We start from the raw sequence: 736372 nt of genomic DNA on the forward strand, positions 1-736372 counted from the left end.
AGCCCCCGCCGCGCCGGCTCCAAGCATTTGACGTCTGTTCATCATGTCATTTGATCCTTTCAATGGCCTGCGCCGCCGCCGGCAGCGATCTCGGCGCTGCCGCCCTGCGGAGCTGATTCCGCACCGCCGCCATAGATCGCGGCGCTGACATTTGCCTGAGCCAGCCAGAAATCGCGCTTGGCGTTGGCCGCTTCCAGCGAGCCCGCCAGCTTTTCGCGCACGTCTGTCAGCAGTTCGAAGGTGCTGGTGATCATGCCGTTGTAACTCAGCAGCCCTTCCTCCTCGATTGTCCGGCGCAGCGGCAGCAGCACGTCGCGGTAGTGGCGCGCAATCTCGTAAGAGGAGTGATAGGCCAGCTCTGCGCTGCGGGCTTCTGAGCGGACAGTGACCGCCCGTTCCGCCAGCGCATTGGCCGCCTGCATGTAGGACAGCTCCGCCTTACGCATCCGCGCTTTGCCGGTGTCGAAAACCGGGATGGCGAACTCCAGTTCCAGCTGCGGCAGGGTTTCGGTGTCTGTCACCCCGTCCTCCCACTCGCGCTCGGACTCCACCCCGGCAATCAGTTCCAGGTCAGTGACCAGCCGGGTCCGGTCTGTCAGGCCAAAAGCCCGGGCCTGCGCTTCCAGCCCCAGCTTGGCCACCTGCAGGTCTACCCGGTTCTGCAGCGCCGCCTTTTCGATGGCCGGCACTTTGCTCAGCGATTTGGGCAGCGGCGGCAGCGCATCGGGCACATAGTAATTGGCATCGCTGCCCCACAACCCCATCAGCCGGGTCAGCTCCTCCTTGGCAAGCTTTGCCTCCAGCCGGGCGCGGGCCACCTGCCCTGCAAGCTCCGCGTTAAAGGCGAATTCCCGCGCTTGGCTCGCCTTGTTCAGCGCGCCGGTCCTACCCAGCTGGCTGGCCAGCTCTGCCCCCGCCGCTGCTGTCTCGCCAGCCTGGCGCAGATAGCTCAGCCGCTCAAAGGCTGCCACGGCATTGATCCAGGCCAGCCGGGTCTGCCCCGCCAATGCCAGCGTATCGTTCACCGCATTCAGCTGCGCCTGCTGAAACTGCGTCTCAGCCACGGCGATGCGCTGCTTGCGGGTCTTCACGTCCAGCAGGTTCACGGCGATGGTGGATTCCAGAGCCCGGTACAGGCCCAGTTCCGGCGCGCCGATCCCCATCAGGCCGATCGAGACCACCGGGTTCTCCGGCGTCATCTGCTGCCAGGCCTCCGCCGCCGACAGCCCGACTGCGGCATAAGACGCCTGCAGGCCTTTATTGTTCAAAAGCGCCGCCTGCACCGCGGTATCGGCAGAGATTGTCTTGCCCTGCACCAACTGCCGGACTTCTTTCGCCAGCGCCTCGTTCTGGGCCTGTGTCCGCGCAAAGGCCGTGCGCTTGCCGATTGCGGCCGCGGTTTGGCTGGCGACCTCCTGAAACCCGGCCTGCGGGCTGGTGTATTTCTCCGGCACCGCCGCCGAACAGGCGGCCAGCACCAGGGGCGACGCCAAAAGAACGCGCCAAGTTTTCACTGTCATCAGTGGTTCTCCTGCTGCTGCCCGTTGACACCGCGCCAGGACGCAGGGCCGCGGGGCGTGTGGTTTTCAAATCCCCAGAAGGGGGACTGGTAATTCAGGGACCGGTAGGGGCCGGAGGGCGCGGCGGCACGTTGCAAGTCTGCGGTATCGGGCAGCGCCGCCGGTGACTTGGCGCACGCCCCCAGCAGCAGGGCGCCCGCCCCGGCCAGTAAGAGAGATTTCATGTGTTTTTCCTGAGAAATATCTGCGCGGCTCCTGCATGGATGTGCAGGAGTGATTAGCGGCCGTTAAAAACGGTTCAGATGTTTCAGGCTTTCGGAGGACGCAGCAAGGAGTTCAGTTGCTGGGACGGCAGCTGCGAAGCTGCTTGCCGCCAGCGCACTGGGCGCTTGAGGGCGATTTCCGCCGACTCCAGGGAGATCACGCCAACCGCCATACAGGCGCCTAGGCAACAGTTTCCAGTGTCGGCAGCATTTTGCGACGCCTCCTGGGGATCATGCGCCCCGGCCGTGGAAACGTCTTGCGCCGCGGCGATCACGGCAACGTCGCCGTGGTTGCTAGCACTTTGCGCAGTCAGCGTATTGCCGTGGTGCCCCGCGACAGTATGCGCGGCGGATGGCAGCGAAAAACCCAGCACAATGATCACTGCACATGTAGCAGTCACCCTGATCAGCCGAAGAATATGTGCCATAAACGCCATGCGGTTATTTCTTCCGAAAGGACCCGACCGCGTCAAGGCGGCAATCATGCGTCGAGAGCACAAATCAGCGCTTTTAAGAGGTCTTTTCCGTCAATCCTGGGGATGGAGCCCCGAGCCTCGGAAAAAGCCACAAACCTTCCAGCGCAGGAAGGGCGCTGCAGTTCACGGTGATGATTCGGTCTCTGAATTAGTCGATAAAGTCACAATACAGTACCCCAATGGATACTCAGCTAAGGGAAGGACGCAGCCCAAAGCTGTCGTAGATAAGTGGTGCCGCGCCAAAGATGCTGCTGGTGCGAAACTCCATGGTCATTTCCCCGGAAGCGGACGCTCGGCAGGGCCAAGTTGCTTCATGGGATGCTGCGGGTTGCACCGGAGGCAGCGGAGCGCAAAACCAGCCGTTCGCGAAAGGTGCTCCAGACGAACAGTTTGAGCCCAACGTGTAGGGATGCTGCGGGGCGACGAATGACAGGTTGGCCGTCGGCAGCCTAAAACATGCTAAAACCAAACGAGGTTTTGCCACAGGGTTGTGGCGCGAGATTTTCCCGAGACTTCGGGCTTCAGGCTGTGCGTGGCAAAAGGGCCGTTTCTTGCGACTGGCGGCTTGCAGGGGGATAATGTTCAAACGCTTACCGGTTCAAACACCTTTGCCCGCGTCGAAAATCCGCGCCACATTTGCAGATGGTTGCACTCCGCGTTTCCATTGGCTCGGCGGAACGCCAGTCTCTCGTACAAATTCCCGATTGAAGTTCGATTTGGTGTTGAAACCGCTATCCAGCATCGCATCGGTGACGGTTGCACCATCCTCGATAAGCTTGCAGGCATGACGAATGCGCCAGCTATTGATGTAGCGAGAGACATTGACACCGGTCGCGCGGTTGACGGCCATCGAAAGGCGCTTCTCCGGCAGATGCAAGCGGCGCGAAAGCCGCGACAAGCTCAGGTTGGGATCAAGATGCATGGGCTCGCGCCTCAAAAACGTTTCAAGCACTTCCAGGATTTCGATGTCCTCTTTACTCGTTTCTCTGGGGCGTGGAGCTGGCTCATCTGGGTCTTCGCCAACCACACCCGCTGCAGAGGGGCTGCCACTGAGCAACCCCAAAAGCACAAGCACCAGAGACGAAGAGAAGGTGATCAGCCATCCAGCCCATTTTTCGTTGCCCGTCATGAAGGCGACCGCGATGAGAACGTCGCTGAGGGCGGAAGCAATCAACGCCCAGCCCAGGACCTGCCAAAGAACCTTAGGGACTCGCCCGGCGTCCAGCCGGGCAAGGGGCATGTCTGTGGCGCTGTGCAACAGATATAGGATCGCGCAGCCATAGCCAGTAAAGACTAGCGGCACGACGATATCCGTCGTCTCGGGCGCGAAGACACGACAGAACAGTGTAAATGACGGGGCCGCGCCGTGCAGCACGGTTTGACGCAGCGATATCCGGCTGATCAGGGCATCCTGCAATGTGATCCAGGCGAGCGGCGGGATGACCGTGGCACTGACTGGCAAAACGGGTCTGAGCCACGCAATGTCGTAGCCCAGAACCAGAGCGACCAGAAGAGATTGAACCGCGCAGGCGGTAAGGAAGGCGACAAGCAGCGGCCTGCCCTCTGACATAAAGGTGCGAGCGGCAAGATAGGCGAGGACAATGGCTGCAAAAGCAGGGATCGGGAGCATGGGCATGCCACGACTATTGTCCAAAATCCGGATTGTGACGACCTGAATCCCGAAAATAGGACGCGATAAACTGCCGTTGTCCGCACATCAATTGGCATGCGTTCAAAAACGGAGGTTCCCATGAAACGCCTTGCCCTTCTCACCATGCTTGGATTGCCAATCGCGGCTCCGGTTGCGGCGGATATGCTGCCCGGTTACGACCGGTTCGATCTGACAGCCGACCACCGCGCCAGCCCCATCGCCGCCTCGATTTGGTATCCGGCAGCGAACCCCACATATCGCGCGCCTGTCGGCGATGGTCCGATCTTCGACCCGACCTTCGCGTTCATTGGCCCCGCCATTGCACAGGGAGAGCATCCGCTTGTACTTTTGTCCCATGGATCAGGCGGTAATTCCGATAGCCTGGGATGGCTGACAAGCGGCCTTGTCGCGAACGGGGCGATTGTTTTGGCGGTGAACCATCCGGGATCCACAAGCGGCGATAGTTCCCCTCGCCGATCGGTTGATCTGGGCGCGCGCGCAAATGACCTGACGGCCGCGCTCGACATGATCCTCGCTGACCCTGCTTTTGCGCCATTCATCGATCCAGATCGGATTGGCGTCGTCGGATTCTCCTTGGGCGGGACCACCGCTCTCGGGATGGCCGGCGTCCGCTTCGATGGTGCTGCGCAAGACACGAATTGCAGCACTGGTCCCGATGCTGCTGATTGCGTTTTCTTCCGCCGTGGCGGAGTACGGTTTGCCGACTACCCCGGTTTCGAAGCGGATGCACGCGACCCGCGCATCTCACGGGCCGTGATTGTCGACCCCGGCTTTGGCGGTGCCGCTGATCCAGGGACGCTCCAGGGCGCTTTGGCGGGGATTACTCTCATCAACCTGGGTGATGCAGACAGGCTCGGAGCTGTTGACGTGGGACCGGATGGAAATGACCTCGCGAACAGGTTGCCCGATGCAACATACGTTGAGATTGCAGCGGCAAACCACTTCACGTTCCTCGGCACCTGCAAATCTGGTGCCGCCGCGTTGCTTGAAGAGGAGCAGGACGACCCGATCTGCACGGACCCGAAAGGCGCGGATCGCACCACTGCGCACTTGCAGCTGATTGACGCTATTACGTTTGGTCTTGAGCTCTAAGAGAGGCTCTCGCTCAATCCATCAATAAAAAAAAGTGCGGCTTCCAGTTAACAGCGCCGAAGGCAGCACTCTTTGCCAAGACTCAACAGTTTCTAACACCGGCGGAAAGGACCGGTTTTGGCGCCGCTAAATCATCAAAAATGATCTTGGCGCAGCCGCAGCGGAAGCCCGTTTTATCTAATATTTTTCCATTTTGATCAGCTGGTTAGGCTTGCGTCATGCGGTGTGGACCGCGTTAACCAATCTGACAAGGTGGAAGCCACGGGATGGAAGCGCCGTGCTATCGGGAAAGCGCAGACATCGGTCCATAATATCGGTTAGAGTTTCGCGGGTTTTTCTGAGTTTGGAGGCTCCGCGCCGGTGCCTTTGGCATGGGGTTGGTCTCGTTTATCGGCCTTACTGCGTCGGTTTGGCCCCCGTTGCGACGCATGGATTGCATTGGGGCAAAGCCTCTTTGCGACCGGCACCTGCCAGGAAGCCGTAATGGCGCATGCGATGGAACCGGTTTGGCAGGACGTGCATCAGGAAGCGGCGGATGAACTCATACGTATTGAGCCGCATTGTCTTCATGCGATCCCCACTTTTGATCCGGTAGTCTTTCCATTTGAAGGCCACGGTGTTTGCATCAGCGCTGACCAGGCGGTGGTTGGAGATGGCGATGCGGCGGGTGTAGTGGGACAGGTATGCCAGTAAGGTGAGATCACCAGAGAACCTCAGTTGTCCTGCGCGGTGCAGCGCCATCAGCCCGTCCAGAAACAACCGCCGGAACAGCCGCGACAGCACGCGACATGCAGAAAGAATCCGGGCTTGCACGCGGCCCACAGGGTGCCGTCCAGCGACAGGCCATCACCCGGGACGATCATGTGGATGTGGGGATGATGGGGCCACGCCGGAGGCGTGCTTTCAGCACGACGCCGAGCCCCAGGTGTGCAGCACGCTGGTCAAACCGACACGGGCGCCGAGCGCTTCCGTGCGACAGATCTCGATGGCCGACATGAGGCGCAGTTGGCTGCGCTGAAGGCGCGATGCAATTGCCGCGGTGAGAGCGGGTTGATCCGGGGCTTTCCGGGAAAGAGCCAGCCATCCGGTGGAGCCTCACGCCAGGAGTCACGCAGAAGCTCCAGCAATCCGGGCGACAGCATTACCTTGCGATCCTTGCCGCCTTTGCCCTTCTCGACGTGGACCAACATCCGATCGCTGTCGATATCCGTGACCTTGAGATTGCAAACTTCCGACGCGCGCACCCCTGTACCGTAGGAAATACTGAGCGCCGCTCGATACTTAAGCCGAGGGCCGGGCGCGACCCTGAGTATCTCGAACACCTCTTCGGCGCTGAACACCACCGGAAGCTTGCGCGGTTCCGTGCGAAAGTGCAGGCAATCCTTCATCTCGGGCTGTTTACACGTCGTCTCGAAAAAGAACCGCAGCCCGACAAGCCGCGCATTGTTGGTCGACGGGGTGACGTTCGTGTTCACCATATGCAGCTGATAAGCGCGCAGGTCTTCGGGCGTTGCAGTATCCGGCGATCGGCCAAGAAAATCGAACGGCCCGGATGTGCGCCTTCTGCGAACTCTGCCCGAGCCCTTTGATCCGCATATCTTCGATCATCCGCTCTCGAAGCGGTGTCAACTTCATGTCCGCCATGGGAAACTCCTGTCTGTTGATTGAGAGACCCCAATCGTCAGACAAACACGCCCATTCCCAAAATCTCAGTCGTCAGATCATCCCGCAACGGTATCACCGAGCGCCCCTGCCGCCGTCGCGGCTTCGTCCCCGTCCCGCGCTCCGGACCGTTGCACGCTCGTGGTGAAGGGCCGGACTGGGTCCGAAATCCTGGGTGTTTGGGCGGTCGAGCCTGACGCGATTTCCTTGAGGACGCGGAGAACGCACCGCATCTGGTCAAAGAGGCGTAACTGTCGGCATCTCTATGACTTTCGCGGCCACGCAATATGTCACAGAAAATTGCCGCAGGATATGATGAACCAGGAACATACATCTCCCTGCCCTCACAGCTCCTCCAGCGCGGCGAATAACTTCAGCCGCAACCTGCCCTCGGGCCTGCCCCCCTTTCGGACCAACGACTATGAGTGTTCTTCCCGCAGCCGCCAGGTTTTGCCCGCAGCTGTGTGCTCGTCATCAGCGCATCCACCATCCCCGCCCAGACAGCCGCTCACAGACAATGGCGCGCCCTACTGCGCGCCTAGCGGGCTGCCTTCGACATCTCTGATTGCCAATGCGCCAGACGTTTGTCGGTGGCATTGGCGCCAACGCTGCTGTGCAGCCTCTCGCTGCTGTCCAGCCCGACCCGCCGCTTGCCGCGCAGCAGGAAAATCTTGCCCCAGCCGCGCCAGGTCCCGACGGAGGGTGCCGTCGGATCAACCGGAAACCGCATCCGCCAGTCGCGCGGCAGCGGCAGGCCACAGTTTTCTGCCCGTTCCAGCATCCACACCAGCGAGACATTTGACAGCGGCCGCGCCGCTTCGAACCCGCCCAGCTGCCCGCCGACATCGCCATGGCTGCCGCGAAACCAGACCTGCTCAACCTTGCCGTCGTGACCATCCGGGCATTCCCAGAGAACCGGCTCAAACACCCGGCGGGTTTCGTCCAGCGCAAGCGCGTGAAAGCCGTTCTTCACATGTCGGCCCAGCTGATGGTTGTGAAATCCGTGTCGCCGCTCCGCCCAGCGCCATAGCAGCGGCAGGCGCAGACCCAGCGCCTTCACCGTATCCCAGACCCCCACCATTTCGATCTCCACATTTCGGTGGCAATACCGCTCGCTGAAGGTGGAGGCGACACAGGCTCCGGTCTGCGCCATTGCCTGCCCATGACCGGTCGCATCGGGTTCAGGGGCCGTCTCTGCGCCCATCTCGGCCACGGGCGGCAGGCTGGTGGCGGTATGATCACGCATCCCGCTGGCCGAGGCCCCGCCGCATTGATAATGCCGGTAGGCGGTGCGGATATTGCGCACCGTGGCATGTTCGGCCTTCAGCAGCCCCACCTCGTCGATGACCCCCGCAAGGGAGCGCACCGCATAGGCCCCCCGCGAATAGCCCATCAGGTAGATCCGGTCGCCAGGACGATAGCGCGAGGCAAGATAGCCATAGGCTCGGCGGATCTGACGGTTGATGCCGCGCCCGATCATCACATCCGTCGTCTTGCGCCAGCTCTGCCATTGCACACCGGCCTCATAGAACACCGAAACCTGCGGGCCGACCTCGCGGCACAGCCGGTAGACCATGCCCGCATGGGTCTCATGTCCGGGTTCCAGCGTCGACATGGTGCCATCCAGGATGATCACATGCGCCTGCGGCCCACGCAGCTTGGTCTCGGCGGAATGCTCGGAGCGCAAAGGCCGCCCAAGCCATCCCAGGATCCTCTTACTCAGCTGCGTCAGCGACATTCCTCAATGCTTCCCATAGTCTAAGTGGTGTAAACGGCATCTCTATCTGCTGAACGCCGCGCTCCCGGACCGCGTCCTGCACCGCATTGGCAACCGCCGCCAGCGCCCCCACGGTTCCGGCCTCGCCGCAACCTTTCATACCCATCGGGTTCTGGGTCGATGGCACTGGCGCAAAGCCTACCTCAATCATCGGCACATCGGCGGCACGCGGCAAGGCATAGTCCATAAACGATGCTGTGAGCAGCTGCCCGTCGGCATCGTAGACGACACGCTCCAGAATCGCCTGCCCCAGCCCCTGCACCACCCCGCCATGAACCTGACCTTCAGCCAGCAACGGGTTGATGAGATTGCCAAAGTCATCAACCACCGTGTAGCGATCGACATGGCTCAGCCCGGTTTCCGGGTCGATCACGATCTCGGCAACATGGGCTCCGTTTGGAAACGAACGCCCCGGCAGTTTGGCCCGTGCCGCGTGACGCAGCAACTCGTGGCGGCCTTGCGCACGGGCCATCTCTGCGGCCTCCACCAGGCTTGGCCGCTGGTTGCTGCCCGGGGCAGTGAACCGTTCCCCGTCAAAGGTGACGGAGCCATGGGCGACGCCCAGCTCCTCCTCGAGGAAGGGGGTAAAGGCAGCGATCATCACATCGACGGCTGCAAGCGTGGCATTGGCCTGGGTGGTCACCGAACGCGATCCGCCGGTGCCGCCGCCCTGGGCAATCCTGTCGCTGTCGCCCTGCACCACGGTGATATCGGCGGCAGGGATTCCGGTCTGATCCGCAAGAAACTGCGCATAGACCGTTTCATGGCCCTGCCCGTTGCTCTGCGTTCCGACATAGATGCTCACCCGACCCTCCGCTTCAAAAGCGACCTCCGCGCTTTCAGAAGGATCGCCCAAAATACTTTCGATATAGTAACACAGCCCAACGCCCCGTAAATTTCCGCGTTCCGCATCAGCGGCCTTGCGCCCAGCGAATCCCGCCAGATCTGCCGCCTCTTCGGTGCGCGCCAGCAGCTGGTGGAAATCGCCGACGTCATAGGTCTCATCCGTTGCGGTCCGGTAGGGAAACTGGTCGGCGCGGATGAAATTGCGTCGCCGCAGCTCCCATGGGTCGACGCCCAGCGCGTGAGCGGCGTGATCCATCACCCGCTCCAGCACATAGATCGCCTCCGGCCGACCGGCCCCGCGATAGGCATCGACCTGAGCGGTATTGGTATAGATCCCCTCAACCCGCAGCCAGGTGGCGCGGATGTCATAGACCCCGGCCAGCACCCGGCTGAACAGCTGCGTCTGCACCGGCTGGCCGAAATGTGAATTATAGGCGCCAAGGTTGCAGTGACTGTGGACCCGGTAGCCGGTAATACGCAGATCCGCATCAAAGGCCAGCTCCGCCAGAGAGGTCAGATCGCGCCCGGCATTATCGCTCAGCATCGCCTCGGTACGGTCCGAGATCCACAGAACCGGCCGACCCAGCAACCGCGCGGCATGGGCAACCGCGAAATACTCAGGGTACGGCATCGCCTTCATGCCAAAGCCGCCACCGACATCCGGTGTGGTGACATGCACCGCCTCGGGCGCCAGTCCCAGCTTATCGCTGAGCTGCTTTTTCATCGCCCAGACGCCCTGACCGCCATAGGTGAACTGCAACCGGCCATCGGCCCAGCGCGCAAAACAGCCGCGCGGCTCCATCGTGTTGACAATGATCCGGTTGTCTTCGACCTGTAGCGCCACCCGGTAGGCGGCAGCGGCGAATGCGGCGTCCGTCGCGGCCTCATCGCCCATGCCCCAGTCAAAGGCCCGGTTGTCAGGCGCCTCCGGGTGCAGCTGCTCGCCCCCTGCGACCAGATCCAGTTTCGCCGGCAGATCGTCGATATCAAGCTCGATCATCTCACCTGCGTCGCGCGCCTGATCCAGCGTCTCGGCAATCACCACCGCAATCGGCTCACCGACAAAACGAACCCGCTCGCGCGCAAGCATTGGCCGTTCGGGCGCAGCTGCCTTGCTGCCATCGCGGTTGGTCACCACGGCACCGTCCATGCCCACGATCAGTCCAGCTGCCTCAAGATCAGCCAACGCCAGCACCGCCGCGACGCCGTCGGCCTCGCGCGCCATGTCGAGATCCAGATGGGTGATGGTGCCATGGGCGACAGGGCTGCGCAGCACCCAGGCCCGCAGCGCCCCGGCTGGCGCGATATCTTCCAGATAGCGCCCCTGCCCGGTCAGAAACCGCACATCCTCGACCCGTCTCACGGGTTGGCTCTTGCCGAATTTATCCATCACTGCCCCTGACCTGCCTTGCGTGTCGGATCGCGTTTCAGCTGCAAAACGTCCACAGCGGCGCCGGGTCCGCCCCGCGCCGCAGTGTTGATCCTGTCAGAAGCGAGACTAGCCTCAGGGGCGCGCTTGTCCAGACAGCTCGATCACTGTCGCCACGTCCGACAGCCCATAACCGTTGAACTGCGTGCTCATGGCCGAGGAATAGGCACCAAGCCCCGGAAACAGCACATAGTCACCGATCCGGGTGTCGCTTGGCAGCGGCAGCCCATCGGGCAGCCGGTCCAGGCTGTCGCAGGTTGGCCCGAAGACCACCCGCGGCTGGCAGTCCGCCACCCGGCGGGTGCCATCGGCGGCCACCACCTCGACCCGGCCCGGCAGGCCCATGTCGCGGATATCGACCAGCCCGCCATAGATCCCGTCGTTCAGGAACACCACCGCGCCCTGCTTGCGCATCCCCTTGACGCGCGCCGCCAGGGTAAAGCTTTCAGAGACCATCGCGCGCCCCGGCTCGCAGATCAGCTGCGGCCTCTCTGCACCAAAAGCCTCATCGGCGGCAGCTGAAATCGCCGCAAAAACCTTTTCCAGGTCCGGCGCCACCCCGTCACGGTTGGCAGCAAACCCCCCGCCGACATTGAGCCGGGCAATGCGGACACCGGCGGCATCCACGATCCGTTTGGCGGCATGAACATATTCGACCCAGGCGCTCTCATCCTCGCATTGGGTACCGGGGTGAAAACACAAGGCCGGGGTCCAGCCCTCAGCTGCCACCCGTTTCAGCAGCTCAATCGCCAGCTCGGGTTCGGCCCCGAATTTGCTGCCGAAATCATAGGCGGCACCGGCCACCGGCAGCGCAAAGCGCACGGCGATTTCGCAGGTCTTGGGCACCTCGGCCAGCTTGTCCAGCTCGCTGGCCTCATCCACAGACCAGCTGGCAACGCCATGGGCGATCCCTGCGGCGATCTCCACCTCCGACCGCACCGGGTTGTTGTAATGCATCACCGCATCGGGGCTTGCCGCGCGCACCGCATCCATTTCCGCAGGCGACGCCACATCAAAACCGGTGATCCCCGCCGCCACCAGATTGGACAGCACAGCAGGATGCGGGTTGGCCTTCACCGCATAGGTCACCAGCCCCGGAAAGCCTTTTTGAAAGCGGTTGGCCACATCATGCAGCACCCGCGGCGAGAAATAGAGGATCGGATGATCCGGGGTGCTGCGCGCCAGATGAGTTTCAGGGGAAAGCCAAAGGGGTGGGATCTGCTGCATGGGGAACGGCCCTAATTGGAATATTCGGTGGTGTTTTTATCAGTTTCCGCCGAAATCCCGTCGATTTCGCTCGTCACATTGACTATAGTGACGAAATTCACCGTCATATCGCAGGTCAAACATGCAAACCGACGAAACCGACCAACATCTGCTGACGCTCCTGCGCGAGAACGCCCGCCGCCCTGTGGCGGATCTGGCCCGGCGTCTGGGGCTGGCGCGCACGACGGTGCAGGCACGGATCGAGCGGCTGGAGACCTCAGGCGTGATCAGCGGCTACACGCTGCGCACCTCGTCGCAGGCGCGTCCGCCGCTTCAGGCGACGGTGCTGATCTCGATTGAACCCCGCTCCGGCCCCGAGGTGCTGGCCCGGCTGCGCGGCTTACCCGGCGTCGAGGTGGTCCATACCACCTCGGGGCGCTTTGACCTTCTGGCACAGGTGGTGGCGCAGACCACGGCGGAGCTGGACGAAACCATTGACCGCATCGGCGAGGCACGCGGCGTGCGCTCTTCCGAAAGCCTGATCCATCTCGCAACCAAACTGGACCGCACCGGCCAATAGTGTTCCCACGCGCCGCAACGCGTGCCAACGCGCCTCACCACATTCAAACCCTGGAAAACGTGAAAAGTCGTGCGCCCGGCCGCCCCTGCGGTATCCGCATCAAGGGCGCCCGGGCGGCTTGAAACCATAGACATCGGCAATCAGGATCCGAGGGAGATCCCTGTGGACAAAGGCGGCTTGGAACTCCACCTCGGTGACCCGGGCGCGACATCACTCACTGTCATCTGCATCCCGATATCCCCACCACCAACCGTGCCGGATTAAGCTTAAAACGCCGTTATCACCGCGATCGTTCCAAATTAATTTTGGTTTTTCAAAAATCATCTGCCAACACCGCCCCGCCAGCACCGCCGCCTCCTATCGAGCCTTTCCCTTTCCCCCGCCATTCGCTATGGGATGAGCCGATTAGATGGATACGCAGGCAGGACATTCCGATGGCGATGGACAAGACATTTAACGCAGCCGAAGCCGAAACCCGGCTTTCCGAGGCCTGGGAAAAGGCAGGCTGTTTCCGCGCAGGTGCAAACGCCAAGCGCAGCGAAACCTACAGCGTCATGATCCCGCCCCCGAATGTCACGGGCGTCCTGCACATGGGCCATGCCTTCAACAACACGCTTCAGGACATCCTGATCCGCTGGAAACGGATGCAGGGGTATGACACGCTCTGGCAGCCCGGCACCGACCACGCGGGCATCGCCACCCAGATGGTGGTGGAGCGCATGTTGGCCCAGACCCAGCAGCCCTCCCGCGGAGAACTGGGCCGCGAGAAGTTCCTGGAAAAGATCTGGGAATGGAAAGAACAATCCGGCGGCACCATCATCAACCAGCTGAAGCGCCTTGGCGCTTCCTGTGACTATGACCGCACCGCCTTCACCATGGCCGGCGCTGCGGGCGACACCCGCACGGGCCATGAGAATTCGCCCAATTTCCACGATGCGGTGATCAAGGTCTTTGTTGAGATGTACAACAAGGGGCTGATCTACCGTGGCAAGCGGCTGGTGAACTGGGATCCGCATTTTGAGACCGCGATCTCCGACCTTGAGGTGGAGAATATCGAGGTTGCGGGCCACATGTGGCACTTCAAATACCCGCTCGCCGGTGGGGCCACCTACACCTATGTGGAGAAGGACGAGGACGGCAATGTCATCCTCGAGGAAGAGCGCGATTATATCTCCATCGCCACCACCCGTCCCGAAACCATGCTGGGCGACGGCGCGGTGGCTGTGCATCCTTCGGATGAACGCTACGCGCCTATTGTGGGCAAGCTGTGCGAAATCCCGGTCGGCCCCAAGGCGCACCGCCGCCTGATCCCGATCATCACTGATGAATACCCGGACAAGGATTTCGGCTCTGGCGCCGTAAAGATCACCGGCGCGCATGATTTCAACGACTATCAGGTCGCCAAACGCGGCGGCATTCCGATGTATAACCTGATGGATACCAAGGCGAATATGCGCAGCGACGGCGCGCCCTATGCCGAGGAAGCCGCCAAAGCACAGGCCATCGCCAATGGCGAGGCAGAGTTCACCGAAGCCAGCATCGCCGCGATGAACCTAGTGCCGGAAGAATACCGTGGCCTGGACCGTTTCGAGGCGCGCAAACGCGTGGTCGCCGATATCACCGCCGAAGGTCTGGCGGTGATGCAGACCGTGACCAAAACAATCAAGGACGAGGACGGCAACGAGAGTGAAGTCTCCGAAACCGTGCCCTACGTCGAGAACAAGCCGATCATGCAGCCCTTCGGCGACCGCTCCAAAGTGGTAATCGAGCCGATGCTGACCGACCAGTGGTTCGTGGACGCGGCCAAGATCGTCGGCCCCGCGCTGGATGCGGTGAAAGACGGCACCGTCAAGATCCTGCCGGAGTCGGGCGAGAAGACCTATTACCACTGGCTGGAGAACATCGAGCCCTGGTGCATCTCGCGCCAGCTGTGGTGGGGCCATCAGATCCCGGTTTGGTATGGGCCAGTCAAAGACCAAGCTACCGGCAAATTCGACTATTCGCGCATGGAGGTCATGATTTGTGCATCCTCAGCGAGTGAAGCTGAAGAAAAAGCCAAAGCACTCTACGAGGTTGAGTTCGCTTATAACAGCCCACAGGAAAACGCAAAATTCCTCTGGGATGACGAAGTTGAAACAGCCACGTTTATTTCGCAGTCGGGTAACAAAGCCGGGAAAGAAGACGGTTCTGCAAACTTTGTACTGCTGCTTCGCGACCCCGACGTGCTCGACACCTGGTTCTCCTCCGGCCTCTGGCCGATTGGCACGCTGGGCTGGCCCGAGTGGACCGAGGAGACCAAGAAGTACTTCCCGACCTCGACCCTCGTCACCGGTCAGGACATCCTGTTCTTCTGGGTTGCGCGGATGATGATGATGCAGCTGGCGGTTCTGGATCAGGATCTGCCGGTCGAACAGCGCATCCCGTTTGACACCGTCTACCTCCACGGCCTCGTCCGCGATGCCAAGGGCAAGAAGATGTCGAAATCCACCGGCAACGTGGTCGACCCGCTGGAGATCATCGACGAATACGGCGCCGACGCGCTGCGTTTTACCAATGCGGCGATGGCCAGCCTTGGTGGCGTGCTGAAGCTCGACATGCAGCGCATCGCAGGCTACCGCAACTTTGGCACCAAGCTGTGGAATGCGGTGAACTTCGCCCATTTCAACAATGTCTATGACGCCGACACCCCCGCCTATGACATCCCCGATGCCAAGGCTGCCGTGAACCAGTGGATCATCGGCGAAACCGCCAAGGTCCGGGTCGAGGTGGACGCCGCCCTTGAGGCCTTCCGCTTCAACGACGCCGCCCTCGGCCTCTACGCCTTTGTCTGGGGCAAGGTCTGCGATTGGTACATCGAACTCAGCAAACCACTGTTCGGCTCCGAGGATGAGGCGGTGATCGCCGAAACCCGGCAGACGCTCGGCTGGGTGCTGGATCAGTGCATGATCCTCCTGCATCCGATCATGCCCTTCATCACCGAGGAGCTGTGGGGCAATACCGCCAAGCGGTCAAACATGCTGGTGCATGAAGACTGGCCGACCTATGGCACCGAGCTGGTGAACGCCGATGCGGACGCCGAAATGAACTGGGTGATCACCGCGATCGAGAACATCCGCTCCACCCGCGCGCAGATGCACGTCCCGGCGGGCGCCAAGATCCCGATGGTGGTGACAGAATTCTCCGATCAGGCGCGCAGCGCCTGGGAGAAGAACGAGGCGATGATCCAGAAACTGGCCCGCATCACCACGCTGGAACAGGTCGACACCTTCCCCAAGGGCTGCGCCAGCGTCGCCGCCCCCGGTGCCTCCTTCGGCCTGCCGCTGGCGGATGTCATCGACGTGGACGCCGAAAAGGCGCGTCTGGAGAAGACCCTGGGCAAGCTGGCCAAGGAGCTGGGCGGCCTGCGCGGACGTCTCAACAACCCCAAATTCGCGGCCTCCGCCCCCGAAGAGGTGGTCGCCGAGGCCCGCGAAAACCTGAACCTGCGCGAGGAAGAAGAAGCCAAGGTGAAGGAAGCGCTCGCGCGCCTTGCCGAGATCGGCTGATCACAACAAACTGCGGGGCAAGCCATTGGTATTCCTACCGGCTTGCCCCGATACGATCTCCAAAGATGAGATCCAGCGCTGCGGCAGCAACCGCCCGCGATCAGGTCATGTGCCCTGCATAAACGGCGCGATCTGCCGCCCCGATTTGCCCTCCTGGCTGAGCCATCCCGTCAAATCGTCCCCATAAGGGGAAAAACCACACAACGCGGTCATTGCCTTTGCTCCGGTTCTGTATCAGCCTGTGCCAACAGCTTGATATCCGCGCCAGAAAGGACCCCCCATGCCCAAAGGATACTGGGTCGCCCATGTCGACGTTGATGATATGGACCGCTACAAGGACTATGTCGCAGCCAATGCCACCGCCTTTGCCGAATATGGTGCGAAATTCCTGATCCGCGGTGGTGCCAAGGAAGTGCGCGAAGGCCAGACGCGCGCGCGCACCGTGGTCATCGAGTTCAAGGATTTCGCCACCGCCAAGGCCTGTTATGATTCTGTCGCCTACCAGCAGGCCAAGGCGCTGCGCGATCCGGTCGCAACCGGCGACATGGAAATCATCGAAGGCTACGGCGACTAGGACCCGCTTGGCCCTGGACGCACTCAACAGTAGAGTAATGCCATGCTGAAGAAACTGTTTCAGGTCTTTCGACCGCAAAAGACCCCCGCCCAGCCGGACCCGGATGCCGAGCTGGCGCTGGGTGCGCTTCTGGTGCGTGTGGCGCAATCGGATCGCGACTACCAGCTGGAAGAAATCAGCCTGATCGACCGCATTCTGGCCCGCCTTTACCAGCACGATGCGATCGAGGCGGCAAAGGTCCGTGCCGCCTGCGAAAAACTCCATGCCGCCGCGCCGGAAACCGACACATTCGGGCGTCTGATCCGCGAAACCACCGGGCTTGAGGAACGGCTCGCGGCGCTGGATGCGCTCTGGGAGGTGGTGCTGGCCGATGGTCACGAACACCCCGGCGAGATGAAAATCGTCGAGGACGCGCGCAAGGCGATGGGTCTGTCAAGGGCCGACAGCGACACCGCCCGCGCCCGCGCGCAGGGCAAATTGCTCGCCCCGGAGCCAGCCATTGCCGCAGCCCAGCGACCGCAGGCTGTAGGCACGGCCGAGGACACCCCGCCGCCGCCCATTCCAGACAGGGAACCGCAACCATGATCAAGGAACTGCTGGGACGGCTTCTGGCGCCCGCGCCCGAACCGCTGGATGACCGCGACGCCCGACTGGCGCTCTGCGCGCTGCTGGTGCGGATTGCGCGCTCCGATCACAATTACTCCGATGACGAACGGGACCGGATCGACCGGATCCTGCGCGCTCGTTACGACCTCGACATGGGCGGTGCGATCCTGCTGCGCGAACAGGCCGAGGCGCTGGAGGCCGAGGCCCCCGACACCGTCCGCTTCACCCGCGCGATCAAGGACGCGGTGCCCTATGAAAACCGCATGGCCGTGGTCGAGGCGCTGTGGCAGGTGGTGCTGGCCGATGGCAAACGCGACGACGCCGAGGATGCGCTCCTGCGGCTTTCCGCCAGCCTGCTCGGGGTCAGCGATATGGACAGCGCCCGCGCCCGCCAACGCGCCGAGGCCAGCTCATGATTGCCAGCCTGGCGATGTATGATCGCCCGGAAACCGCCGCAGCGCTTGATGCCCTGTGGCAGGCGATCCGCAGCGCTCTGGCCGATGCCTCAATCGAGGCCCCCGAAACCCTGAGCCGAGGCGGCGACCTCTGGTCGATCTGGTCCGATTCGACACTGCTGCTGGCGCAGACCTGTGGCCTGCCCTACCGCACGCGGCTCTATGAACAGGTCAATCTGGTCACCACGCTGGACCACGGCGTCGCGGATTGTCCGCCGGGCTATTACACCAGCGTCTTTGTCGCCCATCGCGACCGATCCGGCGCGGATCTTCGGACCATCGCGGGCGGCAGCTTTGCCTATAACGAAGCGCTCTCGCAATCGGGCTGGGCCGCACCGATGATGCACCTGCGCGACCTCTCGCTGCTGCCCGGCAGCCTGTTCCAATCCGGCAGCCATCGCGCATCCGCCCGCGCCGTCGCCGACGGGACCGCAGATTTCGCGGCACTTGATGCCGTCAGCTGGGCGCTGATGCAGCAGCATGACGACTGGGCGACGGAGCTTGTGGAAATCGCCCGCACCAAACCGACGCCGGGCCTGCCGCTGATCACCGCCCGGACCCGCGACCCGGTTCCGCTGCGCGCCGCCGTGGCCCAGGCTGTCGCCGAGCTGGACGAGACCCACCGTCAGGTATTGCACCTGAAGGGCGTCAGCGATATTGCCCCCGGCGCCTATCTGGCGGTCCCGACACCGCTCGGGCCGGTGCTGACGGAACAATCCATCCGCCAGCAGGCCGCAGTCTGACCCCTTGGTTCCCGCCCTCAGGGCCCGCGCTGAGCAGGCCCGGAGGGTGCGCGAGGGCCTGACAACCACGCCGCGAGCAGTCGAAGGGCCACAAACTCGCCCATTGATTACAGGCAGATCTCGCATCTGCCACAGCCTCCACATGTATGAGTACAATTTGATCAGATTACCCGCCAAAATGATAAATTCCGCACCGGCCTTATCGGTTTGCACGTTGCATCCGCTCTTTTTTTCGGTCCAATAAGGACGAATTCAACGACAATTGAACGAGAGACACCTTGACCGACACAACACCAGTTCTGGAAATCCGCGGCCTGCACAAGTCATATGGCGAGCTGGAAGTGATCAAAGGTGTTGATATCACCGCCCACCGGGGCGATGTGGTCTCTCTCATTGGATCATCCGGTTCGGGCAAATCCACCCTGCTGCGCTGCTGCAACCTCCTGGAGGACAGCCAGGAGGGTGACATCCTCTTCAAAGGCGAACCGATCCGCTGGTCAGGACGCGGTCTTGCGCGGCGTCCCGCGGACCCGAAACAGGTGCTGCGCATCCGCACCAACCTGTCGATGGTATTCCAGCAGTTCAATCTCTGGGCCCATATGACCATTCTGCAAAACGTCATGGAGGCGCCGCTGACCGTGCTCGGTCGCGACCGTGCCGAGGTCGAGGAGGCCGCGCGCAAATACCTCACCAAGGTGGGGATCGGCGACAAATGCGATGCCTATCCCGCGCAGCTCTCCGGCGGACAGCAGCAGCGCGCCGCCATTGCGCGCGCACTCTGCATGGAACCCGAGGCGCTGCTGTTTGACGAACCGACCTCTGCTCTTGATCCCGAACTGGAACAGGAAGTGGTCAGGGTGATCAAGGATCTCGCAGCCGAAGGCCGCACCATGATCATCGTGACCCATGACATGAACATGGCCGCAGATGTGTCCAGCCATATCGTCTTTCTGCACAAGGGCCTCATCGAAGAAGAAGGCTGCCCGGACGAACTCTTTGGCAACACCCGCTCCGAACGCCTGCGGGGCTTTCTTGCCTCCACGCGACACGGTAAATAATCATCATAACAACCAAACCAAACGGGAGTAACCTCATGAAATCTCTTATCCTCAGCACCGCTGCGCTGGCTCTTACGGCCGGTATCGCAATGGCCGACACCGTGCGTCTGGGCACCGAGGGCGCCTACCCTCCGTACAACTTCCTGAACGACGACGGTCAGGTTGACGGTTTTGAGCGTGAGCTGGGCGACGAGCTGTGCAAGCGCGCCGAACTGGACTGCGAATGGGTCACCAATGACTGGGATTCGATCATCCCGAACCTGCTGTCGGGCAACTACGACACCATCATCGCCGGCATGTCGATCACCGAAGAGCGCAAGGAAGTTGTGAACTTCACCACCGGCTACACCCGCCCGTCGCCCTCCGCCTATGCGGCGATGTCGGCTGATGTCGATGTGAACAGCGCCGTTGTGGCAGCACAGGCCTCCACCATTCAGGCCGCCCATGTCGCCTCCACCGGCGCCACCCTGGTCGAATTCCCCACCCCGGATGAAACCGTCGCTGCGGTGAAAGCTGGCGAAGTCGACGCGGTCATGGCCGACAAGGACTTCCTGATCCCGATCGTCGACGAAACCGAGCTGTCCTTCGTAGCTGAGGACGTGCTGCTGGGCGGTGGCATCGGCATGGCGTTCCGCAAATCCGATGATGAGCTGCGCGGCAAGTTCGACGCTGCCATCGAATCGATGAAGGCAGACGGCTCGCTGAACGCCCTGCTGGAAAAATGGGAGATCGAAGGCCGGTTCTGAGCCCTCGCATCATCCTGATATCAAGGAAGGGGGGCGGCATGCCCCCCTTCGCCCTTGACCGGTCCCGCTCCGCTGTGGCGCCCTGACCGGTCCCTGTCCGAACGAGGCCCGCCATCTTCTCCTTTTGCACCGATCCGGCCAGCCTGGAGGGTTTCCAGTGGCTGAGCTGTTATCTCACCACCGGCAAGCATTTTGCCTTCTACGCCTCCTTCGGGACGGTTCTGCTGCTGCTGGCTGTCACCGCGCCCGCGGCGCTGGCCTTCGGCTTTGGCGGCGCCATGGCTGCCCGCGCGCAATTCGCGCCGCTCTCCTGGCTGGGCAAGGCCTATATCGCCATTGTGCGCGGCGTGCCGGATATTGCCTTTTTCCTGTTCTTCGTCATCGCTCTGGATCAGGGCATCGAATATCTGCGCCATCAGGTGAAATGCCCCGACTGGGACGCGCCGGTGCGCCAGGGCAATGACTTTGTTGTCTGCGACATCGCCAAGATGCCGCTTAGCACCTCCGAACAGTGGATCCATGAGGTCTATGGCTTCACCCTTGCGGTGGTCACCTTCGCTATCGTCTTCGGCGCCTTTGCCGCCAATGTGCTCTATGGCGCCATGCGCGCTGTGCCCCGCGCCCAGATCGAAACCGCCGAAGCCTATGGCATGAGCCACCGACAGGCCTTCTGGCGCATTCTGGTGCCGCAAATGTGGACCTATGCGCTGCCCGGTCTGTCGAACCTGTGGATGGTCCTGATCAAGGCGACGCCGCTGCTGTTCCTGCTGGGGGTTGAGGATATCGTCTATTGGGCACGTGAACTCGGCGGCTCCAAGACGGCCCGCTTCACCGAATACCCCCATGGCGACTGGCGCATGTGGTATTTCCTCGGCCTTCTGGTCTTCTACCTCGCGTTCACCAAACTCTCCGAACTGGTGCTGGACCGGATCCGCGACCGGCTCTCCCACGGTCAGGCCACGCTGGCCGGCGAAGCGCAAAGGAAAGCGTCATGAGCTGTATCCAGACACTGCAAGATTACGGCCTGCGCGCCCTCGGCATCGGCGAACGCATGTTGCCGCGCAGCGATTTCACCCTCTGCGACCAGTTTGTGCTGATCGGTTCGGGGATGCTGTGGAACATCTATTTCGGCGCAATCGCCGTCATCATCGGGTTTGTCATCGCCAATGGCGTGGCGCTGGCCAAGAATTCCACCTCCACGCCGCTGCGCAAAGCTGCGGAATGGTTCATCTTCATCTTCCGTGGCTCGCCGCTGTTCATCCAGTTCTTCTTTGCCTACTTCCTGTTCCTGCAACTGAAATCGGTGTCCTCCATCTTTGACCCGCTGTCGGCGGCCTGGCTCGGGGCGCTGATCGTGCTGATCCTCAACACCGCCGCCTATTCCGCCGAAATCTTCTACGGCGCGCTGCGGTCGATCCCAAAGGGCGATATCGAGGCGGCAGATGCCTATGGCCTCTCCGGCTGGACCCGGTTTCGTCGAATCATGTGGCCAACGATGATGCGGCTGGCCTGGCCCTCCTACACCAACGAAGCGATCTTTCTCTTCCACGCCACCACGCTGGTGTTCTTCTCCGGCTTTCCGGCATGGCAACAGCGCGGCGATGCGCTCTACTACGCCAGTTATTTCGCGGACAAGACCTTCAACCCCTTCGTGCCCTACCCGATCCTGGCCTTCTATTTCATCCTGCTGACGCTGGCGGTGATCACCCTCTTTGGCGCGATCAATACCCGTCTGAACGCACATCTGCCGCAGGACCGGCGGAAAAAAATTCGCTTGCGTCCTAATCTGATCCGGTAGTATCCATTATTTGATCAAATTTAGAACCTGAGTTTCTGGCCGCAGAATCCTGCGAGTTCATGGACAAATTCTAGGTTATACTGAGTTATGATCAAAAATTGGACCAGGGGTGATAAACTGCCCCGGCCCTGCTGCGCCCCATCCGGGGGCGCTGGCGGCCGGTGGTGCCCTCGAAACCGTCAGGTGATTAAATGAAGAACTGGCTCAGGAAAAACCCGCATGTGCGCACCATCCGCGTTGCGGCGGCGGACATCAACGGTCAGGCCCGGGGCAAGCGCGTCCCTGCCCGCTTTGCCGACAAGGCGGTAGAGGAAGGCACCCGGTTCCCGCTGTCGGTCCTGAACCTCGACATCTGGGGCGAGGATATCGACGACAGCCCGCTGGTGTTTGAAAGCGGCGATGCCGACGGCGTGCTGAAGCCAACCGAACGTGGCTTTGTGCCGATGCCCTGGCTCGACGCGCCTTCGGCGCTGCTGCCAATCTGGATGTACCGCGAAGACGGGCGCGCCTATGAGGGCGATCCGCGCCATGCGCTGCGCGCCGTGGTGGACCGCTACAAGGCACTGGGGCTGACCCCGGTGGTCGCGGTGGAGCTGGAGTTCTTCCTGATCGACGACAGCGGCAAAAAACTGCAGGTGCCGACCTCTCCCCGCTCAGGCAAGCGCCGCAAGGCAGCAGAGACCATGTCGATCCGGGCACTGGACCAGTTCGACACCTTCTTCACCGATCTCTACGACGCCTGCGAGGACATGGACATCCCCGCCGATACTGCGATTTCCGAGGCGGGTCTGGGCCAGTTCGAAATCAACCTGATGCACGGTCCCGACGCCCTGCGCGCCGCCGATGACGCCTGGCTGTTCAAGATGCTGGTCAAGGGTCTTGCCCGCCGCCACGGTTTCGCTGCCAGCTTCATGGCCAAACCCTATGACGATTACGCCGGCAACGGGTTGCATACCCATTTCTCTGTGCTGGATCAGGACGGCAACAACATCTTTGACGATGGCGGCCCCAAGGGCACCGATGCCATGCGCCACGCTGTCGGCGGCTGTCTGAAGGCCATGGGCGATTCCACCCTGGTGTTTGCGCCGCATGGCAACAGCTATGACCGGATGGTGCCGGGCGCCCATGCCCCCACCGGCATCTGCTGGGCCTATGAGAACCGCACCGCCGCCATCCGCGTGCCCTCGGGCAGCCCCAAGGCGCGCCGCATCGAGCACCGCTTTGCCGGCGGCGACGTGAACCCCTATCTGATGCTGACCGCCATCCTCGGCGCCGCGCTCTATGGGATCGAGAACAAGATCGACCCCAATGAGCCGATCACCGGCAACGCCTATGCGCTGGACCTGCCGCAGGTGCCCAATACTTGGCAAAGCGCCATCGACGCATTCGAGAGCTCCGAGATCATCCCGCAGTTCTTCTCCGCCGAGATGATCCGCAACATGGTGCTGACCAAACGCCAAGAGCTGCATTACATGGAAGAACTCACCCCGGAGGAACGGGTGGAGATCTACCTGGATACCGTCTGACGGCCTCTTGCCCGCCGTCCTGACGGCGGGCTATCGTCCCGTGCAGCGAACTCCTTTCTAACTGGTGACTTATGAAAATCGGCATTCTGCAAACCGGCCATGCGCCCGAAAACCTGATCGACAGCGCCGGCAACTATGACCAGATGTTCCGCACCCTGCTCGCCGACGGCGGGTTTGAATTCGACACCTATGCGGTGGTCGACAATGTCTTCCCCTCCGGCGCCGATGCGGCGGATGGCTGGCTGATCACGGGCTCCAGACATGGCGCCTATGAGGATCACGACTGGATCCCCCCGCTGGAGGATCTGATCCGCGAAATTCACGCCCGCAAGAAGCCTTTGGTCGGCATCTGCTTTGGCCATCAGATCATCGCTCAGGCGCTCGGCGGCAAGGTGGAGAAATTCGCAGGCGGCTGGGCCGTTGGCCCGGTGACGTATCAGATGGACGGCAAGCCCCTGCGGCTCAATGCCTGGCATCAGGATCAGGTCACCGCCCTGCCCGAAGGCGCCCGCGTGCTGGCGGGCAACGACCACTGCAAGAACGGCATCCTGGCCTATGGCGATCATATCTGGACCCTGCAACCGCACCCGGAATTCGCCAGCAGCTTTGTCGGCGGTCTGATCGACAGCCGCGGTCGCGGCGTGGTCCCCGATGAGATACTGGACGCTGCCAGCGCCGACCTGCATCACCCCGTCCAATCGGACGAAATCGCAAACTTCCTCAATGCCTTTTTCAAGAAAGAGAGGACCTGATGTCAGCCTGGCTCGACACTCTTCCCGAAGCAGCACAAGCCTATCTGGAGGGGCGTCGTCTCGACGAAGTCGAATGCGTTATCTCGGACCTGCCGGGCATCGCCCGAGGCAAGGCGGTGCCGGCATCCAAATTTGCCAAGCAGGATTATTTCCACCTGCCCGACAGCATTTTCTACCAGACCATCACCGGCGACTGGGCTGATGCTGCGGATGACGACGGCTGGATCGAAAAGGACATGACGCTGAAGCCGGACATATCCACCGCCACCGCCGCCCCCTGGACGGCGGACTGGACGCTGCAGGTGATCCACGACGCCTATGACCGGGACGGCGACCCGATCCCCTACAGCCCGCGCAACGTGCTGAAGCGGGTGGTCCAGCTGTATCACGATCAAGGCTGGGAGCCGATTGTGGCGCCGGAAATGGAATTCTTCCTGGTCGCGCGCAATCTGGACCCGGCGCATGAAATCAAGCCGATGATGGGCCGCTCCGGCCGTCCCGCCGCGGCACGGCAGGCCTATTCGATGACCGCGGTCGACGAATTCGGCCCCGTCATCGACGACATCTACGACTTTGCCGAAGCGCAGGGGTTCGAGATCGACGGCATCACCCAGGAAGGCGGCGCGGGCCAGCTGGAAATCAACCTGCGCCACGGCAACCCGGTGAAGCTCGCGGATGAGGTCTTCTACTTCAAGCGGCTGATCCGTGAGGCCGCCCTGCGCCACGACTGCTTTGCCACTTTCATGGCCAAGCCTATCGAGGATGAGCCGGGCTCTGCCATGCACATCCACCATTCGGTGATCGATATGGAGACCGGCGAGAACATCTTCTCAGGCCCGCAGGGCGGCGAGACGGATGCTTTCTTCCACTTTATCGCCGGTTTGCAGAACCACCTGCCCGCAGGCCTTGCGGTGATGGCACCCTATGTGAACTCCTACCGCCGCTACGTGAAGGACCACGCCGCGCCGATCAATCTGGAATGGGCGCGCGACAACCGCACCACCGGCATCCGCGTGCCGCTGTCCGGCCCCGAAGCGCGGCGGGTGGAGAACCGCATCGCCGGCATGGACTGCAACCCCTATCTGGGCATCGCTCTGTCGCTCGCCTGCGGATATCTGGGCCTGATGGAGGAAAAGCGCCCTCGCAAGCAGTTCAAGGGCAACGCCTATGACGGGGATGGCGACATTCCGCAGGTCATGGGCGAGGCGCTCGACCTGTTCGAAGAGGCCACCGCCCTGCATGAGGTGCTGGGACCCGAGTTCGCCCGCGTCTACTCGATCGTGAAACGCGCCGAATATGACGAATTCCTGCAGGTGATCTCCCCCTGGGAGCGCGAGCATCTGCTGATGAACGTCTAAAACTGCCGGCGCTGATCTCTCCGCCGAGGTCAGCGCCGGTGAGTATTTATGGAAAGATGACAGGCAGTTGCGCGTAACCGGACATGGGGCGGCGACTGCCGGGGACTGAGGTGTGCCATGGGGTTGAACCTGCTCTATTCCAACGACCGCAAAGGGACCTATCCCGATAGCTGGTATGCCGCAACCGCCACGCCGCTGGCGCCTTTTGCGCCGTTGACGGGCGACGCCCGCGCGGATGTCTGCGTTGTCGGCGGTGGCTACACCGGGCTGTCGGCGGCGCTGCATCTGGCCGAGGCCGGGCGTTCGGTGATCCTGCTGGAGGCCAACCGCGTCGGATTTGGTGCCTCCGGTCGCAACGGCGGCCAGCTTGGCAGCGGTCAGCGTATGGAACAGGACGGGCTGGAAAACCTGCTGGGTACAGCGGATGCCGAAAAGCTCTGGCAGCTGGCAGAGAACGCCAAGGATCTGGTGAAATCGCTGATCACGCGCCACGATATCGACTGCCATCTGAAGCCCGGCATTGCCCATGCCTGTTTCTCAAAGGGCGAGGTCGACCACGAACACCGCTATGTGGAGCATCTGCAGAACCGCTATGGCTACCAGGAGATCACCGCCCTGGATCACGATGGTTTGCAGGCGATCTGCCCCTCGCCCGCCTATGTCGGCGGCTCACTCGATATGGGGGCGGCGCATCTGCACCCGTTGAAATACGCGCTTGGCCTCGCCCGTGCCGCTGCGGCAGCCGGTGTGCGGATCTGTGAGGGCAGCGAGGTTCTGAACATCGACGAGGGCAAGCAGATCCGGCTGCGCACCGCGGCGGGAGAGGTCGTTGCCGATCAGCTGGTGCTGGCCTGCAACGGCTATCTCGGCGGGCTCAACCGCCGCGTGGCGGCGCGGGTGATGCCGATCAACAATTTCATCGCCGCGACCGCGCCGCTTGGCGCCGAAACCGCGCGGGTACTGGCCCGCGATGTGGCGGTGGCCGACAGCAAATTTGTGGTGAACTATTTCCGGCTCAGCCATGACGGCCGCCTGCTGTTCGGCGGTGGTGAAAGCTATGGCTACCGCTTCCCCAGCGATATCGCCGCCACCGTGCGCAAGCCGATGGTCCAGATCTTTCCACATCTCCGCGATGTGAAGATCGACTACGCCTGGGGCGGCACCCTCGCGATCACCATGAAACGGATGCCCTATCTGGTGCGGCTGGCGCCCAATGTGCTCTCGGCCTCGGGGTATTCCGGCCATGGCGTCGGCACCGCCACCCATGCAGGCCAGTTGATGGCGCAGGCCATCGCCGGAGAGAGCGACGGCTTTGATACCATGGCCCGCGTACCCGCCCCCGCCTTTCCCGGCGGAACCGCCATGCGCAGCCCCCTGCTGGCGCTGGCGATGACCTGGTATGCGCTGCGCGACCGGATCGGCGTCTGATCCTGCGCGGCCCAGGCCACAGGGGATCACCCCCGCAGATCACGCCCGCTGCCAAAGCAACAGTTCTGTGAAATTTTCCGCCAAAACCTGCCGATCCCGCGGGCGAGGCTTGGCATTTTTGCGCCAAGCATTTATGTTTTTGGAAAGGTAGATTCAGGATTTTGAAATATGAGCCAGACATCCCCGTCGCAAGTCCCGAACGTCCATCAGGCAGAACCGATCCCGGAGGCCGCCCGCGCCGCCATTGACGCCCTGATGCAGTCTGGCGATCTGTTCCGCTACACCGCGCCGCAGGACGCGCCGGTTGCCCTGCTGGAAGAGGAATTTGCCCAGCTTCTTGGCAGCAAATACGCGCTGGCGGTCTCCTCCTGCTCTGCGGCGCTGTTCCTGTCGCTGAAGGCGCTGGACCTGCCCCGCGATGCCCGCGTGCTGATCCCCGGCTTCACCTTTGCGGCCGTGCCTTCGTCGATTGTCCACGCCGATTGCGTGCCGGTCCTCTGCGAGGTGGGGGCCAACTACCGGATCGACATGGCCGATTTCGAGGCCAAGCTGGGGGATGTGCAGGCTGTGATCATCAGCCATATGCGCGGCCATACCTCCGATATGGATGCGATCATGGCGCTCTGCAGCGCGCGCGACATTCCGGTGATTGAGGATGCCGCCCATTCGCTGGGCACCACCTGGCATGGCCGCAATATCGGCACGCTGGGCGCCATCGGCTGCTTCTCGTTCCAGTCCTACAAGATGATCAACGCCGGCGAAGGCGGCATCCTGGTCACCGATGATGCCGATCTGGTCGCCCGCGCCGTGATCATGTCCGGCGCCTATGAGCACAACTGGAAAAAACACAAATCCGCCCCCGGCGACAACACCGGCGCGCTCGAGCAGGCCTTTGCCAAATGGCAGAACCAGCTGCCGCTCTATAACCTGCGGATGAGCAACCTGTCGGCCGCCGTGATCCGCCCGCAGCTGCCCGAACTGGCGCGCCGGGTGCGCGACGGGCTGAAGAACCACGACTATGTCGCAGATCAGCTCAACCGCTCGCCGCATATCGACGTGCCTGCCCCATTGCCGCCGGAACAGCGCGCGCCGGATTCGATCCAGTTCAACCTGGTCGATATGAGCAGCGAGGAGATCAACCGCTTTGCCGCCGCAGCCGAGGCGCGGGGCGTCAAGGTGCAGATCTTCGGCCTCTCCGAAGACAACGCCCGCGCTTTCTGGAACTGGCAGTTCCTGCGCGATCTCCCCGAGCTGCCGCAGACCCGCGCCATGCTGATGCAGGCCTGCGATGTGCGCCTGCCGGTGCGCCTCAGCCGCGACGAACTCGATGTGATCGCCACTGTGCTGCTGTCTGCGATGGCCGACACCATGGGGGCCGCTGCCGCCTGACCCTGCGGGCGGCGAGGTTCATCGGACACCGGGGCGCGCAGGCTGAGGCGGCGCGCCTTTTTGTCGGCGGCTTAGGCCGCAAACCGGCGAATTCCCGACCGCAGCCCGCGCCGCCGCTGGACATTGCCCGCCACCCTTGCGAGGGTCTGGCAACGACCAGAAGGACAGCCCCATGAGCGCGCGCAAGATCATTATCGACACCGACCCCGGACAGGATGACGCTGTCGCCATTCTGCTGGCATTGGCCAGCCCAGAAGAGATTGATCTGCTTGGCATAACCTGTGTTGCGGGCAATGTGCCGCTGGCGCTGACCCAGACCAATGCACGCCGCGTCTGCGAAGTGGCAGGCCGCCCGGATGTCGCCGTGCACGCCGGTTGCGACGCGCCCTTGGCCCGGCCGCTGATCACCGCCGAACATGTGCATGGCAAGACCGGACTCGATGGGCCGGACCTTTGGGATCCAATCATGCCGCTGGCTGCAACACATGCTGTCGATTTCATCATCGACAGCCTGCGCCGCGAAGCTCCTGGCACCGTTACGCTCTGCCCGCTGGGGCCGCTGACCAATATTGCCACCGCTTTTCAGAAAGCCCCCGACATCGTCGCCCGCGTACAGGAGATCGTGCTGATGGGCGGCGCCTATTTCGAGGTCGGCAACATCACCCCGGCGGCGGAATTCAACATCTACGTCGACCCGGAGGCCGCCGCCGCCGTGCTCAGCTCCGGCGTGCCGGTCACCATGATGCCGCTGGATGTCACCCACAAGGCGCTGGCCACCCGCCCCCGGATCGAGGCGATCCGTGCATTGGCCACCAAAGTGGGCGATTTCACCGCCGATATGCTTGATTTCTTTGAACGCTTTGATGTCGAGAAATACGGCTCCGAAGGCGGCCCGCTGCATGATCCCTGCGTCATTGCCTATCTGATCCGGCCTGAGCTGTTCTCGGGCCGCAAGATCAACGTGGTGGTCGAAACCACCTCCGAGCTGACCCTTGGCATGACCGTGGCCGATTGGTGGGGGGTCACCGACCGGCCTGCCAATGCGCTGTTCATTGGCGATCTGGACGCCGATGGTTTCTTTGACCTGATCACCAGCCGATTGGCCACCCTATGAGCGCCGCGCTGCACCTTGCAGGCCCCGAGGATCTGACCCGTGTTCTGGATCTCGTCGCGGCCTTTCACGGCGAGATGGGCATCGCCTCAGATGAGCCGCACCGCCGCGCCGCCATTGAGCCGCTGCTGAACGGGCTGCCCTATGGCGCCGTCTATCTGATCGGCCCGACCCGCGCACCGGTGGGCTACATCGTTGTCACCTTCAGCTGGTCGGTGGAGTTTGGCGGCATGGATGGTTCTATCGACGAGCTGTTCATCCGCCCGCCCGTGCGCGGGCGCGGCATTGCCACCGAAGTGCTGTTTTCCCTGCCCCGCACCCTGGCCGAAGCCGGCATCAAAGCGCTGCATCTGGACGTCGACAGAAACAATGCGCCTGCCCGCGGCCTCTATGCCCGAGCCCGGTTCGAGCCGCGCGACACACACATGTTGATGAGCCGCAAGCTCTAGCACCGGACCACCGCGCATGCCGCCCGCTTGCGGACGCGCCCGGGCGTTCCCGGACGCGCCGCCCCGGTTGCGCAGGCCGCCGCACAGCGATTGCCTGTGCGCGGATGGCACGCTGTCTGGCGCCAGTTTCGCGCCCCGGTGAATTATTTTTCATGACACAGGGAACCAATCTGCACGTCTGGGGTTCTCTCTCTGAACCAGCGGCGCGGGGCACCGGCCAGCGCCAGCGCGATGGAACAGACCAATTGAACACACCGTGGAACGTGTGGGAGCGCGTCGCCAACCGATAGGCGGCGCAACGAAGACAGCGGCAGAAGCCGTGATGCACAGCCACCCATCGGGGTGGGCGCCGGGCGAACCCCAGCGCGCGTAACACCGGATCCGTCACGCCTCATCACACCATGGGGCCATGGATCCGCACGACGGCGGCGGCCTTTTGGCGGTCGACCAAACCGGGGTTCAGGGGTGGGCCCCAGCAGCTGAGCGGAGCCGTCCTGGGGTGTGGCGGCTCCGGTTGGCGCCAGTCGAAGCGGGCCGGAGACGGCGTATCGCCGGGACAAGCCACAAAGATGCAGGAGCGCTCCTGCACAGCCATCACAAGCGCATCAATGACAGGAAAGGAAATCTCATGAAATCCCATATCCTCGCCGGCCTCAGCGCCGCGACGCTGGCGCTCTCCGCCTGCACCGATCTGACCCCCGAACAGCGCACAGTGGCCGGTGTCGCCGGTGGTGCCGCAGCAGGTCTGATTGCCGCCGACGCGCTCAAGGCCGATGACGACTGGCGCCTGATTGCCGCCCTTGGCGGGGCCGCCGCCGGTACGCTTGTGGCGCAGAACAACCAGTCGCGCCAATGCGCCTATTCCCGCGGTGACGGCACCTATTACACAGCGGCCTGCCCGTAATTCCGGCGCAGAGCGCGGGCGAGACCTGCAGCGTTCGCATCACGCATCACGGATCGCGGATCCGACCCAACAGTCAAAGAAAGACCCTGAGAGCGGATCCGCTCTCAGGGTCTTTCCCTGTCGCCAACGGCTTGAAATTACGCCGCGCCCCCTCTGGGCCAAGTCCCTGACAAACTCAGGGCTGACAATGTCGATCCCCCTTTGGCAGGGCGCCTCAGAGCCCCCCGGCCACCATTGCGCCCTGTGTCATCGACATGCTGTGAACCGGATCAGCCACATTTGCGTCATGCCCTGTCAGCGGATAATGCCCGGGCCCCGCACAACCGGCCAGCAGGGCCACCGCAATGATGAACCCCAGCGGCAGCCAGCTTGCGGTTCCGGCCACCCTCACCGCAGGCTTCGGATAAACACTCTCCCGGGCTTTCAGATGTGCAGTCGCTCCCATGATCTTCCCCTCCTGGCCAGCGCCACCCCCGTAGCGCCTGCGACCAAGACTGCCACAGCCGCGATCACAGGTCTGTGAAGCAGGCCACAGAAGTGCGCCATACGCACAGATTTCGATCTGAGAGGTTATCGGCGCAGATCCGGGGCCGTCCTCTCCCCGGCACCCAGGCCCGACACCCAGGCCCGGCACTCAGACGCTCAGGACAGCCGACGCATCAGCTGCAGGTCGCAGGCAGTGGCATAGCCCATGGCGCGCTTGATCCCCGGCAGCATCGCCGCCCCGTTCATCGCAAAACTCAGCTCGATCAGCCCCGCCTCGCCATAGGCCGCGCGCACGGCCTCCCGCGCCTCAGGATCGTCACTGCGCGTGCCAGCCACCGCGCCCGCCAGACGCACAACCGCCTCCAGCTCAGGTTCCAGCGCGCTGCCTGTCAGGATCGACCTGATCAGCTCGGGCGACAGCCCGGCGGATTTCGCCAGGTTGATCTCCGCCTCGACACATGACCCGCAATCCGCGCTCAGCGCCCCGGTCAGCCGCGCCGCATGATAGGCGGCGGCAGGCAGCTGACGGTTCGGATCCAGAAAACCAAACACCCGGTTGTAGCGGGCCAGCAACCCCAGGTCCGTATCGGCAATGGCATGGGCATAATCGAGCGAGACGCCAATACGGCGTTCAGCCCGCCGGATCAGGAAATGGGCAACCTTCTTGAGCATGATAACCACACAACAACGGAACACAGGAACAAAAAGGCCGGAGCAACATGCCCCGGCCTCTGGTCTTACTTCAGGATCGAACGACCCGCGTATTCGGCGACTTCACCCAGCATTTCCTCGATACGGATCAGCTGGTTGTATTTCGCGAGCCGGTCAGAGCGCGCCAGCGAACCGGTCTTGATCTGGCCGCAGTTGGTGGCCACGGCGAGGTCGGCGATGGTGGCATCCTCGGTCTCGCCGGAGCGGTGCGACATCACATTGGTGTAGCGCGCACGATGGGCCATATCGACCGCCTTCAGGGTCTCGGTCAGGGTGCCGATCTGGTTCACTTTCACCAGCATGGAGTTGGCGCAGCCGCGCGCAATCCCATCGGCCAGACGGGCCGGGTTGGTCACGAACAGATCGTCGCCGACCAGCTGCACCTTGTCGCCCAGCTCGTCGGTCAGGGCTTTCCAGCCGTCCCAGTCATCCTCGCCCATGCCATCTTCGATGGAGATGATCGGATAATCCTTCACCAGTGCCGCCAGATAGGCCACATTCTCTTCCGACGACAGGGTTTTGCCTTCGCCGGAGAGCACATATTTGCCATCCTTGTAGTATTCGGTCGCCGCGCAATCGAGCGCCAGATAGATTTCCTCGCCCGGCTTGTAACCGGCCTTTTCAATCGACTTCAGCACAAAATCCAGCGCTTCGCGGGTGGAGGCGATATTGGGGGCAAAACCGCCCTCGTCACCGATCCCGGTCGACAGACCCGCCGCCGACAGCTCTTTCTTCAGGGTGTGGAACACCTCGGAACCCATGCGCACGGCGTCGCGGATGTTGTCCGCAGCCACCGGCATGATCATGAATTCCTGAATGTCGATCGGGTTGTCGGCATGTTCGCCGCCGTTGATGATATTCATCATCGGAACCGGCAGAACCCGCGCCGAGGTGCCACCGATATAACGATACAGCGGCTGGGTGGTGAAATCCGCCGCAGCCTTGGCCACCGCCATGGAGACACCCAGAATGGCATTGGCGCCCAGACGGCCCTTGTTCTCGGTGCCATCCAGCTCGATCATCGCCATGTCCACGGCGACCTGCTCGCAGGCGTCAAAGCCGACCAGCTCTTCGGCGATCTCGCCATTGACGGCGGCAACTGCTTCCAGCACGCCTTTGCCAAGGTAACGGGACTTGTCGCCGTCGCGCTTTTCCACCGCCTCATAGGCCCCGGTTGACGCACCCGACGGCACCGCCGCGCGGCCCATTGTGCCGTCTTCCAGCATGACGTCGACTTCAACGGTCGGATTGCCCCGGCTGTCGAGAATTTCACGGGCGTGGATATCGATAATGGTGCTCATTATTCAGGTCCCTGATCTTGGCAAGTGATTGCGGCAATTGGTGCCTGCGTCATAGCATTCACAGGTCAAAAGTAAACCATGAGCGTTATCGCTAACGTCACTTATTTTACGGGGTTAGGGCTAACAGTTCGCTGTTTGCGCAATCAATCGCCACCGGCGCCAGCCCGATGTGCTCAGACAGGGACCGCCGCCTGCGCCCGCGCCGCCCGCCGCGCCAGACGCCGCTCCCGCAGAAAGGTATAAAGCCCGGAGCCGATGATCAGCGCCGATCCCGCCAGCGTCATCATATCCGGCGCCTCGGCAAAGATCACCACGCCGATCAGGGTCGAAAACACCAGCCGGGAGTAGCGAAACGGCGTGATCACGGCGGCATCGCCGATCCGGGTGGCGGTGACAATCCCGTAGTACCCCAGCACGCCAAAGATGACGCCTCCCAGCAACATGCCCCATTGGCTGCCTTCCAGGGCGACCGGCTCTCCGGGCAGGATCAGCAGCATCACCAGCCCCGCCGGGATCACCGAGCCAAAGGCCTGCGAGCTGACCACGGCAGAGGGCACCGCGCTATCCATCACCCGCGTCATCAGGTCGCGCGCCGCAACCGCCACAACCGAGATCAGCACCAGCAGCACCCCCGGCTCAAATCCGGCCAGACCGGGCCGCACGATCATCAGCACCCCGGCAAAACCGACAAGGATCGCGGTCCAGCGCCGCCAGCCGACATCCTCGCCCAGAAACAGCGCCGCCCCGACAGTAACCGCAAGCGGCATCGCCTGAAACACCGCCGCCACGGTCGAGATATCCACCACCGCCAGCGCCGAGGCAAAGCTGACCGCCGCCAGCGCCTCGGTCGAGGCACGCAGCACCGGTTGCCAGCGCCAGTTGCGTTGCGCCAGCACCCGGTGGCCCTGCAGCTTGGCCCAGATCACAAAGATCGTGCCACTGCCCAGCCCCAGCATCATCAGGATCTGCCCCACCGGCACCGAGGTGGCGAGCTGCTTGATGAACATATCCTCCAGCGAAAACCCCGCCATGGCGAGGATCACCAGCAATATTCCCGAGACATTGTTCATCTTGATCGTTCCATTCCAATGGGTCCGATGGCTCTGCCGAGGGGCCGTGCCCGCCGTCGCTGCATCGACTGATCCGCACAACAAATAGCCGGAAGCGACCGCCCACTTGTCCATTTGCGACACGACTCGATATTTGCGGCGCAGCTTCATGACTTCATGTGACCGCTCCTATCACGCGCCGTGATACTGGGCCACCGCCGGGCTGCGGCGCGCCCCGGAATTCTCCAGGAAAATTCGGACCCGTTATCCTGTCTAAGAAAACACGCCCCCGCGGGCGCATCGGCATGTGGTCAGCGGGCGCGCGCTGGCTCAGCTCTTCTTGCGCGGCACGCCATATAGTTCCAACTTGTGGCCGCGCAGCTCATAGCCCAGTTTTTCGGCGATCTTCTCCTGCAAGGCCTCGATCTCCGGGTCGCAGAATTCGATGACCGCCCCGGTGGTCATGTCGATCAGATGATCGTGATGCTCGCGGTCGGCATCCTCGTAGCGGGCACGCCCGTCGCCGAACTCAAGCCGCTCCAGAATGCCCGCTTCGTCAAACAGCTTCACCGTGCGATAGACGGTGGCCAGCGAAATCGCCCCGTCCAGCGCGCTGGCACGGGCATAGAGTTCCTCGACATCGGGGTGATCGTCGCTCTCTTGCAATACGCGCGCAATCACCCGTCGCTGGCCTGTCATCCGCAGACCTATGGCTTCGCAGCGTGCGATAATCGTCTCGCTCATGGTCATCCCTTATTCAGCATGGCGTCCCTGTTTATACAAAGACGCCCGCGCCGCAAACCGGGTTTTAACAGTCTGTGGCGCAGAATATACAACAATTGCCCATTGACTTTATCCGCTGGCGGGGCCATCTGCCCTGTCAGGCATCCCTCCCTGCCGCGTGAGCAGAGGACGTCGGGCCGCGCCAGATCAATGCGCAGGCCAAACACCGACCCTAAGGATATGCCACCGTTCCCAATATCACGCGTGGGGCACTCGCAGCGACCAGCGGTCTGGCATGATGCCAGCCCCGCCCGAGGTCCCTGCCCCAACGACAGACCGCCCCCGTGGCGGCACCGGCCGAGCCCTGTTGGCGCGGCTGTGAAAGGACGAGACGTGACAGAATTTTCAACCATGGGGCTGCCCGAGCAGCTTCTGAAGCGCATTGCAGAACTTGGCTATACCGATCCGACCCCGATTCAGGCCCGCGCCATCCCGCATGCGCTGAACGGCAAGGACGTGCTGGGTCTGGCGCAGACCGGCACCGGCAAAACCGCCGCCTTCGGCGTGCCGCTGATTGCCCAGATGATGCAATACGGCCGCAAACCCGCCGCCAAGACCGTGCGCGGTCTGGTGCTGGCGCCGACCCGCGAGCTGGCCAACCAGATCGCCGCCAACCTCAAGGGCCTGACCGAAGGCACCCCGATGAAAACCGGTCTGGTTGTCGGCGGCGTTTCCATCAACCCGCAGATCAGCCGCCTGTCGCGCGGCACCGATATCCTGATCGCCACCCCGGGCCGTCTGCTGGACATCCTTGACCGTGGCGCGCTGGATCTTGGCTCCTGCGACTTCCTCGTGCTGGATGAGGCCGACCAGATGCTGGACCTCGGCTTTATCCACGCGCTGCGCAAGATCGCCGCTCTTCTGCCGGCACAGCGCCAGACCATGCTGTTCTCGGCCACCATGCCCAAGCAGATGAACGAGATCGCCAATTCCTATCTGCAAAGCCCGGTGCGGATCGAGGTGAACCCTCCCGGCAAGGCTGCCGACAAGATCACCCAATCGGTGCATTTCATCGCCAAGGCAGAGAAGCTCTCGCTGCTGAAAGAGCTGCTGACCAAACACAAGGACGAGCGGACACTTGTCTTTGGCCGCACCAAACACGGCATGGAAAAGCTGATGAAAACGCTGTCGGCCGCCGGTTTCTCGGCCGCAGCAATTCACGGCAACAAAAGTCAGGGCCAGCGTGAACGCGCGCTTGCCTCCTTCAAATCCGGCGAGGTCAAGATCCTCGTGGCCACCGATGTGGCGGCCCGTGGTCTCGATATCCCGGATGTGAAATACGTCTATAACTACGAGCTGCCCAATGTGGCGGATGCCTATGTGCACCGGATTGGCCGGACCGCACGCGCAGGCAAGGACGGTCAGGCCGTGGCCTTCTGCGCCCCGGATGAAATGGATGAGCTGAAGGCGATCCAGAAGACCATGAACCTCAATATCCCGGTGGCCTCAGGCCGTCCGTGGGAGGTTCTGCCCGATGCCAAGGCCCCGGCGGGCCGTCGTGGCGGCGGCAAACCCGGTGGCAGCGGCAAACCCGGCGGTCATCGCCGGCGTCGCAGCGGTGGTGCCGGTGGCGGCCAGAGCGGTGCGCGCAGCGGTGGATCCGGTGCCGCCGCAGGCGCGGCTCAGGGCAAACCCGGCGGTCAGCGCCGTCGCGCCCAGTAAACCCTCACCATGCCCCTATGGGGGCACGGCTGAAAACCAGACAAAGCCGGGGATGCCTTTTGCGTCCCCGGCTTTCTCGTCCCCGGTTTTTTCTTTTTCGTCATCGACTTACCGCGCCGCCACCAGATCCGCCCAGACCGGCAGGTGATCCGAGGCGATATGCGCGGGACGGGCGCGATAGACGCCGCTGTCCACCACCTCCAGCCCCCGGCTGACCGCAATCCGGTCCAGCGCGCCAATCGGGCGCAGCGACGGAAAACTGGGCCGTGGCGGCACAAACCGCAGTTTCGGAGCCAGATGATCCAGCACCGGCTGGCGGGACCATTCGTTGAAATCTCCGGCCCAGACCGTCGGCAGATCCGGGCGCTTGGCGATGATCCCCGCCAGATGATGGACCTGCTCATGGCGCGCCTTGGTGGTCAGCCCCAGATGCGCGCCCACCACCCTGAGCGGTCCCAGCGCCGTCTCGAACAGCGCCCAGACCGCCCCGCGCGGCTCCAGCCCCGGCAGCGGAATATGGCCGTGATCCTGAAGCTCAATCCCGTCGCCCCGCCAGATCACCGCATTGCCATGCCAGCCCAGCGACCCTGCCCCGCCCAGATCGACAATCTGCCATCCTGCCTCATCCAGAATGAAATGCGGCAGCGCGGCGGGTCGTGGCGGCAGCCGCTTGTCGGCCTCCTGCAACAGCACCAGATCCGCCCCGGTGCCCTCAATCACCTGCAAGGTGCGACGCGGACGCCGACGCAGATCCAGCCCCATCGACTTCTGAATATTGTAACTTGCCAGCCGCAGCCGTCCCGGCCGGGTGCCCTGTTCCTGCGTCATTCCTCTGCCTTCTTTGCCACCGCGCCTTGTCACCGATCCGGTGCGTGATACGGCCACAGCATGGCCGAAATCCGCACCGCAGGCCAGAGCGCGCCCTGTCACACCCATCGCGGCCTAAGCATCTGTTTTCCCGGCTTGACTCTCGGACCAAGCCCACCTCCTCTGGCGGCATGAGTGAGAAACGCGCAATGGACGGCATCGGGGCCGCAATGCTGATCGGCTTCAGCGGGCTGATGGGCTTTAATCAGGTGGTGATCAAGGTCTCCAACGGCGGGTTCGGCCCGGTGTTTCAGGCGGGCCTGCGCTCTCTCATCGGGCTGGCGGTCCTGCTGACATGGCTCGCCTTTCGCGGCCAGCTGAAGCGCGCCAGCACTCCTGCCCCTGCCGAGACGTCGGCGCATTGGAGCCGCTCTGTCCATTTCTGGGGGCTGGTGTCCGGGCTGTTGTTCACGGCCGAATTTGTCTGCCTCTATATCGCACTTGATCTCTCCTCGGTGTCGCGGGTCACGATCATCTTCAACTCGATGCCGGTCTGGCTGGCCCTGGCCGGCCATCTGCTCCTGCCCGGCGAGCGGCTCAACAGCCTGCGCATGTTGGGACTGATCCTGGCCATGGGCGGCGTGGTGCTGGCCGTGCTGCACCGGGGCAGCGGCGATGCCTCGCTGCTGGGCGATATTCTCGCGCTTGCGGCGACGCTGGCCTGGGCCGGGATCGCCCTCTGCGCGCGGCTGTCGCCACTGGCCCATGTGCCGCCGATCCGCCAGCTCACCTATCAGCTGGCCACATCGGCGCTGGTGCTGCTGGCGATTTCGCCGCTGTTTGGACCGCTGCTGCGCGACCCCACGGCGCTGCATATCTCCGGCGTGCTGTTTCAGGCCATCGCCATCGCCAGCCTCGGCTATCTGCTGTGGCTCTGGCTGATCAGCCTCTACCGCGCCAATGCCGTTGCCTCCTTCAGCTTCCTGTCGCCGGTGATCGCGGCCATTCTCGGCTGGCTGCTGCTGGACGAGGTGATCCTGCCGCAGGTCTGGGCCGCACTGGTGCTGGTCGCGGTCGGTATCCTGCTGATCAATCGCAAATAGGTTCAGGTGCCGCAGAAGGTCGCCTTCACCACCTCGCTCGCAGCCGGCGGGCGACGCAGATCCTCGGCCCCTGCCTGCACGGTATAGGGATCCGCCAGCACGGTATTGAGCCGCTCGAACGGGGCAAAATCGCCCGCAACGGCGGCACTGATCATCGCCTCGATCCGGTGGTTGCGCGGGATATAGACCGGGTTCGCCGCCGCCATCACCGCCGCCGGATCCGCCTCCTGCGCCAGACGCGCGCGCCAGCCCATTGCCCAGCCGTCAAACGCCTCAGGCTCCAGAAACTCATCGCGCACCTTGCCGGAGTCCGGCGCAACAGCATCGCCCAAGGCCCGGAAGGTATTGGTGAAATCCGCCTGGCCCGCCGCCATGCGCTGCATCAGGTCAGTGATCAGCGCCATATCGTCAGGCGTTGCCTCGGCAATGCCGATCTTGGCGCCAAAGCGCCGCAGCCAGGCGGCCTCGGTCCGGGCGGGCATCGCATGAACGATCTCGGTCGCCTCCTCAACCAGCGCCTGCGGATCCTCCGCCTGCTGGATCAGCGCGGTGGCCAGCTGCGCCAGATTCCAGACCGCAATATCGGGCTGGTTGGAATAGGCATAACGCCCCATCCGGTCGATCGAACTGAACACCGTGCTGGGGTGATAGACATCCAAAAAGGCGCAGGGACCATAGTCAATCGTCTCGCCGGAAATGGACGAGTTATCGGTATTCATCACCCCGTGGATAAAGCCCACCGACATCCAGGCCGCGATCAGCTCCGACTGCCGATCGCGCACCGCCCGCAGCAGCCCCATCGGCCCCTTGGCCTCAGGATAATGGCGTTGGATGGCGTAATCCGTGAGCTGCCGCAGCGCCGCCTGCTCGCCCCGCGCGGCAAAGATCTGAAAGCTCCCGACTCGCAGATGGCTCGCGGCCACCCGTGTCAGCACCGCGCCGGGCAAACCGCCCTGTTCGCGCCAGACCAGCTCACCGGTCGCAACCGCCGCCAGCGCGCGCGTCGTCGGAATACCAAGCGCGTGCATCGCCTCGCTCACCACATATTCGCGCAGGACCGGCCCCAACCAGGCCCGCCCGTCACCGCCCCGCGAATAGGGCGTGCGCCCCGATCCCTTCAGCTGGATATCGCGGCGCTCGCCATCAACACCAACAGCCTCGCCCAGCAGGATCGCGCGCCCATCGCCAAGTTGTGGATTGTAGGTGCCAAACTGATGCCCCGCATAGAGCTGCGCCAGCGGATCGGCGCCATCGGGAACACGGTTGCCCGCAAAAATCTCGGCCAGCTCGGACCTGTCACCCGCCCGGATGCCCAGCTCCGCGCCAAGTGCACCATTATAGGCGATCGACTCCGGCGCCTTCACCGGCACGGGAGCCTGTTTGCTGTAGAACAGCGGCGGCAGCGCGGCATATGTATTGTCAAAGGGGATGTGCAATGTCATGGCCCAAACATATGCGGCAAATGCCAAATTGCCAGAGCCAACAGACAAAACGGAGCACTGACATGACCGCCGATGAGATCATCGCCCGGCTGAACCTCCAACCCCACCCCGAAGGCGGCTATTACCGCCAGACATGGATCGCCGATACCACAACCAGCCACGACGACCGCGCAACCGGCACCTGCATCTATTTCCTGCTGAAGGCGGGTGAGAGCAGCCACTGGCACCGTGTCGATGCCACCGAGATCTGGCTTTATCACGCTGGCGCGCCGCTGGTGCTGTCGCTGTCAGCCAGCGATGACGGCCCCGCCCACGACCACCTGCTGACCCCGGACCTGACCACCGGAGAACCGCAGCTGATCGTCCCCGAAGGCCACTGGCAGGCCGCCCGCACCACCGGCGACTATACGCTGGTCAGCTGCACCGTCTCACCGGGGTTCCGGTTCGAGGGCTTCACCCTCGCCGACCCCGGCTTCGATATCCCGCGCGCCTGACCCCAGATTTCTTCGAAGGGATTTGTCGGGAAACCTCCAAGTTTCCCGGCCGCCAGACCTCAGTCCTCGCGCCCCGGCACACTCACCACACCGCCACCAACGCAGGCGCTGACACCGGTTGTGCCGGGACAGGAGGTCGGCAGCCCGCGCGCAACCCGTACCGCCAGATGCGCAAAGGCCTGCGCCTCCAGCATGTCGCCATCCAGCCCCACCGTCTCGATCGGCTGAACCGGGCAGTCCAGCGACACCCGCAGCATCTCCATCAGCACCGGGTTGTGGCGCCCGCCGCCAGTGACCAACACCACCTCCGGCGGCTCCGGGCAATGCTCCATCCCCTGCGCGACAGCAGCGGCGCACATGCCAGTCAGCGTCGCCGTCGCATCGCGGTCGCTCAATTCGGAGACCAGCGTGATCATCTCGGAAAAATCATTGCGATCCAGCGATTTCGGCGGCATCCGGGCAAAATAGGGCTCCGCCAGAAACAGCTCCAGCGCCCCGGTCTCCACCGCGCCGCCACGGGCAATCGCGCCGCCTTCGTCCATCATCTGACCACAGCGCGCCTGCACCAGATCATTGATCGGCGCATTGGCAGGGCCGGTGTCAAACGCCAAAAGCGCGCCGGGATCCTCAGCCGCGTCACAGCGCGGATCGACATAGGTCAGATTGCCCACGCCGCCGAGGTTCAGGAAACACAGGGGTTTGTCCCGCTTCAGGTATTTGGCGCAGGCAAAATGAAAGAACGGCGCCAGCGGCGCGCCCTCCCCGCCCAGCCGCACATCGTCGCTGCGAAAATCCCAGACCACCGGGGTGTCAAGCTCAGCCGCCAGCGCCGCCCCATCGCCCACCTGCAGGGTGCCCTGCACGCGCGGCGCATGGGCCAGCGTCTGACCGTGAAACCCTATGACATCAACCGGTCCCGCCGCTGCATCCTCGGCCAGAACCTGCGCCAGCAGCGCCGCATGGGCGCGGGTCACGATCTCTGCGGCGGCGTCCACCTGTGGCCCCTGCCACTGTCCCAGTGCGGCCGCCAGCTGTGCCCGTTCCACCGGTTCATAGGCGCGATAGGCACTGGCGCCAAAGCCGTGGATCACCACGCCATCGGTCTCGACAATGGCCGCATCCACCCCGTCCAGCGAGGTGCCGCTCATGGTGCCAAGGGCGCGCAGAACGCCGGTCTTGGGGATCGCCACAGAACGGGCCGAGGAGGGGGATCTGGTCATGCTGATGGTGCCTGCTGTGATATTGGGCGCGCCGCGCCGGTTTGCGCCAAGGATACAGCAGCGAATTTCTTGCGCAAAGCCGTTCACACTGCTTTCCCCCCGGCAATTTGCGTTTTATACAGCAGCGCGCAATTTAGAAAGCCGAGGCACATCATGACCTACCACCCAAAATCGGACTTCATCGCAGTTATGATGGAACGTGGCTATCTGGCCGACTGCACCGATTACCAGGGCCTGGACGAGGCACTGATGACCCCCGGCCAATCCGCCTATATCGGCTTTGACGCCACCGCGACCTCGCTGCATGTGGGCTCGCTGATCCAGATCATGATGCTGCGCTGGTTCCAGAAAACCGGCCATAAACCGATCACCCTGATGGGCGGCGGCACCACCAAGGTGGGCGATCCCTCCTTCCGCGCTGATGAACGCCCGCTGCTGACGGATGAGCAGATCGATTCCAATATCGCCGGCATCAAGAAGGTGTTTGCCGCCTATATCGACTATGACAGCGGCGCGGATAACGCCGCCATGATGCTGAACAACGCCGAATGGCTGGATGATCTGAACTACCTCACTTTCCTGCGCGATATCGGCCGCCATTTCTCGGTGAACCGGATGCTGTCGTTTGAGAGCGTGAAATCGCGTCTCGACCGCGAACAGTCGCTGTCCTTCCTCGAATTCAACTACATGATTTTGCAGGCCTATGACTTTTTGGAGCTGAACCGCCGCTACGGCTGCGTGTTGCAGATGGGTGGCTCCGATCAATGGGGCAATATCGTCAACGGCATCGACCTCACCCGCCGGGTGCTGGACCATGAAATCTACGGTCTCACATCGCCGCTCTTGACCACCTCCGACGGCAAGAAGATGGGCAAATCGCAGAATGGCGCGATCTGGCTCAATGGCGATCTGCTCTCGCCTTATGAGTTCTGGCAGTTCTGGCGCAACACCACCGACGCCGATGTGGGCCGCTTCCTGAAGCTCTATACCGAGCTGCCGGTGGACGAATGCAACCGCCTGGGTGCGCTGGAAGGGTCGGAGATCAACGCCGCCAAGGTGATCCTTGCCAATGAGGTGACCACCCTGCTGCACGGTGCCGAGGCCGCCGCCGCCGCCGAGGCCACCGCCCGCGAAGTGTTCGAGAAAGGCGGCATTGGCGACGACCTGCCCACGCTCAGCCTGACTGCCGCAGATCTGGGCGATGGCATCTCCATCGTGCAGCTGATCGTGAAATCCGGGCTGGCCAAATCGGGCAAGGACGCCAAGCGCCTGATCGCCGAGAACGGCGCCAAGATCGACGACGCGCCGCTGACCGATGCAGGGCTGATGATCGACGCCGCCGCTCTGGCCTCGCCGATCAAACTGTCTGCGGGCAAAAAACGCCACGCGCTGGTGCAGCTGGAGGGGTAATCGCCCCGCGGTGCAGCCGACGGGCCGGACCAACCGACAGCAATCAAAAAAAGGGGCCGCTGTGGCCCCTTTTTCGATCCCGAAGATCAGACCAGCCGCAGCGCCATTGCCAGCCCAGGGCCGAGGCGTTGCGGGAACCTCCGCAAAAGGCTCCCGCCCGTCATCCCCCATCCCGGATGGGGTGTTCCCGTTGGGCGGGGCGCCGCGCGAAGGCGCGGCGCGGCAGCGCATCACGACAGGGCATCACCGCCGTGCACCGGAGCTGCTGCCACGACCCTGCCCTCGGATCCCGGGCTAAAACAAAAGGCTTCACAGCACCCAGAGATCCAGCAGCATCAGCACCAGCCCAACCGGCAGCGACAGCGCCAGAGCCACCAGAAGAGCCGCAGCTTTGGTGACCCGCGGAGCCGGTGCGGAATGATTTCGAATTTTATTCGCATTTTTCATATCTTCATTAACCATCATTTAGGTTTCGCTGCGGTTAATGGCGCCATGTTCGATTTCACACCAGCAGATGTCATGCCCCGCCCCATTCTCCGCGACGAAACCATCTCTGCCCTACCGCAATCGGCGGAATTTGCCCGCGCGCTTCAGGCGACGGGCAAGGACCCTCTGGTGCTGAACCAGATGAAAGGCACCGTCGTCATGCGCCGCAAGCTCTGGGGCCGCATCAACGTGGCCATGGTCAACCGCGCCCGCATCGACAAGCCGTTGCGACTGCTGGAACAATTGCAGGAAAACGGCCTGCGCCGCACGCCCGTCATCCTGTCGCCAGAAACGCCGACCCCCGCCCTCGCCCGCCACGGCGCGGTGGCGCTGGTCAGCCCGGCGCATGTCGGTTTGCTCGACCTCACCGGTGACCCGGATCAGCGCCGCGCGGCGCTGCATCAGAAATGGCGCAACCGGCTGGTCCATGGCGAACAGCAGGGGCTGCGCATCACCCGACAATCCCTGCCCCAGACCCCGGCGCACTGGATCTTTGCTGCTGATGCCGCGCAGCAATCCAGCCGCGGCTATCGCAACTGGCCAGTGGATCTGACCCTGGCCTATGCCCGCGAGAACAAGGGGATGGCCAAGATTTTCGAGGCCCATGACGGCAAGGAGATCGTCGCCGCCGTGCTGGTGCTCTGCCATGGGCGTGGCGCCACCTATCACATCGGCCATACCACCGATCGCGGCAAGGCGCTGTCCGCCCATAACCTGCTGATGTGGGAGGCGATGTCCTGGCTCGCCAAACAGGGCTGCGAACAGCTCGACCTTGGGGTGATCAACACCGAAGACGCCGCCGGTCTGGCCCGGTTCAAGCTGGGCACCGGCGCACGGCTGCACCAGCTGGGCGGCACCTGGGCCTATTGGCCGCCGCTGGGTCGCCTGCTGCGCCCCTTGGCCGCGCTCGACAAACGGCTGATGAACCCCGGGCTCTCTGGACACTGCTAGGGGGACGTGATTATCTGAACACACGTTCAGATATGAACCCGATATCACAGACCCCCGGGAGGAGCCCTGCTCATGAAACTGTCGCAAACCGCCGCCGTCATCACCGGCGGCGCCTCTGGCCTTGGTGAGGCCACCGCCCGTCATTTCGCCGCCCAAGGTGCCCAAGTCACGCTCCTGGATCGTGACGCCGAACGCGGCGCCGCCGTTGCCTCCGAAATCGGCGGGCATTTTACCCAGACCGATGTCACCAGCGAAGAGTCGGTTGCCGCCGCCATGGCGCTTGCCAGCGAGAAAATGGGCAAGATCAACGTCTGTGTGAACTGCGCAGGCATCGCCCTTGGCATCAAGACCGTGGGCCGCGATGGCGCGCACCCTCTGGATGCCTATCAGCGCACCATCGACATCAACCTTGTCGGCACCTTCAACGTCGCCCGGCTCGCTGCGGTGGAAATCGCCAAATGCGAGGCTGAGGCAGACGGTGGCCGGGGTGTCATCATCAACACCGCGTCAATCGCGGCCTTTGACGGCCAAAAAGGCCAGGCTGCCTATGCCGCCTCCAAAGGCGGCGTTGTGGGCATGTGCCTGCCGATGGCCCGTGATCTGGCCTCTTCGGGCGTGCGGGTGATGACCATCGCGCCGGGCATCTTCATGACCCCGATGCTGGCGGGCCTGCCGGAAGAGGTGCAGCAGCAGCTCGCCGCCGATGTGCCCAACCCGGCCCGGCTTGGCGACCCTGCCGAATATGGCCGTCTGGCCGGGTTCATCGTCGAGATGGGTTATCTCAATGGCGAGGTGATCCGCCTCGACGGCGCGCTGCGGATGCGCTGAGGCGCTCTCGGTTACCCGTATCGAAACCAAGACCTCAAGGGGCAGACCACCCTTTGAGGCACCGCTCCCCCTGTCGGCGCAATACGGAATTGACAAGCGACAGCCCCCGGATTCTCCGCTAGCCTGTCGCACAACCTTGCCGAGGGGGAGCAGATCCATGACCCAGCCCAACCTGCCGCTGACCGGCGCCTGTCTCTGCGGTGCTGTCCAGCTGCATGTCACCGCCTTCCCCCTGCTGACGCTGGCCTGCCACTGCCGCGATTGTCAGAAACTTGCCGCCAGCGCCTATTCCCTGACCGTCATGTTTCCGGCAGAGGCGGTCACCGCCACGGGAGAGCTGGTGCTCGGCGGAAAACACAGCGAAGAGCGCAAGCATTATTACTGCCCGACCTGCCTCAGCTTTGTCCTCTCCCGCCTGAAGGCCGCACCAAAACGGGTCAACCTGCGGGCCTCCCTGCTGGATGATCTGACTTGGTTCACCCCCTTTGTCGAAGTCATGACCGAGGAAAAACAGCCATGGGCGCAGGTTCCGGCCCTCCACAGCTATGCCCGCTTCCCCACCACGGCAAAGGAGCTGGCGGATCTGATGGATGACTACACCCGAACCATCACACCGCCCTCGCCCGGAACGGACCCGGCATGAGCAGATCCGAACGACAAAAGATGCAGGCGGGCGACTGGTACTGTTGCCTGGACAGCGAACTCTCCGCGTTGCGTCATCAGGCCCGCTTGGCAGTGCATCAGCACAATCACCGCCCCCCTGATCCCGGCGAAAGCCTCAGCCCGTCGCTGGCAGCCCTCTTTGCCGGTCATGGGCAGAATTGCCTGATCGAGGCGCCGTTTCACTGCGCCTACGGGGTCAATATCACCCTCGGGCATCAGGTCTATCTGAACGCGGGCTGCACCATCCTTGATACCGCGCCGGTGTGCATTGGGGACCGCTCCATGCTGGGGCCGAATGTGCAGATCTACTGCGCCCAGCACCATAAGGATAAAGCCTTGCGCGCCAAGGGGTTGGAAATCGCCCATCCGGTCACGCTGGGGTGCGATGTCTGGATCGGCGGCGGCGCGATCATCCTGCCCGGCGTCAGCATCGGCGATGGCGCCATCGTCGGCGCTGGTGCGGTGGTGACAAGGGATGTGGAGGCCGGGGTGACGGTTGTCGGCAATCCGGCGCGGGCGCTCCCTCGCTAGAATCCGCAGGGTCAAAACTCGGATCTGTTGCGTAGCAGCCGCGCGCCGCCTTAGGCTTCAATCAGGAAAAATTTATATTTTACAAACAACTACGGCAGCGTATTTGACCCAATGTTTCGCGTGCGAAACATTGGGTCAGCCCTGCTTACCGAAAAATCAGAGGGGCTTCAGCCTGCGGATTTCTCTTCCAGCTCCAGCCATTCTTCCTCAGCGGCAGAGAGTTTCTCCTGCCGCTCCACCAGCGCATCGGTAGCCTTCTGGAACTTCACCGGTTCACGGGTGAATAGCTCGGGATCGGCCATCAGCTGCTGCAATTTGGCGATCTCCGCCTCCAGCCGCTCGATCTCTCCGGGCAGCGCTTCCAGTCGGTGTTTTTCCTTAAAGCTCAGACCCTCCTTGGGCCGCGCTTCCTGTTTGGGTTTCGGCTTGGCAGCCTTGGCTTTCTCAGCTTTCTCTGCGGCACCTTCGACCGGGGCACGCTGGGCCAGATAGTCACTCCAGCCGCCAGCATAGGCCGTGGCCCCGCCGCCTTCCATGGCGATGGTGGTGGTGGCCACCCGGTCCAGAAAATCCCGGTCGTGGCTCACCAGCAGAACCGTGCCATCGTAGCTGTCCAAAAGTTCCTGCAACAGATCCAGTGTTTCGACATCCAGATCATTGGTCGGTTCGTCCAGCACCAGCAGGTTGCTCTGCCGCGCCATCAACCGCGCCAGCAAAAGCCGCGCCTTCTCGCCGCCGGACAGGGACCGCACCGGCGCGCGGGCCTGCGCCTCGTCGAACAGGAATTCCTTCAGATAGCCGACCACATGTTTCGGCTGCCCCCGGACCATCACCTGATCCGCCTTGCCAGAAATCCCCAGAAGCGGATCCGAGGTCAGGTTTTCCCAGAGACTGGCATTGCCGTCCAGCTGGTCACGGGTCTGATCAAACAGCGCCAGCTCCAGATTGGTGCCCATCTGCACATGGCCCTCATCGGGCTGTTCCAGCCCCAGCAGCATCTTCAGGAGCGTAGTCTTACCTGCCCCATTCGGCCCGACAAAGGCAACGCGATCGCCGCGCTGCACCTTCAGCGAGAAGTCCCGCACAATTGCCTTGTCACCGTAGGATTTCGTCAGCCCTTCGGCCTCGATCACTTTGCGGCCCGATTTCGGGCCCGCGTCCAGCGCCAGCTCAGCCGTGCCTTGCCGCTTGATCTGGCTGGACCGCTCCGCCTTCAGATCCTGAAGCGCGCGCACCCGGCCCATATTGCGTTTGCGGCGGGCGGAGATGCCCTCTACCGCCCAGCGGCTTTCGGATTTGATCAGCCGGTTCAGCTTATGCCGCTGCTGGTCTTCTTCTTCCCAGATCTTGTCGCGCCAGGCTTCAAAGGCATCAAATCCCTTTTCCTGACGGCGCACCTGCCCTCGGTCCACCCAAAGCGTCGCGCGGGTCAGGGCGCGCAGAAACGCCCGGTCGTGCGAAATCAGAACAAAGGCGGCGCGGGTCGATTTCAGCTCAGTCTCAAGCCAGGTGATCGCCTCGATATCCAGATGGTTGGTCGGCTCGTCCAAGAGCATCAGATCGGGTGCCTCAGCCATCAGCTTGGCCAGCGCCGCGCGGCGTTTTTCGCCACCGGAGGCCGTCGCCACAGGGCGGGCGGGATCAAACTTCAGCCCCTCGCCTGCCCGCTCTACCTTGTACATCTCGCCCGGATCCAGTTCGGAACTGGCAAAATCGCCCAGCGTGGCAAACCCGGTCATCTGCGGGTCCTGCTCCATATAGCCGACGGATTTGCCCGGCGGCACCACCAGCGAGCCGGTGTCGGCCTCGACCAGACCGGCCATCACCTTCATCAGGGTGGATTTGCCCGATCCGTTACGCCCGACCAGCGCCACCCGGTCGCCGGGTTGCACCACCAGATCAAGATCCGCGAACACCGGATCGCCCCCAAAGGTGAGGGAGATGCCGGACATCTGTAAAAGAGGAATACGTGCCATGTGAGCCAGCTAAACCGGGGCGCGGGGCAGGTCAACGGCTGTCAGCGCAGCGGATGGTCAACGCCGGTGACAATGGCGCGCAGCAGACGTTTGCGCGCTGCGGGAATGGTGGCGATTTCCACCGCCGTAAACAGATGCAGCGTGCCAAGCTCGCGGTCGATCACGGCATGGTCACTGACCCAGCCGCCCATCATCAGATAGGTGCGCAACAGGGGCGGCATCTGCTGCTGCGCAGCCTTGCCATCCAGGGGCGGCAGATCCAGTGCCGCAAGGGGCAGCACCTGCGCCGCCCGCACCCCCACCCCCTGCCCGGTCGGTGCCTGATGACGGGCCAGCAGCAGGGTAAGGGCCTGCCCATAGGGCGCCGGATCAACACCCTGAAAGGACGAGCAGCCAAACAGCAGCTCGACCCTGTGATCATCGACAAAAGCCGTCAGCGCCCCCCAGGCCAGCCGCAGGATATCGGCGTCCTGCCAATCAGGATGGATACAAAACCGCCCCAGCTCCAGCAACGGGCCACGACGGGCAGAAAACACATTCAGATCATAGCTTTGCGCGGCATAGCTCTGGGCCATATGCGTGCCATCTGGCAGCAGCAGAAGGCGAAAACAACAGACCAGAACATCGCTCGCCTGATCCTCGATCAGCATATGGCGGCAGCGCAGGTCCAGCGGTTCTGCGTCGAGCCTGCTGCGGCCGAAACACAGGCTTCGCAACGCCCGCGCCCGTTGCAGATCACCGCCATCACCGGCCACCTGCCCGGCGCCATCAATCAGCCGGACCCGATAGCGGCCACGACACAGCAGCGGCCGCGGCGCGACCTTTGCAGGGGACATCTTCACAAGGGGCAACAGATCACGCAACGCAGCTCTTCCAGCGACCACAGGCACCGCAGCCTGAGGCCTGCCTAGCATGGATCACCTATCAACCAAACGACGAAAGCCACCCCGGATCGGGATGGCTTTCTCAGAATTCGATATGCAGGCCGATCAGACCCGCCGCATCATTCGATCAGCCCACCGGGACCAAAGTTGCCGAGGCTACCCAGCAGCTGACGCAGGAAGGTCTTGTCCTGCACGTTGGAGCTGGTCACGCGGCGTTGTAGGGGAATCACCCGGCCCTGCTCCAGCCCGTAGCGTTCGATCCCCGTGACCACGCCCTGATCGTTGAAATTGATCGCAACCAGCTCCCGCGAGACCGGCTTGCTGGCCGAAGGTCCGCGGCGGCGCATCAGGGTGGAAACATAGTAGTAGCCGCCATCGGTCAGCACGCCCTCTGCCGCCGGAACCCCAATGGTTTCAGCAACGCTGTCCTTGGTATCAACGCCGACAACCACCTCTGACAGCAGCTCTTCGCTGGGGACATATCCGTGCTTGCGGTACATGGAACAGGCGCCAACCGCGAGCCCCGCTACCAAGAGAACCGTGACCCTTGTCGCCGCCTTCAGCGACCTCATACGTTTGGATGCCATGCTACTCTCTTGCCCCCCGGCTTGAATACGCCTTTGAACCGGATTACCTAAACCAAGCCTCCGGTTCAAGAAACGAAAGTCCCCCAAATGTCTGAGAGCACCGCTTTTCGGGTCGCTGACCTGCCGCAAAACCGCGCAACCTCGTTCGAACTGCGCCCCGACGCCGCTGGTTTGACCGCCCTCGCGCAGGAGCTGGGCGTCGACGATCTGCGCAAACTGCGCTTTGCCGGAGAGATCCGCGCTCTGGGCAAACGTGACTGGGAACTGGTTGCGGATCTGGGCGCCACCGTGGTGCAGCCCTGCGTGGTGACACTGGATCCGGTGACCACCCGCATTGATCAGAAGGTGCGCCGCAGCTTTATCGCCGGGATGGTGCATCCCGACAGCGAGGAAGAGGTGGAGATGCCCGAGGATGACACCAGCGAACCGCTGGGCAGCCATATCTCCCCGCATGAGGTGATGGTCGAAGCGCTGGCGCTGGCGCTGCCGCAATACCCCCGTAAAGACGGCGTCTCGCTCGGAGAATCAGTGCACGCCGAACCGGGTGTTGCCCCGATGCGCGACGAGGACACAAAGCCCTTTGCCGGGCTGGCCGCGCTGCGTGATCAGCTTGACGGCAGCCGCGAAGACTGAAAAGAGAGCGGCCAGACGATTCCGATTGGTGTTCATGCGCTGACCGGCCAAAAAACCACTTGCGCCAGCGTCAATTCGCAGTATTTTCGCGCGCTCATCGGAATTTTGGTTGGACATCGGCAAGGCTGAGGCCTAAACGCACGGCAGACCGATCGAAACATTGAATGTGAAACGCGCCGCGGGGACAGCCCCAAGGCCCCAAGTGACAAAGGTTGAGACATGGCTGTCCAACAGAACAAAGTATCCAAGTCGCGTCGCAACAACCGCCGCGCGCACGATGCACTGGTTGCTGCAAACCCGAACGAATGCGGCAACTGTGGCGAACTGAAGCGTCCGCACCACGTATGCCCCTCCTGCGGCCACTACGACGAGAAAGAAATCGTCGCAGCCGCTGACGAGATCGACATGGACGAAGACGCGGCCTAAGCCGCGTCTGCACCAGACTTAATGTCAGGCAGGCATTTTCATGGCGGGTAAACCCGATCAGATGCAGAAGAATGCCGGCCGCATAGTTATTTCGGTTGACGCCATGGGCGGAGATGCCGGCCCCGCAGTTGTGGTGGCCGGCATTGCCATGTCCGCCGAAAAGAACCCCGATCTGGGGTTCATCCTGCATGGTCCCGAAGAACAGCTGACGCCGCTGGTCGCCAAGAAGCGTATTCTCGACGGCCGGGTGGAATTCCGCGATGCCCGCGATGTGGTCACCATGGAGGACAAGCCCTCTCAGGTGATGCGCCACGGCAAGGGCACGTCGATGTGGTCGACGCTGGAGTCGGTCAAGGAGGGTGAAGCCGCCGGTGCGGTCTCCTGTGGCAATACCGGCGCGCTGATGGCGCTGTCGATGCTGCGGCTGCGCAAGCTGCCCGGTGTGAACCGCCCGGCCATTGCGATTCTCTGGCCGTCGCGCAATCCGCAGGGCTTCAACGTGATGCTCGATGTTGGCGCCGATGTGCGCGCCGACGCGCAGGATCTGCTGCAATACGCCATGATGGGCACCTCTTATGTGCGCAATTCGATGGACATTCCCCGCCCCCGCGTGGGCCTGCTGAATGTCGGCACCGAAGAGCACAAGGGACATGCCGACCTGAAAGAAGCCTATGGGCTGATCTCGGATCATTCCGAAACAGGGGGGTTTGACTTTGTCGGTTTTGTCGAGGGCAGCGATATCCCCGGCGATGTCGCCGATGTGATCGTCACTGACGGGTTCACCGGCAATGTCGCGATCAAGACCGGCGAGGGCACTGCCAGCCTGATGCGTGTCGCCCTGCGGGAAGCCTTTGAATATTCGTTCCTGTCCAGGATTGCGGCGCTGCTGGCGATGACCTCGCTCAAGCGGCTGTCCAAGCGCATGGACCCGCGCCGGGTCAATGGCGGTGTTTTCCTTGGTCTCAATGGCACCGTGGTGAAATCCCATGGTGGCGCGGATGCCACCGGTGTCTCGGCGGCGGTGAAGCTGGCCTTCCGTCTTGCCCAGCAGGGGTTTGCAGAAAAACTCGCCGCACGGGTTGCATCCTCTGTGGCGCTTACCCAAGATAAACCAGCGCAAATGGACGAGACCAAAACCGACCAGGCGCCCACCAAAAAAGACTAAAAGGCAGGCATCAGAATGACGCGACGCGCAGTAATTGTCGGGACCGGGCATTATCTCCCTGAACGCGTGGTCGAGAACGCGGAATTCGAAGCCACGCTGGATACGTCGGACGAATGGATTCGCAGCCGCTCCGGGATTGAGCGCCGCCATTTCGCCGCCGACGGCGAGACCACCTCCTTCATGGCCACCAAGGCCGCCGAAAAGGCGCTGGGTGATGCCGGGCTGACCGCGGATGATATCGACGCCATCGTGGTGGCCACATCGACCGCCGATCTCACCTTCCCCTCTGCCGCCACCATGGTGCAGGCCCAGCTGGGCATGACCCGTGGCTTTGCCTTTGACGTGCAGGCGGTCTGCGCCGGGTTTGTCTATGCGCTGAGCAACGCCAATGCGCTGGTGGCCTCCGGGCAGGCCGAGAAGGTGCTGGTGATCGGGGCCGAGACCTTCAGCAAGATCATGGACTGGAGCGACCGCTCCACCTGTGTGCTGTTCGGCGATGGTGCCGGTGCGCTGGTTCTGGAGGCGCAGGACGGCGCAGGCACCAGTGCCGACCGTGGTATTCTGGCCACCGACCTCAATTCCGACGGCCGCTACAAGGATCTGCTTTATGTGGATGGCGGCGTTTCCACCCAGAACACCGGCCATCTGCGGATGCAGGGCAATCAGGTGTTCCGCCATGCGGTCGAGAAACTGGCCTCCACTGCCAATACCGCGCTGGAGCGCGCCGGCCTGACCGCCGCCGATGTCGATTGGATCGTGCCCCATCAGGCCAATATCCGCATCATCCAGGGCACCGCCAAGAAGATGGGCCTGCCGATGGAAAAGGTGGTGGTCACCGTGCAAGACCACGGCAATACCTCGGCTGCCTCGATCCCGCTGGCGCTGTCAGTGGGCAAGGAACGCGGCCAGATCAAACAGGGCGATCTGGTCGTCACCGAAGCCATCGGCGGCGGTCTGGCCTGGGGATCGGTTGTCCTGCGCTGGTAAGCGGCAAAGCCAGCCCGAGAAGCGGCGCGATTTTACGGGCGGAACTCCGCGATGCAATTCATTGATATTGACAGGGAAATTCCCCCCGCCCTATGCTTTGCCAAACAGCGGGGATAGTCATGGGCGAAAAAACACTAACACGAATGGATTTGAGTGAAGCGGTCTTCCGCGAGGTTGGCCTGTCGCGCAACGAAAGCGCGCAGCTGGTGGAAAGCATGCTTCAGCATATGTCTGACGCCCTGGTCCGTGGGGAACAGGTCAAAATTTCTTCCTTCGGGACATTCAGCGTGCGCGATAAATCCGCCCGCGTTGGCCGCAACCCGAAGACCGGCGAAGAGGTGCCCATTCAGCCTCGCCGGGTTTTGACCTTTCGACCATCGCATCTGATGAAGGACCGGGTGGCAGACGGGAACCGTAAATAACGGTCAGTAACCACGGGACACACCACGCGATGTCAAAATCACCAGACGCCTTCCGCACCATCAGCGAAGTTGCGGAGTGGCTGGGGATCCAGGCGCATGTCTTGCGTTTCTGGGAAAGCAAATTCACCCAGATCAAACCGGTCAAACGCGCAGGCGGACGCCGGTACTATCGTCCTGCCGATGTGGAATTGATCAGTAGCATCAAATACTTGCTCCACGACAAGGGGCTGTCCATCAAGGATGTGCAGGCGCTGTTGCGCGAACATGGCCCGGTCCATGTCGCCGCGATGGGCGGTGGCGCCCCGATAGATGCCGACACAGTTGAGGCGGACGCGGTCGAGGCGGACACAATTGAGGCCACGGTCGCAGAGGCGCAGGAGGAACCCGCCAGCGCGGAGCCGTCCGGGGGTGATCTTTTCTCCGACGCCGAGGCGCATGCGCCCGAGCCTGCAACCGCGCAGACGCCAGAGGCGGCAGCCGCCCCCGCTGTTGAGATGCCTGCTACGGACGTGCCCGCCACTGCGCCTGTAACCGCGCCTGTCACCGCGCCTGTCGCCTCCGCTGCGACCACTCCTGCCGCGGCGCCAATGGCCCCTGCTTCCGCCGCGCCTGTTGCGCCCGTAATGCCCGCAGCGCCCACCGCAGGTGGCCCGCCCGCGCCAGTGGTCGGATCCGCAGCAACCTCACCGGTGGATGCCGGTCCGGTTGAGGCTGCCGCCTTCGACACCACCGCCGTGGCGCAGCCTTCCGATGCTGGCCCTGTCCCGGCGCAGCCCGAAACCGGCGCCGCCCCCCTGACGCCAGCGCAGCCTCAGGGCGCGGCACCAATTGCCCCACTGGCGGATGTTCCACCCGCCGCAGCTGCACCCGCTCCGACAGCGCCGCTTGCGGCGGAGCCTGCCATGGCGCCGATGGATCCGATTGACGCGGCTGTCGCGCAGACCGGTTCGGTCCACCCGCCTGCCGCACCGGTCAGCGAAACCGCCATCCCTGCCGCCGCCGAACCCACCAGCGATCTGCATGTCATGGCCGACGCCCCCGAGAGCGCGCCACAGGCAGAAGGTCCTGCGGATGACCTCCCGCCGATGATGGACGCGGCCATGCCGCAGACACCCGACGTTTCCGTGCCGGCGGATACCGCCGACGCGATCGCGGACCTGCCCCCGGCGGCGCCATCCGATGTTGCAGCGGAGCTGACCCAACCGGGCCTGCCGCTTGGTGAGGAAGACGATGCGCTGCTGGATGCGCCTGTCGAGGCTGTGGCGGATGCGCCGGAGCAGGAGCAGGCGCAGCTCTGGCCGGAGACGCCGGAGTCGCAAGACCCCGGCACCGTGGAGGTCGCCGAGGCTGCGGCACTCCCGCCGGTGGCGCCGGAAGGGAACAGGCTTGCCGAACCGTCAGCGGATCCGGCGCTGGAGGCGACAATCGAGATGCCGGTTGAGAGTCCGGTTGAGGGTCCAGCGGACAGCCCGGTTGCCATGGCTCTGGACACAGATGCGGGCGCAGATGACAGCGCCGCGCCTGCGCCATATGCGCCTGACAGCACCATGTCTGATAGCGCCATGTCTGACAGCGCTGCGCTGATGGCAGAACCGGGCGAGCCGGTGACAACGGTCGCGCCGGTGGAGCTGATAGCCGAGGCTGAGCCCGCGCCGCTCCTCGCACCTGAGCCTGAGGTCGAGCCTGAGCCTGAGCTCATCCCGGAGGTCGTGGAAGAGACTGCGGAAGACGCATCAATCGAGGCCGAGGCACCGAATCTCTCTCCCTGGGGGGATGAGGAGCTTGCCTCGCCCGAGGTGGAAACGCCGGTTTCCATGGCAATGGCGCCTGCCGCCGATGAGGCCGAAGCCCCTGCCGGTGCTGGCGCGGATGTATTTGCTGCCGACTCTGATGCGCCGATGGCCGAGACCCCCGCCGAGACGGATGCGCAAGATCCCGTGGTGTTTGATCAGGGCGACAGCCCGGCACCCGTGGTTGAGGCGCTGGACAGCGATCCCGCACTTGGCGATATGCCGCCGGACGCGCCTGCGGCGGAGGCCGTGCCAGAGGTCACAGTGCAGCCGCTGTCCGATCCTGAGGCCGATGTCGCACAGGAGGCTGCCGAGCCGGTAGCGACAACCGACTTTTTCGCTGGTGGCGATGTGTCAGATGACGCGCTGGCAGATGGCGATCTGATGGCGGGCGAACTGGCGGGCAGCGATCTGCTGACCGACGCAGCGGGTGATCATCTGCCCGACGACAATGAGGCCCCCTCGCCCGAGGATGTGCCGCTGGCCTTTGCCGATGCGGCGGAGACGCCGGACGCGGCCGCGCCTCCGGCTGACGTGCTGGATATGCCTGACCCGGTTGCCGATCGTGCCGATCTTGAGGCTGTGGCGGCACTGGAGGCGGGGCCGGAAGAGCTGCCAGATCTGGCTGAGGTTGCGGCCGAGGTTGAGGTTGCGGCTCCGGTTGCCCTGGAGGATCCGCAGCTGGACGCGGGCATTGTCAGCGATCCGGTCTTGGCTGCGCCTGCGGTTGATGAGGATCTGTTGACCACGCCGGTGCAGGAGGATGCCGCGCTGCCGGAACCTGACCTTGCGGGACTTGAGGACGCAGGATTTGCGGCTGCCGCGCCGGAGCATCCCGAAGCGGAGGCCACGGAACTGGCCACCGCTGACCCGGTATCCGAAGTGACCGAAGGCGCGGTTGAGCCTATCGTGCCTGAGCCACATGACGAGGATGCGGCTGCGATGCCCGCGGGTGGCTCCGATCTGGCTGCCACGGGCGAACTGAGCCCGCCGAGCGAATTGACCGCCCCTGTCGAACTGGGCGCGGCAACCGAATTGGCAGAGCCTGAAGAGCTGGCGCAGACCGCGCCGCTCGCAGAGCCTGTGGATGCGGCAACGCCGGACCAGGAGGCGATGGCCGAGGTTACCGAGGTCGCAGAGGTCACGGAGACGGCGCCGGCGCTGGATGAACCGGCAGAGCCTGCCGCGCCGATTTCCGCCCCGGCTGGGCAGGAATTTGTCGAATCCGATCTCCCCGCAGCCGATGTGGCCGAAGCGGACCTGCCCGCCGCTGATACATCTGCCGCTGACACCCCTACCGCCGACGATCCCGCCGAGGCTGCGGCGCCGGAGCTTCGACCGCTGGTGATTGATATCCCCGATGAGGCGGAGCCGCGCGCTGCGCAGACCTCCGGCGCGCTGTCGCGGCTTGCGGGGATTGCGCAGCTGCCTGCGGATCATGTCGGACAGGCCCGCGCCTGTGCCGAAGCATTGCGGGCGCATCGGGGCGCTGCCTAGGGTCGCGTCACATTAATCTTGCAGAGGCGGCGAAATAATCTGGTTTTTTCGCTTGCCCCTGCCGGAAAAACGGGTAGAAACCAGCGCAACGGGCTATAGCGCAGCCTGGTAGCGCGTCCGTCTGGGGGACGGAAGGTCGCAGGTTCGAGTCCTGCTAGCCCGACCAAAATACCCCGCCTCGCAAGGGGCTAAAAAACGCCCGCCCCTTTCTGGGGTGGGTGTTTTTGTATCTGCCTTTCGTGCAAGGTATTGATAATAAAGCGTTGGGAGGATCGGGATGACATCAGAACCACGGCTCGTGAGCGGAGCGGCACAGGGCGTGCTGTCGGATCGCCAAATCCGCCAGATGATCACCGAGGCTGCGATTTCCGCTTCTTCTCCGATACTGAATGACCAGATCCAACCCGCCAGCCTTGATCTGCGGCTGAGCGATTGTGCCTATCGGGTGCGGGCCTCCTTTCTGCCCGGTCTGGGGCGCACGGTCGCCGACCGGCTGGAGGATCTGACCATGCACCGGGTGGCGCTGACCGGTGGTGCGGTGCTGGAAAAGGGCTGCGTCTATGTGGTGCCGCTGATGGAGCGGATCCGTCTGCCCGAGGGAATGACGGCGGCGGCCAGCGCCAAATCTTCTATCGGACGGCTGGATGTGATGACGCGGGTGATCACCGATCAGGGGGTTGAGTTCGACCGGGTCACCGATGGCTATGACGGGCCGCTTTATGCGGAAATCTGCCCGCAGAGTTTCTCTGTGGTGGTGCAGCCGGGGCAGCTGCTGACGCAGATCATCTTTCGTCAGGGGCGCACATTCCTCAGTGATGCGGAGCTGCGCGCGGTGCATGAGGCGACGCCGATTGTGTCGGGAACACCGGTGATCTCCGACGGTCTGGGCTTCTCCGTCGATCTTCGGCCTGAGCGGGGCGATCTGGTGGGATACCGCGCCAAACATCACACCGGTGTGGTCGATCTGTCAAAGCTCGGCCATTACGATCCGGCGGAGTACTGGGAAGAGGTCCGCACCACCAAGGGGCAGATCATTCTGGATCCCGGTGCGTTCTACATTCTGGTGAGCCGCGAGGCGATTGCCATCCCGCCGGATTATGCTGCCGAAATGGCGCCCTATCTGGCGATGGTGGGCGAATTCCGGGTGCATTACGCGGGCTTCTTTGATCCCGGTTTTGGCTATGCTGCCGCTGGCGGGGCCGGATCGCGTGGCGTTCTGGAAGTGCGCTGCCATGATGCGCCCTTTGTGCTGGAGCACGGGCAGGTCGTGGGGCGGCTGGTTTACGAGAAGATGTCGGAAGTCCCCGAACAGCTCTATGGCGTTGATATCGCATCGAACTATCAGGGTCAGGGGCTGAAGCTATCAAAGCATTTCAAACCCCAAACCAAGGGCTGACGCCCTGACTGGGGGAGCCTGAGCCTAGAACCGTGGGGGTCGGGTATTGCGCCCGGTCAGGCGCGCCTTCTGGGCGGTTGCCTTGTCCTGTGGCAGCGGGCGCGCGGATTTTTCCGTGCCCTGCCCCTTGTCGCGCTTGGCGATTGCCCTGATCCCGGCGTTGACGCCTGCATTGACCGCGCGGCCCACAAGACGGCGCAGGATCATGTTGATCAACCGGTCTATGCTCATCTGCGTCACTCCTTGGCCCTGGCATCTGTTGCACGCGGATCTCACCGCGTGCACCGGCAGTATCGCAGAGGTTTGCGGCCCTTTTGCGGCGCGGCGGCCTGCCCTCAGTCGCCAAAGAGTTCCGGCTGTTCCTCGACCTCGTCGCTGTCGCCGCGCCCGCCCAGAGGCAGGCTGCCCGGTGGCGGGCGGTTTTCCAGCAGACCTGCGGCGCGCAGCTCCTTGAGGCCGGGCAGGTCACGGGCGCTTTCCAACCCGAAGTGATCGAGGAACGTGGGCGTCACCACAAAGGTCACCGGGCGGCCCGGTGTCATCTTGCGGCGGCCAAGGCGGATCCAGTCCATTTCCAGCAGCTGGTCGATGGTGCCGCGCGACACCGACACGCCGCGCACCTCTTCGATTTCGGCGCGGGTGACCGGCTGGTGATAGGCAATGATCGCAAGGGTTTCGATGGCCGCGCGTGAGAGTTTGCGGGTTTCGACCGTTTCCTTCTGCATCAGAAAGCCAAGGTCAGAGGCGGTGCGCAGCGCCCAGGCATCGCCGACGCGCACGATATTGACGCCGCGCCCGTCGTAGCGTTTGCGCAGGTGCTCCAGCGCGGTGCCCGGTTCGCAGCCATGCGGCATCCGCGCCTCAAGATCGCGCACCGTCACCGGTTCGGCGCTGGCAAAGAGCACCGCTTCAACCATGCGCTCCTGTTCGGCCATGGGGGGCGCGTCGAAGAGGGTTTGGGTTTCCTCCGCAACAGTGTTCTGGCTGTGGTCGTCCATCAGGTATCCTTGTCACGAATGCGCAGCTGAATGGGCGCATAGGTCTCGCTCTGTCGCAGCTCCAGCCGGCCTTCTTTCACCAGTTGCAGCGAGGCGGCAAAGGTGGAGGCGGTGGCGGAGCGGCGTTTCATCGGGTCGGAGTGCCAGCCATCGGGCAGATAGGTCAGCATATCGGTCCAGCTGCCGGTGTAGCCGATCAGGTGGCGCATCCGTTCCAGCGCCGCCTCCATGGTAAAGATCGCCTCGCGGTCCAGCACGAAGGGGCGGAAATCATCGCGGGTGCGGATCCGGGCATAGGCCTGCATCAGGTCCAGGAGATTGGCCGAATAGCTGACGGTGCGGATGCGGGTCACATCCTCACTCTGACCACGGGCAAAGAAGTTGCGGCCCAGCTGATCGCGCGCCATCAGCCGCGCCGCGCTGTCGCGCATGGCCTGAAGCCGCTCCAGCTGGAAGGCCAGATGCGCCGCCAGTTCCTCACCGGAGGGGCCGTCCTCCGTCGGGTCGGGCGGCAGCAGCAGGCGGGATTTCAGATAGGCAAGCCAGGCCGCCATGACCAGATAATCGGCGGCCAGTTCGATACGCAGCTCATGGGCCTTTTCCACGAAACTGAGGTATTGGCGCGCCAGTTCCAGCACCGAAATGCGGCGCAGGTCGACCTTTTGCGTGCGCGAGAGCGACAAGAGCACGTCCAGCGGCCCCTCGTAGCCGTCAACGTCCACGATCAATGCTTCGGCCGCGAGCCGCTCCTCGACGCTGGTCGCGTCGTCGTCAAACAAAGTGTCAGCCATATACCTGTCCGCCCATGAGGGCTGATAGTTCGGCCTCGGCCGCGGTTATGTCAAGCGGGGCCGGAGCGCGGCGGGCGGCCTCGGCCTGTTCGGCGCGGGCCTGTGCAGCCACGCTCATCTGGCCCGAAGCCTCCGCCACGGCGGCGCGCTCATCCAGCGGGGCGTTGCAGAACAGGACCACATCGCAGCCTGCCGCCAGCGTGTCGCACGCGATATCCTGCGGTGTGCCGCTCAGCGCCTTCATCGAGATGTCATCGCTCATGATCAGCCCGTCAAAACCAATGTCGGTGCGGATCATCTGCATGACGCGGGGCGACAGGGTGGCGGGGCGGCTGTCCAGCGCCTCATAGACCAGATGGGCGGTCATCCCCATCGGCAGGTCATTCAGCGCGGCAAAGGCGGCAAAATCCGAGCCGGTCAGCTGATCCAGCGGCGCGCTGATGCGGGGCAGGTCCTTGTGGCTGTCCAGCGTCGCGCGGCCATGGCCGGGGATATGTTTCACCACCGGCACGACGCCGCCATCCAGCAGGCCGTCGGCGGTGGCGCGGGCGCGGCGCACCACCGCCGCCAGATCGCTGCCGTAACAGCGGTTCTGGAGAAACGGGTGGGTATCGGGACCGGCCACATCGGCCAGCGGTGCGCAGTTGCTGTCGATGCCCAGCCCGCGCAGCTCCTCCGCGATCAGGCGGGCGCGCAGATACATGGCGCGATCCGCCCCTGCCCCGGCAGCCGCCGCGTGATCCAGCGCGGGCCGCCACTGGCGTGCCAGCGGCGGGCGCAGGCGCTGCACGCGGCCGCCCTCCTGATCTATGGTGATCAGACAGTTGCGGCCAACCGCCTGGCGCAGTTCATCACAGAGCGCGCGGGTCTGCTCGGCGCTGTCGATATTGCGGGCAAACAGGATGAAGCCAAAGGGATTGGCGCGGGCGAACAGCGCCTTTTCGGCGGCGCTGAGACGCAGACCTTCGGCATCTAGAATTGTGGCTCCGTAACGCATTGCGATCCTCTTGTGCTGGGGCGCTGATACACCAGTGTCGGGGGCGGCGCCATGGCCGGATGGGTCAAACTGGCAGCAGTTTGCCGGATGGAAAACGACAAACGCCCGGCTGGAGCCGGGCGCGGAGGTGTCGGGGGGAGGCCCATGTCCTAGCGGGTGGTCACGGGGATACAGTCGGCGTTGCCTGCCACCAGAGCGGAGCAGAAACGGCGCGCATCGGAGAGGTCGTCAAAGCCCATCGCGCGCAGGCGGTAGAAGGTGCGACCTCCGCTTTCCGCCTTTTGGATCACCCGTTTCTTGCCTTCCAGATAATCGGCGAAGCGTCCGTGGATGCGATCCCATTCGGCGCGCGCGACCTCGGCGCTTTCATAGGCGCCGAGCTGGGCCAGACGGGTGCCTGCGGGCAGGCTGTCGGGCGAGACATCCTGCGTGGTCTGCGCAACCGGGGCAGACGCTGTGGCGCGGCTTGGTGAAAAACGGGCGGGCCGCGCGGCGGGGCGCAGCGAGACGCGCACACCGGGGGCATTGCGCAGGGCTGCATTTGGCGCGGGCGCCACGGCCGCGACGCTCACGGCCTGTAGGGGTTGTGGCTGAACGATGGCCGGGGCTGTGGCGGAAGCCGACAGCTGTTCGGCGCCGCGCAGGGTCTCCTCCCCCAGAGGGGCGAAATCCTCGGTCAGCTCAGCCACCAGCGCGTCGATATCGCCGCCCTGATAGGCCGCGACCGCTTCGCTGGAGAGCCTGCCTGTATCGGCATTGGCTGCCGCAGCGGCATCAGCCGCGCCATCGCGGGTGTCGTTGATCCGCGCAGCACCGGTGGTGAGCGCCGCCTGCATGGGCTGGTCATCCTCGGTCAGCTCCACGTCCTGCGGCGCCAGTGTCAGCCGGTCGGCGGGAGTTTCGACATTGCCATTGGCGGCAACCGCATTGACGGCAAGCCCCTGATGATCGGCGGGCAGGCCGCCGGGGTTCTCGGGCTGCACCCGCAGCGGGCCTTCGACGGCGCGCACGACCGGCACGCCGCTGACATCGCGGGAGATCAACTGGTAGCCCCAGAGACCGATGCCTGCGACCAATGCAAGCGAGGCCACGGCGCCAAGGACGCTGAACGCCTTGCTGAGGCCGGCGCGACCGGCCCCTGCCGGTTCCGGGCTAAACCCGTAGTCATCGTAGCGATGCCCCTGACCGGTGCCCGGCCCGCTATAGGCGTCCTGCGCGGAGGCACCATAGCTGGGCGCTGGCTGCTGATAGGGGCTGTAGGACTGCGCGCCCTGTCCGGGGGATGTATGGGGCTGCGCAAAATAGCCGCCCGCTGCCGGCTGCTGGGCCTGTGGCGCGGCGGCCGATGTCTGCGGATCGAATCCGAAGGGGTGTTTGGGCTGCGGATAGGGCAGATGCGCATCGGCAAAGGAAGGCTCCTGCCGGGTGCCCTGTGTTTCAGTGGCGGAGGCCGAAGAACGGTCCCCACCATTGGAATACGACTGGCCGTGACCTGCCTGCGTAAAATACGCCATTTCCGCCTCACTGCCCGCAGACGGCACGCAATGCGCCGATCCGGGTTTCTACTTGATGATCTGCCTCGATCCGGCGGCCTGGGCGATTTTAGCTATCGCATCTCCTGCGCCGGTGTGACCCCAAGAATACCAAGACCGGCAGAAATGACAATGGAAACGGTCTTGGCCAGTGCCATTTTTGCATGTGTTGCAGATGGGTTGCTCTCGTTAACAAAACGTAAACCTTCGTTGGTTTTGCCAAGGTGATACAGCCCGTGCAGTTCCGAGGCGAGATCATAGAGATAGAAGGCAACCCGGTGCGGCTCGTGGGTGCGGGCGGCGATTTCCACCTGACGTGGCCATTCGGCCAGCTTCTTGGCCACCGCCAGCTGGGCGGAATCGTCCAGAAGCGACAGGTCGGCCGCGGCCAGCGTGGCCTCGTCGGTCGCAATCCCGGCCTCTGCCGCCTTGCGCAGGGTCGAGCAGATCCGCGCATTGGCGTATTGCACATAGAACACCGGGTTGTCCTTGGACTGCTCCAGCGCCTTGTCGAGGTCGAAATCGAAACCCTGATCGTTCTTGCGCGTCAGCAGCATGAAACGGGTGACATCTGCGCCGACGGCATCGACCACATCGCGCAGGGTGACAAAGGTCCCTGCCCGTTTGGACATCTTGAATTCCTGACCGTCCTTGAACAGCTTCACCAGCTGGCACAGCTTGATATCCAGCGGCACCCGGCCATCGGACAGCGCCGAAACGGCCGCCTTCATCCGTTTGACATAGCCGCCGTGGTCGGCGCCGAAAATGTCGATCAGCTCGTCAAAGCCGCGCTCAACCTTATCGTAGTGATAGGCGATGTCGGGCGCGAAATAGGTCCAGGAACCATCGGATTTCTTCACTGCCCGGTCAACGTCGTCGCCGTGATCGGTGGATTTGAACAGGGTCTGTTCGCGCGGCTCCCAATCGTCGGGTTTCTTGCCCTTCGGCGGTTCCAGCACGCCCTGATAGATCAGCCCCTTGGCATCCAGTTCCTTCAGCGCGGCCTCGATCTTGCCGGTGCCGTAGAGGGATTTTTCCGAGTAGAACACATCCATCTCGATGCCAAGCTGGGCCAGATCCTCGCGGATCAGCTGCATCATCGCATCGGTTGCGAATTCGCGCACCTCGGCCAGCCAGACATCTTCGCCCTGGTCGACATAGGCATCGCCCACCTTGTCCTTCAGCGCCTGCCCGACGGGAACTAGATAGTCGCCCGGATAGGTGCCATCGGCAAAGGCCACGTCCTGCCCGTGTGCCTCGAGGTAGCGCAGGTAGACAGAGCGCGCCAGCACATCGACCTGACCGCCGCCGTCATTGATGTAATATTCGCGGGTGACGTCATAGCCGGCATAGGCCAGGAGCGCCGCCAGCGCATCGCCGAAGACCGCGCCGCGGGTGTGACCCACATGCAGCGGGCCGGTCGGGTTGGCGGAGACATATTCCACGTTCACCCGCTTGCCCGCGCCGACGTCCGAGCGGCCGAAATCCGTGCCTGCGTCCAGGACCGATTTCAGAACGCCCTGCCAGATGCCGGGAGCCAGCCGCAGGTTCAGGAAGCCTGGGCCTGCGACCTCAGCACTGGCGATCCGATCGTCCGCGGCCAGCTTCGCCGCCAGCGCCTCGGCGATGTCGCGCGGCTTCATCCTGGCGGGCTTGGCCAGCACCATCGCCGCATTGGTCGCCATGTCGCCATGGGCGGCGTCGCGCGGCGGCTCCACCGCGACATTGGCAAAATCGAGCCCTTCGGGCAGCGCGCCCTCGCCGGTCATGGCGGTCAGGCTGTCGATCACGAGCGAGCGGATATCGGTAAAGAGGTTCATATCTGGCGTCCCAACTGTTCAGCACAGCGGATACCGGGGGCGGCAGGAAGGGTCAACAGGATTGCAGAACCCATCACCATCAGCAGCGGGGGCGTCCCGGAGAATTCCCGTTTTCCGGTCAATTATCCGGGTGAAGAAAATTGCGCGCGGGGCGAGGTTACGCGATATGCGCAACAAGGCGCGGCAGGTCAGGCAACCGGTACATCACGGGCCGGCAGACGGCCCCATCTGGTGATCTGATACCGGCGCAGCGAGGCGACATAATAGGGGTCGCGCAGAATCAGACGCTCAACCTCATCGCGGCTGGCCGCCTCGACATTCCAGATCGCCCCCGGAAAATCCTGCTCGGGCCGCATCGCCAATGCGCCGCCGATCTGCAATTCGGGATGGGCGCGTACAAAGGCGATATGAGCATCCCGGCGCGGGCGATCCGCGCGGATCCGCGCCATCTCTGGCGCATCCTGAAAGGTCACGGTCCAATGCGTCATGCCATTGTTTGCCATGGCGGCCTCTTGCATCTGCGATTGCGGTTCTGGGCGTCTTCCCCATGAAACCGCATCTGACCTGCCTCAGGATAGTGCCAGTTGGCGTCAGCGTTACCGCCAGTCGCAGCGCAGCCCGCGCCTATTGCCCGGCTTGCAGATCTGCCGCGGCGGCAGCGGCCTCAGCCGGGAACAGGCGGCGGTGCTCCTGCAATGCAAAGCGGTCGGTCATGCCTGCGATGTAATCCGACACGATCCGGGCCAGAGCGGTTTCATCAGCGGCGGCGGCGATATCGCCCTGCCAGCGCGCGGGCATCTCTGCCGGATGGTTGAGGAAATGCGGAAACAGCGCCTCCACCACCTTGGAGACCTCAGCGCGTTTGCGCATCACGCTGGGCGCGCGGTACATGCGGGTGAAGAGAAAGGCGCGGATTTCCTTCAGGTCGGCCCAAAGCGCATCGGAGAACACCACCACGGGCGCGCCCAGGGCACGCACATCCTCGACGCTTTGCGCGCCGCTGGCAGCAAGACGGGCGCGGGCACCGTCGATCACATCGCTGACCATCACGCCAAAGACCCGCCGCAGCGCCTCGTGCCGGCGGCGGCGCGCGTCAAGGCCGGGATAACGGCGATCCACCGCCTGATAGGCCGGTCCGATCACCGGCAGCTCGGCAATATCGACATCGGTGAACAGCCCGGCGCGCAGACCGTCGTGCAGGTCGTGGTTGTTATAGGCGATGTCATCGGCCAAGGCCGCAACCTGCGCCTCGGCGCTGGCATGGGTGTGCAGCTCCAGATCCAGCGCCGCATTGCATTCGGCCAGCGCCCAGGGCAGATCGCCCACAACCGGACCATTATGTTTGGCAATCGCCTCAAGGGTTTCCCAGGTGAGGTTCAGCCCGTCGAATTCGGCGTAATGCCGTTCCAGCGAGGTGACGATGCGGATGGCCTGCGCATTGTGATCAAAGCCACCATAGGGGGCCATCAGCGCATGCAGAGCATCCTCGCCGGTGTGGCCGAAGGGCGTGTGCCCCAGATCATGCGCCAGCGCCACCGCCTCGGTCAGTTCCTGATTGAGCCGAAGTGCGCCCGCTATGGTCCGCGCCACCTGCCCCACCTCGATCGAATGGGTGAGCCGGGTGCGATAATTGTCGCCTTCATGTTCAACAAAGACCTGGGTTTTGTGTTTCAGCCTGCGAAAGGCGCTGGCGTGGATGATCCGGTCACGGTCACGCTGATAGGGGGAGCGGAAACTGCTTTCTTCTTCGGGGACTTGGCGGCCACGGCTACGGTCGGGCATGGTCGCATAAGGCGCGTAGGTCACTAATCTTTTCCCCAGTCAATCTTGTCCCTGTGGCGTCACCTTTCTATATTATGAACTCAGCTGCAACACGGCAGTGATCACCGTATTGGGAGACCAGAGATGCAATTGCCTCCAAAAGTGACCGAGCGCGCCTTTGCCCGGCTGGCCGAAATCGGCGCCGCCGATCAGGGTCAGGCGCTGCGCGTGGCTGTCGAAGGCGGCGGCTGTTCCGGGTTTCAGTACGAAATTGCACTGGATGCCCCGCAGGCCGATGATCTGATCCTTGAGGGTCAGGGGCAGAAGGTGGTGGTGGATGAGGTCTCGCTACCGTTTCTGGAAAACGCGGTGATCGACTTTACCGAAGAGCTGATTGGCGCGCGGTTTGTGATCAACAACCCCAATGCCACCTCAAGCTGCGGCTGCGGCACCTCGTTTTCGATGTAGAAACGCCTGCAGGGGCTGCATGACCACCGGTTTGCACTAAGTGATGCTGGCCGCGCGGTGCCCTGCGGACCAGATCCGTCATCTGCTGCCATATGGCCGGAGCGTCGCCGCTAAACGGGCTGGCGCGTTCTGATCACGGCGACAGGCTGAGCCCCCCTGCCCCGATCCGTCGATATCGGGCGTGACAGTCCCCCGCCCTGCTGAAGATCTGCCAGAACGCCTCGAATGCGGGGGTGCTGTTTTGCAGGTTCCGCAACTGTTTGCGGGCGTCGGGACCGGAGTGCGCCGCCATATGGCTGAGGGCATCCTGCCAGAGTGCGGGTGCTGTCCGGCCGGGTCCAGCGCCTGCCTCCATCAGCCAGACCGACAGCGGCGCCAGCAGGCTGCGGGTGGCGGGGGCGGCGATATGCAGGGCCTGCCCGGCGCCTGCGGGGAGCCGGCAGGCGGGCTCGGCTTTCCGGCCCACCGCAGTTACCTGCTGCCACCACAGCGTAACGAAACAGGTGTGATAGCCATCCATGCGCCCGTCAAACCCGTCTGGTGTCAGGGTAAACTGCGCGGTCGCGTGGCTGAGCAGCTGCTCCCAATAGGGCGGAGGCGTCGCGCCGGCATAGCGCAGGGCAATGCAGATCTCGGCCAACAGGTCGAGATCCTGATCAAGGCAGGCCAACAGCCCGGCGTAGGTCAAGCTTTGCAGGGCGCGGGCGTCCAACCCCGGATCCCGACGCCCGTAATCGGAGAGGTAGAACACGATATGGGTCAGCTCGTAGGCAGCCTTGCGATTGGGGATCGCAAAGGTCGCGCTGCGGCGGGTGAAGCGGCGCAGCCGGTCCGCAAGCCCAGGATCAACCGGCAGCGCAATGCCACGGCGGGCCAGTAACTGCTGTGCCTCAGCGCGTTGCAGATCCGACAGTTCCGCCTCCACGAGCCCCTGAGCCGCGGCCCAATGTGCCAGCTCCGCTGCGGCGGCGGGCGTGCCGGTCAGATCTTCGTAGTCGAGGCAGATCGACAGGATAAAGCGATAATATTGCGGGAAAAACCGCAGTTGGCGCGCGGCGCCGTCACAGAAGGGGCGCAGGGGGGACAGCGCCGCCTCGCCGCCGATCCCCCCTGCGCCTGCCGGTCCCCCGGCCCGCTGCTGCATCACCCGCAGCAGGCTCAGCAGTTCTGCGTTCTCCTTCAGCCAGTAGACCTCCTGCGGCCGGCGCCGGTGGCAGGCAAAGCTCTCGACCCATGATGCAGCCGATGTACCCGGCGCCGTGCCCCGCCGCCCCGGTCCAGAGGGAGGCGGATGGTCGGGCGGGCCATCTGCGGACGCGCGAATTTCGGCGTCCGGGATCTTGAAAGGCAGGATGATGGTCATGGTTGAAGCACCAAGATGGAACGCGCCCTGTGCCCGTCAGCCGTCAGACAGGCTGCCGGGGGGGGCTGGCTCATCGCGGCTTAGCTGCCGGAGGAGAACAGGCCGGTGGCCGCGCCCGTGGTGGTGGCGCCATCGGCCTGCGGAGCGGAACCGGAGGAGAACAGCGCGGTGCCTGCGCCCGCAACCAGATTGCCGTCGCCCTCGCGGCAGATCGAACCGGAGGAGAACATCTCGACCCCGTCCCCGGCATGAAGATCGCCGGTATGAAGCTCCGCCGCCGCAGGTGTCGACGGCTGTGCAAAGAGGTCGTGGCGCAAGGTTGATGTGGTCATGGATCGTCTCCCGTTCTAGGTGAAAAACACCCGTCGACGATTGGCACGGGATGCCTGTTTCGCAACTGATAAACACGCCTATCGGTTGTTTTTCTGATAGGTCCACGGTTTAGGAACGAGCGTCAATCCGTTGATCCTGAACCGAATGGCAGGTTCTGCACAGGTTAGCCACAGAGCTATCCACAACCGCAGACGCACAAAGCATAAGCAGACCGTCAGGCGATGATTTTGCAGGGCTGCAAATCACCCGGCAGCCGGGAGGGCGAGACCGAGCGGATCGCGTGCTGCTGATTCGCTGCTGTCGCCCGGGCGCGCCCTTGCCCCCTCGCCCGGATTGCGCGATAGATCAGGCGCCCCGCTGCGGGCCATTGAGGCAGGAGACCGGATATGAAAATCGCCACCTTCAACATCAACGGCATCAAGGCCCGCATCCATGCGCTGCCGGAATGGCTGGATGAGGCGCAACCCGATGTGGTGGTGCTGCAGGAGATCAAATCGGTCGATGAGGCCTTTCCGCGTGAGCTGTTCGAGGACCGGGGCTACAATGTTGAAACCCATGGCCAGAAGAGTTTCAACGGGGTGGCGATCCTGTCGAAGCTGCCGCTGGAGGATGTGCGGCGCGGCCTGCCGGGAGATGACAGCGACGAACAGGCGCGCTGGATCGAGGCAACCGTGGTGGGCAAACAGGCGATCCGCATCTGCGGGCTTTATCTGCCCAATGGCAACCCGGTTGAGCTGGACGCAGATGGACAGCCGGTCGACGGCGGCAAATACGCCTATAAACTGGCCTGGATGGAGCGGCTGCGGCAGCGGGCCAAGGATCTGCTGGCCGAGGAAATGCCCGCGCTGATGGCCGGGGATTACAATATCATTCCGCAGGCCGAAGACGCCAAGACGCCCGAAGCCTGGAAAGACGACGCGCTGCACCGCCCCGAAAGCCGGGCGGCATTCCAGCGGATTGTCGCACTCGGCTTCACCGAAGCGTTCCGCGCCCGCCATCAGGGACCGGGGCATTATTCGTTCTGGGATTATCAGGCCGGGGCCTGGAACCGCGACAACGGCATCCGCATCGACCATTTCCTGCTGAGCCCGCAGGCCGCCGATCTGCTGCGCGACTGCCAGATCGACAAGGAGGTGCGCGGCCGCGACAAACCGTCAGACCATGTGCCGGTCTGGGTCGATCTGGACCTATAGGCGGATAAGGCAGCGGCCTGAGTGCCGGGTCGCGGGCGATCCGGCGGATTGACCGGGGTCAGCCCTAACGGCGCGCGGGCTGCTGATATCGGCCGGCCCCTGAGGTCCGCAAAGATTTCATCTCGGCACGGACAACTCCGCACAAAAAACAAAAGGGCGCATCGTTTCCGATGCGCCCGAATATCATCTCAGCAGATACCCCCGCGGGGGCAAAAGCTTAGGCGAGAGCCAGATTGGCTGCGCTTTCGCGGCCATCACGACCGGCTTCGATATCGAATGTGACTTTCTGGTCGTCATTCAGCGTGGTCAGGCCTGCGCGCTCAAGCGCCGAGATATGCACAAACACATCTCTGCTACCGCCCTCGGGGGCGATAAAACCAAAACCTTTAGTAGAGTTGAACCATTTTACGGTGCCATTAGCCATCGTAAGTCTCCTAAAAAATGCCACCCGCGGAATGCGGCAGCTCGGCCAGTCAGTGCAAGATCGCATCGCTGAGCCGTAAGGAGCAGAAAAGTCGATAGAGATAACCTAACCCGACCTCCCTACCTGCCTTTGTGCAACTAAGCAAGCAGCAACTGCGGATTGTTGCGCACGAGGGTGTGCGAATGCGCCAGCTCCAGCGCCGCGCCCCAGGTTCTGACGGCCTGCCCGCCGGTCAGGCCAGCGTGGTGACGGGGCCGCCGGTGCCGGGGTCGTTTTCGGTCGGGGCCGCGCTGTCGCCGGTGACGTCATGGCCGTAGATCCAGTCGAATTGCTGCACCATGCGCTGGGGCGCGAGGCGACCGCCAAGGCGCAGGATCTGATGCGCAGGCCAGGCCAGCGGCTGGCGCAGGTGGTATTTCCAGGCATTGCCGGTGGCGGCATCGACAACCCGGGCGGTGCGGTCGTAGCGGCGCGCCTGATAGGCGGCCAGACCGGCCTCGGTGGTCTTGGCGGTGCGCAGGGCATCAACCAGCACCCAGGCATCCTCAAGCGCGAGGTTCGCACCCTGAGCCATGAACGGCAGCGTGGGATGCGCGGCATCGCCCATGATCGCCAGCGCGCCCTTGTGCCAGACTTCGGCCACCGGATGGCGGAACAGCCCCCAGAGCGCCACCTGATCGACCTGCCCCAACAATTCTGCGGCAGCGCCACCAAAGCCCTGGAAGGCGGCGCGCAGGTTTTCGGGGTCATCCTGCTGATGCCAGCCCTCATCCGCCCAGGTCTTGCGTTCCTGCACCGCGACGATGTTCATCAGGCTGCTGTCGCGCAGCGGATAGGTGACCAGATGGCGACCCGGCCCCATGAAGACCTGCGCCTCGGCCGGGTGATTGTGAAGATTGGCAACCGTAGCGCGCCAGGCCACCTGCCCGGTAAAGCGCGGTTTGGCCACGCCGTTCAGCGCGGCGCGCGCCTTGGAGTGCAACCCGTCTGCGCCGATCACCAGATCGCCGCCGCATTGCGCGCCATTGGCCAGATGCACCACCGGCCGGGCGCCGCAGCTGATGCGGTCGACCTTCTGCAACAGGCGCACCTTGACGCCGATGCGACGTGCGGCATCAGCCAGCAGGTTGATCAGATCGGCGCGGTGAACAAAGTAGAAATTCCGCCCCGGCGCATATTGGTCGAGATCGAGACGCAGCACCTCCCGGCCCCGCCGGTGGCTGCGCAGAACCACCGCACGGGCGCGCGGCGCAGTCCAGGCGAGATCATCGGCCAGCCCCAGCGCCCGCAGAACCGCGACACCATTGGGGCTGATCTGAATGCCCGCGCCGACCTCGGTGATCGCCTCGGCCTGTTCGAGGACCGTGACCTCGGCGCCCTGCTGGCTGAACGCCAGTGCCGCCGCCAGCCCACCGATGCCCGCGCCGATGATGGTGATTTTCCGGTCTGTCAGTCTCATGCTGTCCCGCTGTCTGCACGCCGACCGGTCCGTTCTGGCCAGGCGATACCCCCAGATAACCGAAAAACGCCGGAGCGACAGGCCCCGGCGTTGTGATTTTTTTCACAAATGCAAGAAAATCAGTCGTCGCGGTGGACTTTTTCGCGCCGCTCGTGGCGTTCCTGTGCCTCAAGGCTCATCGTGGCGATGGGCCGGGCGTCCAGACGCTTGAGCGAAATCGGTTCACCGGTGACTTCGCAATAGCCGTATTCGCCTTCGTCGATGCGGCGGATCGCGGCGTCGATCTTGGCGACCAGTTTGCGCTGACGGTCCCGGGTGCGCAGTTCCAACGCGCGGTCCGTTTCCTCGCTGGCGCGGTCGGCAACATCGGGAATATTGCGGGTATTGTCCTGCAACCCCTCGATGGTGTCACGGCTTTCGGCCAGGAGTTCCTGTTTCCAGTCATAGAGCTTACGACGGAAATACTCCTGCTGCCGGTCATTCATGAAGGGTTCATCTTCAGCCGGACGATAATCATCCGGCAGGAACACGTCTTGCTTCATTTCGCTACCTTTGGTTTGCCCCATACTGCCGGTCTTCCTCGGTATTGTTTACAAACTCAGCGGCTCCCCCCGCATGCCGCAGCGTTTATCCCCTGCGCAGGCGATTGTCACTACACAATAGTACGCACAAAGGGTTAAAACCTGCATAAGAGCGCCCCCAGGGGTTGCAGCGAGGCAACGAGGCAGGAAAGACATGCAGTTTCAGGGCACTAAGGATTATGTCGCGACCGAAGATCTGAAAATCGCGGTCAATGCCGCGGTCACTCTGGAGCGGCCGCTGCTGGTGAAGGGCGAGCCGGGCACCGGCAAGACCGAGCTGGCGCGGCAGGTGGCGGATGCGCTGGGACTGCGGATGATCGAATGGAACGTGAAATCCACCACCCGCGCGCAGCAGGGGCTGTATGAATACGATGCGGTCAGCCGGCTGCGCGACAGTCAGCTGGGCGACGAGCGGGTGCATGACGTCAGGAACTACATCAAGAAAGGCAAGCTCTGGGAGGCCTTTGAGGCCGACGAGAAGGTCGTTCTGCTGATTGACGAAATCGACAAGGCCGATATCGAGTTCCCGAACGACCTGTTGCAGGAGCTCGACAAGATGGAGTTCCATGTCTACGAAACCGGCGAGACGATCCGGGCCAGGCAGCGCCCGATCATGATCATCACCTCCAACAATGAAAAGGAACTGCCGGACGCGTTTCTGCGTCGGTGCTTCTTTCACTACATCCAGTTTCCCGATGCCGAAACCATGCGCAAGATCGTCGAGGTGCATCATCCCGGTATCAAGGACAGCCTGCTGACCACCGCGCTGACGCAGTTCTACGAGATCCGCGATACGGCCGGGTTGAAGAAGAAACCTTCGACCTCGGAGGTGCTGGACTGGCTGAAGCTGCTCCTGGCCGAGGATCTGAGCGCGGAAGATCTGAAGCGCGATGGCGCGGATGCGCTGCCGAAACTGCATGGCGCGCTGCTGAAGAACGAACAGGATGTGCATCTGTTCGAGCGACTCGCCTTTATGGCGCGGGGACGTCGCTGAAGGCCAGCCGCGCAGGATCAGACCAGAGGCCCGCCCCTTGTTGCGGGCCTTTTTGTCCTTGCCTCCGTATCAGACGGGCTGTTCCTCTTCTGGTCGTAGATAGGCCTGCGCTGTCTGCTTCAACAGAAGCCGCAGCTTGCGTGGGCGCCCTTCGATGGCAAAGTGCACGACCTGCTCCAGACAGTTCAGCTGTTTGAGCCGTTGCGGGACATTATGATGGGTGCCGGGCATCACATAGTGGCGAAGGGTGTCGCGCCGGGGAAAGCGGTCCCGTTGCGGTGCCTCGCGGCCATGTCGCCCGTGGATGACGGTATAATCCGTGCCGTCACGAAAATGATCGGCAGCAGATTTCACCTCGTAATGCGAGATCCGGTTGCGATAGGCCGCCCAGCGTGTTTCGTCAGGCACGATATCGGGGTGGATCGAAATCTGCGGCGCAAAGGCGAGAACGGCGTCTATGCGGGTAACGGAGGATGCGACGATGGCGCTGAAACCGCCCATGGAATGGCCCATCGCAATCACACGGGTGGCGCCGCATATCGCGCGGTAACTCTCAATTTCGGCACCGATGCGGCTCAGAAGACCCGGCGTGTTCAGCCAGCTTCGCTGCGGATCCGCGATGAACAAGGTGTTGTGGCGGCCATTTCCCGTCGCGCTTCGCGCGAATTCATAAGGCGGGCAGGTTTCGGCATCCTTGCCAATCCCTGAAAAACACACGACGAGCCTGTCGCCGGGACCGCGATGCGCCCATGTGACCAGATCATCGCAGGACAGCCGGGGTGTGATTGTAAGCTGTGATGGCGGCACGTCCGCTCCCTGATTGTTGAGCGTTGTTTACGGTGCTCACGCATGGTGCGCGGCGACGCGACGGGTTGGTAAGGGGGCGGCACATACACCGGCCTGCTGACGGCTGAGTGCGCCAGTGGGCTGGACCGGCGCCTATGCCGTGTCTTCCGGCTGCGGTGTTGGGCACCGCGGGGTTGCCCCGTCGGCCTGCCCTGCCCGCATGGAAGCGGTCACAAGGTCAATACGCCTCGCGCAGGAAGCGTTCGACGCGCTCGGGGTCATCCTCGATCATGCGCAAGAGGATGCGGGCGGGACGTTCCGGCAGGCGGCGGCCCTGTTCCCAGTTGCGCACCGAGCCGAGGCGAAAGCCGAAGTGGCTGCAAAAGCGTTCCTGCGACATGCCGAGGGTCTTGCGCAGGCGCACGACATCCACCATCGGCACCTCGCGGGTTGCGATGGTCTCCAAGGGCGTCTTGCCGGAGATGTCCTCCTGCATCTGTTTGAGCGCCATGGCGTCGCGGTCCGCTTCGCTTTGCTGGCGGATACGGCTGCCGGTTCGACGCCGTGCGTGATGCTCTGCCCGATGATCTGCCCGCTGCTCTGCCATGTCAGTTGCCCTCCTTCAATAGTGCCTTGATCCGGGATTTGACCACATCCAGGGCCAGATCCCGCACTGCCCGTGCCCCCTGCGCCATCAAGCCGGACAGCCGCGGATCGGGCTGTCGGCGGTGGATCCGCAGCACATAGACCATCATCAGATCAGGGCTGGCCTGATGGATGCGGTAGCGCAGCGCCAGATCCCCGGCGACATGGGTGTAATCTTCATCCGTCTTGCGCCCGATGGTGGGGTCGCGCACCAGGGTTGCGATCAGCCGGGCCAGCTCATCCTCGTCCAGATAGGCGTGGATGGCGTCCTCGACCGCGACCGGGGTGATGCGATAATCCACCCGCAGGCATTTCTGTGTCTCTTTGCGTATATACGCCATTGGCGTAGCCTTTTCAACCTGTCTCTGCGTTCCGTCACCGCTGGCAGAGTTGATCGGACCCGCCGTGATGCACAACCTCTGTCTGCATCAACAGAGACGCACCGCCCGCGGCGCGGGCGAAATTTTGCCGTCAATGTGATGCCGGGTGGCTCTTCTCATTGTCACACCGCTGCGATAAGGCCAGCCATAACATTGATTTTTAACCCTGTCTTGGCACAAGCTGGGGCGATCGCGCCGCAGGAGATATCGCTTGTTCACATTCCGGCCCCCCATCGCGGCCCCGCGCAAGCCTGCCAGCGGCAGCAGCGGCCCGGCGGCTGCCCCGTCCCGCGTGTTCCGGCGCGGCTGCGCCGCGCTGGTGCTGTTCGCCACACTGGCAGGATGTGGCACCGGAAGCGCCCCCCCGGCCCCCGGTCACCGCGGCGCGGCCACGGCGGCGCTGGCCCCGGCCAAGAGCTTTGCCCGTGCCCATCCGGTGGCGCCGCAGCGGGCCAACAGCGATATCGCACGGGATTTCCTGGATCTGCATTTCCAGCTGGAAGGCGGCACCGAACTGCCTGTGTTTACCCGGTTTGAAACTCCGATCACGCTGCGCGTCACCGGCCAGCCGGGCAGCGGGCTGACCCGCGATCTGGAGGCGCTGCTGCTGCGGCTGCGCCGAGAAGCGGGGCTGGACCTGCGGCAGCTGACCACCGGGGCGGCCAATATCACCATCGAAGCCGTGCCGCGCAAGGCGATCCGCCGCGCCTCGCCCCGGGCGGCCTGTTTCGTGGTCCCCAACGTCAGCTCGCTGGCGGAGTATCGCCGCTACAAGCGCCATCCGCGCACCAATTGGGCCAATCTGCGCGCCCGTCAGCGGCTGGCGATTTTTGTGCCGAATGATGTCAGCCCGCAAGAGACCCGCGACTGCCTGCACGAAGAGCTGGCGCAGGCGATCGGGCCGCTGAACGATCTCTACCGGCTGCCGGATTCAGTGTTCAACGATGACAATATCCATACGGTACTGACCGGGTTTGACATGCTGATCCTGCGGCTGGGCTATGCGCCCGAGCTGCGTACCGGCATGACACGGGCCGAGGTGGCCGCGCGCCTGCCTGCCATTCTGGCACGGCTGAACCCGGCAGGTGCCGGGCGCGCCGCGGCGCCACTGCCGCGCACCTCTCGGGACTGGATCCGCGCGACCGAGGCGGCGCTGACACCGGGCACTGGCCGCGGCACCCGTTTGCAGGCCGCCCATCGCGGCGCCGCCATTGCCCGCGATCTGGGCTGGCAGGATCACCGGCGGGCGTTCAACCACTATGTGCTGGGGCGCATTCTGCAGCGGGACGAGCCGGAGCTGGCGCAGCAGCATTTCGAGACCGCGCTGATCTATTTGCAGGGGCGCTATGACAGCCCGCTGCTGCGCGCGCAGATCGCCAGCCGCATGGCGGCCTTTGACATCGTGCGCGGCGACGGCGCCAGCGCCCTGGCGCGGATCCGCCCTGCCCTGCCGGTGGCAGCGCGCGGCGAGAATGCGGTGCTGTTGTCAAGCCTGATGCTGCTGGAGGCCGAGGCGCTGCTGCTGGAGGGGCAAACTGACGCTGCCTATGCGGTCAGGCTGGACAGTCAGGGGTGGGCGCGATACGGGTTTGGCCCGGATTGGGCGGTCCGAGGGGCAATGCGCGAAATCGCAGCCCTGGCGCCGCCGCAATAACCGCAGCTGAGGGGCGCACCGGCTTGACCCGGCCCGCGGCGGCCCCACCTGAGACCTGAACACTCTAACATACGGACATTGGCATGATCGTAATCGGCGCATTGATCATTGGCGCATTCCTGGGGGCCCGTACGGCCCAGAAACGCGGCGGCAGCTTGGCGGACAAACTGCAATATGGCGCTGCATACGCCATTGTTTTTGGTATTCTGGGGATGTTTGCAACCATCCTTGCGGACCGCGCCCTGCTCTGACGCGGGGCTATGGGCCGCGACATGACCGCCTGATCAGCCCTGACGGAGACCCCGATGTTTCAGCCCTTCTTTGAAAATCTGCGCAAGGCGGCGGTTCCGGTATCCCTGCGGGAGTATCTGACCTTTCTCGAGGGGATGAAGGCCGGGCTGGCGACCTATGATATCGACGCTTTCTACTATCTGGCGCGCGCCGCCATGGTGAAGGATGAGCGCAATATCGACAAATTCGACCGTGCCTTTGCCACGACATTCTCCGGGCTGGAGGCGATCCCCGCCGAGGCGGTGATGCAGGCCGTGGATATCCCCGAAGAGTGGATCCGCAAGATGGCGGAAAAGCATCTGAGCGAGGAAGAGCGCCGCGAAATCGAGGCGCTTGGCGGGTTTGAAAAACTGATGGAAACCCTGAAAGAGCGGCTGAAGGAACAGGAAGGCCGCCATCAGGGCGGCAACAAGTGGATCGGCACCGCTGGCACCTCGCCGTTTGGCGCCTATGGCTACAACCCCGAGGGCGTGCGCATCGGCCAGAAGGAAAGCCGCCACCAGCGCGCCGTGAAGGTCTGGGACAAGCGCGAGTTCAGGAACCTCGACGGCGATGTCGAACTGGGCACCCGCAACATAAAGGTGGCGCTGAAACGGCTGCGCCGCTGGGTGCGCGAGGGCGCTGCCGAGGAGCTGGACCTCTCCGGCACCATCCGCGCCACCGCCGAACATGGCTATCTGGATGTGAAGACCCGGCCCGAGCGGCACAATGCGGTGAAGGTACTGCTGTTTCTGGATGTCGGCGGGTCGATGGATCCGCATATCAAGGTGGTGGAGGAGCTGTTCTCGGCGGCGCGCAGCGAGTTCAAGCATCTGGAATATTTCTATTTCCACAATTGCCTCTATGAAGGGGTCTGGCGCGACAACCGGCGCCGCTGGGAGGCGCAGATCCCCACCCATGAGGTGCTGCGCACCTATGGGGCGGACTATAAATGTATCTTTGTCGGCGATGCCTCGATGTCGCCTTATGAAATCGCCTATCCCGGCGGCGCCAATGAGCATTGGAACCCGGAGGCAGGTCAGGTCTGGCTGGAGCGGGCGCGGGCGCAGTGGTCCTCACATCTGTGGATCAACCCGGTGCCGGAGGCCTATTGGGGCCATACCCATTCGATCCAGATGATCCGGGAGATTTTCGAGGATCAGATGGTGCCGATGACACTGGCGGGACTGGAGCGTGGGATGCGGGAGCTGACGCGCTAGGCCCGGCAGCCTGCACAGGCCACGCGCGGCGAAAGCTTGCCAAGTCACCCTGCCTCGGGTAGACCAAGCGCCAGAGAATTGGAGAGTTTATGTCCTGGTGAAGAAGGGGCGGCAGAGGCCACCCCGGTTTGCAGATTGCCCCGGTGAAGACCACCTGCGCTCATCCGCAGGTGTCAGGAAAGATCTGCGCGACATTCATCAGAGACACGGATCCGGGCAGGCCCCGCGATCACACCAAGAAAGACATTCCCAATGACAAGGGACTATTCCCAATTCCTGAGCCCCGCCTCCACTGACGGATCTGCCGATACCGCGCGACCGCTGAGCCCGCTGGAGCATCTGGGCTGGCAGAGCTTTTTCTCTCAGCAAACCGATCTCGAAGAGATCGCCAGCCATCCGCCCGTGCGTATCACCGAGGTGAACCGCAGCGGGCTGCGCGCCCTTGGCGATGGCATCGACATGGTGATCCCCCCCGGCCCCGAGGCCACGGTGGGCGACTGGCTGATGCTGGACGCCGAGCTGCCGACCCATAGCCGGGTGCTGGAGCGCAAGAGCCTGATCCGCCGCCGCGCGCCGGGCAAGGATCGCAAGATCCAGCTGATTGCGGCCAATATCGACACCATGTTCGTGGTCACCTCCTGCAACGCGGATTTCAACGTCGCGCGGCTGGAGCGGTTTATCGCCATGGCCTTTGACGCGGAGGTGACGCCGGTGATCGTGCTGACGAAGATCGACCTCTGCGACGATCTTGAGCCCTATGTCACCAAGGCAAAGGCGATTTCCGATCTGGTTGAGGTGGTCCCGCTGAACGCCAAGAGCGAGACCGCGCGCGAGGCGCTGGCGCCCTGGGTCCGGGCCGGGCAGACGATTGCCTTTCTCGGCACCTCCGGCGTCGGCAAATCCACGCTGACCAAGGCATTGGGCGATGATCTGGATATCGCAACCCAAGGCATCCGCGAAGATGACGCGCGCGGGCGCCACACCACCACCCGGCGGCAGCTCTATTTCGTCGAAAACGGCTGCGGCGTGCTGGACACGCCGGGAATGCGGGAGCTGCAGCTGACCGATGCCGCCGAGGGGGTGAGTGATGTTTTCGCCGATCTTGAAGAGCTGTCCACCCAGTGCCGGTTCCGCAACTGCGCCCATGAGGGCGAACCGGGCTGCGCGGTGCAGGCCGGTATCGCAGCCGGCGAGGTGGACCCGGCGCGGCTTGACCGCTGGCGCAAGCTGGCGGCGGAGGAGGCGTTCAACTCGGCCTCGCTGGCGCAGCGCCGTGCCAAGGACAAGAGCTTTGGCAAGATGGTGAAAACCGTGAAGTCGATCAAGAAACGCAACCGGAAGTAACCGCGCTGCGCGATCAAGACAGAAAGGGCGCCTCGTTGGGGCGCCCTTTTGCTATGTGCAGATGCGGGGGTTTTGCCCCCTGCCACCCGGTCAGCTACCGCCCTGTAGCAGCGGCGTGATGCGGCGTACGGCAGCGCGGCGGTTGGCGCGCTCGGCGCGCTGTGTCACTACCGCCAGATCGGTTTCCCCATAGCCCTGCACCACCATGTTTTCCGGCGGCACGTTGAAATATTCGGTGAGCGCCAGCGCGACACTCTCGGCGCGGCGGTCCGATAGTGCCAGATTATAGGGCGCGGCACCGACCGCATCGGTGTGGCCTTCGATCAGGAACACGTCCTGCGGGTTCTTTGCGATCATCTCGCGCATGGCATTGCCCAGCGCCGATAGCTCTTCGGCCTCGGCGGCGCGGATCACGGCAGAGCCGGTCTCGAAGTTGATGGATTGCACGGTGATTTCCGGCACCAAGCGGCGCACCGCGTCAATATTGCGGATCTGGCGCAGGGAGAAGCGGCGGTTGACCTGCGGCGCTTCCTTTGCCGCCAGGGCCAGCGCCAGCTCATCGGTGCTGATCGCGTCGCTGCTGAAACCTGACTGACGCGGGGCGGCGGTGGGCAGTTCGGACACCACAACATTGTCGCTGCGCTGGGTGTCGTCGAACAGGACCACGGTGCTGCCATCGGTCAGCGTGCGGGTGCGGCGCAGGACGCGACCATCGCGGGCGCGGATGGTTTCCACCTCTGCGCCATCCTCGCGCACGACAACGGTGCGGGTGGACCCGTCCTTGAACTTGTAGGTAGTGACATTGCTGCCGGGCTGGCGAAGCAGGGCGTCGTCATTCTTGATCACCCGGTACTGGCCGTTCTGTTCAACCACCGCGCGGTCGCCGGAATTGCTGACAACGGTTTCGCCCTGTTTCAGGAGCTGGCCGATGGCCACGGCCCCCAGTCCAAGCAGAGCGGCCTTCTGCAACTTGCTGAGACCGTCATCGTCGTTGTCTGCGGTGGCAGCGGCGCTGTTGCTGTCAGTTTCAGCGTTTGCAGACGTCTCGGCAGTGGCCGCGGCCTCAGCCGCCGGGGTGTTCACCGCAGTTTCAAATTCCTCATCCGAACTGCGCGCGCTGTCCTCGGTCACGGTTTCCTCGACAACCTCTGCCTCCTCGGTGGCGGCGGCGCTGGCCGCTGCGGCGGCGGCGCTGTCATCTGCCTCCTCGGTCTGGGCAAGGGCGTCGGCCTGCGCCTGACTGTCGAGCGGCTCAACCTCGGGTTCGGGTTCAGGATCGGACGCAGGTGCAGGGTCGGTCCCGGCCTCCGCCTCTGCCAGCGCTGCGGCCAGTTCGGTGTCGGAGGTGGTCTCGGCCGCAGCCGTAGCCTCGGGTGCGGCGGCGGCGCCTGCCTCTGTGCTGGCGGCTGTATCCACCCCGTCATTGGCTGCCGGCTCCACCGGTGTCTCTGCCTCTGCGGTGGTTTCACCTGCGCTCTGTTCAGCGGCTGTGTCTGCCGTCTCGGCCGGAGCTTCGGTCGGCGCGGTCTGAGATTCGGCAGCGTCTGTGGCAGGTTCTGGGGCAGGTTCAACCGGAGCGGCGGCGGCCTGCTCGGCCTCGGTCGGAGCTGCTGGCTCAGCCTGATCGCCTGCCTCAGGTGCAGGCTCAGCCTGTTCAGCGCCCGCCATCAGGGCAACGGACGCGAGCGCCGGATCCAATGCGGCGTCCAGCTCTCCGGTGACATAGGCCTGGCAGAATTGTGCCTTGGCCCCTTTGCCCTTGCCTTTGAGGATCTCACCCTCGGGGGTGATGCGGCCGTTTTGCAGCCAACGCAGGCAGCGCTGCACGGCCTCGGTGATCTGCTCCGCCGTCATCTGGCTGAGATCGGTCGGATCCGATTTGGACTGCGCCGGTGCGGCGACCGGAAGGCTGAGAGAGACGATGACCGCCAACGCGGTCGAGGATCTGAGAAGCTGCGAAACCATGCGGTGTTCCTTTCGCTGTGCGGTGCAAAGCCTAAGGAGCCAACTCGCGGCAAAGCAAATAAGTTGCCTGTGAGGGTCATTTTTCGGCCAGAGCCTGCCGATGCGGGCGTCGGGCGCCGGGGTCAGTCGGCGGTCAGCATCTGCATCAGGCGCTGTTTTTCGCCGCTGTCATCCTGACGCGCGAGCATATCCGCCAGATCCTGAAGCGCGGCAATGGAATGGCCTGCGCGAAAGCTGTCGACATGAGGCAGCATGGCGCGGATGCCGCGCGCCTTGGGGGCGAACCCGTCAAAGCGCAGCAAGGGGTTGAGCCAGATCAGACGGCGCGCGGAGAGATGCAGCCGCTGCATTTCCGCGCTGAGCTGATCGCTCTCGTCGCGGTCCAGCCCGTCGGTGATCAGCAGGACCACGGCCCCCTGCCCCATGACGCGGCGCGACCAGTCACGGTTGAAATCATGCAGGCAGGCGCCGATCCTTGTGCCGCCCTCCCAGTCCTGCGCCTCGGCCCCGGCTGCGGCCAGGGCGGCATCAACATCGCGCTGCGCCAGATGGCGGGTAATGTTGGTAAGCCGTGTGCCGAAGGTAAAACCATGGACCCGCGCCCAGCCCGGCCCCTTGCGATTGGCGACCGCATGCAGGAAATGCAGGATCAGGCGGGAATATTGGCTCATCGAGCCGGAGATATCGCAGATCACCACCAGATTGGGCCAGCGCAGCCGGCGCTGCGCCCGTGCGAGGGTCGTGACCTCTCCGCCCTGACGTGCGGCCTGGGCGAGCGTGCGTCGCCAGTTGATCCGGCTGCCAGAGGGAGCCGCCATCAAACGGCGCGACTGAATGGGGCGGATCGGCAGCTGCATCTTGGCCAGCATCCGCTTGGCCTCGGCCACCTCGGCGGTGCTCATCTGCTCAAAGTCGAGCTGCCGCAGCCGTTCCTCGCGCGACATGGTGAGTTCGGCGTTTAATTCCAGCTGTTCCGGTGGCTCCTCCCCCTCCGGCGGGTCAGGGCGATCCGGTGCCTCAGCCCCGTCCAGCAATGCCTCGGCGGCGCGTTTCTGGGCCGGTTTGGCGGCCTTCTCCTCCTGCGTGCCACGGATTGCGGGCAGCATCGCCGCCATCATATGCTCCAGAAAGCGCGGATCGCGCCAATAGAGGCGAAAGATCTGCGCAAAGACCTGACGATGCTCCGGCTTGGAGACAAAACAGGCGTGCAGCGTCCAGTAGAAATCCTGTTTCGAGGTAAAGCCAGCAGCGGCAACAGCCTCCACCGCCTCGCTCACCCGGCCCGGACCGATAGGCAGCCCAGCGCGGCGCAAAGCCCGCGCGAAATGGGTGATGTTCTGCGCCAGCCGGGGCGTTTCCGGCAGCGGCAATGGCAGGTATTCAGGCATATGGACAGGGCTGGCGCATCAGGCGGGACCCAGCGCGGCACGGGCCTGATCGAGAATGCGTTTGGCCTCTGATCCATGCAGGCGGCTGATGTCATCCTGATATTTCAGGATGGCCCCCAGCGTGTCGGCGATCACCTCGGGCGACAGGTCGATCACATCCAGCGCCAGCAGGCAATTGGCCCAGTCGATGGTTTCGGCGATGCCCGGGCGTTTGAACAGATCCTCGGTGCGCAGGGCCTGCACAAAGGCGACGACCTCCTGCGACAGACGCGGTGCGAGACCGGGAGCACGGGCGGTCAGGATCTCCATTTCGCGCTCAAAGTCCGGGTAATCCACCCAGTGATAGAGACAGCGGCGTTTCAGCGCGTCATGCACCTCGCGGGTGCGATTGGAGGTGAGGATCACAATGGGCGGCTCGGGAGCCTTGATGGTGCCAAGTTCGGGGATGGTGACCTGAAAATCGCTGAGCGCCTCAAGCAGGAAGGCCTCGAACGGCTCATCGGTGCGGTCGAGTTCGTCGATCAGCAAGACAGGTGCGCCCGCCGGGTCCGGCTGCATCGCCTCAAGCAGCGGGCGGCGGATCAGATAGTCGTCGCTGAAGAGTTCCGCCTGAAGCGCAGCACGGTCGCTTGCCTCCCCGGCGGCGACTTCGGCGGTGCGGATGGCCATCATCTGGGCGGCAAAGTTCCATTCATAGACGGCGCTGGCGGCATCCAGCCCCTCGTAGCATTGCAGCCTTATCAGCCGACGTCCAAGCGCGGCGGCGAGTGTCTTGGCGATCTCGGTCTTGCCGACCCCGGCCTCGCCCTCCAGAAACAGCGGCCGACCGAGGCGCAGCGACAGGAAGACCACCGTGGCAAGCCCGCGATCCGCGACATAGCCCGCGCCTGTCAGCAGGGTTTGCACCGCATCAATGGAGCCGGGCAGACCGTTGGCCTGAGCCTGCCCCTGAGCCCGTCCCCGAGCCTGGGCGCTGTCCGCTGCGTGGCGGGTGGGATTTTCCGGCTCGACCGCCCGTGTTTCCTGCGACATCTGCCCCCCTTCTGGTCCCTGATCAGGAGACATCTGGCCCCTGACCAACAGGCCATATGTTCGGCACCAAGAGGCCACGCCGAACCGGTCGGGTCAAGCGCTTGTCGATGCCACTTTGGTCTCATAGACGCCCCGCCGACCACGCCCTCACCGAATGTACCTATCTGCACAGCAAGGCCCAAACACCCGGCGCAGCGGCGCATGACATTGACCGGCTTTCGCTGCAATGCGATGACAGAGGCAGGCCATCCGCCCCAAGGGCGCGCCATGCCCCAAGGCGGCGACGGCACAGACGTAGCGGGAGACAGCATGCGAACACTGGCCGTAACATGTGTAAAGAACGAAGGGGCTTTCCTGCTGGAGTGGATCGCCCATCACAAGGCCGTCGGCTTCAGCGACATTCTGATCCTGTCCAATGACTGCGCGGATGGCACCGACCGGATGCTGGATCGACTGGATGAACTGGGCCATATCATCCATCTGCGCAACGACGGCCCCTATGACAAGGGCGGCATCCAGTTCACCGGGCTTAAGAAAGCGGACAAACACCGGCTGATGCGCAAGGCGGACTGGGTGATGGCGTTTGACGTGGATGAGTTCGTCAATATCCACGTCGGAGACGGCCGCCTGACCGACCTGCATGACGCGCTGCCGGAGGCGGATGCGATCACCCTCACCTGGCGGCTGTTCGGCAATGGCGAAACGGTGCGCTATCAGGACCAGCCGGTGACCGACAGCTTTACCCGCTGCGCACCGGAGGTGATCCACTGGCCGTGGCGCGCGGCGATGTTCAAGACGCTCTATCGCAATGACGGCACCTATCGCAAACTGGGGGTGCATCGCCCGCGAAGCCCACAGGAGGAGGCCGCGCTGGCGCGGTATCGCTGGTTCGACGGATCGGGTCGTGAACTGGGTCAGGACTTCAGGACGCAGCGGATCTACTCCAACTATGGCCAGTCGAATTTCGATCTGGTGCAGCTCAACCACTACCCGCTTGGCGCGATGGAGAGCTATGTGCTGAAAGCCGACCGCGGACGGGTCAACCGCCCGGGCGAGCTGGGCATGGATTATTGGGTGGAACGCAATTTCAACACCGATGAGGACGGCAGCATCGCCCGCTATCGCCCCGCCCGTGAGGCGATCGCCGAGCTGCTGCGCGAAGACCCCAAGCTGCAGCGCCTGCACGAACGCGCGGTGCAGTGGCGCCACGACCGCTTTCGCATGTTGATGCAGCAGGACGCCTATCGGACATTGTTTTCGCGCCTGCTGATGACTCCGCCTTCGCGGCTGATCAGCCCCGGAACCGCCCGCACTCTCGCCGGTTTTGCCACCTTGGGCCGTCACAGCGCGCAGCAGGGCAGCGACAAACCCGACAATGGGCAGGATTGAGCAGTGGGCAGAGCTGAGCCCTGACCGGATGCGATCGGCCCGCCCCCGCCGCCCGCGCAGCAAGCTATTCCGCCTCCTTTTGCGCGCAACAATGGCCGACAAACCGGCCTTACAATTTCCAATTTTAGCCTTATTTCGCCTTTAGATGTTGCTGGAGGCAAACCCGTCCGATCCAGGACGGGGCGAGAGGACGAGGCTATGCAGCAGGATACGTTGGACACGCTGGACGAGGATCTGTCCGGGCTGAAGCCCGCGCAGTGGCAGGCCCGCATGGCCGCGCTGGCCGAAGAAAACGGCATGTATCAGCCGCTCGGGAATCGTCACTTTGCCAGCTTCATCGATCAGGGCAATACGCTACTGGTCAGCTTTGAGACAATCCAAGGCATCCACAACCTGTCAGATCTGGCGCAGCCCCTCGGGTTTGATCTGGTCAAGAACCTGGGCTGGTCGCATCTGTGCCTCATCTCCAACGGCGACACCTGGTTTCGAAATGACCGCATCTTCGGGTTTTTCGACCAGCTGATCGATGATGGTTTCTTTGACGAATTCGACAAGGTGGTGTTCTACGGCGCCGGTCCCTGCGGCTATGCCGCGGCCGCCTTCTCCGTGGCCGCGCCCGGCGCTACCGTGGTCGCGATCCAGCCGCAAGCGACCCTTGATCCCCGGCTGACAGACTGGGACGACCGCTTCACCGAGATGCGCCGTGTCGATTTCAGCAATCGCTACGGGTTTGCCCCCGACATGATGGATGCGGCCCGGCAGGGCTTTGTGATCTACGATCCGCGTGAGCGGCTGGATTCCATGCATGCCGCCCTGTTTGCGCGCAATAACGTGATGCGCCTGCGCACGCCCCATCTGGGCGACACTGTGCAGACCCGGCTGATCGAGATGGAAATCCTCTATAATATTCTGGCGCTGGCCGGTGCCGACCGGCTGACGGAACAGCAGTTCTACAAACTCTATCGCGCCCGCCGCACCAATGGCCCGTATCTGCGAAAGCTGATGGCAGAGCTGGAACAGACAGACCGCCCCTATCTGATGGCGCTGCTCTGCCGCAATGTCACCGGCAGGCTGCGGGCCCCGCGCTTCCGTCGTCGGCTTGAGGCGCTCCGGAAACGCGCTGCCGAGGGCGAGATCACCCTGCCACCCGAGCGCTGAGCGACACCGGGGACAGGCCAGCGGCGCGACAAGATGATCCCGTCGCTTCCCCTTCGCGCGGCCCTGTGCTAGGCGAACGCCATGACCGTTCAGCTCACCATCCCCCGCCCCGATGACTGGCATCTGCATCTGCGCGACGGCGCGATGCTGAAGGCCGTTCTCCCCGAAACCGCCCGCCATTTCGGCCGTGCGATCATCATGCCGAATCTGGTGCCGCCCGTGGTGACCGGTGACCAGGCCGCCGCCTACCGCGACCGTATTCTGGCGGCCCTGCCCGACGGCATGGCATTTGAACCGCTGATGACGCTCTACCTGACCGAGGACACCGATCCTGCGGATGTGGCAGCGGCCCACGCCAGCGGTCTGGTCAAGGCGGTGAAGCTGTATCCGGCCGGGGCCACCACCAACTCTGCTTCGGGGGTGAGCAATTTCGACAAGGTCCGTGCGGTGCTGGAGACGATGGCAGAGATCGGCCTGCCGCTCTGCACCCATGGCGAGGTCACTGACCATGATATCGACATTTTCGACCGCGAGGCGGTGTTCATCGACCGGGTGCTGGACCCGATCCGCAAGGCGACACCGGGCCTGCGGGTGGTGATGGAACATATCACCACCAGAAACGCCGCCGATTATGTCACCAGCCAGGACGAAGACCTCGGCGCGACAATCACCACGCACCATCTGATCATCAACCGCAACCACATCCTGGCCGGCGGCATCAAACCGCATTACTACTGCCTGCCGGTGGCCAAGCGCGAGGAGCACAGGATCGCCCTGCGCGCGGCCGCCACCTCCGGCGATCGGCGGTTTTTCCTCGGCACGGATTCCGCGCCTCATACCGACCCCAACAAACTCAGCGCCTGCGGCTGTGCCGGCTGTTTCACCGCCCCCAATACGATGTCGCTGCTCGCGCATGTCTTCGAAGAAGAGGCCGCACTGGACAAGCTGGCGGGCTTTACCTCGGAACATGGCCCGGCCTTCTACGGCCTGCCCGTCAATGCAGACAGGCTGACCCTGATCAAACAGGACAATGCCGTAGTGTTCCCCGACCAGATCAAAACCGCCGATGGCCCGGTGACCGTCTTTGATCCGGGGTTTGATGTATTTTGGAAAGTTGCCTGACCATATCTTCTGGCTCCAAATATCCCCGCCGGAGGCTCCTGCCACCGGCGGCTCGCGCCGACCACAAGGATGATAGAATGATCCCCTCCTCCTACCCTTCCCGCGAAGAAATCGCCCGTCTTTCCGCCCGTATGCTGCTGGAGATCGGCGCGGTGAATTTCAATACCGAGACGCCTTATACCCTGGCCTCCGGCCTGCCGTCGCCCAGCTATATCGACTGCCGCAAGCTGATCTCCTTTCCGCGGATCCGCTCGACGCTGATGGATTTCATGACCGTCACAGTGATGCGCAATGCCGGCTTTGAGGCCTTTGACAATATTGCCGGGGGCGAAACCGCAGGTATTCCCTTTGCCGCGCTGGTCGCCGAGCGCATGGCGCTGCCGATGACCTATGTGCGCAAGAAGCCCAAAGGCTATGGCAAGAACGCCCGCATCGAAGGCGCGATGAGCGATGGCGAGCGGGTGCTGCTGGTGGAGGATCTGACCACCGATGGCGGTTCGAAACTGTCCTTTGTCGATGCGATCCGCGAAACCGGCGCCTCCTGTGGCCATACGGCAGTGGTCTTCTACTACGACATCTTCCCCGAAACCGAAAAGACGCTGGGCGACCACGGCGTATCGCTGCACTATCTGTGCACCTGGTGGGACGTGCTGGCCGAGGCGCGCGCGCAGCAGGCCTTCTCCAGCGAGACGCTGGATGAGGTGGAGCGTTTCCTCAAGGATCCGCGCGCCTGGCAGGACGCGCATAAATCCGCCTGATCTGAAATCAGCACAGTGATGCACCGGGGGCGGCCTGTGGACAGGGCTGCCCTCGAATCGTCCCTGCCACTGGCAATCGCCCAGATATAGATCGCTTCCCAGATTGCACCACATGATATAGACTGCGCCCAGCCCAAGCCGGTCTCTGTGGATTTGGCGCACAGGCCAGCCTGCGGATATCCACAGGCTGTTCACAATTCATCCACAGAGTTTTCCAGATAGCCAAACCGCGCGCCACGCCGGTATAACGCGGGGCCAAAGACGAGAGCAGCGATGAACGATATTACGCCTTTTGACCCCAATCTGCCCGCCGCCCCGCAGCCTGATGCCACTGGCGAGGGCAATGCAGACGACGTCAGCATCCTGCCCCATTCCGTCGAGGCCGAACAGCAGCTCCTCGGCGCCATCCTGACCAACAACGACGTCTACGACCGCGTTGCCTCGATCATCACCTCGGCGCATTTCTACGATCCGGTCCATGCCCGCATCTACGAGATCGCCGCTGCGCGGATCTCAAAGAACACGCTGGCCTCCCCGGTCACGCTGAAGGCGTTCATGGAGGATGACGAGGGGCTGAAGGAACTCGGCGGCCCTGCCTATCTGGCAAAACTGGCAGGCGCCTCGATCTCGGCCTTTGCGGTGCGCGACTATGCGCAGATGATCTATGATCTGGCGATCCGCCGCGAGCTGATCGCACTGGGCCGCAGCATCGCCGACAAGGCACGCCGCGTCGATGTCGCCTCAGAACCCAAGGAGCAGATCGTCGAGGCGGAACAGTCGCTTTATAAACTGGCCGAACAGGGGCAGACGGAAAGCGGCTTCAAATCCTTTCTCAAGGCGGTCACCGAAGCGGTCAATGTCACCAATGAAGCCTATCAGCGTGGCGGCGGCATGGCCGGGATCTCCACCGGTCTGGCTGATCTCGACAAACAGCTCGGCGGCCTGCACCCCTCGGACCTCCTGATCCTCGCCGGGCGGCCCTCGATGGGCAAGACCTCGCTGGCGACCAACATCGCCTTCAACGTGGCCAAGGCCTATAAGCGGGGTGTGAAACCCGATGGCACCGAAGGCGCCATTGACGGGGGGGTGGTTGGCTTTTTCTCGCTGGAGATGTCGGCCGAACAGCTGGCTGGCCGTATCCTCGCCGAGGCTTCGGAAATTTCCTCCCACAAGATCCGTCAGGGCGATATGACCGAGGAAGAGTTCCGCCGGTTCGTTCAGGCGGCGAAGGATCTGGAAAGCTGTCCGCTGTTTATCGACGACACCCCGGCGCTGCCAATCTCGCAGCTCGCGGCCCGGGCACGACGCCTGAAGCGGACCCATGGGCTGGATCTGCTGGTCATCGACTACCTCCAGCTCTGTCGCGGCATGGCTGACAACCGGGTCAATGAAATCGCCGAGATCTCCATGGGCATGAAGGCCATCGCCAAGGAGCTGAACATTCCGGTGGTTGCCCTCTCCCAGCTGTCGCGTCAGGTGGAAAGCCGCGAAGACAAACGTCCGCAGCTGTCGGATCTGCGGGAATCAGGCTCGATCGAGCAGGATGCCGACGTGGTCATGTTCGTGTTCCGCGAGGAATACTACAAGGAGCGCGAGAAGCCCGGCGATCACGAGCTGGACAAGATGGAAGAATGGAAACAGGCCATGGAACGGCTGCACGCCAAGGCCGAGGTGATCGTCGGCAAGCAGCGTCACGGCCCCATCGGCACCGTGGAACTGGCGTTTGAGGCGCAGTTCACCCGTTTCGGCAATCTCGCCAAAGCCTGGCAGCAAGACCATGCGCCCGAATATTGAGCGCTGATAATTCGGCAATCGACATCAGGCGGCGCAGATCTATTGCGCTGCCTTGTTGTTATGCCGCGGCCCTGCCCCGCGCGCCCTGCCGACTTGGGCCGCAGCTCGGCGCTTGTCCTCGGTCATGGTCCAGGTCTTGCCTGTCACCTTTCCAGAAATACTCAAAATCCCCGATCGCGGCGCAGATCATCACTTGCCGTGACAGCCCCCGCAGGCCCGGTCTCCCCGCAGGCCGATATGTGTCAGGTCAGCGCCGAAACTCCGCCAAGCACGCCCGCAGCAAAGCTGGAATGCGGTTTCCCCCTTGACCCCTGTGCCCCCCATGTCATGAACAGCACATGACGACTGCTAGACTGACACTCAACCTCGATGCGCTGGTGACCAACTGGCGCAATCTCGATGCGCTGACCAATTGCGAAACCGCCGCCGTGGTCAAGGCCAATGGCTATGGGCTGGACGCAGGCCGCGTTGGCAAGGCACTGGCCAAGGCGGGCGCGCGCAATTTCTTCGTGGCCATGGCAGAGGAAGGCGTCGCCCTGCGCCGCGCCATCGGGCCCGGCCCCGGCATCTCGGTCTTTGCAGGCCATATGGAAGGCGATGCAAAACTGCTGCGTGATTTCCAGCTGACGCCGATGCTCAATTCGCTGGACCAGATGCTGCGCCATTTCGAAAGCCTGCCGGGGCACCCCTTTGGCGTGCAGCTCGACAGCGGCATGAACCGGCTCGGCATGGAAGCCGCCGAGTGGAGCGCCGTGCGCGACATCGCGCTCAGCCAGGGGCCGGTGCTGCTGATGTCGCATCTGGCCTGCGCCGATGAGCCGGCCCATCCGATGAACGACCAGCAGTTGCAGCGCTTCGTCGAGATGACCGACGGGCTTGATCTGCCCCGCTCCCTCGCCGCGACCGGCGGGCTGCTGCTGGGGCGCAAGTATCACTTCGACCTCTGCCGTCCGGGCATCGGCCTATATGGTGGCCAGCCCTTCGGTGATGCGCTGCCGGTGGTGCAACTCGATCTGCCGGTGATCCAGATCCGCAGCCTAGATCTCGGCGAGACCGTCGGCTATGGCAACAGCTGGACTGCACAGCGCCCCAGCCGTATTGCCACCGTCGCCGCAGGCTATGCCGACGGGCTGCACCGCGCGCTTGGCAATGGTGGGATCAAGGTCTACGCGGGCGACACGCCCTGCCCCGTGGTCGGCCGGGTGTCGATGGATCTGATCACGGTCGATGTCACCGACCTTGGTGACGAGCCGAGCCATCTGACCATTCTGAATGAACGCCAGACCGTCGATACGCTTGCCGATGCGGCCGGCACCATCGGCTATGAAATTCTCACTTCCCTCGGCAGCCGCTATGCACGGAGCTACACCGGATGAGCACCCTCTCGCGTCTCTCGCCCCTCAGCCTGCTTGCCCGGCTGGGACAGATGGCCCTTGCCGGACTGGGGGCTGTGGGGCGGGTCACGCTCTTTGGTCTTTCGACCTTCAGCCATATGCTGCGCCCGCCCTTCTACCCGCGCGAGTTGCTCAATGCGCTGTTGCAGGTGGGCTGGCTGTCGCTGCCCGTGGTAGGGCTGACCGCGATTTTCACCGGCGCGGCCTTGGCCTTGCAGATCTATGCCGGCGGCGCCCGCTTCAACGCAGAGGCTGTGGTGCCGCAGATCGTGGCGATCGGCATGGTGCGCGAACTCGGCCCAGTTCTGGTCGGGCTGATGATCGCCGCGCGCGTCACCTCCTCCATCGCGGCGGAGATCGCCACCATGAAGGTGACCGAGCAGATCGACGCGCTGGTGACGCTCTCAACCCATCCGATGAAATACCTGGTGGCGCCGCGGGTGCTGGCCGCGCTGATCACAGTGCCGGTGCTTGTCGGGGTTGGTGACATCATCGGCATTATGGGCGGCTATGTGGTGGCGACCCAGAATCTGGGCTTCAACCCGGCTGCCTATCTGAAGAACACCGTAGATTTCCTCGAAGCCCGCGACATCGTCTCGAGCCTGGTAAAAGGCGCCGCCTTTGGCACCATCGCCGCCACGATGGGCTGCTACTACGGCATGCAGTCGGGCCGCGGCGCGCAGGGCGTCGGCCGCGCCACCAAAGGCTCGGTTGAGGCCGCAGCCGTGCTGATCCTGGCCGCCAATTTTGTCCTTACAGGGATTTTCTTCTCGCTATGATCCAGATGAAAGACGTCTATAAGGCCTTTGGCGACAACTGCGTGCTCAATGGCATGAATCTGGAGATCGCCAAAGGCACCTCGATGGTGATCATCGGCGGCTCCGGTACCGGCAAATCGGTGGCGCTGAAAAGCATCCTTGGCCTGATCCAGCCCGACAGCGGTGAGATCCTTGTCGATGGTAAACCCGCCGGATCCGGCGACCGCGACATGTTTCTGGCCCGCTTCGGGATGCTGTTCCAGGGCGGCGCGCTGTTTGACAGCTTGCCGGTCTGGCAAAACGTAGCCTTCCGCCTCTTGCGCGGCGCGCTGAAGCGGCCCACCGAAGAGGCGCGCGAAATCGCCATCGAGAAGCTGCGCCGGGTGGGTCTGAAGGCTGATGTGGCGGACCGGCTGCCCGCAGAACTGTCGGGCGGCATGCAGAAGCGTGTGGGACTTGCCCGTGCGATTGCAGCCGAGCCCGAGATCATCTTTTTCGATGAGCCGACCACCGGCCTTGACCCGATCATGTCCGGCGTCATCAACGACCTGATCCGCGAAATCGTGGTCGAGATGGGCGCAACGGCGATGACCATCACCCACGACATGTCCTCGGTCCGCGCCATTGCCGACAATGTGGCGATGCTGCACGCAGGCGTGATCCAATGGACCGGCCCGGTAAGCGAGATGGACAACTCTGGCGATCCCTACATGGAGCAGTTCATCCATGGGCGTGCCGAGGGGCCGATCGAGGCGGTGCGTTAGGCCTCGCGGCCTTTTTTTGCGAGGGTCGCTGTCTCTGGCACCGCGTCTGGCGTTCGCTCGCAGCCTTCCCCCTTCAAATCCGGCACTAAACGCGCAAGTCTTGGCCGACCCACAGAAAACGAGCTGCCATGATCCTCCGCCTCCTCACCCTTTCGCTCTTGATCCTCTACCCTGTTGCCTGGTTTGCTCCCCTGATGCGGGCGGGTCTGCTGCCGATCTTCGGCCTCAGCGAGATCTCGGTGATCACCGGCTTGCAGAGCCTCTGGGGCAGCGACGTGATCCTCGCTCTGACGGTCACGGCTTTTGCGATTTTCGCCCCCTATCTCAAAACCATCGGGCTGGCGCTGGTGCAATGGGGCCTGCTGGATATACGGCTACAGCCCGTCCTCCATATTCTGGGCAAGCTGGCGATGGCCGATGTCTTTCTGATCGCGCTCTATATCACCCTGGCCAAGGGGATCGGCTACGCGACGATCGAAACCGCCTGGGGGCTTTATCTGTTTACAGGCTGTATCCTGGCCTCAGTGGTGCTGGGGCTGATAACCGAGCGGCGGGTCAGAACTGCCGAGTAAGAACCGGGTCCGCGGGGGCTCTGCCCCCGGCCTTGCGGCCTCCCCCGGGATATTTCCGGCCAGAAGAAATCCGCTACTTCCCATCTTCTGGCGTCAAATATCCCGGAGCGCGAGGCAGCGCCTCGCAGGATCGGTTTCAGCGACCGCAACACTTGAACAAACCGGAAACATCTGCCAGATCTACCGGATGGCAAAAACAACATATTCCTGCTCTGCCTGCGGAGCATCTTTTTCAAAGTGGTCCGGGCGCTGCGATGGCTGTGGCGAGTGGAATTCCATCACCGAAGACAAGGGCCTGTCCAAAGGCGGCCCGGCGTCGAAATCTCTGGGCATGCGCCGGGGCAAGACCATTCCACTCAGCGATCTTGCAACCGAGGAGACGCCACCGCCACGCACCTGCTGCGGGGTTGCGGAACTGGACCGGGTGCTGGGCGGCGGGCTGGTGCCTGCCTCGGCCATTCTGGTGGGCGGCGATCCCGGGATCGGGAAATCGACGCTGCTGCTACAGGCGGCGGCGCAGTTTGCCCATTCAGGCCTCAAGACGATCTATGTCAGCGGCGAAGAGGCCAGTGCGCAGGTACGCATGCGGGCGCAGCGGCTGGGATTGGCTGAAGCGCCGGTCAAGCTGGCGGCGGAGACCAATCTGCGCGATATCCTGACCACGCTGGAGGCGGAGCGGCCACAGCTGGCGATCATCGACTCCATTCAGACCATGTGGGCCGATCATGTGGACAGCGCGCCGGGATCCGTAAGCCAGGTCCGTGCCGCGGCGCATGAGCTGACCACCTTTGCCAAGACCAATGGGATCTCCATCATCATGGTGGGCCATGTCACCAAGGAAGGCCAGATTGCCGGTCCGCGGGTGGTCGAGCATATGGTGGATACCGTGCTGTATTTCGAAGGCGAGCGCGGGCATCAGTTCCGCATTCTGCGCGCGGTCAAGAACCGCTTTGGTCCGGCGGATGAGATCGGCGTCTTCGAGATGACCGGTGGCGGGCTGAGCGAAGTCCGCAACCCCTCGGCGCTGTTTCTGTCGGAACGCGGCACACCCTCGCCCGGTTCTGTGGTGTTTTCTGGCATTGAAGGTACCCGCCCGGTTCTGGTCGAGATGCAGGCGCTGGTCGCGCCCTCGCCGCATTCGCAGCCACGCCGGGCCGTGGTGGGCTGGGACTCTTCGCGCCTGGCGATGATCCTTGCCGTGCTGGAAGCGCGCTGCGGCATCCCCTTTGCCGGGCTCGACGTCTATCTGAATGTGGCCGGCGGCATGAAGATCTCGGAACCTGCGGCGGATCTGGCGGTGGCGGCGGCGCTGCTCAGCGCCCGCGAAGACACCGCATTGCCCTCTGATACGGTGGTATTCGGAGAAATATCGCTCTCAGGAGCCCTGCGACCGGCCCCCCAGACCGAAAACCGGTTGAAAGAAGCGCAAAAACTTGGTTTCACCGCAGCGATAGCTCCAAGTGGTGGCAAATCCGTCGCGGTCCCCGGACTTGCGGTGCGGCAGGCCTCTGATCTCGCCGGTTTTGTTGGCGAATACTTTGGGGCTGGCTAAAGTCGCAAGAATTCTAATCGCAGGTTAACGGGCGAGGGACATGGAAGGTTTCACCATTATCGACGGGGTCGTGGCCCTGGTCATTGTTGTATCAGCGTTGCTGGCCTATTCGCGCGGTTTCGTGCGTGAGGCGATGGCCATCGCTGGTTGGATCGCCGCCGCCATCTTGGCCTTTCTGTTTGCGCCACAGGTTGAGCCGCTGATGGCCGAGATCCCGGTCATCGGGGAGTTCATTGCGGACAGCTGCGAATTGTCGATCATCGCGGCGTTTGCCGCGGTCTTTGCGCTGGCGCTGATTGTGGTGTCGTTCTTCACGCCGCTGTTCTCATCATTGGTCCAGCGCTCGGCGCTTGGCGGGCTGGATCAGGGGATCGGCTTCTTCTTCGGGGTGCTGCGCGGCATCCTGTTGGTGGCGATTGCCTTCTTCCTCTATAATGTGGTGATGACCGGCCAGAGCTTTACCATCGTGGACGAGAGCCGCTCTGCGGTGGTGTTTGAGCGGATGATCGGCAAGATCGAAGACCGCAACCCCGAGCAGGCGCTTGGCTGGGTGACCACACAATATGAAAGCCTGATCGGCTCCTGCGACAAGTGAGGCGGACGCCGATCCGCCACCAGTGGGCGGCTGCGCGGATCACGGATGCGGGCGAGAAACGGGATTACAACCGGACTGAAACGGGGCGCCTTCGGGCGCCCTTTTTTAATACATCGGGTCACGCCTGCGACCGGAGGCGCGTTGTGTCGCCAATGGGAAGCGCCGCCTCGACTAGCGATGACAGCCTCCGGTTAGGGCTGCGCAGTGCAGGCTTTGGAGCGATGGTGACTTATCCAATTCCGACATTCCAGCCCCGACTGGCGTTTACCTTTCCTAACATCAAGAACGCCTATTAACGCTTTATTAACCAATTAGAATCGCGATTTTTAGCGCCTGATCGCCTCCCTGCTCCATGTGCTGAACGCGGGGGCAAACCGATAAAAGTTAACAAATCCTGTGATCGGAGGTGTTTTTCGGCAACAATTTGGGGAATGAGGCGGCTTTGGAGACCAAAAACCCCGCTGTTGTCCCAATCGGCCCGATCCTTGCCCCAATTCCGTCCAAATTCGGAGCGCACATTGGTGTCAACAAGACGCCGGACAGAACGTCAGGCCTATCGCTCAGAAGGACAACACCATGCTGCTGGATCACTCGACATCATTTGCGGACTGTCAGCCGGTTGGTCTTCTGATGGATTTCCCGACAGCTGCGCGCCCTGCCGCATCCAACCGCAGCCGCCTGCGTCCGCGCACCGGCGGTCTGCTGCCGCATATGATGGTCGAGACCGAGCGTGGGTTTGTACAGGCCCGTCACGTCAAGCCCGGCGACAAGGTCTACACCCTGGATGGCGGTGCGCAGGAGGTGACCGGTGTCAAACACGCGGTGCCGCGCGTCACTTCTCTGGTGCATGTGCCCGCCGGCGCTTTGGGCAACGATGACGATCTGATGCTGCCCGCCGATCAGCAGGTTGGTCTGGAACTGGCTGCCGTCGAGCGGCTGTTTGATGTGCCCACCGCGATCACCAAGGTGGTGTCGCTGATTGGCTACAACGGCATCTCTGCCGCCATGCCGGAGAAGATGGCCCGCATCTATCTGTCCTTTGCCGAGGAAGAAATGATCTGGGCTGCCTGCGGGATGCTGGTACATGTTGCACATGAGAACACCGCCAACAGCGCCGATGATGGTGCTTTCCGGGCGCTTTCGCTGGCCGAAACCCGTCAGATCCTCGCCAGCGAGGACGGGCGTGCTCTTTCTGACGCGGGCAAGGACGAGACCGACAGCTGCGAAGATGACCGTGACGATGTGCTCTCCGCCTTTGACATGCTGCGCGGGCTGCTGGCCGCTTGAGGCTGACGCGGGCGCGAACCGGACACGGATCTGGACATTGCCGGTCACGGGATCTGCGTATCCCACGCAGTTCCCCAAATAAATATGCTCCGCCCCCCCCTCCTCCTGCGGCCTGCGACATTTCGCAGGTTTTTTTGTTTTTGGCGGCTGTCCGACGGCGGTCAGGGCTGCGGTTTTTTCACCCAACTGTCGTGAAACCGTGATCCTTGGGTGACATGCGCGGACGGACCCTCTATGTGGGGGACATCCTGACAACCGGATTCGGAGCTACACCGCCTTGCCGATGCCGCAGATGCCCCCCGCCCACCCGTTTGACGATGACAAGCTGCGCGAAGAATGCGGCATCTTTGGCGTCGTCGGCGTCCAGGACGCTTCCAACTTTGTCGCGCTCGGCCTGCACGCCCTGCAACACCGGGGACAGGAGGCCGGCGGCATCGTCACCCACGATCCTGTCGAAGGGTTCCAGAGCGCCCGTCGTTTCGGCTATGTCCGCGACAACTTCACCTCGCAGGATGTGATGTCCACCCTGCCCGGCCCCATCGGGATTGGCCATGTGCGCTATTCCACCGCCGGGTCCAAGGGTCAGACTGCGATCCGGGACGTGCAGCCTTTCTTTGGCGAATTCGCTATGGGCGGTGCAGCGATTGCCCACAACGGCAATATCACCAACGCCAATGCCCTGCGCCGCGAACTGATCGAGCGCGGCTCGATCTTCCAGAGCTCGTCCGACAGTGAGTGCATCATTCATCTGATGGCCCGCTCGTTGCAGCGCAATATCCCGGAGCGGATGGAAGATGCGCTGCGCCGGGTCGAAGGCGCCTTCTCGGTTGTTGCCATGACCCGGACCAAGCTGATCGGTGTCCGCGATCCGCTGGGCGTCCGCCCGCTGGTGCTGGGTCGGGTCGGCGAAGGCTATGCGCTGAGTTCGGAAACCTGTGCGCTGGACATCATCGGCGCCGAGTTCCTGCGCGAGATTGAGCCGGGCGAAATGGTGGTGATCACCGACAAAGGTGTCGAGAGCCATTTCCCGTTCCGCCGCCAGTCGTCCAAGTTCTGCATCTTTGAACATGTCTATTTCTCCCGCCCTGATTCGATCCTGGGCGGGCGGTCCGTCTATGAGACCCGCGAAGCCATCGGTCGCGAGCTGGCAAAGGAAAACCCGGTCGAGGCGGATCTGGTCTGCCCGGTGCCGGACAGCGGCACGCCCGCAGCGATCGGCTATTCGCTGCAATCGGGCATTCCCTATGCGATGGGGATCATCCGCAACCAGTACATGGGCCGGACCTTCATTGAACCGACCGAGCAGATCCGCAACATGGGCGTGCGCCTGAAGCTGAACGTGAACCGCGCGCTGATCGAGGGCAAGCGGGTGATCCTGGTGGATGATTCCGTGGTGCGTGGGACAACATCGCGCAAAATCAAGGAGATGATCCTGGATGCCGGGGCCAGCGAGGTGCATTTCCGCATTGCCTCGCCGCCGACCGCTTGGCCCTGTTTCTATGGTGTGGACACGCCCGAACGTGACAAGCTGCTGGCCGCAACCATGTCCGAGGATCAGATGGCCAAACATCTGGCCGTGGACAGCCTGAAGTTCATCTCGCTGGACGGGCTTTACCGGGCCGTCGGGCAGGATCAGGGCCGTAACAGCAAATGCCCGCAGTATTGTGATGCCTGTTTCTCGGGCGAATACCCTGTTGTTCCGACCGATATGGTCGAACGGGGGTTTGAAATGAAGTCGCCGGCAGAGTAAGAGCGCAGCCGATATCAGTTCGACTCATGAGGCGCTGATCACCGGATCGGCGCCTCTTTCCTTTTTGCCCCTGCCCCCGAAAGGCCGCCCCCTTGGATCCACATCTCGCCCGCATGCTTGGCTCGCAGCGCCAGTGTCGCTGTTGCGGAGCGACGTTTGCCCAGCTGTTGAGCCTCAGCTGCGACCGGCCCGACGTCTGCCCGGAGGATATGTTTGTGCATGACAACACGGCGATCTCGGCGCAGGCGGGGGATGTGCTGACCGAAGATTTCTGCCGCCTGGGGCATCTGCGCTTTGTGCGGGCGGTGCTGGCTGTACCGCTGGCGGACACCCGTGGAGAAGAGTTCATTCTGGGCACATGGGCGCGGCTCAGCCAAGAGGATTTCGATGCCTATCTCGACCGGTTCGAGATGCAGGACACCGAAGATATGGACAGCAAGCGGGCCTGGCTGGCCAATGCCATTCCGCCCGATGACAGCGAGTCTGTTGAAGCGATGCTGCATATGCGGCCCGAAGGGCAATACCCTGAGCTACAGATCTCCGAGCCGGATCACCCGCTTTACAATCTGCAGATGGTCGGCGCGCAGATGGAAGAGTTGCTGGGGCTGCTTTATGCCTATGGCCACGATCTGCCCTCGCTCATCTATGATGCCTGAGGAGGCTGATCTGCGCGCCGCCTAGGCGCTGCACTGTCGCTCTTGCAAGATGCGATAGCTGAGACTTCAAGCCCCCTGCGCGCAATTGCGCAGGGTCACTTGGCGGAATGGGCGGGCGTTTGCGCAGGGCGCCGGGGCGCACCGGCATGGGCTTGCCCACGCTCTCGGCGCCCCCTGTTCCCGGCAGTGCACAGCTGATAGCCGAAGGTCGATACCGCACAAGAAAGAAACCCTGTCCAGAATGGCAAATCGTGAGAACGGCAAGACGCCGGCCAATGTCGCCGGTCACGCCACCCAGAAAGACGCATTGCACCGAAACCGCCTCAGCCTTCTGGGGTTGTTCGGCGCCAACGACAACCTGAGCGCCATGGTGCGGATGCCGAACGGCCGCATGCAGATCGTGACCCGCGGCAGCCGCCTGTCCGGTGGCGAAGTTGTTGCCATTGATGCCGACGGCCTGATCCTTCAGAAAAACGGCAAGGCATCACGTCTGGCGATGCCGGGCGGGTGACCCGCAACCGGCGCGCGGACGGGCATCACGCCCAGGCTTGAGACCGCTGCGCCGCTTTGGCCCCTTGACCCGCGCCGCGCTGCGCCGCACAAGGCGCCCATGACACAGAAACTCGCTCTCATCACCGGGGCCTCACGGGGCCTGGGCGCCGCCCTCGCAGAGGCATTGGCGCCGACGCATCACATCGTCGCCGTGGCCCGCACCACAGGCGCATTGGAAGAGCTGGACGATCGTATCAAGGCCAACGGTGGCTCGGCGACTCTGGCCCCTATGGATATCACCGTGCCGGAGGCCATGGCCACGCTCTGCCGGGGCATCCATGATCGCTGGGGACAGCTGGACCTCTGGCTGCACACCGCCATTCACGCCGCGCCGCTGAGCCCGGCGCAATTCGTGGCGGCCAAGGACTGGCAGAAATCCATCGCGATCAATGCCACGGCACCCTCCGTTCTGATCCCCTATGTGGCGCCGCTTCTGGGGCAGACCGGTCAGGCCGTGTTCTTTGACGATCCCCGTGCAGGCGAGAAATTCTTTGGAGCCTATGGCGCCAGCAAGGCCGCGCAGATGTCGCTGGCCAGCAGCTGGCAGGTCGAAAGCGCCAAGACCGGCCCCAAGGTGCAGGTGCTGACGCCAAATCCAATGGCGACAGCGGTGCGCGCACGGTTCTTTCCGGGTGAAGATCGCGATGCGCTGAGCACGCCGCAGGCCGAGGCCGCACGGCTGCTCCCCGAGATTCTGGCCGCCGCCGACTGATCTGAGGGTCAGAGACACCCGCAAACTGCGCGAACACGCGGCTTTCCGCCGACCGGTGCCTGCAACGGGCGCCGGTCGTTCTGGTTTTCAAGCGGGCCAGAAAATCTGTGACCTCTGTGCCGCAGGGGCTGGCGCCGGGCGCTCTGGTCGGGATCACGACGGGGAAAGGCTTGCCCCCTTTTGCCCCACATCTTATTCAGGTCTGGAGTGCAGATCGGCGTAAACACGCCCGACACATAGGCTGCCAGAGCCAGACGAGAGGCCCCGTCCATGCGAATTCTGATCACCAATGACGATGGCATCAGCGCCCCCGGCCTTGCGGTTCTGGAGCAGATCGCCCGCGAGGTTGCAGGTCCCGGCGGAGAGGTCTGGACAGTGGCACCGGCGTTTGAGCAATCCGGCGTTGGTCATTGCATCAGCTACACCCGCCCCTTCATGCTGAGCCAGCTGGGCGAACATCGCTTTGCCGCAGAAGGATCGCCTGCGGACTGTGTGTTGGCCGGGCTGCATGTGGTGATGAAAGACCAGCAACCGGATCTGGTGTTGTCAGGGGTAAACCGGGGCAACAATTCTGCCGAGAACGCGCTCTACTCCGGCACCCTTGGCGGGGCGATGGAGGCGGCATTGCAGGGCATTCCGGCCATGGGCCTGTCGCAGTATTTCGGACCTCAGAACGCGCAGCTTGAAAACCCGTTTGAGGCAGCCGCCCAACATGGTGCCGATCTGATCCGTTCCATCTTGGAAGCGCAGCCCAAGGAAGACGCCGATTACCGCTTGTTTTACAACATTAATTTCCCACCTGTCCCTGCCGCTGATGTGAAGGGACGGCGGATTTCACCGCAGGGTTTCCGGCGCGGCAGCCATTTCTCGGCCGAGGAGCAGACCTCCCCCAACGGGCGGCGATATCTGTGGATCCGTGGTGGCAACCAGCATGTTGCCACCGCCGAGGGCAGTGACGCAGCGCAGAACCTGGCAGGCTATATCTCCGTGACGCCGATGCGGGCGGATCTGACCGCGACAGATGCGCTGGAGCGCCTGAAGGGCATTGAATGAGCGACCCGACAGCTGAAACCAAGATGCAGTTCCTGTTCGCCCTGCGCTCGCGCGGGGTGACGGATGCGCAGGTCCTCGATGCAATGGAACAGATCGACCGCGGCCCCTTTGTGCGGGGGCTGTTTTCGGCGCGCGCCTACGAGGATATGCCGTTGCCGATCGCCTGCGGGCAGACCATTTCGCAGCCCTCTGTTGTCGGTCTGATGACCCAGGCCTTGCAGATCTCGCCCCGCGATACGGTGCTGGAAGTTGGCACCGGCTCTGGCTATCAGGCCGCGATCCTGAGCAAGCTGGCGCGGCGGGTCTATACCGTGGATCGTCATGCGCGGCTGGTGCGGGAGGCGCGGCAGATCTTCGATCAACTGCACCTGTCCAATATTACCTCGCTGGTCGGCGATGGCAGCCACGGCCTGCCCGAACAGGCGCCTTTTGATCGAATCATCGTGACCGCTGCCGCCGAAGACCCGCCCGGCCCACTCTTGGCGCAGCTGAAGACCGGCGGTATTATGGTGGTGCCCGTGGGGCAGTCCGACACTGTACAGACGCTGATCCGTGTTCAAAAAACCGACAGCGGCCTCGAATACGACGAATTGCGCCCGGTGCGTTTTGTTCCCCTGCTTGAGGGGATCGGCAAAGACACGTAAGGGAGGGGCAAGAGACCCGCCCACCCCAACCGCTCCGGACATCCTCCAGCGGGATCGCGTGGCTGGCCGACAGACTATTTGCAAGCCCCAGGGATAATGGGGGCCCGCAAGACGGGAACGGCGTTCCGAGGAGAGCGAAATGACAGTGACTGTACCCACCCACCGCAATCGTGTGACAGGACGCAAGGCGCTGATGGCACTGCCGCTGGTGGCCGTGCTGGCGGCCTGCGAGGCACCGCTGGATTACGATCTGCGCGGCCAGATCGGTGCGTTCAACACGACAAAGGCGGCGCAGACCGCAACCGCCAGCCGCCCGAAACCCGATGCCAACGGGCTGATCACCTATCCATCCTATCAGGTGGCCGTTGCCCGTCGCGGCGATACGCTGAACGATGTGGCAGGCCGCATTGGTCTGCCCGCCAGCGAGCTGGCCCGGTTCAACGGGATGAAGCCCGACGATCCGCTGCGGCAGGGGGAGATCATTGCCCTGCCCCGCCGCGCACCCGGTACGGCGACCAGCGGCAGCGTCGATATCGCCTCGCTGGCGGGGGATGCGATCGACAGCGCCCCATCGACCACACCCTCGGCGGCAAGCACCGTCAGCACAACGCCGCTGGCACCGCAGCCGACCGCAAGCAAGCCGCAGGTCCAAAGCGGCCCAGAGCCGGTGCGCCATAAGGTGAAGCGCGGCGAAACCGCTTATACCGTCTCGCGGCTTTATCAGGTGCCGGTGAAATCCCTTGCGGAATGGAACGGCCTCGGCAGCGATTTTGCCATCCGTGAGGGCCAGTTCCTGCTGATCCCGCTGAAGGACCGCCCAGCCCCGCGCAAGGAAGCATCCGCAGCGGCGGTTCCAGCCGCCGCCACCGTCACCGCGCCGGGTGAAGGCACCAATACGCCCCTGCCGCCAAGCGCCACCAAGCCACTGCCGCAGGAAACCGTCGCGCCCGCGGCCCAGGCGCCGAAAGCGCTGCCTAAAGTAGAGGTCCCGACCCCGACCCGCAGCTCCAGCGCCGCGATGGGCTTCCCGGTCAAGGGCAAGATCATCCGCACCTATTCCAAGGGCAAGAACGACGGCATTGATATCGCAGGTGCAGCGGGCGCCCCGGTGCAGGCCGCCGATGGCGGTACGGTGGCGGCGATCACCAAGGATTCCAACAATATTCCGATCATTGTGATCCGCCACGACGCCAAGCTGCTGACGGTCTATGCCAATGTCGACAAGATCGAGGTCAACAAGGGCGACACCGTTTCGCGCGGTCAGACCATCGCCGCATTGCGGGACGGACCCGCTGCCTATGTGCATTTCGAGGTGCGCAACGGCTTCGAAAGCGTCGATCCGCTGCCCTATCTACAATAAACGTTGCAAGCGGCAACAGGCAATAAAGAGACGGCGCTCCGGGTCATCCCGAGCGCCGTCTTTTGGTTGATCACAGCTGTTCAATCATGGCTGCTGCCGTCTTTGCGGTCAGCTGACCTTCACCCCATGGCGGCCGGCCAGATCGGTAAAGAACTGCCAGGCCACCCGGCCCGAGCGGGCGCCGCGCGTGGCCTGCCATTCGATCGCCTCGGCGCGCAGAACCGGTTCCTGCACCACAACGCCATAGGCCGCGCAATAGCCTGATATCATGGCGAGATATTCATCCTGATCGCAGGGGTGGAAACCCAGCCACAGCCCGAACCGATCCGAGAGAGAGACCTTTTCCTCAACGGCTTCCGACGGGTTGATGGCGCTGGAGCGTTCGTTCTCGATCATATCACGCGGCATCAGGTGACGGCGATTGGAGGTGGCATAGAACAGCACATTGTCCGGCCGACCTTCGATGCCGCCATCCAGCACCGCTTTCAGGCTTTTGTAGTGCTGATCGTCATGGCCAAAGGACAGGTCATCGCAGAACAGGATGAACCGCTCGGGCGCTGCCCGCAGATGGTTCAGCAGACGCGCGACCGATGGCAGATCCTCGCGCTGCAGCTCCACCAGTTTCAGAGCGGGGAATTCCGGCGACAGCTGTCCGTGGATCGCTTTCACAAGGCTGGATTTACCCATCCCCCGCGCGCCCCAGAGCAGTGCATTATTGGCGCCGAACCCGGCGGCAAAGCGGCGGGTATTGTCCAGCAGCGTGTCGCGCGCGCGGTCGATCCCCAGCAGCAGCTCAAGATCGACGCGGTTCACGGTTTCGACAGCCTCCAGCCGGTCCGGGGCCACATGCCAGACAAAGGCAGAGGCAGCACCAAAGTCAGGCGCCTTCAGTGGCGCAGGTGCCATCCGTTCCAGCGCATCGGCGATGCGGCTCAGGCTTGTGTCATCCATCGGGGCCTCCGGTCTATTGCACGTGGGGCGTATCGGCGCGCTCGGGCTCAGCTGTCCTGCGGCTCGATCATGTCGACGCGCGTGGCATGTCGGCCGCCCTCGAACTCAGCATTGAGGAAGGCATCGACAATTTCAATCGCCAGGCTGTCGCCTACCACACGCGCTCCGATAGAGAGCATATTGGCGTTATTGTGCTGGCGGATCATCTTGGCCGAGAAAGTCTCCGAGCAGACGCCGCAGCGGATGCCTTTGACCTTGTTCGCGGCCATCATGATGCCCTGGCCGGTGCCGCAGAGGATAATGCCCAGATCGCAATCACCCGAGGCAACACGCTCTGCCGCCGCCGCGCCATGTTTGGGGTAATGCGTGCTTTCCGGTGTTGTCGGACCGATATCAACCACCTCATATCCGTTTGCGGCAATATGCGTGGCAATGGCCTGGCGCAGGTCGATTGCGGCGTGATCGCTGGAAAGAACAACGCGGGTGGGTTTGGTCTGGTCCATGGGTGTCTCCGTCGGTGGGTTACCGGCGTCAAAGCATGTTCCGGCTGCGCGAGCAAGGGGGCAGCCTATACACCCCTGCCCGATCCGCCATGGCGTCCCGGCCGCATGAGGAAGGGCGCACCGTCTCCGGCGCGCCCTTCTTCGATATGCTGGTCCAGATCTGGCAGGAGCAGATCCCGTCTGGATTACCGGGTCTTGCCGTCGTCCTCATCGTCGAACTCGGCCATCAGCGGGTCGTCTTCGGGATGCCGGTCCATCTCCTCGTACAGATCGTCGCCGTCATCATCCTCGTCATCATAGTAGCCTTCTGCGCGCAGCTTGGCCTCGCGGGTCTTTTCCACCTGACGCACCAACAGGATCGACAGCTCGTAAAGGCCATAGACCACCGAGAACAGGATGCCTTGGGTGATCACATCCGGCGGCGTCACCAGCGCAGCCAGCACCAGAATGGCGACAACCGCGTATTTGCGCACGCTGCCAAGACCATCTGCGCTGACCAGCCCAGCCTTGCCCATCAGGGTCAGGAGCACCGGCAGCTGGAAACACAGGCCAAAGGCCATAATGAACTTCAGCGTGATGTCCAGCGACTCGTTGACCTTGCCAAAGAAGGTGATGCGCACACCTTCTGTGGTTTCCGGCACCACGGCGGCATCCGCAGGCAGGTTGTCGACCGCGCCGGACAAGAGGTTGGCAAAGATGGATGACACATCGGCAAAGCCAAGGAAAAACGCCATCGCCAGCGGTGTGACCACGAAATGGGCAAAACTGGCCCCCAAGAGGAACATCACCGGCGAGGCGATGAGGAAGGGCAAAAAGGCGTTCTTCTCTGTCTTGTAGAGCCCCGGTGCCACAAAGCGCCAGAGCTGGAAGCCGATGACCGGGAATGACAGCGCAAAGCCAAACACCATGGAGATGCGGAACAGCGTGAACAGATATTCCTGTGGGCTGGTGTATTGCAGCGTTGGCGACGGGTCGCCGAGGCTGCGCAGGGTTTCCTCGATCGGGCCAAGCAGGAACTGCAGGATCGGCTCTGCCACGGTGAAGGCCAGCACGATCCCCACGATGAACGCGCCAACCGCCCGGATCAGGCGGGTGCGCAATTCGGCCAGATGCTCAATCAGCGGCGCTGTGCTGTCGTCGATATCCTCGGACGCGCTCATGTCTTGGTCTCACTTTCTGACGTCGCCGACGTGTCTGTGGCAGCCAGGGCCGCCTCCGCTTCGGCTGCCTTGGCCTGGGCCTCTGCGGCCTCGCGTGCCTTGCGGTCCGCAGCGGCACGGGCAGTGGCCGCCTGGATCTTCTTGGCATCCTCAGCCCGCTCAGCGGCCAGTTTCCCGGTTTCACTGTCGGGGTCGAACTTGGTCGGGTCGATGGATTTTGCCATATCCTGCGCGGCCTGTTTGACGCCGTCCATTGCGGTATTGACCGGGTTGGCCGCCGCTTTCAGCCCCTTGGCCATCTCATTGACGCCCGCCTCATCGGCAGCGTCATTCATGGCCCGGCTGAATTCGCGCGCCATGCCCTTGGCCTTGCCCACGAACCGTCCGACATTGCGGAACAAAACCGGCAGGTCCTTGGGCCCGACAACAATCAGCGCCACAACGCCGATAACCATGAGTTCGGTCCACCCAAGATCAAACATCGCGGCTTAGACCTTGTCTTTTTCGGTCTCGGGCGTCACGTCGCGCGCGGTCTCGGCGGTGGTCTCTTCTTCCAGCTCCTTGGTGCTGTCGTTCACGCCCTTTTTGAAGGCGGTGATGCCTTTGCCGACCTCACCCATCAGCGAGGAAATCTTGCCGCGGCCAAAGAGGACCAGAACCACAACGGCGATGAGCAGCAGGCCGGGAAGGCCGATATTGTTAAGCATGAGAGCGTCTCCTTCTGCGGCAGATCCGCCGGGAGACGGTCTGCGTTGTTGTTTGACCTGTTTTTAAGCGCCGAGCCCCCGGCGGGAAAAGCGGTGAGACATCGGCAGGGGCGTGGATTCCACCCAAAACTGCATTTTTGCGCGCTGCTGAAAACACAACTGACAGGTTTATGTCAGTTGGACTGCTCTACACCACCCCCATCACAGCATTCAAGGAGAGACGTGATGAGCAAACATGTTGCAGAGATTGTGACCTTCAAACTGGCCGAAGGTGTGAGCGAGGCGGAATTCATCGTGCTGAGCCAGGCCAGCGAATCCTTCGTTCGCGCCCAGCCCGGATTTGTTCACCGACAGCTGAGTTGCGGCGAGGACGGGCGCTGGACCGATTATGTCATCTGGGCAGACATGGAAACCGCCAAGTCGGTCGCGGCTGAGTTCCACAAGCAGGACTTCTGCGCCAGCCTGATGCAGGCGATTGCCGAGGGCACTGCGCAGATGCGTCATGAGGAGGTACAGTGGAGCATGGCCTCCTGAGGGGCGCAAGCCAGGCTCAGGTCAAGTACGGAGGGTGGATGCGCTGCATCCGCCCTCTATCCGGCGGGGGGCGTCAATCACTGCGCGTGGTGTCGGGCCTTGACCTCCTCCCCGCGCCGTTCCAAGGCTAGATCATGCGCCGTACTGATCGCCTCTTTGATATTATCCAGATCCTGCGCGACGGGAAATTGCACCGCGCACAGGATATCGCCGAACGGCTGGAAGTCTCGACCCGGACGATCTACCGCGACATGGATACGCTGGTTGCCAGCGGTGTCCCGGTGGAGGGCGCACGAGGGGTCGGCTATATGGTGCGCGAAGCGATCACGCTGCCGCCGCTGACGCTGACTGCGGAGGAGCTGGAGGCGCTGAACCTGGGCATGGCGATTGTGGCCGAGGCCGCCGATCCGGATTTGAAGGCCGCCGCCGAGAGGCTGGCCGCCAAGGTGGACGCGGTGCTGCCCGAAGGCACCATCGCCGAGGCGGATGCGTGGAAGTTTGCCGTCTACCCCTTTGCCGATGCTGCGCGGGGCTTTACGCATATGCCAACCTTGCGCGCCGCGATAAAGGCCCGCCAGAAGCTGCATCTGACCTATCGCCGCATTGATGAGACGCTGACAGAGCGCGTCATCCGCCCCTTGCATATGGAGTATTGGGGCCGGGTCTGGACGCTGACCGCCTGGTGCGAAACGCGTGGCGATTTCCGGGTGTTCCGTGTCGACCTGATCGAGGCGGCCAAACCCCTGCCCGAGCTGTTCGTGGATGAGCCGGGCAAACGGTTGATGGACTACCAGCCCTATGCCGACTCGTCCGATGCCGCTGCGGGGCCAACGACCGGCTGATGGATGTAGCTCAGCTGCCGGTCGGGAAGACGAAGCAGCGGTTGCGCCGAACCGTGAGCCACATCACCCGGCCTGCATCCGGCAGGAACACATTGGGCACTGTCGCCTTCAGCACGCTGCCATCGAAATCCATGCGAAATTCAACCAGGCTCTCATGCCCTAGAAAGCGCGCCCGCTCGACCACGCCGCGTGCGGCTACCCCGTCGCTGGGGGTCGGGTGCGGGCCGCGCCCGTTCCGATCAAAATCAATGCGCAGATGTTGGGGGCGGAACACGATGTCGACCTTGGTGCCATCAGGCACGCCCGGCGCCAGAAACTGACCAAAGGGCGTTTCGGCCAGAGCGCCGTTCACTTCGGCATGAAGAACATTGGTGTCGCTGAAGAACCCCACCGCCGCACGATCGACCGGACGGGTATAGACATTATAGGGCGCCCCCTGCTGCACGATCTTACCGGACCGCATCAGCGCAATCTCATCAGCCATCCGCATCGCCTCTTCCGGCTCATGGGTGACCAGCAGGACGGCAGCATCCTCTTCCTTCAGCAATGTCAGGGTCTCGTCGCGAATGCCGTCGCGCAGGCGATTGTCCAGCCCGGAGAACGGCTCATCCATCAGCATGATGCGCGGCTTGGGCGCCAGCGCGCGGGCCAGGGCCACCCGCTGCTGTTCGCCGCCCGACAGCTGATGGGGGAATTCGTCGATATATTGCGACAGCGACACCTTCTGCAGCAGCTCCTGCACCCGGAGGCGTTTCTCGTCCTTGCTGCCCTTCAGTCCGAAGGCGACATTGTCGGCCACGCTCAGATGCGGGAACAGGGCAAAGTCCTGAAACATAAGCCCGATTTCCCGGCGTTCGGGCGGAACGCGGAACACGGTGTCGCAGATCAGCTTGCCATCGACGTAAATCTCGCCGCTGTCCTGCATCTCGACGCCGGCAATCATCCGCAAAGTGGTGGATTTGCCGCAACCCGAAGGCCCCAGAAGACAGGTCACCTGACCGGCCTGGATCTGTAGCGACACGTCATCCACCACCGCCCGCCCGTCAAAGAAGCGCCGCAGGTTGCGGATCTCCAGACGTGGTGCGGTCACGGCGGGTCTATCGGTGCCAACCATCGGATCAAGGGGGGCAGATGTCATGCGACCTCGTAACTGGTTTCTGATCAAAACGATCTGGTTTAGCTCGCAGATATCAACCCCGCTGCCCCCATGCAAGGGAACGGGGCGCGGCGCGACAGATCGCGCTTTGGATCGGGCAAACTCACCGCTGACGGAGGGGCAGCTGGCAGAGGGTAAACCGAGGGCTGACTGCTAGCTCATAGGCTCCAGCAGATCAAAGGTGAGATCATCCCGCACCCGGCCATTGACCAGCAACTCCAGCCGATGCGGCCCCGGCACCAGCGTAAAGGTGCTGGCCCCGGCTTTCAGCGGATGGCGCTTGCTGAGACGGGTGCCGCCATCGGAGATCGCCGTCTGTTTCAGTTTGAAGACCTTCGCCGAGACCTTGCCTCCGGGGCGCTGGAAATGCAGGCGATAATCCACCAGCACAGGGGCGCCGGGCGCGCCGTCCAGATGGCAGTCAAATTGCAGGGCTCCGCCGATACGGACCGGCTCCTTGGCAAGCGCCAGCGTCGCCTTGACGGCGGTCTCGGGATCATAGCCCAGCATCTGCATGGCGCCTGTATGACCCTCTTTGACGAGACCGCGCAGGGCATGGGCCGTGATCCAGGCCAGCTCCTCCGGGCGCTGCTGGTCGGCCGCCTGCCAGCTGCGTAGCCGGTCCAGCACCAGTTCCGGCTCCTTTTTCGAGATGTCATTCAGGTGGTTGGCGACCGAGCGGGTGACATAGCGGGTGGGATCTGCGTGAAGCTGATCCAACAGCGGCAAGGGCTGCGCAAGAGTCAGCGGTACCGACTGCCCCCAGGGCAGCCTTGGACGGGTGCCCTCGCTCACCAGACGGCGGACATGATAATTGTCGCTCGTGGCCCAGTTCTGCATCTCTGCCAGAGTCAGATCGGTCCAGCGGGTCAAAAAGGGACGTATCGCCCATTCCATCGAGAACCGCTGCGTGATGTCGCGGAGCAGCTGCAACGACAGCTCCGGCGCCTGGTCCAGCCCGCGCAGCACCACAAATTCCCCCAAAGGCGCAAATATGAAATCACCGAAGTCATCATCGCTCAGGCTTGGGTCCAGAGGCGGTGGCAAGGCGCGCCGCAACACCGGTGCTGCGGCCTCCAGATCCTCCGGTAGGTGGCGGGCCAGCACATCGGCAATCAGCGCGATGCGCTGCTTCAGCTCCAGATCGGGCAGATCCGCCATCACCTCGGACACAAATCTGTCCGCTTCAAACCCCGGGTCCGCCGCCGCAAAGAGACCCGCGAGATAGCGGGTCTTCTCAAGATTAAATAACTGATCCTTCAGCGAAAAACCGGATGCCACGCTGTCGCCCCCATCAGATGGTCATATTGGTGGCGCCGCCATCCAACAGGATGTTCTGGCCAATGATAAAACCCGCATGCTGGGAGCAGAGAAAGGCGCAGGTAGCGCCAAATTCCTGCCGCGTGCCGTAGCGCCCGGCGGGAATGCTGGCGGCGCGCTGTTCGGCCGCTTCCTCAAGCGATATCCCCTGTTGCTGGGCCACGCCCGTATCCAGCGAGACCGCGCGGTCAGTGGCATGGATGCCGGGAAGCAGATTGTTGATGGTCACGCCCCTGGACGCGACCTGGCGAGAGGTGCCTGCCACATAGCCGGTTAGCCCGGTGCGCGCCGCATTGGAGAGGCCCAGAACCGGAATCGGTGCCTTCACCGACTGTGAGGTGATGTTGACGACACGGCCCCATCCGCGTTCCATCATGCCGGGGACCAGCGCCCTGATCAGCGCGATCGGCGTCAGCATGTTGGCATCCAGCGCCCTGATGAAATCATCACGGCCCCAATCGGACCACATGCCCGGTGGCGGCCCGCCCGCGTTGGTGACAAGGATATCGACGCCCTCTGCCGCGGCGATAACCTCGGCCTGCCCTGCCTCGGTGGTGATGTCAGCAGCAATGGATTCGACATTGACACCATGCACATCGCGGATCGACTGGGCCGACGCCAGAAGCGCCTCTTCGCCGCGCGCGTTCATCACCAGATCCACGCCCGCCTCGGCCAGAGCCTCAGCACAGCCCAGCCCCAGCCCCTTGCTGCTGGCACAGACCAACGCCCGCTTTCCCGACAATCCCAAATCCATCAGATCTCTCCCTGTTACGACGCGTCGTCGTCCGCCTGTCAGCTGCCCGATGGGCTGATGTGGCGGACCGGATCACGCATCTGTTCTGTTGCCCGAAGCTTGCACGCTCGCCCCGGGATTGACCAGCCCCGATGCCATCAGCGACCCGGTGGTCGTCCCCTGCCCTGCCGGCTTTGGCAGCTTCCCCTTGCGGCTTCGCAAAACCACCCCGCTCTGGTCCGCATCTCGCCACATTTCGCCGCAAGATAGAAGGTCATACGCGCAGGATGCGCACACGATACTGGTTAGGTTATTCATGCTGACACAGCTGCATCAGAGCCCCGTTGCCGCCCAGATTCTTGCTGTTTTTCCTGCCGCCGATTTCTGCGTCGAGATGGGCGCGAATATGGGCGATGGGCTTGGGGTATATGATGACCTGCATCTGGACGACGTCTATCAGCTGATGCGCGACGCGCCACCGCGCCAATTGTCGTTGACCGCACGCGCGGACGGGCAGCTTGTTCTTGGTCAGGACAGCGCAACAGGTGCACCCGGTGCCCGGCTGCATCTGGATTGCCTGTTAACGCTGATGCCGGATATCGGCGCCAATGTGGAGGCGCTGGTGGTGGTTGAGGTCGATGACGACGGGTTGATCGCGGCGATCTATCTGCTGCCGCTTGCCCCCTTGCTGCCGCAGACCGGCTATACCCTTGTGCGCAAGACCCGCGAGGGCACGCGCCAGCGGCTTGCACAGCTGGCCTGTGTCTCCTTCACGCGCGGAACACATATCACCCTAGACACCGGCGCCCAGCGACCGATTGAGGATCTACAGGTAGGCGACCGGGTTCTGACCCGCGATGCCGGTGCCCAAGTGGTGCGCTGGATCGGCCAATGCACCAGCCGTGCGGTTGGAGAAATGGCTCCGATCCTGATCCGGGCCGGGGCGCTCAACAACGCAAATGACCTGCTTGTCAGCCCGGACCACCGGTTGCTGGTGCATCGCTGTCGTGATGGTCGCCGCCGTGGCCGACCAGATCAGCTGGTGCGCGCACGCGAACTGGTCAATGGCATCGACATTGTCGAACGAACCGGCGGCTTCATCGACTATTTCCAGCTGCTGTTTGATCGCCACCAGATCATCTTTGCCGAAGGGATCGCCGCTGAGAGCCTGCTGCTTGATCCGCTGACACGGGCTGCGCTGCCGCAGGAGAAGCTGATCCGCACGCCGGGCCTGATCCCCGGTCAACCACCGCGCATCTCGGGCCTGGAGCCGCGCCCGATGTAAACACGCTGGTATATGGCCCCTTCGCGCCGGGATGTGCGGGGCCGCAACAGATGCCCGGGAACTGGGCGAGAGGCGAAGCGAGTTTACGATTACTGATAGAATTGCCCCTACAATTCAACCATATGGGGAATTCTCTCCTTATGGACTCTATGGGACTTTGCCTGACGATGACAAAACAGCAACTGGTGCAGCGCTGGTTTTTCGAGGTCTGGGAGAAACGCAACATGGCCGCGTTTGCCGAGATGCTGGCCCCCTCTCTGGATACGACCGAACTGCTCGACGGGCTCCCCAATCCACGTCAGGACTATCCTGTCCTGATTGACGTCGTTCACAAGCTTGCGGGCAAATTCCGCGTTCAGATCCTGCAGTATATCGAGGATGGCGACTGGACCTCGACACGCTATCTGCTGACCTCTGATGGCCCGGACGGGATGACGCCGGTCAGTGCCGAGGGGATCATGATGATTCGGTTTACGGACGGCAAAATCGCCGAGCTGAGTTCCAAGTTCGATGCCTTCACCTTTTTTGAACAGCTGGGTCAGCTGCCGCCAGATGCCATGCCGGCCTGCCTTGGAGGGCAGACGCTGGTCTGGGAGTAAACAGCCGGTCTCAGCTATCAGGACCGCGACGCAACGGCTGTCGCCCTGTTTTTCTTGCCTCGGCCCGCCATCCTGATATACGCGCGCTCATGCTCGATATCGTCCCAAACCGCCCCGACCTGCCGGCTGAAATTGCCCGGCGCCGCACCTTTGCGATCATTTCGCATCCGGATGCCGGCAAAACCACGCTGACTGAAAAGTTCCTGCTTTATGGCGGTGCTATTCAGATGGCGGGTCAGGTGCGCGCAAAAGGCGAGGCACGGCGCACGCGGTCGGACTTCATGCAGATGGAGAAGGACCGCGGGATCTCCGTCTCAGCCTCGGCCATGTCGTTTGACTACAGCAGCTACCGCTTCAATCTGGTGGACACACCCGGTCACTCCGATTTCTCGGAAGATACCTATCGCACGCTGACTGCGGTGGACGCGGCGGTGATGGTGATCGACGGTGCCAAGGGTGTGGAAAGCCAGACCCAGAAGCTGTTTGAGGTCTGCCGCCTACGCGACCTGCCGATTCTGACGTTCTGTAACAAGATGGACCGGGAGAGCCGGGACACCTTTGAGATCATCGACGAGATCCAGCAGAACCTTGCGATTGACGTGACGCCCGCCAGCTGGCCGATCGGCGTTGGCCGTGATTTCATCGGTTGTTACGACATGCTGCGCGACCGGCTGGAACTGATGGACCGCGCGGATCGCAACAAGATCGCCGAAAGCATCGCGATTGAGGGGTTGGACGATCCCAAGCTGGCCGAGCATGTGCCTGCACATCTGCTTGAGAAGCTGCTGGAAGAGGTCGAAATGGCCCGCGAGCTGCTGCCTGCACTGGATCCGCAATCGGTGCTTGAGGGGCATATGACGCCGATCTGGTTCGGCTCGGCGATCAATTCCTTTGGCGTGAAGGAACTGATGGATGGCATCAGCACCTACGGACCCGAGCCGCAGCCACAATCGGCGCTGCCGCGCCAGATTGCGCCGGATGAGACGAAGGTTGCCGGTTTTGTATTCAAGGTGCAGGCCAATATGGATCCCAAGCACCGCGACCGTGTGGCCTTTGTCCGGCTGGCCTCGGGCCATTTCAAACGCGGTATGAAGCTGACCCATGTGCGCTCAAAGAAGCCGATGGCCATCTCCAACCCGGTGTTGTTCCTGGCCTCTGACCGCGAGCTGGCCGAGGAAGCCTGGGCTGGTGACATCATCGGCATCCCGAACCACGGCCAGCTGCGCATCGGCGACACGCTGACCGAAGGAGAGGCGCTGCGTGTCAGCGGCATTCCGTCCTTTGCGCCGGAACTGTTGCAGGGGGTGCGCGCGGGTGACCCGATGAAGGCCAAGCACCTGGAAAAGGCGCTGATGCAATTTGCCGAGGAAGGTGCCGCAAAGGTCTTCAAACCCTCGATCGGCTCCGGCTTTATCGTGGGTGTGGTCGGCCAGCTGCAATTCGAAGTGCTGGCGAGCCGTATCGAGATGGAATACGGCCTGCCGGTGCGCTTCGAAGCCTCGCAGTTCACCTCGGCCCGCTGGGTCAGTGGCGATAAGACCGCGCTTGATAAATTCATCAACACCAACAAGCAGCACATTGCCCATGACCATGACGGCGACGTGGTCTATCTGACCCGCCTGCAGTGGGATATCGACCGTGTAGAGCGCGACTATCCAGACTTGAAACTGACGGCGACCAAGGAGATGATGGTTTAAGACCAGCACCCTGACACATAGGTGACATCAGACCCCGCCATGGATATCGACAACGAAACCTATCCTGGCGGGTTCTACAGCCTGCTGCGCCAGCTTGAAAAAAAAGAGACCCCCTTCATAGATCCGGCGTCGGCGCTGCCGCCGGTGGATGTGGATCTCTCGTCGCTGCTCGCCCCCCTGCCCGAGGCCGCACTACAGTCACCAGAGGACGATCTGCCCAGTCGGCATATCGCGCGGAAATGGGAGGCCCTGCGAGCCGAGTTCGCAGGCCAGCCCGAACTTTGGGCACGACATGCGCTGTGCATCGCGATTCTGCGGCGCCGGGATCCGCCAGAGCAAGCGCGCAGCCTCTTTCTGCGGATCTGGCGCGAACAGGGCCCGATGCTCGCCGCCGAGCTGCCCACACGCTGGTTGATTTCCGCCGCCGCCACCTTTGCCGATCATGGGGATACCATGGAGCAGCGGCTTGGTGGTCAGGGGCTCCAGATGCTGTTTCACCTGATCGCACTGCACGATAGCGAACGTCGGCTGTCAGGACGGCCGACCGACAGCGGATTTCCTCGGGTGAAAGGCAAGAAGCTTGATGATATCGGCTTTGGCATGAAGCCCTATCACCTGCCCCACGGAGATCTGGATCGGTACATGCTGGCGCGGCTCTGGCGCCAGGTCGAGGACGATGCCGTGCTGCGCCCGCTTGGTGTGCGGATGCTGCGAATGGTCATGGACGATCCCCGCAGCATTTTCGGCCGCATTCAGCGGTACAAGAAACCCCGCAAATCATGAGCAGGCCCAGCGATCCGAAATGGGGCATCGTCAGCACGATCAAGGCCGATGCAGAGACCATCCTGAATTTCGCCGCCTATCATCTGGATCTGGGGGCCCATCGGCTTCATCTCTATCTGGATGCGCCGAATCTTGAGGCCTATCCGCATCTGAAAGCACATCCAAAGGTGCGGGTCACCACCTGCGACGACAGCCACTGGAGCCAGCGCAAGAAACCGCGCCCGAAGATGCACCAGGCGCGCCAGACGATGAATGCGACCCATGCCTACGGCCGGATCCAGGCCGATTGGGTCGCCCATATAGATGTGGATGAATTTCTCTGGCCCCATATCTCGGCAAGAGGTGCGAGGCCGCAGATTGGCGAAATACTGGCTGCCCTGCCCGCTGAAACCGATGTCTTGCGGATGCGCCCGCTGGAAGCGCTTGCTGGGCGGGTGGATATGTATAAATCCATGATTGCCAGTGCAGCCGACCGCGAACAGCAGGTCCGCGCGATCTATCCCGAATTTGGTGTCTTCCTGAAAGGCGGGTTCCTCAGCCATACTGCGGGCAAGCTGTTCGCCCGCACCGGCCTGCCTGACATTCAGTTCCGAATCCACAACCTGTTCCAGCATGGTGAAAAAAACACGCGCGAGCAGGAGCAGAACGCCCTGCAGATCTGTCATCGCCACGCCCCGAGCTGGGAGGCCTGGCAGGACAGCTATCGGTTCCGGCTCAAGCAGGGCTCTTATCGTCCGGGTCTGGCTGCCGGGTTTTCGCGCAACCTCGGCGGGTTGAACACCCATGATCTGCTGTCGATGATCGAGGAAGAGCACGGTTCTGAAGGGCTGAAGCGTTTCTTTGGTGAAATCAACGCAGAGGCGCCAGACATCTATCAACGGCTGCAAAAGCGTGGGATGATCCACCACTGCCCGCTGGATCTGACCGCCAAACGGCGTGAACATTTCCCGCAATTTGAATAAACTGTTTCGAGTTTGCCCGTTTTTCAATCAATACGCGCCGAAAACCCGGCTTCGTTTGACGATTGCAGCGGATTTTGCTATGCCCCGCGCAAGCCGATAGAGACAGGACGCAAGACCATGCGGAATCGGCCCTGACATACACGCGCGGGCCAGGTCAGTGTCCGCAAAAACGGACGCATATGACAAAATTTTCAGATCTGAACCTGAACCCTAAAGTCCTCAAAGCGATTGAGGAAGCGGGTTACGAAACCCCCACCCCCATTCAGGCAGGGGCGATTCCGCCCGCCTTGGAAGGGCGCGATGTGCTGGGGATCGCACAGACCGGCACCGGCAAGACGGCTTCGTTCACCTTGCCGATGATCACTCTGCTGGCGCGTGGCCGCGCGCGTGCGCGGATGCCGCGCAGCCTGGTGCTTTGCCCCACGCGGGAGCTGGCAGCCCAGGTGGCGGAGAACTTCGACACCTATACCAAACACCTGAAACTGACGAAGGCCCTGCTGATCGGCGGTGTCTCTTTCAAGGAACAGGACACGCTGATCGACAAGGGGGTTGACGTTCTGATCGCAACGCCCGGTCGCCTGCTCGACCATTTCGAGCGCGGCAAGCTGATCCTGTCTGACGTCAAGGTGATGGTGGTGGATGAAGCCGACCGTATGCTCGACATGGGGTTCATCCCCGATATCGAACGCATCTTCGGCCTTACGCCCTTCACCCGTCAGACCCTGTTCTTCTCGGCCACCATGGCGCCGGAGATCGAGCGGATCACCAATACCTTCCTCTCCGCCCCGGAGCGTGTCGAAGTGGCGCGGCAGGCAACCACCTCTGAGAATATTTCCCAGGGTGTTGTACTGTTCAAAGCCTCGCGCCGCGATCGTGAAGGCAGCGAGAAACGGAAGCTTCTGCGCCACCTAATTGATCAGGAAGGCGAGAAATGCACCAATGCGATCATCTTCTGCAACCGTAAGACGGATGTGGATATCGTTGCTAAATCGCTGAAGAAATACGGCTATGACGCGGCGCCGATCCACGGTGATCTTGATCAGAGCCAGCGCACCAAGACGCTGGAAGGCTTCCGCGAAGGGTCGCTGCGCTTTCTGGTGGCATCTGATGTGGCCGCCCGCGGGCTTGATGTGCCCAGCGTCAGCCATGTGTTCAACTTCGATGTGCCGAGCCATGCCGAGGACTATGTTCACCGCATCGGCCGGACGGGTCGCGCAGGCCGTAACGGCACCGCGATGATGATCTGCGTGCCCAAGGACGAAAGGAACCTCGAAGATATCGAGCGCCTTGTCCAGAACGAGATCCCGCGTCTTGAGAACCCGCTGAAAAAGGCCGAACCAGCGGCAAAAGACAGCAAGGACGCAGCGACCGGCGAGACCACAGAGCGCAAGACCCGCAGCCGCAGGTCTTCCACCCGTGCATCGGCTGCCAAGGAATCGGCCGCCAAGGAAGAGACCGCAGCGCCAGAGGCACAGGCCAAGGATACCCCGACAGCTGAAGCCAAAGCGGCAACGCCGGAGCAGCCGCAAGGCGAGCAGGAGAAGCGCAGCGATAGCCGCTCTTCCTCCCGTCAGAAATCGGCTGAGAAACCCTCCGCCCCCAAGACCGGGCAGAAGGGCAACCAGAAATCCGGCCGGGGACGTGGTGGCAACGACCGCAACAATGTGGTTGGCATGGGCGACCATATGCCGAGCTTTATCGCTCTCAGCTTTGCCGAGCGCCGCGCCGGCTAAACTGGCTACCGCATAGTCGTATTCCGAAGGGCTGCCTCTTGGGGCGGCCCTTTTTCATATGTGTGATCAGGAACCTGACCGCAAACAGCGCCCGATTTGCTCTCATGAGCTTTGCACTTGCAGCATGGCAGGATTGCCCATTTTTGCAGATGTCGCCCCCGGCAGGAACGCCTATCTGGAGGGCAACAAGACGTACTTAAGCAAGATGAGACCCGCCATGAACAACCTTGAGTTCCCCACTGTGACCGCCGACGAAATCCGCGCCATCGAAGCCCGCGCACATGAGCTGCGCGCACAGGCGATGGCTTCCTTCCTGCGCAGCCTGGGCCGCGGGATCGTCAGCGTGCCCGGCAAGCTTGCAGCGCTGCTGTCGCGCCCCCGGCACGCCTGACCCCATCCGCAGCGACGCCTGCGCAGTATTGATTGACGGTTGCTCCTAGCAGCCGAACAAAGCCCCGGCCCCACCCGCCGGGGCTTTTTCTATAAAGCGCGTGGGCTGTGGCCCACAGGGCCGATGTGCACATAAAAAAGGCCCGCCACAGAAACTGCGGCGGGCCTGTCTATCAACTTGATCCGAAGCGATCAGCGCATCCGGCTGACCACCACGGTAACTTCCGGTTTCTTGCCAATCTCGTTCTGTGCTGTCTGGCGGGCAACGCGGCGAAGGTTTTCTTCCAGCTTGTCGTCATCGCGCAGTGTTTTGGCACCGGCGCGCATGATGAACTGGTTGAGATCCTCTTCCATCACCTCGACCAGCGCGGCATTGGAGCGGCCTGTCTCGGCCAACCCCTTGATATCGCACCAGGGTTCGCCCAATGGCTCATCTTCCTCGTCAAGAATGACGGTGACGATGACATGGCCGTTCAGCGCCATGCGAATCCGGTCCCGGACCACGCCATCCAGCGCACCGTATTTGACCGACCCATCCAGATAGGTGCGGCCGGTGTCGACATAATCCACGACCTTGGGGCGATCACCGGTCAGGTCCATCATCATGCCGTTGACCACAACCGCGCTGGCAATGTCCTTGGCCTCGCCGAGACGGGCGTGCTGGCGCAGGTGACGGTGCTCGCCGTGCATCGGGATCAGCATCTGCGGCTTGATGATATCGTGCATCCGCTCCAGATCGGGGCGGTTTGCGTGACCGGAGACATGGTAGAGACCGGAGCTGTCGTCGACCACATCCACACCCTTTTCGGAGAACTGGTTGATTATGCGAATGACGCCACGCTCATTGCCCGGAATGGTCTTTGAGGAGAACAGGAACAGGTCGCCCTCCTTCACCTCGATCCCGCGATACTTGCCGCGCGCCAGCTGGGCGGACGCCGCACGGCGTTCGCCCTGGCTACCAGTCACGATCAGCATCAGGTTCTCACGCGGCAGCTCTTGCGCGGCCTCGACACTGACCACCTTCGGAAAGTCCTTGAGCACGCCGGTTTCGGTGGCGGCTTCGATCATGCGCTGCATGGCGCGGCCCAGCAGCACGATGGAGCGCCCGGCCCGCTGACCGGCCTCGGCGAGGGTTTTCACCCGCGCGACATTGGAGGCAAATGTGGTGGCAACCACCATCCCCGCGGCCTCGCCCACCAGGCGGGTGATCTCGGGTCCGACATCGACCTCAGACCGGCCCGGATGCAGCGAGAAGACATTGGTGGAGTCGCAGACCAGCGCCTTGACGCCATCCTTGGCAATCTCGCTCCACATGTCGGGATCAAACGCCTCGCCGACAATCGGCGTCGGGTCGGTTTTGAAATCACCAGTGTGAACGACCCGCCCCGCAGGCGTGTCGATCACCAGACCGCCACTCTCCGGGATGGAATGTGAGATCGGTGCAACGCCGATGGTAAACGGCCCCAGTTTGGTGACCTCTGGCCATGCGGAGACGGTTTTCACCTCTTCGCTGTCCAGACCGGCCTCATCCATCTTCCGGCGCGCCAGATTTGCGGTAAAGGCACGGGCATAAATTGGCACATTCAGGTCACGGTAGAGATGCGCCACGGCGCCGATGTGATCCTCATGGGCGTGGGTGATGAACACCCCCTCCAGCTGGTCGGCCCGTTCCTTCAGCCAGCTGATGTCCGGCATGATCAGATCCACGCCGGGCGTGCTGTCCATGTCCGGGAAAGTAACGCCAAGATCAACCAAGACCAGGCGTTCCTTGCCCGGTTTGCCGTAGCCGTAGATATAGGCGTTCATACCAATTTCGCCTGCCCCGCCGAGGGGCAGGTAGATTAAACGTTCAGTGCTCATCCTCGAGACCGTTATCCTTATTATATTTGTGTATGATCTGTAGCCCATGCATCGTGAGATCATCCTCAAATGCGTCAAACAGATCTGCTGTTTGCTGGAACAAAGGCGCCAGCCCGCCTGTCGAGATTACTTTCATCGGCACGTCGCGCTCCGCTTTGATGCGGGCGCAGATTTCGCGCACCAGTCCTACGTATCCCCAGAACACACCTGACTGCATACATGCAACCGTATTGGTGCCGATCACCGACTGGGGTTTGGAAATATCCACATGCGGCAGAGCCGCTGCTGCCTGATGTAGGGCTTCCAGGCTCAAATTCACCCCCGGCGCAATCACACCGCCGATATAGGCGCCATCCTCGGCCACCACGTCAAAGGTTGTCGCCGTGCCAAAATCGACGACGATGAGGTTGCCGCCATATTTGTCAAACCCGGAGACTGTATTGACCAAACGGTCCGGGCCGACATTGGTTCCCTGATCAACCCGCACCGCAACCGGCAGCAGGCAGTCAGGCTTACCCACCACCAGGGGGCGGGTGTGGAAGTAACGATCCGCCAGCACCCGCAGATTGAACACCACGCGCGGGACCGTGGAGGAGATGATCATATCGGTGATATCCGCTTCGATCCCCTGTAGCCGTATCAGCGTATTGAGCCAGACAAAATACTGATCCGCCGTGCGCCGCCAATCGGTGGCGGTACGCCAGGTGCCGATGAAATTCTCCCCGTCCCAGATTGAGAAGACAGTATTGGTGTTGCCGCAATCGACTGCCAAAAGCATGACCTGCCCCGTTCCTATGCCCTAGAAAAAGATATCCGCCGCCGGAATGCTGACACGGCCCTTGGCGGTGTTTAGGACAAGGTTGCCGCCGCCGTCCACTGTCTCAAAGGTGCCTTCGGTTTCGGAGTTCATGGTGCGGGCCACCACCACCTCGCCCAGGCGCGCAGCACGGGCCAGCCAGGCTGTGCGGATCGGCTCGAACCCATAGGTGACAAACTGTCGTTCATAGCGGTCATAGGCGACAGCAAGCGCGGTCAGGAACGCCTCTGGGGTGACCTGGACCCCGGTTTCCGACAGCAGCGAGACAGGCCAGACAGCACCCGGTTCCAGCCATTCCTGCATCGGCGTCTCGATCAGATTGACACCAATCCCGATCGCAAGATGTGTCACACCGGCGGCGGCCCCCGCGCTTTCCAGCAGGATCCCCGCCAGCTTGCCACCATTCAGCAGCACGTCATTGGGCCATTTCAGTGCAAGTCCAGCCGTCTCGCCGCAGAGCGCGACACAGGCATCATAAAGCGCCAGCGCCGCAACAAAGCTGCGCAGCGCCACCTGATCGGGCGGCCCCTCCGGCCGCATGACGAGTGTTGCGGCAAAATTCCCCTTGGGCTCCTTCCAGGCACGGCCACGGCGCCCCCGCCCCTTTGTCTGGCGTTTGGCCATGATCCATTCAGGGCCGGTCAATGTGGGCGCGCGTCGCGTCGCCTCATCGAGGGTGCTGTCCACCTCCTCAAGCAGGCTCCGCCCGTATCCCTCTGGCCAATCACTCATGATGCTGTCCCTTCAAGGCAAAAAGGCCCGGTCCGCAGACCAGGCCTTTGTGTGTTCTGTGTCGAAACCGTCAGTTGACCAGCGTGGCAGCCGCCGCAGCCGCTGCACCCTCGATGCCGAACATGTTGATGATCCCAAGAAGCATCACGGCCGCCGAGGCCATCAGGAACCCCCAGAGGATCGGCGAGCGGTTGGTTTCCAGCTCCTCGCCCTCTTCACCGAAATACATGTAGTACACGATGCGCAGGTAGTAGAACGCGCCGATAACCGATGCGATCACACCGGCAATCGCCAGCCACGCCATATCCGCCTGATAGGCCGCATTAAGCACATAAAGCTTGCCGAAGAAGCCCAGCATTGGCGGTACACCCGCCAGAGAGAACAACAGGATCAGCATCGCCAGCGCCTTGCCCGGCTCGCGACGGGAGTAGAGGTTGAGCGCGCGAATGTCAGTGATCGGCTTACCGTCCTTCTCCATCATCAGGATGAAGGCAAAGGTGCCGATATTCATCGAGACATAGATCGCCATATAGACCAGCAGCGCCTGCACGCCATAGGCGGTGCCCGCGGCGAGGCCCATCAGCGCATAGCCCATATGGGCGATCGAGGAATAGGCCATCAGACGCTTGATATCGCGCTGGCCGATGGCGGCAACGGCCCCGACGAACATCGACAGCAGCGACAGAAGGGCCACAACCTGGCTCCAGTCCTGTACCGCATGACCAAATGCATCATGCAGCACGCGGGCGAACAGACCCATGGCCGCAACCTTCGGCGCCGATGCAAAGAATGCGGTAACCGGGGTTGGCGCGCCTTCGTAGACGTCAGGTGTCCACATGTGGAACGGCACGGCAGACACCTTGAACGCCATGCCGGAGATCAGGAAGACCAGGCCGAACAGCAGACCGACGGAGACTTCACCATGCTTGGCCACCGCGTAGATACCGGCAAAGTCGGTGGTCCCGGCAAAACCATAGACCAGCGATGCGCCATAGAGCAGCAAACCGGACGAAAGCGCGCCGAGCACGAAGTACTTCAGGCCGGCTTCGGTGGATTTTACACTGTCACGACGCAGCGAAGCCACGACGTAGAGCGCCAGAGACTGCAGCTCAAGGCCCATGTATAGCGACATCAGGTTGCCGGCCGAGACCATCACCATCATGCCCACCGCGCTCAGCGCGACGAGGATGGGATATTCAAAGCGCAACATGCCACGGCGTGACATGTAGTCCTGGCCCATGACCAGCACGGCAGAGGCCGACAGCAGGATGGCGACCTTGGCAAAGCGGGCAAAACCATCGTCGACGAACATGCCGTTGAATGCCTCGCGGCTGCCCGAGGATCCGGTGGCGATCCAGATGGCCAGCGCCGACATCAGACCGGCCATCAGCCAGATCAACGCCGGGGCCAGTTTGTCCTTGCCGGTGTAGACAGCGCCAAGGAGCGCCGCCATTGCGCTGAGCGCCAGAACAATCTCTGGCAGGATAACGGTGAGATCAGCTGGGATCATCGCCCACGCCCCCTTAGTGCGAAGCTATCTGGGTCGCCGGGGACAGGTCCGCGGCAGCCAGAGATTCATTGAAGTTTGCAATCAGCGCCTCGGTCGACGGGCTGATGATATCGGTGACAAGCGCCGGGTAGACGCCCAGAAGGATGGTCATCACCACCAGCGGTGCAAAGATGAACCGCTCGCGGGCAGTCATATCCTTGATGGTCTTGAGGCTGCCCTTGATCAGGTCGCCAAAGACCACGCGGCGGTAGAGCCACAGCGCATAGCCTGCCGAGAAGATGACACCGGTTGCGGCAACTGCTGCGACCCAGGTGTTCTTCTGGAAGGTGCCCATCAGCGTCAGGAATTCCCCGATGAAGCCCGAGGTACCCGGCAGGCCGACGTTCCCCATCGTGAAGAACATGAAGACCAGCGCATAGGCAGGCATACGAATGACAAGGCCACCATAGGCGTCGATGTCACGGGTGTGCATCCGATCATAGATGACACCCACGCAGAGGAAGAGCGCCGCCGAGATGAAGCCGTGGCTCAGCATCTGGAAGATCGCGCCATCAATGCCCTGCTGGTTCGCCGCAAAGATGCCCATGGTCACAAAGCCCATATGCGCCACCGAAGAATAGGCGATCAGCTTCTTCATGTCCGACTGCACCAGCGCCACCAGCGAAGTATAGACCACCGCAATCGCCGACATCCACAGAATCAGATCCGTCATTACGTCGGCCCCGACGGGGAACATCGGCAAGCTGAAGCGCAGGAAGCCGTAGCCGCCCATCTTCAACAGGATCGCCGCCAGCACCACGGAGCCTGCGGTCGGCGCCTGCACGTGCGCATCGGGCAGCCAGGTGTGCACCGGCCACATCGGCATTTTCACCGCGAAGGAGGCAAAGAACGCGAGGAACAACAGGGTCTGCATCCCACCAACGACATGCACTCCAAGAAGATCAAAGCCGGAGGCCGAGAAACTGTGCGTCAGCAGCTGGGCAATATCGGTGGTGCCTGCATCCGCGTACATAGCGACCATCGCCACCAGCATCAGCACCGAGCCAAAGAAGGTGTAGAGGAAGAATTTGAACGAAGCGTAGATCCGTTCCTTGCCGCCCCAGATGCCGATGATCAGGAACATCGGAATGAGGCCCGCCTCAAAGAACAGGTAGAACAGCACCAGATCGAGCGCCATGAACACGCCAAGCATCAGCGTCTCCAGCATCAGGAAGGCGATCATGTATTCCTTGACGCGGGTGTTCACACCCCAGCTCGCCAAAATGGTCAGCGGCATCACAAAGGTGGTGAGCATCACAAACAGCACCGAAATGCCATCGACGCCCATCTTGTACTTCAGGCCAAAGATCCATTCGGCCTCTTCCACAAACTGAAAGCCTGTGTCGGAGGGGTCGAACTGGAAATAGATGCCAAGGCTCACCAGGAAGGTGATCGTGGTGGCAAAAAGCGCAACAGACTTGGCGTTGCGCTGCGCCGCCTCATCCTCGCCGCGCAGGAACAGGGCCAGAATGGCCGCCGCAAGCGCCGGGATAAAGGTGACAATAGAAAGGAGATTGTCCATCAGTGCGCTCCTCCGCCGATCGACATCCAGGTAACCAGGGCAGCAATGCCCAGCACCATCCAGAAAGCATAGGTGAAAATGTAACCCGACTGTGCGCGACCGGCGAGGCGGGTGAAGAAGGGAATGATGCCCATGGCGATCCCGTTGAGCGCGCCGTCAATGGTTTTGCCGTCACCGCGCTTCCAGAAGAAGCGGCCGAGCATCAGCGTCGGTTTGACAAAGACAAAATCGTAGAGCTCGTCAAAATACCACTTGTTCTTGAGGAACAGGTAGAGCGGCTGCTGTTGCTTGGCGAGACGGCCCGGCAGGCTTGGGTTCACGATGTAGAACAGGATCGCCAGACCAAGGCCAAGCAGCATCGCGATAAAGGGCGAAACTTTCACCCATTTCGGAGCGGCGTGCGCGTCATCCAGCACAGTGTTGTCGGCACCGAAATACAGCGCGCCTTCGCCCGGCTGGCCTGCGAATACATAGTGATGCTCACCGGATGCGTCAGCGGTGCCGTGACCGTCATCCGCCGTGCTGGCATGGCTGTCATCAGCGCCGTGGCCCGAATCCGCTGCCGCATCGCCATGTGCCGCGGCTTCTGCCACTGGGATGCCGTAGAATTTGCCAACCTTATCAGCATGGCCGAAGAAGCTGTTATACCAGAGCATGCCCGAGAAGATCGCACCAAGGGCAAGCACACCCAGCGGGATCAGCATGACCATCGGGCTTTCATGCGCGTGATCATGCGTATGCTTGTCGCCGCGCGGCTTGCCGTAGAAGGTCAGGAAGATCAGGCGCCAGCTGTAGAAGGATGTCATTGCCGCCGCGATGACCAGCAGCCAGAAACCATACATCGACCCGCCAGCATAGGCGCTCTCGATAATGGCATCCTTGGACAGGAAGCCGGCAAAGCCAAAGTGGGTCAGCGGGATACCAACGCCGGTGATGGCCAGCGTGCCGATCATCATCGCCGCAAAGGTGTAGGGGATCTTTTTGCGCAGACCACCGTAGTTCATCATGTCCTGCTCATGGTGCATCGCGTGGATCACGGAGCCTGCACCAAGGAACAGCATCGCCTTGAAGAAGGCATGTGTGAACAGGTGGAACATCGCAGCGGAATACATGCCGACGCCAGCGGCCACGAACATGTAGCCAAGCTGTGAACAGGTGGAATAGGCGATCACGCGTTTGATGTCGGTCTGAACCAGACCCACAGTCGCCGCGAAGAAAGCCGTGGTTGCACCCAGCACGGTGATGAAGGTTGTCGCCTCGGGTGCGAACTCCATCAGCGGCGACATGCGGCAGACCAGGAAGACACCAGCGGTCACCATGGTGGCGGCGTGAATCAGTGCCGACACCGGGGTCGGGCCTTCCATCGCATCCGGCAACCAGGTGTGCAGGATCAGCTGAGCCGATTTACCCATGGCACCAATGAACAGCAAGACAGCAATCAGATTGGCGGCATTCCACTCCGACCAGAGAAAGGTCAGCTGGGTTTCCGCCAGCTGCGGCACAGCTGCAAAGATGTCATCAAAGTTGATGCTGTCGGTGAGGAAGAACAGGGCAAAGATACCCAGCGCAAAGCCAAAGTCACCCACACGGTTGACGATGAAGGCTTTCATCGCTGCCGCATTGGCCGAAGGCTTGCGGTAGTAGAAACCGATCAGCAGGTAGGAGGCAACGCCCACGCCTTCCCAGCCAAAGAACATCTGAACCAGATTGTCAGAGGTCACCAGCATCAGCATGGCAAAGGTGAAGAACGACAGATAGGCAAAGAAGCGCGGCTTGTAGCTCTCGCCGTCTTTCCACTGCGGGTCATGGGCCATGTAGCCAAAGGAATAGAGATGCACCAGCGAGGATACGGTGGTGACAACGATCAGCATGATCGCCGTCATCCGGTCCAGACGGATCGCCCAGGAGGTCGACAGCGAGCCGCTTTCGATCCAGCGCATGATCTCGATCGACTGGGTCACCCCGTCAAAGCTGAGGAAGACGATCCACGACAGAAGCGCCGACAGGAACAAAAGCCCGGTCGCGGTCCAAGTGGCTGCGGTCTCGCCGATGAACTTCCAGCCAAAGCCACAGATGATGGCCCCGACCAGAGGGGCAAAGAGAAGGATGGTTTCCATGACGCTTTAGCCCTTCATCACGTTGATGTCTTCCACGGCGATGGTGCCGCGGTTGCGGAAGAAGCAAACCAGGATCGCAAGGCCAATGGCGGCCTCAGCGGCGGCCACGGTCAGCACAAAGAGGGTGAAGACCTGGCCCACCAGATCCCCAAGGAAGCTGGAGAAGGCCACAAGGTTGATGTTCACCGCCAAGAGCATCAGTTCGATGCTCATCAGCAGGATGATGACGTTCTTGCGGTTCAGGAAGAGCCCGAAGATGCCGATGACGAACAGCGTCGCCGCGACGGTTAGATAATGCTCGAGTGTGATCATTGTCTCAAAGCCCCTGCCCCGGTTTCACATCCTTGAGTTCCATGGCCAAGGCCGGATCGCGCATCATCTGGGCGACAACGTCCTGACGCTTGACGTCGGTGCGGTGGCGCAGGGTCAGCACAATGGCGCCGATCATCGCAACCAGCAGGATCAGGCCGGAAAGTTGGAACAGAAGGAAATATTGATCGTAAATGATGAGGCCAAGCGCCTCGGTGTTATGCTGGTCGGTCGGGATCGGCTGGGCCAGCTGCGTGGCCGCCGCCGGTGCGGTTTCCCACACACCAAAAGCCATCACGAACTGCATAAGGATCACCAGACCGATGAGCAGCGCCAGCGGCATATAGCGCGCCATCTCTGCTTTCAGCTCGGCAAAATCCACGTCCAGCATCATCACCACAAAGAGGAACAGCACCGCAACGGCACCGACGTAGACGATGACCAGCAGCATGGCGACAAATTCGGCGCCCAGCAGCACGAACAGCCCGGCCGAGGAAATAAAGGCCAGGATCAGCCACAGCACAGAATGCACCGGCTGGCGGCTGATCACCGTGAACAGCCCGCCGGTGATGGCGCTGATGGCAAAGAGGTAAAAGGCAAAAACGCTCATGTTTCATCGTCCCCTTTGGCGTCCAGAACCTCTTGCGCCAGTTCCAGCGCGCGGGTCATGGCCGGGATGCCGGCAAACACCGACATCTGTCCGATCGTTTCAACGATCTCTTGTTTCTTAGCGCCCGCCTCCAGGGCGTGGCGTACGGTCTGGCGCACGGCTGAATCCGCCTGTGCGCCCTGCATTGTCAGCCCGGCCAATGTCAGCAGCAGCCGGGTTTTGGCATCCAGCCCGCCCTTGTTGACGGTATTGCCGAACATCATCTCCATGACATCCTTCGGCATCGTCGGCCAAAGCGCTTCAAACTCCTTGAACGCTCCGGTGGGAGAGAAGCTCTCCAACGCCGGGTTCAGGGCTTTGGCCATGTCCTGGGCCTGGGCCATCATGGCCTCAAATGGGTTCTTGGCATCGCTCATCGGTACGGCGCGTCCAGTTCGAGATTGCGCGCGATCTCGGCTTCCCAGCGCTCCCCGTTCGAAAGCAGCTTGTCCTTGTCATAGAACAGCTCCTCGCGGGTCTCGGTGGCGAACTCGAAGTTCGGGCCTTCGACAATTGCATCCACCGGGCAGGCTTCCTGGCAGAAACCGCAGTAGATACACTTCGTCATGTCAATGTCGTACCGCGTGGTGCGGCGGCTGCCGTCCTCGCGCGGTTCCGCGTCGATGGTGATCGCCTGCGCCGGGCAGATCGCCTCGCACAGTTTACAGGCAATGCAGCGCTCCTCGCCGTTCGGATAGCGGCGCAGAGCATGCTCGCCGCGAAAACGCGGCGACAGCGGGCCCTTCTCGTGCGGGTAGTTCAGGGTGGCTTTGGGGGCGAAGAAATACTTCATCCCCAGTTTGAAGCCGACCCAGAAATCCTGCAGCAGGAAGTATTTGGCGGCGCGGGTGTAGTCGATGTTCGCCATTGATCAGCCTCCCACGGTCCAGCGGGCGAAGATGCCCCAGAACCAGTCAAATTTTGCAGCAAAGGATACGAAGACCACCCAGGCCAGCGAGAACGGCAGGAACACTTTCCAACCCAGACGCATCAGCTGGTCATAGCGGTAGCGGGGCGTGATTGCCTTCACCATTGCGAAGAGGAAGAAGAAGAACGCCATTTTGCCGACCATCCACAGGACGCCGTCGGGCAGCCCAGGGATCGGAGACAGCCAGCCGCCGAAGAACAGCAGTGTTGTCAGCGCGCACATCAGGAAGATGGCGATGTATTCCCCGGCCATGAACAGCAGGAACGGTGTCGCCGAGTATTCCACCTGGTAGCCTGCAACCAGCTCCGATTCCGCTTCGGGCAGATCGAACGGCGGGCGGTTGGTTTCCGCAAGTGCCGAGATGAAGAACAGGAAGACCATCGGGAAATGCGGGATCCAGTACCAGTTCAGCAGACCCAGATCACCGTCCTGCGCACGTACGATGTCGCCGAAGTTCATGCTGCCGGTGGAGATGATGACCCCAACGATAATCAGACCAATCGAGACCTCGTAAGAGATCATCTGCGCCGCTGAGCGCAAGCTGCCGAGGAACGGATATTTCGAGTTCGAGGCCCAGCCGCCCATGATCACGCCATAGACCTCCAAGCTGGAGACAGCGAAAACATAGAGGATCGCCACATTGATGTCCGACAGGACCCAGCCGTCGTTGAAGGGGATCACCGCCCAGGCGATCATCGCCAGCACAAAGCTGGTCAATGGGGCCAGAATAAACACGGTGCGATCGGCACCGGCGGGGATCACCACCTCTTTGACAACATATTTGAGCGCGTCGGCCACCGTTTGCAGCAGGCCGTAGATGCCTACGACATTGGGGCCACGACGCATCTGGACAGCCGCCCAGATCTTGCGGTCCCCGTAGACGAGGAACAGCAGCGAAATCATGACAAATGCAACAACTGCAAGCACTTGCGCCAGGATCAGAACAGCGATGCCGCCTGGGGTGTTAAAGAATTCAGCCATAGGTCCTCACACCGTGGGTATTCCGTTAGCCTCGCAATCCGCGACCACGACTTCGGCGTCGATGGTGCGCAGTCCGCGCGGGAGGGAAGGCGAGATGGTGTAGACAGCATCTGCCGTCTGATTGCCACCCTCTTGTTTCATTTTTGTGCGCACATGACGTGCAAATCCATAACCGCGGATCAGCGCATATTGCGCCGCCGCGCATTCCGCATAGTTGTCCAGATCGGCACCATTGCGGGCGCCGGTCATGGCCACGTGGAATTGCACCAGATCGCCGTCCAGTAGCCGTGTCTCTACCCCTTTGTAGTCGGGGGTGAACGGCGCCCGAGACGTCTGCGGGGCCTGCACGCAGGCTGCCAGCAGCAGAGGCGATATGATGCTTGCACGGATCACTCCGCCGCGATCTTCTCGGCGCTACGCGCCTTTGCGTTGGCGGAGAGTTCCGCCATCAGCTGCGACGACCGCGCAATCGGGTTGGTCAGGTAGAAGTCCTTGACCGCAGGCAGGAATGCCGCCTTGCCCATGGCCTCAACCTCAAGCGCCGGGCCGTCATTTGCCGCCACTTCGTCAATGCGCGCCAGATGCGGCACCTCTGCCACCAGCGCACTGCGCAGTTGCGCCAGCGAGTCATAGGGCAGCTTGGCATCCAGCTCCGCGCTGAGCGCCCGCAGGATCGCCCAGTTTTCCTTGGCCTCACCGGGGGCAAAGCTTGCGCGCATGGCCAGCTGCGGACGCCCTTCGGTGTTCACGAACAGACCGTTTTCTTCGGTATAGACAGCACCGGGCAGGATGACGTCGGCGCGATGGGCACCACGATCGCCGTGCGAGCCCTGGTAGATCACAAAGGCGCCTGCATCAATTTCGACCTCATCAGCGCCGAGGTTGTAGATCACCTCTGCGCCGTCGATGGCCGCCTCAAGGCCACCCTCGGTGACCGCATTCACATCCATCGCACCAACACGGCCGGCAGCGGTGTGCAGCACCAGCAGTTTGCTCTCGGTCATGGCCGCGTATTTCTGCGCATGGGCCAGTACCGCCAGACCATCGGCCTCACGCAGGGCGCCCTGGCCGACGATGACCAGCGTATCTTTGCCAATCGCGCCTTCGGTTTCGCCGTTGAGCAGTGTCTCGAGCGCTGCGCGGTCGGTGCCGAGGTGGGCGTAGCCATAGGTCAGATCGACCGGCTGGCCGATCAGGCCGATATTGGCGCCGTTGATCCAGGCCTTGCGCAGGCGGGCGTTCAGAACCGGCGCCTCATTGCGAGGATCGGTGCCAATCAGCATGATCGCCTTGGCGCTGTCGATATCTTCGATGGTTGCGGTGCCGACATAGGCCGCGCGGTTGCCGATCGGCAGACGGGCCTTGTCCGTCCGGCACTCAACCTTGCCACCCTCCCCTTCGACCAGCTGTTTCAGCGCAAAAGCCGCCTCAACCGGGACCAGATCACCGATCAGGCCGGCAATCTTCTTGCCCTTCATTGCGGCGGCCGCTGCCTCCAGGGCCTCCGGCCAGGTCGCGGGCTTCAGCTTGCCGTCGACACGCACATAGGGGCGATCCAGACGCTGGCGACGCAGCCCGTCCCAGACGAACCGGGTCTTGTCGCTGATCCATTCCTCATTCACGCCGTCATGGTTGCGCGGCAGGATGCGCATCACTTCGCGGCCTTTGGTGTCGACACGGATGTTCGACCCCAGCGCGTCCATCACGTCGATGGTTTCGGTTTTGGTCAACTCCCACGGGCGGGCCGTGAAGGCATAGGGTTTCGAGGTCAGCGCCCCAACCGGGCACAGGTCGATGATATTGCCCTGAAGGTTCGAATCCAGCGTCTCGTTCAGATAGGAGGTAATCTCGCTATCCTCACCACGACCGGTCTGGCCCATCTGGGTAATGCCTGCGACTTCGGTGGTGAAACGAACGCAACGCGTGCAGGAAATGCAGCGGGTCATTGCGGTGCCGACGAGCGGACCGAGATCGAGATCGTCGACGGCGCGCTTTGGCTCTCGGAAGCGCGAGAAATCAACGCCATAAGCCATCGCCTGATCCTGAAGATCACATTCGCCACCCTGATCGCAGATCGGGCAATCCAGCGGATGGTTGATCAGCAGGAACTCCATCACGCCCTCACGGGCCTTCTTGACCATCGGCGAATTGGTCTTCACCTGCGGCGCCTGGCCATCGGGACCGGGACGCAGGTCGCGGACCTGCATGGCGCAGGAGGCGGCAGGTTTCGGCGGGCCGCCGACAACCTCAACCAGGCACATCCGGCAATTGCCGGCGATGGACAGGCGCTCGTGGTAGCAGAAGCGGGGAATTTCCACCCCGGCCTCTTCACAGGCCTGGATCAGGGTCATCGCCCCATCCACCTCAATCTCGGTTCCGTCAATGTTGATCTTGCGGAGGTCAGACATGGTCTATTTCGCCCTCAGTAAAACGCCGATCGCGCTGTTTTTCTTGATTTCCGCACGACCAAACGTACAGAATGTTTCCGTTTTCTCATATGAGACCCCGTTTTGCGCCAGGAAGCGTTCTCCCTTGGCCCGCATCCGGGCTTTTTCCTCGTCCGAGCCGATGTAGGCGCGGATTTCCGTATCCGTGTAGCCAAGAGCATTGGCACGTGCCCGCAGGCGCCGCAGTTCGGTCAGACCCTTGAAGTAACGCGCGGTAATCGCATCACAGTGGTCGGACACTTCCTTGGCCAGAGCGACCGCGAACAGCGGGTCTTCGATCTCTTGCACATCGCGCAAGGACGGCTTTGCCGCGCCCATCGACGGCAGTAGCATCAGGCAGGCGGCACAGGTCGCAATCAGGATTCGCATTGGTGAACACTCCTTGGTGAGGGAGCGACCAGAACGCGCGCAGGCAACGGCGTTATTCAATAACACCGGCGTGGGCGCGGATTGCGCGGCCATGGGATATGCCCGGCCTGCGATCACGGGGTGCAGGTTCCGCCATAGACGGCCGTATCGCCATCCAGCGGCACGGCAATATCCGCATCAAGCGGGTTGACCTGCCAGGCAATGCGCGACGTGCCGAAGTTTTCGATGCAGTAACGGGTGCTCTCGTGATGAGCGGCCAGCCGCGCGCCTTCCAGCGAACGCGAGGCTTTGGATACCGTAGTGGTAAACACCGCCAGCGTCTCTTTCTTGTTGACCGCTTTGGACTTCGCCGAGAAGGGCACGCCCGCGTAGGTCGGGCGATTGTTGACGATACCGTCACACCCCGCCAGCACTCCGCCGCAGACGGCCAGCACAGCCATGGTTTTGGTCACACCCGTGATCATCCGGCTACCCCCCGACCCTATTCGGCTGCCATGGCGCCCATGCGCCCGGACTTCTGTGCCTTGATACGGTCTTCGATTTCCTCACGGAAATTGCGGATCAGGCCCTGGATCGGCCAGGCTGCGGCGTCGCCGAGCGCGCAAATGGTGTGGCCTTCGACCTGCTTGGTCACATCCCACAGCATGTCGATCTCTTCCAGCTCGGCCTCGCCCTTCACCAGACGATCCATCACGCGCATCATCCAGCCGGTGCCTTCACGGCAGGGCGTACACTGACCGCAGCTTTCGTGCTTGTAGAACTTCGACAGGCGCCAGATCGCCTTGATGATATCGGTCTGCTTGTCCATCACGATGACCGCCGCCGTGCCAAGGCCGGAGCCCAGTTCGCCGCGCAGATAGTCAAAGTCCATGATGGCGTCTTTCATCTTCTCGCCGCGCACACAAGGAACCGAAGAGCCGCCGGGAATGACAGCCAGAAGATTGTCCCAGCCGCCGCGAATACCGCCGCAATGCTTCTCGATCAGCTCCTCAAAGGAGATGCTCATCGCCTCTTCAACCACACAGGGGTTGTTGACGTGACCGGAGATCGCAAACAGCTTGGTGCCGGCGTTGTTCTGACGGCCAAAGCCTGCAAACCAATCGGGTCCGCGACGCAGAATGGTCGGCACCACGGCGATAGACTCCACGTTGTTCACCGTGGTCGGGCAGCCATAAAGGCCAGCACCAGCCGGGAACGGCGGCTTCATACGCGGCATGCCCTTCTTGCCCTCAAGGCTTTCGATCAGCGCAGTTTCTTCGCCGCAGATATAGGCCCCTGCACCATGGTGCAGGAAGACGTCAAAGTCCCAGCCGGATCCGGCTGCATTGCGCCCCAGAAGACCTTGGTCATAGCATTCGTCGATGGCGGCCTGCAGCGCCTCGCGCTCGCGGATGTATTCGCCGCGCAGATAGATGTAGCAGGTATGCGCATTCATCGCGAAGGAGGCGATCAGCGCGCCCTCGATCAGCGTGTGCGGATCATGGCGCATGATCTCGCGGTCTTTGCAGGTGCCCGGCTCCGATTCATCGGCGTTGATGACCAGATAGGAGGGACGACCGTCGCTCTCTTTCGGCATGAAGGACCATTTGAGGCCGGTCGGGAAGCCCGCACCACCGCGTCCGCGCAGGCCGGAATCCTTCATGTTCTGGATGATCCAGTCCCGCCCTTTTTCGATGATGCCCGCAGTGCCATCCCAATGGCCCCGCTGTTTTGCGCCTGCCAATGTGCGCTCATGCATCCCGTAAAGGTTGGTAAAGATCCGGTCCTGGTCCTTCAGCATGTCTGCCTACCTTTGGCTGTCCTGGCGCATCCGCCAGAGTTGAAAAATGTTGACCGCTGCATAGATGAAGCCTGCAAGGGCTGCGAAATCAAACAGCAGAGCGTAGCGCCCGGCGAGCCCCAGGGCGGGGCCGATGAACAGCGACATTGCCAGCCAGCCAAGCATGGTTGCGGCAATCACCAATGCGATGTGCCGTCCCTTTGCTGCCAGTGCTTTGTCGCGCTCTACGCTCATGTGGTCCTGAATATTGGCCCCTGCCCCGTAGGACAGGCGCGGTTATCGTGGTGTCAGTCTTTTTTGTAGCGGTCGTCGGCCTTGGCCTTCTTGGCGAATTCGGTTTCCTCGCCAGCCGCCAATTGCCGGGACTGTTCGATCCAGCCGTCGCGGACGATGCGCCCCTTGAACTTCAACCGGCTGTCGACCCATGCGATCTGCTCATCCGTCCAGGCGGCGATCTGGTCAAAGTGGTAGAACCCCAGATCATTCAGGGTCTGCTCCAGCTTGGGACCGACACCTTTCAGCATCTTCAGATCATCGGCCTTGCCATCACGCGCTGCGGTCAGGGTTTCCGGCTTCTCTTCAACAGCGGCTCCGGCTTCTGCGGCCGCGCCCTCAGGAGAGGCCGGTTCGCTGACAGCAGCTTTTTTCGGAGCGGCCTTCTTTGGGGCGTCGCTCTTTGCCTTGGCAACCTCGGCCTGTTTCACCGCCGGAAGCGGTGTTTTCGGCGCGGGCGGCGGGGTGTCGGCACTGTCGCGACCGGCAACCTTGCCGTCCTTGCCAATCCATGGCGTCAGGATCGGCACTTCGGTGCCGTCGATACGCTTGACTGTATCGCCAATATCCGCCGCCAGCTGGACCGACGCATTATACTGCGTCTTGCCGCTTTCATATTCTGTCAGCGAGGTCAGCCCCGATTTCGGCTCGGCCGCGTAGCGCCCGTTTTGCGGGCCCGGCAGCGGCACCTGACCGGCAGCCAGATCATCCAGCAGCTTGGCAAAGCCTTCTGCGGTCAGATCTTCGTAATAATCCTTGCCGATCTGGGCCATCGGGGCGTTGGTGCAGGCACCAAGGCACTCGACCTCTTCCCAGGTAAACTTACCATCCGCCGACAGGGTAAAAGGCTTGTTCGCGATCTTTTCCTGACAGACGGCAATCAGATCCTCTGCGCCGCAGATCATGCAGGACGTGGTCCCGCAGATCTGAACATGTGCAACCGATCCAGTGGGTTGCAGCTGGAACATGAAGTAGAAGGACGCAACCTCAAGCGCACGGATATAGGCCATGCCCAGCATGTCCGCGACATATTCGATTGCAGGCTTCGTCAGCCAGCCTTCCTGCTCCTGCGCACGCCACAGCAGCGGAATGATCGCACTGGCCTGACGGCCATCAGGGAATTTGGTGATCTGCGCTTCGGCCCATGTCTGGTTCTCGGGCGTGAAGGCAAAACTATCGGGTTGTTCGGAATGCAGACGACGAAGCATTAGCGGTCAATCTCTCCAAATACGACGTCCATGGTGCCAATGATGGCCGCGACGTCGGCGAGTTGGTGGCCCTTGGCCACATAATCCATGGCCTGCAGATGCAGGAAGCCCGGCGCACGCAGCTTGGCGCGATAAGGTTTGTTGGTGCCATCTGCAACCAGATAGACGCCAAATTCGCCCTTGGGCGCCTCAACAGCGGCGTAGACCTCGCCGGCGGGCACGTGGAACCCCTCGGTATAGAGCTTGAAGTGGTGGATCAGGCTCTCCATCGAAGTTTTCATATCGCCCCGTTTGGGCGGGGTCAGCTTGCCACGGGCCAGAATATCACCGGGGGTTTCGCGCAGTTTGCCGATACACTGGCGAATGATCGACAGCGACTGGCGCATCTCTTCCATACGGACAAGGTAGCGGTCGTAGCAGTCGCCGTTCTTGCCAACCGGGATCTGGAAATCGAATTCGTCATAGCACTCATAGGGCTGCGCACGGCGCAGGTCCCAGGCAAGGCCGGAGCCGCGCACCATCACCCCGGAGAACCCGTAGTTGAGGATATCCTCCTCGGTCACGACACCGATATCGGCATTCCGCTGTTTAAAGATGCGGTTCTCGGTCAGCAGCCCGTCGATGTCATCCAGAACGGATGGGAAGCTATGGGTCCAGGCCTCGATATCGTCGATCAGCGCGTCGGGCAGATCCTGATGCACACCACCGGGGCGGAAATACGCCGCGTGCAGGCGCGCACCACAGGCCCGCTCGTAGAAGATCATCAGCTTCTCGCGCTCTTCAAAGCCCCACAGCGGCGGGGTCAGCGCGCCAACGTCCATCGCCTGCGTCGTCACGTTCAGCAGGTGATTGAGGATCCGGCCGATCTCGGAATAGAGAACGCGGATCAGCGACGCGCGACGCGGCACTTCCACGCCGGTCAGCTTTTCGATGGCCAGACACCAGGCATGTTCCTGGTTCATCGGCGCCACATAGTCGAGGCGGTCGAAATACGGCAGGTTCTGCAGGTACGTCCGGCTCTCCATCAGCTTTTCGGTGCCGCGGTGCAACAGGCCGATATGCGGGTCGCAGCGCTCAACGATTTCGCCGTCCAGCTCCAGCACCAGACGCAGAACGCCGTGTGCCGCAGGGTGTTGCGGTCCGAAGTTGATGTTGAAGTTACGGATCTTCTGTTCGCCGGTCAGGGCGTCGTCCATTTTGGAGCCGTCCATTACTTCGCCCCCTCTTTCTCGTCGCCGGGCAGGATGTATTCGGCACCCTCCCACGGGCTCATGAAGTCAAACTGGCGGTACTCCTGAACCAGGCTGACCGGTTCATAGACAACGCGTTTCTGCGCCTCGTCGTAGCGAACCTCGGTATAGCCGGTGGTTGGGAAATCCTTGCGCAGCGGATAGCCACGGAAACCATAGTCGGTCAGAATGCGGCGCAGATCCGGGTGGCCGGTGAACAGGATGCCGAACATGTCGAACACCTCCCGCTCAAACCAGTTGGCCGAGGGATGGATGGTCACGATCGACGGCAGCATCTCATCCTCGCGGATCGATACGCGCAGGCGGATCCGCTGGTTCTGATACATCGACAGGAAATGATAGACCACGTCGAACCGCTTGGCGCGGTCCGGGTAGTCAACGGCCGTGATATCGACAAGCGACGAAAACTTGCAGCTCGCATCGGCTTTCAGAAATTCGACAAACCCCGCAAGGTTCGACGGGGCAACATCGACATTCAGCTCATCAAAGCTGACATCCCAGTCGATGACACAATCAGGACGTTTGGCAGCGATCTGGGTGCCGAGTTCTTTCAGAGCTTCAGTCATATTTGTCTCTCCAACCAAAGCCACTTAACGCACAAGCGTGCCGGTGCGGCGAATTTTGCGCTGCAATTGCATCAGACCATACAGCAGCGCCTCTGCCGTCGGCGGGCAACCGGGCACATAGACATCCACAGGCACGATCCGGTCACATCCGCGCACCACGGAATAGCTGTAGTGGTAATAGCCGCCGCCATTGGCGCAGGACCCCATCGAGATCACATAACGCGGCTCGGGCATCTGGTCGTAGACCTTGCGCAGGGCGGGCGCCATCTTGTTGGTCAGCGTACCGGCCACAATCATCACATCCGACTGACGCGGAGAGGCACGCGGCGCGATACCGAAACGCTCGGCATCGTAGCGCGGCATCGAGGTGTGCATCATCTCCACCGCGCAGCAGGCCAGACCAAAGGTCATCCAGTGCAGCGAGCCGGTGCGCGCCCAGTTGATGATATCCTCTGCCGAGGTCAGCAAAAACCCCTTGTCCTGCAGTTCGGCATTCAGGGCCTGGGTGACAACTTCCTTGTCGACGCCAGCCGTATTGGCTCCGGTCATCACTCCCATTCCAGGGCCCCTTTCTTCCACTCATAGGCAAAACCGATGGTCAGCACAGCGAGAAACACCATCATCGACCAGAAGCCAGCATCGCTCATATCCTTGAAGCCGACGGCCCAGGGAAACAGAAACGCAATTTCCAGATCAAAAATGATGAACAGAATCGACACCAGGTAGAACCGGACATCAAACTTCATCCGTGCGTCGTCGAATGCGTTGAACCCGCATTCATAGGCGCTGACCTTTTCAGGGTCCGGATTGCGGACGGCCAGCACAACTGCCGCCAAAATAAGAACAATTCCAAGCCCGACCGCTACGGCCAGAAACACCAGAATCGGGAGGTATTCCCGCAACATCTCTTCCACGAGTGGCTCCTTTCCGTGCGCGCGGATTTCTGCGCGCCGTCAATTGGCGTGTTGACTTGGGGCAGTGTCTACTCCCCTCCCCCCTCACCGTCAACCAACGCATCGTTAATGGATAAACCTTCTGTAACGGGCGCGGCAGATCCACATCATGGGCCTTAAACCCTATTGTTTTCATAGGATAAGGCGTACCCGGCAAAAGGCACGCCCCAAGCAAAGAAATCAGGCATTTTTAACGGGGCTACCGCTGCCAGCTTGGTTTTTCCTTGGCGAAAAACGCGGCAATCCCTTCGGGTGCCTCCCGGCCTTCCCAGCGCTCCACCAATGCGGCAATCGTGTGATCAATCACTGCATCGTCGATTTTCGGCCCCAGATCACGTACCAATGCCTTTGCGGCCCCGACCGCCTCGGGCGCGCAGCTCAGATAGGGGGTCACCTCGGCCTCGATTGCGGCGTCCATCTCGCTGGCGGGCACGGTCCGCGCAAGAATCCCGAGATCGACCGCCTCATCAGCCCCGAACAGACGCGCCGACATAAAGACACGCCGCGCCCGCGCCTCACCCATGCGGGCGACGACATAGGGGCCAATCGTGGCCGGGATCAGGCCCAGCCGTGTCTCCGTAAGACCCATCTTGATGTGGTCGGCCCCAATCGCGACATCGCAGACACAGGCCATGCCGACACCGCCGCCAAAGGCATTGCCCTGAACCGCCCCAATCACCGGCTGCGGCAGGGTATTGATGGCCATCAGCATCTCCGCCAGAACCCTGGCTTCGCGCGCACGGGTTTCGGCATCCGCAGTCATCTGTGCCTGCATCCAGCCCAGATCGCCGCCCGCGCAGAAACTCTTGCCCGCCCCGGTGAGCACGACAACGCGCACCGACCGGTCCGCAGCCAGCGCAGCTGCGGCAGCCTTCAGCTCCTGTAGCATTTCGCCTGACATGGCGTTGTGCTTCTCGGGGCGGTTGAGCATGAGGGTCGCAACACCCCGATCGTCGGTGGTCAGCGTGAGTGTGGTGTACATAGGGGTCGTCCTGCCTGTCCTGGTCGCAGCCCACTGCCGGCGGGCTGCGATTTTTGGTTTCGGTCCGCTGTTGTTTACGCTTCGGTGTGAATCAGCTGCCGTCGCTGCGCATTGCCTGGGCCATCTTCGCCGCGTCCTGCAGCACAGAACCGTCAAGACCCGTCTCGTAGCCAAGCCGCGTCAGATGCTCATGCACCGCCTCGGTTGCGACATTGCCTGCCGCCCCCGGCGCATAGGGGCAACCGCCCAGGCCGCCGACGGCCGCGTCAAACACCCGGACACCAAGCGAAAGCGACGCATCAATGTTGTCAATCGCCCGCCCCGCCGTGTCATGATAGTGCCCCGCCAAGCGGCTGACCGGCACCCGCTCGCGCACCGCAAGCAACATGCGTGCAATCGAATCCGGTGTTGCCTGACCAATGGTGTCGCCCAGCGAAATCTCATAGCAGCCCATGGAAAACAGCCGATCCGCCAGCGCCGCAACAGCGTCGGGGTCCGTCGGCCCGTCAAACGGGCATTCGGTCACACAGGAGATATATCCGCGCACCGGCAGGTCGATATGGCGCGCGGCCTCGATGATTGGCGTGAACCGTTCGATGGATTCGGCCACGCTGGCGTTGATATTGGCCTTGGAGAACCCCTCCGACGCAGAGGCAAAGACCGCGATCTCATCCGCTTTGGCGGCCAAGGCATCCTCATAACCGCGCATATTCGGCGTCAGCGCGGCATAGCGCACATCCGCCCCACGGTTGATCCCGGCGAGCACCTCGCCCGATCCGGCCATCTGCGGCACCCATTTGGGCGAGACAAAGCTCGCCACTTCGATCCGCCGGAAGCCCGCCTGCGTCAGGCGGTCGATCAGCGCAACCTTCTCCGATACCGGTATATCCCGCTTTTCATTCTGCAAACCATCGCGTGGTCCGACTTCGAAAATCTCGACGCTTTCACCCACAGCACATCCTCCCAAGCTCAATTCACAAATCAAATGGCCCATCAGGCCGCAGGGCGCGGGCACGACCCGAGATCGCGCCCATGCCAGCCGTTTAGCTGTCCGCCTCCTCCAGGCGGACCAACGCGGCCCCCGCTTCGACCTGATCACCAGCCGAGGCCAGCACCTCGGCCACCACGCCGTCGCGGGCCGCCAGAAGCGAGTGTTCCATTTTCATCGCCTCAAGGATAGCGAGTCGTTCACCTTCTTTGACGCTCTGGCCTGCTTCGGCAAAAACCGCCTTGACCAGACCGGGCATCGGGGCCTCGATCACATTCTGATCCCCGCCCGCTGCCGATGCGCGGTCCAGGGGGTCAATCACCTCGAACTCAAGGCCATAGCTATCAAATACGGTGATCGTATTGCCCGATTGGGCGATCGAGGGCAGACGATTACCGCCCAGCACCCAATGTCCACCAATCCTGGTGGCGCAGACCTGGGATTCGGGGTCCTGGGGGAACTCCCAGATCTGGCGATCCGGTCCATCCACCTCAACCGTGGCTTCAAACACATCACCCTGATGGCTGAGGTGAACGGAACGGCGCATATCGGACCAAAGGGTAAAGCCGGTCTCCCAGCCGCCCTCGAGGAGGCCAAGGGCCTGCATGCCGGCGGCGGCCTTCTGCTCGGGCGTCACCCCAGGCGCCTGCACCAGCTGATCCAGATCGCGCGCGATAAGGCCCGTGTCGACATTCCCCGCCGCAAAGCCCTCATGCGCCGCCAGCGCGCCAAGGAAGGCAAGGTTGGTGACCGTGCCGCCGACCTCGGTTGCCGCCAGCGCCTGCGACAGGCGCGACAGGGCGATTGCGCGGGTGGGACCATGTACGATCACCTTCGAGATCATCGGATCATACCAGGGGCTGATGGTATCCCCTGCCCTGACACCGCTGTCGGCGCGGGCCTCAGCCGGGAAGGACAGATGCGTCAGCGTGCCGGTTGCGGGCAGGAAGCCCTTGGGCACGTCTTCGGCGTAAAGCCGTGCCTCAAAAGCGTGGCCGGTGATGGTGAGGTCTTCCTGTTTGGCAGGCAGGCTCTCGCCCGAGGCAACCCGCAGCTGCCATTCCACCAGATCAACGCCGGTGATCAGCTCGGTCACTGGATGCTCCACCTGCAGGCGGGTGTTCATTTCCATGAACCAGAACCCGTCAGGGCGCAGCCCGTCAGAGCCGTCAACGATGAACTCAACCGTGCCCGCGCCCTTGTAGCCGATGGCTTCGGCCGCGCGCACGCCCGCCTCGCCCATCGCGGCGCGCATTTCTGCGGTCATGCCCGGCGCGGGGGCTTCCTCGATCACCTTCTGATGGCGGCGTTGCAGGGAGCAGTCGCGCTCGAACAGATGCACGGCACTTTTGCCGTCGCCAAAAACCTGCACCTCGATATGGCGCGGCTGCTGGATGTATTTCTCGATCAGCACATCGGGGTTGCCAAAGGCGGTGGTGGCCTCGCCCTGCGCGCTTTTGAGCGCGTCGGCGAAATCGGCAGGTTTCTCAACCAGCCGCATCCCCTTGCCGCCGCCACCGGCAACTGCCTTGATCAGCACCGGATAGCCAATCTGATCCGCCTGATCCCTGAGGAAATCGGCATCCTGATTGGCGCCGTGATAGCCCGGGACCACCGGCACGCCAGCCGCCTCCATCAGCACCTTGGCGGCGTCTTTCAGACCCATCTTGCGGATCGCCTCCGCAGAAGGGCCGATGAAGGTAAGGCCCGCAGCCTCTACAGCATCCACAAAGCCCGGGTTCTCCGAAAGAAACCCGTAACCGGGATGGATGGCCTGCGCACCGGTCGCCCTGGCAATTGCGATGATCTCATCGCCGAGGAGATAGCTGTCGGCCGGCGCCGGGCCATGCCCGATGTGGCAGGCCTCATCCGCCATGGCGACATGCTTTGCGCCACGATCGGCGTCGGAATAGACCGCCACGGTTTTCACGCCCATGGCGCGGGCGGTTTCCATCACGCGGCAGGCGATTTCGCCGCGGTTGGCAATCAGGATCTTTTCAAACATGGGGTTGGTCCTTTGTCTGGAGCTCTGGACCGGGGGCTGCCTGCCCCCGGACCCCCGGGGATATTTTGGGCCAGAAGAAACGCGGGGCGCTTACATCCGGAAGACGCCGAATTTGGTCTCTTCGATCGGGGCGTTCAGGGCGGCACTCAGCGACAGGGCCAGCACGTCGCGGCTCTTGCGCGGGTCGATGATGCCGTCGTCCCAAAGCCGCGCCGAGGCGTAAAGCGGGTGGCTCTGCTCCTCGAACATCTCGATGGTGGGGCGTTTGAACTCGGCCTCGTCCTCAGTGCTCCAGCTGCCGCCCATACGTTCGATCGCGTCGCGTTTCACTGTCGCCAGCACGCCCGCCGCCTGCTCGCCACCCATCACCGAGATACGGGAATTCGGCCAGGTCCACAGGAAACGCGGGGAATAGGCGCGGCCCGACATGCCGTAATTGCCAGCACCGAAGGAGCCGCCAACCAGCATCGTAACCTTCGGCACATTGGTGGTGGCCACCGCTGTCACCATCTTGGCGCCGTGGCGGGCAATGCCTTCGTTCTCATATTTGCGGCCGACCATGAAGCCGGTGATGTTTTGCAGGAACACCAGCGGGATCTTGCGCTGGGAGCACAGCTCCACGAAATGCGCGCCTTTCTGGGCGGCTTCGGAGAACAGGACACCGTTGTTGGCGATGATGCCGACCGGGCAGCCCTTCACATGGGCAAAGCCGGTCACAAGGGTCTCGCCAAAGCGCGGCTTGAACTCATCAAAGCGCGAGCCATCGACCAGCCGCGCAATCACCTCGCGGATGTCATAAGGCGTGCGCAGATCGCCCGGCACCACGCCGAGGATTTCCTCGGGGTCGTAGGCGGGTTCCTCTGGGCTGGCCCAGTTCACTGTCAACGGCTTGGTGATATTCAGCGATTGCACCGCGCGCCGCGCCAGTGCCAGCGCATGGGCATCGTCCTCGGCGAGGTAATCCGCCACACCGGAGAGGCGCGTGTGCACATCGCCGCCACCCAGATCCTCGGCGCTGACCACCTCGCCCGTGGCGGCCTTCACCAGCGGCGGGCCCGCGAGGAAGATGGTGCCCTGCTCCTTCACGATGATGGTGACATCCGACATCGCCGGCACATAGGCACCGCCCGCAGTGCAGGAGCCCATGACGACGGCAATCTGCGGGATGCCCTTGGCCGACATCCGCGCCTGATTGTAGAAGATGCGCCCGAAGTGGTCACGGTCGGGGAAGACCTCATCCTGGTTGGGCAGGTTGGCACCACCCGAGTCGACCAGGTAGATGCAGGGCAAACGGTTTTCCTCGGCAATCTCCTGCGCACGAAGGTGCTTCTTCACCGTCATCGGGTAGTAGGTGCCGCCCTTCACGGTGGCGTCGTTGCAGACCACCATGACCTCCTGGCCGTGAACCCGACCGATGCCCGCGATCACGCCCGCCGCAGGAGCGGCGCCGTCATACATGGCGTGCGCCGCAGTGGCGCCGATCTCCAGAAACGGAGAGCCGGGGTCCAAGAGGTTCGCCACCCGGCGGCGCGGCAGCATCTTGCCGCGGCCTTCGTGCCGGGCACGGGACTTCTCGCCGCCCCCCATACGCGCGGCCTCTGCCGCCTCGCTGATCTGCGCAAGCGCGTCCAGATGCGCCGCACGGTTCTGTTTGAAGCCTTCCGAGGAAGGCATCGCCTTGGATGTGAGTTTCATGTCCACTCTCCCATTGTTGGGGTTAGGCTGTGTCCCGTCATACAGGAAGACTTATTGGTTCTGGTTGCGGCACCGTACGCCGGGTGAGCAATACCTATAGTCATTGGCTTGCCTCACCGGTCATTTTCTCACCGCGCATCAGAATTCTTAGTTTGAGCCATTCCAAAAGCGCCTCCGAATAGCGGCACGCTACGTCCGACGGCAGATTGGGGTCCGAAACCTTGGTGCAATCGGGAACCTCACCCAAGGCAGGCATACGCAGACCTGCAGGCCCGCTGCCATCAAGAACACTTTTGTCGAAGCCGGGCATCAGGCTAACGATGCGCGCTCCACCCGCCTCCACCCACGCCGCAGCGCTTTCAACACAGTACTGTAAAGCCTTGTTTTCTTGGCTCATGTTGCACATGCGGACGGCCTGCGAGACGCATTGGGTGTCCATGGGCACCGCATAGCCAACATCGGGGACAAATCCAGTGCATGCACTCAGAAAACCAGCTGTATCAAAAACGGGGGTTTCCTCATTTGCCGCAGTAAGAGGAAAGGGCGCGCCTAAAGCGCAAGCACAGGCTGCAAGAAAGGAAAGGAGCGGCTGTTTCATCAGTTCATCTCCCCCGCTGCCCGCGCCTTCAGTTCCTTGCGGATCACCTTACCGGTCACCGTCATCGGGAGGGCGTCCAAGAACTCCACTTCGCGTGGGTAAGAGTACTTTGCCAGACGGGATTTGACGTAGTCCTGCAGATCCTTCTCGGATGGCGAATGGCCGGGTTTCAGCACCACATAGGCCTTCACGATTTCGGTGCGCAGCTCGTCCGGCTTACCCACCACACCCACGGTTGCCACGGCCGGGTGGGTCATCAGGCAGTCCTCGATCTCGGCCGGGCCGATGCGATAGCCGGCGGAGGTGATGACATCATCCTCGCGGCCCACAAAGCGCAGATAGTCACCCTCCCAGATGCCGCGATCCCCGGTGACCAGCCAGTCGCCATGAAATTTTTCAGCCGTCGCGTCGGGGCGGTTCCAGTATTCAAGCATCATCGACGCCGCGCCCCGGCGCACGGCGACATCGCCCTCAGCACGTGTGGGGGTGCCGTCGGCGTCGATCACCTCGACCACGCACCCCGGAACCGGCCTGCCAATACAGCCCGGACGGACCGGGAAATCAGCGGCGCAGGAGGAAACCGTCATATTGCATTCGGTCTGACCGTAGAATTCGTTGATGGTCACGCCCAGGCTCCGCTGGCCCCAGGCGAGCATCTCTGCGCCCAGGGGCTCTCCACCAGACGCGACCGAGCGCAGACCGTCGAGCCCCTGCCCCGCCGCCTTCAGCAGGCGCAATGCGGTCGGCGGGAAGAAGACGTTGCGCACGTCCCCCCGGCGGATGATGTCGGCGCAAGCCTCCGGCGTAAATTTGTCCAACCGTGCGGCGACAACAGGGACGCCCAGCGCCAGACCCGGCATCAGCACATCGAACAGACCGCCGATCCAGGCCCAGTCCGCAGGGGTCCAGAGGCAATCGCCAGGTTGGCCGAGATGATCATGGCTGATCGCAACACCGGGAAGATGGCCCGCCAAAACCCGGTGCCCGTGCAATGCCCCCTTGGCGCTGCCTGTGGTGCCGGAGGTGTAGATCAACACCGCTGGCGTCTCCGGGGTGGTTTCGACATAGGGCAGCAGATCGCCATTGTGCGCCGGGGTTTCGGTCAGGACCTCCTCCACCAGAAGCGGCTGTGCCAGCTCACCCAGCTGGGCGGCCCCAGCCGTATCGGTCAGCACAAGGTCCAATCCGGCATCGCCGATGCGTGAGGCCAGCGCATCCTGCTGGAACAGCTTGAACAACGGCACCGAGATGGCACCAATCTTCCAGATCGCCAGATGCGCAACTGCGCAGCCGACAGACTGGCTCAGCAGTACACCGACACGATCTCCGGGGGCGACCTGCGCCGACAGGTGGCGGGCCAGCAGGTCCACCTGTCCGCGCAGCATCCCGTAGGTCACATCCCGGCGGTCTACGGTCGTGAGGTCAATCAGCGCAAGCGCATCGTCCGGGTGGTCCAGAGCTTGTTCAGCCATGTTGAGGCGGGCAGGAAACGCCCAGTCGCCTGCGGCCGTCAACCCGGGATATGTCGTCTGCTTGGTCATTAACAGCCCCTCGCAGGTTGCATGGCCGACATGCGTTTTTTCACTGCGTTCCCAAGGGGAAAGCCCGCGCGGGTTTGATCCAGATCAGTGTAACACCCGGCGGATGAGCGCATAGATCCCCCGTACACGAAAGAAGAGGGATAGCCCCAATGACCCGTATGGTTTCCGCCCTGGCTCTTAGCGCTGCACTGGCAGCCCTGGCCGGCCCCGCCCTTGCCCAGTCCCAGGGGGATTGGACCCTTGGCATCGGCATCGCCAACGTCAATCCGAAATCCGACAATGGTACGCTCGCCGGTGCTGCCGCCACGATTGACGACGATACTGCTCTGACCTTCACCGCGGAGTACTTCATCCGCGACAACATCGGGATTGAACTTCTGGCCGCCAGCCCGTTCGAACATGATATTTCTTTGAACGGCGCCTATACCGCGACTACGAAGCATCTGCCGCCGACCCTGTCGGTCAACTATCACTTCCCGACGCAGACTAAGTTCAAACCCTTTGTCGGCGTTGGTATCAACTACACGACCTTCTTTGAGGAAAGCTCGCCCGCGGGGGTTATTTCGCTTGATGACAGCGTCGGGCTGGCGCTGAACCTTGGCGCCGACTGGCAGATCTCGGATCGTGGCGCATTGCGGGTGAACGTCCGCTACATGGATATCGAAACCGATGTGACCCTGAACGGCACCAAGATCGGCACCGCCGAGATTGATCCGGTCACTGTTGGGTTTGGCTACGTTCACCGTTTCTGATCCCTTTGACGAGTAACTGATTAGAACGAGTGGTTCAGGGAGAGGCGGCGCACCTTATGGGGCGCCGCTTTCTCTGTCTTGCGCCTTGCAGGCGTGTTGCATCACCAAGCCGCAAGGCAGCAGTCACCCGGGGCATCTGCCCCGGTGCGGGCTTACATCTGGCCCATCAGCTCGCGGCCGATCAACATCCGGCGGATCTCCGAGGTGCCCGCGCCAATCTCCATCAGCTTGGCATCCCGGAAGATACGGCCCACCGGGTTGTCGGAGAGATAGCCCGCCCCACCAAAGGCCTGCACCGCCTGATGCGCCTGCGTCATGGCCACCTCAGAGGCGTAAAGACAGCAGGCGGCGGCATCCTGGCGGGTCACAGTCCCCTTGTCGCAGGCTTTTGCCACTTCGTAGACATAAGCCCGCGCGGTGTTCATCGCGGTATACATGTCGGCGATCTTGCCCTGCATCAGCTGGAAGTTTCCAATCGGCTGGCCGAATTGTTTGCGTTCTTTCATGTAGGGCATCATCTCATCCATGCAGGCGGCCATGATGCCAGTGCCGATGCCCGCCAAAACGACGCGCTCATAGTCGAGACCAGACATCAGGACGCGCACGCCCTTGCCTTCTTCACCCAGCACATTCTCAAATGGGACCTCGACGTCTTCGAACACCAGTTCGGCGGTATTGGAGCCGCGCATCCCCAGCTTGTCAAAATGCGGCGAGGTCGAGAAGCCCTTGAATTCCTTTTCGATCAGGAAGGCTGTGATCCCCCTGGATCCCGCTTCGGGGTCGGTCTTGGCATAGACCACCAGCGTGTCGGCATCGGGACCGTTCGTGATCCAGTATTTATTGCCGTTCAGGCGGTAGTGATCATTGCGCTTCTCCGCGCGCAGGCTCATCGAGACAACATCGGAGCCGGCGCCTGCCTCGGACATGGCCAGCGCGCCGACGTGTTCGCCGGAAATCAGCCGCGGCAGATATTTTGCCTTTTGTTCGGCATTGCCGTTGAGCTTGATCTGATTGACGCAGAGATTCGAATGCGCGCCATAAGACAGCGACACCGAGGCGCTGGCCCGGGCGATCTCCTCAACCGCGACGGTATGGGCCAGATAGGACATGCCGGCACCGCCGAATTCCTCAGGCACGGTGATACCCAGCAATCCCAGCTCACCCATCTCCTGCCATAGCTCGGCGGGGAATTCGTTTTTCTGATCAATCTCCTGCGCCATTGGCTTGACGCGCTCCTGCGCCCAGCGGTGCACCATGTCGCGCAGGGCATTCACATCTTCGCCCAGATCAAAGGTCATGCTTGCGTTAAACATCGTTTTCTCCCGAAGTCGCCGGTTATTGAACAGTTGTTCATTAATAGCCACATCCCTGGCCTTCAGTCAATAAGATGACACCTCAGGGTGCAGAAATAATCTGAACATACCCGCAGCCACGGAGGTGCGCTTGCCACACTGGCGCCTTACTTTGCGATTAACGCATTGTTTACCAAAAGCAGGCAGAGGCCCGGCGCGATGCAAAATCTGATCATCAACGGAACATTTGACAGCGGCTCCGCCAATTGGAGCGGCACCGACCTGGAGGCCAGCAATACAGAGAGCGCCTATCTCGGGAATGGCTCATCCAATCGCGTAGCCGAAATGGACGGTCAATCCGGCCAGACCACCGTGATGGAGCAGAGTTTTACCGTCACTGCTCCGATCCAGACCACGCTGACGCTGGACGCCGCCCTGCGTACTGCCTCGCTGAGTCAGGCGGGCACTGAGGGATTTACCGTCGAAATTCTGGATGCGAGCGGAGCGGTTATCGCCTCCATGTCGGTGCTGCCGACCACCAGCAGCTTTACCCAGACCAGCCTGAATGTGAATTTCACCAGCCCCGGAGACTACACGCTGCGCCTGACCGAACTTGGCAGCGACGATAGTCTCGGCGCGATCGTCGACAATATCTCGCTCTTGGTATGCTTCTGCAATGGCACCCTGATCGAAACGGCCGACGGTCCCCGCGCCATCGAAACCCTCACGCCGGGCGACATGGTCATGACCGAGGACGGGCTGAAGCCGCTGCGCTGGATTGGCAGGCGGCGTGTCTCGGCGAACGAGATGAGGGACGACCCCAGGCTCCGCCCGGTGCGGATCGAGGCCGGCGCCCTCGGGCCGGGACTGCCCAAGAAACCGCTGCTGGTCTCGCGGCAGCATCGGATGCTGATCCGATCACGCGTGGCGCAGCGCATGTTTGGCCAATTCGAGGTGCTGATCCCGGCCATTCGCCTTACGGCCCTGCCGGGGATCTATGTATCCGCACCGCAGGAGGGCATCGCCTATTTCCACATGCTGTTCGACAACCACGAGATCGTTCTCGCCAATGGTGCCCCCAGCGAAAGCCTGCTGGTCACCGAACCGTCGCTGGCCGCCCTCTCCCCCGCCGCGCGGCAGGAGTTGAAACAGCTGTTTCCGGATCTGGTTGGCGCGGCCCAGCACGGCCCTGCCAGCGCCAGACCCATCCCGCCACAGCCCAGACAAAAGCGGCTTCTGGAACGGATCGGCAAAAACAATCGCGCTGTCGTGGATCCTATCTGAGCCGAGCAGCCAGCCGACCCGTCAGCGCTCTCCGGCCTGGAACACCGCCGCCACCTCAGCCCGGATGATGCGCGCGATCTGCGCACAGTCGGAAAGCGAGAAGGTCAATGGCACCCGCATGTCGATGATCCCGTGCAGCACCCGATCAGTTGCGGGCATTGCCGGTGCCGCCGCATAGCGCCAGCTGTCATAGCGGGAGGTGAATGCGACCGGCTCAGCCGCACCAAACCATTTGAGTTCGACCCCGCGAGCGCTGCACCGGCGCAGCACCTCACGGATCTTGTCAGCCGACCAGTCCAGCAGCAGGAACTGGATGGAGGAGCCGACATATAACTCCGCTTGCGGGCGTTCAACGACCTGCAGGCCGGGCGTGTCTCGCAGCCCTGTCTCGATCTGCTGATAGCGTTCGTTCCAGCGCTGCACCTGCTGGTCCAGTTGCCGCAGCTGCGGGCGCAGGATCGCAGCGCGCAGGTTGTCCATACGGCCCGAAATATTGGGGGTTTCATATTTGATCCGCTCGAACACCTCAGGTCCGGGCGCAGCCCGATGCCGTGAGTAGAGCATATAAGACCCCGACAGCATGATGGCGCGGGCCGCGATTTCGGGGTCCGAGGTGATCATCAGACCACCCTCTCCCGAGTTGACGTGCTTATAGGTCTGGCAGGAATAGCAGCCGACAGCGCCATGACGGCCGGACAGTACCCCGTTCCACCGCGCCCCCATGGTATGAGCGCAGTCCTCGATCACGGTGACACCCGCAGCATCGCAGATGGCCATCAACCGATCCATATCGCAAAGATGCCCCCGCATATGTGACAGCATCAGAACCTTCGGGTGACCATCCGCCGCCAGCTGACGCTCAAGATCCTCAAGATCAAGGGTCAGCGCTTCGGTTACCCCGACATAGACCGGCTGTGCGCCAACAGCGGCAATCGACCCCGGTACGGGCGCGAGGGTGAAGGCATTGGTCAGCACCCTGTCGCCGGGCCGCACCCCGACCGCGCGCAGGGCGGTTGCCAGCGCATAGCCCCCCGACGCCACGGCCAGGGCATAGGGCGCGCCCATCTGTGCCGCAAATTCCTCTTCCAGCAGGGTTACCTCGCCCGCCTCATCCGCTACCACATTGTAGCGATGCAGGCGTCCGTGGCGCATCACCGCGACGGCGGCTTCGATGGCGTCTTCGGGGATGGGTTCCTGCTGGGTAAAGCTACCGCTGAATATCTCTGTCATGGTGTTTTTGTCTGCCCCTGATCACACGAGGTCAAGCCCTGCCATGGACCCACCCGAGAAGACGGCGACGATGTCATGACGACATCGCACGGACGACATCGCCTGACATCAAAGAGGCAGCAAGCGGGCCGCCAGTGCAGGAAGATCCTCAAAACGCTGTAACAGCGCCTCGGGGCGCAGGGCCTCAAGGTCGTCGCCGGACGGACCAAAGGTCACCAGCACCGAGGCCACCCCGGCCGCTGCCGAGGTCTTGCGGTCGGTGTCCGTATCACCGATCAGAATTGTACGCTCAGGATCACCCCCGGCCCGCCGGGCAGCCTCCCGCAGCGGCTCCGGGTCAGGCTTGCGCACCGGCAGCGTATCCGCCCCGACCAGAGAGTGGAACGCATCACGTACGCCCAGACTCTGCATCAGCTTCTCCGCCAGCGCCTCCGGCTTATTGGTGCAGATCCCCACCCGGAACCCGTCGGTTTTCAACTGCTCCACCGCCGCCATGGCGCCCGGATACAACACGGTGTGATGGTCAATCGCATCGCGGTAATACTCCAGAAGCCGCGGATAGTATTCCTCGACGGTTTCTTCACGATACTCCCCGGCGCGTTTCAGCCCGGTGGTCAACATGCTCTTGCCGCCGCGCAGGGCAACCGCAGCATCCCGTGGCAAGGACAGCAGATTCCCCAGTCCCATCTGACGGAAACAGGCATTCGCCGCAGCCAGAAGATCACCGGATGTATCCGCCAAAGTACCATCGAGATCGAAGATAACCGTTCGCATATCTGCCCTCTCTCGGCGCGTTTCCGCCACCGCTTGTTGCAAGCCGCAACCTTGTTTGATGGCGCTTTGCCTTGCGCGCCTGCTGTTAGCGGATAAAACGGGGGCGCTGAAAAGACAAAGAGAAAACATCACATGAGCACCGCCCTCGTCATTCTGGCCGCAGGCAAAGGCACCCGGATGAACTCCGACCTGCCCAAGGTTTTGCATCCCATTGCCCACGCCCCGATGCTGCAACATACGCTGTCCGCCGGTCGCGCGCTGGCCCCCGAGCGCACCATCGTGGTGGCCGGCCACGGCGCGGATTATGTACGGGCAGCCCTGGCCGATATCGACGAAGATGTCGAAATTGTCGTTCAGGAAGAACAGCTTGGCACAGCTCATGCCGTCGCGCAGGCGCGAGAGGCACTGACCGGTTTCGAGGGCGATATCGTCGTGCTTTATGGCGACACGCCCTTTGTCAGCGCCGAAACGCTGGAACATATGATCGCCGCACGGCAGAACGCCGATCTGGTGGTTCTGGGCTTCACCGCAGCTGATCCGGCACGCTATGGTCGCCTGGTCATGAATGGCGACAGCCTGGAACGTATTGTCGAATACAAGGACGCAACCGAGGCCGAGCGCGCGATTGATTTCTGCAATTCCGGGCTGATGGCCGGCAATGCGGCGCAGATGTTTGCGTTGATTGACCGTGTCGACAGCGCCAATGCCTCCGGCGAATATTATCTCACTGATCTTGTGGAGCTGGCCCGCGCCGATGGGCTTCGGGTCACTGCGGTCTCCTGCGATGAGGCCGAGACCCTTGGCATCAATTCCCGCGCGGATCTGGCCGAAGCCGACCGCATCTTCCAGCGCCGTGCACGTGCCGCGCTGATGGAGGATGGCGTCACGCTGATGGATCCTGAGACGGTCTATCTGGCCTTTGACACCGTCATCGGCCGCGACACGATCATCGAGCCCAATGTTGTCTTCGGCCCCGATGTCACGGTCGAAAGCGGCGTCTTCATCCGGTCATTTTCACATTTTGAGGGCTGCCATATCTCGCGCGGCTCCAAGGTCGGCCCCTATGCCCGCCTGCGCCCCGGTGCAGAGCTGGCAGAGAACACCCACATCGGCAATTTCGTTGAGATCAAGAATGCTGAAATTGCCGAGGGCGCCAAGGTCAACCACCTCAGCTACATCGGCGATGCCAGCGTTGGTGCCGGTACCAATATCGGCGCGGGAACGATCACCTGCAACTACGACGGCGTGATGAAACACCGGACCGAAATCGGAGCCGGTGCCTTTATCGGGTCCAACACCATGCTGGTGGCCCCGGTGCGCGTCGGCAATCAGGCCATGACCGCGACCGGAGCCGTGATCACGAAATCCGTCGAGGACGGCGCATTGGCCATTGCGCGCGCCGAGCAACAGAACAAACCCGGGCGGGCGCGCAAGCTGATGGACATGCTGCGCGCCAAGAAGGCCCGTCTTGGCAAAGGAGCCGAATAATGTGTGGCATCGTCGGCGTTCTTGGCAATCATGAAGCGGCCCCAATCCTGGTCAAGGCTCTCGAGCGGCTGGAGTACCGCGGCTATGACAGCGCCGGGATCGCCACCGTCAGTGACGGCGCGCTGGACCGCCGCCGTGCGGTGGGAAAGCTGGTGAACCTTTCCGATCTTCTTGTTCATGAACCGCTGCGAGGCAAATCCGGTATCGGCCATACCCGCTGGGCCACCCATGGGGCGCCGACGGTCAGCAACGCCCACCCGCATCGGGCCGGCAGGGTTGCCGTTGTCCACAATGGCATCATCGAGAACTTCAAAGAGCTGCGTGTGGAGCTGGGTCAGAAAGGCATCACCTTTGAGACCGAGACAGATACCGAAACCGTCGCCCTGCTCTGCGAGGCGCTGATCAGCGACGGCAAGTCCCCGGTCGAAGCGGCGCGCGAAACCGTGTCGCGTCTGGACGGAGCGTTTGCCCTAGCCTTCCTGTTTGAGGGCGAAGAGGATCTGATGATCGCCACCCGCAAGGGTTCGCCGCTTGCCATCGGCCATGGCGAGGGCGAAATGTTCGTCGGGTCGGACGCGATAGCGCTGGCTCCGTTCACCGACCAGATCACCTATCTGGAAGAAGGCGATTTTGCGGTACTGACGCGGACCAGCCTCGATATCTGGGACCAGCGCGGCGCCATCGCCAACCGAGAAAAACGCCAGATCCAGCTGGCAAATGCGCGCGTCGACAAGGACGGCCACAAGCATTTCATGGCCAAGGAAATCGCCGAACAGCCGGTTGCCATTGACCGCGCGCTGAAAGCCTATCTGAGCGAGGATGGCCAGCTGGCGCTGCCGTCCGAGCTGGACTTCACCAGGATCGAGCGGCTGACCATGGTGGCCTGTGGCACCGCCTATTATGCCTGTATGGTTGCGAAATACTGGTTCGAACAGATCGCCCGGATGCCGGTCGAAGTCGATGTCGCCTCTGAGTTCCGCTACCGCGAGCCGCCGGTGTCGGACAAGACGATGGCGCTGTTTGTGTCACAATCGGGAGAGACCGCCGACACCCTGGCCGCCCTGCGCTACATGGACGGCAAGGCGCAGCAGATCGTGGGGCTGGTCAATGTCCCCGAAAGCTCCATCGCGCGGGAAAGCGATGTGCTTCTGCCGCTGCACGCCGGCCCGGAAATCTCTGTTGCCTCGACCAAGGCATTTACCTGCCAGCTGACCATCCTGCTGCTGCTCGCCCTGCGGGCGGCCCAACAGCGCGGCATCGCCCTGCCTGCCGGAATGCCCGACGATCTGCGCGCGCTGCCCGGTCTGATCAACCAGTCACTGACGGGCGCCAAGCAGATCACCGCTACGGCACGCGGGCTGGCGAAGGCACGGGATATCATCTTCCTCGGGCGGGGGCAGCTCTATCCGCTGGCGCTGGAAGGCGCGCTGAAGCTCAAGGAGCTGAGCTATATCCATGCCGAAGGCTACGCCAGCGGCGAGCTGAAACACGGCCCCATCGCGCTCATTGACGAGAAGGTGCCGGTGGTGGTTCTGGCGCCGCGTGATGCACTGTTCGACAAGACAGTGTCAAACATGCAGGAGGTCATGGCACGCGGGGGCAAGGTGATCCTGGTGACCGACACCGAAGGCGCCAAGTTCGCCGGTGATGGCACCCATGAGGTGATCGTGATGCCGCAGGTGCCCGATGCGCTGGCCCCCATCCTCTATGCGGTGCCGGCGCAGCAGATCGCCTATTACACCGCGATCGCCAAGGGCACCGATGTGGACCAGCCCCGCAATCTCGCAAAATCGGTAACGGTGGAATGAGCGATCTGACACTGGAGGTGGCACTGGCCGCGCTGGAGAGCGCCGCCGAGCCTGCGCGCGCGGCTCAGATGGCCAGCTATCACAAGCAGAAGCGCGTTGTGCTGGGGGTTCCGAATCCCACCATCAACAGCCTGAGCCAGGAGTGGCGCAAGCAGCTGAGTTCGGGCGACGATGGGGTTGCCGCGCGCTGCGCGCTGGCGCAGGAGCTCTGGGCCAGCGATGTGTTCGAGGCGCGCATCGCGGCGGCAAAGCTGCTGACTCAGGCGCGGATCAGGGACGACGCACCGGTCTGGGACCTGCTGCAAAGCTGGCTGCCGGATTTTGACAGCTGGGCCATTGCAGACCACGCAGCCTCGGCCATCCAGAAACGCCTTCAGGCTGAGCCCGCACGTCTGGATATCGTCGAGGGCTGGACCGGCTCTGATCACATGTGGAGCCGCCGGGCAGCCCTGGTTGCCACCCTGCCCTGGGCCAAGCTGCCCAACCCAAAAGCTGAAGAACTGGCCGCACGCGAGCGGATCCTCGGCTGGGCCGCTGGCTACGTGCCGGATCGCAACTGGTTCCTTCAGAAATCCATCGCCTGGTGGCTGCGCGATCTGAGCAAACATGACGCTGAGCGCACCCGCGCATTCCTTGCCGAACATGGCGCAGCGATGAAGCCCTTTGCCCGCAAGGAAGCGGCCAAACATCTGCCTGCTGCCAGTCACGCCGACTGAACCGCGCAGGCAGGAATCTCGCAGCAGCTGTTACCAACAAAATAGGCGCGCAGGAGCTATCCTTCGCGCCATTTCTTTTTTGGGGGGGCTCGCCGGAGGTGACGACCTCAGGGCCGATCAGGCGGCAGGCAGGACCTCAACTTCGACCAGCTCCGTCAGCGGCAGCCCAAGTGCGCGCATCGCATCAATCGAAAGCCGACTTCCGGCGCCGGTGTCTCCACCGATGGGACGCAGAGTCAGCGTGACCTCGGTGCCCCGAGGCGAGCGCACGCGCGCCACCTGCGCACTATCGACCAAAGGCGTATCCATCCACAGGCCGGGCTGCGAGGGATCCCCGAGGCTGGCCACGGTTGAGGCGCGCCCGGTATAGCCCGCAGCCGCGCCGACCGGGGCAACCGAACCGTTCGCAGCGTCCAGCGGTGTCTGTTCGACACCCGGCGCCGGCGGGACCGTAGCGGCCGTATCACTGACCGGATCACCAACCGGGCCAGAGGGTCTACCCCCACCCAGAACCGAGGAATTCCACTGCAACTGGCCACAGGCTCCAAGCAGCACGACAGACGACAGGATCAAAACAGAATAACGCATATCGCGACACTAGCTCCGCGCTCACGGCTTTGCCAGCGGCAATCCCGGGTTCGGCCAAACTCAGCCCTTGCCGCAAGCGCCGCCCCGCTTTACCTAAGAAGAATGACAGCGCCACTCATTGATCCCTTCGCCCGCGCCATTACGTATCTGCGCGTTTCGGTCACCGACCGCTGCGATTTTCGCTGCGTCTACTGCATGTCCGAAAACATGACCTTCCTGCCGAAGAAGGATCTTCTGACACTGGAAGAGTTGGATCGCATGTGTTCGACCTTCGTCAATCTTGGTGTTGAGAAACTGCGGATCACCGGTGGTGAGCCACTTGTGCGCCGGGGCATCATGACTTTCTTCCGCGCCATGACCCGGCATCTGGAAAGCGGGGCGTTGAAGGAGCTGACGCTGACCACCAATGGCTCGCAGCTGGAAAAATACGCGCAGGATCTTTATGACGCCGGTGTGCGGCGGGTGAATGTCTCGCTCGATACCATCGACGAGGCCAAATTTGCCGAGATCACCCGCTGGGGCCGCCTGCCCCAGGTGCTGCGCGGGATTGATGCGGCCCAGAAGGCCGGGCTGCGGATCAAGATCAACGCTGTTGCCCTGAAAGGCTTCAACGAGGACGAGCTGCCCGCCATCACCCGCTGGTGCGCCGAGCGCGATATGGATCTGACCTGGATCGAGGTCATGCCGATGGGCGATATCGGCAATGAAAACCGACTGGGTCAATATTGGTCGCTGAAAGACGTGCGCCGCGCCTATGAGGATCACTACAGCGTCACTGATCTGACCGAACGGACCGGCGGACCGGCGCGCTATGTCCGCCTGGAGGAGAGCGGCCAGAAGATCGGATTTATCACGCCGCTGTCGCATAACTTCTGCGAAAGCTGCAACCGGGTGCGCCTGACCTGCACCGGTGAGCTATACATGTGCCTGGGGCAGGAAGACATGGCGGACCTGCGCGCACCGCTACGGGATCACCCCGAGGATGATCAGGCGCTGGAAGCGGCCATACGGGCTGCGATCACGCTCAAGCCCAAGGGCCATGATTTCGACTATTCCCGGCAAAAACTGGACGGGCAGATGCCACGCCACATGAGCCATACCGGCGGCTGACATGGCCAGCCGCAGGACCAGCGCGCCGACGCTGCTGTTTCACCTCTACCGTGGCGTCACTGCGCTGCTGGCACCATTCGCGTTTCGCAAGGTGGCGGGCAAGCTCGCCGACCATGGCGTTTCTCCCACACGGCAGCGCGAGCGTCTGGGCTATGCCAGCCAGCCGCGCCCGACCCCACGCGGACCGGACGGCAGGCCTGCGCCTCTGCTTTGGTTGCACGGGGCCTCGGTCGGTGAAAGCCTCGCAGCGCTCAGCCTGATTGACAAACTGGCCCCACGGCTGCCCGGCGCGGAGTTTCTGCTGACCTCCGGCACCGCCAGCTCGGCTGAGATGATGGCCAAGCGTATGCCCGCCAACTGTCGCCACCAGTTCGCCCCGCTGGATGCCACCGCCCCGGTCGATCGGTTCCTGCGCCATTGGCAGCCCGACGCAGCGCTTTTTGTCGAAAGCGAGCTTTGGCCGGTAACGCTCCATGCCGCTGAACAGGCTGCTGTGCGGCTCGCGCTGGTCAATGCCCGCCTCTCGGCCCGGTCTGTGGCGCGGTGGAAATCGAAACCGGCCACCGCGGCGTTTGTGATGCAGAAGTTTGATCTGCTGCTCAGCCAGAACCCGCAGATGGGGGAAAGCCTGATCGAGCTGGGCGCCGCACCGGACAAAGTCCATCCCAGCGGCAACCTCAAGGCCGGTTCCGCTCCGCTGCCCGTCGATCAGGCGGCCCTTGATGCGGTCCGCGCAGAGCTTGGCGAGCGCCCGCTCTGGGTGGCCAGCTCCACGCACCGGGGCGAGGAAGAGACGGTGATCACCGCGCATAAGGCGCTGCTGGCCGAGGACCCGGACATCTGCCTGCTGCTGGCCCCCCGCCACCCGGAACGAGCCGAGGACATCATCGCGCTGATCGAGCAGGCAGGCCTCAGCGTTGCGCGCCGTAGCGCCGGTCAGCTGCTGACAGCGGATACCCAGGTCTATCTTGCCGACACATTGGGCGAAGTCGGCACCTGGTATGCGCTGTCGCCCATCGTGTTTCTTGGTGGCTCCCTTGCGCCCATCGGCGGCCATAACCCCTTTGAGGTGGCACAGGCAGGCGCTGCCGTGATCACGGGTCCGGGATACTCCAACTTCGCCGAGACCTATCCGCCGTTGATCAGCGCGGGCGGCGCGGTCGAGGTCAATGATGCCAAGGGGCTAGCAGGTGCCGTCAGCCACTGGATGGAAGATGATGCCGCCCTCAACGCAGCGCGCGACGCGGCCCGTGGCGTGGTCGCGGCACAGGCGGCAGCGCTTGATGGCGTGGTTGATCTGCTGATCGACAATCTGGCGCTGTCGCCCGCCCGCCAGCCCCATTGAACGGGACCCGTAGATGGCCGACCTTCTTGTCACCAATTTCAATCGCAACTTCACCGGCGTTTCGGCAACCGCCGCCAATGTGATCCGTCAGCAGGCGGGCCGCTATGATATGGCGCTCGTCGGACGCGCCCTGCCCGGCTGCCCCGACCCCATCAGCATCGCCGCTGCCCGCGCGGCCTCACGCAGGCATGATCCCGCCAAACCCTTTGCCATCTGGCATGTGAGGCGCAACACCGAAATGCGCGCGGCGATCTGGGCGCGCGACGTCCTGAGGCTGCCTATCCGCATTGTCTTCACCTCGGCGGCGCAGCGGCGCCACTCGGCCTTTCCCCGCTGGCTGATCTCGCGCATGGACGCTGTGATCGCCACCACCGAGGCCGCAGCGGCCTATGTCCCGCATGTCCGCGCGGTGGTGCCACATGGCGTCGATACAGATCTGTTCACACCGGCGGAAAACCGCAGTTCCGCCTGGGCCGCGCTGGGGTATGGAGGCCAGCAGGGGATTGCCACCATCGGGCGCATTCGCCCCGAGAAGGGCACCGATCTATTCGTGGACGCCATGCTGCGCCTGCTGCCGGATCACCCCGGTCTGGTGGCTCTGGTGGTCGGCCGCGCCGCGCGGGAGCATCAGGGCTTTCTGAAGGGGCTGCAGGCCCGGATTGCGGCGGCTGGCCTTGGCGATCGCATCCTCTTTCCCGGCGAAATTCCGGCTGGCGATCTGCCGCGTGTGATACGGGCGCTGTCCTTGGTGATGCAGCTGCCGCGCTATGAGGGCTATGGCATGGCTCCGCTGGAGGGGCTGGCAAGCGGCGTCCCCTTTGTCGGGTCAGACACAGGCTACTACCGCGCGTTCTCCGCACAGGGAACGGTTGGGACGGTGGTGCCGCTGGGAGCTGCCGAGGCCGCGGCGGCAGCGGCAGATCGCCTGCTGTCGACACCCGATCAGCTGCTGGATTTCGGGCGCGCCGGGCGTGACCTCGCGGTAACGACCTTCAGCGCAAGCGCCGAGGCCGATGGGATCGACGCGGTCTATCAGGACCTCTGGTCCGCAGGCTGATCCAGCTCCCCTCCCCCGGCCAGAACACAAATTGCCTGCCCCGATGGGACAGGCAAGCAGGTCACCGACTGGATGACGGGCTGATCAGGCAGCAGGCATGCGCTGCTCGACGACTTCGGCCCACCAGCTACAGCCCGCCGGGATCGCCTCATCGTTGAAGTTGTACTCCGGGTGGTGCACGGCGGCGGTATCGCCGTTGCCGACCAGAATATAGGCACCGGGGCGCTCTTCCAGCATGAAGGCAAAGTCTTCGCCCCCCATCACCAGCGGCGCGTCATCGCAGCTGCCGGAGATGTCGCGGGCCACTTTGGCTGCAAATTCGGTCTGTTCTTCATGATTGACCATCACCGGGTAGCCGCGGTGATAGGTCACCTCAGCCGTGCCGCCATAGGTCGCTGCCACACCGGCACAGATCTCTTTGATGCGCTTCTCCGCAAGATCCCGCATATCGCCCGACATCGTACGCACGGTGCCTTTGATCTGGACACTCTGCGGGATCACATTGAACGCCTTGGAGGAGGTTTCAAAGGAGGTTACGGACACAACGATCTGATGCACCGGGTCTGCATTGCGCGAGGCGATGGTTTGCAGCGCCAGCACCGCCTGCGCCGTCATCACGGTGGTGTCGATGGTTTCCTGCGGCTTTGCGGCATGGCCACCGCGCCCTTCAAAGGTGATGTCGAACTGGTCCGTCGCTGCAAAGAAAGCACCCGGGCGGATCGCAAAGGATCCAACCGGCCGACCCGGCCAGTTGTGCATCCCATAGACCTCCTGGATATTCCAGCGATCCATCATGCCGTCGTCGCACATTTCCTTGCCGCCGCCGCCGCCTTCTTCGGCGGGCTGGAAGATCACCACGACAGTACCGTCGAAATTGCGGGTCTCAGACAGGTATTTGGCCGCCCCCAGCAGCATCGCAGTATGGCCGTCATGGCCACAGGCATGCATCGCGCCATCGGTTTTGGAGGCATAATCCAGACCGGTCTGCTCATGGATCGGCAGCGCGTCCATATCGGCGCGCAGACCGATGACCTTGCCGGAGCTGTCAGACTTGCCCTTGATCACGCCCACAACACCGGTCCGGCCAATGCCGGTGACAATCTCGTCGCAGCCGAATTCTTTCAGCTTCTCAGCGACCAGAGCGCTGGTGCGATGGGTCTCGAACAGGATTTCGGGGTTTTCATGAATGTCACGGCGCCAGGCGGTGACTTCCTCTTGCAGTTCGGCAAAGCGGTTCTTCACAGGCATGATAATATCCTCTTTTTTGCTCAATGCGCCGACCGTCATGGTCTGCGCCGTATTCGGGTAATTGGATCAGGGCGCAGCGCGCCTGCCCGTCAGGGCAGCGGCAGGCGCTGCTCAATCAGGGTGACAAACCAGCTGCATCCGCTGGGAATTGCGTCATCGTTGAAATCATAGGCCGGGTGATGCAGCCCAGCAGAGGGACCATTGCCGACGCGGATCATCGCACCGGGGCGTTCCTCCAGCATAAAGGAGAAGTCCTCGCCCCCCATCGCCAGGGACACCTCCGCGCAACGACCGGCCACAGCAACCGCAGCCGCATGGGCATATTCGGTTGCGGCAGCGTCATTGATGGTCACCGGCACGCCGTTCACGAACTCCACCTCCGCCGAACCGCCAAAGCTCTGCGCGATACCGGCAGTCACCGCGCGCAGCCGTTCCGGGATTTGCGCCCGAACGTCCGGAGAATGGGTGCGAATGGTGCCCTTTACCTCGGCCCGGTCGGGAATGATGTTATAGGCCTTCGATGACGTTTCTGCCGAGGTGACCGATAGAACTGCCTGCATCACCGGATCGACGTTCCGCGACACGATGGATTGCAGGGCGGTGATCAGCTGACACATCATCACCGTGGTATCGACGGTTTCCTGCGGTTTGGCAGCATGGCCGCCGCGCCCCTGAAGACGGATGATAAACTCGTCGACCGATGCCAGAATGGGGCCGGGCCGCAGCGCGAATTGGCCCAGCTCCAGCCCCGGCGAATTGTGGATGGCATAGACCTCGTCGATGCCGAAACGGTCCATCAGCCCATCCTTGCACATGGCCTCCGCACCGTTGCCGCCCTCTTCTGCGGGCTGAAAGATCACCACCGCCGCACCATCGAAATTGCGCGTCTCCGCCAGATATTTCGCAGCCCCGAGCAACATCGCAGTATGACCGTCATGGCCGCAGGCGTGCATTGCCCCGTCGATCTTCGACGCATGTGGCAGGCCGGTATCCTCCGCCATAGGAAGTGCATCCATATCGGCCCGCAGGCCGATCACGCGGCCCTGCGTGTCGCTGCGCCCCCGGATCACCCCGACAACCCCGGTCCTGCCAATACCGGTCACCACCTCGTCACAGCCAAAGGCCCGCAGTTTCTCGGCAACCAGCGCGCTGGTGCGGTGCGTCTCATACAGAATTTCGGGGTGCTGGTGGATATCCCGACGCCAGGCGGTGATTTCAGCGTGCATTTCGGCAAAGCGGTTCTTCACGGGCATCGGATAATCCTCAGGCTGCGGGCAGACGTCGTTCGACCAGTTCGGCAAACCAGCTACATCCGAGCGGAATTGCCTCATCGTCGAAATCATAGGCCGGGTGGTGGCACATGGCGGTGTCGCCATTGCCGAGGAAGATATAGGCGCCCGGACGTTCTTCCAGCATATAGGCGAAGTCTTCGGAGGGCATGATCGGGTCGGTGTCATCGCTGACCTTGGCCGCAACAGCGCGCGCGGCCTCAACCGCGTATCCGGTCTCAGCCTCAGTATTTACGGTGACCGGATAGCCCGGCGTCCAGATGACCTCGGCATGGGCGCCATAGGCAGAGGCGATATCCTCGGCAATGCGGCGCACACGGGTCTCGGCCTGACCGCGGCACTCCGTTTCCAACGTCCGCACCGTCCCCTGCAGACGCGCAGTATGGGCAATGACATTAGAGGCGGTACTGTCTGTCTCAAATGTGCCAACGGTCAGCACCACACGTTTCAGCGGGTCGATATTGCGCGCCACGATAGACTGGAGCGAGACCACGATCTGTGCCGCGACCAGCGTGGTATCAATCGCCTCATGCGGGGTTGCTGCATGGCCGCCGACCCCAGTCACCCTGATCTCGAACTCATCGGAGGAGGCAAGCAGAGGCCCGGACCGGATGGCAAATTCGCCCACAGGAATCCCCGGAGCATTGTGCAGGCCATAGACTTCCTGAATGTTCCAGCGATCCATCATGCCATCGTCACACATCGCCTTGCCCCCGGCGCCGCCTTCTTCGGCGGGCTGGAAGATCAGCACAACCTTGCCGTCGAAATTGCGGGTCTCGGCCAGGTATTTGGCGGTGCCGAGCAGGATAGAGGTATGACCGTCATGGCCACAGGCGTGCATCAGCCCCGGTGTCTGCGACGCATAGTCCAGCCCGGTCGCCTCGGTGATGGGAAGCGCGTCCATATCCGCGCGCAGGCCAATGACCCGGCCAGAGGTGTTCGCCTTGCCCTCGATCACAGCGACAACCCCGGTCCGGCCAATCCCGGTGGTGATGTCTGTGATGCCAAAGCTGCGTAGCTTTTCCTCGACGAAGGCCGCTGTCTTATGCACCTCATAGAGCAGCTCGGGCATCTGATGCAGGTGACGTCGCCAGCCGGTGATTTCGGCGTGCATTTCGGACAGGCGATTCTTGATCGGCATGGGTGTCTCCCTACACTTGATCCGTCGTTCCCCAACCGCACCGCTGGCTGATGCGCACTGAGCCTGCACCTGGGCGATGCGCGTTCAGTCAGGCAGTGCAGACCGGCGACAGCGCTAACCTCCGGGGTCTGCGGCCACTCTCTGCCAGAAAAGTTGCCTTATCAAGTATCGACGTGCAAGCAGATCTCCTTAGGCCGCGATCAGCCCAAACAGCTGCCGCCGACGCGCCGTTGTTCTGGGCTCAGGATGCCAGCCGGTCGACCAGCTGCTGCATGAAGTGGTGGCCAGCGTCGAACTGCGACACCTCGATATATTCATTGGGCTGATGGGCCTGGGCAATGTCACCCGGGCCACAGATCACGGCGGAATAGCCCGCCTCCTGAAACTGTCCGGCCTCGGTGCCATAGCTCACCACATGGGTGCCATTATCCCCGGTAAGCGAGCGCACCAGCGTCTCTGCCTCGCCCTCGACCTCGGGGACCAGCCCCGGAACGTTGAATTTCTTGCTGACGTCGATGCGGGTGTCGGGATGGATCGCCTGCATCTCCGCCTCAACCTCACGCACCCTGGCCAGATAGGCGGCCTCCCAGTCGGCGGCAGATTCGCCCGGCACCACGCGGAAATCCATCACGAAGCGACAGTCCTTTGCGGTGATATTATGCGCGGTTCCGCCGTTGATCATCCCGACATGGCAGGTGGTAAAGGGAGGCGTGAACAGCGCTGCAACCTCATCCGGCGCCTTGGCCATATTCTCGGCATTGCGGGCATTGGCCCAGTCGATCAGCCGTGCGCCCTGCATGATGGCGCTGACACCGGTGTGCATGAGCGAGCTGTGCACCTCAAAACCCACCAGATGGGTGCTGTAGCCGATCCCGCCCTTGTGGCCGGTCACCGGTCGCATCACCGAAGGCTCACCAACGATGACACAGGATCCTTTTGGCAGGACCTCCTGCATCGCGACAATCATGGGCGGCGCGCCGGTGCAGCCGACTTCTTCGTCAAAGCTGAGCGCCAGCTGCAAGGGCCGCGCGACGCCGCGATAATGGGCGGCCACCAGCGCCCAGATCGCCAGCGCGTCAAAGCCTTTCATATCGCAGGTGCCGCGCCCGTAATACTTGCCATCCCTCTCGACCACGGTGAAGGGATCGCTGTCCCAGGGCTGGCCTTCGATCGGCACCACATCCGTGTGCCCCGAGAGCACAACAGCCCCCTCGACCTCGGGGCCAACATGGGCAAAAACCGCCGCTTTATGCGGCTGCTCGGGATCGACCCAGCGACGCGCGGTGATGCCGTGGCTTGCCAGATAGCCCTCAACCCAATCCACCAGCGGCAGGTTGGTTTCGCTGCTGACAGTGGGAAAGGAGATCAGCTTGGTCATGATCTCCAGCGGGCTGAGCTGATCTGCCATACCCTTAGTAGCCGCTGTCAGTCGTCAGAACGAAATGCCCCGGTTCCACCTCGATATATTGCGAGGGCTCCGGCTCGTAGTTCAGATCATGGATCGGCGATGGGATCGGTTTGAAATTCAGATCCTTCTCCGATTTGCGCTGATTTGGATCGGCAATCGGCACCGCCTTCATCAAGGCCTGCGTATAGGCGTGCTGCGGGTTCTCAAAGACCCGCGCCCGCGGTCCCAGTTCCACGATACGGCCAAGGTACATCACACCGACCTGATGGCTGACCCGTTCGACCACCGCCATATCGTGACTGATGAACAAGAAGGACAGGCCTAGTTCTGATTGCAGTTCCATCATCAGGTTGAGCACCTGCGCCTGCACCGACACATCCAGCGCCGAAACGGCCTCATCCGCGACGATCAGTTTCGGGTTGAGCGCAAGCGCGCGGGCGATGGCAATGCGCTGCCGCTGACCGCCGGACATTTCGTGCGGATACCGGCGCATGAAGCTGCGCGGCAGATGCACCCTGTCGAACAGATTGGCGACGCGGTCCTGCAATTCGGAGCCGGAGGCAAGCCCATAGTTGCGCATCGGCTCCGCCACCTGATCCAGCAGCTGCATCTGCGGATTGAGCGAGGCAAAGGGATCCTGAAAAATCATCTGCATATCAAGGCGCGCCTTGTGCAGCTCCCGCGGGTTCAGACCCAGAATATCGCGCCCTTCAAATTCCACCGACCCGGACAGCGGCTCCACCAGCCGCAGGATCGACCGCCCGGCAGTGGACTTGCCGCAGCCGGATTCCCCGACCAGCGACAGCGTCTGCCCTTTGAACACCTTGAAGGAGACATCCTCCACCGCGTGAACATTGGCTATGGTGCGGCGCAGAACGCCGCCTTTTACCGGGAAGCGGGTCACCAGGTTGCGCACCTCCAGCAGCACCTCGTCGCTGCCCTTGATCGGCTTGATCTCCTGCTGTTCCACACCCATCAGCTTCATCGGCTCCGGGTAGTCCTTGCCGCGCATCTCGCCCAGTTTGGGAACGGCGGCCAGCAGCGCCTTTGTATAGTCGTGCTGCGGGTTCTCGAAGATTTCGGTGACGGTGCCTTCCTCGACCTTGTTGCCGCGATACATGACAACAACGCGATCCGCCATCTGCGCCACGACGGCCATGTCGTGGGTGATGAACATCACCGCAGTGCCGGTCTCGCGCTTCAGCCGGTCCATCAGCGCCAGGATCTCGGCCTGGATGGTCACATCAAGCGCGGTTGTCGGCTCATCCGCGATCAGCAGGCGCGGTTCGCAGGCCATGGCCATCGCAATCACGACCCGCTGGCGCATACCGCCAGACAGTTCGTGCGGATATTGTTTCAGGCGGCGCTCCGGCTCGGGGATCCGCACCTCACGCAGCAGTTCCAGCGCACGGGCCTCGGCCTGTTTCTTGTTGAGGTTCTTGTGGATCCGCAACCCTTCGGTCAGCTGACGGCCAACGGTGAACACCGGGTTGAGCGCGGTCATCGGCTCCTGAAAGATCATCCCGATCTCATTGCCGCGAATCTGTTTCATCAGCGCCTGATCGGTCTTGCCGAGGTCGACCTCCTCGCCGTCGCGACGGTCAAACAGCAGCTGCCCCGAGGTAATGTCGCCGCCGCCGAACTCAACCAGCCGCATCAGCGACAGCGAGGACACTGATTTGCCGGACCCGGATTCGCCAACGATGCAAACGGTTTCGCCGGGATTGATGTCAAAGGAGACATCCTTCACCCCCACAACCGGACCGTCCTTTGTCTGAAACTCCACCCGGAGTCCCTTAATTTGCGCGATTGGTTGATCCAGCACCGTGACGTCCCCTTCGTGTTCTTCTTTTTCGATGGCGTTAACAGAAATGTGTACGCACCTGCGTTGACCCCGTCAAACCCACCTCCTAACCCTGCGCGATTTTTTCTCCGACGGAAGTCTTGCAATTTGGCAGGAGTCTGTATTCGATACCTTCAGTGCAGCCACGCCTGCCTCCGGTTGCAAGCCATGATCGCGGTAACGTGATCGCAGCCATCGCCCGGCAGATAGCGCGTGCTCAAACGCACAGACCGCAGTGATGTGGCAAATCTCCGGGGCGCCAAAGCCCCGGTCATAAAGAAGGCACATACGTGTCCGACAAGGAGTGAATTATGAAAATCAAGACCCTTTTGCTGGGTGCAATTGCGTCAGCCGCGCTTGCTCCCGCAGCCTTTGCCGAACGGGGATCCGACGGCCAGGTTAACATTATTTATTGGCAAGCGCCCTCGATCCTGAACCCCTTCCTTTCGGGTGGCACCAAGGATGTGGAATCCGCCTCCCTCGTGATCGAGCCGCTGGCCCGCTACGACCCGCAAGGTGAGATGGTTCCCTACCTGGTTGAGGACATTCCCACCGTCGACAATGGCGGCGTGAGCGAAGACCTCACCTCGATCACCTGGAAAATCAAACCCGGCATCCTGTGGTCCGATGGCACGCCCTTCACCGCGAATGACGTGAAATTCACCGCCGAATACTGCATGCACCCCGAGGGCGGCTGCGCGCAGGTGACCAAATTCGAAGGTGTCACCAATGTCGAGGCCGTTGACGATCTGACCGTCAAGGTCACCTTCGACAAGCCGACCCCCTTCCCCTATGGCCCGTTTGTCGGCGGCGAAAGCCCGATCATTCAGGCGGCACAATTTGCCGAATGCCTGGGCGCCAAGGCACCTGAGTGTACTGAAGCGAACTTTGCCCCGATCGGCACCGGCCCGTTTGTCGTGGATGAGTTCAAGCCCAACGACGTGATCACCATGTCGGCCAACAACAACTACCGCGACCCGGCCAAGCCGGCCTTTGCCAAGCTCCTGTTCAAAGGGGGCGGCGACGCAACTGCTGCGGGCCGTGCGGTGATGGAAACCGGTGAATTCGACTACGCCTGGAACCTTCAGCTGGCGCCCGAAGTGGTCGCCCAGATGGAAGCCGGCGGCAAAGGCGTACCGGTTGCTGGCTTCGGCCCGCTGGTCGAACGCATCATGCTGAACAACACCAACCCCGATCCGGCACTTGGCCCGGATGAGCGTTCGGTGATCCGCCCGCATCCGTTCCTCAGCGATCCTGCGGTCTACAAAGCCATGTCGATGGCCATCGACCGCCCGCTGCTGGTGGAAATCGGCTATGGCAAGGCTGGTAAGGTCACCTGTAACTGGGTACCGGCACCTGCGGCCTTCAACTCCGACTCGATGACCTGTGACACTCAGGACATCGCAGGCGCAAACGCCATGCTGGACGAAGCAGGCTACAAGGACACCAATGGCGACGGCGTACGGGAAACCCCCGATGGCAAGCCGATGAAGATCCTGTATCAGACCTCGACCAACGCTGTGCGTCAGGACTTCCAGGCGCTGATCAAACAGTGGTGGAGCGAAATCGGCATCGAAACCGAGCTGCGCAACATCAACGCATCCGTCTTCTTCGGTGGTGATCCGGGTTCCCCCGACACCTTCCAGAAGTTCTATGCTGACGTCGAAATGTACGCCAACACCTTCAATGGCACCGATCCGCAGTCCTACCTGGGCAACGGTCTGTGCGACAAGGCACCGCGTCCCGAGACCCAGTGGCAGGGCGAGAACATCTCCCGCTTCTGTGACGAAGAGTTCGACAAGCTGCACGCAGAGCTGGCGCAGACCGCAGGTCTGGAAGCCCGCGCGGAAATCGCCAAGCGCCTGAACGACATCATTGTCGAAAAAGGTGGCATGATTCCGCTGGTGCACCGTGGTCGCCTCTCCGCGCGCTCCAACACCCTTGGCGGTGTGGATCTGAACGTCTGGGACAGCGAACTGTGGAACGCCGCTGACTGGCACCGCACCGAGTAAGCAGCGTCAAACGCCTGCAGAGGCCCCGGTTAACGCGCTGGGGCCTCTTGCCATTCACGTCCGAATGACGTCATTGCGTCGGCCAGAAATGGATCTCAGGCAAAAGACCGCCCAGTTCCACCCCATTCTTCCAATTGCAAAGGCGCCTACTGGATGCTGACCTTTACAATCAGACGCCTTGTCCTGTCGGTACCGACGCTTCTGTTCATCAGCCTGGTGATCTTCCTGCTGCTTGAACTTGCGCCCGGTGACCCGATGGCTCAGGTCCCTCTGACCGTCCCCCCCGAAGTCAAAGAAAAGATGCGCGAAGCGCTTGGCCTTGGCCAACCCGCGCATATCCGATTCTGGAAATGGATCGTGCAGTTCTTCTGGATCGAACCTCAGGTTCTGATCGATTATTATTTTGGCACCAGCTTCTCCGCAGGTGACCTGCGGGTGATCTCCTGGCAGACCCGCTCGCCGGTGATGGATATCGTCGTGCAGCGTATTCCCCAGACCCTGTGGGTCGTGGGCACCGCCTATCTGGTCGCCATCGCCATCGCCCTGCCCATCGGCATCTATTCGGCCTATCGCCAGTATAGCTGGTTCGATCAGGTCGGCACATTTGTGTCGATGGTGGGTTTCTCGGTGCCGCCCTTCTTCTCCGGCGTACTGGTGATTGTGATCTTCTCGGTCCAGCTGGGCTGGTTCCCATCGATCTACGACACCACTCATGTTGTGAACAGCTGGGAGTCTTTTGTTAAGCAGCTGCAACAGATGATCATGCCGGTCATGGTGCTGGCGCTGCAAATCACCGCACAGCTGAGCCGGTTCATGCGGGCCTCGATGCTGGACAACCTCAATCAGGATTACGTCCGCACCGCCCGCGCCAAGGGCCTCAGCGAATATGTGGTCGTCATGGTCCATGTTCTGCGCAACTCGATGATCCCGGTCGTGACCGTGATCGCGCTGGGGATTCCGTCGATCTTCGGTGGCGCCATCATCACCGAACAGGTGTTCAAGGTGAACGGCATCGGCCAGCTGCTGATCGGCGCGATCGAGGCCAATGACCTGCCGATGGTGCAGACGCTGACCTTCATCTTTGCCGTGCTGATCGTGCTGTTCAACCTGATTGCCGACGTGCTCTATGGCATTCTAGACCCGAGGATCCGCTATGACTGATAAGGACCGTCTGGTGCCCGACGAAGGGATTGTGCCCGCCTCGACCGCGCTGCCTGCGGCGGGCGTGATCGAAGAACTGGACCAACCACCCCGCAGCCAGTGGCTGGATGTGTGGGATCAGTTCAAGTCACACAAGGGCGCCATGCTTGGCGGGGCATTGTTCCTGCTGATCGTACTGGCCGTCTATCTCGGCCCGTTTTTCTGGGACATTGATGCCACCCGCATTGATATCCGTGCCCGCAACCAGAGCCCAAGCTGGGCGCATCCTTTTGGCACGGATCAGCTGGGGCGTGACATGCTGGCCCGGATGATGGCAGGCGGCGCGACCTCGGTCTCCGTTGGCCTGACTGCGATGCTTCTGGCGCTGTTCCTCGGCTCATTGGTTGGCGTTCTCGCAGGGTTCTTCAAACGTCTCGACGGACCGTTGATGCGCCTGACCGATCTGTTCCTGGCGCTGCCGCTGTTGCCGCTTCTGCTGGTGATGATGCTGTTGTTCCGCGAGCCGCTGAACGCCGCCTTCGGCCCGGAACAGGGGATCTTTATCCTGATCGTGGCCTCGATCGGCATCACCAGCTGGATGCCCACCGCGCGGATCGTGCGTGGCGATGTGCTGGCGATCAAGGAACGGGAATTCGTTCTTGCGGCCCGCTCCATCGGCACCACCAACAGCAAGCTGATTTCGCGGCACATCCTGCCCAACGTGCTGTCACCGATCATGGTTTCGGCCACGCTGGGGATTGCAACCGCGATCATCACCGAATCCGCCCTGTCCTTCCTCGGCCTGGGCTTCCCGCCTGATTTCCCGACATGGGGGCGTCTGCTCTATGATGCGACGGACTATCTCCAGCAATACCCGGAGCGGGTGTTCTGGCCCGGTATGGCGATCTCTCTCACCGTGCTGAGCGTGAACTACCTCGGCGACGGTCTGCGCGACGCTTTGGATCCACGGATCCGCGGGCGCTGATCACACCTGAGATGTGAGGGCAGAACAGCTCAACACATTCAAATAAAAACATATCAACCGGCCACTTCTCCCAGGTGGCCGGTTTGTTTTTGCCCGCAGCGGCAGGGCTGGGACACATAGCCTGCGAAGGACACCTGGCAGAGAACATCATTCTGCAAGATGCCGCGCCAACTTGGTGCCATAGGGTTGCTCAGATCACAAAAACCGGCCATTTCGGGAAAATATTCCAAACGCGACGAATCCGCTCGCAGCAATGGAGGCCGCATATGTTCGAGACACTTGGCTTTGAAGATACCACCGCGCGGGCGGTTTCGGTACTGTTTGCACTCTCTGTCGGTGTCCTGTTCGGCGGGTTGGCGCAATTGACCCGCTTCTGTTTCCGCCGCGCTGTTGTCGGCGCTGATCGCCGTCAGGCCGCAGGCGTCTGGACAATGGCGCTGGCCGTTGCTGTTCTCGGCACGCAGGCCGCCGTGGCGCAGGGCTGGATCAGCTTTGCCGAGCACCGCCTGATGGTCGCGGATCTGCCGATTGCTGCGGTGGTACTGGGCGGCCTTATGTTCGGGGCCGGCATGGTGCTGACCCGTGGCTGCGTCTCGCGCCTGATGGTTCTGACCGGCAGCGGCAACCTGCGGGCGCTGGTTGTGATCGTGACCTTTGCAATTGTCGCCCACGCCACGCTCAAAGGCGTGCTGGCACCGCTGCGCAGCTGGATCGGCGGCGTCACGGTGCCGATTGGGGATTTCGCCTCTCTCACCGCACTGCCCGGCGGCGCGCTGACGGGCGCCGGGCTGATCGTTGCGGCCGCTCTTGTCATCGCTCTGCGCTCGGGCAATCATCCTCTGATGCTGGCCGGAGGGGCCGCCATCGGCGCGCTGGTGCCGCTGGCCTGGGTCGGCACCGGCTATGTGCTGTATGATGAATTTGACCCCATCGCCATGGAGAGCCTCTCCTTCACTGCGCCTTCGGCGGAAACACTATTCTACACGCTGGCGTCCAGCGCCGTGCCTGCGGGCTTCGGGACCGGGCTGGTGGGCGGCGTGCTGATTGGCGCGCTGGTCGCCGCCCTGCTGAGCGGTCGCTTCCAGTGGCAGAGCTTTGAAAGCCCGCGGCAGACCGGCCGCTACCTCACTGGCGCGGTGCTGATGGGGATTGGCGGTGTACTGGCTGGCGGCTGCACAGTCGGGGCCGGTCTCGCCGGTATCCCAACCCTCAGCCTAGCGGCTGTTCTGGCACTGCTGTCGATTGGCGCAGGCGGTTTGGCGGCAGACGCCCTGCTCAATGCAGCCGCTTCCGGATCTGCCGCACCGCGAGCCAGACCAGCAGCACAACCGGCAGAGTAAGTGCTGCCGTCATCATCCCCTTGCTGAGGTCCAGCACCGCCGCGAGGGGATAGAGCGCATAAGACGCCAGCGACACAGCGTAATAGCTGATCGCCACCACTGACAGCCCTTCCACCGTATGTTGCAGCCGCAGCGCCATATCGGCGCGGCGGTCCATGCTTTCCAGCAGGGCCTGGTTCTGGGCACTGCGTTCCACATCGACACGGGTTCGCAGCAGCTCCCCGGCGCGACGCGCCCGGTCTGCCAGCGTAGCGAGCCGCCCTTCGGTTGACTTCACCGTGCGCATCGCCGGTTCAAATCGGCGCAGCATGAACTCGGCAAAGGTCTGATACCCTTCAAACCGGGTCTCGCGCAGCAGGGCGATCCGTTGATTGACCAGCGCATCATAGGCCCCCGTCGCACCAAAGCGGAACGCCGCCTGCGCCGCCATCGCCTCCAGCTCAGCCGAGACCGTGAGCAGCTGCGCAAGGGTCTGTTCCGCCGGCATGCGATCCCCGGTCATCTCGGCCATCATCTCGCTCAGATGGGTGTCGAGCGCGCCAATCGTCGGACTCAGCCCGCGCGCCCGCGAAAACCCGAGCATCGACATCGCCCGATAGGTCTCAATCTCGCAAAGGCGCTGCACCACCCGGCCGATCCGCTGGGCGCCGGTTTCCCGGTTCGGGAAAACCGCAAACCGCATATGCCCAGCCGGATCAATGCGGAAATCCCCCGCCACCACGCAGCTGTCGTCCAGCACTCGGGCCACGGCGAGGCTTTCCGGCACAAACCAATCGGTCAGAGCCGCCCGTACGTCAGAGGTTTCGCCACGCGGCAAGACCCGCAGCATGATCGAAGTGATGCGCTGACCCGGAGCCTCCGCCAGCCAGTCCGACGGGAAGACATCAAAATCCGCAGGATCATACGGGCGGGCGCTGATACCGTCGAAATACAGGGTGTAGGACACAAATTCAGTATGCTGTTCCCATTTGAGCGTATGGCGGCCCAGCTGCACCGAATGATGGGTCGCCCCCGGCGTCGGGTGGGCGACACCGTGACGATCCAAGAGATCGACCAGATGCGCAAGGTCCCGGCTGCGGTCCCGATGCACGGCCTCCTGCGGCTGCTTGATCGCCAGGTAGATCACCGTCGAGGGGTTGCTCATCGTCGGGAACGGGCGGGCGTGCAGCTCATTGGCCAGCTGGTAGCGCAGCGGGTGGTCTTGGATCGGCGGCATCTATGGTCTCCCTGAGCAGCAGACCACAGGTTAGCCGAGGTGGAGCAACCTGTAAAGAATTACGTTTTTTCAATACCTTAACTGGATACAACCGTATACAATTATGAGGCAGCCCTCAGCTCTTGCCGACATTATGCCGCCTCGAACACCTCAATCGCCGCATTCAAACCATTGATGGCCGCAGGCATGCCGCCATAGACCGCCATCTGCCAGATGACCTCCAGAACCTCGGCTTCACTTGCCCCTGCGGCGAGGGTGTTGGCGATATTCACCTTGAGCTGCGGCGCGGTCTGACCGCCAAGCGCTGTCAACGCTGCAACCGTACAGAGCTGCCGTGTCCGCAGGTCCAGCCCCGCGCGTGCGTAGTGGCGCCCATAGGCCCATTCCACCAGGCTCTCCGACATTCCCGGCAGATGGGCGTCATAGCGCTCTGCCAGGATATTCTCCAACTCCGGGTTCAATTCGGCCAACAGATTACGGCCCTTGGTCACTGCGTCAGACATCTGCGCTTTCCTTCTCCAGCTCGTGGTAGATCGCAACCTTGCGATTCATCAGGGCAAGCGTGTCATGAAGCTGCTCCAGCTGCTGGCGGATCACCTCCCGGTGGGCCTCCAGCATTGCGCGGCGTTCGGCCAGGGTTTCGCGCCCCCGCGCCCGCAACCGGGCATAGCGGACCCGATCCGCCTGTTTCATTCCGGTGGCGTTCAACTGCCCCAGAAAGCGGATCCAGCCGAGGATTTCGCGATCATAGACCCGCCGCCCGGCGGCATCCCGCGCCGGCGGATCAATCAACCCGATCTTCTCGTAAAAGCGCAGGGTATCCACGCTCAGCCCCGTGGCCATCGCCACCTCTGAAATCTTCATGCACATCTCTCTTGCTGCCCACCCCTCATGGGTGAGTCGGGACACCCTAGCGGTTGGAGTACACTCCAGCTCAAGCGGTATCTGCGGCGCGTCCGATCGGCTGCCAGAGTTCTATCGGATTGCCCTCCGGGTCGTGCAACCGCGCGAAATAGCCGATCTCGCCGTCCCACTCCGGCCGGGTCTCAACAGCGATACCGGCGGCGGTCAGCTGGGCGATCATCGCGGCCAGATCCGTTACCCGGAAATTGATCATCCACTGTTTGCTGGTATCTCCGAAATAATCGGTATCCTCGGCAAATGGAGCAAAGACGGTGTAGCCGCCGCCCTGCATCCAGGGGGTTCCGCCGACGGGGTCAATCCCCAGATGGTCATTGTACCACCGGCTCAGCGCTTCGGGGTCTTTGGCGCGGAAAAACACGCCACCTATGCCTTGGGCCTTTTCCATATCATCCTCCTCGGCTGGCGAATGATACCACAGGATCACGAAAAAAGAGCGCCCCGGCAGGAGCGCTCTTTCGGTATGTGCAGCGATACGCCGAACAATCAGCTGATCATGGTCAGCAGTTTATCCAGGCTGGCCTTGGCATCGCCATAGAACATGCGGGTATTCTCCTTGAAGAACAGCGGGTTCTCGATGCCCGAGTAGCCCGTACCCTGCCCGCGCTTGGAGACGAACACCTGTTTCGCCTTCCAGCATTCCAGCACCGGCATACCGGCGATGGGCGAGTTCGGGTCTTCCTGTGCCGCCGGGTTCACAATGTCGTTGGAGCCAATGACGATCGCCACATCCGTGTCCGGGAAATCGTCGTTGATCTCATCCATTTCCAGCACGATATCGTAGGGCACTTTCGCCTCGGCGAGGAGCACGTTCATATGGCCCGGCAAACGACCTGCAACCGGATGGATCGCAAAGCGGACGTTCTTGCCCTTGGCACGCAGACGGCGGGTCAGCTCAGCCACATTCTGCTGGGCCTGTGCCACTGCCATGCCGTAGCCGGGGATGATGACGACACTGTCGGCCTCGTCCAGGGCTGCGGCCACACCATCGGCATCAATCGCGATCTGCTCGCCGTCGATTTCCATCGCCGGACCAGCCGTGCCGCCAAAGCCGCCCAGGATCACCGAGATGAAGGACCGGTTCATCGCCTTACACATGATGTAGCTGAGGATCGCACCGGAGGAGCCCACAAGCGCGCCAACCACGATCAACAGATCGTTGCCGAGCGAAAAGCCAATCGCCGCCGCGGCCCAGCCGGAGTAGCTGTTCAGCATGGAGACAACCACGGGCATATCCGCGCCGCCGATGCCCATGATCAGGTGGTAGCCGATGAACAGCGCAGCCAGGGTCATCAGGAACAGCGGGAAGAAACCGCCAGTGTTAAAATACCAGATCAGACAGATCAGCGAGAGACCCGCAGCACCGGCGTTCAGCATATGGCCGCCGGGCAGCTTGGTCGCCGCCGAGGACACTTTGCCTGCCAGCTTGCCATAGGCAATCACCGACCCGGTGAAGGTTACGGCACCGATGAAGACACCGAGGAAGAGTTCCACCCGCAGGATCGCGATCTCGACACCGTCTTTCTTGGCCAGAAGCGCACCAAAGCCTTCGAGCGCCTTTTTCGCAGTGTCATCCATCGCCAGAACGCGGCCCAGCTCGATATGGGCGATGAAGCCCACGAACACCGCAGCCAGACCCACCAGCGAGTGCATCGCCGCCACCAGCTGCGGCATTTCGGTCATCTGCACGCGTTTGGCGACGTAGTAGCCGATGATACCGCCTGCGGCGATCAGGACGATCGACAACAGCCAAAGACCGGCACCGGGACCAATCAGGGTTGCCAGAACCGCCAGCGCCATACCCGCAATGCCGTACCAGACCGCGCGTTTCGCACTTTCCTGACCGCTCAGGCCGCCCAGCGACAAGATGAAGAGAACAGCCGCAACCACATAGGCGGCAGTTGTAAAGCCAAAGTCCATACTCCCGGCCTCCTTAAGATTTCTGGAACATGGCAAGCATGCGCCGCGTGACGAGGAACCCGCCGAAGATATTGATCCCGGCCATGAACACCGACAGCGCCGCAAGGAAGATCACCAGGAACGACCCGGATCCGATCTGCATCAACGCGCCAAGGATGATGATCGAGGAAATCGCATTGGTGACAGCCATCAGCGGCGTATGCAGCGAATGGGCAACGCCCCAGATCACCTGGAAGCCCACGAAACAGGCCAGTGCAAACACGATGAAATGCTGCATGAAGCTCGCGGGGGCAAACAGCCCCACAAACAGCACCAAGGCACCGCCCACAGCCAGCAGGGTGACCTGGTTCTTGGTCTGCTGCTTGAAGGCTTCGACCTCCTGCGCCCGCTTCTCTTCGGGCGTCAGTTCCTTCACCTCTTTCTTCGGCTGGGCCGCGATGGCCTGCACCTTGGGCGGTGGCGGCGGGAAGGTGATTTCCTTCTCAAAGGTCACCGTGGCGCCGCGGATTACGTCGTCTTCCATGTTGTGATTGATCTGGCCGTCCTTTTCGGGCGTCAGGTCAGTCATCATATGGCGGATGTTGGTGGCATAAAGCGTCGAGGCCTGCGCGGCCATCCGGCTCGGGAAATCGGTATAGCCGATGATGGTCACGCCATTCTCGGTTACCACTTTCTCGTCCATCACCGTGCCTTCGACGTTGCCGCCCTTTTCGGCTGCAAGGTCAACGATCACCGAACCCGGCTTCATCGCGGCGACCATATCCTCAAGCCACAGCTTGGGAGCCTCGCGGTTGGGGATCAGCGCGGTGGTGATGACGATATCGACATCGGGAGCCAGTTCGCGGAACTTCGCGAGCTGCGCTTCACGGAACTCCGGGCTGGAGACCGCAGCATAGCCGCCGGTTGCCGCGCCATCCTGCTGGTCTTCCTCGAAATCCAGATAGACGAATTCGGCCCCCATGCTTTCGACCTGCTCCGCCACTTCGGGGCGCACGTCAAAGGCGTAGGTCACCGCACCCAGGCTGGTAGAGGCGCCAATCGCCGCAAGGCCTGCAACCCCTGCACCAACCACCAGAACCTTGGCCGGAGGAACCTTGCCCGCAGCTGTGATCTGACCGGTGAAGAACCGGCCAAAGTTATTCCCGGCCTCAATGACGGCGCGGTAACCTGCGATATTGGCCATCGACGACAGCGCGTCCATTTTCTGGGCACGGCTGATACGTGGCACCATTTCCATGGCGATCACATTGGCGCCCTTGGATTTGGCGAGTTCCAGACCTTCGCTATTGCCGCCGGGATTGAAGAAGGAGATCAGCGTCTTGCCCGCTGTCATCCGCTTCAGCTCCGCTTCGGTGGGTTGACGCACCTTGGCAACGATATCGCAGGCTTTCCACAATGCGGCCGGTGTCTTGATGATCTCGACGCCGACAGCCTCGTAGGTGGCGTCAGAAAAACCTGCCGCTGCCCCGGCACCGCTTTCAATCGCGCAGTCGTACCCCAGCTTTTGCAGTTGAACCGCGGAGTCCGGGGTCATCGCAACCCGCGCCTCGCCGTCAAACACTTCTTTTGGTGTGCCTATTTTCACCTTGTCGGTCCCCCTCTTTGTGTCCGCATCAGACTGACTGAGCACGGATCGCAAATATTTTGACTACATTGCGCAATATTTTTGCGCAACAGTTTCGCTGCGTCGCCGCAACACTTTGCTGCGGTGCCGCAAATCCGTCACAGCCATCGTCCTGTGTCTTTTTCGTAGCGCCCCCACTGCGCCCTGAACTGCCGCCGCAACCGGTTTTCCTCGGGCAGGATGAAACGGCGTTCCAACACCCAGACAAAGACCGGCAGCAGTATCAGCGACAGCACCGCGTCAAACCGCAGGATCAGTCCGAGCAGCAGCAGGCAATCACCTAGGTAGATCGGATTGCGGCTGCGTTTGAAAATACCCGATTGAACCAGCTGGCTTGGCTGCCCGTGTGGATGCAGCGTCGTCCTATGACGCCGCATTTCCATCACCGCGAGCAGCATCAGAATGACTCCCGCTCCGATCAAGAGGCCGCTGACCAGCCCGACGACGGCGCCGATCACGCCATGCGACAATTCGAGCCCCATAGGTAGGAAACGTGCCTGACACCAGGCCAGCACTGCAAACCCCAGCAACCACACAGGAGGCACGTCAATCCATTTCATTGCAGACGGCACTCCGGGTGATCCTTGTCGGTCTTGATGCGCATCAGCGGCAGTTTTCCCTCATGTGGCCAGAACGTCCAGCCTTCGGAGATGACTTCCGAAGGATAAGGACAGATTGCCCAAAATGGTCGTGAAACGGCGAATCCGTTCCGTTTGCGGCATGATCCTGCATATATTGTTGCGAATGACCACGTATACTTTTGCATGCCTGCCGCAACTGATCGGGATGCTGAGTTCTGCTACCGCTCACAGTTCTTGTCGCAAGGATGACGATGGGCACAGATCACCGGGCGAGCGCGCTATTCCCACTCCATCTCCTCATAGACACGCCCGGCATTCTTGGTCGCCAGTTCCTCAAAAGTATCGAGCTGCTGCCAGCGGGCCTGATCCACGTAATAGGCCGAGGCCAGATCGCCGCCCTCCTCGATATGGGCGCCAATCTTGCTGCGCAGATCGAGCAGATACTCCAGCGTGTAGCGCCGGACCTGATCCAGGTTGGTCGGATGACCATGGCCTGGGATCACATAGGTGGGCGCCAGCGGTTCCAGCTTGTCCTGCCAGGTCTCGATCCAGCAGCTGGTGCAGGTATGTTCAAAAATCGGCAACATCCGCTCGTGAAAGGCAATATCGCCTGCGATCAGCATCCCCCACTGCGGAATCCAGACCTGCGTGTCACCCGGATCATGGGCCGGACCAAGATGCAGGACCTGAAAGTCGACCCCGCCAAGCGACAGATCGTAACGATCTTCAAAACTCAGGTTCGCAGGCTCCACCCGCGTGTCCCCGGCCCTGTCCTTATTGTAGCCTTGCATCCCCTGAAGGATAAAATGACCGTTCTGCGTCACCTCGGCCGTGGCATCTACATGCGCCAGAACGTCAACGCCCCGATCGCGCCAATAGCCGTTGCCCAGCATCGCATGGCCCTGCCCGTTTTCATTGATCACCAGAACCACCGGCTTATCGGTCACCGCCTTGATCTCGGCATGGAGCGCGGCAGCCAGCGCATCAGACGCCCCCGCATTGATCACCACAACACCCGCCTCGGTCACAACGAAGCTCAGGTTATTGTTATGGCCGGCATTTTCATAGGTTGGCGGCGCGGTGGCTCCAATGGCCGAAAACACATGCGGGATCACCTCCACCGGCTTTGAGTAAAGCTCGGACTGCGGGTATTGATCCGCGATATCTTCGCTGGCCAGCCCGCATAGAGGCAACATCAGCGCGGTTGCCACGCCACAGACAAGAGCTTTCATGGGATCCTCCGTCAGCCTTGGTGGCGGTTCGTCGCCACATGCCATGACATTCACACATAGGAATATTTCTGTAAACCATTTCTCCGAGACCCGTCGCCGCAAGCGTTGTGCCCGTGCCGGTTGATAAAGTGACGGAACGGAGATCTTGCCAGCCTCCCTGCGGCGGTTAGGCTCATATCAAGATCCGGGTTGCATGTGGGGATCACCCGCATGGCCCCAACAGTTACGAACAACAGCGGAGCAACACCATGACACTCAAGGGAAAACACGCATTGATCACCGGCGGTGGCACCGGCATTGGTCTGGCGATGGCCAAGGCGCTGGCCGCCGAGGGGGCTGCGGTGACGATCACCGGCCGTCGGCAGGAGGTGCTGGAGGAGGTCGCAACCGATGGGCTGCATCCGCTCGCCATGGATGTGCGCGACGAACAGGACGTGATCGCAAAAATTGACGCCGCCACCGCAGCTCGCGGTCCGGTGCAGATCTGCGTCCCCAATGCAGGCATCGCCGAGGGCAAGGCCCTGCACAAGATGTCGATGGACTTCTGGCGCAACATGATGGCAACCAACCTCGACGGCGCTTTTCTGACGATCCGCGAATGTATGAAATCCATGCGCCAGACCGACTGGGGCCGTGTCGTCACCGTATCCTCCATCGCAGGCCTGCGCGGGCTGCAGGGCGCGCCCTGCTATTCGGCCAGCAAACACGGGCTGATCGGCCTGACCCGATCGCTGAGCGAGGATTATCTGGGCACGCCCTATACCTTCAACGCGCTCTGCCCGGGCTATGTCGATACGCCGATCATCGACCGCAACGTCACCTCGATCTCTCAGCGCGCCGGAGTGAGCGAAGAACAGGCGCTGAAGATCATGGTCTCTGCGAACCGGCACAAGCGGCTGATCCAACCGGATGAGGTTGCCGCCGCGCTGCTGTGGCTCTGTGGTCCCGGCTCTCAGTCTATCAACGGACAAACCATCGAAATCGCAGGTGGGCAGACCTGATGACCCGCGAGGAGTTCAACGCCTTCTGCGCCAGCTTCCCCGCTACATCGCATGTCATCCAATGGGGCGATGCCGACGTGTGGAAGGCAGGAGGCAAGGTCTTTGCCATCTGCGGCTGGGCCGAGGGCAAGGACGCCTTTACCTTCAAGACGGGCGAGATCGCCTTTGAAGTTCTGCAGGAGCGACCGGGCGTCCGCCCGGCGCCCTATCTGGCCTCGCGCGGGATGAAGTGGCTGCAACATTTCAAAGATCCCGGCCTGACCGATGCCGAGCTGAAAGAGCAGATCAGCCTGTCGTACAGTCTGGTGACCGCCGGTCTGTCGAAACGAAAACGAACTGAACTGGGCATTCCGGAACCGCAGCAGGATCCCACCAGCCGCTAATCTCTGGACAGGACAGATCCGATGCGGTAGCACTCGAGAAGCTTTAAGCCTAAAATAAACCACTCCGTCCGTCAGGCCGCCCATGATCACGAGGTTCAGATGACCGATTTCGCCGCAACCAAGGCTATGTTTTCCCTGCCCGAAGGGATGATCTACCTCGATGGCAATTCTCTGGGTCCGATGCCGCGCGCAACCGCCGAACGGGTGCGCAGCACGATCGAGGACGAATGGGGTGAGATGCTGATCACCGGCTGGAACAGGGCCGGGTGGATGCAGAAACCAACCGCCATCGGCGACCGGATTGCCCGGCTGATCGGCGCAGAACCCGGCCATGTGGTGATGGGTGACACCCTGTCGATCAAGGTCTATCAGGCCGTCGCCTCGGCACTGGAGCTGAACCCATCGCGCAAGGTGGTCCTGTCTGACAGCGGCAACTTCCCTTCCGATCTCTATATGGTCGAAGGTCTGGTGAAATCGCTTGGCCCGGACTATTCGCTTCGCGTGGTCGCACCGGAAGAGGTCAGCGCCCATATCACCGAAGACATTGCCGTGCTGATGCTGACCGAAGTCGATTACCGCAGCGGTCGCAAGCACGATATGAAGGCGCTAACCGAACAGGCCCATGCTGCCGGTGTCGTGACGGTCTGGGATCTGGCCCATTCCGCAGGTGCGCTGCCGGTCGATCTGGCAGGCTGCAAGGCCGATTTCGCCGTAGGATGTACCTATAAATACCTCAACAGCGGCCCCGGTGGTCCAGCGTTCATCTATGTGGCGCCGCGCCATGCCGACACGGCCCGCCCGGCGCTCTCCGGCTGGCTGGGTCACGCCGCGCCGTTTGAATTCGACCTGAATTACAAACCCGGCAGCGGGATCGAACGGATGCGCGTCGGCACGCCGCCGGTGTTACAGCTGGCCGCACTCGAGGCCTCGATGGATATCTGGGACATGGCCGATATGGCCGATGTGCGCGCCAGATCCATCGAACTTTGCAATCTGTTCATTGCCGAGGTGGAATCCCGCTGCCCCGATCTCACTCTTGCCTCGCCGCGCGACGGCAACGCCCGTGGCAGCCAGGTGTCCTTCCGCTTCCATGAAGGTTATGCCGCCATGCAGGCGCTCATCGCCCGTGGGGTGGTGGGAGACTTCCGCGCGCCGGATATCATGCGCTTCGGCTTCACCCCGCTCTACATTGACGAAGGCGACGTCAGGGCCGCTGTTGATATCATCGAGGACGTGATGACCAACGCGCTCTGGGATCGCCCGGAATACAAAACCCGCAACGCCGTCACCTGATGGCGAGCCTGCCCGCATATCGCCTGCCACTGTGCCGGCCAGCGGGCTGGATCGCCCTGTGGCGACGACTGGCCCAATGCGGTACGCTCAACGCAAGAAAGGCCCCCGTTCCCGCAATCTGATACACTACCGGAACACCAAGGAGCCTTTCCATGTCCACCCCCTATGATCCCGCCAAGGAAGGCGCGCAGATGTCGTTTGACGGGCGCATGTCCTATGGCGACTACCTGTCGCTCGACACGCTGCTGACCGCGCAGAAGACCTGGACCAACACCCATGACGAGATGCTGTTCATCATCCAGCATCAGACCTCAGAGCTTTGGATGCGCCTCGCCATTCACGAGCTGACCGCCGCGCGCGCGCGCCTGCTGTCGGAGAAACCGCATGAGGCGTTCAAGATGCTGGCCCGCGTTGCCCGGATCTTCGAACAGCTGAACTCTGCCTGGGATGTGCTGCGCACCATGACACCCTCGGATTATTCTGCCTTTCGCAATGAACTGGGGCAGAGTTCCGGCTTTCAGTCGCATCAGTATCGCCAGATCGAATTCATGCTCGGCAACCGCAACAAGGCGATGCTGCGCCCGCACGCCCACCGCCCCGACATTCTGGCGCTTCTGGAAGAAGAACTGCGCCAGCCCTCGCTCTATGATGTTGCCCTGCGCGCCCTGTCCAAGCGGTTTGAGCTGCCCGAAGAGGTGCTTAACCGTGACCTCTCCGAAACCTATAGCCCCAATCCGGCGGTTGAGGCGGCCTGGACCGAGGTCTACCGCAATACCGAAGCGCATTGGGATCTCTACGAGCTGGCCGAGAAACTGGTGGATTTTGAGGATTATTTCCGCCGCTGGCGTTTCAACCATGTCACCACGGTGGAACGGGTCATCGGCTTCAAACGCGGCACCGGCGGCACCGGTGGCGTCAGCTATCTGAAACGGATGCTGGAGGTGGAGCTGTTCCCCGAGCTCTGGCACCTGCGCACCACGCTCTGACGCCAGATGGGATCGGCGGCAGGCCAGCCCTGCCCGCCCCCCCCCAAGGCTGCCCCATTTGGACCTGCCCTCAGTCAACCTGCTCCAGTCAGCGCGGCGACAGCGCAGCCGCAAACAACAGCGCCAGTTGGCGAACGCCCGAGCGGTAGGCGGCATAATCTGCCGAGGTATGTTTGACGCCCTTCATGGCACTGCAAAAGCTGCGCGCCACGTCCTGCGGCGTGCCGGCCAACCGCACCAGTCCCGCAGCCGCCATATCCTTTAGCCAATCCGCATAAACCCCGCGCATCAGGCATTCGCCGGCCTCAATGTGATCGCCGGCGGCGTTCATGCTGGCTTCCAGCGTTTCCATCCCGTGGGGCGTGCTCAGCATAGCCTCTATAGCCGGGCCGCCCTGCGCGTCGAATGCGTTCAGAACCTTCGACTGAAGTTCCCCGTCTGCGGTCAGCGCTGCGTGGACCACTCGCGCTGTCTCGGCGTAATAGGCATCAATCAACGCCTTCAGGATGGCTTCCTTGTTCTTGAAATGCAGATAGACCGCAGGGCGAGACATCCCCGCCCGCTTGGCAATGTCATCCATTGAAGTCTTGCGAAACCCATAGGTCGCAAAGGCTTCCCAGGCGGATTCCAGAATGTTGCGCTGTTTGGGGTCGATCTGCTGCATGTCCATAGCGCAGTTCTGACATTCGATACCAAATTTGTCAATTGACACACTGACACATATGCATCATTTTGTCACGAAGTCACGCAGCCAGCACAGAAAGGACACCCAATGTCCACCAGCCTTCGCATCAACGGGAAATCCCATCAGATTGACCTGCCTGACGACGTGCCGCTTCTTTGGGTGCTGCGCGATGAAGTCGGCCTGACCGGCACCAAATTCGGCTGTGGCGTCGCGGCCTGTGGCGCCTGCACCGTGCATATTGACGGCGAGGCCGTGCGCTCCTGCCAGGTGGCGCTGTCCGATGTCTGGGGTGAGGTCACCACCATCGAGGGGATCGGCACACCCGACGCCATGGCCGCCGTGCAAAAAGCCTGGGTCGCCAATCAAGTCGCGCAATGTGGCTACTGCCAGTCCGGCCAGATCATGCAGGCCGCGAGCCTGCTGGCCGAAAACCCCGCCCCCTCGGATGCCGATATCGACGAGGCGATGCAGGGCAACCTCTGCCGCTGTGGCACCTACCCCCGAATCCGCGCCGCCATCCATGACGCAGCCAAAATGATGAAGGAGGTCTGAGCCATGGCCAGCATTCGCAGAATCGCCCGCCGCAGCTTTCTCATCGGCTCTGCTGCCATCGTAGGTGGCGTCGCCTTTGGCACCTATAAGTACCACCAGCCCGCTCCCAACCCGCTCGACCAGAAGGATGGTCGCGCGGTGCTCAACCCCTTTGTGTTTGTGGATCAATCCGGCGTCACTCTGATTGCGCCCCGGGCGGAGATGGGACAGGGCGTCAAATCCGCCTGGGCCAGTCTGATCGCCGAAGAGCTGGACGTGGATCCGGCCAAGGTCACGGTCCTGCACGGCCCCGCCGCCAAGGCCTATTACAACAGCGCCATGATGTCAGAGGCGCTGCCCGGACGGGGCTATGACAGCTCGCCTCTGCAGCATTCACTGGGCGAAATCGTCGGTCACATGGCCAAGTTCCTTGATCTTCAGGTCACCGGCGGCTCCTCTTCCATGCGCGACGGCTTTGAGCGGATGCGCCATGCGGGCGCCAGCGCCCGCGAGACCCTGAAACAGGCCGCTGCGGAGCAGCTGGCAGTCGGACGCGATCAGCTCGCCACCGAAGATGGTCATGTCATCGCGCCGGATGGCACCCGCCTGCCCTATGGCAGCCTTGCCGTTGCAGCCGCCGCCCTTGACCCTGTCGAGGCGGATCTGCGCCCGGCGTCGAGCTGGCGCCTGATCGGCAAGGATGTGCCCCGCATCGACATGGTTGCCAAATCCACCGGCACCGCAGAATTCGGCGTCGACGTCCGCCTGCCGGGCATGAAATTCGCCGCCATCAAACAAAGCCCGCATTTCGGCGTGGGCAAGACTGCCTTTGACGCCAGCGCAGCCGAAGGCATGGCCGGTGTGGAAAAGGTACTGGATCTTGGCGATGCTGTCGCGGTGGTTGCCAGCAACACCTGGCTCGCGCAGCAGGCCGTGGATGCCATTGACGTAACGTGGGAGGCAGCCCCCTACCCCGAGACGACCGACGCGATTTTTGACGAGATCGCCCGCAGTTTTGACACTGCCCCCAACTCGACCCTGCGCGATGACGGCGATGTGGACGAGCTGCCGGACGGGGCAACCGTGATCGAAGCGGAATATCGCCTGCCCTATCTGGCCCATGCCACGATGGAGCCGATGAACGCGACCGCGCTTTACACCGGGGATGCGCTGCAAATCTGGGCGCCCAATCAGGGGCCAACCGTGGTGCAGAAAAACGCCGCAGCGCTTGCCGGGCTCGATGCCGAGGCGGTTGAGGTCAATACAACCTACCTCGGCGGCGGATTTGGGCGGCGGATTGAAACCGATTATACCGACCGCGCCGTTCAGATCGCATTGCAGATGCCCGACACCCCGGTGCAGCTGACATGGAGCCGCGAGGAAGACATGACCCATGACTTCTACCGCCCAGGCGCCATCGCCCGCTACCGCGCCGCGGTAAAGGACGGCAAGGCGGTGATGGTCCACGGCATAATCGCCGCGCAATCGACCACCGTCGAAGGCGCTGGCCGGATGCTCGGCCTGCCAATGTCCGGCCCGGACAAGGGGCATGTGGATACCGCCTTCAACCAGCCGCTCGCCATTCCCAATTTCCGCGTCGAAGGCTATCTGGCCAAACCGATGATTCCCGTCGGCTTCTGGCGCTCGGTGGGGGCCTCCTTCAACGGCTTCTTCTCCGATTGTATCATCGACGAAATGGCCCATGCCGCCGGGCGCGATCCGCTGGACTTCCGGCTGGAGCTGGCCCGCGCCGAGTGGGAGCCTGCTGCCAAGGTGCTGGAAACCGTGCGCGACATGTCCGGCTGGACCGGCAAGACAGCCGATGGCATCGGCCGGGGTGTGGCGCTTGCCTATAGTTTCGGCACGCCGGTGGCGCAGGTCATCGAGGTCGCCGACCAGGACGGGCAGATTCGCATGACCAAAGCCTGGATCGCCGCAGATCTGGGCCGTGTCATCGACCCGCAGAACACCCGCGCGCAGATGTTTGGCGGCATGGTCTACGGTCTGTCTGCGGCCTGCTTTGGCGAGATCACCTTTGACGGTGGCGCGGTCCAGCAGCAGAATTTCCCCGACTATGACGCCCTGCGCATGCACACGATGCCCGAGGTGCAGGTCGCGCTGCTGGAAAACCAGCCCCGCATGGGCGGCGCCGGGGAACCCGGCACGCCCCCGGCGGCCCCGGCGCTGGCCAATGCGATCTTCGATCTGACCGGCAAACGCGCCCGTCAGCTGCCGCTGATACATGAGTTTGATCTGCTGGTCTGAAAGACCAACGGCACCGCCCTAAAGGCGGTGCCGATTGAGGTGTCTACGGGTAGTCAAAGACCGGATGCCTCAGGCCGATGTCGTGCCTCAGGCCGATGTCGTGCCTCAGGCCGATTTCCGTTGGGTTGGCCTGCCCGCACCCTCCGCCCAGGCGCGCACCGCGTCACCAAAGGCGGTGAACAAAGGCCGCGACACCGGGTCATTCGCGGCGTCCCACTCTGGATGCCATTGCACCGCAAGGGTAAAACCGGGAGCGTCTTTCACATAGATCGCCTCGGGCGTGCTATCAGGGGCGGTTCCGTCGATCACGATCCGCTTACCCGGCACCTTGATCCCCTGCCCATGCAGCGAATTGGTCATCACCTCCGCCGCACCGAACAGACGATGGAAAACGCCGCCTTCACTCAGCTCAACGATGTGGCGCATGGCGAATTTCTCTTCCAGTGTCCCGTCGGGGGGCATCCGGTGGTTCATCCGTCCCGGCAGATCGCGGATTTCCGGGTAAAGCGTGCCACCCATGGCCACATTCACCTCCTGAAAGCCACGACAGATGCCAAGAAATGGCTGCCCCCGCTCGACGCAGGCGCGCACCAGCGGCAGGGTGATGGCATCACGCGCCCGGTCAAAGGCGCCATGGGCATCCGTCTCGGCCTCGCCGTATTCATGCGGGTGCACATTCGGCCGCCCGCCGGTCAATAGAAAGCCATCAAAGCTCTCCAGCAGCTCCTCCACCGTCAGAAACCGGGGATCCGACGGAATCAGCAGCGGCATACAGCCTGCAACCTCGGCCACCGCCTCGGAGTTCATCGTCCCCCCGGCATGGGCGGGGTATTCATCATTGATGAGATAGGAATTGCCAATAATGCCGACTTTGGGGCGTGTCATACTGTCCTCAGCGGTTTGGGCGCCGGCCCTTCTGTCCATCCTCGGACAGAAGGGCCGGGTCACCGCAATCCTACAGCCCTGCCGCGGCGGGTTGCAATTCCCCTATGGGGCGCAACCTGCCGCTTTGCCGTAAAAAGCTGTATCTCCGCCGCAGCTTTCGGCAGATCGCGATCATCTGCCAGCTCGTCAGCGGGCGCCTCGGCTCACGCTTCCCCGGTCAGCCCGGTGGCGCGGATCCCGGCCATCGCCGCCTCGGCGTCATTGTCGGAGGTATCGCCAGTGACCCCCACAGCCCCGATCACCGCACCTGCATCACTGCGCAGCAATACGCCACCGGGGACCGGTACGACCTGCCCGCCGTAGACACCGTTCACGGCTGCCATGAAATAGGCCTGCTGTTCAGCGCGCGCCATCTGCGCAGTGCCAGCCATGCCCAGCATCACCGCGCCATAGGCCTTGCCATGGGCGATGGCAAACCGGCCGGGCGCGGCGCCGTCCTCGCGTTCAAAGGCAAGCACATGTCCGCCCGCGTCCAAGACGACGACAGAGAGCGGTTTCAGCGCCATCTCCCGCCCCTTGGCGCGGGTATGTTCGATGATGCTGCGGGCCTGATCCAGAGTGAGGGTCATGTCTATTGTCCTTGATGTGCACATAAAAAAGGGGCCGGGCAAACCGCCCGACCCCAGTCGTTTTTCTCAGCCCTGCGCCTTCAGCTCCAGGCGGCGGGCGTGCAGCACCCGCTCGGTATAGCCGGAGGGCTGCACGCGACCGCGGAACACCAGATCGCAGGCCGCCTGAAAGGCAACCCCGTCAAATCCGGGTGCCATCGGCGTATAGCTCGGATCACCCGCATTCTGCTGGTCCACAACCGCCGCCATTTTCTGCATCGCGGCCATGACCTGCGCCTCGTCCACCACGCCATGATGCAGCCAGTTGGCCAGCGCTTGGCTGGAAATCCGACAGGTCGCCCGGTCTTCCATCAGCCCCACATCGTGGATATCGGGCACCTTGGAGCAGCCGACGCCCTGATCAACCCAACGCACCACATAGCCCAGGATGCCCTGCGCGTTGTTCTCGATCTCTTGCGCGATATCGGCGTCCGACAGGTTCTGACCATCCATCACCGGAATGGTGAGCAGATCCGCAAGGGTTCCGCGCGCACCGGCTGCCTTCAGGCTGTCCTGCACCGCGTGGACATCAACATGGTGGTAATGGGTGGCGTGCAGGGTCGCCGCCGTCGGCGACGGCACCCATGCACAGGTCGCGCCGGATTTCGGGTGGCCGATCTTGGCCTCCAGCATCTCGCCCATGCGATCCGGCATCGCCCACATCCCCTTGCCGATCTGCGCCCGACCCTTCAGACCGCAGGCCAGACCGATATCGACATTGCGATCCTCGTAGGAGGCAATCCAAGGGGTCGATTTCATCTCGCCCTTGCGCAGCATCGGGCCTGCTTCCATCGAGGTGTGGATCTCATCGCCGGTCCGATCCAGAAAGCCGGTGTTGATAAAGGCCACACGATGCTTGGCCGCGCGGATACATGCCTTGAGGTTCACCGAGGTGCGGCGTTCCTCATCCATGATACCAATCTTGACCGTGTGGCGCGGCAGGCCCAGCGCGTCTTCGACATGGTCAAAGATCCGGTTGGTAAAGGCGACTTCCTCGGGCCCGTGCATCTTCGGCTTCACCACATAGACCGAACCATGCAGCGAATTGCCGCCCTCCGCCTGGAGGTCGTGCATGGCGCAGAGCACGGTGATCATCGCATCCATGAAGCCTTCGCCCGCCTCACGGCCTTCGCTGTCCAAAACCGCTGGATTGGTCATCAGATGGCCGACGTTGCGCACCAGCAGCAGCGAGCGCCCCTTCAGCCGCAGGTCGGACCCATCCGGCGCGGTGAAGGACAGATCGTCATTCAGCACGCGGGTAAAGGTGGTCCCGCCCTTGCTCACCTCCTCGGAAAGGTCACGCTTCATCAGGCCCAGCCAGTTGGAATAGGCCGTGACCTTGTCCTCACTGTCAACGCAGGCAACGGAGTCTTCGCAATCCATGATGGTCGACAGCGCGGATTCCAGGATGATATCGTTGATCCCCGCCTGATCGCCCTTGCCGATATTGCCCTCGGCATCGACCACGATCACTGCATGCAGCCCGTTGTTTTTTAGCAGGATCCTGCCCGGCGTGGTGGCGGCGCCGTCATAGCCTGCAAACTGCGTCGCATCCTTGAGCGCAGGCACCAGCGCGCCATCCTCAACCGACAGGCCAGTGCAGTCCGACCACGACCCGTCAGCAAGCGGGAAGGTCTGATCGAGGAACCCACGCCCCCATGCAATCACCCGTGCGCCCCGCCCGGCATCATAGCCTTTGCCCTCCGGCAGGTCGCCCATGGCATCGGTGCCATAAAGCGCATCATACAGGCTGCCCCAGCGCGCATTGGCCGCATTCAGGGCAAATCGCGCGTTGGTGATCGGCACCACCAGCTGTGGCCCCGGAACATTGGCGATTTCATCGTCAACATTCTGCGTCTCGATCTCGAAATCATCCCCTTCGGGCAGCAGATAGCCGATCTCGCGCAAAAACGCCTCATAGGCCGCCGCGTCATGGGCCTGGCCCCGGCGCGCGATATGCCAGGCATCAATCTGCCCCTGAAGATCGGCGCGTTTGGCCAGCAATGCGCGATTTTCGTCACCCATGCCGTTGACCAGACCGGCCAGACCACCCCAGAAGGCATCTGTCGTGACACCGGTGCCGGGCAGCGCCTTGTCCTCGATGAAGGACACCAGCGTGTCAGCCACCTGCATATCATGACGTTCCTGCATCCCGCTCATGGGGCCATCCTCCTGTTAACTGGGCGTATTACTGCCCCCGATACACCAATAGTTCCGTATCATCAACGTCGGCGGTAATATTAGTTTACCAATTCATGCGAAACTGCTTCAAATAATCTCTACAGATGCCCGACAGCGCCGACCGTCTCTCACACTAGCGACACTCTCCAAACAGAAAAAGCCCGGTAGCGAGCTACCGGGCAAGTCGGGGAGGAATATCAGATTGTCATACAGGGTCAGTCACCGGCGATGGTCGCCTGCACTTCGGCGGCGGTCTGCGGTGCTTCGACCACGTCCTGCTCGCCACCTTTGTTGAAAACCCACAACAGGAAGACGGCGAACATCAAAAGCACCGCAACAACGACGCCCCGAATGCCCAATAGGGCCGGTTTGTGCAGTTTCTCTTCGCGTTCAACATTGGTGTCAGGTGCCGACATGGGCCGCTCCTTTGTCTACAAGTTTGCGCGGTTGCTGGCGCGGGGCCGCAGCCGCTGGTACATAGTCTTGGTATAGATACGCTGACGGACCCATCCGGGTTCCATGGAACAGGAAAAAACCATGAAAGATGCCGCGCCCGCCACCGCACCGGAGACGATTTATCTAAAGGATTACAAACCCTTCGGATTTGAGGTGGAGAAGGTCGAGCTGACGTTTCAACTCTCGCCGAATGCCACCCGCGTTCTGAGCAAGATCCGGTTTTCGCCCAAAGCCGAGGCCGCCGATCCCCGGTTCTTCCTGCATGGCGAAGCGCTGAAGCTGATCTCGGCCAAAATCGACGGCGCGCCGGTGACACCCGAGCTGATCGACGGCGGGCTGACCTGCGCCACCCCCGATACCCCCTTCGTCTGGGAGGCCGAGGTGGAAATCGACCCCGCCGCCAATACCGCGCTGGAAGGGCTTTATATGTCCAGCGGCATGTATTGCACCCAATGCGAGGCCGAAGGGTTCCGCAAGATCACCTACTACCCGGACCGCCCGGACGTGATGTCGACGTTCTCGGTCCGGATTGAAGGCGACGCGCCGGTGATGCTGTCGAACGGCAACCCGGTGGGCGCAGGCGAGGGTTGGGCCGAATGGCACGACCCCTGGCCCAAACCGGCCTATCTCTTTGCGCTGGTGGCCGGCGATCTGGTGAACCACCCCGACCGCTTCACCACCAAATCCGGCAAGGATGTCGAGCTGAACATCTGGGTCCGTCCGGGGGATGAGGGCAAATGCGCCTTTGGCATGGAGGCGCTGAAAAAGTCGATGAAATGGGACGAGGACGTCTATGGCCTCGAATATGACCTCGATCTGTTCAACATCGTCGCGGTTGACGACTTCAACATGGGTGCGATGGAAAACAAGGGGCTGAATATCTTCAACTCCTCCTGCGTACTGGCATCACCCGAAACCTCCACGGATGCCAATTTCGAACGGATCGAGGCGATCATCGCGCATGAGTATTTCCACAACTGGACCGGCAACCGCATCACCTGCCGCGACTGGTTCCAGCTCTGCCTCAAGGAAGGGCTGACCGTCTATCGCGACGCCCAGTTCACCGCCGACATGCGATCGGAGCCGGTGAAGCGGATCGAAGACGTCATCGCCCTGCGCGCCCGCCAGTTCCCGGAGGACGGCGGCCCCCTCGCCCATCCGCCGCGCCCGGAACAGTTCCAGGAAATCAACAACTTCTACACTGCCACCGTCTATGAAAAAGGCGCCGAGGTAATCGGCATGCTGAAGCGGCTGGTCGGCGATGAAAACTACTACAAGGCGCTGAAGCTCTATTTCGAGCGCCACGACGGGCAGGCCTGCACCATCGAGGATTGGCTAAAGGTGTTCGAGGACGCAACCGGCCGCGACCTGACCCAATTCAAGCTGTGGTACAGCGAGGCAGGCACGCCGCGGGTAAAAGTGTCCGAGGATTACGCCGACGGCACCTATACCCTGACATTTGAGCAATCGACGCCGCCGACACCCGGCCAGCAGAACAAGGCGCCGCGGGTCATTCCGATCGCGGTGGGCCTGTTGTCCCCCAACGGCGACGATCTGCGCGGCACCGAAGTGCTGGAGCTGACCGAAGCCAGACAGAGCTTCACCTTTGACGGCCTCGCCTCGAAACCGGTGCCCTCCATCCTGCGGGAGTTTTCGGCCCCGGTGATCCTGGAGCGCGAGACCACCAACACAGAGCGTGCCTTCCTGCTGGCCCATGACACTGATCCCTTCAACCGCTGGGAGGCCGGCAATCTCCTCGCGACAGAAACCCGCGTCGCCATGGTGACCGATGGCATCGCCCCCGATACGGCCTATCTTGATGCGCTGGTCAAACTGGTGCGCGACGATGCGCTGGACCCCGCCTTCCGCGCGCTGGTTCTGTCTCCCCCCAGCCAGTCGGAAATCGCCCAGACCCTGCACGATCGTGGGGTCACACCCGACCCGCAGAAAATCTACGACGCGGCGGAGACCTTCACCCAGACCCTGGCGCAGCAGCTGGAAACCAGCCTGCCCCGGCTCTATGCCGCCACCACTGTCGATGGCCCCTATAAGCCCGACGCCCATGGCGCGGGCCTGCGGGCGCTGAACGGCCGTATTCTGGCGCTGCTGACCCGTCTCGACGGTGGCGATCAGGCTGCGCGCCAGTATCAGACCGCCGACAACATGACCCAGCAATATGCCGCACTGGTAAGCCTGATGAAGGCGGAGAAAGGCGCGGACCAGAGCCAGGCCTTCTTTGATCAGTGGCAGGACGACCGTCTGGTGATGGACAAATGGTTTGCCCTGCAAGTGGCCTGCGCCGCGCCAGACGCCGCCGCTCGCACGGCCGCAGAGCTGACCCAGCACCCGCTGTTCAGCATGAAGAACCCCAACCGGTTCCGCGCCGTCATGGGCGCGCTTGCCGGCCATCACGCAGGCTTTCACCACGACAGCGGTGCAGGCTATTCCCTGCTGGCGCAGAACCTCATCGCGCTGGACCCGCTGAACCCGCAAACCACCGCACGGATGTGTGCTGCCTTCCAGACCTGGACGCGCTACGACAGCGCGCGTCAGGCGCTGGTCCGGGCCGAGCTGGAGCGCATTCTGGCCACTGACGGGCTGAGCCGGGACACCCATGAAATGGTCAGCCGGATCCTGAAGGGGTGATGCGACAGGCCGCGCAGAAGAGCGGGCCATATCATGGCCCGTTCGCAATCCGCCGCCGCTCCTCCGCGCCTCGGCGCGAACCATCTGTCATCGAGACCCCGCCTCATGGCTGATGCTCCGATGACAGATCCGCCAACGAGCCGCCGGGCAGTCATTCCCGCCTATCGCTACAGCCGGGCCGCCCGCTCGCCACGCCTGCTGCTCGCCCTCGGCCTGTGGGGGGCCGGGATTGCGGCGCTGTCGCTGGCGCTTTCCGTCGCGCTCTGGATCTCGCTGCTGCTGATCTTGCCAATGCTGCCCGGCCTCTGGGAACTCTGGCGCAACCCGACTGCCAGCCTGAAGCTGGATGCAACACGGCTCTGCTGGCGCAATGCCTCCGGCGCCGTAGACCTGCCGATCAATCGGATAAGCCATGTGACGCTCGACCGGCGCTGGGACTTTTCTCACCGCGCCACCGTTCATACGGAGGCGGGCAAGTGGTTGCGCATTCCCCCCGATTGCCTGCCACCGCATCAGATCCTTGAACAGGCCCTCACCGCAGCAGGCCTGCCCGTCAGGCGGCATCACTTCCGCATCTATTGAGCGCGGACCTCCCCAAAACGACGCCCCGCCGCCACACAGGCAAATCTTAACCCCCGTTAACCTGCCACTGGAATATCCCAATCGTCCATCGCAATGGCGCGCGCCCGCCATGATTGCGCCCCAAAGAACGGCCAGTCTGATTGCAGTGATTTCAGCTGCCAGCACGCGGACATGGATATGCTCAACAAAAACACCCCAGCGCGCGACCTTATCAGACAGGTATTTTCAACTCTGCTACCCGGTGAAGGTCGGGCGACCCTCACGCAAAACACAGCGGCGCCCCCCTGCGCTGCCGCCCGCAGCAGGCAGGATCAGGCAACCGCCCCCCGCCGCGCCGCAGACCGCCCGGATCACCCGCCGCAGCAGCTCATCGTGCCGGTCTGCGAGCCGGATCAGGGCGAAAGCGACTGCGGAACGCTTCAGGACAAGGGACAGTTTCTGGCCCGTCAGGACCGCTGGACCGACCTCTCCGCAGAGATCGCAAAAGCCGACAAGGCCCGCCAGAATACGCCGCATGGCCTGCCCGTTGCCGAGCTTCTGGCCCATGGCGCGCGCAGCGATGTGGTCAATGCCGTCGAACATGCGCTCAGCCTTGGCCACGCCGGGGACCGGCGCAAGATGATCGAAGGCGTCATGGGGCTGGAGACGATGTGCGTGGAACACCGCGACGATCCTTATCTGCGCACTCTGGTGGCCCTCGCCCATATTGATGTGGCCTGGATCTGGCGCGGCTATTCCGATGTCCTGTCAATCACCGTGGCCAATGGCCAGCGTTGCGCCGCCCATTTCGACAGGGCAGCCGCCTTGCTGCATCCGCTGGATGGTATTGCCCTCGACAGCCCGTTTATTGCCGCAGCGAAAACCGCGCTGCTCGCCGGGCAACGATCCGCCAGCGCGACGCAGGTGGCGGATGATTTCGCCGCACTCATCGACCTGGACCCCGACAATCACCGCCACATGCGCAGTCTCGGCACCCATATGCTGCCGCGCTGGTTCGGCAGCTACGATGCCCTCGACCTCGAAGCGCGCCGCACTGCCGCCCGTACACAAGAGATCTGGGGCGACGGCGGCTACGCCTGGGTCTATTTCGACGCCATCGCCTTGGACCCGGAAGCCTGCGCCCGCGTCGACATCGACTTCTTCATGGATGGCTTGCGCGATATAGTCTCACGCCGACCGGATCAGGAAATGATCAACCTGCTGGCCTCTTACTGCGCGGTGGCGCTGCGTTATGTCGAAGAGACCGCAACGACCACCACCGGGCAGCGCGGCGAGATCGCCGGGGCGGCGGATTGGCTGATCCGCGACCACCTGCGCGAAATTCATCCGCTGATCTGGGCCCACGCCGCGCAGCGGTTCGACAACAACCTGCGCATCGCCTCACCGCGCCGGTTTGCCGACCATGGCCGCCGGGACGCGCTGCGCTTCATCGCCGGCCTGTTTCGCAGCGAAATCGAGGCCGGCCAGCGGGTGGAGTTTTCCGCCAAAGGGCTGCGCGTCTCGCCTGACTAGGCGGGCCGCGCAGCATCGCTCAGGTTTTTTTGAACGCATCCAACAGGGCCGCACCCAGCGCGCCCGTGGTTTGGCCAGAGCTTTGCCCAGAGCCTTGACCTGAACCCTGCCCCCTGCCCTGACCACCCTTTGGGCCAGCGGACGTCTGGCGCTTGCCGCCGCCCGAATGCCCACCGGGCTTGCCACCACGCTGCGGAGCTGCGCCCTTGACCGGGCCGCGAGCATTGCGCTCCTCTTTGGCTGAGGCACCGCCGTCCTTCTTCATGGTGAGGGCGATCCGCTTGCGCGGCACATCCACCTCGGTGACAGTGACCTTGACCACCTGTCCTGTCTTCACCACCTCATGCGGGTCTTTCACGAAGCGGTCCGCCAGCTGGCTCACGTGCACCAGCCCATCCTGATGCACCCCGATGTCCACGAATGCCCCAAAACCCGCGACATTGGTGACCGTGCCTTCCAGCACCATGCCGGGTTTCAGGTCGGTGATCGTCTCCACCCCATCCTTGAAGGACGCCGTCACAAAAGACGGGCGCGGGTCGCGGCCCGGTTTCTCCAGTTCCGCAAAGATATCCCGAACCGTCGGCAGGCCCACGTCGCCGCCCACAAAATCCTCTGCCCGCAAGGATTTAAGCGCCGCACCATCGCCCATGATCTGGCGGATATCACGGCCGCAGGCCACCACGATCTTGCGCGCCACATCATAGCTTTCGGGGTGAACTGAGGACGCATCCAGCGGCTCCTTGCCATCGCGGATCCGCAGGAATCCCGCGCATTGCTCAAACGCCTTGGGGCCGAGGCGCGCCACCTTCAGCAGCTGCTTGCGCGAGCTGAATGCGCCGTTCATGTCGCGGTGCGCCACAATCGCCTCCGCCAGGCCGGGACCAAGCCCCGAGACATGGCTCAGCAGCGGCGCCGACGCCATGTTGAGGTCTACCCCAACGGCGTTCACCACATCCTCGATCACCGCTTCCAGCGATTTCGACAGTTTGTGCTGGTCCACATCATGTTGGTACTGGCCAACGCCGATGCTCTTGGGCTCGATCTTCACTAGCTCTGCCAGCGGATCCTGGAGGCGGCGGGCAATCGAGACCGCACCGCGCAAGGAGACATCCAGATCCGGGAACTCCCGCGCCGCCAGCTCGGAGGCGGAATAGACCGAGGCGCCGGCCTCGGACACCACCACCTTGGTCGGCGCCTTCACCTTGGCCGGCAGGTGTTGCAGCACCTCCGCCACCATCCGCTCGGTCTCGCGGCTGGCGGTCCCGTTACCAATGGCGATCAGCTCAACGCCATGTTCGGCAATCAGTTTCACAATCGACACCTGCGCTCCGCGCAGATCGTTCTTCGGCTGAAACGGGTACAACGTCTCGGTGGCCACCAGTTTTCCGGTTGCGTCAACCACCGCCGCCTTGACGCCGGTGCGAATGCCCGGATCCAGCCCGAGAGTCGGCCGCGCACCGGCTGGCGCGGCAAACAACAGATCCTTCAGATTGCGGGCAAAAACCTGAATCGCATCTTCTTGCGCCCGGCCGCGCAGATCGCCCATCAGCTCCAGCATCATCGAGAGCGACAGTTTCACCCGCCAGCACCAGCCCGCGACCTTGCGCAGCCAGACATCTCCCGGCCCGTTGCCGCCCGCGCCCAGCACCGCCGCCACCATCGCCTCGGCGCGCGCCACGCCTTCCTCCGGCTCCGGCCCGACGTCCAGCGTCAGCACGCCCTCGTTGGAGCCGCGCAGCATCGCCAGCGCCCGATGCGAGGGCACATCCGCCCAGCGCTCGGAATGCGCGAAGTAGTCGGAGAACTTGGCGCCCTCCTGCTCCTTGCCCTCGACCACCTTGGCGGTGAGCACCGCCTCCTTCTGCAGGAACTCCCGCAGTCGGCCCAAGAGGGTTGCATTCTCCGTCAGCCGCTCGGTCAGGATATCCCGCGCGCCGTTCAGCGCGTCCTTCACCGTCACGACCGCCTCGGTAACATAGCCTTCGGCCAGCGCCTCCGGGTCGGTGCTGCGGTCGGCCAGAATGGCATCCGCCAGCGGCTCCAGCCCGTTCTCCTTGGCGATCATCGCCTTGGTGCGCCGCTTGGGCTTGTAGGGCAGATAGATATCCTCCAGCTGCGCCTTGGTCTCCGCCTTGGCAATCGAGGCAGCCAGATCGTCGGTCAGCTTGTCCTGCCCCTTGATCGAGTCGAGGATGGCGGCGCGGCGCTTTTCCAGCTCACGCAGATAGTCCAGACGCTCAGCCAGCGTGCGCAGCTGGGTGTCATCCAGCCCGCCCGTGGCCTCCTTGCGGTAGCGCGCGACAAAGGGCACTGTGGCGCCTTCATCCAGCAGCGCAACGGCGGCACTCACCTGTTTGGCGGCGGCGCCGATTTCCGTGGCAATGGTCTGGCTGATGCGGGCGGATGTGTCCAAGGCGGCCTCCTGAAATTTCTGCTCGGGCTGCCAGTACTAGCCCTGCCGGAACGTCTCGCCAAGAGGCTGAATCAGCCCCGAGCGAACCATTGCGGAGGGCAGAGTCCGTCCCGAGGGTGGGCGTGAAGCGCCCGCCCATGGGCGCGGGACGGGCGCTGCCCGGACCTGCGGCCCATGCAAAAGGGCAAATCAATGTACCCTTCTGCCCCTCAATGCCCCCTTGCCCCTGCCCGCGCGGGGGCCTAGAACGCTTGCCAACATCGGACATTCGGATACGGCGGAAAACCATGCTCGACCTGACATATGAACTCCCCAAGCCCAAGGTGATCGCGGGCGCCAAGCATGACTGGGAACTGGTCATCGGTATGGAGGTGCATGCTCAGGTCAGCTCCAATGCCAAGCTGTTCTCCGGCGCCTCCACCAAATTCGGCGCCGAGCCGAACTCCAACGTGGCCTTTGTGGACGCGGCGATGCCCGGCATGCTGCCCGTGATCAACGAATACTGCATTGAACAGGCGGTGCGCACCGGTCTGGGCCTGAAGGCCGATATCAACCTGTGGTCGGCTTTTGACCGCAAGAACTACTTCTACCCCGACCTGCCGCAGGGCTACCAGATTTCCCAGCTTTACCACCCGATTGTGGGCGAAGGCGAAGTGCTGGTGGAACTGGGCGACGGCACCGCGCGCAACGTGCGTGTGGAGCGGATCCACATGGAGCAGGACGCGGGCAAGTCGATCCACGACATGGATCCCAACATGTCCTTTGTCGACCTGAACCGGACCGGCGTCTGCCTGATGGAGATCGTCTCGCGCCCCGACATTCGCGGCCCGGAAGAAGCCGCCGCCTATATCGCCAAGCTGCGCCAGATCATGCAGTATCTCGGCACCTGCGACGGCAATATGCAGAACGGCAACCTGCGCGCCGACGTCAACGTCTCCGTCTGCCTGCCGGGCCAGTACGAGAAGTATCAGGAAACCCAGGACTTCTCCCACCTCGGCACCCGCTGCGAGATCAAGAACATGAACTCGATGCGCTTCATCCAGCAGGCGATCGAGGTCGAAGCCCGCCGCCAGATCGCCATCATCGAGGCAGGTGGCGAGATCATGCAGGAAACCCGCCTGTACGATCCGGACAAGGGCGAAACCCGCTCCATGCGCTCCAAGGAAGAGGCGCATGACTACCGCTATTTCCCCGACCCCGACCTCTTGCCGCTGGAAATCGAGCAGGACTGGGTGGATGAGATCAAGGCAAACCTGCCGGAACTGCCGGACGAGAAAAAGGCACGTTTCATCAAAGACTTCGGCCTCAGCGACTATGACGCCTCGGTACTGACCGCGGATGTGGAATCGGCGGCCTTCTTCGAGGAAACCGCCAAGGGCCGCAGCGGCAAGCTGGCTGCAAACTGGGTCATCAACGAGCTGTTCGGCCGCCTGAAGAAAGAAGACCACACGATCACCGACTCCCCGGTCTCACCTGCCCAGCTGGGCGGCATCATCGACCTGATCGCCTCCGACGCGATCTCCGGCAAGATCGCCAAGGACCTCTTTGAGATCGTCTATACCGAAGGCGGCGACCCCGCTCAGATCGTCGAAGAGCGCGGCATGAAGCAGGTGACAGATACCGGCGCCATCGAAGCCGCGCTGGACGAGATCATCGCCGCCAACCCCGCGCAGGTGGAGAAGGCCAAGGTGAACCCGAAACTGGCAGGCTGGTTTGTCGGCCAGGTGATGAAGGCCACCGGCGGAAAGGCGAATCCAGCCGCCGTGAACAAGCTGGTGGCGCAGAAACTGGGCGGCTGATCCGGCCACCGGGCACGCGACGCCCCTCAGATAAGAACCACGCAAGGGCGCCCCGGTGGCGCCCTTTGTCCTGTGAAAGGCGCTGCCACACCCCAACCCGAACGCGATGATCTGGAAGCCGCAGCGGCAATTGGGGTATACTGCCGCCCGACAGGTCCCCGCCCATGGGGAACGCGGACGCTTGACCCCCCGCACGCTTGCGCTAAACCTGCCGCCGACACAGGAGACGTTTATGCAAGCTTTTGAATACAAAGTTGTCCCCGCCCCCGCCAAGGGCACCAAGGCCAAGGGCGTCAAAACCGCCGAAGCCCGCTTTGCCAATTCCATTGATATCCTGCTGAACGACATGGCGGCAGAGGGCTGGGAATATCAGCGCGCGGAGCTGCTGCCATCCGAAGAGCGCAGCGGGCTGACCGGCTCGACGACGAACTGGCGCAACGTGCTGATCTTCCGCCGTGCGCTGCCAGCCGCCGCCGAGCAGTTGCAGGCTCAGGCCGTGGCTCAGCTGGCCGCCCAGATCACCGCGCAGCTCGCAGCGCAGACCCCCGCCCAAGCGGCGGATCACAGCACAGCGGCAGCTGCCACAGCGACCCCCGCGGAGGAGACACCAGCAGTCCCGACGCTTGGCCCGGCCACCACCAGCGCTGTCGCGCCACCCATCGCCATCGCCGGCGACCCAGAGGCCCCGGCAGGCGCCATTGCCGTTCCGGGCCGGGGCGCCCGCTCTATGGTCGCCGATGACGGCGTCGAGGAGCTGAGCCCGGTGTCCGGCCTGACCGCCGCCCTGAAAGCCCGCGCCAGCCTTGCCGCCACCCCGAAAGATGGCGCCGCCAAACCCGCGCCAAAAGCAGAACCAAAACTGACCAGATCGGAAAAATCCTCCGAGGATCCGGCAAACAGCTGACCAGCCCCCGGATGCAATTCCCCGCCAGCGTTGCCATTGTGGCACATCGGCGGGGCTTTGCCTGACTTCCGCCGCTAGACTCCGATATCCAGCGCCAGCGCGTGGATGCGCGGCACGATATCGCCCAGCGCCTTATGCACAGCGCGATGCTGCGCCACGCGGGACATCTCGGCAAAGCCATCGGCCCGGATATATACGTTGAAATGGCTTTCGCCACGCCCGTCGTGACCGGCGTGGCCGACGTGCTGGTCGCTCTCATCCTCAACCCGCAATGCGCGTGGTGCAAATGCATCGCGCAGACGCGTCTCGATCTCTTCACGGATGCTCATTCTGGCGTGTCCTGCATAAAAATCCCCGTATTAATTTTCCCAGCCCCCTTCAATCTGCCGCCCCTTAGACTAAACTGCTGCCTCCGAGTCGAACAGTTGCGTCTAGAAGGTGCGCCCCATGACCAAGTCAGATCCCTTTGGTTTCGATATGTCCATCCGGTCAGCGAAGAAAAAGAACCCCCGCGGCCGGCGGGCCGCCACCGGCGCGTCCGAGACCTCGCAGCGCATCTGCGACAAGGATGGCTGCGATGAACCCGGCAAATTCCGCGCGCCCAAGGCACCGGATGTGCTGGATGATTACTACTGGTTCTGCCAGGAGCACGTGCGCGAATACAATACCAAGTGGAACTTCTTTGAAGGCACCACCGAGGCCGAATTGAACGCCCAGCAATCCAAGGACAAGGTCTGGGAACGTCAGACCAAACCGATGGGTGACCCCGAGGCGCGCGCCTGGGCGCGGCTGGGCATCGAGGATCCGCATCAGGTGCTGGGCCAGAACGCCACCCGGAATCCGGGTCGCTCAGCCCAGGCCGGGCGCCGCCTGCCCCCGACAGAACGCCGCGCGCTGGAAGTGCTTGAGGCCAAGGACGACTGGAGCAAGGCAGACATCCGCAAAGCCTATAAGAAGCTGATCAAGGTGCTGCACCCCGACATGAACGGTGGCGACCGCAGCCAGGAAGAACAGCTGCAAGAGGTGGTCTGGGCCTGGGACCAGATCAAGGACAGCCGCAGTTTCAAATAAGCGGCGGTTGCGCCCCGAACCAGCCAGACAGAAAACCAGAGCGTCGCGCAAGCGGCGCTTTTTCTTTGTGCAACCTCTGGGTTTTGCAACGCCAGAAGCTTGCAGCGTTCAGACGCCCGCCACGGGACAGCTACGGATCGGCGCGGGGCAGAGATTTGTCCCCAAATGAAAAAGCCACGGCAGATCGGTGCCGTGGCTTTCTGTCTTGCTGACAGGCTCGGATGTTAGCTGCCCTTGCGCTGCGGCCGCGCCGCTCCACCTGTTTTGGCAACTGCTGCCCGGGCCTTGTTCTTCTTGCTGGTCAGCTTGCCCTTTGGTGGCGGTGCGCCCTTGCGGCCCGATTTCCCCGGATTGGACCAATCGCCCTTGGGCTTGCCCGGAACCGCCGGTTTGGCGGGTTTTGAGGGGCTGGCGGCACGATCCGACGGGCCGCGCGCAGTCACCGTGGCCTTGCCGCCTTCGCCAGTACGCTTTGGTTTGTCAAAGCGCGGCTTGTCGCCATAGCTGGGCTTGTCGCCACGGGGTTTGTCGCCATAGGGCTTGCTGCTCCGTGGCTTGTCACCATAGGCAGGCTTGTCACCATAGGCAGGCTTGTCACCATAGGCAGGCTTGTCGCCCCGGGGTTTGTCACCGCGCGGCTTGTCATAGCTGGGTTTGTCGCCGTAGGGCTTGCGCTCACCACGATCCTGGCCACGGGGGCCACGCTTGTCATCGCGGAAACCATCGCGGTCCCGGTTCTGCGGGCGCGGCGATTTCGGCAGATCTGGCGCCTTGTCCAGACGCGTTACCGTGGCGCCCTCTTCCAGCTCACCATGTTTGACCGCACCCCAGAACGCATCGGCACTGCTTTCGCGCACCTCGACATAGCTCTGGTCGAACTGAATGCGGATCGCGCCGATGTCGTCTTTGGTCAGATTGCCGGCATTGCACAGCATCGGCAGCAGGCGGCGCGGCTCGGCACCGGCCTTGCGACCACCACTGACCGCAAACCAGACGGAGGGGCCAAAGGGCGCCCGCTCTTCCCGCTCGCGCTTGTCCATCTGCGGATCGCTCAGCTCTTCCGGCGCGCTGTGGCGGTCGTGGAACAGGCGAAGATAGGCGGCGGCCAGCTGCTCGGGAGAGAAACGCTCGACCAGTTCCGCCACCGGGGCGGTCTCATTTTCGCTGACCGGCTCGCTCCAGGCCTTGTCACCCAAGAGACGTTCAAAGTCGCGGGCGCGCACATCATCGGCACTGGGGGCCGGGCTGGTTTCTGCGGTGATCTTGGCGGCACGCAGCAGGCGCAGGGCCTTGCCCTTGGCCTTTGGGGGCACGATCAGCGCGGACACACCCTGGCGCCCGGCACGGCCGGTACGGCCCGAGCGGTGCAACAGGGTTTCGTGGCTGGACGGCAGATCCGCATGAATCACCAGATCCAGCTTCGGCAGGTCGATCCCGCGCGCCGCCACATCGGTGGCCACGCAAACCCGCGCCCGCCCGTCGCGCAGGGATTGCAACGCGTTGCTCCGCTCCGCCTGGGACAGCTCGCCCGACAGGGCAACCACGGAAAATCCGCGATTGCTCAGCCGCGTGGTCATCCGGTTCACCACCGCACGGGTGTTGCAGAACACGATCGCATTGGGCGACTCGTGGAAGCGCAGCACGTTGATAACGGCGTTTTCGACGTCGCGCTGCGCCACAGCCAGCATCTGGTATTCGATATCCGCGTGCTGCGAGGCTTCAGCCACGGTTTTGATCCGCTGGTGATCCTTGAGATAGGTCTCCGCCAGACGCGCGATACCAGTCGGCACAGTTGCCGAGAACATCAGGGTGCGGCGGTCTTCCGGGGATTCGCCCAGAATGAACTCCAGATCCTCGCGGAAGCCCAGATCCAGCATCTCGTCTGCTTCGTCCAGCACCACGGCGCGTACCTGCGACAGGTTGATCGAGCCGCGCATGATGTGATCGCGCAGACGGCCGGGGGTGGCCACGACGATATGCGCGCCACGCTCCAGCGCGCGGCGTTCGTCGCGCATGTCCATACCGCCCACGGTGGAGACGACCTGCGCACCGGCCTCGGCATAGAGCCAGCCCAGTTCGCGTTTCACCTGCAACGCCAGTTCGCGCGTCGGCGCGATAACCAGCGCCAGCGGCAGCTCGGCCCGGTCCAGTTTCTCGGCCTCACCCAGCAATGTAGGGGCCATCGCCAGGCCGAAGCCTACGGTTTTGCCGGAACCGGTCTGCGCCGACACCAGAAGGTCGGACTGATCCAGCTCGGGCGCGGTGACGGCCTGTTGAACGGGTGTCAAATGCTCGTAGCCGCGCGCCTGAAGCGCTTGTTCGAGTGCTGTTTTCAAGATTTCATTTCGCTTGCTGCGGGGCGCGCCGCCAAAGGGCACGCCGAATATCGGGAATGTCCCCGACTGCGCAGGAACGCGGATGGCATCATCCAAGTGCGCGCTGATATCGGCTTTGCCCCCTTTTGTACAGGGTTCATTTGGCTCATCCGGCACCAGAAGCCACCAGCAGACGCAACCCCGCTATGCGTTTGCCGTCACACCCTGCCACCGGCAGAACACAGGGGCGCGGGCCGGAATGCCCCCGCCCGACACGCGCGCAACTGGCCCGGCCAGGCGCGGCCTTAGTGCCAGATTGAGACCAAACGTCACGACAGCTGGTCAAACCCGGCCTTGGCCCCTTGCGATTGCAGACAAGATCAGGCACCAATCCACCGGATTGCCGCCAGCCGACGGACGCTGCGCGGATGAGGATAAGGATCGATTGCGATGACCGACGGTATGCTGGATATGAACGCGAAACCCACCGAGACCCTTTCGGTGCGCGATGTGTTCGGAATTGATACGGATATGACCGTCAAGGGCTTCGCCGACGGCTCCGACCGGGTTCCGGCTCTGGATCCGACCTATAAATTCGATCCCGAGACCACATTGGCCATTCTGGCAGGCTTCAGCCACAACCGCCGCGTGATGATCCAGGGCTACCACGGCACCGGTAAATCGACCCATATCGAACAGGTCGCCGCGCGCCTGAACTGGCCCTCCGTCCGGGTGAACCTCGACAGCCACATCTCCCGGATCGACCTCATTGGCAAGGACGCGATCAAGCTGCGCGACGGCAAGCAGGTCACTGAATTCCACGAAGGCATCCTGCCCTGGGCGCTGCGCAACCCGGTTGCCATCGTGTTCGACGAATATGACGCGGGCCGCGCGGACGTGATGTTCGTGATCCAGCGCGTTCTGGAGCATGACGGCAAGCTGACGCTCCTCGATCAGAACGAGATCATCACCCCGAACCCGTTCTTCCGCCTGTTTGCCACCGCCAACACCGTTGGTCTGGGCGATACCACTGGCCTCTATCACGGCACCCAGCAGATCAACCAGGCCCAGATGGACCGCTGGTCGCTGGTGGCCACGCTGAACTACCTCAGCCACGACGCCGAAAGCGCCATCGTCCTGTCCAAGGCGCCGCATTACAACACCGAGAAGGGTCGCAAGACCATCAGCCAGATGGTCACCGTCGCCGATCTCACCCGCACCGCCTTCATGAACGGCGATCTCTCCACCGTGATGTCGCCGCGGACGGTGATTAACTGGGCGCAGAACGCCGAGATTTTCCGCGATGTGGGCTATGCCTTCCGCCTGTCGTTCCTGAACAAATGCGACGAGCTGGAGCGCCAGACCGTCGCCGAGTTCTACCAGCGCTGCTTTGACGAAGAGCTGCCGGAAAGCGCTGCAAGCGTTTCGCTGGGCTAACAGCAATGTGCCGCCCGGCCGCAAGGCCGGGCAGCGCCCGAACTGCCCCCGCCAGACCGAAGGTTTGCCTCCGGCAAAACGGGCGGGCGCTTCGCCTCTCACCCCGCCGGGACCGGCGCTGCCCTATCCGCAGCAGTGCCACTGGACTTTTCCGACACGAGGGGGGATGCTCACAAGGGACTAGGTGCGACCATGAAAAAGCCCAACGACAACCCCGCCGATCCGTTCAAGAAGGCGCTGGCCGAAGCCACCAAGGTCATGGCCAATGATTCCGAGCTGAACGTCTCCTACTCGGTCGACCCTGCCGGTCTGTCCGGCGACAATATGCGGCTGCCTCAGGTCTCCCGACGGATGACCCGCGAAGAGGTACTGCTGGCCCGTGGCACCGCCGATGCGCTGGCGTTGCGCCACAAATTCCACGACCCCGCCACCCATGCCCGCTATGCCCCGCCCGGCGACATGGCGCTTGATCTCTACGAGGCGCTGGAATCCGCCCGCTGCGAAGCGATGGGCGCGCGGCACATGCCCGGCACCGCCTCCAATATCGACGTGAAGATCCAGAACGAAGCCCTGCGCAAGGGTTACGACCAGATCAAATCCGCAACCGAGGCGCCGCTGGCGGTATCCGCCGGCTATCTGATCCGCCATCTGGCGACCGGCCGCCCGATGCCCGAGGCCGCCGCCAATGTGATGGAACTGTGGCGCGGTTTCATTGAGCAGCAGGCCGGCGACACACTGGCCAATCTCGGTGACACCATCGAGGATCAGGCCGCATTCGCCAAATTCGCGCGGCAGGTGATCACCGATCTGGGCTATGGCGACCAGCTGGGCGACGACCCGGATCAGCTCGACGACGAACAGGACAGCGACGCCGAAGACGACGCCGAGGAGCAGCAGGACCCCGACAGCAGCGGTCAGGACGACTCCGAAGAGGAAGAGGCCGACGCCAACCCCGAACAGGCCCAGGAGCAGCAGCAGGACGAAAGCCAGGCGCAGGTCTCGATGGACGAGATGGCCGATGAAGAGCTTGCTGAAGATACCGAAATGCCCGATGGCGAGGCTCCGCTGGACCCGCCACCGCCGCCCGCTGTGTCGGAGGCTGATCCCGACTATAAGGTCTTCGATGATGCCCATGACGAGGAAATCGCCGCCGAGGATCTCGCCGAACCGGCGGAACTGGAACGGCTGCGCGCCTATCTGGACCAGCAGCTGGAACCGCTGAAAGGGGCCGTCTCGCGGCTTGCCAACAAATTGCAGCGCCGCCTTCAGGCGCAGCAGAACCGCTCGTGGGAGTTCGACCTCGAAGAGGGCATTCTGGACGCCGGCCGTCTGGCCCGCGTGGTGGCCAACCCCACCACGCCGCTGTCGTTCAAACGGGAGAAAGACACCGAATTCCGCGACACCGTGGTGACGCTCCTCTTGGACAACTCCGGTTCCATGCGCGGTCGGCCAATCTCCATCGCCGCGATCTGCGCCGACGTTCTGGCCCGCACTCTGGAGCGCTGCAACGTGAAGGTCGAAATCCTCGGCTTTACCACCCGCGCGTGGAAAGGCGGGCTCGCGCGTGAGGCCTGGCTCAATGACGGTCGCCCACAGCTCCCCGGCCGTCTGAACGACCTGCGCCACATCATCTACAAAGCCGCCGATGCGCCGATGCGCCGGACCCGCGACAATCTTGGCCTGATGATGAAAGAGGGCCTGCTGAAGGAGAATATCGACGGCGAGGCGCTGGAATGGGCGCACCGCCGCATGGTCGCCCGTCAGGAAGCCCGCAAGATCCTGATGGTGATCTCCGATGGCGCGCCGGTGGATGACAGCACGCTGTCGGTGAACCCGGCCAACTATCTGGAAAAACACCTGCGTGATGTGATCGCGATGGTGGAGCGGCGCAAACAGGTCGAACTGCTGGCCATCGGCATCGGCCATGACGTCACCCGCTATTACGATCGCGCCGTGACCATCACCGATGTTGAACAGCTGGCAGGCGCCATGACCGAGCAGCTGGCCGCTCTCTTTGACAGTGACCCGCGCGCTCGCGCCCGGGTGATGGGCATCAAACGCGCGAGCTGAGCACGCCAGCCGCGCCGCTCTGAATCAAAGCCCCGCGCCGCTTCGGTGCGGGGCTTTGTGTTACAGGGGTTGCGGGACGTCGCCGGATTTGGAACAAGTGTTCGCGACAGAGCGCGCCGTGACTGCCGCGCCATTTCCTTGTTCCTGCCGACGTTGCGCAACACCCGCCCAGAAGGGCCTGCCGCTGCGCCCTGACCAACCGTCGCGGACCACCCGAAACAGATGGAGGGAGCCGATGTTCCAGACCTTCGACGTGACAGCCCGCCCGGAACAGGGCCCGCCCCGCCTCAAGGCTTTGCGCACCGAATTGCAGCGCGAGGGGCTCGACGGCTTTCTGGTGCCGCGCAGCGATGCCCATCAGGGCGAATATGTCGCCCCCGGCGATGAACGTCTGGCCTGGCTCACCGGATTTACCGGCTCTGCGGGCTTCTGTGCCGTGCTGCGCGATGTGGCCGGGGTGTTTATCGACGGGCGTTACCGCACGCAGGTAAAACAGCAGGTCGCGGAGGTCTTTACCCCGGTGCACTGGCCCGAGGTACAGCTGGCCGATTGGCTGAAGGAGCAGCTGCCGACCGGGGGGCGCATCGGCTATGACCCCTGGCTGCATTCGGCCAGCCAGATGCAGGGGCTCGATCTGCACGGGTTTGAATTCGTGCCGGTCGACAATCTGGTAGATCGCATCTGGCAGGATCAGCCCACCCCGCCGGTGCAGCCCGTCATCGCCCATCCGCTCAGCTATGCAGGTACATCCGCCTCCGAAAAGACCGCCTCTCTGGCCCAAGAGCTGCGCGACGCCGGACATAGCGCCGCCGTGATCACCCTGCCAGATAGCATCATGTGGCTCCTGAACATCCGCGGCAGCGATATCGCCCACAACCCGGTCGCCCACGGGTTTGCCATCCTGCACGCCGACGCGCGGGTCGATCTGTTCATGGCGGAAGAGAAGCTGACGGGTGTCAGGGATCACCTCGGCGCGGATGTGGCCGTTCATGCGCCGCAGACCTTCCTGTCAGCCGTGGCAGAGCTGGCGCAGGCCAAAGATGCCTCCGTCACCGTCGATCTGACGACCCTGCCCCGGATCGTCGCCGATCAGCTCGGCGATGCGCTGGTTGCGGCCGGTGACCCCTGCGCCCTGCCCAAGGCCCGCAAATGCGCCGCCGAGATCGCAGGCAGCGCCGCCGCTCATCTCCGCGATGGTGCCGCCGTGGTGGAAACCCTCGCCTGGCTGGACGCCCAGCCCTCCGGCAGCATCACCGAAATCGACGTGGTCAAACATCTCGAAGCCACCCGCCGCAAGGATCCGAAGCTGCGCGACATCAGCTTTGAAACCATTTCGGGCACCGGCCCCAATGGCGCCATCATCCACTACCGGGTCAGCGAGGACAGCAATGCCGCGCTGCTGGACGGGCATCTGCTGGTGCTGGACAGCGGCGGGCAATATCTGGACGGCACCACCGACATCACCCGCACCCTCGCCATCGGCACCCCACCGCAGGAAGCCCGCGAGGCCTATACCCGCGTTCTGCAGGGCATGATCGCCATGTCCCGCCTGCGCTGGCCCAAGGGGCTTGCCGGTCGCGACATCGAGGCGGTGGGACGAATGCCGCTCTGGCTGGCCGGGCAGGACTTCAACCACGGGCTTGGCCACGGGGTCGGCGCCTTCCTCAGCGTACATGAAGGCCCCCAGCGGCTCAGCCGTGCCGGCACCGTACCGCTGGAACCCGGCATGATCCTCTCCAATGAACCGGGATATTACCGCGAAGGCGCTTTTGGTATTCGCATTGAGAACCTGTTGGTGGTAGAACCGGCGCCTGAGCTGGACAGCGCCGACGCCGAACGCGAAATGCTGAGCTGGCGCACCCTGACCTACGCCCCGCTGGACCGCCGCCTGATCGTGGTGGACCTGCTCACCACGGCAGAGCGGGACTGGCTGAACGCCTATCATGCGGATGTAGCCGCCAAGATAGGACCCAACGTAACAGACCCGGCACAACGCTGGCTGGATGCCGCAACGGCGCCGCTGTGATACCGCAGTGTTACATCTGAAGACGACATTGATCCGTGACGAACGACGTGAAGGAAAAGACCATGACAAAGATCCATATTCGCAAAGCAGAAGGCACCTGGGTGGTGCGCTCCGGTGGTGCCGTGCTGGGCGAGAGCAGCAACGCGCTTGAGCTGAGCGAGGGCGATCTGGCGCCCGTCATCTATTTTCCCCGTGGCGACATCGCGACAGCCTTCCTCGACCGCAGCGACAAGACCACCCACTGCCCGGCCAAGGGCGATGCCAGCTACTTCTCGATTGTGAACAAATCATCCGTGACCGAAAACGCGGTCTGGAGCTACGAAACCCCCAATGAGGCCGTAGCGCAGATCAAGGACCACCTTGCCTTCGTCACCGGTGACACCGTGAAAGTGGAGCGGATCTAGGCCCGGCTCGATCGGCAAAAACACGCTCTTATGCAGTCAGGGCGCCCCGTCTCGGGGCGCCTTTTTCGTGGATAAGCAGCCTTTCGCTCATCAGGAAACCGCGCTGGGAACCGGGCAACCCACCGCCCGCAGGCCCCGGCGCAGCGGCGCGCGATTGTCGGAAAACGCCATCTGATGGGTCGCGAACGGATCCGAAAAACGGCCACTGACGCGGTCGGAAAATTCGGACTTCACATATTCACCCGATACAGCAATTAGAAAGATGCACGTATAACGATCATATTGATCGTTATTTCGCTACCGTTTTTGCAGGCCAAAGAGAGCCCGCCCGGAACCCTGCCCCAGGACCAAATAAGATACCGACGAAGAAACAAATAGGCGCGACGGATGTCGCATGTCCCCCTAGTTCAGGATGGTCTGACAAAGATGCTGACGCGCGGCCTCGACGGCCTCACCGGTACAGAACATCTGTGCATCCCGTGCGCTTTGAACGACATAGTCGATCAGGGCCTCATAAGACGCCCGCTCATTTTCCTGCTCTACTGCCTTCGCCACTGTTTCAGCCTCTGTCGGGCTGATTGTTTTGTGTTGCATGTTTTCACTTCCGAAGAATGATCACCATTATCCTTATGTTAACCATATTTAAGCCGCTGGGCCGATAAAGGTTAAAATTTCTTCCGGAAAAAAGCGAACACCCGTTTCAGAAATATCACATATTTGGGATCGTCTTTTGCGGGTAAACTTGTCTTTAAGCGACGGCTTTATGGGAAATGTCGCAAATTGACGATGAGCCGCCGTAGTTTTCAATCCTCAACTATGCTCCTCCGCAGCCGCCGCAGCCAGCGCACGGGTGTAGGCTTTCAGCGAATCAATGTGGTAAAGGGCCCCGATGAGATTCGGCGGATTATCGCCACCCTCCCCTTCGGCCAGTACCGGCAGATAGCTGAGATCGGCCCGGTCGAAGATCGGCATCGCGGCCTCCAGCGAGGCCGAGGCGCGGACCGACAGCCCCTGGTCAATCAGCGCGGCGCAGTCCTCCGCGCTGGCGCAACGCGGATCGCCCAGGGGCCGCATCACCGCTCCGGCGCGCAGCATCGACAGCAGATAGGCCTGTGGCCCCGCCGCGCAATGAATATTGCGCCGCTCCAGCTGGGTGAGAAAGAACGACCGGTCGACAATCCGCGACGCCAGCGCCGTCGACATCGACACCGCCACCATCACCGCCAGGCCGATCTGCCAGTCGCCGGTCAGTTCGAACACGATCAGCGTCGTGGAAATCGGCGCGCCCAGCACCGCCGCCGCCACGGCGCCCATCCCGGCAAAAGCATAGAGCGTATGCGTCCCCGACACATCCGGCAGCACAGCGGTCGCAATCAGCCCAAAGGCGAGCCCGGTCAGCGCCCCGACCATCAGCGACGGCGAGAACACCCCGCCCCCCATGCGCCCGCCCATGGTGATCGCCACGGCCGCGGTTTTGACCATGGCAAAGAGAATGGTCTGATGCAGCACCAGCGCGCCCGTGAGGGCCAGAACCGTGGTTTCATAGCCAACGCCAATGATATGGGGAAACCAGACCGCAAGCCCGCCCAGCAGCAGGCCAGAGGCCGCCGGACGCAGCCAGCGCGGCAGACCCAGCTTTGTCTGCACCGCATTGCCGATTTCCTCGGCAAAGAAGATCGACCGCATCAGCACCACCGCCACGATCCCGCAGATCAGCCCAAGCATCAGAAAGGCCGGCAGCTCGACGTAGAATTGCAGCGCCCCCGGCGTGATCAGGTCGAACTCCGTCACATCGCCATATTCCAGCCGGTTGATCACGGTTCCGGCCACCGAGGCGATGACAATGGGCGCAAAGGCATGGACCGCGAAATGCCGCAGCACCACCTCCAGCGCAAAGAGCGCCCCGGCAATAGGCGCATTGAAGCTGGCAGAAACCGCCGCCGCCACCGCACAGCCCAGGAGATCGCGCCCGGTGATGCCATCGGCCTGAATGCGATTGCTGACCCAGGTCGAGATCACTCCCGCCATATGCACCACCGGCCCCTCGCGACCGGTTGATCCGCCGGTACTGAGCGTGATCAGAGAGGCACAGGCAGACGCCAGACCGGCGCGAATTTCCACCCGCCCATCGCCAAGCGCGGCCCCCTCGATCACATCGGCAACGGATCGCACCCGGGCATCCGGCGTAAACCGGTGCAGGATCAGCCCCACCACCAGCCCGCCAAGGGTCGGAATGATCATCAGCCAGTACCAGGGCATGTCCTGTGCGAAACTATGCAGGAAATTCACATCCTCCGCGCCATAGACCCAGGCCTGAAAGGCGGTGATCCCCTTGCGGAAGAACAGCGCCGCAAACCCGGCAGCGATCCCGATCAGCAAGGCGATAAACCAGAATTGAAACTGGCTCGGCCCCCGGTGGCGCAGCACCCGCCAGACATCCCGCACGCCAGCAACCCCCTGAGCCAGCTGGGCGGAAATGGCGGAGCGTATGGTCTGTGGCATGAACCCGATTGTCCCGGTGTCGTTCTTGTCTGTTTACGCGGCAAACTATCGGCAGGTTGGTTAAGCCATCGTGAAAACTCAACAGCTTAGAACGATCCGGGCAACAGTTTTAGCTCAGCCCACCAGCAGCGCCCTGGCGGCAGCGCGGGCCTCCGAGGTGATTGTATCACCTGAAACCATACGCGCCAGCTCATCGACCCGCTCGTCCTCATCCAGCGGCACCACCTGCGACAGCGTCTGCCCGTCGACAACCTGCTTCTGCACCCGCCAATGATGCGCACCCTGGGCCGCCACCTGCGGCGAATGGGTCACAACCAGCACCTGCCCGCCATCGGCCAGCGCCTTCAGCCGCCGCCCCACCGCATCCGCCGTCGCGCCGCCCACGCCGCGGTCGATCTCGTCAAAGATCATCGTCTGATTGCCGGTCTCGCCGCGCAGGCAGACCTTCAGCGCCAGCAAAAAGCGGCTCAGCTCACCGCCCGAGGCGATCTTGTTCAGCGGCCCCGCCGGCGCGCCGGGGTTTGTGGCCACGGTAAAGGCAACCGCGTCCTTGCCCTCCGGTCCCGGCTCGGCCTCGGTCAGCCGTGTTTCAAACACCGCGCGTTCCATCTTGAGCGGGGCCAGCTCAGCCATCACCGCCGCATCCAGTGCCGCCGCCGTCTCCCGCCGCGCCGCCGACAGCTGCGCCGCCGCCCCCGTATAGGCCGCCTCGGCCTCGGCCAGTGCGGCCTCCTGATCGGCGAGATCCTGATCCCCGGCATCCACCGCCGCCAGTTTCTCGCGCAGGGTTTCAGCATAGCCGCCCAGATCATCAGGCAGCACATCATGTTTGCGGGCCAGCGCGCGGATGGCAAACAGCCGCTCCTCGCTCTCTTCCAGCTCACCGGGATTGAACTCCAGCCCGTCGAGCACACGGGCAACGCCATCCTGCGCCTCACCCAGTTCGATCATCGCCCGCAACAGCGCCGCAATCGGCGCATCCAGCGCCGAGTCTGCCTGCGCAGAGACCCCTTCCAGCCAGCGCTGCGCATCCCCCAGTGCCGTCTCGGCACCATCGGTCAGGATGCTCTGGGCGCGCTGGATATCGCCACGGATCCGCTCGGCGGACTGCATCTCGCGGCGGCGCTGATCCAGTGCAGCATCCTCGCCGGGCTGCGGGTCAAGCGCGTCCAGCTCCGCCACCGCATGGCGCAGGAAATCCTCTTCGGCGCGGATGGCCTCCAGCGCGGCGCGGGTTTCGGCAACGCTCTTTCGGGCGCGGCTGGCAGCGGCCCAGCGATCGCGGACGGTCCGCAGAAGATCGCCAAGACCGGCAAACTCATCCAGCATGGCGCGGTGGCCGCGCGGGTTCAGCAGGCCCCGGTCATCATGCTGGCCATGCAATTCCAGCAGCGTGTCCGACAGCGCCCGCAGTACCTCGCCCGAACAGCGCCGGTCATTGACCCAGGCGGTCTTGCGTCCCTCGGCGGTGTTCACCCGGCGCAACAGCAGCGTATCGCCTCCGGGCAGCCCCGCCTCAGCCAGCACCGCATGGGCCGGATGGTCTGGCGACAGCTCGAACTCGGCCAGCACCTCCCCCTGTTTTGCGCCCTGGCGCACCAGTTCGGCCCGGCCCCGCCAGCCCAGCACAAAACCAAGCGAATCCAGCAGGATCGACTTGCCGGCCCCGGTCTCCCCGGTCAGCACGTTGAGACCCGGCTGAAAATTCAGCTCAAGATGGTCGATGATCAGGATATCGCGAATATCAAGCGCGCGCAGCATGGCCCGGCCCCAATTGCGGAAGTGGCAATTACAGCCACTCCCCCTTGATGGACTGACGGTAGATCTGGCTCAGCCAGTTGTTGCCAACATCGCGCATTTTCAGCCCGTTGTCTGTCAGCAGCTTAAAGCTGTCCTCATACCATTCGGTCGATTGATAGTTATGGCCCAGAATGGCACCGGCGGTCTGCGCCTCATTCACCAGCCCCAGCGACAGATAGGCCTCGACCAGACGGTGCAGCGCCTCTGCGGTATGGGTTGTGGTCTGGAAATCCTCGACCACAACGCGGAACCGGTTCACCGCCGAGGTATAATGCCCCTTGCGCAGATAGTAGCGGCCGATCTCCATCTCCTTGCCCGCCAGATGGTCAAAGGCAAGGTCGAACTTCAGGATTGCCGAGCTGGCATATTCGCTGTCCGGGTAGACCTCGATCACGGTGCGCAGCGATTGCAGCGCCTGAAAGGTCAGGCCCTGATCGCGGCCCACTTCGTCGATCTGATCATAGTAGCTCAGCGCCAGCAGATACTGCGCATAAGCGGCGTCTTCTTCGGTCGGGTAGAAGTCGATATAGCGCTGTGCGGCAGCGCGGCTGTCCTCGTAGTCACGCCCCAGATGATAGGCATAGGCCTGCATGATCAGGGCCTGTTTCGCCCAGGAGGAGTAGGGGTAAAGACGTTCGATCTCGGAGAAGTAAAAGGCCGCATCCTCGGTCCGGTTGCGCTCCATCTCGAATTCGCCGCGCTCGTAGATCTGCTCCGGGGTGAACCCGTCAAGTGGCTGCGAACTCTTGGCCGCGCCCCCGTCTCCGCCACATCCCGAAAGCGCAGCTACGAGTAGAACCGCGCCGATGGTTTTGGCTGCCGCCCCCATGCCCATCATGTTCGCCTAACCTCACCGTCATTTACTTACGGGTGTGAACCCCGGTTCTGCCCGGTCTAGCACATTCAATTGACGCGCAAAACGTCTTTAACCGATTTCCCGCCCACTTGGCAGAGAAAGCGCGGCGGGGTCAAGAGTGCGAAGCAGCCCCCGCCCGCCACAACATGGCCCACGCCAGCCGATACCCCATGCCGCGCCGGGGTTCGCCGCATCCGAAAACATTGGTCAATATGAGGTGAGCGCTGCAAGGATCCGAACCAAACGGGATCTGGACAAATCCCGGCAAGCCGCGTTGGGGCACGCTGAGGCCGCGCGCTGCGCCGTGAAGCCGCCGGTGTGATCTTCGAACCGCCCCGCCCCTCTAGGGTCACGACCTAAGGACGGCTCGAAGATCTCCCCCGGTGCCCCCGGCGCAATCTGCCCCGGTCGGGCTGCGCCAACGCATAGGCCTGTATTGGATCGAACTGTGGTGCAGTCTGCGCCCGGCGTCTGTGCTGCAATCATCAGTTCGCGAGTGACCGGAGTACTGTCGTTGCAGCCCGCGGTCCGGTTGGCGCCGGGTGCACCCCGATTGTCCGGGGGAACCCAGGTTGAACGTCAGGCCCCCCAGCCGACGTTCCCGCCCGATAGCCTCAATTCAGTTACGCTACGCGGCGCGCATCGGTCGGGATCTCCGCCCAGACCAGCCCCTGCCCCGGCAGGCGCGCTGTCATCGCCGCATCGCAGCTCACCTGACGCACCGCGCCGGGTGTCGCAAAGACCGCCCGCAGCAATGTGTTGGTCAGCGAATGACCGGCACGCTCGCCGATATAGTGGCCAAAGACCGGGCCACCCGCCAGCGACAGATCACCAAGCGCGTCCAGCATCTTGTGGCGCACCGGCTCATCCGAGTGGCGCAGACCCGCGCCGCTCTCGACCTGCGGGCCGTCGAACACAACCGCGTTCTCGCCGGGGACACCCCCCAGCGCCAGACCATTGGCCTGCATGCTTTCGACGTCAACGCGACGGCAGAAGGTGCGGCTGTCGCAAAGCTCACGCGCAAAGGCACCATTGCGCAGATCCAGCGTCTTACTCTGACGGCCAATCGCCGTCTCGGCAAAGTCGATGTGGAACTCGATGGTCAGGCGGTTGCTCGGCAACAGGGTGGCGGTGGCACCGTCATGGCTGACACTCACCGGCTTCAGGATCTGATAGGCGGTGACCGGCGCCGCAAGGCGCTGAATACCGGTCTGCATGATGCCCCGCACGAAATGCGCCGAAGACCCATCCATGATCGGCACTTCCGGGCCGTCGATATCAATCATCACATTGTGGATGCCACAGCCCGCCAGCGCGGCCATGATATGCTCCACCGTGGAAACCGAAACACCGGAGGCATTGACCAGCCGCGTGCACAATGGCGTCCGCTCGACCCGGTCCCAAAGCGCCGGCACCATGGTGTTGCCCAAAGCGATGTCAGTGCGCCGGAAGCAGATGCCGTGGCCAGCCGATGCAGGCTTCAGGATCATGCGAACGGGTTTGCCGGAGTGGAGCCCCACACCGTCAAACGTCACTGATGCTTTAAGCGTATTCTGCACGATGGCCTCATTCCGTAAGGGTGGGCCGTACTTGGGCCCTTGTTGCGGAACAGAGGTAAGGTGTCACTTCGTTAGGCTCAACTCAATCTTTGTAACGGAATGAAACATCCCTGTAACAGATCGGCAAAACCCTGCCCAACCGGCGCCAACTCGCTGATTTAAAACGAAAAAAGGTCGCCCTATGGCGACCTTTTTGACTTATATGTGATCAGCTCAGTTGGCTTGACGGCGCAGGAATGCGGGAATTTCGATGCGTTCCTGCTCCGGGTTCGCCTGCCGCTGCGGCTGCGCTGCGGGTGCCGCCTGCTGGCCGTGATGCGCAACCTGGGGCTGGTGCATCGGGGCCTGCTGTGCGGCGGCCTGCTGCATGGGCGGCTGCTGACGTGCCGGTTGCTGCGGCTTGGCGGCCTGGCCTTCAGCGGCGCTGCCGGTCATGCGATGGATCAGCGAATTGAGCCCAAAGCGGCGCTGTTCGTGACCCGCTGCGGCGGGCTGCTGCACCTGCTGAGGCTGCTGCTGCACCTGCTGCGGGGCCCGCGGCTGAACCGTGTCGATCGACGGGCGCTGCTGCATCTGTGTCTGCTGCATCGGCTGCTGAGGCTGGGCGCGCTGCGCAGCCGCCTGAAGCCGCACGATCGCCTCTGGCGACGGGGTACCGGGTGCGGGCGCCTTTGGTGCCACAAAGCTCTCGGCCTGATGGGCCGCAACTTCGGCCTGCGGCTGGAATTCCGGCGCGGGAGTGCCCTGATAGGCCGGTGCGGGCAGACCGTCGGCGCCCAGCTGTTCGCCCGCGTCCTCCAGCACCTCTTCATAGTGACCTTCAGCGGCGGCCTGACCATCGTCGAATTCCGCAAACAGCGACGGCTCTTCCTGAGCGGCGGCCACGGGTTCGGCGGCAGCTGCGGGCTGCTCAACCGGGCTACTCAGCTCCAGCGGCGCGGCGCTGCGGCTGTCTTCAACGCTGACGGTCTGCTTCAGCGGTGCCGACATGGGACGGCGCGGCACCGGAATGTCGGAGTGCACATCCACGGCATCAATACCGGTCGCCACAACGGAAACCCGCATCTTGCCTTCCATCGCGGTGTCGAGGGTCGAGCCGACGATGATGTTTGCGTTGGGATCGACCTCTTCGCGAATGCGGTTGGCCGCTTCGTCCAGTTCAAACAGCGTCAGGTCATGTGCGCCGGTGATGTTGATCAGAACACCCTTCGCGCCCTTGAGGCTGATTTCGTCCAGCAGCGGGTTCGCGATGGCCTTCTCGGCGGCCTGCACGGCGCGATCTTCGCCCTCGGCCTCGCCGGTGCCCATCATCGCCTTGCCCATTTCGTCCATCACGGCGCGCACGTCCGCAAAGTCGAGGTTGATGAGACCCGGACGCACCATCAGATCGGTCACGCCTTTGACACCCTGATAAAGGACATCATCCGCCATCGAGAACGCCTCGGTGAAGGTGGTCTTTTCATTGGCCAGACGGAACAGATTCTGGTTCGGAATGATGATCAGCGTATCGACGACCTTTTGCAGGGCTTCGACACCCTCCTCGGCCTGACGCATCCGCTTGTTGCCTTCGAACTGGAACGGCTTAGTGACAACACCAACGGTCAGCACACCCAGTTCACGGGCGGCCTGCGCGATGATCGGCGCAGCCCCGGTGCCGGTGCCGCCGCCCATACCTGCGGTGATAAAGCACATATGCGCCCCCGCGAGGTGATCAACGATCTGTTCAATGCTTTCTTCAGCAGCGGCAGACCCAACCGAGGGGCGCGCGCCGGCGCCCAGACCTTCGGTGACTTTGATGCCCAGCTGGACGCGGCTTTTGGAGGCGCTTTGCTGCAGCGCCTGCGCGTCGGTATTGGCGACGACAAAATCCACGCCGTCCAGCTGTTTATCGATCATGTTGTTGACGGCATTGCCGCCTGCCCCGCCGACGCCAAACACGGTAATCCGGGGCTTCAGCTCTTCCTGGCCGGGCATCGAAAGGTTCAAGGTCATGCTCGTTCCGCCTGTGTTATCAGCCCTCCCGCAAGGGCCTATTCCTGTCCATCTTTGCGACAATCCTACCGCGCAGCACGAGTCGCGTCATCCAAAAAAGCGCTATTTTCCACAAAATATAGACATAGTATTGTCTAATTTCGCGACATTTCGCCGATTTTGGCAAATGCTGTGGAAAGCCCAGCAACACACCACAACATGACGGCAGCCTCCGAAAACCAAAGCCCTCGAAAGCACATCTCGTCACTGATACTGGTGGCCACTGCTCGGCCTACATGCGCCGCATGATGCGGTCGTTACCGGAACATTAACGCGGCAGGATTTCGCTGTCACCCGCGAAACCACCTTGCCAGCAAAGTTTTTCGTTAACATTTGATTAATGAAGACGGCGCTGCGAAGGCGCGGAGCGGGCCTGCACCCCCTGCTCCGACAGAGGCCTCACCAGTTGTCGCGGAACCATTTTACCGCCCGTTTCAGCGTGCCGCTGGCGTTGCGGTCCACCGGCATCTCAAAATCCCACCACTCATCCTGCGGATGGGCGGCAAACAGGCTGAGACCAACAGCGGAGGCAAAGCCGGGACCGGTTGCCGACTGCGGCAGGCCGTGAACCCGCAAAGGCCGGCCGAGGCGCACCTGCTGCCCCAGAACGCGACTGGCCAGCCCGTCCAGACCCATAATCTGACTGGAGCCTCCGGTCAGCACGATCTGCTGGCTTGGCAGGCTGTCAAACCCGGCGGCATCCAGACGGGCGCGCACCTCTTCAAGGATCTCTTCGACGCGCGGCCGCATGATCCCGATCAGTTCGGCCCGGCTGACAGTACGGCGATCATGTTCCCAATCGCCAGTGTCTGCATGAATGTCGATCATCTCGCGGTCATCGGCGCCAGTGGCATGGACGCCACCGTGAAAGGTCTTGATCCGCTCGGCGTTGGCCGTCGGCACCCCCAGCCCCATCGAAATATCGCTGGTGATGTGATCACCGCCCATACGCACCGCATCGGCATAGATCATATGTTTCTTCATAAAGACCGAAATCGAGGTCGAGCCGCCGCCCATGTCGATACAGGCCGCCCCCAGCTCCTGCTCATCCTCAACCAGTGCCGCAAACCCGGACGCGTATGCGGAGGACGCGATGCCCGCCAGCTCCAGATCACAGCGCTGGATGCAGCGCACCAGATTCTGCACGGTCAGCGCATCAACCGTCAGCATGTGCATATCCGCTGCAAGGGTCTGCCCCATCTGCCCGCGCGGGTCATTCAGACCCGACCGGTTGTCCAGCGCAAAGTTCACCGGCTGGGCATGCAGCACCTCGCGTCCGGCGCCATATTCCGGCACCTCACAGGCCGCCAGCACGCGGGCGATTTCATTCTCGGTCACCACCTGACCTTCCAGATCCACCTGCGCATCCAGCCCGTAGGATCGCGGATTGGCCCCGGAAAAACAGGCGATCACGTGATCCACCCGCACCTCGGCCATCTTCTGCGCGGCCTGAACCGCCGTGCGGATCGCGCGTTCGGTTTCCTGCATGGCGGTGATCTCGCCGAACTGCACCCCGCGCGAGCGCGTGGTGGCCGCGCCGATCACCCGGAACCCTGACTGCCCCGCCAGGGACCCAATGGAATTATCCTCGCTCAGCCGCCCGGTGCCGTCGAAACGCAGCACCAGACAGGCAATCTTGGAACTGCCCACATCCAGAATGGCCACAACACCGCGCTGCATCGCCTGACGTCGCATCTGCCGCATGGCTCTTTGGGATTGGTAGAGATCGGTCATATCATAGCCCGCCTGCGTTCAACTGTCGGATCCGCCACCAGTCCTCGACGGCGTTTTCGGTCATTCTTACGGTTGGACGCGCCGCCAGGCGCATATCCACCACCGCCACATCACGCTCCAGAAGGTCGCGCACTTCGCTGACGGCAATCACCCGCTCCAATGCGGGCACCGGATTTTCGGCCGGCAGCATGATCCGCTGGCCACGGTCCAGCACCAGATCCCAGCGCCGTTCGCCAATCCGCACCAGCCCACGCATCCGCGGTCCCAGCGGCTTGGACACCGCAAACAGCCGCAGCGCCTCCTCAATGGCGTCGTCGGCATTGCGCCCGGCCACCAGCGGCAGATCCGGGTGCATATTGCGCGCGCCCAGCTCAGCCACATGCACGCCATTGGCATCCAGCAGCGCCAGACCTTCGCGGCTGCGCCAGACAACTGCGGGTTTGCGCTCTTCCACCGTGACCTGAAGCACCCCACCCGGGCGGATCCGCACATCCGCCGTCCGCACCGGATCCAGACCGGTGATTTCATCGCGGATCTGGGCCAGATCCAGATCGAAGGAGCTGATGGGAAAATCAATCGGCACCACTTCGCGAATATCTTCGGCCACGCTGCGCCCCGCCCCGTCGATGGCCATCACATTGACCATGAATTCGGGGCGCTCCTCGATCGAGGCCCGCAGATCGCTGATCATCACCTGCAACCGGTCGCGTCGCGCCTCATCCGCCATGAACACGGTGCCGGCCACAAAGACCAGACAGAAGGGAATGCCAAAACGCACACCAAAGCGAATGCCCGGGGTCAGCATCCAGCGCTGGATGCGATAGGTCAGACGGGAGGGGGCAGGATCGGAACGCCCCTCGCGGGGTTTGCGAAACCGCGTGATCAGCGAGGGCATGTCGCATCCTCAACCAGCCAGGCGCAGAGCTGCCCGAATGTCATACCCACATGTTCCGCCTGCTCCGGCGTCAGCGACGTCGGCGTCATTCCGGGCTGGGTATTGGTCTCCAGCAGGATCAGCCCCTCGGCGCCACGCGTCTCGTCCCAGCGAAAATCGGTGCGGCTGATGCCCCGGCACCCCAGCGCCTCATGGGCCTTCACTGCATATTCGAGACAGAGCGCAAAGATCTCCTCCGGGAGATCCGCAGGCAGCACATGACGCGAGCCACCGGGTTTGTACTTGGCGTCATAGTCATACCAGCCGTCGGTCAGGATATCGGTCACCGTCAGTGGTCTGTCGCCCAGTACGGTGGTGGTCAGCTCGCGGCCGGGGGCAAAGCTCTCGACCATCACCTGATCGGGCATGTCCTGCGACAGCTGCGGCGGACCGTTGGCGACTTCATTCACCAGATAGACCCCCACGCTGGAGCCTTCGTTATTCGGCTTCACCACATAGGGCGGCGCCATCACATGGCCGGCCATCACCTCGGTCTTGGAATAGATGCCGCTCTCGACAACCGGCAGACCTGCGGCGCGATAGATGGATTTGGCCCGCTGCTTGTCCATCGCCAGGGCAGAGGCCAGCACGCCGGAGTGGGTATAGGGGATGCCGAGCCATTCCAGCAGCCCCTGCACGCAGCCATCCTCGCCCCAGCGGCCATGCAGGGCGTTGAACACCACGTCAGGACGATCCGCCTGCAAACGCGCCGCGAGATCCGGACCCGCGTCCAGTTCTGTAACCTGATATCCCTCGTCCCGCAGCGCGGTGGCGCATTCGCGCCCTGTGGACAAAGACACCTCGCGTTCAGCCGAGGGGCCACCCATCAATACCGCCACTTTCGGGAGTGTCCTGCTCGACTTACTCACGACAAGCGCCTCAAATGTTCCGGGGCTTCTCGCCCCTTGTTATGCGGTCGTAAATTGACCCCAATTCGCGCAGGCCAAGGCCTGCTTTTTCGTCTTGCGAGGTCTATTCCCCGCACCGGACGGACCACTGTGGTTCGCTGTCACCACATTAACGTCATAAACGTTACCGGCCCGTTAACAGTGCCTTTACCAAGATCGCGCTTTTCCAGTTCGCCAGCTGCTGCGATTCCCACAGGAGCGACCTGCTGATCAGAGATAACCCTCTGAAAAACATGGCCTTTATCGGCTATTTGGAAAGCGGATCCCCCACCCGCATGATTTCCCACTCTAGCGTTATGCCAGAATTGGCGTAAACCTCTTTTCTGACATCTTCGCCCAATCCCTCAAGATCTGCGGCAGATGCGCCACCTGTGTTAATCAAGAAATTGGAATGCTTCTCGCTCATCTGCGCACCGCCGCGCCGGGCGCCGCGCATTCCGGCATCATCAATCACTTTCCAGGCCTTCAGATCATGGACATCATCGGCCTGACCGGTCGATGAAAACCCCGCCGGATTGCGAAAGGTCGACCCGGCTGACCGGTCCTTTGTCGGCTGGGTGGCATCGCGTTTGGCCAGCTGCTCTTCCATGCGCGCATGCAGGGCTTCGGGATCACCCATCCGGCCGCGCAACACCGCCGAAACCAGCACCGCCCCCTCCGGCAGGTCGCTCTGGCGGTAGGCGAATTTCAGGTCCTCACCGCTCAGCCTCACCACTTCACCGCTGCGCAGCACCACCGTTGCCGACTGAAAGACATCTGCGACATAGCTGCCATAGCAACCGGCATTCATCCGCACCGCGCCACCGATCGAACCGGGGATGGTGCGCAGAAATGTCAGATCCACCCCTGCATCCGCGGCCTTGCGGGCCACATGGGCATCCAGCGCAGCAGCGCCAGCGGTCACCGTGTCGCCCTCGACCTCAATCGCGTTGAACCCGCGCCCCAGCCGGATCACCAGCGCCCGCAACCCGCCATCACGCACGATCAGGTTTGAGCCGACCCCCATCGGGAACACCGGCACCGACGGATCCAGAGACCGCAGAACATGCGCCAGATCCTCCACATCGGCAGGCTGAAACAGATAGTCCGCCGGTCCGCCAACCCGCAGCCAGGTCAACCCTGCCAGATCGCGATTCGGATGAAGCTTGCCGCGCAGCCCGTCGATGTTCATATGCTCTGCCCCTGCCTGTCTTGGCGTCCACCCCGGCCAAGCGAGCCGACGCAGCACCCAGCGGGCAAACGACGGCGAGACTCAGCTGCCCGGACCGGCCCTGCGTGTACTCCGGTTTTGCCCATGCACACAATGGCCCAGCCCGCAGCCCGGCGCAAAGGGCAGAGCGCTCATTCGTGGAAATCGGCGGGGTTCAGCTGCGGCTCAGGCGGTTGCGCAGCCAGCGGCCCAGATAGATCACGGGCCAGCGCAGCATCGACATGCCCGCAAACAGCGCCGCCAGCCCCCACCAGGGACCGTTTTCATAGGTGACATAGCCCAGCAGCGGGATGCCAAAGGCAATCAGGAGATAGGCGCGCGACCAGTGATTGTCCCGGCTCGGCAGCATCGCCAGCACATTGGCGGCCACCACCCAGAGACAGGCCAGGATCAGCGACTGCGTCATTCGCCAACCTCCGGCCCGGAGGCCCGGCGCAGGCGCGACAGCACATGCAGCAGCGGACGGCGGAACATCGACACCAGCGCAAAACAGCCGAAGGCAGCGGCAAACCAGCCGTGGTCACGACCCAGGAAATAGATCAGCATCGGCGCCACAGCGACCAGCGCAATCCCCGGCCCGCGCTGCCAGCGAACCGGCAGGGCGGCCACGCCGGTGGCAATGAACACCCACAGGACAGAGGCCAGCAGGCTCAGCATGGCGCTGCCTCAACCGCCGGGACGCTCGCCCGCGGATAGGAGATCACGCCAGCCACCCTCAGCCCCGCAACCGCTCGGGCAGACTATTGGCCCAGGCGCTGATGGTACCCGCCCCAAGGCAGACGACCATATCGCCGGGTCGGGCCTGTTCACGCACCAGCCGCTCCAGATCGGGTTCGTCCAGCAGCGCGCGGGCATGGCGATGGCCATGACGGATCAGACCGGCCACCAGATCGTCGCGCCCGGCGCCCTCGATCGGGTCTTCGCCCGCGGCAAAGACCTCGGCGATGGCGACCACATCGGCCTCGTTGAAACAGGCGCAGAAATCCTCGAACAGGCTGGACAGGCGCGAATAACGGTGCGGCTGATGCACCGCGATCACCCGGCCCTCGCAGGCCTGCCGGGCCGCTTTCAGCACGGCAGTGATCTCGACCGGGTGGTGGCCGTAGTCGTCAATAATGGTGACACCGTCCACTTCGCCCACTTTGGTAAAGCGGCGGTTGACGCCGCCAAAGGCCGCCAGAGCCTCGCGGATCTCGCTGCTCTTCATGCCCAGATGGCGCGCCACGGCCACTGCCGACAGCGCGTTGGAGACATTGTGATCCCCCGGCATCGGCAGGGTGCAGCCCTCGATCACGCGATCCTCGGCCTGAAGATGAATATCAAAATGCGCCACGCCCGCCTTGTAGGTCAGGTTGACTGCCCGCACATCAGCCTGCGCGTTGAACCCATAGGTCACGACCCGGCGGTCGGTGATCCGGCCAACCAGAGCCTGCACCTCGGGATGGTCGGTGCAGCAGACCGCGACGCCGTAGAAGGGAATATTGGAGACAAAGTCGTAAAACCCGTCGCGCAGCGTGTCGAAATCACCCCAATGCTCCATATGCTCAGGGTCGATATTGGTGACGATCGCAATGGTTGCGGGCAGGCGGTTAAAGGTGCCGTCGCTTTCGTCGGCCTCAACCACCATCCACTCGCCCTGGCCCATCCGCGCGTTCGACCCATAGGCGTGAATGATGCCGCCATTGACAATGGTCGGGTCGAAATGACCGGCCACCATCAGCTCCGCCATCATGGTGGTGGTCGTTGTCTTGCCATGGGTGCCTGCGATGGCGATGTTGGATTTGAGCCGCATCAGCTCGGCCAGCATTTCGGCCCGGCGGACCACCGGCAGGCCACGCAGGCGCGCCTCGTCCAGCTCTGGATTGCCCGGTTTGATCGCCGAGGAAATGACCACAACCGCCGCGTCTTCCAGATTTTCTGCCGCCTGCCCGACAAAGATCCGCGCGCCCAGCTCTTCCAGCCGGTTGGTGATCTTGGAAGCTTTCAGATCCGAGCCCTGCACCACATAGCCAAGGTTCAGCAGCACTTCGGCGATGCCGGACATGCCGATGCCGCCGATGCCAACAAAATGGATCGGGCCCACATCACCGGGGAGTTTGGTCGCAGGGTTCATGTCATTCCTTCCTCGGACAGCTGTTCAACAAGCCCCACCAGCCGCTCGGTCGCATCGGGAATACCCACTTGCAAGGCGGCCCGTGCCATCTGGCTGGCACCATCGGGATTGCTGAGAACCGCGCTCATTTGCTCTGTCAGCGCCGAAACGTCAAGAGCGCTTTCCGGGATCAGGATCGCCGCCCCAGCATCGACCAGCCCACGGGCATTGGCGCTCTGGTGATCGCCAGCCGCCGCGGCAAAGGGGATCAGGATCGACGGGCGGCCGATCACCGAGATATCCGCAACCGACGACGCACCGGAGCGCGAGATCACCAGCTGCGCCTCCGACATGCGGGCGGGCACATCGGTGAAAAACGGTTGCACATCCGCCGCGATCCCCTGTTCGGCGTAGAATTGCGCAACCCGCGCACCATCTTCATCGCGCGCCTGATGCGAGACCCGCAACCGGCTGCGCAGCGCCTCTGGCAGTGCGGCAATCGCTGCGGGCACCACATCCGACAGAATCCGCGCGCCCTGGCTGCCGCCCATTACCAGCACCGACATCGGATAGTCACCCGGCGGAATATAACCAGCCCCTGCCCGCTCCAGCACCGCAGCGCGCACCGGGTTGCCGACATGGACGCCATCAACCCCCTCCGGCAGCGCCGTGGGCCAGACGCCACAGGCCACCCCGGCCACACGGGGAGCAAACAGCTGATTGACCCGGCCCAGCACGCCGTTCTGTTCATGGATCATACGCGGCAGCTTCAGCAGGGTCGCAGCCCCCAGTGCCGGGATCGACGGATAGCCGCCAAAGCCGACCACCACGTCAGGCCGGTCCCGCCGCATCTGCATCGCCATCCTTGTGACACCTGCGGCGATCTTCGGCGCGACCATCGCCTTGGCCAGCAGCCCGCCGCGGGCAAAGGTGGCCGAGGGCACCTCGGCAATCTCGGTGGTATGCGGATAGCCGCCGGTGTACCGCGCGCCCCGCGCGTCCGTTGACAGTTTCACCCGCCAGCCGCGTCTCAGCATCGCCTCGGCCAGGGCCTGCGCGGGGAACATGTGCCCCCCGGTGCCACCCGCCGCCATCAAGAGCAATTTCTGCGCCATCGTGTTTTTGGTCTTTCTGTCTCTGCTCACTCACCCCCCCGACCGCGCAGGGCAGACCGAGGGGTGCGCTTCAATCGGGCAGGCTCAGCCGCGCCCGTGTCCGCGCAGGAAATCTGCAATCTCGCCCTGCGGGCGCGACCGCGAAAACGCCAGCAACATCCCCACCGCGATCCCGCCGGCAATCAGCGAGGAGCCACCGTAGCTCACAAACGGCAGGGTCATGCCCTTGGCCGGCAAGAGCCGCACCGCAACGCCCATGTTGATCATCGCCTGCACGCCAAAGGTACAGACAAGACCGGTTCCGGCAAGCCGTATAAACGTGTCGCGCTCCCGCATCAGGCGGAACAGCGTGCGGGCCACCACCGCCGAATAAAGCAGGATCAGGATCACCACCAGCACCAGCCCGTATTCCTCGGCCGCCACTGCGATGATGAAATCGGTATGGGCATCCGGCAGCGACCATTTCACCTCGCCCTCGCCAACGCCGACACCGAACAACCCACCTTCGCGGATGGCATTGGTGGCATAGCCCATCTGGGTGGTCGGGTCGATTTCAGGGTTCAGGAAGCCGTCGATGCGACGGGCAAAATGCTCGGAGCTGGAATAGGCCACAACCCCGCCCATCACGACCACCGCCGCCATGATCACCAACAGCAGCATCGGCGCACCCGCCACGAAATACATCACGCCCCAGCCGAACAGAACCAGACAGGCCTGACCAAAGTCAGGCTGCATCACCAGCATCAGCACCACTGTCAGACACAGGCCAAAGGACATCAGCGTGCCCGGCGGGCCGTTGATCTGCTGGCTCGCTGCAATCATCCAGGCCGCCACTACGATGAATCCGGGCTTCAAGAACTCCGACGGCTGCAACGAGGCAAAGCCGAGGCTGTACCAGCGCGTCGCGCCCTTGCCGAAATCGGTGCCAAACACCGGCAGCAGCGCCAGTGCGACAAAGGCGCAGATAAACCCGATCACCGCCAGTCGCCGCACCAGCGTTGGCGACATCATCGAGGTGATCAGCATCGCCACCAGCCCGGTGATGCCAAAAATCGCCTGCCGCTCGACATAGTGGAAATTGTCAAACCCGTTGCGTTCGGCCAGCGGCACCGAAGCGGCCAGCCCCAAGAGCAGCCCGATGACAAACAACATCAGGACGCAGGACATCGTCCATTTGTCCAGCGTCCGCCACCATTTGGGTAGAATCGGCTCGCCCGCCTGTACGGGGAGCGCGCCATAGACCATTTCAGTCATGGAAGTACCGCCACTATCTGCCTCGTCATCCGTCCCGTTTTCGGGATCGTTAGGCAAACAGTAACCGGAAACTTTGCCTCAGGCCACCCTCTTCCTCTTGCCTTTGGCAGTTATCCGCGCCTATGGCCGGGCATGGCATATGAAACCCTGATCCTTGGCGCCGGCGCGGCCGGCATGATGTGTGCAACCCGCTCCGGCGCAGGCACGCTGGTGATTGATCACGCCAAGGCGCCGGGCGAGAAAATCCGCATTTCCGGTGGCGGGCGCTGCAATTTCACCAATATGTACGCCAGCCCCGAAAACTACCTGTCGCAGAACCCGCATTTCTGCAAATCCGCCATGGCGCGCTACACCCAGTGGGATTTCATCGAGTTGGTGGACCGCCACGGCATCGCCTGGCATGAAAAGACACTGGGCCAGCTGTTCTGTGATGGCTCGGCCAAACAGATCGTCGCCATGCTGGTGCAGGAGATGCAGGCCGCCGGGGCCGAGCTTTGGTTGCAGACCTCCGTCACCTCGGTTGGCCGCAGCCCGGATGGGTTTCGCGTCGTGGTGGAGCGAGAGGGCAAGCCGCAGGTGCTGACCGCGCGCAATCTGGTGATTGCCACCGGCGGCAAGTCGATCCCGAAGATGGGCGCGACCGGTCTGGCCTATGATCTGGCGCGCCAGTTTGAGCTGCCGCTGACCGAAACCCGCCCGGCACTGGTGCCGTTCACCTTCTCCGAAGACCGCTTCAAACCTCTTGCGGGCGTCGCCCTGCCCGCACGGCTTTCCAATGAGCGCACCAGTTTTGACGAGGCGCTGTTGTTCACCCATCGCGGCCTCTCCGGCCCCTCGGTGCTGCAACTGTCCTCCTACTGGCGCGAGGGGGAGCAGATCCGCGTCAACCTGATCCCGGAAACGCCGCTGTTTGATCACCTGCGCCGCCAGCGTCAGGAAACCGGGCGCAAGGATCTGACCACCGAACTGGCCCGTCACCTGCCCGGACGGCTGGTGGAGTTGCTGGCCCCTGAATTCGCCCTGAAGGGGCGGCTCGCCGACCAGTCCGACGCCGCCTTGCGCGATCTCTGCGACCAACTGGAAAACTGGAGGCTCACCCCTTCGGGCAGCGAAGGCTATCGCACCGCCGAGGTGACGCTGGGCGGCATCGACACCGATGCGCTGTCGTCAAAGAGCATGGAGGCCAAGACGGTTCCGGGGCTTTATGCGATTGGCGAAGCGGTTGATGTGACCGGATGGCTGGGCGGCTATAACTTCCAATGGGCCTGGGCCTCCGGCGTCGCGGCCGGAACCGCTATCGCCGCCAAGGGCTGAGCCTCGGGCGTCTTCGCTCGGGCCAGCAAGAAACGCCGCCCCGTTCACCCCTCGCATCACTCCTCGATAAACACCTTATTGGCTGGCGTGACGCCGCGCGTATAGGTGCAGAAGGTGTCATGCGCATCGGGCGTGGTGGTATGGATCTTGATATTGGTGATCACCTCCACCGCCCCGGCATCAAGACAGGCCTGTTCGGCCTGTTTCACGATCCCCAGCAGCTGATCCAGCTCACCACGCATCGTGGTCTCCATCGCCCCCACCTGAAACGGCAGACCTGAGGCCTTCACCACATCAATCGCGCGGTCCACAACCTCGAAGTTATTGCCCTCGCGCAGCCGAGGAATGACCTGAAAGGCCAGCATCACCGTGTTCTGCGGCGCTGTCGTCTCGGCCATCAGATTGTCTCCCCATCGGGTTGCACCGGGGCCTCCCCCTGTTGCTTCTGCACCTCGGCGATGAAATCCTCTCCGCGCTGCTCGAAGTTGTCATATTGGTCGAAACTCGCTGCCGCCGGGGCCAGCAGGACGGTATCACCCGCCTCCGCCTCAGCGGCGGCCCGGGCCACCGCCTGCGCCATGGTGATGCAGACCTCGGCCTCCACATCCAGCTGCATGGCAAAGCCTGCCGCCTCGCGACCGATCACATAGGCCTTGCGCACTTTGCCGGTCTGGCCGCGCAGAGCGTCCAGGCCGCCCTCTTTCTCCAGCCCGCCACAGATCCAGCGGATATTGTCAAACGCGCTCAGCGCCTTGGCCGCGCTGTCAAGGTTGGTGGCCTTGCTGTCATTCACATAGCGCACCCCCTGATGGGTCGCGATGGTCTGGCTGCGATGCGGCAGACCCGGATAGCTGGCCAGCGCCTCCTCGATCAGGCGGGGGGCCAGCCCCAGTGCCCGCGCTGCCGCATAGGCCGCACAGGCATTCTGATGGTTATGCGCGCCCGGCAGCCCCTGCATCTGACGCAGATCAATCGAGGCCGCCTGCCGCCCCTTGCGGTATTCGCTCAGGAACCCTTTGCGGGCAAAGACCTGCCAGCCCGGTCCGGTCAGTTTCTGGCTGGCCGAAATGCGGATCACCCGGTCATCGCTGGCCGCCTCCGACAGCTGACCGGCCAGATACAGCCCCTCATCCTCATCGACGCCAATGATCGCACGATCCGGGCCGCCTTCGGCAAACAGCCGACGTTTGGCCGCGAAATAGCCGCCCATGCCCGCGTGCCGGTCCAGATGATCGGGGCTGAGGTTGGTGAACACCGCCACATCCGGCGTCAGCGCCCGCGCCAGATCGGTCTGATAGCTCGACAGCTCCAGCACCACCACGCCCCCGGAGCCCGGCGGATCAATATCCAGCACACCGCGGCCGATATTGCCCGCCAGCTGGCTTTCGCGACCGGCCTCCTGAAGAATATGGTGGAGCACCGCCACCGTGGTAGATTTGCCGTTGGAGCCAGTGACCGCCACGATGCGCGGCGCCTGATCGTATTGCTCCCAGCCCTGGGTCGCGATGGACCGGAAGAACAACCCGATATCATTGTCCACCGGCACCCCCGCCACCAGCGCTGCGCGGATCACCGGGTTGGGTTTGGGGTAGAGATGCGGAATACCCGGCGAGACGATCAGCGATGCAACATCGTCAAAGGCGCCGGATTTCAGCAGATCCCGGCAGGTGAACCCCTCGACCTCGGCCCGGGCCCGCGCGCCGGGGTTGTCATCCCAGCAGACCGGCTCTGCCCCGCCTGCACGCAAGGCCCGCGCGGTGGCAAGGCCAGACCGTCCAAGCCCCAGCACCGCTACAGTTGCGCCTTCGAATCCGGTCACAGGGATCATCGCCTGCCCTCCCATTTGATCTTTGCTCGAATCGCTACCCGATCACGGGAACCAACACCAGTCCCGTTGCGTTTGCCAGTCCGCCGACACCCGGCTAGTGTCGGCCAAAAATTGGGAGGCCCCACAGCCATGGACGCGCGATTGCAGCAGATCCTCGATGCCATCAACCGCGATCTTCGCGACGATCCCGACCGGGGCGAGGTGGCCAGCTACATTCCCGAACTGGGGCAAGTCGATCCCCACCAGTTTGCCATCTCCGTGGCCACCGCCGACGGCCAGATCTACAGCGCCGGGGATGCCGCCACGCGGTTCTCGGCCCAGAGCATCACCAAGCTTTTTACGCTGGCGATTGCGCTCGGGCGCTCCGGCGATCAGCTCTGGCAGCGGGTTGGTCGCGAACCCTCCGGCACCGCCTTCAACTCCATCGTGCAGCTGGAACATGAACGCGGCCGGCCGCGCAATCCATTTGTGAATGCAGGTGCCATTGTCACCACGGATGAGGTGCTGGCGGGCCGCGAACCGCGCGATGCGCTGGCCGAATTCCTGGGCTTTATCCGCGCCGCTGCCGAGGATGACGATATCCACATCAATGGCGCGGTTGCCCGCTCCGAAACCGCCCATGGGCACCGCAATTTCGCCCATGCCCATTTCCTTGCCTCCTGCGGTAATCTCAAGAATGACCCGGACAAGGTGCTCGGCACCTATTTCCACCATTGCGCCACCGAGCTGACCACCACCCAGCTGGCCCGTGCCGGCCGTTTCCTGATCGGCGCCGGTGTCGGTCCGCGGCTGGTCTCGCTGGACCGGGTGCGGCGGCTCAATGCTCTGATGCTGACCTGCGGGCATTACGATGGCTCGGGCGAGTTCGCCTATCGCGTCGGCCTGCCCGCCAAAAGCGGGGTTGGCGGTGGTATTCTGGCCAGCGTACCGGGCAAGGCCAGCATCGCCGTCTGGTCGCCGGGGCTGGACCGCAACGGCAATTCGAAACTGGGCACCGAAGCGATGGAGCGGCTGGCGCGGGAGATGGACTGGTCGGTGTTCTGAGCCGCCGTTGCCAGCCCGGCGCACGCAGGGCTTACCATCCGTTCAGGCGGCAGCGTTATGCTCACATCCGTTGCAACACCAAGATCAGGAGAACGTCCCCGCCCAACTGACCCTTTCAAGGTCAAGACTCCGGGCGTATGGGGATCCGCACAGGCCGACAGACGGAGATGACCCCTGGCAAAGGTCATCCACCCTCCGCCCCTCCGGCGGCGCCGCCTTCTTCTTACGCAAAACCGCCCAAGGCATTTTCAGCCCCGAGCGGTTTCAGATATCAGACCAGACCGGCACACCGCCCGGCAGGATGACCTGCGCGGCGGCGATCCGGCGTGGCTCAGCGCACTTTCAGCGTGGCCAGACCAATCATCGCGAGGATCAGCGAGATGATCCAGAAGCGGATCACGATGGTCGGCTCCGCCCAGCCCTTTTTCTCATAGTGGTGATGGATCGGCGCCATCAGGAAGACCCGTTTGCCGGTGCGCTTGAAATAGAGCACCTGAATGATCACCGACAGCGCCTCCACCACGAACAGCCCGCCGACAATCGCCAGCACCAGCTCGTGTTTGGTGACCACCGCGATGGCGCCCAAGGCGCCGCCAAGGGCGAGCGAGCCGGTATCGCCCATGAACACCGCCGCTGGCGGCGCATTGTACCAAAGGAAGCCCAGACCGCCGCCAAACAGCGCCGCGGCAAAGATCAGGATTTCCCCGGTGCCGGGCACGTAATGCACATCCAGATATTCGGTGAAGTCCACACGCCCCACCGCATAGGCAATCACCCCAAGGGTCGAGGTCGCGATCATCACCGGCATAATCGCCAGCCCGTCAAGCCCATCGGTCAGGTTCACCGCATTGGCCGCGCCGACGATCACGCAGATCGAAAACGGCACGTAGAACAGACCAAGGTTGATCAGCGTATCCTTGAACACCGGCAGCGCCAGCTGGTTCTGCAACTCCACCGGATGATAGGCCGAGGCCCAGAGGGCGGCGATCACCGCAATGGTGATCCCAAGCGCCAGCCGCAGCTTGCCCGGTACGCCTGCGGTATTCTGCTTGGAGACCTTGGCATAATCATCGGCAAAACCGATCAGCGCAAAGGACAGCGTCACAAACAGCACCAGCCAGACAAAGGGATTGTCCCAGCGCGCCCAGAGCAGCGTCGCCGTCACCAGCGCGCCGACGATGAGCAGCCCGCCCATGGTGGGCGTGCCGGCCTTTGCCAGATGCCCTTCGGGGCCGTCATCACGGATCGGCTGACCCTTGCCCTGCTTCTTGCGCAGCACATTGATCAGCGGTGGCCCAAACAGAAACCCAAACAGAAGCGCCGTCAGAAACGCCCCGCCCGCGCGGAAGGTGATGTAGCGGAAGAGGTTGAAAAGATCGCCCCCATCCGACAGCGCGGTTAACCAATAGAGCATGTCAGCCGGTCCTCAGTTCGTCAAAGTTCAGAAAGTGGCCTCGCCATGGCCCAATTCGCGGATGCCGTCAACAACCTTGGCCAGCGCCATGCTGAGCGATCCCTTGGCCAGAACCACATCCCCCGCCGCGATCTGACCCGCCAGATCCGCCTGCACATCACCGCTGCTGGCATAGTGACCACCGCGTTTGTTCGCAGGCAACGCCGCATGGAGCGCCCCCATCAGCGGGCCGATGCAATGCACCACATCGAGATCCGCCATCGCGGGCAGATCGGCAAGGGCCGCGTGCAGATCGGCCTCCTGCGGTCCCAGCTCCTTCATATCGCCCAGATAGGCAATCCGCCGTCCCGCGCAGGGGGTCGCGGCCAGCACCGCCAGCGCCGCCGCGACCGAGGTCGGATTGGCGTTGTAACTGTCATCCAGCAGCAGGATCTCGCCCTGCCCCGCGCCAAGCGTCACGGTTTCACGCGCCCCGCGCCCGGTGACCGGCGACCAGAGCGACAGGCTTTGCACGGCCTTGGCCAGATCCAGATCCAGCGCCGCCAGACAGGCCAGCGCGCCAAGCGCGTTCATCGCAAAATGGGCGCCAAGCGACTGGATATTCAGGCGATATCGCTGCCCATCCGGCAGCGTGACCTCGGCATCTGTCTCATCCCCGCGTGAGGCGGTTCCGGTCAGGCGATAGCCCGGCACGATCGGCCCCTGACCGGTGCCAAACCACTGCGCAGGGCGCGCAGCCGCCTCGGCAACGGAGTGCAGGATCGGAGCCTCGGCAATATCGGCGTTCAGCACCGCAACACCGCCCGGCTCCAGCCCGTCGATGATGGCGGCTTTCTCGGCGGCGATGCCCTCGATCCCGTCAAAGGCCTCCAGATGCACCGGCGCCACGGTGGTGACCATCGCCACATGCGGACGCGCCTGTTTGGCAAGCGGGCTGATTTCACCGGGGTGATTCATGCCGATCTCGATGACGGCAAATTCGGTGTCCCGCGGCATCCGCGCCAGCGTCAGCGGCACGCCCCAATGGTTGTTATAGCTGGCAACAGCCGCATGGGTGCGCCCCTGATCGGACAGCATCCGCGCCAGCATTTCCTTGGTCGAGGTCTTGCCGACCGATCCGGTGACGGCAATCACCCGTGCATCCGTGCGCGCACGACCTGCCCGGCCCAGAGCCTCCAGCCCGGCCTGCACGTCATTCACCAGCAACAGCGGCGCATCGTCACCGACGCCCTCGGGCCTGCGCGAGACCAGCGCCGCACCAGCGCCTTTCTCCAGCGCCTGCGCCACGAAGTCATGGCCATCGCGCGCCGCCTTCAGCGCCACAAAGAGATCGCCCGCCGCAATGCTGCGGGTGTCGATGGAGATGCCATTCACGCTCCAGTCGCCAATCGCCTGACCACCGGTGGCCGCTGCCGCCTCCTCAGCTGTCCAAAGGCTCATACCAACCTCCCGTCCAGAGCCGCGACCGCCATGCTGGCCTGCTCCACATCATCAAAGGGCAAAACATCACTGCCAACGATCTGGCCGGTCTCATGGCCCTTGCCACAGATCAGCAGCGCGTCACCCGGTCCCAGCGCATCAACGCCGCGCAGGATCGCCTCAGCCCGGTCGCCAACTTCCATCGCATCCGGCGCGCCGCCCTTGACGGCGGCGCGGATCACGGCCGGGTCCTCGCTGCGGGGGTTGTCATCGGTCACGATCACCAGATCGGCATTGTCCTGCGCCGCCTGCCCCATCAGCGGGCGTTTGGCGGCATCGCGATCACCACCGGCACCAACAATGGCGACCAGCCGACCCAGCACATGCGGGCGCAGTGCCTTGATCGCGGTGGCCACGGCATCAGGCGTATGGGCGTAATCCACAAAAACCGTCGCGCCATTTTCGCGCGTGGCCGCCAGCTGCATCCGGCCGCGCACGGTCTGCAAATGCGGCAGCGTCGCAAAGACCGCATCCGGGTCCTCGCCGCTTGCAATCACCAGACCGCAGGCCAAAAGGATATTCTCCGCCTGAAAGCCGCCAATAAGGTTGAGCCGCGCCTGATAGGGCCGGTCGTGCCAGGTAAAGCGCATGTCCTGCCCCGAGGCGTCATAACGCGCACCGACAAGGCTCAGATCACCGAGACCGCGCCCGACCGATATCACCTCATGCCCGCGCGCAGCGGCGACCGCCCGCATCTCGGCGCCGCGCGGGTCGTCCATGTTGATGACGGCCACGCCATCATCGGGCAGCACCCGGCGGAACAGGCCCGCCTTGGCGGCGAAATATGCCTCAAACGTCTCGTGGTAATCGAGGTGGTCCTGGGTGAAATTGGTGAACCCCGCCGCCGCCAGATGCACACCATCCAGACGCCGCTGATCCAGCCCATGCGAGGAGGCCTCCATTGCGGCATGGGTAACCCCCGCCGCCGCCGCTTTTGCCAGCGCGTCATGCAGGGTAACCGGCTCCGGGGTGGTGTGGTTGAGCGGATGGCTCCAGGCGCCCTCAACCCCCGTGGTGCCGAGGTTCACCGCCTTATGGCCCAGCTCCACCCAGATCTGGCGCACAAAGCTCGCCACCGAGGTTTTGCCATTGGTGCCGGTCACTGCCACCATGGTTTCGGGCTGTGCGCCGAACCACAGCGCCGAGGCATAGGCCAGCGCCTGACGCGGGTCTTCGACCACCACCAGCGCCACGGTCGACTCGCGCAGCAGCTCCGCCGCAATCGACGCGCCTGCCGCATCGGTGAGAATCGCAGCCGCCCCATTGCCGAGAGCGGCGGGCACAAATTTGGCGCCATGCACCTGACTGCCCGGAAGGGCTGCAAACAGCCCCCCTTCGACCACCTTGCGGCTGTCCACGGCGATGCCATGGATCGTCGGATCGACACCGCCGCGAGCGGTCAGCCCCAGCTGGCTAAGAGGACGGTTTTCAATGGTGCCCATAGCAACCCCACCTGATCAGTTTGAGGTGAGGGTTATAGCAGCCATCTCATCCGGTTCAACTTGCGGTCTGAGGCCAAGCAGCGGCGCGATCCGACCGATCATTTCGCCAGCGACGGGCACAGCGGTCCAGCCTGCGGTGCGGCGCTCCTCGCCATGGGCGATGACCGAGGGTTCATCCAGCGTCACCACCAGCACATATTTCGGATCATGGGCCGGGAACATCGCGGCGAAGGTGGCGATGACCTTGCTTTCGTAATAGCCGCCGCGTGGTTTGGGTTTATCGGCGGTGCCGGTCTTGCCGCCCACCTGATAGCCCGGAACCTCGCCAAAGGAAGCGGTGCCGCTGGTCACCACCTTGCGCAGCATGGCGCGGGCCTGACGGGCCGCCTCAGCCGACATCACCCGGTGGCCCAGCTGCGGCCCCTTCTGGCGCAGGATGGTGGGGCTGACATATTGGCCGCCATTGGCGATGGCCGCATAACCGGCTGCCAGATGCATCGGGCTGGTGGACAGCCCGTGCCCATAGGAAATCGTCACCGTGCTCAGCTCGCCCCATTTGCTGGGTTTGAGCGGCTTACCGCCTGCGGCCTCGGCGATTTCGATCGGCGTCGGATCAAACATCCCCATGGCGCGCAGGAAATCCTGCTGCCGCTGGGCACCGATCTGCAGCGCCAGGCGCCCGGTGCCCCGGTTGGAGCTGTTGACGATGATATCGGCGACACTCAGCTTGCCGTAGTTCTTGTTGTGGAACTCGCCAATCGGAAAGCGCCCGATCCGCATTGGACCGGAGGTGTCGATAATGGTCTCGGAATTCACCAGCCCCAGATCAACGGCCTGAGCTGCGGTGAAAATCTTGAAGGTCGAGCCGAGTTCATAGACCCCCTGCACCGCGCGGTTGAACAACGGGCTGTCGGAGGGATCGAAACCGGAGGTCGGCGGACGTGGGCGGTCATTGGGATCGAAATCCGGCAGCGACACCACCGAAATCACCTCGCCGGTGTGAACATCCATCAAGATCGAGGTGGCGCCTTTGGCGTTCATCAGCTTCATGCCGCCGAAAAGCACCCGTTCGGATGCCGCCTGCACCGTCAGATCCAGCGAGAGCTGCAAGGGCCGCCCGCCGTTGGCCGGGTCGCGCAGATAGTCGTCGAACTGTTTTTCGACCCCGGCAACACCGATCACCTCGGCGGCGCTGACGCCTTCCTTGCCGAAACCGGCGCCGCCCAGCACATGGGCCGCCAGGCTGCCATTTGGGTAAAGACGCATTTCGCGCGGACCAAACAGCAGCCCCGGATCGCCGATGTCATGGACGGCCTGTTTCTGTTCGGGGCTGATTTTTTTCTTGATCCAGATGAACTTACGCTTGCCGGAAAAATCCTTCAGCAGGCGTTCCAGCTCCAGATCGGGGAAAATCTCCACCAGACGCCGCGCCGCCCCGTCCGGGTCGACCATCTGCGGTGGCTGGGCATAGAGCGAATGGGTCTCGAAGTTGGTTGCCAGAATGCGGCCCTTGCGGTCGACGATATCGGCGCGCTGCATGGCAATGGCGCTGCCCGGCGCGCTGGCGACCGGTTCGACCGGCTCCGAGGTGGCCAGCGTTGCCATACGGGCGCCAATCGCGGTGAAGGCGCAGAGGAAGAACATGCCCAGAACCAGCAGCCGCCCCTCGGCGCGCTGGCGGGCATGGGCCTGCATCTCGGCGTGGCGCTGGCGCAGGTTTTCGCGTTCGATGGCATCCGGGTTCTCGCCCCGCGCGCGCGCGGTCAGGATCCGCGCCAGCGGGCGTAGCGGCGTGCGGATCATGGCTGTGTCCCCGTTGCGGTCTGCCCATTGGCCCCAAGCGAGGAAACCTCAACCCCATTGGTGAAATCCAGCAGCTCATCCTCCTGCGGCGGATAGGCGACCTCATCCACGCGGCCAAACTGTTCCGGGCGCAGCGGCAGCAGGCTGAGGCGATCAAAATTGAGTTCCGCCAGTTCGCGCAGCCGGTCGGGACGGTTGAGATAGGCCCATTCGGCGCGCAGCACGCTGAGCCGGACCTGCGATGCGCCGATCTGGCGTTGCAGGCTGCGGGTTTCCTTCAGCACCTGCTGGGTGGTGTAATTCTCGCGGTAGGCCCAGAAAGCCAGCCCAAAGACGGCGAGACAGGTGGCGATATAAAGCAGGGTCTTCATCAGCGTTTCTCTCTTGCCTGCGCCTGTTTCAGCTGCGGCATGCCAATATCCTTGGCGCTGATTTCAATTGGCGTGGCCTCTGTCCGGCGTCCGACCCGCAGCCGGGCGGAGCGGGAGCGCGGGTTGTCCGCCAGCTCCTGATCGTCCGGCCCGACGGCCTTGCGGGTGACCAGCGTGAATTGCGACGGCGTTTCCTCGACCTCGGGGGCGTAGCGGTTGGCGCGACCGGTTTTGCCCGCGCGATGCTGGAAGAAGCGTTTGACCATGCGATCTTCGATGGAATGGAAGGTCACAACCGCCAGCAGGCCGCCGGGTTTCAGCGCGCGTTCGGCGGCCAGCAGCCCCTCGAACAGCTCTTCATATTCGGCGTTCACCGCGATGCGCAGCCCCTGAAAACTGCGGGTTGCCGGATGTGACTGGCCGGGTTTGGAGCGCGGCAGGCAGCTCTCGATGATTCCGGCGAGCTGGAGTGTCGTGGTGATCGGCGCCTCGATGCGGGCCTTCACGATGGCGCGGGCAATACGGCGGCTGGCGCGTTCCTCGCCAAAGAGGAACAGGATATCGGCCAGCGCCGCCTCGTCCAGTTCCGCGACCAGATCGGCGGCAGAGGGGCCTTCCTGCGACATCCGCATATCCAGCGGCCCGTCGCGCATGAAGGAAAAGCCGCGTTCGGCCAGATCCAGCTGCATGGAGGAGACGCCAAGATCGAGGACGACGCCGTCGAGATCCTGCGCATAGTCGTCCATGCGGGAGAACACCCCCTGTTGCAGGGTCAGGCGGCCGGCATAGTCGCCGATCCAGCTTTCAGCCATTTCAAAGGCCAGCGGATCGCGATCAACGCCGATCACGTGATCGGCCCCCGCCTCCAACAGGCCCCGGCTGTAGCCCCCGGCCCCGAAGGTGCCATCAAGCCAGCGCCCGGAAACCGGCGCCACGGCTTTCAGCAGCGGACGCAGAAGGACCGGTACGTGAGGACCGGTTGAGGTTGGGCGGTCCGTTGTCATGGATCAAGCGCCTCCGGCGCCATCGAGGAATTCCGCCGGGTCAAAGTCCTCGGGCAGATCGTCCAGCCACTCCTCGGATTTTGCCAGTTCTTCCTCTTCATAGGTTTCAGGCTTCCAGATCTGGAAGGTGTCGCCGGCGGCGATGAAGAACGCCTCGGCCTCCAGATTGATCTTGTTGCGCAGCTTGGCGGGCAGCACCAGCCGCCCGGTTTCATCAACGGTGGTCGGGAAGGACTGACCGTGGAACATGCGCTGCAACATCTTGCGCGGCATCGAGCCGCGCGGCAAGGCGTCGATTTTGGCGTCGACTTCCTCGATCGCCTCCATCGTGTAGCATTCCAGGAAATTGCGGCGGTGGTCACCATAGACGATGACCAGTTCGGGGTTGCTGCCGGATTGCCAGTTGGGGTCACCCGCTTCCAGAACACGGCGAAAGGAGGCCGGAATCGAGACCCGCCCCTTTGTATCCACCTTGTGGTGGCTTTCACCTCTGAACCTACGGCCCAATCTATCGTCCCTTTTTTCAGCGTCCCTCGTGCCGAAGCTATCCCCAGAAGCAAAAGGGGCGGGCTGATCTGCTGCCACTGATCAACCCGCCTCCTTGTCCCGACTTGCGGGGTGTCCGACTGCGCGCGCCACCTGGGGGGATGTCTGCTCGCTCGCGCGCCGGATCTCTCTATTTTCGATGAAAGCGAAGGCCTGTATGAAACCTGCTTCTTAGTAGTCTTGGTTGGGGTCGTTTGGTGCCCCTGCTCTTCGTCTCATTCGATGAACTAGGGATACTATGGGAATACGTGGGCGACAACTGTTTTTTATGGACCACATCTGCACATCTAGATAACGACGCGCCGATTCTGCGGGAAAGAATCGCAGATACGTCCAGTGGTAGATTAAGCCACCATAAAGGCCACTATATGTAGGGTCAGAGCTGGTTTGGAAAATGTGCCATGATTTCCCAGAAATTTTGAGAGCGAGTCTGGAGAATCAGAATGTTCACATTCCGTTCACGGGTGCATGTGGCAGTTGGACCGGGGCAATTCCCGTGATCCGGGCGATATCGCCTGAAAATCACGCCAGAACAGCACAGTGATTCGGGAAAGCGGGCCAAAATCTCTCGACGCGCCCATAATTTCCCACATGGCCCATCAATTCCCACGCGGCCCATGATTTCCCAGCAGCGCCGGGAGCGTTTCAGCTTCGCGATCTAGGCCATGCCGCCGCGGATCAGACCTTCGGCCATTTTTGCATAGGCCTCGGCCATCAGACCGTCACCGGCAGCGATGGGAGTGCCATTGTCACCGGCCAGCCGGGTCTCAAGATCAATCGGCAGCGCCCCGAGCAAGGGCACCCCGATGCGCTCAGCCTCGGCAGCAACCCCTCCGTGACCAAAGATGTGATGTTCGCCGCCACAATCCGGGCAGGCAAAGAAGGACATGTTTTCGATCAGGCCCAGCACCGGCGTTTTCAGGGTGTTGAACATGTCAATCGCCTTGCGCGCATCCAGCAGCGCCACATCCTGAGGGGTGGAAACCACGATGGCGCCGGACAGCTCGGCCTTGGTGCACAAGGTCAGCTGCACATCGCCGGTGCCGGGCGGCAGATCGACGATCAGCACGTCAAGCTCCCCCCAGTTCACCTGCCCCAGCATCTGCTGAAGCGCGCCCATCAGCATCGGGCCGCGCCAGACCACCGCCTTGGCCTCGTCAACCATGAAGCCGATCGACATCAGCGTGACGCCATGGGCGTGCAGCGGTTCGATGATCTTGCCGTCAGGGCTGGCGGGGCGGCCGCTCGCCCCCATCATGCGTGGCTGGCTGGGTCCATATATGTCAGCGTCGAGCAGGCCCACCTTGCGCCCCTGCCGGGTGAGCGCCACGGCGAGATTGGCGCTGACGGTGGATTTACCCACGCCGCCCTTGCCCGATGCCACGGCGAGAATGCGTTTCACCCCGCTGGGTTTCAGCGGCCCCTGCTGCGGCTTGGGATGCCCGCCCAGTTTCAGGGTCGGCGCGGGCCGCGCGGCGGCATCGGAGTGGGCGGTCAGCGCCGCGGAGACGCTCTCCACCCCCGGCAGCGCCAGAACGGTTGCCTCGGCGGCGCGGCGCAGCGGCTCCATCTGGGCGGCGATCTGCGGGCTGGGCGCCTCGATCACGAAGCTGACGCGGCCTCCCTCCACCATCAGCGCGCGCAGCATGTCGCGCGAGACCAGCGTTCCGCCATCCGGCAGTTGCAGCCGCGCAAGGGCGTCGCGAATCTCATCCTGGGTGGGGGTCATGGCCTGTCTCCTGTTGGTTACCCGCCATATAAGACCTGCGGCCGACAAGCCCAAGACCGCATCGGACCCTGTACAGGCTCCCGGTCGGCCCCAATCTGCGCGCGGCCTGTAGCCTGCCCGTTTGCCGCCTGCCGCGAATTTAGGCATCAGCACACCGATTGGCGCATACCTCGGCAAGATCAACCCGGTTTCCGCAAGGAAACCCATGCATTTGCTGCATAGCAGAAATGCCCCTTTCAGGGATTGTGCGTGTGCAGCATTATCATATTTATGAGGCCAAGAGAGGCCGGGAACGGCCAGACATTCATAGACGTTAAGGACAACACCGATGGCCGCTGTTGACAATATCACAACCCGCAAAGGCGCTCTGGCCTTCAGCCCGCGCGCCATGTTCGACGAGCTGAAAGGCAAGATTGCACGCTACCGGCTGTATCGCCAGACCATGGATGAGCTGTCGACGCTCTCCGGTCGCGAGCTGGCTGACCTGGGGCTGAGCCGCTCCATGCTGCGCAGCGTCGCCTATGAGGCCGCATACGGCACGAAATAAAGAGATCAGGCTCTCTTCTCCTCCTCCCTTGGGAGCCTGCTATCGCGGTGACATCCTCCTCCTCCCTGATGTCACCGCACCCTATACCGGCGTCATAGCCGGACCCTGATACACCATGCCTCCTCCTCCCTGATGGTATGGTGTTGTACAGAACGGCGGTGCCCTCCTCCTCCCTGGCACCGCCGTTTTTTTGTGCCTGATTGCCTGCTCGGCAGCGCCTCCCATTGATAACAGGACGCAAAAAAGGCGCCGGCAAACTGCCGACGCCCGAGCTGGTGCCCGCCTGCCGATGGCGGGGATCTATCGGTGGTGGATCAGACCCGCAGTCGGCGCGGTCAGAACGGCACGTCCTCTGCTGCGGTGACGAAACGGGCGACAACCTTTTTCGTGCCGGCCTTCTCGAATGCGACTTCCAGCTTGTCTCCCTCGATCGCGGTGATCGCGCCATAGCCGAATTTCTGGTGGAACACCCGTTCACCGGCAGTGAAGGCGGAGGTGGCGGTGAGGTCGATGACGCTGGACTTGCTTTCCTTGGGCTGGGACAGACCACGCTCTCCGGCGCGGGACTGCATGCGTTTCCAGCCCGGCGAGTTGTACCCATCGGCAGAAGCCATGCGATCCTCAATCGTGGAGCGCACGCCCCCGAAACCGCCCGGGGCCGCCGCACCGTAGCCGCCGCCGTAGAGACCGGGCGGGGTCAGCACCTCGACATGTTCTTCGGGCAGCTCATCAATGAAACGGGAGGGCAGCTGCGATTGCCACTGACCAAAGACACGGCGGTTGCCGGCAAAGGAGATCGTGCAGATGTCCTCCGCCCGTGTGATGCCGACATAGGCCAGACGGCGTTCCTCTTCGAGGCCCTTCAGGCCGCTTTCGTCCATGGATCGCTGCGAGGGGAACAGGCCATCCTCCCACCCCGGCAGGAAGACGGCAGGAAATTCCAGCCCCTTGGCGGCGTGCAGCGTCATGATCGACACCTTTTGGGCGGCGTCCTGTTTGTCATTGTCCATGATCAGGCTGACATGTTCGAGGAAGCCTTGCAGGTTTTCAAACGCCTCCAGTGCCTTGACCAATTCCTTGAGGTTTTCCAGACGGCCCGGCGAATCCGGGTTTTTGTCGGTCTGCCACATGGTGGTATAGCCGCTTTCATCCAGAATGATCTCGGCCAGTTCCATATGGGTGGTGTCTGCATCTCCGGCGAGCCGTCCCCACCGCGTAAGATCGGTGACCAGCTGGTGCAGGGCTTTGCCGCCCTTACCCTTGATCTGGCCGCTCTCCACCGCAAGCCGCGCGCCTTCGACCAATGAGACGCCATTGCTGCGCGCCATGGTCTGGATGGTCTGCTGCGCCTTGTCGCCAAGACCACGTTTGGGGGTATTGACGATCCGCTCAAACGCCAGATCGTCCTCCGGGCTGACCACCAGCCGGAAATAGGCCATGGCATCGCGAATTTCGAGCCGCTCGTAGAAGCGCGGCCCGCCGATGACCCGGTACGGCAGACCAATGGTCAGAAAGCGGTCTTCAAAGGCGCGCATCTGATGTGAGGCCCGCACCAGAATCGCCATATTGTTGAGGTCGATGGGGGCAAGGCCACGGGTGCCGCGCTGCATCGCCTCAATCTCTTCGCCGATCCAGCGGGCCTCCTCCTCGCCGTCCCAATGACCGATCAGTCGCACCTTCTCGCCACCGCGTGCCTCGGTCCAGAGTTCCTTGCCCAGACGTCCGCTGTTGCCCCGGATCACCCCGGAGGCGGCGCTGAGAATATGTTCGGTCGAGCGGTAGTTCTGTTCCAGCCGGACCACATTGGCGCCGGGAAAATCCTTTTCAAACCGCAGGATATTGCCCACCTCGGCCCCGCGCCAACCATAGATCGACTGATCGTCATCGCCAACGCAGCAGATGTTCTTATGCGCGCCCGCGAGAAGCCGCAGCCAGAGATACTGGGCCACGTTGGTATCCTGATATTCGTCCACCATGATAAAGCGGAACCAGCGCTGATATTGATCCAGCACATCCGGGTTGTCCTGAAAGATGGTGACCATATGCAGCAGAAGATCGCCGAAATCGACCGCATTCAGATCCTTCAGCCGTACCTGATACTGCGCATAGAGGTCCACGCCACGGTGATTATAGGCGCTGGCATCCGCGACCGGCACCCGGGAAGGCGTCAGCGCGCGGTTTTTCCAATCGTCGATCACCCCCGCCAGCATCCGCGCAGGCCAGCGTTTGTCATCTATGCCTTCGGCCTTGATCAGCTGTTTCAGCAGCCGGATCTGATCGTCGGTGTCCAGAATGGTGAAATTGGATTTCAGCCCGACCAGTTCGGCGTGACGGCGCAGCAGTTTCACGCAGATCGAGTGGAAGGTGCCAAGCCAGGGCATCCCCTCAACCGCCTGCCCCAGCATTCCGGCGACGCGCTCCTTCATCTCGCGCGCGGCCTTGTTGGTGAAGGTCACGGCAAGGATCTCGTTTGGTTTGGCCGTGCCGGTGGTCAGCAGATGGACAATCCGCGCAGTCAGCGCCTTGGTCTTGCCGGTGCCGGCCCCTGCCAGCATCAGCACGGGCCCTTCCAGACATTCTACGGCGGCGCGCTGTGCGGGGTTCAGCCCGTCAAGATAGGGCATCGGCCGCGCCGCCATGGCCCGTGCGGACAGCGAAATCCCCTCATAGGGGTCGATATCGTCAAAACTGCTCATGGGCAGGACATTAACGTGATTCAATCCCGGCGGAAAGAGGGCGTTCACAGTCTGTTCCGCAGGCATCCGCAACAGATCAACCGGGCAAATCCCGAAAATCTTCAGTAGTTTAAACCCCGACACCCCGGAATTTAGGTTAACGATTAACACAATTGAAAACTCAACCGACCAGCATGGACCAGCGGCCATAGCGCCGTGAGGGCACTCTCAATCGGACGGCAGACGGCACCATGAAACCTGATCTCAAAACCAGCGTCGCGGAGAAAATCCGCAGCATGTCACTCCTTTTCGTGCTGGTTGTGGCCGCGGCCGCCTCGGTCTGGGCCGTTTTTGCGGTGCCAACCCCCATCGTCGATCACATGCTGGAAGCCGACATCCGCAAACAGGCGGAACTCTGGCAGCGGCGGATCGTCCTGCATATGGCAAACCCGGAGGAGTCGTTCGAGGAGGGCATCATCCAGCCGCATGACGCCCATATGCTGGCGCTGTTCACCGAGGAAACCGATGTCTACCGCTATCGCCTGCTGACCAGCTCGGGCGAAATTTTCTGGTCCTCGCGCAGCGATGAAATCGGCGAGTTTGAGGCAAATGTCTTTTTCACCACCAAGGTCGCCAAAGGTGAGGTCTACTATATGCACGATGCCTTGCCCGCCTATGACGTCGACGGGCTGACCCTGGCAACCGGCAACTACAACAGCGAGGTCACGCGGGAGATCGCACAGGTATACATGCCCCTTATTCATAACGGGCATTTCGACGGTGCGATTGATTTCTATACCGATATCACCGAGCTGCGGAATATCTTCATCAACCGGGTGCGGCTGTCGCTGATCGTGCTGACATCCATAGCGCTGCTGGCAATGACAATTGCTGTTTATGTCGTGTTCAAATCGAACCGATTCCGCATGAATCAGCTGCGCCAGCGCAACGAGACCGAGCGCGAGATCCTGGACGAACAGCTGCGGCTGGCCCGTGAAGTGCAGCTGCTGGGCGAGCTGAACGAATGGCTGCAATCCAGCCGTTCGCTCGACGAGCTGTTCGACATGGTGGCCCGTTTCATGACCCATATCCTGCCGACGGCTGAGGGCAGCGTCTATGTCTACTCCAACTCGCGCGATGTGCTCGACGGCTGTGCCAGCTGGAATGGCGGCAGTCACAAGGACCATATCCACCCGGAAGAATGCTGGGGTCTGCGTCGCGGCCGCAGCTATGAATTCGGCTCCTCCGAGATTGATTTTGTCTGCGAACATGCCGAGCCGCATGACGGCCGCGCCTATTACTGTTTCCCGATTCTGGCCCATGGCGAGACCGTCGGCCTGATGCATCTGCGCGCGCTGAGCGACGCCACCGAAGAGTTCCGCAGCAGCAAGAAACTGGCCCAGATGTGCGCCGAACAGATCTCCATGGCGATCGCCAATGTGCGGATGCGCGACCAGCTGCATGATCAGTCGGTGCGTGATCCGCTGACCGGTCTGTTCAACCGCCGCCACATGACGGAGACCCTGCGCAAGAGCATCTCCAGCAGCCAGAAGAGCGGCACACCGCTGAGCCTGATTGCGGTGGATGTGGATCACTTCAAGAAGTTCAATGACAATCACGGCCATGATGCCGGTGACATGGTCCTGCGGGCGGTCGGTTCGGTGCTGGAACAGGCCTGTGACGGCGATGAAGTGGCCTGCCGTCCGGGCGGAGAGGAATTCACGCTGATCCTTCCCGGGGTCAGCCAGCAGGATGTGATGACCAAGGCCGAGCTGCTGCGCCAGGCCGTGGAGGCGATTGTCGTCCGCTACGGCGAGAAGGCGCTGCCGGGGATTTCGATCTCGCTTGGCGTGGCCCATTACCCGCGCCACGGCACGATGCCACAGGACCTGCTGCGCGCCTCCGACGAGGCGCTCTACGATGCAAAAGCGAAAGGCCGCAACCAGGTCTGTGTCGCCTCCGCCGCAGAGCAGGCGCCACGCAACCCTGCCGCGCAGACAGGTCCCTCAAAGCCGTCGGATTCGGGCAGCTCGATCGCTGCGGAGTAGGCCGGAGACCCCTGCCCCCGCAGCAGAAACCGGGCCGACGGGCATTGACCAAAGCCCCGTCACAGCGACCAAACGATGCACCCGGCGCCAGCGCCCCAGTTGCGGCGGCTGGATTGACGGCGTGACCGGGCAACTGGGCGCTTGGGCAGACCACCTTCGACACGGGCTTCGCGCTCGCTGCGCGATCCTTCGGATCGGTCATTGACCAGCCAGCAGGATGACACGCCCCGACGTCGGCCGTTGGCCAAACGACCAGCGCGCGATTGCCCCCTTTTGCAATTGGCGGACACATCGCGCGCCCGATGGCCCTGGCTCTGGGTATGGCGCGGCACTACGACCCGGCGTGATCCCCGCAGGGCCGCGACAAGACACCGATCAGAAGGCTCGCAAGCAATAGAGGCCCGCACAATGCACCGGGGTGGTAACGGATGGCAGCGACCCGCGAGAAAGGCACCAAAAGGGCGCGCAGCAGGTGGCACATACCGACGACAACAGCGCCGGAGCTGGAACGGGTGCGGTCCAAATAGTTACAAAAATGTTTCAATGCTGCACTCCACACTAGACTTTTGCTGCAAGGCAGCGACAAATGCGCAGCATGGATCTGCACCAGCGTTACCCCGCTCTCAGTGACCTTCGCCAGCGCGCCCGGCGGCGCCTGCCCCGTTTCGTTTGGGAGTATCTGGACAGCGGCACCGGGCGGGAGGCGACCACCGCCCGCAACCGCAAAGCGCTGGATTGTATCGGCTTTGCCCCGTCGATTCTGCATGGGCCGCAACAGCCCACGCTCAGCTCCGAGTTTCTGGGCGTGTCGCGCCCGCTGCCGTTTGGCATTGCGCCAGTTGGCATGTCGGGGCTGATCTGGCCCGACGCGGAACGCCAGCTGGCCCGCTGCGCCGCGGCGCAGGGCCTGCCCTACTGCCTGTCGACCGTTGCAAGCCAGTCCCCCGAAGATCTGGCCGATGACCTCGGGGCGGCGCCGTGGTTCCAGCTTTACCCGCCGAAGGATCCCGCCATCCGCCGCGATATGCTGCAGCGCGCCAAATCCGCAGGCTTTGCCGGTCTGGTGCTGACAGTTGATGTGCCCGTGGCCTCGCGCCGGGAACGGCAGACGCGCTCCGGGTTGACGCAGCCCCCCCGGCTGACGCCCCGGTTGATGGCACAGGTGGCGATGCGACCGGCCTGGGCCCTGGGCATGGCGCGCCGGGGGATGCCGCATATGCGGACGCTGGATAAATATGTGACCAGCCAGAGCGGCAGCCTGTCGTCGACGGCCCATGTCGGCTATCTGCTGCGCACCTCGCCCGATTGGGATTATGTGAAATGGCTGCGCGACCATTGGGAGGGGCCTCTGATCATCAAGGGGGTGATGCGCGCCGAGGATGCCGCACCGCTGGAGGCGCTTGGCGTCGATGCGCTGTGGGTATCGAACCATGCCGGGCGCCAGTTCGATGCGGCCCGCGCCACCATCGAGGCCTTGCCGGATATCCGTGCGGCCACTACCCTGCCGCTGATTTTCGACAGCGGTATCGAAGGTGGTCTGGATATCCTGCGCGCGCTGGCGCTGGGGGCGGACTATGTCATGTTAGGCCGCGCGTTCCACTTTGCCCTGGCAGCGCTTGGCCCGCAGGGGCCGGACCATCTGATCGATCTTTTGCGCCTGGATCTGCTGGCAAACATGGGCCAGCTGGGGGCGGAGGACCTGACGATGCTGCCGCTACCACTCCCACTTCAGCCGATTGCGCCGCCATTTGCGACATTTAGGACCGATGCGGACCTAAAATCTCCGCCGTAATCGTATTTTTTGCCGGATTCTGGCCTCAGGTCAGCGCTATCACGCTGTCCATACCCAGAACTACGTCTATACCGGACCCTAATTTGCGCTTATCACTCCGCCAAACTGCACGACCCCGAGGAAGCCATGACTGACTTCAAGAAAATCCTGATCGCCAACCGCGGCGAAATCGCCATCCGCGTCATGCGGGCAGCCAATGAGATGGGCAAGAAGACGGTTGCCGTCTATGCCGAAGAGGACAAGCTGGGCCTGCACCGGTTCAAGGCGGATGAAGCCTATCGGATCGGCGAAGGTCTGGGACCGGTGGCCGCCTATCTGTCGATTGACGAGATCATCCGCGTGGCCAAGGAAAGTGGCGCCGATGCGATCCACCCCGGCTACGGCCTGCTGTCGGAGAACCCGGATTTCGTGGATGCCTGCGCCCGCAACGGCATCACCTTTATCGGTCCGAAGGCGGAAACCATGCGCGCGCTTGGCGACAAGGCCAGTGCCCGCCGCGTCGCAATCGAGGCCGGCGTGCCGGTGATCCCCGCCACCGAAGTGCTGGGCGATGACATGGATGCGATCCGCGCCGAAGCGGCTGAGGTCGGCTATCCCTTGATGCTGAAAGCCTCCTGGGGCGGCGGCGGTCGCGGTATGCGCCCGATCCACAGCGAATCCGAACTTGAGGAAAAGGTGCTGGAAGGCCGCCGCGAAGCGGAAGCGGCCTTTGGCAATGGCGAGGGCTATCTGGAAAAGATGATCACCCGCGCCCGCCACGTCGAGGTACAGATCCTGGGCGACAAACATGGGCAAATCTACCACCTTTATGAGCGGGACTGCTCGGTGCAGCGCCGCAACCAGAAAGTGGTCGAGCGTGCGCCCGCCCCCTATCTGACCGAGGAACAGCGCGCCGAAATTTGCGATCTGGGCCGCAAGATCTGCCAGCATGTGAACTATGAATGCGCAGGCACCGTCGAATTCCTGATGGATATGAACGACGGCAAATTCTACTTCATCGAGGTGAACCCGCGGGTGCAGGTGGAGCATACGGTGACCGAGGAAGTCACCGGCATCGACATCGTGCAGGCGCAGATCCTGATCGCCGAAGGCAAGACCATTGCCGAGGCCACTGGCAAGGCATCGCAGGACGAGATCCAGCTCAATGGTCATGCGCTACAGACCCGGGTGACTACCGAGGATCCGCTCAACAACTTCATCCCGGATTACGGTCGAATCACCGCCTATCGCTCGGCAACGGGCATGGGCATTCGTCTGGATGGCGGCACTGCCTATGCGGGCGGCGTGATCACCCGTTACTATGATTCGCTGCTGACCAAGGTGACGGCCAAGGCCCCCACCCCGGAAAAGGCGATTGCCCGCATGGACCGCGCGCTGCGTGAATTCCGGGTGCGCGGTGTCAGCACCAATATCGCCTTTGTCGAGAACCTGCTGAAACACCCGACCTTCCTGTCGAATGAATACACCACCAAATTCATCGACGAGACGCCGGAGCTGTTCCAATTCGCCAAGCGCCGCGACCGCGGCACCAAGGTGCTGACCTATATCGCTGATATCTCGGTGAACGGGCATCCCGAAACCGAAGGTCGCCCGGCGCCTCATCCCGATCTGAAAGAGCCGCGCGCGCCAAAGGCCGATGCCGCGACGCAGCCCTATGGCACCCGCAACCTGCTGGAGCAAAAGGGCGCGCAGGCGGTGGCCGACTGGATGAAGGCGCAGCGTCAGCTGCTGCTGACTGATACCACGATGCGCGACGGCCACCAGTCGCTGCTGGCCACCCGGATGCGCAGCCATGACATGATCAAGGTGGCCCCGGCCTATGCCCAGAACCTGAGCCAGCTGTTCTCGGTCGAGTGCTGGGGCGGTGCGACATTCGACGTGGCCTATCGCTTCCTTCAGGAATGTCCCTGGCAGCGCCTGCGCGACCTGCGCGAGCGGATGCCAAACCTGATGACCCAGATGCTGCTGCGCGCCTCCAATGGTGTCGGCTATACCAACTATCCCGACAATGTGGTGCAGAGCTTTGTGAAACAGGCGGCCACCGGCGTTGATGTGTTCCGCGTCTTTGACAGCCTGAACTGGGTCGAGAACATGCGCGTCGCCATGGATGCGGTCGTTGAAAGCGGCAAGATCTGCGAAGGCACCATCTGCTATACCGGCGATATCCTGGATCCGAAGCGCGCCAAATACGACCTGAAGTATTATGTCGGCATGGCCAAGGAGCTGGAAGCGGCAGGCGCGCATATTCTGGGTCTGAAGGACATGGCGGGCCTGCTGAAGCCAGCCGCTGCCCGCCAGCTGGTCAAGGCGCTGAAAGAAGAGGTCGGCCTGCCGGTCCATTTCCACACCCATGACACCTCGGGTGTGGCTGGTGCCACCATCCTGGCGGCAGCGGATGCCGGCGTCGATGCGGTGGACGCGGCTATGGACGCCTTCAGTGGCGGCACCTCGCAGCCCTGCCTCGGCTCCATCGTCGAAGCGCTGCGCAACACCGACCGCGACACCGGGCTGGACATCGCCAAGATCCGCGAAATCTCGGACTATTGGGAACAGGTGCGGATGCAATATGCCGCCTTTGAATCCGGGTTGCAGGCGCCCGCCTCGGAGGTCTATCTGCACGAGATGCCCGGCGGCCAGTTCACCAACCTGAAGGCACAGGCGCGCAGCCTGGGGCTGGAGGATCGCTGGCATGAGGTCGCCCAGACCTATGCCGATGTGAACCAGATGTTCGGCGATATCGTGAAGGTGACGCCCTCGTCCAAAGTGGTTGGCGACATGGCACTGATGATGGTCAGCCAGGGTCTGAGCCGTGACGACGTCGAGGATCCGAAGAGTGATGTGGCCTTCCCGGACTCGGTTGTCGACATGATGCGCGGCAACCTCGGCCAGCCTCCGGGTGGCTTCCCTGAGGGGATCGTCTCCAAGGTGCTGAAAGGCGACGCGCCCAATCTGGATCGCCCCGGCGCCCATCTGGACCCGGTCGATCTGGAAGCGACCCGTGCGGAGCTGTCGCGGGAGCTGGAAGGCAAGGCCGTCGATGACGAGGATCTGAACGGCTACCTGATGTATCCCAAGGTGTTCCTCGACTACATGGGCCGCCATCGCCAATATGGTCCGGTCCGCAGCCTGCCCACCCGCACCTTCTTTTACGGGATGGAACCGGGCGAGGAGATCACCGCAGAAATCGACCCCGGCAAGACGCTGGAAATCCGCCTGCAGGCCATCGGCGATACCGATGACAAGGGCGAGGTGAAAGTCTTTTTCGAACTCAACGGCCAGCCCCGCGTCATCCGCGTGCCGAACCGTCTGGTCAAGGCGACGACGCAGGCCCGGCCCAAGGCCGAGCAGGGCAATGCAAACCATGTCGGCGCGCCGATGCCCGGTGTCGTGGCCACCGTTGCTGTGCAGGTTGGCCAGCCGGTGCATGAGGGCGACCTGCTGCTGACCATCGAGGCGATGAAGATGGAAACCGGCATTCATGCCGAGCGCGATGCGGTGGTGAAGGCCCTGCATGTGCAGGCAGGCGGGCAGATCGACGCCAAGGATCTGCTGATCGAGCTGGAGTGATCACAGCCCGCGCCTGTCACCGATGACAGGCACTGCGACTATCATATGAAGGCGTCCCCGCATTCCGGGGGCGCCTTTTTCTGTCGGATGGCGCGGTCTGCCAGATGCGCGGTGGTCAGATCAGCGCCTGTGTCTCGATCTGTGGTGGCATCAACACCGGGGCCTCGGCGGTATGAAGACCCCCAGCCTGCCCATCCGTGGTGAGTTTGGCGCCGATCGCCAGACCAATGGCGACGGTCAGGCCAAGGATGCGCAATGTGTCCAGCCTGTCGTCCAAGGATTTACCCATCCGGTCGCGCAGCGGTTTGCTAAGCAGTGTCATCTCGGGGCTCCCTTTCGGTTTCGCAGATATCTCCGCGGGTTGGCCCGGCTCGTTGGCTCGCAAACCTCAGGTCGTCTTGGCCAGGCTCATGTCATCATCATAAGGGTAAAACGCCGCACGTGGCGGCTTCCGTCGCTCAAAACACCGTGACGGTCATTTTTTGCCGACGGCTTTGCGTTTTTCCCTTGCAGCCCTGCCTGTGAATGACTAAATCCGCTTCACCGAATGGCAGCGCGGGCGTAGCTCAGGGGTAGAGCATAACCTTGCCAAGGTTAGGGTCGGGCGTTCGAATCGCCTCGCCCGCTCCATTTGGATACATGAAAAGGCCACCGCTTGCAGACGCAACGGTGGCCTTTCGCGTTTGTGAAATACGACATAGCCTCTGGCTTGCGCGGAATCACTTCAGCGCCTAAGAACAGAGCGCGAACAGCTGCAACGGCAGCATGAGAACAGGTGATACGGCAGCATGCTCACATCGGTAGAACTCTGCGCTGGTGCAGGCGGCCAGGCACTGGGGCTTGAGAAAGCCGGCTTTGACCACACCGCGCTGGTCGAAATCGACAAACATTGCTGCGCCACTCTGCGCCACAACCGGCCCCAGTGGAATGTGCTGGAAGAGGATGTGCGCGCCTTCAAGGCGGATGCCGACGCCTATCGCGGCATTGACCTGCTGGCCGGCGGGCTGCCCTGCCCACCATTTTCGGTGGCCGGCAAACAGCTGGGCGAGAAGGACGAGCGCAACCTCTTTGACGATGCCATCGAAATCGTCGCCGCCACCCGCCCCCGCGCGGTGATGATCGAGAATGTGCGCGGCTTTCTGGATGCAGTATTCCATGACTACCGCGAGAAGCTGAAGAAACAGCTGGCCAAACTGGGCTATGAGACCGACTGGCGCCTGCTGAATGCTTCCGACTTCGGCGTGCCGCAGCTGCGCCCGCGGGTGGCCATCGTCGCCCTGCGCAAGGAATTCTCCGGCCAGTTCAACTGGCCCGAGCCGCTGCCGCATAATCCCCGCACCGTGGGCGAGACCCTGCTTGACCTGATGAAGGAACGCGGCTGGCGCGGGGCCGAGGAGTGGGCCGCCAGGGCCGATGAGATTGCGCCAACGATTGTGGGCGGCTCCAAGAAACATGGCGGGCCGGACCTCGGCCCCACCCGGGCGCGGCGCGCCTGGGCCGCCTTGGGCGTCGAGGGGCGCACCATCGCCTATGAGGCGCCGGATCCCTTTCACAACGACATGCCGCGCCTCACCGTGCGGATGGTGGCGCGCATTCAGGGCTTCCCCGACAGCTGGCATTTCACCGGGGCCAAGACCAACGCCTATCGCCAGGTCGGCAATGCCTTTCCGCCGCCGGTGGCCGAAGCCGTGGCCCGGCAGATCCGTCAGGCCATCGCACGCCCCAGCCTGAAGGTGGTGACCAGCCCTGCCACCGGGCGTTGATCGGACCGTCGTGATGGCGCTGCGCGATGTGGGGCCACATCCTGCCCTGTCACCTTTCCCAAAATACTCAAGCCACGGCTGCAACCGGGAACAGGCTCTGCGATGAAACAGAAACTGCCGCCCAGCCGGATCCATCCCGGCCATGCTGATCACCTGCTGCTCAGCGCGCTGGCACAGGATATCACCAGCCGCGCAGGCGGCGCGATGGAGCTGGCGGCCGGCTTTCCGCTGATGCTGCGCACGTGCATCGACGATGTGATCCTGACCGCCAAGACCGGGCGGCGCGCCTATGAGGATCTGGAAAAAACCGAGAAGACCTATATCGGCACCCGCGTCGAGATTGAGCTGCGGGCGCTGCTGCGCCTGCCAAAGGGGCGGCTGGATACCGTGATCCTCGGCCATGATGTGGATATCAAACACACCATGGGCAGCAATTGGATGATCCCGACCGAAGCCGTCGACCAGCCCTGTATCCTGGTGGCGGCGGATGAGCCGCGGGCGCGCTGTTACCTCGGGCTGATCGTCGCGCGGCAGGCCTATCTGACCGCCGGTCAGAACAAGGACGCCAAACGCTCGATCTCGGCCGAGGGGTTTGGCAATATTCTCTGGCTGCTCTGCGATCAGCCCTATCCGGCCAATTTCTGGCGCCTGCTGCCGGAGCAGGTGGTGGCGCGTATCTTTGCCGGGGAGAGCGGCAATGCCCGGATGGCGACGCTGTTCCGAGAGGTGCAGCGTCAGCCGATTCCCCGTGACGTCGTCGAGGCGGTGGCCGCGCAGAAGGATTTCATGCGACGGATCCGTTCGGATGGCGGCCATGGCACGCGGGACCTGCTGGGGCGGGAGGGCATCGTTATCCTCGAGGGGCGCAAGGATGCGCAGCTGATCCGCGCGCTTGACCTGCCCCATTGCGGCGGCTCGGAGTTCATATCGGCGCAGCTCTCCAACCTGACGCAGGCGCGGCTGGCCGCCAGCGCTGGTCACACGATCCGCGAAGATTTTTTCGATCCGAGGTGAAAACCCGCTGTTTTTCGGTTGCAGCCCTGCGCGCAATTGCCTATTCACCGCCTCACCGGATGGCAGCGCGGGCGTAGCTCAGGGGTAGAGCATAACCTTGCCAAGGTTAGGGTCGGGCGTTCGAATCGCCTCGCCCGCTCCATCGGGATCACAAAGGCCGCTCTTTTGAGCGGCTTTTTGTTTTTCTACCAAAAACACAGGGTTACCCGGCCATCTAAGGTGTCTTTACGGCGATGACGATTGCGGCGATCTGGATCTGCGCACAGGGCTGACGTGCAGGGCTGACGTGCGGGTGGGCGTCCGATTAATTTCTTCACGCAGCTGTCATTTTTCCTCTTGCAGGTGCTGCGGCAATTTCCTAAACACCGCCTCACCAAATGGCAGCGCGGGCGTAGCTCAGGGGTAGAGCATAACCTTGCCAAGGTTAGGGTCGGGCGTTCGAATCGCCTCGCCCGCTCCATTTGGACTGCAAAGGCCGCTCTTTCCGAGCGGCCTTTTGCGTTTCCGCACCCGGATCAGCGCCACGATGCGCTTGCGCGAACATTTGATCAAATTCCTTTGACGCGACTCTCAAAACCCGCCAATGCTGTGCCAAAGGGGCCAGAGCCCCATCGCCTATGCGCCGCAGGTCTGGCGCTTCAGCTCAGGAGGACAACAGCCCATGGCCCCGGTCATCTATCCCACCACCAATTTCACCGCCACCGAACAGCTCTGCCTTGAGCGCGGCGAGGGCATCTATGTGTTCGACAGCGAGGGCAACAAATATATCGAAGGGCTGGCCGGGCTCTGGTGTACATCGCTGGGCTACAGCAATACCGAAGTGATGGATGCGATCACCGAGCAGCTGCATAAGCTGCCATTTTCGCACACCTTTGGCGGCAAGACCCATCAGCCGATCCAGGATCTGGCGAAGAAGCTGGCCGCGATGGTGCCGGTGGAGAACGCCTATATCTTCTTTGGCAACTCAGGCTCCGACGCCAATGACACCCATTACAAGATGCTGCGCTATTACTTCAACGCAATCGGCAAGCCGGAGAAGCGCAAGATCATCACCCGCGAGCGCGGCTATCACGGGGTCACGGTTGCAGCCGGCTCGCTGACCTCCCTGCCCGCGAATCTTGCGCATTTTGATGCCCCGCTGGAGGCGCTGTCGATCCTGCGCGCCGACTCGCCGCATTATTACACCGCCCGCAAGGGCAATGAGACCGAGGCGCAGTTTGTCGAGCGCATCCTTCAGAACCTCGAAGACCAGATCCTGGCGGAAGATCCCGACACGATTGCGGCGATGATCGTGGAGCCAATCACCGGCGCCTCTGGCGTGATCGTGCCGCCGGAGGGCTACTATGAGGGGCTACAGGCGCTGCTGCGCAAATATGGCATTCTGGTCTGGGCCGATGAGGTGATCTGTGGCTTTGGGCGCACCGGCGCCGATTTCGGCTGCACCACCATGGGCATCAAGCCGGATCTGATGACCTTTGCCAAGCAGTTGTCCTCGGCCTATTTCCCGATCTCGGCCTCGGTCATTCCGGGCTGGATGTATGAGGCGATGGTGGATCAGACCAATCAGGTCGGCGTGTTTGGGCATGGCTATACCTACTCCGGGCACCCGGTCGCCTGTGCCGCCGCGCTGAAGACGCTCGAAATCTACGAGCGCGACAATCTGTTCGACCACGCCGCCGAGGTTGGCAGCTACATGCAGGCGCAGCTGCGCGAGATCTTTACAGATCATCCGCTGGTGGGCGAAGTGCGCGGCAAGGGGCTGATCGCGGCGCTGGAACTGGTCTCGAACAAGACCACCGGCGCAAGCTTTGACAGGGGTCTTGCCGGGGCCACCGCGCAAAGGCTGTGTCAGCACAATGGTCTGATCCTGCGGGCCGTGGCCGGGAATGCGGTCGCGCTCTGCCCGCCGCTGATCATCACGAAGGATGAGGTGGACGACATGCTGGCACGCCTGAAAACCGCAATCGACGCCAGTTTCGAAGAGCTGAAGGCAGCCGGTCACCTGGCGCATTGAGGCCGCAGACGCCCCAGTGTGCAACGACGGACCGACTGGAGCAGCGCCCCGGCTGAGGCGCTGCTTTTTTATCGCCCCCAAGACCTCCGCCTCGCCAGACAACAGGCTGATAGCGACACCCGCGAGATCTGTGCGACATCCGATAATGTCACAATCTTGCGGTTTTTCCCCGTGAAAGGATCACAAATTACTGCGAGGTTTGTCTTATCCCAAGGGTGTTCCAAGCCTTGCATTTCAGCACCAGCGCATTTCGCGATCCCGCATGGCCCTGTGGTCGGATGGTTTCGGGGGGAACCTGATGGTCCGGGACCTGTGGGATACGGAGACCAATGGGTCCGGGGACCACTGTATCCGGTAGGTCGGGGGAACCGGGGCATGGGACGTGAGGCGGCACGGACCGCGTCACTCCCTGCCGCCGGACAGTCTGGCTGAAACTCTGCGTGAAGTTCTGCCTGACAGGCTGCGGGCCGCAGAGCTTCCTGTCTGAGCCTCTGAGCCGGATCCCAGGTCAGAACACCTTGAAGGTCATCGTTGTCAGCGAGCGTTCGATTCCCTCGATATCGAGCAGCTGATCGTTGATGTATTTGCCAACATCCTGATCGCTGGGAATGTAGAGTTTCATCAGGAGATCATAATCGCCACTGGTGGAATAAAGCTCGGAGTGGATTTCACGCAGGGCAATCTCTTCGGCCACTTTGTAGGTGGTGCCGGGTTTGCAGCGGATCTGGATAAAGACGCAGGTGGACATGATGGCCCTCAACTGTTTGGGAATGCGTGGTTTGCGCGCCAAGCTGGCATGCGGGCGCAGCAGAGGCAATCCCCGGCGACGGGCATGAGAGGCTGGCCGCAGACAATTGGCGCAACAGTTTTGGGCCAATTGACGCGGCAGGCTTGAGCGCGGCCCCGCCCTGCCCCTATAAGCAGCGGCAGGATATCAAGGACATGCCGACCATGCGTACCGCTCAGATCACCCGCAAGACCGCCGAAACCGAGATCAGTGTCGAGATCAACCTCGATGGCACTGGTGCCTATGACAATCAGACCGGCGTCGGTTTCTTTGATCACATGCTGGACCAGCTGTCGCGCCACTCGCTGATCGACATGACCATCCGCGCCAAGGGTGACTATCACATCGACGACCACCACACGGTGGAGGACACCGGCATTGCACTGGGTCAGGCGCTGGCTGCCGCACTTGGCGACAAGAAAGGCATCAACCGTTATGGCGAATGCCACCTGCCGATGGATGACGCCCAGGTGCGCTGTGCGCTGGATCTGTCGGCACGCCCCTTCCTGATCTGGAACGTTGAGCTGCCAACCCAGAAGATCGGCAGCTTTGATACCGAGCTGGTGCGCGAGTTCTTTCAAGCCTTGAGCACCCATGGCGGCATCACCCTGCACATCGACCAGCTGCACGGGTTCAACAGCCACCATATTGCCGAGGCCGCGTTCAAGGCGGTGGCGCGCGCGCTGCGCACCGCCGTTGAGACCGACCCGCGCAAGGCGGATGCGATCCCGTCCACCAAAGGCGCTCTGTAAATGCTGACCGCGATCATCGACTATGAATCGGGCAATCTCCACTCCGCCGAAAAAGCCTTTCAGCGCATGGCGTGGGAGGTGAATGGCGGCGAGGTGATCGTGACCTCTGACGCGGATGTGGTGGCGCGGGCCGATCGGCTGGTGCTGCCCGGCGACGGCGCCTTTCCGGCCTGCGCAGAAGAACTGCGCGGCCATCGCGGCATCTATGAGGCGATGGTGGAGGCGGTCGAGCAGAACGGCCGCCCCTTCCTCGGCATCTGCGTCGGTATGCAGCTGATGGCCACCACCGGTCATGAGTATCGCGAGACGCCCGGCCTTGGCTGGGTTGAGGGCGATGTGGTCAAGATCACCCCCAGCGACCACAGTCTGAAAGTGCCGCATATGGGCTGGAACAATCTGGTGATCGACCATGACCACGCGATTTTTGATGGTATTTCCTCAGGCGATCACTGCTATTTCGTGCATTCCTATCATTTCCGCGTCACCGATCCGGCGGAACGGCTGGCGCATGTGGACTATGGCGGCGATGTCACGGCCGTCATCGGGCGCGACACCATGGTGGGGATGCAGTTTCACCCGGAGAAAAGCCAGGATATCGGCCTGCGGATGATCGGGAATTTTCTGACCTGGCGACCGTGACGCAGCGGTTGACCCGCAGCATATGAAAAAGCCGCCTGCTGCACAGGCGGCTTTTGTTTTTGAGTATTTATGAAAAGATGACAGGCGGGGCGCGATCAGGCCGCTGCCCTGCGCAGCGAGAGCGGCGCCGCACCATAGGCCTTGCGAAAGGCACGGCTGAAGCCTTCGGGGCTGGCATAGGCATAGCGGCGGGCCACGGCCTCCACCCGGTCGCCGCGCGTGAGATCCTGATGCGCCAGAATCAACCGCCAGCGGCGCAGGTACCCCATCGGGGTTTCGCCGACAGCGGCCCCGAACAGCTCGGCAAAGCGGGACAGCGACAGGCCGGCGACCTCGGCCAGATCGGCATTGCTCCAAAGGCGGCCGGGGTGATCGTGCATCGCCACAATCGCCCGGCTGAGACGCGGGTCGGACAGCCCTGCCAGCAGCCCTGGCTCCGTAGCACCCTCGCGGATCTGATGCCGCAGCAGCCGCACCATCAGCACCTCCCCCAGCCGGTTGATCACCGATTGCGCCCCGCAGCGCTGCGCATCAGCCTCGTCCCGCATCAACCGCAGCAGATCCCGGGCCTCCGGCTTGTCGGCGATGTCATAATCCACCAGCCCGGGCAGTGCGGCGATGAGCGGATTGCGGCGCCCTGACCAATCCACCCGTGCCGCCCACATCACCCTGTCTGGCGGCTGCGCCGGGGCATCATCACAACTGCTGTAGAGCAGCCGCACCGGCTCCCCCGACGCATCCGCCAGAGCGATAAGATTGGCCTCTCCCGGTGCGGCAGCGCGAACGGAGAGCTGGAAACGCTCCATCAATGTGGTCAGGCGGTCCATGATATCGGTGTTTCCATCAGATTTTTCGGATTTATCTGATACTATGCTGCGTCATACTTCGAGACAAGCCCCCAGGGCTGACTTCGAACAAGGAGCGACAACATGTTGATGCCACGCCAACCCACGCCCGATCTGACCCTGCCAACGCTGGACCATGGACCGTTTGACCTGTCGCGGGAAGACAGCCAGCGCGGCACCGTGATCTGCTTCTATCGCGGACTGCACTGCCCGATCTGTGCCAACTACCTCAAGGAACTGGAAAAACGGGTGGCCGATTTCGCCAGCCGTGGCGTGAACTGCATTGCGGTCAGTTCGGACGGCGAAGAGCGCACCCGCGCGATGGCCGAGAAGATCGAGGCGAAGAACCTACGGTTTGGCTATGATCTGCCCCTGAATGTCGCCCGCCAATGGGGCCTGTACCTGTCGACCTCACGCGGGAAGACATCAATCGGGATCGAGGAGCCGGCGCTGTTCTCCGAACCGGGCCTGTTCATGGTGACCCCTGAGCAGACGCTCTACTATGGGTCGGTGCAGACCATGCCCTTTGTCCGGCCGCATTTTTCAGAGCTGGTATCGGCGCTGGATTTCGCCATCGCCAACGACTATCCGGCGCGCGGCGAATACGACGGCGACGTCTGACGCGGGCTGCGCCAGGTCGCGGCGCCTGTCGGCCACGGCGTGCTGTGGCCGGATCGCCACCTGCCTCAGGTCGACAGGCAGAAATCCGGGCAAGAATGGATGGACAGCGGTGCCGCACAAGGGCATACACCGCAGACCCAGATATCCCAGTCGCTTGCAGGTCACCGTCCGGTGCAGATCCGTCTTGAAAAATTCGACCACCAGGAAGGCCAGCACCGCTATTGCGTGCTGCATCTGAGCCGAACCCTGTTTGGCGAATGGTGTGTCGAGCAGACCAGCGGGCCCTTGGGTGAGGCCGGAGGGCAGCAGCGGCGCAGCTACTATGCCTCGCAGGAGATCGCGCTGGCCGCAGCGGCGCAGCAGCGCGACCGTCAGATCAAACGCGGCTTTGTCCCGATTCCGGTTCAGCTGGGGCTGTTCTAGACGGGCACAAAAAAGGCGGCGCAGACATACCGTCCACGCCGCCCGTCCGATCGCTCACAGCACTCCGGCTGTTTACTTCACGCGGCTCCAGGTCTGTTTGGAGCAGATCAGCCCGCCCGCGACACAGCCCCGCAGAGCCAGCGATGCGCCCGACAGGTTCATCTTGCCGATGTAGATCTTGTTGTTCGACGGCCGCCAGACCTTGCCCGCATAAGACCCGTCGCCATTGGCCACCATATCGATCACCAATGTCTTGCCGATATTGGGGGATTTATACTCTCCCTCGGCATTGAAGGTCCGGCTGATCTTGCCGCAGACCGCCGCGCCGCAGGGCGCCATGGTGACATGCGCATAAGAGCCGTCATCCGTCTGCGTCTTCCAGGTGCCCAGCACCGGATCCGCCGCGGCCATGCCCGCCAGCCCCAGTGCAAATGTCACGCCAAGTGCCAGTTTCTTCATGTGTCATCCTCCCTTTTGCAGCCAGTCTGGCCGCCAACAGGCAATTCAGGCAAGCTTGACCTCGGGTCGCGTTGCAATCACGGGCCGCCTTGTGCAAAAGAGGCGTCAGAGCAGGCCCGCCCCCGATCACCGGCGACCGGAGGCGGCGGCCCCGGCTCAGACAGTTCTGGCAGTACCGATAAGGGCACGCGATATGATCCTCTACCCCGCAATTGATCTCAAGGACGGGCAAGCCGTTCGCCTGCTGCATGGCGATATGGACAAGACAACGGTCTTCAACGACGATCCGGCAGCGCAGGCGCTGGAGTTTGTCGCCGCAGGCTGCGAATGGCTGCATCTGGTCGATCTCAACGGTGCCTTTGCAGGCGAGCCGGTCAATGCGGCCCCGGTCGAGGACATTCTGAAACGGTGCCAGGTGCCCGCACAGCTGGGCGGCGGTATTCGCGATATGGCGACCATCGAACGCTGGATCGACAAGGGGCTGGCGCGGGTGATCCTTGGCACCGTGGCGGTGGAAAATCCCGATCTGGTCCGCGAGGCGGCACGTGCATTCCCGGGCAAGGTTGCCGTCGGCATTGACGCGCGCAATGGCCGCGTTGCGACCAAAGGCTGGGCCGAGGAAACCGATGTGATGGTTACGGATCTGGCAAAATCCTTCGAAGACGCAGGTGTTGCCGCGATCATCTACACCGATATTCTGCGCGACGGCGCCATGAAGGGGCCGAATATCGAGGCAACGGCAGATCTGGCCAATGCCGTCAGCATCCCGGTGATCGCCTCGGGCGGCGTGTCCTCGCTCGACGATTTGCAGGCCCTGAAATCCTGCGGCGCGCCGCTCAATGGCGCGATTTCCGGCCGCGCCCTCTACGATGGGGCCATCGACCTCGCGCAGGCGCTGAAGATCCTGAAGGGCTGAGACCTGGTCTTCTTCTGGCCGAAAATATCCCGGGGGTGAATGGGCCAAAGGCCCAGAGGGGGCAGCGCCCCCGCCCCGGCCCCCGGCCCCCGCTCCCGGTTGGCTCCAGCTGCCCCCGCAGCGGATCAGCGCGCGGCGGCCGCCGTCAGTTTTGCCAGCGCGCCCTGCATCTTGGCGATGACATCGGCATCAGCCGCGATATCCAGACCCGCCAGCATCTCTGCCGGGTTTTCATAGGTCAGCCAGACCTGCCCCTCGGCATCCTCATGGACCAGAACCTTCAGCGGCAGGAAAAGCCCCGCCCGGATATCCGCCTGCATCGCGGGGGTGCCCAGCTTGGGATTGCCAAAGATCAGGAGTTGCGCCTCGGCGAGGGACATATCCACGGCTGCCGCACCCGCAGCGTGGTCCACCCGGGCAAAAACCGTGGCCCCGGCGCCTTCGACCGCCGTCTGTAGCGCATCCATGGTGTCAGACACGGAACTCGGGCTCGGAACCGTCATCAGTTCGGCTGCGGCCGGGATCGCGGAGAGCGCAGCAAGAGTTCCGGCAAGGGCGAGGGATTTGATCATGGCGATGGCTCCGAGAAAATGACAACATGCCAGCAGCACAGGCCAAGCGGGGCAAACAGGCAATTCACATCTCAGGCATCGGCAGAGTGTCGCTGACCTGACTGCCCCTCTGTGGCCCACCCTCTGCCAGGCAAGACCAGCGGTCGACACCCCAAGGCCACGCGCGGCCTGCGGCACCGCGCCTGCTTTCCATTCCTCACGTAATGGCGTCTATTGCGCGGCGACAGCGCAATCGGCGCCTCCGGTTGCGATCACAGACACGAAAGTTCTCCCATGCCCCGCGTCCGCAAGACCCGCCTCCCAGACAGCGCCCGTTTGTGGCAGATGGTATCGCCCGGTGATTTTGTCGATGGCTATGCGGTCGACAGTCCGCTCACCCCGCGCGAGGCCGCCGATATCGGCCTGTCGATGCCGGGCTGGGCAGCCGCACTCCTGCGGCTGCGCAATGCCTTGGTCCGCCCGCTCGGACTGAAGACCGAGGTGAGCGACAGCGGCGAGGGCGCGATTTTTCCGGTGACATTCGAGGACAGCCGCGAGCTGATCCTGGGCGCCGATGATGCTCATCTCGATTTCCGTATCACCGTATTGCGGCACGAAGGACGGATTCACATGGCCACCTGGGTGCATCGTCACAATCTGCTGGGACGGATCTATCTGGCGCTGGTGATGCCGTTTCACATCCTGATCATCCGTGACAGCATGCGCCGCATCGCGCGGCACCGCCCGATGATTGCATCCCAACCACCCGCGCAGTAAAGACACAAGGCACCCCCAGCGGCAAAGGGATCGCCATGCTGAAGACCCGTATCATCCCCTGTCTCGACGTGGCTGACGGCCGCGTGGTCAAAGGTGTCAATTTTGTCGGCCTGCGCGATGCCGGAGACCCGGTTGAGGCAGCCAAGGCCTATGACGCGGCAGGCGCGGATGAAATCTGCTTTCTCGACATTCATGCAACCCACGAAAATCGCGGCACCATGTTCGATATGGTGCGACGCACCGCAGAGCAGTGTTTTGTGCCGCTGACCGTGGGCGGTGGGGTGCGCACAAAGGATGATGTGCGCGCGTTGCTGCTGGCAGGCGCCGATAAGGTGTCGTTCAATTCCGCAGCCGTGGCCAACCCGGATGTGATCCGCGAGGCGGCCGATCAGTTTGGCAGCCAGTGCATCGTCTGCGCCATCGACGCCAAGACCGTGGCCCCCGGCAAATGGGAGATCTTCACCCATGGCGGGCGCCGCGAAACCGGCATTGATGCGGTGGACTTCGCCCGGCTGGTCGTTGCCAAGGGCGCCGGGGAAATCCTGCTCACCTCGATGGATCGCGACGGCACGAAATCTGGCTTCAACCTGCCGCTCACCCGCGCCATTTCGGATGCGGTGGACGTGCCGGTGATTGCCTCTGGCGGGGTTGGCACGCTCGACCATCTGGTCGAGGGCGTCACCGAAGGCGGCGCCAGCGCGGTTCTGGCGGCGTCGATCTTCCACTTTGGCGAATATACCATCCAGGAGGCCAAAGAGCATATGGCCAAGGCCGGTATCCCGATGAGGCTGACATGAGTCTGCTGCACGATCTCGAAGCCACCATTCTGTCCCGCAAGGGGGCTGATCCGGAGAGCAGCTGGACCGCCAAACTGCTGGCCAAGGGTCCAGAGAAATGCGCCGAGAAATTCGGCGAGGAAGCCATTGAGGCCATCATCGAGGCGGTGAAGGACAACGCGGCCGGACTTGCCTCCGAGGGCGCCGATGTGCTGTATCATTTTCTGGTGATGCTGGCGGCCCGCGATGTGGCGCTGGATGATGTGCTACAGGTGCTGGCCGAGCGTCAGGGTCTGAGCGGCATCGCCGAGAAGGCCGCCCGCCCCAAGGGCTGAAATCCAGGCCATGCGGCGGATCAGGGGAGACGCAGCCTCCGCGCGGCACGGGCGGCTTGCCCTTGACGCGCAAAGACCCCTACAATCGTTAAGGCCCTTCGAGGGATCCCAACACATCGTCTGCGCCGCGCAGCGGCGCCCGGCCCAACCGTGTATGCCGCCCGTCAGGGCGGCGGGAATGGGCGGGAGCGCCCTGCCCGGCGGTCGGGCATCACAGTTTCGACGAGATGATTCCGGTGGCAAACCCACCCATGCGCAGCTCGCCAAACAGGCGCTGATATTCGATCTTGGGGCACCGGTTCTGGATCACGGTGAGGCCCGCCGCCTCGGCTCGTTCAGCCGCTTCGGCATGTTCGACCCCGATCTGCATCCAGATCGTCTGCAGCCCCTCGCAGACCTCCAGCGCCTCCTCGACAATGGGTGGGACCGCCTCTGAGCGGCGAAAGATGTCGACCATATGCACCGGCTCGTCGATGTCCCGTAGACTGGCGTGAATGGTCTGGCCGAACAGGGTTTTGCCGGCATGACCGGGATTCACCGGCAGGACGCGATAGCCCTTGAGCCCGAGATAGCGGGCCACATAGTAGCTGGGACGCACCGGGTTCGTGGAGACCCCGACCACGGCAATGGTCTTGCTGCGTGTGAGCACGTCCTTCAGATGTCGATCGGAATAGTCTGGCATCGCTCCCCCGGCTGTTCTGGCCTTGTATCGAAGCGCCCTCATCGCGCTTCGATCTGCCTGACCCTATCGGCTGGGACACGAGGTGCAAGATGAATTGCAACGGCTCTGACGCCCGCTGGCGGACCAGCCTGTTGGCGCAAGAACGAGAGATAAAGCCCGGTCAGACAATAAAAAAGCGCCCAGGACAAACCTGGGCGCGAGGTATGGAACGAGGGACAGTGAAAAAGATCTGCGAAGGTTCCAATTCGCAGTCTGTTAATAATATGGGATGGTCATCGCGTTTTGAAAGGGATCCTCTCAAATTCGTGACATTTCTCCTGCGGGGCCAGTCACATAGGTCCATAGCACAAGCAGGCGTTCGAGGCGGTCATTTGCGCAGGACGGCTGGCCACTGCTGTTCGGCATCAGCGATCAACCTCAGCCGCTCCGCCTCCCAGGCGGCCAATGCGCTGGGGTTGTTCAGGAGATAGAGTCGCCCGTCGGCAATCACCCAGAGCGTCGGATTGCCGGGCGCCAGATATCCCTGCGACAGCGCATAGGCGCAATAGCCGCCAAATCGTGGCGCAAAAGCTCTGGGATTGCGTTCGAATTCTTCCTGATTCTGCGATGAGGCAAAGCGCCAGATCGCCCCGCGCCACAGGATCGCATGGTCTTGCTGACCGGGGATTGCCGCGCCATCCTGAAAGAACGCCACCACGTCATGGCCGCCCACCGCCAGCCCACGCGGCGCGGAGACCAGTGCAACCTCCGCCCGTGCTGGCGTGGCTGTCAGCATCGCTGCGGCCAGGGTGATCAGCGCGCCCAGGCACAGGGCGGCGAGCCTGGATCCCGCCTTGGCATCGCTTCGCGACGCGGCCCCGCCGACCACCAGACCGGCCAGCCAACCGGCCAGCCAACCAGCCACCAGTTCTGCCGAGGCACCCAACACGGGCTGTGCGCAGGCGCGCCAGCTCCGGCAGATGATGGCAGTCGAAAACGTCACAGGCGTGCAGGTCCTTGTCAGGAAACTGGGGTTGAATTTAAAGCGCAGCAAGAACAGTCGCTCTTACCCGGCCAAGTCTGCCCGGCGCGCAGGCCGCTGCAAAGGGTGGATACGCATTTGTGATGGATCCGTGACCTTTGCACAGATGCGCCCAACCCCTGATCGGGGCTGGGCCGCCGCTAGCGGTTCAGCTGGCGGCATCGACAGGCAGGCAAGGCTTAGCGCGCAATAGAGGCATAAAGCGCAATCGCCGCGGCATTGGAGACGTTCAGCGATCCGAATCCGCCCGCCGCGTCAATCTTCACCAGATGATCCACAGTTTCCTTGGTCTTCTGGCGCAGGCCCGGCCCTTCTGCCCCCAGCACGAGGGCTACCGGATCCCCCTTGCGCCCCTCAAGCACGGTTTCGATGGTCTCTTCCGCCTCGCCATCAAGGCCGAGCACCAGAAACCCCATCCGCTGCAACTCGACGATGGTATCGGCGAGATTGCGCATCCGCAGATAGGGCTGGCGCTCAAGCGCGCCGCTGGCGGTTTTGGCAAGGGCGCCGGTTTCCGGTGCCGAGTTATGCCGCGTGCCGATCACGGCGCTGGCGCCCAGCACCTCGGCCGAGCGCAGGATGGCACCGACGTTATGCGGATCAGTGACCCGGTCCAGGAGCACCACACGCGGGCGTTCCGCACCGATGCAGTTTTCCGCCAGACCGCCCCAGTTCAACGGCTTGACCTCCATCGCCGCGCCCTGATGGACGGATTGTTTGTCGATCGGCGGATTGAACTTGCGCGGGTCGATCACCTCGGCTTCGATGCCCGACTGGGCGATGGCATCGGCCAGTTTCGCCTCGGCGTTCTGGGTCACCATCAGACGCAGTTTTTCGCGCTTGGGATTGAGCAGCGCATCGCGCACCGCATGCAGACCGAACAACCATACCGTTTCCGCCGAGGCTGCCTTTTTGGACTGCTCTTTTTCGACGACCCATTTGGGTTTTTTAGACATTTTGCTCTCCAGCAGAAAGAAATCCGGACCCGTGTGAAAATCTGGCGATTTTCCTGTTGACGCCCCTTTGGCCTGCTTGTAATCACGCCTCCACATCAGGTGCAACACGCAACTGATTGTGGGCGACAGGCCGCAAGGTGTGGCAGGGGACTGTAACTCCCTCGCGGAGACGCACGCCTGGTTCGATTCCAGGGTCGCCCACCATCTTCTCTCTTTCAGCATCGGTAAGCAAGAAGATGGTGGCAGCCGCCCGGACCATGGGCGCATCTCGCAAGCCTCTGATACATATCACTATTCCGGCACATCAAGACGCTCAGCCGCTGAGCCGCTTTCCATGTCATCTGCTGATGATCCGTGGCTGCGGCAGAAGAAAACCGGCGCAGCAATCTGCACCGGCCTCATCGAATTGGAGGTTGGACGCGAAGGCTTCAGCGGTCCTGTTCGGCCTGTGCGACGGCGGAATGGACCCAGCTCACCAACGCCTCAAGGTCCGGTTCGGCCTCCTGTGCCAGCCCGTCGGAAAAGCTCTGAAACGCCTCCACATTCATCCGGTTCACACCTGAAACCACAACCGCGCCGCGCGCCAGCGCTTCGCCGATAACGGGGCGCATCCCGCGCCCGTCAGCTTCGTGTTTGCCAAATTTATTGACCAGCAGAACCTGCGGCGCCGGGTCCTGCCCCAGCGCTGCCGTGACCTGTCCAACCGCGCGCTCCAGCGCCTCGGGGTTCAGGCGGCAGCCGCGTGCCTCCGGGCCGAGAGACTGCGAGATGCGGATGGTTTCGCCCGCGGGCAGAACGCGCACATCCATGTCACAGAGCTGGCTGTCGTAGCATTCGGTGTTGGTCTGGACGATGCCAGCCAGCCGCAGCCCATCGGCCTGCAACCGCTCCGCCAGGGCGCTGAGCAGTTTATCGGTGGCACCGCGTTCCTGGGTCATCACGTAGGACAGATGCATTGTGGCCTCTTGCTAGGAAATTGCGTGCCCGCAGGCTAACCCCAAATGCACATGACAGCCAGAGGCCCGATTGCCGCGCGATACACGACTTTGGCATCAGACACGCTGTGCCAGCATCAGCACCGGATCATAGGTCAGCCGCACGCCCCCCTGATGGCCAAAGCGGCGACGATAGTCCTCCTCGAACTGGCGCAGCCTTCTGCGGGTCCAGCCTCCCCGAGACTGGCCATTCACGCCCGTTGCCCGCAGGTGGTGCAGCACGGCGCGCGGGGTCTCAAAGCTGAGCGTGATCGGAGCCTGCCGCAACTCGACAAGTCGCAGTCCCGGCGGCAGATGCTGCGCCCATTCGTGGTGATCCATGTAGTTGGGCGCCGCCGCCCCGGACCCCAGCGCGACCAATTCGTGGAAATGCGCGTGCCCAAAGCCAGAGAGCGCCAGCCAGCCACCGGGGCGCAGCGCGGTCTCAAACCCTTGCAGGAGGGAAGGCAGGTCGCCGATCCACTGCACAACCGAGGCAGCCGCGATCAGGTCCAGGTTTTCGGGCAGCGCGAGGGTTTCGATCCGTCCCGGCAGGAGGAGCGCCGATTGCCCATGCGCTGCCAGAACCGGCTGAAGGCCTGCCTCTGCCTCTGGCACAAGGTCGTTGAGCGTGAGATGGCGGACCGACAGATCCCGCAACAGCGCATCGGTCAGATGGCCGGTCCCTGCCCCGAATTCAAACAGATGTGCGACGGGGGAGGTGCCGATATGTGCAGCGAGGAGCGCCGACAGCTCTGCCGCGATCTGTGCCTGCGCGCTGGCAGCATCGTGGTAGCTCCCAAGCCCACGGCGAAAGGCGCGGGCCACGCGGGCGGCATCCACGGTTGGGGGGGGCAGATCCCTCATGACAGCAGGGCCTGCCAGCTGTCGAAGTGATCAAACGGCGCATGGGCGGCTGTGGGCAGCTCCCTCAGCGCCACGCCCGCCCAGGCCCGGTGCTGATTTGCGGGCGGAAAGATTCGGTCCCGCCCAGCGATCCAGACCAGATCAAAGCCGACAGCCGGCGCCGGTCCGCGCTGCGCGACCGCATGCAGCTCGGCCCGGCGAGCGTCAATGTCGATCTCATGGGGAGACTGCGGCGCATTGAATGTCCGGCGCAGGAACTGGGCAAAGCTCTGCTCACTCAGCCCCTCTGCGGTCCTGGCCATCACCTCCGGCGGGATGCCGCGCGTCTCGTCCACGGGCGCAAGGGTGCCGTTGACCGCGACCTTGCGATCAAAGGGATCGCCGCGCCCCTGCTGCCAATGGGCATAACCCGCAACGCCGAAAGACCAGGCCAGCAGCGTGACATGATCGTAGCCAGACAGATCGGGGAGATCGGCATCAAGGCTGCGGAAATCGCTGACAAACAGAACATCCTCAGGGCCGGTGAGATGCGCAAAAACATCCGCCCCAATCGCCCAGCCGCCGAAGACCACGATGGCCTCGGCTGCCTCGTTCTGTTTGAGCCAGCGGAATTCCATCGCCTAGAGTTCCCGCGCCAGCCGCAGCATGCCTGCGGTGATTTCGCTCAGTTGCTCCGGCGATGTGATGAAGGGCGGCATCGTGTAGATGTTGGTGCCGAAGGGGCGCAGGAACACGCCCATCTCATGCGCGCGGGCGTGCGCCTCATCCGCCGAGACGCTGTGCTTCATCTCGATGACACCAATGGCGCCCAAGACCCGCACATCAGCCACATTGGGTAGATCGCGGGCCGGGGCCAGTTCGGCCTGCAACTGCTCAGCGATGGCCGCCACCGTGCCGCGCCAGTCCTGTCCGGTCAGCAGGTCCAGCGAGGCCTTAGCCGCGGCGCAGGCCAGCGGATTGCCCATATAAGTCGGCCCGTGCATGAACAGGCCCGGGTTGCCGCCGCCGATGCCCTCCGCCACGCGGTCGTTGGTCATGGTGCAGGCAAATGAGATATGGCCGCCGGTCAGCCCCTTGCCGAGGCAGATGATGTCCGGCTCGACAGTGCAGAAATTGGTGGCAAACAGCTCTCCGGTGCGGCCAAAGCCGGTAGCAATTTCGTCGAAGATCAGAAGGATACCCAGCTCATCGCAAATGATACGGGCCTGATTGAGATATTCCGGGTGGTAGAAATACATACCGCCAGTACCCTGCACCACGGGTTCCAGGATGAAGGCGGCGATCCTTTCTGCGTTGGCATCCAGCACATCGCGCAGTTCACCCAGGCCGTTCCGGGCCGGGTCGTCCACCCAGTCCTCATGGATGCGGACCGGCGGGCGGGAGACGAAGTGCTGCACGCTCAGCGCGCCCTGAAACAGGTGGTGCATGCCGGTGTCGGGGTCGCAGACGCTCATCGCCTTCCAGGTATCGCCGTGATAGCCGGCGCGGATGGTGGCGAACTGCTGGCGGTCCGGCTGCCCGATGGCGTGCTGGTACTGCACCGCCATTTTCATCGCCACCTCGACCGAGACCGAGCCGCTGTCGCAGTAAAAAATGCGCGTCAGGCTGTCCGGCGTGATCTCCAAGAGCTTGCGGCCCAGGTCGATGGCGGGGTCATGGGTCAGCCCGCCGAACATCACATGCGGCAGGGTGTCGAGCTGGGCGTGGATCGCCTTGGTGATTGCCGGGTTCCTGTGGCCGTGCATCATGCACCACCAGGACGACATGGCATCAATCAGCCTTGTGCCGTCGTCCAGCGTGATGTACATGCCCTCGCTTTCCTTCACCACAAAGGTCGGGCCAGGCTTGGCGACGTTGGTGTAAGGGTGCCAGAGGTGCTGCTGGTCGAATTCCAGCTGGGTGAGGTCTGCCGCACTCATGCCATCTCTCCTTGGGCCAAGGCCTCCTTGATCAGGTCCACGTTGATGCTTTCGGCAAAGGTATCTTCGAGCACCGTTCTGGTCCGGTCGATAGACCGGGCCGCGCCCGCCCCTCCCCCCGGGAGGGCGCTTCGCACCCGCCCAGGCTCGGGCGTGGCCCTCAGCTCTTCCATGAAGGGCAGCCGTCCCAAATACGCGACCTGGCCGAACTGGCAGATGGTTTCCTCCACCGCCGGTTCCGCGTCGCCGATGAAGGCCACGCCGACCACCGGACAGCCTGCATCGCGCAGCGCCTTCAGCGACAGCAGCGTATGGTTGATCGTGCCCAGCTGCGTCCGGGCGCAGAGGATCACCGGTGCGCACCAGCGGACGAACAGGTCGAGGTACAGCAGCTTGCGGTTCAAGGGCACCATCAGCCCGCCCGCGCCCTCGGCCACCAGCACGCCGTTCACCTCGGGCAACGGCAGCGTATCCGGGTCGATCTCCACCCCTTCGGCCTCCGCCGACAGATGCGGCGAGGCGGGCAGTTGCAGCAGGTACCCCTCCGGCAGCGCCGGGCGGCCCGACAGGCGGGCGACGATCTGGCTGTCGGTCTCCTCCTCCAGCCCGGATTGCACCGGCTTCCAGTAGGTGGCACCGAGCGCCTGCACCAGACCGGCGGAAAAGATGGTCTTGCCGATGCCGGTATCGGTTCCGGTGACAATCAGCGCGCTCATGCTGCACTCTCCATTTCCCGGGCGAGGTCTTCGAACATCCGGGTGATGACCTCTGCCCCCGTATTCAACGTGATCGACAGCCGCAGCCGCGAGGTGCCGCGCGGCACCGTCGGCGGGCGGATGCCGCGAATGTCATAGCCGCGGGCCTGCATCCTCGCGGCCAGCGTCATGGTGCGCTTATCGTCGCCAATCACCACCGGCAGAATTTGGCTCTGGAAACCCTCCAGCCCGCACTGGCGTTTGGCCTCATCATGCGCATGAGTAATCCCCTGCCACGCCCGCTCGCGGCGGCCCGGGTTCTGTTGCAGCTCCTGCAAGGCGGCCCGCACCAGCGCCGCGTTCAGCGGCGACGGCGCGGTCGCGAAGATGAAGCCGCGCGCCTTGTTGATCAGAGTCTCGATCAAAACCCGCTGGCCGCAGATCAGCGCGCCGGAAGCGCCCAGCGCCTTCCCGCAGGTGTGCAAGGAAAGGACGTTGGAGCGGTGGGCGATGTCATGTGCCAGTCCGCGACCCAGATCGCCGAACACGCCGGTCGAATGCGCCTCATCCACCACCAGCACGGCGCCCTCTGCATCCGCCAGCGCCATCAGCGCACCGAGCGGCGCCAGGTCGCCGTCCATGGAATAGACCGCCTCAACCGCGATCCAGGCCTGCCCCGTGCCGCCCTCAGCGCGCCAGTCCTTCAGCACCCGTGCCGCGTCCTCCGCATCGCTGTGGGCAAAGCTGCGGGTCTCTGCCCGGCCCAGCCGCATCCCGTCGTGGGTGCTGGCATGGATCAGCGCGTCATAAAGCACCAGATCACCCTGCTGCGGCAGCGTGGAGAAGATCGCCTGATTGGCATTGAAGCCGCCGCCCATGAACAGCGCGGCCTCGGTTCCGAAAAACGCAGCCGCCTCCGTCTCCAGCAGCTGGTGCTCCGCATCGTTGCCACGCAAAAGGCGCGAACCGCCCGCGCCCACCGGCACGCCGCGCGCCAGTGCGTCAGCGGCGGCGGCACGCAGCACATCGCTGCTCGCCAGCCCAAGGTAGTCGTTGGAGGCAAAGTCATGCCCGTCCCGCGGCATCAGTTGCCGGTAGCGCCCGCGTGTGCGCAGCGCTTCCAGCGATGTCTCATGCCTTAGGAAGGCGCCCGCCATCAGCGGCTGCCGTCGCAACCCGCAGCCATGGCGGTGATGCCCAGACGATCGAACAGCTGCTGGTCCTTGTCCTCTTCGGGGTTGTCGGCGGTCAGCAGCGTGTCGCCCACAAAGATCGAGTTGGCGCCGGCAAAGAAGCACATCGCCTGCATCTCGTCCGACATATCGGTGCGGCCGGCCGACAGGCGCACGTGGGATTTCGGCATCAGGATGCGGGCCAGCGCCACGGAGCGGACAAATTCGATCGGATCCAGCTTCTCGACATTGGCGAGCGGCGTGTCGGCGATCGGGATCAGCATGTTGACCGGCACCGAGTCGGGATGCACCTCCAGCGTCGCCAGCGCCAGCATCATGTCGATGCGGTCCAGCTGCTGCTCGCCCATGCCGACGATGCCGCCGGAGCAGACCTTGATGCCCGCCTCGCGAACCCGGTTCAGGGTGTCGATCCGGTCGGCAAAGGTGCGGGTGGTGATGATCTCGGAGTAATACCGCTCCGAGGTGTCGATGTTGTGGTTATAATAATCCAGCCCTGCATCGCGCAGGCGGAACACCTGCTCCTCGTCCAGCATGCCCAGCGTCATGCAGGTTTCCATGCCCAGATCCTTGACGCCCTGCACCATCGCCTCAAGTGCGGCCATGTCGCGGTCCTTGGGCGAACGCCAGGCGGCCCCCATGCAGTAGCGCGTCGCGCCGCCTTCCTTGGCTTTCCTGGCCTCGGCAATCACTCGCTGCACCTCGATCAGCTTGGAGGCCGAGAGCTGCGCGCCGTTGCGCGCCGACTGCGAGCAATAGGCGCAATCCTCGGCGCAGCCGCCGGTCTTGATGCTCAGGAGCTTGGATTTCTGCACCTGATTGGGGTCGAAATACTGTCGGTGCACGCTGTGCGCCTCAAACAGCAGATCCATGAACGGCTTGTTGTAGATCGCTTCCGCTTCCTCGCGGGTCCAGTCGGTGCGGATGGGTGCAGCGTCCAGCATGCTGTCTCCTGTTCTCTATACCTGTCGGCCATGCGCGGATGGCGTTGCGGTTTTATAGATAACTTGCAGGGTTGCGATCAAGCGTAAAGCTGCGATGCAGCGATTTGCCCCACCGGAGGAGTCATCTTGGATTTAGCGCATTGTTATTTATACATATAAATAATCTATAAAATTACAGGTTGACGGGATGACAGCATCTCCCCTACCCCTAAGGCACGCAGGGGAGTCCCGCCAAGGGGACTGAGAGGCGTTTTGGTGCGGGGCAACCCAAACCGGCGGCGCGACCCTTTGAACCTGACCCAGTTGATACTGGCGTAGGAAGCTAGGCATGCACGGCGCCGGGACAAATACACCCCGACCACCCTGCGTTGACCGAACAAGAGGGCCGCGCGCCCTCTGTTTCCCGAGCCAAGCCTCATCTGGTGTCTTTTCTGAGTCTAGGCTTCGAGGAGCACCATAATGAACGTCCCCAACCCAAAGATCACCACAGGTGGCCTGCCTGCATCGCGCAAGATCTACGTTGCAGGCGAGGTCCATCAAGACATCCGCGTGCCGATGCGCGAGATCGCCACCCACCCCACTGCGGGCGAGGCGCCGCTGCCGGTCTATGACAGCTCCGGCCCCTACACCGACCCGGATGTGCTGACCGATATCCGCCAGGGCCTGCCCGCCCTGCGCCGCCAGTGGACCCTCGCGCGCGGCGACGTCGAGAGCTATCAGGGCCGCGATGTGAAGCCAGAGGACAACGGTTTTGTCGTGGGCGACCGGCTGGTGCCTGAGTTCCCGGTGAAGCCTGCCCCGCTGCGCGGCAAGGACGGCGCCGCGCCAACCCAGCTGGCCTATGCCCGCGCCGGTATCATCACGCCGGAGATGGAATTTGTGGCGATCCGCGAAAATCAGCTGCGCGAGCTGTCGCCCTGCCACGGCAACCGCGACGGCAATGATTTTGGCGCCAATATCCCCGACTACGTGACGCCGGAATTCGTTCGCTCCGAAATCGCCGCCGGTCGCGCCATCATCCCGGCCAACATCAACCACCCTGAACTCGAGCCGATGATCATCGGCCGCAATTTCAAGGTGAAGATCAACGCCAATATGGGCACCTCTGCCGTCACCTCCTCGATGGAAGAAGAGGTGGACAAGCTGGTCTGGGCGATCCGCTGGGGTGCTGACACGGTGATGGACCTGTCCACGGGCCGCAACATCCACAACACCCGCGAATGGATCGTGCGCAACTCGCCGGTGCCGATCGGCACCGTGCCGATCTATCAGGCGCTGGAGAAGGTGAATGGTATCGCCGAGGACCTGACCTGGGAAGTGTTCCGCGACACGCTGATCGAGCAGGCGGAACAGGGCGTCGATTACTTCACCATTCATGCGGGTGTGCGGCTGCACATGGTGCCGATGACCGTGAACCGGGTGACCGGGATCGTCTCGCGCGGCGGCTCAATCATGGCGAAGTGGTGCCTGCATCACCACAAGGAAAGCTTCCTTTATGAGCATTTCGAGGAGATCTGCGACATCTGCCGCCAGTATGACGTCAGCTTCTCGCTGGGTGATGGCTTGCGCCCCGGCTCCATCGCCGACGCCAATGACGAGGCGCAGTTTGCCGAGCTGGAAACCCTTGGGGAAATCACCAAGATCGCCTGGGCCAAGGACTGCCAGGTGATGATCGAGGGTCCGGGCCATGTCGCCATGCACAAGATCAAGGAAAACATGGACAAGCAGCTGGAGTGCTGCCACGAGGCGCCGTTCTATACGCTGGGGCCGCTGACCACCGACATCGCGCCGGGCTATGACCACATCACCAGCGGCATTGGGGCGGCGATGATCGGCTGGTTCGGCTGCGCGATGCTGTGCTACGTGACGCCGAAGGAGCACCTGGGCCTGCCTGACCGGGACGACGTGAAAACCGGCGTGATCACCTATAAGATCGCAGCCCATGCCGCCGATCTGGCCAAGGGTCTGCCGGGGGCGCAGCGCCGCGATGATGCGCTCTCCCGCGCGCGGTTTGAGTTCCGCTGGGAGGATCAGTTCAACCTGTCGCTGGACCCGGATACTGCGCGCGAATTCCACGACCAGACTCTGCCGAAACAGGCCCATAAGGTTGCACATTTCTGCTCCATGTGCGGGCCGAAGTTCTGCTCCATGCGGATCAGCCACGACATCCGCGCCGAAGCGCAGAAGGAAGGCATGGAGGCAATGGCGGCCAAGTTCCGCGAGGGCGGCGAGCTCTATGTGCCTGCACCTGAGGCTGCGGAACCGGCGGAATGATCACCATCGCAGGCGCGGGCCTCGCCGGTCTCGCCTGCGCCTATGAGCTGGCGCAGCGCGGGGCCGCCGTGCGGATCTACGAACGCGCGGCTGCGATCGGTGCAGGCAGTGTCGCGCGCTATGCCGGCGGCATGCTCGCCCCCTGGTGCGAACGCGAAAGCGCCGAGGAGGCGGTGATCACCCTCGGTGGCCGCGCCATCGACTGGTGGGCCAAGGTCACGAGCGTCCACAGGCGCGGCACGCTGATGTTGGCGCCTGCCCGCGACCGGGCCGAGCTGACCCGCTTTGCCCGCCGCACCACCGGGCATCGGGGCGTGGACGAGGCCGAGATCGCGACGATGGAGCCGGCGCTGGCGGGGCGGTTTGCGCAGGGGCTGTTCTTTGAGCAGGAGGCACATCTGGACCCGCGACAGGCGATCCGGGATCTGGCGGCGGCGGTCTCTGCGCTTGGCGTTGAGATCTGTCTGGGGGCTGATGCGCCGGGAAGCGTTGATATCGACTGCCGGGGCATCGCCGCCGCCGACCGGCTAACGGGTCTGCGGCCTGTGCGCGGAGAGATGGCGATACTGCACTGCCCGGAGGTCATGCTCACCCGCACCCTGCGGCTGCTGCACCCGAGAATACCGCTGTACCTCGTCCCGCGCGGCGACGGGCTGTTCATGATCGGCGGCACCATGGTTGAAAGCACATCCACCCGTCCCGTTACCCTGCGCTCGCTCAGCGAGCTGCTGAATGCAGCCTTCACCCTGCACCCGGGCTTTGCCGAGGCCAGCGTTGTGGAAACCGGCGCAGGCCTGCGCCCCGCCTTTGCCGACAATCTGCCCCGCCTTCATCAGGACGGCGGGACGCTATTCCTCAACGGGCTGTACCGCCACGGATTTCTGCTGGCGCCCGCGATGGCGCAGCAGGTGGCGGACCGCCTCACACCGGAGACATCAGATGAACATCACCGTGAACGCCAAAGCGCATGAGGTGAGCGCCCGGACGCTGGAAGCTGCGCTGCGCGAGCTGGGCTATATCAGCCCATCGGTCGCCACCGCGCTGAATGGCGCCTTTGTGGCCCGCACCCGACGCGCTGACACCGAGCTGAACGAGGGCGACCGCATCGAAGTGCTCGCCCCGATGCAGGGGGGATGACGATGCAGATCTATGGAGAAGAGATCACCTCGCGGCTGCTGCTGGGCACCGCCCAATACCCCTCGCCTGTGGTCCTGAGCGAGGCAATCAGAACCAGTGGCTGCGAAATCATCACCGTGTCCCTGCGGCGCGAGACCGCTGATGGCTCCGGCGCGGGATTCTGGGACGGCCTGCGCGATACCGGCTGCCGCATCCTGCCCAACACCGCAGGCTGCCACTCCGTGCAGGAAGCAGTGACCACCGCCCAGATGGCGCGCGAACTGTTCGGCACGCCCTGGATCAAGCTGGAAGTGATCGGCCATTGCGACACGCTGCAACCGGATGTGTTCGGGCTGGTCGAGGCCGCGCGTACGCTGTCTGACGATGGGTTTCAGGTCTTTCCCTACACCACCGACGATCTGGTGGTCGGAGAGAAACTCCTTGAGGCGGGCTGTGAGGTGCTGATGCCCTGGGGCGCGCCGATCGGATCCGGTCAGGGCTTGCGCAACCCGGATGGCCTGCGCGCGATGCGGGCCTATTTCCCTGAGGTGCCGCTGATCGTGGATGCGGGCATTGGCCGCCCGTCGGATGCGACGCAGGCGATGGAGCTGGGCATGGATGCCGTGCTGCTGAACACCGCTGTGGCCAAGGCCGGGGATCCTGCCGGAATGGCGCGCGCCATGGCGCTGGCGATTGAGGCCGGGCGCGCCGGATATCACGCAGACCCGATGGAGCGGCGCGATATGGCGGTGCCCTCCACCCCTGTTCTTGGCCTCGCAGCGCTAAGCTGAGCTGCGCCCCCCCTTATTCACGGAGACGACAATGGAGCGTTTTTACCTGATCGTTGGTCATGTCAGCCAATTGGAACTGCTGGTTCCCCATGGGGTGCGCCTTGTGCAGCTGCGGCTGAAAGACCTGCCGGAGCCGGAGATCCGCCGCCAGATTGCCCGCGCGCGGGATTTCTGCGCCGTGCATGGCGCGCAGCTGGTGGTCAATGACTATTGGCAGGCCGCACTGGATCTGAACTGCAGCTTTGTGCACCTGGGGCAGGAAGACATGGACACGGCCGATTTTGAGGCCCTGCGCCGCAAGGGCGTGCGGTTTGGCCTGTCGACCCATGACGAAGCGGAGCTGGAGCGCGCCCTCGCCCATGGCCCTGAGTATGTGGCGCTTGGTCCGGTTTATGAAACCCTGCTGAAACAGATGAAATGGGCCCCACAGGGGCTTGACCGGGTGCGCCGGTGGAAAGCCATGGCGGGAGACACACCGCTGGTTGCCATTGGCGGGCTGACGCCCGAACGCCTGCCCGGGGTCTTTGCCGCAGGTGCAGACAGCGCTGCCGTGGTGACGGATATCCAGCAGGCCGCCAACCCGGAGGCGCGGACCCTGGAATGGATCCGGGCCTGCGCGAGATGAGCCGCTTTGACCGCCAGACCGCTTTGCCGGAGGTGGGCGCCAAGGGACAGCAGAGGCTGGCCAGCGCCCATATTCTTGTTGTCGGGGCCGGCGGGCTTGGCTGTCCGGTTCTGCAATATCTTGCCGGTGCCGGTATTGGCGAAATCACGGTGATGGACGGGGACCGGGTTGAGGCAACCAACCTGCCACGCCAGCCACTCTATACATTTGCGGACGTTGGCCGCTACAAGGTCGAGGCCGCGCGCAGGCGGCTGATCGCAATGGCGCCGGAGCTGCGGCTGCACCCCCATGCACGCGACCTGACACCGGACAATGTCGCCGCTGCGGTCGGCCCCGCCGATCTGGTGATAGATGCTGCCGACAGCTATGCGGTGTCCTACACGCTTTCGGATTGCTGTCAGCAGCTGGGGCGTCCGCTGATCAGCGCGTCGGCACTGGCGCAATCGGGTTATGTCGGCGTCTTTTGCGGGGGCGGCCCCTCGCTGCGCGCCGTCTTCCCCGACCCGCCCGACAGGAGCGCTACCTGCGCCAGTGCCGGGATTATGGGGCCGGTTGTCGGGGTGATTGGCGCCCTGCAGGCACAGCTTGCCCTGAAGTTGCTACTGGGCCATCAGCCAACCCCGCTGGGGCGGATGTTCAGCCTCGACTTTGCCGGGCTTCAGATGGGCGGGTTTGATTTCGCCACGGCTGCAGAGCCTGCGCGGTCGCTGCCCTTTATCGGGGTGAACAGCGTGACCGCCGCCGATTACGTGATAGAATTGCGCCCGGAGGATGAGGCCGCTGAACCGGCCACGACGACCGCTGTCCGCATCCTGCCGGATCGGTTGACGGCGGCTGATCTGCCGACGGACCGCCGGGTTGTGCTTGCCTGTCATAGTGGCCTGCGGGCCTGGCGCAAGGCGGCGGAGCTTGCGCCTGACTTTGCCGGAGATCTGGCGCTCTTGGCAGCGGGGCGGCGGCAATGAGCGCGCTGCTGATCATCGCAGGCACCGACAGCAGCGGCGGCGCCGGGCTGACCCGTGATATCGCCGCCGCCACGGCGATGGCCCGCATGATCCCGCAGTTCGCGGCTCGATCGCTGAGCCTGCGACCGGTGGTGACAGCCGTGACCGTGCAGACCAACCAGGCCTTGCAGGAGATCTACCCGACGCCGGTTGAAGGTATTCTGGGTCAGATACAGGCCGCTGTTGAGACCGGCCCGATCAGCGCGGTAAAGATCGGCATGGTCGGAAGCGCGGCAGCTGCCGAGGCAATTGCCGCAACTCTGGCGCGGTTGCTTCCGCCGAGTTGTCCGGTTGTGCTGGATCCGGTTCTGCGCAGCAGTTCAGGCGGTCGGCTGATGCACGCCGGTGATCTGGCACCGTTAATGGCCCGCGCCGATCTGATCACCCCCAACTTGCACGAAGCATCGCAGCTATGCCCAGGCTTGCACGGCGCAGTTCCGGGCGGCGGGAGCCGCTTTGACCCGCAGCACTTCGGCATGGCAGCGCAGGCGGGCCAGATTCACCAGGCGGGCGCCGGAGCGGTTCTGATCAAAGGGGGACATGGGACCGACGCGATGGCAGTGGACCATCTCTTCTGCGGCGCCACCCATGTCGCCTACCCGCGGCCAAGACTGAAACAGACCAAGCGCGGCACCGGCTGTACCCTGGCCACCGCAATCGCAGTCCAGCTGATGGCCGCGCAACAGATCGAGACAGCCTGCCGGGCGGCTGGCGACTATGTGCATGAATGGCTGAAAGAGATCCCTGCCTGATTGGCGCATGGTCGGTTCCCCGCCGCCTGTTCCCGGTGCTCGCTGCTGTGGTATCGGTTTCCAGCCGCAGATTTCTGGCGCGCTTTGAGACTGACATTGGCCGTTGAACGCGACGATCGGCATCCGGCGCGACACCAGGGCCGATGGATCATGGCACTGGAGCACTGGAGCACTGGGGAATCGCGGCATCATCGCGGCAGGCCGCCACCCAGACCGCTGGCATGGAAAAACCGCGCCGGGATGGTCCGGCACGGTCTCTGTCTCGGTCGTTGAAATTCTGGCTTTCAAGGCCCGTTTCCGGGTCAGAAATCCTGCCAGATATCCCTGGCCGCGTTGCCACTGGTGCTGGCGACCGCCGGGGCCGGGGTCGGTTTCACCGCCTCCAGATCCCAGTCATCGCCATGGGCACTGGGCGCCGCCGGCTTGGGGTCATTTCTGGTGACCCGCGGCGCCGGGGCCGCTGCTGCGGTCTTGCGGGCAGGTTCCGAGGCCGGTCTGCCCCCCGCCGCGACCCGGAAATGGGCGACCAGCTGGGCCAGCTTGGTGGCATCGGCATTGAGCATATGCCCGGCGGCAGTGGCCTCTTCGACCATGGCGGCGTTCTGCTGGGTGACCTGATCAAGCTGGGTCACGCCGGTGTTGATCTCATGCAGACCGGTCGACTGTTCGCTGGCACCGGTTGCGATGCCCGAAACCAGTTTCGAGATATGGCCGACCCGCTCCACGATGCTTTGCAGCGCGTCGCCGGTTTTGCCCACCAGATCAACGCCCCGCTCCACCTGCTTGGTGCTGTCGCCGATCAGCGTCTTGATCTCCATCGCCGCATCCGAGGACCGCTGCGCCAGGGCGCGCACCTCGCTGGCGACCACGGCAAAGCCCTTGCCCGCCTCGCCGGCCCGCGCGGCCTCGACACCGGCGTTCAGCGCCAGGAGATTGGTCTGGAAGGCGATGTCGTCAATCACCCCGATGATCTGCGAAATATGGGTCGAGGACTGCTCGATCTCGGTCATTGCGGAGACGGCGCTCTGCACCACGGTGCCACTGGTTTCGGCCTCCTGTTTGGCTTCCTGCATGATGCTTTCGACACTGCGGGCGCCTTCGGCGGCGGATTTCACGCTGGCCGTCATCTCGTCCAGGGCGGCGGCGGTTTCTTCCAGCGTGGCGGCCTGGCTTTCGGTGCGGTTGGACAGGTCGTCGGAGGCCTGGCTGATCTCATTGGCGCCGTTGCGGATGCTTTCGGCGGTGTCGATCACCTGGGTCACAGTGGCGCTCAGCGTTTCCGCGGTGCGGTTGAAGTCACGCTGCAGCTGGGCGTAATCCTCCGGCAGGGTCTCGTTGATACGCACGGTCAGATCGCCCTGCGACAGTGCCGCGAGACGGCTGGAGATGATCGACACAACATCGGACCGCTCGGCGTCGCGGGTCTGCTGCTGGCCTTTCAGCACGTCTTGCTCCTGCAGCTTCCCGCGGAATGCCTCCAGCGTTCGGGCCATTTCGCCAATTTCGCTGCGCGCCCGAGTATAGGGTACATCCGTCGCCGTCTCGCCGTCGGCCATCGTGGCCATCCGCGCCTTCAGACCGTTGATCGGTCCGGTAACACTGCGCAGCAGGACCGTCGAGGCAATCACCAGAAGAATCAGGCTGATCGCGAGGGTGGCCATCGCTTCGGTCCGCATCTGGGCAAGATCCGCCCGAATGTCAGAGACATAGGAGCCGGTGCCAATGACCCAGCCCCAGGGTTCAAAGGCCTTCACATAGCCGATTTTCTGCTCTGGAGTAGTCTGACCCGGTTTCTGGAACCAATAGCGGACCGAGCCGGCACCATCAGCTGCGGCAACCTTGCCCAGCTCCTGGAACACCCTGATACCCTTCACGTCTTCGAAGCCGGACCGGTCAGTGCCGACCCAGTCTGGCACCATGGGGTGCGCACGCACGATAAGTTCCTTGTCGAATGCAAAGAGGTAGCCGGAGGTTTCGAAGCGAATTTTCTCAATCACTTCACGGCCCTGAGCGCGCGCCTCCTCGGCTGTCAGCTCACCAGACTGTACCCGCGCCTCAAGATCGGCAAGCAGGCTGATTGAGGTATCGATGATATTGCTGAGCTCACGGTCGCGCATGGCATAGGCGTTGTCGACTGCGCGTGACAGCAGCAGGACGGTCAGCAGCACAGAGAGCGCGAGTGCCATCGCCACCACAGCGTAGATACGGATGGGAAGACGAAAGAATATGGACGGCATCGGTTACTTGGTCCTTTGAGGAATTACATCCCCGAACACTAGGACCGGCGCCCCTAACAAAGCGTTAGGCAAAGACCCAAAATCGCAGGCTTCACGCCATTATTGCATAGAATTTCAATCTCTTATCTTAAGAGTTTGGAAACCTTCACCCGCCTCGGGCCGCAGCTGGTCGCGGCGGCGCTGTGGCGCCCCTCGCTACACAGGAAAACGGCCCCGCAAAGGGGGCCGTTCAATCTGCGATTCGCGGGCCGCTCCGGACGTATCAGCTCACCGGCAACATGCCCTTCTCGGACGCCAGCTCGCGCATCTTCTTTTGAAGTTTCTCGAAGGCGCGCACCTCGATCTGGCGGATACGCTCGCGGCTGACGCCATATTGCGTGCTGAGGTCCTCCAGCGTTTTCGCCTGATCGGCCAGTCGGCGCTGCGTCAGAATATCCTTCTCGCGATCGTTGAGCACATCAAGCGCATTGGCGAGCAGCTCGCGGCGGGCCTCAAGCTCATCGCGCGCCTCGTAGTCGCCGGCCTGATCGGCATCCTCATCCTCCAGCCAGTCCTGCCACTGCATCGTGCCTTCGCCCTCGCTGCCGACGGTGGCATTGAGAGAGGCATCGCCGCCGGACATCCGCCGGTTCATCGAAATCACCTCCGTCTCGGTCACGCCGAGGTCGGTGGCGATCTTCTTGACGGTGTCGGGGTGCAGGTCGCCCTCCTCCAGCGCGCCGATACGGGCCTTGGCCTTGCGCAGATTGAAGAACAGCTTCTTCTGCGCCGAGGTGGTGCCGAGTTTCACCAGCGACCAGGACCGCAGGATATATTCCTGAATCGAGGCGCGGATCCACCACATGGCATAGGTCGCCAGGCGAAAGCCCTTTTCGGGATCAAAGCGTTTGACCGCCTGCATCAAACCGACATTGGCTTCGGAGATCACCTCGGCCTGCGGCAGACCATAGCCGCGATAGCCCATGGCAATTTTCGCCGCCAGACGCAGGTGCGATGTCACCATCTTATGGGCCGAGGCACTGTCCTGCTCTTCGACCCAGCGCTTGGCCAGCATATATTCCTCTTCCGGTTCCAACAGCGGGAACTTGCGGATTTCCTGAAGGTACCGGTTCAGCCCGCCTTCGGGTGTCGGCGCGGGCAGATTTGCATAATTTGCCATTCTTTGTGTCCCTCCCAATGTATAAGGACTTAACATCTCGTCATATGGGTTAACGCACAGCCCCGTTCAAGAGTTGCCAAGTTTATCTCTTATAGGAATCATAAGAAAAGCGGTCTGTGACGAAGTTCACAGCAAGTTGCAGACCATCGACCCGCCGCAACGCGCGGCGGGATCTCGGTTTTTCTGCAATAAATCAGGAGCTCGCTGATCGCAGGCGTGATTATTCCGCAGGCGTTGCCAACATTTGCAGCAGATCTGTCATATCTTCTGGTACCGGCGCTTCAAATCGCATGGCGTCACCGGTGACAGGATGGACAAAGCCCAGAACCGCAGCATGCAGTGCCTGTCGCGGGAATGACTGGATGGCCGCCGCGGTGGCCTCGGGCAGCGATTTTGCGGCAAGTTTGCGCTTGCCGCCATAGACCGGATCGCCGACCAGCCCATGGCCTGCATGGGCCATATGCACCCGGATCTGATGGGTGCGGCCGGTTTCCAGCCAGCATTCGATCAGCGCCACCACCGGCGGCGTGCCGTAGCTGTCGACGATACGGGCGCGGGTGACAGCATGGCGGCCGCCCTGGAACAGCACCGCCTGCCGCTGCCGGTCGGTTCTATGGCGCGCGAGTTGTGTGGTCAGTTTGAGGATATTGCCAGGTTCAAAGCTCGTCCCCTTTACCCCGCGCAGGCGCGGATCATTGGCATCCGGCACACCATAACAGATAGCGCGGTAATAGCGTTCGACCGTATGTTTCTCGAATTGAGCGGCCAAACCCTGATGGGCGACATCGGATTTCGCGACCACCAGCAGCCCGCTGGTCTCCTTGTCGATGCGGTGCACGATGCCGGGGCGTTTGACGCCACCAACGCCGGAGAGGTTATCGCCACAATGGTGCAGCAATGCGTTGACCAGCGTGCCCGATGGTGTTCCGGGGGCGGGATGGACAACCATGCCTGCGGGTTTGTTGACAACGATCAGATCGTCATCCTCATAGATCACCTCAAGCGGGATATCCTCGGGGCCGATGTGGCTGTCCTCGGCCTCTTCCACGGTGATCTCGATCAGCGCACCTTCCTCGATCTTGGCCTTGGGGTCGGTCACGACCGTGCCATTGACCTGCAGCTGCCCAGCCTCGATCAGCCGCGCCAGACGGGTGCGCGACAGGGTGGCTTCCTCTGGCACATCACGCGAAACCGCTTTATCAAGCCGTTTAGGCGGGTTTTCCGCGATGACAAACTCGATCCGGCGGCGGGCCATGACACATCCTTCTGAGACAGATATTCAAAGTGAACCGCCCCAGCTGGTGTTCCTGCGGCGGATGGTGACCACATTAACGGTGATCATGATTTGCGGGTTCTTAGTGGTTCTGACCCTGCTTGTCATCCGTTTGTCTGCGTCAGGTCCAAAGCTGCCCGAAACGGTGACGCTGCCAGCGGGGATCAGCGCCCGCGCCGTGACCTTTGGCGACGGCTGGATTGCTGTGGTCACCGATGGGGATGAGATCCTGATCCTGAACAATCTGAGCGGTGCAATCGAACAACGCGTGGCGATCCAACCGGTCGGCGACTGATCTTCACCGGCTCGTTCATGTAAGCTGACCCAAGGTAAGCCGCTGAATTACCGACATGAAAACAGGCGTCGGCCTCTGGCGGTCCGATGTGGTCATATTAATCTCAGCTGAAGGGTGGTACCACCTCCCCGGCTCGAACGGGGGACCTCCTGATCCACAATCAGGCGCTCTAACCAACTGAGCTAAGGCGGCACTGAGGGCGATTTAATACAGGGGCGATGAGAGCGCAAGAGGCAAGCGGCAAGTTTTTTACCCCGAATGTGAAGAGATTTGCCGTCACGCTTGCGATCTTCTGCCCCGCCCGCGAGGTCCATCTGGAAGCCGCGAGTGCTTGCCATTACAGTGGCAGCAGGCTAGCAGAACCCGTCACCGCAAGCCCCATGACAGGAGTGCCGCATGAGCATCAACACCGAGCGCGACATCGAAGCCAATATGCAGATCGGCCCCACCGACGCAGGCATGGTCCGCATCTTCATCGAAGCCGACGGGATCGAAATCCCGATGGATTTTGATCCGGATGAGGCCAATGAAATCGCCGAAGAAATCATGGCCGCAGCCCAGGCAGCGCGCAGCCTCGATACCTGAGCCTCACGAACACCCGGCGGCGGGCTGACGCGCCCGCCCTGCCAACCGACGCGCCGCCAGCAATCAGGCGCCGCGCGCCTCGCTGTCCCATATCCCATCCATCCCCGGTCGCGGGTCGCGCAGCCGATGCAGGCGGCTGGCGGCGTCCATTGCGAATTTCTGGATCAGCTTCTTGCGACGGGCGGCGGGCAGTTTCTGTTCCGGCGCCATGCGGATGATCTCGGCGTCATAGTCATCGGCGATGATCAAACCGCTGTCCTCTGGCAACAGCTCATTCGGAAACGCCAGATCCACCGCCCAGAAATAGCGATCGCACCATTCAAGATAGCCCCGCCATTTGCTGTCGGACTGATAGTCGGCGCGGCTGGATTTGCACTCGACCACCCATAGCTCACCCTTGGGGCCAAGCGCCATGACATCGACCCGCAGACCACGGGCGGGAACGAATTCTTCGACCGTGACAAAACCAAGCGCCGCCATATGGCGGGCCACACCACGCGCGAGGCGCTGACCGGGGGCAAGATCCTGCATCATGGGGTCAATGTGAACAATTCATGAACAAATAACAAGGCCATGGCGCAGGCACCTTGCAAACGCACTGGTCAGATATTGCATCAAGACAGCCTGCGGCCATGCCACATCCGCCACGGTGAGAGGGCCATGTCGAAAAGACGGCGGACGCCCCTTGTCTCCGCCTGCCCCGACCCCTAGTTAGAACGGAGGCGGGTTCTGCCCTTCTCGTGACAGGTAGCATTCCAGTGGCCTTAAGCAATTCCGAGGGAGCTGGCTCTGTTTGGACCCTGGTCCTTTTACCTGGCGCCCACCTGTACATACAGGTCCTCGGGAATCATAACCGCACGGTTGCCTGGTGGTCCCGCCGCATTCCACCACTGTTCTGGCTGACAAAAGAAAGGCCGCGCCTGAGGGGCACGGCTGGCTGAGGGCTTGCTGATCTGGACGTTTTGCGTCCAGATCTGCGGATCAGCGTCGCGGCAGCTGCCGAGAGGCTTTCTTGGCCGGAACGCGCACCGGGACCATCTCAGAGTGCATATCGGGGGTGATCCGCATCCCGCCGCGCGGGGTGTCTTCTTTCTGCGCCAGCGACATCACCGCATAGCCGAACTGCACCCCGGCAAAAACGATACCGTTCATGAACCACAGGATCGCAACCGCCAAAACGCCACTGTCCGATGTGCTGACCAGATGCCAGAGGTTCATCACGTTGAACCACAACAGCAGCCCGACAAAAGCTGCGGCAATGGCAAAGCCGATCACCACGTTGCGAATATAAAGACTCACCAGCTTTGGCATGGCATACCCTCCTGCTTCGGCCAAAACGGTAGCACTCTTTGCGACATGGTCCAGCGGCAATTGCCGGATCGGCGGGATTTGACGCATGTCGACCAGCATTTTACGGCAGTGTGCCGGCAGCCCGGCGGCAGACGAAAAAAGCGCGCCCATCGGGCACGCTTCTCGATCCTTGTTGCGCCACAGCAGCTGGCGCCTGTCGCAAGCCCCGGTCAGAAGGCCCCAGTCAGATTGCCCTGGTTAGAAGGCTTCGGGGCATGCCTCACGCGCCATATGGTCCAGAACGGCATTCACGAATTTCGGCTCCTTGCCCTCTGGAAAGAAGGCCCGCGCGATGTCGACGAACTCATTGATCACCACCTTGGGCGGTGTCTTGCCTGCCAGCACCTCAGAACCCGCGGCCCGGAACAGGGCGCGCAGCGTCGGGTCGATCCGTGCAATCGGCCATTTGGCCACCAGTGCGCGGTCGGTCATCTGGTCGATCTTGGCCTGATTATTGACTGCGCCCTCGATCAGCTTGCGAAAGCTTTTCGGATCGCCCTCTGCCATCTCATCGCCTTCGTAGACCGCCCCAAAACGGTGGTCCTCAAATTCGACGATGACCTTGTCGAAAGACAGGTTGCTATGTTCCATCTGAAACAGCGCCTGCACGGCATAGAGCCGCGACGCTGATTTCATTTTATGCTTGTCGCTGCCCTTGCGAGCGGCGCCCTGGCTTTCCGAAGTGGTCATACGGTGGTGGGTCCATTGTCTGAGTCGGCCAGTCTGATGGCCTCGGAAGGGGCTTTGAAGCCGACTCCCTTGGTTTGGGCGCCCCATTTACGCGTCAGCGCGATCAGATGCAAGGCCGCAGCCGCAGCACCGCCACCTTTGTTCTGATCGTTCACATCGGCGCGGACCTCCGCCTGCTTGCGGTTTTCCACCGTCAGGATGCCATTGCCGATGCACAGCCCCTGTAGCCCCATCAACTGTATCGCGCGGCTGCTGTCGTTGCAGACGGTTTCATAATGGGTTGTTTCGCCACGGATCACGCAGCCCAGAGCCACGTAGCCGTCGAAGTTAGAGCTGCGGTCGGCAATCGCGATCGCGGTCGGCACCTCCAGCGCACCCGGCACTTCGATCAGTTCGCAAGTGCCGCCGACGGCTTCGATCTCGGCCTGGGCGCCGGCCACCAGATTGTCGGCGATATCCTTGTAATAAGGCGCGACCACGATCAGCAGCTTGACCGGTTTGTCGAATGTCGGACGGTCCAGCGTATAGTGAGTTTCATGTGCAGCCATATCAAGCGTCCTTCAGAAGAGGTTTGGTGCCAACGATGCTCAGGCCGTAGGCGTCAAGTCCAACATAGGTGGTCGAGGGCGAATCCGTCAGCAATACAAGCTCATGCAGACCCATTTTGGACAGAATCTGCGCGCCCAGCCCGGTCTGCTTGATGGTGCGCGGGCCTTCGTCGTCCTGCGCATAGAGCGAATTGCGGGGCTCGCGGAACAGGCAGACGACGCCGCGCCCCTCGGCCGCGATCAGTTCCATCGCGCGCGGCAGCTGCCGGCCCGGTTTGGGACCAAGTCCCAGAAGATCCGTTGCCTCATGCAGCGCATGGGTGCGGGTCAGGACCGGTTCAGGGGTGGTGATATCGCCCTTGGTCATCACCACATGTTCAATGCCGTGGGTCTGGTCGGTAAACAGGCGCAGTTCCCAATCGCCACCGATTTCAGACGTGACGGTCTTGCGCGAGGTCTCCACCACCAGATTGTCGTTGCGCGCGCGGTAGGCAATCAGATCACTGATGGTGCCGATTTTAAGCCCGTGCGTCCGGGCAAAATCGACCAGCTCCGGCAGCCGCGACATGGTGCCATCCTCATTCATGATCTCGCAGATCACGCCCGAGGGGTTCAGACCAGCCAGACGAGAGATATCAACCGCCGCCTCGGTATGGCCTGCGCGCACCAGCACACCGCCGCGTTTGGCCCGCAGCGGAAACACATGCCCCGGCGTCGCCAGCGCGGCCATCGTGTTGCTCTCGTCGATGGCCGCCGCCACGGTCAGCGCACGATCGGCAGCGGAAATCCCGGTCGAGACACCTTCGCGGGCTTCGATCGACACGGTGAAAGCTGTTTCATGGCGCGAAGAATTGTTCACCGCCATCATCGGCAGCCCCAGCGCATCGACCCGCTCCGCCGTCATCGGAAGACAGATCAGACCGCGTCCGTGAGTCGCCATAAAGTTGATCGCCGCAGCATCCGCAAATTCGGCGGCAATCACCAGATCGCCCTCATTTTCGCGGTCCTCGTGATCGACCAGGATGAACATCCGCCCCTGACGGGCCTCTTCGATGATCTCTTCAATAGGGCTGATTGCGTCACGCAACTGGGCTTCAATCGGCCCCGGTGTTTCAAAGCTCATTCAGGCAACCTTTCGGTGGGCAGTCGTGGACAATGGTCAGTGCGACCTCCACAACCCCGAGCAAGGCCGTGGATACCCCAGCGGGATAGACCAGCCGCAGCGTAAATACCAGCCCCGCTTGCGGCAGCCCATGTTCCGGACGCGGCGTCGCGGTGGCGCGTCCCCCTGTCAGAGGCTGTTTCAGGGTCAGCGGTTGCGGCGGCAGATGGCCTCTTGCACAGGCACGACGCAGCCACGGCAATGGTCAAACTGCGCCGCAAGATCAGCTCCCCTCGTCGCGGGAGATCGCTGACGCGCGCCGCCCCTGCGGCGCGCCACGCCCAACGCCTGAGACGGCATCCGCGATGCCGGGAAACGGGAGCGGGAGCCTTTTGCGACGCCCCAGGCAGACAGCCCCAGATTGCACGGGGGCGCGCGTGAAAGAGGCTCAGCCCTGCTCGTTCAGCCGGGCCACGTAACGGGCCAGCGTGTCGATCTCAAGATTCACCGCATCGCCAATCGCGACATCCCCCCAGGTCGTCACTTCCTTAGTGTGCGGGATGAAGTTGATGCCGAAATCACATCCGTCGACATCATTCACAGTCAGCGAGGTGCCATTCAGCGCCACCGATCCCTTTGGCGCGATAAAGCGCGCCAGCTCCTGTGGCGCGCGCAGAGTCACGCGGGAGCTGTCCCCTTCATCGCGGAGATCCACCACCTCGGCCACGCCATCGACATGCCCCGACACGATATGGCCGCCCAGCTCATCACCGACCTTCAGCGCGCGTTCCAGATTGACGCGCTTGCCCAGGGTCCAGCCGTTGCCGCCGATATTGGTCTTGGACACGGTCTCGGCAGAGATCTGCACATCATACCAATCCTCCCCCAGTGCGATCACCGTCAGGCAGACACCGTCAGAGGCGATCGAGGCCCCGATGTCGATGGTTGCAGTGTCATAGCCGGTCTTGATCCGCGCCCGCAGGTCTCCCTGCTGCTCCAGCTCGGTGATGATGCCGATATCGGTGACGATGCCTGTGAACATGGGCGGGCTCCTGCAGGTTGCATATGCGGTTATGGCCGTCTTGGTCGGCCGGCGCCTCTCTGGTAGCCATTGGACCGCCGCGCGGCAAGCCCCGCTGTTGCCGGATAGGCGCGCCCGGGTCGCTGTGGCGCAGAACAGGCCGCCACTGGGCTTGCCTCGCCCAGCCGCGCCAGCCTACCCTTGCGCGGAAAGATGGTTAAATCCGATTAGGGGTTAAGCCATTGTTTGTACAATCGGGATATATTCGGCCCATTATGCACAAGACCGACCATCCACAACGCTGCTTTTTGTTTCTGCAAGGGCCTCATGGCCCGTTCTTTGCCAGCCTGGCAGAGATGTTGCAGGCTGCGGGCTCAGACGTGTGGCGGGTGGGGTTCAACGCCGGCGATCAGGCGTTCTGGCGCGACCGGGCCAGCTACCTGCCCTATCGCGGCGCCCCACAGGATTGGCCCACCCATCTGGAGACGATGCTGGACGACAAGAAGATCACCGATCTGGTGCTCTACGGCGATACCCGCCCGATCCACGCCAAGGCGGTGAGCATCGCGCGGAGCCGCGGCATCCGCGTACATGTCTTCGAGGAAGGCTATCTGCGCCCCTATTGGGTCACCTATGAGCGGGACGGCTCCAACGGCAACTCGCGGCTGATGGACATGCCCGTGGAGCAAATGACCGCAGCGCTTGCGCTCTCCGATATGGAGGCGCCGCTGCCGCCTTCACATTGGGGCGATACCCGGCAACATGTCTTCTACGGCGCGCTTTACCACGGCTGTGTCATGCTGCTCAATCAGGGGTACCGCCAGTTTCGCCCGCATCGGGCGCTGCCGGTCACCCGCGAATTTCAGCTCTATCTGCGCCGCCTGCTGCTGATGCCAATTCAGGCGCTGGAACGCAGATTGGCGACCCGGCGCATCCGCAACGGCGGCTTTCCCTATCATCTGGCCCTGCTGCAACTGGAACATGACAGCGCCTTTCAGGAGCATTCCCCCTTTGCCAGCCTCACAGATTTCCTGACCGAGGTGTTCCAGGGCTTTGCGGAGGGCGCGCCGCGCCATCACCATCTGGTGGTCAAGGCGCATCCGCTGGAAGATGGCCGTGTTCCGATCCGGCGCGCGGTGCGCCAGCTGGCAAAACACTATGGGCTGGAACACCGCGTCCACTACGTGCGTGGCGGCAAGCTCGCCGCCCTCCTGAACGAGGCCCGCACAGCGGTCACGGTGAATTCAACGGCCGGCCAGCAGGTACTCTGGCGCGGCATCCCGCTGAAGGTGTTTGGCAGGGCGGTCTACGACAAGCCCGAATTTGTCTCCACCCAACCCCTGCCGGAGTTCTTTGCCGCGCCCGCACGACCGGACAATCGCGCCTATAAGGATTATCGCCGCTATCTTCTGGAAACCTCGCAGCTCCCCGGTGGCTTCTATTCCCGCAAGGGCCGCCGCCAGCTGCTGCGGCAGGTGGTGGATATGATGCTGGCGCCGGAGGACCCCTATCAGGCGCTGATCCAGGGGACAGCGGCACCGCGGCAACAGTTGCGTGTGGTGAACTGACGAGCCAGACCTCCAAGGCTGGATTTTTTCAAAACACTGCGCTAGCTTGGCCTTAAAACTTGAGGCAGAACAATAATAGGTCGAGGAGACCGAGCAGTGAAAACCGTTCCCTTGCAATGGGCGCGCCCGGTTGCGATTCTGGCCGCAGTCACGCTGGCAGCATCCTGCGGCCTGCCCCAGGTCGGCCCGAACAAGCGTCAGATCTATGCCGGTTCCGTGCAAAAAGAAGGCGATGCCTTCATTGTATCGGTCAATGATCGCGTGACCCGCGCCACCGCCGTTGTCCCGGCGCTTGGCTTTTCCGAAAGCTTCCGCAGCGCCGGTCAGCTGACCTCCGACGTGATCCGCCCCGGTGATGTTCTGGGCCTCACCGTCTGGGAAAACGTCGATGACGGGCTCTTGGCGGCAGAGGCCACCAATGCCACGGTGCTGGAAGAGGTGCAGGTCGACAGCGCCGGCTTTATCTTCGTGCCATATGCCGGTCGGCTGCGCGCCTCAGGCAATACGCCGGATCAGCTGCGCCGCACCATCACCAAGAAACTCGAAGACCAGACCCCCGACCCGCAGGTTCAGGTCCGCCGCCTCGCAGGCGATGGCGCCACTGTCAGCCTGACCGGGGCTGTCGGAGGACAGGGGGTTTACGCGATCGAACGTCCGACACGGACGCTGGCCACCATGCTGGCCCGCGCTGGCGGCGTCGCGATTGAGCCGGAAAACGCCCAGATCACCGTTATTCGTGGTGCGGAGCGCGGCACCATCTGGTTCCAGGATCTGTTCAAACACCCCGAGCTGGACATCGCCCTGCGCGGCGGTGACAAGATCCTTGTGGAAGAGGACAGTCGCTCCTTTACTGCTTTGGGCGCAACCAGCGCGCAGGCGCGTGTCCCGTTTGAAAGCCAGAACCTGTCCGCACTTGAGGCCATCGCCCAGGTCGGCGGTCTGGTCTCCACCGCATCAGATCCGACAGGCGTCTTCGTCTTGCGCAATGAGCCTGCGGAAATTGCCAATCAGGTGCTCGGGCGCAACGATCTGATCGGGGCGCAGCGGCTGGTCTACGTGCTGAACCTGACCAAGCCCAACGGGTTGTTCGTGGCGCGCGACTTCGTGATCCGCGATGCCGACACGCTCTATGTGACCGAGGCACCCTACGCCCAGTGGACCAAGACCATCTCGCTTCTGGCCAGCCCGCTGGCGCCAATCGCCAGCGTCGAAAGTTTGGCCAGCGGCGGCTGATGACATGACGGGAACAGACCCGACGACAAGGGCCGGGGGCATTCGCTCCCGGCTTTACTATTTCAACGCCGGTTTCCTGCGCCAGCGGCGGCTGCGGCGCATCCTGTCACTGGCGGGCTATGACCTGCGGCTGGGCAAGCCGACGGCAGAGGATCTTGTCGCGGTCTGGGGCAATGCCGATACCGCTCATCGTGGTCTGGCCGTGGCGGCGGCACAGGGCTGTGGCCTGCTGCGGGTCGAAGACGCGTTTCTGCGCTCGATCTATCCCGGCCGTGAGGGAGAGCCGCCGCTGGGCTTGCTGCTCGACCGGTCAGGGTTGCATTTCGATCCCGCCACCCCCTCGGATCTGGAGCAGCTGCTGGCCACGCACCCGCTGGATGACAGCGCGCTGATGCGCCGCGCCCGGCGCGCGATTGCCCGGCTACAGGACGCCCATCTGAGCAAATACAACGCCTATTCGCCAAACGCGCCGGTGCCGGAACCGGGTTATGTTCTGGTGATTGATCAGGCCCGCGGCGACGCCTCCGTCCGCGCATCCACCCCTCATGAAGGAACCGATCACGCGCGCTTTCAGGAGATGCTTTACTATGCGCAGGACGAACATCCCGGCGCCCGCATCATCATCAAATCCCATCCGGAGGACCGCGCAGGCCATCGCCCCGGTTACTATACCGCCGCAGACGCGCAGAGACGGGTCGAGATCCTTGATGCGCCGGTCTCGCCCTGGGCGCTGCTGGAGGGCGCCATCGCCGTTTATACCGTGTCTTCGCAGATGGGGTTCGAGGCCATCCTCTGCGGTCACAAACCCCGCGTTTTTGGCCAGCCCTTCTACGCAGGCTGGGGCCTCAGCGAGGACGAATTCCCGATCACCCGGCGCCAGCGCCGCCTAACCCGCGCGCAGCTGTTTGCGGCGGCGATGATCCTCTATCCGACCTGGTACAGCCCCTATCACGACCGGCTCTGCGAGCTGGAGGAGGTGATCGACGCGCTGGAGGCCGAAGCCCGCGCTTGGCAGCAGGATCGCGCAGGCTGGATCGCCTCAGGAATGCGGCTGTGGAAACGACGGCCGCTGCAACAGTTCTTTGGCCGCTACCGACGTCTGCGGTTTAGCGACAGCCCCAAGGTCGCGCGCGCCAGCGGGCGCAACTGGATGATCTGGGCCGGGCGCACCGGCACCGGGCAATCTCCGGGCGCCCATCGTGTCGAGGACGGGTTTCTGCGGTCCCGCGGGCTGGGGGCGGCGCTGGTGCCGCCACTGTCGCTGGTCGTCGACCGGCAGGGTATCTACTACGATCCGCATCAGCCCAGCGACCTGGAAGACCTGATCGCCGCCCGCGCGACCCTGACCGCCCAGCAGCAACAGCGCGCCGAGAACCTGACCCGGCGGCTGGTGCAGGACAGCCTGTCGAAATACAACCTCGGCGGAACGGTCCCGAACCTGCCCGAGGGGCACCGCATTCTCGTGGTCGGACAGGTGGCAGATGATGCCTCGGTCCGTCTGGGATGTGAGAAAATCGCAACCAATGCCGACCTGCTGCGGGCGGCCCGTGCGGCCAACCCGGACGCCGTGCTGATCTACAAGCCGCACCCGGATGTGGAGGCCGGGCTGCGCGACGGCAGCATCGCCGCCGAGGGGCTGGCGGATGTGGTCGTGCCCGACAGTGACCCGATGGCGCTTCTTGACATGGTGCATGAGGTCTGGACGATGACCTCGCTTCTGGGCTTTGAAGCGCTGCTGCGTGGGGTCAAGGTGACCACGGTTGGCGCACCGTTCTATGCGGGCTGGGGGCTGACCCGGGATCTGGGCGCGGTGCCCGTTGCCCGACGGCAGGCCCGCCCCTCCCTGATGGGGTTGGTCCATGCCGCGCTGATTGATTATCCGCGCTATGTGGATCCGGTCAGCGGCCTGCCCTGTCAGGTCGAACTGGTGGTGGAGCGGCTGGCGAAGGGCGATATTCCTGCCCCGGGCACCGCCACCCGGACCCTGGCAAAGCTTCAGGGGCTATTCTCCACCTATGCGCATCTCTGGCGCTAGGCTGCTGCCATTAGGCGACCTAGCCCAGTGAACGGGCCCAACGGTGCTGGATATCTGCCCCAACGGGACGCATGTCGATCAGATCAAAGCGCGGCGCATCGGCCAAACCCTTTAGGCCCATGCTGCCAATTGAGGACAGACCATCACCCCCGATGGCCAGCCCGGCAGTGAAGCCAATCAGCTCATCCACCAGATCCTGCGCCAGAAGCGAGGCTGCAAGCGCGCTGCCGCCTTCGCAGAAGACGCGTGTCAGACCCGCCTGCCCCAGCTGCTGCAAGACATCAGCCGCATCCAGCTGCTGACCCTCTGCGGCGCAGGGCAGCAACCGCGCGCCCAACCCTTCCCAGGCGCGCAGGCGCTCAGCATCGGCGCCGGTCCCATGGCAGATCCAGACCGGGATATTGCGTGCACTGCGTGCCAGCTGCCCCATCAGCGGCAGGTCGAGATGTCGCGAAATCACCACCCGCACGGGCTGACGGCTCACCCCAAGATCCCGCACGGTCAGTGACGGGTCATCCGCACGGGCAGTCCCACCACCCACCATCACCGCATCATGGCGTGCCCGCATCGCGTGGACGGCACGGCGGGCCTCGGGTCCGGTGATCCATTTGCTCTCGCCCGCAGCGGTGGCAATACGGCCATCAAAGCTGCTCGCAAGCTTCAGCGTCACAAAGGGGCGGCCTTGTTCCGTCTTCAGAAAAAACCCGGCATGATCCCGCGCCGCCGCGTCCGAGCACACCCCGGTGGTGACCTCGATACCGGCATCGCGCAGCATCGCAAACCCGTGGCCTGAAACCCGTGGATCACTATCTTCCATGGCTGCCACCACCCGCGCCACGCCAGCGTCGATCAGGGCCTGAGCACAGGGAGGTGTCTTACCGGTATGGGAACAGGGTTCCAGCGAGACATAGGCGGTAGCGCCGCGCGCCAGAGCACCGGCCTGGCGCAATGCCTCGGTCTCCGCATGAGGGCGGCCCCCCGGCTGGGTCCAGCCCCGGCCGACAATGCGGCCTTTGCGCACGATCACACAGCCGACAGCCGGGTTCGGCCAGCATTGCCCCTGCCCCCGTCGTCCCAGCGACAGGGCCAGCAACATATAGCGCGTATCCCCAGCCCGCATCCGTCCGGAGGCGTTCACTCTTCCGGCGCCTCCGGCGGGCGCAGCTCGTGAACGAAATCCTCAAAATCATCCGCCGCCTGAAAGTTCTTGTAAACACTGGCAAAGCGGACGTAGGCCACGGTATCTATACGGGCCAGCGCCTCCATCACGATTTCACCGATCTTCTTGGACGGGATATCGGTCTCACCCATGCTCTCCAAGCGCCGCACGATGCCCGAGATCATCTGATCTATGCGTTCCGGTTCAATCGGGCGTTTCTGCATGGAAATGCGGATCGAGCGCTCCAGCTTGTCGCGGTCGAAATCTTCACGTTTGCCATTGGTCTTGATCACCACGAGGTCACGCAGCTGCACCCGCTCATAGGTGGTGAAGCGGCCACCACAGGCCGGGCAGAACCGGCGCCGCCGGATCGAAACGTGATCCTCAGCAGGGCGCGAGTCCTTTACTTGGGTGTCGATATTTCCGCAAAACGGGCAGCGCATCAGCTGTCCCCCCCTGTTCCAGTCCGCCGGTCAACCGGACGCCGCTGCGCCCTTATCCACAACTATATGGCAGCCTCTAGGGTTTGGGTAGAGGTGAATTAAGACCACAAGATGCCGGGGCTTAAACCAAATGCGCGATCACCCTGCGGCTGTGCGCTGCGTCGCGATGCTCGAACAGGTAGATGCCCTGCCAGGTGCCCAAGGCAGGCCGCCCGGCGGTCACCGGGATCGACAGGCTGACAGGCAGGATCGCTGCCTTGATATGGGCAGGCATATCGTCTGGCCCCTCATAGGTGTGGCGCAGATAGGCCATCGACGGATCGGACGCGGGCGGCACCAGACGCGACAGATAAGCGAGGAGATCGCCCTGCACCTCCGGATCGGCGTTTTCCTGGATCAGCAGCGAACAGGAGGTGTGCCGCACAAAAAGCGTCAGCAGCCCGGCGTCGCAGGGCGCGCGCGATACCCAGTCCACGATCTGATCGGTGATTTCATACAGCCCCTGCCCGCGGGTGGAGACGGTGAACTCTGCCTGCATGGATCACCTCGATGCCCAAACGTCTGCCCGGCTATCAGTTACGGCTGCGAAAGGGGAAAATCCAGTCTTCGCATTTGCCATAGGCCGCATTGGCACGAAACGCATAGCCGGGCGTCAGGATATCACCGGTCCAGTTGCCGGTGAATGGCGTCACCCCGGCGGCGGCCGGATCCAAGGTGAACCGCACGGCGGAGCGTGCACCGGTGGTGCTGCTGGCCCCGATGCCGTCGACGGCGTAGATCTTTGTCTGCCAGGGCAGTCCGAGCGATTTGCGCACATAATCTCCGGCGGCACACCAGTAGTCGGATTTCAGCGCCCCGGCCCGTCCGATCACCTCAAACTGACTCGCCCCCGCGGGCACGACCTCCAGCCGGTTGATCGCACGAAAGGCGGATGCCGGCACCGCCAGCACCAGAAGGCCAAGCCCAACACCCACAACGGCGAGTGCCGTCCGGCGTGGTCCAGCCCGACGGCCCCTGGAGATCTGACGCGCTCTGCGGAATTTGAAACTGGGAAAACCGGTCATGATGAACCTCGCCGATTGCGAATGAGGGCGCCAGTCAGAAGCGAACAAAGGCGGTGGTGCACTGGTGATCGGCCTCCTGAACGCTGAGCCGGTCACCAACGCGATAGGCATTTGTCCGTTTCAGCCAACTGTCGGGACGATCACTTGCAACCGGGTTCAGGCTGAAATGCACGGTGGATTTACGGTTCACGGCGACGCCCTCGCCCATACCGCGCGCGACATAGATGCTCTGCCCCCAGTCGGCACCAAGCGCGCGGCGCGCGTAGTCCGCCGCGCCACACCAGAATGCCGAGCGCACTGCGCCCTGCGGCGGGACCACTTCGAAACTGCCGTCAGGAAGAGCAAAGACACGCGCCTGATCGACGGTCACATGACCTGTCGGGGTTGCTTCGGCGCAGGCTGACAGCGCAAGCGCCGCCGCAATAGTCACAGAAAATAGTCGCATGATGCCTATCCTTGATGAGTAATTCAGCCCGCGGCTCTGAGGATGCGCGCGCAAGCTGACCTGCGATCTGCGCGAAGCCCACAGGTTAGAGATAGAGGGCCACCGGCAGGATTCCAGATACCGCCGACCACGGCCAGTCACAACTGTTCACATTCAACGCTGCCGAAACAGGCCCATCACCTGCGCAACCAATCGGGCACTCGCCGCGTTGAGCGGTCAAACAACCACAAGACAGAGGATCCTCTCATGGCTCAGAAAACCCTGTTCATCACCGGCGCATCCAGCGGCATCGGCGCAGCAACCGCGCGTGCGGCCCACAAGGCAGGCTGGAACGTCGGCCTGTTCGCCCGGTCCGAAGACAAGCTCAACAGCCTCGCCGAGGAACTGGGCGACGGCGCCCTGGCCTTGCCGGGAGATGCCACCAAATTCGAGGATCAGGTCGCCGCCCTACAGCATCTGCGCGACAGTTTCGGCCAGATCGACGCAGCCTTTGCCAATGCCGGGACCGGTCTCAACACTCCCGGGACGGAAAACGGCGACCCCTCGGAATGGCATGACATGGTTCATATCAACATCATGGCCCTGCTCTACACGGCAAAAGCCGCTATCCCGCATCTGAAACCGCAGAAAGGACACATCGTGCTGACCGGTTCGGCGGCAGGGCGGGTGCATATCCCCGGCTCCATCTATGGCGCCTCAAAATGGTTCGTCCATGGCTATGGCGGCAATCTGGCCGAAGAGATGAAGGACTGGGGCGGGCGCTGTACCGTGGTTGCGCCGGGGATGGTGGACACCGCGTTCTTCGACGAAGCCAAGCCCGACAAGCTCCAGCCCGAAGACGTGGCCGATGCCGTTGTCTTTGCGCTGGAGGCCGACCCGCGCAATGCCGTGCGGGAGGTCTTCCTGATGCCGACCGGCTGAGGCCGCACGGGCCGCAGCACTGCCGGGAAGTAACGCCCATAAAAACATCCGGAAGGGTTAGCCCTTCCGGATGTGTCACCTCAGGCGCGGTGACGCGGCGGTGCCTATGGCCCGCTCAATGACGTCGGTCGGTGGGAAACGGAATGATTTCAGCTGTTTGCCCTTCGGTTAGGGCGGTCGCCAGCACCTCCAGAACATCTGGATCTGCGGCATCTCCTGCGCCCGCACCAAAGCACTGGCAGGCGCGGTCCATCAACATCGCCCGGGCAGCAGGGGCTTCCATCTGTTCAAGCAGGGCGCGATCTTTGCGCATGATTTCGACAAGAAAGGCATTCGCCTTGGTCAGCGCGCTGAGCGAGCGGAGCTTGTCGTCCAGCACATTAAGTGCCTCGTTCAAATTCGAATGATGCGCCATTGGACCCCTCCGATCTCGCAAAGTTAACATATTGGTAACTTAGGTATTCGCGGCCCAAAAACAATTGCTGACTGTTAGGAATGGTTAACAATGCCACCCAGACAGGCGGGCCGGGCTGCGACGGGCTGGACCCGCAAAATCCATGCCGAACCGCCCCCTGCTGCAAGGCACACAGCAAAAAGGCGCCCCACCGGGGCGCCTGTTCTGTTCGGATATCAACTGCCGCATTACTGGTCGAGGAAGCTGCGCAGTTTGCGAGACCGGCTCGGGTGCTTGAGCTTGCGCAGCGCCTTCGCCTCGATCTGGCGGATCCGCTCGCGGGTCACGCTGAACTGCTGGCCCACCTCTTCCAGCGTGTGGTCGGTGTTCATGCCGATGCCAAAACGCATCCGCAGAACCCGCTCCTCACGCGGGGTGAGCGAAGCCAGCACGCGGGTGGTGGTTTCCTTGAGGTTTTCCTGAATGGCGCTGTCGAGCGGCAGCACGGCATTCTTGTCCTCGATGAAATCGCCCAGCTGGCTGTCTTCCTCGTCCCCGATCGGGGTTTCGAGAGAGATCGGCTCCTTGGCGATTTTCATCACCTTACGGACCTTCTCCAGCGGCATCTGGAGCTTTTCGGCCAGTTCTTCCGGCGTCGGCTCGCGGCCGATTTCATGCAGCATCTGGCGGCCGGTGCGGACCAGCTTGTTGATTGTCTCGATCATATGGACCGGAATACGAATGGTCCGGGCCTGATCCGCGATGGAGCGGGTGATCGCCTGACGGATCCACCAGGTCGCATAGGTCGAGAACTTGTAACCGCGGCGGTATTCGAATTTATCCACCGCCTTCATCAGGCCGATGTTGCCTTCCTGAATGAGGTCAAGGAACTGCAGGCCGCGGTTGGTGTATTTCTTGGCGATCGAGATCACCAGACGCAGGTTGGCCTCAACCATTTCCTTCTTCGCCTGACGGGCTTCTTTCTCGCCCTTCTGGACCTGCTGCACGATGCGGCGGAATTCAGAGATGTCGAGACCGACATACTGACCGACCTGCGCCATATCGGCGCGCAGCTCTTCGACCTTGTCGGTGGAACGTTCGACAAACATCTGCCAGCCCCGTCCCGGCTTCTCCGCCATATCGGCCAGCCAGTTCGGATCCAGCTCGCGGCCACGGTAGGCATCCACGAACTCGCGACGGTTGATACGGGCCTGATCCGCCAGTTTCACCATCGAGCTGTCGATCTGCATGACACGGCGGTTGATGCCATAAAGCTGGTCGATCAGCGCTTCGATCCGGTTGTTGTGCAGGTGCAACTCGTTGACCAGCAGAACAATTTCAGACCGCAGAGACTGATAGATCTGCTCATCCTGCGCGCTGAAAGAGCCATCTTCGTTCAGGGTGGCCGAAATCCGGCTGTCCTGCATTTCGCTCAGCTGTGCATAGTCGGAGGAGATCTGTTCCAGCGTGGTCAGCACCTTGTCCTTCAGCGCCGCTTCCATCGCGGCAAGGGACATGTTGGCCTGATCGTCCTCGTCCTCGTCGTCGTCCGATGCAATCGGGTTGCCGTCAGCGTCGAGCTCTGGACCGGTGTCTTTCGCCACAGGTTTGCTCGCGGCAACGACAGAGGTATCCACCACCGGCTCTCCAACCTCACCGTCTTCGTCCAGCTGGTTGCCGAACGTCGCCTCAAGGTCGATCACATCGCGCAGCAGAATGTCTTCGGACAGAAGTTCGTCATGCCAGATGGTGATCGCCTGAAAGGTCAGCGGGCTCTCGCAGAGACCGGCGATCATCGTGTTGCGGCCAGCTTCGATCCGCTTGGCGATGGCGATCTCGCCTTCGCGGCTCAGCAGTTCGACCGATCCCATTTCGCGCAGATACATGCGCACAGGGTCGTCGGTTCGGTCCAGCTTCTCAGCTGCCGCGCCAGCCACCGCCACTTCGCGGTTGCTGTCGGTGGTCACCAGATCGGTCGAGCCCTTCTGCTCTTCCTCTTCGGCTTCCTCATCTTCGATGATGTTGATGCCCATTTCGGAGAGCATCGACATCACGTCCTCGATCTGCTCCGAGCTTACCTGATCCGGCGGCAGGACCTGATTGAGCTGATCATAGGTGATGTAACCCTTCTCGCGCGCTTCGGCGATCATCTTCTTGACCTGAGCCTGGCTCATGTCGAGAGAGATTTCGGGCTCCTGATCGTCAGGTTTGCGGTCGTCGGTATCTTTGGCGGCCATTCAATGCTCCTCGTCGGGGCTGGGGCGATTCGGTTTCGCGAATCATTATCGCGATCCGCTGATTCGTCACCCGGTTTACCCGTTTTTCTTTCGCTCTTCCTTAGCAAAACGACCTGACTGCGGCGCAGCGGTCACTTCTTGGAGTAGCCAATTCGTTCCAAAAGGGCTCCGAAAGCGTCGCGTTCCTCACGGTTCAGACGCGCTCCGTTCTCCCCCACATCATATTGCGCTCGGTCTTCGTTCTCACTGCGCACGGCTTTGTTGCGCGCTTCGGCAGCCTGTCCCAGCCGCCATGTCACAGCCTCATCAGCCAGCCCGTCCAGATCCTCTTCCGCCTCGGCCAGCTCTGCATCCAGGCCCCGGCTTGCTTCCAGCTTGGCAAATTCCTCCGCCAGGGTCAGGCTGGCGATTTCCACATCGCCGGGACGACGCAGACAGGGGCTGATTGCCACATGGCGAAGCGCAAAGAGGTTTTCAAGGGCATGGCTGCCGGCAGCCTGTGCAATTTCCTCTTTCAGCCGTTCAGGCGCATCGACACCATGACGCAGCACCAAATCGCGCAGCAGCGCGTGATCCGAGCCGACACAGGCCATGCGTTCCAGATTGACCTCATATTTTGCAATCACCGCCGGTGTGGTGATCACCGTCGCCAGAATCACTGCCTCACGGACGCGCACCAGCGCCTCCTCGCTGCCGCCAGCAAGCAGCGAATTACGGGTCGTCTCCAGCGGCTGTGGTGGGGCGTTCTTGCCGCGCCAGGGCATCCGGGCACCATCGCGGAAACCACCAGCCTTGCGGAATTTTCCAGCGCTGTAATTGCCCTGATTGCCCGCCTGAGCCGGGGTGACGGGCGGCGGCGGCGCCTCATAACCGGGATCAAATCCACTGTCGTAGCCCGGATCGTAGCCGCTATCATAATCGCCATAATCGCCGCCAAAGTCGGGATCGCCCGCTGCTCCAAAGCCCGGATCAAAGCTTGGCCCCGGATCAAAACCGGTATCAAACCCCGGATCCGGCAGCGCGTCGAACCCGGTGTCCAGCCTCGGTGCCGCTGTCGCTTCGCGCGGGCGCCCGCCGCGAAACAGCTGCCAGCGCAGATCCTGCAGATCCTCGCCATAGTGGCGGCGGATCGAGGGATCGCGGATCAGCCGGATCTTGTCGCGCAGCGCCTTGTCCAGCGCGGCCTTGCGCTCGGGACTGTCGAAAACCTTGCCCTCCGTTTCGCGCTGCCACAGCAGCCGCACCATCGGCATCGCCTGATCAAGCACCCTCTGCACCGCCTCCGGCCCTTCGGCTCGGATCAGGTCATCGGGGTCCTTGCCCTCGGGCATCAGCGCAAACCGCAGGGATTTCCCCGCCTCAAGCAAGGGCAATGCCAGATCAATCAGCCGCATCGCCGCGCGCAGACCAGCGGTATCGCCGTCCAGCGCGATGATCGGCTCATCCGCAATGCGCCACAGCATCTGGAGCTGGTTTTCGGTGATCGCGGTGCCCAGAGGCGCCACCGCCGCCTCAAATCCGCCCTCTGCAAGGGCGATCACATCCATGTAGCCTTCGGCGACCAGCAGCTGGCCGGATTTCCCCGACGCGGTGCGCGCAGGCCCGTGATTGTAAAGGCTGCGCCCCTTGTCAAACAGCGCGGTCTCCGGCGAGTTCAGATATTTTGCATTGTCGCGCGGATCCATGGCTCGGCCGCCAAAGGCGATCGCCCGCCCGCGCGCATCGCGGATTGGAAACATGATCCGGTTGCGAAAGGTGTCATAGGGCTTGCCACCTTTGTTCGAGGGTTTGGCCAGCCCCGCACCCATGATCAGCTCTTCCGGCACACCCTTGCCGCGCAGCGCGTCCCATAGGTTCTGCCAGCCGTCAGGGGCAAGACCGATCTCCCAGCGTTCCAGGGCCTGACCCGTCAGCCCGCGCCGCGCAAGATAGCTGCGCGCAGCCTCACCCGACCGCGTGTTGAGCTGAAGGCGGAAAAACCGCACCGCCTGTTCCATCACCTCGGCCAACTGGGCCCGGTGGTCCTGCTTCTGCTGGGCCTTGGGGTCGCGGGCGGGCATCTCCATCCCCGCCTCCTGCGCCAAGATCTGCACCGCCTCCATGAAGCCGACGTTCTCGGTCTCCTGCACGAATTTCAGCGCATCCCCTTTGGCATGACAGCCAAAGCAGTAATAGAACCCCTTGCGGTCATCGACATGGAAACTGGCGGATTTTTCATGGTGGAAGGGGCATGGCGCCCACATGTCGCCCTTGCCCTGATTCGATTTTCGCTGATCCCACATGACCTTGCGCCCGACAACCTGAGAGAGGCTGACGCGGGTGCGCAATTCATCAAGGAAACCGGGGGGAAGCGACATCTCAGTTGCTCTGCAACTGCTTCTGCATCTTCTGGATCTGATCCCAATTCGCCAGACATTGCTGCTCCAGCAGCGCGCCGAAGTCATTGTCGCGCAGATCGCGCTTGCGCAGACTGTAGATATGCGCGGTCAGCTGCGGAATGGCTTTGCTGTACTGCTCGGGCCAGGCGGGATCACTGTCCAGAATCGTCTGGGCAACATCAGCCTGTTTCACACGGTCCAGCCGCGCCTGCTGCACGGCCGCCATGACCTGCCCTTGATACTTGCAGCTTTCTTCTTTTTTTTCAGCGGCATAGGCTGGCGCGGCCAGCAAAGCTGCGACAAGGGCAAGACGGATCATACACTTGGCTCCCGGAATCAGTTGGTGATCCCTGAGATTACCCCCGTGCCGCAACAGCTTCCATCGCTGTTTTCAGATCATCCACAAGTGTCTCCGCCATGGAGCGGAACACCATGATCTGCAGGCTCTTTGGCCCGAGCCGGGTGACCGAGGCCGCCATGTGCTTCAGCTCACATCGGACGGTATGGCCGCGTTTGAACACGGCGGGCCGCAAATCCACCGGGCAGAGCCGTGCCAACACCGCGTCGCCCTGCGCACCTTCCAGAAGCACCACAGCCCAGCCATCGCTCTGATCGGTCAGCGCGGCATGATCTGCCAGCGCAGGATCCGGCCGCACGCCGGACAGCAGCGCCAGCTCACGGCCAAACCAGATAATCCGCGCCCCGGCCTTGCTGTTGCTTCGGTTCGGCATCGGCCAGCGCAGCCCATGCGCGGCCGACAGCACTTCGGAGAGCGCGGCGTCTTGACCGGCATAGGGCGCGAGGGTGGTCATCTCCTCCAGCGTCGCCTCCCTCAGCGACAGATCCCCCACCTGCACAGGCAGCAGCCCCGCACAGGGCGATTTTGCAATCAGCTTAACCACGCGCACGCTCCCCCTCTGGATCAAAGAACACCGGCTCGACAATCTCGCAGAGCACGTCCAGCCCTGCCGTGTGATCCACCATGCGGATCGGATCGCCAATCCGGTCTGGACCGGCCTTTATCAGCGCCAGACCAATCATATGCCCCAAGGTCGGCGAATAGCAGACCGAGGTGACATAACCCTGATCATGTGGCCGGTCGACCGGATCCTCCGGGTCAAACAGATGCGCCCCGGCGGTCAGCTGCTGCACCGCGCCGGTGGGTCTGATCCCGACCAGCCGCATACGCGCCTTGGCGACCAACCCCTCGCGCAGGGCCATCGCGCGACCGACACAGGGTTTGCCGGAGCGGAGCATCCCACCGAACCCCAGATCATGCAGCGTCGCGGTGCCGTTGATCTCGGCATGGGTCAGAAACCCTTTTTCAATGCGCAGCACATTCAATGCCTCCAGCCCATAGGCCCCACCGCCAAGCGCTTCCGCCCGGCGCAGCAATTCGCCAAACAAGCTCTCGCCATAGCGCGCAGGAACCGCCAGCTCATAGGCCTCCTCGCCCGAGAAAGAGATGCGGAACAGCCGCGCCGTGACCTCTCCCAGCGCCACTGCGCCACAGGCCATGAACGGCCAGTCCTCGCTAACAAATGCCGCGCCGAGGAGATCCTGCAACAGCCTCCGCGCCTTCGGGCCTGCGATGGAAAACTGCGCCCACTGCTCGGTCACAGAATGGATCCGCACGTCCCACTCCGGGTGCAGCGCCTGGCTCACGAATTCCAGATGCGCCATCACCTGCCCGGCCGCTGCGGTCGTCGTAGTCATCACATAGTGGTTTGGCGCCAGACAGGCGGTGGTGCCGTCATCCATGACAAACCCGTCTTCGCGCAGCATCAGCCCATAGCGCACCCGACCGGGTTGCAGCGTGGCAAACCCATTGGCATAGACATAGTCCAGTAACCGCGCGGCATCCGGCCCCTGAATGTCGATCTTGCCAAGGGTGGAGACATCCGCCACCCCAACCGCATTGCGCACATACCCGACCTCGCGATCGCAGGATTGCCGCCAGCTGGTTTCACCCTGTTTTGGAAAATAGCTGGCGCGATACCACAGCCCCACCTCCATCATATGCGCGCCCATATCCTCGGCCAGCGCATGGGATGTCAGCATCCGACGCGGCGCAAAGCCGTGATCCTGCACGCCTGCCCCCATCACCCCGATCGGCACCGGCACATATGGCGGGCGAAAGGTGGTGGTGCCGGTCTCGGGAATGCTGCGGCCCGTGGCCTCGGCCAGCACCGCCAGAGCCACCACATTGGAGCTCTTGCCCTGATCGGTGGCCATGCCTTGCGTGGTGTACCGCTTCATATGCTCGACCGAGCGGAAATTCTCGCGCCCCGCCTGACAGATGTCCTTGACCGTCACATCGTTCTGGAAATCCACCCAGGCCCGCCCGCGCCCCGGCACCGACCAAAGCGGCGTCACCCGGCAGGGCGCATCCTCGGCCTCCGGCAGCTCCACGGGCACAGCGCGCCTGCCCAGCGCCTCCAGCGCGCGTGCGCCCGCCTCCGCCCCATCCCGCAAGGCCGCCGCAGTGGAGAAAGCTCCGCCACAGGCCCCGGCAACCGCCAGCCCCGGCACCGCGCCCTCCTGCGGCACAAAACAGGCCAGATCGCGCCGCCAGCGCGGCCGCCCGTTCAGGTGACAGGTCAGATGCAGCGTCGGATTCCAGCCACCGGACATGGCCAGACAGTCGGTCTGCAGCTTTTCCTCCCCCGCAACGGAGCGCAGCGTCAGGCTTTCCAGTCGCTGACGGCCTGAGGCATTGCAGACCTGAGCGCCCCGGATCACCCGGAACTCATCGCTCTGTGGTGCGTCATGGCGGCTGTCGATGACCGCCGCAACATGAACACCCGCCGCCGCCAGATCCCGTGCCGTCCGATGAGCATCGTCATTGTTGGCAAACACCGTCACCCGCTCTCCGGGCGCCACCCCCCACCGATTGAGGTAGCTTCGCACCGCACCTGCCATCATGATGCCGGGTCGGTCGTTATTGGCAAAGGCCACCGGCCGCTCCAGCGCGCCGGATGCCAGGATCGCGCGTTTTGCCACCAGCCGCCAGAAACAGCTGCGCGCAGCCTTGCCGGACCCGGCAGCTGTGGTTTCAAGCGCACCATAGGTGCCCTGATCATAGACCCCGGTCACCGTGGTCGAGGCCATGCGCCGCACATTGTCCAGACTGTCCAGCTCCGCAACCACAGCCGCCACCCAGTCCCGTGCAGGCTGCCCTGCGATGGTCTCGCGCTCGCTCAGCAGGCGACCACCGGGCGCGCTATCTTCGTCACAAAGGATCACATCCGCACCACCCCGCGCCGCCGTCAGCGCCGCCATCAGACCCGCAGGTCCTGCGCCGATGACCAGAAGATCACAGAACCCAAATGCCTTTTCGTAGGTCCCGTCATCCGGCGCCCCGGACAACGCCCCCAGCCCTGCTGCACGACGAATGACCGGCTCGTAGATCTTTTCCCAGAAGACCGCAGGCCACATGAAGGTCTTGTAGTAGAACCCCGCGCCCAGAAACGAGGCCGCCAGATCATTGACGGCCATCACATCAAAGCCCACCGAGGGCCAGCAGTTCTGGCTCCGCGCCGCCAACCCCTGGTAAACCGGCAGGGTGGTGGCGCGCAGATTGGGTTCCTGCGCCGCCCCCTCGCCCAGGGTAACCAGCGCATTGGGCTCCTCACTGCCCGCGGTCAGAATGCCGCGTGGCCGATGATATTTGAACGAGCGCCCGACAAGGTGAATGTCATTGGCCAACAGAGCCGCCGCCAGCGGCTCACCTTCATGCCCCCGCAACACACGCCCATTGAAACTGAAATCGACCTCGCGCGGCTCTGCCATGCCGCCCCAACCTGCAACCCGCATCAGCCCGCCTCCCCGGTTGCCGCAGGCGCGGCGGCGAGCATCTCGTGATTTGAGGTGTCGCGCCGCACCCTGATCCAGCTGCCACAGCCGTGCTGATGATACCACCATTCCTCCAGCGGGCCTGCCGGGTTGAGCCGCAGATGGACATGAGCATGCCAGACCTCGAGGGGCGCGCCCTCCTCCGGCGCCTCCAGCACCGCCCCGCGATAATAGAACTCGCGACGATCACGCTCACCGCAGAGCGGACAGGTAATCCTCATGACGGGCGCCCTTTCACCTTTCCAGAAATACTCAAATACGCCGTCACGCCAGCCACTACGCCGGCGCGGACCACGCGACGGTCAATGCAGGTTATGCTGCGCACCGGTCGCCTCCTCATCCATCAGGCCTCGACCGGTCTCAAACCGGTCCAGCCGGAACGCTGCCGCCGCCTGATGCGGGCGATCCGTGGCGATCAGATGCGCATAACACTGCCCCGAGGCAGGGGTTGCCTTGAAGCCGCCATAACACCAGCCCGCATTGAGATAGAGACCCTCAATCGGCGTGCGATCAATGATCGGCGATCCGTCCGGCGTCATATCCATGATTCCGCCCCAGCTGCGCAGCAGCCGCGCCTTGCCGATGGCCGGCAGCATCGCCATGCAGGCCTCCATCGTGTGTTCCACCATCGGCAGATTGCCCCGCGCCGCATAAGAGGCATAGAGGTCGAGATAGCTGCCAAACACCAGCCCCCCCTTGTCGGACTGGCTGATATAGAGATGCCCCTCCGCAAAGGTGATGACGTGGTCGATAATCGGCTTCAGCCCTTCGGAGACAAAGGCCTGGAGCACATGGCTCTCGATCGGCAGGGTCAGCCCCGCCATGGCCGCTACCTGGCTGGAGCGCCCGGCGGCGGCCATCGCAACCTTGCCCGCGCGGATCAGACCACGGGGGGTTTCCACCCCGATGACCTTGCCGCCCTCGGTCCGAATGCCGGTGACCTCGCAATTCTGCAGGATATCGACACCGCGCTGATCCGCCCCCCGCGCAAAGCCCCAGGCGACCGCATCATGGCGCGCCGTGCCCGCCCGCCGCTGCAACAGCGCCCCCTGGATGGGAAACCGGTTATTGTCATAGTTCAGCAGCGGCACCATTTCGCGCAGCTGGTCACGGGACAGGATCTCGGCATCATCGCCCTGATTGATGATCGCATTCGCCCGCCGCACCGCGCTGTCGCGCTGCGCGTCATTGTGGAACACGTTCAGGATCCCACGCTGCGACATCATCGCATTGTAGTTCAGGTCCTGCTCCAGCCCCTCCCAGAGCTTCAACGAATGAGAGTAGAACTCCGAATTGCCGGGCAGATAGTAATTCGCCCGCACGATGGTGGTGTTCCGTCCGACATTGCCACCGCCGATATAACCGCGCTCCAGCACGGCGATATTGCGCATCCCATGGTCCTTGGCCAGGTAATAGGCCGTGGCCAGCCCGTGACCACCGCCGCCGATGATCACCGCATCATATTCGGGTTTGGGATCCGGATCGCGCCAATGGGCCTGCCAGCCCCGGTTGCCTGTTAGCCCTTCGCGCAGCACACGCCAGCCAGAAAATCGCATCCCCGCTCCCCCCTTTGTATCCCGGTTGATCCCCCGGTCGTCCGCAGGCCAGGCCACCTGCACCCGCGGTGATCTCATGCCAGCCGCCGCGCCCTCTTGGGCGACAGTCTGGCGCGTTCCGCATCCCGATACCAGCCCTGATGCACCGATTGGCCCGCGCCCTGTTCCCGGTTCCAGCCCTGGCCGGGACACCCGTGCCGACCGGCGCTGCACCTGCCCTGATCCGCCCTGGCAAACGACACCGCCCGCTATCAGCAGCACATTCAATACACATGTGTCCAGAGCAAAGAAGCCAGCATTGCCGGATCGCGCCTCGGACCTGGCCAGCGGGCCGCCTTGATCGCAGCGCTACTGCTTTATCGGGGTTTCCTAAGGGCATCGGCGGCATTCCAACGCGTCGCAGCGGACATCCAAAACGCAAGAAACCCCGCCAAGCTGGCGAGGTTTCCTGTAGGTCGGGCGCAAAACCGCGTCAGCGCCCGGTGTGTTTGCGGGGACCCGATCCGGTTCGGGTCCTTCGCGTGACGATCAAAGCCCCTTGGCGCGGTAGCTCTTGGCGACCTTGTCGATGGACACCAGATAAGCGGCGGTGCGCAGATCGGTGACATCGTCGCGGCCATGCCAGACCTCGCGCATGGACTGATAAGCCGTGCGCATAGTGTCATCGAGCCCCGACCGCACCAGCTCCAGCTCATCGGCGCCCCGCAGGTAGCGTTCCTTGAACTTCGGATCCAGCGTCCAGGTCTTGCCCAGGCTTTCCGACAGCGCTTCCAGCTCATCCACGACCAGCTGATGGCGTGCCTCTTCCTGGCGGCGCTGCATCCGGCCAAAACGGATATGGCTGAGGTTCTTCACCCACTCGAAGTAGGAAACCGTCACACCACCCGCGTTGGCATACATGTCGGGAATGATCACCACGCCCTTCTTGCGCAGGATCTCGTCAGCGCCCGCAGTGATTGGACCGTTGGCCGCCTCGATGATCAGGTTCGCTTTCACGTTTGCCGCGTTGGAGAGGTTGATCACCCCTTCCAGCGCCGCCGGAATCAGGATGTCACAGGCCTCCTCCAGCAGAACCGCGCCGTTTTCGACGTAGCGGGCATCCGGGTAACCGGTGACGCCGCCATGGTTGGCAATCCAATGGGACACCGCTTCGATGTCCAGACCGTTTTCATCGACCAGACCGCCATCGCGTTCGATCACTGCGGTGATTTTGGCACCGTCTTCGGACATCAGGAACTTTGCCGCGTGGTAGCCCACGTTGCCCAGACCCTGAACAATGACCCGCTTGCCGTCCAGCTTCCCTTCGAGACCGGCCGCAGCCACGTCCTCGGGGTTGCGGAAAAACTCGCGCAGAGCGTATTGCACGCCACGGCCGGTGGCCTCCACACGGCCGGCAATCCCGCCGGCATTCAGCGGCTTGCCGGTAACACAGGCCTTGGCGTTGATGTCGGTGGTGTTCATCCGCGCATATTGGTCGGCGATCCAGGCCATCTCGCGTTCGCCGGTGCCCATATCAGGGGCAGGAACGTTCTGCGACGGGTTGATCAGGTCGCGCTTGGCCAGCTCATAGGCAAAACGGCGGGTGATGAGTTCAAGCTCATGTTCTTCATACTGGCGCGGATCAATGCAGAGCCCGCCCTTCGAGCCGCCAAACGGCGCTTCGACCAGCGCACATTTATAGGTCATCAGCGCCGCCAGCGCCTCAACCTCATCCTGGTTCACTCCCATCGAATAGCGGATACCGCCTTTGACGGGTTCCATATGTTCGGAATGAACCGAGCGATAGCCGGTGAAGGTCTGGATGCCTCCACGCAGGCGAACGCCAAAACGCACCGTATAGGTCGCGTTGCAAACCCTGATTTTCTCTTCCAGGCCTGGTGGCAGGTCCATCAGGGCAACTGCCCTGTTGAACATCAGGTCCACACTCTGGCGAAAACTGGGTTCTGTTGCACTGCTCATCAGGCTGTACTCCGTGCTTCTGCGTCGACTCAGTGAGATAGTGTTCGGACACTATGACTCTTGGATTAAGAAGGTGCGACCTTTTTGACCATTCTCATGCAAAAAGATTTATTTTTAGGCAATTTGAAAACAGTGGGCATTTGACTGAGTCGCCTCTGGCTCGCAGCTACCGTCGATTTGTTCGCAGCGCCCGAACAACCGGCGCGCCGAGACCTCATTGGGCCTGGAATTGACGACAATTCGCGCGATTTGGTCCGGTATACGCCCCAATTCCGCCACCTTCATAAAGCATTAATAAGTGTGAAATTCCATTTCTGATGGCGCTGTGCCGGGGGGTTAAGCGGCTGGGGGTTCGACTTATGACTACGCGTTTTGACAAGATATCCATCGCGGCTCGAAAGGCCTGCCTGACCGCCTGTGTCCGTGGCGATGCGCGGCTGCGGGCGTTCCGCGCGGATGAATCGGGCGTGCTGCTGAAACCCATGGTGGGATTTCTGCTGTCGATGCTGGCCGTCGGCGGGATCGGCGTCGATCTGATGCGCATGGAGCGCGACCGGACCATCCTGCAATATACGCTCGACCGTGCGGTTCTGGCAGCAGCTGACCTCGATCAGCCACTGCCGCCTGCAGTGGTTGTTCAGGATTATCTCAACAAGGCCGGGCTGAACAAATATTACACCCCACCGGTGGCCGAAACCGGGATCGGTTTCAAAAAGGTGCAGAGCACCATCGACACCACATTTGAAACCCATATGCTGAAATTCTCCAGCGGTCAGGACATGCCTCTCTACGCGACCTCGCGCGCAGAAGAGAGCATTGACGGGCTGGAGATTTCACTGGTGCTGGATGTCTCCGGCTCGATGAACTCCAACAGCCGCCTGACCAACCTCAAGGTTGCGGCCAAAGACTTCATCGACACGATGGTCGCCAATACCATCGACAACAAGATGTCGATCTCGATCATCCCCTACGCCACTCAGGTCAGCCTCCCGGCGGATTTGATGGACCAATACACAACGACCGATGAACACGAATACTCCAACTGTGTGAATTTCACCGGCGCCCATTTCCAGAGCACCGCCCTGTCGACCGGGATCGAGCTGCAGCGCACAATGCACTTCAGCCCATGGTCCAGCGGTGATTACCGTCGCAGCTCGGACCTCGTCGCAAGCCCCGTCTGCGAAGATCGCGCAGACCGCGAGACGCTGCCGCTCCAGAAAGATGCAAACACACTGAAAACCTTCATCGACAACCTCTACGCAAGAGGCAATACGTCGATTGACGTCGGTATGAAATGGGGGACCGCCCTGCTCGATCCCTCCGCCCGCCCGGCCATCAGCGCGCTGGCCTCGGGGGGCGCTTCTATGGTTCCGGCAACCTTTGCCAACCGGCCTGCGAATTTCAACGACAGTGAAACCGTCAAGGTCATCGTCCTGATGACCGACGGTCAGAACACTGCGCAGTATTATGTGGAGCAGGATCACCGTGAGGGGCCATCCGACGTCTGGTACAATTCGGCGGCGACCGGATCCAATCCGCGCTATTCGCTCTATGACCCGCAGCGCGACAAATACTGGTGGGATCGCCTCAACCGCTGGGAAGACCACGCCTATGGTCAGGGCAGCTACCGCAAATGCGACAGCTATAGCTGCTGGTGGCAGGACGAACAGGGCGAGCCTGCCAATGTGCAACGGCTGAGCTACGCTGATCTCTTTGCCGACACGTCGCTGAAGTATCTCTATTCCAACCTCTATGGCGACTGGATGGGGCAGTCCTCGGCGCGCAGCGTCTGGTACTATGGTGTCTATGACTACTGGAACACCAGCGTCAAAAACGCCCGCACCAGCGCCATCTGCACCGCTGCCAAGAACCAGGGCATCGTGGTCTATACCATCGGCTTTGAAGCGCCCAGCGGCGGCACTGCGGTGCTGAAGGACTGTGCCAGCTCGGATGCCCATCACTTTGACGTCAACGGGCTGGAGATCAACGACGCTTTTGCCTCGATCGCCACGTCGATCCGCCAGCTGAGGCTGACCCAATGACCTGTCACCTCCCGCATAAGGGCCTCCATCGGCTGCGCCGGTCGCTGCGCCTGTTTCGCGATCGCGAAGACGGCAATGCCACGGTTGAATTTGCAATCGTGATCCCGGCCTTTCTGTTCCTGCTGATGAATACGGTGGAACTGGGCATGATCACCATCCAGCAGTCGATGCTGGAGCGGGCGCTGGATCAGACCGTGCGCGGCCTGCGCCTGTCGACCGGCGTGCCCAAACAGCACAATGAAATCCGCGATGAGGTCTGTAGCCGGTCCGGGTTTATTCGCGACTGCGGCTCATCGCTCAGGCTGGAAATGGTCCAGGTCGACCCCTACGCCTGGATGCCCGTCGATCCCGAGCCCGATTGCATCAACCGGGTCGAGGACGTGCAGCCGGTCCGAACCTTCGTGACAGGGGCGTCAAACGAGCTGATGTTCATCCGCGCCTGCATGGCGTTCAAACCGGTCTTTCCCCACTGGGGCCTGGCCGATGACATGGACAATGATGCCGACGGCCGAATCCGCCTCTATGCGACCTCCGCCTTTGTTCAGGAGCCTCGGTAAGCCATGTTGACCAATATCCGCGCCCTGTTTCGCCGCTACAAGCGAGAGACCGACGGTTCCGTCTCGGTGGAATTCGCCTTTTACATGCCGCTGCTGCTCGGTGTCTTTGCGGCGATCTACACCTATTTCGATGCTTTCCGGCAGGAAGGTGTGAACCTCAAGGCCGCCTATACGATCTCAGACCTCATCTCGCGGGAGACCTCCACGCTCAACGAGGACTATATCGACAGTATGCACGAGCTGGCCAAGCTGCTGATCCGCGTGGATTCGTCGATCTCCCTGCGAATTTCGGTGATCCGCTGGGACGAGACGGACAACCGCTACTACGTTGACTGGTCCAAGGTGCGCGGCGGACAGTTCGCGGAATGGCAGGACGCCACGATCCAGCAGGTAAAAGCCAACCTGCCAAACATGCCCGATCAGGAGCGGGTCATTCTGGTGGAAACCCGCAACGACATCGACCCTGCGTTCAACATCGGCCTGCCAGCCATGGACATCGAGAATTTCGTCTTCACCCGACCCCGCTTTGCACCACAGGTAAAATTCGAAGGTCAGGATGGCAGCGGCGGCGGCCATGACGACAGCACACCGCCAACAGACTGACACCCTACGGACCACCCAAGAGTGGATCGAACAACAAAGGCGCCTCCGGTATCGGTGGCGCCTTACTATGTTCATCGAACAAATTCGGTCTCAGACCTGTGGTTGTCCCGCCTCACGCCGTGCAATCATGATGGCGAGGATCTCGGCCATGGATTTGCTCTGCGCCCCCGGCGTCACACCCCCAATGCCAATGCGATGTCCCAACCGCCACCAAAGCCCGGGCCGCCAGCTGCGGTCGCCCTTTGAGGCGGTGCGGATCAGAAACCCGTTTGACGGCTTGAACGCAAATACGCCGCGGTCCACCGCGACGACATCTGCGACCTCGGCGATCACTGCCCCGTCAGAGCTACGCAGCACCTGTTCTGTCAGCTCGATCCGCAACGCTGTCGCCTGCCACAGACGCATCGCCAGCCACAGGCAGAAACCGCCGATGGCCAGCAGGAACACCAGCCAATGCGCGGCAGGCGGCGTGGCCAGTGCAACATAGATCACCAGCGCCCCCACCACGACCAGCATCACTGTCGCCAGCAGCCGTCGCGGCGCCGAGGCATTGACGGTTGCCAAAATCTCATCGCTCATCTCGCCCGATCCAGTCATCTCGCCCATCACCTGCTCCCTCAGCCTGTTTGTCGCACCCCGCCTGCATCATGGGGTCGGTCCGGGCGGATGTACCCTGATTGCGTCTGACCGCATAGCCCCCCTGTTGTCGCGGCACCGCTGCACCAGGGGCCGTGCCGCATGCGGCTGTGCGCTCCCGCACATCAGCCGTTAACCGGAAGGGCTTTTCGACACACTCGCACAGGCCTATTTATGACGGAGCAATCAGCAACCGGAGACCCGCCATGTCGATCCGCCCTATCCTAGAGACCCGCCCCGCCACTCCGGCGCTGGAGGGCGCAGGCGTCAAACTGCATCGCGCTTTTGGCTTCCACGACCCCAGTGAACTGGACCCGTTCCTGCTGTTTGACGACTTCCGCAATGACCACCCTGCGGATTTCGAAGCGGGGTTTCCCTGGCATCCGCACCGCGGGATCGAGACCATCACCTATGTTCTGGACGGCACCGTTCAGCACGGCGACTCGCTCGGCAACAACGGTGTCCTGGGCGCAGGTGACGTGCAGTGGATGACCGCAGGGTCAGGCATCCTGCATCAGGAAATGCCAAAGGGCAACGCAAAGGGTCAGATGCACGGCTTCCAGCTCTGGGGCAATCTTCCCGCCAGCCAGAAGATGACGGCGCCGCGCTATCAGGACATCACCGCCAAGGACATTCCCGAGGTCATCGACGATGACGGCACCCGCGTAAAGGTCATCGTGGGCGAGTTCTGGGGCAAGCGCGGCCCGGTGGATGGCATTGCCGCCGACCCGCAGTATCTGGATGTCTCGGTGCCGCCCGGCGTGAAAAAGACCTTCTCCATCGACACCTATCGACGGGCCTTTGCCTATGTCTTTGCCGGTCAGGGCGCTTTTGTCGATGCGGCCCCGCCACAGGGGGTCCTGCTGGAAAAAGAGGTCGCAGGCGAAGAGCTGCATATCCGCGACATGTCAGGCGATCGCACATTGGTGCGTTTTGGCAGCGGCGAGGAAATTACCGTGCAGGCAGGCCCCGATGGCCTACGCTTCCTGCTGATCTCAGGCGCGCCGATCGAGGAACCCGTGGCCTGGCACGGCCCGATCGTGATGAACACCCAGGAAGAGCTGCGGCAGGCCTTCAGGGATCTGCGCAACGGCAGCTTTATCCGTCCGGCGCATTAGACCTCAAACATCACCGCCCCGGCGGGTGCGGCGTCAACAGCGCCGCGCCCGCTGTCGGGCTGTCAGGCGCGCACGGATTTCTGCACCATATCCCAGTAAATCGCCTCGACCTCATCCAGCGACAGACGTCCACCGCTGCGATACCAGGTCATCACACCGTTCAGCATCGCAATCACCGCCAGCGTCGCGATCTTGGTATCGGGGATGTGAAACACCCCCAGCCGCACGCCATCCTTCAGGATGGTCTCCAGCGTATTTTCATATTCGCGGCGCAGGGATTCGATGGCAGCGAAATTGTCCTCTGACAGGTTTCTCAGCTCCATATAGGCGATGAACACCGCATCGGGCCGTTCCAGGTGAAAGCGAATGTGAAACCGGGTAAAGGCCTCAAGCCGCGCCACCACATGGTCCTCGGCACTGCCGGTTGTAACCGCCTGATCGGGGCTGCGCTGATCCCGCCAGGCCTGCAACAGCTCGGTCATGTGACCTTCCATCAGGCTGAACAGCAGGCTCTGCTTGTCTGGCGTATAGTTATAGAGCGCCCCCGCCTGCACCCCGACTTCTGATGCGATCTGGCGCATTGAAACAGCCGCATACCCATGCTGGGCAAACAGCTGCAGGGCGGCGGCACGGATGCGTGGGCCTGTGATATCGGAATGTGAACCTTGGGTACGTGCCATGCCTCAACAATATCTGAACAGATGTTCAGATAAAAGCCCCACTTGTGCCTTTTCACCAATATGTGCATCAAGGGAACAGCGAACAAGGATGGTTTTGATGCAGTTGACCGCAGAGCCCGAGAACCGGCCGCAGATGCCCGCAACTGATGACGAGCGGGCGGCATGGATCAGCAACGGGACCACCATGCGCCTGACCTTGCTGACCGCGGCCGTGCTGCTCTGCGGCTGCGCGCGGGTGCCGGAGCTGGAAGACCGGCTGACCCCAGACCTGCGCGGTGCCGATTATCCGGCCCTTGTTCCGCTGGAGCAGGCCCTGAACCCCGAGACGCCCCCCGCCAAGGAGAGCAAAGCGCTCGAGCAGACGCTGGAGGCCCGCGCTGCCCGCCTTCAGGCCCGCGCCGATGCGCTGCGGGCAGCCCAGCCCTAAGCGACACCTGCCTTGGGCGCCGGTCGAGATGCCCCTGCGCGTGGATCCTGCGCGCTGGTCCCAGCCCCTGCTGATCCGTCTCATGCGGCTGCATTGCTGCCGCCAAAACCCGCTCTTCGGAATTGTCCGCCCGGAGCCGCCGCTGCCGTTGCACCGCTGCGCCGAACCCGCTAAGGCGGGGAGACGTCTTTCGGAATTAAAGGATCCCCAGCTATGACAGAGCCGCTTCGCCTTGGTATCGCAGGTTTGGGCACGGTTGGCACCGGCGTGGTCAAGATCGTCCGTCGGCAGGCGGCCATGCTGGAGGCCCGCACCGGACGCCGCATCGAGATCACCGCGGTTTCGGCGCGCGACGCAAGCAAGGATCGCGGCGTCCCGCTCGGCGACTACGCCTGGGAAACCGATCCCGTGGCGCTGGCAACCCGCGACGATGTGGATGTCTTTGTCGAGCTGATGGGCGGCCATGAAGGCGCCGCAAAAGCCGCCACCGAGGCCGCGCTGGCTGCGGGCAAGGATGTGGTCACCGCCAATAAGGCGCTCCTGGCGATCCACGGTCAGGCTTTGGCCGAACAGGCCGAGGCCGCAGGCCGCGTGATCCGTTTCGAGGCCGCTGTGGCCGGTGGCATTCCGGTGATCAAATCCCTGACCGAAGGTCTGGCCGGTAATCAGATCACCCGCGTCATGGGCGTGATGAACGGCACCTGCAACTACATCCTGACCCAGATGGAAGCCACCGGTCAGGGCTACAATGCCCTGTTCGAGGAATGCGGCCGCCTGGGCTACCTTGAGGCCGATCCGAACCTTGATGTGGGCGGCATTGATGCTGGGCACAAGCTTGCGATCCTTTCGGCCATCGCCTTTGGCACCAAGCCCGCCTTCGACGACGTGCAGCTGGAAGGCATCCAGCGCATCAGCCTGGATGATATCCGCCACGCCGCCGACATGGGCTACCGCATCAAGCTTCTTGGCGTTGCACAGCGCACCGGGCGTGGGTTGGAACAGCGCATGACCCCCTGTCTGGTGCCGGCGGATTCACCGCTTGGCCAGCTGGAAGGCGGCACCAATATGGTCGTGATCGAAGGTGACGCAGTTGAACAGATCGTTCTGCGCGGCCCCGGCGCCGGCGAGGGCCCAACCGCCAGCGCGGTCCTGGGCGATATCTGCGATCTGGCCCGTGGCACTCGTCTGGCCACCTTTGGTCAGCCTGCCACCTCGCTGGAGGATGCCCCCGCCGCCCGCACCAGCCTGGCCGCACCGCATTACCTGCGCCTGGCGCTGCTGGACAAACCCGGCGCGCTGGCCAAGGTGGCGGCGGCCCTCGGCAATGCCGGCATCTCGATCGACCGGATGCGCCAATACGGCCATACCGAACCGACCGCTCCTGTGCTGATCGTCACCCACAAATGCACCTCCAGCACCCTGCAGACCGCGCTGGAAGACCTCGCCAAGACCGATGTGGTGGCAAGCGAACCCGTTGCCCTGCGGATTGAAGAGGTCTGACAGGCCCAAACGCAGAAAAACAACGGTAGCGGCGCCGATTGCAGCGCGCCGTTACCGCCAACTGCCCTTGCCCGCGCTGCCAGATGCAGGGTATGCGACGGCACCGACCCGGGATTGAGATAGGACATTGGCTATGACTTCTGACACCAACGACGCCGCATTCAACGACCGCCTGCTGTCGCTCGGCCTGGCCCGTGTGGCCGAACAGGCCGCTCTGGCCTCGGCACCGCTGATCGGCCGCGGCGATGAGAAAGCCGCCGATCAGGCCGCCGTCAACGCCATGCGCGAGCAGCTGAACCTGCTGGACATCGCAGGTGTCGTGGTCATCGGCGAAGGCGAGCGTGACGAGGCGCCGATGCTTTATATCGGCGAGGAAGTCGGCACCGGCAATGGCCCCGGCGTCGATATCGCTCTGGACCCGCTGGAAGGCACCACGCTGACCGCCAAGGACATGCCCAATGCGCTGACCGTCATTGCCATGGGACCGCGCGGCTCCATGCTACACGCACCTGACACCTATATGGACAAGCTGGCTGTCGGCCCGGGCCTGCCCGAGAATGTCGTCTCCCTCGACATGAGCCCGCGTGAACGGGTCGAAGCCCTCGCCAAGGCCAAGAACTGCGCGCCCGGCGACATCACCGTCTGCATTCTGGAACGGCCGCGTCATGAGGCCATGATCGCCGAGGTCCGCGAAACCGGGGCCTCGATCCGCCTGATCACCGATGGCGACGTTGCGGGCGTCATGCATTGCGCCGAAAGCGAGATCACCGGCATCGACATGTATATGGGCCAGGGTGGCGCGCCTGAGGGCGTGCTGGCCGCCGCTGCGCTGAAATGTATGGGCGGGCAGATCTTTGGCCGTCTTCTTTTCCGCAACGACGATGAGAAAGCCCGCGCCGCCAAGGCTGGCATCACCGATCTGGACCGGGTCTACAGCCGTGATGAAATGGTGACCAGCGATGTGATCTTTGCCGCGACCGGCGTCACCGGCGGTTCGCTGCTGCCGTCGATCAAGCGCCAGCCGGGCTGGGTTGAGACCACCACCTTGCTGATGCGATCCAAGACAGGCTCGGTGCGCCGGATGAGCTATCGCACTCCGCTGAGCGCGCATCAGTAAGCTCTGACCGTGCGGCTTGCAGCACCGGTCGGGATTTGAGTATTTGAAGAAAGGTGAAAGGCCGGGTCCGCGCAGATCCGGCCTTTACCATGGTCAGCCCCGGTATCGGACTAGGGGCGGGCACGCAGAAAGGGGCGCAGATATGAACTTTCTGGGAGTTGAGACCTCGCTCACCGGTCGTCGCTGGATCGGTCCCGACGTGGACACCGCCCGCGCCGCCGAGATGATGGAACAGCAGACCGCCCTGCCCCCGGCCGTCTGTCAGGTGCTGGCCCGGCGCGGCGTCCCGGCGCATGAGGCCAGCGGCTTTCTGACCCCGCAGCTGAAGGAGCTGCTGCCGGACCCGCGCCGGATGAAAGATATGGAAAAGGCCGCCGCCCGGTTTCTGCAGGCGGTGGAGCGGCGCGAGCGGATTGCGGTCTTTGCCGATTATGATGTGGATGGCGGGTCTTCTGCCGCACTGCTTCTGGTCTGGCTGAACCAGGTCGGCCTGAGCGCCACGCTCTATGTCCCGGACCGCATCGACGAAGGCTATGGCCCCAATGACGAGGCGATGGCCGCCCTGGCGCGGGATCACGATCTGATCGTCTGCGTCGATTGCGGCACGCTGTCTCACGGCCCGATTGCCGCCGCCAAAGGCGCCGATGTGGTGGTTCTGGACCACCATCTGGGCGGTGAAACTCTTCCCGACTGCGTGGCGGTGGTGAACCCCAACCGTCAGGATGAGGACGGCGATCTGGGCTATTTCTGCGCCGCGGGTGTGGTGTTCCTGATGCTGGTCGAGCTGCGCCGCCAGATGCGCAACAAGGGACTTGGCACCGGGCCGGACCTGATGGCGCTGCTGGATCTGGTGGCGCTGGCCACCGTTGCGGACGTGGCGCCGCTGATCGAGGCCAACCGGGCGCTGGTCCGTCAGGGGTTGAAGGTGATGGCCGCCCGCCAGCGCCCCGGCCTGGTGGCGCTGGCCGATGTCTCGCGGATGGATTCGGCCCCTTCGACCTATCACCTCGGCTTCCTGCTTGGGCCTCGGGTCAATGCAGGTGGCCGCATCGGCAAGGCCGATCTGGGCGCGCGCCTGCTGGCGACCACGAATCCTGCCGAGGCCGAGGCAATCGCGGCCCGGCTGGATGAGCTGAACACCGAGCGTCGTGATATTGAAAACGCCGTTCGCGCCGCGGCGCTGGAACAGGCTGAGGCGCGCGGACTGGATGCACCGCTGGTCTGGGCCGCAGGCGAGGGCTGGCATCCAGGCGTTGTCGGCATTGTCGCCTCGCGCCTGAAAGAGGCCGCAGGTCGCCCCGCCATTGTCATCGGCCTTGACGGCGACGAGGGCAAGGGGTCGGGCCGCTCTGTCAGCGGCATCGACCTTGGCGCCTCGATCCAGCGGGTCGCCGCCGAAGGGCTGCTGATCAAGGGCGGCGGTCACAAGATGGCCGCTGGTCTGACTGTCGCGCGCGACCAGCTGGAGCCCGCCATGGCACGGCTGAGCGAGCTGCTGGCGAAGCAAGGTGCCGGTGATCTGGGGCCCAGCGACCTGAAGCTCGACGGAATGCTGATGCCGGGCGCCGCCACGGTATCGCTGATCGAACAGATTGAACAGGCGGGCCCCTTCGGCGCGGGCGCACCGGCCCCGCGCTACGGGTTCCCCGATCTGCAGGTACGCTTTGCCAAACGGGTTGGTGAAAGCCATCTGAAACTCTCGCTCAGCGACGGGCTGAGCAGCGGGATTGACGCCATCTGCTTTGGTGCCTTTGACACTCCATTGGGACAGCGCCTGCTGGACCACGGCGGCGCGCGGTTCCATTTTGCCGGGCGCCTTGAAATCAACACCTGGGGCGGCCGACAGTCGGTGCAGCTGCGACTGGAGGATGCGGCAGAGGCCTGACCGCGCGCCGCCAGCAGAGCCAGGGAGAGCACAACAATCTCCAGCTTTTGGCGGGGACAAAATAAATCGCGATGCCGGTGTTTTTTGGCTTGCGGCTTCCGGCCTGAGCCACTAAATACCCGCTCACACCAAGTGGCCCGTTCGTCTATCGGTTAGGACGCCAGGTTTTCAACCTGGAAAGAGGGGTTCGATTCCCCTACGGGCTGCCACTTTTCCTCCCCTTGCATATCCCTGCTGATCGTGACGCCCCTGTTGCCTTTTGCGCATCTGCGTGGCCTGCCTGCGGGTCTCCCGCCGTCATGTTCCCTTGCAACACCGGCAAACGGCCCGTTCGAATAAATCCGAAAAGCTCTGATTATATTCTGAGGTTTTTCAGAAGCTTGCAGAGATTTTTGCGATTTGGAAAAAAACTGGTCTTCTTGTGAAAATCCCTCTTGCACCGGGGCAGCGTACTCAGTAAACACCCCCTCACAGACCAAGTGGCCCGTTCGTCTATCGGTTAGGACGCCAGGTTTTCAACCTGGAAAGAGGGGTTCGATTCCCCTACGGGCTGCCACTGTATCTCCCCCGATTTTGCTTCGAGATGCCTACGCGCTTGAGATCCGATTGGTCCTGTTGGTGGGTTCAAAGGGTATCCGGGTCTCGAATATATCACCCGTTTTCCCCGCAGATGCTGAGCCCCTGCGCAACGGGTGATCTGGCAAATCCATCTGAAAAACTGCCTCCGATGCGCCTCCAGCGACGTCTGCCGATGAGACAGGTCCAACTCGCCGGTCGCGAAATCAGGCCGCAGGGAGCATCAGACGCCTGAAGGCCGCGCGCAGGTCGCGCCGCCCCGGAACAGCCGCTTAAATCGGCTTGACGGTGTCTTTGTCTTCCATACCCGGCTGGTAAAAGAAATGGCGCGCGCGCCCGGCGTTTTTCGCCGCATAGAGCGCCACATCGGCCTGATTGAGCAGTGTCGCGGCATCCAGCCCGGCAGAAAACATCGTAGAAAGCGCGGTGCCTGCGCTCGCCGAGATCTTGCAGGTCTTGTCACCAAAAGGGATCGGCTCTTCAATGCTGGCGATCAGACGGCGCGCGATGCCCGACAATTGGATCCGGTCAATAAGCCCCTCGAAGATCAGAACAAACTCATCCCCGCCGACCCGGGCAACGGTGTCGTTCTGGCGGGTACATTGCACCATAAGCTTTGCCACCCGCTGTAGCACGGTATCGCCGGCGGCGTGACCAAGCGTGTCGTTGACCTCTTTGAAGAAATCCAGATCCACATGCATCAACGAGAAATCCCGGCCCGAGGCAATCAGCCGGTTGAGGATATGATCCATCGCGCGGCGGTTCTTGACCCCGGTCAGTGTATCAGTGAAGGCCTGTTCCTCGGCGGCAATTTTTGCCCCCTGCAGGCGCAGGTTCAGCTGGCGTGACGCCTCCATCGCGGCCGATTTGGCCTCAACCAGATAGAGCATCTCGATGGTCAGATCGGTGGGGGAGAAATCGGCGCTGGTCAGGTCATAATCACGCACGGCCTCGAGCACGGAAATACCAAAAGACAGGTTGATGAACCCACCCTTCCCCTCTGGAAACGGTGCCAGAACCCCCTTCAGGCCGGTCTGCGGCGCATCGCGGAAATTCAGGTGCAGTTTGGCCCCTGCCGTCTTCATCAGATCCTCGGTCGAGCGCACCCGGCGCGGCCGCGCCAGATCAAAGATCCGAAAGAACCTGCTGCCAAGCCATTCCGTATCCGGGCGCAGCTTTCGCAGCGTCGGTCCGACCCCGGTAATCCGACCGTCATGGTTAATGACCACATGCATCGGGCAGATTTCATTGGCGATGGAGGAGATTTCCTGCATGCTCAGCATCATAGCGAATGGGCCCCAAGATCGAAGGCCCGGCCTTCGGCAAATTCGGTTTCGACCAATGTGATCGATATCACCTCGGCATTGTCCTGCGTGCCGGAGTGGTCAAGGAAGACCAGATCGCCGTAGTCATCCGCCATCGCCCGAAGCACGCCCATCAAAACATGGGCATAGCCCGGCAGACCCGGCTGGCAATGCAGTTCGAATTGCCCCGGTGCCTGTTCGATCAGTTCCAGTCCGGGCAGGTTCAGATCCGATACCGCAAGCCGCGCACGATCCGGCAGATCGTCCAGAGAATGCAGGAATTCCACATAGTTAACCCCGCCAAACCGCAGCAATCTGCGCAGCGACTCCAACTGCGGGTTCGACACCAGAAACGTGCCCATATCCTCAAGCATTTCAGGCAGCGGACGCCTCAGTAGCTCTTCGGCGGTGCGCAGCATGGTCTGGGATTGTTCATCCGTGTAGGTGAGCATGGCTTCGAACTCGCTGAAGCCGAGCTCTGCCGAATCCATAATCGCCTGCCAGCTCTCCGTTCCGAAGGTGGTGCTGACAAACGCCTGGAATGCCCTGTTGATCAGACCGTGCATCACTGGCCCCTTGCTACATGTCTCTACTTTTGGCCCAGCCTGGTTAATAAAGGGCCAACAACTAAAATTGCTACGGTTTTCCCTCAACCGTCGATCAGGGGGTTATCAGAACCTCCAAATCGCCCAATTTCAACGTATTTTGCCGCGCGGGCGAGATTTCGAAACGACCCGCCTGCGCCGCCGCCAGCAGGGCCTCGACCTGCGCTATGGTCTGCTCTGTCCGGGCCGCCTCTCCAAGCAGAACGCTGCCCAGCATCTCGGCCCCATCCGGGCCAAACCGCAGGGCCAGACTCTCAAGCTGGGCACCGTTGCGGCCCTCTCTGAACAACAGCAGCGCCTGATCATCGGCCGCATCAGCACTCACCCCGAGTGGCCCGCGAACCAGCACACATCCGGCGGCGCCATCCGGCAACAGCTGTTTGCAGCCCCGGATCCAGCGGACCAGCTGATAACGTCTCAGCCCCCTGAAATCCTCAGGAGTCGGCGCCGCTCCGGCTGGCTGCACCGGCATCACCTCCAGCAGGTCCCGGCGCAGATCATCGGTGACATCCTGCACATCCGCCGCCAGTTCCCAATAGGTCGCGGCACTGCGCGCCTCTTGCAGCCGGGTCGTCAGATCCGTGTTGCCCGAGGCCTCGGCATAGGCCGCCAGCTGCTCCAGCCCGTCGCGCCCGGCCGTCCCCCACCGATGCGCCATCTGCCACAGGGGCAATTCCGCCGCATCGGCCTCGCCCGCCAGCACCCGCGCCACCTGGCTCTTGGCGGCAATGCGCCCGGCATCCACAACCGGTGTCAGGATCAGGGCCAAGGCGGCCGCGGTCACCAGCGCAAGGCCAACAGCCGCCCGGCGCAGCCGACCGGGCCACCCTGACCCGCCAAAGACGGCACAGCCTGCATAGGCCAGCCCATGCAGCAGCAAGACCGCCGCGAACCACAGCGCATAGACCCGATCCGGGGTCCAGCCATATTGCCGCACGCGCATCAGCACCGCCCAGACGGCAAGTCCGGTCACCAGCATCAGCGCACCCGCCAGCAGGCGCGCGGCAGCCCCGTTGACCCCGCTCGGGTGCTGTTGCCAGGTCAGCGCCACGCAGACCAGCATCATCATCACAAGAGCCATCGCCATCAGGGTTCCCGCCGACGACAGCTGGCCAAAGGCGCTGGACAGCCCCTGCACAGGGATAGCGGCCAGGAACAGGCCGACCACCAGCGCCACCGGGATCAACAGCAGGCTGAGCAGCCGGAACAGCAGCTGAGGCGCGCCGCTGCCACCCAGATCCTGCACCACCGCCAGCCCCAGCCCAAAGACAGCGCCGCTCAGCATCAGCGCCAGCCAGTCGATCTCGGCGATATCCTCCAGCAGGGTGATGTTCACCAGATCAAGAAGCGCATGGGACAGGAATCCCAGGATCCAGAACACCAGAACAAACCCGGCGCCACAGGACAGGCGGAACAGCATCCCCCAGCTGGCCGACGACAGATCAGCAAAACCCATCCAGCGCCCCGGCTGCGACATCCGCAAAAGAACAAAGGGGCAGGCGATCGCCACCAGCACCACGGCCACCAGGACCAGAACTTCGTTGTCAAAGAGACCTGTTGCGACCTCGTACCGCGTTCCCGCCAGCAGCATCAGACCCGTGATCGGCAGCGCGATCCACAGCGCCCCCCGCAGCGCCCGCGCCAGCGATACCGGGCCAATCATCGCAAGCGCCGCACCGCAAAAGCTGCAGAGAAAGGCAAATACCGCCAGGAACCCGGCCTCCGGCAGGACCGTCTGATCCCAGGACCGCGCCAGCAGCCAGAAGGCAAACCCGCTGCCAGCCCCCAGCGCCACCATCGGCAAGCGGGCCCGTAGCAAGGTCGCGGTATCCGGATCAGTCATGGTTGCGATTCTCTCGTTAGACCGTCCTGATTTATACAATCGCATCAATTAATGGCAGAGGTCCGAACAGGCGAAACTTCCCCTCAACCGGGATTAGAAGTCCGTGGGGGCACCTCCCTCGGATTTTCGCCGCGCGACAAACTCCGCCAGCTCCTCGCGCAGAGCGGGATCCAGCGGCGGAGCCTCAAACCGGGCGATGATCTCCTTGAACAGGTTATGGGCGCGCTGCGGGGTCCAGATGGCGCCTGCTGCCTCCCAGGCCTCGTAATTGCGCCAGTCGCTCAGATAGGGCTGGTAAAACGCGGTGCTATAGCGGTCCTGAGTGTGCTGGATGCCAAAGAAATGGCCGTCGTTCCCGACCTCGCGAATGGCGTCCAACGCGATATCCTCAGGGCCGGTCCCAATGATCTCAGGCTGCATATAGCGCTGTATCTGCTGGAGAATTTCGCAATCCATGATGAATTTCTCGGGGCTGGCGATCAGCCCGCCTTCCAGCCAGCCCGCCGCGTGATAGACCATATTGGTGCCGGACTGCACCGCCGCCCAGAGCGAATTGGAGGTCTCCCACATCGCCTGCCCATCAGGCACATTCGCCGCGCAGACACCGGAGGATCGCATCGGCAGCCCATAGTAGCGCGCCATCTGCCCGGTCATCTGGGTCGAGCGCATATATTCCGGCGTGCCAAAGGCCGGGGCGCCGGACTTCATATCCACATTGGAGGTAAAGGTGCCGATCACGCAGGGCGTCCCCGGGCGCACATATTGAAACAGGGCAATGGCCGACAGCGCCTCCGCGATGGATTGCGCAACAGCACCGGCCATGGTCACCGGCGCCATCGCCCCCGCCAGGGTAAAGGGCGTCACGACAATCGCCTGACCACGGCGCGCCAGCCGCAGACAGCCGTCGATCATCGGCTGATCATGTTTCAGCGGCGAGGTGGAGTTGATGTTGGTATACATATGCGGCCGGGCCTCGAACTCCTCATGAGTAAGCCCTGCGGCGATGCGCACCATCTCCATCACATCCTCGACCCGCTCCTTGCCCAGCGAATAGGCGTGCATCGCCTTGTCGGTCAGCGTCAGCTTGTCATAAACCACGTCCAGATGCCGCACCGAGGCATGGATATCCACGGGTTCCACCGGATAGCCACCGGCAAAATGAATGCAGTTGAAATACTGGGTCAGCTTCAGCAGGTTCTGGCACTGCTCGCGGGTGCCAGCCACCTTCGCATTGAGCGACATGTCCCAGTAGTTCGGTGGCGAGGAGACATTGCCGAACAGCAGGTGATTGCCGCCCACCGGCAGGCTATGGTTCGGGTTGCGCGGGGTGATGGTGAATTCAGATGGTGCCTTGGCGATCATCTCCATCACGAACTCACGATCCAGATGCACGCGGTCGCCGACCACCTTGCAACCCGCTTCCCTGAAGATCGCAAGCGCCTCATCGTTGAGGAACACGATGCCGATCTCTTCCAGGATCCGCATCGCGCCATCATGGATCGCCGCAACCCCCTCAGGCCCCAGCGGTTCCACCGGGCGGTCGATGTTGCGCGGAATCGACCAGGGCATCTGTTCGATCACCGCATCGCCGCGCCGGGCAGCTGCCCCCGCGCGCCCACCACCGCGCCGTCTGGATCTGGTCTCGGATGTCATGGCGGCCCTCCCCTGCTGTCATCCAGCCGCAGCAGACACATTGAGATGCGCCCGGCCGCCGGCTCATGTCTCTCAGCAGGCCCTGTTCACACCGGGCAGGAATGCCTGTTCCCGACAGGTTTTGTCGCTTTTCAGCGCCAAACCGTCTCAGAACACATATTTCTGGGCATATGTGTCCAGTCCGTCAAACCCTGACCGCCGGTCAGCGATCCAGCCAGGCCAGGATATGGCCAATATCCGGCAGGACCACATCGGCATGCGCTTCCAGCTCCGCCGCCCCGGCAAGGCCGGTCAGAACCGCGATCCGTCGCATCCCCGCCGCCGCACCGGCCTCCAGATCGTGCAGGCTGTCGCCCACCATCGCCGTCCGCTCAGGTGCGATCCCGGTGGCGGCGCAGAAGGCCAGCAGCGGATCGGCATCCGGCTTTGCGCCATGGCCGCTGTCGAACCCCGCCACAAAGGCAAAGCGATCCAGCACACCGACGCGGCTCAGCTGCGATTTGGCCGAGAGTTCCGCATCATTGGTCATCACCCCAAGCACCTTGCCCCGCGCCAGCAGATCATCAAGGAAGGCCGCCAGCGGCACCGCCTCTGCAAGCTCTGCCGCCCCGGCGCTTTCAGCCATGTAACGCTCCAGCGCATCCAGATCCATCGTCGACACATATGGCGCCAGAGCCTCGGCAACCTGTCGATTGGTCGAGGCGATCACCAGGCTGCTGGGCAGGATCTCTCCGGTCTGAAGATCAAAGTCGATGGCCGCCGCCATCGCCTGCAACCGCTCGGCATCGCCGTCCGACAGCAGCTCCAGCATCCGCCGGGTCCAGCGGTTCCAGGTCTCGGCAAAGTCGAACAGGGTTCCGTCCTTGTCGAACAACAGGGCATCAACGGGCATGGGCTCTCCTAGATCAAAGCTCTGTTTCATCCCGCGCCCTGACATCAGCGCAACGGGTCAGACGCGGAACGGTTGCCCGCAGGCTGCCGGAGACGTCGCCCGAGTCATAGGCGATTGCCACGCCCCACGCCAGAGCGCGGCAGCACCGCCCAGATCGCCTGGTTCAGAGAGGTTAATCAAACCGGTTAACACCGCGCCCACCGGCTGCGCACGTCAGCGTCACATTCCCGCCATCACAGCCATTGCAGACCTGCCGTCCCGGCTGGGAGTCGTGGCTGGGCGTCGCTGCCGCGTGGCTCAGGTCCAATGCACCTGCGAACCGCCGGGCAACGCCATCCGCGCCTGCATCGGTTGATCATAGGCCAGCCCGACACTGTCGCAGAACTGCATGACCCAGGCGTCATCCATGGTCAGAAAATCAAGGACGGACCCCAGAAACTCGGGATTTGCGGCCTGATCGCGCAGATCCGCCTCGCTCGCTCCGGTTGCGCCCAGAAAAACCGGCAGCAACTCATCATTGCCCGCCAGCCAGGCAAGCGCTTTTAAGCCCAAAGTCTCGGCTGCATCGGCGGAAAATAGCATATGGGCACACATTCCTGACACTTCGCTGTCAAATTGATGAAAATACGAAAGGGTTTGTTAACCAGTCTCATTAAAACTTGAGTCAATTCCAATGCAAGGGGCGAAAGGGCACCACGTGCAGGGCACTATCCTCATCATCGACGGGGTTGCGACCAACCGGATCATGCTAAAGGTCCAGCTGTCCGCCGCCTATTACCGGGTGGTTCAGGCCGAAACGGTCGCCGATATTGCCAAGACCGCCAGACGCTGCCGCCCCGACCTGATCCTCAGCGCGATGTCGCTGCCCGATGGCGAGGCGATGGATGTGAAACAGGCGCTGGCCGCAGATGACCAGCTTGCCGAAATCCCGATGATCGCCATTGATCGCGACAGCGACGCCGACCGCCGTCTGGCCGCTCTCAGCGCCGGCATCGACGACGTGCTGTGCCAGCCGCTCGACGACACCATGCTTCAGGCCCGCATCCGCAGCCTGCTGCGCGCCAGCAGCACCCAGGAAGAGCTGCATCTGCAACAGGGCGGCTCGCATGGCTATGCCCTTCCCCTCTCCAGCCCGCATATCAGCGCCGGTCTGAGCGGCGCCCATGTCGCGCTGGTCACCGAACAGACCGCCACTGCGGTCTACTGGCAGGCGCAGCTCGCGCCGCGGGTTCCCTACCACCTGTGCAACCACCAGTTCAGCGCCGTGCATCCGCTGATGCGCGAACCGGTGCCGGATGCCATCGTGATCGAACTCGGCCGCAATACGCTGGCGCAGGGCCTGCGCCTGCTGGCCGACCTGCGCGCCCGCGCCGCCACCCGGAAATCCGTCGTCATCGCTGTCGTCCACCCCGCCGATCCCGCCATCGCCGCAGAAGCTCTGGACCGGGGCGCTCATGATGTGCTCCAGTCTGGGTTCGATGTCGCCGAACTGGCGCTGCGACTGGATAGCCAGCTGCGCAACAAGGCGCGGATCGACCAGCTGCGCGACAATCTGCGCAACGGGCTGCGCGCCGCCGTCGAAGACCCGATGACCGGCCTCTTCAACCGCCGCTATGCCAAGCCATTTCTGGAGCGCGTCGCGCAGACATCGGCCAAGACCGGCGAGACATTTGCCGTCATGCTGGCCGATCTGGACCACTTCAAGCAGATCAATGATCTCTACGGCCACCCGGTCGGTGACGCCGTGCTGATCGAAGCGGCCAAGCGCCTGCAGACCGCGCTGCGCCCGGTAGACCTGCTCGCCCGCATCGGCGGCGAGGAATTCATGATCGTGATGCCCGCGATCGGCGAGGCCATGGCCGAGGCCGCCGCCAGCGATCTCTGTAACCGGATCAACAGCAAGCCGTTTCACATCGCCGGTGTCGAGACACCGATCTATGTGACCATCAGCATCGGTGCGGTGATCGGCGGGCGATCGACCCCGGCAGATCAGCACAGCAGCACCGCGCTGTCGCCTCAGGATCAGGACAGCGCCGTCAGCGCCCTGATCACCAATGCCGACCGGGCGCTTTACGCGGCCAAACATGCCGGACGCAATCAGGTCTCGCTCGCGGAGCTTGCCGCCTGACGCAGTCCACCACGGCTCCGGGACTTCTTGCGGGGCAAACGGCTCAGAGATATCCGCGCGGACCATGGCGCGGCGCAGGACACAGACCACGACCACCAGACACGGGACAGTGTTATGGGCGCCAGCGGCCACAGACCGGGACAACCCGGCAGGCCACTGGCACAGACGCAGGCAGGACCGGCCGAGCAGCCAAAGGGTCCAGAAACATGAAACGGGGCAGCGATCCTCTCACTGCCCCGTTTGGTATGGCTGCAATTCGACGAGGTGCCATATCCCGATCATACGCACCTCATGCCTGTTAGCCTGCGCAGCAATGGCTCAATGCGGCCACCGGCGCCGACGCGGATGTTTGATCCGCTGTTCCAGATTGTCGGCATAGGCCGCCCGTTCGAGCGGGCTCATCGCCACCACCTGATCCAGCCAGGCCGCCTGCACCGAGCGCTGGAACCCATGCCGCCGCTCGGCGTGTTCATCCAGCATTCCGCTCAGCGCCTCGGCATCAAAGGGGTCGGCCCGCAGCAGATCCACCACCTTGCGCCCCTCGGCCTGACGCCGTCCCTGATAGCTGCCGTGCTCGCCTTCTGCCGCTTTGCGCAGGCTACGGCGGGTCTCGACCTCCAGATCCCGGAACAATATCGCGCCCACCGGCGGTGGCATCCCGGCAGCGGCCCTGCCGCCCGCAAACCGCCAGGCGGCCCCGCCCACAATGCCGACAATCACCAGGTTCAGCGCCAGAGAGGCAATCAGAAGCCAGCGCATCCAGCGACGCCGCTCAGGTCTGGGGGGTTCGTTGGTCATTCCATCTCCTCGCTCAGCACCATCGCCAGGTCGTAACTGTCATCCGGCAACGCATCCTCACTCATCTCCAGCCCGGCAAGGCTCACCGGGTCGGGCAGGAACGACGGCGGCGCCAGCCCGATCCACAGCCCCGCCGCGCCCGCCACGCTAAGGCCTCCTAGGGCAGGCCATCCGCCCAGCCCGGCCGACAGATCCCGCAGCCCGGCAAAAATCCGGTCGCGCATATCAGCGGGCTCAGCCGCCAGAACCTCCACAGGCACGCTGCGCTGCAGGATCGCCGCCTGCGTCGCCTGTGCATCGCTCAGGATCGCGCGCTCCAATGCCGGGGGCAGCGCCATCGGTGCGGCGGTTCGCGCCTCGGCAAACAGATCGTCCAGCACCAGCTCCGCAGCTTCCAGCGCCGCCGAATCCAGCTCATGCAGCACATCATCGCCCATATCCGCGGGCGCAGTTTTTCCAGTTTTATCAACCATCACTATACCCCAGTTCAGCCCGCCGCCCGGCAAGAAGAGCCGCCAGCGCCCGCTTGCCCCGCGCGGTCAGACTTTCGACCGCCTCGACGCTGATGTCCATGATCCCGGCAATTTCCGGGTTCGGCAGATCCTCAATGTGGCGCAGCACCACCGCCTGCCGCTGACGCTCCGGCAACTGCATCAAAGCCGCCTGCAAAGCATCCTGCCGCGCGCCATCCTGCATCTTCTCTGCGGCGGATTTCGACGGATCGGGCGGATCGGGTATCGCATCCAGATCCACATGCCCCCCGCGCAGGCGGCGCTTGTGATCGATACAGAGGTTCATCACCACACGGTAGAGCCAGGTCGACAGCCGCGCCCGTCCGGGTTCCCAATGTTCCGCCTGTCGCCACAGACGCACCATTGCCTCCTGGGCGATATCCTCGGCCTCGGCCCGGTTGCCCAGAACCCGCATCGCGACCCCTAAGGCCCGAGGCGCCAACCGCGAGGTCAGCAAACCCGCCGCATCGCGGTCGCCCGCCGCAAATCGGATCAGCAAGGCGCCATCGGGATCATCCAACACAGGACCATCCACAGCGCCCGCATCAGCCACCGCCTTGACGTCAGGCGGTGACATCAGCGGGCCCTCATCACGGGCCCGCTGCAGGGTATCGGCAGAATTATGCACCTGTCGTATCGGATCAGTTCTGTTCCGTCCCGCTGTCCTGCGCCCCGGCGCGTGGTCGGTGACCAGCGCCATGGCGGTCACGGAACTTTGCCCGGGCAGCTTCGAATTCATCCTTGCTGATTGCACCATCGTCATTGGCATCGGCGCGGTCAAACATCTTTCCGATCCGGCGCGGTTTCGGCAACTCATCCAGGCTCAGCGCGCCATCCTTGTTGGCGTCCATCCGCTCCAGCATCGCTGCGGCACGGGTCTTGGCACGGGCCTCGGCAGCCTTTTCCATCTCCGCCAGCGTCAGCTTGCCATCGCCATCCGCATCCGCCGCAGCAAAGCGCGCCTCGCGCAGACCTTCCATCTCGCTCCTGGTGACCTGACCATCACTATTGGTGTCCATCTCCTCAAAGCTCATCCGTGGACCATGCCCGCCCTTGCCCGCAAACCCTGGTTTGGCGATCGCACCGGTGGCCCCAATCAGAGCTCCGACAGCAACAACAGCGGCAATAAAATTGGTATGCTTCATATCTGCGCGTCCTCTTGCAGCAGGCAGCCCCATGCTGCCGATCACAGAAACAAAACGCAGCCCCATCCGGGTTCCGTCGCAAAAACTTCAAAACCGTCGCAGAAAGTTTCAACCGTCCATTGCACTGAAGCACTTGGCAGCGCAGTCTTGCGGCATGCCGACGCACTGTGGCGCACTGCCTCTTTAAACTTATGGGAGAAACGCTCAGATAAGCGGACAAAAGATAGGATTTGTCATGACCGAGTCATCTGTGGCCCTTTCGGCCGATATTCAATCGAACGATCAGGAAGACCGCCCCACCATGCCCGCCGTTCTGCGCGGCTGGCGGTGCAAATGCCCCAACTGCGGCGAAGGCAAGCTGCTGCACTCCTATCTGAAGGTGAACGACAGCTGCTCCAACTGCGGGCTTGATCTCACCCATGCGCGCGCCGATGACGGCCCGGCCTATCTGACCATTCTGCTGGTCGGCCACATCATGGCCCCGCTGCTGCATGTGGTCTATTTCACCTGGCGGCCCGAGCCGATGGTCACCTTCACGGTGTTCTCGCTGGGTTGTTTGCTATCCTCGCTGTTCCTCCTGCCACGGATGAAAGGCATCGTGATCGCCTATCAATGGGCACGCCGGATGCACGGCTTCGGCAAGGACAGCTGATCCCGAAAATCGACAGGAAGACCCAGACATGAGCAAATCGCCCAGCCCGGCCCAGGCAACCATGGACACCGGCTACGCCGATGCCGCCACTGCCCGCCGGGACACAACGCCGATCCGCAACGCCGCGACAATTATCGCCGTGCGCGACCGGATGGGCGACGACCCTCAGGTGCTGATGGGGCAGCGCGGGGCAAAGGCCGCCTTCATGCCCAACAAGGTGGTCTTTCCCGGCGGCGCCGTCGATCCGGGCGACGCCGATGTCCCGCTCGCCAGCGCCCTGCCGCCCCTCTGTCGCGAACGGCTGACGGAGCAGGCGCAGGAGGATCTGCATCACGCTCTTGCCGCCGCAGCCATCCGCGAGCTGTGGGAGGAAACCGGCCTCATCCTCGGGCAGCCCGGCAGCTGGCCGACAGCCCCCACCCCCGACTGGGTCGATTTTGCCGCCACCGGTCATCTGCCTGCCGCCGAGGCGCTGCAATTTGTCTTTCGCGCCATCACGCCGCCCGGTCGCCCGCGCCGCTTTGATGCGCGGTTCTTTCTGGTGGATGCGGCGCATGTCAGCAGCGATATCGACGATTTCTCCCGCGCCTCGGATGAGCTGTCGCACCTGCAATGGATCCCGCTCAGCCAGGTGCGCACCTATGATCTGCCCTTCATCACCGAGGTGGTGCTCGCCGAGGTCACCCGCCGCATCCGCCAGGAAGGCCCGCCCGCAAGCGTGCCGTTCTTTCGCAATGATGATGAATCGAGCCATTTTCTGCGGCTGAACGGCTATCCGATGCCGCAGGACGGCTGACCCCCGGCCAGTTGCCTTGCCCGCACGATCGCTCAGATCGCCAGCAGCAGTGCCAGAATGGACAGGATCAGCAAGCCCATGCCCAGGATTTCCCGGCGCGTGATCTGTTCCCTGAAAAACAGCACCGATGCCAGCAGGGACAACAGCAATTCGATCTGTCCCAGCGCCTTTACATAGGCCGCGTTCTGCAGGGTGAAGGCCCAGAACCAGCAGAAGGATCCCGCCATGCTGGTCAGGCCCACCCAGATTGCCACCCGCCGCGCCGCCCAGACCCGTGCGATTTCGCCCGGCTCCCGCCACTTCAGCCAGACCAGCATGAACAGCGTCTGCAGGCTCACCACGATGGCCAGCGTGACCCCGGCACGAAACGCAGGCGCCAGCGCGTCAAGCTCAAGCGAGGCGGCGCGGTAGCTCACCGCGGAAAAGGCAAACAGCACCCCCGATCCCAGCCCCAGCAGCGACGCCGGACTGGACAGATGCCGCCACCACGGCCCCTTGCTTTCGGGCGTCTTCGACAGCACCAGCACCGCGCAGAGCCCGATGACAATGGCCAGCCAGCCCAGCGGTGTGATCTGATCGCCCAGCACCACCAGCCCCACCAGCGCGGTCTGAATCACCTCGGTTTTCTTGAAGGTGATGCCCACGGCAAAATTGCGCTGGCGAAACAGCGCCACCACGCAGACGGTCGCAAGGATCTGCGCCGTCCCGCCAATGGTGGCAAACACCCAGAACCGCCCGGTCAGCGCGGGCATCCCCTGCCCCGATATCGCCAGATAGGCCAGCAATCCGGCCCAGATCACCGGCGCCGAATAGACAAACCGGGCAAAGGTCGCGCCGGCCGACGACAGCGTGACGCTGCTCAGCACTTTTTGCAGCATGAAGCGAACCGTCTGGAAACTGGCCGCGGCGATAGCGATGGGGATCCACAATGTCATACCGCCCTTATGGGGCGCTATGGGCGCTCTGACCAGATCGGATGTGCCACCGGATCCTTTGCGCGCAGCGCATATCGGCGCAGGACCGCGCCATAAGACGGGTAGGCATAGCCTTCGTTGCGCCTGAGAAACTCCGCGCGCCGACTTCGGTACAGCTTCGGCAACGCATACCAGGGCACCCCCGGATGGCTATGGTGCACCACATGCAGGTTGTTGTTCAGAAACAGAAACCCCAGAACACCGCCCCGCTCGATGATCACCGTGCGCGCCGCCGGGCTGACATGGGCGCGATGCTCCAGAAAGGTGCGGATCTTCAGGATCGCAAGCCCCAGATAGGCCGCCAGCAGATAGGCCCATAGCGGCAGCGCGCTCTGTCCCACCAGCCACAACGTCAGCCCAGCCCCCAAGATATGCAGCAGCCAGTCGCGCAGCACTGCCATGCTCCCGCCCCGGATCAGCCGCCAGTCCGCCACCATAAAACGGATCTGCCCCAGCAGCGGCCCCAGCAGCACCCGCCCCAGAAGCGTGTTGTTCACCCGCAGCAGCAGCCGCGTCGGCAGCCCCAGCCGCCGCCAGCGCGCCGGATCCAGATAATTGCTTTCGGGATCATCATAAGGATCGGTCAGCCGCTCATCCCGGTGATGCGCCAGATGAGTGTCGCGAAACCGGCCATATGGAATGGCAAGGTTCAGTGGCAGCGCCATCAGCGCCTCGTTCAGCGCCCTCAGGCGGAACGGATGCCCATGCAGCGCCTCATGACAAAGCGAGGAATGCAACGTGATCAGACAGGCCAGAACCGGCACCGCCAGCCAGACAGATAGAGGTGGCAGCCAGATCAGTGCCGCGCCCCAGACCGCGTAACAGCCGAGCATCAGCCCCAGCGTGCCCCATTCGACCCGCCCCGGACTAAGCACGAAACGGTCTAGGCCAACGCTGCGGGCGGTATGCGGATCAGACATGCCGCCGCCCCCAGCCCACGCCTGCCCAGACCCGTTCATAGATCACATAGCACAGGAACCCGACGCAGCTGTTCAGGATCGCAAGCCTGCCGCCCAGCCCGGCAGATCCGGTCACCAGCCAGCCAACGCCTGCCATCATTATCAGGCCAAGCAGGTTCCAGATCACCGCCTTCGCCACGGATCGCGCCCGCGTTTCCATCCGCATCCTCCTGTTTTTCCGGCTCCCCTCAGGCCTACCCCGGCGCGACACGATGCAGAATTCGGAATATGATTAACAAAATTCAGCAACAGTGATAATAATCACCACATGATTGAAATTCTGGACAAACGACTGCGCGCCGAACAATTCCGCCTGCGTCTCAACCGCGCGCTCAGCGACAGCGGCCTCAGCCAGAGCGCGCTGGCCCGCGCCATCGGCGTCGACCGCTCCACCATCTCGCAACTGCTGACCGACGCCGGCGCGCGGCTGCCGAACGCCCATGTGGTCGGCGCCTGCGCTGCGGCCCTCGGCGTCTCTGCCGACTGGCTCCTCAGCCTGTCGGACCGCCCGGAGAACGCCGCCGATCTGGTGGCCGCCAGCCTGACGATGACCGCGGCCCCCCGCGCGCTGGTGGATGAACGTATCTTTGAATGGCACCAGGAGGCACAGGGCTATAAGATCCGCCATGTGCCCGCCGCCCTGCCCGACATGCTGAAAACCCGCGCCCTGCTGGAATGGGAATATGCCCCGCATCTGGGCCGCACCGCCGATCAGGCCATCGGCGCGTCGGAGGATCGTCTGACATGGATGCGCCAATCAGCCTCCGATTATGAAATCGCCATGCCCATCTATGAGCTGGAGAGCTTTGCTCAGGGCGTCGGCTACTATGAGAGGCTGTCGGCAGAGATCCGGCGGGAGCAGCTTACCCACTTTGAACGCCTCTGTGAGCAACTCTACCCCCGCCTGCGCATCTATCTCTTTGATGCCAAGCGGCTTTATTCCTCACCGATCACCATCTTCGGCCCGCTCCTAGGGGTGTTCTATGCCGGCTCGCATTATCTGGCCTTCCGCGACAAGGAGCGGATTGCCACCTTCACCAGCCATTTCGACAATCTGGTGCGCGAGGCGGATATCACCGCCCGGCAGCTGCCGGGACGGCTCAGAGCGCTCAGCGCCGCGATCAGCAGCGGTTCCACCTAACACCGAGGGCTGCGCCTGCCTTGCAGCCGGGCAGAACATTTCACCGTTGGGCAAGCGTTTCCGCCCGCCACTCCACCGTCACAGCTTCGGGTCCGGATTCTCCGTGTGGCCATCAACCGCAATCACCTGCCCCGATACCAGCCGCGCCGCGTCCGACCCCAGAAAAACCGCCATATTGGCAATATCGCTGGCCTCCACAAACCGTCCCATCGAGGTGCCGGAGGCATAGCCCGCATAGACCTCATCCCGGGTCATGCCCTTGGCCGCCGCCTCGCGCTCCAGCACCCCTTCCATCCGCGGCCCTTCCACCGCGCCGGGACAGATTACATTGGCGCGGATGCCAAAGGGGCCAAGCTCCATCGCCAGCGTCTTCATCAGGCCGATGACCGCCCATTTGGCCGAACAATAAGGCGCCCGGTTCGGATAGCCGTATTGCCCTGCGGTGGAGGATGTCACGATGATCGACCCGGCCTTTGCCGCCTTCATCAAAGGTGCGGCGTATTTCGCCGCCAGAAAGCAGCCCTCCAGATTGACGCTCACGCATTTGCGCCAGTCCTCCAGCGCAATGTCTTCGATCAATGCGGTCGGCCCGGCGATCCCTGCATTGGCACAGAGCACATCGAGCCCGCCCCAGGCGTCAGCGATTTCGGCAAACAGCGCCTTGACGCCCGCCTCATCGGTGGCATCCACTGCCGTCGCCCGCCAGCCCTCCGGCACGTCTGCCAGCGCCACGGCGCTCACATCCGTGACCCAGACCTGATGGCCGGCGGCGGCAAAGCCCTCGGCCATGGCGCGGCCAATTCCAGACCCGCCGGCGGTGATCAGAACCCGGCTCATGCCCGAAACCTCACCGTGGCGCGCCGATGGCGCGGCCCAGCCCGTCGGGCGCGGACAGCGCCGCATGAGCCTCGGCCAGCTTCACCAGATTGGCCTCGATATGCGGCGCAGGCGGCGCCGAGCGGCGGGTCGCAAGGTCCACATGCAGCAGCATATGCTCGCCGGTCGCCAGCAGACGCTCGCCCGAATACATTTCGTGCCACAGGTGCATCTTCTTGCCAGCGCCCATGATCACCCGTGTCCGCACCTGGATCGGATCGCCCGCGTGCACCTCGTCGATGTGGCGGATATGGGTCTCGGCGGTGAAATAGCTGCCGCCACTGGCGATATACTCCGCATTGCAGCCGATGATCATCATCAGCCGGTCGGTGGATTGCGCAAAGGCATCCAGGTACCGGCTCTCGGTCATATGGCCGTTGTAATCGGTCCAATCCAGCGGCACCACGCGGCTCTGGGTCAGAACCGGCTGGCTCAGGTCTTTCAGGTCTTCGATCCGGCGCACCAGCCCGGCCTCGCCCTCGCGGTTCAGGTCATGACTGTTCTGCAGCGCGCCCGCACCCCAGTTGTTTGCGCCCAGCGCCCGCATCATGCCCACCAGGTTGTCATCCCGGTGCCGCTCCAGCTCGCGGATCGAATACTGGCCGGACTGTTCGTCCGACTGGCCCGCGATCAGGTCCACCAGCTCATCGGTGAACTCCGGAACATCCATCAGCTTGGTCCAGGGCCAGCTGAGACACGGGCCGAACTGCGCCATGAAATGCTTCATGCCCGCCTCGCCGCCCGCAACCCGGTAGGTCTCAAAGAGGCCCATCTGCGCCCAGCGGATGCCAAAGCCGTAGCGGATCGCGTTGTCGATCTCCTCGGTGGTGGCGATACCGTCCTTGACCAGCCACAGCGCCTCGCGCCAGACCGCCTCCAGGAACCGGTCGGCCACATGGGCGTCGATCTCTTTCTTCAGGTGCAGCGGGTACATGCCGATCTCGGTGATGATCGCCTTGGCCCGGTCGACAACACCCGCCGGGTTGGCCCCGGTGGTGACCAGCTCCGCCAGCGGCAGCAGGTAGACCGGGTTGAACGGATGCGCGACCACGATCTGACCGGGGTTCTCGCGCCCGTCCTGCAATTGTGACGGCTTGAAGCCCGAGGTGGAGGAGCCGATCACCGCATCCGGCGCGCAATGCGCCTGCAGCTCGGCATAAACCTTCTGTTTCAGGTCCAGCCGCTCCGGCACGCTTTCCTGGATCCATGCCGCGCCGTCCACAGCCTCCGCAATGGTGTCATGGAAGGTCAGGCTGCCCTCCGCAGGCAATGCCACATTGCCAAGGCCGGGCAAGCTCCGGCGGGCATTCCCCAGCACTTCGCCGATCTTGCGCTCCGCTTCCGGGTCCGGGTCGAACACCCGCACGTTCCAGCCATTCAGAAGGAACCGCGCTGCCCAGCCGCCGCCGATAACCCCGCCGCCGATGATTGCTGCTGTTTTCATGTGATGTCCTCTCGGAACCGGCCGTTTCTTCTGGCCTGAAATATCCTGGGGGTTTGGGGGCTAGCCCCCAAGTCCGCCGCTACAACTCGGCTCAAACGTCGCTCAACCCGCCACCGGTGCGCGTTTCACCAGACCCAGCTGCTCCCGCACGTCCTGCGGCCCCATCACGCGGGCCCCCATGTTCTCGATGATGGTGCCCGCCCGTTCGACCAACTGCCAGTTTTCCGCCAGCTGCCCCTTGCCGAGCCACAGGTTGTCCTCAAGACCCACCCGCACATTGCCGCCCGCCAACACGGAGGCCGCCACATAGGCCATCTGATCGCGCCCCAGCGAGAACGCCGACCAGTCCCAGTCACCCGGCACATTGTTCACCATCGCCATGAAGGTGTTGAGGTCATTGGGCGCGCCCCAGGGGACCCCCATGCACAGCTGGACCAGCGCCGGGCTGTTCAGCACGCCTTCCTTCACCAGCTCCTTGGCGAACCACAGATGACCGGTGTCGAAGGCTTCAATCTCCGGCTTCACCCCCAGATCGGTCATCATCTGGCCCATGGCGCGCAACATGCCCGGCGTGTTGGTCATCACGTAATCGGCCTCGGCGAAGTTCATCGTGCCGCAATCCAGCGTGCAGATCTCCGGCAGGCACTCCGCCACATGCGCCATCCGGGCGGTGGCGCCGATCATATCGGTGCCAGCCTCGCTCAGCGGCAGCGGGTTTTCGGTGTCGCCAAATACCATGTCACCGCCCATGCCGGCGGTCAGGTTCAGCACCACATCGACATCCGCATCGCGGATCCGCTCGGTCACCTCGCGGTACAGATCCAGCCGTCGGCTGGGGGCACCGGTCTCGGGATCACGCACGTGGCAATGCACGATCGCCGCCCCGGCCTTGGCCGCCGCAATCGCGCTATCGGCAATCGCCTGGGGCGATCTGGGCACATGCGGGCTGCGATCCTGGGTGCTGCCAGAGCCGGTCACGGCGCAGGTGATAAAGACGTTTTTGGCCATATTCAGAGGCATTTTGGTTTTCCCCTCGATGTACAGGGTTGTGCCCGAGTTATCCCCAAGCCTGCCCCCAGATTCCTGTTTGTGTTGCTTTCAACAGTGCCGCAGCCTTGGTGCATCCACTAGTCAACATGCGAATCGAACTTGATGAAATCCGCAAAAAACATCCTCCAGCCCGAGAATCAGCCGCTAAAAACCGCTGTTTTGGTGCTTGATGAGAGCAATACGCTGTCCTTCGCCGCTGCCGTCGATCCGATGCGCGCGGCCAATCGGCTGGCAGGTCGCGGCGCATTCGACTGGGACTATGTCACCGCCACCAGCGAGCCTGCGATGCTGACCAGCGGCCTCTCGGTGCCCGGCATCCCGCTGGCCCGGCTGCAAAGCTGCGAATTGCTGATCGTGATCGCCGGCTTCCAGCTCGCGCGCCATGCGACCCCCAGCCTGCTCGCCGGTCTGCGCCGTCTGGCGGCAGGTGGCGCGACCATCGCGGGCATCGACGGCGGCCCCTGGCTGATGGCCGAGGCTGGTCTGCTGGACGGCCACCCCGCGACGACACATTGGGAAGATCTGGACAATTTCGCCAGCCGCTTTCCCGGCGTGCAAAGCCGCAACGACCGCTTCACCCTCTCCGAGGGGCGGATGACCTCCGGCGGGGCGACCCCGGCGATCGAGATGATGCTGCATATCATCGGCAGCCGTCATGGTGCGGGCTTTGCCTCACGCGTGGCCGGCCTGTTCCTCTACGATGGCCCCGGCTCGACCGAACGGCCACAAAGCCGCCTTGGCAGCTCCAGACATTCCTCGCTCACGGCAAGGGCCAACGCCCTGATGGAGGCCGCGCTGGACGATCCCAAACCGCTCAGCGAGATTGCCGAGGAACTGGGAACCAGCACCCGCAGCCTGCAACAGCAGTTCCGCCTGCGGCTGAATACGACGCCGCAGGACCATTATCTGCAACTGCGTCTGGCCGAGGCACGCCGATTGGTGACCGACACCGATCTGCCGATCATGGAGGTCGCGCTGGCCACCGGCTTCAACTCGCAGTCGAGCTTTGCCCGCGCCTTCCGCACCGCCCATGGCATCACCGCGCGCGAACTGCGCCAGACCAGCCTCGCAACCGCCGCAACGCCACGTCTGGCGGCAAGCAAACCGCTGTTCAGCCAAGCCCCCCTGTCGCAGGGCCAGACCTCGCTGCGCCAGAGCGGACCGCTGCCACGGCACTCAACCGGTTCTTACTGACTGAGCCTTTTGCAGATCAGAACGGGCGCCCCGGCGGGCGTGCCCGTTCTGCCAGCAGCACCGCCAGATCAATAAGGCATCGGATGGGCGCGATGGGCCGCGTCGATCTCGTCCATCACCTCCGGCGACAGCGTCAGATCATCGCCCGCCAGCGCGTGCTCCAGCTGCGCCAGCGTGGTGGCACCCAGAATTGCCGACGCCATGAACGGCCGGGTATGGCACCAGGCCAGCGCCATATGCACCGGGTCCAGACCATGGCGCGCGGCAATCTCCAGATAGGCAGCTACCGCCAGATAGACCTGCGGCGTATCACGCCCGCCCAGTTCCGGGTTCAGCGTCTTGCGGGAGGCCTCAGGCACCGCACCATCCTGATATTTCCCCGTGAGCAGGCCCGTTGCCAGCGGTGAAAATGCCAGCAGCCCGACGTCCTCATAGGCGCTCAGCTCCGCCAGATCGGTATCGTATAGACGGCACAGCAGCGAGTATTCATTCTGGATAGAGGCCACCCGTGGCCCGCCCGTCTCCTCCGCCAGCCGCAGCCAGTGCGCCGTGCCCCAGGCGCTTTCGTTGGACAGACCAAAGGCGCGGATATTGCCCTTGTCCACCTGCGCTTTCAGCGCCTCCAGGCAGCCGGCCATATTGTCCAGCACCTCGGCCCGGTCATCGCCACCCGGATCATACTGCCAGTTCTTGCGGAACATATAGCTGCCCCGATTGGGCCAGTGAAACTGATAGAGGTCGATGTAATCCGTCTGCAGCCGCCGCAGCGATCCCTCGACGGTGGCCGGAATGGTCTCTGCGGTGATCGCAGCGCCATCGCGCACCGCCTGCAACCCCTCGCCGGAATGTTTGGTCGCCAGGATGTAATCCCCGCGCCGCCCGCTGCGGGCATTCCAATTGCCGATGATCGCCTCGCTGTCCCCGATCGTCTCGGCGCTGATCGGATTCACCGGGTACATCTCGGCGGTATCCAGAAAATTCACCCCCGCCGCCAGCACCAGGTCGATCTGCGCATGGGCGTCAGACTCATCCGTCTGGGTGCCAAAGGTCATGGTGCCAAGACAGATACGCGACACCTCCATACCGGTGCGGCCAAGCGGGTTCTTTTTCATTTCGCGCAGATCCTTCGTGTTGCAACTCGCAACAGACCCTAGCCCACCCGCGGCCCAGTGCAACCAGATCGCCTCCGTCGTGCATCGGGGCGTTAACCTTTCATGCACAATCCAGACGTGAAACACGATGGATATGATATGATTAAAATTGTCGCAAATCTAGAAAAGGAGAGTGACAACATGACGTTCTCTATGTCCAAAAGCTACAAAGACCTGATCGCAGAAGCTGAAGCCATCGTGGTGTCGATTTCCCCGGCAGAGGCGGCAGATCTGCATGGCCGTGACGACAGCCTGTTTGTCGACCTGCGGGTAATCCGCGAAGTTGAACGCACCGGCGTCATCCCCGGCGCCCTGTCCTGCCCGCGCGGCCTGATGGAGTTCTGGATTGATCCCTCCAGCCCCTACCACAAACCGGTCTTTGCCGAGGATCGGGCCTTCATCTTCTATTGTGACAACGGATGGCGGTCGGCCCTGGCTGCCAGCACCGCGCTGGAAATGGGATTGCAGCGGGTGGTCTTTTTGAAAGGCGGCTTTGATGCCTGGATCGCCGACGGGGGCGATGCCATCCCTTACAAGTGGTAAATACCGGCTGATACCGGACAAGCGGTGCTTGTCACCCCGCGCAAAACCCGGCAGCCTGTGCCTCTGACAGCCAGAGGGAGCACAGCATGCCGCAAACCATCACAAAAGGCGTCAAGGCGCTCCTTGACGAGGCCAACGCCGTCGTGGACACCCTGTCCGTGGAGACCGCAAAAGAGGCCATCCATGATGACGCCTATGCCTTCATCGACCTGCGCGATATCCGCGAATTGCAGGCCAGCGGCATGATTCCAGGCGCCTTTTCCTGCCCGCGCGGGATGCTGGAATTCTGGATCGACCCGGACAGCCCCTACCACAAACCGGTGTTCAATCAGGACAAGACCTATGTCTTCTACTGTGCCAGCGCCTGGCGCTCCGCGCTGGCCGCCAAGGCGGCGATGGAGATGGGGCTCGGACCGGTGATGCACCTTGAGGGCGGTTTTACCGCATGGAGCAAGGCCGGCGGCGAAATCGCCCAGCGCGACGACTGACCCGCACCCCACCTGCGCCGGAATGACCTGCACCGGAATAACCCGCGCCTGACAGGCCTGCGCGGCAAATCTGCCGCGCCGCTGCACAATACGACATTCCTGACCGGCAAATGTCGGAAACACCCGTGCAATCCCGCGGCGCAGCGGTCATGACTGGCCATTATGCGGATGATGGTTTCCTTTGCGGCGCTGTTTCTTTCGGTGATCCTGTTGCAACTGTCGACCGGCGGCGTTGGCCCGCTGGACGCGATCTCTGGCCTGACGCTTGGCTTTGACAAGGAGCAGATCGGCTTTCTCGGCTCGGCGCATTTCCTTGGCTTTTTTGTCGGCTGCTGGTGGGTGCCGCGCCTGATGGGCAATGTCGGCCACAGCCGCGCCTTTGCCGTCTGTACCGCGCTCGGCGCCATGGGGCTGATCGGCCACACCCTGACCGAGGATCCAATGGCCTGGGCCGTGATGCGCATGGCCTCCGGCCTCTGCGTTGCGGGCTGCTACACGGTGATCGAAGCCTGGCTGAACGCCAAGGTCACCAATGAAAGCCGTGGCCGCGCCATGGGCACCTACCGGATCGCGGATCTCTCCGCCTCGCTCGCGGCACAGCTGCTGATCGCGGTGCTGCCGCCAGCCTCCTACGTGTCCTACAACCTGCTGGCCATCCTCTGCTGTGCCGCGCTGCTGCCGCTCACCATGACCAAGGCGAGCCAGCCGGAGATCCCCGACGCCCCGCGCCTGCGCCCGAAACTGGCCTGGGCCTGCTCGCCACTCGCCGTCGCGGGGGTGATCGTCGCCGCGCTCAGTTCAGCCTCCTTCCGTATGGTGGGGCCGATCTACGGTCAGGAGGTCGGTCTGGAGGTCGGCCAGATCGCCTTCTTCCTCGCCACCTTTGTCCTGGGCGGCGCGCTGGCGCAATATCCGCTCGGCTGGCTGGCCGACAAATACGACCGCCGCTGGGTTCTGATCTGGCTGTCGGTGGTGGCGATCCTGTCCTGTGGCGTCACCATGGCGGCCAGCGGCATGGGCACATTGGCGGTGATGGCCTCTGCCGCCTTCTTCGGTTTTACCACCATGCCGATCTTCTCGGTCTCGGCCGCACACGCTAACGACTTTGCCACCTCGCAGCAGCGCGTCGAACTCTCCGCCGCGCTGATGTTCTTCTACGCCCTTGGTGCCATCGCCTCGCCGCTGATCACCTCGGCGCTGATCGAAAACTACGGTCCCGGCGCGTTGTTTGCCTTTGTCGCCGTGGGCCACCTTGGGCTGATCGTCTTTGGCCTGCTGCGGATGCGCGCCCGCCCCGCCCCCGAGGATCGCACACGCTATGTCTATGCGCCGCGTACCTCCTTCACCATTGGCCGCCTGCTGAAACGCTCCCGCGAGCGCCGCTAGCCCGCCGCGACCCGATACGGGAAAATGGCGGCAAAGCGCACCACGGGGTTTTCGGCGGCAGCGCCATGCGCTAGACGGGCCAGCAGAGCTTTAGTTGGATGGATGATATGGCGCGCTTTCTCATTACCTCGGCGATCCCCTATATCAACGGGATCAAGCATCTGGGCAATCTGGTCGGCAGTCAGCTGCCCGCAGATCTCTATGCCCGCTACCAGCGGGCGCGCGGCCATGAGGTGATGTTCCTCTGCGCCACCGACGAACACGGCACCCCCGCCGAACTGGCCGCCGCCAAGGCAGGCAAGCCGGTGGCGGAATACTGTGCCGAAATGCACGAGGTCCAGGCCGGTATTGCCAAGGGGTTTGGCCTCAGCTTTGACCACTTCGGCCGTTCCTCCAGCGCGCAGAACCATGCGCTGACCCAGCATTTCGCAGGCAAGCTGGCCGAACAGGGTCTGATCCGAGAAGTGACCGAAAAACAGGTCTATTCCCACGCCGACGGCCGCTTCCTGCCCGACCGCTATATCGAAGGCACCTGCCCCAACTGCGGCCATGAGAAGGCGCGCGGCGACCAATGCGAGGAATGCACCAAGCAGCTGGACCCGACCGATCTGATCGACCCGCGCTCCGCGATCTCCGGCTCCACCGATCTGGAAGTGCGCGAGACCAAGCACCTGTACCTCTGCCAGTCGCAGCTGAAGGACCAGCTGGATGCCTGGATCGACTCCAAGAAGGACTGGCCGGTCCTCACCACCTCGATTGCCAAGAAATGGCTGCATGACGGCGACGGCCTTCAGGACCGCGGCATTACCCGCGATCTCGACTGGGGTGTCCCGGTCAAGAAAGGCGATGAAGATTGGCCCGGCATGGAGGGCAAGGTGTTCTACGTCTGGTTCGATGCCCCCATCGAATACATCGCCTGCGCCAAGGAATGGGCCGACGCCAACGGCAAGACCGACGCCGATTGGGAACGCTGGTGGCGCACCGACAAGGGCGCTGAGGATGTGAAATACGTCCAGTTCATGGGCAAGGACAACGTCCCCTTCCACACCCTCTCCTTCCCGGCCACCATCCTTGGCTCGGGTGAGCCGTGGAAGATGGTCGACCACCTCAAATCCTTCAACTACCTGAACTATGACGGCGGCCAGTTCTCCACCTCGCAGGGGCGCGGTGTGTTCATGGATCAGGCGCTGGACATCCTGCCCGCCGATTACTGGCGCTGGTGGCTGCTGAGCCATGCGCCGGAAAGCAGTGATTCCGAATTCACCTGGGAGAATTTCCAGCAATCAGTGAACAAGGATCTGGCCGACGTGCTGGGCAACTTTGTCAGCCGCATCACAAAATTCTGCCGCTCCAAATACGGCGAGGCGGTCCCCGCAGGCAATGACTACGGCGAGGCCGAACAGGCGCTGATTGATGAGATCAGCACCCGCGTCACCGCCTATGAGGGCCATATGGCCGCCATGGATGTGCGCAAATCCGCGCAGGAGCTGCGGGCCATCTGGGTCGCAGGCAATGAATACTTGCAATCCGTAGCCCCCTGGTCCGTCTTCAAAACCGACCCCGATCAGGCCGCCGCTCAGGTGCGTCTGGGGCTGAACCTGATCCGGCTCTATGCGGTGCTGTCCGCCCCCTTCATCCCCGACGCGACCGAGCGTCTGCTGGCCGCCCTTCAGACCGAGGATCGCAGCTGGCCCGACGATGTGGCCGCCGCACTCAGCGCGCTGCCCGCAGGTCATGCCTTCACCGTGCCGGAGGTGCTCTTTGCCAAGATCACCGACGAACAGCGCGAGGACTGGCAGGAGCGCTTCTCCGGCACCCGCAACTGATCTCAGGGCCGCGCCCCGTGACAAAGACCAAGGCCGCTCCACCGGGAGCGGCCTTTTTCGTCAGATGCGGGCCATTCCGCCCAGCACCGCCACCACCCACACCTGCGCGCTGACAAAATATCAAGGCGCGCAAAAAACCTTAATCTGACTAAAAAAGTCAGGTTGACGATTCCGATTAAATCAGTCAGGTTTAGCGCAGTTCAGCCAACCTGTGATTGTGCAGCCAGCCCGACTGATAGCAATTCAACCGAGATCGTCCAGTGTCGTTTCTTCTGCAATTCTTTTCCCTGCGCCACCGCCCCGCCGAGGGTCGGAGCATACCGCACAGCCTGAACGCCTACGGGCTGCCGCGCGGCGATCAGGGGTTTTGCCTGGAGTGGTATCTGGATCGGTCGGAAAACAGAAACGGGTGACCCTGATGAACCAGATGAATTTTGACCACGCCACCACCACGACAACTGCGGCCACCGAAGTCTTCCCAACCTACCACGCCGAGGAACTGGCCCGTGGCGGGAACCAGGCCCGCATTCTGCTCAACGGCCAGATCTACAGCCTGCGGATCACCCGCGCCGGAAAGCTGATCCTGACAAAATGATTTCCAATACTGCAACAGCCGCATCTGCGGTCTCACGGGGCGGGGCCACTGTTGGTCTGCTGACCGACTTGCCCGCCCTGGAAGCCATGGTCGTGCGCCATCTGCGCCACTGGTTCAGCGGGGCCGAAACCCGCATCGCGCTGCGCCACCAGCTGCAAGACCTGCTTGGCCCGGTTCTTGGCCGTCAGACCTATGAGAATTTTGGCCGCCTCTGCAACTTCTGCGTGACCGAAGGCCGCCGCCCGCTGGTGCGCCACGGGATGACCTGCACCTGCCTTGGCGCTGACGAAAACTGCTTTGCCAATCTGGTCGCCGCTGCCGCGCGTGGCGAATATGAGGATGCCAATCTCTTTGCCGCGCTGATCGTGCAGCCCCGACAGGCGCAGCGCGCCACCGTTCTCGCTGCCAAGATCGGCCTGGTACTCGACCAGCTCGCGGATCGGCAGGCCCGCCCCTCCGCGCATCCGGCACCGCTCACCCCGCTGTCGGCAACTCTTCACTGACGGTCCGGCGCCGACCGGCACCCGTCGCTTAACCCGTTCCACTTTACCCGTTTCGACGACCACCTAAGGACCAACCAGATGACATCGCATTTCCTCGCAGGCACCGCTGTTGCAGCGCTCGCCACAGTTGCGGCTCCCGCTTTTGCGGCCGACAAGGCTGAGGTGCTGACCACCTACGCAAATATTGCCCAGGCCAAATACCAGGACAGCCTTGAAACCGCCAAAACCCTGCAAACAGCCGTGGACAGCCTGATCGCTGAACCCTCCGCCGAGGCGCTGGAAGCCGCCCGCAAAGCCTGGCTCGCCGCCCGCGTGCCGTATCAGCAGTCCGAGGTATTCCGCTTTGGCAATGCCATCGTTGACGACTGGGAAGGCAAGGTGAACGCCTGGCCGCTGGATGAAGGCCTGATTGATTATGTCGATGCCAGCTATGGCGGTCCGACCGATGAAAACACCCTCGCCGCGCTGAACATCATCGCCAATCCCAGCTTTGAGCTGTCCGGCACCACCATCGACGCCAGCACCATCACCCCCGAACTGCTGGAAACCACCCTGCATGAGGCCGACGGCGTCGAGGCCAATGTCGCCACCGGCTATCACGCGATCGAATTCCTGCTCTGGGGGCAGGACTTGAACGGCACCGACCATGGCGCAGGCACCCGCGCCTGGACCGATTTCGCCGCAGGCGAGGACTGCACCAACGGCAACTGCGACCGCCGGGGTGACTACCTGAAGGCGGCGACCGATCTGCTGATCTCCGACCTGCAATGGATGGCCGCACAGTGGAGCACCGAAGGCGAGGCCAGAACCACGCTTCTGTCGGACGAAAACGCAGGCATCACCGCCATGCTGACCGGCATGGGCTCACTCTCCTACGGCGAGACCGCAGGCGAACGTATGCGCCTTGGCCTGATGCTGAACGACCCCGAGGAAGAGCATGACTGCTTCTCCGACAATACCCACAACAGCCACTACTACGACGGTCTGGGCGTGCAGAATGTCTATCTCGGCGAATATATCCGCGCCGATGGCAGCCTGGTCTCCGGCGCCTCGCTCTCCGATCTGGTGCAGGATATCGACCCGGAGCTGGACGCTGAAATGCGCGGCAAGCTTGCGACCACCATGCGTGCGCTGGGTCAGATCAAAACCGCAGCCGAGGCTGGTTTCTCCTACGACCAGATGCTGGAACAGGGCAATGAGGCCGGCGAGGCGCTGATCATGGGCGGCGTCAACGGTCTGGTCGATCAGACCCGCTCCATCGAACGGGTGGTCACCGCGCTGGACCTCGACGGCGTCGCCATCGAAGGCTCCGACTCGCTCGACAACCCATCGGCGGTTTTCCAGTAACCCCGCAAACACTGCGCCAGCAGCACTGATCAGGCAGGGGCCGCGCATCGCGTGGCCCCTCTATCCGGGGGTCGGCCCGCCAGTCCGCTGCCCCCCGGACCCGCCCCGGCCCACCGGGGCACTTTAGTGCCCCGGCAAGAGTTGATGCCAGCTGCGGTTCCCCCTATCCATGGAAAGGAGGCACAGCGCCCGCCCAAGAAAAGTTGTCCTGCCCGTATGCGAGTTGTCCCGCCGCCCTGCCGTCCGCACCTGCCCTCCCTCGTGGTGGGGCTCAGCCTGATCGCACTGGCCGCGCCGCTTGCGCCCGCCTCGGCAAATCCGCAGGCCACCCCGCTAAAGACCCTCACCGGGGATGTTGCCAATACCACGGCGCGCCAATCCTCCCCCTTTGACATTCTGACTGACGCGCATCTCGCCACCCTTCCCCGCACCGCGCAGGAACAGACCCGCATCCGCGCCGTCACCCGCCCGGCAGATCAGTTCGACCAGACCGAACCCTATGAGGCCCTGCCCGCAGGGGCCGCCACCGTCCGCGCCCGCACCGATGACGAGGCGTTTTCGCAGCACAGCGCCAATCTCAGCTTCGAGGAAGAGCTGGAATTCAAGCTCGGCAACGGGCTGTTCAAGAAAATCTGGGTCTTCTCCCCCGCCTCCACCCTGGCCTCCGACGGGCTGGGCCCGCTCTACAATTCCCGCGCCTGCCAGCGCTGCCACCTGAAGGACGGACGCGGCCATGTGCCGGATAGGCCGGACTATGCCTCGACCACGATGTTCCTGCGCGTCTCTGTTCCCGGCCCGGTGCCAGAGCAGATGCAAACCATCGCCGACTATATCGGCACCGCGCCAGAGCCGACCTATGGCGGCCAGATGCAGGATTTCTCCGCCCCCGGCATCGCCCCGGAATACCGCCTCGGCGTCACCTACACCGAAGACACCATCGCGCTTGCAGGCGGCGAGACCGCCACCCTGCAACGCCCCGAGTACAGCGCCAATACCCTCGGCTATGGCCCGCTGCACCCCGATGCCATGCTCTCCCCCCGCGTCGCCCCCAGCATGATCGGCCTCGGCCTGCTGGAGGCGATCCCGGCCGCCGACATTCTGGCGGGCGCCGACGAGGATGACAGCAACGGCGACGGCATCTCCGGGCGCGCCAATCTGGTCTGGTCGGTAGAGCACAACCGGATCATGCTCGGCCGCTTTGGCTACAAGGCCGGGCAGCCCACGGTGCATGAACAATCCGCCGCCGCTTTCTCCGGCGATATCGGCATCTCCACGCCGCTGTTTCCGGCCCATGCAGGCGATTGCACCACCGCGCAGACCAGCTGCCGCAGCGCGCCCCATGGCGGCGCGGACATCCGCGAGACCGAGATCGACCAGCCCAATATGGATCTGGTCACCTTCTACAGCCGAAACCTCGGCGTGCCTGCCCGTCGCACCCCGGACGACCCCGCCATCCTGCGCGGCAAGGCGCAATTCTACAGCGCAGGCTGCACCAGCTGCCATACACCGAAATTCGTCACCAACCGGCTGGAGGCGCAACCCGCGCAGAGCTTCCAGCTGATCTGGCCCTATAGCGACCTCTTGCTGCATGACATGGGCGAGGGCCTTGCTGACCACCGCCCCGAAGCCCGCGCCACCGGGCGCGAATGGCGCACCGCGCCGCTCTGGGGGGTGGGGCTGGTGCAGCAGGTCAATCCCCGCGCAGGTTTCCTGCATGATGGTCGCGCCCGCACCCTGCTGGAGGCAATCCTCTGGCATGGCGGCGAAGCCCAATCCGCCCGAGACACCGTGGTGGGCCTTGCGCCCGAAGACCGCGCCGATCTGATCCGCTTTCTGGAGTCGCTCTGATGCCCGCATCCCCCAACGCCACCCCCGCGCCATCGCGCCGCTGCCGCGCGCTCCTCACCGGTCTCGCTCTGGCCGCAACCCTTGGCGCAACCCTCCCCGCGCCGCCGCTGATGGCCCAGACCGCGGCGCCGCTTCAGATCACCGCGCCGGAGCTGCCGCCCGCGTCGCTCAGCCGCGCGCTTCAGGTGGACTGGATCCTGACCCACCACATCCTCCCCGGCTTTGACGAGCTGGCCGCCCATAGCACCACCCTGGCCGAGGTCGGCGCCCGCCACTGCACCCCGGATGATCCGGCCCTGCGCGATGCCTTTGGCCGTGCCTTTGATGCCTGGATCAAAGTCAGCCATCTGCGCTTTGGTCCCACCGAAACCGACAATCGTGCCTTTGCCCTCGCCTTCTGGCCCGACAGCCGCAACAAGATCCCCGGCACCCTGCGCCGCGCCGTCACCGAAACCCCGCGCGAAGAGCTGACCACCCCCGAGATCTTTGCCAGCCAATCGGTGGCCCTGCGCGGGTTCTATGCGCTGGAATATCTGCTGTTCGATGCGGACATGCAGACCGAAGGCAGCGCCGCACAACGCTGCGCGTTGGTGGCCGCCATCACCAGCGATATCGCCCGCACCAGTGCCGCGATCCGCAACGACTGGCACAACAGCTATGCCGCAACGCTGGTGACCGCCGGGCCGGGCTATCGCTACCGGTCCCAGGCGGAAATCCGGCAGGAGCTGTTCAAAACCCTCACCACCGGGTTTCAGGTGCTCTCCGACATGCGGCTGGGCCGTCCGCTGGGTCAGTTCGACGCCCCCCGCCCCAACCGCGCCGAGGCCCGCCGCTCCGCCCGCAGCCAGCGCCATATCGCGCTGAACCTCGCCGCGATGGAACCGCTTGCCCTTGCCCTTGCGGCGGGCGACCCCGCGCTGATGCAGGATATCGACGCAGGCTTTGCCAAGGCGCTGAAACGCGCCTCGGCGCTGGACGATCCGTCCCTGGCCGGGGTTGCCGATCCGGCCCGCCGCTTTCGCATCGAAGCCCTACAGCAGGATATCAACGACCTGCGCGACCTGATCTCCACCCGGCTGGGCGCGGCCCTTGGCGTCACCGCCGGGTTCAACTCGCTCGACGGGGATTGATCCATGGCAGGTCCCTCCCGTCGCGGCTTTCTCGCCGGTCTACTCGCCGCAGGCATGGCCCCGCAGGCCAGCTGGGCCGACCTTGGCCACCCGGCCTATCTCGCCGCCGGTAAAACCCCCGATGGCAGCTTCCTCCTCGCCGGTCTGGACCGCGGCGGCGCCATCCTGTTCCGCCACGTCCTGCCCGCCCGTGGCCATGCCGCAGCCGCACACCCCAGCCGCCCCGAAGCCGTCGCCTTTGCCCGCCGCCCCGGCCAGTTCGCAGATGTGATCGACTGCCGCAACGGCGCGGCGCTGGCGCGGCTGACGCCACCGACCGGGCATCATTTCTACGGCCACGGCGTCTTCTCACCGGACGGCGCCTATCTGTTCACCACCGAAAACGCCTATGAAAGTGGCGATGGTCGCATCGGGATCTGGGACGCCAGCGCGGGCTACCGCCGCATTGGCGATCATGCCTCCGGCGGGATCGGACCGCATGATATCCGCCTGCGCACCAGCCCTGACGGCCAGCACAATCTGGTGGTGGCCAACGGCGGCATCCAGACCCACCCCGACAGCGGCCGCGCAAAGCTGAACCTCGCCACCATGCAGCCCAACCTCAGCTACCTCAGCCTTGATGGCACCCTGGACGATCAGCTGATCCTGAACGCGGACATGCGCCTGAACTCGATCCGCCACCTTGCCATCAGCGCCTCCGGCACCGTCGGCTTTGCGATGCAGTGGCAGGGCGATGCGGGCGCCGATCTGCCAATCATCGGCCTGCACAATCCCGGCTCCGCCCCCCGCCTGATGGCCGAGGATGACCCCCGCCTGCGCAATCTTGATGGCTATGGCGGCTCCCTCGCCTTTTCCCGCGATGGAACACAGATCGCCGTCACCTCGCCACGCGGCGGCGTGGTGCAGATCGCCGACTGCGTCAGCGGCGCGCTGCGGCATGAGGTCCGGCTGGCCGACGTCTGCGGACTCACTGGCGCGGGCGCGGGCTTTATCGTGACCACCGGCGCCGGTGAGGTCAGCACGATCCGCGACGGCACGCTGACCCATCTGGGCCGGGCCGATCTCGCCTGGGACAATCATCTGGTTCCAATCCCCTGACGCGCCCCAGCAGAAAGCAAAACGAAAGCAAAACGAAAATAACTCGTGACTTTTCGCAATCGGAGGCCTAGATAAGCCTGCGAGAGGACGGGCTATGGACGCAACCGAAAGACAAACGGCAATTCTGGACCTGCTGACCCGGCAGGACCGGGTCGAGGTCGAGGACCTCGCCCAGCGCTTTGGCGTCTCATTACAAACCATCCGCACCGACCTGCGCGATCTGGCCGCCCGTGGCGCACTCTCCCGCGTGCACGGCGGCGCGGTGCGCAGCAGCAGTGGCGCCAGCCGCGACTACGCCGAACGGCGCAAGCTGAACGCCCGCGGCAAACGCGCCATGGCGGCCCTTGCCGCTGATCTGATCCCTGACAATTGCGCCATCACCCTCAATATCGGCACCTCCACCGAACAGGTCGCGCGCGCCCTCTCCGGCCATCGCGGCCTCACGGTTCTCTCCAACAATATCAACATTATCAATATGATGATGGAGGACGAGAGTAAGGAACTGATACTTGTCGGCGGTGCCATCCGGCAAAGCGATGGCGCTATCGTGGGCGAGGACGCGCTGGAGTTCATCGCCCGCTACAAGGTCGATATCGCCGTTATCGGCGCTTCGGCCATGGACGCCGACGGTGCCATTCTCGACCATGATGCACGCGAAGTCTCGGTTGCCCGCGCCATCCTGAAGAACGCCCGCAAACGGGTGTTGGTCTGCGACGGCAGCAAGTTCGAGCGCACCGCCCCGGTCCGCATCTGCGATGTTGCCGATCTTGACGTGGTGATCACCGACCGCCCCGTCCCCCCTGAATTCTCCCGCGCAGCCGAGGCTGCGGACACGCAAATCCTCTGGGTTGGCGAAAACGAAAGTAGCGAAAATGCCTGATACTCACGCGCAAGACCAGATCACCGATCTTTTCATCATCGGCGGCGGCATCAACGGCTGCGGCATCGCCCGCGACGCCGCAGGGCGCGGCCTGTCCGTGGCGCTGGCCGAAATGAACGACCTCGCCTCCGCCACCTCCTCGGCCTCCACCAAACTGTTCCACGGCGGCCTGCGCTACCTTGAATACTTCGAATTCCGTCTGGTCCGCGAGGCGCTGATCGAACGCGAGGTGCTGCTGAAGGCAATGCCGCATATCTCCTGGCCGATGCGTTTTGTGCTGCCGTTCCACAAGGACATGCGCTTTGACAACACCACACCGACGTCGAAACTGCTGACCACCTTTCTGCCGTGGATGAAGGGCCGCCGCCCCGCCTGGCTGATCCGCCTTGGCCTGTTCATGTACGACAGCCTCGGCAAACGCGGCATCCTGCCCGGCACCTCCAAACTGGATCTCGCCAGCGACCCCGCAGGCCGCCCGCTGGACCCGAAGTTCAAGACCGCCTTTGAATATTCCGACTGCTGGATTGAAGACGCCCGTCTCGTGGTGCTGAATGCCCGCGACGCCGAGGCCCGCGGCGCCGAGATCATGACCCGCACCAAGGTCACCGGCGCCCGGCGTCGCGATGACCACTGGGTGATCCAGCTTCAGGATATCGCCACCGGCGAGACCTTCGAACGGCGCGCAAAGATGCTGGTCAATGCCGGCGGCCCATGGGTTGCCGATGTGCTGCGCCAGAAACTGGGCCAGAACAGCCGCGAAAGCGTACGGCTGGTGCGCGGCAGCCATATCGTGGTCCCGAAACTCTACGATCACGGGCGCTGCTATTTCTTTCAGGGCACCGATGGCCGCATTATCTTCGCGATCCCCTACGAAGAGGACTACACGCTGATCGGCACCACCGATGCCGACCACCCGGATCCCGAAACCGCCCCGACCTGCACGCCCGAGGAACAGGATTACCTGATCAATTTCGCCTCGCAGTATTTCGCCAATCCGCTCAGCCGTGACGATATCGTCTGGACCTATTCCGGCGTGCGTCCGCTTTATGACGATGGTGCCAGCTCGGCCACCGCTGCCACGCGCGAATACGTGCTGACGCTGGACAACACTGCCGCGCCGCTGCTGAATGTCTTTGGCGGCAAGATCACCACCTACCGCAAACTGGCCGAGGCCGCGCTGGAGAAAATCGGCACCCAGTTCCCCGACCTCCCCCGCGACTGGACCGCAGGTGTCGCCCTGCCCGGCGGCGATTTCCCGGTCGGCGATGTGGCGAAACTCACCGCGAAACTGGCGCAGGACTATCCCTTCCTCAGCCCCTACGCGACCCGCCGCCTGATCCGCGCCTATGGCACCGAGGCCTGGGACGTATTGGGCGAGGCAACCTCAGCCGAGGATCTTGGCCAGGCTTTTGGCGCCACCATCACCGCGCGTGAACTCGACTGGACCATCGCCCGCGAATGGGTCCGCACCGGCGAGGATTACCTCCTGCGCCGCACCAAACTCGCCCTGCGCCTGACCGAGGAAGAGCGCGCCGCGGTTGACGGCTATATCCGTGCAAGGGCCGCCGATCTGACCGCCTGAGGGCCAGTTGCAGAGCAGGCGCGCCTCAGCTCGTTTCAGCCTGCGCGGCTTAACCCTGCGGCAACACATCCCAGCCCTATGCGCCCGCAGCCTGCGCAACGCCTACAAAAAGTATCAGCCCCCCTGTCCGATTGTTTCGCACGCGAAACATTTGGTCAGAGGGGCTGACATTGTTGGCAGCAAGAGCGGCAATGCCCGGGGTGAGCAAGCGTTGCCATATTCCTTCGATCAACAATCCGCAGCGGCCTTCGTCCGGCGCGGCCTGCCGGTGCTATGTCCCGGCACGACCCAAGGATCTCTCGCGCCTCATGCGGTCTGATCTGCGGGCGACGGATCGTTGGAGCACAGCTTGCTGATGTGCTGAAGCCGCTGCGAGATACGCTGCTGGAAGCGTCCCAGCTGGTCGATGATGTCAGACAGAGAATGACCATCCTCGGGAAGCCGCGCGCTTTCGATTTTGCACAGCACCCGCGTCGAGCTCAGCCCCAGCAGCTGGCGCTGCATGTTTTCGCAGATCTTGGTGATCCGCTCCGCCTCGCGGTTCACATCCGACAGCTGTGTGCGAGCATGTTCTTCCTGTACCATGGCTAGCGCCCGCAGCAGCGATTGCTCATGCGCCCGGCCCTCCTCACCCAGCACTGCATGATTTTCGCTTTGAAGCTGCTTGCTGCATTCACTGAAAATACGTACGACGCCTGCCACGAACAGGCTCTGGCTGACCTGCCCCTTGATCTTTGAAAAATTGCTGTCCTTGCCCATAACATGGGTGGCGAACCAGTTCGACATCTCCTGCGAGATGGACCCGTAGTTCTGTGACAGCACGGTCACCGGGCCGCCCGACGGTTCAATCCGCGACGCAAGGACCCGCAGGTTGTGGGGAATGGTGCGCATCGCCGCAAAATCGTCGATCAGACCACGGGTTTCTTCTGCAAGAACATCCGAGTTTGCGAGCATGGTCCGCAGGCGTTCAATCGCCAGATCAGGCGCATTTTCCATCCCCTGATCGCGGGCCGCCAGCTCATCTGCCAGCGCGTTGGCGGCAAACTGCTGGTAGTTCTCAAAACCCAGTTCACGACACCAGTCCAGCAGCCTGTCACGGCTTTCCTCAGGGCTGAGCCCGCCGTCCTGCTCGGCTTTCAGCAGATCCGCATAGCCTTGTGCAATCTTATCAAACAGTTTGCTGGTCGGTTTGATCCGCGCCGAAAGAAACCCCTCTTCGCAGGGGACAACAACTGCATAAACCCAGTAGTGCAGCCCATCGCGGGACTTGTTCTTTATGTAGCCGCCAAAGAAATCGCCGGCCTGGATGGTCTCCCAGAACAGCTGGAACACCCCGCGCGGCATATCCTCGTGGCGGATGATCTTATGTGGCGCTCCGATCAGATCGCCCCACGGGTAGTCTGACACCCGCCGGAAAATCTCGTTTCCGATTTGAATAACCCCACGGCCATCCGTTCTGGAGTAGAATACTTCATTGAGCGCAAAGGGAGCCTCTCCCCTGAGCGGGCGCGCTTCGATCCGGCTGTCCATGAACGTCAAAGTGATTTCCCATCGCTACTTGTGTAGGTGACCTGCCTAAACCTTGTGCGTTACACAGCCGTAAATTCACCGTGGAAAATCGAGATAAATTTCAAGAATTCGGACTCTCCCGGCCCGGAGCCCGCCCTGCGGGTCCGCTTTCACCGCCTGCCACCGACCCCGCATCCGAACAACAATCGCCAACAAAAAAAGCCCCCGCAAAATAGTGCAGGAGCTTTCCGCCTCATGTCACGATCACGTCAGAAAATCAGAACTCCACACCCTTCTGGGCTTTGATGCCGTCGCGGAAAGGATGTTTGATCTGACCCATTTCGGTGACCAGATCGGCGATCTCGATCAGCTCTTCCTTGGCGTTGCGACCGGTCAGGACGACATGGGTCATCGGCGGTTTCTCGGTCTCAAGGAATTCTACCACATCGGCAATGTCGATGTAGTCATAGCGCAGCGCGATATTGATTTCATCGAGGAGCACCATGGCGTTGCGCTCGTCGCGGATCATCTCCTTGGCCTTCTCCCAGCCCTTCTGCGCGGCGGCAATATCGCGCGCCTTGTCCTGGGTCTCCCAGGTAAAGCCTTCGCCCATCGCGTAGAACTGGCACAGCTCGCTGAAGTTCTCCTCGATCAGGGTGCGTTCACCGGTCTGCCAGGCGCCTTTGATGAACTGCACCACTGCCGAGGGCATCCCATGGGCAATGCAGCGCATGATCATGCCAAATCCGGAGCTGGACTTGCCCTTGCCCGGGCCGGTGTGGACGATGATCAGCCCCTTTTCGCCATCCTTGTTCTGCATCATGCGGTCGCGGGCGGCCTTCTTCTTGGCCATTTTCGCCGCATGGCGTGCCGCTTCTGCTTCGGAAATGTCGGTCTCGGGCGTATCGCTCATTGTGGCTCTCCTACTGGTTCGCCCATCTCTTGACAAAGACAGGGGCAATGGCGCAAGGGGGTTTTGTTGGTTCCTGCCATTTGGCAGGCGAAGAGGGAATGTGACAGTTGGGCCATCAGGGTCCGTCAAAGCACAGCCGCCCCCGCGACCGTGACCGGAGAGGTCTCCGACGCCACTGAGTACCACTCGGGAAGGCAGGATGACCGTCAGGACCCCGAAAAAAGGTCCTGGCATCCGCAAGCCGGGAGACCTGCCAACGCACGAAATGCAACGGGCGGACGGGGTGTTCCGCGACCGGCTGGGATCCGCGCGCGACCCTCGCGCCCCCGCTGGCCCGCAGCCCCCTCGCTGAACCAAGTGAAGGGCGCTCATGGCCGAGGTAACATTGACGATCTGCACCACCTGCCGTCGCGGCGAGGTGACCGACCCGGAGGCCCCCCGCCCCGGTGCCCGTATGCTGGCCGCCCTGCAAGAGGCCGATCTGCCCGAAGGCGTTGCGGTGCGCGGTGTTGAATGCCTCTCGGCCTGCACCCGTGGCTGTTCCATGGTGCTGAGCGGCGGCGACGCCCGCTGGAGCTACATCTACGGTGATCTTGATCCCGACGAACATGTGCCCGACATCCTGAGCGGCGCTGCCGCCTATGCCGCCACCACGGATGGTCTGGTGCCCTGGCGCGAACGCCCCGTGGTGTTCCGCAAGCAATCCATCGCCCGTATCCCGCCTGCGCCCGCACCTGCGGCGACCTCTCCCACTCCTCCCTCCTTGTCCAAGGACTGACCCCATGAGCGATCTGAACAAAATCCCCGTCACCGTCATCACCGGCTTCCTTGGTGCGGGCAAAACCACCCTGATCCGCCATCTGATGCAGAACCCGCAGGGCAAGCGTCTGGCCGTGGTGGTCAATGAATTTGGCACCGCCGGTGTGGACGGTGAAATCCTGAAATCCTGCGCCGATGAGAACTGCCCGGCAGAGAACATCATGGAGCTCGCCAACGGGTGTATCTGCTGCACCGTGGCCGATGATTTCATCCCCACCATCGAACAGCTGATGAACCTGCCGGAAAAACCCGATCACATCGTGATCGAAACCTCCGGTCTGGCGCTGCCGAAACCGCTGTTGAAGGCCTTTGACTGGCCCGCGATCCGGTCGCGCATCACCGTGGATGGCGTGGTTGCGCTGGCCGACGCCGAAGCGGTCGCCAAGGGCCAGTTCGCCACCGATCTGGATGCGGTGCAGGCCCAGCGGGAAGCCGATGAGGGCATCGACCATGAAACCCCGCTGTCGGAGCTGTTCAAGGATCAGATCTCCTGCGCGGACATCATCCTGCTGTCGAAGGCCGATCTGGCCGGTGAAGAGGGCCTGGACAAGGCCCGCGCGATGATCGAGGCCGAAGCGCCGCGCAAACTGCCGATCCTGTCGATGTCCGAAGGCGTGATCGACCCGCGCGTCATTCTGGGGCTTGAGGCCGCGGCCGAAGATGATCTGGATGCGCGTCCGTCGCACCATGAGCATCATCACCACCATGACGATGATCACGACCACGATCACGATCATCACCACCATGATCACAGCCATGACGATTTTGATACAATCGTGGTCGACCTCGGCGAAGTTTCCGATCCGCAGGCATTGCAAGATGCCATCGTGAAACTCGCCCGCGAGCGCAATATCCTGCGCGTCAAAGGTTATGTGGCGGTGGAAGGAAAACCGATGCGGATGCTTGTTCAGGCCGTGGGCGAACGCCTGCGCGCGCAATATGACCAGCCCTGGGGTGACATGCCCCGGCGCACCCAGCTGGTGGTGATTGCCGAGCATGACAACATCGACGCCGCCGCCATCCGCGCCGAGCTGGGGGCCTGAGCCGATGCCGGTCGGGCGCATTCGCACCCTCCCAGGCTCGGACGCAGCCCACAGAGCGCCCGCCGCCTGCCAGAATACAAAGGCCTGACCCATGCATGTCGTCTTCCGCGAAAGCCACGGCCTCGACGAGAGTGATACACCACAGGATCTGGGGCAGACGCCTGCGGACCTTGTGGTGCTGTCGTTCTCCGACAGCGATCTCGGGGCCTTTGCGGCGGGCTGGCACCGAGCCGAGGGCAAGCTGCCCAGCCTGCGCCTTGCCAATCTGGTGGCGCTGAAACACCCGCTCTCGGTCGATGTCTATGCCGAACAGACACTGGAGGGCGCCAAGGGCGTTCTGGTACGTCTGATCGGCGGCGAAAGCTACTGGTCCTACGGGCTTGCCACGCTACAGGATCTGGCGCGGCGCAATGGCATCGCGCTGGCGATCCTGCCGGCTGACGGGCGCGAAGATGCCCGTCTGGACGCCCTCTCGACGCTGCCGGTTTCAACTCTGCGCCGACTCCAGCATCTATGTGATGCCGGTGGTGCGGTGGCGGCACAGGCCGCACTTGCCCAGCTGTCGCTGGCGGCGGGGCTTTATGCCGGTCCGGTCCTTGGCCTCAAGAGCACGCCCGAACACGGGTTCTATGACCCGGAAAAAGGCGTGCTGGCGGATCTGCCAGCGCAGGACAAACCCCTCATATTGGTGAGTTTCTACCGCTCCTATCTGACGGCGGCCGATACCGCCCCGGTGGATGCGCTGATCAATGAGCTGCGCGGACGGGGTTATGCGGCCTATGGCGCCTTTGCTGCCAGCCTCAAGGCACCGGCCAGCGCGGACTGGCTGCGTGACAAACTGCCCGGACTGGCCCCGGCAGCCATCGTGAACGCCACCGCCTTCTCGGCGCAGGGCACCGATGGCAGCGCGTCGCCGCTCTCCACCACCGGCTGTCCGGTGTTCCAGGTCGCCTTGTCCACCGCGCGGCGCAAGGACTGGGCCGAGGCCGATCGCGGGCTGTCCCCGGCCGATCTTGCCATGCATGTGGTGCTGCCCGAGGTGGATGGCCGCATTTTCGCCGGGCTGGTCAGCTTCAAGGCGCCGGGCAAGAAAGACCCGGATCTGCAATATTCCCGCTTTGCCCATCGCGCCGATCCCGGCCGCATCACCGCAGCCGTTGACCGGATCGAGGGCTGGCTGCGGCTGGCGCAGCTGCCCAATGCCGACAAACGTCTGGCGCTGGTGCTGTCCACCTATCCGGGCCGCGATCACAATCTGGCCCATGCGGTGGGACTGGATGCGCTGGCCTCCTGCGATGAAATCCTGCGCGAGCTCTGGGATCAGGGCTATGTCGTGGAACCGCTGGAAAGCACCGGCCTGCGGCTGATGGCGGAGACGCAGACCATCTCGCTAGAGGGCTACCGGGCTGCGCTGGCGACCCTGCCGAAGGTGTTGCAGGACAGGCTGTCGGAGGCCTGGGGTGCCGCTGAGGAAGACCCGGATTGCCGCGATGGCGCCTTTCACTTCAAGGCGTTGCGGGCAGGCAAGACGCTGATCGCGCTGCAACCCGAACGCGGCGAGGTGAAAACCCGCGTCGATGATTACCACGATCTCGACCGCACCCCGCGCCATGCCTATGTGGCGTTTTACATGTGGCTGCGCAGCCAGTCCGACGCCATTGTCCACATCGGCGCCCATGGCACGCTGGAGTGGCTGCCGGGCAAGGCCGTCGCCCTGTCCGAGCACTGCTGGCCCGAGGTGCTGACCGGGCCGCTGCCTGTCGCCTATCCCTTTATCGTCAATGATCCGGGCGAGGCCGCACAGGCCAAGCGCCGCATTGGCGCCGTCACCCTGGGCCATCTGCCGCCGCCGCTGGCGCAGACCAATCTGCCCGCAGGCATGGCGCGGCTGGAAAGCCTGCTTGATGAATATTCCACCGCTGACGGACTGGATCCTGCCCGCCGCGACCGGCTGATCGACAGCATCCGGGCCGAGGCGCAGGGCACAGGCGTGGAGGCTGATCTGGGCCTCACGCCAGACACCTCGCCCGCCGAGGCGATCACCCGGATCGACGCCTTTGTCTGCGACATCAAGGAAAGCCAATATGGGGAAGGGCTGCATATCTTTGGCACCGGTCAATGCGGCGCTGAGGAACGCGCCGGGCTGGTGGCCGCGCTGAATGGCCAGATGGTGGCCCCCGGCCCCTCCGGCTCGCCGTTTCGCGGTCGGGCCGATGTGATCCCGACCGGGCGCAACCTCTTTACCACGGATCCCCGCGCGGTGCCCTCGCGGGCGGCGCAGGCGCAAGGGGTCAAGCTGGCGGAAGAGCTGCTGCGCCGCCATCTTCAGGACCATGGCGACTGGCCACGCGGGCTGGTCATTGATCTCTGGGGCTCGGCCACCATGCGCACCGCGGGCGAGGAATTTGCCATGGCGCTGCATCTGGCGGGGCTGGCGCCCAAGTGGGACGAAGGCTCCGAGCGCGTCTCCGGTTTCGAGGTGCTGCCGCTCTCGATGCTGAACCGGCCACGCATTGATGTCACCCTGCGGGTCTCCGGTCTGTTCCGTGACGTCTTCCCCGGTCTGGCGCAGATGTTCGAGGCCGCCGCCGCCGCGCTGGCAGGCCGCGAGGAAAGTGCGAGCGACAATCCCTATCTGGCGCAGACGCCCCGCGTTTTTGGCCCGAAACCGGGTCAATACGGCCTGTCGATGAACCCGCATCTGGATGACTACAGCGACGCGGCCCGCGCAGCAGCGGGCGAGGCTTGGCTCAACGCGTCTTCGCACGCGATTGATGCCAAGGGCACCATCACCGATGCCCGCGAGGCCCTGGAGGTCCGGCTGCAAACCGCCGACAGCTTTGTCCACCTGCAGGATCTGCCGGAAACCGACCTGCTGGTGGCCTCGGATTATGCCGCGCATGAGGCCGGATTTGCCGCCGCCATGGCGCGCATCGGCCAAAAGGCACCGGCGCTCTACCACATGGATGCCACCCGGCCTGACAAACCGCAGGCGCGCAGCTTGGGCGAGGAGATCGCCCGCGTGACGCGCGCCCGCGCCGCCAATCCCGATTGGGCCACCTCGATGATGAACCACGGCTTTCGCGGCGCGGCGGAAATCGCGGCGACGCTGGATCATATGGCGGCCTTTGCCCATCTGGCGCAGGTGGTGCAGCCGCATCTCTTTGATCTCTATTTCGAGGCCACTTTGGGCCGCGAGGATCTGGTCGACTTCATGGAGCGCGAGAACCCCGACGCGCTGGCTGCCATGCGCGACCGCTTTCGCGCGCTGTTTGATGCCGGCCTGTGGAGCACGCGGCGCAACTCGATCATGGCCGAGCTGGAGGGCGCGGTGTGACTGAGCAAGCCGCCTCCCCAGCGCCCAAAGTCTATGGCTGGTGTCCCGGTGCGCTGCGTCCGATGATGTCGGGCGACGGGCTGGTGGTGCGGGTGCGCGCACCTTTGGGGCGGCTCACACCGGATCAGGCGCGTGGTCTGGCCGATCTGGCGCAGCGCTGTGGATCCGGCATTGTCGATATTTCCGCCCGCGCCAATCTGCAACTGCGCGGCATTCGCGAGGACGCCCATCTGCCACTGATCGCAGGTCTTGGCGATCTGGGTCTGGTCGATGAGGATGCAGAGGCCGAGGCGCGTCGCAATATCACCCTGACGCCGTTCTGGCGCGCAGGCGACGACAGCCACCAGATTGCGCAGACGCTGGCGGCCGCGCTGACGGAGGCCCGCGATCTGGCGCTTCCCGGCAAGTTCGGCTTTGCCGTGGACTGTGGTGACCTGCCCGTGCTGGCCGAGACAGCCGCAGATATCCGCATCGAACGTGGCCCCGACGGGTTGATCCTGCGCGCCGATGGTGCAGACAGGGGCCTGCCGGTCACGGCTGACAGTGCCGCAGGCGACGCCCTCGCGCTGGCGCGCTGGTTTCTCGACCAAGGCGGCGCGTCCGGGGGGCGTGGCAGAATGCACCGGCTGATTGCGCGCCGCGGCCCCCCTGCGGCGCATGCGGCAACGGTCGGTGCCGCAACGTCTTCCTTCCGGCCTCTCCCGGGCGCATCGGCGCAGGGGCTGTTGGTGGCTTTGGAATTTGGCCAGATGCCTGCCCGCACGTTGGCGGCGCTGGCCGATCACGGCGCGCTGCGACTCACCCCCTGGCGGATGCTGCTTGTCGAAGGCGCCAGCACCCTGCCCCCCCTGCCCGACCTGATCCTGGATGCAACCGATCCCCGCCTGCGGGTGAGCGCCTGCACCGGGGCACCCGGCTGCCCGCAGGCGCGCGCGGCGACGCGCGCTCTGGCCCGCGATCTGGCCCCTGCGGTGCCTGCGGGCCTGCATCTGCATGTCTCCGGCTGCGCCAAAGGCTGCGCCCACCCCCGCCCCGCCGATCTGGTGCTGACCGCCACCGGTGACGACCAATTTGACCTGATCCGCAATGGCACTGCCGCCGATCACCCGCTAAACACCTCCCTGAGCGCCGCCCGCTTACGCGCCGCTCCAGACCTTATGACAGAGGGCAGCTGATATGCTCCACACCTATGAAACCAATGGCGCCGCGATCTATGCCGAAAGCTTTGCCACCATCCGCCGCGAGGCCGATCTGGCGCGCTTCAGCAAGGACGAGGAAGTTGTCGTCGTCCGCATGATCCACGCCGCAGGCATGGTGGGGCTGGAGGAGCATGTGCGGTTTTCCCAAGGCATGGCCGAGACCGCCCGCGCAGCCCTTGCCAAGGGCGCGCCGATCCTCTGCGATGCGTATATGGTCTCCGAGGGCATCACCCGCCCGCGCCTGCCCGCGGACAATGAGGTGATCTGTACCCTGCGAGACCCCAAGGTGCCGGAGCTGGCCAAGGAGATGGCCAACACCCGCTCCGCCGCCGCGCTGGAGCTTTGGCGCCCGAAACTGGAAGGTGCGGTCGTGGCCATCGGCAATGCCCCAACCGCGCTGTTTCACCTGTTGAACATGCTGAAAGACCCCGATTGCCCCCGCCCCGCCGCCATTATCGGCTGTCCCGTCGGTTTTGTCGGTGCGATGGAATCCAAAGAGGCGCTGATGGAAGATCTGCCAGTGCCGTCGATGATCGTCAAAGGGCGCCTCGGCGGGTCTGCAATCACTGTCGCTGCCGTAAACGCGCTGGCGAGCTGGAAAGAGTAAGCCATGACCATTGCGAAGGGCAAAGTCATCTGCGCGGGGCTCGGCCCCGGCGATCCCGATCTGATGAGCCTGCGCTCGCACCGGATGATTTCCGGCGCGCGCCACATCGCCTATTTCCGCAAGGCCGGCCGCAAGGGCCAGGCCCGCGCGATTGTCGAAGGCATGCTGGCAGACGGCGTCACCGAACACGCGATGGAATACCCGGTGACGACCGAGATCCATTTCTCAGACCCCGAATACAACCGGGTGCTGGCGGAGTTCTATGACCGCTGGGCCGACACATTGGCCGAGATTGCCCAGACCGAGGACGTCGTGGTGCTCTGTGAGGGGGATCCGTTCCTCTATGGCTCTTATATGCATCTCTACACCCGCCTGCAGGGCCGGGCCGCGCAGGAGATCATTCCCGGCATCACCGGCATGTCCGGCTGCTGGACCGCCTCCGGCCAGCCGATCACCTGGGGCGATGATGTGCTGACCGTGGCGATGGCCACCCTCAGCGAGGATGAGCTTGCCAAACGTGCCGCGGAAACCGACGCGCTGGTCGTCATGAAAATCGGCCGCAACCTGCCCAAACTGCGCCGCGCGCTGGAACGTGCGGGCCGCGCAGATGACGCCTGGCTGGTCGAACGCGGCACCATGCCCGGCCAGACAGTGCAGAAGCTGTCGGAGGTCGACGGCGAGGTGCCTTACTTTTCTATCGTCTTGGTTCACGGACAGGGGCGCCGACCATGACTGTATCGCAAAACGGCTGGGTGGTGATTGCGGGGCTTGGGCCCGGCAACGAGGCATTGGTAACGCAGGAAGTGCGCGACGCCATTGATGAGGCCACGGATATCGTTGGTTATATCCCCTACGTCAACCGCGTTGAGCCGCGTGAGGGCCTGACCCTGCACGCCACCGACAACCGTGTCGAAGTGGACCGCGCCACCCATGCGCTGGAAATGGCTGCCGCGGGCAAGCGGGTTGTCGTTGTCTCCTCCGGTGATCCGGGGGTGTTCGCCATGGCCTCTGCCGTGTTTGAGGCGCTGGAGAACAACGCCGAACGCAACCCCGAGTGGCTGGATCTGGAGATCAAGGTGCTGCCCGGCATCACCGCCATGCTGGCCGCCGCCGCCGCCATCGGCGCGCCGCTGGGTCATGATTTCGCTGCCATCAACCTCAGCGACAATCTGAAGCCCTGGAGCCTGATTGAAAAACGCCTGCAACTGGTTGGCGAGGCCGGTCTGGCGATGGCGTTTTACAACCCGCGCTCCAAATCGCGGCCGCATCAGTTTGCCCGCGCGCTGGAGATCCTGCGCGAGGCCTGCGGTGCGGAGACGCTGATCACCTTTGCCCGCGACGTGACCAAGCCGGGCCAGGAGCTGCTGACCGTGCCGCTGAAGGACGCGACGCCCGAGATGGCCGACATGCGCACGGTGGTTATTGTCGGCAACCGCGACACGCGGCGGGTGGGCCATTACGTTTATACCCCCCGCTACGCGGCTGAGGGTTAAGCGGCGGAATGCAACAGCCAGGCCATCACCTCTGCCACGCTGCCCAATACGGGCCGCTGAGGCACCTCGGGTCTGCCGATCATGATGACCGGCAGGCCGAGGGTGCGCGCTGCGGTGAGTTTGGCGGCTGCGCCTGCACCGCCGGCGTTCTTGGCCACGATATGGGTGATGGCGTGGCGCTGCATCAGATCTGTGTCGCCCGCCACGTCAAACGGCCCGCGGGCGATTTCGACCGTGGTGTGCGGCAGCGGCAAGTTGGCCTCAGGTTCGTCCACCAGCCGCAGAAGGTAGTGGTGCTGCGGTTTGGCGGCGAATTGCGCAAGGTTCTGTTTGCCGATCGCCAGAAACACCCGCGCGGGGGAATCCGGCAGAGCATTTACCGCGCCTTCGATGCTGTCCGCGTGAACCCACCGGTCGCCCTCCCCCGCCTGCCAGGCCGGGCGTTCAAAGGCGCAGAGCGGCACGCCCGCCGCTTCGCAGGCGTGCACCGCGTTGGTGCTCATCTGCGCCGCGAAGGGGTGGGTCGCATCGACCACATGGGTGATGCTTTTGGCGCGCAGGTAGGTTGCCAGCCCCTCCACGCCACCAAAGCCGCCAATGCGGGTGGGCAGCGGCTGGCTGACCGGTTTGGCGGTGCGGCCCGCGTAGGAAAACACTGCATCCGCGCCAGTTTCCGCAAGGGTTTTGGCCAATTGCGAGGCCTCGGTGGTGCCGCCCAGCAGGAGGATGCGTGTCATGTCTGATGGCCTTTCCAAGCACTGGCTCACAATCATTGGTCTGGGCGAAAATGGACTGGATTCCTTAAGCGATGCAAGCCGGAAGGCGCTGGAGCAGGCCGAGGTGATCTTTGGCGGCCCGCGGCATCTAGAGCTGGTGGAGGCCGGCAGCAATGGTCAGCCCTGGCCGGTGCCGTTTTCAACCGGGCCAGTGCTGGCGATGCGCGGGCGCAAAGTCGCTGTTCTCGCCTCCGGCGATCCGTTCTGGCATGGCGCCGGCGGGTCGCTGATGCGGGATCTGGAGGCGGGTGAATGGGTGTCGCACCCGGCGCCATCCTGTTTTGCGCTGGCCGCCAATCTTCTGGGCTGGAAGCTGGAGGAGGTTCTGTGCCTTGGCCTTCATGCCGCACCTTTTGCGCGGCTGCTGCCGCTGCTGGGCCGGGGCGTGCGGGTGATCTGCACCCTGCGCGATGGCAAGGCGCCGGCGGAGCTGGCGCAATGGCTGGTTGCAAACGGCCAGCCCGACGCGCGGCTTCATGTGATGGAACGGCTGGGCGGGCCAAGGCAACGGCTGCGCCAAGCAACAGCCGAAGCCTGGGATCTGCCGCAGACAGAAGCGCCGGTCCTTATGGCCATCGAGGCCATGCGGCCCGGGCTGCCGCAGGCGTCGGGGCTGGCGGATGACCTCTTTTCCAGTGACGGGCAGATCACCAAACGCCCCATTCGGGCGCTGACCCTGTCGGCGCTGGCCCCGCGCGCAGGTGAGCTGCTGTGGGACATCGGCGGCGGGTCTGGGTCCGTCTCGGTGGAGTGGTGTCTGGCCGCACAGGGTGCGCGGGCGATCACCTTCGAGCCGCGCGAGAGCCGACTGGCGAACATCCGCGCCAATGCCGCAGCGTTCGGGCTGGATCACCGGATGACGGCGGTGCTGGGCAAGGCGCCGGAGGTGCTGGACGGGTTTGAGATGCCCGCCTGCGTGTTCATCGGCGGCGGCGGCTCGCAGGCGCTGCTGGATCATCTGTGGGACATCCTGCCCGCAGGCACCCGGCTGGTTGCCAATGGAGTGACGCTGGAAACCGAAACCCTCTTGATGCAGGCCCATGCGGACCGTGGCGGGCATCTCTTGAAAGCGGAGATCGCCGAGGCCGGACCGCTGGGCTCCATGCGCGACTGGCGCCGGGCGCGGCCCGTCATACAATGGAGTGTCACGCGATGAAAGTGGCAGGCATCGGGTTCCGCAGAGCGGCCACTGCGGCGGATTTGCAGGCCGCGCTGGCGCTGACCGGGGAGCGGGTGGATGCGCTGGCCTCCATCGCTCAGAAGGCCGACGCCCCCGCTGTGCAGGAGTTTGCGCGCAGCCTTGGGCTGCCGGTGATTTCATTGCAGGAACAGGATATAACCGGGGAGCAGACATTGACCTGCTCGCCAAGGATAAAGGCGCGGTTCGGCACCGGGTCGCTGGCGGAAGCCGCGGCGCTGGCGGGCGCGCGCCATGGGGTGAAGGGCGCGCGCGTGCGCCTTCTTGCCCCGAGAGTTGTCACCGCGGATGGGCTTGCCACCGCGGCCATAGCAGAAAGACTTGAGCCATGACCGTTCACTTCATTGGCGCCGGACCGGGCGCTGCCGACCTTCTGACCCTGCGCGGGCGCGACATTATCGCGTCCTGCCCGGTGTGCCTGTACGCGGGCTCGCTGGTGCCGGAGGAGATCCTGAGCCATTGCCCCGAGGATGCAAAGATCGTGAACACCGCGGCGATGGACCTGGATGCCATCGTGGCAGAAATCAAGGCGGCGCATGAGGCGGGCCAGGACGTGGCGCGGCTGCATTCCGGCGATCTGTCGGTGTGGTCGGCGATGGGTGAGCAGATCCGCCGGCTGAAGGCCGAGGGCATTCCGGTCAGTGTCACCCCCGGTGTGCCATCCTTTGCCGCCGCTGCTGCCGCGCTGGGGACCGAGCTGACCCTGCCGGGCCTTGGCCAGTCGGTTGTGCTGACCCGCACGCCGGGGCGTGCCTCCTCGATGCCCGAGGGCGAGACGCTGGAGAATTTCGCCCGTACCGGTGCCACGCTGGCCATTCACCTGTCGATCGGCAATCTGGACCATGTCGTGGACAGCCTCGCGCCCCATTACGGCGCGGATTGTCCGGTGGCCGTGGTCTACCGCGCCAGCTGGCCGGATCAGCAGATCATCCGCGCCACGCTGGAGACCCTGAAGGATGCGCTGGACGAGAAAATCTCCCGCACCGCGCTGATCCTTGTTGGACCGGTGCTGAAGGGTGAGGGCTTTGACGAAAGCTGCCTCTATTCCACCGAATACGATCGCCGCTACCGGCCGCAGAGCGCCGACAGCCCGTGGTCGAGCTGGAGCCATGGGGACGACTAAGGCCATGACAAATATGAACCCTCCCGGACTGATGATCTCGGCGCCCTCCTCGGGCACCGGCAAGACCACCGTGATGCTGGGCCTGCTCAGGGCGCTGGCCGAAGACGGGCTGGTGGTGCAGCCTTACAAGAGCGGGCCGGATTATATCGACCCGGCCTTTCACCTGGCGGCGGCGAAACGGCCCAGTTTCAACCTCGATACCTGGGCGATGGACGGCGGCCTGCTGGATGCAGTCACAGCGCAATCTGCGGGGGCGGAGATCTGCGTCGGCGAAGGCTCCATGGGCCTTTATGACGGTGTGGCGACGCGCGGGCAGTCGGGCTTTGGCTCCTCCGCCGAGACCGCCAAGCGGATGGGCTGGCCGGTGGTGCTGGTGGTAGACGTGGGCGGACAGGCGCAATCGGCGGCGGCCACGGCGCTGGGGTTCAAGAATTATGACACCGAAGTGCCCTTTGCCGGGGTGATCCTCAATCGTGTAGCCAGCCCGCGCCATGAGCGGCTGACCCGGCTGGGGATGGAGAAGGCAGGCATCAAGGTGCTCGGCTCCCTGCCCCGACGCGGCGATCTGGCTTTGCCGGAGCGGCATCTGGGTCTGATCCAGGCGGTGGAGCATCCCGATCTGGAAGCCGCCATCGCGGGCTATGCGGCGTTCCTGCGCGAGAATGTCGACCTCGACGCGATCAAGGCGGCAGCGCTGGCGGGGCCTGCCCCCGCCCCGGCGCGCCTGCCCAAGCCACCTGCCCAGCGGATTGCGCTGGCGCGGGATGCGGCGTTTTCCTTCACCTATCCGCACCTGCTGGAAGGCTGGCGCGCGGCGGGAGCAGAGATCCTGCCGTTCTCGCCGCTGGCCGATGAAGCCCCTGCGGCGGATGCCGATCTGGTCTGGCTGCCCGGCGGCTACCCCGAGCTGCACGGCGGCACGCTGGCGGCGGCGGAGACCTTCCGCGCCGGTGTCCGCAAGCACGCCGAGACCAGGCCGGTGCATGGCGAATGCGGCGGCTACATGGCCCTGGGCGAGGCGCTGATCGACAAGGAGGGCAACCGCCACCGGATGCTGGGCCTCTTGGGCCTCGTGACCTCCTACGAGAAGCGCAAGTTCCACCTTGGCTACCGCCGTGCGGTGCTTCAGGCAGCGATGCCCGGATTTGACGCAGGCACAGCACTGCGCGGCCATGAGTTCCATTATTCGACCATTCTGGAAGAACCCGATGCGCCGCTGGCCAATGTCATGGATGCCGACGGCGGCCCGGTGCCAGAGACCGGCTCGATCAAGGGCCATGTTACCGGCACGTTCTTTCACCTGATCACGGGAGAGCGCGCATGAGCGGTTTTGTCTCCTTTGTGTCCTCCGGTCCGGGCGACCCGGAGCTCTTGACCGTGAAGGCGGTGAAGCGGCTGGAGGCCGCGGATGCGGTGCTGTTTGACGACCTGTCCTCGGGGCCGATCCTGACCCATGCCCGCGCCGACGCGGATCTGGTGGGCGTGGGCAAACGGGCCGGACGTCCCTCCCCCAAGCAGGACCATGTGAGCCAGCTTCTGGTGGATTATGCCCAAAGTGGGCTGCATGTGGTGCGGCTGAAATCGGGCGATTCCGGTGTCTTTGGCCGGCTGGAGGAAGAAATCACCGCGCTGCGGCAGGCGGGTATCGGGTTCGAGATCGTGCCCGGAGTTACCGCGGCCTCGGCAGCGGCGGCGGCGGCGAATATCCCGCTGACCCGGCGGCTGACGGCGCGGCGATTGCAATTCATCACCGGCCATGACGTGACCGGTGGGCTGCCCGATCAGCTGAACCTCGCCGCGCTGGCGGACCCGGATGCGACCACCGTGGTCTATATGGGCAAGCGGACCTTTGCGGCGCTGGCGGAGAAGCTGCTGGAGGCGGGGCTGCCCCCGCAGACCCATGCGCTGATTGCACTGGGGGTCTCGACGCCGGAGCAGGAGCTGCATTGCCACACGGTGGGCGAGCTGCCGGAGGTGCTGCGTGCGATGGAGACCACCGCGCCGGTGCTGATCCTCTATGGCCCGCTTGCCGATCAGCCTGCGGATCCGGCCCATGCCCCCGTGAAGGCCAAGGACGACCACTGACCCGCCGTCACCGCGCGGTTCCTGCGCCCGGACCATAGGTCATCCCGCTCTGAGCGCACCACACCCTGCCCGTGTTTCGCGGGTGGGGCATTTCCATTTTCGCGTGTTCGCCGCAGCTGACCCAAGGGCGCGTCGCAATCGCCTTCTCCGGGGCCGGATTCAAACTTGACCGAGTCGGGGCGCAGGGGCCACATAGGCGCCATATGGTGTCCAACGGCGCGAAGCGTCAGGACTGAAACGGGAATGAGGAACGGTGGACCCAATTGCGGCACCGAAGCCTCAACCGCCCCCGCGACTGTGAGCGGCGAGCAGCTTTCCAACACCCACTGGCCAACTGGCTGGGAAGGGGGAAAGCAAGCAGCGACCCGCGAGTCAGGAGACCGGCCATACCACATAATCAACCCGTCGGGTGAGACGGAGAGGAGACAGATATGCATATCGAACCGGGCATCGTTGATGCCACCAAAATTGGCTTGTCCTATGCCACCGCAGCCGGTGCCGCGACCTATGCTGCAAAAGAGACCTTTGTGGATCTGAAGAGGACCAATATCGCCTCCTACGCGATGCGCGCGATGATCGCGACCGTGGGTGTGCTGGTGTTCTTTGAAGTGCTGCCGCATTTCCCGGTGGGCGTCTCCGAGGTGCATTTCATTCTCGGCTCGACCCTGTTCCTGATCCTCGGGTCCGCGCCTGCGGCCTTTGGTCTGGCGATGGGTCTGCTGATCCAGGGCGTGTTCTTTGCGCCGTTTGATCTGCCGATGTACTTCATCAACCTGACCACGCTCTTGGTGCCACTGTTTGCGCTGCAGGCGCTGGCCAGCCGCATCATCGCGCCGGGCACCGCCTATATCGACCTGAAATACAGCCAGGCGCTGGCATTGAGCACCGCCTATCAGGGCGGCGTGGTTGCCTGGGTGGCGTTCTGGGCCTTCTACGGTCAGGGATTTGGCAGCGCGACCGTGACCTCGGTGCTGAGCTTTGGCGGCGCCTATATGCTGGTCATCCTGATCGAGCCGATTGCCGATCTGGCCGTTCTGGCGGCGGCAAAGGCGACGCGTGGCCTCAATGGCAGCGCGCTGGTCACGCCGCGCCTTTACAACAACGCCTGATCCTTGGCACATGAGTGAACCGGCACGGCCCCGCCTTCGGGGCCGTGTTTTCGTCTGAAAGGCCCCGCAATGATTGACCTCACCCTGATCGGCATCGGCACCGGCAACCCGCAGCATCTGACCCTGCAGGCCGTTGAGGCGCTGAACGCGCAGGATCTGATCCTGATCCCCAACAAAGGGGCCGGCAAAGATGATCTGGCGGGACTGCGACAGGCGATCTGCGCCGAGGCGATCCGCAGTCGCGGACAGCAGGGCGATGGCCCCCGTATCGTGGAATTCGACCTGCCGGTGCGCGATGAGGCGACACAGGATTACCGCCAACGGGTGGATGACTGGCATGACGCCATTGCCGAGATCTGGTGGCAGACCATCACCAGCCACCTGCCCGAGGGCGGCGCGGTCGGGTTTCTGGTCTGGGGGGATCCGTCGCTCTATGACAGTACGATGCGGATTGCGGACCGGCTGAAAACACGGGCCGAGATTGCCCTGCGCGTCATTCCCGGCATCACCTCCATTCAGGCGCTGACGGCGGCCCATGCGATCCCGATCAATACGATCAACGGCCCCTTCACCATCACCACCGGACGACAGCTGCGCGATGCCGGCTGGCCTGCCACTGCGGATACCGTGGTTGTGATGCTGGATGGCGCCTGTTCGTTCCAGTCTCTTGAGGCTGACGGCATCGACATCTGGTGGACGGCCTATGCCGGCATGGCGAATGAGATTTCGATCTCGGGTCCGCTGGCCGAGGTCACCGATCAGATCATCGAGACCCGTGCCAAGGCGCGTGCGGATCACGGCTGGATCATGGATATCTACCTGCTGCGGCGCAGCTGACAACAGCTGCGCAGATGTCCGGTCTCGCGCTCGGCGATGACTGTGGCCATGCGCTTGAGCTTAGGGCAGCTGGAGTGGCGGGGAGACAGGGATTCGAACCCTGGGAACGCTCTCACGTTCAACGGTTTTCAAGACCGCCGCATTCGACCACTCTGCCACCTCCCCGGTCGGCGCAGGGTTTAGGCGCTGGTTGCCGTTCTGGCAAGAGGGAATTGCAGCGGGCGGCATTTCTGCAGCGCCGTGCTCAGCCGCAGTTGGCCCCCTGCGGGGATGTGGAGGGCGGGCGGATCCGCGATCTTCGAAATCTTGCCGAGCGGGCGGCGGCAGGGTTTCCATGCGATTGCCTGACGGCTATGCTGCGCCCAGCATAAGGGCGCCGGAACAACCGGTACAGGAACAGCTGACGCCGGAGCAACCGGCTCGGGGTGGGTGACTGGTCATATGGCTGAGCACAAGACCGGGCGCGGGACGCCGTCAGATACAGGCAAGGAAGCACACATGGTTCACGCTATGTCGACACGGAAACACAGCGCGCGACGCCTCGGTGCGCCGCGTCGCGGGGCGCGGCTGGCTGCGGCATTGGCCGGGCTTATGATCCTTGGTGCCTGCGAGGACGGCCCCGGGCTGGCGTTTCTGAAACCAAAGGCGCAGGACGCGGGCGCCGTCACGCCCTCAAGCAGCACCCGGCTGGTGGAACGCGAGGTCGAGGCGCCGGAAGTGTTCCAGGTGACCGAAGCGGGTCTCTGGGATGGTCGCCCGTCGCTGGGCGGGGTCTGGGTGGCGCATCCGGATGCCGAAGATCCCGAACAGGTGATCATCCGCAATCAGACCAATGGCAAATTTGTGATCGGCGCGCTGTTCCGGCGCGAGCGGGAGATCCCCGGCCCCCGGTTACAGGTCTCCTCCGATGCCGCCGAGGCGCTTGGCATGCTGGCGGGCGCGCCGGTTGAGCTGAATGTGACCGCCCTGCGCCGCGAAGCTGTGGCCGACCCGGATCAACCTGCGCCGGAGCTGCTGGATGACGCGGATATCGCAATCAGCGATGCCGCTGACATCGACATCCAGCCGCTTGATCCGATTGCCGATGCAGCCGCTGCGATTGATGCCGCAGCCCCCACCGCCATTGCCCCGGCGCCCGCCGCCGTGAGCGCAGCACCCGCTGCGACAGCCAAGGTGGCGGCGGCCAGCTCATCGCTGAGCAAACCCTATATCCAGATCGGCATCTTCAGCGTTGAGGCCAATGCCAAACGCACCGCCGATCAGATGCGCAACGCCGGGCTTGTGCCCTCTGTCCTGGCCCAATCCAGCAACGGCAAGCCGTTCTGGAGGGTGCTTGTGGGTCCGGCTCAATCGAAATCAGAACGCAGTCAGCTGCTGAAGAGCGTAAAGGACGTCGGCTTCTCCGATGCCTATGCGGTCACCAATTGACCCTGCCTGTGCGGCGCTGCCTGACCTGACCAATCGGAAAGACGACCCTGTCATGACCTTTCTTCCCTCCCCGTTTCGCTCTGCCTTGAAACTGACCTGTGCGGCTGGCCTTCTGGTCAGCCTCTCGGCGCTGTCGGCGGCGGCTTTTGATACCCGCGCCCGCGCCGCCTATGTGCTGGATCAGGAGACCGACACGGTGCTGCTGGCCAAGAACGCCGATCTGGCGCTGCCGCCTGCGTCGATGTCGAAGCTGATGACGCTCTATGTGGCGTTTGAGGCGATCCGCGATGGCCGCCTGACGCTGGATGAGCGGCTGCCGGTCAGTGAACACGCGATGAGCTACAAGGGCTCGACCATGTTCCTCAACACCCAGGACCGGGTCCGGGTGGAGGATCTGTTGCGCGGGATCATCGTGCTGTCAGGCAATGATGCCTGTGTGGTGCTGGCCGAAGCGCTGAGCCCGGATGGCACAGAGGCGGGGTTTGCCCGCTACATGACCAAGCGGGCGCAGGAAATGGGGATGGAGAATTCCACCTTTGCCAATTCCAACGGCTGGCCCGCCGCCGGGCACCGTATGTCGGTGCAGGATCTGGCGATTCTGGCGGAAAAGCTGATCGAGGATTTCCCCCAGTATTATCCGCTGTTTGCCGAGCGGGAGTTTGAATTTGATGGCCGCGCGCCCTCCAATGTGCGCAACCGCAACCCGCTGCTGGGTCTGGGCATTGGCGCGGATGGTCTGAAGACCGGTCACACATCCGAGGCGGGATATGGTCTGGTGGGCTCCGCGGCACAGGGTGACCGACGGGTGATTTTTGTGATCACCGGTCTGGACAGCACCACCGCCCGCGCAGAGGAGGCCGAGGCCATCGTTAACTGGTCGTTTCGCCAATTTGCCAAAAAAACGGTGGCTAAAGCGGGTGTTCCGGTCGCAGAAGCCGAGGTCTGGCGCGGGGCAGAGACAACCGTAGGGCTGGTGCCTGCCGAGGATCTGAATGTGTTGTTGCCTGCGCTTGCGGGCCGCGAAATCACCGGCGAGGTGGTCTATACCGGGCCGATTGATGCCCCCATTGAGAAGGGCCAGAAGCTGGCCGAGCTGGTGCTGCAACCGGACGAGCTGCCCGAGGTGCGCCTGCCGCTGGTGGCGGAGAAGGACATTCCGACCGGCGGCTTTCCGGTGCGGGTGAAAACCGCAGCCCAGGTGCTGGTGAAACGCTTCCTCAGCGGTCCCGAGGTCAGCCAGTGACAGCAGCCAAACCTGCCGCTGGCTCCGGCGGTGCCTCTGCTTACCCCGGCCTGTTCGTGACCTTTGAGGGCATCGACGGGTCCGGCAAATCGACACAATGCCGGCTGCTGGCCGAGGCGCTGGAGGCGCGTGGCCATGAGGTGGTGCTGACCCGTGAGCCGGGAGGCTCCGATGGCGCCGAGGAAATCCGCCGTCTGGTGCTGGAGGGGGATCCTGACCGCTGGTCTGCGGAGACCGAGCTGCTGTTGTTCACGGCGGCACGGCGCGACCATATGGAACGGCGGATCCTGCCTGCGCTGGCGGCAGGCAAGGTCGTGGTCTGCGACCGCTTTGCCGATAGCACCCGGATGTATCAGGGGCTGTCGCGCGGCGATCTGCGCGCCAGCGTCGACCAGCTGCACGCGCTGATGATCGGGCAGGAACCGGATCTGACCGTGCTGATCGACATGGACCCGGCCAAGGGGCTGGCCCGCGCCAAGGGGCGTCAGGGCAGCGAGGAGCGGTTCGAGGATTTCGGTCTGGATCTGCAACAGCAGATGCGCGCAGGGTTTCTGGCGCTGGCGGAGGAGTTTGCCGACCGGTTTCGCGTCATTGACGGGGACCGCCCGATTGAGCTGGTGGCCGAGGATGTCCTGGCGACCGTCACCCCGTCGCTGCCCGGCGTGACCTCAGCCGCCGCAGAGAATGGCGCGGCGAGATGAGCAAGGATGACGCCCCCCTGCGCGCGGATCAGACCCTTGGCGCGCCGCACCCGCGCGAGACGGTTCAACTGTTCGGACAGGATCAGGCAGAGCAGGATTTCCTGACCGCCTTCAATTCGGACCGGCTGCATCACGGCTGGCTCGTGACCGGACCGCAGGGTGTGGGCAAGGCGACGCTGGCCTGGCGGATCGCGGCCTTTCTGCTGGCGCAGCCCCCGGCAGAGGATGCCGGTCTGTTTGGCGCGCCGCCGCCTGCCACCTCGCTGGAGATTGGCGCGGACCACCCGGTGAAGCACCGTATTCAGGCGCTGGCGGAGCCGGGGCTGGCCTCGATCACCCGCAGCATCAACGACAAGGGAAAGCTGCGCGATCAGATCGTGGTCGATGACATCCGCGCACTGAACAAGTTCTTTGGCCTGTCGGCAACTGACGGCGGGCGCCGGGTGGTGATTGTCGATGCCGCCGACGAGATGAACACCAGCGCCGCCAACGCGCTGCTGAAGATGCTGGAGGAGCCGCCTGCCCGCACGACGCTCTTGCTGGTGTCGCATCAGCCCTCGCGGCTGTTGCCGACGATCCGGTCGCGCTGTCGCCTGCTGCGGCTCTCGCCGCTGGGGCCTGAGGATATGCTGGCTGCGCTCAATCAGGCGGGGGCCGAGCTGCCCGGTCAGGCCGATCATCTGGCCGCATTGGCCAATGGCTCTGTCGGGGCGGCGCTGCGGCTGCTGAACCTTGGCGGCCTACAGGCCTATAGCGATGTGGTGCGGCTGCTGGACAGTATGCCCCGGCTGGATCGGCAGCGCGCCATGGCGCTGGCGGAACAGGCCGCAGCGCGCGGTGCGGCCGACAAATTCGAGCTGCTGCTGACGCTGATCGACACCGCGCTGGCGCGGCTGGCGCGCACCGGGGCCACCGGAATGGCGCCGCAGCCGGAGGCCGCCCCGCAGGAGGCCACAGTGCTGTCGCGGCTTTCTCCAACACCGCAGAAGGCGCGGGCCTGGGCGGATCTGGCAGCGCAGGTGACAGCTCGGATGCGCCACGGTCAGGCGGTGAACCTTGACCCCGCAGCACTTGTTCTAGATACGGTTTTCAAGATGCAGGACACTGCGGCGCGCTGATCCGGGCGACCGGACCGCCCCGCAGGACGCGACAGAGAGCACAGATGACCGAGAGCCTTTCCCCCACGCCCCCGTCCATCACGGACAGCCATTGCCATCTGGATTTCCCCGATTTCGAGGGCGAGCTGGACGCGCTGATCACGCGCGCGGCAGAGGCCGGTGTCACCCGGATGGTCACTATCTGCACCAAGCTGCGCAATGAACCCACCGTGCGCGCCATCGCCGAAGCGCATGCGCCGGTGTTCTATGCCGCCGGCACCCACCCGATGAGCGCCGCGGATGAGCCGCTGGTGTCGGTTGATGAGCTGGTGACGCTGGCCCAGCATCCCAAGTTTGTCGGCATCGGCGAGACCGGGCTGGACTATCACTATACCGCTGAGAGTGCGGAGGTGCAGAAGACCTCGCTCAGGACCCATATAACGGCAGCGCGGGAAACCGGCCTGCCGCTGATCATCCACGCCCGCGCGGCGGATGATGATATGGCGATGATCCTGCGCGATGAGATGGCCAAGGGCGCCTATAGCTGCGTCATGCACTGCTTCTCCTCCTCGCCCGAACTGGCACGGGCGGCGCTGGATCTGGGGTTCTACCTGTCGATGTCGGGCATCGCCGCCTTCCCCAAGAGCCAGGAGCTGCGCGATATTTTTGCCGCCGCCCCCTTGGAGCGTATTCTGGTGGAAACCGACGCGCCCTATCTGGCGCCGCCCCCCTATCGCGGCAAACGCAATGAGCCGGCCTATACCGCCCATACCGCCCGCGTGGGTGCCGAGGTGTTTGGTGTGGACTACGCCGATTTTGCCGCGCAGACGCAGGCAAATTTCGACCGGCTGTTCTGGAAAGTCGCCCAATATGAGGCTGCCGCCTGATGGGCGTGCTGCGCTTTACCATTCTGGGCTGCGGCTCCTCCGGTGGGGTGCCGCGTCTTGGCGGGCATTGGGGCGCCTGCGACCCGACCAATCCGCGCAACACCCGGCGGCGCTGTTCGCTGCTGGTAGAGCGTGAGGGGCCGGAGGGCACCACAACGGTGCTGATCGACACCTCCCCGGATATGCGAAGCCAGTTGCTGGACAGTGGTATCGGGCGGCTGGACGGGGTGGTCTACACCCATTCCCATGCCGACCATGTGCATGGCATCGACGATCTGCGCATGATCGTCTTCAACATGCGCGACCGCATTCCGGTCTATGCCGATGGCGAAACGCAGAACGCGCTGCTGTCGCGGTTCGGCTATGCCTTTGTGCAGCCCGAAGGCTCTCCCTACCCGCCCATTCTGGACCTGCGCAGCATTGATGGACCGCTGACCATCTCTGGCCCCGGTGGCGATATCACCCTGCGCCCGTTTGAGGTCAACCACGGCTCCATGGATGCGCTGGGGTTCCGCATTGGCGATCTGGCCTATCTGCCAGATGTGGCCAAGATCCCCGACAGCGCGCTGGTGGAATTGCAGGATCTGGACTGCTGGATTCTGGATGCGCTGCGCCGCAAGCCACATCCCACCCATCTGTCGCTGGACGAGGCGCTGGAGTGGATCGACCGGATGGCGCCAAAACGCGCGGTGCTGACCAATATGCACATTGATCTCGATTATGCCGAGGTCGCCGCAGAGACCCCCGATCACATCGACCCGGCCTATGACGGGATGGTGATCGAATACCCGATCTGATCCGCGTCCGCCGGTGGGCAGACCCCTCTCCCGCCGATAGGAAGGCACGTCATGTTTCAGAGCCTGATTGATGTCATCCTGCCGGTATTTCTGGTCATCGGTGCGGGGTATATCGCCACCCGGCGGGGGTATTTTCAGGCCAGTCATGTCGATGGGCTGATGAAATTCACCCAGAGCTTTGCCATCCCCTGCCTGTTGTTCCGCGCCATTGCGACGCTGGATCTGTCGGCGAGTTTCGATCCGCGCCTGCTGATCAGTTTCTACACCGGCGCCGCGGCCTGTTTCTGTCTGGGCATGGCGGGCGCGCGGCTGATTTTCAAACGCGACTGGGAAGATTGCGTGGCGATCGGGTTTTGCTGCCTGTTCTCCAATTCGGTCCTGCTGGGGCTGCCGATCACGGAACGGGCCTATGGTGCCGACAATCTGACCGGCAACTATGCGATCATCGCCTTTCACTCGCCGTTTTGCTACGGGCTGGGGATCACGGTGATGGAGATCGTGCGCAGCCGGGGCGCTGGCAGCAGCAAGACCGTGAAGGCCGTGCTGAGCGCGATGTTCAAGAATGTGCTGATCCTGGGCATCGCCCTGGGGTTTGTCGTCAATCTCTCGGGCCTGTGGATCCCGCAGGCGGTGGATGAGGCGCTGTCGCTGGTCATTCGCGCCGCCCTGCCTGCGGCGCTGTTCGCACTGGGGGGCGTGCTGGTGCAATACCGGCCAGAGGGCGATCTGCGCGCCATTGGCTTTGTCTGCGCGATCTCATTGATGGTGCATCCGGCAATTGTCTGGAGCATGGGCACGGCACTGAAGGTGCAGCCGGATCTGTTCCGCTCCGGCGTGCTGAACGCGGCCATGGCGCCGGGGTTCAACGCCTATATCTTTGCCAATATGTATGGGCGCGCGAAACGGGTGGCGGCCTCCTCGGTGCTGATTGCGACCGGCAGCTGTATCCTGACAGTCTGGCTGTGGCTGCTGATCCTGGGCTGAGGGGGCAAACAAACAGGGGCGCCGCAGCGCCCCCGATGGTCTGTTTCCATGGCGCCCGTCAGTCGCCGTCCGCCACCCCGGCCTGACGCAGCCGCGCGCGGCGGGCGCGGTAGCTGGGCAGGATCACCAGAATGGCTGCCAGCCCCAGCAGGCCGATGGTCATCGGGCGTTCCATCAGGAAGCCCAGCCCATCATAGAGCTGCATCGAGCGGGAGAAATTATCCTCCAGCATCGACCCCAGGATGAAGCCGATCAGCAAGGGCGCAAGCGGATAGTCGGCAAAGCGCAGCACCGTGGCACAGATCCCCAAACCCACAAGGATCAGCAACTCTGTCGCATTGTTCTGCCCGATATAGGCCCCCATCAGCGTAAAGAAGAAGATGAAGGGGATCAGGTAGTTGCGCGGGACCGCCAGCACCTTGGCAATATAGGGGATCAGCGGCAGATTGAGGATCAGCAGGACCAGATTGCCGACATACATCGAGATGATCACGGCCCAGAAGATCTCCGGCTCATCCACCATCAGGCGCGGACCGGGCGAAACATTGAGCGCAATCAGCGCCCCCAGAAGGATCGCAGTGGTGCCGGAGCCAGGAATGCCCAGCGTCAGCAGTGGCACAAAGGAGCCGGTGCAGGCCGCGTTATTGGCGCTTTCGGGCGCGGCGAGGCCTTTGATCGAGCCTTTGCCGAACTCTTTCTGTTCGTCCTTAGGCGCGATATTGCGCTCCACCGCGTAGCCCAGGAAGGAAGCGATGGTGGCTCCGGCCCCCGGCAGGACGCCGATCAGAAAGCCCTGGATCGACTGACGGCCAATCACCGGCGCGATGGACTTGGCCTCCGCTCTGGTGATGCGCAGATCCTTGATCTCGCTGCTGCCGCCTTCGCTGGCAGAGCGGCTGGGATCAAGCACCAGATAAAGCGCCTCCGGCAGGGCGAACATCGCCATCGCCAGCGTGATGAAACCGAAGCCCGACTGAAGATCCATGATGCCCATGGTAAAGCGGGGCATGTTGAACAGCGCGCCCTCGCCCACAGTGGCCATGATCAGGCCAAGCACGGTCATCAGCAGCGCCTTCACCACCTGGCCGGTCCCCGCAAAGGCGGCGATGGCCGACAGCCCCACCACCATCAAGGCGAAGTATTCGGCGGAGTGGAACAGCAGCGCGACGCTGGCCAGTGCAGGCGCGAAAATCATCAGCAGGACGGCACCAATGGTGCCGCCGCAGAAGGAGGAGATCGCGGCGACGGTCAGCGCCTTGCCGGCCTTGCCCTGCCGCGCCAGCGGGTAGCCATCGAAGGACGTTGCCACTGTCGAGGCCACGCCCGGCGCGTTGATCAGGATTGACGAGGTGGAGCCGCCAAAGATGGCGCCATAATAGACCCCGGCCAGCAGGATCAGCGCCGCCGAAGGATCGCCGATGGAAATCGCCACCGGGATCATGATGGAAATGATGCTCATCGGGCCGAGACCCGGCAACATGCCGATGAAGGTGCCGATGAGGCAGCCACCGATGACCATCAGCAGGTTGCTGAGGGAAAAGGCGGTGCCGAGGCCGATCAGAATACCGTCCAGCATATCAGACTCCATTGCCAAGGAAGAGCGGCAGCGGGCGCAGGTAGATGCCCAGCACCCCCTGCACGAGATACCAGACCACACCTGCCGCAACGACGGCGATGGGGATCAGGATATGCAGCTTGCGTTCGCCCAGGATCATGGCGCTGATCACCAGAAAGCCGACGGTTGCGATCAGGAACCCAACCGGGCGCAGCGCCAGTGCGTAGATCGCCATCATCGCCAGCAGTGCAACGGCCTGCCCCAGCTTGTAATCCAGCAGGCGGCGGTAATCGATGTCACCCGTCTTTGGGCCTGCATCGGATTTCTGCGGCGACAGCAGGATAATCAAAGCACAGATCACCGCCAGAACCGACAACCCCTTGGGGAAGGTGCTAGGCCAGATGGCATTGAATTTCATGAACGGCGGCAGCCCTTCGTCCATGGTGAAAAAGGCCGTGTAGCCATAGGCGAGGCTGATCATGAGGATGACCAGCGCGATCCATCGGTCGAGCGCCATGAGGCTCTCCCCCCCTTTGGTGAGATATGTTCAGAATGAAACCTGAGAGGCAGCGCGGCTCCTCCCGAAGATCTGCGCCGCCGGTTTCTGTCGTCAGAGGCGGGCGCCCGACACCTCTCGGACCGGACGCCTGTCTGCTCTGCCAGACTTAGAGGAAGCCGAGTTCCTGCATCAGGCTCTTGATGACTTCTTCCTGACCTTCCAGGAAGCTGACGAAATCATCGCCGCTGTTGTGGATGTTGACCCACCCGTTGCGGGCGCGGACCTCTTCCCATTCGGGGGTGTCATACATCTTGGCCAGGGCCGCGCGATAGGCGTCGACCTTTTCCTGCGGAAGGCCGGGGGCGCCAAAGAAACCGCGCCAGTTGACGAAGGTTGCGTCGATCCCCTGTTCTTTCATCGTGGGGGCGTCTGCATAGGCCGGCACGCGGTCCTCGGCGGTGACGCCGATGATTTTCACCTCGCCTGCGTTGGCCAGATCAATCGCCTCGGAGAAACCGGTGGAGAGTGCTGCGATTTCACCGGACAGCAGCGCCGCCATGGCAACCCCGCCTGCATCATAGGGGATGTATTTCACCGCCGTCGGCTCTTCGCCTGCGGCCTTCATCACCATTGCGGCAACCAGATGGTCCATGCCACCGGGTACCGAGCCGCCGCCGATGGCGGTCTTGCGCGGATCGGCCTGATAGGCGGCGATCAGATCGGACATGGAGTTGATCGGGCTGTCCTTGCCCACCACGATAGCCGCGTAATCGCCAATGGTGCCTGCGACCATGGTGAGGTCACGGAAGTTATGCGGGAAGACACCAGTCAGCGAGCGGATCACAATCGGGGTGGAGTTCACCATCAGGGTGCCGTGGTTGCTCTCGGCGTTTTCGATCAGATAGCCGATCGCCTTGCCACCGCCGCCGCCGGACATGTTCTCGTAGGAGGCATTGCCCACAAGCCCCGCCTTGGTCAGCGCCTCACCGGTGCCGCGCGCGGTGCCGTCCCAGCCGCCGCCTGCGCCGCCGGGGATCAGAAAGTGGATGCTGTCCACCATTTCATCCGCAGAAACGGGCGCCGCAAAGGCCAGTGTCGCGGCGGTCACCGCCATCAGGGCGCGCCGGGTCAAAGTCGTTTTCATCTGTTTGTCCTCCCATTTGACAAATGGCGGCTTGGCCGCTCATGACTGGAAGGGAACACGTTAAGCTGACACAAACCTGTCACACCCGATGCAGCCGCCACCTGCCCGGCCACCTGGATGAATGGACTCCCATGCGCTTCTTGCTGGTTGAAGACAATCTGAGCCTTGCGGCCGCCGTCGAGGACCGGCTGCGGATGGATGGCCATGTGGTGGATCACGCCCCGGATCTGGCGGTGGCGGATGACTATGCGGCGACCGCGGATTACGATTTGATTTTACTGGATATTATGTTGCCAGACGGAGATGGCCGCAGCTTCTTGAAATCCCATCGCAACCGTCAGGGCACAACGCCGGTGATTGTGCTGACGGCACGGTCCGAGGTGTCGGACAGGGTTGGTGTGCTGGATCTGGGGGCGGATGACTACATCACCAAACCCTTTGATTTTTCCGAGCTGGAGGCGCGCTGCCGGGCGGTGCTGCGGCGCCATGGTGGCGGCAGTTCCAACCAGAAACGATTCGGTGCGCTGATCTTTGATCCGCTTGCGGGAACCCTGACGGTGGGCGGCAGAACCGTATCGCTGCGCAACAAGGAGCTGCGGCTGCTGGAGATTTTCATCAACGCGCCGGACCGCATCTTTTCCAAGTCGAAACTGGTGGACCGGTTGTTCTCCTATGAGGAGGACGTTTCGGAAAATGCGATCGAGGTCTATGTGGCGCGGCTGCGCAAGCATCTGGCAGGATCTGAGGTGGAGATCACCACGGTGCGCGGCCTTGGCTACCGGATGTCGCTTGCATGAGCGAGGCCATCCGCACCAGTGGGTCGATCCGGCGGCGTCTGACGCTGCAACTGGTGGGGAGTGCGGCCTTTCTGGCGTCGCTCTTGTTCTTTATCGTGCTGGTCTTCACCCGCGATGTGTCGCAGCAGACCCATGACAGCATTCTACAGGCCTCGGCCACCTCGATCATGGATTCCGTTTCGGTCCGCTCGGGCGATGTGACAGTGGATATCCCCTATGCGGCGCTGTCGATGCTGGGCAACGTCAGCAATGACCGGGTATTTTATCGCGTCGCGCAGGATCAGCTGGTGCTGACCGGTTACGACGACCTGCCCCGACCCGACCCGTTGCCGCGACAGGGGGCGCCCCGGTTTCAAACGCTGAGCTACAAGGGCGACAGCATTCGGATGGTGACGCTGGCGCGGCGGGTTTCGCTGGGCGGGCAGGCATCCGACCTGATTATTTCGGTGGCGCAGACCCGCGAGGGGCAATCGGCGCAGCTGGCGCAGCTGACACGCCGCGCCTTGCAGCTGGGGGTCGGTTTCTTTGTCATTGCCGCAGTCCTCGCGATCTGGGCGGCGCAATCCAGTGTGCGGCCGCTGGCCGAACTTGCCGGGGCGGTGTCGCGGCGCGGGCCCAAGGATCTGCGCCCGGTGCGCAGGCCCGTGCCCTCGGAGATGATCCCGCTGGTGTCCTCGCTCAACCGGTTTATCGACCGACTGCGGATTTCGCTGTCTCGGTCGGAGGATTTCATCGCCGAGGCCGCGCACCGGGTGCGCACACCGCTGGCCACTGTGCGCACGCAGGCGGAGATCACGCTGCGCCGGGTTGAGCGGGACGAAAACCGCGCCTCGCTGCGCGAGATGATCCGCGCAATTGACGAAAGCTCGCGCGCGGCGGGTCAGCTGCTGGATCATGCGATGGTGACTTTTCGTACTGACAGCCTCTTGCGCGAAGAGGTGGATCTGGGGGCGCTCTGCCGGGAGCTTCTGAACCGGCTTCGTCCGATTGCCGAGCTGAAGGACATCGCGCTGCATTGCGACCTGCCGCAGACACCGGCCCTGTCGGGTGATCCGATCCTGATCCAGAACGCGGTGCGCAACCTCTTGGACAATGCAATCAAATATGCGCCGGGCGAAAGCGATGTGCAGGTGATCCTGCGCCGGGAGGGACAGGCGCTGCGGCTGAGCATCATCGATGAGGCCGGTGGGTTTCCGGATGGCGACACCGACGCGCTGACCGCGCGGTTTGCCCGTGGCACAAACGCCGAAGGCACCATCGGCTCCGGTCTTGGCCTTACCATCGCGCGCGAGGTGGTTGAGGCCCATGGCGGACGGCTGAGCATTGCCCCCAGCGACGCCACCACCGGCCCGCCAGCGGCGGCCCCAAGACGGGAGGGATCATGCGTATCCTTGTATTTTCCGCTATCGTGAGCCGCCCGGTGCGGGGTCTGTGTCTGGCGCTAATGGCGCTTGTTCAGCTGGGGATCGCAGCGCAGGCGTTTGAGATCGAAGATCGCCGTCGCTTTGGGCCTGCCGCAGCCGAGGCGGCACCGGATCTGCTGCGGGTTCTGTCAACCACAGACACCGATCTGCTGGCGCCGCTTGTCGATAGCTTCCTACGGACGCGACCGACCGTGGTGGTGGACTATGTCGCTGTCAGCAGTGCCGAGCTGATGCGGGCGGTCGTGGAGGAGAACGCGCCGTTTGATCTGGCCGTTTCCTCGGCGCTGGATTTGCAGACCAAACTGGCCAATGACGGCTATACGCTGGCGCACCGCTCCACCACGACGGCGCAGCTGCCGGTCTGGGGCAACTGGCGCGATCATGTCTTTGCCTTCTCGCAGGAGCCTGCGTCGATTGTGCTGTCGCCGGCGGCCTTTGAGGGGCTGGAGATGCCGCGCAGCCGGCAGGCGCTGATGTCGCTCTTACGGCGATACCCCAACCGGTTCCGGGGCCGCATCGGCACCTATGATGTCGAGACCAGCGGCCTTGGCTATCTGTTTGCGACGCAGGATCTGCGCACCTCAGAGAGTTTCTGGCGGATGATGGAGATTTTCGGCAGTCTTGACCTGCGGCTCTATTGCTGTTCCGGCGAGATGATCGAGGCGGTCGCGCGGGGAGATCTGGCGATTGCCTATAACGTGCTGGGCAGCTACGCCCGCGCGCGGGATGATCTGGCGGATCGGATCGAGATCGTGGATCCGCAGGATTACACCAACATGATGCTGCGCACCGCCGTGGTGCTGAAGGGGGCAGAGCGGCCGGATCTGGCCGGCGCCTTTATCGACCATCTGCTGCGCGCGGCCTGGGGAAGCAGCCGCGATCCGGCCTATCCGTTCCCAAGGTATCCAACCGGGGCCGCCAGCCCCGAGGCGGCGCTGCGCCCGATCCAGATGGGACCGGGGCTGCTGGTGTTTCTGGACCGGCTGAAACGGGCGCGTTTTATCGAAGAATGGCGCAGCACCGTGTTGCAGAAATAAGCCCGCCTGCCGCCCGCACCGCTCAACGATAGAGCAGCGACTGGCTGTTGTGGAACAGATGCAGCTTGGCCGGGTCGGCGTAGAGCCGCACAGAGGAGCCGCGCAACCCCTTGTGAATGCCGGGGAGTTTCGCAATCAGGGGATCCTTGCCCTCGCCTGCGGCGATGTAGAGCACCGTCACCTCACCCAGAGCCTCCACAATATCGACGCGGCTGTCGATCAGCGCGCCACCTGTGCCGGTTTCGACCAGATCCTCGGGCCGGACGCCGACATTCACCGCGAGCCCCTGATCGGCGTCGGTCGTGGGGATATCGGCGATGACCTCTTCCCCACTGTTGAGCCGCACGGTGGTGCGTGGGCCAGTGGCGATCACAGTGCCGGGAATGAGGTTCATTGCGGGCGAGCCGATGAACTGGGCCACAAATTCATTCTCCGGGCGCTGGTACAGCTCCAGTGGCGTGCCGACCTGTGCGATGCCTTTGTCGGCGAGCACCACAATACGGCTGGCCAGCGTCATCGCCTCCACCTGATCATGGGTCACATAGATCATGGTGCTGTCCGGCATCGCCTCTTTCAGCTGGGCGATTTCGATCCTTGTGGCGACCCGCAGGGCCGCGTCCAGATTTGAGAGTGGCTCGTCAAAGAGATAGACCTTCGGATCACGCACGATGGAGCGACCGATGGCGACCCGCTGGCGCTGCCCGCCCGACAGCGCCTTGGGCAGGCGGTCGAGATAAGGCTCCAGCTGCAGGATCTTGGCGGCGCGGTCGATGGCGGCGTCGATCTCAGGCTTGCTTTTCTTGGCGATTTTCAGCGCAAAGGCCATGTTGTCGCGAACGGTCATATGCGGATAGAGCGCATAGGACTGGAACACCATCGCGATGCCCCGCTGGGCGGGCGGGATATCATTCATCACCGCATCGTCGATTTCCAGCGTGCCGCCGCTGATCCGCTCCAGCCCCGCGATCATCCGCAGCAGGGTGGATTTGCCGCAGCCGGAGGGGCCGACAAAGACGATCAGCTCCCCCTGTTTGATATCGAGATTGATATCTCTCAGGACCTCGACGCCGCCCCCGTAGGTCTTGGCGACATTGGTCAATTTCAGGTTTGCCATCTACTGGTCCCTCCCCTGCTCGTCGTTTCTGTCAGACCCGCACCGCAAGGCAGGCCTGCCACGGTGCCAGCGCGACACGGGCGCCGCTTTGCGGCAGGTCGGCCAGGGCGATGTCGGTGTCGGGCCTGCGCCATGTGCCCTCCGGCAGGGTGATCTCTGCCGGGGTGTCCCCCAGATTGAAAGCGCAGAAGATCACCTCGTCGCGGTCCTGACGGGTGAAGAAGGCGACATTGCCCTCTGCCCGCAGCTGGTCATGAGTGCCCACCGCGAGCGCCGGATGCGCCTTGCGCAGGGCGATGGCGCGGCGGTAGTGGTGCAGCATGGCCTGCGGGTCGGCTTCCTGACTGGCGACGCTCAGGCTGAGATGCTCGGGCGAGACGGGCAGCCATGGCTTGCCTTCGCTGAAGCCGCCTGCGCTGTTTGACGGTTCCCAGACCATTGGCGTACGGCAGCCGTCGCGGCCCTTGAATTCGGGCCAGAACTCAATGCCATAGGGGTCCTGCAGATCTTCAAAGGCGATGTCTGCCTCTGGCAGGCCCAGCTCCTCGCCCTGATAGATGCAGGTGGTGCCGCGCAGGCACATCATCATGGTGGTGAACAGGCGCTGCGCCTCCGGGCTGAGATCCCAGCGGCTGCTGTGGCGGATCACATCGTGGTTGGAAAACGCCCAGCAGGCCCAGCCGCTGGCGGCAACGCGGTCCACCTCGGCAAAGACTTCGGCCAGCCGGGAGGCCGTCAGCACATCCTTGGCCAGGAGTTCAAAGGCGTAGCACATGTGAACGCCGCTGTTGCCTGCCGTGTAACTGCCCATGATCTCAAGACCGCGCTGCGCGTCGCCCACCTCGCCCACGGCCGCCTTGGCCGGGTATTCATCCAGAAGCGCGCGGAACCGGCCAAGGAAGGCCAGGTTTTCCGGCTGGTTCTTGGAGTAGAGATGTTCCTGGTGATTATAGGGGTTCACCGAGGGCGCGATGGTGGCATTGCGCTGCTCTGGCGGCAGGGCCGGGTTCGACCGCAGCTCAGCGTCGTGGAAATAAAAGTTGATGGTATCCAGACGGAAGCCATCAACGCCGCGCTCCAGCCAGAAGCGGGTCACATCCAACAGCGCGTCCTGCACGGCGGGGCAGTGAAAATTCAGATCCGGTTGCGAGACAAGGAAGTTGTGCAGGTAATATTGTTCCCGCCGGGGATCCCATTGCCAGGCAGAACCGCCAAAGATCGACAGCCAGTTGTTCGGCGGTGTGCCATCGGGCTGCGGGTCGGCCCAGACGTACCAGTCAGCGCGGGCATTGTCGCGGCTCTGGCGGCTTTCGCCGAACCACGGGTGCTGGTCAGAGGTATGCGACAGCACAAGATCAATCATCACCCGCAGGCCCAGGCCGTGCGCCGTTGCGACCAGCTGGTCAAAGTCGGACAGGCTGCCGAACATCGGATCAACGTCGCAGTAGTCGGAGACGTCATAGCCGAAATCCTTCATCGGGGATGTGAAGAACGGCGAGATCCAGATCGCATCCACCCCAAGCGAAGCAATATGCGGCAGGCGCTGGGTGATGCCTCTGAGGTCACCGATGCCATCGCCGTTGCTGTCCTGATAGCTGCGCGGGTAAATCTGATAGATCACTGCACCGCGCCACCAATCGGGGTCAGCGGCGAGAACCTGTGCCGGGTCGAGTTGAGCTTGAGCGTTCATATCAGCTGTTTCCATAGTCTGTAGAGTAAGAGGCAGGACCGGTGTGATCCGGCCTGCGGATCACGTCACTTGACCGAGCCTGCAAGGAGGCCACGGACGAGGTATTTCTGCATGGCAAAGAAGACACCGAGCGGCACCGCAATCGAGACGAAGGCGGAGGTTGCGAGGATCTCCCAATTGCCGCCACGGGTGCCCAGCAGCTCAACGATCTGCTTGGTCATCACGGTGGTTTCCCCGGTGGCGTCGATCAGGAACACCATGGCCACCAGAAGGTCGTTCCAGGTCCACAGGAACTGGAAGATTGCAAATGAGGCCAGCGCCGGAAAGGACAGCGGCAGGATGATGCGGGTGAAGATCATGAAATCGGTCGCGCCATCGACACGGGCATTTTCGATGATATCGCGTGGAATGCCGACCATGTAGTTGCGCAAAAGGTAGATCGCGAGCGGCAGGCCAAAGCCGGTGTGGGCCATCCAGACGCCGATGTAGCCTTTGCCGATGCCGATCTCATTGTGGAATTTCAGCAGCGGGATCAGCGCCAGTTGCAATGGCACCACCAGCAGGCCAACGATGGCCGCCACCAGCAGGGCGCGGCCCGGAAATTCCATCCACGCCAGCGCATAGGCCGCGAAGGCGGCAACAAGGATCGGGATGATGGTTGCCGGAATGGTGACGGTTAGCGTGTTGAAAAATGCCTTGGCCATATTGTCGGTTGAATTGCCAGAGATGAGCACTGTTTCATAGTTTTCCAGCGTGAATTCCGGCGGCACGGTTGCGGTGACAAACACCCGGGGGCCGCGTTTGCCGCTGATTTCCTCGGTGCTTTCGAACCGGTAGGCGCCATCTGCCGCAACCGACAGGGTGCCGCCACGGCGCAGCTCGGCCGTTTCACCGGGCTGATAGGCGGCAGGCTCGCGCGCCGAGGTGCCCCAGGCGGAAATCTCGCTGCTGGTGTCTTCGGCAAAGAGGCGGCCCTCAATCACAAAGAGATCTCCCTGTCGCAGCTGTTCGCTGGGCGGGTCAATGCGCAGGGTCAGGTTCTGTTCACTGGGGAACATCGCGCGCCACCAGCCGCTGGTCGCGATCTGATCGGCGGTGCGGAAGGAGGACACCAAGAGGCCAAGCGTCGGGAACAGCCACAGCCCTACGAGCAGCACCACAGAAAGGCGTAAGGCCCAGGTCAGCGCAGGTTTTTGTCCGGCAATCATTGTCATGGCGGTCTCTCCTCAGCGCATTTCGCGGCGGGCGTTGTAGACGTTCCAGACCAGGATCGGCAGGACCAGAAGCATGATGACCATGGCGCTGGCGGAGCCGACGCCCCAGTCATTGGCGCGGAACAGTTTGTCGTACATGTAATTGGCCAGAACCTGCGTCTCCCACTGGCCGTTGGTCATGGCAAAGACGATGTCAAAGACCTTGAGCACAACGATGGTGATGGTGGTCCAGACCACGACGATGGTGTCCATGATCTGCGGCACCTTGATCTTGAAGAAGATCTGAAACGGTCCGGCCCCATCCACGATGGCGGCTTCAACGGTTTCTTCGGGGATCCCGCGCAGGGCGGCGGAGAGGATCACCATGGCAAAACCGGTCTGGATCCAGATCAGCACCATCATCAGGAAGAAGTTGTTCCAGAACGGGATGGTCAGCCACTGCATCGGCCCGTCGCCGCCGAAATAGATGTAGAGCGCGTTCAGAACGCCGATCTGCTCGGTGCCCTCGGGGCGGGCGTCATAGACCAGTTTCCAGATCACCGCAGCCCCGACAAAGGAGATCGCCATCGGCATGAAGATCAGCGACTTCGCGATATTGCCCCAGGCCAACCGGTCCGTCAGCTGTGCGGCCAGCAGGCCGAAGGCGGTCGAGGCGGCAGGCACCACGAGAAGCCACAGGAAATTGTTCTTGAGCGCTTCCCAGAATTTCGCCTCGGCCAGCATCTGCTGGTAGTTGGCAAGGCCGACGAATTCAGATCCGCCACCGGGCAGGCGTTCGCTGACAGAAAGGCGCAGCGTCTCGACCACCGGATAGGCCAGATAAAGCCCCAGCGCCAGCAAGGCGGGCAACAGGAACAGCCAAGGTCGGATCATATTGGCGCGGCGGATATTGCGGGCGATATGCGCACCGCGTGCCGGAAAGATCACCCGGTCCAGCACCAGATTGGAGAAGTAGAAATAGCCGACACACCCTCCGACGCCAAAGGCGATTGTGAGCAGGCCCTGAATGGCTGGGTGCATGGGAAACTCCCTTCGCGGTGGGGTGGAGTGGGCAGATCAGCCCCCGGCAGCAACGCAGGCGGGCAGATCGGCGCGGATCTTCGTTGGGAAAACTGCAAATGGTGCGGGCCGACCGGGTAGAGGCAGCCCGCACCTGTGACTTATTTCAAAGCATCCCAGGAGGACTGGATCTCGGCCGCGACCTCTTCTGCCGGGGTGCCGCCAGCGTAGCCGACCATGCCTGTCCAGAAGGAACCCGCGCCGACCGCGCCGGGCATCAGATCCGATGCGTCAAAGCGGAAGGTGTCTGCGGACAACAGGATATCGCCCATCTTTTTCAGCGTATCAGTGGCATAAAGGTCGGTGTTGACGCCCTTGTGCGGGGTCAGGAAGCCCTGTTGCGCCATCCAGACCTCATGTCCGATAGGGGATTTCAGGAATTCCATCAAGGCGCGCGCGCCCTTGCTGTCGTTGGTGATCGACCACAGGGTGCCTGCCCCCAGAACCGGGCTGCCCAGATCCTTTTCCTCATAGGCCGGGAAGTAGAAGAAATCCGCATCCAGCCCCACCTCGGTGCCTTCGGGGAAGAAGGCCGGGATGAAGGACGCCTGACGGTGCATCAGACATTGCGGCGGGCTGGCGAAAAGGCCCTTGGGGCTGTCGCGGAAATCTGTGGAGGCCACCGCCCCTGCCCCGCCCGATACATAGGCGTCATTGCGGGCGAAATGCCCAAATTCCTCAATCGCACCGATGACGCGGGGATCGGTGAAGGGGATTTCGTTGCTGACCCACTGGTCATAGACGGACGGGTCCTGGGTGCGCAGCATCATATCCTCGACCCAGTCGGTGGCAGGCCAGCCCGTGGCGCCACCGGACCCCAGACCAATGCACCAGGGCGTATTGCCATCCTCGACCATCTGATCGGTCAGCGCCTTCAGCTCTTCCATCGACTGCGGCACGTCGTAGCCGAAATCCTCAAAGGTCTCAGGCACGTACCAGACAAGGGATTTCACATCGACCTTGTAGAACAGGCCAAAGAGATCCTCGTTGCCATCCGGCCCCTTGAAGGTGCTGAGATCGACCCAGGAGTCGCCAGCGGCGTAGTTTTCACGCACCCAGTCGGCGGTCTCGCTGCCCAGAGGCGAGATAAAGCCGCGTCGCGCCATGTCCGCCACCAGTCCCGGCTGCGGGAAGACGGCGATGTTGGGCGCGGAGCCGGCCTCGGCGTCCACGACGATCTGCTGTTCGAAACTGTCGGAGCCGGTGTAACGCACATCGGCGCCGGTAGCCTCGGCAAAATAGGCCAGCACTTTCTCGACCAGTGCCTGATCGGGGCCAAGCCAGGGTCCGAAGACGGTGACCTGTTCACCGGCAAGATCGGTCGCCTTTAGCGCCTCGAAGCTGTCCCAGTTGAACTCTCCCTCACCGACCGGAAAGGTCAGCGCCCCGTCGGCCTGCGCAAGTCCGGCTGTCAATGCCAACACGCCCGCAGCGGCAGTAAGCCTGCGTTTCATGATATTTCCTCCCGATAATCACAACGCCCTGCCAGATCCTGTTTGATCCGGTTGTCCAAAGCGCTTTGGATTTCGCTACACTTCTAGATTCGCGCGGCGCTGTCAACAAATTACCAAGAAACACCTCTTACCTCTTAATTCAAACGGCCCTTGCCAGCCTCACCTCACCCCTGCCATAACTACCTGAGCATGAGCACTGCGTTGCGATATGCGCCCGAAATATCAAAGCGCTTTGGAGACTTTCCGTATGAATCTGAAGGAACTGGCCGCCCATCTGAACCTGTCACAGACAACGGTCAGCCGTGCGTTGAATGGGTTTCCCGAAGTAAGCGAAGCCACCCGCAGGCGGGTTGCGGCGGCGGCGGAGCAGCACAACTACCGCCCCAACACCCGCGCCAAGGCGCTAGCAACCGGGCGGGCAATGGCCATCGGCCATGTGATTCCGCTGTCATCGCAGCATGAGATGGTGAACCCGATCTTTGGCGATTTCATCGCCGGAGCGGGCGAGAGCTACGCCAAGGCCGGCTATGACATGGTGCTGTCGCTGGTCGAGGACAGCAAACAGGAAAAGGCCTATCGCGAGATGGCGGCGAAGCGGAACGTCGATGGCATCGTGCTGCATGCGCCGCGCATGTCGGACCCGCGGATTGCACTGTTGCGCGATATTGGCCTGCCTTTTGCGGTGCATGGCCGGGCCTCCGATCTGGAGGGGCCGTACAGCTGGCTGGATGTGAACAACAAAAGCGCCTTTGAACGGGCGACACAATTCCTGCTCGATCTCGGGCATCGGCGGATCTGTCTGGTCAATGGCCTGGAGAGCATGGATTTCGCATGGCGCCGTCGCGCCGGCTACGAATGCGCGCTGACCGCAGCGGGCATCCCCCTGGATCCCGCGCTGATGTTTGCCGAGGAAATGACCGAGAGCTACGGTCACCGCACCGTCGTACACACTCAGGCCATGGCCGATCCGCCCACCGCCTATCTGGTGTCGTCGATCATCCCGGCGATGGGTGTGCGCCGCGCAATCGAGGATTCGGGGCGCCAGATGGGGCGCGATATTTCGGTGATCACCCATGACGATGATCTCTCCTATCTGCGCAATGGCGATGAGCTGCCGCAATTCACCGCGACGCTTTCTTCTGTGCAGGAGGCCGGCCGACAGCTGGCCGACCTGCTGCTGGCGCAGATCCGCGATCCGGGTGACGCTCCTTTGACACGCCTGCTGGAAGCGCAGCTGACGGTTGGCCGCTCCACCGGGCCTGCGCCGTCGCGCTAGGCTCACCGCTGCCCGCACCATCCAATCAGGAGAGCCGCCATGTTACGCAACAGCCGCCAGGACTTCCCCGAGGGTTTTCTCTTTGGCGCGGCAACCTCGGCCTATCAGATCGAAGGACACGGGTTTGGCGGCGCCGGGGCGACCCATTGGGACAGTTTCGCCGCCACCCCCGGCAATGTAGTGCGAGCCGAGCACGGCCAGCGCGCCTGCGATCATTACCACCGCTACGCTGAGGATCTGGATCTGGCGGCAGCTGCCGGGTTTGACTGCTACCGGTTCTCCACCAGCTGGGCGCGGGTTCTGCCCGAGGGGCGTGGCACACCCAACCCCGACGGGCTGGATTTCTACGACCGGCTGACGGATGCGATGCTGGAGCGGGGGCTGAAACCCTGCGTGACGCTCTACCACTGGGAATTGCCACAGGCGCTGGCCGATATGGGAGGCTGGCGCAACGCCGATATCGCCAAATGGTTTGGCGACTTTACCGCGGTCATCATGGGCCGCATTGGCGACCGGATGTATTCCGCGGCGCCGATCAATGAACCATGGTGCGTAGGCTGGCTGTCGCATTTCCTTGGCCATCATGCGCCCGGCCTGCGTGATATCCGGGCAACGGCGCGGGCGATGCACCATGTGATGGTAGCCCATGGCACCGCCATCGAAACGATGCGCGGCCTTGGCATGGAGAACCTTGGCGCCGTGTTCAATCTGGAATGGGCAGCCCCCGCCGACAACAGCGAGGCCGCCCGGCAGGCCGCTGTGCGCTATGATGCGATCTACAATGGCTTTTTCCTTGGTGGTGCCTTTCACGGGCGCTACCCGGATCTGGCGCTGGAAGGGCTGGAACCGCATCTGCCGCACGGCTGGCAGGATGATTTTGCCACCATCTCAGCCCCCGTCGACTGGTGCGGCCTCAACTACTATACCCGCAAGCTGATTGCGCCGGGCAGCGGCGCCTGGCCCCATTACGCCGAGGTCGATGGCCCGCTGCCCAAGACCCAGATGGGATGGGAGATCTATCCGCAGGGGCTCTATGATTTTCTGACCCGGACGGCCCGCGACTATACGGGAGATCTGCCGCTGATCGTGACCGAAAACGGCATGGCCAACGCGGATATGGTGACAGATGGCACCGTGCCGGACGACGCCCGGATTGCCTTTGTCGATGACCATCTGGACGCGGTGCGCCGTGCCATTGCGGATGGCGTGCCGGTGCAGGGCTATTTCCTGTGGTCGCTTCTGGACAATTACGAATGGGCGCTGGGGTATGAGAAACGGTTCGGGCTGATACATGTGGATTTCGACACGCTGACCCGCACCCCCAAGGCATCATACCGCGCGCTGCAATCGGCGTTGGCACCCCCGCCATGATGCCGGTGCTTCGATCGCGGGCTGGCGTCAGTCCGCCAGCCGCGCTGCCAGCTGGTCCAGCACGCTGAGGCATTGCCCGAGCTGGTCAATGGCGAGGTATTCATCCGCCTTATGCGCCTGCGCGATGGACCCTGGCCCGCAGACGACCACATCCATACCCAGCGCCTGAAACAAGCCCGCCTCAGTACCGAAGGGCACCAGATCCGCGCTCTTGCTGCCCAGCAGCTCCGCCATGATGTCGCGGGCCTCATTCCGCGTGGTGGGGACCAGCCCTGCCACCTCTCCCACCACCTCGGTGTCGATGCTGGCCTCGGGGTAGACCGCGCGCATGGCAGGCAGCAGAACATCATGGCAATAGCGTGCCATCGTGTCCTTCACATGGTCGGCATCGGCCTGCTGGACCGGACGCATCTCCCAATCGACCTGCGCCTTTGATGCGATGACATTATGCGCGCTGCCACCGTTGAGCGCACCGATGTTCAGCGTGGTCCAGGGCGGATCAAATCGACTGTCCGGCGGGGTACGCTGCTGCAAATCCAGGCGCAGATCGAGCAGGCGGCTGACATAGCGCACCGCGTATTCCACCGCATTGACCCCTCGTGACGGATCCGACCCGTGACCCTCAAGCCCCTGAAAACGTGTGGTGTATTCGTGGCAGCCCTTATGGCCCTCAATGATGCGCATACTTGTCGGTTCACCGATCAGGGCCAGTCGTGGCCTGATCTCGCGGTCGCGCAGCGTCTGAACCAGATGACCGGCACCGACGCAGCCTACCTCCTCGTCGTAGGTAAAGGCGAAATGCAGGGGACGCTTGCCGATCTGCCCGGCGAACTGCGGCGCCATGGCGAGGGTCGCCGCGATGAAACCTTTCATGTCGCAGGTGCCGCGTCCGTAGAGCCGCCCGTCGCGCTCCACCATCGTGAAGGGGTCACTGCTCCAGTCCTGATCGGTCACTGGCACCACATCGCTATGGCCTGACAGCACGATCCCGCCATCGGCGTCCGGGCCAAGCGTGGCAAAGAGATTTGCCTTCTGACCGCTGGCATCAAACAGCACATCAACACTGGCGCCGCAGTCCTCAAGCCGGTTGGCAAGATAGGCAATCATCTCCAGATTGCTGTCAGCCGAGACCGTTGGAAAGGCAATGAGATCCGACAGGATCCGGGTGGTCTCATCAATCACCGGCTCATCCTTTTATGAACAGTTTCCGCTCCACTGTGCAGAGCGGTTCGGCGGCGCCGGTGTCGCGGATCAGCAGGGTTTCGGTGGTCTCAAGCCCCCAGCTGTCCATCCAAAGCGCCGGCATAAAGTGGAACACCATGCCCGGTTGCAGCACGGTGGTGTCTTCGCTGCGGATCGACGCCGTTCGTTCGCCCCAGTCCGGCGGGTAGGACAGGCCAACCGGGTAGCCCATGCGGCCAGAGCGTTCGATGCCGTGTCTGGCCATCACCGCCATAAAGGCGTCGGCAATGTCGCAGGTGCGATTGCCTGCGCGCGCCGCCTCGATTCCGGCGGCGATGCCTTCGATCTGGGCAGCCTCGGTTCGCAGCATCTCCGCCGGAGGAGTGCCGAGGAAGACCGTGCGCGACAGTGGCGCATGATAGCGGCGATAGCAGCCGGAAAGTTCAAAGAACGTTGCCTCGCCCGCGCGCATCGGGGTGCCGTCCCAGGTCAGATGCGCTGCGGTGGCATCCAGCCCCGAAGGGGTCAGCGGCACGATGGCGGGATAATCCCCCCAGTCCTCGCCCACGCCGGTGATGCCCGCATGAATAATATCCGCGACCAGATCATTTTTGCGCACCCCGGGTTCGGCGCGGTCGATGGCGGTCTGGATCACCCGATCGGTGATCCGCGCCGCCTTGCGCATGAAGGTCAGCTCAGCCTCGGTTTTGATCAGCCGTTGCCAGTTGACCACTCCGGTTGCGTCCTGAAGGTCGGCCTGAGGCAGCTCTGCCGCCAGTACCGCATGTGCCTTGGCTGAATAGTAGTAATTCTCCATCTCGACACCGATGCGGGCGCCCTCAAGCCCCTGCGCGCGCAGCCGCTCGGCCAGATCCTGCATCGGATGGCGGTCGATTGATTGAACATAGTGATCGCCGTAGCCGAGAAGCCTGTCCTGAGCCATCCAGCAGGTGCGGCGGGCCCCCATCATGTCCATATGCCGCCCCCACCAGATCGGATCATCGTTATGGGTGACGATCACCCCCTGATGAACATAGAAGGACCAGCCGTCATAGCCGGTGAGCCAGGCCTGATTGGAGGGATCGGTGACAAAGAGCGCATCCAGACCGGCGGCAGCCATGGCGGCCCGGGTCTTAGCCAGCCGCTGCTCGTATTCGGATTGCTCAAACGGGGTATTTGGCTTGACCATTTTGTATTTCCCTTCCTGCCCTCAGCCCAAAACCGCAGTGACGGCCCGGTGCGTTGCCGCGACCACCTGATCTGCCTCCTGCCGGGTCAGGCAGAACGGCGGCGCAAAGCCGAGGATATCCCCCTGCGGCATCGCCCGCGCAATCACGCTGTCCTGCTCTAACAGTTTGGCCGCGATCTGCGGTCCGATCTTGTCACTGGCGTCAAAGAAACGGCGATCATCGCGCTCGGCCACGAATTCCACCGCGCAGAGCATCCCCTCGCCGCGCACGTCGCCCACATTGGGATGGTCTCCCAGCGCCTTGCGCATCTCATCATTGAGGTAGGCGCCGATGGCACCGGCGTTTTCGACAAGTCCGAGCTGGTCGATCAGATTGAGGTTGGCCACGCCAGCGGCGGCGCCGATGGGATGCGCCGAATAGGTCCAGCCATGACCAATCGGGCCGTTCTCATCTGTGCCGCGCTCCAGAACCTGCCACATCTTGTCTGACACGATAGAGCCCGACAGCGGCGCATAGGCTGAGGTCAACCCCTTGGCGATGGTGATAAGATCGGGTCGCATGCCGTAGTGATCAGAGCCGAACATCGTGCCCAACCGGCCAAAACCTGTCACCACCTCATCCGCGACCAACAGGATATCGTGGCGCTCCAGCACCGCCTGAATGGCCGGCCAGTACCCGGCAGGCGGCGGCACGATGCCCCCGGTGCCCAGCACCGGCTCACCGATAAAGGCCGCGATGGTGTCGGCCCCCTCCCGCTCGATCAGCGCCTCAAGCTCAGCTACGCAATGGGCGACAAAATCGGCCTCGCTCTGGCTGCGATCCGCACGGCGGAAGTAATATGGCGCCTCGGTATGCACCACCTGCGCCAGCGGCAGATCGAATTTGTTGTGAAACAGCTCCAACCCGGTCAGCGACCCCGTCATCAGCCCGGATCCGTGATAGCCCCGCCAGCGGGAGATGATCTTTTTCTTTTCCGGGCGGCCGAGGATGTTGTTGTAATACCAGATCAGCTTGATGTTGGTTTCATTCGCGTCGGACCCGGAAAGGCCGAAATAGACTTTCGACATGTGATCGGGCGCCCGGTCCATGATCATCTTGGCGAGGGTGATCGAGGCCTCGGTGCCATGGCCGACATAGGAGTGGTAATAGGCCAGATCGCGGGCCTGGGTGGCGATGGCCTCGGCAATCTCAGGGCGACCATAACCGACGTTGACGCAGTAAAGCCCCGCAAAGGCGTCCAGCATCCGATTGCCATCGCGATCCTCGATATGGCAGCCACTGCCGCCGATCACCACCCGCTGCGGCAGGTTTCCACGGGCAAATTCGGCAAGATGCGTCGAAGGGTGGAAAAAACTGTCGCGGTCCCATTGGTCCAGTTGATCGTTGTGCAGCATGGCTCTGTCCTTGGCTATGGCGGCGCGCCGCCTTTGGTCACATGAAGGGAGCCAGTTGCACGCGACAGGCCAGCGGGGCGGCCTGTTTTTGAGCAGAAGAAGGCTCCGCTCACCCGGACAGCAGCGCGCAATGCCTTTATTGCCAGGGTCGTGCAGCAGTTGGACCATGAGAGACCGGCCGATGGCAACAGATTTTTTTGCGCCGTGGCTAGGACCGGTGGTCGCCGGCCCCTGCCCCGATGGTCGACGCCGCAGATCTGTTTCCAAACCGCGCGGTATCACAGATTCGACGGCAGCCCTATCCGGCAGGCGGCGGCGCCAGGGAGTTCCGTCTGACAACAGCTGTGTTAATGCAGATCGACTGACCGTCGGAGCGGCCTTCAACCATGGCGATCAGCTGTTGAGCCGCCTTGCGCCCCATTTCACGGTGCGGAACATGCACCGTCGTCAGCGGTGGGCTGACGATCTCCGCCAGTTCAATATCATCAAAGCCGGTTATCGAGACATCCTGCGGCACCGCGATGCCAAGGCGATGCGCCTCGCCCAGCGCACCGGCTGCAAGGACGTCATTGCCACACATGACCACGGTCGGACGAGGATCACGGGCCATCAACTCAGCAAATGCCCTGGCGCCTTTTTCAATTTCATAGGGGGTTTCGATCAATGTCAGCGCCTGCGGATCGCAGCCCTGCGCCTGGAGGGCATCGCGGACCCCGCTGACGCGGTTCTGTGCCCGGTCATTGCCTTGCCGGATACCCGAGATCATGGCGATGCGACGGTGGCCCGCCGTTAGCACCGCCTGCGCCAGCTCATACATGGCCCCGGTATTGCTGAAGCCAACGGAGATCTGAGGCAGGTCGGGCGCATATGACCAGGCCACCAGAACCGGCACCTGATGTTTCGCAAGATACTGGTAGATTTTCTCGTCCCGTTCATGGCCAATCAGCAGCAGACCGTCGGCCCCGCGCGCAACCAAAGCCCGGATCTGCTCCTCCTCCACGTCTGGGCTGTAGGCGGAGCTGGAGACGAGAAGCGTATAGCCATCCTCGCGCAGCTGGTCCTGAAAGGCCTGCAGGCCGCGGGCAAAGATCGCGTTGTCCATGGTGGGAATGATCGCCCCGATGGTGAAGCTGCGTTTGGCAGCCATCACCCGCGCGGCGAAATTTGGCGTGTACCCCAGCGATTCGACCGCTTCCATCACCCGGTCGCGGGTTGCCTTGATCACCCGGTCAGGTGAATTCAGGCAGCGCGACACCGTCGCGGTGGAAACGCCCGCCGCCTTGGCAACATCGTTAAGTGTTGGAGCTGAGGGGATTTTTCCCATGTCTTACCTGCCATGTCTTTGGCGTATGTTAGCATAAATCGGGGCAGCTGCCAGCTACCAATGTAAGCGCTTGCATTATTGATGTAAGCGCTTACAAATGATGTTGAGATACAAACCGGGATCTTGCGATGTTTCTGATGGCGTCTGTTTGCGTATTTGTCGTGTTCTTTGCCAATGTTGCCCTCGGCGCGTCTGGCGGCGGCGGCTTCCTGGGCGATGTCGGCGAAATGGTGGTCCTGTTTGCAGCTTCCATTCTGTTTGTGGCGGCAATTCTCAAACGAGAGGCTGACCAGAAAAATCAAAACGGCAGCTGACGGATTTCCAAGGGAGGAAGACAATGACCAATGGCAAGGATGGCCTCAAATCTGCGGAGCGCCGCAATTTTCTGAAACTGGCCTCGACCGGCTCTTTTACTGCGGCGATGGTCGCAGGGGCTGGCGGTGTGCTCTGGTCCACTGAGGCGGTTGCGCAAACCGCCAAGGAGGAAAAGGAACGTGAGGGTGCGGCCGAGCATATCATGACCGTGGCAACCGCCTATGTGCTGGGCGCGTCGCGCAGCTATCCGATCATGCAGCTGGATCTGAAGGAAAACATCCAGAACGCCACCAACGGCAGGGTCTACGTGAAGCTAGCCCCCGGCGGGCAGCTCGGCGCGGGCGGCGCTTTGGTGCAGAAGGTACAGGGCGGCACCATCCAGGCGGCGCAGCATTCGCTGTCAAATTTCGCGCCCTTTGCCTCTACCGTTGACCTGATCAACATGCCCTATCTCTGCGGTTCCAACCAGCGGTTCACCAATCTGGTGACCTCAGATTTCTGGAACTCGGAGGTGCATCCGAAAGTGGAGGCCGCAGGGTTCAAGGCGCTGTTCTATGTGAACATCGACCCCCGTGTGGTGGCGGTGCGCAAGGGTGGCAACGCGGTAATGTCACCCGGTGACATGGCCGGGGTGAAATTCCGGGTGCCAGGCTCGAAGATGCTTCAGCAGTATTACCGCATGGTCGGCGCCAATCCGACGCCGGTGGCCTGGGGCGAGACGCCATCGGCCATCAAACAGGGTGTGGCGGATGCGCTCGATCCATCGGTCGGGGCGCTCTATGTCTTTGGCTTCAAGGATATTCTCAGCCATGTGACCTTTACCCAGGCGGTGCCGGACAGCCAAGTTTATTCCTGTAATCTGGAATGGTTCAATTCACTGCCCGCCGATGTTCAGGAGGGCGTGATGTGGGGGTCTGAAATGACCGCGCATCAGAACCTGTCCAAAGTGCCCTCCGCCCGCGCCTATGCGATGGCGGAACTGACCAAGGCCGGTGTCGAATTCCATAGCCTCAGCGACGATCAGCTGGGCGAATGGCAAGAGGCCGGCGGCTATCAGCGCAGCGAATGGGATTCCTTCAAGACAGAGCTGGCAGGCTCAATGGACAATTTCGCCAAGCTGGAGGAGGCCGCAGGCACCCAGGGCAAATACTTCGTCCACGACGCCTGAGCCGGACCGGGCGGGCAGCGCGAAGCCCCCCGCCCGTCCTTATACCAACAGCCGCCGCCGCAACAGTCCCCCGGGCTGGTTGCGGGGGTGCGCCTGAACCACGGGAACGGCAATGCAGATCCTGCGAACGATCGACAAGAACGCGGAGCGCTGGCTGCTTCTGGTGTTCTACGTGATGCTGGTCATCACAATGGCAATCGAGGTGATCCGGCGCGAGCTGTTTGCCTTCTCCTCGATCTGGGGCGAGGAGATCGTCCGCTATTCCTTCATCTATCTGGCCTGGATCGGTGCCGCCGCCGCGGTCAAGGAACGTGCGCATATCCGCATTGATGTGCTGATGCACTACCTCGGCCCACGGCCCAAGGCGCTGCTCTATATCTTTGGCGATCTGGTGATGTTCATCGTGGCGCTGGTGGCGCTCTACTGGTCATTCGAGACGGTTCTGGTCTCCGCCAAGTTCGGATCGGTCAGCCACGGGCTGCGGATTTCGATGGTCTGGTTCCTGATGGCGGTGCCTGTGGGCTTTGCGCTGATGGTCTGGCGGCTCTTGCAATCCTTCCTGCGCGACTGGCGCAGCCTTCGCGACGGCACCCCCGTCTTCGAAGGCGACAAGCTGTTTGATTGAGAGGCGTTAAGCGATGCTGTGGAATTCACTCAATCAAACGGTCGAACTGGGATGGGATTTCTACCTGCCGGTGATCATGTTCGTGGCGCTGATTGCGCTGGCGGTGCCGGTCTGGGCCGCCATTGGTGCTGCTGCCATCACCATGCTGGTTATGTCGGGCGACCTGCCGCTGAGCGCCATCGGTGAAAGCCTGTTCACCGGCATTGATGCCTTTGCGCTGACCGCGGTGCCTTTGTTCATCCTGACCGGCGACGTGCTGGTGCGCACCGGCCTCAGCAAGAAATTTCTGGATGTGGCAGAGGCGCTGACCTGCTGGACCCGCGGCGGCTTTGGTTCGGCCACGGTGCTGGTCTGCGGCATGTTCGCGGCGATCTCCGGCTCCGATGCGGCCGGTGCTGCCGCCGTTGGACGGATGACCATCAACCGGCTGGTCGAAAGCGGCTACCCCCGCCCCTACGCCTGCGCGCTGGTGGCTGCGGGCGCCTGTACCGGCATCCTGATCCCGCCCTCCATCGCCTATATCATCATCGGTCTGGTGCTGGGCATTTCCGCCTCCACCCTGTTCTTGGCGGCGCTGATCCCGGGGATTGCCATTCTGGTGTCGATCCTGGTCACCAATATCATCATGAACCGGCTTTACACTTATGAGACCGGCGGCAACATGGGGGTCGGTGAATGGCTGGGCAATCTGGGCCAGTCGCTGAAATCCGGCTGGTATGCCTTCATCGTGCCGGGGATCATCTTCTATGGCATCTTCTCAGGCCGCCTGACCCCGACAGAGGCCGGCGCCACGGCAGTGGTCGTCACCATCCTGATGGGCTTTGTCCTCGGCACCCTGAAACTGGCGGATTTCCCCGCGATGCTGGTCAGCTCAGCCAAGGTGAACGGGGTGATCCTGCCGATCATCGCCTTCTCCGCGCCGCTGGCAGAGGCGCTGGCCATCATGGGTGTGCCGCAGGGGTTTGTGACGGCTGTGACCGGGCTGACCGATGACCCCTCTGTGCTGATCCTGCTGATGATCTGCATCCTGATTGCGGCCGGCTGCGTGATGGAAACGACGCCCAACATCGTGATCCTGGCGCCGATCCTGAAGCCGCTCGCCGACAACATCGGCATGAACGAAATCCAGTTCTGCATCATGATGATCACCGCGCTGGGGGTCGGCTTTATCACCCCGCCCCTGGGCCTGAACCTCTTTGTCGTCTCCGGCATCACCGGCGAGTCCATCCTCAAGATCGCCGCCCGCGCCATCCCCTTTGTGCTGACCATGCTGATCGTGGTGCTGCTGATCGCCTATATCCCCGCGATTTCGACCACGCTGCTTCCTGATATTTACAAGTAGGACCCTCTGACATGACCCGTGAATACCTGAAAAAGGCGGCCCTGACCCCCAAGTCGGACGCGTCCGAGACACATAAGATCGTGCAGGGCATCCTGGACGACATTGAGGCCGGCGGCGATGCCAAGGCGCTGGAGTACGCCGCGAAGTTCGACAAATACGAGGGCAACGTCCTGCTGACGGCAGAGGAGATCGAAGCCGCCTGCGCGCAGGTACCGGAGAAGCTCAAGGCCGACATCCGGTTTTCCCACGACAACGTGCGCCGCTTTGCCGAGCTGCAGAAAAGCACGATGCAGAACGTGGAAACCGAAATCTGCCCCGGCTTCATCACCGGGCAGAAGGTAATCCCGGTGGATGCGGCGGGCTGCTATGTGCCGGGCGGGCGCTACAGCCATATCGCAAGCGCCATCATGACCGTGACCACCGCCAAGGTGGCGGGCTGCAAACACATCACCGCCTGCTCGCCGCCGCGCCCGGGCGTCGGCGTGGCCCCCGCCATCGTCTATGCCGCCCATATCTGCGGCGCGGATAAGATCATGGCGATGGGCGGCGTGCAGGGGGTTGCGGCGATGACCTTTGGCCTCTTTGGCCTGCCCAAGGCGAATATCCTGGTCGGCCCCGGCAACCAGTTCGTGGCGGAGGCCAAGCGCATCCTGTTCGGCCGCGTCGGCATCGACATGATCGCAGGCCCCACCGACAGCCTGATCCTGGCCGACGGCACCGCCGACGCCCATATCGTCGCCACCGATCTGGTGAGCCAGGCCGAGCATGGCTACAACTCTCCGGTCTGGCTGGCGACCGACGATCGCGCCCTGGCCGAGGACGTCATGCGGCTGGTGCCGGGGCTGATCGACGACCTGCCGGAGGTGAACCGCGAGAACGCCGCCGCCGCCTGGCGCGACTATGCCGAGGTGATCCTGTGCAAAGACCGCGAGGATATGGCGGCCTGCTCCGACGAATACGCGCCCGAGCATCTGACCGTGCAGGCAGAGGATCTGAACTGGTGGCTGGAGCAGCTGACCTGCTACGGCTCGCTGTTTCTGGGCGAGGAGACCACGGTCTCTTATGGGGACAAGGCGGCGGGCACCAACCACGTGCTGCCGACCTCGCGCGCGGCCAGCTATACCGGCGGCCTCAGCGTTCACAAATACATGAAGATTGTCACCTGGCAGCGCGCCACCCGCGAAGGCTCGAAACCGGTGGCGGAGGCCACCGCGCGCATTGCCCGGCTGGAAGGGATGGAAGGCCACGCCCGCGCTGCTGATGTGCGGCTGGCCAAGTATTTCCCGGACGAAACCTTTGACCTGACCGCCAATGGCTGACCCGCGCGCCCTGTTCGATCTGACGGGCCGGACCGCCTGCATCACCGGCGCCAGCTCCGGGCTGGGGCGGCGCGCGGCCATCGCGCTGGCCGCCGCCGGAGCGCAGGTGGTGGCGGTGGCGCGCCGGGCGGAGGCTTTGGAGAGCCTTTGTGCAGAGATCGGACCAAGCGCGGCTTATACGGTCGCGGATGTGGCGGACCGCAGCGCGCTGGAGGCACTGCGGGACACCGTCACCGACCCTTTTGGCGCGCCGGACATCCTGATCCACGCGGCCGGCGTCAACACGCGGCAGCCTGCGGATGAGGTGACCACGGAAGGCTGGGACCGCACCCTGGCGCTGAACCTCTCGGCGCCCTTCTTCCTTAGCCAAACGTTTGTGCCCGTGATGAAGGACAGGGGCTGGGGGCGGATCGTCAATTTCGCCTCGCTCCAGACCTCCCGCGCCTTTCCCGGCGGCATCGCCTATGGCGCCAGCAAGGGCGGGATCGGCCAGCTGACCCGCGCCATGGCGGAAGCCTGGTCGCCCCACGGCATCACCGCCAACGCGATCGGGCCGGGGTTCTTCCCGACCGAGCTGACCCAATCAGTATTCGAGGATGACGCGCGCGCGGCCCGCAACGCCGCGCAGACCTGCATCGGCCGCAACGGGCGGCTGGACGATCTCGACGGGCCGCTCTTGTTCCTGTGCTCGGAGGCCTCGGCCTATGTCACCGGGCAAATCCTGATGGTTGACGGGGGGTTCACCGCGAAATGAAAGCCTTGGTTTATGAAGGGGTTGAGACGCTTGCCGTCCGCGATGTGCCGATGGCCGCGGGCCAGCCGGGCGAGCATCTGATCCGCATCCATGCCTCCGGCATCTGCGGGTCGGACATGCACGCCTATCTGGGCCACGACAGCCGCCGGCCCGCACCGCTGATCCTCGGGCACGAAGCCGCCGGGGTGATCGAGGACGGGCCACAGGCAGGCCGCCGGGTGACAATCAACCCTCTGGTGACCTGCGGCAGCTGCGCGGCCTGCGCATCGGGGCGCGAAAACCTCTGCGCCAGCCGCCAGATCATCTCGATGCCCCCGCGCGAGGGCGCCTTTGCCCAGTTCGTGGCGATGCCGGAGCGCAACCTGGTGACCGTGCCGGACGCAGTACCGCTGGCAAAGGCCGCGTTGGCGGAGCCGCTGGCAGTGAGCTGGCACGCCGCCCGGCTGGCGCTGGAGGCGCTGCACCCGGACACCGAACGCCGCGCGCTGGTGATCGGCGGCGGTGCCATCGGGCTGGCGGCGGCGCTGGCGCTCAGCGCAATGGGGGTGGAGGACGTCACGATCCAGGAACCCAACGCCGCGCGCCGTGCCTTTCTGACAGACCGCTGCGGCCAACAGGCGGTGGCGGAGTTTCAGGGCATGGTGCCGCTGGTGGTGGACGCGGTGGGCTATGCCGCCACCCGCACTGCCGCCTCTGCCACTGCCGCGCCCGGCGGGGTGATTGCTCATGTTGGCTTGGGCGAGGACACCGGCGGCTTGGATATCCGCCGCATGACGCTGCAGGAAATCACCTTCATCGGCACCTACACCTATACCGCGCAGGATTTCCGCGACACCGCGCAGGCGATCTTTTACGGCCGTCTCGGGCCGCTGGGCTGGTCTGAGCTGCGTCCGCTGTCAGAGGGCGCCGCCGCCTTTCGCGATCTGCGCAGCGGCGCGGTGGCGGCGCCCAAGATCATCCTCGACCCCTGGGCCTGAGCCCGCACGCCAAACAAACGGAGAGCAACGATGTATGACAATATCCTGGTTCCCATGGCCCTGGATCACGGGGTGTCCGGAACAACGCTCAAGGCCGCCGCCACCCTGTGCAACCCCGGCGGGCAGATCACGGCGCTGCATGTCTATGAGGCACCGCAGGGATCCGTCAGCACCTACCTCGACGAGGACGCCCTGCGCGAAGGCCTGGCCAACGCCCGTCTGCAGCTGACAAAGAAAACCGCCGATCATGGCGATGTATCGACAGAAATCGTCAAGGGCCGGTCCTACCGCGCCATTGTCGAATACGCGCAGCAGCATGGCATGGACTGCATCGTCGTCGGCTCCCACAAACCGGGTCTCAGCGACTTTTTCCTCGGCTCGACGGCTGCCCGCGTGGTCCGCCACGCGCCCTGCGCCGTGCATGTCTGCCGCACCACCTGACCCCGAGAAACAAGACACCCGAAGCAAAGGCAACCAACCATGACCATAGACAAGAGGATCGCTGACGATCTGGCGGCCAACGGCGTCTCCTTCGTCACCACCGTGCCCTGCAAGCAGCTGGCCGGGGTGATCGAGGAGATCGACCAACGCGACGACATCTTCCATATCCCCTCCAACAAGGAGGATGAGGGCATGGGGCTCTGTGCCGGCGCCTGGATGGGCGGCAAGCGCCCGGCCATCATCATGCAGAACACTGCCATCGGGGTCACCATCAACACGCTGGCGACGCTGATCCAGTATTACCGGATGCCGCTGCCGATGCTGATCTCCTACCGCGGCGAGCTGCGCGAGCCGGTGGCCTGCCAGGTCGAAATGGCGGTGCATACCAAGGCGCTCCTGGCGCAGCTCAACATCCCCGCCTACCACTTTCACTGGCAGAAAGATGTCGAGGAGCTGGACAACATCCTGAAATACACCTTCATGTGCAACAAGCCCGTTGCCATCCTGACCGACGCCAATTTCTGGGGAGGCTATGGCGACCAATGATCCGTTCCGAAATCCTGAAAGAGATCGCGCCGATCCTGCGCAACGAACTGGTGGTCTGCAACATCGGCATTCCGTCGCAAGAGCTGCACGCCATCGACGACCAGCCCAGCAATTTCTACATGCTGGGCACCATGGGGCTGGCGTCCTCCATCGGGCTGGGGCTGGCGCTGGCGCAGCCGAAGCCTGTGATCGTGATCGACGGGGACGGCTCGATCCTGACCAACCTCGGCACCCTGCCCACCATCGGCAACAACGCGCCCGGCAACTATATCCTGATGATTATCGACAACGGCTCCTATGGCTCCACCGGCGATCAGCCGACCTATACCAGCCAGCGCACCGATCTGGCCGGCATGGCCCGCGCCGCCGGCTGCGCCCGGGTTGTGGAGGTGCAGGACAAGGACACCGGCCCTGCGCTGGAGGAGGCTTTGGCCAGCGGCGAGGCCACGGTACTGGTCGTCAAATGCGACAGCGGCAACGCCAAGATGCCGGTGATCACGATGGACCCGGTGGTAATCCGCGACCGCTTCATGAAGGCCGTGGCCGACTGATGGGTGCAGGCGCCATCCATTCGGCCGAGGACGCCCGCCGCCTGGCCCGGCGGCGGCTGCCCAGGATGGTGTTTGACTATATCGACGGGGCCGCCGGGCAGGAAACCGGGGCGGCGCGCAACCGTGCGGCCCTGGATGCCATCACCCTGCGGCCCCGCATCCTGCGCGATGTCAGCCGGCGCTCGCTGGCGGTCCGCATCTTCGGCGCCGAGGCAGACCGACCCTTCGGGATTGCCCCCATGGGCATGTGCAACCTCGCCGCCCCCGGCGCCGACCTGATGCTGGCCCGGCTGGCCGCCCGCCACCGGGTGCCGCATGGGGTCTCGACCGTTGCCTCGACCCCCTTGGAGACTATCCTGGAGGCGGCGGAGGGCTATGCCTGGTTCCAGCTCTATTTCAGCGGCGGCGGCACCGGCACCTTCAAACTGGCGGAGCGCGCCCGCGCAGCCGGGTACCAGACGCTGGTGCTGACGGTCGATGTGCCCGAGGTGGGCCGCCGCCCGCGCGAGCTGCGCCATGGCTTCAAAATGCCGTTCCGCATCGGCCCGTGGCAGTTCCTCGATTTTGCCCTGCACCCGCGCTGGTCGCTGACAACCCTTCTGAGGGGCAAGCCGGTGATGGCGAATTTCCAGATGGAGGGCTATGACTTCGACCGCACCGAAAGCCGGGCGCGCGCCACCTGGGACACGCTGTCACGGCTGCGCGATCTCTGGCCCGGCAAGCTGGTGATCAAGGGCGTGCTGGACGTTGAAGACGCCCGCGCGCTGGTGGCGGCGGGCGTCGATGCCATTCAAGTCTCCAGCCACGGCGCCCGGCAGCTTGAGGCAGCCCCTACCCCGATCGAGATGCTCGCGAAGATCCGGGCCGCGCTGGGGCCGGAATTCCCGGTGTTCTACGACAGCGGCCTCCGGTCGGGTGAAGACGTCCTGAAAGCCTTGTCCATGGGGGCTGATTTTGTATTTCTGGGCCGCATTTTGCAGTTTGCGATTGCTGCAAAAGGAGAATCCGGGCTGACCCAGCTTTGGCAGGCGCTCAGCGACGAGTTGAGTATTGCCATGGCACAGACCGGGCGCAACTCACTGGATCGCCGTGACCATCAGATCTGCTAAGATAACGGAATACCCGCGCGTGACGCCCTGCGCATTCACGCCGCATCGCTGCGCTGGCTTTTTGCAACGACGCTAAGGTGGTAGGCTTGGCAGATTTCTCCACCCGCTTCGAACCGGGGGCCTGCCGAGCTTATCGAGAGGCTGGCCCTGCGCATGAGCAGCGCCGCCGTCACCGAGGTGATACACAAGAACGTATCAATATTCCAATCCCGGGCGAAACGGGCAAACCCCTGTTCCAGCAGCCGCCGCACCCGCATTCTGTCACGGGCTCCCAGAGTGTCTTCGACAAAGAACCGGCTGACCTCCCAGATCCCCGGATCCTGTGGCGCGGCGTCATCCAGCACATTGGAGGGCAGCCCCGGCAGCAGGCCCAGCTGCGCATCGCGCAACATATAGCTGGCGTTCATACATTGCGCTGTTGTGGGGGTCAGCCTAAAGCCGCCGAGAACAGCCATCCCGTCGTGAACTGCACAGTAGATACTCTCGGGCGTGTCATATTGATCGAACTCCAATCCACGCACATTGGGCAGATCCCAGCGCCGTAACTTGACGAAATGACGGTAGCGCGCGCGCAAAAGCTCGGTAAAGAGCGCGCCGGTCTCCCCAAAATTATCAAATGTAATATCTGTCGACTGCATCCGCGATCCGGCCAGCTGTTCCTGCCGCCCGCGGGCGTGCATTCTGCAAATTTATCGAAAATTTGACTCAACCTATCCGGCAATCGTAAATTTTGAATTAATTCCTGTGGGTTGAACTTCTTTTTACGAAGGGTTCTTGTCGGTGTGAGAGCCGATCAGACCGTGCGAGTTAACGACGGCATCGCTATCTTGCGAATTTCCGACAGTAGAACCGACTTCTTGACAGGTTTGGCAAGGTAACTGGCCGCACCCAGCTGCAAAAACAGCTCCTGCTCCTCAGGGGCCGCATTCGCTGTCAACATGATCACCGGGGTGGCCCCGATCCGTCCACCACGCCGCAGCATTTCGGTCAGTGTTTCGCGACCGTCCATGACCGGCATCTTCATGTCCAACAACACAAGATCAACCGGGTTCTGCTCAAGCCAGGCAAGCGCCTCGACGCCATTTTCGGCATCTGTGATCTGGACGTTGCTGTTTTTGAGGAAGGCGCGAACGACCATTCTATTGGAGGCGGTATCATCCACCACGAGGATCGACAGCCCCCCGAGATCGCTGATCTCGCTACCGGCAGCCGGCTGTTGAAGGGTCTCAACCTCCGCAGGGTCGAGGCTTTTTATCGGACAGAAAAAGGTAAAGCAGCTGCCCCAGTCGGGGCTGGTCCGAACGGTGATATCGCCCCCCATGATGCGTGCCAGATGGCGGGCGATCGCCAGGCCCAGACCGGTGCCCGGCACATTTGGTGCAGCCTTGTCGATGGCACGATAGAAATCCGTGAACAGCTTGGCGCTCTGCTCGGGTGTCATGCCACGTCCGGTATCCGACACCGCGACCCGCAGCAGCGCACGCCCCTCGAACTCTTCGATATCGGCGACGACCTCGACATGGCCAGCCTCGGTGTATTTCACGGCATTCGAAACAAGGTTTCCGATCACCTGACGCAGGCGCAGCGCATCACATTCGGCATAGTCGGGAATACCCGGCTCCAATCTGATATGAAGCCTGAGCCCCTTCTCATCCGCCCGTGCGCGATACATTTCAACGGCACTGGAGATTTCTTCGCTCGGGACCGCTGTCGCGAGGTTCAGCTCGAACTGACCGGACTCGATCTTGGCGTGATCCAATACGTCATCAAGAATGCCGGTCAACGCCTGCGACGATTTGCGCAGAAGCTGCGTCTGCTCCCTCAGCGTTTCAGAGCCGGAGTTTTCCTCCTCGATCAGCTCGGACATGCCGCAGATCGCGTTCAAAGGTGTGCGGATCTCATGGCTCATCGCTGCGAGGAAACGGCTCTTCGCGCGGCTTGCAGCTTCTGCCGCACGCAGGGCCTCTTGCAGGCGGGCGGTCAGCCGGTGCTGCACCCACATGGCATGAAGCATGTAGGCGGCCCCCAGCAGGGCGACCACCGCTGCTATGACCATCTCTCCCGCACTGGCAAACCGGGACAGCGTCGCGCTGATCATATAACCGACCGTGCAGATGATCGGCACCGCCGTGATGATACCGAAATGAAGCCAGGCTGACCGCGCAACAACACAGTGGTTGAGCGCGATGATCAGCAGCATTGCACCCATCAGTTTCGGAAAGGGTTCCGGGTGCAGAAACAACAGCAATGACAGGGAGTTAAAGACGCAGACGCCGACGAATGCGGAGCCGGCAAACAGCAGCGTGTTGCGGACGGTCACCTCAGATATCAGCCTGCGATAGACCCGCAGCCCAACAACTTCGACAAGGACATAGGCGCCATAGACCACCGCGACGGCCTGAAACGACAGGAAGTAGAGCGACAACAGAGAGACCAGGCTGATGGAGGCAAACCGCGACGGAAGATCCGAGCGCACAAGCTGGTTTTGACTGGACACGGAGTTCACGAGGTCTGGCGATAAAGAAAACAAACGCATCCTCCTTCCCGTGTTTCTTTGGCGCTGTCCCTTCGGTTACGCCCAAGCGTGAAAACAAGCCTCACCTGACTGCATCACTGCTAACCGATTCGTCCCTACCGTTAAATTGCAGTCAAATAATGACGGATGACTTAATACAGTCACGCTGGCCTATTGACACAGTCAGGTCGATTACCCTGCGCGGTGGCGGTGGATCGGATAGGTCCTGTACCAAAAAGGCCAGCCCGCAGTGCAAGGGCCGGAAAGACCCACGTCATGACCGAAGGTCGCCTGAGGGCATCCTATCAACTGATTGCGACTGCAAAGAGCGTAAATCAATCGATCATACCAGCTATGTCAGGTAAATGGTGCCCCCACACGGACTCGAACCGCGGACCTACTGATTACAAATCAGTTGCTCTACCAGCTGAGCTATAGGGGCCTTGGGCAGCGAGATAGCGTCTCTGGATGGAGGGTGCAAGACGAAAAATTCGTCACCCACCCGAGAATTTCGCGGCGTCAATTTCGCAGCAGAGCCCGTGCCCTCTCGTAGCGATCGGCGCAGTGTTCGTCGTGGTCAGACAGGAGGCCGCTGAAGCCCTGCCTTGCAGGCGCATTGACGAAATAGTAGCGCTCAGGCGAAACCTGCGCCTGCTGGTTCGACGGGCAGGCGGTCAGGCAGCAAATGCCAATCTCTCCAGAGACCTACTGGCAGCGGTGGTGGAAATATATGATCATGGCCGCAACCGCATTGCAGGGGATGTCGCATACGTGTCGAAAGTATATGAACACCGCATCGCCAGAAAACCGGACGCCACAACATGACCGATCCCCATTTCAACATCATGATCATCGGACAGGCCGGACGGTTGCAATATGAGGCGGTGCTGTTTGCCGCCTCTCTGCGACACTATGCTCCCGATTTTGCCGGGCGGCTCTATGTGGCGGTTCCGCAGCCTGGACCCAAGTGGCACAAGGACCCGAGCATCCGCAGCCAGCCGGTCTTGCAGGCGCTGGATATGCTTGGGGCGCAACTCCTGCCATTTCAGTCCGACGTCTTTGGTCAGGCCTACCCCTATGGGAACAAGATCGAGGCGCTTCTGGCGCTTCCTGAGGGGCAGCCTTTTGTCTTCTTTGACAGTGATACGCTGATCACCGGTCCAATTGATCAGGTGCCGTTTGATTGTGGTCGGCCCTCGGCATCGCTGCGGCGCGAAGGCACCTGGCCGAAGCCCACGCTCTATGGGCCCGATATGACAGGAATCTGGCGGGCGCTCTATGACCGTTTCGATCTGGATTTTGACAGCAGCCTCGATCTCAGCCAGCCTGAAAATTTCTGGCGCCGCTATCTCTACTTCAATGCCGGCTATTTCTATGGTGCCTGTCCGCAGGTCTTCGGGCGCCGGTTTCTCGACTATGCGACATCAATCCGCGACGACCTGCCCATGGCGCTGATCGGGCAGTCACTGGACCCCTGGCTGGACCAGATCGCCCTGCCCCTTGTCATCCACAGCCTGGGCGGTGGCCGCGACACGCTGCCGGAGGGATATCTCGACGGGGTGACCAGCTGCCACTACCGCAGCTTCCCGCTGCTATATGCGCGCGAGAGCGACGCCGTTGTCGACGCGCTGGAGACCGTGGCAAGCCCGAACAAAATCAAGAAAGTTCTGAAGCAATATGAGCCGATGAAACGGATGATCTACCAGGGGCGCGGTGCCAAGCTGCGCGCGATGTTTGACCGCGATAACCTGCCTCGCAAGGAGCAGGCCCTGCGCAATCGGATCAAATCCGCAGGCTTCTGGATGCGATAACCGGCACCGCCGCTGGCAGCCCCGGATCAGGACCAAGGGCCAGGCAGCGCTGTTGCAATCGGCCCCGGCGTCACCGATCAAGAGGCGCGTCCAAATTGCGCCTTGCCTTACGCGCCGTGGCGGAGTGTTCTTACGCGCGAGACGTATTCGACCATCCAAGGGGAGCACATCCATGTCTGAAGCGCCAAGCTACGGGTTCGACACATTGCAGATTCACGCGGGCGCCAAGCCCGATCCGGCCACCGGTGCGCGGCAGACACCGATCTACCAGACCACGGCCTATGTGTTCCGCGATGCAGATCACGCCGCCGCCCTGTTCAATCTGCAGGAAGTTGGCTTTATCTATTCGCGCCTGACCAACCCCACGGTCGCCGTACTCCAGGAACGCATTGCGACCCTGGAAGGCGGCGTCGGCGCGGTCTGCTGCTCTTCCGGCCACGCAGCACAGATCATGGCGCTGTTCCCGCTGATGGGCCCGGGCCGTAACGTCGTTGCATCGACGCGCCTTTATGGAGGCACCGTCACCCAGTTCAGCCAGACCATCAAACGCTTTGGCTGGTCAGCGAAATTTGTCGATTTTGACGATCCGGATGCGGTTGCGGCCGCAATTGATGACGATACACGGGCCGTATTTGGGGAATCGGTCGCCAACCCCGGCGGCTATGTGACCGATATCCGCTCGATTGCGGATGTTGCAGATGCGGCGGGCGTGCCGCTGATCATCGACAACACATCTGCCACGCCATACCTCTGCAATCCAATTGCCCATGGTGCGACGCTGGTGGTGCATTCCACCACGAAATACCTGACCGGCAATGGTACCGTCACCGGCGGCGTGATTGTCGATTCCGGCAAATTCGACTGGTCGGCAAATGACAAATTCCCGTCGCTGTCGCAGCCCGAACCGGCCTATCACGGGCTGAAGTTCCACGAGACCTTTGGCGGGCTGGCCTTTACCTTCCACGGGATTGCCATCGGTCTGCGTGACCTCGGCATGACGATGAACCCACAGGCCGCGCATTACACCTTGATGGGGGTCGAAACCCTTAGCCTGCGGATGGAACGCCACTGCGAGAACGCCAAAACCGTTGCGTCCTGGCTCGAACAGGATCCGCGGGTTGATTATGTGACCTATGCGGGGCTGCCCTCGTCGCCATATCACGCCCGTGCCAAGGAGCACTATCCCAAGGGCACCGGCGGGCTGTTCACCTTTGCGGTCAAGGGCGGCTATGACGCCTGTGTCAAACTGGTGAACTCTCTCGAGATTTTCAGCCATGTCGCGAACCTTGGCGATACCCGGTCGCTGATCATCCACTCGGCCTCCACCACCCACCGTCAGCTGACGCCGGAACAGCAGGAAGCCGCCGGCGCCGGGGCCAATGTCGTGCGTGTCTCGATCGGGATCGAAAATGCTGAAGACCTGATCGCCGATCTGGATCAGGCGCTGACCGCCGCCACCAGCTAGGGCAACGGCACTGCCAAAACATGAAAAAGGCCGGGGTAACCCGGCCTTTTTGCTATGTGGTTAGTCGGCGTCGGTGGATTTGATATCGTAGACAACCGACACGCTGTGACTAAAGCTCAGCTCGCCCGCCTCGATCGGCATAGGGGCGCTGCGGGCCATCTCCATCGCCATCATCGGCTGGCCACCGCCGGTCTCGCGGTCATGGATCGACCGTACCGGCCCCAGTTCGACCCCAGCGGCTTCGGCGAGCTGGGTCGCCTTGCGCAGGGCATCCTTTACCGCTGCCCCCCGGATCTGGTCCTGCACCTTGGCCGGATCGGCCACACCAAAGCTAAGCCCGCGGAAATCATTGGCGCCGACCCTCAGCACCTGATCGAGCACCTCGCCCAGGCGATCCAGATCGCGGATCCTGAGGGCCAGGGTATTTGACGCCGAGAACCCGGTAATCTTGCGGCGCCCGTCGTCATAGCTGCGATCCTGCGACCAGACCGGGTTGAGCGAGATCTGCTGGGTCTGCATATCCTCAGCCGCGATGCCGGCCGCTCTCAACTCATCGACGACCTCCACCATCTTGGTCGAGACGGCCGACATGGCCAGCGCGGCCTCATCAGCTTCTTCGGTCACGCCAAGCGTGATTGTTGCCAGCGTGGGCGTGACCGCGATACGTGCGTCCCCGGTGACGGCAATCTGCCGGTCGATGCGGGTTTCATCGGCACTTGCCAGACCTGCTGCCAGCACGACGGCCAGGGCCGAGGCCAAAATATGTGTCGCTTTCATAGAACTGCTCCCTTTCTGAGGTGTTACATGGGGATGGCAATTGACCGCCTGCAAGGGGGAAATGGTGTCTTTTCCTTTCCCTTGCGCCCGCTCTGCCGTATGGTCTGCGCCAAGATCGCCTTGCCACACTGGGGTATGGGCACATTAGAGCTGAAGGCGTGTTTGCATCATGAAACCGGGGTTTGCACTCTCTCTGTCCTCCACCGGCGTTTGCCTGTTGCAGCGAGCCGCTGGTGGCTGGCGTCAGATTGGCACGGTTGCGCTGGATGTGGAGGATCTGGGTGAGGCATTGGCAGACCTGCGCCGATTGGGCGAACGGTATGCCCAGGGGCCGATCGCCTGCAAGCTCATCATTCCCAATGATCAGATCCGTTATCTGACCCTTCAGACCGGCGTCACTGACACTGCGGATCGTCGTGCCGCCGCCGAACGGGGACTGGACGGGGCGACCCCGTATCGGGTCGATGAACTGGCCTTTGACCTCAGCGAGGATGGATCGCAGACGCATGTGGCCGCAGTGGCCCGGGAGACACTGCAGGAAGCCGAAGATTTTGCTCTGATGCACGGGTTTCTGCCGGTTGGTTTCGTGGCGGTACCGGGCGATATGGATTTTCTGGGAGAGCCCTACTTTGGCGCCTCGCAGACGTTGCTGCAATCAGGGGAAGAACCAGCTGAGCCTGATGGAATTGCGGTCGTCAACATAGGCCCCGCCGCGCCGCCTGAGCCTGAGCCTGAGCCTGAGCCTGAGCCTGAGCCTGTGGAAAGCACGTCTGACGGCACCGAGGCCAGACCCGACGAGCAGCCAGATGCCCTGCCGACCGATGCCGCCGCTGCCGCCAAGGACGCAACGGCGGACGAAGCGGTTGTGAACACGGCTGCAACCGCGCCTGAAGCGAGCAACACTGTCGAAGCCTCTGCGGTGGAGACCGCACCGTCAGCGACAGCCGACACCCCAAGCGACCCCGCCGAACCCGCTGCCGCGACCGGGTTTTCCACGCGCAGGCGCAAGGAGGGCGCAGTCCGGAGCGCACCAACGCTGCGCGCCACGACCGCCGCTGCGGATGTGGCGTCGAGCCCGGCTGGAATTTCCACGGACGCGGCGCAACCGTCAGATAAACCGTCGGACAAGGTCGCTGCTACAACACCAGGGCTGACTGCGAATGGCAAATCCCCTGATGCTGGTCGCGTGGTCCCGCATGCGGCGTTTGGCACGATCGCCCTGGCAGATAGCCCTGTCGGGTCTGGTGGTGGTCTGGGCAAGGCCCCGGCCATAGTTTCGCCGCCCGCAGCCGCCAAGGCCATCATCCCCCCGGCGCCAAAACCATCGGGTCCAGCGCCTGTCCTGCCCCGCGATGAACTGGTTGAGATTCCCCTGACGGACACCCCGAAGGATAAGAAATCCCTGCATGAAGCAGGCAAGGCTGCTCTGCTGGCAGGCGTCAGAAAGAAAAAAATCGGCGGCAAACCACGTTTCCTGGGGCTTGCTCTAGTGACGGCTCTGCTCCTATTCATGGCAATCGTGGCCGCCTGGGCCATACTTGCGGAAAAGCAGACGCGCAACGCCGTGACTGATGGCACCGCGGTCCCTCTGGACACGCCCGAGACCGCTGAGGCTGGCGACATTGCCCCACAGGTAAGCGCCATTCCCGATCAGCCGGACGATGGTTCCCTGTTACCGCTGGACAACATCTCCGATGACGCCGCCGCCGTGCCCTCCGACCCGGCAGAGAGCGACGTGGATGGGCTTTCCAGTACCGATACGGCGGTTCTGGATGCCCTGCGGCTTGAGCAGGAGGGACCCGAAGCGGCGGAGCAGACGCTGACCGAAGACCTCGATCTGGCAGAGCTGGCACCTGAGGCGGACCCAGAAATGGGCAACGCCGAACAGGATACACCGCTGACCCGCGCCGCCCAATATGCGGCCACAGGTATCTGGCAGCACGCCCCCGAAACGCCGGAGGCACCGGGGGCGGAGAACCTCGAGACGCTTTACGTGGCCTCGATTGACCCGACAGATATTTCCGAAGATGCCATCGCGCTGCCGGATCCGGATCTCTACGCGACCGACCTGCAACTTGGTTCGGTCAGCACGCCAACGGCCGCCGGTCAGCAGTTTGAACTGGATGAGCGCGGCTTGGTCAAAGCGACTCCGGAAGGCAGCTTGAACCCGGATGGGGTCATGGTGTTCCTCGGTCGCCCGGAGAAAGTCCCGCCGCCGACACCGGCCCGCCCCGACACCGAAGTTGCAGCGGCAGCAGAGGAAGCCGCGCGACAGGCGATCCTGTCGGAACTCCGGCCGAAGCAACGCCCAAGGGATCTGGTTGAGCAGAACGAACGGGCCCAGCTCGGCGGGTTGAGCCGCGCCGAGCTGGGCGCCTTGCGTCCCCGCCCGCGCCCGCCCGGACTGAAGCCCGCTGAAGAGAACAGCCTGCCTGCAACCGCACAGGCCATTGCGCGCTCCGTGGTTCCGCGCGCGCGGCCGACCAATTTTGCCAATCTGGTCGATCGTGCCCAACGCAACCCGCAGCGCAACGCGGAGCCGAGCATTGCCGAAGCCGTTGCCAGCAGCCCGCCGCAGACCGTGACGCCCCGGATCCCGTCCAGCGCGTCCGTGGCCCGTCAGGCCACGATCGACAACGCGATCAACCTGCGGCGCGTGAACCTGATTGGTGTCTATGGCACCCCTTCAAATCGCCGGGCGCTGATCCTGATGCCCAATGGGCGTTACAAGAAGGTGAAGGTCGGAGACCGGATCGACGGTGGCCGCGTTGTCGCTATCGGCGACAGCCAGCTGCAATACCAGAAAGGCAATCGAAATCTGACGCTGAAAATTCCGAGTGGCTAATTCCGAGTGGCTAGGGGCTGCATCTTAACTGAAGACGCTCATTCGAAGCTGACTTGTCAAAGCCGGACCTGCATAGGCCCGGCTTCTTTGGTTCAGTGGGGTAAGGGACAGTTATTCTACCCCTGTAAGCTCTCCATTGGCGATCTGCTCGCGCTCGATCGATTCAAACAGAGCCTTGAAGTTCCCCTCGCCGAAACCATCGTCGCCCTTGCGCTGAATGAATTCAAAGAAGATCGGCCCGATCACGGTCTTGGAGAAGATCTGTAGCAGGATCTTGGTTTCGCCCCCGTCAACGACCCCTTCGCCGTCGATCAGGATGCCGTGTTTCTGCATCCGGTCCAGAGGCTCGTCATGACCGACGACACGATCATGGCTCATCTCGTAATAGCTCGCGGGCGGCGCCGGCATGAAGGTGATCCCGCGTTCGGAGATTTCGTCGGTCGCCCCATAGATGTCCTCGGTCCCGACAGCAATGTGCTGGATACCTTCACCGTTGTATTTCTTCAGATAGGACACGATCTGCCCGGTTTCGCCACGATCTTCGTTGATCGGAATGCGGATCCGGCCACAGGGGGAGGTCAGCGCGCGGCTCAACAGGCCGGTGAACTTGCCCTCGATATCAAAGAAGCGGATTTCCTTGAAGTTGAACAGTTCACCGTAGAACTTGAACCACTTGTCCATATTGCCCTTGTAGACATTGTGCGTCAGGTGATCGAGGTAGTAGAAGCCGACGCCGCGTGGTTTGGACTGCTTCAGCCACTCGAACTCTTCGTTATAGGGCGAGGTGTCATAGTACTGGTCGATGAAGTAGATCAGAGAGCCGCCGATCCCCTTGATCGCGGGCACATCCATGGTCTTGTCGTCGCCCTCATAGGCTTCGGCGCCTTTGGACAGGGCATGTTCGAACGCTTTTTGCGCGTCAACCACCCGCCAGCCCATCGAAGGTGCGCAGGGACCATGCTCGGCCACGAATTTCTCGGCAAAGCTACCGGCCTCGGCATTCAGGATATAGGTGATATCGCCCTGCTGCCACAGCTCCACGCCGGGCTTTGCCTTATGATGACCAACCAGCTCATAGCCCATGCGCGTAAACAGATCGCGCAGCTCCTGAGGCTCGGGGTGAGCGAACTCGACAAATTCAAAACCATCGGTGCCGGCCGGGTTTTCGGCGCTGATGACGGACTTCGGGGCATTATGCGGGAATGGACCCATGCGGCTTCCTCCAGATCGGGAATGGTGTAGCTGCATCCAGAATACCGCAATTCCGATGCTTGTTTTGCGCATAGTTTAGGTTACACCTAGGACCAGATGCGCAGAACGCGCATTCATCTAGTGATTTACGTGAAAGTTCCGCACATGTTGGACGCAACCGATCAGAAACTGCTGGCAGCCTTGCAGAAGGATGCCCATCTTACCGCGCAGCAGCTGGGAGAATTGCTGAATCTCTCTGCCAGTCAGGCGGGGCGACGCAGGCAGCGACTGGAGGCCGATGGCTATATCCGCAGCTACGAGGCGCGGCTTGATCCTGACAAGTTGGGGTTGAGCGTACAGGGGTTTGTTCAGGTTCATCTGGAGAGCCACGGACCCGAACAATCTGAGCGATTTTCCCGGTTGGTCAGATCGCGCCCGGAAATCACCTCCGCCTGGACGATGACGGGCGAAGCGGACTATTTACTTAGGGTATTTTGCACTGATCTGGCCGCCCTGAATCGACTTTTGCATGAAATTTTACTGCCACATCCCACTGTTGCGCGGGTCCAAAGTCAGATCGTCATGGCACAATTAAAAAGCGATGGCCCCCTGCCAACTTAAGGTTCCGTGAACACTCGTGCGATATACAAACACGGTACAGACTCAGAGATTGGATAGAGACCGTGTCCTTTGTAGATCGTCGCATTGAAAGCCGCCCCTCCCGCGGAGAAGCCCCATTTGGGCTGAACGAAGTATTTTTCTCGCGCACTGACAGCCGCGGGGTCATTCTTGCCGGTAACTATGTATTTCGAAGGGTGTCCAATTACGACTGGGAAGAGCTGCTGGGCGCGCCGCATCGCACCATTCGCCACCCGGACATGCCCAAGGGCGTGTTTCAACTGTTCTGGGACACGATCAAAAGCGGCCAGACCATGGGCGCCTACGTCAAAAACAAATCGAAGGATGGCCTGTATTACTGGGTCTATGCGGTTGTCGTGCCCTGCGGCGATGGCTATCTGTCGGCCCGCCTCAAACCCAGCAGCAAGATCTTTGACAACGTGCGCGCCCTATATACCAAGCTGTTGGCTGCTGAAAAAGACGAAGGTCTGTCGCCAGAGGAAAGCGCCGAACGGCTGAAGAGCTGGATCGTCGAACATGGTTACGAAAACTACCGCCAATTCGCCACAAAAGCGATGAGCGAAGAACTAATCGCACGAGACATCGGGCTGGAGAACGAGCCGGATCAGATGATCGTCGATCTGTGCAAGATGCTGGCCAACGCCAAGACGCTTGTTGCGGAAACCGAAGGTCTGATCAAAGATTTCGACGCCATGCACACGATCCCGCATAACCTGCGGGTCATCGCGTCGCGCATTGAGCCGTCAGGCGGTCCGGTCACCGTGCTCTCGCAGAACTACGGTGCTATGTCGCGCGAGATGTCGGATTGGTTCGCGGCCCATGTAATGGGGAAAGACAGCAATTTTGCGGTGATTGAAACCGCCGTCGATGATTCACTGTTTGTCGAATGTATGGTTCGCGTTCTGAAGGAATGCGACATCCAGCTTCAGAAAGAGCGGCGCAGCCTTGGCGATGTCGACATGCAGGGCGAGCGTGAGGTACTGGCCGAACTGGTGGCTGCGCAGCTTGAGCGCGCGGGCAAAGGACTGGATCAGGTGGACCGCGAGGCCTCGCGTATCATGCATGCCTGTCAGGTCATGCACCGACATTTTCTTGGCCTCAGCTCAACCCGTGTCCTGTGTAAGATTGAAAGCGCCCGCCTGCCGGAATCGGGCGAGACACTTGCCGATATCATCGACCAGCTCGGCGTGTTTCAGGAACGTATTTCCCATCGCCTGGAACGTATCGCCAAATTGAGCAATGAAATCCGCTCGCTGGAACGCTGAGACTGACCAAGCTGTTATGCGGCTCATTCTTTCGCATGGCGCTTTCGCGCGCCTGACCGGGGGCGCTCCTTGCTGTGGAGCGCCTCCGGGGTTCGTTGATCCCTCCGCATTTTGACATCCACGGCCGTGTCCCCGCCCGCTCTCATGATCGGTGGTATGAAAGGCCGACCGGCGGCAACGCTCCGCTATCGGGACGGCGGCATGTTAGACGTTGCCAACACGCCCTACGCTTGCGATATCAAAGCCTATGGACGCATTTCTTTATCAGGCGACAATTTATCTAGCAGCCGCTGTAATTGCGGTTCCGATCGCGGCGCGGTTGGGCCTCGGTTCCGTGCTTGGCTATCTGGCGGCCGGGATCATCATCGGACCGGTTTTTGGCTTCGTCGGAAGCGAAGCAGAAGACCTGCGGCATTTCGCCGAATTCGGCGTTGTCATGATGCTGTTCCTGATCGGATTGGAGCTTGAGCCGCGCGCGCTCTGGGCAATGCGGAACAAACTGCTTGGCCTTGGGGGATTACAGATCCTTCTCAGCACCGTGGCCCTGATGGGCGCGGCCATGCTGGCGGGGGAGACCTGGCAGGTCAGCCTGGCCGTTGGTCTGGCGCTCTCGCTCTCGTCAACTGCGATCGTCTTGCAGACCCTCTCGGAGAAAGGCCTGATGCGTACCGGTGGCGGGCGGGCGACATTCTCGGTGCTGCTGACACAGGATATCGCGGTCATCCCGATTCTTGCACTGCTGCCCCTGCTCGCTGCCCAGCATGGCGCTCAGATCATTGGCGATGGATCCATTGCGCGCAGCGCCGAGGAAGCCCATGCGGCCTCCGGCCACGCAACGCTTTCTCTGGTCGAAGGGCTGCCCGGCTGGGCCGTGACGCTGGTCACCATTGGCGCGATTGCGTCCATTGTGCTGGCCGGTGTCTATCTTGCCCGCCCGGTCTTCCGCTTCATCCACGCATCGAATCTACGGGAGATGTACACCGCCCTGGCGCTGATGATCGTCGTCGGCATTTCCTTCCTGATGACGCTGGTTGGTCTCTCGCCTGCGCTTGGCGCCTTTCTGGCCGGGGTTGTTCTGGCCAACAGCGAATTTCGCCATGAACTCGAAAGCGATCTCAACCCTTTCAAAGGGCTGCTGCTGGGGCTGTTCTTCATCACGGTCGGGGCTGGCATCAACTACCGCCTGTTCCTGGCCGAGCCGGGCGATCTGATCGGCCTTGCGCTTCTCGTCATCCTTGCAAAAGGCATAGTGCTTTATTTTGTCGGCAAGGCCTTCGGCCTGAAGAAACGAAATCACTGGCTGTTTACGCTGGGCCTTGCACAGGCGGGGGAGTTTGGCTTTGTCCTGCTGGCATTTTCGCGGCAGCTCAATGTCTTGCCGCCCGAGCTGTCGGAAAAGCTGCTTCTGGTGATTGCATTGTCGATGCTGATCACCCCGCTTCTGTTCATCCTCTATGACGTGCTGTCGAAATACAGCAAGGACAACCCCAAGGAACAGGCCGCCGACGAAATCGACGAAGAAGGTCCCGTCATCATAGCCGGGATTGGCCGCTTTGGTCAGATTGTCAATCGTCTGGTGCGCGCCAGCGGGTTCAACACGGTTGTGCTCGATAGCAATATGGCCTCGGTACAGCTGATGCGCCGGTTCGGGGTCAAGAGCTTCCTCGGCGATCCGACCCGGCCAGAGCTGCTAAAAGCCGCGGGGATTGCCAAGGCCAAGGTTCTGGTTGTCGCACTGGATGATCGCGAGGCCGCGCTGAGGCTGGTCGCCCATGCCCGTCGCGGCCATCCGGAGCTGCATATCGTTGCGCGCGCCTTCGACCGCAACCACGTGTTTGAGCTCTATAAGGCGGGGGCGAATGATATCGTCCGCGAGATGTTCGACAGCTCGCTTCGCGCGGGGCGCTACGTTCTGGAGCAGATCGGCCTAAGCGAATATGAGGCCGCACAGGCTGAACAGACCTTTTATGCGCATGACCGCCATACTGTGCGGGAACTGGCTAGCCTCTGGATCCCGGGCACGCCGGCCAGTGAAAACCCAGCCTACATCGCCCGCGCCCGCGAGTTGGAAAAAGATCTGGAAACAGCCCTACTGGAGCTTGCCGAAGCCAAGAAGTCCACTGACCAGAAGTCAGCCTGAGCGCCGATCCTGCGCCGTCGCGCCCTGGCCTAGCTGACGGAGACGCCCGCCTCTTCAAATGTCGCCATACCGCTGTGGCAGGCAACGGCGGCCCGCAGGACCTGGATCGCCAAAGCCGCACCCGATCCCTCGCCAAGGCGCAGGTCAAGCGAGAGAAACGGCGGCTTGCCCAGGTGGGTCAACAGCGCGGCATGGGCGCTTTCGGCGCTCTGGTGACCCGCGACCGCATGATCCAGCGCCGCCGGATGGGTCCGCATCAGGCACGCCGCGGCGGCACAGCAGATAAAGCCATCAAGAATAACCGGGATACGCATCATGCGGGCCGCAGTCATCGCCCCGGCCATGGCTGCAATCTCACGCCCGCCCAAACGGCGCAGCGCCTCGACACCGTCGGTGATGGCTGGGCCATGCAAGGCCACTCCTTCGGCCACGACCCGGGTTTTGTTGGCAAGCCCGGTATCATCAATACCGGTCCCCCGGCCGGTCCAATCCGCAGCGTCGCCGCCAAACAGCGCGCAGGCCAGCGCTGCGGCGGGGGTCGTATTGCCGATGCCCATTTCGCCGACAACAAGCAAATCCGCAGCCGGATCCACCGACTTCCACCCGGTCTGAAGCGCGCTGAGCAGCTCGACGCTGTCCATGGCGGCGCCTTTGGTAAAATCCTGAGTCGGTTTTTCAAGATCAAGGCTGTGAACATCTAGCCGGGCGCCTGCCAGCTTGGCCAGCTGATTGATCGCCGCGCCGCCGTGTTTGAAGTTCGCGACCATCTGCGCTGTCACTTCACTGGGAAAGGCAGACACCCCCTGCTCCACAATCCCGTGGTTACCGGCAAAGACGATCACCTGCGGCGCGCGGATCACCGGGCGCTCGCTTCCGCGCCAGCTGCCGTACCAGATTGCCAGATCCTCAAGCCGCCCCAGCGAACCAGGCGGTTTGGTCAGTTGACTGTTGCGCTCGGCGGCAGCGGTCTCAGCCTGTTCGTCCACCCCCGGGGCCTGCGCAAGCTGTGCACGAAAGTGATCAAGCGAAAAGAGCGGTGACAGCATTGAAAGCCTCATTGCATCGAAGGGGTCGTCGCAGGTAAAGCGGATCATCCGTATGTACCCGTTCATCTTGACACCGCAAGCCCTCTATGAGGCCCGCAAATGCGAAAAAACGACATATCTGGCATAGATTTTCTACTCGTGTTGATCTTGTTGACACGTTTGCCGATGCCAAAGTTGCAAAAACAACAGTTTGCGCGCCATGCGCACGCGGTCTGGGCCTTCCCCTTTGCCGGGGTTGCCGTTGCGTTACCTGCCTGCATTCTGTCGATGATGGCGCTGGCCTTCGGGCTCAGCCCGATGGTCGCGGCGGGGATTGCGCTGCTGACGCAGACGGTGCTGACCGGGGCGATGCATGAGGATGGGCTGGCCGATACAGCTGATGGGTTCTGGGGTGGCTTCACGCGGGAGCGGCGGCTGGAGATCATGAAGGACAGCCATATCGGCACCTATGGCGTTCTGGCCCTGATCCTGAGCGTTGGCCTGCGCTGGATGGCGTACGCCAGCATTCTGACGGCGGCCGCCCCCTGGGCCCTGCTGCCTGTTGCAATGCTGAGCCGGGCCATGATGCCACTGGTGATGGCCGCGCTTGCGAATGCACGCGGCTCGGGTCTGTCATCCTCCGTCGGCCGACCGCCTTGGCGTGCCTGCGGGCTGGGGCTGGCGATTGCGGGTCTGGTAGCGCTGCTGATACTGGGCTGGTCAGGCTGGGGCGTATTGCTGGCCATGCTTGCCGCGACAGCCGTGATCGCGGCAACCGCGCGTACCAAGATTCGCGGACAAACTGGGGATGTGCTGGGGGCGACGCAACAGCTGAGCGAGCTTTCCGGGTTGCTGGTCCTTGCGGCGGCGCTTGGCTGAACAGCCACGCCTGGTTCCGGTCACTCCACCCCGCTGGTGCGGATTTTCAGCTGCCCGCCGCAATGTTTACAATGCACCGCGTCGATATCGTGGCGCGTCAATCCGCATTGGCTGCAGGTGTAGCGCACCCGCTGGGGGTTAAAAATCGCCTGAGCCAGCCGCACGAACAAAGTCACCCCCACAACCATGGCAAAAACCGAAAATGTCTTGCCAGCTGGTGTGGCCATGGTGATGTCGCCGAAGCCGGTCGTGGTCAGTGTCGCCACGGTAAAATACAGCGCGTCAATGTAAGGATAATCGCTGCCGGATGTATCCATGAAGAACACCAGAGCCGTCATCGAGGTTGCGAAGACAAAGATGAAGAGGTTGATCCCCGCGATGATTGCATCTTCATGGCGGCGGAAAAACCGGCTGTCGCGCCGCAGGTCCTGTAGCAGATGATAGGAGTGGATCAGCCGCAGCCCTCGTAGGATACGTAGGAAAGCCAGCCCTCCCGGCAGGATCGTCTCCAGCAGCAGTGAGATCAGCACCACAATGTCGGCCAGCGTATAGATGCGCCAGAGCAGTTTGCGGCGGTTGCCGCTGATCCAGAACCGCGCCGCCAGATCCAAAGCGATGACGACACCGGCCATCCAGCTCAGCCCGATCAGCCAGGGACCATGGGGAATATGGGCCGTCGACATGAAAAATAGAATTGTAACCGCATCAAATCCGATCAGCCCGTAGCGAAACCGGACCGACGCGCTGTCGGTCCCGCGATAGAGATCGGTCAGGCGAGTCTTTAGGTCCGTCATGGTGTTCTCTGCTCGTTTTTTGGGTCTTGGCTCGATGTGTCACACACGAACGCCGTCACGATCCACATGTCAGCGCCTAAAGCATAGCGCAAAAACGAAAAAGGCCACGCCCTGGAGCGCGGCCTAGGTTTCTTTGTTCGTATATCCGATGGATCGGACCCTGCGGCGATCAGATCTGGATCAGGCCGCGCGGGAGGTCAGCACCTCGTCCACCTGCTTGGCGGCGGAGATTTCGTCACCACCTGAAACCGCCGCAACCTCGCGCGTCAGACGCTCAAGTGCCGCTTCATAGAGCTGACGCTCGGAATAGCTTTGTTCACGCTGGTCATCGGTGCGGTGCAGGTCACGGACCACTTCAGCAATGGAGATCAGGTCACCGGAATTGATCTTCTGCTCATACTCCTGGGCGCGACGCGACCACATGGCGCGTTTGACTTTCGCCTTGCCTTTGAGCGTGGTCATGGCTTTGGCGATCACATCGGGGGAGCTGAGCGACCGCATGCCGATTTCGGTGGCTTTATTGGTCGGCACCCGCAGTGTCATCTTGTCCTTCTCAAAGGTGATCACAAACAGTTCCAGCGTGAAGCCGGCCACTTCCTGCTCTTCGATCGAGATGATCTGGCCAACGCCATGGGCAGGGTACACAACATAGTCGTCAGGGCGGAATTCAGGCTTCTTCGATTTAGTCATACAGGTCTTTCCTCGCTCTGTGCCGACCTTCGGGTCGGCTGGGCTGCCACACATCCACGCGCGCGGTGATCCGAATACCCGCACCCACAGAAATGCCGCAGAAAAACCGCCATAGGACCCGTGCGTCGCAGGGCGCACAGTCAAGGCGGACATCCGTGGTTGGTCATTTACTGAAAGAGTATATCATATTTTCTGCCCCACAAAAAGGCAGCGCTCCGTGAAACATCATGGTCCCAATGGATCCAGACCCGAAAAATGCCATAAAACGGCGGGTCTCCGGTGCGGCCCGTTCCCGGACCGCGCAGTCTTGCAAAGGTGAGTCGCGAAGCAACCAGCCAGCTGGAGCCGCAGACACCTGCTGTTATCAGCCGCCTTCGCCGGGAGCTTCGGAGAAGTACTTCTCCAACTTGCCTTCTTCTCCGTCGCGTTCCTCTGCATCTGGCAGCGGATCTTTCTTGGAGACGATGACTGGCCACATTTCGGAGTATTTCCGATTGAACTCAACCCATTTGTCCATATCCGGCTCGGTATCCGGGCGGATCGCATCGGCGGGGCATTCCGGTTCGCAGACGCCGCAGTCGATACATTCATCCGGGTGAATCACCAGGGTATTCTCGCCCTCGTAGAAACAATCGACCGGACAGACTTCGACGCAGTCGGTGTATTTGCAGGCGATGCAGTTATCCGTAACGACATAAGTCATGGTGGCCGAGTCCCGTAGCTGTTTGGCTTGTAGCTAATTCACCCGAGCGCCGGCTTCAAGATGTCAAAACGCGCCATCCCGGCGACTAAGATCAAGCGCCCTGCGCTCTTTCTTATCCGGGCGACCTTTTCCTTCGTAGCGCGGATTACGCGGCACGGGGTCCTGTTTTTCGGTCAAATCAAAGTACAGCGCCTGTGCCTCTGGAGCAGGTCCGCGCCGTGTTCCAAGTGCTTCGACCCGGACGGTCCGGATGATGCGCCCTTGAGGGAAGGTCAGAACGTCCCCAAGAGAGACGTTCTGAGCCGGTTTTGCAATCTTGTTGCCATTGAGACGGAGATGGCCCGCGCTGACCATCTTTGCGGACAGGCTACGGGTCTTGAAGAACCGCGCCTGCCACAACCATTTGTCGATCCTGATCTTTTCAGCGACCTGCGTCATCCATGGCACCAGCAGCCGATCAATCGGATTGTTTCAGTCCCATCAGCGCCGCTGCAAAGGGATTGTCGGGATCAATCTGCTTTTCCTTCTTCGGCGGGCGGGCCGAATAGGTTTTGCTGCCCTGATCCTGACGGCCACCCTTCTTGCCGGGTTTGCCATCGCGGCCAGGCTTGCCGCCACGTGGTTTGCCCTTGCCGCGCGCAGCGTCGCCGCCACGCTTTGCACCGCTCTCGCCAGCGTCCTGACCGCGACGGCCACCGCCGCGGTGGCCGCCCGTCTTCCGGGCGCGCCCCCAGGTGAAGGTGTAGAACACCTCCATCTCCAGCTCGTCGACATTGGCATCGGCAGCTTCGCCAACCGGGGTCTCGATCTCGGCGGTCTCGGGGATCGGATCAACAACTGCCGGGTCGGCCATGGTTTCTGCAACCGGTGCCACCCCTGCGTCCTCAATCGCCGCAACATCACCCGGAACATCGGCTGGCGCATCAGGATCAGCGGCAACTGTTTCCGTGACGGCAGCGGTATCGGTCTCATCCGGGGCGGCGGCAGGCGTGTTTTCGACCTGTTGCGCCGCGTCCATCACCGGGATGTCCGCATCAGGCGTGCTGGTTTCGGTGACCACGGTGTCAACCGCCTTGGCCTTGACCCGCTCGCCCTTGTCGGCCTGATAGCCAAGCCCCTGCATCAAATCTGCAAACTGCTCCAGCGTCATGCCGGTGATCGACAGCATGTCGGCCTTGGCCTCGAACCCGCCACGGCTGTCTTCGGCGCGCAGCATGTCTGCAAGACGTTCGAGCATGTCGATACGGATCATGCGTTCGCCCGCGTTGCGATACCCGCACATGGTATCATAGCCCTGCGGAGCATCCTTGATCACAGGAACGGTCACCAGACCGGCAGGCGGTGCATCGGGGAATTCGCCAAGACCCTCGGACAGAGCCCAGAGCACCAGCCGCAGGCGGGTCGGCGCCGGCTTCAAAAGCAGCGGCATGAAGATGGTGAACTGGCCAAAGCGGATGCCATGTTTGCGCAGCGCGCCACGCGCATCCTGGTCCAGATCTTTCACTTCCTGCGCGACACTGCCGCGCGGCAGCAGACCCAGACCCTCGACCATGCGGAAGGCAAAGCCACGGGCCAGGCCGGTCAGCTCCTCGTCGCGCTGCAGGTTGAGCAGCGGCTCAAACAGCGCGTTGATCTTGCGTGAGATGAAATGTTGCAGGCGGCGTTCGACCTTCTGGGCCACATCTGGGCCCGCAGTATCGTCGACAAACACCTCGATGCGCGGATTCAGCGGGTCAGCGCCGGCCACCAATTTGCCAACAGCATATTCACCCCACATCAGGCCGCCCTGATCGGTAAAATCAATTTCGGTATCCGGCGCGTTGTAAAAACGGTCAGCCCGGAGATGGAAATGCGGTGCGAGTGCTTGCAGGGAGGCGGATTTCAACGCCTTTGCCTCGGCGCCTTGTGCGCCCTTGTCCGGCGAGAACCGGAACCCTTCAAGACGACCAACGAATTCACCTTCGACGGTCACTTCACCCTTATCATTCACTTCGGCCAAAAGGGCCTCCTTCTGTTTGAGCCGGCGCAAAAGCACGGATGTGCGCCGGTCCACAAATCGCTGAGTCAGACGTTCGTGCAAGGCGTCCGACAATCTGTCTTCTACAGCGCGCGTCTCCCCGCGCCAATGACTTTCATCACGGACCCAGCCGTTCCTTTGTGCGACATAGGTCCATGTTCGTATAAAGGCCAAACGTTTCGACAATGCGTCAATGTCGCCATCAACCCGATCAATCCGTTTGACCTGCCGCGCCAGCCAGTCGTCCGGGACAACGCCTGAGTCGTGCAAATACTGGAACAAAACGCCCAAGAGCCCCGAATGTTCCGATTGCGAGATACCGCGAAAATCCGGGATGCGACAGATATCCCAGAGCAATCGCACCGAGGGCGCGTTGGTTGTGCGCGCCAGAATTTCATCCTGCTGGGACAACGATTTCAAGGCGATAAGATCGTCCGCTTCGCGGGCGCGGATCAGGTTCTGATCGTCAGGCGCTGATTCGAGAGAGCGGATCAGTGCCTCTACCGTGCCGAATTGCAGCGCCGAGGAACGCCAGTTCAATTTCTTCAACGGCGTGAACCGGTGTTCCATGATCGCCTGCGCGACGCCATCCTCCAGCGGCGGGGCATCGCCGGTAACCCCAAAGCTGCCGTGACTCATCCCGCGCCCTGCCCGCCCCGCGATCTGGGCCAGTTCATTCGGGGCCAATTGCCGCATCCGGCGACCGTCAAATTTGCTGAGCGAAGAAAAGGCGACGTGATCGATATCCAGATTGAGACCCATGCCGATGGCATCGGTCGCGACCAGATAGTCCACCTCGCCATTCTGGTAGAGCTCGACCTGGGCGTTGCGGGTCCGGGGGCTGAGCGCGCCCATCACAACGGCTGCCCCGCCCTTCTGTCGGCGCAACAGTTCGGCGATGGCATAGACATTGTCGATGGAGAACCCGACGATAGCGGTGCGCGCAGGCATCCGGCTGAGCTTCTTGGATCCGGCATAGACCAGATCCGAAAGCCGTTCGCGGCGCATAAACTGCACGCCCGGAACCAACGCAGCAATCGGCCCGCGCATGGTGTCAGCGCCAAGAAACAGCGTCTCATGAGTGCCACGCGCCCTTAGCAGACGGTCGGTAAAGACATGGCCCCGTTCCGGGTCGGCGCAGAGCTGGATTTCATCCACCGCAAGGAAATCGCAGCCCATCCCCTCGGGCATCGCCTCAACAGTGCAGATCCAGTATTGTGCGCGCGGCGGCACGATACGCTCTTCACCGGTGATAAGTGCCACCACCGACGGGCCACGGGCGGCGACGACCTTGTCATAGACCTCGCGCGCCAGAAGCCGCAACGGGAATCCCATGACACCCGTGCGATGCCCCAGCATACGTTCAATCGCATAGTGCGTCTTGCCGGTATTGGTCGGCCCCAAAACCGCCAGGACCCGGGCGCTCCCGGAACTCTGCGTGCCTGTCATGATATTGCCCTCAACGCCCGAACCGAGCTCAACTGTCCGCCCTAAAGCTCTTTGCCCTCGACTTCGGTCTTCAGCCGGTCGAGCGCGCTGGTTATCGCCTCGTGGTGCGGATGTATAGCCTGCGCCCTTTTATAGGCCTCATAGGCGTTTTGCGGGTCATTGAACTGTTCGAACATCGCCCCCAGCGCAAAAATCGCATTGTAGTCGTTGGGGTTCAGCATCAGCGTCTGCTCCAGATCGGCCACGGCAGGGCCATAGAGGCCCGCGGTGAAATACGCCCGTGCGCGCTCGTACCAGCCCATGGCAAATTCTGGCGCATGATCGGTCAGCGCAGTCAGATGCTCGATGGCAATCCGGGTATCGCCGCGGTCCAGCGCATCCTTGCCACGTTTCAAAAGCAGGTCCATCGCAGGCGAGCCGCTACTGTTCCAGAGCGCCTGCAGGGATCTGTCCAGACCGATGGCTTCCTGCGGGTCCGCATCGGACAAAGCGGCCAGCAGGTCCGCCTCGCCCTGAACCTCCTGAGCGTGACCTTGCAAAGGCACGGAAAACAGGACTGTCAAAGACGTTGCCGCCACGATAGCTTTGAGATTGGAGAATTTTGCAACCATGATGGGTTAAGTGTAACCGCGCAGCCTGCGTTTTCCAGAGTGGGAAGGACATCCTTCACATAAATTTGCAGGCTGCGGACCAAAATGAGGATTGAACATGAGCGAAACGCTGACCCAAGCAGCAGAAACGCTGAACGCAAAAATGGATGGTGGCTTTGACGGCTCCGCCAAATTCGACATCACCGGCATGGGCACCATCATGCTGGATCAGAACGGGGCCCGCGTCGCCGACGAAGAGGCAGAGGTCACCATGACCGCCGACGCAGAGACGTTTCAGTCCATCATCGAGGGTGAACTGAACCCGACCACCGCGTTCATGAGCGGCAAGCTGACCATCGACGGTGACATGGGCACCGCGATGAAACTGGCATCGGCGATGGCCTGATGGACGCGCGCCCGATGGATCTGACCCCCGCTCCCTTCTTTGCCGATATCGCGCGAGGACCAGACGGCGGGCAGGCCCATTGGGTGAGCACCAGCGATGGCCTGCGCATCCGCGTGGGCCATTGGCGCCCTGCGGGCGCTGAGAAGGGCACGTTGCTGCTGTTTCCCGGGCGCACCGAATATATCGAAAAATACGGCGGAGCTGCCCAGGATCTGGCAAGCCGAGGCTATGCAACGCTGGCAATCGACTGGCGCGGCCAAGGGCTGGCGGACAGGATGCTGCCGGAGCGGCTTCTGGGTCACGTCGTCGCCTTTCGCGATTTTCAGAAAGACGTCCAAGCGGCGGTCGAGCTGGCCGATCGGCTCGCTCTGCCGAAACCATGGTTCGTCCTCGGCCATTCTATGGGCGGCGCCATTGGTCTGCGCGCAGTCATGGAAGGGCTTCCGGTCAAAGCCTGCATTTTTTCCGCCCCGATGTGGGGAATTCAGATCCCGCCCGCGCTGCGGCCCGTGGCGCGGCTGCTCAGTTCTATGGGTGACCGGTTCGGCATCGGCGCAATGCGGACCCCGACGACAACCCTAGCCCCATATGTGCAGGCCAGCCCGTTCGAGGGCAATTCGCTCACCAATGATCCTGAGATGTACCGCCTGATGCAGGATCAGCTTGCGGCACAGCCCGATCTGTCGCTTGGCGGGCCGACCGTCCGATGGCTGGGCGAAAGCCTGCGAGAATGTGCAGCCCTTGCGAAAATGCCCTCACCCGCACTGCCCTGCATCACCTTCCTCGGCACACAGGAACAGATCGTCAATACGGCAGCCATTCATGACCGGATGGCGCGCTGGCCGGGCGGCGAACTGGATCTGGTCGAGGGCGCGCAGCATGAGGTGATGATGGAAGGGGCTGAAACCCGCCGCGCCATTTTTGACAAGATCACCCGTTTATTCGATCAATACGCAGACTAGGTTCACCCCGGACAGGCTGACGCGATCAGCGTTCTTAAAATCTCGCGCGCAGTGCCCCCTGCCCAGCCAATAAATCGCCGCCCGACGCGGGCCGCTTGCTTGTGATCCCCAGCCCTCGCGCTTAGATGTCGGAGAAGACACACAACAGCCCGAGGTGCCCTGATGTTCAACGCTCCCTTCCTTGACCGCGACCTGATGCGAGACGCCAACGCCAATGATGCGGGCGGTGCCGGGCCGGATGGGCTGGGCAATCTGCCTGAATGGGATCTGAGCGACCTCTACACCTCTGAGGATGCGGCAGAGCTGGATCGCGACCTCAACTGGCTGGAGAACGAATGCGCCAGTTTCGCCAGTGACTACGAAGGCAAACTGGCCGATCTGGATGCCGACGGTCTGCTGGCCTGCGTCTTGCGCAACGAGAAGATCAACGCCATCGCCGGGCGGATCATGTCCTTTGCTGGTCTGCGCTATTATCAGCTGACCACCGATGCCGGTCGCGCCAAATTCATGTCCGACATGCAGGAGAAGGTAACGATCTTCACCACGCCGCTGGTGTTCTTCTCGCTTGAAATCAACCGGATTGAAGACGCGGCACTGGAGGCCCATTTCGCCGCCAACAGCGATCTCGCCCGCTACAAACCGATTTTTGACCGTATTCGCGCGATGAAGCCTTATCAGCTGTCTGACGAGCTGGAGAAATTCCTGCACGATCTGGGCGTTGTAGGCGACGCCTGGGAGCGGCTTTTTGACGAAACGATTGCCGGCCTCACCTTCACCGTTGACGGCGAAGAGTTGAACATCGAAGGCACGCTGAACCTGTTGACCGAACAAGACCGCACCAAGCGGGAAGCCGCGGCGCGCGAACTTGCCCGGGTGTTCTCCGACAACATCAAGATCTTTGCCCGTGTCCACAATACCCAGGCCAAGGAAAAGGAAATCCTGGACCGCTGGCGCGGGATGCCCTCTCCGCAGATGGGACGCCATCTCTCCAACCACGTCGAGCCGGAGGTCGTCGAGGCCCTGCGAGAAGCTGTGGTGGCCGCCTACCCCAAGCTGTCGCATCGCTATTACGAGCTGAAGCGCAAATGGCTGGGGCTGGACCGGATGCAGGTCTGGGACCGCAATGCGCCGCTGCCAATGGAGACCTCCCGCACCGTCAAATGGGAGGAAGCACGCAAGATGGTGATGGATGCCTATAGCGCTTTTGATCCGCGCATGGGCGATCTGGCAGAGCCGTTCTTTGACAAGGGCTGGATCGACGCCGCCGTGAAACCGGGCAAGGCGCCGGGGGCATTCGCTCACCCGACCGTCACCGATGTGCACCCCTATGTGATGCTGAACTACCTCGGCAAACCGCGCGATGTGATGACGCTCGCGCATGAGCTGGGCCACGGCGTGCATCAGGTACTTGCAGCCGAGCAGGGCGAAATGCTGTCGTCAACGCCGCTGACGCTGGCGGAAACCGCATCTGTGTTCGGCGAGATGCTGACCTTCCGCAAGATGCTGGAAAACGCCAAGGACAAGAACGAGCGCAAGATCCTCTTGGCAGGCAAGGTCGAGGACATGATCAACACGGTCGTGCGCCAGATCGCGTTCTATGACTTTGAATGCAAATTGCATGCCGCCCGCGCCGAAGGCGAGCTGACCCCTGATGACATCAACGCGCTGTGGATGTCGGTACAGGCCGAGAGCCTTGGTGAAGCCTTTGATTTCATGGAGGGCTACGAGACCTTCTGGACCTATGTACCGCATTTTGTCCACTCCCCTTTCTACGTCTACGCCTATGCTTTTGGCGACGGGCTGGTGAACGCGCTCTATTCCGTCTACGCCGAGGGGGCCGAAGGGTTCGAGGACAAGTATTTCGACATGCTGAAAGCAGGCGGCTCCAAACACCACAAGGAACTTTTGGCGCCCTTTGGCCTGGATGCTTCTGATCCCACCTTCTGGGACAAGGGCCTAAGCATGATCTCCGACATGATCGATGAGCTGGAAGCGATGGAGGGGTGAAGCCGATTACCCTGCGCTCGGCGGCGCGCAGCGAGCTTGATCTGGTCGCCCATACAAGTGTGGAACCGGATCAGGTCCGCTTCTCTGGCACCGTGGCGCAGGCCTTTGAAGAAGACGAGGACGGCGTGGATTTTTACGCCATCCTCGACGGCATCCGCGCGGTCGGGTTCTTGAAGATCGACCGCCTTTAACACGAAACCTATGATTTCGCCTCGGCAGATGAGCTGGGCCTGCGCGCGCTTATGATCGACCGCGGCGCGTAGGGTAAAGGTTATGCCCCCACAGCCGTCTCTGCTTTACAGAGCAATCTGCCGACCCAGTACCCGGCCCGCCATGCAGTGGTGCTGAGGGTGAATTTGCAAAACTCTCCGGCGGTTCGCTGCTATTTGAAAGGCGGATTTCAGGACACCGGCGGCATCTATCCCCATCGCCTTGCCGGCCCCCGGCACATCCTGCGGATGGCCCTACCGCGCGAATAAACCATTATCAATCGCCGCCAGGCGGCGGTCACCCCAGGCAGCAAAAGCCTTTACACTCCTGGAACCGCACTGTCGGATTTTGGGACAATTTATGGTATAGTTTCGCCGTTCACCAGTTTGAGGGGATGAGTAATGTTTATTTTCAAAAAAATTTGTGTTTTGGCGATTGTGTCAGCCCTGGCAGCGACGCCAGTTTTCGCAGCGGGCCCCGACCGGAAAAACCGCGTAAGCGGACAAACGGTTGTCGAGCTTTATTCCGGCAAGACATGGATATGGAGCAAAGGGGGCTCGTACTGGGCGCCTGACGGGAGCTTCCAAGCCGTTTGGGAAGACAGCGTTGGCTTGGGGAAATGGTACGCAACCTCAAAGGGCCAGCTGTGCTATGAGGCGCTCTGGTACAGCAGCGAAGGCGGGTCCGGGGATCAGAACAAAGAATGCTTCCGCCATGTAGCAGACAGCAAGGGCCAGCTGTGGAAGTACAGCGACAAGGACCAATCATGGTACAAGCCGACGAAGGAGTTCGCCGAACGCGTGAAGCCCGGGAACAAGATCTCGTCGCAGGTCCGCAAGCTGCGCAAGAAATACGGCATCTGACAGCCTGAGACAGCGAGCCGGACCGACTGAGTAGATACGGTTAGCAACGCATGCGAAACTGGTCCGCAGGATACCTGCACTGGAGACCTGCTCCCGGTAGACAAGTACGGTCAAGATTAACCGTCGAAGAGTGGCGCGCCGTAGCTGACGGCGCGCCACTGCTCACTGATGCGGGAAGTAATCTTCGCAGTCGCCGTCGCGGTAGACATCTGCCGTACAGCAGTGCAACCCGCCGCCAAAGGCATAGGCGTCGCGCAACTCGACCTCGACCACCTCCATGCCCAGCTTGTCCATTTGCTCGGCCTGATAGACCTCGGATTTCTCGACGCAGACGGTTTTCGGATCCAGCACCAGCACGTTCATCGACAGCCAGGTGGAGGAGTAGCACAGCGGCGGCGGGGTGTTATGGGCGGGCTGCGCCGCGTCAACGATGTCCCAGCCGTTCTTGTTGAACATCTCGCGCTGCTCTTCCGGCAGACGGCGCTGCGGGTTGTTCAGGATCAGGCCCGGGCGCAGCGGCGTGAACGTTGCGTCGATGTGGATCGGGTACGGGTCACCCGGGAAGTTAACCGTATGCACCCTGTGGTCGGGGAAGTGGCGGCGCAGCCACTCAATGCCCTTGAGGTTCGTTGTGAAGCCGTGCTGCACCACCAGATCCCTGCCAAAGCGCAACACGTCGGCGGCGTCAAACAGCGGCTCTTCCTCGGTGGTGACAAAGAATTTCTCCGCCGCCCATTCCAGACGCTTGGCCACGCCGATCTTCTCGCTGAGGTAATCCGGGTGGTAATCTGCGTCCGTGAGGCGCGGCTTCGGGGCGGCTTCGTGGCGGAACCTGGGGTCTTCTTCCCAGTACTTCTGCAAAAGCGGGCGGTAGTTCAGGTATTCGAACCAGCGGCAGCGGTAGGACATCGTCGCTTCCAGCATCTCATGGCCGACAGTCAGCAGCACGTCACGCGGCGGCATGCAGCCGAACTGGCTGTCGGTGTGGAAGTCCGGGGTGGTCACCGGCTGGGAATGATCAATCGAAACCGGCCGGTCCACCCGGATGCCGCGGTTCTGCAGCTGGCTGGCGAAATTGTCCAAAAGCTCATTGGCACGGTCGATGGTTTCCTGCGGGCGGCGGCCCCACTGGCCGCGCATGTCGCTATCTTCCGGCACCTTGGCATCCAGCGCGGGCTCTTCCGGCGGGATGTGGCAATCATCGGCACGGCCCACGATCACATGGCGCAGCGTGTCCCATTCATTCCAGCTTTTGACTTCAGTTTTTTCCGGCGACCAGGCCATGGATGCCTCCCTTGATCTCGGGAGGCAAAGGCGGGGCCTTCAATCTCCCGATTGAAAGTCCCGGCGTACAGGAGCGTGGTTTTGGGCCAGAGCAGTCTGCCTGCGGCGACGCCATCGCCTGTGAGCCCGGCTCGGGATATAGCATCCGCAGATGGCGCGGGGAAGATACTTCGGCGCGATCAAGCCGACGAAAGGACCATGTTACTTCAGCTGGCTGTCCTTGGAGCCGCGCCGATTGATTCCGCCACGCGCCTGCTGGGCGCCGTCGCGTTCCTGCTGACACTCGATACAGAGTTTGACGCCAGGGATCGCCTTACGCCGCGGTTCGGGGATCGGCTCCTCGCAATCGGCGCAATGTGTCAGGCTTTCACCGACCGGAGCGCGCCTCGACCTGAGACGCGCCAGCTCGTCACTGATTGACGCTTCGATCTGTTCACTCACCGCACCATCGCGGGTCCATCCTCCGGCCATGCTGTTTCTCCTCCTGTCCTGCGATCTGCTGGTTTCGTCCTGCTGCACCCTTGGTTGCGAAACGCCCTCCGCACCGCTCGGGTTCCGGTATCCGCCGGATCGCAGTCTACAATGCGGGCGCTTTATCGGGAACGAAATCGCGATCCGGGCTGTTGAGTATTCGACGACGGCACCGATGCCGTCTTTCTTTTGTGACCGCGCATCACTGGCATGACAAGTATCTGAGCCGAGCGCGGAATTGACCGACTCTGAAGGAGACGCCGCTCATGCTGAAGATCCACTGCCTCGCCTACTCCCGCGCAATTCGCCTGATCTGGCTGATGGAAGACCTTGGGCAACCCTATGATGTCACAACCTACGACCGCACGGATAACTTCAGGGCGCCTGAAAGCCTTGCCAAGATTCATCCGCTCGGCAAATCGCCTGTGATTGAGGACGCCGACATGAAGATAGCGGAATCGGCGACCTGCCTGCGGTATCTTTCTGATCGCTATGGTGACAGCCGCCATCAACCAGCTCCGGGGACAGCAGACGCATTGCGCCACGACGAGCTGCTCGACTACGTCGAGAGCTCCTTTGCCGACGTTGCGATGGGCGTGCTCCTGCCGGCCCTGAAGGGAGAGGATGCTGGCGATGAGGCCAAGAAAGCTCTGGACCTGCATCTGGACTACATCGCCCAGCAGCTTCCTGAAACGGGCTTGCTGTTTGGCGATCAGGCCGCGCTCGCCGATATCCAGTTCTCGTACATCCTCGCCAATCTGGCGGCGATTGGCGCGCTGAAAGATGCGCCGCGCGTCGCGCGCTACTGGACCGATCTGCAGGCACAGGATGGCTACAAGGCCGCAGTGGCGAAGGTGGGACCGATGGCTCCGTCGTTCTGACCCGTCGCCCCGCTGTGCCCCCCCAATTGTCCCAATCCCATTATCGAAATGAGGAAACCGTTATGAAAGTTCTTGTCGCAGGTGCTACTGGCAATACAGGCCGCCGGGTGGTGGAAAAACTCCAGCGCCTGGGCCATCAGCCCATCGCATTGATCCGGGAGGGGTCGGATACCAGCACGCTTCCACCCGGGACTGGCACGCGGCGCGGCGACCTTACCGACCTGCCTACGGATGTCTGCGAGGGGTGCGACGGCGTGATCTTTGCAGCAGGATCTGGCGGCGACACCTCTCGCGAGATGACGGACAAGGTTGATCGTGATGGCGCGAAGGCGCTTGTGGATCTTGCAAAATCATCGGGCGTGACCCGGTTTGTCATGCTTAGTTCGATAGGAGCCGGCGATCCCGATCCCGAAAGCGAACTTGCCCATTACCTGCAGGCCAAACACGACGCGGATGTTTATCTGGAACAGTCGGGACTGGACTACGCGATCCTGCGCCCAGTACGTCTGACTGATGGCGACGGCTGCGGAGACCTGCTGTTCGGCGAGCAGGTCGATCCCGAAGGCGTCGCCGCACGAGGCGATGTCGCCGCAACCCTCGCAGATGCCGTCAGCAACCCGGCATGGTCGGGAAAAACAAAGCGGATGCAGTCACTGTAGCCGCGGACCATCGCTGACAGCCCTCCTCCTTCTAGCGCAGACGCAGCTCTGTCGTCCCGTCAAAGAAATAGGCGTCAGCATTGTCAAAATCCAAGGCGACGGCGCTTCCTTCGGGCAGCGCCTCGTCCCCCCGTGTTTCGACAATGACCTTCTCTCCCGTTGGGGTGCGTAGATAGTCGTAGGACACACCGCCCAGCCGCTCGCGCAGATCAAGGATCAGATCGCTGTCACGGGCGACGACAGAGAGATGCTGCGGGCGCAATCCCACAAGGACCGATGCACCCTCTTCAGGCAGCGTGACAGAGGCCGCGATCCGGCGGCCGCCAAGAGCGGGTACTGTGACCGCGCCGCCGGAAACGGTCGCTTGAAGGAAATTCATGCTCGGCGAGCCGATAAATCCCGCGACGAAGCGGTTGTCGGGATCGGCGTATAGCTTCATCGGGCTGCCAACCTGTTCGACGCGACCGGCCCGAAGCACGACGATCTTGTCTGCCAGCGTCATCGCCTCCACCTGATCATGGGTCACATAGATCATGGTGGCGCCAATTTCCTTGTGCAGCCGAGCGATCTCGACCCGCATATCCACGCGCAGCTCGGCATCGAGATTTGACAGCGGCTCATCGAAGAGAAAGACATCCGGCCCGCGCACGATCGCACGTCCGATGGCGACGCGCTGGCGCTGCCCGCCCGACAGCGCCTTGGGTTTGCGTTTAAGGTATTGATCCAGCTTCAGGATCCGGCTGGCCTCAGCCACCTTTTCCCGGATCGCATCCTTGGGATGACCGGTCATCTTAAGCCCGAACCCCATATTATCCTCAACCGTCATATGCGGATACAGCGCGTAGGACTGGAAAACCATCGCAACCCCACGGTCAGCCGCATCCAGTCGTGTGACATCCCGCTCACCGATATGGATGCTGCCGCTGCTGGTCTCCTCCAACCCGGCGATCATCCGCAGCAGCGTCGACTTTCCGCACCCGGATGGGCCGACAAAGACGCAGAACTCACCGTCCTCAATGGTGAGGTCCACGTCGTGGATCACCTGAACGTCACCATATTTCTTGACGGCCTTGGCCAGAGTGACCCCTGTCATGTGTTCTCTCCCTCGGGTTAATTCGGAAATTGCCAGGTCTCGGCCGCTGCCGCGATTTCCTTGGCGGTTGTCATCAGGGCTGGTCGAAGCGTCTCCAGCTCCTCCAGCGAGCGACGCTGCACGGAGGAGGTGATCGACAGCCCGCCCATCACTTTGCCCGCCTCCGACAGGATCGGAACGGCAATGCAGATGATGCCCGGTTCATGCTCTTCACGGTCGAAGGCAACGCCGTCTTTGCGGATCTGCTGCAACTCGTCCATCAGCGCCTCTGGCGTGGCCAACGTGTTGGGCGTATGGGCAAAAAACGCCTGCCTGCGGATCGCATCCTGCTGCGCCTCCCGCGACAGATACGCGATCATCGCCTTACCCACCCCGGTACAGTAGCCCGGCCCTATTTTGCCCGCCTGGCTGAACATCTCAATCGGTGTGGCCGCATTACGCTTGTCGACGTAGAGTACCTGCCCCCGATCCAGCTGCGCCAGATGTATGGTCTCGCCGATATCCTGTGACAGCTTGTCCAGATAGGGCCGCGCCACCGGAGCCAGCGCGCTTTGCCGCCAGGCAGCATGAGCCAATCGCACCAGGCGCAAACCCGGAGCATAGGTCTGATGGGTCTCATCATAGGACAGCATCCCCTGATTGGTCAGCGTCTGCACCAGCCGGTACAGCGTCGCCTTGGGGTGATCCGAGGCCGCCAGCACCTCGCCGAACCGCATTGGGCGGCCCGCTTCAGCGATCTGATCCAACACGGCAAGAGCCTTGCCAACGGTGCCATCTGTCTCTCGCGATTGGGGCGCAGCTTTCGCCATCACTGTCCTTTCTCTGATCGGGCGGGGCCGATGTAACTGTTGACATCCTTAGCCGAGCGCGGTCATAGTTTCAATAGTTGGAATTTGGTTCCAATATATGAAACCAAACGACACACGTCAACAGGGAGGACGTCATGAAGACTTTGAAAGGAACAGTTGCGAGCCTGGCTCTCAGCCTCGGCCTGGCCACTGCGGCACAGGCTGAATTGAGCGGCACGCTCAAGATTTTCTCAGATATGTCCAATCCTGCGCCGCGCGCAGTAATGGAGGGGATGGCGGCTGAATTCGACGCGATGCACCCGAACCTGACCGTTGAGCTGACGGTGATCGACCGCGAGGCCTACAAGACGCAGATTCGCAACTTCCTATCTGCCAACCCACCGGACGTGGCCAACTGGTATGCGGCAAACCGGATGCGGCCCTATGTCTCTGCCGGGTTGTTCGAAGACATTTCCGACCTTTGGGCAGAGCCGGAAATCGCTGATGCGCTGGCTTCCACCAAGGGCGCAATGACATTGGACGGCAAGCAATGGGGCGTGCCCTACACCTACTACCAGTGGGGCGTCTACTACCGCGAGGACATCTACAACGAGCTTGGCCTCGAAGAGCCCGAGGACTGGGAGACCTTCAAAGCGAACTGCCAGAAGATTCTCGATTCAGGTCGCAAGTGTTTCACCATCGGCACCAAGTTCCTGTGGACGGCCGGCGGCTGGTTTGACTACCTGAACATGCGCACCAACGGCTATGATTTCCATATGGCGCTGACCAATGGTGAAGTCGCCTGGACCGATGACCGTGTAAAGCAGACCTTTGCCAACTGGCGGGAACTGATCGACATGGGGGCCTTTATCGACAACCATCAGTCCTACAGCTGGCAGGAGGCCCTGCCCTTCATGGTCAAAGGTGAAGCCGCCGCCTATCTGATGGGCAACTTTGCCGTGGCACCGCTGCGCGAAGCCGGTCTTGGCACCGATCAGCTGGATTTCTACCAGTTCCCGACCATCAATCCCGATGTCGAGCTGGCTGAAGACGCACCAACCGACACCTTCCACATTCCATCCGGCGCCCAGAACAAAGAAGCCGCGCGCGAGTTCCTGCGTTTCGTCGTCTCGGCGGACAATCAGACCAAGATCAACGGCGGCGCAGCACTCGGCCAGCTGCCTGTGAACTCAAAGTCCTCCGTCGATGATGACGAAATGCTCAATCAGGGCTTCGAGATGCTGTCCGCCAACGCGCCCGGTGGTATCGCGCAGTTCTTTGACCGCGATGCACCAGCGGAAATGGCCTCCGTTGCCATGGAGGGCTTCCAGGAGTTCATGGTCTTCCCGGACAATCTGGATGATATCCTGAACCGTTTGGAAAAGACCCGCGAGCGCGTCTACTGATCACTGCTGCTGGCCAAAGCAACGCGCAAGGCCGATCTGCCTATCGGCCCTGCGCAGCCCGGTCACGGACCGGAGCGCGCAATATGCTGAACCGTATCGGCCGTTCCCAGTCGACAGGCTGATATCAATCGACAAACAAGGGAGAATTCCCGTGGCTGAGATGAACCTCGCTCCAGAAACCGGATCGTCTGCCAGCGCATCAGGCAGCCGTGACAGCTGGCTAAGGCGCAATCGTCAGACCCTCGCGCCCTGGCTCTTTCTTGCGCCCGGCGTGATTTTCTTTCTCTTCTACGTGATTTTCCCGATCGTGCAGAGCTTCAACCTGTCGTTCTACCGCTGGGACGGGCTCGGTGATCCACAGTTCGTCGGCATGGAAAACTACCGGGAGCTGATGGATGATCGCGCGTTTGAGGTCTCGCTCTGGAATAACCTGAAATGGCTTCTGCTGTATTTGCTGGCGATCCCGGCAGGCCTGTTCATCGCGCTGTTCCTCAATCAGACCGTAACCGGCATTCGCCTATACAAGTCTCTGTTCTTCTTTCCATTTGTGATCAGTCAAGTTGTTGTCGGCCTGGTGTTCAGCTGGTTCTATGACCCGACCTTTGGCCTGCTCAATCAAGTGTTGGGCTGGGTTGGCCTTGGGCCGTTGAATGTGCTGGGGGATCCGACGCTGGTGACCTATGGCATCATCGCGGCAGGCCTGTGGCCGCAGACGGCCTATTGCATGATCCTCTACCTCACGGGCCTCAATGCGGTTGATCCCGAACAGGTCGAGGCGGCGCGGCTGGACGGTGCCAAAGGCGCCAAGATGCTGTGGTATGTGATCATCCCGCAACTGCGGCCGGCGACCTTTGTCGCCTTTGTCGTGACAATCATCGGCGCACTGCGCAGCTTTGATCTGATCTCCATCATGACCAACGGCGGCCCGTTCGGCTCCAGCCGGGTGCTGTCGTTCTACATGTTTGAAAAGGCCCTGTCGGAATATGGCTTCCGCATGGGTTATGGCGCAGCAATTGCAGTGGTGCTGTTCCTGATCATGCTGTGCTTCATCGCCTACTTCCTGTGGTCCATGTACCAAGACGACAAAGGGGGCCGCTGATGTTTCCGAACCCCATTCAGAACAGTTCTCGCGGATGGCAGGCCACCTATCAGGCCCTGGTTCCGACTGCGCTCGTCCTTTGGCTGTTGCCGCTGATCGCGGTGGCCATCTTCTCGATCAAACCGGATGTGGACTTTACCACCGGCAACTACTGGGGAATGCCGAGCTCGTTTGAAGGCGCCAGCAATTACGGCAAGGTTTTCTTTGGCTCCGACATGCCACGCTACCTACTGAACTCCGTCCTGATCACGGTGCCGACGGTGATCGGTGCCGTAGCACTCTCCTGCATGACAGGCTTTGCACTTGGCGTGTATAAATTCCGTGGCAACCTGCTGCTGTTTTTCATGTTCGTGGCAGGCAACTTCGTGCCGTTTCAGATCCTGATGGTTCCGGTACGCGATCTGACGCTGGACTTGGGGCTCTACAACACCAAAACTGGCCTTGTGCTGTTTCATATCGCCTTTCAGACCGGGTTTTGCACGCTCTTCATGCGCAACTTCATCCGCGCCCTGCCTTTTGAGCTGATCGAAGCCGCCCGCGTCGAAGGGGTCGCGGAATGGCGGATCTTCTGGTTCGTGGTATTGCCGCTGATGAAACCCGCAATTGCGGCGCTCAGCGTGCTGATCTTTACCTTCATCTGGAATGATTATTTCTGGGCAGTTGTTCTGACCCAGGGCGCCGAGAGCCAGCCGGTGACCGCAGGCATCACTTCCTTCAACGCGCAATACCGGGCAGCGTACCATCTGATGAGCGCGGGCAGCATCGTCGCGGCCCTGCCGCCGGTTGCGATGTTCTTCCTGATGCAGCGCCACTTTATCGCCGGTCTGACGCTGGGAGCCGTGAAGTGAGCACGGTGAGAGACATCCGCTGCTGGGCGCTTCAGGATCAGTGCCAAAGCCTGATCCTCGCCGCCCGTGGCACCGATCTGGCAGAGGTCATCTACTGGGGACCGCGGCTGCCCGATGGAACCGATCTGGACATGCTCGCCGCCGCCTCGCGCATGGATGTGACGGGGGGGATGCTGGATCAGGTGCCGCCGCTGTCGATCTGCCCCGAGGCACGCCGCACCTTCCCCGGCCAGCCCGGTCTGTCGCTGACGGATGGCGCGGGCAAGGCACTGCTGCCACGCTTCACCTTCGAGCGGGCGGAGGAAGGCACTCGGACCCTCACACTCCACTATCGCGATGCCAATAATGGCCTGCACTATCAGGCACAGTTTGAGCTGACGCCTGCAACCAGCATGATCACTGCGCAGGCCGCTCTCACCTCGGAGCAGCCCGTCAGCGTGAACTGGCTCTCCGCTCCGGTCTTTCCGGCACCTCAGAACAGTCATGAGATGATCGACTTCCATGGCCGCTGGATCGGTGAATTTCAGACCAGCCGCACCGCCTGGAGCGCAGGCGCGCGGCTAAGGGACAACCCCACAGGGCGCACCGGGCATGAGCATTTCCCCGGTCTGATTGTGCCCTGCAGTGGGGCCACGAACAGCCAAGGATCCACCTATGCCTTCCACTACGGCTGGTCCGGGGGCCATAGAATGCTGGCAGAGGAACTCCCCGACGGGCGTCGCCAAATCCAGTGGGGACACGCCACCGGCAGCCGCCGCACATCCGGCACGCGTTTTGAGACCGCGCCACTCTATGCGGTGTTCTCGGATCGGGGGATCAATGGCTGCGCTGTCACCTTCCAACGCCACCTGCGCGATGAGATCCTGCGACCACCTGAGCCTGTGAGCGCGCGTCCGGTGCATTACAACTGCTGGGAAGCGGTCTATTTCGAGCACGATCACGCCATGCTCTGCGAGATCGCAACCCGTGCGGCCGACCTTGGCGCGGAACGTTTCGTGCTGGACGATGGATGGTTCGGCAAACGTGATGACGATACCACATCCCTCGGCGACTGGACGATCGACAGGCGCAAATACCCCGATGGGCTGATGCCACTGATCGACCATGTCCACGCCGAAGGCATGGCATTTGGCATCTGGTTTGAACCGGAAATGATCAATCCTGAAAGCGATCTGTTCCGCGCCCATCCCGACTGGGTTCTGGGCGACTTGGATCAGGTGCTTGGTCGCCAGCAAATGGTACTGAATATCGCCCTGCCGGAGGTACAGGCCTATCTCTACGACCGCATTGCAGCGGTTCTGGCAGATCACCCGATCGACTATGTGAAATGGGACCACAACCGTGTCCTGCCCGAGCCGGACAGCGCCCAGGCCGAGGCAGCCTATGCGCTCTTTGACCGCCTGCGGGCAGACTTCCCCAAGGTGGAATTCGAGAGCTGCTCCTCGGGTGGCGGGCGTATAGACTTTGGGATCCTATCGCGCACCCATCGCGTCTGGCTTTCGGACAGCAACGATCCGCTGGAACGGCTGCGGATCCAGCATGAAGCGGCGCTTTTCCTGCCGATGGTGGTCACCGGCAGCCACGTAGGTCCCCGAAAATGCCACACCTCTGGCCGGGTGACAGACATCCGCCTGCGCGCCTGGGTCGCGGCGCAGCGCCACATGGGGTTTGAAATGGACCCGCGCGAGCTGACCGAAGAAGAGGCAGACATCCTCCGCAAGGTAACTTCCTGGTGGAAATACAACCGCCACTGGATGCAGCGGGCCGATATTCTGCGGCTCGACAGTGACGATCCGGCGGTAATCGCAGAGCTACAGCGCGCAGAGGATGGCAGTCGGTTTGTCGTCTTTGCCGGGGTTTGTGAGGCCAGCGCACAGATCCTGCCCCGCCCGCTTCGCCTGACCGGGCTAGAGCCGGATACACTATATGAAATCAGCCTGCTGAACCGCGAGGATGCCCCCGGCCTGTCACGCGGTTCACCTCTTTTGAAAACCGGCACCGCCCCCCTTAGCGGCCAATATCTGATGCACCAAGGGATCACCCTGCCCTGGACATTCCCACAGTCGATCTGGGTGATTGAAGGAACACGCCTATGACCAAAGACAGACGAAATCGCGCCTGGTACGGCAAACTGGACAAAGACGGATTTATCCACCGCAGCTGGATGAAAAATCAGGGCTTTCCCGATCATGCCTTTGACGGCCGACCAATCATCGGGATCTGCAATACCTGGTCCGAACTGACGCCCTGCAACTCCGGTCTTCGCGATCTCGCCGAAGGGGTGAAGCGCGGGGTCTGGGAGGCTGGCGGCTTCCCGGTTGAGTTCCCGGTCATGTCGCTGGGCGAAACCCAGATGAAACCGACCGCGATGCTGTTCCGCAACCTTCTGGCCATGGATGTGGAAGAGTCGATCCGGGCCTATGGGATTGACGGCGTTGTCCTGCTTGGCGGTTGTGACAAGACCACACCGGGCCAGCTGATGGGAGCGGCCTCGGTCGATCTGCCTGCCATCGTGGTCAGCTCGGGCCCAATGCTGAACGGCAAATGGCAGGGTAAGGATATCGGTTCCGGCACAGACGTCTGGAAATTCTCCGAAGCGGTGCGCGCGGGTGAGATGACCTTGCAGGACTTCATGGCGGCTGAATCCGGGATGAGCCGATCCAAGGGCGTGTGCATGACCATGGGTACGGCCTCCACTATGGCGTCCCTCGTCGAAGCGATGGGGATGAGCCTGCCGACGAATGCCGCCCTGCCAGCAGTGGACGCCCGCCGCATGGCGCTGGCGCATCTCACCGGAAAGCGGATTGTCGAAATGGTGGAGGAAGATCTCAAACCCTCCGACATTCTGACCCGCGATGCGTTCATCAACGCGATCATGGCCAATGCAGCGGTTGGCGGCTCGACCAATGCGGTTGTCCATCTTCTGGCACTGGCTGGCCGTGTCGGGGTGGAGCTGACCCTGGATGATTTTGGTCTGGGGAGCGACATCCCGCTCTTGGTGAACTGCATGCCCTCTGGCAAATACCTGATGGAAGATTTCTGCTATGCGGGCGGCATGCCTGTCGTGCTGAAGCAACTTGCCGATAATGGGCGCCTGCGCAGCAACACCACCGTTCTGGGGGGCGACATCACAGCCTATGCCGAGGGCGCCGCATGTTTCAACGATGATGTCATCAAGACCTTTGACACCCCAGTCAAACCGGCCGCGGGCCTGCGTGTCCTGCGCGGCAACCTCGCCCCCAATGGCGCCATCGTCAAGCCCTCAGCCGCGACCGACCATTTGCTGGAGCACGAAGGTGTCGCCCATGTTTTCGAGACCATCGAAGAGATGAAGGCAAACATCGACCGGGACGATCTGCCGGTGACCAAGGACAGTATCCTGGTGCTGAAAGGTGTCGGTCCCAAGGGCTATCCGGGTATGCCGGAGGTCGGCAACATGCCGATCCCACGCAAACTGGTGCGCGACGGGGTAAGCGATATGATCCGCATTTCCGATGGTCGCATGTCCGGCACGGCATTCGGCACCGTGATCCTGCATGTCTCGCCAGAATCGCAGGCTGGTGGTCCCCTTGGTCTGGTCCAGACCGGCGACCGGATCAGGGTCAGCGCAAAGAACGGCATGCTTGACCTTCTGGTTTCGGAGGAAGAGCTGACCGCGCGCCGGGAGGCCTGGCGACCAGAGCCGCCGCATTACACGCGCGGCTATGCAAAACTCTATGTCGACAGCGTCCTTCAGGCTGAAAAAGGCGCTGATCTTGATTTTCTCGTGGGCAAAGACACCCGCCCCGTCACACGGGAGAGCCACTGATGAGCGATACTGCAATCTTTCCGGACCTGAAGGGCGCATCGGTTTTCATCACCGGTGGCGGTTCCGGCATTGGGGCCGCGCTGAGCGAGGGGTTTCTGCGCCAGGGCGCCAAGGTCGCCTTTGTCGGACGCTCCGATGCCTCCGCATTTGTTCAACGGATGGAAGCCGAGACCGGCAACCGCCCCTTGTTCATCCAATGCGACATCACCGATATCCCGGCGCTGAAATCCGCGATTGAGCAGGCGGCAGAGGCACATGGCCCGATCACCACGCTGGTGAACAACGCCGCCAACGATCAGCGCCACGCCACGCTGGATGTGGACGAAGAGTTTTGGGACTGGGCACAGGCGATCAATCTCAAGGCCTATTTCTTTGCCTGTCAGGCTGTGCTGCCAGGGATGCAGGCCGCCGGTGGCGGGTCAATCGTGAACTTCACCTCCATCAGCTATATGATGGGCAACAGCGGCTACCCCGCCTATACGACTGCAAATGCAGGCATCAATGGCCTGACCCGCAGCCTTGCCCGCGAGTTCGGGCCGGATCATGTGCGGGTGAATGCGCTGGCGCCCGGGTGGGTGCTGACCGACAAGCAGCTTGATAAATGGGCCACGCCCGAGGCGCTTGCGGCCCATCTCGATCGCCAATGCCTGAAGGATCATCTCGCCCCTCAGGATATCGTCGGCTCCACGCTTTTTCTGGCCTCGGCAACAAGCCGCATGATCACAGGACAGACGCTGGTGGTGGATGGCGGGGTTGTGGTGACAGGATGACGGCCGATCCCAACCGTTCCTTTGACATGATGCCAGCTGGCCCGACGCCTGCATGGATTGCGGCTGACTGGGGGACGAGCCAGCTGCGGCTGTGGGTGATGGACAACCGTAATCAGGTCCTCGACCGCATCTCCTCTGACCGCGGCATGTCGCGGCTTGGCCCGCAGGACTATGAACCGACACTGCTGGGCCTGCTTGGCGATCGTCTGGCGCCCGGTAGCAACAGCGATGTCCGGGCGGTTCCGGTCATCTGCTGCGGAATGGCAGGTTCGCGTCAGGGCTGGGCCGAGGCCCCTTATGCCACCGCGCCCTGCCCCCCGCCGGGAATAGCCGAGGCGACCCGACCGCTGATACAGGACAAACGCCTGACCGTTTACCTGCTGCCCGGCATCAAGACGACCGATCCGGCGGATGTGATGCGCGGGGAAGAAACCCAGATTGCGGGCTACCTCGCACAAGACAGCAATCAGACCGCGCCTCAGGTCATTTGCCTGCCCGGCACCCATAGCAAATGGGTCAAACTGGATCGGGGCCAGGTCACCAGCTTCTCGACCTTCATGACCGGCGAGATGTTCGCACTGCTGCAAGGCCAATCCGTACTTCGACACTGCGTCTCTGAGGATGGCTGGGACGAAAAGGCGTTCAAACAGGCCGTGGCCAAGGCGCTCTCCTCGCCGGCTGCGATCTCGGCACAGCTGTTTCGTATCCGTGCGGATGCGCTGCTGTCCGGGCAGAACGCGGAGACCGGAAGAGCGCGCCTGTCAGGGCTTTTGATCGGTGCGGAGCTTGCCGCGACCCGGGGCTACTGGTCTCACCAATCCGTCACCATACTCGGCACAGATGCGCTGGCCCGCTGCTATGAAACAGCCCTATCCGCGCTGGGGTGCAAGCCCCGTCGCGTTGACGCCGAATCCCTGACACTCGCGGGCCTATGCGCCGCATATGACCAACTGCAAAAAGGCCAAACCCAATGAGCCGTAACATCATCGCCATCCTGCGCGGTCTGCGTCCCAAAGAGGCGCGCGCCATGACCGATGCCCTGATGGATGCAGGTATCACCAAGATCGAAGTGCCGCTGAACTCTCCCCAGCCTTATGACAGCATCGCCGCCATGCTGGATCAGGCCAAGGGGCGCGCCACAGTCGGCGCTGGAACGGTGCTCAACACCGGCGCAGTGGCTCAACTCGCGGCCATGGGGGCGCAGATGGTGGTTTCGCCAGACTGCAACCCTGATGTGATCCGTGCAACCAAAGCCGCAGGCATGTTGTCCTATCCGGGTGTCTTCACCGCGTCAGAGTGTTTTTCGGCTCTCCGAGCCGGTGCTGATGGTCTGAAGTTCTTCCCTGCCTTCAAACTGGGACTGGACGGTTTTTCGGCGCTGAAAACGGTCCTGCCCGCTGATGCTGAAACCTACGCGGTAGGCGGTGTCGGGCCTGCGGATTTTGCTGATTGGCACAGGGCAGGCATCACCGGTTTTGGCATGGGGTCCTCTCTCTACAAACCCGGCCGCCCTGTCGAAGATGTCGCCCTCCTCGCTGCAGAAACCGTCGCGGCCTACGACGAGGCCTTCGATGGCACGTGATCCGGCGCTCCATCCCATGACAGCGCAGGTCTTCAGCGAAACGCGCTGCACGCTGGGGGAAGGTCCGCTGTGGCATCCGACGCGCAAACAGTTGTTCTGGTTCGATATCCTTGAAAAACAGCTGCTGAGCGTTGCCGGAGAAACGGAGATCCGCTGGCAGTTCGACGACTGCGTTTCCGCCGCAGGCTGGGTCGATGATCAGACCCTGATCATGGCCAGCGCCCGTGCGCTATGGCGGTTTGACATCGAAACCGGTACCCGCACGCATCTGATTGATCTGGAGGCCGATCAGCCGCTAACCCGCTCCAACGATGGGCGCGCAGATCCCTGGGGCGGGTTCTGGATTGGCACGATGGGCTACAAAGCGGAACCCGGCCTTGGCGCCATCTACCGCTACTATCGGGGCGAATTGCGCCAGCTGGTCGCACAGCAAACCATCACCAATGCCATCTGTTTTGCCCCTGACAAATCCTGCGCGTATTTCACCGATACAACGACCGGCAAGATCATGCGCCAGCCTCTGGCGACCAAAGACGGCTGGCCGGTTGGCGCGGCATCGGTCTTCCTCGACCTCAGCAACCAGGATTTTGGCCCTGATGGCGCGATTGTCGACGCCGAAGGCCGCTTTTGGAATGCCCAATGGGGGGCCGGCCGTGTCGCTGTCTATACCTCGACCGGCGCGCTGTCCGAGATCTATCCGATCCCAACCTCCCAGGCCTCCTGCCCTTCGCTTGGCGGGGACACCCTGTCAGAGCTGTTCGTTACCACCGCCGCAGACGGGCTGAATGATACGGCTGCAGGTAGGACCTATCGCATTCAAACAACGGCCAAAGGCCAGCGCGAACACCGCGTCATTCTCTGAGGATCTCCATGCAGCGCACACTTGGCACCTGCTACTACCCCGAACATTGGCCCGAAGACATCTGGCAGGAGGACGCCGCGCGCATGGTTGCGGCCGGGCTCACCTGGGTTCGCATTGGCGAGTTTTCATGGTCGCTCATTGAACCCAGCCCCGGCGATCTGCAGTGGGGCTGGCTTGATCGCGCCATTGATGTGCTGGTGTCGGCCGGATTGAAGGTGGTGCTGGGCACCCCCACCGCTACGCCACCCCGCTGGATGGTGGACCGCCACCCCGATATGTTTGCGCTGGACGCCGACGGCAAACCGCGCGGTTTTGGCTCGCGCCGCCATTATTGTTTCAGTCACGAGGGCTACCGCGCCGAAGCCCGGCGGATCGTCTCCCTGATGGCGGAACGTTATGGCCCAGGTGACCGTATCGCCGCCTGGCAGACCGACAATGAATACGGTTGCCACGACACAACAATCAGCTATTCCCCGGCGGCACAGATCGCCTTTGTCCGCTGGCTAGAGGCGCGTTATGACGGCGATATTCATGCGTTGAACAGTGCCTGGGGCAATGATTTCTGGTCGATGAACTATGATCGCTTTGATCAGATCGGCCTGCCCAACCTGACCGTGACCGAACCGAACCCGGCGCATGTGCAGGCCTTCCGGCGGTTTTCTTCGGATCAGGTGGTGAGCTTCAACCGCGATCAGGTCGAGATTCTGCGTGCCCATTCCGATGCGCCGATTGCCCATAACTACATGGGGCGGGTGACCGATTTCGATCACTACAAGGTTGGCGAGGATCTCGACATCGCCAGTTGGGACAGCTACCCTTTGGGCTTTCTCGAAGATCGAGTGGGCGCCAACCCCGAGGACCAGCGCCGCTACGCGCGTCAGGGCGACCCTGATTTTCAGGCCTTCCATCATGATCTCTATCGCGCCGTCGGGCGCGGACGCTGGTGGGTGATGGAACAGCAACCCGGACCGGTGAACTGGGCCCCCTACAATCCCGCACCGCTGCCCGGCATGGTCAGGTTCTGGACCTGGGAGGCCTTTGCCCATGGTGCGGAGGCGGTCTGCTATTTCCGCTGGCGCCAGGCGCCGTTTGCGCAGGAACAACTTCACGCCGGTCTGCAGCGTCCTGATAGCCAAGATGCCCCTGCCATCGTCGAGGTGCGTCTGGTTGCCGATGAACTGGCCGCAGCGGGCGCGGTGGCACCGGCTCAAGCTCCCGTGGCGCTGATCTTCGACTATGACGCCGAATGGGCCTGGCAGGTGCAGCCACATGGCCTGGGTCTGAGCTATTTCGACCTTGTGCTGGCGCATTACCGTGCACTGCGACGGGCTGGCCTGTCTGTGGACATTGTTCCCTCGACACAGACCGATTTTGCAGGATACGCCCTGATCCTTGCACCCGGTCTGATGCACCTCCCCGACCATTTGCGCGCAGCCTTGGCAACAGCGGCGGCTCAGGTGCTCTATGGGCCGCGAACAGGCGCGCGCGATGCGGACTTCAACATCCCGACCAGCCCCCTGCCCCCAGCATTGGACGGGTTAGATATTGTCGTTGCCGCAGTCGAGAGCCTGCGACCGGATATGCCGCTGCCGCTGGCGCAGGTCGACGGGGCCGTCACCGGTTACCTGGAAACACTGGATGGTCAGGGAGAGACTCTGATCGAGACGGCCAACGGTCAGCCCGTGGCTGTTGCCGCAGGAAACAAAGTCTACTGCGCGGGCTGGCTGGACGCGGCGGGTCTGGATCAACTTGTCGCAATGCTTTGCAAACGTGCGAAGCTGCGCATCTGCAAGATGCCGCTGGGCGTGCGTCGGCGCCAGACCGCGACCGAAGAGTTCTGGTTCAATCATCTGGCTGAAGCGGTAGAGACCGAGGTCGGCACTCTGCCACCTGCGGGCGTTCTGCGCAGAGCAAGAGGCAACTGACCGTACAACCACCCGCCCGGGCAGAAGCCCCGGCGGGTGGTTATCTTCTGAGCCGACATTGGTTCAGACCGTACCGCCGAGGCTCCCCTCCAGTGTCGCCAGCTCTTGCCCGCCGGCCATCATGTCCTGCAATTCCTCTGGCGTGATTTCGCCGCGTTTTGCAGTACCAAGGGTCTGCCCGCGATTGAGAACGGTAAACCGATCACCAACAGCCATGGCGTGGCGGACGTTATGGGTGATGAAGACAACCGCAACACCTTGCTTGCGGACTTTGTCGATGGTGGCCAGAACATTCGCCGTCTGGCGCACCCCAAGTGCCGAGGTCGGTTCATCCAGGATCAGCACTTTGGCCCCGAAATGCACCGCACGGGCGATGGCAACCGTTTGACGCTCCCCTCCCGACAGGGTTCCAACCGCCTGATCCGGGCCGCGCAGGTTGATGCCCATCTTGCGCATTTCTTCCATGGTGACCCGGTTGGCATATTCATGGTCAAACAGTTTCAGCGGGCCGATCTTGCGGATCGGCTCATTGCCCATGAAGAAGTTGCGACTGACCGACATCAGCGGGATCATCGCCAGATGCTGGTGTACTGTGGCGATTCCAGCGGCAATCGCGTCGCGAGGATCCGCGAAATGAAGTGGCTGACCCTCAAACAGGATCTCGCCTCTGGTCGGTTTATGCACACCAGACATGGTCTTGATAAAGGTCGATTTCCCGGCGCCATTGTCGCCAAGCAGGCAGTGACATTCGCCCGGAAAGACATCGACCGAAACCCCGGCAAGCGCAATGACGCTGCCAAAATGCTTCTCGATGCCCTGCATCCGGATCAAGGGTTGAGACATGGACATATCAGCGCTCCCCCGTGATGACGCGACGAATGTAGGTGTTGAGGATCACGGCAAACAGCAGGATCAGCCCTAGGAAAACGCGGAACAGCGAACTTTCGACGCCAGCAAAGAACAGCCCCTGCTGCACGACGCCAAAGATCAGCGCACCCAGGGCGGCGCCAAGCACAGACCCGTAACCGCCAGTCAGAAGGGCACCGCCAATCACCACCGCAATAATCGCTTCGAACTCTTTCAGCAGGCCCCGGTCCGATCCCGCGCCACCAAATTCCATAACCTGACAGGTCGCAAAGACCGTCGCGCAGAAGGCGGTGAACATGAACATCAGGATCTTCACGCGGTTCACTGGCACGCCGGAATTGCGCGCGGCCTCGGCATCGCCACCGGCCGCGAAAATCCAGTTCCCGAACCGCGTCTTGGTCAGGATGATATGTCCGACGATAACCAGCAGAATGGCCCAGACGATCAACATCGGCAGCCCGTCGACCACCGGCTGCCCCTTTCTGGTGCCGCGTTCAAAAACGGCGATCCAACCATTGTCACCTAGCCACTGGAACAATCCCGTCAGGATCTTGCCACCAAACAGAGCAGCGAGCCAATCACCCTCAGCTGCGTCTGCCACGCCGCCGATAATGGTTTTGCGTTCAATGGTTTGCGGCAGGTAGATCGCAAACCCACGCAGAATGAACAGAAACGCCAGCGTGACGATGAAACTGGGCAGTCCCGTCCGTACCACGATAAAGCCGTTCAATGCCCCGATCGCCATCGCCAGCACAAAAGTCACCAGGATCGCAAGCCAGACCGGCCAGCCCAGCGTCACGCTGAAGATTGCGATCAACATGCCGGTAAAACCGATCATGGAGCCGACAGACAGGTCAAACTCGCCTGCGATCATCAGCAGGCAGGCACCAACCGCAATGATCATGAACTGGGCAGAGATCTGGCTCCAGTTCAGCACGCCCTGACTGTTGAACATGCCGCTGTCACCGGCAAAAATAATAAACATCGTAAAGACGGCGATGGTGCCGATAATGCCGCCGAGTTCTGGACGGATCATGGCTTCGCGGAACTTCGAACGGCTCTTGATCCGTTCGTCCTCCGCAAATTGGGTATGTGCGTCAGACATTGTACTCTCTCTAAAAAAAGGGCGGCCAAATTGCTTCGGCCGCCCGCACCTAGGGGAGATTGTCAGCGGTACTCGCCCGCGAACTCCTCGACCTTTTCCAGGCCGTCCTTGGTGACAAAACCAGGGCCAGAGTTGATGTTGTTGCCCGGCAGAACGCCGTAGCGGTGGTAATTGGTCAGAACCACCACGGGCAGATAGGCCTGCAGGAAGGGCTGCTGATCAATACCCCAGTTGATAACACCGGATTTCAGACCTTTGACGATTTCCTCGCCCAGATCAAAGGTGCCGAAATAGATGTCGCCGGCCATACCGTTTTCTTCCAGTGCCAGCATTGTCGGATCAGCCGATGTCGGCCCCAGTGTCAGGATCGCGTCAGTTTCAGGGTTGGTATTCAGATAGGCAAGAACCCGGTTCTTGATCTCAGCCGGATCCTGACCGCTGTCGATCATCTGGTCGCCCAGTTCGATCCCAAGACCATCTGCAAACCCCTGGCAGCGCTCTGTCGAAGAGGGCGAGCTGATATAATGGTTCACACAGAGGAAGCTGCCAACACCGTCGGATTTGGCGCGCAGGCCGGCCGCGTGACCGGCGTCATATTCTGGCTGACCAACATACATCAGAGCCCCCACCTCGCGGGCCTGTTCTGGGGTGCCGGAGTTCATGATGATCACATCCACACCACTGTCGACAGCTGCTCTGATAGGACCGGACAGGACGTCGTAATCGGACAGGGTGGTGATGATGCCATTGGGGCCGGAAGCCGCCGCCTGTTCGATGATCCGTGCCATATCGGCAAGGTCACCGGTCGGCGGGTTGCGATATTCCACCTCTACATTCATCTGCTCACCCGCGAGGGCGATGCCGTTCTTGATGGTGTTCCACCAGCTGTCGCTATCGGGTGCGTGGCTGACAAGGATGTATTTTTCGCCTTCTGCCGAGGCAGTGGTTGCCAGCATCATCGGCGCCGCTGCAACCGTTGTCGCCAGCAGGAATGTCTTGAAAATTGACGTCATTCTTTCCTCCCAAAGTTTTACCGTCACGATCGCGTCCGGGCGGTCCCATCCGCGTCGGGGATCAGCATAACCACGAATCGATTTTTTTTGCAACCGGTTGCAAATTGTGGCAGCATTTTTTCTGCTGAACTTGAATCCGATCCGCGATAGATAGTCTGATCCGGTGCGCAGCCGGTTGCACAGGCGGATGGGCCCGGCCGGGCCCTGACAGAGGGAAGACCAAGAATGGCTGTTACGTTAAAAGATGTGGCTGAACGGGCGCAGGTCTCGCGTTCGGCGGTGTCGCGCACATTCACCGATGGCGCATCGGTATCGGAGAAGATGCGCCGCAAGGTTGAGAAAGCCGCCCAGGAGCTCGGCTATAGTCCGAACGCGCTGGCCTCGTCCCTGACAACCGGGCGGACCAAATTGATTGGCCTGGTGTCCAACAACTTTCACAACCCGATTTTTCTCGAAGTCTTCGACCGGTTTACGCGACGGCTTCAGGACAAGGGGTTGCGCCCGCTGCTGGTCAACCTCTCTGACGAAACCGACCCCGAGAACTCGGTTCGTATGTTGCGGCAATATTCCGTTGACGGCGTTGTTGTCGCCTCGTCGACCCTGCCGCCTGGGTTTGCCAAGGCCTTTCGAGATGCAGGCGTGCCTGTAGTTCACAGTTTCGGCCGCTCCTCCTCCACGCCGCAGGTGCATGTGGTTGGGATCGACAACGTCGAATGCGGACGAATGGCGGCGCGAACGCTGATTGATCGCGGCTATGGCAAACTGGCCTTCATGGGCGGCCCCCAGAGCGCGACCTCGACTCAGGATCGCTGGAAGGGATTCACGCTGGAAATGGAAGCTCATCCGGATATCGTCTCCTCCTACAGTTTTGCGGATGATTACTCCTTTGAGGCCGGTCGCCGGGAAATGCTGCGCCTTTTGCAGGACGACCCGGCCGAAGCCTATTTCTGTGGGGATGACGTGTTGTCAATCGGGGCGCTCAGCGCGATCCGCGAACAGGGGCTAAAGGTGCCAGGTGACATCGGGGTCATCGGTCTCAACGATATGGAAATGGCCCGTTGGGAGAACATAGACCTGACCACCATCCACCAGCCGATCGAACAGATCGTCAATTCATCAATCGAGCTGGTTGTTGCCATGCTCGACGAGCCGGATCGCTATCCTGAAGCCCGCATCTTTCCCTGCCATGTGGTGGATCGCGGCACATTGCGACCGCTGACATCCTGAAGCGATCCCAGGCATGAAAAGGACACCCGCTGCCGGGTGCCCTGCGATTGCTTAGACCACTGTGTCAGCGAAACATCGGCGGCCGGGCATCAACCCAGGCGCCATCTGTTGCGCCACTTTCGGCGACGGCAAAAACAGCCGCCATGGACCGCAGCCCATCTTCGGCCCGTGGATAAAGATCCGCCGCCGGGTCCATGGATCGCCCGGCTTTCCGCGCGCCGATGGCTTCGGCCAAATCTCTGTATATATTGGCAAAAGCCAGAGGCATCCCCTCGGCATGGCCGATTGTCACGCGGCTGGTGCGATCCGCTTCGGGGCTGAGGTTGGCTTCACCACGTTCGATTACCTGCAAGCGACCGCCCAGCGGCATCCAATAGAGCTGGTTCGGCTGCTCCTGCGACCAGCGCAGACCGCCCTTTTCACCAAACACCTGCAAGGTCAGCCCATGCTGGCGTCCGATTGCCACAGACGAGGTCCAGAGCCGCCCGACGGTGCCGCCATCAAAGCGCATATTGACCATGGCGTCGTCTTCCAGAACCCGGCTCTCAATACAGCTGACCGTATCCGCAGAAAGGCGTTCCAGTTCCTGCCCGATCACAAAACTGGCCATATGCAGCGCATGGATGCCGCAATCGGCAAACTGCGCAGAAACCCCGGCCTGAGCCGGATCATAGCGCCAGCGCACCCGCGGATTGTCCGCATCAGCCGCATCAGCATGATGCCCATGGGCAAACTCGGCCTTCACAAGGCGGATCTTTCCAAGATCACCACGCGCCACCATCGCCTTCATGTGGCGGACCAGCGAATAGCCGGAATAGCCATAGTTCACCGCGCAGATCTTGCTCTGCGCCTTGGCGATTTTGACGATTTCCTCACCTTCCTCCACGGTCATTGTCATCGGTTTCTCGCACAGCACATGAAAACCGGCTTCAAGGAAGCTCTTGGTGATTTCAAAATGGGTGGCATTGGGTGTGGCAACGGTGACAAGATCAACGCGGTCGTTGCGATGACGTTCCCCCTCCAGCATCTCCTGCCAGTCGCCATAGGCGCGGTCTGCGGCCAGCCCCAGCCGCTGACCGTAGGCGCGCCCTTCGTCGGGGCGGTGATCCAATGCCGCTGCGGCGAATTCAAACGCCCCGTCAAGCCCTGCTCCCAGACGATGGGCCGGTCCGATCTGGCTGCCTTCACCACCTCCGATCATGCCCCACTTCAGCTTTGCCATGGTGTTACCCCCTAGTTGAAACCAATGGATTCAAGATATTCACGGTTGGCCCGCGCATCCCCCACAGGGTCGGGATCCAGCGTTGGATCGCAATCCTGCTCAACCGTACACCAGCCGGAAAATCCAGCGTCTAAAAGCAGTTGCCTCACCGCCGGAAAATCCACATCACCCTCGCCGAGATTGCAGAAAATCCCCTGCCCGCAGGCATCATAGAAGTTCGTCCGCTTGGCGATCACATCGGCTTTCACCTTCGGGTCGATATCCTTGAAATGCATATAGCTGATACGATCCATGTGCCGTTTCATGAAAGCGACGGGATCAAAACCGGCGTAGGAATGGTGGCCGGTGTCAAAACAGATCTTCAGGATCCTGTCGTCGACCTCATCCAGAAGCCGCTCCAGCTCCGGCTCGAAATCCATGAACCCCGCCGCATGGGCGTGGATCCCGACGGTGAGACCGTAGTCCTCGGTGCCAATCCGCGCGACGGTGGCGAGCCGGTCACGGAATGCCGACCATTCGTCGCGATCCATCTGCTCGGCTTCATCAGCGCGGCCAGCAGTCGGAGCACGGCGCGGCGAGATCGAATCGATCAGCACCAGATGCTCGGCTCCATGGGCTTTCAACGCCTTGCAGGTGCGGTGCGCCCCGTCCAGCACATCCTCCCATTGGGCCGGATCGTGGAAGGCACGGAAGACGACGCCACCGATCAGTTCCAGATCATGCTCGGCGAGCGCGTCCCTCAGGATCGCAGGGTCCTCAGGCATATACCCAACTGGTCCTAATTCGATCCCCTTGTAGCCAGCATCGGCGCAGTCCTTCAGAACGCTGCGCCATTCCGGATTGCGGGGATCCTGTGCAAATTCCACCCCCCAGGAGCATGGGGCATTGCCAATTCTGATCGTCATTTTGCAGTGCTTTCTTAGATGCTTAGAACTTTGATACGGTTTGCCACGACCGGGCCTTGGACGACGCCATGGCAGCGGCAATCACCTGATTTACGGCCACGCCATCCTCGAATGTCGGCCAAATCGGTGTCTGTGTCTCAATCGCGCGCAGGAAGTCGCGCGCCTCGATCAGGATCTGATCCTGATAGCCAGTGCCATGTCCAGGGCCCTGGCAGAACGGCAGATAGTCGGGATGCGCGGGACCGGTCAGGATCTTGCGGAAGCCACGGGTAGCGTCCTCGCCCTCGCTGAGGTAGAGCCAAAGTGCGTTCTGATCCTCCTGGTCAAACCTGATCGCACCCTTTGTTCCCGTAATTTCATAGGCATAGCCCATCTTGCGGCCCGTCGCGATCCGGCTGAAAAACATCTGCCCCATTGCCCCACCGGCAAAGCGGCACATCATCTGGCCCTGATCGTCATTGGTGACAAGGCCACCGGGGCGGTCGCTATGGACGGTCTCAACCTCAGCAATCAGCTCTGCTATCGGCCCGATCAGCGCTATCGCTGCATTGATCATATGCGGGGCAAGATCCCCCATCGTGCCATTCGCCTCTCCTTTGGTCCGCCAGCTCGCCGGGGTATGGGGATCGGCATAGAAATCCTCGGTATGTTCGCCACGAAACCAGGTGACCTCGCCGATCACGCCATCCGCAATCAACTGGCGGGCAAATTGGCTAGCCGGTGTACGGATGTAATTAAAGCCTACCATGTTGGGACAGCCCGAAACCCGGGCCGCCTCGACCATCGCACGGCTGTCCGCCAGCGAAGCGCCGAGAGGTTTTTCACAGAAAACCGGTTTACCCAGCGCAAAGGCCGCCTCTGCCACCGCACGATGTGTCTGCTGCGGGGTCGCAATCACAATCGCCTCAACCTTTGGGTCATTGACCAATACCTGCCAGTCATCCGTCGCACGACGAAAGCCATAGGCCCGCCGATATCGCTCTGCACTGGCGGGGGTTGAGGCACAGACCATCTCCAGCCGTGGGCGCAAAGACGTATCGAACACCGCCCCCACTGCGGCCATCGCGACGGCATGAGCCTTGCCCATGTACCCACCGCCTAGAATTCCGATACCGATTTCGGTCATTCAGGCCTCCCAATCCATGAAATTCGATTTGCAACCGGTTGCAAAACTTGTATCTTGGGATTCGATATCTCGCAAGATCAAATCGACCCGACCACCGACCATCCCAGGGATCCCTGCCTATGACGACGCCGCCGAATACGATAAGATTGACCACCGCCCAGGCCATCATCCGATGGCTCTCCAATCAGTTCATTGTGATCGACGGGGAGGAAATGCGCCTCTGCGGCGGCGGCTTCGGGATCTTCGGCCATGGCAATGTAACCTGCCTCGGAGAAGCCCTTTATGAAGCGCGCGAGGCGCTACCGCTCTATCGCGGTCAGAATGAACAGAGCATGGGATTTGCCGCCGCGGGATACGCCAAACAATGGCTGCGCCAACGCTTCATGTTCTGCACGGCAAGTGCCGGTCCCGGCACATCGAATCTGGTGACCTCGGCGGCGCTGGCGCACGCCAACCGGCTGCCGATGTTGATGCTCTGCGGCGATACCTTCCTAACCCGCCTGCCCGATCCGGTGTTGCAGCAGATGGAGAACTTCGACGATCCGACCTTTGGCGTGAATGATGCGTTCAAGCCCGTATCGCGCTACTGGGACCGCATCACCCATCCGGTGCAGATCATCCAGTCCCTGCCCGCCGCGATTGCCACGATGCTGGATCCCGGCGACTGTGGCCCGGCCTTCCTCGGCCTGCCACAGGACGTCCAGGGCTGGACCTATGATTACCCGGAGGTTTTCTTTGAAAAGAAGACCCATCGCATTCGCCGTGTCACACCGGACACCGCCGAGATTGCCGAAGCCGCAGCAGCGCTGCGCGGTGCCAAACGCCCGATGATCATCGCAGGCGGTGGCGTGCAATACAGCCGCGCGGTGGCTGAGCTGACCGCCTTTGCCGAGGCCCATCAGATCCCCGTCGTAGAAACCATCGCAGGCCGCGCCAACCTGCGCGACACCCATCCGCTGAACATCGGCCCGATTGGCGTGACCGGGTCGGACAGCGCCAATGCCATCGCGGCAGAGGCGGATGTGATCCTCGCAGTGGGCACAAGGTTGCAGGACTTCACCACCGGTTCCTGGACCGCATTTGCGCAGGATGCCCAGTTCATCTCGATCAATGCGGCACGCCATGATGCAGGCAAGCACTGTGCATTGCCGGTTGTCGGTGACGCCCAGCGCGCCCTGCTCGACCTCGGCTCCGCCTGCCAAGGCTACAGCGCCCCGCAGGACTGGGTGGCCCGCGCACAGGAGGAACGACGCAGCTGGGTCGCCTATGTGGCTGACAATATATCCTATGGCGACAACCGGCCCAATTCCTATGCCCAGGCCATCGGCGTGGTGAACGCGCTCTGCGACCCGCGCGACCGCGTCGTGGCAGCGGCGGGCGGCCTACCCGCCGAGGTCACCGCCAACTGGCGCACGCTGGAACCTGGCACGGTCGATGTCGAGTTCGGATTTTCCTGCATGGGCTATGAAATCTCCGGTGCCTGGGGAGCTCGCATCGCCCAAACCGAGCGTGAGCCGGAGCGTGACACCATCGTCTTTGTCGGCGATGGCTCATATATGATGCTGAACTCTGATATCTACTCCAGCGTACTGAGCCGAAAGAAACTGATCATCCTCGTGCTCGACAATGGCGGTTTCGCCGTCATCAACAAGCTACAGAACAATACGGGCAACACCAGTTTCAACAACCTTCTCGCCGATTGCCCGACCATCCCTGAGGCCTTTGGCGTGGACTTCGCCGCGCATTCAGCCGCTATGGGCGCGATTGCGGAAACGGTCGCCAATCCGGGCGAGCTGGCAGAGGCCTTCAAGCGTGCTCAGGGCAACGACCGAACCACCGTCATCGTGATGAACGTCGATGCCTACGAGGGCTGGACGACGGAAGGTCACGCCTGGTGGGAAGTCGGCACGCCGCATATCACCAACAATCCCGATGTGCAGGAGGCCCATGTCGAATGGGAATCCAGCCGCAGCAAACAACGGCGGGGGGTCTGATGAACACCCCATCCAAAGCCCATGGCGATCTGTCAGGGCGCAACTTCCTGGTCATCGGGCGGGTGGGCATGGATCTTTGTCCAACCCCGGCAGGCACCGCAACAAAAGATGCCCAAGACATGATGGTGGCGATGGGCGGCAGCAGCGCAAATATCGCCGCTGGACTGGTCAAAATGGGATGCCGTGCCGCGCTGGTCACCAGCGTCTCAGACGATGCCGTGGGTTGGTATTGCCTGAACCAGCTGGATCACTACGGGATCGGCCGGACTCACGTGAAACGCATCACCGGCGAATATCGGACATCGCTTGCGATCTACGAAAGCCGTGTGGAAGACCACCAGAGCGTTATCTACCGCAACAACGCTGCCGACTTTCAGATGACCATCGCTGATGTCGAGGCGGTGGATTACAGCCAATACAGCGCGCTGATCACCGCAGGCACGGTCTTTGCTGCCGAACCATCGCGCAGCGCGACCTTCCGCGCCTTTGAACTGGCGCGCGCTGCGGGCTTACCAATCATTTTTGACGTCGATTACCGGCCCTACAGCTGGCCCTCGGCCGAGGTGGCCGCTGATGTTCTGTCGCGTGCTGGTGAGTTGTCCGACATCATCGTCGGCAACGACGAAGAATTCGGGTTCATGGCCGGTGGCGTTGACATGGGGCTCGCCAAGGCGCGCAGCCTTGCGCAAACCACCGCCTCCGTCGTGGTTTACAAGATGGGTCCAGCGGGCGCCATCACCTTTGCCGACGGGCAGGAAATCCGCACCGGCATCTACCCTGTTGATGCGCTGAAGCCAACCGGCGCGGGCGACAGCTTTATGGCCGGCTTCCTCGCCGCGCTTTCCGAAGGACGCCATACGAAAGAGGCCATTCTACGCGGCTCCGCCTGTGCCTCCGTTGTTGTAGCCAAACCCGGCTGCGCACCGGCGATGCCCGATCTTGCTGCGCTGGAGGCGTTCCTCGCAACGCACCCCGGCGCCACCGAAATTTGAAAGGACCCCCCATGCATATCGCCCCCCATGACAACCAGAACAAAGCCATCGTCGATGCCGACAACGATCTGGTGCCGCTCAACTATTTCAACATCGTCAAGCTGACCAAGGGCCAGACATTCGAATATCAGGTCCCCGGATATGAGACCTGCATCGTTCCCGCCACCGGTACCGTGGATATCGAAGTGGAAGGTCTGAGCTATGCCGGGATCGGCAACAGAACCGCGGACGTCTGGGATGGCGAACCAGAAGGCGTCTATATCCCGGTCGGCGCAAAGGTCACGATCACCTGCACCACCGACGCAACGGAAACCTTCGTTGCCGGTGCAAAATACGACAAGGTTCTGGAGCCGTTCGACGTCCGCGCGGATGGCATCGACCTCGTGCAATACGGATCTGATGACACCAAGACTCACCGGAAGATCAAACATATTCTCGGACAGAAGCAGCATGACAAGGTCGGACGCCTGCTGGTTTCGGAGTTGTTCACTGTGGGTCAAGGCGGCTGGTCCGGCTTTCCGGCGCACAAGCACGACACCGATCGCAAGGACGCCGATGGCAATATCATCGAAACGCGTCATGACGAGACCTATAACTTCCGCTTCCGCCCCAACCATGGTTCCGGCGTCCAGATCCTGCAACGCGAAGAAGGCAAGCCGGGGGATGCTTACCAACTGATGGACGGCTCCACCATCATGATCGACAAGGGCTATCACCCCTGCGCCGTGATGCCGGGATATGAGATGTATTATTTCACCATCCTTGGCGGTCTGAGCCAGCGCAGCCTGATCCAGTATTTCCAGCCAACCCATGCCTATCAGGTCGAAACGATCCCCGGCATCAAGGATATGGTGGCCAAGTTCAAATGACCGTTGCAACTCTGGCTGAGGTCCTGCAACCGGCCCTGCGCGATGGCTATGCCGTCGCCGGGCTGGTGACGCTGGGCTGGGAAGACATGCGCGCCTATGTGGCAGCGGCAGAGGCCGAAGGCGTGCCTGTGATCTTGCAGGCGGGGCCATCCTGTCGCGCCCATACGCCGCTGCCAATCCTGGGCAAGATGTTCCACCATCTGGCCGAGGCCGCATCGGTTCCGGTGGTTGCACATCTCGATCATGGCTACACCCCAGAGGATTGCCGTATTGCCATCGACAGCGGCTTTACCTCCGTGATGTTCGACGGCTCTCGCAAACCTCTTGAGGACAATATCGCCGAAACCGCTGCCATCGCCGAAATGGCCCATGCCGCAGGTGTCTCATGCGAGGGTGAAATCGGATTTGTCGGCTACTCGGGCGGCGAAGGGTCGGCAGGAACTGATCCTGAAGAGGCCCGCCGCTTTGCACTGGAAACCGGCGTGGACGCGATGGCAATCTCTGTCGGCAATGTGCATCTGCAACAGGACAAGGACGGCGGGCTGGATATTGACCGGATCCGCGCCATCGAGGCCCTCACCGAGGTGCCGCTGGTCATCCATGGCGGCTCCGGCGTACCGGTCGCACAGCGCAGAATGCTGGCCCGCGAGTCGCGTATCTGCAAATTCAATATCGGCACCGAATTGCGCATGGCTTTCGGCGCCGCCATGCGCGATGCGGTCAACCGGGACCCGGACCGCTTTGACAGGGTCAGCATCCTGTCGGAAACCCACGATCCGGTCGTTGCCGCGGCGCGCGGCGTTCTTCGCGCCTTCAAGGGAGAAACACAATGTTGAATATCGGCCTTCTGGGCTGCGGGCGCATCGGTCAGGTCCACGCCCGTTCTGTGGGACAATTGGACGGCGTGCGTGTGACAGCCGTCGCCGATGCCGTGCCGGAAGCCGCCAGCGGGCTGGCCAGCAAGATCGGTGCGGATGTGCGCGAGGCCTCGGCGCTGATCACCAGCGCGGACGTAGACGCGGTGGTGATTGGCACACCCACCGATACCCATTACGATCTGATCCATCAGGCCGCAGCGGCGGGTAAGGCAATTTTCTGCGAAAAACCGGTCGATATGTCCGCCGACCGCATCCGTGATTGCCAGAAGGTGGTGGCGGAGGCAGGGGTTGCGTTCCTGACCGCGTTCAACCGACGGTTTGACCCCAACTTTGCCAATCTGCAGCAGCGTCTGCGCGCAGGCGAGATTGGTGACGTGGAGATCGTCTCGATCCTGTCGCGCGATCCCTCACCGCCCCCGGTCAGCTACATCAAGACCTCTGGCGGGTTGTTCCGGGATATGATGATCCATGATTTCGACATGGCGCGTTTTCTGCTGGGCGAAGAGCCAATTCAGGTCTTCGCCGTCGGCTCGGCCCTGGTCGACCCGGCTATTGGCGCGGCAGGTGACGTGGACACTGCCGCCGTCACCCTGACCACGGCCAGCGGAAAGATCTGCCAGATCTCGAACTCGCGCCGGGCCACCTATGGCTACGATCAGCGGGTTGAGGTACATGGCTCCAAAGGGATGCTGCGCGCTGCCAACATGCTGGAAAACACGGTCGAGGTTGCCGGGGCCAATGGCTTCCAGACAGCGCCCGCGCAGCATTTCTTCCTTGAGCGCTACGAGGCTGCCTATCGCAACGAAATGGCCCGCTTCGTCGAGGCTGTTCAGGCAGGCACCACCCCGTCGCCCAATATCGACGACGGGCTTCGCGCTCAGATGTTGGCCGATGCCGCCGCCAAATCGCTTGAGACGGGGACACCGGTCAAACTGTAGTAGGTCAGATTATCATGCCCGGCGGCGCGCGTCTTGCGCCGCCAGCGCTTCGTTGAAACGCTCGGGCGGCCAGCCCTCAGCCAGCGCCTGATGCAGCAAATCCGCCTGCGTCTGCGGGGCCAGACCTCCCGTCGGCGGATCTCTATCCAGATTGGTCGGAAAGGAATAGCCCTCGGCGCAGGCTGCGATTGCCGCGGCGCGCTCCGCCTCTGGCATCGCGCCCTCAGCCTCCAATTGCACCAGCGCGGGATAAAGCCGCTCGGACATGCCGAGCCGATCCACGGTTTCCATCGCGCGACCAAAGGCAGATGAGACCTGCAACAAATTCGCCATGCGCTGGACATCCTGCGACCGGTTGGCGCCTGCGGCATGAAACAAAGCCGGGTTGAAAAACACCGCATCGCCCTTGGCCAGTGGCAGCTGGACATAGCGCTCCTCGAAACAGGCGCGGAAATCCGGCCGCCGCCAGGCCACATAGCCCTCCCGGTATCTCTGCGAGAACGGCAGCAGCTTGGTTGGGCCACTTTCAACAGGCATGTCCCCATGGGCGACCGCCCCCTGCAAGGTCAGAACCGGCGACAGATCGTGCACATGGGCTGGATACTGCGAGGATGTTTCCGCCGTTTGAAAGCCCAGATGATAGTCGCGATGCGCCTGCTGGGCCTCACCGCCCGGCCGAACCAGATTGATCTGCGCCGTCATCTGGTAGTTCGGCCCCAGCCAAGCCTCGCAAACTGCGGCCAACGCCACATTACCAAAGTAACGCGCGAAGACCTCCGGCGCGGCCTCGCAGAGTTTCTGAAGAGAGTTCCAGATCCGGTCATTCGAGCCTGCCGCCGCGAAGTGATCCGCACCGCCACCATTGGCCAGCTTCTCCTGCGCGATGATCTGTTCATATATCGCGCTCGCGCTGTCGATAGCAGCCGTGTTCTGATAGGCCTGTTTCAGCACCAATACGCCGGCCCCTTCGCGCAAACCTTGCGCCCATTCCGCCATCAGCCGCCGCCGGTCATCACTGTTGCCGAGCATCCCGCTGAGGGCCGCCATGTCGTAGATCGGGATATTCTTCACGATGGCACCCGCGAGCGGCACCTGATCCGCCGTCAAATCCTGTTCAACCAGCTTCCGAAAATCACTCAAGTCAGATCCGGCAGGGTCGAAATAGGTATCTCCTCTTCTTGCTGCTCTGTCCGCCATCCCTGTTCTCCTTTGCGTGGTTTCAAATCTCCTGCCATCAGACTGCCGGTGTAATCACTTGTGGTCAGCCGCATGATCCATCAAAAATACATCAATGAGCCATCGCTTCCCGATTAAGGATATCGCTCGCCAGTCCGGGCTGAGCACAGCAACCGTGGACCGCGTCCTGAACGGGCGCGCCAATGTCAGCGCCCGCAGTCGCGCCAGGGTCGCGGCGGCCATCGCCGAGCTGGAGGGCCAAGAACAGCAGCTCTCAGCCCGTGGGCGACGCCTCTATTTCGACGTTGTTGTCGAGGCTCCCGAACGGTTCAGCCGGGAAATCCGTCTCGCGACCGAGGCCGTCCTTCCAACTATCGGTCCGGCGGTGATCCATACCCGCTACAGTTTCCGACAGATTATGTCCGCCGATGACTGCGTTGAAATCCTCGGGCAGATCGCCCGGCGCGGCAGCCATGGGGTTGTGCTGAAGGCACGGGATCTGCCTCAGATTATTGCAACGGTGGCCGAACTGGACAGCAAAGGCATTCCTGTTGTCTGTGTCTTTACCGACCTGCCAAACAGTCCCCGCAGGCTCTATTGCGGGCCTAACAATTATGCGGCGGGCCAGTCTGCTGCCTACATGATCGACAAATGCCTTCCCGGCATCCCTGACCCGGGCGCGACCATCCTGACCACCCTTAGCCAGATGGCATTCCACGGTGAGGAACAACGGCGGCGCGGCTTCTTGCGCGTCTTGCAGGAACGCCGCCCGGATCTGAGACTGGTCACCCTCAGTGCCGGTGCAGGCCTTGCGCTGGAAACCACCGAGCTGCTGCGTCAACGGCTGGCCGAACCGGATCTCGGCCGGATAGTGGCGGTCTATTCAATGGGCGGCGCCAATCGTGCCATCATCGAACAGCTGTGCGCCTTTGGCCACGAGCTCCGCGCCTATATCGCCCATGATCTGGATGCGGAAAATCGAACCCTGATGCGTCAGGGCAAGATCACCGTGGTCCTGCAACACGACATCGCCAGCGATATGCGCAATGCCTTTCTCAGCCTGCTCCATGCCAACCACATCCTGAAGGCACCTCCCCCCGCGACTCAGAGCAGGATCTCCATGGTTACGCCCTTCGACGCCAGCGAAAGCTGACCAAAGCGTGCCTTTATCGGCTTCTTCCGGAACACAGGAATATTTCTGCGCTGACGCTTTCAACATAGCCTGCGACGCAAATGCCCTTTTGGTTGCAAGCGCCAGTCCTGGCGCTAAAAGCCCGTCTCGCCAAAGGCCGATTTTTCAGCCTCGAAGATGCAATTCTTGTTTCTCTTTGCGCTCATTCTTGGAATGCTTTCGACAATAGCCAGCAGGGAGAGCGGCATGAAAGTAGGATTTATTGGCCTTGGCAACGTCGGCGGCAAACTGAGCGGCAGCCTGCTGCGCAACGGTATCGACCTCAGCGTCTATGACCTGAACGACACGCTGGTCGCAAAGGCGGCCGAGGCGGGAGCGACGGCAGCGAAGAACCCCGCCGAGTTGATGCGCAGCTGTGACGCGGTGATCACCTGCCTGCCGTCGCCTGCGGCCTCGGATCAGGTTATGCAGCAGATGCTGCCGGAGATTGGCCCCGGCAAGATCTGGATGGAGATGTCCACCACCGATGAGGCAGAGGTCAAACGCCTCGGCGAGCTGGTGGCGCAGGCGGGCGGCACAGCCGTAGATTGCCCGGTGTCGGGCGGATGCCACCGGGCCGATACCGGAAACATCTCGATCTTCGCCGGATGTGACCGCGAAACCTTCGAACGGATCGTCCCCCTGCTGAAAACCATGGGGCGGCGCATTCTGCACACCGGGCCGATCGGCTCGGCGTCGGTGCTGAAGGTCATCACCAATTATCTGGCCACCGCCAACCTGCTGACCTGCTGCGAGGCGCTGGTCACGGCCAAGGCTGCAGGCATGGATCTCAACACCGCCTATGAGGCGATCAAGATCTCCTCCGGCACCTCATTCGTGCATGAAACGGAAAGCCAGGTGATCCTGAATGGATCCCGCGATATTTCCTTCACCATGGATCTGGTTTCAAAGGATATCGGCCTGTTTCAGGCAGTGGCGGATCGGCATAACGTCCCCCTCGAAATCAACCCGTTGATGATCAAGATCTTCAAGGACGGCGAAGCCCGTTTCGGCAGCCGCGAATTGTCGCCAAACATCATCCGGCGGCTGGAAGAGGCAACAGGGTTAGACATCAGAGCGCCCGGGTTTCCGGCTGAGATGGTCGACGACGAGCCGGAGGAACCGGGCTACGAGGTGATCCCCACGGGCCGCAACGCAGCTACCGGCAGCTAAACCTCCGATACGGAAAATGGTAGTGGGGGCGTCTGGCGATGCCCCCCTTTAGGCACCTGTGCCCGGTGCGCTGGCTCGCGGGTTAGTTGCGCACAGTTCCGCCGACACATCCTATAGAGTCTTGTCAGACTCATTTTTCCCGAATTACGGTACTATTGTCCGTATTATGGGATTCACATGCAGGACCGTCAGATCCTCCTTCTGGAAGCGGTAGCGTCGTCCGCGACGCCAGTGAGCGCAAGCGAGCTGGCCAGAATGACGGCGACCCCTCGGGCCAGCCTCTATCGCCATATTGCCACCCTGCTGGCCTGCGGGTTCCTGGAAGAGATCGACACCGGCAACCGTTACGTACTGGGCATGCGGTTCATCAAGATTGCGCTGACCGGAAAATCGGACACTCATGTGATCAACGCGGTCTCCGCCGTGCTGCTACGGGTGGTCAAAGACCTGGGAGAAACCGCATTTCTGGCGCGCTACCGAGCTGGGCGCGTTGACCTCATCCATACGCAGGTCCCGACAGATCCTTCTGTTCCCCATATCTACCCCGGGTTGGGCGCGCGTCCGGTTCATGCCTGCTCCTCGGCCAAGGTAATTGCCGCCTTTTTGGCACCGGAGCTCCAGTGTGATCTGATTGAAACGCAACCCACGCGCTTTACCGACAAGACCCGCACCGACCCCGAGCAAATCACCCGCGAATTGCAGCAGGTGCGCCGCCACGGCTATGCAACCTGCGACGGCGAGATCGACGTCGGTATCACCAGCATCGCCGTACCAATCATTATTGATCGTCTCGGCGCGGTTTTTTCCATGGGCGTGGTCGGGCCATCTGCCCGCATCACTCCGGCCATTCACCCCCGCATTCTGCCAATTTTGTCGAAAGAAGCCTTTCACGCCGCTGCGGCCATTCAGCATTGCTCGGTCGTTGAGGCGGAAACCACAAATGCCATGTCACTGGCTGCAGCAAAGGAAAGGTCGAACCAACAACACTGAATTTATTGAAGGGAGAAAGAACATGAACAGAAGAGAATTCGGCGGGCTGACCGCTGCTGCTGCACTGGCCATGGCCGGTCCGTTTCGCGCCTTTGCAGACGAGACCTGCCAATCCCCCTATATGCCCAAGATTACGGGCCAAGAAGAATTTGTGTACGTCTGGACCCTCGGTGTCGAGGGGATGGGCGACGAGCAGGACAAGATGGTAACCGTCGACCTCCGCCCTGGCTCATCCACGCGCGGAGAGGTCATCCACAGCCTCTCTGTAGGGGGCCGAAACGAGGCCCATCATGGCGGCTTCTCCGCAGATCGTCGGTATTTCTGGACCGGCGGGCTTGATACCAATCGCATCTTCATCTTTGACATTCACAGCGACCCGGCGGCCCCCAAGCTGCACAAGGTGATTGAAACCTTCGTCACCGATTCCGGCGGTGTGGTTGGTCCCCACACGTTTTTTGCCCTGCCCGGCAGCATGATGATCACCGGGCTCAGCAATCAGGACGATCACGGCGGTCGCACGGCGCTGGTCGAATATAACGATGATGGAGATTACGTCGCCACCTACTGGATGCCCACCGCAAATGACATGCAGGGTGCCGTTGCGGTGGATGGCGCGGTTGCCGATGGCTACGGCTACGATATCCGCGCGCTGATCCGCAAGAATGTCATGCTTACCTCCTCCTTCACGGGCTGGTCCAACTACATGATGGATTTTGGCCAGATGTTGCAGGATCCCGAAGCGATGAAACGCTTTGGAAACACGATGGTGCTGTGGGATCTGCACACCCGCCAGCCCCGCAAGGTGTTCAATGTGCCAGGCGCACCGTTGGAAGTGCGCTTTCCCTGGGGTCCGAATGCCAATTATGCCTTCTCCACCACCGCGCTCACCTCGCAGCTGTGGCTGATCTACGAAGACGATGATGGCGAATGGCAGGCCAAATCGGTCGCGGATATCGGCAACCCGGAGGACATCCCCCTGCCCGTCGATATCTCCATCGCTGCGGATGATCAGACGCTCTGGGTCAATTCCTTCATGGATGGCAAAACCCGCCTATTTGACATCTCGGACCCGCATAACCCGTCGCAAATCTACGAGAAGACCATCGACCGGCAGGTCAATATGGTCAGCCAGAGCTGGGATGGCAAACGGGTCTATTTCTCGTCGTCGCTGCTCGCCAACTGGGACAAGATGGGCGAGGATGATGTGCAGTATCTGCGCGCCTATACATGGGACGGCACAGATCTGGTCGAAGATTTCAATATCGACTTCTATGCCGCTGGATTGGGCCGCGCTCACATCATGCGCTTTGGCAGCTCTGCGCTTTACTCAGCCTGACTGCCAGTTCCCGGGGCGGCCAGCTGCCGCTCCGGTCTCCCCTTGCGGACCTAAACTTGCCGGAGGATCTCCATGCGCAAGACAACACTCGCTGTTTCCATTACCGCCGCTGCGGCCTTGCTGACGGGCGTTGTCGCCCTGGCCGACACCTGGCGTCCCTCAGATCTGCTCGCACGGTTGACACCTGCTGCGCTGCGGACCGCCACCACTCCCTTTTCCGATATCTTCCCGAGCGATCCCGCCTTCCAGTTCAGCCCACCGGAACCGGGATCCTATAGGCTGAACCGGCTGAAGCCCGCACCCGATGGCGCGGTTCTGACCACAAACGGAATACAAACCCGCCTGCACCAGCTGTTCGACGAGAAAATCACCCTCGTCAGCTTTGTCTATCTTACCTGTGGCGATGTGGACGGCTGCCCGCTGGCCTTCTCGACGCTTTATGACATTCATGATGGCAGCGCCCAGCTGCCCGGACTGCGCCAGAAGGTGCAGCTGATGACCATCAGCTTTGACCCCGAGCGCGACACGGTAGAGGCGATCGCCGCTTTTGCCCACCCGGTCAGCAGCGACCCCGCCAGCGCGCAGAAACTGGACTGGCACGTCCTGACCACCGCTGACGCGGAGGCGCTGCGCCCCTTGCTGGATGGATTTGGCCAGGTGGTTGATCGCGGATCCTCGGATGATCAGATCAATCACCTGCTGCGGATGTATCTGGTCGACACCCAAGGCATGATCCGCAACGTCTATGGTCTTGGCCTGATCGACCCGCGCCTTTTGATGACCGACGTGGAGACCCTACTGCTGGCGGAGGCCGCAGAGTGACCCGCCGCCCGCCTGCCTTGCTGCGCCAACGTCTTGCACCATGTGCTGCGCTTCTGGCTCTGCTCTGGACCGTCCCGGCATCGACTGCGGCACCGCTACAGATCTCGGCGGAAACCTGTGAACGCTCGCCCGATAATTGGGCTGAAGCTGCGTCAAGACGTAGCCGGACGCCGCAGCTCGGCCTACCGCCATTGCAACATCCGGCCGACAACCCGCCCACAGCAGCACGCATTGCGCTTGGCCGACGGATCTTTTTTGATCGCGCCTTGTCGATCAACAACACCATGTCCTGCGCCATGTGCCATGTGCCGGAACAGGGATTTGCCAATTGGGAGCTGGCGACCTCCATCGGCGTCGAGGGCCGCAGCGTGAAGCGCAATGCTCCCAGCCTGATCAATGTCGGCCTGCTGCGGCCCCTGTTCCATGATGGGCGCGACCCTACACTGGAAACCCAGTTCATCGGACCGCTCACCGCCCGTAACGAGATGGCAAACCCATCGGTGGGCCACGTGGTTGCCTATCTTCAGGAGCAGGCTGACTATGACCGATTGTTTCGCGAGGCATTTGGTGCCTCCGCGTCTCTGGATCGCATAGGTATGGCGCTCGCGGCCTACCAGCGCGCGTTGACGCTGGGCAACAGCTCGTTCGATCGGTGGTTTTATGGCGGCGACAGCGCTGCTGTTTCTTCGGCCGCCAAACGTGGTTTTGACGTCTTTCGTGGCAAGGCAGGCTGCGTCTCCTGCCACAGCATCGGACCAGATGACGCGCTCTTCACCGATCAGCAGTTCCACGACACAGGCTACGGGCAGATGCGCGAACTGGCGCGACAGAACCCGCCCGAAACCCTGCCGGTTCAGGTCGCTCCCGGCGTGATCCATCAGATCGACTACGCGCTGGTTCGCGCCGTCAGCGGTCCGCGGGAGGCCGATTTGGGGCGCTACGAAGTCACCGAGGATCCACGCGACCGATGGCGTTTCCGCACGCCGACGCTGCGCAATCTCGCCGTCTCGCCGCCCTATATGCACGACGGCGGGTTCGGCACCCTTGCTGAGGTGATCGACTTCTACAATGGTGGCGGTGCCAATCTGCCCGGTCAGGATCCGCGCATTCGACCGCTCCGTCTGACCGATGGCGAACAGCGAGACCTGCTGAGCTTCCTCGAGACGCTCACCTCTTCGGGACTGGACTGCCTCGTCGCGGAGGCACGCCAGCGATAGGCGCCGAACAGCCCGCGAAACCGGTCGGGCGTCCTGAAATCGCCCAAACTCCATGATCAATAGCCGAAACAGACCTGACGAGGTCGCGTCTCACTCTAGGTGGTAGCCGCTAAACTCCTTCACAGTAGAAACCGCCAGCAAGGTCTTCATCTGTGCGACCGACGGGATGTCCGACAACCGGTTGCGATAGAGGTTTTCATAGGTTTCCGTATTGCGCGCCGCGACGCGTATCAGATAGTCGAACTCGCCCGAAATCAGGTGGCATTCCAACACTTCGGGCATATGGGCAATGGTGTTCTCAAAGGCCTGGATATGCTCGCGCTGCTGACCGACCAGCTTGATCTCGATAAAGATCTGAAGCTCCAGACCAATCTTCTTGCGATCCAGCCGCGCGGCATAGCCTTCGATCATACCGCTGGCTTCCATCAACTTGACACGACGGTGACATGCGGACAAAGACAGCCCTACTTTCTCCGAGAGGCGCGCCATTGATATCTGACCATCCTGCTGTAGGGCGGAAAGAATACGAGAATCCAGCATGTCCATCGGAAATTTTCCCAATACTTAATCGTTATCCGCACATTTTTCCGAAATTTTCCGAATAGGCAAGGAAATCGAGAACCTTTCCTATCAACAACGTCATAAAATTGAGACACTTCGTCACAGGGATGACGTAACCAAGGGAGGGGCAGATGGCCTCAAAAATCGTAGTTGGCTACGACGGCAGCACGAGCGCGCGGAGTGCGCTCAACTTTGCGCTGGGTGTAGCAAAGGCACAGGGCGGCAGCATTGTAGTCGCGCATGTGCTGGAATGGTCACCATATTCTTTTCTATCCGCAGCCGAGCTGGCAGAGCGCCACAAGCGCCGCACCGAAGAGCTTGAACGCGCCGAGACCGCGCTGATCCAGCCCCTGCTCAAGGATCTTGAGACCAGCGGTGTCGAGGTCACGGCCACCGTGAAATACGGCAATATCGCCGAGGTTCTCGTGTCCATCGCGAAGTCCGAAGGGGCCAATCACGTGGTTATCGGGCGCACCGGCCATTCCGCATTGTCATCGCGGCTGTTTGGTTCGGTCGCAGGCAGTCTGGCGCAGGCCGCGCCGGTTCCGGTCACCATTGTCCCATAACTGATCGACAGGGGTCATCATGAACAGTTTTTCCAAAGCGGCCGCACTGGCCGTCCCCGGCGCCCTAGTGCTGTCGGGTCCGCTAATGGCACAGAGCATCGACCAGAAGGTCAACGATCTCTTTGCCAGTTCCACGGGCTGGTTTGTCAATTTCATCTTCAGCCCATTTCCGGGCACCAGCTTCCCGTGGATCGTGGCATGGCTGGTAATTGCAGCGACGATTTTCACCATCTATTTTGGCCTGATCCAGTTCCGCGCCTTCCCGCACTCGATCTCGCTGGTGAAGGGCGACTACTCCGACCCGAATGATGCAGGCGAGGTCAGCCATTTCCAGGCTCTGGCCACCGCGCTTTCCGGCACCGTTGGCCTTGGCAATATCGCAGGCGTCGCGGTTGCGGTTGGCATCGGTGGTCCTGGCGCAACCTTCTGGATGATCCTCGCGGGTCTGATGGGGATGGCGTCGAAATTCACCGAATGTACGCTCGGTGTGAAATACCGCAACGAATACCCTGACGGCACAGTTTCCGGCGGCCCGATGTACTACATGACCAAGGGCTTTGCTGCGCGTGGCCTGCCCGGGGGCAAGTTCATGGCGGTCCTGTTCTCGATCTTCTGCATTCTGGGCGCCCTTGGTGGCGGCAATATGTTCCAGGCCAACCAGGCCCATGCCCAGCTGACCAATGTTCTGGGCGACTATCCGGGCTGGGTCACCGGCGTTATCTTCGCTGGTGTCGTCTTTGCCGTGATCATTGGTGGCCTGAAGTCGATCGCCAAAGTCACCGAAAAAGTGGTGCCGTTCATGGGCGTGCTCTATGTGCTGACCGCGCTGGTGATCATCCTGATGAACTTTGACAAAATCGGCTGGGCCTTTGGCCAGATCTTCGACGGTGCCTTTACCGGTCTTGGCGTTGCGGGCGGCATGGTTGGCGCACTGATCCAGGGCTTCAAACGCGCGGCCTTCTCCAACGAAGCGGGCGTTGGCTCCGCGGCAATTGCCCACTCCGCCGTGCGGACCAAGGAGCCGATCACCGAAGGTTTCGTCTCGCTCTTGGAGCCGTTCATCGACACCGTGGTGATCTGCACCATGACCGCCTTGGTGATCATCATCACCGGCCAGCTGGTCAGCAACCCTGAAACCGGTCTCTACGTGCTGAACGAGGCAGGAAGCGCGATCCAGACCGTGGATGGCAATTCCGGCGTGGCTCTGACATCTGCGGCCTTCTCGTCGGCATTTGGCTGGTTCAAGTATATTCTGGCCATCGCGGTGATCCTGTTTGCCTTCTCCACCATGATCAGCTGGTCCTACTACGGCCTCAAAGCCTGGACCTTCCTGTTCGGTGAGGGCAAGACCACTGAACTGGTCTTCAAGGTGATCTTCTGCCTGTTTGTCATCATTGGCGCCGCGGCCAGCCTGGGTCCGGTCATCGACTTCTCCGATGCGGCAATCTTTGCCATGGCCGTGGTGAACATCGTCGCGCTCTACTTCCTGATGCCAATCGTCAAGGGCGAGCTGAACAGCTACATGGCACGCCTCAAGACCGGTGAAATCAAGAAGTTCCAGTAACAAAGCAGCAACCCGGCCGCCGATGGTGGCCGGGTTATTTGGCTGATCCGTCGCCGCGATTGTGCCGACCTGCGGACAGCAACACCCGCGCCTCATGGCTGCGCAAGGACCGCCGCGCCGTCGGAAAGGCCTGCCCCATACTCTCCAGCTCCGGGAACAGTTGGCAAAGCTCTGACCGCTGGGCCATATCCATCCCCGCCAGTGTCAGGTCACCGGGCTGAAAACTCTCGCTCCAGGCTCCATCGGCGCAGATGATTTCGTGCTGATCGAAGAGCAGATGAATATAGGTCACATCCAGTGTTCGCGCCCGGCGGATATCGCGATCGTTGATCAGATGCACAGCCGCCACCAGCACCTCGTTTGAGCCGAACAGCAGTTCGGCACGGCTTCCCGTCAGCAGCATCCTGTGTTGCGGTGACACCATCATATCCCGGTTCGGCACAAGCTCGGCCCCCTCCCGGCCGAGCGCCCCGGCCTCAATCAGGATCGGTTGGAACTGAGGGCGGCGCGCCAACTCTGCCGTTGTAACCACCCGTCGCGCGGTCCAGCGCAGGGTTTGCAACCCGCTGTCGCGCGTCAGTACGCGATCACCAATCTCCAGATCCTCGACCGGAACCGCACCCTGCGGTGTCAGGACAAGGCTGCCCGGCGTAAAACAGGGAATGACCTCCTCGATGTTATAGAAGATCAACGTTCCAACGGTGTCATTGTTGTTGTTCGTGACCTCGACCCGGCCGTCCTCGCGGTCAGCGCTGGTATAGATGATCCGGGTGTTTCCAAGCGCGCGCAGCTCGCTGATATCAAGCCGGTCGTAATCATCACCACCTTCGCCACCATCGACGATATCCCCGGCCCCGCCGATCAACAGATCCCGGTCATCCTCGCCGTATAGGCTGTCCGCACCCGCACCGCCGATCAGCGTATCAGCGCCGCTTCCGCCTTCGATTATGTCATCTTCGCTGCCGCCATCCAGCGAATCGCCGCCTGCGCCGCCACTCAGCTGGTCATAGCCCTCGCCGCCCAGCAACGTGTCGTTGCCGACGCCGCTGTTCATCACGTCGTCGCCACGGCCACCTTCGCCATAAAAGGATGACCCGGCGGTGCTCCCATCGAGATAGTCATTGCCATCGTCGAGGAAGATGCGGTCGGAATCTTCATAGACACCGATAAAGGCGAGGTCGTCGCCATCGCCGCCATGGATCTCATCATTGCCCTGGCTGCCCGCCAGAATGTCATTGCCAGCCCCGCCCCAGACGGTGTCGGTTCCCATGCTGCCGATCAGCGTGTCATTGCCGTCTTCACCATAAATCAGGTCATCCTGATCGCGGCCAAAGACATGGTCGTCCCCTTCACCAGCATAGATCAGATCGTTGCCATAGAGCCCTTCGAGCTGGTCATTGCCAGCCCCGCCATAGATCGTGTCATCGCCATAGCCTGCGGTGATCGTATCGTTGCCATCGCCGCCCGACAGCAGATCGTTATCGTCGCCGCTGCTAAGCGAGTCATGCCCGATACCACCTTCCAGCGTGTCGCGCCCGGCGCCGCCCTCCAGCGTGTCGCTACCGATGCCACCTTGCAGCAGATCATCACCAGCGCCGCCCTGTAGCAGATCGTTCCCATCGCCGCCAAACAGGGTGTCCGACCCGATACCCCCTTCGACCGAGTCATCGCCGGCGCCTGCATCGACCCGATCATCCCCCTCACCTGCGATAACCGTATCATTGCCGCCGCCGGCCTCGATCACATCATCCTGGGAGCCATCAGCCGCGTCGGCGCTGTCGACCCGATCGCCTTCGGGATCGCCCAGATAGTTGACGTCGATGCGCTCGCCGGACTCGGTGCCTTCGACGATGTAATCCAAGGCCGGCGGGATCGTGAACGTCAGATCGGACAGTCCCGCTCCGCCGGAAACAGGTGCGTCCCCCCCATTGTCAAAGATCACATCCAGCTGCGAAACGGGGCCGTCGATTGCAATACCGATATCGGCGGCTGTGCTGCCCTCAGCCTCGATCGAGACCGTACCATCGGCGTTGACCGTGACCTGATGGTGGGTAACCCCGGTCAACCCGGCAATGATCTGCGATGCGGGGATCAACACACCGCTTGCGTCCAGCACCCGAAGCGTAAACTTATCGTCATTCGAACTGCCGTTCGAATTCACATGCTGAAGATCAAACCGTAAATTTGTGACAGGATTGGAGAACCCGTAACTTGCGGTGATGGGATCGCTGACGCCAAAGGCACCGAAATCGGAAACCGCGTAGCCATCCTGCGAACTGTCCCAGCTGTCCGCTGTGAACGTGCCTGTCACAACCGTGGTATTGCCGCCTTCACTCAGTGAGGTAGACCCACTTTGCGCGGTGCCGTTGATGCCGGTCAACCAGATCGCATTGTCAAGAATGGCCATGTCTCGCGTCTACCTTGTACCTAACAATTAACTCCGCTCCAGCAACAGCAGCGGACACCCCGCGCCGATACAGCCGGCGCCCCCGATGACGCGCCCGCGCCCAGATCCCACAGGCGGCGCGCTGTTCGGGTCCAGGGAAAAACACATCCAACGGCCAAGATTTACCCGGCAAACACGTCCAACACAGGACCGCTCTGGGACCGGTGCTGGCCCATTTTGCGGTCAGAATATGGCGAAACGCCGGACCGGTGCCGCTGCGATGGTCCGCGCGACAGGGCTACGGCTAGAGTTTTCAATGCAAAATCAATAGCAGCGGCGGCCAAAACCTGACTAAACTGCGTTCATGCAGCGCGCAGATGGTCGCGACGTCTGCTCAATGAAAATGACTTCGTTAACAGGGACAAACAACATGCTTCAGGAATTCAGAGATTTCATTGCCAAGGGCAATGTGATGGACATGGCCGTCGGCATCATCATCGGCGCCGCCTTTACCGCGATCGTCAGCAGCATGGTCAACGACCTGATCAACCCCATCATCGGATTGTTCACTGGCGGGATCGATTTCACCAACTCCTACCTGGTCCTTGCGGGCAACGTCCCTGAAGGTGCCAGCCTGGAGGCCGCACGTGAGGCAGGCGCCGCTGTGTTTGCTCACGGTGCCTTTGTGATGGCAGTGATCAACTTTCTGATCATCGCATTCGTGGTGTTCATGCTGGTGCGCTACGTCAACAAGGTCAAAGACGCCGCTTTCCGCAAGCAGGAAGCCATGCCCGCCGAGGAAGCCCCCGCCGGCCCCACAGAGCTGGATGTCCTGTTGGAAATCCGCGACTCCCTGAAACGGTAAGCAGACACAGACGATCCGCAGGTGGCATCCTGCGGCCGGTCGGACTAAGGCCACATCTCGGGCACCGGCGACCTCGCGTTGCCGGTGATCGGGCATTCCTTTGAGACAATGGCAGGGACCAGACAACGACATGGAAGAATGGATCGAACAATTGGGCGCGCTCTGGCCCTTGCTAATCAGTACGGCCAAGGCGCTGGTTGTGCTGGTGCTTGGCTGGATAACCGCCGGTATCATCAGCAGCACCGTGCGCCGTCGCATCAACGCTACGCCACATCTGGATCAAACACTCGGTAATTTTGCCGCCAGTGCCGTCCGCTGGATATTGCTGGCCATCGTGCTGGTCGCCGTGCTTGGCATCTTTGGGATAGAGGCCACCAGCCTGGTCGCCATGCTCGGCGCTGCGACCCTGGCGATTGGCCTTGCTCTCCAGGGAACGCTGAGCGATCTGGCTGCGGGCGTCATGCTGGTTCTATTTCGCCCCTACAAGCTCGGCCAGTATGTCGATATCGGCGGCACCTCCGGCACCGTGGTTGACCTGAACCTCTTCGTGACCGAACTGGTCACACCGGACAACGTCCAGATCATCATTCCCAACGGTCAGGCCTGGGGTGCAATCATCACCAATTACTCCGCCCATGACACCCGCCGCGTGGATATGGTCTTTGGCATCGACTATGGCGACAGTGCCGATGACGCCAAGGAGATCATCATGGCCCTCGCCGAGACCGATACACGGGTCATGGCGGATCCTGCTCCTTGGGTCCGGGTGACCAATCTTGGCGACAGCTCGGTCGATCTCACCGCACGTCTGTGGTGCAAGGCCGCGGATTATTGGGAGCTGAAGTTCGCAATGACCCAAGCCGTCAAAGAGGCTTTTGACGACAAGGGCATCTCAATCCCCTACCCGCACAGCGTGGAAATCAAGAAAGAGGGCTGATCTCCCGGCAGCCGCCCCGGATCTACGTGCAGGGCGGCTGTCTATGACTTCGAAAGCGTGTTAGCGCGGGATCGCTCTGGTCATCACCAGTGTCGGCTCTTGACGGTAGTTGGCTTCGTGACTGGCGCTGTAGCCCATCTTCTCGGCGACTCGGATCGAGGCTGCGTTGTCAGGATCCAGAAGACAACAGGTTGATCGCCATTGAGTCTCCTCGGCAGCCCATCGGTGTATGCGCTCGACCGCCTCTGTCGCCAGCCCCTTCCCATGTTCCGCTGGCATCAGCCCCCAGCCCGCCTCGGGCACCGAGCCGAGCGGAGGGTCGATATCGCGCTGATAATCAGCAAAGCCGGCGGTGCCGAGATAGCGTCCGTCGTCGCGGCTGGTGATCGCCCAGTAACCGTAACCCAGCACCTGCCAATGTCCGATGTAGCGCAACAGGCGCGTCCAGGTTTCCTCGCGGCTGGCCGGGCGACCGATCGTATGACGGACAACCACCGGATCCATCCACAACGCCGTCAGCGCATCAAAATCCTCCAGCCGGTGCGGGCGCAGCGACAGCCGCTCCGTCGTCAATGTCGGCCCGGTCACGCAGGCAGGCTCCCCTGCAACACGTAGCGCAGGATTTCGACAACCTGCCGCGGTTCTTTCGCGACAGCCAAGGCAGCGGCATGTACCTCTTTCAAGGCATGCTGATGCTCATCCTGGGACAGGACAATCAGCGACTTGCCCAGAGCGGCCGCATAGCCCGCATCAAAGGCCGCGTTCCACTGTTTGTATTTTTCGCCAAAGCGGACCACGACGATATCCGCGTCCGACAAACCCTTGCGGGTGCGAATGGCATTGACCATCGCGCCTTTGTGGTCGTGCCAATACTTGTTCGGCTCACTGCCCAGAATAGCCACACCGCAGTCATCGCTGGCGTCATGATCGGTAACCGGGCTGGCAAAATGCACATCCAGGCCCGCTGCACCATCAATAATCTGGTCCCGCCAATCGGTGTGAATTTCGCCTGAGAGATATACGTTCAAAGTCACGGAATGTCCTTTCCTGCGCGAGCAGCTGACGGTTTCGGCCCGCCCTGCCAGATCCTGTCTGTTGCTGGCCCCGCCAATGTGATGTGCCCTGGCGCCGGGACCATAGCCCGTTCGGCCAACAGGCAGAGTATCCACCAGCTGCAACAATTCGTCCACTGCTTCGCGTCAGCTCAGGAAGCTAGCGCCGCCGTGCCACCAGATAACGGCTCGGTATCGAGATCGGGTAATTGCCGGTCTCGATAATCTCGAACCCGGCTCGCTCCACGGCGGCCTCCAGCTCCGCAATACTTAGCAAAGCCACCGAACTCGGCGCCTTTCCGACCAGACGCATCAATGGGATCAGTACCGAGAACATCCAGTACTTCAGGCTGCCACGCGCCTCGCCCAGACAGGGTGTCTTGGAAATGAACAGCTTCCCGCTCGGCACGCGTTCGGCGACCGACGCAAGTGCGGCATCCACATCCGGAACCAGATGCAGAAGGTTGAAAGCCATCACCACGTCAAACGGTCCGGCTGGCAGCGCGTCGTCACCGCAATGTTCAAAGGTCACGTTGTCCGCCCCGGCCTGCGCGGCCCTGTCGCGACCGATGCGCAGCATTCCCTCCGACAGATCGGTTGCGGTCATCGCCGAAACCGCGTCCGACAGTGCGATCGCGGTGGATCCCGTACCGCAGCCCACTTCCAGCACGTGGTCGCCCGCCTTCAGATAGGCTCTCGTGCGCTCCAACGTGTATTGATAGGCGGCCTCATCCCGGATTTTGGATTTGGCGTATTTGGGGGCAGTCCTGTCCCAGAAGCGCGCATCGGTTGTCATCTCTGTCCTCCTAAGATGGCTACAGGCTACGCATGCAGAAACCTAAGTAAAATTGCCAAAATTTGCAGGTGAGATATACATATTTGTATGGATAAACTCGACTGGAATCATATCCGGGCGTTTCTGGCGACGGCAGAAACCGGCTCCCTCTCCGCCGGTGCGCGCAAGCTGGGGCTGACCCAACCGACCCTGTCCCGACAGGTCGCAGCCCTCGAAGCCGATCTCGGTGTGATGCTGTTTGAACGTCCGGGGCGCCGTCTGGCACTGACTTCCGCAGGGCAGGATCTGCTGGACCACAGCCGCAGGATGGGGGCCGCAGCCGAGGGCCTGTCACTGGCGGCCAGCGCCTCGGCCCAAACCATCGAAGGCACCATTCGGATTACCGCAAGCGACGTCGTGTCGGCCTATGTGCTGCCGCCTGTGCTGCGCCAGATCCGACAGCGCGCGCCGCGGCTGACGATTGATGTCGTGGCCGCCAACGACATCCGGGACCTGATGCGACGCGAAGCGGATATTGCCATCCGCCATGTGCGCCCTGACCAGCCGGAACTGATCGCGCGCCTCGTGCGCGAAGCGCGGGCGCATTTCTACGCCGCCCCGAGCTATCTGGAGCGGCGGGGTCGTCCGGCATCGACCAAGGAGTTGGCAGACCACGATTTTGTCGGTTTTGCCGATGTGGACCGTTCGATTGACTTCCTGGCACCGCTCGGAATCCATCTTGCGCCGGAAAACTTTCGGATCAAGTCCTCCAGCGGTCTTACCGCCTGGGAGCTGGTCAAACAGGGCTTCGGCATCTGCCCGATGATGGAGGATGTGGCCGAGCCCACGCCCGGCATTGAACGGCTACTGCCGCGGCTGGATCCAATCGTATTTCCGATCTGGCTGACCACTCACCGCGAGCTCCACACCAGCCGCCGCATCCGGCTGGTCTTTGACATTCTGGCAGATTTTCTCGCCCAGAACTGAAAACACGCCCTCAACCGGGGCGCGTTTCCAGAATAATACAGGTTTCAGCCAGAGGTCACAGGCGCCGTTATCCGCGCAATGTGCCGCCGGTGGCCTTGGTGACTTTTGTGACAATCTTGTCGCTGACCGCTTCGATATCCTTTTCGGTCAGGGTTTTTTCGGTCGGCTGCAAGCGGACCGTGATGGCCAGAGACTTGTTGCCCTCTCCCAGGCTGCCGCCGATGAACTCGTCAAAAACGCGCACATCATCAATCAGCGCCTTGTCGGCGCCTGCGGCGGCATTGACCAGGGTAAGGGCTTCAACGTCCTCGGCCACGACAAAGGCGAAATCACGCTCGACCGCTTGCAGGTCGCTTTGAACCAGCGCACCACGATTGGCCCCGGTTTTGCGTGGCATCGGAATTTCGTCAGGCCAGATGGTAAAGGCAACAGCGGCCCCCTTGATCCCCATTTCGCTCAGAACCTTCGGGTGCAGTTCGCCAAAGACACCCAGCACTTTCTTCGGACCCAGGCAGATTTTGCCATGCCGCCCCGGATGCCACCAGGGCTCTGCCCCGCGAAGGATCTGGACCTTGGCAGGCGCACCGATTGCGGCCAGAACCGCCTCGATATCTGCCTTGGCGTCAAACGTGTCGACCGCGCGGCTGGTGCCATGCACGTCCTTGGGGCCGGTACGGCCAACCAGAAGGCCGGAAATCAGGTTATGCTGCTCACCCGGTTCACCACCGTGAAAAGCAGGTCCCGCCTCGAAGAGCGCCAGATCCATGAAGCCACGCGCCTGATTGCGTGCGGCAGCCTGCAACAGCCCGGGCAACAGTGCCGGACGCATGTGCGACATCTCGGAGGAGATCGGATTGGCCAGCATGGTCGCATCGTCCCCGCCACCAAACAGCGTTGCAGAGGCCTTGTCGATGAAGGTGTAGCTCACCACCTCGTTATAGCCGAGGCTGGCGCAGGTCCGGCGCGCGATCTGCTGGCGGCGTTGCTCAGGGGTCATCACCGGTGCAGGGACGCCATCTGTCAGGCGCGGCAGCGGCTTGCCTTCCAGTTTCGTGAGCGACGCGATACGCGCCACCTCCTCCACCAGATCAGCCTCCCCCATCACATCCGGGCGCCAGCTCGGAACATGGGCCATATTGCCCTCAAGCCGGAAACCCAGACGGGTCAGGGTCTGGCGCTGCTCTGATTCCGGGATATCCATCCCGACCAGCGACTGGACCCGCTCGGGATCCAGCTTATAGGCGCGCGCGTGATCCGGTACAGCGCCTGCGATCACCACATTCGACGGCTCGCCACCGCAGAGGTCGAGGATCATCCGGGTGGCATGATCGAGACCTTCACGGGTGTATTCGGGGTCGACGCCCCGCTCGAAACGGTAGCGCGCGTCCGAGTTGATTTTCAGCGCCCGGCCAGTGGTCGCGATCTGCACATGGTCCCAGAATGCGCTCTCAAGGAACACATCGGTCGTTTCCTCGGTGCACCCGATGTCGGCCCCGCCCATGATGCCCGCAATGCTCTCCGGGCCATTGTCGTCGGAGATGACCATCTGCCCTTCGGCGAAGGTGTAGTCCTTCTCGTCCAGCGCGGTCAGCGTCTCGCCACCCGCTGCCCGGTGGATGCGCAGATTGCCCGCCACCTTGGCTGCGTCAAAGACATGCAGTGGGCGGTTCTGATCGAAGGTGAAATAATTAGTGATATCAACCAGTGTCGAAATCGGACGCAGACCAATGGCGCTCAACCGGTCCTGTAGCCACTGCGGGCTAGGGCCGTTCTTCACGCCGCGGATCAGGCGACCGGTGAACAGCGGGCAGCCATCCAGCGTATCTGCGTCGATATTGACCTTGATCGGGCTTTCGAATCCGCCGTCGACCGGCTCGATATCAAGCGGCTTCAATGTGCCCAGCCCGCGTGCGGCCAAATCCCGCGCGATCCCCCTAACCCCCAGCGCATCCGGGCGGTTCGGCGTGATGGCGATTTCAATAACAGGATCGACCTTGGCCGGGCTATTCTCGGCCAGCCAATCGACGAAGCGATCGCCGACATTGCCCGAAGGCAGCTCGATGATGCCGTCATGTTCATCCGACAGTTCCAGCTCGCGCTCGGAGGCCATCATGCCAAAGCTCTCGACACCGCGGATCTTGCCCACACCGATGGTGATGTCGAGACCGGGAATATACATGCCCGGTTTGCAAACCACGACGGTGATACCTTCACGGGCATTGGGCGCGCCGCAGATGATCTGCATCTCGCCTTCATCGGTGTCGACCTTGCACACCCGCAGCTTGTCCGCGTCGGGGTGTTTCTCGGCATGTTTCACATAGCCGAGCGTAAAATCCTTCAGCCGGTCCGCAGGGTTCGACACACCTTCGACCTCAAGCCCGAGGTCGGTCAGTGTTTCGGTGATGTCCTCGACGGAGGCCTCAGTGTCGAGGTGGTCTTTCAGCCAAGAAAGAGTGAATTTCATCGGTCCGGTTTCCTATGGCAAGCCATGCATGTTGCAGCAGGCAATGACAAAGATTGCCCCCATGTGCAAGCCTTGGCTCCGCTCTCGGTCTAAGGATAGCTGGGGGTGAGACCCAAAAGCTCATCCAGCTGCCGACCGATCCAACCATGCGGGATGAAATGCCCGCCCGGGTGCAGATCCAGGGTGACATCATGCCCACCGCAGCTCCAGCCGGTGCGCGAAAACGTCAGGAAACTGCGGACCTGCCAATCTCCCTGCGCCTCGCCTCCGCCGGAACAGTCGAACGCCCGCCGCCACAAGGCCACCGGATAGGTCACATCACCCCCCGGCCCCATCGGAAAATCCATCACCGTGTCCGCAAGCCCGTGCACATGCCGAACCTCCTGCGGGGCCTCGGCGCAGGTTTCGGTTTGATCAAGACTGCCCGCCACCGCCAGCAATGCCGCAATCCCCTTGCCGCTCTGGCAGGCGTAACGCCAGGCCATGGCGGATCCGTAGGAATAGCCCGAGACAAAGACCTGTTCGGCATCGACCGGGTAGCGTTTTGCCACATCCGCCAGCACCGCATCGGCAAAGGTCACATCCTCGGTGTCTGCCGTCCAGAAATTCCAGCTCTTGCCACGGCCATTCGGGGTGACCAGCAATACGCCCCGCCGTTTGGCCGAGGCCCCGACCCGATCGGAGCGCAGCGCATGTTTGCCTGTTCGCGACCAGCCATGAAAATGCATCAGCACAGGCAGCGGCGCGACACCGTCCCAGTTATCAGGCTCCATCACGTGATAGCTGCGATCTCCCAGCGCGCAGGCCAGCTCTTCGCCGCAGGGGTCTGCATTTGCCTTCCACGGCCCCATGGCCGCGACAGAGGCGGCACACATGTAAGCGGTTGAGAGCAAGAGGAGAAAACGTGTCATAGAAGGGAGACTACCCGACACCACGCCCCTGCCATTTCACATGTTTGTGGGGCGGTGAACCTAGGCCCCAAACCAAAACGCCCGCCTCAGGTACGAGGCAGGCGTTCAGAAGTCCGTCATCCGGGCCTAGCGGCTCAAACCACCGTGCAGCGTCGGCACGTCGAGACACTGGAAACCGTAGTGGCGCAGCCAGCGTAGGTCGCTGTCGAAGAAAGCGCGCAGATCAGGAATACCGTATTTCAGCATCGCGATCCGGTCGATCCCCATCCCGAACGCAAACCCCTGATAGATGTCCGGGTCGATCCCGCCAGCGGCAATCACCTTGGGGTGCACCATGCCGGAGCCGAGGATTTCAAGCCAGTCGTCACCCTCACCGATTTTCAAGGTGCCATCTTTCCAGGAACAGCGGATATCAACCTCGGCCGAAGGTTCGGTGAAGGGGAAATGCGACGCACGGAAACGCAGATCGACGCTGTCCACCTCAAAGAAGGATTTCACGAATTCTTCCAGCACCCATTTCAGGTTCGCCATGGAGATGTTCTTGTCTAGCGCGAGGCCTTCGACCTGATGGAACATCGGCGTGTGGGTCTGATCGTAATCAGCGCGGTAAACGCCACCCGGACAGATGATGCGCAAAGGCGCACCCATCTTCTCCATCGAGCGGATCTGGACGGGGCTGGTATGGGTGCGAAGCACATGCGGCGGGCGGTTATCGCCCTCGGCACGGTGCATGTAGAACGTGTCCATCTCAGCGCGTGCTGGATGGTGGCCGGGAATATTCAGCGCATCGAAATTGTACCAGTCGGTGTCGATACGCGGACCTTCGGCAACGGAGAAACCCAGCTCGGCAAAGATCGCGGTCAACTCCTCGCTGGCCTGGCTGATCGGATGCAGAGTCCCGCTGCGCGTCGGGCGGGTCGGCAAGGTGACGTCCAGCCATTCGGTCCGCAGGCGCGCATCCAATGCGGCATCGGCCAGCCCGGCCTTCTTGGCGGCGAGTGCGGCGTTGATCTCATCCTTCAGCGCGTTCAGGGCCGGACCCGCAACCTGACGCTCTTCAGGCGTCATCTTGCCCAGCTCACGCATCTTCAGCGCGACTTCGCCCTTTTTCCCAACAGCTGCAACCCGGATGGTCTCCAGCGCGTTTTCATCGGCAGCATCGGCGATCTGCCCGAGATATTTTGCTTTAAGATCGTCCATGACGGTCCCCTGAATAATGCTGCAGCCCTGCTACCACAGCAGAAGCTGAAAGCAAGCTTTTGAACCGGTTCTCTGCCAATCGGGCGGCAATCGCGACAATCCGGCAGCCTCCCCGCCTCCGTCAGACCGTATAGCCTGCCTCTCTAGCAGATCAGCAACAGCAAAAGGGCCGCCCTTTGCAGAGCGGCCCTTTCGGAATTGTCTTGCGCCTAAGCTTAGGCTGCCAGTGCGCTCTGTGCCTGCTTCACGATGGCACCGAATGCTTCGGGCTCGTGTACGGCCAGATCGGCCAGCACTTTGCGGTCCACTTCGATACCGGCCAGGGTCAGGCCGTTGATGAAGCGGGAGTATGTCAGAGCCTCGTCGTGGCTACGCACAGCTGCGTTGATCCGCTGGATCCACAGCGCGCGGAAATTCCGCTTGCGGTTCTTACGGTCGCGGGTTGCGTATTGGTTTGCCTTGTCAACAGCCTGACGCGCGACCTTGAAGGTATTCTTGCGACGGCCATAATAGCCTTTTGCGGCCTTGATGACTTTCTTGTGACGGGCGTGAGTTGTGGTACCACCTTTAACGCGGGACATATCTCAGATCTCCTCTTAGCGGTCGTAGGGCATGAAGCCCTTGACGATCTTTGCGTCGGGTGCCGACAGGGTAGTGGTGCCGCGGGCGTCGCGGATAAACTTGCGGGTCCGCTTGATCATGCCATGGCGCTTGCCGGCCTGACCTGCGAGGACCTTGCCGGTCGCGGTCACTTTGAAGCGCTTCTTGGCGCTCGATTTTGTCTTCATTTTGGGCATTTCCGTCTCCTTCAATGCGGGTTCGGTCTATGCGCGACTCGGCATGCCACACTGGGCCGGCCACGCGAACAGGGCTGCCGTTTACGCAAGCTGGACCATAAGGGCAAGCAGATTCTTCGAGCAGGCGGCCAATCCGCCCTCCTTGAGGTTCAGTCAGCGCGGCCTCGACAGTCAGCGCGCGCCATGACGCTCAGGTAAAGCGGCCAATCACCCGGAAAATGGCTTTCGGGATATCGTCGATCTGATACCCGCCGGATTTGGTACTGAACGCATATAGGAGCAGACCCACCGCCACGACAAGAAAAACCGCCGACACCCTGGGGGTGCGGCGGTCGGTAGCGGCAGACAACAGCGCGGGTATTGCCAGAAAAGCCAGCAACAACCCAAGCACCAGTGCCAGATCCGTATCCATGCTGCGCGTCCTCGCAGAAGACTAAGACGCGTTCAGGTTACTCCGGGTCGGTGCTGTAGATCAAACGTTCATCGCAGGGTGCCACACGCAGGATGTTGGTGGTGCCCGGAACGTTGAACGGCACACCGGCCGTCACGACGATCTGATCGGTTTCCCCGGCGAACCCGCCGGAACGGGCGGCGCGCGCGGCACCGACCACAGCGCCTTTGAAGCGTTCCTGATCCGGCGTCACCACACAGTTGCAGCCCCAGCTCAGCGCCAGACGGCGGGCCGTCCGGTTCAGCGGCGTCAGCGCAATGATCGGCACGCCCGGACGCTCCCGTGCGGTCAGCAGCGCGGTGGTGCCGCTTTGGGTATAGCAGCAGATCGCCTTGATCTCGGTCTTCTCGGCGATTTCACGCGCGGCAGCGACAATGGCGTCGGCGACGGTATCGCCCTTGGCCGAGCGGGAAGAGGCAATGATCTGGCTATAGGTCGGATCCACCTCTACCTCGGTGGCGACATTGTCCATCGTCTTCACCGCTTCGATCGGGTACTGGCCTGCCGCGGATTCAGCGGAGAGCATGATTGCATCCGCCCCCTCGTAGATCGCGGTCGCCACATCGGAGACTTCGGCGCGGGTCGGCATCGGGCTTTCGATCATGCTTTCCAGCATCTGGGTGGCCACGATCACCGGTTTGGCAGCTGCACGGCAGCGACGCACCAGACGTTTCTGGATCGGCGGCACTGCAGCAACCGGCAGTTCAACACCCAGATCGCCGCGCGCAACCATGATCCCGTCGGAGGCATCTAGGATTTCATCGAAATTGTCGACCGCAGCCGGTTTTTCGATTTTCGACAGCACAGCCGCGCGACCATCCGCAAGACCACGTGCCTCGTAGACGTCCTTGGCGCGCTGAACAAAGGACAGCGCCAGCCAATCGACGCCCAGCCCGCAGACAAATTCCAGATCGCCGCGATCTTTCTCCGACAGGGCCGCCAGCGGCAGCACCACATCGGGAACATTCACCCCCTTGCGGTTGGAGATTGTCCCACCTGTGGTGACGGTACAATTGGCGAAGTCGTTGCCGCAGGTCTCCACCTTCAGGCGAATCTTGCCATCGTTGACCAGCAGATGGGCACCGGGCTGCAGGGCTTCGAAAATCTCGGGGTGGGGAAGACAGACGCGATTCACGTCACCCTCTGCCTTGTCCAGATCCAGCCGGAAGGACGCACCTTCGACCAGCTCCTCCGAACCATTGGCAAAGACGCCGACACGCAGCTTCGGCCCCTGAAGGTCGGCGAGGATGGCAATCGAGCTGTCCAGATCGGCCTCGACCTTGCGAATAATCGCATGTTTGGCGGCGATCTCTTCGTGGCTGCCGTGCGACATGTTCAGACGGAACACATCTGCACCCGCCTCATGCAGGGCACGGATGGTCTCATAGGTTTCGGATGCCGGCCCAAGGGTGGCAACAATCTTTACATTGCGCGATCTTCTCATGGGGTCATCCTCTTCATCGGCTGGAACGGTGTTATCGCAAACATTGCTGCGGCGCTTATCGCCTAATTCCCATTTTGCCGCAACTCCCCTAAAGCTTCATCATCAAATGGCGACGGACAGATGACATATTCACCATTCTTCTTGCATGGGGCCGGGCGCCCTGCCCGCTGGGTGATCTGCTGCGATCACGCCACCAATCATGTCCCCCCCTTTGTGAACAACGGCGAACTTGGCCTGCCGCGCGCGGACATGGAGCGCCACATTGCCTATGATATCGGCGCCTATGGGGTGGCACAGCAGTTGGGGCAGCTTCTGGATGCGCCGGTCATCGCCTCCAATTTCTCGCGACTGGTGATTGATCCAAACCGTGGCCCGGATGATCCAACCCTGCTTATGAAACTCTACGACGGGACCATCATTCCCGGCAACCGCCACGCCGATGCGGCCGAGCGAACGGCGCGGATGGCGGCCTGCTACCACCCCTATCATGATGCCCTGGCCGAGCTGCTGATGCGGCCCGACGCAATTCTGGTGTCCATCCACTCCTTCACCCGCCAGCTGCGCGGACGTCCGCCACGGCCCTGGCACATCGGAATCCTGTCACCTGACAACGAGCCCCTGTCGCCCCATATCGTCACCGAGATGAAGGCGCAGCCGGACCTCTGCGTCGGCGTGAATGCGCCCTACACAGGCTATCTGCCCGGCGATACGCTGGATCGACATGGTACCGCCCATGCGCGCCCAAACACGCTGATCGAACTGCGCAACGATCTGATTGCCAGTGCAGCCGAGCAGCAGGACTGGGCCGAACGTCTGGCCAATGTACTGCCCTGCGCCTTGGACAAATCAGGTCTCTGACACCCGATAGGGCGCGACCACCGGTGCGAGTTGCCCCGCCCGGGTGCAACTGCTAGTCACGCAGATAGTGTCATGGAAGGAGCCCGACATGGACAAGCAGACCCAGATCGAACTAGAGGCGGCCGCCTTCCGCCGGTTGCGCCAGCACCTGATGGAAGACCGCACCGATGTGCAGAACATCGACATGATGAATCTCGCAGGGTTCTGCCGCAATTGCCTGTCGCGCTGGTATCAGGAAGCCGCCAATGAACGCGGCATCGAGATGGGAAAAGCCGAGGCACGTGAAAGCTTCTACGGCATGACCATGGATGAATGGAAAGCCAACTATCAGACCGAGGCCTCTGTCGAGAAACAGGCCGCTTTTGAGACCGCATTTCAAGAGAATGTAGGAAAAGAGCCCTCCTGACGGTCCAGCGCCGCCACCACGGACCGCGAGGTTGCTGCCGCGTGAAGCGACCTGATGAAGGCCCCGTCAGGGGCCTTTTTTGCGTCACTGCGCCCCTGACACATAGGCGATCATAGCCGATTGGTCGTCGGCTGGTCAGATCACGCCGATTTCCGCAAGCGCCTGCGACAGCTCAGGCGGCAACGGCTTTTCCGCCACACGCCCTTGTCGCAGATCCGGCGGCGTGTCCTCCGGCTTCAGATAGCGCCACCCCTGAAAAGCCCGCCGCGTTGCGACCTGTGTACGGTGGATTTCCGGCTCCAGAACAATTGCACAGCGGCGGATTCCGTCGCCACCGATCACCTCGTCCAGCCGCAGAATGCGTTGACGACACTGGATTTGTCCCTTGATCACCCAATAGATCGACCCGCCATTGAGGATCTCCGCTTCGCGCTTGGGCCACATCCGCGTAACATGGCGCGGCAATCCCTCCGGCAACTGCTTGCGGTACTCCGCCTGCCAGGCTGCCAGCCCGTCAACAGTTTCAGTCCCAACGGAAAGTTTCACGAGGTTGATATAGTTATCCACAAGATACCCACAGAGTCGTCCAGATGATCAACTCTATATTGTAGGTCAGACTGGCAGATCGACAAGGTGTTGTGGTACGATGATGATAAATTTACGCCTCCGCGCGATTTCTGCGTTGAGGATATCGGCGCGGCTGGTGTAGTCAGGCCGCCACCTTGCCACGACCGACCATAGGGATTCGCCATATGAGCCGCTTTGCCGCCCCGATTGCCGAACAGATCTGGGACATGAAATACCGTTTCAAACAGGCCGATGGCACCCCCATCGACCAGACCGTCGAAGACAGCTGGCGCCGCATCGCCCGCGACCTGGCACGGGCTGAGACCGATCCCAAGATGTGGGAGGACAAATTCTACGGCGCGCTTGAGGACTTCCAGTATCTGCCCGCTGGTCGGATCACCGCCGGTGCCGGCACCGCGCGGCAGGTGACCCTGTTCAACTGCTTCGTGATGGGCACCGTCCCCGACAGCATGGCTGGCATCTTCGACATGCTGAAAGAGGCCGCGCTGACCATGCAGCAGGGCGGTGGCATCGGCTATGACTTCTCCACCATCCGTCCGCGCGGCGCCGATGTGAAAGGTGTTGCCGCAGACGCCTCTGGCCCGCTCAGCTTCATGGATGTCTGGGACGCCATGTGCCGAACCATCATGTCCGCAGGCTCGCGCCGGGGCGCGATGATGGCGACCATGCGCTGCGACCATCCCGATATCGAGGCCTTCATCACCGCGAAATCCGATCCCGCCCGCCTGCGCATGTTCAACATGTCCGTGCTGGTCACCGACCCCTTCATGGAAGCGGTAAAGGCAGATGGATCCTGGGATCTGGTTTTTGGTGACAAGGTTTATCACACCGTCCAGGCGCGGGACCTGTGGAACAAGATCATGCAGGCGACCTATGATTACGCCGAACCCGGTGTGATCTTCATCGACCGCATCAACAAGGCCAACAACCTGTCCTACGTGGAACAGATCGCGGCCACCAACCCCTGCGGCGAACAGCCCCTGCCCCCCTATGGCGCCTGCCTGCTTGGCTCGATCAATCTGGCGCGCCTGGTCAAGAACCCCTTCGAGAAAGACTCCGAACTGGATCCGCAGGCCCTGAAAGAGCTGGTCGCCACCGCGGTGCGGATGATGGACAACGTTGTAGACGTGTCGAAATTCCCCTTGGAGGCCCAGGCACAGGAGGCCCAGAACAAGCGCCGCATCGGTCTTGGTGTAACAGGCCTTGCCGACGCACTGCTGATGCTGGGGCTGCGCTATGGCTCGGACGAAGCCGCGCGTCAGACCGAGGATTGGCTGCACGCGATCGCCCGCGCGGCCTATCTGGCCTCGGTGGATCTGGCCAAGGAGAAAGGCGCCTTCCCGCTGTTCGATGCGGACGCCTACCTGGCGTCGGGCACCATGATGAATATGGACGAGGATGTGCGCGACGCAATCCGCGAACACGGTATCCGCAACGCGCTGCTGACCTCCATCGCACCGACCGGCACCATCTCGCTTTATGCGGGCAACGTGTCCTCGGGGATCGAACCCGTCTTTGCCTATGCCTATACCCGCAAGGTCCTGCAAAAGGACGGCAGCCGCACTGAAGAGGAAGTCGTGGATTACGCCGTGCAGATGTGGCGCGACAAGTTCGGCGACAAGGAGCTGCCCGACTATTTCGTCAACGCCCAGACCCTGCCCCCCTCCGACCACGTCAAGATGCAGGCGGCGGCGCAGAAATGGATCGACTCGTCGATCTCCAAGACCATTAACTGTCCCGAAGACATTTCCTTTGATGAGTTCAAGGACGTCTACATGCAGGCCTGGGACCTCGGTTGCAAAGGCTGCACCACCTATCGCCCCAATGACGTAACCGGCTCAGTCCTGACCGTCAGCGAAAGCTCCGACAAGGCGCCGGGCGAAAGCGCCGATGCACCGCATCAAAGCGATATGGGCGAGAATGGCGCCGAAGTGGTCTATATGTCAGAGCCGCTGGACCGCCCGCAGTCTCTGGAAGGCCACACCTACAAGCTGAAGTGGCCGGATTCCGAGCACGCCATTTACCTCACCATCAACGACATCATCATCAACGGCCACCGCCGCCCGTTTGAGGTCTTCATCAACTCCAAGAACATGGAGCATTACGCCTGGACCCTGGCGCTGACCCGGATGATCTCGGCCGTGTTCCGCCGTGGCGGCGATGTGTCCTTTGTCGTCGAGGAGCTGAAAGCGGTCTTCGATCCGCGGGGCGGCGCCTGGGTGCAAGGCAAATACATCCCCTCCATTCTGGCGGCGATCGGCGGCGTGATTGAAACCCATATGGTGGCAACGGGCTTCCTCGAAGGTGAAGGCATGGGGCTGAAATCAGATCCGCAAGCGGAAGTGGTTTCCCTCAATGCTCCACGCGGCAAACCCTGCCCCAGCTGCGGCCAATACGATCTGCAGATGGTGGAAGGCTGCATGACCTGCCGCAGCTGCGGCCACAGCAAATGCGGGTAACCTGCGGCACCTGATGTCTCGACAGTCGGACGCAGCATGACCTGCGCATTCAGAGGCGCTTCCTAGCCTTCTGATGCACAGCAAATAGACCACCGGGAGCCCCGCTCTCGGTGGTTTTCTATTAGGCATACTTTCTGCAAAACACCGACTTTGTTGGAGGTTTCTTTCAGGAAAAGCAGCCTGCCTTCAACGTGGGGTTCGCCATCGGCTCCCGGGAAGAGGGAAAAAACTCGCTAGCTGCGCATCCGTCAGCTAGAAGAGATCAGACATGGTCAACACTCAGTTTTCGAACCGTGAGTCACGCATCCTGTCAGAAACCAATCGGCCTCCCCCTCGGTGAAACGATCGAGCCTGTGAGCGATTTCCTGTCAAGCCCCTGGAATACCGAAGAAAAGCGATGGCTCTTGGGACAAGAACCATCTTCAACGCGACCATCAAATCACCATGGGCCTACGACAGATAGACCGTTTGCCGCAGGGCGCAAGCTGCTGAGAGTTTTGGATTTTTGGATATCTTCACATCAAAATGTGAAATGGTGCGGTCGAGAGGCACGTTATATATGTTTTAATTCAATTACTTAGATCAACCCGCGCGTAAGTAATGCGGATTGCGGAGCAAGTTACGTCGATCTCACCTGCAACAAGAAACAAGCCAACAACACCTCTAGCGCTACCTTTTTTGCTTTCTCCGCTCCCAAGACGCATCATCAGTCCAGCCAATGCGTATGTCTTCAATCTGCCCCAGGCGCCCGCAAACTGTACATCGCGCGCGGGCACAAACAGGGGCAGGATCAGCCCTATAAGACACCTCTATTGTCCCGACATGGCCGCAGACACACCACATATGCATTACGTGCGGCACCTCAACGCCTCCATTAGTCGTGAGGAACATTACGGGAACAAATTGCAAAATTCAAGTATCGGTCTATCGTGTCTCACAGCACCCGGTAGGCTAGAGGTACAAACTTCATGTGTGGAAGACTGGGCAGGCCAGACCTTACATGGCGACAGCTATATGAGTTGGAGCGCCGCTTTCTCGGCCCGCCTATACCGGTGCGCGATCCTAATGCTGTTGAGCTATCTGCGAGCTGGAATGTAAAGCCTACTCAGCTGGTGGATATCGCTTATCTGAATGGAGAGCAGCTGTTCAGTACGACGGCCCGCTGGTGGTTCGTGCCTAGCTGGCATCGCGGTGATGTAAAGGACTGGAAGCGCACCACCTTCAACGCGAAGATCGAGACAGCGGCCAGTCTGCCGAGTTTCCGCAATGCGTGGCGTTCACAGCGATGCATCATCCCGGCAGCAGGCTACTACGAATGGACCGGACCAAAGGGCAATAAACAACCCTGGTGGATCACGACCGATAGCAACGCCCCTGCCCTGTTCTTTGCCGGGCTCTATTCGCGCCCGAGAGATGACCTGCACACGTGCACTATTCTGACGCGATCGGCGTTGCCCCAGATCAGCGAGATACACGCACGCTCCCCGGTGATCCTTGCGGATGATCAGATCGACCTTTGGCTCTCAGCGGCCCCAGAGACCGACGAAGCACAGAAACTAGGACTAGCCTGGAACGACCGAATGAGAGCGCATAAAGTTGCACCCTTTGGACGCGATGACGATGGCATGGAATTGATCGAGCCAATTGGCACGCTGTTCTAGCAGCGCTCGGTCTCAGCCCAAACAAGACATTCGAGCCAGGCGCAGTGGGCACTCTGCTGCGAGGGCAAAAGATCCCGAGCAATTTCCCGGAAGCGGACATTCCACGCTGACCGATCTGCCATGGCAATGCTGCACCTCGCTCAAACGTCAGCGAAGCGCAGATAGCGCCCTTTGCAAAGTCGAGGCCGCCGAACCTCACCTGTGACGCGAGCGCCCCAAAGCGGACTTTCACCAGTAATCCGACGAGCGACCGCTATTGCCCATTATTGCTTGATCTCAAATAGAAGAGCTGCCCAGCAAATTTCATTCACAAGTTGAATGCCGGAGACGGCAATAGTAGGCTCGAAAGCACCAATTACGTCGACACTTTGGATTTGATCATTGAACACAGCTATTTCTGACGCCCTCGCCCCGCTATCAAAAAGGATGCCCCGCGCTGTGCGTGACATCGAAATATTGCGCGTTTCGGCCCAGCTTGACGGCGAAGATCACGCTGTTTCGGCAGAGACTGCGCGTAGGGAGGCGCTTAAATGGGCGAAGAAGCGGGCTGGGCGCGCGCTTCCCAAAGCCGCGTGGGATTTCCAGGGTTTTGAGGTCTTAGTCGGGGGGCGAAGTTGTACTGGGATCAATATTGAAAATGATGCCCTCGATCTTTGGGCGCTCCGAGTAGAAGACCCGGACGACACTGTGCCGGGACGCAGTTGGTCCACAGAAATCGTCATTGGTGGTGAAGTTGGAAGCCGCCCACATGTCAGCCTTCGCTTGATTGTCAGCACGACCGAGCCGGATTTTACGATTGAGCCCCACGTGCCGGGGCCGGTCTTGCAGATGATCGAAGCGCCGGGACTGATCCGGGGGGCGCGGCAACTCTTTTCGGGGCCGGTGACGATCCAGACGGAAAACGACGCCGAAGACCTTTGCGATCATCTGGAAGACCGGGAACGCCGACTACCGGTCTTTGTCGTTGCCATGGCAGAGGACGACGGGAAATCTCATATCAACACAGTGGTGCTGGCCAAAGCTGTCGCAGGCCTTGCCCGGATCGTATTGGTTCCTGCCGAATTGACGTGGGTTCTGACCAAACGCTTCGGGAAGTATCGCTCCGTTTTCAATGGTGGTGTGCGCGCGTATCTCCGTGGTTTTTCCGCGACTGACGATCCGTTCCGCCATCGCCTGTTTCTGGAAGCCAACTTGCGCAAGACCGATGGTGGGTCCGCCTGTGTTCGCAGTCTGCGTGCGTTGGCCGCCGAGGTCAGCATATCTGAAACGCGTCTGGGCAAAGATGTACTGGATTTTGCGTCAGTACGGACCGCGAGCAAGAAGCTCCGTAAAGCCGATGTTTCCAACCAAGCGGCACCAGATGCCGAGCGTTTGACGTTTGCGGAAGAGTGGGCTGAAAGCCTCGAAAAACAGGTCGAAGAGAAAGAAAAAGAGATTGACGGCTATGTAGCCGAGATTGAGGCAACGGAAGAGCGTGCGCAGGCCGCTGAGCAAGAAAACCGGTCTTTGTTGTTCCGGATCAGGCAGTTGCAGGCCGCATTGGCCGAGGGTGGCGAGACCCCAACGGAAGAGCCACCGCTGCCACAGGAATGGTCAGATTTCACCGATTGGCTCGACCAAACCTATCCCGACAAGGTCTTGTTGACCCCGGCTGCCCGGAGGATGATACGTTCCCCCGAGTTCGAAGATGTTACACTGGTAGCGCGAGCAATCGCATGGTTGGCAACCATTCAGCATGACCGGCGTGTCAATGGCGGGGGAAGCCTCAGGGATGTTCAAGTTGAGAACGGTATCCTGAATTCACCCTGTGGCGGTGATACCTACGCGGCTGACTGGAAAGGCAGGCGCTACGATGTCGATTGCCATGTAAAGAATGGCGGCAACGTGCGTGATCCCAAGAGGTGTTTGAGGATATACTACTTCTGGGAGCCCGAAACCCAACAGACCATTATTGCCCACCTCCCATCTCACCGCAGGACAAGCGCGACCTAGGGGGCTTGGAAGCGATGCCGCGTAGATCAATAACGGACGAAGAAATCGGCCTGATCAAAGCAATGCTGCGTCGCGGGATGCGCAACCGTGACATTCAGTTCTATTTCAACAGGCAGGATCGCCCGGTCAATTCGGGCCGGATCACAGGGATACGATCTGGCGACTATGGACCCGAGGTGCCGGAGGCGACAGATGCCGCACTAGAATCCTTTCTAGCCACCTTTGCGCCTGCTGAAGTGGGGGTTGTGATTGAAGCCAGAGAACAACGCGAGCCGACGCTGGCCGAGAGAGCGCAAGCGCGTTTCGTCCAGAGCGACGATGGCAACTGGTATCTTGCGGATGGCGAGACGTCCGACCAGGAATGCAAGTTGCAATTCGAGCCGCGACGAATGGAGCCAATTATTCGTGCTATTGCAGCCTTGGCGAACAATCGAGGCGGCTTCGTATTCATTGGCGTTGGCGATCCCGAATGCCGCGTGGTGGGAATGCCAGATACGGTTTTCCAAGATACAGACATCGTCAGGATCACGGACAAAGCAAAGACGCTACTGACGCCGACCCCCTCCTTTTCGAAGGATATGATTGAGGTCGGGGGCCATGCCGTGGGCGTGCTTTTCGTTGAAAAGTACCCTACACCGCCGGTGATCGTCTGCCGGGATGCGAATGGGCTTGAAGACGGGGCGATCCTGTTCCGCTATCCGGGTCAGTCTGGAAAGATCAAGTTTGGCGATCTGCTGGCCATGCTGCGCGAACGCGACAAGACGGCGACACATAGCCTACTGGCCAGTGCCTCCCGCCTCAGCGAGATCGGAACGGATCGGGCGTTGATCGTAGATACCGAAAACGGAGAGTTGGACGCAGGGTCAAAGCGTATCGTGATTGACCGTGCGTTGGCCGATCAACTTGATTTCATTCGTGAAGGCGAATTCGACGAACGAGCTGGGGCACATGCCTTGAGGCTGGTTGGGGATGTTCATGCCGTAGACCCCGAGGGGCAGGTGATCGAGCGCGTAGAAGGCCGAGCGCTCGACGCTGACACTGTGTTGCGGGCCTATCTGAGCCATGAAGCGGTTCGCGCCCCGCTCGAATATGTCCTTATATCGGCAAAGGTTCAGCGGCAGTGGTTGCCGCTCTTCTTCTTCGTCAGGCTAGCTGGTGGGAACATCGACGCTGCAATCGAGGCACTAGACGTGACGAACGCCGTCTATCGGGTTTCGAAGGCAAATGCCCTTGAACGCCTTCGTGGGCAGAGGTCCGCGTTCGAACGACCCGGTGGCGCGATCCTTGACGTGGTCACGGATTTGCAAGCTGGTCGCTTCGACGATCTGCGTCAGCGGTTCAACGATTTTCAGGTCGTGCGTGGCATTCGCGGTCTGCCATATGGTTTTGAACCGACCGCACCGATTTTTGACCTGCTTCGCGACATCTATGGGGATGCAAGCAACAACGCGAATGTTCGAAGCGGTGTTTTCAGCGCCGCTGCTCGACTTGATGAACTGGAAAGTGAAATTCAGGCCGGGCATTGATAGAATTCAGATCATGTTGCCTGAGTATCAGCTGAGGTATTGAGGGCACCTTGCTGTCTTACAGAAAGCGTTTTTGCGCTTCGCTGACCTTCGGTCTGAGTTCAGAGAACTTCCGCTTCCCCCCGACCTTTGGGTTCTGTCGACTTGAAGCGGTTGGCTGATCGCGTCAGCTTCGGGCTGACTGGCGTCATCAGGCCGGTTGGATCTGGTGCGGGTTCGCTTCAACTCTGCTGCCGCATTGCCGCAGGTCGACGTTGATCCTTCACTGCGGAAAGGCTTTGATGCTGCGGCTGTACAAGTCTAGCACCTTAACGGCCTACGGGTCAGCTCAAAAGGCCAGGTTCGACGGACGAGCACCAACAATGCGCGGCATCGCGTTTTATAATTTGTGCCGTTTCGCAAAATCAACGAATGCCCGGACGCGGGATGGCATGTTGCGCTTCGATAGGTAGTTAAGCGAAAATCTTGGCAACGTAGCGGCCCGGCCTTCCAGAACCTGAACCAAGCTGCCGTCTTCCAGCGAGCATTCGGCAGAGCTTGCAAAGATATAGGCCAGCCCAAGTCCCGCCTTTGCGCCTTCAAGGATGGAGGTCACGTCGTTGGTAACGAGCTTGGGGCGCGGCATCACCGAATAGGGACCGTCTGCGCCTGTAAACACCCAGGGGGCCAGATTGTTGGCACCAGTAAAGGCAAAACACACCCCTCCATGTGCCGCCACATCTGCCGGTTCCTTAAGGTGCGGACCTTTCGCTAGATAGTCGGGGGATGCGACGATCATCATCTCCTGTGTGGGGCCAATTGCGATGGCATGTGTGTCAGGATCAAGTAGGGTCTCGGCACGTATCGCAGCATCAACCCCGCTGGTCACGAGGTCGACCTTGGTTTCGTCATAGATGAGTTCAATCGTCATCGCCGGATGCTCTTTGGCAAAACCTGTGATCAGAGCATCCAGAAACAATTGACCCGTAGCAGTCGGTGCAGTCAGCCGAAGCGTGCCCGAAATATCTTCGTTTAGATCATGCACATCCTTCAGCGCGGTTTCCAGGTCGTTAATCGCGGGCAGACTGCGGCGATAAAGCAGCTCCCCTGCTTGGGTCAAGGCTATGGTCCGGGTCGAGCGTTCGATCAGGCGCACGCCGAGGCGGTCTTCGAACCGTTGCACCGCTTCGCTAACTGATCCCGCTCCCAGTTTCAGCTTGTCGGCAGCTGCGCGAAAACCGTTTTCGTGGGCCACCGCCACGAATATCGACACATCGTTCAACTCATTCCGCTTCACCGTTCGATAATCCTAACACTGCGATCTAAAAGATCCTGTTCATCTAACAATTATTTCGAACTACCCTACTTGGCAATGGAAACGGCACGCTCTGCCACACACCTCGTCAAGGCGAGGCACGTCGAAAGGATAGAACCAATGAGTACGATGAAAATCTGGGACCTGCATATGACCTATGACGGACCAATGAACGAAGAATTTTTTCAAGATACCAATCGGTTGGCCGAAAGCATTGCACAGGAAACCGGCGTGATCTGGAAGATCTGGACCTTGGATGAAAGCACCGGTGATTTCGGTTCAACCTACCTGTTCCGGGATCTCGCGGCGCTGGAAACCTACAAAGCGATGCACGTGCAGCGGTTGGAAGCCATCGGTGTTACTGTAGCGTCAGATCATGTGTTTGATATCATGGAAGACCTCAGTGCGATCACCCATGCCCCCTTGGGAGAAACGGTCTGAAACAATGCAAATGAGCTTTCTGATGAGCAACCGAACTTTCCTAACCCTTCACAGCATAATCTACGCGTTCTTCGCCTTTGCACTGTTTTTCCTGCCCGGCTTTCTGTGGCCAAACTACGGCGTGGAGCTGAATGACCGCTATGCTTGGTTCCTGTCCCAGCACAACAGCATTTTCCTTGGAGGGATTGCCATTCTCGGGTTCCTGCTTCGGGATGTGACCGATGGGACAACCATCCGGAGGCTCCTGACCGGGCTGATGGCAACCAATGCGCTTGGGTTTATCGTAACGCTATATGCCGCCATGATTGGTGTCTTTACCGGCTTTGGCTGGTCGGATCCCGCCTTCTTTGCATTTCTTGCGGCGATGAGCTTCTTACAACTTAAAAAGTCTGATCAAGCCTGATCATCAGAAACTCAGTTCGGGTCGCTCAGCTCCGAACGCCTTCCTGAAAACCCGGCCCTACTTGTCTGTGATCCGGACACCCATCAGCTGAAAATCTAAGCAACGTGTGAGCGTTTGCTTTGAGAAAATGCGCTGCAAACGCCACGCTGCCAGCGCAACGGTTGTCTGCATGAGCACTGGCCGCACGGACAAAAGGCGGGTTTGTCCGCCCCCTTCCATTCGATGATGGTTGGCGGCTGCACTCGCGGCAAAGGTCTGTTCCTGCCATCGCTCATGCAGCATTGGATCGCCGCCCGACTGCCAGCCCCCGAGACTTTGCAAAGGTCACTAACTGCGCTTCGCAGCTACAGCTTCAGATACGCAAAAAGCCCCGCCACTTGGCGGGGCTTTCTTCATTCAGTGCGGGCCGGTCAGCTCCGCGATATCTTCCAGCTTCCCCGCGTTGCATCGCGCGGTGTAACGCCAGCCCAGAGCCAGCTCCACAAAGCCGCCCTCGGTGCGCTGCCCCTTCACCGGCTCAGCGCAAGGCGTGATCAGCTCCCCCGGTATGGGGCGCTCAACATAAACCGGCCCAGGATCTGGCACCAGCCAGCTACAGCCGGTCAAAAGCATCGCCGAGAAAATCAGACAATGGCGCATGGTATCCCTCCTGTTCCCGCAGGCGGCGTAGATCCGCATCATAGGTGCGGCGATCCTCCTGCATCCGTTTGATATGAGCGTCCAGCACATCGGCGGTTTGCCGTGCGTCGTCGGCCTGCCGCTCCGCCAGCCGTAGACGGCGGGCGGCTGCGTCCAGATCCTCGCGCAGGTGACCATTACGCCAGATCAGGTATGAGGACGCGCCTGCGAACAACAGCGCCAGACACAGGCCCCCGATCGCAACCCACCGCATCATGCGGCGACCCTCACTTCAGGCAGGCGTTCGCGGATCATGTCGCGCAGGCGTTCGCCAACCACCAAGGGATCACCGGGCGCAGGCATTCCGGGCAACCAGGTGATGTCCCATTTCCAGCGCTGACGCACACCGAATATCGGCTGGATCTCTGCATGGGTCGGCATGCCATAGACATTGATCGGAATCCAATACTGGACGCTGTACTCCGCTGCCCAGCGGCAGAATTCATCAAGCTGGCGCGGAGTGATTGGCGCGGATCCACGATCAAAGGGACGCTCGTTTGCCCCCGCCATTGCATCCATTCCGTGCCCGATCGCGCCGGTGTTGAACATGCGGGTGTGGGATGCCGCCCGACCAACTTCATAGGCTGCCTGCGCCTCTGGCGGAAACACGCCCTGCACTCGCTGCCCATCATGGGTGACAAGCGAGTTATAAGCCCGCCGCTCCACCTCGATCACGCCCTTGGCTCCGGCGGTCCAGTGCATATGCACCCGGTGCAACCCGCTCTTGTGGAACAGATCAGTTATCGTGCTGCCGTTGTGCGCCTCAAGAGCAGCCCGAATGGCCGCAGAGGTGCGCGGCCCTCTGCGTCCGTCTATCGGCCCAGGGTGAAAGCCCAGAGCGGCGCAACGGGCCTGAATATCACGGGTGGTGAGTTTCATGGGCATGCCCTTTCTGATGTTGGATTGGTTGCATCGCGATCGCGGCGAAACACAGCGCCGCCCAAAGCACGAGCGAGAGAGCAAGGCGCACCCGGCCCCAGGTGCGCGATCTGAGGAAACAGATGACACAGCGGGTACGGTGTCGTAGCACCGGCCCCGCGATCGCGGCGACAAGATCAATAAGGGCGTTCATCGGCTCGCCCCTCCGAACATGCCAATCGCCTTCACCATCAGCGCCATGATCGGCCCGCGCGCCTTGCTGAAGGCGTCATGCGCTACATAGGCCACCAGAAAGGCGATGATCAGCGTCAAGGCGGGAAACTGAAGATCGAACTTGGCGCCCAGAAAGGCCGCGACCATCGGCCCGCCCAATGCCCCGATCATCAGGTTAAAGACGCTGAGGACCAATGCAGGCCGCCAACGCAGGTTTTCGATCTCCAGCAGCGCCGCTGCCACACCAAGACAGACAACCACCACCACCGGCCAGGACGTGCCATAGCTGGTCAGGATGGCTGACATCACACCAAGCGCGCCAGCGAGCGCGGATTGAAACAGCTCAAACTTCATAAAATTGCCCTTCAGCTCCATTTGTGGATGGTGACGGCCAGCACCATTGCCAGCCTGCGGATGCGCCCCACGCCATCGGCGCGGAGGGCTTCGGAAAACGGTGCGGCCGCGCTGACCCGGCCCCATCCGAGGACGTGAATGGCGTAGTCATGCAGCGCTGCAGCTTTCAGGTATCGCGGGTTGTGCCGGTCAAAGATCCACCCGGCCCAGCGGGGGATCGAGACATCAAAGGAGAACCCCTGCGGCACGTACAAAAAGAGACCGGACCCCTTGGCTCCGATCTCCCATGTGATTGCTTTGGTGGTATGATAGCCCGCCCCGCTGCGGACGCACCAATCAGGCGGCTGGCCAGCCATCCAGAACGGTCTGCGCGCCATTGGGGAGATGACCCAATCCAGCAAGCAGCGCCAGCCCCGGCGCTACCTCAGGATCATCCCGTTGCACCTGTTCGGCCATATCCAGCATGATCCACATCGCTTTCAGCTCAGGCGCATCCCGCGCCGCCACCAGCATGTCAGGGGTCATGCCGCCAAGAAACATGCACAGCCGCATGAACCCGATCTTGGTCAGCGGCTGATAGATCGGATCCGGCACCGGGATATCCTCAACGCCCCAAGCGGCCCCGTCCCACGCCAGGCGCTGGGTGTCCGGGTCGTGATCAGGCTGCGGCGGTGCCGCGATATAGCCCGCATTCGCGATTTCCTCAGCGGTGAAGCTGGCCGGATCGGTGCGGCTGCGCCCGTCGCTCAGACGAATACGGAAAGGGAGCGGCGCCGGGGCGGTGGTGGCAGTGTGATAAAGTTTGGTCATGCTAAACCTTTGCTACTCCGTCATATTGCACAATATGGTAGTTGTTTTTCGAACCTGACTGATGCAGTAGATCACCGCTGGCAAAATCAATTGCAGCAGAAACGGGAAACCCCATTGAGTGAAACCGGGTCCATTGGTGGACTACCGTATCGATATCCTCACCATCATGAATTCTGGTGACGCCACCTACTGTTGTGATGAGGTTTTCCCCATCGTGAGCGATGGCACTTGGGCTTAAGAAGCCGATAGACTTCGTTTCCAAAATCGTGCCGCTAGGGGTGACCTTGAACAGGTTTTGTGACCCGCCTCCTGCCTGATCGTAGAGCCAGAGGTTTTCACCATCGCTACAGATAAGTTTGATGTAGGGTGAGGGTCGCCCAAACCCTGCAGCGGTACTAAAATCGGGCAGGTTGTAGGCCCAAGCTGAACTGGAAGAGACACAGTAAAGAACATCTCCCAAGACGGTCATATCGTCATAAGTTCTGGTGGGACTTGTTGTCGCAAGGATAGAAGGACTCAGCCCATCATGCAGATTGATTTTGCGGTATTGTGTGTTGCGACCACCAACGATCAAATTACCGTTCCATACAGCGATCCCCATGGAGTAATCGTAGGGAACATTGATCGGAAACACGTCTTCTGCGATAGGCCACTGGTCGCTGTAGGTACGCCGCCCACCGGCCCGCAACATGCGATCCCCGCGCATGGTGCCAATCATGCCGCCCATCAGAGATCATACTCCAGGGCACTGAAGCTCAGCACCGCGTCACCTGCGGTTGAGGCTTCGGCCTGCACCTGATCGCCCGCGCTGAGGATTAGGGTGCCGCCCATCGGATAGATCGGGCCAGTACCGTTCGGCTTGATCGTTTCATCCTGACAGAGCTGCGTAATCGCGTCGCCGTCCGACGCATCCAGCCACTGGACTGTCACATCCACCTCGTTGGCCGGATCGATCGGGGTGATCTGAAGGTGTGAGACCATCGCATAGCGACCGGCAGGCACGGTGTAGACCGTCGCCATGGCATCGAGCGCGAGGCGTTTGGACACAGGATATTGCGACATCGGGTTCTCCTTAGAAATTCGCGGCGAAGACCAGCGCGAGGCGGGCCATTTCGTCCTTGGCCTGCGCGACCGGGTTCAGGTTGTGCCAGTTGGCGGGATCTGCGGCAGGATCGATGGCCGAGGTGAAATCAGCCTTGGCGCGGTAGGTCAGCCCATCCGTGGGCGACCAGACCGCATCGCCATCGCTATAGTCGCCAGCGGCCCAGCGATCCGCGTTCACGCCGCTTTCAAACGCGGCGCTGGCCTCTGCCACTGCTGCGGCCTGTGTGGCCACCTGCTCTGCCGCTGCGTTGACCTCCTGCGCCTGCTGATTGCTGGCAAGCGCGCGGGCCGGGATCTCGCCCAGGAAGATGTCAACGTCGGCGGAAAAGGTATCCGGAGTGTCCGACCGGCTTGGGATCTTGGTGAAGGCCGGCACATTGGTGATAGGCATTAGGTCACACTCTCCACTTCTAGGTTGAAATTGGAATAAACGGCATTTTCATAGCGGGTTGTGATCTCGCGCGGGTATCCGTAGACAATCGCGCCATCGCGATTTGGATCGCCAATGTAGAGGCAAGGAATATCTGATATTCCGCGCAAGAAATCGTAGACAAAATCGACCTGCGGCGTGTCCAGATCGATTTTGAAACTGGCCAGATCTGCCTTTCTGCGAGGCACGATATTGACGGTGCCAAACTGATCCCGGTTGATGTCTGAGAAGTTCATCTGATCACGACCAGTGCCGTATTGTGTGATACCGATCTTTCGCTGGGCACCAATGAGCACAGCACCAACCAGCACAATGCCACCGGCCTCTCCAGTTACCGTGACTGTGATGGGGCGCGAGTAGGAGGGCAGATCCACAAAGCTGGTGTTTTTCTTTCGCAGGACCGGTGAAAAGAAATAGTCCCAGTAGTCAGCCACCTGCGAGTTATCTGCCATGGATTTTGTGGCCTGATAAATCGGCGCGCCATCGTCATCGAAGATTTCTACCGTCACCGAAACGGCATCGACATTCAGCAGGGTCACGGAGTTCACCACCTGAGGCGGATCAATGGTCACGGTCACCACCTCATCCGCTTCGGTTTGCGAATGGTAGAACTCATCAAACATCTTGAAGCGATTGGCAGCACCGACCTTGATCCAAGTCGGCGGGTCAGCGGATAGCCCATCAATCGGGCTATCCGTGGTTTCAATAACTGCGCGATAGAGAACGTTACCGACGCGGCGAATGGCATCTTGTGGCGTGGTGCCCGCAGACCATTCCGGCTCCGACAGCGCGACATCCGAGGTCAGGTTCTGACCCGTGACCTCGATCGGCTTGATGATGATCATACGCCGCCCTCCAGCTTCACATCGCCAAATTCCATCCGGCGGATGGACTGGGCCGTCTTGCCGGTCGCATCCGAGATTGGCCCCAAGAACCCTTCCAGCACGGTTTTTACCCCCTGCATCTCCTGCTCCAGTTTCTTGTTCTGATTGGGCACCGCAGCAGCCGCCTGGGCTTGCGCCAGATTGCGGATCTGGTTCTGCACCGACTGAAGGGAGTTCGCCTGCGAGGCCGCAAACGAATTGAGCTGCGCCGCGACAGCCTGAGAGATCCCGCTGGCCATGGTCGACAGATCACCGCTCAAGCCGTGAACCGCTGAGACAACGTTATGGACACCCTGGACAACACCCGGCAGGCCGACGCCCGGATCAATGGTGGACGCGACCAGTTCCTGCATGCTGGTTCGGATGGTTTCCAGTTCCGCCACCCGACCCTCGATCCGCTCTGACATCAGCGCATGACGTTCGGCGGTGTGATTGAGCTGGGAGACGGCATTCTCAACTTTGATCGCCGCGATGTATTCCCCAGTCGCCATTTCCAACGCCTGCCGCCCATCTGCAAGGATCTGATCCAGCCGGGCCATTTCGGCGTCAAACTGCGATTTCTCAAGTTCGATCTGGCGCTCCAAAGCATCGACGGCCATCTGATCTGCACTCATCGCAGCCCCTGCCCCATCGGCGCGGCGCGCGATGATGTTGGACGTCCGGTAGAAATCCGCCAGATAGTCCTCAGCAGTTGAGAAGGTGCCCGAATTGTCTTCACCCAACACCCCCAGGGCGCTGGCCAGCTGGTTCGGATCGGAACCGCCATCCTTGACATAGGCCAGGGCACTGCGCCGCGCCATCACAGCGGCACCCGCATCCACACTGCGGCGGGACTTGGCGGCATCATCCAGTGTTTCAAAGAGACGACTGGACGCGGCTGCAGCATTCTCAAGGCTGCTCAGACGGCCTGACAACGTATCTATCAGCCCGTCATGGCGGGTGCGGAATTCGTCACGCTCAGCAGCGACTGAGATCTGCAACCGCTTGAACCGCAGTTTCAGCCGGTCACCCACCACATCCAGACGGCCCTCCAGGCGCTTCACCGCCTCATCGATCGACGCACTCAGCCCGTCAAAGGCATCGCGCAGATCCTGTTCTTTCAGCTTCTGCGCCTCCGCCTCCAATTGTGACAGGCTATCGCCTGCCCCTTCCAGCGCATCCGCTGCCTCTTGCGCATTGCCATGCACAACGGCGAATTCATCCGCGAGACCGATCAACGTCACATAGGCGGTGCGCCCCTCTTCGGTCGTTCGATCAAGTCCACCCACCAGGTTGCGAAATGCCTCATGTGTGGTCGGCAACGTCAGGTTCAGTTCACCTGCCGCCTCATCAAGGGCTTTCTGCGCATGTTCCTGCCGCTTGGCCTGCTTTTCCACATCGGTAAACATCAGCTCAAAGTAGGAGCCGAGGCCGGTTGTGAACTGCTCAACACCGCCGAAAGCGTCCATCAGCAGCGAAGCGCTGTTCGCAGCCTCCAGCGAGCCAGTCAGCAAGGTCTGGTTGATGAGGTCAAACCCCTCATTCGCAGTGATCAGTGACCCGCCCAGGCGGGCAAGCGTCTCATACGACCCCTCGCCAGCCCTAGCATAGTCTTCAGTCTCCAGGACCAGATCAGCCATGCCGTCGCCGAGCTTGGTCAGCTGTTCCTCGAAGGCCTTCGCAATCTGTTCTTGATTGCCCGCATTTGGACCGGTCAGCCAGATTGTGAAGCCATCGGCGGTGAAATCCTTGATCGCATCGGCGCCAAGGCCCATGGCTGCGGCCATCTTTTCGACGTTGGTGCGAACCGCTTCAGCGCCATCATCCAGCAGTTTCTGGATTTCAGGGCGCGTATCATAGTTGACCTGTTTGTCACCGCGTAGAAATTTGCCATCCCAGAAATCGAATTCGAAACCATCAAACCCGTCTGGTCCAAGCGATCCGCGAACTGCCCGCCCATCGTATTCTCGTGACAGGCCCTTAGCCAGAAATGCAATGCCAATGGCGATCGGACCAAGAGCACCAGCAAAGCCTGCGATAGAGGTCAGCGAACCCGTCAAGGCCGCAGCACCCTGGGCACCCAGGAGGCCGGTATACGCCCCAAGGCCCCCGCTAAACAGGGTAGACGCACCCAAGCCGAAACCGCTAACCAGACTGCTGCCTAACCCGCCCAGTCCGAGCAAACCGCCTACCTGACTGCCACCGCCACCACCGGAAGCACCGCCGCCGCCAGCACCGCCGATCAGGTTGCCCAGCCCAAGCACATTTGAAACAGACGCCACCACCGGCAGCACGATTTTGGAATGGGCAAACTGATAGGCGATATCCTTCAGCATGCCCTTGATCGTGTCGCTCAGACTGCCACCTTCAAACGCCGTGCGGGTGATCTGTTCAGACCACTGCTCTTGCATACTGGTGACGCGCCGCAGAGCCTCCTCCTGATCCTCGACCGCGATCAGCTGATCAGCCAACCCGTTGATCTGATCCTTGCTGAGGTTCGCAGCATCGCGCCCCAAGCGCCCCTGCACTGCATGCAGCGCCTCATATTTGCGGCGCTGTTCACCGGTCAGCGTGACCAGCTTGCGGCGATGGGCGATCTCTTCCAGCAACCCCGGCAGCGCACTTTTGGACGCGGAACCGGCAGCGGATTTTACCTTGCCGAGCGTGGTGATTTGACTCTGGTACTGGCTTTGCAACCGCTTCTGCTGCTCATAGAGGTTAACCTGAGCTGCGATACCTTCCTCGACGTTGCGACGCTGCCCGTCGTGCATCTCTTCAAGCGGGGGCAAAGTTGCCACCAGTTCGGCACGATACTTGGCAACATCAGCCGCAAGCTTACTGCCGCCGCCTTTCAGAACCGATATACCGGCCTCCAAGCCCGCAATGTCTGCGCGTGCACCAGCCAACGCACCAGGCAGACCGGACAGATACCCCTTCAACGCCGCAGCCTGCCCGACCGCCCCGCCCAAACCCGTCGCCAGGTTATCGGCGGCTACAGCTCCACGGTCGGTAAGGTTGACATTTTCCGAGACGATGCCGTTCAGCTCGTTCCAGCGACGTTGCAGTTCAGCGAGATTTGCCTCGATCAATCGCAGATGCGCGGCCTCTTCAGCGGTCAATTGGTTGTGACTCCGCACACCCTCTAACAGCCGCTGCTGCTCTGCCAGCAAGTTCACCAAACCGGCCTCGGCTTCTTCATAGGCGGCGCGCATTTTCAGCGGCATCTGGTCCAGATCATCACCCGGAGCACGCATCGCATTCAGACTACTTTGGTAGCGTCCGATTGCCTCCAAAAGGTCGTAATAGCCAAGAACTTCAAGCTCCTTCTCCTGCCGCTGGCGCACCAGTTCAGCGGTAACCGCACGGCTGGCTTCCGCCTCCGCCATCTTGGCCTCGATAGCGGCCAACGTAACCGGCCCACCTTCGCGCAGAGCATCTGCCAGCCGCACGGTTGCGCTGATCTGATCCCCCATTGCGATGGTCACATTGTCCATCGCAATTTCGTGTGCCTCGGCGAATGCCACGGCCTCATTTGAACTGCCACCCAAGGCAGCACCCGCCACGGCCAGCGCCGTAAAGCCCGCAACGACAAGTCCAACTGGCGAAGCGATCGCCACCAAGGCCCCTGCAATCGGTGCCGCAAACTTCAGCACCATGCCCAGCCCTAACGCTACCGGACCAAGTGTCGCCGTCAGCGCAAGCCCACCCGCCACAAACTGCTTTGTCTGATCTGTCAGCCCATTGAACCATTCGGCAGCATCCGCTGCCTTGTCGCTGATGAACTCCAGCGACGGCGCAAGACCGACGGTTAGCTGATTGGCGACACCACGCCCGACCAAGCCAAGCCGCGAGATCGCATCATTGGCCATCTCGATCTGGTCGGCATCCACCTCAGAGACGACAACACCAAACCGTTCGAGGTCTTCAGCAGCAGTCCGCAACGTCGCGGAATCGATCCGAGAGAAGATCACACCAGCCCGGCTGCCGAACAGATCAGAGGCAACCGCCGCGCGCTCTGCCGCAGGAACGTAGGACAGCATAGCGTCTTGAATTGCGGCGATCCGCTCATCAAGCGGCAGAGCCTGCAAATCACTGGCGCGAAGGTGCAAGCGCTCCAGCGCCTTGGTTGCGGCCCCAGTTCCGCCAGCGGCTTGGCTCAATCGCTTGGTGAGCTGGATCGATGCCTGTTGGACCTCACCCATGGACACGCCAGCCAGATCCGCAGCCCGGTCGAGAACCTGAACCGACTTAACCGTGGTATCCAAGGATTGCGCCATCTTTGCCTGGGCATCGACGATTTTCAGGCTGGATTTAACCGCAACCGCCGCCGCGCCGGCCAAGGGCAGCGAGAACCCCAGCGACATCCGACGCCCGTGCTTTTCAAAGCCATCGGCCATTTTGACCATGCGGCGCTCCAGACCGCCCATGACGGCCTTGGAGCGCTTGGCACCGGATTCAAATGCGGCACTGTCCAGCGACAATAGCCCGCGCAGCGCCCCAATAACTGCACTCATTTACCGCCCCTTTTTACCTTTTGCGTGCATGCCGATGAAGGCCGCGCGCAACTGCGCGACATCCCGTTTCGGGTTGCTTTTCCTAGTAGTTCTCGCGCCGTTCACTTTGGTGAAGTCCGGCATTTTTTCGGGCTTGTGAAACGCATAGGAAACCAAAGTGCTCAGCTCCTGGTTTAGAACCCGCTGCACCGCGATCGCGTCTTTCTTGGCTGTGATACCTGCACGAGTGATCAGGTCATATTCGCGCAGGCTCACAGTCCAGAAATCGGCGTGGTGATTACCCAGCTCACACCACGTCGACAGCAAGTGCCCCCAGTCTATTCGACCGGGGGCACCTCGTTTCCCTCATCGTCGCCATCTTCGGCGCTCTCATCCTCGCCGTCATCAGCCTCAGTTTTGAGCTGAAGCATCGGAAAGGCCTTGTTCAACGCCTGCGCCAGATAGGGCGCAGCGACGGCATAGCCGCCGAGGTCATCCAGAACAGCGGCGGCGTCCTCGGTCGGCACACCCTTGCCGTCATTCAGAAATGCAGCCCACGCATCAATGATGACTTTGACGCCCTGATTACCCGCAATAAGCTGGTTCAGGATGACATCAAAGTTCTCGCCGCGCGCCTCTTCCAGATCCGCCATGGCCAGGGTGGAACATTTCAGCTTGTGGGTTTTCTTGCCCACTGCCACCGATACAGAACTGATCACAGTGCGGCCCCCTTCGTCCAATCCAATGGACCACTAGGACGCAGCTCCAACGCCAGCATCAGATCGTTGTCGAAATCGGTGTCGGGAACCCCAGGCGTGACAAAGGCGACGTACTGGAACTTGTCACCCGTGCTCTGCAGCCCTTCAATCGGGGGCAGCTGAACCCGAAAATGAACCAGCTTGTTGGCGTTGTCGTATCCGATTGCCTTTTCCTGAAGGTCAGGGTGGTAGAAGCAATTCAGGGTCACTTCCGAGGTGTCTTTCATCCCGCGACCCCATTCACGAAACCGTCCCGGGCTGCTCAAAGAAGTGCGATCACGGGTTTCCGTGGTAACCTTGGGGATCGCAATCGTTTTACAACCAGGCACCTCAGCCCAGGTAGCGCCGTCCTCGGACCATTCGACGTCGCATTCGTCTGCTGCAATGACCAGATCTGCTGTCATCTCAATTCCTCACATCATGTTTGAAAAGCCGGATCTCCGGCCAAGGTTCAGGCGCGATACCGCACCGAGATATCCAGCATTTGCCGCCGGATGATATCGCCACCGGTCTCGGATGATCCGTCCCGGCGCGATAGCTCGCGACAGCGGATCACTGACCCGCTGCGAAATTCTGTCAAAAGCTCTGAAACCGCTCTGCCTAGGGCTGCAGCCTCAGGGTAGGTTTCCGCAGACACATTGATCTGCACCCGTGCGGTTTCGACATCCGCGCGGCCGGTTTGGGAATAGCCGGTCACTGTGCTGATCCGCTGCAATGAGATGCGCGGCAAGCCAACGGCTTTGTTAAAGGCCAGCCACGCAACCGGGTGTCCAAGCGTCAAAAGCGCCTGATAGAGATCATCTTCCATCCCTACCCCCTTGCAGCCTTGCGGGCGGCGCGGGCGACAGTCTTCTCAATTTCCGCCCAAATCTCGCGTTTCAGGATCTCCAGCACACGCGCGCGATTTGCATCCCAAGCGGGACGCATGAACGGATCCGCCATGACAGCCCCGACATATTTGCCCGACTCGTGGTAGCGATCGCCGGTGCCGAACTCGATCAGATGGGCATGCGGTGCGTGTGATCCGTCCTGCTGGACCGGGCCGACATACATCGCAATCTTGCTGCGGCCTTGATCTCCCCTTGCCCGCCCTTTTTGACCCCGCGCCAGTTTACTGGTCACAGCGATCACAAAGGGTGATCCTTCTGCCGAACGGGCCACCGGCTGAAGCGCTTTCTTCATGGCCCGGCGGGTGACACCTTTTGCGGTGCCACGCGCCAAAGCACCGAGGGCGCGCTCAATATCGCCCGCCCCCTCAATCTTCATTTTCATGGACATGCTACACCTCTGGCCTGCCGGTTCGGTGCGCCGTGAACTCAAGCCAACGGCGGCGACCCAGTTCTTTCACGCCGGAGATGGACCAGATACTGCCATCAAATCGGATCTTGTGATCCTCATCCAGCAACGCCAACGCGCGGGAATATCGGATCACAAAACGCGCATCCGTCTTTTGCTCTACCGCCGCCGCCCGCAGTTTCTCAGCGTCACTCACAGGGGTGTATTTCGCCCACCTGGTCGCAACCGTTTCGAAGCCGTCCTCCTTGGTCTCTCCAAGCCCAACCGGCACCAATCGGGGCTTCACGATGTCAATGCGGCGATCCAAGCGACCCGCCATATCAAGCCACCTCAAATGGTCGGATGTAGCGGGCCTGTTTGATCAGCAGTCTCACACCAAAAGATAACTGCGGCACAGTCTCTCCCTCGATCGAAACACCAGCGTCAAGCCACTCTTTCGCCAAGAGGAAAACAGCTTGGCGTAGCCGCGGGAAGGTGGAAACATCAGCGCCACCAACGCGCGCCTGAATCCGCAGCAGATCGCCTTGGACAGAACGACCCACCCAGGACCGACCAATCACCAACTGCGGCTCATCATGCGCCTGCTGGAGCCACGCCCCACCAAGAGGCTGATCCAGCCAGCCTCCTGCCCCATCATCAACCGCAAGCCCAGTCAGCTCCTGAACGGGCAGAACCGGAAACCACCACCGAGACCAATGGCCACGAACGACGATAAATTCGACCAGACGCGGGGTGACCGGGCGACCAGTCGCAGTCGCAACTGCCGCCTCAGCAGATTCCAACACCAAGCCAAGAGCCGGATCGTTCTCCGCCTCGTCATCCATCATGTGAACAGAACGCTTGAAATCGTCCAGTTCGAAACCTGATGGAATGGCATCCACTTCAATCACCCGCATCAGTTCGCCACCTTACGCCTTAGCGCCCTGTTTGGGCGGTGCGCCGGCGGTCTTCTTGGTGGCACCCTTGGCTGCTTCCTCATCCACAGCAGCGGCCACCTCTGGATCTGCGGCTGCACCTGTTTCCGCAGCGGCGGTGCGGTTCAAAAGCTCGCGCTCCCGCGCAGACAATTCTGCCTCACGGTCTGCGAGCTCCTGCTCGCGCTGACTGAGTGCATCCGCTTTTTCAGCGAACTCTGTTTCAGCGTCGGAGATAATTTTCCGAACCCCATCAGCATCAAGGTCAATCTCACCGACAACGGCGACACCGCGCGCTTTGGGCTTATCCGGGTCATAAGGAACACAAACCCCGGCAGGCCACTTTTTCACAACATCGGGGGCGAACCCGGCAATATCGCCACGAACAAAGCGACCATGCGCGCGCAGGAATTCCACGATTACTTTCGTCATTTCAGCAATCCTTGATTTCAGGAAAAAAGAGAAAGCCCCGACGATCACCGCCGAGGCCCAGATCATAAAGGGAAGATTCGTGCCTTAGAGGCTCCAGCCCACCCCGTTCAGACCGGCGATGGCTTCATCGTGCATCGGTGCCATGTCATGCTCCGCAATCGCCCGCATCAGGGTCAAGTCCTGCGCCCAGGCTGACACGGTATCACCAGCCTGATTGACATACGCAGCTTCAGAGCTGGTGCCGAATGTGATTTGCAGCGCATCACCGATCATGATCTCGGCAAAATCTGCAAAGTAGATTTCGGTTTCATCTCCACCAACGCCAAGATTGTCAGGGATCTGCGATGTGGTTTTGATCGGGTAGCCGTGCAGGGTGCCGCTGTCATCAATCGACGGGAATACCTTGAACCCGTTCGGCCAGCGCAGGCTTGCAAGGAAGTTCTTGGCAGATGCGCGCATGATCCAACCAGGTGCAACCATCGCCACATTGGCATCTTCGACTTTGCTCTTGATACGCCGAATGGCCTGTTCGACCACAGCGGGATCTTTGCCCACAGCCGCCTCCCAGTGATCTGCCAACGCCCAATGACGCAGCCCCTTAGGAAGGACACCCGAGCCATCAAACCGCAGGAAGGCCAGATCGTTTTTCAGGCCCATCTCCCGCAGAATGTCATTGCGCACCATAATTGCGATCGACGCGCTGGAATGGCGCAGGAGCGAGTTGCCCACTGGCACAAGCGAGGTCAGTTTACGGAACTTTTCTTCCACCTTGTCAAACGTCGGCTCGCTCTCAACCATTGCAGCATTCTCGCCGCCATAGGAAGCGCTGGCAGGTGTCGCCTGCCGCGCATTGCGCAGCTCACCCGCAGGCAGGTCATGCACAACCGCACCAGAAGCACGCACCGTCACACGCGGGCGCAGAAGCTCGATTACCTGCGTCGCCTGCGGGCGCGGCAGGGTGACCCCACCAGCCCCTTCACTTGCACCGGACAGGGCTGCGGATACGGCGCTGTGACCGTCCTTTTCCAAAGACTCCACCGCCTTGTCACGATCACCTTTCGCGTTGATCAGTGCATGGGCCATAAAGCCAATTTCGATCCCCTTTTCCGCAGGGTTTGCCGCCGCCGCAGGGGCTGCCTGAGGCGCAGTGACCGCCTCCAGTTCAGAGGTCGCCGTCGCGGCCTTGGCGTCCTCGATCGCCTGGGCACGGTTCAGCTTGACCTGCACCTTTTTGAAGTCCGCTTCGGAGGCTTCAAATTCGGTCACCGCCGCCTTGATCGCATCCCCGTCAGGAGTATCGGCAGATTCCAGATCCTCAATGGCTTTGGCCTTGATTTGCATGTCGTCCGCCGCTGCCTTCAGCATGCGGCGAAGATCGTTGATATCCATGTTGTTTCTCCTTTTGACATGGAAGGCTGCACCCGCGCAGCCCAATTGGCCCCGCCGCAAATGCGCGAGGTCTACACAGGCCGAAGTGGCCGCCGAGAGTTAGAGAGAGGCTTTCGCCTGTGCCGCTTTAGCCCGTGCCATCATGGCCCGCGCCTGCCTCTGCTGAGGCGGGGCATAGAGCGCCGAAACCCGCGCTATAAAGGTAGAGATTTCCTCAAGGCCATCTGCCAGCCCACGCTCAACCGCATCTTGACCCCAGAAAACATCCCCGCCATGTGCGGTGTTTCCGCTGCGGCTCAGGCTCACCTTGAGATCGTCGATCGGGATCCCGCGACCTTCAGAAACAGCAGCGTGAAAATCTGCCTCCATCGCGTTCAGGCGGTCCAGCGCTAACGCCCGCCCCTCATCCGTGGACAGGTCCGGACGCTTGGCTCCGGCATGTTGCGAGGTCAAAATATAGTCCTGATAACCTGAACTACCCGACTGCACCGGCTGGTTGCTGTTCATCATGGTGCCGACCGACCCGACCCACGCGCCAGGGCTGACGATGATTTCTGTGCACTGGCTGGCAAGCCAGTAGCCAGCAGAAGCCGCAAGCGGATAGACAAACGCATGCACAGGCTTCACCGCAGCACAAGCCTTGACCGCCTCGACTGCCCCCTGAACACCTACGACCGCCCCACCCGGCGTGTCAAAAAACAGCACCACTCCGCGCACCTCATCACTGGCAGCAAGCGCGCCCATGGTGTCAATCAGCCCGTGATAGGTTGCCCAACCAAACCAGCGCTCAAGGATCTCAGAATTTGGAGACAGGACACCGCGAACAGGCATATAGGCAATGCCACGATGGACCGCATAGCGCTCGCCCCGTTCGACCTTGACGCCAGCGCCGACCATAGCCTGCATCGCGTCGACACTCTCAGGAGCTTGACCTGGAAGAACAGCGTCAAGCATGGGTAGATGCTCTGCACAGATCGCAACCGCAGCTGTTCCCAGTAGCGCACCAATGGTTGTCCCGCTCATTTCTCTTTCCCCTTTGCGTCCTTGCTGTCATCCCGCGTCATGTTCGGTGCAGGGTTCATTTTGTCGCCGCCCTCAGTTGGCGGCAGGCCAAGCTTTTTCCGCCCATCATTCGGGGTGTATACGGGACCACCAACCGCCTTGGTTACCGCCTCGATCTGATCCTTGATTGTCGGCTGTAGTAGCGCCCCAAAATCATGACGCAGGAACAATCCTCGATCGCGCTCACCCCGTGTAAGGATCGACAGCGCCAACGTCTGTTCTGCCAGACCTGACCAATGCAGCAGACAATCTGTCAGATAGTCGATCGCCTGCTGCTCCCCATTTGCCTTCACGCCGTATTCCAGCATCTGCAATTTGGACGGCGGCATACGGTAGATTGCGGCCAGTTGCTCACGATCAAATTTGCGGCTGGACAACAGCTCTTGATCTGCGGCGGTCAGATCCAGGCTCTTGATATCGTCATCAGGACCAAGCACGGGAATGCCGTCCGAATTCGGGTTGGTCAGATGATCCTTCAACCGCTTCGCATTTCGGGTCCGCGCGCCGTCGTCTTCATAGTGATCGCCCAGCTTCATGAACGCCTTGGAATGCGCGCCGGAAACAGACCGCGCAGCCGATTCCTGCCCCGCAAATGCAAGCCCTACTGTCTCACTGGCCACCTGTAGCGGAGAACGCCCCGTCCAACCATCCAGAGCCATGTAACGCAGATGCACCATCGATCGGCTGGGAACACGACGATACACACCCGCCCCATCGGTAAAATCGTAAAACCGGGCGCGGCCAGCCCGCAGTGGATTGCATCCATCTTGATCAATCACCTCGATCATTTCCAGATCACCGCCACCATCACGGGGGCCATATGCAAAACCATTGCCACGCAGGGCCCAAGCATAGACCAGCGCAAAGCGCATGACCTTTGCGGGCACCCCCTCTGATGCCTCGACGTTCAGCAGATAGGCCGCAGGATGATGGCGCACTCGGACCTCCTGGCCATCCGCCTTGCGCTCCCAGATCTTCAGCGGAACCTTGGACAGATCCCCCGCAATATTATTACAGCAGGCAAACACCGTGCCATGTTGCTCAGCCCGCCGCGCAGTGACATTTGGAAGGCGCTGCGACCCGGTGCCGCCACGGCCGCCACCGAAACCGATTTCAGTCATCCACGGTTCTGGTCGGGCCACGCCAGAAGTCTCCGCAATAGCTTCGACCATCGGCGGCTCAACCCGAACCGGCATTCTAGTATTGGCCGAATTGCCGCGTGTGATTTCCAGACCGAAGACTTTCATACGACCTCAACTTCCCGCGCCTTGCGTTTCTCTTCGCCCACCTCAGCCCGCCCCAGCGCCATAATGGCAGCTACGGCGGCATCGATACGCCCCGTCGATTTCTTCTTGTTCGGCTTGATGTTCTCCGCCGCATCTTCGTCGCGATGAACATTGCCAACCTGCCATGCCAGGACGGGATTGCCGCCATGGCGGATCTTGCCCTGGGCCACCTTTTCCTCGAACCGCTTCATTGGGTTCGACATTGAGCCATAGCCCTGCCGGTGTTCGACCATCGGGAACCGGCGCTTATCCAGCTTGTCAGCCAGATACTTCATGCCCCAGGGGTCATAGGCCACTTCCTGCAAATCGAAATGCTTGCGGATCCACTCAAGTCGATCGGCGATGGCATCCTCATCAATGGTCCCGCCCTGATGAACCTCCAGCCAGCCCTGATCCCGCCAGCCCACGTATTCGCGTTTTTCCGTCTGTGCTCTCTGGATGAAACCCTTCGGCCCCGCCGGTAGAAAGGTGTAGGTGATCAGATAGATCACCCCATCAACAGGCACCGCCACCACGATTGCTGTGGTGTCGACCTTGTTTGACAGATCCAACCCCACCCAGGCTTTGCGCCCATAGAGCATCGCCGGATCAAACGGCGCTTTCGCAAGGCCCTGATCCCAGACATCCCTTGCAATCCAAGTCTCCGCACCCTCGGTCCAAAGGTTCAGGTGAAACCTTTTGAAGTTCGGCATCCGGCCCGCAATGGCCAACGCTTTCTTGAGCGTGTCCTGCATCGCATCGATCTGCTTACTGACACCCAGGTTCGGGTTTCCCATGGCCCAGAACTGCGGATCTGCCGGATCACAGTCCGCAGGCGGCTCCGCGATGAACCCAAAGAAGGAATCATCTTCAACGGACCCGCGCAGGACACTCTCACCATAGTCGCGCAGCTCGCCGCAGAGTGAGCTGCGGTCTTGCCCAGCCGTAGTGATTACCCAGTCAATTGGCTGCGCCCGCGCAATCATCGATTCAACAATCGTGTCTGCCAGTTCCCGATCGGTCCAGCGGTGCATTTCATCACGCGCCAAGAAGCTGGGGTTAATCCCGTCCGAGGAATCCCCGTCACGGCTCAGACACGCGATGAAACCATCAGTCCGCGGACTTTCGATCGACGCGCGCCAGACCCTCATCATCTGGCGCAACAGCGGCGATCGCTTGATCATCCGCTTCATCTCTTTGAACAGCAGACCGGCCTGATCTTTGGTGGTTGCAGCACAGTACCCCTGCGGTGCCGCCTCCCCGTCAAACAACTGAGTGTAGAGCATCGGAACCGCAGTATCGGTGGTCTTGCCGTTCTTCTTGCCAACCTGATGATAGGTTGAGCGAAACCGGCGCAGGCCGGTCTCAGCACGTTTCCACCCGAAGACCGACCCGTGCCGGAACTCTTGCCACGGCTCCAGCTTCAGCGGCTGGCCAGCCATGGGCCCGGTTGTGTGCTGGAGCATGCCACCCCAGCGAATAATCCGACTGGCCGCCTCGCAATCAAAGACCAGACCCCGATCTGCCCCGGTCTCAAGATCCAGCAAGTGGCGCTCGCAGGCCATGCGAACCAGTTCACCAGCGACAGTATCCCCTTCAACCACCCCGAGCGCATAACGGGATACCGGGTGGTCAATTGGTTCCATTCAACTGTTTCATGACCTCATCGAAGAGATCACCCTGATCACCGCCCTCCAAGCGGGCGGCATCGACCGGAGACAGGCCGAATAGCGCAGAGTCTCGCCGCATGCTCGCAGCGGCGGTATCCTGCAATGCCAGCGCTGGATGTTTACGGCGCTGGTTGCCATTGCGGCCCTTACCGGTTTCATAAAACAGGCCTTCAAGCGCCAGCGTATTCGTGGCCTGGATAAAGTTCGACACCGCCGAACAATAAGAACCGAACTGGTATTTGTAGAGCAGTTCAAGCCGCCCCTTCTTGACCAGCTCCGGCGCTAGCTCATCCCAGACCTGCCGTCCCAGATCATCAAGGAAATCCGGCGCAACCGGGATCTCTTTGGGCATGTCACCTTTCATGGGAATGACATTTTCAAGGTTCGGCTTGCGTCCCTTCATCTCTGCCCCTCCTTTCAAAGTGGGTTTTTTTCTCCAATTTCACGCTCGCGAAAACAAAGGTATGTCCGCCGGTTACGGATATAACGCCCCTAATTTCCGGATACCCCCCCACCGTGGAAGACCTCGCGCGCCGTCTTTCGGCTGTGGCACCGGTGGCAAAGCGACTGCCAGTTCTTGCGATCCCAGAATAGTTTCCGATCACCTTTGTGAGGCTCGATGTGGTCAACATCCGTTGCCGGTTCGATCACACCCAATTCGCCACAATCGCGACACAGAGGGAACTGGCGCAGGAACGCCTTGCTAGCAGCGCGCCAGCGTGGATCCGCATAGAGCGCTCTCGCCATCAGCGCCGCCTCTGATGTCTGCGCCTTGGCCCGTCGCGCCTTCAGCTTGCCCTGACGCTCAGCCTCATGCTGATCACAGTGAGACAACCCAGGCAGCGCATAGTCTTCGCAGCCAGAGGCCACACAGATCTTTAGCTGCGGCACGGGAAACCCTCACTGTTCAGGAAGCACCAACGCAAAAACGCCCGCCGGTTTCCCGTGGGCGCATTTGGTGATGATGTACTATTCATGCCTCGCAGGTGGGTTAAGTGTCAACACCCTTTCTCAGACTGACAGATCGTAGCCCTGCATTCTGTCCAGAGCGGCGCAGAGTGAAGCCCGTAGCGACTGGATCGCGCGACCGTCCTTTGCCCAGCCATGCGAAGCCAAGACGCCCTCCAGCGGCAGATCGCCAAGGCACACCAAATCGACAAGACGCCGAACATAGATGGCCGACCGCTTGCGCCCACCGTTCTGTGACGGACGAATACGCCGCACCTCCTTTGCCAACCCATCGCCGATCCTACGCTGCAACGCGCGCAACCGTTGGAAGTCGCGGAAGATCGCCTCTTCCCGATCACCGCCGCCGCCACTGGAATTGACCGCCTCAAGGGAGGAGCACTTGACACCCGATGCGCTCACCCGCTCCACCAACGAGGCATAGTCTCGGCCCGCGCTGATCTGCCCGAACGTGAACGGCGGCACATAGGGCTGCGGATCTTTCCCCTCCAGCTCCAACCGGTGCTGAACCGCCCGATGCGCCTTACGTGCGGCGCGATCCATCTCATCGAACACATCAGCCACCCGCGCGGCATCCCTGCCTTCATGCCCTGACTTGACCGCCGCAAAGCCACCGTTGCCCGTCGCCCGGATTTCTCGCGGTGTGAACTGGATCATGGGGCCGCGCCCCGGCGCCAGCGGGATTGCGTCACCACAAGCCAACGGTACAGCACCGCGCGCCTTGATTGCGGCAATCCGGTCAGCCTCGGCCTGTAGCCGCGCGACACCATCGGGCGCGACGATCACCACATGTTCGGTCATGCTGCACCCCCGCTCTCGACGATCGCAACAATGCGCCGGCACTTCTCTGATGCCTGCGCGCGCGCTGACCGCAGCCGCTGATCTTCCTCGGATACGACACCGCCGCGTTGCTCGGCTTCTGCCATCCGAGTAATGCGCCGCCTGGCCTCAACTGACCGCTCGCGGATCTGTCGCACATCATACTCGCGCGGCCACACCCGATGGCTCCGCAGATGCGCCAACAGCTCCGGCGCGAAATCCTCCGCCATCGCGGCCTTGCCCAGGGCACCGCCAAATACCGCGCGAAACAGCGGCGAGGCGTCATCGGCAGGCGCTTGGATCTGTGCCGCCCAGCTCAACACCTTGGCAGCAATCGGAAACCGATCCTTACTCTTGCCGCTCGGCATCGATCGCACCTGTTCGGCCAACGCCTGCAGGTTCAGATCCGTCATATAGGCCAGCTTGCCGCAGAGTTCGTCCTGCATCACCTTGAACTGCGCCACCGTCATTCCCGATGGCTTCACCAACCCCAGCCGGATCAGCGGATCAATCAGATGCTCCCGCACCCGCTTTTCGCCCGCGTGTTGCTCTCTAGCGTCCATATCTGCTCTGCCTTTCTTCTAAGCAATTCCAAGTTATCCACAGGCGTCCCGCCAGAGTTCTGCGCTAGTAAGGTGTTCTGTATTATTCTGTTTTGTGTTGTTCTGTTCTGTAGGGCAATTTCACTTGCCGGGTGAAATCATGCTGAAATGTAGTGAAATCATTTCAGTTGTATTTCAGTAGGATTTCACGTGCGCCGATGCGCCGACAGCGGCGTCACAGCGCCGGTATACCCCAGCACCTCGGCCATCGCCGCGCGCAGGTTGTCGGGCGTGATGTAGATGTCAGCATGATCGAAATGCTCTGCCAACATCTGGATTGCACCCTTGTCCGCAGCCATATGCTCGGGAACACCCATTTCCTGCATCTTGGTGCGGATCTTGTGCCGCTTCAGCGCCATACGCGAGGAATCCCGCGCCGCGTCCCTGCCGCGCTTGCGCTTGTACATGTCCTTGACAACGTCCTCGATATCAGGATGGCCGAGGCGCTCGGTCATTGCCCCAGTCCTGGGATCTTCGACCAACACGGTGATCCACCCTTTCAAGACCCGCGCGCGCACGGCAAGCCACTCATCCAGGCTGCGAAACCGCGCGAGGTCGGCCAACTCGATATCATCAGTCGGCAGGGTGCCTGCTGGGTCTTCCCGCATGGCCTCTGCCTGAAGGATCACTGCGGTGCCGATATCCTCCCGTCGCCCCGCCATCACCGACGTGCGCACAAAGGAAGAGCCGAGGAACTGATGCCCATGAAACGGAAACCAGTCATGCGACGATAGGGTTTCCCCCAGTTTCAGCGGCCATGGGTCAGGCATCGCCTGCACCACGTCATTGATTTGGCCGTCCATTCTGACCTCCCTGCTGCTCGATATTTTTCTTACGAACCGTCTGAAACGCGCGCCCATGCGCGTGGCTGTGTCGAACGAACTCAACCCCGCCCCGACGCTGCAGAAGCATCCGGTCTAGCTCTTTGAAATCGGCGTCCCAGTCGGCAGATTGCTCACGCCGCTTGGCCACCTGCTTACAGCCATAGACCACAGTCGTATGGCACTGCTGGCCGAGGGCCGAAGCGATGGCCGAGACACCCAATTGCGTATGCCTGCGCAGCATCACCATCGCCATTTGACGCGGCCAGGACACCCGCCGTGACCGGTCAGGACCGATCAGCACATCGACCTTCAGCTGATAGAAGTCGGCGACAGCTTGGACGACCTCGTGTGATATTAGACGGCGCTGCCGACGTGGCGATGTCCGAGACGTGCCAGCCGGGACCGAGGCGAGAACATCAGCCATCAGGCACCCCCATCCAGCAGATAAACAGGCCGCATCGCGCCTAATCCGGCACAGACAGCGCGCCAGACCTCTGCCGACTGCCGCCAGCCCTCGATCGGGGGCACCACGACAACCTCAGCAACGCGAGAAACCGGGCCAACCTCAGCGCTGGCCGCGCCGGTCTCAAATGCCGATAGCGCAGGCGACAAGGGCAGCAGCCCTGCCCCACTCAACAATCCCGCCCATTCCGCCGCGTAGTCAGCCGCCAACACAGGACCGCCGGGAAAATCCGAATAAGGCGTGGCGAGGCAGGCAACGCGCCCCCGTTCACGCGCAGCAACCTCATCAAGCGTCACCCCATCGCGCAGCAAATCTGTGACGCCCCAATACCACCGCAACCAGACCCAATCAGGCCGGTCAGGAAACGCCAAAGCGCAGGACTGAAGGTCAAGCATGGCAACCCCCTTGGAAAAAGGGGCGCGCGGCACAAGCTGCACCAACGCGCCCAGGTTCCATCAGGGAGGATAAGGGGGCCACATGCAGGCGCGCCTGCCCCCGATCGGCGACGAAGCGAGGGTGGCGGCCCTCTGTGCCCGCTGCGTTTTTGATGACAACCGAGGCTTGTTCGCCGCTCTGATTGCCTGCACCTTTAGCGGTAGCAAAACATGCACCGAAAGGGATAACATGACTGTCATTCACCTTGCCCGCACCACCATCGCTGCCAGCCTTGCTACGATGTGGATCACCGGGCCAGCGCAAGCCAACTTTCTCTGTAACGATGTTGCCGCGTTCGAAGTGTGCAGAGCACTCAACCCAGGCACCCCGGACTTCAGCCAGATCAAAGATTGCATGCAGGTCGAACAAACTGCCTGCCTTGCATACGCTGACCTTTCCAAGCGCACCGGAGACACGCTCTCCCGACGCGAGACCGAGGCAGTGAAACAATGCGGCGGCCGGGGCGAGGTATCGCTGCACTGGCTGCATCAATATGACTGCCTGCGAAATCATATCCGCGAGCGCAACGAAGAAACCTACCAACGCTTTCTTGCGGATAGAAACCTGACCAATCCAGACAGGGCTGGCCGTTACTGCATTTTTGCCAACATTGACCCCGCGAAGGTGGAACAATGCCTGGACGCCGAAGTCAAAAACTTCAAGCACGGAGAATGATCCAGGTAGGCGGCATCCCGATGCCGCTCCGCCATTCCGATATGTGGAGTACGCCCCGCAACGTGAGATCATTGCGCGTCACCACCGGACCGAGCCGCCACCTCATTCTCATCAAGAAACCGCTCCACTACGAGCATGAGGCGGGCCTGCACACGCCCCGTATCACGGAGCCTGCGGATAATCGTGTCATCACCTGCAACATGCTTGCCGAAATATCCGAGCGTCCAATTCCGCGCTTCACAATATTTCTCAACCCTCTCAAGGAGAAGCCGGATTTCGCCACTGAGGGGACCGCCTGAGACGTCAAGCCATGTATGTTCAACTGGTTTCATGCTTCGCAGTAATATCCATTATTTTGGACACGTCAACATTCCAAAATAAAGGACGTGCGCACATATCCAATCTAATGGATAATCTCGGCATGAATGGCACATATGACACCAACGCGATGAGGAAGCGCCTACTGCTGCTACTTGAGCAGTCCGGCCTGTCCATGCGCGAGGCAAGCAAGCGCGGCGGTACAACCCCCGGATATCTACACTCCGTCCTAAAGGATGGAGCCGAACCTACTGTTCAAAAGCTCGCAAAGATCTGTGAAGCGAATGGGTTCAGTCTTGCTTTTGTTCTTTTTGGCTTTGAGATTTCCCCTGAGACCGAGCGCCTGATGACGCTGATGGAGCAAGATACTCGCGCGCGCGACGGTATTCTTGCTCTGCTAGAAAAAGACTAGCATCCTCACCGTAGACCCGCAAAGCAGCCAACTCCCGCTCACTCATATTGAGTAATTTTTGGCAAAATTTAGCTACTTTCAATCTACTACTCCGGGCGAACAAATATTTTCACAACCAATAGCTGCAACGCCTTGACCCCAGAGGTCAAGCAGTTGCATGGTGGTTCCTGAATTTAGGAATATCTTTGACATGCACGGATTTAGAGAAAGACTTAGCGAGGCAGTAAAAAACTCACCATATGGTGACGATATCTGGCGCCTCTCAACAGCAGCAGGCTTGGGTAAAAAGACACTCTACAACATCATAAACGACAAGAAACTCGACATCTCAAAAACCGGGCCAGGTCTATTTGGCATGGCTCGAGTAGCGTCCCTGCTCGGAACAACCCTTGACCATCTCGCGGGGATAGCGCCACCGGTACGCCGTTTATCCACCCAACTTGACAGCGCCGATCAACTCCTCAGCCACGCCTCAGCGACGCTGGTCGCTCAGCACTCACGGAGCAATGGAACACCTACCATCGACTCCTTGATGCGGACACATCTAAAGTCAGGAGGCATCTTAGAGGGCTTTACAGAAACACTGGCGTACTGCGACCAATATGCCCCTTGTGCACCCGACGCCTCCAGCTTGAAAGTCGTTGAAGTTGGCGTAAAAAGCCTCGCGGCGATCACAATGGGCCAACCTAACGCCCGCCTCTTGCAGACGGCCTTGGACACGGTGCCCGACGATGAACTAAAGAGGCGCTGGGTTTCTGCATATGCCAGCACCTCAATAAACGGCCCACTTGTATCGCTGGAAACGTTAGACGTTCAAATGCCGAACCACCCTGTACGAGTAAAGATGGAATTCATCCGCGGGCTATTCCCCGTGAGATCCGACACACTCGGCAGGCGCATCCTTAATTACTCTTTGCTGATTGTCTGAGCGATCCCGTCGAGGGCCATTACTGCGAAGAGCCGCACGGAGCGAAGCGCCTGCAAACGACCAAATTTCGTCTCTTGGAAGCAACGCAAGCCATTCAGAATTCGATCGAGGCGGCGGCGGCGACAACCAATTGAAAGGTTCAGGAAGCAAGGTTGAAAACCCATAAATCACACCTGCCCCGCGCGCCAAATCTTCCTCTCTGACAAAGCAGTAAATCCAGTCTGGATCCCATTTTAAGGAAACAGCCAAGTGTCCCAATGCTACAAATGAGCGAAGTGCTACGCGTGAACCCCTTTCGGATGAATTGACGTAAAGATCCCCAAAGTAGACAAGACGCCCGAATAGTTTTTTTTCCACCTCTGGGCGAACTTTTTCAATTACCGGGGCATCTGAATTAGCCCCATATGCACGTTTTAGGGTTCTGGACCAGTATCTGGATATACTCTCGCGCCCGATATCTTCGAGGCGCGCGCACCCCGCAAATACAGGTGTATCCCCCTTCATAGCGACCAGCCATATAACGTTGTTCTCCGTGAAATCGTTGTGTCCTGGATTTGATAGGGGGGTTAGATACGACTTTCCCAACAGGTCGACCAAACCCGGCACAGTTGAAACATCATCAACCTCCTTGACCTCATACCCCCAATCCGACAGGCGGCCACTCAAACGTCCAATCGCCTCAGCCAACGCAACTGTTCGCATAATTCACTCCTTTTTCTCGTTGGGCTGACCCCCAACAGCCCACACTCATAACATCGCACCGATGTGCTACCAATCGCGCGAGTCGTGTAAGCAATTGTCCTAAATATCGGACACACACCTTGACTATCCATTTTATTGGACATAATGCTAGCCCAGAACCTTCACTGGGAGAGCCGCAATGCACCTTGCAATTCATGGTCCAACCGAGAACAGCCGTATAAAACTCTCAATCTGGCTGCATCACGAACCCCAACCCAGCGACCCCCAGCCGGCTAGCGAAGCGCCATTAGCTGCGAATGGGCTCACCCACCGCATCCGCCGCCACATTGTCGCGACAGGCCTTCCCGCCCGTCCGCCGACATTGATCGCCAAAGGCGCGATCGCATGACCCGCCAGCCTTTTGCCGAGATGCCACCCGCCCAGCAGGCGGGGATCCTCTGCAATGACCCGCGCTTTCAGGAATTCGCCGCACAGCGCAGCGGCTTTCCCGGCAAATCGCTGATGTCCAGCGCCGCCGCTGAATACGTCCGCATGATCTGCGGCGTGAACAGCCGTGGCCTGCTCAACAGCAACAAGGCCGCTGCCGACCGCTTCGCCGCCCTGCGCACCGAATTCGACGCCTGGACAGGCAAAATCGCGACCCCGTACCGGTGATCGGAGCAACCATGCAAACCAGAGCACATACCCCGCCCCGTGTACCTGTCACAGGTACACAGGCCGTGCCAAAACAGACCGGCGACAGGCTGAAAAAGATCGAAATATTCGGCCTCAAGGCGCTTTGGCTTCACTTTGCCGACGAAATGGACCTGCGCCGCCTCGCAATCCTTCATCTGCGTATCCGCAGAAAAGAACGCGCCCTGCACGATCTGAAAGAAGAGCAACGCCAGATCAGGCGAAAATGCACCCGCCGAATGCAGCGCGCCAGAAGCAGCAGTTGACTACACCCGCAGCGCGAGCGCTGCGACTAGGGCGCGGCACCCCACTCACGGAAACCGGCCGCGCCCCAAATGGAACCAAGCACCGAAAGGCCCTAAGATGAACGCTCACAGTGAAATCAAGACTGATGTCGCCACCAAATCACTCAAGGTCGACATCTCAGAACTTCGCGCTGCCCTCGCTTGGGTCAACAAGGTGCGGGAAACGTGGTCTCGCATCCCGATCTTGAGCCAGAACCTGTTTCAGGTTGAAGACGGTCAGCTGACTATTACTGCCACCTGCCTTGATCGCGAAGCACGGCAGACACTCTCCTGCGACACCTCTGAAGCTTGGTCATTTGTGATGAACGGCCACCGGGTGATGAAAGTCACGGCAGGTCTGTCCGGCACCGTCACCATTGAGCACGACATTGCCAAGGATCTCCTCACACTGACGGCTGACGGCATGTCCCTGGCCATGAACGTTATGGCACCGCCAGAGGACTGGCCAACTATCAATAAGCAAAAGCCCCTGGGCGGCATTGAGGTCGGTGAAAACGTCCTCCTCCGCGCGCTTACCTTGGTCAAACCGTGCATCTCGACCGAAGAAACCCGATACTATCTGAACGGGATCTACTGGACCTCACACGACGGTGCGTCACGCATGGTGACGACGAACGGGCATAGGCTCGCGCGCCTGGATCTTGAAGCTCCATATCCGCCATTTGATGTGATCTTCCCGCGGATCGGCATAACGCCGCTTTCAGCCATGCTGACCGCAAACGGCAATCAGCTTGCCAAGATCACTTATCGCGGTGCCGATAAGACGCCCACCCTTCTTAGTATTGAGATCGGCGACCGAGAACTGCACTGCAAACTGATCGATGGCACATATCCCGATTACAACCGGGTCATCCCCTCAGTCGACGGGGAACAGGCGTTCGATATCATCATTCCCAAATCCGCCACTCAGCGCCTCCGCTTGATGGCTGGACCGGACGACCTTGGCTGCAAGATTTCCCCTGAAAAGGGCACTATGACGATTGGCCGAGAGGATCACGATGGCAAGTTGTCTGTGACTTATGCCGCCAAGGGCAAGTCTGGGCCGGATATCGGTTTCAACACTGTCTACCTGGCGCAGACGACAGCAACGATGGGGGACGTTCGTTTGCGCGCGAAAGACAAGGGCGCGCCTGCCTTGGCTACCAGTGAGGCACATACGGATCTGATCATGGTCCTGATGCCGATGCGGGTTTGAACCGCCTTATAGCCCTGAAAACGCACCTCTTTGATGGAGAGAGATATGGCTAAAGTCCTGATCGGATGTGAAACCAGCGGTATTGTCAGAGAGGCATTCCTTGCCCTCGGGCATGATGCGTGGTCGTGCGATCTGCTGCCCTCCGACACGCCGACCAATCGCCACATTCAAGGCGACATTCGCGATGTCATGCAGGACAGCTGGGATCTGATGGCCGTGATGCACCCGCCATGCACTCGACTTTGCAACAGCGGCGTGCGGTGGCTGACACAAGCGCCAACGGGCCGCAGTCTTGATGAAATGTGGCGCGAGCTGGACGATGGCGCAGCGCTCTTTTCAGCCTGCTGGAACGTGCCCCACATCCCATGCGTGGCTATCGAAAACCCGGTAATGCACCGTCACGCCAAAGAGCGGATCGAGAACTACGAACCGCCAGCCCAAACCGTGCAGCCATGGCAGTTTGGCAGCGCCCCCGACGGCCCCGACAATGAAAAAAAGCGGACCTGTCTTTGGCTTCGCGGCCTGCCCCAACTGAGCCACACCGGCACCCTAGACGGCAGCACCGCCCGCGACAGCGTTCACAAAGCCAGCCCCGGCGCTGATCGTTGGAAGATCCGCAGCAAGTTCTTTCCAGGCCTTGCCGCTGCGATGGCTGATCAATGGGGCGCTGCATCGCAGGCCCGCTACGCGGCCGCAGCCGCTTAACCCCAACCCCCTATCGGGAGCCAGATATGACACAGCAACTCATCGCCGTAGATGCAAATGCGCTCGCAAGCCTTCAGGACGAGCTGACGGAAATAAAGCGCCTCCTATTGTCCTCAAAAATCAGCCCGCCAGCAAAATGGATCACGGTCGCGGAATACGCGCAAAAGGTGGGGAAATCCGAGGCGACCGTAAGACGATGGATCAGGGATGGCCAGCTTGAGCGAAAGCAGAAGTTGGTCAAGAATCCAGATGCCTAATCGAGGCGCTTGGCCAGCTCTTCAGCGCTTTCATTGTAGTACACGCGCAGCTGCCTCAGATCCGTGTGCCCCACCATCCGGGCCAGCGCCAGTACATCGAGCTTTCTTGAGAGCGCAGTGATCGCCGCATGACGGGAATCATGGAACGTTAGCCCCGTGACAGCCGCCCTATCCCGCAGTTTTCTAAACAGAACATCCAACTGGCGAGACGAAAGACCAAACACCGGATTGAGATCCGGCAAAGCTCGTAGCAGCTCAACCGCCTTGGTCGACAACGGAACCTCTCGCGGCCTGCCATTCTTGGTATGTGTAAGCAGAGCCACCCGGCGATCCAGATCAACCCGATCCCATTCCAACCCAGCAATTTCGCCTGCGCGCATTGCGCTTTCCATAGCGAATTTGAACGCATGGAAAGCGCGAGCCGTTGCTTTGTTCAGATCTTCTCCTGCGCTGATCTGCATTGCCTCTATCTCAGCAGAGGTCGGCAATCGGTCACGCGGCTGCGGTTTCGTCGGCTTACGCACATCGCTAATGGGGTTCGCAGAGATCAATTCCCACTCTTTCCTCGCAACGTTCAGCACCGAAGACATGAGCTGCATCTCGCGAATTACGCTCGCGGGCGCGACTTCCTTTAGGCGCTGATCACGCCACTTTGCGAAATCTCTGGCAGACAAATCTTCCAGCCGGATCTTGGCGATCTCATCTCGACCGATCTTTTCCAGCCGTATCACCTCCCAGCGATGCCCCCGCTTTGAAGGTGATACCTCGCGAGCATAGCGCTCAAACAGCTCGCCCAGCGTCAGCTTCGCCGCAACCTTGTCCTGGTTCAAGATCTCGAATTCAGCCCGAGCGGCCCAGTCTTTGGCCTCTTGCTTTGTCGGAAATACCTTTGACTTTCTGACACCATTGCGGGCAACCTCGGCCCGATATCCCGATTTTAGCTTACGAATAGACGCCATGAATTACGCACCGTGCGGAAAATATGCGTAAACGAATACACATTCCTGCAGATCATGGGTAGCCACTCAGGCCGCCAAAATCCGTAACCACTTTGTTTTAGATGGATAAATATTCAAACATGTTTAGTTCTGTTTGAATGATGGTGCGGTCGAGAAGACTCGAACTTCCACGGGTGTTACCCCACAGCGACCTCAACGCTGCGCGTCTACCAATTCCGCCACGACCGCACTGTCTTGACTTGGTGTAGCGGCGTATAGACGAGCGCGGGACGGTTGTGAAGATGCAAAATGATCATTTCTCAGGCTTTTCTGCTCGCCCGAAAAAGGAACGGGGGCGGATGATCATTCCGCCCCCGTTGACAGGTCTGATGGTGTGAAAACCAATCAGTCCGTTGAGAAACTCGGCAGCGCGGCCGCGGTGCTGGACGCCGGTACCGGTTGTGCCAATGCGCCGGTCAGGCCCGCAGCGGCGGCCTTGATCAGGGCGACTCGTTCCGGCTGTCCGGGTGCGAAGACCGGATCAACCCCGGCCTCCAGCGCGGAAACAGCTGTCTGATACCAGCCCTGTGCCTGCTCGGGCGATTTCGCAACGCCAAAGCCCTGCGCCAGGTGATGGCCGATCAGCTCTGCATAGGGACGCTGGCCGACACCAACCATGATGAGCGCCGCTCCTAGCGCCACCTCCATATTGTCACGGCGATACCCCGAGAACAGGCAGATCCCGGCGGTATTGGACAGCTGCTCGATCGACATGTTGGATTGCAGCACAAATTTCTGCACGTCGGAAATCAAGGCGTCACTGCCCGTGGTCGCCAGTTTGGCAAGATAGGGTTGAACAGCAGGCCCAAAGGCGTCGCACTGGCTGTCGACCTGTGCCTGGCTCACTCCCTGCACCTTGGCCACAAGCGCTTCGCCGGAATTGATCGCATAGGACCGGGTCAGGCAGAACTGCTCACCCAATGCCAGCTCCGGGTCGCGCAGATTGGCAACGGTCATATAGCCACCGTTGGAACTGGTGAGCAGGCTGACCTTGCTGCAATGGCTGGTGAGCGACGCGGTGCTTGCCGCCGGTGCCGGTTGCTGGAACAGCTGAATGCCGGCCAGCCCGCCTCCGGCAGGAGCGGGTGCGGGAGCAGGCGCCGGAGCGACGGCCTGCGGCGCGGAGGCCAGCACAGTTGCTCCCGGAGCGGGTGCGGGCGCAGGGGCCGGGGTTGGCACAGCCGCCTGAACCGTGCCCGACGTCGGCTCATCCGTCATCCGGCAGACGCCCTGATGACAGGCGAAGTTTGCCGTCGTGACGCCCCGCGCCATGAAGTCATTGCGCTGATAGCCCTGCGGCGTTGAGGCAAAGACCATGACGGAGCAATGCGACGCACCGCACCAGAAGGAGCTGCCGGACACCGAGGTGTCGATCATGTAGTCGTTCTTGCCATCGCCGTTCAGATCCGCCAGCTGCATGAAACCCGAACGTTGCAACAGCTGTTCGGCGCTGGGATCGGCGCTGGCCGCGATTTCATCCACGGCCTGGCTGACTTCAAACGGCAGGCCGCCGTAGCTGCCATAGCCGACTGCACTCGCGCTGCGGGTGCCGGTCGCCTCGTCCCGCCAGATCCGCAACAGCCCGCGGACGCCATTGGGGCCCTGCATCGCCTTGATCACCTGCGGGCCGCCAATCTGAGCGCGGCTGTAGGACGACACCAGGAAATCCCGTTCATATTGTGTCAGCTGCCCGGTCGCCGGGAAACCCATATGCCCCTGATACTGCGCCACGGCGCTGCGGGATTTGCGCCCCATCACGCCATCGGGGGAGCCGGCGGGAAAGCCGAAGTAATTCAGCGCCGTCTGCGTTTCACGGTTCTGCGCCCGCGCCGGCGAATAGGTCCGTTTGCGGGTCACCGGCTGTTTGCGCGCGCGGTTTTTATGCGCTTCATTGACGATCACGCCGCCGATGATACTGCCGACCAGCGCCGCGCCAAGATTGTCGGCAACCGCCGGAGCAGCCCCGGAGGTCGCCAGAATTGATGCTGCCAATGTAGTTTTAAGAGATTTTGAGAACATATTACGCGTCCCCCCCATTGATGAATACACGCAATCACGGTAGCGCACGACCCATCACGCAGGCCAGAAAATTCCGCGCATTGCTCTATAGTGGTTACAAAAGTCATAACAAAGGACACCGTCGATGGTTGAATGGATCACCACCTCCGGCCTGACCGGCTATGACGAGGCCGTCACCTTCATGGAGGAGCGTGCGGCGGGTATTGCCGCAGGAACCCACGAGGAATGTATCTGGCTGGTTGAACATCCCCCGCTCTATACGGCCGGCACTTCGGCGCGGCCCGGCGATCTGACCGACCCCGACCGTTTCCCGGTCTACGCAAGCAAGCGCGGCGGACAATATACCTACCACGGACCCGGCCAGCGCGTGGTTTACGTCATGCTGGATGTCGCCAAACGGGGCCGCGATGTGCGCTGTTTCGTCCGCCAGCTGGAGCGCTGGGTGATCCTGGCGCTCGACCGGTTCAACGTGACCGGCCATATCCGCGACGGCCGTGTCGGCGTCTGGGTGGAGCGGGACGACAAACCCCTGCGGCCCAACGGAGAGAAGACCGAGGACAAGATCGCTGCAATCGGCATCCGCCTGCGCAAATGGGTGAGCTTTCACGGCATTTCGATCAACGTGGAGCCTGACCTCAGCCATTTTGACGGCATCGTCCCCTGCGGCATCACCGAATTCGGCGTTACCAGCCTCGTGGATCTGGGGTTGCCGGTCACGATGACGGATGTGGATGTGGCGCTGAAGCAATGTTTCGATGTCGCCTTTGCCACAACCGAAACCTGTGCCCTCGACTAGGCGTCAGCCCCCGTTGCGCGACGGGCCGATCATGACGTCATGCGCTGACGCAGGTCGTCGATCGCTGCAAACACCAGCTCCGGCTGGGCATAGAGCAGCATGGTACCGGCACGTTTGCTGACCCGGATCTGAAGGTTGGCGTGACCACTCCCCAGCGCGGCCTGCAATTTGTCGACCGGCGTCACGGTATCTTCTCCGCCATGCAGATAGATGGTCGGCGCGGCCTTGGCACAATGGCGCATGTCGCGCGAGCGAACCGCCAACCGCAGATCAATTTCGTAGCCGCCGCGCCCCTGCTGCATCATCATCCTGTGGCTCTGGTCCAGAACCGCGCTCAACGCGGGGTCGGCCAGCAGTTGGCGGTCCGCGCTTTCGCGGGCGATCTGGCGCGACACCAGGACCTGCGGCCCCTTTTGCCGCACGGACCGTGACCAGCTGCGCACCACAAGCGGCAGCACCGCGCTGGCATGGACCGCGCTCAGCGCCAGCGCGCGCTGATGCCCGCGCAGGGCCCTTGCATGTCCGATACTGGGCAATGGCAGTGTCGCGCCGATACAGACCACCCCGCCCAGCCGGTCACGCAGCCGACGCCCGGCGGCGGCGGCAAACAGGCATCCGCTGCGATGCCCCATCAGGATGGGATTGACCAAACCCTCCGCGTCGATCAGCGCATCCAACTGGGTTACGAATAAATCAATCGGATCAGTCCCGCTCGGCAAACTGTCCGAGCCACCATAGCCGCAGCGCAAAGGTGCCAGACACCGCAGGCCACGCGCCCGCAACTGCGGTTGCAGCCGCTGGATCGCCGCAACCCCGTCAAAGATACCATGGACAAAGATCACCGGCTGGCCGCGCTCGGCGCCAAACTGCAAATATTGTGAAGTCAGCCCGGACGCCAGGCTCAGTACGCGTTGTGGGGGTGACGCGCGACCCGCAGCGATATCGTGATCGCGAGTCGTCTGCTGCATGAGATAGGCAAGAAACCGCAGCATCTCAGGGCAGCTTGGCGCTGCAGTTTTGCTGAGCATCTGGCCCAGAAGGGCCAGTTCTGGCCCGCGCTCGGCACCGGTCCCGATGCGCAGCTCAATCCAGTCGGCCTCAATCAACAGATGACGCAGCAGCGACATTTCCTCCGGATCAAAGCCGAACCGCAATGCCACCTGATCTGCCGCCACATCCGACCAGCCGGTCGTAAGCTGTTCCACCAGAACCGCCGGTGCCGAGGGGTCCACGGCCCGTAATCGGCCGCGCCATGCAGCCATGTCAGACGGGCGCGCGCTAGAAAGACCATCGACGGCGCCCAGCCTCTCCCCGCGGCCGCCCACCGCTTGGCACATCAGCAGCCGCCCCCCCTCGCCCCGCAGCAACGTAAGTGCAGGGCGCGGCCTATCCTCATCAAAAAGCGTGTACCACAGTGGCAGCTTGGCATCCGCAACCCCAATGGCCTGAGCGATCCAGGGCGCGGTGATGCGCCCACGACGCGGCCAGTCATCACCTGCGGCCAGAATCTCCGCCTCGCGCGATACCAGCAGCCAGTTTCTCGCACCGCAGGGAAGCACTGCCTGAAGCTCTGGCCAGGATCCATGGTTCTGCGCCGCGATCAGGCGACTCCTGAGATAGATGGCGCGGTCAAAGTGACGTCCGATCAGCGCCGCCCCGGCAAGCTCGCGTTCAGGTGACAAATGCGCCGAAAGCCCCAGCCCATCAGAAGAGCCCGCAGATCCCTGCCAGGAGCTGGCAACCGCCTTACCGGCGCCAACTGGCGTCGATCCTATCAGTGCGCTCTTGGCTTTCCCGGCGACACCATCATAGCCCGCACGGATCAGCCGGTCCCGCCAGGCGACCGCATTGGACGCGCCAAGAACAGAGCCGTAGACGGCCGCTGCCACCGTCTCGTCCGACAGCCCCCTTAGATCACCACTATCCTCTGCCGTCTTACCCACGGCCCCTCCTCAGCAACATACACAGGCCAAACGCCCGTCACTTTGCAAAACCATGGCGCATCTGCGCAGGTTGGTATGAACACAAGCAGCCCCGACCGATACGAGACTGCCGCAACTTTCATTTCCGGTTCCCCTTCGCCGGGCGTTGCAGAGACACCACGGGCAGGCCAGGGACAGGCCGCCATAAACATGAAACCCACATCGCTCCGCCTGGACAGCTGCGCTGCCAAGCCCCCTCCCGATATCGGTTCAGTTCTCAGTTCTTAAGGCCCTATGGCCTAGACTGCCGGGACCCTAGGATAAACGGGTCACACATATCAATATAAATTTCATCCAAAGGTAGAATAACTGGTCCGCGGCTTCGCGCCTGTGCATCAGCACAGCAGCACGAGCCGCGACAGGCCAGGACAGCCCGCCGGTAATCGCTTACTCTGATTAACATGCGGCCTCTATCAGGCGGCGGCGTCCACGGCCTTACGCATTATCTCCGCATGTGCCTGCAAAACACCCGGATCGGCCATTATGCCCGGTGGTCGCACTGTATCGCCGTCGCGACGTGGCAACACGTGGAAATGCAGATGGAACACCTCCTGCCCACCCGCAGCCTCGTTGAACTGCTGAATGGTAATCCCTTGGGCGTCAAATGCCTGCATCGCGATCCGACCGATCTTCTGCACGGTCGCCATGACCGCCGCCAGCTGGGCCGGTGATGCGTCAAGGACATTCCGGCAGGGCGTCTTGGGGATCACCAGCATGTGCCCGTCGGAGCGCGGCATGATATCCATGAACACCAGCGTATCATTGTCTTCGTAGACTTTGTGCGCTGGCAGTTCTCCGAGCAGAATTTTTGCGAAGATATTGTTTGGATCGTACACCGCCACTATCTGCCCTCCGTAGCTATCAACGGGAACTTGCGCGGCTATCGCCCGCTGGTCAAGCACACAAGGACCGCCCGTTCGATAAAACACGGCTAAATCCTTCCCGGACGACCCAAGGCCGGGGGGCGCTTCGCCGTGACATACGCCGGACCACGGCGCCAAAGGATCAGAAAGGCAGCCCGAAAGGGCCTGCCCGCGACAATTATTCTTGATCCATATCAAACTCCGCCATTGAAGGCCTGTTGCCGGCGAACTAAAACGCAGGATGAGTCTAGGCCCGCCGGGGACGGTGTTTGTTGGCCTATCGTTATGCAACAGGAGGCACCTTAATGGCAGATGCAGCCATTCATGGTCACGGCCACGAAGACGAGCGCGGTTTTTTCACCCGCTGGTTCATGAGCACGAACCATAAGGATATCGGCATTCTCTACCTGATCGTTTCGGCGATCGTTGGTTTCATCTCCGTCGCGTTCACCGTTTACATGCGGCTTGAACTGATGGATCCCGGCGTTCAGTACATGTGCCTTGAAGGTGCACGTCTTTTTGCAGATGCGTCTGCGGCATGTACCCCCAACGGGCATCTGTGGAACGTTCTGATCACCGGCCACGGCATCCTGATGATGTTCTTCGTGGTTATTCCCGCGCTGTTCGGCGGGTTCGGCAACTACTTCATGCCGCTACAGATCGGCGCGCCGGACATGGCGTTCCCGCGGATGAACAACCTGTCGTTCTGGATGTATGTCGCGGGCACCTCGCTCGCGGTTGCCTCGGTCCTCGCACCGGGCGGCAACGACCAGGCCGGTTCCGGCGTCGGCTGGGTTCTCTACCCGCCGCTGTCCACCAACGAAGGCGGCTTCTCCATGGACCTGGCGATCTTCGCCGTTCACGTCTCTGGTGCGTCCTCGATCCTCGGTGCGATCAACATGATCACCACCTTCCTGAACATGCGTGCCCCCGGCATGACCCTGTTCAAGGTGCCGCTGTTCTCCTGGTCGATCTTCGTCACCTCCTGGCTGATCCTGCTGTCCCTGCCAGTTCTGGCCGGCGCGATCACCATGCTGCTGATGGACCGCAACTTTGGGTTCACCTTCTTTGACCCTGCCGGCGGCGGCGACCCGATCCTGTATCAGCACATCCTGTGGTTCTTCGGCCACCCGGAAGTGTACATCGTGATCCTGCCGGGCTTTGGCATCATCTCCCACGTGATCGCGACCTTCGCCCGCAAACCGGTCTTCGGCTACCTGCCGATGGTCTGGGCGATCATCGCGATTGGTGTTCTGGGCTTTGTCGTCTGGGCGCACCACATGTACACCGTCGGCATGTCGCTGAACCAGCAGGCCTACTTCATGCTGGCCACCATGGTGATCGCGGTTCCGACCGGGGTTAAGGTGTTCTCCTGGATCGCCACCATGTGGGGCGGCTCGATCGAGTTCAAAGCTCCGATGATGTTCGCCTTCGGCTTCCTGTTCCTGTTCACCGTCGGTGGTGTGACCGGTGTGGTTCTGTCGCAGGCGGCTGTCGACCGCGCCTATCACGACACCTACTATGTGGTTGCGCACTTCCACTACGTGATGTCGCTGGGTGCTGTCTTTGCGATCTTCTCCGGTGTGTACTTCTACTTCGGCAAGATGACCGGTCGTCAGTACTCCGAGCTGGGCGCCCAGATCCATTTCTGGATGTTCTTCATCGGCGCCAACCTGACCTTCTTCCCCCAGCACTTCCTGGGCCGTCAGGGCATGCCGCGTCGTTACATCGACTACCCGGAAGGCTTTGCGTACTGGAATAAGATCTCGTCCTATGGCGCGTTCCTGTCCTTTGCATCGTTCCTGCTGTTCTTTGGCGTTGTGATCTACTCGCTGCTGCGCGGTGCCCGCATCACCCAGAACAACTACTGGAACGAATATGCGGATACTCTGGAGTGGACCCTGCCCTCTCCGCCGCCGGAGCACACCTTCGAAATCCTGCCCAAGCAGGAAGACTGGGATCGCTCCCATTCGCACTAAGGTGTTGATGAACTGAATGACAGACAGGCCCCGGAGCACCCGCTTCGGGGCCTTCTTTCTGCCCGCAGCACCGACCCGGTTCCCCCCTTTTGCAGCTGCGACGCATGGCCCTGTCGAGATGCTGGACAGGCCGCTGGCGGACGCTAAATTCACGCCATGCCGTATCAATGGATCACAGCCCGAACCGACAGCAATCAAGAGCTGCACCTATGGCCGCATCAGTCGCTGCCGCCAGAGGGCTATGTCCGCTTTCTGGGGGTGCTTGCGGCGCTGATCACCATCCCGATGATCCCCCTTTTGGGCAGTGCGGCGCTCTGGGGGGTTCTGCCCTTTGTGACAGCGACGCTGTTTGCGGTGAAATGGGCGCTGGATCGCAGTCGCCGTGACCGGCATGTCCTGGAAGTGCTGACGCTGGACTCCACCGAAGCGCATCTGGAGCGCATCAACCCGACCGGACAGCGCCAGAACTGGCGTTGTAACCGCTATTGGACACAGGTCAAACTGCATGCCGATGACGGACCCGTGCCGAATTACGTCACCCTGCGCGGCAGTGGCCGAGAGGTCGAAATCGGCGCCTTCCTGTCCGAGGAGGAACGCAAGGCGCTCTATGAGGATCTGAAGACCGCGCTGCACCGGCACAGCCCGTGACACCCCGATGCCGGACTGCCCCGCATAACTGCACCTTTGACTTTGGCCGGGGCGCCGCGTATCAGAGGCATATGTTCAATACGTCCGTATCCTTTTCGATCCAGTATTATCCGCTGTTTTCATAACGGCGGACGTATTCTCATTTCTTGATGTTCATCCCGCCGCGTTCCGGCGGACAGAGGCAGCATCTCACATCATCCCAACGGCAGCGCGGCACAGACCGGAGCCCGATGTCGATGTCGCTTTCCACCAGATTCCCCCGCGTTGGCCTGATTGGTTTTGGCGCCTTTGGCCAGCTGATCGCCCGTCACCTGTCGCCGCTGGTGCCGATCTGCGTGCATGATCCAGCCTCAGGCTGTGACCTGCCGCAACACCCGTCCCTGCGTTTCTGCCCGCTTGCCGAAACCGCCGCCTGCCCGCTGGTCATTCTTGCGGTCCCTGTCAGTGCGATGGAGCAGCTCTGCCACGAGATTGCACCGCTGCTCACCCCTGGCGCATTGGTGATGGATGTCGGCTCTGTCAAAATGGCGCCGGCGGAGGTGATGCTGCGGACCCTGCCGCCTGAGGTCCAGCTTCTGGGAAGCCATCCCTTGTTCGGCCCCCAAAGCGCCGCGCAGGGTCTCGCCGGTCAGAAAATCGCCCTCTGCCCATTACGCGGCGGGCGCCCCTTGCGCCTGGCGGCGCTGCTGCGCCATGTCTTCGGGCTCGATGTCATCTGGACCACACCCGAGGCCCATGACCGCGAGCTGGCGACAGTACAGGGTCTGACCCATCTGATCGCCCAGGCGCTCAGTCAGGTTGCATCGGGTCCCCTGCGGATGACCACAGCCAGTTTCGAACTGATGCAACAGGCCAGCCGGATGGTCGCCGGAGATGCCCCTAACGTGCAGCAGGCGATCCTGCGCGACAATCCCTTTGCCGCTGAGGTGCGCGAGGCCTTCCTCCAATGCGCGGCCGACCTCGGCCAATCATCCACATACCAGCCCCGGGCAACCCCCTGGTCGGCAACCCAATGCCCAGCAAAAAGCCCGCCAAAGGTGGCGGGCTTCTGATCTGACAGCGATTGGCTCAGGTCAGCGTCAGCAGTCGCCGCTGTGGCAGAGCTGATCCTTCACCAGGGGGCCGACTTTGCCGAAATCCATCTGGCCGGTGTATTTGCCCTTCAGGGCGCCCATCACCTTGCCCATGTCACGGATCGACTGCGCACCAGTATCAGCAACCGCAGCCTTGACCGCCTCGGCGATTTCGTCGTCGCTCAGCTGTTTGGGGAGGAACTCCTCAATGATAGCAATCTCACCCAGCTCGCGTTCGGCCAGGTCCAGCCGTCCGCCTTCCTCGTAGGCGCGTGCGCTTTCGTTGCGCTGCTTGGTCATCTTGCCCAGAATGGCGAGGATCTCTGCATCGCCAATTCCGCCCCCTTCACCATCGACCCGGTCGGCAATTTCACGGTCCTTGATCGCGGCATTGATCAGACGCAAGGTTGCCAGTCGGGCAGCTGCGCGGTCCTTCATGGCCTGTTTCAGGGCCATATTGACCCGAGTTCGCGTATCCATTTATCTGTCCATTCCCACGGAGTCGGAAACCGGATCTTTACCTAAAGTGGTAGTCAAGTTCAAGTTGGGGCCAGACAAATGACGTTGGGGCACCCAAACACCGTTAGATGATGCCGGCCTCGCCCCGCAAACAGGCCCAGATCGCAGCGACGGAGGCTTGACGGCTTGGCGCCCACCCCTTAGATACCCGTGAATTTTGCCCATATTGGAGAGTCGCGCCATGGCCGATACCGTCCCACCCAAGCCCACCGCATGTTTGGCACTGGCTGATGGCACCATCTTTTATGGAAACGGCTTTGGTGCCACCGGCGAAACCGTGGCAGAGCTCTGCTTCAACACGGCCATGACCGGCTATCAGGAAATCATGACCGACCCCTCCTACGCGGGGCAGATCGTGACCTTCACCTTCCCTCACATCGGCAACACCGGCGTCACCCCCGAGGATGACGAAACCGCCGATCCCGTCGCCGCAGGCATGGTGGTGAAATGGGATCCGACACAATCCTCCAACTGGCGCGCCACCGAAGAGCTGAAAACCTGGCTCACCCGCACCGGACGTATCGCCATCGGCGGCGTTGACACCCGCCGCCTGACCCGTGCGATCCGTCAGCAAGGCGCCCCGCATGTGGCCCTGGCCCATGATCCCGACGGCAATTTCGACATCGAAGCACTGATCGCCAAGGCTCGCGAATGGTCGGGCCTTGAAGGGCGCGACCTGGCCAAGGACGTTACCTGCGCGCAAAGCTATCGCTGGGACGAAATGCGGTGGGCCTGGCCCGAGGGCTATACCCGTCAGGAAGACCCCAAGCACAAGGTTGTCGCCATCGACTACGGTGCCAAGCGCAATATCCTGCGCTGCCTCGCATCGGCGGGTTGTGACGTGACCGTCCTGCCCGCCTCTGCCACCGCTGATGAGGTGCTGGCCCATAACCCCGATGGTGTCTTCCTCTCCAATGGTCCCGGTGATCCCGCCGCCACCGGCGTCTATGCCGTGCCGATGATCCAGCAGATCCTCGACACCACGGATCTGCCGATGTTCGGGATCTGCCTCGGCCACCAGATGCTGGCACTGGCGCTTGGCGGCAAGACCGTCAAAATGAACCACGGCCACCACGGCGCCAACCACCCGGTGAAGGAAAATGCCACCGGCAAAGTTGAGATCACATCGATGAACCACGGGTTTGCCGTCGACGGGCAGAGCCTGCCTGACGGTGTCGAAGAGACGCATGTGTCGCTGTTCGACGGCTCCAACTGTGGCATTCGCATCTCCGATCGTCCGGTCTATTCGGTGCAGCACCACCCCGAAGCAAGCCCCGGCCCGCAGGACAGTTTCTACCTGTTCGAGCGCTTCGCCGAGGCTATGGCTGCGCGCAAATCTGCGTAAATTCAGCGGGGCTGAGATAAGCCTACGCAAAAAACACGGTTCCATGGCAAGCTTTTGCCATGGAAAACAAGGGCTTGATAAATACGCCCCTGTAAAAACCTCTTGCTCGAATCCATGACCGCATAAACTGTGCTGTCATGGTTGAACACAACCTCAAATTCCTAGAGGCGGCACGACCCCTCATTCGGCGCGAACGCCAGACCTCCTTTGAACGGCGGCTGGTGGAAGATCACGCCGTCAGCAAGGATCACCTGATGCGGGCGCTGGTTCTGCGTCAGCATCAGCGCGCTCCGATTGATCAGATCCTTGTTTCCGAAGGGTGGGCCAGTCAGGAGCAGGTTCTGGATGCGCTGTCGTCCCAGCACGGGATGCCACGGGTTGATCTGGGCGGGCATCGCCCCCAGGCGCGTCTGCTCGCGCGCAAACCCGCCCGGTTCTGGCTGCGTCGCTGTGCGCTGCCATACATGCAACTGGGGCAGACCGTGATCGTCGCGATAGCGCATCCAGCCGCCTTTGCCGAGGTGCAGCGCGACCTTGCAGAAAGCTTTGGCGATGTGCGGCCGGTGATCGCAAGCGAAGCGCAGATCACCGAACTGCTCAGCAGTCATTTCCGCGAGGATCTTGCCCGCGACGCCAGCGCCTCTGTACCGCTGCGCTATAGCTGCCGCACTTTGCGCCAGCCGAACTGGCTAGGCCTGCCGCTGCTGACGGGACTCGCCGGCCTTGGCCTGACCGCGACCCGGCCAAGGCTGGTTTTTACCCTGCTCTGCGGGTTGGCGCTCTTTACGCTCTTGCTGTTCATTCTGCTGAAATGTGCAGGTTTCGTATCCCATTTGCAGGACCGGCGGCGGCGACGTCCGCACGAGAGCACGCAGCCTCTGTCAAAGCAGCCGCCCAGCGCAGGCTCTCTACAGCTGGCGGCCACGGGACGGCGCCTGCCGCGCATGTCGATCCTTGTCCCGCTCTACAAAGAGGCCGAAATCGGCCGCGCCCTCCTGCGACGTCTGTGCAAACTCACCTACCCGCGCAGCCTGCTCGAAGTGCTTCTGGTCCTCGAAGAAGACGACGAGGTCACCCGCAACGCCATCCATTGCGCCGATTTACCCGATTGGTTCCGCGTGATCGAAGTACCCGCCCACGGCGGCCTGACCACCAAGCCACGGGCGATGAACTACGCGCTGAACTACTGCCGGGGGGAAATTATCGGTGTTTGGGATGCCGAAGATGCCCCGGATCCCGACCAGTTGGAACAGGTCGCACGTGCCTTTGCGCAGGGCGATAACGATCTGGCCTGCCTGCAAGGCGCGCTCGACTACTACAACCCGGATCAGAACTGGATCTCGCGCTGTTTCACCCTCGAATACGCCAGCTGGTTCCGCATCGTACTGCCGGGCATCGCCCGCCTTGGGCTGGTGGTTCCGCTGGGTGGCACCACGCTGTTTATCCGCCGTAACGTTCTGGAACAGCTGGGCGGCTGGGACGCCCATAACGTGACCGAGGATGCCGATCTTGGCGTCCGCCTCAGCCGCCTTGGCTATCGCACGGAAATGCTGCCCACCACCACCTATGAGGAGGCCAACTGCCGCGCATGGCCCTGGATCAAGCAACGCTCGCGCTGGCTGAAGGGGTTCATGGTCACCTATCTGGTGCATATGCGCCGCCCCGCCGTACTGGCGCGGCAATTGGGCTGGCGCCAGTTCCTCGGCCTTCAGGCCTTCTTCCTCGGCACCGTTGGCCAGTTCCTGCTGGCGCCCTGCCTCTGGACCTTCTGGCTGATCACCCTCGGCCTTGGCCATCCCAGCGCCCCGCTGCTGCCCGCAGGCGCGCCCTATCTGGCCGCTGCCGCCCTGGTTTTCTTTGAACTCCTTGGCATCATCATCGCCGTTACGGCGGCCTTTGCCAGCGGTCGGCGATCGCTGGCGCTCTGGGCGCCCAGCATGATGCTCTATTTTCCGCTGGGTGTGATTGCCGTATACAAGGCGCTCTACGAGCTGATTTTCAAACCGTTCTTCTGGGACAAGACCGCGCACGGCCAACCCGCGAAGGCTCGCAAGCCGCTCGCCCCGAGGCTCCCGACCGGTGGCACCTAGCCCTTGCTGCGATCGCCCGCGTCCTGTTTCAGCCGGGTCATGAAGGCGACAGAAATATGGTCCTTCAGCGCCCGCCCCGCCGCCTCTTCATCGCGACGCTCGATCGCGTTCACGATGGTCTTATGTTCGGCCTGCGCAATCCGGCCCCGCCCCTCCGCCGCCAGCGAGGTGGTCGCCATCAGCGCCATCGTGCGGTGGACCAGGTTCAGCTGCTGCACCAGATACCGGTTATGTGACGCCAGATGGATCTGCTCGTGAAACCGGCGGTTGGCCTTCGCAAGCTCCGTCGGATTGTCTACAAAGGCATCGTCAGAGGCGACCATCTCCTGCAGTACCCGGACCTCCTCCTCGGTAGCGTGCCGCGCCGCAAGGCTGGCCGCCAGCCCTTCCAGTTCGCGCCGCACCACATATAGCTCCGCCATCTGGTTGTGATCCAGCGAGGCAACAATCAGCGACCGGCCATCGCGCTCCAGCAGCGATTGGGTCTCCAGCCGCTGCAACGCCTCGCGGATGGGCGTGCGCGAGACACCGAACCGTTCGGCAAGGTCGCTCTCGACCAGACGGTCTCCGGGCCGGTAAACCCCGACATCAATGGCTTCAAGGATCAGCGCGTAAGCGTCGGTCTGGCTGGTGCTACGGGTCAGGTTCATGTCGATCCTTGGGTTGTTGACCCCCGATGTCTACAGGTCCGGCCGCTGTGCAATCAACCCCGCCCCGACCACGCAGTTAAAATCAGCCCCTCGGATCGACCCGAAGACGCCACGGCGATGTAGTGCACCGGCGCATGGCGACAGTTGCAATCATGCGGCGGGCGACCTAGGTCACAGGCCATGGTATCGCAATCTTTTTCTCACGTCCGCCATTGGGTGTTCGATCTCGACAACACCCTCTATCACCCCTCCGCCCGGCTGTTCGATCAGATCGAGGTCAAGATGACGGACTACGTCATGACGGCGCTTGGCGTCGACCAGCAGATGGCCAATAAGCTGCGAGATGACTACTGGCGCGAACATGGCACCACCCTTGCCGGGCTGATGGCCCATCACGATCTGGACCCGGACCCGTTCCTGATCGAGGTCCACGACATCAATTTCGATCATCTGGAGCCGGACAGCCTGCTGGCCGAACGGATCCGGGATCTGCCGGGCAAGCGGATCATCTATACCAATGGCACCGCCCCCTATGCCGAGCGGGTGCTGGCGGCGCGGGGTCTTGAGGGCTGCTTTGACGAGATCTACGGGGTCGAACATGCCAATTACCGCCCCAAACCCGAACGTCAGGCCTTTGACATCATCTTTGCCAAGGCAAAGATCAACCCGACAAAGGCTGCGATGTTCGAGGACGATCCGCGCAATCTGCAGGCGCCGCATGATCTGGGGATGTGTACTGTGCATGTGGCACCAACCGCGGCGACCGGCGCGCATATTCACCACCACACGGATGATCTGACCGGGTTTCTCGGGCTGCTGTAGCCGCCTGCGGACAGCGTAAGGTGGCACCGGCCTGCGCATCCTGTCGCACCCCCGTGGCGCGCCGCCGCACCCGACTTTTTCCGGGACTGATAACCTCTATATGGCAGGTATCTTTTCCGCGCAGGCCCGGCCCTTCCGCCATCAGGCTGCGCTCTCCGCCACAGCCAAGGATGCCCGCCCGATGAATGACCTGACGTTCGACCACAGCCAGCACCGCACCACTGTGACCGCAGCCCCGGCGGCGGCTCCCGTGCCTGCCGACAGCCATAACAGTGGCGCCACAAAGGCGCTTCTGGCTATCCTCCTTTATGTTCTGCTCTGGGGCCTCGCTGTTGCGATCTGGGGCCTGCCCGCGCTGTTCCTCCCTGCGGTCGCCAAGACCGGCATCATGTTTGTCGTCTTGGTGATGATCACCCGTGGCTAGGGGCGCGGCGCCAATTGAACCCCGAAAAAGGCCCGGCATAAGGACAGTATGTCGCTTGTCATTCCAGCTGCCAGCGGCCTATCTCAGGACCAGTGATGAAAGGCAGGTCTGATGACTGACAGCTGTGACATTCTGATTTCGGGTGGCGGTATCGCCGGGCTCACCGCCGCCGCAACTTTTGGCGCCGCCGGGTTCCGGGTGATCTGCGTCGACCCGACTGCGCCCGTAACACTGCGCGACGAGGCAGGTGCCGATCTGCGAACCACCGCGATCCTGCAACCGGCAAAGGCGCTGTTGCAGGACGCCGGGATCTGGACCCGGCTCGACGCCCACGCCGCGCCGCTGGACATCATGCGGATCATCGACGCTGGCGGGGCAGAGCCGGTGGCCCGTGTCACCAAGGATTTCAAATCCGCCGATATCTCCGATCAGCCCTTTGGCTGGAACCTGCCCAACTGGCTCCTGCGCCGGGAACTTTTGGCGCGTCTGGACGATCTGGAGACGGTGGATTTCCGTGCGGGTCTGGGCACCACCGGCCTGTTCACGCGCACGGACTCCGCCCAGGTCACCCTGAGCGATGGCACCCGGGTCACGGCCCGTCTTGTGCTCGCCTGTGACGGGCGCGACAGCCCGATGCGGCGAGCAGCGGGCATCCCTGTGCGGACCACCCGTTACGGACAGAAGGCGCTGGCCTTCGCCGTGACCCACGACCTGCCCCATCAGAATATCTCGACCGAAATTCACCGCTCCGGCGGCCCCTTCACTCTGGTGCCGCTGCCCGATCACGACGGTCGACCCTCCTCCGCGATTGTCTGGATGGAACGCGGCCCAAGAGCCGAGGCATTGCAGCGGATGGATCAGGCCCCGTTCGAAATCGAGATGAACCGGCGCAGCTGCGGTGTGCTGGGAGAGCTGCGGCTGGCCTCACGCCGCAGCATCTGGCCGATCATCAGCCAGTCTGCCGCCCGCATGTCGGGCGAACGCCTTGCCCTGATGGCCGAAGCCGCCCATGTGGTGCCACCAATCGGCGCCCAGGGCCTGAATATGTCGCTGGGAGATCTGCGGGTGCTGCTGGATCTGGCACAGACCCGGCCCGAGGCCCTGGGCGACGCCAGGATGCTCGAGAGCTATCACAAGGTCCGCCATGGCGACATTCTGATGCGGGTGAAGGGGATCGACCTATTGAACCGGACCTCGATGCTGTCGCCTCGCCCGCTGCGCGATTTGCGCGCGTTTGGCCTGAATGCGCTCTATTCCATGGCCCCCGTACGCAAGACCCTGATGCAGATGGGGCTTGGGGTAAAATAGGGATCCGGCCCCCTACGGGGACCGGTGCCTTCGGCGAGAGTATTTGGGGAAAGATGACAGGGCTGTCGCATCCGGGCGACGGCGCCGTCTAGCCGAGCGGGCCGGGCCGGCGTTCTTCGCTCAAGAGCACGTTGGCATCCACATTGCCCACCCCCGGCAGGGTCATGATCCGGCGGCGCAGCACGCGTTCAAAATCAGCAATGTCGCGCGCCGTCACCCGCAGGCGATAGTCATACATGCCCAGCACATGTTCGACCGTCTGCACCTCCGGGATGGCAGTCACCGCACGTTCGAAATCCTCAAGCGAGACGCGCCCCTTGGTGGCCAGTTTGAGCCCCAGAAAGACCGTCACACCAAAGCCCAGCTTGCCGGCATCAAGATCCAGCTTGCGGCCCCGGATGATCCCCGTCTCCTGCAGGCGGCGGATGCGGCGCCAGGTTGCGGGCTGGCTCAGCCCCAGTTCGCGCCCCAAGGCGCCGGCCGATTGCGTGGCATCCCGTCCCAATGCGCGCAGCAGCGCGTGGTCGATGTCATCCAGCGCCATCATATCGGCAGTGCCTCGTCCGATTTGATGCGTGCCACATGCATCAGCGCCTCGATGTCGGTGATATGCGGCAGGATCAGGATCTGGCTGCGGTAAATCCCCTGATAATGTGCCATGTCCCGCGCAATCACCGAGAGCCGTACATCGACCTGGCCGAGGAAGGTCTGGATTTCCAGCACCTCCGGGATCTCACGCGCGGCGGGGATGAATTCATCAAAGGCGCGGGGATTGGTCTTGTCCAGCGTGATCCGCAGCGAAACCTCCACCTCATAGCCAAGCGCACGCCAGTCGATCACCGCCCGCTGCCCAAGGATCACGCCGGTCTCGCGCAGCTTCTCCAGCCGCCGCGACAGGCGCGAGGCGGTGAGGCCAAGGCGATCCCCCAGATCAGGCAGCGATTGTTCTGGATCCGCCTGAAGATGGCGAAGTATGCGTCGGTCCAAGTCATCAAGCATGATTTTCATCATAATTGCATAGTACACGAATGACCATTGCAATAATTTGCAGATTTTCGCGCCAGATACGCCTCTCCTTTATTGAAAACATGCCTATGGTGCATCCAAACACGAACCAAAAGGACGATGATCATGCGTGTATACTATGACCGCGATTGCGACGTTAACCTGATCAAGGACAAGAAAGTGGCCATCCTGGGCTATGGCTCTCAGGGCCACGCCCACGCGCTGAACCTGCGCGACAGCGGCGCCAAGAACCTTGTCGTCGCCCTGCGCGAAGGCTCCCCCTCCGCGAAGAAAGCCGAAGGCGAAGGCCTGCAGGTGATGGGTATCGCAGAAGCGGCGGCCTGGTGTGACGTGATCATGTTCACCATGCCCGACGAACTGCAGGCAGAAACCTACAAGAAATACGTCCACGACAACATCCGTCCGGGTGCCGCGATCGCGTTTGCCCATGGCCTGAACGTGCACTTCGGCCTGATCGAGCCGAAAGAAGGCGTCGACGTCATCATGATGGCCCCCAAAGGCCCCGGCCACACCGTGCGCGGTGAATACACCAAAGGTGGCGGCGTGCCCTGCCTGGTGGCTGTTGACACCGACGCCACCGGCAAAGCGCTGGAAATCGGCCTGTCCTATTGCTCCGCCATCGGTGGCGGCCGCTCCGGCATCATCGAAACCAACTTCCGCGAAGAATGCGAAACCGACCTGTTCGGCGAGCAGGCGGTTCTCTGCGGCGGCATCGTCGAGCTGATCCGTTGCGGGTTCGAAACTCTGGTCGAAGCCGGTTACGCACCTGAGATGGCCTATTTCGAGTGCCTGCACGAAACCAAGCTGATCGTTGACCTGATCTATGAAGGCGGCATTGCCAACATGGATTACTCGATCTCCAACACCGCGGAATACGGCCAGTATGTCACCGGCCCGCGCATCCTGCCCTACGAGCAGACCAAAAAAGCCATGAAAGACGTGCTGACAGACATCCAGCAGGGCAAATTCGTGCGCGACTTCATGCTGGAGAACGCTGTGGGCCAGCCCACCATCAAAGCGTCGCGTCGTGCCAACGACGAGCACCAGATCGAAGTGGTCGGCGGCAAGCTGCGCGACATGATGCCTTGGATTTCCGCAGGCAAGATGGTCGACAAAGAGAAGAACTAAGGCGCCCGCGAGACTGCTCGCACACCCTAGCTCTCCGGGGCGCTCCTGTTTGGGGCGCCCTTTTTCATTTATTTCACTGAGGTGATCCGATGCCAGACTCCCCCGGTGCCGCCAATTGGGCCAAGCTGTTGTTCCTAGGTGTGATCTGGGGCGCCTCCTTCATGGCGGTGTCACTGGCGCTCAGGGGCTTTGCGCCGCTGACCATTGCCGCGCTCAGGATCTCCATCGGTGCAGCCTGTCTGCTGGCGGCTGTCTACGCCATGGGAATCGGCCTGCCCACCCTGCGCAACCGCGACGGCCGCATCATCTGGGCCTGCGCGGCTGGCATGGGGCTCTTTACCAATGCGCTGCCCTTCACCCTGCTTAGCTGGGGGCAGACTTTTGTGGCCAGCGGCTTTGCCGGGGTCTGCATGGCGGTGGTGCCGCTGTTTGTGCTGCCGCTGGCGCATTTTCTGGTGCCGGGAGAGCATATGACCCTGCGCCGCAGCATCAGCTTCCTGATCGGCTTTGCCGGTGTGGTGGTGCTGATCGGGCTCGACGCCCTCCGCTCTGCCGGAACGGATTTTGAATCGCTGGCCCGCCTCGCCTGCCTTGGGGCCTCGCTCTGTTATGCGATCGGTGCGATCATCACCCGGCTCTGCCCACAGGTGAATATGCTCTCGCTCTCGGCAGCAACCCTCCTGTGCGGAGCAACAATGATGGTGCCGGCCGCGCTTTGGGTCGAAGGGCTGCCAGAGCTGCCCGCCCCCCTGCCACTGGGCGCCGTGATCTACCTCGGCCTCTTGCCCACCGCGCTCGCCCAGGTGCTGCTGGTGCAGGTCGCCCGCAGCGCAGGCCCGGCATTCCTGTCCACCGTGAACTATCAGGTGCCGGTCTGGTCGGTGATCTTTGGTGCGGCGCTGCTGGGGGAAACCCTGCCACCGCAGCTGTTTGCCGCGCTGGCGCTGATCCTCGGCGGCCTGCTCCTCAGCCGCAGCCGCCGCCCGCGCATGGCCTGAACCGCAAATCGTTCGATAGCGGACAAAGCAATTGCGATTGACCCGGCCACTCCGTCGGGGTCTTGTCGCGCGACACCACAAAGGGAGATCGCGATGCCCGATATCGCTCCGCGCTACTGGCTGATGATCGCCACCCTGGGCTTTGTCTGGGGTGGGACATTCCTGCTGATCAAGCTGGCCCTGACGGGCACGACGCCGTTCTGGCTCGCGGCCAGCCGCATCGGGTTTGCAGCTTTGCTGCTGACCGCGATCTGGGGTCTGCGCGGGTTCAGGCTGTTCAAGGATGAGACCAACTGGCCATCGCTGGTGATCATCGGCGTCCTCAGCACCGCGCTGCCCTTCATGCTGATTTCATGGGGCCAGCAGCATGTCTCCTCTGGATTTACCGGCGTCAGCATGGCGGCGATTCCGCTGATGGTGCTGCCCTTGGCGCATGTCTTTGTGCCGGGAGAGCAGATGACCCTGCGCCGCCTGATCGGGTTTTCCATCGGCTTTGTCGGGGTCGCGGTCCTGATCGGCAGCAAGGCGTTTCAGAGCACCGGCACCGCATTGGAGGGCTATGGCCGGGCCGCCTGCCTGTCCGCCGCCGCCTGCTATTCGGTCAGCTCCATCCTGACCCGGCGCCTGCCGCCAGTGGATCCGCTGGGGCTGGCCGCCATCCTGCTCATCATCGGTTCTGCCGTGACCCTGCCTGCGGCCTGGCTGCTGGAGGGACCACCGGTGATCCCGGACATGCAAATCCTGGGCATTGCAGCGGTTCTGGGCCTGATCCCCACCGCCGCTGCCAATCTGCTGCGGGTCATTGTCGTTCGTGAAGCAGGCCCCACCTTCATGACACTGACCAACTATCAGGTTCCGGTCTGGGCGGTGGTTCTGGGGGCCATATTTCTGGGCGAGGAACTTCCGCCCTCCATGCTGCTGGCGATGGCCCTGATCCTCGGCGGTCTGGGCATCAGCCAGTTCGGTGCGTTGCGGCGATTGTTTGGCTCCCCGCGCAAGCTGCGGCCCTGAGACAAGGCAAAACCCGCCACCCGGTCACGGGTAGCGGGTCCATCTCAGCTGTCCATCGGCCTGTCACATGCCCTGTAATGTCACATGCCCTGTCACAGGGCATGTCCGACGACCGGACTATTCAGCTACAGCCGCCTCAACCGCAGCAACCACGCTATTCACTGCCTCTCTCAGCACGGCAGCATCTTCGCATTCGGCCATGACCCTAACCAGCGGTTCGGTGCCTGACTTGCGGATCAGCAGACGTCCCTGCCCCGCAAGAGAGGCTTCGGCGCTCTGGATCGCGCTCTGCACCTGATCTGTTTCCAGCGGTGTCTGCCCGGCGGCAAATCGGACATTCTTCAGCAGCTGCGGCACCGGGGTGAACTGCTGCGCCAGCTGCGACGCCGGGCTGTCGGAGCGGATCATCTCCGCAAGAAAATGCAGCCCTGCCATCAGCCCGTCCCCGGTGGTCGCGTAATCCGACATGACAATATGGCCGGACTGCTCGCCGCCGAGGTTGAAGCCGCCTTCGCGCATCCGTTCCACGACATAGCGATCACCAACTGCCGTCCGCTCAAGCCCGATCCCGCGCGCGTCGAGGTGCCGCTCAAGCCCCAGATTGGACATCACCGTCGCCACCAGAGCCTTGCCGGACAGCAGGTCATCCTCGGCCCAGCGGGTCGCCAGCAGCGCCATCAGCTGATCGCCATCCGCCACTTTTCCGGTCTCGTCGATCAGGATCACCCTGTCGGCATCCCCGTCAAGACAGATCCCCACATGGGCGCCATGGGCCACAACGGTCTCTGCCGCGGTCCCCGGATGAGTAGAGCCACAATCGCGGTTGATATTGGTGCCATCGGGTGAAACACCCACCGGTATCACATCGGCGCCCAGCTCCCACAGGATTTCCGGCGCAGCCCGGTGGGCAGCCCCATTGGCGCAATCAATCACCACCTTCAGCCCGTCCAGCCGGATATCGCGGGGCAGCGAGCTTTTGACCCGCTCACCGTAGCGGAACCGTGCGTCATCAATCCGTTTCGCACGCCCGATATTCTGCGCCTGCGCGGGTTCGACACCGGCCTCGATCAAAGCTTCCAGTTCCATTTCGACGGTATCGGACAGTTTGAAACCATCCGGTCCAAAGAACTTGATCCCATTGTCCGCCGCCGGATTGTGGCTGGCCGAGATCATCACGCCAAGATCGGCGCGCATCGAGCGCGTCATCAGCCCCACCGCCGGTGTCGGCACCGGGCCAAGCAGCAGCACATTCATACCGGTCGACGTCAGCCCCGCGGTCAGCGCGCTTTCGAACATGTAGCCCGACAGGCGGGTGTCCTTGCCAATCACCACACGGTGCACCCCGGAGGCGTCGCGGCGGAAATACCGGCCGACAGCCGCGCCAATGCGCAGCGCCATGTCCGCTGTCATAGGATGGATATTGGCCGTGCCACGCACGCCATCCGTGCCAAAAAACTTGCGCATATCAGCCCTTTCGGTCGGGTCTTATCGGACGGCCTGCCACAGGCGAACCGCCTGCGCCGTCTCGGCAACATCATGCACCCGCAGGAATTGCACGCCTTGGGCCAGGGCTGCAAGCCCTACCGCGATAGAGCCCGGCGCGCGGGCGGCAGCATCCGGCTCATGGCCCAGCTTGCCGATAAAGCCCTTGCGCGACACCCCCAGCAGGATTGGACAGCCCAGCCCATGGAACAGGCTGAGATTGCGCAACAGGGTCAGATTGTGGTCCAGCGTCTTGCCAAACCCGATGCCCGGATCAACCACGATCTGTTCCCGCACCACCCCGATATCTTCCAGCCGGTCGATCTGCCCCTTCAGGAAATCATAGACATCCAGCAGGACGTTCTCATAGGTCGGATCGTCCTGCATCGTCGCCGGGTCGCCCTGGGCGTGCATGATACAAGCAGGAACCCCGGCCTGCGCAGTCAAGGGTGCCAGAGCCGGATCAAAGGTAAATCCCGACACGTCGTTGGTCAGGCTCGCTCCGGCATCCAGCGCCTCGGCCAGAACGACCGCCTTGCGCGTATCAATGGAGATCGGCACCTGCGAACGGGCGCGGATCGCTTCAATCACCGGAGCGGTGCGGCGGATCTCCTCATCTTCGGGGACCAGCGCGGCACCGGGGCGGGTGGATTCTCCGCCAACGTCGATGATGCTTGCCCCATCGGCAACCATCTGCAAAGCCGCCGCACAGGCGGCGCTGACCTCATCATGCTGCCCGCCATCGGAGAAACTGTCAGGGGTCACATTCAGGATGCCCATGATCTGCGGCTGCGTCATATCCAGCCCGGCAATCGTTGCCCGCCGCGCCGTCAGCCGGTGGCGCACATCCTCGGGCAGCAGACCGGCAGGCATCAGCCGCGGTGGCGCGCCGCGCTCCAGCACTTCCACCTGGGTAAACCAGAGCCCGCCACTGATCAGCGACAACGCCCCCTCGGGGCGATTGTCCCCATGTTGTACCAGCGGTCGGTAATAACTCACAGTTGGGTCTGCTCCACATCCACGGCGCGCAGCGGCACCCCCGGATTGCCAGGCAGTGCGGCGCCAATCACGATCATCTCGCCGGCCTCGAATGTGGCGGCGAACCAAGCAGCCAGCGCCACCGCGTCAGAGGGCGCCGCCGAAGGGCCATCTACCGCATCCAAAACGATTTTTGACGGAGCCCAGACGCAAATCTGCCCGTTTTTCATGGCCCAGTCCAGCTCCGTTCTCGTTGAAACGACGACACAGCGATCATCCTTTGCCGCGAGCCGCCAGGCGTTCTGTTCAATCGCCAGCAGATCAATCCGGCGCTGGGTCCATTTGTGACCGGTCTGCGGCGTGGCCAGCTCATGCGCCCCAACACAGAGGATCAACGGACGCTTGCGGCACTGCATCTGGTCGATCCAGCCGGTCAGGTGGTCACTGTCGATGGCACGGTTGGACAAATACATCAGCCGCGGATGCGGGCGCTCTTCACTGTCGACACCGGTCGCGACCTGATTGCGGGCGCGCACGATTTCCACACCCAGCGCCCCCGGCCCGCGATCCAGTTTCTCAATCCGCACAAAGGCCCGCACGGCCTGCGGTTCCAGCAGGATCCGCTCGGCCACGCGCTCCGCCAGGGTTTCCAGCAGGTTCAGACGTTCTTCGGACAGCTCACGCGCAATCGCCTCTGTCACCCGGTCATACGACAGGATGCGATCGACATCATCATCCAGATCCGCAGGCAGCGGCGCAACTTCAACAACCACATTGAAGCAGATACGCTGGGTGGTTCCGCGTTCTGCCTGAAAGGCGCCGATTTCCACCTCGACGATGTGATCCCTGAGCGAAATCCGATCCAGCGGTCCGCGCGCTGCAGTGGCCTCCGACCGTTCGGAAGGATGCGCAAATGCGAGACGAATTTCTGAAGACATGACGGTCGAGCCCCTGAACTGGCTATCTGGCGGTGAGGTTCCAGCATAAACATGCCGCGCCCGCATAACAGGCCTTCATGCGCCATACCAGTGGCCGAAAACGGCGCTGCTAGGGTTTCAACCACGGCAAGCACCCGCCCCTGACACGCCTTAGTTGTTGAGCGCAGTCCGGAAACGATCATCGCGGTAAAAGAGATGGACGCCGATCCGCGCGGTCTTGGTGAAGCTCTTGCTCCAGCGCGGACGCACCGCTGTGGTATGGTAATAGGTAGCGCCATCGGTGATCCCGGTGATCGCCCCATCCATCACCAGACGGGCCACTTTGGAGACCCGCTCAAATGCGGTTTTCTCGCGGATCACTTCCTTATGGCCGTCGCAGGTGTAGGTGAACTGGCACTGATACTTGCGCCCGGTCCCCTGGTTGATCACGCCGCACAGGCTGTCAGGGAACTGCGAGGATTTCACGCGGTTCATAATCACCTCGGCGACGGCGAACTGGCCCTTCACGGTTTCACCGCGCGCCTCGAAATACAGCGCTTCGGCGAGGCAGGCAAAATTCTCGCCCCCCTTGGCGGCCGGAATGGTGTCCAGCCATGCCTTGGTGAATTTCACTTCGGTCGCCTTGGCCTTCTTGGCCGAGCGGTTGAAGTTGAAGAAATTGTTCAAACGCCCGGTCGGCACGGCGTTCAGGGTGGATTGCTCACGTTCGAACAGCGCGTCCAAACCGGAATCCGCATATACATCTTTGGCCGCTGCCAAGGCGGCAGCAAACACGGCAGCTACAGTCAGAATCTTCATAAGGGCATCCCCACTAGACAGATCGCGCACGGCCATCCCAACGTCACGCGATCGCACCTCCTAGTGGAAATCCCTCCAAACGTCCAGCGACGGGACAGCGCACCCCGCTGCCCCTTGGTTAAGCGCCAATCCGCTGCTTTCTGCTGCCCCTGCGAAAGCCCCTTGTTTTCTTTACGATTTTAGAGATTCGCGTGGTGAATCTCCGGTTTGGCTGGAAATCGCCAATTGCGCCGCAGCAAGCCGTGCAACGGGCACCCGAAACGGGGAACAGGAGACGTAATCGAACCCGGCCTCGCGACAGAACGCAATCGATTCGGGGTTGCCGCCATGCTCGCCACAGATCGACAGCGTGATCTGCGGGTTCTCTGCACGGCCCCGCTGAACCCCCAGTTTCAGCAGCTCGCCGACCCCGTCTGTATCCAGCACATGGAACGGATCCTCTGGAAAGACGCCCTGATTGACATAGGCCGACATAAACCGCCCCGCATCGTCCCGCGACATGCCATAGGTCATCTGGGTAAGGTCGTTGGTCCCGAAGCTGAGGAACGAGGTATGCGGCGAAATCTCACCCGCGCGCAGGGCCGCACGCGGGGTCTCCACCATGACCCCCAGACGATAGGTGAAATCCTCGCCACGCTCGGCCTTCACCGCCAGCGCGACGGCATCAATGCGCGCCTTCACCAGCTCCACCTCACGTTTGGCCGAGACCAGCGGGATCATGATCTCCGGCACCACCGGATCGCCCTCCTTGGAGGCATCCAGAGTGGCCTCGAAAATCGCCCGTGCCTGCATGTCGTAGATTTCCGGCACCGTCACCCCCAGCCGCACGCCGCGCAGGCCCAGCATGGGGTTGTATTCCTCCATTTCCTCGACCCGGCGGGTCACATCGCTCACCGGGATGCCCAAGGCTTCCGAAAGCTCCCGCTGCCCGGTTTTGGAGGTCGGCAGGAATTCATGCAGCGGCGGGTCGAACAGCCGGATACAGACCGGCAGCCCTTCCATGATGCGAAACAGCGCAAAGAAATCCTCCCGCTGCATCGGCAGCAACCGCGCCAGCACCGCAGCCCGCCCCTCCGAGGTCTCGGCAAAGATCATCTCCCGCATCACCGTCAACCGGCCGGGATCAAAGAACATATGCTCGGTCCGGCACAGGCCGATCCCCTGCGCGTTGAACTTGCGCGCGGTCTCGGCATCCTCCGGCGTGTCGGCATTGGCGCGGATGTCGATATCGCGCACCTCATCGGCCCAGGTGAGAAGGGTCTGAAAGGCGCCGTCCTCCGCCGCCTCCAGCATCTCCGGCTCGCCCGCCAGCACCTCGCCACTGCTGCCGTCGATGGTGATGATATCGCCACGGCTGAACACCCGGTCGCCCTGGGCCACCAGCTGCTTGCGCCGACTGTGGAACTTCAGGTTAGAGGCCCCGACGATACATGGCAGCCCGAGACCGCGACCGATCACCGCCGCATGGCTGGTGATCCCGCCGCGCTCCGTCAGCACCCCGACCGCCGCGTGCATACCCCGCACATCCTCGGGCGAGGTTTCGCGCCGCACCAGAATGCAGGGCTCACCGCGCGCCGCACTGGCCTGCGCCTCCGCAGCGGTAAACACCAGCCGCCCGGTGGCGGCACCGGGGCTGGCGGCAATGCCCTTTCCGATCACATCACGGGTCGCCCCCGGCGCCACCTGCCGGTGCAGCAGCTCGGTCAGAATATGCGCGTCGACCCGCATCACCGCTTCCTGCCGCGGGATAATGCCATCCTCGGCCAGCGCCACCGCGATCCGCACCGCCGCCTGTGCCGACCGGGTGACCCGCACCCCGTCCAGGATATGCACCGCGCCGCTCACGATCACGAATTCCACCTGCATCTCTTCGCGCAGACGCTGTCGCATCAGCCGGGCATGGGATTTCAGATCGGCAAAGGCCTCGGGCGCCGATTCCTCCAGCGATGGCCCGCGCGGGTCACGCTCCAGATACAGCGCCTCGGCCCCCGCCCCCAGCGCATCGCGCCCCTGGCTCTGGCTCAGGTACCGCCCGGTGATCTGCGGCTCACCGGTCTTGGTATTGACCAGCTGCAACACACCCGAACCGCATTCGCCCTGACCAAAGCCCGGCACCATCTCCTGCACCACCAGACCCAGCCCGGCATCCGCAGGCGCGCCCTTGGCCTGCCGCAACAGTCGGGCCGAGGTGCCTTCCCAGGCCCGCGCCATCGACCGCAACACCGCCGCCAGCTGCTCCGCCGGATCCTGTGGAAACGGCTCATCGGTCTCCGCCTCATAGGCGTGCAGAACCTCGCTCAGCGCATCCGGCCCACCGTCCTCCACATCGTCAAAGACATCCGGGTCCAGCCGCGCCACATGCACCGCATAAGACTGCACAAACCGCAGATACAAGGCCGCCGCCCCGTCGCGCCCAAGACTGTCGCAAAGGTCGACATAGCGCGCATCATTCATGCCGATGTTGAGGATCGCACCGGGGCCGCCCCAATCGGGATCCTGTGACGACGGGCGCACACAGAGCAGCGCATCCGACGGAAAGGCGTCAACAATCGCCGCCATATCGGGCATCTCGCCCTGGGCGATCCCGTGCACCGCCTGAAACGACAGCGCCACGGTGCGCGGCACCGGCAGATCCAGCCGCACCAGACGTTGCAGGCATTTCGCCCGCCCGCCATGGGTGTGATTGGCAATGGGTGCCACCGGCGTGATCAGCACAAAATCCGGCGTCTCATCCTGTGGGGCACGAGCCATGTCTCGATCATTTTTCTGCACTGCGGCGCCTTTCCTTTGCTATGCAGCATAGCCCTGTCGTCCATTCCCGCAAGGAAAAGCACGTGGACCAAAAGGAGAAAACCGGGACGACCCTGCGATCACCCCGGTTTCTCGTTGTTTTGCCTGCCCGGACTGCCCGGACTGCGCGGTCAGATCGCGGCCTTGCGGGGGGCTCAGCCCTCGATCCGGGTCAGATCGGCGACCTGCCCGCAGACCTTGCGGATCTGGCTCAGCAGGTTCAGGCGGTTGCGGCGCACCACCTCATTGTCGGAATTGACCTGCACCGCTTCAAAAAACGCATCCACCGGGGCGCGCAATGCGGCCATGCTGCCCATGGCAGCCGAGAAATCTTCGGCCTCGATGGCCGAAGAGATCGCCCCCTCGCTCTGCGCAAGCGCATCGAACAGGGCCACTTCGCTGTCATCCTCGGCGAATTTCTTATCCGCGCCGTAGGAATATTCTACGCCATCCTTCTCCTCGGCCTGCGCCAGGATATTGTTGGCCCGTTTGAAGCCCTGCAACAGGTTCTCGCCATCCTCGGAGGCCATGAACTCCTCCAGCGCACGGGCGCGTTTCACCAGCAGCGTGAGGTCATCGTTGGCCTCCATCGCGATGCAGGCGTCGATCACGTCATGACGGATGCCCTGATCACGCAGGAACACCTTGAGCCGGTCGTGGAAGAAGGAGAGGAGGTCACGCGACACATCCGGCAGCTGCGTCTTCAGCCGCTCGATATGTTTGGGCAGATCCCCGTCAAAGGCATCCAGCACCGTGCGCACAGCAGAACCAAAGACACCGTGATCGGCGATCTCGTTCAGCATGTCCTGCATCAGCCCCGTTGCAACCGGGTCACCACCGTTCTGGGCCATTTCATGGCGCAATAGATGGGCATCAATTGCCCCGTCCAGCCGCATCCGCACATCATTGTCCAGCACCAGCCGGATCACCCCCAGCGCAGCACGGCGCAGGGCAAAGGGGTCTTTGGAGCCGGTGGGTTTTTCATCAATCGCCCAGAACCCGGTCAGCGTGTCCAGTTTATCGGCCAGCGCCACGGCAACCGAGACCGGCTCGGAAGGCACATCATCCGACGGGCCAAGCGGCGAATAATGCGCCTCGCAGGCATTGGCCACCTCTTGCGGCAGGCCAGCCGCCTCCGCGTAGTAGCGCCCCATCAGGCCCTGCAATTCCGGGAACTCATAGACCATTTCGGAACTCAGATCAGCCTTTGCCACCCGTGCGGCCTGCTCTGCCAGATCGGCATCGGCGCCGACAACCGGCGCGATCTCGCGGGCCAGCGCGGCAATACGGTCAATCCGCGCCGCCTGCGTGCCCAGCTTGTTGTGGAAGGTCACATTGCCCAGCTTCGCAACCCAGGGCTCAAACCCCTGCTCGGTCACCGTGCGCAGATCATTCTCCCAGAAGAACTTCGCATCCGCCAGCCGTGCCGACAGAACTTTTTGGTTGCCCGCCAGGATGGTCGCGCCATTGTCGGCGGTCTCACGGTTGGCGACGGTGATGAATTTCTCGATCCGCCCGGTCTTCGGATTGCGCACCGAGAAAAACTTCTGATGTTCCTTCATCGAGGTCTGCAAGACCTCCGGCGGCAGCGCCAGGAATTCATCGTCGATGGCCCCCATCAGCACCACCGGCCATTCCACCAGACCAGCGACCTCGGCCAGAAGACCCTTGTCCTCGACAACCTCCAACCCGCTGGCAAAGGCCTGATTGGTGGCCTCCTGCCAGATGGCCGCTTCCCGCTCGGCCGGATCCAGCACCACATGCGCCCGCTTCAGCTTGGCGGCATAATCGTCAAAGCTGGATACGGTGATCTGATCCGGCGCCATGAAACGGTGGCCAAATGTGGTCTTGCCCGATGCAATCCCGTCGATCTCCAGCGGCACAACCTCGGCGCCATCCTCCTTGGACAGGAGACAGAGGATCGAATGCAGCGGGCGCACCCAGCGCAGGGCGCCCGATCCCCAGCGCATGGATTTCGGCCAAGGGAAATTGCGGATGGTGTCTTCCAGCACCTCTGCAATGATCTCTGCCGCCGGGCGCCCCGGCTTTTCGATCAGCGCAAAATAGACTGCGCCCTTCGGGGTGTCGCGCTCTTCCAGCTGCTCGCGTGTGAGGCCCGCACCGCGCAGGAAGCCTTCGATGGCCTTGTCCGGCGCGCCCACTTTCGGCCCCTTGCGCTCCTCGCGCACTGTCGGGGAGTGCTCCAGCAGCCCCTCAAGCGCCAGCGTCAGACGGCGCGGCGTCGATAGCGCATGGGCACCGGCATAGGTCAGCCCCGCTTCGACCAGACCATCGGTCACGCGCTTTTTCAGATCCTCCGCCGCACGCGCCTGCATACGGGCCGGAATTTCCTCGGAAAACAGTTCAATCAGAAGATCAGGCATCAGATGTCCTTACGGATGGCCGCGCGCGGCGCGGAAAATACGTGTTGACGGAACGGAGCCGCTTCTGAACGAAGGGCTGCGCCGTCCCGCGGGGTGGCGCTATTGCGCTGCCCCAGAGGGGCGGTACTCTTCAGAAAGGCAAGCATCATTCGCCTCCGACCGCCTCTGGCCGGGGCGGGCATTCCTCGCCCACAACCGTGCCGTCATAGGCTTTCTGGCCGCAATCGTTCAGCTCATGCCAGACATAGCCGCGCCCTGCGTCGGTGATCGCTACGATGCGGTCCACCCCGTAAGAGATATTCTTGACCGACAGAAAGCTTTCGGCGCGTCCCTCGGCCAGCGCCTGACCAATGGCTTCGGCATCAAAACAGTCAAACCAGCCCGGCGCATTGCGCGGCTCTTTCTGATCCGACAGCACAAACAGTTGCGCCAGCTCTTCAGGCTTCAGATCGGTAGCGAAACAGGCGCGATAGCGAATGGGAGAACTCTCCGCGTCGATCGCCTCAAAGCCACTGTAGCGGATCGGCAGCGCCGCGCCACCACCAAGCGGCGTCAGCATCACGTCCTTGCCCGGCTCCAGCTCAACATCCTCGTAAAAGCCGTAGACCTGCAGGTAATACATCGCCGCCCCAGCCGCGAGGCCGGAGCAGATCAGGATCAGCGAAAGGAACTTGCCCATACCGTGGACTCCTATTGGCAATCAGCCTCGGGTTACTACGCTGCGTGACCGCCGGCTTCGGTCTGCACAAAGGCATCGGCGCATTGCTTGGCCAGCGCGCGCACCCGGCCGATATAGGCCTGCCGCTCGGTGACAGAAATGACGCCGCGCGCATCGAGCAGGTTGAAGACATGGCTGGCCTTGATGCACTGGTCATAGGCCGGATGGGCCATGATGATGCGTTTGCCGGTCTTGGGGTCGATATGCTCCTGCGCGAGGATCGCGGCGCATTCGGCCTCGGCCTCCTCGAAATGGCGCAGCAGTACCTCGGTATTGGCCACGTCAAAGTTCCAGCGGGCGTATTCTTCCTCGGTCTGCTTGAACACATCGCCATAGCTCAGCGGGATCAGCGCGTCCGGGTCGTTGAACGGCATGTCCATCACGTGATCGACGCCCAGAATATACATCGCCAGACGTTCCAGACCATAGGTCAGCTCGCCCGATACCGGGTGACAATCGTAGCCGCCGACCTGCTGGAAATAGGTGAACTGGCTGACTTCCATACCGTCGCACCAGACCTCCCAGCCCAGGCCCCAGGCGCCAAGCGTCGGGCTTTCCCAGTCGTCCTCGACAAAACGAATGTCGTGCATGTCCATATCGACGCCGATCGCCTCGAGGCTGCCCAGATACAGCTCCTGCAGGTTCGGCGGCGAGGGTTTGATCAGCACCTGATACTGGTAGTAGTGCTGCAACCGGTTCGGGTTCTCACCATAGCGGCCATCGGTCGGACGGCGCGACGGCTGCACATAGGCGGCCGCCCAGGCCTTGCTGCCCAGCGCGCGCAGCGTGGTCGCGGGGTGAAAGGTGCCCGCGCCGACTTCCATGTCGTAGGGCTGCATAATGGCACAGCCTTTGGAGGCCCAGTACGTCTGAAGCCGCAGAATGATCTCTTGGAACGAGCGCGGAGCGCCTTTGGTGTCGGTCATGTTTCTTCCCTATGGGGGCAGCAAATCCGGGGTTCTTCCTATGCAAGCCCCGGCGCAGGGTCAACGGCGCATCGCAGCCTGAGCGGCTCCGGCCCCGCTGAAACACGCAGCCCCCGCCCTCCAGCGCGTCCCTGAGGCCACATCAGCCGAATTTGGCGCCATCCGCCGGGTTTTCCCCCTGCGAAGAGGAGTTCCCTTCGCGGCGCGAAAGTGGTTATGTGCGCGCCAACGACCGATCACCCCGATAGAGGCCTTTTGATGAAGAGTTTGATTGCTACGCTGGCACTGTCCCTGATGGCGCTGGCATCCGCCTTTACAGGTGTTGCCACCGCCCAGACCGGCACCCAACAATCCGCGCAGGAGACGGTCTGGATCCAGGTTGCCGCCCGCGCCTCCCTGCGCGAAGCCCAGGCCGAAGCGCAGGAATTTGCCGCGCGGCTGCCCGATGTCTCCGGCTTCTCGCTTGGCGGTGGCTGGTATGGCATTCTGCTTGGCCCCTATACCCGCAGCGATGCCGACCGGGTGCTTCAGGTCTACCGCGCCGAACGGCAGATCCCGCGCGACAGCTTCATCGCGTTAAGCAGCAACCTCGGCAATCAGTTCTACCCGACAGCCGCCACCGCCAATACCGAACCACAGGCCACCGTCGAAAGCCCGGTTCTGGAGCCGATCGACCCCGCAGTGGTGACCCAGGCCCCGGCGGAACCGGTCGAAACCGTGCTCCCCGATGAGACCCCGGCTGAGGCGCGCCGCAGCGAATCCCGTCTCACCCGCGAAGAACGCATGGATCTGCAAACCGCGCTCAAGGCCGCCGGTTTCTATACTTCTACCATCGACGGCGCCTTTGGTCGCGGCACGCGTGGCTCCATGTCGGACTGGCAGTCGGCCCGCGGCTACGCGCCCACCGGTGTGCTGACCACCGCCCAGCGTCAGGCGCTGATGGATGAATATAACGCGCCGCTGATTTCGGTTGGCATGGCCCCCCTCACCGATACCAAAGCCGGGATTTCGATGCAGATCCCCGCAGGTGAAGTGACCTTCGATCGCTACGAATCTCCCTTTGCCCTGTTCAAGAGCAGCGGCGATCTCGGCGCGCAGCTGCTGCTGATCAGCCAGCCCGGTGACCGGCGCACGCTCTACGGTCTCTACGACATCATGCAGACGCTGGAGATCGTCCCTCTGGACGGTCCGCGCCAGCGCAGCGGCGACAGCTTCACCCTGGAAGGCCGCGGCAATGGCATCGTCTCCTATACCGAGGCCCGGCTCACCAATGGCGAAATCAAGGGCTTCACGCTGGTCTGGCCGACCGGTGACGACGAGCGGCGCGCCCGCGTGCTGGCAGCGATGTCGGCCAGCTTCGAACGCATCGACGGCGTTCTGGATCCCGCCGCCGGTGCCGATGCCCCGCAGAATGTCGATCTGATCTCGGGCCTTGACGTGCGCAAGCCGCGGCTGTCGCGCTCCGGCTTCTATGTCGATGCCAAGGGCAGCGTGGCGACCACCGCCGATGTGGTTGCAGGCTGCACCCGGGTGACACTGGATCACGACTACCAGGCCGAGGTCGCCTATACCGACACCGCCACCGGCATCGCCGTGCTGCGCCCGGTTGAGGCGCTGGCCCCGATGGCCGTCGCCAAACTGGCCAGCGCCTCCGCCCGGCTTCAGTCCGATATCGCGGTTTCCGGCTTCTCTTACGAGGGCGTCCTCGGCGCCCCCAGCCTCAGCTGGGGCAGCTTGCAGGATGTGAAGGATCTGTCCGGTAACCCCGGTGTCTCGCGTCTGCAACTCAGCAGCCAGCCGGGCGATGCGGGCGGCCCGGTGCTGACCACCGATGGCGCCGTGCAGGGCATGTTGCTGAGCCAGACCAAAGGCGCCACCCAGCTGCCAGAAGGGGTCAGTTTTGCGGCAAATGCCGATACCCTGCGCGCCGCCCTGAGCAGCGCCGGGGTCACCGCCTCTGACGCCAGCGCTGAGGCGACTGCCCTGCCGGTCGGGGCGCTGACCCGTCAGGCCAGCGGCATGACCGTTCTGGTCAGCTGCTGGGACTGAGCCACGGCCAGCCACCGCCCTACGGGGCTCTGCAAACCAAAAAAAGGCCGGAGCGAATGCTCCGGCCTTATTCGTTTCCGCGCCGATCTGTTCAGCCGGTCTTCACTCGCACGCTCAATAGGCGTGGATACGGCCATCCCAGGTGTGAAAACAGCCCGTGGTTTCCGTGCTCAGCACGTCAAACTCATGCAGCAGCCCGGCGACGGATTCCTGCACCGAGATGTCGCCCTCTTCGCCGCCCATATCCGTCCGCACCCAGCCCGGATGATAGATCCCGACGGCGATGCCCTCCGGCAGCAGATCCGTCGCCAGATTGCGCCCGATATTGAGCGCTGCCGCCTTTGACGCGCGATAGGCATAGCTGCCGCCGGGCGCACGGGCATGGCTCGCCATCTGTGACGAAATGATCGCGATCTTCGGATCCGCCGCCAGCCGCAGGTTCGGCAACAGCGCCTGCACCGTCAAAAAGACCCCAGTGACATTGGCGGCCAGCGTCTTGCCCCAGACCTCGGCAGAGTAATCCTCCAGCGCCATTGATTTATCGAGATAGACACCGGCGTTGCACACCAGCAGGTCAACCGGTCGCCCCTTCAGCTGGGCGGCAAACCGCGCCTGCTGGCCGGGATCGGTCACATCCAGCCGCACACCGGAGGAATGATCGCGCGACGTGCCCGTCACCTCGTGACCATCCTCCCGCAGCTTCGCGACCAATTCGCGGCCAATGCCCCGGCTGGTTCCTGTCACGACGACATGCATACATGCTCTTCCTTCAATTGGTTTTTCTATTGGGCAGGAAGGGCAGCGGCAGCACCGGCACGCCCTCCTCGATCAGCGCCCGCGCCTCTTCCGGCCGGGCCTCACCGTGGATCGCCCGCTCCGGCGCATCACCAAGGTGCATGGCGCGCGCCTCATTGGCGAAATCCTTACCGACGTAATCTGAATTCTTCTCAACCTTGCGCCGCAGCTCCGCCACCGCAGCCTCCAGCTCTCCCGATGGGGTGCTCAGCGCCCCCGCACCGGGTGGAACCGCGCGCAGCGCGCCCGGCGCTCCAGCCGCCTGTGGTGCAGGTTGCTGCGGCGCGACAGCCCCCGCAGCGGCACGCGGCTCTGCCTCACCGACCGGCGAAACCGCCGTACGGCCGGGGCGCACGCGGGGCGCCATGATTGCCTTTTCCACCTGACTGGATCCACATTGCGCACAGGCCACCATCCCCGCCGCTGCCAGCTTGTCAAAAGCGGCTGCCGACTGGAACCAGCTGTCAAAACTGTGTCCTTCAGCGCATTTCAGAGCGTATTGTATCATCGTAATCACTCTTCATCAGGAGGGGATGATTAAATCTGCAATCCCCACAAGTGCAAGGGCAGAAGCGCCCGCTGCCGGTGTTCCACATCAGACCGCCGCAGATCGGCAACCGCCTTCGGGGGGCGGGTTGCTACCGTGGTGCCAGCAACCGGTCCTGCAGGCGCGCAACCAATGTCTCATGTGGCTGATCCGCCGCCACCGCCAGACGACGCAGACCAAAATGGACCCGCGCCATTTCCTGATAATAGCCCGAATAGACGAAATTGGTCGTGGCCCCGGCCACGGCCCCCAGCACCGGCAGTGTCTGCGCGGCCAGCTTCTGGCCCAAAACCATGCTGAAACGGGGTGCCACCTGCGCGATCAGTTTCTGCACCGCCCCCCCGGTCAGCCCCAGCCGCAGTGACAGGAACCCCAGATCCGCGCCATCATCCGCCGCCAGCGGACCAGCAGCAGCGAACACCCGGATACAGTCAAAGCGCACGCCCTCGGCCTCCGGGTCAAAGCCCTCTTCGGCCGCCACCCCCTGAATACTGCGCAGCAGGAAGGCCGTGGTTGCGGGCAGCTCGACCAATGCTCCGGGCAAACCGCCCATGCCACCCGCCGCGCCCATCGCGGCGCTGACCGCGCGGTTGACCGCCGCCGACTGATCCGGCACCACCCGGCGCGATCCGCTGGCCCCCTGCATCGCCAGTTGCAGCGCCTGCTCGGTGGCGCCGTTCAACCGGCTCCGCACCGGCGCAGGCAATTTGTCCAGTAGCCCGTCAACCGAGCCGCCCAGCAGGTTCAGGATCTGGATGCCCAGCCCACCGGCGGCGCGGTAACGCTTGGCCAGCGCCTCCAGCTCCGCCTCCACGGCAGCAGCGTCCAGCGGCGTGGTCAGGGCAGTATCAGGGGTCAGGATCTCGGTCATGGCATACCTCATGTTGCCAAAAAAATGTTTGTCTTCCCGGCCCGTATTTCAAGATCTCGGTGACCTGCGCCTGCGATCCACCCCGATCAGCCGGGGATCTGCGGCCCGCTCCAGCGCAGAACCCTGCCGCGCACATCGGCCCAGCCGCCAGCCGCCAGATCCAGACCCAGAACCCGCTCCGGGTTGGTCGGCGGCGGCATCTCGACCGCGGGCAGCAGGGAAAACCCAAAGCGCCGGTAATACGGCGCATCGCCCACCAGCAGCACCCTGCTCCAGCCGCGCTCCTCCGCCTTGGCCAGACTGTCGCGGATCAGGGCGCCGCCCAGCCCCTCGCCCTGATGGGTCGGGTGAACCGCCACCGGCCCCAGCAGCAGCGCCGGCAGGCCCGCCTCACCAATCCGCACCGGCCAGAAGCGGATCGCCCCGGCCAGAATTCCGCCCTGATCGCGCGCCACCTGGCTCAGCCCGCTGACCGGCGGCACGTCGTCGCGCAAACGATAGGACGACAGCGCCTCGCGACCGGGCGCAAAGCACAGGTCATATAGCGCCTCGACCTCCCAGCGGTCCTCGGGCTGCTCTGCCTTCAACTCAATCACGCGCCCGCCTCCACGCCCGTCGCCGTCACCGCCCGCTGACCAGCCCAGCACCACCGAGGGATTTGCCCCACAGCGCGCTGCAAACTCTTCACGCAGGCTGGTCATCGCCCTAACACGGGCGTAAGCCTTGGGCAAACCCCGGCAGCCGGATCCGCAAGCAATACCAGCAGGCTACCGCTCCGGCTCAGACTTGGAGACCAGCATATGTTCTACCGACCCGAGAGCGGCCACGGGCTGCCGCACAACCCGTTCAACGCCATTGTCACCCCGCGCCCCATTGGCTGGATTTCCACCCGTGCGGCCGATGGCACCAACAATCTGGCGCCCTATTCCTTCTTCAATGCCGTCGCCTATGAACCGCCGCAGGTGATGTTTGCCTCCACCTCGGCCAAGGACGATCAGGACGGCACCAAGGACAGCGTGGCCAATATCGCCGAAACCGGCGTGTTCTGCGTCAATGTTGTCTCCTACGCGCTGCGGGATGCAATGAACGCCAGTTCCGCAGCCCTGCCGAAGGGGGTGGATGAATTTGCCCACGCGGGTCTGGAGATGGCCGCCTGCGCAACCATTCCCTGCGGTCGTGTCGCCGCCGCCCCGGCTGCGCTGGAATGCCGCCTGACGCAGATCGTGACCCTTCCCGGCACCGCCAACAAGGTGGTCTTTGGTGAGGTGGTCGGCGTCCATCTCGACGACAGCTGCCTGATCGACGGGACTTTCGATGTGACCCGCTTCCAGCCGCTGGCGCGCCTTGGCTACCGTGACTACTCTGTGGTGCGGGATCTGTTTTCCCTCACCCGCCCGGATGAATGAGGCCCAGAAATGCCGTTACCCGACCCAAAGAAACGCCATCCGATCACCCTGCCCGATGGCAGCGCCCATGCCGGCACGGTGATGCTGTCGGAGGCGATTGATCACCCGAATTTCTCCATCGGCGCCTTCACCTATGCCTCCGCCTTTGAACCGCCGTCGGACTGGGCCAGCCGTCTGGCGCCCTATCTCTTTGCCGGATCGCGCGAGCGGGTGGTGATCGGCAGATTCTGCCAGATCGCCGAGGGCGTGCGCATCATCACCGCCTCTGCCAATCACGCGCAGGACGGGCTCAGCTGCTATCCTTTCCCGGTGTTCGATCAGACGCAGATGACCGGATTTCAGCCCGATACCCGCGACACGGTGATCGGCAATGATGTCTGGATCGGCTATGGCGCGATGATCCTGCCGGGGGCGCGGATCGGGGATGGCGCCATCATCGGTGCCGGTGCGGTGGTGCGCGGGTCAATCCCGCCCTACGCCATCGTGACCGGCAACCCCGGCACCGTCCACAGCTACCGCTTCACCAAACCGCAGATCGCGCGCCTGCTTGGCCTGAAATGGTGGGACTGGCCCGCCGACCTGATCTCCCGCGCTGAACCTGCGCTCTTGTCCGGTGACCTCGACATGCTGGAGACCCTGGCACCGGACTGACCAAGCTTTGCCCGAGAGCGCCGTTCAATCACCGTAAAACGAGAAAACCCGCGACGCCCATGGTGTCGCGGGTTTCTTCTTTCAGATGCCACGGGACAGCTTAGTGGCCGCCCAGGATCCCGGTCTTGACCGAGTAGTCCACCGCCAGCGCATAGTCAGGGTCATCGTCGCTATCGACCATCAGATGCCCGGCCTTGGTCAGAAGCTGATGGCAATCGCGGCTCAGATGCCGCAGCACCAGCGCCTTGCCCTCGGCCTCATACTTGCCCGCCAGCGCCTCGATCGCCTGTAGCGCCGACTGGTCCACCACCCGGCTGCGGGCAAAGTCCACGATCACATGATCCGGGTCATTCGCCACATCGAACAGCTCGATGAACCCGTCGGTCGAGCCAAAGAACAGCGGCCCCTCGATCTCATAGACCTTGGCGCCCTTGTCGGTGGCGGATTCGCGGGTATAGGCGTGGATGCGGCGGGCGTTGTTCCAGGCATAGGCCAGCGCCGAGACGATCACGCCCACAACCACCGCAATCGCAAGGTCGGTCATCACCGTCACCACGGTCACCAGCACAATGACAAAGGCGTCCATCATAGGCACTTTGGTCATCACCTTGAAGCTGTTCCAGGCAAAGGTGCCGATCACCACCATGAACATCACGCCCACCAGCGCCGCCAGCGGGATCTGCTCGATCAGCGGCGAGGCCACCACGATAAACGCCAGCAGGAACAGCGCCGCAGCAATGCCAGCAATCCGCGTCCGACCGCCGGATTTCACATTGATCATCGACTGGCCGATCATCGCACAGCCGCCCATGCCGCCAAAGAAGCCTGTGACCACGTTGGAGGCCCCCTGCGCGATACATTCCTGGCTTGCCCCGCCGCGCTTGCCGGTGATTTCACCAACCAGGTTCAGCGTCAGCAGGCTCTCGATCAGGCCGATCGCCGCGAGGATCACCGCATAGGGCAGAATAATCCACAGCGTCTCCAGCGTGAAGGGTGCCAGCGCGGTGCCGTAAAGGCCTTCACCCGTGCCAAACGGATTGTGGAAGGAGGGGAAACTGCCCTTGATCGAGGCCATATCGCCCACCGTCGGCACGTCAATGCCCAGCGCAATCACCAGCGCCGCCACGATGCCGATCCCGGCCAGCGGCGCCGGAACGATGGCGGTGATCTTGGGCGTGCCCCAGATGATCAGCATGGTCAGCCCCACCAGCCCCAACATCATGATCAGCTGCGACCCTGCCAGCCAGGCCTCGGTATTGTCCGGGTCCTTGAACTGCGTCAGCTGCGCCAGGAAGATCACAATCGCCAACCCGTTCACAAAGCCGAGCATCACCGGATGCGGCACCAGCCGGATGAATTTCCCCCAGTGCATGACACCTGCAAAGATCTGCAAGATCCCCATCAGCACCACGGTGGCAAAGAGGTATTCGACCCCATGCTCTGCCACCAGCGCCACCATCACCACCGCCAGCGCCCCCGTCGCGCCGGAGATCATCCCGGGCCTGCCGCCAAAGACAGCCGTGATCAACCCGACCATAAAGGCCGCATAAAGCCCGACCAGCGGATGCACCCCAGCAACAAAGGCAAAGGCAACCGCCTCCGGCACCAGCGCCAGCGCCACGGTCAGGCCCGACAGCAATTCGGTGCGCACACGGCCCACGGTAAAGCCCTCGTCCTGCATGATGGAGAGATTGGGCGGTGAAATCTGCTTGGCGAGCGTCGCCATTATGCCGCGGGTCATGGGGTCACCTGTGATCGGGAAAGGGTATCGTTAGCGCCCGCCCCTAGCGGAATTCCGCCAGTGGGGCAAGGGCAGCCCCCGTTACCGCCCGCTCAGCGCCCAATGGGTCAGCTCTCCTGCCCAAATGTTTCGCACGCGAAACATTGCGGCAGGAGAGCTGACATTAAACTTAAGCATTTAGTAACACTTAGCCACTCGCCTCGCTTTGCTTGGCCCACAATCCATCGGACGGTTCTCATCATTGGAATTGGAGAATATGTGATGCAAGGCGCCAACAAGATAACGGATTTAAGGACGATGCAGGAAGGCGAGCTTTCCCCAGCAGATGAAAAGCGCATCGCCGCCAGCTCTCGAGCTTCACCAGATCGTGTTATGTGCGATCTGAACCCTCAAATCCGCAGTGACCGATCTGCGAAGCCCGCCGGTCATTGGAGCGAGACAACCATTCCCGGCCGCGACTGGGAAAGCTTCTCAGCGATCGCCTATGCCGCCGACGTCGTGGTTCCGATCATCGACTTCGGCCAGACCGAGGCCTGGGCACCCTCCACCACCCGTGGCCCGGCGGGTGTGATCCTGTGGTGGGCACGCTGGATCTTCACCCTTGCAGGCTGGATCGTCACCGCCCTTGGCGCGGCGGCTTTGACCGGGATCATCCGGCGCGAATAGCGCCCGCCTGTCATCTTTCTCCAAATACTCTCGCCGAAGGCCTTGCTACCGCCTACAGGGCGGCAGCAATCAAATCCCCCGTTGCGCTTGTCAAACCGGGGCCTCCTCGGGCAGAACGACAAGGACCAGCTTCAGGGGACAGAACACGTGACACAGGAAACAATGATTGCCGTCATCGGCGGCTCGGGCCTCTATGACATCGACGGGCTGCAAAACGCAGAATGGGTCTCGGTTGAGACGCCCTGGGGGGCGCCCTCGGATCAGATCCTGACCGGCGACCTCGATGGTGTGAAAATGGCCTTCCTGCCCCGCCACGGGCGCGGCCATGTGCATTCGCCGACCGAAGTGCCCTACCGGGCCAATATCGACGCGCTGAAACGGCTCGGCGTCACGGATGTGTTTTCGATCTCCGCCTGCGGCTCCTTCCGCGAGGAGATGGCGCCGGGGGATTTTGTCATTGTCGATCAGTTCATCGACCGCACCTTCGCGCGCGACAAGAGCTTTTTCGGCACCGGCTGCGTGGCGCATGTCAGCGTGGCCCACCCGACCTGCGAGCGGCTGTCCGATGCGGCAGAGACCGCGGCACGGGACGCGGGCATCAATGTGCATCGCGGCGGCACCTATCTCTGTATGGAAGGGCCGCAGTTCTCCTCCATGGCCGAAAGCAAGATGTACCGCAGCTGGGGCTGCGACGTGATCGGCATGACCAATATGCCGGAGGCCAAGCTCGCCCGCGAGGCTGAGCTTTGCTACGCTTCCATCGCCATGGTGACGGATTTCGACAGCTGGCACCCGGATCATGGCGCGGTGGAGATCACCGACATCATCGCCACCCTGACCGGCAATTCCGCCAAGGGCCGTGCGCTGGTGCAGCGGCTGCCTGCGCTGCTGGGGGCGACCCGCGAGGCCTGCCCGCATGGCTGCGACCGCGCGCTGGAACATGCCATCATGACGGCGCCGGAAAAACGCGATGCCGCGCTTCTGGCCCAACTGGATGCGGTTGCCGCACGGGTTCTGGGCTGACCGGCTGCCGGGGCCGCCTAGGCGGCCTCGGCATACCGACCGCCCGGTCTGGTAACGGTTGATTATTGCCTCCGCCGCTGGTTCCGAAAGGCCACAGCCGCGCCGGTTGACAGCAGCCACCCCATCCGCCCCCTTGCCTGCGCCAAGAGCATCAGCGACATATCATTGGTCGCGTCGCCCGCTAGGGGCCGCAGGCGCCAGAGATCAGACGACCCATTCCAGACGACCAAAAAGGGGACACCCCATGGCCCGCAAGACCGCTGTCAAAGACTACATCCGCACCATCGTGGATTTCCCCCATGAGGGCATCATGTTCCGCGATGTCACCACGCTGTTTGCCGATCCGCGCGGGTTTCGCATGGCAATCGACCAGATGCTGCACCCCTATGCGGGCGAGCAGATCGACAAGGTTGTCGGGCTTGAGGCGCGCGGTTTCATCCTTGGTGGCGCCATCGCCCACCAGCTGAGCGTCGGTTTTGTGCCGATCCGCAAGAAGGGCAAGCTGCCCGGCACCACCATCAGCCAGGAGTACAAGCTGGAATATGGCGAGGCGATCATGGAGATCCATGACGACGCGATCCAGCCCGGAGAGAAGGTTCTGGTGGTCGATGACCTTCTGGCCACCGGCGGCACCGCGGCGGCGGGCATCAAGCTGATCGAGCGGCTCGGCGGAGAGATCGTCTCCTGTGCCTTCATCATCGACCTGCCGGAGCTTGGCGGCCGCAAGGTGCTCGAAGATCTGGGCATGGATGTCACCGTACTCTGCGAATTCGAAGGCGCCTGAGCTTCTGCAAATAGGGTTGGATCACCCCTTAATTGCAAAGAGCATCCAGCGTTCAATCACATAATTGTGAGTGGAAATTCTAAAAGCGCGCGGCTTAGGCGGCGCGCTTTTCTTGTCAACATGCAGGTGGCGGAAACCCGCCAGATCCAAACCGCAGACCTCGCCGTAATACCGTCAATGCCGACACAGGCAGGTAACCCAGACAGAGGACTGTACTCATGATCCGCAAGACACTTCTGACCGCCGCCGCCACGCTCGCCCTGACCACCTCGGCTTTTGCCGGTGGTCACGCAAAGGACATCGTTGACACGGCTGCGGGTGCCGGTGATTTCTCGACCCTGATCGCCGCAGTTGAAGCTGCTGGCCTGGTCGACACCCTGAAAGGCGACGGTCCCTTCACCGTGTTTGCCCCGACCGATGCCGCCTTTGCCGCCCTGCCCGAGGGCACCGTCGAAGAACTGCTGAAGCCTGAAAACAAGGACAAGCTGATCGAGATCCTGACCTACCACGTGGTGCCGGGCAAGGTGATGTCCGGTGATCTGGTCGATGACATGAAGGCCGCCACCGTTCAGGGCAGCGAAATCACCATTGATCTGGACAGCGGCGTGATGGTCGATGAGGCCAAGGTGGTGACCGCCGATATTGAGGCTGAAAACGGCGTCATTCACGTCATTGATACCGTGATCATGCCCTGAGCCTACGGGTGGGTCGGCCAGCGAAGCGGTTCGCGCGGCCACCACCCACAGGTGGCGTGAACGCAGCCCGGCGATCTTTTTCCTTTCGGATCGCGGGATGCCTCAGCGCCACCATCGGCAGCGGCGGCCCGAGACGTCGCTGCCGAGACCCTTTGCAACAATAGCAGCCTTTAGGCCTCTCTCCCCCGGTAACAGGCGTTATTATCGTTGCAGCATGTCGGCGCGTCTCCTAGCGTGCCGACATGTCTGCATCCGCAATCCTCGACAGCCGCTACTCCTGGACCAGACTTCTGGTGACGCTGGCCATTGCCACCGTCGCCAATGTCGGCATGTGGGCGGTGATCGTGGTGATGCCTGCGGTCGAAGCCGAGTTTGGCGCAGGCCGTGCGGCGGCGTCGCTTCCCTATACATTGACGATGATCGGCTTTGCCGTTGGCAATCTGGTGATTGGCCGTCTGGTAGACCGGTTTGGCATCACGCTGGCGCTCTGCGCGGCGGCGGCGCTTAGTGCGGTGAGCTACGGGCTGGCGATGCTGGCGCCGGATATGCTCTGGCTGTCGGCGGCGCATCTGTTTCTGGGGCTTGGCACGGCAGCGGGGTTTGGTCCGCTGATCGCCGATATTTCGCATTGGTTCCAGCGGCGGCGCGGCATCGCGGTGGCGCTGGTGGCCAGTGGCAACTACCTCTCCGGGGCGATCTGGCCGACCGCCCTTGCCGATATGCTGGCCGAAAGCGGCTGGCGCAGCGTTTACGCCACATTGGCAATGGTCACGCTGCTGGTGGTCGTGCCTTTGTCCGTGGTGCTGCGGCGGCGTATCCCGGTGGACGCCCTGGGCCACAGCGCAGCCGCATCCGCCAGCAACGCGGCCCGGGCGGGGCTCTCGCCGCGCCAGCTCCAGTGGGTTTTGGGGCTGGCCGGTATTGGCTGCTGCGTCGCCATGTCGATGCCGCAGGTCCATATCGTGGCCTATTGCGTCGGGCTGGGCTACGGCCCCACGGTGGGCGCCGAGATGCTGTCGCTGATGCTGCTCGGCGGCGTGGTCAGCCGGGTGATTTCGGGGCTGGTCGCGGATCGGTTCGGCGGCGTACGCACGCTGCTGGTGGGCTCCATCCTGCAATGTATCGCGCTGTTTCTATACCTGCCCTATGACGGCATGGTCTCGCTTTATCTGGTCAGCGCCATCTTTGGCCTGGCGCAGGGCGGGATCGTTCCCAGCTATGCGCTGGTGGTGCGGGAATACATGCCCCCGGCGGAAGCCGGAACGCGAGTTGGTTTCGTGATGATGATGACCATCCTCGGCATGGCGCTGGGAGGCTGGATGTCCGGCTGGATCTACGACGTCAGCGGGTCCTATCAGCTGGCCTTTGTGAACGGGATCCTGTGGAACGGGCTCAATATCGCGATCATGGTGCTGCTGCTGATGCGCAGCCGACCGGCGCGGCCCCGGATGCAACTGGCCTAACGACGGTAGCGCCGCTGCCTAATCTGCCAGTGGCACCACCGCGCCGGGGTTCATGATGCCATGCGGATCAAGCGCCTGTTTGATCGCCCGCATTGCCGCCAGTTTGACCGGATCGCCATATCGCGCCAGATCGGCAACCTTCAGCCGCCCGATGCCATGTTCGGCGCTGACCGAGCCGCCGTAATCATGGGTCAGATCATGGACGCAGCGTTTCACCTCATCGCGCAGATGCTCATAGGCGCTGCGGTCCCGCCCCTGCGCCGGAAAGACATTGTAATGCAGATTGCCGTCGCCCAGATGGCCAAAGCAATTGATCCGCATATCTCCCAGGGCCGCCAGACGCTTGCCACCTTCGACAATGAAATCGGGGATGCGCGAAATCGGGATCGAGATATCATGGCTGGAGACCGAGCCGATGCGGCGGTTGCCTTCCGGGATATGTTCGCGCACCGACCATAGCGCCTGCCGCTGCGCCTCAGACTGGGCGATGACGCCATCGCTGCTCAGCCCCGCTGCCAGCGCCGTCTCAAACAGCTGCGCCAAGGCATCCTGCGGGGCGCTGCCCTGCGGCAGTCCAAGATCAATCAGCACGCACCAGTCCGGCAGGTCGCTGAAGGGCAGCCGCAGATCTGGCAGGGTTTCGCGCAGGAACTCAAGCCCCTGCCGGTGGATCAGTTCGAAGGCGCTGATCGTCTCGCCCAGCTGGTCCCGCGCCATCGCCAGCAGATCAATCGCCGCCGCGGGCGAGGCCACTGTCAGCATCGCGGTGCCCTGTTCGGCCGGAATCGCGGAGAGTTTCAGCGACGCGGCCGTGATAATGCCCAGCGTGCCCTCGGCGCCGATCAGCAGGTTGCGCAGATCATAACCGGTGTTGTCCTTGCGGAGGCGGCTGAGGCCCTGCCAGATCTCGCCGGTTGGCAGCACGGCTTCCAGTCCCAGACAGAGATCGCGGGCATTGCCGTAGCGCAGCACATTGACGCCGCCCGCATTGGTGGACAGGGTGCCGCCGATGCGGGCGGTGCCCTCGGCGGCGAGTGACAGCGGGAACAGTCGGCCCGCCTCGGTGGCGGCGCGTTGTACGTCGGCCAAGATCATCCCCGCCTCAACCGCGATAACGTTCTCCTGCGGGTAGACCCCGCGCAGGGCGGTCATCCGTTCCAGCGAAATCACCAGCGGCGCCGGCCCCCCGGCCCCCATGATCTGCCCGCCAACAAGCCCGGTGCCGCCGCCATAGGGCACCACCGGCACATGGGCTGCATGGGCTGCCCGCAGCAGCGTTGCGACCTCGTCGGTGCTGCGCGGCAGGGCGATGACACCCGCCTGCCCGTGATAGCGGCCACGCGGCTCTTCCAGATAACGCGGTTCAGCCGGGCGCAGGGTATCGGCAGGCAGCACCGCGCGCAGATGGTCGACAAAACCGGTGTCCGCAGGGTTCAGGGTCATGCGCATCTCTCCTAATGCCGTGCTGTAGGGTCGGCCCCCGCGTTGACCGCGCCCGCCGCGGCCTCAGGCCTGGCCGACCTGCGTGCGTCCGCGCCGGTCATGGCGCAGGGAAGCATATAGAACGTGGGTACGCCAGCGCCCGTTGATTTGCAGATAGGATTGCGCCACACCTTCATATTTGAAGCCCGCACTCTCCAACAGCCCGCGCGAGGCGGCGTTTTCCGGCAGACAGGCCGCCTCGATCCGGCTGAGGTCCAGCTTGGTAAAGGCGTGATGCACCACGGCCCCGATCGCCTCACGCATATAGCCGTGGCGGGCAAAGGGCTGACCGGTCCAATACCCCAATGTGCCCGCCTGCGCAGGCCCACGACGGATATTGTCGAGGGTAATTGCCCCGATCAGCAGCTGATCGCTGCGCCGGATCAGGAACAGCGGCAGCGCCGAACCGGAGCTGACCGCCCGGCGCGCCCAATAGACCCGATTGGTGAAGCTCTTGCGGCTCAGGTGATCCGCCGCCCAGCTCGGTTCCCACGGGGTGAGATAGCCCTGGCTGTGCTGGCGCAGCGCCGCCCAGTCGCGAAAATCCGCATGAACCGGCGGCCTGAGAGTCAGGCGTTCGGTCTCGATACGCACCTTGCGTCCGGTCAGCAACATCAGGCCGCGCGCCTCTCCTGCAGAGCGGCCAGCGGGGCGGCGTCGCCCACCGGACCATAGAGCGCCAAAGCCATCGAGGCACGGTGGGCCATCTCTTCGGCCATGGCGCGCACATCGGCAGTGGTCACCGCGTCGATCCGCGCCACGGTCTCCTCAAGCGGCGGCACCTTGTCCCAGATCTGCACCAGCCGTGCCAGCCGTTCGGCGCGGTTGGTGGGGCTTTCCAGCCCCATCAGCATCCCCGCCTTCATCTGCGCCCGCGCCCTGTCCACCTCGGCGTCGCTCATATCGCTGGCGGCGCGCTTCATCTCGTCGATGGTGATGCCAGCCAATTCATCCAGCTGATCGCCGGAGGTGCCTGCATAAAGCGTCAGCGTGCCGGTATCGGCATAGGCGCCGGTCTGGGCAAAGATGGTGTAGCACAGCCCGCGTTTTTCACGCACCTCCTGGAACAGGCGGCTCGACATGCCGCCCCCCAGTGCGCTGGAGTAGATCTGCGCGGTATAGATCGCATCGTCGCGGTAGCCCGGCCCCTCAAACGCCAGTGCGATATGGGCCTGTTCCAGCGCCTTTTCATGGCGCGCCTCACCGCCCGTGAAGCTGGCCGCTGCGGGCATAATCAACGTCTTGGGGGGCATTTTGCCAAACAGCTCTTCGGCCAGTTTGACAATGGCGTCGTGATCCACCGCACCGGAGGCTGCAAGGATCATCTGGCCGGGGCCATAATGTTCCGAGACAAAGCGTTCCAGATCTTCGCGGCCAAAGGCTCGCACCCGCTCGGCGGGACCAAGGATGGTGCGGCCAATGGGCTGATCGTGATAGCTTTCTTCCTGAAGCCAGTCGAAAATCACATCATCGGGCGTATCCAGCGCCTGACCGATTTCCTGTAGGATCACGCCACGCTCAATCTCGATCTCGCGCGGGTCGAACACCGGGTTCAGAACGATGTCGGCCACGACATCCAGCGCCAGCGGTACATCCTCCTGCAACACGCGGGCGTAATAGGCGGTCACTTCGCGGCTGGTGTAGGCGTTGATATAGCCGCCAACATCCTCGATCGCCTCGGCTATCTCCAGCGCGCTGCGCCGCTTGGTGCCTTTGAACGCCATATGCTCAAGGAAATGAGCGATGCCGTTCTGCTCGATCCGCTCGTTCCGCCCGCCTGCGGTCACCCAGATGCCGATGGCGGCAGATTGCAGCCCCGGCATGGTTTCGGTGACGATCCTGAACCCGTTGGCGAGTTGGTGCTGTTGAACTGTCAATTCGCGATGTGCTTTCTGATATGTGTCTCAAGAGTGGTCAGATCATTGGCGATCCGCGTCACCCGCTCCGATCTGTCATACAGATCTGCCATGCGCGGGGGAAGAGGCGGATGAACGCCGCTGGCAGCCTCGACCGCAGCCGGGAATTTCGCCGGATGGGCGGTGGCCAGAGTCACCATCGGGACCGATGTGTCACGCTGTTCATTGGCGACTTTCACGCCGATGGCGCTATGCGGGCAGAGCAGCTCACCCGAGGCGGCGCGTTCGGATTTGATGGTGGCGGAGGTTTCCTCCTCCGAGCAGCGACCGGACACGTAATGCTCCTGCAGGGCCTGCATGGCGCCCTGGCTCACCTCGAAACCGCCTGTCTTCAGCTCCTCCATCAGCTGAGCCACTGCCGCGCCATCTTGCCCGTAGGCATAGAACAGCGCGCGTTCAAAGTTGGACGAGACCTGGATATCCATCGACGGGGAGATCGACGGAATGGTTTCGCCCTTGTGGTAGCCCTGCCCGCTCAGGCAGCGGTGCAGGATATCGTTCTGGTTGGTGGCGACCACCAGCTTGTCGATGGGCAGGCCCATCTGCTTGGCGATGAAACCTGCAAAGATGTCGCCGAAATTGCCGGTCGGCACGGTGAAGCTGACCTTGCGCTCCGGCGCGCCCAGCGACACGGCGGAGGTGAAGTAATAGACCACCTGTGCCAGCACGCGGGCAAAGTTGATCGAGTTCACGCCGGCCAGTTTCACCTCATCGCGGAAGTCGAAGTCGTTGAACATATCCTTCAGCGCGGCCTGGCAATCGTCGAAGTCACCATCCACGGCAAGCGCATGCACATTGGCATCGGTGGGCGTGGTCATCTGGCGGCGCTGCACCTCGGACACCCGGCCATGCGGATAGAGGATAAAGACATTGACCGCCTCCAAGCCACCAAAGGCCTGGATCGCCGCCGATCCGGTATCGCCGGAGGTGGCGCCGACGATGGTCACGCTGTCGCCGCGCCGTTTCAGGGCGGTTTCAAACAGCTGACCGATCAGCTGCATCGCGAAATCCTTGAACGCCAGCGTCGGGCCGTGAAACAGCTCCAGCAGGAAATGGTTCGGCGCCAGCTGCACCAGCGGCGCGCGGGCGGCGTGGCCAAAGCCGTCATAGGCGCGGGCGATGATGCCGCGGAATTCCTCATCCGTGAAGCAATCGCCAAGGAAGGGGCGCATCACGCGAAAGGCGACCTCCTCGTAGGAGAGACCGGCAAGGGCCGCGATCTCATCCTTCGACATGGTCGGGATTTCCGCCGGCACGTAAAGACCGCCGTCACGGGCAAGCCCGGTCAGCATGGCGTCTTCAAAGGTCAGCTCGGGCGCCTGGCCCCGGGTCGAGATATATTTCATCGCTTCAGCCTTCGGATTTGGGGCGCGAGCGCCACAGGAAATAAGTGGTCATCGCGGCCCAGATAAGGGCCAGCGAAAACCAGGTGATCGCGTATTGCAAGTGATTGTTCTGAATGCCCGCCGTGGTCACCGGCTGTGGTGTCACCGCTGCATCTGGGGCGACGCTGCGGGCCACAATCAGCACCGGTTCAGTGTCGAGCCGCTCTGCCATATAGGCCAGATCGCGGGCATAGAGGATATTGGTGTCAACTTCGGGGGCCGGTGTGGTCCAGTCGCCTTCATCCGGCCACAGCAGGTTGCCGGTAACCGTGACCGGACCAAACGCGCGCGCGCGCTCCTTGGCGGCGGAGGCAATGAACCCGCGGTCCAGAAGCAGGCGGCGGCCCTCCTCCGTCACCAGAGGGGCGATGATGCGATAGCCGGTCTCTGCCGCCTTGGTCACCCAGAAGACATGAAGTTCGCCCGGCTCGATCCGACCGCGGACTATGACGGCACGGTAACGGTCGTCTTCCTCGGTCGGGGTCAGCGGCAGCGCCGTCGGCGCAGCGGCGATGCGCGCCTCGATGGTCTGAAGCAGGTCTTCTTTCCACTCCAGTCTCTGGATCTGCCAGATCCCCAGCGACAGCAGCGCCATGAGGCCCAGACCGCCAACAAGGGAGAGAAAGATCAACCGTCGCATCGCGCCGTCCTTGCGAATGAGAAAGCGCGCGGAGCATGGCTCCGCGCGCTGCATGTCTTACGGGGTCAGGTCGGGATTCGAAACCTTAAACCTGTACCCGTTACAATTCGGGCGATGCCCTTAGTGGGCGAGACCGGCGGTGCCCCAGACGTAGACCGCCACGAAGAGGAACAGCCAGACCACGTCAACGAAGTGCCAGTACCAGGCGGCGGCTTCAAAACCCACGTGCTGCTCGGGGGTGAAATCCCCCTTCATCGCGCGGATGAGGCAGACGGTCAGGAAGATGGTGCCGATGATCACGTGGAAACCATGGAAACCGGTCGCCATAAAGAAGTTCGAGTAGAACTCATCGCCGCCGAACTGCCAGCCTTCGTGCAGCAGGTGGGCATATTCATAGCCCTGCAGGAAGGTGAAGAAGATGCCCAGAACGATGCCGATGGCCAGACCCTGGATCAGCGCCTTGCGGTCGTTGTTGTGAACCAGCGCGTGGTGCGCCCAGGTCACCGCACAGCCCGACAGCAGCAGCACCAGCGTGTTGATCAGCGGCAGGTGGAAAGCATCGACCGGGTAGATCTCGGGCGCCGCATAGGCGGTGCCGACATAGGTCTCCATCGGGTAGATCGCATGTTTGAAGAACGACCAGAACCAGGCGAAGAAGAACATCACTTCGGACATCACAAAGAGGATGAAGCCATAGCGCAGGCCGATCCGCACCACTGGGGTGTGATCCCCCTGGCGCGCCTCGGCGACAACCTCTGCCCACCAGGCATAGGCGCTGTAGACCACCATGACAAAGCCGCCCCAGAACGCATAGGCGGTGATCCCGTGCATCCACAGAACCGCACCGAACAGCATGATGAACGTGCCAAGCGAGCTGAGCAGAGGCCAGATCGACGGCGGAAGAATATGATAGTCGTGATTTTTAGCGTGCGCCATTTAAGTGTCCCTCACCAAAGCGGCCTAGTTCGTGTTTGTGCCTGCCCCGGCTGTATCACCGGTTTCAAGGGCGGCATACCCTTCTGGCAGATCGATTTCATAGAATGTGTACGACAGCGTGATCGTATGCACGTATTTTCCGTCACGATCCTCGACAATTTCGGGATCGACAAAGAAGGTCACGGGCATTTCGACCCGCTCCCCCGGTTGCAACACCTGCTCCTCAAAGCAGAAGCAGGCAATTTTCTCAAAGAAGGCACCAGCCGAATAAGGCGTCACATTATAGGATGCCTGACCCGCGACCGGGCGGTCGGTGGGGTTGTAGGCCTCGTAGAAAGCCAGCCCTGTCTCGCCGATCTTGATCTTCATCTCACGCTCAACCGGGGTGAATTCCCACGGCATGTTGCGTTCCTTGGAGGCGTCAAAGCGTACGGTGATGGTCTGATCCAGAACGGTATCCGACCCCTTCTCGGCAACGCCCGTCACACCGCCAAAGCCGGTCACCCGGCAAAACCAGTCATAGAACGGCACCGATGCCCAGGCGAGGCCGCCCATCAGGACAACAACACCAACCAGCTGTACGACGGTTTTCTGTGGTCCCTGCAATGCCATCAGCCCTGCCCCTCACTCTGCTCTGCGGCGGAGGTGTTCGGGAATTTGAACCCCGCCGATGTGACCTTGACGATGGTCAGCGCCAGCACCAGCACCACAAAAGACCCCAGCAGAACGCCGACACCGACATTGCGTCCCTTACGTCTCTGGTGCAGCTCATGTTCTTTGCGCAGGCTCATATTACCAGCCTCCCAATCCGTAGGGTTTCAGAACCGCCTCGGCCAGGATCGCGCCAAAATGCAGGAACAGGTAGAGCAGCGACAGCTTGAAGAAACTGCGCTCCACCTTGAAGTTGTCGGCCTCACTGTCGTCTTCATCGCGGCGCGAGATCTTCCAGGCGCCATGCAGGAACAGCGCGTTCAGCACCAGCGCCACCACCAGATAGATCGGGCCACCAACGCCGGAGAAGGCGGTGCCAACAGCCAGCAGGGCCAGCAGGGCGGTGTAGATCAGAATATGTTTGCGGGTCGACCTGCGGCCATGGGTCACGGTCAGCATCGGCACGCCCGCATCGTCATAATCCGAGCGCATGAACAGCGCTAGCGCCCAGAAATGCGGCGGTGTCCACATGAAGGTCAGAGCAAACATCAGCCAGGGTTCAACGGCCATGCTGCCGGTCGCTGCAATCCAGCCGATCACCGGCGGGAAGGCCCCCGCGGCACCGCCGATGACGATATTCTGCGGCGTCGCCCGTTTCAGCCACATGGTGTAGATCACCACATAGAAGAAGATGGTGAAGGCGAGGAACGCCCCGGCAAACACATTGGTCGCCAGCGCCAGCATGATCACCGACAGGCCCGACAGCGCCAGCCCCAACGCCAGTGCCTCGCCCGGTTCCACCTTGCCCGCAGGGATCGGGCGGCTCTTGGTGCGCTTCATCACCTGGTCGATATCGGCGTCCCACCACATGTTCAGCGCGCCGGAGGCACCGCCACCGATGGCGATGAACAGGATGGCGCTGAAACCGATGACAGGGTGCACCCCGACCGGCGCGGCCAGCAGACCCACCAGCGCCGTGAACACCACCAGAGACATGACACGCGGTTTGAGCAGGGCAAAATAATCCCCGAACTCCGCGTCCCCCTGCTGGACGGTGCTGGCGTTGATGCTTGCGTCAGTCATGGTGCTCTCTTTTGATCGTGAACAATCTTTGCCAAAGCGGGCGCGCGACGTGGCGCGGCCCGATCCGATTTCACGTGATAGCTAGGCGGCGCCCGCCCGAAGGCAAGCGCCTGTCGTGTCGCTCAGTTGGAGGCGACCTGATAGGACTGGGGCAGACCGGCGTATTCTTCGATCGCGCCTTCCAGCCAGGCGTCATAAGCCTCCTGGCTCACCACTTTCACGGTGATCGGCATATAGGCGTGGTCCTTGCCGCAGAGTTCGGAGCACTGACCAAAGTAGATGCCTTCCTTGTCAGCCTTGAACCACAGTTCGGCCAGACGACCCGGAACCGCATCCTGCTTCACACCAAAGGCCGGGATGGTCCAGGAGTGGATCACGTCCGCGCCGGTCACCTGCATCACGACGGTCTTGCCAACGGGAACAACAACGGCGGTGTCGGTGGCCAACAGATACTCGTCTTCGGCATAGCCGTTGGCAGCCAGATCTTCCTTGGCGAGCATGAAGCTTTCAAAGCCGAACTCGTGGTCGACATATTCATAGCCCCAGTACCACTGGTAGCCGGTCACCTTGATGGTGATGTCACCCTCGGGGATTTCCTGCTGGCGGAACAGTTCCGGCAGCGAGAAGGACCCGATGAAGACCAGGATCAGGATCGGCACAACGGTCCAGGCGATTTCAATCGGCGTGTTATGGGTGAACTGCGCCGCATTCGGGTTGGCGCGACGGTTAAAGCGCAAGATCGCATAGAGCAGCAGCCCGCCGACGAATACACAAACAGCGGTGATGATCACCAGAATCATGTAATCCAGAGAATGGATGCCTTCGGCAAGCTCGGTCGCCGCGGGCTGGAAGCCGAGGCCGCCGTCAACCGGCTTGCCAATGGTTTCCAGACCGTCTTGCGCGATAGCTGGAAGGCTCGAGAGGCCCGAAAAAAGGCCTGAAAGCATCAAAGCGTTCTTCATGTCATGTCCTGATCAGTTGATCGGTTGATCGAGTTATTCCTGCGCCGACGTCCTATGTCGGAAGTTTGATTCCACAAAACGCGCCGGACCCGTTGTCTTTGACGCTGCTAAAAATCATATTCCATCGTGCAGTTAAAGAGGAATGCTCGCGTCAAAGCGTCGCTTTCTTGATTTAGATCAAAAAAACCGAGGTCAAACCATGGATACCGCAGCCTTCCGCCCGTTTGAAACCACCCTGCCCGAGGACGAGGCCCTGGGGGTGCTGCGTCAGGCACTCGCGGGGGCCGATGATGGCGAGATTTTCGTCGAACGGCGCAAGTCGGAGGCGCTGGTGTTCGACGATGGGCGGCTGCGCAACGCCAGCTATGACGCTGCCGAGGGGTTCGGACTGCGCGCCGTCAATGGCGAGGTGGCCGGTTATGCCCATTCCACCGATGTCTCGATCTCCGGTCTGAAGCGCGCGGCCGAGACCGCGCGGCTCGCCGTGGGCGATGGCGGCGGCACCATGGCCCCGCCGCCGGTGCGCACCAACACCAGACTTTATACTGAGGATGATCCGATTGGCGCTATGCCCTTTGCCGTAAAGGTAGAGACGCTGCGCGAGATCGACGCCTTTGCCCGCGATCAGGACTCGCGCGTGGTGCAGGTCTCTGCCGCGCTGGCGGCTTCGCTTCAGGAGGTGGAGATCCTGCGCGCCGATGGCACCCGGGTGCGGGACGTGCGCCCAATGACCCGGCTCAATGTCTCGGTGATCGTGGAACAGGACGGTCGACGCGAAAGCGGCTCCGCCGGTGGCGGTGGCCGCGTCGGGCTGGATGGTCTGGTCGCGCCCGCAGACTGGCAGGCCAAGGTCCGCGAGGCGCTGCGTATTGCCTGCGTGAACCTTGAGGCGGTGCCCGCCCCGGCCGGGGAAATGGATGTGGTGCTTGGCCCCGGCTGGCCCGGTATCCTCCTGCATGAGGCTATCGGCCATGGGCTGGAAGGCGATTTCAACCGCAAGGGCTCTTCGGCCTTCGCAGGTCTGATGGGCCAGCAGATCGCGGCAAAGGGCGTGACCGTGCTGGATGACGGCACCATCCCGGACCGACGCGGCTCCATCACCATTGATGACGAAGGCACCCCCAGCCAGAAAACCACCCTGATCGAGGACGGCAAGCTGGTCGGCTTTATGCAGGACCGACAGAACGCCCGGCTGATGGGGGTGGAGAGCACCGGCAACGGGCGCCGTCAGAGCTATGCCCATGCGCCGATGCCACGGATGACCAACACCTATTTGCTGGGCGGCGATGCCAACCCGGACGATCTGGTGGCCTCCATCAAGGATGGCATCTGGGCAGTCGGCTTTGGCGGCGGTCAGGTGGACATCACCAATGGCAAATTCGTCTTCTCCTGCACCGAGGCCTACCGGGTGAAGGACGGCAAGGTCGGCGCACCGGTGAAGGGGGCAACCCTGATCGGCGATGGCGCCACGGCCCTGAACAAGATCCGCGCCCTTGGCAATGACATGGCGCTGGACCCCGGCATGGGCAATTGCGGCAAGCAGGGGCAATGGGTGCCGGTCGGCGTGGGGCAACCCACGGTCCTGATGGGCGGGCTGACCGTTGGCGGTTCCGCCACCTGACCTCATCCCCCCATACGCATCAGACCTAAGATCAGAATCGCCGCCGTGTCGCTAACCAGCCGACTCGGCGGCATTTTTCGTTGATTTTACGATTTGCAGCAGTCTCACAGCGGCCCTGCAAGGCCCCCCGCAGCACGGTCGAACGCCCAAAGGTTGCGAAATTTTACTTGCAGTAGAACGTGTTAGAATTGAGTTTTTTAAAAATATTGCCTTTAATTCTCTATGTTCATCACCTGTTAACCACTCAAGAGCTAATCATAGTCTTGCAACAAGGCGGAGCGCAGGATGACCGAAGAAGCACATTCTTCCACTCACCCCCCACTCCCACCCACCACGGAAGATATTCGGATTTCCTGGCTCCGCCTGTTGCGCTCAAGACGTGTTGGCGCGGTGACGTTTCACCGTCTCCTCGCGAAATATGGGTCAGCGCAGAACGCGCTATCCGCGTTGCCTGAAATGGCACGCGCCGCTGGCATTAAAGGGTATGAAACATGCTCTGTCGATGCGGCACTCGCCGAAATCAAGGCCGCAGAAGCCGCCAATGCGCGGCTTTTGTGCTTTGGTGAGGCCGATTATCCCTCACATCTGGCCGCGCTGCGCGACGCCCCGCCCCTGCTCTGGGCTGTTGGCGATCCGGCCCTGCTGCACCAGCCCACCATCGCCATCGTCGGCGCCCGCAATGCCTCCTCCCTGGGGGTTCGCATGGCCCGCGCGCTGGCACGGGACCTGGGCGAAGCGGGCTATTGCATCATCTCCGGGCTGGCCCGCGGGATCGACACCGCCGCGCATATGGCGGCCCTGCGCACCGGCACCTGCGCCGTGATGGCAGGTGGTGTTGATGTCATCTACCCGACCGAAAACACCCGCCTCGCCGGGGATATTGCCGAACAGGGGCTGATGATCTCCGAACACCCGCCGGGCATGTCACCGAAAGCCCGGCATTTTCCGGCCCGCAACCGCATTATCGCAGGGGCGGCACAGGCCGTGGTGGTTGTCGAGGGGGCCGCCAAATCCGGCTCTTTGATCACCGCGCGCGATGCGCTGGATCTGGGCCGTGACGTGCTGGCCGTGCCCGGCCATCCGTTTGATGCCCGCGCGGCTGGCTGCAACATGCTGATCCGCGACGGCGCCCAGCTGGTGCGCAACGCGCAGGACGTGATCGAGGCGCTGCCGCCAATGGATCTGTCGCACCGTGTGGTGGCGGAACTGTCGGATCGCCCGGTGCCACCGCCGGAGGCTGCGGCCAGCGCCCGCCTCACCGAACTGCCGCCACCATCGAAGGAGCGGCGCAATCTGCGCGACACCGCAGCGCTGCACCAGCAGATCCTCGACCGGCTCGGCCCCGCCCCGACGGCGGAGGATCAACTGGTCCGCGATCTGGCGATCCCCTCGCGTGATTTGGCACCGGCGCTCACCGATCTGGAGCTGTCCGGCGCCGTGGCCCGCGCGGCGGGCGGAATGCTGGTTCGCAGTGATTTCGATGCGACGTCAGACAGCACGGCCATGCCCAAGCCCCAGCGCTGATTGACGCATCAGCCCCCGGTCATTCGATGCCGGATTGACAATCTCCCCTTGCACCCCACATGTTGCCCCGCCATAGAGCGCCCGCAGCCCGTCCCATAGAGGTTTTCGAATTTATGCCCGTTGTTGTTGTAGAATCCCCAGCTAAAGCCAAGACAATCAACAAGTATCTTGGCTCAGACTACACGGTTCTGGCCTCCTACGGACATGTGCGCGACCTGCCTGCAAAGAATGGATCGGTCGAACCGGACGATGATTTTGCGATGACCTGGGAGGTTGGCGCCGACAGCCGCAAACACATCAAGGCCATCGCCGACGCGCTGAAAGACGACAACGCCCTGATCCTCGCGACCGACCCCGATCGCGAAGGCGAGGCGATCAGCTGGCACCTGCAGGAAGCGCTGACCAAGCGCCGCTCGATCAAGAAGGACACCGCCGTCAGCCGCGTCACCTTCAATGCGATCACCAAGGAAGCGGTCGCCGAGGCGATGAAGAACCCCCGTCAGGTGGATATGCCGCTGGTCGAGGCCTATCTGGCGCGGCGCGCGCTGGACTATCTTGTCGGCTTCAACCTGTCGCCGGTGCTATGGCGCAAGCTGCCCGGTGCCCGTTCTGCCGGGCGCGTGCAGTCGGTCTGCCTGCGCCTGATCGTTGAGCGCGAGCTGGAAATCGAAGCCTTCAACCCGCAGGAATACTGGTCGGTAAAGGCGAGCCTAGCAACGCCGCGCGGCCAGGAATTCGAAGCCCGTCTGACGGTTCTGGGCGGCGACAAGCTGGACAAATACAGCCTGGCCAATTCCACCGCCGCCGAACTCGCCGTTCAGGCAGTTGCCAGCCGCGAGATGGTGGTGCAGTCGGTCGAGGCTAAACCCGCCTCCCGCAACCCCTCCGCGCCTTTCATGACCTCGACCCTGCAACAGGAAGCCAGCCGCAAATTCGGCATGGGCGCCAAGCAGTGCATGAATGCAGCACAGCGTCTCTATGAGGCAGGCTACATTACATATATGCGAACCGACGGCATCGACATGGCGCCCGAGGCCGTGCAGGAGGCCCGCGCCGAAATCGCCAAACGCTACGGCGCCGAATATGTGCCGTCATCGCCACGCATCTACAAGAACAAGGCCAAGAACGCGCAGGAAGCGCATGAATGTATCCGCCCCACCGAGATGGGCCGCGATGCCAAGAGCCTGAAGGTCTCCGAAGATGATCAGCGCAAGCTTTATGACCTGATCTGGAAGCGGACCCTCGCCTGCCAGATGGAAGGCGCACGTCTCGAGCGGACCACGGTTGATATCGGCTCCAAGGACGCGCAGGTGGTGCTGCGTGCCACCGGTCAGGTGATGCTGTTTGACGGGTTCCTGCGGGTCTATGAAGAGGGCCGCGACGATGTCGTGGACGAAGACGACAAGCGCCTGCCCCAGATCATGCAGGGCGAGGCGCTGAAGTTCGCGCCCACGCTGGGGCCACAGGCGGAAAAGGCCGATACCGGTGCCGCCATCCTCTCCGACAGCAAATCCGTGCTGGGCCTGCAACACCACACCCAGCCACCGCCGCGCTTCACCGAGGCGACATTGGTCAAACGCATGGAAGAGCTGGGGATCGGGCGCCCCTCCACCTATGCCTCCGTCATCACCACGATTCAGGACCGCGAATATGTCCGCAAGGACAAGAACCGCCTGTTCCCCGAAGACAAGGGCCGGATTGTCACCATCTTCCTGCTGAATTTCTTCCGCACCTATGTCGGCTATGAATTCACCGCCAATCTGGAAGGCGAGCTGGATGACGTCAGCGCAGGCCAGCGCGATTACAAGGATATTCTGGGCAAATTCTGGCGCGATTTCTCGGCAGCCATTGCCGAAACCTCAGATCTGCGCATCACCGAGGTGCTGGATGTGCTGGACGCAGCACTTGCGCCGCAGCTTTATCCCCCGCGCGAGGATGGCACCGATCCGCGTATCTGCCCCAAATGCGGCGCGGGCCAGCTGCACCTCAAGACCTCGCGCACCGGCGGCTTTGTCGGCTGCGGCAATTATCCCGAATGCAACTACACCCGCCCGATCTCCGGCGAGGGTGCCGAAGGCTATGAGCGGATCCTGGGCGAAGACGACGGTGATGAGATCCACCTGAAATCCGGCCGCTTCGGGCCTTATGTGCAGCGCGGCGAGGCGACGCCCGAGAACAAGAAGCCGCCGCGTTCGTCGCTGCCCAAACAGGGGCGCGACTTCCTGCCGGGCTGGGGCCCGAATGAGATCGGGCTGGAACAGGCGGTGACCCTGCTGACCCTGCCCCGCGAGGTTGGTCAACATCCGGAAGGCGGCGTGATTCAGGCCAATCTGGGCCGCTTTGGCCCCTATATCGCGCATCAGAAACCGGATGAGGACAAGCCGGTCTATGTCAATCTCAAGGAGACACTCGATGTGTTTGAGATCGGCATGAACCGCGCGGTTGAAATGCTGGCGGAAAAGCGCGCCAACCCCGGTCGCGGCCGTCGCGCCGCAGCCAAGGCGCTGAAGGAGCTTGGCGAGCACCCGGAAAGCGGCGGCGCCATCAGCATCATGGACGGGCGCTACGGGCCATATATCAAATGGGAGAAGGTCAATGCGACCCTCCCGAAGGATGTCGAGCCCAAGGATGTGACGGTCGAGATGGCGCTGCAGCTGATCAGCGAGAAGGCCGGCAAATCCGGTGCCAAGAAAAAGGCTCCGGCCAAGAAAGCGGCGGCAAAGAAGACCCCCGCGAAGAAAACCACGACCAAAAAGACCACCAAGAAGAAAGCCGCCGAAGCCAGCAGCGACGAAGGCTGATCCTTTCCGCCGGTGCCGGGATCGGGATCCTGTGGCAGCCGCCCGACCATTGTTGCGGCGGCCATCAGCGCCCCCGGTCGGCCCGGTCTGGTGCCGAGGCCCGATCGCAGCTGCTCCCGCCCGGTCAGCCCCGTCTGACGACGGACCTCGACCCGTTGGGCATAGCGCCGCTGGCGCGGCGCCCGGGGGCATGTAGCCGCAGGCGTCGGAAGCGCCGGGCGGCCCGTGGCGCGGGCCGCTCCGTAGAAATACCTGTCTTTCTCCGTATCGTTGACTCTGCCTGCGGCGGAGGTCAGAACTTTGCCAACCTGGCTGATGATCAAGGGAGATGGATATGAAGAAGGTTTATTCCAACGCTGCCGAAGCGCTGGACGGTGTTCTGCACGATGGCATGTTCATCGCCGCAGGCGGGTTCGGGCTCTGCGGTATTCCGGAACTGCTGTTGCAGGCGATCAAGGAGGCGGGCACCAAGGATCTGACCTTTGCCTCCAACAACGCCGGCGTCGATGATTTCGGCATTGGCATCCTGTTGCAGACCCGACAGGTGAAAAAGATGATCTCCTCCTACGTGGGGGAAAACGCCGAATTCATGCGCCAGTATCTCAGCGGCGAGCTGGAGCTGGAGTTCAACCCGCAAGGCACGCTGGCCGAACGTATGCGCGCCGGCGGCGCGGGCATCCCCGGTTTCTTCACCAAGACCGGCGTCGGCACGGTGATTGCCGAGGGCAAGCTGGAAAAGCAGTTCCCCACCGGCCCCGATGGCGCGATGGAGGATTACATCATGGAGGAAGGCATCTTTGCCGACCTCGCCATCGTCAAGGCCTGGAAGGCGGACGAGACCGGCAACCTGGTGTTCCGCAAGACCGCGCGCAACTTCAACGCGCCCGCCGCCACCTGCGGTAAGATCTGCGTGGCCGAGGTTGAGGAAATCGTCCCCACCGGCAGCCTTGATCCGGATTCGATCCACCTGCCCGGCATCTATGTGCACCGCATCATTCAGGGCGATCACGAGAAACGCATCGAACAGCGCACCACGCGCCCGGCAGCAAAGTAAGGAGACCGCGACATGGCATGGGACCGCAATCAAATGGCCGCCCGCGCGGCACAGGAGCTGCAGGACGGCTGGTATGTGAACCTCGGCATCGGCATTCCGACGCTGGTCAGCAACCACATCCCCGAAGGCGTCAACGTAACGCTGCAATCGGAAAACGGCATGTTGGGCATGGGCCCCTTCCCGGTTGAGGGCGAAGAGGACGCCGACCTGATCAACGCCGGCAAGCAGACCATCACCGAACTGCCTCAGACCGCCTATTTCGACTCGGCACAGAGCTTTGCGATGATCCGTGGCGGCAAAATCGCCATGGCGATCCTTGGTGCGATGGAAGTGGCCGAAAACGGCGATCTGGCGAACTGGATGATCCCCGGCAAGCTGGTGAAGGGCATGGGCGGCGCGATGGATCTGGTCGCAGGCGTCGGCCGTGTGGTGGTGGTGATGGACCACACCAACAAACATGGCGACAGCAAGGTTCTGAAAGCATGTACCCTGCCGCTGACCGGCAAGGGCGTGGTCGACCGCATCATCACCAATCTCGGCGTGCTGGATGTGGTCGAGGGCGGCCTGAAGATCGTCGAGACCGCCGAGGGCGTCAGCGAGGCAGAGCTGCGCGCCGCCACCGAGGCGACCATCGTCAACTGATCGCCCCGCAAGGCTGGTTCCAAAGCATATAGAATGAGACGGCCCGTCAGTTCCGCTGGCGGGCCGTCTGGTTTCAGACGTCGGCTGGCGCTTCTGTGGTGCCCGCCTCCGGGCGTTCGCGCGGCCGCAGCGACGACCACAGCGGCAGCTCCACAGGGTTCAGCAGCTCATACATATGAACTCGCGTGTCATGCCAGTTGACGCTCATCTCGCGGCCATCTTCAAACACCATGACACAATAGGCCTCCCCCTGCGGATCGCAGCTGTCCCGCCCCAGCAGGGTGACGATGACCGGATCGACCAGATGACGTTTGAACAGGACCTGCGCCTTGACGGTCTTGCCCGACAGATGCAGCGCCCCGGCAAATAGCGCCACTGCCACCAGAATATGCCCAAAGCCGGACAGATGTCCGAGCGGATTGGCCTGCGCCACCCCCGGACCAAAGGCGACAAAGACCAGTCGCCCGAAAAAACCGACAAATGCGATGGTGCCGAACATCATGATATTACCCGTCACCACATGCGAGCCCGCGGCCAAAGCCGTCGGATCAATCCCTAAATCCAATGCCTGTCTCCGAAATAACTCAAGGTAGAATACAGGCGCGATAAATCAGCCAATTCGGGCGGAAAAATGATCCCATCGGCAGAGCGCGAATATTTTTCGATAAATTGATCCTGACCTGCGCAGAGTTTGGCGGGATCGGATCCGGCTAGTTCATCCGGCGAAAGACACAGCCATCGGTGATCAGCTCCGGCGGCGTCATGCAAAGCCCCCGCGCCACCTGAAAGGCCGCCAGCACCTTGGGCACGTAATCGCGCGTCTCGGCATAGGGCGGCACCCCGGCATGGCTGCGCACAGCGCCCTCGCCCGCGTTATATCCCGCCAGAACCAGAATCGGATCGCGGTTGAATTCGCCCATCAGCCAGTTCAGGTATTTCACTCCGCCCGCGATATTCTCTGCGCTGTCCAGCGCGTCGCCAACGCCGAAACGTGCGGCGGTGTCCGGCATCAGCTGCATCAGCCCCTGCGCGCCGACGCGGCTGACCGCGTCGGACCGGCCTGCCGATTCCACCGCGATCACCGCCAGGACCAGCGCGGGCGACACATCCGTGCCGACACTGGCCGTCAGGATCTGCACTCCCCGCGCGCTGGCAATGTCCTGCATCAACTGCAACCGGGGGGCGGCAACCGGGGTGTCGCCATCCAGCGCCCGCAGCGCCTTGGCCAGCCGCCCCGGCCCGCTGTCCTCCAGCTTGTCTGAGATGTCCTGCCAGAAACCGGTGTAGCGCCCGCTGTCCGCAGCAGCAGCCGGAACCGCGCCGCCACTGGCAGGCGCCGCAACCGGTGCGGCAGGCGGATCAATCTGGATGGTAATCCGCTGCTTGGTTCCCGGTTTCGGCGGGCGCACGCGTTTGGCCTCAAACTCAGGAAAGGGCGCCGGGGTCACCTTACCCGGCTCCTGCGACCGGGCGGGCGTCGCGCTGCCAGCCCAGAGCACCGCCAGAATCACCAGCGTCGCCACATTGCCACAGATGACTGCGCTGCCCGCGACTGGCAGGCCCGACAACTGGCTCATGCCCTGCCGCTGAGCCGCAATAAGACGGACCAGACGGCGGCGAATGGACTGAAGAAGACTCATGGGGCTGCTCTGCCTCTCCTTTTTCGCAGATGAGACTCGCCGAAGCCCCGGCAAAAATCCAGTTTCGCGCCCCAGATTCTGGCAGATTTGCCATATTTACCAAGATCTGCCGCCTCGAAGCCACGGGTATTGACAAGAGGTAAAATTAATAAGCGTGAAAATTCAATGCCTTACCCGAATACTCGGCAAAAAGTTAAAGTAGGGCAAATGAGTCCGCGTTTCAGCCCAAATCCTGCCACGCTCCGCTGGCTATATAGCTTCACACCAAGTCGAACAGAGCCGAGCAGGAGAGAGCAGGCTCACAACGGACGGCAAGGTCGAAACACACTTTTAGATCCTTTGGAGGGACGTACCATGATCAAATTCATCAAAAACTTCCGTAAAGACGACTCTGGCGCCGTGACCGTTGACTGGGTTGTTCTGACCGCCGCTGTGGCCGCTCTGGCAGGTGTTGTTTACACCTCGATCGAAAACGGCGCGTCGAACCTGACCTCGGCAACCGGCTCCTACCTGGGCACCAAAGGTCCGTCCGACTCCTAAGTCGCTTATGACCTGACGAGTTTGAGGGCCGCGCCTTTTGCCTAAGGCGCGGCCCTTTGCCCAAGGAACCTTCGGCTTACGAGGTCCATTATGAACAGGTTCAAGCATTTCATTGCCAAAGACGACGGCGCAGTCACCGTTGACTGGGTGGTTCTGACCGCTGCGATTGTCGGATTGGTCGTTCTGATCGCCGCCTCCATGGAGGATGGCGCATTGGGGCTGGCCGATCTGCTTGCCGCCTATATGACCAACTGGTCGTTCAGCTGATCCGGTAGTGGCCGAGGCAGCTCGGCAGCCAGACAGAGATTTAAGGTGCGCCAGGCGCGCAACAGGACAGAACGTCCGCCTTAGGCAACGGTTTGACCGACCCAGGCGCCGGTATTGCGTCTGCAATGCCGGCCGCAACTGATGAGAGGTACCACCATGCGTGCAGTATTCGGACTTGTCCTCATTGTCGGAGTCGCCCTCGCCGGGGGGGCTGTGATGATGGCCAAGAACTATATCAGCGCTTACCAGAACGAACTCGCCCGTGAGCGCGCCTCGCGGGGGGAAAACATCCCATTGGTCGATATCTTTGTCGCCAATGACCAGCTGAAGTACGGCGAGCGACTGACCAAGGAACATATCCGCTCCGTTCGCTGGCCCGAAAACGCGATTCCCGAAGGCGCCTTCCTGACCATGGATGCGCTGTTCCCGCCGCAATACCCCGATGATCATCGCGTGGTGCTGCGCCGCATGGAAAAGGACGAGGCGATTCTGGCCGTCAAAGTCACCAAACCCGGTGAGGACGCAGGCATCACCTCGCGCCTGTCCAAGGGGATGCGCGCCTTTGCCATCCGCGTCGATGTCTCCTCCGGCGTGTCCGGCTTCCTGCGTCCCGGTGACCGTGTCGATGTCTACTGGACCGGATCGCTCAATGATCAGGCCGATGGCCGCAATGGTGAGTTCACCCGTCTGATCCAGACCAATATCGAACTGATTGCCGTGGATCAGACCGCAGGTGGCGATCTGGATGGTGCCGTGATTGCCCGCACCGTCACCGCCGCTGTCCGCCCCGAGCAGGTTGCGGCCCTCGCCCAGGCCCAGTCCACCGGCCGTCTGTCGCTCTCCCTTGTCGGGGCTGGTGACGACACGGTTGCATCGGTGATCGAGGTTGATCAGCGCAGCCTGCTGGGGCTCAGCGCCATCGAAGCGCCGCAGCAGGCCGAGCAGGAAAAAGTCTGCACCATCCGCACCCGTCGCGGCGCCGAGGTGGTAGAGATCCCGATTCCCTGCACCAACTGATCAGCACCGCGCCTTTCCTGCAAAGGTTTCAGATAGATAACAGATCGAACGTCGCCCCCTCCGGGGCGGCGTTTTTATGTGATTGTTGCTGTCACCCCACAGGTCGGCCACGGTCGCTGCATCCCGGAAGCCTTTGATTCTTGCAAAAATTCGCCGATACGCGCAGAGTGTCCCAAACAATGGGCAATAAGACCCTGTATTGAGGCGTGATCGGAAAGGCAGGTCACATGGCTTTTAGACGGTATGTAGCGGCGGCCCTCACCGGGCTCGCGCTGGTGTGTTTCCCGGTTGCGGATGCGGCCTGGGGCAATGGCCTGCGCGTGGTCAAAAAGGGCACGGCGGCCAATCTTGAGGTGCCGATGAACCGGGCGGTCGTGGTCGAAAGCGATGTGCCCTTCTCCGAGCTCAGCATCGCCAATCCCAGCATCGCCGATATCTCCTCGCTTTCGGATCGCACAATCTACGTGCTGGGCAAGGCGCCGGGTCTAACCACGCTGACCCTGCTCGATGCCTCCGGTCGTCTGATCACCAATGTCGACGTGCGCGTTGCCGCGGATGTCAGCGAATTCAAGGAGCGGCTGCGGCAGATCCTGCCCGGCGAGCGGATCGAGGTCCGTACCGCCAATGACGGCATTGTCCTGTCCGGCGTTGTCTCCAGCTCGTCGCGATTGCAGCGGGCGCTTGATCTGGCCGAACGCTACGCCCCGGAACGGGTCAGCAACCTGATGTCGGTGGGCGGTGTCCAGCAGGTCATGCTGAAGGTCCGTTTTGCCGAGATGCAGCGCACCGTCTCGAAGTCGCTCAGCGCCTCGCTTGGCGTGAAGGGCGGCAACAGCGTCGGCGTCAATGGCGGTACCAGCACACTCAACACCCAGGGCGCGCTGACCAACAGCCTGTCCGGCAATATCCCTGCTGGCAACGACAACACCGGTGCCTTTGTCTTTGGCTTCAACGCCGGGGCCTTTCAGGTGAACCTGCTGCTGGAGGCGCTGGAACAGAAAGGTGTCGTGCGCACTCTGGCAGAGCCGAACCTGTCGGCCCTGTCCGGGCAGGAAGCCAAATTCCTCGCCGGGGGGGAATACCCCATTCCCGTCGCACAGGAAGACGGCATTATTACGATTGAATTCAAACCCTTCGGGATCGAGCTGAACTTCGTTCCTCGGGTGGTGGACGCCGATGTCATCAACCTTGAAATGAAGGCCGCCGTTTCCGCTATTGATCCCACCAACTCGATTGAGCTGAACGGGCTGAATATCGCCGCCTTCTCGCGGCGCGAAACCTCCACCACGGTGGAGCTGCGCGACGGCGAGAGCTTTGCGATTGCCGGCCTGATCCGTGATGAGTTCCGCGACAACTCTTCGCAGCTGCCATGGATTGGCGACGTGCCGGTCCTCGGCTCGCTGTTCCGCAGCGCCAACTACCAGCGCGCGCAGACTGAACTGGTGATCATTGTCAGCGCTCATCTGGTTACGCCGACACGGGGCGAGGCGCTGAGCCTGCCCACCGATCGGATCCGCCCACCCAGCGAAAGCGAGCTGTTCCTGATGGGCCGCGTGGCCAAGGGACAAAAAGGCCCCGCCAGCGAGGTCGCCAAGCAGGACTTCAACGGCTCTTACGGCTATGTGATGGATTGAGCAGAGGAACATGGGGCAGATGATCAGATATGCAGCACTCCTTGGCCTGTCCCTGACAGTGGCCGCCTGCGGATATGAAGCGGGCGAACCGCTGGACCGCTCGGTCTTTGGCAATGCGACCAATTCCAACGCCGCCGTGATGGCCGGAGAGCGGGACTTTGCGATCCAGCTCGCCACCCGGTTTGCCGAGGAAGTGCCAAATACGATCACCTTTGCCTTTGACAGCGCGCAGCTGGATGGCAACGCCCGCGCCGTGCTGGATCAGCAGGCCCATTGGATCAGACAGTTCCCGGAGGTGCGATTCCGTGTCTTCGGCCATACCGACGCCGTCGGCTCTGCCAGCTACAACAAGGCCCTGGGCCTGCGCCGCGCCCGTGCCGCCGTCGCCTATCTCGTCTCGCGGGGCATCAGCCGCAGTCGCTTGGAGGCAGTCGTGTCCTTTGGCGAAACGCAGCCTCTGATCCCCACCTCCGACCGCGAACGCCGCAACCGTCGCACCGTGACCGAGGTCAGCGGTTTCCTGAAGCGCCATCCCACTGTTCTGGATGGAAAATATGCGCAGATCATCTACCGCGAATATGTCGAAAGCGCGGTGCCACGCACGTCTCTGACCAGCGAACGGTCGATCAGGACCACCCTGGAATAAGCGCAGGACGACAGGGTTGACCGCGGTTAACCCTGTTTAGGCTTCATTAGGAATTCCCCACAAATGGGCCGCCTTGGCCCCAATCTCGCCCAGATCTTCACCGACATTGTTCTCAAGAGGTAATGTGCGTCCAAATGCCGGACGTGCGTGCTAGCGTGCTCTGGCCAACATGGTGCGACACGCCCCGAGAGAAGGATTACGGTGATGAGCAGCGGTATGCCGCAGACAGAAGCGAACGCGATTGTTGCCTGCACGATCAGCCGCGACGTGCAGAACTTTGACCTGCTGATCGAGGACATGGAAGCCACCATGGGCGAAGCCTGGGGCGATCTCGGCTTTACCGAGGCGCTGGCCTTCTTCAACCAGAGCGAAGCCGAAGCGCTGGAATTTGTGGCGCTGGCGCTGGACAGCGCCGACGAAGACAATCTGCAATTGATGGGCACCATCATCACCGAGGCAAAGTCCCGCAATATCAAGGTGATCCTGATTGCCGAGGACGTGACCCCCGCCGCACTGCACAGCCTGCTGCGCCAGGGGGCCGATGAATTCATCCCCTACCCGCTGCCCGAGGGGGAGCTGCAGGCCGCCATCGAACGGCTGCGCCTGGCCGAGGCCGAACGCACCGCCCAACCGCAGCACGCGCTGAAAACCGGCAGCCAGCGCGACGGCGCGGTCATCGTTTGCCACGGTCTGGCCGGCGGCAGCGGTTCAACCACGCTGGCGGTAAATCTCGCCTGGGAGCTGGCGCAGCTTTCCACATCGGAGACCCCGCGCGTCTGCCTTCTGGATTTTGACCTGCAATACGGGTCCGTCGCAACCTATCTCGACCTGCCGCGCCGCGAGGTGGTGATGGAGATGCTGAGCGATACCGAGAATCTCGACGAAGACATCTTTGGCCAGGCGCTGGTCACCTATGAGGACAAACTACAGGTGCTGACGGCGCCGGTGGATATGATCCCGCTGGAATTCATCACCCCCGAAGATATCGAGCGGGTGGTAACGCTGGCGCGCAGCCATTTTGATTTTGTCGTCATCGACATGCCCCACACGCTGGTGCAATGGTCTGAAACCGTTCTCAATATGGCGCATGTCTATTTCTCCATGGTCGAGCTGGACATGCGGTCGGCGCAGAATGCGCTGCGCCTGAAACGCGCTCTGCAATCGGAGGAGCTGCCGTTTGAAAAGCTGCGCTTCGCATTGAACCGCGCACCGAAGTTCACCGACCTCAGCGGCAAGAGCCGCGTCAAGCGTATGGCGGAATCCTTGGGCATTTCCATCGACCTGCAGCTGCCCGACGGCGGCAAACAGGTTGCGCAGGCCTGCGACCACGGCACCCCGCTGGCCAGCTCCGCCGCCAAGAACCCGCTACGCAAGGAAGTTCTGAAACTGGCCCAATCGCTGCATGACCTCGGTCAAAGCGACGCTGCGGCGGCCTGAACCCAGATTTAACCAGGGGCGTTCCTTTCATGTTCTCGAAGTATAAAAAACAATCCGCCACCCCCCGCGCTGCGGCGCAGTCGGCGCCCGTGGCCACGCCCGCTCCGCAAAAAGCCGCCGCGGCCGTCTCCATGCGCCGACCAATGGTCGGCACTCCCGCCGAGGCCGCCCCGGCGGACAAGGAACGCAAGCGCAAGGAGCGGATGGGTGAGATCAAGATCCAGCTCCACCGCGAGCTGCTGGACAACCTGAACCTCGCAGCACTGGAACGCGCCAGCGAGGCGGAACTGCGCGCCGAGATTTCCTCCATCGCCACCGAAATCCTTGAGGAAAAAGGCATCGTTCTCAACCGCGAGGACCGCCAGACCCTGACCAAGGAACTCTATGACGAGGTCACCGGCCTTGGCCCGCTGGAAACCCTGCTTCAGGACGATACGGTCAACGATATCCTTGTAAACGGCCCGCATCAGGTTTTTGTCGAACGCGACGGCAAGCTGCAGATGTCGGATGTCACATTCAAGGATGAAAAGCACCTGATGCGGATCATCGACAAGATCGTCTCCGCCGTGGGTCGCCGTGTCGATGAAAGCAACCCTTACGTGGACGCCCGTCTTGCCGACGGCTCGCGCTTTAACGCCATGGTGCCGCCGGTCGCGGTCGATGGCTCGCTGGTGTCGATCCGTAAATTCAAAAAGGACAAGCTGGGCATTGACGATCTGGTCAGCTTCGGCGCCTTCACCGAGGAGATGGCCGCCTATCTTCAGGCCGCTGTCTCCACGCGCCTGAATGTCATCGTTTCCGGCGGGACCGGCTCTGGTAAGACCACCACGCTCAATGCGCTGTCGTCCTTCATCGACAATGCCGAACGCATCCTGACCATCGAGGATACGGCGGAACTTCAGCTGCAACAGACCCATGTGGGCCGGATGGAAAGCCGCCCGCCCAACGTCGAGGGTCGCGGCGAGGTTTCCCCCCGCGACTGTCTCAAGAACGCCCTGCGGATGCGCCCGGACCGGATCATCGTGGGCGAGACCCGCGGCGAGGAGGTCATCGACATGTTGCAGGCGATGAACACCGGCCACGACGGGTCCATGACCACGATCCACGCCAACTCCGCCCGCGACGGCATCTCGCGCCTGGAAAACATGATCGCCATGGCCGGCATCGAAATGCCGATCAAGGCGGTACGCAGCCAGATCGCATCGGCGGTCAACATCATCGTGCAGGCCTCGCGCCTTCAGGACGGGTCGCGCCGCATGACCTCGATCACCGAAATCACCGGCATGGAGGGCGATGTGATCTCGATGCAGGAAATCTTCCGCTTCCAGCGCGTCGGCCTGACCCCGGACAACAAGATCATCGGCCATTTCACCGCCACCGGCGTGCGCAGCCACTACTCCGAGCGCTTCCGCCTCTGGGGCTATGACCTGCCCGCGTCGATCTATGAACCCACCGTGATGGAGGCCCGCTGATGCAACTGAGTGCAGAACCGATCATCTACGGCCTGATCTTCATCGGCGTCTTGGTGCTGGTCGAAGGTCTCTACCTGGTGACATTCGGCAAATCCATCAGCCTCAACAGCCGCGTGAACCGCCGTCTGGAAATGATGGACAAGGGCGGCAACCGCGAACAGGTGCTGGAACAGCTGCGCAAGGAAATGCGCCAGCATATGAGCGCCAAGTCGATCCCGCTCTATTCGCTGCTGGCTGAACGCGCTCAGAAGGCGGCCATCGCCTTCTCACCGCGCCAGCTGATCATGATCATGGGCGGCGTCGCGGCCATCGCCTTTGTCGGTCTCAGCGTCGGCACCAGCGCCGAACTGCCGCTGCGCCTGCTGGCCTCGGTGATCATCGGCGTCGGCGCCGTGTTCTTCTGGGTCAACAAAAAAGCCGCCAAACGCATGGCGATGATCGAAGAACAGCTGCCCGATGCGGTCGAACTGATGGTGCGCTCCCTGCGCGTCGGCCATCCGTTTTCCTCTGCCGTGCAGATCGTCGCCAATGAGGTCGAAGACCCGCTGGCCACGGAATTTGGCGTGATCGCCGACGAAAGCGCCTATGGCCGCGATGTCGGCGAGGCGCTGAAGGAAATGGCCGAACGTCTGGACATGCAGGACATGCGCTTCCTTGCCGTGGCCGTCACCATCCAGCAGCAATCCGGTGGCAACCTCGCCGAGGTGCTGGCCGGTCTGGCCAAGGTGATCCGCGCCCGCTTCCGCCTGTTCCGCCGCGTGAAGGCCATCACCGCCGAGGCGCAGTGGTCCGGCAAATTCCTCTCCGGCTTTCCGCTGTTCTGTCTGGGCGGCATCCTGGCTAAGGATCCGGGCTATTACGACAGCGTGATCGACCATCCCTGGTTCATTCCCGCCTGCTTTGTTGTGGGCGCCATGCTGACCGTCAACCTCTTCGTCATGCGGATGCTGACGAACATCAAGGTGTGAGGCAATAATCATGACATCCCTGAGCGATATCAACGACCTGCTGACCTCCCATCTTGGCCCCTTCGGCCCGCTTCTGGTGGTCGGGATGATCGGCCTCTTCATGATCCTGCTGGCGATTCCGCTGCTGCTGAACCAGCCCGAGGATCCACTGAAGAAGCTGCAAAAAAGCATGTCGGCCAGCACCCAGACCAAACCGAAAAAGGAACGTCTGCGGCAGGCCGATCGCAACGAGCAGCTGCAGAAATTCGCCTCCTTTCTTGAGCCGCAGGACGCCGCCGAACTCTCCAAGATGGAGCTGAAGCTGCGTCAGGCCGGCTACCAGTCCAAGGACTCGGTCCGCTTTTTCCACTTTGCACAGTTTGCCCTTGGCCTCATCGGCCTCGCCGCGGGTCTGTTCTATGTCTACGTGCTGAATGCGGACATGGAATATGACAGCCAGCAGATGGTCATCCGCATCATCGGCCCCGGTGCCGCCGCCTATATGCTGCCGAAATACTGGATCACCCGCCGCATCGAGGAGCGCAAACAGGAGATCACCTCGGGCTTTCCTGACGCGCTGGACATGATGCTGGTCTGCGTCGAGGCAGGTCAGTCGCTGGATCAGGCGATTGTGCGCGTGGCCAAGGAGCTGCATGCCTCCTACCCGGCGCTGGCCGAGGAATTCGAGGTGGTCGCCCAGGAGATGAAGGCCGGCAAGGACAAGGATAAGGTCATGCGCGACATGGGCACCCGCTGCGGCGTGCAGGATGTGTCCTCCTTTGTGACCGTGATGATCCAATCCGCCACCTTCGGCACCTCGATTGCCGAGGCACTGCGGGTCTATGCCAGCGAAATGCGGGACAAGCGCGTCATGCGCGCCGAAGAGGCCGCAAACAAGTTGCCAACCAAAATGACCCTTGCCACAATGACTCTGACGGTGCCGCCGCTGCTGATCATTCTGGTCGGACCCTCGGCACAGGGCATCGCCAATCTGGGCAATATGAGCAAATAACACATGATGACATTGGGTTGGGCCATCCCCTCCCGTCTCTATCGACTGATCCCCGCCACCCTCGCGCTTGCGTTGGTGGCGGCTTGCATGTCGCCGGGCGGAAAACCGGATCCAAAGGATCCCCTTGGCGCGCCCGCCCTGCCCGGCGTTGATCCCCGTGGCACCGCCGAAAGCGGGCTTATTGTCGGGCACCGTCTGATGGCCGCCGCCGAGTATGAGCTGGCGCTGGATGCCTTTACCCGCGCCGCATTGGAAGAGGGTCTCAGCGCCGAGGTGCTCTCTGGCCTCGGGACCGCAAATCTGGGGCTGGGCCGTCTGGGTCAGGCCGAAACCCAGCTGCGCCGCGCGGTCGCAAAGGATCCCAACTGGCCTGCGGCGATGAACAATCTCGGCGTGGTGCTGATGGAGCGGCAGAAATACCCGGAGGCCGAACAGACCCTGCGCCGCGCCTTTGCCCTCGATAATGGCGAAAGTGACGCAATCCGTGAAAATTTCCGCCTTGCCCTCGCAAAACTTGATCAGAACACGCATAGTGATCCGCAACAAAAAGGCTATGCACTGGTGCAACGCGGAGGGGGCAGCTACCTGATTCGCACGTCCCAGTGACGCAAGGCCTAGAGGCAGAGCAGCACAGAGGACGCAAAAAATGCGCCAGCAGATTTTCGTATCCGCATGTCTGGTCGGTGGGCTTGTCCTGTCGGCCTGCGCCAAGGACGACACCGAAGCCGTGGACCGCGCCTTTCAGGAGGTGAATGTGGTTGACGAAAGCAATCTCAACGATGTGATGCTGACGGTTGCCGATCCAAACGAAGCCGTCACCTATTTTCAGCGCACCGTCAAATCCGCACCCGACCGGATCGACCTCAACCGCGGGCTGGCGATCTCGCTGATCCGCGCCAAGCGCAACACCGAAGCGGTCGCCGCCTGGAAAAAAGTCGTCTCGCTGCCCGAGGCCACCGATGAGGACCGTATCGAACTGGCCGACGCGCTGATCCGCACCAGCAACTGGGACGAGGCCAAGGCCACCCTCGACAAGGTGCCGCCCACCCATGAGACCTACAAACGCTACCGGCTGGAGGCGATGGTCGCCGACTCGGAACAGGACTGGAAACGCTCCGACAGCTTTTACCAGACCGCCGTCGGCCTCACCACACAGCCCGCCCGCGTGATGAACAACTGGGGCTATTCGAAACTGACCCGTGGCGATTACGCCGAAGCCGAGCGCCTGTTCGGCGATGCCATCCGTCAGGATCAGTCGCTGTTCACCGCCAAGAACAATCTGGTGCTGGCCCGTGGCGCGCAGCGCAACTACACGCTGCCGGTGATCCCGATGGATCAGGTCGAACGCGCCCAGCTGCTGCACACGCTGGCGCTATCGGCTGTAAAACAGGGCGACGTGCAGACCGGCGAAAGCCTGCTGCGGCAGGCGATCTCGACCCATCCGCAGCATTTCGACGCGGCGGCGCGCGCACTTGCTGCGCTGGAAAACGGCTAAGACCGGAGCCCCCACCCCATGCTGATCTCGGCCCATGTCGCCCTGTGGTTCCTGCCCTTTGTGGTGCCGCTCTGCTGTGTGGTCGCGCTGAATGACCTGCGCCATATGCGGATCCCGAACTGGACCGTGGATCTTCTGGCCGTGATCTTTGTCCTTGTCGGCCCCTTCCTGATGAGCTGGACGGACTATGGCTGGCAGTTGCTGCATCTGCCCATCGGCATCGGCCTTGGCTTCCTGTGCTACAGCGCGGGCATGGTCGGCGCAGGGGACGCCAAATTCGCCGGTGCCGCCGCGCCCTTTGTGGTCTTTGACGATCTCTCGGTGGTGGTGATGATCTTCTCTGCCATGCTGCTGGCCGGGTTCCTCACCCATCGTATCGCGAAATACACCCCCCTGCGCCGTCTCGCCCCGCATTGGAAGAGCTGGGAGGTCGGCAGCAAGTTTCCAATGGGCCTCTGCCTTGGTGGCACGCTGGTCGCCTATCTGCTGCTCGGCACCCAGCTGGGTCAGAGTGCCCCGGTCTGAGGCATCCCGGTCCAGATCGCCCCCGACTGACAATTCCCTAAAATGCCCCGCATCTGCCCCGCCCCTTCGCGGAAATGCACCAGCTTTGCCCCGCTTGTGCCACAGTGCTGAATAAACTCTTGTCTGAACAGTCAGGCGCCACCGGGCGCAACATTGAACAATCGAGACAGGCAGGCCGCAGCATGAACATGCAGACATCCGCCGTAGTGGCACCCCCTACCCCGCGCGGGCTGGAACAGATGCAGCTCCCGATGGTGATGATGCGGGATATCCTGCTCAAGACCATTTTCCGCAAGACCTGCGAAAACGTCAGTGAAATCGCCGCCGCCATCTGCCTGCCGATCCCGGTGACGCAGGAACTGGTCGATATCGCCCGCGAACAAAAGCTGCTGGAGGCAACCGGTACGCTCAACGCCAACAGCGGCAATGAAATGGGCTATCAGCTGACCGAGGCGGGCAAAGCCCGCGCGCTGGATGCGCTCAGCCAGTCCGAATATTACGGCGCCATGCCGGTGCCGCTGCACATCTACCGTGAACAGGTCAAACGCCAGTCAATCCGCAATATTCTGGTCACCCGTCAGCAGCTTCTGGGCGCGATGGGGCATCTGGTGCTGCCCGACAGCCTGCTCGATCACCTCGGCCCCGCTGTCAGCGCCGGCCGCTCGATCCTGATGTATGGCCCGCCCGGCAACGGGAAATCCTCCATCTCCAACGGCATCCGCGACGCGCTGGGGGATCACGTCTATGTGCCGCGCGCGATTGAGTATGCCGGTCAGGTGATCACGGTCTATGATCCCATCGTTCATACCGCCGTGCCGCTGCCCGAGGACGACCCCAACAGCCTGCGCCGCGCCCGCCGCTTTGACAGCCGCTATGTCTGCTGCGAACGGCCCACGGTGGTGACCGGGGGCGAGCTGTCCCTGTCGATGCTGGATCTGGTCTACAACCCAACCGCGCGCACCTATCAGGCGCCGCTGCAGCTGAAATCCACCGGCGGCATCTTTATCGTCGATGACCTGGGCCGCCAGGCGGAATCACCGCAGGCGCTGGTCAACCGCTGGATCGTGCCGCTGGAAGAGGGCCGCGATATCCTCTCCCTGCAATCGGGCGAGAAATTCGAGGTGCCCTTTGACACGCTGGTGATCTTCTCCACCAACTTCCACCCCAATGAGATCTTCGATCAGGCGGCGCTGCGGCGGATCTTTTTCAAGATCAAGATCGACGGGCCAAATCAGGAAAACTTCCTCAAGATCTTTGCCATGGTCGCCCAGAAGAAAGGCGTGCCCTTGGACGAGGCGGCGCTGGTGCATCTTCTGAAACGCAAATATCCGACCATCGACAATATCTACGCCAACTATCAGCCGGTGTTCCTGATCGACCAGATGAAGGCGATCTGCGATTTCGAAGGCATCCCCTATCAGATGTCTCCCGACCTCATCGACCGCGCCTGGGCCAATATGTTCGTCAAGGACGAACACATCGTCAAATGAGCCACCCCAAAGTTTTTTGATAAACTTTGGCCAGAACGTTTAGAAAAGTTCTGCCACCGCGCCTAGATAAGTCGGATGAGCAGTCTTCCCGATGTCATCACCGCCTGGTTCCACGACCGTGGCTGGACCATTCACCCGCACCAGCAGGAGATGCTGGCGCGCGCGGATGATCCGGCAACGCTGCTGATCGCCCCAACCGGCGGCGGCAAGACGATGGCGGGTTTCCTGCCCACTCTTGCCGATCTTGCTACCGGCGAATACCGCGGGCTGCACACGCTATACGTCTCGCCGCTGAAGGCGCTGGCGGCGGATATCAAACGCAACCTGCGCACCCCGGTCGAGGAGATGGGCCTGCCCATCCGCATCGACGACCGCACCGGTGACACGCCCGCCTCCCGCAAGCGCAGCCAGCGCGCCGACCCGCCGCATATCCTGCTCACCACACCTGAAAGCCTCGCCCTGCTCACCTCCTATGAGGACGCGCCGCGGATGTTTGCGGGACTGAAACGGGTGGTATTGGACGAGATCCACGCCCTCGCCGAGAGCAGGCGCGGCGACCAGCTGATGCTCGCCCTGACCCGGCTTCAGGCGATCTGTCCGGACATGCGCCGCGTCGGCCTTTCGGCCACCGTCGATGACCCCGCCGCCATCGCGCAGTATCTGGCCCGCCACCCGGATCCCTGCGATATCGTTCTGGCCGATCCCGGCCCCGCCGCCGATATCCAGATGCTGCACACGGATGCAGCCCCGCCCTGGTCCGGGGGCGGCGCTGCCCATGCCATCCCCGCCGTGCTTGAGCAGATCAAGGCGCATAACACCACGCTGATCTTCCACAACACCCGCGCCCAGGCAGAGATCTTCTTTCACAACCTCTGGCTTGCCAATGATGACGCGCTGCCGATCGGCATTCACCATGGCTCACTCGACCGGGTGCAGCGGGACCGGGTCGAGGCAGCGATGGTGCGCGGAGAGCTGCGCGCAGTGGTCTGTACCGGCTCGCTTGATCTGGGCATCGACTGGGGGGACGTCGATCTGGTGATCCAGATAGGCGCGCCGAAGAACGTGAAACGGCTGGTCCAGCGCATCGGCCGCGCCAACCACCGCTACAATGCCCCCTCCAAGGCGCTTCTGGTGCCGGCCAACCGGTTTGAGGTGGTGGAATGCCGTGCCGCCCTTGAGGCGGTGGAGGCAGGCACGCTGGACGGCAGCCCGCGCACACCCGGCCCCCGCGACGTGCTCTGTCAGCACATCCTGATCCGCGCCTGCGCCGGTCCCTTCGCCGCCGATGACCTTTATGCCGAGGTCACGGGAGCCGGCGCCTATGCCAGCCTCAGCCGGGCTGAATTCGACGCCTGCCTCGATTTCTGTGCCACCGGCGGTTACGCCCTCCGGGTCTATGACCAGTGGCAACGGCTGCTGCAACGTCCCGACGGGATGTGGCAGCTGCGCGACCCCCGCGCCGCCCGCCGCATCCGCATGAACATTGGCACCATTCAGGACGCCGACCTCCTGAAGGTCCGACTCAAACGCAGCCGCGGCGGCAAACCGCTTGGCGAGGTCGAAGAGAGCTTTGCCGCCACCCTCACCCCGGGCGACACCTTCCTCATCGGCGGCCAGATCGTACGGTATGAATCGCTGCGCGAAATGACGGTCGAGGTCAGCCGCAATGCCAGCCGGAAACCGAAGGTCGCGGTCTTCTCCGGCACAAAATTCGCCACCTCGACCCAGCTCAGCACCCGCATCCTCGATATCCTGCAACGCGACAGCTGGCCCGATCTGCCACCGCACACCGCCGACTGGCTGGCGCTACAGCGCGAGGTCTCACAGATGCCCCGCCGGGGCCAGCTGCTGCTCGAAAGCTTTCCCTTCCGGGGCCGCGAACACCTCTGCATCTACGGGTTTGCCGGGCGCAATGCGATGCAGACCCTCGGTCTGTTGCTGACCAAACGGATGGAAGAGCTGTCGCTCGATCCGCTTGGCTTTGTCGCCACCGATTATGCCACGCTGATCTGGGGGCTCAGCCCGGTTGACGACCCCGCCCCGCTGTTCGATCCTGCCGAGCTGCGCGCGGGTCTGGACGGCTGGCTCGCGGGCAATGCGGTGATGAAACGCAGCTTCCGCGCGGTGGCCACCATCGCGGGGCTGATCGAACGCAACACCCCCGGCCAGCGCAAGAACGGACGACAGGCGACATTCTCCTCCGACATCCTCTACGACACGCTCCGTAAATATGATCCCGATCACCTGCTCTTGGACATCACCCGGCAGGAGGCGCTTGGCGGGCTGGTGGATTTCGGCCGCATCGAGGAACTGCTCAGCCGCATCAAGGGAAACATCACCCTCAACCGGCTGTCGCAGATCTCACCGCTGGCCGCGCCGCTGCTGCTGGAGGCAGGCAAGGTCCCGGTGAAAGGTGCCGCCCAGGAAAAGCTGCTGCAACGCGAAACCGAAGAGCTGATGCGCAGCGCCGGGCTGGCAGAGCTGGCTCCGCCCGGCGCGCCGTCACCCTGACGGCTGAATCTGCCATCTTGCACCGTCCCGCAAAACCGGCGATCAGAGCAGCCATGACCGGCTATGATCTCTCCCTCGCAGGCCAGCGCCTCACCGCGCTTGGTGCTGGTGCGCTCTGGTGGCAGGCGCAGGGGCTGCTCTGTGTTTCCGATCTGCATCTGGGCAAATCCGAACGCCAGCTCCGGCGCGGCGGCCCGGCCCTGCCCCCCTATGAAACCCGCGATACCCTTCAGCGTCTTGCCGCGGTGCTTGACCAGACCCGTCCCGAAACGGTCATCTGCCTCGGCGACAGCTTCGACGATGACGCGGCGGCAGCCGCCTTGTCAGATGCCGACCAAACCCGTCTCGACCAGCTGATCGCGGCTCATCGCTGGATCTGGATCACCGGCAATCACGACCCTGCCCCCAGCGGGCTGGCGGGCGACGCCTGTGACAGCCTGACCCTCGGCCCGCTGCTGTTTCGCCACATCGCCGACCCCACCTTCAAGAGCCACACCGGCGCTGAGACCCCGGGCGAAGCTGCCGCCGAGATATCCGGCCACTACCACCCAAAGGCGCGTCTGCGCGGCAGCGCCCGGCCTGCGTTTCTGGCCGATCACCAGCGCCTGATCCTGCCCGCCTTTGGCACCTATACCGGCGGTCTCTGCACCACCAACCCGGCGCTCTCGGATCTCATGGCGCCGCGGGCCCTCGCCATCCTCACCGGCCCGCGTCCGCTGCCCTGCCCGATGCCACGCTGACCCGCCGCGGCGGATCTGCGCGCGGCGTCACCTCCCCATCGCAGCACGCGCGGTCTATGCTGGCTGCACATGCGAAAGGGACAGCCATGATCGAACAGCGCATCCGCGACAGCTTTGCCAGACAGAGCATGATGCAAACATTGGGTGCCGAGGTTGCCAGCGTCGGCACCGGCACCGTCACCATCTCCGCGCCCATCCTGCCGGGCAGCCGCCAGCAGCACGGCGTCGCCCATGCGGCGCTCAGCTTTGCCATCGGAGACAGTGCCGCAGGCTATGCCGCTCTGACCCTGATGCCCGAGGACAGCGAGGTGATGACCGCCGAGATGAAGATCAATCTTCTCGCACCGGGTGCAGGCGATATGCTGCGCGCCACGGGCCAGGTCATCAAACCCGGCCGCCGTCTGATCATTGTCACCGCCGAGGTCCACGCCATCACCGGAGAGGAGGAAAAACTGATCGCCCTGTTGCAGGGCACAATGGTGCCAGTCGCGGCCTGATCCGCGCGCCCTGATCCGCGGGTTTTTCCCACCTGTCACTTTTCCAAAAAATACTCCCGCCGGAGGCATCCGACGGGAGCAGCAGATCTCAGCCATCCGCAGATAGCAGGTCGGTTCTGATCAGGCGGTCAGCCCTTCCGGCTCCGCCAGACCATTGGCGCGGCAGCAGGCGGTCACGGTATTGGCCAGCAGGCAGGCGATGGTCATCGGGCCGACGCCACCGGGCACCGGGGTGATTGCGCCCGCGCGCGCGGCCGCACTCTCAAAATGCACATCGCCCACCAGACGGGTCTTGCCCTCGCCTTTTTCCGGTGCGTCGATCCGGTTGATGCCCACGTCGATGACGGTGGCGCCTTCCTTGATCCAGTCGCCAGGCACCATTTCAGGACGGCCCACAGCAGCGACAACAATATCGGCGCGGCGGACAACATCCGGCAGATCCTTGGTGCGGCTATGTGCGATGGTCACGGTGCAGCTGTCGCCCAGCAACAGCTGCGCCATCGGCTTGCCAACGATATTGGAGCGGCCAATGACAACCGCGTCCATGCCCGACAGCGAGCCATGATAGTCGCGCAGCATCATCAGACAGCCAAGCGGCGTGCAGGGCACCATGCTTTTCTGACCAGTGCCCAGCAGGCCCACGTTGGAAATGTGGAACCCGTCCACGTCCTTTTCCGGCGCGATGGAGTTGATGATCAGGTCTTCGTTCAAATGACCCGGCAGCGGCAGCTGCACGAGGATGCCATGCACCGAGGGATCCTTGTTCAGCTGATCGACCACCGCCAGCAGGTCCTCTTCGGAGGTGTCGGCCTCCAGCTTGTGCTCAAAGGAGTTCATGCCCGCTTCAACGGTCTGCTTGCCCTTGGAGCGCACATAGACCTGGCTTGCCGGATCTTCACCCACCAGAACCACCGCCAGACCGGGGGTGATGTCATGCTCTTCCTTCAACCGGGCCACGTGGCCTGCCACCTTCTCGCGTACGGTGGCGGCAAAGGCCTTGCCGTCGATGATATTCGCTGCCATTGCTTCTGTCCTCTTGCTGCGCGCCGCTCCGGGCCGCGTTACTCCTCGCGAATGATCTGTGCCTCGCGGGCTATCGACCATTCCACAAGCTGGCGCCACAGGCGCTCGACCAGATCGGGATCAAGCCCTGCCGTGCTGGCCGTCATCCGGGCATTCCCGACCACTTCTTCGACACGGGCCGGTATGCGCGCGGGCCAGTTATTGGCCGCCTTCAGCTCGATCGCACGGTCGATATAGCCCGCCCGCTCGGCCAACAGGGCAATCAGCTCCCGGTCCAGCCTGTCGATCTGCTGCCGCAGCGCCGGCATGTCGGCACAGTCCTGCGGCGGGTGTCGTTCGCTCATCTTTAAACTCCTGCGGCCCGAGGGGATCCTCGGGCCGCAGATTGCCTATTTCAGGCCTTAGAACAAGCCTTCGATCTGGCCTGCGTCATTCAGGCGGATCGTTTCCGATGCCGGTTTGCGGGGCAGACCCGGCATGGTCATGATCTCGCCGCAGACCACGACGATGAAACCGGCCCCCGCCGACAGGCGAACTTCGCGTACGGGAACCGAATGGCCGGTCGGCGCGCCGCGCAGGTTCGGATCGGTGGAGAAGGAATACTGCGTTTTCGCCATGCAGACCGGCAGGTTGCCATAGCCAGCCGCTTCCCATTCCTTCAGCTGGTTGCGGATCTTCTGATCGGCCAGCACCTCGTCGGCGCGGTAGATGCGCTTGGCGATGGTTTCGATCTTCTCGAACAGCGGCATCTCGTCGGGGTAGATCGGCGAGAAGTTGGCTTTGCCGGAGTCGGCCAGCTCAACGACTTTATGGGCCAGATCGGCGGAGCCTTCGGAGCCCAGCTCCCAGTGGCGCGACAGCACCGCTTCGACGCCATGGGTGGCGCAGTAATCCTTGACCGCCTGCACTTCGGTCTCGGTGTCGGTGACAAAGTGGTTGATCGCAACCACCACCGGCACGCCAAAGGATTTGACGTTCTCGATATGACGGCCGAGGTTGGCACAGCCCTTGTTGACCGCTTCGACGTTTTCCGCGCCGAGGTCAGCCTTGGCCACGCCACCGTTCATCTTCATCGCGCGCACGGTCGCAACCAGCACCACAGCCGAGGGTGCGATGCCTGCCTTGCGGCATTTGATGTTCATGAACTTCTCAGCGCCAAGATCCGCACCAAAGCCTGCTTCGGTGACAACATAGTCAGCCACTTTCAGCGCGGTCTTGGTTGCGATCACGGAGTTACAGCCGTGGGCGATATTCGCGAAGGGACCACCGTGGACAAACGCCGGGTTGTTTTCCAGGGTCTGCACCAGGTTCGGCTGCATCGCGTCCTTCAAGAGAACAGTCATCGCGCCTTCTGCCTTGATGTCGCGGCAGTAAACCGGGGTCTTGTCGCGGCGGTAGGCCACGATGATGTCGCCCAGACGCTTTTCCAGGTCCTTCAGGTCGTTGGCGAGGCAGAGGATCGCCATGACTTCGGAGGCCACGGTGATGTCAAAACCGGTTTCGCGCGGGAAGCCGTTGGAGACGCCACCAAGGGAGGCGGTGATCTGGCGCAGGGCGCGGTCGTTCATGTCGACCACACGACGCCATGCAACACGGCGGATGTCGATATCGCACTCATTGCCCCAGTAGATGTGATTGTCGATCATCGCCGACAGCAGCGAGTGGGCCGAGGTGATGGCGTGGAAGTCACCGGTGAAGTGGAGGTTCATCTCCTCCATCGGAACAACCTGCGCGTAACCGCCACCTGCGGCGCCGCCCTTCATACCGAAGTTCGGGCCCAGCGAGGCCTCGCGGATACAGATCATCGCGTTCTTGCCGATGCGGTTCAGACCGTCACCCAGACCAACGGTGGTGGTGGTCTTGCCTTCGCCCGCAGGCGTCGGGTTGATCGCGGTCACCAGGATCAGCTTGCCGTCTTCCTTGCCCTGAACCGAATTGATGAAGTCCTGGCTCACCTTGGCCTTGTCGTGGCCGTAGGGCAGCAGATCATCGCTGGAGATGCCGATCTTGGCGCCAATTTCCTGGATCGGACGCTTCTGCGCCTCGCGGGCGATTTCGATGTCACTCTTGTAGCTCATGGCCGGTTTCCTGAATTGTGATGTCGCGAGTTACATGGGCACAGCCGTGCCGGTTTCCCGCAAGACTTAGCCCTTCTGCGACATTCCATGCGCGTGATTTCCGACATGATCAGGCATTGAAACGGCGTTCGCTCCCCCTAGGGCATCCAAAGATTGCCAATCGTGCCGCGTCAACGCCTATCGGCAACCAGCGGCGCAGACATGCCCCGACTCAGGGTGCCCAGGCAGGCTGGTCCGGCACAAACAGGCGCAGGCTTTCGCCCTGCCTCAGCACGCCGGGCCGCTCGACCCAGGCCACCACACCGCGTCTGCCGGTGGCTGCCGGCTTGAACTTCGGACCAAAGCCCGCGTGGTCCTTCTCGATCTCCTTGGCCGGGAAAATGCAGGGCCGGTTCTCAAGATCGACCGTCAGCGTCACCCCATCCGGCCCCTGCAAGCGGCTGGAGGGTGGCAGATGGCTAAGGTCGGGAATCCCGCGCACCACCAGCGTCGCCCCAAGGTGGACGGGATCAATCCGCTCCATCCCCATATCTGCGGCGATCAGCGCCAGCTCTTCCTCCGACAGGATGCTGATCTGGCGCAGGTTGCGGATTTCCGTGCCCTCGGGATGCAGATTGCGCACCCGCACACAGGAGGCGCGCAAGGCGCCCGCGTGGCGCTCGCCTTCGATGCCGTCAAACCCCAGCGTCAGCGCGTCCCGCGGCTCGGACCGCAGCCCACCGGTGGCAGCCGGAACATAGCCGATCCAGGTCACTTCTCCCTGAAACTCCGTTTCGCGCATCACTGGCATGGGGCATCTCCATCAGGCTCATTTCATTCAGGAATTTCCGCCACCATAGGGGCAGCATCCGGTTCTGGCCAGCCCCGCCGCTCGGCTTTTCGCGCGCAGTTCAGACATCAAAAAACCCGGCCACCCTCAGGGTGACCGGGTCTGATATTACACGGCGTTCAGCGCCCCGCCGTCAGGACGACGGTTCCGGTGCCATGCCATCATCCGACGCAGGCTTCTTCGGCTTGGCCTTGGGGATCGCGGTGACCGAGGCGCTACCGGTATCGGTGTCATCATCCTCGTCCTCGCCTGCCTGCGGCGGCTCGCCATTCATAACGCGTTTGATCTCGTCACCGGTGAGGGTTTCAAATTCCAGCAGCCCCTGCGCCAGACGTTCCCATTCCTCATTCTTGTCCTTGAGGATCTGCAACGCCTGTTCATAGCCCTGCTGGATAAAGCGCTTCACCTCATCCTCGATCAGCTCCTTGGTGTTGGCAGAGACCGAGAAGCCCGCCGTATTGCCGGAATAGCCTTCGTGCGCTTCGGCATAGTCGATGTTGCCGACCTTGTCCGACATGCCCCAGCGCAGCACCATGGCACGCGCCAGCTGGCTGGCCTGCTGGATGTCGCCGGCCGGACCGTTGGAGACATGATCTTCGCCGTATTTGATGACTTCCGCCGCCTTGCCCGCCATGGTCATCGCCAGCTTCTGCTGGCATTCGTCACGGTGATAATTCAGACGGTCCATTTCCGGCAGCGACACAACCATACCCAGCGCACCACCGCGCGGAATGATCGTCGCCTTATAGACCGGATCGCACAGCGGCAGCGCCATGCCGACAACCGCGTGACCGGCCTCGTGGTAGGCGGTCTTTTCCTTCTGATCCTGGGTCAGCACCATCGAGCGGCGCTCAGCCCCCATCATCACCTTGTCCTTGGCCGATTCGAAATCTTCCATGGTGACAAAACGGCGGCCAACACGGGCGGCCATCAATGCGGCCTCATTGACGAGGTTGGCCAGATCCGCACCGGAGAACCCCGGCGTACCACGCGCGATGATGCGCAGATCAACGTCAGGGCCAAGCGGCGTCTTGCGGGCATGAACGCCCAGGATCTTTTCGCGGCCCTTGATGTCGGGGTTGCCGACGGTCACGTTCCGGTCAAAACGGCCCGGACGCAGCAGCGCCGGGTCCAGCACGTCCTTGCGGTTGGTGGCGGCCAGAATGATGACGCCTTCATTGGCCTCAAAACCGTCCATCTCCACCAAGAGCTGGTTCAGCGTCTGTTCACGCTCATCATTGCCGCCGCCATAGCCGGCGCCACGATGGCGACCGACGGCGTCGATTTCGTCGATGAACACGATACAGGGCGCGTTTTTCTTCGCCTGTTCGAACATGTCGCGCACGCGGGAGGCACCGACGCCGACAAACATCTCGACAAAATCGGAACCGGAGATGGTGAAGAACGGCACGCCCGCCTCGCCTGCAATCGCACGCGCCAGCAGCGTCTTACCGGTACCCGGAGGGCCCACCAGCAGGGCGCCTTTGGGGATCTTGCCGCCGAGGCGCGAGAATTTCTGCGGGTTGCGCAGGAATTCGACGATCTCTTCCAGCTCTTCCTTGGCCTCGTCGATGCCAGCCACGTCGTCAAAGGTGACGCGGCCATGCTTCTCGGTCAGCATCTTCGCCTTCGACTTGCCAAAGCCCATGGCGCCGCCTTTGCCGCCGCCCTGCATCCGGTTCATGAAATAGATCCAGACACCGATCAGCAGCAGGAAGGGCAGCAGGGTCAGCAGGAACGACTGGAACCCGGACTGCTGCTGCTTCTCGGCGCGGACCGGAATGTTGTTGTCGATCAACAGGGCGGTCACCTCGGCATCGCCGGGTTTGATGGTCATGAAATTCTGCCCGTCCGACGTGGTATAGCGAACCTGTTCACCATCCAGCGTCACGGTGCTGACATTGCCGTTTTCAACCGCGCTGACAAAATCAGAAAAAGTCTTCTCTCGGCTCTGCATCGTGCTGCCCGAACCACTGAACAAGTTGAACAGCGCCAAGACGAGCACAAACAGAACAACCCAAAAGGCGATATTGCGTACGTTGCCCAAGGAAAGTCTCCCAAAATGCGAGGCGCACCTGGCAGGCCGCCTTCGTTGCCTCTAAAATAGGGATACTTCAGTGAGGTTCAATGCGATAAAAGAGCTGTGAAGAACTCTTCGCTGTTCTGAACCAGTTCTGCGGACCATCCGTTGCCAAATCCTGCCAATGGGGCGGCAACCAGCTCCCCCCCCCGCCACACGGCCGGCGTGGCATGAAGCACCTCGCCCGGAACCTCGGCACTGCGCCAGTCGGGACAGTGCTGCAGGCCGTCAGAGCCCAGGGCGCGCACCTCATGGTCCTTCACCTCGCCGCCAAAAACCCGCCAGCGCCCGTCCCAGAGCCGACCGGGCCGGGTCATCTCATCGGCCACCGGGTTATATTCGCGGCAGACCCATGTGCGCTGTTTGCGGGTGATCATCCGGCAGCCCCCCAATGTGAAGGATCCGCCACGACGCACTGCCTCGCGGGCCTGCACCATCGGCTCACGCCGTGGCGGATGCACCGCCCCGCTGACCCATTGCACGGATCGCACCAGCAGCCGGTGGGCAATTTCGTCCGGCAGCGTACGAAACTGGCGCTGGTCGATGACAATCGCGCCATCGCGCACCTCGGCCATGTCGCGGGCGGCCAGGAACGTATACCAGTCCAGCGCTTCGCGGGCGGCGCCCATATTGCGGGCAACGGCGGCCAGCCGCTGCACGGTCAGCCCCAGCGGCGCCAGCGCATCCATCGCCTGACGCACCCGCACCCGCTCGAAACGCAGATCCTCGTTGCTGGGGTCCTCAACCCATTGCCCTCCCCGCTCCCGCAGGTAGCCGCGCAGCTCTTCGCGCGTCACCTCCAGAAGCGGCCGCAGCAGGGTGATCCCCTCGATCGCGCGGCTGCGCGGCATCGCAGCCAGACCGGACACCCCCGACGACCGCCCCAGCCGCATCAGCAGCGTTTCGGCCTGATCATCGGCCGTATGCCCCAATGCAACCACCGGGATGTCATTCAACTGCGCCCATGCGGTCAGTAGCGTATAGCGCGCGTTGCGGGCCTGCTCCTGAAGATTGCCCGCCTGCTGCGCAGAAGGCCGGTCAACCCATTGCAGGATATCATGCGCCAGACCCAATTTGGCAGCCACATCCGCCACCATCTGCGCCTCTTCCCCCGAGCTCGCGCGCAGCCCGTGATCAACAGTTGCGACACAAATTTCCACACCCAGATCGGCAAAACACTCATGCAGCGCATACATCAGCGCCATCGAGTCGCCGCCGCCTGACACCGCAACGCCCAGCCGTTCGGGCAAGGCAGACCGGAACTGCTCCTGCACAATGGCGAGGATATCCCGGTCCCTGCGCATCAATTGCAGGCCAGTTTTGCGCGTTCCGCCTCCGCTGCGGCGGTTTCGGCTGCACCGGGAAAGCGGCTGCCGACCTCTGCCAGGGTCACGCAGGCCTGGCTGGTCTGACCCAGCCGCCCCAGTGCGGCGCCCAGTTCGTACAATGCCTTCGGCGCGGTCTCTCCTGAGGAGTTGCCGGAGAATGACGCCAGATAGGCCCGCGCCGCCTCGCGGGTGTCACCCAGCCCGTCCAGCGCCTTGCCGCGGTTGTATTCCACCGCTGCGGCCAGCGGGCTGCCGGGATAAGCCAGGGTGAAGGCCGCGAATTTCTCCGCAGCCTCCTGATAGGCGCCGCTGTCCAGCGCGGCCTTGGCGGCGTCGAAATCCGTCTGCTCGCCCACCGCCAGCTCCGACGTCGTATCGACCGAAGTGCCCGGCGGCGTGGCGGGCAGCGCAGGTGCCCCGGCTGCGGGCAGCTCACCGCCGCCCAGCGTGCTGGTTCCCCCCAGTTTCGAGACATCGCCGCCTTCCAGTTCCACCAGACGGAACTCCAGGTCACCAATCCGGTTGGTGCCATCCTGCACCACCTGATCGACCCGGTAGGAGAGCTGTTCGGTCTGCGCGGTCAGCCGCTGCAGCTCCGCCTCGATGGCGCTGACGCGGTCCAGCACACTGTCGCCCGCGACATTGGTCTGCGGGCTGCCGGTGGTCGACATTTCCCGCTTCAGCCGCTGGATTTCGACGTGCAGCACGGTGAGTTCCTGCCGGATATCGGCAAGGGTCTGTTGATCCTGCGCCCGGACGGCAAGCGGCGGCACAGCCAGGGTCAGCGCAAGGGCGGCAATCGCAAGAGGACGCAGTCGCATGGTCACTTACCCCGTCAGGCCACCCGCCAGCACGGTGACCGCGCGACGGTTCTTGGTGTAGCAGGCCTCGTTCGAGCAGATCTCCAGCGGGCGCTCCTTGCCAAAGCTGACAACCTGCAGACGACCGCCCGCAACCCCCTGGGAAATCAGGTATTCGCGGGCAGCATTGGCCCGGCGCGCACCCAGTGCAAGGTTATATTCGCGGGTGCCCTGCTCATCGGCGTGGCCTTCGATTGTGACCACATAATCCGGGTTGGCCGTCAGCCAGCGCGCCTGCCCCTGCAGAACGCTCTGGGCGGCAGGTGACAGGGTCGATTGGTCAACCGCAAACAGCACCCGGTCGCCGACCGTCTGCTGGAAGTAGGCCGGGCTGCTGGGATCCAGCTGCCCCGCAGCGCCCGCCCCGGCCCCTGCACCAGGCCCACCGGCCCCGGCTGCATCATCCCAGGGGTTGCCCGTACAGGCGCTCAGCCCCAACGCCGCTGCCACCAGCACTGCTTTTGTCAAACCGCTCATGATATCCGCCTCGTCCCATTTCCAATTGTTGCACCAGATTTACCACAGGCCCGATGCCGCTGCCACTTTGGTCTTTGTTAACAGGGCGCGCGCCGGACCATTATGGCAGGCGCGCGACACTTCAGTTCTGCAAGGGCGACCACGCCGGATCCGACGCGCCATCGGGGGTGCGGACCGGTTTCAGGTTGCGCCCCGATACATCCACCGAATAAAGCAGCGCCCGGCCACTGGCCCCTTGGGTTTCACGGGTGAACATGATCACCCGGCCATTCGGGGACCAGGTCGGCCCCTCATCTAGGAAGGAGGCCGTCAGCAGGCGTTCCTCGCTGCCATCGGTCCGCATCACGCCGATATGGAACCGGCCCTTGTTCTGCTTGGTAAAGGCGATCATGTCACCGCGCGGCGACCACACCGGAGTGCCGTAGCGCCCCGCGCCAAAACTGATCCGCCGGGCCTCGCCGCCGGTTGCCGCCATCACATAGAGCTGAGGCGCGCCGGAACGGTCGCTTTCAAAGACGATCTGGCTGCCATCGGGGGAAAACGACGGGGCGGTTTCGATCGACGGCGCGCTGGTCAGCCGGGTCCGGGTGCCGGTGTCGATATCCATGGTGAAGATATCGGTATTGCCGCCCTGCGACTGCGAGTAGACCACGGTGCGCCCATCCGGCGCAAAGCGCGGCGCAAAGCTCATGATGCCATTGTCCGCCGACAGCACCCGACGCTGCACGCTGCCCACATCCAGCACATGGATCTGCGGAAAGCCGCTCTCGTAGCTGGTGTAGAGCACCCGGTCGCCGGTGGGTGAGAACCGCGGCGCCAGCACGATGGAGGCGCTGTTGGTCAGATATTGCACATTGGCGCCATCGTAATCCATCACCGCCAGCCGCTTGCGCCGGTCGTCCTTTGGCCCGCTTTCGGAAACAAACACCACCCGGCTGTCGAAATAGCCGCTTTCGCCGGTGATGCGGCTGTAGATCACATCCGCCACCTTATGGGCCATACGCCGCCAACCGTCGGTGGTGCCGGAAAACTGCAGACCGGTGCCCAGCTCCTTTTCGGCAAAGACGTCATAGCCCCGGAACCGCACCGTCAGCCGGTTGCCGTTCACGCTGAGGGCGCCGGTGATCAGCGCCTGTGCATTCACCGCTTTCCAGTCGGCATAGCCGATCGCCGCATCGAAATCGGTGACTTTGGCGATATGGGCCGAGGCCGGGACTTCACGAAACAGGCCGGTGCCGCTCAGATCCGCGGCAATCACCCGCGAAATCTCACGCGCCAGTTCGGCGGCGGCAGGGGTTTCCGGCACAAAGCCGGGCACCGCATAGGGCAAGGGTTCGATCACCCCGTCGGTGATTTCGATCCTCAGCGGGCCATCCTGTGCCTGCGCAGGCAAAACCGGTGCCATCACCGCCGCCCCCAGCAGGGTCGCGCCCATCACGAGCGTTGCCAGATATGTCCTCATTTGATCCGCATCCTTTCGGGATTGAAGGTCATTTCGATATTACGCCATTGCGCATATTTGTCAGACGGAAGTTGGAAACCACGCGCACCGCAGCGCAGAATCGCCCGCCGCGCCGCGCCAAAGGCCTGATTGGCCGCAGCCCCCGATCCGCCGGTGCTGGAGAGCATCCGAATACTGCCCTCCTCGGGCCGGCCGTCCGGTGTCAGCGCGACCGAGACCACCACGGTGGTGCGCAGCGCCTCCGATGACAGCGAGCCGACGTTCCAGCATTGCTGCACGGCCACCCGCAGCGCATCCTTTTCGCCACTGGTCAGCGGCGGGCCTGAGGGTTCCGGCGCTGCCACCTCACCACCACCGGCAAGGGCAGCGGCCAGCGCATCCTCCACCGCATCAGAGCGATCCGGCACGGGGTCAGGCTCGGCCGGCTCAGTCGTGGCAGGTTCCGGTTCGGGCTGTGCGACAGGCTCCGGCCGCGTCGGCCGCGCTGGCCGGGTCCGGGGCCGCAGTGACTGCGCAGGTGCAGCGCTGGCCACCTGTTCGGTCTGCGCCTCGACCTCCTCGGTCACGATCCGGTCGTTGGCCGCCGCCTCTGCCGTGGCCTGCTGGGACTCCTGGGCAGGCTCGGAACCAACCTCATCGGAGACCTCTGGCTGGGCCACATCATCAATCCGGGTGTCCGGCTCCGGTGGTGCCACCGGGGTCGGGGCGACGCGGTCCAGCGGGCGCAGCTGCGGGCGCTCGGCCAGCTGCGGTGTCACCGTGGTCGTGTCCGGCACGTCGGGCGGCGCGGGCGCGGCCACCGGCGGTGTCGGCTCAACCGGCTGCGGCTCAGGGCGCTCGGCCAGTTCGGTGTCAGGCTCGGGCGGGGTCACCGGCTCAGGCTGGCTGATCTGCGGTTCGGGCTCCGGCGCCGGCGGTGGCGTGACCTGCGGTGCGGGTTCCGGCTCGGGCTGGGTCAGATCGCCGGCGGTATCGGCCACCACTGGCGCGGCGCGCTGCTGGCTCAGCCGGGCGAATTCCTCGGTCGAGATGATCGACACATCCTGCACCGCCATCGGCAGCGGCTCGGACGGGAACCAGGCGCCGAAAACGACCCAGCCCGCCAGCAGCGCATGGCCTGCAACAGAGATCTTGGTTCCGGTCTGCACACCCGTGCCCCGCCTATTGCCCGCTGTCTTCGACAGCCCGCCCATCAAGGGTTGGACCACCCACATCGGTCACCAGACCAACGCTGGAAAACCCACCGGCATTCAGCGCCCCCATCACCTGCATCACCGCCTCATAGGGGATAGCCCCATCCGCACGCAGAAACACCTGATCGGAGGTCCGCTCCGCCGCGATAGCGCGCAGTTTGGCGATCAGCTCATCCGGGGCCACGGCAGTGGTCTGGATCTGGATCTCGCCGCTGGCGGTCATGGTCACGGTCAGCGGCTCTTCCTCATCGCCGGGCAGCGCGCCTGCGGCGGTCTTTGGCAGCTCCACCGGAACGCCCACCGTCATCAGCGGGGCCGCCACCATAAAGATGATCAGCAGCACCAGCATCACATCGACAAAGGGCGTGACGTTGATTTCCGCCATCGGCCGCGCACGGCTGCGCCGCCGTCCCCGGCGGCGCCCGTTGGCGGCATTGGGTTGAACCGAGGCGCCCATGGATCAGGAATCCAGCTGGCGGCTGAGGATGGTGGAAAACTCATCGGCAAAGGCTTCGTAGCTGCCGATGATCCGGTCGCTGTCCGCGCTCAGCTTGTTGTAGAAAATCACCGCAGGAATCGCAGCCAGCAGCCCCAGACCCGTCGCCATCAGCGCCTCGGCAATGCCCGGCGCCACAACGGCGAGGTTGGTGTTCTGCTGTTCCGCAATCTCGATAAAGGCAGTCATGATGCCCCAGACGGTGCCGAACAGCCCGACAAACGGTGCGGTGGACCCAACAGTGGCCAGGATCGACAGACCACTCTGCACATGTTCGCTTTCCTTGGCGATCGCCACATCCATCGACCGCTCGATCCGTGCCTGCGCACCCGCAATCAGCGCCCCGTCAGTGCGATGACTGCGCCGCCATTCGGTCATGCCGGCGGCAAAGATCCGCTGCGACTGCCCCTTGGGCTGCGGGCCGATCTGGTCAAACAGACCATCCAGCGGCTCACCGGACCAGAAGGCACGGTCGAACTCCGCCGCCTCCCGACGGGCCAGACGATAGTTGATCAGTTTCTGCAGGATGATCGCCCAGGACCAAACGGAGGCGACAACCAGCATCAGCATCACCAATTTGACCGTCAGGGTCGCCCGCGCGAATAGCCCCCACATGGAGAAATCAATCTCCTGCGCCAACGCCAGAGTTTCTGCTTCCATGGACCTGCTCTATGTTTTTGGCCGTTTTCCAGCCGTTTTCCGGCTTTCATTTGGCAAAAGGCTATCGCAGTTCAAGGTCAAAAGCCAATGAAACAGCCGTGACAGCAGGAATTGTTACAGCAATGCGCGAATCTCTGCCGGCAGGCGGATCGGCGCGCCGGTCCCGGCATTGACGCAAACCACCGTAACGATGGCGCGAAACAGCTCCGTCTCGCCGCGAAACACCCGCTGCGACATGGTGAGCCGCGCAGGGGTGACCTTCTGCACCTCGGTCTCGATCTGCAGCTCTTCGTCGAATTTGGCAGGGGCGAGGTAATCCGCCTCGATCCGGCGCACCACCCAGATCAGCCCCGCCTCGCGCATGGCGTTCTGATCATTGCCGAGGTTGCGCACCCAGTCGCTGCGCGCCCGCTCGATAAACCGCAGGTAATTGGCGTGATAGACAATCCCGCCCATGTCGGTGTCTTCGTAATATACCCGAACCGGAAAGCGATGGATCATTCTGCCGGGCCTCCTGCCCCGTTTTGCGCTGGCGCGCGGCTCAGTGGCTGGCCTGACCAGAGGCGTCGGCCGAGGGTTCAATCGGTGCCTGCAGCCGGGCAAAGAGCCGCAGCGCATGGGCGCTGTCGGATGCCGCAAGCGGCATCATCCGATCATAGGCCGCCGCAATCACCCCGGCGATATCCGGGCGCAGAATGGTGGCGCCCGTCTCCGGCAGCACCGCCAGCGGCGAGGTCTTGGCAAAAGCGCTGTCGCCCCACATCAGGATCGCCTGCACCGCCTGCGTCAGGGCGAGCGTTTCGGCAGGCAGCTTTGCCATCGCGCCGCCCATGCGCAGAAAAACGAAACAGGCCTGAATGGCCCCCTGATCGTCAAAGCGGAAGGCGCGGTACTGGCTGGCATCCGCCGCATTCAGCCGCTCAAGCAGCGGATCAAGCCCCGGGATCAGCCGGTCCAGATCCGGCACCCCCATCAGCTCGTCCCAGTCGCGAAAGAAAAACACCATGAGGTTGGAGCCCAGCTCGGGATCGGTCTCCGCCATCTGATGCCCGGCAAGGGTCACCACCGCCTCGATCGCCCCCTTGACGGTCGCCAGCGTGCTGTCCTCCACGCCAAAGACGATCGGCGCAATCGGCCGCCCCCAACGGGCAAAGGCATAAGAGCCATCGGCACGGGTAAACAGGGCTTCGATCTCGGCTGGGGTCATCATGCGGCTCTCTAGTCGGACTGCGGTCTTGAATGGGCTTAATGCCCGCTCACGGGATCAACGGCAAGGGTTGCGACCGGGTATCACTGTGCATCTTCTGGCCCACAATATCCCCGCCGGAGGCAGCGCCGCGTCTGGCGCGGCGCTTCATTCAGGCCTTGTCACTTAGGTCAGCAGGCGTGACCAAATGTTTCGCACGCGAAACATACGCTAAAATTGAGTCCAATTCTTCAAACCCATTTTAACACTTTCAGACTGTTTTGACGCCAATCCGCGACAGCACTGACGCGCCTGCGCGGCAGATGAGCCGCTATAGCAACAGGTCGCCCTGCCCCCGTGGCGGTGTCAGCCCAAGGTGGGTCCAGGCCTTATGCGCCAGCATCCGCCCGCGCGGCGTGCGCTGGATCAGACCCTGCTGCAACAGATAGGGCTCGATCACCTCCTCCAGCGCATCACGGCTTTCGCTCAGGGCCGCCGACATGGTCTCGATCCCGACCGGACCACCGCCATAATTCTCGGCAATCATCCGCAGATAGCGGCGATCCGCGCCATCCAGACCCAGCTGATCCACCCCCAGCCGCGTCAGCGCACCATCGGCCAGTTCCCGGGTGATGGTGCCATCGCCCTCGACAACCGCGAAGTCGACGACGCGGCGCAGGAGTCGGCCGGCGATCCTGGGGGTGCCGCGGGCGCGCCGCGCGATCTCACGGGCGCCGTCGTCATCTGCGGGGGCGCCCAGCTTGCGGGCGTTGCGGCTGACGATCTCAAAGAGCTCGTCGATGGTGTAGAATTGCAACCGGGTTGGAATGCCAAACCGGTCCCTGAGTGGCGTGGTCAACAGGCCCATGCGGGTGGTGGCGCCAACCAGGGTAAAGGGCTGCAGCTCGATCCGCACGGTGCGGGCGGCGGGGCCTTCGCCGATCACCAGATCCAGCTCGAAATCCTCCATCGCCGGATAGAGCACCTCCTCCACCGCCGGGTTCAGCCGGTGGATCTCGTCGATGAACAGCACGTCGCGGGATTCCAGATTGGTCAGGATCGCTGCCAGATCGCCCGCCTTGGCCAGAACCGGCCCGGAGGTCATGCGGAAGTTTACGCCCAGTTCGCGGGCGACGATCTGCGCCAGGGTGGTCTTGCCCAAACCGGGGGGGCCATGAAACAGCGTGTGGTCCATCGCCTCGCCGCGGCGGCGCGCACTTTCGATAAACACACGCAGATTGGCGCGGGCTTCGGCCTGACCGATGAATTCGCCCAGCCCCTGCGGGCGCAGGGCGCGGTCGTTTTCGGCGGCGCTGTCTTCGGGCAGGGGCGCGGGACGCAGGGTGGGATCGGCGTCAATCATTCTGATGACTCCAATCTGGTTTCTTTAAACCCTACTCCGGTCGGCAGGCCGGACAATGCCCGTCCGCCCGCAGACGGGCACTGTCCTATTTTTTTCAATACTCTCACACCATCAGCCTTTCGGTGCCAGCAGCCGCAGGGCGGCGCGGATCAGCTCGGCCTCATTGGCGTCTGGATAGGTGGCGGCCGCCTCGGCCACGGCGGCGGCGGCATCGGAGGGACCATAGCCCAGATTGCCAAGCGCAGAGAGCGCCCCTGCAGAAGCAGCTGCGGCACCGGAGGGGGCCTTGGGTGGCGCTTTGCGGGGTTTCCTGGCCGTGCTCACCGGCTCGGCGGGTTCGACCACATCCAGCCCCGGCCCATCCATGGCGTCGACGACGGTGCCACCCATCGCCATGACACCCGGCGCCTTGTCTTTGAGATCCAGCACAATGCGCTGCGCGGTCTTGGGGCCGACCCCTTTGGCGGCCTTCACCGCCGCCCAATCCCCCAGCGCGATCGCGCGGCTGACCCCATCGGGGCCAAGCGCGCCGAGAATGGCCAGCGAGACTTTCGCCCCCACCCCCTGCACCGAGGTCAGCAGGCGATGCCATTCCTTTTCGACCAGCGAAGGGAAGCCATAGAGCTGCATCAGGTCCTCACGCACCACCATATCGGTATAGAGCGCGACCGCCTCGCCGACGCCCGGCAGCGCGGCCATGGTGCGGTCGGAGCAATAGACGATATAGCCGACGCCGCGCACATCAATCAGCACGTGATCGCTGCTGCGGTACTCCAGACGCCCGGTGAGTTTTCCGATCACGCGCGCTTCTCCTTCAGCTGGCGTTGTTGCGTGCCCCCATAAAACGCATGACAGATGGCAATGGCCAGAGCATCTGCCGCATCGGCGTTCTTGGGCAGGCAGCCGGGCAGTTGCAGTTTGACCATATGCAGGATCTGTTCCTTGGCCGCATGACCCACGCCGACCACGGTTTTCTTCACGCGGTTGGGGGCATATTCACCCACCGGAAGACCGGCCTGCGCCAGCGTCATCAGGGCGACGCCCCGCGCCTGCCCCAGTTTCAGCGTGCCGGCACCATCCTTGTTCACGAAGGTCTGTTCGATGGCGGCCTGATCGGGGCGGTAGGCCGCGATCACCTCGATCACTTGATTGTGGAGCGACAGCAGCCGTTCGCCCAGATCATCGCCATCGGAGGTGCAGACGCCGTTGGCGATATGGCTGAGACGGGTGCCGCGTGATTCGATCACCCCCCAACCGAGGTTTCGCAACCCCGGATCAATGCCCAATATTCGCATGTCTGCCCTATCCCTGCCCGGTGTGGAGGTCTGATTTTGCTCAGGATTAGCACAAAAGGCGAACATGTCCAATTGCTTTACAGGCCTGTGCGATGTGCCCTGCGGGGATGCCGCGCGGCACCTGTGGCGCAAAAACACGTGAATCCTGTTCCGAAAACGACCCTCTCCGGCGGGGAAACCGACATTCCTTTCCAAGAGGTAAAAACTCGGCCTTTTCCCTTGTTTTTATGGATCATAAGCCATGCAAAAAGCGCATATGACACATGCAATTTCAGCGATTGTCAGCCGTCATGCAGATGACTAAGTGCCGTCCATCGCCACAGGGCGAAGAGTTCAATTCAACCTCCGAAAGGACGAGGACATGGCTGCATTTGACACCACCCGCACCACCTATGGCACCAGCAGCCTGTTTGGCCGCTTCAGCGCCATGATCACCGGCCTTCTGGGCGCGGCTATCGACTGGAACGACGCGCGCGCCACCCGCCAGACCCTGGGTCAGCTGAGCGACCGCGAACTGGCCGATATCGGCCTGTCCCGCGCGGATATCGATCGCGTTGCCGAGGGCAAGCCGGTCTTCTGAGGTTGGCACCTCGGTCTGGATCATCCAGAGCCTATCATCCGAGAGACATGAAAAACGCCGCCTCCTGATGGAGTGCGGCGTTTTCTGGTTGCTTTGGTCTGCACGTCGATGCCGAGGCGTAACCCTGCTGCGTCGGACATGACCGCGCGGCCGGATTGTGTCGGATGCCCCCCAGCGCCCGACACATGGCCCGCCAGCCTGTCCCTCTACCGCAGCACAGGTCCGATCTTCTCGGCCAGGAACTGTGACACTGGATCCCGCTGCATGACAAATGCACCGGCTTTTTCCAGCCCCGTTCCCGCCCGCAGCTGGTCGACACGATAGTCGTAGCTGCCAAATCCCAGCGCTGCCATCAAGAAGCCCTTGAACAGCAGAAACGCCGCGACAAACAGGATCAATGATCGGCCGGAGATCCGCGACTGCACCCGTCGCGGCGCCACCACGATCAACCCATCCGCGCGCACTTTGGCAGTATAGCCGCGCGCCATGGCCCCGTGTTTGCGTTCCAGCCGGTCAAGCCGAGCATAGAAATTGTTACTGTGTTCACCCATAACCAAAACCCTGCAATGGCTCCCACCATCCACATATTAATGTTTAGGTAGGGAATGGGACCATTTTGGGGCGGGTCATTAAAATGCTCAACAAACTTGAACGATTCAGCCGTTTTTCTGCAAAAGCAGCGTCGTCCAGTCACCAATCTCGGTGCGTTCCACAAGATTGATGCCGTTCTGTGCATAAACGCCCTGCACCTCATCGGCCTGTTCGTTCAGCAAACCGGAGAGAATCGCATAGCCACCGTCGCGCAGATGGCCGGCCACATCCGGGGCCAATGCAACCAGAGGGCCTTTCAGGATATTGGCGAAGATGAGATCGTAAGGGGCCGCCTCGGCCAGTGCCGGGGCGTCGAAACCGGCGGCTTCCAGACATTGCACACGGCCTTCCATGTCATTGGCCTTCAGATTGGCCTCGGCAACGTCCACGGCGACCTGATCAATGTCGCTGGCCAGGATCTGCCCATCCCAGACGCGCGCCGCAGCCATCGCCAGCACCGCCGTGCCACAGCCGATATCGGCCACTTTCCCGGCGACGAAGCCGTCGTCGATCAGCTTGTCCAGCGCCTTCAGGCAGCCAAGGGTGGTGCCGTGATGGCCAGTGCCGAAGGCCATCGCCGCCTCAATCAGAAGCGGAATGCGATCAGCGGGCAGCTTGTCGGCATCGTGGCTGCCGTAGACGAAGAAACGGCCCGCTTCCACCGGCGCCAGTTCGCGCCGCACATGGGCGACCCAATCGGTCTCGGGCAGTTCAGAGATCACAAAAGGCTGGGCATCGAACATGGTCGCCAGCAGCGCCAGACCGGCCTCATCCGGGGTCTCGGTGAAATAGCCGCCGACCTCCCACAGGCCGGAGCCGTCCTCGACCTCGAACACGCCCAGACCGGTGGGTTCCGGGATCAGGCGCTCCATCGCCTCGCCAAGCGCTTCGGCGGGGGCTTTTCCAGTCAGGGTGGTGAGGGCGGTAAAGGTGGGCATGGCGGTCTCCGGGCAATGGTTGCACAGCGCCTAGGCCCGTCGGCGGCGCAGGTCAAGAGCCGTGACCCTGCCCGCCCCGCTTTGGGACTGGGGCGCGGGCCGCGCGTATCATTCTGCCGGGGCGGTGCCCTGCCACTTGGCAAAGATCGTCTCATTGCCGGGTTCGGGATGGCGCGGGATCAGCAGCGACAGCATCAGCGAGATCATCGCCATCCCAGCCGCCAGCGCAAAGACCGCAGCAGGAGACACCACCCAGAGCAACCCCAGCGTCACCGGCAGCACCACCGCGGCGATATGGTTGATGGTAAAGGCCACCGCAGCGGTTGGCGCAATATCTGACGGGTCGGCGATCTTCTGGAAATAGGTCTTCAGCGCCAGCGCCAGCCCAAACAGGATATGGTCTACAACGTAAAGCACCCCCGCCAGAACCACGCCCCAGCTGAACCAGTAGAGCCCGCCATAGGCGGCAAAGACCAGCGCCAGCCCGGTGTATTCAAAAATCAGCGTGCGGCGCTCGCCGAAGCGGGCGACAGCGCGCCCCAGCAGCGGTGCCGCAATCATATTGACCACCAGGTTGATCAGATAGAGGCTGGTCAGCTCATGCACGGCAAAGCCGAATTTCTCCACCATCATGAAGCCGGCAAAAACCACAAAGATCTGCCGCCGCGCCCCGGCCATGAACTGCAACGCATAGTAGAGCCAGTAGCGGCGGCGCAGGATCAGGCGTTTGGTCTGCGGATGCGGCGCGTCGAACTGCGGATAGGCCAGCAGGCAGAACAGCGCCATCGCAGTGGTGGTGCCCCCCGCCAGCAGGAAGACGATATTATAGGTCAGGCCCAGCGGCTCCCACAGCAGGGCAATCAGGCTGTAGACCACCAGCGTTGCCGCGGATCCCGCCGCCACCAGCCAGCCCAGGATCTGTGGCGCCCGCAGCTTGGGCAGCCATTGCAACTGTAGCGACTGATTCACCGTCTCATAGTAATGAAACCCGATCGAGCTGAGCAGCGTGATGGTCAGCAGCCCGCCAAGGCTGGGAAACCACGCCGTGACGGCGGTCGCCAGCCCCAGCATCATCAACGAGACCAGCCCCAACACCTGTTCGCGCACAAACAGGATCACCGCGATCACCCCGATGGCGAGAAACCCCGGAATCTCGCGCACCGTATGCAGCAGGCCGATGTCAGCCCCGTCGAAATTCGCGGCCTCGATCACAAAGTTGTTGAGCAGCGCGCTCCAGGTGTTGAAGGCAATCGGCATGGTCAGCGCCATCACAAACAGCAAGGTCGTGGGGCGGCGCCAGAGCGGCAGGGACGCCGCAGCTTCGGTGGGGACAGGTTTGAACATGCCCACGGCTCTACGCCGATCGGCCGCCGCTGGCGAGAAAAAAAGCCGCCCGCACATCTGATCTGCATCAATGCACAAGGGTATCGGAAATCATATTCACAAAGCGGAATTTCATGAAAGGTGGCTGCAGGTGGACGGATTTATCGGATTTGTCGAATGGGTTGGCGAACCCGGCGCGGCGGCCCTGCTCGGGGCTTTGACCGGTGGCATCTTTGGCGTGGCGGCGCAGCGCTCACGGTTCTGCCTGCGGGCCGCCACCGTGGAATTTGCCCGGGGCCGGATGGGGGACCGGGTAGCGGTCTGGCTGCTGACGTTTTCGACCGCGCTGGTCTGGGTGCAGGCTGGTCGGCTGCTGGGCTGGATCGATACCGATGAGGCGCGGATGATGGCGGTGCCGGGCAGCTGGTCCGGTGCCATCATCGGCGGGCTGATCTTTGGCATCGGCATGGTGCTGGCGCGGGGCTGTTCGGGTCGGCTGCTGGTGCTGGCCGCGAGCGGAAACCTGCGCTCGGTGGTGTCGGGGCTGATCTTTGCCGTGACCGCCCAGATGAGCCTTTCCGGGCATCTGGCGCCCCTGAGGGATTATCTGGCCGGGCTCCGGATCACCTCCGGCGGGCGCAATCTGGATCTGCTGACCGCAGCCGGTCTGCCGGAGTGGTCCGGGCTGGTCATCGGCCTGCTAACGGCACTCCTTGCGCTGGGTTTGTCCGCACAGAACCGCATCGGCGCGGGTCGGCTGATCTTTGCCTCAGGGGTCGGCTTTGCGGTGGCGCTTGGCTGGGCGCTGACCTCGGCGCTGGCACAGGTGGCCTTTGATCCGGTGCAGATCGAAAGCGCGACCTTCACCGGCCCCTCGGCACGGATGCTGATGTTTTTCCTCGATCGCGCCTCGGTTCTGGAATTCGATATCGGGCTGGTTGCAGGGGTCTTTGGCGGCGCGATGCTGGCGGCTGCCGTTGGTGGAGAGATGCGCCTGCAGGCGTTTGACGACGCTGCCACGATGCGCCGGGCGATGATTGGCGCGGCCCTGATGGGCTTTGGCGGCATGTTGGCGGGTGGCTGCGCCATCGGTGCGGGTGTCACCGGCGGATCGATCTTTGCGGGCACCGCCTGGCTTGCGCTGTTTTCCATGTGGGTCGGGGCGGTGCTGACCGATCTGTTGACCGATCAGCGGCGGATGTCGGCGCTGGCCTGACCACATGCGAGGCGCTGCCTCGCGCTCCGGGATATTTGATGCCAGAAGATGACAAGCCGCAGATATCTTCTGGCCGGAAATATCCCGGGGGAGGCCGCAGGCCGGGGGCAGCGCCCCCATCGGATTCCTCAGAAGAAATTCTGCGGGTCGATATCGACGGAGAGACGCAGATCCGCCTTGAGACGTATCGGACCAATCCAGCGGGCGATTGCATCCTGTAGCGGCGTCCCCTTGTCGGCCTTCACAAGCAGGCGCACCCGGTGGCGGCCACGGATCCGCGCTATGGGCGCCGGTGCCGGACCAAAAACCTGCGCGCCGATCTGGCGCAGTGGCATGTCATTGCGCGCCAGCGTCAGGCCAAGATCCATCACCGCAGGCAGATCCGGCCCCGACAGGATGATGCCCGCCATCCGCCCATAAGGCGGTACGCCTGCGGCGTGACGTTCGGCCGCTTCGGCCTTCCAGAAGGCTTCCTCATCGCCGGAGAGGATCGCGCGGATGACCGGGTGTTCGGGCTGGAAGGTCTGCATCAGCGCCTCGCCCGGCCTGTCGGCGCGCCCGGCCCGCCCTGCGACCTGCCGCATCAGCTGGAACGTTCGCTCCGCCGCGCGCAGATCCGACCCTTGCAGGCCAAGATCCGCGTCAATCACGCCAACCAGTGTGAGCAGCGGGAAGTTATGCCCCTTGGCCACCAGTTGGGTGCCGAGGATGATATCGGCCTCCCCTGCGGCGATCTCCTCGATCCGTTGCTTCAGGGCGCGGGCGGAGGCGAAGAGATCGGAGGACAGGACCGCGATCCTCGCTTCGGGGAACAGCGCGGCGGTTTCTTCGCCCAGCCGTTCGATACCGGGGCCGACGGGGGCCATCTTGCCCTCGACCTGACAGGTCGGGCAGGCGTCCGGTACGGGTTTGGTCTCGCCGCATTGGTGGCACATCAGCCGCTTCATGAAACGGTGTTCAACCATGCGGGAATCGCAATGGTCGCAGGTCACATGGCCGCCGCAGGCGCGGCAGATGGTGACCGGTGCAAAGCCACGGCGGTTGAGGAACAGGAGCGATTGTTCGCCGCGTTCCATGCGGGCTGTCATTGCCTGTTTCAGTGTTGGTGAGATCCAGGTCGAGGCGGGCAGTTTTTCCGCCCTCATGTCGATCGCGCGCATCTCTGGCAGCACCGAGGCGCCAAAACGAGAGGTGAGATCCAGACGGCTGTATTTGCCTGCCTCGGCATTGGCCCAGGTCTCCAGCGAGGGCGTGGCCGACGCGAGCACCACCTGCGCCGAACACATGGCCGCGCGCAGCACCGCCATGTCGCGGGCATTATAACAGACCCCTTCGTCCTGTTTGTAAGAGGTGTCATGTTCCTCATCCACAATGATGAGGCCGAGGTTCTGATAGGGCAGAAACAGCGCCGAGCGCGCACCGATCACCAGCTGCGCCTTGCCCTGCCCGACCATGCGCCAGACCCGGCGACGTTCGGTCATCGTCGCGCCCGAGTGCCATTCGGCGGGCGTCGCACCAAAGCGCTGCTCGACCCGTTTAAGGAATTCTGCCGTCAGGGCGATTTCCGGCAAGAGCACCAGCGCCTGGCGTCCTGCGCGCAAGGTTGCGGCGACCGCCTCCAGATAAACCTCGGTCTTGCCGGAGCCGGTGACGCCCTTCAGCAGCGTGGTGCCGTAGCGGCCACTGGCGACCCCCTCGCCAAGTGTGGCGGCGGCGGCAGCCTGATCGTCGGTCAGGGTCTTGCCGGGCAGGTCCGGGTCGAGGCGCGGATAGGGCAGATCACGCGGCGCGTCCTCTTCGCGCAGGGCGCCCTGTTTCACCAGCCCCTTGACCACCGAGGTTGTGACCCCGGCAAGATCCGCGAGTTCCTTCGCCGTGAAGGCCAGGCCGCCGTATTCCTCCACCGCCGAGAGCACCCGCTCGCGGGCATCGGTCATGCGGTCGGGCATCTGGCCGGTGGGGCGCAGCACCTTGCGCATGGAAACGGGATCCGAGAGGCCCGGTGCGCGGGTCGCGAGCCGCAGCATCGCGGGCAGCGGGGTCAGCGTGTAATCGGCGGATTTGGCGAGGAACTGGCGCATTTCATCGCGCATCGGGGCCACATCCAGCACCCTATTCACCGGGCGCAGCTTGGCCGAATCGAAATCGCCCGCCCCCGGCCCCCAGATCACCCCGAGCACACGGCGCGGGCCGAGCGGCACCTCGACATAGGCGCCGAGATGGCAGCCGCCCTCGGGCGCGCGATAGTCAAGGACGCGGTCCAGCGGCTGTGTCGTCAGGACGCCAACCCGGTCGCCTTGGTGAAAAAATGCCTGCTCCTGCACGCGTTTCTGCCTCTTCTGCCCATCCGCCGGGGCCGGGTGTTTCCCCGCCCTGCTGGTTCTGCCCCGGCCTTGGTGCCTGAGCCCGGGCCTGCTGCTCAGCTCGATCCGGGCGTTACGGGGGGTTTTTAAAGCCCGCCCCATCAGGTAAAGGCTAGCGCAATCAAGGCCAACCCATCCAGAGGACCCTAGCCGATGAAATTCTTCGTAGACACCGCTGAAATCGACGCCATTGCCGAGCTGAATGATCTGGGCATGGTGGATGGTGTGACCACCAACCCCTCGCTGATCAAGAAATCCGGTCGTGACATCATCGAAGTGACCAAGGAAATCTGTGATCTGGTCGATGGTCCGGTCTCTGCCGAGGTGACCGCAACAGATGCCGAGACCATGATCGCCGAAGGCCGCAAGCTGGTTGAGATCGCCGAAAACATCGCTGTAAAAGTGCCGCTGACCTGGGACGGTCTGAAGGCCTGCAAAACCCTGACCGACGATGGCCATATGGTGAATGTGACCCTGTGCTTCTCGGCCAATCAGGCGCTGCTGGCGGCCAAGGCTGGCGCGACCTTCATCTCGCCCTTCATCGGCCGTCTGGACGATATCAACCTCGATGGCATGGATCTGATCGCGGATATCCGCACCATCTATGACAACTACGGCTTTGAGACCGAGATCCTTGCGGCCTCCATCCGCAGCGCCAACCACGTGCTGGAAAGCGCGCGCATCGGCGCCGATGTGATCACCGCACCGCCCGCAGTGATCAAGGGTATGATCAACCATCCGCTGACCGACAAGGGTCTGGATGCCTTCCTCGCCGATATCAAGGCTGCGAACATCAAGATCCTGTAAGGCCGGGGACCGTCGATAGACGGCCACGACACGTTAGAGACAGCAAGGGGCGGCCTGACGGGCGGCCCCTTTTTCTTTGTGCCGCTGGCCTGTGCGGGCGATCGCAGGGCGACCGGTATCTGAGGCGTTCCATCGGCAGGGTTTTGCAAAGGGTGTCCAAAATTTTGCCACCCCTGCGTGAAACCCGTGTTATAACACCGGCAAAACCCATCAGAGGTCAAAAAGAGCAGAGCATGAGCACGACGGCAGAACTGGAAGATACCCTGCGCCAGGCGATCCTGGCCAAACCCGACGCCCTGTTGGAGGACCAAAGCGTGATGAGCGCGCTGGTCAGCGCCAATGAGCGCGCGATGGGGTCCAATATCGTGGACCTGCGCGGCATTGCGATGGAGCGGATGGAGGCCCGGTTGGACCGGCTGGAGGACACCCATCGGTCGGTGATTGCGGCGGCTTATGAGAACCTTGCCGGGACCAATCAGATCCATCGTGCCGTCCTGCGCCTGCTGGATCCGACGGATTTTGAAAGCTACCTCGGCAATCTTGGCGGTGAGCTGGCGGAAATCCTGCGGGTGGATTCGATCACCCTGGTGCTGGAATCGCCGCAGCCGGAACAGGATGCCGCCGTGCAGCGCATGGATCAGGTGCTGAAAGTGGTCGAGCCGGGGTTTGTCGAACAGTATATCAACCCGCAGCGGAGCGGGCCGGACCGTCAGGTCACGCTGCGCCAGATGCAATCCGGCAATCCCCGCACCCATGGGGCAAAGGCCGAGTTCATCCGCTCGGAGGCCTGTCTGAAACTGGAACTGGGCGCAGGCCGCCTGCCCGGCCTGCTGGTGCTGGGAGCCGAGGATCCGCACCAGTTCACCCCGCAGCATGGTACTGACCTGCTGGCGTTTTTTGCCGGCGTTTTTGAGCGCTCGATGCGCCACTGGCTGTCGTGACGCCAGCGGCCACAGTGCTGATCTCTCCGGCCTGCCGCGATGCGCTGGAACACTGGCTGGCCGGTCTGGCGGCGCTACAGGGGGCGGCGGCGAATACCATCACCGCCTATCGCGGCGATGTGGTCGAATTCCTCGCCTTCATGACACAGCATTTTGGTGGCCCGCAGGGGCTGGGGGCGCTGGCGGAGATTTCCACCGGCGACATGCGCGCCTGGATGGCGGCCACCCGCGCCACCGGGACCGGGGCACGATCACTGGCGCGCAAGCTCTCGGCGGTCAAAAGTTTCTACACCTGGCTGGCTGAACGGCAGGGGTTTGAACCCACCGCCGTGCTGTCCGCCCGCAGTCCGAAATTCCAGAAGAAATTGCCCCGCCCGCTGGCGCAGGAGGCCGCCCGCGCGATGATCGAGACCGTGGAACATCAATCCACCACCGATTGGGTCGCCGCCCGCGATGTGGCGGTGGTGACGCTGCTTTATGGCTGCGGGCTGCGGATTTCGGAGGCGCTGGGTCTGACAGGAGCAGACGCGCCGCTGCCTGCGGTGCTGCGGATCACCGGCAAGGGCGGCAAGGAGCGGATCGTGCCGGTATTGCCCGTGGCGCGGGATGCGGTGGATCGCTATCTGCGACTTTGCCCGCATCCGCAGGAGCGCGCGGGACCGCTGTTTCGCGGGGTACGCGGCGGCGCGCTGAACGCACGTATCATCCGCAGCGCCATGGCACAGGCCCGCGCGCAGCTGGGTCTGCCTGCCAGCGCCACGCCACATGCGCTGCGTCACAGCTTTGCCACCCATCTGCTTGAGGCCGGCGGCGATCTGCGTGCGATTCAGGAACTGCTGGGCCATGCCTCGCTGTCGACAACACAGGCCTATACGGCCGTGGATACGGCACATTTGATGGATGTCTACAACCGCGCCCACCCCAAAGCGTAAGACCTGCGCAAAAGGTGCATATGCGTAAGCGGCCTTAACCCCGCGGTAACGGCCATGGGAGAAATTACTGGCGTCAAATCCAGAAGGATCCCCAGTGATGAGTATCGTATCCCAAAGCCATACCTCCGAAAGCGCACCGCTTGGCGCGCCGTATAATCCCGCAAACCGCAGTGCCGCCCATGCCACGACCTCCGATATCGGTGATGTGGATTTCAGCCAGTTCTATGAACAGCTGCTGGCGGATCTGGACAGCGATGGCGACCGCCAGATCTCCGATCAGGAATGGGCCGCCTACCGCGCCGGGAAAGCCGCCCGTGGCGAATATGTCGCCAGCCCCGGACCATCGGAGGCCGGTGCCTACCCGCAGCTGGTGGACAGCCGCAATCTGACCGAGACGCTGTTTCGCAAGGCACTGATGGAAAACCCGGACCACGAGTGACGCCAATTGCGGTGCCGCGACAGCAGGGCGCCAGCCAGCGATGGACGCCGAACCGATCCGTGGCAGCAGGTGGCACCGAGGACACCAAAGGCCTGAATTTCCGCCTATGGATGCAGCGTTTTCCCATTGACCACTTGCGAGATAACGGGAAATTCGCCATCAGGGGCAGATGACACCTCAGTTTCGCGCCCTCTCCGTTCACCTGCTCACCGCCACCGGTGCGGTGTTTGCAATCCTCGCCATGCTGGCTGCGGCTGATGCCAAGTGGAGCCTGATGTTTGTCTGGCTCGTCGTGGCCTTTGCCGTGGATGGTATTGATGGGCCGCTGGCCCGCCACTATGAGGTGAAACGCTATGCGCCGGAGTTTGACGGCGTGCTGCTCGATCTGATCATCGACTATCTCACCTATGTGTTCATTCCGGCCTTTGCCCTGTTCAAATCCGGCCTGATGGCAGGCTGGACCGGCTGGATGGCGCTGATCGTGATCACCTTTGCCAGTGCCTTGTATTTTGCCGACACCCGGATGAAGACCAAGGACAACTCCTTTTCCGGTTTTCCGGGATGCTGGAACATGCTGGTGCTGGTCATCTTTGCGCTAGAGCCGAGCCATTGGACCAGCCTGGTTCTGGTCACCCTCCTGGCGATTGCCATGTTCCTGCCGCTGAAGTTCATTCACCCGGTCCGCACCGAACGCTGGCGCAAGGTGTCGCTGCCGGTGGCGCTGGCCTGGACCTTCTTTGCCGGCTGGGCCGCCTGGGTGGATTTCCACCCGCAGAGCTGGGCACATTGGGGGCTGGTGCTGACTTCGATCTATCTGATCTTTGTCGGTATCGCCCAGCAGATCGTGCCGGAGCGCGAGGCCTGAGCCTCAGCCGCTGACGGGGGCATGCCGCCCTGCGATGTTTGCAAAAAATGGCCGCGGTGGTCAGATCAGCAGGCCGGCCGCGCCTTCGTGGCGCAGCAGGGCCACCTTTGTTTCCACACCGCCTGCACCGGAGAACCCGCCCAGTCCGCCCGCGCCCAGAACCCGGTGGCAGGGGATGATCACCGGGATCGGATTGGCTCCGCAGGCATTGCCCACCGGCTGCGCGGCGGCGCCAAGCTCCCGCGCGATTTCACCATAGGTGCGGGTCTCCCCCAGCGGAATCGCCGACATGGCAGCACAGACCCGGCGCTGAAAATCGCTGCCCGCCACCGCCAGCGGCAGGTCGAATTCCGTCAGTTCATGGGCAAAATAGGCGCGCAGCTGGGCAAGCGCCCGCTCCGTCAGCGCCGAAGCCGACGCTCCGGCGGGCGCCGTTGACCAGTCCAGCCGGACAATGGCCCCGTCCCGCTCGGTCACACAAAGCCAGCCGACCGGCGTGTCGAGACCGGCCTGAGCGATATGCTGTGTCGCGGTTGCAGAGAGCTGCCCGGTCACGATGATCCCTTATTGCTGCGGCGGCACGCCTCAACGTCGCTGGCCGCCCGGATCGCAGCACCAGGGGCTGCTGATCCCATCCGCCGACTCTCTGCGCGATGGCCACCGCCGTCAAGGCAATGCCCGATCCGGGGCCGTCAGGATCCTAACCTTTTGGATAGGAACCTATGCCTTCGGCGCTGTCGGCTACCCACAGGAGCGCATGCAATTTCGCCAAATTTTAGTAAAGATGGGTCTCAAGTTGTTAAGAAGGTCAGTCACCATGCAGATCACCGGTCAATCAAATGTCAGCGTGTACCGTATGCTGAGCGGACATATGAATGGGCAGCAGGCCGCGCAGGCGGGCCAGCCCGGTGAGCAGACGGGTGGCCTGGAGAGTGTCGCATCGGTCGCCAAGAAAGCGGCAGCCACATCGACACAGGCAGCTTTGACCGGACCGAGCGAAGGAGCAAGCATGATGGCAGGCACCCAGTATCTGCGTTCAGTGGTTCAACAGAAACTGCAGGATCTGCAGTCGGGCTACCACGCAGGGCCGCTTCCGGTCAGCGAGGTGATCGCCCAGAACCAGTATCGTGCCGCCCAGCGGGTGATCGGCTGAGGCATCCGGGAGGTTCACCCCGGCAGGCCACGCCCCGCCGCGCCGACTGCGGAACAGCAGCACAAAGAGATTTCATAGAAACCCCCGGCGTTTGTTGACAGGGGCCCCTGTCGCGGACGTCCAAAAGAAGCGCGCCGCCCGCCCCATCTAGGAGCGGGCGGCGCGCAGATCCCTGACGGGATCTGTGATCACCACAGGCGAGACGGGCGGACATCAAACCCGCCCGCGCCCACTCTTAGCGCGGCTCAGCCAAGCGCCGCATCACAGCGGCCGCAGACTCCCGCATGGCTGTGGTTGCCCACATCCGGCAGGATTTTCCAGCAGCGCTGGCACTTATCACCATCGGCCTTCTCGAACACCACCGACACGCCGTCCACCTCGGGCATGCGGAAGGCTTCGGCCGGGGCCGGGTCACCGCTGAGCACGATATCGGAGGTGATGCAGACATCGGCGAAATTCACCGATTTCAGCGCCGCCAGAACCTCGGCATCGCGCACATGCACCACCGGCGCGGCCTCCAGTGAGGCGCCGATCACCTTGTCGACGCGCTGCACCTCAAGAGCGGCGGTAACGACGCGGCGGGCCTGACGGACCTTGGCCCATTTCGCAGCCAGCGGCTCATTCAGCCAATCGGCCGGGGTCGTCGGGATATCCTGAAGATGCAGCGAGCTGTCATCGCCGGGGAACCGCTCCAGCCAGACCTCTTCCATGGTGAAGACCAGGATCGGGGCCAGCCATGTGGTCAGCCGGTGGAACAGGATATCCAGCACCGTGCGGGCCGCACGGGCGTTCAGCGTGTCGCCGTCACAGTAGAGCGCGTCCTTGCGGATATCGAAATAGAAGGCCGACAGATCCACGGTGGCAAAGTTGAACACCGCCGAGAACACACCCTGGAAATCAAAGGCCTGATAGCCGGTGCGGACCTTGTGATCCAGCTCCGCCAGACGGTGCAGAACCCATTGTTCCAGCTCGGGCATATCGGTCGGATCCACGCGCTGATCTTCGGAGAAATCCGCAAGGCTGCCGAGCATGTAGCGCATGGTATTGCGCAGGCGGCGATAGCTGTCGGCGACACCTTTGAGGATTTCCGCCCCGATCCGCTGGTCGGCGGTGTAGTCGGTCTGTGCCACCCAGAGACGCAGGATATCGGCGCCATACTGCTGGACGATTTTCTCGGGCACAATGGTGTTGCCGAGCGATTTGGACATCTTGTTGCCCTTCTCGTCCAGCGTGAATCCATGGGTGACCACGTTGCGATAGGGCGCGCGGCCCTTGGTACCGCAGGCCTGCAAGAGGGAAGAGTGGAACCAGCCGCGATGCTGGTCGGTGCCTTCCATATAGACGTCGGCGATACCGTCCTCGGTGCCGTCCTCGCGGTCACGCAGCACAAAGGCGTGGGTGGAGCCACTGTCGAACCAGACGTCGAGCACGTCAAAGACCTGATCGTAATCGTCGGGGTTCGCGATGCCGTCGAGCATCTTCTCCTTGAAGCCATCCGTGTACCAGACATCGGCGCCATGTTCCTCAAACGCGGCCACGATGCGGGTGTTCAGCTGTTCATTGCGCAGGAGGAAATCGGGATCTGTCGGCAGCACGTCCTTCTTCACGAAGCAGGTGAGCGGCACGCCCCAGGCGCGCTGGCGCGACAGCACCCAGTCCGGGCGGCTTTCGATCATCGAATAGAGGCGGTTCCGGCCGGTCTGCGGGGTCCAGTGCACCAGCTGGTCGATGGAATTCAGCGCGCGGGTGCGGATGGTATCGCCCATCTCGCCCATGCCGTCGTCCAGCTCGCGGTCCACGGAGGCAAACCACTGCGGGGTGTTGCGGAACACGATCGGTGCCTTGGAGCGCCAGGAATGCGGGTAGCTGTGGGTGATGCGGCCACGGGCGATGATGCCGCCGGCCTCGACCAGCTTGGCGATCACGGCGGTGTTGGCCTTGCCTTCCTTGCCCTTCTTGTCAAAGATCTGAAGCCCGGCAAAGAACGGCACATGCGACAGGAATTCAGATTCCTCGCCCACGTTGTGGGTCATCCGGTCGATCCAGTTGCGCGCGACGAAACACTCATAGTCATCCGCACCATGGCTGGGCGCGGTGTGGACAAAGCCGGTGCCTGCATCATCGGTGACATGGTCGCCGTCGATCATCGGCACGTCATAATCCCAGAAGCCGTTCGCGCCCTCGATACCATTGAAGGGGTGTTTACAGATCAGCCCTGCAAATTCGGAGGCCTCAACATCGCGGACCTTGGTGAATTCGGTGACGCGGGATTTGCCAAGCGCATCCTCGGCCAGCGCGTTTGCAAAGAGATAGAGATCACCGGGGTTGGTCCAGCTTTCCTCTTCGGTGGCGTCCACACGATAGAGGCCGTAAGCGACCTTCGGATTGAAGGCGACGGCCTTGTTCGACGGGATCGTCCAGGGGGTGGTGGTCCAGATCACCACGCGGGCATCGGCCAGATCGCCGGTCGCATTGGCAAAGCCGAAGGGCACCCAGATGGTGTGCGATTTATGGTCGTGATACTCGATCTCGGCCTCGGCCAGCGCGGTTTTCTCAACCGGCGACCACATCACGGGTTTGGAGCCCTGATAGAGCGTGCCGTTCATCAGGAACTTCATGAATTCATCCGCGATCACCGCTTCGGCGTGGAAATCCATTGTGATATAAGGATCAGCCCAGTTGCCGGTGATGCCAAGGCGTTTGAATTCCTCGCGCTGGATATCAATCCAGCCTTCGGCGAACTTGCGGCACTCCTGACGGAAATCGACGACGTTCACCTCGTCCTTGTTCTTGCCCTTCTTGCGGTACTGCTCTTCGATCTTCCATTCGATCGGCAGGCCGTGGCAATCCCAGCCCGGCACGTAGCGCGCGTCAAAGCCCATCATCTGGTGCGAGCGGACGATCATGTCCTTGATCGTCTTGTTCAGCGCGTGGCCGATATGCAGGTGACCGTTGGCGTAAGGGGGGCCGTCATGCAGGGTGAAGGGCTTGCGCTCGGCATCGGTGCCCTTGGCGGCGGCGGCCTTTTCGCGAAGTTTGTCATAGACGCCAATCTGCGCCCAACGCTCCAGCCAGCCCGGCTCACGCTTGGGCAGGCCCGCGCGCATCGGGAAATCGGTTTTGGGCAGATTGAGGGTGTCTTTGTACTCAGGCGTCTGAGGCGTGTCGGCACACATGTGCAGCGTCCTTTGGATGATCTGGTCGTATTTTGGGATATTCGGTTCGGTGCGATGGCTCAAGCACCTTTGCCCGGCGGCTCACGTGGTCAGAGCGCCGGGGATATAATTCGAATAATGATGGCCGCAACATGGGACATGAGGGCCTTATAGGCAGGAGCGGCAGGCGGGTAAAGCGGCAGTTGTGCCGCACTGCGATGAGGGCTGTGCCCGTTCCGCACGGGGTGGGACGGGCGCTGCCCGGCCTGCGGCCAGGCAATAAGTAAGAACTAACGTACCAGCCAGATACCCAGATCCGGACGCGCCAGCATCAGCCAGAGGATCATCAGCACCGCAGCAAAGGCGGGAATGCCGCAAGCAAACCAGATAGCGAACAGCCGGTGATAGCGCGCTGGCAGCGCCTCTCCCGCCGCGGCTGCCGCCCGCGCCAGATTGCGCAGCCGCAGCTGGATCCAGACCACCGGCAGCCAGAACAGCCCGGTCAGCAAATAAAGCCCCAGCGAAAGCGCCAGCCAGCCGGCGCTCAGCGGCCAGCCCAACCGCCAGGCCAGCAGCCCGCCGGTGATTGGCTGCGCAATCACGGCTGTGGCGGTGAACAGCAGGTCAGCCAGCACCACCACGCTGGCGGTGTGGGCAATCAGTGCGGCATCCCGTGTCCGGTGTGCCATCAGCATGAAAAAGGCGATGCCCGCGCCGGTGCCCAGCAGCACGCAGGCGCCGATCACATGCAGCCAGCGCAAGGCAAGGTCCAGGTCCATCTCAGCGCTCCTGCAGCAGCTGATGGGTGATCAGCGCCAGCAGCAGCCCCGGCAGCACCTTGACCAGCGGCCCCAGCGGATCCGCCCACATCTGCGGGGTGACCACCGTGGCTGCAGTCAGGTAGATCAGCGAAACCGCTGCCATACCCAGGCAGGCCCGCGCCGCCCAGGGCCGCCACAGGATGGCCAGCCCCAGGGCGATGTCGGCAAGCGACCAGAAGGCGACGCTGGCTTTCGCCGGCGGGCTGCCCCAGCCTGCATCCGCCAGCACCTTGGCGGCAGCCTCCAGCTGCCAAAGGCCGACCACGCCCGAGGCCAGCCAGAACAGGCTCAGCACCGCGACGGCGGCCGGCATCAGCAGCGCCATCCGCGCGTCCAGCCGCTGGGCGCGTCCCGAAGGCAGCGGCTGATAGATGGCCTTGAGCGAGGCAATCCCCTGCCCCATGGCGGCCCGGTACGGTGCGGGATCGCCGCGCACACCGCTCCGGATTTCGGCCATTGCGGTGGATCGCAGCGGGGAACGCCAGCCCAGCCGCCCCAATGCGTCAGCACATCCCGCCACCGGCGGCAGCAGCCAGTCCGGCAAACGCAGCAGCCAGCCCGCCGGGGCAAACCCCAGCCACGCCCGGGTCTCTGCCAGCACCTCCGCCAGGGTTTGCGGCTGATCCTCCACCAGATCAAAGGTGCCTTGCGGCAGCTCCCCCCGCAGCGCGGCAACCACCGCCGCGGCCAGATCGGCCATGCCGATGCATTGCACCGGCGCGTCTGCCAGCGCCACGGGCTGCACCAAGGGCACCGCCGCCAGCATCCGCAGCAGACCCGTGCCGCCATAGGCATTTTGCCCGATCACCAGCCCCGGCTTCAGGATCCTCAGCGGCACACCAGCGGCCTGCAAGGCGGCATCCCCGCGCCCCTTGCTGCGCATGAACTCTGTCCCGGCATCCGGACCTGCACCGGCCGCTGAAATCTGCACCACGGCGATGTTCCGCTCTGCACAAGCCACCCCCAGGGCAGCAATGGCCGTGTGATGCACGGCCTCCAGCTCGCCCGGCGCCATATCTTGCAGAATGCCAGCGCAGTTGACCACAGCGTCCGCGCCCTGCAGCAGCGGCACCCACTCTTCGGGCTGCAAAAGCTGCAGCAAGTCGCCCTGCACAAACGGCACACCCGGCAGCACCCGGGCAGCCTGCACGGCGCTGCGGCCCAGGCCGGTCACATGCATTCCAGCGGCCCGCAGGGCGCGTACCACCTCAGCCCCGACAAACCCGCAGGCGCCCAGAACCAGCACGCGCTTTGCGCTCTCCGCCATCAATGAATACCTTTTTGCCAAATCTCCCGCTCACCATAACGGCAGCAGCCGCAGGCGCCAGCAGAGGCTTGAACAAGCGCTGCGTCAGATACGCCCCCCTTTCGTTGGTCTCTGCTTCAGCATATCTAGCGGCAGATGGCAGGCCGGAGCAGACAATGACCGAAACCACAACACAGAACCCACTGGCGCGGTTCGAGATCACCGCAGAGGAGATTTCCCGCGTGGTCGCAGTGTTTTACATGCAGGTGCGTGCGGACGACGTGCTGGGGCCGGTGTTTGCCGCCCATGTCTCCGACTGGCCGGAACATGAAGAGAAGATCGCGGGCTTCTGGCGCAATGCGATCCTGCGGGAGAAATGCTATAGCGGCAATCCGATGCGGGTGCATGTCAGCAGGCCGGATGTGAAGGCGGAGCATTTCCCGCTCTGGCTGGGGCTGTTTCACGAGGTGTTGCAGGCGGAGCTGCCGGAACGGACGGCGCTGCAATGGGGCGCGCTGGCTGATCGGATTGGCGAGGGGTTTCGCACCGGGATCGTCGCCATGCGCCAGCCCAAGGATGCGCCACCGAAGCTGTTCTGATCCCGGAGGACGGCGGCTCTCCCGCCTCTGCGGCGGCGCTCTGGCGGGGCCAGAGCCACCTGGCAGCCTTGGGCGTGGCTTATGCTGCGCATGAGCCTCAGGCCTGCCTATTGATCCTTGGAAAACAGGCCGGTCAGGGCGCGCTGGATGACCTTGCGGGTGCTTGGCTTCTGCGCCTTTGAGAAGGCCATCGGGCGGCAGACCTCCATCGCGGCGATGCCAACGCGGGCGGAGAGTGCGCCGTTCACCAGCCCTTCGCCAAAGCGGCGCGAGAGTTTCGACAACAACGATCCGCCCAGCACCGGCTCCAGCAGGTCATCGCCAACGGCCACGGCGCCGGTGGCGACCAGGTGGGATAGCACGGCGCGGGTGAGCCGCCAGGAGCCGAGAAAACCGGACCGGCCGCCGTAGACATCGGCAATGCGGCGGATCATCCGCAATGAGGTCACAAGCGCGGTCACCACATCGGCCAGCGCCAGCGGCACCAGTGCGGTGACCGTCGCGACCTGACGTGCGCCACCTTCGACTACGCGCAGGGCGCGGGCATCCAGCGGCGCCAGCAGCTCCGCCTCGGCCAGTTGCAGCAGCGCGTCGGCATCCATGATATCGGCCTTGCGCTCGCTAAGCCGGGCCAGCCCCCAGGCGAGATCCTTGCGGCCGCGATAAAACCGTTCCAGCCCGGAGACATAGCTGCGCGCAGCCTTGAGATCGGCGGTGGCATCGGCGGTCCGGGCATCCGCCGCCAGCAGGGGCTGCGCAGCGCGCAGGCTTTCGACCCGGCGCAGGCGCGACAGCGCGGCCAGTTCGCGCAGACCCATCAGTAGCGCCAGCAGCAGGGCGATGGCAAAGCCTGCGCTGATGGCCCAGCCCAGAAGCGGCAGGCGGTCGATCAGCCCGGTGGTGAAATCCCAGGCCGCGACGGAAATGACGGCACCGATGAGGGCCATCAGACAGGCCCAGAACCAGCGCGCCAGCCGGGAGGGGCGACGGCTGGCCAGCTCCGCCGCCTGTGCCAGCGCGGGCTGTGGCAGGTTGCTGCTGGCGCCATCCAGATCAGGCACCGGTGGTGCGGCGGTCACATCCGGTGCGGCATCTGCCGTGGCGCTGTCGGAGAGGTCAAAAAGAACGGCGTCCTTGCGGGTCATGCTCTGTCCTTTGATGTGGCGGACGGTGATGTGGCGGACGGCCGGGCCTGCGCCGCCGGTCGGGGACCAGCGGCGGGCTGCGGCGTCGGCCAGAGATACTGGATATCCGGCAAGCGCTCATCATTGGTGGCCCCATCGCTGCGCGACTGCTCCCCGAAGCCTTCGCGCCGGTAGAACCGCTGCGCCCCCTCATTGGCCTGATGGGTCCAGAGTTCCAGCGGCGACTGCACCGATTTGGCATAGTCCAGCAGCAGGCGTCCCAGCCCCTGCCCGCGTGCACGCTGCCGGATGTAGAGCGCACAGATCGTGGCGCCGTCCCGCGCCAGAAAGCCTTCGATCCGGCCGCCGATCTGCACCACGGTGACCCAGCCGCGATCAATCATGATCCCGCAGAAGCCAATCGCCTCGGCACCGGTATGGCGTTTGGGCATCCATGGCGTGTCGACTTCGAACCCGTGCAGGATTTCGGCAATCTTGCCTGCGTCAGTGCTGCGGGCCGGGCGCAGCGCGGGCGGTGGATCAGACTGTGCGACACAGGTCAAAGGCGGTCTCCGATCAGGAATTCTGCCGCCCGGTCGAGGCGGATGTGAGGTGGGCCGTCGCCCGGACGCAGGGTGAGCGGAGCCGGGGCGAAGGCCATGGCCTGATAATCGCCGTCGAGCCAGGTCTCTGCGCCCTGCCGGGCCGGGGTCAGCAGATGCGAGGGATCCTGCGGCAATGCGCCGGGATAAAAGGCCGCAGGCTTGCCGCTGTCCAGAAGCGTGCCACGCACGCAGGGCAGCTCGATCCCGTTGTGATGGCGCAGTTCCTCCGTCGTGGCGCGCAGGGCGGCAAGCGACAGCGCCGCCGTCTCGGCCCCGGCGAAGCGGGCCCGGTCGCGGGCATCGCGGGTCAGCGCCTCGATGATGGCGGTCAGCTGCGGATGCTGCTGGTGATGCAGGTGATCGGCCTTGGTCGCCGCGAACAGGATCTTTTCCACCCGCTTGCCGCGCAGGATCTGGCGCAGAAACCCGTTGCGACCGGGACGGAAGGCGGCAAGGATATCGGTCATCGCGTGGCGCAGATCCTCGACCGCGCGGGGGCCGGAATGGATCGCGCTGAGGGCATCGACCAGCACAACCTGCCGGTCGATGCGGGCGAAATGATCGCGGAAGAAGGGTTTCACGACCTTTGACTTATAGGCCTCAAACCGGCGTTCCATCTCGCGGTGAAGCGACCGGCGCGGGGCGCTATCGCAAAGCGGGACCGGCGCGAAGGTCAGCACCGGCGACCCTGCCAGATCCCCCGGCAACAGGAAGCGCCCCGGTGTGCAGTCATAGTAGCCGGCGGCACGGGCGGCCTGCAGATAGGCGGCAAAGGCCGCGGCCAGATCCTGCGCCAGCGGTTCGTCATGGGGAGCTGTGGCGTCAACCTTCTGCGCCAGATCCAGAAACACCGCCGCCTGCGACCGACTGCGGATGCGGGTCAGCACCTCATCGCACCACTGGGCGTATGTCTTGTCCAGCAGCGCCAGATCCAGGAGCCATTCACCGGGATAATCGACAATGTCCAGATGCAGGGTCCGTGGTCCCTGAAGGCCCGACAGCAGACCGTTTGGCTGCACCTTCAGACTGAGGCGCAGTTCAGAGACGGCCCGCGTGCTGTCGGGCCAGAAGGGGCGCGGCCCGGTCAGGGCGCCAAGGTGGTTTTCGTAGTCAAATCGGGGCACGGTGTCATCGGGCTGGGGTTGCAGAAACGCCGTCTCGACCCGCCCTTCGCGCACCGCCGAGAGCTGCACCATCCGCCCCCGGTTCATCAGGTTGGCCACCAGTGAGGTGATGAACACGGTCTTGCCGGCGCGGGCGAGACCCGTGACGCCAAGGCGGATCGACGGTTCAAACAGGCTCTCCGAAAGGGCGGCGCCCGCCCCTTCGACGCTGCGCAAGACCCCGTCTGCCAGTGATGATAATCCCAAAGGTTTGCCCCGTCTTGCCGACCCTTTGCGGGGTCGGATCCTTGTTCGATTTGATCAAGATAAGGGCTGACCGGGTATGATACCACCCCGGCAGGCCGCCATCCGGGACTTGTGCCGCCGCGATTGCCGCGTTACTTGCCCGCTCATGCCGCGTTTTGCTTTGAAAGTCGAATATCACGGCGCACCCTTTGCCGGGTGGCAGCGCCAGAAGGATCAGCCCTCGGTTCAGGGGGCGATCGAGGATGCGCTTGCGCGGCTCGAACCCGGCCCCCATACCATTGCCGCAGCAGGCCGCACCGATACCGGGGTGCATGGTCTGGGTCAGGTGGCCCATTGCGACATGGAAAAGGACTGGGATCCCTTCCGCCTGTCCGAGGCGCTGAATTACCATCTGAAGCCTGCGCCAGTGGCGATTGTGGATTGCGCCCGTGTGGACGACGATTGGCACGCGCGGTTCTCGGCCATTGAGCGGCAGTATCTGTTCCGCATCCTGATCCGCCGGGCGCCTGCCACCCATGACGCCGGACAGGTCTGGCAGCTGAGCCATGATCTGGATGCAGACGCCATGCAGGAGGCCGCGCACCATCTGATCGGCCAGCATGATTTCACCACGTTTCGCTCCTCGATCTGCCAGGCGGCCAGCCCGCTCAAGACGCTGGACGAGCTGCGCGTCGAGCGGGTTCAGGGCTTTTCGGGGCCGGAGATCCATTTCCATGTGCGGGCGCGGTCGTTCCTGCACAATCAGGTGCGCAGTTTTGTCGGCACGCTGGAGCGGGTCGGCGCCGGAGCCTGGTCGCCTGAGGATGTGAAATCTGCGCTTGAGGCGACGGACAGGGCTGCCTGTGGACCGGTCTGCCCGGGGCATGGGCTCTATCTTGCGCGGGTCGGATATCCTGACGACCCCTTCTCCGCAACCTGACAAACTGCTGTAAAAGTATCAGAAATCACCTTTCACGGCAGCGGCGGTCCGCTGTTGCGGAGGGCGGCGTATTTTTTTTTCAGTTTTTTGGCGCCCTACGGGAACCAACCGTTCGGTTACGCGTTTCGTCACAGATCATATGCTTAATCGGTGGGTGATGACGTGGAAAAAGAGATGGAACTTCTTGGTACTTTGCTGCGGCATTCCACGTTGCCGCTGTCGCTGATCAATCCCGAAGCCGAGGAGCTGGAGCTGGTTTTTGTCAACCGGGCCTTTGAACAGGCAACGGGTTACCGGGCGCAGGATGTGATCGACCGGCCGTGCCCGCTGTTCCAGGGCCCTGCGGTTCAGGAAAGTTCGGTGAGCCTGCTGAAACACGCCCGCGATATGTGCAGACGCGGGTCGCAAACGCTGTGGAACTACAATGCCGAGGGCGAGCCCTTTGAATGTCTGACCTATATCGACCCGATCACCGTTTCACCGGGCAATGTGGTCCTGCTGGGCTGTCACTTTCCGCTGTCGCCGCAGCTGTCATCATCACCGCCGCCGACGGCCAACCGCGAGGATGCTGGCGCGCCGCAAGCTGAGGCAGAGAGAGCCGCCGATGGTGGATCGAACCGGGCCGAGGAAGTGATTGGCCTTCAGGATCAGAAAGATGAGCTGCTGGACTATGCCCGCAAGGCGCTGATGCGCTGTCTGGAGATGCGCCGCAACACGCTCTACAGCCGGATTGATCTCTACTTCAATCGCCGTCGCGGCAATCTTCTGGGAGCGGAACCGCAGGATGTCGATGCCGCCGCCATGGCCCGCGATCCGTTGCTGGGACCGCGGGCGAGCCAGGCCTGACGACCCGGCCCGCATTCAGTGATCAGGCCGTCGGCTGACGGCCAGAGCGACGTTTTCAGCCGCGACCGCGATAGGGCGGCACGCCCTGATCCGGGATCCAGACGCCCTCCGGCAGCGGTCCGGTCTGCCAGAAGACATCAATCGGAATGCCGCCACGCGGGTACCAATAGCCGCCGATCCGCAGCCACTGCGGCTCAAGGTAATCGGCCAGCCGACGCGCAATGGACACGGTGCAATCTTCGTGGAAGGCGCCGTGGTTGCGGAAGGAGCCCAGAAACAGCTTGAGCGATTTGCTCTCGACCAGCCATTTGCCCGGCACGTAGTCGATGACCAGATGGGCAAAATCGGGCTGGCCGGTCATCGGGCAGAGTGATGTGAACTCCGGCGCGGTGAAGCGCACGTTGTAGGCGACGTCGGCCTGCGGGTTCTGCACCCGCTCCAGCTCTGCTTCGTCGGGGTTGCTGGGCATTACGGTCGCGCCGCCCAGCTGTTTCAGATCCTTGTAGATATCGTCACTCATCTTCTTTTCTCCTCAGGTCTCTCGGCCTAGACACCGCGCTTGTTGCCCCAGACCAGCACATGGAGCTGTGGCAGCACACGGGGGGTAAACCAGCGGTCTCCGGTTACCTTTTCAATCAGCCATTGCAGACGTTCTGTGGCGGCGGTCAGGTCCACCGGTTTATCCGGGTCCACCTCCGGGTTGCCGGGTTGCAGGTAGAGCGGCAGGTCCGGCAGGCGTTTTGCAACGGCCCGCGCCCAGTCATAATCCCGGTCGTCGAAGATCACGATCTTCACCACGGTTTGCCCGCACCCCTTTGCAGCCTGAAGGCAGTGGTCAAATTTCTGCCAATCCACCTTATGGCCGCTGGAGGGCGGTTTCGGGCTGAGCACCAGCGTGTCCAGCTGGGCAAACCAGGGCTGGTTGATCGAGCCCTGCGTCTCGCAGGCAAAGCGATAGCCCTCGGCCTTTCCCCGTGCGATCAGCTCGGCAAAGTCCTGAATGGCCGGGTTGCCACCCGAGAGCGAGACGGTCAGCGGCTGGCCGCCACTGAGCTGCGTGACCTCTGCCCAGACATCGCTGGTGGTCATCGGGATCCAGGTCTCGCGGTATTTGCTGTCAACCGCGTGGAGACTGTCGCACCAGCTGCATCGGTAATCGCAGCCGCCAGCGCGGACAAAGACGGTCGGCTCCCCGATCAGGGCGCCTTCTCCCTGGATCGTGGGTCCGAAGATTTCGGCAATGCGCAGGCTCATGGTCGGTACTCGGCCCATGTTTTCGGGGTCTCCGATACCCGCACCGCAGCGGTTTCGGGCCAGCGCGCGACACACCATTCGTAGAAATGACGGGCCATGTTCTCAGCGGTCGAGGGGCCGTCCATCACATCGTTCAGATGGCGATGATCAAAGCTGCCGTCGATGTAATTCTTCAGCGGTGCCAGCTCGTGATAATCGCGGACAAAACCGTCGCTGTTCAGCTTGGCGCCGGCCAGTTCGACCACGACGATGTAATTATGCCCATGCAGCCGCGCGCATTGGTGATCGGCTGGCAGATGGGTCAGCTGATGTGAAGCGGAGAAGTGGAACTCCTTGGTAATGCGGAACATCAGGCGGCCCCTTCCTTGATGGCTGTGCGCCAGAAATCGGGGTCCGCGTAGACTGTCGGATCCTCAACGCCTGCCAGATCGAAGGCCTCACGGCGTTCAACGCAGGTGCCGCAGCGCCCGCAATGATGTTCGCCACCCTTGTAGCAGGACCAGGTCTCGGCAAAGGGCGTGTTCACCGCCGCACCTGCGGTGACGATGTCGCCTTTGGAGCGATGCACGAACGGTGTCACCAGCGCCACATCTGCATAGCCGTCCAGCGCCATGCGCTGCATCGCGTCAAAAGCATCGGTGAAGGCCGGGCGGCAGTCCGGGTAAATGAAGTGATCGCCGCCATGCACCGCCGTTGCCACAGCCGTGTCGCCCTTGGCGGCGGCAATCCCGTAGGCAATGGTTAGCATGATGGCATTGCGGTTGGGCACCACCGTAACCTTCATGGTATCTTCGGCGTAGTGTCCGTCCGGCACATCAATATCGTCTGTCAGGGCAGAGCCGCTGAGTGCCGCGCCGATCGAACGCATATCAATGATCTCGTGGGGAACCCCGAGCCGCTCTGCGCAGGCGGCAGCATAGTCGAGTTCCTTGCGGTGGCGCTGTCCGTAGTCGAACGAGACCAGGCGCGACAGCTGCCCTTTGGCAGCGAGTACATGGGCGAGGGATACCGAATCCAATCCGCCCGAGCAGATGACAAGTGTTTTCAAGTTTTCAGTCCTTGTTTTGATATCCGGGTAGGCTGCGACCGGAAAGGCGTGCGTATAGCGACTGCCGTTAACTACGGCAAGATATCCACAGTATTTTTCCGCGACGTCAGATCAGCCGATGATCTGACCAGTTCACGCGGTGAAATCTCATTCTTTCAACGCATTGGGCTTAACATGAGAAAGGCGCCCTCCACCGGGAGCGCGCCTGACTATTTCTGGAGGCCTATTTTTTTGGTCGGAGCCTCGCCGCTCAGCCCGGATTGGGGGGGCAAGCGTTAACCCAGATTCTCCTGACTGTAGGCTTTCAGCTCGGCGCGGGCGACCTGCCTGCGGTGCACCGCATCCGGCCCATCGGCAAGGCGCAGGGTGCGCACATGGGTCCAGGCCTGCGCCAGCGGCGTGTCCTGGCTGATGCCCTGCCCTCCGTGCATCTGCACCGCCTCGTCGATCACCTTCAACGCGACACGGGGGGCAACCACCTTGATCTGGCTGATCCAGGGTGCTGCGGCGCGTGCATCGCCCTGATCCATGTACCATGCCGCCTTGAGACAGAGGAGCCGGGCCATTTCGATCTCCATCCGGCATTCGGCGATGATATCGTAGTTGGCGCCAAGCTGGGCCAGCGGCTTGCCAAAGGCCTCGCGGCGCAGCGAGCGGCGGCAGAGCTGTTCCAGCGCGCTTTCGGCCTGGCCGATGGCGCGCATACAATGGTGAATGCGCCCCGGCCCAAGACGGCCCTGCGCGATTTCAAATCCGCGCCCCTCGCCCAGCAGCATGTTTTCAGCAGGCACACGCACGTCTGAGAAGCGGATGTGCATATGGCCGTGGGGGGCGTCATCGTGACCGTAGACCTCCATCGGGCGCAGCACCTCGATCCCCGGTGCATCCGCAGGCACCACGATCATCGACTGGCGCTTGTGTTTGGGCAGCTCGTCGCCGCCGGTGCGCACCATGACGATATAGACCTTGCAGCGCGGATCCCCTGCGCCTGAGGCCCACCATTTTTCGCCGTTCAGCACATAGTCATCGCCGTCGCGCAGGCAGGACATGGCAATATTGGTGGCGTCCGAGCTGGCGACATCCGGCTCTGTCATCAGATAGGCCGAGCGGATCTCGCCCTGAAGGAGCGGCGCCAGCCATTGCTGTTTCATCGCCTCGGTGCCGTAGCGCTCAAACACTTCCATATTGCCGGTGTCGGGCGCGGAGCAGTTGAAGACCTCTGCCCCCAGCGGGGTTTTTCCCATTTCCTCAGCAAAGTAAGCATATTCGACGGTCGAGAGGCCAAAGCCCTTGTCACTGTCGGTGAGCCAGAAATTCCACAGGCCGTCGGCCTTGGCCTTGGCTTTCAGGCCTTCGAGGATTTCGGCCTGCCGATCGGTGTATTGCCAGCGATCCCCCTTGCCGATCTCGGCATGATACTCGGCCTCCATCGGCATGATCTCGTCGCGGATCATCGCCGCCACCCGATCCAGAAGCGCGCGGTTTTCGCTGCGCATACCCAAGTTCATGTCCATCCCGGCGCCTCTTTGTGTTGTTTCCCTTGGCGGCAGCATGGCGCGGGGGTTGTGCCGCTGTCCAGCCGCGTGACGGGACGTCACAGATGGATAGGCATCGCAGGACAGAAAAACGGGCCCCGAAGGGCCCGTTTCGCAAGTGGTTACTCTGCCGCCTCGGCGTAGTCTTCCATCGGTGGGCAGGTGCAGACCAGATGGCGGTCACCGTAAGCATTGTCGACGCGGTTGACCGGCGGCCAGTATTTGTCGACCCGGAACGCGCCCGGAGGGAAGCAGCCCTGTTCGCGGGAATAGGGGCGATCCCAGTCCTTAACGAGATCTTCCATCGTGTGAGGCGCGTTTTTCAATGCGTTATTCTCCGCATCCATTTCGCCTGCCTCAACTGCGCGGATTTCCTCGCGGATCGACAGCATGGCCTCGCAGAAACGGTCCAGCTCGGCCTTGGTCTCGGACTCGGTGGGTTCCACCATCAGGGTGCCCGCGACGGGCCAGGACATTGTTGGTGCGTGGAAACCGCTGTCGATCAGTCGCTTGGCCACATCGTCCACGGTCACGTTCGCGCTGGCCTCAAACGGGCGGGTGTCCAGAATACACTCATGCGCAACGCGGCCTGTCGGCCCCTTGTAGAGTACGTCATAGGCGCCTTCGAGACGTTTGGCGATGTAGTTGGCGTTGAGGATCGCCACCTTTGTCGCCTGCGTCAGGCCCGCACCACCCATCATCAGGCAATAGGCCCAGCTGATGGTCAGGATCGAGGCAGAGCCGAAGGGAGCCGCAGAAACCGGACCCTCCTGACCGCCGGTTTCCGGGTGGCCGGGCAGATGCGGTTGCAGATGCGCCTTCACGCCAATCGGTCCCATGCCGGGGCCACCACCACCGTGGGGAATGGCAAAGGTCTTGTGCAGGTTCAGGTGGCTCACGTCGCCGCCCAGATCGCCGGGACGGGACAGGCCCACCATGGCGTTCATATTGGCACCGTCGATATAAACCTGACCGCCGTGATCATGGGTAATTTTGCAGACCTCATGCACGGTTTCTTCGAACACGCCATGAGTCGAGGGATAGGTGATCATGCAGCCTGCAAGGTTTTCGGCGTGTTTCTCTGCCTTTTCGCGGAAATCCTCGAGGTCGATATCGCCATTTCCTGCGGATTTCACCACAACAACCTTCCACCCCACCATCTGGGCAGAGGCCGGGTTTGTGCCATGGGCCGACATCGGGATCAGACAGATGTTGCGGTGGCCCTGACCGTTGGCACGGTGATAGGCCGCAATGGACAGAAGGCCCGCGTATTCCCCCTGCGCGCCCGAGTTAGGCTGCATGGAGATCGCATCATAGCCGGTGATCTGGCACAGTTTCTCGGACAGATCGCGAACCATCTCGGCATAGCCCTGCATCTGATCGGCAGGGGCAAAGGGGTGGATATTGGCGAACTCCGGCCAGCTGAGCGGCATCATCTCGGCGGCGGCATTGAGCTTCATCGTGCAGGAGCCAAGCGGGATCATCGCCCGGTCCAGCGCCAGATCACGATCCGCGAGGCGGCGCATGTAGCGCATCATCTCGGTTTCGGCCCGGTTCATGTGGAAGATCGGATGCGTCAGATAGTCGGACGTGCGGTGCATGTTTTCCGGCACGCGGTATTCATGGGTGAAGTCTTCGTCCTTGCGTCGGATGCCAAAGGCGCGCCAGACCGCTTCGATGGTCTCTGAACGGGTGACCTCATCCAATGTGATACCAACGCGGGTTTCGCCAACGCGGCGCAGGTTCAGCCCCTCGTCCACCGCCGATTTCAGCACCGCCGATTGCAGCGGCCCCACATCAACGGTGATCGTGTCGAAGAAGGATCGGGGATCAACGCTGAACCCTGCCCCTTCCAGCCCACGGGCCAGACGCACGGTCTTGCGATGGATGCGCTGCGCGATGGCTTTCAGCCCCTTGGGGCCGTGGAAGACCGCGTACATCGACGCCATCACCGCCAGCAGAGCCTGTGCAGTACAGACGTTGGAGGTCGCCTTTTCGCGGCGGATGTGCTGTTCACGGGTCTGTAGCGACAGGCGATAGGCGCGGTTGCCATGCGCATCGACCGAGACGCCGACAATCCGGCCGGGGATCGAGCGTTTGTAAGCATCCTTGGTCGCCATATAGGCCGCATGTGGGCCGCCTGCCCCCACCGGCACGCCAAAGCGCTGGGTCGAGCCGACAGCGATATCGGCACCCATGGCGCCCGGCTCTTTCAGCAGGGTCAGGGACAGCGGGTCGGCTGCAACGATGCCGATGGCCTTATGCGCGTGCAGCTGCGCGATGTGGTCGGTGAAATCGCGCACATGACCGTAGGTGCCGGGGTATTGGAAGATAGCGCCAAAGACCTTATCCGCCTCCAGCTTGTCAGGGTTGCCGACGATGACCTCGATCCCCAGCGGCTCGGCGCGGGTCTGGATCACGGCAATGTTCTGCGGGTGACAATCGCGGTCGACAAAAAACGCCTTGGCCTTCGATTTGGCGACCCGCTGCGCGACGGTCATTGCCTCAGCGCAGGCTGTGGCCTCGTCCAGAAGCGAGGCATTGGCGATTTCCAGACCGGTCAGATCCGAGATCATGGTCTGGAAGTTCAACAGCGCCTCAAGACGGCCCTGGGAGATTTCGGGCTGATAGGGCGTGTAGGCGGTGTACCAGGCCGGGTTTTCCAGGATGTTGCGCTGAATGGCGGGTGGGGTCACGGTGCCGTGGTAGCCCTGCCCGATCAGCGAGGTTTTCAGAACGTTCTTGCCTGCGACCTCACGCATGTGATGCAGCAGCTCGCGTTCCGACAGAGGACGGCCAAACTCCAGCGCGGCGGCCTGACGGATGGTGGCAGGCACCGTTTCGTCAATCAGCGCATCCAGGCTCTCGGCGCCAACCACGGCAAGCATGTCGTCCATCTCTTCGGGAGACGGGCCGATATGGCGGCGGTTGGCAAAGTCATACGGCAGATAGTCCGTGGGTTCAAAAGACATGTGTCGCCCTCTTCAGCAACAGGAGGTTAAGGCAGCGGAATACTGCGGGCTGGCCCGGTGGTGCGGATTGGCACCGCGATAGGTGCGGGAACAGCGATCAAAAAACCCCGCCGCGCGGAACGGCGCAGGCGGGGTGCAAGGATCAGCCGATGAAGTCCTTGTAGCCGGCTTCATCCATGTAATCGTCCATCGGGGACAGATCGGACGGCTTGATCTTGAAGAACCAGGCGTCGCCCTGAGGGTCTTCGTTGATCTTGCCGGGGTTGTCGATCAGGGCGTCGTTCACCTCGACGATCTCGCCGTCCAGCGGCGCCAGGATATCGGAGGCTGCCTTTACGGATTCGATGACCACGATTTCATCATCCTTGGAGACTTCGGTGCCGACCTCGGGCAGTTCCACAAAGACCACATCGCCCAGCTGCTCTGCCGCGTGGGTTGTGATGCCCACCGTGATCAGATCATCGCTCTCGGCCAGCAGCCATTCGTGTTCTTCGGTGTATTTCATCAGTCTCTTCCTTTGGAGATCGCGCCGATCTCAGCGCTTATGGCAGCGCGCCCTGGTGGACGGCTGCGGTTTGGGTGTCAAAATCTGCGGCATCACGGGCATGGCACGAGCCGCCGGAGCCAAGCACCGCCCGCAGGGAACTGCCCCGGCCAGCCCGACTGGCGCCGGTATCGTTCCTATTTGCCTGGTCTCAGCAGTCATGCCGATCCATCCCATGAGTTCAGGGCCGGTCCGATCAGGAATGATGGCATGGTCCCGGCATCCAATCGTCACGCAGGCAGAACCTGCGCAATGTGATGCCCCCTCTGTCCCTTTGCCTGAGATCGTTATCCCTTCGGCGCCCTGGTGTGATCAGGGTCTCTCCAGAGTACGTCACGTTTACGGTCCCTTTGGCCTGAGAGTTTCCGGGGCGGTTGCTCCTTCGGCACCAGTGTCGGCAGGCAATTCCTGCTGCAATGGTTCTCCCGCATACGCCTGTATACGGTACCAATAACGGATGTCTCGTTCAAGCTGCAATCGCGGTCTCGAACGCATTTGAACCGCCGCAATCAGGCACCGCCGGCCGACCGCGCAACGGCCCTGCCGGAACCGGTCAAACATCAGTAAAGGTTAAAGTATTCAGCCTGCTCCCATTCGCTGACGGTATCGAGGTAGCGGGACCATTCGACCTCTTTCAGATGGGCGAGATAGTCAACCACATCGCCCCCCAAAGCGATGCGAAACAGGTCGGATCCGCTGAAGGCCTGCAACGCCTGTCCAAGCGAGCGCGGCAGCTTTTGCGCGTCGTCGGAATAGGGCGATGCCGTGGGCGGCGGCGCGCGTCGCCCGGAGGCCAGCCCCTCGCTGCCCGCGATGATCTGCGCGGCCAGCGCGAAATAAGGATTGGCACTACTGTCGGGCGCGCGATTCTCGATCCGGCTGGAGAGGTCGCCGGGGCGCATCAGGCCGCGCAGCATGGCGCCGCGATTGTCCTCTCCCCATTGTATCCGGTTGGGCGCCAGCTGGTATGGCAGATACCTCTTGTAGCTATTGACCGTAGGGGCAACCAGCAGCGAGGCCGCCTCGGCATGGGCGAGCAGCCCGGCGATCCAGCCACTGGCCTCTTCCGTCAGCTCGCCCTCAACCTCGGGCATGAACAGATTGCGCCCGGTGCTGGGATCTATCAGCGACTGATGGATGTGCCAGCCATTGGCCATCGCGTGATCCTGCCGCGGCTTGGCCATGAAACTGGCGTGTAATCCCTGAGCGGCACAGACTTCCTTGACCATTGTGCGGAACATCACCATCGCGTCCGCCTGCGTCATCGGATCGGCCGGATCGAAGGTGAACTCGAACTGGCTCGGACCCATCTCGATCTCGACAGTGCGCACCGGCAGGCCAAGCGCCTGCGCATTGCGTCGTAACCTGTCCAAAATCGCCTCGGCCTCGCCGTAGCGGGTTTCGGTGAGATACTGGTAGCCCTGAATGAGGTTCCGGGTCTCGATCGGAGCCCCGGGCATCCCCTGCTGGGCGTGGCCCAGCGCCGGGTCCACACGTTCGAAGATCTGGAATTCGACCTCCAGCCCGACCACGGTCTTCAGCCCCTGTTCCGCCAATGTCTCCACCGCCCGTTCCAGCACATAGGCCGATCCGAAGGGAACGACGTCGCCATCGTGGAACGCGACATGACAGAAGATCCAGGCCGAATGTGGGGACCATGGCAGCACGCGAAAGGTCTCCGGGCGCGGCACCAGCAGCACATCGCTGGCGCCCTGCATCGGCGTCACAACCTCCTCGGGGTTTTCGCTCCACACCGGGAAGGCGGTGCGATGGGCGGTATCCTTCAGCAACAGTGTCGACGGCACCGCGATTCCCTGCTCAAACAGCGACCTCAGGCCGGCGGCGACCAGCGTCTTGCCCCGCAGAATGCCGTGTTGATCGGCAAAGAGGACGCGCACGGTTTCCACGCGAGCGGCTTCGCATTGCGCCAGCACCGCCTCGCCCGCGTGACAGGCCTGCTCTGTCAGCAACCCCTTGCGCGCAAGCGCCCCCTTGATGAGTGACGTCGTCATCTTGTGATCTGACCTTCTTCTGTCCACGCCTTCGATATGTGCCCCGCCGCTCATGACGTTGCGTCGGTCTTCCCCATATCACACCCTTTGCAATGTTTTTGTTATGCAATTGGATAATTTAAGCTTGAACTAAAAAACTAGTTCAGGTCCAGTCTCTTATCAGAGGCGAGGCACATAAAGCTGCGAATTGAACGCAGGGCACAGCGCAGGGCCGAAGACTGAAACTGACAGACAACCCAGGGTGACGGAGGCAGGGGCACCGACAGAACACCGATGATGTCTCAGACCGATGCGGACACGGGCCGTACCTTGTTCGATCTGCGGTCGGTGCTACCGGGATACGATCCATTTGATCCCCTCCCCCGGTGCAAGCAGGCGCGCTGACAAGTATTTTTTGGATGAGAAGATGAGTGAACAAGACCGTAATATTTCCTCAAGCTTTGCCAAGGGGCTGGCTGTTCTGGCGGCGTTTGACGCGGCTACTCCGACGCTGACGCTGGCAGATATCGCACGGCGCACCGGTCAGGATCGTGCCACGGCGCGGCGCGGGGCGCTGACGCTTGTACAGGCCGGGTATCTGCGCCAGCAGGGCCGGGTCCTGTCGCTGACGCCGCAGGTGCTGGCGCTGTCCGGCGGGTTTCTTCAGGCCAATCAGTTTGGCCGCAAGGTGCAGCCGGTGCTGAACCGTCATGCCCGCAGCCTTGGCGCTGAGATTACACTTGCGACGTTGGATCAGGGGCGGGTGTTGCTGCTGGCGCAATCCACGGTCGAACATGCACCGGTCACCTATGGGTTTACCGCCGGCGCTCATATCCCGCTGGTCCATACCAGCCTGGGGCGGATGCTGATGGGCTGCCTGTCGGACGACGCGGCTGCCGAAACGTTAGCGACGGCGGATATCCCCCGCCACACCGAGCAATCCCTGACCGAGGTGGATCAAATCCTCGACCGGGTGCGCACCGCGCGGCAGCGGGGCTATGCGGTGACCGACAGTGAGTTCGAAACCGGGATCATCGGTTACGCCGTGCCGGTCTCGCGCCCCGATCAACGGCCTATCGTGGTTGGCAGTTCGTCCCCGCGGGGGATGAACCCGGCACAGGACACCGAAATCTCGCTGCGCGCGTTGCAGCTCTGCGCGGCGGAGCTGCGCCAGAGCCAGGCGCTGGCAGATCTGTAACGCTGCCCGCATCCGATATTCAAAATTTCGCGAAGGATGTTATCCGCAGCGCCCCTCTTGGACCCCCATCGGCAAGCCCGCATAAATACGGCACCCATCACGAAAGGATCGCCGATGACCGCGCCGCGTTATTTCACCCCCAAGGGAGGCCACCCCGGTCAGGAGCAGCTGCTGACCGACCGCGCCATGTTCACCGATGCCTATGCCGTCATCCCCAAGGGCACAATGCGCGATATCACCACCTCATATCTGCCGGGCTGGCAGGGGATGCGGATGTGGGTCATCGCTCGCCCCCTGAGTGGCTTTGCCGAGACGTTCTCGCAATATATCGTTGAGCTGCAACCGGGTGGCGGCTCCGACAGCCCCGAACATGACAGCGCCGCGCAATCCGTGCTGTTCGTGACGGAGGGCAAGCTGGATCTGACCGTCGATGGCGTCGCGCATCACCTGGAACCGGGCGGCTATGCCTATATCCCGGCCGGGGCGGCCTGGACCCTGCACAACAGCAGCGACAGCACAGCAGGGTTTCACTGGATCCGCAAACGCTGGGAACCGGCGCCCGGCGTCGAGAAACCCGCAGTTCTGGTCACCAACGAGCGCGACATCGCCCCCAGCGTCATGCCCGAAACCGAGGGTCGCTGGGCCACCACCCGTTTTGTCGATCCGGCAGATCTGTCGCATGACATGCATGTCACTATCGTGACCTTTGAACCGGGCGGCGTCATCCCTTTCCCCGAGACCCATGTGATGGAACACGGGCTCTATGTTCTGGAGGGCAAGGCCGTCTACCGCCTTAACCAGGATTGGGTCGAAGTTGAGGCCGGTGATTTCATGTGGCTGCGCGCCTTCTGCCCGCAGGCCTGCTATGCCGGGGGACCGGGACGCTTCCGTTACCTGCTATACAAGGACGTCAACCGGCACATGCCACTAAGCCCGCCGCGCTAACCAAGGCGGCGCATCGCCATTGCCAGAACGCACAGCTGCGCTAAGGTAGGTGACATGTTGCAAGACAGTCTCGCGGGTCGATCTCGCCCCGCGAGGTCAGCCATGGAGCCTGCGCCAATGTCGATCATATCTATCGTGTTCACAGGTCTTGCGCTGGGGCTGATGAGCCTGCTGGCGGTGCTGAGCACCCGTGCGGGTCGCCCGGCAACCATCGCCGCCGCTGCCACCGCCCCGCGCAGGGCCGCTGGCCGCAAGATGGCTGGCATCGCCTTTGCCGTGGTGACGGGACCGTTGCTGCTCACCCTGCCGGGTCCGGCTGATGCTGGCACCGAATCGGAGGCACAGGTGACCGTGGTCAATGTGCTGGGGCGCAGCTGGCATGTGGCCCCGGAGGTGACAGACACAGGTCGCAACACCGGCAGCGCGACGGGACGCTACATGGCGCAGCGCCAGAACGCGGAGCTACAGCCGTTTCGCCCGCCTGCGGTTCTGACAGCGCGGCAGGCCGTGCGCGCCTTTCACGCTGCAACCGGGTGCCGGGCCCGGGTCGAGACGATGGTGCGCTCCATCAATGGGACGTATTTCGCACAGTTGGCCTGCCCCTAGGCGCACTCCGCCGTGGTTCGCGTGGCCCCGCCCCGCGGCACAGACGTCGATTTGAAACACCGCGCGGGAAATTGTGACCGAAACCGGAGCAGGATTGCCGCTCTAGCGGATTGAGCCGCGCGCCGCGCCCTGTCATAGCTTGGCCATGAAACTTGCAATCAACGGATTCGGCCGCATCGGCCGCGCTATTCTGCGCCAGATCCTGACAACGCCGCGCGGTGCCGGGATTGAGCTGGTCTGCATCAACGATATCGCACCCTTGGACATGTGCGCCTATCTGTTTCAATACGATAGCACCTTTGGCCCCTATCCCGACGCGGTTGCGATCGAGGGCAACAACCTGCGGATTGCCGACCGGGTGATCCGGTTCCACCAGACAGCCGACCTCAGCACGCTGGATCTCACAGGCGTCGATGTGGTGCTGGAATGCACCGGCATCGCGCGAACATCGGATGTGGCGGGACGGGGGCTGACGGCCGGGGCGCGCAAGGTGCTGATCTCCGGCCCCTCGCCCGCCGCCGAACGCACGATTGTGCTGGGCGCAAACGAGGCCGATCTGGGCGATGGCGCGATCATCTCCAATGCCTCCTGCACCACCAACGGGCTGGCCCCGCTGGTCAAGCTGCTGGACATGCTGCTGGGCATCGACAGCGCCCATATGACCACGATCCACTGCTACACCAATTCGCAGCCGATGGTGGACGCACCGCGCGGCGATTTTGCCCGCTCCCGTGCCGGGGCGCTGTCGATGGTGCCAACCACGACTTCTGCCACCCATCTGATCGACGAGGTACTGCCGCATCTGGCTGGTCGCATCAGTGGTGCTGCGGTGCGAGTGCCAACCGCCAGCGTGTCTGCGGTGGATCTGGTGGTCAGGACCAGCCACCCGATGGCGGCAGACTTCGCCGATACCACCCTGCGCACTGCGATCGAGGCTTCGCAGGTTCTGGGATGGACCGAGCAGCCGCTGGTCTCATCCGATCTGCGTGCCCGAGCTGAATCGCTGGTCCTTGCCGGACCGGAAACCCGTCGGATCGGCAATCACCAGCTGCGGGTGTTTGGCTGGTATGACAATGAATGGGGATTTTCCGCTCGGATGTTGGATATGGCCGCGCTGATGGCAGGGCAGAGCTGAAAAGAGGCGACTGTCTGCGACCATGAACAAAGGGGCCGCGCATATCTGCTGCGGCCCCTGTTCGTTGCACACTCAAGAGCTGCGGTTACTCGCCCGGCAGGCTGCCGCGCCCCTGTCCTGACAGGCCGCCAGAGACCTCTTCCGTGGCCTCGCTGGCAAGCTCCTGCGGCAGCACCAGATTGAGCACAACTGCAATGAGCGCCGCCGGCAGCAAGCCCGAGGTCATCAGGACCCGCAGCGTATCCGGCAGGTGCTGCACCGCACCCGGTTCCAGCTGCAGCCCCAATCCGATGGAGAGGGAAATGGCAAAGATCACCATATTGCGGCGGTTCCAGTCGACATCCGACAGCATCGAAATACCAGCAGCCACCACCATGCCGAACATGACGATGACACCGCCTCCCAGCACCTCAATCGGAATGGTGCGGATGATCGCGCCAACCTTCGGGACCAGCCCGCAGAGGATCAGGAACAGCGCGCCGATCGTGACCACATGACGGCTCATGACGCCGGTCATGGCGATCAGGCCCACGTTCTGGCTGAAGGAGGTATTGGGCAACCCGCCAAACACGCCCGCCAGCGCCGAGCCGAAACCGTCCGCATAGGTGGCACCGGAAATCTCCTTGTCGGTGGCTTCCCGGCCTGCACCGCCACGGGCGATACCGCTGACATCGCCCACGGTTTCAACCGCCGATACCAGCCCCATCAGGCAAAAACCGACAATCGCGGCAAAGGAAAACTCGATCCCGTATTTGAACGGCATCGGCAGCGCAAAGGCGCTGGCGCGCGACCAGCTGGTGCCAATGGCCTCGACCGTGACCATGCCCATCATCATCGCATAGAGATAGCCGACAATCAGCCCGAGCAGCACCGCCGAGATCGACAGCATCCCGCGGGCAAAGAACTTCAGACCCAGGGTGACGATGATCACCACCAGCGCTGCCGACCAGTTCAGCAGCGAGCCATATTCCGGAGTCCCGATCGCTGGCACGCCTCCGGCGGCATATTGAATGCCGACCTTGACCAGCGCCAGGCCGATCATGGTGACCACCAGCCCGGTGACCAGCGGCGGCAGGGCAAAGCGGATACGCCCGATCACCAGCCCCAATGCGGCATGAAACAGCCCGCCGATCAGCACCCCGCCGAACAGCGCCGCCAGCGCATCAACCCCCTTGCCCGCGACCAGCGGGATCATGATCGGCAAGAAGGCAAAACTGGTGCCCTGCACAATCGGCAGCGCCGCACCAATCGGCCCGATGGTCAGTGTCTGCAGCAGCGTCGCCGCCCCGGCAAACAGCATCGACATCTGGATCAGATAGAGCAGTTCGGGAAAATCGGGGGAATTAGAGCCAAAGCCAAATCCCGCCGCCCCGGCCACGATGATCGCCGGAGTGACATTTGAGACAAACATGGCCAGCACATGCTGGATGCCCAGTGGCACAGCCTTTGCCAGCGGTGGAGTGTAATTGGGATCGCGCAGCTGCGCCGGCGTTCCGATTGAGCCATCGGCCATGGATCTGGTCCTCTCTGTTGTTGCTTATTCTGTTGGTCTTGGTCGGTGTTGTGATGACACTCTCATTTGGCGGAGTGCCTGTTGCGAAAGAAAAAGGCGCAAGACCCGCTGGGTCGCTGCGCCTTTGATTGTCAGATCAGGGTCGGATCACCTGATAGGGGCTTTCAAACCAGTGTTCTTCCAGATTGGCGCCCTCTCCGATCCGATCCACCACGGCAAACAGGCCCGGCGCCGTCAGGGGCGTCAGCACCCCGTGCCAGGTGCCCCGGTGGAAGTTGATCGCCTGTCCGGGTTGCGTTTCAAAGGCAAGCGGCAGTCCCGGCACACCACCGCGATCCGGGGCGACGATCACCAGAAATCCGGTTTCACTCATCGGGATGAAGGCCTGACTGCCGTCCGGGTGGCGCTCGACCATCCGCAGTGGCATCGGCAGTTCACGCGGCTCGGCGTTAAACAGGCTGAGACCCGCACGACCGGCGCTGAACTCCATGGTGGCCCGATCGTGATACCGTCCGCAGAGCCCCTGGTTGATGATCTTGTCCGGCGCTCCGGTGCAGTCGATCAGATCGCCAAAGGGGGCAAAGCCCTCGGCTGTGATCGGCTGGATCTCAAGCATCTTCATCGCGGTCTCCGGCATAGCTGGCAGTCCCTCACGGCAGCACATCCCGCAGGCGGAACTCGGCGATACGTTCGACCTGCCGACAGGCTTCGGCAAATTCGCTGTCGCGATCATTGGCGATACGCCGTTCAAATGCTGCAAGAATCGACGTCTTATCGTGGTCGCGCACCGCAATGATGAAGGGAAAGCCGTGTTTTTCCACATAGGCGCTGTTCAATTGCGTAAACCGTGTGCGTTCCGCATCAGTCAGCGCATCCAGCCCGGCGGAGGCCTGCTCGCTGGTGCTCTCCGCCGTGAGACGTTTGGCGGCGGCCAGCTTGCCTGCCAGATCCGGGTGCGCTGTCAGCACGCCCAACCGCTCCGCCTCGCTGGCAGAGCGGAACATCCGGCACAGCGCATTATGCAGCCCTGCCGCGCGGTCATGGGCTGGTCCCAGTTCCAGATCATGCGCCTGTTCGGCAATCCAGGGGGAGTGTTCAAAGATCCCGCCATAGGCCTCGACAAATCGCGCGCAGCTCATCTGGCTGGGGCGTTCACGGCGCTGATGTGGATGGGTTTTCGCCCAATGATCGGCGATATCAATGCGGCGCGGGCACCAGACCCCGTCGAACCCCCGGATATAGTCGATAAACCGTTTCAGCCCCGCCGCCTTGCCGGGGCGGCCGATCAGGCGGCAATGCAGCCCGATCGACATCATTTTCGGCGCACCTTCTTCACCCTCAGCATAGAGCAGGTCAAAGGCGTCCTTGAGATACTGATAGAACTGTTCGCCAGTGATGTAGCCGGGTGCGGTGGCAAAGCGCATGTCGTTGGCTTCCAGCGTATAGGGGATGATCAGCTGATCGCGTTCGCCGACCTCCAGCCAATAGGGCAGATCATCGTCGTAGGTGTCCGAGATATAGTCAAAACCGCCCTCCTCAGCCACCAGACGCACGGTGTTTTCACTGCACCGGCCAGTGTACCAGCCACGCGGACGCTCTCCGACCACCTCGGTATGCAGGCGGATCGCCTCGGCAATGGCGGCGCGTTCGTCGGCCTCTGCCATATCCTTGTGTTCGACCCATTTCAGCCCGTGCGACGCGATCTCCCACTTGGCAGCCTTCATCGCCGCGACCTGTTCGGGAGAGCGCGCCAATGCGCTGGCGACACCATAGATGGTGACCGGGATATCCGCAGCGGTGAACATGCGATGCAGCCGCCAGAACCCGGCGCGGGCGCCGTAATCGTAGATCGATTCCATGTTCCAGTGCCGCTGTCCTGGCCAGGGCGCCGCCCCGGCGATGTCAGACAGAAACGCCTCCGACCCCGCATCACCATGCAGGATATTGTTCTCCCCGCCCTCTTCATAGTTCAACACGAACTGCACCGCGACCTTGGCATTGCCGGGCCAGGCTGCATCGGGCGGCGTCGCGCCATATCCGATCATGTTGCGAGGGTATCTGTTCATTGCCGGGGGCCTCTTTTCAAACAACTCCAGGTCATTACTATGGCAGAAGATCACGGCTATCTTTCAAATTTTCCCGAATACACTATCAGATTGCACAGGTTTGCAGGCCCCGCCGCCATCAGGCAGAGGTAGCCCCATAGCAGGAGGACTTAAGAATGAGCACAAGGACAGAGCCCGGGTATCTCACCACACATGTGCTGGACACCGCGCGCGGCTGCCCCGCCGCCGGACTGCCGATCCGGCTGTACCGGCTGGATGCAGGCGGGCGCACTGAGATCGCGCAGATGCTGACAAATGCCGATGGGCGGACCGACAGTCCGATCCTGCCGAAGAAGGATTTTGTGACCGGTCTCTACGAGCTGGTGTTCGAGGCCGGGGAATACCTGCGCACCAATGGCCAGGCCTCCGGCGAGATGCTGTTTCTGGACGAAATTCCGATCCGCTTTGGCATCACCGATGAGAGCGCGCATTACCACGTGCCCCTGCTGCTGTCGCCTTTCGGCTATTCCACCTATCGCGGCAGCTGAGCGCCGCCGCGCCCTGGCGCGGCCATGCCCAACGGAGGCGGCGCTCCGACAGGAGCGCCGGGGCGGGCGGGAGCTGCTGCGGGTCGCTCAGGTCTCGGGCGTTCCTGCCTGCGCGGGGTCGGCAGCACGCCCCGGTTGCGCGCCATCGACACGCAGCCCATCGACACGCAGGACTGAGGCCAGCCGCGCGGTCATATATTCCATGAACAATCTGGTCTTCGGATCCTGATGGCGGCGATGGGTATAAAGACAGGCCAGCTGGACGGGCACCGGTGGCGTGGCCTCGGCGACCGGCACCAGACGTCCTGCCGCCAGATGCTCGGCAACCTCGAAGAGGGGTTTCAGGATCACGCCCTCCCCTGCCAGCGCCCAATCGGTCAGCACATCGCCATCATCGCATTCGTAGCGCCCGCTCACCGCAAAACGGCGCGGGCCATCGCCGGTCTGCAACAGCCACTGAAACTCACTGGCGCCGGGGTAGCGCAGGTTCAGACAATTATGCCCATCCCGCAGCAGCGCGTCACCATCTGCGGGCAACCCGCGCCGCGCGACATAGGCGGGCGCGGCGCAGAGCACCCGCTGGCAATCCGCAATCTTGCGAATGCGCAGGTTGCTGTCCTCTGGCTGGCCCAGGAAGAATGCCAGATCCAGCCCCTCGCTGGTCAGATCCACCGCACGGTCCGACAGCCGCAGACGCAGGTTGATCTCCGGGTAGGTGGCCAGGAATTCCGGCGTCTGCGGCGCCAGCAGCCGCCGCCCCAGCCCCAGAGGTGCCGCCACAAACAGGGTGCCGCGCGGGGTATCGGTCAGATGCATCACCCTGGCCTCCGCCAGATCCACCGCATCCAAAACCGCAACCGCCCCGTCATAGAAGGCTCGCCCCTGCTCGGTTGCGGTGAGATTGCGGGTGGTGCGCTGGAACAGCCGCACGCCGAGGTATTCCTCCAGCTGCGAGATCCGCGCCGAGGTGACTGCAGGCGACACCCTGAGGTCGCGCCCTGCGGCCGACATCGAGCCCAGTTCATAGACCCGAACGAAGGTGCGGATATTGTCGAGGTAAGACATGACAGAGGCCTGCGATTGTTCCAGATTTTTTGATACAGTTTGGCAGTATATGGGAATACCGAAGAAACCCCGCTTTGCCTAGTGTGGCAGGGCTGCGCTAGGCCAGATTGCGCCCCGCCCGGCCCGAACCACCGGGCGGCATCGGCGCCCGCAGGACGCGCAGCGACTGACTGTTAACCCAGCCCCGGCCGCAGCAATGCGCATTGGGCGACAAAGGACCGGATCTGAATGTTTGAGCTGTTGATGATGTGGGATTGGCTGGGCTTTGCCATCCGCTGGCTGCATGTGATCACCGCCATCGCCTGGATCGGCTCCTCCTTCTATTTCATCGCGCTGGATCTGGGGCTGCACAAGGCACCGGATCTGCCGGTGGGCGCCCATGGCGAGGAATGGCAGGTCCATGGTGGCGGTTTTTATCACATCCGCAAATATCTGGTCGCCCCCGCCGAGATGCCTGACCATCTGACCTGGTTCAAATGGGAAAGCTATATGACATGGCTTTCGGGTTTTGCGCTGTTGATGGTGGTCTATTGGGTCGGTGGCGAGCTGTATCTCATCGACCAGTCGAAGGCGGATCTGGCGCTGTGGCAGGGGATCCTGATTTCAGCCGCGACGCTCTCGGTGGGCTGGCTGGTCTATGACCGTCTGTGTAAATCCGGTCTGGCTGAGCGCCCGACCCTGCTGATGGTGCTGTTGTTCGTGATGCTGGTGGCCATGGGCTGGGGTCTCAATCAGGTGTTCACCGGTCGCGCCATGATGCTGCATCTCGGTGCCTTTACCGCCACCATCATGACGGCGAATGTGTTTTTCATCATCATGCCCAACCAGCGCATCGTGGTGAAGGATCTACAGGAAGGCCGCGCGCCGGACGCCAAATATGGCAAGATCGCCAAGCTGCGCTCGACCCATAACAACTATCTGACGCTGCCGGTGGTGTTTCTGATGCTGTCGAACCACTACCCGCTGGCTTTTGCCAGCGAATACAACTGGCTGATCGCGGCGCTGGTGTTCCTGATGGGGGTGACCATCCGGCATTATTTCAACACACGCCACGCCCGTGCCGGTGATCCGACCTGGACCTGGCTGGCGACGGCGCTGTTGTTCCTGGGCGTGATCATCCTGTCGTCGCTGGGGCTTGAGCATGAGGGCGACGATGCCCCGGAGGAGGCCGCGCTGAGCGGCACCGCGCTGACCATGGCCCAGACCGAAGGCTTTGCCGAGGTGCATGAAATCGTTCTGGGCCGATGCAGCATGTGCCATGCCCGCGAACCCTTCTGGGACGGGATCCGCACCGCCCCCAAGGGTGTCTTGCTGGAGACCGAAGCGGATGTGGCCCGCCGCGCCGGTGAGATTTACCTGCAGGCGGGTGTGACCCATGCGATGCCACCTGCCAATATCACCTATATGGCGCCCGAGGATCGCGCTGCGATCCGGGCCTGGTTCCGCGCCGCGCAGATGTAGCCGGTCGTCAGCCCGTCAGCTCCGACCGGGGGCGCGCATCAGCGCCGATCTGTCGCCGATCTGTCAGAGGCTCGATCACGAATTGGCGCGGGAACCTATCACGCGACATTGACGTTACACACCGGGTTTGCCCTATGTTAGTTCTGATCCCGGTCCACATGTCTCGGTGGCGTCAGCGCCGATCCGCCCGAGACCGGGGATCGATCTTGTAGCCTGTCCGGAGCGTCCCATGTTCTATCGCCGATCCTTCCGCCGCTCCCTTTGCCATGTCACTCAACCTCGGGGTTTTGCTCAGCTGGGCCGCAAGGCCGCCCTGGCAACGGCCTTGTTCTTTGGCGGCACATTGGCGCTGTCTGCGGCGGACGCCCGGCTGGTCGCGCCGGGGTCGGACGGCGATTTGCGCGACCTCCTGCAGGATGCTTCTGCCACGCTGGCGACCAGCGCACGCGGCGAGACCGGCGTGCAGCCGCTGATGGCGGCGGCGCTCTCGGATTATCGCACGCTGGTGCAGGTGCTTTACGATCAGGGATATTTCTCACCGGTGGTGCAGATAAGCGTCGATGGGCGCGAGGCGGCCCGGATCCAGCCCCTGAACCTTCCGCGTGAGATCAAGAAGATAGATATCACCGTCAAGGCAGGTCCGAAATTCACCTTTGGCACCGCTGAGATTGCCCCCCTCCCACAGCGACGAGCGGTTGAGATCCCCGAAGAATTTGCCACCGGTCGCACCGCCACCACCGCAGTCCTGCGCGATGCCGCAAACGCGGGTGTGGAAAACTGGCGCTATGCCGGTCACCCGCAGGCCAAGGTCGGCGCGCAGTCGATCACCGCCAACCATGTGGCCGCCAGACTGAATGCGAGTCTGCGCCTGGCGCCGGGACCGCAGCTGCGTTTTGGTCGTTTGAAACTGGCCACACCCTCGAACGTGCGGGCAGAGGCGATACAGCGGATCGCAGGCTTCCCGACAGGCGAGGTGTTTCACCCCGATCTTCTGTCGCGGTCCGCGACACGGTTGCGCCGCACCGGGGCTTTTGCCGCTGTCACCATTCGCCCTGCCGAACGCGCCAATCCCGACGGTACGCTGGATTATGTCGCCAGGATCGAGGATCAGCCGCCCCGGCGATTTACCTTTGGGGCAGAGCTCAGCTCCTCTGACGGGCTGGAGGTGAGTGGTTCCTGGATGCACCGCAATCTCTTTGGCGGTGCGGAGCGCCTGCGATTTGAGGCCCGGTTGTCGGGCATTGGCAGTGCAAATGATCTGGACGGGCGCGTGGCGCTGCGGCTGGACCGGCCTGCCGCTTTTGGTCCCGATGACAGCCAGTTCTACCTGCTTGAGGCCGAGAGGCTGGACGAAGAACATTACACCGCCACCCGTGGACTGGGCGCGGTCGGTCTGCGCCGGGTCTATTCCGACCAGCTTTTTGCCGAGGCCTCCGTTGGCTTTGAGAGCGTGCTCGCCGAAGACGTCTTCGGCAAGCGACGTTTCAAATATCTGGTCGGGCAGCTACGGGCGGAATACGACGGGCGCGACAGCAGCCTGAGCGCCACCAGCGGATATTATCTGGATGCCCGCGCCCTGCCCTTTGTCGGCGTGGATGGCAGCAAATCCGGGCTTCAGCTGAAATTCGACGGGCGCGCCTATAAGGCGCTTGGCAGCAGTGACCGCATCGTGCTGGCCGGGCGGTTGCAGATGGGATCGGTCATCGGCCCGTCGCTGTCTGAGGTTTCGCCAACCCTGCTGTTTTATTCCGGCGGCGCAGGATCGGTGCGCGGTCAGGAGTTCCAGTCGCTGGGCGTGCCTGCGGCGGGCGGGATCTCCGGCGGGCGCGGCTATCTGGCCCTATCGGGCGAGGTACGCGGGCGGATCGGCGAGAAATTCACCCTTGTCGGCTTTTACGATGTCGGGCTGGTGGATGCGGAGAGTTTTGTCTCCTCGGACTCGGCCCGACATGCCGGCGCCGGGTTCGGGCTGCGCTACGACGTGGCCGGGATCGGCGCCATCCGTCTGGATCTGGCCTATCCGGTAGACGGTGGCAGCGACGACGGCTTGCAATTCTACATCGGGATAGGACAGGCATTTTGAAACATCTTCTCGCAGCCCTCCGCCCTGCCACCCTGTTCTCGCCGCTGCTCGTTGCTGTGGCGCTGACAATGGCCCCTCTGGAAACACCCGCGCAGGAGCGCCAAGAGAGCGGTGGCCTGCTGGTTGATTTTCTCGAAGACACGCTCTCGGGCGAGAGCCGCGCGATCCGCGTTACCGGGCTGGAGGGGGCGCTGTCCTCGCAGGCTACGCTTCAAAAGCTGACCGTGGCAGATAGCGAAGGCATCTGGCTGACCATTGAGGGCGCAGAACTGGACTGGAACCGCCTAGGCCTGCTGCGCGGTGATTTCTCCATCAACACGCTAAAGGCGGATCGCATTCATATCGAACGCGCACCCGCTGCGCCGCTGGACGACCCCAACCTGCCAACCCCCGAGGCGGCGCCGTTCCAGCTGCCGGAGCTGCCGGTGTCGATCAATATCGGTGAAATCAAGGTTGGGCGGCTGACACTTGGGCAGGATCTGGTCGGGGTGGCGGCGGTGCTGACCCTTGATGGTTCGATGAGCCTTGCCAATGGCGCGCTCGATAGCGCCTTGCAGATCACCCGGTTGGACCGCGACAGTGATCAGCTCACCCTGGAGGCGGGTTTTGCCAATGAGACCGGCAATATCACGGTTGATATGGTGTTGCAGGAGGAAGACGGCGGGCTTGTGTCCACCGCGCTTGGCCTGCCGGGCGGCCCCGATATCCGTCTCGCCCTGCAAGGACGCGGACCGGTTGAGGATTTCAGCGCCGAACTGGCACTGGATACCGACGGCACCCGACGCCTCGGCGGTACTGTTGTTCTGTCGCCTGCCGGCGACGCCCCGGCGGATCCGAGCGCGGGCAGCCGCCCCATTGGCTTTCGTGCGGATCTGAACGGCGATATCACCGCGCTGGTCGATCCGGTCTATCAGCCGTTTTTCGGCCCAGACATGCGCGCCCGGCTGCGCGGCCAGACCCGCGCCATGGGCGGGGTGATGATCGACGATCTGGCGCTTTCGACACAGGCGCTGGAGGTTTCCGGTTTTGTTGAAATGGCCGCCGGTGGCGAACTTGAAAGCGCCGATCTGAGCGCTGCGGTCACCCCTCCGCCGGGACAGGAAGCGGTGGTCCTGCCGGTGGCAGGCGGTTCGACCACGGTCACCGACCTTGCGCTCCATGCACGGAAACCCGCTGGCCGCGACTGGACCGTGACCGCACGGATGAAACGGCTGGCCAACCCCGCGCTGCGCATTGCCCGTGCCGAGTTGGAGATGACCGGCACCCTGGACCAGAGCAGCGGTCTGGCGCTGGATGGGCAGATCGCCGCCGCGCTGACCGGGCTGCGCCCCACCGACCCTGCATTGGCCGAGGCCCTGGGGGCGGCAATCACCTTTGACGGGCAGGTCACCACAGATGGACCCGGCGCGCTGCGTATCACCAATATGCTGCTGTTGGGCGCGGATTACGGTGCGACCGGGGCGGTCACCATCGACGGTCTGGAAAGCGGGCTGCGCATCTCCGCCGATATTGACGCCAACGCCCAGAATCTTGCGCGTTTCTCCAGCCTTGCGGGACAATCTCTGGAGGGGCGGATGACGGCAAAGGCCGTCGGCTCCACCACCCCGCTGTCTGGGGCCTTTGACATTGACCTCGCAGTTCGGGGTCAGGACCTCTCGGCGGGATTGCGGCCTGTCGATGACCTGATCGGCGGCACCACCACCATTTCGCTCAAGGCCGGCCGGGACGAGGCCGGGCTCAGCATCGACCGCTTCGCGCTGGAGGCCAAAGGGCTGAGCGCGCGGGCCAATGGGCAACTGGGCAGCACCAGCGGCAACCTGTCCCTCGGCGCCACGCTGAAGCAGCTGGAGAAGGTCCTGCCGCAGGCCCCCGGAGCGCTGCAATTCAGCGCGGATATCACCCGCGAGAACCAGACGTTTTCTGGCATTGCCGAGCTGCAAGGCCCGAAATCATCCCGCGCGGAACTGACCGGCCAGATCAATATCAACGGCGATGGCGATCTGGAGTTCGACGCCGCGATCAACGCGCTTGAACGTTTTGTACCGACCCTCGCCGGATCATTGAGCGCCAAGGGCACTGCCAGCCGCCGCGCCGGGGTCTGGACCTTTGACGGTGCGGCCGAAGGACCGGCGGGGCTATCGGCTGATCTCGATGGTACGGTCTCCGAAAACAAAGGGGACGCTGATATCACCTTTGACGCGCTGGTGGCCGAGGTACAGCGCTTCGTTCCCGGGCTGCCGGGGCGGCTGACCGCCGAAGGCACCGCCCGTCGCCGCGATGGGGTCTGGCAGATCGATAGCCGCGCGATTGGCCCGGCTGGCGTCACCAGCACCGTTGCGGGCAGCTGGGACGAGGTGCAGGGCCGTGCCGATATTGATGCCAGGGGACAGCTGCGTTTGGAGGGGCTGAACCCCTTCATGTCACCCAATCTGATCCGTGGCCCCGCCCAGTTCGATCTCTCGCTGGAAGGGGAGCCATCGCTGGCCAACCTCAGCGGGCAGATCCGTACCAGTGGGACGTCGCTGGCAATTCCGGCTGCCGCCCAGCGGATAGATGACATCACCGCCACCGTCTCTATTGCGCGGTCCAGAGCCGATCTTCAGCTGACGGCGCAGCCCCGCGATGGCGGCCAGCTGCGGGTCAGCGGACCCATCGGGCTGATCGCGCCCTTTGATGCGCAGTTGCAGATCGCGCTCACCAATGTCGGTCTCAGCGATCAGCTGTCCTATGACACGCAACTCTCTGGTGCGCTGTCTCTGACCGGGGGGCTGATCGGAACCAAAAGCCTGTCAGGGCGGATTGATGTGGGCGAGACCAATATCAACCTTGCGACCGCAGGCGGCTCCGTCACCGCAGCGCCGATCCCGGATATCCGCCATCAGGGTGAGCCTGCCGAGGTGCGCCGCACGCGCGCCCGTGCCGGGCTGATCAACACCGGCGGCGGCGGTGGCGGGGCTGGCCGAACCCTGCTTGACGTGCTGATCAGCGCGCCCAATCGCATCAACGCCCGTGGGCGCGGCGTTCGTGCCGAGCTGGGCGGCCAGATCCAGCTGCGCGGCAGCACCGCGAACCTGGCGCCATCAGGCCAGATCAGCCTGATCCGTGGCACCTTTGACATTCTTGGACGACGGCTGGCGCTTGATGAGGGGCAGATCACCTTGCAAGGCGACCTGCGCCCCTATCTGCTCTTGCGCTCCTCGGCAGCGACCTCCGAAGGCACCGCGACGCTCGAACTCTCCGGGCTGATCGACAGCCCCTCGATCAAGGTGACCTCCGAGCCGGAACGCCCAAGCGAGGAGGCATTGGCGCTATTGCTGTTTGGCGACAATATTCAGGACCTCTCCCCGCTGGCGCTGGCACGGCTGGCGAGCTCCGTCGCCACGCTCAGCGGGCGCGGCGGCAGCAATCGGGCCGAGAGCAAACTGCGCGATGAAACCGGCGCCAGCAATGTTGAGCTGGGTCTCGACAATATCGGCGCGGGCCTTCTGGATATCGGCGGCTATGTATCGGAGAACGTCTATACCGATTTCAATGTCAACACCCGCGGCGACAGTGAGCTGAGCATCAATCTGGATGTGAGCAAGAGCCTCACCGTCACCGGCAAGGTGGATGGCGAAGGCGAGACCGGGATCGGCCTCTTCTTCAAACGCGACTATTGATCTGCGCCCCAGCTATGGGCGCGGTTCAGCGACTGCGGCCGGCCATTTCGATTGCAAAACGCGCCGCCCCGCTGACGCCTGCGGCATCGTCGGTGATCAACCACAGCGGCGTGGTTTCACACCGGCTCTGCACGCCGGTCGCAGGTTGCAGGAAGCTTTTGAGGAATATCTCGCAGGCCGGGGTGCCGAGCACGCCCCGTGCCACGCTGCCGGCAAAAAAGATCCCCTGTCCCGGCATATAGGTCGGCACCAATTCGCGGGCAAAATCCCCCAGCAGCCGCGCCCAGCTGGTCACCGTCTCTGCGGCAGGGCTGTCGGCATCGGCAAGATAATCCGCGACGATCTGCGCGCCGCCCTCTGCCGCGACGCCATGCAGCGCCTGATGATAGCGCACCAGCCCGCGCCCGGAGAACAGATCCTCATTGGTTGCAAAACCGGCAGCTCGCTCTCCAAGCCGTTCGACCAGACCACGCGCGACAGGCGCCGACAGGCTGGTATGGCCCATCTCGGCTTCGGCAGTGTGGCCATCCACCGACAAGGACACGTTGAAGCCGGTGCCGATGCCCGCAACCAGCGCCTGCTGTCCGCGCTGGTGTCCCGCCCGCAGCGACGACAGCTGGCCGGGGATCAGTGCGGGCAGCGAATGCCCGAGCGCGGCCAGATCGTTGATCACGTCAACCCGCGCGCCCTCGCCTAGCTGCAACTGTCGACCCAGGTCCGCTGCCGTCCCCTGCCAGTTGCGGTTGGTCAGCTGATATTCGTTGCCATAGACAGGCCCCGCCACCGCGATGCAGGCACCGGCCAAAGGCGGCAGATCGGGCTGCGAGCAATAGGCTGCAAGCACGTCATCGAGACTGGAAAAGCTATCATTAGCAAAGCTTTGTAGCGCCGTGACGCCGATTTCAGGACCGGCAAGGGCCAGCCGCGTATTGCTGCCGCCCACGTCGCCAACCAGCACTGTCATGTCCGAGCCCATGTGCTCTGTCCCTCTGCATGTCCGATTTTTGCGAGACACTGCCGTATTCAGCGTCGAAATGCAATTCTGCGACGGTCATAGTTTTAGCGCTAACATAATGCAATATACTTGCCACGGATCGATGTTTTTGCACAGTTGGAACTGTCCGACCAGGAGCCACGATGACCGGCACAGATGATCCTCCCAGCCCCGCCGCGCCGAAAGCGCCCGATGGGCTGACCCGCCGGTTTCGTGCCCGTCTTGCGGATCGGTTCGACAGCAGGATCGTCATGCCATTTGATCGCCTGCGGTTTCGTGCAACGCTCCGGAACCTGTCGGGGCCGCGCCAAATTCATCAACCGCGCGAAGCAGTTACCGTGGTCGCGCTGGTGCGGGACGGAGCCTATTACCTTGATGTTTTTCTCGCCCATTACCGCGCGCTTGGGGCGGCGCATTTCGTCTTCTGCGACACCGGCTCCAGCGACGACACGCTGGCCCGGCTAGCGGCAGAACCGGATGTCACGGTGCTGCAGTCCCGCCTGCCCTGGGGCCGCTTTGAAAATATCTTTCGCGGTTATGCGGCGCGGAAGTTTTGCGCCGGTCGCTGGTGTCTTTTCGCCGATATGGACGAAATCCTTGAATTCGAGGGGCAGGCGCAGCTCGGCCTGACCGGGCTGGTGCGCTATCTGGATCGGCATGGGTATAGCGCGATGATGGCGCAGATGCTGGAAATGTTTCCCAAGGCGCCGCTGCAATCGGTCGCGCAGCACGCCTACCCGGAGGTGCAGCAGAGCTTCTGCCACTATGACATCAGCGCGGTGCGCGCCCTGCCCTATCATGATCCGGCTACCGGGCTGGGGTTTTTCCTGTCCCAGAACCAGCTGCCAGATGCGCCCGCGCCTGCACCCAGAATGCAGTTCGGTGGCATTCGCGGCGCGATTTTTGGAGAGAACTGTTGCCTCAGCAAACACCCGTTGGTTTTTGTCGGTGCAGACGTCGGCCCGGCGGTGCATCCGCATCTGTCGACCGGTGTGCAGGTCGCCGACACGATGGCAGTTCTGAAACACTATAAATTTGCCAATGATCCGATGGCGCGGGATCAGGCCTCCCTGTCCCGCGCGGCTATCTCCCATGGCGAGGATGCGCTGCGTGTTGCGGGCTTTGCCACGACGCCGGATCTCAGCCTATGGTCCGAAAAGGCTCAGCGCTATGACGGGCCGGAAACCGGGCCGCAACAGCTGCGCGAGGCCGGTTTCCTGCAGGTTTCCCCGCGTTATCTGGCGGAGAGCGCAGCATGACCCGAGATGTGCAGGATCCGCCGGTCGCCGCCCAGACGCCGCCGATTGTCGATGCTGTCGTCATCGGCCGCAACGAAGGGGCGCGGCTGCTGGCCTGCCTGCGCAGCCTGCAAGGTCAGCTGCGTCAGGTGATCTACGTCGACAGCGGGTCGACGGATGGGTCGGTCGCCGCGGCCGAGGCGCTGGGGGTAAAGGTTGTCAGCCTCGATATGAGCGAGCGGTTCACCGCCGCCCGCGCCCGCAATGCAGGTCTGGCCCATCTCGACGGCGACTGTACCTATGTGCAGCTGGTGGATGGCGATTGCGAGGTGGTGCCGGGCTGGATCGCCAGCGCAACCGCGCGGCTGGAGGCTGATCCCCGGCTGGCGGTGGTCTGTGGGCGGCGGCGCGAACGTCACCCCGACAGCTCGATCTACAACCAGCTCTGCGATCACGAATGGGACACTCCGGTCGGCCCGGCGAAGGCCTGTGGCGGCGACGCCCTGATGCGGCTTCGCGCCCTGCAGGAGGTTGGCGGCTATCGCAACGACCTGATCGCGGGCGAAGAGCCTGAGCTGTGCCTGCGTCTGGCACGCGCGGGGTGGTCAATCTGGCGGCTGGATGTCGAGATGACATTGCACGATGCCCAGATGCTCCGGTTTTCGCAGTGGTGGCAGCGCAGCCGCCGTGCGGGTTTCGCCTTTGCCGAGGGGGCGGCGCTGCATGGCGCCGGTCCCGAACGCCATTGGGTTGCGGAAACCAGGCGGGCGCTGATCTGGGGCGCCGGAATCCCGGCCCTCATCCTGATGCTGCTGCCGTTTTCCGGTTGGGCGCTGCTATTGTTGCTGGTCTACCCGGTGCAGTTCCTGCGGCTGGCTGCCCGGATGGGCCGTCGTCGCGCATTCTATTCCATTCTCGGCAAATTTGCCGAGGCACAGGGCGCGATGGAATATCACTGGCTGCGGCTGCGGGGGCGCAAACGCGGATTGATGGAATACAAATAACTGCCGCCGCCCCGGTCAGGGCAGATCCGGTCGGGCCAAATTCGGTCAGGCCAAATCCGGCCAAGCCAGTTTCCGTCAGGGGTGGCGCAGCCTGAGCGCGTGAAGCAGCTGACCCGGCAGGATTGCCAGACAGCGCAGATAGCGCGGACCCAGGCGGCGCGGGCTGCTCAGCGCCCGCCACAGCCATTCCAGGGCCAATCGGCGCACCCAGGCGGGCGCTCTTTTCTGATGGCCGCCCAGAAAATCAAGCCCCGCGCCAACTGAGGCAAAGCCGACCTCGGGCGCAAGAGCGCGACCACGGGCGGCCATGATCTCCTGTTTGGGAGCGCCAAGCGCAAGAAAACACAGGCCAATCTGCTTGCGCGCAAGCTCGCGCAGGATCTGCTCCGCAGCCTCGCTGCCGGGGTCAAAGCCCGTCGGCGGCGCGTGGCACCAGGCGATTTCAAGCCCCGGCACCTCAGCTTTCAATGCCGCGGAGGCATCCTGAAGCGCGGCTTCGGAGCTGCCTACAAGAGCAACAGGCACCCCGGCGCGCGCGGCCCAACGACAAAGCGGCAGCACCATGTCGGAGCCCGGCATCAGCGCCACCGGTCGTTGTGCCAGCCGCGACAGCCAGACAATGGGCCGCCCATCAGCCACCACGAAATCCTGTGCGGCATAGGCTTTCAGAAAGGCAGGCGAGCTGTGCATTTTCACCAGGTGATCCAAATTCACCGTCGCCAGCGCAAAGCCACGACGGGTCTGGAAATGCCCCATCACCGCCTGTTCCAGCCGCGCCGGATCGGCAATGTTCACATCAATCCGTGTGTCCCGAATATCAAAATACACCCGCATCCCCCCTCATGCGCCAGAAGCGGCGCCCCTCTTCGATCACATGGCCTTGCATCTGTTTCAAGAGTTTACCTCAGAATACGAATGCGGGCGACAGCGCAGACATCTGGGGCTAAACTTATGGTCACGGGGGCAAATACAGGAGCGCAGGGCCGCACGCGATGCCAAATGCTTTGGCCTATCTTATGCTGATCGCCTGGCCGGTGATCGCATACAAACTGTTTCGGCGTCTGCCGTTGCAGCAGGCTATTCTTTGGTGCGTCATCGGCGGCTATCTGTTCCTGCCACCGCTTGCGGTGTTCGACCTGCCATTGGTCCCGGATATGGACAAGGATTCCATTCCGGCCGTCGTCGCTTTTGTGATCTGTGTCTATATCCTGCGTAAGCGGGTGGAGATCTGGCCCCGCCATCCGGTGATGCGGGCGCTTGTGGCTCTCTTTCTCGGTTCGGTCATTGCAACCGTGCTGACCAATGGTGACCCGATCGTGTTCCGCGTTCTTGAAAACGCCGAACCCATCGTCTTTCCGACCTATGCCCTGCCCGGGCTGCGCTGGCGCGACCTCGGATCGGTGATGATCAACCAGTTGATCGTCTTGCTGCCATTCTTTCTGGCGCGCCGCTACCTCTCACATCCCGACCAGCAGCGGCAGCTGGTGATGGTGCTGATGGTGGCCGGGCTGATCTATTCGATACCTTCGCTGTTCGAAGTCCGGTTCAGCCCGCAGATCAACACCTGGGTTTATGGATTCTTTCAGCATGATTTCAGCCAGACCATGCGTCAGGGCGGGTTCCGACCGATTGTATTCCTGCCCCATAGCCTGTGGCTGGCGCTGTTCGTGCTGATGTCCGTGCTGGCCGCAACCGCGCTGGCCCGCAGTGCCGAAGGCCCGGACAAGCGACGCTATACCATGGCGGCGATTTACCTTTTTGCGGTGCTGATCCTGTGCAAGAGCATCGCCTCGCTGGTCTATGGCCTGATCTTCACACCCTTTGTGGCGATGGCTTCCTACCGGATGCAGATGCGGCTGGCGCTGGCATTGGGGGTGGTGGCGATTGTCTATCCGATGCTGCGCAACCTTGGGCTGGTGCCCGTGGATGCCATCCTTGCGCAGGCCCAGGCCTTCAGTCCCGAACGGGCGCAATCGCTGGGCTTTCGGTTCACCAATGAGGCGCTGATGCTGGATCGCGCCGCCGACAAACCCTGGTTCGGCTGGGGCGGCTGGGGTCGCAATCTGGTACGCAACCTCGAAAGCGGAGAGATCGAATCGATCCCGGACGGTCGCTGGATCCTTGTCTTTGGCACCTTTGGCTGGGTTGGCTATGTCGCGGAGATGGGCCTTCTGGCCGGGCCCTTGGTGCTGCTGTGGCAACAGATGCGCCGCCATGCGGCTGCAACGCTGTCGCCCTTTGCCGCGCCTTTGGCGCTGATGCTGGCGGCGACGCTAGTCGATATGCTGCTGAACGCGACGCTGACCCCGGTGACCTGGCTCTGTGCCGGGTCGGTGCTTGGCTATGCTGAGCGCCTGCGATACCCCGGCCTGTTCACGCCAAAACGGCAGCTGTTCGACGGCCATCAGGCGCTCGCCACCGCGCCGCTGGCCAAGGCACGGCGCAGTGTGCTGTGATGCCGCATTCTCTTCGCAATTCAGGCCGAATTGGACACAATCTGTCCCTATCGATACCGTATATCTTTTGCAGGGTTCACACTGCGCACAGGGTAATCCGTCGGCTTGGGGGCCAGCGGGCGCACGCCCTGTTCACAGATTGGGGACCAATTCGTGCCACTGTTGCAAGACCTTTGCGCTCGCAGGGTCAGTGTTGTTGATTGGTTAGGGTTACGTTCGGGCATGGCTCTTGTTTCGGACACATGGGTTGAGGACGATTGGGGCAATTGAAAACATCCGCGAAAACCACAGATCGCACTCCGTTTGACGCGTCACGCTACAGCGGCGATATCGCCATTGTCGGCATGTCGCTCTGCGTACCGGGAGCGCAGTCGCCGCAAGCGTTCTGGCAAAACCTGCGTGACGGTGTGGAATCGATCAAACCCGTCAGCGAACAGGATCTGCTGGCCGCAGGCGAAGACCCGGAAACGCTGTCCGACCCCAATTACGTCGCCGCTACCGCTGCGCTGGACGGCTATGCCGAATTTGACGCCGAGTTCTTTGGCTTCAGCCCAAAAGAGGCCGCCATTCTCGACCCTCAGCACCGGAAATTCCTCGAAGTCGCCTGGGGTGCGATGGAGGATGCAGGTCACCCGCCCGAAAGCCTGAACGGCCCCATCGGGGTTTATGCGGGCTGCGGCATGGGCAGCTATTTCTACTTCAACATCTGCTCCAATAAACCGCTGGTGGATGACGTGGGCATGTTCCTGCTGCGCCATACCGGCAACGACAAGGATTTCCTGTCGACCCGCGTCAGCCATGTCTTTGATCTGAAGGGACCATCGGTCAACATTCAGACGGCCTGCTCCACCTCGCTGGTGGCGGTGCATTATGCCAGCAAGGCCTTGCGCGAGGGCGACTGCGACATGGCTCTTGCCGGCGGCGTCACCATCGAACTGCCACAGGGCCGCGGCTACCTGTTCAAGGAAAACGAGATCCTGTCGCCCGACGGCCACTGCCACGCCTTTGACCACCGTGCACAGGGCACGGTCTTTGGCTCCGGTGCCGGGGCGGTTGCCCTTCGCAGGCTGGAAGATGCGCTGGCCGATGGCGATCATATCTGGGCGGTGATCAAAGGCTCTGCGATCAACAATGATGGCGCCGACAAGGCCGGCTATCTGGCCCCCTCGGTCGAGGGGCAGGCCAGCGCCGTGCGACAGGCGCTGCGCGCCGCCAAGACCCCGCCGGACACCATCGACTATGTCGAATGCCACGGCACTGGCACCTATCTTGGTGACCCGATCGAGGTCACCGCGCTGACCGAAGCCTACCGCGAAACCACCGCCGCCGTGGGTTACTGCCGTATCGGATCGGTCAAGACCAATATCGGCCATCTGGATACCGCCGCCGGCGTCGCCGGGCTGATCAAGACCGCCTTGTCGCTGCATCATGGTCAGATCCCGCCCAGCCTCGGCTATGAGGCACCCAATCCGGCGATTGATTTTGAAACCGCGCCTTTTGTGGTCAATGACCGGTTGCGAGACTGGACCTCGGCCAAGGGACCGCGCCGCGCTGCGGTCAACGCCCTCGGGGTGGGCGGCACCAATGCCCATGTCGTGCTGGAACAGGCCGCACCCCGCCCCGCACCGGAGGACAGCGATTTTCCGTTTCAGGTGCTCTGCCTATCGGGCCATTCGAAGGCCGCGCTGAATGCCAATGCCAGTGCCCTGGCCGCGCATCTGCGCGCGAACCCGGATCTGCCTCTGGCCGATGTGGCCTATACGCTGAAGGAGGGCCGCCGCAGCTTTGCCAAGCGTCGCACCCTGGTGGCCGAAACCGCCGAGGAGGCCGCCGCGCTGCTTGAGGCGGGCGACCCCAGACGCGTGTTTGACCACGACAGCGCCGACCGTCCGCCGGAGGTGGTTTTCATGTTCCCTGGCGGCGGCGCGCAATATGCGGGTATGGCGCGGGATCTCTACGAAACCGAGCCTGTCTTTGCCGATTGGATGGACCGGGGCCTCGACCACCTTCAGACGCAGCTGGACTATGACATCCGCGCGCTGTGGCTCCCGGAACCGGGGGAAGAAGACGCCGCCAATGCCCGGCTGCAACAGCCGTCGGTGCAATTGCCGCTGATCATGATCGTGGAATTTGCGCTGGCGCAGCTCTGGATCAGCTGGGGCATCCGCCCTGCCGCGCTGGTGGGACATTCGATGGGTGAAAACACCGCCGCCTGTCTGGCCGGTGTGCTGTCTTTTGAGGATTGCATCGATCTGGTGCTGCTGCGCGGACGGCTGTTCGACAAGGTGCCCGCCGGCGGGATGCTGTCGATTTCCCTGCCGCTGGACGAGGTTGAGGCCCGGCTTTCGCCGGATCTGGACATCGCCAGCGTCAATGCCCCACGCCTCACTGCCGTGTCCGGCCCGCAGGAAGCGCTGGATGCGCTTGCGGCTCAGCTCACCGCCGATGAGGTGGATCACCAGCGGATCCAGATTGATATTGCTGCCCATAGCCGGATGCTGGAGGGCATTCTGGATGAATACCGCCAGTTCCTGCGCGGGTTGACCCTGACAGCACCAGGACGCCCGATCCTGTCGAACCGCAGCGGCCAAATCCTAACCGACGCCGAGGCCACCGACCCCGAATACTGGGTTGCCCAGCTGCGCAATACGATCATGTTCGCCGCCTGTCTTGATACGCTGGCTGACGTGCCGAACCGCATCTATCTGGAGGTCGGTCCCGGTAAGGCGCTGTCCTCGCTGGCGCAGATGGCGCCGAAGATCAAACCCGGTCAGGTGCTCAGCTCATTGCGCCATCCCGAGCAGATGATGGCGGATGATGCCTATTTCTTTGGGGTGATCGGACGGCTCTGGGCCTGCGGGCTGGACGCCGATTGGGATCAGATCTGGGGCGATGCACGGCGTCAGCGCCTGCCGCTGCCAACCTATGCGTTTCAGCGCAGCCGCTATTTCATCGAGCCCGCGGCCCCGGCCCGCGCCGAGGCTGCCATCATCACCCCGGCCCGCCACGACCAGCTGTCGCACTGGGGATCGCGCCCCAGCTGGCGGCCCGCATTGGCAAGCTGCGATCTGGACGTCACCGGCGAGCTGGATCAGCAGCCCGAAACCTGGCTGCTGTTTGAAGACGACGCCGGGCTCTGCTCCGAACTGGCCGCAAGGCTGGATCAGGCAGGCCACCGGGTGGTGCGGGTGCGCCCCGGCGACACCTATGCGCAACTGAGCGAGACCCGCTATATGCTGGCGCCCGAACAGGGGCGCGCGGGCTACGATGCGCTGCTTGCCGATCTGGCGCTGGCCGATCTTCTGCCCAGCCGTATCGGCCATTTCTGGCTGGTGACTGAGGGCGAGACCTTCCGGCCCGGCGCCTCCTTCTTTGATCGCAATCTGGAGATGGGATTTTATGCGCTGACCGCGCTGGGGCAGGCTCTGGCCCAGATCGACCTACCGCAGCCACTGCATATGACAGTGTTCACCACTGGCGCGGCCCAGCTGCGCGACGAACCGCTGCCCTACCCCGAAAAGGCGATGATCGCGGGCCCTGCCGGTGTGCTGCCGCGCGAAATTCCCGGCCTCACCTGCGCCACGGTCGATATCGAACTGCCGCGCCGCCCCGGTGGGCTGCGGCGCTGGCTGGCGGAGGACCAGCCCGCGTCGATTGCGGATCGCCTGCTGGAGGAGCTGCTGGCGGAGCCTGCAAATGACACCGCACTCTGGCGTGGTGACAAGCGCTACACCCTGCGGTGGCGCCCGGTGGAGCTGTCGGAGGAGGATCAGATCACATCGCCACTCCCCGGCTTCCGCGAGGGTGGCACCTATCTGATCACCGGCGGCTACGGCGGCATCGGACGCACCATCGCCGCGGATCTGATGCAGAGCTATGGCGCCAATGTGGTGCTGATCTCGCGCGGTGGCCTGCCCCCGCGTGACCAGTGGGACAGCTATCTGAACCGCCACAGCCCGGCCAATACAACCGCCCAGCGCATCCGCGCCGTGATGGCATTGGACGCCATTGGCAGGGGCCGGGTCTTGCCGCTGGCAGCCGATGTCTGCAACAGCGAACAGATGCGCGCAGCCGTCGCCAAGGCCGAGACCGCCTTTGGCCCCATCACCGGTGTCATCCATGGCGCAGGCCAGATCAATGACGCGCCGGTTCTGGCCAAGACCGAGGACGACATTTCCCAGGTGCTCGCCCCGAAAGTCAGCGGGTTGCGGGTACTGGACGCCATTTTCGGCACCGACACGCTGGAGCTGATGGTGCTGTTCTCCTCCTCCTCGACGGTGACGCGCCCGATCGGCCAGGTCGATTACGTCGCCGCGAATGAATATCTCAACGCCTTTGCCAAGCACTGCAGCGGTGCCGGAGCTGCGGGCAACACAACCCGTGTCGTTGCCGTCGATTGGGGGGTCTGGGCAGATGTCGGCATGGCGGCAGATGCCATTGGCGCCCGCCAGCAGGAGGCCGGTGATGATCCGATCCCCTGTGATCAGCCGTTGTTTGACAGCCGCCAGTTTGCCCCGGATGGCGGGGTGCTGTTTCATCGTCGGCTGAGCAGCGACCAGTGGATCCTTGATGAACACCGCACCAAGGATGGCACTGCATTGATCCCCGGCACCGGCTATATCGAATATGCCGCCGAGGCACTTGCCGAACTGGGGCATGAGGCGCCTTTTGCTCTGCGTGATCTCTATTTTCTGCGCCCGCTCGTGGTCTCGGAGACAGCCGCCTGCGATATGGTCGTGCGGCTGCTGCCGGTCGAGCGCGGTTATGAGTTTGCCGTCTACAGCCGCACGGCGGAGGGATATGCCCTGCATGTTCAGGCGCTGCTGGAGACGGATATCGCGGCGCGGCAGCCCGGTCGGCACCCCCTGCCCGATCTGCTACCGGTGGCCACCGAAATGTCACCCTGTACCAAGCGCGAACGGCTACGGACACCACAGGAGGCGCATCTGAAGTTCGGCCCGCGCTGGCATGTCCTGCAACAGATGCGACAGGGGACGGGCGAAGGCATTGCCCGGCTGCAACTGCCGACCATCGCCGCCAAGGACGGCACGCTGCTGCCACCCGGCCTGATGGATCTTGCCACCGGATGGGCGATTGACCTGATTCCCGCCTATCGCGGTGCCGCGCTCTGGGTGCCGGTGTCCTATGACGGTATCGAGGTCTTTGCTCCGCTGCCCTGCGACGTGCTCAGCCATATGCGGCTGATGGACAGCGATGCGACCAGTGCCCGGTTCGACATCACCCTGACCACCGAAGATGGCACCGTGCTGGTTGAGGTCCGGGGCTTTCAGATGCAGCAGCTACCCGGTGCAACCAAACTGGCCCCGGCAGAGGAAGCAGACGCCAGCGGCGCGGATCTGGGACTGGCCGCATCGCCGGGCGCACAGCCGCTGTCGCCCGAGGAACGCCGACTGCATCGCAATATCAGCCAGGGCATCCGCGCCGAAGAAGGCCCGGACGCGCTGCGCCGGGCGCTGGCGACTGGCCCGTCGCAGGTGGTGGTATCCTCCCTCGCGCTGCCGGATCTGATGGCACAGGCCGATCAGCCTCCGCAGCAGGCGCGCGAGGACAGCCAGAGCTTCGAACGGCCACAGCTCGACACCGACTACCTCGCCCCGCGCAACGCGGTCGAGGAGGAGATCGCGGCGCAGTTTGCCCGGCTGCTTGGGGTGGCGCAGGTCGGGGTCGACGACAGCTTCTTCGACCTTGGCGGCCATTCCCTTGTCGCGGTCCGGCTCTTTGCACAGATCAAGCGCAGCTTTGGAGTCGATCTGGCGATTTCCACCCTGTTTGAGGCCCCCTCCGTCGCGAGGCTCGCCGAACTGGTGATCGCCCGCACCGGCGGCGGCCTCACCACCGAAACCTCTGCCGACCACACAGGCACGCCCCAGGCCGAGACGCCGACATATACCCATCTGGTGCAGCTCCACCCCGGCGATGGCACCGGGCGACGGCCTTTCTTTCTGGTGGCCGGCATGTTCGGCAACGTTCTGAACCTGCGCCATCTGGCGCTGATGGTTGGCAAGGACCGCCCGGTCTACGGGCTGCAGGCCCGTGGCCTGATCGGCGACGACGCCCCGCATGACCGGCTTGATGCGGCAGCGCGCGACTATCTCGCCGAAATCCGCAGCATCCAACCGGAGGGGCCTTATCTATTGGGCGGGTTTTCCGGCGGCGGGCTGACCGCCTATGAAATGGCCCAGCAATTGCGCGCCAGCGGCGAAGACACCGCCGCGCTGATCCTGCTGGACACACCGTTGCCGATGCGACCTGAGTTGAACCGCCGCGACAAGGCGCTGATCAAATGGGCCGAGCTGCGCCGCAAGGGCATCGGGTATCTGGGCGAATGGATCGGCAATCGCATCGCCTGGGAGATCGAAAAACGCCGGTATGCCGCCAGCGAAGACAGCAGCGCACCCGTGTTCAACAACCGCAAGGTCGAACTGGCCTTCCGCGCCGCCTTGCCCGCCTATGAGCTGCGCCCGTGGAGCGGACCTCTCACATTGTTCCGCCCGCCGCTTGATCGCCATTGGCAGGTCTCGGCAGGGAACTGGGTCAGCCGCGAGCGCGAATATGTCTATGACGACAACGACTGGACCCGCTGGGCGCCAGCGATCGAGGTCGTCGAGGTGCCGGGTGATCACGACAGCATGGTGCTGGTGCCCAACGTCAGCGTGCTGGCAGGCGAGGTCAAGGCGCGGCTTGATGCAGCCGACGCCGCCGCGCTGCGCCAAAGCGCGCCAAAGGCGGCAGAATGACCATGACCGACAGCCCCGCCCCACAGCAGACGGAGACCTGCGCGCGCGCGGCAGCCGGGGCCGAACCGGCGCGTATTCTGACCATCATCCTGAACTACAAGACGCCCGAAATGACGCTGGACTGTGCCGCCGCCGCGCTGGAGCAGATGAACGCGCTGCAAGGTGAGGTGGTGATCATAGACAATGGCTCTGGCGATGGGTCCTATGACAAATTGCTGACGGCGGTGCAGGAGCGTGGCTGGCTGGACAGCGGCCGCCTGCGCCTGATTGCCAGCGACCGCAACGGCGGGTTTGGGGCGGGCATGAACATCGGCTTTCGCCTCGGCCTCGCCGATGGCAGCGCGCCTGAGTTTTATTATCTGCTGAACTCGGATGCCTTTGTGCAGCCGGGAGCGATCCGCGCATTGCGGGATTTCTTGCAGGCCACACCAACCGCCGGGCTGGTCGGCTCTTATGTGCGGGGCACCGATGGGACGCCGCATTGCACCGCCTTCCGGTTCCCGACCATTGCGGGGGAATTCGAATCCTCGGTGCGGACCGGCATCGTGACCCGCCTGCTGAAAGATGCCGTGGTGCCCATGGAGATCCCGACCGAGCCAACTCAGCTGGATTGGACCGCTGGTGCCAGCCTGATGATCCGACGCGAGGTGATCGAGGCGGTTGGAGGTTTTGACGAGACCTTCTTTCTCTATTTCGAGGAAACCGAATTGTGCCACCGTGCCGCCCGCGCCGGATGGAGCACGCATTATCTGCCGGAAAGCGAGGTGGCCCATGTGGGATCCGCCTCAACCGGGATGAAGGATTGGCAGCGCACACCGCAATACTGGTTCGACAGCAGGCTGCACTACTTTCTCAGCACCCATGGGCGCGCCTATACGGTCGGAGCCACATTGGCGCTGATCACGGGCAGCCTGCTCTATGGGCTGCGGCGGCTGGTTTCGGACAAACCCGCCTCGGATCCGCCCTATTTTCTGCGGGACCTGATCGTTCATCATAGCCGCGCGATCTTTCTCCGCCGCCAAACCCAGCCTATGGAAACGCGCCAGACCCCGTCTCAACCGGAGGAGCAGAAATGACCCCATTCTCCTGTATCGTGCTTGGCAATGAATCGCTGCTTGTCGCCTGTGCCGACACCCTGATGGCCCGTGGCCACAGCATCGCCGCCGTGGTGACCAAAGACGCCGAAATCCGCCAGTGGGCCGCTGACAAGGGGCTGAGCGTGCTGGAGGATGCGCGCGACTTTGGCGGATCGGTGGACTGGCTGCTGTCGATTGCCAATCTCGAAATCATCCCCGACAGCGTGCTGACCCGCGCGACCAAGGGCGGCGTCAATTTCCATGATGGACCGTTGCCGCGCTATGCCGGTCTCAATACGCCGAACTGGGCCCTGATCGAAGGGGCGACGGAATACGGTATCACCTGGCATATGATCGAGGGCGGTGTGGATGAGGGCGACATCCTCGCCCAGCGCCTGTTTGAGATTGCCGGGGATGAGACGGCCTATAGTCTCAACGCCAAATGCTACGCCGCGGCGATGGACAGCTTCGGCGATGTGCTGAGCCAGCTGGAAACCGACACGCTGGCGCGGCAGGCGCAGGATTTCAGCACCCGCAAGCTCTATACCCGCGCTGATCGGCCCGAAGCCGGCGCCCTGCTGGACCTGTCGCAGCCCGCGGCTGATGTGCACCGGCTGATCCGCGCGCTTGATTTCAACGGCTATTGGAACCCGCTCTGCGCGGCCAATCTACATCTGGGCACGGAGGACAGCGCGCCGGTGGTACTGATCGGCTCTGCCGAGGTGGTGCCGGGATCGGCGGCACCGGGCACCGTGCTAGCCGTCGACGACACCAGCGTCACGCTGGCCTGCGGCGACGGCGCGCTGCGGCTGCTGGGGTTGCACCATAGCGATGGTCGCCTGATCCGCGTCGGCACCCATGTCCAAACCGGGGATGTGCTGCGGCAGCTGGATGCGGAGACGCGCCGCGATCTGACAGGGCGGCTGGCCGCAACACAGGCAAGCGAAGCCAGATGGCGCGCGGCCCTCGCCGCGCTGCCTGCCGCGGATCTGCCGCTTGCCAGACCCGCGGGCGATGCCGGTGCCGATATCACCAGCCACGCGCTGAACCTGCCCGACGGCCATGCCATGACGGAAGCCGATGCGGTGACCACGGCGCTTGCCCTGGCGCTGTGCAGTTCAGGGTCCGAGGCTGCGGGGATCGCGCTTAGCAATGATGCGCTGCAACAGGCGGCGGTCACAGGGATGATCTGTGACTGGGTGCCGATGCAATCCAGCCGCGACAGCCACCTGGCAGACCTGCAAACCCGCCTGCGCGAGGATCTCGACAGCATCCGCAACAGCGGCGGATTCGCATCCGATCTGATCGGCCGCGCGCCAGAGCTGCGGCAGACCGCAGGCAGCGGCCTTTGCCCCGACATCGGCTGCAATCTGGGGAGCGACCGGCACATTGCGGGATGTGCGGCGACGCTTTGCCTGACGGATGGCAGGCTGACTCTGGAGGCCGATAGCACACGCCTTGATGCGCAGGCCGTCGACCTGCTGATCGCTCGGATCAACATGCTGGTAGCAGCGCGCGACGCAGCGGCCGAGGGGACTTTTGCCGATCTGCCCGTGCTGCCAGAGACCGAACGGCAACAGATGCTGGTGGCCTGGAATGAAACCGCTCTGACCGGGACGCAGGACACCACCATCCCGGCAGAATTTGCAGCCCAGGTGGCGCGGACCCCGGAGGCCACAGCGCTGGTCTACGAAAATCAAAGCCTGACCTACGCAGAGCTATCTGAGGAGGTCGAACAACTGGCGGCGCTGCTGCGCCACCGGGGTGTTGCGCCGGGCAGCCATGTCGGCATCTATCTGGGGCGGAGCCCTGCGCTGGTCATCGCGGCGCTGGCGACCATGGCCGCGGGCGGGGCCTATGTGCCGCTTGATCCGGCCTATCCGGCGGATCGGATCGCGCATTTCATCACCGACAGCGCGGCCAGTGTGATCCTGACCGACAGCCGTCTGCGCGACCAGCTGCCCGGCACCGCATCTGCCGATGTTCTCTGCCTGGATGATCTGCCGGAGACACCCGCAGGCAGCGGTGGGCCGACCACCCAGCCGGGACCGCAGGATCTGGCTTATCTGATCTATACCTCCGGCTCTACCGGCACCCCAAAGGGGGTGATGGTGCGCCATGGCAATGTGGCAAATTTCTTTGCCGCGATGGACCAGCGGGTTCCGCATCAGCCGGGCGATTGCTGGCTGGCAGTGACCAGCCTGTCGTTTGATATCTCCGTGCTTGAGCTGTTCTGGACCCTGTCGCGCGGCTTCAAGCTGGTGCTGTCCAGTGATGAGGCACGGTTGCAGCTGTCCAATGGCCCCATCGCAACCAGCGACCGGGGGATGGACTTCAACCTGTTCTATTGGGGCAATGACGACGGCCCCGGTCCGCGCAAATATGAACTGCTGCTGGAGGGCGCGATATTCGCCGATCAGCACGGGTTCAACGCGGTCTGGACACCGGAGCGGCATTTCCACGCCTTTGGCGGCCCCTATCCGAACCCGGCGGTAACCGGCGCGGCGGTGGCTGCGGTGACGAAGAATATCGGTGTGCGCGCGGGCTCCTGCGTGGCGCCGCTGCACCACCCGGCCCGGATTGCTGAGGAATGGTCGGTGATCGACAATCTGACCGGCGGCCGCGCCGGTATTGGCTTTGCCTCGGGCTGGCAGCCGGATGATTTCATCCTGCGCCCCGAAAACACCCCCCCCGCCAACAAACCTGCGCTGTTTGAGGCGATCGAGACCGTGCGCAAGCTCTGGCGCGGCGAGGAGGTTGCCTTCCCGCGCAAGGATGGCGGCGACCACGCCGTGCTGACCCAGCCGCGCCCGGTGTCAAAGGAACTGCCGGTCTGGGTGACAACGGCCGGCAACCCCGAGACCTGGCGCGAAGCTGGCAGCATCGGGGCCAATGTGCTGACCCATCTGCTGGGCCAGAGCATCGACGAAGTCGCGGGCAAGATCGCCATATACCACGACGCCCTGCGCGCGGCTGGTCACGATCCGCGCGATCACAAGGTCACGTTGATGCTACACAGCTATCTTGCCGATACCCGCGAGGACGCCCGCGCCACGGCCCGTGAACCGATGAAGGATTACCTGCGCGCAGCAGCCGGTCTGATCAAGCAATACGCCTGGGCCTTCCCCGCGTTCAAGAAACCCGAGGGGGTGAAAAACCCGTTTGAAATGGATCTCGGGATGCTCTCGACAGAGGAGCTGGAGGCCATTCTGGACTTCGCCTTTGAACGGTATTTCGAAGACTCCGGCCTGTTTGGAACCATTGCCGATGCCATGCAGCGGGTCGAACAGCTGAAGCGGATTGGCGTTGATGAAATCGCCTGTCTGATCGACTACGGCATCGCGCCCGAGGTGGTGCTGGAGGGGCTGAAACCCCTTGCGGAAGTGCTGCGTCTTGCCAATGCCCCGCAGGAACTTGCGGCGGAGGATGTCTCGCTGGCGGCGCAGATCCTGCGCCATGGCGTCACCCATATGCAATGCACCCCGTCGATGGCGCGGATGATCACCGCGGATGCCGATGCGCGCCCGGTGCTGGGGCGGCTGTCGCACCTGCTGATCGGTGGGGAGGCGCTGCCGGGAGATCTGGTCGCGGATCTGCGCGGGGCGACCAGCGCAGAGATCCACAATATGTACGGACCGACGGAGACGACGATCTGGTCAACCATGCAGACCCTATCCGGCGTGCCCGCCGGGACCGCCCAAATCGGGGCGCCGATTGCCAATACCACTGTTTATGTCGTCAAGGAGGATCTGTCCCCGCAGCCGGTCGGAGTCCCGGGGGAGCTGCTGATCGGCGGCGCAGGCGTCACCGCCGGGTATTGGCAGCGCCCCGAGCTGACTGCGGAACGGTTTATTCCCGATCCCTTTGGTGATGCGGGCGCCGGGGTGACCTCGACCCATCTTTATCGCACAGGCGATCTGGTCCGCTGGCGCGGCGATGGCCAGCTGGAATTCCTCGGCCGTAGTGACCATCAGGTCAAGATCCGGGGCCAGCGGATCGAGCTGGGCGAAATCGAGGCCGCGCTTGCTGCCATGGACGGGATAACCGGCGCGGTTGTGGTGGCGCGCGACAGCGGGGCAGACACCCGGCTGGTTGCCTATGTCACCGGCGCACTGCCCCCGGATCAGGCAGCGCTCAAGGCCGCGCTGGCGCAGCAGCTCGCTGCCGTCATGGTGCCAAGCCATATTGAGCATCTCGCCGCCTTCCCGCTGACGCCGAACAAGAAGATCGACCGCAAGGCCCTGCCAGACCCGAAACCGGTGCGGATCACTGCTCCCACCTCCGACACCCCGCTCAGCGCCGGAGCACAGAGCAAGATTGCCGAGATCTGGGCCGGGATCCTTGGGGTCAGCGGTATCGGGGCGGAGGACAATTTCTTCACCCTCGGCGGTCATTCCTTGCTGGCCGTGCAGGCCCACCGCGACATTCGCGGCGCTCTGGATGTGCCGAAGCTCTCGATCACGGATATCTTCCGGTTTCCGACGCTGTCGGGGCTGGCCAGCCATATCGACACGCTGACCGGAGCGGCCCCGGCAGAGGACACCGCCGCCCCCGCCGTCGATGCGGCGGCAAAATCCGATATGATGTCGAAACGCCGCGCGATGCGGGCCAACCGCAAGGCCCGCAGCGGATGAGCCTTGCCGATCCGCTCTCACGCAGCGCCCGGCACAAGGCGCTGATCCGCCGGTTGTTTGACGCCTGTGTCGTGGTGGAAACCTGCGATCCGCAGGACGATCCGCCTCCGCCCTTCCCTGAGGAGGCCGCCTGCCTGTCGCCAAATGCCGTCGAGAAGCGGCGGCGCGAGTTTGCGGCGGGCCGCGCTGCCGCGCATCGCGCGATGTCGTCCCTCGGCATGACGCCCAGCGCCATTCCGGTCGGCCCCAAACGGGCGCCGGTCTGGCCGCCTGAGGTTGTCGGCTCGATCAGCCATTGTCACAGCGCCGCCGTCGCCGTTATGGCCCTGCCCCAACAGATGCGCGGGCTCGGGGTCGACGTGGAGGAGGACACGCCGCTGGCGGATGACCTGATCCCGCAGATCTGCCGCCCGGCCGAGCGTGACTGGCTCGCACAACAAAACAGCCCCGGCCAGCTCGCCAAAGTGATATTCTCGGCCAAGGAAGCGGCTTATAAATGTCAGTACCGCCTGAGCGAGCGGTTCTTTGGCTTTGATGGGATGGAACTTGAGATGGATTTGGCGCAGGGCACCGATCAGATCAGCGGGACGTTTTGCGCGCGGTTCACGGCGGATCAGCTGCCGTTTCGAAAAGGCGACGCCATTGACGGGCGTTTTGTTATCGGGGAGGGGCTGATCGCAACCGCCGCGCAGCTGCCAGAGGTGCAATGATCGGCCGTCGCGGATTTCTCGCCCTCTTGTCGCTGCTGCCACTGCGCGCGCAGGCCAGCCCCTTTGCCCTGCCCTTGTTGAAGGCCCCGACGGGCCCAATGCGGGTGTTCCACCTTGGCCATTCGCTGGTTGGTCGCGATATGCCGCATATGGTGCGGCAGCTGGCACCGGAAGGACACAGCTACAACAGCCAGCTGGGGTCGGGCACCCCGTTGCAGGATCACTGGGAGCCGGATCTGGATATCCTGCATTTCGATCAAGTCAATCACCCTCCGGTCTGGCGAGATGCACGCGAGGCGGTTGGCTCCGGTGAGTATGACGCCGTGATCCTGACGGAGATGGTCGAACTGCGCGACGCGCTGCGCTATTTCAAAGGCGCGCGATACTTTCGCCGCTGGGCTGATCTGGCCCGGGCGGGGTCGGATCGGACGCGGATATACCTCTATGAAACCTGGCACCCGCTGGATACGCCGGATGGCTGGCTGAAGCGGATCGACGGTGATCTGGAACAGCTCTGGCTGGGCGGGCTGGCCGGATCTGACAGCCGCCGCAATCCGAGACGTCCCGCCTATCTGATCCCCGCAGGACAGGTGATGGCCGCCGTCGTGCGCGCCGCCGAGGACGGCCAGATCGACGGGATGACTCATCGCGAGGCGCTTTTTGCCCGCACATCCGAGGGGGCGCTCGACCCGATCCATATCAACGATCTGGGCGCCTATGTTGTGGCGCTGACCCATGTCAGCGTGCTTTATCACAAAAACCCGGTTGGCCTGCCGCATCAGCTGCAACGCGCCGATGGCTCGCCTGCGGATGCTTTCAGCGCCAAAGCCGCGCGGCAGGTGCAGGAGATCGTCTGGCAGGTGATCACGCGCCACCCCCGCACTGGTGTTTCCCCATGACGCTGGCAGATCTGGTGGCCAGTGTCGTCATGGTCGGGCATTCCCTGTTCGGACCCGACAATCCGGTGATGCTGGAGCAGCTCCTGGCCCGGCAACCGGCCGCGACTGCCGGACAGATCGCCGAAGAGGTCAGGGTCGAGGCGCAGATCATCAACGGCGCGCCGCTCAGCTACAATTGGACCCATGCCGATCAGGCCGAGGGGATCAATGCCCGCACCCGTCTGGCCGAAGGCGTGGATGCGCTGATCGTGACCGAGGCGATCCCCCTCGCCAACCACCTGAAATGGAGCGATACCGAGGGGGCGCTGACGCAGTTCTACAACCTTGCCCACACCGCCAACCCTGAGGTTGAGGTCTATCTGCAGGAAACTTGGCACAGCCTGAACAGCGGAACCGGGGTTGAGGTGCCTTTTGATCCGGGGGCGACAATGCAATGGCGCGACCGGCTGGCGGCGGATCTGCCGCGCTGGCAAAAGGTCGTCGACACGGTCAACAAAAAGACCGGCGGAGAGATCAGGCTGCTCAAGGCCGGTCAGGCGATGGCGCGACTGGATGACGCCATACAGGCAGGTACGGTGCCGGGCCTTGCGCGGATCGAAGATGTCTTTGCCGATGATATCCATCCCAATGATCTTGGGTTTTATTTTCTGTCCGCGTTGCAATATGCGGTGCTGACCGGTCAGTCTCCGGTGGGGCTGCCGCACCAGCTGCGCTCCAAATGGGGCGGTCGCTACGAGGCGCCCGCGCCGGACCTGGCGCGACGACTGCAGGAGATCGCCTGGGATGCCGCTCAGGACCGAACGCAGCGGGCAGCCCTGCCTGCCGATCCGCCGCCGCTGCCCGACGACCCGATGCTGCCTGCGCTGAACCGAGTGGTTCCGGCCAGCCAGACCAGCGCGCCGCGCGACATCGCCGCAGCGCAGGGGCTACCCCAGGGCGCCGAGGTGCCGCATCAGCCGATTGCGATGAACCTGGCCTCGATTGCCGATTGGAGCCCGCAGGCTCCGTTTCTCGACCATTTCAAAACTGCCCGTCCGTGGATTGGTCATCTGGCCGGGCAATGGGGGGGCGCGGATTATGCCGATCTTGCAGCAGCGGGATATCTGGACCCTGATGGCTGGCCGACCGCAATTCCACCGGAGCTTGGCTCGGTCGGGACGCTGATCCTCACCGATTTGCCTGCGGAGGCCGCCAGCCTCGCTGGGCGCTATGTTCTGCTGTTTGACGGCGACGGGATTGTCGAGGTGACGGGGCGGGCCAAGAACATCCGCTACGGCAAGACCGAAATCCGCTTTGACTATACGCCCGGTCCCGGCGCGGTCGAAATCCGCATTCAGCGCAGCGACCGGCAGGGAACCGGTGACTATATCCGCAACATCGCGGTGGTCATGGAAAAACACCTGCCGGACTGGCAGGCCGGCGCCATCTTCAATCCGGATTTCATGGCGCGGATGCGTGGGTTTGCAGCGCTGCGATTCATGGACTGGATGGCCACCAACGACAGCACGCAGGTTGGCTGGGAGGATCGCCCAAGGGTGCAGGACTACAGCTGGGCGGCCAAAGGTGCGCCAGCGGAGGTGCTGGTGGCGCTGGCCAATCAGCTTGGCACCGCGCCCTGGTTCACCCTGCCCCATATGGCCGACGACAGCTATGTCCGTAACTACGCGCGGCTGGTGCGGGAGCAGCTGGACCCCGCGCTGACCGCCTATGTGGAATATTCCAACGAGGTCTGGAACTGGCAATTCGAACAGGCGGTCTGGGCTGATGATCAGGCCCGCGCCCGCTGGGGTGGCCAGGATCTGTGGATGCAGTTCTACGGTGGCCGCGCTGCCGAGGTTGCCGCGATCTGGACGGAGGTTTTTGGCGCGGCGGCCGATGACCGGCTGGTGCGCGTTATCTCTACCCAGACGGGGTGGCTGGGGCTGGAGGAACAGGTGCTGACCGCGCCGCTCTGGGTTGCCGAAGATGCCACGCGCCGACCGCCGGCCCGCGCTTTTGACGCCTATGCGGTGACCGGCTATTTCGGCGGCGTTCTCGGCCTGCCGGAACGCGCGCCAATTCTGCGCGCCTGGATTGCCCAGAGCCGCGAGCAGGCTGAGGCCGCCGCCAGGGCCAAGGGTCTCAGCGGAACCGCCGCAGCCGATTTTGTCGAGGCGCATCAATATGATGCCGCCAGCGCATTGGCCGCGGCAGAATTGCAGGACGGGCTGGTTTCCGGCAGTTCCGACGACACGATCAGCGATCTTCTGGGGCGGGTTCTGCCCTATCATGCCAAAGTTGCAGAGGCCCACGGGCTCGACCTGATCATGTATGAGGGCGGCAGCCATGTGGTTGGCTTGGGTCCGATGGTCGATGACGACATGCTGACCGGTTTTTTCAGCCATTTCAATTACACCGAGGAGATGGGCGGCCTGTATCGCAGCCTGTTGCAGGGCTGGCCCGCCTTGGGCGGAAGTCTGTTCACCGCCTATTCGGATGTTTCGGCACCCGGAAAATGGGGCAGCTGGGGCAGCCTGCGCTATCTGACCGACGACAACCCGCGCTGGCGCGCTGTGGAGGCGGCGAAATGAAACCGCTGTTGAGCGTGCTGATCCCCGCACATAATGAGGCGGGCTATATCGGGTCCTGTCTGTCGGCGCTGTTTGCCAGTGATCCGCTGCCGGATGGCGCCACCGCCGAGGTCTTGGTGATCGCCAACGGTTGCACTGACACCACGGTCGCGGCGGCGCAGGCGGTGACGGTGCCGCCCGGCTGGGATTGCAGGGTGATTGATCGGCGCGAGGGCGGCAAGATCGGGGCTCTTCAACAGGGAGAAGCGCAGGCCACCGGTGGCATCTTGGTGTATCTTGACGCCGATGTGTGTGTCGCCCCACCGCTGATGGCGCAGATATGCCACGCGCTGGATTGCACCGCGCCGCGCTATGCCAGCGGGTCGCCCCGGCTGGCTCCGGCCGAGAGCCTGATCAGCCGCCTTTACGGGCGGTTCTGGGAAACACTGCCCTTTGTCCAGCAGGGGGTGCCGGGGTTTGGCCTCTTTGCGATGAACCGGGCCGGGCGCGGGCGCTGGGAAGACTGGCCGGACATAATCGCCGACGATATCTACGCGCGCCTCAGCTTTGCGCCGCACGAGCGGCTCCGGCTAGAGGCAAGCTACCAATGGCCGCTGATCGAGGGGTTTCGCAATCTGGTGCGCGTGCGCAGACGCCAGAATGCCGGGGTTGCAGAGATTGCCGCGCGGTTCCCCGCACTGCTGGCCAATGAGGACGTCACCCGCCCTGGCCCCGCAGCAATTGTCGCGCGGGCGCTGCGCGACCCGGCGGGATTTATGTCCTATGCGGCTGTTGCCATCGCGGTGAAGTCGCCGCTGTTTCGCGACCGACAGGAAACCCGCTGGACGCGGGGCCGCTAGGCGGGCCATTGAGCTGGCCTAGCTGGACTGCCCAGCAATCGCCGATCGGAAATGCGCCGCCAGCTTTGCGGCCTCTGTGTCGCTGTCGTGCCGCTCCAGAACCCGGGCGCGCCCGGCCTGCCCCATGGCAACCCGTTTGGCATGGGGCGTCACTGCCAGATCCCGGATGGCCTGCGCCAGAGCAGCAGGATCACCCGCAGGCACCAGCCAGCCGGTCTCTCCCGGCAGCACCAGTTCAGGCGTGCCCGCGATATAGGTGGCAATAACCGGACGTGCGGCTGCCATGGCCTCCATCACCACCATGGGCAGACCTTCGGCAAAGGAGGGCATCACCAGCGCCTGCGCGCGGGCCAGTTCGGCCCTGACATCAGCCTCGGAGAGCCAGCCGGTCAGCGTGACATGATCGCCAAGCCGGTGCTTCGCTATGGCGGCCTCCAGATCGGGGCGCATCTCACCATCGCCGATCAGCGCAAGATGCAGATCGGGATAATCCGCGACCAGATGCGCCATGGCCTCGATCAGCATCATCTGGCCTTTCTGCTCCACAAAGCGACCGATGGCGGCAATCCGCAAAGCGCCTTCCGGCAATGGCGCGGGATCTGCAAAACGTGCAGGCTCGATCCCGCAATGCACCACCTTCAACCGCTCCCAGCTGCCAAAGGCCGCCCATCGGCTCAGTTGACTGCGGCCAAAGCTGCTGATGGCTACCGCAAATCTGGCGCGGTTCAGTTTCTCCCCCAGGGACAAGGGTTGCGGCGCGTCGAATTCCTCTGGCCCGTGGGTGGTGAAACTATAGCCCGGCCCGCCCAATTCAGAGGCCAGAAGTGCAACGGTGGTCGCATTGGTGCCGAAATGCGCGTGCAGGTGGGCGATCTCCTGCTGCGCGGCATAATCGGCGACGTAGGCAGCCTCGGCCAGATAGATCAGATGACGCAGACGCCCCGCCTGCGACGCCGCCCCCAGGCGCCAGGCCATGCAGAGCGCGCCGATCAGACGTCGCGGCGTCCTGCGAGCAGACCGCATCAGCGCCCGGAGCAGACCGATTGCACCCCGGTCGAGGACGTAGATGGTGCGCGCCTGCTCGGCCTGATCGCCGGGATCCACCAGAGGGGCACTGCTGCGCCGCATGGCGATCCGATGGATCACGTGACCCTGGCGCTCCAGCGCCTGTACCTCGCGCCGGATGAAACTATGCGACGGCTGCGGATAGGTATTGAGAATATACGCTATTTTCACGAGGACGATGGCCCATTTTATGCAAGACTTGTCGCAGGCTATCGTCAGTTGTCACACTTGCCCAGCATTGCCGCGATCATGCCGCGGAATTGACGCCTTTTGGGATCAGTATCGCAAGTGTATCGCAAAACCTCGAGGATATTGATGCCGCAGGTCCTGTCGCTTTTCCAAGGAGAACGCCTCGCCGCCCGCGTGTTGCGCTCGGCCTCCTGGCTGATGATCGGCTATGGCGGCAGTCAGGCGCTGCGGCTGGCGGCGAATCTGGTGATGACGCGGCTGCTGTTCCCCGAAGCCTTTGGCCTGATGGCGCTGGTCAGCGTTGTGGTCACCGGGCTGGCGCTGTTTTCCGATATGGGGATCGGTCCGTCCATTGCCCAGAGCAAGCGCGGCGACGATCCGGATTTCCTCGACACGGCCTGGAGCGTGCAGGTGGTGCGTGGCTTTGTCCTGTGGGGGTTGACCCTGCTGTTGGCCTGGCCTGTTTCGCAATTCTATGGCGCAGCGGAATTGCTGTGGTACCTGCCGATTGCCGGTATCGCGCTGGTGCTCAACGGATTTGACCCGATCCGCGTGGAGACGGCCCATCGCCATTTGCTGGTCGGTCGACTAACGGCGCTGGAGCTAATCAGCCAGGCCATTGGCATTGGCGCCATGGTTCTGCTGGCCTGGTGGACGCAATCGGTTCTGGCCCTGGTCCTGGGCAGTGTCCTGCAGGCAGGCGTATTCCTGCTGAGCGTGCATCTGGGACTGCCGGGGCGGCCCAGCCGGTTTCGATGGGAGCCGACGGCGCTGCGTGAATTGCTGCATTTCGGCAAATGGATTTTCCTGTCGACCGCCTTCTGGTTTCTGACCTCGCAGGGCGATCGGGCCATTCTGGGCAAGTTCGTCCCGCTGGACGTGCTTGGTATCTACAATATCGGGTTTTTCCTGGCGAGTTTCCCAATGGCACTCGGCCATGCGGTCAACCAGCGGCTGATGATCCCGGTTTACCGCGACAAGCCTGCCCATGCCGCACCGGAGTACCGGCGCAAACAGCGCCAGCTGCGCGCCGGGCTGAGCATGATGATCCTGTCGATCCTGCTGACGATGGCCTGGCTTGGCCCCTGGCTTGTCGATCTGCTCTATGATGCGCGATATGGCGATGCCGGTCCGATGGTGGTTCTGATCGCGCTTGCCATGGCTCCGGCTGTGATCACCATGACCTATGATCAGGCCGCGTTGGCCGCCGGGGACAGCCGGTCATTCTTTGTTTTTACGGCGGCGCGGGGGATTGCCCAGACGGTGCTGTTTCTGGCCGGGGTGATGCTGTTTGGCCTGACAGGCGGGATCGCCGCGCTGGGGCTGGCGATGGTAATGGCCTATCCGGTGGTGATCTGGCTGGCCTGCAAACACCATGTCTGGGATCCGCTGCATGACCTGCTGTTTATGGTTCTGGCTTTGATGGTTGGCCTGTCCGCGATCTGGTGGCACTGGGACAGGCTGACGGCGATGATCGCCGCGGTTGGCTAAGAACCAGGACCGAACGCCTCTTTCAGCCGCTTGCTTCGGCCCCCGGCGGGCGCCGCCTGTTGAAGCCTCTGCGCAGCCGCGCGAGGAAGCCGCGCCGCCAGGGTGCCGTGTCCAGATAGGGGATCGCAACAACCGGTGTCAGGCCGGTCTCCCGCTCCATCTGCGCCACGCTGCGCAGCACCGGGTGCCGCAGCTCAAGCAAGAAGGCGATGCCAAGGGCCAGTCCGATACTGGCAACTCCGCCCATCAGTGCCTTTTTCTTGCGCCCGCCTGTTGCCGGATAGTCCGGAAGCGGCGCGGATTCGATGATATTCAAGCGCTCCGACTGGCGCGAGGCCTCCAGGCGAAAGCCCACTTCCGCCTCGGTCCGGCGCTGGGAAATCGCATCCAGCTCGCTTTGCAGCTGGCTCATCCTGCGTTCATAGACGCCAAGCTGGCGCTCCACCTCCGGTGTGGTTTCCAGCGATCGCTCAAGCGTCGACCTGCGGTTCAACAGCAGTTCGCGCTGCGCGTCCAGCGTGGCCAGTTTCTCCTCAAAGACTTCAAGCATGCGACGGGCCGTGGCCTGACGCTGGTTCGATGTGGTCTGATCCGCCTGTCTGCGCAGCTCGATCTGCTCGCGCTCGATCTCCAGCAAGCCGGTATTGAGCGATGAAATCTCCTCGCGGCGCATCTCGATCCCGCCGGGAAGTGCAACGTTATTGGCGTTGCGATAGGCGGTGATCTCATTCTCGAGCTCGGCCACCTCGCCGATGAGCGCGGCTTCCTTGTCGGCAAAAAAGGTCAGGGTTTCCCGGGCCTGTTCGATGCGCGAGCTCTGGCTCAGTTCAATCGTGCGGGTGGCGAATTCACTGGCAACGGCCTGCGCCTGTTCCGGCGTCGGCATCAGCGCCGAGATGGTCAGCACCGAAATCGTGCCGTCATCGGCAAACCCCTCCCTCGCGGCAGCAACCCCGGTCAGCGAGACGGAGTCGCGCAGCAGCGCCACCTTTTCAGAGGGGACAAGGCCTGGAAGATCCTTGTAGAGACCGTATTTCTCGATGATTTCCAGGACCGAGCCACGCGCCATCAGACGCTGCTCGATCAGTTGCAGCCGCCGCGCCGAAGATCCGTCAACGGTGGATTTGGCAAGTTCGTCGGCGATCTTCGGCCGGGTGATCTGCAGGACCGCCGAGCTTTCGTAGAAATGCTGCTGCTTTGCCGCGACCCATAGCGACACCATGGCACCCAGCAGGACAACCCAAAGGATCACCGACGCGCGCCGTCGCAGCATATCCAAAATGTCATCCAGAGTGCGGATCGGTCCCATGTGTCGGCTCGTTTGATGGTTGGTTGCGGTTGGTCGTCGGTTCAGAAACGGCGCGCGCGCCGGGAGGCGGGATCAGGGACCTCGGCGAGGTCCCCGGTCGGATCTATTGGCCAAATTGCAGCAAACCGGCGCCCCGCGCGCGGTTCAGGCTGACGCCCAGCAACTGGGTTTGACCATCAAAGAGTTTTTCACAGGCCGCGAGATGTGCCGCCGTGGTACGGGTGCCGTCGGCAATCAGCAGAACGCCATCGACCTGCGGCAGAAAGGCGGCGGTATCGTCATGTTCCAGAACCGGCGGCAGATCGAACAATGTCACATCCGCGCCCGTGCTTAGCACCATGTCGTCGATCACGCTGGCGCACCGCCCGTCATGCAGGATTTCGGCGGCGTTGCGGTCCGGGGCTGCGGTCAGCCCGACGGCCAGGGAGGCGGCGGGGCGGATCAGATGCTCTGCCAGCGTCAGCTCCCCTGATAGAAAGCCCGGCATATCGCCGGCCGGTGGCAGTTTCAGCGCGGAGGCGACACCGGGTCTGCGAAAATTCAGATCCATCAGCACCGTGCGTGTCCCCGGAACCCGCGCCATGCTGAGCGCGAGGTTGACGGCAGAGAACGTGGCCCCGCACCCGGCTGTCGGCGCCGCGATGGCAACCCGCTTCCAGCCCTGTGCCTTCAGACTGTGAAGCAGGCGGGTGCGCAGCAGGTCAAAGGCGTTTGCGGTGGGGGAGTTGCGAAAGAAATTCACCAGCGGCGAGCGCGCCACCTGATGGCCGCGAATGTCCAGTGGGACGCGGTGGAGACGCTCCCACATCTCGGGCAGGGTCGCGGGCAGGCGCTGCGGCGTTGGATCCGTATCTGAGATCCCTTCGAGCGGCCTGTTTCTGCTGCTCTCAGGGCGCCGGGCAAAACGTCTGCCTTCATCGGCCTGCGCGCTGCGCGCGGCAGCCGCCATTTCTCGGGCATTTTCACCGCCCTGTTGTGGCGCGTTCGGCGCAGACTGAGGCTGCCCGGTCAGAGCCGTGTCATGCTCTGGGTCCGAGGAGTTGCGCCCCTTGCGGCGGCGAAATCTCTTAAAGCCTTGTTGCGTCATTGCAATGGGGTCGTCCCACTCCAGTTTCTGTCCACAGGTGCCAGGGGCCTCCGCGTCGTTGATCGCATCTTTCATGAAACCCCCTCGCAGTTCTACCACGTTAGGCAAGATGCGCCTATAGTCCGGCCCATCACAGTTAGATGCGATCGGTTAATATCCCGTGCCTCGCAGAACGACACCCACCGTCCGCAGCAAAAGATCGACATCCGTACGCAGGCTCAGGTCACCGTGGTAGCTGGTATCGGCGCGGGCGCGGGTGGCAAATCCACTCTCATTACGCACCGAGACCTGCCAGAGACCGGTAATCCCGGGTTTGAGATCGAAATAGGCGGTGGCATCGCCATAGAGCGACAGTTGATCGGGCATCATCGGACGCGGGCCAACTAGGCTCATCTCACCGATCAGAACATTCCACAGCTGTGGCAGCTCATCCAGTGACGTGGTGCGCAGGAAGCGGCCGACCGGCGTGATGCGCGGATCTGCCTTCAGCTTCTGCGTCTCGTCCCATTCGCGCCGCATGGCCGGATTGCTGGCGAGATAACGCTCCAGCAGCTTGTCGGCATCGCGCACCATGGTGCGCAGCTTCAGGATCGAGAATACCCGCCCGCGCTGACCAAGGCGATCCTGCGTGTAGAAGGGATTGCCCCCTTCCAGCCAAAGCGCAAGCGCGGCCATCAGGATCAAAGGCAGGCTGATCGGCAGCGTGAGCAGAACCAGCGTGATATCGAGCATACGTTTGCCGAAAACGGCATAACCCTGACGAGACATTTTCGAGGACTGGGCCTGAACGTCGTCGCGCAGTCCGGTCAGGTGACTGTCGAGCGCCCGGCGCGGCGAAGATGATCGCGCCGAAAGCTCTGCATTCATATTGGCAACGGACTTGGCGACAGACACAAAACGCGCTTCCCTGACCAATGCCACAGGATAGCCGTTTCCGACCAACGGCCAGCGCGACCATGTCGCCCGACCGACCGCAACACCAGACGGGCGAGCAGCCCCCTCTTGCACGAAATCCTTCATTTCCAACCCCAATCTAGGACCGCCCCCGCGATCCTCACCCGTGCGCTGAAACAACAGCGACATTGCCCCGCGAAAGCGGGCGTACTCGCACCAATCTGAGTATCCCGGCACGACAGCGCCCCGGGTCCCAAGTCCAATAAGATCGATGGTTCTTCTCCAGCCGCACCCCCATGAGGCTGGCACCTTCGTCCCAATCAGGCGGCCCGTTCAGGTCGCCCTCCGAACCGCTATTGCGGCCATTTCTTAATAAAGCAATTTTACGCAAATCTCAGTAAAATCGGAGATACGGCAGTATTCGCTCAATTTTCAGTAAATCAGGGCGCCAACTGAGAAACAATTCCTCTAAAGGATAGGAACTATCTCCGCAGCCTATCCAAAAGTATAAGGAATCAGCCAAGACTCATGGCTAAATTCGAGTCCACGCCCGGCTTATCCAATAAGGAATGTTAACCTTCTTTATCGTGTGGCTGGATCCGTTAACCATTTCCCCGCCATTGCCGAAACAAAAATAGCGCCAATCCGGGCCCGACTGTCGCCTGAAGCCAAATGGCGCCAAATCCGGGGCTGACGTTGATCATTGACCCGGAACTTGGCAAGGAGGGGCTTGGTGCCGGAAACCGCCGTCACCGCATTCCCGTTTCGGGATCCGGGCAAAAGGACATCAACATGTGCGCTGCATCTTCTGAGCCATCCTCTGCATCAACCGCCGGGGCCGCTCCGATGAAATCTGCCAACTGGGTGGCTGCGGATCACGCAGACGGTCGCTTGATGGTCTGGCTGATGAACGAGGGGGACGCCGTGCAACATGTCTCCGCCAGCACAGGCGCCGATTTGATGGCGGATCTGGCCGGGCTGGTTGGCACGCTGCATGGCTGCGCCCCGGAGACGCCGATCCTGCTCAATGATGACAGCCTGCGGGGCGGCACGACGGGCACGATCGCGGTGCCTGCCAAGGTCACGGAGCTGCCGATGGGAGAGGCGATGCTGGGGACGCATCCGCTGCGGTTGCTTGGCGGGCTGTCACAAAGCGCCCCTGTTGGAGTGATGCGCGGTGCCGTCAATCGCATTGCGGGGTTCCTCAGCCTCAACCCCGACTGGGACGGCGTGATCTGCATTGCCGGGGCGACGACCCATTGGGCACTGATCAGCGCAGAGGAAGTGGTCAGTTTTCAGAGCTTTCTGACACCCGGACTTTGGCGCAGCCTGGCGCCGGGATTGGGCATTGAAGGGGGCGCAGAATTTCAGAGTGCCGAGCGCACCGCTCTGACAGAGGCGATGGAAACCATCCAGTCCAAACCTGAAGCCCTGGCCGCGCGTTTGGCCGAGCTTCAGGTTCTGCGGGACGGATCAGAAAGCGAAACCTCTGCGCGTCTTTGGGGGCTGCTCCTTGGTGCAGAGCTGTCGGCGGCGCGCCCCTATTGGTTAGGGCAGAATGTTGCCCTGATCGCAGCTGCGCCGCTGGATGTGCCCTATTGTCTTGCGCTCAATCACCAGGGCGTGCCGGTTACCCGTACCGACGCCGATCGCATGGCTCTGGCCGGTCTGGTCCGGGCCTGGCGGGGCATCACATCCTAGGATCGGCCAGAGCGCCTATGGCAGCGGATTGGTCTGGAACAGCCGGATCTTCAAACCGCCATGGGCCACCGGCGGACCAAAGGGTTTGAAGGGCAAGTTCGTCGCCTTGGCCAAGGAGGTCTCGCTGGTAACGATGCCGACGCGCCAACCACTGAAACGGACCATCAGCGTTTCCCCAAGCGCCGCATAGAGCGCATAGAGCAGCTTCTTGTTGCCGATCCGCGCGCCATAAGGCGGGTTCACGATCACCAGACCCGGTTTGCCCTCCGGACCCAGATCCGGTGGCGTCAGGTCGCTGACCGCCTGCTGAACAATGGTCACCAGATCGCCGACCCCTGCCCGTTCGGCATTGGCGGTGGCCATGTCAACCGCGCCATCATTGCGGTCGGATCCGTAGCAGCGTGCGCTGGTCTGGCGCGGGTTCTGCTCAGCACGCAGGGCCTGCCAGGCATCGGGATCAAAGCTGGCCATCTGTTCAAACGCAAAACTGCGGCTGCGGCCGGGAAACAGCCCTCTGGCGATCTCGGCCGCCTCGATCACAAAGGTGCCGGAGCCGCACATCGGATCCACCACGGGCTCCTGCCCGTCATACCCGCAGTCCCGCAGGAACAGAGCGGCGAGGTTCTCGCGCATCGGCGCCTTGCCCACGGCTGTCTTGTGACCGCGCTTGTGCAGCCCCTCGCCGGAGGTATCGACGCTGAAGGTGCAGAGATTATCCTCGATCCGCAGTTTCACCGTGATGGGGGCATCGGCGCTGATCTCGGCGCCAAGCTCCTCCGTAATCGCACGTTCGATACGCTGGGTGGCCGCACCTGCGTGGTAGATCTTGGATTTCTTGTTGGTTGTGGTCTCCACGCGGACCGGGACATCCGCGCGCAGCACATCCGACCAGGGAAATTTGCGGGCGCGCTTGTCGAGCTGAGCGAGGTGAAACGCACGGAAAGAACCGATACGGGCCAGCACGCGCGCGGCACCGCGCAATTGCAGATTGGCGCGCCAGACATCGGGCCAGCCGCCTTCAAAGGTGACGCCACCGGGTACCGTTTTGGCACCGGCAAAGCCAGCCTCCGTCGCTTCGCGCTGCAGGGTCTGCTCCATCCCCGGAGGGGCGGTCAGGAAGATCTCGAATGTATCACATGTATCCATGACCTCTCCTTAGCGGCAAAACCCCCTGTCAGCGACGGCAAATTTCGCCATTCGGCGCGGCGGCGATGGCCGCTACCGTTGCCGTGCACGCAAGTGCGGATCGCGCACAGTGGGATTCCCGCGACGATTGCCGCGATGCAGCACCGCAGAGCCCATCCGCACGGTCAGATCACTCGCCTCAAGGTGGATTTACTTACCTTTAAAATTCAGCATCTTACGACAAACTAAAAAATTAGTTTGACAAGATAGACTGCGGTATGGAACCTGTTTGTCAGCCGGGTGCCACGGGGCATCTTTGGCCACAATAAATCACTAGGGAGGAGAAAGATGCGGAAGTATCTTTTGTCCGCAGCCGCGGTTATTGCCGTGGTCGCGGGACAGGCAGCCTATGCCGATGAGGCCGCTGCCAAGAAATGGATCGACGAAGAGTTCCAGCCCTCGGTTCTGACCAAGGATGAACAGCTCTCGGAGATGCAATGGTTCATCAAGGCGTCCGAGCCGTTCAAGGGCATGGAAATCAACGTCCTGTCCGAAGGCATTCCGACGCATAGCTACGAATCCGAGGTGCTGACCAAGGCGTTCGAGGAAATCACCGGCATCAAGGTGAACCACCAGATCCTCGGCGAGGGTGAAGTGGTTCAGGCCGTGCAGACGCAAATGCAGACCAAGCGGAACCTGTATGACGCCTATGTCAACGATTCCGACCTGATCGGCACCCACTCGCGCCTGCAACTGGCCTATAACCTGACCGACATGATGGAAGGCGACTTCTTCGACGTCACCAACCCCGGTCTGGATCTCGGCGATTTCATGGGCACCCAGTTCACCACGGGTCCCGATGGCGATCTCTACCAGCTGCCCGATCAGCAGTTTGCGAACCTCTACTGGTTCCGCAAGGACTGGTTTGACCGCGAAGATCTGCAGGCCGCGTTCAAAGAAAAATACGGCTATGATCTGGGCGTTCCGGTCAACTGGTCCGCATATGAAGACATCGCCGAATTCTTCAGCGAAGACGTCAAGGAAATCGACGGGACCACAATCTTTGGTCACATGGACTACGGCAAGCGCGCTCCTGACCTTGGCTGGCGGATGACCGACGCCTGGCTGTCGATGGCCGGTGCCGGTTCGAAAGGTGAGCCGAATGGTGTGCCGATCGACGAATGGGGCATCCGCATGGAAGCGGATTCCTGCAACCCTGCCGGTGCAAGCGTGACCCGCGGTGGTGCTGCCAATGGTCCGGCTGCGGTCTATGCGATCCGCAAGTGGGACGAATGGCTGCGCAAATACGCCCCTCCGGGTGCTGCATCCTATGACTTCTACCAGTCGCTGCCCGCTCTGGCACAGGGCAACGTAGCCCAGCAGATCTTCTGGTACACCGCCTTCACCGCCGACATGGTGAAGCCGAAGTCCGAAGGCAACAACACCGTTGACGACGAGGGCAACCCGCTGTGGCGGATGGCGCCCAGCCCGCATGGTCCCTACTGGGAAGAAGGCCAGAAGGTTGGCTATCAGGACGTGGGTTCCTGGACCTTCCTGAAATCCACCCCGGTTGATCGCGCCAAGGCGGCCTGGCTCTATGCTCAGTTTGTTGTGTCCAAGACCGTTGACGTGAAAAAATCCCACGTTGGTCTGACCTTCATTCGAGACTCTTCCGTGAACCACGAGAGCTTCACCGAGCGTGCGCCCAAGCTGGGTGGTCTGGTCGAATTCTACCGTTCGCCCGACCGCGTTGCATGGTCCCCGACCGGCGTGAACGTGCCTGACTATCCGAAGCTGGCCCAGATCTGGTGGCAGCAGATCGGTGACGTGAACTCCGGCGCCTTCACCCCGCAGGAAGCCATGGACCGTCTGGCCGAGGAAATGGACATCACCATGGCCCGTATGCAGCGTGCAGACGAGCAGGCGAATGTCTATGGCGGCTGCGGCCCGCGTCTGAACGAAGAGAAAGACGCCGAGTGGTGGTATGCCAATGGCGGCGCCAAGCCGAAACTGGAGAATGAGAAGCCGCAGGGCCAGACCGTCAACTATGACGAGCTGGTTGCCCGCTGGGCATCTGAGTAACCCCTCCTCCCCGTGGGGAGCGCGCGGATCTATCCGCTGCGCTCCCCGCTTTCGCCCCGGAGCGTGGCTGGCCCTCTCCGGGGCAATTTTTTCCCAAAATTAGATCGCGCATGCCGCGCGCAACAGGCCGTCCGCCGGAAAGTCAAAGCAAGATGGCACTCGAACTCAGAAACGTGACCAAACGCGTCGGCGCCCAGCTGCATATCAAGGAAACCTCCCTTGTGCTGGAGCCAGGTCACTTCAACGTCCTTCTGGGCGCCACCGGGTCAGGCAAGACCTCTCTTATCAAGATGATGGCGGGTCTTGACCCGATTGCCAGCGGAAAGGTACTGATGGATGGTCAGGATGTGACCTCGCTCAGCACTCAGAAGCGCAATATCAGCCTGGTGCACCAGTTTTTCATCAACTACCCCCATATGACCGTCTACGAGAACATCGCCTCGCCGCTGAAGGTGGCTGGTATGGCGAAGTCCGAGATCGAAGGCCGCGTCGAAGAAGCCGCAGACATCCTGCAGCTGCGCCCGATGCTGCACCGTCGCCCGCATGAGCTGTCCGGTGGTCAGCAGCAGCGAACCGCGCTGGCCCGCGCAATTGCCAAGGAAAGCCGTGCGGTGTTCCTGGATGAGCCGCTGGCGAACCTCGACTACAAGCTGCGCGAAGAGCTGCGCGATCAGCTGCCCGAGCTGTTTGCTGGTCGTGGCGCTGTTGTGGTCTATGCAACCTCCGAACCGGAAGAGGCGCTGCTGCTGGGTGGGAAGACCGCGCTGATGCAGGATGGCCGCGTCACCCAGTTCGGCACCACTGCCGATATCTATCGCAACCCAGATAATGTCGCAGCGGCGCGCGTATTCTCCGATCCGCCGATCAACACCGCCCCAATCGTGAAGCAGGGCAGCACAGCGCGCCTGGGCAGTGACGTCAGCTGGTCGCTGACCGGCGCGGCGGCAGATCTGGCAGATGGCCCCTACACCATCGCGATCCGCCCCTACCACGTTCTGCCGATCGCCAGCCCCGCGACTACGGTGCAGCTGTCGGGTCGGGTGCAGGTGACGGAGCTGTCCGGCTCTGAAAGCAGTGCACATTTCGACATGGGCTTGGATGCAGATCACGGCAGCTGGGTCTCCCTTGCTGCGGGGGTTCATCCCTATGAGGTCGGCGAACTGCATGATTTTTATATGGATCCCTCGGCGGCATATGTCTTTGCCCCTGATGGCTCCCGCGTGGCGTGAGGCGCAAATGGCAAAAATTACACTCTCAAAACTGCGGCACAGCTATGTGCCGACCCCCTCAAGCGAATCCGACTACGCCCTGAAGGAAATCGACCTCGACTGGACCGATGGCGGTGCCTATGCGCTGCTTGGTCCTTCGGGTTGCGGCAAGTCCACGCTGCTGAACATCATATCCGGCCTGTTGGTGCCCTCCGAAGGGCAGATCCTCTTTGACGGCAAGGATGTCACCAAACTGCCCCCAGATCAGCGCAACATTGCGCAGGTGTTCCAGTTTCCGGTGATCTACGACACCATGACCGTTTACGACAACCTCGCCTTTCCGCTGCGCAACCGCGGCCGTGACGAGGCGACGGTCAAAGAGCGCGTGATGGCCATTGCCGAGATGCTGGAAGTGACTGATCTGCTCAACACCCGCGCCGCAGGGTTGAGCCCGGACAACAAGCAGAAGATCTCCATGGGCCGGGGTCTGGTGCGCGAGGATGTGAACGTCGTGATGTTCGACGAGCCGCTCACCGTGATCGACCCGCATCTGAAGTGGAAACTGCGCTCGAAGCTGAAAGAACTGCATCAGCGCGTGAAGGCCACGATGATCTATGTGACCCATGACCAGACAGAGGCGCTGACCTTTGCCGATCAGGTGGTGGTGATGCAGGATGGTCTGGTGGTACAGATCGGCACCCCGGTTGAGCTGTTCGAACGCCCCGCACATACGTTTGTTGGCCATTTCATCGGCTCACCTGGCATGAACGTGCTGCCTTGCGACCTGCGCGCAGGCCAGCCCTATATCGGCACCCAGCCGATTGCACTGGAAGGCCCGATTTTGGGTGACGCCAAAGGCAAGACCGAGGTCGGCATCCGGCCCGAGTTTGTCACGCTCGCCGCGAACGGCCTGCCTGCAACTGTGACCAAGGTTTCGGATGTCGGGCGGCACACCGTTGTCGAATGTGAAGCTGAAGGCCAGCGGATCAATGCCGTGATCGAAGGTGCAGGCCCCGCCAAGGGCGAGGCGGTCCACCTGTCCTTCCGCCAGGACCAGACCCGGCTTTATGTCGATGGCTGGATCGCGACAGAAGCTGCCCAATCTGCCACCGTGACCGAGGAGCAGGCATAATGAAAACCGAAAACCAAAAGGCGTGGTTCTTTGTCCTGCCTGTCCTTCTGCTCGTTGCCTTCAACGCGCTGATCCCGATGATGACCGTCGTCAACTACTCCGTTCAGGAGACATTCGGCGACAACGTGTTCTTCTGGCAGGGGCTCGACTGGTTCCAGCAGATCCTGCGCTCTGACCGGTTCCATGCCGCGCTGGGACGCCAGTTCCTGTTCACCTTCCTGATCCTGATCATCGAGGTGCCGCTGGGCATCGCCATTGCGCTGTCGATGCCGCGCAAAGGGTTCTGGGTGCCGGTCTGTCTGGTGACCATGGCGCTGCCGATGCTGATCCCGTGGAATGTGGTCGGCGCGATGTGGAACATCTTCACCCTGCCGGATATCGGCCTCTTGGGGTATTTCCTGAACCACGTGCTGGGCATCAACTATGATATGACACAGGACCCGATTGCGGCCTGGGTGACCATCGTGACCATGGATGTCTGGCACTGGACCTCGCTGGTGGTACTGCTGAGCTATGCCGGTCTCGTGTCGATCCCCGACGCCTATTATCAGGCGGCCAAGATCGACGGCGCCTCCAACTGGGCCGTGTTCCGGTTCATCCAGCTACCGAAGATGAAGACGGTGCTGACCATCGCGATCCTGTTGCGGTTCATGGACAGCTTCAACATCTACACCGAGCCGTTTGTTCTGACCGGCGGCGGACCCGGCAATTCCACCACGCTGTTGTCGATTGACCTGGTGAAGATCGCCCTTGGTCAGTTCGACCTAGGCCCGGCTGCCGCCATGTCGCTCATCTATTTCGCAATCACACTTCTGGTCAGCTGGCTGTTTTACACGCTGATGACCAAAGACGACCAGAATTGAGGATCTGATACGATGCAAAAACGTACCATCGTCCCCATCGTCTACATCCTGTTCCTCATGCTGCCGATCTATTGGCTGGTGGCGATGAGCTTCAAGACGACGAATGAAATCCTGTCCGGGTTCTCGCTGTTCCCGCAAACCTTTACGCTTGAGAACTATGCAACGATCTTTACCGATCCGAGCTGGTACTGGGGCTACATCAACTCGATCATCTATGTGTCGATCAATACGGTGATCTCCGTCGCTGTTGCCCTGCCTGCGGCCTATGCGTTCTCGCGCTACCGCTTTCTTGGCGACAAGCAGCTGTTTTTCTGGCTGCTGACCAACCGGATGGCGCCGGCCGCGGTGTTTGCGCTGCCGTTCTTCCAGCTTTATTCCGCTGTCGGCCTGTTCGACACCCATCTCGCGGTGGCTCTGGCGCACTGCCTGTTCAACATTCCACTGGCGGTCTGGATCCTTGAAGGGTTCATGGGCGGCATCCCCAAAGAGCTGGATGAAACCGCCTATGTGGACGGCTATTCCTTCCCCCGCTTCTTTGCCACGATCTTCATCCCGTCGATCAAGGCAGGCGTCGGCGTGGCGGCTTTCTTCTGCTTCATGTTCTCTTGGGTGGAACTGCTGCTGGCCAAGACATTGACCGCCGTTGCCGCAAAACCCATCGCGGCCACCATGACCAAAACCGCCTCAAGTGCCGGGTATGAGCTGGGCCTGCTGGCGGCTGCGGGCACATTGACAATCATTCCGGGCGCGATCGTGATCTATTTCGTCCGCAACTACATCGCAAAAGGCTTTGCGATGGGGAGGGTATAATGCTGAGTTGGATGGCCTGGACCTGGCCCACCGCCCTTGTGTTCATCGGGATCTTTTCGGCCATCGGCCTGATGATCGTTCTGGAAATCCGTCAACCCGGAGGCGACACCCGCAAAGGCGCGCTGGGGCTGGTGACAACCCGTGGCGACCGGCTGTTCATCAGCCTGCTGGGCACCTCCTACATCTTCCTGGCCTGGCTGGGTCTGGTGGGGATGCCGCTGTGGTGGCCGCTGGGGCTCTCGATCGGCTGGTTTGTCTTCACCTTCTGGAAGGTCTGACCGCAGTTCATTGGCAAAGGGCCCCTTGGCGGGCCCTTTGTCGCAAGACCATCACCGTGTTTTTCGCGGTCTCGGGACCACTCTCTTAAAAAAGTAGTTTTCAAACCTCCCCCCAATCCCCTAGCATGATCAAAGCCCAGGACAACCGGACAGACATGATGCGAAAGAAACAGGACAACCCGCTTTTGACAGAGGTTGAACTCGAATTCATGACTGTTGTCTGGGAAACCGGCGGCGGCACGGTGCGCGATATCCTGGCCGAACTGAACAAAAGCCAGGAACGGGCCTACACATCGGTCGCGACTGTGCTGAAGATTATGGAACAAAAAGGGTTTCTGAGCAGCGAACGAGCTGACAGATCCTTGGTCTACCGTCCTGCGGTGCCCAAGGCGGATTATCAGAAAACCACTCTCAAGAACCTTTCGAGCAAGCTCTTCAACGGCGCCCCGGCGGCCCTCGTCGCCCGCCTGGTGGATGACGAGGATGTCACCGACGAGATGCTCGTGGAGATACGGGCCTTGCTGAATGAAAGGTTGGGGGACGATGAACGCTGAGAGTTTTCTGAACGCCTATATTGACCTGAATTTACTGCTCCTTGCTGGCACCGTTCTTTGGCTGGCGCTGCGGGCGATGCTGGCACGCAGTCGGCTGGGCCCGGCGTTTCGCCCACAGCTCAGGCTGCTGAACGGCATGACGCTTTTGCTGACGGTGTCACCGATACTGGTGGTTGCTCTGACCACCTATGTCGTCTCCCAGCCGCCCACCCTGTCGGACATGCTGGTGGCGCAGTATCTGCAGGGCAATGTCAACATGAGCGCCACACGGTTTGAGAGCATCCTTGGCCTGCGCGAAGATCTGGTGAGGGCGTTGATGGCGCAGACCAGCCTCTGGGCGCAGCTTGCCATTGCCGCGCTCATTGTCGGTGCCCTCCTTTCCCTCGCGCAGCTGGGCTTGGCCGTGCTGCGGCTGCGAGCGGGATTGCGACAGGCCTATATCTGGAAGCGTCTTGGCCGTATCGAAATCCGCATCAGCGACCGGAGCACAGTCGCCTTCTCCACGCGCGGCCTGTTTACCCGCTATGTTGTGCTGCCCTCCGCGCTGGTCACAAACCCATCGGATCTGCGGTTGAGCGTTGCCCATGAATTGCAGCATTTCCGCCAGTGGGATGTGGAATGCGAATTCCTGCTGGAGGCACTGCGCCCCTTCCTGTTCTGGAACCCCGCCTATCACCTCTGGCGTCGTGAAGTGCAGATGCTGCGGGAATTTGCCTGTGACCAGGCGCTGATGACGCGCGGGCAGCGGGATATCCGCGCCTATTGCGAATGTCTGATCCGGGCCTGCACCCTAGCGGCGCGGGATCCGATCCGCTTCGTGCAGCGCAGCCCCTCGGTCGCATTGGTAGATCGGCGCGAACTGCGCCGTGGGGCCACGCTGGCCCGGCGCATTGATGTGGTCACCGCAGCGCAGCAGCCCCAAGATCCCCATATGTTTGGCTGGATGCTGGTTTCGACGATGCTGGCGACCGGGGTGATTGCCACCGCGCTCCTGATGCAGCGGCCCGGCGACTGGAGCCATGACCGGATCATGTTGTCGACCATCGTCAATCTCGAGCGGATGGCCCACCGCAACGCTGTGACCGATACCAATCAGACGGCTGTCACCGCCTTGCAGGGTGGGTTCATGACGCTCACCAAATAACCCTGTTCGGTGGTTCACGACCTGCGACGGCTGTCAGAACTGCATCCATTTCTGCTGATCGAGACATCCTCTAGGGCGTACCGATGAGTTTGCGCAGCTGCGGTGTCGATCCCGGAAAAACAAACACCCGATCACAAAAAATCGCCCGATCTGAAAATCAGACCGGGCGATTCTGTCTCATGTCTTGATGCGGTCAGCCGTAGGCTGAGTGTGCGCCAGCAGCCCCATCCGCCGCCCAGTCACCTGAGCCTGCGCTGGCTGCGCCATTGCCGAGCTGGAACCGCGAAACCACGCCGGTCAGCGCCTGTGCTTCATGTTGCAGCAGCTGGCTGGCGGCAGAGGCTTCCTCGGACATTGCGGCGTTTTGCTGAGTGGTGCCATCCAGACGCCCCATAGCGCCGTTGATGTTCTCCAACCCTTTGGATTGTTTCTGCACGCCATCTGCGATTTCAGTGATGAGGTCGGATACATTCGTGACCTTTTCGATGATCCCGCTGAGCGCATCCCCCGCACGCCCCACCATGGCCACCCCGTTTGCCACATGTTCCTCGCTTGCCGACGTCAGCCCCTTGATCTGCCCAGCAGCTTTGGAGGCCCGCATCGCGAGGGCACGCACCTCAGAGGCGACAACTGCAAAACCAGCACCGGCCTCACCGGCCCGTGCCGCCTCGACGCCTGCGTTCAGTGCCAGAAGATTGGTCTGGAAGGCGATATCGTCAATCATGTTGATAATCTGCGAAATCTGCTCGGAGGCATCCTGAATCTGGTCCATCGCCTGGACCGCAGACGTCACGATATGGTTGCTGTGTTCGGCCTCGTCGCGTGTACCGCGCATGGTCTCATCGACCTGCCCGGCCCGGTCGGCGGTCTCTCGAATGCTATTGGTCAGGTCCTGCAGCGCTGCTGCGGTTTCCTCCAAAGTGCCGGCCTGCGCTTCGGTCCGATGCGCCATTTCCTCGGCGGAGGCACGCTGCTCTTCGGAAAACTTGTCGACGTTATGAGCCGCATCCACCACCTCAGACAGTGAATCGCGCAGGTTGACTAGGCTGCGATTGAAATTCTCGCGCAGCGTTTCGTAGTGCTCCGCAAAAGGTTGTTGGATGTCGCAGGCCAGGTTGCCGCGCTGCAACTCGGCCAGGGCGCCGCTCATCTCCTCGACAACCGCAGCGGTCTGTTTTGCGGCTTCTTCTTCGCGCTCGGCGGCCTCATCCGCGATCAGCAGCTTGTCGCGGAACATATCCAGACTCCGGGCCAGATCGCCCAGCTCATCACCACGGCCACGGCCGCTGATTTCACTTGCGTAATCTTCGGCAGCCAGCGCATTCGTAGCCTCGCGCAGCGCCAGAATCGGGCGGGTGACATGGCGTGCCGCGACGAAAGACACCACGATAGCAATCAGGACCGAAACCCCGATCATCAGCATCGCCACAAGCCGGATGTCGCGAACCTTTGCAAAAGCTGCCTGTTCTTCGGTCTGTAGCACCAAAGACCAGTCAAAGCCCGCAATGTCCAATGGCCGCACCATGGCAATGATGGGTTTACCAGAGATGGATGTGGCGCTCTCAAACAGACCGCTATCGCCCGCCGCGGCCGCCTTGGTTACGGCGTTCTCCGGCAGGGCATCGCCAATGGCAAACTCCTCTTCGATCACCGAAGTACTGCGTGCGGTGCCGTCGCTGCCAACCAGGAAGATGTTCTGATGTCCGTCGACGTCCATGTTGGATGTCAGCGCGGCCACGACCGCAGCGCTTGAAATCTGAACCGCCATCACGCCGATGACTTCTTTTTTCTTGTTGAATACCGGCACCGCCATAAAGGCACCTGCACCGCCGCCGCCCGGCGCATAGGTCGCAAAATCAGCGGTCACAACCTGACCTTCCTCGGCGTTGAGCGCTGCGCTGAACACTTTGCCTAGGCCGCTTTCGGCATTCTCGCCCGAACCGAATTGCTGAATGAAGTCTTCGCGTTTCTTTACCGAATACAACAGCTGGCCCGATGCGTTCAGAAGATAGAGATCCTCATAGCCGTTGACCTCCAGCGACTGCAGGAAAGTCGGGTGATAGGTCGCATGGGACTGGCTGTAATAGGAGCCATCGCCCGGATCGCTCAGCAGATGACGCTCGTTCGCCGCGTTGGGGTTTTCCTCGATGTAGTGACGCCGCAGGAACCCAACCGGCTCTTCTTCGATCATCGTGTAGACGCGGTCGAAGTTGCTGATGGCCCGGAATACCGTTGGCTGCGACGCGTTGATCGACAAGTCGCGGCGCGCGGCCTCCATCATGAAGCTCAACGCCTGCTCACCGGAACGGGCGGTGGTCGCTTTCGACGCATAAACGAAATCGCGAATGCTCTTCTCCGCCATCGAATAGACGAGGAATGAGACTGTCACCAGAAACGTTGCCGTCAAGGCCACCATAATCAGGGGCAATTTCAGCTTGAGCGAGAGTTTCGGGGCCTTGGGCATGACGCGCATGTCTCCTCTTAAAAGTGCCGATTCTGTCGCAAGGCGACCGAATAGCCTAAGAGATAGCCAGACAATTCCTTCTATTTCGTTCACGTTCGGTTTGCGAACAACTGTGGAAAAAACAATGCCGCGCCTTTCGGCACGGCGAAAATGACAATAGATGCAGACGGTTGTGTCAGAAGCGATCCGCTGCAAAGGCAGAGAGGTCGATGGCGGGCCGACGCGCCTCGACCAGATCCGCGACTAGCTCGGCCGTGGCCGCCGATTGTGTCAGGCCGACATGGCCATGGCCAAAGGCATAGATCACGCGCGAGTCACGGGTGGCGGTACCGATCACTGGCAGGCTATCGGGCAATGAGGGGCGATAACCCATCCACTGGGTGCCATTGGCCGTGTCCAGTTCGGGCATGAACTGCGCGGCCTTTGCCAGGAGCGTGTCCGCGCGTTTAAAGTTCGCAGGCAGTTTCAGCCCGCCCAGTTCGACCGCGCCGCCAACACGGACTCCCCCGCGAATCCGGCTCACCACAAAGCCATGTCGGCTGAAGGTAATATGCGTGCGCAGATCAAAACACCCCGCCGGCAGGGTCGTATTATAGCCGCGCTCGGTTTCCAGCGGCAGCCGGTCCCCCAGCCTGCGTGCCAGGTGATGTGACCAGGCACCGGCGGCTATCACGACATGATCTGCCAAGAGCGGCTCGCCCTCGGTCATGATGCGAATGCCATCGTCGCCGGTCTCCAGATCGCGCACATCGCCCTTGCGAAACTGGCCACCGCGCGCTGTGAAGGCCTGAAACAGATGCTCAACCCAGGCCTTGGGGTCGCAGGTGTTCATCCAGTCGGGCGTAAACCCTGCATGGGTAAACCGGGAGCTGAGACCGGGTTGGATCTCGGCGATTTCATCCGGGCTGTGGAGCAGAGAAAACCGGATGCCGTGATCACGGCGCAGCTGCCAGCCGTATTGGCTGGCAGCGAACTCGGCCTCGGATTCATATAGCTGCAGGGCGCCTTCGCGCTGGATCATCGCTTCGCCGCCGGTATCGGAGATCTGGCGTTCCGTCGCGGCCTTGGCAAGGTGCATCAGAGCGGCCTGGGCCTTTACCACGGCCTGATAACGATCCCGCCAGCTGGCCCGCCAGAAGCGGATCAACCAGGGCGTCAGCTGCAGCGCGTAGGCAGGCGGCACAGACAGCGGGCCAAGCGGATCAAGGAGCCAGCCCGGCGCCTTTTTCATGATGCCGGGCGTCGCAAGCGGCTCAACATCGGTGAAGGCAAAGGCCCCGGCGTTGCCAGCGGAGGTTTCCTCGGCCACGCCCTTGCGATCCAGCAGGACAACCTGCCCGCCGCTGGCTGCAAGCTCGCTTTGCAACCGCAGAGCCGTGCTGACACCCACGACACCTGCACCGATAACCACAACCGTCTTTGTCATCTGCCCCCCATTCGTGACTGTGGCGAGGCCCCCGCCCCGCCACCTGCTAACCGGCGTTACGCCAAGGTATAGGCAGTTTTGACTTTTGTATAAAAGTCTTTCGCATGGCTGCCCTGCTCGCGGGCGCCAAAACTGGACCCTTTGGTGCCGCCAAATGGAACGTGATAATCCACCCCGGCGGTCGGAAGATTCACCATCGCCATGCCGGCCTCGAGATTGGCCTTGAAATGCGTCGCATATTTAAGCGATCCGGTGCAAATCCCTGCGCTGAGACCAAACGGTGTGTCATTGGCAACCATCAGCGCCTCGTCATAGTCGGCAACGCGAATAACCGATGCCAGCGGGCCAAAGACTTCTTCCTGATTGATGCGCATCTCGTTGGAGGTCTCGGTCACCAGAGCAGGCGAAAGATAAAATCCCTTGGTGCTGCGCTGAAGCGTCTGGCCTCCGAGCACCCGCCCGCCTTCGCTGGCGGCGACATCTATATAGTAGAGATCCTTCTCCAGCTGCCGCTCATCCACAACCGGACCAATCTGGGTCTCCTGATCCAGCGCATTGCCGACCCGAAGATCTGTCATCCGCTGGCCCAGAGCCGCGACAAAACGGTCGTGGATGCCTTCGGTCACGATCAGCCGCGAAGAGGCCGTGCAGCGCTGACCGGTGGAGAAGAACGCGCCATTGAGGCTGGCCTCGACCGCGGTCTCCAGATCGGCATCATCCAGCACCACCATTGGGTTTTTGCCACCCATTTCCAGCTGCAGCTTCTTGCGCTGCGCGCCGCAGGCAGCCGCGATGGCGCTGCCGGTCTCGACCGAACCGGTAAAGGAGACAGCATCAACATCACGGCTGTCCACAAGCCGCTGACCAACGGTGCTGCCGGTGCCAAAGACAATGTTGAAGACACCATCGGGCAAACCGGAGCGGCTGATGATCTCGGCCAGCGCATGGGCGCAACCCGGTGTCAGCTCGGCCGGTTTCAGAACAACCGCATTGCCAAAGGCCAGTGCCGGGGCGACTTTCCAGGCCGGGATGGCGATGGGGAAGTTCCAGGGCGTGATGAGGCCGACAACCCCGACCGGAGAGCGGGTCACTTCGACACCGACGCCGGGGCGAACCGAGGCAAGTATCTCACCCGCCTGGCGCAGGGTTTCACCCGCGAAGAACTTGAAAATCTGCCCGGCCCGCGCCGCCTCGCCGATGCCTTCGGGCAGCGTCTTGCCTTCTTCGCGCGACAGCAGCCGACCCAGTTCGGCCTTGCGGGCCAGGATTTCGGTGCCGATGGCGTCCAATACATCAAATCGCTGTTGCGGCGTGCTGGCGGCCCAGCTCGGGGCGGCGGCCTTCGCCGCGGCAATGGCGCGATCCATGTCTTCGGCCTGGCTGTTGGCGGCGTAGCCCAACATGTCCTGCGTGTCGGACGGGTTGATATTGGCGCTGGCGGCGGCGGTCTCCGACCAGTCGCCGGCGATCAGGTTGCGATAGTCCATCAAAATACCTCTTGGGTGGTGATCCCCGCCCGATAGGGGTCTGCGGGATCAAAGTTCAAAACTGTGTCTCCGGTCACAAAGGCCGTGCCGGTTATGGTCGCAATCACTCCGCCGCTGGAGCCTCTGCGGTATTGCAGCGAATAGGTGCTGCCGATCACGCTTTCCTGAATCCAGGTCACGCCGGGCGCAAGATCGCCATCAGCAGCAAGGCAGGCCAGTTTCGCCGCCGAACCGGTGCCACAGGGCGAGCGGTCATAGGCTGTTCCCGGGCAAAGCACGAAGTTGCGTGCATGCCCTTCGGAGGTCAGCGGTGGCGCGACATACTCGACGTGGTCGATCATGGCGCCGTCGCGCCCGGTGATCCCCTGCTCGGCCAAGGCAAGCCGCAAGGCAACGGCCCGCGCGGTCAGCTGGTCGATATGGGCCAAAGTGAGCGGTGCCGGTGCATCGGAGGTCAGGAAGAACCAGTTTCCACCCCAGGCGATATCGCCCGTGACGGGGCCTTGATCTGGCACCTCGACCACGACGTTGGCGCGATAGCGGTAGCTCTCGACATTTTCGACAGCGGCGCGATTGGCGGACTGCAAATGGACGCCGACGGTCCCAACCGGCGTTTCGATATGATGTCGGCCCAGATCAAGGCGCCCGAGATGATGCAGGCTCACTGCGGTTCCTATGGTGGCATGGCCACACATGCCCAAGGGCCCGACCGGGTTGAAATAGATGACACCGACGGCGCAGCCGGGATCTGTCGGCGGCACCAGCAGGGCACCAACGATGGCGTCGTGACCACGTGGCTCCGACAGTACCGATGTGCAAAAGCTCCGATGCTCGCGGAACAGGCGCTCGGCCCGCTCCGCCAGTGATCCACTGCCAAGGTCCGGCCCGCCCGAGAGGATCAGACGGGTCGGCTCTCCAGCGGTATGGCTGTCGATTACCCGCATAGCGCCGCAACATCGGGTTGCTGGCTCCAGTCGGCGTACCAGCTGCGGAAGAGGTCATATTGCGCTTCGACATAGGCTTTCTGGCTGGCGCTGAGCCGGTCGCTTTCGTTGAAATGCAGCTGGTATTCGCTGTCGCCGTTCAGCACCATCAGGTGCTTGTAGTAGAGAACCAGATCCGCACCTTCGTCGAAGGAGGACAGCACCGCCAGTGCAGCTTCCAGTTCAAGCGCCTGCCGACGGGCTGTTGCATTACCCTTGGCCGCCAACTGGCAAAGCGAAACAAGATGCAGCACCTCAGCAGGCAGCGCATTGCCGATTCCGGTGATCGCGCCCCCGGCCCCACAGTTCACATAGCCGTGGAACACGGTGGTATCGACGCCGATCATCAGGGTAACGCTGCTGTCCTGCGAGGTGATGTTCTCGGCTGCATACCGCAGGTCCTCAGCGCCGCCGAATTCCTTGAATCCGATCAGGTTCGGATGGTCACGACGCAGGTCAAAGAACAGATCAGCGCGCGTAGCGAACCCATAATAGGGGCTGTTGTAGATCACCGCAGGCAGCGTGGGTGCGGCAGAGAGCACGGCCGCGAAATGGTCGCGCTGCGCGGCCACGGAACTGCCGCGCGACAGAACGCGCGGTATCACCATCAGACCGGCGGCCCCGACCTCGGCGGCATGAGCGGCATGGGCAGCGGCCTGCGCCGTATTGACAGCGCCAGTACCGACGATAGTCGGCACGCCAGCGGCAACCAATCGGGCAACGCCTTCCATCCGCTCGGCATCGCTGATCAGTGGCCAGTCTCCCATCGATCCGCAATAGACCACCGCCGACATGCCCTTCGAAATCAGCTCCTGCCCCTTTTTGACCAGCGCATCGAAGTCCGGTCGGCGGTCGGCGGTGCAGGGGGTCATCAGGGCCGGGATACAGCCGGAGAATACGGGGTGTGTCATTGTTGGATCCTCTTCAATGGATATGAACCCGAGGGTGCTGGCTCTCGGCGCTATGCTTTATTGCATAATACATATTGGATCCAATATTCAATATGATATTTATCTGCACTTTCCCCGCAATGACGATCAAGGGTATAAACCGGACAAGGAGCGAAGATATGAAGTTGAAATCCGTTGATATATCCAAGACCGCGTCTGCCTCGACGATCGTCTTTGACGCCCTGCGCAAGGCGATTATCGAAGGAGACCTGAAGGAAGGTGAGCCGCTGCGGCAGGATGAGATTGCCCAGATGTTCAACACCAGCCGAATCCCCGTGCGCGAAGCGATTTCCAGACTTGAGGAACAGGGCCTGGTCAAAACCCAGCGCTACAAGGGCGCTGTCGTCTCAGGCCTGTCGGCGCAGGAAGCCAAGGAGATTTTCGATTTCCGAGCGGTTCTGGAATCGGAGGTGATCCGCCGTGCTGTCCCGCGGATGTCGCCTTTGGCGCTGGCCAATGCCAAGGCCTGCCTGGAAGCGTTCTCGCAGTCGGAAGATCCGATGACCTGGGGCGAGTTGAACCGGGATTTCCACTCCACACTCTATCGAGAGAGCGGGTTGCAATACCACATGGATGTGATCGACAATGCGATGGACCGCGTTGACAGCTACCTGAGGGCGCAGCTGGTGCTGACCAATGGCAACGAACGGGCCAATCGTGAGCACATCGCTATCTGGGAGGCCTGTGTTGCAGGCGACGCTGACCTTGCAGCCGCGCTCACACGTGACCACATCACCGGCTCCTGCGAAACGCTGCTGCAACGATTGGAGGATTTCGGCTAAGCGCCCGGAGCCGCCGCAATCTCCCTTAAGACGTCTTGAGCGCCTTCTTGCGACGCCGCCGCTCGGATAAAATGAAGCCCAGCACCGACCAGGGATGCTTCAAGGCCGATTTGTCCAGTTTCCGCAGCCCGCCCTTCAGATAGGTGCGGCGCAGTTGCCGTTCCTCAAGTCGGCTGCGGATGGCCTCGAGAATCGGGTCACCTTCGGTCAGACCGAAAACCTGCGCATCGGACAGGCGCTGGCGCAAAAGCGAAACCTCGCGGCCGACCTCTGCCAGACGTTTTTTGCGAAAAGCCTCGGCATCTGTGATGGATTGCTGCGTGCTGGTCTGCCCCATACCGACCCGATAGATGATAAGATCTTCGTCGATGAATGCGACGCGCCCCTCCAGTGCAGCACGGAACCCAAGCACAAGGTCCTCGTAGCAGTCTGCATATTGGATCGGACCATACTTGCGGAAGAGATCCTTGTGCCAGGCACAGGTCGCCCCAAGGAACAACTGCATTGAACAGGCCGCGGACATGGCATCGGTCCGGGTGTAGAATGTTGCCTTGGCATAGGTTTTGGGCATCGGTTTGCCGTCCAATGTCTCGACCTGGCCGTGCGAGAAGACCAGAAGCGGATCGTCACGCTCAAAGACTTCAATGGTCCGTGCCACGCGCCCCGGAAGAGAGATATCATCGCCGGACGCGGCAATGATGACGTCACCTGTACTCAGGTTGAAGCATCGTTCGATATGTTTGTTGACGCCCAGGTTCTGCGGGTTCTTGTTGAGCACAACGGAATGTGGCCCGGAGTAATCGGCGACCAGCGCCTCCATCGCCTCAAAGGTGCCATCCTGCGAACAATCGTCCGACAGCAGAATCTCGATAGGATCGCAGTCTTGTGCCAGCACGGCCTCAACCGCCTCTTTCACATAGTCCCGCTGATTGTAGGTAAGAAGCACAACTGAGTAGCTGTATCTGTTCATTTCAACCCAATCCAACCTGCACGCACGCGCAGAAAATCCATTGCTGTTGCCCCGGCGGGTCTCAGGCCTGTCTGACCACCTGGACGCCGACGCCGTTAGACCACCAATACTGCAGTTTGCAAGAAGGAGCCATGCCCGACAGCTGCGGTTGCCCGTGTGCGCAGCCAATGAAACTGCCTGCCCGCTGGCACCGCAATCGAGTGATCCCGGCGCTCTTCTGGCGGTCACAGCCACGTAGGCCAAGTTCCGCAATGCAGGCGCGGCATGCGCCAATTCGATTGATCGGAGATGACAATATGGTAGACAGCTGTGCCAATAGACCAGACTGGATCGCTCTTTTTCGATGATAGATCCGACGTTTGCTCCGATCAGCTGCCAAAGCCGGTCGTTGCCACAAGACCGGAGTACGGATTTGCCACTCAGCGATTGCAAATTTATTGACCTGCCCAAGATCGAAGACGCACGCGGCAACCTGACATTTGTCGAAGGGATGAACCACATCCCGTTTGATATCAAACGCGTCTACTACCTCTACGATGTGCCGGGCGGATCGGATCGCGGCGCGCATGCGCACAAGGGTCTGCACCAGTTCATGATCGCGATGTCCGGCAGCTTTGACGTTGTTCTGGATGACGGGTTCGACAAGAAACGCTTTCATCTGAACCGCTCATATTTCGGCATCTACATCTGCCCGATGATGTGGCGATATCTCGATAACTTCTCCTCCGGTGCGGTCTGCATGGTGATGGCATCCGCGCCTTATGACGAAAGCGATTATATTCGCGACTACACCGACTTCCGGCAGGCCGTGGGGGCAACGTGATGCAGGTTCCGTTTCTCGATCTGAAAGCGGCCTATGATGAGCTGGCAGAGCGCAGCGAACCCCGGATGCTGGAGAGCCTGCGCTCCGGCTGGTATATCCTCGGCCCGGATGTTGCCGGGTTCGAGCAGGCGTTTGCCCGCTACTGCGGCGTCTCGCATGCGCTTGGTGTTGCGAACGGGCTGGATGCCTTGCGCCTGGCACTTGTGGCGCTGGAAATCGGGCCGGGAGATCGGGTGCTGGTTCCCTCCAACACCTATATCGCCACCTGGCTGGCAGTATCGCAATGTGGCGCGATTCCGGTACCGGTGGAGCCTGATCCGGCAACCCATAATATCACGGCTGACGGCATACGCGCCGCCATGGTGCCCGGCGCCAAGGCGGTTATTCCCGTTCACCTATATGGCCAGCCCGCAGACATGACCGCGATCATGGCGGTTGCCCGCGAATTGGGGCTGAAGGTGATCGAGGACGCCGCGCAGGCGCATGGCGCGCGCTGGGACGGACGCTCCATCGGCGGAACCGGTGATATCGTCTGCTGGAGTTTTTATCCGGGGAAGAACCTCGGAGCATTGGGAGACGGCGGCGCGGTCACCACCAATGACGATGCACTGGCCGACCGGCTATCGCTGCTGCGCAATTACGGGTCTCACGAAAAATACCGCAATGAGGTTGCAGGGTTCAACAGCCGCCTCGATCCGGTTCAGGCCAGCTTCCTGACCGTGAAGCTGGCGGTGCTGGACGACTGGAACGCACGGCGGGCGCAGATCGCCGCGCGCTACCTGTCGGAATTGTGCGATCTTGGCATTGCGCTGCCCAATGTCGCGGCCAAGGCCGATCCCGTCTGGCATCTGTTTGTGGTGCGGCACCCGGACCGGGACCGGCTGGCGAAAGATCTGGCCGATGTCGGCGTCCAGACCCTGGTGCATTATCCGATCCCGCCACATGCGCAGGCGGCCTATGCTTCCTTGGGTCTGACGGATTCGATGCTGCCACTGGCAACGCAGCTGGCCCGGGAGGTGATCAGCCTGCCCATCGGCCCGCATCAAAGCCACGCGCAGACCGATCATGTGATCAGCTGCCTCAGGCGGCTGGCCTGACCCCTGCACCCCTGCCCAGATCAGAGCATGGTGCCATCAGGGATTTATCGGCTGGAAAGCATTGTCGAGATGATCGACCACCTCAACCCTTGCCGGGCTGCGCAGGAGCTTTGCGTATTTGTATTTGAAGGCACCGCTGGACAGTTCCACAATCCGCCCGGCCACCCAGCCGGGGTCAAGCATGATCGATGTGTCTTCCGTGGTGCCGTCCCAGAAATTCGTATGTATCGCTGACGGAGCGACGACCAGCACCTTGCCGATCCCCTCGCCGCGCACCAGCGCCGCCCCCAACATGCCAAGACCGGCCTTGGTCGCGCAGTAGGCAGGCATTCCCGCCTGCGGTTTATACTGTGAGCTTGAGGTGATCAGCATCAGTTTGAGCGGTCCGGATGCCTGCCGGACCAGTCGCTGGATCAGCATCATAGGCCCCAGCAATCCGACATTGGTCATCTGCGCAAGCGCGGCATCCTCTAGCGAGGCAATCGTCCCCTGCTGCAAAAAGCCCGCGCAATAGATCAGGGTCTGCACATCTCCGACCTGCCGCGCCAACCGATCCAGTTCCGTGATCAGATCGCTGGAATCCTCAGTCACCGAAAGTGCATGAAACCGTGCGCCGCTGCAGCCCGGATCGGCCCGTCCGGTGATGGTGACCCGGTGTCCCTCGGCAACGTAGTGCCGCGCCAGTGCTAGACAGACGCCAGAGCTTCCGCCGACAATCAGAATGTTCTTCTTCACAGTCACCTCGCCCCCGCATCCACGAGGCAACTGATAGCCCTGCCCAGGAGCATCCGCAACATCGCCTGCGACGCCGTCGCAGATCGACATTGAGGCAGGATTCAAGGCGGATCCCAGCCCGCAACCGCTTGCGATGAACATCTGCCGGAGCCGCGGAAACCATTGTCAGGCAGCGGCCAAATCCACGCTGGAGGCTGTACTCCCTGCCACTTGGAGCGGCGGTTTGGGCCCGATTTGGCCGTTTCAACTGAACTTTAAGCACCATCTTCTAATTTAGTCGCTCAGATCTGGACGGCTCCAGCACCGGTACAAACAACGCGTTTTGCGTATCGCACAGTAACCCGAGGTGAAAATTGGTAACTAGAACAATTGAATCGTTTTACCTCGGAACGTTTTCCGATCTGGATCCAAACGAAGCCAACTTTGCATCTGAAAACTCCTCCATCCTGGTTGGCGCCACGTTCGGCAGCTCGGGCGCGCCGCTTTATGACAACATCGACAGCCTCACAGTAAACGACCTCAACAGTGACGGGCAGCTCCTTGAGAACGACAACGGACAAAGCGCCGATCAGCTGATCTATGGCGGAATATCCTCCGATATCGACAGCGCCATCGACTACAATGTCCTTGTCACCTATTCCGATGGCACCACGGCTACGACGCAGATGCTGATCCTGCAGGATACATCAGGTCGGGTGTTCCTTAACCCCTACAGAGAAGGTGACCCTGCCAACAACGTTCTCGACGACAAGCCGATCGAATCCATTCAGCTCACGTCAGTCATCGGTGACAACTACTCCTTTGCCTTTGCCGACCTCGAACAGGATGCCTTTATCGACGGCACGGTCGACGGCACCGCAGGGAATGACAGCATCGGCGCCAGCTATATCGATGCCGACGGCACCCAGATGAACGCCTATGGCGGCGACGATACCGTGGATGCTGGAGCGGGCGACGATACAATCTATGCCGTAGCCGGCAACGACAGCATCGTCGCGGGCGCGGGCAACGATATCGTCTACGGCGGAAGCGGCAGCGATACCCTGATCGGCGGAGACGGCAAAGACACGATCTACGGCGGAACCGAGGCCGACCTGATGACTGGCGGCGCAGGCGACGACGTCTTTGTCACAGGTGCTGGCGATACAGCACAGGGCGGGACCGGCGACGATACCTTCTATAACTATGCACCAGAAGGCATAGGCGGCACGATCAGCATCATCGGTGGCGAAGGGGACGAAGACGGGAATGGCGACTGGCTACGACTGACGTTTGAGGACGGCGGCGCCTGGGAAAACGATCCGCTTACCGTCACGCTAACCAGTAGCGAGGCCGGTTCCGTGACCGGTGGCAGTTCGACCATCAATTTCTCCGAGATTGAATTCATCTCCACAGGCCTTGGAAACGACACCATCGACCTGTCGAGTGGCAGCACCGGCATGCGGATTGATGCCTCATCTGGGGATGACAGCGTGACCGGCGGCACCGGCGCCGACACAATTGATGGCGGTATCGGCAACGACGTTCTGGGCGGCGGTGCCGGGGCCGACACAATCGATGGCGGTACAGGCGACGACGTGCTGGACGGCGGCGGCGGCGACGACACAATTGATGGCGGCAGCGGCAATGATACGCTTCTGGCCAATTTCGGCGCCGATACCTTTATCGGAGGTGCCGGGATTGATACCTACGATATCGTCAATTCTGATGCGTCCTATGTCAACTTCAACATCGATCTCACGACCGGTACGGACCAGCACGGCAACACCTATAGCGGGATCGAGAACATCCTCGGCGGCACAGCCAATGACAGCCTGACAGGCGACGGCGCCAATAACCTGCTGGACGGCGGCGCGGGCGCGGACACGATTTCGGGCGGTACTGGCGCTGATAGCCTGTCGGGCGGGGACGATGCCGACACGTTTGTGGTCGAGGACGGCTTTGGCGCGGACACGATCATCGGCGGCGAAGGGGTCACCACCGGCACGGATTACGACACGCTTGATCTGTCGGCCGTCACCGTTCCGGTCACGGTAACCTTTACCGGTACCGGCGCGGGCACGATCAGCGACGGCACCAGTACGCTCACCTTCTCCGAAATCGAGCGCGTAATCCTGGGCGATTCAGCCGATGTGGTGGACGCCACCAACGACGCAGGCGGGATCGAGATTATCGCAGGCGGCGGCAACGACACCGTGACCGGCGGATCCGGGAACGATACAATCGATGGCG

The 736372-nt window shown here is 62.5% G+C and carries 685 protein-coding genes, 11 tRNA genes, 2 pseudogenes and 4 riboswitches (1 of these 702 cut by a window edge); of the genes and pseudogenes, 338 read left to right on the plus strand and 360 right to left on the minus strand.

Going from position 1 to position 736372, the window contains the following annotated elements:
• The 5 genes from VWZ87_RS07825 to VWZ87_RS07845 form a co-directional block, all read right to left on the minus strand.
• Positions 1 to 45, minus strand: the beginning of a protein-coding gene (locus VWZ87_RS07825) for a multicopper oxidase family protein (RefSeq protein WP_416536279.1). The gene continues 1314 nt to the left of window position 1, outside the view; 45 of the gene's 1359 nt are visible here — the first part of the coding sequence; its start codon is at positions 43 to 45; the stop codon falls past the left edge of the window.
• Positions 46 to 59: 14 nt separating this feature from the next.
• Positions 60 to 1520: a TolC family protein gene (locus VWZ87_RS07830; RefSeq protein WP_416536280.1), complete on the minus strand. Its 1461-nt coding sequence runs from the start codon at positions 1518 to 1520 to the stop codon at positions 60 to 62.
• Entirely contained in the window at positions 1520 to 1744 is a 225-nt protein-coding gene (locus tag VWZ87_RS07835) for a hypothetical protein (protein ID WP_416536281.1), read from the minus strand. The genes VWZ87_RS07830 and VWZ87_RS07835 overlap by 1 nt, the downstream gene beginning before the upstream one ends.
• Before the next feature lie 83 nt (positions 1745 to 1827).
• Positions 1828 to 2220: a hypothetical protein gene (locus VWZ87_RS07840; RefSeq protein WP_260108715.1), complete on the minus strand. Its 393-nt coding sequence runs from the start codon at positions 2218 to 2220 to the stop codon at positions 1828 to 1830.
• A gap of 637 nt (positions 2221 to 2857) precedes the next feature.
• On the minus strand, positions 2858 to 3895 hold the full coding sequence (locus VWZ87_RS07845) for a helix-turn-helix domain-containing protein (RefSeq protein ID WP_416536282.1): 1038 nt from the start codon (positions 3893 to 3895) through the stop codon (positions 2858 to 2860).
• Positions 3896 to 4072: 177 nt separating this feature from the next.
• On the opposite strand from VWZ87_RS07845, the gene VWZ87_RS07850 reads away from it, so the two are divergent.
• Positions 4073 to 5023, plus strand: coding sequence for an alpha/beta hydrolase family protein (locus VWZ87_RS07850; protein WP_416536283.1), 951 nt, complete (start codon positions 4073 to 4075; stop codon positions 5021 to 5023).
• Positions 5024 to 5479: 456 nt separating this feature from the next.
• Here the strand turns inward: VWZ87_RS07850 and VWZ87_RS07855 are convergent.
• From VWZ87_RS07855 to VWZ87_RS07875, 5 genes and pseudogenes are all read right to left on the minus strand, one after another.
• Positions 5480 to 5986 (minus strand): annotated as a pseudogene (locus tag VWZ87_RS07855) (transposase); the annotation flags it as partial.
• Positions 5965 to 6621, minus strand: coding sequence for a tyrosine-type recombinase/integrase (locus tag VWZ87_RS07860; protein ID WP_416536312.1), 657 nt, complete (start codon positions 6619 to 6621; stop codon positions 5965 to 5967). The gene VWZ87_RS07860 and the pseudogene VWZ87_RS07855, both read right to left, overlap by 22 nt.
• Positions 6622 to 7223: 602 nt before the next feature.
• Positions 7224 to 8423, minus strand: a complete 1200-nt coding sequence (locus VWZ87_RS07865; RefSeq protein WP_416536284.1) for a DUF2235 domain-containing protein — start codon at positions 8421 to 8423, stop codon at positions 7224 to 7226.
• A complete protein-coding gene (locus VWZ87_RS07870; RefSeq protein WP_416536285.1) occupies positions 8401 to 10698 on the minus strand; it encodes a xanthine dehydrogenase family protein molybdopterin-binding subunit in 2298 nt (765 codons plus the stop codon). The genes VWZ87_RS07865 and VWZ87_RS07870 overlap by 23 nt, the downstream gene beginning before the upstream one ends.
• A 114-nt stretch (positions 10699 to 10812) precedes the next feature.
• Positions 10813 to 11964: a type III PLP-dependent enzyme gene (locus VWZ87_RS07875; RefSeq protein WP_416536286.1), complete on the minus strand. Its 1152-nt coding sequence runs from the start codon at positions 11962 to 11964 to the stop codon at positions 10813 to 10815.
• A 121-nt stretch (positions 11965 to 12085) separates the two neighbouring features.
• On the opposite strand from VWZ87_RS07875, the gene VWZ87_RS07880 reads away from it, so the two are divergent.
• The 18 genes from VWZ87_RS07880 to VWZ87_RS07965 all read left to right on the plus strand — a co-directional run bounded on the left by VWZ87_RS07880 (position 12086) and on the right by VWZ87_RS07965 (position 30965).
• The gene (locus VWZ87_RS07880; protein ID WP_340545227.1) at positions 12086 to 12523 is read left to right on the plus strand and encodes an Lrp/AsnC family transcriptional regulator; all 438 of its coding nucleotides are present in this window, start codon (positions 12086 to 12088) and stop codon (positions 12521 to 12523) included.
• Between the two features lie 434 nt (positions 12524 to 12957).
• Entirely contained in the window at positions 12958 to 16068 is a 3111-nt protein-coding gene (locus tag VWZ87_RS07885; RefSeq protein ID WP_416536287.1) for a valine--tRNA ligase, read from the plus strand.
• Between the two features lie 280 nt (positions 16069 to 16348).
• Positions 16349 to 16642 (plus strand): DUF1330 domain-containing protein, encoded by a 294-nt coding sequence (locus tag VWZ87_RS07890; RefSeq protein ID WP_340545225.1) that lies wholly within the window; start codon positions 16349 to 16351, stop codon positions 16640 to 16642.
• Between the two features lie 42 nt (positions 16643 to 16684).
• Positions 16685 to 17227: a TerB family tellurite resistance protein gene (locus tag VWZ87_RS07895; RefSeq protein WP_340545224.1), complete on the plus strand. Its 543-nt coding sequence runs from the start codon at positions 16685 to 16687 to the stop codon at positions 17225 to 17227.
• A complete protein-coding gene (locus VWZ87_RS07900; RefSeq protein ID WP_340545223.1) occupies positions 17224 to 17664 on the plus strand; it encodes a TerB family tellurite resistance protein in 441 nt (146 codons plus the stop codon). Before VWZ87_RS07895 ends, VWZ87_RS07900 begins: the two co-directional genes overlap by 4 nt.
• Positions 17661 to 18446 (plus strand): phosphate/phosphite/phosphonate ABC transporter substrate-binding protein, encoded by a 786-nt coding sequence (locus VWZ87_RS07905; RefSeq protein WP_416536288.1) that lies wholly within the window; start codon positions 17661 to 17663, stop codon positions 18444 to 18446. Before VWZ87_RS07900 ends, VWZ87_RS07905 begins: the two co-directional genes overlap by 4 nt.
• Before the next feature lie 278 nt (positions 18447 to 18724).
• The gene (locus VWZ87_RS07910) at positions 18725 to 19504 is read left to right on the plus strand and encodes an ABC transporter ATP-binding protein (RefSeq protein WP_340545221.1); all 780 of its coding nucleotides are present in this window, start codon (positions 18725 to 18727) and stop codon (positions 19502 to 19504) included.
• 35 nt (positions 19505 to 19539) lie between these two features.
• Positions 19540 to 20250: a transporter substrate-binding domain-containing protein gene (locus VWZ87_RS07915; protein WP_340545220.1), complete on the plus strand. Its 711-nt coding sequence runs from the start codon at positions 19540 to 19542 to the stop codon at positions 20248 to 20250.
• A 113-nt stretch (positions 20251 to 20363) separates the two neighbouring features.
• Complete coding sequence (locus VWZ87_RS07920; RefSeq protein WP_340546298.1) at positions 20364 to 21245, plus strand: ABC transporter permease; 882 nt, start codon at positions 20364 to 20366, stop codon at positions 21243 to 21245.
• Positions 21242 to 22048: an ABC transporter permease gene (locus tag VWZ87_RS07925; protein ID WP_340545219.1), complete on the plus strand. Its 807-nt coding sequence runs from the start codon at positions 21242 to 21244 to the stop codon at positions 22046 to 22048. Before VWZ87_RS07920 ends, VWZ87_RS07925 begins: the two co-directional genes overlap by 4 nt.
• A gap of 191 nt (positions 22049 to 22239) precedes the next feature.
• Complete coding sequence (locus VWZ87_RS07930) at positions 22240 to 23574, plus strand: glutamine synthetase family protein (RefSeq protein ID WP_340545218.1); 1335 nt, start codon at positions 22240 to 22242, stop codon at positions 23572 to 23574.
• 71 nt (positions 23575 to 23645) lie between these two features.
• Complete coding sequence (locus tag VWZ87_RS07935; protein WP_416536289.1) at positions 23646 to 24326, plus strand: type 1 glutamine amidotransferase; 681 nt, start codon at positions 23646 to 23648, stop codon at positions 24324 to 24326.
• On the plus strand, positions 24326 to 25684 hold the full coding sequence (locus tag VWZ87_RS07940; protein WP_340545216.1) for a glutamine synthetase family protein: 1359 nt from the start codon (positions 24326 to 24328) through the stop codon (positions 25682 to 25684). Before VWZ87_RS07935 ends, VWZ87_RS07940 begins: the two co-directional genes overlap by 1 nt.
• 117 nt (positions 25685 to 25801) lie before the next feature.
• Positions 25802 to 27112, plus strand: coding sequence for an NAD(P)/FAD-dependent oxidoreductase (locus VWZ87_RS07945; protein WP_416536290.1), 1311 nt, complete (start codon positions 25802 to 25804; stop codon positions 27110 to 27112).
• A gap of 168 nt (positions 27113 to 27280) precedes the next feature.
• Entirely contained in the window at positions 27281 to 28501 is a 1221-nt protein-coding gene (locus VWZ87_RS07950) for a DegT/DnrJ/EryC1/StrS family aminotransferase (RefSeq protein ID WP_416536291.1), read from the plus strand.
• Positions 28502 to 28673: 172 nt separating this feature from the next.
• Complete coding sequence (locus VWZ87_RS07955) at positions 28674 to 29615, plus strand: nucleoside hydrolase (protein WP_416536292.1); 942 nt, start codon at positions 28674 to 28676, stop codon at positions 29613 to 29615.
• Entirely contained in the window at positions 29612 to 30061 is a 450-nt protein-coding gene (locus VWZ87_RS07960; protein WP_340545212.1) for a GNAT family N-acetyltransferase, read from the plus strand. The genes VWZ87_RS07955 and VWZ87_RS07960 overlap by 4 nt, the downstream gene beginning before the upstream one ends.
• Positions 30062 to 30689: 628 nt before the next feature.
• Positions 30690 to 30965, plus strand: coding sequence for a glycine zipper 2TM domain-containing protein (locus VWZ87_RS07965; RefSeq protein ID WP_340545211.1), 276 nt, complete (start codon positions 30690 to 30692; stop codon positions 30963 to 30965).
• 214 nt (positions 30966 to 31179) lie between these two features.
• Here VWZ87_RS07965 and VWZ87_RS07970 read toward each other — a convergent pair whose 3' ends face one another.
• The 5 genes from VWZ87_RS07970 to VWZ87_RS07990 all read right to left on the minus strand — a co-directional run bounded on the left by VWZ87_RS07970 (position 31180) and on the right by VWZ87_RS07990 (position 35256).
• On the minus strand, positions 31180 to 31410 hold the full coding sequence (locus tag VWZ87_RS07970; RefSeq protein ID WP_416536293.1) for a hypothetical protein: 231 nt from the start codon (positions 31408 to 31410) through the stop codon (positions 31180 to 31182).
• Between the two features lie 197 nt (positions 31411 to 31607).
• Complete coding sequence (locus VWZ87_RS07975) at positions 31608 to 32123, minus strand: hypothetical protein (protein ID WP_340545209.1); 516 nt, start codon at positions 32121 to 32123, stop codon at positions 31608 to 31610.
• 65 nt (positions 32124 to 32188) lie between these two features.
• Entirely contained in the window at positions 32189 to 33463 is a 1275-nt protein-coding gene (eno, locus tag VWZ87_RS07980; protein WP_416536294.1) for a phosphopyruvate hydratase, read from the minus strand.
• A gap of 173 nt (positions 33464 to 33636) precedes the next feature.
• Complete coding sequence (locus tag VWZ87_RS07985) at positions 33637 to 34533, minus strand: DMT family transporter (RefSeq protein WP_416536295.1); 897 nt, start codon at positions 34531 to 34533, stop codon at positions 33637 to 33639.
• Positions 34534 to 34842: 309 nt separating this feature from the next.
• Positions 34843 to 35256, minus strand: coding sequence for a Fur family transcriptional regulator (locus tag VWZ87_RS07990; protein ID WP_340545206.1), 414 nt, complete (start codon positions 35254 to 35256; stop codon positions 34843 to 34845).
• 372 nt (positions 35257 to 35628) lie between these two features.
• Between VWZ87_RS07990 and VWZ87_RS07995 the strand changes: the two genes are divergently transcribed.
• On the plus strand, positions 35629 to 36957 hold the full coding sequence (locus VWZ87_RS07995) for a DEAD/DEAH box helicase (protein ID WP_340545205.1): 1329 nt from the start codon (positions 35629 to 35631) through the stop codon (positions 36955 to 36957).
• Between the two features lie 108 nt (positions 36958 to 37065).
• Here the strand turns inward: VWZ87_RS07995 and VWZ87_RS08000 are convergent, their stop codons facing one another.
• Complete coding sequence (locus tag VWZ87_RS08000; protein ID WP_416536296.1) at positions 37066 to 37785, minus strand: endonuclease/exonuclease/phosphatase family protein; 720 nt, start codon at positions 37783 to 37785, stop codon at positions 37066 to 37068.
• 170 nt (positions 37786 to 37955) lie between these two features.
• Between VWZ87_RS08000 and VWZ87_RS08005 the strand changes: the two genes are divergently transcribed.
• Positions 37956 to 38867, plus strand: a complete 912-nt coding sequence (locus tag VWZ87_RS08005) for a DMT family transporter (RefSeq protein WP_416536297.1) — start codon at positions 37956 to 37958, stop codon at positions 38865 to 38867.
• A gap of 2 nt (positions 38868 to 38869) precedes the next feature.
• Here the strand turns inward: VWZ87_RS08005 and VWZ87_RS08010 are convergent, their stop codons facing one another.
• Complete coding sequence (locus VWZ87_RS08010) at positions 38870 to 40309, minus strand: protein adenylyltransferase SelO (RefSeq protein ID WP_416536298.1); 1440 nt, start codon at positions 40307 to 40309, stop codon at positions 38870 to 38872.
• Between the two features lie 62 nt (positions 40310 to 40371).
• On the opposite strand from VWZ87_RS08010, the gene VWZ87_RS08015 reads away from it, so the two are divergent.
• A complete protein-coding gene (locus VWZ87_RS08015; protein ID WP_416536299.1) occupies positions 40372 to 40803 on the plus strand; it encodes a cupin domain-containing protein in 432 nt (143 codons plus the stop codon).
• Positions 40804 to 40862: 59 nt separating this feature from the next.
• Here VWZ87_RS08015 and VWZ87_RS08020 read toward each other — a convergent pair whose 3' ends face one another.
• Positions 40863 to 42023: an anhydro-N-acetylmuramic acid kinase gene (locus VWZ87_RS08020; protein WP_340545200.1), complete on the minus strand. Its 1161-nt coding sequence runs from the start codon at positions 42021 to 42023 to the stop codon at positions 40863 to 40865.
• A 153-nt stretch (positions 42024 to 42176) separates the two neighbouring features.
• On the opposite strand from VWZ87_RS08020, the gene tyrS reads away from it, so the two are divergent.
• Entirely contained in the window at positions 42177 to 43433 is a 1257-nt protein-coding gene (gene tyrS, locus VWZ87_RS08025) for a tyrosine--tRNA ligase (RefSeq protein WP_416536300.1), read from the plus strand.
• 309 nt (positions 43434 to 43742) lie between these two features.
• On the opposite strand, the gene VWZ87_RS08030 is transcribed toward tyrS, so the two are convergent.
• Positions 43743 to 43880 (minus strand): hypothetical protein, encoded by a 138-nt coding sequence (locus VWZ87_RS08030; protein ID WP_340545198.1) that lies wholly within the window; start codon positions 43878 to 43880, stop codon positions 43743 to 43745.
• A gap of 45 nt (positions 43881 to 43925) precedes the next feature.
• Here VWZ87_RS08030 and VWZ87_RS08035 point away from each other — a divergent pair, with 45 nt between their 5' ends.
• From VWZ87_RS08035 to VWZ87_RS08050, 4 genes are all read left to right on the plus strand, one after another.
• Positions 43926 to 44870 carry a GNAT family N-acetyltransferase gene (locus VWZ87_RS08035; protein ID WP_416535884.1) on the plus strand — a complete coding sequence of 315 codons (945 nt, stop codon included), beginning with the start codon at positions 43926 to 43928 and terminating at the stop codon, positions 44868 to 44870.
• A gap of 72 nt (positions 44871 to 44942) precedes the next feature.
• Positions 44943 to 45698, plus strand: a complete 756-nt coding sequence (locus tag VWZ87_RS08040; protein ID WP_416535885.1) for an SDR family NAD(P)-dependent oxidoreductase — start codon at positions 44943 to 44945, stop codon at positions 45696 to 45698.
• A gap of 157 nt (positions 45699 to 45855) precedes the next feature.
• Positions 45856 to 46341 carry a GFA family protein gene (locus VWZ87_RS08045; protein WP_416535886.1) on the plus strand — a complete coding sequence of 162 codons (486 nt, stop codon included), beginning with the start codon at positions 45856 to 45858 and terminating at the stop codon, positions 46339 to 46341.
• A complete protein-coding gene (locus VWZ87_RS08050) occupies positions 46338 to 46892 on the plus strand; it encodes a sugar O-acetyltransferase (RefSeq protein ID WP_416535887.1) in 555 nt (184 codons plus the stop codon). The genes VWZ87_RS08045 and VWZ87_RS08050 overlap by 4 nt, the downstream gene beginning before the upstream one ends.
• Before the next feature lie 167 nt (positions 46893 to 47059).
• On the opposite strand, the gene VWZ87_RS08055 is transcribed toward VWZ87_RS08050, so the two are convergent.
• The 3 genes from VWZ87_RS08055 to VWZ87_RS08065 form a co-directional block, all read right to left on the minus strand.
• On the minus strand, positions 47060 to 48844 hold the full coding sequence (locus VWZ87_RS08055; RefSeq protein WP_416535939.1) for an ABC-F family ATP-binding cassette domain-containing protein: 1785 nt from the start codon (positions 48842 to 48844) through the stop codon (positions 47060 to 47062).
• A gap of 65 nt (positions 48845 to 48909) precedes the next feature.
• Entirely contained in the window at positions 48910 to 49731 is an 822-nt protein-coding gene (locus VWZ87_RS08060) for a GNAT family N-acetyltransferase (protein WP_416535888.1), read from the minus strand.
• Between the two features lie 140 nt (positions 49732 to 49871).
• A complete protein-coding gene (locus VWZ87_RS08065; protein ID WP_340545192.1) occupies positions 49872 to 50339 on the minus strand; it encodes an outer membrane protein assembly factor BamE in 468 nt (155 codons plus the stop codon).
• Positions 50340 to 50426: 87 nt separating this feature from the next.
• Here VWZ87_RS08065 and VWZ87_RS08070 point away from each other — a divergent pair, with 87 nt between their 5' ends.
• The 8 genes from VWZ87_RS08070 to VWZ87_RS08105 all read left to right on the plus strand — a co-directional run bounded on the left by VWZ87_RS08070 (position 50427) and on the right by VWZ87_RS08105 (position 58655).
• The gene (locus VWZ87_RS08070) at positions 50427 to 50972 is read left to right on the plus strand and encodes a YceD family protein (RefSeq protein ID WP_340545191.1); all 546 of its coding nucleotides are present in this window, start codon (positions 50427 to 50429) and stop codon (positions 50970 to 50972) included.
• A 219-nt stretch (positions 50973 to 51191) separates the two neighbouring features.
• The gene (rpmF, locus tag VWZ87_RS08075; protein WP_014874239.1) at positions 51192 to 51398 is read left to right on the plus strand and encodes a 50S ribosomal protein L32; all 207 of its coding nucleotides are present in this window, start codon (positions 51192 to 51194) and stop codon (positions 51396 to 51398) included.
• 40 nt (positions 51399 to 51438) lie between these two features.
• On the plus strand, positions 51439 to 52563 hold the full coding sequence (gene plsX, locus VWZ87_RS08080) for a phosphate acyltransferase PlsX (RefSeq protein ID WP_340545190.1): 1125 nt from the start codon (positions 51439 to 51441) through the stop codon (positions 52561 to 52563).
• Between the two features lie 15 nt (positions 52564 to 52578).
• Entirely contained in the window at positions 52579 to 53550 is a 972-nt protein-coding gene (locus VWZ87_RS08085) for a beta-ketoacyl-ACP synthase III (RefSeq protein WP_416535889.1), read from the plus strand.
• A gap of 119 nt (positions 53551 to 53669) precedes the next feature.
• Positions 53670 to 53972, plus strand: a complete 303-nt coding sequence (gene ihfA, locus VWZ87_RS08090; protein WP_008207184.1) for an integration host factor subunit alpha — start codon at positions 53670 to 53672, stop codon at positions 53970 to 53972.
• A gap of 29 nt (positions 53973 to 54001) precedes the next feature.
• On the plus strand, positions 54002 to 57259 hold the full coding sequence (locus VWZ87_RS08095; protein WP_416535890.1) for a MerR family transcriptional regulator: 3258 nt from the start codon (positions 54002 to 54004) through the stop codon (positions 57257 to 57259).
• An 89-nt stretch (positions 57260 to 57348) separates the two neighbouring features.
• A tRNA-Pro gene (locus tag VWZ87_RS08100) sits at positions 57349 to 57425 on the plus strand.
• Between the two features lie 111 nt (positions 57426 to 57536).
• Positions 57537 to 58655, plus strand: a complete 1119-nt coding sequence (locus VWZ87_RS08105; RefSeq protein WP_340545187.1) for a 2'-deoxycytidine 5'-triphosphate deaminase — start codon at positions 57537 to 57539, stop codon at positions 58653 to 58655.
• 24 nt (positions 58656 to 58679) lie between these two features.
• On the opposite strand, the gene VWZ87_RS08110 is transcribed toward VWZ87_RS08105, so the two are convergent.
• The 8 genes from VWZ87_RS08110 to VWZ87_RS08145 all read right to left on the minus strand — a co-directional run bounded on the left by VWZ87_RS08110 (position 58680) and on the right by VWZ87_RS08145 (position 66599).
• Positions 58680 to 58886: a hypothetical protein gene (locus tag VWZ87_RS08110; RefSeq protein WP_340545186.1), complete on the minus strand. Its 207-nt coding sequence runs from the start codon at positions 58884 to 58886 to the stop codon at positions 58680 to 58682.
• A gap of 104 nt (positions 58887 to 58990) precedes the next feature.
• Positions 58991 to 59653, minus strand: coding sequence for an SMC-Scp complex subunit ScpB (gene scpB, locus VWZ87_RS08115; protein WP_340545185.1), 663 nt, complete (start codon positions 59651 to 59653; stop codon positions 58991 to 58993).
• Positions 59653 to 60444: a segregation and condensation protein A gene (locus VWZ87_RS08120; RefSeq protein WP_416535891.1), complete on the minus strand. Its 792-nt coding sequence runs from the start codon at positions 60442 to 60444 to the stop codon at positions 59653 to 59655. The genes scpB and VWZ87_RS08120 overlap by 1 nt, the downstream gene beginning before the upstream one ends.
• Positions 60437 to 61441 carry a beta-N-acetylhexosaminidase gene (nagZ, locus tag VWZ87_RS08125; RefSeq protein ID WP_416535892.1) on the minus strand — a complete coding sequence of 335 codons (1005 nt, stop codon included), beginning with the start codon at positions 61439 to 61441 and terminating at the stop codon, positions 60437 to 60439. The genes VWZ87_RS08120 and nagZ overlap by 8 nt, the downstream gene beginning before the upstream one ends.
• A gap of 149 nt (positions 61442 to 61590) precedes the next feature.
• A complete protein-coding gene (locus VWZ87_RS08130; protein WP_416535893.1) occupies positions 61591 to 62955 on the minus strand; it encodes an SPOR domain-containing protein in 1365 nt (454 codons plus the stop codon).
• Between the two features lie 92 nt (positions 62956 to 63047).
• A complete protein-coding gene (argS, locus tag VWZ87_RS08135) occupies positions 63048 to 64793 on the minus strand; it encodes an arginine--tRNA ligase (RefSeq protein ID WP_416535894.1) in 1746 nt (581 codons plus the stop codon).
• Positions 64794 to 64981: 188 nt separating this feature from the next.
• A complete protein-coding gene (locus tag VWZ87_RS08140; RefSeq protein WP_416535895.1) occupies positions 64982 to 65296 on the minus strand; it encodes a YciI family protein in 315 nt (104 codons plus the stop codon).
• 121 nt (positions 65297 to 65417) lie between these two features.
• Entirely contained in the window at positions 65418 to 66599 is a 1182-nt protein-coding gene (locus VWZ87_RS08145) for a deoxyguanosinetriphosphate triphosphohydrolase (protein WP_416535896.1), read from the minus strand.
• 99 nt (positions 66600 to 66698) lie between these two features.
• On the opposite strand from VWZ87_RS08145, the gene VWZ87_RS08150 reads away from it, so the two are divergent.
• Entirely contained in the window at positions 66699 to 67022 is a 324-nt protein-coding gene (locus VWZ87_RS08150; RefSeq protein WP_014874225.1) for a HesB/IscA family protein, read from the plus strand.
• Positions 67023 to 67155: 133 nt separating this feature from the next.
• Here VWZ87_RS08150 and VWZ87_RS08155 read toward each other — a convergent pair whose 3' ends face one another.
• Both VWZ87_RS08155 and VWZ87_RS08160 read right to left on the minus strand, forming a co-directional pair.
• Positions 67156 to 68385, minus strand: a complete 1230-nt coding sequence (locus VWZ87_RS08155; protein WP_416535897.1) for a DUF6902 family protein — start codon at positions 68383 to 68385, stop codon at positions 67156 to 67158.
• Positions 68386 to 68465: 80 nt separating this feature from the next.
• Positions 68466 to 68717, minus strand: a complete 252-nt coding sequence (locus VWZ87_RS08160) for a hypothetical protein (RefSeq protein WP_416535898.1) — start codon at positions 68715 to 68717, stop codon at positions 68466 to 68468.
• Positions 68718 to 69104: 387 nt separating this feature from the next.
• Between VWZ87_RS08160 and xth the strand changes: the two genes are divergently transcribed.
• Positions 69105 to 69911 carry an exodeoxyribonuclease III gene (gene xth, locus VWZ87_RS08165; RefSeq protein WP_416535899.1) on the plus strand — a complete coding sequence of 269 codons (807 nt, stop codon included), beginning with the start codon at positions 69105 to 69107 and terminating at the stop codon, positions 69909 to 69911.
• Positions 69912 to 70128: 217 nt separating this feature from the next.
• Here xth and VWZ87_RS08170 read toward each other — a convergent pair whose 3' ends face one another.
• The 3 genes from VWZ87_RS08170 to dksA form a co-directional block, all read right to left on the minus strand.
• The gene (locus VWZ87_RS08170) at positions 70129 to 70335 is read right to left on the minus strand and encodes a cold-shock protein (protein WP_014874221.1); all 207 of its coding nucleotides are present in this window, start codon (positions 70333 to 70335) and stop codon (positions 70129 to 70131) included.
• A 232-nt stretch (positions 70336 to 70567) separates the two neighbouring features.
• Complete coding sequence (locus VWZ87_RS08175; RefSeq protein ID WP_416535900.1) at positions 70568 to 71794, minus strand: FAD-dependent monooxygenase; 1227 nt, start codon at positions 71792 to 71794, stop codon at positions 70568 to 70570.
• A 119-nt stretch (positions 71795 to 71913) separates the two neighbouring features.
• Positions 71914 to 72336 carry an RNA polymerase-binding protein DksA gene (gene dksA / locus VWZ87_RS08180; RefSeq protein WP_340545175.1) on the minus strand — a complete coding sequence of 141 codons (423 nt, stop codon included), beginning with the start codon at positions 72334 to 72336 and terminating at the stop codon, positions 71914 to 71916.
• 193 nt (positions 72337 to 72529) lie between these two features.
• Between dksA and VWZ87_RS08185 the strand changes: the two genes are divergently transcribed.
• Positions 72530 to 73369: an AAA family ATPase gene (locus VWZ87_RS08185; RefSeq protein ID WP_340545174.1), complete on the plus strand. Its 840-nt coding sequence runs from the start codon at positions 72530 to 72532 to the stop codon at positions 73367 to 73369.
• A gap of 69 nt (positions 73370 to 73438) precedes the next feature.
• On the opposite strand, the gene VWZ87_RS08190 is transcribed toward VWZ87_RS08185, so the two are convergent.
• From VWZ87_RS08190 to VWZ87_RS08200, 3 genes are all read right to left on the minus strand, one after another.
• Positions 73439 to 74176 (minus strand): hypothetical protein, encoded by a 738-nt coding sequence (locus VWZ87_RS08190; protein ID WP_416535901.1) that lies wholly within the window; start codon positions 74174 to 74176, stop codon positions 73439 to 73441.
• A 217-nt stretch (positions 74177 to 74393) separates the two neighbouring features.
• Positions 74394 to 74762 carry a helix-turn-helix domain-containing protein gene (locus VWZ87_RS08195; RefSeq protein ID WP_416535902.1) on the minus strand — a complete coding sequence of 123 codons (369 nt, stop codon included), beginning with the start codon at positions 74760 to 74762 and terminating at the stop codon, positions 74394 to 74396.
• 1 nt (position 74763) lies between these two features.
• Entirely contained in the window at positions 74764 to 75141 is a 378-nt protein-coding gene (locus VWZ87_RS08200; RefSeq protein WP_340545171.1) for a hypothetical protein, read from the minus strand.
• A gap of 331 nt (positions 75142 to 75472) precedes the next feature.
• Between VWZ87_RS08200 and VWZ87_RS08205 the strand changes: the two genes are divergently transcribed.
• The 4 genes from VWZ87_RS08205 (at position 75473) to rsgA (ending at position 79668) form a co-directional block, all read left to right on the plus strand.
• Complete coding sequence (locus tag VWZ87_RS08205) at positions 75473 to 76834, plus strand: DUF2927 domain-containing protein (protein ID WP_416535940.1); 1362 nt, start codon at positions 75473 to 75475, stop codon at positions 76832 to 76834.
• A gap of 83 nt (positions 76835 to 76917) precedes the next feature.
• The gene (locus VWZ87_RS08210; protein ID WP_340545170.1) at positions 76918 to 77085 is read left to right on the plus strand and encodes a hypothetical protein; all 168 of its coding nucleotides are present in this window, start codon (positions 76918 to 76920) and stop codon (positions 77083 to 77085) included.
• 54 nt (positions 77086 to 77139) lie between these two features.
• Positions 77140 to 78324 carry a vWA domain-containing protein gene (locus tag VWZ87_RS08215; RefSeq protein WP_416535903.1) on the plus strand — a complete coding sequence of 395 codons (1185 nt, stop codon included), beginning with the start codon at positions 77140 to 77142 and terminating at the stop codon, positions 78322 to 78324.
• Between the two features lie 252 nt (positions 78325 to 78576).
• The gene (gene rsgA, locus VWZ87_RS08220; protein WP_416535904.1) at positions 78577 to 79668 is read left to right on the plus strand and encodes a ribosome small subunit-dependent GTPase A; all 1092 of its coding nucleotides are present in this window, start codon (positions 78577 to 78579) and stop codon (positions 79666 to 79668) included.
• A gap of 90 nt (positions 79669 to 79758) precedes the next feature.
• Here rsgA and VWZ87_RS08225 read toward each other — a convergent pair whose 3' ends face one another.
• From VWZ87_RS08225 to VWZ87_RS08235, 3 genes are all read right to left on the minus strand, one after another.
• On the minus strand, positions 79759 to 81633 hold the full coding sequence (locus VWZ87_RS08225; protein ID WP_416535905.1) for an OmpA family protein: 1875 nt from the start codon (positions 81631 to 81633) through the stop codon (positions 79759 to 79761).
• A 122-nt stretch (positions 81634 to 81755) separates the two neighbouring features.
• Complete coding sequence (locus tag VWZ87_RS08230) at positions 81756 to 83021, minus strand: vWA domain-containing protein (RefSeq protein ID WP_416535906.1); 1266 nt, start codon at positions 83019 to 83021, stop codon at positions 81756 to 81758.
• 18 nt (positions 83022 to 83039) lie between these two features.
• A complete protein-coding gene (locus VWZ87_RS08235; protein ID WP_340545165.1) occupies positions 83040 to 84053 on the minus strand; it encodes an AAA family ATPase in 1014 nt (337 codons plus the stop codon).
• A 309-nt stretch (positions 84054 to 84362) separates the two neighbouring features.
• Here VWZ87_RS08235 and VWZ87_RS08240 point away from each other — a divergent pair, with 309 nt between their 5' ends.
• The 19 genes from VWZ87_RS08240 to VWZ87_RS08330 all read left to right on the plus strand — a co-directional run bounded on the left by VWZ87_RS08240 (position 84363) and on the right by VWZ87_RS08330 (position 103923).
• Positions 84363 to 85442, plus strand: coding sequence for a glycosyltransferase family 2 protein (locus VWZ87_RS08240; RefSeq protein ID WP_416535907.1), 1080 nt, complete (start codon positions 84363 to 84365; stop codon positions 85440 to 85442).
• A 198-nt stretch (positions 85443 to 85640) separates the two neighbouring features.
• Positions 85641 to 86600, plus strand: a complete 960-nt coding sequence (locus VWZ87_RS08245; protein ID WP_416535908.1) for a phosphoadenosine phosphosulfate reductase — start codon at positions 85641 to 85643, stop codon at positions 86598 to 86600.
• Positions 86601 to 86681: 81 nt separating this feature from the next.
• Positions 86682 to 87722, plus strand: coding sequence for a dihydroorotase (gene pyrC, locus VWZ87_RS08250; protein ID WP_416535909.1), 1041 nt, complete (start codon positions 86682 to 86684; stop codon positions 87720 to 87722).
• Between the two features lie 77 nt (positions 87723 to 87799).
• Positions 87800 to 88480, plus strand: a complete 681-nt coding sequence (locus VWZ87_RS08255) for an orotate phosphoribosyltransferase (RefSeq protein ID WP_416535910.1) — start codon at positions 87800 to 87802, stop codon at positions 88478 to 88480.
• Positions 88481 to 88753: 273 nt separating this feature from the next.
• Positions 88754 to 90274: a replicative DNA helicase gene (locus VWZ87_RS08260; RefSeq protein ID WP_416535911.1), complete on the plus strand. Its 1521-nt coding sequence runs from the start codon at positions 88754 to 88756 to the stop codon at positions 90272 to 90274.
• Positions 90275 to 90612: 338 nt separating this feature from the next.
• Positions 90613 to 91650 carry an alanine racemase gene (gene alr, locus VWZ87_RS08265; protein ID WP_416535912.1) on the plus strand — a complete coding sequence of 346 codons (1038 nt, stop codon included), beginning with the start codon at positions 90613 to 90615 and terminating at the stop codon, positions 91648 to 91650.
• On the plus strand, positions 91647 to 92447 hold the full coding sequence (locus VWZ87_RS08270) for an MlaE family ABC transporter permease (protein WP_340545158.1): 801 nt from the start codon (positions 91647 to 91649) through the stop codon (positions 92445 to 92447). The genes alr and VWZ87_RS08270 overlap by 4 nt, the downstream gene beginning before the upstream one ends.
• Complete coding sequence (locus VWZ87_RS08275; RefSeq protein ID WP_416535913.1) at positions 92444 to 93190, plus strand: ABC transporter ATP-binding protein; 747 nt, start codon at positions 92444 to 92446, stop codon at positions 93188 to 93190. The genes VWZ87_RS08270 and VWZ87_RS08275 overlap by 4 nt, the downstream gene beginning before the upstream one ends.
• Positions 93191 to 93318: 128 nt before the next feature.
• Positions 93319 to 93762 carry a paraquat-inducible protein A gene (locus VWZ87_RS08280; protein ID WP_416535914.1) on the plus strand — a complete coding sequence of 148 codons (444 nt, stop codon included), beginning with the start codon at positions 93319 to 93321 and terminating at the stop codon, positions 93760 to 93762.
• Positions 93763 to 93949: 187 nt separating this feature from the next.
• Complete coding sequence (radA, locus tag VWZ87_RS08285; protein ID WP_340545155.1) at positions 93950 to 95314, plus strand: DNA repair protein RadA; 1365 nt, start codon at positions 93950 to 93952, stop codon at positions 95312 to 95314.
• 40 nt (positions 95315 to 95354) lie between these two features.
• Positions 95355 to 95909 (plus strand): CvpA family protein, encoded by a 555-nt coding sequence (locus VWZ87_RS08290; protein ID WP_340545154.1) that lies wholly within the window; start codon positions 95355 to 95357, stop codon positions 95907 to 95909.
• 576 nt (positions 95910 to 96485) lie between these two features.
• A complete protein-coding gene (locus VWZ87_RS08295) occupies positions 96486 to 97196 on the plus strand; it encodes a Hint domain-containing protein (protein WP_416535915.1) in 711 nt (236 codons plus the stop codon).
• A 292-nt stretch (positions 97197 to 97488) separates the two neighbouring features.
• Positions 97489 to 98946 carry an amidophosphoribosyltransferase gene (gene purF, locus VWZ87_RS08300; RefSeq protein ID WP_374015315.1) on the plus strand — a complete coding sequence of 486 codons (1458 nt, stop codon included), beginning with the start codon at positions 97489 to 97491 and terminating at the stop codon, positions 98944 to 98946.
• Positions 98947 to 99059: 113 nt separating this feature from the next.
• The gene (locus VWZ87_RS08305; protein ID WP_340546295.1) at positions 99060 to 99602 is read left to right on the plus strand and encodes a DUF2199 domain-containing protein; all 543 of its coding nucleotides are present in this window, start codon (positions 99060 to 99062) and stop codon (positions 99600 to 99602) included.
• Positions 99603 to 99843: 241 nt separating this feature from the next.
• Positions 99844 to 100113: a hypothetical protein gene (locus VWZ87_RS08310; RefSeq protein ID WP_340545151.1), complete on the plus strand. Its 270-nt coding sequence runs from the start codon at positions 99844 to 99846 to the stop codon at positions 100111 to 100113.
• Between the two features lie 99 nt (positions 100114 to 100212).
• Positions 100213 to 100866, plus strand: a complete 654-nt coding sequence (locus VWZ87_RS08315; RefSeq protein WP_416535916.1) for an SDR family NAD(P)-dependent oxidoreductase — start codon at positions 100213 to 100215, stop codon at positions 100864 to 100866.
• A gap of 270 nt (positions 100867 to 101136) precedes the next feature.
• Positions 101137 to 101919, plus strand: coding sequence for a 5'/3'-nucleotidase SurE (gene surE / locus VWZ87_RS08320; RefSeq protein ID WP_416535917.1), 783 nt, complete (start codon positions 101137 to 101139; stop codon positions 101917 to 101919).
• Entirely contained in the window at positions 101916 to 102563 is a 648-nt protein-coding gene (locus VWZ87_RS08325; RefSeq protein ID WP_340545148.1) for a protein-L-isoaspartate(D-aspartate) O-methyltransferase, read from the plus strand. Before surE ends, VWZ87_RS08325 begins: the two co-directional genes overlap by 4 nt.
• Before the next feature lie 139 nt (positions 102564 to 102702).
• Positions 102703 to 103923: a LysM peptidoglycan-binding domain-containing protein gene (locus tag VWZ87_RS08330; protein WP_416535918.1), complete on the plus strand. Its 1221-nt coding sequence runs from the start codon at positions 102703 to 102705 to the stop codon at positions 103921 to 103923.
• A 108-nt stretch (positions 103924 to 104031) separates the two neighbouring features.
• Here VWZ87_RS08330 and VWZ87_RS08335 read toward each other — a convergent pair whose 3' ends face one another.
• The 5 genes from VWZ87_RS08335 to tatA all read right to left on the minus strand — a co-directional run bounded on the left by VWZ87_RS08335 (position 104032) and on the right by tatA (position 107244).
• Complete coding sequence (locus tag VWZ87_RS08335) at positions 104032 to 104874, minus strand: ATP-binding protein (RefSeq protein ID WP_416535919.1); 843 nt, start codon at positions 104872 to 104874, stop codon at positions 104032 to 104034.
• A gap of 47 nt (positions 104875 to 104921) precedes the next feature.
• Positions 104922 to 105377 carry a ribose 5-phosphate isomerase B gene (rpiB, locus tag VWZ87_RS08340; RefSeq protein WP_416535920.1) on the minus strand — a complete coding sequence of 152 codons (456 nt, stop codon included), beginning with the start codon at positions 105375 to 105377 and terminating at the stop codon, positions 104922 to 104924.
• A 185-nt stretch (positions 105378 to 105562) separates the two neighbouring features.
• Positions 105563 to 106537 (minus strand): twin-arginine translocase subunit TatC, encoded by a 975-nt coding sequence (tatC, locus tag VWZ87_RS08345; RefSeq protein ID WP_340545144.1) that lies wholly within the window; start codon positions 106535 to 106537, stop codon positions 105563 to 105565.
• Complete coding sequence (gene tatB / locus VWZ87_RS08350) at positions 106534 to 107019, minus strand: Sec-independent protein translocase protein TatB (protein WP_260087519.1); 486 nt, start codon at positions 107017 to 107019, stop codon at positions 106534 to 106536. The genes tatC and tatB overlap by 4 nt, the downstream gene beginning before the upstream one ends.
• A gap of 6 nt (positions 107020 to 107025) precedes the next feature.
• The gene (gene tatA / locus VWZ87_RS08355) at positions 107026 to 107244 is read right to left on the minus strand and encodes a twin-arginine translocase TatA/TatE family subunit (RefSeq protein ID WP_260080776.1); all 219 of its coding nucleotides are present in this window, start codon (positions 107242 to 107244) and stop codon (positions 107026 to 107028) included.
• Between the two features lie 225 nt (positions 107245 to 107469).
• On the opposite strand from tatA, the gene VWZ87_RS08360 reads away from it, so the two are divergent.
• Both VWZ87_RS08360 and VWZ87_RS08365 read left to right on the plus strand, forming a co-directional pair.
• On the plus strand, positions 107470 to 107778 hold the full coding sequence (locus tag VWZ87_RS08360) for an antibiotic biosynthesis monooxygenase family protein (protein WP_416535921.1): 309 nt from the start codon (positions 107470 to 107472) through the stop codon (positions 107776 to 107778).
• A gap of 134 nt (positions 107779 to 107912) precedes the next feature.
• Complete coding sequence (locus VWZ87_RS08365) at positions 107913 to 108620, plus strand: helix-turn-helix transcriptional regulator (protein WP_416535922.1); 708 nt, start codon at positions 107913 to 107915, stop codon at positions 108618 to 108620.
• 10 nt (positions 108621 to 108630) lie between these two features.
• On the opposite strand, the gene VWZ87_RS08370 is transcribed toward VWZ87_RS08365, so the two are convergent.
• From VWZ87_RS08370 to VWZ87_RS08380, 3 genes are all read right to left on the minus strand, one after another.
• On the minus strand, positions 108631 to 109758 hold the full coding sequence (locus VWZ87_RS08370; RefSeq protein ID WP_340545141.1) for an ABC transporter ATP-binding protein: 1128 nt from the start codon (positions 109756 to 109758) through the stop codon (positions 108631 to 108633).
• Positions 109759 to 109929: 171 nt separating this feature from the next.
• Positions 109930 to 111057: a hypothetical protein gene (locus tag VWZ87_RS08375; protein ID WP_416535923.1), complete on the minus strand. Its 1128-nt coding sequence runs from the start codon at positions 111055 to 111057 to the stop codon at positions 109930 to 109932.
• 13 nt (positions 111058 to 111070) lie between these two features.
• A complete protein-coding gene (locus VWZ87_RS08380; protein ID WP_416535924.1) occupies positions 111071 to 111850 on the minus strand; it encodes an SDR family oxidoreductase in 780 nt (259 codons plus the stop codon).
• Positions 111851 to 112145: 295 nt separating this feature from the next.
• Here VWZ87_RS08380 and VWZ87_RS08385 point away from each other — a divergent pair, with 295 nt between their 5' ends.
• From VWZ87_RS08385 to VWZ87_RS08415, 7 genes are all read left to right on the plus strand, one after another.
• Positions 112146 to 113114 carry a Hint domain-containing protein gene (locus VWZ87_RS08385; protein WP_416535925.1) on the plus strand — a complete coding sequence of 323 codons (969 nt, stop codon included), beginning with the start codon at positions 112146 to 112148 and terminating at the stop codon, positions 113112 to 113114.
• A 167-nt stretch (positions 113115 to 113281) separates the two neighbouring features.
• Positions 113282 to 113713, plus strand: a complete 432-nt coding sequence (locus VWZ87_RS08390; RefSeq protein WP_340545137.1) for a nuclear transport factor 2 family protein — start codon at positions 113282 to 113284, stop codon at positions 113711 to 113713.
• A gap of 89 nt (positions 113714 to 113802) precedes the next feature.
• Positions 113803 to 115410: a peptide chain release factor 3 gene (locus tag VWZ87_RS08395; RefSeq protein WP_416535926.1), complete on the plus strand. Its 1608-nt coding sequence runs from the start codon at positions 113803 to 113805 to the stop codon at positions 115408 to 115410.
• 21 nt (positions 115411 to 115431) lie between these two features.
• On the plus strand, positions 115432 to 116193 hold the full coding sequence (locus tag VWZ87_RS08400) for a hypothetical protein (RefSeq protein WP_416535927.1): 762 nt from the start codon (positions 115432 to 115434) through the stop codon (positions 116191 to 116193).
• The gene (locus tag VWZ87_RS08405; protein ID WP_416535928.1) at positions 116190 to 117155 is read left to right on the plus strand and encodes a glycosyltransferase family 2 protein; all 966 of its coding nucleotides are present in this window, start codon (positions 116190 to 116192) and stop codon (positions 117153 to 117155) included. Before VWZ87_RS08400 ends, VWZ87_RS08405 begins: the two co-directional genes overlap by 4 nt.
• 179 nt (positions 117156 to 117334) lie before the next feature.
• Positions 117335 to 118888 (plus strand): DEAD/DEAH box helicase, encoded by a 1554-nt coding sequence (locus VWZ87_RS08410; protein ID WP_416535929.1) that lies wholly within the window; start codon positions 117335 to 117337, stop codon positions 118886 to 118888.
• Between the two features lie 217 nt (positions 118889 to 119105).
• Positions 119106 to 119279: an RSP_7527 family protein gene (locus VWZ87_RS08415; RefSeq protein ID WP_416535930.1), complete on the plus strand. Its 174-nt coding sequence runs from the start codon at positions 119106 to 119108 to the stop codon at positions 119277 to 119279.
• Between the two features lie 191 nt (positions 119280 to 119470).
• Here the strand turns inward: VWZ87_RS08415 and VWZ87_RS08420 are convergent, their stop codons facing one another.
• The 28 genes from VWZ87_RS08420 to VWZ87_RS08555 form a co-directional block, all read right to left on the minus strand.
• Positions 119471 to 121138 carry a ribonuclease J gene (locus VWZ87_RS08420; protein ID WP_416535931.1) on the minus strand — a complete coding sequence of 556 codons (1668 nt, stop codon included), beginning with the start codon at positions 121136 to 121138 and terminating at the stop codon, positions 119471 to 119473.
• Positions 121128 to 121916 (minus strand): type III pantothenate kinase, encoded by a 789-nt coding sequence (locus VWZ87_RS08425; RefSeq protein WP_340545130.1) that lies wholly within the window; start codon positions 121914 to 121916, stop codon positions 121128 to 121130. Before VWZ87_RS08425 ends, VWZ87_RS08420 begins: the two co-directional genes overlap by 11 nt.
• A 21-nt stretch (positions 121917 to 121937) precedes the next feature.
• Positions 121938 to 122687 carry a biotin--[acetyl-CoA-carboxylase] ligase gene (locus VWZ87_RS08430; RefSeq protein WP_416535932.1) on the minus strand — a complete coding sequence of 250 codons (750 nt, stop codon included), beginning with the start codon at positions 122685 to 122687 and terminating at the stop codon, positions 121938 to 121940.
• Between the two features lie 70 nt (positions 122688 to 122757).
• Entirely contained in the window at positions 122758 to 124197 is a 1440-nt protein-coding gene (nuoN, locus tag VWZ87_RS08435) for an NADH-quinone oxidoreductase subunit NuoN (RefSeq protein ID WP_340545128.1), read from the minus strand.
• Positions 124198 to 124210: 13 nt separating this feature from the next.
• A complete protein-coding gene (locus tag VWZ87_RS08440) occupies positions 124211 to 125758 on the minus strand; it encodes an NADH-quinone oxidoreductase subunit M (protein ID WP_340545127.1) in 1548 nt (515 codons plus the stop codon).
• The gene (nuoL, locus tag VWZ87_RS08445) at positions 125758 to 127875 is read right to left on the minus strand and encodes an NADH-quinone oxidoreductase subunit L (protein ID WP_416535933.1); all 2118 of its coding nucleotides are present in this window, start codon (positions 127873 to 127875) and stop codon (positions 125758 to 125760) included. The genes VWZ87_RS08440 and nuoL overlap by 1 nt, the downstream gene beginning before the upstream one ends.
• Positions 127876 to 127881: 6 nt before the next feature.
• Positions 127882 to 128187 carry an NADH-quinone oxidoreductase subunit NuoK gene (nuoK, locus tag VWZ87_RS08450; RefSeq protein ID WP_014874166.1) on the minus strand — a complete coding sequence of 102 codons (306 nt, stop codon included), beginning with the start codon at positions 128185 to 128187 and terminating at the stop codon, positions 127882 to 127884.
• 4 nt (positions 128188 to 128191) lie between these two features.
• Positions 128192 to 128794 carry an NADH-quinone oxidoreductase subunit J gene (locus tag VWZ87_RS08455; RefSeq protein WP_340545125.1) on the minus strand — a complete coding sequence of 201 codons (603 nt, stop codon included), beginning with the start codon at positions 128792 to 128794 and terminating at the stop codon, positions 128192 to 128194.
• Positions 128791 to 129210, minus strand: coding sequence for a carboxymuconolactone decarboxylase family protein (locus VWZ87_RS08460; protein ID WP_340545124.1), 420 nt, complete (start codon positions 129208 to 129210; stop codon positions 128791 to 128793). The genes VWZ87_RS08455 and VWZ87_RS08460 overlap by 4 nt, the downstream gene beginning before the upstream one ends.
• Positions 129207 to 129701 (minus strand): NADH-quinone oxidoreductase subunit NuoI, encoded by a 495-nt coding sequence (nuoI, locus tag VWZ87_RS08465; RefSeq protein ID WP_340545123.1) that lies wholly within the window; start codon positions 129699 to 129701, stop codon positions 129207 to 129209. Before nuoI ends, VWZ87_RS08460 begins: the two co-directional genes overlap by 4 nt.
• A 3-nt stretch (positions 129702 to 129704) precedes the next feature.
• The gene (nuoH, locus tag VWZ87_RS08470) at positions 129705 to 130742 is read right to left on the minus strand and encodes an NADH-quinone oxidoreductase subunit NuoH (protein ID WP_340545122.1); all 1038 of its coding nucleotides are present in this window, start codon (positions 130740 to 130742) and stop codon (positions 129705 to 129707) included.
• A gap of 6 nt (positions 130743 to 130748) precedes the next feature.
• On the minus strand, positions 130749 to 131135 hold the full coding sequence (locus VWZ87_RS08475) for a hypothetical protein (RefSeq protein WP_416535934.1): 387 nt from the start codon (positions 131133 to 131135) through the stop codon (positions 130749 to 130751).
• Complete coding sequence (gene nuoG, locus VWZ87_RS08480; RefSeq protein WP_416535935.1) at positions 131132 to 133150, minus strand: NADH-quinone oxidoreductase subunit NuoG; 2019 nt, start codon at positions 133148 to 133150, stop codon at positions 131132 to 131134. Before nuoG ends, VWZ87_RS08475 begins: the two co-directional genes overlap by 4 nt.
• Before the next feature lie 3 nt (positions 133151 to 133153).
• On the minus strand, positions 133154 to 133558 hold the full coding sequence (locus tag VWZ87_RS08485; protein ID WP_416535941.1) for a DUF5333 domain-containing protein: 405 nt from the start codon (positions 133556 to 133558) through the stop codon (positions 133154 to 133156).
• A 113-nt stretch (positions 133559 to 133671) separates the two neighbouring features.
• Complete coding sequence (locus VWZ87_RS08490; RefSeq protein WP_340545119.1) at positions 133672 to 134022, minus strand: hypothetical protein; 351 nt, start codon at positions 134020 to 134022, stop codon at positions 133672 to 133674.
• 17 nt (positions 134023 to 134039) lie between these two features.
• Entirely contained in the window at positions 134040 to 135338 is a 1299-nt protein-coding gene (gene nuoF / locus VWZ87_RS08495) for an NADH-quinone oxidoreductase subunit NuoF (RefSeq protein WP_040172812.1), read from the minus strand.
• Between the two features lie 6 nt (positions 135339 to 135344).
• Positions 135345 to 135572 carry a DUF5337 domain-containing protein gene (locus VWZ87_RS08500; RefSeq protein WP_340545117.1) on the minus strand — a complete coding sequence of 76 codons (228 nt, stop codon included), beginning with the start codon at positions 135570 to 135572 and terminating at the stop codon, positions 135345 to 135347.
• 53 nt (positions 135573 to 135625) lie between these two features.
• Positions 135626 to 136819: an NADH-quinone oxidoreductase subunit E gene (locus tag VWZ87_RS08505; RefSeq protein ID WP_340545116.1), complete on the minus strand. Its 1194-nt coding sequence runs from the start codon at positions 136817 to 136819 to the stop codon at positions 135626 to 135628.
• The gene (locus tag VWZ87_RS08510) at positions 136819 to 138030 is read right to left on the minus strand and encodes an NADH-quinone oxidoreductase subunit D (RefSeq protein ID WP_260084618.1); all 1212 of its coding nucleotides are present in this window, start codon (positions 138028 to 138030) and stop codon (positions 136819 to 136821) included. Before VWZ87_RS08510 ends, VWZ87_RS08505 begins: the two co-directional genes overlap by 1 nt.
• Entirely contained in the window at positions 138030 to 138635 is a 606-nt protein-coding gene (locus VWZ87_RS08515) for an NADH-quinone oxidoreductase subunit C (RefSeq protein ID WP_416535936.1), read from the minus strand. The genes VWZ87_RS08510 and VWZ87_RS08515 overlap by 1 nt, the downstream gene beginning before the upstream one ends.
• Before the next feature lie 24 nt (positions 138636 to 138659).
• Entirely contained in the window at positions 138660 to 139193 is a 534-nt protein-coding gene (locus tag VWZ87_RS08520; RefSeq protein WP_082996117.1) for a NuoB/complex I 20 kDa subunit family protein, read from the minus strand.
• Positions 139184 to 139549: an NADH-quinone oxidoreductase subunit A gene (locus tag VWZ87_RS08525; RefSeq protein WP_014874151.1), complete on the minus strand. Its 366-nt coding sequence runs from the start codon at positions 139547 to 139549 to the stop codon at positions 139184 to 139186. Before VWZ87_RS08525 ends, VWZ87_RS08520 begins: the two co-directional genes overlap by 10 nt.
• Positions 139550 to 139787: 238 nt before the next feature.
• Complete coding sequence (locus VWZ87_RS08530) at positions 139788 to 140570, minus strand: crotonase/enoyl-CoA hydratase family protein (protein WP_416535937.1); 783 nt, start codon at positions 140568 to 140570, stop codon at positions 139788 to 139790.
• Positions 140571 to 140661: 91 nt separating this feature from the next.
• Entirely contained in the window at positions 140662 to 141522 is an 861-nt protein-coding gene (locus tag VWZ87_RS08535; RefSeq protein ID WP_416535938.1) for a hydroxymethylglutaryl-CoA lyase, read from the minus strand.
• A gap of 91 nt (positions 141523 to 141613) precedes the next feature.
• Complete coding sequence (locus tag VWZ87_RS08540; protein WP_416535942.1) at positions 141614 to 143563, minus strand: acetyl/propionyl/methylcrotonyl-CoA carboxylase subunit alpha; 1950 nt, start codon at positions 143561 to 143563, stop codon at positions 141614 to 141616.
• A gap of 90 nt (positions 143564 to 143653) precedes the next feature.
• Positions 143654 to 145258 carry a carboxyl transferase domain-containing protein gene (locus VWZ87_RS08545; protein WP_416536808.1) on the minus strand — a complete coding sequence of 535 codons (1605 nt, stop codon included), beginning with the start codon at positions 145256 to 145258 and terminating at the stop codon, positions 143654 to 143656.
• Positions 145259 to 145358: 100 nt separating this feature from the next.
• Complete coding sequence (locus VWZ87_RS08550) at positions 145359 to 145856, minus strand: hypothetical protein (protein WP_416536807.1); 498 nt, start codon at positions 145854 to 145856, stop codon at positions 145359 to 145361.
• Positions 145856 to 147397, minus strand: a complete 1542-nt coding sequence (locus tag VWZ87_RS08555) for an AMP-binding protein (RefSeq protein ID WP_416536806.1) — start codon at positions 147395 to 147397, stop codon at positions 145856 to 145858. Before VWZ87_RS08555 ends, VWZ87_RS08550 begins: the two co-directional genes overlap by 1 nt.
• Before the next feature lie 149 nt (positions 147398 to 147546).
• Between VWZ87_RS08555 and VWZ87_RS08560 the strand changes: the two genes are divergently transcribed.
• Positions 147547 to 148149, plus strand: coding sequence for an OmpW/AlkL family protein (locus VWZ87_RS08560; protein WP_416536805.1), 603 nt, complete (start codon positions 147547 to 147549; stop codon positions 148147 to 148149).
• 152 nt (positions 148150 to 148301) lie between these two features.
• Here the strand turns inward: VWZ87_RS08560 and VWZ87_RS08565 are convergent, their stop codons facing one another.
• A complete protein-coding gene (locus VWZ87_RS08565) occupies positions 148302 to 149462 on the minus strand; it encodes an isovaleryl-CoA dehydrogenase (protein WP_416536804.1) in 1161 nt (386 codons plus the stop codon).
• Between the two features lie 198 nt (positions 149463 to 149660).
• Between VWZ87_RS08565 and VWZ87_RS08570 the strand changes: the two genes are divergently transcribed.
• The gene (locus tag VWZ87_RS08570) at positions 149661 to 150725 is read left to right on the plus strand and encodes a Hint domain-containing protein (protein ID WP_340545106.1); all 1065 of its coding nucleotides are present in this window, start codon (positions 149661 to 149663) and stop codon (positions 150723 to 150725) included.
• 21 nt (positions 150726 to 150746) lie between these two features.
• Here VWZ87_RS08570 and VWZ87_RS08575 read toward each other — a convergent pair whose 3' ends face one another.
• Positions 150747 to 151955, minus strand: coding sequence for a DegT/DnrJ/EryC1/StrS family aminotransferase (locus tag VWZ87_RS08575; protein WP_416536803.1), 1209 nt, complete (start codon positions 151953 to 151955; stop codon positions 150747 to 150749).
• Between the two features lie 108 nt (positions 151956 to 152063).
• The gene (locus VWZ87_RS08580; protein WP_416536802.1) at positions 152064 to 152729 is read right to left on the minus strand and encodes an HAD-IA family hydrolase; all 666 of its coding nucleotides are present in this window, start codon (positions 152727 to 152729) and stop codon (positions 152064 to 152066) included.
• A gap of 132 nt (positions 152730 to 152861) precedes the next feature.
• Between VWZ87_RS08580 and glmU the strand changes: the two genes are divergently transcribed.
• The 3 genes from glmU to VWZ87_RS08595 are packed head-to-tail and all read left to right on the plus strand — an operon-like array spanning position 152862 to position 156741.
• Positions 152862 to 154217: a bifunctional UDP-N-acetylglucosamine diphosphorylase/glucosamine-1-phosphate N-acetyltransferase GlmU gene (gene glmU / locus VWZ87_RS08585; protein ID WP_416536801.1), complete on the plus strand. Its 1356-nt coding sequence runs from the start codon at positions 152862 to 152864 to the stop codon at positions 154215 to 154217.
• Entirely contained in the window at positions 154217 to 156025 is a 1809-nt protein-coding gene (glmS, locus tag VWZ87_RS08590; protein WP_416536800.1) for a glutamine--fructose-6-phosphate transaminase (isomerizing), read from the plus strand. Before glmU ends, glmS begins: the two co-directional genes overlap by 1 nt.
• Positions 156022 to 156741 carry a DNA alkylation repair protein gene (locus VWZ87_RS08595; protein WP_416536799.1) on the plus strand — a complete coding sequence of 240 codons (720 nt, stop codon included), beginning with the start codon at positions 156022 to 156024 and terminating at the stop codon, positions 156739 to 156741. Before glmS ends, VWZ87_RS08595 begins: the two co-directional genes overlap by 4 nt.
• A 117-nt stretch (positions 156742 to 156858) precedes the next feature.
• Here VWZ87_RS08595 and VWZ87_RS08600 read toward each other — a convergent pair whose 3' ends face one another.
• The gene (locus tag VWZ87_RS08600; RefSeq protein WP_416536798.1) at positions 156859 to 157329 is read right to left on the minus strand and encodes a hypothetical protein; all 471 of its coding nucleotides are present in this window, start codon (positions 157327 to 157329) and stop codon (positions 156859 to 156861) included.
• A gap of 102 nt (positions 157330 to 157431) precedes the next feature.
• Between VWZ87_RS08600 and moaA the strand changes: the two genes are divergently transcribed.
• Genes moaA through VWZ87_RS08615 form a run of 3 tightly spaced genes read left to right on the plus strand, consistent with a single transcriptional unit; the run spans position 157432 to position 160841 of the window.
• The gene (gene moaA / locus VWZ87_RS08605) at positions 157432 to 158439 is read left to right on the plus strand and encodes a GTP 3',8-cyclase MoaA (RefSeq protein ID WP_340545099.1); all 1008 of its coding nucleotides are present in this window, start codon (positions 157432 to 157434) and stop codon (positions 158437 to 158439) included.
• Position 158440: 1 nt separating this feature from the next.
• Positions 158441 to 159784, plus strand: a complete 1344-nt coding sequence (locus VWZ87_RS08610) for a 3-deoxy-D-manno-octulosonic acid transferase (RefSeq protein ID WP_416536797.1) — start codon at positions 158441 to 158443, stop codon at positions 159782 to 159784.
• Positions 159785 to 159797: 13 nt separating this feature from the next.
• The gene (locus VWZ87_RS08615; RefSeq protein ID WP_416536796.1) at positions 159798 to 160841 is read left to right on the plus strand and encodes a glycosyltransferase family 4 protein; all 1044 of its coding nucleotides are present in this window, start codon (positions 159798 to 159800) and stop codon (positions 160839 to 160841) included.
• 84 nt (positions 160842 to 160925) lie between these two features.
• Here VWZ87_RS08615 and VWZ87_RS08620 read toward each other — a convergent pair whose 3' ends face one another.
• From VWZ87_RS08620 to VWZ87_RS08640, 5 genes are all read right to left on the minus strand, one after another.
• Positions 160926 to 162089: a M20 aminoacylase family protein gene (locus VWZ87_RS08620; protein ID WP_416536795.1), complete on the minus strand. Its 1164-nt coding sequence runs from the start codon at positions 162087 to 162089 to the stop codon at positions 160926 to 160928.
• A gap of 89 nt (positions 162090 to 162178) precedes the next feature.
• Positions 162179 to 163342 (minus strand): M20 aminoacylase family protein, encoded by a 1164-nt coding sequence (locus tag VWZ87_RS08625; RefSeq protein WP_416536794.1) that lies wholly within the window; start codon positions 163340 to 163342, stop codon positions 162179 to 162181.
• 10 nt (positions 163343 to 163352) lie between these two features.
• Positions 163353 to 164519 (minus strand): M20 aminoacylase family protein, encoded by a 1167-nt coding sequence (locus VWZ87_RS08630; RefSeq protein ID WP_416536793.1) that lies wholly within the window; start codon positions 164517 to 164519, stop codon positions 163353 to 163355.
• Positions 164520 to 164760: 241 nt separating this feature from the next.
• Entirely contained in the window at positions 164761 to 165927 is a 1167-nt protein-coding gene (gene argE, locus VWZ87_RS08635) for an acetylornithine deacetylase (protein ID WP_416536792.1), read from the minus strand.
• Positions 165928 to 165931: 4 nt separating this feature from the next.
• Positions 165932 to 167752 (minus strand): ABC transporter ATP-binding protein, encoded by a 1821-nt coding sequence (locus VWZ87_RS08640; RefSeq protein ID WP_340545092.1) that lies wholly within the window; start codon positions 167750 to 167752, stop codon positions 165932 to 165934.
• A gap of 329 nt (positions 167753 to 168081) precedes the next feature.
• Between VWZ87_RS08640 and VWZ87_RS08645 the strand changes: the two genes are divergently transcribed.
• From VWZ87_RS08645 to VWZ87_RS08660, 4 genes are all read left to right on the plus strand, one after another.
• Positions 168082 to 169782, plus strand: coding sequence for a peptide ABC transporter substrate-binding protein (locus VWZ87_RS08645; protein WP_416536791.1), 1701 nt, complete (start codon positions 168082 to 168084; stop codon positions 169780 to 169782).
• A gap of 153 nt (positions 169783 to 169935) precedes the next feature.
• Positions 169936 to 170943 carry an ABC transporter permease gene (locus VWZ87_RS08650; RefSeq protein ID WP_416536790.1) on the plus strand — a complete coding sequence of 336 codons (1008 nt, stop codon included), beginning with the start codon at positions 169936 to 169938 and terminating at the stop codon, positions 170941 to 170943.
• A complete protein-coding gene (locus tag VWZ87_RS08655) occupies positions 170936 to 171907 on the plus strand; it encodes an ABC transporter permease (RefSeq protein WP_416536789.1) in 972 nt (323 codons plus the stop codon). Before VWZ87_RS08650 ends, VWZ87_RS08655 begins: the two co-directional genes overlap by 8 nt.
• Before the next feature lie 266 nt (positions 171908 to 172173).
• Positions 172174 to 173247 carry a YeeE/YedE family protein gene (locus VWZ87_RS08660; RefSeq protein ID WP_416536788.1) on the plus strand — a complete coding sequence of 358 codons (1074 nt, stop codon included), beginning with the start codon at positions 172174 to 172176 and terminating at the stop codon, positions 173245 to 173247.
• On the opposite strand, the gene VWZ87_RS08665 is transcribed toward VWZ87_RS08660, so the two are convergent.
• The 8 genes from VWZ87_RS08665 to VWZ87_RS08700 all read right to left on the minus strand — a co-directional run bounded on the left by VWZ87_RS08665 (position 173183) and on the right by VWZ87_RS08700 (position 180741).
• Entirely contained in the window at positions 173183 to 174463 is a 1281-nt protein-coding gene (locus VWZ87_RS08665; RefSeq protein ID WP_340545087.1) for a DUF3422 family protein, read from the minus strand. The genes VWZ87_RS08660 and VWZ87_RS08665 overlap by 65 nt on opposite strands.
• Positions 174464 to 174594: 131 nt before the next feature.
• Entirely contained in the window at positions 174595 to 174966 is a 372-nt protein-coding gene (locus VWZ87_RS08670; RefSeq protein WP_416536787.1) for a carboxymuconolactone decarboxylase family protein, read from the minus strand.
• The gene (locus VWZ87_RS08675; RefSeq protein ID WP_416536786.1) at positions 174959 to 175327 is read right to left on the minus strand and encodes a MerR family transcriptional regulator; all 369 of its coding nucleotides are present in this window, start codon (positions 175325 to 175327) and stop codon (positions 174959 to 174961) included. The genes VWZ87_RS08670 and VWZ87_RS08675 overlap by 8 nt, the downstream gene beginning before the upstream one ends.
• 70 nt (positions 175328 to 175397) lie before the next feature.
• Positions 175398 to 175772: a VOC family protein gene (locus VWZ87_RS08680; RefSeq protein ID WP_416536785.1), complete on the minus strand. Its 375-nt coding sequence runs from the start codon at positions 175770 to 175772 to the stop codon at positions 175398 to 175400.
• Positions 175773 to 175870: 98 nt separating this feature from the next.
• Positions 175871 to 177304, minus strand: coding sequence for an NAD(P)(+) transhydrogenase (Re/Si-specific) subunit beta (locus VWZ87_RS08685; protein ID WP_416536784.1), 1434 nt, complete (start codon positions 177302 to 177304; stop codon positions 175871 to 175873).
• 13 nt (positions 177305 to 177317) lie between these two features.
• Entirely contained in the window at positions 177318 to 178889 is a 1572-nt protein-coding gene (locus tag VWZ87_RS08690) for a Re/Si-specific NAD(P)(+) transhydrogenase subunit alpha (RefSeq protein ID WP_340545082.1), read from the minus strand.
• A gap of 137 nt (positions 178890 to 179026) precedes the next feature.
• Positions 179027 to 179488: a methyltransferase family protein gene (locus VWZ87_RS08695; protein WP_340545081.1), complete on the minus strand. Its 462-nt coding sequence runs from the start codon at positions 179486 to 179488 to the stop codon at positions 179027 to 179029.
• A gap of 299 nt (positions 179489 to 179787) precedes the next feature.
• Positions 179788 to 180741, minus strand: a complete 954-nt coding sequence (locus VWZ87_RS08700) for an MBL fold metallo-hydrolase (RefSeq protein WP_416536783.1) — start codon at positions 180739 to 180741, stop codon at positions 179788 to 179790.
• Positions 180742 to 180989: 248 nt separating this feature from the next.
• Here VWZ87_RS08700 and VWZ87_RS08705 point away from each other — a divergent pair, with 248 nt between their 5' ends.
• From VWZ87_RS08705 to kynA, 4 genes are all read left to right on the plus strand, one after another.
• Positions 180990 to 181742, plus strand: a complete 753-nt coding sequence (locus tag VWZ87_RS08705) for an SDR family NAD(P)-dependent oxidoreductase (RefSeq protein ID WP_340545079.1) — start codon at positions 180990 to 180992, stop codon at positions 181740 to 181742.
• A complete protein-coding gene (locus VWZ87_RS08710; RefSeq protein WP_416536782.1) occupies positions 181742 to 182125 on the plus strand; it encodes an MmcQ/YjbR family DNA-binding protein in 384 nt (127 codons plus the stop codon). Before VWZ87_RS08705 ends, VWZ87_RS08710 begins: the two co-directional genes overlap by 1 nt.
• 99 nt (positions 182126 to 182224) lie before the next feature.
• On the plus strand, positions 182225 to 183418 hold the full coding sequence (gene kynU / locus VWZ87_RS08715; RefSeq protein WP_416536781.1) for a kynureninase: 1194 nt from the start codon (positions 182225 to 182227) through the stop codon (positions 183416 to 183418).
• A 152-nt stretch (positions 183419 to 183570) separates the two neighbouring features.
• On the plus strand, positions 183571 to 184404 hold the full coding sequence (kynA, locus tag VWZ87_RS08720) for a tryptophan 2,3-dioxygenase (RefSeq protein WP_416536780.1): 834 nt from the start codon (positions 183571 to 183573) through the stop codon (positions 184402 to 184404).
• Positions 184405 to 184492: 88 nt separating this feature from the next.
• Here kynA and VWZ87_RS08725 read toward each other — a convergent pair whose 3' ends face one another.
• Positions 184493 to 185074 (minus strand): TetR/AcrR family transcriptional regulator, encoded by a 582-nt coding sequence (locus VWZ87_RS08725; protein ID WP_416536779.1) that lies wholly within the window; start codon positions 185072 to 185074, stop codon positions 184493 to 184495.
• Between the two features lie 102 nt (positions 185075 to 185176).
• On the opposite strand from VWZ87_RS08725, the gene VWZ87_RS08730 reads away from it, so the two are divergent.
• Both VWZ87_RS08730 and VWZ87_RS08735 read left to right on the plus strand, forming a co-directional pair.
• Positions 185177 to 185641 (plus strand): (2Fe-2S)-binding protein, encoded by a 465-nt coding sequence (locus VWZ87_RS08730; protein ID WP_416536778.1) that lies wholly within the window; start codon positions 185177 to 185179, stop codon positions 185639 to 185641.
• 3 nt (positions 185642 to 185644) lie between these two features.
• Positions 185645 to 187885, plus strand: coding sequence for a molybdopterin cofactor-binding domain-containing protein (locus tag VWZ87_RS08735; protein ID WP_416536777.1), 2241 nt, complete (start codon positions 185645 to 185647; stop codon positions 187883 to 187885).
• A 105-nt stretch (positions 187886 to 187990) separates the two neighbouring features.
• Here VWZ87_RS08735 and VWZ87_RS08740 read toward each other — a convergent pair whose 3' ends face one another.
• From VWZ87_RS08740 to VWZ87_RS08755, 4 genes are all read right to left on the minus strand, one after another.
• Complete coding sequence (locus tag VWZ87_RS08740; protein WP_340545072.1) at positions 187991 to 188770, minus strand: gamma-glutamyl-gamma-aminobutyrate hydrolase family protein; 780 nt, start codon at positions 188768 to 188770, stop codon at positions 187991 to 187993.
• Between the two features lie 203 nt (positions 188771 to 188973).
• Entirely contained in the window at positions 188974 to 189399 is a 426-nt protein-coding gene (locus VWZ87_RS08745; protein WP_340545071.1) for a GlcG/HbpS family heme-binding protein, read from the minus strand.
• Positions 189400 to 189465: 66 nt separating this feature from the next.
• Entirely contained in the window at positions 189466 to 191598 is a 2133-nt protein-coding gene (locus tag VWZ87_RS08750) for a malate synthase G (protein WP_416536776.1), read from the minus strand.
• A gap of 236 nt (positions 191599 to 191834) precedes the next feature.
• Positions 191835 to 192035, minus strand: a complete 201-nt coding sequence (locus tag VWZ87_RS08755) for a hypothetical protein (protein WP_340545069.1) — start codon at positions 192033 to 192035, stop codon at positions 191835 to 191837.
• 121 nt (positions 192036 to 192156) lie between these two features.
• On the opposite strand from VWZ87_RS08755, the gene pepN reads away from it, so the two are divergent.
• The 3 genes from pepN (at position 192157) to VWZ87_RS08770 (ending at position 196815) form a co-directional block, all read left to right on the plus strand.
• Complete coding sequence (pepN, locus tag VWZ87_RS08760; protein WP_416536775.1) at positions 192157 to 194721, plus strand: aminopeptidase N; 2565 nt, start codon at positions 192157 to 192159, stop codon at positions 194719 to 194721.
• Positions 194722 to 194826: 105 nt separating this feature from the next.
• Positions 194827 to 195303, plus strand: a complete 477-nt coding sequence (locus VWZ87_RS08765) for a hypothetical protein (RefSeq protein WP_416536774.1) — start codon at positions 194827 to 194829, stop codon at positions 195301 to 195303.
• A gap of 177 nt (positions 195304 to 195480) precedes the next feature.
• On the plus strand, positions 195481 to 196815 hold the full coding sequence (locus tag VWZ87_RS08770) for a hypothetical protein (protein WP_416536809.1): 1335 nt from the start codon (positions 195481 to 195483) through the stop codon (positions 196813 to 196815).
• Between the two features lie 19 nt (positions 196816 to 196834).
• On the opposite strand, the gene VWZ87_RS08775 is transcribed toward VWZ87_RS08770, so the two are convergent.
• Positions 196835 to 199228 (minus strand): Tex family protein, encoded by a 2394-nt coding sequence (locus VWZ87_RS08775; protein WP_416536773.1) that lies wholly within the window; start codon positions 199226 to 199228, stop codon positions 196835 to 196837.
• A gap of 287 nt (positions 199229 to 199515) precedes the next feature.
• Between VWZ87_RS08775 and gatB the strand changes: the two genes are divergently transcribed.
• Together gatB and VWZ87_RS08785 are read left to right on the plus strand one after the other, a co-directional pair.
• Positions 199516 to 201027, plus strand: a complete 1512-nt coding sequence (gene gatB, locus VWZ87_RS08780) for an Asp-tRNA(Asn)/Glu-tRNA(Gln) amidotransferase subunit GatB (protein WP_416536772.1) — start codon at positions 199516 to 199518, stop codon at positions 201025 to 201027.
• A 232-nt stretch (positions 201028 to 201259) separates the two neighbouring features.
• Positions 201260 to 201931, plus strand: coding sequence for a DUF4177 domain-containing protein (locus VWZ87_RS08785; protein WP_416536771.1), 672 nt, complete (start codon positions 201260 to 201262; stop codon positions 201929 to 201931).
• Positions 201932 to 202005: 74 nt separating this feature from the next.
• On the opposite strand, the gene VWZ87_RS08790 is transcribed toward VWZ87_RS08785, so the two are convergent.
• Positions 202006 to 202260 (minus strand): BolA family protein, encoded by a 255-nt coding sequence (locus VWZ87_RS08790; protein WP_340545062.1) that lies wholly within the window; start codon positions 202258 to 202260, stop codon positions 202006 to 202008.
• A 118-nt stretch (positions 202261 to 202378) separates the two neighbouring features.
• Between VWZ87_RS08790 and VWZ87_RS08795 the strand changes: the two genes are divergently transcribed.
• Positions 202379 to 203002, plus strand: a complete 624-nt coding sequence (locus tag VWZ87_RS08795) for a DnaJ domain-containing protein (protein ID WP_340545061.1) — start codon at positions 202379 to 202381, stop codon at positions 203000 to 203002.
• 224 nt (positions 203003 to 203226) lie between these two features.
• Here the strand turns inward: VWZ87_RS08795 and VWZ87_RS08800 are convergent, their stop codons facing one another.
• Positions 203227 to 205338 (minus strand): DEAD/DEAH box helicase, encoded by a 2112-nt coding sequence (locus VWZ87_RS08800; protein WP_416536770.1) that lies wholly within the window; start codon positions 205336 to 205338, stop codon positions 203227 to 203229.
• A gap of 429 nt (positions 205339 to 205767) precedes the next feature.
• On the opposite strand from VWZ87_RS08800, the gene cobS reads away from it, so the two are divergent.
• The 4 genes from cobS to VWZ87_RS08820 all read left to right on the plus strand — a co-directional run bounded on the left by cobS (position 205768) and on the right by VWZ87_RS08820 (position 211254).
• Positions 205768 to 206754, plus strand: a complete 987-nt coding sequence (gene cobS, locus VWZ87_RS08805; protein ID WP_416536769.1) for a cobaltochelatase subunit CobS — start codon at positions 205768 to 205770, stop codon at positions 206752 to 206754.
• A 192-nt stretch (positions 206755 to 206946) separates the two neighbouring features.
• A complete protein-coding gene (gene cobT / locus VWZ87_RS08810; protein ID WP_416536768.1) occupies positions 206947 to 208824 on the plus strand; it encodes a cobaltochelatase subunit CobT in 1878 nt (625 codons plus the stop codon).
• 235 nt (positions 208825 to 209059) lie between these two features.
• Complete coding sequence (locus VWZ87_RS08815) at positions 209060 to 210850, plus strand: aminopeptidase P family protein (RefSeq protein WP_416536767.1); 1791 nt, start codon at positions 209060 to 209062, stop codon at positions 210848 to 210850.
• A gap of 62 nt (positions 210851 to 210912) precedes the next feature.
• Positions 210913 to 211254: a DUF427 domain-containing protein gene (locus tag VWZ87_RS08820; protein WP_340545056.1), complete on the plus strand. Its 342-nt coding sequence runs from the start codon at positions 210913 to 210915 to the stop codon at positions 211252 to 211254.
• A 402-nt stretch (positions 211255 to 211656) separates the two neighbouring features.
• On the opposite strand, the gene VWZ87_RS08825 is transcribed toward VWZ87_RS08820, so the two are convergent.
• The 15 genes from VWZ87_RS08825 to ftsW form a co-directional block, all read right to left on the minus strand.
• Complete coding sequence (locus VWZ87_RS08825; protein ID WP_340545054.1) at positions 211657 to 211848, minus strand: hypothetical protein; 192 nt, start codon at positions 211846 to 211848, stop codon at positions 211657 to 211659.
• Positions 211849 to 212064: 216 nt separating this feature from the next.
• A complete protein-coding gene (locus VWZ87_RS08830; protein ID WP_340545053.1) occupies positions 212065 to 213756 on the minus strand; it encodes a chloride channel protein in 1692 nt (563 codons plus the stop codon).
• A gap of 114 nt (positions 213757 to 213870) precedes the next feature.
• Entirely contained in the window at positions 213871 to 215517 is a 1647-nt protein-coding gene (gene recN / locus VWZ87_RS08835; RefSeq protein ID WP_340545052.1) for a DNA repair protein RecN, read from the minus strand.
• Positions 215518 to 215545: 28 nt separating this feature from the next.
• Complete coding sequence (locus VWZ87_RS08840) at positions 215546 to 216394, minus strand: outer membrane protein assembly factor BamD (RefSeq protein WP_340545051.1); 849 nt, start codon at positions 216392 to 216394, stop codon at positions 215546 to 215548.
• Positions 216395 to 217035: 641 nt separating this feature from the next.
• On the minus strand, positions 217036 to 217971 hold the full coding sequence (gene lpxC / locus VWZ87_RS08845; protein ID WP_416536765.1) for a UDP-3-O-acyl-N-acetylglucosamine deacetylase: 936 nt from the start codon (positions 217969 to 217971) through the stop codon (positions 217036 to 217038).
• A gap of 213 nt (positions 217972 to 218184) precedes the next feature.
• The gene (gene ftsZ / locus VWZ87_RS08850) at positions 218185 to 219963 is read right to left on the minus strand and encodes a cell division protein FtsZ (RefSeq protein WP_416536764.1); all 1779 of its coding nucleotides are present in this window, start codon (positions 219961 to 219963) and stop codon (positions 218185 to 218187) included.
• A 438-nt stretch (positions 219964 to 220401) separates the two neighbouring features.
• The gene (gene ftsA / locus VWZ87_RS08855) at positions 220402 to 221736 is read right to left on the minus strand and encodes a cell division protein FtsA (RefSeq protein ID WP_014874087.1); all 1335 of its coding nucleotides are present in this window, start codon (positions 221734 to 221736) and stop codon (positions 220402 to 220404) included.
• A gap of 1 nt (position 221737) precedes the next feature.
• On the minus strand, positions 221738 to 222631 hold the full coding sequence (locus VWZ87_RS08860) for a cell division protein FtsQ/DivIB (RefSeq protein ID WP_416536763.1): 894 nt from the start codon (positions 222629 to 222631) through the stop codon (positions 221738 to 221740).
• Complete coding sequence (locus VWZ87_RS08865) at positions 222619 to 223539, minus strand: D-alanine--D-alanine ligase (protein WP_340545047.1); 921 nt, start codon at positions 223537 to 223539, stop codon at positions 222619 to 222621. The genes VWZ87_RS08860 and VWZ87_RS08865 overlap by 13 nt, the downstream gene beginning before the upstream one ends.
• Positions 223540 to 223825: 286 nt before the next feature.
• Positions 223826 to 224749, minus strand: coding sequence for a UDP-N-acetylmuramate dehydrogenase (gene murB / locus VWZ87_RS08870; RefSeq protein ID WP_416536762.1), 924 nt, complete (start codon positions 224747 to 224749; stop codon positions 223826 to 223828).
• Between the two features lie 193 nt (positions 224750 to 224942).
• On the minus strand, positions 224943 to 225194 hold the full coding sequence (locus VWZ87_RS08875) for a DUF2484 family protein (RefSeq protein ID WP_340545045.1): 252 nt from the start codon (positions 225192 to 225194) through the stop codon (positions 224943 to 224945).
• Positions 225191 to 225445 (minus strand): DUF2484 family protein, encoded by a 255-nt coding sequence (locus VWZ87_RS08880; RefSeq protein ID WP_416536761.1) that lies wholly within the window; start codon positions 225443 to 225445, stop codon positions 225191 to 225193. The genes VWZ87_RS08875 and VWZ87_RS08880 overlap by 4 nt, the downstream gene beginning before the upstream one ends.
• Positions 225446 to 225503: 58 nt before the next feature.
• Positions 225504 to 226901, minus strand: a complete 1398-nt coding sequence (murC, locus tag VWZ87_RS08885) for a UDP-N-acetylmuramate--L-alanine ligase (protein WP_416536760.1) — start codon at positions 226899 to 226901, stop codon at positions 225504 to 225506.
• Positions 226898 to 227995 (minus strand): UDP-N-acetylglucosamine--N-acetylmuramyl-(pentapeptide) pyrophosphoryl-undecaprenol N-acetylglucosamine transferase, encoded by a 1098-nt coding sequence (locus tag VWZ87_RS08890; protein ID WP_340545042.1) that lies wholly within the window; start codon positions 227993 to 227995, stop codon positions 226898 to 226900. Before VWZ87_RS08890 ends, murC begins: the two co-directional genes overlap by 4 nt.
• An 84-nt stretch (positions 227996 to 228079) precedes the next feature.
• Positions 228080 to 229249: a putative lipid II flippase FtsW gene (gene ftsW, locus VWZ87_RS08895; RefSeq protein ID WP_416536759.1), complete on the minus strand. Its 1170-nt coding sequence runs from the start codon at positions 229247 to 229249 to the stop codon at positions 228080 to 228082.
• Between the two features lie 132 nt (positions 229250 to 229381).
• Here ftsW and VWZ87_RS08900 point away from each other — a divergent pair, with 132 nt between their 5' ends.
• Positions 229382 to 230563, plus strand: coding sequence for an NAD(P)/FAD-dependent oxidoreductase (locus VWZ87_RS08900; RefSeq protein WP_416536758.1), 1182 nt, complete (start codon positions 229382 to 229384; stop codon positions 230561 to 230563).
• A 56-nt stretch (positions 230564 to 230619) separates the two neighbouring features.
• Here the strand turns inward: VWZ87_RS08900 and VWZ87_RS08905 are convergent, their stop codons facing one another.
• Entirely contained in the window at positions 230620 to 230961 is a 342-nt protein-coding gene (locus VWZ87_RS08905; protein WP_340545040.1) for a thiamine-binding protein, read from the minus strand.
• Positions 230961 to 232391 (minus strand): UDP-N-acetylmuramoyl-L-alanine--D-glutamate ligase, encoded by a 1431-nt coding sequence (murD, locus tag VWZ87_RS08910; protein WP_416536757.1) that lies wholly within the window; start codon positions 232389 to 232391, stop codon positions 230961 to 230963. Before murD ends, VWZ87_RS08905 begins: the two co-directional genes overlap by 1 nt.
• A gap of 129 nt (positions 232392 to 232520) precedes the next feature.
• Here murD and VWZ87_RS08915 point away from each other — a divergent pair, with 129 nt between their 5' ends.
• The gene (locus VWZ87_RS08915; protein ID WP_416536756.1) at positions 232521 to 233435 is read left to right on the plus strand and encodes a glutaminase; all 915 of its coding nucleotides are present in this window, start codon (positions 232521 to 232523) and stop codon (positions 233433 to 233435) included.
• A gap of 331 nt (positions 233436 to 233766) precedes the next feature.
• Here the strand turns inward: VWZ87_RS08915 and mraY are convergent, their stop codons facing one another.
• The 8 genes from mraY to VWZ87_RS08955 form a co-directional block, all read right to left on the minus strand.
• Entirely contained in the window at positions 233767 to 234849 is a 1083-nt protein-coding gene (gene mraY, locus VWZ87_RS08920; RefSeq protein ID WP_061048820.1) for a phospho-N-acetylmuramoyl-pentapeptide-transferase, read from the minus strand.
• A gap of 27 nt (positions 234850 to 234876) precedes the next feature.
• Positions 234877 to 236289 (minus strand): UDP-N-acetylmuramoyl-tripeptide--D-alanyl-D-alanine ligase, encoded by a 1413-nt coding sequence (locus tag VWZ87_RS08925; RefSeq protein ID WP_416536755.1) that lies wholly within the window; start codon positions 236287 to 236289, stop codon positions 234877 to 234879.
• Positions 236286 to 237770 carry a UDP-N-acetylmuramoyl-L-alanyl-D-glutamate--2,6-diaminopimelate ligase gene (locus VWZ87_RS08930; RefSeq protein ID WP_416536754.1) on the minus strand — a complete coding sequence of 495 codons (1485 nt, stop codon included), beginning with the start codon at positions 237768 to 237770 and terminating at the stop codon, positions 236286 to 236288. The genes VWZ87_RS08925 and VWZ87_RS08930 overlap by 4 nt, the downstream gene beginning before the upstream one ends.
• A 15-nt stretch (positions 237771 to 237785) precedes the next feature.
• The gene (locus tag VWZ87_RS08935; protein WP_416536753.1) at positions 237786 to 239573 is read right to left on the minus strand and encodes a peptidoglycan D,D-transpeptidase FtsI family protein; all 1788 of its coding nucleotides are present in this window, start codon (positions 239571 to 239573) and stop codon (positions 237786 to 237788) included.
• A complete protein-coding gene (gene ftsL, locus VWZ87_RS08940; RefSeq protein WP_014874069.1) occupies positions 239570 to 239944 on the minus strand; it encodes a cell division protein FtsL in 375 nt (124 codons plus the stop codon). Before ftsL ends, VWZ87_RS08935 begins: the two co-directional genes overlap by 4 nt.
• On the minus strand, positions 239944 to 240948 hold the full coding sequence (gene rsmH, locus VWZ87_RS08945) for a 16S rRNA (cytosine(1402)-N(4))-methyltransferase RsmH (protein WP_416536752.1): 1005 nt from the start codon (positions 240946 to 240948) through the stop codon (positions 239944 to 239946). Before rsmH ends, ftsL begins: the two co-directional genes overlap by 1 nt.
• 3 nt (positions 240949 to 240951) lie before the next feature.
• On the minus strand, positions 240952 to 241455 hold the full coding sequence (gene mraZ, locus VWZ87_RS08950; RefSeq protein ID WP_340545033.1) for a division/cell wall cluster transcriptional repressor MraZ: 504 nt from the start codon (positions 241453 to 241455) through the stop codon (positions 240952 to 240954).
• Between the two features lie 697 nt (positions 241456 to 242152).
• Complete coding sequence (locus VWZ87_RS08955; RefSeq protein ID WP_416536751.1) at positions 242153 to 243223, minus strand: Mrp/NBP35 family ATP-binding protein; 1071 nt, start codon at positions 243221 to 243223, stop codon at positions 242153 to 242155.
• A 328-nt stretch (positions 243224 to 243551) separates the two neighbouring features.
• Here VWZ87_RS08955 and VWZ87_RS08960 point away from each other — a divergent pair, with 328 nt between their 5' ends.
• Complete coding sequence (locus VWZ87_RS08960; RefSeq protein ID WP_340545031.1) at positions 243552 to 243770, plus strand: DUF1127 domain-containing protein; 219 nt, start codon at positions 243552 to 243554, stop codon at positions 243768 to 243770.
• Positions 243771 to 244105: 335 nt separating this feature from the next.
• Here the strand turns inward: VWZ87_RS08960 and VWZ87_RS08965 are convergent, their stop codons facing one another.
• Positions 244106 to 246466, minus strand: coding sequence for an ATP-dependent helicase (locus tag VWZ87_RS08965; protein WP_416536750.1), 2361 nt, complete (start codon positions 246464 to 246466; stop codon positions 244106 to 244108).
• 230 nt (positions 246467 to 246696) lie between these two features.
• On the opposite strand from VWZ87_RS08965, the gene VWZ87_RS08970 reads away from it, so the two are divergent.
• From VWZ87_RS08970 to VWZ87_RS08980, 3 genes are all read left to right on the plus strand, one after another.
• Positions 246697 to 248493 carry a diguanylate cyclase gene (locus VWZ87_RS08970; RefSeq protein ID WP_416536749.1) on the plus strand — a complete coding sequence of 599 codons (1797 nt, stop codon included), beginning with the start codon at positions 246697 to 246699 and terminating at the stop codon, positions 248491 to 248493.
• A 586-nt stretch (positions 248494 to 249079) separates the two neighbouring features.
• Complete coding sequence (locus VWZ87_RS08975; RefSeq protein WP_416536748.1) at positions 249080 to 250285, plus strand: alpha-hydroxy acid oxidase; 1206 nt, start codon at positions 249080 to 249082, stop codon at positions 250283 to 250285.
• A gap of 126 nt (positions 250286 to 250411) precedes the next feature.
• The gene (locus VWZ87_RS08980; protein WP_416536747.1) at positions 250412 to 253852 is read left to right on the plus strand and encodes a pyruvate carboxylase; all 3441 of its coding nucleotides are present in this window, start codon (positions 250412 to 250414) and stop codon (positions 253850 to 253852) included.
• A 115-nt stretch (positions 253853 to 253967) separates the two neighbouring features.
• On the opposite strand, the gene VWZ87_RS08985 is transcribed toward VWZ87_RS08980, so the two are convergent.
• A complete protein-coding gene (locus tag VWZ87_RS08985) occupies positions 253968 to 254174 on the minus strand; it encodes a hypothetical protein (RefSeq protein WP_416536746.1) in 207 nt (68 codons plus the stop codon).
• A 233-nt stretch (positions 254175 to 254407) separates the two neighbouring features.
• On the opposite strand from VWZ87_RS08985, the gene VWZ87_RS08990 reads away from it, so the two are divergent.
• The 6 genes from VWZ87_RS08990 (at position 254408) to VWZ87_RS09015 (ending at position 258643) form a co-directional block, all read left to right on the plus strand.
• Positions 254408 to 254482: transfer RNA gene (locus tag VWZ87_RS08990), tRNA-Gly, on the plus strand.
• Positions 254483 to 254640: 158 nt separating this feature from the next.
• On the plus strand, positions 254641 to 255615 hold the full coding sequence (locus tag VWZ87_RS08995) for a DNA cytosine methyltransferase (protein ID WP_340545025.1): 975 nt from the start codon (positions 254641 to 254643) through the stop codon (positions 255613 to 255615).
• Between the two features lie 102 nt (positions 255616 to 255717).
• Positions 255718 to 256629, plus strand: coding sequence for a NaeI family type II restriction endonuclease (locus VWZ87_RS09000; RefSeq protein ID WP_416536745.1), 912 nt, complete (start codon positions 255718 to 255720; stop codon positions 256627 to 256629).
• 67 nt (positions 256630 to 256696) lie between these two features.
• A tRNA-Gly gene (locus VWZ87_RS09005) sits at positions 256697 to 256771 on the plus strand.
• A 243-nt stretch (positions 256772 to 257014) separates the two neighbouring features.
• Positions 257015 to 257089: transfer RNA gene (locus VWZ87_RS09010), tRNA-Gly, on the plus strand.
• 201 nt (positions 257090 to 257290) lie between these two features.
• Positions 257291 to 258643 (plus strand): aminotransferase, encoded by a 1353-nt coding sequence (locus VWZ87_RS09015; protein ID WP_416536744.1) that lies wholly within the window; start codon positions 257291 to 257293, stop codon positions 258641 to 258643.
• Positions 258644 to 259151: 508 nt separating this feature from the next.
• Here the strand turns inward: VWZ87_RS09015 and VWZ87_RS09020 are convergent.
• On the minus strand, positions 259152 to 259391 hold the full coding sequence (locus tag VWZ87_RS09020; protein ID WP_340545022.1) for an Lrp/AsnC family transcriptional regulator: 240 nt from the start codon (positions 259389 to 259391) through the stop codon (positions 259152 to 259154).
• Positions 259392 to 259594: 203 nt separating this feature from the next.
• Between VWZ87_RS09020 and hisB the strand changes: the two genes are divergently transcribed.
• Both hisB and hisH read left to right on the plus strand, forming a co-directional pair.
• Positions 259595 to 260182 (plus strand): imidazoleglycerol-phosphate dehydratase HisB, encoded by a 588-nt coding sequence (gene hisB / locus VWZ87_RS09025; RefSeq protein WP_416536743.1) that lies wholly within the window; start codon positions 259595 to 259597, stop codon positions 260180 to 260182.
• The gene (gene hisH, locus VWZ87_RS09030; protein WP_416536742.1) at positions 260183 to 260821 is read left to right on the plus strand and encodes an imidazole glycerol phosphate synthase subunit HisH; all 639 of its coding nucleotides are present in this window, start codon (positions 260183 to 260185) and stop codon (positions 260819 to 260821) included.
• A 95-nt stretch (positions 260822 to 260916) separates the two neighbouring features.
• On the opposite strand, the gene VWZ87_RS09035 is transcribed toward hisH, so the two are convergent.
• The gene (locus tag VWZ87_RS09035) at positions 260917 to 261648 is read right to left on the minus strand and encodes an AraC family transcriptional regulator (RefSeq protein WP_416536741.1); all 732 of its coding nucleotides are present in this window, start codon (positions 261646 to 261648) and stop codon (positions 260917 to 260919) included.
• Between the two features lie 102 nt (positions 261649 to 261750).
• On the opposite strand from VWZ87_RS09035, the gene VWZ87_RS09040 reads away from it, so the two are divergent.
• Together VWZ87_RS09040 and VWZ87_RS09045 are read left to right on the plus strand one after the other, a co-directional pair.
• Entirely contained in the window at positions 261751 to 262287 is a 537-nt protein-coding gene (locus VWZ87_RS09040; RefSeq protein WP_340545018.1) for a peroxiredoxin-like family protein, read from the plus strand.
• A 171-nt stretch (positions 262288 to 262458) separates the two neighbouring features.
• Complete coding sequence (locus VWZ87_RS09045) at positions 262459 to 262710, plus strand: WGR domain-containing protein (protein WP_416536740.1); 252 nt, start codon at positions 262459 to 262461, stop codon at positions 262708 to 262710.
• A gap of 72 nt (positions 262711 to 262782) precedes the next feature.
• On the opposite strand, the gene VWZ87_RS09050 is transcribed toward VWZ87_RS09045, so the two are convergent.
• Positions 262783 to 263169, minus strand: a complete 387-nt coding sequence (locus VWZ87_RS09050) for a DUF2147 domain-containing protein (protein WP_416536739.1) — start codon at positions 263167 to 263169, stop codon at positions 262783 to 262785.
• Between the two features lie 193 nt (positions 263170 to 263362).
• On the opposite strand from VWZ87_RS09050, the gene hisA reads away from it, so the two are divergent.
• Positions 263363 to 264085 carry a 1-(5-phosphoribosyl)-5-[(5-phosphoribosylamino)methylideneamino]imidazole-4-carboxamide isomerase gene (gene hisA, locus VWZ87_RS09055; RefSeq protein WP_340545015.1) on the plus strand — a complete coding sequence of 241 codons (723 nt, stop codon included), beginning with the start codon at positions 263363 to 263365 and terminating at the stop codon, positions 264083 to 264085.
• A gap of 125 nt (positions 264086 to 264210) precedes the next feature.
• On the opposite strand, the gene VWZ87_RS09060 is transcribed toward hisA, so the two are convergent.
• On the minus strand, positions 264211 to 264657 hold the full coding sequence (locus tag VWZ87_RS09060; protein ID WP_416535527.1) for a DUF302 domain-containing protein: 447 nt from the start codon (positions 264655 to 264657) through the stop codon (positions 264211 to 264213).
• A 273-nt stretch (positions 264658 to 264930) separates the two neighbouring features.
• Between VWZ87_RS09060 and VWZ87_RS09065 the strand changes: the two genes are divergently transcribed.
• The 3 genes from VWZ87_RS09065 to VWZ87_RS09075 are packed head-to-tail and all read left to right on the plus strand — an operon-like array spanning position 264931 to position 266524.
• Positions 264931 to 265413 carry a DUF2867 domain-containing protein gene (locus VWZ87_RS09065; RefSeq protein WP_416535526.1) on the plus strand — a complete coding sequence of 161 codons (483 nt, stop codon included), beginning with the start codon at positions 264931 to 264933 and terminating at the stop codon, positions 265411 to 265413.
• A 35-nt stretch (positions 265414 to 265448) separates the two neighbouring features.
• Positions 265449 to 266210, plus strand: coding sequence for an imidazole glycerol phosphate synthase subunit HisF (gene hisF / locus VWZ87_RS09070; RefSeq protein WP_340545012.1), 762 nt, complete (start codon positions 265449 to 265451; stop codon positions 266208 to 266210).
• Positions 266207 to 266524 carry a phosphoribosyl-ATP diphosphatase gene (locus VWZ87_RS09075; protein ID WP_416535525.1) on the plus strand — a complete coding sequence of 106 codons (318 nt, stop codon included), beginning with the start codon at positions 266207 to 266209 and terminating at the stop codon, positions 266522 to 266524. Before hisF ends, VWZ87_RS09075 begins: the two co-directional genes overlap by 4 nt.
• 211 nt (positions 266525 to 266735) lie before the next feature.
• Here the strand turns inward: VWZ87_RS09075 and VWZ87_RS09080 are convergent, their stop codons facing one another.
• The 3 genes from VWZ87_RS09080 to rlmB all read right to left on the minus strand — a co-directional run bounded on the left by VWZ87_RS09080 (position 266736) and on the right by rlmB (position 269183).
• Positions 266736 to 267206: a CoA-binding protein gene (locus VWZ87_RS09080; protein ID WP_416535524.1), complete on the minus strand. Its 471-nt coding sequence runs from the start codon at positions 267204 to 267206 to the stop codon at positions 266736 to 266738.
• A 367-nt stretch (positions 267207 to 267573) separates the two neighbouring features.
• Positions 267574 to 268188 (minus strand): YHS domain-containing (seleno)protein, encoded by a 615-nt coding sequence (locus tag VWZ87_RS09085; RefSeq protein ID WP_340545009.1) that lies wholly within the window; start codon positions 268186 to 268188, stop codon positions 267574 to 267576.
• A gap of 218 nt (positions 268189 to 268406) precedes the next feature.
• Positions 268407 to 269183: a 23S rRNA (guanosine(2251)-2'-O)-methyltransferase RlmB gene (gene rlmB / locus VWZ87_RS09090; RefSeq protein WP_340545008.1), complete on the minus strand. Its 777-nt coding sequence runs from the start codon at positions 269181 to 269183 to the stop codon at positions 268407 to 268409.
• Positions 269184 to 269303: 120 nt separating this feature from the next.
• Here rlmB and VWZ87_RS09095 point away from each other — a divergent pair.
• Positions 269304 to 269387: transfer RNA gene (locus tag VWZ87_RS09095), tRNA-Tyr, on the plus strand.
• Between the two features lie 224 nt (positions 269388 to 269611).
• On the opposite strand, the gene VWZ87_RS09100 is transcribed toward VWZ87_RS09095, so the two are convergent.
• From VWZ87_RS09100 to bioB, 7 genes are all read right to left on the minus strand, one after another.
• Positions 269612 to 270139, minus strand: coding sequence for a DUF2478 domain-containing protein (locus VWZ87_RS09100; RefSeq protein ID WP_340545007.1), 528 nt, complete (start codon positions 270137 to 270139; stop codon positions 269612 to 269614).
• Positions 270140 to 270235: 96 nt separating this feature from the next.
• Positions 270236 to 271024 (minus strand): methyltransferase, encoded by a 789-nt coding sequence (locus VWZ87_RS09105; protein ID WP_416535523.1) that lies wholly within the window; start codon positions 271022 to 271024, stop codon positions 270236 to 270238.
• Complete coding sequence (locus tag VWZ87_RS09110) at positions 271021 to 271641, minus strand: pimeloyl-ACP methyl esterase BioG family protein (protein ID WP_416535522.1); 621 nt, start codon at positions 271639 to 271641, stop codon at positions 271021 to 271023. The genes VWZ87_RS09105 and VWZ87_RS09110 overlap by 4 nt, the downstream gene beginning before the upstream one ends.
• Before the next feature lie 3 nt (positions 271642 to 271644).
• The gene (bioA, locus tag VWZ87_RS09115; protein WP_416535521.1) at positions 271645 to 272943 is read right to left on the minus strand and encodes an adenosylmethionine--8-amino-7-oxononanoate transaminase; all 1299 of its coding nucleotides are present in this window, start codon (positions 272941 to 272943) and stop codon (positions 271645 to 271647) included.
• Entirely contained in the window at positions 272940 to 273659 is a 720-nt protein-coding gene (gene bioD, locus VWZ87_RS09120) for a dethiobiotin synthase (RefSeq protein ID WP_416535520.1), read from the minus strand. The genes bioA and bioD overlap by 4 nt, the downstream gene beginning before the upstream one ends.
• Positions 273656 to 274795, minus strand: coding sequence for an 8-amino-7-oxononanoate synthase (locus VWZ87_RS09125; RefSeq protein ID WP_416535519.1), 1140 nt, complete (start codon positions 274793 to 274795; stop codon positions 273656 to 273658). Before VWZ87_RS09125 ends, bioD begins: the two co-directional genes overlap by 4 nt.
• Positions 274795 to 275772: a biotin synthase BioB gene (bioB, locus tag VWZ87_RS09130; RefSeq protein ID WP_416535518.1), complete on the minus strand. Its 978-nt coding sequence runs from the start codon at positions 275770 to 275772 to the stop codon at positions 274795 to 274797. Before bioB ends, VWZ87_RS09125 begins: the two co-directional genes overlap by 1 nt.
• A 209-nt stretch (positions 275773 to 275981) precedes the next feature.
• A riboswitch (TPP riboswitch) is annotated at positions 275982 to 276110 on the plus strand.
• Between the two features lie 121 nt (positions 276111 to 276231).
• On the opposite strand from bioB, the gene thiC reads away from it, so the two are divergent.
• The 7 genes from thiC to thiD are packed head-to-tail and all read left to right on the plus strand — an operon-like array spanning position 276232 to position 282334.
• Positions 276232 to 278046 carry a phosphomethylpyrimidine synthase ThiC gene (gene thiC, locus VWZ87_RS09135; RefSeq protein ID WP_416535517.1) on the plus strand — a complete coding sequence of 605 codons (1815 nt, stop codon included), beginning with the start codon at positions 276232 to 276234 and terminating at the stop codon, positions 278044 to 278046.
• Positions 278043 to 279017 carry an FAD-dependent oxidoreductase gene (locus VWZ87_RS09140; protein ID WP_416535516.1) on the plus strand — a complete coding sequence of 325 codons (975 nt, stop codon included), beginning with the start codon at positions 278043 to 278045 and terminating at the stop codon, positions 279015 to 279017. The genes thiC and VWZ87_RS09140 overlap by 4 nt, the downstream gene beginning before the upstream one ends.
• Positions 278986 to 279183 (plus strand): sulfur carrier protein ThiS, encoded by a 198-nt coding sequence (thiS, locus tag VWZ87_RS09145; protein ID WP_340544998.1) that lies wholly within the window; start codon positions 278986 to 278988, stop codon positions 279181 to 279183. The genes VWZ87_RS09140 and thiS overlap by 32 nt, the downstream gene beginning before the upstream one ends.
• A 2-nt stretch (positions 279184 to 279185) precedes the next feature.
• On the plus strand, positions 279186 to 279953 hold the full coding sequence (locus tag VWZ87_RS09150) for a thiazole synthase (protein WP_416535515.1): 768 nt from the start codon (positions 279186 to 279188) through the stop codon (positions 279951 to 279953).
• 31 nt (positions 279954 to 279984) lie between these two features.
• Positions 279985 to 280578 carry a thiamine phosphate synthase gene (locus VWZ87_RS09155; protein ID WP_416535514.1) on the plus strand — a complete coding sequence of 198 codons (594 nt, stop codon included), beginning with the start codon at positions 279985 to 279987 and terminating at the stop codon, positions 280576 to 280578.
• A complete protein-coding gene (locus VWZ87_RS09160; RefSeq protein WP_416535513.1) occupies positions 280554 to 281543 on the plus strand; it encodes a ThiF family adenylyltransferase in 990 nt (329 codons plus the stop codon). The genes VWZ87_RS09155 and VWZ87_RS09160 overlap by 25 nt, the downstream gene beginning before the upstream one ends.
• Positions 281540 to 282334, plus strand: a complete 795-nt coding sequence (gene thiD / locus VWZ87_RS09165) for a bifunctional hydroxymethylpyrimidine kinase/phosphomethylpyrimidine kinase (RefSeq protein WP_416535512.1) — start codon at positions 281540 to 281542, stop codon at positions 282332 to 282334. The genes VWZ87_RS09160 and thiD overlap by 4 nt, the downstream gene beginning before the upstream one ends.
• A 302-nt stretch (positions 282335 to 282636) precedes the next feature.
• Here thiD and VWZ87_RS09170 read toward each other — a convergent pair whose 3' ends face one another.
• The 3 genes from VWZ87_RS09170 to VWZ87_RS09180 all read right to left on the minus strand — a co-directional run bounded on the left by VWZ87_RS09170 (position 282637) and on the right by VWZ87_RS09180 (position 286985).
• Positions 282637 to 284571: a methyl-accepting chemotaxis protein gene (locus tag VWZ87_RS09170; RefSeq protein ID WP_416584324.1), complete on the minus strand. Its 1935-nt coding sequence runs from the start codon at positions 284569 to 284571 to the stop codon at positions 282637 to 282639.
• A 262-nt stretch (positions 284572 to 284833) separates the two neighbouring features.
• Positions 284834 to 285730, minus strand: a complete 897-nt coding sequence (gene rpoH, locus VWZ87_RS09175; RefSeq protein ID WP_340544992.1) for an RNA polymerase sigma factor RpoH — start codon at positions 285728 to 285730, stop codon at positions 284834 to 284836.
• 220 nt (positions 285731 to 285950) lie between these two features.
• A complete protein-coding gene (locus VWZ87_RS09180; RefSeq protein ID WP_416534814.1) occupies positions 285951 to 286985 on the minus strand; it encodes an RluA family pseudouridine synthase in 1035 nt (344 codons plus the stop codon).
• On the opposite strand from VWZ87_RS09180, the gene VWZ87_RS09185 reads away from it, so the two are divergent.
• On the plus strand, positions 286984 to 287298 hold the full coding sequence (locus tag VWZ87_RS09185; protein WP_340544990.1) for a DUF6476 family protein: 315 nt from the start codon (positions 286984 to 286986) through the stop codon (positions 287296 to 287298). The genes VWZ87_RS09180 and VWZ87_RS09185 overlap by 2 nt on opposite strands.
• A gap of 115 nt (positions 287299 to 287413) precedes the next feature.
• Here VWZ87_RS09185 and VWZ87_RS09190 read toward each other — a convergent pair.
• Positions 287414 to 287490: transfer RNA gene (locus VWZ87_RS09190), tRNA-His, on the minus strand.
• Between the two features lie 204 nt (positions 287491 to 287694).
• On the opposite strand from VWZ87_RS09190, the gene VWZ87_RS09195 reads away from it, so the two are divergent.
• On the plus strand, positions 287695 to 287883 hold the full coding sequence (locus tag VWZ87_RS09195; RefSeq protein ID WP_340544989.1) for a DUF6324 family protein: 189 nt from the start codon (positions 287695 to 287697) through the stop codon (positions 287881 to 287883).
• Positions 287884 to 287946: 63 nt separating this feature from the next.
• Here VWZ87_RS09195 and VWZ87_RS09200 read toward each other — a convergent pair whose 3' ends face one another.
• The 6 genes from VWZ87_RS09200 to VWZ87_RS09225 form a co-directional block, all read right to left on the minus strand.
• Positions 287947 to 288417: an MmcB family DNA repair protein gene (locus VWZ87_RS09200; RefSeq protein WP_416534813.1), complete on the minus strand. Its 471-nt coding sequence runs from the start codon at positions 288415 to 288417 to the stop codon at positions 287947 to 287949.
• Positions 288418 to 288864: 447 nt separating this feature from the next.
• Positions 288865 to 289194 carry a hypothetical protein gene (locus tag VWZ87_RS09205; protein WP_416534812.1) on the minus strand — a complete coding sequence of 110 codons (330 nt, stop codon included), beginning with the start codon at positions 289192 to 289194 and terminating at the stop codon, positions 288865 to 288867.
• 237 nt (positions 289195 to 289431) lie between these two features.
• Positions 289432 to 289923: a transcription antitermination factor NusB gene (gene nusB, locus VWZ87_RS09210; RefSeq protein ID WP_416534811.1), complete on the minus strand. Its 492-nt coding sequence runs from the start codon at positions 289921 to 289923 to the stop codon at positions 289432 to 289434.
• Complete coding sequence (locus VWZ87_RS09215; RefSeq protein ID WP_340544985.1) at positions 289920 to 290471, minus strand: 6,7-dimethyl-8-ribityllumazine synthase; 552 nt, start codon at positions 290469 to 290471, stop codon at positions 289920 to 289922. The genes nusB and VWZ87_RS09215 overlap by 4 nt, the downstream gene beginning before the upstream one ends.
• Position 290472: 1 nt before the next feature.
• The gene (ribB, locus tag VWZ87_RS09220) at positions 290473 to 291594 is read right to left on the minus strand and encodes a 3,4-dihydroxy-2-butanone-4-phosphate synthase (RefSeq protein ID WP_416534810.1); all 1122 of its coding nucleotides are present in this window, start codon (positions 291592 to 291594) and stop codon (positions 290473 to 290475) included.
• A gap of 427 nt (positions 291595 to 292021) precedes the next feature.
• Positions 292022 to 292615 carry a riboflavin synthase gene (locus VWZ87_RS09225; RefSeq protein ID WP_416534809.1) on the minus strand — a complete coding sequence of 198 codons (594 nt, stop codon included), beginning with the start codon at positions 292613 to 292615 and terminating at the stop codon, positions 292022 to 292024.
• Positions 292616 to 292869: 254 nt separating this feature from the next.
• Here VWZ87_RS09225 and VWZ87_RS09230 point away from each other — a divergent pair, with 254 nt between their 5' ends.
• From VWZ87_RS09230 to VWZ87_RS09240, 3 genes are all read left to right on the plus strand, one after another.
• Entirely contained in the window at positions 292870 to 294162 is a 1293-nt protein-coding gene (locus VWZ87_RS09230) for a capsule biosynthesis protein (RefSeq protein WP_416534808.1), read from the plus strand.
• 96 nt (positions 294163 to 294258) lie between these two features.
• The gene (locus tag VWZ87_RS09235; protein ID WP_340544981.1) at positions 294259 to 295395 is read left to right on the plus strand and encodes a polysaccharide biosynthesis/export family protein; all 1137 of its coding nucleotides are present in this window, start codon (positions 294259 to 294261) and stop codon (positions 295393 to 295395) included.
• Positions 295396 to 295399: 4 nt separating this feature from the next.
• Positions 295400 to 297430, plus strand: a complete 2031-nt coding sequence (locus VWZ87_RS09240; protein ID WP_416534807.1) for a capsular polysaccharide biosynthesis protein — start codon at positions 295400 to 295402, stop codon at positions 297428 to 297430.
• Between the two features lie 19 nt (positions 297431 to 297449).
• Here the strand turns inward: VWZ87_RS09240 and ribD are convergent, their stop codons facing one another.
• The 5 genes from ribD to VWZ87_RS09265 form a co-directional block, all read right to left on the minus strand.
• Complete coding sequence (gene ribD / locus VWZ87_RS09245; RefSeq protein ID WP_416534818.1) at positions 297450 to 298526, minus strand: bifunctional diaminohydroxyphosphoribosylaminopyrimidine deaminase/5-amino-6-(5-phosphoribosylamino)uracil reductase RibD; 1077 nt, start codon at positions 298524 to 298526, stop codon at positions 297450 to 297452.
• 38 nt (positions 298527 to 298564) lie between these two features.
• On the minus strand, positions 298565 to 299032 hold the full coding sequence (nrdR, locus tag VWZ87_RS09250) for a transcriptional regulator NrdR (protein ID WP_340544979.1): 468 nt from the start codon (positions 299030 to 299032) through the stop codon (positions 298565 to 298567).
• Between the two features lie 121 nt (positions 299033 to 299153).
• Entirely contained in the window at positions 299154 to 299570 is a 417-nt protein-coding gene (locus VWZ87_RS09255; protein ID WP_340544978.1) for a secondary thiamine-phosphate synthase enzyme YjbQ, read from the minus strand.
• Positions 299571 to 299604: 34 nt separating this feature from the next.
• The gene (locus tag VWZ87_RS09260) at positions 299605 to 300096 is read right to left on the minus strand and encodes a hypothetical protein (protein ID WP_416534806.1); all 492 of its coding nucleotides are present in this window, start codon (positions 300094 to 300096) and stop codon (positions 299605 to 299607) included.
• Positions 300097 to 300130: 34 nt separating this feature from the next.
• Positions 300131 to 300541, minus strand: a complete 411-nt coding sequence (locus tag VWZ87_RS09265) for a hypothetical protein (RefSeq protein ID WP_416534805.1) — start codon at positions 300539 to 300541, stop codon at positions 300131 to 300133.
• A gap of 246 nt (positions 300542 to 300787) precedes the next feature.
• On the opposite strand from VWZ87_RS09265, the gene VWZ87_RS09270 reads away from it, so the two are divergent.
• Positions 300788 to 301462, plus strand: coding sequence for an SDR family oxidoreductase (locus tag VWZ87_RS09270; protein WP_416534804.1), 675 nt, complete (start codon positions 300788 to 300790; stop codon positions 301460 to 301462).
• Between the two features lie 115 nt (positions 301463 to 301577).
• On the opposite strand, the gene VWZ87_RS09275 is transcribed toward VWZ87_RS09270, so the two are convergent.
• The 9 genes from VWZ87_RS09275 to VWZ87_RS09315 all read right to left on the minus strand — a co-directional run bounded on the left by VWZ87_RS09275 (position 301578) and on the right by VWZ87_RS09315 (position 313841).
• Positions 301578 to 301877 carry a hypothetical protein gene (locus VWZ87_RS09275; protein WP_416534803.1) on the minus strand — a complete coding sequence of 100 codons (300 nt, stop codon included), beginning with the start codon at positions 301875 to 301877 and terminating at the stop codon, positions 301578 to 301580.
• A gap of 227 nt (positions 301878 to 302104) precedes the next feature.
• A complete protein-coding gene (gene rpoD, locus VWZ87_RS09280; protein ID WP_340544973.1) occupies positions 302105 to 304093 on the minus strand; it encodes an RNA polymerase sigma factor RpoD in 1989 nt (662 codons plus the stop codon).
• Positions 304094 to 304224: 131 nt separating this feature from the next.
• On the minus strand, positions 304225 to 306450 hold the full coding sequence (dnaG, locus tag VWZ87_RS09285) for a DNA primase (RefSeq protein WP_416534802.1): 2226 nt from the start codon (positions 306448 to 306450) through the stop codon (positions 304225 to 304227).
• 1 nt (position 306451) lies between these two features.
• Complete coding sequence (locus VWZ87_RS09290; protein ID WP_416534801.1) at positions 306452 to 306790, minus strand: hypothetical protein; 339 nt, start codon at positions 306788 to 306790, stop codon at positions 306452 to 306454.
• A gap of 37 nt (positions 306791 to 306827) precedes the next feature.
• Entirely contained in the window at positions 306828 to 307373 is a 546-nt protein-coding gene (locus VWZ87_RS09295) for a sarcosine oxidase subunit gamma (protein ID WP_416534800.1), read from the minus strand.
• Entirely contained in the window at positions 307366 to 310287 is a 2922-nt protein-coding gene (locus VWZ87_RS09300) for a sarcosine oxidase subunit alpha family protein (protein ID WP_416536985.1), read from the minus strand. The genes VWZ87_RS09295 and VWZ87_RS09300 overlap by 8 nt, the downstream gene beginning before the upstream one ends.
• Complete coding sequence (locus VWZ87_RS09305; RefSeq protein ID WP_416534798.1) at positions 310287 to 310547, minus strand: sarcosine oxidase subunit delta; 261 nt, start codon at positions 310545 to 310547, stop codon at positions 310287 to 310289. The genes VWZ87_RS09300 and VWZ87_RS09305 overlap by 1 nt, the downstream gene beginning before the upstream one ends.
• A gap of 81 nt (positions 310548 to 310628) precedes the next feature.
• Positions 310629 to 311882 carry a sarcosine oxidase subunit beta family protein gene (locus tag VWZ87_RS09310; RefSeq protein ID WP_340544965.1) on the minus strand — a complete coding sequence of 418 codons (1254 nt, stop codon included), beginning with the start codon at positions 311880 to 311882 and terminating at the stop codon, positions 310629 to 310631.
• Between the two features lie 528 nt (positions 311883 to 312410).
• A complete protein-coding gene (locus VWZ87_RS09315) occupies positions 312411 to 313841 on the minus strand; it encodes a Glu/Leu/Phe/Val family dehydrogenase (RefSeq protein ID WP_340544963.1) in 1431 nt (476 codons plus the stop codon).
• Between the two features lie 359 nt (positions 313842 to 314200).
• Between VWZ87_RS09315 and VWZ87_RS09320 the strand changes: the two genes are divergently transcribed.
• Genes VWZ87_RS09320 through VWZ87_RS09330 form a run of 3 tightly spaced genes read left to right on the plus strand, consistent with a single transcriptional unit; the run spans position 314201 to position 317043 of the window.
• Positions 314201 to 315883 (plus strand): pilus assembly protein TadG-related protein, encoded by a 1683-nt coding sequence (locus tag VWZ87_RS09320; protein ID WP_340544962.1) that lies wholly within the window; start codon positions 314201 to 314203, stop codon positions 315881 to 315883.
• The gene (locus VWZ87_RS09325; protein WP_416534797.1) at positions 315880 to 316440 is read left to right on the plus strand and encodes a TadE/TadG family type IV pilus assembly protein; all 561 of its coding nucleotides are present in this window, start codon (positions 315880 to 315882) and stop codon (positions 316438 to 316440) included. Before VWZ87_RS09320 ends, VWZ87_RS09325 begins: the two co-directional genes overlap by 4 nt.
• A 3-nt stretch (positions 316441 to 316443) precedes the next feature.
• On the plus strand, positions 316444 to 317043 hold the full coding sequence (locus VWZ87_RS09330; RefSeq protein WP_340544960.1) for a TadE/TadG family type IV pilus assembly protein: 600 nt from the start codon (positions 316444 to 316446) through the stop codon (positions 317041 to 317043).
• Between the two features lie 90 nt (positions 317044 to 317133).
• On the opposite strand, the gene VWZ87_RS09335 is transcribed toward VWZ87_RS09330, so the two are convergent.
• Positions 317134 to 317649: a hypothetical protein gene (locus VWZ87_RS09335; RefSeq protein WP_340544958.1), complete on the minus strand. Its 516-nt coding sequence runs from the start codon at positions 317647 to 317649 to the stop codon at positions 317134 to 317136.
• Positions 317650 to 317885: 236 nt separating this feature from the next.
• Between VWZ87_RS09335 and VWZ87_RS09340 the strand changes: the two genes are divergently transcribed.
• Entirely contained in the window at positions 317886 to 318797 is a 912-nt protein-coding gene (locus VWZ87_RS09340) for a pirin family protein (protein WP_340544957.1), read from the plus strand.
• 62 nt (positions 318798 to 318859) lie between these two features.
• Here VWZ87_RS09340 and VWZ87_RS09345 read toward each other — a convergent pair whose 3' ends face one another.
• The gene (locus VWZ87_RS09345; protein ID WP_416534796.1) at positions 318860 to 319477 is read right to left on the minus strand and encodes a TetR/AcrR family transcriptional regulator; all 618 of its coding nucleotides are present in this window, start codon (positions 319475 to 319477) and stop codon (positions 318860 to 318862) included.
• A 97-nt stretch (positions 319478 to 319574) separates the two neighbouring features.
• Between VWZ87_RS09345 and VWZ87_RS09350 the strand changes: the two genes are divergently transcribed.
• The 6 genes from VWZ87_RS09350 to VWZ87_RS09375 all read left to right on the plus strand — a co-directional run bounded on the left by VWZ87_RS09350 (position 319575) and on the right by VWZ87_RS09375 (position 324962).
• Positions 319575 to 319904, plus strand: coding sequence for a hypothetical protein (locus VWZ87_RS09350; RefSeq protein ID WP_416534795.1), 330 nt, complete (start codon positions 319575 to 319577; stop codon positions 319902 to 319904).
• 213 nt (positions 319905 to 320117) lie between these two features.
• Entirely contained in the window at positions 320118 to 321404 is a 1287-nt protein-coding gene (locus VWZ87_RS09355; RefSeq protein WP_340544952.1) for a homoserine dehydrogenase, read from the plus strand.
• Positions 321405 to 321537: 133 nt separating this feature from the next.
• Entirely contained in the window at positions 321538 to 322521 is a 984-nt protein-coding gene (glpX, locus tag VWZ87_RS09360; protein ID WP_340544950.1) for a class II fructose-bisphosphatase, read from the plus strand.
• A gap of 142 nt (positions 322522 to 322663) precedes the next feature.
• Positions 322664 to 324406 carry a single-stranded-DNA-specific exonuclease RecJ gene (gene recJ / locus VWZ87_RS09365; RefSeq protein WP_416534794.1) on the plus strand — a complete coding sequence of 581 codons (1743 nt, stop codon included), beginning with the start codon at positions 322664 to 322666 and terminating at the stop codon, positions 324404 to 324406.
• Positions 324407 to 324540: 134 nt separating this feature from the next.
• Positions 324541 to 324615: transfer RNA gene (locus tag VWZ87_RS09370), tRNA-Glu, on the plus strand.
• 272 nt (positions 324616 to 324887) lie between these two features.
• Positions 324888 to 324962, plus strand: a tRNA-Glu gene (locus VWZ87_RS09375).
• A 292-nt stretch (positions 324963 to 325254) separates the two neighbouring features.
• Here the strand turns inward: VWZ87_RS09375 and VWZ87_RS09380 are convergent.
• The 6 genes from VWZ87_RS09380 to VWZ87_RS09405 form a co-directional block, all read right to left on the minus strand.
• Entirely contained in the window at positions 325255 to 326265 is a 1011-nt protein-coding gene (locus VWZ87_RS09380; RefSeq protein ID WP_416534817.1) for a diguanylate cyclase domain-containing protein, read from the minus strand.
• Positions 326265 to 326852 (minus strand): heme NO-binding domain-containing protein, encoded by a 588-nt coding sequence (locus VWZ87_RS09385; RefSeq protein WP_416534793.1) that lies wholly within the window; start codon positions 326850 to 326852, stop codon positions 326265 to 326267. The genes VWZ87_RS09380 and VWZ87_RS09385 overlap by 1 nt, the downstream gene beginning before the upstream one ends.
• A gap of 94 nt (positions 326853 to 326946) precedes the next feature.
• A complete protein-coding gene (locus tag VWZ87_RS09390; protein ID WP_416534792.1) occupies positions 326947 to 328734 on the minus strand; it encodes a DUF4153 domain-containing protein in 1788 nt (595 codons plus the stop codon).
• 93 nt (positions 328735 to 328827) lie between these two features.
• Positions 328828 to 330387, minus strand: a complete 1560-nt coding sequence (locus VWZ87_RS09395) for a trimethylamine methyltransferase family protein (RefSeq protein ID WP_416534791.1) — start codon at positions 330385 to 330387, stop codon at positions 328828 to 328830.
• Between the two features lie 202 nt (positions 330388 to 330589).
• Positions 330590 to 331279 (minus strand): HAD family hydrolase, encoded by a 690-nt coding sequence (locus tag VWZ87_RS09400; protein WP_416534790.1) that lies wholly within the window; start codon positions 331277 to 331279, stop codon positions 330590 to 330592.
• A 297-nt stretch (positions 331280 to 331576) separates the two neighbouring features.
• Entirely contained in the window at positions 331577 to 331861 is a 285-nt protein-coding gene (locus tag VWZ87_RS09405) for a DUF3572 domain-containing protein (RefSeq protein ID WP_340544939.1), read from the minus strand.
• 115 nt (positions 331862 to 331976) lie between these two features.
• On the opposite strand from VWZ87_RS09405, the gene VWZ87_RS09410 reads away from it, so the two are divergent.
• Positions 331977 to 333407 (plus strand): diguanylate cyclase domain-containing protein, encoded by a 1431-nt coding sequence (locus tag VWZ87_RS09410; protein WP_416534789.1) that lies wholly within the window; start codon positions 331977 to 331979, stop codon positions 333405 to 333407.
• Between the two features lie 318 nt (positions 333408 to 333725).
• Here VWZ87_RS09410 and VWZ87_RS09415 read toward each other — a convergent pair whose 3' ends face one another.
• From VWZ87_RS09415 to VWZ87_RS09430, 4 genes are all read right to left on the minus strand, one after another.
• Positions 333726 to 334205, minus strand: coding sequence for a periplasmic heavy metal sensor (locus VWZ87_RS09415; RefSeq protein WP_416534788.1), 480 nt, complete (start codon positions 334203 to 334205; stop codon positions 333726 to 333728).
• Entirely contained in the window at positions 334202 to 334678 is a 477-nt protein-coding gene (locus VWZ87_RS09420; RefSeq protein ID WP_416534787.1) for a hypothetical protein, read from the minus strand. Before VWZ87_RS09420 ends, VWZ87_RS09415 begins: the two co-directional genes overlap by 4 nt.
• A complete protein-coding gene (locus tag VWZ87_RS09425) occupies positions 334671 to 335294 on the minus strand; it encodes an RNA polymerase sigma factor (RefSeq protein WP_416534786.1) in 624 nt (207 codons plus the stop codon). The genes VWZ87_RS09420 and VWZ87_RS09425 overlap by 8 nt, the downstream gene beginning before the upstream one ends.
• 64 nt (positions 335295 to 335358) lie before the next feature.
• Positions 335359 to 335862 (minus strand): EF-hand domain-containing protein, encoded by a 504-nt coding sequence (locus VWZ87_RS09430; RefSeq protein ID WP_416534785.1) that lies wholly within the window; start codon positions 335860 to 335862, stop codon positions 335359 to 335361.
• Positions 335863 to 336097: 235 nt separating this feature from the next.
• On the opposite strand from VWZ87_RS09430, the gene VWZ87_RS09435 reads away from it, so the two are divergent.
• Positions 336098 to 336514, plus strand: a complete 417-nt coding sequence (locus tag VWZ87_RS09435; RefSeq protein ID WP_340544927.1) for a DUF983 domain-containing protein — start codon at positions 336098 to 336100, stop codon at positions 336512 to 336514.
• Between the two features lie 28 nt (positions 336515 to 336542).
• Positions 336543 to 337310, plus strand: a complete 768-nt coding sequence (locus VWZ87_RS09440; protein ID WP_416534784.1) for an NUDIX hydrolase — start codon at positions 336543 to 336545, stop codon at positions 337308 to 337310.
• A gap of 32 nt (positions 337311 to 337342) precedes the next feature.
• Here the strand turns inward: VWZ87_RS09440 and VWZ87_RS09445 are convergent, their stop codons facing one another.
• From VWZ87_RS09445 to VWZ87_RS09455, 3 genes are read right to left on the minus strand one after another with little or no spacing between them, the layout of a single operon-like run.
• Positions 337343 to 338245, minus strand: a complete 903-nt coding sequence (locus VWZ87_RS09445; RefSeq protein WP_340544924.1) for a DMT family transporter — start codon at positions 338243 to 338245, stop codon at positions 337343 to 337345.
• A 17-nt stretch (positions 338246 to 338262) separates the two neighbouring features.
• Positions 338263 to 339204, minus strand: coding sequence for a fatty acid desaturase (locus VWZ87_RS09450; protein ID WP_416534783.1), 942 nt, complete (start codon positions 339202 to 339204; stop codon positions 338263 to 338265).
• Positions 339197 to 339403 (minus strand): DUF2061 domain-containing protein, encoded by a 207-nt coding sequence (locus VWZ87_RS09455; RefSeq protein ID WP_340544921.1) that lies wholly within the window; start codon positions 339401 to 339403, stop codon positions 339197 to 339199. Before VWZ87_RS09455 ends, VWZ87_RS09450 begins: the two co-directional genes overlap by 8 nt.
• A gap of 108 nt (positions 339404 to 339511) precedes the next feature.
• Between VWZ87_RS09455 and VWZ87_RS09460 the strand changes: the two genes are divergently transcribed.
• Positions 339512 to 340384 carry a helix-turn-helix domain-containing protein gene (locus VWZ87_RS09460; protein WP_416534782.1) on the plus strand — a complete coding sequence of 291 codons (873 nt, stop codon included), beginning with the start codon at positions 339512 to 339514 and terminating at the stop codon, positions 340382 to 340384.
• A 78-nt stretch (positions 340385 to 340462) separates the two neighbouring features.
• Here the strand turns inward: VWZ87_RS09460 and VWZ87_RS09465 are convergent, their stop codons facing one another.
• The 3 genes from VWZ87_RS09465 to VWZ87_RS09475 form a co-directional block, all read right to left on the minus strand.
• Positions 340463 to 341221 (minus strand): SDR family oxidoreductase, encoded by a 759-nt coding sequence (locus tag VWZ87_RS09465; RefSeq protein ID WP_340544918.1) that lies wholly within the window; start codon positions 341219 to 341221, stop codon positions 340463 to 340465.
• A 10-nt stretch (positions 341222 to 341231) separates the two neighbouring features.
• Complete coding sequence (locus VWZ87_RS09470; protein ID WP_416534781.1) at positions 341232 to 342704, minus strand: carnitine 3-dehydrogenase; 1473 nt, start codon at positions 342702 to 342704, stop codon at positions 341232 to 341234.
• 102 nt (positions 342705 to 342806) lie between these two features.
• Positions 342807 to 343724, minus strand: coding sequence for a 3-keto-5-aminohexanoate cleavage protein (locus tag VWZ87_RS09475; protein ID WP_340544914.1), 918 nt, complete (start codon positions 343722 to 343724; stop codon positions 342807 to 342809).
• A gap of 132 nt (positions 343725 to 343856) precedes the next feature.
• Between VWZ87_RS09475 and VWZ87_RS09480 the strand changes: the two genes are divergently transcribed.
• A complete protein-coding gene (locus tag VWZ87_RS09480) occupies positions 343857 to 344948 on the plus strand; it encodes a GlxA family transcriptional regulator (protein WP_260114364.1) in 1092 nt (363 codons plus the stop codon).
• A 68-nt stretch (positions 344949 to 345016) separates the two neighbouring features.
• On the opposite strand, the gene VWZ87_RS09485 is transcribed toward VWZ87_RS09480, so the two are convergent.
• Positions 345017 to 346060, minus strand: a complete 1044-nt coding sequence (locus VWZ87_RS09485; protein ID WP_416534780.1) for an aldo/keto reductase — start codon at positions 346058 to 346060, stop codon at positions 345017 to 345019.
• 180 nt (positions 346061 to 346240) lie between these two features.
• Here VWZ87_RS09485 and VWZ87_RS09490 point away from each other — a divergent pair, with 180 nt between their 5' ends.
• The 12 genes from VWZ87_RS09490 (at position 346241) to glpD (ending at position 359325) form a co-directional block, all read left to right on the plus strand.
• Positions 346241 to 346642 carry a rhodanese-like domain-containing protein gene (locus VWZ87_RS09490; protein ID WP_340544911.1) on the plus strand — a complete coding sequence of 134 codons (402 nt, stop codon included), beginning with the start codon at positions 346241 to 346243 and terminating at the stop codon, positions 346640 to 346642.
• 86 nt (positions 346643 to 346728) lie between these two features.
• Positions 346729 to 347130, plus strand: coding sequence for a rhodanese-like domain-containing protein (locus VWZ87_RS09495; RefSeq protein WP_340544910.1), 402 nt, complete (start codon positions 346729 to 346731; stop codon positions 347128 to 347130).
• 162 nt (positions 347131 to 347292) lie between these two features.
• A complete protein-coding gene (locus tag VWZ87_RS09500; RefSeq protein WP_416534779.1) occupies positions 347293 to 348516 on the plus strand; it encodes an MFS transporter in 1224 nt (407 codons plus the stop codon).
• Positions 348517 to 348623: 107 nt separating this feature from the next.
• A complete protein-coding gene (metG, locus tag VWZ87_RS09505) occupies positions 348624 to 350342 on the plus strand; it encodes a methionine--tRNA ligase (protein WP_416534778.1) in 1719 nt (572 codons plus the stop codon).
• 427 nt (positions 350343 to 350769) lie between these two features.
• Complete coding sequence (gene hemP / locus VWZ87_RS09510) at positions 350770 to 350937, plus strand: hemin uptake protein HemP (RefSeq protein WP_317961085.1); 168 nt, start codon at positions 350770 to 350772, stop codon at positions 350935 to 350937.
• On the plus strand, positions 350934 to 351440 hold the full coding sequence (locus tag VWZ87_RS09515) for a hypothetical protein (protein ID WP_416534777.1): 507 nt from the start codon (positions 350934 to 350936) through the stop codon (positions 351438 to 351440). The genes hemP and VWZ87_RS09515 overlap by 4 nt, the downstream gene beginning before the upstream one ends.
• 78 nt (positions 351441 to 351518) lie before the next feature.
• On the plus strand, positions 351519 to 352787 hold the full coding sequence (locus tag VWZ87_RS09520) for an imelysin family protein (protein WP_416534776.1): 1269 nt from the start codon (positions 351519 to 351521) through the stop codon (positions 352785 to 352787).
• Between the two features lie 216 nt (positions 352788 to 353003).
• On the plus strand, positions 353004 to 354635 hold the full coding sequence (locus VWZ87_RS09525) for a di-heme oxidoredictase family protein (RefSeq protein ID WP_416534775.1): 1632 nt from the start codon (positions 353004 to 353006) through the stop codon (positions 354633 to 354635).
• Positions 354636 to 354745: 110 nt separating this feature from the next.
• Positions 354746 to 355765, plus strand: coding sequence for an imelysin family protein (locus tag VWZ87_RS09530; protein WP_416534816.1), 1020 nt, complete (start codon positions 354746 to 354748; stop codon positions 355763 to 355765).
• A 3-nt stretch (positions 355766 to 355768) separates the two neighbouring features.
• On the plus strand, positions 355769 to 356863 hold the full coding sequence (locus VWZ87_RS09535) for a DUF1513 domain-containing protein (protein WP_416534774.1): 1095 nt from the start codon (positions 355769 to 355771) through the stop codon (positions 356861 to 356863).
• Between the two features lie 94 nt (positions 356864 to 356957).
• Positions 356958 to 357743 (plus strand): DeoR/GlpR family DNA-binding transcription regulator, encoded by a 786-nt coding sequence (locus tag VWZ87_RS09540; RefSeq protein WP_416534773.1) that lies wholly within the window; start codon positions 356958 to 356960, stop codon positions 357741 to 357743.
• Positions 357736 to 359325, plus strand: coding sequence for a glycerol-3-phosphate dehydrogenase (glpD, locus tag VWZ87_RS09545; RefSeq protein WP_416534772.1), 1590 nt, complete (start codon positions 357736 to 357738; stop codon positions 359323 to 359325). The genes VWZ87_RS09540 and glpD overlap by 8 nt, the downstream gene beginning before the upstream one ends.
• A 306-nt stretch (positions 359326 to 359631) precedes the next feature.
• On the opposite strand, the gene VWZ87_RS09550 is transcribed toward glpD, so the two are convergent.
• Positions 359632 to 360864, minus strand: a complete 1233-nt coding sequence (locus tag VWZ87_RS09550) for a PAS domain-containing protein (protein ID WP_340544895.1) — start codon at positions 360862 to 360864, stop codon at positions 359632 to 359634.
• A gap of 247 nt (positions 360865 to 361111) precedes the next feature.
• Positions 361112 to 361747: a cob(I)yrinic acid a,c-diamide adenosyltransferase gene (cobO, locus tag VWZ87_RS09555; RefSeq protein WP_340544893.1), complete on the minus strand. Its 636-nt coding sequence runs from the start codon at positions 361745 to 361747 to the stop codon at positions 361112 to 361114.
• Between the two features lie 50 nt (positions 361748 to 361797).
• Positions 361798 to 362020: riboswitch (cobalamin riboswitch) on the plus strand.
• 97 nt (positions 362021 to 362117) lie between these two features.
• Here cobO and VWZ87_RS09560 point away from each other — a divergent pair.
• The 7 genes from VWZ87_RS09560 to cobJ all read left to right on the plus strand — a co-directional run bounded on the left by VWZ87_RS09560 (position 362118) and on the right by cobJ (position 370245).
• Positions 362118 to 362525, plus strand: a complete 408-nt coding sequence (locus VWZ87_RS09560) for a DUF1636 domain-containing protein (protein ID WP_340544892.1) — start codon at positions 362118 to 362120, stop codon at positions 362523 to 362525.
• Between the two features lie 4 nt (positions 362526 to 362529).
• Positions 362530 to 363609 carry a cobalamin biosynthesis protein CobW gene (cobW, locus tag VWZ87_RS09565; RefSeq protein ID WP_416534771.1) on the plus strand — a complete coding sequence of 360 codons (1080 nt, stop codon included), beginning with the start codon at positions 362530 to 362532 and terminating at the stop codon, positions 363607 to 363609.
• A 91-nt stretch (positions 363610 to 363700) separates the two neighbouring features.
• Positions 363701 to 366946 (plus strand): cobaltochelatase subunit CobN, encoded by a 3246-nt coding sequence (gene cobN / locus VWZ87_RS09570; RefSeq protein ID WP_416536984.1) that lies wholly within the window; start codon positions 363701 to 363703, stop codon positions 366944 to 366946.
• Complete coding sequence (cobG, locus tag VWZ87_RS09575; RefSeq protein ID WP_416534769.1) at positions 366943 to 368121, plus strand: precorrin-3B synthase; 1179 nt, start codon at positions 366943 to 366945, stop codon at positions 368119 to 368121. Before cobN ends, cobG begins: the two co-directional genes overlap by 4 nt.
• Position 368122: 1 nt before the next feature.
• Complete coding sequence (locus VWZ87_RS09580; RefSeq protein WP_340544887.1) at positions 368123 to 368752, plus strand: precorrin-8X methylmutase; 630 nt, start codon at positions 368123 to 368125, stop codon at positions 368750 to 368752.
• Between the two features lie 3 nt (positions 368753 to 368755).
• Positions 368756 to 369484, plus strand: a complete 729-nt coding sequence (locus tag VWZ87_RS09585) for a precorrin-2 C(20)-methyltransferase (protein WP_416534768.1) — start codon at positions 368756 to 368758, stop codon at positions 369482 to 369484.
• Positions 369481 to 370245, plus strand: a complete 765-nt coding sequence (gene cobJ / locus VWZ87_RS09590) for a precorrin-3B C(17)-methyltransferase (protein WP_416534767.1) — start codon at positions 369481 to 369483, stop codon at positions 370243 to 370245. The genes VWZ87_RS09585 and cobJ overlap by 4 nt, the downstream gene beginning before the upstream one ends.
• Here the strand turns inward: cobJ and VWZ87_RS09595 are convergent.
• On the minus strand, positions 370242 to 370982 hold the full coding sequence (locus tag VWZ87_RS09595) for a cobalt-precorrin-6A reductase (protein ID WP_416534766.1): 741 nt from the start codon (positions 370980 to 370982) through the stop codon (positions 370242 to 370244). The genes cobJ and VWZ87_RS09595 overlap by 4 nt on opposite strands.
• Here VWZ87_RS09595 and cbiE point away from each other — a divergent pair.
• From cbiE to cobF, 7 genes are all read left to right on the plus strand, one after another.
• On the plus strand, positions 370981 to 372177 hold the full coding sequence (gene cbiE / locus VWZ87_RS09600) for a precorrin-6y C5,15-methyltransferase (decarboxylating) subunit CbiE (RefSeq protein ID WP_416534765.1): 1197 nt from the start codon (positions 370981 to 370983) through the stop codon (positions 372175 to 372177). The genes VWZ87_RS09595 and cbiE overlap by 2 nt on opposite strands.
• The gene (locus VWZ87_RS09605; RefSeq protein WP_416534764.1) at positions 372174 to 372551 is read left to right on the plus strand and encodes a cobalamin biosynthesis protein; all 378 of its coding nucleotides are present in this window, start codon (positions 372174 to 372176) and stop codon (positions 372549 to 372551) included. Before cbiE ends, VWZ87_RS09605 begins: the two co-directional genes overlap by 4 nt.
• Positions 372548 to 373342 (plus strand): precorrin-4 C(11)-methyltransferase, encoded by a 795-nt coding sequence (gene cobM, locus VWZ87_RS09610; protein WP_416534763.1) that lies wholly within the window; start codon positions 372548 to 372550, stop codon positions 373340 to 373342. The genes VWZ87_RS09605 and cobM overlap by 4 nt, the downstream gene beginning before the upstream one ends.
• Before the next feature lie 4 nt (positions 373343 to 373346).
• Entirely contained in the window at positions 373347 to 374666 is a 1320-nt protein-coding gene (locus tag VWZ87_RS09615) for a cobyrinate a,c-diamide synthase (protein ID WP_416534762.1), read from the plus strand.
• Positions 374663 to 375427, plus strand: a complete 765-nt coding sequence (cobA, locus tag VWZ87_RS09620; RefSeq protein ID WP_416534761.1) for a uroporphyrinogen-III C-methyltransferase — start codon at positions 374663 to 374665, stop codon at positions 375425 to 375427. Before VWZ87_RS09615 ends, cobA begins: the two co-directional genes overlap by 4 nt.
• A gap of 187 nt (positions 375428 to 375614) precedes the next feature.
• A riboswitch (cobalamin riboswitch) is annotated at positions 375615 to 375831 on the plus strand.
• A gap of 27 nt (positions 375832 to 375858) precedes the next feature.
• Positions 375859 to 376536, plus strand: a complete 678-nt coding sequence (locus tag VWZ87_RS09625) for an energy-coupling factor ABC transporter permease (RefSeq protein ID WP_416534760.1) — start codon at positions 375859 to 375861, stop codon at positions 376534 to 376536.
• Between the two features lie 69 nt (positions 376537 to 376605).
• Complete coding sequence (gene cobF, locus VWZ87_RS09630) at positions 376606 to 377373, plus strand: precorrin-6A synthase (deacetylating) (RefSeq protein WP_340544877.1); 768 nt, start codon at positions 376606 to 376608, stop codon at positions 377371 to 377373.
• A gap of 75 nt (positions 377374 to 377448) precedes the next feature.
• On the opposite strand, the gene VWZ87_RS09635 is transcribed toward cobF, so the two are convergent.
• A tRNA-Ser gene (locus VWZ87_RS09635) sits at positions 377449 to 377538 on the minus strand.
• A gap of 333 nt (positions 377539 to 377871) precedes the next feature.
• Here VWZ87_RS09635 and VWZ87_RS09640 point away from each other — a divergent pair.
• The 7 genes from VWZ87_RS09640 to VWZ87_RS09670 are packed head-to-tail and all read left to right on the plus strand — an operon-like array spanning position 377872 to position 384510.
• A complete protein-coding gene (locus VWZ87_RS09640; RefSeq protein ID WP_416534759.1) occupies positions 377872 to 378801 on the plus strand; it encodes an SPOR domain-containing protein in 930 nt (309 codons plus the stop codon).
• A 52-nt stretch (positions 378802 to 378853) separates the two neighbouring features.
• A complete protein-coding gene (locus VWZ87_RS09645; RefSeq protein WP_340544874.1) occupies positions 378854 to 380044 on the plus strand; it encodes a D-alanyl-D-alanine carboxypeptidase family protein in 1191 nt (396 codons plus the stop codon).
• Positions 380041 to 380745 (plus strand): dTMP kinase, encoded by a 705-nt coding sequence (gene tmk / locus VWZ87_RS09650; RefSeq protein ID WP_340544873.1) that lies wholly within the window; start codon positions 380041 to 380043, stop codon positions 380743 to 380745. The genes VWZ87_RS09645 and tmk overlap by 4 nt, the downstream gene beginning before the upstream one ends.
• Positions 380742 to 381863, plus strand: coding sequence for a DNA polymerase III subunit delta' (locus VWZ87_RS09655; RefSeq protein WP_416534758.1), 1122 nt, complete (start codon positions 380742 to 380744; stop codon positions 381861 to 381863). Before tmk ends, VWZ87_RS09655 begins: the two co-directional genes overlap by 4 nt.
• Before the next feature lie 44 nt (positions 381864 to 381907).
• On the plus strand, positions 381908 to 382729 hold the full coding sequence (locus tag VWZ87_RS09660; protein ID WP_416534757.1) for a TatD family hydrolase: 822 nt from the start codon (positions 381908 to 381910) through the stop codon (positions 382727 to 382729).
• Positions 382729 to 383526: an MBL fold metallo-hydrolase gene (locus VWZ87_RS09665; RefSeq protein ID WP_340544870.1), complete on the plus strand. Its 798-nt coding sequence runs from the start codon at positions 382729 to 382731 to the stop codon at positions 383524 to 383526. The genes VWZ87_RS09660 and VWZ87_RS09665 overlap by 1 nt, the downstream gene beginning before the upstream one ends.
• 51 nt (positions 383527 to 383577) lie before the next feature.
• Entirely contained in the window at positions 383578 to 384510 is a 933-nt protein-coding gene (locus tag VWZ87_RS09670; RefSeq protein ID WP_340544869.1) for an AEC family transporter, read from the plus strand.
• A 58-nt stretch (positions 384511 to 384568) separates the two neighbouring features.
• Here VWZ87_RS09670 and VWZ87_RS09675 read toward each other — a convergent pair whose 3' ends face one another.
• The 3 genes from VWZ87_RS09675 to VWZ87_RS09685 all read right to left on the minus strand — a co-directional run bounded on the left by VWZ87_RS09675 (position 384569) and on the right by VWZ87_RS09685 (position 387708).
• Complete coding sequence (locus tag VWZ87_RS09675; RefSeq protein WP_340544868.1) at positions 384569 to 386086, minus strand: tripartite tricarboxylate transporter permease; 1518 nt, start codon at positions 386084 to 386086, stop codon at positions 384569 to 384571.
• 1 nt (position 386087) lies between these two features.
• The gene (locus VWZ87_RS09680; RefSeq protein ID WP_416534756.1) at positions 386088 to 386582 is read right to left on the minus strand and encodes a tripartite tricarboxylate transporter TctB family protein; all 495 of its coding nucleotides are present in this window, start codon (positions 386580 to 386582) and stop codon (positions 386088 to 386090) included.
• Positions 386583 to 386730: 148 nt separating this feature from the next.
• Positions 386731 to 387708 carry a Bug family tripartite tricarboxylate transporter substrate binding protein gene (locus VWZ87_RS09685; RefSeq protein ID WP_260090143.1) on the minus strand — a complete coding sequence of 326 codons (978 nt, stop codon included), beginning with the start codon at positions 387706 to 387708 and terminating at the stop codon, positions 386731 to 386733.
• Between the two features lie 131 nt (positions 387709 to 387839).
• Between VWZ87_RS09685 and VWZ87_RS09690 the strand changes: the two genes are divergently transcribed.
• From VWZ87_RS09690 to VWZ87_RS09700, 3 genes are read left to right on the plus strand one after another with little or no spacing between them, the layout of a single operon-like run.
• On the plus strand, positions 387840 to 388505 hold the full coding sequence (locus tag VWZ87_RS09690) for a response regulator transcription factor (protein ID WP_260090142.1): 666 nt from the start codon (positions 387840 to 387842) through the stop codon (positions 388503 to 388505).
• Entirely contained in the window at positions 388502 to 389917 is a 1416-nt protein-coding gene (locus tag VWZ87_RS09695; RefSeq protein ID WP_416534755.1) for a sensor histidine kinase N-terminal domain-containing protein, read from the plus strand. Before VWZ87_RS09690 ends, VWZ87_RS09695 begins: the two co-directional genes overlap by 4 nt.
• Complete coding sequence (locus tag VWZ87_RS09700; RefSeq protein ID WP_416534754.1) at positions 389887 to 390966, plus strand: ABC transporter substrate-binding protein; 1080 nt, start codon at positions 389887 to 389889, stop codon at positions 390964 to 390966. Before VWZ87_RS09695 ends, VWZ87_RS09700 begins: the two co-directional genes overlap by 31 nt.
• A 22-nt stretch (positions 390967 to 390988) precedes the next feature.
• Here VWZ87_RS09700 and VWZ87_RS09705 read toward each other — a convergent pair whose 3' ends face one another.
• The 5 genes from VWZ87_RS09705 to VWZ87_RS09725 form a co-directional block, all read right to left on the minus strand.
• Positions 390989 to 392080 (minus strand): ABC transporter ATP-binding protein, encoded by a 1092-nt coding sequence (locus VWZ87_RS09705; RefSeq protein ID WP_416534753.1) that lies wholly within the window; start codon positions 392078 to 392080, stop codon positions 390989 to 390991.
• 31 nt (positions 392081 to 392111) lie between these two features.
• Positions 392112 to 393770: an alpha-amylase family glycosyl hydrolase gene (locus VWZ87_RS09710; RefSeq protein ID WP_340544860.1), complete on the minus strand. Its 1659-nt coding sequence runs from the start codon at positions 393768 to 393770 to the stop codon at positions 392112 to 392114.
• 65 nt (positions 393771 to 393835) lie between these two features.
• Positions 393836 to 394984, minus strand: coding sequence for a carbohydrate ABC transporter permease (locus VWZ87_RS09715; RefSeq protein ID WP_340544858.1), 1149 nt, complete (start codon positions 394982 to 394984; stop codon positions 393836 to 393838).
• 12 nt (positions 394985 to 394996) lie between these two features.
• The gene (locus VWZ87_RS09720) at positions 394997 to 396004 is read right to left on the minus strand and encodes a carbohydrate ABC transporter permease (RefSeq protein WP_260102984.1); all 1008 of its coding nucleotides are present in this window, start codon (positions 396002 to 396004) and stop codon (positions 394997 to 394999) included.
• A 140-nt stretch (positions 396005 to 396144) separates the two neighbouring features.
• Positions 396145 to 397497, minus strand: a complete 1353-nt coding sequence (locus VWZ87_RS09725; protein ID WP_416534752.1) for an ABC transporter substrate-binding protein — start codon at positions 397495 to 397497, stop codon at positions 396145 to 396147.
• Between the two features lie 247 nt (positions 397498 to 397744).
• On the opposite strand from VWZ87_RS09725, the gene VWZ87_RS09730 reads away from it, so the two are divergent.
• Both VWZ87_RS09730 and VWZ87_RS09735 read left to right on the plus strand, forming a co-directional pair.
• Positions 397745 to 398773: a substrate-binding domain-containing protein gene (locus tag VWZ87_RS09730; protein WP_340544854.1), complete on the plus strand. Its 1029-nt coding sequence runs from the start codon at positions 397745 to 397747 to the stop codon at positions 398771 to 398773.
• 39 nt (positions 398774 to 398812) lie between these two features.
• Positions 398813 to 400144, plus strand: coding sequence for a GH1 family beta-glucosidase (locus VWZ87_RS09735; protein WP_416534751.1), 1332 nt, complete (start codon positions 398813 to 398815; stop codon positions 400142 to 400144).
• 27 nt (positions 400145 to 400171) lie between these two features.
• On the opposite strand, the gene argE (VWZ87_RS09740) is transcribed toward VWZ87_RS09735, so the two are convergent.
• The 4 genes from argE (VWZ87_RS09740) to VWZ87_RS09755 all read right to left on the minus strand — a co-directional run bounded on the left by argE (VWZ87_RS09740) (position 400172) and on the right by VWZ87_RS09755 (position 405234).
• On the minus strand, positions 400172 to 401326 hold the full coding sequence (gene argE / locus VWZ87_RS09740) for an acetylornithine deacetylase (RefSeq protein ID WP_416534750.1): 1155 nt from the start codon (positions 401324 to 401326) through the stop codon (positions 400172 to 400174).
• 4 nt (positions 401327 to 401330) lie between these two features.
• Positions 401331 to 402515: a M24 family metallopeptidase gene (locus tag VWZ87_RS09745; protein WP_416534749.1), complete on the minus strand. Its 1185-nt coding sequence runs from the start codon at positions 402513 to 402515 to the stop codon at positions 401331 to 401333.
• Between the two features lie 21 nt (positions 402516 to 402536).
• Complete coding sequence (locus tag VWZ87_RS09750; protein WP_416534748.1) at positions 402537 to 403910, minus strand: aspartate aminotransferase family protein; 1374 nt, start codon at positions 403908 to 403910, stop codon at positions 402537 to 402539.
• A gap of 298 nt (positions 403911 to 404208) precedes the next feature.
• A complete protein-coding gene (locus VWZ87_RS09755) occupies positions 404209 to 405234 on the minus strand; it encodes a LacI family DNA-binding transcriptional regulator (RefSeq protein WP_416534747.1) in 1026 nt (341 codons plus the stop codon).
• Between the two features lie 128 nt (positions 405235 to 405362).
• Here VWZ87_RS09755 and VWZ87_RS09760 point away from each other — a divergent pair, with 128 nt between their 5' ends.
• The 11 genes from VWZ87_RS09760 (at position 405363) to VWZ87_RS09810 (ending at position 414381) form a co-directional block, all read left to right on the plus strand.
• Positions 405363 to 405548: a hypothetical protein gene (locus VWZ87_RS09760; protein WP_416534746.1), complete on the plus strand. Its 186-nt coding sequence runs from the start codon at positions 405363 to 405365 to the stop codon at positions 405546 to 405548.
• Between the two features lie 23 nt (positions 405549 to 405571).
• Positions 405572 to 406717: a TRAP transporter substrate-binding protein gene (locus VWZ87_RS09765; RefSeq protein ID WP_416534745.1), complete on the plus strand. Its 1146-nt coding sequence runs from the start codon at positions 405572 to 405574 to the stop codon at positions 406715 to 406717.
• Positions 406718 to 406829: 112 nt separating this feature from the next.
• On the plus strand, positions 406830 to 407342 hold the full coding sequence (locus tag VWZ87_RS09770) for a TRAP transporter small permease (protein WP_340544843.1): 513 nt from the start codon (positions 406830 to 406832) through the stop codon (positions 407340 to 407342).
• A gap of 13 nt (positions 407343 to 407355) precedes the next feature.
• Positions 407356 to 408684: a TRAP transporter large permease gene (locus VWZ87_RS09775; RefSeq protein WP_416534744.1), complete on the plus strand. Its 1329-nt coding sequence runs from the start codon at positions 407356 to 407358 to the stop codon at positions 408682 to 408684.
• 11 nt (positions 408685 to 408695) lie between these two features.
• A complete protein-coding gene (gene hisD, locus VWZ87_RS09780; RefSeq protein WP_416534743.1) occupies positions 408696 to 410003 on the plus strand; it encodes a histidinol dehydrogenase in 1308 nt (435 codons plus the stop codon).
• The gene (locus tag VWZ87_RS09785; RefSeq protein ID WP_416534742.1) at positions 409996 to 410757 is read left to right on the plus strand and encodes an SDR family NAD(P)-dependent oxidoreductase; all 762 of its coding nucleotides are present in this window, start codon (positions 409996 to 409998) and stop codon (positions 410755 to 410757) included. The genes hisD and VWZ87_RS09785 overlap by 8 nt, the downstream gene beginning before the upstream one ends.
• Positions 410754 to 411734, plus strand: coding sequence for an alcohol dehydrogenase catalytic domain-containing protein (locus VWZ87_RS09790; protein WP_416534741.1), 981 nt, complete (start codon positions 410754 to 410756; stop codon positions 411732 to 411734). The genes VWZ87_RS09785 and VWZ87_RS09790 overlap by 4 nt, the downstream gene beginning before the upstream one ends.
• A gap of 30 nt (positions 411735 to 411764) precedes the next feature.
• Entirely contained in the window at positions 411765 to 412175 is a 411-nt protein-coding gene (locus VWZ87_RS09795; protein ID WP_416534740.1) for a universal stress protein, read from the plus strand.
• A gap of 39 nt (positions 412176 to 412214) precedes the next feature.
• On the plus strand, positions 412215 to 412721 hold the full coding sequence (gene comD / locus VWZ87_RS09800) for a sulfopyruvate decarboxylase subunit alpha (protein ID WP_340544835.1): 507 nt from the start codon (positions 412215 to 412217) through the stop codon (positions 412719 to 412721).
• The gene (gene comE, locus VWZ87_RS09805) at positions 412718 to 413272 is read left to right on the plus strand and encodes a sulfopyruvate decarboxylase subunit beta (protein ID WP_416534739.1); all 555 of its coding nucleotides are present in this window, start codon (positions 412718 to 412720) and stop codon (positions 413270 to 413272) included. The genes comD and comE overlap by 4 nt, the downstream gene beginning before the upstream one ends.
• On the plus strand, positions 413272 to 414381 hold the full coding sequence (locus VWZ87_RS09810; protein ID WP_416534738.1) for an alpha-hydroxy acid oxidase: 1110 nt from the start codon (positions 413272 to 413274) through the stop codon (positions 414379 to 414381). Before comE ends, VWZ87_RS09810 begins: the two co-directional genes overlap by 1 nt.
• A 35-nt stretch (positions 414382 to 414416) precedes the next feature.
• Here VWZ87_RS09810 and VWZ87_RS09815 read toward each other — a convergent pair whose 3' ends face one another.
• The 3 genes from VWZ87_RS09815 to VWZ87_RS09825 all read right to left on the minus strand — a co-directional run bounded on the left by VWZ87_RS09815 (position 414417) and on the right by VWZ87_RS09825 (position 417338).
• A complete protein-coding gene (locus VWZ87_RS09815) occupies positions 414417 to 415019 on the minus strand; it encodes an acyl-homoserine-lactone synthase (protein ID WP_416534737.1) in 603 nt (200 codons plus the stop codon).
• Positions 415020 to 415174: 155 nt separating this feature from the next.
• A complete protein-coding gene (locus VWZ87_RS09820) occupies positions 415175 to 416917 on the minus strand; it encodes an ATP-binding protein (RefSeq protein WP_416534736.1) in 1743 nt (580 codons plus the stop codon).
• Between the two features lie 345 nt (positions 416918 to 417262).
• A tRNA-Thr gene (locus VWZ87_RS09825) sits at positions 417263 to 417338 on the minus strand.
• Between the two features lie 379 nt (positions 417339 to 417717).
• Between VWZ87_RS09825 and VWZ87_RS09830 the strand changes: the two genes are divergently transcribed.
• Together VWZ87_RS09830 and VWZ87_RS09835 are read left to right on the plus strand one after the other, a co-directional pair.
• Complete coding sequence (locus VWZ87_RS09830) at positions 417718 to 418707, plus strand: hypothetical protein (RefSeq protein WP_416534735.1); 990 nt, start codon at positions 417718 to 417720, stop codon at positions 418705 to 418707.
• A gap of 172 nt (positions 418708 to 418879) precedes the next feature.
• On the plus strand, positions 418880 to 420172 hold the full coding sequence (locus tag VWZ87_RS09835; RefSeq protein ID WP_416534734.1) for an O-acetylhomoserine aminocarboxypropyltransferase/cysteine synthase family protein: 1293 nt from the start codon (positions 418880 to 418882) through the stop codon (positions 420170 to 420172).
• Positions 420173 to 420232: 60 nt separating this feature from the next.
• Here the strand turns inward: VWZ87_RS09835 and VWZ87_RS09840 are convergent, their stop codons facing one another.
• The gene (locus VWZ87_RS09840; protein ID WP_416534733.1) at positions 420233 to 420949 is read right to left on the minus strand and encodes an SIMPL domain-containing protein; all 717 of its coding nucleotides are present in this window, start codon (positions 420947 to 420949) and stop codon (positions 420233 to 420235) included.
• Between the two features lie 169 nt (positions 420950 to 421118).
• Between VWZ87_RS09840 and VWZ87_RS09845 the strand changes: the two genes are divergently transcribed.
• Entirely contained in the window at positions 421119 to 423794 is a 2676-nt protein-coding gene (locus VWZ87_RS09845; RefSeq protein WP_416534732.1) for a hypothetical protein, read from the plus strand.
• A gap of 111 nt (positions 423795 to 423905) precedes the next feature.
• Here VWZ87_RS09845 and hppD read toward each other — a convergent pair whose 3' ends face one another.
• Entirely contained in the window at positions 423906 to 425006 is a 1101-nt protein-coding gene (hppD, locus tag VWZ87_RS09850; protein ID WP_340544789.1) for a 4-hydroxyphenylpyruvate dioxygenase, read from the minus strand.
• Between the two features lie 144 nt (positions 425007 to 425150).
• Here hppD and VWZ87_RS09855 point away from each other — a divergent pair, with 144 nt between their 5' ends.
• From VWZ87_RS09855 to VWZ87_RS09865, 3 genes are all read left to right on the plus strand, one after another.
• Positions 425151 to 425606 (plus strand): Lrp/AsnC family transcriptional regulator, encoded by a 456-nt coding sequence (locus tag VWZ87_RS09855; protein WP_340544788.1) that lies wholly within the window; start codon positions 425151 to 425153, stop codon positions 425604 to 425606.
• A 62-nt stretch (positions 425607 to 425668) separates the two neighbouring features.
• On the plus strand, positions 425669 to 426889 hold the full coding sequence (locus tag VWZ87_RS09860; protein ID WP_416534731.1) for a PAS domain-containing protein: 1221 nt from the start codon (positions 425669 to 425671) through the stop codon (positions 426887 to 426889).
• A 247-nt stretch (positions 426890 to 427136) separates the two neighbouring features.
• The gene (locus VWZ87_RS09865; RefSeq protein ID WP_416534730.1) at positions 427137 to 429029 is read left to right on the plus strand and encodes a monovalent cation:proton antiporter-2 (CPA2) family protein; all 1893 of its coding nucleotides are present in this window, start codon (positions 427137 to 427139) and stop codon (positions 429027 to 429029) included.
• A gap of 29 nt (positions 429030 to 429058) precedes the next feature.
• Here VWZ87_RS09865 and cobT (VWZ87_RS09870) read toward each other — a convergent pair whose 3' ends face one another.
• Positions 429059 to 430075, minus strand: a complete 1017-nt coding sequence (gene cobT / locus VWZ87_RS09870) for a nicotinate-nucleotide--dimethylbenzimidazole phosphoribosyltransferase (RefSeq protein ID WP_340544785.1) — start codon at positions 430073 to 430075, stop codon at positions 429059 to 429061.
• 99 nt (positions 430076 to 430174) lie between these two features.
• Between cobT (VWZ87_RS09870) and VWZ87_RS09875 the strand changes: the two genes are divergently transcribed.
• The gene (locus VWZ87_RS09875; protein ID WP_416534729.1) at positions 430175 to 430933 is read left to right on the plus strand and encodes an adenosylcobinamide-GDP ribazoletransferase; all 759 of its coding nucleotides are present in this window, start codon (positions 430175 to 430177) and stop codon (positions 430931 to 430933) included.
• Positions 430934 to 430953: 20 nt separating this feature from the next.
• Here VWZ87_RS09875 and VWZ87_RS09880 read toward each other — a convergent pair whose 3' ends face one another.
• The 6 genes from VWZ87_RS09880 to VWZ87_RS09905 all read right to left on the minus strand — a co-directional run bounded on the left by VWZ87_RS09880 (position 430954) and on the right by VWZ87_RS09905 (position 437197).
• Entirely contained in the window at positions 430954 to 431727 is a 774-nt protein-coding gene (locus tag VWZ87_RS09880) for an ion channel (protein WP_416534728.1), read from the minus strand.
• Between the two features lie 180 nt (positions 431728 to 431907).
• Positions 431908 to 432417, minus strand: a complete 510-nt coding sequence (locus VWZ87_RS09885) for a CarD family transcriptional regulator (protein ID WP_340544782.1) — start codon at positions 432415 to 432417, stop codon at positions 431908 to 431910.
• A gap of 364 nt (positions 432418 to 432781) precedes the next feature.
• Complete coding sequence (gene fdxA, locus VWZ87_RS09890) at positions 432782 to 433120, minus strand: ferredoxin FdxA (RefSeq protein WP_008559821.1); 339 nt, start codon at positions 433118 to 433120, stop codon at positions 432782 to 432784.
• A 63-nt stretch (positions 433121 to 433183) separates the two neighbouring features.
• Positions 433184 to 433558 carry an RNA-binding S4 domain-containing protein gene (locus VWZ87_RS09895; RefSeq protein WP_416534727.1) on the minus strand — a complete coding sequence of 125 codons (375 nt, stop codon included), beginning with the start codon at positions 433556 to 433558 and terminating at the stop codon, positions 433184 to 433186.
• 19 nt (positions 433559 to 433577) lie between these two features.
• Positions 433578 to 436586: a helicase-related protein gene (locus VWZ87_RS09900; RefSeq protein ID WP_416534726.1), complete on the minus strand. Its 3009-nt coding sequence runs from the start codon at positions 436584 to 436586 to the stop codon at positions 433578 to 433580.
• Positions 436587 to 436627: 41 nt separating this feature from the next.
• Positions 436628 to 437197: a tetratricopeptide repeat protein gene (locus tag VWZ87_RS09905; RefSeq protein ID WP_416534725.1), complete on the minus strand. Its 570-nt coding sequence runs from the start codon at positions 437195 to 437197 to the stop codon at positions 436628 to 436630.
• A gap of 97 nt (positions 437198 to 437294) precedes the next feature.
• Here VWZ87_RS09905 and VWZ87_RS09910 point away from each other — a divergent pair, with 97 nt between their 5' ends.
• The 5 genes from VWZ87_RS09910 (at position 437295) to VWZ87_RS09930 (ending at position 441624) form a co-directional block, all read left to right on the plus strand.
• Positions 437295 to 437582, plus strand: a complete 288-nt coding sequence (locus VWZ87_RS09910; protein ID WP_340544777.1) for an SCP2 sterol-binding domain-containing protein — start codon at positions 437295 to 437297, stop codon at positions 437580 to 437582.
• The gene (locus tag VWZ87_RS09915) at positions 437582 to 438544 is read left to right on the plus strand and encodes an alpha/beta hydrolase (RefSeq protein ID WP_340544776.1); all 963 of its coding nucleotides are present in this window, start codon (positions 437582 to 437584) and stop codon (positions 438542 to 438544) included. The genes VWZ87_RS09910 and VWZ87_RS09915 overlap by 1 nt, the downstream gene beginning before the upstream one ends.
• Positions 438545 to 438706: 162 nt before the next feature.
• Positions 438707 to 440551 carry a M3 family oligoendopeptidase gene (locus VWZ87_RS09920; RefSeq protein ID WP_416534724.1) on the plus strand — a complete coding sequence of 615 codons (1845 nt, stop codon included), beginning with the start codon at positions 438707 to 438709 and terminating at the stop codon, positions 440549 to 440551.
• Positions 440548 to 440742: a hypothetical protein gene (locus VWZ87_RS09925; RefSeq protein ID WP_416534723.1), complete on the plus strand. Its 195-nt coding sequence runs from the start codon at positions 440548 to 440550 to the stop codon at positions 440740 to 440742. Before VWZ87_RS09920 ends, VWZ87_RS09925 begins: the two co-directional genes overlap by 4 nt.
• A 420-nt stretch (positions 440743 to 441162) precedes the next feature.
• On the plus strand, positions 441163 to 441624 hold the full coding sequence (locus VWZ87_RS09930; protein ID WP_340544773.1) for a DUF995 domain-containing protein: 462 nt from the start codon (positions 441163 to 441165) through the stop codon (positions 441622 to 441624).
• Positions 441625 to 441786: 162 nt separating this feature from the next.
• Here VWZ87_RS09930 and VWZ87_RS09935 read toward each other — a convergent pair whose 3' ends face one another.
• The gene (locus VWZ87_RS09935) at positions 441787 to 442908 is read right to left on the minus strand and encodes a serine/threonine protein kinase (protein ID WP_416535880.1); all 1122 of its coding nucleotides are present in this window, start codon (positions 442906 to 442908) and stop codon (positions 441787 to 441789) included.
• Between the two features lie 201 nt (positions 442909 to 443109).
• Positions 443110 to 443379 carry a DksA/TraR family C4-type zinc finger protein gene (locus VWZ87_RS09940; RefSeq protein ID WP_340544771.1) on the minus strand — a complete coding sequence of 90 codons (270 nt, stop codon included), beginning with the start codon at positions 443377 to 443379 and terminating at the stop codon, positions 443110 to 443112.
• Between the two features lie 266 nt (positions 443380 to 443645).
• Between VWZ87_RS09940 and VWZ87_RS09945 the strand changes: the two genes are divergently transcribed.
• Positions 443646 to 444260: a glutathione S-transferase family protein gene (locus VWZ87_RS09945; RefSeq protein WP_416535879.1), complete on the plus strand. Its 615-nt coding sequence runs from the start codon at positions 443646 to 443648 to the stop codon at positions 444258 to 444260.
• Between the two features lie 62 nt (positions 444261 to 444322).
• On the plus strand, positions 444323 to 444919 hold the full coding sequence (locus tag VWZ87_RS09950; protein ID WP_416535878.1) for an SDR family oxidoreductase: 597 nt from the start codon (positions 444323 to 444325) through the stop codon (positions 444917 to 444919).
• A gap of 31 nt (positions 444920 to 444950) precedes the next feature.
• Here VWZ87_RS09950 and VWZ87_RS09955 read toward each other — a convergent pair whose 3' ends face one another.
• Together VWZ87_RS09955 and VWZ87_RS09960 are read right to left on the minus strand one after the other, a co-directional pair.
• Complete coding sequence (locus tag VWZ87_RS09955) at positions 444951 to 446012, minus strand: ABC transporter ATP-binding protein (RefSeq protein ID WP_416535877.1); 1062 nt, start codon at positions 446010 to 446012, stop codon at positions 444951 to 444953.
• A 17-nt stretch (positions 446013 to 446029) separates the two neighbouring features.
• A complete protein-coding gene (locus VWZ87_RS09960) occupies positions 446030 to 446821 on the minus strand; it encodes an IclR family transcriptional regulator (RefSeq protein ID WP_340544767.1) in 792 nt (263 codons plus the stop codon).
• 134 nt (positions 446822 to 446955) lie between these two features.
• Between VWZ87_RS09960 and VWZ87_RS09965 the strand changes: the two genes are divergently transcribed.
• From VWZ87_RS09965 to VWZ87_RS10010, 10 genes are all read left to right on the plus strand, one after another.
• Entirely contained in the window at positions 446956 to 448206 is a 1251-nt protein-coding gene (locus VWZ87_RS09965; RefSeq protein WP_416535876.1) for an ABC transporter substrate-binding protein, read from the plus strand.
• 160 nt (positions 448207 to 448366) lie between these two features.
• The gene (locus VWZ87_RS09970) at positions 448367 to 449305 is read left to right on the plus strand and encodes a carbohydrate ABC transporter permease (RefSeq protein ID WP_416535883.1); all 939 of its coding nucleotides are present in this window, start codon (positions 448367 to 448369) and stop codon (positions 449303 to 449305) included.
• Positions 449305 to 450153 carry a carbohydrate ABC transporter permease gene (locus VWZ87_RS09975; RefSeq protein ID WP_416535875.1) on the plus strand — a complete coding sequence of 283 codons (849 nt, stop codon included), beginning with the start codon at positions 449305 to 449307 and terminating at the stop codon, positions 450151 to 450153. The genes VWZ87_RS09970 and VWZ87_RS09975 overlap by 1 nt, the downstream gene beginning before the upstream one ends.
• Positions 450150 to 452249 (plus strand): alpha-galactosidase, encoded by a 2100-nt coding sequence (locus VWZ87_RS09980; protein WP_416535874.1) that lies wholly within the window; start codon positions 450150 to 450152, stop codon positions 452247 to 452249. The genes VWZ87_RS09975 and VWZ87_RS09980 overlap by 4 nt, the downstream gene beginning before the upstream one ends.
• Positions 452246 to 453961, plus strand: a complete 1716-nt coding sequence (locus tag VWZ87_RS09985; RefSeq protein ID WP_416535873.1) for an IlvD/Edd family dehydratase — start codon at positions 452246 to 452248, stop codon at positions 453959 to 453961. Before VWZ87_RS09980 ends, VWZ87_RS09985 begins: the two co-directional genes overlap by 4 nt.
• Positions 453961 to 454731 (plus strand): SDR family NAD(P)-dependent oxidoreductase, encoded by a 771-nt coding sequence (locus VWZ87_RS09990; RefSeq protein ID WP_416535872.1) that lies wholly within the window; start codon positions 453961 to 453963, stop codon positions 454729 to 454731. The genes VWZ87_RS09985 and VWZ87_RS09990 overlap by 1 nt, the downstream gene beginning before the upstream one ends.
• Positions 454728 to 455705 (plus strand): 2-dehydro-3-deoxygalactonokinase, encoded by a 978-nt coding sequence (locus VWZ87_RS09995; RefSeq protein ID WP_416535871.1) that lies wholly within the window; start codon positions 454728 to 454730, stop codon positions 455703 to 455705. The genes VWZ87_RS09990 and VWZ87_RS09995 overlap by 4 nt, the downstream gene beginning before the upstream one ends.
• On the plus strand, positions 455702 to 456313 hold the full coding sequence (locus VWZ87_RS10000; RefSeq protein ID WP_416535870.1) for a 2-dehydro-3-deoxy-6-phosphogalactonate aldolase: 612 nt from the start codon (positions 455702 to 455704) through the stop codon (positions 456311 to 456313). Before VWZ87_RS09995 ends, VWZ87_RS10000 begins: the two co-directional genes overlap by 4 nt.
• Complete coding sequence (locus tag VWZ87_RS10005) at positions 456303 to 457175, plus strand: SMP-30/gluconolactonase/LRE family protein (protein ID WP_416535869.1); 873 nt, start codon at positions 456303 to 456305, stop codon at positions 457173 to 457175. The genes VWZ87_RS10000 and VWZ87_RS10005 overlap by 11 nt, the downstream gene beginning before the upstream one ends.
• An 8-nt stretch (positions 457176 to 457183) precedes the next feature.
• Entirely contained in the window at positions 457184 to 459100 is a 1917-nt protein-coding gene (locus tag VWZ87_RS10010) for a beta-galactosidase (protein WP_416535868.1), read from the plus strand.
• Positions 459101 to 459163: 63 nt separating this feature from the next.
• Here the strand turns inward: VWZ87_RS10010 and VWZ87_RS10015 are convergent, their stop codons facing one another.
• The 3 genes from VWZ87_RS10015 to VWZ87_RS10025 all read right to left on the minus strand — a co-directional run bounded on the left by VWZ87_RS10015 (position 459164) and on the right by VWZ87_RS10025 (position 462085).
• A complete protein-coding gene (locus VWZ87_RS10015) occupies positions 459164 to 459949 on the minus strand; it encodes an ATP-binding cassette domain-containing protein (protein ID WP_340544757.1) in 786 nt (261 codons plus the stop codon).
• A 1-nt stretch (position 459950) separates the two neighbouring features.
• Positions 459951 to 461072: an ABC transporter permease gene (locus VWZ87_RS10020; RefSeq protein ID WP_340544756.1), complete on the minus strand. Its 1122-nt coding sequence runs from the start codon at positions 461070 to 461072 to the stop codon at positions 459951 to 459953.
• Between the two features lie 62 nt (positions 461073 to 461134).
• A complete protein-coding gene (locus VWZ87_RS10025) occupies positions 461135 to 462085 on the minus strand; it encodes a sugar ABC transporter substrate-binding protein (RefSeq protein WP_416535867.1) in 951 nt (316 codons plus the stop codon).
• A gap of 225 nt (positions 462086 to 462310) precedes the next feature.
• Between VWZ87_RS10025 and VWZ87_RS10030 the strand changes: the two genes are divergently transcribed.
• Complete coding sequence (locus VWZ87_RS10030) at positions 462311 to 463312, plus strand: LacI family DNA-binding transcriptional regulator (RefSeq protein ID WP_416535866.1); 1002 nt, start codon at positions 462311 to 462313, stop codon at positions 463310 to 463312.
• A 64-nt stretch (positions 463313 to 463376) separates the two neighbouring features.
• On the opposite strand, the gene VWZ87_RS10035 is transcribed toward VWZ87_RS10030, so the two are convergent.
• Genes VWZ87_RS10035 through VWZ87_RS10045 form a run of 3 tightly spaced genes read right to left on the minus strand, consistent with a single transcriptional unit; the run spans position 463377 to position 466565 of the window.
• Complete coding sequence (locus VWZ87_RS10035) at positions 463377 to 464534, minus strand: Gfo/Idh/MocA family protein (protein WP_416535865.1); 1158 nt, start codon at positions 464532 to 464534, stop codon at positions 463377 to 463379.
• 11 nt (positions 464535 to 464545) lie between these two features.
• A complete protein-coding gene (locus VWZ87_RS10040; protein WP_340544752.1) occupies positions 464546 to 465439 on the minus strand; it encodes a sugar phosphate isomerase/epimerase family protein in 894 nt (297 codons plus the stop codon).
• Between the two features lie 22 nt (positions 465440 to 465461).
• The gene (locus VWZ87_RS10045; RefSeq protein WP_416535864.1) at positions 465462 to 466565 is read right to left on the minus strand and encodes a Gfo/Idh/MocA family protein; all 1104 of its coding nucleotides are present in this window, start codon (positions 466563 to 466565) and stop codon (positions 465462 to 465464) included.
• A gap of 119 nt (positions 466566 to 466684) precedes the next feature.
• On the opposite strand from VWZ87_RS10045, the gene iolD reads away from it, so the two are divergent.
• Genes iolD through iolG form a run of 5 tightly spaced genes read left to right on the plus strand, consistent with a single transcriptional unit; the run spans position 466685 to position 472236 of the window.
• Entirely contained in the window at positions 466685 to 468559 is a 1875-nt protein-coding gene (iolD, locus tag VWZ87_RS10050) for a 3D-(3,5/4)-trihydroxycyclohexane-1,2-dione acylhydrolase (decyclizing) (protein WP_416535863.1), read from the plus strand.
• Positions 468559 to 469551: a 5-dehydro-2-deoxygluconokinase gene (iolC, locus tag VWZ87_RS10055; RefSeq protein WP_416535862.1), complete on the plus strand. Its 993-nt coding sequence runs from the start codon at positions 468559 to 468561 to the stop codon at positions 469549 to 469551. The genes iolD and iolC overlap by 1 nt, the downstream gene beginning before the upstream one ends.
• Before the next feature lie 11 nt (positions 469552 to 469562).
• The gene (locus VWZ87_RS10060; protein ID WP_416535861.1) at positions 469563 to 470420 is read left to right on the plus strand and encodes a 5-deoxy-glucuronate isomerase; all 858 of its coding nucleotides are present in this window, start codon (positions 469563 to 469565) and stop codon (positions 470418 to 470420) included.
• Positions 470417 to 471256 carry a class II fructose-bisphosphate aldolase gene (locus tag VWZ87_RS10065; protein ID WP_340544747.1) on the plus strand — a complete coding sequence of 280 codons (840 nt, stop codon included), beginning with the start codon at positions 470417 to 470419 and terminating at the stop codon, positions 471254 to 471256. Before VWZ87_RS10060 ends, VWZ87_RS10065 begins: the two co-directional genes overlap by 4 nt.
• Entirely contained in the window at positions 471250 to 472236 is a 987-nt protein-coding gene (iolG, locus tag VWZ87_RS10070; protein WP_416535860.1) for an inositol 2-dehydrogenase, read from the plus strand. The genes VWZ87_RS10065 and iolG overlap by 7 nt, the downstream gene beginning before the upstream one ends.
• A 12-nt stretch (positions 472237 to 472248) precedes the next feature.
• On the opposite strand, the gene VWZ87_RS10075 is transcribed toward iolG, so the two are convergent.
• Positions 472249 to 473433, minus strand: coding sequence for a phytanoyl-CoA dioxygenase family protein (locus VWZ87_RS10075; RefSeq protein WP_416535859.1), 1185 nt, complete (start codon positions 473431 to 473433; stop codon positions 472249 to 472251).
• 94 nt (positions 473434 to 473527) lie between these two features.
• On the opposite strand from VWZ87_RS10075, the gene VWZ87_RS10080 reads away from it, so the two are divergent.
• The 6 genes from VWZ87_RS10080 to VWZ87_RS10105 all read left to right on the plus strand — a co-directional run bounded on the left by VWZ87_RS10080 (position 473528) and on the right by VWZ87_RS10105 (position 480121).
• On the plus strand, positions 473528 to 474565 hold the full coding sequence (locus VWZ87_RS10080) for a LacI family DNA-binding transcriptional regulator (protein ID WP_416535858.1): 1038 nt from the start codon (positions 473528 to 473530) through the stop codon (positions 474563 to 474565).
• A gap of 225 nt (positions 474566 to 474790) precedes the next feature.
• Complete coding sequence (locus tag VWZ87_RS10085) at positions 474791 to 475756, plus strand: NAD(P)-dependent oxidoreductase (RefSeq protein WP_416535857.1); 966 nt, start codon at positions 474791 to 474793, stop codon at positions 475754 to 475756.
• Positions 475757 to 475933: 177 nt separating this feature from the next.
• Positions 475934 to 476746 (plus strand): IclR family transcriptional regulator, encoded by an 813-nt coding sequence (locus VWZ87_RS10090; protein ID WP_416535856.1) that lies wholly within the window; start codon positions 475934 to 475936, stop codon positions 476744 to 476746.
• Positions 476747 to 476768: 22 nt separating this feature from the next.
• Positions 476769 to 478082: a selenium-binding protein SBP56-related protein gene (locus VWZ87_RS10095; protein WP_416535855.1), complete on the plus strand. Its 1314-nt coding sequence runs from the start codon at positions 476769 to 476771 to the stop codon at positions 478080 to 478082.
• Between the two features lie 72 nt (positions 478083 to 478154).
• Positions 478155 to 478904, plus strand: a complete 750-nt coding sequence (locus VWZ87_RS10100) for an SCO family protein (RefSeq protein WP_416535854.1) — start codon at positions 478155 to 478157, stop codon at positions 478902 to 478904.
• A complete protein-coding gene (locus VWZ87_RS10105; RefSeq protein WP_416535853.1) occupies positions 478901 to 480121 on the plus strand; it encodes a cytochrome-c peroxidase in 1221 nt (406 codons plus the stop codon). Before VWZ87_RS10100 ends, VWZ87_RS10105 begins: the two co-directional genes overlap by 4 nt.
• Positions 480122 to 480211: 90 nt before the next feature.
• Here VWZ87_RS10105 and VWZ87_RS10110 read toward each other — a convergent pair whose 3' ends face one another.
• Together VWZ87_RS10110 and VWZ87_RS10115 are read right to left on the minus strand one after the other, a co-directional pair.
• Positions 480212 to 480532 (minus strand): Lrp/AsnC family transcriptional regulator, encoded by a 321-nt coding sequence (locus tag VWZ87_RS10110; RefSeq protein ID WP_416544021.1) that lies wholly within the window; start codon positions 480530 to 480532, stop codon positions 480212 to 480214.
• 3 nt (positions 480533 to 480535) lie between these two features.
• Positions 480536 to 480667 (minus strand): annotated as a pseudogene (locus VWZ87_RS10115) (AsnC family transcriptional regulator); the annotation flags it as partial.
• A gap of 146 nt (positions 480668 to 480813) precedes the next feature.
• Here VWZ87_RS10115 and VWZ87_RS10120 point away from each other — a divergent pair.
• Together VWZ87_RS10120 and VWZ87_RS10125 are read left to right on the plus strand one after the other, a co-directional pair.
• Positions 480814 to 481248 (plus strand): universal stress protein, encoded by a 435-nt coding sequence (locus VWZ87_RS10120; protein ID WP_416535851.1) that lies wholly within the window; start codon positions 480814 to 480816, stop codon positions 481246 to 481248.
• A 19-nt stretch (positions 481249 to 481267) separates the two neighbouring features.
• Complete coding sequence (locus VWZ87_RS10125; RefSeq protein WP_340544732.1) at positions 481268 to 482812, plus strand: alanine/glycine:cation symporter family protein; 1545 nt, start codon at positions 481268 to 481270, stop codon at positions 482810 to 482812.
• A gap of 34 nt (positions 482813 to 482846) precedes the next feature.
• Here VWZ87_RS10125 and VWZ87_RS10130 read toward each other — a convergent pair whose 3' ends face one another.
• Positions 482847 to 485219 (minus strand): Hint domain-containing protein, encoded by a 2373-nt coding sequence (locus VWZ87_RS10130; protein WP_416535850.1) that lies wholly within the window; start codon positions 485217 to 485219, stop codon positions 482847 to 482849.
• 409 nt (positions 485220 to 485628) lie between these two features.
• Here VWZ87_RS10130 and mscL point away from each other — a divergent pair, with 409 nt between their 5' ends.
• Positions 485629 to 486063, plus strand: coding sequence for a large conductance mechanosensitive channel protein MscL (gene mscL / locus VWZ87_RS10135; protein ID WP_340544729.1), 435 nt, complete (start codon positions 485629 to 485631; stop codon positions 486061 to 486063).
• A gap of 130 nt (positions 486064 to 486193) precedes the next feature.
• Complete coding sequence (locus VWZ87_RS10140; RefSeq protein ID WP_416535849.1) at positions 486194 to 487000, plus strand: mechanosensitive ion channel family protein; 807 nt, start codon at positions 486194 to 486196, stop codon at positions 486998 to 487000.
• Between the two features lie 60 nt (positions 487001 to 487060).
• On the opposite strand, the gene VWZ87_RS10145 is transcribed toward VWZ87_RS10140, so the two are convergent.
• The 3 genes from VWZ87_RS10145 to VWZ87_RS10155 form a co-directional block, all read right to left on the minus strand.
• Positions 487061 to 487588, minus strand: coding sequence for a GNAT family N-acetyltransferase (locus VWZ87_RS10145; RefSeq protein ID WP_340544726.1), 528 nt, complete (start codon positions 487586 to 487588; stop codon positions 487061 to 487063).
• A complete protein-coding gene (locus tag VWZ87_RS10150) occupies positions 487585 to 488034 on the minus strand; it encodes a YtoQ family protein (protein WP_416535848.1) in 450 nt (149 codons plus the stop codon). The genes VWZ87_RS10145 and VWZ87_RS10150 overlap by 4 nt, the downstream gene beginning before the upstream one ends.
• 178 nt (positions 488035 to 488212) lie before the next feature.
• Complete coding sequence (locus VWZ87_RS10155) at positions 488213 to 488848, minus strand: class I SAM-dependent methyltransferase (protein ID WP_340544723.1); 636 nt, start codon at positions 488846 to 488848, stop codon at positions 488213 to 488215.
• Between the two features lie 87 nt (positions 488849 to 488935).
• Between VWZ87_RS10155 and VWZ87_RS10160 the strand changes: the two genes are divergently transcribed.
• A complete protein-coding gene (locus VWZ87_RS10160) occupies positions 488936 to 489814 on the plus strand; it encodes a LysR family transcriptional regulator (RefSeq protein ID WP_416535847.1) in 879 nt (292 codons plus the stop codon).
• Positions 489815 to 489881: 67 nt separating this feature from the next.
• Here the strand turns inward: VWZ87_RS10160 and pheT are convergent, their stop codons facing one another.
• From pheT to pyk, 7 genes are all read right to left on the minus strand, one after another.
• Positions 489882 to 492278 (minus strand): phenylalanine--tRNA ligase subunit beta, encoded by a 2397-nt coding sequence (gene pheT / locus VWZ87_RS10165; RefSeq protein ID WP_416535846.1) that lies wholly within the window; start codon positions 492276 to 492278, stop codon positions 489882 to 489884.
• A gap of 89 nt (positions 492279 to 492367) precedes the next feature.
• Positions 492368 to 493189 (minus strand): alpha/beta hydrolase family esterase, encoded by an 822-nt coding sequence (locus VWZ87_RS10170; protein WP_416535845.1) that lies wholly within the window; start codon positions 493187 to 493189, stop codon positions 492368 to 492370.
• 126 nt (positions 493190 to 493315) lie between these two features.
• A complete protein-coding gene (pheS, locus tag VWZ87_RS10175) occupies positions 493316 to 494389 on the minus strand; it encodes a phenylalanine--tRNA ligase subunit alpha (RefSeq protein WP_340544717.1) in 1074 nt (357 codons plus the stop codon).
• Positions 494390 to 494604: 215 nt separating this feature from the next.
• Complete coding sequence (gene rplT, locus VWZ87_RS10180; protein WP_014873789.1) at positions 494605 to 494970, minus strand: 50S ribosomal protein L20; 366 nt, start codon at positions 494968 to 494970, stop codon at positions 494605 to 494607.
• 15 nt (positions 494971 to 494985) lie between these two features.
• Entirely contained in the window at positions 494986 to 495186 is a 201-nt protein-coding gene (gene rpmI / locus VWZ87_RS10185; RefSeq protein ID WP_014873788.1) for a 50S ribosomal protein L35, read from the minus strand.
• A gap of 190 nt (positions 495187 to 495376) precedes the next feature.
• Positions 495377 to 495598 carry a hypothetical protein gene (locus VWZ87_RS10190; RefSeq protein WP_340544710.1) on the minus strand — a complete coding sequence of 74 codons (222 nt, stop codon included), beginning with the start codon at positions 495596 to 495598 and terminating at the stop codon, positions 495377 to 495379.
• Positions 495599 to 495635: 37 nt separating this feature from the next.
• Positions 495636 to 497081 (minus strand): pyruvate kinase, encoded by a 1446-nt coding sequence (gene pyk, locus VWZ87_RS10195; protein ID WP_416535844.1) that lies wholly within the window; start codon positions 497079 to 497081, stop codon positions 495636 to 495638.
• Between the two features lie 120 nt (positions 497082 to 497201).
• Here pyk and VWZ87_RS10200 point away from each other — a divergent pair, with 120 nt between their 5' ends.
• Complete coding sequence (locus VWZ87_RS10200; protein ID WP_416535843.1) at positions 497202 to 497939, plus strand: N-formylglutamate amidohydrolase; 738 nt, start codon at positions 497202 to 497204, stop codon at positions 497937 to 497939.
• 88 nt (positions 497940 to 498027) lie between these two features.
• Positions 498028 to 498345 (plus strand): DUF1244 domain-containing protein, encoded by a 318-nt coding sequence (locus VWZ87_RS10205; RefSeq protein ID WP_416535842.1) that lies wholly within the window; start codon positions 498028 to 498030, stop codon positions 498343 to 498345.
• Between the two features lie 135 nt (positions 498346 to 498480).
• On the opposite strand, the gene VWZ87_RS10210 is transcribed toward VWZ87_RS10205, so the two are convergent.
• A complete protein-coding gene (locus VWZ87_RS10210; RefSeq protein ID WP_416535841.1) occupies positions 498481 to 498912 on the minus strand; it encodes a DUF1489 family protein in 432 nt (143 codons plus the stop codon).
• 185 nt (positions 498913 to 499097) lie between these two features.
• On the opposite strand from VWZ87_RS10210, the gene VWZ87_RS10215 reads away from it, so the two are divergent.
• The 4 genes from VWZ87_RS10215 to VWZ87_RS10230 all read left to right on the plus strand — a co-directional run bounded on the left by VWZ87_RS10215 (position 499098) and on the right by VWZ87_RS10230 (position 506571).
• The gene (locus tag VWZ87_RS10215) at positions 499098 to 501392 is read left to right on the plus strand and encodes an adenosylcobalamin-dependent ribonucleoside-diphosphate reductase (RefSeq protein ID WP_416535840.1); all 2295 of its coding nucleotides are present in this window, start codon (positions 499098 to 499100) and stop codon (positions 501390 to 501392) included.
• Between the two features lie 968 nt (positions 501393 to 502360).
• The gene (locus VWZ87_RS10220; RefSeq protein ID WP_416535839.1) at positions 502361 to 503053 is read left to right on the plus strand and encodes an SOS response-associated peptidase; all 693 of its coding nucleotides are present in this window, start codon (positions 502361 to 502363) and stop codon (positions 503051 to 503053) included.
• 438 nt (positions 503054 to 503491) lie between these two features.
• Entirely contained in the window at positions 503492 to 505045 is a 1554-nt protein-coding gene (locus VWZ87_RS10225; RefSeq protein WP_416535838.1) for a hypothetical protein, read from the plus strand.
• A gap of 14 nt (positions 505046 to 505059) precedes the next feature.
• The gene (locus VWZ87_RS10230; RefSeq protein ID WP_416535837.1) at positions 505060 to 506571 is read left to right on the plus strand and encodes a helix-turn-helix domain-containing protein; all 1512 of its coding nucleotides are present in this window, start codon (positions 505060 to 505062) and stop codon (positions 506569 to 506571) included.
• 379 nt (positions 506572 to 506950) lie between these two features.
• Here the strand turns inward: VWZ87_RS10230 and VWZ87_RS10235 are convergent, their stop codons facing one another.
• Positions 506951 to 507823, minus strand: coding sequence for a LysR family transcriptional regulator (locus VWZ87_RS10235; RefSeq protein WP_260074163.1), 873 nt, complete (start codon positions 507821 to 507823; stop codon positions 506951 to 506953).
• Between the two features lie 162 nt (positions 507824 to 507985).
• Between VWZ87_RS10235 and VWZ87_RS10240 the strand changes: the two genes are divergently transcribed.
• On the plus strand, positions 507986 to 508306 hold the full coding sequence (locus VWZ87_RS10240) for a monooxygenase (protein ID WP_014875291.1): 321 nt from the start codon (positions 507986 to 507988) through the stop codon (positions 508304 to 508306).
• Positions 508307 to 508316: 10 nt separating this feature from the next.
• A complete protein-coding gene (locus VWZ87_RS10245; protein WP_416535836.1) occupies positions 508317 to 508709 on the plus strand; it encodes a hypothetical protein in 393 nt (130 codons plus the stop codon).
• 396 nt (positions 508710 to 509105) lie between these two features.
• On the opposite strand, the gene VWZ87_RS10250 is transcribed toward VWZ87_RS10245, so the two are convergent.
• From VWZ87_RS10250 to VWZ87_RS10400, 31 genes are all read right to left on the minus strand, one after another.
• Positions 509106 to 509348 carry a hypothetical protein gene (locus VWZ87_RS10250; protein WP_416535835.1) on the minus strand — a complete coding sequence of 81 codons (243 nt, stop codon included), beginning with the start codon at positions 509346 to 509348 and terminating at the stop codon, positions 509106 to 509108.
• Positions 509302 to 509604, minus strand: a complete 303-nt coding sequence (locus tag VWZ87_RS10255) for a hypothetical protein (RefSeq protein ID WP_416535834.1) — start codon at positions 509602 to 509604, stop codon at positions 509302 to 509304. Before VWZ87_RS10255 ends, VWZ87_RS10250 begins: the two co-directional genes overlap by 47 nt.
• Positions 509601 to 510266, minus strand: a complete 666-nt coding sequence (locus VWZ87_RS10260; protein WP_416535833.1) for a peptidoglycan-binding domain-containing protein — start codon at positions 510264 to 510266, stop codon at positions 509601 to 509603. Before VWZ87_RS10260 ends, VWZ87_RS10255 begins: the two co-directional genes overlap by 4 nt.
• Positions 510247 to 510459 carry a hypothetical protein gene (locus VWZ87_RS10265; RefSeq protein WP_416535832.1) on the minus strand — a complete coding sequence of 71 codons (213 nt, stop codon included), beginning with the start codon at positions 510457 to 510459 and terminating at the stop codon, positions 510247 to 510249. Before VWZ87_RS10265 ends, VWZ87_RS10260 begins: the two co-directional genes overlap by 20 nt.
• Entirely contained in the window at positions 510456 to 510833 is a 378-nt protein-coding gene (locus VWZ87_RS10270) for a hypothetical protein (protein ID WP_416535831.1), read from the minus strand. The genes VWZ87_RS10265 and VWZ87_RS10270 overlap by 4 nt, the downstream gene beginning before the upstream one ends.
• An 11-nt stretch (positions 510834 to 510844) precedes the next feature.
• Positions 510845 to 511189 carry a DUF1353 domain-containing protein gene (locus VWZ87_RS10275; RefSeq protein ID WP_416535830.1) on the minus strand — a complete coding sequence of 115 codons (345 nt, stop codon included), beginning with the start codon at positions 511187 to 511189 and terminating at the stop codon, positions 510845 to 510847.
• The gene (locus VWZ87_RS10280; protein ID WP_416535829.1) at positions 511170 to 511643 is read right to left on the minus strand and encodes a hypothetical protein; all 474 of its coding nucleotides are present in this window, start codon (positions 511641 to 511643) and stop codon (positions 511170 to 511172) included. The genes VWZ87_RS10275 and VWZ87_RS10280 overlap by 20 nt, the downstream gene beginning before the upstream one ends.
• A 1-nt stretch (position 511644) precedes the next feature.
• The gene (locus VWZ87_RS10285; RefSeq protein WP_416535828.1) at positions 511645 to 512370 is read right to left on the minus strand and encodes a hypothetical protein; all 726 of its coding nucleotides are present in this window, start codon (positions 512368 to 512370) and stop codon (positions 511645 to 511647) included.
• Complete coding sequence (locus VWZ87_RS10290; RefSeq protein ID WP_416535827.1) at positions 512370 to 512705, minus strand: hypothetical protein; 336 nt, start codon at positions 512703 to 512705, stop codon at positions 512370 to 512372. The genes VWZ87_RS10285 and VWZ87_RS10290 overlap by 1 nt, the downstream gene beginning before the upstream one ends.
• Positions 512706 to 512715: 10 nt before the next feature.
• On the minus strand, positions 512716 to 513138 hold the full coding sequence (locus tag VWZ87_RS10295; protein ID WP_416535826.1) for a hypothetical protein: 423 nt from the start codon (positions 513136 to 513138) through the stop codon (positions 512716 to 512718).
• A complete protein-coding gene (locus VWZ87_RS10300) occupies positions 513138 to 514022 on the minus strand; it encodes a hypothetical protein (RefSeq protein WP_416535825.1) in 885 nt (294 codons plus the stop codon). The genes VWZ87_RS10295 and VWZ87_RS10300 overlap by 1 nt, the downstream gene beginning before the upstream one ends.
• Positions 514019 to 518554: a hypothetical protein gene (locus VWZ87_RS10305; protein WP_416535824.1), complete on the minus strand. Its 4536-nt coding sequence runs from the start codon at positions 518552 to 518554 to the stop codon at positions 514019 to 514021. The genes VWZ87_RS10300 and VWZ87_RS10305 overlap by 4 nt, the downstream gene beginning before the upstream one ends.
• Entirely contained in the window at positions 518555 to 518860 is a 306-nt protein-coding gene (locus tag VWZ87_RS10310; RefSeq protein ID WP_102873921.1) for a hypothetical protein, read from the minus strand. It abuts the gene before it with no gap.
• Between the two features lie 11 nt (positions 518861 to 518871).
• On the minus strand, positions 518872 to 519252 hold the full coding sequence (locus VWZ87_RS10315) for a hypothetical protein (RefSeq protein ID WP_416535823.1): 381 nt from the start codon (positions 519250 to 519252) through the stop codon (positions 518872 to 518874).
• On the minus strand, positions 519249 to 519695 hold the full coding sequence (locus tag VWZ87_RS10320) for a hypothetical protein (RefSeq protein WP_102873919.1): 447 nt from the start codon (positions 519693 to 519695) through the stop codon (positions 519249 to 519251). Before VWZ87_RS10320 ends, VWZ87_RS10315 begins: the two co-directional genes overlap by 4 nt.
• 47 nt (positions 519696 to 519742) lie before the next feature.
• Positions 519743 to 520099, minus strand: a complete 357-nt coding sequence (gene gp17 / locus VWZ87_RS10325) for a tail completion protein gp17 (RefSeq protein ID WP_416535822.1) — start codon at positions 520097 to 520099, stop codon at positions 519743 to 519745.
• A gap of 2 nt (positions 520100 to 520101) precedes the next feature.
• Entirely contained in the window at positions 520102 to 520563 is a 462-nt protein-coding gene (locus VWZ87_RS10330) for a hypothetical protein (protein WP_416535821.1), read from the minus strand.
• A gap of 7 nt (positions 520564 to 520570) precedes the next feature.
• On the minus strand, positions 520571 to 520906 hold the full coding sequence (locus tag VWZ87_RS10335) for a phage head closure protein (RefSeq protein ID WP_416535820.1): 336 nt from the start codon (positions 520904 to 520906) through the stop codon (positions 520571 to 520573).
• 1 nt (position 520907) lies between these two features.
• Positions 520908 to 521483: a hypothetical protein gene (locus VWZ87_RS10340; RefSeq protein ID WP_416535819.1), complete on the minus strand. Its 576-nt coding sequence runs from the start codon at positions 521481 to 521483 to the stop codon at positions 520908 to 520910.
• A 12-nt stretch (positions 521484 to 521495) separates the two neighbouring features.
• Entirely contained in the window at positions 521496 to 521999 is a 504-nt protein-coding gene (locus VWZ87_RS10345; protein ID WP_416535818.1) for a hypothetical protein, read from the minus strand.
• Positions 522000 to 522017: 18 nt separating this feature from the next.
• Positions 522018 to 523322 (minus strand): phage major capsid protein, encoded by a 1305-nt coding sequence (locus VWZ87_RS10350; protein WP_416535817.1) that lies wholly within the window; start codon positions 523320 to 523322, stop codon positions 522018 to 522020.
• A 99-nt stretch (positions 523323 to 523421) separates the two neighbouring features.
• Positions 523422 to 524345 carry a S49 family peptidase gene (locus VWZ87_RS10355; RefSeq protein ID WP_416535816.1) on the minus strand — a complete coding sequence of 308 codons (924 nt, stop codon included), beginning with the start codon at positions 524343 to 524345 and terminating at the stop codon, positions 523422 to 523424.
• Positions 524342 to 525631 carry a phage portal protein gene (locus VWZ87_RS10360; RefSeq protein ID WP_416535815.1) on the minus strand — a complete coding sequence of 430 codons (1290 nt, stop codon included), beginning with the start codon at positions 525629 to 525631 and terminating at the stop codon, positions 524342 to 524344. Before VWZ87_RS10360 ends, VWZ87_RS10355 begins: the two co-directional genes overlap by 4 nt.
• Positions 525628 to 527295 carry a terminase large subunit gene (locus VWZ87_RS10365; RefSeq protein WP_416535814.1) on the minus strand — a complete coding sequence of 556 codons (1668 nt, stop codon included), beginning with the start codon at positions 527293 to 527295 and terminating at the stop codon, positions 525628 to 525630. The genes VWZ87_RS10360 and VWZ87_RS10365 overlap by 4 nt, the downstream gene beginning before the upstream one ends.
• Positions 527282 to 527722 (minus strand): phage terminase small subunit P27 family, encoded by a 441-nt coding sequence (locus VWZ87_RS10370; protein WP_416535813.1) that lies wholly within the window; start codon positions 527720 to 527722, stop codon positions 527282 to 527284. Before VWZ87_RS10370 ends, VWZ87_RS10365 begins: the two co-directional genes overlap by 14 nt.
• Positions 527723 to 527811: 89 nt before the next feature.
• Complete coding sequence (locus VWZ87_RS10375) at positions 527812 to 528210, minus strand: HNH endonuclease signature motif containing protein (RefSeq protein ID WP_416535812.1); 399 nt, start codon at positions 528208 to 528210, stop codon at positions 527812 to 527814.
• A gap of 120 nt (positions 528211 to 528330) precedes the next feature.
• Positions 528331 to 529086, minus strand: coding sequence for a hypothetical protein (locus VWZ87_RS10380; protein WP_416535811.1), 756 nt, complete (start codon positions 529084 to 529086; stop codon positions 528331 to 528333).
• Positions 529083 to 529667, minus strand: coding sequence for a hypothetical protein (locus tag VWZ87_RS10385; protein ID WP_416535810.1), 585 nt, complete (start codon positions 529665 to 529667; stop codon positions 529083 to 529085). Before VWZ87_RS10385 ends, VWZ87_RS10380 begins: the two co-directional genes overlap by 4 nt.
• Positions 529668 to 529852: 185 nt before the next feature.
• Positions 529853 to 530509, minus strand: coding sequence for a hypothetical protein (locus VWZ87_RS10390; protein ID WP_416535809.1), 657 nt, complete (start codon positions 530507 to 530509; stop codon positions 529853 to 529855).
• Complete coding sequence (locus tag VWZ87_RS10395; RefSeq protein ID WP_416535808.1) at positions 530490 to 530954, minus strand: helix-turn-helix domain-containing protein; 465 nt, start codon at positions 530952 to 530954, stop codon at positions 530490 to 530492. The genes VWZ87_RS10390 and VWZ87_RS10395 overlap by 20 nt, the downstream gene beginning before the upstream one ends.
• Entirely contained in the window at positions 530954 to 531388 is a 435-nt protein-coding gene (locus VWZ87_RS10400) for a hypothetical protein (RefSeq protein ID WP_416535807.1), read from the minus strand. Before VWZ87_RS10400 ends, VWZ87_RS10395 begins: the two co-directional genes overlap by 1 nt.
• A gap of 82 nt (positions 531389 to 531470) precedes the next feature.
• On the opposite strand from VWZ87_RS10400, the gene VWZ87_RS10405 reads away from it, so the two are divergent.
• The 4 genes from VWZ87_RS10405 to VWZ87_RS10420 all read left to right on the plus strand — a co-directional run bounded on the left by VWZ87_RS10405 (position 531471) and on the right by VWZ87_RS10420 (position 533761).
• Complete coding sequence (locus VWZ87_RS10405; protein WP_416535806.1) at positions 531471 to 532103, plus strand: hypothetical protein; 633 nt, start codon at positions 531471 to 531473, stop codon at positions 532101 to 532103.
• A complete protein-coding gene (locus VWZ87_RS10410) occupies positions 532100 to 532402 on the plus strand; it encodes a hypothetical protein (protein WP_416535805.1) in 303 nt (100 codons plus the stop codon). Before VWZ87_RS10405 ends, VWZ87_RS10410 begins: the two co-directional genes overlap by 4 nt.
• 11 nt (positions 532403 to 532413) lie before the next feature.
• The gene (locus VWZ87_RS10415; protein ID WP_416535804.1) at positions 532414 to 532833 is read left to right on the plus strand and encodes a helix-turn-helix domain-containing protein; all 420 of its coding nucleotides are present in this window, start codon (positions 532414 to 532416) and stop codon (positions 532831 to 532833) included.
• 157 nt (positions 532834 to 532990) lie between these two features.
• Entirely contained in the window at positions 532991 to 533761 is a 771-nt protein-coding gene (locus tag VWZ87_RS10420) for a hypothetical protein (protein WP_416535803.1), read from the plus strand.
• Here the strand turns inward: VWZ87_RS10420 and VWZ87_RS10425 are convergent.
• The gene (locus tag VWZ87_RS10425) at positions 533696 to 534463 is read right to left on the minus strand and encodes a hypothetical protein (RefSeq protein WP_416535802.1); all 768 of its coding nucleotides are present in this window, start codon (positions 534461 to 534463) and stop codon (positions 533696 to 533698) included. The genes VWZ87_RS10420 and VWZ87_RS10425 overlap by 66 nt on opposite strands.
• A gap of 384 nt (positions 534464 to 534847) precedes the next feature.
• On the opposite strand from VWZ87_RS10425, the gene VWZ87_RS10430 reads away from it, so the two are divergent.
• From VWZ87_RS10430 to VWZ87_RS10450, 5 genes are all read left to right on the plus strand, one after another.
• Positions 534848 to 535117 carry a hypothetical protein gene (locus VWZ87_RS10430; protein ID WP_416535801.1) on the plus strand — a complete coding sequence of 90 codons (270 nt, stop codon included), beginning with the start codon at positions 534848 to 534850 and terminating at the stop codon, positions 535115 to 535117.
• A 65-nt stretch (positions 535118 to 535182) separates the two neighbouring features.
• Positions 535183 to 535401: a hypothetical protein gene (locus VWZ87_RS10435; protein ID WP_416535800.1), complete on the plus strand. Its 219-nt coding sequence runs from the start codon at positions 535183 to 535185 to the stop codon at positions 535399 to 535401.
• 97 nt (positions 535402 to 535498) lie between these two features.
• Positions 535499 to 536635 carry a DNA polymerase III subunit beta gene (locus tag VWZ87_RS10440; RefSeq protein ID WP_416535799.1) on the plus strand — a complete coding sequence of 379 codons (1137 nt, stop codon included), beginning with the start codon at positions 535499 to 535501 and terminating at the stop codon, positions 536633 to 536635.
• Between the two features lie 45 nt (positions 536636 to 536680).
• The gene (locus tag VWZ87_RS10445; protein WP_416535798.1) at positions 536681 to 537340 is read left to right on the plus strand and encodes a hypothetical protein; all 660 of its coding nucleotides are present in this window, start codon (positions 536681 to 536683) and stop codon (positions 537338 to 537340) included.
• 26 nt (positions 537341 to 537366) lie between these two features.
• Positions 537367 to 537597 carry a hypothetical protein gene (locus VWZ87_RS10450; RefSeq protein WP_052465769.1) on the plus strand — a complete coding sequence of 77 codons (231 nt, stop codon included), beginning with the start codon at positions 537367 to 537369 and terminating at the stop codon, positions 537595 to 537597.
• Here the strand turns inward: VWZ87_RS10450 and VWZ87_RS10455 are convergent.
• The 3 genes from VWZ87_RS10455 to VWZ87_RS10465 form a co-directional block, all read right to left on the minus strand.
• Positions 537594 to 538556 (minus strand): tyrosine-type recombinase/integrase, encoded by a 963-nt coding sequence (locus VWZ87_RS10455; protein WP_416535797.1) that lies wholly within the window; start codon positions 538554 to 538556, stop codon positions 537594 to 537596. The two genes, VWZ87_RS10450 and VWZ87_RS10455, sit on opposite strands and share 4 nt — an antisense overlap.
• Positions 538557 to 538697: 141 nt before the next feature.
• Positions 538698 to 538784, minus strand: a tRNA-Leu gene (locus VWZ87_RS10460).
• Between the two features lie 156 nt (positions 538785 to 538940).
• Entirely contained in the window at positions 538941 to 540614 is a 1674-nt protein-coding gene (locus tag VWZ87_RS10465; RefSeq protein ID WP_416535796.1) for a peptidoglycan-binding domain-containing protein, read from the minus strand.
• A 124-nt stretch (positions 540615 to 540738) separates the two neighbouring features.
• On the opposite strand from VWZ87_RS10465, the gene lipB reads away from it, so the two are divergent.
• Complete coding sequence (lipB, locus tag VWZ87_RS10470; RefSeq protein WP_416535795.1) at positions 540739 to 541410, plus strand: lipoyl(octanoyl) transferase LipB; 672 nt, start codon at positions 540739 to 540741, stop codon at positions 541408 to 541410.
• Between the two features lie 29 nt (positions 541411 to 541439).
• Here the strand turns inward: lipB and VWZ87_RS10475 are convergent, their stop codons facing one another.
• Positions 541440 to 543353: an alpha/beta fold hydrolase gene (locus VWZ87_RS10475; protein WP_416535794.1), complete on the minus strand. Its 1914-nt coding sequence runs from the start codon at positions 543351 to 543353 to the stop codon at positions 541440 to 541442.
• Positions 543354 to 543805: 452 nt separating this feature from the next.
• Positions 543806 to 544234 carry an HIT family protein gene (locus VWZ87_RS10480; RefSeq protein ID WP_416535882.1) on the minus strand — a complete coding sequence of 143 codons (429 nt, stop codon included), beginning with the start codon at positions 544232 to 544234 and terminating at the stop codon, positions 543806 to 543808.
• 326 nt (positions 544235 to 544560) lie between these two features.
• On the opposite strand from VWZ87_RS10480, the gene VWZ87_RS10485 reads away from it, so the two are divergent.
• The 3 genes from VWZ87_RS10485 to VWZ87_RS10495 all read left to right on the plus strand — a co-directional run bounded on the left by VWZ87_RS10485 (position 544561) and on the right by VWZ87_RS10495 (position 547934).
• Positions 544561 to 546234: a cytochrome c oxidase subunit 1 gene (locus tag VWZ87_RS10485; protein ID WP_340544700.1), complete on the plus strand. Its 1674-nt coding sequence runs from the start codon at positions 544561 to 544563 to the stop codon at positions 546232 to 546234.
• A 156-nt stretch (positions 546235 to 546390) separates the two neighbouring features.
• Complete coding sequence (locus tag VWZ87_RS10490) at positions 546391 to 546882, plus strand: DUF2244 domain-containing protein (RefSeq protein ID WP_416535793.1); 492 nt, start codon at positions 546391 to 546393, stop codon at positions 546880 to 546882.
• Between the two features lie 230 nt (positions 546883 to 547112).
• Positions 547113 to 547934 carry a prephenate dehydrogenase/arogenate dehydrogenase family protein gene (locus VWZ87_RS10495; protein ID WP_416535792.1) on the plus strand — a complete coding sequence of 274 codons (822 nt, stop codon included), beginning with the start codon at positions 547113 to 547115 and terminating at the stop codon, positions 547932 to 547934.
• Positions 547935 to 547961: 27 nt separating this feature from the next.
• Here VWZ87_RS10495 and VWZ87_RS10500 read toward each other — a convergent pair whose 3' ends face one another.
• Positions 547962 to 548435 (minus strand): GatB/YqeY domain-containing protein, encoded by a 474-nt coding sequence (locus tag VWZ87_RS10500; protein WP_260087338.1) that lies wholly within the window; start codon positions 548433 to 548435, stop codon positions 547962 to 547964.
• Between the two features lie 220 nt (positions 548436 to 548655).
• Between VWZ87_RS10500 and carA the strand changes: the two genes are divergently transcribed.
• Both carA and VWZ87_RS10510 read left to right on the plus strand, forming a co-directional pair.
• On the plus strand, positions 548656 to 549819 hold the full coding sequence (gene carA, locus VWZ87_RS10505; RefSeq protein WP_260087337.1) for a glutamine-hydrolyzing carbamoyl-phosphate synthase small subunit: 1164 nt from the start codon (positions 548656 to 548658) through the stop codon (positions 549817 to 549819).
• A 137-nt stretch (positions 549820 to 549956) separates the two neighbouring features.
• A complete protein-coding gene (locus tag VWZ87_RS10510; protein WP_416535791.1) occupies positions 549957 to 551909 on the plus strand; it encodes a glycosyltransferase in 1953 nt (650 codons plus the stop codon).
• Here the strand turns inward: VWZ87_RS10510 and VWZ87_RS10515 are convergent.
• Positions 551906 to 552559 carry a GntR family transcriptional regulator gene (locus tag VWZ87_RS10515; protein ID WP_340544695.1) on the minus strand — a complete coding sequence of 218 codons (654 nt, stop codon included), beginning with the start codon at positions 552557 to 552559 and terminating at the stop codon, positions 551906 to 551908. The genes VWZ87_RS10510 and VWZ87_RS10515 overlap by 4 nt on opposite strands.
• A 180-nt stretch (positions 552560 to 552739) precedes the next feature.
• Between VWZ87_RS10515 and VWZ87_RS10520 the strand changes: the two genes are divergently transcribed.
• The 3 genes from VWZ87_RS10520 to VWZ87_RS10530 all read left to right on the plus strand — a co-directional run bounded on the left by VWZ87_RS10520 (position 552740) and on the right by VWZ87_RS10530 (position 555113).
• On the plus strand, positions 552740 to 553381 hold the full coding sequence (locus VWZ87_RS10520) for a pyrimidine 5'-nucleotidase (protein WP_416535790.1): 642 nt from the start codon (positions 552740 to 552742) through the stop codon (positions 553379 to 553381).
• 100 nt (positions 553382 to 553481) lie between these two features.
• Entirely contained in the window at positions 553482 to 553805 is a 324-nt protein-coding gene (locus VWZ87_RS10525; RefSeq protein ID WP_416535789.1) for a hypothetical protein, read from the plus strand.
• A 111-nt stretch (positions 553806 to 553916) separates the two neighbouring features.
• Positions 553917 to 555113, plus strand: a complete 1197-nt coding sequence (locus tag VWZ87_RS10530) for a UbiH/UbiF family hydroxylase (protein ID WP_416535788.1) — start codon at positions 553917 to 553919, stop codon at positions 555111 to 555113.
• Positions 555114 to 555201: 88 nt separating this feature from the next.
• Here VWZ87_RS10530 and VWZ87_RS10535 read toward each other — a convergent pair whose 3' ends face one another.
• Both VWZ87_RS10535 and VWZ87_RS10540 read right to left on the minus strand, forming a co-directional pair.
• Positions 555202 to 555660, minus strand: a complete 459-nt coding sequence (locus VWZ87_RS10535) for an Lrp/AsnC family transcriptional regulator (protein ID WP_340544690.1) — start codon at positions 555658 to 555660, stop codon at positions 555202 to 555204.
• The gene (locus VWZ87_RS10540; protein ID WP_340544689.1) at positions 555657 to 556112 is read right to left on the minus strand and encodes an Lrp/AsnC family transcriptional regulator; all 456 of its coding nucleotides are present in this window, start codon (positions 556110 to 556112) and stop codon (positions 555657 to 555659) included. Before VWZ87_RS10540 ends, VWZ87_RS10535 begins: the two co-directional genes overlap by 4 nt.
• Positions 556113 to 556244: 132 nt before the next feature.
• Between VWZ87_RS10540 and ilvC the strand changes: the two genes are divergently transcribed.
• The 3 genes from ilvC (at position 556245) to VWZ87_RS10555 (ending at position 559276) form a co-directional block, all read left to right on the plus strand.
• A complete protein-coding gene (gene ilvC / locus VWZ87_RS10545; protein WP_340544688.1) occupies positions 556245 to 557267 on the plus strand; it encodes a ketol-acid reductoisomerase in 1023 nt (340 codons plus the stop codon).
• An 89-nt stretch (positions 557268 to 557356) separates the two neighbouring features.
• Positions 557357 to 558265 (plus strand): DMT family transporter, encoded by a 909-nt coding sequence (locus tag VWZ87_RS10550; protein ID WP_416535787.1) that lies wholly within the window; start codon positions 557357 to 557359, stop codon positions 558263 to 558265.
• 93 nt (positions 558266 to 558358) lie between these two features.
• Entirely contained in the window at positions 558359 to 559276 is a 918-nt protein-coding gene (locus VWZ87_RS10555) for a DMT family transporter (protein WP_416535786.1), read from the plus strand.
• Between the two features lie 117 nt (positions 559277 to 559393).
• On the opposite strand, the gene glmM is transcribed toward VWZ87_RS10555, so the two are convergent.
• The 8 genes from glmM to VWZ87_RS10595 form a co-directional block, all read right to left on the minus strand.
• Positions 559394 to 560740, minus strand: coding sequence for a phosphoglucosamine mutase (glmM, locus tag VWZ87_RS10560; protein ID WP_416535785.1), 1347 nt, complete (start codon positions 560738 to 560740; stop codon positions 559394 to 559396).
• Between the two features lie 21 nt (positions 560741 to 560761).
• Positions 560762 to 561757, minus strand: a complete 996-nt coding sequence (gene folP, locus VWZ87_RS10565; RefSeq protein ID WP_340544684.1) for a dihydropteroate synthase — start codon at positions 561755 to 561757, stop codon at positions 560762 to 560764.
• Positions 561754 to 562674: a dihydroneopterin aldolase gene (locus VWZ87_RS10570; RefSeq protein ID WP_340544682.1), complete on the minus strand. Its 921-nt coding sequence runs from the start codon at positions 562672 to 562674 to the stop codon at positions 561754 to 561756. Before VWZ87_RS10570 ends, folP begins: the two co-directional genes overlap by 4 nt.
• Positions 562675 to 562824: 150 nt before the next feature.
• Entirely contained in the window at positions 562825 to 563508 is a 684-nt protein-coding gene (locus VWZ87_RS10575) for a cell wall hydrolase (RefSeq protein WP_340546285.1), read from the minus strand.
• 135 nt (positions 563509 to 563643) lie between these two features.
• Positions 563644 to 566223: a putative PEP-binding protein gene (locus VWZ87_RS10580; RefSeq protein ID WP_416535784.1), complete on the minus strand. Its 2580-nt coding sequence runs from the start codon at positions 566221 to 566223 to the stop codon at positions 563644 to 563646.
• Between the two features lie 194 nt (positions 566224 to 566417).
• Complete coding sequence (gene glyS / locus VWZ87_RS10585) at positions 566418 to 568646, minus strand: glycine--tRNA ligase subunit beta (RefSeq protein ID WP_416535783.1); 2229 nt, start codon at positions 568644 to 568646, stop codon at positions 566418 to 566420.
• Positions 568647 to 568791: 145 nt separating this feature from the next.
• On the minus strand, positions 568792 to 569325 hold the full coding sequence (locus VWZ87_RS10590) for a DUF6446 family protein (protein WP_416535782.1): 534 nt from the start codon (positions 569323 to 569325) through the stop codon (positions 568792 to 568794).
• Between the two features lie 35 nt (positions 569326 to 569360).
• The gene (locus VWZ87_RS10595; RefSeq protein WP_340544678.1) at positions 569361 to 570290 is read right to left on the minus strand and encodes a glycine--tRNA ligase subunit alpha; all 930 of its coding nucleotides are present in this window, start codon (positions 570288 to 570290) and stop codon (positions 569361 to 569363) included.
• 258 nt (positions 570291 to 570548) lie between these two features.
• On the opposite strand from VWZ87_RS10595, the gene VWZ87_RS10600 reads away from it, so the two are divergent.
• Entirely contained in the window at positions 570549 to 572339 is a 1791-nt protein-coding gene (locus VWZ87_RS10600) for a serine protease (RefSeq protein WP_416535781.1), read from the plus strand.
• Between the two features lie 114 nt (positions 572340 to 572453).
• Here the strand turns inward: VWZ87_RS10600 and VWZ87_RS10605 are convergent, their stop codons facing one another.
• From VWZ87_RS10605 to VWZ87_RS10620, 4 genes are all read right to left on the minus strand, one after another.
• Positions 572454 to 573095: an SDR family oxidoreductase gene (locus VWZ87_RS10605; protein WP_340544676.1), complete on the minus strand. Its 642-nt coding sequence runs from the start codon at positions 573093 to 573095 to the stop codon at positions 572454 to 572456.
• A 13-nt stretch (positions 573096 to 573108) separates the two neighbouring features.
• On the minus strand, positions 573109 to 573642 hold the full coding sequence (locus VWZ87_RS10610; RefSeq protein ID WP_416535780.1) for a DUF1178 family protein: 534 nt from the start codon (positions 573640 to 573642) through the stop codon (positions 573109 to 573111).
• Positions 573643 to 573772: 130 nt separating this feature from the next.
• Complete coding sequence (locus tag VWZ87_RS10615; RefSeq protein ID WP_416535779.1) at positions 573773 to 574552, minus strand: EcsC family protein; 780 nt, start codon at positions 574550 to 574552, stop codon at positions 573773 to 573775.
• Positions 574553 to 574638: 86 nt separating this feature from the next.
• Positions 574639 to 575148: a GNAT family N-acetyltransferase gene (locus VWZ87_RS10620; RefSeq protein WP_340546284.1), complete on the minus strand. Its 510-nt coding sequence runs from the start codon at positions 575146 to 575148 to the stop codon at positions 574639 to 574641.
• A 204-nt stretch (positions 575149 to 575352) separates the two neighbouring features.
• Here VWZ87_RS10620 and VWZ87_RS10625 point away from each other — a divergent pair, with 204 nt between their 5' ends.
• Positions 575353 to 575958, plus strand: a complete 606-nt coding sequence (locus VWZ87_RS10625) for a flavin reductase family protein (protein ID WP_416535778.1) — start codon at positions 575353 to 575355, stop codon at positions 575956 to 575958.
• Between the two features lie 9 nt (positions 575959 to 575967).
• On the plus strand, positions 575968 to 576609 hold the full coding sequence (locus VWZ87_RS10630; protein WP_416535777.1) for a CatB-related O-acetyltransferase: 642 nt from the start codon (positions 575968 to 575970) through the stop codon (positions 576607 to 576609).
• A 100-nt stretch (positions 576610 to 576709) separates the two neighbouring features.
• Here the strand turns inward: VWZ87_RS10630 and VWZ87_RS10635 are convergent, their stop codons facing one another.
• The gene (locus VWZ87_RS10635; RefSeq protein ID WP_416535776.1) at positions 576710 to 578350 is read right to left on the minus strand and encodes a SulP family inorganic anion transporter; all 1641 of its coding nucleotides are present in this window, start codon (positions 578348 to 578350) and stop codon (positions 576710 to 576712) included.
• A gap of 261 nt (positions 578351 to 578611) precedes the next feature.
• Here VWZ87_RS10635 and VWZ87_RS10640 point away from each other — a divergent pair, with 261 nt between their 5' ends.
• From VWZ87_RS10640 to VWZ87_RS10660, 5 genes are all read left to right on the plus strand, one after another.
• Positions 578612 to 579016 carry a hypothetical protein gene (locus tag VWZ87_RS10640; protein WP_416535775.1) on the plus strand — a complete coding sequence of 135 codons (405 nt, stop codon included), beginning with the start codon at positions 578612 to 578614 and terminating at the stop codon, positions 579014 to 579016.
• Between the two features lie 147 nt (positions 579017 to 579163).
• Positions 579164 to 580039: an S-methyl-5'-thioadenosine phosphorylase gene (locus VWZ87_RS10645; RefSeq protein WP_416535774.1), complete on the plus strand. Its 876-nt coding sequence runs from the start codon at positions 579164 to 579166 to the stop codon at positions 580037 to 580039.
• A 244-nt stretch (positions 580040 to 580283) separates the two neighbouring features.
• Entirely contained in the window at positions 580284 to 580823 is a 540-nt protein-coding gene (locus VWZ87_RS10650) for an adenine phosphoribosyltransferase (protein WP_008563170.1), read from the plus strand.
• Positions 580824 to 581041: 218 nt separating this feature from the next.
• Entirely contained in the window at positions 581042 to 581518 is a 477-nt protein-coding gene (locus VWZ87_RS10655; RefSeq protein ID WP_416535773.1) for a fasciclin domain-containing protein, read from the plus strand.
• A 242-nt stretch (positions 581519 to 581760) separates the two neighbouring features.
• Positions 581761 to 582981, plus strand: coding sequence for a CynX/NimT family MFS transporter (locus tag VWZ87_RS10660; protein WP_416535772.1), 1221 nt, complete (start codon positions 581761 to 581763; stop codon positions 582979 to 582981).
• 18 nt (positions 582982 to 582999) lie between these two features.
• Here VWZ87_RS10660 and VWZ87_RS10665 read toward each other — a convergent pair whose 3' ends face one another.
• The 10 genes from VWZ87_RS10665 to coxB form a co-directional block, all read right to left on the minus strand.
• Entirely contained in the window at positions 583000 to 584424 is a 1425-nt protein-coding gene (locus tag VWZ87_RS10665) for an FAD-binding oxidoreductase (RefSeq protein WP_416535771.1), read from the minus strand.
• Positions 584425 to 584487: 63 nt separating this feature from the next.
• Positions 584488 to 585078: a GNAT family N-acetyltransferase gene (locus VWZ87_RS10670; protein WP_260105589.1), complete on the minus strand. Its 591-nt coding sequence runs from the start codon at positions 585076 to 585078 to the stop codon at positions 584488 to 584490.
• Positions 585078 to 586340 (minus strand): M16 family metallopeptidase, encoded by a 1263-nt coding sequence (locus VWZ87_RS10675; RefSeq protein WP_416535770.1) that lies wholly within the window; start codon positions 586338 to 586340, stop codon positions 585078 to 585080. Before VWZ87_RS10675 ends, VWZ87_RS10670 begins: the two co-directional genes overlap by 1 nt.
• Positions 586337 to 587725, minus strand: a complete 1389-nt coding sequence (gene thrC / locus VWZ87_RS10680) for a threonine synthase (RefSeq protein WP_416535769.1) — start codon at positions 587723 to 587725, stop codon at positions 586337 to 586339. Before thrC ends, VWZ87_RS10675 begins: the two co-directional genes overlap by 4 nt.
• Before the next feature lie 4 nt (positions 587726 to 587729).
• Positions 587730 to 588404: an SURF1 family protein gene (locus VWZ87_RS10685; protein ID WP_416535881.1), complete on the minus strand. Its 675-nt coding sequence runs from the start codon at positions 588402 to 588404 to the stop codon at positions 587730 to 587732.
• A gap of 120 nt (positions 588405 to 588524) precedes the next feature.
• Complete coding sequence (locus VWZ87_RS10690; RefSeq protein ID WP_340544658.1) at positions 588525 to 589340, minus strand: cytochrome c oxidase subunit 3; 816 nt, start codon at positions 589338 to 589340, stop codon at positions 588525 to 588527.
• Positions 589341 to 589364: 24 nt separating this feature from the next.
• Entirely contained in the window at positions 589365 to 589952 is a 588-nt protein-coding gene (locus VWZ87_RS10695) for a cytochrome c oxidase assembly protein (RefSeq protein ID WP_340544656.1), read from the minus strand.
• Entirely contained in the window at positions 589952 to 590131 is a 180-nt protein-coding gene (locus VWZ87_RS10700; protein ID WP_416534683.1) for a cytochrome C oxidase assembly protein, read from the minus strand. Before VWZ87_RS10700 ends, VWZ87_RS10695 begins: the two co-directional genes overlap by 1 nt.
• Before the next feature lies 1 nt (position 590132).
• Positions 590133 to 591074, minus strand: a complete 942-nt coding sequence (gene cyoE, locus VWZ87_RS10705; protein ID WP_340544654.1) for a heme o synthase — start codon at positions 591072 to 591074, stop codon at positions 590133 to 590135.
• 122 nt (positions 591075 to 591196) lie between these two features.
• Positions 591197 to 592036 (minus strand): cytochrome c oxidase subunit II, encoded by an 840-nt coding sequence (coxB, locus tag VWZ87_RS10710; RefSeq protein ID WP_416534684.1) that lies wholly within the window; start codon positions 592034 to 592036, stop codon positions 591197 to 591199.
• A gap of 199 nt (positions 592037 to 592235) precedes the next feature.
• Here coxB and tldD point away from each other — a divergent pair, with 199 nt between their 5' ends.
• From tldD to VWZ87_RS10735, 5 genes are all read left to right on the plus strand, one after another.
• A complete protein-coding gene (tldD, locus tag VWZ87_RS10715; RefSeq protein ID WP_416534685.1) occupies positions 592236 to 593657 on the plus strand; it encodes a metalloprotease TldD in 1422 nt (473 codons plus the stop codon).
• A 285-nt stretch (positions 593658 to 593942) separates the two neighbouring features.
• Positions 593943 to 595181: a DNA-processing protein DprA gene (gene dprA, locus VWZ87_RS10720; protein WP_416534686.1), complete on the plus strand. Its 1239-nt coding sequence runs from the start codon at positions 593943 to 593945 to the stop codon at positions 595179 to 595181.
• Positions 595182 to 595294: 113 nt separating this feature from the next.
• Positions 595295 to 597982 carry a type I DNA topoisomerase gene (gene topA / locus VWZ87_RS10725; protein WP_416534687.1) on the plus strand — a complete coding sequence of 896 codons (2688 nt, stop codon included), beginning with the start codon at positions 595295 to 595297 and terminating at the stop codon, positions 597980 to 597982.
• Between the two features lie 334 nt (positions 597983 to 598316).
• Positions 598317 to 599036: a CoA transferase subunit A gene (locus VWZ87_RS10730; RefSeq protein WP_416534688.1), complete on the plus strand. Its 720-nt coding sequence runs from the start codon at positions 598317 to 598319 to the stop codon at positions 599034 to 599036.
• Positions 599037 to 599048: 12 nt separating this feature from the next.
• On the plus strand, positions 599049 to 599678 hold the full coding sequence (locus tag VWZ87_RS10735) for a 3-oxoacid CoA-transferase subunit B (RefSeq protein ID WP_416534689.1): 630 nt from the start codon (positions 599049 to 599051) through the stop codon (positions 599676 to 599678).
• Positions 599679 to 599751: 73 nt separating this feature from the next.
• On the opposite strand, the gene VWZ87_RS10740 is transcribed toward VWZ87_RS10735, so the two are convergent.
• Entirely contained in the window at positions 599752 to 600243 is a 492-nt protein-coding gene (locus VWZ87_RS10740; protein WP_416534690.1) for a hypothetical protein, read from the minus strand.
• Positions 600244 to 600388: 145 nt separating this feature from the next.
• Positions 600389 to 601318, minus strand: coding sequence for a lytic transglycosylase domain-containing protein (locus VWZ87_RS10745; RefSeq protein ID WP_416534691.1), 930 nt, complete (start codon positions 601316 to 601318; stop codon positions 600389 to 600391).
• A 354-nt stretch (positions 601319 to 601672) separates the two neighbouring features.
• Between VWZ87_RS10745 and VWZ87_RS10750 the strand changes: the two genes are divergently transcribed.
• From VWZ87_RS10750 to VWZ87_RS10825, 16 genes are all read left to right on the plus strand, one after another.
• A complete protein-coding gene (locus VWZ87_RS10750) occupies positions 601673 to 601858 on the plus strand; it encodes a hypothetical protein (RefSeq protein WP_014873714.1) in 186 nt (61 codons plus the stop codon).
• A 90-nt stretch (positions 601859 to 601948) separates the two neighbouring features.
• Entirely contained in the window at positions 601949 to 602125 is a 177-nt protein-coding gene (locus VWZ87_RS10755; protein WP_340544635.1) for a hypothetical protein, read from the plus strand.
• Positions 602126 to 602281: 156 nt separating this feature from the next.
• A complete protein-coding gene (cpaB, locus tag VWZ87_RS10760; RefSeq protein ID WP_416534692.1) occupies positions 602282 to 603142 on the plus strand; it encodes a Flp pilus assembly protein CpaB in 861 nt (286 codons plus the stop codon).
• Between the two features lie 227 nt (positions 603143 to 603369).
• A complete protein-coding gene (locus VWZ87_RS10765) occupies positions 603370 to 604776 on the plus strand; it encodes a type II and III secretion system protein family protein (protein ID WP_340544633.1) in 1407 nt (468 codons plus the stop codon).
• Positions 604777 to 604795: 19 nt separating this feature from the next.
• Positions 604796 to 605422 (plus strand): OmpA family protein, encoded by a 627-nt coding sequence (locus VWZ87_RS10770; RefSeq protein WP_340544632.1) that lies wholly within the window; start codon positions 604796 to 604798, stop codon positions 605420 to 605422.
• A 204-nt stretch (positions 605423 to 605626) separates the two neighbouring features.
• Positions 605627 to 606859, plus strand: a complete 1233-nt coding sequence (locus VWZ87_RS10775; protein WP_340544631.1) for an AAA family ATPase — start codon at positions 605627 to 605629, stop codon at positions 606857 to 606859.
• Positions 606860 to 606888: 29 nt separating this feature from the next.
• Positions 606889 to 608331 carry a CpaF family protein gene (locus VWZ87_RS10780; RefSeq protein ID WP_416534693.1) on the plus strand — a complete coding sequence of 481 codons (1443 nt, stop codon included), beginning with the start codon at positions 606889 to 606891 and terminating at the stop codon, positions 608329 to 608331.
• Entirely contained in the window at positions 608331 to 609299 is a 969-nt protein-coding gene (locus VWZ87_RS10785) for a type II secretion system F family protein (protein WP_340544629.1), read from the plus strand. Before VWZ87_RS10780 ends, VWZ87_RS10785 begins: the two co-directional genes overlap by 1 nt.
• 10 nt (positions 609300 to 609309) lie before the next feature.
• Complete coding sequence (locus VWZ87_RS10790; protein WP_416534694.1) at positions 609310 to 610290, plus strand: type II secretion system F family protein; 981 nt, start codon at positions 609310 to 609312, stop codon at positions 610288 to 610290.
• Positions 610291 to 610293: 3 nt separating this feature from the next.
• Positions 610294 to 610896: a tetratricopeptide repeat protein gene (locus VWZ87_RS10795; RefSeq protein ID WP_416534695.1), complete on the plus strand. Its 603-nt coding sequence runs from the start codon at positions 610294 to 610296 to the stop codon at positions 610894 to 610896.
• Between the two features lie 40 nt (positions 610897 to 610936).
• Positions 610937 to 611785 (plus strand): tetratricopeptide repeat protein, encoded by an 849-nt coding sequence (locus VWZ87_RS10800; RefSeq protein ID WP_340544625.1) that lies wholly within the window; start codon positions 610937 to 610939, stop codon positions 611783 to 611785.
• 18 nt (positions 611786 to 611803) lie between these two features.
• On the plus strand, positions 611804 to 612310 hold the full coding sequence (locus tag VWZ87_RS10805) for an A24 family peptidase (protein ID WP_416534696.1): 507 nt from the start codon (positions 611804 to 611806) through the stop codon (positions 612308 to 612310).
• A 182-nt stretch (positions 612311 to 612492) separates the two neighbouring features.
• Complete coding sequence (locus VWZ87_RS10810) at positions 612493 to 613800, plus strand: ATPase (RefSeq protein ID WP_340544623.1); 1308 nt, start codon at positions 612493 to 612495, stop codon at positions 613798 to 613800.
• Between the two features lie 75 nt (positions 613801 to 613875).
• Positions 613876 to 616311 (plus strand): ligase-associated DNA damage response DEXH box helicase, encoded by a 2436-nt coding sequence (locus VWZ87_RS10815; protein ID WP_416534697.1) that lies wholly within the window; start codon positions 613876 to 613878, stop codon positions 616309 to 616311.
• Between the two features lie 53 nt (positions 616312 to 616364).
• Positions 616365 to 617051: a ligase-associated DNA damage response endonuclease PdeM gene (pdeM, locus tag VWZ87_RS10820; protein ID WP_340544620.1), complete on the plus strand. Its 687-nt coding sequence runs from the start codon at positions 616365 to 616367 to the stop codon at positions 617049 to 617051.
• A gap of 86 nt (positions 617052 to 617137) precedes the next feature.
• Positions 617138 to 617548 (plus strand): PaaI family thioesterase, encoded by a 411-nt coding sequence (locus VWZ87_RS10825; RefSeq protein ID WP_340544618.1) that lies wholly within the window; start codon positions 617138 to 617140, stop codon positions 617546 to 617548.
• Positions 617549 to 617668: 120 nt separating this feature from the next.
• Here VWZ87_RS10825 and folD read toward each other — a convergent pair whose 3' ends face one another.
• From folD to ruvC, 17 genes are all read right to left on the minus strand, one after another.
• Positions 617669 to 618571: a bifunctional methylenetetrahydrofolate dehydrogenase/methenyltetrahydrofolate cyclohydrolase FolD gene (gene folD, locus VWZ87_RS10830; RefSeq protein ID WP_416534698.1), complete on the minus strand. Its 903-nt coding sequence runs from the start codon at positions 618569 to 618571 to the stop codon at positions 617669 to 617671.
• 38 nt (positions 618572 to 618609) lie between these two features.
• Complete coding sequence (locus VWZ87_RS10835; RefSeq protein ID WP_340544616.1) at positions 618610 to 618915, minus strand: chorismate mutase; 306 nt, start codon at positions 618913 to 618915, stop codon at positions 618610 to 618612.
• 57 nt (positions 618916 to 618972) lie between these two features.
• Complete coding sequence (locus VWZ87_RS10840) at positions 618973 to 620649, minus strand: formate--tetrahydrofolate ligase (protein WP_340544615.1); 1677 nt, start codon at positions 620647 to 620649, stop codon at positions 618973 to 618975.
• 211 nt (positions 620650 to 620860) lie between these two features.
• Positions 620861 to 621439 (minus strand): MOSC domain-containing protein, encoded by a 579-nt coding sequence (locus VWZ87_RS10845; protein WP_416534699.1) that lies wholly within the window; start codon positions 621437 to 621439, stop codon positions 620861 to 620863.
• Between the two features lie 172 nt (positions 621440 to 621611).
• Positions 621612 to 623525 carry an ATP-dependent zinc metalloprotease FtsH gene (gene ftsH, locus VWZ87_RS10850; RefSeq protein ID WP_340544613.1) on the minus strand — a complete coding sequence of 638 codons (1914 nt, stop codon included), beginning with the start codon at positions 623523 to 623525 and terminating at the stop codon, positions 621612 to 621614.
• Positions 623526 to 623602: 77 nt separating this feature from the next.
• A complete protein-coding gene (gene tilS, locus VWZ87_RS10855; RefSeq protein ID WP_416534700.1) occupies positions 623603 to 624862 on the minus strand; it encodes a tRNA lysidine(34) synthetase TilS in 1260 nt (419 codons plus the stop codon).
• The gene (gene ybgF, locus VWZ87_RS10860; RefSeq protein ID WP_416534701.1) at positions 624862 to 625707 is read right to left on the minus strand and encodes a tol-pal system protein YbgF; all 846 of its coding nucleotides are present in this window, start codon (positions 625705 to 625707) and stop codon (positions 624862 to 624864) included. Before ybgF ends, tilS begins: the two co-directional genes overlap by 1 nt.
• A gap of 6 nt (positions 625708 to 625713) precedes the next feature.
• Positions 625714 to 626223, minus strand: coding sequence for a peptidoglycan-associated lipoprotein Pal (pal, locus tag VWZ87_RS10865; protein WP_340544610.1), 510 nt, complete (start codon positions 626221 to 626223; stop codon positions 625714 to 625716).
• A 121-nt stretch (positions 626224 to 626344) separates the two neighbouring features.
• Complete coding sequence (gene tolB, locus VWZ87_RS10870; protein WP_340544609.1) at positions 626345 to 627685, minus strand: Tol-Pal system beta propeller repeat protein TolB; 1341 nt, start codon at positions 627683 to 627685, stop codon at positions 626345 to 626347.
• Positions 627682 to 628833 (minus strand): energy transducer TonB, encoded by a 1152-nt coding sequence (locus tag VWZ87_RS10875; protein WP_416534702.1) that lies wholly within the window; start codon positions 628831 to 628833, stop codon positions 627682 to 627684. Before VWZ87_RS10875 ends, tolB begins: the two co-directional genes overlap by 4 nt.
• 13 nt (positions 628834 to 628846) lie before the next feature.
• Positions 628847 to 629335, minus strand: coding sequence for a protein TolR (tolR, locus tag VWZ87_RS10880; protein WP_260114293.1), 489 nt, complete (start codon positions 629333 to 629335; stop codon positions 628847 to 628849).
• 3 nt (positions 629336 to 629338) lie between these two features.
• Positions 629339 to 630034 carry a protein TolQ gene (gene tolQ, locus VWZ87_RS10885; RefSeq protein ID WP_027247939.1) on the minus strand — a complete coding sequence of 232 codons (696 nt, stop codon included), beginning with the start codon at positions 630032 to 630034 and terminating at the stop codon, positions 629339 to 629341.
• A 114-nt stretch (positions 630035 to 630148) separates the two neighbouring features.
• On the minus strand, positions 630149 to 630535 hold the full coding sequence (ybgC, locus tag VWZ87_RS10890) for a tol-pal system-associated acyl-CoA thioesterase (protein ID WP_416534703.1): 387 nt from the start codon (positions 630533 to 630535) through the stop codon (positions 630149 to 630151).
• Positions 630536 to 630575: 40 nt separating this feature from the next.
• Complete coding sequence (locus tag VWZ87_RS10895) at positions 630576 to 631244, minus strand: hypothetical protein (RefSeq protein ID WP_416534704.1); 669 nt, start codon at positions 631242 to 631244, stop codon at positions 630576 to 630578.
• A gap of 307 nt (positions 631245 to 631551) precedes the next feature.
• Positions 631552 to 632583 (minus strand): Holliday junction branch migration DNA helicase RuvB, encoded by a 1032-nt coding sequence (gene ruvB / locus VWZ87_RS10900; RefSeq protein ID WP_340544600.1) that lies wholly within the window; start codon positions 632581 to 632583, stop codon positions 631552 to 631554.
• 111 nt (positions 632584 to 632694) lie between these two features.
• Positions 632695 to 633384: a Holliday junction branch migration protein RuvA gene (gene ruvA, locus VWZ87_RS10905; protein WP_416534705.1), complete on the minus strand. Its 690-nt coding sequence runs from the start codon at positions 633382 to 633384 to the stop codon at positions 632695 to 632697.
• Positions 633381 to 633878, minus strand: a complete 498-nt coding sequence (gene ruvC / locus VWZ87_RS10910; RefSeq protein ID WP_340544597.1) for a crossover junction endodeoxyribonuclease RuvC — start codon at positions 633876 to 633878, stop codon at positions 633381 to 633383. Before ruvC ends, ruvA begins: the two co-directional genes overlap by 4 nt.
• Positions 633879 to 634239: 361 nt before the next feature.
• Between ruvC and VWZ87_RS10915 the strand changes: the two genes are divergently transcribed.
• A complete protein-coding gene (locus tag VWZ87_RS10915) occupies positions 634240 to 634458 on the plus strand; it encodes a DUF1127 domain-containing protein (RefSeq protein WP_340544595.1) in 219 nt (72 codons plus the stop codon).
• Between the two features lie 206 nt (positions 634459 to 634664).
• Here the strand turns inward: VWZ87_RS10915 and VWZ87_RS10920 are convergent, their stop codons facing one another.
• From VWZ87_RS10920 to VWZ87_RS10930, 3 genes are all read right to left on the minus strand, one after another.
• The gene (locus VWZ87_RS10920) at positions 634665 to 635009 is read right to left on the minus strand and encodes a hypothetical protein (RefSeq protein WP_260086218.1); all 345 of its coding nucleotides are present in this window, start codon (positions 635007 to 635009) and stop codon (positions 634665 to 634667) included.
• Between the two features lie 105 nt (positions 635010 to 635114).
• Positions 635115 to 635987, minus strand: coding sequence for a 50S ribosomal protein L11 methyltransferase (locus VWZ87_RS10925; RefSeq protein ID WP_416534706.1), 873 nt, complete (start codon positions 635985 to 635987; stop codon positions 635115 to 635117).
• 108 nt (positions 635988 to 636095) lie between these two features.
• Complete coding sequence (locus tag VWZ87_RS10930) at positions 636096 to 637331, minus strand: MFS transporter (protein WP_340544592.1); 1236 nt, start codon at positions 637329 to 637331, stop codon at positions 636096 to 636098.
• A gap of 130 nt (positions 637332 to 637461) precedes the next feature.
• Between VWZ87_RS10930 and VWZ87_RS10935 the strand changes: the two genes are divergently transcribed.
• Positions 637462 to 638526 carry a YeeE/YedE family protein gene (locus VWZ87_RS10935; protein ID WP_416534707.1) on the plus strand — a complete coding sequence of 355 codons (1065 nt, stop codon included), beginning with the start codon at positions 637462 to 637464 and terminating at the stop codon, positions 638524 to 638526.
• A 128-nt stretch (positions 638527 to 638654) separates the two neighbouring features.
• On the opposite strand, the gene VWZ87_RS10940 is transcribed toward VWZ87_RS10935, so the two are convergent.
• Positions 638655 to 640850: a primosomal protein N' gene (locus VWZ87_RS10940; protein ID WP_416534708.1), complete on the minus strand. Its 2196-nt coding sequence runs from the start codon at positions 640848 to 640850 to the stop codon at positions 638655 to 638657.
• A gap of 192 nt (positions 640851 to 641042) precedes the next feature.
• On the opposite strand from VWZ87_RS10940, the gene fsa reads away from it, so the two are divergent.
• The 5 genes from fsa to VWZ87_RS10965 all read left to right on the plus strand — a co-directional run bounded on the left by fsa (position 641043) and on the right by VWZ87_RS10965 (position 644873).
• Positions 641043 to 641696, plus strand: a complete 654-nt coding sequence (gene fsa, locus VWZ87_RS10945; protein WP_072505527.1) for a fructose-6-phosphate aldolase — start codon at positions 641043 to 641045, stop codon at positions 641694 to 641696.
• A 233-nt stretch (positions 641697 to 641929) separates the two neighbouring features.
• The gene (locus VWZ87_RS10950; protein ID WP_340544586.1) at positions 641930 to 642637 is read left to right on the plus strand and encodes a DUF484 family protein; all 708 of its coding nucleotides are present in this window, start codon (positions 641930 to 641932) and stop codon (positions 642635 to 642637) included.
• Positions 642634 to 643569 carry a tyrosine recombinase XerC gene (locus tag VWZ87_RS10955; protein WP_416534709.1) on the plus strand — a complete coding sequence of 312 codons (936 nt, stop codon included), beginning with the start codon at positions 642634 to 642636 and terminating at the stop codon, positions 643567 to 643569. Before VWZ87_RS10950 ends, VWZ87_RS10955 begins: the two co-directional genes overlap by 4 nt.
• Before the next feature lie 97 nt (positions 643570 to 643666).
• Complete coding sequence (locus VWZ87_RS10960; RefSeq protein WP_416534710.1) at positions 643667 to 644008, plus strand: hypothetical protein; 342 nt, start codon at positions 643667 to 643669, stop codon at positions 644006 to 644008.
• A gap of 169 nt (positions 644009 to 644177) precedes the next feature.
• The gene (locus VWZ87_RS10965) at positions 644178 to 644873 is read left to right on the plus strand and encodes a CDP-alcohol phosphatidyltransferase family protein (protein ID WP_340544582.1); all 696 of its coding nucleotides are present in this window, start codon (positions 644178 to 644180) and stop codon (positions 644871 to 644873) included.
• Positions 644874 to 644933: 60 nt separating this feature from the next.
• Here the strand turns inward: VWZ87_RS10965 and VWZ87_RS10970 are convergent, their stop codons facing one another.
• Positions 644934 to 645428, minus strand: coding sequence for a methylated-DNA--[protein]-cysteine S-methyltransferase (locus tag VWZ87_RS10970; protein ID WP_416534711.1), 495 nt, complete (start codon positions 645426 to 645428; stop codon positions 644934 to 644936).
• A 262-nt stretch (positions 645429 to 645690) separates the two neighbouring features.
• On the opposite strand from VWZ87_RS10970, the gene VWZ87_RS10975 reads away from it, so the two are divergent.
• Positions 645691 to 646026, plus strand: a complete 336-nt coding sequence (locus VWZ87_RS10975) for a hypothetical protein (protein ID WP_340544580.1) — start codon at positions 645691 to 645693, stop codon at positions 646024 to 646026.
• 245 nt (positions 646027 to 646271) lie between these two features.
• On the opposite strand, the gene ileS is transcribed toward VWZ87_RS10975, so the two are convergent.
• The 3 genes from ileS to VWZ87_RS10990 all read right to left on the minus strand — a co-directional run bounded on the left by ileS (position 646272) and on the right by VWZ87_RS10990 (position 651269).
• A complete protein-coding gene (gene ileS / locus VWZ87_RS10980; protein WP_416536339.1) occupies positions 646272 to 649202 on the minus strand; it encodes an isoleucine--tRNA ligase in 2931 nt (976 codons plus the stop codon).
• A gap of 269 nt (positions 649203 to 649471) precedes the next feature.
• Positions 649472 to 649960 carry a DUF2269 family protein gene (locus VWZ87_RS10985; protein WP_416536338.1) on the minus strand — a complete coding sequence of 163 codons (489 nt, stop codon included), beginning with the start codon at positions 649958 to 649960 and terminating at the stop codon, positions 649472 to 649474.
• Between the two features lies 1 nt (position 649961).
• Positions 649962 to 651269, minus strand: a complete 1308-nt coding sequence (locus VWZ87_RS10990) for an SDR family oxidoreductase (protein ID WP_416536337.1) — start codon at positions 651267 to 651269, stop codon at positions 649962 to 649964.
• A gap of 155 nt (positions 651270 to 651424) precedes the next feature.
• Between VWZ87_RS10990 and VWZ87_RS10995 the strand changes: the two genes are divergently transcribed.
• Positions 651425 to 651847 carry a group III truncated hemoglobin gene (locus VWZ87_RS10995; protein WP_416536336.1) on the plus strand — a complete coding sequence of 141 codons (423 nt, stop codon included), beginning with the start codon at positions 651425 to 651427 and terminating at the stop codon, positions 651845 to 651847.
• Positions 651848 to 651954: 107 nt separating this feature from the next.
• Here the strand turns inward: VWZ87_RS10995 and VWZ87_RS11000 are convergent, their stop codons facing one another.
• From VWZ87_RS11000 to VWZ87_RS11010, 3 genes are read right to left on the minus strand one after another with little or no spacing between them, the layout of a single operon-like run.
• Positions 651955 to 652992, minus strand: coding sequence for a YcjF family protein (locus tag VWZ87_RS11000; RefSeq protein ID WP_416536335.1), 1038 nt, complete (start codon positions 652990 to 652992; stop codon positions 651955 to 651957).
• Positions 652989 to 653534: a GNAT family N-acetyltransferase gene (locus VWZ87_RS11005; protein WP_416536334.1), complete on the minus strand. Its 546-nt coding sequence runs from the start codon at positions 653532 to 653534 to the stop codon at positions 652989 to 652991. The genes VWZ87_RS11000 and VWZ87_RS11005 overlap by 4 nt, the downstream gene beginning before the upstream one ends.
• Positions 653531 to 654946 (minus strand): YcjX family protein, encoded by a 1416-nt coding sequence (locus VWZ87_RS11010; RefSeq protein ID WP_416536333.1) that lies wholly within the window; start codon positions 654944 to 654946, stop codon positions 653531 to 653533. Before VWZ87_RS11010 ends, VWZ87_RS11005 begins: the two co-directional genes overlap by 4 nt.
• A 145-nt stretch (positions 654947 to 655091) precedes the next feature.
• On the opposite strand from VWZ87_RS11010, the gene truA reads away from it, so the two are divergent.
• Together truA and VWZ87_RS11020 are read left to right on the plus strand one after the other, a co-directional pair.
• Positions 655092 to 655865 (plus strand): tRNA pseudouridine(38-40) synthase TruA, encoded by a 774-nt coding sequence (truA, locus tag VWZ87_RS11015; RefSeq protein WP_416536332.1) that lies wholly within the window; start codon positions 655092 to 655094, stop codon positions 655863 to 655865.
• Positions 655866 to 656039: 174 nt separating this feature from the next.
• Positions 656040 to 656711 carry a PAS domain-containing protein gene (locus tag VWZ87_RS11020; protein ID WP_340544569.1) on the plus strand — a complete coding sequence of 224 codons (672 nt, stop codon included), beginning with the start codon at positions 656040 to 656042 and terminating at the stop codon, positions 656709 to 656711.
• Positions 656712 to 656766: 55 nt separating this feature from the next.
• Here the strand turns inward: VWZ87_RS11020 and queF are convergent, their stop codons facing one another.
• The 8 genes from queF to VWZ87_RS11060 form a co-directional block, all read right to left on the minus strand.
• On the minus strand, positions 656767 to 657231 hold the full coding sequence (queF, locus tag VWZ87_RS11025; protein WP_340544567.1) for a preQ(1) synthase: 465 nt from the start codon (positions 657229 to 657231) through the stop codon (positions 656767 to 656769).
• 26 nt (positions 657232 to 657257) lie between these two features.
• A complete protein-coding gene (queE, locus tag VWZ87_RS11030; protein WP_416536340.1) occupies positions 657258 to 657965 on the minus strand; it encodes a 7-carboxy-7-deazaguanine synthase QueE in 708 nt (235 codons plus the stop codon).
• Complete coding sequence (gene queD / locus VWZ87_RS11035) at positions 657962 to 658315, minus strand: 6-carboxytetrahydropterin synthase QueD (RefSeq protein WP_260075073.1); 354 nt, start codon at positions 658313 to 658315, stop codon at positions 657962 to 657964. The genes queE and queD overlap by 4 nt, the downstream gene beginning before the upstream one ends.
• A complete protein-coding gene (gene queC, locus VWZ87_RS11040; RefSeq protein ID WP_416536331.1) occupies positions 658315 to 659013 on the minus strand; it encodes a 7-cyano-7-deazaguanine synthase QueC in 699 nt (232 codons plus the stop codon). Before queC ends, queD begins: the two co-directional genes overlap by 1 nt.
• Before the next feature lie 275 nt (positions 659014 to 659288).
• Positions 659289 to 660527 (minus strand): acyl-CoA dehydrogenase family protein, encoded by a 1239-nt coding sequence (locus VWZ87_RS11045; RefSeq protein ID WP_340544563.1) that lies wholly within the window; start codon positions 660525 to 660527, stop codon positions 659289 to 659291.
• A 143-nt stretch (positions 660528 to 660670) separates the two neighbouring features.
• Positions 660671 to 663520 (minus strand): aminomethyl-transferring glycine dehydrogenase, encoded by a 2850-nt coding sequence (gcvP, locus tag VWZ87_RS11050; RefSeq protein ID WP_416536330.1) that lies wholly within the window; start codon positions 663518 to 663520, stop codon positions 660671 to 660673.
• 142 nt (positions 663521 to 663662) lie between these two features.
• Entirely contained in the window at positions 663663 to 664025 is a 363-nt protein-coding gene (gcvH, locus tag VWZ87_RS11055; RefSeq protein WP_340544561.1) for a glycine cleavage system protein GcvH, read from the minus strand.
• 295 nt (positions 664026 to 664320) lie between these two features.
• A riboswitch (glycine riboswitch) is annotated at positions 664321 to 664401 on the minus strand.
• 223 nt (positions 664402 to 664624) lie between these two features.
• The gene (locus VWZ87_RS11060) at positions 664625 to 666076 is read right to left on the minus strand and encodes a glutamine synthetase family protein (protein WP_416536329.1); all 1452 of its coding nucleotides are present in this window, start codon (positions 666074 to 666076) and stop codon (positions 664625 to 664627) included.
• Between the two features lie 406 nt (positions 666077 to 666482).
• On the opposite strand from VWZ87_RS11060, the gene VWZ87_RS11065 reads away from it, so the two are divergent.
• From VWZ87_RS11065 to VWZ87_RS11080, 4 genes are all read left to right on the plus strand, one after another.
• Positions 666483 to 667253, plus strand: a complete 771-nt coding sequence (locus VWZ87_RS11065) for an IclR family transcriptional regulator (RefSeq protein WP_340544559.1) — start codon at positions 666483 to 666485, stop codon at positions 667251 to 667253.
• Positions 667254 to 667367: 114 nt separating this feature from the next.
• Positions 667368 to 668198 carry a bifunctional allantoicase/(S)-ureidoglycine aminohydrolase gene (locus VWZ87_RS11070; RefSeq protein ID WP_416536328.1) on the plus strand — a complete coding sequence of 277 codons (831 nt, stop codon included), beginning with the start codon at positions 667368 to 667370 and terminating at the stop codon, positions 668196 to 668198.
• A gap of 117 nt (positions 668199 to 668315) precedes the next feature.
• On the plus strand, positions 668316 to 668804 hold the full coding sequence (locus tag VWZ87_RS11075) for a hypothetical protein (RefSeq protein WP_416536327.1): 489 nt from the start codon (positions 668316 to 668318) through the stop codon (positions 668802 to 668804).
• Positions 668805 to 668949: 145 nt separating this feature from the next.
• Complete coding sequence (locus VWZ87_RS11080; RefSeq protein WP_416536326.1) at positions 668950 to 669939, plus strand: type I glyceraldehyde-3-phosphate dehydrogenase; 990 nt, start codon at positions 668950 to 668952, stop codon at positions 669937 to 669939.
• Between the two features lie 85 nt (positions 669940 to 670024).
• On the opposite strand, the gene VWZ87_RS11085 is transcribed toward VWZ87_RS11080, so the two are convergent.
• From VWZ87_RS11085 to puuE, 3 genes are all read right to left on the minus strand, one after another.
• Entirely contained in the window at positions 670025 to 671452 is a 1428-nt protein-coding gene (locus VWZ87_RS11085; RefSeq protein ID WP_340544553.1) for a uracil-xanthine permease family protein, read from the minus strand.
• 136 nt (positions 671453 to 671588) lie between these two features.
• Positions 671589 to 672074: an ureidoglycolate lyase gene (locus tag VWZ87_RS11090; protein WP_340546280.1), complete on the minus strand. Its 486-nt coding sequence runs from the start codon at positions 672072 to 672074 to the stop codon at positions 671589 to 671591.
• 28 nt (positions 672075 to 672102) lie between these two features.
• Positions 672103 to 673518 carry an allantoinase PuuE gene (gene puuE / locus VWZ87_RS11095; protein WP_416536325.1) on the minus strand — a complete coding sequence of 472 codons (1416 nt, stop codon included), beginning with the start codon at positions 673516 to 673518 and terminating at the stop codon, positions 672103 to 672105.
• A gap of 155 nt (positions 673519 to 673673) precedes the next feature.
• Between puuE and uraH the strand changes: the two genes are divergently transcribed.
• Entirely contained in the window at positions 673674 to 674045 is a 372-nt protein-coding gene (gene uraH, locus VWZ87_RS11100) for a hydroxyisourate hydrolase (protein ID WP_340544551.1), read from the plus strand.
• Between the two features lie 87 nt (positions 674046 to 674132).
• On the opposite strand, the gene VWZ87_RS11105 is transcribed toward uraH, so the two are convergent.
• Positions 674133 to 675110, minus strand: a complete 978-nt coding sequence (locus tag VWZ87_RS11105) for a LysR family transcriptional regulator (protein WP_416535528.1) — start codon at positions 675108 to 675110, stop codon at positions 674133 to 674135.
• A gap of 228 nt (positions 675111 to 675338) precedes the next feature.
• Between VWZ87_RS11105 and VWZ87_RS11110 the strand changes: the two genes are divergently transcribed.
• The 3 genes from VWZ87_RS11110 to VWZ87_RS11120 all read left to right on the plus strand — a co-directional run bounded on the left by VWZ87_RS11110 (position 675339) and on the right by VWZ87_RS11120 (position 682313).
• Entirely contained in the window at positions 675339 to 676571 is a 1233-nt protein-coding gene (locus VWZ87_RS11110) for a urate hydroxylase PuuD (protein WP_416535529.1), read from the plus strand.
• A 229-nt stretch (positions 676572 to 676800) separates the two neighbouring features.
• Positions 676801 to 678654, plus strand: coding sequence for an autotransporter assembly complex protein TamA (locus VWZ87_RS11115; RefSeq protein WP_416535530.1), 1854 nt, complete (start codon positions 676801 to 676803; stop codon positions 678652 to 678654).
• Positions 678651 to 682313 carry a translocation/assembly module TamB domain-containing protein gene (locus tag VWZ87_RS11120; RefSeq protein ID WP_416535531.1) on the plus strand — a complete coding sequence of 1221 codons (3663 nt, stop codon included), beginning with the start codon at positions 678651 to 678653 and terminating at the stop codon, positions 682311 to 682313. The genes VWZ87_RS11115 and VWZ87_RS11120 overlap by 4 nt, the downstream gene beginning before the upstream one ends.
• 25 nt (positions 682314 to 682338) lie before the next feature.
• Here VWZ87_RS11120 and VWZ87_RS11125 read toward each other — a convergent pair whose 3' ends face one another.
• Entirely contained in the window at positions 682339 to 683289 is a 951-nt protein-coding gene (locus VWZ87_RS11125) for a glucokinase (RefSeq protein WP_416535532.1), read from the minus strand.
• A 161-nt stretch (positions 683290 to 683450) separates the two neighbouring features.
• Here VWZ87_RS11125 and VWZ87_RS11130 point away from each other — a divergent pair, with 161 nt between their 5' ends.
• Together VWZ87_RS11130 and VWZ87_RS11135 are read left to right on the plus strand one after the other, a co-directional pair.
• Complete coding sequence (locus VWZ87_RS11130) at positions 683451 to 684566, plus strand: glycosyltransferase family 2 protein (protein ID WP_416535533.1); 1116 nt, start codon at positions 683451 to 683453, stop codon at positions 684564 to 684566.
• The gene (locus VWZ87_RS11135; RefSeq protein WP_416535534.1) at positions 684563 to 685549 is read left to right on the plus strand and encodes a glycosyltransferase; all 987 of its coding nucleotides are present in this window, start codon (positions 684563 to 684565) and stop codon (positions 685547 to 685549) included. The genes VWZ87_RS11130 and VWZ87_RS11135 overlap by 4 nt, the downstream gene beginning before the upstream one ends.
• Positions 685550 to 685624: 75 nt before the next feature.
• Here VWZ87_RS11135 and VWZ87_RS11140 read toward each other — a convergent pair whose 3' ends face one another.
• Positions 685625 to 686377 (minus strand): WecB/TagA/CpsF family glycosyltransferase, encoded by a 753-nt coding sequence (locus VWZ87_RS11140; RefSeq protein ID WP_416535535.1) that lies wholly within the window; start codon positions 686375 to 686377, stop codon positions 685625 to 685627.
• Between the two features lie 164 nt (positions 686378 to 686541).
• On the opposite strand from VWZ87_RS11140, the gene VWZ87_RS11145 reads away from it, so the two are divergent.
• From VWZ87_RS11145 to VWZ87_RS11180, 8 genes are all read left to right on the plus strand, one after another.
• Positions 686542 to 688005, plus strand: a complete 1464-nt coding sequence (locus VWZ87_RS11145) for a hypothetical protein (RefSeq protein ID WP_416536906.1) — start codon at positions 686542 to 686544, stop codon at positions 688003 to 688005.
• A 266-nt stretch (positions 688006 to 688271) separates the two neighbouring features.
• Entirely contained in the window at positions 688272 to 694763 is a 6492-nt protein-coding gene (locus VWZ87_RS11150; protein ID WP_416535537.1) for a type I polyketide synthase, read from the plus strand.
• Between the two features lie 110 nt (positions 694764 to 694873).
• Positions 694874 to 695839 (plus strand): glycosyltransferase family 2 protein, encoded by a 966-nt coding sequence (locus VWZ87_RS11155; RefSeq protein WP_416535559.1) that lies wholly within the window; start codon positions 694874 to 694876, stop codon positions 695837 to 695839.
• A complete protein-coding gene (locus VWZ87_RS11160; protein ID WP_416535538.1) occupies positions 695836 to 700473 on the plus strand; it encodes a MupA/Atu3671 family FMN-dependent luciferase-like monooxygenase in 4638 nt (1545 codons plus the stop codon). The genes VWZ87_RS11155 and VWZ87_RS11160 overlap by 4 nt, the downstream gene beginning before the upstream one ends.
• Positions 700470 to 701183 carry a 4'-phosphopantetheinyl transferase family protein gene (locus tag VWZ87_RS11165; RefSeq protein WP_416535539.1) on the plus strand — a complete coding sequence of 238 codons (714 nt, stop codon included), beginning with the start codon at positions 700470 to 700472 and terminating at the stop codon, positions 701181 to 701183. The genes VWZ87_RS11160 and VWZ87_RS11165 overlap by 4 nt, the downstream gene beginning before the upstream one ends.
• Entirely contained in the window at positions 701180 to 702082 is a 903-nt protein-coding gene (locus tag VWZ87_RS11170) for a hypothetical protein (RefSeq protein ID WP_416535540.1), read from the plus strand. The genes VWZ87_RS11165 and VWZ87_RS11170 overlap by 4 nt, the downstream gene beginning before the upstream one ends.
• Positions 702079 to 704652, plus strand: coding sequence for a hypothetical protein (locus VWZ87_RS11175; RefSeq protein WP_416535541.1), 2574 nt, complete (start codon positions 702079 to 702081; stop codon positions 704650 to 704652). The genes VWZ87_RS11170 and VWZ87_RS11175 overlap by 4 nt, the downstream gene beginning before the upstream one ends.
• Positions 704649 to 705491, plus strand: a complete 843-nt coding sequence (locus VWZ87_RS11180; protein WP_416535542.1) for a glycosyltransferase — start codon at positions 704649 to 704651, stop codon at positions 705489 to 705491. Before VWZ87_RS11175 ends, VWZ87_RS11180 begins: the two co-directional genes overlap by 4 nt.
• Before the next feature lie 18 nt (positions 705492 to 705509).
• Here VWZ87_RS11180 and VWZ87_RS11185 read toward each other — a convergent pair whose 3' ends face one another.
• A complete protein-coding gene (locus VWZ87_RS11185; RefSeq protein WP_416535543.1) occupies positions 705510 to 706727 on the minus strand; it encodes a glycosyltransferase in 1218 nt (405 codons plus the stop codon).
• A 144-nt stretch (positions 706728 to 706871) separates the two neighbouring features.
• Here VWZ87_RS11185 and VWZ87_RS11190 point away from each other — a divergent pair, with 144 nt between their 5' ends.
• Positions 706872 to 708236 (plus strand): oligosaccharide flippase family protein, encoded by a 1365-nt coding sequence (locus tag VWZ87_RS11190; protein ID WP_416535544.1) that lies wholly within the window; start codon positions 706872 to 706874, stop codon positions 708234 to 708236.
• A 22-nt stretch (positions 708237 to 708258) separates the two neighbouring features.
• On the opposite strand, the gene VWZ87_RS11195 is transcribed toward VWZ87_RS11190, so the two are convergent.
• The 3 genes from VWZ87_RS11195 to VWZ87_RS11205 form a co-directional block, all read right to left on the minus strand.
• Positions 708259 to 709545 (minus strand): GumC family protein, encoded by a 1287-nt coding sequence (locus VWZ87_RS11195; protein WP_416535545.1) that lies wholly within the window; start codon positions 709543 to 709545, stop codon positions 708259 to 708261.
• Between the two features lie 103 nt (positions 709546 to 709648).
• Complete coding sequence (locus VWZ87_RS11200; protein ID WP_416535546.1) at positions 709649 to 710707, minus strand: CpsD/CapB family tyrosine-protein kinase; 1059 nt, start codon at positions 710705 to 710707, stop codon at positions 709649 to 709651.
• Between the two features lie 75 nt (positions 710708 to 710782).
• Positions 710783 to 711652: a sugar transferase gene (locus tag VWZ87_RS11205; RefSeq protein WP_416535547.1), complete on the minus strand. Its 870-nt coding sequence runs from the start codon at positions 711650 to 711652 to the stop codon at positions 710783 to 710785.
• Positions 711653 to 712372: 720 nt separating this feature from the next.
• On the opposite strand from VWZ87_RS11205, the gene VWZ87_RS11210 reads away from it, so the two are divergent.
• Positions 712373 to 713227, plus strand: a complete 855-nt coding sequence (locus tag VWZ87_RS11210; RefSeq protein ID WP_416535548.1) for a 2-dehydro-3-deoxygalactonokinase — start codon at positions 712373 to 712375, stop codon at positions 713225 to 713227.
• A gap of 15 nt (positions 713228 to 713242) precedes the next feature.
• On the opposite strand, the gene VWZ87_RS11215 is transcribed toward VWZ87_RS11210, so the two are convergent.
• A complete protein-coding gene (locus VWZ87_RS11215) occupies positions 713243 to 714373 on the minus strand; it encodes a THUMP domain-containing class I SAM-dependent RNA methyltransferase (protein ID WP_340544513.1) in 1131 nt (376 codons plus the stop codon).
• Between the two features lie 327 nt (positions 714374 to 714700).
• On the opposite strand from VWZ87_RS11215, the gene VWZ87_RS11220 reads away from it, so the two are divergent.
• The 8 genes from VWZ87_RS11220 (at position 714701) to VWZ87_RS11255 (ending at position 722423) form a co-directional block, all read left to right on the plus strand.
• Positions 714701 to 716434: an ABC transporter substrate-binding protein gene (locus VWZ87_RS11220; RefSeq protein ID WP_340544511.1), complete on the plus strand. Its 1734-nt coding sequence runs from the start codon at positions 714701 to 714703 to the stop codon at positions 716432 to 716434.
• Between the two features lie 152 nt (positions 716435 to 716586).
• Complete coding sequence (locus VWZ87_RS11225) at positions 716587 to 717663, plus strand: ABC transporter ATP-binding protein (RefSeq protein ID WP_416535549.1); 1077 nt, start codon at positions 716587 to 716589, stop codon at positions 717661 to 717663.
• Positions 717664 to 717670: 7 nt separating this feature from the next.
• Positions 717671 to 718774: an ABC transporter ATP-binding protein gene (locus VWZ87_RS11230; protein ID WP_416535550.1), complete on the plus strand. Its 1104-nt coding sequence runs from the start codon at positions 717671 to 717673 to the stop codon at positions 718772 to 718774.
• Entirely contained in the window at positions 718774 to 719637 is an 864-nt protein-coding gene (locus tag VWZ87_RS11235) for a carbohydrate ABC transporter permease (protein ID WP_340544503.1), read from the plus strand. Before VWZ87_RS11230 ends, VWZ87_RS11235 begins: the two co-directional genes overlap by 1 nt.
• A 12-nt stretch (positions 719638 to 719649) precedes the next feature.
• The gene (locus tag VWZ87_RS11240) at positions 719650 to 720447 is read left to right on the plus strand and encodes a carbohydrate ABC transporter permease (protein ID WP_008561997.1); all 798 of its coding nucleotides are present in this window, start codon (positions 719650 to 719652) and stop codon (positions 720445 to 720447) included.
• Positions 720447 to 720725 carry a DUF2160 domain-containing protein gene (locus tag VWZ87_RS11245; RefSeq protein ID WP_340544496.1) on the plus strand — a complete coding sequence of 93 codons (279 nt, stop codon included), beginning with the start codon at positions 720447 to 720449 and terminating at the stop codon, positions 720723 to 720725. Before VWZ87_RS11240 ends, VWZ87_RS11245 begins: the two co-directional genes overlap by 1 nt.
• A 158-nt stretch (positions 720726 to 720883) precedes the next feature.
• The gene (locus VWZ87_RS11250; protein WP_340544494.1) at positions 720884 to 721279 is read left to right on the plus strand and encodes a BlaI/MecI/CopY family transcriptional regulator; all 396 of its coding nucleotides are present in this window, start codon (positions 720884 to 720886) and stop codon (positions 721277 to 721279) included.
• On the plus strand, positions 721269 to 722423 hold the full coding sequence (locus tag VWZ87_RS11255; RefSeq protein ID WP_416536907.1) for a M56 family metallopeptidase: 1155 nt from the start codon (positions 721269 to 721271) through the stop codon (positions 722421 to 722423). Before VWZ87_RS11250 ends, VWZ87_RS11255 begins: the two co-directional genes overlap by 11 nt.
• A 193-nt stretch (positions 722424 to 722616) precedes the next feature.
• Here VWZ87_RS11255 and VWZ87_RS11260 read toward each other — a convergent pair whose 3' ends face one another.
• The 5 genes from VWZ87_RS11260 to VWZ87_RS11280 form a co-directional block, all read right to left on the minus strand.
• On the minus strand, positions 722617 to 724896 hold the full coding sequence (locus VWZ87_RS11260; RefSeq protein ID WP_416535552.1) for a methyl-accepting chemotaxis protein: 2280 nt from the start codon (positions 724894 to 724896) through the stop codon (positions 722617 to 722619).
• 166 nt (positions 724897 to 725062) lie between these two features.
• A complete protein-coding gene (locus tag VWZ87_RS11265) occupies positions 725063 to 726313 on the minus strand; it encodes an NAD(P)/FAD-dependent oxidoreductase (RefSeq protein WP_416535553.1) in 1251 nt (416 codons plus the stop codon).
• Between the two features lie 56 nt (positions 726314 to 726369).
• Complete coding sequence (locus VWZ87_RS11270) at positions 726370 to 727800, minus strand: aldehyde dehydrogenase family protein (protein ID WP_416535554.1); 1431 nt, start codon at positions 727798 to 727800, stop codon at positions 726370 to 726372.
• On the minus strand, positions 727800 to 728744 hold the full coding sequence (locus tag VWZ87_RS11275; protein WP_416535555.1) for a proline racemase family protein: 945 nt from the start codon (positions 728742 to 728744) through the stop codon (positions 727800 to 727802). The genes VWZ87_RS11270 and VWZ87_RS11275 overlap by 1 nt, the downstream gene beginning before the upstream one ends.
• The gene (locus VWZ87_RS11280) at positions 728735 to 729694 is read right to left on the minus strand and encodes a dihydrodipicolinate synthase family protein (RefSeq protein ID WP_340544485.1); all 960 of its coding nucleotides are present in this window, start codon (positions 729692 to 729694) and stop codon (positions 728735 to 728737) included. Before VWZ87_RS11280 ends, VWZ87_RS11275 begins: the two co-directional genes overlap by 10 nt.
• 158 nt (positions 729695 to 729852) lie before the next feature.
• Between VWZ87_RS11280 and VWZ87_RS11285 the strand changes: the two genes are divergently transcribed.
• Positions 729853 to 730515, plus strand: coding sequence for a GntR family transcriptional regulator (locus tag VWZ87_RS11285; RefSeq protein ID WP_340544483.1), 663 nt, complete (start codon positions 729853 to 729855; stop codon positions 730513 to 730515).
• A 25-nt stretch (positions 730516 to 730540) separates the two neighbouring features.
• Here the strand turns inward: VWZ87_RS11285 and VWZ87_RS11290 are convergent, their stop codons facing one another.
• Positions 730541 to 731485, minus strand: coding sequence for a glycosyltransferase (locus VWZ87_RS11290; RefSeq protein WP_340544482.1), 945 nt, complete (start codon positions 731483 to 731485; stop codon positions 730541 to 730543).
• 412 nt (positions 731486 to 731897) lie between these two features.
• Between VWZ87_RS11290 and VWZ87_RS11295 the strand changes: the two genes are divergently transcribed.
• Together VWZ87_RS11295 and VWZ87_RS11300 are read left to right on the plus strand one after the other, a co-directional pair.
• Positions 731898 to 732308: a sugar 3,4-ketoisomerase gene (locus VWZ87_RS11295; RefSeq protein WP_416535556.1), complete on the plus strand. Its 411-nt coding sequence runs from the start codon at positions 731898 to 731900 to the stop codon at positions 732306 to 732308.
• Positions 732308 to 733405 carry a DegT/DnrJ/EryC1/StrS family aminotransferase gene (locus VWZ87_RS11300; RefSeq protein WP_340544480.1) on the plus strand — a complete coding sequence of 366 codons (1098 nt, stop codon included), beginning with the start codon at positions 732308 to 732310 and terminating at the stop codon, positions 733403 to 733405. The genes VWZ87_RS11295 and VWZ87_RS11300 overlap by 1 nt, the downstream gene beginning before the upstream one ends.
• Positions 733406 to 733441: 36 nt before the next feature.
• On the opposite strand, the gene VWZ87_RS11305 is transcribed toward VWZ87_RS11300, so the two are convergent.
• On the minus strand, positions 733442 to 734245 hold the full coding sequence (locus VWZ87_RS11305; RefSeq protein WP_416535557.1) for an SDR family NAD(P)-dependent oxidoreductase: 804 nt from the start codon (positions 734243 to 734245) through the stop codon (positions 733442 to 733444).
• A gap of 248 nt (positions 734246 to 734493) precedes the next feature.
• Here VWZ87_RS11305 and VWZ87_RS11310 point away from each other — a divergent pair.
• Positions 734494 to 736372: calcium-binding protein (locus VWZ87_RS11310; protein ID WP_416535558.1), on the plus strand; the 1879-nt coding region annotated here is incomplete at its 3' end.

It is taken from the genome of Phaeobacter sp. JH20_37 (assembly GCF_048056015.1).
GTDB lineage: Bacteria > Pseudomonadota > Alphaproteobacteria > Rhodobacterales > Rhodobacteraceae > Phaeobacter > Phaeobacter bryozoorum.

Coding starts and splice junctions, on each gene's coding strand:
- VWZ87_RS07830 (WP_416536280.1), bottom strand. CDS start 1,520: ATGACAGTGAAAACTTGGCGCGTTCTTTTGGCGTCGCCCCTGGTGCTG.
- VWZ87_RS07835 (WP_416536281.1), bottom strand. CDS start 1,744: ATGAAATCTCTCTTACTGGCCGGGGCGGGCGCCCTGCTGCTGGGGGCG.
- VWZ87_RS07840 (WP_260108715.1), bottom strand. CDS start 2,220: ATGGCGTTTATGGCACATATTCTTCGGCTGATCAGGGTGACTGCTACA.
- VWZ87_RS07845 (WP_416536282.1), bottom strand. CDS start 3,895: ATGCCCATGCTCCCGATCCCTGCTTTTGCAGCCATTGTCCTCGCCTAT.
- VWZ87_RS07850 (WP_416536283.1), top strand. CDS start 4,073: ATGCTGCCCGGTTACGACCGGTTCGATCTGACAGCCGACCACCGCGCC.
- VWZ87_RS07865 (WP_416536284.1), bottom strand. CDS start 8,423: ATGTCGCTGACGCAGCTGAGTAAGAGGATCCTGGGATGGCTTGGGCGG.
- VWZ87_RS07870 (WP_416536285.1), bottom strand. CDS start 10,698: ATGGATAAATTCGGCAAGAGCCAACCCGTGAGACGGGTCGAGGATGTG.
- VWZ87_RS07875 (WP_416536286.1), bottom strand. CDS start 11,964: ATGCAGCAGATCCCACCCCTTTGGCTTTCCCCTGAAACTCATCTGGCG.
- VWZ87_RS07880 (WP_340545227.1), top strand. CDS start 12,086: ATGCAAACCGACGAAACCGACCAACATCTGCTGACGCTCCTGCGCGAG.
- VWZ87_RS07885 (WP_416536287.1), top strand. CDS start 12,958: ATGGCGATGGACAAGACATTTAACGCAGCCGAAGCCGAAACCCGGCTT.
- VWZ87_RS07890 (WP_340545225.1), top strand. CDS start 16,349: ATGCCCAAAGGATACTGGGTCGCCCATGTCGACGTTGATGATATGGAC.
- VWZ87_RS07895 (WP_340545224.1), top strand. CDS start 16,685: ATGCTGAAGAAACTGTTTCAGGTCTTTCGACCGCAAAAGACCCCCGCC.
- VWZ87_RS07900 (WP_340545223.1), top strand. CDS start 17,224: ATGATCAAGGAACTGCTGGGACGGCTTCTGGCGCCCGCGCCCGAACCG.
- VWZ87_RS07905 (WP_416536288.1), top strand. CDS start 17,661: ATGATTGCCAGCCTGGCGATGTATGATCGCCCGGAAACCGCCGCAGCG.
- VWZ87_RS07915 (WP_340545220.1), top strand. CDS start 19,540: ATGAAATCTCTTATCCTCAGCACCGCTGCGCTGGCTCTTACGGCCGGT.
- VWZ87_RS07925 (WP_340545219.1), top strand. CDS start 21,242: ATGAGCTGTATCCAGACACTGCAAGATTACGGCCTGCGCGCCCTCGGC.
- VWZ87_RS07930 (WP_340545218.1), top strand. CDS start 22,240: ATGAAGAACTGGCTCAGGAAAAACCCGCATGTGCGCACCATCCGCGTT.
- VWZ87_RS07935 (WP_416536289.1), top strand. CDS start 23,646: ATGAAAATCGGCATTCTGCAAACCGGCCATGCGCCCGAAAACCTGATC.
- VWZ87_RS07940 (WP_340545216.1), top strand. CDS start 24,326: ATGTCAGCCTGGCTCGACACTCTTCCCGAAGCAGCACAAGCCTATCTG.
- VWZ87_RS07945 (WP_416536290.1), top strand. CDS start 25,802: ATGGGGTTGAACCTGCTCTATTCCAACGACCGCAAAGGGACCTATCCC.
- VWZ87_RS07950 (WP_416536291.1), top strand. CDS start 27,281: ATGAGCCAGACATCCCCGTCGCAAGTCCCGAACGTCCATCAGGCAGAA.
- VWZ87_RS07955 (WP_416536292.1), top strand. CDS start 28,674: ATGAGCGCGCGCAAGATCATTATCGACACCGACCCCGGACAGGATGAC.
- VWZ87_RS07960 (WP_340545212.1), top strand. CDS start 29,612: ATGAGCGCCGCGCTGCACCTTGCAGGCCCCGAGGATCTGACCCGTGTT.
- VWZ87_RS07965 (WP_340545211.1), top strand. CDS start 30,690: ATGAAATCCCATATCCTCGCCGGCCTCAGCGCCGCGACGCTGGCGCTC.
- VWZ87_RS07970 (WP_416536293.1), bottom strand. CDS start 31,410: ATGGGAGCGACTGCACATCTGAAAGCCCGGGAGAGTGTTTATCCGAAG.
- VWZ87_RS07975 (WP_340545209.1), bottom strand. CDS start 32,123: ATGCTCAAGAAGGTTGCCCATTTCCTGATCCGGCGGGCTGAACGCCGT.
- eno (WP_416536294.1), bottom strand. CDS start 33,463: ATGAGCACCATTATCGATATCCACGCCCGTGAAATTCTCGACAGCCGG.
- VWZ87_RS07985 (WP_416536295.1), bottom strand. CDS start 34,533: ATGAACAATGTCTCGGGAATATTGCTGGTGATCCTCGCCATGGCGGGG.
- VWZ87_RS07990 (WP_340545206.1), bottom strand. CDS start 35,256: ATGAGCGAGACGATTATCGCACGCTGCGAAGCCATAGGTCTGCGGATG.
- VWZ87_RS08000 (WP_416536296.1), bottom strand. CDS start 37,785: ATGACGCAGGAACAGGGCACCCGGCCGGGACGGCTGCGGCTGGCAAGT.
- VWZ87_RS08005 (WP_416536297.1), top strand. CDS start 37,956: ATGAGTGAGAAACGCGCAATGGACGGCATCGGGGCCGCAATGCTGATC.
- VWZ87_RS08010 (WP_416536298.1), bottom strand. CDS start 40,309: ATGACATTGCACATCCCCTTTGACAATACATATGCCGCGCTGCCGCCG.
- VWZ87_RS08015 (WP_416536299.1), top strand. CDS start 40,372: ATGACCGCCGATGAGATCATCGCCCGGCTGAACCTCCAACCCCACCCC.
- VWZ87_RS08020 (WP_340545200.1), bottom strand. CDS start 42,023: ATGACCAGATCCCCCTCCTCGGCCCGTTCTGTGGCGATCCCCAAGACC.
- tyrS (WP_416536300.1), top strand. CDS start 42,177: ATGACCTACCACCCAAAATCGGACTTCATCGCAGTTATGATGGAACGT.
- VWZ87_RS08030 (WP_340545198.1), bottom strand. CDS start 43,880: ATGAAAAATGCGAATAAAATTCGAAATCATTCCGCACCGGCTCCGCGG.
- VWZ87_RS08035 (WP_416535884.1), top strand. CDS start 43,926: ATGTTCGATTTCACACCAGCAGATGTCATGCCCCGCCCCATTCTCCGC.
- VWZ87_RS08040 (WP_416535885.1), top strand. CDS start 44,943: ATGAAACTGTCGCAAACCGCCGCCGTCATCACCGGCGGCGCCTCTGGC.
- VWZ87_RS08045 (WP_416535886.1), top strand. CDS start 45,856: ATGACCCAGCCCAACCTGCCGCTGACCGGCGCCTGTCTCTGCGGTGCT.
- VWZ87_RS08050 (WP_416535887.1), top strand. CDS start 46,338: ATGAGCAGATCCGAACGACAAAAGATGCAGGCGGGCGACTGGTACTGT.
- VWZ87_RS08055 (WP_416535939.1), bottom strand. CDS start 48,844: ATGTCCGGCATCTCCCTCACCTTTGGGGGCGATCCGGTGTTCGCGGAT.
- VWZ87_RS08065 (WP_340545192.1), bottom strand. CDS start 50,339: ATGGCATCCAAACGTATGAGGTCGCTGAAGGCGGCGACAAGGGTCACG.
- VWZ87_RS08070 (WP_340545191.1), top strand. CDS start 50,427: ATGTCTGAGAGCACCGCTTTTCGGGTCGCTGACCTGCCGCAAAACCGC.
- rpmF (WP_014874239.1), top strand. CDS start 51,192: ATGGCTGTCCAACAGAACAAAGTATCCAAGTCGCGTCGCAACAACCGC.
- plsX (WP_340545190.1), top strand. CDS start 51,439: ATGGCGGGTAAACCCGATCAGATGCAGAAGAATGCCGGCCGCATAGTT.
- VWZ87_RS08085 (WP_416535889.1), top strand. CDS start 52,579: ATGACGCGACGCGCAGTAATTGTCGGGACCGGGCATTATCTCCCTGAA.
- ihfA (WP_008207184.1), top strand. CDS start 53,670: ATGGGCGAAAAAACACTAACACGAATGGATTTGAGTGAAGCGGTCTTC.
- VWZ87_RS08095 (WP_416535890.1), top strand. CDS start 54,002: ATGTCAAAATCACCAGACGCCTTCCGCACCATCAGCGAAGTTGCGGAG.
- VWZ87_RS08105 (WP_340545187.1), top strand. CDS start 57,537: ATGACATCAGAACCACGGCTCGTGAGCGGAGCGGCACAGGGCGTGCTG.
- VWZ87_RS08110 (WP_340545186.1), bottom strand. CDS start 58,886: ATGAGCATAGACCGGTTGATCAACATGATCCTGCGCCGTCTTGTGGGC.
- scpB (WP_340545185.1), bottom strand. CDS start 59,653: ATGGACGACCACAGCCAGAACACTGTTGCGGAGGAAACCCAAACCCTC.
- VWZ87_RS08120 (WP_416535891.1), bottom strand. CDS start 60,444: ATGGCTGACACTTTGTTTGACGACGACGCGACCAGCGTCGAGGAGCGG.
- nagZ (WP_416535892.1), bottom strand. CDS start 61,441: ATGCGTTACGGAGCCACAATTCTAGATGCCGAAGGTCTGCGTCTCAGC.
- VWZ87_RS08130 (WP_416535893.1), bottom strand. CDS start 62,955: ATGGCGTATTTTACGCAGGCAGGTCACGGCCAGTCGTATTCCAATGGT.
- argS (WP_416535894.1), bottom strand. CDS start 64,793: ATGAACCTCTTTACCGATATCCGCTCGCTCGTGATCGACAGCCTGACC.
- VWZ87_RS08140 (WP_416535895.1), bottom strand. CDS start 65,296: ATGGCAAACAATGGCATGACGCATTGGACCGTGACCTTTCAGGATGCG.
- VWZ87_RS08150 (WP_014874225.1), top strand. CDS start 66,699: ATGCAATTGCCTCCAAAAGTGACCGAGCGCGCCTTTGCCCGGCTGGCC.
- VWZ87_RS08155 (WP_416535897.1), bottom strand. CDS start 68,385: ATGACCATCATCCTGCCTTTCAAGATCCCGGACGCCGAAATTCGCGCG.
- VWZ87_RS08160 (WP_416535898.1), bottom strand. CDS start 68,717: ATGACCACATCAACCTTGCGCCACGACCTCTTTGCACAGCCGTCGACA.
- xth (WP_416535899.1), top strand. CDS start 69,105: ATGAAAATCGCCACCTTCAACATCAACGGCATCAAGGCCCGCATCCAT.
- VWZ87_RS08170 (WP_014874221.1), bottom strand. CDS start 70,335: ATGGCTAATGGCACCGTAAAATGGTTCAACTCTACTAAAGGTTTTGGT.
- VWZ87_RS08175 (WP_416535900.1), bottom strand. CDS start 71,794: ATGAGACTGACAGACCGGAAAATCACCATCATCGGCGCGGGCATCGGT.
- dksA (WP_340545175.1), bottom strand. CDS start 72,336: ATGAAGCAAGACGTGTTCCTGCCGGATGATTATCGTCCGGCTGAAGAT.
- VWZ87_RS08185 (WP_340545174.1), top strand. CDS start 72,530: ATGCAGTTTCAGGGCACTAAGGATTATGTCGCGACCGAAGATCTGAAA.
- VWZ87_RS08195 (WP_416535902.1), bottom strand. CDS start 74,762: ATGGCAGAGCAGCGGGCAGATCATCGGGCAGAGCATCACGCACGGCGT.
- VWZ87_RS08200 (WP_340545171.1), bottom strand. CDS start 75,141: ATGGCGTATATACGCAAAGAGACACAGAAATGCCTGCGGGTGGATTAT.
- VWZ87_RS08210 (WP_340545170.1), top strand. CDS start 76,918: ATGATCGTAATCGGCGCATTGATCATTGGCGCATTCCTGGGGGCCCGT.
- VWZ87_RS08215 (WP_416535903.1), top strand. CDS start 77,140: ATGTTTCAGCCCTTCTTTGAAAATCTGCGCAAGGCGGCGGTTCCGGTA.
- rsgA (WP_416535904.1), top strand. CDS start 78,577: ATGACAAGGGACTATTCCCAATTCCTGAGCCCCGCCTCCACTGACGGA.
- VWZ87_RS08225 (WP_416535905.1), bottom strand. CDS start 81,633: ATGGTTTCGCAGCTTCTCAGATCCTCGACCGCGTTGGCGGTCATCGTC.
- VWZ87_RS08230 (WP_416535906.1), bottom strand. CDS start 83,021: ATGCCTGAATACCTGCCATTGCCGCTGCCGGAAACGCCCCGGCTGGCG.
- VWZ87_RS08235 (WP_340545165.1), bottom strand. CDS start 84,053: ATGTCGCAGGAAACACGGGCGGTCGAGCCGGAAAATCCCACCCGCCAC.
- VWZ87_RS08240 (WP_416535907.1), top strand. CDS start 84,363: ATGCGAACACTGGCCGTAACATGTGTAAAGAACGAAGGGGCTTTCCTG.
- VWZ87_RS08245 (WP_416535908.1), top strand. CDS start 85,641: ATGCAGCAGGATACGTTGGACACGCTGGACGAGGATCTGTCCGGGCTG.
- pyrC (WP_416535909.1), top strand. CDS start 86,682: ATGACCGTTCAGCTCACCATCCCCCGCCCCGATGACTGGCATCTGCAT.
- VWZ87_RS08255 (WP_416535910.1), top strand. CDS start 87,800: ATGATCCCCTCCTCCTACCCTTCCCGCGAAGAAATCGCCCGTCTTTCC.
- VWZ87_RS08260 (WP_416535911.1), top strand. CDS start 88,754: ATGAACGATATTACGCCTTTTGACCCCAATCTGCCCGCCGCCCCGCAG.
- alr (WP_416535912.1), top strand. CDS start 90,613: ATGACGACTGCTAGACTGACACTCAACCTCGATGCGCTGGTGACCAAC.
- VWZ87_RS08270 (WP_340545158.1), top strand. CDS start 91,647: ATGAGCACCCTCTCGCGTCTCTCGCCCCTCAGCCTGCTTGCCCGGCTG.
- VWZ87_RS08275 (WP_416535913.1), top strand. CDS start 92,444: ATGATCCAGATGAAAGACGTCTATAAGGCCTTTGGCGACAACTGCGTG.
- VWZ87_RS08280 (WP_416535914.1), top strand. CDS start 93,319: ATGATCCTCCGCCTCCTCACCCTTTCGCTCTTGATCCTCTACCCTGTT.
- radA (WP_340545155.1), top strand. CDS start 93,950: ATGGCAAAAACAACATATTCCTGCTCTGCCTGCGGAGCATCTTTTTCA.
- VWZ87_RS08290 (WP_340545154.1), top strand. CDS start 95,355: ATGGAAGGTTTCACCATTATCGACGGGGTCGTGGCCCTGGTCATTGTT.
- VWZ87_RS08295 (WP_416535915.1), top strand. CDS start 96,486: ATGCTGCTGGATCACTCGACATCATTTGCGGACTGTCAGCCGGTTGGT.
- purF (WP_374015315.1), top strand. CDS start 97,489: ATGCCCCCCGCCCACCCGTTTGACGATGACAAGCTGCGCGAAGAATGC.
- VWZ87_RS08305 (WP_340546295.1), top strand. CDS start 99,060: ATGCTTGGCTCGCAGCGCCAGTGTCGCTGTTGCGGAGCGACGTTTGCC.
- VWZ87_RS08310 (WP_340545151.1), top strand. CDS start 99,844: ATGGCAAATCGTGAGAACGGCAAGACGCCGGCCAATGTCGCCGGTCAC.
- VWZ87_RS08315 (WP_416535916.1), top strand. CDS start 100,213: ATGACACAGAAACTCGCTCTCATCACCGGGGCCTCACGGGGCCTGGGC.
- surE (WP_416535917.1), top strand. CDS start 101,137: ATGCGAATTCTGATCACCAATGACGATGGCATCAGCGCCCCCGGCCTT.
- VWZ87_RS08325 (WP_340545148.1), top strand. CDS start 101,916: ATGAGCGACCCGACAGCTGAAACCAAGATGCAGTTCCTGTTCGCCCTG.
- VWZ87_RS08330 (WP_416535918.1), top strand. CDS start 102,703: ATGACAGTGACTGTACCCACCCACCGCAATCGTGTGACAGGACGCAAG.
- VWZ87_RS08335 (WP_416535919.1), bottom strand. CDS start 104,874: ATGGATGACACAAGCCTGAGCCGCATCGCCGATGCGCTGGAACGGATG.
- rpiB (WP_416535920.1), bottom strand. CDS start 105,377: ATGGACCAGACCAAACCCACCCGCGTTGTTCTTTCCAGCGATCACGCC.
- tatC (WP_340545144.1), bottom strand. CDS start 106,537: ATGAGCGCGTCCGAGGATATCGACGACAGCACAGCGCCGCTGATTGAG.
- tatB (WP_260087519.1), bottom strand. CDS start 107,019: ATGTTTGATCTTGGGTGGACCGAACTCATGGTTATCGGCGTTGTGGCG.
- tatA (WP_260080776.1), bottom strand. CDS start 107,244: ATGCTTAACAATATCGGCCTTCCCGGCCTGCTGCTCATCGCCGTTGTG.
- VWZ87_RS08360 (WP_416535921.1), top strand. CDS start 107,470: ATGAGCAAACATGTTGCAGAGATTGTGACCTTCAAACTGGCCGAAGGT.
- VWZ87_RS08365 (WP_416535922.1), top strand. CDS start 107,913: ATGCGCCGTACTGATCGCCTCTTTGATATTATCCAGATCCTGCGCGAC.
- VWZ87_RS08370 (WP_340545141.1), bottom strand. CDS start 109,758: ATGACATCTGCCCCCCTTGATCCGATGGTTGGCACCGATAGACCCGCC.
- VWZ87_RS08380 (WP_416535924.1), bottom strand. CDS start 111,850: ATGGATTTGGGATTGTCGGGAAAGCGGGCGTTGGTCTGTGCCAGCAGC.
- VWZ87_RS08385 (WP_416535925.1), top strand. CDS start 112,146: ATGCTGACACAGCTGCATCAGAGCCCCGTTGCCGCCCAGATTCTTGCT.
- VWZ87_RS08390 (WP_340545137.1), top strand. CDS start 113,282: ATGACAAAACAGCAACTGGTGCAGCGCTGGTTTTTCGAGGTCTGGGAG.
- VWZ87_RS08395 (WP_416535926.1), top strand. CDS start 113,803: ATGCTCGATATCGTCCCAAACCGCCCCGACCTGCCGGCTGAAATTGCC.
- VWZ87_RS08405 (WP_416535928.1), top strand. CDS start 116,190: ATGAGCAGGCCCAGCGATCCGAAATGGGGCATCGTCAGCACGATCAAG.
- VWZ87_RS08410 (WP_416535929.1), top strand. CDS start 117,335: ATGACAAAATTTTCAGATCTGAACCTGAACCCTAAAGTCCTCAAAGCG.
- VWZ87_RS08415 (WP_416535930.1), top strand. CDS start 119,106: ATGAACAACCTTGAGTTCCCCACTGTGACCGCCGACGAAATCCGCGCC.
- VWZ87_RS08420 (WP_416535931.1), bottom strand. CDS start 121,138: ATGAGCACTGAACGTTTAATCTACCTGCCCCTCGGCGGGGCAGGCGAA.
- VWZ87_RS08425 (WP_340545130.1), bottom strand. CDS start 121,916: ATGCTTTTGGCAGTCGATTGCGGCAACACCAATACTGTCTTCTCAATC.
- VWZ87_RS08430 (WP_416535932.1), bottom strand. CDS start 122,687: ATGAGTGATTGGCCAGAGGGATACGGGCGGAGCCTGCTTGAGGAGGTG.
- nuoN (WP_340545128.1), bottom strand. CDS start 124,197: ATGATCCCAGCTGATCTCACCGTTATCCTGCCAGAGATTGTTCTGGCG.
- VWZ87_RS08440 (WP_340545127.1), bottom strand. CDS start 125,758: ATGGACAATCTCCTTTCTATTGTCACCTTTATCCCGGCGCTTGCGGCG.
- nuoL (WP_416535933.1), bottom strand. CDS start 127,875: ATGGAAACCATCCTTCTCTTTGCCCCTCTGGTCGGGGCCATCATCTGT.
- nuoK (WP_014874166.1), bottom strand. CDS start 128,187: ATGATCACACTCGAGCATTATCTAACCGTCGCGGCGACGCTGTTCGTC.
- VWZ87_RS08455 (WP_340545125.1), bottom strand. CDS start 128,794: ATGAGCGTTTTTGCCTTTTACCTCTTTGCCATCAGCGCCATCACCGGC.
- VWZ87_RS08460 (WP_340545124.1), bottom strand. CDS start 129,210: ATGAGCGATGCCAAGAACCCATTTGAGGCCATGATGGCCCAGGCCCAG.
- nuoI (WP_340545123.1), bottom strand. CDS start 129,701: ATGGCGAACATCGACTACACCCGCGCCGCCAAATACTTCCTGCTGCAG.
- nuoH (WP_340545122.1), bottom strand. CDS start 130,742: ATGGCTGAATTCTTTAACACCCCAGGCGGCATCGCTGTTCTGATCCTG.
- nuoG (WP_416535935.1), bottom strand. CDS start 133,150: ATGTCTGACCTCCGCAAGATCAACATTGACGGAACCGAGATTGAGGTG.
- VWZ87_RS08485 (WP_416535941.1), bottom strand. CDS start 133,558: ATGCGAATCCTGATTGCGACCTGTGCCGCCTGCCTGATGCTACTGCCG.
- VWZ87_RS08490 (WP_340545119.1), bottom strand. CDS start 134,022: ATGATCACGGGTGTGACCAAAACCATGGCTGTGCTGGCCGTCTGCGGC.
- nuoF (WP_040172812.1), bottom strand. CDS start 135,338: ATGCTGAAGGACCAGGACCGGATCTTTACCAACCTTTACGGGATGCAT.
- VWZ87_RS08500 (WP_340545117.1), bottom strand. CDS start 135,572: ATGAGCGTAGAGCGCGACAAAGCACTGGCAGCAAAGGGACGGCACATC.
- VWZ87_RS08505 (WP_340545116.1), bottom strand. CDS start 136,819: ATGCTTCGTCGTCTGCATTCCGAACAACCCGATAGTTTTGCCTTCACG.
- VWZ87_RS08510 (WP_260084618.1), bottom strand. CDS start 138,030: ATGGACGGCTCCAAAATGGACGACGCCCTGACCGGCGAACAGAAGATC.
- VWZ87_RS08515 (WP_416535936.1), bottom strand. CDS start 138,635: ATGACTGAAGCTCTGAAAGAACTCGGCACCCAGATCGCTGCCAAACGT.
- VWZ87_RS08520 (WP_082996117.1), bottom strand. CDS start 139,193: ATGGGAGTGATGACCGGAGCCAATACGGCTGGCGTCGACAAGGAAGTT.
- VWZ87_RS08530 (WP_416535937.1), bottom strand. CDS start 140,570: ATGTACACCACACTCACGCTGACCACCGACGATCGGGGTGTTGCGACC.
- VWZ87_RS08540 (WP_416535942.1), bottom strand. CDS start 143,563: ATGTTTGAAAAGATCCTGATTGCCAACCGCGGCGAAATCGCCTGCCGC.
- VWZ87_RS08545 (WP_416536808.1), bottom strand. CDS start 145,258: ATGAAACTCACATCCAAGGCGATGCCTTCCTCGGAAGGCTTCAAACAG.
- VWZ87_RS08550 (WP_416536807.1), bottom strand. CDS start 145,856: ATGAAACAGCCGCTCCTTTCCTTTCTTGCAGCCTGTGCTTGCGCTTTA.
- VWZ87_RS08555 (WP_416536806.1), bottom strand. CDS start 147,397: ATGACCAAGCAGACGACATATCCCGGGTTGACGGCCGCAGGCGACTGG.
- VWZ87_RS08560 (WP_416536805.1), top strand. CDS start 147,547: ATGACCCGTATGGTTTCCGCCCTGGCTCTTAGCGCTGCACTGGCAGCC.
- VWZ87_RS08565 (WP_416536804.1), bottom strand. CDS start 149,462: ATGTTTAACGCAAGCATGACCTTTGATCTGGGCGAAGATGTGAATGCC.
- VWZ87_RS08570 (WP_340545106.1), top strand. CDS start 149,661: ATGCAAAATCTGATCATCAACGGAACATTTGACAGCGGCTCCGCCAAT.
- VWZ87_RS08575 (WP_416536803.1), bottom strand. CDS start 151,955: ATGACAGAGATATTCAGCGGTAGCTTTACCCAGCAGGAACCCATCCCC.
- VWZ87_RS08580 (WP_416536802.1), bottom strand. CDS start 152,729: ATGCGAACGGTTATCTTCGATCTCGATGGTACTTTGGCGGATACATCC.
- glmU (WP_416536801.1), top strand. CDS start 152,862: ATGAGCACCGCCCTCGTCATTCTGGCCGCAGGCAAAGGCACCCGGATG.
- glmS (WP_416536800.1), top strand. CDS start 154,217: ATGTGTGGCATCGTCGGCGTTCTTGGCAATCATGAAGCGGCCCCAATC.
- VWZ87_RS08595 (WP_416536799.1), top strand. CDS start 156,022: ATGAGCGATCTGACACTGGAGGTGGCACTGGCCGCGCTGGAGAGCGCC.
- VWZ87_RS08600 (WP_416536798.1), bottom strand. CDS start 157,329: ATGCGTTATTCTGTTTTGATCCTGTCGTCTGTCGTGCTGCTTGGAGCC.
- moaA (WP_340545099.1), top strand. CDS start 157,432: ATGACAGCGCCACTCATTGATCCCTTCGCCCGCGCCATTACGTATCTG.
- VWZ87_RS08610 (WP_416536797.1), top strand. CDS start 158,441: ATGGCCAGCCGCAGGACCAGCGCGCCGACGCTGCTGTTTCACCTCTAC.
- VWZ87_RS08615 (WP_416536796.1), top strand. CDS start 159,798: ATGGCCGACCTTCTTGTCACCAATTTCAATCGCAACTTCACCGGCGTT.
- VWZ87_RS08620 (WP_416536795.1), bottom strand. CDS start 162,089: ATGCCTGTGAAGAACCGCTTTGCCGAACTGCAAGAGGAAGTCACCGCC.
- VWZ87_RS08625 (WP_416536794.1), bottom strand. CDS start 163,342: ATGCCCGTGAAGAACCGCTTTGCCGAAATGCACGCTGAAATCACCGCC.
- VWZ87_RS08630 (WP_416536793.1), bottom strand. CDS start 164,519: ATGCCGATCAAGAATCGCCTGTCCGAAATGCACGCCGAAATCACCGGC.
- argE (WP_416536792.1), bottom strand. CDS start 165,927: ATGGCAGATCAGCTCAGCCCGCTGGAGATCATGACCAAGCTGATCTCC.
- VWZ87_RS08645 (WP_416536791.1), top strand. CDS start 168,082: ATGAAAATCAAGACCCTTTTGCTGGGTGCAATTGCGTCAGCCGCGCTT.
- VWZ87_RS08650 (WP_416536790.1), top strand. CDS start 169,936: ATGCTGACCTTTACAATCAGACGCCTTGTCCTGTCGGTACCGACGCTT.
- VWZ87_RS08655 (WP_416536789.1), top strand. CDS start 170,936: ATGACTGATAAGGACCGTCTGGTGCCCGACGAAGGGATTGTGCCCGCC.
- VWZ87_RS08660 (WP_416536788.1), top strand. CDS start 172,174: ATGTTCGAGACACTTGGCTTTGAAGATACCACCGCGCGGGCGGTTTCG.
- VWZ87_RS08665 (WP_340545087.1), bottom strand. CDS start 174,463: ATGCCGCCGATCCAAGACCACCCGCTGCGCTACCAGCTGGCCAATGAG.
- VWZ87_RS08670 (WP_416536787.1), bottom strand. CDS start 174,966: ATGTCTGACGCAGTGACCAAGGGCCGTAATCTGTTGGCCGAATTGAAC.
- VWZ87_RS08675 (WP_416536786.1), bottom strand. CDS start 175,327: ATGAAGATTTCAGAGGTGGCGATGGCCACGGGGCTGAGCGTGGATACC.
- VWZ87_RS08680 (WP_416536785.1), bottom strand. CDS start 175,772: ATGGAAAAGGCCCAAGGCATAGGTGGCGTGTTTTTCCGCGCCAAAGAC.
- VWZ87_RS08685 (WP_416536784.1), bottom strand. CDS start 177,304: ATGGACTTTGGCTTTACAACTGCCGCCTATGTGGTTGCGGCTGTTCTC.
- VWZ87_RS08695 (WP_340545081.1), bottom strand. CDS start 179,488: ATGAAATGGATTGACGTGCCTCCTGTGTGGTTGCTGGGGTTTGCAGTG.
- VWZ87_RS08700 (WP_416536783.1), bottom strand. CDS start 180,741: ATGAAAGCTCTTGTCTGTGGCGTGGCAACCGCGCTGATGTTGCCTCTA.
- VWZ87_RS08705 (WP_340545079.1), top strand. CDS start 180,990: ATGACACTCAAGGGAAAACACGCATTGATCACCGGCGGTGGCACCGGC.
- VWZ87_RS08710 (WP_416536782.1), top strand. CDS start 181,742: ATGACCCGCGAGGAGTTCAACGCCTTCTGCGCCAGCTTCCCCGCTACA.
- kynU (WP_416536781.1), top strand. CDS start 182,225: ATGACCGATTTCGCCGCAACCAAGGCTATGTTTTCCCTGCCCGAAGGG.
- kynA (WP_416536780.1), top strand. CDS start 183,571: ATGTCCACCCCCTATGATCCCGCCAAGGAAGGCGCGCAGATGTCGTTT.
- VWZ87_RS08725 (WP_416536779.1), bottom strand. CDS start 185,074: ATGGACATGCAGCAGATCGACCCCAAACAGCGCAACATTCTGGAATCC.
- VWZ87_RS08730 (WP_416536778.1), top strand. CDS start 185,177: ATGTCCACCAGCCTTCGCATCAACGGGAAATCCCATCAGATTGACCTG.
- VWZ87_RS08735 (WP_416536777.1), top strand. CDS start 185,645: ATGGCCAGCATTCGCAGAATCGCCCGCCGCAGCTTTCTCATCGGCTCT.
- VWZ87_RS08740 (WP_340545072.1), bottom strand. CDS start 188,770: ATGACACGCCCCAAAGTCGGCATTATTGGCAATTCCTATCTCATCAAT.
- VWZ87_RS08745 (WP_340545071.1), bottom strand. CDS start 189,399: ATGACCCTCACTCTGGATCAGGCCCGCAGCATCATCGAACATACCCGC.
- VWZ87_RS08750 (WP_416536776.1), bottom strand. CDS start 191,598: ATGAGCGGGATGCAGGAACGTCATGATATGCAGGTGGCTGACACGCTG.
- VWZ87_RS08755 (WP_340545069.1), bottom strand. CDS start 192,035: ATGTCGGCACCTGACACCAATGTTGAACGCGAAGAGAAACTGCACAAA.
- pepN (WP_416536775.1), top strand. CDS start 192,157: ATGAAAGATGCCGCGCCCGCCACCGCACCGGAGACGATTTATCTAAAG.
- VWZ87_RS08765 (WP_416536774.1), top strand. CDS start 194,827: ATGGCTGATGCTCCGATGACAGATCCGCCAACGAGCCGCCGGGCAGTC.
- VWZ87_RS08770 (WP_416536809.1), top strand. CDS start 195,481: ATGCTCAACAAAAACACCCCAGCGCGCGACCTTATCAGACAGGTATTT.
- gatB (WP_416536772.1), top strand. CDS start 199,516: ATGCTCGACCTGACATATGAACTCCCCAAGCCCAAGGTGATCGCGGGC.
- VWZ87_RS08785 (WP_416536771.1), top strand. CDS start 201,260: ATGCAAGCTTTTGAATACAAAGTTGTCCCCGCCCCCGCCAAGGGCACC.
- VWZ87_RS08790 (WP_340545062.1), bottom strand. CDS start 202,260: ATGAGCATCCGTGAAGAGATCGAGACGCGTCTGCGCGATGCATTTGCA.
- VWZ87_RS08795 (WP_340545061.1), top strand. CDS start 202,379: ATGACCAAGTCAGATCCCTTTGGTTTCGATATGTCCATCCGGTCAGCG.
- cobS (WP_416536769.1), top strand. CDS start 205,768: ATGACCGACGGTATGCTGGATATGAACGCGAAACCCACCGAGACCCTT.
- cobT (WP_416536768.1), top strand. CDS start 206,947: ATGAAAAAGCCCAACGACAACCCCGCCGATCCGTTCAAGAAGGCGCTG.
- VWZ87_RS08815 (WP_416536767.1), top strand. CDS start 209,060: ATGTTCCAGACCTTCGACGTGACAGCCCGCCCGGAACAGGGCCCGCCC.
- VWZ87_RS08820 (WP_340545056.1), top strand. CDS start 210,913: ATGACAAAGATCCATATTCGCAAAGCAGAAGGCACCTGGGTGGTGCGC.
- VWZ87_RS08825 (WP_340545054.1), bottom strand. CDS start 211,848: ATGCAACACAAAACAATCAGCCCGACAGAGGCTGAAACAGTGGCGAAG.
- VWZ87_RS08830 (WP_340545053.1), bottom strand. CDS start 213,756: ATGCCACAGACCATACGCTCCGCCATTTCCGCCCAGCTGGCTCAGGGG.
- recN (WP_340545052.1), bottom strand. CDS start 215,517: ATGCTGCGCGCGCTTGATATTCGCGATATCCTGATCATCGACCATCTT.
- VWZ87_RS08840 (WP_340545051.1), bottom strand. CDS start 216,394: ATGATGGGCATGGGGGCGGCAGCCAAAACCATCGGCGCGGTTCTACTC.
- ftsZ (WP_416536764.1), bottom strand. CDS start 219,963: ATGACCTTGAACCTTTCGATGCCCGGCCAGGAAGAGCTGAAGCCCCGG.
- ftsA (WP_014874087.1), bottom strand. CDS start 221,736: ATGACCGATCTCTACCAATCCCAAAGAGCCATGCGGCAGATGCGACGT.
- VWZ87_RS08860 (WP_416536763.1), bottom strand. CDS start 222,631: ATGCCCTCGCTGATCACGCGGTTTCGCAAACCCCGCGAGGGGCGTTCC.
- murB (WP_416536762.1), bottom strand. CDS start 224,749: ATGAACATCGACGGGCTGCGCGGCAAGCTTCATCCGAATCGCGATCTG.
- VWZ87_RS08875 (WP_340545045.1), bottom strand. CDS start 225,194: ATGACGCAGTCGCTGATCCTGGCCTGTCTCTGGGTGGTGGCCGCCAAT.
- VWZ87_RS08880 (WP_416536761.1), bottom strand. CDS start 225,445: ATGCTGAGCCTGCTGGCCTCTGTCCTGTGGGTGTTCATTGCCACCGGC.
- murC (WP_416536760.1), bottom strand. CDS start 226,901: ATGAACCCTGCGACCAAACTCCCCGGTGATGTGGGCCCGATCCATTTT.
- VWZ87_RS08890 (WP_340545042.1), bottom strand. CDS start 227,995: ATGGCGCAGAAATTGCTCTTGATGGCGGCGGGTGGCACCGGGGGGCAC.
- ftsW (WP_416536759.1), bottom strand. CDS start 229,249: ATGACTGAAATGGTCTATGGCGCGCTCCCCGTACAGGCGGGCGAGCCG.
- VWZ87_RS08900 (WP_416536758.1), top strand. CDS start 229,382: ATGGCATATGAAACCCTGATCCTTGGCGCCGGCGCGGCCGGCATGATG.
- VWZ87_RS08905 (WP_340545040.1), bottom strand. CDS start 230,961: ATGGCCGAGACGACAGCGCCGCAGAACACGGTGATGCTGGCCTTTCAG.
- murD (WP_416536757.1), bottom strand. CDS start 232,391: ATGATCCCTGTGACCGGATTCGAAGGCGCAACTGTAGCGGTGCTGGGG.
- VWZ87_RS08915 (WP_416536756.1), top strand. CDS start 232,521: ATGGACGCGCGATTGCAGCAGATCCTCGATGCCATCAACCGCGATCTT.
- mraY (WP_061048820.1), bottom strand. CDS start 234,849: ATGCTCTATTGGTTAACCGCGCTGTCGGATGGGGGCGATCTTTTCAAC.
- VWZ87_RS08925 (WP_416536755.1), bottom strand. CDS start 236,289: ATGAGCCTTTGGACAGCTGAGGAGGCGGCAGCGGCCACCGGTGGTCAG.
- VWZ87_RS08930 (WP_416536754.1), bottom strand. CDS start 237,770: ATGGGCACCATTGAAAACCGTCCTCTTAGCCAGCTGGGGCTGACCGCT.
- VWZ87_RS08935 (WP_416536753.1), bottom strand. CDS start 239,573: ATGATCCGCACGCCGCTACGCCCGCTGGCGCGGATCCTGACCGCGCGC.
- ftsL (WP_014874069.1), bottom strand. CDS start 239,944: ATGAAGACCCTGCTTTATATCGCCACCTGTCTCGCCGTCTTTGGGCTG.
- rsmH (WP_416536752.1), bottom strand. CDS start 240,948: ATGACAACGGACCGCCCAACCTCAACCGGTCCTCACGTACCGGTCCTT.
- VWZ87_RS08955 (WP_416536751.1), bottom strand. CDS start 243,223: ATGACCCCCACCCAGGATGAGATTCGCGACGCCCTTGCGCGGCTGCAA.
- VWZ87_RS08960 (WP_340545031.1), top strand. CDS start 243,552: ATGGCCGCTGTTGACAATATCACAACCCGCAAAGGCGCTCTGGCCTTC.
- VWZ87_RS08965 (WP_416536750.1), bottom strand. CDS start 246,466: ATGAGCAGTTTTGACGATATCGACCCCTATGAGGGGATTTCGCTGTCC.
- VWZ87_RS08970 (WP_416536749.1), top strand. CDS start 246,697: ATGAAACCTGATCTCAAAACCAGCGTCGCGGAGAAAATCCGCAGCATG.
- VWZ87_RS08975 (WP_416536748.1), top strand. CDS start 249,080: ATGCGCAGCATGGATCTGCACCAGCGTTACCCCGCTCTCAGTGACCTT.
- VWZ87_RS08980 (WP_416536747.1), top strand. CDS start 250,412: ATGACTGACTTCAAGAAAATCCTGATCGCCAACCGCGGCGAAATCGCC.
- VWZ87_RS08985 (WP_416536746.1), bottom strand. CDS start 254,174: ATGACACTGCTTAGCAAACCGCTGCGCGACCGGATGGGTAAATCCTTG.
- VWZ87_RS08995 (WP_340545025.1), top strand. CDS start 254,641: ATGCTCACATCGGTAGAACTCTGCGCTGGTGCAGGCGGCCAGGCACTG.
- VWZ87_RS09000 (WP_416536745.1), top strand. CDS start 255,718: ATGAAACAGAAACTGCCGCCCAGCCGGATCCATCCCGGCCATGCTGAT.
- VWZ87_RS09015 (WP_416536744.1), top strand. CDS start 257,291: ATGGCCCCGGTCATCTATCCCACCACCAATTTCACCGCCACCGAACAG.
- VWZ87_RS09020 (WP_340545022.1), bottom strand. CDS start 259,391: ATGTCCACCTGCGTCTTTATCCAGATCCGCTGCAAACCCGGCACCACC.
- hisB (WP_416536743.1), top strand. CDS start 259,595: ATGCGTACCGCTCAGATCACCCGCAAGACCGCCGAAACCGAGATCAGT.
- hisH (WP_416536742.1), top strand. CDS start 260,183: ATGCTGACCGCGATCATCGACTATGAATCGGGCAATCTCCACTCCGCC.
- VWZ87_RS09035 (WP_416536741.1), bottom strand. CDS start 261,648: ATGGACCGCCTGACCACATTGATGGAGCGTTTCCAGCTCTCCGTTCGC.
- VWZ87_RS09040 (WP_340545018.1), top strand. CDS start 261,751: ATGTTGATGCCACGCCAACCCACGCCCGATCTGACCCTGCCAACGCTG.
- VWZ87_RS09050 (WP_416536739.1), bottom strand. CDS start 263,169: ATGAAGAAACTGGCACTTGGCGTGACATTTGCACTGGGGCTGGCGGGC.
- hisA (WP_340545015.1), top strand. CDS start 263,363: ATGATCCTCTACCCCGCAATTGATCTCAAGGACGGGCAAGCCGTTCGC.
- VWZ87_RS09060 (WP_416535527.1), bottom strand. CDS start 264,657: ATGATCAAATCCCTCGCCCTTGCCGGAACTCTTGCTGCGCTCTCCGCG.
- VWZ87_RS09065 (WP_416535526.1), top strand. CDS start 264,931: ATGCCCCGCGTCCGCAAGACCCGCCTCCCAGACAGCGCCCGTTTGTGG.
- hisF (WP_340545012.1), top strand. CDS start 265,449: ATGCTGAAGACCCGTATCATCCCCTGTCTCGACGTGGCTGACGGCCGC.
- VWZ87_RS09075 (WP_416535525.1), top strand. CDS start 266,207: ATGAGTCTGCTGCACGATCTCGAAGCCACCATTCTGTCCCGCAAGGGG.
- VWZ87_RS09080 (WP_416535524.1), bottom strand. CDS start 267,206: ATGCCAGACTATTCCGATCGACATCTGAAGGACGTGCTCACACGCAGC.
- rlmB (WP_340545008.1), bottom strand. CDS start 269,183: ATGTCTAAAAAACCCAAATGGGTCGTCGAAAAAGAGCAGTCCAAAAAG.
- VWZ87_RS09100 (WP_340545007.1), bottom strand. CDS start 270,139: ATGCATCTGTCCTACGTGATGACCCAGGAACGCGGTGCCACCGATAAA.
- VWZ87_RS09105 (WP_416535523.1), bottom strand. CDS start 271,024: ATGAGGGATCTGCCCCCCCCAACCGTGGATGCCGCCCGCGTGGCCCGC.
- VWZ87_RS09110 (WP_416535522.1), bottom strand. CDS start 271,641: ATGGAATTCCGCTGGCTCAAACAGAACGAGGCAGCCGAGGCCATCGTG.
- bioA (WP_416535521.1), bottom strand. CDS start 272,943: ATGAGTGCGGCAGACCTCACCCAGCTGGAATTCGACCAGCAGCACCTC.
- bioD (WP_416535520.1), bottom strand. CDS start 273,659: ATGAGCGCGCTGATTGTCACCGGAACCGATACCGGCATCGGCAAGACC.
- VWZ87_RS09125 (WP_416535519.1), bottom strand. CDS start 274,795: ATGGCGGGCGCCTTCCTAAGGCATGAGACATCGCTGGAAGCGCTGCGC.
- bioB (WP_416535518.1), bottom strand. CDS start 275,772: ATGCTGGACGCTGCACCCATCCGCACCGACTGGACCCGCGAGGAAGCG.
- thiC (WP_416535517.1), top strand. CDS start 276,232: ATGAACGTCCCCAACCCAAAGATCACCACAGGTGGCCTGCCTGCATCG.
- VWZ87_RS09140 (WP_416535516.1), top strand. CDS start 278,043: ATGATCACCATCGCAGGCGCGGGCCTCGCCGGTCTCGCCTGCGCCTAT.
- thiS (WP_340544998.1), top strand. CDS start 278,986: ATGAACATCACCGTGAACGCCAAAGCGCATGAGGTGAGCGCCCGGACG.
- VWZ87_RS09150 (WP_416535515.1), top strand. CDS start 279,186: ATGCAGATCTATGGAGAAGAGATCACCTCGCGGCTGCTGCTGGGCACC.
- VWZ87_RS09155 (WP_416535514.1), top strand. CDS start 279,985: ATGGAGCGTTTTTACCTGATCGTTGGTCATGTCAGCCAATTGGAACTG.
- VWZ87_RS09160 (WP_416535513.1), top strand. CDS start 280,554: ATGGATCCGGGCCTGCGCGAGATGAGCCGCTTTGACCGCCAGACCGCT.
- thiD (WP_416535512.1), top strand. CDS start 281,540: ATGAGCGCGCTGCTGATCATCGCAGGCACCGACAGCAGCGGCGGCGCC.
- VWZ87_RS09170 (WP_416584324.1), bottom strand. CDS start 284,571: ATGCCGTCCATATTCTTTCGTCTTCCCATCCGTATCTACGCTGTGGTG.
- rpoH (WP_340544992.1), bottom strand. CDS start 285,730: ATGGCAAATTATGCAAATCTGCCCGCGCCGACACCCGAAGGCGGGCTG.
- VWZ87_RS09185 (WP_340544990.1), top strand. CDS start 286,984: ATGACACATCCTTCTGAGACAGATATTCAAAGTGAACCGCCCCAGCTG.
- VWZ87_RS09180 (WP_416534814.1), bottom strand. CDS start 286,985: ATGGCCCGCCGCCGGATCGAGTTTGTCATCGCGGAAAACCCGCCTAAA.
- VWZ87_RS09195 (WP_340544989.1), top strand. CDS start 287,695: ATGAGCATCAACACCGAGCGCGACATCGAAGCCAATATGCAGATCGGC.
- VWZ87_RS09200 (WP_416534813.1), bottom strand. CDS start 288,417: ATGATGCAGGATCTTGCCCCCGGTCAGCGCCTCGCGCGTGGTGTGGCC.
- VWZ87_RS09205 (WP_416534812.1), bottom strand. CDS start 289,194: ATGCCAAAGCTGGTGAGTCTTTATATTCGCAACGTGGTGATCGGCTTT.
- nusB (WP_416534811.1), bottom strand. CDS start 289,923: ATGACCACTTCGGAAAGCCAGGGCGCCGCTCGCAAGGGCAGCGACAAG.
- VWZ87_RS09215 (WP_340544985.1), bottom strand. CDS start 290,471: ATGGCTGCACATGAAACTCACTATACGCTGGACCGTCCGACATTCGAC.
- ribB (WP_416534810.1), bottom strand. CDS start 291,594: ATGAGCTTTGAAACACCGGGGCCGATTGAAGCCCAGTTGCGTGACGCA.
- VWZ87_RS09225 (WP_416534809.1), bottom strand. CDS start 292,615: ATGTTCACAGGCATCGTCACCGATATCGGCATCATCACCGAGCTGGAG.
- VWZ87_RS09230 (WP_416534808.1), top strand. CDS start 292,870: ATGCACAAGACCGACCATCCACAACGCTGCTTTTTGTTTCTGCAAGGG.
- VWZ87_RS09240 (WP_416534807.1), top strand. CDS start 295,400: ATGACGGGAACAGACCCGACGACAAGGGCCGGGGGCATTCGCTCCCGG.
- ribD (WP_416534818.1), bottom strand. CDS start 298,526: ATGTTGCTGGCCCTGTCGCTGGGACGACGGGGGCAGGGGCAATGCTGG.
- nrdR (WP_340544979.1), bottom strand. CDS start 299,032: ATGCGCTGCCCGTTTTGCGGAAATATCGACACCCAAGTAAAGGACTCG.
- VWZ87_RS09255 (WP_340544978.1), bottom strand. CDS start 299,570: ATGCAGGCAGAGTTCACCGTCTCCACCCGCGGGCAGGGGCTGTATGAA.
- VWZ87_RS09260 (WP_416534806.1), bottom strand. CDS start 300,096: ATGACCGGTTTTCCCAGTTTCAAATTCCGCAGAGCGCGTCAGATCTCC.
- VWZ87_RS09265 (WP_416534805.1), bottom strand. CDS start 300,541: ATGCGACTATTTTCTGTGACTATTGCGGCGGCGCTTGCGCTGTCAGCC.
- VWZ87_RS09270 (WP_416534804.1), top strand. CDS start 300,788: ATGGCTCAGAAAACCCTGTTCATCACCGGCGCATCCAGCGGCATCGGC.
- VWZ87_RS09275 (WP_416534803.1), bottom strand. CDS start 301,877: ATGGCGCATCATTCGAATTTGAACGAGGCACTTAATGTGCTGGACGAC.
- rpoD (WP_340544973.1), bottom strand. CDS start 304,093: ATGGCCGCCAAAGATACCGACGACCGCAAACCTGACGATCAGGAGCCC.
- dnaG (WP_416534802.1), bottom strand. CDS start 306,450: ATGTCGCTTCCCCCCGGTTTCCTTGATGAATTGCGCACCCGCGTCAGC.
- VWZ87_RS09290 (WP_416534801.1), bottom strand. CDS start 306,790: ATGATCCGTCTTGCCCTTGTCGCAGCTTTGCTGGCCGCGCCAGCCTAT.
- VWZ87_RS09300 (WP_416536985.1), bottom strand. CDS start 310,287: ATGCGGGTTGCAGGTTGGGGCGGCATGGCAGAGCCGCGCGAGGTCGAT.
- VWZ87_RS09305 (WP_416534798.1), bottom strand. CDS start 310,547: ATGAGGATTACCTGTCCGCTCTGCGGTGAGCGTGATCGTCGCGAGTTC.
- VWZ87_RS09310 (WP_340544965.1), bottom strand. CDS start 311,882: ATGCGATTTTCTGGCTGGCGTGTGCTGCGCGAAGGGCTAACAGGCAAC.
- VWZ87_RS09315 (WP_340544963.1), bottom strand. CDS start 313,841: ATGAGCAGTGCAACAGAACCCAGTTTTCGCCAGAGTGTGGACCTGATG.
- VWZ87_RS09320 (WP_340544962.1), top strand. CDS start 314,201: ATGACTACGCGTTTTGACAAGATATCCATCGCGGCTCGAAAGGCCTGC.
- VWZ87_RS09325 (WP_416534797.1), top strand. CDS start 315,880: ATGACCTGTCACCTCCCGCATAAGGGCCTCCATCGGCTGCGCCGGTCG.
- VWZ87_RS09330 (WP_340544960.1), top strand. CDS start 316,444: ATGTTGACCAATATCCGCGCCCTGTTTCGCCGCTACAAGCGAGAGACC.
- VWZ87_RS09335 (WP_340544958.1), bottom strand. CDS start 317,649: ATGGGCGAGATGACTGGATCGGGCGAGATGAGCGATGAGATTTTGGCA.
- VWZ87_RS09340 (WP_340544957.1), top strand. CDS start 317,886: ATGTCGATCCGCCCTATCCTAGAGACCCGCCCCGCCACTCCGGCGCTG.
- VWZ87_RS09345 (WP_416534796.1), bottom strand. CDS start 319,477: ATGGCACGTACCCAAGGTTCACATTCCGATATCACAGGCCCACGCATC.
- VWZ87_RS09350 (WP_416534795.1), top strand. CDS start 319,575: ATGCAGTTGACCGCAGAGCCCGAGAACCGGCCGCAGATGCCCGCAACT.
- VWZ87_RS09355 (WP_340544952.1), top strand. CDS start 320,118: ATGACAGAGCCGCTTCGCCTTGGTATCGCAGGTTTGGGCACGGTTGGC.
- glpX (WP_340544950.1), top strand. CDS start 321,538: ATGACTTCTGACACCAACGACGCCGCATTCAACGACCGCCTGCTGTCG.
- recJ (WP_416534794.1), top strand. CDS start 322,664: ATGAACTTTCTGGGAGTTGAGACCTCGCTCACCGGTCGTCGCTGGATC.
- VWZ87_RS09380 (WP_416534817.1), bottom strand. CDS start 326,265: ATGCTGAGCATGCAGGAAATCTCCTCCATCGCCAATGAAATCTGCCCG.
- VWZ87_RS09385 (WP_416534793.1), bottom strand. CDS start 326,852: ATGCACGGTCTGATCAACAGGGCATTCCAGGCGTTTGTCAGCACCACC.
- VWZ87_RS09390 (WP_416534792.1), bottom strand. CDS start 328,734: ATGACTGATCCGGATACCGCGACCTTGCTACGGGCCCGCTTGCCGATG.
- VWZ87_RS09395 (WP_416534791.1), bottom strand. CDS start 330,387: ATGACATCCGAGACCAGATCCAGACGGCGCGGTGGTGGGCGCGCGGGG.
- VWZ87_RS09400 (WP_416534790.1), bottom strand. CDS start 331,279: ATGCCCGTTGATGCCCTGTTGTTCGACAAGGACGGAACCCTGTTCGAC.
- VWZ87_RS09405 (WP_340544939.1), bottom strand. CDS start 331,861: ATGCTATTTTCCGCCGATGCAGCCGAGACTTTGGGCTTAAAAGCGCTT.
- VWZ87_RS09415 (WP_416534788.1), bottom strand. CDS start 334,205: ATGACCAACGAACCCCCCAGACCTGAGCGGCGTCGCTGGATGCGCTGG.
- VWZ87_RS09420 (WP_416534787.1), bottom strand. CDS start 334,678: ATGGTTGATAAAACTGGAAAAACTGCGCCCGCGGATATGGGCGATGAT.
- VWZ87_RS09425 (WP_416534786.1), bottom strand. CDS start 335,294: ATGTCACCGCCTGACGTCAAGGCGGTGGCTGATGCGGGCGCTGTGGAT.
- VWZ87_RS09430 (WP_416534785.1), bottom strand. CDS start 335,862: ATGAAGCATACCAATTTTATTGCCGCTGTTGTTGCTGTCGGAGCTCTG.
- VWZ87_RS09435 (WP_340544927.1), top strand. CDS start 336,098: ATGACCGAGTCATCTGTGGCCCTTTCGGCCGATATTCAATCGAACGAT.
- VWZ87_RS09440 (WP_416534784.1), top strand. CDS start 336,543: ATGAGCAAATCGCCCAGCCCGGCCCAGGCAACCATGGACACCGGCTAC.
- VWZ87_RS09445 (WP_340544924.1), bottom strand. CDS start 338,245: ATGACATTGTGGATCCCCATCGCTATCGCCGCGGCCAGTTTCCAGACG.
- VWZ87_RS09450 (WP_416534783.1), bottom strand. CDS start 339,204: ATGTCTGATCCGCATACCGCCCGCAGCGTTGGCCTAGACCGTTTCGTG.
- VWZ87_RS09455 (WP_340544921.1), bottom strand. CDS start 339,403: ATGGAAACGCGGGCGCGATCCGTGGCGAAGGCGGTGATCTGGAACCTG.
- VWZ87_RS09460 (WP_416534782.1), top strand. CDS start 339,512: ATGATTGAAATTCTGGACAAACGACTGCGCGCCGAACAATTCCGCCTG.
- VWZ87_RS09465 (WP_340544918.1), bottom strand. CDS start 341,221: ATGAGCCGGGTTCTGATCACCGCCGGCGGGTCTGGAATTGGCCGCGCC.
- VWZ87_RS09470 (WP_416534781.1), bottom strand. CDS start 342,704: ATGAAAACAGCAGCAATCATCGGCGGCGGGGTTATCGGCGGCGGCTGG.
- VWZ87_RS09475 (WP_340544914.1), bottom strand. CDS start 343,724: ATGCCTCTGAATATGGCCAAAAACGTCTTTATCACCTGCGCCGTGACC.
- VWZ87_RS09480 (WP_260114364.1), top strand. CDS start 343,857: ATGAAATCCGCAAAAAACATCCTCCAGCCCGAGAATCAGCCGCTAAAA.
- VWZ87_RS09485 (WP_416534780.1), bottom strand. CDS start 346,060: ATGAAAAAGAACCCGCTTGGCCGCACCGGTATGGAGGTGTCGCGTATC.
- VWZ87_RS09490 (WP_340544911.1), top strand. CDS start 346,241: ATGACGTTCTCTATGTCCAAAAGCTACAAAGACCTGATCGCAGAAGCT.
- VWZ87_RS09495 (WP_340544910.1), top strand. CDS start 346,729: ATGCCGCAAACCATCACAAAAGGCGTCAAGGCGCTCCTTGACGAGGCC.
- VWZ87_RS09500 (WP_416534779.1), top strand. CDS start 347,293: ATGCGGATGATGGTTTCCTTTGCGGCGCTGTTTCTTTCGGTGATCCTG.
- metG (WP_416534778.1), top strand. CDS start 348,624: ATGGCGCGCTTTCTCATTACCTCGGCGATCCCCTATATCAACGGGATC.
- hemP (WP_317961085.1), top strand. CDS start 350,770: ATGAATTTTGACCACGCCACCACCACGACAACTGCGGCCACCGAAGTC.
- VWZ87_RS09515 (WP_416534777.1), top strand. CDS start 350,934: ATGATTTCCAATACTGCAACAGCCGCATCTGCGGTCTCACGGGGCGGG.
- VWZ87_RS09520 (WP_416534776.1), top strand. CDS start 351,519: ATGACATCGCATTTCCTCGCAGGCACCGCTGTTGCAGCGCTCGCCACA.
- VWZ87_RS09525 (WP_416534775.1), top strand. CDS start 353,004: ATGCGAGTTGTCCCGCCGCCCTGCCGTCCGCACCTGCCCTCCCTCGTG.
- VWZ87_RS09530 (WP_416534816.1), top strand. CDS start 354,746: ATGGCCCAGACCGCGGCGCCGCTTCAGATCACCGCGCCGGAGCTGCCG.
- VWZ87_RS09535 (WP_416534774.1), top strand. CDS start 355,769: ATGGCAGGTCCCTCCCGTCGCGGCTTTCTCGCCGGTCTACTCGCCGCA.
- VWZ87_RS09540 (WP_416534773.1), top strand. CDS start 356,958: ATGGACGCAACCGAAAGACAAACGGCAATTCTGGACCTGCTGACCCGG.
- glpD (WP_416534772.1), top strand. CDS start 357,736: ATGCCTGATACTCACGCGCAAGACCAGATCACCGATCTTTTCATCATC.
- cobO (WP_340544893.1), bottom strand. CDS start 361,747: ATGAGCGATACGCCCGAGACCGACATTTCCGAAGCAGAAGCGGCACGC.
- VWZ87_RS09560 (WP_340544892.1), top strand. CDS start 362,118: ATGGCCGAGGTAACATTGACGATCTGCACCACCTGCCGTCGCGGCGAG.
- cobW (WP_416534771.1), top strand. CDS start 362,530: ATGAGCGATCTGAACAAAATCCCCGTCACCGTCATCACCGGCTTCCTT.
- cobN (WP_416536984.1), top strand. CDS start 363,701: ATGCATGTCGTCTTCCGCGAAAGCCACGGCCTCGACGAGAGTGATACA.
- VWZ87_RS09580 (WP_340544887.1), top strand. CDS start 368,123: ATGCTCCACACCTATGAAACCAATGGCGCCGCGATCTATGCCGAAAGC.
- VWZ87_RS09585 (WP_416534768.1), top strand. CDS start 368,756: ATGACCATTGCGAAGGGCAAAGTCATCTGCGCGGGGCTCGGCCCCGGC.
- cobJ (WP_416534767.1), top strand. CDS start 369,481: ATGACTGTATCGCAAAACGGCTGGGTGGTGATTGCGGGGCTTGGGCCC.
- cbiE (WP_416534765.1), top strand. CDS start 370,981: ATGTCTGATGGCCTTTCCAAGCACTGGCTCACAATCATTGGTCTGGGC.
- VWZ87_RS09595 (WP_416534766.1), bottom strand. CDS start 370,982: ATGACACGCATCCTCCTGCTGGGCGGCACCACCGAGGCCTCGCAATTG.
- VWZ87_RS09605 (WP_416534764.1), top strand. CDS start 372,174: ATGAAAGTGGCAGGCATCGGGTTCCGCAGAGCGGCCACTGCGGCGGAT.
- cobM (WP_416534763.1), top strand. CDS start 372,548: ATGACCGTTCACTTCATTGGCGCCGGACCGGGCGCTGCCGACCTTCTG.
- VWZ87_RS09615 (WP_416534762.1), top strand. CDS start 373,347: ATGACAAATATGAACCCTCCCGGACTGATGATCTCGGCGCCCTCCTCG.
- cobA (WP_416534761.1), top strand. CDS start 374,663: ATGAGCGGTTTTGTCTCCTTTGTGTCCTCCGGTCCGGGCGACCCGGAG.
- VWZ87_RS09625 (WP_416534760.1), top strand. CDS start 375,859: ATGCATATCGAACCGGGCATCGTTGATGCCACCAAAATTGGCTTGTCC.
- cobF (WP_340544877.1), top strand. CDS start 376,606: ATGATTGACCTCACCCTGATCGGCATCGGCACCGGCAACCCGCAGCAT.
- VWZ87_RS09640 (WP_416534759.1), top strand. CDS start 377,872: ATGGTTCACGCTATGTCGACACGGAAACACAGCGCGCGACGCCTCGGT.
- VWZ87_RS09645 (WP_340544874.1), top strand. CDS start 378,854: ATGACCTTTCTTCCCTCCCCGTTTCGCTCTGCCTTGAAACTGACCTGT.
- VWZ87_RS09655 (WP_416534758.1), top strand. CDS start 380,742: ATGAGCAAGGATGACGCCCCCCTGCGCGCGGATCAGACCCTTGGCGCG.
- VWZ87_RS09660 (WP_416534757.1), top strand. CDS start 381,908: ATGACCGAGAGCCTTTCCCCCACGCCCCCGTCCATCACGGACAGCCAT.
- VWZ87_RS09665 (WP_340544870.1), top strand. CDS start 382,729: ATGGGCGTGCTGCGCTTTACCATTCTGGGCTGCGGCTCCTCCGGTGGG.
- VWZ87_RS09670 (WP_340544869.1), top strand. CDS start 383,578: ATGTTTCAGAGCCTGATTGATGTCATCCTGCCGGTATTTCTGGTCATC.
- VWZ87_RS09675 (WP_340544868.1), bottom strand. CDS start 386,086: ATGCTGGACGGTATTCTGATCGGCCTCGGCACCGCCTTTTCCCTCAGC.
- VWZ87_RS09680 (WP_416534756.1), bottom strand. CDS start 386,582: ATGGCGCTCGACCGATGGATCGCGCTGGTCATCCTCATGATCAGCCTC.
- VWZ87_RS09685 (WP_260090143.1), bottom strand. CDS start 387,708: ATGAAAACGACTTTGACCCGGCGCGCCCTGATGGCGGTGACCGCCGCG.
- VWZ87_RS09690 (WP_260090142.1), top strand. CDS start 387,840: ATGCGCTTCTTGCTGGTTGAAGACAATCTGAGCCTTGCGGCCGCCGTC.
- VWZ87_RS09695 (WP_416534755.1), top strand. CDS start 388,502: ATGAGCGAGGCCATCCGCACCAGTGGGTCGATCCGGCGGCGTCTGACG.
- VWZ87_RS09700 (WP_416534754.1), top strand. CDS start 389,887: ATGCGTATCCTTGTATTTTCCGCTATCGTGAGCCGCCCGGTGCGGGGT.
- VWZ87_RS09705 (WP_416534753.1), bottom strand. CDS start 392,080: ATGGCAAACCTGAAATTGACCAATGTCGCCAAGACCTACGGGGGCGGC.
- VWZ87_RS09710 (WP_340544860.1), bottom strand. CDS start 393,770: ATGAACGCTCAAGCTCAACTCGACCCGGCACAGGTTCTCGCCGCTGAC.
- VWZ87_RS09715 (WP_340544858.1), bottom strand. CDS start 394,984: ATGACAATGATTGCCGGACAAAAACCTGCGCTGACCTGGGCCTTACGC.
- VWZ87_RS09720 (WP_260102984.1), bottom strand. CDS start 396,004: ATGCACCCAGCCATTCAGGGCCTGCTCACAATCGCCTTTGGCGTCGGA.
- VWZ87_RS09725 (WP_416534752.1), bottom strand. CDS start 397,497: ATGAAACGCAGGCTTACTGCCGCTGCGGGCGTGTTGGCATTGACAGCC.
- VWZ87_RS09730 (WP_340544854.1), top strand. CDS start 397,745: ATGAATCTGAAGGAACTGGCCGCCCATCTGAACCTGTCACAGACAACG.
- VWZ87_RS09735 (WP_416534751.1), top strand. CDS start 398,813: ATGTTACGCAACAGCCGCCAGGACTTCCCCGAGGGTTTTCTCTTTGGC.
- VWZ87_RS09745 (WP_416534749.1), bottom strand. CDS start 402,515: ATGGTCAAGCCAAATACCCCGTTTGAGCAATCCGAATACGAGCAGCGG.
- VWZ87_RS09750 (WP_416534748.1), bottom strand. CDS start 403,910: ATGCTGCACAACGATCAACTGGACCAATGGGACCGCGACAGTTTTTTC.
- VWZ87_RS09755 (WP_416534747.1), bottom strand. CDS start 405,234: ATGGGAAAAATCCCCTCAGCTCCAACACTTAACGATGTTGCCAAGGCG.
- VWZ87_RS09760 (WP_416534746.1), top strand. CDS start 405,363: ATGTTTCTGATGGCGTCTGTTTGCGTATTTGTCGTGTTCTTTGCCAAT.
- VWZ87_RS09765 (WP_416534745.1), top strand. CDS start 405,572: ATGACCAATGGCAAGGATGGCCTCAAATCTGCGGAGCGCCGCAATTTT.
- VWZ87_RS09770 (WP_340544843.1), top strand. CDS start 406,830: ATGCAGATCCTGCGAACGATCGACAAGAACGCGGAGCGCTGGCTGCTT.
- VWZ87_RS09775 (WP_416534744.1), top strand. CDS start 407,356: ATGCTGTGGAATTCACTCAATCAAACGGTCGAACTGGGATGGGATTTC.
- hisD (WP_416534743.1), top strand. CDS start 408,696: ATGACCCGTGAATACCTGAAAAAGGCGGCCCTGACCCCCAAGTCGGAC.
- VWZ87_RS09785 (WP_416534742.1), top strand. CDS start 409,996: ATGGCTGACCCGCGCGCCCTGTTCGATCTGACGGGCCGGACCGCCTGC.
- VWZ87_RS09790 (WP_416534741.1), top strand. CDS start 410,754: ATGAAAGCCTTGGTTTATGAAGGGGTTGAGACGCTTGCCGTCCGCGAT.
- VWZ87_RS09795 (WP_416534740.1), top strand. CDS start 411,765: ATGTATGACAATATCCTGGTTCCCATGGCCCTGGATCACGGGGTGTCC.
- comD (WP_340544835.1), top strand. CDS start 412,215: ATGACCATAGACAAGAGGATCGCTGACGATCTGGCGGCCAACGGCGTC.
- comE (WP_416534739.1), top strand. CDS start 412,718: ATGATCCGTTCCGAAATCCTGAAAGAGATCGCGCCGATCCTGCGCAAC.
- VWZ87_RS09810 (WP_416534738.1), top strand. CDS start 413,272: ATGGGTGCAGGCGCCATCCATTCGGCCGAGGACGCCCGCCGCCTGGCC.
- VWZ87_RS09815 (WP_416534737.1), bottom strand. CDS start 415,019: ATGCAGTCGACAGATATTACATTTGATAATTTTGGGGAGACCGGCGCG.
- VWZ87_RS09820 (WP_416534736.1), bottom strand. CDS start 416,917: ATGCGTTTGTTTTCTTTATCGCCAGACCTCGTGAACTCCGTGTCCAGT.
- VWZ87_RS09830 (WP_416534735.1), top strand. CDS start 417,718: ATGACCGATCCCCATTTCAACATCATGATCATCGGACAGGCCGGACGG.
- VWZ87_RS09835 (WP_416534734.1), top strand. CDS start 418,880: ATGTCTGAAGCGCCAAGCTACGGGTTCGACACATTGCAGATTCACGCG.
- VWZ87_RS09840 (WP_416534733.1), bottom strand. CDS start 420,949: ATGAAAGCGACACATATTTTGGCCTCGGCCCTGGCCGTCGTGCTGGCA.
- VWZ87_RS09845 (WP_416534732.1), top strand. CDS start 421,119: ATGAAACCGGGGTTTGCACTCTCTCTGTCCTCCACCGGCGTTTGCCTG.
- hppD (WP_340544789.1), bottom strand. CDS start 425,006: ATGGGTCCATTCCCGCATAATGCCCCGAAGTCCGTCATCAGCGCCGAA.
- VWZ87_RS09855 (WP_340544788.1), top strand. CDS start 425,151: ATGTTGGACGCAACCGATCAGAAACTGCTGGCAGCCTTGCAGAAGGAT.
- VWZ87_RS09865 (WP_416534730.1), top strand. CDS start 427,137: ATGGACGCATTTCTTTATCAGGCGACAATTTATCTAGCAGCCGCTGTA.
- cobT (WP_340544785.1), bottom strand. CDS start 430,075: ATGCTGTCACCGCTCTTTTCGCTTGATCACTTTCGTGCACAGCTTGCG.
- VWZ87_RS09875 (WP_416534729.1), top strand. CDS start 430,175: ATGCGAAAAAACGACATATCTGGCATAGATTTTCTACTCGTGTTGATC.
- VWZ87_RS09880 (WP_416534728.1), bottom strand. CDS start 431,727: ATGACGGACCTAAAGACTCGCCTGACCGATCTCTATCGCGGGACCGAC.
- VWZ87_RS09885 (WP_340544782.1), bottom strand. CDS start 432,417: ATGACTAAATCGAAGAAGCCTGAATTCCGCCCTGACGACTATGTTGTG.
- fdxA (WP_008559821.1), bottom strand. CDS start 433,120: ATGACTTATGTCGTTACGGATAACTGCATCGCCTGCAAATACACCGAC.
- VWZ87_RS09895 (WP_416534727.1), bottom strand. CDS start 433,558: ATGACGCAGGTCGCTGAAAAGATCAGGATCGACAAATGGTTGTGGCAG.
- VWZ87_RS09900 (WP_416534726.1), bottom strand. CDS start 436,586: ATGACAGGCACGCAGAGTTCCGGGAGCGCCCGGGTCCTGGCGGTTTTG.
- VWZ87_RS09905 (WP_416534725.1), bottom strand. CDS start 437,197: ATGGTTGCAAAATTCTCCAATCTCAAAGCTATCGTGGCGGCAACGTCT.
- VWZ87_RS09910 (WP_340544777.1), top strand. CDS start 437,295: ATGAGCGAAACGCTGACCCAAGCAGCAGAAACGCTGAACGCAAAAATG.
- VWZ87_RS09915 (WP_340544776.1), top strand. CDS start 437,582: ATGGACGCGCGCCCGATGGATCTGACCCCCGCTCCCTTCTTTGCCGAT.
- VWZ87_RS09920 (WP_416534724.1), top strand. CDS start 438,707: ATGTTCAACGCTCCCTTCCTTGACCGCGACCTGATGCGAGACGCCAAC.
- VWZ87_RS09930 (WP_340544773.1), top strand. CDS start 441,163: ATGTTTATTTTCAAAAAAATTTGTGTTTTGGCGATTGTGTCAGCCCTG.
- VWZ87_RS09935 (WP_416535880.1), bottom strand. CDS start 442,908: ATGGCCTGGTCGCCGGAAAAAACTGAAGTCAAAAGCTGGAATGAATGG.
- VWZ87_RS09940 (WP_340544771.1), bottom strand. CDS start 443,379: ATGGCCGGAGGATGGACCCGCGATGGTGCGGTGAGTGAACAGATCGAA.
- VWZ87_RS09945 (WP_416535879.1), top strand. CDS start 443,646: ATGCTGAAGATCCACTGCCTCGCCTACTCCCGCGCAATTCGCCTGATC.
- VWZ87_RS09950 (WP_416535878.1), top strand. CDS start 444,323: ATGAAAGTTCTTGTCGCAGGTGCTACTGGCAATACAGGCCGCCGGGTG.
- VWZ87_RS09955 (WP_416535877.1), bottom strand. CDS start 446,012: ATGACAGGGGTCACTCTGGCCAAGGCCGTCAAGAAATATGGTGACGTT.
- VWZ87_RS09960 (WP_340544767.1), bottom strand. CDS start 446,821: ATGGCGAAAGCTGCGCCCCAATCGCGAGAGACAGATGGCACCGTTGGC.
- VWZ87_RS09965 (WP_416535876.1), top strand. CDS start 446,956: ATGAAGACTTTGAAAGGAACAGTTGCGAGCCTGGCTCTCAGCCTCGGC.
- VWZ87_RS09970 (WP_416535883.1), top strand. CDS start 448,367: ATGAACCTCGCTCCAGAAACCGGATCGTCTGCCAGCGCATCAGGCAGC.
- VWZ87_RS09975 (WP_416535875.1), top strand. CDS start 449,305: ATGTTTCCGAACCCCATTCAGAACAGTTCTCGCGGATGGCAGGCCACC.
- VWZ87_RS09985 (WP_416535873.1), top strand. CDS start 452,246: ATGACCAAAGACAGACGAAATCGCGCCTGGTACGGCAAACTGGACAAA.
- VWZ87_RS09990 (WP_416535872.1), top strand. CDS start 453,961: ATGAGCGATACTGCAATCTTTCCGGACCTGAAGGGCGCATCGGTTTTC.
- VWZ87_RS09995 (WP_416535871.1), top strand. CDS start 454,728: ATGACGGCCGATCCCAACCGTTCCTTTGACATGATGCCAGCTGGCCCG.
- VWZ87_RS10000 (WP_416535870.1), top strand. CDS start 455,702: ATGAGCCGTAACATCATCGCCATCCTGCGCGGTCTGCGTCCCAAAGAG.
- VWZ87_RS10005 (WP_416535869.1), top strand. CDS start 456,303: ATGGCACGTGATCCGGCGCTCCATCCCATGACAGCGCAGGTCTTCAGC.
- VWZ87_RS10010 (WP_416535868.1), top strand. CDS start 457,184: ATGCAGCGCACACTTGGCACCTGCTACTACCCCGAACATTGGCCCGAA.
- VWZ87_RS10015 (WP_340544757.1), bottom strand. CDS start 459,949: ATGTCCATGTCTCAACCCTTGATCCGGATGCAGGGCATCGAGAAGCAT.
- VWZ87_RS10020 (WP_340544756.1), bottom strand. CDS start 461,072: ATGTCTGACGCACATACCCAATTTGCGGAGGACGAACGGATCAAGAGC.
- VWZ87_RS10025 (WP_416535867.1), bottom strand. CDS start 462,085: ATGACGTCAATTTTCAAGACATTCCTGCTGGCGACAACGGTTGCAGCG.
- VWZ87_RS10030 (WP_416535866.1), top strand. CDS start 462,311: ATGGCTGTTACGTTAAAAGATGTGGCTGAACGGGCGCAGGTCTCGCGT.
- VWZ87_RS10035 (WP_416535865.1), bottom strand. CDS start 464,534: ATGGCAAAGCTGAAGTGGGGCATGATCGGAGGTGGTGAAGGCAGCCAG.
- VWZ87_RS10040 (WP_340544752.1), bottom strand. CDS start 465,439: ATGACGATCAGAATTGGCAATGCCCCATGCTCCTGGGGGGTGGAATTT.
- VWZ87_RS10045 (WP_416535864.1), bottom strand. CDS start 466,565: ATGACCGAAATCGGTATCGGAATTCTAGGCGGTGGGTACATGGGCAAG.
- iolD (WP_416535863.1), top strand. CDS start 466,685: ATGACGACGCCGCCGAATACGATAAGATTGACCACCGCCCAGGCCATC.
- iolC (WP_416535862.1), top strand. CDS start 468,559: ATGAACACCCCATCCAAAGCCCATGGCGATCTGTCAGGGCGCAACTTC.
- VWZ87_RS10060 (WP_416535861.1), top strand. CDS start 469,563: ATGCATATCGCCCCCCATGACAACCAGAACAAAGCCATCGTCGATGCC.
- VWZ87_RS10065 (WP_340544747.1), top strand. CDS start 470,417: ATGACCGTTGCAACTCTGGCTGAGGTCCTGCAACCGGCCCTGCGCGAT.
- iolG (WP_416535860.1), top strand. CDS start 471,250: ATGTTGAATATCGGCCTTCTGGGCTGCGGGCGCATCGGTCAGGTCCAC.
- VWZ87_RS10075 (WP_416535859.1), bottom strand. CDS start 473,433: ATGGCGGACAGAGCAGCAAGAAGAGGAGATACCTATTTCGACCCTGCC.
- VWZ87_RS10080 (WP_416535858.1), top strand. CDS start 473,528: ATGAGCCATCGCTTCCCGATTAAGGATATCGCTCGCCAGTCCGGGCTG.
- VWZ87_RS10085 (WP_416535857.1), top strand. CDS start 474,791: ATGAAAGTAGGATTTATTGGCCTTGGCAACGTCGGCGGCAAACTGAGC.
- VWZ87_RS10090 (WP_416535856.1), top strand. CDS start 475,934: ATGCAGGACCGTCAGATCCTCCTTCTGGAAGCGGTAGCGTCGTCCGCG.
- VWZ87_RS10095 (WP_416535855.1), top strand. CDS start 476,769: ATGAACAGAAGAGAATTCGGCGGGCTGACCGCTGCTGCTGCACTGGCC.
- VWZ87_RS10100 (WP_416535854.1), top strand. CDS start 478,155: ATGCGCAAGACAACACTCGCTGTTTCCATTACCGCCGCTGCGGCCTTG.
- VWZ87_RS10110 (WP_416544021.1), bottom strand. CDS start 480,532: ATGATCGAAGGCTATGCCGCGCGGCTGGATCGCAAGAAGATTGGTCTG.
- VWZ87_RS10120 (WP_416535851.1), top strand. CDS start 480,814: ATGGCCTCAAAAATCGTAGTTGGCTACGACGGCAGCACGAGCGCGCGG.
- VWZ87_RS10125 (WP_340544732.1), top strand. CDS start 481,268: ATGAACAGTTTTTCCAAAGCGGCCGCACTGGCCGTCCCCGGCGCCCTA.
- VWZ87_RS10130 (WP_416535850.1), bottom strand. CDS start 485,219: ATGGCCATTCTTGACAATGCGATCTGGTTGACCGGCATCAACGGCACC.
- mscL (WP_340544729.1), top strand. CDS start 485,629: ATGCTTCAGGAATTCAGAGATTTCATTGCCAAGGGCAATGTGATGGAC.
- VWZ87_RS10140 (WP_416535849.1), top strand. CDS start 486,194: ATGGAAGAATGGATCGAACAATTGGGCGCGCTCTGGCCCTTGCTAATC.
- VWZ87_RS10155 (WP_340544723.1), bottom strand. CDS start 488,848: ATGACAACCGATGCGCGCTTCTGGGACAGGACTGCCCCCAAATACGCC.
- VWZ87_RS10160 (WP_416535847.1), top strand. CDS start 488,936: ATGGATAAACTCGACTGGAATCATATCCGGGCGTTTCTGGCGACGGCA.
- pheT (WP_416535846.1), bottom strand. CDS start 492,278: ATGAAATTCACTCTTTCTTGGCTGAAAGACCACCTCGACACTGAGGCC.
- VWZ87_RS10170 (WP_416535845.1), bottom strand. CDS start 493,189: ATGACACGTTTTCTCCTCTTGCTCTCAACCGCTTACATGTGTGCCGCC.
- pheS (WP_340544717.1), bottom strand. CDS start 494,389: ATGGACGATCTTAAAGCAAAATATCTCGGGCAGATCGCCGATGCTGCC.
- rplT (WP_014873789.1), bottom strand. CDS start 494,970: ATGTCCCGCGTTAAAGGTGGTACCACAACTCACGCCCGTCACAAGAAA.
- rpmI (WP_014873788.1), bottom strand. CDS start 495,186: ATGCCCAAAATGAAGACAAAATCGAGCGCCAAGAAGCGCTTCAAAGTG.
- VWZ87_RS10190 (WP_340544710.1), bottom strand. CDS start 495,598: ATGGATACGGATCTGGCACTGGTGCTTGGGTTGTTGCTGGCTTTTCTG.
- pyk (WP_416535844.1), bottom strand. CDS start 497,081: ATGAGAAGATCGCGCAATGTAAAGATTGTTGCCACCCTTGGGCCGGCA.
- VWZ87_RS10200 (WP_416535843.1), top strand. CDS start 497,202: ATGACATATTCACCATTCTTCTTGCATGGGGCCGGGCGCCCTGCCCGC.
- VWZ87_RS10205 (WP_416535842.1), top strand. CDS start 498,028: ATGGACAAGCAGACCCAGATCGAACTAGAGGCGGCCGCCTTCCGCCGG.
- VWZ87_RS10215 (WP_416535840.1), top strand. CDS start 499,098: ATGAGCCGCTTTGCCGCCCCGATTGCCGAACAGATCTGGGACATGAAA.
- VWZ87_RS10220 (WP_416535839.1), top strand. CDS start 502,361: ATGTGTGGAAGACTGGGCAGGCCAGACCTTACATGGCGACAGCTATAT.
- VWZ87_RS10230 (WP_416535837.1), top strand. CDS start 505,060: ATGCCGCGTAGATCAATAACGGACGAAGAAATCGGCCTGATCAAAGCA.
- VWZ87_RS10240 (WP_014875291.1), top strand. CDS start 507,986: ATGAGTACGATGAAAATCTGGGACCTGCATATGACCTATGACGGACCA.
- VWZ87_RS10245 (WP_416535836.1), top strand. CDS start 508,317: ATGAGCTTTCTGATGAGCAACCGAACTTTCCTAACCCTTCACAGCATA.
- VWZ87_RS10250 (WP_416535835.1), bottom strand. CDS start 509,348: ATGCGCCATTGTCTGATTTTCTCGGCGATGCTTTTGACCGGCTGTAGC.
- VWZ87_RS10255 (WP_416535834.1), bottom strand. CDS start 509,604: ATGATGCGGTGGGTTGCGATCGGGGGCCTGTGTCTGGCGCTGTTGTTC.
- VWZ87_RS10260 (WP_416535833.1), bottom strand. CDS start 510,266: ATGAAACTCACCACCCGTGATATTCAGGCCCGTTGCGCCGCTCTGGGC.
- VWZ87_RS10265 (WP_416535832.1), bottom strand. CDS start 510,459: ATGAACGCCCTTATTGATCTTGTCGCCGCGATCGCGGGGCCGGTGCTA.
- VWZ87_RS10270 (WP_416535831.1), bottom strand. CDS start 510,833: ATGAAGTTTGAGCTGTTTCAATCCGCGCTCGCTGGCGCGCTTGGTGTG.
- VWZ87_RS10275 (WP_416535830.1), bottom strand. CDS start 511,189: ATGGCTGGCCAGCCGCCTGATTGGTGCGTCCGCAGCGGGGCGGGCTAT.
- VWZ87_RS10280 (WP_416535829.1), bottom strand. CDS start 511,643: ATGACCAAACTTTATCACACTGCCACCACCGCCCCGGCGCCGCTCCCT.
- VWZ87_RS10285 (WP_416535828.1), bottom strand. CDS start 512,370: ATGGGCGGCATGATTGGCACCATGCGCGGGGATCGCATGTTGCGGGCC.
- VWZ87_RS10290 (WP_416535827.1), bottom strand. CDS start 512,705: ATGTCGCAATATCCTGTGTCCAAACGCCTCGCGCTCGATGCCATGGCG.
- VWZ87_RS10295 (WP_416535826.1), bottom strand. CDS start 513,138: ATGCCTATCACCAATGTGCCGGCCTTCACCAAGATCCCAAGCCGGTCG.
- VWZ87_RS10300 (WP_416535825.1), bottom strand. CDS start 514,022: ATGATCATCATCAAGCCGATCGAGGTCACGGGTCAGAACCTGACCTCG.
- VWZ87_RS10305 (WP_416535824.1), bottom strand. CDS start 518,554: ATGAGTGCAGTTATTGGGGCGCTGCGCGGGCTATTGTCGCTGGACAGT.
- VWZ87_RS10320 (WP_102873919.1), bottom strand. CDS start 519,695: ATGACAGCAGATCTGGTCATTGCAGCAGACGAATGCGACGTCGAATGG.
- gp17 (WP_416535822.1), bottom strand. CDS start 520,099: ATGGAAGATGATCTCTATCAGGCGCTTTTGACGCTTGGACACCCGGTT.
- VWZ87_RS10330 (WP_416535821.1), bottom strand. CDS start 520,563: ATGAAAATGAAGATTGAGGGGGCGGGCGATATTGAGCGCGCCCTCGGT.
- VWZ87_RS10335 (WP_416535820.1), bottom strand. CDS start 520,906: ATGGCGGGTCGCTTGGATCGCCGCATTGACATCGTGAAGCCCCGATTG.
- VWZ87_RS10340 (WP_416535819.1), bottom strand. CDS start 521,483: ATGCGGGTGATTGAAGTGGATGCCATTCCATCAGGTTTCGAACTGGAC.
- VWZ87_RS10345 (WP_416535818.1), bottom strand. CDS start 521,999: ATGATCTGGGCCTCGGCGGTGATCGTCGGGGCTTTCTCTTTTTTCCTG.
- VWZ87_RS10350 (WP_416535817.1), bottom strand. CDS start 523,322: ATGGATATCAACGATCTTCGCCGCATGCTGAAGGCAGCGGCGGACGAC.
- VWZ87_RS10355 (WP_416535816.1), bottom strand. CDS start 524,345: ATGAGCGGGACAACCATTGGTGCGCTACTGGGAACAGCTGCGGTTGCG.
- VWZ87_RS10360 (WP_416535815.1), bottom strand. CDS start 525,631: ATGAAAGTCTTCGGTCTGGAAATCACACGCGGCAATTCGGCCAATACT.
- VWZ87_RS10365 (WP_416535814.1), bottom strand. CDS start 527,295: ATGGAACCAATTGACCACCCGGTATCCCGTTATGCGCTCGGGGTGGTT.
- VWZ87_RS10370 (WP_416535813.1), bottom strand. CDS start 527,722: ATGAAGGGACGCAAGCCGAACCTTGAAAATGTCATTCCCATGAAAGGT.
- VWZ87_RS10380 (WP_416535811.1), bottom strand. CDS start 529,086: ATGACCGAACATGTGGTGATCGTCGCGCCCGATGGTGTCGCGCGGCTA.
- VWZ87_RS10385 (WP_416535810.1), bottom strand. CDS start 529,667: ATGGACGCTAGAGAGCAACACGCGGGCGAAAAGCGGGTGCGGGAGCAT.
- VWZ87_RS10390 (WP_416535809.1), bottom strand. CDS start 530,509: ATGGACGGCCAAATCAATGACGTGGTGCAGGCGATGCCTGACCCATGG.
- VWZ87_RS10395 (WP_416535808.1), bottom strand. CDS start 530,954: ATGGCTGATGTTCTCGCCTCGGTCCCGGCTGGCACGTCTCGGACATCG.
- VWZ87_RS10400 (WP_416535807.1), bottom strand. CDS start 531,388: ATGCTTGACCTTCAGTCCTGCGCTTTGGCGTTTCCTGACCGGCCTGAT.
- VWZ87_RS10405 (WP_416535806.1), top strand. CDS start 531,471: ATGCAGGCGCGCCTGCCCCCGATCGGCGACGAAGCGAGGGTGGCGGCC.
- VWZ87_RS10410 (WP_416535805.1), top strand. CDS start 532,100: ATGATCCAGGTAGGCGGCATCCCGATGCCGCTCCGCCATTCCGATATG.
- VWZ87_RS10415 (WP_416535804.1), top strand. CDS start 532,414: ATGTATGTTCAACTGGTTTCATGCTTCGCAGTAATATCCATTATTTTG.
- VWZ87_RS10420 (WP_416535803.1), top strand. CDS start 532,991: ATGGTGGTTCCTGAATTTAGGAATATCTTTGACATGCACGGATTTAGA.
- VWZ87_RS10425 (WP_416535802.1), bottom strand. CDS start 534,463: ATGCGAACAGTTGCGTTGGCTGAGGCGATTGGACGTTTGAGTGGCCGC.
- VWZ87_RS10430 (WP_416535801.1), top strand. CDS start 534,848: ATGACCCGCCAGCCTTTTGCCGAGATGCCACCCGCCCAGCAGGCGGGG.
- VWZ87_RS10440 (WP_416535799.1), top strand. CDS start 535,499: ATGAACGCTCACAGTGAAATCAAGACTGATGTCGCCACCAAATCACTC.
- VWZ87_RS10445 (WP_416535798.1), top strand. CDS start 536,681: ATGGCTAAAGTCCTGATCGGATGTGAAACCAGCGGTATTGTCAGAGAG.
- VWZ87_RS10450 (WP_052465769.1), top strand. CDS start 537,367: ATGACACAGCAACTCATCGCCGTAGATGCAAATGCGCTCGCAAGCCTT.
- VWZ87_RS10455 (WP_416535797.1), bottom strand. CDS start 538,556: ATGGCGTCTATTCGTAAGCTAAAATCGGGATATCGGGCCGAGGTTGCC.
- VWZ87_RS10465 (WP_416535796.1), bottom strand. CDS start 540,614: ATGTTCTCAAAATCTCTTAAAACTACATTGGCAGCATCAATTCTGGCG.
- lipB (WP_416535795.1), top strand. CDS start 540,739: ATGGTTGAATGGATCACCACCTCCGGCCTGACCGGCTATGACGAGGCC.
- VWZ87_RS10485 (WP_340544700.1), top strand. CDS start 544,561: ATGGCAGATGCAGCCATTCATGGTCACGGCCACGAAGACGAGCGCGGT.
- VWZ87_RS10490 (WP_416535793.1), top strand. CDS start 546,391: ATGCCGTATCAATGGATCACAGCCCGAACCGACAGCAATCAAGAGCTG.
- VWZ87_RS10495 (WP_416535792.1), top strand. CDS start 547,113: ATGTCGATGTCGCTTTCCACCAGATTCCCCCGCGTTGGCCTGATTGGT.
- VWZ87_RS10500 (WP_260087338.1), bottom strand. CDS start 548,435: ATGGATACGCGAACTCGGGTCAATATGGCCCTGAAACAGGCCATGAAG.
- carA (WP_260087337.1), top strand. CDS start 548,656: ATGGCCGATACCGTCCCACCCAAGCCCACCGCATGTTTGGCACTGGCT.
- VWZ87_RS10510 (WP_416535791.1), top strand. CDS start 549,957: ATGGTTGAACACAACCTCAAATTCCTAGAGGCGGCACGACCCCTCATT.
- VWZ87_RS10515 (WP_340544695.1), bottom strand. CDS start 552,559: ATGAACCTGACCCGTAGCACCAGCCAGACCGACGCTTACGCGCTGATC.
- VWZ87_RS10520 (WP_416535790.1), top strand. CDS start 552,740: ATGGTATCGCAATCTTTTTCTCACGTCCGCCATTGGGTGTTCGATCTC.
- VWZ87_RS10525 (WP_416535789.1), top strand. CDS start 553,482: ATGGCAGGTATCTTTTCCGCGCAGGCCCGGCCCTTCCGCCATCAGGCT.
- VWZ87_RS10530 (WP_416535788.1), top strand. CDS start 553,917: ATGACTGACAGCTGTGACATTCTGATTTCGGGTGGCGGTATCGCCGGG.
- VWZ87_RS10535 (WP_340544690.1), bottom strand. CDS start 555,660: ATGATGGCGCTGGATGACATCGACCACGCGCTGCTGCGCGCATTGGGA.
- VWZ87_RS10540 (WP_340544689.1), bottom strand. CDS start 556,112: ATGCTTGATGACTTGGACCGACGCATACTTCGCCATCTTCAGGCGGAT.
- ilvC (WP_340544688.1), top strand. CDS start 556,245: ATGCGTGTATACTATGACCGCGATTGCGACGTTAACCTGATCAAGGAC.
- VWZ87_RS10550 (WP_416535787.1), top strand. CDS start 557,357: ATGCCAGACTCCCCCGGTGCCGCCAATTGGGCCAAGCTGTTGTTCCTA.
- VWZ87_RS10555 (WP_416535786.1), top strand. CDS start 558,359: ATGCCCGATATCGCTCCGCGCTACTGGCTGATGATCGCCACCCTGGGC.
- glmM (WP_416535785.1), bottom strand. CDS start 560,740: ATGCGCAAGTTTTTTGGCACGGATGGCGTGCGTGGCACGGCCAATATC.
- VWZ87_RS10570 (WP_340544682.1), bottom strand. CDS start 562,674: ATGTCTTCAGAAATTCGTCTCGCATTTGCGCATCCTTCCGAACGGTCG.
- VWZ87_RS10575 (WP_340546285.1), bottom strand. CDS start 563,508: ATGGCCGTGCGCGATCTGTCTAGTGGGGATGCCCTTATGAAGATTCTG.
- VWZ87_RS10580 (WP_416535784.1), bottom strand. CDS start 566,223: ATGGCTCGTGCCCCACAGGATGAGACGCCGGATTTTGTGCTGATCACG.
- glyS (WP_416535783.1), bottom strand. CDS start 568,646: ATGCCTGATCTTCTGATTGAACTGTTTTCCGAGGAAATTCCGGCCCGT.
- VWZ87_RS10590 (WP_416535782.1), bottom strand. CDS start 569,325: ATGGGCAAGTTCCTTTCGCTGATCCTGATCTGCTCCGGCCTCGCGGCT.
- VWZ87_RS10595 (WP_340544678.1), bottom strand. CDS start 570,290: ATGACCGACACCAAAGGCGCTCCGCGCTCGTTCCAAGAGATCATTCTG.
- VWZ87_RS10600 (WP_416535781.1), top strand. CDS start 570,549: ATGAAGAGTTTGATTGCTACGCTGGCACTGTCCCTGATGGCGCTGGCA.
- VWZ87_RS10605 (WP_340544676.1), bottom strand. CDS start 573,095: ATGCATGTCGTCGTGACAGGAACCAGCCGGGGCATTGGCCGCGAATTG.
- VWZ87_RS10610 (WP_416535780.1), bottom strand. CDS start 573,642: ATGATACAATACGCTCTGAAATGCGCTGAAGGACACAGTTTTGACAGC.
- VWZ87_RS10615 (WP_416535779.1), bottom strand. CDS start 574,552: ATGACCGAGATCCTGACCCCTGATACTGCCCTGACCACGCCGCTGGAC.
- VWZ87_RS10625 (WP_416535778.1), top strand. CDS start 575,353: ATGTTCTACCGACCCGAGAGCGGCCACGGGCTGCCGCACAACCCGTTC.
- VWZ87_RS10630 (WP_416535777.1), top strand. CDS start 575,968: ATGCCGTTACCCGACCCAAAGAAACGCCATCCGATCACCCTGCCCGAT.
- VWZ87_RS10635 (WP_416535776.1), bottom strand. CDS start 578,350: ATGACCCGCGGCATAATGGCGACGCTCGCCAAGCAGATTTCACCGCCC.
- VWZ87_RS10640 (WP_416535775.1), top strand. CDS start 578,612: ATGCAAGGCGCCAACAAGATAACGGATTTAAGGACGATGCAGGAAGGC.
- VWZ87_RS10650 (WP_008563170.1), top strand. CDS start 580,284: ATGGCCCGCAAGACCGCTGTCAAAGACTACATCCGCACCATCGTGGAT.
- VWZ87_RS10655 (WP_416535773.1), top strand. CDS start 581,042: ATGATCCGCAAGACACTTCTGACCGCCGCCGCCACGCTCGCCCTGACC.
- VWZ87_RS10660 (WP_416535772.1), top strand. CDS start 581,761: ATGTCTGCATCCGCAATCCTCGACAGCCGCTACTCCTGGACCAGACTT.
- VWZ87_RS10665 (WP_416535771.1), bottom strand. CDS start 584,424: ATGACCCTGAACCCTGCGGACACCGGTTTTGTCGACCATCTGCGCGCG.
- VWZ87_RS10670 (WP_260105589.1), bottom strand. CDS start 585,078: ATGTTGCTGACCGGACGCAAGGTGCGTATCGAGACCGAACGCCTGACT.
- thrC (WP_416535769.1), bottom strand. CDS start 587,725: ATGAAATATATCTCGACCCGGGGCCAGGCGCCCGAGCTGACCTTTGAA.
- VWZ87_RS10685 (WP_416535881.1), bottom strand. CDS start 588,404: ATGCGACGGTTGATCTTTCTCTCCCTTGTTGGCGGTCTGGGCCTCATG.
- VWZ87_RS10690 (WP_340544658.1), bottom strand. CDS start 589,340: ATGGCGCACGCTAAAAATCACGACTATCATATTCTTCCGCCGTCGATC.
- VWZ87_RS10695 (WP_340544656.1), bottom strand. CDS start 589,952: ATGGCATTGCAGGGACCACAGAAAACCGTCGTACAGCTGGTTGGTGTT.
- VWZ87_RS10700 (WP_416534683.1), bottom strand. CDS start 590,131: ATGAGCCTGCGCAAAGAACATGAGCTGCACCAGAGACGTAAGGGACGC.
- cyoE (WP_340544654.1), bottom strand. CDS start 591,074: ATGACTGACGCAAGCATCAACGCCAGCACCGTCCAGCAGGGGGACGCG.
- coxB (WP_416534684.1), bottom strand. CDS start 592,036: ATGAAGAACGCTTTGATGCTTTCAGGCCTTTTTTCGGGCCTCTCGAGC.
- tldD (WP_416534685.1), top strand. CDS start 592,236: ATGGATACCGCAGCCTTCCGCCCGTTTGAAACCACCCTGCCCGAGGAC.
- dprA (WP_416534686.1), top strand. CDS start 593,943: ATGACCGAAGAAGCACATTCTTCCACTCACCCCCCACTCCCACCCACC.
- topA (WP_416534687.1), top strand. CDS start 595,295: ATGCCCGTTGTTGTTGTAGAATCCCCAGCTAAAGCCAAGACAATCAAC.
- VWZ87_RS10730 (WP_416534688.1), top strand. CDS start 598,317: ATGAAGAAGGTTTATTCCAACGCTGCCGAAGCGCTGGACGGTGTTCTG.
- VWZ87_RS10735 (WP_416534689.1), top strand. CDS start 599,049: ATGGCATGGGACCGCAATCAAATGGCCGCCCGCGCGGCACAGGAGCTG.
- VWZ87_RS10745 (WP_416534691.1), bottom strand. CDS start 601,318: ATGAGTCTTCTTCAGTCCATTCGCCGCCGTCTGGTCCGTCTTATTGCG.
- VWZ87_RS10750 (WP_014873714.1), top strand. CDS start 601,673: ATGATCAAATTCATCAAAAACTTCCGTAAAGACGACTCTGGCGCCGTG.
- VWZ87_RS10755 (WP_340544635.1), top strand. CDS start 601,949: ATGAACAGGTTCAAGCATTTCATTGCCAAAGACGACGGCGCAGTCACC.
- cpaB (WP_416534692.1), top strand. CDS start 602,282: ATGCGTGCAGTATTCGGACTTGTCCTCATTGTCGGAGTCGCCCTCGCC.
- VWZ87_RS10765 (WP_340544633.1), top strand. CDS start 603,370: ATGGCTTTTAGACGGTATGTAGCGGCGGCCCTCACCGGGCTCGCGCTG.
- VWZ87_RS10770 (WP_340544632.1), top strand. CDS start 604,796: ATGATCAGATATGCAGCACTCCTTGGCCTGTCCCTGACAGTGGCCGCC.
- VWZ87_RS10775 (WP_340544631.1), top strand. CDS start 605,627: ATGAGCAGCGGTATGCCGCAGACAGAAGCGAACGCGATTGTTGCCTGC.
- VWZ87_RS10780 (WP_416534693.1), top strand. CDS start 606,889: ATGTTCTCGAAGTATAAAAAACAATCCGCCACCCCCCGCGCTGCGGCG.
- VWZ87_RS10785 (WP_340544629.1), top strand. CDS start 608,331: ATGCAACTGAGTGCAGAACCGATCATCTACGGCCTGATCTTCATCGGC.
- VWZ87_RS10790 (WP_416534694.1), top strand. CDS start 609,310: ATGACATCCCTGAGCGATATCAACGACCTGCTGACCTCCCATCTTGGC.
- VWZ87_RS10795 (WP_416534695.1), top strand. CDS start 610,294: ATGATGACATTGGGTTGGGCCATCCCCTCCCGTCTCTATCGACTGATC.
- VWZ87_RS10800 (WP_340544625.1), top strand. CDS start 610,937: ATGCGCCAGCAGATTTTCGTATCCGCATGTCTGGTCGGTGGGCTTGTC.
- VWZ87_RS10805 (WP_416534696.1), top strand. CDS start 611,804: ATGCTGATCTCGGCCCATGTCGCCCTGTGGTTCCTGCCCTTTGTGGTG.
- VWZ87_RS10810 (WP_340544623.1), top strand. CDS start 612,493: ATGAACATGCAGACATCCGCCGTAGTGGCACCCCCTACCCCGCGCGGG.
- VWZ87_RS10815 (WP_416534697.1), top strand. CDS start 613,876: ATGAGCAGTCTTCCCGATGTCATCACCGCCTGGTTCCACGACCGTGGC.
- pdeM (WP_340544620.1), top strand. CDS start 616,365: ATGACCGGCTATGATCTCTCCCTCGCAGGCCAGCGCCTCACCGCGCTT.
- VWZ87_RS10825 (WP_340544618.1), top strand. CDS start 617,138: ATGATCGAACAGCGCATCCGCGACAGCTTTGCCAGACAGAGCATGATG.
- folD (WP_416534698.1), bottom strand. CDS start 618,571: ATGGCAGCGAATATCATCGACGGCAAGGCCTTTGCCGCCACCGTACGC.
- VWZ87_RS10835 (WP_340544616.1), bottom strand. CDS start 618,915: ATGAGCGAACGACACCCGCCGCAGGACTGTGCCGACATGCCGGCGCTG.
- VWZ87_RS10840 (WP_340544615.1), bottom strand. CDS start 620,649: ATGAGCTACAAGAGTGACATCGAAATCGCCCGCGAGGCGCAGAAGCGT.
- VWZ87_RS10845 (WP_416534699.1), bottom strand. CDS start 621,439: ATGCCAGTGATGCGCGAAACGGAGTTTCAGGGAGAAGTGACCTGGATC.
- tilS (WP_416534700.1), bottom strand. CDS start 624,862: ATGCGCAGGGACCGGGATATCCTCGCCATTGTGCAGGAGCAGTTCCGG.
- ybgF (WP_416534701.1), bottom strand. CDS start 625,707: ATGCGACTGCGTCCTCTTGCGATTGCCGCCCTTGCGCTGACCCTGGCT.
- pal (WP_340544610.1), bottom strand. CDS start 626,223: ATGAGCGGTTTGACAAAAGCAGTGCTGGTGGCAGCGGCGTTGGGGCTG.
- tolB (WP_340544609.1), bottom strand. CDS start 627,685: ATGAGGACATATCTGGCAACGCTCGTGATGGGCGCGACCCTGCTGGGG.
- tolR (WP_260114293.1), bottom strand. CDS start 629,335: ATGGGCGCCTCGGTTCAACCCAATGCCGCCAACGGGCGCCGCCGGGGA.
- tolQ (WP_027247939.1), bottom strand. CDS start 630,034: ATGGAAGCAGAAACTCTGGCGTTGGCGCAGGAGATTGATTTCTCCATG.
- ybgC (WP_416534703.1), bottom strand. CDS start 630,535: ATGATCCATCGCTTTCCGGTTCGGGTATATTACGAAGACACCGACATG.
- VWZ87_RS10895 (WP_416534704.1), bottom strand. CDS start 631,244: ATGATGACCCCAGCCGAGATCGAAGCCCTGTTTACCCGTGCCGATGGC.
- ruvB (WP_340544600.1), bottom strand. CDS start 632,583: ATGATTGACGCCGATCCCACCCTGCGTCCCGCGCCCCTGCCCGAAGAC.
- ruvC (WP_340544597.1), bottom strand. CDS start 633,878: ATGCGAATATTGGGCATTGATCCGGGGTTGCGAAACCTCGGTTGGGGG.
- VWZ87_RS10915 (WP_340544595.1), top strand. CDS start 634,240: ATGGCTGCATTTGACACCACCCGCACCACCTATGGCACCAGCAGCCTG.
- VWZ87_RS10920 (WP_260086218.1), bottom strand. CDS start 635,009: ATGGGTGAACACAGTAACAATTTCTATGCTCGGCTTGACCGGCTGGAA.
- VWZ87_RS10925 (WP_416534706.1), bottom strand. CDS start 635,987: ATGCCCACCTTTACCGCCCTCACCACCCTGACTGGAAAAGCCCCCGCC.
- VWZ87_RS10930 (WP_340544592.1), bottom strand. CDS start 637,331: ATGTTCAAACCTGTCCCCACCGAAGCTGCGGCGTCCCTGCCGCTCTGG.
- fsa (WP_072505527.1), top strand. CDS start 641,043: ATGAAATTCTTCGTAGACACCGCTGAAATCGACGCCATTGCCGAGCTG.
- VWZ87_RS10950 (WP_340544586.1), top strand. CDS start 641,930: ATGAGCACGACGGCAGAACTGGAAGATACCCTGCGCCAGGCGATCCTG.
- VWZ87_RS10960 (WP_416534710.1), top strand. CDS start 643,667: ATGAGTATCGTATCCCAAAGCCATACCTCCGAAAGCGCACCGCTTGGC.
- VWZ87_RS10965 (WP_340544582.1), top strand. CDS start 644,178: ATGACACCTCAGTTTCGCGCCCTCTCCGTTCACCTGCTCACCGCCACC.
- VWZ87_RS10975 (WP_340544580.1), top strand. CDS start 645,691: ATGCAGATCACCGGTCAATCAAATGTCAGCGTGTACCGTATGCTGAGC.
- ileS (WP_416536339.1), bottom strand. CDS start 649,202: ATGTGTGCCGACACGCCTCAGACGCCTGAGTACAAAGACACCCTCAAT.
- VWZ87_RS10985 (WP_416536338.1), bottom strand. CDS start 649,960: ATGGACCTGGACCTTGCCTTGCGCTGGCTGCATGTGATCGGCGCCTGC.
- VWZ87_RS10990 (WP_416536337.1), bottom strand. CDS start 651,269: ATGGCGGAGAGCGCAAAGCGCGTGCTGGTTCTGGGCGCCTGCGGGTTT.
- VWZ87_RS10995 (WP_416536336.1), top strand. CDS start 651,425: ATGACCGAAACCACAACACAGAACCCACTGGCGCGGTTCGAGATCACC.
- VWZ87_RS11000 (WP_416536335.1), bottom strand. CDS start 652,992: ATGACCCGCAAGGACGCCGTTCTTTTTGACCTCTCCGACAGCGCCACG.
- truA (WP_416536332.1), top strand. CDS start 655,092: ATGCCGCGTTTTGCTTTGAAAGTCGAATATCACGGCGCACCCTTTGCC.
- VWZ87_RS11020 (WP_340544569.1), top strand. CDS start 656,040: ATGGAACTTCTTGGTACTTTGCTGCGGCATTCCACGTTGCCGCTGTCG.
- queF (WP_340544567.1), bottom strand. CDS start 657,231: ATGAGTGACGATATCTACAAGGATCTGAAACAGCTGGGCGGCGCGACC.
- queE (WP_416536340.1), bottom strand. CDS start 657,965: ATGAGCCTGCGCATTGCCGAAATCTTCGGACCCACGATCCAGGGAGAA.
- queD (WP_260075073.1), bottom strand. CDS start 658,315: ATGTTCCGCATTACCAAGGAGTTCCACTTCTCCGCTTCACATCAGCTG.
- VWZ87_RS11045 (WP_340544563.1), bottom strand. CDS start 660,527: ATGGACATGAACTTGGGTATGCGCAGCGAAAACCGCGCGCTTCTGGAT.
- gcvP (WP_416536330.1), bottom strand. CDS start 663,520: ATGTCTTTTGAACCCACGGACTATCTGCCGTATGACTTTGCCAACCGC.
- gcvH (WP_340544561.1), bottom strand. CDS start 664,025: ATGAAATACACCGAAGAACACGAATGGCTGCTGGCCGAGAGCGATGAT.
- VWZ87_RS11060 (WP_416536329.1), bottom strand. CDS start 666,076: ATGACGACGTCACTCATCAAGGGGGCGCTTGCGCGCAAGGGGTTGCTG.
- VWZ87_RS11065 (WP_340544559.1), top strand. CDS start 666,483: ATGAGTGAACAAGACCGTAATATTTCCTCAAGCTTTGCCAAGGGGCTG.
- VWZ87_RS11070 (WP_416536328.1), top strand. CDS start 667,368: ATGACCGCGCCGCGTTATTTCACCCCCAAGGGAGGCCACCCCGGTCAG.
- VWZ87_RS11075 (WP_416536327.1), top strand. CDS start 668,316: ATGTCGATCATATCTATCGTGTTCACAGGTCTTGCGCTGGGGCTGATG.
- VWZ87_RS11080 (WP_416536326.1), top strand. CDS start 668,950: ATGAAACTTGCAATCAACGGATTCGGCCGCATCGGCCGCGCTATTCTG.
- VWZ87_RS11085 (WP_340544553.1), bottom strand. CDS start 671,452: ATGGCCGATGGCTCAATCGGAACGCCGGCGCAGCTGCGCGATCCCAAT.
- VWZ87_RS11090 (WP_340546280.1), bottom strand. CDS start 672,074: ATGAAGATGCTTGAGATCCAGCCGATCACAGCCGAGGGCTTTGCCCCC.
- puuE (WP_416536325.1), bottom strand. CDS start 673,518: ATGAACAGATACCCTCGCAACATGATCGGATATGGCGCGACGCCGCCC.
- uraH (WP_340544551.1), top strand. CDS start 673,674: ATGAGCACAAGGACAGAGCCCGGGTATCTCACCACACATGTGCTGGAC.
- VWZ87_RS11105 (WP_416535528.1), bottom strand. CDS start 675,110: ATGTCTTACCTCGACAATATCCGCACCTTCGTTCGGGTCTATGAACTG.
- VWZ87_RS11110 (WP_416535529.1), top strand. CDS start 675,339: ATGTTTGAGCTGTTGATGATGTGGGATTGGCTGGGCTTTGCCATCCGC.
- VWZ87_RS11115 (WP_416535530.1), top strand. CDS start 676,801: ATGTTCTATCGCCGATCCTTCCGCCGCTCCCTTTGCCATGTCACTCAA.
- VWZ87_RS11125 (WP_416535532.1), bottom strand. CDS start 683,289: ATGGGCTCGGACATGACAGTGCTGGTTGGCGACGTGGGCGGCAGCAAT.
- VWZ87_RS11130 (WP_416535533.1), top strand. CDS start 683,451: ATGACCGGCACAGATGATCCTCCCAGCCCCGCCGCGCCGAAAGCGCCC.
- VWZ87_RS11135 (WP_416535534.1), top strand. CDS start 684,563: ATGACCCGAGATGTGCAGGATCCGCCGGTCGCCGCCCAGACGCCGCCG.
- VWZ87_RS11145 (WP_416536906.1), top strand. CDS start 686,542: ATGCCAAATGCTTTGGCCTATCTTATGCTGATCGCCTGGCCGGTGATC.
- VWZ87_RS11155 (WP_416535559.1), top strand. CDS start 694,874: ATGACGCTGGACTGTGCCGCCGCCGCGCTGGAGCAGATGAACGCGCTG.
- VWZ87_RS11160 (WP_416535538.1), top strand. CDS start 695,836: ATGACCCCATTCTCCTGTATCGTGCTTGGCAATGAATCGCTGCTTGTC.
- VWZ87_RS11165 (WP_416535539.1), top strand. CDS start 700,470: ATGAGCCTTGCCGATCCGCTCTCACGCAGCGCCCGGCACAAGGCGCTG.
- VWZ87_RS11170 (WP_416535540.1), top strand. CDS start 701,180: ATGATCGGCCGTCGCGGATTTCTCGCCCTCTTGTCGCTGCTGCCACTG.
- VWZ87_RS11175 (WP_416535541.1), top strand. CDS start 702,079: ATGACGCTGGCAGATCTGGTGGCCAGTGTCGTCATGGTCGGGCATTCC.
- VWZ87_RS11180 (WP_416535542.1), top strand. CDS start 704,649: ATGAAACCGCTGTTGAGCGTGCTGATCCCCGCACATAATGAGGCGGGC.
- VWZ87_RS11190 (WP_416535544.1), top strand. CDS start 706,872: ATGCCGCAGGTCCTGTCGCTTTTCCAAGGAGAACGCCTCGCCGCCCGC.
- VWZ87_RS11195 (WP_416535545.1), bottom strand. CDS start 709,545: ATGGGACCGATCCGCACTCTGGATGACATTTTGGATATGCTGCGACGG.
- VWZ87_RS11200 (WP_416535546.1), bottom strand. CDS start 710,707: ATGAAAGATGCGATCAACGACGCGGAGGCCCCTGGCACCTGTGGACAG.
- VWZ87_RS11205 (WP_416535547.1), bottom strand. CDS start 711,652: ATGAAGGATTTCGTGCAAGAGGGGGCTGCTCGCCCGTCTGGTGTTGCG.
- VWZ87_RS11210 (WP_416535548.1), top strand. CDS start 712,373: ATGAAATCTGCCAACTGGGTGGCTGCGGATCACGCAGACGGTCGCTTG.
- VWZ87_RS11215 (WP_340544513.1), bottom strand. CDS start 714,373: ATGGATACATGTGATACATTCGAGATCTTCCTGACCGCCCCTCCGGGG.
- VWZ87_RS11220 (WP_340544511.1), top strand. CDS start 714,701: ATGCGGAAGTATCTTTTGTCCGCAGCCGCGGTTATTGCCGTGGTCGCG.
- VWZ87_RS11225 (WP_416535549.1), top strand. CDS start 716,587: ATGGCACTCGAACTCAGAAACGTGACCAAACGCGTCGGCGCCCAGCTG.
- VWZ87_RS11230 (WP_416535550.1), top strand. CDS start 717,671: ATGGCAAAAATTACACTCTCAAAACTGCGGCACAGCTATGTGCCGACC.
- VWZ87_RS11235 (WP_340544503.1), top strand. CDS start 718,774: ATGAAAACCGAAAACCAAAAGGCGTGGTTCTTTGTCCTGCCTGTCCTT.
- VWZ87_RS11240 (WP_008561997.1), top strand. CDS start 719,650: ATGCAAAAACGTACCATCGTCCCCATCGTCTACATCCTGTTCCTCATG.
- VWZ87_RS11245 (WP_340544496.1), top strand. CDS start 720,447: ATGCTGAGTTGGATGGCCTGGACCTGGCCCACCGCCCTTGTGTTCATC.
- VWZ87_RS11250 (WP_340544494.1), top strand. CDS start 720,884: ATGCGAAAGAAACAGGACAACCCGCTTTTGACAGAGGTTGAACTCGAA.
- VWZ87_RS11255 (WP_416536907.1), top strand. CDS start 721,269: ATGAACGCTGAGAGTTTTCTGAACGCCTATATTGACCTGAATTTACTG.
- VWZ87_RS11260 (WP_416535552.1), bottom strand. CDS start 724,896: ATGCGCGTCATGCCCAAGGCCCCGAAACTCTCGCTCAAGCTGAAATTG.
- VWZ87_RS11265 (WP_416535553.1), bottom strand. CDS start 726,313: ATGACAAAGACGGTTGTGGTTATCGGTGCAGGTGTCGTGGGTGTCAGC.
- VWZ87_RS11270 (WP_416535554.1), bottom strand. CDS start 727,800: ATGGACTATCGCAACCTGATCGCCGGCGACTGGTCGGAGACCGCCGCC.
- VWZ87_RS11275 (WP_416535555.1), bottom strand. CDS start 728,744: ATGCGGGTAATCGACAGCCATACCGCTGGAGAGCCGACCCGTCTGATC.
- VWZ87_RS11280 (WP_340544485.1), bottom strand. CDS start 729,694: ATGACACACCCCGTATTCTCCGGCTGTATCCCGGCCCTGATGACCCCC.
- VWZ87_RS11285 (WP_340544483.1), top strand. CDS start 729,853: ATGAAGTTGAAATCCGTTGATATATCCAAGACCGCGTCTGCCTCGACG.
- VWZ87_RS11290 (WP_340544482.1), bottom strand. CDS start 731,485: ATGAACAGATACAGCTACTCAGTTGTGCTTCTTACCTACAATCAGCGG.
- VWZ87_RS11300 (WP_340544480.1), top strand. CDS start 732,308: ATGCAGGTTCCGTTTCTCGATCTGAAAGCGGCCTATGATGAGCTGGCA.